Here is a 917,535-nt window from a genome sequence, read left to right as displayed (position 1 = left end):
ACTGTCTGGGCTGTAACGGGTGTGTCTGTCTCCAGCAGCGTATCCAGCATTTTGCGGCCCCTAGTGCTGGCCTGCATCAGGGGATCCGCCTTGAAGGTCGACTTCAGGAAGCTCGATACCGCGCGGATGCGCGGCACGAATTGCAGATCGTTATGGACGTTGATCCACAGCTCGCGCGTGGTCGACAGCTTGTCGTGCAGCACCGGGATCAGGTCGGGGCGACGCGCAGTCGCAAAACTCGGTAGCAGTACGAGCCCGACACCGCCCGCCGCAGCATTCATCTGTGCGCACATGCTGTTGGAATGGAACGAGACCGGCGGGCTCTTGATGATGTCATCGAGCCAGCGCACGGAGTCGAGCTGGATCTGGTCGTCGATATAGGTGACGAAGGAGTGCTCCGTGAGCTCGGATGCGCTCTTGGGCATGCCATGTGCGTCCAGGTAACTCTGCGACGCATAGAGCCCAAGTTGGAAGCAGCCGATACGCTCCGAGACCATGCCCTGACCGGTCGGGCGGAAGAAGCTCAGAAACAGATCGGCCTCGCGACGATTCACTGAGACGCTCTGCGGTGACGTCAACAGTTCGACGGTCAGGTCGGGATGCAGTTTGCGCAGTTCGACGAAGCGGTAGGCGAGGTAGAGCGAGGCGATGCCCTCCATCGTGGCAAGGCGGACCCGGCCAGCCATACGGCTACCGCCGCATTGCACGTCTTCCCGCATGGCGATCACGGCGCTCTCGATGCGCTCGGCATGGCAGAGCAGGCGGTCGCCGGTCTCGTTGACCTTCAATCCGGACGGCAATCGCTCGAACAACGCCACGCCCAGCGTGCTCTCGAGATGCGCGATGCGGCGACTGATGGTGGATTGATCGACCCGGAGGCGCTTGGCCGCACTGCCAAGGCTGCCGCCGCGCGCCGCGTGAATGAAGACCTTGAGGTCGTCCCAATCGAGCGATTTGAAATTGTCCATCCGGGAGTAACAGCAAGAGCTGTGCCAGCGTGCGTTGCTGGGACGCCATGTCGCGGTGGAAAAGCCAGTCTGCAAGGCCCTTTGCAGGATTGTCTATACCCCGTGCGATCCGAAGCAACCTAGCCTGACGGTAACAAAGAACGATCCGTCTCTCTCGCTTTGCGGACGCAGCGCTGCCGGTATTTCGGGTTCAGCGAGTGACCATGAATGAGGCTCCTGCGATGATCTCGCAGGCACCGAGAGTTGCGACGGCATCCTGTTCCAGAAACTCAACTTCGCCGGGGCTAATCCCCATTGCAGCTCACCAGCCAATGGCGGCGGTGATCGAACCAGAAGGGTGTGTCATGCAGTTTGACCGTCGACAGCTTTTGCTCGGAGGAGTCGGCACTGCCGCCGGCCTCATGCTTCCAGGCAGCGCCTTCGCACAATCGCCGGCCACTATCGGTACTTTCCCGGAAGGCGTCACGGCGGATTCGGTGTTCGTCGGTCTGACCATCCCGCTCACCGGCGTGTTCTCAGGTGACGGCGGCGACCTCAAGCTCGGCTATGAACTGGCCATCGCGCAGATCAATGCTGGGGGCGACATCGCGCAGAAGTGGGGCCTCAAGGGCAAGGGCGTGCTCGGCCGCCAGATCAAGTACAAGGTCTCCGACACCGAAGGTAAACCCAACCTCGACGTGCAGAGCGCCACCCAGTTCATCCAGCGCGACAAGGCGATCATGGTGTCAGGCTCGGTGTCATCAGCCAGCGCCATTGCGCTCGAAGAACTCGGATCGCGTGAGAAGGTGCTGTACATGGTCGGCATCGCCGGCTCCAACGACATCACCGGCAAGAACTGCCAGCGCTACGGTTTCCGCTCGCAGCAGAACGCCTACATGGCCGCCAAAGCGATGGCGCCCGTCGTTGCCAAGGCACTCGGCAAGAATGTGAAGTCGGCCTTCCTCGTGCCCGACTACACCTATGGCCACACCGTTTACGACAGCTTCGCCAAGTTCTCGGCGGAGCAGGGCTGGAAACAGGTCGCCAAGGAAGTCGTGCCGCTCGGCACCACCGACTATTCGTCGGCGCTGCTGAACATCGCCAATAGCGGCGCGGATGTCTTCGTCAACATCGCCTTCGGCGGCGATGCGGTCGCTTCGACCAAGCAGGCCGAACAGTTCGGCGTGCTCAAGCGCATGAAGCTTGTGGTGCCGAACCTGTCCTCGTTTCAGGACAAGGAACTCGGCGCAGAACTGATGCAGGGCGTCTATGGCAGCTGCGATTTCTGGTGGGGCCTGCAGGACACCTATCCGCTCGCCAAGACCTTCGTCGAAAGCTTCGTGGCGCAGAACAAGTACTATCCGCGCTGGGGCGCGCATATCGGCTACATGCAGACCTATCTGTGGGCGATGTCGGTCGAACGCGCCGGTACGTTCAATCCGGTCGATGTGATCAAGACGATGGAGAACTCGAAGGCGCAGCCTTACGAGACCACCATCGGCAAGGTCTATTTCCGCGCTGAAGACCACCAGATGGTGCGGCCGATCCCGATCCTGCGCGGCAAGAAACCGTCCGAGATGAAGAACAAGGAAGACTTCTACGAGATCGTCGATATCGCCGACGGCGAAAGCGTGATGAATGCACCCGACTTCTTCGGCTGCAAGCTCGGCCCCTATACCTAAGGATCATCATGCCAAGCTGGCCCGTCCTCATCTCGCAGGCCTTCAACGGCCTGGCCCTCGGCACGCTGCTGGCGCTCGTCAGTAGCGGTCTGACGATCATCCTGGGCACGCTTGGCGTCCTCAATTTCGCTCACGGCGCGCTGTTCGCCGTGGGCGCCTATGCCGCATTTGTCCTGCTGCAATACACCTCGTCATTCGTGCTCGCGATCGTGGTCGGCTGCGGCTTCATGCTGGTGCTCGGCTTCTTGCTGGAACGCATCATCATCCGTTATTTCTACGACCGGCCGCATGAGGATCAGATCCTCGTCACCTACGGTGTCGGGATCGTTCTCGTCGAATGCGTGCGCGCAGCCTTCGGCGGCAACGCGCAGCGCGTGCCGGTGCCGTCATGGGGGCAGGGCGCGACCCAGATGGGCTTCCTGATCTATCCGACCTATCGCCTGCAGCTGATCGCCATCATCGCGGGTCTGCTGCTCAGTCTCTATCTCGTTCTCTACCGCACCTCGATGGGCCTTGTGGTGCGTGCCGGCATCGAGAATCCCGGCATGGTCGGCATTCTCGGCATCAATGTGCGCCGCGCCTTCCTGCTGGTGTTTGCCATCGGCGTCGTCGCGGTCGGTCTTGCCGGCATGCTCTATGCGCCGGTCGTCGCGGTGACGCCGGATATGGGCGCCAACTTCATGGCGCAGTCCTTCGTGGTCATCGTGCTGGGCGGCCTTGGCTCGTTCCCGGGTGCCGTCATCGGCGGCCTGATCGCGGGCGAGATCATCAGTCTGACCAGTGCTTTCAACTCGTCCTATTCGGAAGTGATGCTCTACGCACTGATGGCGGTGCTGCTGATCATGCGCCCGCAAGGCCTGTTCGGTTCGGAAGGCCGCGCATGATGCGTCCTCGTTCCGGCGGCTTGCGGGGCTGGCTTCCCGAACTCGCAGTGCTGTGCACGCTGATCGTGGCACCCATCGTGTTCCCGCATCTCGGTTTCTCGACCGATCTGCTGACACGTGTGTTGAACTGGGGTCTGATCGGCCTCGGCTTCGATATCCTGTTCGGCCTGACCGGCCTGTTGTCGTTCGGGCAGGCGGCATTCTTCGGCGTCGGCGGTTTTGTCAGCGCCTATCTGCTGGTGTCCCACACCATCGACAGCGTCTGGCTGGCGCTGGCGATAGGTACGGTCGCTGCCGGTCTGTTCGGTCTGTTCGTCGGCTGGTTCGCCGTGCGCCGGATCGGCATCTATTTCACGATGATCACGCTGGCCTTCGGCCAGATGGCCTATTTCATCGAGAATTCGCCGCTGTCGGATTTCACTGGTGGCGAAAACGGCATTCCGGGCGTGCCGGTGCCGGTACTGGGCTTTGGCGCCAATGCGATCCGCATTAGCGCGGGCATGCCGATGTATATCCTGTTCGCGGTGATCTTCTTTCTCGGCTATGTGCTGGCGCGCCGCATCGTCGGCTCGCCGGTCGGAGCGATCCTGCTCGCAATAAAGGAGAACACCGGTCGCGTCGCAATGCTCGGCCATAACGTGCCGGCCTACAAGCTGACGGCCTTCGTCATCGCCGCGCTCTATGCAGGATTGGCCGGCGGCCTGCTCGGCTCGTTCCAGAGCTACATGCCGCCGGACGCGTTCTCGCTAGAAACGTCCGGTCAGTTGGTGGTCCAGACCATCGTCGGCGGCGCCGGCACGCTGATCGGACCGCTGGTCGGCGCGGCCGTCTGGCTGTGGCTGCGCGACAATCTGCAGCTCATTCCGGGCTTTGCGATCCTATGGAAGCTGGTGCTCGGCATCGCCTTCATCATTCTGGTGATCGGGCTGCGCCGCGGCATCTGCGGCGAGATCGCCCATTGGTGGAACGAACGCCGTAATCTGGCTGCCGCACGGGCGGCCGAGGCCAAAACCGAAGCCATCGAAGCCCACAATATAGATCCAATCACCAAACCCGTGGCACCGCCCAAGGATGTCAGGCTGACCCTTGCTGAGCCCACGACGGGCGACAGCGACATTGCACTCGAAGCCAGGTCTCTGGCGCGGCACTATGGTGGCCTCAAAGCCGTCGATGGCGTCTCGTTCAAGGTTCGCCGTGGCTCGATCCATGCGGTGATCGGCCCGAATGGCGCCGGCAAGAGCACGCTGTTCAAGATGCTGCTCGACGAAGTCAGCCCGTCCTCCGGTGAAGTCCTGTTGTTCGGCGAGAAAATCACGGGCGTCGGCGTCAGCCGCGCGGCGCAGCTCGGCATCGCCAAGAGCAACCAGCTCAATCAGCTGTTTCCCAACCTGTCGGTGCGCAAGAACCTGCGGATCGCGGCACTGGCACGCCGTCGCGGCCCCATGCGCTTCGACCTGTTGCGCGGAGCCGGCAGCATTCCCGACGTCGAGGAGCAGATCGCCTCGATCCTGAACCTGCTCAATCTCGTCGAACGCGCCGATACGCCGGCACATATTCTGGCCTACGGCGAAAAACGCCGGCTCGAAATCGGGATGGCGCTGGCCACCAGCCCGAACGTATTGCTGCTGGACGAGCCGCTGGCCGGCATGAGCCCGGCAGAACGCATCGCGACCTGCGCCTTCATTCGCGACATCGGGCGCTCGCGCACTGTCGTGATCGTCGAGCACGATCTCGACGCCATCTTCGAACTCGCCGAGCGCATCACCGTGCTCTATGAGGGCCGGCTGCTGGCGGACGGCACCGCCGACGAGATCCGGCGCAATCCGGCCGTGCAAGACGCCTATCTGGGAGGGCTGCACGCACATGAGCCTGCTTGAAGTCGACAAGATCAATACGCTGTATGGCGATTCCCACGTGCTGTTCGATCTCTCGATCCGGGTCGAGCAGGGCGAGGTGGTCGCGCTGCTCGGCCGCAACGGCGCCGGCAAGACCACGACGCTGCGCTCGATCATGGGCGTACTGTCGCCGCGCAGCGGCCATATCCGTCTCGACGGCAAATCCATCGAGGGCCTGCCGCCCTCGGCGATCGCCAGCATGGGCGTTCAACTGGTGCCCGAAGAGCGCGCCATTTTTGGCGGTCTGACGGTCGAGGAAAACCTGCGCATCGCAGCGCTGACGGCGCCGAATGCCTGGTCCTACGATCGCATCTACGACGTGTTTCCGCGCCTCAAGGAGCGCCGCAAATCGGCCGGACGCACGCTGTCGGGCGGCGAGCAGCAGATGCTGGCGATTGCCCGCGCGTTGATCCGTGATGCACGCATCATCCTGCTGGACGAGCCGTTCGAAGGCCTGGCGCCGCTGATCGTGCGTGATCTCGTCGAGGTCTCACGCAATCTCGCCGCCGAGGGCCGCACCATGATTGTGGTCGAGCAGAACGTTGCGGCGGCATTGAGTTTCGCCAACCGCGTCTATGGGCTCAATAACGGCCACGTGGTGTTCGAAGGCACGCCGGCCGACCTCAACGCCAGTCCCGACCTGATGCGAGACTTCCTCGGCGTCGGAATGTGATTCCCGGGACGTAATCCCGGAGACAAAGGCCCCGGGCGACGTGATTCGCTAGATTTCGATCGGCACCGCGAGGCGCCCGATCAGGAGCGCCACCTCATCGAGGTGATCGCTGTCATGCGCCTCGACGGCTTCGGCGAGCCGGGTGACGCATTCGTCATCGCTGATAAAGGGCAGGGAGTTGAGGTCGGTCGGAAGCGCGCGGTCGGTGTGCGTGGCTGGCATCGGTCACCTCGTTCGATTCGGAATTTGTTCAACGTCGCAACGGCCAGTCTTGCGGTGCAATAAGACTAAATAGCGACACGGTTGGAAAGATTATTCTTCGCCCGCACGCGGCGTGGTCCCGACAGGAACGAGCCACACCTCAAGAAGATCCCGTAACATCAGGCATTTTCTGAGTTTTCCCGGATTGGCGATTGCTGTGCGACGAGCTGCATTTCCTGCTTTCCAAGCGCGGATCGCTTTGTTATACGCTGCGGCCTGCGAACAAGCTTCGCACGTTCCCTGGTAGCTCAGCGGTAGAGCATTCGACTGTTAATCGAATGGTCGCTGGTTCGAATCCAGCCCGGGGAGCCACAATTATTTTGTGGCGAAAAAATCTTGCAACCTCAATGGCTTGCGTTCGCAACTCCCTAAATGTTGGACGTTTTGTTGGACGTAAAAGCTTGGCTTTTGCGAGCACGCCCCCCGAAGACAAGTCCAACTAACTGCTCGGCCCCACGTCGCTGCTTGTTTCGGTGCGCGTTGCCAGTCTAAGCTTTTTGCAAAGTGTTAATTTGAGCGGTTCACCGTAGCAGAACCGCATGGAAATCGATTCGAATGACCGCTCCTAGACCACGGAAGCACTACGACAACGCTCCGGTGGTGGAGGCGTTGATCGATATTCAGGTCGAGGATAGCGCGATCATGCGGGAGGAAGTTGAGGCCTTGGCTGACAGCCTGAGTGCTGTATTCCCAACTAGACTGCCCTTACACCAAGTTCAAATGGGCTTCGAAGTTGCTGCGGATCGAGAGCCGGAATTCTTAAACGAACAAATGATTGTGGGCTATCGGTTGGATCGGCCGGGCAGGGTTCTGCAACTCAAAACTAATGGCTTCAGCTACAGCCATCTCCCACCATACTCAGACTGGTTGACGTTCAGTTCAGAAGCCATGGGGTATTGGAAGGCCTACCAGAGTGCGCTGGCCCCACGCTGGGCGAATCGTGTTGCTGTGCGCATGATCAATCGCCTTCCGCTGCCATCTGGTGACATTCGACTGGCGAAGTGCTTAAACTTCTACCCCACGTTGCCAGATTCGTTGCCTTCCGATGCTCGATCCCTATTTATGCAGCTCCAACTTCCGATGCCCCAAGTAGATCCTGATGCTCTCACGATCTTGGGATTGTACAGTGCGCCTCCAGCACCTGGGCCGAACGCCATTATGCTAGACATTGATTTTATTGTTCAGCGCAAGATTTCGATCGACGAAGTTTTTGGTATTTTAGAGCGACTTGGCGACTGCAAGGACGAGATTTTCGAGGCTTGCATTACTGACGAAATCAGAAAGTTGATTCAATGATACCGGCCGTTTCAACTCCTAATTCGCCGCGCCTGGTGTTTGATAACGTCGGGCCTTTGTTCGCTGATGCTAGCCCACTTGCTTCTTCGAAAATCGGTTCGCGCCCGGCCCACGGCCTCTCAACATTCGACTTGGATCAGGGGCGAAACACTATCGCTAGTCTTATGGTTGGCGATGTCAGGGTTCCGACGCAGGCGGCGGTCGAGTTAGCATCTGAATGGCTCGGTCACGCATTCGAACGAGCTACAAAGTTGGGCGGATGGAAGCGGCCGCACATCTCTTCGACCGAGGCCGGGGAAGTCGTGTTCGAGTGGTGGCACAAAGAAAGAAACTTGACGCTCTATTTTAGCGACGAGGGCGCAGAATATATTGAGGTCTGGGGTCCCAATATGGACAACGAAATGCAGTCGGGGCAGCTAACTAACTGGTCCTTCGCTACAACGTGGCTCCGGCTGCGTTCTTAACCACACAATGGATCCCACGCCTGTCGAAGACGCTGAGGAGTTATATCGCTCAATTAGAGCGAACTCGAATGACTATTCCGAGCAAGATGGGCGAGTATACTTTTCCCAAGCTGCATTTGACGATCGATGCATGCAGCCGTCGGTTGATCGCTCGTCAATTAGGATAGATCCCGCAGACGCTCGTCAAACTCAGACTGCGGGAGTCGCTAAAGTCCTGACAGCAGACGTCCGTCAATCTTGCAACATTCCGATCATCATCAATGGTTCGCCGTCGGGGGAACATTCGGTTGATGCCATTCATCGCCCGGTTGAGAATTCACCACCCGATCCGGACAATTTGGCTCACTGCCAAATTGAGGCCAATCCCGTCATTGCCAGTGGGTCACGATTCAAGAAGCTTAAAGCTGCCCTAGCTGCGTTGGCGAACAAACACGGTTTTATCGTCCGACCAACCTAATGCTCTGGCACCGTCGGATGGCCGAAGCTCAAACGCTGCGCTTCGGGACGCAGTTTCTGTGGTCGTCGACGAATTGTTGGACGTTTTGTTGGACCCTAACTACACCAATCTTAGACTACATTCTCAAGCAATTATAGTAAGTTACTGATTTTGCGCAGAGCACCGGTACCGAGAAGGACTGCAGCCCGGGGAGCCAAACATCCTTCCGCAAAAATGGCTGCCAGAAACCGCACTCGGGACCGCCTCGATAGCGCGTTGGCTGCTGTGTTTTTACGAACCTTGCATCCCGCTGTGCGCTGCCGTAATTCCTGCAAAAGGAACTTCCAGCCGTTTGCAAGGGATTGCTCATGTCCGACTTTTCGACCGCACGCCAGAAGATGGTTGATGGTCAGGTGCGTCCCAGCGACGTCACCGATTTGCGCATCATCGACGCCATGCTTGCGGTGCCGCGCGAGGAGTTCGTTCCTGCCAGCCAGCGCGCCATCGCCTATCTCGACCTCGACCTCGAAGTCGCCCCGAATCGCTTTCTGATCAAGCCGGTGGTGCTGGCGCGGATGCTGCAGGCCTCCGACGTAAAGGCGACCGACAAGGTTCTGGTGGTTGGTTGCCCCACGGGCTATGCGGCCGCCGTGATCGCCCAGTTTGCCGGGCAGGTCACCAGCGCGGCCGGCATGGCGGCTGATGGCGATGCCGCGAACGGCCCGTATGATCTGATCGTTCTGGCCGGCGCGACGGAAGTCGTCCCGACCGGGCTTTACAAGCAGCTGGCCCCCGGCGGGCAACTTGTGGGCGTGTTCGCCCTGACCAAGCCCGCCCGCGCCGTTATCGTGACCCATTCCCACGAGGATTTTGGCTCCCGCCCCCTGTTCGATGCTACCGCACCGGTTCTGCCGGGCATGGAAAAGCTCCCGGCATTCGTTTTCTAGGGCTGATGTCCGCCTTATCGGGCATCGGGGCACCGCTAATATCGCCAGCGTTAATTACAAGTGTGGCTTGGATGTCCCATTCGCCAAGTTTTCACTGTCAAGTTTCCACGAGAGGTTCCGTCTCGCCAATGCGCGGAATATGGTGAGTGGAGACTCGCTAACGGACATCATCTGTTCGGTCGCCATAAGTGTGCGCCCGGATCAGTGAACGGCATGAATGGATTACCAAGAATGGGCGGCGTAAAAGCTCTCACCGGTGCTGCAGCTGCGGCCCTTTTGCTGGCATTTGCCGGAGCGTCACCCGTTCTGGCTGACACGATCGAAGCGGCGTTGGTTCGCGCTTATCAGAACAATCCTCAATTGAATGCCCAGCGCGCTTCGGTGCGCGTCACTGACGAGAACGTGCCGCAGGCTTTGTCGGGTTATCGGCCAAGGGTCGCTATCACCGCAAGCGGCGGCTATCAGTACACGGACGCAGTCAACAGCATTGCAGGTACTGCGACCGCAATTCACGGCGTGCAGGTTCCCCGCGCCGTTGGCGCGACCATCACCCAGAATGTGTACAACGGCCAGCAGACTGCAAACCGTACCCGAGCTGCCGAAAGCCAGGTATCGTCCGCACGCGAAGGCCTGCGCGTGCTGGAACAGTCAGTGTTGCTTTCCGCCGCAACTATCTACATGGACTACCTGCGCGACGCAGCCACCGTCGAGGTTCAGCGCAGCAACGTGCGTGTGCTCGAGCAGACGCTGAAGCAGACCCGCGACCGGTTCAATGTCGGCGAAGTCACCCGCACCGACGTGGCGCAGTCCGAGGCGCAGCTCGCCGCCGGCCGTACGCAGTTGCTGAGCGCCGAATCGACGCTGACCACCACGCGCTCGAATTTCCGCCGCATTATCGGCAACGAGCCGGTGGCTTTGCAGGCAGGTTCGCCAGTCGACCGCTTTCTGCCCGCCACGCTACCTGCCGCTATCGAGCTCGGCCTCACTGAAAATCCGAGCGTGACCGCAGCGATGTTCGGGGTCGATATCAGTTTCCTGAACACCAAGGTCAACGAAGGCGCACTGTTTCCAACAGTGACGCTGACGGCCAACATCCAGCAGGGTTGGGAACAGTCGATCTCGCAGCCGCGCGGTCTGACGGCATCAGGCATCGCCCAGGTGTCGGTCCCGGTTTACCAGGGCGGCGGCGAATATTCGCTGATCCGTCAGTCCAAGGAAACGCTCGCGCAGCAGCGCCTCGCTCTCGACCAGACGCGCGATCAGGCGCGCGCGAGCGTCGTGCAGGCTTGGGGGCAGTTGCTGGCAGGTAGGGCGCAGGTCTCGTCCGCACAGGCACAGGTGCAGGCTTCCGAAATTGCGCTGAACGGCGTTCGCGAAGAAGCCAAGGCCGGCCAGCGCACCACGCTCGACGTGTTGAATGCCCAGCAGGCGCTGGTGAACGCGCGCGTCGCACTTGTCACGGCGCAGCATGATCGTGTGGTGGCATCATACTCGGTGCTCAACGCAGTTGGCCGTCTGTCACCGATGGTGATGAAGCTGAACACCAATGTGTATGACCCCAGCGTGCACTATCATCAGGTGCGCGATAGCTGGGTCGGCGTGCGTACGCCCGACGGACGCTAACGCGCTCGGATATCACCTGATATCGTGTCGAAAGGGCCGCTTGTGCGGCCCTTTGCTTGCAATCAATTTGTCCGATGACGTACCGTTTGCATTGCTGGCTTAGCGATTCGGAATGCCTCTCCTAATTCCTTGGGCATTTCCCACGCGACAGTTGGTGGTCAGGCGTCGCTTGATCTTGGGGACAAGTCAGGCTTGCGCGCTGAATCGAACGGTCGTCAAAACGACAACCCGCAAATTCAGCCTCGTCTGGTGTAAAATATTGACGAGAGCGTTGATGATGCGGAGTCGGACATGACGCAACCTGCAAAGGTCCAGGAGCCCTCGATGGAGGAGATTCTGGCGTCGATCCGACGTATCATCGCCGACGACGAAGCGAAGCCGGCCGTCGCCGAAGTTGCTCCTCCGCCGCCGCCCAAGCCGGCTCCTGCAGCCAAGCCTGCTGTGATGACAGACATCCCGCCGTCGGCGATTCCTGCCGCGCAGGCTGCTGCCGCCAAAGCACCGCCGCCAGCCCCGAAGCCCGCGCCACCGCCGCCGGAGCCTGCTGCCTCCAACAGCCAGGACGACATCGACGCGATGTTGGCCAGCTTGGAAGCCGCCACCACCGAGGAAGAGGTGCGCCCGGCGCAGCCCGACGGTGATGTGTTCGAACTGACCGACGAGATGGTGGTCGCCGCCCCCGAGCCGGAACCCGCATTCCAGCATGTCGAGCCGGATGACGACCTCGAATTCGCCGAAGCTGTTGCTGCCAGCAGCCAACGGCCCGCACCGCGCTTCGACCCGCCGTCCTATGATCCGCCGCCCGTCGCACCACAGCAGCAGATCTTGTCGCACAGCACCGTGTCGTCCGTGGAGTCGGCCTTCAATGCGCTGGCCAATACGGTCCTGAGCAACAACGCGCGGACCCTTGAGGATCTCGTCAAGGAGATGCTGCGTCCGATGCTGAAGTCCTGGCTGGACGACAACCTGCCGGGCCTCGTCGAGCGCATCGTCAAGGCTGAGATCGAGCGCGTCTCACGCGGCGGCGGCCGCTAGGCCCGCGAGACAAGCAACGACGGCCTTTCGGGGCCTTCGTTTGGCCCTCCGGGGTGGCTAAACAGCCCTATATGTTGACTTGAGCCGCGCTGGCGGGTTTCTAGCGCCATCGGCTTCCTGCGTTCGCCCCAGGCCTCAAAATCGTGGCCAAAACCCCCTGATTTGATTGAATTGTCATGATCGAAAAGACTTATCAGCCCGCCGATATCGAGACCCGCATCGCCGCTGCCTGGGAAGCCGAAGGCGCGTTCAAGGCGGGCCGCGCGGACCGGGTGGATGCTGAGCCCTATACGATCGTGATCCCGCCGCCGAACGTCACCGGTTCGCTGCATATGGGCCACGCCCTCAACAACACTTTGCAGGACGTGCTCTGTCGTTTCGAGCGCATGCGCGGCCGCGACGTGCTGTGGCAGCCCGGCACCGACCATGCGGGCATCGCGACCCAGATGGTGGTCGAGCGCCAGTTGATGGAGCGCCAGGAGCCCGGTCGCCGCGACATGGGACGCGAGGCATTTCTCGAACGCGTCTGGAAGTGGAAGGCCGAGAGCGGCGGCGTCATCGTCAATCAGTTGAAGCGCCTTGGCGCCTCCTGCGACTGGTCGCGCGAGCGCTTCACCATGGACGAGGGCCTGTCCGAGGCCGTCATCAAGGTGTTCGTGCAGCTGCACCGCGAGGGCCTGATCTACAAGGACAAGCGCCTTGTGAACTGGGATCCGAAGCTGCTGACGGCGATTTCCGATCTCGAAGTCCAGCAGGTCGAGGTCAAGGGTAACCTCTGGCATCTGCGCTATCCGCTCGAAGGCAAGAACTTCGATCCGGAAGATCCGACCTCGTTCATCACCGTTGCGACCACGCGTCCCGAGACGATGCTCGGCGACAGCGGCGTCGCCGTGAATCCGGATGACGAACGCTACACGCATCTGATCGGCAAGAACGTGGTTCTGCCGCTGGTCGGCCGCCTGATCCCGATCGTCGCAGATGAATATTCGGACCCGGAGAAGGGCTCCGGCGCGGTGAAGATCACGCCGGCGCACGACTTCAACGACTTCGAAGTCGGCAACCGCCACGGCCTTGCACGCATCAGCATCCTCGATATCGAAGGCAAGCTCGCACTCGCCGACAACGAGGACTATCTGCGCGGCCTGCCGGTCGCAGCGTCAGAGCTGGTCGAAGAATTGCATGGCATGGAGCGCTTCAAGGCGCGCAAGACCATCGTGCAGCGGCTGGAAGATTTCGGCTTCCTGGAGAAGATCGAGCCCAACACGCATATGGTGCCGCATGGCGATCGCTCCGGCGTCGTCATCGAGCCCTATCTGACCGACCAGTGGTACGTGGACGCCAAGACCATGGCGCAGCCGGCGATCGCCGCTGTGCGCACCGGCGCGACCGAGTTCGTGCCGAAGAACTGGGAAAAGACCTATTACGAGTGGATGGAGAACATCCAGCCATGGTGCATCTCGCGCCAGCTCTGGTGGGGCCATCAGATCCCGGCCTGGTATGGCCCGGATGGCAAAGTGTTCGTCGCCGAGACCGAGGAAGAAGCGGTCGGCAACGCGCTCGGCTATTATGTCGAGCAGGAGGTAATCACGGAAGAGCAGGGCCACGATATGGCGCTCGATCCGGCGAAGCGCGAGGGCTTCATCACGCGCGATGAAGACGTGCTCGACACCTGGTTCTCGTCGGCGCTGTGGCCGTTCTCGACGCTGGGCTGGCCGCAGAGCTCGGTCGATGTGGATCGCTACTATCCCACCAATGTGCTGGTCACCGGCTTCGACATCATCTTCTTCTGGGTCGCCCGGATGATGATGATGGGCATGCACTTCAAGAAGGACGTGCCGTTCCCGACCGTCTACATCCACGCCCTCGTCCGCGACGAGAAGGGCGCCAAGATGTCGAAGTCGAAGGGCAACGTTATCGATCCCCTGAACCTGATCGACCAGTACGGCGCCGACGCGCTACGCTTTACGCTGGCTGCGATGGCCGCACAGGGCCGCGACATCAAGCTCGCGACCCAGCGCGTCGAAGGCTATCGCAACTTCGCGACCAAGCTCTGGAATGCCTGCCGTTTCGCCGAGATGAACGAGTGCGTGTTGCCGGCGGGCTTCGATCCGACCAAGGCCAAGGAAGTGCTCAACCGCTGGATCGCGCATGAGACCGTGAAGGCAACGCGCGAAGTCACCGAAGCCATCGAAGCCTATCGCTTCAACGATGCGGCGGGCGCGGCCTATCGCTTCGTCTGGAACGTGTATTGCGACTGGTATCTCGAACTCGCCAAGCCATTCATGATGGGCGAGGACGGTCCGGCCAAGACCGAAACCCGCGCGATGGTCGCTTGGGCCCGCGACGAGATCCTGAAGCTGCTGCATCCATTCATGCCGTTCATCACGGAAGAACTCTGGGCCGTGACGGCGCCGCGCGACGGTCTGCTGGCGCTGGCGCCGTGGTCGCGCAAGGTGAGCGGCCTGACGCGCGAGCAGGAAGCGCTGATCATCGCGACCGCCGCGAGCGATCCGATCGTCGCGCCGATCCTGATGGGAGATCCCGAACCGGTCGCCGATTTCAAGGATGACGCCGCCGAAGCCGAAATCGGCTGGGTCATCGACCTGGTGACGGAGGTTCGTTCGGTGCGTGCCGAGATGAACATCGTGCCGGCAACATTGACGCCACTGGTGCTGGCCGGCGCTTCTGCGGAAACTCAAGCCCGTGCCCAGCGCTGGAGCGATGTCGTCAAGCGCCTCGCTCGTCTCGGCGACATATCCTTCGCCGAAGTCGCGCCGCAGGGCGCCGTGCAGCTCCTGATCCGCGGCGAGGTCGCAGCGCTGCCGCTGAAGGGTGTGATCGATCTCGGCGCCGAGAAGACGCGTCTCGACAAGGAACTGGTGAAAGCCGAAGCCGACATCAAGCGCGCCGACGCCAAACTCTCCAACGAGAAATTCGTCGCCAACGCCGCGGAAGAGATCGTCGAGGAAGAGCGCGAGAAGCGCGAGGCAGCCGAGGCCCGCAAGGCCAAGACGCTGGAAGCGCTGGAGCGGCTCAAGAACGCGGTGTGAGCGGCGCAATTCCGCGACTGCCACAAGTCTCAATGTTCGTCATGGCCGGGCTGTCCCGGCCATCCAGGTCTTCCGTGCTAGTAGTGGCCAAGGCGTGGATACCCGGGACAAGCCCGGGCATGACGGCGCTATAATTACCTCGCAAACGGCTTGCTGAGATAACGCGAGCCTTTCACCCCATAACGCCACGGCAATTCCACGGCCTTGGTGATGCCGATGCGGATGCCGGCGACGATGTCAGGCGTCCCCGTCCGCGCATGGATCGCCATCGGCGGCTTGTCCAAAGCCAGCCCGTTATGCGCGATGCTGATCCCCAGCGCCTGGCAGACCTTGCCAGGTCCGGAGCACAGCAGGCGCTCATCCTGCAGCCCGCGTCGCAGCTGCATCTCGCCAATCCCGAAGGTCGGTTGCAGGGCCCGGATCAGCACCGCGCTGGCCGACCCCTCGGCCTCGCAGACGAAGTTCACACACCAGTGGATACCGTAGGAGCGGTAGACATAGGCAAAGCCGGGCGGCCCGAACATGATCTGGTTGCGCGGCGTCTGCCCGTTGAAGGAATGGGCCGCGGGCTCGGTGTGATGATAAGCCTCGACCTCGACGATCTCGCCACCGATGCCGTCCACCAGGAGCGTCGCCCCGATCAGTTCGGGCGCCGCATCGTGCACGCTCCGCGCGAAAAAGCTGCGTTTGAGTGCCTTGCCGAGCTTTTGGGGGATTTGGTGAGGTTTTGGAGCCATTCTGCCTGCTATGTTACGATGCAGGGCCGGGCAAGGCGAGGGCGGGTTGCAGGACAGGGCCCGGCGGATTACCTAAGGCTTCACTCAGAACGGACAGTTCATGGTCGTCGTCCTCGATACCGTTTCCACCACACCGCTCCGCCCGCGTCACCCTGAAAAAGTGAATCGGCCGGATTCGTTCTCGCCGCCGAAGCCGGACTGGATCCGGGTCCGCGCGCCGACCAGCCGTGGCTATGGCGACACCCGCAAGATCGTCAAGGAAAACGGCCTCGTTACCGTGTGCGAGGAAGCCGGCTGCCCGAATATTGGCGAGTGCTGGCAGAAGAAACACGCCACCTTCATGATCATGGGTGACACCTGCACCCGCGCCTGTGCGTTCTGCAACGTCAAGACGGGGATGCCAAACGCGCTCGACGGCATGGAGCCCGAGCATGTCGCCGAAGCCGTGCGCAAGCTCGGCCTGCATCATGTGGTGATCACCTCGGTGGACCGCGACGATCTCGCCGATGGCGGTGCCGAACATTTTGCGCAGACGATTCGTGCGATCCGCGCGGCATGTCCCACGACCACCATCGAAATCCTGACGCCTGACTTCCTGCGCAAGCCGGGCGCCCTCGAAGTCGTCGTCGCGGCGAAGCCCGATGTGTTCAACCACAATCTGGAAACCGTGCCGTCGCGCTATCTGACAGTGCGACCGGGCGCGCGCTATTTCCATTCGCTGCGCCTGCTGCAGAAGGTCAAGGAACTCGACCCGACCATCTTCACCAAGTCTGGCATCATGGTCGGCCTCGGCGAGGAGCGCCCTGAAGTGTTGCAGGTGATGGACGACATGCGCTCGGCCGATATCGACTTCCTGACCATCGGCCAGTATCTGCAGCCGACGCGCAAGCATCACGTGGTGTCGCGCTATGTCACCCCCGATGAATTCAGCGGCTATGAGAAAGTCGCCTACACCAAGGGCTTCCTGATGGTGTCGGCGAGCCCGCTGACGCGCTCGTCGCATCATGCCGGCGAGGATTTTGCCAAGCTGCAGGCTGCGCGCGCCGCTCTCGCGCGCTGAGAACGCGACGATGCCGAGATTTGCCAACAAGCGCCGCGTGCGTCACAGCGCCTCCCAGATGTTCGATCTGGTCGCCGATGTCGAGCGCTATCCGGAATTCGTGCCGTTGTGCAAGTCGCTGAAGATTCGCCAGTGCACGCCGCATGAGAATGGCACCGAGGTCATCGTTGCCGACATGACCGTGTCGTTCAAGCTGGTCCAGGAATCCTTCACCAGCCGCGTGACGCTGGATCGGCCGAACCTGAAGATCATGGTCGAATATCTGCGCGGTCCGTTCAGCAATCTCGAAAACCGCTGGACCTTCGAGCCGAAGGCAGATGACGGGGAATGCGATGTGGGCTTCTTCATTGCCTATGAATTCAAGAGCCGCATGCTGGCGATGCTGATGGGCACGATGTTCGACGCGGCATTCCAGCGCTTTGCTGTAGCCTTCGAGAAGCGCGCGGACGAAGTTTATCGCAGCCCGCGCGTCTCGGGCGTTCCGTCTACTTCTTAGTCGTCGGCTTTTTTAGTGGCGCGGTCGGCCTGCGTCGTTTGACGGCGGTCCGTCGCGGCGAACGCGCCACGCGCGGGCGCGCGAGACTCGCAGCTTCGCGCTTCTTGGCCGGCGGCTGTGGCCCACGTGCCAATTCCATCAGCATCCGCAGAGCTTCAAGCACGGAGCGCTGACGCACCGCGCTGCGGCCGATGGCGCCGAAGCGGCATTCCTTGTTGACGATGCGGCCGTCACGCGACGCCACAGCAAAATGCACGAGGCCGACCGGCTTGCCCGGCGTGGCACCGCCGGGACCTGCGATGCCTGTGATCGACACTGCGAGGTCAACGTCGGCTTCTTCCAAAGCGCCGACGGCCATCTGGATCGCCGTCTCTTTGCTGACCGCACCAAAGCTGTCGAGCGTCGCCGTCTTGACGCCGAGCATCGCGTGTTTGGCGGCATTGGAATAGGTGACGAAGCCGCGATCGATCACGTCGGACGAGCCGGGAATTTCGGTCAGTGCGCCAGCGACAAGGCCGCCGGTGCAGGACTCAGCGGTCGCGATCGTCAGCTTGCGGCTGCGGCAGAGATCGAGCAGCGCGCGGGAGAGGGCTCGTGCGTCGCTCGCTGCCATGTCAGTCCATCCAGGGAAGGCGAATGGTAGCAGCCGCAGTCGCGGCGATACCTTCTTCACGGCCGGTGAAGCCGAGACGTTCGCTGGTGGTCGCCTTCACCGCGACGCGTGACAATGCCACACCGGAGATCTCGCTGATCTTCGCGCGCATCGCATCGCGCAGCGGACCGATTTTGGGCCGCTCGCAGATCAGCGTCACTTCGAGATTGGCGATGCGGCCGCCGCGTGCGGTGACGCGATCGACTGCGTATTTCAGGAACTTGTCGGACGCAGCGCCCTTCCATTGCGGATCGGTCGGCGGGAAGTGGGAACCGATATCGCCATCGGCAAGCGCGCCCAGAATCGCATCGACCAGTGCATGCAGACCGACGTCGCCATCCGAGTGAGCAAGGAAGCCGCGCGTATGCGGTACGCGCACGCCGCAGATCATCAGGTGATCGCCATCGCCGAAGGCGTGGACATCATAGCCCGTGCCCATGCGGATATCGCCGAGCGAGGCTGCGAGACGCGCTTCTTCGCGAATGAAATCTTCGGGAGTCGTGAGCTTCATATTTGCAAGATCGCCTTCAAAGGTTGCCACGGTCAATCCCGCCCATTCGGCGAGCGCGGCATCGTCTGTGAAATCATCGCGGCCTTCTTTTGCAGCACGACGATGCGCCTCTAGGATGACATCGAAACGAAATGCCTGCGGCGTCTGCGCGCTGCGTAAGCGCGCACGGTCCGGCGTCGCTTCCACGTGACCGGCCTCGTTGACCTGTTTGATCGTATCCGTGACGGCAACGCCCGGCACGGCAGCGCCTGTAATCTGCGCCGCGGCAATCGCGCGCTCGATCAAGGCAGGGGTCACGAACGGGCGGGCTGCATCGTGAATCAGCACGATGTCCGGCGCATGATCCGCCAGTGCTTCCAGTCCGGCATGCACCGATGCCTGACGCGTTGCACCGCCATTGGCAGGAGCATGATACCTCAAATCGCTGACCGCCTCGTTGAAAACAGCGATGTCGTCGGGATTTGTGATCGGCTGGACCGCAAAGACCTGGGGATGGTTGCAGAACGGCTCCATAGCCCGCGAAATAACGCTGCGGCCTCCGATCATGCGATATTGCTTCGGTCCACCGGCGCCGGCGCGGAGGCCGCGGCCAGCGGCAACGATAATGGCGGCTGTCTTCAAGCCGGCAGGATTAGGTGATTTTGTCATCAGGGTCAGGTGATTAAGGGGTAAGCGGTGATCGCACAGCCCTTAGCACGGCCGCACGCAAAAACAGTATGATTACATTCTCGTGGCTGCATAAGAGTGCATTGCTGCACTGCACTTGCAAAATGAGCGCATCTGTCTAATGTGTAGGCATGAAGGTTGACTGCACAACAAATGTGCGCATTATGCGCCCTATGCCCGCAATGCAGCGGACGAGACAACGACGAGCAGGTCTGTGACCACCCCGGACTCAGTATACAGCAAGCCGTTACAAATCGGTGGCATCGAGATCGCCAACCGGGTCGTTCTGGCGCCGATGTCGGGCATCACCGATGCGCCGTTTCGCAGGCTGACCGCCGAACTCGGGGCCGGCCTCGTCGTGTCAGAAATGACCGCCAGCGACGATCTCGTCAATGGTCGTCCCATGTCGGTATTGCGCTGCGAAGCGACCGGGATCGGGCCCCATGTGGTCCAGCTGGCCGGCTGTGAGACCCACTGGATGGCCGAGGGGGCCCGTGTGGCCGAAGCCGCCGGCGCCGACATCATCGATATCAATATGGGCTGCCCGGCGCGGCATGTGACCGGCGGCCAGTCGGGCTCCGCGCTGATGCGCGACCTCGACCACGCATTGAAGCTGATCGAGGCGACCATCGCTGCCGTGAAAGTACCCGTGACTCTCAAGATGCGTCTGGGCTGGGACGATCGCATGCTGAACGCGCCTGAGCTTGCGCAGCGCGCAGAACAGGCGGGCGTGCAGCTCATCACCGTCCACGGCCGCACGCGATGCCAGTTCTACAAGGGCGAAGCTGACTGGAGCGCCGTGCGCCCGGTGAAGGACGCGGTGAGCATCCCAGTGATCGTCAATGGTGACATCACCTCCTACGACAAGGCGGTGAGCGCGCTGAAGATGTCCGGAGCCGATGCCGTGATGATGGGGCGGGGCGCGCAGGGTATGCCGTGGCTGCCCGGCCAGATCGGCCGACGTCTTGAAACCGGCATCGCGGAAGCCGTGCCGTCGCTGCAGCAGCAGCTCGCTTATATCTGCGCCCTCTACGACGATGTGGTCCGTCACTACGGCCTGCGCATCGGCTTGCGCCACGCGCGCAAACATCTCGGCTGGGCGCTCGATGCGGCCGCGGCTACGAGCTGCGCGCCGACCGAGACCCTGAAGACCTGGCGACAGAAGATCCTTACATCCGAAGATCCCTCCGGTGTGCAGCGGTCTCTGAATGACGCTTTCGATGATTTCGCATGGAGTGCTGCCGCATGAACGCCGCAGAGCACCGTCGCCCTGTCCCGACCGACAGTGAGGCCATTCTCAACGCACTACCTAATCCGGTGATTCTGATCGCGCCCGATGGTAAGATTGTCGACGCCAATATGGCTGCGGAATCCTTTTTCGAGATTTCTACGCAGTTCCTGCGCAGGCAGTCTCTGAAAGAACTGGTGCCATTCGGCAGTCCGCTGCTGGCGCTGATCGATCAGGTTCGCGCCGCCGGTTCGCCGGTGAACGAATACAAGGTGGATCTGGGCACACCGCGCATCGGCGGCGATCGTCAGGTCGATCTGCACGTCGCGCCGCTCACCGAGCGTCCGGGCCATATTGTGGTGATGCTGCAGGAGCGCACCATCGCCGACAAGATGGATCGACAGCTCACCCATCGCAGCGCGGCCCGATCCGTGATCGCGCTGGCGGCCATGCTGGCGCATGAAATCAAGAACCCGCTGTCGGGCATTCGCGGAGCCGCTCAGCTACTTGAGCAGTCGGCATCGTCGGAAGACCGCATGCTGACACGCCTGATCATGGACGAAGCCGATCGCATCGTGACGCTGGTCGATCGCATGGAAGTGTTCGGCGACGACCGCCCGGTGGCGCGTGGCCCGGTCAACATTCACTCCGTCCTCGATCACGTGAAGCGCCTCGCGCAGTCCGGCTTCGCCCGCAACATCCGCTTCATCGAGGATTACGACCCCTCGCTGCCGCCGGTGCTCGCCAATCAGGACCAGCTCATCCAGGTGTTCCTGAATCTGGTGAAGAACGCTGCCGAAGCCATCGTCGATCTCGGCTCCGATGGTGAAATCCAGCTCACCACCGCGTTCCGGCCGGGCGTCCGCCTGTCAGTGCCGGGCAAGAAATCGCGCGTCTCGCTGCCGCTGGAGTTTTGCGTCAAGGACAACGGCCCTGGCGTTCCCGAAGATCTTCTGCCCAACCTGTTCGATCCCTTCGTCACCACCAAGCCCACCGGAAGCGGCCTGGGTCTTGCATTGGTTGCGAAGATTGTCGGCGATCACGGTGGGATCATCGAATGTGAATCTCAGCCACGAAAGACGACTTTTCGCGTGCTGTTGCCGATGTTCAACCCCGCCAAGAAATTGGACGACAAGACCCTTGATCCGAGCAGCGCCGATGCCCCCGCGGCACCGACGCACACCTCACAGACGTAAGACGAGGACTAACGATGGCTGCAGGTAGCATTCTGGTTGCGGACGATGATACGGCGATCCGCACCGTCCTCAATCAGGCGCTATCGCGCGCCGGATATGAGGTTCGCCTGACCGGGAACGCAGCCACGTTGTGGCGCTGGGTCAGTCAGGGCGAGGGCGACCTTGTGATCACCGACGTGGTGATGCCTGATGAGAACGCGTTCGATCTGCTGCCGCGTATCAAGAAGATGCGGCCCAATCTGCCGGTTATCGTGATGAGCGCGCAGAACACCTTCATGACGGCGATCCGCGCGTCGGAACGCGGCGCCTATGAGTATCTCCCGAAGCCGTTCGATCTGAAGGAGTTGATCGCCATCGTCGGTCGCGCGCTGTCCGAGCCGAAGGAGCGTGTCGCAAGCCACGCCGATGACGGCGAGTTCGACTCGATCCCGCTGGTCGGGCGTTCGCCGGCGATGCAGGAAATCTACCGCGTCCTCGCCCGCCTGATGCAGACCGATCTGACGGTGATGATCTCCGGCGAGTCCGGCACCGGCAAGGAACTGGTGGCCCGCGCGCTGCACGACTATGGCAAGCGCCGCAACGGCCCGTTCGTTGCGGTCAACATGGCGGCGATCCCGCGCGATCTTATCGAATCCGAATTGTTCGGCCACGAGCGCGGCGCCTTCACCGGCGCCAATGCCCGCGCCACCGGCCGCTTCGAGCAGGCTGAAGGGGGCACGCTGTTCCTGGACGAAATCGGCGACATGCCGATGGAAGCCCAGACCCGTTTGCTGCGCGTGTTGCAGCAGGGCGAATACACGACCGTTGGCGGCCGCACGCCGATCAAGACCGACGTGCGTATCGTCGCCGCCTCCAACAAGGATCTGCGCATCCTGATCCAGCAGGGTTTGTTCCGCGAGGATCTGTTCTTCCGCCTCAACGTCGTGCCACTGCGCCTGCCGCCGCTGCGCGAACGCATCGAGGATCTGCCCGATCTGATCCGCCACTTCTTTGCACTCGCGGAGAAGGACGGCCTGCCGCCGAAGAAGCTCGACGCCTTGGCGCTCGAGCGCATGAAGCAGCATCGCTGGCCGGGCAACGTTCGCGAACTGGAAAACCTCGCGCGCCGCCTCGCGGCGCTGTATCCGCAAGACGTCATCACCGGTTCGGTGATCGACGGCGAACTGGCGCCGCCCGCTGTGGCCTCGGGTGGTAGCGCGCCGACCGGCGTGGATAATCTCGGTGGTGCCGTCGAGGTCTATCTGTCCTCGCACTTCTCCGGCTTCCCGAACGGCGTGCCGCCGCCGGGCCTCTATCATCGCATTCTCCGCGAGATCGAGGTGCCGCTGCTAACTGCAGCACTGGCCGCGACCCGAGGCAACCAGATCCGCGCTGCGGATCTGCTCGGCCTCAACCGCAACACGCTGCGGAAGAAGATTCGCGATCTCGATATCCAAGTCTATCGAACCGGCGGCTGATCCCGGCAGCGGGGTCGAGCAATTCCAGGGTTTGAGACGCAAAAACAAACGAAAACGCAGGGTATGCGTTTTCGTTGGCTGGTCTGTGCCGTGGATTTGTCGTAATTGGGCAACATTGTTGTATGATTGCATCAGTGCGGTCCGGGCTGTCTCCGGCAGCCGCACGGCGTCCACGCTCACCACATTGTCGGAATGACCAGCGCAGACACGTCGGCTACAGCCTATGAACCGTCGATGGCGGAGCCGCGCAGGTGGACCCTGCGGCGGCTGTTCGTGCCATTGGCCGTCGGCTTGGCACTCCTGTCGTCATGCCTGACCTTCCTCGTTCTGAATGGCCTCACGCCGATCGCGCCGACCCATCAGGTCGTCGTCACCTTCCTGCTGATCAATGCCGCCAGCGTCCTCCTGCTGGTCCTGATCATCGCGCGGGAGATCTGGAAGGTCGTCCAGGCGCGTCGCAGGGGCAGGGCGGCGGCCCGGCTGCATGTCCAGATCGTCAGCCTGTTCTCGGTGATCGCTGTGCTGCCGGCGGTGCTCGTCTCGATCGTCGCTAATGTGACCCTCGACCGCGGCCTCGACCGGCTGTTCTCCGGCCCAACCAAGGCGGTCATCAACAATTCGCTCGTCATCGCCAGCGCCTATCTGCACGAGCACGGCCAGTTGATTGGCGGTGATATCCTCGGCATGGCCGACGATCTCGCGCGCATCCAGCCGCTTTTCTATCAGGACCGCGGCACGTTTCGATCGTTGATGCTGGCAAATGCAACCGCGCGCAATCTGCCGGGCGCCATGTTGATCGACAAGGATCGCAACGTCATCGAACCCGACCAACCCGGCATCAAACAGGAATTCTCACCGCCGCCGGCAGACTTCCTCGTCAATGTCAGCGCGTCCGAGCCGGCCATCGCCGTGATCCCCGAGGGAAATTACGTCGCCGCCGTGATCCGATTGCGGGCGTTCGACAATATGTTCCTCTATGTCGCCCGCAAGCTCGATCCGCGCGTGGTCGCGCAGATGAATCAGAGCCAGGCCGGCGCGGCCGAATATGCAGAACTGGAATCGCGCAGGCTCGGTATTCAGGTCGCCTTCGCGCTGATGTTCACCGTGATCGCACTGACGGTGCTGATGTCCGCCGTGCTGATCGGCCTGAATTTCGCCAACTGGCTGGTGGCGCCGATCCGCCGCCTGATGGGCGCAGCGAACATGGTCTCGACCGGTGATCTTCATGTTCAGGTGCCGGTGATCCAGTCGGAGGGCGATCTCGCCCACCTAGGCGAGACCTTCAACAAGATGACGCAGGAGCTGCGCACCCAGCGTGACGAACTGGTCAGCGCGAGCGACGTCATCGACAGCCGCCGCCGTTTCATCGAGGCGGTGTTATCATCGGCCAGCGCCGGCATCATCGGCGTCGATGGCTCGAACATGATCGGCATTCTCAACCGCTCGGCCGAGAAGCTGGTCGGACATTCGGAGTCCGAGACGCTGGGCCACCCGCTGCACGAGATCATTCCCGAGCTCGACGAATTGATGCAGACCGCGCGCGAGGGATCGCAGCGGCTGGTGCAGGGGCAGGTGACGATCACCCGCGACGGGCAGGAGCGCAATCTGTCGGTGCGCGTCAGCGCAGAACAGACCAGCCAGTCGCGCGACAGCTACATCATCACCCTCGACGACATCACCGAACTCGTCTCGGCACAGCGCACCTCGGCCTGGGCCGACGTGGCGCGCCGCATCGCGCATGAGATCAAGAATCCTCTCACGCCGATCCAGCTCTCCGCCGAACGCATCAAGCGCAAGTTCGGCAAGGTTATCGTCGATGACAAGGCGATCTTCGAACAATGCACCGACACCATCGTCCGGCAGGTCGATGACATCAGGCGCATGGTCGACGAATTTTCGCGCTTTGCGCGCATGCCCAAACCCGTGATCGAAGGTGAGGACGTCGCCGACACTGTGCGTCAGGCCGTATTCCTGATGCGGGTCGGTCACCCCGACCTCGACATCTCCGCCGAGATCAAGGAAGAGCCGATGCGCGCGCGGTTCGACCGCCGACTGATCTCGCAGGCGCTCACCAATATCATCAAGAATGCGACAGAGGCGATCGAGGCCGTGCCGCCAGAAGAACTCGGCAAAGGTCGTATTGATGTCACAGCGTCGCGCGAGAACGACATGATCTTGATCGACGTGATCGACAACGGCATCGGTCTGCCGACCGTCAACAGGTCGCGTTTGCTCGAACCCTATGTCACGACTCGCGAGAAGGGCACTGGCCTCGGCCTCGCGATCGTCGGCAAGGTGCTCGAGGATCATGGTGGAGGCATCGAACTTGGCGACGCATCGAGTGTACGTCCAGGACAGCGCGGTGCCTGGATGCGACTGCGGTTTTCTATCTCCGGTCAGAAGGCTGACGCAGACAAGAGTGAACCGGAATCCCCGCCTGATGACGAACCGAAGATCAAAGCCGCTACCGGCAACTGACAAGAATAAACGTGACCAGGATATTTTGACCCATGGCAAATGACATTCTGATCGTCGACGACGAAGCCGATATTCGCGATCTTGTTGCGGGCATTCTGGATGATGAGGGCTTCACCACCCGCACCGCACGAGACAGCGATTCCGCGCTCGCGGAAATCGCCAATCGCCGCCCCAACATGGTGTTTCTCGACATCTGGCTGCAGGGCAGCAAGCTCGACGGCCTGCAACTGCTCGAGCAGGTCAAACGCGACAATCCCGAATTGCCTGTGGTGATGATCTCAGGCCACGGCAATATCGAAACCGCTGTCGCGGCAATCAAGCGCGGCGCCTATGACTTCATCGAGAAGCCGTTCAAGGCTGACCGGCTGATCCTTGTCGCGACGCGCGCGCTGGAAACCTCGCGCCTGAAACGCGAAGTCAAGGAACTGAAGCAACTCGCACCGGTCGCCAATTCGCTGACGGGGCGCTCGGCCGCCATGAACCAGCTGCGCCAGACCATCGATCGCGCCGCGAAGGCCAATAGCCGCATTCTGATCGTCGGCCCGTCGGGCGCCGGCAAGGAGCTCGCCGCGCGCACGCTGCACACGGCCTCTGCCCGCTCCACGGGGCCGTTCGTCGTCATCAACGCTGCGGCAATTACACCGGAGCGCATGGAAGTCGAACTGTTCGGCATCGAACAGTCCAATGGCGAACAGGCGCGCAAGGCTGGCGCTCTGGAAGAAGCCCATGGCGGCACGCTGTTCATCGACGAGATCGGCGATCTGCCGCGCGAGACCCAGAACAAGATCCTGCGCGTGCTGGTCGATCAGACTTTCATGCGGGCAGGGGGCACCACCAAGGTCAATGTCGACGTCCGCATCATTTCGTCGACCGCACGCAATCTCGAAGAGGAAATCGCCGAAGGTCGTTTCCGTGAGGATCTCTATCATCGCCTCTCGGTGGTGCCGATCCGCGTGCCGCCTCTGTCCGAGCACCGCGAGGATATTCCGGAGCTTATCGAATATTTCATGGAGCAGATCTCCATAGCGACGGGCCTGCCGAAGCGGCAGATTGGCGAGGACGCCATGGCCGTCCTGCAGTCGCACGTCTGGCCCGGCAATATCCGCCAGCTTCGCAACAACGTCGAACGCGTCATGATCCTGGCGGGCGGCGGGCCGGAAGTGATCATCACCGCCGACATGCTACCGCAGGACGTCGGCTCGATGGTGCCGTCGATGCCGACCAGCAACAATGGCGAGCACATCATGGGCCTGCCGTTGCGTGAAGCTCGTGAAGTGTTCGAACGCGATTATCTGATTGCGCAGATCAGCCGTTTTTCGGGTAACATCTCGCGCACCGCTGAATTCGTCGGCATGGAGCGCTCCGCTTTGCACCGCAAGCTCAAGGCGCTCGGCGTCGGCTAAATCACTCACCTCACCCCAAGATACAACTCAAGCCTCGGAACGAACATGTCGCGCATCGCCTATGTGAATGGTCAATACGTCAACCTGCGCGATGCCGCCGTGAACGTCGAGGACCGCGGTTATCAGTTCGCCGATGGCATTTACGAGGTCTGCGAGATCATCGGCGGCAAGATGGTCGACTTTCCCCGCCATATTGCGCGCATGCAGCGCTCCTTGCGGGAGCTGCGCATCGCCGAGGCCATGCCGCTGACATCGCTCAGGGTGGTGATGCAGGAAGTCATTCGCCGCAACCGCATCAATTACGGCATCGTCTATCTGCAGATCAGCCGCGGCGTCGCCCATCGCGATCACGGATTTCCGTCGCCGTACGTGAAACCCAGCGTGGTCGTGACGGCGAAATCGCTCAACTTCGCCAAGAACCAGGCGACTGCTGCCAAGGGCGTGAAGGTCATCACCACGGCGGAGAATCGCTGGCCGCGCGTCGACATCAAGACCGTTGGCCTGCTGCCCAATGTGCTGGCGCGACAGGAAGCCCGCGACAAGGGCGCCTATGAAGCCTGGTATGTCGACGCCGACGGTTTCGTCACGGAGGGCGCGTCGTGCAACGCCTGGATCGTCACCAAGGACGGCAAGGTGGTGACGCGCACGGCCGCGTCAGGCATTCTCGCAGGCATCACCCGCGCCGTGCTGATCGAGGTCCTGGCCTCGATGCAGCTCAAGCTGGAAGAGCGGAACTTCACACCGGCAGAGGCTTATGACGCCGCGGAAGCCTTCGTCTCGTCGGCGAGTCAGATCGTGATGCCGGTCATCAATATCGACGGCAAACCGATCGGTGACGGCAAGCCTGGTGGTATCGCGACGCGCCTGAGGCAGGAATTCCATAAATTCGCAGCGATTTCATAAAATTTGCTGGGCTTTTAGGCACCAATTCCGCGTTCCGGCTTGCCTAAAAAGCGCGCCTGCCGTCTAATCACGTCGTCGCGCTCCCGGAGGGGGATCTCAGGGGAAAGTGCGGCAGCTTGGTAAGGCCCCGGAGAGGGCTGCGCCGGGTTCAAAAAAAGCAACAAAACAGACTGCGGGATTAAAAAAAATGGCGGCAGACCGCGCACAAAATCTACAGGACACCTTCCTCAACCACGTACGCAAGACCAAGACTCCGCTCACGATCTTTCTGGTGAACGGCGTCAAATTGCAGGGCATTGTCACCTGGTTCGATAATTTCTGTCTTCTGCTCCGGCGCGACGGACACTCGCAGCTGGTGTATAAGCATGCGATCTCGACCATCATGCCGGGCGCACCGATTCAGCTTTTTGAGGGTGGCGAGGATCCGGCTTGAGCGAACTCCTGAGAGACGCTTGATTGGAATTTCGTAGCTTCGAAGGCAATGCTGCCGACCGACCCTCGGCCAGCAGCGAATCGACCGGCCGCGTCCTCGTGGTCGGTCCTTACCTGCGCGAACGGCGGGGCGACGCCGACGCGCAAGCCTATTCTCATGTCCGTGATACGGAAGCCCGGCTCGAAGAGGCGGTCGGTCTCGCACGCGCCATCGACCTCACCGTGGTCGAGGCCGTCGCCGCGCCGCTGAGCCAGATCCGCCCGGCCACCTATCTCGGCAAGGGCAAGGTCGAGGAGATCGCCGGACTGATCGCGGCGAACGAGATCGGCATCGTGGTGATGGATTGCGCGCTGTCGCCGATCCAGCAGCGCAATCTCGAAAAGGAACTGAAGGCCAAGGTGCTCGACCGTACCGGTCTCATCCTTGAAATCTTCGGCCGCCGTGCCAAAACCAAGGAAGGCACGCTGCAGGTCGAGCTCGCGCATCTCAATTATCAGCGCAGCCGTCTCGTCCGCTCATGGACCCATCTGGAACGCCAGCGCGGCGGCTTCGGCTTCATGGGTGGCCCCGGCGAAACCCAGATCGAGGCGGACCGCCGCATGATCGGCGACCGCATCGCGCGACTCGAAGCCGATCTGAAGAAGGTCCAGGCGACGCGGCGCCTGCATCGCGCCGGCCGCCAGCGCGTGCCGTATCGCGTTGTTGCGCTGGTCGGTTACACCAATGCCGGCAAGTCGACGCTGTTCAATCGCCTGACCCGCGCCGACGTGCAGGCCGAGGACATGCTGTTCGCGACCCTCGATCCGACGCTGCGTGCGCTGACGCTGCCGCATGGCGGCAAGGCCATGCTGTCGGACACGGTGGGCTTCATCTCCAACCTGCCGACCCAGCTCGTCGCGGCCTTCCGCGCGACGCTGGAAGAGGTACTGGAAGCCGACATCATTCTCCATGTCCGCGACATCTCGCATGAGGATGCGGAAGCGCAGCAAAGCGACGTCGACAACGTGCTGCGCAAGCTCGGCATCGATACGGATGCAACAGCGCGCATTCTCGAAGTCTGGAACAAGATCGATCGTTTCCCTCCGGAGGAGCGCGAGAACCTTGCCAATATCGCGGCGCGGCGGCCGCTGGACAAGCCGTGCTTCATGGTCTCAGCCGAAACCGGCGAGGGCATCGACGATCTGCTCGCTGCCATCGAAACACGGCTCGCCGCCAGCCGCATCACGCTGGATCTGTCGATCGACGCTGCGGACGGTGCTGGCGTGAGCTGGCTGCATCGCAATGCGGAAGTACTGGTGAAAGAATTGCACGACGGCCATTTCGACATGGTGGTGCGTGTCGATGAAACCAAACGCGATATCGTCATGAGTCGGTTCAGTGCGGTGCTGCATCCGGTCGTGGATCTGAGTGCCTGACGAAACTTCGTTGTTGTTCAGGTTGCAGCTTTAAACGCCATGAACACTGCCATGCCAGCGATGACAGCGATGAGTGTCATCCGCAAAGCTCTCTGACTCATGCGATTCGCCAGCCGTGATCCAAGACCGGTACCGATCCACAGCCCAATGATCAGACTTGCAATCGTGAGCCACGGCAGCTCTGTGCCCTGCTGCACATAGAGCAGGGCGGCCGGTAAAGTGACGGGCAGTGCTGTGACGGCAAGGCTAAGGGCCTGGGATTGATGCTGGGACACCTTCAGCAGGCCCGTCATCAAGGCGGTGATCGCAAGGCCGCCGATCCCCAGAAATCCCGACGACCAACCCGCGACCGCGCCGATGGCAATGAGCGCTGACCCGCGTAACGGCACCTCTTTGGCTTCGTCTGCAGTGCCTTCGAGCTTGCGATGTGACGGCCGACAGATGACGACCACTTCGAGAACCAGCAGATAGCCGACAAAAGTCCATTGCAGCGCGCGAGCAGAAACGGTTGTTGCGAGCAAGGCGCCAACGCACCCGCCCACTGCAAATCCGATGGCCAGCCAGGCAAGCCAGCGCGGCGGCACGTGATGGCCGCTGCGTTGATAGTTGCGGACGCCGGAAAGACTGGTGGGCACGACCTGCACGACGAGAGAGACGCCCTGGGCGACGTGCTGATCTTTGCCAAGCAGGAGCACCAGCAGCGGGACGAGGATTCCGCCACTGGTAATACCGAGCAAGCCGGACGCCATGCCGCCGACACCGCCCGCCAGAAGACCGCCGAGGACGTCAGTCAGTGTCATCGTCGGTTGTTCCTTGGCGGTTGCGAGTCATTCAATCCGCGATTTCGTTACCCTTCGCCTCATTCCACAGCGCATCCATCTCCTCGAGCGACGCCTCCTGCAGGGTCCGTCCCTTCGCCGCCAGCGCCTGTTCGATATAGCCAAAACGTCGCTCGAACTTCACGTTGGTGCCGCGTAATGCGAGTTCGGGATCGGCGTCCACATGCCGCGCCAGATTGACCAGCGCGAACATCAGGTCGCCGGTCTCGGCCGCTACTTCGCTCTGGTCGCCGCGATCGAGTGCGGCTTCGATCTCGTCGGCTTCCTCGCGGATTTTCGCCAACACGGCACGCGGATCATTCCAGTCGAAGCCGACGCTGGAGGCTTTTGTTTGCAGCTCCATGGCCTGGCTCAGCGCGGGTTGCCCGGCCTTGACGCTGGCCAGGAACGAGGAGGGCGGCGGAACGTCCACGCCGCGCCGCGCAGCACGCTCCGCCTTTTCCTCGCCCTTGATACGGTCCCATACGCCCTTCACATGGCCCGGCGTCAGGTTGCCGTCCTTGTCGGCGAATACATGCGGATGCCGGCGGATCATCTTGCGGGTGATCGCCTCCACGACGTCGCCGAACGCGAATGCGTTCTGCTCTTCGGCCATCCGGGCGTGGAACACCACCTGCAGCAGGAGATCGCCGAGTTCGTCGCAGAGGTCGTGGAGATCGTGCCTGACGATGGCATCGGCGACCTCGTAGGCCTCCTCGATCGTATAGGGCGCGATACTCGCGAAGTCCTGCTCCAGATCCCACGGGCAGCCGGTCACGGGCGTGCGCAACTGGGCCATGATCTCGATCAGGCCGGCGATATCGCGGGAAGGGGTCATGAGGCACCACGGTTCACAGCAGGAGCCTTTGCTATGCCGCAGGACGGCGGCGTGGCCCAGCGAAAATGCCCGGTTTTGCCTGTCTTTCACACAGGGCTACAGAGTGCTATCTGCAGCCGATGAGCGACACTTTCCCAGATCAAACCGCGCTGGTGCTGTTCTCCGGCGGCCAGGATTCCGCAACCTGTCTGGCCTGGGCGCTGGCGCGCTTCAAGCGCGTCGAGATGCTCGGCTTCGCTTACGGCCAGCGCCACGCCATCGAACTCGACAGCCGCGACAAGCTGCTGGCGGGCGTGAACGCCTTGAATGCTGATTGGGCCACGAAACTCGGTGACAGCCACACGCTGGATATCCCGACGCTATCAGCGATCTCCGATACCGCGCTGACGCGTGACGTCGCCATCGAGATGGGGGCCGACGGCCTGCCCAATACGTTTGTGCCCGGCCGCAATCTGGTGTTCCTGACATTCGCGGCAGCGCTGGCCTATCGACGCGGCATCACCCACATCATCGGCGGCATGTGCGAGACGGATTACTCCGGCTATCCCGATTGTCGCGACGACACCATCAAGGCGCTGCAGCAGGCGCTCAATCTCGGCATGGCCAGGAATTTCACGCTGCACACGCCGCTGATGTGGCGCGACAAGGCGGCGACCTGGGCGCTGGCGCATGAGCTCGGCGGGCAGGGCCTCGTCGACCTGATCCGCGAACACTCGCACACCTGCTATCTCGGTGAGCGCGGCGCGTTACACGACTGGGGCTATGGCTGCGGCAAGTGCCCGGCCTGCGAACTACGCGCCAAAGGCTGGCGCGCGTTCGCAGCCACGGCTGTCTAGACGGACAGCGACTCGCGGACCTTGGCCGCTTCGGCAGCGCTGAGGCCCGTCAGCGGCGGACGCACCCGCAGCCAGTTGTCATTGTTGTCGCGCTTCGCCAGCAGCACCTTCAGCGAGGGAAGCTGCGCATAGCTGGACACCGCATTGCGCGCCGCGACGATACGCTCCTGCGCAGTCGCAACCTCGGCCGCCTTGGCCGGATCCTTGTAACCATTGAACACCGTGGCGAGCTCGCGGCTCACGAGGTTGGAGCTCGCCGTGATGCAGCCGGCGCCGCCCATCGGCAGCAGCTTCAACATCAGGGGATCGGCGCCGACCAGTACCGAGAAACCCGGGAAGCGATCGACGATGGCGCTCATATTGGCGAACTCGCCCGCGGAATCCTTGATACCGACTACGATCTCCGGGAAGCGCTTGCGCAACCGATCGATGACGTCGAGGGAGATCGGCACCGCCGACATCTGCGGGATGTGATAGAGCACCACGCGCAGGCGCGGATCGGCAACGCGCTCGATCACTGCCGTATAGGCATCGACGATGCCATCATCGGACACGCCCTTGTAGTAGAACGGCGGCAGCATCACCACGGCACCGACGCCATTGGCGACCGCGTGCTTCGTGAGTTCGACCGTTTCCATGATCGACGCAACGCCGGTGCCCGGCAGCAGCTTCGACGGCGCGATCCCGGATTTCACCACGGCTTCCAGCAGCGCCATGCGCTCGCGTGATGACAGCGAATTGGCTTCGCCGGTCGTACCGAGCATGGCGATGCCGGTGCAGCCGTCATCGAGCAGACGCTGGCAGTGGGAGGTGAACAGGCCCTGATCCACCGACAGGTCGGCGTTGAAGGGGGTGGTCGCGGCGCAGTAGACGCCGGTCGGGAAGGGAGCTGTCATCGTTGTGCTCTTTCGGGTGCGTGTTGCAGGAGTTCTTCTAACGAAGCGCTTTTTTTACCTCTCCCCGCAAGCAGGGAGAGGTAAATACGTTACGGCATGATCTGGCCGCCATTCACCTCAATGACCTGACCGGTGATGTAGCTGCTCATGGTCTCGTCGGCGAGGAACTGATAGGCGCCGACGCAATCCTCGGGCGTGCCGATCCGGCCCAGCGGAATGCCCTGGCGGGCGCCTTCGAGCTGCTCCGCGGTCGAATAGCGCTGGTGGAACGGCGTCATGATCACGCCCGGCGCCACTGCATTGGCGCGCACGTTGAACGGAGCCAGTTCCTTCGCCAGCACACGCGTGATGGTCGAGACAAAACCCTTGGCCGAACCATAGAGGCCGGCGCCGCCGCTGCCGCCATTGCGGGCCGCAACCGACGTCGTGTTGATGATTGAGCCTGAACGCTGCGCCTCCATGATCTTCGCGGCCTTGCGGCAGGCGAAGAACACCGAGCCGATGTTGAGATCGACCACGTCGTCATACTGCTCGTCGGTGGCGTTCGCGATGGAGGTGCGGCCGAACATAGCGCCGGCATTGTTGATCAGCACGTCGATGCGGCCGAGCTTGGCATGGGCTTCGTCGATCACGCGCGCGGCCTCAGCGCGCTCCGACACGTCGCCGCGCACAAGGTCGGCGGTGCCACCACTCGCGCGGATATTCGCGACCACTTCCTCGGCGCCTTCCGGATTGCCGTTGTAGTGCACGATCAGCTTGGCACCGAGGGCGCCGAATTTCTTCGCCACGGCAGCGCCGATGCCGGAGCTTGCGCCGATGATCACGATAGCCTTGCCGTTCAGTCCGTTGGTCACGCCTGGTCCTTTCCGATTGAGCGAGCGTTCGACCACGATTTCAGCAACCTGACAAGTTGTCAGAGATTGTGCGTTGCAGCACGGTATTTGATCAGATCATGCGATTTAACCTTTAAGTATCAATCATATAAAACCATGGCAGCCGATCTGCGCGACATTGACATGTTGACAAGTTTGCCGCCGCCTCGCATGGTCTCCGAAATTTTTTGGGCGAGGAAGTGTTTCCATGCGACGGCGCTCCCGGGCGATCGGACTGTCACACGAAACCTCCGCCATCCCTGTGAGCTGCGGTTTGACCGATCATGAAGCCGATTGATCCCTCTGAATTGCCTGAAGCGCCGCGTCCGCGCGGTGCCGCCGGTTCGCTCGTCGACAAGGTCTATGGCGAACTCGCGCAGCGCATCGCCAATGGCGACTACGCACCGGACCAGAAGCTGCCCGGCGAGCACGAACTCGCTGATATGTTCGACGTCTCCCGCCCGGTGCTGCGCGAAGCGCTCGGCCGGTTGCGCGAAGACGGCCTGATCACGTCGCGACAGGGCGCAGGCAGTTTCGTCCAGATGCGTGCGCAGCCACAGCCACTCGGCTTCGCGCGGGTGGAGACCATCGCCGACATCCAGCGCTGCTTCGAATTCCGCATCACCATGGAAGCCGATGCCGCGCATTTTGCAGCGCTCCGACGCAGCGACGACAATCTCGGCAAGATGGAAGCCGCCCTCGGCCTGCTGCGCGAGGCGACGAAGAAGCGCAAGCATCGCGAAGACGCTGACTATGCTTTTCATCTCGCCGTGTCCGAGGCGACCAACAACCACTATTTCGCGACCTCGCTGAACGCCCTCAAGGACCACGTCGCTGTCGGCATGAAGCTGCACGGCCTGTCGCTGATGGGCCCGCGGCCCGGCCTCGAACAGGTGTTCGAGGAACACAGCAGTATTTTTGAAGCTATCCGTGATCGCGACGCCGAGGCAGCGCGCACGGCCATGCGTCTCCATCTCGAAACGTCGCGCGACCGCCTGTTCGAAGGCCGTCTGCTCGATCTCTCGTTCCGGTGACGGGGAGAGTGAATTGACTGACCATACCGCATTTCTTGCAACGCTGGCCGGCATCGTCGGCGACCGACACCTGATCGGTCCCGGCGGCGATTTCGAACCCTATGTGGTGGACTGGCGCGGCCGCTATCACGGCAAGGCGCTGGCCGTCGTGAAGCCTGGCTCGACGCAGGAAGTCTCTTCCATCGTCAAGGCTTGCGCGGCCGCCGGCATCGCCATCGTACCCCAGGGCGGCAATACCGGCATGTGCGGCGCGGCGACCCCGCTCGGCGAGCGCACCATGATTGTGCTGCGTCTCGATCGCCTCAACAAGATCCGCAGTGTCAGCCGTCTCGGCGATTCCATCGCCGTCGACGCCGGCTGCATCCTCGCCGACATCCAGAAGGCAGCGGACGATATCGACCGCCTGTTTCCGCTCAGCCTTGGCGCTGAAGGTTCGTGCCAGATCGGCGGCAATCTTTCCACCAATGCCGGCGGCACCGCGGTGCTGCGCTATGGCACCACACGCGAACTCGCGCTCGGCCTCGAAGTCGTCCTGCCCGATGGCGAGATCCTCGACGGCATGACGGCCCTGCGCAAGGACTCCACGGGCTTTGACACCAAGCAGCTCTTCATCGGCGCCGAAGGTACGCTCGGCATTATCACCGGCGCAGTGCTGAAGCTGTTTCCGAAGCCGCGGGCGAGGGCAGTGTCCTTCGCCAAGCTGAACAGTATCGACGCGGTACTCGACCTGCTCGCGCAGGCACGTACCGAACTCGGTGACCGCATCGGCGCCTTCGAGGTGATGTCGCGCGGCCAGATCGAGGTGATCGCCGAAAACCTGCCGCTGGTGAACATCCCGTTCGAGCTGGATACGCCGTGGTATGTGCTGATCGAACTCGTCGATACGCTGGTGTCGGTCGATCTGAATGCAGCGCTCGAAGCGTTGCTCAGCAATGCCTATGAGCGCGAGCTGGTCACCGATGCGCTGGTCGCCTCCACCGAGACGCAGGCCGCAGCGTTCTGGAAGATCCGTCACAGCGTATCGGAAGGCAGCAAAAAGGCTGGTTACGTCATCTCGCATGACAGCGCCGTGCCCTTGTCGCAGCAGGCGACCTTCGTCACGCAGGTGGAGAAGCGCATCGCTGCCTATCGGCCTGATGCACGTATCGTGATGCACGGCCATATCGGCGACGGCAACATCCACATCCTCGCGATCATTCCCGGCCTCGAGCAGAACCAGAAGGATCAGATCCAGGACACGATCCGCGGCATCAACAGCATCGTCGATGAAGAGACCGTCGCGCTCGGCGGCAGCATCAGTGCCGAGCACGGCATCGGCATCGCCAATCGCGAACGGCTTGCACGCGTCACCAAGCCGACCGAGCTGCGGCTCTTGCGCAGCGTCAAGCAGATGCTCGATCCGAACGACATCATGAATCCCGGAAAAGTGCTGCCTGCCTAGGCGCGTGTGCGCTGGCATCCGCTTGTTTCGAACGACTTCAGATCATCAATTCAGAAGGGAAACACCAATGAGAATGACATCGATCCTGATGGCGGCCTGTGTCGCCTTGGGCGCCGTCGGGCAGGCGGGCGCGCAGGACGCAAAATATCCGACCAAGCCGATCACCATCGTCGTGCCCTTCGCGGCCGGCGGCACCGTGGACATTATCGCGCGCATGGTCTCGGAGAATTTGCAGAAGAAACTCGGCGCTACCGTGCTGGTCGAAAATATGGGCGGCGCCGGCGGCAATATCGGCGTCAACCGTGTCGCCAAGGCGCAGCCTGATGGCTACACGATCGGCCTCGCCAGCACATCGCCGCTGGCGATCGCGCCCTCGCTCTATGGCAGCAAGCTTCAGTTCCAGCCGGAGAAGGATCTGGTGGCTTTCGCGCAAGTGAGCATCGTGCCTAACGTGCTGGTGGTGAATCCCGATCGCATCAAGGCCCGCACGGTGCCGGAGTTGATCGAATACATGAAGGCCAATCCAGACAAGGTGACGTTCGGCTCGGCCGGACCAGGCACGTCGCAGCATCTTGCCGGCGAGCTGTTCCAGCAGATGACCGGCACCAAGATGGTTCACGTGCCCTACAAGGGCTCAAGCCAGATGGTCACCGACCTGATCTCGGGTCAGATCGACATCGCTTTCGACAATGTCCCGCTGCTGCTGCCGCATGTGGCCGGCGGCAAGCTGGCGATGCTCGCTACGGCAACGCCGAAGCGCGCCGAGTTCGATGCGAATGTCCCGGCCGTCGCCGAATTCCTACCGGGCTTCGAGGCTGTCGCATGGCACGGCTTCATCGCGCCGGCGGCAACGCCGAAGCCGATCGTCGACAAGCTGTCGGCGGAAATCCGCGACTTCATGAGCCTGCCGGAGACGAAGAAGAAGATGGCCGAACTCGGCGCGGTGGCTGTCGCCATTCCGCAGGATGAGTTCACCAAATACATCGCCAGCGAGACCTTGCGCTGGAAGGGTGTGATGGAGAAGGCCAACGTCACGATGAACTAGGCGACCGCGCAGGTGGTGACGACGTCACATTCGTCACCACCTGCGCTATCGAGCGTCCACCAAAGGACGCCGACGATCAAAATAGAAAACACATGGAGGAATGTTCAATGAGACTTCGTTCAATCCTGATGGCTGCCTGCCTGACGCTCGGCACGCTCACGCAAGCGACGGCCCAGGACGCGAATTACCCGAGCCGCCCGATCACCAGCATTGTTCCGTTTGCCGCCGGCGGCACCGCCGATATCTTTGCGCGCATGGTGTCGGAGCATCTGCAGAAGAAGATGGGCGCCACGGTCATCATCGAGAATGTCGGCGGCGCCGGCAGTATCATCGGCGTCACCCGCGTCGCGCGCGCGGCGCCCGACGGCTACACGGTCGGCCTTGCCAGCACCTCGGCGCTGTCGATCAATCCGACGCTGTATGGCGCAAAACTGTCCTACAATCCCGAAAAGGATCTCGTGCCGATCGCGCAGATCAGCATGGTGCCGAATGTCCTGGTGGTGAACCCGACCAGGATCGCGGCGCGCACGGTGCCGGACCTGATCGCCTATATCAAAGCCAATCCCGACAAGGTGACATTCGGTTCGGCCGGCGTCGGCACCACGCAGCATCTTGCCGGCGAACTGTTCCAGCAGATGACCGGCACCAAGATGGTGCACGTGCCCTACAAGGGCTCGAGCCAGATGGTTACGGACTTGCTGAGCGGCCAGATCGATATCGCCTTCGACAACGTGCCGCTGCTGCTGCCGCATGCGGCGGCCGGCAAGCTCGCGATGCTGGCGACGGCCTCGCCGAAACGCGCCGAGTTCGATCCGAACCTGCCGGCGGTGTCCGAATTCCTTCCGGGTTTCGAGGCCGTCGCCTGGCACGGCTTCATGGCACCGGCCGGAACGCCGAAAGCCATCACCGACAGACTGTCGGTCTCGATCCGCGAATTCATGCAGCAGCCGGAGACAAAGAAGAAGATGTCCGAGCTCGGCGCCGTCGCCGTGGCGGTCCCGCCGGATGAATTCGCCAAATACATCACCAGCGAAACGCAGCGCTGGAAGGGCGTGATCGAGAAGGCCAACATCACGATGAACTGAGCTGTGCCGTAGGGTGGGTCAGCTTCGCTCATTCACCCTACGGCTGCGTCTCCTTCACCGATGCCAGATAGCGCGACAACCGATCCGCATCGGGCGTGTGGTGGCTATGGCGGTCGCGAAGTTCGGCCGGGGCGCTCCAGCCGGGCTCGATCCCGGACATGTCAGGCAATTCATGCGCGATGCCCTTGTGGCAATCGATACAGGTGCGCTCGCCGGTGACGAGGAACTTGGCATGGATCGCCGCCGCGCGGGGCGCCTGTTTGGCGAAATCCATTGCGATCGCCGAGTGGCAGTTGCGGCACTCCAGCGAGTCATTGGCCTTCAGGCGCGCCCATTCATGTTTGGCAAGCTCCAGACGCATGTCGAGGAACTTCTCGCGCGTCGAGATCGTGCCGAAAATCTTACCCCACACTTCCTTCGACGCCTGCATCTTGCGCGCGATCTTGTCGGTCCAGTTATGCGGCACGTGACAGTCCGGGCAGGTGGCACGCACGCCGGACCGATTGGCAAAATGCGGCGTTCGCTGCAGCTCCTGATACACGTTGTCACGCATCTCATGGCAGCCGGTGCAGAATTTCTCGGTATTGGTGACTTCCAGCGCCGTATTGAAGCCGCCCCAGAAAATCACGCCACCGAGGAAGCCGCCCAGCGCCAGAACGCCAAGACTGATATGCGTGGCCGGTCGGCTGGCGATACGCCAGAACCACAGAAACTTGGATATCAACCACTTCATGGCGCTCACCTGCCGGATGCCTTCATGTCGGTGAAGGTGTTCGGGACGAGCGGACGCGCATCGGTTTGCGGCACGTGGCAGGCCGTGCAGAAATAGCGTCGCGGTGTCACATCGGCGAGCATCTGGCCGTCGCGATCCATGAAATGCGTAATGCTGATCATCGGCGCACCGGAGCCTTCGGTATATTCGCGGCGATGGCATTCAAGACAGCGATTAGCTCGCAGCGTGAGCTGATAGTTCTCGATCGAATGCGGAATGACCGGAGGCTGCTCCGGATAGTTCCGCATCACGCGCTTGTCGTCGGTGACGGGCCGCGGGAAGGGCGGCGCAGGAACGTCGCCCATCGGCTGCGCTGCGCCGGTGACGCGCGGCACGATCCGTGGCGTTGTCTGGACAGACTGCGCGTAGATCGCACCGGACACCAGCACCATGGCGCCGGCGATGATTGCCGCGATGACCGTCTTCATCGCACTTAAACGGAAACGATCTTGACCGCGCATTTCTTGAAGTCCGCCTGTTTGGAGATCGGGTCGGTTGCATCCAGCGTGACCTTGTTGATCAGCTGGCTGGCATCGAACCACGGCACGAACACCACGCCGCGGGGCATGCGGTTGCGTCCGGTCGTGTCAACGCGCGTGCGGATCTCACCGCGCCGCGACATCAGCCGGATTTCGGCGCCCTGGTTCAAGCCGCGTGCGCGCGCGTCTTCGGCATGCATGAAGCAGCGCGCGCCGGGAAACGCCTTGTAGAGTTCGGGGACGCGCATGGTCATCGAACCGGAGTGCCAGTGCTCCAGCACACGGCCGGTCACCAGCCAGAGATCGAACTCAGCATCGGGCGACTCGGCCGGCGGCTCATAGGGCACCGCGATGATGCGCGCGCGTCCGTCCGGGTTGCCGTAGAATTCGATCTTCTTGCCCGGTTTGACGTAGGGATCGAGACCTTCGCGGTAGCGCCACTTGGTCTCCTTGCCATTGACCACCGGCCAACGCAATCCGCGCACCTCATGATAGGTGTCCCAAGGGGCGAGGTCGTGGCCATGGCCGCGGCCGAACGTGGCATATTCCTCGAACAGCCCCTTCTGCACATAGAAACCGAAGTCCTTGGACTCGTGGTTTTCATAGTCAGCGGGGATTTCGCCGACGGGAAATTTGTCGACCTCGCCGTTGCGATACAGCACGTCGAACAACGTCTTGCCCTTGTAGTTCGGATTGGCGTCGAGGAGGGCGGCGGGCCACACTTCGTCCGTCGTGAACCGCTTCGAGAATTCCATCAGCTGCCAGAGATCCGAGCGCGCCTGGCCGGGCGCATTGACCAGCTGGCGCCAGACATGGGTGCGTCGTTCGGCATTGCCGTAGGCGCCTTCCTTCTCGACCCACATCGCCGCCGGCAACACGCAATCGGCGGACATCGCCGTCACCGTCGGATAGGCATCCGATACGACGATGAAGTTGGCGGGGTTGCGATAGCCCGGATATGTCTCACCCGAACTGTTGGGCGCCGCCTGCACGTTGTTGTTCACCTGAACCCAGTAGAAGTTCAGCTTGCCGTCATGCAACATGCGGTCCTGCTCGACGGCGTGATAACCGATCTTGTCGGGCATGAGGCCATGCGGCACGCGCCAGATTTCTTCAGCGTGCTTGCGGTGCTCCGGGTTGGTTACCACCATGTCGGCGGGGAGGCGGTGCGCGAAGGTGCCGACCTCGCGCGCCGTGCCGCAGGCCGATGGCTGTCCCGTCAGCGAGAACGGCGAGTTGCCGGGCTCAGAGATTTTGCCGGTCAGCAGATGGATGTTGTAGACGAGCTGATTGGCCCAGACGCCGCGGACATGCTGGTTGAATCCCATGGTCCAGAGCGACATCACCTTGCGCTTCGGATCGGCATAGAGCTCGGCGAGTTCCAGCAGAAAGCCGGGCTCGACACCGGTCAGCTTCGACACCTTCTCGAGCGAATAGTCCTTCACGAATTCGGCGTAGGCCGCGAAATCGATTGGCGTCGTCGCTGCGGCCGTGGCTGCGCCCTTGGCTTTCTTCTCCAGTGGATGTTCGGGACGCAACCCGTAGCCGATGTCCGTCGTGCCCTTCACGAACGTCGTATGGTTGTTGACGAATTCGGTGTTCACGCGACCAGTCGAGATAATGTGGTTGGCGATGAAGTTGAGAATGGCAAGATCAGTGCCCGGCTTGAACACGATCGGGATGTCGGCAAGGTCAGAGCTGCGATGCGTGAAGGTCGAGAGCACCGCGACTTTCACATGCGGATGACCAAGGCGGCGATCGGTGAGGCGCGTCCACAGGATCGGATGCATCTCGGCCATGTTCGAGCCCCACAGCACGAAGGCATCGGCGGCCTCGAAGTCATCATAGCATCCCATCGGCTCGTCCATGCCGAAGGTGCGCATGAAAGCCACGGCCGCGGACGCCATGCAATGCCGTGCATTGGGATCGAGATTGTTGGAGCGGAAACCCGCGCGCATCAGCTTGGTCGCGGCATAACCTTCGAGGATCGTCCACTGACCCGATCCGAACATGCCGATTGCAGTCGGTCCTTTTTCTTTCAGCGTCGCTTTGGCGCGCTGCGCCATGGTGTCGAATGCTTCGTCCCAGCTCACCGGCGTGAGTTCGCCGTTCTTGTCGAACACGCCGTTCTTCTTGCGGAGGAGGGGCGTGGTCAGGCGGTCGGCGCCGTACATAATCTTGGAGAGGAAGTAGCCCTTGATGCAGTTCAGGCCGCGGTTTACTTCTGCCAGCGTGTCGCCATGGGTGGCGACGACCTTGTTGTCCTTGACGCCGACCATGACGCCACAACCTGTGCCGCAGAACCGGCACGGCGCCTTCGACCATTTAATGGACAGCGACCCGACGCCGCCGGCAATCGACTGAGCGGCCGCCGGAACGTTGATGCCAGCCGCCGCTGCAGCGATGGCTGCTGCCTGAGCCTTGAGTAGATCACGCCGCGAAAGGGGCATTTCGTCGTTCTCCTAGTCGAGACGCTGTTCGAAGACCATGTTGGCCGAGAGCACGCCCGGCCACGATGAGATGTCTGCGAGCATCGCACCTAGTGCGCCGCTGCCTGGCCCTTCGAGGACCGCCACGAGTTTGGAGGCCGTGCGGTGATGTATCTCGACACCGGGAAGGCTCGACAACCGCGCAGATACCGCGTCGATATGGGCCGGAAGCACCGACACGACGGCGCTGGAGATGTGCTCATTGTCGTGCGCGGACGCGCCGGCGGTCGCGCCGGTCAACAGAGCGCGTCTGGTGAGTTTGTCTGTCATGTGAAAGTCCTAGTGAAGCAGAGGCGGGCCGGGCGGCCCGAAAATCATCTGGGTCATCCAGACCAAAAAGCCGTAACCGCCGACCACGCCCACCGCGACGACGGGCCAGATGAGAACGACGATCATGAGAAAGACGAGCAACTCCGACATGCGGCTGTTGCGTCTTTGAGCCTCTGCAGGCTGAGCGATATTCTGGTCCGTCACCATACGCTCACCCTTCGGTTTGCGGCCATATGCCTGGAGAAGAAGCGAGATTCGCCTAGAGCGAGGGCAATATGCCTGCTGCAGCGCCCACCTTCTTTGCGCTGGATCAAACAACAAACTCTGCGGAGGATTTATTTGATATCGTTGTTCTGATCGCGATGTCGTCGTGCAGAGCCGCTCGCATCAGAATCTTTGATGACAGTTTTATTTGATTGCGACAGCTGCTCGGCGAAATCGCTCGTTCCGGAAGGCGAGCAATGGATCGTGAGATGTGCAATTCGTTTGGTCAAACGCCGCTTTTTGCGGGCCTGGACGAGGGCGCACGCGGCATCGTCATCGAAGCTGGCAGAAAGCACGTTCTGGATTGCGGTTGTTCGCTCTGGCAACAGGGCGACGTACCGGCGATAATCGCTGTGGTCATCGATGGTCAGCTCAAGAAGACAATGATCGATGCGCATGGCGCGCAGAAAACGCTGCAATTCATGCGACGCGGCGATCTCGCCGGAGCCGCATCGATGTTCGGCAATTTTTCTCGCCCGACAACCCTGCGCGCGACAGTCGCGACCGAACTGCTGTGCTGGTCCGCCGATCGCTTCAGCGGACTGATGCATGTTGTCCCGCAGCTCGCGATCAATGTCCTCGGTATCGTCGGACGGCAAACCGATCATCTGCTGCGCCGTCTTCACGAGGCAACGAGTGAGAATGCCGATCGACGTATCGCACGGATCGTTCTGCGCCTGGTGCGGGAAGGAGATCCGGATGGTGAGTGCGTTCCGATCGAACTGAGGATCTCGCGCCAGGAACTGGCCGAACTCAGCGACACCACGCTGTTCACGGTCAGCCGCACCGTTTCGGCCTGGAACCGGATGTTGATCCTGAAAGCCGGTCGCGGCCGCTTGACGGTCATCGATCCCGCCAGACTCGCGGGCCTGGCGGGCGACGTACGGGCGCACTGAGGCAATTACGCCGGGGCGAGATATGGCTCGAACGCCTCGACCGACACTTTCAGCGTCGGATCGCCATCGGGTCCCCACAGTTCGGCGCCGTCGAACACGACGGTATAAAGCCACTGCGGATTTTCGCCTTGGTCATGCGCCGCAGTGTCGGGATAGACATGGGCGCCGTGTATGCGCTCGATCACGCCGACATGACCGCGGACATAGCGCGGCAGGCGCGTATGGGTGGTCGGATGGATGTTCTTCATCCGCACGCGATCGCCGATCGCGAATGCGGCAGGCGCCGAAGCAGGGCGCGTGAACGAGCCGCGGGTCAACACGCGCTCGACACTATCAACGGTGAAGTTGCCGCGCTTCAGCGGTTTCGGCGGCACGGATGCGTGGCCGGCCTTGATCTCATCGGCAGCGAGGAAGCCACGCTCAACCAGCATATCCTCAAGGCCGAGAAACCATTTCTTGTAGTAGCTGCTGGAGAGATAGACGTCCGGCGGCAGCGTTTCGCGGTAGAAGCGCGAGGCGTCGATGTTGAAGGCGCCTGCCGCACCCATAGCCCGCACCATGGCCAGCACGCGGGATTCCCACTCCGCATGAAACATCGGCTCGTTCGGTTCCGGCTCGACCTTGCCGAAACCGTCCATGCCGCCCATGTCGTGGACGCCGTTCATGATGGCGCTCCCGGCGTCAGGACGAGACCGGTGCCGATCATGGAGTCGCGCGTGACCAGTTCGGCCAGTTGTTCTTCGCTCCAGCCCTCGGTGCCTGCAGGACGCATCGGCAACACCAGGAAACGCGTTTCAGCCGTCGAGTCCCAGACGCGGATTTCCGTGTCATTCGGGATTGTGAAGCCGAAGTCTGCCAGCACGCCGCGCGGATCCTTGACGGCGCGGGAGCGGTAGGGCGCGGCCTTGTACCAGACCGGGGGCAAGCCGAGCATTTCCCAAGGGTAACAGGAGCACAGCGTGCACACGACCATGTTATGGCGCTCGGGCGTGTTCTCGACCACCACGAGATGATCGCCGGTGCGGCTGACATGGCCAAGCGTGCCGACTGCCGCTGAGCCATCGGCCAGTAGCGCCGCCTTGAAGGCCGGATCGGTCCAGGCTTTCGCGACCACCAAGGCGCCGTTATGCGGGCCGATCTTGGTCTCATAGGCCTGGATCATCGCGTCCAGCGCCGCTGGATCGATATAGCCTTTCTCGGTCAGAATGGTCTCGAGTGCACGGACGCGCAGCTCGGTCTCCGACAATTCGGAATGATCGTGGTCGTGGTCATGATGGTGTTCGCTCATGCCAAACAGGATAAGCGAGGCGCGATTGTTCTGTCGAGGATTTCGGGACTCAGCTAGTCCTGCGACATGGCTGCTCCTCATTATCGCGCGCTGACGCTGTTCGGTTTTGTTCTGGTCGCGCTGCTGGTGGCGGGCGGCCACGCGGAGGCGGCCAATGGCGCCTATGCGGTCGATGCGGCCGATATTTCGGACCTCGGCTCCTGCAAGGTCGAGAGCTGGTATTCGATGGCCACCAACAGCGACTTTGCGGCGGTGGCCAATCCGTCCTGTGTCGTTGAGATTACGCGTCCGGTCGAACTCAGCGTGCTCACCAATCACAGCCGCTCCGATGGCGAGTTCAGCACCACTCTGGCGCCCAAGGCGAAGATCAACATCGAACCGACGGGCATCGGAAAATTCGGCGTATCGGCGCTGGCCAGCGGCACATTCGACGCCGTGACCGGCCAGAACACAGCGGTGTTTGCGGAGATTCCGGCGACCTATCGCTTTTCCGAAACCACACGCATCAATCTCAATGCCGGCTGGCTGTGGGATCGCGTGATCGATCGCCACTACTTCACCTACGGCGTCGGCTTCGACTGGAAGTTCACCGACGTGCTGGAATACACCGTCGAATTATACGGGCAGGCGGGTCGCGCCGAATTCGCCAGCGTGATCCAGCCACGCATCCAGACCGGCGTGCGCTATCGGCCCAACGACATCTTCTCGGTCGACGTGATCTATGGCCGCAACATCACCGGGGAGAATTCCAACTGGATCACTTTGGGCACCACGATCCGGTTTCCGCCGCCCGGAAGCGTGAGCAAACCCGACGCGCATTTGTGATTCACCTGGGGCCGGCAATCGCTGTAAAATCGCGATATCGGCAAATTGCGTGATTTTCCGACAAGCATCTGAAATATCTCGATGTTAACGTCCGGCCGTGTTCAAGCCGGCTTGCGGAAATCCAGTGTCAATCTTGCGACGATCTTGCGACTTCCTGTCCGTCCTCACCATCGCCGCAGCGCTGGTCACGCCCGCATTGGCAGGCACCAGCCTGCTGACCGACAAGCCTGACCTCAGCAGCTTTTCGCAGGACGGCCTGAACCGCGTCTCCGACATGCTCGACCGGGAAGTCGGCCAAGGGCATCTCGCCGGCGCGATCATGTTGATCCAGCACCGTGGCAAGCCGGTCTACTATGAAGGTTTCGGCGTCCGCGATCCGCAGACCATGGCGCCGATGACGACGGATACGATCTTCCGGCTCTATTCGATGTCCAAGCCGGTGACATCGGTCGCGGCAATGATTTTGGTCGAGCAGGGCAAGCTCAGGCTCGATGATCCCATCGCCAAATACATTCCGGCCTACGCGCATCCGCAGGTCGCGACCGAGCGCACGGATGCCAGCGGCAAACCCTATCTCGACTTCACACCGGCGCTGAAGCCCATCACCGTGCTCGACCTGATGCGGCAGTCGTCCGGCATCAGTTCGGCCTTCACCAATCTCGGGCTGATCACGCAGCTTTATCTCGATGCAGGCCTGTTCGACGGCGATTTCGACAATGCCGATTTCGCGGCGCGGCTTGCGAAACTGCCGCTGGCCTATCAGCCAGCCACAGTCTGGGACTACGGCCATTCGACCGATTTGCTCGGCCGCGTCATCGAGATCGCATCAGGCCAGTCGCTGTACGATTTTCAGAAGCAGTATCTGTTCGATCCGCTGGGCATGACCGACACCGGCTACTACGTGCTCGATCCCGCCAAAGCGCCGCGCATTGCGCAGCCGATGCCAACTGACCGCATCATCGGCAACGAGACCATCAGCGATCCCACGCTGAAGCGGAAATGGGAATCCGGAGGAGGCGGCCTCGTCTCGACCACGGGCGATTACGCGCGCTTCCTGCAGATGCTGATCAATGGCGGCGCGCTCGACGGCGTCCGAATCCTCAAGCCCGAGTCGGTCCAGCTGATGCGCCAGAACCAGGTCGCACCGGCCAGCGATGTGAAGCCCTGGGCCTATTACTATCCCGGCGCCGGTTTCGGTTACGGCCTCGGCTTCGGCGTCCGCACCGGACCCGGCGAAGACGGCGTGCCGGGTTTCGTCGGCGAGATGGCCTGGGGCGGCGCCGCCGGGACTTACTTCTGGACCTATCCGGATCAGGACATGGTGATGATCCTGATGGTGCAAACACCGACCCAGCGCGGCCGCATCCAGCCGATCCTGAAGACGCTGGTCTACGACGCGATCAGGAAATAGCGGGAGCGTGGCCGGGGTGCGGCTTTAAGAGAACTGAAACTGGGACCACACGCTAATATCTCGGATTCGCATAAGGTATATTATGGAATATATTATCCAGTAGAGATCCCAGGGACTTAGCTCAAATTGTTACGATATCCGGTTGACCAACTGTCATTCGAACCAATTTGTGGCCCCACGTCATTGCGGCTCATATGAACTCAACCGCCGAAATATCTGACGTGATCAAGGTCCGAGATCAATCCTGACTGCGTTGGTCGCCACCCCAACTGCCGTTGTGTCCAGTCGCTGGATGCCGGCGCATCCATCGAGGCGAAGCCTGCGAACCAGCCGAAGTGATCGGCGGCTTCGGCCGGCGATTTCGAGACGACTGGCAGGTTCAGGTGCCGACCGATGACCTCGGCAATCTCGCGGAATGCGACGCCTTGTTCGGCGCTGGCGTGATACCGAATGTCGGCGGAACCGCGCTCGAGGACGAGCCTGTAGAGGCGGGCGACGTCCAGCCGATGTGCGGCGGGCCAGCGGTTGAGACCGTCGCCGAAGTAGGCCGAGGCGCCCTTCTCCCGCGCGATATTGATCAGCATCGGCACGAAGCCATGGTCGCCATCGCCATGGACCGATGGCGGCAGCCGGACCGACGAAGTACGCACGCCGCGTGCCGCCAGACGTTCTGCGACCTGCTCCGATACGCGCGGGCTTGGCGACGCGCTCGACGGGCCCATGTCTTCGGTCGCCAGACGTCCGGGCGCGATGAAGGCCATGCCGGAAGTTACGATCAAGGGCCGCTCGGAGCCCGCCAACACATCGCCGAGCGTCTCGATCGCACGCGCGTCGATTGCGCTGTTTTCCTTGAATTTCGAGAAGTCGTGGATGAAGGCCGTATGGATCACGCCGTCTGAATTGGCAGCCCCGGAGCGCAGGCTGTCCAGATCCTCCAGATCGCCGCGATGGATCTGGGCACCAGCGTCGGCCAGCGCCTTGGCAGATGCATCCGAGCGCGCGAGACCGAGCACCTGATGACCGGCGCCGATCAATTCCTGAACCACCGCCGATCCGACAAAACCCGAAGCACCGGTAACGAAGACACGCATGTGATATTCCTCTCGTGAATGCGCGGATGTATCGGTCCTGCGGTACAGTGCGTGAAGCCGTGACGTTATACGGGTATGGCGACTAACAGGCTGAGCATGACGGTCACCGAAACAACTTCCGGCTCTGGCTCCAATCCGCTGGGCGCTTATCTCAGGGATCGCCGCGCCAGGCTGGATCCCGTGGCATTCGGCTTCTCGTCCGAGCGCCGCCGCACGCCGGGCCTGCGGCGCGAGGAAGTCGCGCAGCGCGCGAATGTCAGCGCCACCTGGTACACTTGGCTGGAACAAGGACGCGGCGGCGCGCCTTCGGCCGATGTGCTGAACCGCATCTCACGCGCGCTGGAACTGTCGGCAGTCGAGCGCGAGCATCTGTTTCTGCTGGCGCAGCACCGGCTGCCGGAAGTCCACTACGAGCCGTCCGATATCGTCACGCCGACCCTGCAGCGCGTGCTGGATTCGATGGAGTTCAGCGCCGCCGTCGTCCGCAACGCAACCTGGGACATCGTGGCCTGGAATCGTGCGGCACTGGCCGTGCTTGGCGACTATCCGAACATCGCGCCCGAAGACCGCAACGTCCTGCGAATCCTGTTCTGCCGGCCAAATGTCCGCGCCAAGATGCCGGACTGGGAGAATGATGCACGTTTCGCCGTGGCGGCATTTCGCGCCGACATCACGCGCAGCGGCGCATCAGAACGCGCCCAGACATTGATCGATGAACTGTGCCGGATCAGCCCCGACTTCGCAGCCATGTGGCATGACAACGACGTCAGCAGCTATGGCGAAGGCAAGAAGCATGTGAACCATCCCGAGGTCGGGCCATTCACGATGAGCTATTCGACATTTTCGGTCGACGGCCAGCCGAATTTGGGCATGGTGGTCTATACGCCGGAGACGGCTGCAGATGCCGAGCGGATGAAGGCGCTGATCGCGGCGAAGGGCCCATAACTCGTCGTTCCGGGGCGCATGCGGCGACAGCCGCGGGCGAACCCGGAACCTCGAAGTGTGATTCACAATGAGATTCCGGGTTCGCGTGCGCGAAAGTGCGCCCGCGCCCCGGAATGACGAGTTTCTTGCTACGGATATTTCGGCAGCAGTCCATGCGCGGCGAAGCCGCCATCCACGTTCAACACATGCCCGGTCACGAAGCTCGACTTGCTGTCATCCAGCAGGAACATCGCGGCACCAGCGACCTCCTCCGGCTCGGCATAACGCCGCTGCGGCACCACCTGCATCCAGCCTTCCCGCGTTGCCACCGTGTGCATCTCCTGCACCATGGGCGTCTCGAACGGGCCCGGCGCAATGGCGTTGACGCGAATCTTCAATGGCGCCAGTTCGCAGGCCATCACCTGGGTCAGCGTGACGACGCCGCCCTTGGATGCGCCATAGGCCGAGCGCTCGATATTGCCGCGCAGCCCCGACACCGACGCCACATTCACGATGGCGCCGCCGCCATGAGCCTTCATCAGTCGCGCAGCTTCCTTGGCAACGGCAAAGGTGCCAACCAGATTGATGTCGAGGATCTCGCGAAACAGCTTCACGGAGGTCTCGAAGAACGGCACCTGGCGGCCGATGCCCGCAGAATTCACCAGGCCGCGCACCGGACCGAAACCGGCTTCGCAATCCTTCAATCCGGCGATCACGGCGTCTTCGTTGGCGACGTCCATCACTACGGTCCGGGTGACGCCGGACTTGACGGCATCGACCTGGGCCTTGGCGGCATCCAGAGCAGGCTGGGTGAGATCGGCGAGGAGCACCTTCCATCCCTCGCCCACGGCCGCCTTGGCGATCGCCAGACCAATTCCCGATGCGCCGCCGGTGATGATCGCTACGCCGTGATCCCTGTTCATATGCTGTCCTTGTGTTTCCTGCAGACGGTGCGTGGCCGGTCCTGACTGCCGGCGACTTCGTTCGCGCGATGCTTCCCACAAATTCGCGCGGTGCAAAAGCCGTGCGCCGGCGTCAACAATCGGCCTTCTGTCGGACCTTGGCCTTTGGTCGCACAGCGAAAAGGCTTGACCGGGCAGCCCGGGCATGATGACCAGACGGCAAGGGCCCTTGCGCCTCACAAAGGCAAACAAAGAAGTGGTTGGGAGAAACAAAATGACGATTTCACGCCGGACTCTGTTGAAGGCATCGGCTGCCGCGACCGCCATGGGCGGCATCGGCATGCCTTTCGTGGCGCGCGCCCAGCAGGCCGAATTCGTCTACAAATACGCCAATAACCTGCCCGACACACATCCGCTCAACGTTCGCGCCCGCGAGATGTCGGCGGCGATCAAGACCGAGACCGGTGGCAAGGTCGATCTGCAGGTTTTCCCGAACAACCAGCTCGGCTCCGACACTGACATGCTGAGCCAGATCCGCTCCGGCGGCGTCGAGTTCTTCACACTGTCAGGCCTGATCCTCGCGACCCTGGTGCCGGCCGCATCGATCAATGGCATCGGCTTCGCCTTCCCGGATTACGAGACCGTCTGGAAGGCCATGGATGGTGAGCTCGGCGCTTACGTGCGCGGCGAGATCACCAAGGCCAATCTCGTCGTCATGGACAATATCTGGGACAACGGCTTCCGCCAGACCACCTCGTCCACGCGCCCGATCAACGGCCCTGACGACCTCAAGGGCTTCAAGATCCGCGTGCCGGTATCGCCGCTGTGGACCTCCATGTACAAGGCCTTCGACAGCGCGCCGGCATCGATCAATTTCAGCGAAGTCTATTCGGCGCTGCAGACCAAGGTCGTTGAAGGCCAGGAGAATCCGCTGGCGCTGATCTCCACGGCGAAGCTCTACGAAGTGCAGAAATACTGCTCGATGACCAATCACATGTGGGACGGCTTCTGGTTTCTCGCCAATCGCCGCGCCTGGGAGCGGCTGCCGGCCAATCTGCGCGAGATCGTGGCGAAGAACATCAACGCCGCCGCTATCAAGGAACGCGAAGATACCGCGAAGCTGAACGGCACGGTGCGCGACGAACTGCTCGCCAAGGGCCTGATCTTCAACCAGCCGCAGGTGGCGCCGTTCCGTGACAAGCTGCGCTCTTCCGGCTTCTACGCGGAATGGAAGGGCAAATATGGCGACCAGGCCTGGTCGCTGCTCGAGAAGTCCGTCGGCAAGCTGGCGTAAACATCCCGATGGCCCATGCCGAACTCACGCAGGCGCCGGGCGAGGCGACGTCACCCGTCACTCGCCCGCAGGCATTGCTGACCTCACTGGACAAGATCCTGGGCGCGCTGGTGGAAATCCCGGCCGCGCTGCTGGTCGTCGCCGAGATCGTCATCCTGTTTGCCGGCGTGGTCGCGCGCTATGGCCTGCACCGGCCGCTGGTGTGGTCGGACGAACTGGCATCGATCCTGTTCTTGTGGCTGGCGATGCTGGGTTCGGCCGTCGCGTTCCGACGCGGCGAGCATATGCGGATGACCGCTCTGGTGGCGTCGGTCGGTCCCCGAATGTGGGCCTTTCTCGACGTCGTCGGGACCTGTGCGGCGCTCGCGTTTCTCCTGATGATCGTCGCTCCGTCCTTCGAATACGCCTATGAAGAGAGCTACATCACGACGCCGGCGCTGCAGATCGCCAACAGCTTTCGCGCGGCCGCGCTGCCGGTCGGCATCTCGCTGATGATCGTCTTCGCGCTGCTGCGGCTGGTGCGCTACGGCCAGGTCCGCACCGTGCTGACGGCACTTGGCACCGTGGTGGCGATCATCGGCCTGTTCTGGCTTGCCGAGCCGCTGCTGCGGACCCTCGGCAATCTCAACCTGATCATCTTCTTCGTCGGCGTCGTGGCGCTGTGCGTATTCGCCGGCGTGCCCATTGCCTTCGGTTTTGGCCTCGCGATCTTCGGCTATATGGCACTGACCACGCGCACGCCGATGATGGTGCTGGTCGGCCGCATGGACGAGGGCATGAGCCATCTCATCCTGCTGTCTGTCCCGCTATTCGTGTTCCTCGGCCTGCTGATCGAGATGACCGGCATGGCCCGCGCCATGGTGGCGTTTCTCGCCAGCGTGCTCGGCCACGTCCGCGGCGGCCTGCATTACGTGCTGATCGGCGCGATGTATCTCGTTTCCGGCATTTCCGGCTCCAAGGCCGCCGACATGGCGGCGGTAGCGCCGGTGCTGTTCCCTGAAATGAAGGCGCGCGGCGCCAAGCCGGGCGATCTCGTCGCCCTGCTCTCGGCGACCGGCGCGCAGACCGAGACGATTCCGCCAAGTCTCGTGCTGATCACCATCGGCTCGGTCACCGGCGTCTCGATCTCGGCGCTGTTCACCGGCGGCTTGCTGCCGGGCGTCGTGCTGGCGATCACACTCGGCGCATTGGTGTGGTGGCGCTATCGCGGCGAGGACCTCAGTCACGTCAAACGGGCTTCCGGGCGCGACATCTTCAAGGCTTTCATAATCTCGGTGCCGGCCATCGCGCTGCCCTTCGTGATCCGCGCTGCCGTGGTCGAAGGCGTGGCGACCGCCACGGAGGTCTCCACCATCGGCATCGTCTATGCCGTGCTGGCGGGCCTGTTGATCTATCGCCAGTTCGACTGGAACCGACTGAAGCCGATGCTGGTCGATACGGCCTGCCTCTCCGGTGCGATCCTGCTGATCATCGGAACCGCGACCGGCATGGCCTGGGGCCTCACCCAGTCCGGCTTCTCGCGCTCGCTGGCCGCCGCGATGACAGGCCTGCCCGGCGGCGGCGCGACCTTCATCGCGGTCTCCATCGTGGCCTTTGTGATCCTTGGCAGTGTGCTGGAAGGCATCCCCGCCATCGTGCTGTTCGGGCCGCTGTTGTTCCCGATCGCGCGGTTGGTCGGCGTCCATGAGGTCCACTATGCGATGGTCGTCATCCTCGCCATGGGCATAGGATTGTTCGCGCCGCCCTTCGGCGTCGGCTATTATGCCGCCTGCGCCATCGGCCGTGTTGATCCAGCAGAAGGCATCCGGCCGATCCTTGGTTATCTGCTGGCGCTGCTGATCGGCCTGATCATCGTCGCGATCTTCCCGTGGATATCGATCGGATTCCTTTAAGATACGTTCTTTCAGTATGTTACGATAATTTCCTCGTGTAATTTTGGAAGATCATTTCTATGATAATCTGATAGATTAGATATCCGATATAACTCACTGAACTAAATATAGGAGTCTCAAAAAAATGATCCCAGATCAGGGCGCCTATAGCGTCGGCCTCGACCAGACTCCGGCCAACTTCGTGCCGCTGTCGCCGCTGAGCTTTCTCAAGCGCAGCGCGGCGGTTTATCCGAACCTCACCAGCACGGTGTATGAGGGACGTCGTTTCACCTGGGCGCAAACCTATGAACGCTGCCGGCGCTTTGCCTCGTTCCTGACCGGGCGGGGCATTGGGCGCGGCGACACCGTCGCGGCGATGCTCCCGAATCTGCCGGCAATGAACGAGGCGCATTTCGCAGTGCCGATGACGGGCGCCGTCCTCAACGCCCTGAACATCCGGCTCGACGCCGCGGCCATCGCGTTCCAGCTTGACCATGGCGGCGCTAGGCTGCTGCTGGTCGATCCGGAATTCTCCGGCGTGATCACCGAGGCCCTCGGCCTCATGACCGGACCGAAGCCGACCGTGATCGATGTCGACGACGTCTCCTTCGCCGGCGGCCAGCGGATCGGCGAACTCGAATACGAAGCCGCCCTCGCCGAAGGCAGTCCCGATTTCTCCAGCGCCTTCCCGCTCGACGAATGGGACGCCATCGCGCTCGGCTACACCTCGGGGACCACAGGCAATCCGAAGGGCGTGGTGACGCATCACCGCGGTGCCTATCTCAACGCAGTCTCCAATATTCTTGCCGCCGGTCTCGGCCAGCATCCGGTCTATCTCTGGACCCTGCCGATGTTCCACTGCAATGGCTGGTGCTTCCCCTGGACGGTCGCGGCGAGTGCCGGCGTCAATGTCTGCCTGCGCAAGGTCGACCCGACCAAGATCTTCGCGCTGATGCGCGAGCACGGCGTCACCCACATGTCCGGCGCACCGATCGTCTACAACACGCTGATCAATGCGCCGGATGCGCCGATCTATTCGGGCGGGCCTCTCGTGCAGGGCTCGATCGCCGGCGCACCGCCGCCGATGGCGGTGCTGTCGGGTGCCGAGAAGATCGGCATCAAGCTGACGCATGTCTACGGCCTGACCGAGGTCTATGGCCCCGCCTCGGTCTGCGCCGAGCAGCCCGGCTGGGACGCCCTGCCCGCTGATGAACGTGCCAACCTGAAGCGCCGCCAGGGCGTGCCCTATCACCTGCAGGAAGCCGTCACGGTGATCGATCCCGAAACGATGCAGGAAGTGCCCCGCGACGGCGAGACCATCGGCGAGGTCATGTTCCGCGGAAATATCGTGATGAAGGGCTACCTGAAGAACGAGAAGGCCACCAAGGAGGCGTTTGAAGGCGGCTGGTTCCACACCGGCGATCTCGGCGTGCTCGATGCTGCCGGCTACGTGACCATCAAGGACCGCTCCAAGGACATCATCATCTCCGGCGGTGAGAACATCTCGTCGGTGGAAGTCGAGGACGTACTCTACAAACACCCGGCCGTGTTGTTCGCGGCCGTGGTCGCCAAGCCCGATGCCAAATGGGGCGAAGTGCCGTGCGCGTTCGTGGAGCTGAAGGCGAATGCCGCGGCGACAGAAGCCGACATCATCGCGTTCTGCCGCGCGCAGATGCCGGGCTTCAAGACGCCGAAGGCCGTGGTGTTCGGCGTGATCCCGAAAACGTCGACAGGCAAAATCCAGAAGTTTCTGCTGCGGGATCGGGTGAAATCGACGGCGTCGTTTAGTTCGTAACAAAACGCCGTCATGCCCGGCGAATGCCGGGTATCCACGCCTTGGCCGTAAACGAAGAAAGACGTGGATGGCCCGGACAAGCCCGGCCATGACGGAGCATTGGGTGCGATATGTAGCCCCACTCCACCAGCCGTATCCCGTCATCCGGCAGGATCACGGATATCCGGCATCCAGAAAGCCAAGAACGCAAATAGACTAGATTGCTGCGCTCGTAATGACGACTGATAGGGTGGAGCGAAGCACACCAAGCCAAGTCCTTCATTCCGGAGCGCCATCCATGACGCAGAACTTCGCCGCAATCATTCTCGGCGGGACCGGCCAAGTCGGTGGTGCAGCCGTCGCGGAACTACTGGCAATTCCCCAATGCCGGGAAGTGGTGATGATCACCAGGAAGCCCATTGCCGCGCGACCGCGCGTGCGCAACGTCGTTCTTGATACCGGCGCTGCTGACTTTGCCGAACGCACTGCCGCCCTAGCCCGTGAAGTTTTAAGCCAAGGGCCCGCCAGCGCTGTGAGCTGTGTGGGTGTCGGTTCCGGCTCGATGCGGTGGAACGAAGAGGAGCTGAAGCGCCTTGAACTCGGCGTTGTCGGCGCCTTCGCGCGTGGCTGCCGTGACGCCGGCATCGCCCAGTTCTGCCTGCTGTCTGCAGTAGGAAGCACAGCCCAAAGCCGGTTTCGCTATGTCCGCGTCATGGGTATGAAGGAAGACAATGTGCGCAACGTCGGTTTTACCCGCCTCGCGATCTTCCAGCCCGGCATTATTGTCGGCAACGCGCATACCCCGGCCTGGGTCGGTTGGCTGGGACGTTTCGTGCCCGGCTCGTATGGCAATATCGATCAGCGCGAGATCGGTCGCTCAATTGCTGTTGAGATAGCTTTGCATAGTCGAGAGGCCGGCGAAGTGACCTTTGAAAATGCAGCAATGAGAAAACTCGCTGCTCAAATTACTCCACCGTCAGTCTGATCCCGTCATAGGCGGGGACCACACTCTCCGGCAGTATCGCCTTTACCGCCTCGTAATCCACATCCGCGGTCATATTGGTGATCACGGTCCGCTTCGGCTTGAAGCGGTCGCGCCAGCGCAGCGCATCGCTGATGCTGAAATGGCTGGGATGCTGCGTATAGCGCAGCCCATCGACGATCCAGAGATCGAGCCCGTCGAGCGCCGGCCAGCTCTCTTCCGGGATGTCGTTGAGATCAGGCGTATAGGCGGCGTTGTCGATCCGGTAGCCGAGCGCCGGGATGTTGCCATGCTGGACCAGGAACGGCGTCAGCGTCAGATCACCGCCCTTCCCCGTGATGGTTCGGCTCTCACCAGCTTCGATGCTGAGGCGATCGAGGATCGGCGGATAGTCGCTGCCGGGAGGCGACTGAAAGCAGTAACCGAAGCGCAGCATGATATCAGTCGCCGTCGAGGCGTTCATATAGACCGGGATACGCTTGCGGCGCTTGAGCACCACTGAGCGGAGGTCGTCCATGCCGTGGGTCTGGTCCGCATGCTCATGCGTCAGGAAGACCGCATCGATGTCATCGACATCGGCGTCGATCAATTGCTCGCGCAGGTCCGGCGAGGTGTCGATGACAACGCGCGTGACGCCCTCGGGCCCGATCTGCTCCGCCATCATCGAACAACGACGGCGACGGTTTTTTGGATTGGCGGGATCGCAGGCGCCCCAGCCCAGCGCCGGGCGCGGCACACCCGCCGAGGATCCCGAGCCGAGAATGGTAAGCACCAGCGTCATGCCGGCACGCCAGTGCCAGACGCGTTCACGGCAGATGCCTTGCTGAACAGGCGGAAGAAGTTTTCGGTGGTCTGCCGCGACAGTTCTTCGAGCGACACGCCGCGGGTTTCCGCGAGCACCTTCGCCGTCTCGACCACATAGGATGGCTCGTTGCGCTTGCCGCGCCATTTGCCGGGCGCCAGATACGGCGCGTCGGTTTCGACCATGATGCGGTCGGCGGGAAGCTCAGCGGCGAGATCGCGCAGCTCCTGTGACTTCTTGAAGGTGATGATGCCGGTGAAGGAGATCGACAGGCCCATCCTTCATCGCCAGCTCCCGCCCGCCGGTGTAGCAATGCAACACAGCCTTGAATGCGCCCTTCGCCATCTCGTCTGCGAGAATGGCGCCGCACTGCTCATCCGCCTCGCGGGTATGGATCACCAGCGGCAATCCGGTCGCGCGGGCTGCGGCGATATGGGCGCGAAAGCCGCGCTCCTGAGCGCCGGACGATTCATGCTCGTAGAAATTATCGAGCCCGGCTTCGCCGAGAGCAATGACCTTCGGATGTTTCGTCAGTTCGATCAGTTCTTCCGCCGGGATGCCGTCTTCCTCGTCCGCATTGTGCGGATGGGTGCCGACCGAGCAATAGACGTTCGGAAAGCGCTCCGCGATCGCGAGCAGCGCCGGCAGGCGGCGCACCCGCGTCGAGATGGTCACGAGCTTGCCGACGCCTGCGGCTTCGGCACGCGCGACGATGCCGTCGAGGTCTTCGGCGAAGTCGGGGAAATCGAGATGGCAGTGGCTATCAACCAGCATCACGTCAACTCAGCTCGCAGCCGGCGGCTCGACATAGCGCGGGAATACGCCGGTCGGTGTCGGCAGTTGCGTGCCAGCCTTGATGCGGGTCGCAATTGCCGTGAAGTCGCGCTCGCTTTCGGGGATGCCGAGCACGTCGAGCAGCTTGGCGCAGGACGCGGGCATCACCGGTTGCGCCAGGATGGCGACCTGCCGCACGACTTCGGCGGTGACATAGAGCACCGTGGCCTGCTTTTTCGGATCGGTCTTGGCGAGCGCCCACGGCGCCTCGCCCGCGAAATAGCGGTTGGCCTCGGCCACCACGGCCCAGATCGCGTTCAGCGCCTGATGGATCTGCTGCGTCGCCATGGCGGTGCGTGCGAGTTCCAGCATGCCGTCGGCCTGCGCCAGGATGGCCTTGTCGCTATCGCTGAAATCGCCGGGTTCAGGCAGCACGCCGTCATACTGCTTGGCGATCATCGACAGCGAGCGCTGCGCGAGATTGCCGAGATCGTTGGCGAGATCGGCATTGGTGCGATTGACGATGGCTTCGTGATTGTAGCTGCCGTCCTGCCCGAACGAGACTTCGCGCATGAAGAAATATCGCATCTGATCGACGCCATATTGCGCCGCCATGCCGATCGGATCGACCACGTTGCCGACCGACTTCGACATCTTCTCACCACGGTTGAGAAGAAATCCGTGACTGAAGACGCGATGCGGGACGTCGACGCCAGCGGCCATCAGGAATGCAGGCCAGTACACCGCGTGAAAGCGAACGATATCCTTGCCGATCACATGCAGATTGGCAGGCCAATAGCGTTTGAAGTCGTCGCCATCGACATCCGGATAGCCGGCTGCCGTGATGTAGTTGGTCAGCGCATCGATCCAGACATACATCACATGGCCGGGCGCACCCGGCACCTTGATGCCCCAGTCGAACGTGGTCCGCGAAATCGACAGATCCTGCAGGCCGCCCTTGACGAAACTCGTCACTTCGTTGAGGCGCTCGCGCGGCAACACGAAGTCCGGAACGCGCGCGTATAGATCGAGCAGCTTGTCCTGGTAGGCGGACAGACGGAAGAAATAGGTTTCCTCCTCGGTCCACTCGACCGGCGAGCCGAGCGGCTCACGCCGGACACCATCGTCGCCGAGCGTTGTTTCCGCTTCGTCGAAATAGGCTTCCTGGCGAACGGAATACCAGCCGGCATATTTGTCGAGATAGATAGCGCCGGCTTTCTCCAGAGCGACCCACAGCGCCTGGGAGGCGCGCTCGTGACGCGGCTCCGTCGTGCGAATGTAGTCGTCATAGGAAATGTTGAGCGCGGTATCCATCTCACGAAAACGCGCAGAATTCCGGTCGGCCAGTTCGAGCGGTGTCAGGCCCTCCTTGACGGCGGTCTGCTGCATCTTCAGACCATGCTCATCCGTTCCGGTCAGGAAACGAACGTCGTAACCGTCGAGCCTCTGGAAGCGGGCAATCGTATCGGTCGCCATGACCGTATAGGCATGACCGATATGCGGCACGCCATTGGGATAGAAGATCGGCGTTGTCAGAAAATACGCCGGTCGGGTTGCATCGGTTGCAGATGTCATGGCTGACTTTACGGACCTTGAATAAGACGATCTTGGTGGAGCGCGGATCGGCTGAAACCAGTCTCGCAGCGATCAGCGCGTTGCCTCCGCGAGCAGTCCAAACACCGAGAAAACCAGCGGTTTTCGCTCGAGATTGTAGGATTCGGTCTCGCGCGCGGCTCGGTTGATCTTTTCCCATACCTCCGCCAGCCGCGCAAGGCGGGGCAGATTGGCGTTGGCATTGGCGTCATCGGCCCTCATGCGCTCGCCGATCCAGCGGTCGACACTGTCGACAAAGGCGCCGAGCGCGACACGGTCGCTGGTCCCCAGCGCATCCCCCAGCGCATGCAACTCGCGCGGATCAACATGGGGCAGCGTGTTCAGGAGCGAGGCGGTGCGCTGGTGCAGTTTCAGCGCGCCGCCGCCCAGCAGATTCAGAGCGCGCGACACACTGCCTTCGGAGGCTTCAGCAACCTCTTTGAGCAAGGGATCGCTGGTTTCGATCTCGGCGGCCTGCGACGTGGCGCGGGTCACGTCGGCAACCGAAAGCGGACGCAGCGCCAGCTTGCGACAGCGCGACTGGATGGTCGGCAGCACGCGTGCCTGCGCATGTGTCACCAGCAGGAACAGCGAACGCAACGGCGGCTCTTCAAGCACCTTCAGCAGCGCGTTGGCGGCGTTGGCATTCAACTCGTCGACGGTGTCGACGATGCAGACGCGCCAGCCGTCGACAGCGGCGGTCGAGCCGAAGAAGGACACGGTCTGCCGGGTCTCATCGACGGTGATGACCGTGCGCATCACGCCCTTGTCGTTGAGCGAACGTTCCAGCGTCAGCAGCCCGCCATGGGATTCGGCGGCGACCTGGCGCACGATCGGATGCATCGGATCGAGGCCGAGCGATATTGCGGATTGCACTTGCGGTGATGCGGGATCGCGATGCGCCAGTACGAAACGCGCCATGCGATAGGCTAAAGTCGCCTTGCCTATGCCCTGCGGGCCGCCGATCAGCCAGGCATGCGGAATGCGGCCGCCGCGATAGGCATTGAGCAGCGTGGCCTCGGCATCCTGATGACCGAACAGCGCGGTCGTCTCGCGCGGATGCGGAACCGAGATCGTTTGCTCGGATGACTTTGCGCTCATGCCGAAGTGACCTCGTGGTTCGACGGCGTCAGAAGGCGTCGGCGCAACACGCCCCAGATATTGTTCGATACGATCTTTGAATCTGCATTGGCGTCGATCAGTACGCAGCGTTGCGGTTCATCGGCTGCGATCTGCCGGAACGCGTCACGCAGCCCTTGATGAAAGGCGATGCCCTCGGCCTCGAACCTGTCGGGCACATCATTGCCACGCCGCGCTGCTGCGCGTCGCATGCCGATCGAGACCGGGATATCGAGAATGACGGTGAGATCCGGTTTGAGCCGTCCGATGGTGACGCGCTCCATCGCATTGAGCAGTTCCGGCGAGACATGCCCGAGTCGGCCCTGATAGGCCCGCGTCGAATCCGAGAAGCGATCACACAGCACCCAGATGCCCTGCTCCAGCGCCGGCGCAATCACCGCATGGACATGGTCGTCGCGCGCCGCGGCAAACAGCAGCGTCTCGGCTTCGGGGCCGAGCAGCTTGCCCATGCCCGACAGCACCACATGGCGGATGATCTCGGCACCGGGCGAACCGCCGGGCTCGCGGGTGACGATGACGCGCTTGCCTTCGGCCTCCAGCCGATCGGCCAGAATCTTGATCTGGGTCGATTTGCCGGCGCCCTCGCCGCCCTCGAAACTGACGAAGCGACCGCGCGGCGGCGGTGTCGTGGGCGTGTCCGTCATGTCAGAGCTTCTCGGCGCCGGCGCGGAACAGCCCGATCACCAGCTCGCCGGCGCCGTCCACGGCGCGCCGCATGGTCGACCCGGTGCCAACGGCAGCCGCCGTATAGAGCGGCGTCTCGACGGCGATATTGGCGCCGCGCCAGACCTTGATCACGCCGACCGGCTGACCGGGCTCGATGGGCGCACGCACGGGGCCCTTGTAGACGACGCGGGCGATCAGCTTGTCGGTGCCGTTCTTCTGCACCATCACCTTGACCGGCTCCTTGGCCGAGAGCGCGACCGAGCGGCTCTCGCCGCCAAACACCTTGGCGAAGCCGACGGTCTGGTCGGCTGCGAACAGCGTGCGGGCCTCGAAATTCTTGAAACCCCACTCCAGCAGCTTCTTCGCCTCGGTCGCGCGATCGTCCGGATCGTCCAGACCGTTGATCACCACGATCAGCCGCATGCCGTCGCGGATGGCCGAGCCGACCATGCCGTAGCCACCATCCTTGGTGTAGCCGGTCTTGAAACCGTCAGCCCCGTCCAGCGTCGCCAGCAGCGGATTGCGGTTCTGCTGACGGATCTTGTTCCAGGTGAATTCGCGCTCGCCGAACAGTTTGTAGAATTCGGGATAGGTGCGAACGATATGTCGGGCGAGAACGCCGAGCTCGCGCACCGTCATCTTGTTGCCGGGGTCCGGCAGGCCGTTGGAATTGGCAAAGGTGGATTTCGGCATGCCGAGCACACGTGCCCGCGCTGTCATCTTCTCGGCAAAGGCCGCCTCGCCGCCTGCAATACCCTCCGCCAGGATCATGCAAGAGTCGTTGCCACTCTGGATGATGGCGCCGCGCAAGAGATCGGCGACCGGCACGCGGCTGTTGATGGCAGCGAACATGGTCGACGCGCCTGCCGGCGCGCCGCCCTTGCGCCAGGAATTCTCGCTGACGCGATATTCATCCGTGAGCTTGATGTCGCCGCGGGTCAGCGCGTCAAACACCAGTTCGACGGTCATCAGCTTCATCATGCTGGAGGGCGCGCGGAGCTCGTCGGCATTCTTCTCGAACAGCACGCTGCCGGAGCCAGCCTCGATCAGGATCGCGGTCGGCGCATCGGTGTCGTAGCCACCGTCCTCGAGGACCTTCTTGGCGCCCTGCACGCTCTGGTTCGCAGCCTGCGCTGTTGGGCCGAGGACGACGCCAAACGCCACCAGCGCAGCCAGCAGCGTTCGCCAGCTCCGCGCGGCGAATTGCGGTCGTTTCAAGGGGATGGAGCCAAATGCCATGTGCTGTCCTGAGTGCTCAGGTCTTAACAGGATCGCCGATGGCAAACAACGCGGCAAGGTGCAACGCGGATCAGGGCGCTATGCTGCGCCCGTCTGGTGTCGGTCGTGAACGACGAACCGGCTTAGTAGAGACCGCGACCGGACAGGATCGCCTGGGCGCCGCGCGCATCGACCGTGCCGTCATCCGGCTCGGCAGGCGCAGCATAAGCGGCGTTGCTCTCATAGGACACCGCGCGGTGGTTCTCGGTCATGCGCGGCGCCGATGCCGTGCGCATGCGGCTGGACGCCGACATTTCCGACGTCGAACGGATCGACGCCACATCGGCCGAGGTATTGCCGAGCGAATACGGGCGGCCCTCCGGCAGAGGAACATCGCGCGAGACAACACGACCGCCCTGCATGTCGGGCACGAAGGAGCGCGCCGAGGCAACGCGCACCAGCGATGGCGACGGTGCCGGCTCACCGGTGCGCAACGTGGCAACCAGCTGGCGATCGTCCGACCCTTCCAGCGGCGCGCGGCCGACATATTCGACGCGAACCTTGGCGGTGCCGTTACCCTTGAATTCGAGCAGTTCGGCGGCCTTGTTCGAGACGTCGATCAGGCGGTTGCCGTGATACGGGCCGCGATCATTGACGCGCACGATCAGCGACTTGCCGTTATAGACGTTGGTCACACGGGCATAGCTCGGGATCGGCAGCGTCGGATGGGCCGCGGTGAGCGAGGCCATGTCGAACACTTCGCCATTGGCTGTCAGACGGCCATGAAACGCGTCGCCATACCAGGAGGCGATGCCTTCAGCGCGGTAATTGATGTTTTCTTCCGGCACATAGAGCTTGCCGGCGACCGTGTAGGGCTTGCCGATACGGTAGGTGCCGCCGCCCTTGGGAACCGGCTCGCCCATCCCGACGACCCGAGGACTGCTCGAGACGCCATATTTCGGATCGAGGCGGCTGAAGCTGGTGGTGGAGGAGGAACAATTGGCCAGCGCCAGACAGGCGCTGATGGCCGCTGCTGCCTGAACAGCCTGGCCGAGTCGGTTTGACCCACGAATCCCCATACGCCCCAATACCATTCCAGCGGCCGCCTGCCCATCTCCGGGCATCCCCACGGCCAAAACGCGATGCGGCCCACTTCCGCATCAAGTGGTGAATATATCGCAGCCGGATCACGGCGGAAATGGGGAGAGCCCCGGTATGGTAAACAGAGAATGTCGTCTTCTGGCACGTCCAACGGGTGATCATCTCGCGCTGCACACGCCGCGCGGAGTTCTCCCCCAAGTTGCGCCGTCCACGATCAATCCCGCCACTCGCGGCGGATATACGGGCCGTACAATACGTCCTGACGCCAGCGATAAACCTGCACCAGCAGGCCGCCGACACTGGCAACGACACTCAGCAACAACAACGTCTCGATCACCACAAAGCCCCCCGGCATTCTCGTTGGGCACAGCAATACCCGGTGATTTTTAAAATCCCCGCCGCCGTTTGCTTTGAATTTGTGGCCCGCTGCTAATGGAGATTAACTTCCGCGACCCACCCTGGCCGGTTTCAACTTTTTGTTAGTTGAACGATCGCGCACGATCTTGATCTGATAGCAGAACGCGGTGACGAGATTCCTGGGCGGGATTCTTGCGGCAGGATTTTGGGGATGGAGATGGACGTTTCAAGGACGGACTGCGGCGGGATCACCGGTGCGGGAGAGTACAGGTTTCGCGATGGCCACCTGATCGTGACGCTTTACCAGATCGCCATCTGGGCCGAATATCCCCAAGCGATCTTTACCGCCGTCACATCGCGCTTCCAGAACAGCATGAAGCTCTATGTGCTCGGGTCGTGGCGCCTGCCGAATGCTGCAGCGTCGAGTGAGCAGCCACCTGCTCCCGCTAGTGCGGAAGGAATGTCGCTGCATTGATCACGGTGACGACCGCGAAAGCCATCACCCATAGCGGCCAGACGGGCGCCTGCGCCCGCGGGCGGAACTGTCGGGGAACGCCGAAATTGCGCGCCATTGCCTGCTCCATTGCATCGACCAAACGACACTGAATGTGAGCATGCATTCTGTTAAAATTGCGTCGTGGCTTCGGCTATAATTTGTGCGTCCACGGCAAGCATAGCCTCGGCGCGCGGCGCTTCGTAATGACGCGGAGTGAGCTGGCAGCAAAGCGGGGCACCATCGCATCGTGACGATGGATGCCTACCGACGATCAGACGCACATGCTGCCGGTAAGGTTGATTGGTTAGGTTAAACCGGTAATTGCATTGACCGCACCTGCAGCCTTGCTCAATTGCCGGCATGATCGACGATGACGACAGCTATGAGCTGAATGACCAGGGCATCCGGGTGCTGATCGGGCTGACCGTGGAAGAGACTGCGGAATTCACCCGCCTTGACGGCACCATCGGTCACGGCCGCCCGCCTGGGATCTCGCTCGAACAATGGGCCCATGCCGAAGACCGGCGCTGGCTCGAACTCTATCAGAAACACGAAAATGCGCGGCAGCCGTTCTTGCAGACCGGCAAGACCAGGCACTGAACGCACGGAAGCGCCATTCTCCGACACCGCAAACTAGGAGCCTAGGCAAATTAAAAGCCGCGCCAACCCGAAGGTTGACGCGGCCATGGCCGTTCTGTTGCAAGGTGGACCTACCCCGAACGGTTACGCCGCGAGGCGCACTTCGTTCATGCGAACGTTATCGTTTGCATTTAGGTTTTGACCCGATAACGGCGGTATCATGCCGAGCACAATTCACAACTTCTTCGCGGCCATCGATCCTGTTTCGCCCCCGCCTGAGCAGCCCGTGCATTTCACCGTCCGGCGAAATCGACCTCACCTGGATGAGATCGCGAGCTGCTGAGGTGGAGGCGCCGGGTACTGCCCCCGGGTCTGCCCGCAGTCCATTGAGAGGTTCAGCGCCATCGTCTTGCGACGAACCAGATATAGGCGCGATCTCAGGCGAAATCTAGGCTCGGTCCGCCCTGCATTCCGGGCGGAATGCCGCTAGCCCTTCTTGGCGGAACTCTTTTTGGTGGCGGTCTTTTTGGCGGCGCCCTTGGCCGCCTCTGCCTTGGTCGGCTTTTCTTTAGGTGCCTTGATCTTTGCAGGTTTGGCTTCGGCAACCGGAGCTTCGACCGGCAGCACGTCAGCGGCCTGAGACCCTGAACCCTGCGTCTCGACCGCCAGAACCTCGACAGCCGGCTCCCCGGCAGGCTTCGCGGCAGCCGCCTTCTTCGCCGCAGGCGCAGGCTTGCTCTCCGCGAGCGCGGCAACCTTGCCGGCCTCCTTGATCAGCCGCTGCGCGGCTTCGAATTTGGCCTCGCGCATCGCACGCAAGGCGTCGGCGCGCGGTGTCGGGTTTGCCATGTTGGTCTCCGTCCTCAGAATCGTCAGGCTTTGCTTAGCACGCCCGGCGCCCCGTACCGACCGGCCCGAGGGAATCCCCGTGCCGATGATTTCAGCCCCGGACAGCTGCCGCGGCGCAATCCTCTCTTTCCCTCGGCAGGCCGCTTTGCTAAGCGCTGTCCCACGACGGAAAGGTGGCCGAGTGGTTTAAGGCAGCGGTCTTGAAAACCGCCGTGCCTGCAAGGGTACCGTGGGTTCGAATCCCACCCTTTCCGCCATTTGCCGCATCATCCTTGATCGGACGACATGATCAATCAATCCGAGCCAACGACGCCCGCTGAAACACTCGGCGCTCTCAAACCGCCGCGCTGCGCGATGTGCCGGGCGCGGATGACGCTGCTGCGGAGCGAGCCGGATCCCGGCGGCGGCGACAAGTGCACCTTCACCTGCCCGAAATGCGAATTCGTGAAGACCAAGATCGTCGGCGGGCCACCCGATCTCAGCCGCCACAGGCCGCCCAAAAAAATACGACAGCCCCAGAAGCGTTAGGCCGCCTGAGGGATTACCGCGGCGGCTGTGTTGCTGCCGGGAGCGGAGCGCCGCCGACCGAGATGGCACCGGCGGGACGATCGGCGGGTCGCTTGCGCGGCGCCGTGGGTACCGAGCGCGCGGCCACTGGCGCAGCCGGAGCTGCGGCCATGGGCGCTGGCGCCGCAGCGGCTGGAGCCGGAGCTGCGAGAACGCCCCTGCCCTGCAGCGTATCGATCTTGGCGGTCAGTCCAACGACCTGGGTCGTGAGGCCCTGGATCTGATCGGACAGGCGCTTCAACTCTGTCTGCTGCGCCGTCAGCAGTTCGGTAGCAGCCTGGATCGAGCTTCCGGTCTGCTGCTGGAACGCCGCGAAATCAGTCGCGCTGACGCTGCCCTCCGCCGCGCTCGCCAACACCGGGGCGCTCTCTCTGGGGCCAGTGCTTCCTGTCACCGCCTGTGCCATGTCGGTCAGTGCGTCGTGGTAGTTCAGCCAGAGATATCCACCGCCGCCGGCGAGGATCAACAGTACGGCGACAACTCCGAACGGGCCGAACGACCTGCGCTTGCGCAGCGGCACAGGGGGCGGTCCGACATTGATCTCGTTATTGAACGTATCGGCCACTGGAGATCCTCACTTGCGACGTCCGATCCTGCGGCTCGGGGAGCGAGACAACCGGCGCGATTCCTTGAAGCGTATGTAAGCAAAAAATCCACTGAGGTGAACTGCTGCGACTCGGTCATCCCCCATGTCGCCTCATCATGCCCGCGCAGATGCGCCTTCAGCGCCCGTTAACCCTGCGCCGGGCTGGCGTCGCCTCGCCGGCGCCGCATTGTCATCGCCGTTGCGCCGCGATCGCTCCGCGCAACCGCGTAAAATGTTGCAACGACGCATCACTACAGCTCCGAATGAAAAGCCGACCGCGAATCTCTTTGACTGTGCGGCCCCCCGTGCCGTCTGTAGTTCGCGGGGGAATAAGGACCACCACGATGATCGAGACCGTCACTGCACTCTTCGGATTTCTCAGCGCCGGCATTCTGGCCGCTCACGCCTATGACGGTTACCGCGCCCGCTTCTAAGCGCGCGACGATTTCGCGACACGGCCGCTCAGCCATCTCGCAACTCGGCTAGTTGGTGCGCCTGCAGCCGCTGCGCTGCTCTGATCGAGACGTTCGGCTTCGATGAAAGCTGTCTCCGACGAAACAAGACTGAAACACGATTCTCCAGAACCGCTTTGAACGCGCCCGACGAGGGCAGCGACTGATGGGCAGGGACACAGCAAAGCGCTCGCGCGCCCACCCAATGGAGAAGATCTATGTTTCGCAAAGTAACCCTCGGACTGATCGCTGCAGCCTCGCTCGGTGCAGCCGCCCTCGCCCCCAGCGCTGCATCGGCCCACGGCTGGCATGTCGGTGGCTGGCACGGTGGATGGGGTGGCTACGGTCACCACGCCTTCTATGGCGGGCCCACCTTCTATGTCGGCGGCCTGACCGACGGCTGCCTGCAGCGCCGCGTGGTGGAAACCCGCCGTGGGCCGCGCGTTCGAACCGTCAACGTCTGCGCCTACTGATCACATCAAGTTACGGAAAGCCCGGCCGCCCAACGGCCGGGCTTTTTGCTGCCGTACTCAGGTATTGTTCTGCTTCTGTTGCCCCCCGGTGACAGCCAAGGTCAGCGTTTCCAGCTAAAGCTTGTGTCGAATTCGCTCAATATCTTCAGAGCGATGGAAGGTCCTGGATGCGAACCCTTTGGCTGGCCGCGATCATCGCAGCGTCGGGCGCGGTGAATGCCGCTGCTGCCGACCTGCAGTCGCGCGTCTGGACCAAGACGCCGGCGACGACCGAAGCAGGCTATAGCTGGGGCGGCTGGTATGTCGGCGGCAACGCCGGCGGTTCCTGGGGCCAGAGCAACGTCTCCAACGCTTTCGTCAATGGCACCGCGCCGATCGCAAACCAGCAGGCAATTGCGGCTGCCTCGCCGCGGCTCAATCCCGATGGCTTCACCGGCGGCGGTCAGGTCGGCTACAATCATCAGGTGGACCGCTGGTTGTTTGGCGTCGAGGCCGACGCGAACTATTTCGGCCTGAAGCAGTCGCGCGGTTTCACCGCGCCCTTCCCGGCCGGCGGTTCGTTCACCACCACAAATTCCGTAACGAGTGATTGGCTGGTCACGCTGCGCCCGCGCGTCGGCTACACGGTCGATCGCACGCTGTTTTATGCGACCGGCGGTCTCGCACTGACCGAGTTGAATTTTGCGTCGTCGCTCACCGACACGACCGGCCAGAACGAAACCGCGTCACTGTCAAAGACCGTGGCAGGCTGGACCATCGGCGCCGGTATCGAACACGCGTTCACCAAAAACTGGTCGGCGAAGGTCGAATATCTCCATGCCGATTTCGGCAAGCAATCGGTCTCGGCTCCGACCTTCACCGGACCAGGCGCTGCAACCGGTATCATTGCCCACGATATCGACCTGAAGACCAATACGGTACGCGGCGGACTGAACTATCATTTCGGCGGCCCGTCGGTCGCGCGCTACTGATCGCAAAGACCTCCAAACAAAAAGCCCTCGCTAGCGAGGGCTTTTTGTTTGGAGGTGCGTGCGCCGATCAGCCGGTCATCGCCAGAACGCGACTTTCGACCGGATACGGCTCCACGGTGATTGTCCAGCGCAGTGGCCAGCAGGTCAGATCCGGACGAACGGCGTGAACATAGCCGTTGACGAAAACGCTATCGGCATCGTCGCTGAATCGCTCGTCGATCAACTCGCCATGAAGATGCGCCATCCGGCAGCGGCGCATCTGCGCGTATTTCGTCGTTTCGTATTTGGCCAAATCGGGCCTCTCCAACGTCGCAATGTCCCCATCGGGAACTCTGGGCGACTCGCGGTTAACAAAGCCTCAAGCGGATCCGCGACGGTATCGGGCTGGAGTGCGCTTATCAAAAATGCGCAAAGCCCCCGACTTTCGTCGATTCGATTCACGGCTGCTTCAAGAATGCAGAACAGTGTGGCGCCAATATTATTGGAGCGTCCCATGTTCATGATCGCGAGCATTCTGACGGTCGCTGCCGGTGTGTTTTACGCAGCGAGTATCAACAACAGCGGATGGGCGATGCAGGTGTGCCGCTACGGCGACATATTCTGCATGAACCCGTCATGGCTTGTCATCGCCGCCGTCCTATCCATCATCTGGGCGTTCTTTTTGCGCGTCGACCGACTGTAGTCGTTCGATCAGCAGACGACCTGGTCCGCAACGAGTTCAGCGGGATTGAGGTGTTGCCGGCGCGGCGCCAAACGCAGCGATTTCGACGTGGCACAATGTGGACAGCCAAAGGTGCGAATTTCACCGCCCTCGTCGTCCGACTCGATCTTGATCAGATAAACTTGGGTCCTGCAGCACGAACATTTCAGATGTTCGGTGCGAATGTTGTCGTTCAGATGAACTCTGCGGGTGCCGGACATCTGCAGTCTCCGAAAACCGATAACAGCCTGCCCAGACTATCGCGTTTTCACGCATGCCGAGCGCCGAAACAGACAACCTGTAATTGCTTAAAAGAAGCTCTGCGCCCTTAAGGAATCGCCGCCGTATTGAGCTACCTTGTTCCGGCAGGATTATCCAGATTGCGGGTTCCACGCGATACGTCTTTTCACGCAGTTTAGAGTATATCTAAATTCTTCGATTGCGGTTCATCATCACACAACTATAGATATTGATGGATCGATCTGCTCGACGACCCTGGAATGTCGCAATGCACAAGCGATATCAGCCGCTCAATATCCCCATCGAGATCGTTCGCACTGTGGTGGCGATCGCGGAAACCGGAAGCCTGACCAAGGCCGCCGAACGACTGGGCCTGAGCCAACCCGCTGTCAGTTCCCAGATCAAGCGCATTCAGACCATGGTGGGAGGCAACCTCTTCACCAAAACGGTCAACGGCACGACGGCTACCCAGCTCGGCAAGCTGGTGCTGCATCAGGCCAGACGGATTCTGGAGGCCAACGACCAGATGTTGCGAATTGGCGGCGTGGCGCATCTTCCGCAACCGATCCGGTTTGGACTGAGCACCCTGTTCGTGCAGGATTTCTTCAGCCATCAGACCTCCCAAAGCCTGGCCGATCTGGTCATTCACACTGACAACTCGGTGGGCATCACCAAAGGCCTGATCGACGGCTATATCGATATCGCGTACATTCTCGAAAATCCGGAAATGAGCAGCGAGATATCGCACCTGATCGTCAACGAGGCCGATGAGGAGTTCGTGTGGGTGCGCGCAAAGGACTTCGTCCTCAGTTCGGGGGCGCCGATCCCCATTCTGACATGGCCGGGCGACGATCTGATGATCCGGACCCTGACGCGCCACGGTCTGTCCTACAAGATCGTATTCAACAGTCCCGACTATCACGCCAAGTTGGCGGCTGTGGAAAGCGGCATCGGCATCACCGCGATCCCGAAGCGGATGATTCCGCCTGCACTTGTCTGGGCGCAGGAATATTATCTGCCACACCTGCCGCCCGTCAAAGCGTTGCTGTGTGCGCGCTCGAACCTGGAAACAATGCAGAGCACGGAATTGCTCAACGAGATCTCGTCACGCTTTTTCAAATCGCCGGCCATGGTGAACCCTGTAGCTCAGCCATGATCGTGAGCCCGGCCGTAATCCCCATCGGCAGTCAGCGTGGCACGAGATAGTGTTCGTCCCATTCGCTACGCGGCACCTCGGTGCCAAGCTGATAGGCAAAGGATTTGACGTCGAGCCCGTCAGGAGTGGTCTCGCAGACATAGGACAGCCTGTACCACTTGCCCCCGCTGCGGATGGCACCGCCCGGCGCTTTGATCTGGTTGCCTCGAATGACCGGATCGGCAAACGCGTAGGCAACGAACTCGTCCGGCTTGTATCCCTTGTGCTCGCGGCCCACGGAGCCCATCGCACGCGCATCGCAGCGCTGCTCCAGACGGGTTTCCGGCGACAGTTTGAGCATCTGATCGGTCCGGGACGACGCTGCATGTACGGAAGATTGGGCAGCGATGCCGATAAAGGCAACAACTGCGAACACTAGTTTTCTCATTGCCTTAGGCCAATTACCTTATTTGACTTGCGAGGATTGTGTGGCGCGAACCTACCATGTTCGCACATGCAAAAAACCCCGCTCGTGTTACCGGCGGGGTTTCAAATCGGGATCGTCAGCCGATCCGTTTGAATGTCAGCAACTGATGAAATTCCGAGGGCGAGAACCGGCGGCCACCGAGACCGGAGATACTGACCCGCCACCCCGCATCATTGAGCGTCCGGGCCTGCGCGACGGCGACGTCCGGAATGATCCGGTGCGTCACCATGCTCTGATCATTGCGCGTCGCGTGGATGGTGAAGATATCGCCCCGCCGTGAAGCCGCAGGGATATCGGCTGCTTCAAGATCACTGTCAGAGAACACGGTCGCCAACGCCAGCCTCCATCATCAGTCAAAGCCCGATGTGATTGTGCAGCGCACGTGGTTAACTAATTATTACAGCAACGCGCGCGCCGTCAGGATTTGAAGACGCCCGTGATCTTGTTCCAGAGCGATGAGCCGTCGTCGTTATCGTGTTTCGACCGGTCCGGCTGCGTCACACTCACAGGATCCGAAGCCGGGAAACTGTCCTTCAGGCCGGTCTTGAGTTCCTCAGACGTTTTACGATCAGCACGCGCTGCCTCCTTCACGCCAACAGCATATTTGTCGTGGGGTGCGGGATCGAATTTCTCGGCCATGATCGTCTCCTTCATCTGATGAAGGAAAAACGTCCCCGTGGCCAAGAGGTTCCTCTCTGCGGCGATTAGTCGAGACCGCGCTCGCGGCTGAGGCCGACCATCTCCTGGATGAACAGCGCCTTCTGCTTGTCATCCAGCGTGGCGAATAGCGGCTCCGCGGCATCGGCAACGGCGCGCTGATCGACGGCCCGGTCGTTGAGGAACTGAGCCTCGTTGCGCATCTGCTCGATGATGTCATCCGGCGGATCGCGCTTGGCGCGGGCGATACGCAATTTCAGACGCTCCGCGCCGTTATTGCCGAGCGTATGCATGGCGTTGCTAAAACCGGCCCAGTTCTTTTCCTGCTCCGGCGTCAGGTTGAGCGACGTCTTGATACGGCTAGTGTTGGCGTCGCTACTCGCGACGATCTGCTCGGCGGTCAGTTCCGGCTCCGCCGCGGGTTGAGCGCCCTTCTTGCCCTTCTTGGCGGCCTTGGTTTGTTTGGCGCTCGACTGCCCGCCCACGGGACCGCGAACATTGTTCGAGGGCACGCCCAGTACGCCACCAACAACGCCCACGACGCCGCCGATCGCACCACCCAAAACACCGCCAATCGGCCCGGCCGCACGATTGCCGTCTCTTGCACCCTGCTGCACGCCCTGCACCAGCCCCTGCGCATGGACCGCTGCGGAATTTCCGAGCAGCAGAACGGCGGCGACGCACAGCACATGGCGCAGTGGTCGATGCGTGCGCTTGGGCAAATTCATTCTGGTCATCATCGTCTCCTCACCGCAATTTCGCGGCGCAGCAAATCACTTGTGATCATCAGCAACCATAGTGGCTTCAACACGGCCAAGTCCACACGCCACGTCTCCGCCAATGGTAGACCTCATCGAGCCAAGCCTGTTAGATAACGCCCGCGCGGCCATTGGCAGGTGCGCAACAACGTAGAATGCTTGAAGGGGTGGAAATGGCGACCAACAAGAAGAAACTTCTGATCACCGAGTCGATGTCGACCCAGGGAATGGACCTGTTCAATGCACGCGATGACATCGAAGTGGTCAAGTTCAGCAATCTGATTTCCGCTGCCGACTACATCAAGCTGATTGAGCAACACGCACCGGTGCACGGCACCGCGCTCGGCGCCACGCGGTTCGGCGAGTCCGAACTCGAAGCCTGCAAGGACATGAAGGTGGTGGCGCGCATCGGCGTCGGCTACGACGCGGTCGATGTGCCGGCGCTGTCCAAGCGCAAGGTGCCGCTGATGATCGCTGGCACCGCCAACTCGCCCTCGGTTGCGGAACAAGCGCTGTTCATGATGTTGACGCTCGCCAAGCGCGCAGTCGAACTGCACGCCATGGTCAAGGAAGGCAAATGGGCGTCGCGTTTCGGAGCGCTGCCATTCGACCTGTTCGGCAAGACCGTGCTGGTGGTCGGCTTCGGCCGCATCGGCACCCGCACCGCCAAGCGCTGCCAGGCGATGGAAATGAACGTGCTGGTCTATGACCCCTATGTCTCAGCCGATACAATCAAGGCTGCCGGCTGCGAGCCTGTGAGCGATCTCGACGCGGCTCTGCCGCGTGCCGACTTTGTCAGCCTGCATTGCCCGAAGACTCCCGAGACGACCGGCCTGTTCAACGCTGCGCGGATCGCCCGCATGAAGCCGTCGGCCTATCTCATCAACACCGCGCGTGGCGGCATCATAGTCGAAGCCGCGCTGCATGATGCGCTGGTCTCGGGCAAGCTCGCCGGCGCCGGCCTCGACGTGTTCGAGGCGGAACCGCCGCCGCTCGGTCACGCGCTGTTCGAACTGCCGAATGTGATCATCGCGCCGCATGTCGCCGGCGTGACCCGCGAGGCACTCGACCGCATGGGCGCGCAGACCGCGCGCAACATGCTGAGCGTGCTCGACGGCGAGCCGATCAAGCAAAATGCCGTCAACGCGGACGTGTTCGGCTGAACCGGCGATAGCTGGCGCGGATGATTGATCCGCGCTAGCACTGCCGCAGTCCTCACCAGAGTACCCTGCGATGGCATTCAAGGAATACGGCGATCACGACGCGCTCGGTCTTGCCGGGCTGGTGCGCAGCAAGCAGGTCAGCCCGCGCGAACTGCTCGATGAGGCGGTGGCGCGCACCGAACGCGTCAATCCCCGGATCAACGCTGTCGTGGTGCGCCATGAGGACTATGCGCAGCGCCAGATCGACGAGGGGTTGCCCGACGGGCCGTTCACCGGCGTGCCATTCCTGCTGAAGGATCTCGAACTCCTCGACGGCACGCGCACGACCTTCGGGGCCAGCCTCTACAAGGACTTCGTCGCCGATCACACCGGCACCCTCGCCCAGCGTTTCCTCAAGGCCGGCCTGACGATATTCGGCAAGAGCGCGAGCCCCGAATTCGGGCTGATGCCGACGACCGAATGCCGGCTGCACGGGCCGACGCGCAATCCGTGGAATACCGATCATGCATCGGGCGGCTCATCCGGGGGCGCAGCCGCTGCCCTGGCTGCACGGATCCTGCCGGTCGCCCATGCCAGCGATGGCGGCGGTTCGATCCGTATTCCAGCCTCGGCCTGCGGCGTGTTCGGTCTGAAGCCGACCCGCGCTCGCAATCCGACGGGTCCTGACAAGGCCGAAGGCTGGGGCGGCTTTTCCTGCGGCCACGTCGTCAGCATCAGCGTACGCGACAGCGCCGCGATGCTCGATGCTGTTCACGGACCCGAACTGACCAGCCCCTATATGGCGCCCGCGCCGGAACGTCCCTTCCTCGATGAAGTCAGCCGTGGTCCCGGCAGGCTGCGCATCTTCTTCACCGACAAGTCGCCCTATGGCGATGCGATCGATCCCGAAGTCGCCGCTGCCGTCCGCGATGTCGCCAGGTTGCTCGAAGCACAGGGGCATCATGTCGAAGAACGCGCGCCGGTGTTGCCGCTGGACCCTGCGCAAGTGATTGCGGCGATCGTGTCGGCCAATACGGCGGTTACCGTGCAGTTCGCGGAGAAGAAGTTCGGCCGCCCGATGACCTCGGATGATTTCGAGAAACTCACACTCGGCAGCGCGCACAATGCCCGCAAGGCAAGCGCAGTCGACTACGTGACAGCACTGCAGAACGCATTCCAGATCTCCCGCAGCGTCACCGAATTCTTTGTGGGCTGCGATATCTTCCTGTCGCCGACGCTCTGCACGCCGCCGATCAGGATCGGTGAGATCGACACGATGTCGGACGATCTCAGCCATGTCGCGCCTTTGCTGCGCCGCTACATGCCAGGCACCAGTATGGCCAACATGACCGGCCAGCCGTCCATGTCGGTGCCCCTGGCCTGGAGCAGCAAAGGCCTGCCGATCGGTATGATGTTCACGGCGCATTTCGGCGACGAGGCCATGCTGTTCCGTCTGGCCGGGCAACTCGAGCAGATCCGGCCCTGGAAAGACAGGCGTCCGCCGATCTCTGCCTAAAAACAGCCACAGCGATTACCAAAATGAAACCACAGCCGATTAGATTATCGGCGGTATGTGGACGTTGCGTAATTGCGGGGAGGCGCATTTCAATGACTCAGAACGATCCGACCGATCACGCCCTCGCGGCCATTGCGAGCATTCTCGACCGCAAGGAAGCGGAATCGCAAGTGGCCGAACACGGCGACGCCGAGCCCGCTTCGATCACCGTCGTCACCGAAACCGTGGTCACCGAGACTGTGTCTGTCATGGTCGCCGCCGAACCCGAAGCGCCGCTCGTCGAACACGAGTCGCCCTCCACGGTTCCAGAGGCCCTCGAGGTCGATGGTTACTCCCGTCTCGGTCCGGGTCCGCTCGATGCCATCCGCTTTCGCTGGACCGCACGCCGCGACGACGACGGCCAGTATTTCGTCGATGAAACCATCGGCAGTTCGCGGCCGATTTCGTCAGGCCCGATGCCGCGTGACGAAATCATCGATTTCATCGATGGGCGCGAGCGCGCCGCCCGCGATCGTTTCGAGACGCTGAAGAGCCAGATGACCGTGGGCAGCAGCGCCTCGCGTTACAGCGACTACTGACGAAAGCCAGGCTTCAGGCGACGCCGCCGTCCAGCGGCGGCGTTGGGGCCTATCACGCTGCCTCAAACAGAAGATGTCCGGCGCAGGATTGAACCACTTCTTCAGTCGGCGCCACACACCAACGCAATTGCAATTCCCCCTGAGTGACGCGGATCAAGCGTTCGGGCGCATCCGCGGCTCGGTTCAGGGTCAGGATTTCAACCGCTTTGGAGGACACATGAAGCCGCTCTTCGCCCTCGCCGCCATCCTGCTGGCCAGCACCGCCGCTCAGGCCGGCGACAGCTACTCGTTCGACATCGGTGGCCGCACCATTACCATCGAAGCGCCAAGCGACTGCAATTCGACGGACTGCATCTCGGTGTCCATTCCCGGCGTCTACGAATATGGCACGAAGCGCAGCAAGCGCGAGCGTGACCGCGAGACGCGCGAGCAGGCCCCCAACACTCCGCGATCCGAACAGACGGCCAAGCCTGTGGAGACGCAGAAGCCCGTTGTCGCCCCAAAGGAGGCGGCAGCTCCAGCGACACCTGTCACGCCATCCGTCGCGGTGGCCCCGCAGCCTGCCCCGGCTCCCGCGCCTGCCGAGAAATCTGCGCCCCCTACGGTCATCGCCAACGCACCGCCCACAGATCCAGTCAACAAGCAGGATGCGCCTGCACCGGTTACGCCTGGCGCCGCGGCAACACCGCTCGGCATCTGGATGACCGAGAAGAAGGAAGGCAAGGTTCGCATCGAACAATGCGGCGCCAATCTGTGCGGCTATTCGATGAATGCCAAGACCGAGGCCAATGGGGAGAAGGTGCTGATCAACATGAAGCCCGGCAACAACAAATGGGCGGGAAAGATCTTCGATCCGAACAGCGGCAGCACCTACGAATCGACCATCGCCCTGAAGGGCAGTGACAGGCTGCGTGTTCAGGGCTGTGCCTTCGGTGGCATGTTCTGCGGCGGACAGACCTGGACGCGGGTGAATTGATCGCAGCAGACGCGCTCGTCGATTGAACGGTCCGACATCCCCTGTAAGCTGATCGTAACGCGGCGCGCTCCTGAACGGTGCGTTCCGCGATACAAACGGGGGAGACGTCATGATCCGGATCACCGCTGCCTGGCTGGCAGCCTGCCTGCTGCTTGCGGCGCCCTTGCAGGCAGAGACGCCAGTTGCTGCGCCCTCACCGTCCCGCCTCGACGATATCATTGCGCGGGGGACGCTGCGTGTTGGATTGACCGGCGACTACATGCCGTTCAGCGCGTTCGATCCGACCACGACATCGTTCAAGGGCTTCGACGTCGAGATGGCGGAAGCGCTTGGAAAAGCACTTGGCGTCAAGGTCGACTATGTGAAGACCAGCTGGCCGAAACTGTCAGCGGACTTTGCGGCAGACCAGTTCGACATGGTGATGGGCGGCGTGTCGATCACCCTCGACCGGCAGAAGAAGGGTGTGTTCTCGATCCCGATCATGCGCGAGGGCAAGACGCCGATCGCGCGCTGCGCCGATGCAGAGAAATTCGGCACGCTCGCGGAGATCGATCAACCAGGTATCAAGGTAATCGTGAATCCGGGCGGCACCAATGAGCGCTTTGCACGGACGCATATCAAATCGGCCGAGATCACCGTCTTCAACGACAATACCCGCATCTTCGACGAGATCGCACAGGGCCGTGCCGACCTGATGATGACCGATGCGTCAGAGACCCGCTATCAGCAGAAGCTGCATCACGGTGTGCTCTGCGCAGTGCATCCCGACACGCCGTTCGACTTTGCCGAGAAGGCCTATTGGCTCCAGCGCGATGTGGCGCTGAAGGCCTTCGTCGATCAGTGGCTGCACATCATGCAGGAAGACGGCAGTTTCCGCGCGACCGTCAACCGCTGGTTCGAGTGACCGGAGGCAATCGGCGCGCCGGCTGCAAAGCCGGCGCACGCGATGTGACGGCACTATCCATTGCGGAACGCGTAGCCGTATCCATTCAGCGCCGGCGCGCCGCCGAGATGTGCATAGAGCACCTTGGATCCCTCAGGGAAGTAACCCTTCTGCACGAGGTCGATCATCCCCTGCATCGATTTCCCTTCATAGACTGGGTCTGTGATCATGCCCTCGAGGCGCGCGCAGAGACGGATGGCGTCCTTGGTTTCTTCCGAGGGCACGCCATAGACGGGATAGGCGTAGTCCTCGATCAGCACCACATCATCCTCGACGAGGTCTTTGCCTAATTTGACCAGCTTGGCGGTGTCCTGCGCGATCTGCAAAACCTGCGCCTTGGTCTGGGCCGGTGTGAAAGATGCGTCGATACCAATGACCCTGCGCTGGCGGTCGTCCTTGGCGAAGCCTACCAGCATGCCGGCATGGGTTGAACCGGTCACGGTGCAAACGACAATGTAGTCGAATGCAAAGCCGAGTTCCTTCTCCTGCGCCCGGACTTCTTCGGCAAAGCCGACATAACCGAGACCGCCGAATTTGTGCACGGACGCACCGGCCGGAATGGCGTAGGGTTTGCCGCCCTTGGCCTTCACATCCTCGATCGCCTCTTCCCAGCTATGGCGGATGCCAATGTCGAAGCCTTCGTCGACGAGCTGCACATCCGCGCCCATGATCCGGCTGAGCATGATGTTGCCGACACGGTCGTAGACGGCATCCTCATGCGGCACCCAGCTCTCCTGCACCAGCCGGCACTTCATACCGATCTTGGCCGCAACGGCCGCGACCATGCGTGTATGATTGGACTGGACACCGCCGATCGATACCAGCGTATCGGCGTTCGAGGCGATGGCATCGGGGATGATGTATTCGAGCTTGCGCAGCTTGTTGCCGCCATAGGCCAGACCGGAATTGCAGTCCTCGCGCTTGGCGTAGAGTTCGACCTTGCCGCCGAGATGGGCCGAGAGCTTCTCCAGCTTCTCGATATAGGTGGGTCCAAAGGTGAGCGGATAGCGTTCGAAGCCTTCGAGCATGTGACACCTGTTGTCGTGAAAACTGGCGCTACAGCTAGCATTTTCGGTGCGGAAGGTGCTTTCAAATATATGGCTATGATCTGCTATACATCGTACTATATCCATCCAAACTGGAAGTAAGACGCATTAAATTCCAAAAATTCGGAAGATTCTTTCATGGCAGAAGATCTGGATAAAATCGGACTTCGCATGCTCCATTTGCTGCAGAAAGACGGGCGTCTGAGCAATGCCGATCTGGCGGCGAAGGTGAATGTCAGTCCCGCCACCTGTCATCGCCGCACGCAGCAGCTGTTTGACGAGGGCTATATCAGGAATACGCGCGCCATCATTGCGCCCGAGAAGGTCAACCGCGGCGCGCTGGTCATGGTCGGTGTCGTGCTCGATCGCTCGACGCCGGAAAGCTTTGCAGTGTTTGAAAAGGCGGTGGCCAAACTGAAATTTGTTCTCGATTGCCACCTGGTCGCCGGCGACTTCGACTATTTCCTAAAAATCCGCGTCGGCGACATGGCCGATTTCAATCGTATCCACGGCACGCAACTCATCGCACTGCCCGGCGTCCGTCAGACCCGAACCTTTTTCGTTATGAAAGAGGTGGTGGACAATGCGCCGCTAGACTTTTGAACCCGGCGTCGTCCTCGTACCCGGCAATGCCTGGCCGTCCTAGCCGACCGGCTTCGCATATTGTTCGTCGCTGACCTTTTCCATCCAGTCCGCGGTCTTGCCGTCGAGCGCTTCCTGCATGGCGATATGGGTCATGCCGGTGGTCGACGCCGCGCCGTGCCAATGCTTCTCGCCCGGCGGAATCCAGATGGTGTCGCCCGGCTTGATCTCGACGACTGGCTGACCTTCGGTCTGGAAGCGCCCGACGCCCGCGATGACATAGAGCGTCTGCCCGAACGGATGGGTATGCCAGGCGGTGCGTGCGCCGGGCTCAAAGCTGACGCGGAATGTCACAAGCCGCGCCGGCGCTTCCGCGACAATGACCGGATCCTGCCAGACCGTGCCCGTGAAGTATTCCTCTGGCGCCCTTTTGGTCGGGCGCGAACCTGCTGGAAAAAGCTTCATGGCACGGTCTCCAATCTCTGGCCCTCATGGCGAGGAGGCGCGCAGCGCCGTCTCGAACCATGAGGGATGAACACTCCCTCGCCCTTCGAGACGCGGCCAAGCGGCCGCTCCTCAGGATGAGGGTATTGAGTTGGTTGATTACTTCTTCGACGCGGCGTAGCGCGCCTTGGTCTCGGCATTCATCGGATACAGGCCGGGCAGCGTGGCGCCGTTATTCACCTCGTTGACGATCCAGGCTTCCATGCGCTCCTGCTCGGCGCCTTCGGCGAGGATGAGATCGAGGAAGGCCTTCGGGATCACGACAGCGCCGTCCTGGTCGGCGACGATGACGTCGTCCGGGAAAATGGCAACGCCGCCGCAGCCGATCGGTTCACCCCAGCCGACGAAAGTCAGGCCGGCAACCGACGGCGGAGCCGCATAGCCGTCGCACCAGACCGGTAGATTGGTGCCGAGCACGCCTTCGATGTCACGCACCACGCCGTCGGTGATGAGCGCAGCCACGCCGCGCTTCTGCATGCGGGCGCAGAGGATGTCGCCGAAGATGCCGGCGTCGGTGATGCCCATGGCGTCGACCACGGCGATGCAGCCTTCCGGCATGGCTTCGATGGCGGTGCGGGTCGAGATCGGCGACGACCACGATTCCGGGGTAGCGAGATCCTCGCGCGCCGGCACAAAACGGAGAGTGAAGGCCGGACCGACGAGACGGGGCTGACCGGGGCGCAGCGGCTTGGCGCCGCGCAGCCAGACATTGCGCAGGCCCTTCTTCAGGAGAACGGTGGTGATGGTCGCGGTGGTGACCTTCGACAGGGTGGCAATGGCTTCGGGTGTCAGGGACATACGCAGGGCTCTTCAGGTCAGAGGGTGCAGGACGTTGGACTTACGGCGGCGCATCTTGCGGTGGAATGCCAGCGCGTCAAGGGCTGCTGCTTCAAAGCGCCATGCAATGTGATGAAACCTCTGCGATCAGTACGGCTTATCGCCAACATGCGTATTAATTTATTGAAGATGCACGGCTATTTTCAGATTGCGAATTCCACTCGCTGGTAAAACGCGCTATGCATGATTGTCCAATACTGACGTTGTGAGGCCATGGTCGCAGCTCTCTCCCCGCCCCGCATCCTCCCCAGTGGCGATGCTGCCATCACCGTCGAATTCAGCCGCACCATCGACGAGGAAGCCAACCGCCGGGTGCTGGCGCTCGACAAACTCGTCGCGTCGGCCGGCCTTGCTGCCGTCACCGAAACGGTCCCGACCTATCGTTCGCTGCTGGTGCATTACGATCCGCTACAGATTCGCTTCGATGCTTTGGGTGAAAAGCTGACCGAACTGGCACTCCAGCCGCTACCCGAGGCCAAGGCGGCCCGGCGCTGGCGCATCCCGGTCGCCTATGGCGGCGAAAACGGCATCGATCTCGAAGACGTCGCGAAGGCGCTGAACATCACGCCGGACGAAGTGGTCGCGCGCCATGTGGGCGGCGACTACAAAGTGGCGATGATCGGCTTCACGCCCGGCTGGTCCTATCTCAGCGGGCTGCCCAGTTCGATGCAGATGTCACGCCGGCAGAATCCGCGGCTGCTGACGCCGCCCGGAACGATCTCCATCGGTGGCATCCAGACCGGCGTGCAATGCCTTGCCGGCCCGAGCGGCTGGCATCTGCTCGGACGGACCGCCGTGCGCACCTATCAGCTCGGCCGCGATCCGACATTTCTTCTGGAGCCTGGCGACGCCATCACTTTCGCAGCCGTCGACGAGAAGACCTTTGCCGAGCAGGACCGCGCGGCCGAAGCCGGTGCATTCGTGGCGGAGCTGATCGCGTCATGAGCAAGCTCATCGTCACATCAGTCAGTCCCGGCACCTCGGTGCAGGATGTCGGTCGCTTCGGCGCGCAGCGCTATGGTCTGGTGCCATCGGGGGCCGTCGATCGACTGGCGATGGCCGCCGCCAACGCTTTGCTCGGCAACACGCTGTTCGCAGCGACTATCGAACTCGGCCCGCTCAATTCGGTCTTCACGGCCAAAGGCGGCGCGGTGCGTGTGTCGCTGACCGGCGCGACGCGGCCGGCCGATATCGCGGGCACGCCCTTCAACGTCAATACCTCCGTCACGCTGGCCGATGGCGAGAGCCTCAATCTCGGCGTCGCCCGCGCCGGCACCTTCGGCTATCTCGCCATCGAAGGCGGCGTGCGCGGCGAACCGATGTTCGGCAGTCTCGCCGTGAATGCCCGCGCCGGTCTCGGCAGTCCCTATCCGCGCCCGCTGCAGGCCGGTGATGAATTGCTGGTGGCGGCTGCCAGCAGCGCTAACGAGAAGCGCATCGATTTGCCTGCGCCGGCCGAAGGTCCGATCCGCGTGGTGCTTGGACCACAAGATGACGAATTCGGTGACGCCAAAGAATTGTTCCTCAGCAGCGACTGGAAGATTTCGGCGACCAGCGACCGCATGGGCTATCGCCTTGAAGGCCCCGTCATCAAACATCTGCACGGGCACAACATCGTTTCCGACGGCACCGTGAACGGCTCGATCCAGGTACCCGGCAACGGCCAGCCCATCGTGCTGATGCCTGACCGTGGCACATCAGGCGGCTATCCGAAAATCGCGACCGTGATCTCGACGGATCTCGGCCGGTTCGGCCAGACCCAGCCGGGCCGCGCTTTCCGCTTTAAAGCCATCACCATGGCCGAGGCGCAGGCGGAATATCGCGCCTTCGCCGAACTGCTGCAGAGCCTGCCCGGCCGTGTCCATGATTCCAACATCCTGATGTTGGACATCAAGGCGCTGCTGTCGTCCAATGTCGCTGGTGTCGCCGTGAGTGCAACCGATGACAATACGTGGCAGGCACCGCAAACGGCAGACGCGCAAGACTGATTTCGAATCCTACTCACGAAAGAGCACGACCATGGCGACCATCGATCTGAACTGCGACCTCGGCGAAAGCTTTGGCATGTGGGAGATGGGCAACGACGCCGCGATGATCGACCTCGCGTCCTCGGTGAACATCGCCTGCGGTTATCACGCGGGCGACGCCGACGTGATGCGCAAGACCGTGCAGCTTGCGAAAGCGCGCAATGTCAGGATTGGTGCCCATCCCGGCTATCGCGATCTGCACGGTTTCGGCCGCCGCCCTATTGTCGGCCTCACCGCACTCGAGATCGAGAACCTGATCGCCTATCAGATCGGTGCATTGCAGGCGATTGCCGCCATGGAAGGCTACAAGGTCACTCATGTAAAAGCGCACGGCGCGATCTCCAACGTCGCCTGCGAGGACGACATGACCGCCCGCGCCATCGCCGCCGGCATCAAGGCCGTCGACCGAAATCTGACCTTCGTGGTGCTGGCGAATTCCAAGCTCGTGACCGCAGGCGAAGCCGCCGGACTCCCGTTGGCACATGAAGTGTTCGCCGACCGCGCCTATGAGGACAACGGCAATCTCGTCTCGCGCAAGAAGCCCGGTGCGGTGTTACATGATCCGGTGATGGTTGCTGATCGTGTGGTGAAGATGGCACAGACCGGGGAAGTCATCTCGATCACTGGCAAGGTGATCAAGATGAAGATGGACACCGTGTGCATTCACGGCGACACGCCGGGAGCCGTCGAACTTGGCCGCCATGTACGAGATGGGCTGAACGCGGCGGGGATCGATGTGGCGCCGTTCAAGACGGCGCTTTAGTTCGTAAACAAAACGCCGTCATGCCCGGCGAATGCCGGGTATCCACGCCTTGGCCACAAGCAAAGACGTGGATAGCCGGGACAAGCCCGGCCATGACGACCGAGAGGACAGGGATCATCCCCCCTATCGATCGTTCAACATCCCCTCATGTGGCAATCCCTCGATCGGGCATTCCTCGACACCGACCGTCGGCCGCGTGAAGGCCTCGACATTCTCGCGCGCCTTGTCGGGATTGTTGACCCAGTTCGCGTAGAAATCGAACGGACACGCCGCGACGCCCTTGTTGCTTTCGCCGGAGTTGATCGTGCCGGTGTAGCCGCGATGCAGCAGCTTGAAGAGATGGTTCTCCGACTGCCCGGTGCGGCGCGCGTCACGGATCAATGATTTCGACAGCGCCGCATATTGAATGCCGTAATCTTCCTCGCCGCATTCGCCGAGCGTGCGGCCATCGAAACCGATGATCGCCGAATGGCCGAAATACGAATAGACGCCATCGAAACCTGAGGCGTTGGCGACGGCAACATAGGTGTTGTTGGCCCAGGCCATCGCCTTGGCCATCAGCACCTGCTGATCCTTGGCGGGATACATGTAGCCCTGACAGCGCACGATCAATTCGGCGCCCTTCATGGCGCAATCGCGCCAGATCTCGGGATAGTTGCCATCGTCGCAGATGATCAGCGAGATCTTCAGTCCCTTCGGCCCCTCCGACACATAAGTGCAATTGCCGGGATACCAGCCTTCAATGGGCACCCATGGCATGATTTTGCGATATTTCTGAACGATCTCGCCCTTGTCGTTCATCAGGATCAGCGTGTTGTACGGCGCCTTGTGCGGATGCTGCTCGTGCCGCTCGCCGGTCAGCGAGAACACGCCCCAGACCTTGGCCTTGCGGCAGGCCTCCGCGAAAATCTCGGTTTCCTCGCCGGGTACGATCGAGGCGGTCTCGTACATTTCCTTGGAGTCGTACATGATGCCCTGGGTCGAATATTCCGGGAACACCACCAGATCCATGCCGGGCAGACCGATCTTCATGCCGACGATCATATCGGCGATCTTCTGCGCATTGGCGAGCACCTCGGCCTTCGTGTGAAGCCGCGGCATCTTGTAATTCACGACGGCGACGCCGACCGCGTCCTTGCTGGATGAAATATCGCCGTGATGCATCTGCGCTGGTCTCCGTTGCCGGGCGATGGTGGGCCGACGGAGGGAGACCGGGAATACGTGGATTTACGGATGTCTGTTCTGCGACGCCAATCAAGAACGTTGTCATGGCCGGGCTTGACCCGGCCATCCATCTTCCGTCGCTAAGATGGATACGCGGGTCAAGCCCGCGTATGACGTGGGAGTCTGAGGAGGCTCGACTACAGGCCCGCCCCCTTCCCGATGGCATCGTTAAACGACCGGTCCACGATCGCATTGGCATCGAGCTTCCGCTTGATCAGTCCGCTGCGCAGATAGAGATCGATGGTCTTCTGCTCATCCGCGGCGACGCCATCGTCGATCGGTGCGATGCGGATTTTTGCGCGTCTCAGCCAGTTCAGCGGCACCGACGGTGCCACGTTCATCAGCTTGCCCCAGGTCTGCGCATAGGCGTCCGCGTTCTTCAGCGCCCAGGCGCGGGCCGCGGTGAGGCGGCGGAGATAGTCCTCGAGCTCGGCATGCTTGTCGCGGATCGCATTCGGCGTCGCCACGACAAAGCTCAGCCCCGATGTCAGGCCCTCGGCATTCAGCAGGACACGCGACTGGAACAGCACCTCTTCCTGGCTCACATAAGGCTCCCAGGTCGACCACGCATCGACTGAGCCGCGGGTATAGGCGACCTTGGCGTCCGACGGCGCGAGGAACACGATCTGCACATCGTTCGCCGTCCAGCCCTTCTTCTCCAGCGCGGCGAGAATGAGCTGATGCCCTATCGAGCCGCGGCCGGTGGCGATCTTCTTGCCCTTCAGATCGTCGAAGCTCTTGATCGTCGAGTCCTTCGGCACCAGCACGGCGAGACCGTCGCCGGTTTGCCGGATCGCACCGATTGCCTTGACCGGCACATTGGCCGCTGCGGCAAAGGTGAAGGGCGCATCGCCGACCAGCCCGCTATCGAGCGCGCCGGCACCGAGCGCTTCCAGCAGCGGCGCTGCCGCGGCGAATTCCTTCCACTCGATTTTGTAGGGCACGTCTTTCAGCACGCCGGATGCTTCCATCACGGCGCGCGCATTGCCCTTCTGGTCGCCGACGATCAGCGTCGTCTCGGCATGCGCCGAAGATGCGAAAGCCGCGAGGATCAGACCGGCGGCGAGAACAAGCCGTTTCATGCTGCGACAACTCCCTTGGCGGCGTCACGCGCCGCAATCAGTTCGCGGGTGCGCGGGATCAGTTCGCGGCCGTAATCGATGGCGTCGATCAGGGGATCGAATCCGCGGATCAGGAAATGGCTGACGCCAAGATCGTAATAGTCGGCGAAGACTTCGGCGACCTGCTCGGGCGTGCCGACCAGCGCGGTGGTGTTGCTATTGGCGCCGGTGAGCGCCGCCATCTCGGTCCACAGCCGCTTGTCGATGCGGGTGCCCTGTTCGGCCAGCGCCAGCAGACGCTTCGCACCGGCGGTGGCGTGGCCATCGGCAGGCTTGCGATAGCCGGTCTTGTCCTGCAGCGCGGTGGCGCGGGCGAGAATGTCATCGGCCTTGGCCCAGGCTTTCTCCTCGGTGTCGGCAATGATCGGGCGCACCGACAGGCTGAAGCGCGGCACCGGGCGGCCATACTTGGCCGCAGCGGCACGCACACGGCCGGTGACGTCGCGCACCTGCGCATAGGATTCACCCCACAGCGCGAAGGTGTCGGCGTGCTTACCCGACACGTCGATAGCCGCATCCGACGCGCCGCCGACGAAGACATGGATCGGCACGGTCGGCTTCACTTGCGAGAAGCCGCCCTCAACCTGATAATACTTACCGGCATAGTCGAATGGTTTCTCGCTCGTCCATTCCTGCTTGATGATATCGAGCCATTCGCCGGTGCGGGCGTAACGCTCGTCCTTGTCGTCGAGCGTATTGCCGTCCTGCCGCAGCTCCTTGGCATTGCCACCGGTGATGACATGCAGCGAGACGCGGCCGTTGTGGAAATTCTCGATGGTGGCGAGCTGGCGCGCCAGCACCGTCGGTGCGGTGAAACCCGGACGCTGCGCGATCATCACCTTCAGCTTTTCGGTGACGCCGAGCGCATGCTGGGCAACCTGCAGGCCGTCCGGCGAGGTCGAATGGAAGGCGAGCAGCGCGCGGTCGAAGCCCGCGAGCTCATGCGCCTTCGCGACGGTTTCGATATAGCTCGGATCGAGCACCGGGCCGGAGCGGACGCGGGTTTCGGATGCGTCATTGTTGGTGATGAAGCCGATAAATTCGACGGACATGGGTCTCTCCACTTCCTGCTGTTGTTCAGATGCCGAGCGCGATGCGTCCGGCGGAAATCCTGGTGCTGTCGTCCTGCGGCGTGTGCACGCGGCCACACAGCACGTCGCGATAATGCCGCTCCAGCGGATTGGCGCGGGTGAGACCGTGATTGCTGGTCAGCGACAGCGCATCCTCGACGACGGCGACGGCATTGTTGGTGACGGTGAGCTTGAGGATGTTCGCCTCAACCGGCGTCAGCGTAACACCGTCATCGATATCCCGCGCGAAGGTGTCGAGCAGCCGCGCATTGACCGCGAGCTTCACCTCGATGCCGCCCACGATCTCCTGCGCCCGCGGCAGCGTCGCCAGCGGCGCGCCGAGGCTCGATGGCGTGCGGGTCTTGAGAAAGTCGATCAGCCAGTCGCGAGCAGCGCGTGCAACGCCGTCATAGACGGCGCCCACCAGCACAGCCTGGGTGGTCGCCTGCGACACATCCGGCGCGCCCCACTCGCCGGGACGGCGCAGATCCACCTCGTTGTCGAGCGGAATGAGCACGTCGTCGAACACGACGTCATGGCTGCCGCTGGCGCGCAGACCGAGGTGATCCCAGGTCTCGACGAGACCGGAGCCCGGCAGACCCGCCGGCACCAGAAAGACGCCGACCCGTACGTCGGGCTCGTCCGTCTTCGCCCATACAGTGTACCATTTGAGGATCGGCGCACCGGTCGAATAGATCTTGCGGCCGGTCATGCGCCAGCCTTCGGCGGTGCGCTTCACTGTGGTTTGAGGCAGACCACCCCGCGATGGCGATCCCTGATCGGGCTCGACGCGCAACGCGTTGATCAGCGCCAGACCATTCACGGCGTCGCGCGACACGCGCTGCGCCAGATGCGCAGGCCAGTTGCCATTCCGCGTGATGACCAGATGGTGAATATAGTGCATCGCCAATACAAGCGCGGTCGCGGCATCGGCCTTGCCGACCGCGTTCACAACGCGCGCAGCCTCGCGCACCCCGGCGCCCGCGCCGCCCAGGGCCTTTGGCACCGGCAACGCCAGCAGTCCCGCCTCGGACAGTTCCTGAAAATTCTCGAATGGAAAACTTGCCGCACGATCATGCGTTGGCGCACGCTCGGCGAAGCCCGGAACGAGCAAATTAACTCTGTCGATAATGCTGGGAACCGCGTCCATATCGTATTGCTTTCGGCTTCTCTAACCCTAGAGAATGCCGTTCGGCAGGCGTTACAAGCGGTATCCGGAAATAACGACAGCGGGACTGATGGGCCTCAGACCCACAGGTGAAAATTCTCCCCCACGACCTCAGGCGAGAATTTTATTCGCGCGATTTTGAAGCCCGATTCAGGAATCTGCCGCCTTGCCCCGACTGCCGGCGATATGGCTCGTGAGCTTCTGAGTGACCTCGCGCCGCAACGCGTTGAATTCGGGCGATGCGACGTCGCGCGGGCGCGGAAGGTCGACCTCGATTTCGCAATCGATACGGCCCGGCCCCGCCGACATCACGATGACGCGGTCGGCCAGCATCACCGCTTCCTCGACGGAATGCGTCACGAAGATCACGGTGAGGCCGGTGGTGCGCCAAATCTCGACGAGCTCCTCTTGCAGCTTGCTGCGGGTCAACGCATCCAGCGCACCGAACGGCTCATCCATCAGCAGCACGTCGGTGTCATTGCTCAGCACCCGCGCAATGGCGACGCGTTGTTTCATGCCGCCGGAGAGCTGGTGCGGGTAGCGATCGGCAAAGGCCGTCAGCCCGACCATGGCCATGAACTTGTCGGTGAGCTCGCTCACGAGTTTGGTGGCGAGACGGCGATGCTTCGGCCCGAAGCCGATATTGTCGCGCACGGTCAGCCACGGAAACAAAGCGTAATCCTGAAACACCATGCCGCGATCCGGGCCCGGCTTGTCGACCGGAAAGCCGTACATGGTCACGGAACCCTGCGTCGCCGTCTCGAAGCCGGCGACGATACGCAGCAATGTGGATTTGCCGCAGCCAGACGCGCCGAGCAGGCAGACGAATTCACCCTTGCGGATGGTGAGGTTGACACCGCGCAGCGCTTGGACCGGGCCGTTGGAAGCCTGATAGATTTTCCCGACGTTACTGACCTCGAGGATATCAGGCGCAATTGTAGTTGGTCGATCAAGCATGATGCTGTGGGCTCCAGCGAAGGAAGTAGTTGCTGAGCATCAGCAGGATGCGATCCGACACAAAGCCGGTGATGCCGATGATGATCATGCCGGTGATCACAAGATCGGTGCGCGACAGTGTGCGGCCATCCATGATGACGGCGCCGAGGCCTTCGGGCACGCCGGTCATCTCGCCGACTACGATCAGGATCCATGCGAAGCCTGCGCCGAGACGAAGGCCGTTGAAGATGCTCGGCAACGCTGCCGGTAAGACGACAGAGCGGAACTGCTGCGCGCCGCTGCAGCCGAGCATCTCCGCGGCTTCGAACAATCTGATATCGACGGAGCGTACGCCGAACACGGTGTTGAGCAGGATCGGAAAGAACGCACCGAGGAACACCAGGAAGATCGCTGCACGCGGGCCAAGGCCGAAGAAGATCATCGACAGCGGCAGCCATGCCGTCACCGGGATCGGTCGCAGCAGCGACAGCGTAGGATCGAGCAGCTTGCGCAGCAGCGGCATCCGCCCGATCATCAGGCCGAGCGGAATGCCGATCGCCGCCGCACAGAGAAAGCCGCCATAGACGCGCTGCACGCTCTTCCAGAAATGGATCGGCAGGCTGGCGCTGTAGGCATCGTCATAAATTCCGCCGAAAGCGAAATCCCACATCATCACGGCGACGCCATAGGGCGACGGCACCAGCCGCGTGCCGGTCCAGCGCACCATGACATCCCAGACCACCATCAGGCAGACCGGCACGATCAGCGCGAGCGCGACTGTGCGCGCACGCTGCACGCCCTGCCCGCGCTTCCCGGCCGCAGCCACCGGCGGGATTTCCGCTGCCGGCACAAGCTGTACCCTGTTGGACGTATCGTCCATCATGCTTTCCAGGCTCACGACGCGCTCACGTAGCCGCCAGCGCCTTCACGAAGCTGGCGTCGATGAAGGTCTTGTAGTCCGGCAACTGCCGGATCTGCTTCTTGGACAGCATCTGGCCGCCGTAATATTCCGCCTGCTTCATGAACTGGTCGTCGATATTCCAGGTCAGCTCCACATTCGGTGCGGCCTTCTCGATCGACGGCTTCTGCTGGCCGAGCTTCTGCATGGCGATGGCGATAAAGGCCTCGCGGTCCTTCATGGCATATTCGCTGGCCAGGCGGTGAGTCTTGAGCAGCGCCTTGATCAGTTCCGGATCTTTCTCGATCAGTTCGCGGCGCGTGGCCAGTACCATGTTCAGCGAACCGGTCGGCGTCGTATAGGGATACTCGACGATCTGGCCGACGCCATTGGCGAGGCTGATGCCCGGACCGGGCTCGGCGCCCACATAGGCGTCGATGTCGCCGCGGGCTAGCGCCGGCGCCATGTCGCTGAACGACAGACGCACGGACTCGACGTCCTTCACCGTCATGCCTTCGGCGGAGAGGCGATCGAGGATCACGACTTCCTGGGTCGAGCCCGGCAGGATCGCGACCTTCTTTCCCTTCAGGTCCTTGATCGTGTTGATCCCGGAATCTTTCTTGGCGACGACCGCCATGCCCCGATTGCAGGCAGATGCGATGACGACAACCGGCTCACCATTGGCGCCGCCGAGCGTCGCCGCGGCAAAACCGAAGATGCCGAAATCGACAGTGCCGGTCACGACGGCGTTCTTGCCGTCGGTCGGGGTCTCAAACGGGATGACCTCGAACTTGACGCCATCAGGCGCGAATTTCTCGTAGAAATACGGGGTGACGCCGTGAATGAGCTTCAGCGTTCCGACCTTGACCACGCGGTCGGCGGCGAAGGCCTTGATGCTGGTCGTGGACAGCGCCGCGGCAATAGCCGTCAGGCGGATGAAATCGCGTCGGTTGGTGCTGTACATGTCATTCCCTTGGGCTGAACCGTGTGTCAGCCCAAAAGGAATGCAATAACCGTGCCTCGTATACAGCTATCGGTGGAGACTGCTCCGTCCCGCAACGGATCATAGTCGGAAGGAGCTCACCACGTCGCATCCAGCCCGAGCAGCCCCAGGATCTGCCGCCGTAGCTCGGCCAGATGCGGATCGCCGCGATGACGCGGATAGGGCCGATCCACCGTGATATCCGCCGTCACCCGTGCCGGCCGATCGCTGAATACGATGACGCGGTTGGCGAGAAACAGCGCCTCCTCCACGTCGTGAGTCACCAGCAGCGCTGTGAAGCCGTTGCGTTGCCAGAGCGAAACCAGTTCGGCCTGCATGGTGATGCGTGTCAGCGAATCGAGTTTGCCAAGCGGCTCGTCGAGCACAAGAATGCGCGGATCATTGACCAGCGCGCGCGCCAGCGCGACACGCTGCGCCATGCCGCCCGAAAGCTGATGCGGATAGGCCTTCTTGAATGCGCCGAGGCCGACGAGATCGATTGCGGCATCGACGCGGTGACGCTGCGTCTTGAGCACGCCCTGCGCTTCCAGCCCGAGCGCGATATTGTCCCACACCGTCCGCCACGGAAACAGCGTGGGATCCTGAAACACCACGACGCGGGATGGATAAGGCCCGGTGATGGCGACGCCGTCCTCTTCCAGCGTGCCGCCACGCGGCGGCTCGAGACCGGCGACCAGACGCAGCAGCGTGGACTTGCCGCAACCGGAGGGGCCGAGCAGCGCCACGAACTCTCCGGGCGCAACACTGATGCTGACATCGTCGAGCACCGGCAGCACGCTGCCATCGATATCGAAGGCATGGCTGACGCCTTTGATCTCCAGCGACGCGCCGGTCGCCGCTGGCTTGAATGCTGTCGCGAGCGCTACCATTTGACGACGCCCTTCTGCCAGACCAGCAGCCGGTCACGCACCTTGAACAGCAGCGTGATCGCGCCGGAGCACAGCAGCGACATCACGATCAGCGCCGCATACATGTTGTTGTAGGACGCCCAGCCCTGCGCCCATTGCAGATAGAAGCCAAGCCCGGCCTTCACGCCGATCATCTCGGCGACGACCAGCACCGCGAAGGATGCGCCGAGCCCCATGAACAGACCGACAAACACATGCGGTAATGCTGCCGGGATCGCGACCTTGGTCACCAGGAACGACGGTTTTGCGCCGAGCGTTCGTGCGACATCGTAATAGGCGGTGCTGACGCTGGCCACACCCGACCAGGTCAGCACTGTCACCGGAAAGCCGGTGGCCAGCGCGATCAGGAACGTGCTGGCGCTCCAGACGGACGGGAACGTGAAGAACGCAATCGGCAGCCAGGCGGTCGCCGGCAACGGGCCGATGAAGCGCAGGATCGGATGCACCCAGTAGCCCGCGAGCCGCGACCAGCCGATGGAGACGCCGGTGAGGAAGCCTACGACCGCGCCGATGAAGTAGCCGCCGAGCTGCAGCTTCACCGAGGCGAAAGCGCTGTCGAGCAGTTTCGGCAGGTCGTCGGTATAGACCTCGACGATCGACTGCGGCGGCGGAAAGAACGGTAGCGGCAGCCAGCCGAATTTCGCCGTCGCAAGCTCCCACAGCGTCAGGAACGCTCCCAAGGCAAACAGCCAGGGCGCGCGTCGCTGCACGCCGTCGCCGAATTTGCCGAGCGGTGCCTGCGCCGTGGTCGCAATCGCGATGCCGCCAGCAATCGCGAATGCCGTATAGGCTACAGCCTCGGTGCGTGGCCAGTCGCCGATATCTGGCCATCGCAGGCACGACAGGCCGAAAGTCAGCCAAGCAAGCCCTGCCCCGATCCCCGTAATGCTGAAACGAAGCTTGCTGACGACTTGAAGTCCGCCATCGCCAGCAATGAGCGCGGTCTCGCGGTCACCGCCAAGCGGTGCGATCTCAGACGCGGAATACGTCGGCATAGATGCGCTCCGCGAATTTGGTGGTATCGGTGCTCGGTTTGAACACCGAGACCGTCTTGAGATCGTCGGCGTAGGACTTCAGTTCACGCTTCAGCGCATCGCCCACGGGATGATGGTGATGGGTGTGATACTTCACCATGCCCAGCAGATCCTCGACGGTGGCATTCTTCGGCGCATAGGGCTGGAACGACTTCGCAGCCTTCTCCGGATTCTGCGATGCGAACATCGCAGCATCGAGCAATGCCTGCGTCAGGCCGCGCGCGACCAGCGGATCGTCACGCAGCAGACTGCCGCGCACGCCGACGATGCAGCAACTGATATCCTTATATGGGCCATCGAGATTGGAGCCGACTTCCTTCAGCTCGCCGTCCTTGAGCCAGAGATAGGCCAGCGGATCGGAGGCCAGTCCGATCTGTGCCTCGCCCTTTTCCACGGCGAGCCGCACGAGGTTGCCGGGATATTGCCGCCACTCGACGTCCTTGTCCGGATTAAGTCCGGCTTTCGCGAGCTGGATCGAGAAGAAGTTCTTGTCGGGGCCGGCCATATCGCCAACCGCGATGGTCTTGCCCTTGAAATCCGCAACGCTCTTCACCTCAGATTTCGCCGGTGCCAGCGCGCGCAGGCAGCCGCCATGGGTGCCGGCGACGATCTTGACGTCGAAGCCCTGCTCCAGCGGCTTCAGCCAGCGCAGCGCCATGCCCAGGCCCGCATCGGATTTTCCGGTGGCTATGGCTTCGAGAAGCTGGTCCGTCGAGCCGCTGTAATTGACCAGCTCGACGTCGAGGTTCTGCTTCTGGAAGAAGCCGTGATCGATGGCGACCGGCAGCGGCGCAAGACAGACCGCGCCGGCATTCCAGGAGAGCTTCAATTTACGCGGAACACCGGTGAGCGCGGGCGCCTCCGATGCGGTCCTGCAGATCGGAAATTCGGAAAAATCGATGGGTGACGCCTGCCGGAACGGAAAGGCCTGCGCGCCCCATACGCCGAGTGGCGCCGCCAATGCGGCTGCTGCGCCGCCGCGCAACAGCGACCGACGATCCATCAGCGGCTTGCAGTTGTGATCATCGTTCGACATCTGGTCTCCTTGCGATCGGCACAGCGCTGCCCATGGCCGCAACGCATGGTGTTGCGGCTCGCGCTGATGCGATGGTCAATGTGTTAGTGGAAGCTCAGCCGTGAGAGTCCGCCGACTCCCGCCCCTGTGATTTCAATGGTACGAGGATGCGCAGCGCGGCGGCATCGGTCAATAAAATGGAATTTTGAATGTCGCGCAGGATGGAGAGATTATCTCCAATGAGAGCAGCGCCGAGAGAGAACGCAATTTATCGCTGAGGAAGCGTTCTACTGATGACGCAGTTGAAGCAAAACAGTTCTCTCGCAAACGCGCGCTCCCCTCATGGTGAGGAGGCGCGAAGCGCCGTCTCGAACCATGAGATGCCGGCGCTCCGAGTCTGCGGCCATCCTTCGAGACGCCCACGAACGGCGGTCTCCTCAGGATGCGGGGTAAAGATATCAATATACGTCGAGCTGAAACCGCCCCTTCTTCTTCAGCTCGCTGACGAACATCACCGCCTCGTCGGTCGAACGCGCGCCGTGCTGGGCGGCGATGTCGACCAGAGCCCGCTCCACATCCTTGGCCATGCGCTTGGCGTCGCCGCAGACATAGACATGGGCGCCTTCGGCGAGCCAGGTCCAGACGTCGCGGCCGACCTCGCGCATGCGATCCTGCACGTAGAACTTCTCGCCGGCGTCGCGCGACCAGGCCAGCGACAACCGTGTGAGGAAGCCTTCGGTCTTCATGCCATTGAGTTCGTCGGCATAGAAGAAATCCGAGGCGCTGCGCTGATGGCCGAAGAACAGCCAGTTCTTGCCCGGCGCCTTGGTGGCCTTGCGATCGTGCAGGAACGCCCTGAACGGCGCGATGCCGGTACCCGGTCCCACCATGATGATCGGCGTCTCCGGATTTTCCGGCAGCGCAAAGCCATGCGCCTTCTGGACATAGACCTTGAGCTCGTCGCCGGGCTGGATGCGATCGGCGAGGAAGCTCGAGGCCAGACCATGGCGCTTACGCTTGCCGACCATGTAACGAACGATATCGACTGTCAGCGACAGTTTGCCCGGTGTGGCGGTGTGCGATGACGAAATTGAGTAGAGCCGCGGCTGCAGCGGCTCCAGCGCTTCGATGAAAGCTTCGGGATGCGGGCGTACGCCGGAAAACTTCTGCAACGCAGCCATCACGTCGAGCGTCGCGGCATCACCATCGGGGTCCTCGCCCTGGGCCAGTGCGCGTGCCTTGGCGCGCTGCGCTCCGCCGGTGAGATAGGACATCAGCTCGAACAGGCTGTCCGGTGCCGGGGCCAGCGAGACGTCGTATTGCAGCACTTCACGCAGCGTCTTGCCACGCACTTCCGTCATATGCGACGCGCCGAGCAGCGCGATGATCTGGTCGACATGACCGAGATCGTTCGACGCAAAGATGCCGAAACTGTCGCCGACGACGTAATCGAGCCCGCAGCCCGACAGATCGAAATCGATATGCCAGGTCTCCTTTTCGGAGCCTTTGCCATTGAGCAGGCGGCGGCCAAGAAACACCGCAGGTGCGGGATTGTCGCGCGAGCGCCCGAGCGTCGACGGATCCGGCGCAGCAACTTCGACCGGTTCTGCAGTAGCAGGCGTCGCTGCTGCCGCGGGCGCAGCACCCGCCGGCGCCTTGTCGAGCTCTTCATAGAGCGACTTCAGCATCCGCGCGGTTTCCTTGCCGCCGGGGACGCAGAGATTCAGGCGCGCTTCGGCCTTGGAGGCAATCGCGTCGGAATAGTCGTTGCAATTATAGCCGCACTGGCCGCAATCCTGCTGCGCCATCGCCGCCATCATCTTGCGACGAACCGGCTTGCCTTCGGCGAGCTTCATGCGATCGGCGATCGGCATGGTCTGGTCATGCCACGGCGCGCCGTCATCTTCTTCCATGATGGCTGCGCCCTGCTCTGCAGAGAGCGGCGTCGCCGGTGCGTCGGACAGCAGGCCGGCGAAGAAGCCGTTCAGCCAGGAGCGTTGCGCTTCCGAGAACGGCGCGGAGGCCGGAATGATCTCGAGTTTGGGCGGCGGCGTCATCTGGTTCATGCGGACACCTGTTCATCAGCAAGCTTACGCAACGATGCCGCGTCGTGACGGCGCGAGAAAGTGAGGAAGGTCTCGTCCGGCGACGCGCGGTGGGCGAGATAAGCTTTCAGCAGCCGCTCGACGACGACAGGCGCGTCCTCGGACTTCACGTTCTGATAGACCTCCTGCCCGACATCGGCCTGTGGACCGAAGCCGCCGCCGGTGAAGATGTGAAAGCCATCCACGGTGTCGTCGCTATCGTCCAGCGCCACGCGCGCACCGATCATGCCGATGTCGCTGATGTAATGCTGCGCGCAGGAATGATGGCAGCCGGTGAGATGGATGTTGATCGGCGTATCGACCTCGACGCGCGTATCGCACCATTCGGCGATGTTCGTTGCCGTGCGTTTGGTATCCGCATTGCCGAATTTGCAACCGGCGCGGCCGGTGCAGGCGATCAGGCCGGCGCGGATCTCGGTGGTCTTGATGGCAAGGCCAAGGGCTTCGATGGCCGCAGTCGCCAGCGCGACATTCGCGTCTTTCACACCAGGAATGAGCAGGTTCTGCCACACCGTGAGGCGGATATCGCCGTCGCCGAGATCGGCCGCAATCTTCGAAAGCCCCCGCATCTGATCGGTCGTCACCTTGCCCAGCGGCAACACGACGCCGATCCAGTTCAGGCCATCCTGCTTCTGCTTGTGCACGCCGATATGCGCCGTGCGGTCGAAGCTTGGGCGCGGCAGCAACGCGTCCGCCGGAACGCGGGTAAACGGCGCGCCGAGCTTCTCCTCGACGATGGTCAGAAACTTCTCCATGCCCATGCCGTCGATCACGTATTTCAGCCGCGCCTTGAGGCGGTTGGTGCGGTCGCCGAGATCGATGAAGACGCGCACGATGGCGTCGGAGACCTTGGTGGCGTCCTCCGGTCTCACGATGATGCCGGTATCGGTGGCGAAATCCTTGTGGCCGGTGATGCCGCCGATGCCGAGCTTGAACCAGACGCCGGGCGCGACGCCGAAGCCATCCTTCACTTCGACTGCCTGGAAGGCGATGTCGTTGGTGTCTTCCAGCACGGCGATCTTGCCGGCGCCGTCGAAGGCGACATTGAATTTGCGCGGCAGGCCGGTGAGCGTGCGGTCATTGAGGATGTGATAGTGCCACTCGCGGGCATAGGGCCGCGTGTCCAGCAGTTCCTGAGGGTCGATGCCGGCGGTCGGCGTGCCGGTGACGTTGCGGATGTTGTCAGCCCCGGAGCCGCGAGAGCACAGACCGAGATCCTGGATGCCCTCGATCAGCTTCACGGCGTTTTTCGGCGGAATCTCGCGCACCTGCAGATTGGCGCGCGTGGTCACATGGGAAAACGGACCGCAGAGCTCGTCACTGAGATCGGCAAGACCCGCAAGCTGCCAGTGCTTCATGATGCCGTTCGGGATCCGAAGCCGGCACATATAGGAGTCCTGCGTTGGACCCACATAGAAGATGCCGTAATAGCGCCAGCGGAAATTGTCGGCCGGCGATGGCCGTGCATCGATCGCGGCCTGATCGCGCAGCCGCGGATAGGCGTCGAACGGGTGTTCCTCGCGCTTCCATTTCTCCTGCTCGACCAGCTTCTTGCCCGACGCAATCGTGCGGTCCTGCGCCTTGATATGCGGCGCATCCGGTCCGGTCGGCTCCGCATTGGCCTTGGCTGACGCAGCGCCGCCGAGACCCTTGCCGACGCGGCTGATCTGCAGCCCGGTCGAAAAGCCTTCCAGGTAGCGCTTCTGTTCGTCAGTAAAGTCGATGGAGAGCGTTTCAATTTTCATGCGGGACGAAGCTCCTGCGGGCCACAGCGTGGCTTCAACGGGGATAAGGATTGCGGACCGCGCAGGCTCAGGTCGGCGCGTCGCGCCGGCTTGAATTCTGAAAGCGATCCGATCAGCCTCGTTGCTGCGGAAATCCATCTGAACTGGCCGGCGGGCGTCAGCGAACGCCGGTTGACTAGAGACATTCAAGTCTCGTGCCAGATCGTCCTCGGAGGAAAAACGTCAAGAAATCAGGGGATTGAGGTCAAGGTCAGGCGAAAACCGCCTGTTCGGTGCCAGCGTTTGTGCACCGCACGCTCAATAATTAGACGGTGGGAACGTCAATGGCAGCTATCGTTGCGAAGGGCCCGCGCGACGAAGCCATCCAGCCTGGGCTCGTGGCCTTTCGGATTGCCGCCTCGGTAAGAGGAAAGCTGGCGAACCAGCTTTCCTTGACCTCATCATGAGGTGCAAAAGTGAGCGCGGGCCTAAGCCGTTAGACCGCCTCGAACGCCGCCAGATTAGCGGCTCCGTCGTCCAGCACTTGCGTCTGCCGCAGCATGTCCTCGATGCCATCTATCGCGCGACCCACATCGATCGTCGACGTGTCGATCCGCAGCTCGACCGTCTCCGGCGCCTGATAGTCGTTGGCGATACCGGTGAAGCCCGGCAGGTCGCCCGCGCGGGCCTTGGCGTAATGCCCCTTGGGATCGCGCTGCTCGCAGATCTCCGCCGGCGTCGCGACATAGATCTCACGAAATGCGGTATCGACCGCGCTGCGGGCCTCGGCGCGGTCGCCGCGCGAGGGTGAGACAGCCGCAACGATGGCAATATGACCGTTGCGGGCGAGATGGCCGGCCATCTCCGCCAGTCGCCGGACATTCTCGCTGCGATCGGCGGCGGAGAAGCCGAGGTCGCGATTGAGTCCGGCGCGCAGCGTGTCGCCGTCGAGCAGGATCGGCGAACCGCCTTTGGCGAACAGACGGTGCTCCAGCGCCCGCGCCAGCGTCGACTTGCCCGATCCCGGCAATCCCGTGAACCACACAACTGCGCCTTGATGGCGATAGCGCGCCGAACGTTCCTCAGGCTGCAGTGCCGACTGCACCGGCACGATGTCCGATGACACGACGCGTTGGGCAGCATCGATGGACAGGACGAGACCGCCACCGGCGATCCGGCCGCCGACCTCGATCACGAGACGTCCGGTGCGCGGATTGTCGACATAGCGATCGGCGGCGACCGGTTGCGACAGTGCGATCTCGATTTCGCCGACGTGATTGCGGGCGATCTGTTTGGTCTCGACACTGGCCAGTTCGCCGGGATCGATCGCCTTCTCGATCGCGACCACACGGCCGCGCACTTCGCGCACGCCGAGCCGCACCAGGATCGACGATCCCGCTGTCAGCGGCTGGTCGTGCAGCCAGAAAATCCGCGCCCGCAGTCGTCGTGTATCCGATGGCACCGCGCCCACATGCGCGATCACGTCGCCGCGCTCGACGAACAGTTCGCGGTCGAGCGTGATACCGACGGATCGCCCTGCGCCGTGCTCGCCTTCCAACGGCATCGCCGACCAGCGTTCCACGCTCTTGATCTTTGCCCGCTTGCCGGCGGGCATGATCACCACGTCGTCGCCGACAGCCAGATGACCGGCCTCGATACGCCCGGCCACGATGCGCCGGTCGTCGAACTTGTAGATCGCCTGTACCGGTAGCCGCAGCGGCAATTCATCAAGCGCGAGTGCCGGCTTCAGCGCATCGAGCGCCCCCACGACGGTCGGCCCGCGATACCAGCCGACACGGTCGGTATGGGTGGCGACGCCATCGCCATCCCGCGCCGAAATCGGAATCACCGCAGCAGGCGTGACGCCGAGTTCGATGAGATGCGCCGAAATTTCGTCGCTGATCGCCTGAAAGCGCTCGGCGCTGAAATCGACGCGGTCCATCTTGTTGACGACGACGGCGACCTGCTTCACGCCCAGCAGATGCAGCAGATAGGCATGGCGCCGGGTCTGATCGCGAACGCCTTCCAGCGCATCGACGATCAGCACGGCGCCATCGGCCTGCGATGCGCCGGTGATCATGTTACGCAGAAACTCGGCGTGGCCGGGAGCGTCGATCAGAATGACGTCGCGCAATTTGGTGCGGAAGCGGATCTGCGTTGTATCGATGGTGATGCCCTGGTCGCGCTCGGTCTGCAGCGCATCGAGCAGGAACGACCATTCGAACGGCATGCCGCGCCGGGCGCTAACCGCTTTCAGCATCTCCAGCTTGCCATCCGGCAGGCCGCCGGTCTCGTGCAGCAGGCGACCGACCAGCGTCGACTTGCCATGATCCACGTGGCCGACAATCACGATACGCAGTTGCGGGCGCGTGGTGCCGTTGGGCATTCCGAGCGAGGTCGGATTGACGGGTTTGGTCATGGCATCACCTCTACAGATAGCCGGCGACGCGCAGTCGCTCGAAGGCGTCTTCGGTCTCATGATCGAGTGCGCGGCCGGCGCGCTCGGGAATCGTGGTGCCGTCGAGCTCGACCAGGATTTCGGCAATCGTGCTGGCGGTGGATGCGACGGGATTGGTGATGTCGGCATCGCCCAGCGAGCGGTAGCGCTTGCCGTCTTTGGCCAGATACAGCGGAATGATCGGAATGTTTTCCCGCGCCGTGTAGGCCCAGATGTCGGCTTCGGTCCAATGCAGGATCGGATGAATGCGCAGATGCGCACCGGGCGGCGGCGAGGCGTTGAACTGGTCCCAGAATTCCGGTGGCTGGTCGCGCACGTCCCATCCGCCCTCGACACCGCGCGGCGAGAACACACGCTCCTTGGCGCGGGTCGCCTCTTCGTCGCGGCGAATGCCGGCGATCAATCCGTCGAAGCCGTGCTTCGCCAGCGCAAGTTTGAGACCTTCGGTCTTGCGCGCTGCGGAACGCGCCGCTGGCGGCAGTGTCGGATCAACACTATCGATCGACGGGCAATATTCGACGGTGAGGTCGAGTCCCCATTCCTTCGAATAGTGATCGCGGAATGCGTACATCTCCGGAAACTTCTTGCCGGTATCGACATGCAGCGCGGGGAACGGTACGTGGCCGAAGAACGCCTTGCGCGCCAGCCAGATCATGACATTGGAGTCCTTGCCGAGCGACCACAGCAAGGCCAGCTTCTTCAATCGGGCGAAGCCCTCGCGCAGGATGTAGATGCTCTGCGCTTCCAGTTGATCGAGGTGGTCCATCGATACCACGTCCGATCGGACGCGTTCGAGATTGGTCGACGTCATACGCCTTCTCCAGGTCCTCAAAACCGCCGTGAGATTCGCCGTTGCTCACGAAGCGGATACGCTCGGAGAAAGTGCATCTCTGGAACTCGATTTATGGGGTCAAAAAATCTAAACTGCGCTTCTCAAATAGAAAGAATATTTTTCTATTAAGTGGCGACAAACAACTGATATATAGAATCTTATTCCAGTCAAGCCGGATGTGTTGAGGAGTTCGAGATGCTGTCGCCCGGAGCCGTCGCAAGTGCTGTCCAATACGATCAAGCGCTGCAATCCGCCTCGCCTGCCGAGGTGATTGCTGCGGCGCTTGATGTCGCGGGCCGCGATGGACTCGCGCTGGTATCGTCGTTTGGCACGGAGTCCGCAGCGTTGCTGAAGGTGATGGCCGATGTCGATCCCGCCATCCCCGTGCTGTTTCTCGACACCGGCTGGATGTTCAAGGAGACACTCGCCTATCGCGACCAACTGATCCTGACGCTGGGCCTGCGCGACGTCCGAACGATCCGCCCCGCAGCGGATGCGCTTGCCGCTCACGACAGCGATGGGGATTTGTGGTCGTCCGATCCCGACACCTGCTGTCGGATCAGGAAGGTCGAACCGCTGGCGCAGGCACTGGCGCCGTTCAGCGCATGGATCAACGGCCGCAAGCGATTTCAAGGTGCGTCGCGCGCGGCCATTCCTGTCGTTGAAACCGATGGCGGGAAGCTGAAATTCAATCCATTCGCCAATGTCACGCCGGACGAGATCGGGCTGATCTATGCGTCGGCGAAGCTGCCGCCACATCCGCTCGTGGCCTCAGGCTTTGCGTCGGTCGGCTGCATGCCCTGCACGTCCCGCACCGCGCCTGGCGAGGACCCCCGCGCCGGCCGCTGGCGCGGCCGCGCCAAAACGGAATGCGGCATCCACACATCGGCGAACTGAGCCGCCGTCACGACTTCATATGCGCGATCTCGAACGCGGCGAGATGGGCAGCGATGTTGCTCGGATCGAATGGCGGCCCCGCGAAGGCGCCGACCGCATCGGGCACATCGGTCGGAGCGCTGCCGGTGATACCGAGCGCGGCATCGTAGAGATCTGGGCGGAACACGCCCTGTGCGATTTTCAGCGCCTCCGGGCTGATCGCGGCCTGTCCCCAGCGCACCATCTGGGCATAGAGCCAGGCGGCCTGAACGGGATCTGGACGCCCGGCTCCTTCGCGGCCAACCAGCAGATAGCGCCCGCTCTCGCGCATGGTGCCGTCCGGCGAAATCTTCAGCCGGCCATCCAGCGTCCGCAGCAGGACCTCCGGCGAGACGCCGATATGTTGGGGCTTGGCGAGTATCGCGGCAATCTCGTCGCGATTCTCCGGCGCCTCGATGAAGACCGCGGCCTTCACATGCGCCCGCGTGAGCGCCGCCACGGTGTCCGGGTTCTTCTCCGCCCAGTCCTGCCTGACCGCCAGCACCTTCTCGGCGGCGCGCAGCAGGATGTCGGAGACGAAATGCAGAATATGGCCGACGCCGAGATCGACCGCGACAGAATTCCAGGGCGCGCCGACACAGAACGCATCGACGTGACCGTTGGCGAGGCTGTCGACCATGTACGGCGGCGGCAGCACCACGAGGCGCACGTCCTCATCGGGATCGACGCCGCCGGCCGCCATCCAGAAACGGAGCTGGTAATTATGCGTCGAGAACGGGAAGGTCATGCCGAAGGTCAGGGGGTCGGCACCGGCACGGGCACGCGCGACGACGACGCGGCGCAGCGCCTGTGCGGTGGCCATCGGATCGGTCGGGTCACCGTCGAGCTCCGACATCAGCGCCGCATGCAGCGCCGGCGAGACGGTAATGGCATTGCCGTTGATGCCGAGATTGAACGACGCCACGATCGGCACTTTCACATGCCCGAGCCCGAGGCTGGACGCGATGGCAACGGGCGCCAGCAGATGCGCCGCTTCGAACAGGCCAATATTCAGCTTGTCGCGGACATTCGACCACGACACTTCCCGAACCAATTCGACGTTCAGCCCCTCGGCCTTCGTGAACCCCTTGTCGACCGCAACAATCAGCGCGGCGGCGTCGACCAGCGGGATGAACCCGACACGGAGCGGTTGATCGATCATTTCAGCAACTCCGCTGCGGTGATGATCGACTGGGCGATCTCGCCGATTTTCTTCTTTTCACGCATCGCCGTGGATCGCAGCAATACGTAAGCCTCTTCTTCATTGAGGCCCTTGAGCTTCATCACGATGCCCTTGGCGCGGTCGATGATCTTGCGCTCCTCCAGCGCCGACTTGGTGCGCTCGAGCTCGTCCTGCAGTTTGGAGAAGGCGTTGAAACGGGAGATGCAGAGATCGAGGATCGGCTTGATCCGCTCCTTCTTCAGCCCGTCCACGATGTAAGAGGATACCCCCGCCTCGACCGAAGCCCGCGCCGACTCGGCGTCGCTCTGGTCGACGAACATGGCGACTGGCCGGCGCACCGCGCGGGACACCTGGAACATTTGTTCCAGCACGTCGCGGCTGGGGTTTTCGAGGTCGATAACGATAACGTCCGGATCCAGCGCATAAATCCGGGCCAGCAGGTTATGCATCTCCCGGATATGCTGGACGTCCACATAGCCAGCCTCCCGCAGCCCTTCCTCAAGGATCGCGGCCCGGATCGGGCTTTCGTCGACAATGACAATTTTGGGCGACTGGTCGGCAGGCATCGGGCACTCACATGGATGCAGCATACCCATAGCACGCCCGCGCACGGCTTAAAGCCTTGTAATTATGGGCAAATGGGACTACCTGCTGCCTCTCAATCAGGCAGATCGAACATGCAACAGGCCGCCGCGCCGAAAATCTCCTTTGTGTCACTGGGATGCCCCAAGGCTTTGGTGGATTCCGAGCGGATCATTACGCGCCTGCGGGCCGAAGGTTACGAACTCGCCCGCAAGCACGACGGCGCCGACATCGTCATCGTCAACACCTGCGGCTTCCTCGACAGCGCCAAGGCGGAGTCGCTGGGCGCCATCGGCGAAGCCATGGCGCAGAATGGCAAGGTCATCGTCACCGGCTGCATGGGCGCCGAGCCCGAGCAGATCGAGGCCGCCTATCCCAACCTGCTGTCGATCACCGGGCCACAGCAATATGAAAGCGTGCTCGACGCCGTGCATCGTGCGCTGCCGCCGGTGCACAATCCGCACATCGATCTGGTACCCCCGCAGGGCATCAAGCTGACGCCGCGGCACTACGCCTATCTGAAAATTTCCGAAGGCTGCAACAACCGCTGCACCTTCTGCATCATTCCGAAGCTGCGCGGTAATCTGGTCTCGCGTCCGGCCAACGAAGTCCTGCTCGAAGCCGAGAAGCTGGTGAAGGCCGGCGTCAAGGAATTGCTGGTCGTGTCGCAGGACACCTCGGCTTACGGCGTCGATATCAAATATGCGACGAGCCCGTGGAAGGACCGCGAGGTCCGCGCCAAGTTCTATGATCTCGCCAAGGAGCTCGGAGAACTCGGCGCCTGGGTGCGGCTGCAATATGTTTACCCGTATCCGCATGTCGACGAAGTCATCGGGTTGATGAATTCCGGCAGCAATGTGCTGCCCTACCTCGACATCCCGTTCCAGCATGCCGCTCCGGACGTGCTCAAGGCGATGAAGCGCCCGGCGGCGCAGGACAAGACGCTGGCGCGGATCAAGAAGTGGCGCGAGGAATGCCCCGATCTGACATTGCGCTCGACCTTCATCGTCGGCTTCCCCGGCGAGACCGAAAGCGATTTCCAGTATCTGCTCGACTGGCTGGAAGAGGCGCAGATCGACCGCGTCGGCGCGTTCAAATACGAGTCCGTAGCGGGCGCGACCTCCAATGCCATTGCCAATGCGGTGCCTGAAGAAATCAAGCAGCAGCGCTGGAACGCACTGATGGAGCGCCAGCAGAAAATCTCGGCGCGCCGCTTGAAGCGCAAGGTAGGCACCCGCCAGCAGATCATCATCGACGAGGTCGGCCCGACTGTATCAAAGGGCCGCTCGAAGGCGGACGCGCCTGACATCGACGGATCGGTCTATATCACCGCACGCCGGCCGCTGAAGGTCGGCGAGATCGTCACGGCGAAGATCGAACGCGCGGATGCGTATGATCTGCACGGGACGGTGGCTGGATTCTGAGAGAAGCGTAACTAAAACGCCGTCATGCCCGGGCTTGTCCCGGGCATCCACGTCTCTACTTCCTGGTGGCCAAGACGTAGATGGCCGGGACATCTAGCGAAGCCACGCTTCGCGCTTTGCCCGGCCATGACGAACGTTAGCAATGAGACTGTGGCAAAGCCACCCGCCTCACACCTTCAAGATCACCGCGCCCGTGGTCTTGCGCGCTTCCAGGTCCACATGCGCCTTGGCCGCATCCTTCAGCGCATAAGCATGATTGATCGGCACATGCAGCTTGCCGTCGATCACAGCCGAGAACAGCGTGTCGGCGCCCTCCAGCAATTCCGAGCGCTTGGCGACATAGTCGTTCAGCTTCGGACGCGTCGCGAACAGCGAGCCGTGATTGTTGAGTTCGGCAATCGCGAATGGCGGCACAGGGCCAGAGGCATTGCCGAACGACACCCACATGCCGCGCGGCTTCAGGCATGACAGCGAGCCCGGATAGGTGGTCTTGCCCACACCGTCATAGACCACATCGCAAAGTTCGTTACGGCTGATCTGCTTCACGCGATCGACGAAGTTCTCTTCGTTGTAATAGATGACGTGATCGCAGCCATTGGCCAGCGCCAACTCGCCCTTCTCTTTCGAGCCGACCGTGCCGATCACATGCGCGCCCATGGCCTTGGCCCACTGGCAGGCGAGCAGACCGATGCCGCCTGCTGCGGCATGGATCAACACGCGATGATGCGGCTCGACCTTGAAAGTCTTGTGCAGCAGATACCAGACCGTGAGGCCCTTGAGCATCAGCACGGCGCCCTGCTCGTGGGTGATGCGATCGGGCAGCTTCACCAGCCGGTCGGCGGCAAACACACGTTCGGTGGCATAGCTGCCGAGGGCCGAATAATAGGCGACACGGTCACCAGGATGAAAACCCGTGACGCCCGGACCGACCTCGATCACTTCGCCCGAGGCCTCATTGCCGGCAATGAAAGGCAGCTGCGGCGCCTTGTAGAGGCCGCTGCGGAAATACGTATCGATGAAATTGACGCCGATGGCATGCTGGCGGATGCGCACCTCGCCCGCGGCCGGTGCCGGGACCTGCACGTCTTCATAAGTGAGCACTTCGGGTCCACCGATCTCATGGACGCGGACGGCTTTAGTCATCGTTCAATCTCCCTGAGTGACTTTGGTCTCAAGCGATAACCAACACCCGTGTGATGTCAACCTGTGCCCGGCTGGACCCGCTTTCGGCGGTTGCGCTTCGCCAGCACGTTGAACAACTCGACCGCCGCCGAGAACAGGATGGCGAAATAGATGTAACCGCGCGGAATATGGAATTTGAATCCATCCGCCATCAGCGAGACGCCGATCAACACCAGGAAGGCGAGCGCCAGCATCTTGGTGGTCGGATATTGCGCCACAAAGCGCGCCACGGGTCCGGACGATACATACATCACCGCACAGGCGATGATGACGGCGGCAGCCATGATCTCGATGTCCTGCGCCATGCCGATCGCCGTGATGATGGAGTCGAGCGAGAACACGAGATCGACGACCACGACCTGCAGGATCACCCAGGCAAAGGCGTTCGGTGTCGGCTTCTCGTTGTCGTGTCCCTCGCGCGCCTCGACCTCGGCATGAATTTCATGCGTCGCCTTGGCGATCAGGAACAGACCGCCTCCGATCAGGATCAGATCACGCCAGGAGAATGCGAGGCCTCTCACCGTGATGACGGGTTCGGTCAGGCCGATCAGCCAGACGAGGACGCTCAACAGGATGATGCGGAACACAAGCGCCAGCGCGAGACCGATCTGGCGTGCGCGGGTTGCCTGCGGCTCCGGTAGCCGCGACACCAGCACCGACAGGAAAATCACATTGTCGATACCAAGTACGATTTCGAGCGCGGTCAGCGTCAAGAGCGCTGCCCAGGCTTCGGGGCTGGAAAACAGTTCGATCATGATTTGGAGGGCCTCATGAGGCGGATGACGGCGTCACCGCAGACAATGTAAAAAGCGATCGCGCAGAGCGCGACCGTAATAGGCAAAGCAACAGCGAAGTTCTGTATCAGCGTGATGACGGCCAGCACAGCCCAGATCGCCATAAGTGACAGGTTCAACCGGCGCAGGCGCGTCACGCGAACGGGATGCAGCACATGCACCGGCACAAAGGTCAGGACGATCAACGCCAGAATCGCAAGGCTCGCGATGAGGGGTGATGGTTGCAGCAGGAACAGATAGAACGCCGCCCCGTTCCACAGTGCCGGAAAACCGCGAAAGTGGTTGTCGTCGGTCTTCATGCGCTTGTCGGCAAAGTATAATGCGCTGGTGACGACGATACCGGCACCGAGCAGCACCGCCGTCCACGGCACCAACAGGCCGGAGGCAGCGATCGCATAGGCTGGCACGAACACGTAAGTGAGGAAGTCGACCACGAAATCGAGCGCATCGCCCGACCAATCCGGCAACACGCGGCCGACGTCGAAGTGTCGGGCGATCGGGCCATCGAGCCCGTCGATGATCAGCGCCAAACCGAGCCAGCCAAACATCACAGCCCATTCGCCGCGCACGGCGCTCATCATGGCAATGAGTGCCACACCGGCACCGAGCGCAGTAAAGATGTGAACCGAGAACGCAGCCGCGCGCGCGGATCGTGACGACGACGGGAGTTGGTCCGGACTCGAAGCGGTCATGTGCCAGGAATTGCTAGCAGGAATCCGCCCGATTTGCACAGGCGCCGATGCGGCACTCGGCCGCCCGACACTGCGGGAACGATTCCGCGGCGCGTAACGGCTTGAAAATACCCGGCCAAAGGCCGATGGTCCGGCCATGACCGAGACCTCTGCTTCCACCTCCACCTATGATGTCGCCGTTGTCGGCGGCGGGCCTGCCGGCCTTGCTGCCGCCCTCGCGCTGGCCGAGACCGGCGCCCGTACCGCCCTCGTCGCCCGCCGCGTCCCCTATGGCGACAACCGCACCACCGCGCTGCTGGGCGGCTCCGTCGCGTTTCTGGAAAGCCTCGATGTCTGGCGCCGCTGCGCCGACAAGGCGGCCGCGCTGACGACCATGCGGCTGGTGGACGACACGGGCCGGCTGATCCGTGCGCCCGAAGTCAAGTTCGTCTGCAGCGAGATCGGCCTCGAGACCTTCGGCTACAATATCGAGAACCGCGAATTGATGATCGCGCTCGAAGCGCGCGCTGCGGAATTGACCAATCTCATTCGCATCGATGACGAAGCCGATACGGTCTCGCCGGACGAGATGCAGGTTCAGGTCCGCACACGGCAAGGCAAGGTCCTGGTGGCGCGGCTGGTCGTCGGCGCCGATGGCCGCCAGTCCCTGTGCCGCGAGGCCGCAGGCATTTCAGTCAAGCGACGCGCGCTTGAGCAGACCGCGCTGACCTTCAACATCACGCATAGCCGGCCGCATAAAAACATGTCGACGGAGTTTCACACACCCGCCGGTCCCTGCGTGTTCGTGCCCCTGCCCGGCAATCGCTCCAGCGTCGTCTGGGTCAACAAGCCCCGGGATGCCGAGCGCTTGATGGCTTTGAGCGATGAGGCGCTATCGGACGCCGCGGAGAAGCAATCGCATTCGATCCTCGGCCGCGTTCAGGTCGAGCCCGGCAGGCATGTGTTTCCATTGGCCATCGAGCAGCCCACACAGCTCGCGAAGAACCGCATCGTGCTGGTCGGCGAAGCCGCGCATGTGGTGCCGCCGATCGGTGCGCAGGGTCTCAATCTTGGCCTGCGCGACGCCGGCGATATCGCTGACGTCGTTCGCGATGCCGGCATGAATGGCGCGGATATCGGGGCAGCGCCGGTGCTGGCGCGTTTCGAGCAGATACGCCGCAGCGATATCTCCTCGCGTACCTTCGCCATCGACATGGCCAACCGCTCGCTGCTGAGCGATCTCCTACCGATGCAGGTGATCCGCGCGGCCGGCATGCAAGCGATGGGGTCTATAGGCCCGCTGCGCCGCCTTGCGATGCGCGAAGGCCTGTCGCCATCGTGGCGCAGGAATACTTCCTAGAGATCTCGCGCGGCCTAAGGGAATGCGATCTGGCCGGTCTTCAGGAAGTACATCACCGACGTCAGCGTCAGCACGGACACGAAGGTGCCGAGCAGCACCGCGACCGAGGCTGGTTCGATCCAGCTATCGTACTGCCGCGCGATCACGAACACATTCAGCGCCGGCGGCAATGACGCCAGCAGCACAGCAGTTGCGGCCCAGAGCGGCGGGAACGGTCCGAGCAACAGCATCAGGCCGAACACGATCAAGGGATGCAGCAACAGCTTGATGAAAATCAGGCCCGGGATTTCCCATGGCACGCGTCCCAGCGGCCGCAGCGCGACCGTAACGCCGAGCGCGAACAATGCGACGGGTGCCGCCGAGTTCTGCAGGAACAGCAGCATGCCGTCGACCGCGACCGGCATCTGGATGTGAAACGCCGCGACGAAGGCGCCAAGATAGGCCGCCACGATCAAGGGATGCAGCACGATATGCTTGATGACGATACCGATGGTCGGCAGCAGCGGGCGCTTGTCGCCTGAGGTCAGCGCCATCATCAGCGGCGCGATCGAGAACAGGAAGATGCTGTCGAAACAGAATACCAGTGCAGTCGGAACTGCTGCCTTGGGGCCGAGCACCGCCAGCGCCAGCCCCGGTCCCATATAGCCGATATTGCCGTAGCCGCCGGCGAGCCCGGCCATCCCGGCCTCCCGCATGGTCAGCCGGCCCAGAAATTTACCGGTACCGACCGACAGGAAGAACGCCGTCGCGGTCGCCAACGTGGTCCCGATCACGAAGGGCAGATTGTTGAGTTCCTCGAACGGCGTCTTGGCCATGATGCGGAAGAACAGCGCCGGCAACGACACGTACAGAAGGAAAAAATTCATCCAGGCGAGGCCCGTTTCGGGCAGGTTCTTCACCTTGCCGCAGGCGAAGCCGATGAAGATCAGCCCGAAATACGGCAGTGCAAGATTGAGGACGTCCATCATGTCAGGCGTGTTTTTCTTGGTTCTTGGCCCTATGGGCGGGATAGCGGGGAGCGGCCTGCGGCTGTCTTAATTCCGTCGTTTGCCTCTAGCATCGGCCACAATCCTGGTCTATTCGACCAGAATGATTAAAGCGCGGACCGCCAAATTCCAGATTGGACAGATCGTCCGCCACCGGATCTTTTCGTTCCGGGGGGTGGTGTTCGACATCGATCCGGAATTCAACAACACCGAAGAGTGGTGGCTGTCGATCCCCGAAGACGTCCGTCCGAACAAGGACCAGCCATTTTATCATCTGCTGGCCGAGAATTCTGAGTCGGAATACGTCGCTTATGTCTCCGAGCAGAACCTGCTCCCCGATGAATCCGGCGAGCCGATCCGGCATTCCCAGGTCGCCGAGATCTTCATCAAGGATAAGTCCGGCGGCTACCGGCCGCGCAATCCGTCGTTGAACTGACGTCGCGGAGCCTATCCCCGCGCGCCGTAGCGCTGCTCCAGCTCCGCCACGTCAGTGACATCTCCGAAGAACATGTAGAAGCTTGTCAGCGCCGCCGCGTGTTCATCGTCACGCAGGCTGGCGCAGGCGTTGTGCACCATCGTCGTGCGGTAATTCAGCATCATGGCGTCGCGCGCGCTGGATTCGCAGCAGGCATTGGTCATTGTCCCTGCAATCAGCACCGCCGTGATACCGCGTGCGCGCAAGATGCCGTCGAGATCAGAGGCGCCCTGGATGAAGGCGCTGTAGCGCGTCTTGCCGACCACGAGATCGCCATCGCGCACATCGAGCTTGGGCCATAGCGCCGAGCCCGGCGCATCTTCGGCCAGCGATTTCGAGCGCGCGGCAAAGCGGTCCGGCGTCAGCAGCGTGTGATGGAAATGCGGGATCGTGTTCAGCGCACCGTCGTTGAACAGCGTCCGGATCCATACCACCAGACCACCGGCCGCGCGCAGCGCCGCCGCTACGCGATTGATGTTCGGCACGATGTCGCGCGCCGGCGGCGTCTCGCCGCCTCCACCGGGCGCGAGGAAATGGTTCTGCATGTCGATGACCACCAGCGCCGTGGTGTCGGCCGCGACATCGCGATGAGCCAGTGCCTGCCCCTGTCGCGCCAGAACCCGTTCGGTCGCCCAGCCGGGCATCTCGAAGTTATGCATGTCTGCTCTCCTTCTGTGCATCTGCACAGCTCAGTTGATGACGATCGCACCAGACCGCCCCTGCGAAGCGACCGCGGCGGTTACAGTTTTTTGTATACAGAGGACAATATACGAAAAGCAAGGCTGGCCCATCTCTTGCATTGCCCTATCTGACACCGCCATGCGCGGACTTGGAAGACAGGGAAGGGTTTAACAGCAATGAGTTTCCGCAAGAGCTTCATCATGGGCGTGCTGTGCGCCGCCGCCGTGATCGGCACCCCAGCCATTGGCAGGTCGCAGCCGATGGAGAAGATCAACTTCATGGAGGTGATCCACTCGCTGTTCTATGCCCCACTTTATGCCGCCAAGGGACTCGGCTATTTCCAGGCGGAGGGCATCGACTTCGATCTTGTCGCCGCCCAGGGCAGCGACAAGGCGACAGCCGCCCTCCTCTCCGGCACCGCCGATATCGTCCTCGCGGGTCCCGAGACCCCGGTCTATATCGAGACCGGCCTGTCACCCGACAAGATCCGCATCTTCGCCGGCCTCACCGCCACCGACGGCTCTTTCCTGGTCGGCCGCAGCAAGCAGGACGGCTTCAGCTGGAAGGACCTCAAGGGCAAGACCATCCTCGGCTGGCGCAAGGGCTCGGCCCCGGCGATCTTCCTCGACAAGGTACTGAAAGATAACGGCCTCGATCCCGACAAGGACGTCAGCATCATCACCAATGTCGCCATCCCCGCGCGGATGGGCGCCTTCATGTCCGGCACCGGCGACTACGCCACCTTCTTCGAGCCCGACGTCACCAAGATCGAGCTCGCCGGCAAGGGCGTCTCCCTCGCCAATATCGGCAAGGCCGCCGGCCAGATCGACTACACCGTGTTCACCGCCAAGGAGGGTACCATCAAGGCGAAGCCCAAGATCATCCAGGGCTTCACCAATGCCATCGCCAAGGCCGAGACCTGGATGCAGACAGTGAGCGCGGACGAAGCAGCCACGGTACTCGCGCCATTCTTCCCCGGCGTGTCTGCCATCGAGCTCGCCAGATCCATTACCCGCCAGCGCGAAGCCGGCGTGTGGAAGACCTCGCCGCTGGTCACGGCAGAAGCCATGAGCGCGTTGCAGGATCTGCTAATCGCCTCGAGCGTGCTCGATGCCGGCAAGAAGGTCGCGTATGAGAAGCTGGTCGATCCGTCCTTCGCCAAAGCCGTGAAGGCGTCGGTATCGCAGGGCGCAGCCAAATGAGCGTCCCCAAGATCGAATTCCGCAACGTCAATCTGCGCTACTGCACGCCCAAGAACGAGACGCTGGCGCTGAAGGACATCAGTTTCAAGGTCGAGCAAGGCGAGTTCGTCAGCATCGTCGGTCAGTCCGGCTGCGGCAAGAGCACGCTTCTCTCGCTGCTCTGCGGCCTCATCAAGCCCACCGAGGGCGAAGTGCTGCTCGATGGCGTACCGGTGACCGGCCCGTCGCCGCAGGTCGGCTTCATGCTGCAACAGGACAGCTTGTTCGAATGGCGCAGCATCGTCGACAACGCGCTGCTCGGCCCCGAAATCCGCGGCGACGACATGGACGACGCCCGGCGCAAGGCCGAAGCGCTGCTCAAGCGCTACGGCCTTGGCGACTTCCTGCACAGCAAGCCGTCGGAACTCTCTGGCGGCATGCGCCAGCGCGCGGCGCTGGCGCGCACCATGTGCATGACGCCGGATATCCTGCTGCTGGATGAGCCGTTCTCCGCTCTCGATTTCCAGACCCGGCTGTCGATCGCCGACGAGATCGGCGGCATCATCCGCAAGGAGAACAAGACGGCGGTGCTTGTGACCCACGACATTCCCGAAGCCATCGCCATGGCCGACCGGGTGATCGTGCTGAGCCGCCGCCCCGGCCGCATCAGATCGATCCACGCCATTACTTTCCCGAGCCACGGGAACGATCGTCCCGGCAGTTTTGCCGCGCGGGAGACGGATGAATTTCCGTCCTATTTCAACACTGTCTGGGAAGAGCTTGAGATCCATGCCGAGTAAAGCCGCCATCACCGATACGCCCGTCGCCGCCGTATCATCGGACGTGACACCCCGGCAAAGCCTACAATACAAGGCCTGGCTCGCCGACCAGCAGCGCGAGAAGCGCCGCATCGCCGTCGCGCAATTTGGCCTTGTCGTGCTGTTTCTCCTGCTGTGGGAGATCGCGCCGCGCATGCATTGGGTCAATCCTATGCTGACCAGCTACCCCAGCGCCGTGTTGCAGGCCTTCCTGCAGATGATCGCCGACGGCCGTTTCGGCGAACACGTCATGGTCACGCTCACCGAAGTGGTGCTCAGCTTCGCCATCGCCATGGTGCTCGGCACCATCATCGCGATCCTGCTCTGGATGTCGCCGCAACTGGAGCGGATACTCGATCCGTTTCTGGTGGTACTCAATGCGCTGCCCAAGATCGCGCTGGTGCCGATCTTCTATATCTGGCTCGGCGCCACCGGCTCGATCTATGCCGTCGCTGTCGCCGTCGCGCTCTTCATCACCATCCTGATGCTCTATACGGGCTTCAGCCAGTCGGACCCGAACAAGATCAAGCTGGTGCGTACCCTCGGTGCCACGCGCTGGCAGATGCTCACCAAGGTCGTGCTGCCCGGCAATGTCCACACCTTCATCGCCACGCTGAAGGCCAATGCCGGCCTGTCGCTGGTCGGCGTCATCGTCGGCGAGTTTCAGGCATCAAAGGCCGGGCTCGGCTATCTCATTGTCTATGGCAGCCAGATTTTTCGCATGGACATGGTGATGGCGGCGATCGTGTTGCTCGGCTTCATCTCGCTGGCGATCTACGCGCTGATTCAATTGGTCGAGATCCGCATCAACAAACCCGCCGCCCGCGCAGACTGACGCAAGAGACAGTCCTGCAAACACCACAACGGCCCGCCGCAGATACGCGACGGGCTGACGGGCCCTGCTGACCTCAACGGTCGCTTCTTCAAGACGACAGACTTTGGAAAATTGGATTATGACGGATCTCGTCCTTCACGCAATCGCCGGCCCGTGGGCGGTTGCCGGCATTCTCGTTCTCATCGGCGCCTGCCTGCAGGGCGTCAGCGGCGTCGGCTTCGGCATGTTCGCCGCCCCCATTCTCGCCATCGTCGATCCCAAGCTGGTGCCTGGCCCCATGCTTTTCCTCGGGCTCATCATTGCTCTGCTGTCGCTGCTGCGCGAGCGCGCCAGTCTGGACTCGAAGGGACTGGGCTTTGCCCTGCTCGGCCGCGCACCCACCTCGATCATCGCCGCCGCGCTCATCGGCATTCTGCCGGTCCGCGAATTGTCCATCGTATTCGCACTGGTGATCTTCGCCGGTGTTGCGATGAGCCTGGCGCGGATCGAACTGCCCTCCTCGCCAGCCGTCATGTTCAGTGCCGGCTGCGTCTCCGGCTTCATGGGGACGGTGACCTCGGTCGGCTTGCCGCCGATCGCATTGATGTATCAGAATGCGCCAAAAGCGACGCTGCGCGCTTCGCTGGGCGGTTTCCTGCTGTTCGGATCGCTGATCTCGATCGTGGCACTGGCCTTTGCCGGCCGCTTCGCCTGGCACGATGTGGTGCTCGGCACCTGGCTGATCGCGCCGCTCTATCTCGGCTTCTGGATCTCGACACCGCTGGCAAAGCTGGTCTCGCCGGGCATCGTCCGTTTCGCGGTGCTCGGCCTGTCGGCCCTCGCCGCGCTGTTGCTGCTGCTACGGCAGCTGGTCGGCTGACTCGGCATCGGCGACGGAGCGCAACGCCTTCAGATGCGCTTCGCCAGCACCGAGCACATGCGCCATCGCGCGCTTCGCTGCCGTGTCCTCATCACCATCGAGAATCGCCTGCAGGATGCCGGCATGCTCTTTCCAGTTCAGCGCCTGCCGCTCCGGATTGTCCGGCGAGAACAACAGCGCGCTGCGGGCGCGTAGTGCGCCGAGCATTTCCGAGAGGAGTTCACTGTTGCCGGCTTGCGCTAGCGCCTTGTGAAACTGCTCGTTGAGGTCGCGCAGGCTTTTCAGCCGCCCGACGCTGAGCGCTGTCTGCCCCTTCAGCAGGATCGCCTCGACACTCTTGAGTACCACCGGATTCTTATGCCGCGCCGCCAGCCGCGCATTATGCGACTCGAGCAGCGCGCGGATCTCGATGATCTCCTGTAGCTTCTCAGGCGCGATATGGGCGACATGGGCACCGCGGCGGCTCGACACGTCCACCAGCCCCTCCGTGCTCAAAGCGCGCAGCGCCTCGCGCACCGGATTGCGCGACACACCGTATTCCTCGGCGAGCCGCTCCTCGACGAGCCGTTCCCCCGGCTTCAGTCGCCCGTTGACGATCGCTGAACGGATCTCATCATAAACGAGGTCGTGAAGCGAATTGTGCTGTTCGCCCAATCGCTTTGCAGGTGGTTTGCCGTCTTTCGCCATGCGCTGCCGTCCCACACGTCTGCGTGTCCTGCCTAGCCTTTACGTGCCGGCAGGGGAATTCGTTCGTTGTCTACAGTATGCGAAAGTATGCGAAACTACGAGACCGGGCGCCCGGCCAACGAAAAAGGCGCCCATCGCTGGGCGCCTTTTGTTGGTCTCTGCGAACCGCTTACTTCGCGGCCGGATTGGCCGGGGCCGCCGGTGCTGCACCAGCTGCCGGCTGCTGGGCTTCGAGCTTGGCGCGGGCTTCCGCAGCGCGCTTCTGCAGCTCTTCCTGCAGCTTCTTCTGGGTTTCTTCGAACACCTTCGGATCGGTCGGCGGGCCGTCATAGGCCTTGGCGAATTCGGCCAGCGGCAGCGGCAGCGTCAGCGGTGCGCCGTTGGAGTTGATCGCCTGCACGATCAGGTTCTGGCCCTTCTTCAGATTGGCCAGGAGCTCCGGGGTGACTTCGTAATCGGACATGCAGCCGTTGGCGAAGCAGATCACGTAAGGGCTCTGCGCCGGGGCGTTGGCATCGACGATCACGCGCGTGCCGTGCACGAGCTGCATGCCGAGCGGCAGCGTCACGCGCAGGATCTTCTTCGGTTCGCCTTCCGGCTCGATGATGACGGCGGCGATGACGGGCTGGCCCGACTCGATGCGGCCGTCCTTGCCGGTGAAGCAGACCTGCTTGGCGTTGGCGTCCTGGCCCTTGAGGCAGAACTTGGTCCACGGCGCGTAGATCAGCTGAACCTGCTGATCGGCCGGTGGCGCGCCTGCGGCTGGCGCCTGGGCGGCGGGAGCGGCCGGGGTAGCAGCCTTCGGAGCCGCTTTCGGCGCGGCCTTGGGCGCAGGCGCAGCAGCCTTCGGCGCCGCGGCCGGCGGCGCAGCAGGCGCAGGAGCCTGCGCATGCGCAACCGGAGCGATCAACGTGGCGGTCAAGGCCGTCGCCGCCAGAAGCGCGAAGCCCCGCCCGCGCGGCAGAACCGACGCAGCCAAGAGACGGAAATTCATTTCGGAAAACCCTTTCTGAACGGAGGCGCTCATATCCCGGAGGCGGCGCTGACAGTCACCCGTTGGCGGGTGTCTCGGTGCCAATTAAGGCCGTTACGTGACAGGCCGCGCCGTCCTCGTCAATTGTCCGCTTTCAATACAGCGGCCGACGAAAAGATCAATGGCGCCAGCCCTATTTGATGCATGGCACAGGTTCGTGGGGGACAGCCATGGTAAAGTTCCTCTGTGAAATCAACCGAATCAAATCGCACACATGCACAGGGTCTTTCGACCCTGTCTAAGATGATCGCGGCGCTGGCCTGCTGGATAGCTCTGGCCGGCCCAGTGGCCGATTCCGCACAAGCCGAACCGGCCCACGCCATCGCCATGCACGGCGCCCCGGCCCTGTCAGCCGATTTCAGGCAGATGCCCTATGCCAATCCCGACGCGCCGAAAGGCGGCCGCATGGTGCAGGGCGTGCTCGGCACCTTCGACAGCCTCAATCCCTTCATCGTCCGGGGCATCGCGGTGCCGCAGATGCGCGGCTATGTCATCGAAAGCCTGATGGCCCGCGGTCAGGACGAGGCCTTCACGCTCTATGGCCTGCTCGCCGAGAGCGTCGAGACCGATGACGCGAGAAGCTTCGTCACTTTCCGGATCAATCCCCAGGCCAAATTCTCCGACGGCAAGCCCGTTCTGGCTGCGGACGCGCTGTTCTCCTGGCAGTTGCTGCGCGACAAGGGCCGGCCCAATCACCGGCAGTATTATTCGAAAGTCGCCAAGGCCGAGGCGCTGGATGAGCGCACGGTGCGCTTCGACTTCGGCGGCCAGGCGGATCGCGAATTGCCGCTGATCCTCGGCCTGATGCCGGTGCTGCCGAAACACGCCGTCAATCCCGACACGTTCGAGGAAACCTCGATGGCGCCGCCGCTGGGCTCCGGGCCCTATACGGTGACGGCTGTGAAACCCGGCGCGGCGGTGACCCTCACCCGCAATCCCGCCTATTGGGGCCGCGATCTGCCGATCAATCGCGGGCTATGGAATTTCGACGAGATCCGTCTCGACTACTATCGCGAGGCCAACACCCATTTCGAAGCCTTCAAGCGCGGCCTCTACGACTTCCGCGTCGAGAATGAGCCGCTGCGCTGGCACGACGGCTACACATTCCCCGCCGCCACGTCCGGCGAAGTGATCCGCGACAGCATCAAGACCGGCCTGCCGAAGCCGTCGGAATTTCTGGTGTTCAACACGCGGCGGCCGATGTTCGCCGATATCCGCGTGCGTCAGGCGCTGACGCTGCTGTTCGATTTCGAATGGATCAACCGCACCTATTTCTTCGGCCTCTATGCCCGCTCGGCCGGCTTCTTCGCGGGCTCGGATCTCTCCGCCTATACGCGCGCCGCGGATGATCGCGAACGGACACTGCTGCAGCCCTACGCCTCAAATATAGCCGCCAACATTCTCGATGGCAGCTACCGCCTGCCGGTCAGCGATGGCTCGGGCCGTGACCGCCCCGCTTTGCGTGCCGCTTTGGCGCTGCTCAAGGACGCGGGTTATGAACTTGTAAACAACGTGCTGCGACGGCAGTCCGACAAAGCGCCCCTCGCCTTCGAGATCCTCGTCACCACCCGCGATCAGGAACGCATCGCGCTGGCCTATGCACGCGATCTCAAGCGCGCCGGCATCATTGCCAATATCCGCTCCATCGATGCCGTGCAGTTCGACCAGCGCCGCATCAATTTCGAATTCGACATGATCCAGAACCGCTGGGACCAGTCGCTGTCGCCGGGCAACGAACAGTCGTTCTACTGGGGCTCGGAAGCCGCCGACAATCCCGGCACCCGCAACTATATGGGCGCGAAAAATCCGGCCGTCGACGCCATGATCTCGGCCATGCTGGAGGCCCGCGACCACGGTCCGTTCGTCGATGCCGTCCGCTCCATGGACCGCGCGCTGATCGCAGGTTTCTACGCTATCCCGCTCTACTATGTCGGCGAGCAATGGATTGCGCGATGGAATCGGATAGAACGACCTTCGACCATCGCTCTCTCCGGCTATTTGCCGGAGACCTGGTGGGCCAGAACGCTGCCAGCTTCGCCGCCGAACCGGAAGTGACACCGTGACCTCACCCACGCCGAATGCCTCACCCACCCTCGACGGTCTGTTTCGCCGCATCCTCAGCCGGCAGCCGCAGGCGCTGGCGCTGGTCGATCCCGCCGACAAGATGCGTGTCACCGCAACGGAACCGCAGCGGCTGACCTTTGCGGATGCCGACCGGGCGATCTCGGCACTGACGGCGCATTTCATGGAGGCCGGCCTCCCCGCCAATTCGGTCATCGCCGTCCAGCTGCCGAACACTGTCGAATTCGTACTGACCGTGCTGGCTGCGCATCGCGCCGGCCTCGTCGTCGCGCTGCTGCCGCAACTCTGGCGCCAGGCCGACCTGACCATGGCACTGAATCGCTGCAGTGCACGTGCACTGGTGACGTCGAGCAAGATCGACGGCGTCAGCCATGCCGATCTGATCATGAACGCTGCGGCTGAAGCCTTCTCGATCCGCTATGTCGGAGGTTTCGGCAGCGACCTGCCGGAAGGCATGACCCCGCTCGACGCTGTGCTGTCGAGCGAATTCGTGGAGTCCACGCCCGTAACGCAGGACGCCCGCCGCGCGGCCATCGTCTCCTTCGATGTCACCTCCGACGGCTTCCGCACGGTGCCGCGCACGCATCTCAACCTGATCTCCGGTGGCCTCGCCGTGTTCCTGGAAAGCGGCATGCCACAGGGCGCCACGATCATGTCGGCGACGGTGCCGTCGTCTTTTGCCAGCATCGCCTCGTCGCTGGTGACCTGGCTGCTCTCCGGCGGCGTGCTCGCTTTGCATCATCCGTTCGACAGTGCGGTGCTGGAACGTAGCATCGCTGCCAACGCCTGCGACGTGCTGGTGGCGCCGGCGCCGCTGGCGCAACGTCTCGCCGATGGTGGGTTGCTGGATCGCTCGCCGGTGCTGCGTTATGTGCTCGGCCTCTGGCGCGCGCCTGAACAGGTCGCCGCCTCGCCTGCATGGCCGGGCTCGCAGGCATCGTTCACCGACGTCTATCTGTTCGGCGAAGCCGGTCTGTTCGGCGCCGTCCGCGGCGACGACGGCTTGCCCCTCGCCATCATGCCGGGCCCGCACGGCGCGCCGCGCGCCCAGCAAGGCTCCTCCATTGCCGGCGATATCATGCTGACGCCCAGGGGCACGCTGGGCCTGCGCGGCCCGATGGTACCGGTGCTGGCCTATACGGCCCAGGCCGACGCCAGCAACGCGCTGATCCCCGCCCAGCCGCTCGATTATGTCGATACCGGCTATATGGCCCGGCTCGACCGCGCGACCGGCGCGATCAACATCACCGCGCCGCCCTCGGGCATCATGGCCGTCGGCGGCTATCGCTTCCTGGCACAGGACCTCAATGAATGGGCCAAGCGGCTCGGCGAGAACGCGATGCTGACGGCGCTGCCGGATCGGCTGAGCGGCTACCGCCTCGCCGGCCGCGCCAGCAATAACGGCCGCGCCCGCGACGCCCTGACAGAACTCGGCCTCAATCCGCTGATGGTCGAAGCCTTCCGCGACCGTGCCACAGCCGACTGAGCGAGCAAAAGCGATCCTGAAAATGCGAGCGATCTCATTGACTCTGCATTAAGGACGTCGGGCTAGCCTGGCGCGATAGTTTCGCGTCAGAGGTAGCAGCTAAGCATGTCCGACCAGGCCACGATCGTCGCCGTCTCCAACCAGCAGCCGGCCGCGTTTGCGACAGCCTTGGCGGAGAGCAACATCTTCCCGGTGGTCGATGCGACATGGGCCGAGGCGCTGGATGCGGTGGCCCGGGTGCAGCCGGCCGCCGTGATAGTGTCAGCCTCCGCTGACGACATGCCGACCTTCCAGGCGCTGGCCAAGCGGCTTGGCGCCAAGCAACCTTACGTGCCGCTGATTGCGATCGATCCCGCCACGGACCTGCCCGGCCATGCGATCCCGCTCACGCAGACCTCCGGCAATTTCGATCGACTCAGCGCGCGGCTGCGCAACGCGCTGCGCGTGCGCACGCTGCATGCCACGGTCATGCGGCGCCTGACCGCGGAGAATCTGCATCGCATGTCCCTGCAGTCGGACCCGCTGGACGATGCGACGGTGATGCTGATCGGCCGCGGTGGTGGTTATGCCGCGCTGTCGGTTGCGCTCGGCGAACGCGTCGGCGTGGTCGGCGCGCTCAGCATCGAGGCTGCCGCCAAGCATCTCAATGCGCGCGATCTCGACGGCATCGTCATCGGCGAAGGCTTCAGCACACGCGTTGTTGACGCGTTTCTCACTGTCCTCACCGAGGACGCACGCTTCCGCAATCTGCCCGCTGTCGTCACCGTGCCCGGCCTGACGCCGAGCTACGATCTTGCCAATCTCGAAATGGTCGTCGGAGACGCCGACGCCGTCGCAGCCACGGCGCTGCCGCTGCTACGCCAGCATGCTTTTGAAGCACGTCTCGGCCGCACCTTGAAGTCGATCGAATCCGACGGGCTGCTCGATCCCGCTACCGGCCTGCTCACGACGGCAGCCTTCGAACGCGACATCGCGACCGCTGTCTATCACACCCAGACCCGCGGCGGCGGATTGTCGATGGCCAGGTTCTCGTTCGACAACATCCCGCTGCGCGCGCAGCGCGACGCTGCGCGGATCATCAGCCGGCTGATGCGGCGGATGGACTTCGGCACGCTGCAGAACGACGGCTCCATCGTGGTCGCCTTCGCCGAAACCGACCAGCGCAACGCCCATATGATCGCCAGGCGCCTCTCCAGCGTGATGAAGCACACCATGCACGGACCCAAGCGCGATGCGCGCAACGATCCCCACGTCACGGTGATCACGATGGAGCCAACGGATACCGCGAAGTCGCTGCTGGCGCGCCTGCATGGCGAGGACGCGCAGCGCGCAGCGTCTTAGTTCCAGAAATAAAATCAGGAACGAAGTACAGAACATCGCATTGTAGGTGCATCTGCAATGGAGACAACGATAATGAAAAAGCTCGCACTGATCACCGCTTCCCTCGCCCTCCTCGCCACGCCGGTTCTCGCGCAGTCGACAGTTACGACGGGTGCTGCGCCCGCCGAGGCAAAGTTTTCGACCGTCTCCAAGGAGGAGATGTTCTCGTCCAAGCTCAAGGGCCTGAACATCACCAACCAGAAAGATGAAACGATCGGCGAGATCAGCGATCTCGCAATCAAGAATAATCAGGTCGACGCGCTGATCCTGTCGGTCGGCGGCTTCCTGGGCATGGGCGAACACTACGTCGCAGTCTCGCCGGCTTCGGTGAAGGTGAGCCTGAACAAGGACAACAAGTGGGTGGCGTCGATGAACACCACCAAGGAGGCCCTGAAGGCCGCTCCGGAATTCAAGTATCCGAAGTAAGCACATCAGTCGTTGAACGAACGGTCGTCGGCAGCAATGCCGGCGGCCGGTTGTGTTTGAATGCTAGTGAAATATTCCATCATGGCTGGGCTTGTCCCGGCCATCCACGACTTATCTGCGCATATGGCCAAGACGTGGATGCCCGGGTCAAGCCCGGGCATGACGAGTTCTAACCGCGAACTAAGCCGCCTTCTTGCTTTCCGCGAGCCCTGCCAGCGCGCGCAGGATTTCCGTTGCGCCTTCGAGACGTTCTTCCGGTGTTCCCCAATCCTGCAGGAACACCACCTTCATGTCCGGACGAACCTTGGCGGCCTGGCCATACTGCTTGATGAAGAACACCAGTCTGTCCGGCTGCGCGAACGAGTTGTCGCGGAACGAGATGACAACGCCCTTCGGACCGGCATCGACCTTCTCGACATTGGCGCGGCGGCAATAGGCCTTGATGGCAGCGATCTTGAACAGATAGCGGACCTCGTCCGGCAGCACGCCGAAACGGTCGCGCAATTCGGCGGCGAAGGCAGCGATCTCGTCATCGGTCTCGAGATCGGCGAGCCGACGATACAGCGACAGACGGACCGCAAGATCGGCGACGAAATCGTCGGGGATCATCACCGGCATGCCGAGCGTGATGGTCGGCGACCACCTGTCGGCGATCGGCTCGGAGATACCCGACTTGAGCGCCAGGATCGCCTCTTCCAGCATCGACTGATAGAGCTCGAAGCCGACTTCCTTGATGTGGCCGGACTGTTCTTCGCCGAGCAGATTGCCGGCGCCGCGGATATCCAGATCGTGCGAGGCGAGCTGGAAGCCCGCGCCTAGGTTCTCCAGCGACTGCAGCACTTTCAAACGGCGCTCCGCCTGCCCGGTGATCTTGTGGGTCGACGGCAGCGTGAACAGCGCATAGGCGCGCAGCTTCGAGCGGCCGACACGGCCACGCAGCTGATAGAGTTGCGCCAGGCCGAACATGTCGGCGCGGTGAATGATCAGCGTGTTGGCGTTGGGAATATCGAGACCCGACTCCACGATCGTGGTGGACAGCAGGATGTCGTATTTGCCGTCATAGAAGGCCGACATGATGTCCTCGATAACCGTCGGCGCCATCTGGCCATGAGCCACGGCGACCTTCATCTCCGGCACGTGCTTGTCGAGGAAGTCCTTCACCTCGGCGAGGTCGTCGATCCGCGGCACCACATAGAATGCCTGCCCGCCGCGATAGCGCTCACGCAGCAGCGCCTCGCGGATCATCAAGGGATCATGCGGCGCCACGAAAGTGCGCACGGCGAGACGATCGACCGGTGCCGAAGCGATGATCGACAGATCGCGCACGCCGGTGAGTGCGAGTTGCAGCGTGCGCGGGATCGGCGTCGCGGACAGCGTCAGCACATGGACATTGGCGCGGAGCTGCTTCAGCCGCTCCTTATGCGTCACGCCAAAGTGCTGCTCCTCGTCGACCACGACGAGACCGAGGTCCTTGAACTTGATCGACTTGCCGAGCAGCGCATGGGTGCCGACGACGATGTCGATGGAGCCGTCCGCAAGGCCCTTCTTGGTCGCCGTCAGTTCTTTCGGCGCGACCAGCCTTGAGGCCTGCGCGACATTCACCGGAAAGCCCTTGAAGCGCTCGGTGAAGTTCTTGGCGTGCTGACGCGCCAGCAGCGTGGTTGGCACCACGACGGCGACCTGCTTGCCTTCCATGGCGACGGCGAATGTGGCGCGCATGGCCACTTCCGTTTTGCCGAAGCCGACATCGCCGCAGATCAAGCGATCCATCGGCTTGCCATGTTCGAGATCGTGCAGCGCGGCGTTGATCGCGGTCTGCTGGTCCTCGGTTTCCTCATAGGGGAAGCGCGCGCAGAATTCGTCATACTGCTCGCGCGGTACGACGATCCGCTCGGTCTCGCGCAGATGCCGTTCGGCAGCGATCTTGATGAGTTCGCCGGCAATTTCCTGAATGCGGTTCTTGAGCTTGGCCTTGCGGGCCTGCCAGCCGGAACCGCCGAGCTTGTCGAGCTCGACATTGGCCGCGTCGGAGCCATAGCGCGACAGCAGTTCGATATTCTCGACGGGGAGAAACAGCTTGGTCTCGTTGGCATAGCGCAGTTCAAGACAGTCATGCGGTGCGCCGCCGACCTGCAACGTCTGCAGCCCGACGAAACGGCCGATGCCGTGCTCCACATGGACCACGATGTCACCGGCAGCGAGACTCGTCACTTCCGAGATGAAATTGTCGAGCTTGCGGCTCGCTTTGCGCGGCCGCACCAGACGGTCGCCGAGGATGTCCTGTTCGCTGATGACCGCGATCTGGTCGGTCTCGAAACCGGATTCCATGCCGACCACGGCCAGCATGGTCTCGTTGCGCGGCGTCGCCTGCACCGCGCGCCAGGAATTCACCATCTGCTGGTTGAGCAGCTTGTGGTCCTTCAGCATGCTGGCCATGCGGTCGCGCGAGCCTTCGCTCCACAGCGCGACAACGACCTTCTTGCGCTCCACCTGCAGCGCCTGGATATGAGCTACCACGCGCTCGAACACATTCACATTGGCGTCGGCGCGCTCCGGCGCGAAATTGCGGCCTGCCCGTGCGCCCGCGTCGACCACGCCCGGCGTGCCGTCCGGCACGGCGAACGGCGACAACCGCGCCATTGCGAGATCTTCCAGCCGTTTGTGCCACTCGCTGTCGGTCAGATAGAGCCGGTCCGGCGGCAGCGGCTTGTAGATCGCGCCGCCGCCCGGCGTGCCCATGACCTCGCGGCGCGCCTCGTAATAATCGCCGATCTGCTTGAAGCGTTCGGTCGCTGCATCTTCGCCCTGCGGCTCGATGGCAACCGGCGTGCCCGGCAGATAATCGAACAGCGTGTCCATGCGGTCCTGGAACAGCGGCAGCCAGTGCTCCATGCCGGGATGACGGCGGCCTTCGCTGACCGCTTCATAGAGTTGGTCGTCGCGCTCCGGCGCGCCGAATTGCGCGACATAGCCCATGCGGAAGCGGCGGATGGTTTCGGTGATGAGCTGGAATTCCGACACCGGCACCAGATCCAGCGCGCGCATATCCATCAGCGTGCGTTGCGTCTCGGCATCGAAGGCCCGGATCGATTCCAGGCTGTCGCCGAAGAAGTCGAACCGCACGGGCTGGTCGAGGCCCGCCGGAAACAGATCGAGGATGCCGCCGCGCACGGCATATTCGCCGGGCTCGCGCACCGTACCAGAGCGGGTGTAGCCGTTGTGTTCGAGCCAGGCGACAATGGAGTCCATCGGCACCACATGGCCGGGCGCAACCGACAGCGCCTGCGCCGCCACGATCTCGCGGGCCGGCACGCGCTGGACGACGGCATTGACCGTGGTCAGCACGATCATCGGCTTGTCGCTGCCGGTGAGGCGCGACAGCCGCGCCAGCGTGGTCATGCGATGCGCGAGAATGCCGCCATGGGGCGAGACGCGGTCGTAGGGCTGGCAGTCCCAGGCCGGGAATTGCAGCACCGGCAGATCCGGCGCGAAGAATTCCAGCGCGCGCGCGAGCTGCTGCATCCGCGGACCGTCACGGCAGATCACGGTCAGGCTCACCGCCGGCGGCTTCGGCTTGGCCGCAACCGCGCGTGCCAGATCGGCAACGATCAGGCCTTCGGCGCCCTCGGCGACATTGGCAAAGGTCAGCGCACGGCCGGGCGCAAGCTGTGCGGCCGGCGAGGCAACGGGGGATTTCATAGAGGCTTGTCCAGATTCCGGAACAGCTTGATGCGCTCGAACAGCGGCGTGCGGTACTGCTCGTCCAGTTGGGTATCGCCGACAAAGGCCGGATAAAGCTCGGGGTCTTCGAGGCCGATCAGGTCTTCGAGCTGCTTGAGTTCGAGGTCCGCCAGAATGCCGATCTCGGCATCCGCGAAGCGCCCCAGAATGAGATCCATCTCGCGCGTGCCGCGGTGCCAGCAGCGGAACAGCAGCCGCTTGCGGCGGTCATCCAGGCCATTGCTCGATCGTGTCGTTCCCGTCATCTGTCCATCCCGCCCAAAGCCCGCAAACGCAGAAAGCCCGGACGTGCCGGGCAAGCTCATATAGCCTCCGCTTCCGCCCCTGTCAGCACCTCATAACGCATTGCTTTCGCCTTGAAATGCATCCAACTCTCGCAAATACCGTGGGTGTCCTGCTGAAACCCGAGTCCTTTTGCTGAAACCCAAGTCCTGAGTCGTTTGATGCGCCCTGAAGTGCTCAATCCCCTGTTCGTCCCGGTCACCAGCATGTCCGGCATCGGGCCGAAGCAGGACAAGCTGCTGCGCTTCCTGCTGGACCGCAGCGAGACTCCGCGCATCGTCGACCTGCTGCTGCATCTGCCGGTCAGCGTGATCGACCGCCGCGACAGGCCGAAGATCAACGAGGCCGGGATCGGCGCCATGGTGACCCTCGAAGTCACCGTCGACCGCCATCGCGAGCCGCCGCCCGGGCGCTCCCGCGCGCCGCATCTGGTCTATGCCCACGACGACACCGGCACAGTGATCCTGACCTATTTCCGGACGTATCCGGGCCAGATCGAGAAGCTGCTGCCGGTCGGCGAGAAGCGCTACGTCTCCGGCACGACGCAGCTGTTCGATGGCATGCTGCAGATCACCCATCCCGACCGCGTGGTCGACGAGGAAGGCTTCGCCAAACTCACGGGCATCGACGCGGTCTATCCGCTGACCCAGGGCCTCGCGATCACCTCGCTGCGCAAGGCCATCGCGCAGGCGCTGACCAAGCTGCCGGCGCTGCCGGAATGGATCAGCCCCGAAGTGATCCGGCGCTGCAAGTTCCCGTCGCTGGCGGAGGCGTTGCAGCGCGTCCATATCCCGGTCGAGATCACTGACGTCCTGCCGGAAGGGCCGTTCTGGTCGCGTCTCGCTTTCGATGAATTGCTCGCCGGCCAACTGGCACTGGCGCTGGTGCGCGCGCAGCTCCGTCGTCCCGCCGGCGATCGCAATGCTGGCGATGGCCACATCCGCCGCAAGATCATCGACGCCCTGCCCTATGCGCTGACGCAATCGCAGCAGCAGGCGACCGCAGCCATTGCCGATGATCTCACCAAGCCGCTGCGCATGCTGCGGCTGCTGCAAGGTGATGTCGGCTCGGGCAAGACCGTCGTGGCGCTGCTTGCCGCTGCGGCCGCCGCCGAGGTCGGCAAGCAGACAGCCTTGATGGCGCCGACGGAAATTCTCGCGCGCCAGCACATCAAGACCATCACGCCGCTGGCCGAGCGTGCAGGTCTGCGCGTTGCCATCCTGACGGGCCGCGAGAAAGGCCGCGAGCGCAAGGATATCCTGGCGCGGCTCGCCAGCGGCGAGATCGACTTCATCGTCGGCACCCACGCGCTCATTCAGGACGACGTGGAATTCAAGGCGCTGGCGCTTGCCGTCGTCGACGAGCAGCACCGGTTCGGCGTCCGTGAACGTCTCACGCTCACCAACAAGGGCAGCGCGGTCGATGTCCTCGTGCTGTCGGCAACGCCGATACCGCGCACGCTGGTGCTGACTTACTTTGGCGACATGGACATCTCAGAACTGCGCGAAAAGCCTGCCGGCCGCCAGCCGATCGAGACCCGCACCATGTCGGCGAGCCGGCTGCAGGAAGTCATCGACGGCATCGGCCGCGCGGTGGACAACGGCAAGTTGATCTACTGGATCGTGCCGCTGGTCGAAGAGTCCGAGATGGACGGCCCGAAACTCACCAATGCGGAAGAGCGCTTTGAAAGCCTGCAGCAGCGGTTCGGCGACAAAGTTGGTATCGTGCATGGCCGGATGAAGGGGGCGGAGAAGGACGCGGCGATGGCACGCTTCGCTGCCGGCGAGACGCAGATCCTGGTCGCGACGACCGTCGTCGAAGTCGGCGTCGACGTCCCCGCCGCCACCATCATGGTGATCGAGAATGCCGAGCGCTTCGGCCTCGCGCAGTTGCATCAGCTCCGCGGCCGTATCGGGCGCGGCTCGGAGGCATCGACCTGTCTCCTGCTCTATCGCGAACCGCTTGGCGAAATCGCCACCAAACGCCTCAAGGTGATCAAGGATTCGACTGACGGATTCCGGATCGCCGAGGAAGACCTCAAGCTGCGCGGCGAAGGCGACGTGCTCGGCACGCGTCAATCAGGCATGCCCGGCTTCCGCATCGCCCGCTCGGAAGTTCACGCGCAGCTCATCACGCAGGCCCGCGACGAGGCGCTGCGGATCCTGCAGGACAATCCGAAACTGACAGGCGAGCGCGGCGAGGCGCTGCGCTGCCTGCTGTATCTCTATGAACGCGACGAGGCGATCCCGCTGATCGGTGCCGGATAGCCTCCGGAAATCCCAAAGTGTCCATCGTCATTCCGGGGCGCACGAAGCGGCGCAGCAGCGTAGTGCGAACCCGGAATCTCGAAGTGTTTGGCACGATAGGAGACTCCCGTGCTGAGATTCCGGGTTCGCCTGCGCGAAGGCGCGCGCCCGCGCCCCGGAATGACAGTGTGGGGCGGGAAGACAGCGCCTAAACATTTTTTCCTATCTGCCGTTGACAACATCTTCATCAGGTTTATATTCCCCTTCATCCTGCCCCACCGAGAGGGGCGATCGCGATCGTCACGTTCGCGGGGTGGGATGCGGTGGACGCCGGAGATGCGGCGTCACGCGGTTTGGGGGTGACGTCCGTCTTCGGGCAGGACGGATCTGCGCCAGCACTGCCACTGGCAAGGAGACAGCCGGCCTTCGGATGGAAAGCCCCCCCTGGACAGTGTGACGGACGACCAAATCAAAACGCGTTCGGCTTACTCGCTTGAGGCACCCTGTCCCTCCGCCCTGGGACTGTAATTTTGGTGATGGGATCGTCGCCATGGCGAAGCGCAAGCAACCGAAAAAACACCGTATGCGGAACGCTGGGCACTTGCTCGGCGCCTCCGAAAGTCCTGATGCACTCTCAATTGCGGAAGACCGCATTCGCATCAGGCCCAAGGGTGCAACGGGCACCCGGCGTTCCGCACGCCCTCTCAAGGGAGGGTAGGAATGCAAGCAACGACGGCGCCCCCGCGCCGCAAACAACAGGGGGCGATGACGCATGTCTGAAGAGCAGCAGCTGTTTGACAGTTGAATCTGAAATAACGTGACGCGCGCACGCTCAAACCAGACGCCGTCATGCCCGGCGCATGCCGGGTATCCACGCCTTGGCCGCGGAGAAAGGCGTGGATGGCCGGAACATCTAGCGAAGCTCGCTTCGCGCCATCCGGCCATGACGAGTGAGAGCGTTACGAGGCATCGATTGATAGGTTTCGCGAACACGCTCATCCCATCAACAAAGCCGTGGTGCCTCAATCCACCTGTGCTGGCTGCTTCGCTGGCGGAGCATTCGCGATACCCGCTGCCGTTGCCATCTGCGCCAATGCTGCGATCTTCTTCTGCGAATCTGAACCCGGCTGTACGACGCCCGCCGACATGATCAGCGTCGCGGCATCCTCGGCGGACATGTCGATGTCGATGATCTTGCTCTTCGGGACATAGAAGAAGAATCCCGTCGTCGGATTCGGCGCGCAGGGCAGGAACACCGAGATGTGTTCCTCCTGCCCCGGCAGGCTCTTCGCCACTTCGGTGCTTGGTGGTTGCGAGATCAGCACGATCGACCACATGCCGGGCGACGGGAATTCGACGAGACCGACTTTACGGAAACTCGATCCCGAACCCGAGAACAGCGTCTCGAACACCTGCTTCAGCCCGCGATAGATCGCGCGCACCACCGGCATGCGGCCGAGCAGGTTCTCGCCGAGATCGACCAGGGAGCGGCCGATCAGGTTGGCGGTGAGGAAACCCAGCAGGGTCAGCGCCACAAAAGCGACGATCAGGCCGGAACCCGGAATGCCGTAAGGCAGGTATTGTTCGGGCCGATAGGCCTCCGGTACCAGCGGCCGCACGATCGCATCGACCCAGGTGACGAACCACCAGGTCAGGTAAAAGGTAATCGCGACCGGACCGGCGACGATCAGGCCGGTGAGGAAATAGTTGCGGATCCGGGCCATGAAACCGCGCGGCGCCTCGGGCGGCGGGTCGCCAACGGGCGGGGTCAACGGCAAATCGGGGCGTTCCATCAGCGTTTCAAATCCATCTGGCGCGGCGCGCGAAACCGCGCCGTCAGTCCTTATGGGTATCCTAGCAGGATTTCGCCAGTGCGGGGGAAGCCACTTGGCGGCGCCAGGCGGCCAAACCGGCCGCCTGCGACAATCTTGCCGCTTCGCCGGCCTATTCCACCGTGACCGACTTCGCCAGATTGCGGGGCTGGTCGACGTCAGTGCCCATCACCACGGCGGTGTGATAGGCGAGCAACTGCACCGGCACGGCATAGACCAGCGGCGTGAATGCAGCGTCCATGTCCGGCATCACAATGGTCACCATGGAGTCCACGGTGGCCTCCTCGGCGCCCTTGGCATCGGTCATCAGAATGATGTTGCCGCCGCGCGCTGCGACCTCCTGCATGTTCGACACGGTCTTGTCGAACACCCGGTCATAGGGCGCGATCACGACCACCGGCATGGTCTCGTCGATCAGCGCGATCGGGCCGTGTTTGAGTTCGCCGGCAGCGTAACCCTCAGCATGGATGTAGGAGATTTCCTTCAGCTTCAGCGCGCCCTCCAGCGCCAGCGGATAGCTGGTGCCGCGGCCGAGATAAAGCACGTCCTTCGACCTGGCGATGTCGCGCGCCAGCTTCTCGATCGCAGCTTCGTGCGTCAGCGCGTCGGTCATCAGACGGGGGACCTTGACGAGACCGTGAACCAGTTTGGCTTCGTCGGCGTCGGACAGCTCGCCGCGGGCCTTGCCGGCTGCGATCGCAAGCGTCGCCAGCGCCATCAGCTGGCAGGTGAAAGCCTTGGTAGAAGCCACGCCGATTTCCGGACCAGCCAGCGTCGGCATCACAGTCTCGCTCTCGCGTGCAATGGTCGAGGTCGTGACGTTGACGACAGCGAGCGTGTGCATGCCCTGCTCTTTGGCGTAACGCAGCGCTGCCAGCGTATCGGCCGTCTCGCCGGACTGTGAGATGAAGATCGCCAGATCGCCCTCGCGTACCGGGGCTTCGCGATAGCGGAATTCGGAGGCCACATCGACTTCGACCGGCACGCGCGCAAAGCGTTCGAACCAGTATTTAGCGATAAAACCCGCGTAGCTCGCAGTGCCGCAGGCGGTGATCGAAATGCGCTGGATGTCCTTGAAGTCGAACGGCAGCGTCATCGGCAGCGCAACGCGCTCGTTCGCCAGATCGACATAACGCGCCAGCGTGTGACCGACGACTTCGGGTTGCTCGTGAATTTCCTTGGCCATGAAGTGGCGATAGTTGGCCTTATCGACCATGAAGGCCGACGCGCCGGATTTCAGCACGTCGCGCTTCACGACCTTGCCGGATTCATCGTGGATCTCGCAGCCCTTGCGGGTCAGCACCACCCAGTCACCGTCTTCGAGATAGCTGATGTCGTCGGTGAACGGCGCCAGCGCAATCGCGTCGGAGCCAAGATACATCTCGCCGTCACCATAGCCGACTGCAAGCGGCGAGCCCTTACGGGCGCCGATCATCAGGTTGTCGTGATCCTTGAACACGAAAGCCAATGCGAACGCGCCCTTGAGCCGTGGCAGCGCCTGCTTCACAGCTTCGACCGGCGATGCACCCTTCTGCAGATAGGAACTGACGAGATGCGCGACGACTTCGGTGTCGGTCTCGCTCGCGAATTTGGCGCCGCCCTTTTCGAGCTCGAGGCGCAATTCGCGGAAATTCTCGATGATGCCGTTATGCACGACCGCGACGCCTTCGGCGGCGTGCGGATGCGCGTTGGCTTCGGTCGGCTTGCCATGCGTCGCCCAGCGCGTGTGACCGATGCCGATATGACCTGCCAGCGGCGACTTGCCGAGCTTGGCTTCGAGATTCTTCAGCTTGCCTTCGGCGCGGCGGCGATCGATATGCGCGCCTTCCAGCGTGGCAACGCCTGCTGAATCGTAGCCGCGATATTCGAGGCGCTTCAGCGAGTCCACGATCTGGTCAGCAACCGGACCACGTCCCAAAATTCCGACGATGCCGCACATGCGGGGTTATCTCTCCAAGTGGTATCAAATTGCCCAGAAATACTGGAACTCTCTTAGCGAGAATCGCAAATCGACTGTTACTCAATAATTATTGCCGATTGAGACAAGTTACCGCGGTTGTAGGGGCATTTTGCGCGACGCGTTTAACAAACCATCAACGTGTTTGCGGAAGCATCTACGCCTGACCGGAGTAGACGTCCATGTGGGAGGAGCGAGACCCCAGAGCCCCCCGATCGATCGCCGGATCACGGCTGCGTCATGTCGAGATGTCGCAGAGCAAACTGGCGCATTGGCCGCCGCCGCAGCGTGATATTGCGGTGAAACCGCATGTCGCCGAGCCCCATACGCCGCAGGAAGAAATTGTCGCCAAGCGTCCGATCCGCCGTGGCTGGCACCTGAAGACCCCGGTGACCTGACGTCATCGCGAACACCGCGCGCTCACTTCGGCTTCTTGTTCGCCGCGTTCTTGTCGCGGAAGCGCTTGCCCCAGCCTTCCTTCATCGACACTTCGTTGCGCTCTACCGCAAGCGCATCGTCCGGCACATCGCGGGTGATCACTGAGCCCGAACCGATGTAAGCGCCGGCCCCGATCTTCACCGGTGCGACCAGCGACGAATTCGAACCGACAAAGGCGCCGGCGCCGATGACCGTCTTGTGCTTGTTGAAACCATCGTAATTGCAGGTGATGGTGCCCGCGCCAATATTGGCGCCGGCGCCGATATGCGTATCGCCGACATAGGTCAGGTGGTTGACCTTCACGCCCGCTTCCAGAATGGCCGCCTTGGCTTCAACGAAGTTGCCAATGCGCGCGCCCTCGCCGACCGACGTTCCCGGCCGGATGCGTGCGTAAGGACCGATAGAGGCCTTCTTGCCGATGGCCGCCTGCACGATGTGCGAGAAGGCGTGGATGACGGCACCGTCGGCGATACTGACGCCGGGCCCGATCACGACATACTGCTCGATGGTGACGTCGTTACCAAACGTCGTATCGGCCGCGAGATGCACGGTTTCCGGCGCGACGATGGTCACGCCCGCGTCGAGCGCGGCCTTGCGCAGCCTTGCCTGCATGATCGCTTCGGCTTCCGCGAGCTGCGCCTTGGTGTTGATGCCGCGGACTTCATCCTCACTGGTCTCGATCACGCTCGCCCGCAAGCCCATGCTGCGCACGATCTCGACGGCATCGGTGAGATAGTATTCGCCCTTGCTGTTGGACGTGCCGATCTGCTCGATGATTGTGAGCGCGGTCTTGCCGGCGAATGCCATCACTCCGGCATTGCAGAGATCCACCTCGCGTTCGGCCGGTGTGGCATCCGCATGTTCACGGATCGCGACGAGCTGATCGCCTTCGACCAGAAGTCGGCCATAACCGGTCGGATCGGCCGCGCGAAAGCCGAGCACGGTGAGCGCAGCGCCTGCCGCCAAGGGCGCACGCAAACGCTCGAACGTCTCGGCCGAAATCAGCGGCGTGTCGCCAAAGGCGATCAGCAGATCGTCCGCGCCCTTTGCAATGGCGTCCTTTGCCGCCAGCACGGCATGGGCGGTGCCAAGACGCTCGTGCTGAACGAATGTTGCGGCATCGGGCCGCACCCGCCTGGCTTCATCCGCCACGTCTTGACGATCGGGACCGACAACGACGGCGAGTGCAGAGCCTGCGCCATGAGGCGCTGCCGCGAGCACATGGCCCAGCAGCGACTGGCTGGCGACCTGATGCAGTACTTTCGGCGTCGAGGACCGCATCCGCGTTCCCTCGCCGGCCGCGAGCACGATGGTGAGGCTGGTTCTGCCCGTCATCCGAATCCCCGTTGTGGCGGCGCTCATGCGCCGCGGCCGTCTTAAATGGTTTTGGGCCAATCTGGAAACCGGTTTGGTTCGCCGTGTGGCCCGACAACCTCAGGTTCCCGCCGGTTTCCTGATAATGTTGAACTGTGATTCGCAGGGGCGATGGGGCGACGCAGACGTCGAATGGCGGATAAGCACGACAAGTGGGCCGATACTCTCTCAGCCGAGCATAGCGGCTGGCTGACCGGATTTCTGGCTGAGGAAGACAAGGTCGACCGCCGCATGATGTGGCGGCTGGGTTCCTGGAGCGTTGCCGCCGTGAGCGCGGTGGTGGTTGCCATTCTGGCCAGCCAGTCGCAGGTCCAGTTGCGCCGCGATCAGGTCGCCACATCCGATACCTTCGCGCGGCAGGCCCAGCAGATCCAGCTCGTCGCCAAAGAGACCCAGGCCGAGGCCCGGCGCCTGACGCTGGCCATCGACACGCTGAACAGCGATCGCGACCGGCTCTATGCCCGCGTCACCTCGGTCGAACAGGGGCTGGATTCAGTCACCGGTTCGATCAAGCGCCAGACCATTCCAACGCCGACAGCCGCCACAACCACGCCAGCACCGCAGCCATCTGCCACCGCATCCGTCGTTGCCCCGCCGGCGGCCACCGAGCCAAAGCCGGCGGCAGAGCTTCCGAGCATTCCGTCGACGCCGGTCATCGGTCCCGTGGCTGCCATCGCGCCGCCTGCCGAAACGACACCCGCCAAACCGGCGCGAGCAGCGGCTTCATCGACAATCAATCCACCAGCCTCTGCGCCGCTCGTTGCATGGAAATCGATGACGGCACCGCCCGATGCTGCGGCCGCCAAATTGAGCGAACCGCCGCCTGCCGTTGAACCTTCTCCGGCGGCCCCGGAGATCACTGCATCGGTCCAACCTGCCGCGCCCGAGCCCGCCCCTGCAGTCGTCGAGGCCGTGGCGACGCCAGTCGCCCGGACTGAGTTCGGCGTCGATATCGGCGGCGCTAACTCGGTGGACGGCCTGCGCGCGATCTGGCGCGGCATGTCCAAGTCTCGCGCGCTGAACGGACTGCGCCCGATCATGATGGTGAAGGAGCGCCCGACCGGACTCGGCATGCAACTGCGCCTGGTCGCCGGCCCACTCACCGATGCTGCAGCTGCCGCGAAGATCTGCGCCGCGCTGACCGAGAGCAGCCGGCCCTGCGAGACGTCGATCTTCGACGGTCAGCGCCTTGCTATGAAGGCCGAGACGGCGCCCGCGGAAGTTGCGCCTGCACCAGCCAGACCGGCGCCACGCAGGCGCGCCGCGCCGAAGCCACAGGAACGCACCGAACAAGCGCTGCCGCCCAAGCCCGTTGAAGAAGTTGCGCCGCCGAAGCCGCAATCGTCGCTGACCTCGTTCCTGGGTCTGCGTTAAGGATCAAAAGATCAGATTTTCAATCTCTTGGCGTGCGCGGCTAAAGTGTTATCTAGGTCCGATCTCTCACCGCGACCGCATGCCGGGTTGTTCCGCACCGCGTTTTGAACCATGGTTTCCGCATGAAAAAAGATCCGTTCAAGCTCACCGCCCGTCAGGTGCAATGGCTTCTCATCGTCGGCTTCCTGTCCGTCGGCTACGCCATCTATCTGCGTTATCTGGCCATCGAATTGTCGACGACGGCGCTCGCCTGCGACGCCGGCCTGCAGAGCACCCTGTGCAAGAGCCGGCTGGTGATGACCTATCTGTTCAAGAATTCGGTGTTCGGCATCGCCGCGGTCGTCATTGCGACGCTGAATCTGCTGCGGCCATCGATCGTGCTCATCACTGTCGCACTGATCGCAGCCGGTTTCGGGATCGTGCTCTATAACGTTGCCCTGTCGGGCATCGCGATCGGCCTGCTCATCCTGGGCTTTGCACGCCCCGCGCCCGCCACAGCGTGATGCCGAACAGCAGATAGATCGCGCAGGTCCACAGCGACTGCCAGTTATCCGGCCCTTCGTTGAAGCCGATATATAGGGCCGACAGCACGAGCACTCCGGCAAACACCGACTCGGCGATCGGCCGCACGCCTTCCTGCGGACGGTTGACGGCCATCAGTCCGGCGAACGGCACCACCGCCATGGTCAGCGCCGCGAACGGAAAGTCGCGGTAACGCGGATCGAACACGAAACCGAGTGCGGTCTCGGCGCCGATCAGCGCCGCCACAGCCAGGGTCAGTCCGAGCAGCACCGTCGACACCGAGCGGCTCAGGAACCGGCTCGGTCCGACCAGTTGGAGAAAAGTCGGCAGCGAGCGGCCGGACATCGTCGCATAGGCGCACAGCAGCGGCGACGCGACACCGGCGGCCAGCAGCGCGCTCCACTGGATCCAGCGGCCGACGCCATAGCTTTCATAGATCAACTTGTCTGCAGCAACGCCCAGCAGGATGCCGGCCACCGTGGCCGATACGGCAACGGTCAGCCAGGCCGACAGACGCGGCGACCATGGCCGTCGACGAAGCGTCAACATGCCGGTCACGAAAACCAGGAAGCTCAGGCCCATGCCGAGCCCCATCTGCAGCTTCCACGACGGATAATTGGTAATCGGAACGCCCGGTGGATACTTCAATTCGCGCGGCTCATCGTAGATCAGGCCCCAATAGCCGCCGACGGTACCTTCAAGGTCGCGCTTCCACGGCTGGTCATAGGCTTCGATCAGATTGACACGGAATCCCTCGCGCTTGGCCAGATCGAGGATTTCGGACACGACCCGTGCCTGGTTGGTGCGCGACGGCAACGCGCCATCACGCATCCGACCGGCGCTCGGCCAACCTGTTTCGCCGATCAGGATTTCCTTGGATGGGAACGCCACGGCGAGACGCTTGCGGATCGAGTCCACATGGGCGGCCGCGCTTTTCGCGCGAATCGGGAAGTCCTCCCAATAGGGCAGGATGTGGATCGTGACGAAATCGACCGCGTCATATATCTCGCGATTCTTCAGCCAGAACTCCCAGACATCGGCATAGGTCACGGGGATCTTGCCGACCTGCGCCTTCACCGAGCGGATATTGCCGACGAGATCCGCAGCCGTCATCTCGCCGCGCAACAGCACCTCGTTGCCGACGACCACGCTGGTGATCACATTCGGAAAGCGCTTGGTGAGGTCCACGACGCCGGCGATCTGCGCCAGGTTCTTGAGCCGGTTGCTCCCGAGCCAGACGCCCTGAATGACCTTCAGTCCGACCTTGCCGGCCAGTTCCGGCACCTGGTCGAGGCCGTTATCGATGGAATAGGTCCGCACGCATTTGGTGATCCCGGCCAGTTGCGCCATGTCCTCGGCAATCTGGCTCGCCGGAATAACGGCGGTCGAGTTCAACGGCGTCTGCTCACCACGGAACGGCGCATAGGAGACGCATTCCAGTTTGGCGGCGGGATCGATCGGCGCGCGCACCAGCGTGACCGGCGTGGCCAGCCACCACCAAACCGCTGCGATCGTACCAAGGGAAAGGATGAGAAGCGCCAGCGGCGTGCGGGTGGAAATTGGTTCCGTCCTCCAAAGTCGTCCGTCGATTAGCCGGTCACCGGCAATCTGCCAAGTGCATCATGCCGGCAATCACGGACTTGTCGGCCCGACCCGCCACGAAAATCAGACAAACTTCCGGCGTTGCTGGACAAAATCAAAAATGTCCGTCATGGGATTCAGCCGTGGTCGCCGCCGTATTGGGGGCCCATTTGAACGGCATCTGGCGAGGGCGTCAGAACTGCCTGGCAGCCAACTTATCGGGGACTTTATGCGTCGACTGGTGTTCGGGTTCCAATCTGCGGTTCTGCGTTGTCTCGCCGTTCCAGGCCTTGCTCTGCTGCTGGGTGTTGGCTGCGCGTTGGCCCAGAGCGGCCCAGTTCGCGCACAGGATCAGAAGCCTGCGGCAAATGCGCCCGTGACGCCTGCCGACGTTGCCCGTGAGAGCCAGAAGAAGTCTGACGAATTTGTCGAGGCGACCCAGGCGATCAATGGTCCTGCCGGCAATCCCGAATGCGTCTGGCTTGGCCGCCGCGTCGTGGTGCTGATGTGGCGCGACGATCTCGACACCGCGTTCCGTCACCTCGATCTCTACGACCGATTCGGCTGCCCCGGCGGTCATGTGCAGGCGACATTCCGCTGTCTGGTCAAATTCGGACCGCTAATCGATCCGAAAATTGCTGACAGTCTCAACAGCCGCGTCCATGGCTGCTGGATCAATCCGAATGCGCAGCCGCAGCCTGCCGCGCTGAGCCAGCCCGCAGCGCCTGCGCCTGCCGGTGGCGGCGCAGCAGCGCCGGCGGCCACTCCGCAGCCGGACGCCAAACCGCCTGCTGAAGCGCCGAAGTAATGTGGCGCGCTCTGTTCAGGCGGCATTCAGCTGGCGGCGCCTAATCGCATTTGAATAATGGTGCCGCCCTCAAAAGGCCACGGCAGCGTATGAGTTGTTAATTCGTGTGGCGGATATAATCTCCGTTACCGCTGTACTGGTCGGACCTCGGGGACGGGTCCGCTTCCCGGCCACGCTCGCCCCGTTATGGTTCAGTTGCGATGCGCGCTGTCGTCGCCGTCTTGTTTTTTGTAACTGCTGTTCACGCCGGACTCTGGGGCATTCTGCGCGAGAAGCAGGAAGCTCCCGATTTCAAGGGCATGATTCCTAGCCTTTCCTACGCCCCGTTCGAGGGCACGGCGCATCCCGACGTCGACAATATTCCGACCGTCGAGAAGATTCGCGCCGACCTCAAGAAACTGTCGACGATCACGCGCGCGATCCGTCTCTACTCGTCGACCGGCGGCGTCGAAATGGTACCCGCCATCGCCAACGAGTTCGGCCTCAAGGTCACCGTCGGCGCCTGGATCGACAAGAACGCGGATCGCAACGAGCGTGAAATTGCCTCCGCCGTTGAGCTTGCGAAGAAGAACCCGAATGTCATTGGCATCGTCGTCGGCAACGAAACGCTGTATCGCGATGAACTCAAGCTCGAGGACCTCGTCGAATATATCCGCCGGGTAAAGCGCCAGGTCACGGTTCCCGTCACGACCGGTGAAATCTGGAACATCTGGCGCGACAATCCGCAGCTCGCCTCGTCGGTGGACTTCATCGCGGCACACATCCTGCCCTATTGGGAAAACTTCACCGATACGCAGGCGGTCGACCAGGCTGTCCACCTCTACGGCGTGCTGCGCGAGACCTTTCCCGGCAAGCGCATCGTGATCGCCGAATTCGGCTGGCCGAGCGAAGGCTACAATCTGCGCAATGCCGTTCCCGGCCCGTTCAGGCAGGCCGTGGTGCTCCGCAACTTCGTGACCCGCGCTGAAGCGATCGGCATGGACTACAACATCGTCGAAGCCATCGATCAGCCATGGAAGTTCTTCGAGGGCGGCGTCGGTCCCTATTGGGGCGTTCTCAACGCGTCGCGGGAACCGAAATTCCCCTGGACCGGCCCGATCGTGAATCCGGACCACTGGAAGAACGCAAGCATCGCACTTCTGGTTGGCATTCTGCTGTCGCTGCCGATCCTGCAGATCGTTGGCGCAACGGCGCTGCAGGCGCTCATGCTTTCGACGGCGGCCAATGCCGTTGGCGCCTGGGCGGCAACTATCTTCGCCTATCAGCAGACCCACTATTTTGTCTGGGGATCGGCCTTCGCCCTCACACTCGGCTGCATCCTGCTGATCCCGCTGCTCCTCATCGCGTTGGCGCGCATCGACGAGATTGCAGCGATCGCTTTCGGCCGGAAGCCATTGCGGCTGCTGACAGCCGAACGCAGCGAAAAGCTGCGTGCCGCTGCAGACGCCGAGCAGAAATACCCGAAGGTGTCGATCCACATTCCGGCCTATCGCGAACAGCCGGACATGCTGAAGCTGACGTTGGACGCGGTCGCCCGGCTCGACTATCCGAATTTCGAATGCGTGGTGATCATCAACAACACGCCTGATCCGGCCTATTGGCAGCCGATCCAGGATCATTGCCGCATGCTCGGCGAGCGGTTCATCTTCATCAACGCGGAGAAGGTCGAAGGCTTCAAGGCCGGCGCCCTGCGCATCGCCATGGACCGCACCGCGGCGGATGCCGAGGTGATCGGCATCATCGACGCCGACTATGTGGTGGAGCCGAACTGGCTGAAGGATCTCGTCCCGGCCTTCAACGATCCGCGCGTCGGCCTCGTGCAGGCGCCGCAGGACCACCGCGATGGCGACCGTTCGCTGATGCACTACATCATGAACGGCGAATATGCCGGGTTCTTCGATATCGGCATGGTCCAGCGCAACGAGGCCAATGCGATTATCGTCCATGGCACCATGTGTCTCATTCGTCGCTCCGCGATGGACATGGCCGGCGGCTGGGCTGGCGACACCATCTGCGAGGACTCGGATCTCGGCCTCGCCATCATGCAGCATGGCTGGCTGACGCATTACACGAAGGAGCGTTACGGATACGGCGTGCTGCCGGACACCTATGAGGCGTTCAAGAAACAGCGTCATCGCTGGGCCTATGGCGGCTTCCAGATCATCAAGAAGCACTGGCGCCGCTTCATGCCCGGCGCGAGCCGCATGACCCAGGACCAGAAGCGCGAGTTCGGCATGGGCTGGCTGAACTGGCTCGGCGCCGAGAGCCTTGGCGTCGTGGTGGCGATCCTCAACATCATCTGGGTGCCGATCATCGCCTTCGCCGATATCGCCATCCCCGACAAGATCCTGACGCTGCCGATCATCGCCTCCTTCGTGATCTCGCTGGCGCACTTCATCGTCCTGTACAGGCTGCGCGTGAAGATTGGCCTGTGGCAGATGCTGGGCGCGATGATCGCCGCCATGTCGGTGCAGTGGACGGTGTCGCGCGCCGTCGCCGATGGCCTGATCAAGGATCACCTGCCCTTCACCGTGACCTCCAAGGGTGGCAAGTCGACCATGTCGATCGAATTCCAGGCCTTCTGGGAAGCCGTGATCGGTGTGCTTCTGCTGATCAGCTGCGGCGTGCTGGTGTTCTCGAACAGCTCCAAGCAGGTCACCGAGATCTACATCTTCGCTGGCGTGCTGGTGCTGCAGAGCCTGCCGTTCTTGTCAGCAGTGATGATTGCCATTCTGGAGAATTCGCGCGCCAATGACTTCCAGTGGTGGCGCAACACGACGGTTCGCACGGCCGAGCTGATCGGCCTTCGCCCGGTGGCGATGCCGCCGATCGACGTGTCCCGTCCCGAGGCCCAGCGCGAAGCAAGCTGAACCGCGCCAATGGGGCGCGGTTCATGTCCATAACATCAAGCCCTGCCCTTGACCCCGGCGGACCCGCCTTTTACACAGCCGGTCACGCGATACGCTGCATTGCGGGCGCCATCGCGGCCGTGGCTGATCGGCCTCACCGCGCCCCGCAAGGGTCGGTTTCCTCCGTTTAGCTTCGTCAATACGGCACTTTAGGGCGGGTAGCTCAGTGGTAGAGCATTCGACTTTTAATCGACTGGTCGAGGGTTCGATCCCCTCCCCGCCCACCATCACCGCGATGAGCCACGCCGGAACTTCCGGTTTTCACACCATCCTCAGCCTCTGAACACCGGACAATCGAACATGCGGATTACCCTCGTCGGCTCCAAACACTTCGGCGTCACGACCCTCGATATGCTGAAGACCCACAACGTCGAGATCGCGTCCGTGGTGGTTGCAGATGCCGAGGACCGTCTCGCCGCAGCCGCCAAGGCTGCAGGCATCCCGGTGACAGTCCAGGCCAATCCGAAGCTCGTCGTGGCCTCCGAGATCGCCGAGGGCACCGAGCTGATCATCACGGCGCACAGCCACGCCCGCATCGGCAAGGATGCGCTCGCCGCAGCCAGCCTTGGCGGCATTGGCTACCATCCGTCACTGTTACCCCGTCACCGTGGCATCGCTGCCGTGGAATGGACCATCAAGGAAGGCGATCCGATCGCCGGCGGCACCATCTATCACCTTGCCGATGTCATGGACGGTGGCGCCATCGCCGCGCAGGAATGGTGCTTCGTGAAAAAAGGCGAAACCGCTCGCGAACTTTGGGAGCGCGCGTTGGCGCCGCTGGGCCTCAAGCTGCTCGGCGAGGTCGTGGACTTCGCGACTGTCCACAAGCGTTTGCCTGCAACCTACCAGGACGAGCAATTCGCGACCAATGCGCCAAAACTGGCCTAGAAGCCTCCAAAACTGGTTAAAAAGGCGCCGGAACCCGCCCGAATCAACCAAATCTGTCAATAAAGGGAACCAATTTGCCCGTCGCGGCTTGCATCCCGTGAGTTGTTTTGGGTCTATGCGGCAACGCAGCAAATTTTGGACACATTACCCCCCAATAAGGTGGCCATCACAACATCGAGGATTTGATTCAATGCGTTTTGACCGCATCCGTTCCGTCTTGTCCGTTTCGCTGATTGCCAGCGCAGCGTTGATTTCGGCTCCTTCGTTCGCAGCCGACAATGCCTATGACGGGCTCTGGAATGTGACCATCGTTACCAAGACCGGCAGCTGCGAGCCGACGGCTCGCTATCCGTTGACCGTCACCGAAGGCCGCATCACTGCGCCCGGCGCCGACGTTAACGGCAAGGTTGGCCGCGAAGGCACCGTACGCGTATCGATCGGACCTGCTTTCGCCAACGGCCAGTTGTCCGGCAACACCGGATCGGGCAAGTGGAACGGCGCCTCGGGCGGCGTCCCCTGCAGCGGTCGGTGGGAAGCTTCGCGTCAGTAATCCCCAACCAGGAATGCTCCTCATGATGCCTACCTCGACCTCTCCGCGTTCGCTCGTTCGGACGGCGGTGCTCTGCGCCACGCTCGGTCTGACGTCTGCGTCGGCATATGCCCAGTCAGCGCCGTTCGCCGGTATGGCCGGAGTATGGTCGGGTAACGGGACGATCTCGCTCGAGGACGGCTCCAAGGAGCGCATTCGCTGCAAGGCGACCTATGCCGTGAGCGGCGACGGCGCGGGACTGAACCAGTCCCTGCTCTGCGCCAGCGACAGCTACAAGTTCGAGCTGAAGAGCGACGTGAAGGCCAGAGGCGGCGAGCTGTCTGGCAGCTGGGCTGAGACGACCCGCGGCGTGACAGGGTCGCTTGAGGGCCGGGCAACCGCCGGCAAGTTCAATGTTGACGTTTCCTCGCCAGCCTTCAGCGCGAAGCTGATCCTGACGACGACCAGCAACAAGCAGCAGGTCTCGATCACCTCCGAGGGCCAGTTCAGGGGCGCCAGCATTTCGCTCAGCCGCAGCTGATCGTTCCGCATGTTTGGAATTCGAACCCCGGTTGTTTCAAACAGCCGGGGTTTTGTTTTGCCTGTATATCCTCTGCCTGAGAGCGTCCGGGACCACCCGCCCGCAACGCAGCCCCACCGGATTCGTCCGTTGCAAAGCCCGGCGATGTCGCCGATAGAGCCTGTCCGTAAAGCTACACCGCTGCGTGAATCATTGCAGCGCAAGAAACTGGTTCTCAGGGATTATGGATCGCCCCCCGTCGAAGGCCCGCGCCGCGCTGTGGATGTCCGGCTGGCTGCTTCTGATGCTGTTCGTCGCCATCGGCGGTCGCGAGACGCTGCGCGAACTCAATGTCTTCCAGGTGATGGAGATCCGATCCGTCTTCGGCTTCGTCATGCTGCTGCCGATCCTGTATTTCAACGGCGGCTTTCGCGCCATGAAGACCACGCGGCCGCTGGCGCATGTGTCGCGCAACCTCGTGCATTACGGCTCGCAGCTCGGCTGGTTCTACGCACTCACGCTCATTCCCCTGAGCCAGCTCGTCTCCATCGAGTTCACCATGCCGATCTGGATTGCCATCATGGCGGCGTTCTTTCTCGGCGAGCGCATGACACTCTGGAAGATCGTCGCCATCGTGCTCGGCCTGATCGGCGTGATCGTCATCGTTCGCCCGACCACAGGCGTCGTCAATCCCGGTCAGCTGATTGCGCTAGCCGCCGCATTCGGCTTCGGCATCTCGATCACATTGATCAAGTCACTGACGCGGACGGACAGCGCGCTGAAGATCATTTTCTGGATGATTGCGGTGCAGTCGGTGGCCGGCGTTTTTCCCGCGCTATACTCCTGGCAGTGGCCATCGGCCTATGTCTGGGGCTGGCTTGTCGTGGTCGCCTTCTGCGGGACGTTTTCCCATTTCTGCCTGGCGCGCGCGATGCTCTACGCCGATGCGACGGTGGTCGTGCCGATGGACTTCCTGCGTGTACCACTCAGTGCCACTATCGGATGGTTACTATATTCTGAACGGCTCGACATGTTCACGCTACTGGGCGCGGCGCTGATCCTCGCCGGCAACACGCTGAACCTGCTCAGTACCGATCGACCGCCTATCCGTGCGACTGCCTGACGCACCGGGTTCCCCTTTTTCGATTTTATTCTCCGAGTGCGTGTCTCGACATTTTGGCGCACGCCCGCAATTGGTACTTTTCCCAATGTGTCTAGGGTCGAATGACCGGATTCGTGGGGGAGATCGTATCGTGCGCCATTTCGCTTTTGCCCTGTCTGCGCTGTCCATCCTGTTCAGCGCGGATGTAGCGCTTGCCGACAAGCGCGTCGCTTTCGTCGTTGGCAATGGCAGCTACAAGAATGTCGATCCGTTGCCGAACCCGCCGATCGACGCGAAGGCCATGGCCAGCGCGCTACGCAATGTCGGCTTCGACGTCATCGAAGGATCGAACCTGACGCGCGACGGCATGACCGAAAAGCTGCTCGACTTCGGCCGCAAGGCGCAGGGCGCCGATGTCGCGGTGTTCTTCTATGCCGGCCACGGTATCTCGGTGAACAACATCAACTACCTTTTGCCGATCGATGCCAATCTGAAGTCGGAGATGGACGTCAAGCTCGGCGCAGCCATCAATGTCGAGACCACCCTCGACCAGACCATGGGCGATGCCAAGGTGAAGCTGGTATTCCTCGATGCCTGCCGCGACAATCCGTTTGCCGCCAAGATCCGCTCCAGCGGATCTGCCACGCGCAGCGTCGCGGTGTCGTCCGGCCTTGCGGAGATGAAATCCGGCGAAGGCACGCTGATCGCATTTGCCACCAGCCCCGGCCAGACCGCCCTCGACGGCAAGAGCGGAAGCAACAGCCCGTTTACCCGCGCGCTGCTCAACAACATCACCACGCCCGGCGCCGAGATCCAGCAGGCGATGACGAAAGTGCGCGCACAGGTGCAGGACGAAACCAACAAAGGCCAGCTGCCCTGGGGCCACACCAATCTGATCGGCGCAGTCTATCTCAATCCGGACGTGCAGGCGCAGGTCGCCGTTGCCGCGGCCAGCCCCACCGCCACCATGCCCGCGGCCGCCACCGCCGGCTCCGATGTCGAGCTTGAGTTCTGGCGCTCGATCAAGGACTCCAACCGGCCGGAGGAACTGAACGCCTACATCTCCATGTATCCGAACGGCCAGTTCAAGCCGCTCGCCCTCGCCCGTATCGCCGCGCTACAGGAAGCCGCCACCGCGCCGCGTACCGCTTCGCCGGGCGTCGACAAGGCCGTGTTTACCGAGGAAGCCAACCAGCTCACCGAGGACAAGATCGGCCTCGACAAGGTCAAGCGCCGCGACGTGCAGCGCCGCCTCAATGGCCTTGGCTTCGACACCCAGGCGACCGGCAGCTTCGATGCCGGGACCCGTGGCGTGATCACGCGCTGGCAGGCGGCACGCGGTTACCCGACGTCGGGCTATCTCAACAAGGTGCAGCATGCCGCACTGCTCACCGAGGTCGTCGCGCTGAAGGAGGAACCGGCACCCGCACCGAAGCCGGTGCGCCGCCAGGTACAACAGCAGACCTATGAGGAAGCGCCCGTGGTCCGGCGCCAGGCTGCGCCCGCCCCCGCCCCGGCCATCGATCCCGCCGGTCCCGGCCGGTTCATCGGCGGTGTGGTTGGCGGCTTCCTCAACCGCTAGAGCCGATCGACATTCAGGATTCCCAAGAGGTTCAATCGCTGATTCATAGGGCTCCATGATTTGCACGGAGCAAGTGATGGGGGCGAAGCGCTACGAATTGAATGAGGCGCAGTGGGTGAAGATTTCTCCGCTGCTGCCGGGCAAGGCTGGCGACGCAGGACGCACAGCGACTGATAACCGCCTATTCGTGAACGGCTGTTTGTGGGTTCTGCGCTCGGGTGCGCATTGGTGCGACCTGCCGGAACGGTACGGCAAGTGGAAGACGGTACATCGGCGGTTCAGCCGCTGGTGCCATGCCGGGGTCTGGGAACGCGTGTTCACAGCCCTGACGGCAGACCGGGATAATCAGTATCTGATGATCGACAGCACCATCGTTCGCGCTCACCAGCAGGCTGCGGGCGGAAAAGGGGGGCTAAAGATCAGGCGCTGGGGCGTTCCCGAGGTGGACTGACCACGAAGATCCATATGCTGGCCGATACACTTGGTCGCCCGCTCCGCTTCATCATCACAGCCGGACAGGCTGGCGACGTCACCCAGGCGCCTGCCTTGCTCCAGGGCCAGACCGGCGAAGCCGTGCTTGCCGACAAGGCCTATGACAGCAACGCGCTGCGCGCGATCATCGCCGATATGGGGGCAACAGCGGTCATCCCGTCCAACCGAACCCGCAAGGTCATCATTCCGCACGACATCAACGTCTACAAGCAGCGCAATCGGATCGAGCGCTGCTTCTGCCGACTCAAACACTTCCGGCGCTTCGCCACACGCTATGACAGACGAACCTCGCACTTTGCTGGCTTCATCCACCTCGCCGCAGCAATAATCTGGAACCAATGAATGTCGATCGGCCCTAGGCCCGCTACCTAAAGCGGCAGCCTACTTGCCTGCCGCCTTGCGCAGCGCGTCGTTCATGCGGTCCTGCCAGCCCGGCCCGTCCTGCTGAAAATATTCCAGCACGTCCTGATCGATCCGCAGCGACACCAGTTCGCGCACACCGGGAACGGCTGCCTTGGCGACCGGTGCCTCGACCGGTTTGGTGGTGGTCTTCTTGAACGCCGCCTCCGCCTCGGTGCGGGCATCCTGGAGCGTGCGCGGGCGTCGCGGGGGCTGTGCCATCTCGGTCAGATTCCTTCCAACATTGCCATCGAGAGATAGCGCCCGCTGAGCGGCTGCACAATCGCTTCCACGGTGTCGAAGAAGATGCGTCCGCACAAGGGCACGATGTGACAGCTACTCGCCTCTGCTGCACGACCGGCAATGTCGGCAAATTTTACAAATGTCATTCATCGTAACAGGCGCATTCCTCGTGACGCACGTGGCATCGCACAAAGGTGACCGCGCTGCGGCGCAAACATGCGCTGACTTAAAAAACTTCAAAGCAACGCATTTGTGTTGCGACACGGTCAAACAAATCGGATTAGGATCGTGTCATGTCCGATGAGACGACGAAGGAGGTCACGATGTCAGCATCAGCTGAAGTCCGTACGACCAAAACGTCCCATCCCGCGCCGCGTGGCAGCGATCTTCCGACCTGCCCGGTTTGTGCGGACTCGATGATTGCTGCCGAGGCGTCGGCCTTTCTTACCGACGACGTCGTCAGCTATCTCTGGACCTGCGATACCTGCGGCTATGGTTTCGTAACCCAGCACGCCTTTCGCCGGACGGTCTGCAACTAGCTAGCACTGTTCGCGCGGACCGGCGTGAACTGATCTTGGATTGCTCCGCGATCCGAGGGAGACGCCGATTGTGACTATCACATTCACCGTGCCTCTGCTTGCCCTTCGAGGACTGCCTTCCACGCAAATGGCACAACCAATACGCCCAGTAAGGCGAACGCTGCCAGTATCGCCCATGCGTCATTGACGCTCCAAACAAAAGCAGCCGCTCGCGCGGAGGCTCAGCATATCGTCTCGACCGGCGTCCGCGTCGGCGCGGCATCGGCACGCGTCAAGGTCAGCAATCTGCGCAAACGATTTGCACCGTCACGCGTGCACCAAGTAACGACCACGCCGCAGTCACACCTTCGCCATTTCTGATGTTCCCAAGCCGTGCTAACCAGCTGTCGGGTCTACAGCGGAGAAGCCGTCTCTCGGGTCGAGGGGATACCCGCACTGGAGTCGGTCATGACCGGTCAAATTCCCTTCTTCGTGCCTAAGCGCACGATCACTGCAAGTGAGGTCGCGGGCATCGCGGGCTTACTTTTTGTTACAAAAGATTTCCTCATTTCGGCTGGAGCAGCGCTAGAGACAGCGCGTCGCGGCGAGCTTAGCTATATGGACAATCACAAGTATCTCGAGGCTTTGAGGCAGACGAATGCAGGCGCTTGTCTCGTCTCCCCGCGCTTCAGCGCATCCGTTCCAAAGGAGACCTACTCTTTTGTGACACCTCAGCCGTATTTGATTTACTCGCGAATCCTCGCCTTGCTCTATCCAGGGGCAGCTATCCCGGGGTCACTTTTCGAGACCGACGGCATTTCTCCAAACGCCACGATTCATGCTTCGGCCATCATCGATGCCGGGGCTACCATCGATCCCGGCGCAGTAATCGGTCCCCGGGCCAGGATCGGTGAACGCACTTATATCGGGTCAAACGTCGTGATCGGCCCGGACGTCACCATCGGGAGCCATAGCTCGGTTGGCGCCGGCGCTATCATTGCGCACGCAACTGTCGGCAATCACGTCATTGTCCATCCAGGCGTATCGATCGGGCAGGACGGCTTCGGATTCGTGCCCGACAAAGGCGGACATATCAAAATTCTCCAGGTCGGAGGCGTCATTATTGAGGACTGCGTCGAAATAGGCGCAAACACGACCATCGATCGCGGGTCGACCCGTAACACGTTTATCGGCGAAGGCACGAAGCTCGATAACCTCGTACAAGTCGCCCACAACGTGACGATTGGCAGGCACTGCCTCATCGCCGCGCAAGTCGGAATTGCCGGGTCCGCAACTCTCGGGAGTTTTGTTGCAATAGGCGGCCAGACTGGAATTGCTCCTCATCTGACGATCGGCGACGGCGCACAGATAGCCGGTGCAAGCGGCGTCACGCGCGACGTGCCTGCGGGAGAGCGGTGGGCAGGATTTCCAGCCCGGCCCAGCCGCAGGTTTTTCCGGCAATACAAGGCCATGGAAATGCTTGCGGCCGGTTACCGCGAGACAAACGATCGATGAACCTGACAGGGTGATGGACAGGTTAGTGTTTTCTCCACACGCGACGAGCGGTTACCGCGGCGGAATGTCGCCGCGTGCCCAGCCCTCGCGCGTGCGCGCCCGAAACTCTTCGAACGTTCCGGCCTCGATGGCTGCGCGGATGCCCTGCATCAGGCTCTGGTAATAGGCGATGTTGATTTCCGACAGCAGCATCGCGCCCAGCGTTTCGCCGGAGCGCACGAGGTGATGCAGATAGGCGCGCGAATAGTCTCGCGCGGCCGGCCAGGTGCTCTCTTCATCCAGCGGACGTGGATCGTCCTGATGCCGCGCATTGCGCATATTGATCTGGCCGTAGCGTGTGAAGGCCATGCCGTGGCGGCCGTTACGGGTCGGCATCACGCAGTCGAACATGTCGACGCCGCGCGCCACCGCTTCCAGCATATCGTCGGGCGTGCCAACGCCCATCAGATAGCGCGGCCGATCCAAGGGGAGGATCGGAACCACCTCCTCGATCATCGCCAGCATCACGGCCTGCGGCTCGCCGACGGCGAGGCCGCCGATCGCGTACCCATGAAAGCCGATATCGATCAGCCCCTGTGCGCTGGCGCGGCGCAGTTCCGGCACATCGCCCCCCTGCGCGATGCCGAACAGCATGTAACCGTCAGGCGCCGTCTCGAAGGCGCGCTTGCAGCGTTCGGCCCAGCGCAGCGACAGCTGCATGGCGCGGTCGATGTCGGCGTGTTCGGCGGGCAGCCGCACGCATTCGTCGAGCTGCATCGCGATGTCCGAATTCAGCAGCCGCTGGATCTCAATGGCCCGTTCCGGCGTCAACTCGAACTTCGCGCCATCGATATGCGAACGGAACGTGACGCCCTGCTCAGTCACCTTGCGGAGCTGCGCCAGGGACATCACCTGGAAGCCGCCGGAATCGGTCAGCATCGGCCCGTTCCAGGTGGTGAATTTCTGCAGACCGCCGAACGACGCGACGCGTTCGGCGCCGGGACGCAGCATCAGGTGGTAGGTATTGCCCAGCACGATATCGGCGCCGGCATCGCGCACGTCGCGCCAGTGCAAGCTCTTCATCGCACCGAGGGTACCGACCGGCATGAAGGCAGGTGTGCGCACCACGCCATGCGGCGTTGTCAGCAGGCCCCTGCGTGCCGTGCCGTCCGTGCGCAGCAGTTCGAAATGATTGGCGACGGTCATTGATTGCTTGTGTCCCGAAACAGCAGACTGGCGTCGCCGTATGAATAGAAACGATAGCCGGTTGCGATAGCATGGGCATAGGCTTGCTTCATCGTATCCATGCCGGCAAAGGCAGAGACCAGCATGAACAGCGTCGAACGCGGCAGGTGGAAATTGGTGAGCATGATATCGACCGCGCGGAAGCGATAGCCGGGCGTGATGAAGATCGCAGTCTCGTCGGCGAACGGATGAATAACGCCGTCCTCGGACGTCGCGCTTTCCAGCAGGCGCATCGAGGTCGTACCGACAGCGACGACGCGTCCGCCAGCCGCATGCGCTGTGTTCAATGCATCCGCCGTGGCGCGCGAGATCGTACCCCACTCGGAATGCATCTTGTGCTCTGCGGTGTCGTCGACCTTCACCGGCAGGAACGTCCCTGCTCCGACATGCAGCGTGATGCGATGCAGGCCGACGCCGCGCGCCTTCAGAGCGGCTTCCAGTGCCGGCGTGAAATGCAGTCCCGCCGTCGGTGCGGCGACGGCGCCGTCATTGGCGGCGAACATGGTTTGATAATCGGCCGTGTCACGCTCGTCCGGAGCGCGTTTTCCGGCGATGTAAGGCGGCAGCGGCGGCGCGCCGAGTTCGGCAATCGCCTGATCCAGCGCCGGGCCGTGAAACGAGAAAGAGAAGATGATCTCGCCGGCGTCGCCCTTGTGCTCGACCTGGGCGTCGAGATGTCCAAGCAGGCAGACGCGGCCTTCATGGCCGAAGCGCACCGTGTCGCCTTCGGTCAGCTTCTTTGCGGGGCGCACCAGCGCCTGCCAGCGCGAACCGTCGAGGCGCTTGATCAGCGTCGCATCGATCTTCGGTTCGGTCTCGCGGCCAATGCGGCGGCCCGTGAGTTGCGCCGAGATAACCCTGGTGTCGTTGACGACCAGCTGATCGCCGGGCTTCAGCCAGGTCGGCAGATCCGATACGACATGATCCTGCACGCCGATACCCGGCTGAACGACAAGTAGCCGCGCGGCGTCGCGCGGGCTGGCAGGCCGCAGCGCGATGTTCTCGGCCGGAAGTTCAAAATCGAAGATATCGGTACGCATGGGTTTGTAGTTATTCCCACTCCGTCATGGCCGGGCTTATCCCGGCCATCCACGCCTTGGTGTTGATGCCTATAAAACGTGGATGCCCGGGACAACTAGCGAAGTTCGCTTCGCGCTGCCCGGGCATGACGAACGTGAGGGAGGAGCTTAACTTAGGCAGCCGCGTCGGCAGCCATATGCGCCTTGACGATCTTGTCCGGGTTCTGCACCGGCTCGCCGCGCTTGATCTTGTCGACGTTCTCCATGCCTTCGGTGACCTTGCCCCAGACAGTGTACTGCTTGTTGAGGAACGACGCGTCGTCGAAGCAGATGAAGAACTGGCTGTCGCCGGAATCCGGGCTGGCCGCGCGGGCCATCGACAGCGTGCCGCGCACATGCGGCTCGTTATTGAATTCGGCCTTGAGCTTCTTGCCCGAACCGCCGGTGCCGGTGCCCTGCGGGCAGCCGGTCTGCGCCATGAAGCCGTCGATGACACGGTGGAAGACGATACCGTCGTAGAAGCCTTCGCGCACGAGCTCCTTGATACGGGCGACATGGCCCGGTGCCAGATCCGGGCGCATCTCGATGGTGACGGGACCCTGGGTGGTTTCAAGGATCAAAGTATTCTCGGTAACAGCCATGCTCGTCTCTCTACTGGTTTGGGTTGGTTTCGGCGGTCGTCAAACCGCACTCGGAAGGGGCGTCCAGCGACCGCGTCGCCCAGGCCCCCGGTAAATGGCATCGGCGTGCAATGTTGCAATGTCTCCATCACAGCCGTTCGGTAAGCAACGCTGTCGGCCTCGGAGGCATCCGGCGTCTCGAAGGTAATTCGCGGCCTTCCGAGAAGTTCACCGGATCGCTTGAAGCTGAACAGTACCGTGATCTCCATGCCCGGATGACCTCGCGGCAAGGCGGGCGGATGCCAGCAAGCTTTCAGCCTTCCGAACATGCCCTCCAGCGTGCTCACGGCTTCAGACTGAGCCGATGCCGGATGCGCCTGAAGGACGCCAGACAGTAATAATGCCGCGAGCAGAGCAATGACCCTGCATCGCGGCATCATGATGCTCACTTGATGTCGGAAGCGACCTGAACCTTGACCATCTTGTCAGGGTCGGTCACGGCACCACTGGCCGAGCCGGGAGGCGCCTTCTTGAGCTTGTCCACCACGTCCATGCCGGCGACGACGTCGCCAACCACGGTGTATTTGCCGTTCAGGGATGAGCCTTCAGCGAACATGATGAAGAACTGCGAATTGGCTGAATCCGGATCGCCGGCTCGCGCCATGCCGACGACGCCGCGCTTGTACGGCACCTGCGAGAATTCGGCCTTCAGGTTCGGATACTTCGATCCGCCGGTACCGTTGAAGTTCTTGCCGTCGCCGGTCTGCGCCATGAAGCCGTCCATCACGCGGTGGAACGGTACGTTGTTGTAGTAGCCTTCGCGGGCGAGCAGCTTGATGCGCTCGGCGTGCTGCGGGGCGATATCGGTGCGCAGCTTGATGATGATCCGGCCCTTGGTCGTGTCGATCACGACCGAATTGGCCTTGTCGAGGCCAGCCGGAAGGGCTGCCGGAGCCTGCGCGAAAGCGGGAGCCGCGAATATCAGCGCGGCAGCAAGTGCGACTATGCGGATCATGGAAACTCCGGATCAGAGAAAGCCGGTCAGCCGGCGTTTGATTAAGCGGCGAATTTGGACTTGAGGCTCTTGGCAACCGCGTCCGGGACGAAAGCCGAAACATCGCCGCCCATGGCGGCGATTTGCCGGACCAGTGTGGCGGTGATCGGGCGGACACTCACCGAGGCCGGAAGAAATACCGTCTGCACATCCGGCGCCATGGTCTCGTTCATGCCAACGATCTGCATCTCATAATCGAGATCGGTGCCGTCGCGCAGCCCGCGGATCATGATGCTCGCACCAACCTGTTGCGCCAGCGTGGTGGTGAGATTGTCATAGGTCGTGCAGTCGAATTCGCAGCCGGCGGCTGAGGCCAGCGGTCCGAACACCTGCTTCACCATCTCCAGCCGCTCGTCCGTCGAGAACAGCGGCTTCTTGCCAGGGTGGACGCCGATAGCGACGATGAGCTTGTCGCACAGGCCAACGGCATGGCGGACCACATCGAGATGGCCATTGGTGACGGGATCGAATGAACCGGGATAAAGCGCGATACGGGGCATTCCCCCTCCTACCCCGCCCCCGTTCGAGCCGCAAGCCAACTTGGTTCCGCCCACCGGGGTCGAATGGCCGGTGTTTATTTTTGCTCCGGGTTCGAACCGGGAGGCCGGTCAGGGCGTCTACTGGGTACGCAGCAACGATATTGAAAACATTGGACTTTCGAGCCTCATGTGTCGTCATGCGCGTACGGACGAAACACAAACCGGGCCGGATGAAACCACTTTGCCCGGACACGACAACTTCCTGAAACCGGGTCTGATTAATCAGGCAAGCACAGGAAGCGACAAACAAACCGGGCCAAAACGGCCCGAATGACAGGGGACCGTCATGATCAAGACTCTCTCAGCAGTTGCCGTCGCAGCTTTCATCGCGGCCGCCCTCACCGTTCTGCCGGGCTTCGCTCCGAAGGTCGAGGCGTCGGTGCCGGTGGCCCTCGCCAAGGCCGACCGCCTGGACATCCACACGGTAGGTCGCAACTGCTCCGAGCAGGCCTGGCCGAACTTCGAGGCCTCCTGTCTGCGTAACGCAGCCAGCAAGACGATCACTGTCCGCGAAGTCCGCCTCGTGACCACCGAGCGTCGCTAAGCGGCAAAGGATACCGCACCCCGGTCAGAGCCGGGGTGTATTGATACTTAATTCGGGCAATCGAACTACACTCCCCCACCGCGCGCGATGCATAGTTCAATGAAATTCTCGCGACAGCTACTTCAACTAATTTCATAGCAATTCGCGACGCAACGTCGCAGACTGCTGGTCAAGCGCGATCGTGAAAGCGCGAGTCCCGTGAGGGCTGCCAGTGACCGCCATCCCAGCCGCATCGCCAGGCCACTCTGGCGGACTTCCTCTCACGGCAACGATCGGCGCGCTCGGCGTCGTCTATGGTGATATCGGCACCAGCCCCCTTTATGCACTCAAGGAAGCCGTGAAGGCAGCCGCCCATGGCGGGCCTCTCACGTCCGAAGCAACGCTCGGCGTGGTGTCGCTGATCCTCTGGGCGTTGATCCTCATTATCTCCCTGAAATACGCGCTTCTGATTCTGCGCGCCGACAATCGCGGCGAAGGCGGCATCGTCGCGCTGTTGGCACTGCTCCACGCGCGCAACGCAGAGCCGGGCACTTGGCGCATACATTTGCTGATCGTCGGCCTCGTCGGCGCCGCCCTGCTCTATGGCGATGGCGCCATCACGCCGGCGATCTCGGTCCTATCAGCCATTGAAGGCCTCAAGGTCGATGCACCGTCGCTGGCGCCAGCCGTGGTGCCGCTCACCGTCATCATTCTGATCGGGCTGTTTCTGATGCAGAGCAAGGGCACCGGTTTCATCGGCGGCATCTTCGGGCCAGTGATGCTGGGCTGGTTTGCCGTGCTCGCGCTGCTCGGCATCCATGGCATCGTGCAATCGCCCGGCGTGCTCGCTGCCGTCAGTCCGCTCTATGCCTTCGAATTCCTGATCCACCAGGACTTCCACATCAGCTTTGCCATTCTCGGCGCCGCCTTCCTAGCCGTGACCGGCGGCGAAGCGATGTATGCCGATATGGGCCATTTCGGCCGGATGCCGATCCGGCTCGCCTGGTTTGCCATCGCCCTGCCGGCGCTGGTGCTGAACTATTTCGGCCAGGCGGGACTGCTGATCGCCGACCCTACCGCCATCAACAACCCGTTCTATCAACTGGCGCCGGACTGGCTGCACTACCCGCTGGTGGCCTTTGCGACCGTCGCGACGGTGATCGCCTCGCAGGCTATCATTTCCGGTGTGTTCTCGCTGACGCAGCAATCGATCCAGCTCGGCTTCCTGCCGCGGATGCAGATCCGGCACACTACCAGCCACGCCATGGGCCAGATCTATGTGCCGCTGGTGAACTGGCTGCTGGCGGCGGCGACGCTGGCCGCCGTGCTCAGCTTCGGCACGTCGGACGCGCTGGCAGGCGCCTATGGCATCGCCGTATCGCTGCTGATGGCGATCACCACGCTGCTCGCGGCATTGGTCGCTCTGCAATGGGGCTATCCGCCGCTTCTCGTCGTGACGGTGAACGGCTTCTTCTTCATCATCGATTGCATCTTCTTCGCCGCCAATTCCACGAAGCTGTTCGAAGGCGGCTGGTTTCCGCTATTCTTGGCGGCCGCTGTGGCGTTCCTGATGCTGACATGGCGCAGCGGCGTCAAACTCGTCGAAAGCGCCCGGGCCAAACTGCGTCAGCCTGAAGAAGACCTGATCGAGACAGCCGTCAGTCGCTGCCATGCGCGGCTCAATGGCACCGCGGCGTTCCTGGCATCCACGCCGAACGGCGTGCCGCTGGCGCTGACGCAATTCGTTAAGCACAACCACGTTCTGCATCAGCGCGTCATTCTGGTGACCGTGCAGATCTCCGAAGTGCCGCGCGTCCCGGATGCCGATCGCGCCGAGATCATCGAAGTGATCGAAGGGATCACGCGCGTCATTTTGCATTACGGCTTCATGCAATATCCGACGATTTCCGACGGACTGAGTCTGGCTTGCGAACAGGGCAAATTACCCGGCATCGACCTCGCCGATATCACCTATTATATCGGCCGCGAGACCATCATCCCCAGCGACAAGGTCGCCGGCATGGCGGTGTGGCGCGAAACCGTATTCGCGTTCCTGCAGCGTAACGCCGAACGCTCCGCGGCTTTCTTCGACGTGCCGACCAGACAGGTCGTCGAGTTCGGCACCGAAATCGAGATTTAAGCCGCGCGCGACTTAAGCCTCGGCCGGTCCCTGCGCACCATTGCCGTTCTCGGCCTTCAGCACTATCGAGGATGCCACCCGCTAACATCAAGCAACAGCGGATCAGTGACTGAGGCAACTACTCGATTGGCTCGATCCTTCACGGATACCAAGGTGGGGCAGATATCGACCTCACCTACTGATCCAGTTGAACCTTCGCGGTTTTGACGATGTCCTGCCAGCGCGCAATCTCTTCGATCATCCGGCGCTTGAGCGGCTCCGGGCCACGCTGTTCCGGCGGCGGCAGAATCAACCCTGCCAGTTCGAGCCTTTTCCGCACGCTATCGTCGTCGAGCGCGACGCGAAGCGCATCGGTGAACCGGTCGCGAACGGCGTCGGGCACGCCTTTCGGCAGGTAGAATGCGAACCAGCTCGACGCGACGAACTGCGGAAGCGCGACCTCTTTCGCCGTTGGCGTATCCGGCAATTGCGGAACGCGTGCGGGCGCCGAGACGGTCAGAAAACGCAGATTGTTGTCCCCGAGGAAGGGAAGCACGTCGCCGAGCAAAGCGCAGCTGAAGTCACTGCGTCCCGCGATCAGGTCAGTCATCGCCAGTGCCGAGCCGCGATAGGGCACCTCCACCGGCTTGAACCCGATCACGGCGGTGAGCAGCAGGCAACTGATATGGCTGATCGAACCGACACCCGCATGGGCCAGCGTGAGATCAGGGCCGCGCGCCTTGGCGGCCGCGACGAACGACGCCATGTTGTCGGCAACGAGATCGCGGCGGGCGACGACGAGGATCGGCGTTTCCGCGACCAGGCCAATCGGCGCGAAATCAGTCAGCGGATCGTAACGAAGATTCGGATACAGCGCGACCGACGCCGCATGCGTGCCGACGTGGCCGCTGACCAGCGTGTAACCATCGGGAGCGCTTTTCGCGACGCGCGTCGAGCCGGTCGTGCCGCCAGCGCCGGGGACATTCTCGACAATGATCGGCTGGCCGAGCTTGCGCGACATGTGTTCGGACACGATCCGGCTCATCACGTCATTCGGACCGCCAGCAGCGAACGGGACGACTAACGTGATCGGCCGGGACGGAAACGACGTCTCGGCCTGCGCCGCATTCAGCATGGTCAGCATTGCGGCTGCGACGATGGCCGGGCGCATCAATTTCAAAGTCATCTGGTCCGCTCCATGTGAAAGTGGCGTGGCCTATTGCGTCCCGCCAATCGGTCGATCGGGACATGCGGCAAGAACGCGATCGACCTCACGGCCGGCCAGGCCAGTGTAGCGCGCAGGATCTGCAGCCGCCTCGACCTCGTGCAGCCCAATAAGGGCGGTCACGGCCGGATCGCGCGAAAGGCTCTGGGCCAATGTGAGGCCCGAAGCGATGGCATGCGTACACGCCGCCCCGACCATTTCGTGCGCATGATGGCGCCCGGCCGATGGCGCGAGCGCCATCATGACGGCCTCGGCCGCGATGAGTCCCTGTGTGCGTGCGAGATTTGCCTGCATCGCATCAGGTCTGACGACGAGCCCGGTGCAGAGCCGCACGGCGTTGTCCATGGCCCGGGAGATCAGCAGGAATGCTTCGGGCAGCAGCAGCCATTCGGCCTGCCACGGCCCGGTCGCCCGTTCGTGGTCATGGACCGAAGCGTCCAGCATGGCGCTTGCGAGCCGGCGCAGCGACAATCCGGTGCTGAGGAGCTGCTCGCAGATGATCGGATTTCGCTTGTGCGGCATCGTGCTGGAGGCGCCATGTCCCTGCCCGCCCGGCTCCAGCACCTCGCCAACTTCCGTCTGCGCCATCAGCGCAACGTCCGTTGCGATCTTGCTCAGGGTCGCTGAGATCAGCCCAAGAAAGCAAACCGTCTCGGCAAGCGAGTCGCGCGCGACATGCCATGCCATCAACGGCTCGCCGAGCCCGAGTTCATGGGCCAGCGCGGCACGCACGCGATCGCCATCGTCGCCAAGTGACGCAAAAGTGCCCACCGCGCCGCCGAACTGAACCTGTAGCACCCTTGGCTTGAGTTCTGCGAGCCGCTGCTGGTGGCGCAACAGACCTGACAGCCAGATCGACACCTTGAAGCCGAAGGTGATCGGAATCGCGTGCTGAAGTTTGGTCCGACCGACCATCGGCGTATCGCGATGGGTGCGGGCGAGAGTCGCAAGCACCGAGATCAAGCTGTCCAGATCGTGTTCGACGAGTTCGAGCGCGTCGCGTATCTGGATCACCAGCGCGGTGTCCATGATGTCTTGACTGGTGGCACCCCAATGAACGAATTCGCCGTGAGGTTTTCCGGTGAGCCGGATCAGTTGCTCGACGAGATTCACAATCGGCAGACCGGCGCGCAACGTGCCTGCGGCCAGCTCGTCGAGATTGAGCAATTCGACGCGTGCCGCGGCGGCGATCGCCGTCGCCGCCTCGGCGGGAATCACACCGAGCTGGCCCTGAACTTTCGCCAATGCCACCTCAACGAGGAGCATCGACGCCAGCGAATTGCGTTCATTGAAAATCGCGCGCATCGCCGCGGTACTGAAAAGATCGGCGAGATGGCGGCTGCCAAACACTGTTGCGGGCTCGAAATTCAGCATGGCCGTGTCGCGATCATGGATGGCCGAAGCTCCGCGCGTTCGAACCATTCGGCAAGCCGCGGCCGTCCGGAGCGCCAGGACAGGTGCGCGTTGCGAAAATCGAGATAGCCAAGTCCGCTGGCGAGCCCGATATCACCGATGTCGAAGCGCCGGTCATCAAGCGCGAAACGGGCTTCAATTGACGACAGCGTCCGCGCAATCACTCGCTCCTGACGCGTGATCCAATCGGCCCAGCGCAGTTCCGGCGGCCTGCGTGCCTCGACCACACAGATGAAGCTTGCATCGATCAGGCCCTGACAGAGCGCGACGCGGGCAAGGCTCAGACGTCGTTCAGGTTCATGATCCGGAATGGGCTGCAAGCCCGCTGTCAGGCTGTGCAAGGCCTGGATGATCGTGTCGCTCTCGGTCACCACCGAACCATCTGCGAGCACGAGCGCCGGCACCTTGGACAGCGGATTGACCTCGGTGAGGTCATGCGGCTCGCGCCAGGGATCAACTTCGATGAATTCAACCGCGTCCCTGAGTCCGAGCTCATGAATGGCGATCCGGACCTTGCGGGCGTAGGGCGACGTCTGATTAAAAAATAGCCGCATCGATCGATATCGGTCCCTCTGTCGTCGCGCCCCATTGCGCAGCGCTACGGCTCGACATCGAGAAAGACCCTAGAGCAGCCCTCCGTTTTGTAAAAATGCATTGTTGCGATATATGCGTTCTGAATTGGAGAACGCTAGCAGTGGATATTTCCGACCTGCGCACATTCCTGGCGGTTGCACGGACCAAGGGCATCACTGCCGCGGTTCGCGAACTGAACACGGTTCAGTCGAATGTCACGACACGCATCAAGAACCTTGAAGAGGAGATCGGGGTCCCGCTGTTTGCCCGTCACAGCCGCGGGATGATCCTGACGGAAGCCGGACAGCGCCTGTTGCCTCATGCGGAGCGCATTCTGGCCTTGTCACGCGAGGCCAAAACTGCCGCGCGGGACGACGGGGTGCCGAGAGGCCAGTTGATGATCGGCTCAATGGAGACCACAGCCGCGGTACGGCTGCCAACCGTGTTGGCCGCCTATCATCGCGCCTGTCCGAATGTGAAGCTGCACCTGAAAACGGCGCCCACCGCGCAGCTTATCGACAGTGTGCTGACATGTGAACTCGATGTCGCGTTCGTCGCGGCCCCAGTCGATCATCCCGCGCTTCAAACCTTCCTCGCGTTCGACGAGGAATTGGTCCTGGTCACGCCGCGCGAGCTCGGCTCCATCACGGACATGATCCAGTCGTCCGCGGAAGGATTGTCGGCGCTGATGTTCCGGCAAGGCTGTGCATACCGCCAGCGGCTGGAGCAGGTTTTGGCCGATCTCGGCCTGCGATCTTATGAGCGGCTGGAATTGGGAACGCTCGATGGCATTCTCGGCTGCGTTGCTGCTGGTGTCGGCATCACGCTTCTACCGAGGGCTGTGGTCGAGCAGTCGATTCATGCGAACGAGCTGAGCTGCCATTTCCTTCCGCCATCGGTCGGACGGGTCAGCACCCTGCTTGTCGCCCGCAAGGATGTTCGTCTCGGCACCGCCTTCGACCGCTTCACGGATACGCTGCGCGACCTGCGTTCGATCGTCGAAGCGAGTCCGGCCGCCCCGCCACTCCCCGACCGCGCACCCCTCTTTCAGCAAGCTGGCCATTGAGGATTTCCTCGACAACTACGAAAGCATCGCATGTTTTCGATCTTGTGCGTTGTCGATAAAGCACGCGATCATGCTCAATGGGCTTTTTGCGGTTGGATCTTGACGGATGCACGCTGCAATGCCGCGCGTGGCGAGAGCCGCGAAACCAGTCGGCGTCGTAGCCTTTGTCGCCGAGCAACTCCTTTGCAGGCGGCAGCGCACCGATCATCAGAGCCGCGCCTTTGTAATCGCTCATCTGGCCTTCGCTGAGCAGCATGATGATGGGCCGTCCTTGCCATCGCATACGGCGTGTAGCCTAACTTCCAGAAGCGAGTGATCGAAAGCTTCCGTTCGCGCACTTGGTATCACCCTGCAGGATCGTCAGACTATCTCTCTAAATGGCCTTACGGCCTCGCGTCTCATTACGCCGCCATCGATATCTTCCGGCTGACACCGGCTGGCAAGCTCGTCGAACATTGGGACGTGCTCCAGACGATCCCTGCGAAAGCGGAAAACCCAACGGAATGTTTTGAGAGCCGATGTCGGATGAGGCCACGCCGGCCGTTACAACGATCGTCCGATCGGTTCGTGCTCTAGCGATCGACGCCCGCAAGGCGCGGAGCCTCTGCGAAACACGCGATGAGCATTTCGGTGAGGACTCGTACCTTTCGAGGGGGATGCTGACTTGGCGGGCGGATGACATAGACACCTGCCGGTGGTGGCGGATGGCGTGTCATGACCGGAACAAGCGCGCCGGAGGCGACATCGTCATGGGTGATGCCATCGGGGAGCCAGGCGATGCCGAGTCCTGCCAATGCTGCGGCGCGGAGAGCCGTGCCGTTGTCGGCTTTGAAGCGCCCTTGCGGGCGCACCGTGATTGTCTTGTCGCCATCCATGAATTGCCAGGCTTCTGTGCCCTGCATGAGAGCCTGATGCGCAATGAGTTCGTCCGGCGTCTCGGGGGAACCATGCGCTGCGATATAGTCCGGGCTCGCGACCAATTTTCCATAGATGGGCCCGACGTGTCGCGCGATCAGGTTGGAGTCCGGAAGATAGCCAATCCGGATCGCGCAATCGAAACCTTCGGCGATGAGATCAACGAAGCGATCACTGTAGACGGTATGGATGTGGAGCTGCGGGTGCCGTCGCGCCATGTCCGCAAGCACGGGAGCCAAGTGCGTTGGGCCGAAAGTAAGCGGCACGGCAATGCGCAAGCGGCCGCAAAGCTCACCATCAGGCAGGAGCAATTCCCTGGCCGCGTCGATCTCGGCGCAAGCGCGCGCTGCATGGTCGCGAAACGCGACTCCCGCTTCGGTGAGCGCCGCGCCGCGCGTGGTTCGTGCGAGAAGCTGCACGCCAAGTTCCGCTTCAATGCGAGCAAGCTGCCGACTGACGATCGACTTGGAGACGCCGAGCCGGCGCGCGGCGGGTGAAACGCCACCCGCATCGGCCATTTCCACGAATGTCCGCAGCTCTTCGATGTCCATTCAGCGTTCCCCGTTTCGCGACACAGCTTGGCACGGGAGGGCACTACCCCATCGCGCATGAGAACGGCAATACCGCATCCAGGGAGTGCCGCTGTCGTCGCATATCTCCCGGCAAACCAACCTCACACATAACGGCAGCAGAGGATGTATTCATGACCTTTCGTAATGGCCTTGCGTCGCTCCTTCGTCCCGAGGAATCGGTCCTCGTTCTGATCGACCACCAGCCCTACCAGCTCGCGAACGTGAACAGCCACGAACCGCAGATGGTGATCAACAATACGGCGGGCCTGGCGAAGGCCGCCAAGGCGTTCGGCGTTCCCACCATCCTGACCTCGGTGCTCGCCGAGCGTGGCGGTCTCTTATTCCCTCAGATCACCGACGTGTTCCCCGGCCAGGAGGTGATCGACCGGACCTTCATCAACACCTGGGAAGACCCGAAGGCGGTGGATGCCGTCAAGGCAACGGGCCGTAAGCAATTGATCATCGCGGGCCTGTGGACCGAGATCTGCGTCGCGATGCCGACGATCCAGGCCCTCGGCGAGGGCTGGGACGTAACGGTGGTCACCGATGCCTCGGGCGCCGTTTCGGTCGAGGCCCATCAGGTCGCCATCCAGCGCATGATCGCGGCCGGCGCAAACATGATGACCTGGCTGGCAGTGGCCGCCGAATGGCAGCGCGACTGGGCGCGGACTGAGAGTGCCGCCAAGCTAACGGAAGTGATGACGCAGCATGCCGGCGGCAGCGGCATTGCGTATCTGTGGGAGCAGCAGCTGCTCAACACGCCGGTGCCGAAGAGCGCAGGCGCATAGCGCCGAAAAACCTCTTTCGACCGAGCAAACGCGAGGTGTTGGGCTCTCGCTTCGCTCAACCCACCCGCACATCACATACATAAAAGAAAAACCCGCGGCATGACCGCGGGTTTTTTATCAACGTGTCAGCCGCTGCGGAGAGCCTCAGCCCTCCGCCACCGGCGCACCATTGCCGTTCTCGGCCTCTTCGCCCTCGCCCGTCTCGCCGATATGCTCGACCGACACGACGTGCTCGTCGTCAGCCGTGTTGAACACGATGACGCCCTGGGTCGAACGGCCGGCAATGCGGATACCTTCCACCGGGCAGCGGATGAGCTGGCCCTTGTCGGTGACCAGCATGATCTGGTCGCTGTCCTCGACCGGGAATGAGGCGATCAGCTTGCCATTGCGGCCATTGACCGACATCGCAACGATACCCTTGCCGCCGCGGCCGGTGGTGCGATACTCGAACGACGAGGTCCGCTTGCCATAGCCGTTCTCGCTGATGGTCAGCACGAACTGCTCACTGGCCGACATCTCGACATAGCGCTGCTCGCCGAGTTCGATGGCTCCCGTCGCCTCTTCGGTCTCCACGGCAGCCGCCGCTTCGTCCGCGACATCGGCGCGCTCCTCGGCGCCGCCGCGACGTACCGCATTGGCACGACGCAGATAGGCCGCACGTTCGTCGGAATTGGCCTCGAGGTGGCGCAGGATGGTGAGCGAGATGAGCTTGTCGCCGTCCGCCAGAGAGATACCGCGAACGCCCATCGAGCTGCGGCCCTGGAACACACGGACGTCCGTCACCGGGAAACGGATGCACTGGCCGCCGGCAGCGGTCAGCAGCACGTCGTCATGTTCGGTGGCGATCTGCACATCGACGATCGCTTCGCCCTCATCGAGCTTCATCGCGATGATGCCCGAACGCCTGACATCGACGAAGTCCGACAACTTGTTGCGGCGAACATTGCCGCCGGTGGTCGCGAACATCACGTCGAGGGTTTGCCACGTCGCCTCGTCCTCAGGCAGCGGCATGATCGTGGTGATGCGTTCGCCCTGCTCCAGCGGCAGGATGTTGATCATCGCCTTGCCGCGCCCGTTTGGCGGCGCGATCGGCAGACGCCAGACCTTTTCCTTATAGACCTGGCCGCGCGACGAGAAGAACAGCACCGGCGTATGGGTCGAGGCCACGAACAGACGCGAGACGAAATCCTCATCGCGCGTCGCCATGCCGGAGCGGCCCTTGCCGCCGCGGCGCTGCGCCCGATAGGTCGAAAGCGGCACGCGCTTGACGTAGCCATGATGCGACACCGTCACCACCATGTCTTCGCGCTGGATCAGGTCTTCGTCTTCGACCTCGCCCTCTTGCTCCATGATGACGGTCTTGCGCGGCGTTGCGAATTCCGACTTCACCGCACCGAGCTCATCCTTGATGATGCCCTGGACGCGCGCACGCGAACGCAGGATCTCCAGATAGTCCGCAATCTCGACGGCGAGCTTGTCCAGCTCGTCGGAGATTTCTTCGCGGCCCAGAGCTGTCAAGCGAGCCAGTCGCAGATCGAGAATGGCCTTGGCCTGTTCGAAGGACAGCCGCGCGGTGCCGTCTTCCTCAAGGCGATGACGCGGATCGTCGATTAGCATCATCATCGTTGCCACGTCCTGCGCGGGCCAATGACGCTCCATCAGGATGTCACGTGCGGTGGCGGGATCCGGCGAGGTACGAATGACACGGATGACCTCGTCGATATTCGCCACTGCAATCGCGAGGCCGACGAGGATATGCGCGCGATCGCGCGCCTTGTTGAGCAGGAACTTGGTACGGCGCGTGACGACCTGTTCGCGGAACGCGACGAAGATCGTCAGCAGATCCTTCAGGTTCATCAGCAACGGACGGCCGGTGTCGAGCGCCACCATATTGGCGCCGAAATTGGTCTGCAGCGGCGTGAACTTGTAAAGCTGGTTGAGCACCACCTCCGGCACCGCGTCCCGCTTCAATTCGACGACGACGCGAAAACCGTCGCGGTCGGATTCGTCGCGCAGATCGGAAATGCCTTCGATCTTCTTGTCGCGCACCAGTTCGGCGATGCGCTCGACCATGGTGGCCTTGTTCACCTGATACGGGATTTCAGAGACGATGATCGCTTCGCGATCCTTGCGCGTCGGCTCGATCGAGACCTTGCCGCGCATCACGATGGAACCGCGGCCGGTGTGATAGGCCGTACGAATACCGGCGCGGCCGAGAATGATGCCACCGGTCGGGAAATCCGGACCCGGGATGATCTTGTTCAGATCGTCAATGGTGAGTGACGGATCATCGATCAGCGCGACGCAGGCGTCGATGACTTCGCCGAGATTGTGCGGCGGGATGTTGGTGGCCATGCCGACGGCGATACCGCCGCCGCCATTCACCAGCAGATTCGGAAACTTCGCCGGCAGCACGCGTGGCTCACGGAACGAGCCGTCGTAGTTGTCCTGATAGTCGACCGTGTCCTTGTCGAGATCGTCGAGCAGCGACTGCGCGATCTTGGTCAGGCGCGATTCAGTGTATCGCATCGCGGCGGCCTGATCGCCATCCACCGAACCGAAATTGCCCTGACCGTCGATCAGCGGCACGCGCATCGAAAAGTCCTGCGCCATGCGGACCATGGCGTCATAGACCGACTGGTCGCCGTGCGGATGATATTTACCGATGACGTCGCCGACGGTTCGCGCCGACTTGCGATACGGCTTGTTCCACTCGAAGCCGTTCTCATACATCGCATAGAGAATGCGGCGATGCACCGGCTTCAAGCCGTCACGCGCATCCGGCAGCGCACGCGCCACGATCACGCTCATGGCGTAATCGAGATACGAACGCTTCATCTCATCGAGGATGGATACGGGACGAATATCCGAGGGGGCTGGTGGCTCCCCAGGCTTCTGGTCTTCAGTGTCGGACAAGGATGATTTCCGGTCAGGTTTTGCTGGGAATCATATAGCGCATCGCGCGCCTTCAAGCCACCCCGCCGGCAACGTGCGAAGCCCTATTTTCCTGCTGATTTTTCAAATGCTTACGGGAGCCACACAGGGCTTGTGAAGTGGCCTCGAATAAGCCAGCCCAAACGCGGCGAATCTTGCGAAAATCCTGCGGCGGTCTTGCGGCAATCTAGCGACCGAACACAACGGTGTGCATGACCCGGCCGGGCACGAGGGTGAACACACCGGCGATCACCAGGGCGCCGGCGAAGATCGAAATCATGGTGATGGCATGCGCCCTGACGCGGTGCCGGCGTGCGGCGACCACTCCGACCACCAGCATCACCGGCGCGATGATCGACAGCAGGTGGATCGGGCTCCAGTCTCGCCACAGCCGGTAGCTATGGCCATGGATCCCAAACGAGCTGATCGCAACGGCGGCGAGCAGGATCACCCAGATCCAGCCGAGCGTCCTGTGTGGCAGCGTGCCCTTGGGCGCGATCAATTGAACGACACCGAGCACGAATGCGACCATGGCCGCAAAAGCATGCAGCGGGATTGGAGCGGCGGCATCAAGCAGCGGCTGAAGCGACATGGTGGCCCTCGCGTTCAGGAGGCAGCGTCAGCTCACCATCGCAGAAATCTTTCCATTGTAAAGATCATATGTCCGCCACGTTGCCGCAGCTGACCGCCCCCTCAAAAAGCAAAACGCGCTGCGAGCAATCAGCTCACAGCGCGCAATGCAGAAGTTCAGGACGTTCTGACAGCAGATCAGAACGGGATGTCGTCATCCATGTCGCTGCCGCGGCCACCACCGCCACCTGCCGGTGCGGCCACGCGGCGCTGCGGCGGAGCGCTTGACTGGCCGCCGCCGAAGCTGTCGCCCATGTCATCGCCGCCGTAACCGCCGCCACCACCCGCGCCGCCGCCCTTGCCGTCGAGCATGGTCAGTGTCGAATTGAAGCCCTGCAGCACGATCTCGGTGGAGTATTTCTCGACACCCTGCGGATCGGTCCATTTGCGGGTCTGCAGCGCGCCTTCGATATAAACCTTGGCGCCCTTCTTCAGATACTGCTCGGCGACCTTGGCGAGACCTTCGCTGAAGATCACGACGCGATGCCACTCAGTCTTTTCCTTGCGCTCGCCGGTGCCCTTGTCGCGCCAGGTATCCGAGGTCGCGACGGTCAAGTTGACGACCGGGTTGCCGTTCTGCATCCGGCGAACCTCGGGATCCTTGCCGAGATTGCCGACCAAAATCACCTTGTTGACGCTACCCGCCATGCCACTCTCCTACTCTCGAATCTGAATTTGCTGATCGGGCGCCGGCGCAGGCCCCGGCCTGCGCGCAAACGCCGCTGATGATGGGACCCTATACGGTCCGCGCTCCGCGCAGGCCCCCGCGACCGGGTTATCCACGGTCTCTTATTTGATGGTCGTCCTTATAGCACGTTCCATTTTTGTTCTCAAGAACGACCGCTGATGAACTATTGAGCGGTACTGAGTTGCCAGGGTTGTGTTGCTATCTTTCCGAAACCCGGCACTGGAACCCAACGGGGCCCCGTCATCATGCAAAATCTGTATACGGTTCATTAACTTAGAAACGACCAAACATCGAGGTCGAGTGTGCTATTTGGGTGACGGACTTTTTTGCAATCTTGCGTATATTTCAATCACTGAATTGCATTTGGCCTTTGCGCCAGAATATGGGGCTTCGCCGACGCGAAGCGACAAGGGGAGAATTCACATGAAGAACTTTCTGTTGGGCACCGTTGCCCTGATCGCTCTGGGCGCTTCGGTTCCGGCAATGGCCGCTGACCTGGCCGCTCGTCCCTACACCAAGGCTCCGGCCTATGTTCCCGCCCCGATCTACAACTGGACCGGTTTCTACATCGGTGGCCACATCGGCGGCGCGTTCAACGGCAGCAACGGCTTCGGCGGCACCACCGACAATTCGGATGGCCGTTTCCTCGGCGGTGTGCAGATCGGCTATGACTACCAGTTCGCTCCGAACTGGGTGTTCGGCATCGAAGGTCAGTACAGCTGGGTTGGTTCGAACAACACCAACGTCGCTTTCGTTCCGGCTGGCTTCACCTACAACCTGAACCAGAAGGGCCTCGGCTCGGTCACCGGTCGGATCGGTTACACCTGGGGTCCGGCACTGCTCTACGTGAAGGGCGGCTACGCTTACTCCGACTACAGCGAATCGCTGGTCGTGACCGGCACCGGCGTTCCGGTTGCCTTCGCAGCTGGCACCAAGCATGACGGTTACACCGTCGGCGCCGGCCTCGAATACCTGTTCACCCAGAACTGGTCGGGCAAGGTTGAGTACCAGTACTACGACTTCGGCAAGACGACCTTCACGACCCCGGTCGCGCTGGCTGGCGTGTCGTCCCGCAACGACGAGCACACCGTCAAGGCTGGCCTGAACTACCGCTTCAACTGGGGTGGCCCGGTTGTTGCGAAGTACTGAGCTTCGCGCCTGATTTCAGGCTCGTGACTACGGAAAGGCCGGCGGAAACGCCGGCCTTTTTCGTTTGGCTGGAAGCCCGGATTCCGGAGAGATAGGAGCTAACCCATCACCTGCGGTTGAATGCTACCCACGACTGTATCTCGCGAATTTTCACGCAACTATTGCGTTTGTTTTTCTCCGTTGCAAGGAAGATACAGCCTGATCGTCTGAATCGCGCTAGAGTTGAAACACTCACAAGGGGAGCATGCCATGAAGAAAATTCTGCTCGCATTCGCCGCCTTCGTTGTTCTCGGCTCGGCAACGTCCGCTTCTGCGGCCGATCTCGCTGCACGGCCCTACACCAAGGCGCCTCCGATGATCGCCGTCGTCTATGACTGGACCGGTTTCTATATCGGCGGCAACGGCGGTTGGGGAACGAGCCGCAAATGCTGGGACACGACCCAGGTTCTCGGTGTCGCGCTGGCCTTCAGCGAGGGATGCCATGACGCAAGCGGCGGCACGGCTGGCGGTCAGATCGGCTATCGCTGGCAGAGCGCCGCTTGGGTGTTCGGTCTGGAAGCACAGGGCAACTGGGCAGACTTCAAGGGCTCGAATGTCAGCCAGCTCGTACTCGGTACGACCGGCAACCGGTCCAAGATCGAGGCCTTCGGCCTGTTCACCGGCCAGATCGGTTACGCCTGGAACAACACCCTTCTTTACGTGAAGGGCGGCGCTGCCGTTACGAGCGACAAGTATCAGGGCTACACTGTGGGAACCAATGTCGTATTCGATAACGCCAAGGAAACCCGCTGGGGCGGTACGGTTGGCGTTGGCCTGGAATATGGCTTCACGCCAAACTGGTCCTTTGCGGTCGAATACGACCATCTGTTCATGGAGACCAGCAGCAACAGCTTCACCGCTGTGACACTTCCTGTGACTTCGCGCATCGATCGCATCAGCCAGGACGTCGACGTCGTCACCGCCCGCATCAACTACAAGTGGGGCGGGCCTGTCATCGCCAAGTACTAAGACAAGTACTGAGAACTGCGACCGCCTTGCCTCATTCCGACAAACTTGGCCCGGCCTCGCGCCGGGCTTTTTGCTGGCACCTCGCTCAGACCTGATGCGCTCTCGATTGGCAGTCCACTCGCATGAGCCCGATACCGGAAGGCGTGTCCTCCGCAGGCCGTTCGATTTGCAGCCTTGCCTCGCAACCCCTCCGCCAACAAACCGTTGATCGTTGCTGCGGAGCACTGGAAATCCGCTCTCGTTCTTCCTATGTTCCGATCATATTCAATCGGCGTTCGATCCCGGCCCGGCCGGCGATGCGCGCCCGGATGTGCGCGCCTGACGCGTCGGGGAATTGCCTGTTATGGACGAGATCATCAAGGCGAAGCGGCAGCAGGCCGCCGCGAACATGCGCAGCATCACCATCCGCGGCGCCCGCGAGCACAATCTCAAGAATGTCGACCTGACGATCCCGCGCGACAAGCTGGTGGTGTTCACCGGCCTGTCCGGCTCCGGCAAATCGTCCCTCGCCTTCGATACGATCTATGCCGAAGGCCAGCGCCGCTATGTGGAGTCGCTGTCGGCTTACGCCCGGCAGTTCCTTGAAATGATGCAGAAGCCGGACGTCGACCAGATCGACGGCCTGTCGCCGGCCATCTCCATCGAGCAGAAGACCACCTCGAAGAACCCACGCTCGACGGTCGGCACCGTCACCGAGATTTACGATTACATGCGCCTGCTCTGGGCACGCGTCGGCATTCCCTATTCGCCGGCGACGGGCCTGCCGATCGAGAGCCAGACGGTGTCGATGATGGTCGACCGCGTGCTGGCGCTGCCGGAAGGCACGCGGCTGTATCTGCTGGCGCCGGTGGTGCGCGGCCGCAAGGGCGAGTATCGCAAGGAGCTGGCCGAATATCTCAAGAAGGGTTTTCAGCGCGTCAAGATCGACGGTACCTTCCATGAACTCGCCGAAGCGCCCGTACTCGACAAGAAGTTTCCGCATGACATCGACGTCGTCGTCGATCGCATCGTTGTCAGGCCGGATATCGGCCAGCGCCTCGCGGAAAGTTTCGAAACGGCACTGAAGCTCGCCGAAGGTCTTGCGGTCATCGAATATGCGGACGCGCCTGCCGCTCCCGCGGAAGACAAGAAGTCCGACAAGAAGGTCGCGAAGATCCACGACAAGACCGGCGCTGAGCGGATTTTGTTCTCCGAAAAATTCGCCTGCCCGGTGTCCGGCTTCACCATTCCGGAGATCGAACCCAGACTGTTTTCGTTCAACAACCCCTATGGTGCCTGTCCGAAATGCGGCGGCCTCGGTGTCGAGCAGACCATCGATGCCGATCTGGTCATTCCCGACAAGGAGCTGACGCTGCGCAAGGGCGCCATCGCGCCATGGGCGAAGTCGTCGTCGCCCTATTACGTGCAGACGCTGACGGCGCTCGGCAAGTTCTACAAGTTCACCCTCGACACCAAGTGGAAGGACCTGCCGAAGAAGACGCAGAACGCCATCCTGCACGGCTCAGGCGATGACGAGATCAAGTTCTCCTATGAAGACGGCGTGCGCTCCTATGACACCAAGAAGCCGTTCGAGGGCGTCGTCACCAATATCGACCGCCGCTTCCGCGAGACCGAGAGCGAATGGGCGCGCGAGGAGCTCGGCAAGTATTTCTCCGACGTGCCCTGCGATGCCTGCGAGGGCTATCGGCTGAAGCCCGAAGCGCTCAGTGTGAAGATCGGTGGCAAGCATATCGGCAACATTTCGGAAATGTCGGTGCGCAAGGCCGGCGACTGGTTCGAGACCGTGCCGGACCTGCTCAACAAGCAGCAGAACGAGATCGCCGTCCGCATCCTCAAGGAGATCCGCGAGCGTCTCTCCTTCCTGCTCGATGTCGGCCTCAACTATCTCACGCTGGCGCGCTCCTCCGGCACGCTGTCCGGCGGCGAAAGCCAACGTATTCGCCTCGCGTCACAGATCGGCTCGGGCCTGACCGGCGTGCTCTATGTGCTCGACGAGCCGTCAATCGGCCTGCATCAGCGCGACAATGCGCGGCTGCTGGATACGCTGCGGCGGCTGCGCGATCTCGGCAATACCGTGATCGTGGTCGAGCATGACGAGGACGCCGTGATCGCCGCCGATTATGTCGTCGACGTCGGCCCCGGCGCCGGCACCCATGGCGGCAACATCGTCGCCCAGGGCACGCCCCAGGAGGTGATGAAAAATCCGAAGTCGTTGACCGGAAAATATCTCACCGGCGAAATGTCGGTGCCGGTGCCGGAGCGTCGTCCGCCGAACCACCGCCGCACCATCAAGGTCATCAATGCGCGTGGCAACAATCTCAAGAACGTCTCGGCGGAAGTCCCGCTCGGCCTGTTCACCGCGGTCACCGGCGTCTCCGGCGGCGGCAAGTCGACACTCCTGATCGACACGCTCTACAAGGCCATCGCGCGCAAGCTCAACGGCGCCAGCGAAGGCGCCGCGCCGCATGATCGCATCGAAGGCCTGGAGCATATCGACAAGATCATCGAGATCGACCAGTCGCCGATCGGCCGCACCCCGCGTTCCAATCCCGCGACCTATACTGGCGCCTTCACGCCGATCCGCGAATGGTTTGCCGGCCTGCCGGAATCCAAGGCGCGCGGCTATGAGGCCGGCCGGTTCTCGTTCAACGTCAAGGGCGGCCGCTGCGAGGCCTGCCAGGGCGACGGCGTCATCAAGATCGAGATGCACTTCCTGCCCGACGTCTATGTCACCTGCGATACCTGCAAAGGAAAACGCTACAACCGCGAGACGCTCGAAGTTCTGTTCAAGGGCAAGTCGATCGCCGACGTACTCGACATGACCGTGGAAGAGGCCGCCGACTTCTTCAAGGCGGTGCCGCGCGTGCGCGAGACCTTCAAGACGCTGCATCGCGTCGGGCTGGACTATATCCATGTCGGCCAGCAGGCGACGACGCTGTCAGGCGGCGAAGCGCAGCGCGTGAAGCTCGCCAAGGAGCTGAGCAAGCGCGCCACCGGTCGCACGCTCTACATTCTCGACGAGCCGACCACGGGACTCCACTTCCACGACGTCGCCAAATTGCTGGAAGTGCTTCATGAGCTGGTGGCGCAGGGCAACACGGTGGTGGTCATCGAGCACAATCTTGAAGTGATCAAGACCGCCGACTGGGTGATCGACCTCGGCCCCGAAGGCGGCGACGGCGGCGGTGAAATCGTCGCCTGGGGTCCGCCGGAAGACATCGTGAAGGCGCCGCGCAGCTATACGGGCAAGTTTTTGAAGCCGGTGCTGGAAAAGGCGGGGAAGCCGAAGAAGCGGAAGGCGACGAGCGAAGCGGCGGAGTGACGGAGTGACGGGTAAGGTCTCAAAAACTGGATAACACGCTCTCCGCTCGCCCGCATCCTTCGTCGAAGATTTTCATCACTTTCGGATGACGTTACCTGCGGTTCGATTCCACTAACAGCAGCTTCGACAATTCCGCGTAGACAGATCCGGGACTGCGCGCCTCGGTCAATGCATGGTCACGGCTCACGAACATCCGTACTGCCTCGCCACGTGTTCTCGTCGCCCCGGCGCGGCAGTTTCAAATATTTGATATCAACCCCGCCAATCGCGCCTCGAAAAAACAACTTGAGGTAGATTGCAACTTCCGATACGCTTAAAGAAGGAGACACCAAGCGGGGGACGACACATTGCCGAACAAGAGATTGGGAAACGCGACGTACAAGGCTTACCGCCTGCTCGGGCTGGTGCACCTGTCGGCCACAGGAGAACTAACGAACTTCAACGACAAGCCCGACTTCGAGCAGCTGCCATTTTTGATCGATCCGCCGATGTATGCGTTCTATGTCATCTCGCCGGATATCGGACTACCCGCGACGCGGCCCTTCACGTATGAGGAAACGATCTCGTTTCCGAAATCGGCAAAGTCCATTCGCATGCAGGATGCGACCGGTTTTCATGACGTCCCGATCGCCGAGGTTGTCGTTCCCGATTTTGACGCGGCAACGCCGATCAAGGACGGCGCCAATTTTTGCGTCTACGGCGGGCATGGGATCATTCCGTTAATGGTCGGGCCATGCGGGCCGGACGTGTCGGGGCTCTATGAGCGGGTCTTTGGCCCAGCTTCGTTTGCAGACTGCGAGAACTACGCAAAAAAGAATAAAGGTTTGTGATTAACCGATTTGGAGACGGCAATGACGATTTTGAAGGATACTTTCAAAGCATGGATCGACAAGCAGCCGCCCGGACCCAATAAGCTTATTGTTGTCGGCAAGATAGAAGTGAACACGGGCGGCTGGAAGGCAACGCTGAAGCCCGCAGAACCCCAGGGCATCAATCCTGATATCCTCATTCTGCAATTGGCGACGATAGAGCCAACTGGAAATGTCATTCAGGTTATTTCTACGATCGATGCTCGCTACGAGCAAAGCCCTTCCGCGCGGGATTACACCGACGTCACCATTATGCATGGCGCAACATCGTTCACCATTCCGGTCACGACGGCGTCCTAGCTAGCGAAGTAAGCGAAGTCGCGGGACATTGTGGCGCCGGCGATTGCGGCGCGATAGTCCGCTCGTTCCCTACCTCAGCCCCGTCCCGTGGCACCGCTGACACTTCACCACCTTCTCGCCCTTCTTCAACAAGCCCTTGCCTTCGCAATTCTTACACTTCTGCTTCTTCTTGGTGTTGGGGCCTTTCTGGTTCGGTCGATCGTCTGCCATGATGGCTCCTGCGGATGATGTGAAACTGTTGTAAGCGGTCTAGCACGCGGGCCCGGCCCGGCGTGCATCGTTTCGCCGCGCGGATGCGGGTTGAAAAGCGGGTCCGATGGGATCATCCTTCGGGCGGGTCGCATATCGGCCACGACTCAGACGAGAAGCAGCCTGTGACCAATACTGCCAAACACCCGGCCAAAACCCCGACCACCTCCCCCGCCCGCTAGCCATGCCCTACAAGCTCGCCATCTTCGACATGGATGGCACGCTGTCCGACAGCTTTTCGTGGTTTCTCAGCGTCATCAATTCGGTCGCCGACAAGCACAAGTTTCAGCGCGTCGAACGCGACCGCATCGACGAGTTGCGGAGCGTCGGCGCCGGTGAGCTGATCCGGCTGCTCGGTGTCGCCAAATGGCGGATCCCGTTGATTGCGCGCGACATGCGCAAGCGCAAGGCGCAGCAGATCGACCGCATTTCGCTGTTCCCAGGCGTCGACCGCATGTTCTGTGAATTGAAGGCGCGTGGCATGACGATTGCGATCGTCAGCTCCGACAGCGAGGACAATGTCCGACACGTGCTCGGCGATCTCGATCAGCACGTCGCCTATTTCGCCTGCGGCGCCGGCCTGTTCGGCAAGACGGCGAAATTTCAGCGCATCCTTGAGCTCACCGGCATCTCTGTCGATGACACGATCAGCATCGGTGACGAGATCCGCGATATCGACGCTGCGCGCGAGGCCGGGATCGATTTCGGCGCGGTGACGTGGGGCTATACCAGCGGAGCCGCCCTGGAAGCGCGCGCACCGAATTATCTGTTTTCCCGGATCGACGAGGTGATCGCGGCGCTGGCTGTGCCAGGACGCTAACGGCTGACGACAGACAGGCGAGACCCGCCGGCCTCACGACAAGACCGGCAGGCCTGATCGCTTGTTGTCACTGCCCGTGCTGGGCCATTTCCCCATCGCTCAAATCCCAGTCCTGCCACAACTGCAGTGCTGCCACCAGCACCACGAGGCCGCCGAGGCCGGTATGGATGAATCTGAGTATGCCATCGCCGGAGTAGCCAAGGAAAAGTGGCGACGCAATCAGCCACAGGCCGAGAATGATCTCGGCCACCTCCTCCCAGCGTTGCAGCGCGACGTACTGAAGCTGGGCAAGGCCAAACACCAGGACGCCAACCGCCACCGCGTTAATGATCACGGCGCTGGGGGTCCCCCCGGTATATTGATGACCGTTCTGCGTAGGAAACCAGGGCGACAGCGCAATCAGGACGCCAAGCGCCATGCCAAACCAGTCTTCCCACGTGCGATGCGTACCGAGAAACCAAGAGTCTGACATCGTGACCTCCTCCAAAAAGAGGCATACGTCAGCGGCCGTTGGCATGACACTCCAACTGTCAAACGACCGATCCGGCCGCTTTGGGGCGTATGTCTGTCATTGACGTAGGAACCCGCTTTGCGTTTGCAAGGCCACGCCAAAGCCATTTTTCATAGCGCGCGGATCAACAGAAAGCCCTGCGCTGCGACACGGGTTTCCCCGGTCAGATGAAGCATGCGGCGGCTGCATTGCACCCGTTTGGAAATGACTGCTACCTTCTCCCGGACACCTGTGAATGGAATGAGAATGAGCAACGCGGTTTATAACAATACTTCGCTTCACCGTTTCGAACTCGCGGTCGACGGCCATATCGCTTTCGCCGAATATACCCGGACGTCCGATACCATCACCTTCGTCCATACCGTTGTGCCGGACGAATTGGGCGGCAGAGGTGTGGGTTCGCAGCTTGCCCGCGGCGCGCTCGATGCCGTCCGTGCACAGGGATTGAAGGTCGTGGCGCAATGCCCCTTCATCGCGGCATATATCGCGAAGCATGCGGACTATCAGGATTTGCTGAAAGACGCGGCATGACTGGCGTTCGCGACAACAAGGCGCTCAATCGCTTCGAGCTGGATGTCGGCGAATCCGTCGCCTTTGCGAATTATCGCCGCGCCGGCGATCGCGTCATCATCACGCATACCGAGACGCCGCCTGCCCTGCGCGGCCGCGGCATCGCGTCAGAACTGGTCAAGGGCGCGCTCGGATTGATCCGTGCGGATGGGCTGAAGGTCGTGGCGGGTTGTTCGTTCGTGGTGGATTATCTGCGCCAACATCCGGACTATGCGGACCTGGTGAATTAGGGCGTGGACTCATAAGCGCGCAGCCAAATCCGAATGGCTGCGAGCTTTATGAAGGCGAGGTAATTTGCGGCGAGTTTGTCATATCGGGTAGCGACGCGCCGGCATTGCTTTATCCTATTGAAGAAACGCTCCACCAAATTGCGTGCCCGATACAGATATGGGCTAAAACAGATTGGGTCTCTGCGATTTCGCTTCGGAGGAATGTTGGCCCACGCACCTCGGTCACCGGCGAATGCCCTAATCCAGTCTGCATCGTACCCTCGATCAGCCAACAACATCGCGCCTGATTTTAGATCAGACAGCAGCTCGGTGACGAGCCGGTTGTCGTGGGCCTCACCGGTCGTTAGTTCAAGGCGAACCGGCATTCTGTTGCTATCGACGCCGACATGCTTGCCACCCCCGATACTCGCCCGCATGAACCAAACCGCAGGACCGGGCCACTAAGGCACAGCAGTTTGGCCGGTTTTCATTGCCATCGCTTTCGGCTGTGGCACGGTTCGGACGTCATCTTGGCGGATTGGAATCGTCAATGCCCCTTCTCGACTTGCTCTACCTCGTTGTCGTCGTGCCGCTATTGCCGCTGCTGGCCGGCGCCGGCCTGTTCATGCTGACCCGTTCCCACTTGATCGCGGCAGGCCTTTCCGCCCTCGGCTTCGGCGCTTGGGGAGGCTTGTACTTCTCTCGCTTGTCACTAAACGGCCCTTTGTCGGGCGCGCTCTACGGATTAGGAGTCGACGGCGTCACCAACGGGTTAGTGGCGTTGGCCGGCAGCGGCTACGTGCACCTGATCGGAGCGGAGGCGCGACGCCTCGGCACGGAGCGGACGGCAATCGTGCACGCCGTCGGCATCGCCTTCGCAGCAACAGCATTTGTTCTGCTCTTTGTGACGCATGGCTCAGACAAGGTCGGGATCGGGCTCTATCTCTTAATGCTCGCGTGGTCGCTCGGAGCCGTGGCTGCAACCGGCAGCTTCGGCGGTGTCGTCGCCACGATGGCGTTGGTGATGGTCGCCATGGTGCATGGCATCTGGGGCGCCGCAATCGCCAGTGGTGTCCGCGATGCCGGCCAAGCCTATATCGCGATCTTCACCGTGCCGCTGTTGCTGGTGCCTGTTCTCGCGATCGCCGCCTTTGGCAGGTGGCTCGGCGGCGCCCTCCGAGTGCGCGGAAGCCATAGGCGACCAGGACAGGTGGGCCGCGCGGATTAATGTCGCCTGTTGGCATAAAAGGGACCTGAGGCGATGTAGAGCTTGAGTCTGCAATGTGCCGAATAGCGGAAACGGGTTGAGCTTGCTTGCGAACCTCAATTTATGAGTACACGCTCTAGGCGGTTATCCCGCCACCGTCACTCCGGGCGTCCGGCTCGTCATTCCCCGGCAAACCAATTGGTTTGCCGGGGAATGACGAGTGTTGGGCGGGCGCAAAAGCGTCAAACATTTTTTCCTATCTCCCGTTGACAACATCTTCGCCAGGTTTATATTCCCCTCCGTCCTGCCCCACCGAGAGGGGCGAGCGCGATCGTCACGTTCGCGGGGTGGGATGCGGGGGACGCCGGAGATGCGGCGTCACGCGGTTCATGGGGGACGTCTGTCTTCGGGCAGGACGGATCTGCGCCAGCACTGCCACTGGCAAGGAGACGGCCGACCTTGGGATGGACAGACCCCTGGACAGTGTGACGGACGACCAAGTCAAAACGTGTCCGGCCTATTCGCTTGAGGCTCCCTTCCCATCGCCTTGGGACTTTAATTCGCGATCGGAGCGTTCGTCGAGGCAAAGTGCAAGCAACCGAAAAAACACCGCAGGCGGAACGTCGGGCAATCGCTCGGCGCCTCCGAAAGTCCTGATGCATTATCCTTGCGGAAGACCGCATCGCATCAGGCCCAAGGGTGCAACGGGCACCCGGCGTTCCGCACGCCCTCTCGCAAGGGGGCGGGAATGCAAGAGACGACGGCGCCCCCGCGCCGCAAACAATGGGGGCGAAGACGCATGTCTGCAGCGCAGTGGCTGTTTGACATTCAAATCGGACGACAGCGCCTGCGGGGAAACAATCGCTCTCAAACGACCTTGATCGACATGTCCGGCAAGCCCTGAATCTTGCAAAGCAGCACGTCGCCTTTCACGACCGGGCCGACATTCTCCGGTGTGCCGGAATAGATGATGTCGCCGGCCTTCAGCTCGAAGGCGTCCGAGAGTTTCGATATCTGCTCGGCGACGCTCCAGATCATCTTGTCGAGATCGGAGGTCTGTTTCACGGCGCCATTCACCGCGAGCGAGATCGGCCCCTTGGTCATGTGGCCGGTCTTGGCGACCGGATGGATCGGGCCGATGACTGCGGCGTGGTCAAAACTCTTGCCGATCTCCCATGGCTTCTTCTCGTCGCCCATGGCGCGCTGCAGGTCGCGGCGTGTCATGTCGAGTCCAACAGCATAGCCATAGACATGGTCGAGCGCCTTATCGACGGGGATATTGGTACCGCCGGATTTCAGCGCGGCGACGAGTTCGACCTCGTAATGATAGTTCTTGGTGAGCGACGGATACGGGTGATCGGCGACCTCGCCGATCTTGACGTTCTGGATCGCGTCGGTCGGCTTCTGGAAGAAGAACGGCGGCTCGCGCGTCGGGTCCGATCCCATCTCGCGGGAATGCGCCGCGTAGTTGCGACCGATGCAATAGATGCGCCGCACCGGAAACACGTCGGTCTCGCCGACGATGGGGATCGTCACCGTCGCGACCGAGAATATGCCCTTGGGACCGGCCTGCGCCTGAGCGGCCTCGCCCGCCAATGCGCTGCCAGCCAAGGCAACGGCACCGGTGGTCAGAATCGTTCTGCGGTTGATGGGGTCCATGGCGTTTCTCCTCGTATGTTTTGTCTTGTTTTCTGATCTTGTATTTATGCGTGCTGGTATACCACAGCAAAAAGGCCCGCGCGAGCGCGGGCCTTCAACTCCGTCCCAAATGGGAAGTTTAGTGCTTGATGTCGGCCGGCAGCTTGCCGCCATTGGCAGCGAGCTTGGTCATCATCTGCTTGTGCAGCCAGATGTTCATGCTGGCGGAATCGCTGGTGTCGCCGGTGTAACCGAGCTCTTTGGCGAGATCCTTGCGGGCCGACAGGCTGGAGTCGATGTCGAGCGCCTTCATCAGGTCGACGATCGAGGTCTTCCATTCCAGCTTCTCGCCCTTGGCCGCCACCGCCTTGTCGAGGATCGCAGCAACGTCAACACTGTCCATCGGCGCGGCGCCTGCGGGAGTCGAACCGCCGGCGGCCGGCGCGGCATCAGGGGATGCTGCACTGGCGCTGGTGCCGAAAATCGCGCCCATGATCTTTCCGAAAATGCTCATATGTCGCTCCCAATAGCTTTCGTGACAGATTGAAGAATTCGTGCCGTGTTTGGTTCCGGCAGCACCAGCCGGTTCGTACTTGTATCCGCCCACCACTCGCTTGCCAATGCGACGCGATAGACTGCGGGGAAGAGTCGTTCCAAGCAACTGCCCAAGCCAGTTGGCAAAGTTATCGGCGGATCGTTTGACATCGGTAGCAAGGTCCGCCTGAATTGAGGCAAAAGCCCGGCCGCTGCATTGCAGCGCTGTGAATGTCCGACGACATTTTCACCGAAGCGTGAGCCACGGCGTCAGGTGCTGACCACGCCGCAAGGCTGGCAGCTCATCATCTTCAATGGCGCAGCGACGAGTAATGTGGACCCGATAGTCTGATCTCGCCCAATGACGGCCTCTCGCAGAATTGCGCGAGAGGCCGTCATGCCGTTCTGATATCACTGCGCAAGCCTTGTTTTGGCCGTGGTTCACCGGAAGGCTCATCGCGCACTATCGTTCGCGACACACGATTTCATCATCGAATGAGAGCCTTGAGACCATGCGCGCCCTGCTTTGTACGTTCCTGCTTGGTACAGTCCTGATCTCACCACTAGCGCCGGCCGTTGCTGCGCCCTCCTGCGGCACCGGCAGTTTCGATGGCTGGCTCGCCGCCTTCAAGACGGAAGCCGTCGGTAAGGGCATTTCGCAGAAGACCGTCGATGCAGCACTGACCGGCGTCACCCTCGACAACAGCGTATTGTCGCGCGACCGCGGCCAGCAGGTCTTCAAACAAAGCTTCGAGGAATTTTCCGGGCGCATGGTGCCACCAAGGCTGCGTCGCGGCAGCGACATGCTGAAGCGTTACGGCTCGGTACTCGGGCGCATTGAACAGCAATATGGGGTGCCCGGTCCGGTGCTGGTGGCGATCTGGGGATTGGAGACCGACTATGGCGTGAACGTCGGCAAATTCCCTACCATCCGCGCCATCGCGTCGCTCGCATATGATTGTCGACGCGCCGAGATGTTTCGCGGTGAATTGCTCGATGCCCTGCGCATCGTCGACCGCGGCGACCTCGCGCCGGCCGAGATGCATGGCGCCTGGGCCGGCGAAATCGGCCAGACGCAATTCATGCCATCGTCCTACCTGAAATTCGCTGTCGACTTCGACGGCAATGGCCATCGCGACCTGCTGCGCAGCGCGCCCGACGTGCTGGCCTCAACGGCAAACTACCTCGCCAGCTATGGCTGGAAACGCGATCAGGATTTTGCGCCGGGGACTGCGAACTTCGCGGTCATCCAGCAGTGGAACAAGAGCGAGGTCTATTCGAAGACCATTGCCACTTTCGCCAGCCAGCTTGCCAAAGAACCATAGACTCGCATGGGATGATGGAAGGGCCGTCCGCTCCTCAGCAAGCGGCCCCTCCCGTGATGTCCTACTTCGTCATGCCGACATGCATGGCCCTGGTCAGATGGACAGCACACACGCCCATCTTGTTGTCGAGCAACGCGGTCTGCGCATCCGTCATTTCCTTGAACGCAACCCACTTCGCATCGCCGTCCGGCATCGCTTCGACGGCGGTTTCGGTTTTCAGCAGGTTGCTGCCGCTGCAGCCTTCCATACGTGCAGCCGAAGCCGGCACCGTAGCGAACACAACAGCAGCCATGGCGGCCGCTCCCAGTAATCTTGTGATCATCTTATTTGTCCTTCGCAACAGACCGACGCCATTGCCGGATTCTGTAGAAGGAATTGATACGTCCCGCTGCGATCCAGGAAATAACAGCCGCAGTGAATTGAATGTGAGCCGGTTGTGATCGCCACCAAGAACACTCAGCTTTTTGGCGCTTCAGAAATCGAGAGCAACAAACTTACACAAATGTAATTCGCACGCATTCACTGACGTCGCGGCATCGGCCTTTTGATGTGCTTCCGCCAACAGCAACCGCGTTTCGCGCAGGACCTCAGTTGCATATGTATTTGCCTTCACGCATGCAGTTTAGAGACAAGTCGTCGCGCAAGCCTCGCGTAAGGATGACTTCATGTTCATTTTTAACGCTCGTATGCGAATCGCGCATAGCGAAGCCGGACGGGAACTTACGAGGAACCGCCGAGCACGCTGGCTGATTGAGGCCAGAAAGGTCTTATGGGGGCGGTTCCGCTTCCGGCATCCATTTGAGCCATGGCAGATCTTCAAACGCATGATTTAACTGACTAATTAATGCCTATAGCCTCGACTGAAGGTGCCCTAATACGCACCATGCCTGCAAAATCACCTCTCAGCGCCGAGAGGTTAATCATTCCTTGCGCGAGCTATGCGGTCTCTGAGTAGCTGCACCGCAACATTTCGACTGCTGCACCGCGATATTGTCACCTATATTCACTTCAACAGCGAAGCACCTCGCAAGAGATGAATCGCTTAACGAAGGAGAACTCAAATGCTGCTTTCATTCATCCGCATGATCCAGGCGTTCCGCGACTATCAGCGCAACGTTGCCGAACTCTCCCAGCTCAGCGATCGCGAGCTTTCCGACATCGGTCTCGACCGTTCGGACATTCCGCGTGTTGCTTCTGGCGCCTATAACGGCTGATCCGTCAGGACGTTCTATCTGTCCTGCCTGACGTTTCACGGATTGCGCCCGCCTCGCGCGGGCGCAATCGTGGTTCCCTGAAGACACCGTCTTCGGAGCCAGACGCGTTCGAACCAAAGCGTCTTCAAAGCTTTGGCTAACCGGCCGAATTTCCGCGAAGCGAATTCCACTTCGCGCCGAAACGCGCTACATGCGGGGCCATGACAACAGCCCCAAACCCAGACGACTGCGTCCATGTGATCGGCGCGGGCCTTGCCGGCTCGGAAGCCGCCTGGCAGGTCGCCAATGCCGGCATTCCCGTGATCTTGCACGAGATGCGGCCGCACCAGATGACCGATGCCCATCGGACCGATGGCCTTGCCGAACTGGTCTGCTCCAATTCCTTCCGTTCTGACGACGCGCTCAACAACGCTGTCGGCCTGCTGCACGCCGAGATGCGCAAGCTGGGCTCGCTGATCATGCGCTGCGCCGATGCCAACCAGGTGCCCGCCGGTGGCGCACTGGCAGTGGATCGCGACGGCTTCTCCGATGCCGTGACCAACGCGCTGAACGACCACCCGCTCATCACCATCGACCGCGCCGAAGTCGCCGGCCTGCCGCCTTCCGACTGGCGCAATGTCATCGTCGCGACAGGGCCATTGACCTCAGCAGCGCTCGCGGACGGCATCCGTGGGCTAACCGACGAGAACGCGCTGGCCTTCTTCGATGCCATCGCGCCGATCGTGCACAAAGACTCCATCGACATGGAGATCGCCTGGTTCCAGTCGCGCTACGACAAGGTCGGACCCGGCGGCACCGGCGCCGACTACATCAACTGCCCGATGACCCATGAGCAATATGACGCCTTCATCGATGCGCTGCTGGCGGGCGAAAAGACCGACTTCAAGGAATGGGAAACCAACACGCCCTATTTCGACGGCTGCCTGCCCATCGAAGTGATGGCCGAGCGCGGCCGCGAGACGCTGCGTCACGGCCCGATGAAGCCGGTCGGTCTCACCAACCCACGCGATCCCCTCGTGAAGCCCTATGCCATCGTGCAGCTGCGCCAGGACAATAAGCTCGGCACGCTCTACAACATCGTCGGCTTCCAGACGAAGCTGAAATACGGCCCGCAGCAGCAGGCGCTGCGCATGATCCCCGGCCTGCAGAATGCCGAATTCGCACGGCTTGGCGGCCTGCATCGCAACACCTTCCTGAACTCGCCGAAGCTGCTCGACGAACAACTTCGCCTTAAGGCACAGCCGCGGCTGCGTTTCGCCGGCCAGATGACCGGCTGCGAAGGCTATGTGGAGTCCGCCAGCGTCGGCCTAATCGCCGGCCTCTATGCCGCGGCCGATGCCAAGCGTCAGTCGCTGGCGTCCCCGCCCGTGACGACGGCCCTGGGCTCGTTGCTCGGCCATATCACCGGCGGCCATATCGAAACCGTCGATGCAGGACCGCGCTCTTTCCAGCCGATGAACATCAATTTCGGCCTGTTCCCGCCGCTGGCTCAGGCGCCTACCAAGAAGCCCGACGGCTCGCGGCTGCGCGGCAATGAGAAGACCGTTGCCAAGAAGCAGGCGATGAGCGTGCGGGCGCTGGCCGACATGGATGACTGGATTGCCGCCAGCCTGCCCGTTGCAGCCGCGGCATGACGCCGGCGATTTGAATTTCAGGATTGTTCGATGAGTTTGCCGCCACAGGACGCCGCAGCGCTGTCCAAGACCTGGACCGAAGGCGTGTTGCTGAAACGCGACGTGTTCTCGACCGTCGAGCGCGGCCGCTATCGCACGTCATCGGGCGAAGTCGATGCGGTGCTGCGCCGGCTCGATCAGGTGCCGTGGTGGTCATACCTGCTGGCGCTGCATCTGTTCACGCGGGAACGCCGCGCACTGACGCTGGCGCGCGATCTGCGCGTCGGGCCTGAATTGCTCTGGGCCGGCGACCGCGCGCTGGTGCGTGGCTTCATCGACGGCGTCGCGCTGCATCTCGCCAAGCCGCATGGCGATGGTCGCTACTTCAAATCCGCGAAGCTGGCGCTGCGCAAGCTGCATCGCATGGGCGTGTGCCATAACGATCTCGCCAAGGAGCAGAACTGGCTGCGCGGCAGCGATGGCCTCGCCTACGTCACCGACTTCCAGCTCGCGGTCTGCTTCAAGTCCCGCAGCCAGCTGTTTCGCATCGCTGCCTATGAAGACCTGCGTCATCTCCTGAAGCACAAGCGCACTTACGCGCCAGAACTGCTGACGCCGAAGGAAAAGGCGATCCTGGCGAAGAAGTCGCTGCCAGCACGGATCTGGCTGATGACCGGCAAGAAGGTCTATCGCGCCATCACACGCGGCATCTTCAACTTCACCGACCGCGAGGGCGGCGGCAAGCGTCTGGTCAACGACGCGCCCCCTCTGCTCGAGATCATCAAACAGAACCCGGCGGTGCGCGACGCATCGATCGTCGCCTTTGCCGACCGGCGCACTGGCGTCGGACTCTATGCTTTCGTGGAAGCCGATGATGTCGCGCTGGAAGCGAAGCTGCAGGGTGAACTGGCTGCCGCAAAGGCTGCGAAGCCGCCTGAGCATCTGCAGGTCGTCGCAGCCCTGCCCCGCGACGCGTCAGGCCGCATTCGCACCGAAGTGCTGCAGCTCGTCGCCATGAACCAGGTCGATCTGCTGGAGCCATTGATGACCAGCGACGCCGACCGCGCATTCCTGAAGGGCATCCTGGAGTCGCGGAAGAACCTGCGCGACCGTTTCAACTTCGAGACGACAGACCAGAAGCTGACGTCACACTGAGCGCGAGGCGCGCCACAGCGTCCACAGGGTCCGCAGCCGCGATCTCACATGGAGCTCGAACGGATCGTGATCCGCTCGGGCCATCTGCTCCAGATCGTGTTTCACCAGCGCCATGGACAAAAACGCCTTACGCGCAGCCGGCGACACATCGGCAAGCATTCCCTGCGCTGTCGCGAGTTGCTCCTGCGCACCTGATATCAGCCGATCCAGCGTTGCGCGGATACCGGGCGTCATCTTGCCGGCAAACATCTGATCGGCGCTGCTGCCGTTTTGCAGGAGCATGTCCTGCGGAATGAACAATTGCCGCCGCATCGTGTCATAGGGCAGACGCGTCACGATCCGCGCGACGCCTTGGGCCAGCCCGGCATGCTCGGCGACATGCACGCTGGCCTCCGACCCGTCGCCGAGGATCTTTGCCGATGAGAACAGCAAAGTCCCGAGCGTATCGCGAAAGTGGCTCTCAAGCAGCGCGAGATCCGGCATCGGGTCGTTGTAGAGATCGAAGATGTGCACATCGATCAGCTTGGACAGCCTGTCGATGGAAAGATCGTGCGCGCGGATCGCCAGAAGTAATTCGGCAGCAACGGGGTTCTGTTCGACATCGCCATGACCTGCGCCGGCCAGCATGTCGGTCCACCATTGCAACCGGATCTCGCCAGGCAATGGCTGTTTCACCAGCTCGCGGACGCGGGTAATTTCCGTATTGAACGCATAGAGCGCCAGCAGCGAACGGCGCTTGTCGGCAGGCACGAACAAGGTCGATGCGTAGCGGTCGAAGTCGTGGCTGCGCACCAACTCCGCGCAGAAAGCCGCGGAGCTCTGATCAGCACCACTCATGGCACCGCGATCAGCGCAGCGGCAACGCGGCGGCGTTCGCCCAACATGACATTATAGGTGCGGATCGCAGGCCCGGTTTGCATCGCGTCGATCACCACGTGAAGATTGCGCAAGGCGTTGCGAAGATCGTTCGGGACGATCCAGACCTCATTGCCGGTGCCGATGATCAGCGTGTCGATGCCTGCCGCGCCTTCGAACACGCGCCGCAACGAATGGCGGTCGATGTCACTGGCCCTGGTGACCGACCACGCCCACACCGCATCGGGCAGGCACAGCAGCGAGCCCTGATGCGACATGGTGTCGAAGTGGAAGCCGCCCTTGCCGTAGGCTTCGATGGCGGCCGAGCGCGGAAGGTGCGGCGCTTCGGGATCGACCGGCATCTCAGGGCTTCGGCTTCGCGGCCGGCTTGTCGGCGTCTTCGCGGTGTTCGCCGACGCCAAGATAGATCAGCAGCGGCGCAGCGATGAAGATCGAGGTGTAGGTGCCGACCAGCACGACGCCGAAGATCATGACGGCGGTGAAGGAGTGGATCGCCTGGCCGCCAAACGCGTAGAGCGCCAGCAGCGCCAGCGTCACGGTGACGTGGGTGATGATCGAACGCGACAGCGTCGAATTGATCGACTCGTTCAGCAGCTCCGGCATCGGCATCTTCTTGTAGCGACGCAGAATCTCGCGAATACGATCGTAGATGACCACGGTGTCATTCAGCGAATAACCGAGAATGGTCAGCAGCGCCGCAATACTGGTGAGATCGAAGTCGACCTGCGTGATCGACATGAAGCCGATCGTCAGCACGATATCGTGGACGTTGGCGATCATGGCGCCCAGGGCGAACTGCCATTCGAAGCGGAACCAGAGATAGATCAGGATGCCCATGATCGCAACGATCAGGCCGAGCATGCCGTAAGCCAGCAATTCGCCGGAGACGCGCGGACCCACCACTTCGACGCGGCGATATTCGACGCTGTCACCGAGGGCTGCACGAACCTTCTGAACGGCGGCCTGCTGCGCGGCATCGCCACCCGGCTGTTCGGCCAGACGGATCAGCACGTCGGCCGCGCCGCCGAACTGCTGCAGCTGCACGTCGCCGAGTTGCAGGGCAGCGAGCGTCGAGCGCATCGCGCTGATATCGGCCGTACCGGATTTGGCCTGGACTTCGAGCAGCGTGCCACCCTTGAAGTCGATGCCGAAATTCAGCCCGTGCGTGAAGAACAGCACGATGGCGAGGATCGACAGCAGCGCCGAGATCGGGAACGAGATGCGGCGGAAGCGCGTGAAATCGAACTTCGTATCGTCGGGCACGATGCGGAGCGACGGCAGCAGATCGAAGATCGCCACGATCGACAGAATGACGATCAGCGCGCCCAGACCTGCCAGAACCATTTGTGTCGTTGTCAAAATCTGCTCCGTAAACTCAAATCGGCACGCTGGTCGGCCGCTTCCACCTGACCCAGCCGGCGACGATCAGACGGGTCACGGTGAAGGCCGTGAAAACCGTTGTGATGATGCCAATGCCAAAGGTCACGGCGAAGCCGCGGACCGGTCCGGTGCCGATGTAAAACAGCACCGCAGCGGCGATGAAGGTCGTGATGTTGGAATCCAGAATGGTCGCCAGCGCGCGCTTGAAGCCGGCATCGATCGCCGAAATGGCGGTGCGGCCGGCGCGCAACTCCTCGCGGATGCGCTCATAGATCAGCACGTTGGAGTCCACGGCGATGCCGACCGTCAGCACGATGCCAGCGATGCCGGGCAGCGTCAGCGTGGCGTTAAGCAGCGACAGGATACCGAAAATCATCAGCACGTTGATGGTCACCGCGATATTGGCGAACAGGCCGAACAGGCGGTAGGTCAGCAGCATGAAGACGATGACGAGGATCGACCCGACATAGGCCGCAAGCTCGCCCTTGGCGATCGAGTCGGCGCCGAGGCCGGGGCCAACGGTACGCTCCTCGATGATGCTGAGCGGCGCAGGCAGCGCGCCGGCACGCAGCAGGATCGCGAGATCATTGGCGCCCTGCACCGTGAAGCTGCCGGAGATCTGGCCGGAGCCGCCGGTGATCGGCTCGCGAATGACCGGGGCGGAGACCACTTCGTTATCGAGCACAATGGCGAAGGGCAGATTGACGTTCTTCACCGTGGCATCGGCAAACTTGCGCGCGCCGGACGTGTTGAAGCGGAACGAGACGATCGGCTCGTTGGTGCGCTGGTCGAAGCCCGGCTGCGCGTCAGTCAGGTCAGCGCCGGAAACCAGCACTTCCTTCTTCACGAGATACGGCGTCTTCGGCGACTGCGAGCTCATCAGGAGTTCGGAATCGGGCGGCACCCTGCCCTGCGCCTGCTCGGCCGGAATCGAGGTGTCGACCATGCGGAAGTCGAGCTTCGCGGTCTTGCCCAGCAATTCCTTGAGGCGGGTCGGGTCCTGCAGGCCCGGCACCTGCACCAGGATGCGGTCGAGACCCTGACGCTGGATCAGCGGTTCGACGGTGCCGAGTTCGTTGACGCGGCGCTCGACGATCTGGATCGATTGCTCGACCGACTGGCGGATGCGGTCATTGATCGCTGCCGGCGGCACCGAAAGACGGATCAGGCCGTTGCCTGCGTCCGAGACTTCCAGGCTGCGCTGGCCGCTTTGCCCCATCAAGCCGCCGAGCGGCTGTGACAGTTCACGCAGCTTGGTGAGCGCGGTCTGATACTCGGTGTCCTTGGTGATACGGACTTCGACATTGTCGCCGCGAACGCCAAGGCCGGTGTAGACGATCTTGGCATCACGCAGTGTGCGGCGGACGTCGTCGCGCACCTGATCGAGCTTGTCCTTCTTGACCGAATTGGCATCGACTTCGAGCAGGATGTGCGAGCCACCCTGCAAGTCGAGGCCCAGCACCAGATGGCGCTGCGCCCATTTTGGCCAGGTTTTCACGGTGGCTTCGGGGAAGAAATTCGGAACCGCGCACAGGCAGACCACGAGCGCCGTCAGAATGACCGCCAGCGCCTTCCACCGCGTGAAATACAACATCGAGATGATCCGTCAGATTCTTGAAATGGCGACGCGCAAACGCATCAGCTCGCGGCCGCGTCGTCCTTGGCATCAGCCTTGTCCGCCTTCTCCTTGGCGGGCTCACCCTTGGTGCGCACGCCCGAGATCATCGTGCGGAGCTGACGTACGCGAACGCCTTCGGCGAGTTCGAACTCAACCTGCTCGTCATCGACCACCTTGGTGACCTTGCCGACCAAACCGCCCGAGGTGACGATGGTGTCGCCGCGGCGGATGTTCTTCACCATCTCGGCGTGGTCCTTCACCTTCTTCTGCTGCGGACGCAGGATTAGGAAATACATGATCACGAAGATCAGCGCGAACGGCAGCAGCGACATCAGCATGCTGTTGGTGTCGCCGCCGGCTGCAGCCTGGGCAAACGCAGGGGTAATGAACATCGGGAAGTCCTCGTAAACGCTGGGGAATAAACCGGCGACGCGTCGGCGTTCGGCCGGTTTGGGTAAATTCGCGCGGACTATAGCGGCCGGCGTCCCAATTGCAACGCCGGTAAACCCTCTGATTTGTCTGCGATTTGTACCGCTTGCAGATGTGTTCCGGGCTCGATATGGGTGCGCGCCGAGGAAAGTCAAAAATGTCAAAAAAGCCCAATAAAACAAGCCGCCGCCCTGCCAAAAAGGCTCTCGCGACCCGCACGACGAAGACCGCGGCAAAACGTCCGCGACCAGCCGCCGCTCCCCCGATGGAGGAGCGGATCGCGCTCGCCCTCGAAGCAATTGCCGCGGGTATGGCTGCCACGGCGCCGAAGCGCTCCAATGCCGATTCTCTGGCCAGAGCCGAGGCCTTCATCTGGCATCCCGACGGCCGCCTGGCTCCCGTACCAAAGGTCAGCCGGGTCGATATTGGCCTGCTGCAGGGCATCAATCAGCAGGTCGACACCCTGATCGAGAACACAAGGCGTTTCGCCAACGGCCTGCCGGCCAACAACGCGCTGCTTTGGGGTGCGCGCGGCATGGGCAAGTCGTCGCTGGTCAAGGCCGCACATGCCTCGGTCAATACCAGCAAATCCGTCGCCGGCCGCCTCAAGCTGGTCGAGATCCATCGCGAGGACATCGAGAGCCTGCCGGCGCTGATGGAGCAGATCCGCGCCTCGGATTTCTATTTCATCGTGTTCTGCGATGATCTGTCTTTCGACGGCAACGATGCGTCCTACAAGTCGCTTAAGGCTGTACTGGAAGGCGGCATCGAAGGCCGGCCGGACAACGTGATCCTCTATGCGACCTCGAACCGCCGCCATCTTCTAGCGCGCGAGATGATCGAGAACGAACGCTCGACCGCGATCAATCCCGGCGAAGCCGTCGAGGAGAAGGTGTCGCTGTCGGATCGTTTCGGCCTCTGGCTCGGCTTCCACAAATGCAGCCAGGACGAATATCTCGACATGGTGCGCGGCTATTGCAGCCATTACGGCATCAAGACCGACGCCGCCGAGCTGGAGCGAGACGCATTGGAATGGTCGACCACCCGTGGCTCGCGCTCAGGTCGCGTGGCCTGGCAGTTCGTGCAGGAGCTCGCTGGCCGTCTCGGCGTGAAGCTGGCCACAAAGTAAAGGCAAATGCCGCCCCGTCATGACAACGGGGCGGCATTCGACTCGCCCTAGGCGAGGCTTCGCAACTCACGTGCCGCCGCGACCATATTCACGAGCGCAGGCCGCACCTCCTCCCATTTGCGGGTCTTCAGCCCGCAATCGGGATTAATCCAGAGCTGGGAGTCCGCCAGCCGCTGCCGTGCAAGCTTGAGCAGATCGACCATATCGCGCGTTTCAGGCACCCGCGGCGAGTGGATGTCGTAAACGCCCGGACCTATCTCGTTCGGGTACTTGTAGGTCCTGAATGCATCGAGCAGTTCCATCTTCGACCGTGACGTTTCGATGGAGATCACGTCGGCGTCCATGGCACCGATAGCGTCGATGATGTCGTTGAACTCCGAGTAGCACATATGCGTATGGATCTGCGTGTCATCCCGCACGCCTGACGAACAGATGCGGAAGCTCTCCACGGCCCAATCGAGATAGGACTTCCATTCCGATTTGCGCAGCGGAAGCCCTTCGCGGAGTGCCGCTTCGTCGATCTGGATCATACCGGCGCCAGCCTTTTCCAGATCGAGCACCTCATCGCGTATCGCGAGCGCGATCTGGCGACACGCGACTTCGCGGGGAATGTCGTCACGCACGAATGACCAGTTCAGGATCGTGACAGGCCCTGTCAGCATCGCCTTCATCGGCCGGTCGGTGAGCGACTGCGAATAGTGCCACCATTCGACGGTCATGGGATGCGGCCGGGACACGTCTCCAAACAAGACAGGAGGCCGTACATAGCGGGAGCCATAGGATTGCACCCAGCCATGCTTGGTGAAGGCGAAGCCGGAAAGTTGCTCGCCGAAATACTGCACCATGTCGTTACGCTCGAACTCGCCATGCACCAGCACGTCGAGACCGATATTCTCCTGCCAGCGCACCGCCCTCGCCGTCTGGTTCTGCAGGAACGTCTTGTAGGCCGCATCGCTGAGTGTGCCCCTGACATGGGCCCCGCGTGCGTTTCTCACTTCCGCGGTCTGCGGAAACGAGCCGATGGTCGTTGTCGGGAATGCCGGCAGCTTGAAGCGTCGATGCTGTTCGGCAGCGCGCGTGACAAAGTCACTGCCACGACGACGCATTGTCGCGTCCACAGAGGCGACGCGTTTGGCGACCGCAAGATCGTGGATCTTCGACGATGCCAGTCGCGCAGCCGCCGCGGCGTCCGACGCGGCAAGCGTTGCAGCGACATCAGCGCGGCTGCCAGCCAGCGCTGCTCGAAGTGCGGCCAGCTCTTCCATCTTCTGGATCGAAAAAGCCAGCCAGCTTTTGACGTCCGGATCGAGATCAGTCTCAAGGCCTAGATCGATCGGCACATGTAGCAACGAACAGGACGGCGCGAGCTCAACGCGATCCCTCCCCAGGAGATCGACCATGGGTTCCAGACTATCGAGCAAGCTGGACAAATCGGACCGCCAGATATTGCGGCCATCGATCACGCCGAGCGAGAGGATCATGTCCTTCCGCGCCTTCGCAGCGACTTCATCGAACTGGTCCTGCGCGCGGACCAGATCGAGATGAAGCCCGGCGACGGGAAGCGACAGGGCCAGATCGAGGTTGTCGCCCAGCTCACCAAAATACGTGTTCAGCATGATCCTGAGTTGCGGAACCGCTTCGGCAAAAGCCGCATAAGTCTTTTGCAGCGCCTGCCGGGCCGGCACGTCGAGATCGAGCACCAGACATGGCTCATCCAGTTGCACCCACTCGGCGCCGCTATCGGCCAATTCCCCGAGCACCTCAACATAGACGGGCAGCAATCCATCGAGCAGCGTCACCGGATCGAATGACGCATCCGCGCTCTTGGCCAACTTCAGATAGGTCACAGGCCCGACTAGCACAGGTCGTGTCTGATAACCCAGCGATCTCGCCTCCTCGTACTCCTTGATCGGCTTGCGCGATGCGAGACTGAAGGTCTGATCCTGCGCCAGTTCAGGCACCATGAAGTGGTAGTTGGTATCAAACCACTTGGTCATCTCCTGTGCTGGTACGCCTTGCGACGTATCATGCGCATGAGAGCCGTGCGTACAGGCCTCGTCATGCGCGGCGCCTTGTGATCCACGTGCCATGGCAAAATAGGTCGCGAAGGAAACGTCTCCGCCCTTCCAGCCATAGACTTTGGGAATGGCGCCGACCATGACGCTGGTATCGAGCACCTGATCGTAGAATGAGAAGTCGTTCGACGGCATGACCGTGATCCCGAGCGACTTCTGACGTGCCCAGTTTGCGGCACGCAGCCCGACGCCGACGTCGATCAGCGCATTCTCATCGATTGCACCGGACCAATAGCTTTCCAGCGCCATCTTGAGTTCGCGCCGCGGACCGATCCGTGGCGTGCCCAATGTAGCAACAGGAAGTGAAGTAGCTGATTTTGAAGAAGTAGACTTTGACACAGTAGACATGGCTTAACCCCAATGATTGGGGGCAAAAGGCCAAAGTGACACGTCTGGATTCCACGACGGCAGTCGCGGAATCGCAACCGCACCACCGGGACACCCCGCCCGAGGACGTTTATGTTGTCGAGGCAGGTCTCCTGGCTCGCGGGTCAATGCTGCTGTCCGGCCTTCCCAAAACCTTTGCAGGTCTCAGTGACTTTAATGGACAGCGGCTCACCGCTTACAGTTGCGGGGGCAGCTCCGGCCTTGGCTTAACGCCTCACCGGCTTCCCTCTTAGCTTCGGGCAAACCTTCCCGAAGAACCACGACATCCTCACATATGGGCAACATCGCGCGGCAGTCAACCGAGCTTGCGTGCGCAAGCTGCCCACTCGCAGCAGCGCGTTGAAGATTCCGGAGCTGGAGTGGGCCGCAGCCCCGAGATCAAACGCAGCAAGCCCGGCACGAGGCCGGGCTTGCTTAAATGCGAACTACACTTCGTGGATTGCGCTTACGCCCCGTTGAGGAACTGCAGCGGATCGACCGGCGACGAGCCCTTGCGGATCTCGAAGTGAAGCTGCGGCGAAGTAACCTCACCGGACTGGCCGGACTTGCCGATCACCTGACCGCGCTTGATGGTCTCGCCACGCTTCACCATCAGCTCACTCGCATGGGCATATGCGGTGACGTAGCCGTTGGAGTGACGAACGAGGACCAGATTGCCGTAACCCTTCAGTTCGTTGCCGGAATAGGCAACGACGCCATCTTCGGCAGCCTTGATCGGCGTGCCTTCCGGCACGGCGACGTTGATGCCGTCGTTGGACTTGCCATTGGTCTTGGCGCCGTAGCCTGTGACCACGCGGCCGCGCACCGGCCAACGGAACGTCGGCAAAGCGCCGGTTGCGTCAGCGGCTTTAGTCGGCGATTCCGGCGCGATTTCTTCAGGCGTCGTCGTGGCACTTGCCAGGCGGGCCTTCTGTGCGGGTTCGGCAGACGCAACACGGGCCACGGCAGCGGACGTGACCGCGCCAGCCGGAGCGGCCGTCACGGCTGCGACGGGCGCAGCGAGCGGCGCGGCTACAGGAGCTGCGTTGGCCGTACGCGCACCGGGTACCGTGATCTTGGAGCCGAGCTTCAATTGGGCAGTCGGCGCCAGACCATTGGCGCGCGCGAGTTCGGCTACCGACACGTTGTTCCGGCGCGAGATGCTCATCAGCGTATCGCCGCGATTGACGAAATGCGTGGTCGATGTGCCGACGGCAGGTTTGCTCGGAGCAGCAGCAACGGCCGGAGTTGCCGCGGCGCCCTGACGCGGAATGATCAGCGACTGGCCGGGCGACAGCGCGCGCGGCCCCTTGTAGCCATTGGCCTGCAGGATCGCAGCCGACGAGACGTTGTAGCGTTTCGCCAGACCATCGAGCGTATCGCTGGTGCCGACGATGATCGAGGTGCCGCCATCACGGGCAAGGCCGTTGGTCGCTGCAACCGAGCGCGGTGCCGTGGAGCCGGTGGTTTCGATCGGCGCACGTGCGGGCGGCGGCGTATACATACCGTTGCCGCCCCCGCTGACGGGTGCAGCCGACGCAACCGGACGAGCTGTCGGATAGGACTGCGGCGCCGAGATCGGCGGTGGCAAAGCCTGGGATTGATACTGCGGCTGCGGATTATAGGCCGGGCGCTGATACTGCGGCAGCTCCTGGCGCTCGACCGGCGCGCGCGGTGCTCGCTGCGGCACCGAGCCGGTGGTTTCGCCCTGCCAGCCAAAGCCACGGGACTGACCTGAGTCAAAATTTGGATTCTGAGATAGCCGTGTCTGCATGTCGGCGCTGCAGCCGGCAAAACCGATAGACATCAGCGCCAGCACCGCGACCTGCGGAGCGCGGCGCGAGTAAAGCAACTCGACAACGCTGGACATTGGTTACTCACTCATACGCAACAAACAACTGAATTGAGTAAACACCGTCTCCGTTACCAAGCCTTTAACCTTGCGACCAACACGTGACAGCCGTTCACGAACTTTTTTCAGAGTTCGCGCGCAATGCCCGGAAGTGCAGGCACGAAACGTACATCCACGAGCTCCTTTCGCTCCAATCCATCCCCGGTTTTGCGGATCCGGACCAGGGTCTGGACGCCATTATGAGGACCAACCGGCGCAAGCAGAATACCCCCCTCCTCAAGCCGATCGGTCAGCGCCACCGGCACCTCCTCCACTGCGGCGGTCACGACGATCCGGTCAAACGATCCCAAATTGGCAGCCGGATTGAGGCCATCGCCGAGCATGACCTCGATATTGTGGAGGCCGAGTGCCTCCAACCGGGTCCGGGCGGCGTCGGCCAGCGTGCGATAGCGCTCGATGCTGAGCACGTCGCGGACGAGCTTTGACAGGATCGCGGCCTGGTAGCCCGATCCCGTGCCGACCTCGAGCACACGGTGACCAGCATTCAATTGCAGCTGTTCGGTCATATAGGCTACCACGAAGGGCTGGCTGATGGTCTGACCGCAGGCAATGGCCAAGGCCGTATCCCGCCAGGCATGGGCGCGATCGTTCGGCTCGACGAAGCGATCACGCGGAATATCCTCCATTGCGCGCAGCACCAGCCGATCGCTGATCCCACGGCGCCGCAGACCAAGCTGAAACGTCATCTGTTCGGGCGGCTGTCCGACGGTAATCATGGAAATGCCTCACGCAGCACAGGTTAGAAGCACTCTCGATCTAGCAAAGATAGATTGATGTATTTCTGCGATCGGAACCGGGATAGCCTTACGACAACTTTTATTGTTCCGCGCGCGGAACCAGCAACATACCAGCCTGTTATGGGCGGGGCGCTGAAATCCTGATCTTGCTCTATCTGGTACCGAACACGCGACTGCGTCTTTGGGTCACGAAAATGGCAATGCGTCGAGATTGCGTTCAACCCGGGAATTTGCGATTTTGTTCAGAGGATTGGGGCAAGGAAACCGGCCATGACTGCAACGAACCCGCCGGGCGGCTCCGTCTTCCTGGTCGAAGACGAGGTCATGATCCGCATGATGGTCGCCGATATGCTCGAGGAACTCGGCTACAGCGTGGCCGCCGAAGCCGGTGACATCAACGAAGCGATCAAACTGGCTGGTACTGCCAAGTTCGACATCGCGATCCTCGACGTCAACGTCAACGGCAAGGTGATTTCGCCGGTCGCCGAGGTGATTGCATCGCGCAACCGCCCGTTCATCTTCGCGACTGGCTACGGCGCGCAAGGCCTGCCGGAAGAATTTCGTGACCGCCCCACGCTGCAGAAGCCGTTCCAGATGGAAACGCTGGCGCAGGTGCTGTCCACGACGCTCAAGGGGGTCGCGGTCTAAGCGAGCCCCTCGCTTCTCGAAACCTCAGCCCAGCGCTTTGGTCAGCGCTTCGGAGAATACATCGTCCGTGCGATCGAGACGCAGCGGCGTGACGGAGACATAGCGCGCAGCAAGGGCTGCGAGATCGGTGCCCTCGAGCGGGGCTTCCGCGGCAACGATGCGCTCGAAACCGATCCAGAAATACGGATTGTTGCGGCCATCCCGCCGCTCATCGACGCGCAGAAAGCCCTGATTGCGCTTGCCCTGCCGGGTGACGACGACACCTTTCACCTCGTCGGCCGCGCAGGCCGGGAAATTGACGTTGATGACCGTGTTCTTCGGCACGCTCGCCTTGATGACCTTGCGCAGCACGTCAGGTCCGAATTTCAGCGCGGTCTCCCATTGCGGATTGTGACGCGTTTCCATCGAGAATTCCTGGCTCAACGCCACCGACGGAATGCCGAGAATGGTGCCCTCGAGCGCACCGGCGATGGTACCGGAATAGACCACGTCCTCGGCGACGTTGCGGCCCTTGTTGACGCCGGAGAGTACGAGATCCGGCTGCTTGTCTTTCAGGATATGACGCGCGCCCATGATGACGCAGTCGGTCGGCGTGCCGCGCACGGCATAGTGCCGCGGGCCGACTTCGCGCAGTCGCAACGGATCGTTCAGCGACAATGAATGCGACACACCGGACTGATCGAGTTCGGGCGCCACCACCCAGACGTCGTCGGACAATTCCTTGGCGATCTGCTCGATGATCTTCAGGCCAGGGGCGTGAATGCCGTCGTCATTGGTGCAGAGAATGCGCATTCGTGAGGTGCCTTTTCGATCGGGAGGGCCGCTGGCCGGCACCGGTTTTTGCCAGCATGTGCCCGCTTTTGCCACCCCCATTTTGGGCGCTGCACGTGCGCTACCGGGGCTGTCTCGAAGGCGATTTTTCCCGCGAGCCGGAACATTTCGGCGGCGCCGGGATTTTTAACTTAGGTAGGTGAGTGCCAGTTGCGTCTGAAGCATGCGCGCTCGACCCGGATGGCCTTGGTCGCAGCGCCCCATAGGGCGACGGAGATGGCGAGACAGCTCGAACGGGTGTTGATCATCGGATTGCCGGCGATCGCGGTTGTCGCCCTGACGGGGTGGCTGCTGCTTCCCAGATTGGCCGAGACCAAGCCCGATCTCACCCTCAATACGGCGGTGATGGCAACAATGCCTGACGAGCTGACCGAGGAGGACTTTGCCAAACCGACGTCTTCACAACTCGTCAGCGTCCCCGACGCCGCCGAGCTCAACCGTCTCAGCCTCTCCCGCCAATCGTTTCGCCGCGGCGGTCTCGGTTCCAGGGCACTGATGACGTTCACCGTGCGCAACGCCAACGACTATCCGGTCAAGGACCTCGAAATCGCTTGCGCCTTCCGCAGCCGGGATGGGCGTTATGTGACGGAGCGTCGCCGCGTCATCGCGGAGACCGTCAGCACGAAAAGCCGCAAGGCGTTTCCGATGACGCATATGGGCTTTGTCAACATAAAAGCCGAGAAAGCCAAATGCGCGCTGGTGACGGCCAGCCGCGCCTGAGCGGCTGGCCGCGCGACGACGCCTAGCTGGCCTGAACCACCTTGAGGCCGCCCATATAAGGCTGCAGCACATCCGGAACGGCGATCGAGCCGTCTTCCTGCTGATAGTTTTCCATCACGGCGATCAGCGCGCGGCCGACAGCTGTGCCCGAGCCGTTCAACGTATGGACGAAGCGCGGCTTGCCATCTGGCCCGCGCGAGCGCGCGTCCATGCGCCGCGCCTGGAAATCGCCGCAGACCGAGCAGGATGAAATCTCGCGATAGGCGCCGCCCTCGCCCTGGCCCGGCATCCAGACCTCGATGTCGTAGGTCTTCTGCGCAGCAAAGCCCATATCGCCGGTGCAAAGCGTCATCACGCGGTAATGCAGGCCAAGCCGGCGCAGCACTTCCTCGGCGCAGGACAGCATGCGCTCATGCTCGTTCTTGCTTTCCTCAGGCGTGGTGATCGAAACCAGTTCGACCTTGGTGAACTGATGCTGGCGGATCATGCCCCGCGTATCACGGCCGGCAGCACCAGCCTCGGCACGGAAGCACGGTGTCAGCGCCGTCATGCGTAGCGGCAGTTCTTTTTCGTCGAGGATGGATTCACGGACGAGGTTGGTGAGCGGGACTTCAGCGGTCGGGATCAGCCAGTAACCTTGCCCTTCGCTACCGATCGCTCCGGCAGCGAACTGATCGTCGCGAAACTTCGGCAGCTGCGCGGTGCCAAACATCGCATCATCGCGCACCAAGAGCGGTGGATTCACTTCTGTATAGCCGTGCTCATTCGTGTGCAGGTCGAGCATGAACTGCCCAATGGCGCGCTCAAGACGCGCCAGTCCCTTCTTCAGCACCACAAAGCGCGCACCCGACAATTTCGCCGCGGCCTCGAAATCCATGAAGCCCAAGGCTTCGCCGATATCGTAATGAGCTTTCGGCGTGAACGCGTAGTTACGCCTGGCGCCGAAGTGATGGCGCTCCACATTGCCATGCTCGTCAACACCTTCCGGCACTTCGTCGAGTGGCAGATTCGGGATTTCGGCAAGCGCGACCTTGAGTTTATCCTCGGCGTCCTTCACCGCGGCTTCCATCGCTGGCATCGTCGTCTTGAGTTCGGTGACCTCAGCCATCAGCGCATTGGCGCGCACCTCGTCCTTGCTCTTCTTGGCTTCACCGATTTCCTTCGAGGCTGCATTGCGCCGGGCTTGCGCCTGCTCGGACGCAAGGATCGCGGTCCGGCGCGCTTCATCGATCGCCAGCAGCGATACCGACAGTGGCGCCAGTCCCCGCCGCTTCAGCGCGGCGTCAAAGGCTTCGGGATTGTCGCGGATCGATTTGATGTCGTGCATGACGGGATTCCTGAGCGAAAGCGGCTCTGAGTACCCCGAATAGCTGACATTTGGAACATGAAATGGGCCAGCGGCCCGTTAATGCATGCGCTGGAGAGCCGCCAATATACCGATGCCAACTGCGACTATGCCACCAAAGCGCACCGTTACTTGCAGTGCCGACTTATCGATGGATGCTTGCAACTCATTCTTTGTGGCCAGCAAGTCCGCCTTGAGCGCAAGCAGATCAGATTTCAAATCCGACTTTACTGCGAGCAAATCAGATTTCGTCACCAGTTCGGTCATGATGAAATCCCGCGCCGCTTCCGCATGGGCCTCGGCCAGATTGGTCGCCACTCCGGCATCGCGGAGCCGCTTCGAATAGCCAAGCGTATCAAATGCAAAGGCCACAATCACCCCCCAATACACCACCCAAAACACAACCTAAAGTAGATCACGTATCGGAGGATTGCAAGGAGTCGACGCCCTACTCCGCCGGCGTCACGTCCGTGCCAGTCCCCGCCGCAGCCTTGGCAGCAGCGGCCTTGGCGGCGTTCTTCTCGACCATGCTGACCGCGATGATCGAACCTTCGTAGAGGATCAGCAGCGGGATCGCGAGGGAGGCCTGGCTGATCACATCGGGCGGCGTCAGCACGGCCGCGATAACGAAAGCGATGACGATGAAGTAGCGGCGCTTTTCGCGCAGCTGCTTCGACGTGAGGATGCCGATGCGGCCAAGCAGTGTCAGGATGACGGGGAGCTGGAAGGCGATTCCGAAGGCGAAGATCAGCGACATCATCAGTGAGAGATATTCGCCTACCTTGGGCAGCAGCGCGATCTGCGCGGTATCGGAGCTTCCGGTCTGCTGCATGCCCAGCGAGAACCGGATCAGCATCGGCAGCACGAGGAAATAGACCAGCAGCGAGCCCAGCGCGAAGAAGAAAGGCGTCGCGATCAGGTAAGGCAGAAACGCGCCCTTCTCGTGCTTGTAGAGGCCGGGCGCCACGAACATGTAGATCTGCGCGGCAATTACCGGAAACGAGATGAAGCCGGCGCCAAACATCGCCAGCTTGAGTTGGGTCAGAAAGTACTCCAGCAGCGCGGTGTAGATGAACTTCGAATTCTCTGGGCCGGCGACCCAAACGAACGGCCAGACCAGCACGTTGTAGATCTGCTTGGCGAAGAAAAAGCAGAAGATAAAGGCCACGGCAAATGCGAGCAGCGCCTTGATCAGCCGCGACCGCAACTCGATCAGGTGATCCATCAAGGGGGCCTTGGAGGCTTCGATATCTTCGGCACTCATGACGCTTTGGCGTCCTTCAGAACGTCGGGATTGGCCGCGTCGGGGGCTGCTGCGCCATCATGGGCGGCAGCGGGAGTTTCGACCGGCGACGGCTGCACTTCCCGGGTAATGGCCAGTGGTTCGTTCACTGCAGCAGTTTCCTGCGCATGCGTCTCGGCCTCAACGAAGGTCTCGGGTGTAGGCGGCTCGGGCGTGGTGGGCACGGCCGGAGGCGTGTCGAGATTGTCAGCATTGTCGATGGCCATGGCGTCACTGACGTCCTTGGTCAGCGAGGTCATGATGTTGTTGGTGGTGAAGCCGGAAGCGACATCCTTCACGTCGTCGAAGGCCTTTTTGACGTCGGCCATTTCGGCTTCGCGCATCGCCTCGTTGAACTGGCCCTGGAATTCCGAGGCCATCTTGCGGGCCTTGCCCATCCACTGCCCGACCATGCGCAGCACGCCGGGCAGTTCTTTCGGGCCGATGGCAATCAGCGCGACGACCGCGATGACGACCAGTTCACTCCACCCGATATCGAACATGAAAAAATCCGCTCACGCGGGGCTGGATGTGCCCGCGTCTCCTTCAATGGCCGCCGCGATCCCCAAGGACAATCCCTTCGGAACCTCAGACAACCTTGCTGCCGACGTCCGTACGGTTGGCGGTCGGCGCCGGCGGGGTCTGGTCGATGGTGCGGACCGGCTCGGTCGGCTTGTCTGCCGGCTTGTCGTCGTCCGCCATGCCCTTCTTGAAGGCCTTAATACCCTGCGCAACGTCGCCCATCAGGTCGGAAATCTTGCCGCGTCCGAACAACAGCAGGACCACTCCGATCACGACGATCCAGTGCCAAATGCTCAGTGAACCCATCCTGCTAACCCTCCAAACACGCGGCCAGTCGCCCGGCCTGATCTGATCGGAACGTAGGCTGCGGGGGTGTCAAAAACAAGGACTTAACCCTCGTGGAATCGCGGATGTCGCGGCGCAATGCCGCGAGCGTTAATGCCGCGATCAGTGCTTGCGGTCGTTGTCCCGGTCGGTTGCGTCCGGCTCAGCGTCATCCGGCTCATCTTCGTCCTGATCGTCCTCGTCGAGCTCGTCGTCGGAATCGTCTTCATCGTCGTCGAGTTCGGCCGTTTCGGGCTCAGCGGTCTCGTCTCCATCCGACTCGGGCTCTGCGACTTCAACCGCTTCGGCCTCGCCTTGGTCGGGCTCGATCACGTCGAGATCACGCGCTTCAAGTTCCGCGACCTCGGCCGCTTCGCTCTCTGGCTCCACGACATCTGCCGTTTCAGTGAATTCGGCCTTGGCCTCGGCAAATGCCTGGGCCTCACCAGCGTATCCGACAGTCCCGGCTTCGGGTTCCTTGAGCTGCAGTTCGGGGAATTCCGGATCGGGTGCCGACAGCGCCAGTTCCAGTTCGCCGCCCTCCAGCGGATCCTCGTCCTCGCGGAGCGTCGGATCGTCGGACGGATTGGGCACGCTGAAGCCGGACGGCAGGCGCGAATCCAAGAGACCAGTGCCCTTGAGTTCCTCAAGACCCGGCAGATCGCCGAGTGCCTCAAGGCTGAACTGCGACAGGAAGCTCTCGGTGGTGCCGAAGGTCAGCGGCCGGCCCGGCGTCTTGCGACGGCCGCGCGGCTTGATCCAGCCGGTTTCCAGCAACACGTCGAGCGTACCCTTGGAGGTGATGACGCCGCGAATGTCTTCGATTTCGGCGCGGGTCACCGGCTGGTGATAGGCAACGATGGCGAGCACTTCGATCGCCGCACGCGACAGCTTGCGGGTTTCGGTGGTCTCGCGGGTCATCAGCCAGGACAGGTCGCCGGCGGTGCGGAACGTCCACTTGTTGGCGACGCGAACCAGATTGACGCCGCGCATGGCGTAATCGGCCTGCAACTGCGCCAACGCCGCCTTGATATCGACGCCATCCGGCATGCGCTTGGCCAGCGCAGACTGGTCGAGCGGCTCGGTGGACGCGAACAGCAGCGCTTCAAGCAGGCGCAATTCTTCGGGGCGCGCCTCCGACTGGACCTCGGTCTGTCCCTCGGACTGCACGATCTGATCCTCGACATCGTCGATGCGTTTCTCGGCGAGGCTTGCCATGTCTGGATCTCCTTCTTCCACTTACTCGGCCGGAACTTCCGGCTCCACCTGCACAGGCTGGGCGATGTGCTTGCGGAAATACAAAGGCGCGAATGCTTCTTTCTGGCTGAGGTCGAGCGTGCCCTCACGGACCAATTCAAGCGCAGCTGCAAAACTCGAGGCCATCACCGTCGCGCGCTGCGCGGGGTCGGCGACATAGGCCAGCAGATATTCGTCGAGGCGGCTCCAGTCCTCGGCCATGCCGACCAACCGTTCCAGCGAGGCGCGCGCTTCGCTCAGCGACCAGACAGTGCGCTTAGCGAGATGGACGCGCGTTAGCACCCGGGCCTGACGTTGGGTCGCATAGGCCGACAGCAGATCGTAAAGCGTGGCCGTGAAGCGCGGATGCTTCACCTCAGCGATCGACTCGGGAACGCCGCGCGGAAAGATGTCGCGGTTAAGCTGCGGCCGGGTCATCAGCCTGTTCGAGGCTTCGCGGATGGCTTCGAGGCGGCGCAGCCGGTTGGCCAGCGCGGTCGCCATATCCTCGGCGCTCGGGCCTTCGCCCGGCACCGTCGTATCCGGCAGCAGCAGGCGCGACTTCAGGAATGCCAGCCACGCCGCCATCACCAGATAGTCGGCAGCGAGTTCCAGACGGATCTTCCGCGCGGCTTCGATGAACAGCAGGTACTGGTCGGCCAGCGCGAGGATCGAAATCTTGTGCAGGTCGACCTTCTGCTGACGCGCGAGCGCGAGCAGCAGGTCGAGCGGGCCTTCGTAACCTTCGACATCGACGACCAGCGACGGCTCGTCGTCGGGAACGACCTCGGCCGGCAGTCCGGTCTCAAACGACAAAATCTCAGCGCTCATGCACTTGCTCCTGCTCGAGCGATCAACGCGTCCAGTTCCGCGCGGCCAGCGGCGCGGTCGAACGGCTGCGGCTGACCGCGGGCGGCGACCGCCGCCCTGGCACGCTCGAGCGCCTTCCCGGCCAGAACCGGGGTCTCGCTCACGACGTCGCGCATCTCGTCCAGTTTGCCGTTGCAATGCAGGACCATGTCGCACCCGGCGCTGACGATCGCGCGCGTGCGTTCCGCGATCGATCCCGCCAGAGCATTCATGGACACGTCATCACTCATCAACAAACCCTGGAACCCGATACTGCCGCGAATCACCTGTTCGATGATTGTCGCAGAAGTCGTGGCCGGTTGGGTGGCGTCCAGAGCGCTAAACACAACATGTGCAGTCATCGCCATCGGCAGGTCTGCTAGCGGACGAAATGCTTCGAAATCAGAGGCTTCGAGCTCACTCTTCGCGTTATCCACGATCGGCAATTTGAAATGGGTGTCGACCGTGGCCCGACCATGGCCGGGAATGTGTTTGAGGACCGGTAGAATACCACCCTGCGACAGCCCTTCGGTCACTGCCCGGGCGATGGTCGCGACCTTGCCGGGCGTGGTGCCGTAGGCGCGATTGCCGATCACGGCATCAGCGCCCTCCACGGGAACGTCTGCCAGCGGCAGGCAATCAACCGTGATGCCGAGATCCACAAGGTCACTCGCAATGAGCCGTGAGCTGAGCCAAGCCGCCCTGAGACCTGCTTCCGGCTCGGCATCGTAGAGAGCGCTGAACACGGCGCCGGGCGGATAGACCGGCCAATGCGGCGGCCCCAGGCGCTGGACCCGACCGCCTTCCTGATCGATCAGGACCGGCGCATCGAGATCACCGGTCGTGTTGCGCAATTCTTCTACAAGTCGAGCAACTTGGGCGGGATTATCGACATTACGCTTGAAGAGAATGAAGCCCCACGGCCGTTCTGCGCGCAGAAATGCGCGCTCTTCAGCGGTCAGCTCCAGCCCAGATACACCGGTGATGAATGCGCGTGTGCTCATGGGGCCGATTAGCCCCCATCAACGCCCAGGGTCAAGGAAACGGCCGTTAATTCCTTTGGACGACGCACTGTCCGCCGGCAGATTTCAGGTTCCCGCAGACCTGTGAGGCTTCTTCCTGCGAGCCGAACGGTCCGACCATGGCCCGATAATAGGTCCCCTTGTCGCCAAGGTCGGCCTTCTTGATCAACGGCACACGCGATCCCAGCACCGAGGGGAACTTGGTCTGCAGGGCACGGAACGACGCCTGCGCATCGCCCTCCGACCGCTGGGACGATACCTGGACCACATAGCCGCCGGCGGAGGCGACCGGGGCCGCCTGCTGGGTCGGGTTGGTCGAGGCCATGCGGGAGGGCGCCGGAGTGGCTGCAGCCGGAGGCGCCGCCTGCGGCGACAGTGACATCGGGGCATTGACCGATGCGTTGGCGTTGGCCGCGCGCGGTGCCGCAGCGGGCGCGGCTGCAGGAACCGCTGCCGGAGCGGCGATGCGGGCCGGCGCCTGACGGGCGGCAGGTGTGGCCGCAGCGTCGGACTGGTCACCCTTGACGGCGAAAGTACGGATCTTGCGGGGCTCATCGCCCTGCATCGCGCCATTGCCGACCATCGGCTTGTTGGATGGCGACACGCTGGCCGTCGATGGCGGGTTGGCGTTCTGATTCAGCGGCGGGAACACCACGCGCGGACCAGCCTTGGTGGCGTCCTGCACATTGACGGGCTGTTCTTCGCGCGACACCAGCCGCTCGGGGGCTGCGCCGCCGAGACGATCCTGGATCGGCTTGCCGTCGGACGCGGCTGTCGCGGACGGCGGGACGATCTTGTTCGGACCGGGCTCGGCCTTGATCACCGGCGGTTCGCCGGTGCGCGCCGACCCCATAAATGTACGATAGGCGAAGGCAGCACCGGTACCCACTACGGCCAGCGCCAGCACGATGGCGACGGTCGCCATGCCACCGCGGCGCTTCGGCGCCTCTTCCTGCTCGGCATAGCCGTCCTGATAGGCGTAAGGATCGTCCTGGTACTGATCGTCGTGCGGATGCTGGGCCTGTGCGCCATCGGCGTGGCCATACAGCGCATCGTCATAACGATTGGGATCATGCGGCGCGTGAGCCTGGTCGTACTGGCCCTGATAGTCCTGCGCCTGATGATCCGTATGCGCGGCAAATGCCGGCGCCTGATGATAATCGGCCTCCGACTCCAAGTGCTGCGGCTCCTGATGCTGAGCGCCGTAACGCTGCACCGGATGAAGATTCTCGAATTCCTGCTGCTGCGGCTCATGGGCTGCCGCACGCTGCATCCACGGCGGCGGGCCGGGCTGCGCGGGTTCTTCCTGATATTCCGGTTCGTCCTGATAGGCCGGTTCAGCTTGGCGCGGCGCGGGCGCCGGGCGGCCGTTGCTCGCGAACGGGTCGGTCTGCCCGATCAGCCGCGCGAGCTCAGCGAGCGGATCGCCCTCGCCCTTCGTCCGCGATTGAGCGTCGCGGCCGTAATCGTCATCCGCTGGGAAAGGTCGGTTCTGGTATCGATTAGCCATTGTGATGTCGCATCCCCTTCGGGAAAGCCGCCAACCCGCTTTTCAAACGAAACAGCTGCTATCAAGAACCACCCACAGATCCCCATGTGAGCGGCCGTCCCCAATCTACCGCATCTCGTCCGGCGCGGTGACGCCGAGAACGGCGAGGCCCGAAGCCAAGACTGAGACGACGCTCTGGACGAGTGCCAATCGCGCTTTGGTAAGTTCTGCATCATTAGTGATAATGAAGCGTAAATGAGGCATATCGCGTCCGCGCGTCCAGAGCGCATGAAATTCGCTGGCGAGATCATACAGATAGAAAGCGATGCGGTGCGGCTCGTGCGCCGTGGCCGCAGATTCTATCATCCGTGGGTACAATGCTAACTGCCGCATCAGGCCCAGCTCGGCGATATCGTCGAGCCGCTCCATCACCGCGTCTTTCAGATAGGCAATGCGCGCCTCGGTTTCCAGAGGCAGGTCGGTCAGCATTTCCCGCGCATTACGGAAGATCGAATGGCCGCGGGCATGCCCGTACTGGACATAGAAAACCGGATTGTCCTTGGACTGCTCGATCACCTTGGCGAGGTCGAAATCCAGCACCGCGTCGTTCTTGCGGAACAGCATCATGAAGCGCACGGCGTCGGAGCCGACCTCGTCGACCACTTCGCGCAGGGTAACAAAATCGCCGGAGCGCTTCGACATCTTCACCGGCTCGCCGTTGCGCAGCAGCTTCACAAGCTGCACGATCTTGACGTCGAGCTCGGCCTTCCCTGCCGTCACCGCCTTGATCGCCGCCTGCACACGCTTGATGTAGCCGCCGTGATCGGCGCCCCAGACGTCGACCATGTTGAGGAAGCCGCGGTCGAACTTGGTCTTGTGATAGGCGATATCGGACGCAAAATACGTGTAGCCGCCATCCGACTTCAGTAGCGGACGGTCGACATCATCGCCATAGGCGGTGGCGCGGAACAGGGTCTGCTCGCGGTCTTCGTAATCGTCGATCGGCTTGCCCTTTGGCGGCGGCAACCGGCCCTCATAGACGTCGCCCTTGGCGCGCAGGAAATCGATGGTCGCGCTGACCATATCGGTGCTGCCTGCTATCAGTGAGCGCTCGGAGAAGAACACTTCGTGGGAGATGTTCAGCGCGGCGAGATCGCCCTTGATCATCTCCATCATCATGGAAATGGCCTTGGCGCGCGTGATCGGCAGCCACTTGTCCTCGGGCATCTGATTCAGCGCAGCGCCGTGCTCGGCCGCGAGCGCCTGCCCCACCGGCACCAGATAGTCGCCGGGATAGAGGCCTTCCGGAATGTCACCGATGGCTTCGCCGAGCGCCTCGCGGTAACGCAGATGTGCCGAGCGCGCGAGCACGTCGACCTGCGCACCGGCGTCGTTGATGTAGTATTCGCGGGTGACGTCATAACCGGCGCAATCGAGTAGGCTCGCCAGTGCATCCCCAAACACGGCGCCGCGGCAATGGCCAACATGCATCGGTCCCGTCGGATTGGCCGACACGTATTCGACATTGACCTTCTCACCGGCTCCGACCGCGCTCCGGCCATACGAGGCACCGTCGCGCAACACCGCGCGCAGCGCATCGGCCCAGGCGGACGACTTCAGCGTGAGATTGATGAAGCCGGGTCCGGCGACATCGACCGACGTCACCAGATCGTCTTCGCGCAGCTTCGCGGCAATGGCGTTCGCGAGATCGCGCGGCTTGGCCTTGGCTTCCTTCGCCAGCACCATCGCAGCATTGCTCGCCATGTCGCCATGCGACGCGTCCTTGGTCGGCTCCACCACCACGCGCGACAGATCGATGCCAGCCGGCAGGACGCCCTCGGTCATGAGGGTATTGCAGATCGCGTGAACACGCGTGAGCACGTTGGCGAACAGATGCGGGGTCGGAGCGGATGTGGCCATGATCGTACAGGAACCGGAACTTGCGCCGGGACTGTTCCCGGCTGGATTGCATCAAGGATGGATAGCGGTTTCGTATGCGTTCCGCTGCACTTGTTTGATTTCAAACAGAGACAGACTTCTGAAAATCGCAGATTTCGCAGCCCCGAAAGGCACTTACAGGGATCGCCTAACGCAATTCGGGGGCCGAGTCAAAGAGCCGGATATGCTCGGTAATGGCAAAACGGTCGGTCATCCCGGCAATGAAATTGCCGATCCGGCGCGCTTGTTCGCCCTCTGATTCCGGCTCGGCGCCTTGAGGGGGCAGCCATTCAGGCGGCAGATCCTCGGGCGCGCGCTGATAGCGTGCGAACAGGTCGGTAACCAGGCATTCCGCCTCGACCATCACCCGCATGACACGCTCATGGCGATACATGTGCTGCCAGAGGAAGGCCTTGATCCCGGCCTCGGCTTCTGCCGCGTCGGCACGAAACGCGACAAGCTTGCGCCCGCAGCGGCGAATGTCCTCCGCGGATTTAGGCAACACCGCGCCTAGCCGTTGCTCCGTCTCGCCGACGACCGCACCGATCAGATAGGAAATCAGCTCGCGCACCAGTTCGGCGCCACGGCGGCTCTCGTCAAGACCGGGATAGCGTCCATCGATCTCTGCGATCATGCCCTGCGTCAGCGGCATCGCCTTGAGGTCATCGACGGTGAACAGCCCTGCGCGCAGTCCGTCATCGATGTCATGAGCGTTGTAAGCGATATCATCGGCAATCGCCGCGACCTGAGCTTCCAGCGAAGCGAAGCTCGACAACTCCAGATCAAAGGTGCGGTCATATTCTGTGATCCCGAACGGCACGCCATGGGTGGCATAACGTCCCACAGGGGCGCCTGACGCGTCGGTCAGCGGCCCGTTGTGCTTGACGATGCCTTCGAGGGTTTCCCAGGTCAGGTTGAGGCCATCGAACTCGGGATACCGATGCTCCAGCGACGTGACGAGGCGCAGGGTCTGGGCGTTATGATCGAAGCCGCCATGGGCCTCGAGACAGGCGTCCAGCGCCCGCTCGCCGGCATGGCCGAACGGCGGATGGCCGATGTCATGGGCCAGCGCCAGGGTCTCGGTCAGGTCCTCGTCGAGGCCCAGTTGCCGGGCCACGGCGCGGGCGATCTGCGCCACTTCCAACGTGTGGGTGAGACGGGTGCGGTAATGATCGCCCTCATGGAACACGAAGACCTGGGTCTTGTGCTTGAGCCGGCGAAACGCAGTCGAGTGGATGACCCGGTCGCAATCCCGGCGAAACGCGCTGCGGGTCCGGCTCGGAGCCTCGGAAAACAGCCGTCCACGGCTGCGATCGGGGTCGCAGGCATAGGGTGCGCGGGGAGCAGCCATTCCGACCGACACGGCGTGTTTATCCTTGATCCAATTGATTCCTGAGCCTGCCGCACTTAACTATGGGGAGCGGCAGATTCAAATGGTTCGAATCCTGCCCGGAGATCCAGATATGACCGACACTGCAGTCACCGAGGCCCCCCTCACCGTCAGCGCGCGTGCTGCGCGCCGGATCGGCGAGATCCTCAAGACCGAAGGCAACGGCGCCATGCTCCGCGTGTCGGTCGAAGGCGGCGGCTGCTCCGGCTTCCAGTACAAGTTCGACGTCGAGCGCGCCAAGGCGGACGACGACATCCTGATCGAACGTGACAGCGCCGTGGTGCTGGTCGACCCCTCCTCAGCACCGTTCCTGGCCGGCTCCGAACTCGACTTCGTCGATGACCTGATCGGCGCCTCGTTCCGCGTCGTCAATCCGAACGCGACGGCGTCCTGCGGCTGCGGGACCAGCTTCTCGATCTGACCTCTATTCGGCTCTTTTAGATTGGTCTATTTCTCGGCGAACAGCGCCCGCGCATTGCCGTGCGCGATCTGTTTAGCGACCGCCGGCGGCAGTTGCGCCAGCCATGCGCGATAGCCATCCATGATATCGCCATAGCTCGCCCAGCGTTCCGGCACCCAGGTGTCGGAGCCCAGCAGGAAGCGATCGGGGTAGCGCTCGAATAGCACGCGCCACTGCGGCGTCAGTTTGCCTGATCCGTCCACGATGCCGCTGCGGTAAGACAATTCACCCCACAGTTTCGGGTATTTTATCAGCATCGCTGCGACACGGTCCGGCGCGAGGCTGAAGCCGGTATGTGCCCAGATAATCTGCGCACGCGGATTGTGCCGCATCAGAATCTCAACCGCTTCGTCGTCCGCATGGGCGTGCAAATAGAGATTGTTGGCGACGGCAAAGTCGACGGTCTTCTTGACCATCTCGGTATCGGCCGCCTTGCCGGTCAGATGGAATTCGCCGACACCGCGATAGTAGCCGCGCTTGAACTCCTCCTGCACGAGATCGAAGATTACGGGATCGTTGAACCAGCTGCCTATATCGGCGCGCACGCGATACGGCCGGATGAACGGCACGACCTGCAGATCGCCCATCTTACCATTGGCCTTGCCGTCCATCAGCACATGGGTGCCGGTGTTCGGGCGGCTGGTGGCGAGAATCCCGGTGACGCGGTTCTTCCTGAAAACCTCCAGCACTTCGTCGGGCTGGTAATACGGCTTCGGCTCCCAGTTGTAATGCATATGGGCGTCGAAGATTTCGATCCGATCGTCGGCACGTACCGGCACGACAACAAGTGCGGCCAGCAAAGCGGTCGCAGTAAGCGTTCTCACCGGCATTGAAAACATCCCTATTCCGCAGCCACGACGCGCGGACGATCGTCGTGGTCTTCTTCCTCGAGTTGCGGCTGCAGCTTGCGCTTCAACTTGCGGTCGATGCGGTCGAGATAGATGTAGATGACCGGTGTGATGAACAGCGTCAGCAATTGCGAGACACACAGACCGCCGACCACCGCAACGCCAAGCGGCTGGCGCAATTCGGCACCAGCGCCTGCACCAAGCGCGATCGGCAGCGTGCCGAAGATGGCCGCGAAGGTGGTCATCATGATGGGGCGGAAACGCAGCAGCGCGGCTTCGCGGATCGCGTGTTCGGCCGAGAGGCCGACGCGACGACGCTCAAGTGCGAAGTCGACCATCATGATGGCGTTCTTCTTGACGATGCCGACCAGCATGACGATGCCGATCATGGCGATGACGGACATTTCCATCTTGAACAGCATCAGCGTCAGGATCGCGCCGATACCCGCGGATGGCAGACCGGAGATGATTGTGATCGGGTGGATGAAGCTCTCATAGAGGATGCCGAGGATCACGAAGGCCGCGAACACGGCAGCCAGGATCAGCACGCCCTGCCCGCGCAACGAATCCTGGAACACCTGCGCGGTCCCCGAGAAGCCCGTCGCAATGGTCACCGGCAGTTTGGAATCCGCCTCGATTTGCGAGATCTGGTCTACCGCATAGCCCAGCGAATAGCCGGGCACCAGATTGAACGAGATCGTCACCGCCGGCTGCTGACCCTGATGGTTGATCTGCAGCGGCCCGACCGTCGGCACCAGACGTGCGACCGCGCTCAGCGGAATGGTCTGGTTGTTCGACGTCTTCATATAAAGCTTGGAGAGATCGCTCGGATCGATCCGGAACTGCGGCTGTGCTTCCAGGATGATCTGATAGTCGTTGGTCGGCATATAGATGGTGCCGACCTGACGCGAGCCGAATGCATTATAGAGCTGGTTACGAACCTGATCGACGGTCACGCCGTAAACCGCCGCCTTTTCGCGGTCGATATCGACCGTCATCTGCGGGTTCTTGATGTAGAGGTCGGTGGTCACATCGAGCAGGCCCGGCACCTTGGCGATACGGTCGCGCATCTCCGGCGACACGCGATACAGCGTGTCGGTGTCGCTGCCCTGAAGCACGTATTGATACTGGCTCTTCGACGGTCGGCCGCCGATGTTCAGATTCTGGATGCTCTGGAAGAAGGCCTGCAAGCCAGGAACGGCCAACGACTTCTGGCGCAGCCGCGTCATCACCACCTGTGCGGGATCACGATCCTGGCGCGGTTTCAGCGCAACGAACAGACGACCGTAATTCGCCGTCGCATTCGGGCCGCCGGAGCCCACGGTGCTGTTGATGTATTCGACGGCAGGATCGGATTTCAGCAGATCAGCAAGCGCCTGCTGCCGCGCACTCATCGCTTCGAAGGACGTATCGGTTGCGGCTTCGGTCGTACCGGTCAGGAACCCGGTATCCTCCTGCGGGAAGAAGCCCTTTGGTACGATGTTGTAGAGATAAACGGTGCCGCCGAGGGTCGCGAGCGTCACCACCAGCATGATGCCCTTGTGTGCGAGCACGCGATCGAGCGCCCATTCGTAGCCGCGTAGCCAGGCCGCAAATATGCGCTCGAAACCGCGCAGGATGAAATTCTCCTTGTGCTCGGGATTGTGCGCCTTGAGCACGCGTGCGCATAGCATGGGCGTCAACGTCAGCGACACGAAGCCGGAGACGATGATCGCCACCGCGATCGTCACCGCGAATTCACGGAACACACGGCCGACAATTCCGCCCATCAGCAGCACGGGAATGAACACCGCGATCAGCGAGAAGGTGATCGAAACGATGGTGAACCCGATTTCGCGTGCGCCCTTGAGCGCCGCGTCGAACGGCTTCATGCCGAGCTCGATGTGTCGGACGATATTCTCCAGCATGACGATGGCGTCGTCGACAACGAAGCCGACGGACAGTGTCAGCGCCAGCAGCGTCATGTTGTTGATGGAGTAGTCCAGCATATACATCGCGGCGCATGTGCCGAAGATCGAGATCGGCACCGCCAGCGCGGGAATCAAAGTCGCGGAGGCTGAGCGCAGGAACAGGAAGATCACGAAGATCACCAGCACGACGGCGATCAGCAATGTCTCCTCGACGTCCGCGACGGCTTCGCGGACCGAGATCGAGCGGTCCATCATCATATTGACTTCGACCGATGGCGGCAATTGCGCACGCAGCGACGGCAACTTGGCGCGGACGCCGTCGACCACAGCGACCGTGTTGGCGTCGGGTTGCTTCTGGATCGCCAGCACGATGGCGCGCTCGCCATTCAACCATGTCGCGACCTTGTCGTTTTCGACGGCGTCATAGATCTTGGCGACTTCGTTCAGCTTGACCGGCGAGCCATTGCGCCAGGCGACAACGACCTGGCCATAGTCGGCGGCCTTGGACATCTGTCCGGATGCCTGCAACGAGATGTCCTGCTTCGGTCCGTTCAGAGTTCCGACCGGCGTCGAAGAGTTCGCGCGTGACACCGCCGTGCGGATATCTTCAAGCGACAATCCACGAGCCGCCGCAGCTTCGGGATCGGCCTGGACGCGAATGGCGAATTTCTGCGTGCCATAGATCAGCACCTGCGCCACGCCGGGAATCTGCGACAGCGCCTGCCCGATGGTGATATCGCCAAATTCATTGACGGCCGAGAGCGGCAGCGTCGATGAACTCAGCGCAATGAACAGCACCGGGAAATCGCCGGGGTTCACCTTGCGGAAACTCGGCGGGATCGTCATTTCGATCGGCAACCGGCGCTGTGCGATCGTCAGCGCAGTCTGCACGTCCAGCGCCGCCGCATCGATATTGCGGTTAAGATCGAACTGAATGATGATCTGGGTCGTTCCCTGCGATGAGCTCGACGACATCGAAGAGATACCAGCGATGGTCGAGAGCTGACGCTCGATGATGCCGGCGACCGAGGCCGCCATCGTGTCCGCGCTGGCGCCTGGCAGGGTCGCCGTCACCGCGATGGTCGGAAAGTCCACTTTCGGAAGCGCCGACACCGGCAGCAGCCGGAAACCGAAAATGCCAAACGCGATGATCGTCGCCGTGATGAGCGTGGTCATCACAGGGCGACGGATGCAGAGCTCCGAGAGGGTCATGTTTTATGCCCCGGCCTTGCGAGCCCGGGCTTCGACCCGTGTGCCTTGTGTCAGCAAGAGCTGGCCGTCGACGACGACGTCCTCATCCCCTTTTAAACCCGACGAGATCACCGAAATCCCCTGGAAGGTCCGATCGACTTCGACAGGCTGAACACGGGCGACGCCGTCCTTCACCATGAAGACGAAGTTCCCGGTCTGGCTGCGCTGCACGGCCACGGTGGGCACAACAACGCCGTCCTCGGTGCGCACGATCAACTTGGTCTGTACCAAAATGCCCGGCCACAGGGTTTCGTTCGGATTGCTCATGATGCCGCGCACAGTGACCATGCCGGTGGTGGAATCCACGGTGTTTTCCACCATCGCCACCTTGCCGGTTTCAGAACGGCCGCTGTTCGGGATGGTCGCAATGACCGAGGTCGATCCCGCCGCCATCGCTTCGCGCAGATCGCCAAGCACACGCTGCGGAATGGCGAAGGACACATAGACCGGAGCCATCTGATTGATGGTGGCGAGCGGCGCCGTATCGGCCGGGCGCACGAAATTGCCGACCTTCACATTGGCTGCACTGATCCGGCCGGAGAACGGCGCGCGGATGATGGTGTAGCTCTTCTGGACCTTGAGATTGTCGAGCGCCGACTGATCGGCCCGGATGGTTCCGGCCAGGATGTCGGATTGGGTCTTGGCATTGTCGACGCTGACCTGCGTAGTTGCGCCCTTGCCGATCAGATCCGTAAAGCGCCGCACGTCGCGTTCCGCACCGGCCAGTTGGGCCTGATCGCGCGCCAGCGTGCCTTCGGCCTGCTCGATCTGGGCATCAATCTGCCGCGAATCGAGGGTGAACAGCAGATCGCCTTCCTTGACCTTGGCGCCGTCTTCAAAATGCACCGAGGTGATGGTGGTTTCCACCCGCGACTTGAGTGCGACACTCGAAATCGGCGTTACTGTACCGATTGAATCGACATCGACCGGAACCGGTTTGCGTTCCGCCTTGGCAATCTCGACCGCAACGATCCGCGCGCGCTGCGGGGCCTGTGCATTGGTGTTGCCACCGGTCCACGAAGAGCGCGTCGTGTAGGCCGCAACCGCGGCAGCGCCAACGAGAACGAGTAGAGCGATCGATGTGCGTTTCTTCATATGGTCCATGTCACCTGGTACAGAAGATCGGGTCGCCCCCGTTTCCCGCCCATGGCAGCTTTAAAGACAGCGTCTGTGCGCTTTAGGCTTAAAGCTTATCATGTTGGCGAGGATGATGGTATGCCACGTTGACGTATTTTTGCCATTGTTGTTACCGGAATCCCATCAGATGAGAATTGCCACCTGGAATGTGAATTCTGTCCGCCAGCGGCTGGACCATCTGGTGACGTGGCTGCGCGACTGCTCCCCGGACATCGTCTGCCTGCAGGAGATCAAATGCCTTGATGAGGCGTTTCCGCGCGAGCCCATCGAGGCGCTCGGCTACAATGTCGTCACCCACGGCCAGAAGACGTTCAACGGCGTCGCCCTGCTCTCGAAATATCCGCTGGAGGAAGCCACGCCCCGGCTGGCGGGCGATGACGAGGATCTTCATGCGCGCTTCATCGAAGGTGTGGTGTCGCTGAAATCCGGGGTGGTCCGGGTTGCCTGCCTGTATCTGCCGAACGGCAATCCGGTCGAGACCGAGAAGTATCCCTACAAGCTGAAATGGATGTCGCGGCTACAGGAATTCACGAAGCTGCGGCTGAAGACGGAAGAGCCGTTGATTCTCGCCGGCGACTTCAACGTCATCCCGGCGGCGGCCGACGCCTATAATCCGGCGGCCTGGACCAACGACGCGCTGTTCAAGCCGGAGACCCGCGCGAGCTTCCAGACCTTGCTCGGATTGGGGATGACCGACGCCCTGCGCGCCGTCACCGATGAGCCCGGCCAGTACACGTTCTGGGACTATCAGGCTGGCGCCTGGCAAAAGAACTGGGGCATCCGCATCGATCATCTGCTGCTGTCACCACAGGCCAGCGACAAGCTCATCGACGTCGGCATCGACAAGTATGTGCGCGCTTGGGAGAAGCCGAGCGATCACGTGCCGGTGTGGATCGATCTGGATCTGGAAACGGCGTAAAGGCCCATCGCCAAGCGCTCCCCAAATACAAACTGTCATCGCCCGGCTTGACCGGGCGATCCAGCAAATGCCCGGGGCAATGTTCCAAGACGGCGCCTGACGCGAGCACTCGTTGATAATAATGAAGGCTGACGATTACTGGGTCACCCGGTCAAGCCGGGTGACGACAGTCGAGTGTGAGGCAATCGTCCTCGAAAACGGCCGCTTAGCCCGAGACAACCCTCAGTCCCGTTTGCCCGACACCCAGTGCTCAAGCATCTGCAGCGCCATGGCGCGGTCGTCTTCGGAGGCCTTGGCGATCGCCTTGTTGTAGCTGTCACGGATCCAGGTGTCGTCCGGGCCGGCATTGTCGCGGGCCAGCGTCAGCCACATCAGGCCGCGCGCCATCTGCCGTGGCAGCGATTCACCGTTGAACAGCATCTGGCCAAGCAACGCCTGCGCCTGGTGCTGGCCCTTCTGCGCAGCAAGGCCAAGCCAGCGGGCGCCATATTTGGTGTCGCGCGGGGTGCCGATACCCTTCAGATAAAGCCGGGCCAGATCGTACTGGGCGTCGGCATTGCCGAAATAGGATGCGGCGTAGGAGAACATCTCGCGCGCACGCTCGGTGTCGGCCTTGATCTTCGAATTCGGAATACCATCGAGGTAATAGCGACCGAGCGCCACGAAGGCGTTGGCGACGATGGTGGCCTGCGGCGCGGACGGCGAGTCCTCGGCGTGGGCATTGGCGATACGGCTGAAATATTCGAAGGCGCGCAGGTCGTCCTGTGCCACACCGTTACCGTCGGCATACATCCGGCCGAGCTTCCACTGGGCGATCGGATGACCGCCTTCGGCGGCATATTGGAGCGCGGTCAGCGAGGTGTCGGGCTTGGCGGACTTCTTCAAGACCGGGGCGGCACCGGGAATGGTCGTTACAACTGGCAGGGCCGCGTCGCTGCTGCCAACGGGCGCACCATCAAAGGCAAACGCCGGCGCGGCCACTGACGCGGCACCCAAAGCAAACGCTACAAAAATGGCACGCTCAACTATCCGCATAACAGTATTTCTCGTGGGCCCGGCCGGCTTGGGTCACGGCGCAACCAATGGCCGATCCAACCTGCTGGGCATATGTCCACAGCGTCCCTGACATATGGTTAGTCGCGCGACGCTTCCGTTTGGTCGGGTGCGCGGCCAATTCTTTGTCGGTCAATTTTACGTTAAGGCAGCCCTCACCGGTTTCGCGCCCGATGGTGCTACCGCCCATCGATTCGAAGGTGTCAGGAGCCAGAGTCCCCTTCGATCCAACAAGGTCACCGATAACGGCGATCAGCTTGTCGGCAGATCTAATGACGTCCTGATGGGAATTCCGCGTCACGGGCTTCATTTTCTCCGCGATCATCTGCCCCGTCGCAGTGAGGCACGCTCCCTGCGACCGGCTGTGATCGAGCAATGTCGTCTTCAGCAACAGTATGTCGGCAACTTCCAATATGTCTTTGGCGACATAACGGCTCACCCGCTTCAAATCGGTGCCATATGGTGTCTTTTTGAAGATTTCGACAGCACGAGATTCTTCCGCGCGCAGCACTTGGCCGGCAACGGGCTGTTCGCCTTGTGACATAGCCAGACTCATCGCGGACGGGAGCACGCCACGCAACGCCAGCTCCCGGCCCTCCGTCATAAGACGGCTAGGCAAACGCGACTTGATGTTCGTCTTGGCGTCCATCGCGAACCTGGTTTCTCAGGCCGCTTCGGCGATCCGGGACAATCCCACTGACATCCCGCCGATCAACAAAGCGCTCCAGCCTTCTGGCTGGTGAGAAATGATTTCACGAAGGCGTGTGGCCAAATAGCGGCGGTTACAATACCCACAGCACGACAGGGTTAAATCTTGGGGGACTGTGGCAACCAAGCAACATTTGTGGCGCACCGGCAACCCTTTTGAGCGAGGCTCTGCCGCGTTACCGGAAAGTCAGCGCAGGCCGACTTTTCCATCCGTTGCCGATCTCAACGTCCGGCGGGCGCGGAGGTGGCACCACCGTAGACCAGCCCGGGATAAACACCGCGGACGAGCACGGGATCACGGCCCCAGCCCGGGTAATAGGCGAAGGCATCGCGTGAGTCGCCATAGGTTGTGACGGCCTGCGGTTGAGCATGCCGGTGTGCAGAGCGCTGCTCTGACGCAGTGGCGACACCGGACACTGTCAGAGCAATGAGGGCCGCAGCCGCGGCAGTGGTGATCGTTGTTTTCATGAAAAGCTCCCTGAATTTAGCGTCACTCGGAAACGACAGCACTTTGCGCCTTGGACGCATTCGCGTCTGACCTTGACGGCAGATAACGTCGGGAGACCGGAACGTAAGCCCGCCGCAACTTCACGATGCAGCGGTCAAAATTATCGATCGGAAATGCTTTCGACTACGTATTCAGCACCCGACCATAGGCGTCCAGCACCGCTTCCTTCATCGTCTCCGAGATGGTCGGATGCGGGAAGATCGTGTGGAACAGCTCTTCCTCGGTCGTCTCCAGATTCATGGCGACGACGAAGCCCTGGATCATCTCGACGACTTCAGCGCCGACCATATGGGCGCCAAGCAGCTGGCCGGTCTTCTTGTCGAAGATCACCTTCACCATGCCCTGGTCCTCACCCTGGGCGATGGCCTTGCCATTGGCGACGAAGGGGAAGCGGCCGACACGGATGTCCTTGCCGGCTTCCTTGGCCTTGGCTTCGGTGAGACCGACCGAGGCTACCTGCGGATGGCAATAGGTGCAGCCCGGGATCAGCGACTTGTCCATTGCATGCGGGTTCATCCCCTTGATCGCCTCGACGCAGATCACGCCCTCATGCTCGGCCTTGTGGGCCAGCATCGGCGGACCGGCGACGTCGCCGATGGCATAGATGCCGGGCACGTTGGTCTTGCCGTATTTGTCGATCACGATACAGCCGCGCTCGGTCTTCACGCCGAGCTTGTCGAGGCCAAAGCCTTCGATATTGCCGACCACGCCGACCGCCGAGATGACGCGGTCGACGGTGAGTTGCTGGGTAGCCCCCTTGCCATCTTCGATGGTCACGGTGACCGAATCCGACTTCTTGTCGAGCCTGGTCACCTTCGCGCCGGACATGATCTTGATGCCCTGCTTCTCGAACTGTTTGCGGGCGAAACCGGCGATCTCGGCGTCTTCGACCGGCAGGATCTGCGGCAGCACCTCGACCACAGTCACGTCGGCGCCCATGGTCTTGTAGAACGACGCGAATTCGATGCCGATGGCGCCGGAGCCGACCACCAGCAGCGACTTCGGCATCTTGTCGGGGTTCATGGCCTCGAAATAAGTCCAGACAAGCTTCTTGTCGGGCTCGAGACCCGGCAGCACGCGCGGCCGGGCGCCGGTGGCGACGATGATATGCTTGGCAGTATAGCTGCTTGCCCCGAGTGCGCCCTTGGGTGCTGCGGCTTCCGTCTTCTTGACAGTGAATTTGCCCGGCGCATCCAGGGTCGCGTCGCCCCAGATGATCGAGATCTTGTTCTTGTTCATCAGATATTCGACGCCGCCGCTGAGGCGCTTCACCACGCCGCGCGAGCGCGCAATCACGGCCTTGATGTCGAACGTCACGTTGTCCGCCGACAGGCCATAATCCTTGGCATGCTGCATGTAGTGATAGATTTCCGCCGAGCGCAGCAGCGCCTTGGTCGGGATACAGCCCCAGTTATTGCAGATGCCGCCGAGATAGGCCTTCTCGACGATCGCCGTCTTGAAGCCGAGCTGCGCGGCCCGAATGGCCGTCACATAGCCGCCGGGACCGGAGCCGATGACGACGACGTCGAAGGATGTATCAGCCATGAGTTACTCGCTTGCTTTCTTTCCCCTCTCCCCTTGCGGGAGAGGGTGCCTGAGCGAAGCGAAGGCGGGAGAGGGGTCGGCATATCATTGCAAGCGCCCCCTCTCCCGTCTCAATCTCGCTTCGCGCGATTGAGCCACCCTCTCCCGCCTGCGCAGCAAGTGCTGCCTGAGGGAGAGGGAAAAACCTTACACCACCATCATCACGGGATTTTCGATCAACTTCTTGAATGCCGTGATCAGTTCCGCGCCGAGCGCGCCGTCGATGGCGCGGTGGTCGCAGGACAGGGTCACGCTCATGATGGTTGCAGCGACGATCTGGCCATTGCGCACCACGGCCCGTTCCTCGCCCGTGCCAACCGCAAGGATCGACGACTGCGGCGGATTGATCACCGCCGTGAAGTCCTTGATGCCGAACATGCCGAGATTAGACACGGATGACGCGCCGCCCTGGTATTCGTTAGGCTTGAGCTTCTTGGCCTTGGCGCGCGCGGCCAATTCCTTCATCTCGTTGGAGATCGTCGAAATCGACTTGATCTCGGCCTGGCGGATGATCGGCGTGATCAGGCCGAACGGCAGCGCCACTGCGACGCCGATGTCGGAATGCTTATGACGGAGCATCGCTGCTTCCGTCCAGGACACGTTCGCTTCCGGAATCTTCTGCAGCGCGATGGCCATCGCCTTGATGACGAAATCGTTGACCGAGAGCTTGTAGAGCGGCCTGCCGTCCTTGTCCTTGCCGGCCGCAGCGTTGATCTCCTCGCGCGCGGAGGAGAGCTTGCCGAGATCGCAATCGACCGTGAGATAGAAGGTCGGCATCGAGTTGGTCGCGGCGGTGAGACGCTGCGCAATCGTGCGGCGCATCGAGTCATGCGGCACGCTCTCGTAAGCGCCCTGCTCGTACAGCCCGAGAATCTGCTGATCGGACATTGCAGGCGCACCGATCGCTCCAGTTGCACCTGCGGGAGCGCCGGCAGCCGCGGCTGATGCCTTCAGGCCACCACCGGACTTCGCCTTCTCGACATCCGCAGCGACCACACGCCCATGCGGACCCGAGCCGTTGATACGACCGAGTTCGATGCCGGCGTCCTTGGCGAGACGACGCGCCAGCGGTGACGAAAATACGCGCGCGCCATTGCTCTGTGCGGCGGCCGGCTGCGGAGCTGGCGCAGCGGCCGGTGCCGGTGCTTTCGCTGCGGAAGCAGCAGCCGGCGCAGGTGCAGCAGCTGCAGGCTTCGGCGCGGGAGCCTCGGCAGCAGGCGCGGGCTTCGGCTTGTCAGCCCCTGCCCCCGAACTCGCGGCCTTCACGTCCTCGCCGTCGGCGGCGAGCACCGCGATCACGGCGTTCACAGCAACATCCTGCGTACCTTCCGCCACCAGGATCTTGGCGATTGTGCCTTCGTCGACGGCTTCGACTTCCATCGTCGCCTTGTCGGTCTCGATCTCCGCGATCACGTCGCCGGACTTGACCTTGTCGCCCTCCTTCTTGAGCCACTTGGCAAGGTTGCCCTTTTCCATGGTGGGCGACAGCGCAGGCATCAGAATGTTGATTGGCATTGTCAGTGACCTTGTTGCGACCGCGGCGTGGTGTTGCCCATGTCAGTCGGACGCGCGATTTCAGCTTCGAACATTTCGACGATGCGGTTCAGCGCCTCGTCCTCGGAATAGTTGGCCTCACGCGCATAGGCGCGTGCGGCATGGCGCGCGATGTCGACGAGCAGGAGCCCCCACATGTCGGGCTCCTCGAAGGCGCGCATGAAGGCGATGGACAGCCCGCCATCCAGCACGAATGCGCGCAACACCTCGGTGGCGTCCTCGCGATCCATGACATCCGGCGGCAGTGGCTGTTCCTTCGGACCTGCCATGGTTCACCGATAGCAAACGGCTTTGGCCGCAGCCACGACGTCGGCCACCGACGGCAGCGCCAGCTTTTCAAGATTAGCGGCGTAAGGCATCGGCACGTCCTTGCCCGACACGCGCGCCACCGGCGCATCGAGATAGTCGAACGCATGCTCCATAATGCGTGCGGCGATTTCGGCGCCCACACCCGACTGCTGCCAGCCTTCTTCCACCGTCACGGCACGCGATGTCTTCTTCACAGACTCGATGATGGTGTCGGTGTCGAGTGGACGCAGCGTGCGCAGGTCGATGACCTCCGCCTCGATACCTTCCTTGGCGAGTTCTTCGGCAGCCTTCAGGGCATAGGTCATACCGTTCGACCACGAGATCAGCGTCACATCCTTGCCGACACGTGCGACCTTGGCCTTGCCGATCGGCACGATGTAGTCGTCGAGCTTGGGTACCTCGCCGGAATGCCCGTAGAGCATTTCGTTTTCGAGGAAGATCACGGGGTTCGGATCTCGGATCGCGGATTTGAGCAGCCCCTTGTAGTCGGCGGCGCTATAGGGTGCGACAACCTTGAGGCCCGGGATCTGCGAATACCAGGCCGAGTAGTCCTGGCTGTGCTGGGCACCGACGCGCGCCGCGGCGCCGTTCGGGCCGCGGAAGACGATCTGACAGGTCATCTGGCCGCCGGACATGTAGAGCGTCTTGGCAGCGGAGTTGATGATCTGGTCGATCGCCTGCATGGCGAAGTTGAAGGTCATGAATTCGACGATCGGCTTCAGGCCAGACATCGCCGCGCCGACGCCGACACCAGCAAAGCCGTGCTCGGTGATTGGCGTATCGATCACGCGGCGGGCGCCGAATTCCTGCAGCAGGTTCTGGGTCACCTTGTAGGCGCCCTGATATTCGGCAACTTCCTCGCCCATGATGAAGACGTCTTCATCCCTGCGCATTTCCTCGGCCATCGCGTCGCGCAGCGCTTCGCGGATGGTCATGGTCACCATCTCGGTGCCTTCAGGAATTTCAGGATCGGGCTGGATCGAAGCCGTCGGAGCTGCTGGCGCTGTAGCCTCTTCCTTCGGAGCCGGAGCGGATTTCGCTTCCGCGGCAGGCGGCGCGGATTCTGCGGCCTTCTCCTGCTTCGCGGGGGCCGGTGTGCTCGCCGCGGCAGATGCGTCTTCGCCGTCGGCGAGGATGGTCGCGATCGGCGTGTTGACCGCGACGTCATTGGTCCCTTCCGGGATCAGAATCTTGCCGAGCGTCCCTTCGTCGGTCGCTTCGACTTCCATCGTCGCTTTGTCTGTCTCGATTTCGGCGATCACATCGCCGGACTTGATCGTGTCGCCTTCCTTCTTGAGCCATTTGGAAAGGTTGCCTTTCTCCATGGTCGGGGACAGCGCGGGCATCAGAACTTGAATGGCCATTATAACTCCAGATCGGTCTTTAAGCCGCGCGCTTAGCGGTACACATCGGTGTAAAGTTCGGATGCATCGGGCTCAGGGTCCTGCTGCGCGAAATCCGCGGATGCGTTGACGATGTCACGCACCTCGGCATCGATCGCCTTGAGGTCCTGCTCGGTCACGCCAGCGGCCAGCAGACGGTTGCGCACCTGCTCGATCGGGTCCTGGTCGTGGCGAACCTTGTCCACTTCCTCGCGGGTCCGGTATTTGGCCGGATCGGACATCGAGTGACCGCGATAGCGATAGGTCTGCATTTCCAGAATGAACGGACCCTTGCCGGCGCGGCACCAAGCGACCGCACGGTCACCGGCGGCCTTCACGGCGCGGACGTCCATACCGTCGACCTGCTCGCCCGGAATGTTGAAGGAGATGCCGCGCTTAGAGAAGTCGGTCTGCGCCGAAGAGCGCGTCACCGAGGTACCCATGGCATAGCGGTTGTTCTCAATGATGTAGATCACCGGGAGCTTCCACAGCTCCGCCATGTTAAAGCTCTCATAGACTTGGCCCTGGTTCGACGCGCCGTCGCCGAAGTAAGCGAGGCTGACGAGATCATTGCCGCGATAACGGTTGGCGAAAGCGAGACCCGTTCCGAGCGACACCTGCGCACCGACGATGCCATGGCCGCCATAGAAATTCTTCTCGCGGCTGAACATGTGCATGGAGCCACCCTTGCCCTTGGAGTAGCCGCCCTTGCGCCCCGTGAGCTCAGCCATGACGCCCTTGGCGTCCATGCCACAGGCCAGCATGTGACCGTGGTCGCGATAGCCGGTGATGACCTGATCGCCATCCTTCAATGCCATCTGCATGCCGACGACGATGGCTTCCTGACCGATATAGAGATGGCAGAAACCGCCGATCGCGCCCATGCCATAGAGCTGGCCAGCCTTCTCCTCGAAACGCCGGATCAGCAGCATGTCGCGAAGCGCGTGCATCTCCTGATCGCGGGTGAAATCTGGCGGCGATGACGGGGTTGCGCCATTGCTCGTTGCCTGCCCTGCGGGAGCGACGCTTTTCTTCGGTGCGGCCATGAAAATTCCGGATGCGAGAGTGAATGGCCCTTCCTACTCCAAGTACTTGCGGCTTGAAAGGGATTGCGTCGCGCGGAATGCCACACGGTTGTTTCGCACTGCAGCGAAGGCGCGAAACTTTCGAAATCGAATTGGATGGGTTTTGTAATTTGAGGAATGAAAGCGCCTGTCGTGGTCACGTTGCCGTCACGATGAGCAGGCGCGAGCGATCCATAGCTTTGATGCAAAGCTGTGTTGCTTCATGCGAGGACGACTCGCCGCCGAAGAGAGAATCTTAGTTTGGCTTGATGACCTTCACGAGGTCGCGCGGATGCGCGTAGTCGAGCTGGTAGCGCGCGCGCTCGTCGAGCATGTCGGGATCGAGTCCACCAGATCGCAGCAACGCCACGCGCTGCTCGGCCTTGGTGCGTTCCTTCTTCAACTGTACCAGTTCGGAGGTCAGCGCGACGATCTCCTGGTCGAGCTCCTGGCGGGCGTTGAGGCCATATTTGCCGGTATAGGCATTGACCCCGAAATAGCTGATCATCATCGCCGCCAGTGCATAGAGCACAAGCCCGGTGAGGATCGATTTGAGGCGGGTATGCTTGACCATTCCCGAAAATGCGACGGCCCGGTTAAGGCGAACCTAACAACCGGGCCGCAACCTGAATTTGCGCGGGTTATTTCTTCAGCTTGTCGACCCAGACGGCGAAAGCGTCGATATAGGCCTGCAGCACCGGACGGATGGATTCCTTGACGATCTCGCCCTGTTCGCTGAAGGCGTCGCCGACGGCATTCAGATAGATTTCAGGCTGCTGCATGATGGGACCGACAATCCCCGGCAGGGTTTGGCGCAAGCTAAGGGCAGCACCCAGGCCACCGATCGGACCGGGCGAGCTAACCACGATGCCGGTGGGCTTGCCGAGGAACGAGCTCTTGCCATAGGGCCGCGAACCGACGTCGATGGCGTTTTTCAGAACACCCGAAACTGAGCGGTTATATTCCGGAGAGACGAACAGTACCGCATCCGAGGCCTGGATCGCTTCGCGGAACTTGACCCAGTCGGCCGGCGGCGCGGCTTCCAGGTCCTGATTGAAGAATGACAGCTCGTTCAGCGTGATGACGTTCAGCTTCAGCGACGGCGGCGCCAGCTGGGCGAGTGCATTCGCAACCTTGAGCGAGAATGACTGTTTGCGGAGGCTGCCGACAATGACGGCAACGCTGTAGGTGGCCATGAGATATCCCCTGAATAACTGCTTCCAAAAAGCGCGGAGCGCATCTGGAACCTGTCACCTATCCCGGCAAAAGATGCAAGTGCATGGATTGTATTTGACTGCCGTAATCGGGCCAAACCGGCACGTCCGCCTCGCCCGCCCAAACACATCTTCGTTATGCTGATATCGCTCAAATGGATGACGCGCGGAGCGCTGCTGTGATCGAACCTGCGGAGTGCACTGCGCGACAAACCACGTGAGACAGACCACGCAAGCCAGTCCCGACTGATCTGCGACGTCTGGCTAGGCTGTTCAAACTCGACCGTCGCAATTTGCGGGGCTTCCGATGCGTAACCTTGGTCTTGTGGCTTCCGTAGTCTTCGCCTTGAGCTTGCTCAGTCAGTCGGCCTTCGCCGACAAACGCGTCGCACTGGTGATCGGCAACTCGGCCTACCAGAACGTGGCCAAGCTCGCCAACCCGGCCAACGACGCCGCTGCGATGACCGAGACCCTGAAGACCGCGAATTTCGACATTGTCGAAGCCCGACGGGATCTGAAGGCGACCGAGATGCGCCGGGCCTTGCGCGATTTCGCGGACAAGGCCCGCGATGCGGACGTCGCGCTGGTCTATTTCGCCGGCCACGGCATCGAGGTCGATGGCACCAATTACCTGATTCCGACCGACGCGCTGCTGGAACGCGACACCGACGTCTATGACGAGGCGTTCTCGCTGGAGCGCATCCTGGTGACCATTGAGCCCGCGAAGAAGCTGCGGCTGGTGATCCTCGATGCCTGCCGCGACAATCCCTTCGTCAAGAACATGAAGCGCACCACCGCGTCGCGTGCGATCCCTCGCGGCCTCGCCAAGGTGGAGCCGGCCAGCCCCAACACGCTGATCGCCTACTCGGCCAAAGCCGGCTCGACGGCGCTGGATGGCGACAGCAAGAACAGCCCGTTCACGGCCGCGCTGGTCCGCCATATCGCGACGCCCGGCCTCGACCTGCGCAAGGCCTTCGGCTTCGTCCGCGATGACGTCATGAAGAACACCAGCAACCGCCAGGAACCCTATGTCTACGGTTCGCTCGGCGGCGACGACGTGCCGCTGGTCCCGGTGGCTGCCGTCGCCACGTCGCCCGCCGTCAGTGTCCAGGCCGAAACCCGCCGCGACTACGAGCTGGCTTTGCAGCTTGCGACCAGAGACGGCTGGAACGCGTTCCTGACCCAGCACCCCGACGGCTTCTACGCGTCGCTGGCCAAATCCCAACTGGCGAAGCTCGCCGCCGAAGACGCCCATTCCGCCGCTGAAGAGAAAGCCCGCCTCGCCGCTGAAGAGAAAGCCCGTCTGGCTGCCGAAGGCGCCAGGAAGGCCGAACAGACCAAGGCAGCGGCCGATGCCAAGACCGCCGAGGATGCCCGGATCGCTGCCGAGAAACTCAAGACCGCCGAGCAGGAACGCGCCGCCGCCGGCGAGCGCGCCCGCGCGGCAGCGGAAGCCAGGGTCGATGCCGGCAAGCTGGACACGCCTGCCGCCGGACCGCAGTTGGCGACACTCCCTGCCCCCACGGCCGATGTGTCCCGAACACCCGCGCCAGCCGATCTGCCACGTCAGGTCCAGGTCGAGCTTCAGCGCGTGGGCTGCCTGCAGGGATCAGTCGACAACACTTGGACTTCGGCTTCCCGCAAGTCGCTCGAGCGCTTCAATCGTTACGCGTCGACCAAATTCGATGCCGAGGCGGCCAGCACCGATGCGCTCGACGCGATCAAGACCAAGTCATCCCGCGTCTGCCCGCTGGTCTGTGCGCATGGTTCAGAGGCGGACGGCGACCGCTGTGTGAAAATCGTATGCCGCGCCGGCACCTTCCTGAACGAGGACAATGAATGCGGGAAGAAGCGCAGCCGCACCGAGGCCAAACGAAACCTGCCGCGCCGCGAGCGTCTTGAGCGCGATGAGCTTGATCGTCCGCAAATTCAGGCCCGCGCGCCGCGCGTACAGCCGTCCGGCCAGATCGTCTGCGACAATGCCGGCTGCCGTCCGGTGCGTCCCGGCTGCCGCCTGGTGTCGCGCGACATGCGCATCGGCCTCACCAATGTCGAGGTGTGCAACTGACGACGTGCTTGCCTGACAGGATCGCAAGCGACATTCTGACGATCCAAGTTTGCAAGCCGGAGCCATCATCGTGACCATCGAATTTCTCATCACCTCGCTGATCGTGGTGGCGTCGCCGGGCACTGGCGCCCTTTACACACTAGCAACCGGATTTTCGCGCGGAGGCCGCAGCAGCGTCGTCGCCGCGTTCGGTTGCACGCTCGGCATCGTTCCGCATATGGCCGCCGCGATCCTTGGTCTCGCAGCACTGCTGCACACCAGCGCCGTGGCGTTTCAGGTGTTCAAATATGTTGGCGTCGCCTACCTGCTCTATATGGCCTGGAAGACGCTGCAGGAGCATGGCACGCTGAAGGTCGAGACCGACGATAGCGCGCAGTCCGCGCTGCAGGTAACGACCACAGCGATCCTGATCAACATCCTCAATCCGAAACTGTCGATCTTCTTCCTCGCCTTCCTGCCCCAGTTCATCAGCGCCGACGAGGCGCATCCGCTATCGCAGATGCTGCTGCTCAGCGCGGTATTCATGCTGATGACCTTCGTTGTCTTTGCGCTCTACGGCCTGTTTGCTGCGTCGATCCGCAACCACGTCATCACACGGCCACGGGTGCTGACCTGGATGCGCCGCAGCTTTGCCGGCGCGTTTGCTGCGCTAGGGGCCAAGCTGGCCTTCGCCGAGCGCTGACGCGCCTATTCCAGCCGCTCCACATTGCGCAGCGTCGGAAACAGCCGCATCCACAGCAACGCGATGGCAACGGTGCCGAGGCCGCCGATCAGTGCGGCCGGGACAGTGCCGAACAGCGCCGCGGTGACGCCGCTCTCGAACTGGCCGAGCTGGTTTGAGGTGTTGATGAACAGGTAGTTCACTGCGCCGACGCGACCGCGCATGTCGTCGGGGGTCGCTAGCTGTACCAGCGAAAAGCGGATCACGACGCTAACCGTATCGGCCGCGCCAAGTACCGCGAGCGCAGCGACCGACAACCACAGCCATTGCGACACCGCGAACACCGCTGTCGCAAGGCCGAAAATGATGACGGCCTGGAACATCCGCATGCCCACCCGGCGATTGATCGACCAGCGCGTCAACACGATGGTCGTCAGCAGCGCGCCGACTGCCGGCGCCGCGCGCATGAGGCCGAGGCCCCACGGGCCGGTCTGCAGGATGTCGCGCGCGTAGATCGGCAGCAGCGCGGTGGCGCCGCCGAGCAGCACCGCGAACAGATCGAGCGAAATGGTGCCGAGGATGGCGGGATTGCTGCGTACGAAGCCCACGCCGGCGAACAATGTCCGCAGCGACGGCGGATCCTTCACCGCGACCTCGCGCGCCAGTTTGATGGCGCTGTTGAGCGCGCCGCCGATTAGCCAGAATGCCGCCATCAGCACATAGGGCGTCGACGGCGACAGCGCGTACGCGATGCCGCCGAGCGCGGGGCCGCAAATCATCGCCACCTGAAACACGCCGGTGGAAAGTGCCGTCGCTTTTTGCAGGCGACCTTCCGGTACAACGCCGGGCAGCAGCGCCGAGCCGGCCGGCGCCTCGAAGGCCGTCGCCGCGCCGATCACCACCAGCGCCACGAAAATCTGCGGCACCGTAATCCAACCGGCATAGGTGCCCCAGGCGAGCAGGATCGCTGTCAGCCCCTGCAGCGTCTGGCAGATCTGCACCACGCGGCGGCGGTCGTAGCGGTCGGCGATATGGCCGGCGACGAAGACCAGCGCCAGCATCGGCACGAATTGCGCGAGGCCGACCATGCCGAGCTGGAACGCGCTGCCGGTCAGATCATAGATCTGCCAACCGACCGCGACAGCGGCAATCTGCGACGCGAAGCGCGAGAAGCTGCGCGACACCATGTAGTACAGATACGGCGGATGGCGCAGCAAAAGCCGCGCGCCATCCGTGACCACGCCGGCAGACTGATCGGCGAGTGTCATCCCGGCATGTTCGGATTGATCAGATACTTCTCGCCGGTGGCGCGCTTCGCATAGGCCCGGAGATTGTCGAGCTGCAAGACGCCTTCGAGCGAAATCACCTTGGTGTAGTGGCTGGCGAAGGTGGTCTTGAGTTCGGCGACCACGCGGGCCCGGAGCCTGGCGGCATCGGCGGCGCCGATCTTCTGCAGGAACGGAAACAGCAGCCAGCCGCCCATGCCCCAGGCCATGCCGGCGGGGACGAATTCGATCGGGCGCAGATCCAGCCGGCCATAGACGTAGACCTGCTTGTGCGTCGTCGAGCCATAGCGGCTATAGACCTTCATCGCCTTGACGGCGGCAACTTCTATCGCCTGCAGGATCTGGCCCTGCAGCTTGCCGCCGCCGGTGGCGTCGAAGGCCAGTGTGGCATTGGTGGCAATCAATGCGGCGGTCAGGTCTTCCATGAAACTCGGCGACGTCGAGTTGCAGACATATTTCGCGCCGATGCCGCGCAGAAGTTTCTCCTGCTCCTCGCTACGGACGATGTTGACGAGATCGATGCCGTCCTTCTGGCAGATCTTGTTGAGCATCTGACCGAGATTGGACGCGGCGGCCGTATGCACCAGCGCCGTATGCCCTTCCCGCTTCATGGTCTCGACCATGCCGAGCGAGGTCAGCGGGTTGACGAAGCAGGATGCGCCCTCGGTGGCCGTCGTGCCCTCGGGCAGCGGCAGGCATTCCTTGGCCTTGATGACGCGATACTGCGCATACATCGCGCCGCCGATCAGCGCGACGGTCTTGCCGAGCAGCGCCTGCGCGGCCTCGGACGATCCGGCCTTCACCACCGTGCCGGCGCCCTCATTGCCGACCGCCATCGACTCGTCGAGACGGCCGCCCATCGCTTTCATATTGGCCTGCGGGACGGTTGCTGTGACAACCGAGGACGCACCAGAGCCGGAGGCTTTCGCGCTGGCCGGATCGGCCGCGCCGAGCAGGAGACCGAGATCCGACGGGTTGATCGGCGCAGCCTCGATGCGCACGACGACCTCGTCGGGGCCCGGCGCCGGGATCGCCACCTGCTGCAGCGAGATTTCCAGTTCGCCGCTGCTTTTGATGAGCGAGCGCAGTTCAAGTCCGGATGTGATGTCAGTCATGGTCGGTCCCCCTCAATCTGTCCGGCGGTCTGGTGCCGCGTCAGTAGATGCCCGGAATGATACGCTTGGTCTCGCGCATATAGGCCCGGTAGTCGTCGCCGAATGCCTCGATCAGCATCCGCTCTTCATAGTCGATGCGGGTGAAGAACAGGATCGCGATCGCGACCAGCCCGCCCAGCGCGGCCATGGCATTCGGCAGCAGGAATGCCTGCGCCAATGCCCACAGCCAGAACGAGGCATACATCGGATGGCGGATGCTGCGATAGACGCCGGCACGCACGATCTGGTGAGCCTCGCGGATTTCCAAACTGGCCGACCACTGCCGGCCGAGATCCTTGTGTGACCGGCGAAACAGCCAGAGCGACAGCACATAGAGCGCGCCGCCGACCACGACTGCCGCATAATTCAGCTGATAGTTCAGCGCGGCCGGCCAGCCGGTCACCAGCCAGATCAGCGGTACCACGAACAGGCCGATGGTGGCGATCGCCAGCAGGATGCGTTCACGGCTCCAGCCGACCGCCCGCAGCGTCGCCGTGCGGCGGGCCTTGCGCGCATAGGGATAGCGAATGATGAACCAGGCGATCAGACCGATCGCCCAGACATATGTTCCAAGAAGTGACGCGGTCATTGTCGTCCGATCAGGCCATCATGCGGCATTCACGGATGCCCCGGCTTGCAATTGAGAGGATGTGATCTTGGACGGCGGCATGTCCAGCAGCGCGCCATCCGCACCGAAGCGTTTGAGGCCGCCTTCGCCCGCGGTGATCTCGTCAAACGGCAGAGGACCGCAGATCACCATGCAATAGTCGTAGGGCGCGCGGCACTGGTTGCCCATCACCATCTGATAGTGAATGCGCATGAAGTTGAAGCGATAGCGCTTGAACTGTTCCATGCCCATCATGGCATGCATCTGGACGCGCCGGATGTTCGGCCTGCCCTCGTCGCGATCGCGACTGCGGCGTTTCAAGGTCACGGGATCGAAGCGGTAGAAACTGATGACGTCGTCGCGGGCGTGATATTCGGTCCAGCGGATCGCCGGCGTGTCGGCGACGAGACGCGTTGCTGCGCGTACGCTCTTGCCGGCGGGATGCAGCGAGAATTTCGGGATGGTCGCGCTCACCGTCATCACGCAGATGGTCGGGCCATGTTTCGTCAGATCCGGGTCGAGCGCGAGTGCGCGGGCCACCACCTCCATCACCAATGCCGCACCAAGGCAATGCCCGACGATGACGATCTCGTCGACATCGGCCTTCTGCGCGCGCGCCGCGATTACCCTGGCGAATTCATCGACGCGCGCCGTCATCTTTGGCCGCTGGCCATGGACATATTGCCGCGAGAAGATCCAGTCGTCGAACACATGATTGATCGGCTTGCGCCAGCCGTAATGGTGCAGCAGCGCCGTGAAGACGGCAGCAGCGACAATTGCGCCAGCGATCCATGCGGCGGCACCATTCATGTCAAGCAGCCAGGTCAGCCCATAGCCCACCGCTGCGCCAGATGCAGCAAAGCCCGCGATCCACAGATAGGAGAACAGGAAGAAGCCGGCATATTTCCAGCTCGCATAGAAGAAGCGGAACAGGGTTCCCGTCACCAGCCAGTCGCCCAGCGTAACAAAGGCGGCGCCCAATCGCGACAGCATGCTTCGGGTGTGATCCTGCAGGATCAGGTCATCCCAGCGCAGCATCTCGTAGGTGGTTTCTGTCTTCCAGTTCGGCCCGGAGGTCTCGGCCCGCCAGGAGGCGCTCACTTCCGTAGCGTCAAGCACGCCAGAGGCTTTCGCAGACACGCTCCACGTCTTCTCGAAACTCGACAGCGAACGGCGGAACCGCTCGAGCTGCGTGTCCGGCAGAATCGGGTCGTAGCCGCCAATGTGAAAGACATGTCGCCGCGCGATCATCGTCCGTTCGCTCCCGAGTGCATCACGCACCGTTCTGATCCGGTGCATAGCAAATTCGCCTGCGCCGACAAACCTGCCCGTGCTCAAAACGGAAGCGTCAGGCAGGATTTTGTCGCCCTCAGGTCACACAGCCGCTCTTTCGCAACCCCCTTCATCACAATTCCGGGAATCGAGGCAGGACTGTGATTGACGGCAGGGTCTTATGTCTGAACATGTCGCGGGTTTTTTCGAAGAAAGAAAGCACTATGTCGATTGCTCTCAAGGGCTTCAAACGGCCGTCGTGGACCTCTCCGGCGGCCGTTTTACTGATTCTGTCATCGCTCTTTGTGGCCTCGCTCGCGAGTTCCGGGGATGCCGATGCGGCACCCGGCCGTCGCCCCGGCCATGTCTATCTTTATCGTGGCCTCATGAACGTGTTCTCGCTCGGCATGGATCAGATCGCCTACAAGCTCGAAGCCGCCGGCGTCGCCTCCTCGGTCAGCAATCACACACTGTGGAGCGGCCAGGCAGACGACATGATCGCCCGGTACAAGGCCGGTAACCGCGAACCGATCATCCTGATGGGCCACTCGGCCGGTGCCGATGTGACCATCTCGATTGCCCGCAAGCTCGCGCAGTACAACATCCCGGTGGCGCTGATCGTAAACTTCGATCCGGTGGCGCCCGATGCCGTCCCCAACAACGTAAAGCAGATCGTGAACTATTACGTACCCGCCGGCTGGGGACGCGCGGTCGCAGCCGATCCCCGCTTCAAGGGCAAGCTCGCCAACGTCAACGAGAACGCCACCACCAACCACTTCTCGATCGACAAGGACGACAGCCTGCAGCGTCAGGCCATTGCCCGTGTCATGGCCGTGACCGGCGGCAGTATTCGCCGCAAGCCGGCGACGCCGAAGCCTGCACAGGTCTCGGCTGCTCCGCAATAATAGGCAGCAAATATCGGAACGCTTTCAGCCGAGGTGATCGTCACCTCGGCTGAATTGTTTTAGCTCCCGCGAACGCTCAGACGATCAGCACGTCATGATGGGATGGAGGCGTCGCCGGCACGAGCGCGGCGTCATGAGCGCCGAGCGCGTCGTCCGGCGCCGGCACGGCCGCGGCGGGATGGCTGAGTGCCGTCAGGATCTGAGCATGAGCGACCTCCGCAGCGCCCTCGCCCTGCGCGCTATTCTGCGCCTCCGCGTGCCCGGATGTCGTGTGCCCAGACGTCTGACTGAAAGCAAAGTTCTCACTGCCAGTGCTGCTCGCAAGTGCTTGTCCGAGTGTATCGACGGCAATACTGGCATTTGCGAATTTCAGAAACTCCGTATTGGTCAGATAGTCGGTGCCGTCGCGACCGGCGATCCTGTCAGTGACGATCGTCTGAGCGCCACTGCGGTTGATGCTGTAGTCGGCCACATTGCCGGAGAATACCGCGGTGTCGGTGCCGTTGCCGCCATTGATGATGTCGTTGCCGGTCCCTCCCGCAATGTAGTCATCGCCGTCACCGCCGCGGACGACATCGTTGTCGCTTGAGGCACCAAAGAACCAGTCCTGATGCTTGGTCGTGTCGAATTGGATGCTGCGGACATAGAGATCGAACGAGCCGGGTGAACTGGCATTGGTGCCGTGGGCCGGCACCAGATCGACGCCATTGATGGCAATGTCCTTGAAATGCAGCGCGCGCCCGGGCTCGGAATTTGCGAGATTGATCGCGACACTGGAGATGCTGGCGGGATTGTCGAAAGTGACGGTGTAGGTCTGGTAGCCCGACGGATCGCTCGCGGGCGTGAATTCAAGCACGGCCGAAACCGGCTGGCCATTGACCAGAACCTGCGCCTGCGCGCCGATTCCGTTCACGACGGAGCCATAACCCGTCAGCGTGATGGTGGTCGTGGCGAGCTTGCCCGCTACGCTTGGACCGGCGACAATCGTATCGTTTCCGGCACCGCCATAGATCTCGTCATGACCGAGCCCGCCGAAGATGACGTCGTTGCCGCCTCCGAGATCGATCGTGTCGCCGATCGACGAGCCCGTGATGGTGACGCCCGGCGTTAGCCCTGTCCCATGGAAATATTGCGCCACCACATCCTGCGCCGGCTTGTCCATGACCGAATAGCCGGTCTCGGAATAGAAGTTGTTGAGGTCCCACTGCCAGAACTCGACGCCTTTCAGCCAGCTGCCGCCATGCGCGCTCCAGACCTGGAAGAACGCATTATAGGCGTCGGCCTGCTCGGCAAGATCCGCAGGCGCCTTGGATGACCCTCCACCTGGATTGATCGCGGTGCCATCGATGCTGCGATAGCCGACCTCAGTCATCAGCACCGGCTTGCCGTAATCCAATGCCAGCGAGTGAAAGAAATCGACGGGTGACTGGTAGCCGAAAGCTTTCGCGTAATACGGATTGTACGGCACCTCGCTCCAGGCGTGCACGAGATCGTCCACCGTCGGCGTCGTGCTAGCCGTCAAGGGTGGATAGGCGTTGATGCCGATCGTATCGACCTGGTCCCAGAAGCTGACCTTGGATGCTTCGTCGGTTGCCGCCGCGTAAGTGACTTCGCCATGATAGACGCCGCGCACGGCCGAGATGATATCGACCCAGTAGCTGCGATAGGCGTCGCCCGACAGGCTGCTCATCTCGTTGCCGATGGCGAAACTGGCGACATCGCCTTGCTCTGCAATTTCAGCCAGGTGAACGATCTCGGCCTTGTAGGACGCGAAGAAGGCATCGACGTCCGACGGCGCCAGACTGTGCGAGATCGTGCCGTCGAGACCTGTAATGCCCGGCTTGAAAACAACATCCAGCCCAGCGGCATGCGCCTTCTGAAAACCAGCGAGCAGGCTTGTATCGCTTTCGGTCTTGGCCGGCACGGCGAGCACGTCATTGCCCGTACGGCTGTCGGTCCATATCCGCGTCGTCAGCGCGATCGAATTCGATCCCAGTGACGCCATGGCCTGAAACGCCTGATCGGCTGACGCACTGGAGAACTGTCCGTTCCACTCCGACAGTGCACCGAAACCTTGGACCTTAAAGATGTTGGGCATTCGCGCTCTCCGTCGGCATTGCCTGGAGAAGGCTGAACCCACAACGTGATACCTTCGCGACCGCAATGGGGTATCATGGTGACGTCTACAAATTGAACCTCGTTGTCGGCTTGCGCGGTCAGTGTCATTCAATGAAAAACGCCGCTCGCTATTTCAGCGAACGGCGTTGATCGCGTAGTTCTTGCTCGGCCCGGAAGGCCGCGCCTGCGCTTTACGCGAGAGCTTTCAATGCAGCCTTGCCGGCATACTTCGCCTGGGTGCCGAGCTGCTGCTCGATGCGCAGCAGCTGATTGTACTTGGCGGTACGATCCGCGCGTGCCAGCGAGCCGGTCTTGATCTGTCCGCAATTGGTGGCGACGGCGAGATCCGCGATCGTGGAATCTTCGGTCTCACCCGAACGGTGCGACATCACCGCGGTATAACCCGCCTTGTAGGCCATCTCGACGGCGCTCAGCGTTTCGGTCAGCGAACCGATCTGGTTGACCTTGATCAGGATCGAATTGGCGCGGCCGTTCTTGATGCCGTCGGCAAGACGCGTAACGTTGGTGACGAACAGATCGTCGCCAACCAGCTGGCACTTCGAACCGATCAGATCGGTCAGTTGCTTCCAGCCGTCCATGTCGTCTTCCGACATGCCATCCTCGATGGAGACGATCGGGTAATTGGCAACGAGCTGAGCGAGATACTTGGCCTGTTCGGAGATGTTGCGTGTCTTGTTCTCGCCGCCATAGACGTAAGCGCCGTCCTTGAAGAACTCGGTGGCGGCGCAATCCATCGCCAGCATCACGTCCTTGCCGGCGGAGTAGCCGGCCTTGCCGATGGCGGCCATCACGAAATCCAGTGCCGCTTCGGCCGAGCCGATGTTTGGCGCGAAACCGCCCTCGTCACCGACATTGGTGTTGTGGCCGGCCTTCTTCAGCTCGCTCTTCAGCGTGTGGAATATCTCGGCGCCGCAACGCAGGCCTTCGGCGAAGGAGGACGCACCGACCGGCATGATCATGAATTCCTGGAAGTCGATCGGGTTGTCGGCATGCATGCCGCCATTGATGATGTTCATCATCGGCACCGGCAGCGTACGGGCCGAGGTACCGCCCACATAACGATACAGCGGCATATCGAAGGATTCCGCAGCCGCTTTGGCGGCGGCCAGCGAGACGCCGAGGATCGCATTGGCGCCGAGGCGCGACTTGTTCGGGGTGCCGTCGAGCTCGATCATGATCTCGTCGAGCTGGACCTGGTTCTCCACGTCCATGCCGCCGATGGCGTCGAAGATCTCGCCATTGATGGCATCGACCGCCTTCTGCACGCCTTTGCCGAGATAGCGGGACTTGTCGCCGTCGCGCAACTCGACCGCCTCATGGGCGCCGGTGGAGGCACCCGACGGAACCGCGGCGCGGCCCATCGATCCGTCTTCGAGGACGACGTCGACTTCAACCGTGGGATTGCCGCGGCTATCGAGAATTTCGCGGCCGATGATGTCGACGATGGCGGTCATGAATGCCCTCTTTGTGCTGGGGGTGGGTCGTTGGCGCCGCTTCTACAGCAAGCCTCCCGGCGGGAAAACCCCGCCTGACGTGACGACGGGCCCGGGATTGGCTATGAACCGCCATAACGGAGATATTTATGTCAAAAACACCCCGCAAATCGTCGAAATCAGCGCCCGAGCTCCAGCTCGGCCGTGCCGTGGAATGGCCGACCTCTCCTGAGCTGGCCCAGCTCGACCGGGTGCCGAACCCGCAAAAGGACACCAATTACGTGGTGCGCTTCACCGCGCCGGAATTCACCTCGCTGTGCCCGATCACCGGCCAGCCGGATTTCGCCCATCTGATGATCGACTATGTGCCCGGCCAGTGGCTGGTCGAGTCGAAGTCGCTGAAGCTCTATCTCGCCTCGTTCCGCAATCACGGCGCCTTCCATGAGGATTGCACTGTCGAGATCGGCAAGCGCGTTGCCTCCGCCATCAAGCCGAAATGGCTGCGTATCGGCGGCTACTGGTATCCGCGCGGCGGCATCCCCATCGACGTGTTCTGGCAGACCGGAACGCTGCCCAAGGGCGTCTGGGTCCCCGAGCAAGGCGTCGCGCCGTATCGCGGGCGGGGATAGGTTTGCCCCTGATTTGCACGGAAGTGCAATGATGCGTGTACGCTCCTCCTCGCGGCTGCTGATCGTGGACAGCGAGACGCGCGTTCTGCTGTTTCGATTTGTTCACAAAACTGGCGCGCTCGCGGGTCAGAACTACTGGTCCACACCGGGCGGCGGCGTCAAGGACGGCGAGACCTACCAGCAAGCCGCCATTCGTGAACTCCGGGAAGAGACGGGCATCCTTCGCGAATCCGTCGGTGAGCCGGTGGCCGATCGCGAATTCGCGCTTCAGTTGCCCGATGGCGACTACGTTCAGTCCCGCGAAAAATACTTTGTGGTGAGAGTCGAGGACGTCGCACTATCGCGGCAAGGATGGACCAGCCAGGAAGTCGATGTCATCGCGGATCAACGCTGGTGGTCGAGGGGCGACCTGATGCAAACGACGGAGGAGGTCGTTTGGCCGGAAAATCTGCTGGATATACTGGCGACGGTAACGATCAACTGACGCAGCAAATACGCAAAAAGCCGGCCGTGCTGAACGGAAGGACGATGCGACCGTGGCTGTCATGGCACGGAACATGCTTGCCATCGGCCTGCCTCTGCAGCGTTGCCTGGTTATGCAGATCCCTCAAACGATGGACAGAACCCATGACACTCACGAGTATCCCGGTCATCGATATTTCGCCATATCGCATGGGTTCTTCCGACGGCAAGCAAGCTGTCGCCAAGGCGGTGGCCCAAGCCTGCCGCGACATTGGATTTCTGGTCATCACGGGGCACGGCGTCTCGCCCGCGCTGGTCAATCGGGTCGATGCAAGCGCTAGGACTTTTTTTGATTTACCAGCTGCGGACAAGATGGCGATCAAGCGGCCAAAGGAAGATCAGGTTCGCGGCTACAGTGCAGTCGGCGATGAGGGCCTTTCCTACAGCCTCGGTGAAAAATCTCCCGGCGATCTGAAGGAATCATTTTCAATCGGTCCCATTGTCGTGCCGGACGATCCGTATTTCACCGGCCCGGCTGCCGGACCGCATTTCGCGCCCAATCTCTGGGCAGAGCAAATCCCGGATTTCAAGGAATCCTGGCAAGACTATTTCCAGGCGATGTCCGATCTCTCCAAAACGATGATGCGGATATTCGCGCTCGGTCTCGATTTGCCGGAAACTTATTTTGACGACAAGATCGATCGACACATCAGTATGTTCCGCGCGCTCAAATATCCCAACCAGCATGAGGAGCCTTTGCCCGGTCAGCTGCGCGCTGGCGCGCATTCCGACTACGGCAGCCTGACCATCGTGCGCACGGAAGACCGTCCGGGCGGCCTGCAGGTCTATAACAAGGCTGGAGAGTGGGTCGATGTGCCGGCGGTGGGCGGGGGATTCGTCGTGAATATAGGTGACCTCATGATGCAATGGACCAATGACCTGTGGTCATCGACGCTGCATCGCGTTGCCAATCCTCCGCGAGAAAAGGCTAGCGACAGCGCGCGGCTTTCCCTGGTGTTCTTTCACCAGCCTAATTACGACGCGATGGTCGAATGCCTCGAGAGTTGTCAAGGGCCGGGTAACCCCGCCAAATACGAGCCGGTTTCATCAGGCGATCACCTGACCAGCAAGTTCGTCAAGCAAACGACCTTCGGTGAAGGTTCCAGAAAATCAGCATGACAGATTCAACGATCAAGACACCAGGCAAGCCTACGCTGTCCTACGTCAACGTCTTTGCGCGGGACATCGTCGCCCTGAGTCAGTTCTACATCGATGCGTTCGGCTTCACGGAAATCGAGAAAATGCGGTCGCCGATTTTCCGGGGGCTGAATACCGGATGCAGCAGCCTCGGCTTCAATGCGCAGGACGCTTATGGCCTGTTGAAGCTGGACGCGTTCTCGGAGGTCAGTGGAGTCAAGTTTCTGATAACCATCGATGTCGCCAGCGTTGCCGAGGTCGAACGGCTGACGCCGAAGGCCGTTTCATTGGGCGCGCAGTTGGTGAAGCCACCCTACAAGACCTATTATAACTGGTATCAGGCCGTTTTGCTCGATCCCGAACAGAACGTTTTCCGCATCAACCACATTATCGAATAGCGACTGCGACGCAGCTCGACGTTGCTGCAAGGGTCTCGGCGCCGGCCTTGGACTAGGTAGCGCCGCCATCCGCCGGCTTGGTCGATTTCAGCAGCTTTGCTGCCGCAAATCCAAGCGCAAAGACGATGGCGGCTGAGATCAGCAGCGTCGGCATCTTGCCGGCGTGCGCCAGACCGAAGCCATAGGCGATCGGGCCGACCGACTGGCCCATGAAAAAGCAGAAGGCGTGCAGCGACATGGCGCTGGCGCGGGCTTCTTGTGACAGCTCCGTCGAGAATATCTGCAGCGAGCCGTGCAGCATGTAGAAGCCCCAGCCCATCAGCAGCAGGCTCAGTGCCTGGATCTGCCAGTTGGGGCTGAAGGCAGTCGCGGCAAGCTGGATCGCGATCACGATGCCGCCATAGATCATCATGCCGTTGATGCCGAGCCGCGCCAGCATCCGCGACACGGTTGCGGTGTAGAACAGGCCGCCGACGGCGAAACAGGCGATCACAAGGCCCGCAATGGAAAGGCTGGTCACGCCACGGTCGAACAGGAATGACGAAATATAGGGAAACAGGCCGAGGATGCAGCAGCCCTCGACGAACACGGCGCTGTAGACGATCAGCGTGTTCGGGTTGCGGAAGATGACTTTGTAGCCCTGGGCAAGCTTGCCGAAGTCGGCCTTCACGGTCGGCTTGATAATCGCGGCGCCCTTGAAGCCATACGCTACCGCGACCGATGCGACGATCGCGAGGCCGCCGAGAATAACCAGCACGCCGCGCCAGCCGAAGAAATCGCCGATTACGCCAGACGCCGTCGAGCCCAGCAGGTTGCCGGTCATAGCGCCGGCCATCACGCGGCTGAGCGCCACCTGGCGCAGCTTCGGCCCGACCAGATCGCTGGTCAGGCTGAGCGTCACCGGAAACACCCCGCCTGCCCCGATGCCCGCCAGCACGCGCGTCGCCAGCAGCAGCGGATAGTCGGTAGTGATAGCGCCGAGAATGTTGGCGATGCCGAGCAGAACCAGACAGACGATCATCAGGCGCGGCTTGCCGAACAGGTCGGCGGCAGCACCGAGCGCCGGCTGCACAATGGCGAAGGTAAAGGCCAGTGCGGATGCCAGACCGGCGGCAATTGCCACCGTGATGGACAAATCGTCGGCGACATGCGGCAGCACCGGGTCCAGCGCGCGCATCGACAACGCGGCGGCGAAGGATGCCAGTGCAATGATATTGAGGACCGGAGGCATCAGCGCGCCACCAGCGCCGCGGCAGAGGGCTGCATGATCAGGCCTTGGCCGCCGTCTCTTTGGCCAGCGCGTCGAACGCCATCAGGTTCTTCACCAGCGCCTCGAAGTCGCGCAGCGGCACCATGTTCGGGCCGTCGGACGGCGCATTGTCCGGATCGGGATGGGTCTCGATGAACACACCGGCGACGCCGACGGCAACGGCCGCGCGCGCCAGCACCGGCACGAATTCGCGCTCGCCGCCCGACGACGTGCCCTTGCCGCCCGGCTGCTGCACCGAATGGGTGGCGTCGAAGATCACCGGCGCACCGGTGGTGCGCGCCAGGATCGGCAGCGCGCGCATGTCGGACACCAGCGTATTGTAGCCGAAGGACGCACCCCGCTCGGTGACCAGCACCTTGTCATTGCCTGACGATGTCAGCTTGCTGACGACATTGGCCATGTCCCAGGGCGCGAGAAACTGGCCCTTCTTCACATTGACCACCTTCCCGGTCGCGGCCGCGGCCAGCAGCAGATCCGTCTGCCGGCACAGAAAGGCCGGGATCTGGAGCACGTCCACCGCCTCGGCTGCACGGGCGCATTGATCGTTCTCGTGCACGTCCGTGAGAACAGGCAGGCCGAGCGTCTCGCGTATCTCGGCAAAGATGGGCAGAGCATCGTCGAGGCCGATGCCGCGCGCGGCGGAGGCGCTGGTCCGGTTGGCCTTGTCGAAAGAGGTCTTGAAGACGAGACCGATCTTGAGCCGGGTCGCGATCTCCTTCAGTGCCTGCGCCACTTCGAGCGCATGGGCGCGGCTTTCCAGCTGGCATGGCCCGGCGATCACCGAGATCGGCAGAGCATTGCCGAAGCGGACGGTGCCGAGTGCGACGACGGGTGCGGCTGTGGAGGATGCGGTCAAAATGGTCTCCTTATTCTGGCGACCATGACCGCAGGACCGGGCGGGATGCAAGCCAGATCAGGCCCGTCCCGCCGCCCGGAATATCAGGGTTGCAGCGGGAGACACCTCCAATCTGACCGGGGCGGCTTGTGCCGCACCGGACCGATGGACCTGCGCCCGGATTGGGCTTACTTCAGCGCGGAAAACGCGGTCGGCGCCAGCAGCTGGCTGACTATATTGCCGACGATCTGGCCATCCTCTTCGGACTTGGCACGCGCCGACATCCACTCGGGGTCGCTCATGAAAGCGGTCCACACCTTCTCGCGCTCAGCGAGCGATTCCCATTTGAGGATGTAAGTGAGTTCCTGATTGGATTCGCCGATCACCGTGGTGAAGAAACCGGACTGCCGGATGCCGTGCTTCTCCCAGAGCTTCAATGTGACAGATTCAAATCGCTTGATCAGCGCCGGCAGACGTCCCGGCAAACAGCGATAGACGCGTAATTCATAGATCATCGGCTTTGGTTCCTTCCCTTTTTGTCAGCCTTGAAAGACTCTAACGCATGGCTTGTTGCGGCATCGTCCCTTGCCTGCGCAACGTCAGGCTTACATCATGCCGCCTGTGACGCAACCGACTTGGATCCACGATGCAAAAGCGCCTTCTGTCGCTAGTCGCCCTGATGACACTGACCGTGTCTGCCACCGCTCAACAGCCCGGCAAGATCACGTCGGGTGCCACCGGCGTGATGGTCGATGGCAAGCCGGCGGCACGCGTCGGTGACACCACCACCGACGGCAAGATCATCGAGGGTGCGAAGGGCGTCTACATTAACGGCAAGCCTGCAGCCGTCGTCGGCGGCAGCACCGAATGCGGCGGTAAGACCATCTCGGGCAGCACTGGCGTGTTCATCAACGGCAAGCCGATGGCCCGTGCCGGCGACAGCACGTCGGGCTGCAAGTAAGACCGGCCGGACATGTCCTTGTCATCCCGGGCGCAATGGCCCGCCGGCGTTGTCGGCCGGCTTGCTATCACCATCGCCGGCGGCCTCATCCTATTGCCGGCTTTCATCCCCGTCGCCCAAGCGCAGAATAGCCGCGCACCCAGCGAACGCGAGCTCACGGCGAAGATTCAGGATGCGTTCAATGCGCTGCGCGCCGGCAATGACGGCAGCGGCCGCGAGCGGCTGAAGAACGCACTGCGCGAGGTCACGCAGAGCAACTATCACCGGCTCACGATATCGGCCTATCTGAATGCCGCGGGTTCGTTCGAGCGCCGCCGCGACAACGCCACAGCATCCGAGTTTTTTGCTGATGCAGCCAAGACTCGCGCCGCACGCGACGGTGGCAACGATGCGGTCACGTTCTGGTTCGAATATGCGCGCTTCCTCGAACGCAGCAATCAATACGATCTCGGCATCCCCGTCGCGACCGAAGCGCGCAAACGTATGCGTGCGGCCTATGGGCCGAATTCGGCGCAGGACATCGCTGGCGGCGATATCCTCGCGACGCTGTTGACCAATAACGGCGCCGTCGCATCCGGTCTCAATTTGTCGGAGGAAATCTATCTCAATGCGCGAAAGGCGCTCGGCGACCGTGAACCGCTATTCTGGCGCACCGAGAACAACTATGCCGAAGCGTTGCGCATGGTCGGACATCCCGATGTCGCCGCGGGGATCGACGAGCCGCTGCTGCGCAAGCGCATCGCGCATTACGGCTATGGCAGCATCCAGGCGCTGGTGAGCGCCAGCAATCTCGCGCTCAGCCATCTGGCCATGGGCAACGAAGCCGAAACACTACGCGCGCTCGAATTGCAAAAGCGCTGCGCGACCGACCTCGCCGATCCCCGCTCTGAACATGTCCAGCAGGCCAATGTCTGGATCTCCTATACCAAAGCCTATTTCCATCCCGACCAGCAGATGAGCCGCCCTGATCTGGAAGCCATGGCCAAGGTCAAGGACTGGAACGGCGCACCGGATCTCCTGCGCATCAAAGCGGCACAACTCGCCGCCGATCAGTATGAGGCACGTGGCGAGACCGACCGCGCGCTGGCGCTGCGGATCGACGCCTATCAGCGTTCGCAGACGACCATTGCGCGCCAGCACCCGATCACCTTCGATGCCTTGCTCGGTGTCGCGATGACTCGGATGAAGCGCGGCGACAAGGACACGTTGGCGACCTTCAAGGATGTCGAGCAGCAGGCGTTCCGCTGGATGCTGCGCGAGGTCGGCACTGCCGGCAACCGTTACGTCGCCGAGACCATGCGCAAACTCGCCGATGATATCCTGTATGAGTTCGGCCGCTACGCGCTGGTCGAACCAGCCGCGGCCATTGCCTATGCGGATGCGGTATCGCGCTGGAAGACGATGGAAGACGGCGAACGCACCATGCTGCGCCTGACGGCCGACCGGCTGCCTGACGACGCCACCAAGACACTGGCACAGACCGTGCTGCGACTGTCCGGCCAGCAGCAGGAGTTGCTGTCGTCAGGCAAGATCGATGACGACGCACGCGACGTGCTCAGGCAGTTGCAGGACGCGCGGCAGGCGCTTGCGGCAAAGATGGGTAGCAAGGCGCCGATCGATCTCAAGCTCCCTTCAATAGAAAGCAAGCTCGAACGCAGCGACGCGCTGGTCGACTTCTTCGTCAGCGGCCGCCGCAACCGCGTTAATCCGATCGCGCCAAAACCGGAGATGCGGCTGCAGGCCGTGATCCGCCGCCACGACACTGCACCAGCACTGGTCGATCTCGGCCCGCTCGACAGCTTCCTCGCAGTCGATGCCACGGCGCCAGATCACGCAAAGCTCTTCCGTCGCCTCCATGACACGCTGCTCGGACCGCTGAAGCCGCAGCTCGCCGACGTGAAACGACTGTTTCTTGTCCCCGATGCCGAACTCTACAGCCTGCCCTTCGCGATGCTGCAGGATGCCGGCGGCCGCTATCTCGACGAGATTTACGACACCCGGATCATGACGCGCGCCGACGCGCTGTTCTTTGCGAACAACGACAACAGGCTTGCATCGGGCGACAAGGCGCTGTTGGTCGGCGGGCTCGACTATGCCGGCGCCGCCAATGAGCTACCCTCGACGAAGACCGAAGTCGATACGGTCAGCGCCGATCTGAAGAAGCGCAACCTTGTCGTTACCATCCTCTCGGGCAGCGACAGCGGCGAAGCGACGATCCGCGCCGACGCCAAAGGCGCGTCCCTGATCCATCTCGCCACCCACGGCTTCTACAAGACCGCCTCCAACCGCACCGACGCGCTCTGGCGCAGCGGCCTCGTTGCCTCGCGCCCCAATCTCAGCCGCCCGCCGCAGCGCGACGACAATGACGGCGTACTTTATGCGCACGAACTGATGAACTGGGATTTGTCGTCGGCCAACCTTGTCGTGCTGTCCGCCTGCCAAACCGCGCTCGGCGATCCCAGCCGGATTGGCAGCGTGCGCGGCTTGCCCACCGCCCTTGCCATCGCCGGCGCCCGGCGTTCGCTGCTGACATTGTGGGAGGTCGCAGACGAAGGCACCGCCAACTTCATGGCGCGGTTCTATCAGGTGCTGGCCGACGAGAAACTCGATTACGCCAGCGCCCTCCGGAAGGTCCGCATCGAAGCGATCCAGGGCAAGATCACGGCCGCCAAAGACCCGTCGGTCTGGGCGGCGTTTGTATTCTTCGAGAGCTGAAACCTGTGGCTGAGCCGTAGGGCGAAGCGTAATCCGCCCTACGCGATCCTATCCGAACTACGCTTGCCTGAAGCCAGTCAGGAAGGAATCGAGGCAGTCCTGGATCGCATCGATGCCGTATCCGCCCTCCTGAACGATGAGCGTCGGCAGACCCAGCGATTGCATCTTGGTGCCGACGCTCCCGAAGTCCTTTGCGTCAAGCTTCAGGATGCCGATCGGATCATCGCGATGGGCATCAAAGCCGAGCGCCACGACAAGGGCATCGGCGCCAAATGCGCGAACGCGTTCGATCGCCGTGTCGAGCGCTGCATTCATCTCAGCACCACCGGCACCGGGCGGTAAGGGTAGATTGAGATCGAAGCCCTCGCCGGCTCCATGGCCGGTCTCGCTTGCATAGCCCGTATAGAACGGCACGAAATTCGTGGGGTCGCCGTGGATCGAGATCGTCAGCACATCTGGACGATTATAGAAAATCTGCTGCGTGCCATCGCCGTGATGAACATCGACATCGATGATCGCCACCTTTCCAAAGCGACTGCGCAATCGCTGCGCGGCAATCGCGCTGTTATTCAGGTAGCAGAAGCCTGTGCCGCGATCGGCGCGCGCGTGATGGCCCGACGGCCGGCACAGCGCATAGGCAGCGCGGTCCCCGCCGACGATAGCGTCTGCGCCAGTGACCGCTGTTTCCGACGAGCGCAGGATGGAACGCCAGCTATCGGGGCCCATCGGCACCGACAGATCGCCGAGATACCAGCCCACCTGAGCGATAAATCCGGTTGCCGGGCAATCCCGCCGTGCAGCCTCTTCCGGGCGTCCGCTCCAATACGGGAAATATTGCGGCCACACTTCCGGTCCGTGGTCAGGCAGTTGCGCCCAATTATCCCACGCGGTTTCCAAGAAGCGTACGTAAGCCGGCGTATGCACCGTCAGCGCGGGCGCAGTGCCGTACTCCGCCGGCTTTTCAGGCGTGATCTCGTGCCGCGCCAAAGCGCCGATCAGTCGTTCGGTGCGAACCGGCGAATCCTTGATGGGCACGAAGCGGCCGTAACGCATGAATTGCTGCGGCGAATGAATTGCCTGATCCGGGTGATAGAAAGCGCGCATGGATCATCCCTTTGTCCGTTCGGCCGGTCAGAAGACCGACGCCTCAGGGATCATTCGCATGATTGGTTTCTGCCGATCAATCGGCAGTCTGCGCAGCCCTTATGAGCGCAGCGACATGGGCAACTCGGTCGTAGGGCGGATTGATGAAGCGTGATCCGCCATCCTTCCGTCCCACACACGCCGACGGCGGATTACAGCTTCGCCAAATCCGCTCCTCCAGTCTCACACCAGCCGGCTCTGCGCGGCCGCGGCCTTGATGAAGGACGCAAACAGCGGGTGCGGTTCGAACGGGCGCGACTTCAGCTCGGGATGATACTGCACACCGATGAACCACGGATGGTTCTCGTATTCGACGATTTCGGGCAGCACGCCGTCCGGCGACAGGCCGGAGAACTTCAACCCATGTTTTTCAAGACGGTCTTTATAGGCCGTGTTGACCTCGTAGCGATGGCGATGGCGCTCGGAGATTTCGGTGGCGCCCCCATAGACGTCCGAGACCTTGCTGCCCTTGGTCAGCGTCGCCGGATAGGCGCCGAGACGCATGGTGCCGCCGAGATCGCCGGCATTATGGCGCTTCTCGAGTTCGTTGCCGCGCAGCCATTCGGTCATCAGACCGACCACCGGCTCCTTGGTCTCGCCGAATTCCGTGGAATTCGCGTCCTTGATGCCACCGAGGTTGCGCGCCGCTTCGATGACGGCCATCTGCATGCCGAAGCAGATGCCGAAATACGGCACGTTGCGCTCGCGCGCAAACTGCGCTGCGCGGATCTTGCCTTCGGCGCCGCGCTGGCCGAAGCCGCCCGGGACGAGGATGCCGTTGACGTGTTCGAGGAACGGCGCCGGATCCTCGTTTTCGAACACCTCGCTCTCGATCCAGTCGAGATTGACCTTCACCTTGTTGGCAATGCCGCCATGGGACAGCGCTTCGGTCAGCGACTTATAGGCGTCCTTCATGCCGGTATATTTGCCGACAATCGCGATGGTCACCGCGCCTTCCGGATGGCGGATACGCTCGTTGATGGTGTTCCAGGTCTTCAGCTCGGGCAGCGCCTTTGGCGTCATGCCGAAGGCCGCCAGCACTTCGTCGTCGAGGCCGGCGACGTGATAGGCTTCCGGCACCGCATAAATGTTGTCGACGTCACGGGCTTCGATCACGGCGCTTTCGCGGACGTTACAGAACAGCCCCAATTTACGGCGCTCTTCCTTGGGAATATCTCGATCGCAGCGGCACAGCAGGATGTCGGGCTGGATACCGATCGAGCGCAGCTCCTTGACGGAATGCTGGGTCGGCTTGGTCTTCAACTCGCCGGCGCTCGGGATGTAAGGGAGCAACGTCAGATGCACGAACACGGTGTCGCCGCGCGGCAGGTCATTGCGCAACTGGCGGATAGCTTCGAAGAACGGCAGGCCTTCGATGTCGCCGACGGTGCCGCCGATTTCGACCAGCACGAAGTCGTAGCCGTCATTGTCCGACAGAACGAAGTCCTTGATGGCGTTGGTGACGTGCGGGATCACCTGGATAGTGGCGCCGAGATAATCGCCGCGACGTTCCTTGGTGAGGATGTCCTGATAGATTCGCCCGGTGGTGATGTTGTCCTGCTTGGTGGCAGGCCGTCCGGTGAAACGCTCATAATGGCCGAGATCGAGATCGGTCTCGGCGCCATCATCGGTCACGAACACTTCGCCGTGCTGATACGGCGACATCGTTCCGGGATCGAGATTGAGATAGGGGTCAAGCTTGCGAAGCCGGACCTTGTAGCCACGGGCCTGCAACAGCGCGCCTAACGCCGCTGAAGCCAGACCTTTACCGAGCGAGGAAACCACGCCGCCGGTGATGAAAATGTACCGCGCCATGGGACTTAACCTTTAAGGCTCCGAAACCGATTCGCCAAAACGAATCGCAGCCGTCAGCCGAGAATCGGTGAGGCTGTGGGTGACTTGAAAAACGAAATGATTGCAGCCCCTTGATGGGATCTGCTGATGCAGGACGGTAGTCCCCGTCCTGCATGGCGCCTCTGCTTTATTGCGAGCGTGGCGGTGCCGGGGCTGCAGGAGCCTGCTGTTCGTCGGATTTCTTCAGCGTATCCAGCAGGCCGCCCGAGGTTGGCGGAGCCAGCGGCGAGCCCGGCTGCGACACCGGCGCGGTCGAGCCCGGCAGGATCGAAGTCGGCTTGCGCTCATAGGTCGCGAGCCAAGACAGGAACAGGCTGGTCAGGAAGAAGCCCACCGCAAGAACGCCGGTGGTGCGTGTCAGAAGGTTCGCCGTGCCGCGGCTGGACATGAAGCCGCCACCGCCGCCGCCACCGACGCCCAGGCCGCCGCCTTCGGATTTCTGCAGCAGCACCGTCCCGATCAGGGCCGCGACGATCATGAGGTGGATAACGATAATGACGCTTTGCATCGTGTCCTTCCATCGCAAGCACGCAGCGCCGATCGCCGGCTGCAGTCATGGCTTGCGGGGTTTGAATCCAGCGGTGTCTACACGATCGACCGGGGGATTGTCACCCCCGCGCCGACCGGTCTGGACCGCAAATTGCAGCATTCCGCGGGAGTTAGGGACAGCCCGCCGCGATCGCAAGGAAATCGGCCGCCTTCAGGCTGGCGCCGCCGACCAGCGCACCGTTCACATGAGGAACCGCCATCAATTCCTTGGCGTTGGATGGCTTGACCGAACCGCCATAGAGAATCCGGATCGAGGCCCCCTCGTTCTTAAAGCGTTCGGTCAAACGATCCCGGATAAACTTATGAACTTGCTCGACATCTTGAGCTGTCGGCGTCAGTCCGGTGCCGATCGCCCAGACCGGTTCATAGGCCACGATCAGGTTGCCTGAGGTGGCATCGTCCGGCAGCGAGCCCTGGAGCTGGGTGCCGCAGACATCGAGCGTCTTGCCGGCATCACGTTCACTCTGGGTCTCGCCGATACAGACGATCGCCGTGAGCCCGGCGCGCCAGACGGCCAGTGCCTTTTCACGAACCACGGCATCGGTCTCGCCGTGATCGGCGCGGCGCTCGGAATGTCCAACGATAACAGCGGTCGCGCCCGCATCAGCCAACATTTCGGGCGCAATATCGCCGGTATGCGCTCCTGAGACGTTCTTGTGACAATCCTGCGCCCCGACTGAGACGACATGGCTACCTTCCTGACCGAAGCTCGCTGCCTTCGACGCGAAACTCGCCAGCAGCGTGACCGGCGGACAGACCAGCAGGTCAGCCTTGTCCAGCACATCCGGCGCGCCGCGCAGCATCGCCTCGAACTCGGTCATCGACGCCTTGAGGCCGTTCATTTTCCAATTGCCGGCGATCAGCGGCCGAACGGCATCAGTCATGAGGATATCCTGTCATTTGAAAGAGGTTATCTGAGCTAACAGAGGCGATCCGCCAGCTCAAGCCGACTTGGAGTTCAGGCAGGTTTGGAGTTCAGGCCGGTTTGGTGACCCGCAACCCGCGCTCTTGCTTGATCTGGTCAGCCGTGAGGTCCGGGGCCGAGGGATCGAACTTGCTCCAGCCCGTTGCGGCCAGATCGGTGCGGCGCTGGGCGATATCGACCGATGATGGATGCAGCAACGCCTCAAGCCGGTCCTTGTCGGCTACCTCGACCTTGGCGCTGACGAGGCTACCGCCGCGGCGGATACTCTCGGCATAGACCTCGGCATCGTTCACGGCGACTCCGGCTTCGGCCAGCATCCCGATCACGCCACCAGCGGCGCCCGCGGCTACGGCGCCGGCTGCGGCCGCTGCCAGCCATCCGGCAGCCACGACCGGTCCGAGCCCGGGAATCGCCAGCAGGCCGAGGCCAGCCAATAATCCGCCGACCCCGCCAAAACCGGCACCGATCGCGGCGCCCTTGCCGGCGCCCGCGGCATAGTCGGGCGCGTACCATTTGTCGGCATTGTTGGCGATGATGCTGATGTCGTCCTCGGGCACACCGGCTTCACGAAGGTTGATAACGGCCTTCTGCGCGTCGGCGTAGTCGTCGAACAGCCGGGAGATCGTCACCTTGCTCATCGCGCTATCCCCACGGTCATTCCGGCTTCGCCGAGACGTTGCCCTTGTAGTCGACGCTGACATGGACCTTCTTGGATCCGCTCATCGCAGTGCCGCGCCAGATCCCCTGGCTGTCGTTCACCAGCGGCGACACGTCGACATAGCCTTGTGACTCCAACGACTTGCGAGCCTGACCTTCAGTGAAACTATTGGCGCCGGGAAGTGGCGGCGTTTCTGTTTTCGGCGGCGAATTCGTCGACTTCGTCACCGTGGGATTCTGCATCGCCGGATTTGGCTGCGCGCCTGCCGGCGCGAGCGCCATCCAGATGCCGCAGGCGGCAACTCCCGATCGCCAACCGATCCGCATGATGTCTCCCGGCAGGCCTGAACGCCCGCTCAACAAAGCGGCAGCGGGCCAGAAAGTTCCATGTGCCGCTAATGCCTCGCGGTAGCGCCGGAAACCGCTTCAATCCGCCCCGCCCCAACCGGTTGCGACCGGGCTTTTGCCACTTTATGATACGCCTCCTATTTGGCGACGCCCTCCGGCCCCATGGGCTGCTGGTGCGAGCCGATTCCCCTCCTGACAGATAAGAAGACCCTATGCTTCGAGGAATGCGCAAAGCCTCATCCAACTGGATTGGCAAGACGATTATGGCCGTCGTGATGGGCGTGCTGATTGTCAGCTTCGGCATCTGGGGCATCGCCGACGCGTTCAAGGGCTATGGGCAGTCCAAGCTCGCCACCATCGGCTCGACCGAGATCACGACCGAGCAGTTCCGCCAGCTCTATAACGACAAGCTGCAGCAGATCGGCCGCCAATTCGGCCGCCCGCTGACCTCGGATCAGGCCCGTGCTTTCGGCCTCGACCGCCAGGTCCTGCAGCAGGTCGTCGCCGAAGCGGCCCTGGATGAAGACGCGCGTCGCAAGGGTCTGGGCGTGGCGGATGCCGAAGTCATGCGGCAGATCATTGCGGACCCGAACTTCCAGAGCCCGACCGGCGGCTTCGATGCGCCGCGCTTCCAGCAGCTGATCCGCTCGCTTGGCTTCACCGAACAGCGCTACATCGCCGAACAGCGCAAGGTCTCTCTGCGCCGCCAGATCGCCGGCACCGTCACGTCAGGCGTCGAACCGCCGAAGACGATGATCGAGGCGCTGAGCCGCTACCAGAACGAGACCCGCACCGTCGATTACGTGAAGCTCGATGCTGCGCAGGCCGGGACCATTGAGGCGCCCTCACCCGAAGCCCTCGCCGCCTATTTCGACGAGCGCAAGACCCAGTTCCGCGCCCCCGAATATCGCAAGATTGCCTTCCTCGCTTTGACGCCCGACGAGATGGCGAAGTGGTCGACGGTGTCGGACGACGACGCCAGGAAAGTGTTCGAGGAGCGCAAGGACAAGCTCTCCACGCCGGAACAGCGCCAGATCTCGCAGATCGTCTTCCCGAACGTGGCGGACGCTGAAGCCGGCCGCGCCAGGCTGAACGATACGTTCAAGTTCGAGGACCTCGCCAAGGAACGCGGCCTGTCCGCGTCCGACATCGATCTCGGCATGGTTGCCAAAGCGGGGATCATCGACCCCGCCGTTGCAGACGCCGCCTTCTCGCTGGCGCCCGACGGCATCAGCCAGCCGATCACCGGACGGTTCGGCGTCACGCTGGTCAAGGTCGGCAAGGTTCAGGCCGGCACGACGCCGAGCTATGACAGCGTTGCCGCCAACCTGAAGCGCGATATCGCCATCGAGCGCGCCCGCGCCATCGTGTCCGACATGCACAACAAGATCGAGGACGAACGCGGTGGCGGCGCCAATGTCGTCGATACCGCCAAGAAGCTCGGCCTCACCGCCGTCACCATCGAGGCCGTCGATCGCTCCGGCCGTACGCCGGACGGCCAGCCCGTTGCCGGCCTGCCCACGGGTGTGGACGTCGTGACCCAGGCCTTCAACAGCGATGTCGGCGTCGACAACGACGCATTGCAGGCCGGCGGCGGTTACATCTGGTACGACGTGCTCGGCGTCACGCCGGCGCGCGACCGTACGCTCGACGAAGTGAAGCCGCAGGTCGAGGCACGCTGGCGCGAAGAGCAGATCACCACCCGCCTGCGCGACAAGGCTGTCGACATGGCGAAGAAGCTCGAAAGCGGCGCCAAGCTCGCCGACGAAGCCGCAACAGCCGGACTCAAGGTCGTGACCTCCGCGCCATTCAAGCGCGACGCGAGCGACCCTGCCCTGTCGGCCGGCGTGATCCAGTCCGTATTCCGCGGCGTCAAGGATTCGGCCGGACAGGCGCAGGGTGCCACGCCGTCGGAATGGATCGTCTACCGGATCACCGATGTCACCGCGCCTGCGGTTGATATGGCCTCCGAAGATGCCAAGAAGCTCAAGGAGACGCTGCAGCGCGGGCTGACCGACGAACAGGTCGCGCAGTATGTCACCAGGCTCGAGACGCAGATCGGCACCAAGATCAACGCGGAAGCCGTTGCGATCGCCACTGGTGCCGCGAACAGCAACACCAATTAGGAAACCCACGTCGTCATTGCGGGCGCAGCGAAGCCATCCAGAAGCAACAAGCAAAGGCTGGATGGCTTCGTCGCAGATGTCGCCTGCAATGACATGTGCATCACTCTGAAAGCATCCGATGGACAATCTCAGGGCAATCATTGCCAAGGTCGCGACCGGCGCCTCCCTCTCGCGTGAGGAAGCCTCGGCGGCCTTCGACAGCATGATGTCGGGCGAAGCCACGCCTTCGCAGATGGGTGGCCTGCTGATGGCGCTGCGCGTGCGCGGCGAGACCGTGGACGAGATCACCGGCGCGGTTGAGGTGATGCGCGCCAAGATGCTGCGGGTCGACGCACCGGCCGGCGCTGTCGACGTGGTCGGTACCGGCGGCGATGGCTCCGGCTCCGTGAATGTCTCGACCTGCGCCTCGTTCATCGTCGCCGGCTGCGGTGTGCCGGTGGCCAAGCACGGCAATCGTGCGCTGTCGTCGCGCTCCGGCGCGGCCGACGTGCTGGCGGCCCTCGGCGTCAGGATCGATCTCACGCCCGACGACGTCAGCCGCTGCCTCAAGGAAACCGGCATCGGCTTCATGTTCGCGCCGGCGCATCATCCCGCGATGAAGAATGTCGGCCCGACCCGTGTCGAGCTCGCCACCCGCACGATTTTCAATCTGCTTGGACCGCTGTCCAATCCCGCCGGCGTCACCCGGCAGATGGTTGGCGTGTTCTCGCGGCAGTGGGTGCTGCCGCTGGCGCAGGTGCTGAAGAATCTCGGCTCCGAATCCGCCTGGGTGGTGCACGGCTCCGACGGCCTTGATGAGATCACCCTCACCGGCCCGACCTTCGTTGCGGCGCTGGAGAACGGCAATATCCGCAGCTTCGAGATTTCGCCCGAGGACGCGGGCTTGCCGCGCACCGGTCCGGATTCCCTGAAGGGCGGCGACGCGCAGGAAAATGCGGCCTCGCTGCAGGCCGTCCTCGACGGCAAACCGAGCGCCTTCCGCGACGTCGCGCTGCTCAATGCTGCCGCGGCGCTGATCGTGGCCGGCAAGGTCAAGGACGTGAAGGAAGGCGTGGCGCTCGGTCAGAAGTCTCTCGACAGCGGCGCGGCACTGGAGAAGCTGAAGCGACTGGTCGCCGTCTCCAACGCCAACCTGTGAGACGACCATGTCCGACATCCTGACCAAGATCGAAGCCTACAAGCGCGAAGAAATCGCGGCGGCGAAACGCGCCCATCCGCTCGCATCCATCGAAGTGCTGGCCAAGACTGCGCCGGCGCCGCGCGGCTTCATGACCGCTATCCACAAGAAGCTCGACAAGAACGAGTTCGCGCTGATCGCCGAAATCAAGAAGGCCTCGCCGTCCAAGGGGCTCATTCGCGAAGACTTCGATCCGCCGACGCTGGCCAAGGCCTATGAGGCCGGCGGCGCTGCATGCCTCTCGGTCCTGACCGATACGCCGTCATTCCAGGGCCATCTCGACTTCATGGTCGCCGCCCGCGCCGCCGTCAAACTGCCAGTGTTGCGCAAGGACTTCATGTTCGACACCTATCAGGTGGTCGAGGCGCGCGCCCATGGCGCCGATTGCATCCTGATCATCATGGCCGCGCTCGACGATGCCCAGGCGCGTGATATCGAGGATGCCGCCATCGACCACGGCATGGACGTGCTGATCGAAATCCACGACCAGCAGGAGCTGGAGCGGGCGCTGAACCTCCGCTCGCCGATGATCGGCATCAACAACCGCAACCTGCGCACCTTCGAGACGACGCTGACCGCCAGCGAAACGCTGGCACCGATGATCCCCCGGGATCGTTTGAAGGTCGGCGAAAGCGGCATCTTCACGCCGGACGACCTCGCACGTCTCGAGCGCGTCGGCATTTCCACCTTCCTGGTCGGCGAAAGCCTGATGCGGCAGGCGGACGTGACGGCTGCGACGCAAACGCTGCTCAAGCGCGCGAATGGAACGCATTGATCATGGCCGGCAAGACGAAAAAATCGAAGCAGTCTCCCGCCCTCACCCACATCGATTCCTCGGGCGAAGCCCGCATGGTCGATGTGTCGGAGAAACCGGCGACCGAACGCATCGCGGTGGCCGAAGGTCTGGTGATCATGAGCAAGGCGACGCTCGACATGATCATCTCCGGCAATGCCAAGAAGGGCGATGTGCTCGGCACGGCGCGTATCGCCGGCATCATGGCGGCAAAGCGCACATCGGATCTGATCCCGCTGTGCCACCCGCTGGCGCTGTCGAAAGTCACCCTGGACATCACACCCGACAAGAAACTGCCGGGCTGCCGCGTACGTGCGTCGGTGAAAGTCACGGGCCCCACTGGCGTCGAGATGGAAGCGCTGACGGCCGTCTCCGTCGCATGCCTGACGATCTATGACATGATCAAGGCCGTCGAGCGCGGTGTCCGCATCGAGGGCATCCATCTGATTGAGAAAAGGGGCGGCAAGTCCGGCCATTATCTGGTGACCGACAACGCCGCCGACTGATGGCATCAGGCGCCCTTGTGCGCCTGCGGTACATCCGAGGGCATGCTGAAGATGCTGTCAGGCTCGACCCGAAACTCATCCAGCGAGCGCCCCACGGTAAGCTGAAACACCAGCCAGCGCGGACACAGACCCCTGCCCGACCAGATCTGCAACGGCTGCTCCGGATTGCGATAGACCGGACCGGCCTTCGGCTGCAATGCTGCGACAGCACGCTTCGATGAGGTTGAGAACTGCTCGAGATCGCGCAGACGCTCGTCGAGTTCCTGTCGCTGCTCAGCCATCTTCGCGGCGAGCACGACGCGCAACTTCTCATGAAGGTCCCAGAGCGCGTCCACCGACATCACTGTGAAATCGTGATCCTGCGCCATCATCGATCCCTCATGTTCTTGTTTACGAACAATAACCGGGACCGCGCGCGACATGGGGGGTGTTTGGCGGCGGTCCCGGGCCACATCAAGCGACCAACCGGACGGATGAGACATCCAGGCTGGTGCTCGTGGCGGGATTAGCACTACCAAGCAGGACGAGGCCAAGTGTGAATGCGCACTACTTAGTTACGCGCGCGCGTTGTAAGTCTTGCGGTAACCTGAATAGGGGTGGATTTCAGCGATCGCTGTCATCACGGTGCTCGCGCAGGAGACGCTGCCGGCTGCGCTGCGGCTTCATCTCGCTGACGATCCACGGCCCGATCTGCGCATCGAGATGACGCTCATATCGTTTGACCAGCAACCACGCAGCAGGCGGCAGCAGCAAGACCATCAATCCAACCATAATCGACATTCCAAATCCTTTAAATCAAAGGTTTCGATGTCATTAGGTACGTGGAATAGCCTTTTAGGTTTGAAATAGCCCGCAGGTATTTTCTGCGGAGCAGCAAGTTACCTACCGATCCGCCAATTCCCGCAACTGGCCCCACATCGATACCGGGAACGACTGATGTTGCCGGTATCGATGCGCGACAGGCTATTTGATCATCGGACAACCACCCTCGGCCATCGGCCGGAACGCCTTTTCGGCAGGGATGGTCGAGAGCAGCTTGTAATAGTCATACGGCCCCTTCGACTCTGCCGGCTTCTTGATCTCGAACAGATAGATCGGATGAATGACACGGCCATCGGCGCGGATCGTGACCTCACCGAACAGCTTGTCCTTGCCCTTGAAGGTCTTCATCTGCGGTACGACGACACTGGCATCGTCGCTGCCCTTGGCGGCCACGGCATTGAGATAGGCCAGCGTGGAAGCATAGACGCCCGCCTGATTGGCGCTCGGCATCTTGCCATTCATGCCTGGCCGCGCCGCAAAGCGTTTGCCAAAGGCGCGGGTGTCGTCATCCATGTCCCAGTAGAAGGATTCCGTCAGCAGCAGACCCTGCGCGGTCTTCAGGCCCATGCCGTGAACGTCATTGATGAAGATCAGGAACGCGACCAGCTTCTGCGGGCCGTCCTGCATGCCGAACTCGCCGGCCTGTTTCACCGCGTTGATGGCATCGGCGCCGGCATTGGCAAGACCGATCACCTTGGCCTTGGAGCTCTGTGCCTGCAGCAAGAGCGAGGCGAAATCGGAAGTGCCGAGCGGGTGCTTCGATGACCCCAGCACCTTGCCGCCGTTCTTCGTGATGTAATTGGTGGCTTCGGCCTCGATACCCTGCCCCAGCGCATAGTTCACCGTGAGAAAGTACCAGTCGTCACCGCCCCGCTGCATCATCGCCGCCGCGGTGGTGTTGCCGGTGGCCCAGGCGTCGTTGACCCACTGGATGGTGTTCGGCGAGCAGTCCTTGCCGGTGAGGTCCGAGGTCGCCGTCGACGAGGCCAGGAAGGTCATCTTGGTGTTGCGGGCGATATTATTGATGGCGAGACCGACCGACGAATTCGGCACGTCGACGATGGCATCGACCTTTTCGACATCGAGCCATTTGCGCGCGATGGCCGAGCCGACATCCGCCTTGTTCTGATGGTCGGCATAGACGATCTCGACCTTGATGTTCTTGCCGCCGCCGTTGAAATCCTCGGCCGCCATCCGCGCGGCTTCCACCGAGCCCATGCCGTTGGTGTCCTGGAACACGCCGGAAATATCGTTGAGCACGCCGACCCGCACCACATCGTCGGACACCTGCGCCTGGACTGCCGTCGCCATCACGCAGGATGCCGCAGCAGCCAAAACTGTCTTCAAGCCCTTCATTGTCGTCTCTCCCCTCAACCTTGATTGCGCGGGTCCGGACGTTGCCGGTCGCGGTCTTTCTTGCGAGTTACACCTGTCGCTCCGGCAGCCGGAGCACTAGGCCATCGAGCGCCTCGGTGATCTTGATCTGGCACGACAGCCGGCTGTTCGGCAGCCGCTCGCTGGCGACGCCTTCCAGCAACTCATCCTCGTCGGCACCGACTGCGCCAACTTTGCCTAGCCAGTTGTCGTCGACATAGACGTGGCAGGTGGCGCAGACCGCGCCGCCGCCGCATTCGCCCGTAATGCCGTCGATGCCATGCAGCAGCGCCGTATACATGGCGCTATCGCCATCATTGGCGCGGACTGTCTCGGCACGGGTGTCGTGATGAATGAACGTAATGCTCGGCATAGGATCCTCAGGCAGGCGTGAAGGTGACCGGCAGGCTTTCGAGCCCGCGCAGTGTGTTGTTGTAACGGCGCTTGACGTCGCCGGTGATCTCGATCGACGCGACCTTGCGCGCCAGTGCGGAGAGCATGACCTCGCCCTCAAGCCGCGCCACGAGCTGGCCGACGCACATGTGGATGCCGGAGCCGAAGCCGACATGACCCGATGTCTTGCGGGTGATGTCGTAGCGTTCGGGATCGGTCCAGCGGCGCGGATCGCGGTTGGCGGCGGCCAGGAACATCAGCACCTTCTCGCCTTCACCGACATGGCAACCGCTGATCTCGACATCGCGGGTCGTGGTGCGGAAGAAGGTCTGCACGGGGCTTTCGTAACGCACGGCCTCCTCGAAAGCATTGCGCGCCAGCGAGAGGTCGCTGCGCAGCCGCGCGAATTCTTGCGGGTAGCGCGCCAGGCAATAAACGGCAGCGCCGATACCGTTCACCGTCGTGTCCAGCCCTGCCGACAGCAATGAGCGCACCAGCAGCGGCGCCTCGTCGGCGGTGATGTCGCCGGTGTCGACCCGCGCATGGATGCAGGCGCCGAAACCGCCCGGTGCGAGATTGTCGCGCTGGCATTGCGCGGCGACATAGGCCTGATGCGGCGCCGAGCGTTCGATGGCGTCCTGGCGCAGCTGGTTCGGCGGACCGAAGGCGTTGAAGACAAGACCGGCATAAGGCAGCAGGTTTTCGCGGCCTTCCTTCTGCAGTCCCATCGCATCGGGGAACACCGAGAGTGGATAGGCTTCGGCAAGATCCGCGACCGCGTCGAAACTGCGCCGCTCCAGCAATTCGTCGACCTTGGCATCAGCCGCCGCGGCAAAGCCATCACGCAGTTGCTTCATCACCGCGGGCGACAGCACTTTATTGAGCACGGCGCGCGTGCGCGTATGCGCCGGCGGGTCGGCTTCGAGGATGAGGCTCTGCGGGCGCCACGGCTTCTCCCTGGCAAAGTCGCTGAGGCCCACGCCGCGGCTCGAGCAGAACGTCGCGGGATCGTTCAGGACTGCATGAACTTCGGCAAAACGCGCGACCGCGTAGACGTTCCATTTGTCGAGATAAACCACGGGCCCGGCTTCACGCAGCACCTCGTGGGTGGGGTGAGGATCGGCGAAGAAGTCCATGGCGAAGGGATCGACGTCGAGGTGGACGACGGGCTGAGACGATGCGTCGTTCGGCAAGGCTCCGCCAAAGGACAGCACCGGCGGGGTGTGGGGCGATGCCGTCGTGACCGTGGCAACCATGTGAATCTCCCATATTTTCTTGTTGGCAATTGTGGCTGCGTGTCTCTATTCCTCAGGACCATGTGATCTCGCCGATTTCGACGACGTCACGCTGGCAGGCAGGATCGTGGTGCATGAGCAAGAATGGATCGGGAAAAACGGTTCGAAAGCCCGCCAAGGCGAAAGTGACAAAGGTCAATGTCAGGACTGTCGCCGCGAAAGCGCCCGCTTCGAAAGGCGGGCAGTTGCTCGATCTCGAGCGCTATGTGCCGGCCTTCATCACCTTCATTGCGAACAAGCTCTCGCGCAACGCAACCGCGCTCTATCAGAAGCGCTTTGGCGTGAATGTCACCGAGTGGCGCATCATGTCGCTGCTGGCCATCGAGCCCGGCATTCCCGCCTCGCGCATCTGCCACGTCATCGGCTTCGACAAGGGACCGGTCAGCCGCACGCTTGCCATGCTGGAAGAGCGCGGCCTGGTCGCCATCAACGCCGACCCGGACGACGCGCGCACCCATTCGATTACGCTGACCACGAAGGGTCGCACGACCCATGACGCCGTCATCGTGACCGCACTGGAACGCGAGCGAAAGCTGCTGTCCTGCCTGGATGAAAGCGAACGCGAAGTGCTGATCGACTTGCTGCGACGCATTCACGGCAATCTCGGCGCGGTAACCGGCTAGGCCACCACGCGTTACTCGCACGTCATCAATCGCTGTCCCGCGCAGGCGGTCCACCATCGTTTCTCTCCCTGCAGGGCCCGGCAGTTGACTGCTCTCGTACGCGCCCTCTTTGGAAAGGCTCTCACATATTGGTTGCCGTGGCAACTACTAACCTGTGTCCGATCCGGCGATCTTCGGAGGAGCAGCAAGCCGCGCGGCCCGTTTTGCAGTAAACGCCTGCAAGCGCTCGGTAGCCTCCGCGCTCGTTTGCGTAAAAGAGGCAACCAGACTTTCAACGAACAGACCGTCATCCTGCGCCATATCCTGAATCCGGGGCAGTGCGTTGGTAATGGCGAAATTGGACAGCGGCGCATTGCTTGCAATCTGCAATGCGAGCTCTCGCGCCTTCGCCATCGCTGTTCCCGGTGGAACGACATAATTCAGCAGATTGAAACGTTCCGCCTCTGTCACATTGAGCACCCGCCCCGTCAGCATTAGATCGGTCATCCGCGCAGCACTCATTAAGCGGGCGATCCGCACGGAGCCGCTGCCGCCGACGAAAATGCCCCGTTGCCCTTCCGGCAATGCGAAAAATGCGCTTTCATCCGCCACCCGGATATGGGTCGACGCAGCGAGTTCGAGACCGCCGCCTACGACAGCGCCATGCAGCGCACAGACGAACGGAATGGCGCCACGTTGAATCTGGTCGAAGACGGCATGCCAACGTCGCGATCCCTGTATGCCTTGAATAGGCGTGCGCGTCGCATGTTCTGCCAAATCAAGCCCTGCGCAAAAATGGTCCCCGTGTCCGAAAATAATTCCGACAAGGGCCTCCGATTGCGCGCGCCGCACCACGGCTTCCAGTTCGTCGATCACCGCGTCACTGATGGCATTGCGTTTGGCTGGACGGTTAAGTCCGATGAACGCGAGATTATTACTCAGGTCGTAGGTCAAGAGTTTGCTTGTCATGAATATCTCAGGGAATCTTGATCGTCTCAGGGTGGCAATCGTCGTAGAGCGCCTCGACAACATCTTGACGGCGCTCGCGGATTAAACGCGCATTCAGCGAACCTTTCTCGGTTATCTCACCGAGATCGAATGACGGAGGTTGCCGCAGGATGATCGCGCGCATGACGCGTTGCGATGCGCCGGTTGCCCCCTCATTGAGCTTGCTCAGTGCAGCCGAGATCCGTGCACGATAATGGGGATCGCCGGGATCATGGCCCTTTGCTCCCACCAACAAGACGCCGACCTCGTCACGGTCCGCCCCGGTTACCACCAGGTCGGTGGCCAGATCAGCCAGGACCTTGAGGGTGCGCAATCTCACCGATGCCGCGTCGACCCATGTTCCCGTCAGCAACTTGAAGTCCTCTGCAATGCGGCCATTAAAGATCAAGCCACGCGCAGCATCGTCTTTGTCAGCGAACTCCAAGGCATCACCAGTGCGAAAAAAACCTTCCTCATCGAATGCGGCAGAGCTGGCGTCATCTGCTTTCCAGTAGCCATCCATGACATTGGGGCCGCGCACGCGCGCTTCGAGTTTGCCTTGATGCGGAATCAGCTTGAGTTCGAGTCCGGGCATCGGAATGCCGATGTTTCCCGGGGCGAGCGCGTGACTATTGATCATGGTGATCGACGGAGCGGTTTCTGTGAGCCCCCAACTCGTCGTCATGGGAATGTTTCGGCCCGAGACTTCCCGGCCGAGTTCGACCAGCTGCTGCCAAAGCGGCGCCGGCAGGCTCGCTCCGGCGTAAAACATGAGCATGAGATCGCCGAAAAAATTGCTGCGTGCCGAAGCATCCGACCGGAGCAGCGGCAACATGGCTTCGTACCCCTTTGGTACATTCCAGTACAATGTCGGTCGAACCTCACGCAGATTGCGCAATGTACGCGCGATCTCGCCCGGCATAGGCCTGCCATCGTCGATATACAGCGCGCCGCCGTATTTCAGCACTGTGTTCATACTGTAGGAACCGCCGAAGACATGGCTCCATGGCAGCCAATCCAGAAGTACCGGTTTGTTACGAGCCATGAACGGCCACATCGTTTCGATCTGCTCCATTGAAGTGCACATCATGCGGTGTGTGGTTGGAACGCCCTTCGGCACGCCGGTCGATCCGGACGTAAACAGTATCTTGGCAATCGTCCGTGAAGGCAGCGACCGAGCACGCGTTATCACGGAACTATCAGGTGATGTCGCAAGCAAATCCGCCAGAGAGACAGCGCCGACCAATGCTTCATGCCCATGGCCGATGACGATCTCACGCCCCCTCATTTCGTCGATCGCCAGTGCGCGCAAAAATGGCTTGGCTTCCGCAGCGAACACCAAACCAGGATCGAGCACCTGCAGGATTTTACGGAGTTTACCGAGGTCGCCACTCATCGTGGAATAGGCCACGGACAATGGCGTGTAAGGAACACCCGCAATCATGGCTGCCAGTCCCATGATCTGATGTTCGATGCTGTTACCAGACAAGATCAAGATCGGCCGGTCTGCACTTAATCTCCTCATAGCCAATGCAGATGCTAGCCGCACGGCTAGGTCATACGCCTGGCCATAACTAAGACGTCGCCACCCCTCCACGCCGGCATACCGTTCCGCCAGGAACAACTGGTTTGGCTGCATCTCTGCCCAGTACCGAAGATAGTTGTGAACCAGATCATCGGACGCGACAAAAGCGGTCTTGGTACGCAGGATCACGGCGAAATCGGAACGTCGCTCAACACACACAGCGACATCGAGAAATTCGATTTCAGATGGCGATTTGCTCGCTACGGCGGACGGCATCGATGAGTCCTTTCTGAACATGAACCAGAAACTGATCGGCCTTTGCGGTCGATCCAGTGCATACGCGGTTCGATCGATGCCTCACTTGACTAACGGGCAGCCACCGTCCTTTTCGGATCGGAACGCATCCTCTCCCCGTATAGTCGCGACAACCTTGAGCAAATCCCATTTCGAGGTGGAGTCCTCAGGCTTCTTCGCCTCCAGCAGATACAGAGGGTGAATCTTGCGGCCGTCGGCGCGGATATACCCCTTCTTGAAGAGCTTATCGTCCGTCGGCATCGCTTTCATCGCGGCGACCACGGCCCTTCCGTCCGTTGCGCTGCCGACCTTGTCTACGCCTTTCAGATAGTGGATCACCGACGCGTAGACGCCCGCTTGCATATCGTTGGGATAGTTCTTCTGCGGATGACGTTCGGCATAGCGGGCCGCAAAGGCGCGGGTGTCATCATCCAGATCCCAGTAGAACGGATTCATGATCTGGGCGCCCTGCGCGGCCTGCAACGTTAGGGCCGGTAACCCGTTCATACCAAGGATAAGACCAACCAGTTTTTGCTTCTTTGTGAGCCCGAATTCCGCCGCCTGTTTCATCAGTGTGATCGTGTCGTCCCCCGCATTTGCGATGCCGACGATATCCGCGCCCGACGATTGGGCCTGCAACAGGAATGAAGCGTAATCTGCCGTGCCAAGTGGATGGCGCACGGTACCTACAACTTCTCCGCCGGACGCCTTGACGGCTTCAGCGGCCTGTTTCTCAAGATCATGGCCGAACGCATAATCCGCGGTGATGAAGAACCACTTCTTGCCACCCTGGGCGACCACCGATCGGCCCAATCCGCGGCCATATGCATATGTGTCGTAGGTCCAATGAACGGTGTTGGGCGTACACTTTTCGCCAGTCAGCAACGCGGTGCCGGCCCCCGATCCGACGAAGACCTTGTTCTTCTGCTCACTCATATTCGCGACAGCAAGCGCGATTGCAGAATTCGGGAGATCGAAGATCGCATCGACGTTTTCGTTCTCGTGCCAGCGACGGGCAATAGAGACGCCGATGTCCGGTTTGTTCTGATGGTCTGCGGCAACCACCTCAACGATCTTCCCGCCCGCTTTGCCTCCGTAGTCCTCCACGGCCATCTGAGCCGCAATGACCGAGCCAATCCCTTGATAAGTCGCAAAGACACCGGTCTGGTCGTTGAGAACTCCCAGTCGGACGCGGTCCTGCCCGTGTGCGGTTGTGATGAACAATGATGCAGCAATAGCGGCGAGCGCCGATATTGGCCGGTAAAAACCGTAGCCCATGTGACCTCCCTATGTTTTACACCCTGATTGGCAATCTTTTTGCTGCCCGAATTGCTTATAATTTATAAGCATATTTCAAAGAGTCAATCGACGGGACGTTTGGATGAAAAAAACAACTCAAGAAGCAAAGAGGATCATCTCCCGACCGGTAGACAGCGCCATTGGCGCCAAACTGAACCTGACTGCGCTGCAGCAAACGCCTGGGTTCATGATCAGAATTCTGCAGATCCAGATATTCGAGGAATTCTTTGCGTATTTCGCGCCGGTGGGATTCTCTCCGGCCGAACACTCGGTGCTCATCACCGTTCGTGACAATCCGCTGGTCAACCAGAGCGTCATCGCCGACGCCCTGCGAATCCAGTTGCCAAACCTCGTGAAAATCCTGTCGAAGCTTGAGGCCGACGGTTTTCTCGAACGCAGTCGATCGACAAAAGACAAGCGTGCCGTGGAGCTGTCACTTACCGCGAAAGGACAAGTCGCAGCGCGTCAAACATCGAAGATGGCGGATGCTTTCAATACCCTCACCCTCTCTGCGCTCAGCACGCAAGAACAGAAACAGTTTGTGGAAATGTTAAGCCGGCTCGTCAATGCGCGTACGGCGTTAAAAGGGTAACCGATGCCTTCCCTCTCTCGCTTCTCCGCAGACGCCCTGCTGTTTGATCTTGGCCGCGTCGTGCTGGATATCGATTTCACGCGCGTGCTGAAGGTCTGGTCGGACTACGCGCAGTGCACACCGGACGACATCGTGAGCCGGTTTGCGCGCGGCGACGTCTATATGCGACACGAGCGCGGCGAGATTTCCGACGACGCATTCTTTGCGCATCTGCACGACACGCTCGGTATCGATCTGACGCCGGCACAATTTCTCGAAGGCTGGAATGCGATCTTCGTCGGGGAGATGCCGGGCATCGCCGAACTCCTCGCGCATGCCTCGAAACGCTGGCCGCTCTACGCGTTCTCAAACACCAATGTCGCGCATGTCACGCATTTCTCGGAACACCATGCCGATCTGCTCAGTCACTTCCGAACGGTGTTTCTGTCGTCCTCGATCGGACTTCGCAAGCCCGATGCAAAATCCTATGAGCACGTCATCGCGGAAATCGGCATCCCAGCCGACCGCATCGTGTTCTTCGACGATCTTGCCGATAATATCGAGGCCGCCCGTGCTTGCGGGTTGCAGGCGGTGCATGTGACCTCGCCGACTTCCGTCGCCGAGGCGCTCAAGGCACTCGGGCTTTAGGTCCGCGAGATGCGCTGGAAGGCGATGCTTGTGAGGACGCCGAGCAGTGCCCAGAACAGCAGGCTGGTCAGGACCGCCGCAACGACGAAACTGTGCGACAGCGCTTCGGGGACATCCGTATGGCCAGCCGGCGCTAGCGGTGCGCCGATCAGGTGCGGCAGGACGATCAGGCCAAGGCCGAGAATGGCGGCCCATGACGCCTTGCGGAAGACCAGCAGGCCGAGCCCCGCCGCAGTGGCGCAGGCAGTGCCGATCCACCAGGTCTGGCGCAGTGTGAGGTCGGCGACAGGCATTCCCGGTAATTCCGGCGGCAGGCCGAGGCCGGGCGCCGCCGTGAAGACAACGAAACCGCCGAGGCCCCAGAACAGCCCTTCCCGCCAACCCACGGCCCGGCCGCGCAGCGCGAAGATGCCGGCCAGCAGCAACGCGAAGCCGATGGCCGTCAGGATATTGGCGCCCGTAGTAAAGGCATTGCGTTGCAAGCCCTCGGCGGGCTCCCATTCGGCCTCATGGCTATGGGCGGCGGCGCCATGGTCGTGCGCATGGGCGGGCTGCGCGGCAGCCGCCGGCGCAACAGCAGCCGGAGCTTCCGCCTTGCGCTCATAAACTTCGCTTTTCTGGATCAGGGGAATGGTCCCGACCATCTGGGCGCCGGTGATGGCAGCGCCAGTGATCACGCCAGCCAGCGCTGCCGAGAAGACGATCGACCTGAAGACGGACATGTCTCAGTGGCAGGGGAATGCGTTGGCGTGGCGCGTGTCATGGGCCGCATTGTGGACGGCGCTGATATGCGAGAAGCCGACCACACCGACGATAAACAGACCGAGCGTCATGGCCAGAACGGCCTGCACGACGACATTGACGTCAGTGGTGACGGCGGAGATCTGGGCGGTCTGGGTCTGTTGCATCGGAATCCTCGCGAAATAGACGGCCAATTTAGCCGAGTTGCACCGGCGGCGCGACCGTTAATTTTACATCGCGCGGGCGAGATCGCGGCTGGTCAGATGAAAATTCGCATCTGCCGCCACCGGCGCACGCACCAGCTTGGCGCCGGCCGCCGCCTGGAACACTTCTCTGTGGTCGCGGAAATAGGCCGCGCATTCCTCCGGCGACGGGTAACGCCGGAGCAGCGTCCGGAACGCATGACGGTGCACCATGCACAGCCCGCAATGGCCGGACGGCCGGAATGCCAGCGTATCGACATCCTCCCGCCAGACAGGCGCTTCATCGTCGGTTGCGGCGTGGTTGTCGGTCATGATCGCCGATGTCTACCGTGTTTCCCTGCCCTGCCAAAGCGCCGGTGGTTTTGCGTCCGCTCCCGCTCTCCGCTATGACGGGCGCCCACACTGCCGGAGATCCCCGCGATGGCCCTGATGCCGGTTACCGATGCCATGGCCGCGATTCTCGCGGGCGCCGATGCGCTGCCTGAGGAGATGGTGCCGCTAGAAGACGCGTTCCACCGCGTGCTCGCCCGCGACATCGCTTCGCTGCGCACACAGCCACCGGAGCCCATGTCAGCGATGGACGGCTATGCGGTGCGCGCTGCCGATGCGACGTTGGGCGCCAAGCTCCGCGTCATCGGCGAGATCGCCGCAGGCAAGCCGTTCGACCGCCCGCTGCAGACCGGCGAAGCCCTGCGAATCTTCACCGGCGGCGTGCTGCCCGCTGGCGCCGACGCCGTGGTAATCCAGGAAGATACTACGCGCGATAGCGATATCGTTGGGATCAACGAGGCCGCGATTTCCGGCAAGCATATCCGCCCGGCCGGCGTCGATTTCAATGAAGGCGATGTGCTGCTGCGCGCCGGCACCCGCCTCACCGACCGCGATCTGGCGCTTGCCGCCGGCATGAACCATCCGTCACTACCCGTGCGGCGACGGCCGGTCGTTGCCGTGCTCGCCACCGGCGACGAACTGGTAATGCCCGGTGCGGTCCCCGGCCCCGGCCAGATCGTGCTCTCCAATGGCTTCGCGCTGCGTGCGCTGGCGCGTGCCGAAGGCGCCGAGGTGATCGATCTCGGTATCGCCGTCGATACGCTGGAGGCGACCACATCAGCCATTCAGCGCGCGATCGACCTGAAGGCCGACGTGCTGATCACCACCGGCGGTGCGTCGGTCGGCGACCACGACCTCGTGCAGCAATCCCTGATCAATGCCGGCGTCGAGATGGCGTTCTGGCGCATCGCCATGCGGCCGGGCAAGCCAATGATGCACGGACGCCGGCAGAGCATGCGGGTCATCGGCCTGCCCGGCAATCCCGTCTCGTCCTATGTCTGCGGCTTCCTGTTCATGGTGCCGCTGCTGCGCGCGCTGTCCGGTCGAAACGAGGTCGCTCACGCGCTCGAACCCGCGGTGCTCGGCCGCGACCTCGCCGCCAACGACCAGCGCGAGGATTACCTGCGCACTCGTCTGGAAACCCGTGGCGACGGCACCGTGGTGGCGACACCAGTGATGAAACAGGACTCGTCGCTGCTGGGAAATCTGGCTGTTGCCGAAGGACTTCTGATCCGCAAGCCATTCGCGCCGGCCGCGGCTGCCGGTGATCCATGCGCCATCATACGACTGCCAACCTAGCGGCCCCCCTCACAGAACGCCCCCGCGTTCAGAACTCCCACCTTGCGGCATGTTCCCAAACCTTTTTTCTGACTGAGATACCTTAACGCGGCTTCAGTCACTGAATTGTCACGTAACGCAGCGAGACATCGCAGCGAAACAAGATCGGTGCACAAATGGACTATTTCAAACGCTTCAATTTCCTGTTTGCGATGCCAACATTCGACGCCGACGATCTCGAGGGCATTCGCCTCAATCAGATCGTCGATGAGATCGAGCGGTCCGGCTTCGAGGTCGTCAAGGCGCGCAAGCTCGAAGACGCAACGATCGCGGTCCAGACCGACGCGGCGATCGGCTGCATGGTGGTCGACTGGGGCAAGAAGGGCCTCGAAGGCAAGACCGCGGCACTGATCAACCTGATGCGCAAACGGGGCCTCGATTTCCCCATCATCCTGCTGATCCGTCGCAAGCGGTTCGAAGACGTCCCGGTCGAGGTGCTCGATTTCATCGACGGCTATGTCTTCCTGTCGGAGGAAACACCGCCGTTCATCGCCAAGAATCTCATCAGCCGGTTGAAGCAATATGCCGAGACGCTGAAGACGCCGTTCTTCGGCGCTTTGGTCGACTATGCCGAGGAAGGCAACCAGCTCTGGACCTGCCCGGGCCACAATGGCGGCGTGTTCTACAGCCGCAGCCCGATCGGCCGCGTGTTCATGGAACATCTCGGCGAAGCCGTGTTTCGCGACGACCTCGACAATTCGGTGCTCGATCTCGGCGATCTGCTGACTCATGAGGGCCCTGCTTTGCAGGCGCAGAAGGAAGCCGCGCAGATTTTTGGCGCGGAGAAGACCTACTTCGTGCTCAACGGCACCTCGACCTCCAACAAGGTCGCGCTATCGGCTCTGGTCACCGATGGTGACCTCGTGCTGTTCGACCGCAACAACCACAAGGCGGCCTTGCACGGCGCATTGATGATCTCAGGCGGTGTGCCGATCTATGTGCCAACGACGCGCAATCCCTGGGGCCTGATCGGCCCGATGAACTGGGATGCGCTCGACGAGGACGCGCTGCGCGAGCGCATCCGTATCAATCCGCTGGTCACGGATCCCGAGGCCTGGAAGCGTCCACGCCCGTTCCGCGTCGCCGTGGTCGAACAGTGCACCTATGACGGCACCATCTACAGCGCCGAGATGATCATCGCGCGTATCGGCCATCTCTGCGATTACATCCTGTTCGACGAAGCCTGGGCGGGCTTCATGAAATTCCACCCGCTCTATGCCGGCCGGTTCGCCATGGGACTCAAGGACCTCGGCCCGGATTCGCCGGGTATCATCGCGACGCAGTCGACCCACAAGCAGCTCGCGAGCTTCTCGCAGGCGTCGCAGATCCACATGAAGGATCGTCATATCCGCGGCCAGAAACGCCGCGTCGAGCATCGGCGCTTCAACGAAAGCTTCATGCAGCACGCCTCGACCTCGCCGTTCTATCCGCTGTTCGCATCATTGGATGTCGGCGCGCAGATGATGAAGGGCCGCTCCGGCGAAGTGTTGTGGGACGATACGATCCGCCTCGGCATCGAACTGCGCAAGAAGATGCGCGCCGTCCGCCGCGAATTCGAGGAGAAGGAAACCCGCGCCGAGCGTCGCTGGTTCTTCGAACCCTTCGTGCCCGAGCGCGTCGCGATTCCCGACGCAGCCAGCGAAGGCGCCGTTCACAATGTGCCCTGGGAAAGCATCGGCACTGACCAGCTGGCCACCAATCCGGCTTATTGGCAGCTCGCACCTGACGCCGCCTGGCATGGCTTCCCCGGCATGGAAGCCGGTTTCACCATGACCGATCCCAACAAGCTGACGGTGCTGACACCCGGCTTCGATCGCACCACCGGCGGCTATGCGGAACACGGCATCCCTGCTCCGGTGGTGGCGCAGTTCCTGCGCGAAAACCGCATCGTGCCGGAGAAGAACGATCTCAACTCGCTGCTCTTCCTGCTGACACCCGGCGTGGAAGCCAGCAAGGCCGGCACGCTGATATCGGGCCTCGTCGCCTTCAAGAAGCTTCATGACGACAACGCCCTGCTCGAAGACGTCATCCCGGAATTCGCACGGCGCAGGCCCGCGCGTTACGCGGGCATACGCCTGCGGGATCTATGCGGCGACATGCACCGGTTCTTCCGCGAGGCCAATGTGAGCGAACTTCAGACCAGGCAATTCTCCGCTGACCATCTGCCGGAGATTGCCATGTCACCCCATGATGCCGCGCGCTGTCTGGTGCGCAACGACGTCGATTACCTCCCGATCGATGAGATCTTCGGGCGCGTCGCGACGACGCCGTTCGTGGTCTACCCGCCCGGCATCGCCACGATCGTCCCCGGAGAACGGCTCACCGAACGGTCAAAGCCGATGATCGATTATCTCAGGATGTTCGAGACCTGCTTCAACACCTTCCCGGGCTTCGACGTCGAAATCCAGGGCATCTACCGCAAGGTCGACGCCAATGGCCGGATCCGACTTTACACTTACGTGGTCTCCGAATAGGGAGCACGTAAGGAGCCTGATTTGCCAACGGAACTCGAACAGCCGGTCGTCATCCGACCATCACGCGACACCGACGTCGATGCCATGCTGGCGATCTATCGCCGGCACATCCGGCAAGGCGTCGAGGAAGGCGTCAGCGACGCCGACACGCCGCAGCCCGACGATCTCAGAGACCGGCGCAAGAACCTGCGCAGCAAACGGTTCCCGCATCTCGTCGCCACGCAAGGCGGCGAGGTCGTCGGCTATGCCTATGTGGTGCTGTTCCGCAAGCGACCGGCCTATCGCTACACGGTCAAGCATTCGATCTATATCCACCACGGACATGTCGGCCGGGGCATCGGCCGGCTGTTGATGCGCGAGTTGATCGATGTCTGCGCGGCGGCCGGCTTCCGGCAGATCATCGGCTATATCGATGCCGACAACACGGCCTCGCTCGGCTTGCATGAGAGCTTCGGCTTTGCCCGCGTCGGCTTGCTGCCCGGCGTCGCCTATCGCTCCGGCCGCTGGGCCGACACGATCATGGTTCAGCGCTCGCTGGCGACCGGCTCCACGACTCCGCCGCCGCCCATTGGGCGCGTGACGTCCGCGTAGCCCAAGCGACCGCGGAAGCATTTTCCATGTCCGTCGAGGATCGACGACTGGTGAGGAACAGCCTCCTCAAACCTCGCTCAACGTGCGTTCTGTTGACGGCAAATTAAGCATTGCAGAACACATATGGAACATATAGTGTTCGTTCATGATTTGTTTCGAGATTCTGTGGCTTTGAGTAGTTTGAGAGTGCCCGAACTCGCGCAACCGATCTTCGAACGATCGTCTCTGGATTGAGGCTCACCGTTCGAAGGCCCTTTGAAACGCACGCGGCGGCCGACACCGTCAACTGAGGATGGCTTCAGATGCTCACGCGCAAACAATACGAACTCCTGCGATTCATCGATCAACGGCTGAAGGAAGCCGGCGTCCCACCGTCCTTCGACGAGATGAAGGATGCGCTCGACCTGCGCTCGAAGTCCGGCATCCATCGTCTGATCACGGCGCTGGAAGAACGCGGCTTCATACGCCGTCTGCCCAACCGCGCCCGTGCCATCGAAGTCATCAAGCTGCCAGAGCTCGGCGCGCCGGTCACCGGCGGCACCGGGCGCCGCGGCTTCACGCCCAGCGTCATCGAAGGCACGCTTGGCAAGGTGCGTTCGGCCGCCAGCATCGCCAGCAACAGCGGTGATGATGACAATGGCCGCACGGTTGCTATCCCGGTCATGGGCCGGATCGCGGCCGGTACGCCGATCGAGGCGCTGCAGACCCGTAGCCACACCATCAGCATGCCCGCCGACATGCTCGGTTCCGGCGAACATTACGCGCTCGAAGTGCGCGGCGATTCCATGCAGGACGCCGGCATTCTCGACGGCGACACCGTGCTGATCCAGCGCAACGAGAGCGCCGACACCGGCGACATCGTGGTGGCCCTGATCGACGACGAGGAAGCCACGTTGAAGCGCTTCCGCCGCCGCGGCGCGTCGATCGCGCTGGAGCCTGCGAATGACGCCTACGAGGTCCGTATCCTGCCACCCAACCGGGTGCGCATTCAGGGCAAGCTGATCGGCCTGTATCGCCGCTACTGAGATTTGCGCCTCGGCGGATTACTGATCTTCGGGTTGAAGATCGGTTTCCGCCGGCGTCGCATCCACCGGCCGGTTTTGCGGTGGACGACTGTTCTGGATCAGATCTTGCTGGGGCTCATCGGGAATTGCGCGCGACCACGGACGGTCCAGGCCCCGTGGCCGCACGGCATCGATGGTAAAGCCGTTTGCGGTTCGCTGCAGGCTCACCGCACCATTTCGTTGCAAGCGATCCTGATCGATCACCAGCGCCCTGCAATCCCTCGGCGATTGTCTCGTCGTGACGATCAGCGCCGCTTTCTCGCAATCATCTGTGAAGGCGTCCGGCTGTAAAACCAGCGCCACCAAAGCGCCATCGGCCAGCGGCGTGATGCATCCGTCGCGGTCGCAGGACACACCGTGGCTGACGGAGGCATCGGTCGGCAGACGCGCATCGGCATCGCCGGCGAGCCACTCTTTCAGCAGAAATGTATCCTTGGCGCTGCGCATCACGTGGAGATGCCCGTCCCTGCTCCGCACCGCGACACTGTGACCATCACCCGAGATCAGGACATCCGGCTGCTTCACCAGCAACGCCCAGACAATCGAGAGCACCAGCACGCCAGCCCCCGCGAAGCGCAACGGCGTGCGCAGCAATCCGAGCACGATGATGCCGATACTGGCTGATATCAGCGGTCCGATGCCAAAGGCCGGCATCCGGCCGATGGCGCCGGGCAAGGCTGCCACCCATTGCGTGACCACAATCATCCACTGGATGCCGACATCCATCAGCCGCCAGAACACACCGTCAAAGCCGAACGGCATGGCCACCAAACCGAGAATGCCCGCCGGCATCACCAGCGCCGAGACCACCGGCATCGCCAGGAGATTGGCGACAACGCCATAAGGCGTGACGCGATGGAAATGAAACGCGGCATAGGGCGTGGTGGCGAGGCCCGCGACCAGCGAAGCCAGTACGAGCATCGCGATCTCGCGTCCGCCCCATAGCGCCACGCGCGCGGTCGCGGAATGATCGGGCGAGGCAAACAGCGCGGGCATGCCTATCTGCACCAATGCGACCAGCCCCAGCGTCGCCGCGAATGACATCTGAAAACTCGGATGCACCAACGCTTCCGGCGCCACGATCAGCACAACCATTGCTGCCACCGCCAGGGTGCGGAACGTCACCGCCCGGCGATCGACCATGACTGCAATCAGCACGACGGCCGTCATGAAAAACGATCTCTGCGTCGCGACTTCAGCACCTGACAACAGCAGGTAGAACAGTGCTGCGAATAACGCCGCAGCCGCTGCGACTTTCTTGATCGGGAATGTCACCGTCAGGACAGGGATCAGTGCCAGCAGTGCGCGTATCGCAAAGAACACCACGCCGGCGACAACGGCCATGTGATAGCCGGAGATCGACAACACATGACCGAGGCCGGAGATGAACATCGCATCATTGACGTCAGCCGAAATCGCATCGCGGCGACCTGTGAGCAGTGCCGTGGCAATGGCGCGACTATCGCCCGAGAGCACGGTGCGGATCCGCGCGTCGATGGCGTCGCGTAGCCCCTGCATGGTCGCCGAATAGCGTAACGCCACACTCGGCTGTATCGGCGGGTCGACCGCCTTGATGCCGCCCATCACAAAACCGGACGCGCCGATCCCTTGAAAGTACAGATCGCGGCCGAAGTCGTAGCTACCCGGCCGGAGCGGCGACAGCGGCGGCTGCAGCCTTGCCTTCAATTCGACGAAGCTGCCGACGGCAGGCGCCGTGCCCTTCTTCACCGACAGCCGCACACGGGTCAGCTTCGGTGCGGCGCGCGGGCTGTCCATCGTGGCAACGCGGAGCACGAAGCGATCCGTGCGCTCCCGTTCCTCGTGAGTTTCGACGAAGCCGGTAATCGCGACGGAATAGAGCGGCTTCGCCAGAACCTCATGAGCCACACGCGCGGTTTTCATGGCAGCCATCGCGAAGCCCGCCGCGATGGCCGCAATGAGCAAGATCAAGGGAAACCATCGCTGCCGCCGCAGCAAAAACGCAGCCACGCAAAGAAGGCCTGCCGTCGCAGCGGCAACCCAGGCCACCGGCTCATGCTCAGCGGCAAAATACAGCGCGATGCCGGTCCCGAAAGCGATCGGCACCCAAGGCAGCAAGCGACCGGGACCAGCTTCGGCCCACACCCACGTCCAGAGCGTCTCGAAGCCCGACGTTGATGACGTCGGTGACGGGAGAGCGACGCCTGCCGTGGCCGGCGGCGGCCATGTGGTCGCCGTGCCGGATCGGCCCCGCCGCTGTTGCTGATCCCCGCTCCGCGCCATCGAACGCCCGCACGCCACGCTCGCCCGTCCGAATGCTATCGGAAGGGCAAGCGGCGACTAGCGGAACGGATGCAGAATACGAAAACTAATCCCTGGGGTTGCTCAAGCGAGCTTGGCGTAGCTATCGCGCAGACCGACGGTACGGTTGAAGACCAGCTTGCCCGGCGCTGAATCCTTGTCGCGACAGAAATAACCCTGGCGCTCGAACTGCACGACATCGCTTGTGTTGTCGCTCGCCAGCGCCGGCTCAAGCATGGCGCCGGTCAGCGTCTCCAGCGAGTCCGGATTGAGCTGCGATGCGAACTCGGTCGCATTGGGCTGCGGATCGGCGAACAGCTGATTGTAGACGCGCACTTCCGCCTGCACGGCATCTGCAGCGCTCACCCAATGGATCGTCGCCTTGACCTTGCGGCCGTCCGGCGCATTGCCGCCCCGGGTTTCCGGATCATAGGTGCAGCGCAGTTCGACCACCTCGCCGGCAGCGTTCTTGATCACGTCCTTGCAGGTGATGAAATAGCCGTAACGCAAACGGACCTCGCGGCCTGGCGCCATGCGGAAGAATTTCTTCGGCGGCTCTTCCATGAAGTCGTCATGCTCGATGTAGAGCTCGCGGCCGAACGGGATCTGCCGCGTGCCCAGCACTTCATCATCGGGATGATTGACCGCTTCGAGCTGTTCGGTCTGACCTTCGGGATAGTTCTCGATCACCACCTTGAGCGGCTTCAGCACAGCCATGCGGCGCTGTGCCGTGCGGTTCAGTGTCTCGCGCACGGCGAAGTCGAACATCGAGATATCAACGGTCGAATTGGCCTTGGCAACGCCGATGCGCTTGACGAACTCGCGCAGCGCTTCAGCGGGAATGCCGCGGCGCTGCAGGCCGGCGAGCGTCGGCATCCGTGGATCGTCCCAGCCGGTGACATGGCCACCGCGGACGAGTTCGGTCAGCACGCGCTTCGACAGCAGCGTGTAGGTCATGTTGAGGCGCGCGAATTCATACTGATGCGGCCGCGACGGCACCGGCAGGTTTTCCAGGCACCAGTCGTAAAGCGGCCGGTGATCCTCGAATTCGAGCGTGCAGATCGAATGCGTCACGTGTTCGATGGCATCCGACTGACCGTGCGCGAAGTCGTAGCTCGGATAGATGCTCCAGGCGGTGCCCGTGCGCGGATGATGCGCATGCAGGATGCGATAGATCACGGGATCGCGCAGGTTGATGTTGCCCGACGACATGTCGATCTTGGCGCGCAGCACGCGGGCGCCGTTCGGGAATTCGCCGGCACGCATCCGCGCGAACAGATCGAGGTTCTCATCAACCGAACGGTCGCGGAACGGGCTGTTCTGGCCGGGCTCCGTCAGGGTGCCACGCTTAAAGCGGATTTCTTCCTGCGACTGGTCATCGACATAGGCCTTGCCGGCGCGGATCAGGTGTACCGCCCAGTCATAGAGCTGCTCGAAATAGTCCGAGGCGTAATGCAGGTTGCCCTCGCCCCAGTCGAAGCCGAGCCAGCGGACGTCGCGCTGGATGGCGTCGATATATTCCTGCTCTTCCTTGGTCGGATTGGTGTCGTCGAAACGCAGGTTGCAGTGGCCGCCGAATTCCTCGGCAACGCCGAAATTCAGGCAGATCGACTTGGCATGGCCGAGATGCAGGTAGCCGTTGGGCTCCGGCGGAAAGCGCGTCACCACGCTCTTGTGCTTACCGGATTGCAGGTCCGCCGCAACGATGTCGCGGATGAAGTCACGGCCTGCGTCGGATACCGATTCGTCTGTCATTTGCTGCCTTTCAAGCTGCGCCCTATGTGCCAAATCCGGAAGGCCGCGCCAAGGCCGGATCAGGGGCCGGGTCCCGCGAAAGGGCCTTTTCCGATGCGGTTCCGACCCCAAATCCGCGTTTATTCGCCGTGAGACAGCGCCCTGTCGTTGTGATAAACGCCCGCCAACACTCACACCGAACTCGATCGAACCCGCTGATATGACCGCTCCCGTCGTTACCCGTTTCGCCCCCTCGCCGACCGGCTTCCTCCACATCGGCGGTGGACGCACCGCGCTGTTTAACTGGCTCTATGCCAAGAAGACCGGCGGCAAGATGCTGCTGCGGATCGAGGATACGGATCGCGAGCGTTCAACGGATGCCGCGATCGACGCCATTATCGACGGGTTGAAGTGGCTGGGCATCGAATGGGACGGCGACACCGTCTTCCAGTTTGCCCGTGCCGGCCGGCACCGCGAAGTCGCCGAACAGCTGCTGGCCGAGGGCAAGGCCTATTACTGCTATGCCAGCGCCGAGGAACTGCAGCAGATGCGCGAGACCGCCCGCGCCGAGGGCAAGTCCAAGCTCTATAACGGGCTGTGGCGCGACCGTGATCCGTCGGATCCGCGCCCCGACGTCAAACCGACGATCCGCCTGAAGGCGCCGCTCACCGGCGAGACCGTGATCGAGGATCAAGTACAGGGCCGTGTAGTCTGGCAGAACGAAAATCTCGACGACCTCGTGCTGCTGCGTGGCGACGGCAATCCGACCTACATGCTGGCGGTGGTGGTGGACGACCATGACATGGGCGTGACGCACGTGATCCGCGGCGACGACCATCTGATCAACGCCGCGCGCCAGAAGCAGATCTACGACGCGCTCGGCTGGACCGTGCCCAGCATGTCGCATATTCCGCTGATCCATGGGCCTGATGGTTCGAAACTGTCGAAGCGCCACGGTGCGCTCGGCGTCGAAGCCTATCGCGCGCTGGGATATGTGCCGGCCGCTCTACGGAATTACCTGGTGCGGCTCGGCTGGAGCCATGGCGATCAGGAAATCTTCTCGACCCAGGAGATGATCGACGCCTTCGACCTGTCGGGGATCGGCCGCTCCGCCGCGCGCTTCGATTTCGCCAAGCTCGAAAATCTCAACGGTCACTACATCCGCCACACCGACGATCAATCCCTCGTGACCATGTTCGAGGACGTGCTGAATTACGTGCCCGGCGGCGCCGAACTGAAGGCGAAGCTCAACGACACCACGCGCGCCCAGCTGTTGCGCGCCATGCCCGGCCTGAAGGAACGCGCCAAGACGCTGATCGAACTGATCGACGGCGCCAACTTCATCTTTGCCGATCGCCCACTGGTGATGGAGCCGAAGGCGCAGGCCGCGCTGACGCCGGAAACCCGTCTGCTGATCGGCAAGTTGCGCACGGCACTGGAAGCCGTCACCGACTGGACCGCAGCAAATGCCGAAGCCGCTACCCGCGCCTTTGCCGAGGAAGCTGGCATCAAGCTTGGCGGGGTTGCGCAACCGCTTCGCGTGGCGCTGACCGGCAAGACCACATCGCCCGGCATTTTCGATGTTCTGGCGGTATTGGGACGGCAGGAATGCCTGGACCGGCTCGCCGATCAGGCATCTATTTAGCATAGCTGTAGGCTGCTTTTGCCCGCCTTGCAGCGCACACAGCAATACGCTACGCATTCTGGCGAATGCTCTGGAATTCCCGGCTAGCCTCCCCATTTCTCCTGAAATGTCGGTGGCTTGCCGGCCCCTCAACGATCTCATCGGGGACCACGCGATGGACGCAAAAACCAATACCAAATCCGCAACGCTGACAGTCGACGGCAAGAGCTTCGAACTGCCGATCCACAGCGGGACCGTCGGCCCTGATGTCATCGACATCGGCAAGCTCTACGCCCAGTCCGGGATGTTCACCTACGATCCCGGCTTCACGTCGACGGGCAGCTGCCAGTCCAAGATCACCTATATCGATGGCGATGCCGGTATCCTCGAATACCGCGGCTACCCCATCGAGCAGCTCGCCGAGAAGGGGGACTTCCTCGAGACCTGCTATCTGCTGCTGTACGGGGAACTCCCGACCAAGGCGCAGAAGGCAAAATTCGACGCATTGGTCACGAACCACACCATGGTTCACGACCAGATGAGCCGCTTTTTCCAGGGCTTCCGCCGCGACGCGCATCCGATGGCCGTGATGGTCGCGTCGGTTGGCGCCCTCGCCGCTTTCTACCACGACTCAACTGATATCAACGATCCGAAGCAGCGCGACATCGCGTCGATCCGCATGATCGCCAAGATCCCGACGCTCGCGGCGATGGCCTACAAGTACACGATCGGTCAGCCCTTCGTGTATCCGACCAACTCGCTCGATTTCGCGGCGAACTTCATGAAGATGTGCTTCGCCGTGCCGTGCGAGGAGTACAAGGTCAATCCGGTGCTCGCCAAAGCGCTGGACAAGATCTTCACGCTGCACGCTGACCATGAGCAGAACGCATCGACCTCAACGGTCCGCATCGCCGGTTCGTCGGGCGCCAATCCGTTCGCCTGCATCGCCGCCGGCATCGCCTGCCTGTGGGGACCGGCGCATGGCGGTGCCAACGAAGCCGCATTGCAGATGCTCGCCGAGATCGGCACCGTCGACAAGATTCCGGAATTCATCGCCAAGGTGAAGGACAAGAATTCCAGCGTCCGCCTGATGGGCTTCGGTCACCGCGTCTATAAGAACTACGATCCGCGCGCCAAGCTGATGCAGCAGGCCTGCCACGAGGTTCTCAAGGAAACCGGTCACGGTGGCGACGAGATGCTCGCCGTTGCGATGGAGCTCGAGAAGATCGCGCTGTCGGATCAGTACTTCATCGACCGCAAGCTGTACCCGAATGTCGATTTCTATTCGGGTATCACGCTGAAGGCGATGGGCTTCCCGACCTCGATGTTCACCGTGCTGTTCGCGGTTGCCCGCACCGTCGGCTGGATCAGCCAGTGGAGCGAGATGATCGGCGATCCGCAGCAGAAGATCGGCCGTCCGCGCCAGCTCTACACGGGTGCTGCCCGCCGCGACTACGTGGATATCGCCAAGCGCGCCTAAGACGTCGTTTCGCAGAGTGCGAAAATCAATACGGCGGATCGCAAGATCCGCCGTTTTTGTTTCGCTGCAATCTCTTGAATTGAGGCCTTCAACTCTTCCGCATCGTGGCCAGCACGACATTGGCCGCACCGACGCTGGGCGACGCCTCGCCGGTCGCCATGATCCCGTCGAGCCGCGCCAGCGCTTCGACCTGACGCCGCCGCATCGGCGTGTCTGCCAGCACCTCTTGCAACGACGCCGCGAGCTTCTCCGGCGTGCAGTCTTCCTGGATGAACTCCGGAATGACGTTCTCGCCGATCACCAGATTGGCGAGGATCACCGACGATGATGTGATGCGGCGGCGGATGATCCAGGCCTCGACACTGCCGGCCTTGTAGGCTGTGACCATCGGCACGCCTGACAATGCAAGCTCCAATGTCACCGTCCCCGACTTGGCAAAGGCCGCATGCGCGATGCGGAACGCGGCGCGCTTCTCTGTTTCGCCCACAACGATCCGCGGCTGCACTGGCCACGCCTTGAGCGCTTCGGCGATGACCTCGACGAGATGCGGCATGGTCGGCAGGATCAGTTCGAATCGTGTGCCCCGCTTTTGCAGCAGATCGAGCGTGGCACCAAAGGTCGCCATGTGATGGCGGATCTCGCTGCGACGGCTACCGGGCAGCACCAGCAGCACCGGCGGCTTCGTTTCGCGACGCGCCTGCTCGTCCGCATTGGGACGCAGCGCATCGATCTGCTCGATCAGGGGATGACCGACATAGGTGCATGGCGGTCCGCCGAGCCGCTGATGGGCCTCCGGCTCGAACGGCAGCAGCGCCAGCACATGGTCGACATAAGCGCGCATCGCCTTCGCGCGCCCCGGCCGCCACGCCCACACCGTTGGCGACACATAGTTGACGACGGGAATGGAGGGATCGCGCTGGCGCACACGCTTGGCGACGCGATGGGTGAAGTCCGGGCTGTCGATGATGACCAGCACGTCGGGTCTGGCCCGCAAGATGTCCTCGGTCGCGCGCGTGATGAGCTTCAGGATCGACGGCAACTTCCGTAGGACGGCGGCAAGGCCGATGATGGAAAGCTCTTCGATAGGAAATAGTGACTGCAGACCTTCACGTGCCATCGACGAACCACCAACGCCTTCAAAGCGCACATCGTCGCCGAGCCGCTGGCGCAGCACCTTCATCAGCGCTGAGCCGAGACGGTCGCCGGATTCTTCTGTGGCGATGAGATAGATCGTCTTCGTCACGTCGGCAGTCCCGTCACGAAAAGACCTGCGGCATCGGCAGCGACAATCATCTGCTGCGGTTCGGCGACGATCGTATTGCCTGCGACGATGGCGATGCCGGCGAGCTTCGCAGCCGCAGCGCGCTCTATGGTCCGCGGCCCCAATGTCGGCAGATCGAAACGCAGATCCTGACCGCTCTTCGGTGCCTTCACCAGTACACCCCGCCCTGCCTTGGCGCGAATACGTCCCTGCTCACGCAGAAGCGCCACGCGGGCCAGCAATCCATCGGTACCTTCGATATCCTCGATCCCGACCACATGGCCGTCGATCACCACGGTCGCCTGGCCGATATCGAACGGGCTCAAGGCGCGCAGGACGTCGCGCCCACGCGCGATATCGGCTTCAGCATCTTGATCCGGTACGGCACGTGTTACGCTACCCGCCGGCATCAGCACATCGGACGCGACGTCCTTGATCCCCAGCAGACGAAAACCTTCATGCTCGAACAGGCGGCTGATACTCGTCAGCAAGTGATCGTCACCGCCGCGAAACGCGCGAAACACTTTCGGCATCACGCGAAGCGTTGCCCAGTCCAGCCTGATCTCGGAGATTGCCGGCCGCACAAGCGTGCCGATGAACGTGAGATCCCGGCAATTTTCGCTGCGCATCAGCTTCAGCAAACGGCCAAACTGGCCGATGGGAATCCAGTGGTGCTGAAATCGCGCCACCAGCGCCGGATCGCAGAAGCCCTTCAGCGCGAACACGACAGGCTTGATGCCACGTGCCTGCAGCGAGTCCGCGACGGCGAAGGGCAGCGAGCCGCCGCCGGCAATAATGCCAAACGGCGAGCCAATCGACGGATGTACTTGCGGGTGCTGTATTTGAGCCTGGTCAGTCATGCTTCGTCCCGCGATACCCGAATTCAGGAACTGCTCTTGCTATCCTCGGGCAGGCACAGCGCGCGATGTTTGGCGCCGGCAATGAATGTCAGGATTTCTGCAATCGCCGGATCGTCATTCGCCAAGGGCTGCACGCGCTCGAGCCGCTCGGCGAAGACGCCCGCGCCATGGAACAGCTTTTGATAGAACGAGCGCACGGCGGCGACGCGCTCCTTGGTGAACTTGCGGCGCTTCATGCCGATGATGTTGAGGCCTTCCAGCGCCGCATACTGGCCATTCACGAGCCCGAATGGGATGATATCGCCGCGCACACCGCAAATGCCGCCGACCATAACCTGCGAGCCGATGCGGGTGAACTGGTGTACGGCCGACAGCCCGCCCATGAAAACGAAATCGCCGATCTCGCAATGACCGCCAAGCGTCGCCGAGGTCGCGAAGATCACGTCATTGCCGACGTGGCAATCATGGCCGACATGGGCGCAGTTCATGAAGTAACCGCGATCGCCCACCGACGTGATGCCACCGCCGGCGACAGTACCGGCATTCATGGTCACGGACTCGCGGATGGTACAGCCATTGCCGATGGTCAGCCGGGTCAGTTCGCCTTTGTAGCTGAGCGACTGCGGAGGCGTGCCTAATGAGGCGAACGGATAGATCGTGCAATTCTCGCCGATGGTCGTCTGCGCCGTCACGTTGATATGTGACAGCAGCTTCGTGCCTGCACCGATCGTGACATGCGGTCCGATGATGCAGAAGGGTCCGATCTCGGCGCCCTCGCCAATGACAGCACCATCCTCGATCCGCGCCGTCGGGTCGATCTTGCTCATCGAAACAGTCCAATCCCAGCCATCAAGTTGCCTACAAATATCTAGGTTTTTCCGTTGGTTAACGCGGGTTCCCCAGCCTGTCCAGTGACGTCTGATTGCGATCTGTTACGACACGTCTCGTACCATGACTTACAAACGCATGATGCCACCGAGGTCTTCGATGGCATCATCGCGTACAGGTAGGTGCCAATCAGTCTGTCAGCATCGCGCCGACATCGGCCTCGGCAACGGTGACGCCATTCACCTTGGCGTCGCCGTGGAACCACCACATGGCTTTCTTCTTGCCGATCAGATGCAGGTGATACTCGATGGTATCGCCTGGCATCACCGGCTTGCGGAATTTGCACTTGTCGATGGTGAGGAAATACACGGCGCGCGGCTTTGCCGTCCCTTCAACCGACGCGATGCCGATCACGCCGGCGGTCTGCGCCATGCCTTCGATCATCAGCACGCCAGGATAGACCGGACGATCCGGGAAATGTCCCAGGAAAGCCGGCTCGTTGATGGTAACGTTCTTGATACCAATGCCGCTGAAATCCTTGCGGATATTCACGACGCGATCGATCAGCAGGAATGGGTAGCGATGCGGCAGGGTCTTGAGGATGGTGTTGATATCAACCGCTTCAATGACAATCGGTGACTCGGCACCGCTTACTGTATCCTGGGTCATTCCCGCCCCTCGTCTTTCGTATCCTGCGTCGTCGCATCCGTTCCCGGCATGCTCTCGCGGGCGAGTTTCTCAACCGCGAGGATCTCGCGGAACCATTGCTTGGTCGGCCGGGCAAAGATGCCACCCCACCGCGCGCGCGGCGGAATGCTGTCTTTCACTCCGGCCATTGCCGCGACCTGCGCGCCATCGCCAATCGTAATGTGATTGTTGAGGCCCACCATGGCGCCCAGCGCGACGTTGTCGCCGATGGTCAGGCTGCCTGCAAGGCCACATTTCGCAGCGATCACACAGTGCCGTCCAATTGTCACATTGTGGCCGATCTGGACCTGATTGTCGATTTTGGTCCCCTCGCCAATCACGGTATCGCGCAGGCTGCCGCGGTCGATAGTGGTGCCGGCGCCGATCTCGACGTCGTTCTGGATCAGGACACGGCCGGTCTGCGGCACCTTGATGTGCTTGTCCCGGCCGAACACGAAGCCGAAGCCGTCTTGGCCGAACTTGCAGCCGGGATGAACGAGTACGTTGTTGCCGATCAGTGTGAACTGCAGCGCGCTGCCGGCGCCGATATTGCAGTCGCGTCCGATCTTGACCCCGGCGGCGATCACCGCGCCAGAACCGATGATGGTGCCGGAACCGATCTCCACATCCGGGCCGATCACGGCCAGCGGATCCACCGTAACGTCATCCTCGAGCTGAGCAGAGGGATGGATGACGGCGGATGCGGCGATGCCAGTAATGTCAAAGCCGGAGACCGGACGCAGCGTGTCCGCGTGCAGTTCGCGCGCCAATTCCACGAAGGCAGCAAATGGCCGTTTGGCGCGCAGCACCGTTACGTGAGCCGGAATATCGCCCTTGAAGCTCTCGCTCACCAGGCAGGCACCGGCCTTGGTGTGGGTGAGCTGGTCGATGTAGCGAAGATTTTCGAAGAAGGTCAGGTGATGGGGGCCCGCCTCGTCGAGCGAGGCTACGCCAGTCACGACCTGGTCGGCCCGCGTCGGGTCGACCAGTCGTGCCTTCGTTGACGCGGCTATTTCAGCCAGCGTCAACGACGGCGATTGCTTGAAGAACGTCGGCAGAACCATTCCACCCGTCGCGGTCCGGCCGGAGATCAAACTCAGAACGAAGTTCCGCCGCCGAACTTGAACTGCTGCACGCGATCATAGGCGCCCTTGGTGATCGGCACTGCGTAATCGAAGCGCAGCGGACCAAACGGCGACTGCCAGATCAGGCCAACACCGACCGACGACCGGACGACATTGCCATCGTCATAGGTCATGCCGGCGCAGTTACCGACCGAAGTCCGGCTCGCAGGCACACAGCCGGCGGCATTGATTTCGCCAGTCTGAGCCCAACTGGTCGGTCCCTTATAATCCCAGAGACCGCCGGCATCGGCATAAACCGCGCCCTTGATGCCAACTTCCTTCGGCAGGAACCAGAATGGCATCTGCAATTCGGCCGAAGCGCCCCAATACTTGGTGCCGCCGAGTGCGTCACCGTAGGATCCCAGCGCAACGTAGCTGATGTCACGCGGACCGATACCGTTCTGCGCGAAACCACGCACCAGGTTCGGACCCATCTGGAAGTGATCCAGCATGCGGATATCTTCGCCGACCTTGTTCAGCATACCGCCCTGGACACGCAGCAAACCAACGATGTCGGCCACCAGCGGAGTGTAGTACTTCGCATCGATCGTGGTCTTCAGGTAGGTCACGTCGCCACCGACGCCAGCGTAGTCCTGCTTGAACTCCAGGAACAGACCGTCGGTCGGGTTCTTGTTGTTGTCGAGGGTGTTGTAATTCAGCGTGTAGCCGAGCGCCGAGGTCAGCGTCTTGCCGCTGGCCAGTTCGCGGCGAACTGGCAGAGACGACTCGCCATCGGCGTAACAACCCCAAGTGTTGGCATTGGCTGGATCAACAGAACCCGGGAACAGTGAATTCAAATAACCGGGAGTGTTGGTCGCAGTTGGGCTGCCTGGCAGGTTGTTACAGTTGCTCAACGTCGCCGGGAGCGAAATCTGCTGCTGATAGACGGAGTAGCGCAGCTGCAGCGCGAGATCTTCACGCAGCTGGAAACCGAGGCGCGGGCTGAAGCCGAGCGTCTTGGTGTTGTATGAGATGTAGCTGTTGGACAGCTGCTCGCGCTGATAAAAATCGAGGCCGAGCGCCACGCGGTAGTCGAGCAGGTAAGGCTCAACGAAGGACAGCGAGTAGCCACGGGCATACTGGCCGTACTGAACCGATGCCTTCGCAAACAGACCGCGACCGAGGAAGTTACGTTCCGAGACACTGACTTCGCCGAGCGCACCGTCGGTGGTCGAGTAGCCGCCCGAGACCGAGAAGTCACCGGTCGACTTCTCTTCCAGATCGACGACCAGGATCACGCGATCGCTGGATGAGCCGGGCTCGGTCGTCACCTTCACGCTCTTGAAGAAGTCGAGGTTCTTCAGGCGGCGTTCGGCACGATCAACCAGCGCGCGATTATAGGCGTCGCCTTCGGCGAGATCGAATTCGCGGCGGATGACATAGTCGCGGGTACGCGTGTTGCCGCGCACATTGATGCGCTCGATGTAGACGCGCGGGCCCTCTTCCACCGTGAAACCGATGGTGACGGTATGAGATTCGAAATTGCGATCGCCACGCGGACGCACGACGGCAAAGGCGTAGCCGCGGCGGGACATTTCGATCTGCATTTCCTCGACCGACTTCTCCAGCGCTTCCGCGTTGTAGAGCGAGCCGACGCCAACGCGCGAGAAGCTGCGCAGCGAGTTCGGATCGAACTGCGGAATGGTGGACGAGAAGTCGACCGACGACACGCGGTACTGCTGGCCTTCTTCGATCTTGAAGGTGACCAGGAAGCCCTTCTGGTTCGGATCGTATTCGGTGAGCGCGGCGACGACCTGAACGTCGGCGAAGCCGTTCTTCAGGTAATAGCGGCGGATCAGGTCGCGATCGGCTTCGATGCGGTCCGGATCATAGATGTCGCCCGAAGCCAGGAAGCTCAGGAGGTTCGATTCACGGGTCTTGATGACGTCCTTGAGGCGGTAGGACGAGTAATAGTTGTTGCCGATGAACTGGATCGACTTCACGCCGGTCTTCGCGCCTTCGTTGATCGTGAAAATCAGGTCGACGCGGTTGTTCGGCTGCTCGATGAATTCCGGAACGACGCTGACGTCATAACGACCAGAGCGACGATAGATTTCGGAAATGCGCTGGGCATCGGCCTGCACCATCGGGCGCGACAGCGTCCCGCGCGGCTTCGACTGCACTTCAGCGTTCAGCTGGTCGTCCTTGACCTTCTTGTTACCTTCGAAGGCGATACGGCCAATGACCGGATTTTCGACGACGCTGACGACCAGACGGCCACCGGCCTGATTGATCTTCACATCCTGAAACAGGCCGGTCTCGATGAGCGACTTGAGGCCGTCATCAATGGTACCCTGATCCAGCCGGCCGCTCGGGCCGGGACGGAAATAGGAGCGGATGGTCTCCACATCCACGCGACGATTGCCTTCAACAACAATCGAAGCGGCAGTCTGAGCCACGGCAGTCGAAGAAACGAGCGCAGCGGTCGCTGTAACGGCGACCGGCATGGCGACCAAGATCGAAGCAGCAAGAAGGCCGCCCCGGAAACCCCGCAAACCAAAAATCATGCGCAAAGCGCCCTTATCATTCCATCGCCAGCCCGCACCCCTACGGTCTGACAGAATCCCTTTAGTGGCCCAGCTTGTAGCCAATTTTACCTGACTGGCAAACGACCTTTCGCGCTGCAATTCTAATTTCATTCCAAGACGTTGCCCATCGGCCACGTTACCCCCAGCCTCGATCATGACGAAGCCAGGTGAAGAATGTCGTTATAGGTCGCAAATACCATCAACATCAGCACTAAACCGAGGCCAATGCGGAAGCCCATCTCCTGCGCGCGCTCCGACAGCGGGCGCCCACGAACGGCTTCGACGGCATAGAACAAAAGATGACCGCCATCGAGAAGCGGCACCGGAAACAGGTTGAGAAGGCCGATCGAGATCGACAGTACCGCCGCCAGGTGAATCAGGGCGGTCAGGCCTATTGTCGCCACCTGCCCCGAGATCTGGGCGATTCGCATCGGACCGCCGATCTGGTCGGCCGCCTCGCGTCCGGTGAATACACCGCCGATATAGGCGATGGTACGGTCCACGACGAACCAGGTTTCCTTGACGCCCAGCACGAAAGCGGTCGCCGGATTGACCCGCTCGGTGATCGCTTCGCCAACCGCTGTCGCGCGGGTAATGCCGAGGACGCCGAGACGATGGACGTTACCGAAGCTGTCTTTGACTTCGCGAAGTTCTGGCGTGCCCTTCAGCTCAACTGTGGCTTCGCCGCGCTTGACGCTGAAGGCCAGCTGCTCGCCGGCCTTGGTGCCGACGATGCGCTGCATGTCGGAGAAACTGCCAATGACCTTACCGTCGATGGCCTTGATGATGTCGCCCGACTGGAACCCGGCCTTCTCGGCCGCGCTGCCAGCCTGAATGCTGTCGACTTTGGCGGTCGTGCTCGGCTTGCCAAAGAACGTGAACAGGCAGGTGAAAATGACGATCGCGAGGATGAAATTGGCGATCGGACCAGCAGCCACGATGGCCGCACGCTGGCCAACCCGCTTGTGATGGAAGCTGCCCTTGCGCTCATCCGCCGTCATGCCTTCCAGCGCGGCGCTTGAGGGGGTCGAGGCTTCGCTCTCGTCGCCGAAGAACTTCACGTAGCCGCCAAGCGGAATCGCGGAAATCTTCCAGCGCGTGCCATGGCGATCGTTGAAGCCGGCGAGTTCAGGACCGAAGCCGAGCGAGAACGTCAGGACCTTAACGCCGTTCCAGCGGGCAACCAGGAAGTGGCCGAGTTCGTGGAAGAACACCACGATCGTCAGGACAAACAGAAAGGGGATGATATAGCCGATAAAGCCGTGGCTTAACGTATTGAAACTATGTTGGAAAAACTCAAGCATCCCGATCCCCTAACGCGAGGCCAAAGGCCTCGTCCCCAATGCTCTAGGATGCCTTTGCGGCAATTTGAGGCAAGAGGGTGGCAGCCATTTTTCTCGCTTTATGGTCAACAGCGATGGCGTCATCCGCCGACGACAACGGCGCCAAATTCCCTGCCCGCACCCATTCATTCATGGTGGCTTCGACCAGCCGTGCAATGGCGCCAAAGCGGATCTTCTGGGCGGTGAAAGCAGCCACGGCGATCTCGTTGGCCGCGTTGTAGACGGTGGTCGCGCCGCTGCCGGTGCGCAGCGCGTCATAGGCCAGCTTCAGGCCAGGAAACCGCGCGTAATCCGGTGCCTCGAAGGTCAGCGACCCGATCTTGGCAAGGTCGAGCGGCGCCGCCCGGCCCGGGATGCGGTCCGGCCAACCCAGGCAATGCGCGATCGGCGTGCGCATGTCGGGCGAACCGAGCTGCGCCATGACGGAATAATCGCGGAACTCGACCATGCCGTGAATGATCGACTGCGGATGTACCAATACGTCGATTTCGTCCGGCGCCAGTGCGAACAGATAGGACGCCTCGATCACTTCGAGACCCTTGTTCATCATCGATGCGGAGTCGATGGTAATTTTCTGCCCCATCGACCAGTTCGGATGTTTCAGCGCCTGCGCCAGCGTTGCCTGCTCGATATCGGCGGCAGCCCAGGTGCGGAACGGTCCGCCCGAGGCTGTGATGATCACGCGGGTCAGTTCCTCCCGGCTGCCGGAAGCCAGCGCCTGGAACAGAGCATTGTGCTCACTGTCCGCCGGCAGGATGCAGGCGCCAGCTTTGGCGGCGCGATCCATGAAGAAATCGCCGGCGCAAACGAGGCATTCCTTGTTGGCCAGTGCAACCGTTGCACCGCGGTCGACGGCGGCGAGCGCAGGCTTCAAGCCGGCGGCACCTGATACGGCAGCCATCAGCCAGTCGGCAGGACGCTCGGCGGCCTCGACGATCGCGCTATCCCCTGCCCCGCTGGCGATGCCGGTGCCGGCGAGTGCCGCGCGAAGTTCGTCCAGCTTGGATTCATCGGCGACGGCCACGAAGCGCGCGTTGAATTCCTTGGCCAGCTTGACCACGCCTTCGACGTTGCCGTTAGCCGTCAAAGCCTCCACCTGGTACCGCTCGGGCGACGCTCGTAGCAAATCCATGGTGCTGTCACCGATCGAACCGGTCGCACCGAGGACAGTGATGCTGCGCAGACTGGACGCGGCGGGCTTGTTATTACGCAGAGGAACAGCGCTCATCAAATCACCAAACCATAAGACCGCGGCCGACGCCATCTGCGCCGCCGCGTAAAAGACCGATCACCGCGGCAGCAACCACCGCGAATACATAGCCGTCGAGGCGATCCAGCAGACCGCCATGGCCAGGAATGATCTGGCCGGAATCCTTGACGCCGAATTTGCGCTTTACTGCGGACTCGAAGAGATCACCAAGTTGCGACAGCACCGTCAGCACGGTTGCGATCATGAGCAGCGGCAGCAGGCTGCCCAAACCATTCATGGCAAAACCGGCAGCCACAGCGAGGCTGAGAACAAAGCCGCCAATGGCGCCGGCCCATGTCTTCTTCGGACTAACGCGCGGCCACAGTTTCGGGCCGCCGATGCCGCGCCCGGCGAAATAGCCGCCGATATCGGTCATCCAGACCACCAACAGAATGAACATCAGCGCCGAGAAGCCCCAGACGGGATCGAGGCGCACGACAATGGACGCCGCAAACGCAGCCAAGGCATAGACGACGCCGAGCCCGATCCAGCCGACATGATTGCCGACAATGGCCCGCCATTCCAGGAAGAGACCAACCGACACCAGCGTCACGAGGCCGAACCACAGCCAGCCACCGGTATAGGCGGCGAGAATCGCGACGGGGATCAGTACCAGCGCGGCCAGAACACGCATCAGCAGATTGCGCAGCCCCCGGTCATCCGCCTGCTTCGGCGTACTGTCGTTCTGGGTCACGCCGGTCACGAACCGGTTTTCGCGGCGAGACCACCGAAGCGCCGCTCGCGGCGGGCATATTCGGCAATGGCGCTTTCCAGCGCGGCCTTGTCGAAATCCGGCCAGTGGATCGGCACGAATACGAACTCGCTATAGGCAGCCTGCCACATCAGGAAGTTCGATAGCCGTTGTTCACCCGACGTGCGGATGATCAGGTCCGGGTCCGGAATATCAGGCGCGTCGAGATACTGGCCGAGCGTATCGACATTGATGCTTTCGGGCGTCCGCTTGCCCTCGGCAACCTCGCGCGCAAGGCGCTGCGCTGCCGTGGCGATCTCGTGCCGCGAGCCGTAGTTGAAGGCGACCACGAGATTGAGCTGGGTGTTGCCCCGCGTCAGGTCCTCGGCCTCTTTCAGCAATGACGCGATATCGGAATCGAGGCCCTGGCGCTCTCCAATCACACGGACCCGCACGCCGTCGCGATGCAGCGTGGCAAGATCGTTGCGGATGAAGCGACGCAGCAGGCCGAACAGATCGCTGATCTCGGATGCGGGCCGCGACCAGTTCTCGGAGCTGAACGAGAAGATCGTCAGATATTGGATGCCGAGTTCGTTGGATGCCCGCACCACACGGCGAAGTGCCTCGACGCCGCGGCGATGGCCTTCGGCGCGCGGAAGCCCCCGCGCTGCAGCCCAGCGCCCATTGCCGTCCATGATGATCGCGACATGCAAAGGCGTGGATCGGTCCGATCCATCATTTGCGGGCGCGGCGGCATTCGACATCGATTAAAATCCCCAGCCTATGGTCCGGCACATATGTGACCAATTTGCGGACCATACGCTTTTCAACAGCTTAAAAGCGGCTTCTGACGCTTAAACCGTCATGATTTCCTTTTCCTTAGCCGCCAGCAACTGATCGATTTCAGCGATTATGCTGTCCGTGACCTTCTGCACTTCGGTATCGTGGCGCTTCTGGTCGTCCTCGGAAATCTCGTGAGCCTTCTCGAGCTTCTTGATGATGTCGAGACCGTCGCGGCGGACGTGGCGCACGGCGACCTTGGCTGCCTCGGCATATTTATGCGCGACCTTCACGAGTTCCTTGCGGCGCTCGGTGTTCAATTCGGGAATACGCAGCCGCAGAATCTGGCCTTCCGTTGCCGGGCTAAGGCCGAGGTTGGAATCGACGATCGCCTTTTCCACCGCCTTGACCATCGACTTGTCCCAAACCTGCACCGACAGCAGGCGCGGCTCGGGAACGCTGACGGTCGCAACCTGGTTCAGCGGCATGTGGCTGCCATAGGCTTCTACCTGGACCGGCTCCAGCATCGAGGCTGCCGCACGTCCGGTGCGCAAGCCGCCAAGCTCATGCTTCAGCGACTGGGTCGAGCCCTGCATACGGCGCTTGAGGTCGTTGATGTCGAATGGGGCCATGGTGGCCATGCAGCTCTCCCTTGTATCCTGCTGGTGCGAAGCGGGTATGGCGCTCCGAACCCGTCTAAAATCAGCCCGCGACGATGGTGCCGCGGCCAGTACCAGTCAAAATGGCGCCGATCGAACCCGGTTCGGCGATCGAGAACACGATGATAGGCAGCGAGGTCTCGCGGGCAAGCGCGAAAGCCGTCGCATCCATGACTTTGTAGTTCCCCTCCACCGCCTGCGAATGGCTGAGACGCTCGAAGCGCGTCGCGTTCGGATCCTTCTTTGGATCGGCGCTGTAGACGCCGTCCACATTGGTCGCCTTCAGCACGGCCGATGCGCCGATCTCGGCAGCGCGCAACACTGCGGTCGTGTCGGTGGTGAAGAACGGATTGCCGGTACCGCCGGCCAACAGCACGATGCGGCCCTCGGACAGGTATTTGTGTGCGGCAGCACGTGTGAAGAGTTCGCAGACCTGCGGCATCACCATCGCCGACAGCGTGCGGGCCGGCACGGCGTGGCGCTCGATCGCAGCTTCCAGTGCCAGGCAGTTCATAACGGTAGCGAGCATGCCCATGCTATCGCCGGTCGGGCGCGACACACCACGCGAGGAGACTTCGACGCCGCGGAAAATATTGCCGCCACCGACGACGACCGCGACTTCGACACCAAGTTTCTGGGCTGCAATGAGATCGACGGCGATGCGGTCGATGGTCGGCTGATCGATACCGAATGACTGGCCTCCGGCGAAAGACTCACCCGAGACCTTGATCACGACGCGACGATAGAGCGGCTCACCCATGATGCGATCGCTTCCTTTCGAGGCGGCAGCTCCCGGCGTAGATCGCCGGGAGGTCTTCCAATTCGTCTTACTTCTGGCCGCTGGCGGCGGCAACTTCGGCAGCGAAGTCCGAAGTCTGCTTCTCGATGCCTTCGCCGAGCGCGTAGCGCACAAAGCCGGCGAGCTTGATCGGCGCGCCAACCTTGCCTTCGGCTTCCTTGACGGCCTGCGCCACCGACTTGCCGGTGTCGTGGATGAAAGCCTGATCCAGCAGGCAGACTTCCTTGTAATAGGTCTTCAGGCCGTTCTCGACGATCTTCTCGATCATCGCGTCCGGCTTGCCCTGCTGGCGATACTTGTCCGCCATCACTTCCTTCTCGCGAGCAACGACGGCCGGATCGAGGCCGGCGGAGTCCAGCGCCTGCGGGTTGGCAGCAGCAACATGCATCGCGATCTGTTTGCCAAGGGTCGCGAGCTCGTCAGCCTTGCCGGCGGATTCCAGCGCGACGATGATGCCCATCTTGCCGAGACCTTCGATCACGGCGTTATGCACGTAGCTCGATACGACGCCGGCCGAGACTTCCAGCGTCGCGGCGCGGCGCAGGGTCATGTTTTCGCCGATGGTGGCGATGGCTTCCGTGATCGCGGTCTCGACAGTGACGTCGCCAACCTTGTGCGCCTTGATGGCCTCAACGTCGGAGCCGACCTTGAGCGCGACCTGGGCGATCATCTTGACCAAGCCCTGGAACTGATCGTTGCGCGCGACGAAGTCGGTCTCGGAATTGACTTCGACCACGACGCCCTTGTTGCCGGCAGTGAGAACGCCGATCAGGCCTTCAGCCGCAACGCGGTCAGCCTTCTTGGCGGCCTTGGACAGGCCCTTCGCGCGCAGCCAGTCGATTGACGCCTGCATGTCGCCGTCATTGGCAGCCAGTGCGTTCTTGCAATCCATCATGCCGACGCCGGTGGTTTCGCGGAGGTCCTTGACCATCGCTGCAGTAATCGTTGCCATCGTTGAACCCTTTGCCTGTCAGGGCGCCTGCGAGCCAGCCGGTGCTGGTCAATCGCGTTACGCCGCAGGAACTATCATCGAGAGAAGTGTAGAGATGGAAAGTGCGGCCGGGATGACGGCCGCACAATAGTTTCTTGGCTGTCGCATCGGCATGATTTTGTCCGGAACCGGGACACCGGTTCCGGGATCACGCCTGCGCGTTACTCGGCTTCCGCCGTCAGACCCTTGGCCTGGGCGACCCAGCCGTCGGCACGGGCCGGAAGACCAACTTCTTCGCCAATCTTGTGGGCGGTGTCGTGATCGAGTTCGGCCAGCTGCCAGTAGTGGAAGATGCCGAGGTCGTTGAACTTCTTCTCGATCGCACCGGACACGCCGGTGAGCTTCTTGAGATCGTCGGCGGTGCCGCGCGGACCAGCCAGGCCCTGGAAGCCAGCTTCCGGAGCCGGAATGGCTTCAGCAACCGGCGCAGCCGATGCGCCGATATCGAAGCCCGAGTCGCCCTGGGCGCGCGAGATGCCGTCGATGACAGCGCGCGCGATCAGGTCGCAATACAGCGACAGCGCACGGCCGGCGTCGTCATTGCCCGGGACCACATAGGTGATGCCCTTCGGATCCGAGTTGGTGTCGACGATCGCGGCGACAGGGATACCCAGACGCTGGGCTTCCTGGATCGCGATGTCTTCCTTGTTGGTGTCGATCACGAAGATCAGGTCGGGCAGACCGCCCATGTCCTTGATGCCGCCCAGCGAGCGATCGAGCTTGTCGCGCTCGCGCTGCAGCGTCAGACGCTCCTTCTTGGTGTAGGCCGACGCATCGCCGGAGTTCAGCACTTCGTCGAGGTGACGCAGACGCTTGATCGAACCGGAGATGGTCTTCCAGTTGGTCAGGGTGCCACCGAGCCAGCGCGAATTGACGAAGTACATCGCCGAGCGCTTCGCAGCTTCGGCAACGACGTCCTGCGCCTGGCGCTTGGTGCCGACGAACAGGATGCGGCCGCCCTTGGCGACGGTATCGCTCACAGCCTTCAGCGCGGTGTGCAGCAACGGCACGGTCTGCGCGAGGTCGATGATGTGGATGTTGTTACGTGCGCCGAAGATGTAATTCGCCATCTTCGGATTCCAGCGGTGCGACTGGTGGCCAAAGTGGACGCCAGCTTCGAGCAGTTGACGCATAGAAAATTCGGGTAGTGCCATAGTATCAATTCTCCGGTTGTTTCCTCCGGAAGCGTGTGAGCAAACGAGCGTTCGGGCAGAGGATTCTGCCGTGCAGCCCGGATGCCACCGGACGGCGATTAAGCCATGCTTCCGTGTGAGATGGGCCGGCTTATAGCCGGATTCCCGGGATAAGCAAGGAAATCCGGTGGCTTCGGCCGGTTTACCGCGCGGGTCGCCAGCTCAAAGCGTTTCGACCATTTCCACCCCGGAAACCGCCTTGATGGCGCCGGCGATCTGCGGGGACACCTGGAACCGGCCTTCGAGCTTGAATTCGACCTCAGTTTGCAGGTCGAGGCGAAGGATCAGCGAGACGTCGCCTCCGCCGGCGGCATTGCTCGGCTGCGGTTGGAGGCGTTTTACCAGCGAATCCAGTGCCTTGGTGTCCTTCATGGTCACCCTGAGCCCCTTCTGGGTCTTGGCAGCGGCGGCATCCAGAGGTTCCGCATGGAGAACCCGGGCCCGAACGTCCTCTCCCTGGAGTTCGGCGCCGAGTTGCAGCAGCACCGCGGTACCCGGTTCCAGCACGTCGCGGTATTGGGCAAGCCCTTCGGAGAACAGCACCGCCTCGAAATGGCCGGTCGGATCGGACAGACCCATGATGCCCATCTTGTTGCCGGTCTTGGTGCGCCGCTCCATGCGCGACACGACCGTTGCCGCCACCCTGCCCGCCGTAGCGCCGGTTTTGACGGCGCGGCAGAACTCGGCCCAGCTCTGCACCCGCAGCCGCTTCAGGGCGGTCGCATAGTCATCGAGCGGATGGCCGGACAGGAAGAAGCCAATAGCGTCGTATTCCTTGCGCAGCTTCTCCGCCGCCAGCCAATTGTCGATCTGCGGCAGCATGATGGTCGGCGCATCGGCCGCGCCGCCAAACATGTTTCCCTGACCGATTGTCGTATCCACGTGGGCGCTCTGGCAGGCGGCCAAAATAGCATCCGCGCCGCCATGCACGCGGGCACGATGTGGATCGAGCGTATCGAAGGCGCCGGCCGCAGCGAGCGTTTCGATGATGCGCTTGTTGACGGCGCGTGGGCTCACGCGCGACGCAAAGTCGGCAAGCGACGTGAACAAACCATTCTTGTTGCGCTCGGCGACGATCAGCTCGACGGCGCCAGCGCCGACGCCTTTCAACGCGGCCAGCGCATAATAGATCGTGTTGTCGCTGACCTCGAAGGTGACGCCCGAACGATTGATGTTCGGCGCCTCGACCTTGATACCGAGCCGCTGCGCCTCGGCGCGAAATTCCGACAGCTTGTCGGTATTGCCCATGTCGAGCGTCATCGACGCCGCAATGAACTCCACCGGATAATGCGCCTTCATATAGGCGGTGTGATACGACACCAGCGCATAGGCCGCGGCGTGACTCTTGTTGAAACCGTAGTCGGCGAATTTCGCGAGCAAATCGAAGATCGTATCGGCCTGCCCTTTCGGCACACCATTCTTGACGGAGCCGGCGACGAAGATCTCGCGCTGCTTTTCCATTTCGGCGCGGATCTTCTTGCCCATCGCACGGCGCAGCAGGTCGGCGTCGCCGAGCGAATAGCCGGCCATGACCTGTGCGATCTGCATCACCTGTTCCTGATAGATGATGACGCCGAAGGTTTCCTTCAGGATCGGCTCGATGATCGGATGCAGATATTCCGGCTCTTCATCGCCATGCTTGCGCGCGCAATAGGTCGGGATGTTCGCCATCGGGCCCGGACGATACAACGCGACCAGCGCGATGATGTCCTCGAAACGGTCGGGCCGCATGTCCACAAGCGCGCGCCGCATACCCTGGCTTTCCACCTGGAATACGCCGACCACTTCACCGCGCGCCAGCATTTCGTAGCTCTTGGGATCGGTAATCGGCGTGGTCGCAAGATTGACGTCAATATTGCGCTGCTTGAGCAGCTTCACGGCGACATCGAGCACCGTCAGTGTCTTCAGGCCGAGGAAGTCGAACTTCACGAGACCTGCTGGCTCAACCCATTTCATGTTGAACTGGGTGACCGGCATGTCCGATTTCGGATCGCGATACATCGGCACGAGCTGCGACAGCGGCCGGTCGCCAATCACGATGCCTGCGGCGTGGGTCGAAGCGTGGCGCGTCAGACCCTCGAGGCGCTGCGCGATATCGAAGGCTTTGGCGACGATCGGATCCTCGTCGCGGAGCGCCTGGAGTTTCGGCTCGCCCTCGATCGCGGCTGCAAGTGTCACCGGTGCGGCCGGATTTTGCGGCACCAGCTTGGTCAGCTTGTCGACCTGGCCATAGGGCATCTGCAGCACACGGCCGACGTCGCGCAGCACGCCGCGCGCCTGCAGCGTACCGAAGGTGATGATCTGCGCGACCTGATCGCGGCCATAGCGCTGCTGCACATAGGAGATCACCTCGCCGCGACGATCCTGGCAGAAGTCGATGTCGAAGTCCGGCATCGAGACGCGTTCCGGATTGAGGAAGCGTTCGAACAGCAGATTGAACTGCAAGGGATCGAGATCGGTGATGGTCAACACCCAGGCGACCAGCGAGCCGGCGCCCGAACCGCGACCCGGCCCCACCGGAATGCCCTGCGCCTTCGCCCATTTGATGAAGTCGGACACGATCAGGAAGTAACCCGCATAGTTCATGCGGGAGATCACGTTGAGTTCGAAGTCGAGCCGCGCGTGGTATTCCTCCTCGCTCTTGCCCTGCGACACGCCGTGGATCTCGAGACGTTTGCGCAGGCCCTCCTCGGCCTGACGGCGCAACTCGTCGGATTCCTCCTGGGCCGCACCTTCGGCGTTACTGCCAGCGCCCACCGTGAAGCGCGGCAGGATCGGCTTGCGCGTCTTTGGCCGGAACGAGCAGCGCTCGGCAATTTCGACTGTTGACGCCAATGCCTCAGGAATATCGGCAAACAGAACCGCCATTTCGGCGCGGGTCTTGAAGCGATGATCCGTGGTGAGCTGCTCGCGGTCCGTTTCGGCAATGATCCTGCCACCGGCGATGCATAGCAGCGCATCATGGGCCTCATAGTCATCCGCGGCGGCAAAATACGGCTCATTCGTTGCCACCAACGGCAGCCCCTTGGCGTAAGCCAAGTCTATCAAACCGGCTTCGGCGCGGCGCTCCTTCTCGGCGCCATGACGCTGCAGTTCGATATAGAGTCGATCGCCGAATAGCGACGCGAGCCGGTCGCAACGCGCAGCGGCAAGCGCGGATTGATCGGCGAGCAGCGCCTGATTGATCGGACCGTCCGGACCGCCGCTCAACGCAATCAGGTCTTCCGTCTCCTCCAGCAGCCAGTCCAGCTTAATATGGGGCGCGCAATTGACCGGGGTTTCCAGAAACGCGCGCGAGTTCAGTTTCATCAGACTCTGATAGCCGCGCTCCTTGGCGGCCAGCAGCACAATGCGCGGCATCACGGCGTTCAGCGCATTACGGGCATTAGGATCCTGGTCGCCGAAATCGATGGCTACCTCGCAGCCCGTGATCGGCTGGATGCCGTAGCCCACCAGCTTCTCGGAAAATTCCAGCGCGCCAAACATGTTGTCGCTGTCGGTCAGCGCCAGCGCCGGCTGATGGTCGGCCTTCGCCAGTTCCGCCAGTTTCTGGATCTTGATCGAGCCCTTCAGCAGCGAATAGGCCGAATGCACGTGCAGATGGACAAATCCGGCATTCGACGCGGCGGCGGGCTTCTGACTCATGGCGTGGGCCGTTCCGGACTTTGCAGCGCCCGATCTGGGCAGTCATCGACACTGGGGATCGCGGCAGCCTGTTCAGACCGACTCGCTGTCCTATGGTGATGCCTGCCCCCGGCCAAGTCCATGTGAAACCCGCTCGGCCCCGGAAGCGTCCCCGCATTCCCTAGGGAATGCTTGTCATTCCCCCGGGAGCGTTCCCGTATCCACCGGAGAGTGCTTCCCCGGTGTTCCGGCGCCAGCTTCGCAGCCAGCGTCCGGGAGCAGGATCACAGCTGGGGGATCAGTTGCGCCCAAACCGCAATCATGCCGACGAACAGAACGATCGATGCCAGTGCAGCGGCTTCTTCAACAAAGGTCTTCAACATGGTGGCCTCCGTGATCTCTGGAACATATGAAGAACATTGTTCTCATTCTGTTCCTGGAGTCAAGCAGCGGCAGTGGGTCAGTTTGGGAAGTGACCCCTGTGGTTAATTCTTGACCGATCCGACTACCTCCAACGGAGATTGGCTCGACGACCAATTCGCAATAGTCAAGAACCCCAGCAAAAACGCCCAGGCATGACACCGGACGGCTCTTCGACGCGGCTGCCCCCATATTCGGCCGGTGCCACCGCACAGGTTAGAGGCCGACCTACATGGTTAGCGAGAGATTCCCCGCCTCCGCCCGTTATTCGGCCTTCGCTGTGAATTGTCTGAGAGTCATTAGCGGTAGGCATGTCTCCTACAAGGAGGCAACCACGGTCTACGCGGCGCTCCGCTAGACGCGGCCGTTCAGCGGACGAACATCCAGGTGCGGCAAAACGCTTGGACGACAACAAACCGAAAACGATCCATCTTCGGGGCTCGCAGAACCGCCCCGATTCCCCGAGGCTAGGGTTCGAGCGCGTGGTGGGCTGTCTTCGTGGTTGTCGGCAGCCCCGCTGTACGCGGCGCCGACCGCAGGACACTCTGAGTTGCCCGAGACCCTCAAATTTTTTACCCCGAGGCTCTTGACCGGCACGGCGGGAAATCTACATCGGCAATTGCCTTTAAACGGAAGGAGTTAGGAGGCCCAACATGACAACGACTGCCATGTCGATGAATGAAATCCACGCGAATTCTCTGCTCGCCAGTACTTTCACGCACCCGCGGGAGGTGCTCGCGAGTCCCTTCTTGGACATGATCCAGAAGCGATGCATCTTGGCCACTTGGGCATCAGATGCCTTTGCCGTCGAAGGTAAGCCTTGGCTGCGACAAATTCCCGGATCGAGCCAGCAAATCAGAATTGGCGATATTCTGGCGGCACTCAGGACGTTAGACGGCGATGACGGGCCGCCGGCGCAATCTCAGCGCATGCCACTTCCAAAGCGCATGGGGCGCACGCACGCGGTCGGCCAGACAGCTTGTGAAATGAAGCGTCTTCGCGCCGACATCCACCTGTAAGTTGCGTTTGGCAGAAGGTCCTCGGGCGCAGGCCGGCCGGCATCTTCGGTGCAGTTGCCGGCCCCAAGGTCGAGTGACCTACTTCGGTCAAACTCAAGAGCCCGGCACTTGCCGGGCTCCATGTCGCTAGCGAGTTCGTCAGCGGTCATAACCGGCACCGGGGGCCGCCCCACCAAGCGAGCTAATCCATAATTCGCCGCCAGCGCTCGCGATCACGAGCGGGCTGACACAAAAAGCCGGCCGGCATTGTTGCTCTCGCAGCAGCTCGCTCAAGGCCGTCGTGCTCACCAAAGCGGACCGAGGCTGCGTCGATCAAAGACAACTTCGATCGATACTTCACCCAGTCCACAAATTTTTTCCCGCCCCCTTGAAACCGGTCTTCGCCCTTTTCTATTTTATCGATTGTCGGATGCCAGTCGGGTCCGACATGGAAGTGGGCGCCGCTCGCGTCCGGCGTCTGCTCATACCCATCTTGCTCAATGGAGGATTTGGCTATGACAACTTTCGATTTCGCCCCGCTTTGGCGCTCAAGCATCGGCTTCGACCGCCTTTTCAATCTCGTGGACGCCGCCCAACGCGCCAACGAGGAAACTTTTCCGATGTATAACATCGAACGCGTTGGTGACGATCGTTACCAGATCTCGCTCGCGTTAGCTGGTTTCTCACCCGAGAATATTACGGTAACGGCCGAGCAGAACGTTCTGACCGTCGAAGGGCGCAAGGACGAGCATCATCGAGATTTCCTTTATCAAGGAATTTCTGGCCGCGCTTTTAAACGGCAATTCAGCCTGGAGGAGCACGTCCAGGTCACGGGCGCGCATTTCGAGAACGGCTTGCTGCAGATCGGCTTGATCCGCGAAGTGCCGGAAGTCATGAAGCCGCGAAAGATCGAGATCGGCAGGTCTGATGGGCAGAAGGTCGAGAAGCTGCCTCCGCAAGCCGCCTGATAGATCGTTCTTTGTATCAGCCGCGGCAGCGCAAGTTGCCGCGGTACTTTCCTGATTACATGGGGTTCAAGATGTCCAGCATATCTCTACCGATGTTGGCGGACGGCAGTGGGCTCACCCGATACCTTACCGCTATTAAACAATTTCCGCTGCTCTCGCCTGAGCAGGAAGTTTCACTTGCCCGAAAGCTACGTGAGCGCGATGACCGGGAAGCGGCATTCCAACTTGTTACGAGCCACCTGCGCCTGGTTGCCAAAATTGCCATGCGATACCGCGGATATGGCCTTCCGATTGCCGACGTCATTTCGGAAGGAAATATCGGCTTGATGCAAGCGGTCAAGCGGTTCGATCCGGACCGTGGCTTCCGGTTGGCGACTTACGCTACGTGGTGGATAAAGGCGACGATCCAGGACTACATCCTGCGCTCTTGGTCGATCGTAAAGATCGCTGCGTCGTCAACTCAGAAGCGACTGTTTTTCAACCTGAGGCGGCTAAAGAGCAAGATTGCAGCGCTGGACGATGGAGACATGCGGCCCGAACAGGTCGCCACGATAGCCGCTCGCTTGTATGCGCCGGAACACGAAGTCATCGAAATGAACCGGCGTTTCATGGGCGATATGTCCCTCAACGCGAAAGCGAAGGACGACGATGAAGCACCAACAGAGTGGCAGGACCGACTTGCCGACGATGTTGACCTCGAGCAAAGCCTTGTCGAGAGAAGCGAGTCCGAGTGGCGAACATGGGTGCTTAGGAAGGCTCTCGATGGTCTTTCTGCGCGGGAGCAGCGGATCATTGAAGCTCGGTGGCTGTCGGATGCCCCGGCAACCCTTGATGAGCTCGGTATTGAGCTCGGCGTGTCACGCGAACGAGTACGGCAGATTGAAACGAGAGCTTTAGAAAAAGCACGGCGTTCGGCGCTATCACTAACGGTTGCCCCGCAGACAGTCTTATAGGCTTTGACACAGGGGGGCGCGGCGGCGCTGGAATCGCAGATAAGTTTTCCGAGGCGCCGCTACCGAATAATAACGGTTACACCTGACGCGCCCCCGCTCCCATGACGCCCTCCCGCCCTCGGCTAAAATGGCGCAATGCCAGACCTTCTCCTTCGCCGAAACGCTGTCGGAGTCCCCCCCCCCTTTTCCGCCCCGAAACACTGCCACAATCAAAACTGCCCCACTACCCAAGCAGCCGATCCGGGCGCGTCGCGCCTCATATTCCGAATGGTTAAGACGGCGAGCCGGCACGCTTTGCGCCCAGCCAGCCAATTCCTCCTCGCCGGGAATCACCTGCGCCGTATTGCGCCGCCTGTGCCGAACAAGCCCTGTTACGGCATGTTTTCCGGCGCCAGATGCGGAGCGGAATCCGGCTTTGTGAGTTGACGAATACCTCTCGGACCGGCTTTGTGCCGGTCAGAGATCACATGCAGCCGGCCATCTGAGTCGGCAGGAGAATTCGATGCGCGCAGCCCTGCTTGCTCTGGTCGCCCTCGGCGCCCTTTCGGCCCTCACCGTCACGCCCGCCGCGGCCCAGCCCGTCGATCCCGGCCCGTTCTCCTTCTACACGCCGAGCGGCTACCCGTTCTGCATGCGCTCGCTCTATGACGACGATGACTGCAGCTACCGCACCTATGCGCAATGCACCGCGACGGCATCGGGCATCGGCCTGACCTGCTTTGCCAATCCGGCTTACGCCTATGCGCAGGGCGCCGCGCCGCAGCAGCCGCGCGTGAAGCGCAAGCGTAAGAGCAGCTACTGAACGACGGCACCGTTCGCGGCGCCGCGCCTTCACTCTCGAATGAAATGCGTGGCGGGGTCAGTCTAGTTCGACGACTTTGCCGTTTTCCAGTGACACCCGCCGATCCATGCGGCCGGCCAGTTCCATGTTGTGGGTCGCGATCAGCATCGCCACCTTGGTCGCCTTCACCAGCTGCATCAGCGCCTTGAAGACATGATCCGCGGTGTGCGGATCGAGATTTCCCGTCGGCTCGTCGGCAAATAGCACGCGCGGTGCATTGGCCACTGCGCGGGCAATCGCAACGCGCTGCTGCTCGCCGCCCGACAGCTCCGCGGGCCGATGTGTGATGCGTTCGCCCAGGCCCAGATAGGCCAGGATTTCCTTGGCGCGGGCGACCGTCTCAGAGCGCTTCAAGCCGCGGATCATCTGCGGCAGCATGACGTTTTCCAGCGCAGTGAATTCCGGCAGCAGCCGATGCGACTGGTAGACGAAACCGATATCAGTGCGGCGGATCTGGGTGCGCTCGGTATCCGACAGGCCCGAAGTCGCGGTGCCGCCGACATAGACCTCACCATCATCGGGGCTCTCCAGGAGACCGGCAATATGGAGCAGCGTCGACTTGCCCGAGCCCGACGGCGCCACCAGCGCCACCGACTGTCCCGCCCACAAGGCCAGCTTGGCATTGTCGAGAATGGTCAGAACGGTTTCGCCTTGGGTATATTGCCGCTTGATGTCGTGGAGATAGACCACCGGTACATCATCTGCCCCTTGCGCCATGTCAGTCACTCACTCGTATCTTAGCGCATCGACGGGATCGAGGCGCGCGGCGCGCCACGACGGGTACAGGGTGGCAAGGAACGACAGCGTCAGCGCCATGATGACCACCGCGCTGGTTTCACCGACATCGACCTCGGCCGGCAGCTTGGACAGGAAATACAGCTCCGGCGAGAACAGCTCGGTGGAGGTCATCCATGAGATGAATTGCCGGATCGTCTCGATGTTGAAGCAGACCAGCAATCCGACGAAAAACCCGACCAGCGTGCCGACCACGCCGATCGCAGCACCCGTGATCAGGAACACCCGCATGATCGAGCCTTGAGAGGCGCCCATGGTGCGCAGGATGGCGATGTCGCTGCCCTTGTCCTTCACCAGCATGATCAGGCCGGAGACGATGTTCAGCGCCGCCACCAGCACGATCAGCGTCAGGATCAGGAACATGACGTTGCGCTCGACCTGCAGCGCATTGAAGAAGGTCGAGTTGCGCTGCCGCCAATCGACGATGAAGATCGGCCGTCCGGCCGCCTCAGTCACGAGCTTGCGATACTCGTCGATCCTGTCGGGATTGTTGGTGTAGACCTCAATGGAGGTCACGTCAGAAGGGCGATTGAAGTAAGTCTGCGCCTCGGCCAACGGCATGAAGACGAAGGTGGAGTCATATTCCGACATGCCGATCTCGAAGACGGCAGCAACCTTGTAGGGCTTGATGCGCGGCGTTGTGCCCATCGGGGTCACCGCCCCCTTCGGCGAGATCAACGTGATCATGTCGCCGGCATGGATCGAAAGCTGATCTGCCAGCCGCCGACCGATCGCCACACCCTGCCCGTCATCGAAGCCTTCGAGCGTGCCCTGCTTGATGTTCTTGGCGATCGACGTCAGGTTATTGAGGTCGCCGGCGCGGATACCGCGGATAAAAATGCCGGCAGCACCGAACGCGGATGATCCCAATCCCTGGCCATCCACGACCGGCGCCGCGAGACGAATGCCATTCACGCCGCTGATGCGGTCGGCGACATCCTTCCAGTCGGTCAGAGGACTTTCCAGCGGCTGCACCAGCAGATGTCCGTTGAGACCCAAGATCTTGTCGAGCAGCTCCTTGCGGAAGCCGTTCATCACGGCCATCACGATGATCAGCGTGGCGACGCCGAGCATGATGCCAAGGAACGAGAAGCCGGCAATGACAGAGATGAATCCCTCTTTACGGCGCGCACGGAGATAGCGTCCGGACAGCAGCCATTCGAAGGCGGCGAAGGGTGGGGTTCGAACTGGCTCGCTCATGGCATCATCCATCGCCCGACTCCCATACGAATCGGGCTTATTCTAGCCGCATCGTGAGTGATGCGGCGACCACGCAGTGGATAAGTCGTCAGGACGTCAGCTTTGCGACGACCTCAGCGGCACTGATATTCTCACGCGAACCGGCATCGCGCCGCTTCAGCTCGACCTTGCCTTCGGCCAGCCCCTTCGGGCCAACGAGGATCTGCCAGGGCACACCGATCAGGTCAGCGGTGGCAAACTTGCCGCCGGCGCGCTGGTCGGTGTCGTCATAGAGCACATCGACGCCCTTCGCCGAGAGCTCCTTGTAGAGCGCCTCGCAAGCCGCATCCGTATCGGGCGAGCCCTGCTTCAGGTTGAGAATCGCAGCACGGAACGGCGCCACTTCCTCGGGCCACTTGATGCCGTTCTCGTCGTGGCAGGCCTCGATGATTGCGCCCAGGAGACGCGACACGCCGACGCCGTAGGAGCCGCCATGGATCGCCGTCTCCGCGCCATCGGCGCCCGCAACGGTCGCCTTCATCGCGTCGGAATATTTGGTGCCGAAATAGAAGATCTGGCCGACTTCGATACCGCGGGTGTTGAGCCGCCGCTCGGCCGGCACTTCGCTCTCGAACCGTGCGGCGTCGTGGACGTCTTCGGTTGCCGCATAGATCGACGTCCACTGATTGATGATGCCCGTGAGATCACCGCTATAATCGACATCGGCCGGCGGGATCGGCAGATCGAGCACGTTCTTGTCGCAGAACACGCCGGACTCGCCGGTCTCGGCGAGCACGATGAATTCGTGGGAGTGATCGCCGCCGATCGGTCCGGTCTCGGCGCGCATCGGGATCGCCTTCAGGCCCATGCGGGCAAAGGTGCGCAGATAGGCGACGAACATCTGATTGTAGGAATGTTTCGCCGCGGCTTCGTCGATGTCGAACGAATAGCCATCCTTCATCAGGAATTCGCGGCCCCGCATCACGCCGAAACGCGGACGCTGCTCGTCGCGGAATTTCCACTGGATGTGGTACAGGTTCAGCGGCAGGCTCTTGTAGGACTTCACATAGCCGCGGAAGATCTCGGTGATCATTTCCTCGTTGGTCGGCCCGTAGAGAAGCTCCCGCTTGTGGCGGTCCACGATCCGCAGCATCTCCGGCCCATAGGCGTCGTAGCGCCCACTTTCGCGCCAGAGATCGGCGAGCTGCAATGTCGGCATCAGGAGCTCAATGGCGCCCGCCCGGTTCTGCTCCTCGCGGACGATCTGCTCGATCTTCTTGAGCACCCGCAGGCCCAGCGGCAGCCAGGCATAGATGCCGGCGGCCTCCTGACGGATCATGCCCGCGCGCAGCATCAGCCGGTGCGAGACGATCTCGGCTTCTTTCGGCGTTTCCTTGAGAATGGGCAGAAAATAGCGCGACAATCGCATGGTTAGGCCTGGGAATCGGAGGGACGGGAGAACGCGAGTGAAACCGGATCGGCCGCCAAAACACAAGGGCGACGGGTCGGACGCCGGACAGTCTAGGACATGGAGCCGGCAATCGGGGCTTAATTCCGTTCGCCTGGCGAATTGCCTCCCGGACTGTCAAATATCGCCATTTCCGATGTCGGCCAGAGCGACCCAGCGTGACCGGAAATCGCGTAAAAGGCCGCGATTCTACCCTTGGCCTAAATTTTGAACACACATTGCCGAAATTGGTGACAAACAAAAAAAGTTAAGCTACGACTCACAGCTCAGGCGGTTCGTAAGGACAGAGTCTGGTGGTCCAAGTCTCGGGAGGAGCCCTGACGCGCTCAAGCAGCGTCAACCCGCTAAGCAAGGATAAAATCCAAAGTTTGGGGTAATAGGGTCGACACAATTTTCCGAGCAGGGCTGCGGCCCTGCTCTTTTTTTCGACAGATTCCCGACAACGATAGCGACGCTTCATATCGTCCGAGACGAAAAAGGCCGGCATCAATGCCGGCCTTTTTCGGAGATGCAACGCGCTGCGTATTACAGCGCACCACCCTTCGGCTTGATGCCCGACAGCCACGAACAGACCAGGCCCTGTACCGCGCCGACGATCCCGAATGTAAGGATCTGGCGCAGCGGGATCGACACCGACGTCCAGATCAACATCATCCCGATACTCACGACATAGCCAGTCAACGCCGAGGTCAGCACCTTTGGCCACAGCTGCATCTTGTCTTCGAGGAACCAGTCCTCGAGCCACATCACCAGCGACGGGATCAGCCCGAACCAGTAGGCAAAGGGCAATCCCATAATGAAGCCGGGAAAGCCGCCGATGATCCTGCCGCTGGCAATTTCGCGCAGCTCGAAAACCGCAAAGCCGACAGCCGGCCCAAGCAACAGAAAAAGCAGAAAGCGCTTCATGCGTCAGCTCCGTATCGACACCTGAAAGGACAGACTCCGCAGGTTAAAGATTGCTCTCAGATCGGCACGCCCATCAGCTTCGAGAGCCTCTCGATGTTGAAGTAGTCCATGCGATACGCATACATGCCGGCCGCGAACAGCACCGCGGAAATCACCGTGGTCCAGATCAGCTTGCGCCCCATCCGGGCCAGCACAGGCGCACCGGGATCGGTGCCGTCGGTGCCCTCGCCGTCCTCATGCTGGCTGCGCACGCCGAACGGCAGCGTCAGGAACAGCGTGATCCACCAGATGACGAAATAGACCGCGAGCGACGTCGAGATCGTATAGGCCATCGCGTCCTCAGGACTGTTCGATTTCGGAAGCTTGTTCGATCTCTACCAGCGCGCCCGAGAAATCCTTGGGATGCAGGAACAGCACAGGCTTGCCATGGGCGCCGATCTTCGGCTGGCCGTCGCCAAGTACGCGCGCGCCTTCCTTGATCAGGTTGTCGCGTGCCGCGATGATGTCAGGCACTTCGTAACAGATGTGATGAATGCCGCCGTCAGGATTGCGCTCGACGAATTTGGCAATCGGGGAATCCGCGCCGAGCGGCTGGATGAATTCGATCTTGGTATTCGGCAGCGTCGCGAACACCGTGATTACGCCATGCTCCGGCAGCGGCACGGTCGCGGAAATCTCGGCACCGAAGGCGATGCCGTAGATCTTCGCAGCTTTCTCCGCATCGGCGACGGCAATCGCCACATGATTGAGCCGGCCCAGCATGGTGTCCTCCGTAGTCTTTGTTTCTTTGCTTTTAGTCTTCGACCTGCAGGATGTGAACGTAGCACATCGTCTTCTTGCCCCATTGATCGGCGAGTGACGAGCGAACGGCGCGTCGCACCGACTCCGCCATCGCATCGGGATCGCGCTTGCGCGCCTTGGGCAGGTTCTCGACGATGTTGACGACGATGTCGAACACGACATCCTCCATCACCTCGCCCTTGAGGTTCTTTTCGGGAATGCCGATCAGGTCGACCGCAGGGTCGTCGACCAGTTCGCCCTTCATGGTCACGGCCAGTGCCACGAAAGCGCAGCCGGCAAAGGACAGCCGGCGCCGCTCGCTTACGGCGCGGGACTTGGAATCCTCGAGAATGAGGCCGTCCTTGAACATGCGGCCCGACGGCAATTCGTCGATGACGGCAGCATCGCCGGGCGCCAGGCGCACCAGGTCGCCGTTCTTGACGATCATGGTCCGCGGCACGCCGCAGGCGCGCGCCAGCTTGGCATGCTCGTGCAGATGCAGCGCCTCGCCATGAACCGGGATGAGCAGCTGCGGCCGCACCCAGGAGATCATGTCGCGCAATTCGTCGCGGCGCGGATGGCCCGACACATGCACCAGCGCGTCACGATCGGTGATCACCTCGATGCCCTGCGTGACAAGACCGTTGATGATGGTACCGACCGCCTTCTCGTTGCCCGGAATGGTCCGCGACGAGAAGATCACCGTATCGCCCTTGTTGAGGGTCACCATCGGATGATCGTCGCTGGCGATACGCGCCAGTGCCGCGCGCGCTTCACCCTGACTGCCCGTGCACAGCGCCACCACCTTGTCCGGCGGGAAATGGCCGTAATAGTCGGCGTTACGGAACGCCGGCAATCCATCGAGATAGCCGCATTCGCGGGCCACCTGCACGACGCGCTCCATTGCGCGGCCGACCAGCACCACTTCGCGGCCAGCGGCCTGCGCCGCTTCGGCAACGGCCCGCAACCGCGCTACGTTCGATGCGAAGGTCGTAACGGCGACGCGGCCCTTGGCAGCCTTCACCAGTTTGGTGAGCGTCGCGGCAACCTCCGTTTCGGACGGTGAGCGGCCATCGCGCACCGCATTCGTGGAGTCGCCGATGATGGCCAGCACGCCGGCATCGCCGAGTTCGCGCAGCCGCTTTTCGTCGGTCGGCAGGCCGATGATCGGCGTCGGATCGATCTTCCAGTCACCGGTATGCAGCACGGTGCCGAACGGCGTGTGGAGCGCGATCGCATGGGATTCCGGAATCGAATGCGCAACCGGAATGAACTCGATATCGAACGGGCCGAGATTGATGCGGCCGCCCGATGGCACCACGGTGACGGGAATCTTCGGCGGATTGCGCTCGCTGGCGCATTTGGCTTCAAACAATGCGGCGCTGAACTGCGTCGCATAGATCGGGCATTTCAGCTTGGGCCACAGGTCGATGATGGCGCCGAAATGGTCCTCATGGGCGTGGGTGAGCACGAGACCAACGAGATTCTTCTTTTCCTTTTCCAGGAAGCGCACGTCGGGCATCACCAGATCGATGCCGGGCAGATGCTCCTCGTCACCGAAATAGACGCCGAGGTCGATCGCCAGCCACTTCCCGGCCAGGCCATAGATCGACAGATTCATGCCAATCTGGCCGACGCCTCCCAGCGGTGCGAAGGTCAATTCGTTGGGTCGCGTCATTTGCGTACTGTCCTTGTCGACGCGGCCGATCCGAAATGAACGTCGCCGGCGGTAATAGGGATTCGCCGGCGATCCGCTGTCGCGACAATCATACAACCGGCCTCATCAATGGTGTCGAAAATTCCCGAAATCGTCTGTACCCCGTTGTCCACGGACACCGGCTGACCGATCCCTGCTGCGCGTTCCAGCCACTGTCGCCGGATCTCGGCAAACCCGCGGCCGGAATCCCAGATGCCGCGCATCTCCTGCCAGGTGTCCGAAAGCGCCGCAAACAGGTCTTCGGCGCTGGCGCTGACGCCCATCGCATGCAGGCAAGCAACCGGATAAGGCATATTGTCGGGGGCCGCCACCACGTTGGTGCCGATGCCGACGACAACGGCAAGCTGGCCGTTCGGCGCTGCCTCCGCCTCCAGATTCATTCCGACAAGCTTATGTCCGCCTGCCAGAACGTCGTTCGGCCATTTCAGCCGATAATCATTCGCGGCCGACTGCGGCGCCCGCATCGCGGCTTCGACGCTGATCTGTCGGAGCGCCTTCTCAACGGCGACACCGGCCGCAAAGCCCAGCGTCGCCGCAACTGAGGGCGTCACGTCAAGAACTTCGAGAACCGAACTGGCGAGGTTCCCGCGGGGAGCGACCCACGGCCGATGTCGTCGCCCACGTCCCGCGGTCTGTTCCGTTGTGACAAACCACATCGGACCGCGCTCGCCTGTGCGTGCGCGGTCCATGGCTTCAGTATTGGTCGAACCTGTTGAGTCGAATGCGGCGAGCTTCGTGCCCGCCGCGAGGGCTCGGGGACCGAGCGAAAATACCATCTAGAACAGCGACTTCGCTGCGAATGCCGCCGCGCTGACCAGAGGCGCCGGATAGACGAAGAACAGCACGTTGAAGAGACCCGCGACAGCCAGCACCGTGCGCAGTTCAACACGCATCGGATCGAGCTTCCCGACCGGCTCGTCGAAATACATAAGCTTCACGATCGACAGGTAGTAGAACGCGCCCACCACGCTGGCCAACACACCGACTACGGCCAGTACGAACAGGCCCGACTTGATGGCCGCCATGAAGACGTAGAACTTGCCGAAGAAGCCGGCCAGCGGCGGCACGCCTGCCAGCGAGAACAGGAACATCGCGAAGAAGAAGGCGATGATTGGATTGGTGCGCGACAGGCCGGCGAAATCCTTGATCGTCTCAACGGGCTGGCCATTGCGCTTCATGGTCAGGATGATGGCGAAGGTGCCGAGGGTCATCGCGACATAGATCGCGATATAGACCAGCACGCCCTGCGCACCCTCCTGCGTGCCGGCGGCAAGGCCGACCAGCGCGAAGCCCATATGGCCGATCGACGAATAGGCCATCAGGCGCTTGATGTTGGTCTGGCCGATGGCGGCGAACGAGCCCAGCACCATCGAGGCCAGCGACACGAACACCACGACCTGCTGCCATTGCACCACGATGCCCGGGAACGCCGTCAGCGTGACGCGGGTGAACACGGCGAGTGCTGCAACCTTCGGGGCCGAGGCGAAGAAGGCGGTGACGGGCGTCGGTGCGCCCTCATAGACATCGGGCGTCCACATATGGAACGGCACGGCCGAGACCTTGAAACAGAGGCCGGCGAGCAGGAACACGAGGCCGAACACCAGGCCGATATTGCCGGTCTTGGCTTCGGCGGCGATGCCGGCGAAGGACACCGTGCCGGTAAAGCCGTAGATCATAGAAGCGCCGTAGAGCAGCATGCCCGACGACAGCGCGCCCAGCACGAAATACTTCAGGCCGGCTTCGGTCGACTTCGCATTGTCGCGGTTGGAGGCTGCGACGACATAGAGCGCAAGGCTCATCAGTTCGAGGCCGAGATACAGCATGATCAGGTCGCCGGCCGAGATCAGCACCATCATGCCGAGCGTCGAGAGCAGCACCAGGATGGCGTATTCGAAAATGCGACGGGACTGGTCCGCGAGGAATTCACGGGACAGGATCAGCGTCACGGCCGATGCGATGATCGCCAGCACCTTCAGGAAGCGCGCATAGTCGTCGACGATGAAGCTGCCGCCGAAGGTGACATGCTTGCCCGCGGGCAGCATGATTTCAGCCGCGCCGACCACCACCAGCAGGCAGACAGCCAGCGTGGTGACCAGACCCGTGACCTTCGGTCCGTTGAAGGCACCGATCATCAGCAGCACCATGGCGCCAACCGCGAGCATCAGCTCCGGCAGTACGGGCAGCAGGGAATATCCGGCGGTCGTAATCGTCATTGCGCGTTATCCTGATCTGCTGCGGTCATTGCAGCAGCGCGGCTGCCTTCACGGCAGACGTTGCAGCAGCGTAGTTGTTAACGAGGAGCTGGATCGAAGCCGCCGACATATCGAGCACCGGCTTCGGATAGACTCCGAACAGAATGGTGAGAATGACCAGCGGCACCAGCACCAGGCCTTCCCGGAATGTGATGTCCTTGATGCCCTGCAGCGCCGGCTTGGTCAGTTCACCGAACACGACCTTACGGTACAGCCAGAGTGCATAGGCCGCCGACAGGATTACGCCGATGCTGGCGAATGTCGCCGTCGGGATCGAGACCTTGAAGGTGCCGATCAGCGTCAGGAATTCACCGACGAAGCCGGAGGTGCCGGGCAGACCGACATTGGCCATCGTGAAGACCATGAACAGCGCTGCATAGATCGGCATCCGGTTGACGAGGCCGCCATAGGCCGCGATCTCGCGGGTATGCAGCCGATCGTAGACGACGCCGACGCAGAGGAACAGCGCGCCCGACACGATGCCGTGCGACACCATCTGGAACACCGCGCCGGAGACGCCCTGTGTCGTGCCGGCGAAGATGCCCATGGTCACATAGCCCATATGCGCGACCGACGAGTAGGCGATCAGCTTCTTGATGTCTTCCTGCATCAGCGCGACCAGCGATGTGTAGACGATCGCGATCACGGAGAGAGTCCAGACCATCGGCGCGAAATAGAGAGAGGCATCCGGGAACATCGGCAGCGAGAAGCGCAGGAAGCCGTAACCGCCCATCTTCAGCATGATCGCGGCCAGTACGACCGAACCTGCCGTCGGCGCTTCCACGTGTGCGTCAGGCAGCCAGGTGTGCACGGGCCACATCGGCATCTTCACCGCGAAGGATGCGAAGAATGCCAGCCACGCCCAAGTCTGCAGGCTGCGCGGCACGGCGGTGTGCATCAGCGTCGGGATGTCGGTCGTACCCGCATTCCAGTACAGCGCCATGATGGCCAGCAGCATCAGCACCGAGCCGAGGAACGTGTAGAGGAAGAACTTGAACGAGGCGTAGACGCGGCGCGGGCCGCCCCAGATGCCGATGATCAGGAACATCGGGATCAGGCCGCCTTCGAAGAACAGATAGAACAGCACCAGATCCAGCGCCGAGAAGGTGCCGATCATCAGCGTTTCCAGGAACAGGAACGCGATCATGTATTCGCGGACACGCTTGGTGACCGACTTCCAGCTGCACAGGATGCAGAACGGCATCAGGGCCGTGGTCAGGATCACGAAGGGCAGCGAAATGCCGTCCACACCCATATGGTAGTTGATGGTCGCGGCCAGCCAGGGCGCCTTTTCGACAAACTGGAAGTCGCCGTTCGACGGGTCGAAGCGCATCACTAGGATCAGCGAGACCGCAAAAGTGATCAGCGTGGTCCAGAGCGCGATCCAGCGCGCATTGCCCTGCGCAGCCTCATCATCGCCGCGGCTGAGATAGATCAGGATCGCGCCGACGATCGGCAGGAAGGTGACGACCGAAAGAATCGGCCATGTCATGACGGACGCCATTGTTACTGGCCCCCCAGGCCGAAGATAAACCAGGTGATCAACCCGGCGACGCCGATCAGCATCGCGAAGGCATAGTGATAGAGGTAACCGGTCTGCAGCTTCACCGCGCCGCGCGTGATATCGAGCACGCGGGCCGCGACACCATCAGGCCCGAGGCCGTCGATGATCATGCCGTCGCCCTTCTTCCACAGGAAGTGGCCGATCCACTTGGCCGGGCGAACGAAGATGATCTCGTAGAGCTCGTCGAAGTACCACTTGTTGAGCAGGAACTTGTAGAGCAGCGGGTGCTGGTTCGCGAGTTCGACCGGCAAATACGGCTTGCGAACATAGAACAGATACGAAATCAGGAAACCGAGCACCATCATCACGGTCGGCACATAGGGAACCCATCCGGGAATATGGTGCATCTCCTCGATGATGTGCGGGTTCATCTTCAGCGATTCCCGGAAGAACTCGCCGACGTGATGACCAGCAAACAGCTCCTTGAACGGGAAGCCGGCGGCGAACGATCCGATGCCCAGCACGGCCAGCGGGACCAGCATCCACAGCGGCGCTTCATGCGCTGCATCGTAATGCTTCTTGTCGTGCGGCTCGCCATGGAACGTCTTGAACACCAGACGCCAGGAATAGAACGAGGTCAGAAGCGCCGCGATCACGGTCATCAGGAAGCCGTAGAAGGCGAACTGGGTGTGCGAGGCGTAAGCCGCTTCGATGATCGCGTCCTTCGAGAAGTAGCCGGCCGTGAACGGGAAGCCGGTCAGCGCCAGCGTGCCGATGGTCATCATCGCATAAGTGAACGGGATCTTGTTCCACAGGCCACCCATCTTCCGGATGTCCTGTTCGTGATGCATCGCATAGATTACCGAGCCTGAGCCCAGGAACAGCAGCGCCTTGAAGAAGGCGTGCGTGAACAGGTGGAACATGGCGACCGAGTAAGCCCCCGTCCCCAGCGCCACGAACATGTAACCGAGCTGCGAGCAGGTCGAGTAAGCGACGATGCGCTTGATGTCGTTCTGCACCAGACCGATGGTCGCGGCAAAGAATGCAGTGGTCGCGCCGACCAGCATCACGACGGCCTGCGCATTCGGCGCAAGTTCGAACAGCGGCGACATGCGCGCCACCATGAAGACGCCTGCGGTGACCATGGTCGCCGCGTGGATCAGCGCCGACACAGGCGTCGGGCCTTCCATCGCGTCCGGCAACCAGGTGTGCAGCAGGAACTGGGCCGACTTGCCCATCGCGCCGACGAACAGCAGCAGGCAGGTCAGTGTCAGCGCATCGGCGTGCCAGCCGAAGAAGTTGATCGTCTTGCCGGTCAGGCCGGGCGCGCTGGCGAAGATGGTGTCCAAATCGGTCGAGCCGATCAGCATGAACAGCGCGAAGATGCCGAGCAGGAAGCCGAAGTCGCCGACGCGGTTGACCACGAAGGCCTTGATCGCTGCCGCATTGGCCGAGGGCTTCTTGAACCAGAAACCGATCAGCAGGTAGCTGGCCAGACCCACGCCTTCCCAGCCGAAGAACAGCTGCAGCAGGTTATCCGCCGTCACCAGCATCAGCATCATGAAAGTGAACAGCGACAGATACGCCATGAAGCGCGGCCGGTTCGGATCGTCTTCCATATAGCCGAGCGAATAGATGTGCACGAGCGACGACACCGTGGTGACGACGACCAGCATCACGGCCGTCAGCGTATCGACGCGCAGCGTCCAGGACAGCTGCAGGTCACCCGAATTGATCCAGTTCAGCAGCACGACGCGGGCATCATGATGCATGAAGGCGACATCGACGAAGGTCATCCAGGACAGCACCGCCGACACCACCAGAAGACCGGCGGTGATCAGCTCTGCTGCACGCGAGCCGAGCGCAGCCGGCTCGGCAACGTGGTGATGGTCGTCGTGATCATCGTGACCATGATCGTCATGCCCATGCGCAGCATGTGCATGCGCCGCATGGGCGCCGGCATCGCCGTGACCGTGGTCGTTATGCGCATGGTCCATCTCGTCGCCGCTCGGGTTACGCCCATGCGCACCCAGAATGGCGATGAAGCCTGCGATCAGCGCGCCGATCAGCGGCAGGAATACAAGAGCCTGGATCATAACTGGCTCAGCCCTTCATCAGATTGACGTCTTCAACCGCGATCGAGCCGCGGTTGCGGAAATAGACCACCAGCACGGCGAGACCGATCGCTGCTTCCGCAGCGGCCACGGTCAGCACAAGCAGCGCGAACACCTGCCCGACGATGTCGCCGAGGAAGGTCGAGAACGCCACCATGTTGATGTTGACGGCGAGCAGGATCAGCTCGATCGACATCAGGATGACGATGATGTTCTTGCGGTTCAGGAAGATGCCGAGAATGCCCAGCGTGAACAGGATCGCTGCGACCGCCAGATAGTGTCCGAGACCGATCGTCATTTGACCCAGCTCCCCGCGTCGGCGTCCTGCAGGCCCTGCCCGGTCGCGACCTTGCGCACTTCCATCGCCAGTTCCGGATTGCGCGCGTTCTGAACATTGATGTCCTGGCGCCGGACTTTGACCTTGTGACGCAGCGTCAGCACGATCGCGCCGATCATCGCCACCAGCAGCACCATGCCGGCCAGCTGGAAGTAATGGATGTACTTCGTATAGAGCACGAGGCCGAGCGCCTCGGTATTGCTCACATTCGTCGGGATGGCCGCCGTGATCGACTTGGTGACGTTCGGGTTCATTACCCAACCACCTGCGACCAGCAGCAATTCGGCGAGGAAGATCGCACCGATCAACAGACCGAACGGCAGATACTGAATGAAGCCTTCGCGCAGCTGCGTGAAGTCGACGTCGAGCATCATGATGACGAACAGGAACAGCACCGCGACGGCGCCGACATAGACGACGATCAGCAGCATCGCCAGGAATTCGGCGCCCATCAGCACGAACAAGCCCGAGGCGTTGACGAAGGCCAGGATCAGGAACAGCACGGAATGCACGGGATTGCGCGAGGCAATCACCATGACCGCGGAAGCCACGCAGATGCTGGCGAACAGATAGAAGAACAATGCGGGAAGGATCATCTGGTCACCTTACCGGTACGGCGCGTCGAGTTCGATTGACTTCGCAATCTCGCGCTCCCAGCGGTCGCCGTTGGCGAGCAATTTCGCCTTGTCATAATAGAGTTCCTCACGCGTCTCGGTGGCGAACTCGAAGTTCGGTCCCTCGACGATCGCATCCACCGGACAGGCCTCCTGGCACAGTCCGCAATAGATGCATTTCACCATGTCGATGTCGTAGCGGACGGTACGGCGCGTCCCATCGTTGCGGCGCGGGCCGGCTTCGATGGTGATGGCCTGCGCCGGACAGACCGCTTCGCAGAGCTTGCAGGCGATGCAGCGCTCTTCACCGTTCGGATAGCGGCGCAATGCATGCTCGCCACGGAAACGCGGCGAGATCGGCCCCTTCTCGAACGGATAGTTCAGCGTCGGCTTCGGCTTGAAGAAATACCGCATGGCGAGGACGAACGCCGAAACGAACTCCGCCAGCAGAAGCGAGTGAGCTGTTGCCCTGATATTCATAGTGACCTCATTTCGGAGCAAGGCCCCCGAATTGCAGCACGGCAGCGACGATGATGACGTACGCCAACGACAGCGGCAGAAACACCTTCCAGCCCAGACGCATCAGCTGGTCGTAGCGGTAGCGCGGCACGATCGCCTTCGCCATCGCAATCAGGAAGAACATGAACATCACCTTGATGGCGAACCAGATGATGCCTGGCACCCAGGTGAATGGCGCGAACGGGATCGGCGACAGCCAACCGCCGAGAAACAGGATCGTTGCCAGTGCGCACATGGTGACGATGGCGACGTATTCGCCGAGCATGAACAGCAGATACGGAGTCGAGCCGTATTCGGTCATGAAGCCCGCGACCAGTTCCGATTCCGCTTCGACGAGGTCGAAGGGCGGACGGTTGGTTTCAGCCAGCGCCGAGACGTAGAAGATCACGAACATCGGGAACAGCGGGATCCAGTACCAGCCGAGGATGCCCCACTTCGAGTCTTGCGCGGCGACGATCGCCGTCAGGTTCAACGAACCGACGCAGAGCAAGACGGTGATGATGACGAAGCCGATCGAAACTTCGTAGGACACCATCTGCGCGGCGGCGCGCAGCGCCGACAGGAACGGATATTTCGAGTTAGACGACCAGCCGGCCATGATGATGCCGTAGACCGACAGCGACGAGATCGCGAAGATATAGAGCACACCGACATTGATGTCGGAGATCACCCAGCCGAGATCCATCGGGATCACCGCCCAGGCCGCCAGCGCGAGCACGCAGGACACCAGCGGCGCCAGCAGGAACACGCCCTTGTTGGAGCTGGAAGGAACCACCGGCTCCTTCAGCACGAATTTCAGCAAGTCCGCGAAGGATTGCAGCAGGCCGAACGGCCCGACCACGTTGGGGCCACGGCGGATCTGTACCGCCGCCCAGATCTTGCGGTCAGCCAGCAGGATGTAGGCAATCGCAATCAAGAGCACCACGAGCACAAGGAGGCTCTGCGCGACCATGATGATCAGCGGCCACAGGGTGCTTGTCCAGAATTCAGCCATCAGTTTACTCCGCCGCCGTCAGCATCTGGCCGGAGGCCAGGCGGGAGCATTCCGCCATGATGGCTGACGCACGCGCGATCGGGTTGGTCAGGTAGAAGTCCTCAACGGAGGCCTTGAACGGTGTCTTGTCGACGGTGCCGCCCTTGCCCGCAAGGGTCTTGATCGCACCGGCATCGCCGGCCTCGATCTGATCGATGCGCATCAGGTGCGGTGCAGCCTTGAAGATCGCCTGCCGCAAGGCAGCCAGCGAGTCGTAAGGCAGCTTGTGGCCGAGCACGTCGGACAATGCGCGGATCACCGCCCAGTCCTCGCGGGCATCGCCCGGCGGGAAACCGGCGCGTTCCGCCATCTGCACGCGGCCTTCGGTGTTGACGAAGATGCCGGACTTCTCGGTATAGGCCGCACCCGGCAGGATCACGTCGGCGCGATGCGCACCGCGGTCACCATGGGTGCCGATGTAGACGACGAAAGTGCCGTCAGCGACTTTCACGTCGTCGGCGCCGAGCGAGAACAGCACGTCGAGCGAACCGGCCGAGGTCATCTGCGCGAGGCTCAGGCTGCCCGATGTCGGCGCGAAGCCGATATCAAGCGCGCCGACGGTCGAGGCCGCCGTCTGCAGCACCGCAAAACCGTTCCAGCCGTCCTTGATAACACCGAAGTCCGAAGCGAGCTTGGCAGCCGCCGCCAGTACCGCAGCGCCATCGGCACGTGCGGCTACACCGGCGCCAACCAGCACGATCGGATGCTTGGCGTTCTTCAGCACATCGGCGAAGGCGTTCTTGCCGGCGGCGAGTTCGGCCAGCGAGTCCGTGCCAGCACCGAGATAGTCGTAGCGATAGGTCAGATCGGCCTTCTCGCCGATCACGCCGACCTTCAATGCACCGGTGCGCCATGCCTTGCGGATGCGCGCGTTGAGAACGGCGGCTTCCTTGCGCGGGTTGGCGCCCACGATCAGCAGTGCATCGGCCTGCTCGATGCCGGCGATGGTCGGGTTGAAGATATAGGACGCGCGGCCAGCAGCCGTGTCGAAAGCGCCCGCGCTCTGGGTCGCCAAATTGGCCGAGCCCATGCTCGCCAGCAGCGCCTTCAGTGCGAACATTTCCTCGACGGCGGCGAGATCGCCAGCGATGGCGCCGATCTTCTTGGTGCCGGCAACCTTCGCAGCGATGGCACTGAACGCTTCAGCCCAGGTCGCCGCACGCAGCTTGCCGTTGTCGCGGATATAGGGACGATCGAGACGCTGCGTGCGCAGGCCGTCGACGATGTGGCGGGTCTTGTCGGAGATCCATTCCTCGTTCACCGCCTCATTGACACGCGGCAGGATGCGCATCACTTCGCGGCCACGGGTATCGACGCGGATCGCCGAGCCGACGGCGTCCATGACGTCGATGGACTGGGTCTTGCCGAGCTCCCACGGACGCGCGGCGAAAGCATAAGGCTTCGAGGTCAGCGCACCGACCGGGCAGATATCGACCAGGTTGCCCTGCAGCTCCGAGGTCAGCGCCGTTTCGAGGAACGAGGTGATTTCCATGTCCTCGCCGCGACCGGTCGCGCCCATTTCCGGCACGCCGCAGATCTCAGCGGCGAAGCGGACGCAGCGCGTGCACTGGATGCAGCGGTTCATCGAGGTCTTCACCAGCGCACCGAGATACTTGTCCTCGACCGCACGCTTGTTCTCGGCAAAGCGTGACGTGTCGACGCCATAGCCCATCGCCTGGTCCTGCAGATCGCACTCGCCGCCCTGATCGCAGATCGGGCAATCCAGCGGGTGGTTGATCAGCAGGAATTCCATCACGCCTTCGCGTGCCTTCTTGACCATCGGCGAACGCGTCGAGATTTCCGGCGGTTCTCCCTTGGGACCAGGCCGGCAATCGCGCACGCCCCAGGCGCAGCTCGCGACCGGCTTCGGTCCGCCCTTCACTTCCACCAGACACATGCGACAGTTGCCGGCGATCGACAGGCGCTCGTGGTAGCAGAAGCGCGGGATTTCGGCGCCGGCGGCTTCACACGCCTGCAGCAGCGTGAACTCCGCGGGAACCTCGATCTCTTTGCCGTCGATGATCAGTTTCGTCATAGCCATGCGCCCTACTCCGCCGCGACCAGATGCGCGGGATCGAGGATGCCTTGATCGTCGAGCGTCGCCTTGCGGCTGAACTCTTCGATGCGGCGTTCGATCTCCGGGCGGAAGGCGCGGATCAGGCCCTGCACCGGCCACGCGGCGGCATCGCCGAGTGCGCAGATGGTGTGGCCTTCAACCTGCTTGGTGACTTCGAGCAGCATGTCGATCTCGCGCTTGTGGGCGCGGCCCTCGACCATGCGGCTCAGCACGCGCCACATCCAGCCGGTGCCTTCACGGCACGGCGTACACTGGCCGCAGCTCTCATGCTTGAAGAAGTAGCTGATGCGGGCAATCGCCGCGACGACGTCGGTGGACTTGTCCATGACGATGACGCCGGCGGTGCCGAACGACGACTTCACCGCGCGGGTGCCGTCGAAATCCATGATGAGTTCTTCGCAATCCGCAGCCGGGATCAGCGGGCACGATGCGCCGCCCGGGATGATCGCCAGCAGATTATCCCAGCCGCCACGAATGCCGCCGCCGTGCTTCTCAATCAGCTCACGGAACGGAATGCTCATCGCATCCTCGACGACGCAGGGCGTGTTGACGTGGCCGGAGATGCCGTAAAGCTTGGTGCCGACATTGTTCGGACGGCCGATCGAGGCGAACCACGCCGCGCCGCGACGCAGGATGTCCGGCGCAACAGCGATCGACTCCACATTGTTCACCGTGGTCGGACAGCCGTAGAGACCGACATTGGCCGGGAATGGCGGCTTCAGGCGCGGCTGGCCCTTCTTGCCTTCAAGGCTTTCGAGCAGTGCCGTCTCTTCGCCGCAGATATAGGCGCCGGCACCGTGCGCGACATAGAGGTCGAACGGGAAGCCGTGAATGTTGTTCTTGCCGATCAGATTGGCCTCATAGGCCTGATCGATCGCCGCCTGCAGGTGCTCGCGCTCGCGGATGAATTCGCCGCGCACATAGATGTAACCGACATGGGCGCCCATGGCGCAGCCGGCGATCAGACAGCCTTCGACCAGCGTATGCGGATCGTGGCGCATGATCTCGCGGTCCTTGCAGGTGCCGGGCTCGGACTCGTCAGCATTGACGACGAGATAGCTCGGGCGGCCGTCGGCATTGTCCTTCGGCATGAAGGACCACTTCATGCCGGTCGGGAAACCTGCGCCGCCGCGGCCACGCAGGCCGGACGCCTTCATCTCGTTGACGATCCAGTCGCGGCCCTTGTCGATGATGGCCTTGGTGCCATCCCAGCCGCCGCGGCGGCGTGCGCCAGCGAGGCCCCAGTCGTCGAAGCCGTAGAGATTGCGGAAGATGCGGTCGTTGTCGTCGAGCATGGCTTCCTCGATCAGCGATTGGATTGCTTGTAGGCGAGCATCGCGGCGCAACCGCCGAACACAACGGCCCACAACAGACTTGATTCAAGCGTGGCGTTCAAAAAGAAACGCTGCAGCGAGAAAATGAACGCAGCTGCGACCATCGTATGCAGTGCGATGTAGAGCCACTTGTTCATTGCCGCGTCCCCCGACAGCGTTGCAAATTTCATCGACAGCGCGCGCGTCATTTCTTCGGCTCCTTGGGAGTCTTCGGCTCCTTGGGAGCGCCAGCTTTCGGCGGATTAGCCTTGGTCGCATCAGCCGCCGGCGGCTTCGGCGCCGGGCGCTCCTGCACATTGGCCGACTCGGTCTGCTTCTTCGGCTCGGCATCGGCGAGCGCGGGTTCCTTCGGCATATCCAGAACCTTCGTGTATGTGGCGGCGCCACCGCTCGTCATCACGCGCGCGCCGCCTTCGGGCGCAGCAAACTGACGGCCGATCTGCGAACCCGGCTTCGGCGGCGTGCCGGCGGCGAAACCGTCGATCAGCTTGTTCATGCTCTCTTTGGTGAGATCTTCGTAGGTGTCGCTCCAGATCATCGCCATCGGGGCGTTGACGCAGGCGCCGAGGCACTCGACCTCTTCCCAGCTGAAGTCGCCATCTGCGGACAGATGGAACGGGTCGTGATGGATGCGATGCTGACAGACGTCGATCAGATCGCCGGCGCCGCGCAGCATGCAAGGCGTGGTGCCGCAGACCTGAATGTGCGCCTTCTTGCCGACCGGCTGCAACTGAAACTGGGTGTAGAAGGTCGCGACTTCGAGCACGCGGATATAGGGCATTTCCAGCATGTCGGCGACGACGCGGATCGCGGCTTCCGACACCCAGCCGGCCTGTTGTTCCTGCGCACGCCACAGGATCGCAATCACGGCCGATGCCTGACGGCCGGGCGGATAATGCGTGATCTGCTCTTTCGCCCACGCCAGATTCTCGGGCGTGAATTCAAACGAAGCGGGCTGAACTTCTTTCGGAGCCAAACGGCGGACGGACATGTCTAGTCTCTCAATGAGTGCGGCGCGCCGCGCTCGCATTCAGGCTGTTGATGCGGTCGATCCAGAACGCACTCGATGTGCCAAACACGTTGTAGCCAACATGTGTGGACACCTTGATGCGATCGAGGATCGACAACTCGGTCACGGTTTCGAAACGGTTGGTGGCGGGATCATGCACGATCAGCTTGAGCGGCGTTTGATCCAGGATAAAGCGTGAGACGGTGTGATGCGGGTCATTGCCGTGCTCTTCGCACATGATGACCGAGTCGCCCTGCAGCAATCGTGCGCCGCCCTTGATAGCCTCGATCTCGACGCCTTCGACGTCGAGCTTGATCAGATATTTGCCAGACATCGACACCTTGCCGTCGTCGAGCAGATTGTCGAGCGAGATCACCGGCACTTCCTCGCCGCCGGCATTCGGATCGCCAGCGATGCTGAAAGCTTCGTGCTTGGTACCCGACAGATGCGCCGTACCACGCTGCGAGCCGATCGCGCATTTGATGACGTCGAACCGGTCACCATTGATCCTGGCGTTAGTGGCGAGCTTGGCGAAATTGTCGAACGACGGCTCGATCGCAATCGCCTTATGCGAGCCGAACGGCGCGCTCGACACCAGCACCGACCAGTATCCGTAATTCGCGCCGCAATCGAGCAGCGTGTAATCGACATCGATCGAGTTCCGGAACAACACCTCAAGCTCGTCTTCATAGGAGAAGGTGCGGTTGAGCAGCTTGCTCCAGTAGCCGTCGCCGAACGGGAACGCAAACAGCGCATCCGCATTCAGCTTCACGACGAGATCGCGCGCCGGCAGCACAGTCCTGCGCATCAGATTGGCGCACATGTTGTAGCCGCGATGCGAGAACGACGACGAGATCTTCGAGCCAACCACCAGCGCACAGGCCATCGCACGTTCCCAGAGATTCACGCTCTGGAGAACGCCGGACGCCCGGTCAAACTGGATGGGAGGCGTCAGCGTCACTGTTTGACCTCAACCTCATCGCCGATTGCGTGACGACACGACCAGTTCTCACCCACGGGAGCCGATCGGCCAAAGCGGCGCGCAATCACAGGACCGTTGTTGCAGGTGCAATCACCGTTCGACAAAACGAAGCTCTCAATGCCGCCCAGATCGCCGCTGGCGATTTCCTGGAAGCCGGCTGGCAGCTTCTTGAAGGCAGCATAGTGCGCGCAGCCGAGCTCGGCCGCGAAAGCGGGCAATCCGATCAGACCTGTCATAGCCAGACTGAGACCCGCAGCTACGTTCATCGATCGACCTCTCCGAACACGATGTCGAGCGAACCGAGAATGGCCGAGACGTCGGCGAGCAGATGGCCGCGGCACATGAAGTCCATGGCCTGCAGATGCGCAAAGCCCGGCGCGCGGATCTTGCACTTGTACGGCTTGTTGCTGCCGTCGGAGACCAGATAGACGCCAAACTCGCCCTTCGGCGCTTCGACGGCGGCGTAGACTTCGCCTTCCGGCACGCGGAAGCCCTCAGTGTAGAGCTTGAAGTGATGGATCAGCGCTTCCATCGAGCGCTTCATCTCGCCGCGACGCGGCGGGAAAATCTTGTTGTCTTCGACCGCAACGGCGCCCTGCCCGTCCGGCGCGCGCATCTTGGCGATGCACTGCTTCATGATCTTGGTCGACTGCCGCATCTCTTCGACACGAATACAGTAACGATCGTAGCAGTCACCGTTCTTGCCGATCGGAACGTCGAAATCCATTTCGGCGTAGCATTCATAAGGCTGCGACTTGCGCAAATCCCATGCAGCGCCCGAGCCGCGCACCATCACGCCGGAGAAGCCCCACTTCCAGGCGTCCTCCAGCGACACCACGCCGATATCGACGTTACGCTGTTTGAAAATACGATTGCCGGTGAGCAGCGTTTCGAGATCGTCGAGCACCTGCGGGAAGGCATCGCACCAGGCATCGATATCGTTGATCAGCTTGGGCGGCAGGTCCTGATGCACGCCGCCGATACGGAAGAACGCGGCATGCATGCGCGAGCCCGAGGCACGCTCATAGAACACCATCAGTTTTTCGCGCTCTTCGAAACCCCATAGCGGCGGGGTCAGCGCGCCGACGTCCATCGCCTGCGTGGTGATGTTGAGAAGATGCGACAGGATACGGCCGATTTCGGAATACAGTACGCGGATCAACTGGCCGCGGCGCGGCACGGTGATGCCAAGCAGCTTTTCGGCGGCCAGACAGAACGCGTGTTCCTGGTTCATCGGCGCGACGTAATCGAGCCGGTCGAAATACGGGATCGCCTGCAGATAGGTCTTCTGCTCGATCAGCTTCTCGGTGCCGCGGTGAAGCAGGCCGATATGCGGATCGACGCGCTCTACGACTTCACCGTCGAGCTCCAGCACCAGGCGGAGCACGCCGTGCGCGGCCGGATGCTGCGGTCCGAAGTTGATCGTGAAATTGCGAACGTTGGGTTGTTCGGTCATGGCTTGACCTCTGCCTTCTCGTCACCCGGCAGCACGGGATAATCCGCGCCTTCCCAGGGCGAGAGGAAATCGAATTTGCGGAATTCCTGATTGAGCCGGACCGGCTCGTACACCACCCGCTTCTCCTGGTCGTCGTAGCGAACCTCGACGAAGCCTGTGAGCGGGAAGTCCTTGCGCAGCGGATGGCCGTCGAAACCGTAATCGGTCAGCAGACGGCGCATGTCGGGATGGCCGACAAAGATCACGCCATAGAGGTCATAGGCTTCGCGCTCGAACCAGTCTGCGCCGGGAAACACCGAGATGATCGACGGCACCTGCGTTGTCTCGGAGGCCAGAGCCTTGAGGCGAATGCGGGCGTTCAATGTCGGCGACATCAGGTGATAGACAACGTCGAAGCGCTTTTCGCGGCCGGGGTAGTCGACCGCCGTCGCATCGGTGAAGTTGACGAAGCGGCAGCGCGGATCGTCACGCAGGAACTGCGCGACCTCGACGATCTTCGATGTTTCCACCGCAATCGTCAGCTGGCCGAACGCCACCTCATGCGCGAGTGCGGCACCCGGCAGGGCGCCGACAATCGTCTGACCCAGTGTGTCGAGCCTCACATCGTCCATGACAAAGCCTTAAGCGTTCGCGAGTCTTAGCGTTCAATCGTGCCGGTGCGGCGGATCTTCTTCTGCAGCAGCAGCACGCCGTAGAGAAGCGCTTCTGCGGTGGGCGGGCAGCCCGGGACATAAATGTCGATCGGCACGATACGGTCGCAGCCCCGAACCACCGAATACGAGTAGTGATAGTAGCCGCCGCCATTGGCGCAGGAGCCCATCGAGATGACGTAACGCGGCTCCGGCATCTGGTCATAGACCTTGCGCAGCGCCGGGGCCATCTTGTTGGTCAGCGTGCCGGCGACGATCATCACGTCGGACTGACGCGGCGACGCGCGCGGCGCGAAGCCGAAGCGCTCGACGTCGTAACGCGGCATCGACACCTGCATCATCTCGACCGCGCAGCAGGCGAGACCGAAAGTCATCCACATCAGCGAGCCGGTGCGCGCCCAGGTGATCAGGTCGTCAGTCGCGGCGACGAAGAAGCCCTTGTCGGACAGCTCGGCATTGACCTCGAGAAAATACGGATCGTTCGCGCCGACCGGCTTGCCGGTGGACGGATCGATAATGCCTTTCGGCGCCTGCGCGATGGCGGGAGCCGAGGCTATGACTGGGCTCAATCCCATTCGAGCGCGCCTTTCTTCCATTCGTAGGCGAAACCGATGGTGAGCACGCCGAGAAACACGATCATCGACCAGAAGCCGGTTGCGCCAAGCTTGCCGAAGGCCACTGCCCACGGAAACAGAAAGGCGACTTCCAGATCGAAGATGATGAAGAGAATCGCCACCAGATAGAACCGCACATCGAACTTCATGCGCGCATCGTCAAAAGCGTTGAATCCGCATTCATAGGCGGACAGCTTTTCCGGATCTGGCTGCTGGTAGGCGACGAGAAATGGCGCGATCAGCAAGGCCAGACCGATGACGGATGCGATGCCGATAAAGACCACAAGTGGGAGATAATTATGCAAGATGCCGTTCATCGGCGAGCCTTACTCCTGCGGCCCTGACTTTGCCACAGATTCGAACATTGGAATGGTTCTGAGGCTTAGCGCAGCGCAACAAGCCATGCAAGACAAGGGATGCTGACAGTTTCATGCTCTGCCATGCGCGGCGCGACGATTGAAACGCAACCTTGCCGATGCATCGCCGGCTGCGACAAACCTCCCGCAGATTCTCAAAAATCCGGCATGACTTCTCAACGGCCGGGACCCTCAAACCTCGCCTGTCGGCGGGTCGGACTTGGCGGTCCTTCCCGGCAGCATCAAGCCCTCCAGTTCGGCGCGTTTCCGCACCAGCAGCAACTCCGCGGCGGCGTTGTCCATGCCCGCCTGTCGCAACAGACGGATCGCCGCGCCGAGCTCGGCGATCTGCGCCCGCAATGTGATGATCCTGAGCTGCGGCGGCTCACTCACGCCGGACATGCCAGCGCCTCACGTTCCGCAATGAGCGCCAGCAGGTCGGCCTGCATCCGCCGCAGGCGCATGGAGGCATTGGCACAGTCCAGCCCGGCATTGGTCAGCAGCCGGATATCCGACTGCACCCCTTTCATCTGGTAGCGCAGCCGGGCGATTCTGAAATTCAGGTTGGCGAGCTTGGTCATTTGCGCTATAGAACAAAAAGAGAACAAATTGACAAGCCATTGTTTCGACCCAGATCGGATTTTTGGAGGTTCCCATGACCCTTGCTTTGAAGGCCCTGGCTTTGAAGACCCCGGCTTTGAACACCCGCGGTGAGATCGTCGTCCCCGCGATTGCCGCATCGGTATCGTCGTATGAGAGCCTGCCGGATCGCCTCTCCGGCCCGATGACCCGCGGTCAGGCGCTGACGCTGAAATCGCTGGCGATCGAGGCCTATCAGCCCAAACAATTCGAAAAGGACCTGACGCGCGCTGAAGCCGCGCGGCGAATCGAGGCGCTGAAGCAGGAAATCGCGCTCGCAGATTCGTTCTGAGCGCTGGCACGTCAAATGCCGCGCGTGACGTCTGCAACTCTATAGTTCTCTTGAGGAAACTTGTGGGGACGACCCGCGGATGGACCTGAATCCCGCCATTCCCGATGGAATGGCGCGAGAGACGGGACTCGAACCCGCGACCTCTGCCGTGACAGGGCAGCGCTCTAACCAACTGAGCTACTCCCGCGTGGATCGTCTGCAATCCCGCAGTGGGGCTGGACATAAAGGGACGTCCTTTTGAAGTCAAGGACGTTGCAGAACCATTCCCGGGGACATCACAGGAAGGCGTCGTTGCAGGCTGTGCGAGAAGGCCGTTTTAAGGCCGAAAATGCAAATAAGCCCCTGTTTGCAGGCAAAACAGCGGGGCGGCATCGCTCCGAATCGTTTAAGCCCTGCTGCGTCACAGGTTTAAGACAGACCACCAACGAGAAGGGCCAGATTCATGGCAAAAGCTGCAACCACCACCGCCGCGAAAGCGGCCACTCCTCCCACCATCACGCTGAAGCATCTCGCCGCGGCCCTGGCTGAAGATCACGAGCTGTCGAAGAAGAAGGCCGAAGAAATCCTCGGTGACATGGTGGAGCGCATCACCAACCACCTCAAGAATGGCGAGCGTATCCGTATCGTCGGCCTTGGCATCCTTCAGGTCCGCAAGCGCGCCGCCCGCATGGGTCGCAACCCGGCGACCGGCGAGCAGATCGAGATCGCGGCCAGCAAGAAGGTCGCGTTCCGGCCGGCCAAGGAACTCAAGGAAGCCGTCTGATCGACCGCTTGAACTTCTCATTCCGGGCCGCGTCCTCGTGACGGCCCGGAATGAAACTTCTAAGCTGTGAGGACTTCTGCAATCAGATGGTGCCCTTTGACAGCAACTCCCCCCTTCGATTTCGCCCATGATGTGACTGCGTGCTTCCTGCGCTATGTGGTGATCGACACCCAGTCCGACCCCGCCTCCCCCACCTGCCCATCGACCGAAAAGCAGAAGGATCTCGGCCGCGTACTCGCGCAGGAGCTGCGGGACCTGGGGCTCAGGGACGCGCATCTCGACGAGCATGGCTATGTCTATGCGACGATCCCCTCGACATCGGACAAGAAAGTGCCGGTGATATGCTTCTGCTCGCATATGGACACTTCGCCCGACTGCAGTGGCAAGGACGTCAAACCGCAGATCGTCAAGAACTATCGGGGCGGCGATATCGTGCTGCCGGCGGACACAACGCAGGTCATCCGCGTCGCCGACAATCCGGCGCTGAAGGACCAGATCGGCCATGACATCATCACCACCGACGGCACCACTTTGCTGGGCGCCGACAACAAGGCTGGCCTTGCCGAGATCATGGACGCGGCACGTTTCCTGGTTGCCAATCCGCAGATCAGGCACGGCACCATCAAGATCCTGTTCACGCCCGATGAAGAGATCGGCCGCGGCGTCGACAAGGTCGACCTGACAAAGCTGGGCGCCGACTTTGCCTACACCATGGACGGCGAGACCGCCGGCTATGTCGAAGACGAGACCTTCTCGGCCGACGGTGCCGTCATCACCATCGAAGGCGTCAGCGCGCATCCCGGCTTTGCCAAAGGCAAGATGGAGCACGCCATCAAGATCGCCGCCGCAATCGTCGAGCGACTGCCGAAAGACACCTGTTCGCCTGAGACCACCGACGGCAAGCAAGGCTTCCTGCATCCGATCGGCATTTCTGGCGCGCTTGAAAAAGCGACGCTCAGTCTGATCGTGCGCGACTTCACAGATGACGGCCTTGCCGAGAAGGAAGCGCTGCTGCAATCCATCGTCGACGACGTGATGACGGCCTATCCGCATTCGACGGCAACGCTCGAGATCAAGCAGCAATACCGCAACATGAAGCAGGTGATCGACCGCTATCCGCAGATGGTCGAATACGCCGTGGAAGCGATCCAGCGCGCCGGGCTCAAACCCGTCCGCAGCAGCATCCGCGGCGGCACCGACGGATCGCGGCTGTCCTTCATGGGCCTGCCCTGCCCCAACATCTTCGCCGGCGAACACGCCTTCCACGGCCGTACTGAATGGGTCAGCGTCCAGGACATGGAAAAGGCCGTGCAGACCATCGTGCATCTGGCGATGATCTGGGAAGAAAGGGCGTAGTGGTAATAAAGAACCATTCGCTGCACAAAAGCAGCGAGGGACGGGCGTTCCGGCAATGACGGAACGGTGTATAGTTGTGGTGTCAATCGAATGGCGAATTGCGCGCCGTGACGGCGACGATATCCTCCCCACTACATATTATAAATTGTAATAAGAATAATATCCCAAAAACATAGCTCCATTTCAGCTGATATGCAGGCGCGCCATGGGGTCATTCAAAGGCAAGCATTTTCAGACCGCGTTGTCGGCCATCGAAAGCATTGCCAATGCCGCCTCCATGTCTGCGGTTGGCGATGTCGTGGCCGCTACGGCCAAATCGTTCGGCTACAACCACATCTGCTTTCTGGCCTCGACCGGCGTCAACCAACCGTTCGAAGATCGCGTGTTGCTGAAAGTATGGCCCAAGCCATGGGCCGAACAATATAGCGCGTCCAATTTCTATGCCTCGGATCCCGTTGCGCCGCGGATCCGCCGGCAACCCGAGCTGTTCACCTGGTCCGACATCCGGCTCGATGAGGTCAGCCCGATATCACGGACCATCATGGAGATCGCGTCTGTCGATTACGGATTGAAGTTCGGCCTCTGCGCACCGGTGCACGGCATGAACGGCTATCAGGCCGGCCTCTCGCTGGCAGGCTACGAAGTCGAAAATACCGAGGACGCGCACGGCGCCATCGAGCTCGTCACGATGTATGCGTTCAACCGCTTTGCAACGCTTCGCTCTCACCAGCGTGCGAAGTTGATCGCCCTCACCTTGCGGGAGCGCGAGGTCGTCAGCTGGGTCGCTGCCGGAAAGACCGCCTGGGATACGAGCGTCATTCTCGGTATCTCCGAGGATACGGTGAACAAGACTGTCACCGCTGCCATGCACAAGTTGAATGCGCATACGCGCGCGCAGGCCGTGGCCGAAGCGATCACACAAGGACTGATCGCTTTCTGAATTGTCAATCCCCTGCCCACGGAATATCGCGACCAAACTCATCATGAGAACCCTCCACGCAGACGAGCGTGGAGAGCTTTTTATGATCGAGGTCATTCACAGCGGTAATGCTGGGCAGTTCGGCGATCTCCTGGACAAGCAATTTCGGTTACGGCACGAGGTCTTTGTCGGAGAGCGCGGCTGGACCGCCTTCGATGTCGATGGCGAGCACGAGAAAGACCAGTATGACGATGATGCCGCCGTCTATCTGGTCGCGGCCGACGACGCAGGCACTGTCGCAGGCGGCTTCCGGCTCTATCCAACCGTCTTGCCTCACATGCTCAGCGAGAATTTTGCGCAGCTTGTCGATGGCGCGCTGATCCAGCGCCGCGATGTGTTCGAGCTGACACGCTTTGCCATGCGCAAATCCGAACGCCGCAGCCATCACTATTTCGAACTGCTGCTCGCGATTCAGGAATATGGCCTGATGGAAGGCCTGTCCGGTTTCACCTCGGTCATCAATCCCTTGCGCATCCCGATTCTTCAGGGCTTCGGACTGGAGATCGAGCCACTGGGATTGCCAGCCATGATCGATGGCGAGGCCACCATCGCCGTGCTGTTTCATGTCAGCGAAAAGTGTCTCGTCCGCGTCAGCAAGAGTGTCGCCATCAAAGACAGCGTCTTTGCACTGCCTCAGACATCCCGGCGGATCGCCTGATGCCGATGTCCCCCAATCAGTTCCAGGTCATTCAGGGCGGCAAAGACGCCGACGAGCTAATTGTCACGATGCTGCAAGCCCTGCGGTTGGCAAACGCATGCGGGTCCGAGACGACCTATGATCTGCTGCGCATGGCGCTGTTGAACGAAGGCGTTCAGCTCGCCAAGGTGCTGGCGGCGCGCTAGGCGAAACACTCGGAGGACATGGGTTTAGGGAGGTGGTAGGCGGCGAGAGATTCGAACTCCCGACCCTCTCGGTGTAAACGAGATGCTCTAACCAGCTGAGCTAGCCGCCCTCACGGCCTCTCTTTAACGCCGGGACTTCCCCGCGGCAAGGCGTTCTGCGTCCTATGGATCGTTCGATCCCTTTGGCCGCGTTGGCAGTTCCGCAAGATCATGAATCCAGGGCGCGGCTGACCGGCACCAGATCTGACGTCGTGGCGGCAGCTCGGCGCGCTGGCGAATACTGCCCCAGCGAATACCCCACTCGTTATCCTCAGCCGCTTCGCCACTGGCGAATATCGGCGTGCCGCAGTCCCCGCAAAAATGCTGCAGCCGGTTGAGACCGTTGTCGCCGCGCTTGACATAGACCTTCGGCGCACCGCCCGTCATCTCGATCGTGTCGGCCGGCGTCAGCACCGTGACGCGATAGGCCGAGCCGGTCATGGTCTGGCAATCCGTGCAATGGCAGATCGACACCCGCTGCGGATTGATTGTCGCGCGATAGCTGATGAAGCCGCAGTGGCATTGGCCGTCGATCTGCATCACGCCGTCTCCCGAACGATCTCCGAACAACTGCGATCTTGCCATAAAAAAACGGCGCCCCGAAGGGCGCCGCTGATTGTTGTCGAGGATGTCGACCTTAGTGGGCTGTCAGGCCGCTGCCGGCCTCTTCCGCGCCGTCGGCTTTCACCGGCAGCTTGGTGTCCTCTTCCCAGACGATCGCCTTGGGCGCCCGCACCAGGGCGTTGGCGATCACCTCGTCCATCCGGGCGACCGGGATGATATTCAGCCCGCCCTTGATGGCGTCGGAGATCTCGGTGAGGTCCTTGGCATTGTCCTCGGGGATCAGCACCGTCTTGATGCCGCCGCGGGCCGCTGCCAACAACTTCTCCTTCAGACCACCGATCGGCAGGATCCTGCCGCGCAGCGTGATCTCGCCGGTCATGGCGACATCGTGCCGGATCGGAATGCCCGTGAGCACGGACACGATCGTCGTCGCCATCGCCACGCCTGCGGACGGACCGTCCTTCGGCGTTGCACCCTCGGGCACGTGGACGTGGATGTCGCGCCGCTCGAACAGCGGCGGCTCGATCCCGAAGTTGATCGCGCGCGAGCGGACATAGGACGCCGCTGCCGAGATCGATTCCTTCATCACGTCACGCAGGTTGCCGGTGACGGTCATGCGGCCCTTGCCGGGCATCATGACGCCTTCAATGGTGAGCAATTCACCACCGACATCCGTCCATGCCAGACCGGTGACGACACCGACCTGATCGTCGCTCTCGATCTCGCCGTAGCGATACTTGGGCACGCCCAGGAACTCTTCGAGATTCTTCTCGGTGACCTTCACCACCTTCTTCTTCGAGAGCATCAGCTCCTTCACGGCCTTGCGGGCCAGTGTGGAAAGCTCGCGCTCCAGATTACGCACGCCCGCTTCGCGGGTGTAGCGGCGGATCATCAAGAGCAAGGCGTCGTCGTCGATCGACCATTCCTTGGCATCCAGACCGTGCTTGGAGAGCGCGATCGGAATGAGATGCTTGCGGGCGATCTCGACCTTCTCGTTCTCCGTGTAGCCGGCGATCCGGATGATCTCCATACGATCCATCAGCGGGCCCGGAATATTCAGGGTGTTCGCCGTGGTGATGAACATCACGTTCGACAGATCGTAGTCGACCTCCAGATAGTGATCGGCAAAGGTGCCGTTCTGCTCGGGGTCGAGGACCTCAAGCAGAGCCGACGACGGATCGCCGCGGAAATCGGCGCCCATTTTGTCGATCTCATCCAGCAGGAAGAGCGGATTCGTCGTCTTGGCCTTGCGCATCGACTGGATGATCTTGCCGGGCATCGAACCGATATAGGTCCGGCGATGTCCGCGGATCTCCGCCTCGTCACGCACGCCGCCGAGCGACACGCGCACGAACTCACGTCCGGTCGCCTTGGCGATCGACTTGCCGAGCGAGGTCTTGCCGACGCCGGGAGGTCCGACGAGGCACAGGATCGGCCCGCTCAGCTTGTTGGCGCGGGTCTGCACCGCGAGATACTCGACGATGCGGTCCTTGACCTTCTCGAGCCCGTAGTGATCGTCGTCCAGCACGGCCTGCGCCGCGGCGAGGTCCTTCTTGACCTTGGACTTCTTGCCCCACGGAATCGACAGCAGCCAGTCGAGATAGTTGCGCACGACGGTCGCTTCCGCGGACATCGGCGACATCTGGCGCAGCTTCTTCAGCTCATGCTGCGCCTTCTCGCGGGCTTCCTTCGACAGCTTGGTCTTGGCGATCTTCTCTTCGATGTCGGCCAGCTCGTCACGACCTTCGTCGTCGCCGAGTTCCTTCTGGATCGCCTTCATCTGCTCGTTGAGATAGTACTCGCGCTGGGTCTTCTCCATCTGGCGCTTGACACGCGAGCGGATGCGCTTCTCGACCTGCAGCACCGAGATCTCGCTCTCCATCAGGCCGAGCACCTTCTCCAGGCGCGCGGTGACGGACAGCGTTTCCAGGATGCCCTGGCGATCCGCGATCTTGACGGCGAGATGCGACGCAACGGTGTCGCCGAGCTTGGCGAAGTCAGTGATCGCCTGCACGACGCCGACGACTTCGGCGGAGATCTTCTTGTTGAGCTTCACATAGCTCTCGAAGTCCGAGACAACCGAACGCGACAGTGCTTCCGCCTCGACGCTCTTCGCATCGGTGTCGGCCAGCGCGACTGCCGTCGCTTCGTAATATTCGGTGCGATCGGAATACTTCTCGACCTTGGCGCGCTCGAGCCCTTCCACCAGCACCTTCACGGTGCCGTCGGGAAGCTTCAAAAGCTGCAGCACGCTGGCGAGCGTACCGATCTCGTAAATCGAGTCCGGCGATGGATCATCGTCCGACGCATTCTTCTGCGTGGCGAGCATGATGAGCGCATCGTTCTTCATCACCTCTTCGAGCGCGCGGATCGATTTCTCGCGGCCGACGAAGAGAGGCACGATCATGTGCGGGAAGACGACGATGTCGCGCAACGGCAACACCGGATAGGAGTGGCTTTCGCCGTGAACAATGGTTGGCCGGGGTTTGGAGGCAGTCATGGCCCATTCCTTTTGCTGTGCCCCCTTGCAAGCAGTCCGCCCGATGGCGCAACCGCACAAGGTGCCGATTTTCCGTCTTTGCTCGGCCGTCTCAGGCTCTACGTGTCCGGATCGTTATGGCGAATCTTGAGGGAGATTTTGTGTTCGCCGAGAGCATTAGGTGGCTATGGGCCGGGGGGGTGTCAAGTCGCGGAAATACCCATGAACAAGGGCGGTTTACAGAGCGTAGCAGCAATAAAATAGGCGGCTGCCGATCACCGGCAGCCGCCTATTGAACTTAAGTCGATGGGCCCGAAAGCCGCGTGGATCAGGCGCTTGCGCTGCTCTCGGCGGTCCGGTCCGAACGGTCGGCGTAGATGTAGAGCGGGCGAGCCGTCCCATCCACAACCTCCTTGGAGATGACGACTTCCTCGACACCTTCCAGACCGGGCAGATCGAACATGGTTTCGAGCAGAATGCTCTCCAGGATCGACCGCAGACCACGTGCACCGGTCTTGCGTTCGATAGCCCGGCGGGCCACCGCACCCAGCGCCTCGTCGGCGAAGGTCAGCTCGATGTTCTCCATCTCGAACAGGCGCTGGTACTGCTTGACCAGCGCGTTCTTCGGCTCGATCAGAATCTTCTTCAGCGAGGTCTCGTCGAGATCCTCGAGTGTCGCGACCACTGGCAGACGGCCGACGAATTCGGGGATCAGGCCGTACTTCAGCAGATCTTCCGGCTCGACATGGCGGAAGATTTCACCGGTGCGGCGATCTTCCGGCGCGAGAACCTGAGCGGCGAAGCCGATCGAGGTGGTCCGTCCACGCGACGAGATGATCTTCTCGAGCCCCGAGAACGCACCGCCGCAGATGAACAGGATGTTCGTCGTATCCACCTGCAGGAATTCCTGCTGCGGATGCTTGCGGCCGCCCTGCGGAGGCACGGAGGCCACGGTGCCTTCCATGATCTTCAGCAGAGCCTGCTGCACGCCCTCACCCGACACGTCACGGGTGATCGACGGATTGTCCGACTTGCGCGAGATCTTGTCGATTTCGTCGATATAGACGATGCCGCGCTGCGCACGCTCGACATTGTAGTCGGCCGCCTGCAGCAGCTTCAGGATGATGTTCTCGACGTCCTCACCGACATAACCGGCTTCGGTCAGCGTCGTCGCATCGGCCATCGTGAACGGCACATCCAGAATGCGCGCAAGCGTCTGCGCGAGCAGCGTCTTGCCCGAACCGGTCGGACCGATCAGCAGGATGTTCGACTTCGCGAGTTCGACGTCGTTGTGCTTGGTCTGGTGGTTGAGGCGCTTGTAGTGGTTATGCACCGCGACCGAGAGAACCTTCTTCGCATGGAACTGACCGATGACATAGTCATCGAGCACCTTGCAGATTTCCTTCGGCGTCGGAATGCCGTCGCGCGACTTGACCAGCGAAGACTTGTTCTCCTCGCGGATGATGTCCATGCAGAGTTCAACGCATTCGTCGCAGATGAAGACGGTAGGACCCGCGATCAGTTTGCGAACTTCGTGCTGGCTCTTGCCGCAGAACGAACAATACAGCGTGTTCTTGGAGTCGCTGGTACCGACCTTACTCATTCCTATCTCCGTCCGCCGTTCGATCTTTGTCTGCCGGTCGCCCAGTTACGGGACATATCCCGTAGATAGAGCAAAATCCGTACCAAAAAAGACCTCGTTCCAGAATGCCGCTCGAATCACGGCTCACTCGAATCCCCGCGATACTAACCGATCCGCATCAGCGAACCATGCTGACAGCCGATGATCAAGAATTCGCTAATCGGCTCCATCGCCTGGAGCGTGACAATAGCGTGATTTGCGGCATTTGCGCGGGAGAACCCCGAAAATTGGGGAACGTTGCGTGAATGACACCACCCGACCAGCACGAAAGCGGAACTCTCGCATCTGCTGGCGTCGGCACATAGTACCAATTCGGGAATAACTTGATCGATATGGCTGGCTTGGGACAGGCGGCGCGCGGGCGCCGTCTGTCTCGGTCTCGATATGTTCGCCGAAACGGCGTCGTTTAGGCCGGCTTCGCCGGGGTCGATTCTTCAGCGCGCTTGTCGATGACCTTGTCGATCAGCCCGAAATCCTTCGCCTGATCCGCCGTCATGAAGTTATCGCGCTCGAGCGCGTTGTGAATGTCCTCGTAAGCACGTCCCGTGTGCTTCACATAGATCTCGTTGAGCCGGCGCTTCAGGCTCTCGACTTCCTTGGCATGAATCAGGATGTCGGTGGCCTGCCCCTGGAAGCCGCCTGACGGCTGATGAACCATGATGCGGGCGTTCGGCAGCGCGAAGCGCATGTCCTTTGCGCCAGCCGTCAGCAACAGCGAGCCCATCGACGCGGCCTGACCGACGCACAGCGTCGACACCGGCGGACGAATGAACTGCATCGTGTCGTAGATTGCGAGGCCCGACGTCACCACGCCACCGGGCGAGTTGATGTACATCGAGATTTCCTTCTTCGGATTCTCGGCTTCGAGAAACAGAAGCTGGGCAACGGTCAGCGTCGACATGCCATCCTCGACCGGACCGGTCACGAAGATGATGCGCTCCTTCAGAAGGCGCGAAAAGATATCGTAAGCCCGTTCACCGCGGTTGGTCTGTTCGACCACCATCGGGACGAGGTTCATGTAGGTTTCTACCGGATCGCGCATTGATCACCCGAAAGGTTGGAGGAGACACACGTCCATCGGCAAGACTGGAACCGGTTACGGTTTGCCGGGAGAGGACGAACGTCCCGTGATGCAGGAACAACAAACAGAGCCCACAGATATGGACCAATCGAGCAGCAACAAGACCACCGGTCCACATGCCGCCCTCAACCTCAGTTCAAGCCGATTCGGACGGCCACCGCAAAGCGCTGGAGCCCTTTTGGAACCTGTTTCGGGCGGTATCCTTAACGTCAAAACGCCGGCTGGAGGACCCGGCCGGCGTTTCTTTTAACGTCTTCTAAGAAGCTGCGGCTCAGGCCGCAGTCTTCTCATCCTCGTCCTTGTAGAGGTCGTCCTTGGACACCTTCTTCTCGGTCACATTGGCCAGTTCGAGAATGAAGTCGACGACCTTGTCCTCGTAGATCGGTGCACGAAGCTGGGCCAGCGCGTTGGGATTGCTGCGGTAAAAGTCCCACACTTCCTTCTCGCGGCCTGGCATCGAACGGGCGCGCTCGATCACGGCGCGGCTGACCTCGTCATCGCTGACGGTGATCTTGTTCTTCTCGCCGATCTCCGAGAGCACGAGACCGAGGCGCACGCGGCGATCGGCGATCTTGCGGTACTCTTCCTGAGCGGCTTCTTCGGTGGTGTCCTCATCGGCGAAGGTCTTGCCCGACGATGCCATCTCCTGCTGGATCGAATTCCACATCAGCTTGAACTCTTCGTCGACCAGCGACGGAGGCGCATCGAACTTGTGGGTCTCGTCGAGACGGTCGAGCAGCAGGCGCTTGACGCGCTGGCGGGTCGCACCGGCGAATTCGGCAACCAGACGCTCGCGTGCGGCTTCCTTCAGCTTGTCGAGGGACTCGAGGCCGAGGGTCTTGGCGAACTCGTCGTCGATCACGGTGTCGACCGGCGATTCCACCTTGGCCGCGGTGGTCTCGAACTCGGCAGCCTTACCGGCCAGCGTCTCGCTCGCATAGTTGACCGGGAACGACACCTTGAGGGTACGGGTCTCGCCGGCGGCGATGCCGATCAGCTGGTCCTCGAAGCCCGGGATGAAGGTGTTGGAGCCGATCGCAACCGGGATCTCCTCGCCGGTGCCGCCCTCGAAGGCGACGCCATCGATGGTGCCCTTGAAGTTGACCGTCACGCGGTCGCCCGACTCGGCCTTGCCGGTCTTCTCGGTGAAGGAACGGTTCTGGTCGGCGACGCGCTTGATGGCTTCATCGACGTCCGCATCGGTCACTTCGGCCACCGGCTTCTCGACGGTGAAGCTCTTGAAGTCGGCGAGCGCGATCGGCGGCACGACTTCGATGGCGACGGTGTAATTGAGGTCCGACTTGCCCGACAGGATGTCTTCGACTTCCTTCTGCTCGGTCGGCATCGTGATCTTCGGCTCGGAGGCGAGCTTGAAGCCACGCTCGGTGAAGATCTGCGTGTTGGTGTCGCGGATCAATTCATCGACGGTCTCGGCGGCAACCGAGCGACCATAGAGACGCTTCAGGTGACCGACGGGAACCTTGCCCGGGCGGAAGCCGTTGAGCTTGACCTTGCCCTTCATGTCATCGAGGCGCGCATCGACCTTGGCTTCGATGTCGGCAGCCGGCACGTTGACCGAGAACTCGCGCTTCAATCCCTCGGAGAGGGTTTCATTCACCTGCATGGCGTCAATCTTCTTCCCGCTTGGTCCGGCCCAATGGCCCGGACATTGTAAATCTGTGCGGCATCAGGCCAGAGCCTGCGCCGGTGGTGCGAACTGTCTCTGCAAGGCCAACCTTGCGGAAACACGTCCGAAAATCGTCATGGTCAAACGCTATGTGCGCTTGGTGCGGGCGGAGGGACTCGAACCCCCACAACTTTCGTCACTGGAACCTAAATCCAGCGCGTCTACCAATTCCGCCACGCCCGCGAAAAACATCATGTCCGGCCGCGATGTCGCGAGCGGCGGGCTTATAACATGGGGACCGTGGTTCGCAGCAAAAAAATGGTCACATAGCAGCTTACTTGCCGCAGCCCCGGCAACTGGACTTTGGCGCGGCAAAATGGTCGGGATTTGGGCATGACGAACCGTTGTCTCTCCCTCACGCGCCGGACCCTGCTTGCAGGCGCCGGGAGCGCGATGATCGCCCCGATTCTGCCCCGGATCAGCCTCGCGCAAGCCGTCGCCGCGCTGGGACTGCAGGCAAAGGCCGGTCCCTTCCCGGTGAAGCCCGGCGCCTCCACTGAGGCGTGGACGCTCCACTCGGCCCAGAAGGGTCCGCTGCGCTTCAACCGCGACGACGAGATCACAGTTCAACTCGCCAATCAGCTGCCTGTCCCTATCGCCCTGAACTGCCGGGGCATTAACGGCGTGACGGGGATTGCGCCGCTGCTCGACCGCAAGCCGGTCGCAGCCGGGGCCAGGGACGCGTTCAAACTGCATCTGCGCAGTGCCGGGACGTCGTATCTGGATATGCGCCTGCTTAGCGACGGCCAGGCGCTGCCGTCGCAGGTCCGCAGCGTCGTCGTCCAGGAGAGCGATCCGATCGAGGTTGACCGCGACGAGGTGCTGCTGATCGAGGACTTCCGCCTCAAGCCAGACGGCGGTCTGCTCGCCCCCGGCACCGATCCGAAAGACGCGGCCGCACTGTTCCTGATCAACCGGAAATCCACGCTGGAGCTGTCGGCCCGGGTCAATGAACGGCTCAGGCTCCGTCTCATCAATGGCTGCCAACGCAATGTGGTTGCTATGAAATTCGACGATCACGAGGTCCGCGTGATGGCCATCGACGGCCAGCCCTCGGAGCCATTCCCTGCCCGTAATAATCAGGTGGTGCTGGCGCCCGGAACCCGGGTCGACGTCTTCCTCGACGCCGTCAGGCCGGCGGGATCGACCTCGGCGATCCTGCTCCATGACGGCAAGTCAGCCCGGCCGATCGGCCAGATCAAAGTGTCCAACGATCCGCCGCTACGGGCCACACCCCTGCCGGCCGCCGCGCCGCTGCCCTCCAACGGTTTGCCCGCTCAGCTCGATCTCAAGGGCGCGCTGCGCGTCGATATGGCCCTGAGCGCCGTCAGTCCCGAATGGCTGAAGCCGGTCGATCTGTCCGCCAGCACGCCGCCGGCATTCCGGACCAAGCCCGGCCGCACCGTGGTGCTTGCGCTGACCAACCGGGCCACCAGCCCGATGGTATTCCAGATCCACGGCCATCACGTCCGCCTGCTCGACAGGCTCGATGACGGCTGGAAGCCATTCTGGCTCGACACCCTGGCGCTGGACGTCGGCCAGACCCAGCGCATCGCCTTTGCCGCCAACAATGTCGGGCGCTGGCTGATGGAGGCCTTCGTCGCTGACTGGGCCGCCCCGCGGCAGGTCCGCTGGTACGGCGTCGACTAGGCCTTCTCAGTACTGGATACCGAGCTGGTCATAGAGCCGACGGAACACCGCCGGCAGCACCTCGGTCAGATCCTCGGCGATCAATCCGGGGCCGGCTTCGCTGCCCGCCTCGCCATGCATCCAGACGCCGATACAGGCGGCCTCATAGGCCGGAACGCCTTGCGCCAGCAGCGCGCCGATAATGCCGGCCAGCACATCGCCGGAACCGGCAGTCGCCAGCCATGGCGGCGCATTGGCTGATACGGCAGCCCGGCCATCCGGCGACGCCACGACCGTATCCGGCCCCTTCAATAGCACGATAGCACCTGACTTCTGCGCCGCCAGACGAACCCGCTCCAGTTTAGATAACGCTGGATATTCCACCTCCACCTTACTGAAGATGCGTGAAAATTCACCTTCATGAGGCGTCAACACGACGCCGGATTCCGGGCTGGCCTTGATCAGATCGAACAGCCGTTCGGGCGCCTCCGCGAAGCTGGTCAGCGCATCCGCGTCGAGCACCGTATGCCGCTTCGTGGCCAGGATGGCCTCGACGAACATGCGCGTCCGTTCGCCAACACCGGCCCCCGGCCCGATCACGCAGGCTGACACCTTGCCGCCGATCAGCGCGGCGAACTCTGCCGACGTATCCACCGGCCGCACCATCACCGCAGTCAGCGCGGCGGCATTGATCGCCAGCGCATCGCGCGGCGACGCCACCGTCACCAGCCCGGCCCCGCCGCGCAGCGCCGCGCGGGCCGACAGCCGGGCGGCGCCGGTGGCGGCGATGTCGCCGGAGACAACCACGACATGGCCGCGCGAGAATTTGTGGCTGTTGATTTTCGGCACCGGAAACGCGTCGGCCCACAGGTCCGGATTGTTCTCGAAGGTCTGCGGGCGGATTTCCGCCAGCACATCCTCGTCGATGCCGATGTCGATCACCCGCAGCCGGCCACAATGCACCCGGCCCGGCACCAGCAGATGGCCCGGCTTGGGCCTGAAGAATGTCACGGTCTCGGTCGCCCTGATAGCGCCGCCCATCACGGCCCCTGAATCGCCGTTGATACCGCTCGGCAGGTCGACAGCCAGCACGGGCACGCCGGCCGCATTGATGGCGTCGATCATGATCAGTGGATCGCCCTTGACCGGACGATTGAGCCCGGCGCCGAACAACGCATCGATGATCAAAGCCGGCTGCCCGATCAAGGAGGGATCACAGGGCAGCACCTCACCCTTCCATCCCTTGGCAGCCAGCGCCGCATCGCCCTTCAGCGTTGCCCGGTCGCAGAGCACGATCACTGAAACGTCACGCCCCTGCGCCGCGAGCTCGGCCGCCGCGACGAAGCCATCGCCGCCATTGTTGCCACGACCGGCAACGACCAGGATCGCTCCCTCCTCGGCCAGCTCGCCCGCCACATCCGCGACCGCCCGTCCGGCGGCGCGCATGAGTTTGAAGCCTGGCGTGCCCGCCGCAATCGTGAGTTGATCAGCGCGCGCCATCTCGTCGGTCGTTAGAATATCCATCTCGCTTCTCACTACGCCTTTTTAGAAGGCACTCGCGTCACACGCGAACGCAGCAGAGTAAAACTGCACATCACGCGATCATCTTGATCACTATGTAGGCAAAAGTAGTCGAATACTCTTGATGCGAACCTCGTCAGGTGCGATGTAATAACCTGATAATGCTTCAAAAATAGCCGAGGAGCGAACTTGGCACGGACCCTGCTTTTAGGGAAGCCAGCTTCGGGTCCGTCGCGCTCACCGGCAAATGTTGAAAGACACCTGTTCAAGAGACAGGGGTGGCCGACCGTCTACCGCATCGGGCGAGATTTCGTCTGTGCGGCGTGGCGGCAGCGTAATAACGCCCGAAATTGGGTATCGAACAGTGTGCGCACAACGCGCAATGGTCAAAGCTACTTGAGGCAAATAACTTGCGGCCTGATTGGAAGTGCCGGGGAGACGTTCAGTGAAAAAGATCGAAGCCATCATCAAGCCCTTCAAGCTGGACGAGGTGAAAGAGGCTCTTCAGGAAGTCGGGTTGCAAGGCATTACCGTCACGGAAGCCAAGGGCTTCGGCCGTCAGAAGGGCCACGCCGAACTTTATCGTGGCGCTGAATACATCGTCGACTTTCTACCCAAGGTGAAGATCGAGATCGTGATTGGCGACGACCTCGTCGAAAAGGCGATCGATGCCATCCGTCGCGCCGCACAAACCGGCCGCATTGGTGACGGCAAGATCTTTGTGTCGAACATCGAGGAAGCCGTGCGCATCCGTACCGGCGAGTCCGGACTCGACGCGATCTGACGGACTGGACGCTCTCCAAGCCGGGTGCTATCCGACATTCAACGCTTCAAGGCGTCACCAAAAGGGCTGCTTCGGCAGCCTTCTGTGTTGACGGTTTGTCTTGTTGAAAACATGCCGTTGTGACCTGATCGTCACGACAGATTGTTACGTCCCGGAAATCGGCCCGCAAATTAAAGGTAGGGAGCCCCATGACGACCGCCAAAGAAGTCCTGCAGTCCATCAAGGACAATGACGTCAAATACGTCGACCTGCGTTTCACCGATCCCCGCGGCAAGTGGCAGCACGTGACCTTCGACGTCTCGATGGTCGATGAAGAAATGTTTGCCGAAGGCACCATGTTCGACGGTTCCTCGATCGCCGGCTGGAAGGCGATCAACGAGTCCGACATGATGCTGATGCTGGATCCGGCAACGGCGACGATCGATCCGTTCTTCGCAGAGACCACCATGGTCATCACCTGCGACATTCTCGAGCCCTCCACCGGCGAGCCCTATAACCGCGACCCGCGCGGCATCGCCAAGAAGGCCGAAGCCATGGTCAAGTCCATGGGCATCGGCGACACCGTGTTCGTCGGTCCGGAAGCCGAATTCTTCGTGTTCGACGACGTCCGCTTCTCGAGCGACCCCTACAACACCGGCTTCAAGCTCGACTCGTCCGAATTGCCGACCAACTCCGGCACCGAATATGAAGGCGGCAATCTCGGCCACCGCATCCGCACCAAGGGCGGTTACTTCCCCGTCCCACCGCAGGACTCGGTGCAGGACATGCGCTCGGAAATGCTCGGCGCGATGGCGCGCATGGGCGTCAAGGTCGAGAAGCATCACCACGAAGTGGCGTCCGCCCAGCACGAACTCGGTATGAAGTTCGACACGCTGACCTACATGGCCGACCAGATGCAGATCTATAAGTATTGCATCCATCAGGTCGCGCACATCTACGGCAAGACCGCCACTTTCATGCCGAAGCCGGTCTTCGGCGACAACGGCTCGGGCATGCATGTGCACCAGTCGATCTGGAAGGACGGCAAGCCGACCTTCGCCGGCAACAAGTATGCCGATCTCTCCGAGACCTGCCTCCACTACATCGGCGGCATCATCAAGCACGCCAAGGCGATTAACGCCTTCACCAATCCGTCGACCAACTCCTACAAGCGTCTGGTCCCCGGCTACGAAGCCCCGGTGCTGCTCGCCTACTCCGCGCGCAACCGTTCGGCCTCCTGCCGTATCCCCTACACCACCAACCCGAAGGCCAAGCGCGTCGAAGTCCGCTTCCCGGATCCGATGGCCAATCCGTATCTCGCTTTCGCCGCGATGCTGATGGCCGGTCTCGACGGCATCAAGAACAAGATCGATCCGGGTCCGGCCATGGACAAGGACCTCTACGATCTGCCGAAGGAAGAGCTGAAGTCGATCCCGACGGTGTGCGGTTCGCTCCGCGAAGCCCTTGAGAACCTCGACAAGGACCGCGGCTTCCTCAAGAACGGCGGCGTATTCGATGACGACTTCATCGACAGCTATATCGAGCTGAAGATGACCGAAGTGATGCGTTACGAAATGACGCCGCACCCGGTCGAATTCGACATGTACTACTCGCTGTAATTCCCTCCGGAATTACATCGAAACGATTGAGGCGCTCCGGCAACGGGGCGCCTTTTTCGTTGCGCCTCTCCTGGCGGCTATTTCCGGGCGAGAGCCATCGCCGGTTCAGGCGCGTTCGGGAAGCCGATCGCCGCAAGCGCCCTGGCTGCCTCCCCTTCGCTGGCGGCCCACGGCAATTTCGCGGTGACACCGCGCGTGACGGGTTCGCCGAGACCCCCGCCGAAATCGATCGGCCACAGACCATTCGGCACCGCCTCCACCGTGACGCCGCGCAGCCGCGTGCCAGGGCCGAGGGGCGACAGATCATCCGGTTGCAGCCGCCGCGCCGTCGATGCATCCCGGGGGTCTGTGAAACTGGCCAGCACCGGCATCAATTCGCCGGTGACCGGCACGGCGCCGGTCTGGCTGCTGACGTCGCGAAAGGCGATCTTGCGCCCCGCCGCCTGATAGGCGCGCATCGCCACGAAATTGGCGCCGTCGAAATCGGCGCTCCCCTTGTCGTCATGCAACATCAGCGCGGCAAGATTCCTGCCGCCGCCGAGATCGACGACCACGGCATCGCCCCGTGACGTCACCTTGCCGGCAGGTTGGTAGCCCCGATAGGGATGCACGGAGACGACATTCGAGGCCGACTTCAGGCCATCCGGCGTTTCGATCTCCATGGTCAGCCGATATTTGTGCGCGGGCCGGTTGATCCGGATCTGATCGCCGATCACCAAGGCAGCGAGCAGTCCGAGCGGACCGACCCATTTCAGCATGTTCATTACTATTGGCCTCCCCCATCGGCCATGCACGATCGCGACGGAGACGTCAAAGCGGCGATATGTCTTGATCCCCGATGCAATTGACGGAACAGTGAAAGTCCAATCGATGCAGAGGATCCACCGTGCCCGCAGAAGCCAATGTCCAGACGCGCAGCGACCTGACCTGGGCGATCACGGCGGGCGGCATCGCCACGGTGTCCTTCGCGATCCTCATAGGCTTCGCCTGGTACTTCTCGGGAACGCTATTCCTGATCTTCGCAGGCATCCTGCTCGGCGTGGCGCTCAATGCGCTGACGGAATTATCCGGGCGCTTCATGGGCGGCCCGCATCCAATGCGGCTCGTCATGATCTGCATTGTGCTCGCCGCGATGCTGGTGGGCGTGATGTATCTGGGCGGGTCGACCATCGCCAATCAGGCCAAGACGCTGTCCGGCACCCTCAAGTCACAGGTCGTCAACGTAAAGACCTATCTTGAGCAGCACGGCGTCGACACCAGCTATTTCGATTTCAACAGCATCACGTCGGATACGCCCGCCGAGCCCGGCACGTCGCCCGCCACCTCAACGCCGAAGTCGGGTAGTGGCCTGCCGAGCGCCGGCACCATCGCATCATCAGGCGGCGCCATTGTCAGCCAGACACTGAAGATCCTGCTCGGCACCGTCGGCGCGGTCGGCAACTTCTTCATCGTGCTGTTTCTGGGCCTGTCCTTTGCCGCACAGCCCAGCGTCTATCGCAAAGGGCTGTTGCATCTCACGCCGGCGAAGCATCGCGCGCCGATGACGGTCATCGTCGATCGCATCAGCGACACGCTGCAGCGCTGGCTGATCGCGCAGATGCTCACCATGGTGGTGGTCGGCGCCATTACCTGGATCGGGCTGAAGCTGATCGGGATTCCCAGCGCCTTCATTCTCGGCGTTCAGGCCGGCCTGCTCGCCTTCATTCCCACCGTTGGCGCCCTGCTCGGCGGGTTGATCGTCGTGCTCGCCAGCCTCGCCTCGGGCTGGGTCGCCGCCGCGTCAGCCTTCGCGCTGTTCATGGGCGTGCATGCGTTGGAGAGCTACATCCTGACCCCGATCCTGCAGCGGCAGGCGCTGGACATTCCGCCCGCCACGCTGTTCGCGTTCCAGATCCTGCTCGGCGTGGTGTTCGGCGTCTGGGGCCTCGCACTGGCGCTGCCGGTGCTGGCGATCGTCAAGGTCGTCATCGACTTCATGCGCGAAGAGGACGAAGCCTCTGCGCAGGATAAGGCGATGGCGGCGTAAGGCGGACTACGCGGAGTTTATCATCGGGCGCGTTTCGCGCGACCCGTTGGCTAATCCGCCTTACCTACTGATCGAACTCAGGTGGTCAGCACAGTCTCGGTGTGCTCGACATAAGGCGGCGTTTCGAAATACGGGCCGACCAGCGCGCGCCATTCGGCGAAATCGGGCGAACCACGGAAATCGACGGTGTGGTTTTCGAGGGTTTCCCACTTGGCGACGAGACGGTAGCGCGAGGGCATCTCGACCGACTTGTGCAGCTCAAAACCCTTGCCACCCTTGGCGCGGAGGAACAGCGGCTTCGCCTTGGCGACGGCCGCCTCGAAATCCTTCTCGGTGCCCGGCTTGACGTCGATCTGTGCGATTTCAGTGATCATGGTTTCCCGACCCTTTGTTTTGCGGTCGGTGTCTTTACCGCAAAGTCGGGGTTCGGTGAAGGAGCCGCCGAAAAGTGATCAGGCGAACAGCAGAACCGTGCCGGCGACCATGACGCAGCAGCCGATGAAAGCGACGACCGGCAGTTTGCTGTGCTGCGCGCCGTAGCGCCCCTGCGCACGACGCTCGGTGATCAGCGCGGTCTCGTATTCGTCCGAGCTCGAAAACATGCAGGCAAAGCCGGCACGGGCCGAGGCAGCGGCCGCTTCGAGCGACATCAAAGCAGTATTGGAGGTCGAGTCAGACGAGGTCATCATGCGATGACCATAGGGATCGAATGGTAAACGGATCCTTTATCGCGCGCCGCTTGCCGTCATCGTGACCGCGGCCCGCACGACGCTCGGCTTCGCCGCTTGCCCGATCGCCGCAGCGCGGCGCCCCTGCTCCAGCGACAGCGGTTCTTCTTCCGCCGCCTGCACGCGGTTACGGCCGCTGCGCTTGGCCTGGTAGAGCGCAGTGTCCGCGGCAGCCAGCAGGACGTCGAGTTCAGTGCCGGCCGGTCCGCCGGCCACACCGATACTCACGGTGGTCGCGACCGGCGCCTCGTCGACCTGGATGCCGCAGGTCGCAAACGCCTCGCGCACGCGCTCGGCCGCCTGCATCGCCTCGTCCAGGCTGCAGGGCAACATCGCCGCAAACTCCTCGCCGCCGATGCGGCCCGACAGATCGGTAATCCGCAGCGTATGCGTGATGACCGTGGCGAACAGTTTCAGCACCTCGTCGCCGGCGGGATGGCCGAAGCGATCATTGATCGACTTGAAGTGATCGATGTCGAAGATCATCACTGTGACCGGGCGGCCGGCTTTCGCCTCGCGCTCGATCATCCGCGCCGTCGCCTCGGAGAAGCCGCGGCGGTTGAACAGGCCGGTGAGCGGATCGCAGGATGCCGCGACCTTGTGCGCCGTGACCGCGCGCTCGGACACCAGCATGAAGATCAGGAACACCGTGCCGACCGCATAGAGCACGAGCTCGATGGCAAAGGCCGTGACCCAGATGCTGCTGCCGAAATTGCTATGATCGCCATGCAGCAGGTCGCCGAGCAGGATCGGCAGCATCAGCACGAAACCATGCAGCATCGGCACCAAAATGGTCGGCCAGCGCCGTTGCACCGCCTTGCGGCGCTCGTTCCACAATTCATGGGCCGTCAACATCGCATAAAGCGCGACGATGCCGGCGCCGATGGTCATGCGCAGCGACGCGGCCTCAGCCGGCAGGGCGAAGATGACCGCGATCCAGGCGATGGCGCCGAGAAACAGGCCAGCCCAGCTCGGGCTACGGCCATGGAACACGCGCGCAGCGTTCCACACCATGCCGCAGGCCACGAAGCCCACGGCATTGAATGCCAAAGACAGCACGTCACCCAGGAGCGACGCGGCAAGTGTCCACAATGCGACCGATACGGCGCCGAGCAGGTAAGCCAGCCCCCACCAGTTGAGGGCCGCGATCTTTTCCTGTCGTCCGAAGAACAGCAGCATCCCGCCCAACATCGCCGCAACCAGGGTTGCCACCAAATAGAGCGTGGAAGAATCGAGCGACATATTTGAGCACCGGCAATTGTTGCGAGATTTCCAAACCATCATGATTCGGACTGGCCTCTTCGCCATCATCGAACATACGAGTGTACCGATTGGAAATCCGTTTGCGCGCCCGCACAAGTTTTCACGAAAAACTGCATCAATCTGTCGGTATCCGGAATGTACCGGAACGCAAAAAGGGCGCCCGAAGGCGCCCTTTTCAAAATTGTATTCACCGCATTTGCAGCAAATTTTATCGAAGCAGAAATTAGCGCTTCGAGAACTGGAAGGACTTGCGGGCTTTCGCCTTGCCGTACTTCTTGCGCTCGACGACACGCGAGTCACGGGTCAGGAAGCCGCCCTTCTTGAGGACGCCGCGCAGATCAGGCTCGAAGCAGGTCAGAGCCTTGGAGATGCCGTGACGCACGGCACCGGCCTGGCCCGACAGACCACCACCGGCAACGGTACAGATCACGTCGTACTGGCCAGCGCGGGCCGCAGCGACCAGCGGCTGCTGGATGAGCATGCGCAGCACCGGACGCGCGAAGTACACTTCGACTTCACGGGTGTTGACCACGACCTTGCCGGCGCCCGGCTTGATCCAGACGCGGGCGACAGCGTCCTTACGCTTGCCGGTCGCATAGGCGCGGCCCTGCTTGTCGATCTTCTTCACATACTTCGGCGCATCAGGAGCCGACACCTTCAGTGACGCCAGCTGGTCGAGAGACTGCATGGTATCCGACATTATGCGACCCTCTTGTTCTTGCGGTTCAACGCGCCAACGTCGAATGCTTCTGGTTGCTGGGCCTCGTGCGGGTGCTCTGCACCGGCATAAACACGCAGATTGCCGAACTGGACGCGACCGAGCGGGCCACGCGGGATCATGCGCTCAACGGCCTTCTCGACAACGCGCTCCGGGAAACGACCTTCGAGGATCGACTTTGCAGTGCGCTCCTTGATGCCGCCGATGAAGCCGGTGTGGTGATAGTAGACCTTGTCTTCACGCTTGCGGCCGGTGAAAACCACCTTGTCCGCGTTGACGATGATGACATGGTCGCCGCAATCGACATGCGGGGTGTAGGTCGGGAGGTGCTTGCCGCGCAGCCGCATTGCGACCAGCGTGGCCAGCCGGCCCACCACGAGACCAGTGGCGTCGATGACGATCCACTTCTTCGTGATCTCGGCGGGCTTTGCCGAAAACGTCTTCATTGTGAATATCCATGAAAAGGGGATATCGGCGGTGATCCGCCGAACTGAGCGCGTTTCTAGATAGAGAACCGGATTCCGTCAATGCCAAATATGACTGAATTCACCAGTTAAATCATTACGTTATAATTATGGTTCTATAATACCCTTGGAATTACCCAACGTTCGGAATGGAATAGGTCGACGTTACATGGGCGATCGGATCGGCCGAAGTGCCTGACAACAGGGTCACTTCACCCACCGCGAGGCGTTTTCCGAGCTTCAGCAGCTTGGCGGCTGCCAGCACATCCTGCCCCGGCAGGCCCTTGCGCAGGAAATTGATGTTCAGGCTGGTGGTCACCGCGAGACCGACCGGACCGATGGCCGACAGCAGCACGACGTACATGGCAAAATCGGCCAGGGCCATCAGTGTCGGCCCCGATACCGTACCGCCCGGCCGCAGCATGCGTTCGCCATAGGTCTGGCGCAGCAGGCAAGTGGTACCATCAGCGCTTTCAATCGCGATATCGCCGGCACCAAAGGCCTGCGGGAACTCGCGCTTCAGAAACGCCTCGAGTTCAGCCACGCTCATTTTCGCAGTCGCCATGTCTCTACCCTGCTCTCGCTTGTGCCGTCCTGTTACAATATGGTGACGGTCCTGCCCAGCGATGGAATCTCAAGTCATGGTTCAACCAGCACGCGCGGAAACAGCGCGGCCATCCATTCTTCTGCGTGAAACGGTCGGCAGCATCGGCGTGTTGACGCTGAATCGTCCGGCCGCCCGCAACAGTCTCTCCGAAGGACTGATCGGCGAATTGCACGCCGCCCTCGATGACCTGGCCGGCGACAAGACCGTGCGCGCCGTGGTGATCGCCGCCAACGGCTCGGTCTTCTCCGCCGGACACGACCTGAAAGAACTTACCGCGCGACGTACAGACACCGATCGCGGCCGCGCCTATTTCGCGCATATGATGACGATCTGCAGCGCCATGATGCAGGCCATCGTGCGTCTGCCGAAGCCGGTGATCGCAGCGGTGCACGGCGTCGCCACTGCCGCGGGCTGTCAGTTGGTCGCGAGCTGCGATCTCGCTATCGCCTCCGAACACGCAAAATTTGCGACGCCCGGCATCGATATCGGCCTGTTCTGTTCGACGCCGATGGTGGCGCTGTCGCGCAACGTGCCGCGCAAGCAGGCGATGGAAATGCTGCTCACCGGCGAGCCCATCTCCGCCACCCGCGCCCGCGAGATCGGCCTGGTTAACCGCGTGGTGCCTGCCGGCACCGAACGCGATGCAGCGATCACGCTGGCAGAGCAAGTTGCGCGCAAGTCGGCGCATACGGTCAAGATCGGCAAGGAAGCCTTCTATCGCCAGGCCGAGATGAACCTCGCAGACGCCTATCGCTTCGCCGCTGAAGTGATGACCGAGAATATGATGGCCCGCGATGCCGAGGAAGGCATCGGCGCGTTCATCGCGAAGCGCGAGCCGAAGTGGGAAGACCGGTAATTGAAATGAACCACGACAGCTACAACGACGCCTATATCCGCGAGATCCTCAACACCGTCAAAACCGTCGCGATGGTTGGCGCCTCCCCGCAAAACGTGCGGCCGAGCTATTTCGTATTCAAGTATCTCGCCGAACGCGGCTACGACATGATCCCGATCAATCCCGGCCAGGTCGGCAAGAGCCTACTGGGCAAGCCGTTCGTCGCCTCGCTGCAGGAGATCGGTCGCCCGGTCGACATGATCGACATCTTCCGCAGCGCCGAGCATGTCATGCCGATCGTCGACATCATACTGACGCTCGATCCGCTGCCCAAGGTGGTCTGGATGCAGCTTGGCGTGCGCCATGATGAGGCCGCCGCCAAACTTGAATCCGCAGGCATCAAGGTGGTGATGAACCGCTGCCCCAAGATCGAATATGGCCGACTGTCGTCGGAGATCCAGTGGATGGGTGTCAATTCGCGCACGCTCAGCTCCAAGCGCGCGCCGATCCCCACCCAGGGCATGCGGCTGTCGCTGAATCGCAGCAGCCTTGGCGGTGGTAGCACCGCTGCGGCCGATCGCGTTGCGCAGCAAAATAACAAGGACAAGAACGACACCGCCTGACGGTGCGTTTCGCGATTTTATTTCCTTTGAAATGACACAGCGCAGCACGACTGTTGCGAAGTCAGGGCAAAATGCCGCCTCGCCTTGACGGCAGCGCCGCGCCCGATCAGGTTGGCGCCAACAAACCGCTATTCGACAGGGAGTGATGATGAACGATCGTATTCCAGGCTTCGGCACCCTCGCCGTCCATGCCGGCGCGCAGCCCGACCCGACCACCGGCGCGCGTGCGACGCCGATCTATCAGACCACTTCGTTCGTCTTCAACGATGCGGATCACGCCGCCTCGTTGTTCGGCCTGCAATCCTTCGGCAACATCTATACGCGCATCACCAATCCGACCACGGCTGTCCTCGAGGAACGCGTCGCAGCGCTGGAAGGCGGCACGGCAGCCCTCGCCGTCGCGTCCGGCCATGCCGCGCAGCTCGTGGTGTTTCAGCAGCTGCTGCAGCCCGGCGACGAATTCATCGCCTCGCGCAAACTCTATGGCGGTTCGATCAACCAGTTCAGCCATGCCTTCAAGAGCTTCGGCTGGAACGTAGTGTGGGCCGATCCCGATGACGTCCCCTCGTTCGAGCGCGCGGTGACTGACAAGACCAAGGCGATCTTCATCGAGTCCATCGCCAATCCTGCCGGCTCGATCACCGATATCGAGGCGGTCGCGGCCGTGGCCCGCAAGGCCGGCGTGCCGTTGATCGTCGACAACACGCTGGCGACGCCCTATTTGATCAAGCCGATCGACCACGGCGCCGACATTGTCGTGCATTCGCTGACCAAGTTTCTCGGCGGCCACGGCAATTCGCTCGGCGGCATCATCGTGGACGCGGGCACCTTCGACTGGTCGAAAGGCAACAAATATCCGGTGCTGTCAGAGCCGCGTCCGGAATATCATGGCATCAAGCTGCAGGAGACGTTCGGCAACTTCGCTTTCGCCATTGCTTGCCGCGTACTCGGCCTGCGCGATCTCGGTCCGGCGCTGTCGCCGTTCAACGCATTCCTGATCCAGACCGGCATCGAAACGCTGCCGCTGCGCATGCAGCGCCACAGCGACAATGCCAAGGCGGTCGCCGAATGGCTATCGGCACATCCGAAAGTGGCGGCGGTGAATTATTCGGGATTGTCGGATAACCGCTATCACACCCTCGCCCGCAAATATGCGCCGAAGGGCGCGGGCGCGGTGTTCACCTTCAGCCTGAAGGGCGGCTACGACGCCGGCGTCAGCCTGGTGTCGAACCTGAAACTGTTCTCGCATCTCGCCAATGTCGGCGACACCCGTTCGCTGGTGATCCACCCGGCCTCGACCACGCACAGCCAGCTCGACGACGAAGCCAAGACGCGCTCCGGCGCCGGACCCGACGTTGTCAGGCTGTCTGTCGGCATCGAGGACAAGGAAGATCTGATCGCGGATCTCGAACAGGCGCTGAACGCGTAAGGACCACACACTGTCATTCCGGGGCGGGAGCGGCGAAAGCCGCGGACGAACCCGGAATCTCAATATGGCCTGGCTGAACATGACGGGATTCCGGGTTCACACGCGCAAAGGTGCGCGTGTGAACCCGGAATGACAATCAACCCTCGGCGCGCATCGCTTTCGCTTCGCGGATCAAGCGTGCATTGCGCTGGAACACCGAATAGGTCGCCAGCGCGAACAGCACCACCAGCAACTGGATCGACAGCGCTTCCAGCGTCGGATTGAAACCGATCGCCGTCAGGAATGCGCTGCCTGGCGCGTCGGTGACCCCGATCATCGCCTGTTCCTGGAATTCCTGGATCGCTTCGCCGATGAACTTGATGCCCATCACGAACAGGAAGGCCGAGGTGATGATGAACAGCGGTCGCAGCGGGATGCGCTGGGCGATCATGTTGATGAAATAAAACAGCACGACGAGACCGGCGGTCGCCGCCGCCAGACCCCCGAACAGTCCGACGCTCCAGCCGCCTTCGGTGGTCGCGAGCGTGTTGATGAACAGCACCGTCTCGGCGCCCTCACGAAACACAGCCAGAAATGCCAGCATCGCGACGGCGAGACCGGTATCCTGCGCGAGCGCCTGATCCGCCTTCGCCGCCAGATAATCCTGCCAGCCGCGCGGATCCTGCTTCACCATCAGCCAGCCGCTGACATAGAGCATCAGGCCTGCAGCAAACAGGATGACGATGGCTTCAAAGACATCGCTGTGATCGCCGGAATTGAACACCGCAAAGACCCAGGCTGCGATCAGGCTGGCGAGGATCGCCGCCAGCGCGCCCAGATAGAGCGCGGTCACGCGATGGCCGCCGCCGGATTTGCGGAGATAGCCGGCCAGCGCCGCGATCACGAGCATGGCCTCAAGGCCCTCGCGCAGCAGAATGACGGCAGCCTGAATGAATGCGGAGGACATGACCCAATCCCGTGTGGCGGTGCATCGTATCTATTGCGCGGCACGCATGAGCGAAAGCCGCGCAGCCACACGACTGCGTCAACTCCGTTACAATCGTTCTAGTCGGTGACGCGTCGGAGCTAGGCGGCCTTGCCGACCGCGAGGTCGAGCTGACGCTCCGTCAGTGCCGCCCCGCGCGGCTTCATCCGCTCCACCTGCAGGATCGCCAGCGTCAAAACCACGATCGCGACCGCCTGATGCGTCAGCGCCAGATCGATCGGCACCTGATGCAGCAGCGTGAGAATGCCAAGCGCAGCCTGCACCGCGATCGATGCCGCCAGCCACAGCGCGCCGTTGACAACCGGTGCCCCTGCCCGCGCGCGGATCGCATCGATCACATGCCAGATCGCCAGCGCGAACAGCACATAGGCGGTCATGCGATGCTGGAACTGAACCGTCAGCGTGTTGTCGAACATGTTGCGCCACCACGGGTCCTCGAAGAACAGCCGCGACGCAGACGGGATCAGCGCGCCGTCGATCTCCGGCCAGGTGTTGAAGACGCGACCGGCGCGCAGACCCGCGACCAGCGCACCGAAATAGATCTGCAGGAAGGTCAGCCCCAACAATACCCAGCTCGTCACGCGCAAGCGACTTGCCGTCAGCACCGGCGCGCGGTCGCCGAGGCGGCGCAGCGTCCAGACGATGGCGGCGAAGATGATCAGTGCCAGCATCAGATGCGCCGCGAGACGATATTGCGAGACTTCCACGCGCTTGGTCAGGCCCGAGGCCACCATCCACCATCCCACCGCGCCCTGCAGGCCGCCAAGGCCGAAGATCACCCACAGCCGCTTCTTCAGTTCCGAGGTCAGGATACCGCGCCACAGGAACCAGAGGAACGGCAACAGGAACACCATGCCGATGACGCGGCCGAGCAGACGATGGCTCCATTCCCACCAGAAGATGGTCTTGAACTCATGGAGCGTCATGCCGCTATTCAGTTCGCGATATTGCGGGATCTGCTTGTAGGCCTCGAAGGCCGCGATCCAGTGCGATTCATCGAGCGGCGGAATGGCGCCGGTCACCGGCTTCCATTCGACAATCGACAGGCCGGATTCGGTGAGCCGCGTCGCGCCGCCGACCAGCACCATCGCCACGATCATCGCGGCGACGGCAATCAGCCACCAGCGCACCGGGCGTAATTCCTTGTGGCGGGTTTGGGACGAAGCGGTCATCGCAGGGGTCTCGGAACAGCCGCAAAATCAGCGACAAAATCAGCGCCAAAAACCCAGCGCCTTGAATGAAATTTCGAGCCCCTTATAGTCCGCCCGCGAAGGCCTGCAAAGTTGGGCACTTTGCCTACCCCGATCTCAGACCGACTTTGGACCGCACATTTCCGTCATGACCATCCGCACGCGCAAATTCTTCGGAACCATCTTTCTGCTGATCCTCGTGGTGGTGTGGTCGCTGCTCGGCATGACCATCGCGCAAACCCCCTGGCTGGCCAATAACGGCTGGCTGCAGGCAGCCTTCTACGTCATCGCCGGCCTCGGCTGGGTGCTCCCGGCGATGCCGATCATCAGCTGGATGGGCAAAGCCGATCCTGTGGATCCCGAGGTCGGCTAGCGCTGCGCGCCCGCACCAAGCATCACGCCGGATACCATCACCCGCAAGGCCCGCAGCGATTGCCGCCGGCCGTCCCAGGCCAGCCGCGGCAGTGCATGCAGATCCGATCCACCATTGGCCTCGATGACACCGGGGAGCGATGTCACGGCGCTGGCAAAGCCGGCCTGCGCCACCATCGCGACGTGACGCTTGTCGAATGAGGCTTTATCGCCGAACGGATAGGCGAAATGTCGCGGCTCATAGGGAAGCGCGGCCTGTGCCACGGCCCGCCCCATGGCGATCTCGCGCGATGCCGCGCTGTCGCCGAGATTGGCGAGCGCCGGATAGTTGACCGTGCTGCTGCCGATCATCGCCTGCGGATTGCCCGCAAACGTGGCCACATGGTCCCAATGCATCGCAGCATGATGTGACAGGGTCGCATTATCGACCGAATAGCGTTTGCAGAGATCGTCCGCCGCGACGGCCAGTTCGTGCGGAGGCAACGTCCGCATCCAGCTATCGAGGTAATAGTAGGTGCGATATTTGTCGGCAGTCGTGGCCGTTTCGAAATGCCGCTGCCGGTGATCGATGATCAGGCTGATGCGATCATGTGTTGCGATCGCCTGCTCCAGCGCCAGCCACCACATGGCGCCGAGCCCATCGGCAAAGGCGCTCGGCAGATAGAGCGTGAATGGCACCTCATGCGCCTGAAGCAGCGGATAGGCGAAATCGATGAAGTCGCGCGTGCCGCCATCGAAGGTCAGCGCAACGAAGCTCCGTCCCGCGCGCGGCGCACTGGCGCGGCGACACACCTCGTCCATGCCGACGATATCGACGGGCCAGCGCTTCAGCGCGCGAATGGCACGGTCGAGAAACCGCGGCGTGATCTCGTGGGATCGCAGCGGCTGGAAGGCGTCCTGCCGCGGCGATCGCACGCGTTCGAATTTGAGAATGATACCGGCGCCGCCATATGCGCGTTCCAGCAGACGATGCGCACCACTGAGATAAGTCAGTTCGAAGGCAAGTGCCGCGCCCCAACCGGTCTTGTATGACACCGCAGATTCTCCCAAGCGGCGTCATGCCTCTCGCCAGTCGGCTATTGTCATTACTGTTTGTTGACATTTCTTTGCAAAGGTCGCCCCAAACCTAAAAATCTAAACAAAATCTGAAACAGGCTCGCGATGACCATGGCTGCTGTGATGGAAACACCTGTGGCGATGGCAACTGCGAGCCACATCGCGCGCGTCGATGTGACCAGCGATTTCAGCGCCGCCGAAGCCGTCTGGCGCAGCCTTGAGACGTCCGAACAGCTTTCCACGCCCTATCAGCGCTTCGACTTCCAGTCGGCCTGGCAGACCCATATCGGCGTCCAGGAAGGCCTGAAGCCCTTCATCGTCGTCGCCTATGACGCCGCGCATCAGCCGCTGATGTTGTTGCCGCTCGCCGTCAGCCGCGAAAACGGCATGCGCGTCGCCGGCTATCTCGGCGGCAAGCACGTCACCTTCAACATGCCGCTGTTCCGGCGCGACTTCGCGGCGCAGGCGACAAAGGCAGATATCGACGCACTGCTGCGGGGAATTCAAAAGCACACCGAGACGGTCGACGTCCTCGCGCTGGTCCGTCAGCCCAAAAGCTGGATCGGCATCGACAATCCGCTCGCGCTGCTGCCAAGCCAGGCCTCGACCAATGATTGTCCGGTGCTGAAGATGGTGCCCGGCGAAGCCGCGACAGATCGGATCAGCAATTCATTCCGGAAGCGCCTCAAGACCAAGGAAGGCAAGTACCGAAATCTTGCCGGCTATCGCTACATGCACGCGAAGACGGAGGCCGAGGTCACACGCGTGCTCGACGCCTTCTTCGCCATCAAGCCGCTGCGCATGGCCGAACAGAACCTGCCCAATGTATTCGCCGAGCCCGGTGTCGAAGCCTTCATCCGCCAGGCCTGCGCGACGCCGCGGGCGGATGGCTACACCATCGATATCCACGCGCTCGCATGCGACGAGGAAGTGATCGCGATGTTCGCCGGTGTCGCCGACGACAGCCGCTTCTCGATGATGTTCAACACCTACACCATGTCGGAGAATGCGAAATACAGCCCCGGCCTGATCCTGATGCGCACCATCATCGATGCCTATGCCGAGCGCGGCGTGACCTCGCTGGATCTCGGTATCGGCGGCGATGACTATAAGCGAATGTTCTGCAAGGACGACGAGCCGATCTTCGACAGTTTCGTGCCGCTCACCACGCGCGGCAAGCTCGGCGCCATGGGCCTGTCATCCTTCGCCCATGCCAAGCGGATCGTGAAGCAGACACCAGCCCTGCTGCAGATGGCGCAGATGCTGCGCCACGCATTTCAGCGCTGAACACCCGGAATACAATTCGTAGCGGAAACTCGTCATGCCCGGGCAAAGCGCGAAGCGCGGCTTCGCTGGACGTCCCGGGCATCCACGTCTTAGTCACATGAAGAAAGTCATGGATGGCCGGGACAAGCCCGGCCATGACGGCGACTAACCTAAGCCGCAAACACGCGGCCGCCCGGCCCGACCGGATCGTTGGCCGGCGGCGGTGAGCGCAACATCTTCACATCGGCGAAGCCGACGGCCTTGAGTTGTTCGGCCATCAAGTCGCGCGCATCCATGCTCATGGTGACTTCCGGCACCACCACGGCGCGGGCCTGATCGGTCAGAAGTCCCGCCGGCAGATCGGCGGCGGTGCCGGCATCCAGCAACACGTGATCATAGACACGCAGCAGCGCATCGAGCGCCATGGTCAGGCGCGGCGACTGCAACAGCGAGCGATCTGCGCCGGCGCGGCCAGCCGCCACCATATGCAGGCCCGACATCCGGTCCTTGGTGATGACCTGGCCGAACGTCGCCTCGCCCAGCATCAGCTCCGCCAATCCGGGCGCACGCGGATCGTTCGACACAGCTTCCAGCGTCGGCGACGACGAGGCCAGATCGACCAGCACCACTTTCGCGTCACGCGACAGGATGCGCGAGAGCGTCAACGCGGTGAGCGCGATATTATCGTTGTGGCCAGTGCCCAGGATCGTGATCTTGCGCGCCGATTTGCCAGCCGCGCGAAACTCCTGCGCAAGCTGTTCGATTTCGCTGACGCCAGCGGCCAGTTCGGGATGGGTATCGCGCACCACGGGCTGCGGCGTGGCAACGGGAGCCGGCTCAGGCACGATGCCCGGCGCAACGACAGTTTCCGGCTCACGCACGGCAGCGGGCACCTGATCGACGAACGGCTTGAACGCCGGCTCGGTGACGCGGGCCTGTGCAACAGGGGCCATCGGTGCAGCACCGCGCGGCGCGGTCATGCGCAGCAGCTCGCTTGTGACGATGCCGCCCGCCGTGAGCATTAGTGTTGCCAGCGTCGCGATCAACACGATCGGGAGTTTTTTCGGATAGGCTGGCGTATTGGACACGATGGCCCGGGAGATGATTCGACCATCGGTCGGTGCCGCCTCGATATTCTCACGCGTAGACGCCTCGCGGTATTTCGCCAGATAGGATTCGAGCAGATCGCGCTGCGCCCTCGCCTCACGCTCCAGCGCCCGCAACTGCACGTCCTGGCCGTTGCTGGATGTTGCCTGGCGCTTCAGCTGTTCGAGATTGTTGGTGAGGCCATCGACGCGCCCGCTGGCGATGCGCGCATCGTTCTCGAAGATGCGCGACAGTTTTGCGGCTTCGTCACGCAATTGCTTGTCGAGATCGCCGAGCTGAGCCCGCAGCTCCTTGATGCGCGGATGCGCGTCCAGCAGCGTCGAGGACTGTTCGGCGAGCTGCGCACGCAGCGTCACGCGCTGCTCGGACAGCCGGCGGATCAGGTCGGAATTCAGCACTTCCGAGAATTCGATCGGCTTGCCGGTCTGCAGCATGTCCTTGATGAGCCGCGCCTTGGACTCGGCATCGGACTTCAGCGAGCGCGCATTGTTAAGCTGGCTGTTGATTTCGCCGAGCTGCTGGTTCGAGAGCGACGTATTGTTGGTGCCGATGAACAGGCTCGACTTGGAGCGGAATTCCTCGGCGCGCGCTTCCGCCTCGACGACCTTCTTGCGCAGGTCATCGATCTCACCGGACAGCCATTGCCCGGCCGACCGCGCCTGATTCTGCCGCGCGTTCTGCTGCATCACCAGATAACCGTCGGCGATGGAATTGGCGACGCGCGCGGCGAGTTCGGGATCGCGCGACTGGAATTCGACGACCATGACGCGCGACTTGTCGACGGCATAGGCCGTCAACCGCTCGTAATAGGCATCGAGTACGCGCTCTTCCGGCGTCATCGAGAACGGATCGCGGCCGATGCCCATCAGGCCGAGCAGCGACCGCCATGGCTGCGCACCCTGCAACACCGGATCGAATTCCGGGCGCTCCGCGAGCTTGTTCTTCTTGATGATCTCCCGGGCAAGGTCGCGCGACAGCAGCAGCTGCACCTGGCTGGTCACGGCTTCCGCATCGAGAGAGGTTCGTTCTTCGTTGCGCTCGCCGCTCGGCCGCAGGAAAACGTTTTCACGCCCGTCGATCAGAATGCGCGCTTCCGACTTGAACCGCGGCGTTATCATGTTGACGATGACGAGCGAGCCGACAAGTGCCAGCACCGTCGGAACGAGGATCCACATCTTGCGGCGGATGAGCGCCTGCCACAGCGCGCGCAGATCGAGGTCGCCGAGATCGGGCGCCGGCGCAGCGATCACGCGCTCTGCTTTCTTCTCCGGATTTTTGCGAGAAACCGGGTTTGGCATGGTTGGCGCCTTGATGGCCCGTTCGACCGACGCATCGCCCTTGCCTGCACGCCAGAATGCCAAACGCATCGCCTACCCCACCCAAACGCCACTGCGTCTACTCAACGAAATCGATTAAAGACGATTAAGGTTGCCGCGCGGTTAATTGGCAGGCTGATACCGGGACGTTGCAGCGGAAGCCTGAATCCACACGGTTTTTTAACGACGAAGGCTCTTATTGGATTCAATTGCTTCAGGGATTTTCCGATGTGCGTCCCAGCTCCCGGCGACACCCCCCTCGTCAGCGAATGCCGATTCTGATCATGAGCGCACCTTCGGACACGCCGCTTCGCATCCTGCACGCTGTCCGCGCGCCGGTCGGCGGCATCTTTCGCCACATCATCGATGTCGCCAACGGCCAGGCCGATCGCGGCCATGAAGTCGGCATCGTCGCCGACAGTCTGACCGGCGGCGACCGCGCTCGCGATGCACTGGCCGAGATCGCACCGCGCCTGAAACTGGGCACCTATCGCCTGCCGATCCACCGCGAGCCACATCCGGGCGACGTGCTGGTCTGGATGCAGTTCATGCGCCTCGTCAGCTGGCTGAAGCCCGACGTGCTGCATGGCCATGGCGCCAAGGCCGGCGCCTTCGTGCGCCTGAAGGCAAAGTCGAACAACCTCATTCGCATCTACACGCCGCATGGCGGTTCGCTGCATTATCCGCAAAATACGGCGAAAGGCGCCTTCTACAGCCGCCTCGAACGCGCGCTGATGAACCGCACCGAACTGTTCCTGTTCGAGAGCGCCTTCGCCCGCGACACCTATCAGCGCATGATCGGCACGCCGTCAGGCCTCGTGAAATGCGTCTTCAACGGCGTGACATCGGGCGAGTTCGACCCCATCGAGCCCGCCGATGACGCGACCGACGTCTGCTATGTCGGCGAGTTCCGCCGTATCAAGGGCGCGGATCTGTTGGTCGATGCCGTGGCGCGCCTGCGTGCCGACGGCCAGCCCGTCACCCTGACGCTGGGCGGCGACGGCGAAGAGACCAACGCATTGAAGGCGCAGATCCAGCGCCTCGGCCTCGGCCTCGGCAGCGCCGTACGCTTCATCGGTCACGTCAAACCGCGTTACGGGTTCTCGAAAGGGCGCCTGCTGGTGGTTCCATCGCGCGGCGACTCGATGCCCTATGTCGTGATCGAGGCCGCCGCTGCGGGCATTCCGATGATCGCCGCCAATGTGGGCGGCATTCCGGAAATCTTCGGATCGCACACCTCCGCCTTGTTCCAATCGAACAATGTCGACGCCATGGCCACCGCGATCAAAACTGCTCTCGATGACATCGCCGCTGCGCGCGCACGTGCACAATTGCTCCGTGAGCGCATCGCGGAACATTTCTCGCAGGATGCGATGGTCGAGGGCGTCATCGAAGGCTATCGCAGCGCATTTGCGAAACATTAACTCTCCTTAACCTGTAACCAAATCTTCCGATTTGTCCGGTAATTCTCACGAAAAGCGGTAGGCTTGACGTGCGACATCGCATGCCAGCGCAACAACGGACATTTCACCTTGGACCCGATCAACGCACGTTCAATGATCGACGCGGCCGCGACGGACGCGCCCGGCGAACGCCGGTTCGAACGTCGTCGCAGACTGACGCCCGCGGCCCTCGCCGTCGCCGATGAGAAGGTGCGCGCCGCCTACTCACCCGTCGTCATCACCGGCGTCGTCCGCGTCGTCGATTTCCTGATGCTCAGCATCATCGGCATCGCGCTCAACCTGCTCTATGTCGCGCCAGAAGCTGGCTTCAAATGGGAATACTTCGCCGCGATCGTCGCGATGGCTGCTGCTGCCGTGGTGTGTTTCCAATCTGCCGACATCTATCAGGTGCAGGTCTTCCGCGGCCACATCAAGCAGCTCACGCGCATGATGTCGGCATGGGCCTTCGTGTTCCTGCTGTTCATCGGCGTCTCGTTCTTCGCCAAGGTCGGCGGCGCGGTGTCGCGTGTCTGGCTGTCCTCGTTCTTCTTCGTTGGTCTCGTCGCCCTGATCGCGGAACGCGCGGTCGTGCGTGCACTAATCAAGCGCTGGGCGCATCAGGGGCGGCTCGACCGCCGCACCATCATTGTCGGCGCCGATTCCAACGGCGAGACGCTGATCAGGGATCTCAATGCGCAAGAAGATTCCGACATTCAGATCCTCGGCGTGTTCGACGACCGCAATGACAAGCGCTCGATGGACACGATCTCCGGCGCTCCGAAGCTCGGCAAGGTCGATGACATCATCGAATTCGCGCGGCGCACCCGCGTCGATCTCGTGCTGTTCGCGCTGCCGATTTCGGCCGAGACGCGCATTCTGGAGATGCTGAAGAAGCTGTGGGTCCTACCGGTGGATATCCGCCTGTCGGCGCATACCAACAAGCTACGCTTCCGCCCGCGCTCCTATTCCTATCTCGGCAAGGTGCCGACCCTCGACGTGTTCGAAGCGCCGATCACCGACTGGGATCTGGTGATGAAATGGCTGTTCGACCATATCGTCGGCGGCCTGATCCTGATCGCCGCACTGCCCTTCATGGCGCTGGTGGCCATCGCCATCAAGCTCGACAGTCCCGGCCCGGTGCTGTTCCGGCAGAAGCGCTTCGGCTTCAACAACGAGCGCATCGACGTGTTCAAGTTCCGCTCGCTCTATCACGACCAGGCCGACCCGCTGGCCAAGACCGTCGTCACCAAGGGCGACAAGCGCGTCACCCGCGTTGGCCGGTTCATTCGCAAATCCTCGATCGACGAATTGCCGCAGCTCTTCAACGTGGTGTTCAAGAACAACTTGTCGCTGGTCGGCCCGCGTCCCCACGCCGTTCAGCAGAGGGTGCAGAGCCAGCTGCTGGACGAGGCCGTCGACGGCTATTTCGCTCGCCACCGCGTCAAGCCCGGTATCACCGGCTGGGCGCAGGTCAATGGCTGGCGCGGCGAAGTCGACAGCGAGGAGAAACTGCAGAAGCGCGTCGAGTTCGATCTCTACTACATCGAGAACTGGTCAGTGCTGTTCGACGTCTACATCATGCTGAAAACGCCGGTTTCAATGCTGACGAAGAACGAGAACGCGTATTGAGGCAGGCCTCAGCCTCTGCCCTACACCTCTCGTCAACCCTGCCTGCGTAGAGTGATGCCGCCATGAGCACTCACGCGACTGCCGATCACTACATCGCCTCGCCTGCGGCACCTCCCGCCGTGGTGACGCTGCAGCGCGCGCTGCTGTGGGCGATGGGTTTTGGCGGCGCCATCGTCTTCATCGAGCCGAGCCCCTTCGAGATCGCCACCCTCACGGCGATGGTCGTATTCTTTGCATCGGGCTTGCGCATGCGGCTGGTGTTCATGCCGCTGCTGCTCCTGCTGTTCCTGGTCAATCTCGGTTACACGATCTGCGCGGCCTATCTGCTCGACAAGGCGCCGATCGTGAACTGGATCCTGACCTCCTGGTACATGGCCATCATGGCGATCTTCGTCGCACTGGTGATGTCCGAGGACACGCTGGCGCGTATCGATCTGCTGCGCCGTGGCCTGATCGTCGGCGCACTGGTAGCATCGCTGGCCGGCATCGCCGGCTATCTGCATCTGATCCCCGGCGCGGAGATGTTCACGCTCTACGGCCGCGCCTCAGGCACGTTCAAGGATCCCAACGTGCTGGGCGCGTTTCTGGTCCTGCCGGCGCTGTTCTGTCTGCAGAGCGTCGTCAGCGACGGTTTCGGTCGCTCGCTCCGCAGCGCCATTGCGCTCGGCATCATTGCGCTCGCCGTCCTGCTCGCCTTCTCCCGCGCCGCCTGGGGCCTGTTGGCGATCACCTCGGCCTTTATGCTGCTGCTGATGGTGCTGACCAGCCAGTCCAACAAACAGCGCTCGCGCATCATGATCATGGCGCTGGCCGCCGTCGCCGTCGTGGCGCTGGTGATCGTGATCCTGCTGCAGTTTGACTTCATCGCCGACATGTTCAAGCAGCGCGCCTCGTTCGATCAGAAATATGACGAAGGCCGCTTCGGTCGTTTCGGCCGACATATTCTCGGCGCGCAGATGGCGCTCGATCTGCCCTTCGGAATCGGCCCGCTGCAATTCACGCGCTTCTTTCCGGAAGACACCCACAACTCCTATCTCAACGCCTTCATGTCCGGCGGCTGGATCTCCGGCGTATGCTATCCCGCGCTGGTGTTCATCACCGCTTTGCTCGGCTTCCGCTACATCTTCGTCCGCGTGCCATGGCAGCGTGCTTATCTCGCGGTGTTCGCAGCCTATCTCGGGACAGTCGGTGAAGCCTTCATCATCGACACCGACCATTGGCGCCACTTCTGGATGATGCTCGGCATCATGTGGGGCATGTTCGTCGCCACGCAGCAATATATGGCCACGGCGCAATTGCGTGCGGCCTCCGGACAGCCAGGCAGAGTCTGATAAACTCACAAACGAAAACAGCCCCGCTTGCGCGAGGCTGCTTTGTTCAAACCATAGACGTCCGTTAGCGAACGATCACAGTCTTGGTGCGCGAACCCCGGCGATCCCAGCCATGATGGCGGTGACCGTAGTCGCGGCGCACATAGGCGCGGCTCTGGCGATAGCCATGACCGCGATGATAGCCACGATCCTGATGGTGATAACCACCGCCGCCGATCTGCACATTGATGCCCTGCGCAGACGCGGGGCCTGCAGGTGCTGCGACATAGAGAACGGCCGCAGCCGCCAGCAAAGCCAGTTTCTTGATCATGACAATTTATTCCTTCCTTTAAAAGTATCGCGGGACAAGCCATTACCGCCCGGAAGGTTCCGCACGAAATGAAGCACATCGACAAAGGACCCGCGCATGTTCGAGCCGTGCCCGATTCTCTTGTGATTTGCGATGGACATCCATCATCAAAGGGAACATGCGAGGAACTGAGCCGTTCTCCTCGCATGACACAGCAAGCAAAGAACCGCGCCTTCGACAAACAGCCGAAGCCCGATCAGAAAATTCCGCCGGCCGGCCCGCACGACAAGCCGGAACTGACCGACGAGAACAAGACGCCCGGCAGCGGCGTCTTGCCTGACAAGGATCACAAGGAAGTCGAAGGCCCGACGGGATGACCGCGATCGGTCATCATGTCGTCACGCATCGACGTTAGACATTTATTAACCTTCTCGACTCACTGTGGAGTCAAGGAAGCGCAGACCGGATGTACGTCTGCGTTTGATGGCTCGGAGTTCGCTCCGGGCCATTATCTTTTCTGGCCCCACCATGAGCTGCGAGATGATCGACGCTGCACGCGCATCTCGCTTTCGGTTGCAACGCGTAAAGCGGAACGCCGCTCGCTGATCACGCGAGATTATTCGTTCCCCCATCGCGGCAAAATTTGTGGTCGATATGCCATGAATTGGAACTGAACCTTCAAAACACCGACACGTTGACTTCTCGATACGAAGGAGAAGCAGCATGAAGAAGACAGCACTTATTCTTGCCACCGTCGCTGCCGTCAGCGCGGCGTCGATCGCCTCGAAACCCGCAGAGGCCCGTGGCGGTCGCGGCGCCGCGATCGGACTCGGCATTGCAGCCGGCGCATTGGCGGCCGGTGCCTATGGCGCTTACGGCCCCGGCTACGGATATGGTTATGGCCCGCGCCATTACGGCCCACGTTACGCCTATGGTCCGCGCTACGATTACGGCGGCGGCTACTATGGCGGTCCGCGCTACTATCGCAGCTACGGCTACTACTAACCGCGGCTGACTGAATTGACGAAGGCCCGGAGCATATGCTCCGGGCCTTTTTCGTCACCATCATCCAGCGTTCGCTCGCATCGCTGCTGCGTTGCCGCAAGGGCTTCAGTTACGCAGTGGGCTAGATACCAAACAGCCAAACAGCCGTGATGGTCGCAACCACCGCTAACCCGCTGATGGTCCAACCACCGTAGTAGCCGATATCATCGTCATGCCGGATTTCCGACGGGCCATCTGCGGTATGCCAGTGACTTGCCATGCGAGCCTCCTGTTTTCAGGATAATCGGTTCGATGGCGAAGGGTTCCATTGGCGCAAAAACGACACATCCGGCGCCACTCCCTGCGCTATTCCAAACGCGACATCGGCATCTGTGGCCAAAGGGTCACGACGGCAAGGATTCATTAAGGAGTGCGGCTGGGGCAATTGACGGAACCCGGAGCCGGGAGAAGTCTAATGTTTTCAGCGTAGAGTAAATATTATGTTAGAGATTATTGTCCTCGGCTTCCTTATTTGTGCAGCGGCTTATGTCGGGCTTCTCTGGTTCGCCGGACGGAAAGACGATGTGATTCACGGTGATTTTGTCGAACCGAAATCGTAAGGCCGGCGTCGCGCGCGCTTGATCGAGGCCACCCACTTCGGGCGGCACCGCTCGCGTGCGAGACTACTAATATCTTGAAATGATTTGGAAAAATGGTCGGAGCGAGAGGATTCGAACCTCCGACCCCTAGTCTCCCAGACTAGTGCGCTAACCGGGCTGCGCTACGCTCCGATGGGGCATCGTGTAGCTTCGATCCGTCCGAGGCGCAAGAAGGCTGAGCGGATTGAAACGGATTGGTTGTGGGACGACGGCTAGCCGTCCTTCATCGCCGTATCGAGCGCCCGGCGCGCCGCCAGCAGCTCCTCGAGCACGGCTTCGAGCCGTTCGCGCTCCAGCCGGCGCTGCGGGTTCGGCCTTGCGGCCGGGACCGCAGCCGCTCTTGCGCTCTGCGTCGGAGCCGTCATTGCCGGTTCGGGCCGCGCCGCAACGGGATTTGCCAATACGGGATTTGCCCGCGACGGCGGCCGCTGCTGTGGCTCCACGCGCGGCGACGTCGACGTCATCGGAGGTTCGCGGCGGGCGGCGACGGGAGCGGCAGCAGCTTCCTCCTCGTCTTCTTCCTCAGCCTCTTCGTCCTCACCCTCTTCGCCGTCGTCCTCGTCGCCCCCTTCTTCTTCCTCGTCCTCGGCGCCTTCGGCGTCAGCCTCGTCTTCGGCTTCTTCCTCGATCTCCTCGTCGCGTTCAGCCTCGTCCTCGGCCTCTTCTTCCTCGTGATCCTCTTCGATCACGGGACGCTTCGCCTGGACGCGCGGCGCGATGGCGGCAGAGGTCGGCGCGAAGCTCGGCGCAGCGTGGCCGTCGACCAGCCCCTGCACCGACTTGATGCCGTTCTCTTTCAGGATTCGTTGCACACCGCGGATGGTATAACCTTCGCCGTAGAGCAACCGGCGGATGCCGCGCAGCAGATCGACATCGTCCGGACGATAGTATCGCCGGCCGCCGGATCGCTTCATCGGTTTGATTTGAGTGAACCGCGTTTCCCAGAACCGCAGAACATGCTGCGGTATATCGAGATCGTCAGCGACCTCGCTTATGGTTCGAAACGCATCCGGCGCTTTGTCCAAGTGCAGGATCCCTGTGGTTCGCCCTGTGTTTCTCTAGTCAGTCGTCGTGATCTTTACCGTTGCCCACTGCGGTACTGTCGCCATTGATCCGCTGTTTCAGGATCGCCGACGGCTTGAATACCATCACCCGCCGCGGCGAGATCGGTACTTCTGTGCCCGTCTTCGGATTGCGGCCGATGCGCTCGCCTTTTTTGCGCACCATGAAGGAGCCGAACGACGACAGCTTCACTGTCTCGCCCTTCTCCAGACAATCCGTAATTTCTTTCAAAACCAGTTCAACAAACGCGGACGACTCCGTGCGCGAGAGACCTACCTTTTGGTAGACTGCTTCGCACAGATCAACGCGTGTGACTGTTTTTCCCGTGCCCGTCATCGCCTGCCCCAACTACTCTCGGCGAACCAAATTCGCGTCAGAAATTAGGAGGTTAACGCGCTCCGGTCAACAGTCACCATCGATGCAAAGGCATGGAAAATCATGACAATTTGAGATGTTGTCGATCTGCATCATCACCAGCGCATCACCAGCGAATGAGTGCAGAGCCCCAGGTGAAGCCGCCGCCCATCGCTTCGAGCAGCACAAGGTCGCCCTTCTTGATGCGGCCGTCATTGACCGCCACCGACAATGCGAGCGGAATCGACGCCGCCGACGTGTTGCCGTGAAGGTCCACGGTCAGCACCACCTTTTGCGGTGCAATATGCAGTTTGTGCGCCGACGCATCGATAATGCGCTTGTTGGCCTGATGCGGCACGAACCAGTCGATGGTTTCGGCGCTGGCGCCGGTGGCTTTGAACGCGTCGACGATCACATCGGTGATCATGCCCACCGCATGTTTGAAGACCTCGCGGCCTTCCATGCGCAGGTAACCCACTGTCTGCGTCGAGGACGGGCCGCCATCGACAAACAGCTTTTCCTTGTGCCGGCCGTCCGAGCGCAGATGCGTGGTCAGCACGCCGCGATCGCTGGCTTCACCGGGCTGGGTCTGTGCTTCCAGCACCACCGCACCGGCGCCGTCACCGAACAGCACGCAGGTTCCGCGATCGGTCCAGTCGAGAATGCGCGAGAAAGTCTCCGCGCCAATCACCAGCGCGCGCTTGCCGGCGCCGGTGCGCAGCAGGCTGTCGGCAGTGGTCAGCCCAAAGATGAAGCCGGAACACACCGCCTGCAGATCGAACGCTGCGCCATGGGTGATGCCTAGCGCGTTCTGCACCGCAACGGCCGTCGCCGGGAACGTATTGTCCGGGGTCGAGGTTGCGAGCACGATGAGATCGATGGACTGCGCATCGACGCCGGCATTGGCCAGCGCCGCCTGCGCGGCCTTGATCGCCAGATGCGAGGTGAACTCGCCGTCCGCAGCGATGTGGCGCTGCTTGATACCGGTGCGCTGGACGATCCACTCGTCCGATGTGTCAACCTTGGATGCCAGTTCGGCATTGGTCAGGATCCGCTCCGGCAGGTAAGAGCCGCAGCCGAGCACGACCGAACGTATCGCAGTCACGAGACAGCCTCCTGCGCAGCCGGGCTCGCAGGGAGCGCTTGGCCGTCGCGGTTGAGCATTTGATTGATCTTGGTGAGAAGGTCGTAGCGGACCATGTCGTAACCGACATCCACCGCATAGGCGAAACCGTCGGCATTGGTGCCACCGTGGCTCTTCACCACGATGCCGCGCAGGCCGAGAAACACCGCGCCGTTGGACTTGTTGGGATCGACCTTGTCGCGCACCGCCTTGAAGGCGTTCTTGGCGAACAGATAGCCGATACGCGAGCGCCAGGTGCGGGCCATGGCATTGCGCAGATATTCGGCGAACTGCCGCGCGGTGCCCTCTGCCGCCTTGAGCGCGATATTGCCGCTGAAGCCTTCGGTGACGATCACGTCGGCATCGCCGCGGCCGATGCCGTCGCCCTCGACGAAACCGATGAATTCGAGCTGCGGCAGATTGGCGGTGCGCAGCAGTTCGGCGGCATCGCGGATTTCGTCGCCGCCCTTGATTTCCTCGACGCCGATATTGAGCAGACCGACCGTCGGCCGGGCCAGATCGAACAGCGCACTGGCCATGGCGCTGCCCATGACAGCGAGAGTCTTCAGGTGGTTGGCGTCGCCGCCGATGGTGGCGCCGAGATCGAGCACGACGGAATCGCCGCGCGTGGTCGGCCAGATCGCGGCCAGGCCGGGACGCTCGATACCGTCGAGCATGCGCAGGCAAAAGCGCGCCATCGCCATCAGCGCGCCGGTATTGCCGGCGGAGATCGCGACATCGGCCTCGCCCTTCTTCACCGCCTCGATCGCCAGCCACATCGACGAGACCTTGCGGCCACGGCGCAGCGCCTGGCTCGGCTTGTCATGCATGCTGACGGCAACGTCGGTATGGATCACCTTCGATACAGCCTTCAGTGCCGGATGATTGGCGAGTTCTTTCTCGATCAGCGCGCTGTCACCGAACAGCAGGAACTCGCTGTCGGGATGCCGGGTCAACGAAATCGCGGCGCCGGGAATGACCACCGATGCGCCGATGTCGCCACCCATGGCGTCTAGCGCGATGCGAACCTTTTTCGGCATGGACGTTCCGGAAACCTGTCTCTTGCGGCCTGTGACGCTCGTGGCCGCGGACGAAGTCTGCCGCATTTGGCAGCAGACGGCGAAGTTATGGCATTAACCCGATTTCGGCCGGGGACAATAGCGTTTCCGTGACCCGATACAACATCTTGACCGGTCGCTTTTGTCCCGCCAGCCGCACGGGGCGTGGAATCGGACCCCGGTCTCAGCCCTTCCCGGGCTTTTTGGATTTGGGCGTCTCAGGGGCGGTTTTCAGCGCTTTCAGGGCCGCAAACGGGTGCTCTTCCGGGTCCGGAACCTCGACCACCGGCTCGAACACGGCATCGGGCTTACGGGGATACGGGTCCAGCCCCAGAAACAGCGCGTCGGTCGCCAGTTTGCCGAGGTCGATGAAGCCGTTTTCGATCGGCTCCGGCGGATCCGGGGTCTCCTCGTCGCTCTCAACGTCCTCGTCCACCGATTCGGCGAGTTCGCGAATCTGCGATGGCGGCGCGAAAATCACGTCGATCTCTTCCTCGAAATCGGCAGCCAGCGGGTCCAGCGTCACCACGCAGGTCTGCTCGACCTTGCCCCAGATGCGACCGGTCACATGCACCGTACCGCCCTTCACGGGGCTCAGCAGGAGTTCGCCTTTCACGGCGCCCACGCTGACGAGGCCGCCGAGTTCGGCGATCCGCTTGCGCTCCTCGGGCGTGGCCTCGATGTCGCGCACCAGCCCCGTTTCCGGGATCTGGATCACGGCGATGGGCACGCTCCAGGGCGGCGTGAGATCCACGGTGCGGTCGGGTTTGTTCATGTCGTTACCAAGGTCTCCGCAGGCGACGGGAAATGCCACGCGCCTGATGTCAGTGTCGTTGTATCCAGCGTGCCCAGACGGGCATTCGCCGCTTCGACATAAACAGCGAGACGCCGGGCGTTCTCGATGTCCATGCCATAATAGATATTCTTCGACAGCGCCGCCGCCAGAGGCTCCCTGCCTGCGCCAAGCGCTGCGTCATAGGCGCCTGTCCGGCCGTAAAACGCATCGCCGAACTCCCGCATTTTCTTCGGCACCTTCATATCGCTGGTGCCGAGTTCGCGCAGGTTATCGTCCATATCGCCGCAGAACCTGTCGAAAAGTCCCTGCGACAACTCATCCTTGGGACTCATGCGGCGCAGCACCAGCCACATGTGAAGCAGCAACATATCGAAACGCCCGTTTACCGTATCCGGTGCTCCCAAGTCCCGATAAAACAAGGGTTCTCGCGCCTGCGCCACGATCATGCCATAGATGGCTTCAATGGTGCCGCGCAACGGCGCCGGGGGCTTTCTGAAGTGACTGAACGGCCAGACCATCTTGGGTTCCTCAGGCGGGCCCCTCGGGCACGCGCATGTTGCATTCAGAGGTTCTGCCCGGTACGTCAACGCCTTCCGGGATGCAAGTCTTTCGGAAGCAAGGCCTTCCCGAGAATCAAGAGGATGGGACCCCCTCCGCTATGACAATTTCGACCTCCATCAGCGCGAAGGCGCGGCTGACACGTGGCTGGCGCGGCATGCGCGCCGTACTCGCGGTCGCGGCCCTCTGCGTCACGCTGGGCGCCTGCGCCGAGCAATTCCAGAAGGGCTACATCCTGCCCCCCGGCGCGCTGGAGCAGATCCCGATCGGCGCCAGCCAGGATCAGGTCCTGATCGTGATGGGCACGCCCTCCACCGTCGCCACGCTATCAGGCGAAGTGTTCTATTACATCTCGCAGCGCGCCGAACGCGCCGTCGCGTTCATGCCGCAGAAGGTCACCGACCAGCGCGTCATCGCGATCTATTTCGACAAGAACCGCAAGGTGATCCGACTCGCCAATTACGGCCTGCAGGACGGCAAGATCTTCGACTTCATCAGCCGCACCACGCCGACCTCCGGCCAGGAAATGAGCTACCTCACGCCGCTGTTCAAGCTGATCAGCTTCCGCTAGGCGGAACTATCAAATCGCTGAATTGCAAAAGCCCCGCAGCACACGCTGCGGGGCTTTTCTTTACGCTGTGGCCAAGGTCGGCTTGCCCGCCACCATCTGCCTCACTACGATTTCAGCAAGATCAAAAACCAAAACGACACCATCGAGGGAAGAAGCTATGACCAATCTGGTTACCCGTCGCCATGTACTCACCGGCGCCGCCGCGATCACCAGCGCCGCGATCCTGCCGCGCGCGAGTCTCGGCGCCGGCGAATGGAAGCCCACCGAAACCGTCCGCGTCATCGTGCCCGCCGCAGCCGGCGGCTCGACCGACGTGATGGGCCGTATGCTGGCTGCGCATCTGCAGCCGGTCTGGGGCCAGTCGGTTGTGGTGGAAAACCGCTCGGGCGGCGGCGGCACCATCGGCACCGCCGAAGTCGCGCGCCTCAAGGGCGATGGCCACACCATCCTGGTTGGTAATCCCGGCCCCAACGCCATCGCCTACAGCATCTTCAAGAACCTGACCTACAAGAGCGATCAGTTGCAGGCGGTCTCCAACATGATCAAGATTCCGAACATCGTCTGCGCGCATCCGAGCGTGCCGATCAAGACGATCCCGGAACTGATCGCCTATATCAAGGCCAATCCGGACAAGCTGAACTATGGCTCGTCGGGCGTCGGCCAGAGCCCGCATCTCACCGGCGCATGGTGGCTGCAGCTCACCGGATTGAAGATGCAGCACGTGCCGTTCCGCGGTGCAGGCCCTGCGCTGCAGGCGGCCCTCGCTGGCGATATCCAGATCCTGTTCGACAATCTCTATCCGTCGCTGCCCCAGGTGCTCGACGGCAAGCTCACTGGCCTTGCCGTCACCACGCAGCAGCGCAACGCGCAGGCACCGAACGTGCCGGCGATGCGCGAGACGGCGCCCGAGCTGGAGAAGTTCGACGTCGCGTCCTGGTTCGGCGTGTTCTATCCGAAGAGCACACCGACCGAAGCCGTGACCTCGCTCAATGAGCAAATCAAGGTTCTTCTCGGCACGGATGCGACCAAGAAGACCATCGCGGCCATGGGCGCCGTGTCGGACTACGGCACGCCCCAACAATTCCAGACCTTCGTCGAAGCCGAGACGGCCAAGTTCAAGACCATCATCGACAAGGAAGGCCTGCAGATGGAGGTGAAGTGAGGCGCGCCTCACCTCGCTCCATCTAAGTGATCTGAACGAAAACCCCGCGGCTCACACCGCGGGGTTTTTCCGTCTTACTTCTCTTCTTCCATGGCAAAGGCGACGTCGCCATTGGCCGAGAGCCGCACCTTGTCGCCCTCAACCTCTGCGACCAGACCGCCATCGATAAAGTGATGATGACCTTTGTGGCTGCCCTCGCCGCTATCCTTCTTGGTCAGCTTGATGCGATTGCCCTCGACCTTGTCAACCGTGCCGACGTGCACGCCGTCGGCGCCGATGACTTCCATATGTTCTTTGATCTTGCTGAGCGCGCTCATGTCGTATCCTCTGATGTGGGGAATACTGAACGTGCGGCAGCGCAATAGGTTCAATCGCGATCCGGTGAGATCGGCGTCCCGATCATGCGCCCTTGTTCATCTTCTTGATCTTGGCGTCCTGCGCCTCGATCGCCAGTGTCAATTCCATGATCGCCTTGGACAAAAGCTCCGTGGCTTCCTTCTGGTCCTGCGACTTGGCGGCGCGCAGCGCGTAGTTCTTGGCGGATGACAGCGACATTTGACGTTCCTCGTGATGATCCCGAGGGCGAATTAGCCGAAGGCGTCATTCGCTGCAATCGGGTCGAAATGGAGAGATTACGCAGCAGTCAACGGCGCTCCGCATTTGCGCTGATGACCGCGAAAATCTCGTCGGCGGATGCCGGCGGCGTGACGCCAAAGGTCTCGTCGAGAACCTGCTGCAATTCCGCAGCGCTGCCGAGCACGCGTTCAGACACCGGTTCGCCGTCGCGTCCCTCCGTGATCAGGTGGCGATTGACCAGCTTATAACGCCGGCCGCTGCTGACGCGCTCCATCACCAGCGTCGAGGTGAAGGGCACGAAGGGACTGGTCGATGTGTACCAGTTGCCGAGCTCGTAATCCGACGGCAGTTGCGGCGCGAGGTCAAACACATACATGGTCCGCCAGCCGTCCGCCCGCTTCGCGCTCAGCGACAACAGGCCATCGGCTTCGATCAGCCGATAGGTCCCCATCGCCGTTTGCTGCTCGGTCCCCGCGAGGAGCCGCAGAGGTGCATCGAGTACGCAGGCGCCAAAGCCGGTATCGGCGAGATAGGGTCCGTCCGGAAGATCGACCTTCAGGAGCATATGCGTTCTGGGGCCAAGTGGGCTGTCCGGCGGCACATTCCAGCGCACCCGGGCGCCGAGGCCCGTGACCTTGAAGCCGATCGTCTCGAGCGCGGCCCGCAGCATCGCGTTCAGCTCATAGCAATAGCCACCACGTCGGCCATCGATGAGTTTCTGCTGCAATGACGCCATGTCCAACCTGACCGGCAGATGGAGAAACGGATTGAGACCCTCGAAAGGCAGCGCATTGATGTGAGCGACATGAATGGCCGTCAGTGTCGCCAGATCCGGCGCAACCGATCCGTCAAAGCCGATCCGCGTGAGATAGCGATCCAGCCGAAAAACATCCGTCATCATTTCTGCCTCTTCATCATCTCGCCACTGACATAGCCCATCCGACGGCAGCGGGCGACAACGTACCGCCCAAGCTCGTCATTCCCCGGCAAACCAATTGGTTTGCCTGAGGGCGTGCGTCGCCGGCGAAGCCGGCATAGCGCGAGCCTCGATCCACACTCGTCATTCCGGGGCGCACGAAAGCGGCGGAGCCGCTGTAGTGCGAACCCGGAATCTCGATGTGTTTGGCACGATCGAAGACTCCCATGTCGGGATTCCGGGCTCGGTCCCGTCGCCTGCGGCGCCGGTCCCGCCCCGGAATGACAGTTTGGGGCGGGAAGACAGCGCCTAAACATTTTTTCCTATCTCCCGTTGACAACATCCCCGTCAGGTTTATATTCCTCTCGTCCTGCCCCACCGAGAGGGGCGATCGCGATCGTCACGTTCGCGGGGTGGGATGCGGTGGACGCCGGAGATGCGGCGTCACGCGGTTCATGGGGGAACGTCTGTCTTCGGGCAGGACGGATCTGCGCCAGCACTGCCACTGGCAAGGAGACGGCCGACCTTCGGATGGAAAGACGCCCTGGACAGTGTGACGGACGACCAAGTCAAAACGCGTTCGGCTTACTCGCTTGAGGCTCCCTTCCCATCGCCTTGGGACTTTAATTCGCGATCGGAGCGTTCGTCGAGGCAAAGTGCAAGCAACCGAAAAAACACCGCAGGCGGAACGTCGGGCACTCGCTCGGCGCCTCCGAAAGTCCTGGTGCACTCTAGATTGCGGAAGACCGCATTCGCATCAGGCCCAAGGGTGCAACGGGCACCTGGCGTTCCGCACGCCCTCTCACAGGGGGCGGGAATGCAAGAGACGACGGCGCCCCCGCGCCGCAAACAATGGGGGCGATGACGCATGTCTGAAGGGCCGCGCCTGTTTGACATTCGAAGAAGCTGAGACGCGCAGGCGGTCGCGATATCCCTCCCTCAAGCGGCGAAGCCGCGCAGTGGGGAGGGTCGGCCGATAGGCCGGGGTGGGGTCTCTCCCCACGTGAGAGCGGCGCCTGTTGCGCGACCCCACCCGTCACGTTTGTTCGCTCCGCTCTCAAACGCGCCACCCTCCCCGCTCGCTACGCTCGGGGGAGGGAAAAGGAAGAGCGCCGCTGCTCTACAACATCAAGCCGCCACGACCTCACGTGGCTGAGTGATCGCAATATGCTGGCAGTGCGCCACGGGTGTCGTGCCATTGGCCACGATGATCGCATCGAGCTCGACGAACCGATGCCCCTTCTTCTCGTAATTGGCGGTCACCTTCGCCCGCGCGATCAACTCGTCATCGGTATTCGCGGTCGCCAACAACTGCATCCTGCTGCCGACGTGAATCCACGGCCCGAGCAGCGCATTGTCCACCAGCACCTTGTTCATGATCCGCTGCAGCACGCCGGGATGCACGATGCCCTCGCGTAAATACATGGCATCGGCCTCGCGAACCTCACCCAGATATTCGGCAAGTCCATCTTCCGGCCAGACCCGCGGCGCGGTCCCGAGCCACTTGTCCAGCGCGTAGGAATTGGCATCCACCGGCAGCCGCTTCGACACAGCCGCCGTATCCGGGAATTCATCCAGCGATGGCACCACCGGGAAGGCCGTCAGCGACGCCGTGCCAGTCGCACGAATCTCACCGCCGCCCTCAACACTCAGCGCGAGCTCCTTGCCGGCTTCCTCGGCGATCACCTCGACCGTCTCACCGTCATAGACCGGCTTGGTGAATCGGGCCTCGATCAGGCCACGCTCCAGAAAGTCCCGTCCCCAGTGCTGCACCGGCGGATGGATCATATAGGCCAGCACGTCGACGCCAGGCACCAATCCACCGCTGAAACCGAATTTCCGGGCGACAGAATCGTCATGCATCTTGTTTTCGGACTGTTTGGCGGTGTTAAACGCCTCAACACGGTACGGTTCGAGCCGTTTGGTCATGATTCCTCCCGAAAACTGCGCGAAATTGAGTGTTCGCCTTGGCAGGAGATGATACCCGTCACCATGTTCGAGGCAAGGCGACGGGCGGGGAACTGTCCCGCGTCAGCGCTACATCGCCCACCCGCAAATGACTGCCTTTTCGTGGAACTTGTGCTCCCTTGACCACACGCATCTATATCGACGCCGACGCCTGCCCGGTCAAAGACGAGATTTACCGCGTCGCCGCCCGCTTCAGCCTGCCCGTCAGCGTGGTCGCCGGAAACTTCATCCGGGTGCCTGACGATCCCCTGATCGAGCGGATTGCCGCAGGTTCGGGCATGGATGCGGCCGATGACTGGATTGCGGAACGCGCCCAGAAGGGCGATATCGTGATCACGGCAGACGTTCCGCTGGCCAGCCGCTGCGTCAAGGCGGGTGCCGCGGTAATTGCTCCTAACGGCAAGCCGTTCACAGAACAATCCATCGGGATGACGCTCGCGGTACGCAACCTGATGACCGATTTGCGGTCATCGGGCGAAATCACCGGTGGTCCCAAATCATTCGCGCCGCGCGATCGCTCGGCGTTCCTGTCGGCCTTGGATCAAACCATCCGCCGCATCCAGCGCGACCCGGCCTTTGCGCCCGCGCCGAAACAAAGTTGAACTGATCTTATGGCTCCTCCGCTTATCCAGCTGAAAGACATCTTCCTGACCTTCGGCGGCACGCCGCTGCTCAACGGCGTCGAACTCTCGGTGTCGCAGGGCGAGCGCGTCTGCCTGATCGGCCGCAACGGCTCCGGCAAATCGACGCTCCTCAAGATCGTGGCGGGGATCGTTGAAAACGACAAAGGCAGCCGCTTCGTGCAGCCCGGTGCCACCGTCCAGTATCTGCCGCAGGAGCCGGACTTTTCCGGCTATGCGACGACGCTCGCTTATGTCGAGGCCGGCATGGGCGACGGCCACAACATCTATCAGGCGCAGTATCTGCTCGAACAGCTCGGCCTCACCGGCCACGAGGATCCGAACAACCTCTCCGGCGGCGAAGCGCGCCGCACGGCGCTCGCCCGCGTGCTGGCGCCCGAGCCGGATATCCTGTTGCTCGACGAGCCCACCAACCATCTCGATCTCACGACGATCGAGTGGCTGGAAGGCGAACTGGCCAGCCGGCGCTGTGCACTGGTGCTGATCAGCCATGACCGTCGCTTCCTCAGCAACCTCTCACGAGCGACGGCCTGGCTCGATCGCGGCCAGATCCGCCAGATCGATCGCGGCTTCTCGGCCTTCGAACAGTGGCGCGATGACGTGCTCGCGGAAGAAGAGCGCGACCAGCACAAGCTCGACCGCAAGATCGTCAATGAAGAACACTGGCTGCGCCACGGCGTCTCCGGCCGCCGCAAGCGCAACGTCAAGCGCCTCGCCGGCCTGCATGAACTGCGCGCACAGCGCCAGGACTATCGCGGCGCCGCGGGCAACGCGACGCTCGCTGCCGCCGAAGCGGAAAAGTCCGGCAAGCTGATCTTCGAGGCCAAGAACATCTGCCGCACCTATGGCGACCGCAAGATCGTCGACGACTTCTCGATCCGCGTGCAGCGTGGCGATCGCATTGGTGTGGTCGGTCCGAACGGTGCGGGCAAGACCACGATGATCAATATGCTGACCGGCACCGAGCCGCCGGATTCAGGCACTATCCGCTTCGGCGCCAATATCGAAATGGCGACGCTCGACCAGCATCGCGAAAGCCTCAACCCGAAGACCACACTGGCGGAGGCCCTCACCGGCGGCCGCGGCGATCATGTGATGGTCAACGGCCAGCCCAAGCATGTGGTCAGCTACATGAAGGACTTCCTGTTCTCGCAGGAGCAGATGCGCACCCCGCTCGAAGTGCTCTCCGGCGGTGAACGCGGCCGGCTGATGCTGGCCCGCGCATTGGCCAAACCGTCCAACGTGCTGGTGCTGGACGAACCGACCAACGACCTCGATCTCGAAACCCTCGACGTGCTCGAGGAAATGCTCGGTGATTACGAAGGCACCGTCATCCTGATCAGCCATGACCGCGACTTCCTCGATCGCGTCGTCACCTCGGTGATCGTGCCGGAAGGCAACGGCAAGTGGATGGAATATGCCGGCGGCTATACCGACATGCTGGCGCAGCGCGGCGCCGACCTGAAGCGCGAGGCCAAGATCGAGGCTGTGGCTGCCAAAAGCAACGGCAGCAAATCGGACTCGTCCAAGCCCGCCGGCAAGCGCAAGCTGAACTTCAAGGACAAGCACGCGCTGGAAACCCTACCGAAGACGATGGACAATCTGCGCTCCGAAATCGCCAAGCAGCAGCGCCATCTCGACGATCCCAATCTCTACAAGAAGGATCGCAAGAAGTTCGACACCGCGACCGCTGCGCTCTCAAAGGCGCAGAAGGAATTGCAGGACTCGGAAGAACAATGGCTGGAGCTGGAAATGCTCCGCGAAGAAATCGAGAACGCGTAACTGTCAGTCGTCATTGCGAGCGAAGCGAAGCAATCCAGAGGCAACAAGCGAAGACTGGATTGCGTCGTCGCTTCGCTCCTCGCAATGACGGTGGAAATGCCGGAGACGACACAATGACCACCACACTCGCCGCCAAAATCTCCCGCGACTACGGCACACCTGCCCTCGTCATCGACATGGATCGCGTCGAGCGCAATATCGCGCGCATCCAGAAGGTCTGCGATGATGCCGGCATCGCCAACCGGCCGCATATCAAGACGCACAAGAGTCCGGTCATCGCGAAGATGCAGATCGAAGCCGGTGCCAAGGGCATCACCTGCCAGAAGCTCGGCGAAGCCGAGATCATGGCCGATGCCGGGATCGACGACATCCTGATCAGCTACAACCTGCTCGGCGACGAGAAGATGGCGCGGCTCGGCGCGCTGCAGGCCAAGGCGAATGTCACCGTGGCCGCTGACAATTCGGTCGTCATCGGCGACCTGCCGAAAGCCGCTGCGCTCTCCGGCCGCAACCTCAACGTCGTGGTCGAATGCGACACTGGCCGCAAACGCGCTGGCGTCGAGACGCCGGCGGAGGCGATTGCGCTGGCCAAAGAGATCGCAGCCTCGAAGGGCCTGACCTTCGCGGGCTTCATGCTGTATCCGACCGAAACCGGCTGGCCCGACGCACAGAAGTTCTACGATGAAGCGCTGGCGGGCGTCCGCGCGCTCGGCCTCGAGCCCAGCATCGTCTCCACCGGCGGTACGCCGAACCTGAAGAATGTCGGCTCGCTCAAGGGCGCCACCGAACATCGCTTCGGCACCTATATCTATAACGACCGCATGCAGGTCGCGGCTGGTTCGGCCACCTGGGACGATTGCGCGCTGAATGTCTATTCCACCGTGGTCAGCCGCGCCGGCCCGGAACGTGGCATTCTCGATGCCGGGTCCAAGACGCTGACGCCGGACACCGGCGGCCTCGACGGCTACGGCCTGATCCTCGAACATCCCGAAGCCAAGATCGCGCGCTTCGCCGAGGAACACGGCTTCCTCGATCTCGGCCGCAGCAACACCCGTCCCAATGTCGGCGATGTCGTCCGCATCGTGCCGAACCACGTCTGCGTCGTCGTCAACATGTTCGATGAAGTGGTGATGGTGCGCGGTGACGAGATCATCGGCACGCTACCGGTGGCCGCACGTGGGAAGCTGCGGTAACGCGACAGCGCTTACACTCGGGACCTCATCCTGAGGAGGCGCCGCTTGGCGCCGTCTCGAAGGATGGACACACATTCATGGTTCGAGACGCGCGCAAGAGCGCGCTCCTCACCATGAGGTCGGCGTTCTATCGGGGCGAAAAAGCCAGCCACCTCAAAACGCCCTCGCCCGCTGCAGCTCCTGTCGCAAACGACGCCTGCAGCAGATAGCCGCCGGTCGGCGCGTCCCAGTCGAGCATCTCGCCGGCGACGAAAGTGCCCTGCATACGCTTCAGCATGAAGGCGTCGTCGATCTCATCGAACGAGACGCCACCCGCCGTCGAAATAGCACGCGCGATCGGCGCGACGCCATTGAGCGTCACCGGCACGGCGTTGATCAAGGCAGCCAACTTCTCCGGCGGCAATGACGCCAGTTGAATGCCCTCTGGGACAGCGACTTCCTGCAGTAGCCCAATGGCTACCGGCGACAGATGGATCGCCTTGCGCAGGAAATTGGAGAACGACTGTTTGCCACGCGATGCTGCGAGCTTCGTGGTCAGCTCCTTCGCATCGAGGTCCGGTCTCAGAGCAACGCGCAGCGTCGCCTTGCCGTCCGCGATGACCGCTTCGCGCAACAGAGACGACAGCGCATAGATGCCGCCGCCTTCGATACCCGCACGTGTCACCATCGCCTCGCCGCGCACGGCGTGCACACCGAACGACAGCGCGACGCCCTTCAGCGGCTGACCTTCGAAACGGTCCTTGAAGATCTCCGACCACGCGACCGTAAAGCCGGAATTCGCCGGACGCAGCGGCGCGATGCTCAAGCCCTTCGCAGCCAACACATCGATCCAGGCACCGTCCGAGCCAAGCCGCGGCCAGCTTGCACCGCCGAGTGCGAGCACCGCGCCCTTGCAGGCGATCGCCTGCGCGCCGTCCAGCGTTTGGAATATCAAACGCCCTTCGCCATCCCATCCGGTCCAGCGATGCCGAAACGCGAAGCGAACGCCACTCTCGTCCAGCCGCCGCAGCCACGCGCGCAGCAATGGCGATGCCTTGAAGGCCTGCGGAAACACCCGGCCGCTGGAACCAACAAAAGTCGGCTGCCCCAGCGCCTCGCTCCACTCCCGTAAATCAGTCGGCGTGAAAGCCGAGACGGACGGAGCAAGCTGCGCCTCCGCCGCGCCGTAGCGCTTGAGGAGTTCCGGCAACGGCTCACTATGAGTGAGATTGAGTCCGCCGCGTCCGGCCATCAGAAACTTGCGACCGGCCGACGGCATCGCGTCATAGACCGTGACGGCAGCGCCGCCACGGCTCAGAACCTCGGCCGCCATCAGCCCGGCAGGGCCGGCACCGATCACCGCAACTTGGTTCTTCACAGGCTCAGTCAAGGTCACACGATCCGGCGAAGCCGCCGATCAGGCCTTTACGCCCAAGCGAATGGCGGCCTGCTCGACATACTTCTGGGTCTGATGGAAAGCGCCTTCCAGCGCCTTGGCCTTCGACATATCACTAATGTCAGCGAAATGCGCGGCAATCGTGTCCGGGCTCCAGTCAGCTTCGGCGAAATTGACACCTTCGCTTTCGAGAATCTTGATGACCGCGAAAGAGCCTGCACCAGCACCCATGATGGTCTTGGTCGGCGCATTCTCGCTCAGCAGATATTCAACTGCCGGCGTGATCGCTTCCGGCTTCATCAGTTGCAGCGCCTGCGCGGGCAGCAGTTCCTCGGTCATCCGCGTGGCGGCCGTCGGTGACACGATGTTGACGCGGATGTCCGTCTTGCGGCCTTCCTCGGCGAGCACATTCATTAGGCCGACCATACCAGTCTTAGCAGCACCGTAATTGGCCTGACCGAAATTGCCGTACAGACCAGACGACGAGGTGGTGAGCACAATGCGCCCGTAGTTGCGCGCGCGCATACCTTCCCACACCGCCTTGCAGCAATAGAAGGTGCCTGTGAGATGCACGTCCAGCACCTTGGCGAAGTCGGCGAGCTCCATCTTGGCGAACGACTTGTCGCGCAGGATACCCGCATTGGCGCACATCAGGTCGACGCTGCCCCAGTCCTTGGTGGCCTTGTCGACCATCGCCTTGACCTGCTCGAAGTTGGAGACATCAGCGCCATCGGGCATCGCCGTGCCACCGGCTGCGCGGATTTCCTCAACCACGGTTTCCGCCGCCGTCAGCGAACCGCCGCTGCCGTCGCGCGCGCCGCCGAAATCGTTGACCACAACCTTGGCGCCGAGCTTCGCGAGGCCGAGCGCATGGGCGCGGCCCAGTCCATTGCCGGCACCGGTAACGATGGCAACGCGGCCGTCAAATCGAATGGTCATGTAGCTTGCTCCTTAATTGAAATAGACAAGGCCGAGCCAGTCGGCGACCAGCGCCGGCTTGTCCTCGCCTTCGATTTCGACACTCACGCTGGTGCGCGTGAACAATTCCTTCGGCTTGCGCAACGTCGCCTCGGTCAGCGTGAAGCGGCCGCGGATGCGCGATCCCGCCTTGACCGGCGACACGAAGCGCACTTTGTCGGTGCCGTAATTGACGCCCATGGCGACATCGGCGAGTTGCGGCAGCGCCTCATAGGAAAACACCGAGAGCATCGACATGGTCAGGAAGCCATGAGCGATCGTCGTGCCGAACGGCGTTTCGCGCGCACGCGCGGGATCGACATGGATGAACTGAAAATCCTCCGTCGCCGCAGCAAACGCATCGATGCGCTTCTGGTCCATGATGTGCCAGGGCGACACGCCAACTTCCTTGCCCACCATGGCGATATAGGCATCACGTTCGATCATCGCGCTCATTCAGTCTCAGTCCTCAAAATCCAGTTGCGTTGCGGGGCGCAGATTCCACAGCGCATACCCTGACGCCAAGCGAAATTGCGCGCTGCAGCCATGCAAAGCGCGATAAATTACCGCTCGCCCTCTTGCGATCCCGCCGTACGGAGTGCCTGCAATTCGGGGAAATCCTCTTCGCGAAACTCGACGCCGCGCAAAGGATCGCTGCGATCGTCGGCGTGTTCGAGCCGACGCAGGTGGACCCTGCGAATCTTGCCCGAAATCGTCTTCGGCAGCTCGGTCACGAACTCGATCCGCCGTATACGTTTGAACGGCGCCAGACGCACATGCAGATGCTGATAGATCGACAGCGCCGTCGCCTTGGACGGCGCGGTATCGCCGATCAGCAACACATAGGCCTTGGGGATGGCGAGCCGGATCGGATCGGGGCTCGGCACAATGGCGGCCTCAGCCACGGCATCGTGTTCCAGCAGGATACTCTCCAGCTCGAACGGGCTGATGCGATAGTCCGAGGATTTGAACACATCGTCGGAGCGACCGACGAAAGTGAGATAGCCATCGTCATCGGAAAATACGACGTCGCCGCTGCGATAGATCTCACCGCTTGCACCGCTGACGCTACCGTCTTCGGCCTGATAGCCCTGCATCAATCCTGCCGGGCGATCGACGCCAAGCACGAGACTGACCTCGCCCTCCTTCGCCGGATTGCCATCGGCATCGACAACGCGAACCTTCCAGCCCGGCAGCGGACGGCCCATGGAGCCGACCTTGACGGTCTGGCCCGGCGAATTGCCGGCCAGCGCGGTGGTCTCGGTCTGGCCGTAGCCGTCGCGAATGGTGAGGCCCCAGGCCGCCTTCACCTGATCGATCACTTCCGGATTGAGCGGCTCACCGGCGCCACAGACTTCGCGCAGCGCGACCTTGAAGGTGGCAAGCTTCTCCTGAATGAAGAGCCGCCACACTGTCGGCGGTGCGCACAGTGTCGTCACGCCGCAGCGGCCGATGGTGGCAAGCAGGCCCTTAGCGTCGAAACGCGGCTGATTGACGACAAACACGGTGGCGCCGGCATTCCATGGCGCAAAGAAGCAGCTCCAGGCATGCTTGGCCCAGCCCGGTGAAGAGATATTGAGATGCACGTCACCCGGCTGCAGTCCGATCCAAAACATCGTCGAGAGTCCGCCGACGGGATAGCTGCGCTGGCTGTGCCGCACGAGCTTCGGCTTCGCCGTGGTGCCCGAGGTGAAATAGAGCAGCATCGGATCGTCGGCTTTGGTCGAACCATCCGGCGTGAATGTATCGGGGAAATCCGCGGAGCTTTCGAAGGCGAGCCAGCCGTCATGTGGCGACGTGGCGTTGACGACAATCTGACCAATCCCCGCGGTCTTCAGGCTGCCGAACTTGGCGACCTGGTCCTCTGCCGCCACCACAAGCTTGGCACGTCCGCGATCGAGCCGGTCCTGCAATTCATCCGAGGTCAGCAGCGTGGTGGCAGGAATGATGACGACGCCGAGCTTGATCGCCGCCAGCATGGTCTCCCACAGCGGCACCACATTGCCGAGCAGCAGCAACAGATGATCGCCGCGCTTCAGCCCCTGCGCGCGCAGGAAATTGGCAACCTGATTGGAGCGACGTGACAGTACCTCGAACGACAGCTTCGTCTCGCGGCTGGCGGCCGCATCGACGATCCAGAGCGCGGTCCGGTCCTTGCTGACGGGATCATGGGCGAGTTCGGCATCGAACCAGTCGAGCGCCCAGTTGAAGTCGACCGGATCGGGCCAGCGAAAGCCGGCAACGGCGGTGTCGTAATCGGTGCGGTGTTCGAGGAGGAAGGCGCGGGCCTGCTTGAACGTGGTCATGCCGACGCTCCCGCTATTTCGGCATCAGATGCCGCAGATGATGAATGATCCCGGAAAAGTCATCGCCGCCGTGACCTTCCTTCTCATAGGTCTCATAGATGCTCTCGGCATGGGCGCCGAGCGGCGTCCTGGCGCCGGCAGCTTTCGCCGCCTCCTGCGACAGCCTGAGATCCTTGAGCATCAGCGCCGCGGCGAAGCCCGGTTTGTATTCGTTATTGGCCGGCGACGTCGGCACTGGACCCGGCACCGGGCAATAGGTCGTCAGCGACCAGCACTGACCCGACGAGGTCGACGCCACATCGAACAGCGCCTGATGCGACAGACCCAGCTTCTCGGCGAGCACAAAGGCCTCGCTGACGCCGATCATCGAAATGCCGAGGATCATGTTGTTGCAGATCTTGGCCGCCTGCCCCGCGCCGGCATCCCCGCAATGGACGATCTTCTTGCCCATGGCTTCGAGGACCGGCTTGGCTGACGCGAACGCCTTGGCATCGCCGCCAGCCATGAAGGTCAGCGTCGCGCCCTTGGCGCCGCCAGTGCCACCGGAGACCGGCGCATCGACCGACGGCAGCTTCTGCGCAGCCGCCAGTTCATGCGCCTTGCGTGCACTTTCCACGTCGATGGTCGAGCAATCGATCATCAGCGCCCCCTTGGCGGCAACGGGAATGACCTCGCTCCAGACCGACACCACATGTTTGCCGGCCGGCAACATGGTGATGATGACCTCGGCGCCCTTCACGGCATCGACCGCCTTGTCGGCGATGGTCACACCATCCGCCCTAGCCTGCGCGCGGGACGCCTCGACGAGATCAAAGCCCGTGACCTTGTGGCCCGCCTTGACCAGGTTGGCGGCCATCGGGCCACCCATATTGCCGAGACCGATGAATGCAATGCTGGTCATGTCCTGCCCTCGTGATCGTTTGTTTGTTTTTAAAGCCTGATGAAAACGGCGAAATCCAACTTTCGTTCAGAACGCAACGCTTCAGAACGTGAGCGCGACATCGCGTGGCGCCAGATAACGCGCGACAATCTCCGGCGTCACACCCTTGAGATCTGGTGGCTGCCATGTCGGATTGCGATCCTTGTCGATGATGGCCGCACGCACGCCCTCGACGAAATCGGCGCTGTCGAACACCTCCAGCGCCGCGAGATATTCGCGCGACAGACATTCCTCGAGCGACTTCGACGCGCGCGCCAGCCGCAGCAGCTTCAGGGTAACCTTGAGCCCCCGCGGTGATTTGTCGGACATGGCCTTGAGCGTCGCCAGCACGAAATCTGAACCGTCCCGCTCAAGCGCAGCCACGATCTCCTCGACGCTATCATGGGCGAAAGCGCGATCGATCAGCGCACGCTGTGCCGTAACCGGACCGGTTTGTTCCGGAGCTGCAAACTTCTTGAGTGTCGTCATCACCAACGCGGCATCGGCGCCTGCCGACAGCTTTGTCAGCGCTTCGCGCAATGCCGGCCAATTGACGGTGTCGATCAGGACGTCCGCCATATGTGCAGCAAGCGCATCGGCACCATTTGCCGTCAGTCCGGTCAGACCGAAATACGTCCCGAGTTCGCCCGGCGCGCGCGACAACAGCCAGGTGCCTCCAACATCGGGGAAGAAGCCAAGGCCGACTTCCGGCATCGCCATCCTAGTCTTCTCGGTGACGATGCGATGGCTGGCATGGCCGGCCAGACCGACGCCGCCGCCCATCACGAAGCCATCCATATAGGCCACATAAGGCTTCGGAAATTTCGCGATCCGCGCGTTGACGATATATTCCTCGCGCCAGAAGATCTTGCCGAGATCGCCTTTGGCCTTGGCGCTCTCGTAGAGGCCGCGAATGTCGCCACCGGCGCACAGCCCGCGCTCGCCTGCTCCTTCGAGAATGATGAGCGCAACCTTCGGATCGGCCTCAAACATATCGAGCGCCGTCGCGATCTCACGCGTCATCTCCAGCGTCAGCGCGTTCAATGCCTTCGGGCGGTTCAGCCGGATCACACCGGCCGCACCTTCTCGCGCGACGATGAGGTCGCCCGTCCCCGTTGCTACGTCCGAACTCATCGCGCGCCCTCGATCAGTTTGCGCGACACGATCAGCCGCATGATTTCATTGGTGCCTTCGAGGATCTGGTGCACCCGCAAATCGCGCACGATCTTCTCTATGCCGTATTCGGCGAGATAGCCGTAGCCGCCATGCAGCTGCAGCGCGTCGTTGGCGACCTCGAAACCGATATCGGTGCCGAAGCGCTTGGCCATCGCGCAGAGCATGCTGGCATCGGCATCCTTGCGGTCGAGCGCCGCCGCCGCCCGCCACAGGAAGGTGCGTGCGGCTTCCAGTTCGGTCGCCATGTCGGCGATACGAAACTGCAGCGCCTGGAATTCGTCGAGTCGCTTGCCGAACGCCTTCCGCTCTTTCATGTAGCTCAACGACTTGTCGAGCGCAGACTGCGCGCCACCGAGCGAACACGCCGCGATGTTGAGACGACCACCGTCGAGGCCGGCCATGGCGATCTTGAATCCGATGCCCTCGTCACCTAGCCGGTTGGCGATCGGCACGCGACAATTTTCGAAGATCACCGCGCGTGTCGACTGCGCGTTCCAGCCCATCTTGCGTTCGTTATTTCCAAAAGAGAGACCGGGCGTGCCGGCGTCGACCACAATGGTGGAGACGCCGCCAGCGCCCTCTCCGCCGGTGCGCACCATCACGACATAGACGTCGGTGTCGCCGGCGCCGGAGATGAACTGTTTCTGGCCATTGAGGACGTAGTGATCGCCATCGACGACAGCGCGGGTGCGTAGTGCCGCCGCGTCCGATCCGGCGCCGGGTTCAGTCAGGCAATAGCTCGCCAGCAGCTCCATGGTGCAAAGTCGCGGCAGCCACTTCTGGCGCTGCGCTTCGTTGCCATAGGAATCGATCATCCACGACGCCATGTTGTGGATCGATATGAAGGCTGAGGTTGTCGGGCAGCCGGTTGCCAGCGCTTCAAAGATCAGCGCGGCGTCGAAACGCGTCAGCGCCGAGCCGCCGACATCGTCACGGATATAGATGCCGCCCATGCCGAGCAGCGCCGCCTCACGCATCACCTCTTTGGGAAAATGCTTGTCCTCGTCCCATTTGAGCGCAAAGGGAGCGATCTTTTCCGCGGCGAATTCGCGCGCCATGTCGCGAACGGCGGTCTGTTCCTCATCGAGAGCGAATTGCATCACGCCCTTCTTGTTGATTGTTGATCAGCCGGGAAAATGCAACGGCCCGGTGCACCACCTTTGGGAGCGCCGGGCCGCTTGCGTGTTCTTACTTCATCAACGGGATCGAGAACTCGGCGCCTTCCTTGACACCCGATGGCCAGCGCGCGGTCACCGTCTTGGTCTTGGTGTAGAAGCGGATCGAATCCGGGCCGTGCTGGTTGAGATCGCCGAAGCCGGACTTTTTCCAGCCACCGAAGGTGTAATAGGCGATCGGCACCGGGATCGGCACGTTGATGCCGACCATGCCGACATTGACCTTGGCGGCGAAGTCGCGCGCAGCGTCACCGTCACGGGTGAAGATCGCAACGCCGTTGCCGTAGTCATGATCCGACGGCAGCGCGAGAGCTTCTTCGTAATCGTGAGCCCGCACCACCGACAGCACGGGCCCGAAGATCTCTTCCTTGTAGATGCGCATGTCCTTGGTGACGTTGTCGAACAGACAGCCACCCATATAGAAGCCGTTCTCGTAGCCCTGCATCTTGAAGCCTCGGCCATCGACGGCGAGCGTGGCGCCTTCCTTGATGCCGATCTCGACATAGTTCTTGACGCGGTCGACGGCTTCCTTGGTCACCAGCGGACCGAAGTCAGCCGACGGATCCACGGAGGTGCCGATCTTCAGGCTCTCGACGCGCGGGATCAGCTTTTCCATCAGGCGGTCGGCGGTGGTCTTGCCAACGGGCACGGCCACCGAGATCGCCATGCAGCGCTCGCCGGCGGACCCGTAGCCGGCGCCGATCAGCGCATCGACGGTCTGGTCCATATCCGCATCGGGCATGATGATGGCGTGGTTCTTGGCGCCGCCGAAGCACTGCGCGCGCTTGCCGGTCGCAGCGGCGCGCTCATAGATGTACTGGGCAATCGGCGACGAGCCGACGAAGCCGACGGCCTTGATGTCTTCGTCGTCGAGGATGGCGTCGACGGCTTCCTTGTCGCCGTTGACAACATTGAGGATGCCCGGCGGCAGACCGGCTTCTATCATCAATGCGGCGAGCATCATCGGCACGCCCGGATCGCGCTCCGAGGGCTTCAGGATGAAGGCGTTGCCGCAGGCGATGGCCGGACCGAATTTCCACATGGGGATCATCGCCGGGAAGTTGAACGGCGTGATGCCCGCGACGACACCGAGCGACTGGCGCATCGAATAGATGTCGATGCCGGGACCTGCGCCTTCGGTGTATTCGCCCTTCATCAGATGCGGAATGCCGCAGGCGAATTCGATCACCTCCAAGCCGCGCTGGATATCGCCCTTGGCGTCCGGCACAGTCTTGCCATGCTCACGCGCCAGGCAATCAGCCAGCTTGTCGTAGTCGCGATTGGCGAGTTCGAGGAATTTCATCAGCACGCGGGCGCGGCGCTGTGGATTGGTGTTGCCCCAGGCGACCTGCGCCTGGGCGGCATTGAGCACCGCGGCGCGCATCTCGGCCTTGCTGGCCAGCGCAACCTTGGCCTGAACTTCGCCAGTCATCGGCTCGAAGACGTCCGCAAAACGTCCGGATTTGCCCTCGACCTCACGGCCGCCGATGAAATGTCCAATCGTGCGCATGCGTTTCCTCCTGGAAGCCAAATTTGGCCCGATGTTGATCAGGCTTTTTCGCGTTTGGAAAGGCCCTGCGCGCGCGGCGGATTTGCGAAATTGCAGGCTCGCTGCAGTTTCGCCCTGTCATAATGTCACCGCCGCGACAATGTCGCAGGCAGTGTGCCAATTATCAGTTCTTGGCTGGAGATACGGCCTTGGTTGCCGCCTTCTTTGCAGTCGGCTTTCTAGCCCCTCTCTTGGGAGCCTCAGCCTTGGACGCTGTCGGCTTCGGCGCTGCAGCACGGACCAGCACGGCCTCGCGGCCAGCGCTCAAAAGCTCTTCGGACAACTCGCCATTGCCGGCGGCGCGGGCCAGCACGATGGTGCCCATCATGGTGGCAAGCGCCGCCATCGCCTGTTTGCGCGCCGATTTGCTCGGTCCGCCATGAAACTGCTCGGACATCATCTCAATCATCTGATCGAGCTTGGCGGCAAACACCTTGCGCGTCTTGGGGCTCTCGCGCGCGATCTCCGCGCCCAGCGCCGGGACGGCGCAACCATGGCCCGGATTGTCGCGGTGCTGCGGCGACAGGTAGGAGTCCACGATCGTGGCCAGGCGCTGATCCGGCGCCGCCTGCCCAGCCAACTGACGCCAGCGATCGGTCGATCGGTCCATCGCATAGGCGAAGGCTTCAATCACCAGCGCCTCACGCGAATCGAAATGCGCGTAGAAGCCGCCATGGGTCAGACCCGCGTCCTTCATGAGGTCAGCCACGCCGATGCCATGCGCGCCTTTTTCGCGCAGACGCACGGAAGCCTTCTTCACGATCCGCGCATGCGTCTCGAGCTTGTGTTCCTTCGAATAGCGCATCGGCGGTCCATTCAAAACAAATAGATGATGTCGATCATATTACTCACGCTGCTCCGCATGCGCAACGCACACCTGGCCGCAGGCCTTGACAACACCGCAGTTTGACGCGGAATTGATAGGAGCAAGACCGGCGATCCGCGCCGGCCCAAGGAAATGCCAAGGGACGAGACGATTTCATGCATATGCTCAATCCCCATTGCGGTGTCGAACGTGAACCGCGAGGTATAGTTCGGCTGACGATCTGCAACGCCGGCTCACTCAATATTCTCAATTCAGCCGCAATCAAGGGTGTTCGCGAAGGCATTGAGGTATTGGCCACGGAGCGCGCCATTCGCGCGCTTGTCATCGCCGGCCAGAGCGAAAAGAGCATGATTGGCGGCGCCGACATCAAGGAAATGGCGACGCTGGATCAGGCCTCCGCCGAGAAGTTCATTTCTGGCTTGCGCGATCTCTGCGAAGCCGCCCGCGCTTTTCCCGCGCCTGTGATCGCCCGCATCCCCGGCTGGTGCCTTGGCGGCGGCCTCGAATTTGCTGCCGCCTGCGATTTCCGGATCGCGTCGCATGATTCCAAATACGCCATGCCCGAGGTCAGGGTCGGTATCCCCTCAGTGATTCACGCTGCCCTCTTGCCGCGCCTGATCGGTTGGGGCCGTGCGCGCTGGCTGATCATGACTGCCGCCACCATCGATGCACCGACCGCGCTCAATTGGGGTCTGGTCGATGTGGTTGCGGCCGAAGGCGCACTCGATGCCGAAGTCGAAAAGACGATCGAAGCCATACTCGAGTGTGGACCCGAAGCCATGCGGTCGCAAAAAGCCCTGCTGAAACAGTGGGAAGAGCTGCCGCTGAAAGAATCCGTCAATCTCAGCGTCGGCGTGTTCGGCGAGGCCTATCTGACCGGCGAGCCGCAGCGACTGATGCAGGGTTTCATCAACCGCAAACGCTAGCAGCTCGACCTCACGAGAATTTTGCACAGGCCGGCATTGCGTATCTTGCAGCGCATCATATGATGAGTGTCATCCAAATGACCCGCGCTTGCGCGAAGGAGCCTCCATCATGTCCGCAGCTTCAGATCCGGTCGTCATCGTCTCGGCCACCCGCACTCCGCTCGGCCGCTTCCAGGGCGAACTATCGCCCTTCTCCGGCCACAAGCTCGGCAGCCACGTCATCGGTGCCGCCGTGGCACGCGCGAAACTGACACCCGAGCGCATCGATGAAGTCTTCATGGGCTGCGTGCTTCCCGCAGGCCAGGGTCAGGCGCCCGCCCGCCAGGCCGCCCGAGGCGCCAAGCTGCCGGATGCCACCGGGGCCACCACGATCAACAAGGTCTGCGGCTCCGGCATGAAGGCGACTATGCTTGCCCACGACATCATCCATGCCGGTTCGGCCGAGATCGTCGTCTCCGGCGGCATGGAGAGCATGACCAATGCGCCCTATTTGCTGCAGAAGGCACGCGGCGGTTATCGCGTCGGCCATGATCGCATCATCGATCACATGCTGATGGATGGGCTTGAGGATGCCTATGAGGTCGGTCGCTCGATGGGTGACTTCGGCGAAGCCACCGCTGAGGCCTATCAGTTCACGCGTGGAGATCAGGACGCCTATGCGATCGAAACGCTGACCCGCGCGCGAAAGGCCGTGGAGAGCGGCGCCTTCAAGGCAGAGATCACGCCACTGACCATCGTCGAGAAGTCCGGACCACGCGAGATCGCCAATGACGAACATCCGCTGAAGGTCGATCCCGCCAAGATCCCGAACCTCAAACCAGCCTTCCGCAGCAACGGCACCATCACGCCCGCTGCTTCGTCCGCCAATGCCGATGGCGCCGCCGCCCTGGTGCTGGCGAAGCGTTCCCTCGTGGATCGTGAGGGCCTGCCCGCGCTGGCCGTGATCCATGGTCACGCCACGCACAGCCAGGAACCGCAATGGTTCACGACTGCGCCCATTCCGGCAATCCGCAAACTGCTCGACAAGGTCGGCTGGAGCGTCGGCGATGTCGATCTGTTCGAGATCAATGAGGCCTTCGCCGTGGTACCGATGGCCGCGCAACGCGACCTTGGAATTCCCCGCGAAAAACTGAACGTCAATGGCGGCGCCTGCGCGTTGGGCCACCCCATCGGCGCCACCGGCGCGCGGCTGATCGTGACGCTGCTGCATGCACTGGAAGCCAGAGGCCTGAAACGCGGCGTCGCGGCACTGTGCATCGGCGGCGGCGAAGCAACGGCGATCGCCATCGAACGCATCGTTCGCTGAACCGCCTTTCCCAGATATGATCGTCGCGGCGACGGTCGTCGCGACGCCTATTCTCGTTGATTGCAGGATTACCGATGCTTTCCGGATGGCTCTCGACTGCCCTCGCCCGCCGCAATCTCCATTACGGATGGGCGATGATCGCCGTAACCTTCGTGACGGCGCTGGTCAGCGCTGCCGCGGTTGGCGCGCCCGGCGTGTTCATCGTGCCGCTGCAGAAGGAATTCGGCTGGAGCACCGCCGAGATTTCCTCGGCCATGTCGATCCGGTTTGTATTGTTCGGCCTGATGGCGCCGTTTGCTGCGGCGCTGATGAACCGTTATGGCTTGCGCAACGTCACCCTGATTGCCCTGCTCGTCGTTGCTGCAAGCCTCATATTATCGCTCGGGATGACGCAGGTCTGGCAGCTCATGGCGCTCTGGGGCGTCGCCGTTGGTATTGGCACTGGGATGACGGCGCTGGTACTCGGTGCCACCGTCGCAGCGCGCTGGTTCAGCGCACGCCGTGGCCTCGTCGTGGGCATCCTTACCGCGAGCGCGGCCACCGGCCAACTGATCTTCCTGCCGATCCTCGCCAGCATCACCGAGCACAGCAACTGGCGCTGGGCACTGGCGCTGATGTGCGTGATGCTGGCCATAGCCGCGCTGGGCGTGCTGCTGGTGATGCGGGACCGTCCCAGCGACATCGGCATTCGCCCCTATGGCGACACCAGCACCGAACCGCTGGCCGTTCCGGCGCCGAACACCTCGCCGATCATGGCGGCAGCGCTCGGTGCCCTGCGCGATGCTGCCCAGACCAAGGTGTTCTGGATCCTGTTCGCCACGTTCTTCATCTGCGGGGCCAGCACCAACGGACTGGTGCAGGTGCACCTGATCCCCATGTGCCTCGACTTCGGCATCCCGCAGATTCAGGCGGCCGGACTGCTTGCGGCGATGGGCGTGTTCGACTTCGTCGGCACCATCGCGTCAGGCTGGCTGTCTGACCGGTATGACAATCGTTACCTGCTGTTCTGGTACTATGGCCTGCGCGGCCTCTCGCTGCTAGCGCTGCCGTTTACCGACTTCTCGTTCTATGGCCTGTCGCTGTTCGCGCTGTTCTACGGCCTGGACTGGATCGCCACCGTGCCGCCGACCGTGCGCCTCACCGCATCCAAGTTCGGTCCCGAACGCGCGGGTCTGGTATTCGGCTGGATCTTCGCCGGCCATCAGTTGGGCGCAGCAACGGCGGCATTCGGCGCTGGCCTGTCGCGCACGGTACTGCTCAGCTATCTGCCTGCCTTTTTCGCGGCAGGTGCGCTATGTATTATTGCAGCGCTGATCGTGCTGGCGATTTCAAAAGACAAGAAGATCGCGACCGCCTGATCCCCGTAGGATTCAGGCTGCTCGCCACTCATATCAGAACGGGAATACATCATGCGCCGCGTTGTCATTACGGGGATGGGAGCGGTGTCACCGCTCGGTTGCGGCGTCGAGATCAACTGGTCTCGGCTGCTCGCCGGCCAATCCGGCCTTCGCTTGTTGCCGGAGGCCATGACCGCTGATCTCGCGGCCAAGGTCGGCGGCCAGGTACCCGACATCGCGAACGATCCGGAAGGCGGTTTCGATCCTGACAAGGCTGCGCCGCGCAAGGATCAGAAGAAGATGGATCGCTTCATCCTGTTTGCGCTGATGGCTGCCGATGAAGCCATTGCGCAGGCCGGCTGGCAGCCCAAGGATGCACGGGAACGCCAGCGCACGGCCACGATCATCGCCTCGGGCATCGGCGGCTTTCCAGCCATTGCCGACGCCGTCCGCACGACAGACACCAAGGGTATCCGCCGGCTGTCGCCATTCACCGTACCCTCGTTCCTGGTCAATCTCGCCGCCGGTCATATCTCGATCCGTTACGGCTTCAAAGGCGCACTCGGCGCGCCCGTGACGGCCTGCGCCGCCGGCGTGCAGGCGATCGGCGATGCAGCGCGTCTCATTCGCTCCGGCGAAGCGGATGTCGCCATCGCCGGAGGTGCCGAAGCCTGTATCGACCGTGTCAGCCTCGGCGGCTTCGCCGCCGCTCGCGCGCTCTCCACCGACTTCGTCGCCAATCCGGAGCGCGCCTCGCGCCCGTTCGATCGCGACCGCGACGGCTTTGTCATGGGCGAAGGTGCCGGCATCGTGGTGCTCGAGGAACGCGACCATGCCCTGGCACGCGGGGCGAAACCGATTGCCGAACTGATCGGCTACGGTACGACCTCCGATGCGTTCCATATGACAGCCGGTCGCGAGGACGGCGACGGCGCCAGGCGCGCGATGGATATCGCTCTGGCACAGGCCAACATCACGCCTGCCGATGTCCAGCATCTGAACGCCCATGCCACATCGACGCCGGTCGGCGATCACGGCGAGCTCGAAGCGATCAAGTCGATCTTCGGGACAAACGGCAGCGTCGCTGTAAGCTCGACCAAATCCGCCACGGGCCACCTGCTCGGTGCAGCCGGAGGGCTCGAGGCGGTCTACGCAATCCTCGCGCTGCGTGACCAGATCGCTCCGGCCACGCTCAATCTCGAAAATCCCGATCCGTCTGCCGATGGCATCGATCTGATCCGTGGCAAGGCGCGGCCGATGGCCATTGAGCACGTGCTCTCGAATGGCTTCGGCTTCGGCGGCGTCAATGCCAGCGTGCTGCTGCGGCGAGTATAGCTTACGGCCGCATCGCCAGCCGTGACGGGCCTGCCGTGCGGAGCGGTTCGGCAAGACGTGCAAACTCACACAGCAGCGAGCGCGTCTTTGTGGGGTTGATGACTTCCTCGACCCAGAATTTCTCGGCCGAACGGAAAGGCGAACGCAACTTGTTGAGGCGCTCCTCGATTTCCTGCTGCTTGAGCTTGGGATCGTCCGCAGCGTCGATCTCGGCGCGATAGGCCGCCTCGATGCCGCCTTCCAGCGGGAGCGAACCCCAATAGGCCGAAGGCCACGCGTAACGCATCGAGAACCGGTTGGCCGGCTGATGCACCACGCCAGCGACGCCGAACGCATTGCGGATGATGATCGTGCACCACGGCACCGTGGTCTGATTGACCGCTGCCATGACGCGAACACCGTGTCGGATGGTCGCCGCCTTCTCCGCATCGAGCCCGATCATGAAGCCCGGGCAATCCATGAGATAGACGACAGGCAGATGGAAGGTCTCGGCCAGATCGACGAAGCGCACGACCTTCTGGCAGGCTTCCGCGGTCCACGAGCCGCCGTAATGAAACGGATCGCTTGCAAGCAGCAGCACCGCGCGGCCTTCGAGACGCGCAAAACCGGTGATGATCGGCCGGCCGAAATTCGCCGCCATCTCGAAGAACGAGCCCTTGTCGACGACTGCATCGATGATCGGGCGCATCTTGTAGACCTGCCGGCGATTGCGCGGCACGGCGTTCAGCAGAGATTCTTCCGCACGTTCGGGATCGTCATTGCAGGCGATCGTCGGCGGCAAGTCATAGACAGACGATGGCAGATAGGACAGGAAGCGCCGCGCGCAGGCGAAGGCCTCCTCTTCTGTCTCCACGGCGTGATCGACGCCGCCAGCGCGCGTCTGGATATCGGCACCGCCGAGCTCCTTCTTCTCAAGCGACTGGCCAAGGCGCGCGACCACAGGAGGCCCGGCAACGAACATCGCGGAATTCTTCGTCATCACCGAATAATGGCTGGCTGCGAGCCGCGCAGCGCCAAGGCCGGCGACTGAACCAAGGCCGAGGCCGACGACCGGCACCTGCGCCAGATTGGACGTCGTGTACCAGTACCAGCGCGTGCCCCCGACGCCGCCCGGCAGATTGGCTGCGCCCCTGGTCTCGATGGTCTTGACCGAACCGCCGCCACCGGAGCCTTCGATCACGCGAATGATCGGCAGCCGGAAGTCATGCGCCATTTCCTCAGCCATCAGCGGCTTGGCCGAAATCGAGGCGTCGGCCGAACCGCCGCGCACGGTGAAGTCGTCGCCAACAACGACGACGGGACGGCCGTCGATCTTGCCGCGACCGAACACGCAATTCGCCGGTGTCAGATGCTTCAGCTCGCCAGACGCATCGTATTCACCGATGCCGGAGACTGCCCCGACTTCGTGAAAGCTTTTTGCATCTATCAGTCTGTCGATACGTTCACGAACTGTGAGCCGGCCTTGGTCATGCTGCCGCTTGACCTTGTCAGCGCCCCCCATCTCCCGCGCGAAGGCTTCGCGCCGGGCGAGGTCGTCGAGTTCCGGCTTCCAGTTCATTCATTCCCTCCGGGAGCATTTTTTTCTGAGCTGTTGGCGCGGGAGGCGCATCTGGAACGGGCGCACTGGTCAGGCCGCTATCTGCATTCTGAACCATCATGCTGATCGTGCCGCTGAGCTGGCGCAGGATCGGAGCGATCTCGTCCTGCAGGCGCTGCTCGTCATACATGGCGGCAAGCAGACCGATGGTGACGACCACATAGGTCTGATACTGCGGCGACCAGATCGGCGTCGCAATGCCGGTAATATGCGGCGACCAAAGGCCACCTGCGAGGACGTAGCCGTTGTCACGCAGACATTCACGGTTCCCAACGATCTTGCCGCGCAGTATCTTGGCGTCCTCGGGCATTTCGCGCGCAATATCGTTGATCAGAGCATTGCCGACGTCTTCGTCGAGCGCTGCGGTGTAGGCATGACCGGCTGCAGTCCGGCCCATGGCAATGCGGCTGCCGGTGGTCGAATGCAATCCGAGCGCGTGATCGGCGCGGGCATATTCGAGATAGACCATGTGGAAACGATCGGGAATCGTGAAGCCGATCGTGCCAGGTACCTGCTCCGCCACTTCCTGCAAACGCAGGCGGATCAGGTTGCGCACCTGAAGTCCCCGCATCATCGAAGCACTCATCGCGACCGCACTCGATCCGATGCGGTACTTCTGATCTGCAGGCAGATAGGCGAGCTGGCCCATGCGCGTCAGCGTATGCGTCAGGCGCGATACGGTGGAGCGCGGCAGGCCACAGCGATTGGAAATTTCGAGATTACCCAGCCGGGCATCATGGCCCTCGAAGCAGCGAAGAATATCAAAGGCGCGCGAGACCACCTGGATCACATCGCCGTCGCCTGCCAGATCGCTGGCGAGCATGCCTTGTTTGCTGAGCCGTTCCGAACGTCGTCCCATGATGCGTTTCCCTTAAAACGACGCATCTCGCGGGGAGCCAATCCGTTGGATTGCCCCGATGTGCGCCGCCGTCCCGTTCCACTGTGCGGAATTATATTCCACTTGCGGGCTACGCTACCTCAGGCAATCTGCGGCGACAACACCAAGCTGCTCGTTTCTTCTCATTCTTAGGAATTGTCCGGTCGCGTCGGCGCTACACCTATAGCGAGCAGCCGCCCGCGTGATCGCGGAGAACACCATGCCAGAGATCAAGATCCTCAGCGAAGTCGCCGGCCGCATCTGCTCACTGCCACTCGTAACCGGCGATTCCGTGAACGAAGGCGACGAAGTGGCATTTGTCGAAGCTATGAAGATGGAAATTCCGGTCGCCTCTCCTGCCGCAGGTAAAATCAAATCGATGATTGTCGCGGTCGACGACGTGGTCGCGGAAGGACAGTTGCTCGGCACAGTCGAGACATGAGCAGACATGCAGTGACGGGCTCGACCGCCGTACCAATGTGCTGCGGCATTCTGTCTGAGATGGTGACCGCAACCATCATCCAGCGAACTGCCTCAAGACATTGCCAGCGCCTGACGGCGATGACATGATCGCCGGACAATAAAAAGCAATTCGCAAAGCGAATGCATCTGGAGGGGAAAATGCTTCACCGGCTCATCGCGCTGGCGTCCGTTGGCGTGCTCAGTTCGACCGGCGCTGTATGCGCACAGGATATCAAGCTTCCACCGACCATGGCGGTCACCGCCTATGACACCGGCACTGCCGGCTTCAACATCGCCGTCGCCGTCGGCAAGATGATGAAGGACAAATATTCCACCGACGTGCGTGTGCTGCCTGCCGGCAATGATGTCGCGCGGCTGGCGCCATTGCGCGCCGGTCGCGCAACGATCGCCTGGATGGGCTCGGGCATCTACTTCGCACAGGAAGGCGTGTTCGAATTCGGCGTCAAGGAATGGGGTCCACAGCCAGCGCAGGTCACGCTGTCGACCATCGACTGTAATGGCGCCTCGCTCGGCGTCGCTCGCGATATCGGCGTCAAGGAGATCAAGGATCTACGCGGCAAACGCGTCGGCTTCGTCGTCGGCTCACCTGCCCTGAACCAGAACTCGCTTGCGATCATGGCGTTCGGCGGTCTCACCAAGGCAGACATCAAGCCGATCGAGTTCGCAAGCTACGGCGCAATGTGGAAAGGCATGGTGAACAACGACGTCGATGCAGCCTTTGCTACCACCATCACTGGCCCGGCCAAGGAAGTCGAGACATCGCCGCGCGGCATCATCTGGCCGCCCCTCCCCGCGGAAGACAAGGCCGGTTGGGAGCGCGTCAAGCGGGTGGCACCGTTCTTCAATCCGCATGTCGCGACCTGCGGCGCGGGCATCACGGCATCAGCGCCCGTCAACATGAGCACCTACCCCTACCCCGTCGCGACCGTCTACGGCTCGCAGGCGGAAGATCAGATCTACGCGATCACCAAGGCAATGATCGTCAACTTTGACGCCTACAAGGACAACGCACCAGGCGCGTTAGGCCTCGCCGTAAAAGCGCAGTCCATGAAATGGGTCGTTCCGTTTCATCCCGGTGCCGTGAAAGCCCTCAAGGAAGCCGGCAACTGGACGCCAGAAGACCAGACACACAATGACGGACTGCTGAAGCGGCAGGACGTCTTGAAGGCGGCATGGAGCGAATACGCCAAAGCCAGTGCATCGGCCGGTGAAAAGGAGTTTCTCGACGGCTGGATGACGGCCCGCGCGACTGCGCTCAAGAAGGCCGGTATGCCGAACGGCTTCGAATAACGTCGTCATTTCTAGCTGCAACCGCGAACAATAATCGGGGCCATTATGTCAATTTCGTCACCCGATCATGCGCGGCCCGCATCCGACATTCCCGTAAAAATGGAACTCGACGATCCGCACGGGGTCGCCGACCTCCAGGAATCCGAGGTCTCGCGCGTCCGCGCCTTGCACGGCGTGTGGCGCTGGGCGCTCATACTGGCCACCCTCGCGACTATCCTGCTCTGCATCAATCAGCAATTTTCGCTGCGCTTCTTTGTCGACGTCACGCAACTCAACACCGAATATTTCTATCTGCTGATCGCGTTGATGCTGCCATTCACGTTCCTGATCTTTCCGGGAACGTCAAAGGCCGATCTCGACCGAGTGCCGTGGTACGACGTCGTGCTGTTCATCGCGACCTTCGCGGCTGCGATCTTCCTGATGATGAACATCCGCAAGGCCGCGCAATTTGGCTGGGAATTCGACGGCGCACCTAAACCCGTGATCGCCGCAGGTCTCGTGATGTGGTTCGTGCTGATGGAGGCGCTGCGCCGCACCGGCGGCTGGAGCCTGTTGCTCAGCGTCTTCCCCTTCACGCTGTATCCACTGTTTGCCGACGCCAAATGGCTCGGACCGTTCCGCGGCACCCAGTCGACACTGGAGCAAACTACGGCCTATCACGTGCTGTCGGGCGAGAGCCTGCTCGGCATTCCGATCCAGGCATTTGCCGACACCGTGATCGGCTTCCTGGTGTTCGGCACGGCGCTGATGATGACAGGTGCCGGCAAGTTCTTCATCAACATTGCCTTCGCGATGTGCGGTACCTTCCGTGGTGGCGCGGCAAAGGTGTGCATCTTTGCATCCGGCCTGCTCGGCACCGTAGGCGGCAGCATCGTGTCCAATGTGCTCACCGCTGGAACGATGACGATCCCTGCGATGAAGAAAACCGGCTTCACGCCGTCCTATTCAGGAGCGATCGAGGCCTGCGCGTCCACCGGCGCCGTGCTGGCACCGCCGGTGCTGGGCGCGACAGCCTTCGTCATGGCGCAGTTCATGAACACGAGCTATGCCGACGTCGCACTCGCCGCCACCATTCCATCGATCCTGTATTACTTCGGTCTGTTCGCGCAGGTCGATAGCTACGCCGCGCGTCACAAGCTCGAAGGCATCCCGCGCGAGGAACTGCCCCGCTTCATGGATGCGCTCAAGGAGGGCTGGTACTATCTCTTTGTCATCGCCATCCTTGTCGTGATGTTGCTGTACTTCAAACGCGAGAGCCACGCGCCGTTCTATGCCACCGCTTTGCTGGTTATCCTGCATCAATGGTCAGGCCCGGCACCTTGGAAGAAGGGCAACACTGCCGTCCTGGCGCTCTCGATTGTGCTGACCGGATTGATGGTCTGGCTCGATCTGCAGAACGCCTATCTATGGGGGATGTGCATCCTCGCAGCGCTCAATGAATTCTTCCCCGGCAAGAACTGGGGCGGCGCACGCTGGATCCACTTCCTCGAACTCAACGGTAAGACCTTCGTCGAACTGATCGCCATTCTCGCCGGCTGTGGCCTGCTGATCGGCGCGTTCTCGCTCACCGGCGTAATCTCGAGCCTGGCCAACGACCTTCTGGCGATCGCCGGCGGCAATGTCTTCCTGCTGCTGATCATGTGCGCCTTCACAAGCCTGATCCTCGGCCTCGGCCTCACGACGACGTCCTGCTACATCTTCCTCGCTATCCTTGTCGCACCGGCGCTGGAAAAACTCGGCCTCAACAAGATGGCCGTACACATGTTCATCTTCTATTGGGGCATGCTGTCGTCGATCACGCCACCGGTCGCCATCGCATCCTTTGCCGCCGCCGGCATCGCTGGCGCACCGGCGATGAAGACCGGCTGGGAGTCGATGTGGGTGGGCAGCATCATCTATTTCATCCCGTTCTTCTTCGTGCTGAATCCGGCGCTGCTATTGCAGGGCGACAGCCCTTATCTCGAAGCCTTTGGTCTCACCGGCCTTGCCTGTCTCGGCATCGTTTTCATCTGCGGCGGCATCCAGGGCTATCAGGCCTATGTGGGCGATCTGCGCCGTGCGGGCGCAATGGAATGGCCACTACGTGTGCTGCTGGTGATCGGTGGCTTCGTGATGGCGACACCCGGAGGCGGCATCAATCCGCTGTCGCAGTGGCAGATCATTGCCCTCGCCGCCTGCATTCTCGCGCCGACGGTGCTGATCGCGCTGGCGCTGATCAGGCGCGGCGATGCGCGGCTCGCGGTGTCATGACCGCGAAGGCATTCAGGTCGATTGAAGATTGAAAGCTAGAAAAACTCTTCCGGGCAGGGATCGACGATCTTCCAGAGATCCATGCCGTTCTTGATCTTTTTCATTTCCGGCGTGAGACCGCCGTTACGCGCAAGCCAGTCTTTCACCGGCGGCGGATAATAGGCCATCAGGTCCGAGGTACCCTCGTAGCTGATCACCTTCATGCCGAAGGTGAAGGCTTTATCGTAATAGGCTTGGTGGAAGCCAAGACTGGCGCGCGGAGTCACGCAGACCTTGTTCATCGGCACGATGCCGAACACCAGCGTGCAGGCCGAATTGCAGATGCCATCAATGATCACCCGCTCCTTGCGGTCGCGGATGCGCTCATACTTGGCCTTGTATTCCTCGACATAGCCGCCGTGGTCGCGGGTGATGCGCAAATCTGCCTTGGCCGGAGCCACGGACAGCACCAGCAGGGACATCAGGACAGGCAGCAGCGAAAGGCGCATCGCGTGATGAAACCGGTAAGGGACCCCAAGCCAACGCCCTTTTCCGGCATCAGCACACCGCCCGACTCTGGCCGGACAGTGCTAGTATTCCGTTAAGCATCGCCTTTGAGCGAAAAAAAGGCAGAAATCGGCCCTGCCTCACTCTCTGCCCCACCGGGCCTAGCCGTTCAGGAACATTCGGTAGACCGGATTTTGCGTTTCGTCCTCATAGGGATAGCCGAGCGAGGTCAGCCGCTGCGTCAGGGTCGGCCGGTCGGCCTCCGGGACTTCGATCCCAACCAGTACCCGGCCGTAATCCGCACCGTGGTTACGGTAGTGGAACAGCGTGATGTTCCAGTCCGCGCCCATCTGGTCGAGGAATTTCAGCAAGGCGCCCGGACGCTCCGGAAACTCGAAGCGCAGGATAACCTCGTCCCGCAAAGCCGGCGGTGCTCGCCCGCCAACCATATAGCGGATGTGCAGCTTGGCGGTCTCGTCCGCGCTGATGTCCAGCACCTTGTAGCCGAGCGCCTGCAACTGCCCGATCAGCTCGCCCTTGTCGTTCTTCGCGCCGCTCAGCTTCAGGCCGACAAAGACATTGGCTTCCTTGGCATCGGCATAGCGATAGTTGAACTCGGTGATGTTGTGATTGCCAATGGTCTGGATGAAGCGGCGATAACTGCCGGGCTGCTCCGGAATGGTCACGCCCAGCAGGATCTCGCGGGCCTCACCGACCTCGGCACGCTCTGCGACGTGCCGCAGGCGATCGAAATTCATGTTGGCGCCGCTGTTGATGGCAATTAGCGCGCCGGTGCGCGTGGGATTGTTCGCGGCATAGCTCTTCAGTCCTGCCAGCGCCAAGGCGCCGGCCGGCTCCGCGATCACGCGCATATCCTCGAAAATATCCTTGATGGCAGCGCACATCTCGTCGGTGTCGGCCGTGATCACATCATCAAGCAATTCACGGCAGAGACGGAATGTTTCGACCCCAGCCTGGCGCACGGCCACACCGTCAGCGAACAAACCGACGCGATTGAGAACGACGCGCTCGCCAGCATCTATCGCGGCTTTCATCGATGCGGCATCGACCGGCTCGACACCGATGACCTTGGTCTCCGGGCGCAGAAATTTGATGAAGGAGGCAACGCCGGCCGCAAGCCCGCCGCCGCCGATCGGCACGAACACCGCCTCGATGGGATCGGGATGCTGCTGCAGGATTTCCATGCCGATGGTGCCCTGCCCCGCGATCACGTCGGGATCGTCATAGGGATGCACGAAGGTCAGCTTCTGCTCGGCCTCGAGCTTGCGCGCATGCGCCGCTGCTTCGTCGAACGTGTCGCCGAACAGCACGGCATTGCCGCCCCAATATCTGACAGCATCGATCTTGATCGGCGGCGTGGTCACCGGCATCACGATGGTTGCCTTGATCCCGAGCCGCTGCGCCGACAGCGCCACGCCTTGCGCGTGATTGCCAGCCGACGCGCAAATCACGCCGGCCGCGCGCTGCTCCGCGGACAACCCTGCAATGCGGTTGTACGCGCCGCGAATCTTGAACGAGAAGACCGGCTGCAAATCCTCGCGCTTGAGCAGCACGGGGCTCCCCATGCGCGCGGTCAGCCGAACCATCGGGTCCAGCGGTGTCTGGATTGCGACGTCGTAGACGCGGCTGTCCAGGATTTTGCGAACGTAGTCAGTCACGAGAGGTCCTTGAACGTGTCGGCGTACCAATGGAGCACAGAACTGCTTGCCGGCAGCTTGTCGGGGCAGATGGGCACCGAAATGACCGAGAAATCAAGCCCCGTTTGCGCCTAAACACCTGTGCGGTTGGGCACGATTTCCCATATCGACGTTAACGATGGCGTACGGCTCCCAGCGTATATTGGCTTGCTGATCCAGATCATCAGAACCAGCGGCGCCCACGATGCAACTATCACCAATCGAACCGGCAGCAATATCAGGCCCCCGAGGCGATCACGCGCGTCAGGTCTGGATTGATTTTGCACGCGGTATAGGCGTCATTCTCGTGGTCTATGGCCACGTACTCGGCGGCCTGATACCGCCACATCTGTTTCCTGACGGACCGCTCGCGCAGTGGATGAGCTATACGCTCTACACGTTCCACATGCCGCTGTTTTTCTTTCTCGCGGGCCTGAACGTACAGCACAGCTTCACACGCGGCGCTCGGCCATTCCTCGCCAGCAAGGCATGGACAATCGCCTATCCCTATGTGCTTTGGTCACTAATCCAGGGCAGCGTGATCATGCTGATATCGCACAACGCGAATATTCCGATCACCACCAGCGATCTCGCGGCGATCTGGTATCGGCCGATGGCGCAATTCTGGTTTCTATACGCCCTGATGATTTGCCACGTACTTGCAGTGCTCATTCCCAATCGCACCATCATGATTGTCGTCGCGCTCGCTGGCCTGATCGTGTTCTTGCTGTTGCCGATCCGCCCCGATCTTGCGCTCAGCATGCATCACCTGCCGTTCTACGTCGCAGGTCTCTATGCAACCCGCATCGTGATGGCGTGGCAGCCTCATGGGCGAACGGGCTGGATCATGTTGACCGTGATCGCCACCGCTTTCACTGCTGCGGTTGCCGTTGGAGGACAGCTCTCCGGCTTCGATGCAAATGGCGCGACTTCGCTTCCGGCATGCATTCTCGGCATCACCAGCGTGGTGCTGCTTTGCAAGTTACTCAACGAAACCCGGCATCGCTGGCTTGCACTCGTCGGCGTTATGTCCATGACGATCTATGTCCTGCACATCATGGCGGGATCCGGAACACGGATCATCATGCAGATGCTGCACGTGCCGCCAATGCCGTGGATCTATCTCCTCGCAGGCACCGCGGCCGGCGTGATCTTGCCCATGGTAGCCCATGCCGTGTTACAGCGGCTGAACCTGCTCGCACCACTCGGGCTTGCGCCACTGCCGAAGCGCAAACCTGCATCCGCTCCGCTTGTCGGTCAGACGGCCCGATCGGACTAAACTCTGCCGGTCCGCGCCTGCTCCAGGGGCATCGCGGCATCCTCGGCAGGCCTGACAGTCTGGTCGTGCGGACAGGCCATCGCGAAGATCATCCAGAACAGGGCCGATATCTCACCTGACGAAATACTGGTCAGGGGCAAGTGAATCAGGATACCGCCGAGCGACAGAGCACCGAGCACCACGCCTTCTTTGGTCGGCATCCGCCATGCCGCAGACGTGCTCCAGACCCCGACCCAGATATAGGCTGCCAGACAGAGCAGTCCGACGGGAATGCCAAGCGTGAGCCAGCTCGCAATGATCTGGCCATCGACCGGCATGGTGCCCGCGACGCCGATATCGGTGAAGCTGAAGCCAGATCCCACCACCATGCTGTCAGGTGTATTCCACAGCGTCACGAATTCTTCGAGACGCTCGTTGCCGCTGCCATCCTCGGAACCGCTGCCGAGCGACTGCAGCCGCTCAGTGATCACATCGCCGAAGGGCGTGAACAGGACCGCCGCCATGGCTGCGCCGACGATGCCAAGTCCGGTCGCAAGCGCCCGCCGCCGTGTGGATTGAAACACCATGCAGAACACCACGGCCAGCGCGAGCGCGATCCAGCCGGTCCGATACAGCGACAGCAACAGGCCCAGTGCCGCGGGCGCCAGGGCAATCAGAGACTGCCAACCGGGTCTCAGAAAGCCCAACAACAGCAGTCCCGTTGCGGTGAAGGTCGCGTAAGTGGCGGGCCCGTTCATCGTGCTGAAGACGCGCACCATATAGGGCAGCGGATACCCTGCCGACAGGATCGAGGCGTAGTTCATCCAGAACCGATCCCAACTCGGCGGATCGACATATTGCCATATGCCGTAGAGACCCGTCAGCGGCAGCACCACCAGAAAGATGCGCGCCATGGCGTTGACGAGTTCGCCATCAGACTTTGCGCGCTGCTGCAAAGCGATGCCGTAAAGCACGGGCGCCGCCCACTTCAACGCACCTGTCGCAGCGCTCATCCAGTCATTCTGAAAAACCGACAGCATGGCACCGTAAGCGATGCAGGCCAGCACGATAGCCGGCGCGATCAGCCAGGGATCGCGCAACTGCTCGCGGGACGACAGCAATGTCCACAGGCTCGGTAACGGCGTCAGGATGAACAACAGCGGCCCGATCAGCATGATGCTGGCCGCGTCGTAGCCGACCGACACATCGACCACGCGCCGCACGAATGGTGCGAAGGCAAACAGCAGGATGGCCGACTGGATATGGGCCGCGGTGCTGCGTTGCCAGGCCAGCCAGCCAGCAGCGGCGCAGCCGACCACGAAGAGCGGACGCGACAATCCGCCCAGCGCGGGACCGACCACTAAGGTCACGATCAGAAGCAGCGCAGTCGGTAGCCACCCGGACAGGACGAAATCCACCGGACCGGATTTGAGTCGGCCTTGATTCATGAAGGCAGACTATAGCGAGCAGCCTGCCCGACGTTAGGCAAAACCGCTGCGCTCCCCCATCGCGGGGCTAGCTTTTGCGACTTTCGCCGCTATGGTGCCGCCGTCGCACTCGTAGCTCAGCTGGATAGAGCATCGGATTTCGATTCCGAGGGTCGGGCGTTCGAATCGCTCCGAGTGCACCATGACAGGTGCCCTTAAACGCCTGTGTCCATTCGGCTTTTCCAGAGACTAGGCGCTCGCTTCGCGCCCAATGGCGTGCTGAACCGCAAAGCCTGCCGTCTGCGGCATTTACCAGCCGTTACCACCATCCAATTTAAAATCCCCGGCGCCAAGGAAGCGTCGATGACTCCTGAAAAACCAAATGCTGGCCGCGTCGCGTTCGAGCGCGGTTTCCCTGTCTGGCTCATGGCCATTGATGGCACATGGCGCCGCAGCTGCCGCATCATGGACGTGTCCGAGACGGGCGCACGCCTTATCGTCGAGAGTTCGATCGAGGGTATCAATCTCAAGGAATTCTTCCTGCTGCTGTCGTCCACAGGACTGGCGTTCCGTCGCTGCGAGCTGGCCTGGGTCAATGGCGAGGAGATCGGCGCGACATTTCTGCGACAGGGCGCCAAGAAGAAAGCCGCCCGGCCGGCTGACACCGAATCCTGACCCCCTGCGACCATTTCTGGAACCTGGCGCCCGACACGCGGCAGCCGACGCCGCTGCGCGGATCTGCCCAACTTTGCGGCAGGAACGTTCGCGCACGCCAACTCTTGTCCCCTAGACAGTCGGGTGCGTTTGTCCGTTTGAACCCCGGAGCCGCCGTGAAGAACTTTTCCCATGCCGCGTTTCCGCCAGATACGATCTCAGTGATGAAACAGGCGCTGGATGGAGCCGTGTCAACGCTGCCGCATCCCGTCAACTCCGCTCACGTGCAATCCATCGCCGAAAGCATCCTGCGCACCACAAGCGAGGGTGAACGCGATCCCACGATGCTCCAGACCATGGCGCTGCTGGAATTGCGGATTACCCAGCGGGACTGACGGCCGACCGATCATCACGACCTCGTGGATAACGAACGTGGGGCTTGCTGCAGCGCAACCAGATGCCATATTCCGCGTTATCGCCTCATCACGGAGGTTGCCGCATGCCCTACGCGCTGTTTTCAAATTCGGTCAAAGTCAGTAAGGCCTTCCCCAACAAATCCGATGTCTGGCGGCATGCCGTCGAGAGTGGCTTGGTGATGGAAGTCGGCCTGGGCGAGGAAGATCCGCCGCGTCGTCTTCTCGATATCGGCTATGCGATCCACGCATGTGCTGCCGATCCAGTCGAGAAATCGGCCGTTACAGGCATGAGCGAGCACGACATCAGCCAGATGATTGCCGCCTGTCAGCTCAATCAGCGGTCCGCAGCCGCCGCATCGTAAATTCAATGTCGCCGTCTGGCAGCTCGCGCCAGCGCTCAACTTCGCTCATGTAGGCTTGCTTCGGGAACCGATCCAGAAACGCCCGCGCCGTCTTGCGGGCGTTTTCGCGTGGCTGTGTGAAGCTCTCGCGCACATAGCCGTCATCGATGGCACGCCGCTGCTGGCGCGCGGCCATTCTCTCCGCCAGATCGCGCGGTGTTCCCGGCATTGCTGCTACTCCGGACACAAGCAACGTCTGATAGAGTGTCACGGATGACCGGCAGATCAAGCGTCATGTTTCACGGCGCGACAGGTTTGCGCTCAGAAGAAAGGGCGCACCGATCACTCGGCGCGCCCCTTCCCTGTTCTCGCTGAACCAGGCGCCGAGACGCCCTTCCGAAGCTCAAAGAGCGAGCCTAGCGGGCGGCCTCAGCGAGGTGACAGCGCTTGGAATTAGACACTGGACCACCTCCTTTCATTGTTCGTGACAGCCTGAGTATAGGAAAGATTCGCGCCGTGTTAAGGGGCGCGATCCAGACGAGCCATGCAATCTCGCACAGGGCGCGCGAGCCAGCCGCCGTTGTGAAGGCTTGGCCATGCATGCATCATCTTTCTCTGCTGTTGCTCCGCGCATCACCTGAGCAAGCATTGGACAGCGGTAAAATCAATCAAGGACGGAAGCGACCATTGGGCTTGCCCCACCTTGTCCATTAGGTCTCTTCCCCGATGTCCAGCAATCTCGACGCCCGGCCGAAAGGCGTGATGACGCGTCGCGCTGCCATTATTTTTCAGATCGCAACGCTCGGCACTGTCGCCATGTTCGCCAGCGCACCGACACCACTCTACCGGATCTATCAGGACCACTGGCACCTCTCGCCGGTCATGGTCACGACGGTGTTCTCCGCCTATGCGCTCAGTCTGCTGGTTGCGCTGCTGACGGTCGGGGGATTGTCGGATTATATCGGTCGCCGACCGGTGATGTTCTCGGCGCTGATCCTGAATGTCGTGGCACTCGTGGTTTTCATTACCGCAGATTCCGTCGTGGCGCTGATCACTGCCCGCACCATTCAGGGATTTGCAACCGGCATTGCCTTCGGCACCATCGGTGCTGCCATGCTCGATCTGAACCGCGCGCACGGATCGCTGATGAACAGCCTGACGCCCGTAACGGGCACAGGGATCGGCGCGTTGCTATCAGGCGTGCTCGTCAGCTACGCGCCAATGCCGACCCAACTGGTCTATCTGCTACTCCTCGCAGTAACGCTCATACAAGCCATTCTGCTGTGGTGGATGCCGGAAACGGTTGCGCGTCGTCCCGGCGCATGGGCGTCGCTCCGACCGATCGTGACCGTACCGCCTCACGTGCGACAACCCTTGACCCTGGTCTCGCCGGGCAACGTTGCCGTCTGGGCGTTGGGCGGATTCTACTTGTCGCTGATGCCCTCGCTGCTCCGGCTCATCACCGGATCGAATTCACCTCTCCTTGGTGGACTCGCCGTGACGGCGCTGACCTTGAGCGGTGCCGCCTCGATGCTGGTGGCGCGCAAATGGCCTGGCACCACCATTCTGATCCGCAGCATGGTGTGTCTTATTCTCGGCGTGGTGATCACGCTGGGCGGGGTCTACACACAAAGCGTCCCGCAACTATTGGTCGGCACCGTCATTGCCGGTTTCGGCTTCGGCGCCGGATTCTTCGGTAGCATCCGGACCGTTGTGCCGCTTGTCCCCGCGCATGAACGCGCTGGATTGCTCTCCGTAATTTTCATCATCTGCTATCTCGCCTTCAGCCTGCCGACTATCGTCGCAGGCTTGGCGATCCCGACGCTCGGCCTGCCGCTGACGCTCGATATCTATGGCGCCGCGGTCATTGTCCTCGCGGCGATCTCGCTGATCGCCGCGCTCGCATCGGTCCGCCGGGCGTTGTGACCAGCTACGTCATGCTACCTGGCATGAAACAACGGATCACTGTGCCGGACGCCCCCTGTATCGGCCACACCATGGTGCGACCGACGCGGTTCGGCACCGTGATGACAGCTTCGTCAGGTACGTCGAGCCACATCCCGTCGATCCGCACCTTGTAGTGTCCACTGTTGGATTCCCAATCCACATCGCTGACGGCGCTGCCGTCTGCATCGGAACAACACGGACCCTTGCCGCTGCGCAGACTATCGAACCAGGCTTTCAGATCGGGGCTGGTGTTGGCGAATTGTCCGCGATCGCGCGCAGCGACCGATTGCATCAGCGGCACTGATAACAGAGCCGCAATACACAAGGTCGGCGCTCCCAGCTTCAGCCAGCCTGCACGACGCCGGACGCGTCGATCGTGAGAGATAGTAGTTGGCGAACACGGCGCGTCGGCGCCGGAAGTTATCCAGTCGCTCATTTGCTTGCTCCAGCCCCCGGCCGGCACAATGATGTTCAGGTTTGTCGCGGGCAAACGACCCGCTTCTTCCGTATTCACTCACGCAAAGCGCATCATACGACTATCGAAGAACGGCTGCGCTTCAACTTCGCGACAGACGCCCAATCAAACGATAGGCGATTCTCCGTTAGCGCTCGCAGGCTCTCTTCGCACTGCAGCGAATTTGTGGTGATAACTTCAATGGCAGAGGTATTTAAGAACGCCCTCGTCGCGAAGTGCCAAGGCGGCAGGCGAGCGCACCTGCGTCACTCGGTCTTTCGCTCGTGCACCAACAGCGCCCGCGAATGCGTTGACGTTGGTATACGGTCTTTGCAATACTTCTGATTGCGCAACCAAGGGACGGGTTCGCGCCATCGGGCTATTATGAAGAATGGACTCTACTCGATCCATGTCGAGCTTCTCGACGGGCGTTCAGGCAAGGGCAGCGGTGTTGTAACCTTTCGCGAAGGCGAACTGCTCGGCGGCGACGCGTACCTGTTCTACGTCGGTACCTATGTACTCAACAAGGAAGCCGGCACCTTCAAGGGCGAGGTTTCCGTCATGCAGCACACGCCCAGCCCTGACATGAGTCCACTGTTCGGTGGCCAGAGCCAACCGGTCGGTATCGGTCTGTCGGGTACTTTCACGGATACGTCGGCGACGATGAACGGCACAGCGCTCGTCGGCAAGCACAGCCAGATATTCCGCGCGACACTGCGCAAGCTTGCGGAATTTCAGCAGTAGCAGCGGCCGCTATTCCGCAGCCATCTCCAGCGGCGCGACGCGCGGCAGGATGATCTGGATGCGCGTTCCCTGCCCCGGATCGGACTGCAGATGCAGACGACCACCGAGGCGGCTGGTGACGATGCTGTAGACGATGTGCAGGCCCAGGCCCGTGCCACCCTGATCCCGGCGCGTCGTGAAGAACGGGTCGAAAGCACGCCGCCGGACCTCCGGGCTCATGCCGACGCCGTTATCCGCAAAAAGAATTTCCACATGATCGTTGCCGGCTTCCTGCACCTTGATCTCGACCGAGCCACCATTGCCATCGGGGAATGCATGAGCGACGGAATTGAGGAACAGATTGGTCAGCACCTGACCATACGGACCCGGATAGCTGTTCATTGTCAGTCCCGGCTTGCAGTCGACCGAAAGCGCCAGCTTCTGTTTTCGTAATCCCGGCTTCAAACTCATCACCACCTGCTCGGTGAGATCGGCGAGATCAAAGACGCGCTGGTCGGAATAATTGCGGTCGGCGGAAACCTGCTTGAACGACTGGATCAACTCCGCCGCGCGATTGAGATTGGCGACCAATTGTGCCGCCGCATCGCGGTTGGACTCGATGAATTCGGTCAGGGTCGAGCGACGCAGCTCGCCGCGCGCAACCTCCTCGCCGAACAGCGCGATCTTGCGTTCCAGCGATGACGCCACGGTCAGGCTGATGCCCACGGGATTGTTGACCTCATGGGCCACGCCGGCAACCAGCCGCCCAAGCGCCGCGAGCTTCTCCGCCTCGATCAGCGAATTCTGCGTCTCACGCAGATTGCGTAGCGCCGTTTCGGCGGCGTCCTTGGCCTTGAGCATCTCCTGCTCGCTGCGCTTGCGCTGGCCGATATCGAGCGCCACGGTCACGATGTTCTGGATATCACCATCGGTCGTCAGCAAAGGCAGCTTGTTGACCAGCCACTGCCGCATCACACCGGCAGCGTCCTTGTACTCTTCCTCGTAGAAACCGAGGCCCTTCCTGGTCGCCAGCACCATCTTGTCAGGCGAGTCGGTCTTCGACGCGCCAAAGCGCATCATCAACTCGCCAGTGGTTTTCCCAATCGCCTCACCGGGCTCGATGCCGAAAATCCCCGCCATATACCGGTTCATCAAGACGTATCGCAGATCGGTGTCTTTTACGTTGATGACGGCAGGAACGGTATCGATGACCTGCTGCAGCAACCTGCGACCTTCCCTGATCGCGGCTTCGGCATGTTTCTGGTTGGTGATGTCGCGGACTGTTCCCTCATAGCGCACAACCTCGCCATTCTCGTCGCGGACCGCCGTGGCGCTGTCGGACAGCCAGAGGACCGTGTCGTGCCGTTGACGGACCTGATACTCGAATTCGCGCACCATGCCGTCGCTTGCCATGCGCTGTTGATACTCGGCGCGCGCCGCGGGATCGACATAGATGTTGCGCGAGATATCCAGCGTGGCGCGGATCAGATCTTCCGGTGAATCATACCCCATCATCCGCGCCAGTGCCGGATTGGCATTGAGCAGCGCACCTGCCGGCGTCGTCACATAGATGCCGTCGACGGATCCTTCAAACAGCTTGCGATAACTCTCTTCCGCCAGCCTCTGCTCGGCCAACGCATGCAAGGCCGCCTCGCGCGCGGCATCGGCATCGACCAGCGTCTTGCGGAACACCTCCGCGGCGCGCGCGATGTCACCGATTTCATTCTCCAGATCCATAGCCGGGATCGGCGTGTGCTTGGCGCCACCAGCTAGCGCACGGATCGACTTGGCAATCGCCTTCAGCGGCTTCACGATCCGCCGCACCACGAACAGTGCCGCCAGCAAGCCCACGAGAACACCGGCAGTGCCAAGAATGATGCTTTGCCATCTCGCCTCGGTCAGCGTGTGCGCGAATTCACGCGACAGGACCCGGCCGCGACGGGCGCTAAGTTCCCGCAATAATTCGGTCACCCGGCCGATCAGGCGGCCTTCCGCCCCGAGCACGTCCCTGTCGAGATCGGCGATCTCGCTTTCGGTCTCCGAAATTGCAATGATCGCATCGGTATAGGCATCGGCGGCCGCACGAAGCGCGGGTGTACTGACTGGCAGCGCGCGCATGCGCTGCGCGGCCTGCTCGGCCCCAACAGGATCGCGCGCCAGCAAGGCGGCAGCGATCTCGTTCTGCGCCCGGAACATCGCCTTGGCGCCGTTCGAATTCGTCACATCCGGAATCGCATTCTCGAATTGCTCGCGCAGCGGCGGCAGCGTCGCCAGCAAGGCAGAGCGGCGCGCAATCAACGACGAGACGCGTTCGATCCCTTCTCGATATTTGGTCAGTCGCGCGTCGACGCCATCGATCATGTCGCGCTGCTCAGGCGCAAGTTCGATCCGGGTCTTCTTCAGGAGATCGCCGAGCGCCGTGGCGGCCTGCGAGACCCTCTCTGGTTGCGTATCGGGATCGGTGACGAAGTCGCGTGCCGCCAGCCGCAGCTTGGTCAGGCGGCGGTCGATATCCTCGGCCAGATCGCCAACGGTCTGCAGCCGCTCAAGCTCGGCGAAGGTACTGTCGATATGGCGGATCGCGACCACGCTGGCGATGCTGGTGATGAGGATCACCGTCAGCACCAGCAGGAACCCGCTGAAGGTCAGTTGGCCGATCGAGAGCGAGGACGATCGGACCCGCTGAATGAATGCCGTAATGGCAGAGGACATGGTTGTGGGACCGGACTTCAGAGCGTCCCAATATATCCTGACTTCAGCCGCGGGGGGAACATGGTGGACGGCCCGATCGGGCCGAACCGTCCAGCATGGTGTTTATTTCGGCCTAATCGCGTCGGCCGTGCCCTGGATGAAGGCCTGGATCTTGACCACGTCCGCTTCCGTGAGCTTGCCGGTAAAATCAGGCATGCCCTTGTCCTTGAATGGCCCGTTAAAGACGATGTCCTTCAGGTTGGTGATGGTCTCGGCCGACACGTAACCAAGATTGGGAACATTGCCGCCCTTGTCCACACCGGGCACGCCGTGGCAGGTCGCACAGGCATTAACGTAGATCGAAGTCCCCTCCGGCACGTGAGCAGGATCGTATTTGACCCCGGTCAGCAGATTGCCGATCTGGTACTTGGTGAAGGCAGGCAACGGCGCCTTGCCGCCAATCGCAAAGGTGTAGACCGTGCCGGGCGCCTCACGATCCGTCGCGCGCTGGGTGATACCGAACACGCCGCCCCACCCGACCGCCACCGAGACGTATTGCACGCCATCGACCATATAGGTCGCAGGTGCGGCCACCACGCCGGTGCCGACCGGCGTCTCCCAAAGCTTCTCACCTGTCTTGGCGTTGTAGGCGATGAACCGGCCGTCCGCGGTCCCTTGGAACACGAGATTGCCGGCCGTCGTGAGCGTACCGCCATTCCAGGGCGCGATGTGTTCAGCGCGCCATGCTTCTTTCTGCTTCACCGGATCCCACGCGATCAGGCGACCGAATGGCGGGTTCTTCGGCGACTCGGCATTGAGCGAGAAACCGACATTCCAGCCCGTGGTACCGCCAAACTTGTTCGAACCCTGCGCATTCTGCACCAGCGCCTTCTCGCCCGTGAGGTTCAAAGGCACGCCCTGCGCCGGCAGATAGACCAGACCGGTTTGTGGATTGAACGACATCGGATGCCAGTTATGGGCACCGAACGGTCCGGGAATGCTGTCGAAGGATTTGTCCGGCGAGCGGGCTTCCGGCACCTCGATCGGTCTTCCGCTGGCGTCGTAGCCGGTAGCCCAGTTTACATCGACAAAGTTCTTGGCAGAGATGAACTTGCCGTTGGTGCGATCGATGACGAAGAAGAAGCCATTCTTCGGCGCGTGCAGCACCACCTTGCGCGGCGTGCCGTCGATGGTGAGATCGGCCAGGATCATCGGCTGCGTCGAGGTATAGTCCCAGTTGTCGCCGGGCGTTTCCTGATAGTGCCAGAGATATTTCCCGGTATCGGCATTCAGCGCGACGATCGAGCCGAGATAGAGATTATCGCCGCCTCCCGGACTGCGCAGATTGCGATTCCACGGCGAGCCGTTGCCGGTGCCGATATAGACCATGTTCAGGTCGGGATCGAAGGTGATCGTATCCCAGGCCGAGCCGCCGCCGCCATTGACCCAGTATTTGCCGGCCGGATCCCAGGTCTTCGCCGCGGCAGCCATCGAGTCGTCCTCGAACGGCTTGGCCGGATCGCCGGGCACCGTGAACCAGCGCCATGCCTGATTGCCGGTCTCAGCGTCATAGGCCGTAACGTAACCGCGCACGCCATATTCCGCGCCGCCATTGCCGATCACCACCTTGCCGTTGAACACACGCGGCGCGCCGGTGATCGTATAGGACATCTTGCGGTCGATGACGGTGTCCTTCTCCCAGACCTTCGTGCCGGTCGCGGCATCCAGTGCGACCAGCCGGCCGTCATAAGCCCCCACGAACACCTTGCCCTTGTAGAGCGCGACGCCGCGATTCACGACATCGCAGCAGCCACGATAGCCCTTCTCGCGATCTACGCCGGGATCGAATGTCCATAGCCGCTTGCCGGTCCGGGTATCGACGGCATGCACCACGCTCCATGGCGCCGACACATACATGATGCCATCCACCACAAGCGGCGTCGCTTCGACGCCGCGGATGGATTCCAGATTGTACGTCCACATCAGGCCGATATCTTTGACATTCTCGGCCGTGATCTGATTGAGCTTGCTGAAGCGCGTCTCGGCGTAATCAAGGCCGTAAGTCGGCCAGTCCTTGGACGTCGCCGTATTGGCTGTGATCGCGGCACTATCGATTGCCGATGTAACCGCCTTTATGTGATCCGGTGTGCCCTTGGTCTGTGCGTTGGCGGCACCGCCCAGCAACGTCGCGCCGAGCGCTACTGCGATGGATGTTCGGAGCCAACGGTGCAGTATTCTATGTGAGTTGAGTGTCCCGTTGAAAAATGGACGCGAAGACGCGCCCCGACGAGCAAGCTGTCTCATGCATTTCACTCCCAATGGCCTCTGGCGGGCCTGTCGCGATGTTACGCGCAGGAGTTGAATCGTCAACAGATGAGAACAGTTCCAGATTTTTCTCTGACGCGTTTTGCATCGCAAAGATCGCGGAGATCTTTTGAACCATCTGGTGAGATATAAGCGATCAACCGCGCTTGCCCGCCCCTCACCCATCGTTATGATCGCTCGACAGAGATGCGCACAGCATCCGCAGTATCGAGGGGAAACGCCATGAACATCACGCAGGGCCTGCGCCGTGCGCTGCAAACCAGCCCGCAGACAATAGCTACTATCGACGGCGATCGCCGCCGGACATGGCGCGAGGTTGGAGACCGCGTCGCGCGGCTCGCCGGTGCGCTGCAAAAGCTTGGCGTCAAGCATGGCGACCGCGTGGCGGTGCTGATGCTGAACTCTGACCGCTATCTCGAACTCTATCTGGGTATCGCCTGGGCCGGCGCCGTAATCGTGCCGACCAATGTGCGCTGGAGCCAGGCCGAAATTCTCGACTCCCTGCTCGACTGCCGTGCCACGGCGCTCGTCGTCGACAGCGCCTTCGCCGCCATGGGCGTCGAACTCGCCAAGGCCATGCCGCTCACGCTGGTCTATGCGGACGACGAAAAAGGTCCCGCGGAAGCGCACAACTACGATGAGCTGGTCCAATCGACAGAGCCCGTGCTGGATGCGATGCGGACACGCGAGGATCTGGCGGGTATCTTTTACACTGGCGGCACCACAGGCCGTTCCAAAGGCGTGATGCTGAGCCACGGCAATATCATGAGCAACTCGCTGCACATGATGAGCGAAGGCCTGCTGCCTTACGGCTCGGTCTATCTCAACGCCGCACCGATGTTTCACGTCGCCAATGGCGGCGTGATGTTCACCTCACTGGCCTCTGGCGGCACCAATGTCATCGTCCGGATGTTCAATCCGGAGCTGGTGATGCAGACCATCGCCCGCGAGAAAGTATCGGCGACGTTGATCGTTCCGACCATGATCCAGATGCTGGTCGATCACCCCGCTTTCGCGACCGCCGATCTGTCATCGCTAAAAATCATGATGTATGGCGCCTCGCCGATCAACGACGCGCTGCTGAAGCGCGCGATGGCCGGAATGCCCGACACCGAATTCCATCAGCTCTACGGCATGACCGAACTGTCACCGCTAGCGACGCATTTGCCGTGGGATCAGCATATCGGTGAGGAAGCCACTGCCAAGAACCGTCAACGCGCCTGCGGCCGCGCGGCGATCGGCTGCGAGGCGCGTATCGTCGACGCCAATCGCAAGCCTGTGCCGAATGGTGAAGTTGGCGAAGTCGCCGTGCGCGGCCAGAACGTGATGATGGGCTATTGGGAACGACCGGAAGAAACAGCCAAGGCCGTCATCGATGGCTGGATGCACACAGGCGACGGCGGCTACATGGACGACGAAGGCTATATCTATCTCGTCGATCGGATGAAGGACATGATCATCTCAGGCGGCGAGAACGTCTACTCCACCGAGGTCGAGAATGTCGTCGCACAACACCCGGCCGTGGCGCAATGCGCTGTGATCGGCATTCCCGATTCGCAATGGGGCGAGACCGTGCACGCCTTCGTCATTCCGAAACCCGGTGCGAGTGTCAATGCCGCCGAGATCATCGCCTTTTGCAAGGATAAGATCGCCGGCTACAAGTGCCCGCGCAGCGTGGACGTGCGCAGCGAACCGTTCCCGCTGTCGGGTGCAGGCAAGGTACTGAAACGCGAGCTGCGGCGGCCATTCTGGGAGAATGCCGCAGCGGCGCCGCAAGCCAGGGCGGGATAGGCGCGAACTCTATGGCGCGCCAGTGAGTTCGAACACCTCGCCGTCGTAGCCCGCCTCAAGCGGAATTCGCAACTGGCGCTTGTCACCATCCTTGGTGACGATCGGCGTCACGCTGACAATGGTGCTGCGGTTGGCGTCGTCGAGTGCCCCCGCGACGCTGGGCTGTTTGCCGAGCTTGATGAGATTGCGCGTGGTCGGGAACGGCAGCGTGAAGCGGCCCGATGCGCCGCCTTCCAGCGCTTCGCGTGGCGACAGCCAGATTGAATCCGTGGACTCCTTGCCGTCATGCATGCCGACCTGCTCGGGCGGCGCCTCGGCGAGGAAGAACCATGTGTCGAACCGCTTCTTCATGCCCTCCGGCGTGATCCAGTGCGCATAGGGCACGAGCAGATCGAGCGCGAGTTCGAGATCGTTCTCGGCGATGATATCGGCGAATTTGACCTTGCCCTCGTTCAGCGCGTCGCGATGCTGATCGGCGATGGCGCTCGCCTTCGTCACGGCGATCAGGTCGTTAGAGCCGCGCGGTCGCGCCAGCAAGATACGGCTTTCCTCGAAAGTCTCGCGGATCGCGGCGATACGGAATGCCAGCGTATCGAGATCGAGGCCCCTGCCGCCGCTATAGAGGTTAGGTTGCGTACCGATCTCGCGATCACCGGCATCGACGCTACCGCCGGGAAACACTAGCGCGCCTGATGCGAATTCGATCTGATAATGCCTCACCATCATGAAGACGTCGATGGCATCGGTCGCGCCCTTGCGCAGCAGGAGGATAGTGGAGGCTTGGCGGACGGCGCCGGGCTCGCTTGGCATTCAGTTTCTCCCTGATCGGCATTCTTTGATGCCTGTTGTGCCGGCGATCGCCGACCTCTCGTTTGTCATGCCCGGACTTGATCCGGGCATCCATCTTTTACTTGGCAACCCTGAAGATGGATGGCCGGGTCAAGCCCGGCCATGACACTTCTGGGGAGTTATTAACCCGCAGCACTCGACTGCGGTGCGATGTTCGCGCGCTTGTCATAGCGCGCGACGCGCGAGAGGAGATAATCGACCTCCGCCTTCGCCTGCGCCGTGATCGCCACACCCGGCTTGCGCTGCGCGGCCGAGGCAATGACGCCGCGCTTCTGCAGCACGTATTTCCGAACCGCGAGGCCGATCCCAAGTTGCTGCTCGTAGCGGATCAGCGGCAGATGAGCATCGAACAGATCATGCGCCTTGTCGCGTTCGCCCTTCTTCTGGAGATTGACGACGTCGATCAGCAGCTCAGGGAAGGCATAACCCGTCATCGCGCCATCAGCGCCGCGTTCCATTTCGAAATCCAGGAACACGCCGCCATTGCCGGTGAGGATCGAGGTTTCGCGCAAGCTACCGTCCTTCTGGAAGTTGCGCAGCGCGGTGATCTTCTCCAGGCCCGGCCAGTCTTCGTGCTTCAGCATCACGCAGGACTTCGAGTCCATGATGATCTTGCGGATCACGGCGGGTGTCATCACCACGGTGAGGGTCAGCGGATAATCCTGCAACACCCACGGCACGTCATCGCCAATGGCATCCACCGCCTGCTTGAAATAGTTGGTGATCTGGTCATCGGTGCGCAGATGCGGCGGCGGGGCGATCATGACGCCGGCAGCGCCGGCATCCATCGACTTCAGCGCCAGCGAACGCATGGCGGCGAAACCGGGGGCGGAAACGCCGACGATGATCTGCATCTTGTCGCCGGCGCGCTTGATGAAGCGGGTTGCCACGGCCTCGGACTCGGCCCCTTCCAGCTTCGGCGCCTCGCCCATGATACCGAGCACGGTCACACCGTTGCAGCCGACCTGGGCATAGAAATCCGTCAGGCCGTCGATCGATTTGTCGTCGATGCGGCCGTCGTCAAGGAACGGGGTCGGTGCGATAGCGAAGGTGCCTGCGGCTTTGGCGGTCAGTTTCATCATGGGCCTCTGTGAATGGATGCCGGCATTCTACCGGGAAATATCCCGCCTGTCCGCCCGAACCGGGCCTAGATGCCCCTCAAAAACGCCGTGCCCCGTGCTGGCTCGCCTCGTCCGAGAAGAAGATCTCGCCGGCATGAGTCACCACGTCCTGCGCACTCCAGCCGTCATGGGGCGGCTTCCAGCCTTCCATTTCCATCATCTTCATCTCGCGAACGCCGCGCGGGCCGGACACGCCGAGCACCTTGCCGGTCTGGCTGCCGGAGAGATCGCTGACCATGTAGAGCACCGCCGGCGCGATACCGTCCGGACCCAGGGCCGCGCCGGGATTTTCGATATAGCGCGGCAGGTCCGCGGTCATCCGCGTCAGCGCGCCCGGCGCCAGCGTCCAGACGCGGATATTGTATTTGCGACCCTCGATGGCCAGCACATTGGACAGGCCCCAGATGCCGCCTTTGGCCGCGCCGTAATTGCTTTGGCCGAAGTTGCCGATCAGGCCGGAAGTCGAGGACGTGTTGACGATGACGCCGCCGCCGTTTTCCTTCATCCATTTGAAGGCCGGCTGGGTAACGCAGAATGTGCCTTTGAGATGCACCTTCATGACCTTGTCCCACGCCGCCTCGGACGCCTTGGCGAAGGTCTGGTCGAGCAGGATGCCGGCATTGTTGACGAGGATGTCGACCTTGCCGAAGGCCTTGATGGCATCGTCGAACACCGATTGGCCGCCTGATATGGTCGAGATGTCGGCGCCGTTGGCGACCGCCTTACCGCCCGCTTTGGTGATGGCGTCGACCACCTGCTGCGCCATCGAGAGGTCGGAGCCTGAGCCGTCACGCGGGCCGCCGAGATCGTTGACCACGACGGATGCGCCTTCGCGTGCGAACAGCTTTGCGTAGGCTTCACCGAGGCCGCCGCCGGCGCCGGTGATGATGGCAACCTTGCCGTCGAGAAGACCCATGACGTTCTCCCTGTATTTTTATGATTTTGTTTTTTGTATTGCTCCGTCATGGCCGGGCTTGACCCGGCCATCCACGTCTCACGTTTTGACCAAGACGTGGATGCCCGGCACAAGGCCGGGCATGACGTCGAGAGGATTGAGTTCTAAGCCAGCACCGTCTTGCCGCTCTTGATCACGGTGACGCCGCGTTCCTTCACCTTGGCCTCGAACGACACCACGTTGCCGTCCTTCCACAAATCCATGCTGACAGTCTCGCCCGGAAACACCGGCGACGAGAAGCGCACTGCGTGCTGCTTGAAGGCGGACGGATCGTAATCGGCATAGGTCTGCAGAACGCCGCGGCAGGTGATGCCATAGGTGCACATGCCGTGCAGGATCGGCCGCGGGAAGCCGGCGCGCTTGGCGAATTCGGGATCCGAATGCAGCGGGTTGCGGTCGCCGCAGAGGCGATAGATCAGCGCCTGGTCGGGCCGCGTGGTGATATCGACCGTCTTGTCCGGTGCGCGCTTCGGCATCGCATGCGGCTCGGGCTGGCCCTCGGACTTGCCGCCGAAGCCGCCATCGCCGCGCGCAAAACGCGACGCCACCAAGGTCGCCAGCGCCTCACCGGCTTCATCGCGCAGGATGGTCTGGTGCAGGATCACCGCGCCCTTGTCGGCGCCCTTGTCGAACACGCCGAGTACGCTTGAGTCCGCGGTGATCTTCGCAGCCACCGGCAGCGGCTTGTGGAATGTGATGTCGCGCTCGCCATCGACGACGAGCAGCTTGTTGAGACCCATCTCGCCCGGGCCAGAGCCCCACGCGGCAACCGATGCATAGGTCGGCACGACCTTCAGCGGACGCGGCGTGTAGGTGCCCTCGTTGACGAAAGCGAGTTCCTTCTCGTCCATCGGATCGGCGCCCATGCCGATGCCATAGGCGTAGAGCATCACTTCGCGATCGGTCCAGGCATACTTCTGGCCGATGTTCTTCATCGCCATCAGGGCTTCGTAGTTGATGGGCATGTTGGCTTTCCCTTTTTTCTTGTTTTACGGCGCTAGTCGCAGCGCCCTCTCCCCTTGTGGGAGAGGGCATCGCAGAAGCCCGCTCCAAACTCGTTTGGGAGAGGGGGGTAGCGGCAAGCACTGCCCTCTCCCGTCTCGACCGCCCGTGCGAAGCGAAGCGAAGCTTCGCTAGAGCGGTCGATCCACCCTCTCCCGCGGCGCGCAGCTTCGCTACGCTGGGGGAGAGGGAAAGCTACGCCGGCGTGAAGAACGGCAGCGGCGCGCCGTCGGTGGGCTTCCACACCAGTTTCACCTTCTGGCCGATCTTCAGACTGCCCGGATCGCAGTCGACGATGTTGGTCTGCACCGAGGGGCCTTCCTTCAGCGTCACATAGGCGATGACGTAGGGACCGGTCGCCGATTTGCGCATGTGGCTGTAGGTGTAGATTTCGCCCTCGCCCGAGCTCTGCTCCCATTCGGTCTTGTCGGAGAAGCAGAACGGGCAGATCGCACGCGGGAAGAAATGCGCTTCGCCGCAGGTCGTGCAGCGCTTGATCATGAACTTGTCATCCTTGGCCGCATCCCAGAACCGCTGCGATTCAGGATTGCCGGCGGGCGTCGGATACTTCTTGGCTTCAGTCATTACACGCGCTCCAGAATAGCGGTCGATGCGGCGTGGCGCACGCCGAGCAGGCCTCCGGTGCCGTGCGCGATCGCCAGATCGCAATTCGGCACCTGCACCTTGGGATGGGCTTCGCCGCGCAGCTGGCGCACGGCCTCGAGGATCTTGGTCATGCCGCCGCGATTGACGGGATGATTGCTGCAGAGGCCGCCGCCATCGGTGTTGAACGGCAGCTTGCCGACGCCCGAGATCAGGTTGCCGTCGGAGACGAACTTGCCGCCGTCGCCCTTCTTGCAGAAGCCGAGGTCTTCGAGCTGCATCAGCACGGTGATGGTGAAGCTGTCGTAGATGGACGCATACTTCATGTCCTGCGGCGTCACGCCCGCTTCCTCGAAAGCACGCGGACCGGACCACACACCGGCGGAGTAGGTGAGGTCGAGATCCTTGCCACCGCGCGGACCCTTCATGGCTTCGCCATGGCCGATCAGGCGCACCAGCGGCTTCTTCAGGCTCTTGGCGATCTCCGGCGTGGTCACGATCATCGCACCGCCACCGTCACTGACGACGCAGCAATCCATGCGGTGCAGCGGATCGGAAATCATCGGCGAGTTCAGCACGTCCTCGACGGTAACAACGTCCTTGAGCATCGCATGCGGGTTGTATTGCGCGTGATGCGAGGCTGCGACCTTGATCCAGGCGAGTTGTTCGCTGGTCGTCCCGTAGTCGTGCATGTGACGCATGGCACACATGCCATAGGCATTGTGCGTGGTGGCACCATAAGCGGTCTCGAAATCGGCTTCGGCGCCCTGCAGACGCGGCGGCATCACGCCGGTGCGCGGCTTGCCGGCCAGTGTGACGAGTGCGATCGAGCACTTGCCCGCAGCGATCGCCTGCGCGGCATGGCCGAGATGGATAATGTAGGAGCAGCCGCCGGTCTCGGTTGAATCGACGTGACGCGGCTTGAGGCCGAGATAGTCGACCATCGGCCACAGGCCCCCTTGCGCATCGCCCGCACAGAAATAGCCGTCGACATCCTTATGCGTCAGGCCTGCATCCTCGAGCGCGCCCTTGGCGACTTCGGCATGCAACTGCGCAATGGATTTGTCCGGCGCATGCCGGGTCGGGTGTTCGTAGATGCCGGCGATATATGCCTTGCCCTTGATGCTCAAACGTCTCTCCGATTGGTGTTTCGTCCCAGTTCAGTTTTTTGTGACCTTTCACGGCAGCCTTGGCAAGCGACAACATTTCACGCTGCGGACGTGAATTTCACAGAGCGGAATGGATGCAACACAGCCGGGGAGCTTTTTCGCCAGTGATTTAGCTGTTTACCAATCTGGTCAGCGGAGCTCTCACAAAAGCGGAGGTCAGGATTTCCGGAAGTGGTGGGCTGGACGGTGCCGACGACAGTGCGCGTTACGCGCAGGCCGCGACGTTCGATGCGGATTCAACTGTCAAACAGCCACGGCCCTTCAGACATGCGTCATCGCCCCCATTGTTTGCGGCGCGGGGGCGCCGTCGTCTTTTGCATTCCCTGCCCCTGTGAGAGGGCGTGCGGAACGCCGGGTGCCCGTTGCACCCTTGGGCCTGATGCGAATGCGGTCTTCCGCATGGATAATGCACCAGGACTTTCGGATTCGCCGAGCAAGTGCCCGACGTTCCGCCTGCGGTGTTTTTTCGGTTGCTTGCACTTTGCCTCAGCGAACAATCCGATCACCGAATTAAAGTCCCAAGGCGATGGGAAGGGAGCCTCAAGCGAGTAAGCCGAACGCGTTTTGACTTGGTCGTCCGTCACACTGTCCAGGGGTCTTTCCATCCCAAGGTTGGCCGTCTCCTTGCCAGTGGCAGTGCTGGCGCAGATCCGTCCTGCCCGAAGACAGACGTCACCCGTGAACCGCGTGACGCCGCATCTCCGGCGTCCACCGCATCCCACCCCGCGAACGTGACGATCGCGATCGCCCCTCTCGGTGGGGCAGGACGGAGGGGAATATAAACCTGATGGGGATGTTGTCAATGATAGATAGGAAAAAATGTTTGGGTGGCCAAAACTGTCATTCCGGGGCGTGGCCGGCCCTTGCCGGACGCGAACCCGGAATCCCGACATGTTCAGCGCAAAACATCCCGAGATTCCGGGTTCGCGCTCTGCCGGCTCCGCCGGTGACGCACGCCCCGGAATGACGAGTATGGGGTGGAATGACGAGCGAGCCCTGCCCTACAGCAGCCCCAATTCCCGGAGTTCGCGCCGCATCGGCTCCGGCATTGCCTCGATACTCGCGGCAGCCTTGCCGAGATCCGGCGGGGCGTCCTTGTCGGTGAGGTAGCGCCAGCCCTGGAACGGGCGCAGCGGACGCGGCGCGACGGTGACGGGTTTCGGCTGCATCACCAGGCGACAGCGGTTGATGCCGTCGCTATCGCGGAACGGTTCGATAGCGAGAATTTTCTCACGCAGCGCGATCTCGCCCTTGATCACCCAATAGAGCGAACCGCCATCGAGCAGTTCGGCATCGCGCTTCGGCACCATGCGGGTGACGTGAATGTGATGCTGGGGTGCGCCGCGCGCTTTTGCTGCGCGCATCCGTTCAGAGAGATAGCTCTTGAAATCCGCGATGGATTCGCAGCCAACGGCGAGCTTGATGAGATGCAGGGGCATGGGTCAGAAATCGGCAGTGCGACGCGGTTTTACAAGGCGTATCCACCGCTCAGTTATCGGCCGGCGGAGCCTCCGGTGCAAGCTGCACGGGCGCTGGGGCGGCAGGCGCCTGTGGACGAGCGGCGGTCTTCGGTGCGGGTTGCTTCTTCGCGGCAGCAGGTGGCGGCGTTGCCGTCGCGGCGCGCGGTGCAGGCGCCTGCGCATTGGCGGCCGCCGGTGGCTTCACGGGCGTTTCGGTCATGATCGAGATCGGCGGAATCGAGGACGAGGACGGGAAATCGGCCGTGGTCGGCTTGCCGGTCGGAACCGACGCCGGCAATCCGGCCAGCGCGCCCGTCGCAGCGGCTGCAGCCGCAGGCGGCGCGTTCCAGCCGGGCGCATAGCGCGTCACGAGACCCTCATAAGTGCGCTCTTCCATATTCGCGGCAATCCGCTTGTGATCGGTCAACGCGGCATAGGCAGCGCAGCTCTCCGGCATGCAGCGATCGCGCGATTGCAGCACATAGGCAATCAGACCGTAGCGATCGCGCTCGATGGCGCGGCGCAGCCCGGCCAGTTCAGGCGTCATGGATTTATTCGCTGCGGCGACATCGCCATACGACGTCAAACGATTGATCTGCGCAGCCGAGGCCGATACGGCAGCCGCCACTGAATCCGCCGAGCCAAACAGCACCTTCTCGCAGCCCGCGAGCACCATGTCGCCGGCAAGATCGTCGAGACAGGACAGCGCCGGCAGCGAGGCATTCACCTGAGGCGCCGCAACGGCGGCGTGCGAGGCGTCCTGCCCTGCGCTTTCGGATTTGCGCAGCGTCGCCGCAGCAGCAACGCCGATCGCCAGCAGCGTGATCACGGTCAGCGCGCCGTTGGCGACGGACTTCTCGGCGCGCAGCAGCGTCGCCAGCACGATCAGGGCGAAGAAGACGGAGGCAGCCAGCGCGAGCCACATCGGAAGCGTCGGCGCGCGCCAGATTTGATCGAGCGAATTCGCCCATACCCCGTTCATCGAGTCGTCCCCGCATGTGTGGAAGCCATATTTTTTCCGAAGAAAATGCTTCCGAAGAAAGTCCGGCTGCCATGAACCCGCAATATGCGGTTGTTATGGCACGGCCCCGGTCATGACGAAATCGTGGCGGCGCGGGCCTGGATTCTGACGAAATCAGAACCTTGGCCCTATCCTTTTATTTTGACGCGTTTCTTGACGCGATCCGGTGGCCATTTCGCTCGAAAACGCTTTAGTCATCCTCGAAGCGCGGGATGACGATGGTTTCGGCGAGGCCCTCGTCGGTCCATTGCCGGAACGCCGGCAGCGCCTGCATCACATCCATATACGCACGGGCTTCCGGCGTGACATCGATCTCGTAGGTCAGGAACCGGTGCACCACCGGTGCATACATGGCGTCCGCGCCGCTGAAGGCGCCGAACAGATACGGTCCATATTTGCCGTAACGCGCACGGCAATCGGCCCAGATCTGCTGGATGCGCCGGATATTGGCCTTGGCATCGTCGGACAGCGCCTTCGCGCGGACCGGCCGGTGCAGGTTCATGCCGCATTCGTTGCGCAGCGGCATGAAGCCGGAATGCATCTCGGCGGACACCGAACGCGCATGGGCGCGCGCGGCCCGGTCTTCCGGCCACAGCTTTGCATCCGGAAAGCGCTCGGCGGCATATTCGATGATCGCCAGCGAATCCCACACCGTGATCTCGCCATCGACCAGCGCGGGCACCTTGCCGGACGGGGTCACATCGAGAATGCGCTGCTTGTCGGCGGCATCCGTATAGAGCGGGACAAACACCTCCTCGAAGGGGATGCCGGCAGCCTTCAGCGCAACCCATGGCCGCATCGACCAGGACGAATAATTCTTGTTACCGATCACCAGCGACAGCGACATCAACCACTCCTTGCGACACCGGTAAATTGCCACGCATACGCCTCTGCAAGCAAGCCGCGTACACAGGCTTGTTGCTGCATCACGGCATGCGTGTCAGAAGTGCCAACTGATACAATAGGTGCTTCATGATCAACTATTCCTGGGTCGACGTCTTCGCGCTGGGCTTCTTCATCCTGGAGTGGACGACCTATGCGATCACGCTGGAGCACACCAAATACGGCCGCGACAGCCTGTCGGCACGCATGCACGCCTATCGTGAGGTCTGGATGCGCCGCCTGCTGGAGCGCGAGGCGCGCATCGTCGATACCCACATCATGACCTCGCTGCAGAACGGTACCGCGTGGTTTGCATCGACCACGCTGATCGCCATCGGCGGCTCGCTGGCGCTGCTGCGCGCCACCAATGAAGTGATGCCGATGATGCAGAACCTGCCGCTCGGCTTCAACACCACGCCCGGCATGTGGGAGATCAAGTGCTTCGGGCTGATTCTGATTTTCGTCTATGCGTTCTTCAAATTCGCCTGGTCATACCGGCTGTTCAACTACGTGGCGATCCTGATCGGCGCGATGCCGCTGGCCTCGAAGCGCGACACGCCGGAGGCCGAAGCGCATGTGGTGCGCACGACGCGGATGTTTGGCGCGGCGGCCCGGCACTTCAACCGCGGGCAGCGCGCCTTCTTCTTCGCGCTCGGCTATCTTGGCTGGTTCGTCAGCCCTTGGGTGTTTCTGGTTTCGACGGCAGCCGTGGTGATCGTGACCTGGCGCCGGCAATTCGCCTCCAATGCCTGGCAGGCCATGGCGCCAGATGTGGATATCAGGGTTACCCCGCGAAATCCTGCGGCGTAAAATCGAGATCGAGAACTTTCCACTCGTCGTATTTGTCGGCTGGCAGCATCGCATAAGGCTGGCAGGCTTCCAGCGCCTGCTTGGCCGCCTGCATCAAGAGCGCGGCCTTGGCCGGCCGCCGCACCTCGATCACCGTGGGCTCCGCGACCAGCCGGCCATCCGGCGAGAACACGGCGCGCAGCTTGACCTTGGCGTCATCGCCGCGCGCGACGGTGGTGGGCAATTTCGAACAGGTTTTGAGATGCCGCCGAAAAGCGGCGATGTCGAGCTTGGACAGGTCCGCCTGCTCCGATGCGCCGCCGCCGAAGCCTTCAGGCAAGCCCAGCATGACGCCGTATTTCACGGTGATATCGGCCTCGGGCTGCGGCGGCACCTGCTGTGGGCCCGGTTGCGGCGCCGGCGGCTGAGCCTGCAGCGCAGCCTGCTGCTGCAACGGCGGCTGCGCAGCCGGCGGAGGTGGCGTTGCGGGTGTGGCCTGCGGCTGTTGCTGGGCTGGCTGCTGAGGCGGCGGCGGTTGCTGGGCGGCCTGTTGCTGCGGTGACGGTGCGGGTTGCTGCGGCGACGTCTTTTGCGGCTGCGGCGGGGTGTTTTGCGCCGACGACTGCGGTTTGGCGGCGACCGCCTGGGTCTTCTGCTCTTCCAGGGTCGGCTTGTTGGTCAAATCAGGCAGCCGAAATTCCGGCTCAGGCTTCTTCTCTGGCTTTTTCTCAGGCTCCGGCGGCGTCTCCTCGGCCTTCTTTTCGGCTTCTGCGAGCTGCTGCGGCGTCACCAGATCGACGGCAACGCTCTCCTCATGCTGCTCCATCGGACGCGCATCGGCGAAATAGACGCCGGCCGCCAAAGCGAGGTGGCCGACCACCGAGACGGCAATCGCTGCGCGGATGAGGTGCCTTGGTTCCATGGGGCTAATGAGACTTCTATACGCCGACTGGCCCGATCATAGCGTCGTGCCCTCCCCCGCGCCATGTCCGCCAAGCCACAGCTTGCGTCATGCGGTACGATGGGTCATGGCAGTGCATGGCCAAATCCCCTCCGAAGACCCCGAAGCCGTCAGCCGCCAAGCTGGCCCCGAAGCCCAAGCCCCTGCCGCTCGACGAGGCGATCCTCGACGCGCTCACCCGTAACGGCGCGGGCACGCTGAGCCCGCCTGAGATCGCGCATGTGATCGAACCCGAGGGCGACTGGCATGCGCTCCTGATGCCGATCCGCCGCGCCGCCGTGGCACTCGCTTTGGACGGCCGCCTCGTGATCTATCGCAAGGGCAAGCCGGTCGAAGATCCCAACGACTTCCGCGGCGTGTATCGGCTGGGGTTGCCGAAGGCGGAGTGACGCATCACCGCTTCTTCGGCCCCGGCAGCAACTCGCTGCTGCGGCCCGCGAGCCAATAGGTGATCAGCCCGACCCATTCGTGAACCGCGATGTCGCTCCGGCCAAGGCCGGCGCTGACGGAATCGAAGGTCTCGGTGGCATCGATCCAGCCGCGCGTGCGCCAGTCCACCGGATAGGCTTCGACATCGAAGCCGACCCTGCGGAACGCGCCGATCGCGCGCGGCATATGCCAGGCCGACGTCACCAGCAACCAGCGCTCGCCGGGCTTCGGCGACACCAGGCCTGCGGTGAAGGCGGCATTTTCGTCGGTGGTGCGGGAAGCGGTTTCGAGCGTGACGCGTTCCGGGGCCACGCCGAAACGCTGCAGCAGCTCGCCGGCAACGGGCGCTTCGGACAGCGACTTTTCAATCAGGCTGCCGGCGCCGCCGGTGAAGAGGATGCGCGCCTGCGGATAGCGGCGCGCCAGCTCCAGCATCGCCGTTATCCGCTCGCCGGCCGAATTGATCTCCAGCGAGCCGCGTGCCGCGGACGAATCCGAATCGATAGCGCCACCGAGCACGATGATGCCATCGGGTGCACGGCCATCGTCCTGCCATTTCGGAAAACGCTCGGTCAACGACAGCATCAGCACATTGCCAACAGGCGAATAGCCGAACAGCAGCAGCAACAGGATGCCAAAGGTCACCAGCAATGTTCCGACACGCTGGCGCTGCAAGAGCACCAGCACAATGCCGATCACGCAGATGATGGCGATCGCATTGGACGGCTCCGTGAAGAAGCCAAGCATCTTGGAGAACGTGAAAAACATGAGGCCCTTGGCTTGCCAGACGGTGTCACTGCATGAGCCATCCTGCCTACAAGATCAATGCGGCAAATGCCGGCTGGCTTGATGGATCAATCCCATTTCGGCGCGAAGCCGTAGTCGGTCAGCCGCCCCTTCGGATGCGCCAGATGCGAAATCCGGGACATCTCGTTTTCGGACAGCATGAAATCGAACACGTCGATATTCTCCGACAGACGCTCGACCTTGGAGGTGCGCGGGATCGCCACCGCGCCCTGTTGGACCAGCCAGCGCAGGCAGACCTGTGCTGCGCTCTTGCCATGTGCCTTGCCGATCTCGGCAAGCGTTTCATCGCCGCGGACATTGCCCTGGGCGATGGGGCTGTAGGCGACCATGGCCAGACCATTCTGCCGGCAGGCGCCCTGCACCTTCGCCTGGTCGAGATAGGGATGGTATTCGACCTGATCGCAGACCAGCGGCGCGGGACATGCGGCCACCGCCTGTTCGATTAGCGCCACGGTGAAATTCGACAGGCCGATATGTCTGGTCAGGCCCATCTGCCTGGCATGCGCCAGTGCGCCGAGCGTTTCCTCCAGCGGCACCTGCGGATTCGGCCAGTGCAGCAAGAGCAGATCGACCTCGGTCATCCGCAGCCTGGTCAGGCTCTCCTTCACGGAGCGTTCGAGATTGTGAGGCGCGAAATGCGTGGTCCAGACCTTGGTCGTCACGAACATCTCGTCACGGCGAATGTGCGACGCGTGGATGCCCTCGCCGACATCGCGCTCGTTCTCATAGACCTGTGCGGTGTCGATGTGGCGATAACCGAGCCTGATCGCCTGCTCGACGGTGCGTGCACAAGCGCGGCCGCGCAGTTCCCATGTCCCGAGGCCAATGGCCGGGATACGGGCGCCGTTTGCTTCCACGAACTGCATCATCTTCTCCTCTGACGGAGGAACGATACGAACGCCGACAAGCTTTTCCCGGACATCGCCGGCGCGTCAGCACAGGCGATAATCCACAGTGATCGTTCAGGCGTCCGCGGCAACCGGCGCGAGCGCCGCGAACACCGTCTCCGGTGCGTGTGCGATCACCGCCAGCAAGGCACGGGCCGGACCGCGCGGCATGCGCTTGCCCTGCTCCCAATTGCGGATCGTCTCGACGGGAACGCCAAGACGCGCGGCAAATTCCATCTGGGTCAGCTGCGCACGGCGGCGCAGATCGCGAACTTCTGCTTCGCCGGGTCGCACCGCGACCGGCTCCGGCACGATAGGCATATCGGGAACCAGCGGCACCTCGTGCCCGTCCCGCAATTCGACGATCCGTCCGTCAGCCTTCAACCGCAAGCGCATGTTCGACCTCATCGCGCGCAATGGTCGACTATTACCGTTAAAGAGCGGTGAATGTTCCGTGCCGTCATGGCGAGAAGGCGCGGGGACGAGGAATTCGTTGCGCTGTCGAAGCAGCCCCTCATGCATCCGACAACAGCGTTCCCATCTCGGGTTCAGCCCCCATCAGCGACGAGTCATCAGGAATTGCGCGACACCTTGATCATTTGGTCCTAGCGATCTTGTCAGTCAGATACTCATTCAGATCGCGAAAGTCCTTCACCGTCCATGCGAACGGAGGCAATTTGACGCCGTTTTCCCGCAAGGTCCTTGGAATAAGATCGCCGTTGGGACGGAGTATCACGGATGATACAATGACGCCGGGATAATCAAGCAGACGCTTCTTGAACTCGGGTGTCGTGAGATTGGGTGCGGGCGGATTGCTTTTATCAGCCAAAGGCCCTGTGCCCTTAACGTCGTTTCCGTGGCACATTGCGCAACGGCTTAAAAAAATCCGCTCCCCATTCCTGCTGTCTGCAAGAGACATCGACGGCATACAAAGCACTATCGCCAATGCAGTAGCAACGAACCCCTTCGTAACCATAAACAACACTCTGCCTCCGATACTGCCGAGCCATGTCGCATGAAATAGTGACTGAGTGGTTAGAGTGAACACGAGCCCGGCTAAACCAGCGCGTGAGCAGGTTCAACGCTTTTGGAGTGACAGCAGATGACTGCGACGGCGGTGTCCTGATCAGGAACGGCAGGATTGGGGTCATGCTCGGCGGTCGTTTCGTCGCCGACACGATCCTTGGAGCCACCTATGTGGGCGGCATCCGCGTCTGGGGTGGAGAAGACACTCGTTACCGGCTGGTCTTCGCAGAGGACCTCAGCAAGGTAACGATGACGGCAACAAACGGCGGCGGGTCTATCGACGCAAAATGCCGGAATATCCAGAATTGAGCGCGCCACCCGCCCCGGCGATCATGGAATGAAAATGCGACACATTGCTAGTCGATCAATCGTTTTCGGCAAAGTCCGTCATTTTCCAGCCGGCATCATCCTTGGCGAAACTGTAGATGAGCGATCCGCAGAAAGCCGAATAACTGACCTTACCCTCGTGGGTGTCCATCACGGGCTTCTGCTTGGCAAGACACTTCCGCTGCGCCGGTTTGAAAGCACCCTTCCAGATCACAGGGAAATCAGCCGCTTGTCGTAGATCGTGGTAAAGGATCGGATATTTGACCATCTGCGATACAGCCTTCTGGTCGCTCTTGCCGACGGCAGCATTGAATTGCGTCCAGAACGCTGCGAAGCCGTCATCGCTCCCCGCCGCCAGCGCCGGTCCCGCCGATATCAGCAAACCAGCCACAAGCAGTCCCCTGCCGATCACCGATCCGATCGAATTCATGTTCGCCCTTCCATGCAGTAATCAAGCATTGTTCAATATGTCGCTGATTGCCTAACAAGGTTCAGAGCCGAAATAGCATAGCTCAATGGCAGGAACGCCTAAGAGTGCGGAAAACCCCGCAGACGTTCTTGGAATGGGATAGAACGATGGACGAGATGAAACAGGCAGACTACGCGCTTGCACTGAGCACCCTCACCCATGCGATCGTTGATGAAAGACAGAAGCGCAAGAACGATCCGGTGCGGTGGAAGGCTATCACGGCGGCCCAAATTTTCGAAGAGAGAGTCGAAAGCCACGAAGAGCATCTAACCGACGTCATTTTGGATCACCCCGTCGAAGGTGCCTGCCTACTCGCAATTCGCCATCTCGGAAATATCCTGAACAATGCAGGTGGCACAGATCTCATGCAGGATGTACTTGCTGCCGCTACACTGGCTGACAACAATGGCCAGCGCATCTCGATCATAAATGAGCATTGGAACGACATCGGCTCTTGGGCGCCATAAAACTCTTCCGCACTTCCGAACAAACAATCACAACTCCGTGACGCAGGATTTCTCATGAGGGATCATCAGGGAGTCGGCTGAATCTTTCCCTGGACTTCGAATGAAGCCAGTCATTGGATGAGGCGCAACAGGGAGAGACCCATGGCACGCCTGATTCAACGAGTTACCGCGAACGGCCTCACTACTTATGTTACGCGTCAAATTGAAAGCGTCGAGGACGCCGAAGCGGAAGCTGCACGATCAGCCTTTGACTTTATCATCGAGAACCAAAGGCGGGACGTGGTTTGCTATCGAATAGGAGGCTTCACTCCTGATCATCACCGCTGATTCACGAACGATCTCGCTGAAGCCCAGGATATCGACGAAAGCGACATAGCGATCGGTATAGACGATTTTCGACACCTGCCTGCCTCCTTTGTCGTTCCCGGATTTACTTTAATCCGAACCACAGCGTGGCAATGCCGAGGAAGGCGAAGAAGCCGACCACGTCGGTCACCGTGGTCACGAAGGTACCGGAGGCGACGGCCGGGTCGGCCTTGACGCGTTCGAGCACCATCGGGATCAGGATGCCACCGAGTGCGCCGGCGATCAGATTGCAGATCATTGCAAGGCCGATGACGATGCCGAGACCGGGCGTCCTGAACCAGGCATAGGCGGCGATGCCGGTGATCACGGCAAAGGCCAGTCCGTTGATCAGGCCGACAAGGCCTTCGCGGATCACGATGCGCATGGCGTTGTTGGGGTTGAGCTGCCGCGTCGCCAATGCGCGCACCGCAACCGTCATGGTCTGGGTTGCGGCATTGCCGCCCTGACTGGCGACAATGGGCGCCAGCACAGCTAGCGCCACCATCTGCTGCAGCTGGTCCTCGAACAGGCCCAGCACCGACGACGCGATGAAGGCCGTGGCGAGATTGATCAGCAGCCAAGTAAAGCGGCCCTTGGCGATGGTCCAGAAATTGTCCGACAGTTCTTCGTCCGACGTGACGCCGCCGAGCGCCTTGAGGTCTTCGTCTGCCTCCTCCTCGATGACGTCGACGACGTCGTCGATGGTGATGACGCCGACGAGGCGATCGTCGGTGTCGACCACAGGCGCCGCGACAAGATTGTACTTGCCGAACATCCGCGCCACTTCCTCCTGATCGTCCAACACCGAGACGCGGCGGCGGTCCTCATCGATCAGATCAGCCAGCAGCACCGGACGGCGCGCGCGCAGCAGTGCGTCCAGCGACACTGCGCCCTGCCAGCGCTGATCGGCGCCGACGGAATAGATCTCGTAGAACCGGTCCGGCAGGTCCGGCGTTTCGCGCATATAGTCGATGACCTGACCGACATTCCAGTCCGGCGGGACCGCAATGAACTCGGTCTGCATCCGCCGGCCGGCGGAGTTTTCCGGGTAAGTGAGGCTGCGCTCCAGCGCCACGCGCTCGGACAGCGGCAGCTTCTCGAGAATCTCGTCCTGGACCTCCTCGTCGACGCCTTCCAGCAGTTCGACGGCATCGTCGGAATCGAGCTCGCGGACACCCTCGGCGACGGTTTCCGGTTCCAGCTCCTCGAGCAGTTCCTCGCGGACGGCATCGTCGACTTCGTTGAGCGCCGAGAAGTCGAAATCGGCGCCGGTCAGCTCGATCAGCGGCGCGCGCTCGTCGGCATCGAGCGCCTCGATCAGGTCGCCGAGATCGGCCTCGTGGAGCTCGCCGACGATCTCCTTGAGGAATGCGGTATCGGCAACCTGAACCGCGTGCGAGATCGCCTCGACAAATTCCGGGCGAATGTCGCCGTCATCGTTGCGCATCGGCATCTTGTCGAGCGCCGACAATTCCTCGGGAGCGACCGATTGGGCGAGATCGACGTCATCGGCCATGCCGCACCTCGCCTGCTTGTTTGGGGGGTGACGGAGCTAGCGCTATCCTGTCGGAAATGCGCTAATCCATCTGTGAACGGAAGCTCGCATCAGGCATTACCCAATGCGCAATGCCTGATGCAATCGGAAAAATGCGGTGCGCGAAATCAGCGGCCGGGAAAGTGTCGTGATCGTGTTGAAGGCCGCCATTCTTGCCTTGATTGCATCGACCGTCGTCGCACATGCCGAAGACTGCCCGCGCAAGGATACGCTCGGCACCGCGCGCATTCTCACCGTGGATCCGAAGACCTATCCACGCGTCGGCACCCAGAGCTTTCCGGATACGCTGCCGCTGGAAGATCGCGAGGTTGTGCTGACCTTCGACGATGGCCCGAATGCGCCGACCACGACGAAGATTCTCACGGCGCTGTCGCGCGAATGTGTTCGCGCGACCTTCTTCCTGATCGGCAACAGCGCGACGGCCAATGCGGCGCTGGTGAAGCGCATGGCAGCCGAGGGCCACACCATCGGCCATCACACCCTCGCCCATGCCGACCTCAAGAAGATCAGCAATGCGGCTGCCGTCGAGCAGATCGACCGCGGCATCAGCGCCGACGAAATGGCGCTGAATGGCAAGGCGACGACCGTGCCGACCACGCCCTTCTTCCGGTTTCCCTATTTCGAGTCGACCCCGGCCCTGCTGGACATGCTGCAATCCCGCCGGATCGCAGTGTTTGGCGCGGATTTCTGGGCCAGCGACTGGAATCCCATGACCCCGCAGCAGCAACTGGAGCTGATTACCGGCCGGCTGAAGGCCGCCGGGCGGGGAATCATCCTGTTTCACGACACCAAGGCGCAGACTGCCGCGATGCTGCCCGATTTCCTGCGCTATCTCCGGGAGAACCGCTACCGCGTCGTGCATATCGTGCCGCCGGCCGCAGGGTCCGCCCGCTCCAGTTCCCAGTAGAACGCGCGATCATCAGGATGCGGAAAATACCGTCGGCGGGCCGACATGATTAACATTGCGTTCACAGCCGCCCCGGTACCTTTGCAGCCGACATCAAAGCGAGTGACGGATCGACCAATGAACAAGGCGACGACTGACCGGGCACGACGCCTTCTGTGCCTGAGCCTGCTCACCGGCCTGACCCTGTTCACCGCCGCCGCAGCCTCCACCACCAGCGCTTTGTCGGCCGAGGCGTGCCCGGGCAATCCCGGCGCGCTCGGCACCTCGCGCACCATCGTGGTCGATCCCCGCGAGCACCCCAAGATCGGCACCATGCAATATGCCGAGACGCTGCCGCTCCAGGACAAGGAGGTCGTGCTGACCTTCGACGACGGTCCGATCCCGAAACACTCGAACGCGATCCTCGATATCCTGGCCTCCGAATGCGTGAAGGCGACGTTCTTCATCATCGGCCGGATGGCGAAGGAACATCCCGAAGGCGTGCGCAAGCTGATCGCGCTCGGCCACACCGTCGGCACCCACAGCCAGAACCATCCGCTCAGCATGAACCGCATGCCGATCGAGAAGGCGCAGCAGGAAATCGAGGACGGCATCGCCAACACCACGGCGGCGCTCGGCGATCCTGCGCTGCTGTCGCCATTCTTCCGGATTCCCGGCCTGCTGCGCGCCAGCGTCGTCGAGGACTATCTGGCCTCGCGCGGCATCCAGACCTGGAGCGCCGATTTCCCCGCCGACGACTGGCGCCATGTGTCGTCGCAGAAGGTCCATGACCTCGCGATCTCGCGCATCGCCGCCAAGGGCAAGGGCATCCTGTTGCTGCACGACATCCAGCCGCGCACCGTCGCCGCCCTGCCCGGCATCCTGCGCGACCTCCAGGCCGGCGGCTATCGCATCGTCCATGTCGAGGCGGCAACGCCGGACAAGCCGAAGACGCCCACCGAGCCGCAGCAGTGGCAGTTGCATCCGGTGTCGGAGACCGTGGCCGTCACGCGCTGGCACAAGGTGCCGACATTCGCCTTCGCCCATGATGACATGCTGCCCGCACCGGCGATCTCGGCCTCCGACCAGATGCTGTCGCTGACCGAGAATTTCGATCGCATGCGCCGGCCGCGCAATGCCGTGCCATTGCCCGAACAGGCTCCGTGGCCGCGCGCCGCGGCGCTGCATGCGATGACCAGCAGTGCCTCGCTGCCGGTACCGGCACAGGACCTGTTCGAGCTCGCCGAACGTCACGGCAAGCCGATCAAGGCACTCGTGCAGCTACCACATCATGCACAACAGACGGCGCCTGCCCGCGGCAGCGATTCAGATGCGATTGCGAAACTGATCTCGCTCGATGCCAGCGCTGCCAAACGCACCATCCCCGGCGCCATTCCGCCGGGCCTGCATCCGACGGCAGTTGCCGCCCCGCACTGAGCGCGACGGGATCAGGTGACGATCTTGGCGATGCACAGCACCACGATGATGCCGAGGAACAGCAGGTCGATATAGGACTTCATCTCGCCGGCCTGGCGCTGCTCGACCACGTCCTTCACGACAGCCTTGCGCGACGACACGGCAGAAGGGCCTTCACCGGCCAATCCACCAAGCCGGCGTGCTTCGAGTTCGAGCTTCTCGATCGCCTTGAAGAAGACGAAGGAGCGCAGCGCCGAGATCGCCCGCATGCCGGCATAGGCCAGCACCAGCGCCGCCACGATGGCGCGCTGCTGATAGGCGCCGACGAAATTCAGGCTGAAATAGACCAGCGCCAGGAAGGCAAAGTTGGAGATGAAACGATAGGCATAGCTCAGATATTTCATGTCCGCTCCGGAAGATCGACGCTACCGGCCATGTCTAGCTGCCGGACGGCGGCGTTGCTACTGGCAAGTCGTTACCCGAGCGCTAAAGGATGATGACAACTGCAATGCATCTGGAGATTTATCCGCAACGCGCCAACGGACTTTTGTCAACGACGGCGCGTGGCACCGACCGACCGGTCGAACGAAGAGCGACCAGCATGTTCGGGCGCCATACCATAAGCGCGATCATACGGCAGCGCTTCCCATAGTGTACAACCTTGACAGAGGAACCTGCTTCGCCGTAACCAGCCGCTTGCAGGGCATCTCCCCGCCGTAAGCGTTAACGTCACTCAACGTGCTCAGCTCCGGACAGCCCCAACGTGGCTGGCCGCCTCGAAAGCACGTCGACATGAATCAGAACGCTCCTCCAAAATTCAAAGCTGCGTCCAAGCCTGCACCGCTCAGCCGTGACGACCGCAAGAGCCTGATCAAGCAGGTGCTGATCGTCTTTTTCGGCTTCCTCTCGGTCGGCCTGCCGCTGCCGCCGATCTCACTCTACATGCATGATCAGCTCGGCTTCTCGGCCGGTGTGATCGGCCTCGCCATCGGCCTCCAGTCGGTGGTGACGGTGCTTACCCGGCACCGCGCCGGCACGCTGAGCGACCATCACGGCGCGCGCTACGCGATCCGGCTCGGCCTGCCGCTGTCGGCGCTGGCCGGCCTGTTCTATCTGCTCGCGGCCGTGGCGCCGCTGCCGGCCGAAGGCAAGCTCACGCTGCTGCTGATCGGACGCGTCGCGCTCGGCTTCGGCGAAAGCCTGTTCATCACCGGCGCCATGAGCTGGTGCATCGGACGGCTCGGCCCGCACCGCACCGGTCTCGTGATGTCCTGGCAGGGCATCGCCATGTATTCGGCGATTGGATTGGGCGCACCGATCGGCCTCGCGGTCTATGCCTCGATCGGCTTTGCCGGCGTCGGCGTGCTGGCGGCCATCTCGCCACTGATCGCGCTGGGGATCGCCTACGCCATCCCCGACGTGCCTGTGTCAGGCAGCACCGAACGCACACCATTCTACAAGGTGATCGGTCTGATCTGGCGTTCCGGCACGGTGCTGTTCCTCGCCACCATTCCCTTCGCGGGGATCACCGGGTTTCTGGCACTGACCTATGCGGAGCGTGGCTGGTCCGGCGCCGGCATCGCGCTGGCGGCGTTCTCGACGGGCTTCATTGTCGTGCGCCTGGTCGGCAGCCACCTGCCCGACCAGTTCGGCGGCGCGCGCGTCGCGATGACATCGCTGGCGATCGAGGCGCTCGGCCAGGCGCTGATCTGGCTGTCCACGAGTCCGATGCTCGCACTGCTCGGCGCACTCGTCACCGGCATCGGCTTCTCGCTGATCTTTCCCTCGATGGGCGTCGAGGCCACGCGCCGCGTGCCCATCGAACAGCGCGGCCGCGCCGTGGCGAATTTCATCGCCTTCTTCGATCTGGCGATCGGCCTCACCGCCCCCGCGGTCGGCTATGCGGCGGGCGTGTTCGGTTATGGCGCGACATTCGTGATCGGCGCTGTCGCAGCGATCTGCGCGCTGGTGCTGGCGGCAACGGGGTGAAACGAGGCGTATCTCCGCCTCGCTTCAATTGTGCCTGCACCGCTGCACGGTTCAGTTGGGAATGATACAGCGGCCGGCCCGCAGATCGGTTTCAGGCGCCATCAACTCGATCAAATTGAAGCTAATTTTCTCGCTCATTTGAAACCCTGAAGGGCAAAAGGCGAACCCGCGCCGCGCAAAATAATACCACCTATAAGCGAGCGGCTGTTACTTCGAATGTTCAGTTGTTGCTGATTGTTTCGGAGACAGATGCGGTGAACGCACGCGGTGCCTACAGCCTTAACTCGTCGATTCGCTTCCTGGTCACCATCATCGCTCACGTCGCGCTTCTGACGCGAGGCGGAGCAACAGCCAGCCGCCTCATGAAGCTGGCATGGTCCGTCATCATCGGTCTGGCGATCGTCGATCTGGTATGGATAGCCATGACGGACCTTCGGTTGGCTCCGTCCAGCTGGATAGCAATCGTGCGAGTGATCTCGTTCAGCCTGTTTGCTGCACTCCTGTGCGAACTGATCTCCCAAAGACTCCAAGGCAAAAACGATCCGATCGGGCGACTGCTCAAGCTTGTCGCAGATTGCCTGGGGACGGTCACCGTCGCGATGGTCGCCTTCGCACTATTGGCCGCCGTCGTCATCATCTTTTGCTGCCTCGCAGCTGGCGCTGCGTTACCGTTGCAGGATCTGCGGCTTGCCGCACTGGATGCAAGTCTCGGCCTTGATTGGAAGTCATTCGTCGCTTTGGCCAACAGCAACGACTTGATCAGTCGCATCCTTCTCGTCGCCTATCAAAATACAGGCGGTGTCGTGTTCGCCACTATGCTTTGGCTGTGCCTTTCAAAGCGCCTGGAAAGACTCGCGGAATTCCTGACCATGCTGTGCCTGACGGCTATCGGCACCGCTGCGGGAATGTTGATCTTGCCGGCCGCGGGTGCCTACTCCCTGCACCAACCGGCACTGGACGCATTTGGCAATTTCGGCACCGATGCCGGCATGTGGCATCATAAGCTGCTCATGCAATTCCGATCCGCGCATCCGCCTCTGATCGATTTCGACACCCCCAACATCAACTGCCTGGTGACCTTTCCTTCCGGTCACACGATTCTCGGCCTGGTCACGACTTACGCCTTGCGAGATCGACTCTATACTTTCTTGCCTGCCCTGCTGATCAACAGCGTCATGATCATTTCGACATTACCGGTGGGAGGACACTATTTAGTAGACCTGATCGCAAGCGGTGCCGTGACCGCCTCGTCGATCACGTTCATCCGTTCGATGAAGAGAGTTCGTTCCAGGACGTCTCGATCTGACGACAATGTGCTGGCTGGTGCGACCTAGCGTCTGTCGGGCGGGTTTCGCCGTCATCAGCCGAGACCGGCTTCGCCCTTGTGCGGTTAGTCGACAGTCACCTGCCCGACCATTTGGCGGCGCCCGCGTGGCGATGGCATCCGCGAGATGCGCGACGACGATGCGCGCGATCAGGACGGTCCGAAAATGACCCACAACACGAGCGTGATGAAGCCAGAGAGCGCTACCGCAACAATGGCCGCCAGCAACTCATTGTCGAACGCTTTCTGATTCCACTTTGGCATGCGCATGCGCCAACCCGAGGCCGGAATGATCGTTCCAAATGCCGTCATTTACGAGGACCAATATTCTCTAGCCTCTGTTCTTCGTGCGCACCGCAATGACAGAGAGGACATCCCAGTGAAGAAGATTTTGATCGCAGCCGCAGTCGTCGGTCTCACCGCAACCTCCGCCTTTGCGCAGTCGGGCGCAAACCCGAGCGCGCCGCAGCCCGGTTCGACAGGGGTAGACGTAAACCAGCCGGGAACAACCAGCACCGGCACCGCCGTCGATCGTCCGGACTCCATGAAGAAGGACGGCATGCTGGGCACCAGCGGCATGAGCACCACCAAGATGAACAAGGACAACATGGCCAAGGATGGAATGGCCAAGGACGGTATGAAGAAATAGGCTGCCAGGAACCGAAGCGCCGCGCTGCTGTTAGCCGCGCGACGCTTTTCTGCTCTCAATCGTTCCGGGTCAACGTCAGGCGGACACGCACTCGTTCGAGAATACGGGCCCTGCGACCTGCCCGGTATTTTGTCATTGTCGACAGCTCACGAGTCGGCTGCCGCTAACCGCCCCGCCGGTCCCTCCATGCACGGACGAGTGCCGTATCGTTGCGTGCCCATGGCTCGTCGCACTAGAGATACGACAGCGTATCGCAGTGAATAATCCAACAATTTCAATGATGAGGTGTGGTGCGCTCGGAGGGACTCGAACCCCCACCCTGTTACGGACTGCCACCTCAAGGCAGCGCGTCTACCAATTCCGCCACGAGCGCTAAAGAAATCCGGCGAGGGCAAATCGCCCGGCCGGATCAACCGGCGCCGATGTAACAAACCAATGATGGGGAGACAAGGCCTCTTGGCCTCTCCGGGCCACCTATCTGTGGTCAGGGGACCGGGGCAGCATCTGCTTGACCTCGACCGCAATCCGGTTGCGATCGACCATCACCACACCGCTGGCGACAGGCAGGTTATTGGCAAGGATTTTGACCTCGTCCTGCTCTGTGGCATCCAGTTCGATGATGGCGCCGCGGCTCAGCCGCATCACCTGATGGACGGGCATGGACGTGGTGCCGAGAACCACCATGATATCGACGGTAATTTTATCGAGGGTTGGCACGTCGGCCTCAAATTCCCAGATGCAGGATCGCACAGATGCAAGATTGCGGTGCCTGCGAGATCAACATGTTATGGTTAGCCAATGGTTAATGACCGCCAAACCCTAGATTTAACAGTGTTTTCTCGCGGCCTCCCCGGCCGGCCAGTGGAATGGCGGGTGTCGGACGCGCCGATTCCCTATCCCGAGGCCGTCGCCGAGATGGAAGCCCGGGCTGCGGCCATTGCCGACGGCACCGCGCCGGAACTGGTCTGGCTGCTGGAACACCCCCCGCTCTATACGTCCGGCACGTCAGGCAAGGCGGACGACCTGCTGGATGCCCGATACCCGGTGTTCGAGACCGGCCGCGGCGGCCAGGTCACCTATCACGGCCCCGGCCAGCGGGTGGCCTATGTGATGCTCGACCTGAAGGCGCGCCGCCCGGACGTGCGGGCCTATGTGGCGGCGCTGGAAGACCTGATCATCCGGACGCTGGCCGCCTTCAACGTGAAGGGCGAGCGGCGCGAGGACCGCGTCGGGGTCTGGGTCGCCCGGCCCGACAAGGGCGCAGGATATGAAGACAAGATCGCCGCCATCGGCGTGCGGCTGCGGCGCTGGGTCTCGTTCCATGGCATCGCCATCAATGTGGAACCGGATCTGGCGCATTTCGACGCCATCGTGCCCTGCGGCGTGGTCGATCCCCGCTACGGCGTCGCCAGCCTGGTCGATCTCGGCTTGCCGGTGACCATGACGGATGTGGACGTGGCACTGCGGCAGGCGTTCGGGGAAGTGTTCGGCGAGGCCGAGCAGTTCGCGGCAGAAGCGGCGGTCTGAGCGACGCGATCGAAATTACAGCGTCGGCAATTGCGAGAACACCTCACCGTTGACGCGCAGGGCAAGCATGTCTGGCGTGGCATCGCTCGTCACGACGCTATCGACGCGCGCGGCCGTTGGACCACGGCGGCACGCCTCGATCATGTCAGTGACAATATCGGCGGGTCCCGCAAACACAGCTTCCACGCTGTTATCGCGGCGGTTGCGCACCCAGCCTTCGAGGCTGAGCAACGAGGCTTGTTGGCCGGTCCAGTAGCGATAGCCAACGCCTTGCACGCGGCCGAGGATCATCACGTGACGGATCACGCCACTCATCTATTTCTTGAGTCCCAGGAAATCGATGCCGCGCTGTTTCACGACGGCACCGCGGGTGACGCTGTCCATCAACTCGCTTGAGGCAAGATTCTTCAGATCCTTCGGCCCCGCACCTTCGCGTACCGCTTTAAGAGTCGCATGGACGGCAGCGGTCGCCGCGGAGATCGGCGCATGGCCCTGAATGGCGATGCGGACGCGCTGGGCGCTGAGGAAATCCCAATCCATGTCGTCGGTGGGACTGCCGAGCACGATCGGCAGCGTGGTCGCAGCGCTTGCCGCCTGCAGCTCGGCGCGGCTCTTGAGGCCGGTGAACATCACTGCATCGACGCCGGCGGCTTCATAGGATTTGGCACGCGCAATCGCGTCATCCACGGAGGTGATGGACGCAGCGCCAGTACGCCCCACAATCACCAGCGCCGGATCCTGTCGCGCATTCAGTGCAGCCTTGACCTTGCCGAGCCCCTCTTCCGGAGAGATCAGCTGCGCCTTCGCTTCGCCAAAGGCGGCGGGCAGCAGCGTGTCCTCGATGGTCAGGCCGGCGGCGCCGGCGGCTTCCAGCTCTTCCACCGTACGGCGGACATTGAGCGCATTGCCATAGCCGTGATCGGCATCGACCAGCACCGGCAGCGAGCCGGCGCGCGACATCCGCCGCATCTGCTCGGTGAGTTCGGACAGCGTGATCAGCGCGATGTCGGGATCGCCGAGAATGGCGAGCGACGCCGCCGAGCCGCCGAACATGCCGACCTCGAAGCCGAGGTCTTCGGCGATACGCACCGAGATCGCGTCATAGACCGATCCCGGACGCATGCAGCGATCGCCGGACAGAAGCGCCCGGAGTCCGTAACGGCGTTGCCGGAAGGTCGTCACGCGAATTCAAGAATGAGCGCATCCACCGCCAGCGTTGCGCCAGCAGCGGCATGGATTTTCTTGACGGTGCCGTCGCGTTCGGCGCGGAGCACGTTCTGCATTTTCATCGCCTCCACAACGGCGAGGGTCTCGCCGGCCTTGACGTCCTGACCTTCGGTCACGGCAATCGAGACGACGAGGCCCGGCATCGGGCACAGCAGCTTCTTGCCGGTGTCGGCCTTGACGCCCACCGGCATCAGGCGCGCAGCGGTAGCCTCCGCCTCGGTGAAGACATTGACCGCGACTTCATAACCCTGATGCGCGATGCGGATGCCCGACGTCTGAGGGCGCACCTGCATGGCGACGTTATGGCCATCGATGGTGCCTTCCCAGACCGGCACGCCCGGCTTCCAGGACGACGAGAGCTTATGCGGCGCACCCGTCTTGCCGTCAGCACCGACGAAGGCCACCGTCACGACATCGCCGTCACGGGCCACGTCGAGCGCGATCTCCTCGCGCTCCAGCCACACGGCGCGGCGACCCGCACGGGTCACCGGACGGCCGATCAACTGGCCGGAAATCTGCCGCTTGCGTTCGCCGTAGATGGAGTCGACGGCCGCGGCCACCGCGGCGATACGGCGGGCGACTTCGCCCTCCGGCGCCCTGGCGGCGAAGCCCTTGGGGAATTCCTCGGCGATGAAGCCGGTGGAGAGATTGCCCTCGCGCCAGCGCGGATGGCTCATCAGCGCCGACAGGAACGGAATGTTGTGGCGGATACCGTCGATATAGAAGGCGTCGAGCGCATGAGACTGCGCCTCGATGGCGGCGGCGCGCGACGGGGCGTGGGTCACAAGCTTGGCGATCATCGGATCGTAATAGATCGAGATCTCGCCGCCCTCCTGCACGCCGGTGTCGTTGCGCACGGTGATGTTGTCGGACTTGCTCTCGGCCGGCGGACGATACTTCACGAGACGACCGATGGACGGCAGAAAGTTGCGGAACGGATCTTCCGCATAGACGCGGGACTCCACGGCCCAGCCGGTCAGCGTGACGTCCTTCTGCGCAAGCTGCAGCTTCTCGCCGGCGGCGACGCGGATCATCTGCTCGACGAGGTCGACACCGGTGACGAGTTCGGTCACGGGATGCTCGACCTGAAGGCGGGTGTTCATTTCGAGGAAGTAGAAGCTCTTGTCCTGGCCGGCGACGAATTCCACGGTGCCGGCCGAATCGTAATTCACCGCCTTGGCAAGGGCCACGGCCTGCTCGCCCATCTTGCGGCGGGTGGTCTCGTCGAGCAGCGGCGACGGCGCCTCCTCGATGACCTTCTGGTTGCGGCGCTGGATCGAGCATTCGCGCTCGCCGAGATAGATGACGTTGCCGTGCTTGTCGCCGAGCACCTGGATTTCGATGTGACGGGGATCGACGATGAACTTCTCGATGAAGACACGGTCGTCGCCGAACGACGACTTCGCCTCGGCCTTGGCGAGGTTGAAACCCTCGACCACTTCCGAAGTCGAATGCGCGATGCGCATACCCTTGCCGCCGCCGCCAGCGGACGCCTTGATCATCACGGGATAGCCGATCTCGTCGGCGATCTTCACGGCGTGCTTGTCGTCCTCGATGACACCGAGATAGCCCGGCACGGTTGAGACGTTGGCCTTGGCTGCCGCCTTCTTGGATTCGATCTTGTCGCCCATGGCGGCGATGGCGCCGGGATTGGGGCCGATGAAGACGATGCCGGCGGCCTCCAGCGCGCGTGGGAAGGCTTCTCGCTCGGACAGGAAGCCGTAGCCGGGATGCACAGCTTCAGCGCCCGTCGTCTTGCAGGCCTCGACGATTTTCTCGATCAACAGATAGCTCTCGGCCGCGGCCGGAGGTCCGATGAACACGGCCTCGTCGGCCATCTCGACATGCAGCGCATCGCGATCGGCTTCGGAATAGACGGCTACGGTCTTGATACCCATCTTGCGGGCGGACTTGATGACCCGGCAGGCGATCTCGCCGCGATTGGCGATCAGAATTTTTTTGAACATGAGCTGTCTTACTTGCAACCTTGAGGCGGGATCGGAAAGATGGGGTCGACGGTACAATGTGGCATGGCGCCGCAGTCGTAACAATTCTGTCGCGGACAAAAACTAGAGAAGACGTCTGGACCGGATCGGCCGAGTTCTTTCGAAGCGAGGTTTTTCATGCGCTGCGCCACCATCCTCTCCCTCAGTCTTACTTTTATATCCGCAACAACGGCTTTCGCCCAAAACAGCCCTCCCCGCAACCTCATTTTGTTCGTACCTGATGGGCTCCGGGCGCTGAAAGTGACGCCGGAAACGGCGCCTGCGATGTCCGCAGTGCGGGATAAAGGCGTCAATTTCCGGAACTCGCATTCGCTGTTTCCGACCTTCACCATGGCCAATGCGTCGGGCATGGCGTCCGGCCATTATCTCGGCGATACCGGCGTGTTTTCGAACTCGATCTATACTGGCCACCCCACCCTGGTGCAGAACAACAGCCCGATCCCCTTCATCGAACACGACCAGGTGCTGGGCGACCTCGACGAGCAATTCAACGGCGACTACCTCAATGAGGAAACGCTGCTGAAGGCCGCGCGCAAGGCCGGCTATTCCACCGCCGCGATCGGCAAGGTCGGCCCGACGCTGATGTTCGATCACACCGAACGCACGGGCAAGGAGACGATCACCATCGACGACCAGACCGGCGGCATCGACAAAGCAGGCAAGCTGCTCGGCATTCCGCTGTCGGACGAGATGAAGGACGCCCTGACGAAGGCCGGACTGGCGGTGGAAACACCGGGCCGCGGCGACAATGGCAAGGCGGGCGACGCCAAGACGCCCGGCACCACGGAAGCCAACATCAAGCAGCAGGCCTATATGGCCGATGTCGCGAGCAAAGTGGTGCTGCCGATGTTCAAGGCACGCAACAAGCCGTTCGTGCTCATCTTCTGGTCGCGCGATCCCGATGGCACCCAGCACAACCAGGGCGACAGTCTCAACAAGGTGACGCCCGGCATCAACGGCCCCTCGTCGCTCGCCTCGATCAAGAATGCCGACGACAATCTCGCGCAGCTGCGCAAGACGCTCGACGATCTCGGGCTCAGTGCCAATACCAACATCATGATCTCGGCGGATCACGGCTTCTCGACGATCTCCAAGGAGAGCAAGACCTCGGCGACCATCAAGGGCACCTATGCGGATACGCCGGAAGGCTTCCTGCCGCTGGGCTTCCTGGCCATCGATCTCGCCAAGTCGCTCGACCTGCCGCTGTTCGATCCCAACGACAAATTCGCTGCCGTCGCCGACAATGCGTATCCGAAAGCCGGCAATGCCTATATCGGCAAGGACAAGGACAAGCCCGAGCTGATCATCGCCACCAATGGCGGCTCCGACCTGATCTATCTGCCGACCGGCGACAAGGACCTCGCCGACCGCACCGTAAAGGCGCTGCTGAAACAGGATTACATCAGCGGCATCTTCGTTGAGGACTCGCTGGGCTCCTTCCCCGGCGCGCTGGCACTGTCGTCGATCAACCTGTCCGGCAAGGCTGTCACGCCGCATCCCGCGATCGTCGTCTCATTCCGCTCCTATTCGGAGGGCTGCGAAGAGCCGGCGGCCTGCCAGGTCGAGGTCGCCGACACCGTGCTGCGTCAGGGCCAGGGCATGCATGGTTCGTTCGGGCGCGGCGATACCCACAACTTCATGGCGGCGATCGGTCCGGACTTCAAAGCCGGCTTCGTCGATCCCCTGCCGGTCAGCAATGCCGATACCGGCATGACCGCCGCGCATCTGCTCGGTCTCAAGCGCGATGCCAAAGGCAGCCTGATCGGCCGTGTGATGAGCGAAGCGACGGTGACGGGCGAGACGCCGACGGCAACGACCGACGTGATGCGTTCGGCGCCCGACGATCAGGGTCTGGTCACGGTGCTGCAACTGCAGAAGGTCGGCGAGCACAAGTATTTCGATGTCGCCGGCTTCCCGGGCCGGACTGTCGGCCTCGACGCGAAGTAAGAGACAGCCCCAACAAAAAACGGCAGAGCCACGCTCCGCCGTTTTCTGTCAAGCGGCAGATCGGATTGGCCGCACCAGAAGATCGGCGGGAATTTTCCATGCTTCGCTGATCTTGTGAATCATCTCGACGGTCAGCAGCCGACGGCGATTGAGCAGCTCGGATGCACGTGATCGCGAGCCGAGCAGTTCGGCCAACTCTGCCTGAGTATGACCGAGTTCATCGATCGCATAATTCAACAGATCGACGGGATCGGATGCGTCGACAGAAGGCCAGCGCGTCTCTTCATATTTCTCGACGAGTGTTGCGAGGACATCGAGCTTATCGCCGTCATCCGTACCTGTGGCAGCGCCCCACAGTCTCTCGATCTCGCGCAAGGCGGCCATATGATCGTCGTCATTCCGAATAGGGCGGATATCCATGGCCTGCTTCCTAGAACTGCGAAACTGTCAAAGCATCGATGCGATCATATTCGGCGTGCGAACCAATGAATTTGATGAACGCGATGCATCTGCGAAAATCGAAAGCGACGATCATCCGAAAATTGCCGCCAGCAACTTCAAACCTGACGCGTTCTCCATTTAGAATCTTCGCGCCCGGAGCTGCCAACCGGATATCCTCCATCGAGCCCCATGCGGCAGCACGCACCAGTGATCTCCACCGGTGCAGCGATGCCTTGGTCTCGGGATGCGTTTGCGCATATGAGGCAAGAACGCTCCACGCAATGATCCTCATGATTATAAATTATGTTCCCAAAACGGGAACATCGCAACAAAAAACGGCGGAGCCATGCTCCGCCGTTTTCGTATTCTGACGATCTGCGACCGGCTTACATGCCGATGTCGAACACGTTCGGCAGTTGCAGCGTCGCGGCACCGACCACGGTCGTGACCAGCGTCATGACGGCGGCATTGCTGACGCGCTTGGCGCGCATCTGCGACGCGATCCATTCGAGCACTTCGATATTCACGCCAACGGCCTTGGTCGGTGCCCAGGTCTCGATGGCAACATCGGGCGACAGCGCCACCGCACGCGGCGGCACCGGCAGGCCCGACGCGGACGCCGCGTGATGCACGACAGCCTTGGCGAACAGGTCGTCGAAACGTCCGTCATCGCTGCGCTCGGCCGCCGCTTCGTTGATCGCGAACAGTGCCTCGGCCTCGTCGCGGCTGACCGGCTGGCTGGCCAGTGCCGACGCACCCAGGATGCGCTCGCACCAGGCGGCGTCATCGGCATCGAGCGCACGGGAGAAATGGATACGGCCACGGGTGGTCGGGCCTTCGCCGGTGATGACGCCGTCGCGCACGACGGCGAGGGCCTGCGCCGCAGCGCGATGATCGTTGATGGAGGACGTTTCGATGGCGCCGAATACGTCGGCAGCGGCAGCGGATGACATTTCAAGCTCTTCTGTTTGCAGCATATTTCTCAACATAGCCCAGCAATTCCATGGGCGACTTAACGCTTGGTTAAGAGATCGACAGGAGTTCTTCTTATCCCTAACCGTTGCAGTTCAGTCGCGCCGAGACGCTGCTGGGTTCGATCAGATGTGGCGATGCGGTCAGGCGGGATTGCGCCGCGCGGGAGGCAACATCACGGCATCCGATAACATCATGTTGCGTGGGTATTTTGCCGCAGCCGCCTTGCGTGAAACTGAATGCCAGTGCGCGCCGAATTTGAAGAAAGTTCTTGTCCTTTTTGCCGGACAGTTCCATTTACCAGCGTGCGCCTTTATAATGGCCCACGAAATTCATCTGTAATCAGAATGACATGAGGTCCATCATGACGCTCCAGATCAACGCCGTCGCCCCCGATTTCGACGCTGAAACCACGGCTGGCCGCATCAAGTTCCACGACTGGATCGGCGATAGCTGGGCTCTTTTGTTCTCGCATCCGAAGGACTTCACCCCGGTCTGCACCACCGAGCTCGGCGCGCTCGCCAAGCTGCAGCCGGAGTTCGACAAGCGCGGCGTCAAGCTGATCGGCCTCAGCGTCGACCCCGTGCACAAGCACGCGCTGTGGGTCGACGACATTAACGAAACCCAGGGCGCCCGCCCGACCTTCCCGATGATCGGCGACACCGACCTCAAGGTCTCCAAGCTTTACAACATGCTTCCGGCCGACGTGGCGGGCGATGCCGACAGCCGCACCGCCGCGGACAACGCCACCGTGCGCAACGTCTTCATCATCGGACCGGACAAGAAGATCAAACTGGTGCTGGTCTATCCGATGACCACCGGTCGCAACTTCCAGGAAATCCTGCGCGTGATCGATTCACTGCAGATGACCGCCAAGCATCGCGTCGCTACGCCGGCCGACTGGAAGCATGGCGAGGACGTCATCATCGCCGGCTCCGTCACCAACGACGAAGCCAAGACGATCTATCCGAATGGCTGGAAAGAACCGAAGCCTTATATCCGCATTGTGCCGCAGCCGAAGTAACGCTGCGACTGATTTGCAAGAACGAAAGAGGCGCCGCGAGAGATCGCGGCGCCTCTTTTCTTTGCCCCGTCGAATCGATGCTGCAGTCATGGGGTCGCCTTCTCCACGTCCTTGCGGGGAGCTCTCGCGACGAAGCCGAGGAAGAGCAGATCCAGCGGCGGCATGACGGATCGACCTCGTCACCCAGAGATCGGCGTATCGGTTCGAAATAACTTCCAGTACCAATTCGGTAATAAATATCCTGATACTAGGCGCCCATGAGCGCAGGGTTGCAAAGACTCTCGCGGTATTCGCGGCCGGATCAATCACCCGACATCCGCGTTGGATGAGTGATGACCGATCAATCTTCGACCTCAACACCGACGCAGGCACCTATCGTCGTCTGGTTTCACGACGACCTTCGTCTGTCCGATCACCCTGCCCTTCATGCCGCAGCCAGGCGCAGTGTGCCGGTGATCTGTCTCTACATCCTCGATGAACAGAGCAAGGCACTGAAGCCACCGCAGGCGCGGCCGATGGGCGGCGCGACGAGGTGGTGGCTGGCGCAGTCGCTGCGCGCGCTCAGCGCAAGCCTCGACGCCATCGGCGGCACACTGGTGCTGCGCAAGGGCGCTGCGGCCGACGTCATTGTCGATGTGGCGCGCGCAGTCGATGCCAGCCACGTCTTCTGGAACGAGATCGCGCAGGCGCCGCATCTCGCGGTCGCCGATGGCGTCACCGAAGCGCTCGCCGATCTCGATATCGGCACGCAGAGCTTTCCGGGTGACCTGCTGGCGCATCCTGCGACCATCCGCGCCAAGGAGACCGCCAGCAAGGAGAGCCGCGGCCTGCGCGTGTTCACGCCGTTCTGGCAGCGCGTTCAGGCGCTGGGCGAACCGGCGAAGCCGCTTCCGGCGCCGAAGAAACTAATACCCGCACCGAAAGTGAAGAGCGACAAGCTCGCCGACTGGGCGCTAGAGCCATCGAAGCCCGACTGGGCCGGCGGTCTGCGCGAGACGTGGACGCCAGGCGAAGCCGCCGCGCAGAAACATCTCAAGCGCTTCCTCAAGGAGATCGCGGGCTATAGCAGCGACCGCGATCGGCCTGACCGCGAGATCACGTCGCGCCTGTCGCCGCATCTACGCTTCGGCGAGATCAGTCCGCGGCAGATCTGGACTGCCGCGTATTTCGCAGCTGCAGAACATCCGCAGCACAGTAGCGACATCGCAAAGTTCATGAGCGAAGTCGGCTGGCGCGAGTTTTGTCGCCATCTGCTGTTCGATGTTCCCGATTTGGCCACGCGCAATCTGCAATCATCCTTCGATGAGTTCCCATGGAAGACTGATCGCAAGGCGCTGCGCGCGTGGCAACGCGGTCTGACCGGCTATCCGATCGTCGATGCGGGCATGCGCGAGCTCTGGCACACCGGCGTGATGCACAATCGCGTACGCATGGTGGTCGCATCCTTCCTCGTCAAACATCTGCTCATCGACTGGCGCGAGGGCGAGAAGTGGTTCTGGGATACGCTTGTCGACGCGGATGCGGGCAGCAATCCCGCCAACTGGCAGTGGGTCGCAGGCTCCGGCGCGGATGCAGCACCCTACTTCCGCGTCTTCAATCCGATCCTGCAGGGTGAGAAGTTCGATCCCGGTGGTGTCTATGTCAGGCGCTGGATACCCGAACTGACAGAACTATCCACAAAACATATTCATCAGCCTTGGACAGCTTCACCGCTCGAACTCAAAAACGCGGGAATCACTTTAGGCAAAGACTATCCGTCGCCGATCGTCGATCACAAAGTCGGTCGCGAGCGCGCATTAAAGGCGTACACAACGATACGAAATAGTTGACTGTCGATGACACACTCTTCAACACGCGCCCGAATCGGACTAACGTGAAAAAGTCGACAATGTTGGGGGATGCTATGAACGACGACACTCCAGTCCTGGAGCAAGTGACGGACGCGCTTAGCAGCGCAGCCGACGCGACTAAGGAAGTCGCCACCTCGGTGGCGAAGAAGGTCAAGAAGGCCGCAAAGAAAGTCGCAAAGAAAGTGACCCCGGCTAAGAAGACGAAGAAGTCCACCAAGAAAACTTCTGCGAAGAAATCTTCAAAGAAGAAAACCCAGAAAGCGAGACCAATGGCTAAGAAAGCAGTGAAGAAGACCGTCAAGAAGGCCGCCAAGAAGACCGTGAAGAAGGCTGCCAAGAAGACCGTGAAGAAGGCCGCCAAGAAGGCCGCTCCGAAGAAGGCCAAGAAGGCCAAGAAGGCTGCCAAGAAGAAGTAAGCTTCTTCGCAGATGTGAAAGCCTCCGGGTCCAAGCCCGGAGGCTTTTTCATGTCCGGGGTCTGGATTGACGCAGGATGGCGTCAGGCCTTCGCGCGGTTGACCAGCAATACCGCAGCGCCGCAGGCAATCATGCCGATGATGGCGACGGCATCCAACTTTTCACCAAACAGAACGAACGCCATCAGTGCTGTCACGGCCGGCACCAGATAGAACAGACTCGCCACCTGGCTCGAGGCCTGGCGCCGGAGCAGCCAGTAGAGCAGCCCGACGGTGCCGATCGACAGCACCACCGCGAGCCACACCACCGACAGCACGAACTCCGCCGACCAGTGGATCACATTGGTCTCAAGGGCCCACGCGCCGATGCCTAGCATAACCATCGCCGAGATCTGCTGGATGAAGCTGCCGGTGCGCCAGTCGATGCCGCCGCAATAGCGCTTCTGATAGAGCGTGCCGACGGTGATCGTGATCAGCGAAACGCCGGACGCAAACCATCCCCAGCCCGCCTCGCCCGTCATCGGGCGACCATGCAGGATCAGCAACACACCGGCGAGACCGAGCGCCACCCCGCCCCATTGCAGCAGCGTGACGCGCTCGCCGAGAACGCGGCTGGCGAGGATCGAGGTGAGGATCGGCTGCAGACCCGGGATCAGCGCCGACAGACCGACCGGGACCTTGTGCGCGACAGCAAACACGGTGCCGGCAAGATAAAGCCCCTGCACCAGCAGCCCGGCGATGATGCTGTGGCCGATGCCCGCGCGATCCGGCCACGCCGGTCGGACCCATGCGACGATCACCGCCATGATCGCGACCACCAGCATCATGCGCATGGTCAGATAGGTCAGAGGTTCGGTACCGTTCAGCACATACTTGGTGCCGATGAAGCCGGTGCTCCACAGCAGTACGAAGACGATGGGCGCGGCGCGGCCGATCAGGATTTCAAGATCGCTTTTCTGAACCTGTTTCATGGGCTGCTCAGTGCCCCATCATGTGCTAAGCGGCAATGGCTGTTTGCGCGGACCTGCCGCCTGACATCACGACACCGAGACCATTATCGAAGGAATTTGCCATGGACGTTCACGCCGCCGTTGCCATCAGTGCCGGGAAGCCGCTGGAGATCACCACCGTTCAGCTCGAAGGCCCGCGCGACGGCGAAGTGCTGATCGAGATCAAGGCCACCGGCATCTGCCACACCGACGAGTTCACGCTGTCGGGCGCCGATCCCGAAGGTCTGTTTCCGGCGATCCTCGGCCATGAAGGCGCCGGCGTCGTCGTCGATGTCGGCCGCGGCGTCACGTCGGTGAAGAAGGGTGATCATGTCATCCCGCTCTACACGCCAGAATGTCGCCAGTGCCCGTCATGTCTGTCGCGCAAGACCAATCTCTGCACGTCCATTCGCGCGACGCAGGGTCAGGGCCTGATGCCCGATGGCACCTCGCGCTTCTCGCTCGAGGGCAAGCCTGTTCACCACTATATGGGGACCTCGACCTTCGCCAATTACACCGTGCTGCCGGAGATCGCGGTGGCGAAAATCCGCGAGGATGCGCCGTTCGACAAGGTCTGCTATATCGGCTGCGGCGTCACCACCGGCATCGGCGCGGTGTTCAACACCGCCAAGGTCGAGCAAGGCGCCAAGGCGATCGTGTTCGGTCTCGGCGGCATCGGCCTCAACGTGCTGCAGGGTCTTCGTCTCGCCGGCGCTGACATGATCATCGGCGTCGACATCAACAATGACCGCAAGGCGTGGGGCGAGCGCTTCGGCATGACCCACTTCGTCAACCCGAAAGAGCTGGGCAAGGATCTGGTCCCGCATCTCATCGACATGACCAAACGCGGTGCAGACCAGATCGGCGGCGCCGATTACACCTTCGACTGCACCGGTAATGTCACTGTCATGCGTCAGGCGCTGGAAGCCTGCCACCGCGGCTGGGGCGAATCCATCGTGATCGGCGTGGCGCCCGCCGGCGCGGAAATCTCGACACGCCCGTTCCAGCTCGTCACCGGCCGTGTCTGGCGCGGCTCAGCCTTCGGCGGCGCCCGCGGCCGCACCGACGTGCCGAAGATCGTCGACTGGTACATGCAGGGCAAGATCCAGATCGACCCGATGATCACCCACGTGATGCCGCTGAGCGACATCAACAAGGGATTCGATCTGATGAAGCGCGGGGAGAGTATCCGCGGTGTGGTGACGTTTTAAGCGCATCCGCCGCTCTGAATAAAGACGGCGCGCGAAGCCAACGAGCTTCGCGCGCCATCCTTAACCCAGCGAGCGACGCCTCACGTCGACAGCATCGCGGCTTCGCCTTCGATACCCTGCTCAGCCCGGCGCCTCGCATAGCGCCGCGCAAGGATCGCGCAGACGAACAATTGAGCCTGATGAAACAGCATGATCGGCAGCACGATCAGGCCGAGGGCGTGACCCGGGAAAAGGATCGCGGCCATCGGAATGCCGCTCGCCATGCTCTTCTTTGATCCGCAGAAGACAATGGCGATCTCATCCTCGGTCGAGAAGCCCATCCAGCGGCTAGCCAGCATGGTCGAGACGATCACAACTGCAAGCACCGCCAGATCGATGGCGAGAACCCCTGCGAGAGTACCGACCGAGAGCTGGCCCCAGATTCCCTCGACCATGCCGGCGCTGAAGGCGGCATAGACGATGAGCAGCACGGAGCCGCGATCGACCGCCGAGGTGAGACGCGAATGGGAGAGCAACCACGCACCGACCCAGGGGCGGATCAACTGCCCGACCACGAAGGGCGCGACGATCTGCGCGGCAATCTCCTCAAACGCCACGATGGAGAATCCGCTGCCTGCCGAAGACAGCAACAGCGCAACCAGGATCGGCGTGAGCACGACGCCGAGAAGATTGGAGACCGATGCGCTGCACAACGCCGCCGGGACATTCCCGCGCGCGATCGCGGTGAAGGCGATAGATGATTGTACGGTGGACGGCAGCAGACACATGAAGAGAAGACCGGTGGCGAGGTCGGCTGGCAAATACGGACGCAGCGCGAGACTCGCCGCAACGCCGACGAGCGGAAACAGAAGATAGGTGCTGGAGAACACCATCGACTGCAGCCGCCAATGCAGCAGGCCCTCCTTCACGGCGGTCGGCGACAGGCGCGCGCCATAGAGCAGGAAGAGGAGCGCCACAGCAGCGGTGACGGTGTGATCGACATAGACAGCGGCATCGCCGCGCGCGGGCAGCACGGCAGCCAGCGCGACTGTTGCTGTCAGCCACAACAGGAATTGATCGATCGGTAATTTGATATGGCGGCGTGTGATCATAGCGATGAGCCTCTGTTTGATGGCCCAGATCTAATTTCTTCCGCCTTAATGCAAAATCCCCATAACAACGATATCAATCATCATGTATCGTGATGATCATGGATCATGTGCCAGTCGACCTGTTGCAAAGCTTCGTCGCGGTTGCCGATGCCGGGAGCTTCACCGGCGCGGCCCGTCTCCTCGGGCTGCAACAATCGACCGTCAGCCAGCACATCCGGCGCCTCGAAGAGCAGACCGGCCGTCGCTTGTTCGACCGCAGCACCCACCGGGTGGGCCTCACTCCGGATGGCGATGTTCTGCTCGATCATGCGCGCTCGATCCTGGAACGCTATGCCCATCTGCAGCAGTACCTGTCGGCTGCGCCGCTGCGCGGCCGGTTGCGGTTCGGCGCATCGGAAGATTTCGTGTTGTCGGCATTGCCGAACGTGCTCGCCGCTTTCGCGCGCCGGCATCCGGAGCTTGATATCGAACTGCATTCGGGACTGAGCGAGGATCTGCGCACGTCATTCGATGCGGGTCGACTGGATCTCGCACTGGTGAAGCGGCGAGATGGCGACAGCCGGGGCAGGATTGCATGGAAAGAGCCGATCGAATGGATGGCACATCCCGAATTCCGGCTCGATCCCGACAGTCCCTTGCCGCTCATCCTCTACCCGCCGCCCAGCATCACACGCGTCGGCGTGCTGGAGACTCTCGAAGCGGCGGGGCGACGATGGCGCATCGCATTCACGAGCGCCAACGTCTCCGGCCTGAGCGCTGCGGCGCGTGCCGGCATCGGCCTGTTGCCACATTCAGTCCGTTTAATGCCGCCCGGTTTGACGATCCTGCCGTCTCGTGAAGGCCTTCCGAAACTGCCTGACATTCAGTTCGCGGTGATCTTACCGGACCACCCACCACCTGCCGTCGAAGCGCTCGCTACGACCATCATGAACTGGGCCGGTCCGCGCGATCGGCAGAGCTAACGGATCGTCCTTCTCTCCGGCTGGCCGATCTGTCCAGGCGCCCTACTCGCCCTTGAACACCACGGCGTCCACCACGACGCAGCCGTTCGTATTCAGCATCACCGGATTGAGGTCGATGCTCATCACCTTGGCGGACGTATCCGCCATCAACTCTCCGATCTTCACCATCGCATCGACCAGCGCATCCACATCCATCGGCGGCTCACCGCGGACGCCTTCGAACAGTGGCGCGATGCGCAGCTTCGCCAGCGCGCGCTTGGCATCGTCCCTGATGAAAGGCGGCAGCAACAGTGTGGTGTCCTTGAACACCTCGACATATTTGCCGCCGTCGCCAACCATGACCACCGGGCCGAAGACGGGATCACGATGCGCGCCGATCACGATCTCGCGGCGACCGCCGGTCATGGCGGCGACGATGACGCCGTCGAAGCGCGAACCCTGCTTACGGATGATCTCTTCCATCTCGGCATAGACCTCACCGACCGCCTCGCGCGAGGCGACGCCGAGCTTGACCAGTCCAAGTTCCGACTTGTGGGCGATGTCGGCCGAGCAGCCCTTCACCACCACTTTGCCGCCTATGGTATCGAATGCCGCCTCGGCTTCAGCGCGGGAATGCACGAGTCGATACGGCACCACCGGGATGCCGCGCGATGCCAGCAGAGCGAGGCTGTCGGCTTCATTCATCATCACGGTCTTGTCGGCCGAGATCAATGTGGACGACGGAACTCGCTTGCGCGCCTTCACGCGCGCCATCAGCTCATGATGCGACACATATTGATTCAGCGCGGTGACCGCCTCGACCTCGGTCGGGAACACCGAGACACCCTGGGCCTGGAACTCCTTGGCGACGCTGGGCTGCGTCGCGGCGACCACCAGCGGCTTGCCGGTCTGCTCAGCGAAAGCGGCACTGTCGCGCGCGAAGGCCGGGACGTCGTAGCCCGGGCCCGCCACGGGCACGCCAATGACAAAAGCATCGGCCGCAGGATCTTCGGCGATCACCGGCAGGATGTCGCCGAACAGCCGGCTGTTCGACAGCAGCGCCGCGGTGAGATCGATCGGGTTGGTCGTGGTGGCGAAGCTTGGCAGGATGCCCTTCAGCTTCTTGTCGGTCTCGGGTGCCAGCTTGGCCATCGGCATGCCGACGGTCGAAGCAGCATCCGCGGTCATCACGCAGACCGCGCCGGAATTGCTGATCGCGACCAGGCGACGGCCCTGCGGCTTCCAGCCCTTGAGATAAAGCTCCGTGGCCTCGACGAGGCCGCGCATATCCGGCGCGCGCCAGATGCCGTGATGTTCGAGGAAGGCGTCCACGACGCGATCCTCATTGGCGAGCGCACCGGTATGCGACTGCGCCGCCGCCTTGCCGGCATCGGTGCGGCCGGATTTCAGCGCGATAATCGGCAGGTTGCGATGGAGTGCGACTTCGGAGAGTTCCTCCAGATACTTCTTCTCCGGAATGCTCTCGAGATAGAGCAGCATCAGCTTCACTTCCGGATCTTCGGCCACCGCGATGGCAAGTTCGCCGACGGTGATGTCCGAGTCATTGCCGGTGGCGTGGCTGTGACGGACGCCGATGCCCCGCGGATTGAGGAAGCCGACCGGCACCGTGGACAGCGCGCCGCTCTGGCTGAGCATGGCGACATGGCCTTCGACGCACTCGAACTCCATGAACATGGTGGAGAACGACGCAATGGCGCCGGTGCCGAAATTGGCGAGGCCCTGTGTATTCGGGCCAACGATGCGCATGCCGTGTTTATGCGCGATCTCGACCATGCGGCGCTCTTTCGCCTTGCCGGCGACCGCGTCGACCTCGCCAAAGCCCGAGGCCATCACCAGTGCGATCTTGACGCCGGCCTTGGCGCAATCCTCGACAGCGCCGATGACATTGTCGCCGGCGACGGCGACGATCACCATTTCCGGCGCTTCCGGCAGATCGGCGAGGCTCTTGTAGCACTTCTCGCCCTGGATCTCCGTGCGCGACGGATTGATCGGGTAGATCTTGCCCTTGAAGCCGAACTTCTGGAGATAGTGGACCGGACGGCCGCCGACCTTGTTGGGACTTTCCGAGGCGCCGATGATGGCCACGGATTTCGGATCGAGGGCAAAGCGCAGGCGGCTCATTGAGGAGTCTTTTCGAAGAACGGTACGAGGCGGCCGGTGAATTGCCGGTAGACGGCTTTCACTCTGTCGCCGATGACGAGATCGTTGGCGCCGTGGGCCATCATACGAAAGCCTTCGGCGGTGTCGATGAGCAGAATATTATAGGGCACATGCTCGCGCGCTTCCGGCGTCCCGGCGCGCAGTACGAGCGATGTCGCATAGACGGTGCCCTCGCCGCTCGCTTGCTTGTCGTCGAGATCGGGCGACCCGCAGGCCGCGCAAAAACTGCGACGGAAATACTGGATCGACTGGCAGGCGCGGCAGGACTGATAGCTGATGGCTTCAGTCCCGGTGGTCCAGTCGACGGCAGGCTTGAGCTCGCTCATGATACGCGCTCCAGGAACATGCTGACATGGGACGACAGCACACCGCCGTCACCGTGCAGCAGCGCGACGGAAGCATCCCTGACCTGACGGTTCTCGGCCCTGCCCGTCATCTGCAGATGTGTTTCGACGAGATGCGCCATGGCACCACCAACGCCGCAATGGCCGTAGCTCAGTAGACCGCCATGGGTGTTGAGCGGCATCGCGCCGTGCTGGCTGAAGTGACCGGCGCGCACTTGCGCCGCTGCCTCGCCGCGGCCGGCGAGACCGAGATCTTCCAGCAGCATCGCCAGTGTGATGGTGAAGCTGTCATAGACCGCGGCATAGCGCACGTCGGAGATTTCGATGCCCGTCATCTTCTTCGCGCGCGCGATGGCGATCTCGGCGCCGAGTTCGGACAATGCCGGCGCAGCGGTAATGTGTTGATGCGTATGTGCCTGCGCAGCGCCGCGGACGCGGATTTTGGTTGAACTGGTCGGCTCATAGCTGACCACGAAGGCCGCGCCGCCATCGGACACCGGGCAGCAGTCGAGCAGTTTGAGCGGCGTGGCAATGGTCTTCGAGGCCATCACGTCGGCGACGGTGATCGGTTCGTGAAACTGCGCACCGGGATGAGTCAGCGCATGCTTGCGCATCAGCACGGCGAATTCGGCGAGGTCTTCCTGCGTCACGCCGTATTCGTGCAGGTAGCGGTTAGCAACGAGGCCGTAATAGGCCGGGATAGTCGGGCCGAGCGGCACTTCATAGGTGGGATGGCCGACTTGGGCCAGCGCCTGGATCGAGGCATCGCGGCTCTGGCCGGTGAGCCGGTTCTCGCCGCCAACCACGAGGACGTGTCTGGCGACGCCGCCCTCGACAAGCTGATGCGCCAGCATGGCCATCGCCATCCCGGTGGCGCCACCGACCTGGATGGCATGGGCATAGGATGGCGTGATGCCGAAATGCTCGGCAAACACGGTGGCCAGCATGATATGCGGCATGGTGGTGGAATAGCCGCACAGGAAGCCATCGATATCGCCACGCTTGAGGCCGGCATCGGCCAGCGCCAGCTCGGCGGCGCGGCTCATCAGGTCGATGGTCGATGAGCCCTCGTGCTTGCCGTAAGGGAGAAGACCGACGCCGGTGATGTAGCTCATGCGTCGCTCCAAACTCGATTGTCGTCCCCGCGGAGGCGGGGACCCATAGCCTCGGGAAGCGAAGTTAGAACGCGGCCGCAACCACAGCGCCTCACTACAAACTCGGAGGTTATGGGTCCCCGCCTTCGCGGGGACGACATGCTGAGCGTGTTGGCGCGATCACGCATCAATACGACTTCGGCAAACCGAGCGCCTTCTCGGCGATGAAGCTCAGGATCAGCTCGCGGCTGATCGGGGCGATACGCGGGATCAGTGACTCCCGCAAATAGCGCTCGACGTGATATTCCTTGGCATAACCGAAACCGCCATGGGTCATCACCGCCTGCTCGCAGGCGTGATAGCCGGCTTCGCCCGCGAGATACTTCGCCGAATTCGCGGCAGGGCCACAGGGCAGTCCCTGGTCATATTGCCAGCCGGCCGACAGCACCATCAACCAGGCGGCTTCGAGCTCCATCCAGTTCTTCGCCAGGGGATGCTGGATCGCCTGGTTCTGGCCGATCGGGCGGTTGAACACGTTGCGCACCTTGGCGTAATCGGCCGCCTTCCTCAGTGCAGCCTTGCCGAGACCGACGGCTTCCGCGGCGATCAGGATGCGCTCGGGGTTCATGCCGTGCAGGATATATTCGAAGCCGTGCCCCTCTTCGCCGATGCGATCCTCGACCGGAATTTCGAAATCGGCAATGAACAGCTCGTTGGAGTCCACCGCCTTGCGGCCGAGCTTCTCGATCTCGTGCACGGCGATCTTGGAACGGTCGAGATCCGTATAGAACAGGCTGAGCCCATGCGTGGGACTCTTCACGTCTTCCAGCGGCGTGGTGCGCGCCAGCAGCAGGATCTTCTCGGCGACCTGTGCGGTGGAGATCCAGACCTTCTGGCCGTTGACGATGTAGCGATCGCCCTTGCGCACGGCGCGGGTCTTGAGCTGCGTGGTGTTGAGGCCCGTGTTCGGCTCGGTCACCGCGAAGCAGGATTTCTCGGTGCCGTCCACGATGGGCGGCAGCATGCGCGCGCACTGTTCGGGCGTGCCAAACACCACCACCGGATTGAGGCCGAACACATTCATATGCACGGCTGACGCACCCGACATGCCGGCGCCGGATTCCGAAATCGCCCGCATCATGATCGCGGCCTCGGTGATCCCCAAACCCGAACCGCCATATTCCTCGGGAATACAGATGCCGAGCCAGCCGGCATCGGCCATCGCCTTGTGGAAGTCGATGGGGAAACCGCCCTCCTTGTCCTTCTTCAGCCAATAGGCATCGTCGAAACGCACGCAGATCTTCTCGATGGCGTCGCGGATGGATTCCTGGTTGGTGTCGAGGGCGAAATCCATGTGTTACAGCTCCGACGTATCTGGGATAGCGGCCTGTCGGAGCACGCCATCCTTGTGCATTTTCTCGATCTGATCGGCCGTATAGCCGATCTCGGCCAGCACCTCGGCATTCTGTTCGCCGAGATGCGAGGCAAGGCGCGTCGGATTGACCGGGGTCTTCGACCAGGTCGCCGACACCTTCATGCTGCGGATCGCACCTTCGGTCGGATGCTCGACCTGCTGGAAGAAGTCGGTCGCCAGCATATGCGGATCCTGCATCATGCTTTCCAGCGTGTGCATCGGGGTTGACGGCACGTCGGCGTCATCGAGCAGCTTCGCCCATTCCGCCGTCGTCCTGGTCTTGAAGATGCGCGACAGTTCGGCATTCACCGTGTCGATATGCTGGATGCGCTGCGGGAAGGTCGCGAAGCGCGGATCGTCAAACAGCTCCTCGCGGCCGACATGCTTGAGGAAGCTCTTCCACTGCTTGTCGTTATAGACCATCGCGCAGATATAGCCGTCCGAAGTCTGGTACGGCCGGCGGTCCGGCGACAGGTGACGGCCGTAGCCGCCCTTGTCGAGCGGCGGATCGTAAGTGAGGCCGCCCATGTGGTCGCCCATCATGAAGCTCGCCATGGTCTCGAACATCGGGATGTCGACGCGCTGGCCCTCGCCGGTCTTGTCGCGATGCACGACGCTGGCGAGGATGGCGCCAAGCGCGGTGAGCCCGACGATGCGATCGACCAGCGCATTCGGCACATAGCGCGGCACACCGTCACTGCTGATGCGCGCATTCAATGCGGGCAGCGCGGTGGCACCCTGGATCAGGTCGTCATAAGCGGGCTTGGCGGCATAGGGGCCGGCCTGGCTGAAGCCGAACACGCCGGCATAGATCAGCCGCGGATTGATCTTGGCCATGACGTCATAGCCGAGATTGAGCCGCGCCATTGCCGCCGGGCGGACATTGTAGACCAGCACGTCGGCGGTCTCGACCAGCTTCAGGAGTGCCGCGCGGCCCTCTTCCTTCTTGAGGTCGATGCAGACGCAGCGCTTGCTGCGATTGGTATTCAGGAAAATCGGGCCCATCCCGGGATTGCGCATCGGCCCGATTGACCGAACCACGTCTCCATCGGGAGACTCCACCTTGATCACATCGGCGCCGTAGTCACCCAGCGTCTGGGTGCAGTAAGGCCCCATCATCACCGAGGTCATGTCGATGATCCTGATCCCGTGGAGTGGTCCCGTCAAAGTCGTTTGCTCCCGAAAGCGTGTGATCAGGCGCCAGTGCGCCCTGTTGCCTTCGTCTTAGCGGGAGGCGTTCGGCGGGCGCAAGGGCGCCAGACGCGGGGCCGTATGCGTGGGATGCCGGTACGCGTCAAAGTGGTAACGACTAGCCGGCCCCCGCTGACGCCGAAGCGCGCATCATCTCCCGCAGCTCGGTCTTGAGCACCTTGCCATAATTGTTCTTCGGCAGCGCATCCAGATAGACGTAGCGCTTGGGGCGCTTGAAACGGGCGATATTGGCGAGGCAATGCGCGTCGAGCGCAGCGTCGTCAGCCGACGCGCCAGGCTCCAGCACCACACAGGCGACCACAACCTCGCCCCAGTCCGGCTCGGGCACGCCAATCGCCGACACTTCCCGCACGGCGGGATGCGTCAGCAGCGCCTCCTCGACCTCGCGCGGATAGATATTGGTACCGCCGGAAATGATGACGTCCTTGGAGCGGTCGGACAGCGTGAGAAAGCCGTCTTCGTCAAGCCGGCCGACATCGCCGGTGCGCAGCCATCCGTCCTTCAGCGTCTCGGCATTGGCCTTGTCGTTGTTCCAGTAGCCGAGCATCACGGCCGGCCCCTTGGCTTCGACCTCGCCGGTTTTGCCCACCGGCAAAGGCTTGCCGTCGGCATCGGTAATCCGCACCGACATCACGCTCTGCGCCGGGCCGACCGAAGCAAGGCGTTCGAGATAGCGCGGGTGTTCGGTATCGGCGTGGAAGGCGCGCGGCAGCGAGGTGATCGTCATCGGCGATTCACCCTGGCCATAGATCTGCACGAAGCGCTGCCCCATGGCCGCGATGGCGTCGCGAATGTCAGCCAGATACATCGGCCCGCCCCCATAGACGATGGTACGGATGCCCTCGCCGGTCTCGCCACGCTTCTTCGCCGCATCGACCAGCCGGCGCACCATGGTGGGTGCTGCAAACATCGCGACATCGCCGAGCGCCTTGCCGAGATCGAGCACTTCATCGGGCTCGAAGCCCTGGCTCTCCGGCACGACGTGGCGCGCGGCCATGCGGACATGGATAAAATTGTACAGACCGGCGCCATGCGAGATCGGCGCGGCATAGAGGATAGCGTCCTTCCGGTGGACCTGATCGACATCGGCGAGATAGCACATGGACATGGCCACCAGATTGCCATGGCTGAGCATCACGCCCTTCGGCCGCCCAGTGGTGCCGGAGGTGTAGAACAGCCAGGCGAGATCGTTGTCGTCACGGGACAGTGGCACTGCGGACACCGGCTCGCCATGCTGCAATTCGTGAAACGTCTCGCTGTCGATGGACAGCATCTGCATGCCGGTCGGCAGGTCTTCCTCGACCTGAACCAGTGCCGACCGGCTGTCGTCGTCGACAAAGGCCAGCCTCGCGCCGGCATTGTCGCAGATCCACGCGGCCTCGCGGCCATGCAGCTTGGCATTGATCGGGATGACGACAGCGCCGATCCACCACACCGCATACATGCATTCGAGATATTCGGTGCAGTTTGACGCGAACAGTGCGACGCGGTCGCCAGGCTGAATGCCGTAATCGCGCACGAGGCCAGCACCGATGGCCGCGGCGCGGCGCGCAAAGGTTTTGTAGTCAGCCTGGACCGTGGTGCCGGTCAGCAGCGCCGGCGCCTGCGGATGCAGACGCGCCGACAATGCCAGCCATTGTGCGACATTCATGGTGTCGCCCTCGCTTGCGCGTTACTTCGCGGGCTCGAGGATCGAAACGTAGTTCGCCACTGCGGCGCCACCCATATTGAAGATGCCGGCGAGTTTTGCATTTTTGATCTGCATGCCCTCTGGCGCCTGACCCAGCAATTGCATCGCGCTGAGCACATGCATCGACACACCGGTGGCGCCGATCGGATGGCCCTTGGCTTTCAGGCCGCCCGACGGATTGACCGGCAGCTTGCCGTCCTTCTGGGTCCAGCCTTCCTTGATGGCGCGTGCACCCTGCCCGCGCGGCGTCAGGCCCATCGCTTCATATTCGATCAGCTCGGCGACGGTGAAGCAGTCATGGGTCTCAACGAAAGAGAGGTCGCCGATCTCGACGCCTGCAGATGTCAGCGCCTTCTGCCAGGCCACGGTGCAGCCCTCGAATTGAAGGATGTCGCGCTTCGACATCGGCAGGAAATCCTGCGCATGGCCGGTGGCCTTGATGTTGACCGCCTTGCCCATGGTCTTGGCGGTCTCGGAATCCGTCAGCACCAATGCCGCGGCGCCGTCGGACACCAGCGAGCAGTCGGTGCGCTTCAAGGGGCCCGCGACGAACGGATTCTTGTCGCTTTCGGAGCGACAGAATTCGAAGCCGACATCCTTGCGCATCTGCGCATAGGGATTGTGGACACCGTTGGCGTGGTTCTTGGCGGCAATCATGGCCAGCGCATCGGACTGGTCGCCATATTTCTGGAAGTATTTTTGCGCGATCCCGCCGAACACACCGGCGAAGCCTGCGGGCGTCTCGCCGTCTTCCGGCAAGTAAGAAGCGCGCAGCAGGTTCTTGCCGATTTCAGGTCCGGGCGTGCGGGTCATCTGTTCGACACCGACCACGAGAACGATCTTGGCAGCCCCGGCGGCGATCGACTTGATGCCCTGATGTACGGCGGCCGAACCGGTGGCACAGGCATTCTCGACGCGGGTGGCGGGCTTGAAGCGCAATGCGGGATCGGCCTGCAGCACCAGCGACGCGGTAAAGTCCTGCGGCGAGAAGCCCGCATTGAAATGGCCGAGCACGATTTCATCGACATCACTGGCGGAGATGCCCGCATCGGCCATGGCTTCGGTCGCGACGCGAACCACCATGCTCTCGACGGTCTCGGCGTCGAATTTTCCGAAAGGCATATGCGCCCAACCAACGATGCTGGCAGTCATGGTCGTCTCCCCTTCGATTTCAAGTATTGAGCCCGTTATAGCCCGGCTTCATGGCGCTTGCAGGGTTTTCATAGTCCGCGCGCACATGGCCGTTATGCCTGCCCAGTCGCCGGAATGTACCATCGACGACGGACAGATCCAGGACCCGCCGACCGCCAGAACCATCGGCTCGCTGAGCCAGCTCGCCGCATTGGCCTCGCCGATCCCGCCCGTAGGGCAGAATTTCACGTCAGGAAATGGCCCGCTCCATGCCCGTAGCATCGCGATGCCACCGGCCTGTTCCGCGGGGAAGAACTTGAGCACATCAAAACCGCGTTCGCGCGCCTGCATCAGTTCCGAGGCCGAGGCGACGCCCGGCAGGAATGGCAGATCGCTGGACGCTGCGATGTCCAGCAATTCGCGCGTCGCGCCGGGACTGACCGTGAACCGCGCCCCGATGGCATAGGCCTTCTGGAAATCCGCCGGCGTGAGCACCGTGCCGATGCCAACAATGGCCTCCGGCACTTCGGCGATGACGGCCTTCGCCGCCTCCACCGCAGCCTCGGTGCGCAAGGTGATTTCCAGCGTGCGGATACCGCCGGCGACCAGTGCCCGCGCAAGCGGTACGGCGTCGGCGACACGTTCGATCGTGAGCACGGGAACGACGAATGCTGCCTTCAGCAGCTTTCGCAGATGATCCTGACGCCGACCGATATCGAGAGGCTTGTTCATGCGGATGGTCCTCTCATGAGGGTGTGTCGAACACGATCATATCGGGCATCGCCGCGCGCGGGATGATCGCGCCGGGGTGGCAGACGACCGTGCCGGCGAGATAGTGACCTGCCTTTGCGGCGGCGACAGGCTGAGCGCCGCTCAGACGTGCATGCAGATGGGCCGCAGCGAAACTGTCGCCGGCCGCGGTGGTATCGACCACCGCGCCCCTGACCGGCTCGGCCTCGACGCGCTGCGGCTCGCCGTTGTGGCGTATGATGCTCGCGGGGCTATCGCGCTTGAGCACCACTTCATCGGCTTCAACGCGCGACAGCAGCTTGTCCTCGGCCTCGCCGGGATAGAGCGGTAACAAGTCCTCGACCGAGGCGAGCACGATATCGGAGACCGCAAAAGCATCCTGAAACGCGGCGCGCGCCAGATCGAGATCGGGCCAGCCCCTCGCGCGGAAATTGGTATCGAAGGCGACGCGGACGCCTGCACCGCGCGCTTGTTGAAGCGCTGCAATCAGGCGATCACGGCCCTCCACGTCGAACAGCGACAGTGTGATGGCCGAGAGATAGATCAGATCGTAGTCCGCGAGCGCGGACAGCAGCGCGTCGGTCTCGGGTAGACTTAGCAAGCTGCGGACAGCTGACGCATCGCGCCAGTGATAGAAGCGGCGCTCGCCCGCATCATTGGTCTCGATCATATACAAACCGGGTAGCTTGCCCTTGAGGCGTAGCACACGCTCAGTGCCGATGCCCTCAGCCTGCCAGCCGGTAATCATCTCGTCGCTGAGCGGATCGTCACCGAGCGCGGTGACATAATCGACCTCCGCGCCAAGCCGAGCAAGGTAGACGGCAGTGTTCAGCGTGTCGCCGCCAAAGGACCGCGTCAGGTGCCCACCCGGCATCTGACGCAGCTCGATCATGCATTCGCCGATGCTGGCGATCCGCATCGAAACCTCTGACCAGTCTAGACGATGCCCTTTTTCCTGAGCGCGCCGATCTTTTCGCCGTCGTAACCGATGGTGGCCAGGATTTCGTCCGTATTCGAGCCAAGAAGCGGCGGCGCGCGATATTCGGTGACCGGCGTGCCCGAGAACATCAGCGGATTTCGGACGAGCGACAGCGCCGGTTCGAAAGGATGGTCCACTTTCACGCGCATGCCGCGGGACTGGACGTGAGGGTCCGCAAAAACTTGATCAAAATCATTGATCGGGCCGGAAGGTACGCCGACGGCCTCCAGGCGTTCGAGCCAGTAGGCGACGGGCTGCTTCAGGAAGAGACCGGCGAAGATGGCCATGATCTCCTTGCCGTGTTGGACGCGATCGTTGTTCTTCAGGAAGCGTGGATCCTTGGCCAGGTCGGGCTCTCCGAGCACTTCGCAGGTCCGCTGAAACTGGCCGTCATTGCCATTGACGATCATCACCTCGCCGTCGGTGCAACGGAATACGCCGGCAGGCATGCCGCCATTACCCCAGGTGCCGCGGCGCGGCGGGACTTTGCCGTTGATGAGATAGGGTTGGAGCCAATGCGACAAAGAGGCGATCACCGTATCGAAGAGACAAGCATCGACATGCTGTCCCTCGCCGCCGCCAGCGTCGCGGTGATAGAGCGCCGACATCACGCCGATGGAGGCGTTCAGGCCGGTCATATAGTCCACGATCGAGGGGCCGACCTTCATGGGGCCTTCGCCAGGCTCGCCGTCGAGATGGCCGGTGACGCTCATGAGACCGCCCATCGCCTGCAGGATCGCATCGTAGCCGGCACGCGTGGCATAGGGACCTGTTTGTCCGAAGCCCGTCACGGAGCAGTAGATGATGCGCGGGTTGATGGCTTTGATCGCCTCGTAGTCGAGGCCATACCGCTTAAGGTCGCCTACTTTGTAATTTTCCAACAACACGTCGGCCGTCTTGACGAGTTCGCGAATGATCTCCTGGCCTTCAGGCTTGGCCACATTGACCGTGACCGACTTCTTGTTCCGATTGGCGCAGAGATAGAACGAATTGTCGTGCCTGCCACCGTCCGGGTCGTTCAGATAAGGAGGGCCGAACGCGCGGGAATCGTCGCCGGTTCCAGGGCGTTCGATCTTGATGACCTCAGCGCCGAAATCGCCGAGCATCTGACCGGCGATCGGGCCGGCAAGCACCCGCGTCATGTCGATAACCTTGATGCCCGAAAGCGGCAGAGCCGGCATGCATTCCTCCTGCTATATTGTTCGTCGCGTCGGCCACGGTGAACGTGTGAGGCGAGCGCTTACAGGAAAATCAGCCCGCGTGCACTGCTTTGTGAGCATGAGGGCTATCCCGTTCCAGCGGGCGGAACGGTGGGCTTCGCAGCGGGCTTGGCGTGCGTGGCGAGCGCTCCCCGCCCGTCGAAGCGAAGCGTCGCTAGGCGGGAGAGCGTTCAAGACTTCAATCGACGAACTTGCCGCCGAGTTCGTCCTCGATATGGATGCGGATGATGTCGTCGAAGGTTTTCTCGGCGGTGGTGAAGCCGAGCTTCAGCGCACGTGCGGTGTCGAAGTCGCGTGGCCAGCCGGACACGATGCCAGTGATGACCGGATCGGTCTCGCGCTTGATGCGGGCGACGACGTTCTTGCCGGCCACGCGATCCAGTGCGGCGATCTGCTCGCCGACGGTCACCGACATGCCGGGCATGCTGAGATTACGCCGCGGGCCCATCGCTTGAAGATCCATCGTGCCGGCGTGGACGAGGAAGCCCACGGCAGAGCGCGGCGATGCGTGCCAGTGGCGGACATCCTCGGACACCGGCAGGATGGCTTCCTTGCCGGCCAGCGGTTCGCGGATGATGTTGGAGAAGAAACCGGAAGCGGCCTTGTTCGGCGCGCCCGGGCGAACACAGATCGTCGGCAGGCGGATGCCAATGCCGTCCAGGACGCCCTTGCGGGTGTAGTCGGCGATCAGCATTTCGCAGATCGACTTTTGCGTGCCGTAAGAGGTCAGCGGCGTGTGAATGAACTCGTCACCGATCTTGTCGGGGAACGGCGCGCCGAACACCGCGATGGACGAGGTGAAGACCAGCCGCGGCTTGTAACCGCCGCCGATGGCGCGGATAGCGTCAATCAGGTAGCGGGTGCCGTCGAGATTGATGCGATAGCCCTTGTCAAAATCGGCCTCCGCCTCCCCCGATACGATGGCGGCGAGATGGAAGATCACCTCCGGTTTGTGGGCGACCAGCGGCGCAGCCGTCTTTGGATCGGCGAAGTCCGATGTCACCAGTTCGATCGGGATCGACGCGCCCGCGGGCTTTGCCGGCGCCACCACATCCTGCAGCGTCATGCGGGTGATGTCGCGATTGCCGAGACGGCCGTCGCGAACCAGTTTCTCTGTGAGCTTGCGGCCAACCATGCCGGCGGCGCCGAGGATGAGGATGTGCAAGGGAAAACTCCTTCTTGTTGTTCTTGGGTTCAACTCTGGCCCTCATGGTGAGGAGGCGCCTCTTTGGCGCCGTCTCGAACCATGAATGAGACTACGGCCATCCTTCGAGACGCGGTCGAAGACGACCGCTCCTCAGGATGAGGGCGGTACATTGGGTAAGCCGCCTACTCCTTCACCGCGCCCGTCATCGCCGACACATAGTGCTCGACGAAGAAAGCATACAGGATCACCAGCGGCAGCGAGCCGACCAGCGCGCCGGCCATCAGCGAGCCCCATTTATAGATGTCACCGTCGACGAATTCGTTGACGATGGCCACCGGCACAGTCTTGTTCTGGGTCGATTGCAGGAAGGTCAGCGCATAGATGAACTCGTTCCAGCACAGCGTGAATGAGAAGATGAAGGCCGAGATCAGGCCGGGCACCGCCAGCGGGATGATGATCTTCACCAGGATCTGCCAGCGCGAGGCGCCGTCGATCAACGCGCACTCTTCGAGCTCGAACGGGATGGTCTTGAAATAACCCATCAGGAGCCAGGTCGAGAACGGGATGAGCAGTGTCGGATAAACCAGGATCAGTGAGATCGGCGAGTCGAACAAGCCATAGGCCTGGATGACGGTCGCCAGCGGAATGAACAGGATCGACGGTGGCACGAGATAGGCCATGAAGATCAGCGCGCCGACCGTCTGCGCGCCGCGGAAGCGCAGCCGCACGATCGCATAGGCCGCGAGAACACTAGCGACGATCGACAGAAATGTCGAAGCCGCTGCCACATACATCGTGTTCCAGAGCCACTGCGGATAGTTGGTCTCGAACAGCAGCTTTTGAATGTGCTTGAAGGTCGGCTTGATCACCCAGAACGGATTGAACCGCTCCATGTCGATCAATTGCTCGTCGGGTTTGATCGAGGTGAGCGCCATCCAGTAGAACGGGAATAGCAGGATCACCACGATGATGAACAGCGGGATATAGAGCGTGACGATGCGCCTCGGCAGCGACTCCAGATAGGCCATGCCCTCGCTGTGATCGTCCTTCTCGACGGTCGGCGCGACGGCTGTGCGGTGATCTACGGCGTGATCAGTCATTGTCAGTGCCTTGCTGCCACTTGCGGCGTTGCATGCCGAACCAGGAAATGGCGATGGCTGCCAGGAGGAACGGGATCATGGCGGTAGCGATGGCGGCGCCCTCACCGAGCCGACCCGAAAGAATGCCGCGCTGATAGCTCAGCGTCGCCATCAGATGCGTTGCATTCACCGGACCGCCGCGGGTCAGTGCCCAGATCAGCTGGAAGTCGGTAAACGTAAACAGCACCGAGAAGGTCATGACGACCGCAATGATCGGCGTCAGCAACGGATAGGTGATGAAGCGGAAGCGCTGCCACGAGGTTGCACCGTCCAGCGTCGCCGCTTCATAGAGCGACGGCGACACGGTCTGCAGGCCCGCCAGCAACGTAATCGCCACAAACGGCACGCCGCGCCAGATATTGGCGAAGATCACGCTCCCTCGTGCCCAGTTGCTGTCGCCCAGGAAATTAATGTTGTGGTCGATCAGACCCATTTTGATCAGCGACCACGAGATGATCGAAAACTGCGAGTCGTAGATCCACCAGAACGCGATGGCCGACAACACTGTCGGCACGATGAACGGGATCAGCACCGCGGCGCGGATCAGCGCCTTGAACGGCATATGCCGGTTCAAGAGCAGCGCCAGATAGAGGCCGACGGCGAATTTGATGGCCGAGGCGACGAGCGTATAGAGCAGCGTGTTGAACACCGAGAGCCAGAAGATGGAATCGTCACGCAGCCATTCATAGTTCTCGAGGCCGACAAACACGCCGCCGCGGCCGATGCGATCATCGGTGAAGCTCATCCAGACGCCGAGGAACAGCGGGTAAGCGAGGAACAGCAGCAGGAATGCCGCGGCCGGCAGCATGAACCACAGTGCGAGCCAGTTGCGGTTGATCCGCAGCCGGTCCCAGGTCGAGGATCTGGGGATCACTTTCCCTGCCCCCGGCATCGATGTCTGGATCGTGGTCATTGCAAGATAGCTCCAGTCGGATGTCGGCTTCGGTCTGATGTCGTGCAGTCAGTCATGCATCACTATCCGGTTAGGGCAGGATCGCTTCGCCCTCGATCTCGACACGTGCGTGCGGATCGATCAGGGCGGAAACCTGAACCAATGTCATTGCTGGAAAATGCTTGCCGAGTGTAGCGCTCCAGGCTTCGCCAATGGCGGCGCCGGACGTCTTGAATGCGTTGATGTCGGTCACATAGGCGCGCAGCATCACGATTTGCTTGGGTTCGCCGCCCGCCGCCTTCAGCACGGTGACGAGATTCTCCATTGCGTAGCGCCACTGCGTCCCGAAGTCGGATCCCTCGGCGACCTCGCCCTGCCCGTTCTGCTTGCCGAGCTGACCGGAGATGCGGACGCTCTGCGTGCCGCCAGCCACCACCGCATGCGCAAAACCACGCGGCCGTGCCCAGCCCTCGGGGAGAACAGTCTTGTAGTCGGTCTCAGGCATTCCTATTCCCATCGTTCAGGCAGCCTTTTGTGAAACGAGACTCACGGCTGCTGCGGAGAGTTGCCGGCGCGGGTCGCTCCGCGCCGGCAAGGTCGTCCTCAGGCGCGGAAGATGCGCTTCGCCGCGCGCTCGGCAGACGACATCGCGGTCTTCACATCCTCGCGGCCCGTGCAGTAATTGGCGTACATGTCGACGACCACGAAATCGGCGATCGCCGCCGCCGCGTTCTCGCTCATCTGCGCTTCGCCCGCCGGGGTCGTTGCCGTCGAAGCCACGTCGCGATATGGCGTGTTCTTCGGATCGGCGGTCCAGATCGGGTTCTTCTCGAAAGCAAGCTGGAACGGCGACAGATAGCCCTGGGCCGACTCGACCCACGGGTTGAACTGCTCGGGCTCCATCATGAAGGCGGTGAACGCCTTGCAGGCCTGCGGGAACTTGGTGAAGGAGAAGATCAGGATCGGGAAACCGAGATGGAGCTCACGCCGCTTGCCATCCAGACCGACGGGCAAATGCGCATGGTTCATGTCTTCGGCAATCGCCGGGGCTTCCTTCTTCGCGGTCACATAGACCGAGATACCGTTGGTGGTCAGATGCAGCTGGCCGGCGAGGAACGCCTTGTTGTTCGACGAGTCGTTCCACGACGCAGTGCCCGGAATGAAGTTGTCATAGAGCGACTTGACGTATTCCAGTGACTTCGCGGTCTCCGGAGAATTGATCGTGACCTTGTTGTCCTTGTCGATCAGCTTGCCGCCATGGGCCCACAGCGCCCAGTGCACCCAGCCATTGGCATCGCCCGAAGCGTGGCCCAGCGCCATGCCGCCCGGGGTGCCGTTTTTGTTCATGCCCTTGAACAGATCCTGGAACCCGCCGAGATCGTTCGGGAACGTCTTGTGGCCGGCCTTTTCCGCAGCAGCGACGCGGTAGTTCACGAGGCCACCGGTCGCGGCGACCGGAACGCCGATCCACTTGCCATTATACATGCCGTACTGTTTGCCGGACTCGGCCCAGCCGCCGTTCTTCTTACCGAGATAGTCTGCGACGTCGGAGACGTCCATGCACTTGGTCGGGAACAGGAACGGCAGGGAGTACAGACCCCAGACCATGTCGAGGCCCTGCCCGGTATTCGCCGCGACCGAGGCCTTCGGCTGAAGGTCGTCATAGGATTCGTTGGAGACGTTGATCGTGACGCCGGTCGCCTTCTGGAAGGCGTCGACGATCTTCATGAAGGCCACGTCTTCGGCTTCGACGAAGCGTTTCCAGCGCAGCAGGTTGATCTTGGCGCCGGCTTCCGGCTTCCACTGTGAGGCCTGCGCCCACGCTTTCGCGTAGCCCAGCAATTGATCCGCGGACATGGTCGCCGCAGCAGCAAGCGTGATCGCGCCGCCCTTGAGCAGAGATCGGCGATCCGGTGTAAATCCAGTCATCTTTCGTCTTCTCCCTGTAATATTGGTTCGTTGATCGACCAATGTTTTGAAATTGATTTGGCGGAAAAGCGCGTCAGTTGACGCGCTTGCCGGTCTCCTTGTCGAACAGATGCGCCGAATTCGCGCGCGGCCTGAGATGAATCTTGTCGCCCGGCGCGACCGGACGGCGATCACGGAAGATCGCGATGATGTCCTGGGTGCCGATGCGTGCGACGACCTGAGTCTCCGACCCCATCGGCTCGACCACCACGACCTCGGCCTCGATACCGTCATCGGCGAATTCGAGATGCTCGGGACGAATGCCGTAAGTGACAGCCTTGTCGTTCCCTGCCGCAGGCGCTGCCGTAATCGGCAGCTTCGCGCCATTGGCGGTCTCGACCCAGGGCTGGCCACCATTCACCTTCAGCGTGCCTTCGAGGAAATTCATCGCGGGCGATCCGATGAAGCCGGCGACGAACTTGTTCTCGGGACGATCGTAGAGCTCCAATGGTGCGCCCATCTGCTCGACGATGCCGTCCTGCATCACCACGATCTTGTCGGCCATGGTCATGGCCTCGATCTGGTCATGCGTCACATAGACCGTCGTGGTCTTGAGGCGCTGATGCAGTTCCTTGATCTCGGCGCGCATGGCGACGCGCAGCTTGGCATCGAGATTCGACAGTGGCTCGTCGAACAAAAACACCTGCGGGTCACGCACAATGGCGCGGCCCATGGCGACGCGCTGACGCTGACCACCCGACAACTGCCGGGGGAAACGCTCAAGCAATCGCCTCAAATCCAGAATATCGGCGGCGCGATTGACCTTCTGATCGATCTCGCTTTTGTCGGCGCCGCGCAGCTTGAGCGAAAAGCCCATATTCTGGGCAACCGTCATATGCGGATACAGCGCGTAATTCTGGAACACCATGGCGATGTCGCGCTCTTTCGGCTGGACATCATTGACCACGCGATCGCCGATCGAAATCGTGCCGGAGGTGATCTTCTCCAAGCCCGCCAACATGCGCAGCAATGTGGATTTTCCGCAGCCGGATGGCCCAACCAAAACCACGAATTGGCCATCCTCGATGGGGACCGATACGCCGTGGAGAACCTCAAAACCGCCAAAAGACTTACGAACGTCGTGAATCTGCACGGACGCCATACATTTCCCTCCCAAATGTCCCATTTTAGAGACTGCGTCCTCCGATTGCCGGAGGCGCCTGTTCTTACTTGTCTGACATCCTACCAGATTTTCTGGCGGCGTGTCGTTGGATCATAGTCGTAGAAAAACTTCGCAGATGCAAACATTGCGAAGCAGCCAGTGGCGTGCAAACATTCGTGACCAATCAAAAGAGACGACGCACCAAGATATAAAGTGTGCGCTGCGGGAGAAATGATGACCAAGTCGACTTCGTCCACGCCGACTGCGGGGACCTCGCCTGCAAAGGCAACCAAGCGCAAACTTCGTTCGAGCGAATGGTTCAACGATCCCCACAATCCCGGAATGACTGCACTCTATCTTGAGCGCTATCTGAATTACGGCCTGACGCGTCACGAATTGCAGTCCGGCAAGCCGATCATCGGCATTGCGCAGACCGGCAACGACCTGTCGCCCTGCAATCGCCATCATCTCGAACTCGCCAAGCGCGTACGCGAAGGCATTACCGCCGCTGGCGGTCTGGTGATGGAATTCCCGGTACATCCGATCCAGGAGACCGGGAAGCGGCCGACTGCGGCGCTTGATCGCAACCTCGCTTATCTCGGCCTTGTGGAAATCCTGTTCGGCTATCCGCTCGATGGCGTGGTGCTGACAACCGGCTGCGACAAAACCACGCCTGCCTGCCTGATGGCAGCGGCTACCGTAAATCTGCCCGCGATCGTGTTGTCCGGCGGGCCGATGTTGAATGGTTGGTACGAAGGCCAACGCACCGGCTCCGGCACCGTGGTGTGGAAATCGCGTGAACGGCTGGCTGCCGGCGAGATCGGCTACGAAGAATTCATGACGCTGGTCGCGTCCTCAGCGCCGTCGGTCGGCCATTGCAACACCATGGGCACCGCGTCGACGATGAACTCGCTGGCCGAAGCATTGGGCATGTCACTGCCCGGCTGCGCGGCGATTCCGGCGCCCTATCGTGAGCGCGGCCAGATTGCCTATGAGACGGGCAGCCGTATCGTCGACATGGTGTGGGAGGACCTCAAGCCGTCGGACATTCTGACGCGCAAGGCCTTCGAGAACTGCATCGTGGTCAACTCCGCCATTGGCGGTTCGACCAACGCGCCGATCCATATCAACGCGCTCGCGCGTCATATCGGCGTCGAACTCGATATCGACGACTGGCAGAAATTCGGCCATGACGTACCGCTGCTGGTCAACATGCAGCCGGCCGGCTTCTATCTCGGCGAGGAATATCATCGCGCCGGTGGTGTGCCCTCGGTGGTCCGCGAGCTGATGAGGCACAAGCGCATCCACGAGGATGTGATCACGGTGAACGGCAAGACCATGGGGGAAAATTGCGCCGCCTCGCCCAAGCCCGACAACGACGTGATCTGGTCCTATGACAAACCGCTGGTGGCTGATGCCGGCTTCCTCGTGTTGCGCGGCAATCTGTTTGATTCCGCGATCATGAAGACCTCGGTGATCTCCAAGGAATTCCGCGATCGCTATCTGATCAATCCGAAGGATCCGAACGCATTTGAAGGCCGCGCCATCGTGTTCGAGGGGCCGGAGGATTATCACGACCGCATCGACGATGCCTCGCTGGATATCGACGAGCATTGCATCCTGTTCGTGCGCGGCACCGGTCCGATCGGCTATCCCGGCGGCGCGGAAGTCGTGAACATGCAGCCACCGGCAGCGCTGATCAAACGCGGCATTCTATCGCTGCCCTGTATCGGCGATGGCCGGCAGTCGGGCACATCCGGCTCGCCGTCGATCCTCAATGCGACGCCTGAAGCGGCAGCCAATGGCGGCCTCGCAATCCTGAAAACAGGCGACAAGGTGCGCATCGATCTCAACAAGGGCTCGGCGAATATCCTGATCTCCGACGAAGAGCTGAAGCGACGTCGCGCCGAACTGATGGCGAATGGCGGCTTCAAATATCCGGCCAACCAGACGCCGTGGCAGGAGCTCTATCGCAACACCGTCGGCCAGCAGGCCACCGGCGCATGTCTCGAACTGGCGACACGTTATCGCGATATCGCCGGCACGGTCGGGACGGCGCGGCATAATCACTAGCAGCCAACGGTGTCATTGCCGGGCTTGACCCGGCAATCCAACTTCCTTCGCAGCAAGATGGATACGCGGGTCAAGCCCGCGTATGACGCCCAAAACAAAAATGTCTCAGGGAGATTTCACATGTCTGACCGCTTGAAAGGCAAACGCGCCTTCGTCACCGCGGGCGCCGTCGGCATCGGCCGGGCCTGCGCGCTGGCTTTTGCGCGCGAAGGGGCGACGGTGTTCGCCACCGATATCGACGACAAGGGCGTGGCGCTGCTGACCAAGGACGGTATCGCCGAGACCGCACGGCTCGACGTGCGCGACACGGCTGCCGTCGAAGCGATGGCGAAGAAGGTCGGCGATATCGACATCCTGCTCAACGCCGCCGGCTTCGTGCATCACGGCGCAGCACTGGAATGCTCCGATTCCGACTGGGACTTCTCGTTCGACCTCAACGTCAAATCGATGCACCGGACCATCCGTGCATTCCTGCCCGGCATGCTCGCGCGCGGCAATGGTGCGATTGTCAACATTTCCTCCGCCGCCGGTGTCTTCAAGGCAGCGCCGAACCGCTACGTCTATGGCGCAACCAAAGCTGCCGTCGCCGCCCTCACCCGTGCTGTGGCTGTCGACTACATCACCAAAGGCATTCGCTGCAACGCCATCTGCCCCGGCACGATCGAAACGCCGTCGATGCTCGACCGCGCCGCAGCCGCAGGCCCGAATGGCCGCGAGCTGTTCGTGAGCCGGCAGCCGATGGGACGTCTCGGCACCGCCGAGGAGATCGCATCCCTCGCCGTCTATCTCGCCAGCGACGAGAGCGCCTTCACCACCGGCGTCGCGCACATCATCGACGGCGGCTGGACGCTGTAACCGAGGACATCGCATCATGAACAAGATCGATTTGAACGGCCGCTGCGCCGTGGTCACGGGCGGCGCCCAGGGCTTTGGCCGCGCGATCACCGAACGTTTCGTCGCTTCCGGCGCCAAAGTGGCGATCTGGGATCAGGATATTGACCTGGCCGTAAAAACGGCGAGCGAAATCGGCGACGAAGTGATCGCCCTCAAAGTCGACGTCACCGACGTGGCTTCAATTGATGAAGCTCGCGCTGCGACGCTTCAAGAGTTCGGCAAGATCGATATCCTGGTCAACAATGCCGGCATCACTGGATTCAACAAGCCGGTGTGGGAGATCGATTACGACGATTGGCGCAAGGTGATGCGCATCAATCTTGACGGCCCGTTCCTGTGCTGCAAGGCCGTCGTGCCAGTGATGCTGAAGCAGAATTACGGCCGCATCGTCAACATCGCCTCGATCGCCGGCAAGGAAGGCAATCCAAACGCCTCGCACTATTCGGCATCGAAGGCCGGCCTGATCGCGCTGACCAAGTCGCTCGGCAAGGAACTGGCCGGTCACGAGATCAACGTCAACGCCATCACGCCTGCGGCGGCGAAGACGGCGATCTTCGACCAGATGACCGAACAGCACATCAACTTCATGCTGTCGAAGATTCCGAAAGGACGTTTCGTATTGGTGCAGGAACTGGCCGCAATGGCTGCCTGGCTGGCCTCGGAAGACTGCGCCTTCTCGACCGGTGCGGTGTTCGATATTTCGGGCGGACGGGCGACCTACTAAGTCGCCCTTCTCATCAGCCCTTGCCCTTGACGCGGAAGATCACGGGCACGGTGAAGCTCAGGCCGTCGTCGGCGATCAACGGCGGCGGCGCCGGCAGCGGGTCTGAGCGGCGGACCATGGCGACCGCGGCCTCGTCGAATGCGGCGTCGCCGGAGCCCTTCACGACTCGCACAGCCAGGACCTTGCCGACTCGGTCGATCTCGAAATTCACCGTCACTTCGGCCGTCTTCTGCTGGCGCTCCTGCGGATAGCGCTTGTTCTTTTCGAGATAGGCGCTGAGCTGCTTGGACCAGATTGTCGACAGGCGCTTCTTGTCGGTGCCGATGCCGCCCTGCTGCGCCTGGGCTTTCTCGCCGGTCTTGGAATCATCGAGCTTCTGCTGTGCGGCAGCTTCCGACGCCACGGATTCCTGCGACGCCTGCTGCTGTTTTTGCGCCTTTTCGGGTGTCTCTTCTTCCGGCTTGGTCGCCTTGCTCTCGGTCACGACCTGATCGGGTTCTTCGCTCTCATGCGGCGTCTCCTTGGGGAGATCGCTCTGCTTCTCGACAGCCTTCTGCTCCTGAACGGCCGGAGATGCGGTCGAGGCCTCCGAATCCGGGCCCTGCGGAAGATCGGTCGGCTCCACGTCGGGCGACACCATTTCCATCCCGACTTCAATGGCATTGGCGCCGAGGCCGTCGTCGTCCTCTTCCTGCTGCATCTCGAACACAGCCGCAGCGATGCCGCCGACATGCAGCAGCACGGCGACAAGCGCCGCGATCAGCCACAGTCGCCAGGACGACTTTCTATCGAGCTCGGACATAGCGCTTCCGTAACGTCAGGGCTTCGGCGCGTCAGGTGCAGCGATCGGTACCGGCGATGCCGCAGCAGCATCCGGAACCCCTTCCAGTGCAACAAGCTTGGTCTTTTGATAGCCGCCGGCACGCAGCCGTTCCATCACATCGAAGAATTCACCATAGGGCACCGCGCGATCGACGCGCAGGAAGATCGGACGATCCTTGTTGCCGTCGCCCATCGCATCGAGCTGACGCACCAGATCGACACGCTTGACCATGTTCTCGCCAATCGCGACCGCGAGGTCGGGCTTGATGCTCACATAGGTCGGCTTGTCCGGCTTCTTCTGCGGCGTCACCGTGGAGGACGGCAGATTGATCGGCAGGTCCACCGTCGAGAGCGGCGCGGCCACCATGAAGATGATCAGCAGAACCAGAATGACGTCGATGAAGGGTGTGACGTTGATTTCGTGGTTTTCACCGAAATCATCATCGTCGTCTGCACCCTCGGAAAGCGACATACCCATGATTATTCAGCCGCTGCGCGTGCGTGTGAACTCGAATGCGTGCGATCAAGATCGCGTGACAGCAGACGACCGGCGGCGCCCTGCGCACGGCCGACGATTTCCATGTAGGCCTTCGTCACGCGCGAGAAGTGATTGTAGATGATGACCGCCGGGATCGCCGCGACGAGGCCGATGGCGGTGGCCAGCAGCGCTTCGGCGATACCGGGCGCGACGACGGCGAGATTCGTGGTCTGCGACTTCGAGATGCCGATGAAGCTGTTCATGATGCCCCACACGGTGCCGAACAGTCCGACGAACGGCGACGTTGCGCCAATGGTCGCAAGGATACCCATACCGGTGCGCACCTTGCGACCTTCAGCGCGAACGATTTCGCCGAAGCTCGACGCGGCGCGTTCCTTGATGCCTTCATCGCTCGAAATGCCGGCGGACATCCGCCCTTCCCGCATCGCGGCGGCCAACAGGCGCGACAGGATCGTGCCGCGCTCGCCGAGCGCCATCTGCGCTTCCGACAGCGAACGCGATTCACCGATCTTGCGGAGCGCGGCCTTCAAGCGACGCATGGCCCAGGTCAGTTCCATCATCTTGAAAATGCCGACCGTCCAGGTGACGACCGATGCGAAAGCCAGACCCACCATCACCGCCTTGACGATGATGTCGGCACCCATGAACATTTTCCAGGGCGACAGATCGTGCTCACCGGTCGCGACCATCGGCCTGGGCGCGGCCTCCATCACCGGGCTAGCAAGAGCTGTCGAAGCGGCCGGGCTCGCCACTGGGCTGCTCGGCTGAGCAGTTACCGGGGCCGGCGCCGCAGCGGGAGCTGCCTGAGTAACCACCGGCGCCACGGGCTTTGCAGCCTGCTGCGCAATGATTGGCGAAGCAAACGCGACCACTGCCAGCACAGCCAGCGACTTAAGAACAGTTCTAAACAAGCTTATACCTCGGCCCAGTAGCGGATGAGATTATGATAGATGCCCGTCAATTTGACCGTTTCTGGGTCGTCTCTTCCGAGACGTTCAACCAGGCTCTGAATCGCGCTGTCGAGATCGAAGATCATGCTGCGCGCATGAGCATCACGTATCATGCTCTGTAGCCAGAAAAAAGACGCTACGCGCATACCTGCCCTTAGAGGCGTTACAAGGTGCAAACTGGAAGCAGGATAAAGCACGAGGTGGCCGGCCGGCAGCTTCACCTCGTGTGAGCCGTAATTGTCTTCAATAACAAGCTCACCGCCCTCATATTCTTCGGGCTCGGAGAGGAACAGCGTCACTGACAGGTCGGTGCGGATACGCATGCCGGTGAGATGATCGCCGCGCACTGCATTGTCGACGTGCACGCCGAAGTGATGTCCGTCCGACGAGACGTAACGATTGAACAACGGCGGGAATATCTGCAGCGGGATCGCCGCAGATAAGAACCGCGGATTCGACGTCAGCGCCGAGATGATGCGATTGCCGAGCGCGCGGGCCACATCGCTGTCCGGCGGCAGTTGCTCGTTCCTTTTGACCAATGCCGATTGCGCGCCGGCCGTCGAGCGACCGTCCTCCCAGCCGGCCGCATCCATGATGCGGCGGAACTCCGCCACATCATTTTTGCTCAAGACATCAGGGATGCAGATCAGCATGACGACCGGCGATCATAGTGACCCCATGAGAGTAAACCAGACCGATCGTCCAGGCGCGATGAACGTGAATGGCGTATTGCTGCGATAGAACGCGTCATAATAGACCGTATCGAAGATGTTGTTGACCGATACCTTCGCCTTCAGGTGCTTGTCGAACCTGTACTCCGTGAAAGCATCGAACCGCCAGTGTGACGGCAACACATTGCCGTTAACGGCACCGAACGTACCTCCGTAGATCTGCGAAGCGTAAGTTGCTTGTCCGCCAATCTCCCATGGCTCGGTGATCTGGTACTTAGTCAGCAAGTTGAAGGATTCGTGCGCGATGTTGGCGAGTTGCGCGCCGACCTGTGTCGGATCGATTGACTTCAGCACCTTGGATTCCATGAACACAGCACCGGCAAACATACTCCAGCGCGGGGTGATCTTACCGCCCATACCGAGATCGACGCCGCGCACGCGATATTGCGCACCGGCGATGATGTCACTTCCGCTTGTTTCGCGAGCATTGCTCTTGACGGTCTCGAACAGCGCCGCCGTGACCAGCAGATGGCGATCGAACAGCTCCCACTTGGTGCCCACTTCCGACGACCGGTTTTCTTCGGGAGCCAAGGCCTGAAAGGTCGTGTTGTTGACCACAAGTCCGCCATACGCCGTGCCGGTCGCATCGAGTTCAGCTCCGACCGGATTGGACGATGTAGCGAATGCGCCATAGAGGCTGCCATACGGCACCGGCTTCAGGACAGCGCCGAGGTTGTAGTTAACCATGCCGGTCTTCACGCCCGTACTTGAAGTCCGGTTAGAGCCGTTGATCTCATAGTCGTCGTAGCGGATTCCGCCATTCAGGATCACGACGTCCTGAAAATTCGCCGTATGGATGGCGTAAGCCGCCTTGGTATCCACATTGATATTGGTCGGGTTGTTCGCGCGCTGGGGCGCATTGTTGAATGGGAACAGGTTGGGCGGATTGGCGATCGGCACGATAAGTTGCGTACCGGTCAAAATGCCGTTCAGCTCCGACGTCAAACCCGTATAATTATCGCGCATCACGCTTTCCTGCGAAATCTCCACGCCGGTCACCAGCGTGTTCTTGATTCCGTAGGCGTCAAACTTGAACGTCGCATCGGTGACGTTGGCCACCACATCCGTAACCTGGTAGCGGCTCTGCGCGGAGAGCGTCGCAGTCGTTGCCGTAGCATTACTGGGCAGTGTTCCAACGTAATCGAGGACCGAGCGCTCCAATCGGGTCTTGTTGGTGAGCGTGATATCGGGCGTGATCTTCAATTCGCCGATCACTGTACCGAAATCCTGCCGGGCCTTCTGAAAGTCGCGGTTGACGAAGCCGTAATAGGTTTCCCGCGGAACGTTAATGTCGGTAACAGGCGCACGCGCCGTGCGGTTATAGGGTACGCCGAAATCCGGCAGGCCGCTGAGATCTGTATGGACGTAGTTGGCGGTGACCTTGAAGGCGTCCGTCGGGGTCCATTTCAGAGCACCGAACGCTCCCCAGCGATCGTCGGTCACGTAGTTTCGACCGGCCACTTCGGCATCCTGATAGAGTCCGCCGGTGCGCAAACTGAGGGTGGGGCTGACGACCTGGTTGACGTCGAAGGTAATGCGCTTGGTCTGGTCGGTGCCATAGGTCGTTTCGACCTTCTGGAAATTGCGATCACCGGCCTGTTTGGTCACAATATTGATGGCGCCACCTGCCGTGCCGCGGCCGGCAAAGGACGACGCCGGGCCGCGCAGAATCTCGACCTGCTCGGTGAAGAAGTTTTCACGAATGCTGATGGCCGGATCGCGTACACCGTCGATGAAGATGTCGTTTCGCGCGTCGAAGCCGCGGATAAAAAATCGATCACCGAAAGCGTTACCGCCCTCGCCCGTACCGAGCGTAACACCGGCCGTGGTGCGCGCCACTTCCTTCAGGCTTGTCGCATTCTTGTCTTCGAGGATTTCCTTGGTCAGCACGGTGACCGTACGCGGCGTGTCGATCAGCTTTTCAGAGAATTTGGTTCCCGCGAGCCGGTCGCCTTTATAAGGCGCTGCAGCGTCGGCATAGGGATTGGCATCTGCCGCGAGGCCACCCGCATTCGGGTAAGGCACCGGCGCCACTTGCACTGGCTGGGTCCGACGCGCCGCACGCCGCAGTGCGGTTCGCGCGCGTATCTGATCGGGTGTCGGCCGCACCGCCGGACGCGGCCGCGCGACCGGTGCATCGACCGTTACCGGCGGGAGTACCGATTGCTGGGCTTCCGCGCCGCCGAAGGAGGCGACGGCGATCATCCCGGCAACGGCAGAGGTCTTGCGGGCAGAATGGTTGCTATCGAATCGTTCGTTGGCGGCCGTCGTGACACTCGAACGCAACGATACAGGAATCTTCGCTAACCCCATAAAATTTGCCCCTGCCGTCCCATACGCAGCTCATTCTGCGCCAATTAGAGGCAGCGGTAGCTTGGCACGAGCTGGAGCGTCAACACATTCGGGCGGAATCAAGACAGTCACACGCTTGAATACATCCAGATAAAAACGTTTCTAAACTGATGTTGAAATCGTTCTAATCTTTGAACGCACTACGAAGTGCCAGTGCCATAAACCCCGCGGGAAAAGCGGCCTGTAGTGAACTCATTCAATCCGAGCTCGGCGGCTTCATCAGCGAGAACATCTCGTCGACGGTCTGCAGCGCAGACTGCCTTACCCGATCCGTATTCTCCATGCCGGCGATGTTGATGCCACGCACGACGGCTTTGATCTCGTCCCGATAGTCGGTCAGGAAGCGCAGCGGATCTGGCGAGTCATTGGCGACGCGCGCGATCAATCCGGTAATCAAAATCTGACAGGCGATCATCCGCCCATTCAACTCGTCCATGTGCCGCTCCGGCTCGATTACATTTACAAGCCGCGATATCGGCTTCGACGAGCCTATGACGGATACGACGCGCAGTTACAACCGCAGACGCAGTCGTAGTCACCGCCGGATTATCCAATACGGCGCACAAACCTGCCTGCAATATGCGTTACCACGTCCGCCGTTACGGTCGGACTGAACGCAGCAACGGTATTCGCAGTCGTCGGTGCCTACATGAAGATTTGGCAATGAAGCACGCGTTCAAGCGGTCGTGTGTTTACAGCATTTGAGTCGCCACCTAGCTGATCAGGAGCCGCCCAAGCGGGCGCGCATTGGACGCGCATGTCTGCGTTAGTGGCTGCCAAGAGATTGATGAGATCACCATGACAACGCTTACCCGTTTTCGATGGACTGGGCTGATTGTTCTGGCGCTGCTTGCGGCCGGCGGAACTATCGCATGGCAGCATTACGGAGCTACCGGAGCACAGCAGGCGAATGCCGACAAACCGCGCGGCCCTGCCCCCGTCCCGGTGAAAATTGCATCTGTCGAAAAAGCTGATTTCCCCGTTTATCTCGGCGGTCTGGGCACCGTGCAGGGTTTTAATACCGTGGTCGTGCGGACCCGTGTCGATGGTCAGATCGACACGATCGCTTTCACCGAAGGACAGATCGTCAAGGAGGGTGACCTGCTCGCACAGATCGATCCGCGCCCGTTCCAGGCAGCGCTCGATCAGGCCAAGGCCAAGAAAGTGCAGGACGAAGCCAATCTCGCCAATGCCAATCTGGATTTGCAGCGCTTCACCAAACTCGGCGAATTCGCGACACGGCAACAGACAGACACACAACGCTCCACCGTGCAGCAGCTGAGCGCGCAGATCGCTGCCGACGATGCCGCGATCTCGAATGCGCAGACCCAGCTCGCTTACACCACGATCAAGGCGCCGATCTCCGGCCGCGTCGGCTTTCGTCAGGTCGACCAAGGCAACATCGTCAATGCTGCGACCCAGACCGGCATCGTCACCATTGCGCAGATCGAGCCGATCGCCGTAATCTTCACCGCGCCTGAACAGAACCTCATCGACATCAGCCAGTCGCTCGCGGAACATCCGCTCAAGGTGATCGCGCTGACCACCGACGGAAAGCGGACGCTCTCGGAAGGCACGCTCGCGGTCATCAATAATCAGGTGGATACGACCAGCGGCACGATCCGGCTCAAGGCGGTATTCGACAACAAGGACCACGTGCTGTGGCCCGGCCTTTCCGTCTCGACACGGTTGCTGGTGACCACGTTGAAGGATGCGACTGTCATTCCCGACGATGCCGTTCAGCATGGGGCCGACGGGCTCTATGCCTTTGCGGTCGGGGCCGACAACAAAGCCGAGCTGAAGAAAATCAAGGTCGGCCGTTCCATCGATGGCCGCACGGTGGTCGAGGACGGGCTGAGCGCCGGCGAGCGCGTTATCGTCGCCGGGCAATATAAAGTGCAGCCGGGCGCGCTGGTGGCGACGTCAGTCGTAACATCCGCAGCCACTCCGGCGAAAGGCGAATAGCCATGAACGGAGGAATTTCAGCACCGTTCATTCGCTATCCGATCGCAACATCATTGCTGATGGCCGGCATCCTATTCGTCGGCCTGGTCTCCTATCCCCAGCTTCCCGTCGCGCCTTTGCCGCAGGTCGACTTCCCGACCATCCAGGTTGCCGCCACCCTGCCCGGCGCCAGTCCCGAGACCATGGCATCCTCGGTGGCGCAGCCGCTGGAGCGACAGCTCGCGCAGATCCCCGGCGTGGCGCAGATGACCTCGACGAGTTCGCTCGGCACATCGGCAGTCACGATCCAGTTCGACCTCAACCGCTCGATCGACGGCGCGGCCAATGACGTGCAAGCCGCGATCAATGCCGCTGGCGGACAACTGCCGAAGACGCTTCCGAGCCCGCCCACCTATCGCAAGGTCAACCCGGCGGACTCGCCGATCATGCTGCTGTCGGCGACATCGGACACGCTGCCCATTACGACCGTCAGCGACAGTGTCGATGCGCAACTGGCGCAGCAGATCAGCCAGATCTCCGGTGTCGCCCAGGTTACGATCGGCGGCCAGCAAAAGCCGGCGATCCGCATCCAGATCGATCCCGCCAAGCTGGTCGCCAAGGGGCTGCAACTCGAGGACATCCGCAGCCAGATCGCGATCACCACTGTCGACAGTCCGAAAGGCAATATTGACGGCGCGACCCGCAGCTACACGATCTACGCCAACGACCAGTTGCCGGAATCGAAGGACTGGAACGACGTCATCATCGCCTATCGCAATGGTGGTCCGCTGCGAGTCAGGGATATCGGCACGGCGGTGACAGGCCCGGAAGACGCCAAGCAGGCGGCCTGGGCCAATGGCAAGCGCGGCGTGTTTCTGGTGATCTTCAAGCAGCCCGGCGCCAACGTCATCGACACCGTCGACAAGATCAAGGCCGAGCTGCCGCGTCTGGTGGCCGCGATCCCGCCGACCGTGAAGATCGAGGTCCTCAGCGATCGCACGCAGACCATCCGCGCCGCCGTGCAGGATGTCCAGTTCACACTGCTGCTGACCATCGCCCTCGTCGTGATGGTGATCTTCGTCTTCCTGCGCAGCGTCTGGGCCACCGTCATTCCCAGCGTGACCGTACCGCTCGCATTGCTCGGCGCCTGCGCGCTGATGTGGGTGTTCGGCTATACGCTCGACAATCTGTCGCTGATGGCGCTGACCATCTCGGTCGGCTTCGTGGTCGACGACGCCATCGTGATGCTGGAAAACATCACTAGATATATCGAGGAAGGCGAAACACCGATGGCTGCCGCGCTGAAAGGCGCCGGTGAAATCGGCTTCACCATTGTCTCGATCAGCGTTTCGCTGGTCGCCGTGCTGATCCCGCTCCTGCTGATGGGCGGCATTATCGGCCGCCTGTTCCGCGAATTCGCCGTGACACTGACCATGACGATTTTCGTCTCGCTGGTGGTGTCGCTGACGCTGACCCCAATGATGGCCTCGCGCTTCCTGCGCGAGGAGAAACACGCCAAGCATGGCCGGCTCTATCAGCTCAGCGAGAACGCCTTCGACGCTCTGCTGCGCGCCTATGAGCGCGGCCTCGACCTCGTGCTGCGCTGGCGCCTGACGACGCTGATGGTGTTCTTCGCCACACTCGTCCTGTCGGTCTATCTGTTCATGATTATCCCGAAGGGCTTCTTCCCGCAGCAGGACACCGGCCTGATCACCGCTTCCTCCGAAGCGTCGCAGGATATTTCCTTTGCGGATATGAAGGTCCACCAGGAAGAACTCGGCAAGATCGTGCAGGCTGATCCCGACGTCGCCAGCGTCGCCATGTCGATCGGCGGCAGCGGCGGCGCGCTCAATACCGGACGCATGTTCATCACACTGAAGCCGCGCGACGAACGTTCCGCCAATGCGCAACAGATCATCACACGGCTGCGACCGAAGCTGGAGAAGGTTCAGGGCGCACGCTTGTTCATGCAGGCGGCGCAGGATATCCGGCTCGGCGGCCGCGCCACCCGCACCCAGTTCGAATACACGCTACAGGATGCAAACCTGTCCGAACTGAACGAATGGGCCCCGAAGATTCTGGCCAAGATGCAAACGCTGCCGGGTCTACGCGACGTCGCCACCGACCAGCAGACCAAGGGCACGACGCTGACGCTGACCATCGATCGCGACAACGCCTCGCGCTACGGTATCCAACCGCAACTGATCGACGACACGCTGTATGATGCGTTCGGCCAGCGTCAGGTCGCGCAGTATTTCACGCAGTTGAACAGCTATCACGTCATTCTCGAGATATTGCCCGAGATGCAGGGCAAGCTCGATTCACTTGACAAGATCTATATCAAGTCGCCGACGACAAGCGACATGGTGCCACTGTCGGCCTTTGCCAAATGGACGACGGTACCCGTGCGACCACTCTCCATCAGCCATCAGGGCCAATTCCCGGCAATCACGATCAGCTTCAATCTGGCGCAGGGCGTTGCGCTCGGACAGGCGACCGATGCTGTGCAAAATGCCATGCAGGATATCGGCGCGCCTTCGACCTTGCGCGGCACCTTCCAGGGCACGGCGCAAGCGTTCCAGCAATCGCTGGCAACGGTGCCGCTCCTGATCCTCGCCGCACTGGTGGTGGTCTATCTGATCCTCGGTATTCTCTATGAGAGCTACATCCACCCTCTGACGATCCTGTCCACCCTGCCCTCTGCGGGCGTCGGCGCGCTGGCGATCTTGATGGCGTTCGGTTTCGATTTCAGTCTGATCGCGCTGATCGGCATCGTGCTGCTGATCGGCATCGTCAAGAAGAACGGCATCATGCTGGTGGACTTCGCAATTGCTGCCGAGCGCGACGAGCATCTCGAGCCAGAGGAAGCCATCCGCAAGGCAGCTCTCCTACGTTTCCGCCCGATCATGATGACGACTATGGCCGCGCTGCTGGGTGGCGTGCCGTTGATGCTCGGCACCGGCACCGGCTCGGAAATCCGCCAGCCGCTCGGCTACGCGATGGTCGGCGGCCTCATCGTCAGCCAGGCACTGACACTCTTCACCACGCCGGTGGTCTATGTCTATCTCGACAGGCTTTCCAACATCATGTCGGGCTGGGGACGATCGAAGCGCGACGACGCAAACCGGTCGGACAACCAGATGCTGGCGAAACAGGCCGCCGAATAGCGCAACGGCGCGCTATGCGGCCTCTTCGATCCTGGTGCCGATATAGACGGTGTTGGACACTTCCTCGTCGGCGTTCAGATTGTCGAAGGTCACGACATGTGCGGTCACCGCGCCGAACACACTTTCCATCACCGCTGTAAAGGCAGTATCCGGTGGATCGTTCGACCACAGCGCAAACACCCCGCCGGGCTTGAGGTGCTCCGACAGACGCTGCAGCCCGGCCGCCGTATAGAGCACGGCATGGCTCGGATGCAGCAGGTTGTCCGGCGCATGGTCGATATCGACCAGTATCGCATCGAAGCGACGACCGGATGCATCGGGATCGAGATGGCCACCCGTCGAGGTCGCCATCTTGAAGAAATCGCCATGGACGAGACGGCAGCGCCCGTCCGCTGACAGTTCGCTGCCGATCGGGATCAGGCCGGCCTGGTGCCACTCGATCACTTCAGGCAACGCGTCGATGACAACGAGCGCCCCCACCTTCTGGTGTGCGAGAGCCGCCTGCGCCGTGTAGCCCAGACCGAGGCCGCCAACGACAACATCCAGCCCGCCGCCGGTTAGTGACGCCAGGCCGATATCCGCCAGCGCGATCTCGGCAGCCGTGAATGCGCTCGACATCAGAAATTCGTCGCCGAGCTTGATCTCAAAGATATCGATGTCCGTGCCCGGCTTCCGCCGACGTCGCAGGGTCAGGACACCCATAGGCGTCGGGCGATAATCCAGTTCTTCGAACATCATGCTCATATCCAACCATGCACACGGTGCGTGCAATGCGGCAACAACGAAATGCCCCAAGTGTGCAAATCTGGACAGACACCTCCGGCGAAACGGATAAACACTTGGCGTCGTCGACGATTCGTCGCGTTACGGTTGCGTGTTGCGTGGAGGGTGACTGCAGGCTCACTCCAGCGCGCGGGGGCGCCGCCATGAAACGCATTCTGGTCGTCGACGACGACCCGCTCGCGTCCATGTCCATTAGGCTGACACTGGAACACGAGGGCTTCGAAACCGTCTTGGCCGATGGTGGCGAGATCGGTTTATTGGCGCTGGAAGATACAAGCTTCGATGTGATGATCGTCGATATCTTCATGCCGCAAATGCGCGGGTTCGAATCCGTGCGCGCGTTTCATCAGCGTAGGCCTGGCGTGCCGCTGATCGCGATCTCCAGCTATACCTTCGCGCAATTCACGGCACCGGCCCCCGATTTCCTGCGCATGGTGATTGAGCTTGGCGCCACAAGCTGCCTGCGCAAACCCTTCTCCGCCGCGGCCCTGATCGCAGCTGTCCGCGAGTGCCTCGCCGACGCACAAGCGCCGCAGACGCTGATGATTGATGACTGATGATCAGGCGTCAGCCATATCGCCGTGATCGCTCTTCGCCGGCGATTTCTTCTTGCTACCTTTGGTGTTCAGGAAGCGAATATCGATCTGCGCACCGTTCACCTTGACCAGCTCGCAGCGGCGATAGGCAAGTCCGGTCGATGACAGCAACAGGAAGAATTCCTTGAGGTTAAGGCCCTCGATGGAGGTCTCGAGAATCAACTCGGCGTCGTGACTCGACACAGCCTTCAACACGCAACTGCGTCGCCACGTGCCGTCGATGGCCATGATCCAGACATTGTAGCCGCGCCCGAAAATGACGCGCCCGTTCGTTACAGCTTCTTCTGCCATGACCGCTCCTACGCCCGCATACTGGCGGGAGACGTCTTCAGTCCGGCACCCATGTCGGGCACGATCGATGGCGACGCTTGCGCACTCACCGGCAGATAGACACCGCGACGATTGGGGCAAACCCGATAGCGGTCGGTGAGACCGATCACGGTCTCGGCTGCGCCCAGAAACAGATAGCCGTCAGGTTCGCTGGCTTTTGCAAGTCTGCCGAAGATCTCGGTCTTGGTCGCCTGATCGAAATAAATCAGCACATTGCGGCAGAAGATGACGTCGAACTTGCCGAGATGTGCGTAGTCCTGCAGCAGGTTGAACTGCTTGAACTGAACCATCGCGCGGATGTCAGCATTGAGCTGCCACGTCGTGCCGGTCTGCTTGAAGTGTTTCACCAGCAACTGGATCGGCAGGCCGCGCTGCACCTCGAACTGGGTGTAGACGCCAGTGCGTGATTTTTCGAGCACTTCGGGCGAGAGATCCGTGGCCACAATCTCGACGCGCCACCCCGTCAGCGCGGCGCCGAGTTCCTTCATGATCATTGCGAGCGAATATGGCTCCTGCCCGGTCGAGCCGGCGGCGCACCAGATCCGCAGGCTACGCTTGCCTGCGCGAGCCTTGATCAGGTCGGGAATGACCGAGTTCTGAAAATGCTCGAACGGTGTCTTGTCGCGAAAGAAGAAGGTCTCGTTGGTGGTCATGGCTTCCACCACATCCGAGATCATCGGCTCGGAGCCAGCTTTCATCTTCTGAACGAGTTCGCTGATCCCGGCGACACCGGCCTTGCGCGCCAACGGCATCAATCTGCTTTCGAGCAGGTACTTCTTGTCGGCCGACAGCACCAGTCCGGAACGATCTTTCAGGATCTTCTGCAAATACTCATAATCGATAGGGGTCATGGTCTCTTTCTAAGACGCAACGCCGGTCCAAATGACTTGCAGCGACGACTGTATGCCGCTCCGTGCAAAAAGCACGTAGTACACGATTGCAGCAAATGACTAAGAGATCGCCAAGACACCGCAAGACGTTGCACGAGATTTCCTGCGCCGGGCACAAAGTTGAGAAGCGCGGCAACATAACCGCTGCACGCGGTAGCCAGTAACCTGCGAAACAAAACACTCACCAAGCGCGTGGGCGGGAGGCGGCGTCAATTGACAATAAAAAAAGCCGGCGCTTTCGCGCCGGCTTCAATGTCTCGCTATCTTGTAGCGTCAGGCTGCACGTACGGCATTGAGGAACTTGCTGACCTCGACCTTCAAACGCGTGCTGTCGGACGACAGCGACTGCGCTGCGGACAGCACCTGCGAGGATGCCGAGCCGGTCTCGCTGGCGCCGCGCTGTACGTCGGTGATGTTCGCAGACACCTGCATGGTGCCCTGCGCCGCCTGCTGGACGTTGCGGGAGATTTCCTGCGTCGCGGCGCCCTGCTCTTCCACTGCCGACGCAATCGTCGACGCGATCTCGGACATCCGGCCGATGGTGTCTCCGATCTCCTTGATGGCTCCGACAGACTCCTGCGTTGCTGCCTGGATGCCAGAAATCTGCGTCGAGATCTCGCCGGTGGCTTTCGCCGTCTGCTCGGCCAGCGCCTTCACTTCCGATGCGACCACCGCGAAGCCACGACCGGCTTCGCCGGCGCGTGCCGCTTCAATCGTTGCATTGAGTGCCAGAAGATTGGTCTGGCCGGCGATGTTGTTGATCAGCTCGACGACGTCACCGATGCGCGCTGCCGCATTGGCCAACGCGCTGACGCGATCGTTGGTGAGACGTGCCTGATCCACAGCCTGGTTGGCGATGCTTGCCGATTCCTGCACCTGACGGCTGATTTCGTTCACCGATGAGGCCATCTCTTCAGTCGCGGACGCAACCGACTGCACATTGGTCGAGGCTTCCTCCGAAGCGGCTGCCACGGTCGTGGTCAGCTCCCGCGAACGTTCGGCGGTCGCGGTCAGCGTGCTGGCAGAGGCTTCCAGTTCGGTCGAAGCCGACGACACCGTCTCGACGATCTCGCCGATCATCGTTTCGAATTCGCGGGTGATGTTGTCGACGCGGCGACCGCGCTCGATCTTGGCTTCTGCATCGGCTGCTGCTGCTTCGTCCGCCGCGCGCTTGTCGATCAGCGCCTGCTTGAACACCTGCAGCGCGTCTCCCATCGTGCCGATCTCGGTCTTCATGCCCTGGTGCGGCACGATGGCGGTCAGATCGCCCTGGCCCAACGCCTGCATCGGCTTGACGATCGATGCGATGCCGCTGGAAACGTCCCGCACAAGATAGATGCCAATGCCAATACCAAGCATGGCCGAGACGACGAGGATCGCGACAACCATCGTGAAGGCTGCATCGTAACTAGCGACGGCTTCGGCGCCCGCCGTGTCCGAGCCTCGCAGATTAAGCTCGATATCCTTGTTGAGAAGTTCGTCGGCCTTCAGGCCGATCTGATTGACCGTCTTGCTGTTCAGCAGATTGGCTTCCTGCGGCATCTTGCCTACGCTCTTGCGCGAGAGATCCATCACCTCGAGCGTGCCTTTCTTGTAGGCGTCCCAGACCTTGCCCCATTCTTCGTAGAGCGCGCGCTCCTCCGGCGAGGTGATCAGCTTCTCATACTTCGCGCGGATAGCGGTGTTGCTCGCCACCACCATCTCGAGCGTTTTCTCATTGGCCAGCTTCTCCTCCAACGTCTCGGACAGCATGTGCTGACGGATCACGTTGCGATAGGTGATGACGCCGGAGCGCAGATCGCCGAGGAGACGCACGCTTGGCAGCCAGCTGGTCTGAATATCCACCGCATTGGCGTTGATCGCCTGCATCTTCCGGACCGCGAGCAAGCCCAGACCCGTCATCGCAAGCAGCAAAAATGAAAGAACAATGGTGATCTTGGCGCGAATAGACAGGCTGGCGAGCATGACGAAGGGTCCCTCGGTTTTCGACCGTTGGTCCGCAATGTGCGGGGTGTCGTGGAAATGAAGCAGTCAGCAGAGGTGCAATGGCAAAGCGGCGAACACGGGGGTCGATGACTTTCTTGTTATCAAGTCCCGCTCCTGCAATTTGTAGGTATTATGTAAACCGTTGGTAAAGGTGTGACATTCTGACTGAACAAAATGAACCGAAGCTCTCTTTTTCGATGTCCTGCAATATCAGCCAGTTAACGACAGTCATCTGAGGTTGACAACCACAACTTCACTACTTGTGGACGCGCGCCGGCGTAGGGCAGCGGCGACATCGTGCCTCTGGGTAAAGCAGCGAATCAAAAATGCAACTTTTGGTTCCGGCGACTAACGTTGCTGACCTGGAGTTTATCCAACGCTCAGCGCGAGAAACGAAGCGACGTGCGAGCACGACTGAACGTGCCGGCTGCGGAACCAGGAGCAATCCGGTCCGGGTATTTATCTCACAATCAGATTATAGCCGCCCAACTGCATCCTCATCTGAAGATAGTAGCTGCGCCCCGTGCCGGTTGATTTGATAGGTCTGGGACGACATGCAGCTGGGACACCGGAACGTCCTCCGATCGCCGGGCAGGCTGGCTCTAGGCTGCGCCACAATCTTGATAAGAGTGCGTGCCGCCCCGCAACGACGGCACAGCAATAGATCGACTGCTGGTAGTTTCGTTGCTCTCACATCGATACCTCCGCGGGTGAAGTCATCGACTCAAGTCCGGTTGTCTTGTTCCGTTCCACAACTTTTACTACGCGGTACTACGCTGCAGCGCTCCTGATGATCGCCCGACAGCTTTCAGAGAGTTCCTTCGCCTCAGCTTGGAGCGCGCCGGTAATGGTGAAGGTGCGGCCCCCAAGCACCTTTCTGAACATGTTCCGGACGACATACTGCACCCAGTCGTCATCACAGCGCTGGGCATTCATATCGAGCTGGTGTTCAGCGCAGCGCCTGGCTTGCCACTTTCCAGCAACACGGAACCAAGCCGCCTCGATCATCGCGTGCTCGTGAGAATGAGCAGCAATCCCGCCGTGCCAACCCGAGATGATCGCGGAAATCAATGAAGCTCAGCGGCAGCGCCACCGCGACATAATGGCACACCGTTGTCCCATCTGTCGGCGACGTCCTTCAAACGCAGGATGTCGAAATTTCCATGCCCGGCGATAACAAGCTTTAGGCTCGGCAGGTGACCTATGGCTCGGACTTATCTCCAACCAGAAGTGGTGGAACGACCGGCCGATCCGTTCGTCAACCAGAGGCTGCGGCCCTCATGGGCGCAGGGACGCGAGCCGACGATCTATCAAATCGTGCGGGATGCCCAGTCCACGAGTTTCAACACCCCCGACATGCCTGGAACCTCGGAGGAAGCCGACGATTTATCAAGGCTGCAGCGGTGCATTCAGGAAATAGAGAGCGCCACCGGCCTTGAGTTATCGGTCGGACACTTCGCACTCGATATGACAGCCGCGGATATGGTCAAGGCGATCGTATCCGGGAAGGCAACCGCCAAAGCCTTGGGCGTGCAAGCTGATCTACGTCCAATCCTGTTCCTGTTGCCAGGATCCCTCGGTTACGGTCCGAGCATGGCCGCTTTTGCAGCGGGGCTCGGCAAGATCGCCCGGGTCGTCCCGATCAAATACCCCGACCTGGGGAGCATCCTCGCCGGAAACAATACGGTCGCCTCTATGGCAGATGCCGCGGTGGAGCAAATCCGCCGGAGCCAACCCGTCGGACATGTTCGCCTTCTCGGCCATTCCCTTGGTGGTGTGGTGGCATTCGAAGTTGCGGCGCGGCTGCTGGAAGCACGGCGGTCCATCAAGTTCCTGGGGATTCTCGATACAGCGATTATCAACGAGGGCCGCGATTACCGGGAGACGCTCGCCCGAACGTTGCGGCGGCTCCGCGCCAATCGCGTGAACATTTCGCGGATAGCCTGCCGAGCACTCGCGAAGGTTACGGCTGCAATCGGTGGCGAGGCATCCCTTACCTGGATGCTTGGTCGCTATACGCGGGGGAAGTTCAACGCCACCAGCTTCCGAATTAGGCTTGAACTGCAAGAGGTGTTGCGGTCACGAGCTTTCTACCGATGGCTGGCGTCGCCCAAACCGTCTTTGCCGATCGGGGCTACACTGTTTCGCTGCAACCGAGATGGAGCACCGCACGCGCTTGGCTGGGATTGCGCCCTCGCGAGCCTGGATGTGATCCCCATCGCAGGCACGCATATCGAGCTCGTCGTCGAGCCCTACCTCGCCACCAACCTTCCCTTGGTCGAGAGTGCGGTCGTGCAAACCTACATGCCGGCCGAATTTTGCAAGCCGAAAGCGCTGTCATGACACTTGCTGCGCACATTCCGACTGCGCGGGAGTTCGACAATAACGTATTGGCGCTCGATCCCGCGGCCGAAGTCGAGAGGATTGTCCAGACGTTACGCGAGCAGGTCCTGGGCGTGTTGGGGCGCCGCGGCGCCGTCGTTGGTCTTTCCGGTGGCATCGACAGTTCCGTCGTCGCGGCGCTGTGCGTGCGTGCATTCGGCAACGACAAGGTCCTGGGCATCTTCATGCCCGAGCACCATTCCTCGGACGATTCACTGAGGCTCGGCCGCAGCTGGGCAGCACAGCTTGGCATCGACACGGTGTTGGAAGACATATCGCCCGCCCTCGAAGGGCTCGGCGCCTATCGCCGGCAGATCGAGGCAATCCGGACCGTCGTTCCCGAATATGACGAGGGCTGGAAATGCAAGCTGGTGCTACCGTCGGTTCTCGCGAGCAACGGATTGAATATCACCCGTCTCACGGTTCAGAGCCGCGACGGCAGCACCCGCACCGTTCGTCTTTCGTCAAACGCCTATCGCCAGATCGTCGCCGCGACCAATTTCAAGCAGCGCGTTCGCAAGATGACGGAGTACTACCACGCCGATCGCCTCCGATACGCGGTCGCCGGCACACCGAACCGTCTCGAGCACGACCTGGGCTTTTTCGTCAAGCAGGGCGACGGAATTGCGGACGTGATGCCGATCGCCCATCTCTACAAGACACAGGTCTATCAGCTCGCGGAATATCTTGAGGTCGAGGAGGAGATCCAGCGCAGGCCACCGACCACGGATACGTTCTCGATGCCGCAGAGCCAGGAGGAGTTCTATTTTGCGCTGCCTTATCACCAGATGGATCTGTGCCTTTACGCGGTGAATCACGGGATTCCGTCAGACGAAGTCGCAGAGGCTATCGGACTGACAGCAGCCCAGGTCGATTTGGTATTCAGGGATATTGACGCCAAGCGTCGTGTCACGCGCTACCTCCACGCACGACCCCTGCTCGTCACTCAAGTATTCGAGGACTAACCTGCATGTGCGGTGTCGCGGGCATAGTGTCAGTAAGCGCCGCCGCAGGGCCCCCCTCTCGCGAAGCCTTGATGCGCATGCTCGGCGCGCTCGCCCATCGCGGCCCGGACGAGCGCGGCCTATACCGGGACGAACGCGCGGGATTGGCACATGCCCGTTTGTCCATCATCGACATTTCGAGCGGTCAGCAGCCTCTCGCGGACGCGAGCGGCACGACGTGGATCGTGTTCAACGGCGAAATCTTCAACTACGTTGAGTTGCGTGAGAAGCTGATCAGGCTTGGTTACAGGTTCCGGACCCGCAGCGACACGGAGGTCATCGTCAACGCCTATCGGGCCTGGGGCGAGAACGCCTTCGAGCGGATGACCGGACAGTGGGCGCTCGCGATCTGGGACTCGGTAGCCCGTCGTCTGGTGTTGGCGCGCGATCGCACCGGCATTTGCCCTTTGCATTTCTGCGAGCGCGAAGGTCGACTGTATTTCGCCAGCGAAGTGAAGGCCATCTTCGCGGCGGATGCAGTGATTCCCCGCACCTTCGATCCAGTCGGCATCGATCAGACATTCACTCTCTGGACCGTTGTGCCGCCGCAGAGCGTGTTCCAAGGGATCAAGGAACTCATCCCGGGACATTTCCGCATTTATGAAAACGGCGACATTCGCGAGAAAGCGTTCTGGAAGCCGCGATATCCCCAATTGTCCAGTTCGCGCGACGGCCAGTTTGCTGGTTCACTCGACGATGCCGTGAAGCAGGTGCGTAGCGCTTTGGAATCCGCGACGTCGCTTCGAATGGTACGCTCCGACGTAAGCGTCGGCAGCTATTTGTCCGGCGGGCTCGACAGTTCGCTTATTGCGGCAATGGGATGCCACTTTGCCGGCGAACGCTTCCAAACTTTCTCACTGCGTTTTGCTGACGCTGAATATGATGAGACCGACTTCCAGCGACTGGTTGCCCGTGTCACCGGGAGTGAGCACCATGAAGTGGTGGTTTCGCGCAGTGACATCGCCGAGATTTTTCCGCAGGTCATCTACCATACCGAGCGCCCGATCTTGAGAACCGCGCCAGCGCCGTTGTTCCTGCTGTCGCGCCTGGTGCGCGCCTGCGGCGTCAAGGTTGTGCTGTCCGGCGAAGGCGCCGACGAAATGTTTGCCGGTTACGATCTCTTTCGCGAAGGCAAGGTCCGCCGGTTCTGGGGCCGGCAACCCACTTCGACACGCCGCGCGCGACTGCTTGAGCGTCTCTACCCTTATCTCACACGCTCGCCGGTACGGCAGCAGGCAATGGCCCGGCAGTTTTTTGGGCGCAATCTGTCGGAGCACGCCGCGCCGGGCTTCGCGCATGACACCCGCTGGCGAACGACCAGCGGCATCAAACGACTGTTCTCCAGCGACATGTGCGCGGAGTCGGCGAGGCACGATGCGGTTTCCGACTTGATCGCCAGTCTGCCTCCGGAATTCACGCAATGGAGCTCCCTCGCGCAGGATGAATATCTGGAAATCAAAACACTGCTGTCGGGATATCTCCTGTCTTCTCAGGGCGACCGAATGCTCATGGCTCATTCAGTTGAAGGACGCTTTCCTTTCCTTGACGAGGATGTGGTCGCGCTGGCGAATTCGCTGCCGCCCGCCTACAAGCTCCGCGTCCTTGACGAGAAGCACGTTCTGAAGCGCGTCGCAGAGCCGATCGTGCCGTCGGACATCATCGCCCGCAAGAAGCAGCCGTTCCGCGCGCCCGACGCTCTATGTTTCGTTGGCCGCGATACGCCCACCTATATCGACGACGCGCTTTCGGAAACGGCTATTCGCGAAGCAAACGTCTTCGATCCCGACGCGGTCGCGCGCCTGCGGAGCAAGTGCCGGACACAGGCCGCAACCGGCAACGGCGATCTCTCGAACTCCGACAACATGGCGCTGGTCGGCGTGCTATCGACCCAGCTCCTGCATCAACAGTTCATCGCAAGCCGTCCTGGTGGGCGCCACGCTCTGGAGCTGACCGTCGATATCGATCGCGAGCACCGGGTTGAGGGGGCCCTTTCCTGATGCATGGTCCCGTACCCCTCCTGCATGATTACCTCATCCACTCCGCCCGTCATCTCGGTGAAAAGGTGGCGCTGGTGTGCGGCAAGCATCGCATCAGCTATGGTGAGCTCGACGCGCGCTCCAACGCAATCGCGAATTATCTGGTCACGAGCGGAGTCGGACGTGGCGATCGGGTGATTATCTTTGCCGACAACACTGTGGAGACCGTCGTCAGTTTCTGGGCCGTGCTGAAGGCGAATGCCGTGGTGTGCATCGTCAATCCGCTCACCAAGCGCGACAAGCTTGGCTACCTGCTCAATGATTGCCAACCGTCGGCACTTATCACCGACAAGCATCTCTTGCCTATATTCAAGGAGCCCGCGCAGGCATGCCCGTCATTGCGGCGGGTGATCGTTTCCGGGCCCATCGACGACGCCGAGCTGACGGGGCTGCCCCATGCGGTACGCTGGAGCGAGGCAGGCGCCGCCGGCCACGACGTAGCTCCCGCGCGCAGCTCCATCGATATCGATCTTGCGGCCATCGTGTACACCTCTGGATCGACGGGCGATCCCAAAGGCGTGATGCTGACGCACCGGAACATGCTGGCCGCGTGCACGTCGATCGCCTCATATCTCGCGCTACGCGAAGACGAGGTCATTTTGAATGTCCTGCCGCTCGCCTTCGATTACGGCCTGTATCAAATGATCATGGCGTTTCGCACGGGAGCGCGGCTGGTCCTCGAACGGTCATTCGCTTTTCCAGCACAGATTCTCGGGCTCATCGCCGAGGAGCGGGTGACCGGCCTGCCCGGCGTGCCGACGATCTTCTCGACACTGTCGGGGCTCAAGTCGATCAAGGAGCACGATCTCTCGAGTATCCGCTATGTCACGAACACCGGAGCTGCACTGCCGATGAAGCACATCCGTCTGCTGCAGGATCTGTTCCCGGAAGCGCGCATTTATTCCATGTACGGCCTCACTGAATGCAAGCGCTGCACCTTTCTGCCCCCGGAGGATATCGATCGAAAGCCGCTGAGCGTAGGGATCGCCATCCCGAATACCGAGATGTGGATTCTCGACGAGCGCGACAGACGCGTGGGCCCCGACGTGGTCGGCCAGCTTGTCATTCGCGGCGCGACGGTGATGCGAGGCTATTGGGGCAAGCCAGAGGCCACGGCCAGAAAACTCAAGGCTGGTCCGCTGCCAGGCGAGCAGGTTCTGTACACCGGTGACTACTGCCGGATGGACGCGGAAGGTTACCTCTACTTCGTTGGCCGCAGCGACGAGATCATAAAGTCCCGAGGCGAGAAGATCGCTCCCAAGGAAGTGGAGAACGTACTGATGGATATTGCGGGCGTGAGGGAAGCCGCGGTCATCGGCATTCCCGATGAGCTCCTCGGACAGGCGGTCAAGGCGTTTGTCGTTATCGAGCAGGACATAACACTGAGCGAGAAGCAGATTCAAAAAGAGTGCCAGCGACGCCTCGAAAGCTTCATGGTGCCGAAGTGTATTGTGATCGTGCCTAGCCTGCCGCGAACGAATACAGCAAAACTCAACAAGAGAGCACTGCAGGAGTCGATTTCCGAATGATCCGATCGTGACTTTTCTTTACGCATTGGAGTTGAAACATGTTGCTAGTCAGGGAACCACTCGAGACCTATCGAAGGCAAGTTCGCGATTTCTTGCTGTCGAACTTCTACATTGCTGAAGCCAACTCGCTTGAGGTCGGCACATCGCTGCTCGATCAAGGCATCATCGACTCGACGGGAGTGCTCGAGGTCATCGGGTTCATCGAGGAGACCTTCGGCATCACGGTCGAAGACAGCGAGCTCTTGCCTGAGAACCTCGATTCCATCGAGGGAATTGCACGCTTCGTCATGAGCAAGAAGAGCTGATGTTTGTCTGCAGCGTCCAGACCGTGCCTCGAACGCCACCGCAGCGGTTCAGGAGCTTGCACCTTTGCGGTATCCCATAACGACGCGGCCTTCGCCCGTTTCGTTCGTTACCACGCTGATGCTCTCGTAGCTCTTGTTGCGCTCAAGAAGGGTTGTCACCTGCCGCTCCTGACCGGAGCCGACCTCGAACAAGAGGATGCCGCCCGGCCGCAAATGTCGGACTGCGTCCTTCGTAACCCGCATATGGATGCTAAGTCCGTAAGGACCGGCTGCGAATGCCTCACGTGGTTCGAGTTCGAGCAAGGGGGCACGATCGCCTTTGAGTCGCGTTTCCGAGATATAGGGTGGGTTGCAGACGATCAGGTCGATGGTCCCATCCAGCGACAGATCTGAAAAAGCGTCGAACAGATCGCCCTGAAGCACCGACATGCGTTGCGTGAGTCCGTGATAGGCGACATTGCGACGTGCGACAGTAACACATCCATCGGTTAGGTCGCTCGCCCAGACGCGTGCGTCGGGGATCTTGAGAGCGATGGCGCATGCCAGATTGCCTGCGCCGCAGCACATGTCGATCACCCGCGGTTCCGGCACGTTCAACTGACGCAGAGCATCGACAGCGCTCGCGCAAAGCAATTCGGTTTCCGGCCGGGGCACGAGCGCACCGGGTGCAACCAGCAGCTCTATTCCCATAAATAGCGTGCGTCCCTTATCGTAAGCTTTGGCGACGTTGATCACTTCGCTCATTGCGGTCACCCTGCCTGGACGTTGCGCGATAACTGTTGCATGCGGCGTGACCATGCACCGGACAGAACCATGCCCTGTCCATGTGGCAATGGCGGTAGTCACAATGAGGTAGATGGGCCGATAGCGGCAATGCAGTTGTTTTCGGCAGCGCACCTTACGCATTTTGGCGATGCGGCGCCCCACCGGCTGCGTGGTCATCCGACGACGCAGACCTCGCTCTGACTTCGGCCACTTCGAGGCTGCGTGGTATTTGCCTGTCCCGCTTTTCAAGTTCTCATGAACGGGGCCGCGGCGATCCGGCACCCTGTCCGGCGAGCTAACGATTCGTGACGATGGCTTCGTTGGCCGTTTGCTGCTATGGCGCTCTTGGTATCAACGAGGCTGAGGCCTTACGTTGTTTTTTATATTGTCCAAGACTCTTGGCAACGCACTTGCGCCGGTCAATTTCCTGATCGGCCTCGGTGTGCTCGGCGCGATCCTTTCGGCAACACGACTTTCTTCGCTTGGCCGCGGGCTTATGATCACAGCCGCCGTGCTGCTTGTGGTGGCCGCGTTTTCGCCGGCTGGAAGATTGCTGCTCTATCCGCTTGAATCGCGCTTCCCGCCCTGGGATCCGGGACAGCGTGCGCCTGACGGCATCATCGTGCTCGGCGGCTCGATCGATGCCGATGTTTCACTTGCGCGTGACACGCCGGTCGTCCGTCGCTCGCCCGACCGCATCATCGCAGCCGCAGCGCTGGCGCGACAATATCCGAATGCACGTGTGGTGTTTACCGGCGGCAGTCCGAGGCTGGTGTCGGATGCCAGAGAGGCCGATTACGCCGCCGCGATCTTCGAGAGCCTTGGAGTCGACAGATCGCGGTTGCTCATGGAGCGGCAATCGCGCAACACGCATGAGAACGCCGAATTCACCAAAGCGCTCGTGGCGCCGAAGGCGGGCGAGCGCTGGGTTCTGGTGACATCAGCGTTCCATATGCCGCGATCGATTGGCTTGTTTCGCAAAGCCGGATTTCCGGTCGAGGCTTATCCGGTCGACTGGTGGGTCGGCGGTCGGCGCGACGCACTTTCCTTCACCACCCTCGCCCTCGACGGGCTGTCGCGGACCGACATTGCGGTGCGCGAATGGTTCGGGCTCATTGCCTATCGAATCACGGGGCGGATCGACGACTTGCTGCCGGGCGCCGATGAACGTTGATTCTCTGGGCCAGAGACATGGCAAGCGGCAAGCGCCGCAGGCCATCGGAAGCCAAAAGCCATCTATAGCCACGCCGTCGCAGGTAATGCCCGGACGCTATTCGGGCCTCGTATGGGCCATTGTTGTGGACCACCGGATTTTCTCGAAACGGCTGCGGGTTAGAAGTCTTTGATCTACGAAGGGAAATTCGAGTGTGGCTGGGGAACTAGGATTCGAACCTAGACAAACAGAGTCAGAGTCTGTTGTGCTACCGTTACACCATTCCCCAAACGATTCAGAGACTTACAGGAAAATCCAGTCTGGAATCGGTCGGAACAGAGATGCTCATCTCGTTCGGGCGCGTTCTAGCCCGTCCGCCGGACAAAGCGCAAGGCCTCTGGACGGAAATGACAGCTCATTGACACCACTGGCAATGGGCAGGCCACACAAGGCGCGGCCTGCCCGGTCGCCTCGCCCTATTCGCCCGGTCCACCGACCGGGATGGCCATCGGCTCCGGCGCCAGGCGCCTGCTGAGCGCCAGATAGACACCGCCGCCCACGACGATGCCCGCCAGCCAGCTCAGATCCGCGCCGCCGAGAAGGTTGATCGAGATCGGCCCCTGCAACGCAGGCACCAGGCCATCCTGGAACAGCCAGGTGGCGATCAGTCCGGCGAAGAACGCGATCATGCCGCTCCAGTTGATATCGCCATAGATGCTGGTCTCCGGCGACTTGTAGAGTTCGGCGATATCGATCTGGCTCTTCCGCCTGACGAAGAAATCGGCCAACACCACGCCGGCATAGGGGCTCATCCACATCAGCAGGCTGATCAGCCAGTTGTCGAAGGCCTTGGCAAAGGACGGCGCGAAGATGAAATACACCGTCACCGCATAGCCGGCGACGCCAACGATCAGCGCCAGCATCGTCCGCGAGAAGCGGACGCCCATGCTCAGCGCCGCGAGCGCCGACGAGTAGACGTTGAGGATATTGGTGGCGATCGGCCCGTGCAGCACCAGCAGCAGCACCAGAATGCTGGCGACGCCGCCGAACACGGCCGAGACCATCTTGGCGGGATCGGTGTCGAGCGTCACCGACGCGATGGTGGCACCGAGAATAGCTAGCCACACCGACGGCACGAACATGCCGACATAGCTGTACCAGAACACGGCTTTCGATGATGTCGAGCGCGGCACGAAGCGCGAATAGTCCGACGCCCAAGTCACCCACGAAATGCCCCAGCCCACGCCGACGGCGGTCATCAGCAGCGACAGCATCGCCAGATGCGGCCCCGGCGGCAGCGACGTGGTGTGATTCCAGTTGACGACACCGGGCTGGCTCCAGGCCAGCACGCTCATCAGCACCATGATCACCACCGTGACCGGCACGGTGTATTTCTCGAAGGTGCGGATCGCATAGAAACCATAGGTGCCGATCACCACCTGCGTGACCATCACGATGGTGATCACGACTAGATTGGCGAACCAGCTATCGGCGATGCCGAACTGGCCGAGAATGGCCATCGAGATCTTGACCGGGAAATAGGTGTTCACGCCGATCCAGCCGAGCGTCATCAGGAACATCAACAGGCTCGGCAAATAGGCGCCGCGGCGCCCGAAGGCCGAGCGCGCGAGGACCATCTGGTTGACGCCGGTCTTGTGGCCCATGACCGTGAAGGCCGCGAAGATCGCGGAGCCCGCCGCATTGCCGATGACGATGACCGCGATGGTTTCCCACAGACCGAGCTTGAGAATGATACCAAGCGCGCCGAGCGCCCAGTTCACCGGCGCGATATTGGCGCCGGCCCAGATCCACATCTGCTGCGGCCCGGTGGAATCCCGGTCGGCATCGGGGATCGGTTCGATACTGTGGATGTCTGCCCGCAACTCAGAGTTAGTCATGCTCGCCCCCACGTCAGAAACAACCTGACGTCAACAAAGCAAGACGCGTACCAATCCCGGCAGAGGGGCTTGCTACTTGTGGGGCACCGGCGGCGTTCCATGGGTGTGGAACGACTCGATGGTCTTGAGGCCCCAGGCCTGACCCTTCTTGCGCTCCTCCTCGGTCCAGACGATGGGCTTCCAGTCCGGCGCCAGGATCAGCCGTGCGCCGGCATTGGCGACTTCGACGCGGTTGCCGCCGGGCTCATAGACATAGAGGAAGAAGGTCTGCTGGATCGCATGCTTGTGCGGGCCGGTCTCGATGAAGACGCCGTTTTCCAGAAAGATATCAGCCGCGCGCAGAATGTCTTCGCGGCTGTCGAGCGCGTATGTGACGTGGTGAAAGCGCCCCTTGGTGCCGGAGTGATCGCGCGAATAGGCGAAGTCGTAGCTCTTGTTCGACATGGTCATCCACATCGCCGCTTCCGTGCCGTCATTGAGCACGATCTGCTCGGTCAGCCGGAGCCCCATATAGTGCTCGAAAAACTCGCGATTGGCCTTGATGTCCACCGCGAGGCAATTGAGGTGATCGAGCCGCCGCACATTGATGCCGCGCGCCGGATAGCGCTGCGCCTGATTTTTAAGCGCCGGCTTGAGTTCTGGCGGCGCCTCGTACCATTCGGTCTCGTAATAGAGTTCGACGATATGTCCGTCGGGATCGCGGCAGCGAAATGCCGGCCCATGGCCGAGATCGCCGTCGGTCCAGCCGATATCGTAGCCAGAGCCTTTCAGTGCCGCGACACGACGCTCCAGCGCCTGTGGGCTGCGGGCCCGCAGCGCCATATGCTCCATACCCGATGTGTTCGACGCCGTCAGCTTCAGCGAATAGCGCTCATAGTCGTCCCAGCCGCGCAGATAGACCGACTCGCCTTGCCGGCCCGACACGGTCATGCCCATGACGTCGACGAAGAATTTCAGGCTCTCGTCCGGCTTCGGCGTCAGCAATTCGAGATGACCGAGATGGGCGAGATCGAAAATGGGTTCGGGAGTCATTGGTCGTTTCCTCCAGTATTCTAGTCGAGCTTACTCGATCCCCTCATGGTGAGGAGCGCGTCTTCGCGCGTCTCGAACCATGAGGAATTGGGCGCTCATCCTTCGAGACGCGGTCGAAGACGACCGCTCCTCAGGATGAGGGCGACGGCGCGCTATCGCAACGCGCGCGTCACGTCGTCGAACAGCTCATCAACGCTGAACCTGCGCGGGATCAGCCCCTGCTGCGCAGAATAGTCTGTAATGAGAGCCAGCGAACGATTCATGGCATCCGCATCGAAAGACAGGCTCTTGCCCGTAGCAGCCGCCCTGCTCGTTTCCAGCATCCGCTGCATCTCGCGCACCACATCGGGGCGCGTATCGGACAATTGCTTGCTGACGACCACCATGTGGTTGATCGGCACCACACCATGCCTGGCAAGCCAGGCTTTCTCTGCAGCGGCCACGTCTGGGAACAACTGCGCCACCCGTGGATCGTCGCTCTTCTCGCCGAGCACGGCGTCCAGGTCGCCATCGAACAGCATCTGCATGATCGCCTTGCCGGCAGGTGCCTTGGTGGTGCTGTCGACATATTCAGCGACATGCGGCTCCTCGAAGGTGATCCATTCGATCGCATCGAGATTGACGCCGTAGTCATTGGCGAGCATGCCGCGCAGCCACGCGCCCGTTGTCGTCGTAAACGATCGAATACCGACGCGCTTGCCTTCAAGATCCTTAGGTCCGGCAATACCAGCCCCGGGGTTCGTGACCGCGAAGCCAAACTGATGCCGCGCCATCATCACATCAGGCAGCAGCACCATCGGCTTGTCGTAACTCCTAGCCATCAGATAGGTGACGATGGCCATTTCGGCGACGTCAAAGGCCCCGTCGCGCACCATGGGCTTGAAGCCCTTGTTGGTCGGCGTGTACACGGCAAAGTCCAGTTCGACGAGATCAGATGTGATCGCGCCGGATTTCAGCGCAGCCGTATGCGGATGATCGCCGAGCAGAATACGGAGCCGCATGCCAGCCTCCTCGCCGCTCAGGCCTAATCGGGATCGTCGACGTAAACCAGACCCGCTTTGGCGAGCGGCTCCCGCATATTGTACATGTCGAGGCCGAGAATACCGGAAGCCAGCTTCTGGCGCTTGGCGTCTTCTTCGGCAAAACGCTTCTCGCCCTTCACCGCAACCTCCGCAGCATGTTTGCGCGGGATCACCACGACGCCGTCTTCATCCGCGACGATGACATCACCCGGCGTCACCTGCGCGCCGGCGCAGACCACCGGCACGTTCACCGCGCCGAGCGTCGCCTTGACCGTCCCCTTCGCGGAGATCGCGCGCGACCACACCGGAAAGCCCATCTCGCGGAGCGTCTTGATATCGCGGCAGCCGGCATCGATGATCAGACCGACGCCACCGCGCGCCTTCAGCGACGTCGCGAGCAGATCGCCGAACATGCCGTCGGTGTTATCAGCCGTGCAGGCCACCACCAGCATGTCGCCGGGTTTGCACTGCTCGATGGCCACATGCAGCATCCAATTGTCGCCGGGCTGTGCCAGCACCGTGACCGCGGTGCCGGCAGCCTCCGCGCCGGACCACACCGGGCGCATATAGGTCTTCATCAGGCCAAAGCGGCCATAGGCCTCGTGCACCGTGGAGACGCCGAGCGCACCGAGCCGCTGTACGACGTCGGCATCCGCGCGTTGAATATTCCTGACGACGACGGGTTTCATGCCAGTGTCTCCACGGTCATCGGGAACAGGCGCTGATAGGCTTCCCCATAGGTCATGGCCGCGCCGGTGTTGCGGCCGCCCTGCATGCCGCGCTGCAAGGCCACGCGCTCGTAATAGGCCCAGAGGTGCTTTTGCGCAGCGAGAATTTCGAACGTCTTGCGCTTGATGTCCCAGACCTCGTCGATGTTGAGGATCACCTGGGGCTTGAAATTGCACATCTCGGGCTGATGCGGCTCGAACAGGAACACCGGCGGCGCCGAGTAGCTATATTCCGCTTCAGGCTTGTGCCCCATCGCCTGCGCGATGATGCGGGCCTCCTGCGCGGCGGCGGTCGCTGCGGGATGATCGACATTGTAAGGATCTTCGAGCGAATGCGTCAGCACGAAACTCGGATTGAGCTCCCGATAGATATCGATCAGCCGTTCTTTATGCGCTTCGGTCAGATGCAACGGATAATCGCCGGCATCGAAAAATTCGATCTCGGCGCCGAGCGACGCCGCCGCACGCTCGGCTTCGTCTTTCCGTCCCGCCTTGACCTTGTCGAGCGTCATACCCGCCTGCTTCCAGGCAAATTGCGACTCGCCGCGTTCGCCATATGCGAGACAGACGATCTTCACGCGATAGCCCTTCTTGGCATGCAGCGCGATGGCGCCGCCGGCGCGCCAGACGAAATCGCCGGGATGGGCTGAGACGACGAGGCCGGTCTTGGCTTTGGACATCGGATGTTCCTTCGGATTTTCGCGTCGCTTAAGTGTCGAATTCAAACAATCGCGCGGGATTGTCGACGAGGATCTTCTGCTGAATCTCTGCATCCGGCGCAAATAGCGGGATCAGATCGACGAGATCGCCGTCATTGGGCATCGCCTTGACGTTGGGGTGCGGCCAGTCGGTCCCCCAGATCACGCGATCCGGCGCAGTCTCGCAGATTTTCTTCGCGAATGGCACCGCGTCGGTGAATGGCGGCCCCATCGAGGTGACGCGCTCGCAGCCGGAGACTTTCACCCAGCATTTCTCGTCGCGCTGCATCAAGTCGATCAGCGTCTGGAACGGCTTCTGTTCGAGGCCATCCGCAGCCTTCACGCGCCCCATGTGATCGATAGTGTAGATCACCGGCAGCTTTGCCAGCAGGTCGGCATAATCAGGCAGATCGACCGCATCGAAATGCAGGTCGACATGCCAGTTCATCGGCGCGATCATATCGATGATGCGGTGAAACACCTTCATGTCCGGCGTGCCACCGAGATGTCGCACGAAGTTGAAGCGGCAACCGCGGAAGCCGCCTTCATGCAGTTCGCGCAGGCCCTTCTCCGTGATCGTGCCATCGATATTGGCCACCGCGCGGTAACGCCCGCCGCTCACCGCAATCGCATCGAGCGCCACGCGGTTGTCCGTCCCGTGCACGCTGGCATTGACGATAACGGCACGGCCGATGCCGAGCTTCTTGTGCAGCGCCTGAAAATCTTCCAGCGGCGCGTCCGGCGGAATGTAGGAACCGACATAGGGATATTTGGCGCCGGGCCCGAAAATATGCGTATGCGCATCACAGGCCAGCGGCGGCAGCTTGAACTTCGGCGTCTTGGTGTGCGGATCGGGACCGGGAACGGTGGGTTTCGTCATTGTTTTGGAATTCCTGCCTTGTCGATCACGGCGGTCCACTTCGCGATATCGTCAACCAGGCGGGCCTTCAGTTCCTCGGGCGAACTGGCTTTTGCCTCGATGCCGAGATCGAGCAGCTTCTGCTTCACATCGGGCATCGCCAATACTTCGCGCAGGCCCGCATTCAACCGCGCAATCGCTTCGGGCGGCGTACCTGACGGTGCGAATAGCGCATTCCATGACACCACGTCATAGCCCTTCACGCCCCCCTCGATCATCGTCGGCACGTCTTTCAGGATCACCGAACGGGATTCGCCCGTGGTCCCGACTGGACGCATCTTGCCATCCTGCAGCGCGGATTTCATCCCGACATAGTTGTCGATCATCACATCGATGTCTTCGCGCAGCAGCCCGACAATGACTTCCGGCGTTCCGCGATAGGGCACGATCTGGAAGTTGATCCCGGCCGTGGATTTGAGCAATTCGGCCGACAGGTTCTGGGTGCTGCCGACACTGATGGTGCCGACATTCAATTTTCCCGGATTGTCGCGCGCGAACTTGATGACGTCAGCTAGCGTCTTGTGCTGCGAATTCGTATTGGTGCCGACGATGAAATCGAAGAAGCCGATGCTGGAGATCGGCGCAAAGTTCTTCACGGGATCGAATGGCAAGCTCTTGAACAGCGGTACGCTGACGGCGGTGCCGTTGCTGAGCAGCGCCAGCGTATAGCCATCCGGCTGCGACGACAGTACTGCGCGCGCCGCAACGACTCCGCCCGCGCCCGGCATGTTCTCGATCACGAGACGCTGGCCGAGATTGTCGCCGAGCTTCTCGGCCACGATGCGGATCGTGATGTCGGCGACGCCACCGGCCGCGAACGGCACAATCACGCGAATGGGCTTGGTCGGATAGCCGGACTGGGCCTGCGCCACAGGTACCGCGTTCGTGAGGAATATCGCACCGAGCGCCAAATGCGCGGCGCTCAGCAGATGCTTGAGCCTGGTCGGGAAGCGGAGCGTCATGATGGATTGAAGACGCCTGATGCGTCCACCCTTGCCGTTTTTATGTCGGTACCCGTGGCCGTCACGTCATCGCGACAGGGCTATGGACCGTTCTGCTCCCGCAGTAACCAATTCCGATATATGAAACAAATGAGAAATCTGGGATAATCGTGCAGTTTCCTGCATATATCCTGCCGAGTCGATTATCCCGCAGCCTGGAAGTATTTGCGGGTCAGGTCGATCAGCGCCTGCGCCGGCTTGCTGACTGGCTGTCCACGCTTGACAATGATGCCCACCGTGCGGCTGACGCTGGGATTACGCAGCGGAACGGCGATCAAGCCTGCCGTTCCCTGCGTCGCCACTGCGATACTGGGCACCACGGCGATGCCGAGCTTCTCGAACACCATACCTACCGCCGTCTGCAGATGCTGCACCTCATAGCGCCAGTTCAGCTTATCGCGGCGATGGCCAAGCGCGTCGTCGATCAGGGCCCTATTGCCGGCCTGCGGGCTGATACGGATCAGCGGCATATCCTCGAGATGCGACCAGGCCACGAACTTGCGTTGCGCAAAGGCATGATCCTTCGTGCACAACAGGACGAAGCGCTCCTTGATCAGCGGGGTCACAGCCAGATCCCATATATTGGTCGCGGTGATCGTGATGCCGAACTCCGCCTGGCCGGACTGCACCAAAGTGGCGATCTCGCTGGCTGAATTGTCGTGGATCTTGATCGAAATCCCCGGATGCACCGCATTGAACTGCTTCAGCACCCGCGGCAGATGATAGGCGGCGATGGTCGGCAGGCAGCCGAGCGCGATGTGCTCCTGCCGCTTGCGCCCCCGTGCCCGCAGCAAATCGATGGTGTCGGAGAGTTCCCCGATCATCCGCCGCGCGGTTGGCAGCAGTTCCAGCCCGGCCGGGGTCAGTGCCACCTGCCGCGTGGTCCGGGCGAGCAGCTGAAAGCCGAGATCCTCTTCCAGTTTCTTGATCCGGTGGCTCAGCGCCGTCTGCGACAGATTGAGGTGCGCGGCCGCACGAGAGAAGCTGCCCCGCTCCGCGATACTCAGAAACGCCTGCAGGCCGGGAAAATCGATGCGCATGAGAGGTCCGTGCACGGCCGAAGGCGACCGCGCTGAGATAACGCGGCGACGACGAGCCACGCAAGGTCAGGACGCCAGCCTATGCCGACCTCGCGGGCTGGTTAAAACCGCGTAAAGCCAGATCGCCAGCTACGCGCGACAAGGTATCCAGTGCCGGAGTTTCCGCGCTCCAGTGCGGAGCTAATTCCGCAATGCAAGTTTGACGAGCAGAGCCCACCGATAGCCCGCGGACGCGCCTTAACAATTTGTCCAGTCCCTGACCTGCATAGTCGGCCCAACCGGGGCGTGAGACGCGAATTCATCAATGACCAGTTTAAACGCAGCGGCGTCGTTCGGGCGCATTATCTCAGTTCGCGGCTCGCTGGCCCGGGTCGGCTTGCTCGCCGTGAACCCGATGACGCCTTCGGAGATGCGCGGCACCGTCGGCCGCTTCGTCAGCATCCGTTGCGCCTCCTCGACCATCATTGCCATGATCACGGAAGTGTCCGCCGAGAACATGCATGCATCGGACATGTATATCGCGAGCGCCTCGGTCGATCTGCTCGGCGAGATCATGGGGCACGGAGACAAGGCCAAATTCCAGCGCGGCGTCACCAACTATCCCACGATCGACGACATCGTCGATCTGATCAGCAATCACGATCTGCGCACGGTCTATGCGCCGTCCGGCTCCGAGCAGATCAACGTGGGCACGCTGCAGCAGGACAAGTCGGTCGCCGCTTATGTCGACGTCGAGGAAATGCTGAGCAAGCACTTCGCGGTGCTCGGCTCCACCGGTGTCGGTAAATCCACCGGCGTATCACTGCTGCTCAACGAAATCCTGAAGTCGCGCCCGCATCTGCGCATTTTCCTGCTCGATGTGCATAACGAATATGGCCGCTGCTTCGGCGATAAGTCGCTGGTGCTGAACCCGCGCAATCTGAAACTGCCGTTCTGGCTGTTCAATTTCGAGGAAATCGTCGACGTGCTGTTCGCCGGTCGCCCCGGCGTGCCCGAAGAGCTCGAAATCCTCTCGGAAGTTATCCCGATCGCCAAGGGCATCTACACGCAATACCAGAACGCCGACCGCATTGGCCTCAAGCGCATCGATCCCAAGACCATCGGCTACACCGTCGATACGCCGGTGCCTTATCGCCTGGTCGATTTGATCTCGCTGATCGACGAGCGCATGGGCAAGCTCGAGAACCGCTCGTCGCGCATCCAGTATCACAAGCTGATCTCGCGCATCGAAGCGGTGAAGAACGATCCGCGCTACGCCTTCATGTTCGACAACGCCAATGTCGGCGGCGACACCATGGCGGAAGTGATCAGCCATCTGTTCCGCCTGCCCGCCAACGGCAAGCCGATGACCATCATGCAGCTCGCCGGCTTCCCCGCGGAAGTCGTCGATAGCGTGGTGTCGGTGCTCTGTCGTATGGCATTCGATTTCGGCCTGTGGAGCGACGGCGCCTCGCCACTGCTGTTCGTCTGCGAGGAAGCGCATCGCTACGCCTCCGCCGACCGCAATATCGGCTTTGGCCCGACCCGCAAGGCAGTGTCGCGCATCGCCAAGGAAGGTCGCAAATACGGCGTCTATCTCGGCCTTGTGACACAGCGTCCGGCAGAACTCGACGCCACGATCATTTCCCAGTGCAACACACTGTTCGCCATGCGCCTCGCCAACGAGCGCGACCAGGCCCTGCTGCGCTCCGCGGTGTCGGATGCCGCTGCCAACCTGCTCTCCTTCGTGCCGTCACTCGGCACCCGCGAAGTCCTGGCCTTCGGTGAAGGCGTCGCGTTGCCGACCCGCCTGCGTTTCAAGGAAGTGCCGCCGCATCAGCTGCCGCGCTCCGAAGCTACCATCGCGACGGTGCCGTCGGTAGCTGCGGGTCACGACATGCAGTTCGTCAGCGCGGTGCTGGAGCGCTGGCGCGGCGCCACCTCGCATCGCGAGGTACCGAACGATCCCGGCTTCATCGAACGCCCGCTGGCGACGCCGAGCCGCAGCGTCGAAGCCCCGATGCTGCAACCCTCGCTCGGCCTCGATCCGGATCGCTTCTCGCTGCTCAAAAAGCCGCTGCGTTAATCGCATCGGCATGCATTGCCGCAAGCGCTTTGCGGTGACGGCGTGATCGCCTATGGTCTCGTGAAACAGAAACGTTCACGGGAACGCCAGATGACCCAGCCGATTGCGAAACGCTTTCCGACACCCGCCCTCGACAAGCTGCCCGAGGACATCCGTACGCGCATTATGGGCGTGCAGGAAAAGTCCGGCTTCGTGCCAAACGTGTTCCTGTCGCTGGCCTATCGCCCCGACGAATTCCGCGCGTTCTTCGCCTATCACGACGCCCTGATGGAAAAGGACAGCGGGCTGACCAAGGCCGAGCGTGAGATGATCGTGGTCGCGACGTCAGCCGCCAACCAGTGCCATTATTGCGTCATCGCGCATGGTGCGATCCTGCGCATTCGCGCCAAGAACCCGACCATCGCCGACCAGATCGCCGTCAACTACCGCAAGGCCGACATCACGCCGAAGCAGCGTGCGATGCTGGATTTCGCCATGAAAGTGAGCCGGTCCGCCGAGACCATCGGCGAGCAGGATTTCGCCGAGGTCTCCGGCCACGGCTTCAGCGACGACGATATCTGGGACATCACCGCGATCTCGGCTTTCTTCGCGCTGTCGAACCGGATGGCCAATGTCACCAACATGAAGCCGAATGACGAATTCTATACGATGGGCCGGCTGCCGAAATAGTGGCACGGGTTTAGAAGGATCTCGCATTGCTCGACTGGACGGACATCATCCTACGTCTCGGCATCGCCGCCCTCGTCGGCGGCGCCATCGGCCTCAACCGCGATCTGCACGGCAAGCCCGTGGGCGTGCGCACGCTGGGGCTCGTCAGCCTGGCCACTGCCATGATCGTGGTGCTGGCCGATCCGCTCGGCAAAGGCGGCTTCACGGATGCCGGGAGCCGGGTCATTCAGGGCATACTCACAGGCGTTGGCTTTCTCGGTGCCGGCGTGATCTTTCATGCCGAGCGGCATTTCCGTGTCCGCGGCCTGACCAGCGCCGCCTGCGTCTGGCTGACCGCCTGTGTCGGCATCATGTGCGGCGCCGGCCATTGGCGCATCGTCACCGTTTCGGTCGTGATCGCCTTCCTCGTGCTGCTGCTCGGCGGAAGGATCGAACGTGCCCTGCATCGCGTGCTCGGCGGCAAAGGCGATCCCGCGTCGGTTCCGATGGATGCGCCTCAGTCGTCGGACGCCGGTCCGCACCAGCCGGGCAAATAGATCGCATCCTTGCTTTTGGCGATCGCCAGCGCCTTCTCCAGTGCCTTGGCGAAATCGGCCTCGACCTCCTTGGTGGAAAGCCGGCTGCGAAACAGGTCCGCCCACAGGAATTCGCTGAACGGCGTGGTGTCCTTGGCATAGCCGCCGGCGCGGCGAATTTCGCCGGCCAGGCTGCGGAACGGATCGTCCTTCAGGCCCGTGACCGATTTCGGAATGTCCTTGAAGTGCCGTCGCTCGCCCTTGGCGTCATAGGGATAGGCCCAGCGGCGGTGATCGAGTACGCCCCAGAAGGCTTTCATATCGACCATCGTGAGATCCGCGATCACGGTGACGAGCACATCCTTCACGCCTTCGTCATGCAACGCACGTGCGAGATGATGGTGGTCGACCACGTAATGGCGCTGATCCGGCCCGAGCACCACGGGGATCATGTGCTGGCCGAGCAGCTCGGCCTGTTTGCGCTTCGATTTATGCGCACGCCAGCGTTTGCGCTTCTCCTTCACCTCGCGCATGCCCACCGTCATCTGCGTTGGCCGCAGCGACAGGATCGGGACCGGATGCAACAACGGTTCGCGTGTGTTCGGCATGTGGCCTCCCATATCTGACGTCTTTCTGGAACGAACTATGGCATGGCCGCTGCGCCGATGCGGATCAGTTCCACGTCATCTCTGCCGATTGCCGCATCCGTGCCATGCGGACTTTATCTGCGCGAAGCGGCCGCCTCGTGTTACACTGCGACATTGCATGCGCAGACCCACGACCATGAAGACCCAGCAGCCGATTATCAGAGAAGATGACGAGCACCGCGTGCTTCGCTTCGTGCCCCGCACCTCGGCTACGCTGCCACACCATCCCACCGCTCCTGCCGACCACCCCCGCCGCCGCCAAACCACCGGCGCCAGCGACCTGTCCCGCTATCAACAGACACAGGACGACCCCGACGACTTCCGCCACCGGATGCTGGCCAATAGCGCAGCCTTCGGCTTTACGGTAATCCTTGTGGGTGTCGGGATCTGGCTCGCGGTCAGCATCGCCGATCTCCGCAAAACCCAGGATTGCGTGTTGATGGGCCGCCGGGACTGCGCCCATATTGTTGCGCCGCACGGCTGAGGCGCGCCAAACCCTCTTTCCACAGCCCACAGGGGCTGGTGAGCGGGCGCTCAACTGCATTGAACTGCCGCCCCCGCTCCGATATACGGGCAATCGACTCTATACGGCGGACCGGGACTGCCCCGGGGCGAAGCCCTGTCTTTGCGCGCGCCGATCGAACATTATCTTCAATATATCAAAGGCTTAGTAATGTCCTCCACATTCGATCAGGTCGCTACAATCATCGCCGAGACTTGCGACATTCCCCGCGACACGATCACGCCGGAAAGCCACGCCATCGACGATCTGGGGATCGACAGCCTCGACTTCCTGGATATCGCTTTCGCGATCGACAAGGCGTTCGGGATCAAGCTGCCGCTCGAAAAATGGACCCAGGAGGTCAATGACGGCAAGGCGACCACTGAGCAGTATTTCGTCCTGAAGAACCTCAGCGCGCGCATCGACGAATTGGTCGCGGCCAAGGGCGCGTAACGCCCCGCCATGAACCTCGAATATTTTCACCTGATCGACCGCATCACCGACCTCAATGTCGGCGAACGGACGATCACGGTCGAAGCCAACGTCCCCGAGACCAGCACCATCTTCGAGGGCCACTTCCCGGGCTACCCGCTGATGCCCGGCGTGCTGCTGATCGAGTCGATGGCGCAGACTTCGGGCTGGCTGCTAATCGCGCTGATGAAATTCAAGCGCATGCCGTTCCTGGCCGCGGTGAAGGAAGCCAAGATGCGCACCTTCATCACGCCGGGTACGAAGCTGGACATCAACGCCAGCGTGCTGCACGAAGGCGACGGCTTCTACATGACCACTGTCAAGATCAAGGTCGACGGCAAGCTGACCTGCAACGCGCAGCTCACCTTCAAGACCGTCCCGTTCCCCCATCCGGATCTGCGCGGGCACATGGACATCGTGGCCGAGCGCATCGGATTTCCCCTACAGGCAATCACCAATGGCTGAAACCCGACCGATGACATCCGAGCCGGTGGAAGCGTGGATCACCGGCATTGGCCTCGCCACGTCATTGGGCGAAGGCCCTGGCGCACATTGGGATGCGTTGAACAACAAGCGCATCAATGTCGATGAAACCGGCTTCGCTCCGAACATCGTCCACCCCCTCGCGCCGGTCTCCTACGACGCGCAGATCCCCAAGAAGGGCGATCAGCGGCAGATGGAAGCCTGGCAGCGGATCGGCACCTATGCCGCCGGCCTTGCGCTGGATTCGGCTGGCGTCAAAGGCAACAAGGACATCCTGTCGAGGATGGACATGATCGTCGCCGCCGGTGGCGGTGAGCGCGATCTCGCCGTCGATTCCGGTATCCTGAATTCGGAAGGCTATGGCGCAGCATCGCCGGGCCTGCTGAACGAAAAGCTTCTGAACGATCTTCGTCCGACCCTGTTTCTGGCGCAGCTCTCGAACCTGCTGGCCGGCAACATCGCCATCGTGCATGGCGTCACCGGCTCGTCGCGTACCTTCATGGGCGAGGAAGCCGCCGGCGTCGATGCTGCGCGCATTGCGCTGGCACGCATCGCCTCGGGCCAGAGCGACATCGCACTGATCGGCGCCGCGCATAACGGCGAGCGCAAGGATCTGCTGCTGCTATACGAGTTCGACGACTTCAACCTGAAGAACAAATTCGAGACCGTGTGGGCACGCGAGGCGAATTCGGGCTTCGCGCTCGGCTCGGCTGGCGCATTCCTCGTCATCGAATCCAGGGCGCATGCTGAAGCGCGCGGCGCCAAGCCGCTGGCACGCTTGAAGAGCGTCGTTGCCGATCAAGCCCGCCGCAAGACGCCCGGCGAAGTCACGACGTCGCTGCAAAAACTGTGGTCGCAGCTCGGCGCCAGGAGTGACGCAGCGATCATCACCGGCGCGACCGGCGCTGAGCCAGTCACCTCCGAAGAGCGCACCTTCCTGAAGGATCATGCCGATGTCGCCATCCGCGGCACCGGCACTCTCTTCGGTCATACGCTCGAAACCCAATTCCCGCTCGGCCTCGGCCTTGCGGCCCTTGCGATCTCGCGCGGCGCGATGTTTCCGCCGAACGATTCGACCGGCCTTGAGATTGAAAAGTCCGACAAGCCCACCCAGATTGTGGTGATCGGCGCCGGTCATTGGCGCGGCGAAGGCATGGCGCTGGTTGAAGCCATCTAGAGCCTCGTTGGGCTCTAGATTTTTCTTATGTTTGAGCATGATCTTATCCGAAAACCGGCATCGACTTTTCGGGATCGTGCTCAAGTTAAGCGGTCGACGCGGCCGATGGAGAGAGCATGACTGCAACGCGCGATAATTTCGGCCGACCGATCGTCGTTGTCACAGGCATGGGTGTCGTGACATCGCTCGGCGCCGGCAAAGAGGACAACTGGGCCAAGCTCACTGCTGGCGAGTCCGGCATTCGCACCATCACCCGCTTTCCCATCGACGGCATGAAGACGACGATGGCGGGCACGATCGATTTCGTGCCGGTCGAGCCGTTTTCCTCCACCGACCTCTCCGAGAAGCTCGGCGAGCTCGTCACCGAGGAAGCCATCGCGCAGGCCAATATCGGCAGCAAGGGCGACTTCCCCGGCCCGCTATTCCTGGCGGTTGCGCCCGTCGAAGTCGAGTGGCCGCAGCGCCAGGTGCTGGCAAAGGCCGCTGGCGCCAATAGCGACATCAATTACGACACGCTGCTGCGCGTCGCCGGTGGCGGCAAGTTCGTTCAGTATCACCGCCGCTTCCTGTTCGGCTCGGTCGCCGACCATCTCGCGGACACGTTCGGCACAAAAGGCTCGCCGATCTCGCTGTCGACCGCTTGTGCCTCCGGCGCCACTGCGATCCAGCTCGGCGTCGAAGCGATCCGCCGCGGCGAAGCCGATGCCGCGCTGTGCGTGGCCACCGACGGCTCGGTGAACCCGGAAGCGCTGATCCGCTTCTCACTGTTGTCAGCACTCTCGACCCATAACGACCCGCCGCAGAAAGCTGTCCGTCCCTTCGCCAAGAACCGCGATGGTTTCGTGATGGCCGAAGGCGCCGGTGCGCTGGTGCTGGAAAGTCTGGAAGCCGCCACCGCGCGCGGCGCCAAGATCCTCGGCATTGTCGCCGGTTGCGGCGAACTCGCGGACTCGTTCCACCGCACCCGTTCCAGCCCGGACGGCAAGCCGATCATCGGCTGCGTGAATAACGCACTGGTGGATGCCGGCCTGACGTCGGACCAGATCGACTACATCAACGCCCATGGCACCGGCACGCCAGAAAACGACAAGATGGAGTATCTCGGCATTTCCAGCGTGTTCGGTGAGCGCGCCAAGGAAATTCCGGTCTCATCGAACAAGTCCATGGTCGGCCACACCCTCTCCGCCGCAGGCGCTGTCGAGGCGGTGTTCTCGCTGCTCACCTTGGAACACCAGCGGATCCCGCCGACCATCAATTACGATGTTCCCGATCCGGCCATTCCGTTCGACGTGGTTCCCAATACCGCCCGTGATGCCCGTGTGACGGCCGTGATGTCGAATTCCTTCGGCTTTGGTGGCCAGAACGCCTCGCTGATCCTCACCGGCGAGCCCGTTTAAGGCTCCCCGGCCCCGTTGGCCGCCCCTCGCCGGTTGACGTCATGACGTGAACCGGCGATACGCAGGCCATCCGAAATCAACCTTTCTTGCCGGAGACGCGGTTCATGCGTGCGCTCAATCTTGTTGCCGATCGTGAGCTCGTCGTCGTCGACGTGCCGCCGCCCCCGCCGCCTGGTGCCGGCGAAGTGCAGATTCGCGTCAAGGCTGTCGCCCTGAACCATATCGACGTCTGGGGCTTCCGCGGCATGGCCTTCGCCAAGCGCAAGCTGCCGCTGTCGATCGGCGCCGAAGCCTCGGGCGAAATCGCTGCCGTCGGCGAAGGCGTCACCCATGTGAAGCCCGGCCAGAAGGTCGTGATGTATGGCGCGCTGACCTGTGGCCACTGCAAGGCCTGTCAGGAAGGCCGCGACAATTTCTGCGAGAACGTCGGCGGTCTCTATGGCTTCCACATCGACGGCTTCTCGCGCGAACTAATGAACATGCCGGCGCGTCTGGTGATCCCCGTCCCCGACGGCATCAGCTTCCGCGACGCCGCCTGCGCCCCGATCGCCTTCTCCACCGTGCAGCACATGCTGTTCGACAATGCCAAGCTGCAGCCCGGTGAGACCATTCTGGTCCATGCCGGCGGCTCCGGTATCGGCACCGTCGCCATCATGATGGCGAAGAAGATCGGCTGCACCGTCATCACCACCGTGGGCGACGATTCCAAGATCGAGGGTGTGAAGGCGCTCGGTGCGGATCACGTCATCAACTATCGCAAGGATCGCTTCGAGGGCGAGACGCGCAAGATCACCAAGAAGAAGGGCGTCGATGTCGTGTTCGAACACGTCGGTGCCGACACCTTCAACGGCTCGCTGCTGGTGATGAAGCGCGGCGGACGTCTCGTCACCTGCGGCTCGACCTCGGGCCCGACCACGACCATCAACCTGATGCAGCTGTTCCAGCAGCAATACCGCATCTTCGGATCGTTCGGCGCCACCATGAAGAACATTGCCGAGAGCCTCGACAAAATGGCTGACGGCATGCTGCCAGTGATCGATACCGAAGTGCCAATCAGCGACGTCGAGACCGCGCTGAAGCGGATGGAAACCCGCCAGGTGTTCGGCAAGATCATCGTTCACTTCTGATGCTCCGCCTGCTGCTTCGCACCAAGGCCCGCATTCGCGATGCCCTGAAGCCTGCAGGCGACGCTGCTGTCGGCGCACTGACGATCGGCATCCTGCGCACCACGCGCTATTTCGATCCGGTCAAGACCGCCAATCGGTTCGGCAAGATCACCCAGCGCATCGGCCCGCTGTTTCGCGAAGACAAGATCGGCCGCGCCAATCTCACTGCCGCCTTCCCAGAGAAATCACCGGAAGAGATCGAGAGGATTCTCGCAGGTGTCTGGGACAACATGGGACGCATCGGTGCGGAATTCGCGCATCTCGACAAGATCTGGGACTACGACCCGGCCAATCCGACCAAGCCGAGCAATGTCGAATTCTCCGCGCGCACCGGCGAGATTTTCGATCAACTGCGCGACGACGGCAAGCCGGCGTTGATTTTCGCCAGCCATCTCGGCAATTGGGAAATTCCTGCGCTCGCCGCCGTGGCCCACGGCCTCGACGCCGCCGTGCTCTATCGTCGGCCGAACAGCGCCGCCGCTGACCGCGCCATTCATCAGACGCGCGCGATCAACATGGGCAACCTCATTCCGGCCAGCCATGATGCGCCGCTCAAACTCGCGCACGCGCTAAACGAGGGCAAGCACGTCGCCATGCTGGTGGATCAATGGTTCACCAACGGCGTCCCCGTGGATTTCTTCGGACGCAAGACCAACGCCAATCCGATGCTGGCGCGGCTGTTGCGCCAGGTCGATTGCCCGATCCACGGTGTTCGTATCATACGCCTCCCCGATCATCGCTTCCGCATCGAAGTCTCCGAAGAGGTAAAACCGGTGCGCGATGCCAATGGCAAGGTCGACGTTCAGGGCACGATGCAGGCGGTAACGTCAGTGCTGGAAGGCTGGATCCGGGAATATCCCGAGCAGTGGCTGTGGCTGCATCGGCGCTGGCGATAATGCTCAGCGTCCCGTCTTCACCTTCGTCCATAACCGGTTGATCACGCGTTGCGTCGCCGGATCGCGCGCCGTAATGACGAACAGCTTCTGCAGCATCGCCTCATCCGGATAGATCGTCTTGTCGTTGAGGATCTTCGGATCGATCAGCTTCTGGCTGGCGAGATTGCCATTGGCATAGCCGAGGAAATCCGAATTCTTCGCCGCAACATCCGGCCGGTAGAGATAGTTGATCAGCTCATAGGCCTCATTGACGTTCTTCGCATCGGCGGGGATCGCCAGATTATCGAAGAACATCTGCGCGCCCTCCTTCGGCACGGCATAACCGATCTCGACGCCATTCTTCGCTTCATCCGCCCGCGCACGCGCCTGGATGATGTCGCCGGACCAGCCGACCACCAGACAGATCTCGCCGGTCGCCAATGCGCTCAGATATTCGGAGGAATGAAACTTGCGGACATTGCCTCTGATCTTGCCAACGAGATCGGCCGCTCTCTCGAGGTCTGCTTGTTTGGTGGAATTGGGGTCGAGACCCAACGCGTTCAGCGCGGCCGGCAGGATGTCATCGGCGGAGTCCAGCATATGGACGCCGCAATCTTTGAACTTCGCAAGATTCTCCGGCTTGAAGACGATATCCCAGCTATCGATCTTCGCGTCAGGCCCGAGGATTTTCGCGACCTGCTTGACGTTGTAGCCGATGCCAGTGGTGCCCCACATGTAGTTCGCGGCAAACTGATTGCCGGGATCGTAGATCGCAAGACGCTTGGTCACCTCCGGCCAGGCATTGGCGAAGTTCGGCAGCTTCGCCTTGTCGAGCTTCTGGAACACCTTTGCGGTGATCTGCCGCTGCAGGAAATAGGCTGTCGGCACCACGACGTCGTAACCGGACTTGCCGGCCAAGAGCCGCGTCTCCAGCGTCTCATTGGCATCGAAGGTGTCATAGACGACCTTGATGCCGGTCTCCCTGGTGAAGGCCTCCAGCACGCCGGGCGCCATGTAGTTCGACCAGTTGTAGAAGTTGACGACGCGCTCTTGCTTCTGGTCTTGCGCCTGCACGGGCAAGGACCACAGCAGCGCCGCTCCGACGACCCACGCGATCCCGTGCTTGCCCATGCGCATCAACTTCCCCTAGCGGCGATGAACGGCGTTGGACAGGCGTTCCAGCGCGGTATCGAGCGTTGCGTCGTTCTTGGCGAAGCAGAAACGCACCACCGAGGTCACCTTGTCCTGCTCATAAAAGGCCGACACCGGAATGGCCGCGACCTTGTAGTCGTAGACGAGACGCCGGCAGAATTCCTCGTCGGTCTCGTTCAGTCCCAGCGGCGACAGATCGACGGTGAGGAAGTACGTGCCCTGCGACTTGATGACGGGAAAACCGATACTTTCCAGACCTGCGGCCAGACGATCGCGGCTACGCGCGAGATCGGCGCGCATGGTCTTGAAGTAATCGTCGGACTTGCCGAGACCGTAGGCCACCGCAACCTGCAGATTTGGCGCCGTCGTGAAGGTGAGAAATTGATGCACCTTGGCGCAGACGCGCAGGAGATGCGGCGCGGCACAGACGAAGCCGATCTTCCAGCCGGTCAGCGAGAAGATCTTGCCGGCGGAGCCGACCTTGATGGTGCGATCGCGCATGCCGGGAATGGTGATCAGCGGGATATGCTCGTGACCATCGAAGGTCACATGTTCCCAGACTTCGTCGCAGATCGCGATCGTATCGAATTCCTGGCAGAACTTCGCCAGCAGTTCGAGATCCTCGCGCGGCGACACCACTGCAGCCGGATTGAGCGGGCTGTTGAACAGCACAGCCTTGGTCTTGTGATTGAAGACCGCGCGCAAATCTTCTTCCGTGAGACGCCAATGGGGTGGCTTGAGGCTGACGAGACGCGGAATGCCGCCAGCCTGGCGGATGATCGGCAGATAGGAATCATAGACCGGCTGAAAGCACACGACTTCGTCGCCGGGCTCGACCACCGCAAGGATCGACGAGGTCAATGCCTCCGTACCGCCGGAGGTCACCATCACCTCCGTCATCGGATCGAGCGAGAGCTTGTGCCAGTGCTGGTAATGCGTGGCGATCGCCTGACGCAGCTCCGGGATGCCCATCATCGACGGATACTGGTTATAGCCGTTCAGCACCGCATCGGCGGCCGCCTGACGGATATCGTCGGGACCGGGATGATCGGGAAAGCCCTGCCCGAGATTGATGGCGTTGTGATCGCGCGCAAGCTGCGACATCGCCTCGAACACCGTGACGGGCAGCTCAGAGAAGATCTTGTTCATCGAGCGATCAGCCAACCTTTGTCGGCAGGCCTGCGGCCTTCCATCCAAGGATTCCACCGGCGAGGTGCTTGTCATAGGCAAGGCCATCGGCCTGCGCGGCCAGCGAGGCCGTCACCGAGCGCTTGCCGGAGCGACATGCGAAGACGATCTGCTTGCCCGCAGGATCGGGCAGATCGGCGCTATCGAAGCCCGACAGCGGCACCACGACGGCATCCGGATAGGCCTCGACCGCGACCTCGTTGGGTTCGCGCACGTCAACCAGCAAATACTTGCCTTCAGTGATCCCCTTGGACACTTCCTCGGGCGTCAAATCGTGAACGGTATGAGCTTCGCCTGCCACCACAACCTCCTGCCGCCCCGGTGTCCGGAGCGAATGCGAAGGGGCGGAAACACCCCTGTTTTCGGGCGCCAACGTCGCCTCTCGCGCGGCGAAAATCAAGCGTTGGAAGAGCTTATTGTCGGGCCTGATCCTGCCCGAAAGCCGCAAGCCCGCTTTTCGGGCTCAGGCCTAGATAGTCACCTGCGTGCCCACCTCGACCACCCTCCCCGTGGGGATCTGGAAATAGTCGGTCGCGTCATTGGCAGTGCGGCTGAGCGCGATGAACAGATGGTCCTGCCAGCGCGGCATGCCGGAATGCGCCGCAGGCTTCAGCGCCCTGCGCGACAGGAAGAACGAGGTCGACATGATGTCGAACTGCCAGCCGGTCTTGCGCGCAATCGCCAGGGATTTCGGCACATTCGGCGATTCCATGAAGCCGAAGCGCAGCGTCACTTTCGAGAAGGTCGCGCTGATCTCTTCCATACGCACTCGCTCACTGGGATCGATGCGCGGCGTCGGCGCCGTCTCGATAGTGAGAATAACGTTCTTCTCGTGAAGCACTTTGTAGTGTTTCAGACTATGCATGAGCGCCGTCGGCGCACTCTGCGGATCGCTGGTGAGAAATACCGCCGTGCCGGCCACGCGCTGCGGCGGACGTTTCTCCAGCATGGCCACGAGATCGGCCAGCGGAAACTCCAGCTTGCGCGACTTCTCGAACAGCAGGCGGCTGCCGCGCCGCCACGTATACATCATGAGAATGATCACGCCGCCCATCACCAGCGGCACCCAGCCGCCGTCGAACACCTTCAAGAGGTTCGCGGTGAGGAACGTGACGTCGATCACCAGAAACGGCACGATCAGCGCCGCAGCCGCGATCGGCGACCACTTCCAGCCGCGCCAGATCACCACAAAGCCCATCATCGCGGTAACAACCATGGTGCCGGTGACCGAGATGCCATAGGCCGAGGCCAGCGAGCTCGATGACTTGAACAGCACGACAAGCACAATCACTGCGATGAACAGCAGCATATTGACGCGCGGAATGTAGATCTGGCCGGAATGCGACTCCGATGTGTGCCGGATTTCGAAACGCGGCAGCAGGCCAAGCTGGATCGCCTGCTGCGTCAGCGAATAGGCGCCGGTGATCACGGCCTGGCTGGCAATCACAGTGGCAGTCGCCGCGAGGATCACCATGGGGATCAGCGCCCAGTCGGGAAACATCAGATAGAACGGATTTTCCAGCGCGGTGGGATCATGCATCACCAGCGCAGCCTGGCCGAAATAGTTGATGGCCAGCGATGGCAGCACCAGGAACAGCCAGGCCAGCTGAATCGGCTTTTTGCCGAAATGGCCGAGATCGGCATAGAGCGCTTCGGCGCCGGTCACGGCGAGAAACACTGCGCCCAACGTCACGAAGGCGATGATGCCGTGATGGAACATGAAGTAGATCGCATGCACGGGATTGAGTGCCGAGAGCACTTCAGGATGCTTCACGATCTGCGGAATGGCCGCTACCGCGATCACGATGAACCATAGGCACATGATCGGTCCGAAGAATGTCGCGACCTTCGCAGTGCCGCGCGATTGCACGGCGAAAAGCGCCACCAGGATCACGATGGTGATCGGCACTACGTAGGGATCGAACGTGGTGGTGACGAGCTTGACGCCCTCGATGGCCGAGAGCACGGACAGCGCCGGCGTGATCACCGCGTCCCCATAGAACAACGCCGCAGCGATAATGCCGAGCATCACCACCACCGGCCCGCTCGATCCGATCGCGCGCTGGGCCAGCGCCATCAGGGCCAGCGGGCCACCCTCGCCGTTGTTGTCGGCGCGCAGCAGCAGCACGACATATTTGAGTGTGACCACGATGATCAGCGCCCACAGGATCAGCGAGAGGACGCCCAGGATCGCTTCGTTGTCCACGCCCGGTGCCTTGTGGCCACCGGCCGCGACGAGTGCCTCACGGAACGCGTAAAGCGGGCTGGTGCCGATGTCGCCATAGACGACGCCGATACTGCCCATGATGAGTGAGCCGAAGCCCGCCGTCGAGTGCCCATGGGAAGGCTCCGCCGAGGATGCCGCGGCGGGAGATGCACTATCGCTGGTCATGGAAACGGCCTCGAAAACTTCTGAATGGCAAGTCTTTGAACGGCAAATCTCTGAACAGCGGGGCAGCGAAGCCGTTCCCGGCCCCGATGATCACACTCGTTATAGCGCAAATCGGGGAACCAGACATGACAAAAGATGCTTAGATCGTCACCTGAGTACCGACCTCCACCACGCGTCCGGTGGGGATCTGGAAATAGTCGGTGGCGTCGTTCGCCGAACGGCTGAGCGCGATGAACAGATGGTCCTGCCACAACGGCATGCCGGATTGCGCCGACGGCTTCAGCGAGCGCCGCGACACGAAGAACGACGTCGCCATGATGTCGAATTGCCAGCCGAGCTTGCGCGCGACAACCAGCGCCTTGGGCACGTTTGGCGATTCCATGAAGCCGAAACGCAGCTTCACCATCGAGAACTTGTCGCTGATATTCTCCATGCGAACGCGTTCGGCCAGATCGACCTTCGGCGTCTGCGCGGTCTCGATGGTCAGGATCACATTGTGTTCGTGCAGAACCTTGTTGTGCTTCAGATTATGCAGCAGCGCCGTCGGCACGAATTCGGGATCGCTGGTGAGAAACACCGCGGTGCCCTTTACGATATGCGGGGGGCGCTTTTCCAGGCTCTTGATGAGATCGCGCAGCGGCACTTCGATACGGCGCGTCTTGGTGATCAGGATCGCCGCACCGCGGCGCCAGGTCCAGATCATGCCGGCCATCAGCACGCCGAACAGCAATGGCACCCAGGCGCCTTCCAGCAATTTCAGGAGATTGGCACTGAGGAAGGCCAGATCGACGAACACCAGCGGCGCGATGATCGCGGCGGCAGTCGCCGCCTTCCAGTTCCACAGCTTCCAGATCACCACAAAGCCCATGATGCCATCGGCGACCATGGTGGTGGAGACGGCGATGCCATAGGCAGACGCAAGACCGCTCGACGATTTGAACAGCAGCACCAGCAGCAGCACGCCGATCAGCAGCAAACGATTGACCCGAGGCAAATAGATCTGGCCGGCATGGGTCTCGGAGGTGAAGCGCACTTCAAAGCGCGGCAGCAGCCCAAGCTGCACCGCCTGACGCACCAGTGAATAGGCACCGGTAATCACCGCCTGGCTCGCGATCACGGTGGCAGCCGTCGCCAGCGCGATCAGCGGCAACAGCATCGATTCCGGTGCCATCCGATAGAACGGATTTTCGATCGCGGCCGGGTTCGACAGCACGAGCGCGCCCTGCCCGAAATAATTGATCATCAACGCCGGCAACACGAAGAAGAACCAGCCGTACTGAATTGGCCTGCGACCGAAATGGCCAAGATCAGCATAGAGCGCCTCGCCGCCGGTCACGGCGAGGAAGACTGCGCCCAGGGTCACCAGACCGATGGTCCCGTGGGTCAGCATGAACTGCACGGCATAGTACGGATTGATCGCCTTCAGCACCGTCGGATCATCGAAGATATGCGAGGCGCCCATCAGCGCCAGCGCCGTGAACCAGATGATCATCACCGGACCGAAGGCGGAGGCCACCTTGGCGGTGCCAATACGCTGTACCGAGAACAGCACGACGAGAATCGCGACCGTGACCGGCACGACATAAGGTTCGAGCGCAGGTGCCTTGAGCTTGAGACCTTCTACCGCCGAGAGCACCGAGATCGCCGGGGTGATCATGGAATCGCCGATGAACATCGAGGCGCCGATCACGCCCAGTACCATCAGCGGCAAGCTCCGCCGACCCAATGCACGCTGGCCGAGCGCCATCAGCGACAGTGTTCCACCCTCGCCATTGTTGTCGGCGCGCAGCAGGAACAGCACGTATTTGGCTGTAACGACGATGAACAGCGCCCACAGGATCAGCGAGAGCACACCGAGCACGATGACGGGCGTCACCGGCGCGCCATGAGTCGCGCCGTGTACCGCCTCGCGGAATGCGTAAAGCGGCGACGTTCCGATGTCGCCGAATACGACGCCGATACTGCCGACCGTGAGCGACCAGAAGCCGGTATGAACCGGAACTTCGATCGGTCCCTCGCCTGTTGTTTCCGTAACGGCCATTCTGCTCGTAACGCCTCTGGACAATCCGGACCCGGCTATGGCGCGCCGGGCAATGCCAGTCAACCGGGACACTAGCCTATCCTGCCGCAGATCGCTTATCGGGAGCGCAGCAAAAATCGGCATTGCCCAGCAAAAAAAGAGGCTGGAGCAGTAAAAAAGGAATTGACTGTTTTACGGCTTGAGGTTTGGCGGCAGCGGGGGGTCTTCCCGCATCAGCGTAATGGTCACCCGCCGGTTGGCGGCCATGGTCGGATCATCGGGGAACAGCGGCTGGCTGTCTGCCTTGCCCGATACCGAGAAGATATGGGACGACGGCAAGCCTTCCCGTTCCAGAATCTGCCGAACCACATTGGCACGGTCGGCCGACAGATCGAATGCATCATATTCGCTGCGCGCCGGCACGAAGCCCGCGGCGGTGTGACCGACGATAGCCACGCGCAGCGGTGTTGCCTTCAGCGGCCCGGCGAGCTTCTGCAGCAACAGACGTGTGCGCTCATAGGGAACCTTGGATCCGTCAGCAAACATCGAGCGGCCGTTCTGGTCGATGATTTCCAGATTGAGGCCCTGCTTGGTCTCCTCGAACATGATGTTCTTGGAGATCTCGTTGATCTCCGGCATGTCCTGCAGCGCCTGCCGTAATGAAGCTGAAGCGAGCGCGAATTCGCGATCCATCTTCAGCTTGGCGCCGGCCGGACGACCGCCTTTCTCGCTCGGACTGGTGATGTTTGACGCATCGTCCGGCGACACATGATCCTTGTTCTTCATCTGGCCGCGCGTCGGCAGACCATCGGACTCGATCACGCCCGAATAACGCGCATCGGACTGCACGCCGAATGCTTCGCGAACCGAGCCGGCAACGATCTTGAGCTTGGCGCCATCAGGGCTCGAGAACGCCACGAGCATGACGAAGTAGCTGAGCAGCAGCGCCATCAAATCTGCGAAGGTCACGAACCAGCCATGGCCGCCGTGTGCTTCTCCGCGTTTTTTCTTCGCCATCGGACGTGCTCCGAGCCTGCCTCCAGTGTGTTACGCTGGGACCGGCTCACTTTCGTCATGGCGGTGCTTCTCAGGCAGATAGGCCAGCAGCATTTCGCGGACCAGCGCCGGGCTCTTGGAGTCGCGGATCATCAGGATGCCGTCGATGATGAGCGTGCGGTTGGTCTCCTCATCGAGCACCTTGACGTGCAGTTTGTCGGCGATCGGCAAACAGATCAGGTTGCCGACGATAGCGCCGTACAATGTAGCGAGCAGCGCGACGGCCATGAACGGGCCGAGCTTGGACGGATCGGACATGTTCGAGAACATCTGCACCATGCCCAGCAGCGTACCGATCATGCCGAAGGCCGGCGCGCAATCGCCGATGGCGCGGTAGATCTTCGAGCCTTCATCGAGATGCATGAGGAAATTGTCGCGGTCGCGCTCGAGATTGTCGCGGATGAATTCGAGATCGTAACCGTCGGCAACGAAGCGGATTCCCTTGGCGAGGAATGCGTCATCAGTTTCGACTTTTTCGAGTCCGACCGGTCCCTGCTTCCTCGCGATTTCCGCGATGCGGGCGAGTTCGTCAACGAGATCGCGAGCGTTCAGGCGGCTCAGCGTGAATGCAAATTTGGCGCCGAGCGGAATGCCATGAAGGATGGACGAGAGCGGAAAGCGGATCAGCGTCGCGGCGAACGAACCACCGAAAATGATGATGACGGCGTGGATGTCGTAGAACATCCCGAAGCTGCCGCCCATGAGGACCAGGGTACACAGCACAATGATGCCAGCGACAAAACCGACGAGTGTTGTGATATCCATGTCAACTCCGACGCTATACACGTATCGAACGACGCCCGTCCTGGACGGCGGCACGCCTCGAGATCAGGCCGCGCGAAGGTACCTTAGCGATACTGCGATTAAGGACGCGTTACCGCTTCACGGTTCATTAACGACAGATTAATGACGTGCGTGCACGCGTGGAACGATACGGAAAGTTCGTTCAGCAGACCGATTGAGGGCGATTGCGCGGCGTCAAACAGCGCGCTGGACGACCACGAAAGTACGCGATCCCGGCGCGTGGGTCGGGTCATCGAGAAACTCGATCGGCTTGAGGCCGGCGGCCACGCAGAAGTCCGCGATCGTATTCTTCGGCAACGGCTTTGCACCGCGCCACGACGTGTCCGCGGTTAGCGGATCCTTGCCGAGCATCATTTTCAGGCGCTGGATGACAGGCGTCGGGACGAACTTGGCGATATGCCAGAGGATCGTCGGATATTCGTGCGCCGTTCGGAAGTGAATGAGTCCAAGCGCGGATGGACGCAGGATGCGGGCAACCTCGACCAGATTGGCCTTCACGACGTCATGCGACGGCATGTGCTGAAAGACCTCATATGACCACACGAAATCCGCAGTTTCGGACGCTAAGGGAAACACGACGCCATTGCCGGCGACGAAGTCGAGATTGCTGAACGCCGCTGCCGCCGCCTTGGCCTTTTCCACCATGACGTCGGACACATCGATGCCAACAGCCCTGGTGAAACGCCGGCCAAGTGCCTGCGTGAAACGTCCGACACCGCAGCCGATATCGACCGCCGTCTTGCCGACGGGATCAACTGCATATTTTGCGAGAACAGGGTCGATCAGCAGCGTCGCGCGTTCGCGACCGAGTGCGAAGAATTTTTCGGGATCGTGATCCCACAGCTCGGTCTCGACGTAAAAGAACGGGTCACGATTTGCACGCTCATTCCAGGCTTTCTTCATATCCTTGGTCTGAGGCAATACCGTCTCCAATGTCCGTTTTAACGGCGGAACCGGCAGTTAGCCCGAAGCCCTCCGGCCGCGCAAGCAACCGGAGCTGGTTCGGGTTGATCGGCATCTAACCTTTATCGTTAGTCTTAATAGCCCCGAATTTCAGTGTATTTCCGACGAGCGCGCCATCGCCTCTTTCAGCTTCTCAAGCGTGAATGACGGGCTGCGCGCGATATCGAGAATGGGTGTCTCGCGCCGCCCGCATAGCTCTGCCGCTTCCGGCAGTTTCGCGGCGACATCGAGCGGGATCACAACCGCGCCGTGCTGATCGGCATGGATCAGATCGTCCGAACGGACACTCATGCCAGCCACGCGGACCTCATGACCGAACTCGCTCACATGCACATGCGCGTGCGACGGGCCGATCGTGCCAGCGAGCGCCTGGAAGTCCGGCGCCCATTGGGGGATGTCGCGGATCGAGCCGTCGGTGACCACACCGAGGCAACCGAGCGCCCTGTGCACGGCACTGTTCACCTCGCCCCAGAACGCGCCATAGCCCGCGTCGGGCCCGTCGATATCCTGGATCACGCTGATGCGCGGACCGATGCCCGTGCCGACATAGTCGTAGTAAGCGAGCCGCCGTGCCTTCTGCTCCGCGGCAGGCAGACCGGACGCCATGGTCGCGCGAATGGTCGCGGTGCGCGCATAGCCGACGATGGGCGGCAGATTGGGAAACGGACAAACCAGCGGACGCGTGGTGTAGCCGATCAGCCGGCGCTCGGGGGCGACGATCTCCATCGCATTGCAGATGGTCGGCGTATCGTAGCGGCCCAGTGCTTCCAGAACAGATGCGGGCAGCGGACCGGTCGCGGAATTCGTCACGGCGTTTCTCCTGTGGGTGATTATCGCATCCCGTCTTCGCGGGACGTCGTCGTCGCTGAGTGACTCCGGATATAGCCGACTTCACTGCATGCCCAAAACGAAATGCAGCCACTTTCGTCGTGGAAAGCAGCTACATGAATTGTTCTCGAGATGAACAATCAGTTCAGGCGTGCGGGCCGATCATCCGGCGCGATCTCAGGTGCACCCGGCGTATAGGGCGGCGATGCATTGGGCGCTGCCGGATCAACAGGGACCACCGACTGCGCGGCCAGCGCGCGTTCCTGATCGCGATACGATTTCCACCCCAGCGGAAGGCTCAGCAGATACATGATCGAGAGCGCCGACAGGATGTGCCAGGGGTAGCCGATCAGCAGCGCGATGAAGAGCACCACGCCGACGAACACCGGCAGCACCAGCTCGCGCGGCACCCGCATGTTCACGGCCTTGCCGGAGAACACCGGCAGCCGCGACACCATCAGGAAGCCGACCAACAGCGTGTAGAGGGTCGTCAGGATGGCCGGCGGCATCGGCATGCCCAGGAAGCCCAGATAGATCGGCAGCATCACGGTGAGCGCGCCCAGCGGCGCCGGCATGCCCGTGAAAAAGTTCGCGGCAAAGGCCGGCTTGTCCGGATCGTCCATGGTGGCGTTGAAACGCGCCAGCCGCAGACTGCCGGCGATGGCGAACACCATCGCGGCGATCCAGCCGGCATTGCTCAGATCGTGGAGCTGCCAGAAATACAGGATCAGGCCAGGCGCCACGCCGAAATTGACAAAGTCGGCCAGGCTGTCGAGTTCGGCGCCGAATTTGGACTGGCCCTTGATCATGCGGGCGACACGGCCGTCGACACCATCGAGCACGGCGGCGAACACGATGGCCGCCACGGCAAGTTCCATCCGCCCCTCGGTGGACAGGCGGATCGCCGTCAGGCCGGCGCAGATCGCCAGCAGCGTGATCATGTTCGGCACCAGCATCCGGATCGGAATGGTCCGGAACCGGCGGCGGCGCGTCTCGGGAGACTGGTCAGAAGGCATTTGCATGGTGTGATCCTAGCAAATCCCACCCTGCTCCGCCATTGTGGCGTCCTGCCGCCCAAAGCGGCAGGAAATCGGGGTTAATCGATGCGGTAGGTGCGGCCGCCGTCACCGATCCGGAAATCGGCCAGCACGGTCTCACCGGCAATCGCGGTCTGCCCCACGGCCACCAGCGCCTTGCTGCCTTCCGGCAGGTAGATATCCAGCCGGGAGCCGAAACGGATCAAGCCAAAGCGCTCGCCGGCGCTCAGGGTCTGGCCCTCGCGCACGAAGGACACGATCCGGCGCGCCACAAGCCCGGCGATCTGCACCACGCCGATCCGGCCGCCCGGGGTCGAAATCACCAGCGAATTTCGCTCATTGTCCTCGCTCGCCTTGTCCAGCTCGGCATTGATGAACTTCCCCGGCCGATAAGCGATGCGCTCGATCCGGCCAGCCACCGGGCTGCGGTTCACATGGACGTTGAAGACGCTCATGAACACCGAGATGCGCAGCAGCGGCTGGTCGCCGAGGCCGAGTTCGGCCGGCGGCAGCACTGGCTGCACCATCGATACTTTCCCGTCGGCGGGCGACACCACGACACCCTCGCGGGTCGGGGTCACGCGCACCGGATCGCGGAAGAACAGCGCACACCAGACGGTCAGGACCGTGCCGATCCATCCGAGCGGCGTCCAGATCCAGAACAGCACCAGGCTCGCCAGCGCAAAGGCGCCAATGAACGGATAACCTTCCTTGTGGATCGGCGGGATCTGGCCACGGATGGAATTTGCGATGGACATTTAAGCTCTATCTTTCTTCCCCTCTCCCCCAAGCAGCGAAGCTGCGCAGGCGGGAGAGGGTGGCGCGACGCGTAGCGGCGTGCCGGGAGAGGGGGCTGGCGCGGAATGGCCAAGATGTTCAACGATCACCTCAAGCACTCCATCCGTGTTGTTGAACACCTCATTATTCCAGAACCGCAGAACGCGAAACCCTTGTTGTTGAAGCCATTGGTCTCGGGTTTGATCCGGTTTGCTGTCAGCATGCTGCCCGCCATCGACCTCAATGACGAGGCGCCGTTCAAGGCAGACGAAATCAACGATGTATCGCCCAATCGGCATCTGACGCTTGAATTTGAAGCTCTGAAATCGGTGGGCGCGCAGCCGATACCAAAGCTGCCGCTCGGCATCCGTCATATTGGCGCGCAAAGCTTTGGCCTGATCCCTCGCCATGCCCCCTCTCCCGTGTCGCCCGCTAACGCGGGCGATCCACCCTCTCCCGCCAAGCGCAGCTTCGCCGCGCTCGGGGGCGAGGGAAAGAGAAAGAATCACTCCGCCGCGTCAGGCGTCATCAGCCGGTCGTCATCGACCGGCGGCGGGGTGCGATTGGGGGCGATGGCATCGTCGCCGATCTGGGCCAGCCGCTCACGGGCCTCCTGGGCCTCGCGCTGCCGGTTCCACATGCTAGCATAGAGACCGCCCGCCGCCAGCAACTGGCCATGGGTGCCGCGCTCGGCGATACGGCCCTGATCGAGCACAATGATCTCGTCGGCGCCGACGATGGTGGACAGCCGATGTGCGATCACCAGCGAGGTGCGGCCCTGCGAGACCTTCTCCAGCGCGTCCTGGATTTCCTGCTCGGTATGGCTATCGAGCGCCGACGTCGCCTCATCCAGCAGCAGGATCGGCGGCGCCTTCAGCACGGTCCGTGCAATGGCCACGCGCTGCTTCTCGCCGCCGGAGAGTTTCAGGCCGCGTTCGCCGACCTCGGTCTCGTAGCCCTTTGGCGACATCCGGATGAACGGGTCGATCTGCGCCATACGGGCGGCTTCCTCTACCTCCGCGTCGGTTGCGCCCCAGCGGCCATAGCGAATGTTGTAGCGGATGGTGTCGTTGAACAGCACGGTGTCTTGCGGGACCATGCCGATCGACTGGCGCAACGAGGCCTGCGTGACATTGCGGATGTTCTGGCCATCGATGGAGATCGTGCCGCCCGACACATCATACAGTCGGAACAGCAACCGCGAGATCGTCGACTTGCCGGCGCCCGACGGGCCGACGATGGCGACGGTCTTGCCGGCCGGCACCTCGAAGGAGAGCCCCTTCAGGATCGGCCGCTCCGGGTCATAGGCGAAACGCACGTCATCGAAACGCACAGCACCTGATGTCACCAGCAGCGGCTTGGCTCCTGGAATATCCTTCACTTCCGGATTGCGGTTCAGGACACCGAACATCTTCTCGATGTCGATGATCGCCTGCTTGATCTCGCGATACACCATGCCCATGAAATTCAGCGGCTGGTAGAGCTGGATCATCATGGCGTTGATCATGACGAAATCGCCCACCGTGTGGGTGCCGTTGCGCACGCCGACCGCGCACATCAGCATCGTCGATGTCAGACCGAGCGTGAAGATGATCGCCTGCCCGGTATTGAGCACAGCCAGAGACGTATAGGTCTTGACGCTGGCGCGCTCGAAACGCTCAACGGTCTTGTCGTAGCGTTCGGCCTCGCGCGTTTCGGCGCTGAAATATTTGACCGTCTCGTAGTTCAGCAGCGAGTCGATCGCCTTGGTATTCGCCTCGGTATCGGACTCGTTCATGTTGCGGCGGATGGCGATGCGCCACTCGGTCGCCAGATACGTATAGTACATGTAGACGACCACGGTGATCGCCACGACCAGCACATAGCGCCAGTCGAACTGCCACAGCAGTACACCCATCACCAGCAACAGCTCGACGATGGTCGGTACCAGTTGTAGAATCACCATCCGCACGATGACTTCGATGCCTGCGCGGCCGCGTTCGAGCACACGCGTCAGGCCACCGGTCTTGCGCTCCAGATGAAAGCGCAGCGAAAGTTCGTGCATGTGGACGAAAGTGAGATAGGCGAGCTTGCGCACCGCGTGCATCGCCACCTTGGCAAAGATGCCGTCGCGCCATTGCGTGAAGATCGCCATCAGCACGCGGATCGCGCCGTAGCTGACGGTCATGGCGACCGGCGATGCGATCAGCCACAGCGTCCAGTTCGAGGACTGGACGGGAGCCGTATCGGCGCCGGTCAGCGCATCGATCGCCCATTTGAAGGTGAACGGCACCGTCAGGGTGGCCGCCTTGGCGACCAGCAGCAGCAGCATCGACCAGACGACGCGCATCTTCAGGTCGTCGCGGTCGCCCGGCCAGATATAGGGCCACAAATGCGCGAGCGTTCCGAACAGCGTGCCGCGTTCGATATGAGCCGGGTTAAGAACTGTCTCGTCGTTCAGCGCGGGATCGGAATCAGACATGCACGGCGCCTGGAACGAACGGAGCTGCGGCCCGGGGCCGGCTCAAAATGGAGGTCGATTTCATTAGAATGCATATAGGCGCTTTGCCGGAACGTCGCACCCTGGCGGAGCATTCTTTTCCCTGCGGAGAGGTGTCCCGGGCAGGAATTTCCCGTATCGCGTTCATTCCGTGTCTTGACGCTGTTATCCCGCAGTGCCACATGGATTCCATGAGCACAATTAAAACGATCTGCGTCTATTGCGGCTCCGGCCCCGGTACCAATCCCAGTTTCGTCGAATCAGCGGTCGCGCTCGGCAAGATCATGGCCGAGCAAGGCATTGGCCTGGTCTATGGCGGCGGCTCCATCGGCCTGATGGGCGCGGTAGCCAAGTCCGTGCTGGACAATGGCGGCCGGGTCACCGGCATCATCCCGGAATTCCTGACCAAGCGCGAAAACGCGCTGACCGCCGCCCAGGAACTGATCGTTACCCACGACATGCATGAGCGCAAACGGCTGATGTTCGAGCGATCGGACGCCTTCGTCGCCCTGCCCGGTGGCATCGGCACGTTGGAAGAGCTGGTCGAACAGCTCACCTGGCAGCAGCTCGGCCGCCACAGCAAGCCGATCCTGATGGCCAATATCGATAACTTCTGGGAGCCGCTGCTCGAGCTGCTCAAACACATGCGCTCGACCGCCTTCATCCGGCCGACACTGCCGCTGGACGTGCTGACGGCCGACCGTGCCGAAGACATCCTGCCCCGGCTCCGCACCGCTGCGGCGCTGGCTTCCGACGAAGCCAAGAAGCTGGCTCCGGACGTCGCGACGCGGCTCTGACTAACCTCTCTCCGCTTGCGGGGAAGAGGTCGAAGCCGAGTGCCAATAACGCCTCAGATGAGGAGGAGCCAGCGTTTCACTCACCGGCTCCCCCGGCCGCTCCGCTTCACCCGGCTCGAATGACCTTCGGAGCCTCGGATTCAATACGAACTAATCAGACAGACGCATTTCTAATGTGAACTCAACGATTTGCTGCCAAGCTCGTTTTGGCAGCGCCGATGAGAAATTCATTTTGTTGGACGCAGTGTTGCGACGAATTTGTTGGGCGCTCTGTCGCGCCACACGAAATGCAAACCTTACCTCGGCTTGCGCGGGCCTGCTCTCCTTTACGTCTCTGGAAACAACCTCGGAAACAGCACGTCGAGCGCCTCGACCGGGAAGCGCAACGAGACCGCACCCTTTGGCGTCTCCGATGCGAGCAGGCCTTCGGCGATGACATCGGCCAATACCCGGCGCGCCGTGCGATCTGGAAGTCCCGTGATACGAGAAATATCGCCACGTTCAAACTGTCCACGAATGAGCGCTTCCTCCAGAAGACGTTTGGCCTCTGGCTTCAGCGTGCTGCTGCGCTCGACATAGGTACTCAAGCGCTGGCCCAGACTATCGAGCTCGAACAGGCTGTCCATGAACTTCACCTGATCGAGACAGACTTGCAGGAACCACAGGATAAATTCGCTGAGCGCTTTGAGCGAGAGATTGCCGCGTCCGTCGAGATCGCCCTGGCGCGGCGTATCCGCCAAATCCATCATCCGCTTGTACTCGCTTGGCGTCTTCAGACCGCGGGCAAGACCGCGTGAGATTGACCAAAGGCCATGCGACCCTATTCCGGAAAGCTGCGCCATAGCATGGCTCATCAAGCGACTGACACGACCGTTACCATCCGGAAAAGGATGGATGTAATTGAAGCGATGATGGGCGGCGGCAATCGCCATGATACGGCCCGCAGTCTTCAAAGATTTGAACGCATAACGCTGCTCGAAATATTTCATGAAGTCATCGACGCGCGCGCTTGATGGCGGCACATGCCGTCCAACTGCCACGTCTTGCTCCGGCTGAGAGCGCCACGCACCCGGCACCATGATGAATTCGGAATCCTTGCCGCTGATGCGCAACATATCTTCCGGCGCATCGCGATAGAATTCGAGGTGGAGCCATTTGATGAATTCGATTGAGGCCGGCTCGCCGAGTTTGCCGTCGGAGGCAAGACGGTCGATCTCGGTTTGCACGCGCACATGCGCGGCAGCCTCAAGCTGAAGGTTCCTGCGGCCCTCGTCCTGGTCGAGCTTGCCTTCCAGCGCACGGGCAATATCTTTCGGGCGCGTGTTATGGCCTTCAATCAGGTTGCTGTAATAGGTGTTCATCAGCCGCACGAGGTCGGCAAGGTTCGCAGCCGTGCGCGGATGCAACCCGACGCCGAGTTTCGTGGAGGCAACAGACAGATCGGCGATGACGTCCGCGATGGCCTCGGATGTCTCTTCCAGCCTCGCAGGCTCAATGCGCTGTGGAGTTTCTTCTGTCATTTTGGCCGATCATACGATATTACAAGATATTGATAATTCGTACAAAATGCGAAATTATCATTAATATTGGCCGATTTCTTGGCCGATCATGTGCAACGCGGGAAACACGATGAGGTCCTTTCCCTAACTCACTTTTCTCGAAAGCGGGTTTGCGGAGCAAAACTACGGCGCAATATCGTCCTTCGGGAACGTCACCACCTCGATGCGATTGCCATCGGCATCGGCGATGAAAGTCGCGTAGTAGCGCACGCGATCATGCGGCCGCAGCGAGGGCGCGCTTTCCGAGACCCCGCCAACGGCGATGGCTGCCGCATAAAACGCATCAACCTCATCCATCGTCCTCGCGCGCAGGCAAAGATGCACGCCGCTATCAGGTGATAACGGCGCCATGCCTGCACGCAGATTGAGCCAGATTTCCGGATAGGTCTTGCCGAACCCGACCATGGCCGGACGCGTGACGACGCGGCTCATGCCAAGCGGCGCGAAACTACGCTCGTAGAACGGCACGGCCCGTTCGAGATTACTGACCGCGATGGAGATATGATCGATCATCTGCGTAGCCCTCAGGACCGTAGGATGGGTAGAGCGAAGCGAAACCCATCGTCCCACGCTCAATCGACGATGGGTTTCGCTCCGGCACGATCGTGCCTGCGCTCTACCCATCCTACGCATCTTCGCTTACTCGCCCAGCGTCTTCTGCATCGTGGTGTTGGCAAGCCACTCGTCATTGACAGGCACGCTGTTGCGCTGTGTCGGGATGTAGCCGCGCTTCTTGAAGAAGGGCTCAGCGGTGTCGCTGGCATCCACGGTCAGCAGCTTGGCGCCGCGTGCACCGGCCAGCCTCTCGATCGCATCGATCAGCAGCGATGCCACACCCTGGAGGGCCGTATTCGGATGCACGTAAAGCAGATCGATATGATTGGCGCCTTTCAACGATGCAAAGCCGACCGGGACGCCGTCCAGCGTCGCAATCAGCGTGAGTTGCGACGCCAGCCGCTTGCCGAACGCCACCTCGTCGTCGACCGTTGCAGCCCAGGCTTCCTGCTGCGCCTCGCTGTAGTCGTCGCCCGTCAATTCCTCGATGCTGGCCACATAGATCGCAGCCGCAATCGCGGTGTCATCCGGCAGGAACGGCCGCAGTGCCGGTTTCGCCTCGCCCATCGCGCTCACCAGAAATCCACCAGCTTCAGCGCCAGCGCGATCGCGCCGATGATCAGCGCCCACTTCAGCGCAATGTAATATTTCCAGTGCTTTGGAAACGGTGTGTCGGGTCGGCTCATCGCGCGATCTCCCAGGTGGTGCCTTCCTTCGAGTCCTTGATGACGACGCCCATGGCGGCAAGTTCGTCGCGGATACGATCGGACTCCTTGAAGTCCTTGCGAGCCCGCGCGGCTGTACGATCCGCAATCAAACCATCGACCTTTGCTGCATCGATTCCGCTGGCCTGTTGTTTGCGCCCATTCCACTCTGCTGCCGTTTCCGACAGGAAACCGAGCGCACGCAGTGACGCTGCAAACTGGCTGCGATCGCCGTCATTGCCTGCTGCCGCACTGTTGCGAAGACCGTGCAACGCCGCAACAGCCAGCGATGTATTCAGGTCGTCTAACATCGGCTCCATCACCTTGTCGGAGACGTCGCCACCTGTTGCATCCGCCGCGACCCAATACCAGTCATCGAGTGTCTTGGCGCTTTCTTCCAAACCTTTCACGGTCCAGTCGATCGGCGAACGATAGTGTGTCTTCAACATGTTCAGGCGCAGCACTTCGCCCGGCCAATCTTGCAGCAATTCGCGGATCGTGAAGAAATTGCCGAGGCTCTTCGACATCTTCTCGCCTTCGACCTGCAGGAAGCCGTTATGCATCCAGTAATTCGCCATCGCATGCGTACCGTGCGCGCAGCGCGATTGGGCGATTTCGTTTTCATGATGTGGGAAGATCAGGTCGAGGCCGCCGCCATGAATGTCGAAGATCGTGCCGAGATAGGCCTCCGCCATCGCCGAGCACTCGATGTGCCAGCCCGGACGGCCCCTGCCCCACGGGCTTTCCCAGCCGGGCTCTTCGGCGGATGACTGCTTCCACAACACGAAGTCGGTCGGATGCTTCTTGTGCGCATCGACGGCGACGCGCGCACCGGCCTGCTGGTCTTCCAGTTTGCGGCCGGAGAGTGCGCCATAGTCTGCCATCGACTGGGTGTCGAACAACACTTCGCCCGCAGCCTCATACGCATGGCCGCGCTCGATCAATTCCTTGATCAGCGTCACCATGTCGGTTTTGCCGTCGGGGCGCGGCAGCACGAAGTCCGTCGCCCGCGGCTGCACCGTCGGCGACAGGCAACCCAGCGCTTCGACGTCGGCCTGAAACTGATTGGCCGTGGTCTCGGTGACCCGGCGGATCGCCTCGTTCAGCGGCAGGCCCGGAAAGTCGCGCAACGCGCGATCGTTTATCTTGTCATCGACGTCGGTGATGTTGCGGACATAGGTGACTTTATCAGTGCCGTAGATGTGCCGCAGCAGCCGGTACAGCACGTCGAACACGATCACCGGACGCGCATTGCCGATATGGGCGAAGTCATAGACTGTCGGCCCGCAGACATACATCCGGACGTTGTCGGCATCGATCGGCGTGAAGACGCGCTTCTCGCGGGTCAGGGTGTCGTAAAGGCGCAGTTCCATGGATGTCCGTCCCTAGCGGCCGGGCGTCCTCTCATCCCTCTTGAGATTGATCTCGTGTGAGAAAAGACGGCCTCAGCCAGCGAATCGCTAGCTCTTAATCTCGCGGCAAATGCCACAAATGGCGAGAGAACCGTTCATCGGGGCACCATGGGGCAACCCCATGTGGCCCGTCAAGGGTGTGGAACTATGCCGTAAAGGGCTGATTTCGGCCTCAATCCATCGCTACGCCGCCCATGGTTAATGATTATTAATCTTTGGGGCGTATCGAATGAGGGCGAATTTCCTCATTCATTCGGTGAGTTATGAAATCCATTTCAGTCGTTCTGACGGCGGCATTTGTTCTGGCCGCTTCCTCGGCCTTTGCCGATTCCCGCGTCTTCATCATCGCCAACCAGTCTGACGGTTACGGCATCGACCAGTGCCTCGCTCGCGGCGAGAAGTGCGGCGCGCATGCCGCCCTGTCCTATTGCAAATCGCGCGCCTTCGACCAGGCCGTCGCCTATCGCCGCGTCGATCCCGATGAAGTGACCGGCTCGGTCCCGACGTCAGGCAGCGCCTGCCATCACGGCAAATGCGACGAATTCGTCGCGATTACCTGCCAGCGCTGACATCCCGCGGCTTGCGACTTTCTTGCGTCACGCTTGCGGTCACAGTGAGGCCCCGGAAACGACGTGACCCTGCCGCGAGAAGCAGCTATGGAAAGCCGCGTTCGCCGCCGCATTTTCATCGCGCGCGTCTGGCAACGTCGGCGAGAGGTTGGCGGCGGTATCGACGCGCGATGCCGCACTACCCCGCTTGTTTCTGTCTCGCTCGTTTCTGACTCGCGCATTGGCCGGATATGTCTGACACTGTGACTGCTTCCCTTTCTCGCTGGGCTTTCGTTGGTGCCGCACTGGTTGGTGCGCTGTCGCTGGGCACTCCTGCATCGGCGCAGAACGGACCGCCCCCGGCCTATCCCGCGCAGCAGGTCTATCCGCCAAGCCAGGCGCAGCAGCAGGGCTCCGCCAATCCGATGTGCGGGCGCCTCGAGGCGCAGCTTGCGACCATCGATCGCGGCAACGGCCTCGATCCCGCGCGCGCCGAACAGCTTCGCCGCTATGAGGACGCCGCGTCCAAGCAGCAGAGCGAGCTCGATCGCGTCTCGGCACAGGCCAAGCGGATGGGCTGCGACAGTTCCGGCTTCTTCTCGCTGTTCAACGGCCAGTCGGCACAATGCGGTCCGGTCAACACCCAGATCCAGCAGATGCGCGGCAATCTCGATCAGATCACCAGCAATCTGGAACGCCTGCGTGTCGGCACGCCCGGCAGTTCGGATCGCGATACCCAGCGCCGCTCGGTCCTGCTGGCCCTCGCCCAGAACAATTGCGGCCCGCAATATGCCGCGGCCGCACAGCGCGCCGCACCACAGAATTCCGGACCCGGCGGTTTCCTCAACAACCTGTTTGGCAATAACGAGCCGAGCCCGGGCGCGCCGCCGCTGGACGGCAATATGAGTCCCGTTCCGTCCGGCACCTATCGCACCGTCTGCGTGCGCACCTGCGATGGCTTCTATTTCCCGATCTCGTTCGCGACGATCCCGGCGCGTTTCGGCGATGACGAGCGGACCTGCAAGAATCTCTGCCCGGCCTCCGACGCCAACCTGTTCACCTATCGCAATCCCGGCGAGGACATGAACTCGGCTGTCTCGGTGTCGGGTCAGCCCTATTCGTCGTCGCCGAACGCTTTCAAGTATCGCACCGAATTCAATCCGTCGTGCTCCTGCAAGGCGCAGGGCCAGACATGGTCCGAGGCGTTGAAGAATGTCGACGACAAATCGGCAGCGGAGAATGGCGACATCATCGTCACCGAGGAACGTGCCAAGCGGATGTCGCAGCCGCAAAAGGGCACGCCTGCCGCCTTGAAGAAGGGCGCAGCACCGGAGGCGCCTGCAGCAGCAGTTCCCGCGCAACCGGCGACACCGTCCACTCCTGGTCAGATCCGCACGGTCGGCCCGCAATTCCTGCCGAACAACGCGCCGCGGTAGGCGCCGACGTCGCCTAGCCAGACAGGGCGACGAGCGCACGGCCCCCTGCGTCCAGCTTCGGACAACCTCCGAACGGTAGGCTCACGCCAAACCGTGAGGGTGTTCGGATGGTCTCGACTTATCTCAACTATAATATCGTCTCCCGCAATCTCACCCAATCGCTGACGCGGATCTCGCAACAGGCCACCGTCTCGCGGGATACGGCCTATTACAAGGAGAACATCGGCAAGGTGAGAACCGTCGATGATCTCCTGAACGACTATCGGCTCTATACCTATGCAACGACGGCCTACGGTCTGGAGGACATGGCCTATGCCAAGGCCTTCCTGCGCAAGGTGCTGGAAAGCGATCTCTCCGACGCCAACAGTTTTGCCAACAAGCTGAGCGACAAGCGCTACCGGGATTTCGCGGCGGCCTTCCCCTTCGGGACCACCAGCAGCGGCACCAACGCTGCCCAGTCCGAGAACCAGACCGACGACATGATCGGTCTGTACACAGCCGTAGCGAAGCGCGGGGTCGATGCTATCGACGCGAACAAGAACTACTACAATCTCGCGATCGGAAAAATCACCAACGTCAATGACCTGCTCGCCGACGACAAGCTGCGCGATTATGTTTTCTCGGCCTTCGGCATCGACAAGAATCGCTGGTCCCATGACACGATCAGCAAGGTGCTGAGCAGCGATCCGTCCGATCCGAACAGCTATGTCAATTCCGTTTGGGTGTCGCAGAAGGACGACATCAATGCGAATATCACCAAGGCCCAGGCAGCGATGCTCGATGCCGCCGGCAAGATCGACACATACATGGCGGCATTGAAACAGCCGGGCGCCGATATGGCCGATCTGCGCCGGAAGATCGATCTGGAGCGCACGCGCGGATCGATGAATGAGGTCAGTATCCTCAGCTATAAGGATGCGCTCAAGACGATCGACAGCTATGTGGCGCTTGCCGGCGCTTTCGAGTTCTCGCCCGACGGCACATTGCCCACCGGAACGTCTGCCCAGACAGCCGCGCAGCTGAGCGACACCCATACCAAATATGTCAACAGCCAGGGCGCGGCCTATCTCGCAGCGGATGAAAATTACGCGGCATCGCTGATCAAGCAGTATCGCGCGGGCATCGCCAATGTGACTACGGTCGATGCCTTTCTCAAGACGCCAAACGTCTATAATTTTGCTCTGAAATCATTTGGTCTCGATCCCGAAGAGGTTTCGCCAACGATCATCAAAAACGTGCTCAAAAGCGATCCGGACGATCCGAAGAGCTACGTGAACAAGCTGCACGACGAGCGATACGTTCAGCTCGCTCGGGCATTCAATTTCGACAGCAGCGGAAATATCACGACGCCTGTGGTGGCGCAGGAAGCGGCGGAAGTCACCCAGGTGATGAAGGACTACATCATCGCCAAGACACGCTTCACGAAGGACAAGGAACAGGCCGAGCTGCGCAAGGCGGCCGACAAGGACGCGGTCTATTATCAGAAGAACATCGCCAATATCGAAAGCGTGAAGGATCTGCTTGCCGACAGGAAGCTCATCGACATCGCGCTCGTCGCCAAGGACCTCGACCCCGCCAAGGTGACCACCGCCGATCTGCGCAAGATGTTCGATTCCGACCTGAACGACCCCAAGAGCTTCGTCAACACGCAGAAGGATCCGCATTTCGCGGAGCTGGTGGCTTCGTTCAATTTCGACGACGACGGCGAGATCACGCGACTACCGAAATTCGGGCCGCAGACCCGCGACCAGTTCATGGAAATCCAGCACAAATATCTGCAGCAGACGCTGGAGACGCAGCAGGGCGAAAGCAATCCCGGCGTGCGGCTCGCGCTCTACTTCGAGCGCAAGGCGCCGAGCATCACCTCGGCCTATGACCTGCTTGCGGACAAGGCGCTGGCGGAAGTGTTCCGCACCATCTTCAGCCTGCCGGACGAGGTGGGTGCGATGGATATCGATCAGCAGGCCAAGGTGGTGGAGAAACACCTCAATCTGAAGGACCTCGCCGATCCCGCCAAGCTGGCCAAACTGCTGAACCGTTTCTCGGCGCTGTATGACATCAAGAACGACACCAGCACCGCATCCTCATCCGTCGTTACCCTGTTTCAGCGCGGTGGCCTTTGAGCCAATCGACCTTTTGCGGCGGTGGCCAAAACGGCGCGGTGGCAGGACCACGCGCTGATATGCGACGAATTTGTAGGGCGTCATTCGCCCCACAGCTTCATTCAAACGCTTCGCTGGTGCCCTTGCCTGGCCGAGTCACCAGGTCCTCATCGGGCTTCGGCAATGGATTGGCTAGATCGCGAAACTTGTTGGTGATCGGATAGCGGCGATCCCTGCCAAAGTTCTTCCGCGTCACTTTCACGCCCGGTGCCGCCTGCCGGCGCTTGTATTCGGCGATGTTGAGCAGCCGATCGATGCGCGTCACGACGTCCTTCTCAAAGCCGGCCGCGACGATTTCTGACAGCGGCTCTTCGCGTTCGACGAGGCGTTCGAGAATGCCATCGAGAATATCGTAGGGGGGTAGCGAGTCTTGGTCGGTCTGGTTTTCGCGCAGTTCGGCCGTGGGCGGACGGATAATGATGTTGTTGGGGATCACTTCGCCATCGGGACCGAGCGCGCCTTCGGGCTTCCATAAATTGCGCAAGGTCGAGATACGGAACACCTGGGTCTTGTAGAGATCCTTGATCGGATTGAATCCGCCATTCATGTCGCCATAGAGCGTGGCATAGCCGACCGACATTTCCGACTTGTTACCTGTCGTGACGACCATCGCGCCGGTCTTGTTGGAGACGGCCATCAACAGCGTACCACGGGTGCGCGCCTGCAGGTTCTCTTCAGTGATGTCGCGCGCGAGACCCTTGAAGGTATCGGCAAGGATCTTCTCGAAGCCGTTGACCGCATCGGCGATGGGCAGGATCTCGTAACGGAAACCCAGGGCCTTCGCGAGCTTGTCGGCATCGTCGAGCGACACCTGCGCGGTGTAGCGGAATGGCAGCATGATGCCACGCACGCGGTCGGCGCCGAGCGCATCCACGGCGATCGCGGCGCAAAGCGCGGAGTCGATACCGCCGGAGATGCCCATCAGCACGCCGGGGAAGCCGTTCTTGTTGACGTAATCGCGCAGGCCGAGCACGCAGGCGGCATAGTCCCCCTCGTCGCCTTCCGGTACCGGTGCGATCGGTCCGTCGCAGCGCCAGTGACCGTCGATCTTCTCGAATGTCAGCGTCGTGATGCTCTCGGTGAAGGACGGCAATTGCGCACCCAGCGAGCGGTCAGCATTGAGCACAAAGCTCGCGCCGTCGAACACCAGTTCGTCCTGACCGCCGACCTGATTGAGGTAGACCATCGGCAGATGGCTCTCGGTAACGCGGGCGACCTGCACCGACAAGCGCAGATCCGTCTTGCCGCGGGCATATGGCGAACCGTTCGGCACGATCAGGATTTCGGCGCCGGTCTCGGTCAGCGTCTCGACCACGTCTTCGTAGTCGGCGGACTCTTCCATCCAGGTGTCTTCGCAGATCGGCACGCCGACGCGCAGGCCGCGGATGGTGACGGGTCCCGAGACCGAGCCGCGCGCGAAGACGCGCTTCTCGTCGAACACGCCGTAATTCGGCAGATTGACCTTGAAACGGATCGCGCTGATGCGGCCGTCGTCGAGCAGCGCGCAGGCATTGTAGAGCTTGCCGCCATCGACCCAGGGCGAGCCGATCAACACAGCCGGACCCCCGTCCGCGGTCTCGCGCGCCAGCTCCTCGATGGCCGCACGGCAGGCCGCCTGAAATGCCGGTTTCAGCACCAGATCTTCTGGTGGGTAGCCGGCGATGAACAATTCAGGAAACACGATCAGCGTCGCGCCGTCGGCTTTGGCCTGCGCCCGCGCCGCGCGCGCCCTGGCAGCATTGCCGGTGATGTCACCGACGATGGGATTGAGCTGGGCGAGTGTGACCGTGAAACGCGTCAATTCTGTCATGGAAACATCCAAGCCTACCGGCTCACCCTTCGCAACTGCGGGATTAGAAGATGCCTATGCGCTCACCGAGCGCATACAGCCAAGTCATGCCGGCGATCACCAGTGCGACGCCGACGGCCGCCGATCCCATGTCCTTCACACGCCCGATCTGCGGATCGTGGTCGGTGGTGAGCCGGTCGGCCAGTTTCTCGATGGCGGTGTTGAGGAGTTCGACGGTGAGCAGCAGCAGAACCACCGCCACCAGCTCGAGCCGGCGCGCTGCGGTGGTGCCGATGAGGAATGACAGCGGCACCGCGAGAACAAGCGCAAACAGCTCCTCGCGAATGGCCTGCTCCGATCGCGTCGCGAAGGTCAGGCCATTCCAGGTGTTGATGGTGGCCCGCCAGAGGCGCGACAAGTCAGAGACCCGATGCCACCGGCAGCGGCTCCGCCCTGTCGACGCGGGACGTCTTCAGCAGTTCGGCGATCAGGAACGCCATGTCGATGGACTGCTCGGCATTCAGGCGCGGATCGCAGACCGTGTGGTAGCGGTCGTTGAGGTCCTCGTCCGAAATGGCGCGCGCGCCACCGGTGCATTCCGTCACGTTCTGGCCGGTCATTTCCAGATGCACGCCGCCGGCATGGGTGCCTTCGGCCGCATGGATCTGGAAGAACGACTTCACTTCCGACAGGATACGATCGAACGGACGGGTCTTGTAACCCGAGTTCGACGTGATGGTGTTGCCGTGCATCGGATCGCACGACCATACCACCGAACGCCCTTCCTTCTGCACCGCGCGGATGAAGCCCGGCAGATGCTCCCCAACCTTCTCGTGGCCAAAGCGGTTGATCAGCGTCAGGCGGCCGGGCTCATTGTCCGGATTGAGGACGTCGATCAGCTTCAGCAGTTCATCCGGCTTCAGCGACGGGCCGCATTTCAGGCCGATCGGATTCTTGATGCCGCGGAAGTATTCGACATGGGCATGATCGAGCTGCCGCGTACGGTCGCCGATCCAGATCATGTGGCCGGAGGTCGCGTACCAGTCACCCGTCGTGGAATCGACGCGCGTGAAAGCCTGCTCGTAACCGAGCAGCAGCGCTTCGTGGCTGGTGTAGAAATCCGTCGAACGCAGTTCCGGATGGCTCTCCAGATTGAGGCCGCAGGCGCGCATGAAGTTCAGCGCATCCGAGATGCGGTCGGCCAGCTCCTTATAACGGCGCGACTGCTGCGAATCCTTCAGGAAGCCGAGCATCCACTGATGCACGCTGCCGAGATTGGCGAAGCCGCCGGTTGCGAAAGCGCGCAGCAGATTCAGCGTCGCCGCCGACTGCCGATAGGCCATCAGCTGGCGCTGTGGATCGGGCACGCGTGATTCTGGCGTGAAGGCGATGTCATTGATGATGTCGCCGCGATAGCTCGGCAGTTCGACGCCGTTGAGCTTCTCCATCGGCGAGGACCGCGGCTTGGCGAACTGACCGGCGATACGGCCGATCTTCACCACGGGCAGCGCGCCGGCATAGGTCAGCACGACCGACATCTGCAGGAAGGCGCGGAAGAAATCGCGGATATTGTTGGCGCCGTGTTCGGCAAAGCTCTCGGCGCAATCGCCGCCCTGCAACAGGAAGGCCTCACCGGCGGCCACGCGGGCGAGCGACTTCTTCAGATTGCGGGCTTCGCCTGCAAAAACCAGCGGCGGAAACGTGGCAAGCTGCGCCTCGACATCGCCAAGGGCCTTGAGATCCGGGTATTCCGGCATTTGCAGCACGGGCTTGCCGCGCCAGCTATCGGGCGTCCACCGCTCGGACATCACTTCTCTCCTGAAAACCGCGCTTTATGGCTGCGGAGGCCGCGTTATACACAGCACAGATGGGGATCGCCAGTTCGAAATCCACATTGCGCCCCAAGCCCTTGCAGCCAAAGCCGAATTCGCATTTGCTAGGCTCGGGTAAGGAACATATAGGACACCATGGGAGAAACTGCGGTGTCGGAGGCTGCACTGGACGACGCTTTTGCCGATGACATCACCTTCCAGGCGGCCGACGGCTATTCGTTGGGCGCGACGCTGTACCTGCCCCGCGGCGCCCGCACCCACGCGGTTCTGATCAATTCCGCAACCGCCGTTCCCCGCAAGATCTACAGAGGCTTCGCCAGCTACCTCGCGAGCCGCGGCTGCGCCGTGCTGACCTATGACTACCGCGGCACCGGGGATTCGCGGCCCAAGGCCGATCCCCTGTCCGGCCGGTCGAACGCGCTGGTGGGCTTCAAGGCGTCCATGACCGACTGGGCTGCGCTCGATGTTACCGCCGCGGTGAGCTGGATGCGCGAGCGCTACAAGGCAATGCCACTTGCCTTTGTCGGGCATTCCTTCGGCGGTCAGGCGCTCGGCCTGATCCCCAACAATTCCGAAGTATCGCGCGCCCTGCTCATCGCGGCACAGGCCGGCACCTGGCGACTGATGACGCCGCCGGAGGGCTATCGCATCTACGCGCTAATGAAATTCGTCGGTGCGCCGCTGGCGCGCGTCATCGGCTATGCGCCAGGCAGGATAGGCCTCGGCTACGACCTGCCACGCGACGTGTTTCTGGAATGGGCGGGCTGGGTCACCAGCGATCGCTACTTCTTCGACGACAGCAAGCTCAGGGCGCTAGTGAATTTCCCGCGCTATCGCGGCGAGATGCGGGCACTGAGCTTCTCGGACGATCCGTGGGCGACACGCGCCGCCGTCGAAATGCTCTGCGCCGGCTTCACGTCGATCAAGCCGGAGATCGACAGTATCCGCCCCATCGAGGCCGGTTCGAAAAAGGTCGGCCATTTCGGATTCTTCCGGCCGGAACACCGCGACACGCTGTGGCGCGGCGCTGCCGAATGGATCCAGATGCAAGACTGACTACCCGCGGCTACGCCGGACTGATTATTCCGCGGCTTCGCGCACGTAGCGCGCGGTCGGCGTGCGCATCGTCACGAGTTCCTCGGCCGCACTCGGATGCACGGCCACGGTGGCATCGAAATCAGCCTTGGTGGCCTTCAGCTTCACGCAGATGCCCAGCACCTGGATGAGTTCGGCCGCTTCCGGTCCGACGATATGGGCGCCGACCACGATATCCGTCACGCCGTCGACCACCAGCTTCATCAGCACCCGGCTTTCGCTGCCGGAGATGGTCGACTTGATCGACCGGAAATTGGTCTTGTAGATATCGACGTGGCTGAAGGTGGCGCGCGCCTCTTCTTCGCTCATGCCGACGGTGCCGACCTCCGGCTGGGTGAACACGGCGGTCGGGATATTGCTGTGATCGACCTTCACGGTCTTCTTGCCGAATACCGTATCGGCAAAGGCGTGGCCTTCGCGAATCGCCACCGGCGTCAGGTTGATGCGGTTGGTGACGTCACCGACCGCGTAGATATGCGGCACATTGGTCTGCGAGAACTCGTTGACGATGATGCCGCCATGGGCGGGCTTGAGTGCAACGCCAGCCTTCTCGAGACCGAGATTGGCGGTGTTCGGATTGCGGCCGATCGCGAACAACACCTGATCGGATGCGATGCTTGCGCCACTGGACAGATGCGTCGTGAATTCGTGCCGGTGTTTCTCGACCTTGGTCACCGTGCAGCCGGTCAGGATGGTGATGCCATCCTTTTCCATCTCGCTGCGGACATGGGCGCGCACGTCTTCATCGAAGCCGCGCAGGATGTTGTCGCCGCGATAGATCACCGTCACGTCGGAGCCCAATCCTGCAAAGATGCAGGCAAATTCGAGCGCGATATAGCCGCCGCCCTGGATCACGATGCGCCTCGGCAGTTCAGGCAGATGAAACACCTCGTTGGAGGAGATCACATGCTCGATGCCGGGAATCGCCGGCCCATGATTGGGCGCGCCGCCGGTCGCAATCAGGATATGCTTGGCGTTTACCGTCTCGCCGGTGCCGAGGCGCAGCGTGTGCGGATCCTCGAACACTGCGCGGGTCTTGACGGTCGTCGCGCCGGTCTTCTCCACATTGGACTGATAGATGCCCTCGAGCCGGGCGATCTCCTTGTCCTTGTTGGCGATAAAGGTCGACCAGTCGAATGTTGCCGTCGGAATGGTCCATCCGAAACCGGCGGCATCGTCGATCTCGCGCTGGACATGCGAGGCATAGACCATCAGCTTCTTCGGCACGCAGCCGCGGATCACGCAGGTGCCGCCGAAGCGATATTCCTCGGCCACCATGACCTTCGCGCCATAGCCGGCGGCGATACGGGCGGCGCGCACGCCGCCTGAACCGCCACCAATGACAAACAGATCGACGTCGACGTCAGCCATGATCGCTCCGAACTGCAGACTGAGGCCCCGGAATGACCGGCCTCAGCTTACGCCCTTAGATTTCCTTGCCGCGCTTGCGCATTTCAGCGCGGAACAGGCCGTTGACCTGCTCCGAAAACTGCTGCGCCCACTGCTGCATATAGGTCATGCTGGCGGAAATCGACTGGGGCTCCTGCACCAGAAGTTTCTGGCCTAGCGGCGACTTGTAGAAGGTCGCAAGATCCTTCAACTCTGCCTCAGTGAAGTCGCTTGCATAGATCTTCGCCATCTGCTCGGTGATCTCCTTGTCGCGCCCGGCCATCGTCTGCGCGATGGTGATGGCGACCTCGTTGAGATCCTTCTGATAGTTCAGATTGCTCTGCAGCAGCGAGTCCTTGACGCGCTGAACCATGTTCGGCACGGCATTGGCATACATCGCGCTGGCGTTCTTCATCGCCAGGATTTCCTTGGCGTAAGCGATCGCAGCTGGCGATGCCGGCTTGATCGGCCGGGCCTGTCCCTCCGGAGATGCCTGCTGCGCGGAGACCGGCAGCGCGGTGACTGCAACGCCGAGCGCGAGACCGGCCGACAGCAGCATGTGCGAGAGCTTCTTCATTCCAATTCTCCTTGATTGCGCCATTACGGGCGCTCGAAAACGCGAATTCCCTGCGATCCTGCTAGTATGGCGGTGCTCGCCAGACCGATAAACAAACCGTGCTCGACCACGCCCGGAATGGCGCCGAGCAGCCCGGCCAGTCGGGGCGCATCGGTGATGGTCCCGAGCCGGGCGTCGATGATCCAGTGGCCACCATCGGTGACGAAAGCATGGCCGTCCTTGCCGCTGCGAATGGCCATTTCGCCGTGCAACCCGCACTTGGCGAACACATCGGCAATCGCACGGCGCGTGGCCGACAGGCCGAACGGGATCACTTCCACGGGCAGCGGGAAGCGGCCAAGGGTCGGCACCCATTTGGAATCGTCGGCAATGACAATCATGCGGTCGGACGCCGCCGCCACGATCTTCTCGCGCAGCAATGCGCCGCCGCCGCCCTTGATGAGATTCAGCGCCGGATCGACTTCGTCGGCACCGTCCACCGTCAGATCGAGCCGATCGACCTCGTCGAGTGTGGTCAGCGGCACGCCGCAACGTTCAGCATCGGCCCGCGTGGCCTCGGACGTCGGAACGCCAATAACCTTGAGACCGCCCGCCACGCGTTCACCGAGCAGTTCGACGAAGTGCTTCGCTGTCGATCCCGTGCCGAGTCCGAGCTTCATGCCGTCGCGTACATGTTCGAGTGCCTTTGCGGCAGCCTGTCGTTTCAGCTCGTCCATATTCATCGGTGCAGCGGTCCTTGCGGTTCACAATCGGTCCCGCGGACGGGATGCGCCGCATATCTAGCGACGTTTGGGGGGAAGGAACAGGGCGAAGGACGTGCTTTCCCGGGGAATGCAGGCCTGCATTCCCAGGGGGATGCTGGGCTACGTCCGCCCCCCCTTGCGGGATCGGCCGCGGACCGGTAGCGATCCGCTCATGACCCAAGCTCCCCTCGTCGTTTTCGACCTCGACGGTACCCTCGTCGATACCGCCCCCGATCTCATCAGCGCGCTGAATCATGTGCTTCATCAGGAAGGGTTGGCCCCCGTCCCGCTGGAATCCGCGCGGAAAATGATCGGCCAGGGCGCCCGGCGCCTGATCGAACGCGGGCTCGAGCTGGAAGGGCGCGAAATGAGCCCGGACGAGGTCACACGCCTGACCGAGGATTTCATCTCTTATTACGCGGAGCATATCGCCGACGAGTCACGCCCCTTCGAGGGCCTGATTGCGGCGCTCGACGAAATGGCGGGGCGTGGCTACCGCTTCGCGGTTTGCACCAACAAGCTGGAATGGCTGTCGAAGCTGCTGCTCGACAAGCTGGAGCTGACCAACCGATTTGCGGCGATCTGCGGCGCCGACACCTTCGGCGTCGCGAAGCCCGATCCCGTCATCCTGCAGCAGACGGTAGCGCGTGCCGGTGGCATGATGTCGTCCGTTGTTATGGTCGGCGATGCCGGCCCCGATGTCGGTGTGGCGCGGCGGGCCAATGTCCCGGTGATCGGCGTTACATTCGGCTATACCGATGTCCCGATTATCGAGCTCAAGCCCGACATCGTGATCGACCATTTCCGCGATCTACCGGCGACTGTCGACCGCCTGTTGCCCCGCCGCCTCGCCTAGCCTGTTCAGATAATTGAGTTTCTCAGGTTGTTCGGCGACTTCGTTAACCATCAATTAACTACAAGCGGCCTGCGTGTTGCGTCATATGTGCGACGCTCCTATGGTTGCCAGGGGATGGCGGCTAGCCGCAAAACGTGACGGATATACCCATGCGTAGAGTAATAGTTTTGGCAGCGGCAGGCCTGAGCCTGGCCGGTTGCACGTCGTTCTCCATGGACGCATTCAAGTCGACACCGGAACCGGTTACCGTACAATTCGACTCGGTTCCGCCCGGCGCAGAGGTGGTCACGTCCATTGGCCCGAGCTGCAAGACCCCGTGCTCGCTGCCTCTGGCGACGGAAACCGGGTTCAGCGCAACCTTTACCCTCGCAAAATTCCAGCCGATGACGGTTCCGGTGACCATCACCCGCGTTCCCGGGGATTTCACCTCGCCGGCACGGACCACGGTCGATCCCAGCCCGGTCGTCGCCGAGTTGCAGCCTGCGACACCGCCACGCCGCGCCCGCAAGGCTGCCAAGCGCGCGGCAGCGCCTGCCGCGGCCCCGGCGGCCGCCGCATCTGCGGCGGGCTCGCCGTTCCCCGCGCCTCGCTGATCCACCAAACATATACGTTGGCGTGATTGTGCCAGCTGCAACACGTGACTAGATTGAACGTGCGGCGTTTTTCGCCGCGCGAGCAATTCATGTTTTGCAGTCAGGCATCTGAATGACCGTCTCCGAGTTGAGCCCCGCCCTGGCCTCCTCTGCCATGACCGATCCGTTCGGCCGGCGGATCAGCTATCTGCGCGTCTCAGTGACGGATCGCTGCGATCTGCGCTGCTTCTACTGCATGTCGGAAGACATGACGTTCCTGCCCAAGGCCGACCTGCTGACACTGGAAGAACTCGACCGGCTCTGCTCGGCGTTCATCGCCAAGGGCGTTACCAAACTGCGGCTCACTGGCGGCGAACCGCTTGTCCGGCGCAACGTCATGGGCCTCGTACGTTCGCTGTCGCGCCACCTCAAGACCGGCGCGCTGAAAGAGCTCACGCTGACCACCAACGGCTCTTTGCTCTCCAAATATGCCGCTGAACTGGCCGATTGCGGCGTGAAGCGCATCAACGTCTCCCTGGACACGCTCGATCCCGTAAAATTCCGCACCATCACGCGCTGGGGCGACCTCAACAAGGTGCTGGCCGGGATCGACGCGGCGCAGGCTGCGGGCCTGGCCGTGAAGATCAATGCCGTCGCCTTGAAGAACATGAATGAGAACGAGATCCCCTCATTGATCGAATGGGCGCACGGCCGCGACATGGCACTGACCCTGATCGAAGTGATGCCGATGGGCGATATCGGCGAAGGCCGCATCGACCAGTATGTGCCGCTCTCTATGCTGCGCGCACGCCTGGCCAGTCAGTTCACGATGACCGATCTGCCCGACGATACCGGCGGTCCTGCCCGCTATGTTCGCGTCGCCGAGACCGGTGGCAAGATCGGCTTCATCACGCCGATGACCCACAATTTCTGCGAATCCTGCAATCGCGTGCGCATCACCTGCACCGGAACGATCCATACCTGCCTGGGCCACGAGGATGCATCCGACCTGCGCAAGCCGCTGCGGGCTTCCGCCGACAACGACCTCCTGAACGCCACGATCGACCGCGCCATCGGCCTGAAGCCGAAGGGGCACGATTTCATCATCGATCGACGCCACAACCGGCCGAGCGTCAGCCGGCATATGAGCGTGACCGGGGGGTAACCCGCCGGCGGTGCTCCCTCCTCCCCCTCGACCAATGGCCTGCGACAAACCGTCAATTTCCGATTGACGATTGCATGACGCGCTGAAATGGTGCCGCCGAATTCTTTCGCCCAGCGGAAAAAGCTACGCTTTCTCAGTGAGAAAGACGTGATGAGCGGACAGCGGGGCGACTTTCGGGGGAAATTGTGGACGTACTCAAATTCACACGTGCGATCGATGCACTGAGCGATGTGTTTGGCTTCATCGCCAAGTGGCTCGTGCTGCTCGCCTGCCTCGTCAGCGCCGGCAACGCCACGATCCGTTATCTCTTCAACTATTCGTCGAACGGCTGGCTCGAAATCCAGTGGTACATGTTCGCGGGCATCGTGTTTTTCGGCGCGGCGCAGACACTGCGCCTCAATGAGCATGTGCGCGTCGATCTGCTCTATTCGGCGGTCTCCGATCGTGCGCGGCTGTGGATCGATATCATCGGCCTCTGCATCTTCCTGCTGCCGGCGATGACATACCTCACTTACATGACGTTCCCGTTTTTCCTGAATTCCTGGAATTCGCAGGAGGTCTCCAGCAATGCGGGCGGCCTGATCCTGTGGCCGGTGAAGCTGGTGCTGCCGCTCGGCTTCGGTCTGCTGCTACTGCAGGGTGTGGCCGAGCTCGCCAAGCGCATCGCCGCGCTCGCCGGCGTCGTCAAGATCGACACCCATTACGAAGCGCCGCTGCAATAGCGGCGTTCGCTTTTTCAGCCTCTCGCATTTCGACCAATCCGTTCGATAGAACCAGTTCGATAGTCAGGACCACCGATGTTTTCTTACGGCGTGTTCCCCCCGCTGATGTTCGGCACCATGATCTGCTTCATGGTGTTCGGCTTCCCGGTCGCCTTTTCGCTGGCCGCCGTCGGCCTGTTCTTCGGCATTCTCGGCATCTTCACCGGTCATTTCGATCCGTCCTTCCTGCAGGCGCTGCCGTTCCGCTTCTACGGCACGATCTCGAACGACCTGCTGCTGTCGATCCCGTTCTTCACTTTCATGGGCGCGATCCTTGAGCGCTGCGGCCTTGCTGAAGATCTGCTCGAAGGCACCGGCCAGCTGTTCGGCAAGATTCCCGGCGGCCTCGCTTATGCGGTGATCCTCGTCGGCGCCGTGCTCGGCGCCATCACCGGCACCGTTGCTGCTTCGGTCATCGCCATGGGCGTGATCTCGCTGCCGATCATGATGCGCTACGGCTACGACATGAAACTCGCCACCGGCGTCATCGCCGCGTCCGGCACCATCACGCAGCTCATCCCCCCGTCGCTGGTGCTGATCGTCCTCGCCGACCAGCTCGGCCGTTCAGTCGGCGACATGTATCTCGGCGCGATCGGTCCGTCGATCATCCAGGTCGTGATCTTCATTCTCTACATCGTCGTGCTGTCGATCATCCGGCCGAACGCGATGCCGCCGATTCCGGAACATGCGCGCGAGCCGATGAACTGGAAGCTCATCAGCCGTGTGCTTTGGGGCATGATCCCCTCGATCGTGCTGATCTTCCTGGTGCTCGGCACCATCGGCCTCGGCCTCGCGACGCCGACCGAAGCCGGCGCCATGGGTGCGGTCGGCGCCATGGTGCTCGCCGCGCTGCATCGCCGCCTGACCTGGCCGCTGATCGACCAGGCGATGACATCGACCATGCGCCTGACCTCGATGGTGGTGTTCATCCTGATCGGCTCGACCTGCTTCAGCCTCGTCTTCCAGGGCATGGACGGCGCGCGCTGGATCGAGCATCTGCTCACCGGCCTGCCCGGCGGCGCGATCGGCTTCCTGATCTTCGTGAACATCTTCGTGTTCTTCCTGGCGTTCTTTCTCGACTTCTTCGAGATCGCCTTCATCATCATCCCGTTGCTGGCGCCGGTCGCGGCCAAGCTCGGCATCGATCTCGTCTGGTTCGGCGTGCTGCTCTGCGTGAACATGCAGACGTCATTCATGCATCCGCCGTTCGGCTTCGCACTGTTCTATCTGCGCGGCATTGCACCGCCCGAAGTGAAGAGCCGCGATATCTATCTCGGCGCACTGCCATGGGTCGGGATGCAGATCATCCTGGTGATCATCGTGATCTACTGGCCCGGTCTCGTGACCTACTGGATCGACAACACGGCTGTGGATACGTCCAACGTGAAGATCGAGATTCCGCAGATCGAGATGCCGGCGATGCCGGACTTTGGGCCGGCGAAATAGCGGATAACGTTACTGTTGCGCTTTACGATCAGGGGATAACCGATGTTGCATGAAGGAAGTTGCCATTGCGGCAATATCGCCTTTGAAGTCGAGGGCGACTTCAATTCGGCCATCGACTGCAACTGTTCGATGTGCCGGCGGCGCGGCGGCCTGCTCGCTTTCGTTCCACGAGACAAACTGGTGCTGAAGACCGCGAAAGAAAGCCTGTCGACCTATACGTTCAATCACCACGCTATTCAGCATCACTTCTGCAGCACCTGCGGCATTGCCCCGTTCGGCGAAGGAAAAGCCCCCAACGGAATGATGATGGCATCGGTCAATGTGCGCTGTCTGCCTGCGGTCGATCTGAGCGCTCTGAATATCCAGCAGTTTGACGGCAAGGATCGCTAACGCGATCAGCCGACGAACACTATCTCGGCCTCGCCAAGCTTTTCAAAGCGCACCACACAGCGATCACCGGGCTTCAGGAACGGCATGCCGGTCCAGCTGCCTGTCGTGACGATATGCCCTGCTTTCAAGCCTCCGGCATCCCGCCACATATTGGCCAGCGCGATTGCAGCGGCAAGCGGATCGTCGGTCGGATGGCCGCCTTTGCGCTCCAGCACCGTCTCGCCGTTCACAACAAACGTGATGTGCAGGTTCGGCAAATCGAGATGTGACCAGTCGGCCATCTCAGGCCCGAGCACCAGCCCGCCATTGATCCCGCAATCGGCGAGCTGCTCCAACCGCGGCCGGCTCGTCGGCTCCCGAAACCGGCTGGAGACCACCTCGATGGCCGGCAGCACGGCCACGGATTGCGCAATCTCTTCGCGCGTATAAGGCGCGGCGCGCGCCGGCATATCGCGGGTAAAGCGGAAGGCGACCTCGCCTTCGACGCCGAGATGCGGGACTTCGGCCACCGACATATGCGCCGGACTGGTGCGAACCATGCGCGCCTCGATTAGTCCGCGGGTCGGCTCCCCGTCGGGCGGCGCACCGGCCTTGAAGGCACCGATGGGCTCTCCGACCAGCGCAGCAACCCGATCCTGAATCTCATGCGCCTCCGCAACCGAAGATGGCGTGACGGGCAGCGCTTCGATCTGCGTTCCGCTGCGGCGCGCCTCGGCAAGAATGTCGGCGGCTGTTTCGATTTCAGATTCGGTCATGGCAAATTCGGCTCCCTCCAGGAACAGAACACTTAGCGGATTCGCGATCCGCGTACCGGCGAAGGGAGACCGCTTCAACAAGAAGCCTGGCCTTCTCACGAAGGCCGGGCTCCTTTTTCCGAAACAGTCTTCGATCAGCTACGGGTGCGCGAGCGGATCATGAAACTGTCGAAGCTGTACTCGGCGACCTGCCACCAAGTGTACTGGTCGCCGCGGAAGGCCACCATGCTGTCATAGACTTTCTTGAACGCCGCATTGCTGGCCGAGGTCTCGGCATAAACCTCGTTGGCAGCCTTTAGCGACGCATCCATAATGGATGCGGGGAACGGCCGCAGCTGCGTGCCACCGGCCACCAGGCGCTTCAACGCCGGCGGATTGTAGGCATCGTAGCGTGCCTGCATGGTTTCGTTGGCGAGCGACGAGGCGGTCCTGATGATCGACTTGTAGCTGGCAGGAAGCTGCTCCCACTTAGCGAGGTTGACCATGTTGTGCAGTGTCGGACCGCCTTCCCAGAAGCCGGGATAGTAGTAATATTTGGCGACCTTCTGGAAACCGAGCTTTTCATCATCGTAAGGTCCGACCCATTCGGCAGCGTCGATGGTGCCCTTTTCCAGCGACGGGTAAATATCGCCGGCGGCCACCTGTTGCGGAACGAGCCCAAGCTTGGTGAGTACACGGCCGGCGAAGCCGCCGATGCGCATTTTGAGACCACTGAGGTCGGATGGCTCCTTCAGCTCCTTGCGAAACCAGCCGCCCATCTGGCAGCCGGTGTTGCCGGCCGCGAATCCGATGACGTTGTAGCCTTTGAGAAATTCATTGAAGAGTTCGGCGCCACCGCCCACCTGCAACCATGAGGTCTGCATCCGGCTGTTGAGTCCGAACGGAACCGCAGTACCGAACGCAAAGGTTGGATCCTTGCCTACATAATAGTAGGCCGCCGTGTGGCACATCTCCACGGTGCCGTTGGAGGCCGCATCCAGGGCCTGCAGACCGGGGACGATCTCACCGGCGGCAAACACCTGGATCTGGAATTTGTTGTCGGTGGCCTCGGCAACGGCCTTGGCGAATACCTCGCTGGCGCCATAGATCGTATCGAGCGATTTCGGAAAGCTCGACGTTAACCGCCATTTGATCTCCGGCGAAGATTGCGCGATGGCCGGCGCGGCAATGGCCGCACCGGCAGCCCCCAGACCGGCAGCCTTGATGAACTCACGACGCTTCATGATGTGCTCCCTGGATGTGAATGTGTCAGCGCCCTTCTTGGCGAGGGCGTTGGAGAGCAGCATGGGCCAGGTTCCAGCGAGAAGCCACGGCGATTTGAGTGACGCAATGCAAAAAGCCCGACCTTCTCGCGAAGGCCGGGCTTCATGTTTGATCGAAGCTTAAGATCAGCCGCGGGTACGCGAGCGGATCATGAAGCTGTCGAAGGTGTATTCGGCGACCTGCCACCACAGATATTCGTCCGAACGATAGGCCTGCATCGCGTCGATCGACTTCTTGAAGTCGGCGTTCTTCGCGGAGATTTCAGCCCAGAGTTCGTTGGTAGCCTTGAGGCATGCATCCAGAACTTCATTGGTGAACGGACGCAGCTGCGTGCCACCGGCGACGAGCTGCTTCAACGCCGCCGGGTTCTGCATGTCGTAACGAGCGGCCATCCAGCTGTTGGCATTGGCGCAGGCATTGGTGAGGATCGCCTGATAGCTCTTCGGCAGCGCGTTGTACTTCTCGAGGTTGGTGAAGGCGTGGACCGTCGGGCCACCTTCCCAGAAACCTGGATAGTAATAGTACTTCGCGACCTTCTGGAAGCCGAGCTTCTGGTCGTCATAGGGACCGACCCACTCGGCAGCATCGATGGTGCCTTTTTCAAGCGACGGATAGATGTCGCCACCCGCAAGCTGCTGCGGCACGACGCCGACCTTCTGCAGCACCTGACCGGCAATGCCGCCGATGCGCATCTTGAGGCCGGAGAGATCGGCAACGGTCTTGATCTCCTTGCGGAACCAACCGCCCATCTGCGTGCCCGTATTGCCGCAAGGGTGACCGATGACGCCAAATTTCTTGAAGAACTCGTTGCCGAGCTGTTCGCCGCCGCCCTGATACCACCAGGAATTCTGCTGGCGCGCGTTCAGGCCGAACGGCACCGACGCATAGATCGCGAAGGTCGGATCCTTGCCGACATAGTAGTAAGACACAGTGTGGCACATTTCGACGGTGCCGTTCGAGGTCGCATCGAGCGCCTGCAGACCGGGGACCAGTTCTCCGGCCGCGAAGACCTGGATCTGGAATTTGTTGTCAGTCATTTCGGCGACCTGCTTCGCCATCATCTCGGCGCCGCCATAGATAGTGTCGAGCGACTTCGGGAAGCTCGATGCGAGGCGCCATTTGACCTCGGGCGCGGACTGCGCGATCGCCGGCGAGGCAACGGCGGCCACCGCGGCGCCGGCCGTCGAAACCTTCAAAAACTCACGACGCTTCATTCAAGCTCTCCTTTTGCGGGCGTTTTCCCTAGAATTCCTTTGAGCATATTCAGCGGCAAATCGTTGCGCGATTCAACCGAAGACGCTCTGGTGCAGAGGCTGTCTAACACGGTTATTCAGCCGCGGAAAACACGACGAACGTCGTTGCCAGCCCAATTGAACGAAAGTTCTATGCGACATCTCGGCCCCGGCCACCGGCCGGCTTACGCTGCCGCAATAACGCCCTGCAACCGGTCGCGGATCTGCGTGCCGATGGCCCGATAGATCGCGGCGTGCGGGCCGTTGGGCTCGCTGACGACCACCGGCGTGCCGGCATCCGACATGGCGCGGATGGACATATGCAGCGGCACCTCGCCGAGGAACGGCACCTTGAGCCGCTCTGCCTCATGACGGGCGCCGCCATGGCCGAAAATGTCGGAGCGCGTGCCGCATTCCGGGCACTGGAAATAACTCATATTCTCGATGATGCCGAGCACGGGCACATTGACCTTGGTAAACATCGCAAGGCCGCGCCTCGCATCGATCAGCGCCAGATCCTGCGGCGTCGAGACAATCACAGCGCCCTTCAGGGGCACGTTCTGCGCCAGCGTGAGCTGTGCATCTCCGGTGCCGGGGGGCATGTCGACGATGAGGACGTCGAGCGTACCCCAGGCGACATCGCGCAGCATCTGGGTGATCGCCGACATCACCATCGGCCCGCGCCAGATCATCGCGGTCTCTTCCTCGACCAGGAAGCCGATCGACATGATCGACAGGCCAAAGCGCTCGATCGGGATCATCTTCCTGTTGTCGTCCAGGGTCGGCTTTTCATTGATGCCGGTCAGCCGCGGCACCGAAGGACCATAGATATCGGCGTCGAGCAGACCGACCTTCAGGCCGAGATCGCGCAGGCCCAGCGCCAGATTGAGTGCCGTCGTGGACTTGCCGACACCACCCTTCCCCGAGGCCACGGCGATGATCGCGGCAACGCCAGGAATCTCAGCCTGTTTTGACATTGGCGAGTTGGCCGGGTTCGCATGCGGGCGATGCGCCGAGACCGGCTGTACGCCGCCGGACTGCGGACCATGCGAATGCCCACCGGGACCATGGGAATGTCCTGCGTGGTCGTGGCGCTGCGGCGCAGCCGGTGCGCTGCCCGGCTTGCGCTCGGCGGTCAGCGCGACCATTGCGCCGGTGACGCCAGGGATCGCCCGCACCGCGGCTTCCGCCTGCGCGCGCACGCTTTCCCAGGCCCGCGCTTCAGCGGCGTCCACATTGATCGAAAACAGCACCTTGCCGTCGGTCACGACGATCTCGGACAAAACATCCGCATGGATCAGCGGCACGCCGCGCGGCGATGTCACCTTGGCCAGACCATCCAGAACCTGCTGCTGCGAAACGCTCAATGCGTGTCTCCCGATCGACGGACAAACTAGACCGCACAGATAGAGAACTTCCGCCCTAAGTCCATGCCGTTTCTAGGCTATGTTGAGAATTCCGAGATTGCTCTGACACAAGACCGGCACCAGATTTTCTTTTGCAGCGCACCATAGGCGGCTGCAGCCATGAGTGGTAACGGGGGCTTTGCCGCGTCCTGTGCAGCGACTATGCTGGCGCTCCTCATCACCAGCGATCTCGCCGCCACGAACCAAGGCGGCGCCTCACTTCCCAACAGTCGACGTTCGGCAGCAAAGCCGACAGCATCCAAAGGGTACGGACATGGCCAAAGTTGCATTTATCGGTCTCGGCGTCATGGGTTTCCCCATGGCCGGCCACCTTGCCACCAAGGGCGGCCACGAGGTCACCGTCTACAACCGAAACGCAGCCAAGGCCAAAGCATGGGTGGAGAAGTTCGGCGGCAAGTCCGCACCGACCCCAAAAGCGGCTGCCGAAGGCCAGGACTTCGTGATGTGCTGCGTCGGCAATGACGACGACCTGCGCTCGGTCACCACGAGCGCCGACGGCGCCTTCGCCGGCATGGTCAAGGGCGCGATCTTCGTCGACCACACCACCGCCTCCGCCGAAGTGGCGCGCGAACTCGATGCGGCTGCGACGAAGGCCGGCTTCCACTTCATCGACGCGCCCGTGTCCGGCGGCCAGGCCGGCGCCGAAAACGGCGCCCTCACTGTGATGTGCGGCGGCGACGCCAAGGTCTATGCCAAGGTCGAGCCGATCATTACGGCCTACGCCAAGATGCAGAAGTTGCTCGGTCCCGCGGGCTCCGGCCAGCTCACCAAGATGGTCAACCAGATCTGCATCGCCGGCCTCGTCGAGGCACTGTCCGAAGGCATTCACTTCGCCAAGAAGGCCGGTCTCGACGTCAATACGGTGGTCGAGGTGATCTCCAAGGGCGCCGCGCAGTCGTGGCAGATGGAGAACCGTCACAAGACCATGAATGACGGAAAATTCGACTTCGGCTTCGCCGTCGAATGGATGCGCAAGGACCTCTCGATCTGTCTCGCCGAGGCCCGCCGCAACGGCGCCAGCCTGCCGGTCACGGCCACTGTCGATCAGTTCTACGGCGAGGTCGAAGCACTCGGCGGCAAGCGGTGGGACACTTCAAGTCTCTTGGCAAGATTGCCCCGGTAACCATATAGGTTTCCTGAACAAATTACGGCGGAGCGGCGCCCTACAGGCGCCCTCCGTCGATACCATTTTTATTGAATATTAACCGGATTACTTCGTTCTTTAAGGCACCTCTTAATGATTGTGCGGCACAGATAGGGTCTGTGAAAAACCGCGCGCGTTTGCGTGCAGGATTTGTGTACGAGTGATGAGTGAGCCCGCCGCCAGGCCCGAGGTCGTCCAGCTTCCGGCTGAAACGCCCGTCGCTGTTCCGCCGCGCAATCGCCGGGCGGCACAACAGCGGGTGCGCGAAGCGCGCGACCGGCTGACCTCGACATCGGGAACGCGCCCCGCTTTCGATCGCGAACTGCTCCGCCAATACGCCCAGACCCGCCTCTCCGCCTCGCTCGTCATCACGCTGCTGGTGGTCGGCACAGGCATCCTGTTCGGGTTCTGGATGCAGCCGCTGCCGGCCGCCGCATGGTCATGCGGGATGCTGTGCATTCACGCGGTGATCCTGCGCGCCTGCAATCGCTATCTGGCGGAAACACCGACACCCAGCAGCACGCATAAGTGGCGGCTGCGTTTTATCTTTCTGGACCTGCTCTACGGCCTGTCGTGGACGGTAATCCTCGTGCATCCGACCGGCGTCGACGTCGTCTCCAATTCGCTGATGATGTTCCTGATGCTGCTGGTGGTCGCGGTCTCCAGCATGCTCGCCGCGAGCCTGCCGATTGCCGCCTTTGCAGCCACCGCGCCGGTGACGCTCGGCGTGGCGCTGAGCTTCATCCTGCGCGGCACCTTCGACAACTACGTGCTGGCCGTTCTGGCTGTCGCCGCCGAAGGCTATTTCGCGCTTCTGGCGCAGCGGCTGCATTCGACTACGTTGGCGACGCTGGAAGCCCGCGCCGAGAAGGACGCCCTGATCGGCGAACTCGAACAGGCCAAGGCCATCTCCGACGAAGCGCGCCACCGCGCCGAAGCCGCCAATGTCGCCAAGTCGCGCTTCCTCGCGCAGATGAGCCATGAACTGCGTACACCGCTGAACGCCATTCTCGGCTTTTCCGAAGTGATGAAGAGCGAGATCTTCGGTGGTCATGCCGTGCCGGTCTACAAGGACTACTCGGCCGACATCCATAATTCCGGCGTGCACCTTCTGAATCTCATCAACGAGATCCTTGATCTGTCGCGTATCGAAGCCGGCCGCTACGAGCTGAATGAAGAAGCCGTCTCGCTCGTGCATGTCGTCGCGGACTGCCATCACCTGTTGAAGCTGCGCGCATCGAGCCGTGGCATCACCATCCACGAAGTATTCGAACACGGCATGCCGCGGGTTTGGGGCGACGAGCGCGCTTGTCGGCAGATCGTGCTGAACCTGCTGTCGAATTCGATCAAGTTCACACCACAGGGTGGCGAGATCTGGCTCAAGGTCGGCTGGACCGCCTCCGGCGGCCAGTATCTGAGCTGCAGGGACACCGGCTCGGGCATCGCCGAAGACGAGATCCCGATCGTGCTGGCCTCCTTCGGCCAGGGATCGAACTCGATCAAATCGGCCGAACAGGGTGCCGGTCTCGGTCTGCCGATCGCCAAGAGCCTGATCGACATGCATGGCGGCACATTCACGCTGAAATCGAAATTGCGGATCGGCACCGAGGTGATCATCACTTTCCCGCCGGAGCGTGTGATGTCCGCGCTTGCGCCGATGGCGCCCGATGGGCCACCGCTGCAGCCCGATTACGAGATGAACGTCGCCGACGAAAAGCGTCGGGCCCGTAACAAACCCATCATGAATGCAGGAACCGGGCTGTGATTTCGACGCTTGCGCAAGCGAGCCGATCCGCTTCAATATTACTGGATGAGCAAAGAAACGCCGTGCATCGCAGTCTGCTTCATCGACCCCAAGACCAAGCTCTGCCTCGGCTGCGGACGCACGCTGCCGGAGATCGCGCGCTGGGGAAAAATGGACAGCGCGGAGCGTCTGGATACGATGGCACTGCTGCCGGCCCGCATGGCCGAGGCGGGGCTGGAGCCTTCGTCGACATACGCAGCGAAGAGGACATCCGCGGCCACCTGAGAGGCTCGCCATGAGCCGGGTCTTTCTTCTGGTCATCGTCATTGTCGCGACGGCAGGCGCCGCCCTCGCCTATGGCGATCCCAAGCAGATCTCCAAGGCCGGCAATCTCGTCACAGAAATTTTGCGCAAGCAGAGCCCGCCGCCGCTGCGGCTGGTCGACATCCCGCGCGGCAACACTGGTGAGTTCGGACTTCAGGTCAAGATCAACGGCGTCAAGACGGCGATGGTGATCGATACCGGCGCCACGTCGGTGGTGCTGACTTATGAAACCGCAAAGGCCGCGGGTCTGCCGCTCGAAATGCTCGACTACAATGTCGACGTGGAAACTGCGGGTGGCCGCACCAAGGCAGCACGATTGACGCTGGATCGCCTCGCCGTCGGCAAGCTGGTCGAGCGATCCGTCCCGGCACTGGTGGTGCCGCGTGGGCAGATGAAGACCAACCTGCTCGGGATGAGCTTTCTCGATCGCCTGGAAAGCTGGGAAGTCCGCGCCGATAGACTGATGCTGCGCGGCTATCCGTAACTAGGCCGCTTCGTACAACGCGGGCTCATCCTCGACCTGCGCAATCGCCTCACGCAACACATTGATGCCGGCCCCGTGCTTGACGCCATTCTCGGCCAGATAGCGTCGGAAGGCGCGTGCGCCGCGCACGCCGTGGAATGCGCCGACAAAATGCCGGGTGATCGAATGCAGCCGCATGCCCTGCGCGAGTTGATCCTCGATATAGGGCATCATCGCCGCGAAGGCGTCTTTCATCGTCGCATGCGGCGCGGGCTCGCCGAACAATTCGGGATCCACCGACAGCAGCCGCCACGGCTCCTGATAGGCCGCGCGGCCAAGCATCACGCCATCCACATGCGCCAGATGTTCGGCGGCTTCAGTGATGCCGACGATGCCGCCATTAATGACGATCGGCACGTCGGGCATTGCCGCCTTCAGCCGATAGACGCGGTCGTAGTTCAACGGCGGAATGTTGCGGTTCTCTTTCGGCGACAGGCCGTTGAGCCACGCCTTGCGCGCATGCACGATCAGGCCGTCGGCGCCGGCGGCGACCACCGCGCGTGCCAGCGTATCGAGTGCGACTTCGGGATCCTGATCGTCGATGCCGATACGGCACTTGACGGTGACCGGCACGTCCACCGCCTGCTTCATCGCGGCCACACCACGCGCCACCAGATCCGGCTCGGCCATCAGGCACGCCCCGAAGCGCCCGTCCTTCACACGATCCGAGGGACAACCGACATTGATGTTGATTTCGTCGTAACCGAAATCCGCGCCGATCTTCGCAGCCTCCGCGAGGTGCGCCGGCTCCGAACCGCCCAGCTGCAACGCCACCGGATGTTCGCTCGCGTCGAATCCAAGCAGCCGCGCGCGGTCGCCATGGATCACGGCGCCCGTCGTCAGCATCTCCGTATAGAGCCGCGCCCGTCGCGACAGCAGACGATGGAAGACGCGGCAATGCCGGTCGGTCCAGTCCATCATCGGGGCGATGGAGAAACGGATGTCCTCGTGCTTCAAGCGTCTATTCCATGTCGTTCGTTGAGCAGAACCAGGGCTCAGTCCTTGTATTCATACAACAAGCGCGCGCGGATCGTACCTTCCAGTGCCCGAATATCCGCCAGCACCCGCTCGCTATCCGCCGCCGATGCATCGGCATCGAGAACGACATAGCCGATGTCGTTGTTGGTCTCGTAATATTGCGCGGCAATGTTGACCGCATGGCGCGCCAGCACCTCGTTCAGCCGTCCCAGCATGCCCGGAACGTTGCGCTGGACCTGGATGAACCGGGTACCTGACGGGCGCGCCGGCAGTTGTACCTGCGGGAAGTTCACCGTGCCCATAGTCGACCCGCTGTCGCTGTAGTCGATCAGTTTGCGTGCGACTTCCGCGCCGATGCGCTCCTGAGCCTCTTCGGTGGAGCCGCCGACATGCGGCGTCAGGATGACGTTCTCCAGACCCTGCAGCGGGGTAACGAAGCGCTCCTGATTGGAGCTGGGCTCGACGGGGAATACGTCGACGGCCGCACCGCGTAGTTTGCCCTGGCGCAGTGCATCGGCGAGCGCATCGAGATCAACCACCGTGCCGCGGCTGTTGTTGATGAAATAGGCGCCGTCCTTCATGGCGGCGAACTCGTCGCGACCGATCATCCCCTGCGTGGCCGGTGTCTCCGGCACATGCATGCTGACCACATCGCTCTGCGCCAGCAGTTCCTGCAGGCTTCCGACAGGTTCGGTGTTGCCGTGACGCAATCGATCGGTGTGATCGTAGAAGATCACGCGCATGCCCAGCGCTTCCGCCAGGTTCGAGAGCTGCGAGCCAATGCTGCCGTAGCCAACGATACCAAGCGTCTTGCCGCGCACTTCATAGCTGTTATTGGCCGATTTCTCCCAACCGCCTTCATGCGCCATATTGGAGCGCGAGATGATCCGGCGGAACAGCATGACGATCTCGCCGATCACCAGTTCGGCAACCGAGCGCGTATTCGAGAACGGCGCGTTGAACACGGGAATGCCACTACGGCGCGCCGCGTCGATATCCACCTGGTTGGTGCCGACGCTGAAGCAGCCGATCGCGATCAGCCGGTCCGCGGCATCGAGCACGTCCTGGGTGATCTGCGTGCGCGACCGGATACCGAGAATGTGTACGCCCTTGAGCGCTTCCTTCAGCTCATTGCCACCGAGCGCCTTGGGGAGCCGCGTCACGCTCGAATAGCCCGCCGCCTCGATCAGCTCGACCGCGCTGTCGTTCACGCCTTCGAGCAGAAGGATTTTGATCTTGTCTTTCGGGAGGGAAAGCTGCGGCAAAGGCAGGCTGTTCATGGTCACGGTCGCGGAGTCCTTTGAGCAATGAATGAGATAGAAACCACGCTGGAGCGGTAAAGCCCCGGTTGGTCCGGCTCACATCGTCTGGTTTGGTTTGGCGCCTGTTTAACGTCACCGCACCGATCTTGCTACGGGTATCTAACCCATTGAAATCACTTATCTCTGATCCAAGGTCATAGAGAAGCCGGCTCGGGACCGCGCTGTGGCCTGCGAGAATCTGGAGCAGCCTGCGCGCCCGCGCGCTCCCTCGGGGAACGGAACAGGACCCGGGAAATTGTCACGTGACTTCAGTACGAGGCGCGGACAGCGCCTTCCTTCCCCAGCCTCAAGGTGCCCCATTTCCGATCTCGATCCCGATACCACCGAGCATGCTGATTTGCGCGGCGGACATTCGCCGTGGTTTGCCGGCCTGCAGCATGCCCCCCGTCAGCCCCTCACCGAAGACATCACATGCGATGCCCTGATCGTCGGCGGCGGCATCACCGGCGCCCTGATGGCCGAGCAACTGACGCGGCAGGGACTGGATGTGGTGATCGTCGATCGCGAATTGCCTGGGCGCGGCAGTACAGTAGCGAGCACGTCGATGCTGCTGTGGGAGATCGATCGATCGCTGCAGGAGCTGACACATCTCTATGGCTATGAGCGCGCCGCGCGTGCCTATCGCGCCAGCTATGACGCCGTCCATGGATTGAAGGCGCTGGTCCGGACGCTCGACCTGCGATGCGACATGCGCGCGAAGGACTCGCTCTATCTTGCCGCAGGCGAGAGTGCCAAAGGGCTGATCGAGGAACACGCGCTTCGCGCGCGCGCCGGTCTGCCCGGCACACTCCTCGATCACAAGACCCTCCTGTCCGAATACGACATTGCCCGGGCCGGTGCCATCATCTCGCCGGACTCGGCAGATTCCGATCCGTTGCAACTGGCACTGGGGCTGCTGAATGTCGCGACGGCGCGCGGCGCGCGATTATTCGAGGCGGAGACGACCGCGTTCGACTCCGCAGGCCACGCCGTCGGCGTTCAATTGACTGACGGCCACACCATCGAGGCCCGCCACGTCGTGCTGGCCACCGGCTATGTGATGCCCGATATCGTGCACACAACGGTACAGAAACCCTCTTCGAGCTGGGCGATCGCGACGAAGCCGCAGCCGGACAGACTCTGGCGCGACGGCGTGCTGATCTGGGAAGACAGCAAGGATTATCTCTACGCCCGAACCACCGCATCCGGCCGCATCATCATCGGCGGCGAAGACAGCGACGAGATCATCGATCCTGATGCACGCGATGCCCTGATCCCTGCCAAGGCACGAGCGCTGAAGGAGAAGCTCGCATCACTCTGGCCACGCGCCGAACTTGCCATCGACTATCGCTGGGCCGGTACTTTCGACACCACGCGCGATGGCCTGCCCCTGATCGGCCCTGTCCCCGGCCATCCGCATCTCTATGCCGCCTATGGTTATGGCGGGAACGGCATCACCTTCAGTTATCTCGCAGCGCAACTGATCGGCGGGATGATCGCGGGCAAACGCTCGCCATTGCTGGATGACTTCGCGCTGCAGCGCGATATCGCCTGAAACTTAGCGCGCTCGACTCGGCGAATTCAGCTATCCCCGTGTGATCAAAACGCAGGCGGCGAACGCCCCGTTTTGCGTCAGCGACACTGATTGACTTCCAAAAGACGATTGTTAGCATACAAGTGAATTTTGGCCCTCCTGCCCGGGGTTTTTCCATATGAAGCCGGCGCCGTTCACGCGACACGTCCCACGCACCGTGGATGAAGTTGTGAGTGCATTGGCCGAGTTTGCGCCGCTCGATGGCCGCATTCTGGCGGGCGGCCAGAGCCTGGTGCCGATCATGGCGTTCCGCATGGCGCGGCCAGCACACTTGATCGATATCAATGAGGTCGAAGGGCTCGACCGCCTCGCTGTCGACGGCGACTATCTCTCGATTGGCGCGCGGGTGCGCCACGGCGCATTCCACAAGCCAGTCATCGACGGTCCGCTTGGTAAGCTCCTCGCTTTCGTCGTCAGCCACATCGCGCATTATCCGATCCGGATGCGCGGCACGTTTTGCGGCAGCCTCGCCCATGCCGACCCTGCATCGGAATGGTGCCTCGTCGCGGCAACGCTGGACGCCCAACTGGTCGTGAAGAGCGTGCGTGGCGAACGCATCGTTGATGTCACGGATTTCCTCGAAGGCATCATGTCGACATCGCTGGCTGAGGACGAGTTCCTCGCCGAAGCGCGCTTGCCGCTGCTACCCGACGATACCAAGTTCGGCTTCTACGAGTTCAGCCGCCGTGCGGGCGATTTTGCGATGTCTGCCGCGCTCGTTACCTATCGTCTTGTCGATGGCGTAATCGCCGAGGCCCATGTCGGCATTGGTGGCGCCGAGGATCGCGCGCGGCGTATTCTCGAGGCCGAAGATGTTTTGAACGGTAACGCGCCCACGCCGGACCTGTTCGTCGCCGCCGGTGAAGCCGCGGCCAATGCGATCGAGCCGCTGGAGGATGTCCAGACCACGGCCGAATATCGCTGCGACCTGGTCCGTGCCGTGACGCGCCGTGCGCTGGAGCGGTCATTGCTATGACGGTCCATACCAAGGGCTCCGGTACGACCTGGGTCGGGCGTTCGATCCGCCGGCTCGAGGACCCCGCCCTCGTCACCGGCCGCGGCCGCTTCACGGCGGATATGCCGGCCACACACTGGGTGCGCTTCGTCCGCAGCAGCGTGGCTGCCGGAACGATCGAGAATATTACGGCACCAGAGGGCACAGGCATCGTCACGGCCAAGGACCTCGCAAAGCTGAAGCCGATCCGGCCGATGCTGAGCAAGTTCAATTATGTCGCGGTCGGTCAGCCGATCCTTGCCGATGGAGTCGTGCGGTTCACAGGTGAGTCCATCGCGGCCGTCTACGCGTCGAGCAAGGATCAGGCGGAGGACATCGCCGATCAGGTCGAGGTCGAGATATCCCAAGGCGCACCGCTGATCGACGCGATGGATGCGCTCGCCGAGGACGCTCCGCTGGTTCACGCCGACACCAAGCACAACGTGATCGTCGAGGGTCGCATCGCGACACCCGGCTTCGATGATGTGTGGAAGACCGCACATAAGGTGCTGCATGTTGAAGCGCGCTCGCACCGTCAGAATGCGACGCCTATGGAGGCCCGCGCAGGTCATGCCTCCTATGACGGATCGACCGGTCGCGTGACACTGACCTGCACCACGCAGATGCCGCATCTGACACGTACGGCGGTGTGCGACATTCTCGGCATTCCCGAATCGGATCTGCGTGTCATCGCGCCCGACGTCGGCGGCGGCTTCGGCCAAAAGATGTCGCTGGCGCCGGAATATGTGCTGCTGGTCTGGCTGGCGCGCAAATTGCGCAGCTCCGTGGCCTGGACCGAGGATCGCCGCGAAAACCTGATTGCGAGCTTTCACAGCCGCGATCAGCATGTGCAGCTCGAAGGCGCATTCGACAAGAGCGGAAAACTGCTCGCTTTGCGCGGCGACATTGTCGCCAATATCGGCGCCTATTCCTGTTTCCCGACGACCTGCGGCGTCGAGCCCTTGATGGCGCTGGCCGAACTCCCCGGCCCCTATGACGTCCGCGCCTATGATTGTCGCTCGCGCGGCGTGATGACCAATACCTGTCCGATGGCGCCCTATCGCGGCGTCTCGCGGCCGGTCATCACCTTCGTGCTCGAACGCTTGATGGACAAGGCTGCCGCCGCTTTCGACATCGAGCCGACCGAATTGCGTCGCCGAAACCTCATCGACAAATTTCCCTATACATCAGCGAGCGGTCTCGTCTTCGACGACGGCAGCTACAAGGAAACCATGGAGATGGCCATCAAGGCCATCGACCTCGACGCATTCCGCAAGCGCCAGAAAATCGCGCGCGATGCCGGCCGCTATCTCGGGATCGGCTTTGCCACCTTCTCCGAGCGCACCGGCTATGGCAGTCCCGCTTTTGCGGCGCGCGGCATGGAGATCACGCCGGGCTTCGAGACGGTGTATCTCACCATCGATCCCTCGGGCTTCGTCGAAGCACGGATCGGCTCGTCGCCGCATGGTCAGGGCCTGCGCACATCGCTGGCGCAGATCATTGCCGACGAGATCGGCATCGATCCGGAATCCATCAAGGTGGTTCACGGCGACACCGATCGCTCGCCCTATGGTTGGGGCACGTTTGCCAGCCGTTCGTTGGTACTGTCGGGCGGCGCCAGCCTGCTGGCCGCGCAAAAGATCCGCGCCAAACTGCTGAAGATGGCGAGCCATTTCCTTGAAGCCGCGCCCGAAGACATCACACTGCAGTCCGGCTCGGCGCATGTCATCGGCACCGATCGCTCCGTCACCATCGCGTCGATGGCGCGTGCGGCCTATCACCAGACCCACATCTTCAAGGGCGAGATCGAACCGGGCCTCACCGAGACCGGCACCTACGATCCCTCGGGAACGTTCTCCAATGCCTGCCATGTCGCCATCGTCGAGGTCGATATCGAGACCGGCCGCGTCGAGATGGAGAAGTTTCTGGTCGCGGAGGATGCCGGGCTGATCATCAATCCGATGATCGCCGACGGCCAGGTGCATGGCGGCGTCGCGCAGGGCATCGGCAATGCGCTGCTGGAAGAGATCATCTATGACGAGACCGGCAACATCCTGACCAGCACGCTGGCGGATTTCCTGCCGCCGACGACGCACGAAATTCCCGAGATCGAGTTGCATCACATCGAGACACTGACCGGCAATTCGATCACCAAAGCCAAGGGCCTCGGCGAAGGCGGCGCCATCGGCGCGCCGGCAGCGGTGATCTCCGCAATCAACGATGCGCTGTCGCCATTCGGAATCTCCATCGACGAAATGCCGGCAACGCCGCAGCGCATTCGGGCGGCCCTGCGCAGCAGCGGAAAATTGCCAAGCAACGGAAAACTTGCATGAGCGACAAGACCGACATCACCCTCACCATCAACGGCCAGCCTCACGCCATTCGCGTCGAGTCGCGCCGCACGCTTGTGGATGCGATCCGCGAGGATTGCGGTCAAACGGGTACGCATATCGGCTGCGAGCACGGCGTGTGCGGCGCCTGCACCGTGCTGGTGAATGGCGAACCGGTGCGCTCGTGCCTGATGTTCGCGCAGCAGGCGGACGGCAAGCAGATCCGCACCGTCGAAGGCCTCGCCGATGGCGACGAGATGCACCCGATGCAGCGCGCCTTCATGGAGAACCACGGCCTGCAATGCGGTTTCTGCACACCCGGCTTCCTGATGCTCGCCGTCGGCGTGCTGGAACGTGAACCGGATATTTCCGACCACGATTTGGTCGACGTGCTGTCGTCGAACCTGTGCCGCTGCACCGGTTATCAGAACATCATCAAGGCGGTCCGCGCCGCCGCGGTGGAGATGCGCCAGTCGTGACTGCTGCCGCCAAACCGGGACTGGTTGGCCAATCCGTCACTCGCAAGGAAGACGGCCCGCTGCTGCGCGGCCAGGGCAAGTTTGCCGCCGATATCAATTTCCCGAACCAACTCCATATGCGTGTGGTGCGCTCGACCTACGCCCACGGCAATATCGTCTCGGTCGATCTCGCGCCGGCTCTGGCGATTCCGGGCGTGGTCGCCGCCTGGAGCTTTGCCGATGTCTCCGAGATTCCGCCGATTGATTTCCGTCTGACGCGGCTGGAGCAACTCGCCGTCTATCGCCAGACCATTCTGGCCAAGGACAAGGTGCGCTATGTCGGCGATCCCGTCGCCGTCGTGTTCGCCGAAGACCCCTATCTTGCCGAAGATGCCGCCGAGCATGTCGAGGTCGAGATAGAAGAACTGCCGGTGATCCTGCAGGCCGATGGCGAGGTCGGCGAGTTCCGCGACGGACTACCGACCGAGACCGCACTGATCGAGAAAGGTTATGGCGACGTCGATGGAGCGTTCGCCAAAGCGCATGCCGTAGTCAGCCTTTCGCTCTCCATCGGCCGTCATTCCGGCGTTCCCCTGGAGACGCGCGGGGCCATTGGCCGTTACATCGCCGAGACAGACATGCTGGAAATGTACGGCGCTGCGAAAGTGCCGCACTGGAATCGCGACCAGCTTGCGAAAATGTTTGGCCGCACCGCTGCCAACACCAATCTGTTCGAAGGCCATGTCGGCGGCGGCTTCGGCATTCGCGGCGAGATGTATCCCGAAGACGTACTGGTGTGTCTGGCCGCGCTGCGCCTCGGCCGCCCCGTGAAATGGATCGAGGATCGCCGCGAGCATCTGATCGCGGCCAATCACTCGCGGCAGCAGACCCATCACATCCGCGCGGCGATCAATCGCGACGGCAATATTCTGGCCATCGACAACGAGTTCTTCCACGATCAGGGCGGCTATATGCGCACGCATGCCGCCACCGTGCCCGACCTCGCGGCTGCGATGCTGCCCGGCCCCTATCGCATTCCCGCCTATCGCGTGCTCGGCCATATCCGCCTGACCAACAAGACGCCTGGCGGCACCTATCGCGCGCCCGGCCGCTATGAGAGCACTTTCGTGCGCGAACGCTTGCTGGATGCGGTCGCGGCCAGAGTGGGGATCAGCGGCGTCGAGGTCCGTCGCCGCAACCTCATCGCGACCAGCGAGATGCCGGTCACGCGTGCATTGGAAACGCTCGGCACCGACATCGTGCTGGATTCAGGCGACTACCCGAAGCTGCTGGACAAGGCGCTGAATGGCATCGGCTGGGACGACCTGCAGACGCAGATTACGTCGCGTCGCAAGGCGGGCGAACTGGTCGGCTCCGGTGTCGCCATGTTCGTCGAGAAAAGCGGTCTTGGCCCGTTCGACGATGTGCGGATCAATGTCGGGACCGACGGGCTCGTGGAAGTCGTCACCGGCGCCGCTTCGGTCGGCCAGGGCGTCGAAACTGTCATCGCTCAGATTTGCGCAGAGAAACTCGGCGCCAGCTATGACAATGTCAGCGTGATCCACGGCCAGACCAACCGTATCGCCAGAGGCCTCGGCGCCTTCGCCTCACGCGTCTCCGTGATGACGGGCGAAGCGACGCGGCAAGCCGCGCTGAAGCTGCGCGACAAGGCTCTCGCGGCCGCAGCTGAATTGATGCAGTTGACGACCGATCAACTCGATATCGTCGATGGCGAGATTGTCCGCCTCGATGGCAGTACCGGCCCATCGATGACGCTCGCCGAGATCGCGAAAGCGCTCGAACCGGGAGGCAATCTGGTCGGTGATAGCGAACCTGGCCTGTTCGCCGAAGCGTCGTTCGAATCCAAGCACATGACCTACCCTTACGGCGTCCATGTCGCGGTTGTGTCGCTCGCCCGCGACACTGGCGGCATCAGCGTCGAGCGGTATCTTGTCGCCTATGACATTGGCAAAGCGATCAACCCGATGCTGGTCGATGGCCAAATCGTTGGCGGCGTGGCCCAAGGCATCGGTGGTGCGCTTTATGAAGAGTTCACCTATGACGACCGCGGCGAACCGCTGGCGGTAACCTTCGCCGACTATTTGATGCCGACGGCCCGCGAAGTACCTGATGTCGAAGTGATTATTTCCGAGGATGCGCCGAGCCCGCTCAACCCGATGGGGCTCAAGGGCGCCGGCGAAGGCGGCACCAATGCCGTCGGCGCGGCGATTGCAGCGGCCATCGACGACGCGCTCGGCCAGCCCGGGGCTATCACGCAGCTGCCGGTCTCGCCGCAGCGCGTGAAGGCGCTGCTCAACGCCAAAGTCTGATCAGGTAATCTTCTTCAGCAACCGCGTCAACGTGCGCTGCTCTTCGGCCGTCAACGGTCGCAGCGTCTTGGCGCTGACCTCCGCTGCAACGCGGATTGCCGCATCGACCACACGGGCGCCCTTCTCGGTCAGCGACACCGCACGGCGACGGCGATCCGTAGGGTCACTACCGGTGGTGATGAAGCCGCGCAGACCCAGCCGATCCACAACCCCCTTGATGGTCGCGGCATCGAGATAGACCAGCCGCCCCAGATGGTTCTGTGAACTCGGGCCGACCTCATGCAGCTTCGCCAGCACGGCGAATTGCGTCTGGGTCAGATCCTCGATCATGTTGGACATGAAGATGGAGGTGTGGCGCTGCATCGCCACGCGCATCAGGAAGCCGACCTGGGAGTCGAGGACATAGTCCGGCGATGGCTCCGCGGTCGGAAGGGCCTTCAGCTTGGTCGGTTTCTGCGCCATGTCGTCCCCGATGATCTCTTGCTAGTTATGAACGATCTTCGGTTGCCGCGACAGTTGAAGTTTTGGTCGTTACACCGTCAAATAAGCGCGTTGAATGTCAATATTCTCCGCAAGCTCGGCCATCGTGCCATTCCATTGGATCTGGCCCTTTTCGAGGACATAGGCCCTGTCCGAGACCAGCTCGGCGAAATGCACGTTCTGCTCCGAGAGCAGAATCGACACCCCTGCCTTTTTCAGTTCGAGAATGGTATTGGCCATCAACTCGACGATCAGCGGGGCGACCCCTTCGGACGGTTCATCGAGCAGGATCAGCAGCGGATTGCCCATCAGCGTCCGCGCCACGGTGAGCATCTGCTGTTCGCCGCCGCTCATCCGGCCGCCCGGACGGTTCGGCATTTCGCCCAAGTTCGGGAACAGCGCCAACAACTTCTCCTCGGTCCAGACCGGCGCCGGCACGCCGTCGCTGAACTTGCGCGGCGGCTGGCGACCGATGTCGAGATTTTCCAGCACCGTCAGATCGGAGAAGATACGACGGTCTTCCGGCGTGAAACCGAGGCCGAGCCGCGCGATCTCGTAAGGCTGCCGGCCGGAGATATCGTGGCCATCGAACCGGATCTTGCCGGTGGACTGCGCCATCAGACCCATGATGGCCTTCATGGTCGTGGTCTTGCCAGCGCCGTTGCGGCCCATCAATGCAACGACTTCGCCGCGCCCGACATTCAGGCTGAGATCATAGAGGATCTGCGCGGCTCCGTAAGACGCACCGAGATTTTCGACCGAGAGCATCGGGGCGCTCATCATTGGGCCTCCGATTTCTGGAATGTCTTGCCGGTGCCGAAATACACTTCCCTCACCTGCGGATTGTCCCGGATCGACTTCGCATCGCCGTCGGCGATCAGCCGGCCCCGCGCCAACACGATGATGCGATCGGCGAAGGCAAACACCACATCCATCGAATGTTCGGTGAACAGCACGGAAATGCCCTTCTCGATCACCAGACGTTTCACCAGCGCGATCAGGTCGTTGCGCTCCTTGGGCGCCATGCCGGCAGTCGGCTCGTCCATCAGCAGCAGCCGTGGATCGTTGGCGAGCGCAATCGCCAGTTCGACGCGCTTGACGTCGCCATAAGCCAGCTCGCGGCTGGGCCGATCGGCGGCGTCCTGCATGCCGACCTGGGCCAGCAGCTCCAGCGCGCGCTCGCGATGCAGCGAGGATGCCGGCTTCCACAGCCGGTAGACCTGATTGGCGTGGGAGATCAGCGCCATCTGCACATTCTCGATAACGGTCATCGAGTTGAAGGTGGCGGCGACCTGAAAGGTACGACCGATACCAAGGCGCCAGATATCGCGTGGCTTCTTGCCGTTGAGCTTCGCCCCCTCGAACCAGATCTCGCCGGAATCCGGCGGCAGCTGGCCGTTGATCATGTTGAAGCAGGTCGACTTGCCGGCGCCATTCGGGCCGATCAGCGCAAGAAACTCGCCGCGCTTGATGTCGAACGACACTTCGTTGACGGCACGCACACCGCCGAAGGATTTCGAGAGCGAACGAATGGCGAGGTCGCTCATGATGCGGCCTTCGATGTTGTCTTTCGTCGCGAGATCAGCTTGACGAAGCCGCCGACGATGCCACTCGGGAACGCAAGCACCAGCAGCAGAATGATGCCGCCGAGCAAGGCCCGCCAGTATTCTGTGGAACGCATCATGAAATCCTGCAGCACCGCATAGACCGACGCACCGACAATCGGGCCGGTCAGCGTCTGGATGCCGCCGAGAAGCACCATGACGAGACCATCAATGGAGCGGCTGACGCCGATGGTCTCCGGCGAGATCGAGCCCTTGGCGAAGGCGAACAATCCACCGGCGATGCCGCAGATGCCGCCAGCAATGGCGAAGGCCAGCCAGTGCACACGCTTGACATCAAGACCGATCGCTTCGGCGCGCAAGGGAGAGTCACGCCCTGCCCGCATCGCGTAACCGAATGGCGCGAACAGGAATTTGCGGAGCAACAATACGCCGAGCGCGGCCAGTGCGAGTGTCAGGAAATAGAATGCCCCACGGCTGTCGAATGGCGCAGTGGGCCAGACGCCGAGAACGCCGTTGGAGCCACCGGTGAGTGTCTCCCACTGGAACACAGCGGCCCAGACGATCTGGGCGAAGGCGAGCGTGAGCATCGCTAGATAGACACCAGACAGACGCACGGCGAACCAGCCGAACAGCAGCGCGCCGACCAACGCCAGCACTGGCGCGGCTGCCAGTGCGAGCCCCATCGGCGCAGCAAACCATTTCACCAGCAGCGCTGCGCCGTAAGCACCGAGGCCGAAATAGGCCGCATGGCCGAAGGAATGCATGCCACCCGGCCCCATGATGAAATGCAGGCTGGTTGCAAACAGCACGGCAATCAACACGTCGATGCCGAGCACGAGCGTATAGGGCGAGTTCTTGGCGATCAGTGGCAGGCACACGAGAACGACAAGAAGGATGAGGCCCGCGATCTTCGTGGCCGGTGTCGCAGGACGCAGCGGCTCTTCGGGCTCAGCCACGCTGCGCACAGCCACCTGCTCCCGACCGAGCAAGCCGTAGGGCCGTGCGATCAGCACCGCGGCCATCACGAGAAATTCGGCCACCAGCGTCAGTTTGGAGAAATTCACCGTGAAGCCGCCAAAATTCACGACGCCAAGGCCGATGCACAACGCCTTCACCTCGGCGATGATGACCGCCGCAAGATAGGCGCCGGAGATCGAGCCCATGCCGCCGACCACAACGACGACGAAGGCGTCGCCGATCACGATCAGGTCGGTCGCCAATGTTGCGGGCTCACGCGCGATCTGCAGCGCGCCGCCAAGGCCTGCGAGCAAAGCGCCGAGCGCGAACACGCCCGTGAACAGCATGGCCTGGTTGACGCCGAGCGCGCCCACCATCTCACGGTCCTGCGTGGCCGCGCGCATCAAGCGACCGAAGCGGGTCTTGGCCAGCGCCAGATGCAGCATCCACAGCACGAAGGGGCCGACGAAAATCAGGAAGATATCGTAAGTGGGCAGCCGGCGGCCGAGCACCTCGATGGAGCCGGTCAGGCCTGGCGCGCGCGGGCCAAGCAAATCCTCAGGACCCCAGATCCACAGCGTCGCGTCGTTGATAACGAGCACCAACGCGAAAGTGGCGAGCAATTGAAACAACTCAGGTGCGCGATAGATCCGCCGCAGCAGAAGGATCTCGATCGCAGCGCCGATCAGGGCCACCAGCAATGCGGTCAGAACAATGCCGCCCCAGAAACCTACGGCACCGCCGACCTTGGTGGCGATGCTGTAGGCGATATAGGTCCCGATCATATAGAGGGACCCGTGAGCGATATTGACGATCCGGGTGACGCCGAAAATCAGCGACAACCCGGCAGCCACGAAGAACAGGCCGGAGGCGGCCGACAGGCCGTTCAGTGCCTGAAACAGAAACGCGTTGAAACTCATCGGAGGAATCCCCCTCCCCGCAACGGGCACGCGGAGAGAGTATCAACGGCGATCATCGTTGTACTTCCTGTTACTCGGTCGCGGGACGGAGCTTCTTCACTTCGGCATCGCTGGGCAGCACCGATGCACCATCGACATATTTGAAGTCGGCCATGGTGCCCTTGCCGCCTTCAAGCGCGATCTTGCCCACGTAAGCGCCCATGGTCGCCTGGTGATCGCTGGCGCGATACATGAATGGACCGAACGGGCTGTCGAGTTTCAAGCCTTCAAATGCCGCGATCAGCTTGTCGGTGTCCGTTGATCCCGCTTTGGCGATACCGGCAGCCAGAGATGTCATCGTGACATAGCCGACGATCGAACCAAGACGCGGATAGTCGTTGTACTTCTTCTGATAGGCCGTCAGGAACGCCAGGTATTCCGGGGTCTTGATCTTGTCCCAGGGATAGCCAGTGACGATCCAGCCGACCGGCGCTTCTTCCTTCACCGGATCGAGATATTCAGGCTCGCCCGACAACAGGCTCACGACGGTGCGGTCCTTGAACACGCCGCGTGTGGTGCCTTCACGGACCAGCTTGGAGAAGTCCGCGCCGAACAGCACGTTGAAGATCGCGTCCGGCTTGGCATCGTCGATGGCCTGCACGACGGCGCCGGCATCAACCTTGCCGAGCGGCGGCGCCTGCTCGGTGACGAATTCGATGTCAGGCTGCTTGGCCTTCATCATTTCCTTGAAGGTCGCGACCGCGGCCTGGCCGTATTCGAAGTTCGGATAGACCAGCGCCCAGCGCTTCTTCTTGGCAGCCAGCGCATCCGGCAGCAGCATTGCGACCTGCATATAGGTCGTGGCACGCAGGCGGAACGTATACTTGTTGCCGTTCTGCCAGGTGATCTTGTCGGTCAGCGGTTCTGCAGCGAGGAAGAACACTTTCTTCTTGCCGGCGAATTCGGTTACCGCGAGACCGATATGAGAGAGGAACGTGCCGGCGATGATGTTGACACCTTCGCGCGTCACCAGCTCATCAGCCACGCGCACGGCATCGCCCGGCGTCGAGCCATCATCGCGCGAGATCACTTCAAGCTTCTTGCCGAGCACGCCGCCCTTGGCATTGATCTGTTCGATCGCCAGCTCCCAGCCCTTTTTGTAGGGATCGAGGAACGCGGTCTGTGTCTTGTAGCTGTTGAGCTCACCGATCTTGATCGTGTCCTGCGCGAGAGCCGCGTGGCCGAACGACAATGTCAGTGCGCCGGCCATTGTGCCGGCAATCGCGAGTGAGTGAAGGGAACGAGCCGTCATCATGATCGAACTCCGTTGTGATCGACGTTTGCGATAGAAGTGATTCTCGCCGAAGCCTTCGCAAGAAACGGATCAACCGTTCGCCCTTGCGTCGCTTGCAGCCCCATGTTTGCAACGCGAATTAGTTTGTACGCAAATAGTCCGGCGCACCCTCTTCGTTGTCAAGACCGGTCTTGGTGCAACATGCCTAGCACATCGCCGAAGTTTTGATCATCTGATGTCGGCCGATGCGCACGCATCTGCGACCGAATTTCGCAGAGCTGCGCGGCAGCGATATTCCGCCGCCGCGCGTTCTGTTTTGACGACTACCGGTCGCGGAAACGATCCATCAGCGCCTTGTCCTGACCGCCATCGATTTCGATCATGGTGCCGTTCGCCATCTGCACGAGTGGTGACGCGAGCATGACGACGAGATTTGCAACTTCCTCGACTTCGGCGATGCGGCCGAGCGGGATCGAGGCCGGCGCAAGCTTGTCGGCTTCCTCGTAGGAGATCTTCATGTCGCGCGACATCGCGTTGACGAGGCCAGCCCAGCGCTCCGTGCGAACCGGGCCCGGATTGACAGCGCAGAACGAGATGTTGTGACGGCCGTACTGACCTGCGAGCGACAGGGTCATGTTCTGGCCGGCAGCGTTCGCCGCACCCGGCGCGATTTCCCAATAGGACGGCTTGACGCCGTCATTGCCGATCAGATTGACCACGCGGCCGCCACCCTGCTTGACCATGATCGGCAGCGCGTAGCGCAGGCAGCGCACATAGCCCATGAATTTGAGCTGCAGCGCCTGTTCCCAGTCGGCTTCGGTGAGCGTCTCGATCACGCCGCCCGGCGCCGAACCGGCATTGTTGATCATCAGATCGATGCTGCCGAGTTCCTTGGCGGCCTTCTCGACGAAAGCCTTGGCATCCGCATCCTTGGTGAGGTCGGCGGTGATGGCGACAACAGTCACCCCGTAGGCGTTGCGGATTTCTTCAGCAGTCTTTTCCAGTGGCTCCATACGGCGGGCGCAGATGGCGACATTGACGCCCTCCTTTGCCAGCGTCATGGCGATCGCCTTGCCGATACCTTCGCTGCCGCCGGTGACGAGAGCGCATTTGCCTTTGAGTTGGAGATCCATGTGCGTGTCCTTCTGAGGTTGGGCGGAAATGAAAACGAAAATTCTTAGGTCAATCAGCTTCCTGTAAAGCGCGGAGGTCGTTTCTCGGCAAAGGCCTTGCGGCCTTCAGCGTAGTCGGCGCTGGCATCCGCCGCGGCATAGAACTGCTCGGCTTCAGCCAGGAGTTCGGCGTTGTTGGTGCTCAGTGCACGGATCGCAGCCTTGGCCGCCTTGATCGTCAGCGGCGCATTGCCCGCGATCTTCCTTGCAAGCTCACCGGCCAGCGATTCAATGTCAGCCTTCGGTGCGATGACATGCATCGCGCCCAGCGCATGAGCGCGCATGGCAGGCAGACGATCGGCCGTAAACAGGACTTGCCGCGTCGCGCCGGCGCCGAACACGCGGATAAAGCGCGCGATACCGCGCGGATCGTAGCCCAGACCAAGCTTGGCGGCGGGTACTGCGAAGAAAGCATCATCCGCGGCAACGCGCATGTCGCAACTCGCAGCAACGGATGACCCGGCGCCCATGCAGCCGCCATAGATCAGGCCGATAGTCGGCTGCGGGATCGCCTCGATCGCCAGGCAGGTATTCTCGACCAGATCGTCATAGGCCCGGGCATTGCCCTCGCCTGATCGAGCCGTGGCAAAGTCGGAAATGTCTGCGCCCGCGGAAAACATCAGGTCGCCCTCGCCGCGGATGACCACGACACGGATGTCCTTGCGTGTCGCGACGTCGCTGGCAAAGGCGGCGATCTTGTTCCACATCGCCGTGGAGATCGCGTTACGTCGTGCCGGATTGGCCAGACGCAGCGTCGCGATGCCGTCCGCAATATCAATGACGATATCGCCGGGCGTGCTCATCGCTCAGGCCGCCGGCTTGTGCGACATCCAGCGACCGGACTCGGCCGCCGGGAAGAGCTCGGCCAGCGCCGCATTGAATGCCGCCGGCTCTTCGCTGGTGATGGTATGGCCGGCACGCGGCAGTACCAGAAGACCTGCTGTCGGCACCGTGCGCTTGAGGAAGATGCTGGGATCGAGGCACCAATCGTCCTCGTCGCCGACGATGATCAGCAGTGGCGGTGTGAATGTCTCGAGTTGCGGCTTCATCTCCCACAGCATCGGCCGCTTGGCCTGCAGCTCGCGCATGGTCAGCGCATGCCCGACCGGCGAATGATCCGCCAGCATGCGCGCGAACTCGGCGAAACCACGCGGGTCCTTGTTCTTGTGCGTCTGACGCGTTGCACCATCGGCATAGCGCGCTGCAGCGGTCGGAAAATCGACCGTCTCGAACATTTTTGCGGTTTCGCGCGAGGCTGCACGGCCCTGCTCCACAAAGGCAGGATCGGGACTGGAGCCGTAACCGCAGCTTGCAGCGGTTACCGACAAACAGCGATCCGGATAGTGAATGCCGACATGCAGCGCCGTCGATGCGCCCATGGAATGACCGACGATATGCGCCTTGTTGATCTTCAGTGCATCCATCAATGCGATGACGTCATCGCGTGCAATATCCTGGCCGTAACGCGCGGGATCGGTCGGTACATCCGATGGCGGATAACCGCGCTGGCTGTAGGTGACGCAACGATAGGAGCGCGAGAAGTAACGAAGCTGCGGCTCCCAGGTGCGGTAATCCCCCGCATACTCATGGACGAAAACCACAGGACTCCCGGCGCCGACTTCCTCATAATAGAGTTGCGTCCCGTCGGGCGTCGTCACGTGCGGCATCGTCGCCTCCTGCAGTCAGAGCAGATTTCATTTGTACACAAACGAAATGCTAGTAGCGTTATTTCATAACTGCAAGAGGATTTAGTGGATTCAATTTTGGCATATCATTTGCAAACAAACAAATATCGCTCCGCCGCATAAACCGATCGAAAAGCCACGCGCCACAACGTTTCTTGAGGAGATGTCATGACCGGACTTTCGCGACGCGCCTTCACAATGGGCACTGCTGCTACGCTGATGAGCAGCGCGCTCGCAACAAATTCGCAGGCGCAGGCGCCGACAAAAATCCGCGTGGGTAGCCTGACACTTCCCGTCTTCGCGCCGATCATCGTCAACATCATGAAGGCGCAGAAGTTCGATACCAAGAACGGTTTCGAGGCCGAGGTTCAGGTCTACCCGTCTTTCTCCTCTTATTATGCGGGCCTCGCCACCGGCGAAATCGACACGCTGATCGGCGGCCCGACCTACTTCCAGAAGCTGCGCCTCGAAGGTGTGCCGCTGCAAATCGTCGCAACAGGTGCCACGCTCGCCGATCTCGTCATCATCACCAAGGACCCGGCCATCAAGTCGCTGGCCGACCTCAAAGGCAAGCAACTCGCCGCCGACATGGGCAGCGGGCAATTCCAGATCCTGTCGATCTACGCGAAATCCAAAAAGATGGACCTCGCCAAGGACATGACATTGGTCAACGCGAACTTTGCTGTAGCGCGTGCGCAGCTTGCCGCCGGCCGCGTCGATGCCGCGATGATTATCGAGCCGATCGCCACCATGATGATGAAGGACGATCCGTTGCTGAAGATCATCTTCAACGCCAATGACGGATGGAAAGAGATTGCGGGCACCACCGGCTGGGAGCTGGTCTATGCCATGCGCGAGGATACCATCAAGAAAGCCCCGGATGCGCCGAAGAAGTTCGTCGCGGCGCTTGCGGACGTCACCAAATATCTGCGCAGCGATCCGGATGGTGCCGACAAGATCGCAGTCGAGACCGTGAAGCTGCCGCCCGGCATCTTGAAGGAAGCCGTGCTCGCCAAGCGCTGGGACTTCGACGCCAAGCCAGCCTGGGACGCAACCGAACGCAAGAGCATCTGGGATACGTTCGAGCGCGCCGTCGCCGCCGGCTTCCATCCAAAGCTGCCTGACGAAGCGATCATCTATGCCCCCTGACGAGCCGAGACCTGCCACGCCATTCGAGGAACCGATCTTCGAAAGGTCACCGCGAAGCCTGATGATCTCCAGCCTGCCGCGCGAGACGATCATATCGATCGTGCTCTTCGCGATGGTCTGGCAGGTCATGTCCTATCTGGCACCGTCGCTGGGCATTCCCGCTTTCGCGATCCCGGGCCTCGGCCGTATTGCGCAGAGCCTTGCCAAGATCGCGCCTCTCGACGTCGCGGTGACGCTCGGCCGCGTGCTGCTGTCGCTGGTCGTCTCCTTCGTCATCGGACTGCTGGTGGCAGTGCTGATGTATCTGTCTGACAGCGTCGAGAAATATCTGCGCCCGATGGTGCGTATCCTGATGGCCGTACCTGTCGTCTCATGGATCCTGTTCGCGGTATTGTGGTTCAAGGGCGTCGAATTCCGCATCGTCTTCGTGCTGGTCGTGGTCTGCGCGCCGGTCTTCACCGTCGATGCTCTTGATAACATGCGCGAGGTCTCGCGCGACTTGAAGCAGATGATCCGCTCCTTCCGGCCGACGCCGCTGCAGTTCTTTCACAAGCTGATGCTCCCGGCGATTACGCCGGGGATCATCACGAGCTGGAAGATCACGCTCAGCCTGGCCATACGCGTCGTGACCATCGCTGAACTCGTCGGCGCAGTGACCGGCATCGGGCATCAGCTCTCGGTCGCGCAGGAATTGTTCTCGGTGGCCGACGTGTTTGCCTGGACGCTGGTGCTGGTCGTGCTGCTGTTCTTCCTCGAAGCATTGCTCGTCAGGCTTGAAACGCACGTATTGCGGTGGCGGGCATGACGGCAGCTTCAGCACCCATCGAGATCGCGCAGTTGCGCAAGATATTTCGCCAGACCACCTCCGGCCAGTCGATCACGGCCATCGATCAGTTGTCGCTGCGGATCGATCCCGGCGAACTCATCGCCATAGTCGGCAAGACCGGTTGCGGAAAATCGACCCTGTTCGACCTCTTGATCGGGCTCGAACATCCCACCGCCGGCAGCATCACTATCGGCGGCAAGACGCCCTATGACGACTTCAACGCCTTCCGCGGCAAGATCGCGACGATCTTCCAGCAGGACCGGCTGTTTCCGTGGCGCTCCGCACTCGACAACGTCAAGCTTCCGCTCGAACTGATCGGCATCGCCGAAGATGTTCAGCAGGAGCGCGCTCTGACGTGGCTGAAACGGCTGGGATTGGAAAAATTCGCCAATGCCTATCCGCGCGAACTTTCCGGCGGCATGCGCCAGCGTGTTGCGATTGCGCGCGCCTTTGCCGTACAGCCGGAGATCCTGCTGGCGGATGAGTCCTTCAGCGCGTTGGATGAAGTCACCGCCAACGAGCTCCGCAAGACCTTCGTCGATCTGGCACAGGAGTTTAAATCGACGGCGATCCTGATTACGCATCAGCTCGAAGAGGCCATGGCGGTGGGCGACCGCATCGTCGTGTTCGGTAAGTCAGCGGCGCTTTTGGCGGACGTGCGAATGTCGGACTGGGATCGTGCGGACTATCCCCTGCTCCGCGAGGCGATCCAGAATACGCTGCAGGCAAACGTGCCAGATGCGAGACTGAGGCGCTAGACAACGATCCACCGACCTCTCCACGTCGTGCCCGGGCTTGTCCCGGGCATCCACGACTTGGCCGCTAGTCCAGACGGACGTGGGTGGCCGGGACAAGCCCGGCCATGACGGTGTGGACCTAAACTACATCACCCCATGATCGCCTTTGCGGCATTGCCCATGGCTTCCACCGAGGCATCGCCCGTATCTGTGAAGCACAGGATACGACACGGGCATGACTCAAGCCCATCATAGCGCCACGGGAATGCACCGATCAGGCAGCGCTGGTTCAGCATCAGTTCGATGTCGCCGCCGATATTCTCGGCATGCAACAAGCCTTCCTGGAACGCGTAATTGTGGAACGGAAACATGTCGGCAGTCACGTGGCGGCCCGAGAGCTTGTGATTATACTCAAACGTGCCGAAGAATTCCGCCGGCGTCTTGCCGTGCTTCTTGGTGAACTGCGCAGCGATGTCCGGCCGCATATTACGGATCGAGGTGTTCATCGAGTGGTCGCAGGAGCCCGTGTCCATGCCGAACCATTTGATCTTCTTCTCCAGCATCCAGTGCAGCGTGTCGAGATTCGGACCGGGGTGATAGCAGAAGTACTTCACCAGATCCTGCTGCGCCTGGCCTTCGTAATATTTATGCCAGCCGGTGTGCAGGATCAGAATGTCACCTTCGCGAATATCCGCGCCGGACTTCTCAAGCATCTCAGGCGTGATCACCGCCCAGTCGTGCATCTGGCTTGAGATGTCGACGACGACGCCGCGATTGAACAGGTAGTCCAGCGGCAGCGAGGCCATGTCGCCCTTGCGCCCGTCGGTGGCGTGCATCGCGCCGTCGAAATGCGTGCCGGCATGCAGCGCCGTCTCGATCCGCTGCGCCACGATCATCTGCGTCTGCAGGTTCTGCGCATAATACATCTTGTTGCCGGCATAGCCGACCCAGCCGGGCGTGTGGATGTTCATGACGTGGGAGAGATCGACGACTTTCATGGTGCTGTCCTTCATCGTTTCGGGGCGCCCACCGGCAGGTGGGAATCGTAAGCATGCAAACAATTCTGCGCAATGCCCGCAGATGCAGGATCAGGGCCAAAAACAGATGGACAAACGCTGGGCTGCCACGACAATTCTCGATTGTGAAAGCGCCGTTCAGCGCTTGCGTTGACATCGATAAACCCGGCGGATACGCCAATTTAATGAACTGCTGCAAAGACAGCGTCAGCGATGCGGCCACTGCCGTTTCGGTGCAGGTGCCACGATCAGGCACGTTACCAGGAGTGGCGTTGCCATGATGGATTTCGCCACCCGGGTCCACAATCACAACTACCGGCTTGATCCGATCATCCGGTCGCTGCTGGACACCGACTTCTACAAATTCCTGATGCACCAGTTCATCTGGATGCTTTATCCGAAGGTGCCTGTGACCTTCGGCCTGATCAATCGGACCAAGACCGTCCGCCTTGCCGAGATCATTCCGGAAGCGGTGCTGCGCGCGCAGCTCGATCATGCCCGCACGCTTTCATTCCGCGAGAACGAACTGATCTGGCTGGCCGGTAACCGCTTCTATGGCCGCCGCGACATTTTCCGTCCGGAATATATCGAATATTTGCGCAGCTTCAGGTTGCCTGACTACAAGCTTGAGACCATCGATGGTCAATATGTCCTCACCTTCGAAGGTGACTGGGCTGAAGTCACGATGTGGGAGATCTACGCCCTCGCCATCGTCAGCGAATTGCGATCGCGGATCGCCATGGCCACGCTGGACAAGTTCGAGCTGGATATTCTCTACGCCCAGACCAAGACCAAGATCTGGAACAAGATCAAGAAGCTGAAATCCTATCCGGACATGCGGCTCGCGGAATTCGGCACCCGTCGCCGCCACGGCTTCCTGTGGCAGGAATGGGTGACGGACGCGATGGCCAACGAGCTTGGCCGCAGCTTCGTCGGAACGTCGAACGCCCTGCTCGCCTTCAAGCATTCATTCGAAGCCATCGGCACCAATTCGCACGAACTGCCGATGGTGTTCGCCTGCCTCGCCGAAAACGACGACCAGCTGAAGACCGCGCAATATGACGTGCTGGCGAAATGGCAGGAGGTCTATGACGGCGAATTGCTGATCATTCTGCCCGATACGTTCGGCATGACGCAGTTCCTGCGCGACGCACCGCCCTGGGCCTCACAATGGACCGGCATGCGCATGGACAGCAAGGAGCCGGTCGCGGCGGGCGAAGAGATGATCGCCTGGTATGCGATGCGCGGCGAGGATCCGCGCAAGAAGCGCGCGATGTTCAGCGACGGTCTCGAAGTCGACCTGATGATCGATCTGCATCAGCGTTTCCGTGGGCGCATCCGCGAGAGCTTCGGCTGGGGTACCATGGCCACCAACGACTTCCGCGGCGCCCATCCGCGCGGGCTCGATTCACTCGACCCGATCAGCCTGGTCTGCAAGGTCACCTATGCCAACGGCCGCTCGGCCGTGAAGCTGTCGGACAATCCCGCCAAGACCACCGGCAGCAGCCCTGCAGAGATCGAACGCTATCTGCGCATCTTCGGCCGGGAGGGCGTCGCCGAACAGCCGGTGATCGTCTAGCCAGAACCGCAAACGCAAAAAAGCGCCGCCCGGTTTCCCGGACGGCGCTTTGCTTTGTGTATAGATCGAAGCTGCTTACAGCAGGCCCGCTCCGCGTGCCCACTTGTACTTGGCACCGAGCACCTCGACCGGGAGTTCGGTCGAATAGGCGTAAGCCGGAATGCCGTTCTGGTAGAGATATTCGGCGGCTTCCTCGACTTCCACGTCGCCCGCGAGCGAAGCCACCATCGGCTTCTCAATGCCCTTGGCCTTCATCTCGTTCTTGATCTCGACCATGTTGCGCGCGAACACCATCGGCGGCGTCACGATCGTGTGCCAGTAGCCGAGGATCAGCGAGTGGATGCGATCATCGGTGAGGCCCAGCTTCACGGTGTTGACGTAAGTGATCGGCGGTTCGCCACCGGTGATGTCGACCGGGTTGCCGGCGGCGCCGAACGGCGGGATGAACTTGCGGAAGGCAGCATCGAGATCCGGCGGCATCGCCATCAGCGACATGCCGTTATCGACCACCGCATCCGACAGCAGCACGCCCGAACCACCGGCACCGGTGATGATCAGCACGTTCTCACCCTTCGGCGTCGGCAGCACGGGAATGCCACGCGCGAATTCGAGCAGCTGGCGCAGCGAGCGGGCGCGAATGACGCCCGACTGCTTCAACACGTCCTCATAGATCTTGTCGTTGCCGGCAAGTGCGCCGGTATGCGACGAGGCCGCCTTGGCGCCGGCCGAGGTGCGGCCGGCCTTCAGTACGACAACCGGCTTGATCTTGGAGACGCGCTTGGCGGCTTCCGCGAAGGCACGGCCATCCTTCAGATCCTCGCAGTGCTGCGCGATGATCGTGGTGTTCGGGTCCTGCTCGAAGAATGCCAGCAGATCATCCTCATCGATATCCGACTTGTTGCCGAGGCCGACGATCGCCGACACGCCCATCTTGGCAGAGCGCGAGAAGCCGATGATCGCCATGCCGATGCCGCCGGACTGCGACGACAATGCCGCCGAACCCTTCACGTCATAGGCTGTACAGAAAGTCGCGCAGAGATTGGCCGGCGTATAATAGAAGCCATAGATATTCGGCCCCATCAGACGGACGTCATACTTCTTGCCGATTTCGACGATCTCTTCCTGCAATGCAGGCTCGTTGGCTTCGGCAAAGCCCGACGGAATCAGCACCGCGCCCGGAATTTTCTTCTCGCCGCATTCGATCAGCGCGCCGGCCACGAACTTGGCAGGAATCGCGAATACCGCGGTGTCGATCACGCCCGGAACATCCTTGACGCTCTTATAGGCCTTGCGACCCATGATCTCTTCGGCCTTCGGATGGATCGGGTAGATGTCGCCCTTGTAGCCGCCGTTGATGAGGTTCTTCATCACCGAATTGCCGATCTTGCCATCTTCGGCGGAGGCGCCGATCACAGCTACGGCCTTCGGCATCATGATGCGGTTCATCGCCGTGACGATTTCGGCGTTGGAGCGCGGCGCGGGGCGCGGCTTGTAGTCGAAGTCGACGACGATGCGCACGTCGGCGGCAATCGCGTCTTTCTTGGTGGCGAAGACCGGGTTGAGATCGAGTTCGACCATTTCCGGGAAATCGCTGACGAGCTGCGATACCTTGACGATGATGTCGGCCAGCGCCTCGCGGTTGGCGGGATCGCCGCCGCGCACACCGTGCAGCATCTCTGCGGCCTGAATGCCATCGAGCATCGACAGCGCGTCATCATTGGTCGCGGGCGCGAGACGGAAAGTGACGTCCTTCAGCACTTCGACGAGCACGCCGCCGAGGCCGAAGGCCACCAGCTTGCCGAACGAACCATCGGTGATCGAACCGATGATCACTTCGGTGCCGCCCATCAGCATCTGCTGAACCTGGATACCTTCTATCTTGGCATCGGCCTTGTACTTCTTGGCATTGGCCAGAATGGTGTCGTAAGCTTTCTGCGCGTCTTCGGCGGTCTTGACGCCGACAATGACACCGCCCGCTTCGGTCTTGTGGAGAATGTCCGGCGAGACGATCTTCATCACGACCGGGAAGCCCATGCCGCTTGCCATCTTGGCAGCGTCAGCAGCTGAGGTGGCCACGCCTTCTTTCGGCACGGGAATGCCGTATGCGTCACACACAAGCTTGCCCTCGGGGGCGGTCAGGCTGGTGCGCTTGTCGGCTTTGACCGCATCGAGAACTTTGCGGACGGCCTGTTTCGCCGCCGGTCCAGCAGAACTGGGTGTTGCTTCTTTGACAGCAAGATTCGATTGGGACATGGCTTCCTCCTTCACGTCTTTTCCAATAGACGGATTGATGGCATTTGGTATGCCAGAAACTTGATTGTCAAGGCGCGTTGCAGCGCAAAATTGCTGAAATAGCTGTCATCTTGACATGCTGGCATCTGGTATGCCAAAAATTCTTGACGTTATTTCTGTGGTAGGACATCTCGACTGGAGATGATTCATGCCCACGCGAAAACAAACCAAGGCGCCGTCCGTCATGTCTGAAGCCGATATCGCGATCGTTCGGATTGCACCGGAGACCAGCTTCAAGACCAAGGCCTATGAAGCCTTGAAAGAAGCCATTTTGAAGATGGACATCTACACCTCGCCAGATCCGGTGATGCTCGACGAGCGCGCTCTGTCGGAACGGCTCGGTGTCAGCCGCACGCCTATCCGCGAAGCCATTGCGATGCTGGAGCAGGATGGCTTCGTAAAGACTGTGCCACGCCGCGGCATCGTCGTTGTCAGAAAGACCAAGGTCGAGATCGTCGACATGATCCGCGCCTGGGCGGCACTGGAAAGCATGGCCGCGCGTCTGATCACGACCACCGCGCGCAAGAAAGATATCTCGGCGCTGCGCGACTTCTTCAAGGACTTCAACAAGGATCGCTTGCCGCAGGATCACGTCGAAGAATATTCGAAAGCCAACATTGCTTTCCACCAAGCGTTGATCTCGCTCAGCGAGTCGCCGGTGCTGGTCGATATGACCAACGATATCCTGCTGCATGTGCGCGGCTATCGCCAGCTCACCATTGGACGCACCGACCGCACCGCGACGTCCTTGCCCGAGCATCTGGCCATCATCGAAGCACTCGAGGAGCGCAACACCGAGCTCGCGGAAAAGCGCGCGCGCGATCACACGCTGGGTCTGGCTTCTTATGTTGAAGCCCACGGCCAGGAATTGTTTACGTAAGCGCCGTCTCGCGACGGTTCACCACTCCGCACCACGTCCAATTGAGCAACGACCAACAGTCACAAGAAAAGTCAGGGAGAGCGGGATGTCCGCAGTAGTCCAGAGCATCGATACCAACGCAGCCGCCGAGCAGGAATTGACCGATGGCTTCCATCTGATCATCGATGCCCTCAAGCTCAATGGCCTCAACACGATCTACGGCGTGCCGGGCATTCCGATCACCGACTTCGGCCGCATGGCGCAGGCCGAGGGCATCCGGGTGCTGTCGTTCCGTCACGAACAGGCCGCTGGCTATGCAGCATCGATCGCCGGCTATCTCACCAAGAAGCCCGGCGTCTGCTTGACCGTGTCGGCTCCCGGCTTCCTCAACGGCCTCACTGCGCTTGCCCACGCCACCACCAACTGCTTCCCGATGATCCTGATCTCGGGCTCGTCCGAGCGCGAGATCGTCGACCTGCAGCAGGGCGACTATGAGGAAATGGATCAGCTCGCGATCGCCAAGCCGCTATGTAAAGCCGCGTTCCGCGTGCTGCATGCGGCCGACATCGGTATTGGCCTCGCGCGAGCGATCCGCGCTGCAGTGTCAGGTCGCCCGGGCGGCGTCTATCTCGATTTGCCGGCCAAGCTGTTTGGTCAGGTGATGAATGCCGATGCGGGCAAGAAGTCGCTCGTGAAGGTGATCGACGCCGCGCCGGCGCAGATCCCTGCCCCGGCTTCGATCAAGCGCGCGCTCGACGTGCTGAAATCGGCGAAGAAGCCGCTGATCATTCTCGGCAAAGGCGCCGCCTATGCACAGGCTGATGATGCCGTGAAGGCGCTGGTCGAAACTTCAGGCATTCCGTTCCTGCCCATGAGCATGGCCAAGGGTCTTCTGCCTGACACCCATCCGCAGTGTGCGGGTGCTGCACGTTCGACAGTCCTGAAAGACAGCGACGTCGTCATGCTGATCGGCGCACGCCTGAACTGGCTGCTGTCGCACGGCAAGGGCAAGGCCTGGGGCAGCGCGCCCAAGAAGTTCATCCAGATCGACATCGAGCCGAAGGAAATGGATTCCAACGTCGAGATCGTCGCGCCCGTCGTTGGCGATATCGGCTCCTGCGTCACTGCTTTGCTCGATGGCATGGGCAAGAGCTGGCAGAAGGCATCGTCCGACTGGACATCAGCAGTCACCACGAAGCGCGACGAGAACGTCGCGAAGATGGCGCCGAAGCTGATGAACAACAATTCGCCGATGGATTACCACGGCGCGCTTGGTGTTCTGCGCACCATCATCGCCGAGCGTCCGGATGCGATGCTCGTCAACGAAGGCGCCAACACGCTCGATCTCGCTCGCGGCATCGTAGACATGTATCAGCCGCGCAAGCGCATCGATGTTGGCACCTGGGGCATCATGGGCATCGGCATGGGCTATTGCATCGCCGCGGCCGTCGAAACCGGCAAGCCTGTCCTCGCGATCGAAGGCGACAGCGCATTCGGCTTCTCCGGCATGGAGGTGGAAACGATCTGCCGCTACAATTTGCCGGTCTGCATTGTCGTCTTCAACAATGATGGCATCTATCGCGGCACCGACGTCAATCCGACCGGCGGCTCCGACGTGGCGCCGACGGTCTTCGTCAAGGGCTCGCGCTACGACAAGATGATGGAAGCCTTCGGCGGCATTGGCGTGAACGCGACCTCGCCCGACGAACTCAAGCGCGCCGTCAATGCGGCGATGGATTCCGGCAAGCCGACGCTCATCAATGCGGTGATCGATCCGGCGGCCGGCAGCGAGAGCGGCCGTATCGGCAACCTCAATCCGCAGAGCGTGCTCAGCAAGAAGAAATAACACATCAGGCGGGGTCGCGAGACCCCGTCTCCTTTTCTCATATGCCGAGGCGGCAAAACTAGTTTACGGGAGCAAAACAATGACACAGGCGCTCAAAGGCGTTCGCATTCTGGACTTCACCCACGTTCAATCTGGCCCGACCTGCACGCAGTTGCTGGCATGGTTCGGCGCCGATGTGATCAAGGTCGAACGGCCCGGCGTTGGCGACATCACCCGCGGCCAGCTGCAGGACGTGCCGAATGTGGACAGCCTGTATTTTACCATGCTGAACCACAACAAGCGTTCGATCACGCTCGACACCAAGAACCCGAAGGGTAAGGAAGTCCTCACCGCGCTGATGAAAGAGTGCGATGTACTCGTCGAGAACTTCGGACCCGGCGTGCTCGACCGCATGGGCTTCCCGTTCGAAAAGATACAGCAGATCAACCCGAAGATGATTGTTGCCTCGATCAAGGGGTTTGGTCCCGGTCCCTATGAGGACTGCAAGGTCTATGAGAACGTCGCGCAGTGCACCGGCGGTGCAGCTTCCACCACCGGCTTCCGCGACGGCCTGCCACTCGTCACCGGCGCGCAGATCGGCGACTCGGGCACCGGCCTGCATCTCGCACTCGGCATCGTCACCGCGCTGTATCAGCGCACGCAAACCGGCAAGGGCCAGAAGGTCACCGCCGCGATGCAGGACGGCGTGCTGAATCTCGCGCGCGTCAAGCTGCGCGACCAGCAGCGCCTCGCCCATGGCCCGCTCAAGGAATACAGCCAGTTCGGCGAAGGCATTCCGTTCGGCGATGCCGTGCCGCGTGCCGGCAACGACAGCGGCGGTGGCCAGCCCGGTCGCATCCTGAAGTGCAAGGGCTGGGAAACCGATCCGAACGCCTACATCTACTTCATCACTCAGGCGCCGGTGTGGGAGAAGATCTGCGACGTGATCGGCGAACCGACCTGGAAGACCGACCCGGCCTATGCCAAGCCGGCGGTGCGCCTGCCCAAGCTCAACGCGATCTTCGCGCGCATCGAACAGTGGACGATGACCAAGACCAAGTTCGAGGCGATGGAAATCCTCAACAAGGATGACATCCCCTGCGGCCCGATCCTGTCCATGAAGGAGCTGGCCGAAGACCAGTCACTGCGTGCGACCGGCACCGTGGTGGAGGTCGATCATCCCGAGCGCGGCAAGTATCTGTCGGTTGGCAATCCGATCAAGCTATCGGAAAGCCCTACCGAAGTGACCCGCTCGCCCCTGCTCGGCGAACATACCGACGAAATCCTCAGGCAAGTGCTGGGCTTCAGCGATCATCAGGTGGCCGAAATCCACGACTCTGGCGCACTCGATCCGCCGCGGAAGGTCGCAGCTGAGTAATTTCGTCAGCGATTTCATATAATTAGATGCGAAAGGCCGCCGATTGGCGGCCTTTTTTCATTTACGGTGGCCGATGCGGAACTTTAATAAGAAAATCAAATCGATCCATATCGCACTGCAAAATCCTCATGCTGCTATGCAAACAAGACAATTGTCCTTGGCATCTGGTATACGTAAATTGATCCCGGATGATGAGGCGCCAAGACGAGGCGGCCTCCAGCAAAGGATCAAATCATGTCGAAGACTGCTTCTCTCGACCTCACCACGTCCACCAGCTTCTTCGCTCGCTTCATGGCCTCGCTCGATCGCGCGCTGATGGCCAGTGCACGCATCTCGGCCCGCAACGGCGACCTGCCCCGCTTCGGCCTGTAAGGCTGCGACGTCACTACTTTTGCGCGGCTAGCCCGCGCAAAATTCTCTGCGTTCCTCCCGACGACTGGCCCCGGATTTCCGGGGCCTTTTTTTTGTTTGTGTAGTTGCATCGCAGCGACGTCTCGCGTTCCCTGCGACATTTCAGCCTCCCCGGCTTTTAACGGCTCTAATCGCTTGCCGCTTGGCATATCGCATACCAAAATGCGCGAACGGTAATGCTTCACGTCTGAATAGAAGGCATACCTGGGGAGGACAAAGGCTGCGCTGCCTTCGCGGGCACGCAATGCCGTATGCGCAATGACAGAGCGATCCAGACCCACTCATCCTTTTTGCAGGCGAGCCGCTTCGATGCTCGACAGTCTGACGTGCGCATATGGCGCATGCAAGGGCGCGTTTGCACACCCGCAGTCAGGACATTCGAAGGAAGACCCGACCACGCACTGACGATTTCAAAGTCGACGAACGATCGACGCTATCAAAACGAATGGGAGAGAAACAATGAAACGCCTAGGTTCATGTCTCACGCTCGCGGCCGCTGCATCCATTCTCTGCCTGGGAGCGTCTCTCCCGGCATCTGCTGCATGGGAGCCGACGCGCCCCGTCGAATTGATCGTTCCCGCGGGCACCGGCGGCGGCGCCGATCAGATGGCGCGCACCATTCAGGGCATCATCACCAAGCACAGTCTGATGAAACAGCCGCTTGTCGTCATCAACAAGTCGGGAGGCGCGGGCGGTGAAGGTTTCCTCGACGTGAAGTCGGCGAACAACAATCCGCACAAGATCATCATCACGTTGTCGAACCTGTTCACGACACCGCTCGCCACCGGCATTCCCTTCAACTGGAAGGATCTCACCCCGGTCGCGATGCTGGCGCTCGACGAGTTCGTGTTGTGGGTAAATGCCGACAAGCCCTACAAGACGGTGAAGGACTATATCGACGCCGTGAAGGCCGCACCGGCCGGCACGATCAAGATGGGCGGTACGGGCTCGAAGCAGGAAGACCAGATCATCACGGTCGCGGTCGAGAAGGCGATCGGCAGCAAGTTCACTTACATCCCTTACAAGGGCGGCGGTGAAGTCGCAGTGCAGCTCGTTGGCCAGCATGTCGATTCAACCGTGAACAATCCGATCGAGGCTGTCGCGCAATGGCGCGGCGGCAAGGTGCGGCCGCTCTGCGTCTTCGACAGCAAGCCGATGGCCTATGACGAGCAGGTCGCCGACGGCAAGGGCTGGAAGGACATTCCGACCTGCAAGTCACAGGGACTCGACATCGAATATGTGATGCTGCGCGGCATCTTCATGGGGCCGAAAGCGACGAAGGATCAGATCGATTATTACGTCGAACTGTTCAAGAAGGTCCGCGCGACGCCCGAGTGGCAGGACCTGATGAAGAGCGGCGCCTTCAACACGACCTTCATGACCGGCGGTGACTATGCCAGCTGGGTTGGCACCGAAGAGAAGCGCCACGAGACCCTGATGAAGGAAGCCGGCTTCCTCGCGCAAGGCAACTGACGCGGGCGCTATGAGGCCGGGCCTGATCGCACATCAGGTCCGGCGCTTGCAACACGCTGATCGACGCTGATCTCTCACACAGAGTTGTCCATGACCACGCAGCAATCTCACAACGCAGGCCCATCTCACAAATCGGTCGAAGCCGGCGTCACCACCGTCATCGGCCTGTTCGGCGCCATCGTCGTCTATGGCAGCGTCAAGGCCGGCATTAACTGGGGCGCAGAGGGACCGAAAGCCGGATTCTTCCCGTTCTATATCGGGCTGTTCATCATCATCTCCAGCCTCGTCAATATTTGGAACACGCTGCGCGAGGACGACGGCAACCTGTTCGCCGAATGGGGCCAGTTGCGCCAGGTCTTCAGCGTCGTCATTCCCACCGGCATCTATGTCGGCGTCCTGCCGTTCATAGGACTCTACGTGTCGTCGATGATCTTCATCGCATGGTTCATGCGCTGGCTCGGCAAATATGAGTGGCCGATCATCGCCGCTATCTCTCTTGGCATGCCTGTCGTCACCTACCTGATCTTCGAACGCTGGTTTCTCGTGCCGCTCCCCAAGGGGCCCCTCGAGGATCTGCTCGGTCTTTGATTTCCGCGATCTTTAATTCCGTTGCGTCTGCCGGTCTCTTTCTGAGGACTACTCGAAATGGAAGAAATTGCTAATCTATTCCAGGGCTTTGCGGTCGCGCTGCAGCCATTCAACATCGCGGTGATGGTGCTCGGCATCGTGCTTGGTGTCATCATCGGCGTGCTGCCCGGCCTTGGCGGCGCCAACGGCGTTGCGATCCTGCTGCCCCTCACCTTCAGCATGCCGCCGACATCGGCCATCATCATGCTGTCCTGCATCTATTGGGGCGCATTGTTCGGAGGTGCGATCACCTCGATCCTGTTCAACATTCCCGGCGAACCATGGTCGGTGGCCACGACATTCGACGGCTATCCGATGGCCCAGCAGGGCAAGGCTGCCGAAGCACTGACCGCCGCCTTCACCTCCTCTTTCGTTGGCGCACTGTTCGCCGTCGTCATGATCACCCTAGTCGCGCCGCTGGTCGCAGGCTTCGCCTTACGGTTCGGGCCCGCGGAGAAATTCGCGGTCTATTTCCTGGCGTTCTGCAGTTTCGTCGGGCTGAGTAAGGAGCCACCCTTCAAGACCATTGCGGCGATGATGATCGGTTTTGCCCTCGCCGCGGTCGGCCTCGATTCCATCACGGGACAACTGCGACTCACGTTTGGCTCGACCGAACTTCTCAACGGCTTCGACTTCCTGATCGCCGTTATCGGCCTGTTCGGCCTCGGCGAAATCTTCCTCACCATGGAGGAAGGACTGCGCTTCCAGGGCGGCAAGGCGAAGATCGATCTTCGCGTCGTGCTCCGTACCTGGATGAGCCTGCCGCAATACTGGATGACGTCACTGCGCTCCTGCGTGATTGGTTGCTGGATGGGTGTCACGCCGGCAGGTGCGACACCGGCGTCGTTCATGAGTTACGGGATCGCCAAGCGCGTCTCCAAGAACGGCAACAATTTCGGCAAAGGCGAGATCGAAGGTGTCATCGCTCCGGAAACGGCTGCACATGCTGCCGGTACCGCAGCCCTGCTTCCGATGCTCTCGCTCGGCGTCCCCGGTTCGCCAACTGCAGCTGTGCTTCTTGGTGGTCTGCTGATCTGGGGCCTGCAGCCTGGCCCGATGCTATTCGTCGAGCAGAAGGAGTTCGTCTGGGGCCTGATCGCCTCGATGTATCTCGGCAACCTCGTCGGCCTGATCATCGTGCTGACCTGTGTACCGATCTTCGCAGCAATCCTGCGGGTTCCATTCAGCATCATCGCACCTCTTATCCTGGTGCTCTGTGCGATCGGCGCCTACTCCGTCCACAACTCGACCTTCGACGTAGTGATGATGCTGGTATTCGGAATCATCGGTTACGCACTGAAGAAGTGTAACTATCCCCTCGCCCCGCTGGTGCTGGCCATCGTACTTGGCGACAAGGCCGAGGAAGCCTTCCGTCAGTCGCTGCTGGGGTCGCAGGGATCGCTCGGGATCTTCTTCTCGAACACGCTGGTGAGCAGCATCATGATCCTCGGCCTGATCGCGCTGTTCTGGTCGGTGATCCAGAACGGCTTCACCCGGCTGCGTACTCGCACTGCAGCAGCGTAAATAACGATACAAATAACTGTTCAAACCCAAAAGCCGGCGGTCTGGACCGCCGGCTTTGTGCTGTCTTGTAGTATCGCAGTACAGCATTCAGTCATGCGAAACTTGCAGCGGCAAATTGGCAAGATTTCGCTTGTTAGTTGGCATATCATATACCAAACTATCCTTCGCAGCTGTCGAGCTCTCAATAGAACAGCGCTTTAGGAGGAACTATGACTGATGCAGTTCACGGGGTGGCGCCAGCTGCCGCACGTGTCAGCGATGCCTACCGCTGGACACAACTCGCCATCGGCGTTGGCGCGATGGTGATGATCGCCAACTATCAATACGGCTGGACCTTCTTCGTCCCCGACATCCAGAAGAAGTTCGGCTGGGATCGCGCGTCGATCCAGTGGGCCTTCACCCTCTTCGTTCTGTTCGAGACCTGGCTGGTGCCGGTCGAAGGATGGTTCGTCGATAAATACGGCCCGAAGCTCGTCGTCCTTATCGGCGGCATCCTCTGCGGCATCGGCTGGGCGATCAATGCACAGGCGGAAACGCTCAACGGCTTCTATCTCGGCATGATCGTTGCGGGCATCGGCGCTGGCGGCGTCTACGGTACCTGCGTCGGCAATGCCCTGAAGTGGTTTCCTGACAAGCGCGGCCTCGCGGCTGGCATCACCGCAGCAGGCTTTGGTGCCGGCTCCGCCCTCACGGTCGCGCCGATCCAGGCCATGATCCAGGATTCCGGCTTCCAGACCGCATTTCTGTATTTCGGTCTCGGACAAGGCATCATCATCGTGATCCTCTCCTTCTTCCTGTTCGCGCCAAAGGCTGGACAGGTACCGGCGGTCACGCAGAACGCCAACGTGATCCAGACCCGCCGCAACTACGCGCCGACAGAAGTCATCCGCCATCCGATCTTCTGGCTGATGTATTTCATGTTCGTGATCGTGGGGGCCGGCGGCCTGATGGTGACGGCCAACCTGAAGCCCATTGCGGCCGACTGGAAGATCGACAACGTCCCCGTGACGCTGATGGCCGTGACGATGACTGCGGTCACCTTCGCCGCCACCATCGATCGTGTACTCAACGGTCTCACGCGTCCGTTCTTCGGCTGGATCTCCGACATGATCGGTCGCGAGAATACCATGTTCATTGCCTTCGGCATGGAAGGCGTGGGCATCTGGGCGCTGTATATGTGGGGCCACGATCCCCTGTGGTTCGTGCTGCTGTCGGGCTTCGTGTTCTTCGCATGGGGTGAGATCTACTCGCTCTTCCCATCGACGTGTACGGACACCTTCGGCTCCAAATTCGCGACAACCAATGCCGGCCTGCTCTATACGGCGAAGGGAACGGCAGCACTTCTGGTGCCGGTCGCGAACTATATGCAGCAGTCATCGGGCACGTGGGACAGCGTGTTCCTGATCGCCGCCGGTGCCAATATTCTGGCATCACTGCTCGCGATCGCAGTGCTGAAGCCTTGGCGTAAGGTCGTCGTCAGCAAGGCGCTTGCGACCTAAAAACGCAAAAAGCCTCAAGAAAACAACGCGCTCAGCCCCGGCTGGGCGCGTTTTACGTGGGCCCCGTGCTGCTCGCCAAGGCGTGATCGTCTTCACGCAACAATCGACAAAGACCTTGCATCGTGGAATATAATATACCAGCCTCCGACCAAGCGACGCCTGCGGCAATACGCCACAACCCTTAGCGACACCACGCCGCAAGGGAAAAAGCGCGCATCGGAGGAAACACGATGGCTCAACCAGACTTCACCACCGCGTCCAACCCACCCGGCAGCTTCCGCTGGATCCAACTCGTGATGGGCATCGTCTGCATGGCGATGATCGCCAATCTGCAATACGGATGGACGCTGTTCGTCGATCCCATCGACGCCAAGTATCACTGGGGTCGCGCCGCGATCCAGCTCGCCTTCACGCTGTTCGTCGTCGTAGAAACCTGGCTGGTGCCGGTCGAAGCGTGGTTCGTCGACAAATACGGTCCCCGCGTCGTCATCATGTTCGGCGGAGCCATGATCAGCCTCGCCTGGGTGCTGAACTCCTATGCGGACTCACTGGTGATGCTTTACGCTGGCGCCGTCGTCGGCGGCATCGGCGCCGGTTCGGTCTACGGCACCTGCGTCGGCAATGCTCTGAAGTGGTTTCCCGATCGCCGCGGCCTCGCTGCGGGCGCCACGGCGGCAGGCTTCGGCGCCGGCGCTGCGATCACCGTCGTGCCGATCGCGCATATGATTGCCGAGAGCGGCTATCAGCACGCCTTCTTCACCTTCGGCATCGGCCAGGGCCTGATCGTGTTCATGCTCGCCTTCTTCATGCGTCCGCCTGGGCAGGCCGTGCCGGTGACGAGGAAACAACTCAATCTGCCGCAGACCAAGACGGATTTCACACCGCCGCAAGTGCTGCGCAGCCCGATCTTCTGGGTCATGTATCTGGTCTTCGTGATGGTCGCCGCCGGTGGCTTGATGACCGCAGCGCAGATCGCGCCGATCGCCCACGACTACAACATTGCGAATTCTCCGGTGACATTGGCCGGCTTCCAGATGGCAGCACTGACCTTCGCCATCTCGCTCGATCGCATCTTTGACGGGTTCGGCCGCCCGCTCTTCGGTTGGTTGTCGGATCAGATCGGTCGTGAACACACCATGTTCATCGCCTTCGGCACCGCCGCGCTGATGCTGCTGACGCTGTCGGCCTATGGCCACAATCCGCTCGTCTTCGTACTGGCGACGGCGGTCTATTTCGGTGTGTTCGGTGAGATTTACAGTCTGTTCCCGGCGACGTCAGGCGATACGTTCGGTGCCAAATATGCCGCGACGAATAACGGCATGCTCTACACCGCAAAGGGCACGGCGGCATTGTTGGTACCACTCGCGAGCCTGATTGCAGCGAGCTATGGATGGCAGGCCGTGTTTGTGATCGCCGTTGCACTCAATGCCATGGCTGCGTTGCTCGCTTTGTTCGTTATCAAGCCGATGCGGCGCGCATTCATTCTGGGAAGCGAACCTGTGGTGACAGAAGCGGCACCGCAGAGCGCCAAAACCGCCTGATCGATCGGGCTATGCCGAGAAGGGGCGCACGCGAGTGCGCCCCTTCTTTCATGCCCAACTGGCATGCCAGACCTCCAACTGGATTCGCGGGTGCGATAGAAGCACGTCGAAAAACACGCGCCACGCAGCAATAAACGTCAGAAATACTGACTTTCTTTCTTGACCTCCGGGCTTCGATATCCTCGTTTCCGCGTTGACAACTGGCATACCGTATACCAATCTTGCGCCTACAAGATCGATCCTCAGCCGATCAGCCAAGGGAGGTTATTGCCATGCAAGTCGGAGATATCCTGCGTAGGAAGAGCACCCGTATCGCCACTGTCCGCATGAACGAGACCGTCGCCATCGCGGCGCAGTTGCTCCGGACGGGCAATATCAGCGCACTGGTCGTGAAGGACGTGTGCCGCACCGAGGGCAACACCGCTGTCGGCATGTTCTCGGAACGCGACGTGGTGCGCGCGATCGCCGAACACGGCGCCGCCGGCGTCAATCGCAAGGTCTCGGATATGATCTCGGTCCAGGAATTGATTTCCTGCCACTCGACCGACACGCTCGAACATGTGCGACACCTGATGAACAAGCATCACATTCGGCACGTCCCGGTCATCGACGATCACACGCTGATCGGTGTGATCAGCATCCGCGACATCAGCAGGGCGCTCGACCATGAGGATGCACCGCAAGCGCATGCAGCGGTCGCCTGAGGCCTAGCCTCAAGCTCACTTCGCGTTTCATACCGGTATCGACACGGACCGCCAGCGGTCCGTGATGCCAGTTCTTTTGCCTTGTCCGCGCTGCGCGCGATCGAGATCCTTCAATCGCCGAGCAGCTTGTCCGGCGTCAGCGGCAGATCGCGGACGCGTTTTCCAGTCGCGTTGAACACCGCATTGGCGATAGCGGCGGCAACACCGGCGATGCCGATCTCGCCGATCCCGCGCGCGCCCATCGGCGTGCGAGGGTCCGGAATGTCGGTCCACAACACATCGATCTCCGGCACGTCGAGATGCACGGGCACGTGATAGTCCGTCATCGACGCACTCATGATCCGCCCGTTACGTTTGTCGAGTAGCGTCTCTTCGGTGAGCGCCATACCAAGCCCCATGATCATGCCGCCGCGAAACTGGCTGGTCGCCGTCTTGGGATTAAGGATGCGGCCGCAATCGAACGCTCCAACAAGACGGGTGACCCGGACCTCGCCGGTCACCTCGCTAACGCGGAGTTCACAAAAGATGGCCGATCGGCTGTGCATGGAGAATTTCAGGATTTCGAGCGGTGCCCCGCTCTCTCCCATCGCGCTGATCTCGCTGCGCGACGCGCGCTCGAGGATCGACGCGAAGCTCTCGTAGCGCGATGGCTCGCCCATCTTGCGGAGGCCGTGATCGGCGAATTCGATCTCGTTCGCCCGCAATCCCGCCAGCGGCGTGTCGTTACCAGCCAGCCGCAGCAGATCTCCGGCCAGTTTCACGCTGGCCGCGTTGATCGCAGCGCCGAGCGAAGCTGTCTGCGATGAGCCGCCCGCAAAGCTGCCGAAAGGCAGATCGGTGTCGCCGATCCGCACGGTGACGTGATCGAGCGGCAAACCGAGACGATCCGCAGCATGCTGTCGCTGCACCGTCGCAGTGCCCATGCCCATCTCATGCGCGGCACTCGACACCGTGGCGTGGCCATTGCTGTCGATCGTGATCCGCGCCGACGTTCCGGGCATGCGCACATAGGGGAAAGAGCCGGTGGCACAGCCCATGCCGATCAGCCATTCGCCGTCCTGATGCGACTTTGGTGTCGCCGCGCGGCGATCCCAACCGAACTTTTTCGCGCCGAGCTCATAGGCCAGCGTCAGGTCACTTTGGGAATGCGGCGCACCGCTGACCGGATCGGTATCGCCGATATTGCGCAGCCTCAATGCAATCGGATCGATGCCGAGATCATGCGCGAGCTCGTCCATCGCGCTCTCGATGGCAAAGGTGCCGACTGCCTCGCCGGGCGCGCGCATGAATGTGTTGGCCAGCAGATCGAGATCGAGCGTGTGCTGCACGATATCGTAGCTCTCCGATTCATAAAGCGAGCGGCCTGACAGGGTGAAGGCCTCGTCGCAGACGCTATGCGGGGGTTTGACGGAGAAACCTTGATGCAACAGTGCCTTCAGCTTTCCGGTCGGATCGGCGGCCAGCGCCACACGCTGCTCGGTCTGGCTCCGGCCGCCGATCAATCGATGCATGCTGGCACGCGACAATGCGATCCGCACCGGCCGGCCGGCGAGTTTCGATGCGGCAGCGCCCAGGATCTGGTGATCCCACAGCGCCTTTCCACCGAAAGCGCCGCCGACGAAGGGTGAGCTGACAAAGACCTGCGTATCCTTGATGCCGAACACTTTTGCGAGCGACCCCGCGGTGCCGTTAAGCATCTGCGTCGCGTCATGCACGATCAGGCGGTCGCCTTGCCAGGCGATCGTCGCGGCATTGGGCTCGATCGGATTGTGATTGTGCCAAGGCGTTCGATAGACCGCGTCGACACTGCCCGCGGCGTTTCGAAATGCCGCGTCCGTATCGCCGCGCTTTAGTCGGTTGCGCTCGATCATCAGCGAGTCGGGCGTGGTCGCGTCAGCTTTTGCATCCTCGAACCGGGTGCGTGCCGCGGCTTGCTCGTAACGAACTACGATCAGCCACGCCGCGTGGTTCGCCTGCTCCTGGGTCTCGGCCAGCACCAGAGCGACCGTCTGCCCGTTCCAGCGGATGTCTGCATCCTGCATGATCGGGAGAATGTTGTTTCCTGCGGCCTTGAGATTGGTCATGCCGATGGGCGGCGGCAACGCCAGTTTCGGCGCATTGCGATGGGTCATGACCAACACGACGCCCGGTGCGGCTTCCGCGGCAGCAAGATCGAGTTCGGTGATCTTGCCGCGCGCGATAGTCGAATGCACGCAGGCCGCATAGACCAGCCCGTCCATTCGCACTTCCGCAGCAAAGCGTGCAACGCCCTGCACTTTGTCGGGACCATCGACCCGCGACTGCTGCGTGCCGAGGGTGACGCGCTTATCGATCAGCGGATCGCGCGTGCCGCCCGGCAGCCAGCTCGATGGCACATAGCCCATCGCCGTGCGAACACCACCGACGATCGCATTTTGCAGCTTGCTCATGCGCCTGCTCCTGTCAGATCGCCGAGAACGGCGGCCATGGTTCGCTTTGCGAGTTCGATCTTGAAGGCGTTGGCTTCGGTGGGTTTAGCCGCAGCGAGTTCGACATCGGCGGCCCGCAGGAAGTTCTCCCGGGTCGGCGCCTCGCCGCGCAGGACGTCTTCGGCCTGCACCGCGCGCCATGGCTTTGCGGCGACACCGCCCAGAGCAATCCGTACGTCCCTGATCCGGCCGTCGGCGACATCCAGCCCCGCGGCGACGGACACCAGCGCGAAAGCGTAGCTCGAGCGATCGCGGACCTTACGATAGCGCGAATTGGCTGCGACAGCGCTGGGGGATATCGCGATTGCGGTGATGAGCTCGCCGGGCCGCAAAACGGTCTCGATGTGCGGCGTCGTCCCCGGCAGTTGATGGAAATCCAGCAGCGGCACGCTGCGTGGGCCCATTGGGCCATCAAGATGCACGATTGCATCCAGCGCCGCGAGCGCCACGCACATGTCCGACGGAAGCGTCGCGATACAATGCTCGGAAGTGCCGAGGATCGCATGATTGCGGCTGAGGCCGTCGATGGCATCGCAGCCGGCTCCGGGATCACGTTTATTGCATCGTGATCCCGCAGCGTCGTAAAAATACGAGCAGCGCGTTCGTTGCATCAGGTTGCCGCCGACGGTGGCCATGTTGCGGATCTGCGCCGACGCACCGGCCAGCAGTGCGCGGGACAGCATCGGATAATGCGCGCGCACGACCGGATGCGCGGCCAGCGCGCTGTTGCGAACGGCGGCGCCGATGATCAGGCCGCCTTCGGATATCACATCGATAGTAGCAGGCAATCGGCTGACATCGACCAGCGCCGCGGGCGCTTCGATATTCTGCCGCATCAGATCGACGAGATTGGTACCGCCGCCGAGAAAGCGGCAGCGTCCGCCCTCAGCGAGCGACAGGGCTTCAGTCTGGTCGGCGGCGCGCCTATAATCGAACGGCGTCATGCGGCGTCTCCAACCAGCTGTTCTTCGATCGCTTCGACAATGCCGTGATGGGCGCCACAGCGGCACAGATTGCCGCTCATGCGCTCGCGGATTTCCTCGCGGGTGGTGCTGCCCTGCCCCGCAACGAGATCGGCGGTGACATAACTGGGATCGCCGCGGCGCATCTCGCCGAGCATCGCGACCGCTGAGCAGATCTGCCCGGGCGTGCAATAGCCGCACTGCAAGCCATCGTGCTCGATGAATGCGCGCTGCAGGGGATGCATGTCACCCTGCTTGCTCAGGCCTTCGATGGTAGTCACTGCGCACCCGTCCGCCTGCACGGCAAGTGTCAGACAGGACAGCACTCGCTCGCCATCGAGAATGACGGTACAGGCGCCGCAGGCGCCCTGATTGCAGCCCAGCTTGGTGCCGGTCAGGCCGATCCGTTCACGCAGAAGGTCGAGCAGCGAAACCCGGGGATCGTCGGGCAACGAGTAGTCCGTACCGTTGATGGCGATGGCCATGAGCGCCTCCGTCAGGAACCGGCTTACGGCCGGCGGCACGCTCAAGATAGTACGAACTTCGTAATGTTCAAGTTTCGTTGTCGGCGATTTTTTCCGTCAACCGGATCAATTCGTTACGCTCGATCGGGTCGAGTGACCGCAGCATCATCTGACAGGCCGCGCGATAGCCGGCGACCTGTTCTTCCACCACCTGCTTGCCCTTCTCGGTCGCGGTCAACGCCACGGACCGGCGATTGTCTTCGGGCCGGCGACGCTCGACCAGGGCCTTTTTGACGAGCCGGTCGATGGCAGAGGACATGGTGGTCATGGCGACATTGAGATAGCGGGCGACGTCGCCTATCAGGCAGCCGGGATTGTCACCGACAAACACCAACGTCTGCGCGTCGAGCGCATTGAGCGCGTTGTCGGCGGCCGCAGCGGCTTCGGCTACTTTGAATTTGCGCGTGAAACGTTCAAAAGCGCGCGTGAGTTGTTCGATCTGTTGCGGGGTCGGCTCGGTCATGCGCGGGAGAAAAGCATGTTCGCGCCGCGAGTTCCAGCGATCACGACGGCACGCCCCACGCATCAGACCTGCATCGGCGGCGCATGGGGCCGTATCCCGTGGCGGTAGACATTGCTGCGCCCCACCGGCATCCTTCGCCCCGAACAAGCAAGAACCATTCGGCGCCAAGCGCGTCTCCGGGGAAACAAGAGGACCATCATGATCAAGACGCGCTTTACCGAGCTTGTGGGTGTCGAACACCCGATCGTCCAGGGCGGCATGCAGTGGGTCGGCCGCGCCGAGCTCGTCGCCGCAGTGGCCAATGCCGGTGCGCTCGGCCTGATCACCGCACTGACCCAGCCGACGCCGGAAGACCTCACCAAGGAAATCGCGCGCTGCCGCGACATGACCGACAAGCCGTTCGGCGTGAACCTGACCATTCTGCCGACCATCAAGCCGCCGCCTTACGCCGAATATCGCCAGGCCATCATCGAGGCCGGGATCAAGGTGGTCGAGACTGCCGGCAACAAGCCGCAGGAACACGTCACCGAATTTAAGAAGCACGGCATCAAGGTCATTCATAAATGCACCAGCGTGCGCCACGGCCTCTCCGCCGAGCGGATGGGCGTCGATGCGGTCTCCATCGACGGCTTCGAATGCGCCGGCCATCCCGGTGAGGATGACACCCCCGGCCTGATCCTGATCCCGGCCGCGGCCGACAAGATCAAGATCCCGATGATCGCCTCGGGCGGCTTCGGCGACGGCCGCGGCCTTGTCGCCGCGCTGGCGCTTGGTGCCGAGGGCATCAATATGGGCACGCGCTTCATGTGCACCAAGGAAAGCCCGATCCATCAGCTGGTGAAGGAACGCATCGTCGCCAATGACGAGCGCGAGACCGACCTGATCTTCCGCACCATGCGCAACACCTCGCGCGTCGCCAGGAACGCGGTGAGCAAACAGGTCGTCGCCATGGAGAAGGAAGGCGCCACTTTTGAGCAGATCAAGGAACTTGTCGCCGGTGCCCGCGGCAAGCTGGTCTATTCGCACGGCGATGCCGAAGATGGCATCTGGTCGGCCGGCCAGGTCCAGGGCCTGATCCACGACATCCCGAGCTGCCAGGAACTCGTGTCGCGCATCATGCATGACGCCGAGACGATTATCCGCGCACGCTTCGAAGCCATGCTTGATGGCAGCCAGCGCCAAGCCGCTGAATAGACGGAACGGAAAGCAGAGCCATGAAAGCTTATGTCTACGGCGCCAATGGCGCTGCGATCGGTGATGCCCCGAAGCCCTCGCCCACCGGCACGCAGGTGCTGGTTAAGGTGAAAGCCTGCGGCCTTAACCGCGCCGACCTCGGCATGACCAAAGGCCATGTCCACGGCGCTGCCGGCGGCGTCGGTACGGTGCTGGGAATGGAATGGGCCGGTGAGATCGCCGAACTCGGCCCGGAGGCCAAGGGCGTCAAGGTCGGGGATCGCGTGATGGGTTCCGGCGGTGCGGCCTTCGCCGAATTCGCCGTCACCGATCACGGCCGGCTGTTCCACATGCCAGCCAGCATGACTTTCGAGGATGCCTGCACCCTGCCCGTCGCCATCACCACGATGCACAATGCGCTGGTGACCAATGGCGGACTGCAGCCCGGCCAATCCGTCCTGATCCAGGGCGCCAGCTCCGGCGTCGGCCTGATGGCGCTGCAGATCGCCAGGCTCAAGGGCGCAAAGACGGTGATCGGCTCATCCACCGACCCCGCACGTCGCGCCCGGCTGAAGGATTTTGGCGCCGACCTCGCCATCGATTCGAAGGATGCTGGCTGGGTCGATCAGGTGCTCAAGGCCACGGACGGCGACGGCGTCGATCTGATCGTCGACCAGATCTCGGGCCCCGTCGCCAACCAGAACCTGAAAGCCACGAAGGTGATGGGACGCATCGTCAATGTCGGCCGGCTCGGCGGCACGCATGGCGATTTCAATTTCGATCTCCATGCCGCCCGCCGCATCACCTATATCGGCGTGACCTTCCGCACGAGGTCACTGCAGGAGATTCGCGACATCTTCAGTGCGGTGCGTGCGGACATCTGGCCCGCTATCGAAGCCGGCCAACTGAAACTGCCGATCGACAAGGTCTACACATTCGACGACATCGGAACGGCGTTCGACCACATGGAAGCAAACAAGCATCTCGGCAAGATCGTGGTCACGTTGTAACGCGCGTTCTGCGAGTCATTGATTTCAGCGCCGCGCATGATTCTCATGCGCGGCGTTCCTGTTTCGGACTCATGCAAGTACCGAACAGTGATGAAATTCTCCGGTGGATACGATTTATTTCACGTTAACGTTTCGTTGACTCTCGACAGCCCTGGCAAAGTGGATTCTTATTGGTCTTGCGATTCGAGGTGGCGGGGCAGTTGTTTCGAGCGACGCGAGCGAGATTCTTCCGAGGGGGCTAAGTATGTCGCGTGCGCATGCGGACAACGCATGCGTCCAATCCGATTCGATCAAAGGATTGGCGCAGTCTATCGCGAAACCGGCCTATCACAGGCTGCTGATCGCAGAGCCGGCACTTCGCCGGGCCGTCCCTACACTCATCATCGCTTTTCTCATCACGATCTTCTTCGGCGCCTTCGTGCAGGTGGTCGATCAGAGCCGGCAGAAGCAGGCATCGATGAAGCGCGATCTCGCAGCGCTCGCCGATCTGCTCGCCGAGCGTCTCGAACGCAACGGCACCATCCGTCAGGATCGCTCTGCCGCCGTCGAGCGCCTGCAGAGCCTGCTGCCCAGTTTGATTCCATCCTGGGGGATCGCGGGGGGACGCCACGTCATCGTGCTGGGTGCCGATCAAAGCATTCTCGCGCGCGTGCCGATCGACCTGCCGCCGGGCGACGCCAATCGCATCCTCGACGTCCTCAGCGCAACGCAGACCATGGCTGCGCAGGGTCAACGCACCGACGTTGTCGATGTGAAGCTGCCCGACAACAGCCATGCATTGGCCACCCGTCGCATCGTCAAGGCCCTGCCGGGTCAGGTAGTTGTCATTCAGGAGAACAACGAGCCGATCTGGCGCTCGGACTCCGCGCTGTCGATCACACTCTCGGCCACCACCGGCTTCGTGGTACTGATCCTCGGCTTCGCCTTCCACTGGCAATCGACCCGTGCCCGCGAAGGCGACGCGATCAACGACGCCGTGCGTGGCCGCATCGACACCGCCCTCAACCGCGGCCGCTGCGGATTGTGGGACTGGGATCTGTCGCGCGGCCGCATCTTCTGGTCGCAGTCGATGTTCACCATGCTGGGCCTCGACAGCCGCAGCGACCTGCTGACCTTCGGCGAAGTCAACGCACTGGTACAATCCGACGACATCAACCTGTTCGAGATCGCCGATCAGTTGATTTCGTTCAAGATCGATCACATCGACCAGACCTTCCGCATGCAGCACAGCAACGGCCACTGGATCTGGCTGCAATTGCGCTGCGAACTCGCGCAGGGCCAGAACGATGGCAGCCAGCACCTGATCGGCATCGCCATCGACGTCACCGAACAGAAGAGCCTCGCCGAGAAGACCGTCGAGGCCGACGTCCGGCTGCGCGACGCCATCGAGACCATTCCCGAAGCCTTCGTGCTGTGGGACGCGGAAGATCGCCTGGTGCTCTGCAACTCGCATTTCCAGCGCCTGCACAAGCTGCCGGACTCGGCGGTGTCGCCCGGGACGTCCTACGAGACCGTGCTCGAAGTCGGCAGCATGCCCGAGGTCCGCTCGCGTCTCGCGGAATCCGGCGCTGCGGCCCCTGGCGCCCGTACCTTCGAAGCGCAGATTGAGGACGGCAGCTGGCTGCATATCAGCGAGCGCCGTACCAAGGACGGCGGCTACGTCTCCGTCGGCACCGACATCACCCGCATCAAGGAGCACGAGCACAAGCTCGTCGACAACGATCTGCGCCTTCGCGCCAGCGTCATCGATCTCAAGCACTCCCAGGCCGCGCTGGAGAAACAGGCGCTCGAACTTGCGGACCTGGCCCAGAAATATTCCGACGAGAAGAACCGCGCTGAGGAAGCCAACCAGACCAAGTCGAAATTCCTGGCCAATATGAGCCACGAACTGCGCACGCCGTTGAATGCCATCATCGGCTTCTCGGAAATCATGGGCAGCGGCATGTTCGGCAATCTCGGCTCCGACAAATATGCCGAATACTGCCACGACATTCTCACCAGCGGTCACTATCTGCTCGAAGTCATCAATGACATTCTCGATATGTCGAAGATCGAGGCAGGTCGTATGCAGCTGGACCTTGAGCCGCTCGATCTCGGACAGACACTCTCCGAAGCGCTGCGTGTCGTCTCCGGCCGCGCCGACGACAAGAATCTGACACTCAGCGCCGACATCGCGGCCGATGCACCGGTGGTGGCCGACCGCCGCGCCATCAAGCAGATCCTGGTCAATCTGCTCTCGAATGCCGTGAAGTTCACACCCGATGGCGGCCGTGTCACCGTGCGCAGCCGCGTGCTGCGCGACTCCGTCGCACTGATGATCGCCGATAGTGGCATCGGCATCGCCCCGCAGTCGCTGAAGCGTCTGGGACGCCCGTTCGAACAGGTCGAGAGCCAGCTCGCCAAGACCTATCACGGCTCGGGCCTCGGTCTGGCTATCGCCAAATCGCTGACCAACCTGCATGGCGGATCGATGAAGCTGCGCTCCAAGCTCGGCACCGGCACTGTAGTCTGCGTCACCATCCCGCTCCGCGGCAGACACAGGCCAGCGGAAATCTCCGAGGCCGCCTAGGCGTCGATTGCTTCCCGCTGACCGCGCCGAGCCAACGCCCATGGCATGACACTCAAGCGTCAAATGGCCGCTTGGGAGGCCCCCGCCCACACCTATACTAAAGGTTGCAGGTCGCTATATTGACGCGTCGACACGGGCGGTCTGGACTGGGACCGCGATTCTTTCTCGTGTGACCTATCAATTTTCAAAGCCACCATCTGCGAAGTATTTGCCAACAAGACTGCAGCGGTTGCCGATTGAAGGGAGTTCCTGAACTCACGAACCACACTGCTCTTCAGCACATGGAGGAGCAGTCCAGACAAGAGCGACACGAAGATTGTCGCCTGTTCAATAAACAAAAGCATTCCAGTGGAGGAAACGACGATGAAACTGAGCCATCTCGCCGTGGCGGCATTCTGTCTGACAGTGCCAGGCATGGCGGTCGCGCAAGACTATCCATCGAAATCCGTCACGGTGATCGTGCCTTTCACCGCCGGCGGCGCAAGCGATACGACGGCGCGCATGACCACGCAAAAGATGCAGGAAAGCTTCGGGCAGTCCTTCATCATCGAGAACAAACCCGGCGCCAACGGCTCCATCGGCGCGACACAACTCGCTCGCTCAAAGCCGGATGGCTACACACTGATGGTGGGCTCGATCGGCGTCATCGCGATCAATCCGGTGCTTTACAAGGACCCGGGCTATCACCCGCTCCAGAATTTCGATCTGCTCAGTGTCGCTGTGCGCAATCCCAACGTGCTGATCACGCGCCCCGATTTCCCGGCCAATACCGTCCAGGAACTCATCGACTATCTCAAGAAGAATCCGGACAAGGTCACGTTCGCCTCATCGGGCGTGGGCTCGTCCGACCATCTGACGGCGGTGCTGTTCTGGCAGAAGACGGGGACCACCGGTATCCATACGCCCTACAAGGGCGGCTCGCAGGCCCATACGGACCTGATGGGCGGACATGTCGACGTCTCCTTCCAGAATCTCGGCGCAGTCGCCAACTACATCCGAGGCGGCAAGATGAAAATTCTGGCCGTTACCAGTGACACGCGCTCCGATTCATTCCCGCAGACCCCAACGATGAAGGAAGTCGGCGTCGACGATCTCAATATCTATTCGTGGCAGGCCTTCGTCGCGCCCAAGGGCCTTCCGGCCGATGTGAAGACCAAGCTCGAAACATCGATCACCACCGCCCTCACCTCGCCCGATCTCAAGAAGCGGCTGACCGATAGCGGCTTCGAGGTCGTCGCTAATACGAGCGCGGAATTTCAGAGCTTCCTGGAAAAAGAACTCGCCCGCTGGAAGACGGTTGTCGAGATCGGCAAGGTCAAGCCGGAGCAGTGATAGCGCGCTCTCGTCCCGACCGGACGATCGACGAAACCCACGTCATGGAAATCGCGGCTCGCCGAGCTTCGATTTCCACGAGAACACTAACTAGCGCCTTCTACAACAAGGCGGAACACCTGCCGCACGTCGGCTTGCATATCGCGCACCCGTGCTTGCAACGAAGAGAAGTCCGGCTCGTTGCTCACCCGTGCGAGCATGCGCAACAGATCCGTGCCTGCGGTTTCCGGCTTGAACTTGTCGCTCACGCATAGCCGCAGCACCTGCGTGAGGTCGTGATAGAGCCGCACTGCCGGACGCAGCACATCGGCGGCGGCTGGCGACAGAATGCCCAGTCGCGCCGCATTCTCCAGCACCTGTTGCGTACTGATGCTGAGGATCTCGGGCTTCTCTGCCGCATGTACCAGCTGCAGATATTGCACGATGAATTCGATATCGACCATGCCACCCGCGGCATGTTTCAGGTCCCAGATATCGTCTTCGCCCTTCTCCTCGGCGATGGCCTGACGCATCTCGGCAACATCGTTGGCGATGATCGTGGTCTCACGCGGACGCGTCAGCACGTCGCGGATGACCAGTTCGATCTTCTCGCGGAACGCAGGCGTCGCCGAAATCACCCGCGCGCGCGTCAGCGCCATGTGCTCCCAGGTCCAGGCCTCGGTCTCCTGATATTCTGCGAAGGAGTCGATGCGCGACGCCAAAGGTCCTGCCCGGCCCGACGGGCGAAGCCGCATATCGACCTCGTAGAGCACGCCGTAATTGGTGCGCGTGGTGAAGGCGCTGATCAGGCGCTGCGTCAGCCGCGCAAAATACTGCGCGCCGTGCAGCGGACGCGGTCCATCGGAGTCCGGCGCGTCGTGATCGAAGTCGTAAATCAGAATCAGATCGAGATCAGATGCCGCCGTCATCTCGCGGCTGCCGAGCTTGCCCATGGCTACGATTGCGGTCTGCTGATCCTTGATGCGGCCGTGCTGGGCAACGAACTGATCGAGCACCAGCCCATGCAGCGTATGCGCGATGCCTTCGGCGACGTCGGCGAACGCAATTCCGGCCTGCTGCGCCGACACCGTGCCCGACAGAATACGCGTCCCGATCAGGAACAGGCTTTCCTGCCCGAACAGCCTTAGACGATCGAGAAACTCTTCATAGGAATTGGCGTCTTCGAGGGTCGCCGCAAGACGCGTCGACAGCTCACGCTGATCCGGCATGGCGCCGAAGAAGCGCGGATCGATGAGCCCGTCCATGATCTGCGGCTGCCGCGCCAGCATGTCACCCAGACGCGGCGCCGCGCCAAGTACAAGCGCCACCAGCGCGACGAGATCGCGGTTCTGGCTGAGCAGCGAGATCAGCCGGCCGCCGCGCTGTAACGCCTGCAGAAAGCGGTCGAACGCAACGACCGCAAGGTCGGGCTCTTCGGCATCGGCCAGTCCGACGATCAGCGAAGGCACGAATTCCATGAACGCCTGCCGCGTGCCCTCATATTTGAGCGCGCGATAGTCATCCGTCATCCAGTGCTGCACCGTCTCCGCCACCATGGCAGGCTTGCGGAAACCGAGTTTGGTGAAATGTTCGAGCAGCCGCTGATCCGTTGCCCCCGCTTTGTAGTCGATAGCCGGCAGATGGACGTTATCGGTGGGGTCGCCTTCGAACAGGCGGCCATAATGCCCCTGCACGCAATTGAGATGCCCGAGCAGATCGCTGGCAAATGACTCGCGGCTGTCATAGCCGAAGAAGCGCGCAAAGCGTTCCATGGCGCCGACGTCATCGGGCAGCGAATGAGTCTGTTCGTCGGCCACCATCTGCAGTCGATGCTCGACACGGCGCAGGAATTCATAGGCGAGCGTCAGTTCATCGCGCGCCTCAAAGGTGATCCAGTTGCTGGCAGCGAGAATATTCAGCGCCTCCAGCGTCGGCCGCACGCGCAATTCCGGATGGCGCCCGCCGGCAATCAGCTGCTGGGTCTGCGCGAAGAACTCGATCTCACGGATGCCGCCGCGCCCGACCTTGACATTATGCCCCTCGACGGAGATTTCATTCTGCCCGCGAAACGTCTGCATCTGCCGTTTCATGTCATGGACATCGGCCAGTGCGGCGAAATCAAGATGCTTGCGCCAGACGAACGGCGCGATCTCGGCCAGCAGCGCCTCGCCGGCCTTGAAATCGCCGGCGCAAGGGAACGCCTTGATCATTGCCGCGCGTTCCCATGTGCGCCCCTCGCGCTCATAGTAATGCAGCGCCGACGCGGTCGAGACCGCCACCGGCGTCGAGGCGGGATCGGGTCGCAGCCGCAGATCGACGCGGAACACATAGCCGTCGCCGGTGCGCTGCTGCAGCAGCCGCGACACGCCCTGCGCGATGCGCACGAAGAATGAATTCGGCTCGATATCCTCGGCCAGCGTATGCGCCTCGAGATCGAAGAAAACGATTAGGTCTATGTCGCTGGAATAGTTCAGTTCGCCGGCGCCCATCTTGCCCATCGCCAGCACAATCAGGCCGCTGCCCTGCTCCGGATTCTCGGGATCCGGCGGCAGGATACGCTTGCGTGCCATGTCCTGGCGCAGGAGATAGCGCACCGTCGTCTGGACGGAGGACACAGCGAGATCGGTCAGCGCCCGCGTGACGCGCATCACCGGCCAGACGCCACCGATATCGCACAACGCAATCAACAAGGCCGCTTCGGATTTCATGCGTCGCAGCAGATGCATGACATCGGGATCGCCGCCGGCGGCAGCGACATTCGCGGAGGTCTCGGCGATCAGAGTGGCGAGATACTGCTCGGGATCGCAACGCAGCAGCCGCAATGCACGTGCGGCATCGGCACGGATCAGATCGAACAGATAGGGCGACGCCTCGGCAATGCCGAGCAGGATCACTCTGGCATGCGGAAATTGGTCGGTGATCGCGCGAAATGCGGCGGCATCGTCCGGCGCGAGATCGGCGAGCCATTCGCCGAAGCGCTGCTCGGCATCGGCGGGGGCGAACAGCTGCGGTCCGCTGACGAATTGCGCGGCCAACGGAAGCTGGCCCTCGCCTGTTGCGGCTGAAGTCATGCCGACTTCTGTGGCACATTCCCCGTTTGACCCGCAAGGCCTTCGGCTGCCACTGCCGGCAGCGCCAGCGTGACCCGCAACCCTGGATGATTGTCGCCCAGCTGCAATTCACCGCCATGCAGCGTGGCCACGGCAGATGCAAGACTGAGACCGAGGCCGGAACCGGGCAATGTGCGGCTCGCTTCCAGCCGCACGAAGCGCTCTATCGCATGTTTCCGGTCGGCTTCGGGAATGCCGGGACCATGATCGGACACGCTGAGCAGCACCTGATCGCCCTCGCGCCGCGCCTCGATCACGATGTCCTTGGCGGCCGCAGCGCCCGCGCTATCGGCATTCTCGTCCGTGATCGCAGGTTTGCCATATTTGATCGCGTTTTCGACGAGATTGGCGAGCGCCTGGCTGATCAGTTCACGATTGCCACGCAGCGGCGCAGCCGCGGTCTTGACGGTCAGCGTAAGATCGCTGTCTTCAGCAAGCGGTTCATAGAGCTCGTGGATGCCCTCGGCCACTTCAGCAGCGTCGAAATTGTCCATATTGCCGCGCGCCTGTCCTGATTCAGCACGTGCGATCATCAGCAGCGCATTGAAGGTCCGGATCAGGCCATCGGATTCCTCAATGGTGCGTTCCAGCGCCGCGCGATATTCGGCCTCGTTGCTGGATCGTGCCAGCGCCTCCTCGGCCCGATTGCGCAGCCGCGTGAGCGGCGTCTTGAGGTCATGGGCGATATTGTCCGAGACTTCCTTCAGTCCTGTCATCAGCGCTTCAATGCGCTCCAACATGGCATTGAGATTTTCCGCGAGACGGTCGAGTTCGTCGCCGCTGCGTCCGACCGGCAGACGGCCGGAGAGATCGCCCGCCATGATACGCTGGGTGGTGCCGGTCATGGCGTCGATCCGCCGCAGCACGCGGCTGGCGACGAAGATGCCGCCGCCGAGTCCAAGGACAACGACGATCAACACCGACCACTTCGCGGCATCGCCGACGATGTCGAACAGGCGCCGGCGTTCCTCGAGATCATGGCCGATCAGCAGCCGGAAGCCGCTGCTCAATTGCGTCACCTTCACCAGAGCGCGATGGTTGGACGAGTCGGGATCGTCGAGCCGGCGATAGGCGGTCTCGGACCAGCCCGTGGTCGCCATCACGCCGGGCGCCAGTGAGGACACGTTGCCGGCGATGGATTGACCCGCCGGTGTCGTGATCAGATAGAGGTTGGCGCCAGGACGCAGCGCCCGGTTCTCGATGGCGCCAACGATTCCCCGCAAGCCGCGCCGCCCGAACAGATCGCTCAGCTCGGTCATTTCGTCATCGACCGTGGTCGTGATCTGATCGTTGATCAGCCGGTGTGTATTCCAGGCGAAATAGCCGAGCAGCGATGCTGCAAACAGCGCGAACAGCAGCAGATAGGCCAACGTCAACCGGAAGGCCGTCGTGCGAAACAGTTTACCGATAGCCGTCACGGGTCACGCTCGGGACGTGCGGAAATGGAAGGTTCTGGACGTCATCCCCTGTTCTAGCAGGCGCAAGCTGCAACAAACAGGGCGGGAATATGAGATGTTGGTAATGTCGCCCGACTGCAGGAATTTTATCTTTCAGCCAGGTTCACTCCGGAAGGCCGGCTTTTCGCAGGCCCTCCGATGCCAGTGCGAAGTCCTGCGGTCGCCGCACCAGCAGCCAGTCGTCAATATTGCTGAGCCGCAATGTGGGATCGAGCCGGCGCACATGGCCCATCGCCTCGCGCGCCTCTTCCATTCGCCCACCCAGAGCATGCGCGGCCGCCTGAAATGCAGCAACACGGAGAATGTTCGGCACCTCGCGCGACGCCTCCCGCAAGCAATCGAGCGCGGTATCAAAGCGTCGCGAATAGAGATGCGACATCGCGATTCCCGTATGCATCTGGAATGTCTCGGGATCGAGCGGACTGAGCCGCATGGCGCGTGAAAAATAGGCGATGGCCTCGTCGTGCTCGCCAAGCGAAACGCGTTGATAGCCCCCGAGATACCAGATCGTCGAGAGATTGGGATTGAGCACCAGCGCACGATCGACATAGGCGACGCAGGCATGCAGGTCGCCGCCGAAATGCGGCCAGGCATGGCCGCCGCGTGTCAGCGCTACCGCGTCGTTCTTGCCGAGGGTGACGGCGCGTTCGGCAAGCCGCGCCGCTTCACGCCCGTCAACCACACGATCGGAAAGCCAGCGGTTCATCTTGCGCCAGTAGAAGCATCCCGCGGCCATCCCATAGGCGGCAGCGAAGTCGGGATCGAGCTCGATGGCTTTGTAGAAATTCGCCAATGCCGCATCGATTCCATCGCGCGTCGACACATGAAAATTCGCCAGTCCGCGCAGGTAGTAATCATAGGCGTCGAGGCTTTCGGTCGGCTTCCGTTTGGCGCGTTCGATCTCCGCAAATTCAAGCTGCGGCGCGATGGCGCCCACGACGCTTTCCGTGACCTGATCCTGCAGATCGAAGATGTCATCGACGACACTCTCGAAGCGCTCGCCCCACAGATGCATGCCCGTGGTGGTATCGACGAGCTGTCCGGTGATGCGCACGCGGTTCGCCACACGGCGCACGCTGCCTTCCAGTACATAGCGCACGCCAAGTTCGCGCCCGACCTCGCGGACGTCCACGGCACGGCCTTTAAACGTGAAACTGGAATTGCGGGCGATGACGAACAGCCAGCGAAGCCGCGACAGCGCGAGGATGATGTCCTCGACCATGCCATCGACGAAATAGTCCTGCTGCGGATCGCCGCTCAGATTGAGGAACGGCAATACTGCGATTGACGGCCGATCGGGCAACGTCAGCGCGGCGTCCGGGTTCACCGTCGATGTGGCGTGATCGGCAACCGCCGCATCAGACTGCGCCGGCATTGCCGTCTCGGTCACATCGCCAACGAAGCGAAAGCCCTTGCGCGCCACCGTCTTCAGCAGCCGCTGTTCATCCCCGCTATCGCCCAGCGCCTTGCGTACCGCATTGATGTGACTGGCCAGCGTCGATTCGGACACGATCCGTCCCGCCCACACGGCATCGAGAAGGGCATCCTTGCTGACGACGTGGTCGCGGTTCTTCACCAGATGCAGCAGCAGGTCGAAAGCCTGCGGCGTGATCGCCACCTTGTCGCTGCCATGCGACAACTCTCTGCGGTCGGGATCGAGGACATAGCCTGCGAACAGATACGGCACTCGGCGCTCCATGACTGCCTGCGTTTTCGGCCGGCGGCAATGAACCGTCAAGACCTTCAGGAGGCAACAGAACCGACCCCACAACTGGCCTGTCGCGCGCCATCGGCGGTGACGTGCCAGCCGGCCCTTTCTGAACGAACATCCAAGCGAAACTCAAGAGAAAACGAAGATTGCGGCAAAGTCTTCCTGTGCGCCGCGGCGCATGGTCCGCCCACACGATCGTCACCGTGTGAAAGGGAGAAAATAACATGAAAATCGTCGTCATCGGAGGTAGCGGCCTCATCGGTACGCAGGTCGTGAGCGGCTTGAGGAAGCTGGGCCACAAGGTCTTCGCCGCCTCGCCGTCGACGGGCGTCAACACCCTGACGCGGGAAGGACTGGCCGAGGCCATGTCCGGGACAAACGTCGTCATCGACGTGGCGAATTCGCCATCATTCGAGGACGGGCCGGTGATGGAATTCTTCCAGACATCCAGCCGCAACCTGCTCGCGGCGGAAAAAGCCGCAGACGTCCAGCATCATCTGGCCCTGTCTGTGGTCGGGACCGAGCGCCTTCAGGCCAGCGGCTACTTCCGCGCCAAGCTGGCCCAGGAAGATCTCATCAAGGCGTCCGGAATGCCCTACACGATCCTGCGGGCGACGCAGTTCTTCGAATTCATCCCCGCCATCGTGCAAGGCGGCGTGGACGGCGACGTGATTCGCCTGGCGCCGGCCCTGATCCAGCCCATCGCATCTGCGGACGTGGCAGCCGCCATGGTGGACCTTGCCCTGGGCACCCCAGTGAACGGCGTCGTCGAGGTGGCCGGGCCCGAACCGCTCCCGCTCGACGCACTCGGGCGCAAATATCTGACGGCAAAGCAGGACCCACGCCAGGTCATCGCCGACATCCACGTGGGTTATTTCGGCACGCCGATCAACGATCGCTCCCTGACGCCCGATGCCGGCGCGCGCATCGGAGCGATCCATCTCGACGACTGGCTCAAGGGCTGATCGACGCAAGCTGCCTCTCCGCCAACCAAGGACCGACCATGACCGACGACGTTCCGCGCTCGATACCCTCCCGCCGCGATCTGCTCGCAGCTGCCGCCATCACTGCGATCACTGCCGGCTTGCCCTCGATCGCCGAGGGCAAGGCCGGCGACAAGCCAACCAAACCTCACGCTCACAAAGGACATCGCACCATGAGCACCATCACCACAAAGGACGGCACCGAAATCTATTACAAGGACTGGGGCAAGGGCCCGGTCGTTACCTTCTCCCATGGCTGGCCGCTCAACGCGGACGCGTGGGACGGCCAGATGCTGTTTCTCGCCCAGCATGGCTACCGTGTCGTAGCCCATGACCGCCGCGGTCATGGCCGCTCCAGCCAGGCCTCGAACAACAATGACATGAACGGCTATGCCGACGATCTCGCCGCAGTCATCGAGACGCTCGATCTGAAGGACGCGACGCTGGTCGGCCATTCCACGGGCGGCGGCGAAGTCGCACGCTACATCGGCCGCCACGGCACCAAGCGCGTGAAGAAGGCGGTGCTGATCGCGGCGGTGCCGCCGATCATGCTGAAGACACCAGCCAATCCGGAAGGACTGCCGATCGAGGTGTTCGACGGCATCCGCGCCGGTGTCGCGGGCGACCGCTCACAATACTACAAGGATTTGGCGATCGCCTTCTACGGCGCCAACCGGCCCGGCGCGAAAGTCTCGCAGGGGACGCTGGATCAGTTCTGGCTGTGGAGCATGCAGGCTGGCGCGAAGAACGCCTATGAGAGCGTGAAGGCGTTCTCGGAGACGGATTTCACGGAAGACCTGAAGAAGTTCGACATCCCTACCCTCGTCCTGCATGGCGAGGACGATCAGATCGTGCCCGTGAAGGACTCCGCGGTGAAATCAGCCAAGCTGATCAAGGGTGCCAAGGATGTCTATTATCCCGGCGCACCGCACGGCATCACGGCGACTCATGCAGATCAGGTCAATGCCGAACTGCTGAAATTCCTGAAGAGCTAGCACAAGCAACCTTCACGGTCCGGCAGAGCGAGGCGACGAACATGCAACAGATCAATGACAGGCAACTGGCGGGAGTAACCGTCCCCGATACGGCCATCATCGCCAGCGCGATCGACCACGCCCGGAACAGTTGCGAACCGTACCTGTTCAACCATGTCGTCAGGTCATGGTTGTTTGCGGTGCGGCTCGCTCAACTGCAGAACATCGAGCACGACGGCGAGGTTCTCGCCGTCGCAGCACTGCTGCATGACATCACGCTCAATGAACGCTTCGCCGGGCCGCGTCGCTTCGAAGTAGAAGGCGCCGACCTCGCGCGTCTCTTTGCACGGGAGCATGGCTTCGACCGAAGCCGTGCACAGTTGATCTGGGATAGCGTTGCGCTCAATTCCACGCCGTCGATTGGGCTGTTCAAGGAAGCCGAAGTCGCACTCTGCACCGCCGGCATCTGCTTCGATGTCGTCGGCTTGCAGTATGAGCTTATTCCGCCGAGCGAAGTTGCGGCAATTGTCGCGGAATTTCCACGTTTGGGAATGAAACAGAAAATGACTCGCTGCTTCTGCCATATCGCCCGGACCCAACCCGGCACCACTTACGACAACTTCATTCGCGATTTCGGCGAACGTTTCGTTGCGGGCTACAAGGCAAGCTCCGTCGTCGAACTGGTGATCAACGCGCCGTTCGACGAAGAACAGCCATAGATGCGCGACGGGGCCGCCGCTTACTTCATGCCGTCGCGGACCATATAGCCGGCGCCGCGGATGGTATGCAGCAGCGGACGCTCAAAGCCCTTGTCGATCTTCGAGCGCAGGCGCGAGATGTGGACGTCGATCACGTTGGTTTGCGGATCGAAATGATAATCCCAGACGTTTTCCAGCAGCATGGTGCGGGTGACCACCTGCCCGGCATGTTTCATGAGATATTCGAGCAGCCGGAATTCGCGAGGCTGCAGGATCAGTTCCTGGCCACCGCGCGTCACGCCATGGGACAGCCGGTCGAGTTCGAGATCACCGACGCGATAGGTCGTTTCTTCAGCGGGACCACCCTGGCGGCGCGACAGCACTTCGACGCGCGCGAGCAGCTCCGCGAATGAATAAGGCTTCGGCAGATAGTCGTCACCGCCGGCGCGCAGGCCCTTGATGCGGTCGTCGACCTGGCCCAGCGCCGAGAGGATCAGTGCCGGCGTCCGGTTACCCTTGTCGCGCAGGCCGCCGATGACGGAGAGTCCATCGCGCTTCGGCAACATGCGATCGACCACCAGCACGTCGTAATCGCCGGAATCGGCGAGCGCGAAACCTTCCTCGCCATCGCTGGCGTGATCGGCCACATGGCCGACCTCACGGAAAGCCTTGACCAGATAGTCGGCGGATTCGCGGTCGTCTTCGATGATGAGCAGACGCATCTGGGGATCGGATTCGCTGTGGATCTTGTGAGTCTCGGTCACCATGGCGCGCACCGGGCTTTCATGCAAGGCGGCGGAATGCCCGCCGGTTATCCTTCGGAGCAGAAAGAAGAATAGGCGGTGAAGCTGGGGGAAACTTCACCGCCCATTGGCCTTTCAACGGAGGGGGGCGTTTTCCATCGAAAGGAAGCAGCGGGAGCGAGTTTGTGGCTCGCCCCCTGGAAAGAGCCGTCAGCGGGGGCGACTATGCCGGCGACACTCTCCGTTCATGTGCGGTGATCAGCTCTTCGCGAGGGGAACGGCCACGAACTTCGATGAGCCGTTCGAGCGAACCCTGATCAGCACGCTGTTCTTGTTGTCGTTGTGCGCGGCAACAATCGCCTCGCGCACATCGCCGGGATTGGTTACGCTCTTGCCGGCGACTTCGAGAATGACGTCGCCTTCCTTGAAGCCACGCTCGGCAGCGGCGCTCTTCGGATCGACGCCGGTCACGACCACGCCGTCCTTGCCGGCACCGGCGACACTGCTCGCGGGCGAGACCGTGAGGCCGAGCCGCGGCACGTCGCTGCCGCGCGATGACGATCCCTTGTCACCGCTATCGACATCGGCCTTCGCCTCTATCGTGTTCGGCAACTGGCCGAGGGTCATGGACAGAACCTTGTCCTCCCCCTTGTGCAGCACGTTGATCTTCACCGTGTTGCCCGGCGCGAAGCCGCCAATGGTGCGGGCGAGTTCGCGTGCATCCTTCACCGGCGTGCCATTCACCGCGGTGATGACGTCACCCGACTTGATGCCGGCCTTGGCTGCCGGACCATCGGCCTGCGGCTCGGCGACCAGCGCACCTTCCGCCTTCTTCAGGCCGAGACTGTCGGCGATATCCTGGGTCACCGGCTGAATCTGCACGCCGATCCAGCCACGCGAGACCGAACCCTTGTCCTTGAGCTGCGCCACCACCGTCTTCACGGTCGAGGCCGGGATCGAGAACGCGATGCCGACGCTGCCGCCCGAAGGCGAATAGATGGCGGTGTTGACGCCCATCACTTCGCCCGACGTATCGAAAGCCGGACCACCCGAATTGCCCTTGTTCACGGGCGCATCGATCTGGATGAAATCGTCATACGGACCGCTGCCGATGTCGCGACCCGAGGCCGAGACGATGCCTGCGGTCACGGTGCCGCCGAGTCCGAACGGGTTGCCGACTGCCAGCACCCAGTCGCCGATCCGCGGCTTGCCGTCAGCAAGCTTGGCGAACGGGAAATCGGTGCGGCCCTCGACCTTGATCAGCGCCAGATCGGTGCGCGGATCGGTGCCGATCACCTTGGCCGAATAGGTCTTGCCGTCGTCGGTCGAGACCTCGACCTTGTCGGCGCCATCGACCACGTGATTGTTGGTTACGGCGAAACCGTCAGCCGAGATGAAGAAGCCCGAGCCCTGACCGCTCACGACGCCACGGCCGCCGCCGCGCGGACCACCGCGCATGCCTGGGGGCACGCCGTCCTGGCCGAAGCGCTTGAAGAAGCGCTCCATCGGGGAGCCCGGCTGGAACGGCGAGTCGCCGTTGTTGTCGTCATCCTTCGATGCGACCTTTTCCTTCATGTTGACCTTGACCGAGATCACCGATGGCTTCACGCGCTCGACGATATCGGCGAAGCCGACCGGCTGCGCGGCCTGCGACTTGACCTGCTTGTCGACCTGCGCGTGCGCAGTGGTGGTGAAGATGTCGACCGGACCGTTGGAGGGCGACAGGCCATAAGCGGCAACACCAAGGCCCGCAACGACCGACGCCATCAACGCGAATTTACGCGCAGAGAACAGCGAGCGGCGGGGTGCCTTGTAGGACGGCAATTCGGAAAAATCGGTGGGGCGGTCGGACATCGAGAAAATCTCCAGAGCAACGGCGCGGGGGCAAGGCGCCTTGTGTGATCTGAAGATGGAGGTTTCCACCTTACCGCGGGCTGGCAGGGGAATTAAGGTTTGGTAATCTGGCAGATACAGGTGTGGCGGGATGACGCGGGGGACAACGCGCCTGAATCATCCCGGTATCCGCAGATGCAACGGCGGTATCAGCCGCCGGTCTTTTGACCCGTCTCCGGGAACAGACCGGCCAGGATTTCGCCGGCCATGTTGAAGGCTGCAACGCCGCGGAACAGCGCAGCGATTCCGGCACTTGCGTGCAGTTCCTCAAGCGTGGCCCCTGCCTTGATCGCAGCCTTTGCGTGATTGGCAGCAGCTTCAGACGTCTGGACCAGCAGGATCGCGAACGACATCAATTGCACGGTCTTCTGGTCCAGCGCATCCGGCGTCAATGCCGCAATCCGCCAGTCCTCCAGCGCCGTGACCAGCGCGGGATCGACGCGCATGCCCAGTTCCAGTCGCTTGGCGATCTTCGGCGGCGTGAAGCCAATCATGGTCTCGTAGCGGGACTTCAGCTCGTCGAGTTCAGCAATTTTCTTCGTCATATGATTCCCGTTTTCAAATCGATTGCGGCCCGAGGTCCTACTCGACCTTGGCACCCGCTGTCTTCACCACCTGGCCCCATTTTTCCGACTCGGTGCGCAGAAACGCAGCGAACGCGTCGCCTGACAACGTGCCGGGCTCGGCGCCGACATCGGCGAGACGCTTCGCCATGTCGGGGTCCTTCAGCACCTTGGTCACCCCGTCGATCAGCACCTTGGTCACATCCGGCGGCATCTTGGCCGGCGCGACGAGGCCAAACCATGACGACGCCTCGAAATTCGCGACACCCGCCTCCGCCATGGTCGGCAGTTCCGGGAACAGAGGCGAACGTGCTGCGCCGGCCACGGCAATCGCGCGGATCGTGCCGCCCTGAACCTGCGGACGAATGGCCGGCATGTTGTCGAACATCATCGGGATCTGACCGGCGATCAGGTCATTCATCGCCGGCGCCGCGCCGCGATACGGCACATGCACGATATCGATGCCGGCGCGTGCCTTCAGCAGCTCGCCCGCCAGATGATTGGTTGATCCCAGGCCGGACGAGCCGAAATTGAGTTTGCCCGGCGACGCCTTGGCGAGCGCGATCAGCTCAGCCACCGTCGTCGCCTTCACGCCGGGATTGACCGCCAACACGATCGGAACCGATGCGATCAACGCCACCGGCGTGAAATCCTGCGCGGGATTGAAGGGGAGTTGCGCGTAGAGCGACTGATTGACCGCGAGCGGTCCGGGCGCCGTCAGCAGCAACGTATAGCCATCGGCGGGCGAGCGCACGACGGCATCCGCGCCAATGTTTCCGCCGCCGCCGGCACGGTTGTCGATCACCACCGGCTGTCCCCAGAGCTCCTGCAGCTTGGTGCCAAGCAAGCGGGCAACGACGTCGTTCGATCCGCCGGCGGGAAACGGCACCACGATCTTGATGCCGCGTTCGGGAAACCCTGCATGGGCAACCTGGCCGACCAGCGAAACCATGACCAGAGCCACCAGTGCAGAAACCACGTGCCGCATGCGAACCTCCAAATAATCGATTTTTCTTGTTTCGTCGATTTTATGTTGGCACTACTTAAGGCTGTCGTCAAATCGACTGATTGCCACCGTTTATTTTCAGCGAACAAAGATCGCTTATTTGAAGGGAGTTGCCACGATGAGTGCGCATACGCCTGGCGCCGCACCTAAGCCCTGCCCCGGCCCCGATCGCCATCCGAAGTGGCCGGCATTCGTGATGCCGCGTGGTGCCTGCGATACCCATGTCCACGTCTTCGGCCCGCAGGCCGAATTTCCGTTCAGCGAACAGCGCAGCTACACGCCGGAAGACTGCACCTATGACGACCTGATGCAGCTCCACGAAACGCTCGGGATCGACCGCGCCGTCATCGTGCATGGCGGCGCTCATGGCACCGACAATAGTGCGACCCTCGCGGCCCTCGACCTCAATCCGCGGCGACTGCGCGGGGTGGCCGTGATCCCGTCGGGCCTGCCGCAGCAGGAGCTCGAAGACATGCACCTTCGCGGCATGCGCGGCTGCCGGATGTCCACCGTCGTCAGCGGCGGCGCATCCTTTGCGCATCTAGCGGGTCTCGCGAACGAGACCTTCGATTTCGGCTGGCATCTCGTGCTGCATTTCAACAGAGCGAGCGAACTGGTCGACGTCGCGCCGCAACTGATGCAGGTCCGCAGTCCGTTCGTGCTGGATCACCTCGCCCGGATCAGCGCCGCGGAAGGCGTCGATTCCGAACCGTTCCGAACCTTGCTGCGATTGCTCGATACCGACCGCTGCTGGATCAAGCTCGCCAGCCTGTATCGCCTCTCTGCGGAGCCCTATCCGCATCGCGACATGCTGCCGATGATCGCGCGCGTGGTCGAGGCGCGTCCCGACCGCATCCTCTGGGGCAGCAACTGGCCGCATCCGATCTGCCCGGTCGCGATGCCGAACGATGGCGACCTCGTCGATCTCATCCCGCTCTGGCTGCCGGATCCCAAAGCGCAGCAATTGGCACTGGTGGATAATCCGGCTTCGCTTTACGGTTTCGAGAGCATCGGACAGGCATCATGAGCACCGCACACACCACTACGGCCGGCGCGATCCCGACCACATTGTCCACCACGCTCGTCGCCCGCTTGCGGGATTCGATCATGCGCGGCGACCTGCTGCCGGGCAGCAAACTCAATCTTGATCGCCTGCGCACCGCCTTCGGCGTCAGCCTCAGCCCGCTGCGCGAAGCGCTGTGTCGTCTGGAGAACGACGGACTCGTCGCGCTGATCGACCAGCGCGGCTATCGCGTCACGCCGGTCTCGGCGAGCAATCTCGCCGAGATCATCCGGCTACGCGTCGAACTCGAAGGCCTCGCCGTCAAGGAAGCCATCGAACACGGCGATGTCGCCTGGGAAGGACGCGTGCTCGGCTCGCTGCATCAGCTCAGCCGCTGCAAGCGCGGCTCACGCTCGGCCGCCGAACAGGAAGCCTGGGAGATTGCGCATCGCGCCTTCCACGCCGAACTGATCTCGGCGTGCCAGATGCCGTTGCTGCGGCAGTTCTGTGCGACGCTGCACGACCAGAGCGATCGCTATCGTCGCATCTTCCTGAAGAAGCATCAGCCGGATCGCGATGTGCCTGCAGAACACACGGCCATGGCCCACGCGATGATCGAGCGGCGCACGCGCGATGCAACGCGGATCCTGCGGGAGCACATCGAACGCACCGGCCGCAATATCCAGGCGGTGCTGGCGGTCGAATAGACGCCGACCGCGGCAACGACCGGCCTAGAGCCGATCGACATTCAGGATTCCCAAGAGGTTCAATCGCTGATTCATAGGGCTCCATGATTTGCACGGAGCAAGTGATGGGGGCGAAGCGCTACGAATTGAATGAGGCGCAGTGGGTGAAGATTTCTCCGCTGCTGCCGGGCAAGGCTGGCGACGCAGGACGCACAGCGACTGATAACCGCCTATTCGTGAACGGCTGTTTGTGGGTTCTGCGCTCGGGTGCGCATTGGTGCGACCTGCCGGAACGGTACGGCAAGTGGAAGACGGTACATCGGCGGTTCAGCCGCTGGTGCCATGCCGGGGTCTGGGAACGCGTGTTCACAGCCCTGACGGCAGACCGGGATAATCAGTATCTGATGATCGACAGCACCATCGTTCGCGCTCACCAGCAGGCTGCGGGCGGAAAAGGGGGGCTAAAGATCAGGCGCTGGGGCGTTCCCGAGGTGGACTGACCACGAAGATCCATATGCTGGCCGATACACTTGGTCGCCCGCTCCGCTTCATCATCACAGCCGGACAGGCTGGCGACGTCACCCAGGCGCCTGCCTTGCTCCAGGGCCAGACCGGCGAAGCCGTGCTTGCCGACAAGGCCTATGACAGCAACGCGCTACGCGCGATCATCGCCGATATGGGGGCAACAGCGGTCATCCCGTCCAACCGAACCCGCAAGGTCATCATTCCGCACGACATCAACGTCTACAAGCAGCGCAATCGGATCGAGCGCTGCTTCTGCCGACTCAAACACTTCCGGCGCTTCGCCACACGCTATGACAGACGAACCTCGCACTTTGCTGGCTTCATCCACCTCGCCGCAGCAATGATCTGGAACCAATGAATGTCGATCGGCCCTAGGTCGACGTCGTCTCGTTCTGCGCCGCAATCAGCTTTTCGATCCGCGCTTCTTCCTCGGCGGTGAGCTGCATCACGGCATCATCATCGCCTGCAGCCCTGCCCCGTCGCCGGTTGTGCCACCACAAGGCGACACCGCCTGATATCAGCACCAGCGGCGTCAGCAGCCACAGCAGCAGCGTATGCAGGTTGAGGCGCGGCTTCAGCAACACGAATTCGCCATAGCGCGCCACAAGGAAATCCAGCACCTGCTTGTCGCTTTCGCCAGTGGCGATACGCTCGCGCACTAGGAGACGCAGATCACGCGCCAGCGGTGCATCGGAATCGTCGATGGACTGATTCTGACAGACCATGCAGCGCAGCTCCTTCGACAGGTTGCGCGCGCGGCCTTCCTGGGCCGGGTCCTTCATGATCTCGTCGGGCTGCACCGCATGCGCGAGCGGCGCAGCGAGCAGGAACATAAAGGCGAGGCTTGCGACAATGCGTGTCACGCCGTCACTCCGCCGGCTGCAGTGCGCGCGATGCCTTTGCCGGCTTCGGCGCGCCGACGCGCAGCCGCCGATCGGATAGCGACAGCAGCCCACCAAAGGCCATCAGCACCGGTCCCCACCAGATCATCAGCACCAGCGGCTTGTGATACATTCGCACGGCAACCGCGCCGCCGGCGGCCTCCTCACCGAGCGAGATATAGAGCTGGCTGGCGCCGCGCGACAGCAGCGCGGCTTCCGTGGTCGAGGACTGCCGCGCGGTGAAGTTGCGCTTCGATGGCGTCATTTCGCCGATCTCGTCGCCGCCGCGCGTCACCCTGAAACGCGCGAGGCTCTCGCGGAAATTCGGCCCCTGCCGCTGCGTCACATCCTTGAGCGTGAGCTCATAGCCGGCAAGCTTCGCCACATCGTTCGGCTGCATGGTGCCGATATATTCGGTATTCCACGTGCTCTCGCAAACGATGCCGATCAGCGCGACGCCGATGCCGGCATGAGCAAAAGCCGTGCCCCAGGCCGCGCGCGGCAATCCGCGCGCACGCCGGAACGCGGCGTCGAACGGCAAACGAAACAGCATGGTCCGCTCGGCGACATCGACGATCGATCCGGCGATCACGAACACGCCGAGCCCGATCGCCAGCGGCGCCAGCGCCGCCCCGCCGGTCGTCCATGCCCAGACCAATGCCACCGCCAGAAGCGCTGCAATGCCGGCCGCCATCAGCCGCTGCGTGACGCCTCTGAGATCGCCGCGCTTCCACGCCAGCAGCGGCCCGAACGGCATCGCCAGCAGCAGCGGCACGAACAGTGGCCCGAAAGTGAGGTTGAAGAACGGCGCGCCCACCGAGATCTTCTCGCCGGTCAGCATTTCCAGCGCCAGCGGATACAACGTGCCGATGAACACCGTGGCGCAGGCCGTGGTGAGGAACAGGTTGTTCAGCACCAGCGCGCCCTCGCGCGAGATCGGCGCGAACAGTCCGCCCTGCTTCAGCGACGACGCGCGCCACATATACAGCGTCAGGCTGCCGCCAATGAACACGCACAGGATCAGCAGGATGAACACGCCGCGCGTCGGGTCGGTCGCGAAGGCATGAACCGAGGTGAGGACGCCGGAGCGCACCAGGAAGGTGCCGAGCAGCGACAGCGAGAAAGTCAGGATCGCGAGAAGTATGGTCCAGACCTTCAGCGCGTTGCGTTTCTCCATCACGACAGCGGAGTGCAACAGCGCGGTGCCGGACAGCCATGGCATCAGCGAGGCATTCTCGACGGGATCCCAGAACCACCAGCCGCCCCAGCCGAGTTCGTAATAGGCCCAATACGAGCCCATCGCGATGCCGAGCGTCAGGAAGATCCACGCCACTAGTGTCCATGGCCGCACCCAGCGTGCCCAGGCGGCATCGATGCGGCCTTCGATCAGCGCGGCGACGGCGAAGGAGAATGCGATGGAGAAGCCGACATAGCCGAGATAGAGCATCGGCGGATGCACCGCGAGGCCGATATCCTGCAGCACCGGATTGAGATCGCGCCCCTCGAGCGGCGGCTGTGCTAGGCGCAGGAACGGATTCGAGGTCATCAGGATGAACAGATAGAACGCCGCAGCGATCCAGCCCTGCACTGCCAGCACATGCGCGCGCAGCGACAGTGGCAGATTGTTGCCGAAGGCGGCAACCAGCCCGCCAAACAGCGCAAGGATCGATACCCACAGCAGCATCGAGCCTTCGTGGTTTCCCCACACGCCGGTGATCTTGTAGAGCAGCGGTTTGGCGGAGTGCGAATTCTCGAACACGTTGGCGACAGAGAAATCCGACGTGACGTAGAGCGTCGTCAGCGCGAGAAACGACAGCCCCGCAAACAGCAACTGCGCCAGTGCCGTGGAGCGCGCGACATTCATCAATGCGGGATCGCGCAGGCGCGCACCGATGATCGGCACCGTCGACTGGATCAACGCCAGCGCCAGCGCCAGCACCAATGCGTAATGTCCGGCTTCGGCAATCACTGCGTCACCACGGGCTTGGCGGCGCCCTGCGACATCACCGGCTTGCCGCCCTCGCCTTCCTGCCAGCGCCCCTGTTTCTTGAGCGCGTCAGCGACTTCCTTCGGCATGTAGTTCTCGTCATGCTTCGCCAGGACAGTATCGGCCTTGAACACGCCCGACGCATCCATCGCGCCTTCGGCGACGACGCCCTGCCCCTCGCGGAACAGATCCGGCAGGATGCCCTTGTAGTTCACCGGCAAGGTTGCGCCACCATCGGAGACCTTGAAGCTCACGGCGAGATTATCGCCGCGCACCAGCGAGCCCTGCTCGACCATGCCGCCGAGACGAAAGCGCTTGCCGACCGGGATCTGCTTTTCGGCAACCATCTGCGGCGTCGAGAAGAACACGATGGAGTCGCGCATTGCGTTGAGCACGAGTCCGGCCGCGATGGCGAGCACCACCAGCGCTCCACCTATCATCGTCAATCGTCGCTGCTTGCGCGTCATTGGAAGTCACCCATCCAGCCCGGTGTCTTTCAGGCCATCGTTCAGCTTGCGCAGCCGCTCGGCATCGGTGCCGACCGCCTCCCGTGCATCTGCCAGCGCGCTCTTTGCCTTGTCGCGCTCACCGAGCACCATATAGGCACGCACCAGCCGCAACCATCCCTCGACATCGCTGCCATCCTGCTTGAGCCGCGTGGCGAGCCGGTCGACCATGCTATGGATCATCGCATTGCGGTCGCCTGCATTCATGCCCTGTACCGACGCGATCGTGTCTTCCGACAGCGCCGGCAGGTTCGGGCCTGATTTCGGAGCGCTCCCGCCGACACGCGCCAGGGCCGCCGTGACCACCGGACGCCACGGCGCATCCGCTGGTCCCTTTACCAGCATGTCGCGCCAGATCACCGCCGCGTCGCTGCCACGCCCGTCCTGCTCGGCTGCGAGGCCCAGGAAATAGCGGGCCTTGACCTCACCGGCATCGAGCGCGACAGCGCGTTCGAATTCGGTCTTGGCATCCGCGGTGATGACACCATTGGCGGCCATCGCCATGGCCTCGCCGAGATCGGCGCGCCGCGCAGCCGTATCGCCGGCATAGGTGATCGCATTGCGGAACGCGCGCACCGCATCGTCGGTACGGCCGATCTTCGCCAGCACCGGCGCAAGCACGGTCCAGCCACGGCCGTCGGTCGGGTTTTTCTCGAGATGCTGCTCGACCTGTGCGACGAGATTGTCCAGCGGCTGGGTGGGACTGGGCGACTGGTTGCGCGCGGCGAGCGGAAAGTCCGGCATGGCAGGCGAGCCGAGCGGCAGATAGAAGCCGATGGCCAGCAGCGGCAGGCCGATCAGCGCCACCAGCGCCACCGCGCGGCGAAAGCCGGGACTGCTGCCTACGGACGCCGCGCCCTCGGCATCGACGGCTGCCAGCAGACGGCGGCTGATCTCGACACGCGCCGCTTCCGCCTCGGTCGGTCCGATCAGGCCGGCGGCGGTATCGCGGGAGATTTCAGCCATCTGATCCCGGTAGACAGTGGCCTCGGTGCCCCCGGCATCGGAGCGGGTCCGGCCAAGCGGCCACAACACGGCGAAAGTCGCTGCGGCGGTCATCAAGGCGAACACAAACCATAAGGCCATCAATGGGTTCCGGCGTAGTCTTGAGTCGATCTAAACGACGTCTTTGCCGGGTTACACCATGGCCGCCGACGCCGCGCAATTGACTTTTATGCCATCGCGACGTCCAGCCGCTTGTTCTGGATCAAGGATTGCGGCGGCTGCGAGCCCGCTTTCCGAGTAATGCCCCCTCCGCGACGTGGATGCCCTCCGGGAAGACCCATCGACGCGATTGACGAAACCGCTATCGGGCCTGCCGCGCGCCGACAAAGGCCGCGGTTATTTCATCCGGCGCAATGATGAAGTGCGCAGAGCGTGCATTCTCGCGCGCCAGATCATGAAGCAACTTGCATTCGCTGAACGGGAATGGACCCGACCACGAATTCAGGATCACAATCATGAAGCTCTATCACCATCCACTGTCCGGCCACTCTCATCGCGCGCATCTGTTCGCTTCGCTCCTTGGCCTGCCCCACGAACTCATAGAGGTTGACCTGAAGTCGGGCGCGCACAAGACGCCGGATTTCCTTGCGCTCAATCCGTTCGGTCAGGTGCCGGTCCTCGATGACAGTGGCACCATTGTCTCCGACTCGAACGCCATCCTCGTTTATCTCGCCAAGACGTCCGGCCGAGCCGAGTGGCTGCCCGATGACGCGAAGGGAAGCGCGGCCATCCAGCGCTGGCTGTCTGTCGCTGCCGGCCAACTGGCCTATGGTCCTGCCGCTGCACGGCTGATCACCGTTTTCGGCAGGAACTTCAATCCAGAGGAAGTCATCGAGCGCGCGCACGCCTTGTTGGCACTGGTCGAAGCGCATCTCGCCGATCGCGACTGGCTTGTCGGCAATGGTCCGACCATCGCGGATGTGGCGCTCTACAGCTACATCGCAAGCGCGCCGGAAGGAAATGTCGATCTGTCCGGCTATCCCAAGGTGACCGCCTTCTTGCGCCGCATCGAAACGCTGCCCGGCTTCGTGCCTTTCGCCAAGACCCCCGTCGGCCTCGCCGCTGCGGCTTAACTGCGTGTGTCGGGCGTATCCAGGCATACGCCCGACACCGCCAACGAGAGCGGACCGATGACCGATATTATGTCGCTATCAAAACTGGACATCTGGCACGCCGGCGAGAAGGCGATTCAGGAAAAGGTCGGCGTTTCGACTCACATGGATGAGCTCGGCAAGCGCATCGTGCGCGACTACATGCCGGCGCAACACCGGGATTTCTACGCCCAGATCCCCTTTATCGCGCTCGGCAGCGTCGACGGCGCAGGTGACGCATGGGCCACATTTGTCACCGGCAAGCCTGGCTTCATCTCATCGCCAACAGCGCAATCGCTCGATATCGATGTCGTCAGGGAGCCAAGCGATCCCGCCAGCGAAGGGATACACGAGGGCGATGCAATCGGCCTGCTCGGCATCGAACTTCACACGCGCCGCCGGAATCGCGTCAACGGCATCATCGGGCCGTCGGACAACAACGCGATCCATTTCGACGTCGACCAAAGTTTCGGCAATTGCCCGCGCTACATCCAGCTCCGCGATTACGAGTTCGTGCGCGATCCACGCGAACCGTTTACGGGAAATATCGAAGAGAAAGCCGAAATCGACGCAACGGCACGCCGCATGATCGAAGCCGCCGACATGTTCTTTGTCGCGTCCTATGTCGAGCGAGAATCCCGTCGACAGGTCGACGTCTCGAGCCGCGGCGGCAATCCCGGTTTCGTTCGCGTTGCCGACGACGGCACGCTCACAATCCCGGATTTCGCAGGCAATCTCTTTTTCGCCACGCTGGGCAACATCCTCATCAACAGCAAAGCCGGACTCTTGTTCGTCGATTTCGAGACAGGCGACGTGCTGCAGATGACCGGTGACGCCCGGGTCATACTGGACTCCCCGGAGATCGCCGCCTTCCAGGGCGCCGAGCGCCTTTGGCAATTCAACGCGCGGCGCGTCGTTCTTCGGCGCGGTGCCCTGTCCCTGCGCTGGTCGTCCCGGCCGGACGGATGGGCTCCGAGCACACTCATGACAGGCAGTTGGGAGCAGGCAGCCGGCCGTCTGCGGGCTGCAGAACTTGCGACCAAATGGCGGCCGTTCAAGGTCATCAACATCGTCGATGAGAGCGCAACGGTCAGGTCGTTCCATCTGGAGCCGACCGACGGCGCCGGTCTCCTGCCTCATCGCGCCGGGCAGTATCTCCCGATCAGACTGCCCATTGACGGCGCGGAGAAGACCACCATCCGAACCTATACGCTGTCGGTCGCGCCTTCGGATCACGTCTACCGCATCAGCGTCAAACGCGACGGACTGGTGTCGCAGCGGCTACACGACGGCATCAATATTGGCGACGTGATCGAAGCAAGCGCGCCCGCCGGTGAATTCACGATCGATGCCGCTGAGGCGCGACCAGCGGTGCTGCTGGCGGGCGGCATCGGCATCACGCCGATGCTCGCGATGCTGCGGCATGTGATTTACGAAGGGCTGCGGACGCTCAAGATTCGACCGACCGTGCTTTTTCAGGCAGCCCGTTCGAAGAACGAGCGTGCCTTCGGCAACGAATTGGATGAGCTTGCGGCCTCCGCTGGAGACGCAGTCCGGGTCATCCGAGTTCTCGGCGACATCACGGATGCCGAAGAAGGTCCCGACTACGACGCTGCGGGGCGTATCGACATGGCCCTGCTGTCACGGTTCATGCCGGTTGGCGACTACGATTACTATCTCTGCGGACCTTCCGGATTCATGCAGTCGATCTATGACGGTCTTCGTGCACTGAACATCGCCGACAACCGTATCCACGCCGAAGCATTCGGCCCCGCGTCACTGGTACGAACCGTTGACAGCCCGGCGACAGCACCGGCGCGCCGACCACTGTCGTCGACATCGGTGCATGTCGTGTTCACAGAGTCGTTGAAGGAAGCGCGCTGGACACCAGCGTCGGGATCGTTGCTCGACCTCGCCGAATCCCGAGGTCTGAGCCCCGATTTCAGTTGTCGGGAAGGACATTGCGGCACCTGCCGAACGAAGCTTCTGGCGGGAGCGGTGACCTACGTCAAAGAGCCAGCCGCTGCGGTGACCGACGATGACGTGCTGATCTGCTGCGCCGTCCCGGCCGCACATGACGGCAGCGAAACCAATCGCATTCAATTGGCGCGCTGATCTCGGGATGAGACGATGCGGATGTCACATCGCCGACGAGCCATTTGCATCGCCTGGCCTAGCCGGCCCGCTTCGGCTTGCGCTCGACCACGACCATGGCCTGTTCGGCGGCGCGGCTCATCAGCGAGGCATATTCCTGGCCGAACAACACCTGGCAGAAGCGGATCGCGGCCTTGGCCTGCATCTGCCGGTAGCTACGGACGCGGGCATCGCCGGCGCGCAGCGACTGCACCAGCGACTCCGTGGACTTCTCGACATATTGCTGCAGGTCGGAATAGGTCCGCAGCGTCACCTCGTTGATGGCGAGTTCGCTGGCATAGGTCCGGCACACCGCGACGAAATTGATCAGCGCCACGGTCTCCTCGACCTCGGCGAAATCGATCGTCGCCGTCGCGGCAATATCCTTGTCAGGGCGCTGGCGCAGCAGACGCCGCACCCTGCCCGGCACGCTCTCGATCTCCGACTGCAGCGTCGAGGAAATCTCCACCCGGATCGACGCCATCTGGCGGCCCCAGGTACTATCGTTGCGCATGTCGAGTTCGGTGCGCAGGCCACGCACGCCGTCATGGGCGACCTTGAGATGTTCGGGGGCGCTGTCGAACTTGCCGCGCCTGATATCGGAGCGCAGTTCGGCCGCGACGCGATTGAGATCGGACAGCGCCATGGTCACGGCAACGCCATAGGGCGTGGCGGCCACGCGGATTTCATCGTCCGAGGCCGCGATCTTCACGGCCAGACGAATGATCTGCCATGGCGCCGCCAGCCGCTGCATCACCAGCGAGAGTGCGAAAGGCAGCACCTGCGGCGTGGTCAGCGTCGGCACGTTCAGCGCGCTATTCACCGAGGCGATCTGGCTATCGCCGAAGCTGCGCAGCACGCTCGGCAGCTTGCCCGCAAAGCCGTCGAGTTGCTCGCGCGCCTTCAGCACCGCGCCGATGGACGGCAGGTCCTCGACCGCATGGGTCGGCCCGATGCGGGCCGCGCCGCGATTGCCCGATGTGGCAGTGGTAATGGCGGCTGCTGCCGCCTGCTGGAATTTCTTGACCGCACGTTCGATGTCCGATGCGCCCGGCTCCGGCGACGCAGAGACGGCCGCCTCGAACTCGCGCACGGCGTCTGCGGCGTCGCGCTCCAGCCACTGCCAGATCGGCAGCAGCGAGGCGCGCCGGATCTGTCCGGGCCGGACATTGCCCACACCTTCGACAAGGAACGGCTCGAGCGATTTGAAGACGAGCCGGGTGGGATCCTCGACGCGCGGGCGCACTGCATTCTCGTGGCCGCGAACCACGCCGCGCAGCAGGTCGAGCACGAAATTGGCGACCACGACGTCTTCGCCGCGCTCAATCGCGCGCTCATATTCGCGCATCAGCAGCATCTGCGACTGCTCGGGCAGTTGCGCCAAATACTCCCGCAAGCGATCGATCGAGGTTTTGTTCATGCAGCCTAGGAATCCGTGCTTTCCGGTCGATCTACAACCGAAAATCGCCACCGATTTTTGTAGCAGGCGCCCCGTTAAGAAGGCGTTGAGGAACCGGGATCAGGCCGCCGCCCAGGTGCCTTCGGGGCTGCGGCAGGCGGTACCGCGGGCGGTCTTGAGGTCACCATTGACGGTGACCGTGTGGGAAAAGCCGCGGCATTCCCGGCCCTTCTGGTTATAGGCCGGTCCGGCGACGATATTGCCATAGCGTCCCGACGCGGCGTTGCGCCAGGGCACCGGAGCGCCGGGTGCACCGCGGTCAAGGGCGGCGATCTGGGCCTCGTAAGCCAGCCGGCGGTCCTCGTCGTTGAGCTGGGCACCGAGTTTGGCGCCGATCAGCCCGCCAAAGGCGGCATTGGTCACCGCCGCCGCTGCATTTTCCTCTGACAGGCCAACGGCCGACTTGGTGCTGCTGTAGGCCCGGGCGATCGTATCGGTGCCGAGGCCCAGCCCGCCGTCCGACGTCGTCACGTCGCAACCACCCAGCGTCAGCGCGACGGCGGCAACACAGAAGGCGTTGAACTTGACCATGGACCGCAGACCCCGAACGCAAACCGGAACACAGGAAACGTCAAAGACGTTACGAACGGGATAATTCGGGCGACAACGGGGCGCAAGGCGGGCGGGTTTCGGACCCCACTCGATCTCTTCAGAAACGGGGTGGGCTTGCATAGGCTGAGGAGGCCTGTCGCAAATCCATCGATAAAACTGGGCTGCCGGCCCACAGAGCCGAAGACCATATACGGCGCTCCAGCGAACGGGCGATTCTCAATAAGCGCATTCAAAGCGACACTCAGCGACGCTTATCCGTAGCTGAATTCCGGCCAATCCGGCTGCTGCCAGCTCCATCCCATGAGCTATAGCGGCCTTTCCTATAGCTCATACGATGGGTCAAAAATGGGTTATAGAAAGCGCGACTCCGCCTCATCCGATAAGCAGGACAGAAAAGAAGAAGCGAGCCAGGTTAAGGGAAGAACAGACTATCGATGTGTTGTGCGAGCACGAGGCGGGGGCGAAAGCCGCTGATCTCGCGCGCAGGCACGGCGTCTCCAAGGCGACACTGTACAATTGGAAAGGCAAATTCGGCGGAATGGATATCTCGGAGGCCAAACGGCTGCTGGAACCACTGCGCTGATCAAACAGGTCCAGTCACATAACAGGGGTAGCTCTTCTGCTTCTCTTTGACGGAAGCGATATCAAGCTCGATTACCACGAACGGGTTTTCCGGAGACGTCATGTCGATTAATTCTCCAGTAGGCGCGCACGCGAAACCTTTGCCTCCAAATATCGGCCCACTTGATCCTTGCCCAACGCGGTTCGAGCTTACGACATAACAGCCTGAAACAATCGAGGCCATCGCACCCGCTGTGCGAAAAACATCCACGGTTCTACCCGTGGCTCTCGGTACAACGATCAACTCGGCGCCTTGTTTACGGTAATGGCGAGCATGTTCGTTGAACATCACTTCCGTGCATAGCAGCACTCCTACGCATACACCGCAAACTACGACCGGCTCGAATTCGCGCGATTGGGTCGTGTACCAATTCGACTCATACCAGCCCAATTCCGCTGGAAAATATTGCTTTGTGTGGAGATGTCTTACTTCTCCACCTTCAAGACAGAAAGCTTCATTTGCAAGCCGCGCCCCCTCCCAAACAGGTCGAGAAGAAATGACCGCTGGGATATTTAGCCTTTCGAGTGCCGCTACGCCTGCCCGATGACACTCAATGCTATATTCGGCCAGTTTCGGATCGAAATCCGGGATTGACGCAATCCAGGGACCGAAAGGCAACTCATTCGTTACCAATATATCGACTGTCGTCTTGGAAAGTCGTCTGCCAAACTAAGCCATTGCTCGCTATCGGCAATTAAGTTTTCTGGCCACTCAACAAATCCTACCCGCATTGCCATCCTCGTGATTTCGCCTCGGCGTTATATGAGATGCGTGTCGATAGCGAGAGCAAAAGACGCGGATCTAGCCTATGCGACGCCGTCGAGCCTCTTTGCGTAGGCCGCCAAGCCATCGCGCAGTGCCTCCTGCAATTTCGGCGTGCGCGCGCGGATCGCCTCATTTGCGACCCCGACAGCCTCCGCCTCCATCGCCTTCTCGCGCGACAGGTGATCGTGCTGGAACAGCCATGTCGCCACCGCTGACCAGTCATACAGCGAGGTCTTCGACGTCACGCGTGCAACCGGTGGCGGAAAATTGCCGACACGATTGCCGCTGGCATAGTTGGTGATCGCCGCGCGCGACAGCCCGGTTCGCATGGCAATATCCGAAAGGCTCACCAGCGGGTCTGGCTCGACGCGATCGACCTGCGCGCCCGCCTTCATGACATTCTCGACCGCCGAGCAGATGGCCGCATCTATCGATGTCGCTTCGCGGGCAAAATCAGCAATGATGTGGCCTTTCTGGAACGAAATTGTCGCATCGTCGCAACCCGCGTCGAAAAAGCGATCAGCGAAATCCTCCGCGTCCGGATCGAGACCGGATGCAATGATGCTGAACTCAAATTCTGTCATCACTGTCCTCCTGTTCTCGGTGCGGGCAACGATCGATCTCGCGTCTCAGCTGGCGCGCATGGTTCTGCGGATTTCGGGATGTCGACCAGACGAATACCGCACACCCTTCGCGATCATGATGCGCACACAAGAGTTTCGCCCAGGCATGCCCTTTGACCTTCACCCGTGACCAGCCATTTTGCTCGGCATAAGCAACCGCAGCTTCGATCTCTTTGTTCGGATGCAAAGGCCGCCTAGCCATCCTCACATCCAACACCTATTCTTCTGTTAACAAATGTCAACGCCCTTTGGTTTCTCCCGAAACCCCAAGCTGCCTGAAACCGCATCCACCGACAGTAACAACACAACATTAAACTACAGGTTGCATATAGAGATATGCATTTCCAGGCGGTGACGGGCAAGCCCTCACACGCCTGGCAACACCAGCTCCGCCCGCAGCCCGCCGATCGGCGCCTTGCCGAGCGTCAGGCTACCGCCATAGAGCGCGGCCAGATCGACCACGATGGACAGACCCAGACCTGACCCCGGCTTGGTCTCGTCGAGCCGCTGGCCGCGGCGCGCGACTTGGGCGCGCTCGGTATCGGACAGCCCGCGTCCGTCGTCATCGACGATGATCCGCAGCTTCGACGCCGGATCGGCACCGCCGGTGCGCTCGACCTGCACGCCGATGGTGACATGGGAGTCCGCCCATTTGCAGGCGTTGTCGACGAGATTGCCGACCATCTCCTCGATGTCCTGCTTTTCGCCACGGAATTTCGCTGCGGCATCGGCCTCAAGGTCGATGGTGATGCCGCGATCCCGGTGAATCTTCTGCATCGTCCGGCACAGCGCCTCCAACGCCGGCGCGACATCGGTGACAGTGCCGACGATGGTGACGCGCGCCGCGATCCGTGCGCGCTCCAGATGATGCGTCACCTGATCGCGCATCACATCGGCCTGCTCCAAGACCTTGCTCGCAAAGGGATCGACGCCCCTGCTGTTCGCCTCGTTGACGATCACCGACAGCGGCGTCTTGATGGCATGAGCAAGATTGCCGACATGGGTGCGCGCGCGCTCGACAATGGCGCGGTTGGCATCGAGCAGCGCATTCATTTCGCTCGCCAAAGGTGAGATCTCGACAGGGAATGTGCCTTCCAGCCGCTCGGCACGGCCGGAGCGGATATCGGCAATGGCACTCGACATACGCTTCAGCGGCGCGAGGCCAAAGCGGACCTGGAAGATCGTGGTGAGCACGAGCACGATCGAGAGGGCAGCGAAGGTGCCACCGAGATAATAGTCGAAGGTCCGCGTTTCCTCGAAGATTTCGGTGGCGTCGCCGGCAACGCTGATGCGGAATTTGCCGTCAGCGCCGAGATCGACGGGACGCTCCACCATGCGCAGGCGCTGGTCTTCCGGTCCGTCCACATAGCCCTGGCGAATCCCCGACGCCGTGAGCTCGATACCCTGGTCTTCGAGCTTGGGCAGCTTCTTGTCCCACAGCGAGCGCGAGGCCCGCATCTCGGTCTTCGCCGCGTCGATCGGCGCGATTTCCCAGTACCACCCGGACAGCGGCAGTTCGAACAACGGCTCACCGAGCGATGGCGTCTCGTGATCGGGCGCGTCCGGCGGATTGGCGACTTCGGCCACCAGGGTGCGAAGATAGAGATTGAGGCGGCGATCGAAGGCGCGCTCGGTAGCGCTGCGATAGACCGAGGACAGGACGATGCCGGTGATCAGGAGGATCACCACCACCCAGGCCGTCGCCGACAGGAACAGCCGCGTTGCGAGCGAGCTGTTGCGCATCAGCGCATGGTTCCAGGGATGATCACGGCTGCGGCGGCGTGAGCAGATAGCCGAGGCCGCGCACGGTCTGGATGATATCGACGTCGAGCTTCTTGCGGATGCGGCCGACGAACACCTCGATGGTATTGCTGTCGCGATCGAAATCCTGATCGTAGAGATGCTCGACCAGTTCGGTGCGCGAGATCACGCGGCCGGTGTGGTGCATCAGATAGGACAGCAGCCGGTATTCGTGTGATGTCATCTTGATCGGATTGCCGGAGACGCTGACGCGTCCGGTACGGGTATCCAGCGACACCGGCCCGCAAGTGAGTTCGGACTGGGCATGTCCGGTGGAGCGGCGCAGCAGCGCGCGGATGCGGGCCAGCACCTCTTCGAGATGAAACGGCTTGGCGACATAGTCATCGGCGCCGGCATCGAAGCCCTGCACCTTGTCGCTCCAGCGGTCGCGCGCCGTCAGGATCAGCACCGGCATGATGCGGTTGTTGCGGCGCCAGGCTTCCAGCACCGAAATGCCGTCCATCTTCGGCAAGCCGATATCGAGCACGACGGCGTCATAGGGCTCGCTGTCGCCGAGGAAATGCCCCTCCTCGCCGTCGAAGGCGCGATCGACGACATAGCCGGCATCGGTCAGCGCCGTGGTGAGCTGACGGTTGAGATCGGGATCATCTTCGACAACGAGCAGGCGCAAATGACTTCTCCGCGTTCACAATCCGAATTGATGCCCGGATGCGTGAACACTCCATGAATGACGGCAGCCGCCAACCTTACTTTTTCTTCACGACCGCTTTCACCAGCTTCTCGACCATGCCGGGCGCATCCTGTCCGGTGAGCGCGCTGACCTTTTCGCGGGTGCGACCGCTGATATAGACGCCTAGCACGCCGAAACGGAACCCCCAATAGGTCACCAGCAGCGCCGTGGCGTTGACCAGCGCGTTGATGGTCTGGATGTCCCCGGTCCAGAATTCGTGCATCAGCACACACCACAGCGCGGCGCATTCTACCGTCAATTCCAGCGCGTAGGCCGGCCGCCACCAGCGCTGCAGCGGATCGTCGCTGGCGATCTCGGCGCGGATGGTCGCCTGGGTCTCTGATATCGCCGCGCGCTGGGTCTCCGCCTCGGCGCGGATCATGTCAGCCCAATGCGCCTCGGCTTCTGCCAGCCTGGTCGGATCGGCCGTGGGGAGCGCTGCCTGCACCGCCGCCGGTGTCAGCGTCGCCGAGCCCACCGCCTTGGCGAGGATCTCGCCGGCCACACCGCCGAGCGGACCGCCCAGGGCCGTCCCCAGCATCGGCGCGCCGAGCGCAATCACCTGCTTGGCAAGGTCACTCCAGTCCATGGTCATGTCCTCCGGAAGGCCGCGACAAGCGCGGCGATGAATGTGGAAAGATTGGTGGGCTTATTGGTGGGTTTGGCTGTCGGCAGTTCCGGCGCCAGCGGCGGCGATGCGGCCACGGGCGGTAGCCCCACGGATGGCGCGGGCGCCAGCGACGCATCGCGCAGCGCAGCCTTCCATTTCGCCAGCCACGCCTTCCGCTCGGCGAGACCCACGGTGCCGCCATTCAGCCGCCTTGTGACGCCGACGACATCGTCGGATTTCGCAAATGGCAGGCAGCCGCAATTGATGAAATCCGACACGGCGCAAATGAGGAAGTAACGCGGATCGATCAGGTATTCGGGATGGCTGACCACATCGATCCCCGTGGCCTTCTTGACCCGCTCATAGCCTTCGCGGCCCGTGGTCTGCGACCCGCCCCTGCCGCGGAAATTCCAGCCGTCATCGGAGCCGACGGCGTTGCCCATGCGGCCGTTATAGACCTTGTTGGCCAGCGCCCGCGGATTGCCGGCATAAGGTCCCGCACTCGCCATGGTCGGAAACCGCGACGGCCAAACCTGCATCATCCGCCCGGCGCTGTAGTTCATGTTCTCGACGACGTCGCGCCCTGCTCCGCATTCGTGTGATATCTGCGCCATCACATGCGCGGCAAGCAAAGGCGTGGTGATGCCGTATCTCTGGAAAACGGATTCCGACGACTGCGCCATGCCTGACAGTAAGCCGGGCACACGGCTATCGCCCTGCGGCCAGAGGCGCCGCAAGGCTCTTTCATTGAGCTTCATGATGATGATCCTGAGGAAAAGAGATCGTTGCCCGACGCAGCCTTACGCGACGCGGTAGCCGTGGAAACTGTTCTGGGCTGCGGCGATGTAGCCGTCATTGGTCTCCATCGCGGCCCATACCGAAATGGCATCGCCGGCGGCGAGCTTGAGCAGCGTGTGGCCGCTCAGCATCGTCCTGTTGCTGATGATGGCCGACGACGTCTGCATGCGCGTATCGTCGAGCAGTTCGACGCCATTCTTGTACATGGCCGCCGTCAGCATGGTCGGCACCGCGGCATTGGCCTTGAACATCACCCGAAAACCGAGCGCATAGATGCCCGCCACTGGAGCGACGAACTGGTTATTCCCGGCATCGAAAGCGCTCTGGTCGTTATGCCTGGCATTGTTGAACTGCACCTTGGTGAAGGTGTTCGCCGCGCAGTATTTATCGAAGTTCAGATAAGCGAGAAATTTCGGGGACTGCTCGAAACTGGCCTGCCCGCTCGCTCTGTCGACCGTCATCGCAGTCCGATAACTCACGCCGTCTGCGGAGACCTTGACCGTAAGATTGTCGTCGCCGAGCAGGCCCATCAGCGCCCGCGGCGAATAGTTCGACTGGAACGTGAGACCGACATCCCGCGCCGAGTTTGATTTGTTGAACGTCACCCGCAGGTCGCCGCTGCCGGGCGTGACGTCGTCATGCGACAATAAAACGGCATCCGACTTGACGCTGAAGCGGTTGCTGCTGTCGGCATCGGTGTGGACGCCGAGGTGATCGACATTGTCGAGCGCCAGATTGCGCAGGTCGCGCCAGCCGTCGCCGTCGAACACCATCATCACGTCATCGGCGATCGACCAGACGCACCAGCCGGCTTTCGGCACGAGGAACGTCCATGCCCCGTCCTGCCATGTGGCGATAGCCAGCGTATGGCCGCTCCAGGCCCCTGACGCCCCGGCCGCCACGATATGCCGTGCGCCCTCGGCCGGCGATGCCGGCGGTACGGTTCGCGTCACATCGAGTACCGAGATCTGGATCGCCGCGTCGAGAATGCGCAGCGCCTCGTTGTGGGTGACGTGTTTCTGCGCCTGCCCGCTCTCGATGAAGGGCAGCTTGAGATTCGGCGTGTCGGTCATGTCTACGGTCTCGCGCTCTCAGCCGTCATTGCGAGCGCAGCGAAGCAATCCAGAAAACCAAGAGCTGGATTGCTTCGTCGCTATGCTCCTCGCAATGACGATCACAATGAAATTATACCCTCGGTCACATGCCCGGCGCCGACGGTGCCAGACAGCTGCGCCACGCGCAGATGCAGGCTCGGCTGCGGCGCGCCGAAATCGGCGACCTCATCGGCCACCGCATAGAGCGCCTGCGATGTGGTGCAGGCGATGCTGCGGACGACAGTGCTACCCGAGAGAATCTCGAGCCGGTATGCCTCGCCGTCTTCGCCAAGGGGCACTTCGGCATTCCAGCCATCGCCATCGAGACGCGTGCGCCTGATCCACGAGATCTGGATGCCGTCGGGCTTGCGAACGGCTTTCACATGCACCGGCGCCAGCGGCAGCAACGCACTGCGATCCGGCGTCAGCACCAGCGCGACGGCCGAGGCATCGTCATGGCTGCGGCCGTTGCCGACGACGCGCAGCGACAATGGCCGTTCAAGTGCGTCGAGGCCCCGTGCGATCGGCACCAGGCTTCTATCGAGCATCACGAACGGCGCGCCAACCGGCAATAGCGATGCCATCGCGGATTCCGAACCCGCCTGCCCGCGCAGCAGCCGCGACAGCTTGTAGGTGTTGGCCTCGACCAGTTCGGCATTGGCAAACTGGATGATCTCCCAGTCGCCCTCCGCATTCCGCACCGCTGCGGAATTGCTGCCGCCGAGCACCCGCGCATCGGACAGCGAAGCCAGCGCGCCGCCATGGAGCCGCACGCGGCAGGTATTGGCATTGTCCCATCGTGCTGTCGGTCCCGCCAGCAGCGGATCCAGCGTCTCGCCGATGACCGCAGGTGTTGCCGCCACCATGGCCACCTGAAAACTCGCGCCGTCCTTCGATTGCCAGATCACCACCGAGCCCGGCCACGGATTGGCGAAGACAGCGAGCCGCGTCAGCACATCGGCATTGGCGCCGTCGATCACCGGCAGGTTCAGCGCGATCGCCTGCACCGGCCCGAGCGCCGCCGGCACCGGCGGCAGCTTGATCTCCGGCGCCAGCAGCGGCACGGCGAACACGTCGGGATCGATGCTGCGCGCCGTCACCTGCCGCGCCTGCGTATCGACGATCCCGCTGATCTCGAACAGCCGACGCCTTTCGTTGAGCGTCAGCGCGATCACATCACCGGGCGCCAGCGCCAGCGCATTCATCCCGACGGCGAACTCAGCCCGCTCGCGTCCGGCCCACAGATCCTGCAGCCAGACTTCGGCGCGCTGGGTCGCTGCCGTATCGCTGGTGATGACGGCGAGATCCGCATGCAGCAGCCGGCTGGCGCCGCCGGTGAGCTTTCGCGATGACACCGCCGAGCGGCGATAATCCGTCAGCGCGTCGCTGAAGCCGATGCTGACCTGAACAGGCAGTTCGGTCTCCTGCGCGCGCACCAGCCGCGCCAGCGCGCCGTCATCCGGCGCGACCAGATCGTCTTCGGTGAATTCCGCCACAGGCATCCCGCCGCGCGGGATGAAGCGCAAGGTGCCATCCGCGGCCGTCGCATCGAAGGCATAGGCCACGGACAGCGGCTCGATCGTCGCCCGCGGCGCCATCGGCCTGTCCACCACATAGCCGTCGCAGCCGCCTGACAGCGCCGAGGCATCGATCCCCGTGACGCCGGCATCCGTTGCCAGCCTGTCGACCAATGCATCCAGCGGCGCGCCACCGAGCCGGCCGTTCAGCCAGTGGCCGGTATGCCAGTTGGCGCCATCGCCCCAGATGTCGTCAGCCGCCGGAAAGATCGGATAAGGCCGCGAGTCCCAGGTCCAAACATGAATCGCCGATACATCGATCATCCGTCCGCCATAAACAGGCGACACCGGATTCTCCGCGTCGCTTGCGCCGAAGGCGGGATCGAACACAGAGATGAACGCTTCCAGATGACGCCGCTGCATCAGGTCGTCGCGGGCGCCGCTGGAGAAATACGGCGCAAAGTTCTCCGACGATTTCGGATCGGGAAACACGCTGGGCTGATTGGCGCCCTTGTCGACGGCGGGACAGCCGACTTCCGTCAGCCAGATCGGCTTGCTGCGCGGAACCCATGCCGTCGGACTGCCGAGCTCCGCATAACCGACACGTTCGTGATGCGCATTGCCCCACCAGTTCCAGAGATCCTTGACGCGATGGACCCACGGCTTACCGAGCCCGTCGGTGATCGCAACACGGTCCTGCGCATCGCGCGCATCAGCATTCGGATAGTACCAGTCATAGGCCTCGCCGCCCGCCACATTGCCGCGCAGATAAGCGCGATCATAGATCGTGTCGGAGAGATCACGATCGAGATGATCGGCTTCATCGCGCCAGTCGGATAGTGGCGCATAGTAATCGATCCCGACTGCGTCGATCGCAGCCGAGGCCCAGAGCGGATCGAGCGGAAACCTGATCTCAGACGCATCCGCGCCAACAACATGCGCGCCATATTCGGTCCAGTCCGCGCCATAGGTCACGGCCGTGCCGCCACCGACGATCGCCTTCACGTCGGTTGCGAGCGCGATCAGTTGAGCGACAGCGGGATAGTTGCCCGACGCCGAGCGCACGCGCGTCAACCCCAGCAATTCCGAGCCGATCAGGAAGCCATCGACGCCGCCGGCAAGCGATACGAGCTGCGCATAGTGCAGCACCATCCGGCGATAGTTCCAGACACCTCCGGCAAAGAAATGATCGACCTGCGCGCCGGCCGTTGCAGTGCCGTCGGGCGAGCCAGGTTGTCCCGGTGCGGGATCGCAGGTGATGCGGCCGCGCCAGGGATAGGCCGGTTGCGCGCCCGCCCCGCTCCACGGATCTGGCAGGCCGTTGCCATCAGGCACATCCATCATCACAAACGGATAGAACGTGATCTTCAGCCCGCGCGCCTTCAGCTCGCCGATCAGATGCACGACGCTCTCATCGGACGGCGTACCGCCGAACGCCGCACGTCCGTCGATTTGCGACACCACATAGGCGGAGGGGCGCGTGACGCCTGCCACCGACCACGTCAGCGGACTGGTCGTCTTGGCGGGGTTGTCGATGCGCGGCCGTACCAGGCAGTAATCGGCGCGCAAATCAGAACCGAACCACGCCACGACAATGGCGACACGCTGGAGGTTCGGGCACAGGCCCTGCAGATCGTCCAGCGCCGCCACCACATCGGACCGCGCCGAGCCGTGATGGCGGTTCTCCGGCGCGGATTGTCCGGGGCCGAGCAGTTGCACCACCGTGGACGGCTCATAGCCGAATTCGGTGGTGCCGGGGATCAGCGTCACTGCGCGCACCATCGCTTCGAGCAGACCGATCGGCCTGATGATCTCGAACGACAGTTGCGGAATCCGGTTGCCGAAATTCGCCAGCGGCAAGCGTTCGAACACGACATAAGCGAGCCCGCGATAGGCCGGCGCGTTGCCCGCGCCTTCCTTCGCGACGATCAGCCCGTCCGGCATCTGGTCTTCGGTGCCGCGATAGACGCGAAAATTGATGCCCTCGAGATCGAGCGGCTTGCCGTCGGCCCAGATCCGCCCGACGCGGCCGATCACGCCGTCGCACAATCCAACCGCAAAATTCGCGAAGTAACTATAGGTGGTCGTCGTTGTGGTCGGGCCGCCGCCGAGGCCCTTGCCGCCATCGGTCGGCACCGTATCCGACGTCCCGACTTCCTCCAGTGGTGTTGCCCAGATCACCTGCCCGCTCAGCCGCGCACGGCCATAAACGCGCGGGATCGGCGCGCCCTCGGTGGACGCCATCACATCGAGATCGGCCAGTTGCGGCCCGCTTGTGGCCTGATCGTTTGAGCCGAACAGCGCGCTATCGATCGCACCACCCAGCGCCGCACCGGCGAGCTGGCCCGCAATCGCACCAAGCGGGCCGAACATCCCGCCGATGGCGCCGCCGGCTGTCGAGAGAACCAGTTGCGACATCAGTCCACTCCGGGAAAGCGAAACGCGTAAGCCAGACGCCGCCGCCACCAGGGTGTCAGCGCGACCTCGCAGACGGCCGCGCCGTCATGGGCGTGGATCATCGTGCCCTCGCCGCTGGCAATCGCCGCATGCTTGGCCACATAACCGTCGCGCCAGCGAAACAGCAACACGTCGCCGGCGCCGATCTCATCCACCGCGATAGGCACGAGATGACGCAGCGCCGCCTGCGCCAGCGCTTCCTCGCCCCGCGCCTCCGCCCAGTCCGGCGCGTAAGGCGGCGGCGTTTCCGGCTCATCGCCAATGCAATGACGCCAGACGCCGCGCACGAGGCCGAGGCAGTCGCATCCGACATGCTTCACCGACGCCTGATGCTGATAGCGCGTGCCGATCCAGCTCCGCGCCTCGGAAACGAGGACCGTAGGCGTGAGCGTTTCGATCATCACGTGAACTCCATCGCGTCAGCGATTGCGCGACGCGCCACATCGCCATCCGGCACGCGTATTGCATCGACACATCTTGTGATGCTGGCTCATCCGATCGCATGACGCTCCGCTTTGCACGTCCTTGCTAGCAGAACGCTCGATGCCCCCGGCTTCGCCGCGGGACACAATGCACGAGCAAGAGGAAACGAGATCGATGACACATGTCGGGAAGTGCTTCTGCGGCGCAGTTGAACTGGAAGCGGATGGTGCCCCGGAAGCGATGGGATATTGCCACTGCAGTTCATGCCGTTCGTGGTCCGGCGGGCCGGTCAATGCCTTCAGCCTGTGGAAACCGAACGCCGTGCGGATCACTGCAGGCGCCAAACATGTTGCAAGCTTCCAGAAGACACCGCTCAGCCAGCGCCAGTATTGCAGCAAATGTGGCGGACACCTGCTGACCAATCATCCGACGTTCGGCCTGGTCGATGTCTTTGCGGCGACCATCCCGACACTTCGTTTCGAACCCGGTGTCCACGTCAATTATGCCGAGACCGTACTGCCGATGAAGGACGGCCTGCCGAAGTTGAAGGACTTTCCGGCGGAGCTCGGCGGCTCCGGCGAGGCCGTCGCTGAATAGACATCACGCGCGAGGTCCCATGAACGATCACATGAATTGCAAAGTGAAATGCAGACTGTTCGGGGCGGCGCTCATCGCCGCCCTCGCCGCGCTGATGCATGCGGCCGCGGCTCAGGTGCCGTCCGAGATTGCCGAGCCGGATGCCACGATCGTCGCGATCTATCACGCGGAGGGAGCGCAGGTGTATGAGTGCATGGCCGCCTCGAACGGCAAGCTTGCCTGGACCTTCCGCGAGCCGACCGCCACGCTGTTGTCCAATGGACTGACCGTAGGGCGCCACTATGCGGGCCCGCATTGGCAACTCACCGATGGCAGCACGCTACGCGGTAAAGCGGTTGGCCGCGCACCAGGTAAAACCGCGAGCGATATCCCATGGCTCAAATTGACGGTGACTGACCGGCACGGCGACGGCAAGCTCGCAACGGTCGACGTGATCCAGCGCATCAACACCAAAGGCGGCGTTGCCGCCGGTTCATGCGATGATGCCGGCCAGTTTCTCAGCGTGCCCTATTCGGCAGACTACGCATTCCTGCACAAGGATTGAGTGTTCCGCATCAGTTGAATTTGGTTCAAAAGACGGCGCCGCAAGCGCCGTCATTTTGCTATCAAAGACCGATCGACGCACATCCGCGATTTTCGATTTATTCCGCGCATCATCCGGAAATATTTCGCGCGCTGAAACACAGCTTCTGCGCGTTCGGCAACGACATCGCCGCCGGAACCACATAGCTTTCCAATCACGCATCGTCGATGTGCCGGCACAGGCACGCATGTAAAGGTGCATGCTCACCTTCCCGAGAGATAGTTGCAAATGACGTCAGTGACTCCGCTCTGGCCGATGGCCGCCCGGCTCGCATCGCCTGATCTCGCAGAAGGCGCAGAACAGCTCAGCGACCTGATCGGCTGCATCTACGACACCGTCCTCGACTCGTCGTCCTGGACGAATGCGATCGAGCGCGCGATGCAATTCGTCGGCGGCGTCGGCGCCAGCCTCTATACCAAGAATGCAGCCATGCCGTCGGGGCATATTCTCCACGTGGTCGGCATTTCCGCGGACTATCAAAGCTCCTATTTCGACAAATATGTTGCGCTCGATCCCACCACGACCGTGCAGTTTTTCGCGAAGCTCGATGAACCGATCGGCATCGAGGACATCCTGCCTTATGCGGAGTTCAGGGAAACCCGCTTCTACAAGGAATGGGTGCAGCCGCAGGGACTGGCGGATTGCATCAATTCGGTGCTCGACAAGTCCATCGCCAATGTCGCCATGTTCGGCGTGTTCCGGCATGAACGTGACGGCGTCGCGGATGAGCGCGCACGTCACCGGATGCGACTGATCGCGCCGCATATCCGCCGCGCCGTGATGATCGGACGCATGTTCGATCTGAAAGCCGCCGAGGCCGCGACGCTGGCGGATACGCTGGACGGGCTGAGCGTCGGCCTGTTCCTCGTCGATTCCGCTGCGCGCATCGTTCATGCCAACTTTGCTGGCCATGCCATGCTCGATACAGCGGACGTCCTGCGCGCCTCCTCCGGCCGCCTCAGTGCTCGCGACAGCCAGGCCGATCGCGCCTTGCGGGAGGCCCTCGCCGTCGCCGGTGAAGGCGACAGCGCGCTCGGCACGCGCGGAATCGCCATGCCGCTCGTCTGCAGCACTGGCGAACGATACGTCGCACATCTCCTGCCGCTGACATCGGGAGCACGGCGACAGGCCGGACTGGTCTATTCGGCCACCGCGGCTTTGTTCGTGCGCAAGGCGGATATCGACGCCACCTCGCCGCCCGAACTCATCGGCAAGACATTCCAGCTCACACCGTCAGAGCTTCGCGTCCTGCTGGCGATCGTCCAGGTCGGCGGCGTGCCGGAGGTCGCTGCAGCGCTCGGCGTCGCCGAAACGACGATCAAGACGCATCTCAGCCGCCTGTTCTACAAAACCGGAACCCGGCGGCAGGCGGATCTGGTCAAGCTGTTCGCCGGCTATGCGACGCGCGTGATCGGATGAGCGCCAGATAATTTGCCGCGAGTATGTCGTATCGGGTCGCGAGACGCCGATAGCACAAAACGGCGTAAGGCCTTGCCTGAAGGGCTGGCGACGTTGCGCTCACCAGACGATGCGGAAGCCGCCAGTGCCCTTGTAGCTGCGGTTCGCCGCCGCGTCCTCGAGGCTCGCGCTATAGGAGACCTCGCCGAACACTGCGTAGCGGCCGTTGGCCCAGCTATAGGTGCCGCCGCCGCCGATGCTGCCCCACAGCCGGTCTTGTGCGCTGGCGAAGCCGGTGCCGGCGACATCGACACGGGTGCCGTCGAGGAACTCGTAGCGCAGGTTACCGATGCCGTAGATATCCGAGCGCACGATGCCGGCGCCGTCGTTCCAGGTCTTCTGGTGGTTGAGCGCAAGGCCGGCGCGGCCGAGCAGACTGTCGCCGTCGCGCAGCGACACCGGCGCGCCGAACCGATCGGTGAAGCGATCGAACTCGGCCTTCGCATAGGACAGCTGCGCCTGCGGCGTCAGCGACCAGCCGTTGCCGACAAAGAACCGCTTGCCGGTTTCAGCGCTGAAGGCATAGCCCACGCCTTCATTGCCGTGGGTCATGCTGCCGGCCAGCACCGAGGACAGATCGCTGCGGTAGAACATCGATTGCGCCTGGCCGTCGACATAGAAGCCGTTGTCGCCGAACCAGGTCAGCGTGCCGCCGACGCCCGAACCTTCGACGCGGATCCGGCCGTTGCCGAAGGACGAGGTGATAGTGGCGGTTGTCAGGCCATATTGCCCGGTGAGACCGACGATCAGCCTTCCGCGCTCGTTCTCCATCAGAAGACCGTCGAGGCCCGCCTGCACTTTCAGCTGGTCGGCCTTATAGGTGGAGCCCGTGGTGGTGGAGGGCTGCAAATCGGATTGGCCGCCTTCGATGCGGCCCCAGAACGCCGTGGGCGTCGGCGCCTCACCCGACGCCGCCGCCACACCGGTGCGCGCCATGGCATCGCTGCCGCCCCAGTAGCGATTGCCGACGCGCTGCTGCATGGTCGGAAGTTCGTTCATGCCGAGTAATACTTGCGCATAGTTCTCGTACAGCGGCACGCCGGGCTGATAGAGGGGACCTGCCGGAGCAGCTGGCGGAGGATTGATCAGGCTCGAGCGCAGATACCAGTCGCCATCGGTCGGCGTGCTGACGCCGTTCTTCTGCAGTGTATAGGCATAGGCGCCGCCGATCACCGCCTGCTGGCCCTGGATCACATAATCGCCGAGCAGCGAGAACGCACCGTTCGACGCGCCGCCGACATCGATGATCTTGATGCCTTCGACGGTCTGCGCGCCGCCGCCGCCGACATTGATCACCCGCACATTGGTGCTGCCCGCGGTGTTGCCGGTGACGACAAGCCGATCGGTCGGAGAAGCGTCGCCGCCAAGCACGGATTCGATTTGCAGCGTTCCGCCATTGCCGGTGTAGTTGCCCGCGACGGTGAGCGTTCCGATCGAATTGCCGGGCGCCACGATACCTGCGTTCGACGTGTCGCAGACCGTGCCAATGCCTTGCAGCGTGCCGGCCAGCACGTTCATGGCGCCGCAGACGCTGCCGTTGACGCTGAGCGTGCCGCCGCTCACCGTGGTGCCGCCGGTATAGGTGTTGACACCGGACAGGGTCAGCATGCCGCCGCTGAGCGTCAGCCCGCCGGTGCCGGAGATGATGCCGGAGAACAGATCGTTGGCATTGGTGATGATCAGGTTCTTTGCGCCGATATTGACACTGCCAGTTCCTGCGAGACTCTGAATATGCGAGCCGGCGCCGCTGATCGCTGAAACGTCGAACGTTCCGTTCGCGACCACCCGGCTCGAATTGGCGAGGGCATCATCAGCAGAGGTTGCCGGGCCCGCCAGCGCGAGCGTGCCCTGCTGGATCACCGTTTCGCCGGTATATGTACTGGCGGCGCCCAGCGTGAAGGTCCCGGCGCCGATCTTGGTCAATCCACCGACGCCGCTGAATCCAAGCGTTTTGACGTTGAACCCATTGGTATCGAACGTCAGTCCGCCGGCGGCAATATTGGTTTGGTTGATCACTCCACCAAAATAAGCGGCGTTATTCGCCAATGCCCGGACAATGGCGTTATCAAAGTTCATCTGCCGCGTTCCAGGGCCCACGGTTATGCCTGTCGTCTCCAGGATGCCGCCGCTGCTGACGTTGAGCGTGCCGGAACTCCCGACGCTATTCCCGAGTCTGAGGCCGTTTTGCGCGATGACCGTGCCGCCGTTCTCGATGTTAAGCGTGCCGTTGCCGGCGAAACCGACGACGAGCTGGGCGCCGCCGGACAGGATCCACTGCGATCCGGCTCCGGTTACTGTGACGATCCCGGTGCCTCCCTGGGCAACTCGAAGGAACACGCCATGGCTGCTTGTGAGCGTGCTCCCGTCCTGAATTGTCAGATTGCCGAATGATCCAACACCGGAGCCAACAGAAATGCCGCCGGTCGCGGCCGTCGCCCCACCGCTGAGGACAGTCGGGTTGGGGGATGTAACATTGATGTTGACCGAACTACCCGCGCCAGGCAGCGTTCCGGTTGACCAGTTGGTGGCAGTCATCCAGTCGGAGCTTGTGGCCCCGGTCCACGCTTGTTGCGCCGCCGCTGATCGCGGCAACAATGCCGACAACGCGGCCACCGACGCGCTCGCCAGCAGCAGGCGAAGCAATCGCGTTCGGGCGCTGCTGGATCGAGATCGCCGGGTGCGATCTGGACTCTCGTGGCGCATGTCATCCGACTGTCGTCTAATCGTCGCAACCCCGATGCATTCGCGCATGAGCTATTCCGGTTTCGCCTGAGTCCACACCGTTCGAGGATGCAGACGTTTCGTGCAGTCCGCGAAGGACACTTGCGAAGCTAGATGAGCCGCAACAATCGGACAATAATCGAAGCGTGTTCACGCTGAACAAACGCGCGGCCTGTGCCGTTTGCGCAACGAAAGACGCTTAACAAAGTCTTTCGAGATCGAATCCGGTTGGCACATCGCAAGCTCGATCTATCAGTGCGTGCGCTGGTTCGATGTCTCTCGCGTCGGAACGTGGCAACGCACGCAACAGACGAATGTGAACGCATATCGGTCGTTCGTAGGACGCTTGATATCACTGCTCCATCGATGATGAGCCACGACAAGCGCGCCTCTCATTCGGATGGACCATCGATGGCATTACTCGAACGTCTGCTCTACGCCGCCGCGATCGCGTGCTTCGTGATCGTTCACTACGTCGCCCTGCAACGAATCGATGCCGCCGCATCACATGCGACCCACACGCCATCCGTCACGCTGCAGGGGACCGATTGATCGCGATCATCCCCCACCCGTCCCCGGCGTCGGATAGCTCATGACGAAGTCGTTGCCGGGGATATCGGGAAAGCCGCGGACATTATCGACATTGCCGATACACCAGGAAGCTGTTCGGGGCCGGAGAGCGACCGACGAGTACCCTAATCGGCGTCGCCGCTCGCGCCTTGCCCCAGCCGTTCATGAAAGCGACGGTGCTATCGACGCTAGCTCCGGACGAGATCGCGGCCTTGTTGCTCGAGCCAGTCGCAGAACACGGCGATATGTGGATCGGTCCGTCGTGCTTCCGGCAGATAGGCGAAGTAGCTTCGCGCCGAGAGACTGATGTCCGGAAACGGCGTCATCAATCGCCCCGCCGCGAGATCATCGGCAACCAATGCGGTCGGGCCCATCGCCACGCCGAGTCCGTCGATCGCCGCCTGGATGGTCAGATAGAAATGATCGAAGGTCAGGGATGCCTCGGGGCGAAGGGCGGGCTCTCCGGCCTCAGCCAGCCAGTCGCGCCACAGCCGCGCCATCGAGGAGACGTGAAGCAGCGTATGGTGCGACAGATCGCGGATATCGGTCAGCGGCGCCCGATCCAGGATGGTCGGACTACACACGGGCAGCCGCCGCTCCCCGAACAGGAAACGCGAGGTGTAACCGGGAAAAGTGTCCGGGCCACCTCTGATCACGACATCGAACGGCTCTGCCAGAGCGTCGATCGTCTCGTTCGACGTGCTCAAGCGTACCTCGATGTCGGGATGCTCCGCACGAAAAGCGCCCATGCGTCGCAACAGCCATCGCAGACTGAAAGTTGCGAGAGCGTTCACATGCAGCACGATGGATGGCGCGTCATGCCGTCTGGTTCGATGCTGCTGCACGGCAGCCGAAATACGATCGAGCGCCGGTCCGAATTCGGTGAGCAGCGCTGCGCCGGCAGGCGTCAGCACGACCCGGCGGACCGAACGCCGAAACAGCGCCGGAGCACCCAGCCAGTCTTCCAGTAGCCGGATCTGCTGACTGACGGCGCCGTGGGTCACGCTGAGTTCAACGGCCGCCTCCTTCAGACTGCCGAGGCGGGCGGCAGCTTCGAAGGCGCGGACCGCATTCAGCGGCGGCAGACTACGGCGCGGGACAAAGGTGGACATGCTTGAGAATTTCTAACCCATGACCTGAGTATTACTGATTTGTGACAGGCTGAAGTCTAGTTCAGAGTGACTTTAGCAGCGCTTTGCACGCCAGACACCAGCTCTAGCGCACCAACCTTCAGATTTTCTGCGACTGCAGCACGTGCGCCGGAAGACCCAAGAAACAGCACATGACCCACCACGAGACCACGGCATCCACCACTACGGCTCCTGCGAACCGGACACGCGCCGCACGAACGCTTGCGCTGACCGGGCTCAACCACGCGTTGCACGACGGCTTCACGGACGCGATCTATGTATTGCTGCCGATCTGGCAGACCGAGTTTGCGCTGAGCTATAGCGTCCTTGCGATCTTTCGCGGTCTTTATTCCGGCACCATGGCATGTCTGCAGATTCCGGCAGGGCATCTGGCGGAGCGGATCGATGCCAAACTCATTCTCTGCTGCGGCACGGCGCTATCGGCGTTGGGCTACGCTCTCGCGGGCATCTCCGGTGGCATCGTCGGACTGAGCTTTGCGCTCGCATTGGCAGGCGCAGGTTCGAGCACCCAACACCCTCTGGCGTCCGCCGCCGTTTCACGGGCTTATGGGCGCGCTGCGCGCAGGCCACTCGGCATCTACAATTTCACAGGCGATCTCGGAAAGGCGGCCATCCCGGCGCTGATGTCTCTGCTGCTTGTCACCATCGCCTGGCGCCATGCCGTATTTGCGCTCGCTATCGCCGGCATCGCCGTGTCTGTCGCCATGGCGGTGTGGATGCCGGCCGTGGGCATCGGGCATGCAGCAGATCCGAAGGAACGATCCAGCAAGAGCGGTCGAAGTCGGGGCGGATTCTATTGGCTCCTGGCGATCGGAATGCTCGATAGCGCCGTCAGAATGGGCTTTCTCACCTTTCTGCCATTTCTCCTGATTGAAAAAGGAGCCTCGCTTCCCACCAGCGGTTTTGCTCTGGCACTTCTCTTCATCGGCGGAGCCGCCGGCAAGTTCGCTTGCGGCTGGCTTGGCGACAGGATCGGCACCCGGCGCACCGTTCTCTTCACCGAAGCTGCCACTGCGCTTCTGATCCTCAGCGTTTTAGTGCTGCCACTCATCCCGGTTATTGTCGTTCTGCCGGCGCTGGGGGTGATGCTCAATGGCACGTCATCGGTGCTGTATGGAACGGTTCCCGAACTGACCCCGCCCCATCGCACTGCGCGTGCCTTCGCCCTGTTTTATACCGGCACCATCGGCGCGGGCGCCGGTGCCCCGGTTCTCTATGGTTTTCTGGGCGACGCGTTCGGACCTGCAATGGCAACAGCCGCGACCGCAATGACGGCGCTGGCGATCTGCCCGTTCATGATCCCACTCTCAAGGCATCTGAGCGATGACGTCGAAATCGGTCTGGCATCGCACTCATCCGGACAGCCCTAGATTATTATTTCACCATCACATGAAGGTTCGTCAGATGGATACAGTCTCGCAGACGCCGCTCATTCTGATAACGGGTGGAAGTCGTGGCGTAGGCGCCGCGACGGCGCGGCTTGCTGCCGCGCAAGGTTACGATGTGGCGATCAGCTTCGTCTCCAACGAGTCTGCCGCCCTTGCGGTGGCGGCTGATGTCGAAGCTGCGGGGCGTCGGGCTTTACCCGTGCGCGCAGATAGCTCGGATCCAGAGCAGGTCGCCCAGCTATTCGCCGAGATCGACCGTGTGTTCGGCCGGATCGACGTGCTGGTGAACAACGCCGCGATGCTCGCGCGACAGTCCCGGCTGGAGGATCTCGGATTCGAGCGGATGCAGCGCATCTTCGCCGTCAACGCGATTGGCCCTATCCTCTGTGCCCAGCAGGCAGTGAAGCGCATGTCGTATCGTCACAACGGACGGGGCGGCTCTGTGATCAACATCTCGTCGGCATCGGCCCGGCTCGGCAGCCCAGGCGAATATATCGACTACGCTGCATCGAAGGGCGCCGTTGAGACATTCACCACCGGCTTCGCCAAGGAAGTCGCGCGGGATGGCATACGCGTCAACTGCATTCGCCCCGGGCACATCTACACTGACATGCATGCCAGCGGCGGAGAACCCGGACGGGTGGATCGCGTCAAAGACTCGATCCCGATGGGCAGAGGCGGTCAGCCTGAAGAGGTTGCGCGGGCGATCCTGTGGCTGGCAAGCGCCGAGGCGTCCTTCGTCACCGGCACGTTCCTCGATGTCACTGGCGGCAAGTGAGCAACAATGTATGGCGCCAGGCCCTGCCCGAAACGCCCTCCTGATCGAAACCGAAACTTCCTCCGCGATGACTGCAGGCGACATGTGCGGTGAGCTCCCGCATATCGGCCACTCGCTCACCCGCTCATCCCACCCCTACCCGGCGTTGGACAAACGGATCGCCGCCATAGCCTCCGACGCAATTATGAAACAACCGGAGCCCTGCTGTACGCCGACTGAGGCCCATCGGGTCGGGTTGCAATCGTCCGCCCATTATCAGGAACTATGTCGCGAACTCAATTCAGGGTAGTCGGTGGACGTCCGCTTTGGTGCGCATTCCGGAATCAAGTCGGACATTACGGCACTTCCGAAAAGTGCCAAGACCGGAAGTCGTCACCTCACCACGCATACCGCACCACGCCCTTGCCGGCGTAGCTCTTGGTGACCTGAGAGAACTCGCCCTCGAAGGTGCTGGCGGCGGACCAGCCGCTCAGCCATTTCTTTTCGACGGAGGCGGTGACGAGTGCAGAGTCGCTGGCCTGCGCGGCGCCGCCAACGACAAAGGATGCACCCGGCAGCGTCTGGAACGTCGCACCGATATTGCGGCCGGGGTTGAAACCATGCGCCCATGCCAGGCGCCCCCGCAGCGTGACGATTCCGTCCGGCATCGCATATGATTTGTCGCTGCGCAGGCCGAGTTCGCTGCGCGTATCGGTGACGCTCTTTGATGCGTAGGCCAGCGCAAAGGTGTTGACGCCGGTGACCGCCTGCTCGGCATAGGCCGGCAGATCGAAGGTGGTGAACTGTCCTGCTGCGTAGGGCGTGATGCCGATGCCGATGCCGCCCATCCACGGGCTGACAAAGCGATAGCCGCCTTCGACGCGACCCGAGAAGGCATTGGCGTTGAACTGCGCGCGCAACTGATCGATACCGGCCACCGTCACGGTGCGGTTGGTGGTGATGTCCTGCCAGCCATAGGCCAGCGCGCCGGAGAGATACGCCGCACCCGCATTGTGCCGGATGAAGGCGCCGGCCTGGAACATATCGGATCGGCCAGAACCGCCATTGACGGTGCTGAAGGTCGTACCACCGCCCGCCAGCGCAAAGCCTGCCAGCGTATTCGGCGAGATACGGTAGTCGGCTCCGACCGCGATGCCTGCAATGCGGCTGGTCGTGTTGTTGGAGCCGAGTGTCGTGTTGCCGTTCGTGGTCTGCGAGCCGCCATAGCCTGCCGCCCACACGCTCCAGCGCTGCGCGAACGGATCGGCCATAACGGGCGCCTTGGTGAACATCGCATAGGCGTCGCGCGCTGTGGCGGAGCGCGGCTTGTCCTGCTCGGCATAGGCCGATGCGCCCACGGACGATCCCGCTGAAACCGGATCGCCGCGACCGTCGATAAAGGGATCGGTCATCACGCCCATGAACTGGTTCATCGCACTGAAGGTCGTCTGCTGCGAGCCGGTGGCGGTCTCGCCCGATACCTGTGACAGCGCGGATGAGAGATTGCTGCCGTTGAGACCAAACAGCGCGACAAAGGCTGGCGGCAGCGCGCCGCCATTGTTGAAGAAATTGTTGAGCGTGGATGCGACGGTCTGCGAATTGCCCAGCAGCGAGGTGCCCGCGCCGAGCGACGCCAAGAGGTTTAACACCACGTCGGTCGACGTGTAGCTCAGGCCGAGGTTGAAAGCGGGCATGCTGCCGCTTACGCCGCTGAAGGTGGTGCCGCCGAGGCCGCCGGCCGCCGACAGGATGGTGTAGCTCTTGCTGACATAGGTTCCGGGCAGGAAGCTCGCCTGCACGGTGCCGCCGGTCAGGCTCGCGATGCCCGCGACATTGGTGCGGTCAGCGGCCGATGGCGAGACCTCGACGCGGTAGATGCCGCCTGCGCCGAACGCGAGATTGCCGCCGACCGTCAGCGTGCCGATCGAATTGCCGGGCGCGAGCACGCCGCCGCCGTTGATGGTAGCACCGCCGACGGTGCCGTTGCCGCCGAGCGTGCCACCGGCATTGACCGTCACCGCCGAATTGGCGATGGAGCCATTGACCGCCAGCGTGCCGCCATTGACCGTGGTGGCCCCGCTATAGGTGTTGGTCGCGGTCAGGATGGTGGTGCCGTTCTCCACCGCCACAGACCCCGCGCCGGAGATAATCGGGGCGAAGTTGTAGTTCGAGGCGGTGTGGTTGAAGACGATGCGGCCGGTGCCTGCCCCGAACGCGACCGAGGGTGTGGTCAGCGTGCCCGGCGCGACCGCGGCCAGACCGGAGGCGGCGCCGATATTGAGCGTGCCGGTCGAGCCGGCCAAAGCGGCGATCCGCGTGCCCGAAGCCGTCGAGACGGTGCCGCCATTGGCGATCGTCAGCGTGCCGGTGCCGGAATTGCCGACATAGAGCGTGCCGGAACTGGTCCAGGACGACCCGGCGCCATCAACCGTCACGGTGCCGGTCGAGAGGTTATTGCTGCCGACATAGCCGGCGGCGCTGCTCACCGTGCCGCCGTTCTGGATCGTCAGCGTGCCGGTGCCGAAAGAGCCGATAATGAGGCCGGAATTGGTGAAGGACGACCCGGCGCCATCAACCGTTACGGTGCCGGTCGAGCCGGCAAGTTCGCCGATAAAGGCGACGCCGGGGCTGCTCACCGCGCCGCCGTTCCGGATCGTCAGCGTACCGGTGCCAGATTCGCCGACGTAGATATTGCCGGAATTGGTCCAGGCCGAGCCGGCGCCATCAACCGTCGCGGTGCCGGTCGAGCCGGCAGTGGCGCCGAGATAGCCGACATCGCTGCTCACCGCGCCGCCGTTCTGGATCGTCAGCGTGCCGGTGCCGGAACGGCCGACATAGAGGTCGCCGGAATTGGTCCAGGCCGAGCCGGCGCCATCCACCGTCGCGGTGCCGGTCGAGCCCGCATTGAAGCCGAGAACGCCGACGACGTTGCTCACCGCGCCGCCGTTCTGGATCGTCAGCGTGCCGGCGCCGGAATAGCCGACATTGAGAGTGCTGGAGCTGGTCCAGGCCGAGCCGGCACCATCAACCGTCGCGGTGCCGGTCGAGCCGGCAGTGAAGCCGAGATAGCCGATGCCGGCGTTGCTCACCGCGCCGCCGTTCTGGATCGTCAGCGTGCCGGTGCCGGAACGGCCGACATAGAGGTCGCCGGAATTGGTCCAGGCCGAGCCGGTGCCATCAACCGTCGCGGTGCCGGTCGAGCCGACATTGTTGCCGAGAACGCCGTCGATGTTGCTCACCGCGCCGCCGTTCTGGATCGTCAGCGTGCCGGTGCCGTAATAGCCGACAAAGAGGTTAGTGGAATTGGCCCAGGACGAGCCGGCGCCATCAACCGTCGCGGTGCCGGTCGAGCCGACACGGTAGCCGACATAGCTGATGCCGTTGCTCACCGCGCCGCCGTTCCGGATCGTCAGCGTGCCGGTTCCGAAATTGCCGAGATAGAGGTCGCCGGAATTGGTCCAGGCCGAGCCGACGCCATCAACCGTCGCGGTGCCGGTCGAGCCCGCAATGTGGCCGAGAACGCCCAAGATGGAGTTACTCATCGTGCCGCCGTTCTGGATCGTCAGCGTGCCGGTGCCGGAAATGCCGACCCAGAGAACACGCGCCTGCGCGCCGGCCGCTCCGACCACTGTGGCATTGGGCGCGACGGTGTCGATATTCGCGTCGACCGCGCTGGTTGGAACGCCGGCCGACCAGTTGGTGCCGATGAACCAGTCGGTTGAGGTGCCGCCGGTCCAATCGGTGGCGCGCGATGGCGTCGATGTTGCCAGGACCAGTCCGAGCGCCACCATGGAGCTGGTGCCCAGCAGGCGGTTGGACAAGACGGCCAAGGTCAGCGCCGCAAAGCGGCTATGCGATCGCTTGCGCGCAACAACGGCCGCACCGGTTTCCAGCGCGCCTTCAGACGCTACAAAATAAGACAAACAAATCTCCCCGCAGCCCAAATAGCGACGTCTGAAATTCCGTTGCGCCTTTGCGGCGCCCGTCGTGCTTGGACCCGTTAAGCGGGGTTCTGTGCAAACAGGTTAGTGGGGGGAAACATCGCGGAGTCCAACCAATATCGGTCATCCGACAAGGCTCGCCGCCATATTCGGCCGACTGCGTCATTAATATCACAGGAGGAACACGCACTGGATATGGACGTCCAATGAGTCCACGCCCTGGTTCAAATGACGGCGCCGCAAGCGCCGTTATTTTGCTGTCAGGGATGGATTAATGCGCGTCCGTAGTTGCGATTTATTCCGCGCATCATCCGGAAAATATTTCGCACGCTGAAACACGGCTTCTGCGCGTTCGGCAACGACATCGCCGCCGGAGCCACATAATTTTCCAATCACGCATCCTCGATGTGCCGGCACATGCACGCCTGCAAAGGTGCATGCTCACCTTCCCGAGAGATAGTTGCAAATAATGTCAATGACTCCGTTCTGGCCGATGGCCGCCCGGCTCGCTTCGACAAGCGTGTCTCTCATCCGGATGGACCACCGATGGCATTACTCGAACGTCTGCTCTACGCCGCCGCAATCGCCTGTTTCGTGATCGTCTACTCCATCGCCCTGCAACGAATCGATCCCACCGCATCACATGGGATCCACACGCCATCCCTCAGGGGACGGATTGATCGCACTTATCCCCCACCCATCCCGGGCGTCGGATAGCTCATGACGAAGTCGTTGCCGGGGATATCAGGGAAGCCGCGGAAATTATCGACATTGCCGAAGCGATCGCGGCAGGTCGCCCGAGTCTTGTCGCAGCCGGCCGTGACGGTGAATGCATCGCCGGCTGCTATCGGCTCCGCCATGGCTTGCCACAGCGACAGTCGCACATGGCCCGGCGTGACGCGATGCTGCTTTACTTCCATGGCGAGTCCGGCATTGCCGCCGCTCGTCCATGTCAGACGCCCCGCGGTGAACAGATCATCTGCGAAGGCACCGAGGCCACTCGCGGAAAACATCGACACGCCTTCGAGCGCCTCGACCGCACCAGTGCCTTGCCAGCCTGCGAGATTGATGCGGCATTTGCCATCGCCGAGGTCGGCGCCGCACCGTGCCGTATAAAGCCGCCCGCTCTCCTGCGACAGCAGCGCAGCAAGCCCGCGCAATTCGGCGATGAATGCAGTGCCTTCGCGCTTCACTTCGCCTAGCGTGCCGCGAGCCGTGAGCACGCGCAGCGTCACATCGCTCCAGTCCACCAGCCAGGTCTCCACCTGCGCGGCATCGTAACGCCCCGCCGCGAGATCCGCGTCGGTGAGGATGTCGTCGTCCAGCGCACCGGCGATATCGCCGCCGTCCACCGACAGGTCAAAACGGCTCGTGGCTTCGGAAGCCGCGAGCCCGGTGCCGGCGCGATAGGTGACGCCGCCGATGACGAGATCGCAGTCATGATCGGTGAAGCCCGCAATGACGCCATCGCGCCGCGTCAGCTTCCAGACCTGCGCCAGTGTGGTGACGCCGGAATCCAGTTTGGCCTGCAGGGCTGCGGGGATCGTTCTCATATCCGGATTTCCACCAGCGGAATTTTCGGGATTGCACCGGCGGCGAAGGCCGACAGATCGACTTCGAGATAGTCGGTATCGAAACGCACGGGCACATCGAACTGGAAGCCGGCGGTGATCGCGGCCCCCGCCGCCGGAATGTGCCCGCTGGCGAATGTCACGAGCCCCGTCGTCACGTCGCAGCTGAAGGCACTGCCCACGATCTCGTCGCCGCCAACGGCGATCCGCACGCTGCCATCGACGGGCTTGGCGATCGGCCGCTGATACGGCGCAAAAGCGCTGCCATAGGTCTTCATCAACTGAAACGAGGCGGTCACACCGTCACCGATGCCGATGCCCTGATCGCGGGGCGAGATCGCGCCGCCCGAGATGTTCGAGGCCTGATCGAGCCGGTCGCGCCAGCGAAAGCCGTGCAGCCGCCCGCGCCGTTCCTCGAAGAACGCCACCACGCTCTGCAATGCCGCCAGCGTCCTGATGCCATAGCCTGCATCGTAGCGGCGCCGCGAATGCGCCCAGCGTGCGTTACGCTCCTCGCGCCCGGAGCCGAACGACACGATCTCCGTGCGCCGCTCCGGTCCGCCTGCGCTTTTCAGCGCGATATCGAGCGGAAACAGGATGTCGTGAAAGACCGTCATGAGACTCTTCCTTCACCCTCCCCTGGAGGGGGAAGGTCGACGATCAGCGCGCGAAGCGCGATGAGAGACGGGGTGGGGTAAAGCCACAAGTACCGTCGATGAACAGTCACCCCACCCCGTCACGCGCTGCGCACGTGACGACCCTCCCCCTCCAGGGGAGGGTAAGCAGATCGCACGCTATCCATCACAGACTGCGCTGCCCGCGGGCCACCGCCCGCGCGATCTGGCCGGTGACATAGCTCTCCGAACGACGGAAGCCGTCGAGATCCGGCGTCGCGATCTGCACATGGATGGTGTTGCCACCGCCCTGCGTGGCGACACCGAGGCTGCCATCCGCGGCACGTTGCAGCGGCATGATCGCTTCCGGTCCGGACTCGCCGGCCAGACCCGTGCCGCCGCCGGGCATCGGGAAATAGCTGGGCATGCCGATTACGCCGCCCGACGCGAACGCCTTCACCGGACTGCTGACACCAGCCTTGCCCGCGCCGCCGAACAGGCTCGAGACCAGCGAGGAAATGCTCGATGACATGGCGCCCGCGCCGGCCTGCAGCGCCGATTTCGTCGCCAGGTCGGACATTTTCAGCGCCAGCGACTTCAGCACGTCGTCGAACTTCTGGCCCGACGCGACCGAACTCGAAAAGGCCTGGGTCATGACTTTCGAGAACGTCGTCGCGGCGGATGTCAGGCCGGCGGTCTTCGTGGTCATGCTGTCGAGCGTGCTCGACGCCGCGGAGAGGTCACTGGTGTCACTCATGGAGAAGCTCCCCGGAATCCGGAAACTGTTTCATCAGTGCGTCGAGCGCGCCGCGATCCATCGGCGTGGATACAGGGCCGCGCACCGCCGCGATGGCATGCGCCAGTTCACGCGGCGTCATGCGCCAGAACGCATCGGGCGACAGCCGCAGCACGCCGAAGCCGAATTGCATCGCCTCGGCCCAAGGAAACGGGGGCGGAAATGGCGCGGGCGCTGTCATCGCGCGGCCTGCGATGTGTCGGCGAAGGTCGCCGATATCAGTTCGGCGGCGATGCCGACAAATCCCGCCGCGCCGCCCGGCACGGTCATGGCCGCGACCTCGTCGTCGCTGATGGCCTCCCCCGCCCCGCGCAATCCGGCGCCGATGATGCGGATGAGATCGCGCGCCGACATCCGCCCAGAGCCGAAACGTTCGGCGAGTGCCGCGAGATCGTCGGCGCCGAATGCGCTCTCCAGCTCCGCCAGCGCCCCGAGCGTCAGCACCAGGTTGCGGCTGCGCCCGCCGAGTTCGGCGGCGATCTCGCCGCGCAATCTGTTGGGCATGATGATCTTTCCTGACAATTTGGCGACGCGGGCGCCGCAGGCTGTGCAGGCCCTCTCCCCCCTTGCGGGGGAGAGTTGGAGAGGGGGGTAACGCCGGGCGACAGCGCTTGTTGTCACCCCCCTCCCTGCCCCTCCCCCGCAAGGGGGGAGGGAAAAGCAGAGAGCGCTCTTGCTCCTCACACTGCGGCAAAGGTCAGCGCGCCCGCGGACTCCAACGCGAGATCGAAGCTCACTTCGCCATTGTGTTCCCCTGCAAATTCCAGACTGGCGATCTGGAACAGGCCCGTGATGGTGCCGAAATCCGGTACCAGCACCTGACAGTTATTGATCGTGCCGTCGAAGAACGATTGCCGCACCAAGGCGTCGGAGGCGCCGTCCTTGAACAGCCCGCGGCCGGAGATCGAGGCGCGCCGCACGCCGGCGCCGGCCAGCAGCTCGCGCCAGCGATCCACGGACTCCGCATGGGTGATGTCGACGATCTCCGCATTGAAGGCGATGCGCCGGCTGCGCAGGCCCGCCACCGTGACGAATGCCGTGCCGTTATGGATCTTGATCAGCAGATCCTTGCCCTTCTGTGCGCCCATCGCGTGCTCCCTTTAATCCTCTGGTTCCGTGATCGCGCGAAACCGCACCACGGCGTGATAGGTCCGGCCATCGGCCTCGCGCCGGATATCGGCGATGGCAAAGCGCAGATTGACCAGCCGATGGCCATCCGGCGTCAGCGGCGCGTCGTCCAGCGCCTGCAGCAGCGCGCCGGTGATGACATGCGCCTCCCTGTGGCCGCCCTGCCGCGACCAGGCATGCAGCGTGAGCTGATGCTCCTGCACATTGCCGTCATCGGCGGAGACATCGACGATGCGCGCATCGCCGAGCGTGACATAGGGAAACGCCACATTGGCAGGCGGCTCGTCATAAACGCGGTGACCACCGAGCGCGAAATCCAGCGCCGTGTCCGCCTTGAGCGCATCAAAGATCGCCGCGCGCAAGGCGACGTGTGCTGCGGGCATGGGATGATCCTCGAGAGCAAAGCGTTTTCGAGCGAAGTGGATGCCGGTTCGCGTGAAGAAAACGCGTAAGGAAAAACGTCAGTCGATGCGCCATTCGGCGTCGATCTCGACGAACCGGCGCTCATCGATCTCGCGCAGCGCAGTGATGCGATAGATTTTCGCGGCGTCGATGAAGCGATGCCGCAGGGTCAGCGCAAAGCCGCTGCGCAAAATGATGCGCAGATGCACCAGCGCGCCGTCGGCATCGGCCTCGACCGCGTGCGTCATGCGCGCCGGCAGTACGGCGGCCCAGACCGTGGCGACGGCGCTGTAATTGCGCGTAACGCCGCCCTGCCCGTCATCGGCCTCGATGGGCGCCTCGATCACCAGGCGTGTCTTCAACCGTCCGGGATCAATCATAGCGACAGCCCCCGATACGGCGCGGTCAGCGCGTGCAGACCAGCCGGCTGCATCGCGGCGCCGCCGCCGCTCGCCGCGAGGCCACGATTGTCATACCAATGCGCCAGCAGGATCTTCAGCGCATGAAGGAGATCCACCGGCACCTCGCTCGCCAGTGCGCCGAAGCCGCAGATCACATCGAGCTCGATGCCGGCGACAGCGCGCCCCGGTGCGGGCAGTGCCCAGCACGGCGCCGCGATGACATGCGCAGCGCTATCGGCGACAAAACTCTCGACATCCAGCGCCTGCGCGACGCCACTCGCATCGAACACCCGCGCGACGAGCAGCGTCTTGAGCGGACCGATGCGCGGCGTGAACCGCCCGTTCGCCGGCCATGCATCCAGCATGAACCGCCAGGTCTGCGTCAGCAGCGCACGGCGTGTCAGCGCTTCCACATGCGCGCGGGCGGCGGCGATCAGCGCGGTGATAACAGCGTCATCGTCGGCGTGCTCGACACGCAGAAATTGTCTGGCCTCGGCAAGCGACAGCGGTTCGCTTGCCGGGGGCACCAGCAGAAGGGCGGACATGGGGATCTCCGGGAGGCTCGTGTGACCATTCAAGGAATTGACATCGCGGGTCCGCGGGGCTGACATCCCCGCCATGATTCAGACAGGTTCCCGCACGCCGCGGCGCTCACGCGCCGTCATTCGTTCTCTCGCCATTGCCAGCATTGCGCTTGCATCGCTCATCTCAATTCCCGCTTCCGCGCTGGTCGGCGGCGCCAGCGTGCGCGATGACGAGATCGGCCGCGCGGTGATCACCATTGTCGGCTCGCGCGGCAATTTCTGTTCCGGCGCGCTGATCGCGCCGACTTTGGTGCTGTCGGCGGCGCATTGCGTGACGCCCGGCGCCAGTTACAAGATCGTGCTCTATGACGCCCAGCGGCAGCCGCAATTGCTGGCGGTGAAGCGCGTCGCCGATCATCCCCAGTTCAATGCGGAAGGCATCAAGGCGCATCGCGCCAGCGCCGATGTGGCGCTGCTGCAGCTCGCAGATCCGCTGCCCGGCAAGACCGCGCTGCCGCTCGGCGTGCCCACCGAGCCCTTCGCCGCCGGGCAGAATTATCTCGTGGCCGGCATCGGCGTCGCCGCGCGCGGCGACGGCAAGAGCGGCGGCACCGTGCGCGCGGCGCAGCTCACCTCCACCAGCCATCCCGGCAAGCTGCAGATAAGACTGGTCGATCCCGCGACCGACAACACGCGCGACGGCCTCGGCGCCTGCACCGGCGACAGCGGCGGGCCCGTGCTGCAGCAGCAAAATGGCCGCAACATCGTGATCGGCGTGGTGTCGTGGTCCACCGGCGCCAAGAGCAGTGCCGGCTGCGGCGGCCTCACCGGCGTGACGCCGCTGACGCTGTATCGCGACTGGATCCTGCAGACGGCACGCGCCTGGGGCACGCCGCTCTGATCGCAGGCGCCATTCAGGCAACGCTGCGCAAGCAAGCGCCGCGCAAGGCAGGTGTCGTTAAGTTCCGTGAAAGGTTCTCCGCTATGATCCGCGAATCATGGAGACATCCCGCATGCTGCGCCTGCTCATCCCCGCCGTTTCCGTGGCCATTTCAACCGCTGCCCTGATCGCGGGCGCGCAGGCCGCCGACATGGCCGGCCAGGGCCGCATCGGCCGCCTGTTCGACGAGCCGGTGGTGAAGAGCCGCCGCGTGGTGGTGGTCAAGGACGAACGGCCGATGGAAGAGCCGATCGTGCAATATGCGCCGGAGGTATACATCCCCTCCATCGTGCACGGCTATTACGGCAAGCCGAATTCCTATTATTACCGCAACTATTACGGCACCCCGTCGGAGACGATCTTCAGCCGCGCGCCCTATGGCTGCGGCTATTACGGCTATTGCTGAGCGCCGCGCGGAACAGGCGCGGCGGCCGCGGAGGTTTCAGACTGCGACAGCGTTTTCCTGCGGCAGCATTGTCATGCAACAGCATTGTCATGCGACAGCATTGCCTGCGACATTGTGATAGTGGCGTCTCTCATTCTTGTGAACTGCATTTCCGAAATGCCTCCCTAGCTAGAGGGGTGCTTCAGAGCATCACGGGAAGCCGGTTATGGGAAAAGAAGAAAAGACCGAAGCCGAACTTGAGGAAATGATCGCCCAGCGCATTGTTGTCGGCGGCGTCTATGTGTCGGTACGCAGGGATGCCCTGCTCGGCTGGCGGCCGATGGTCATCACCGCGCCGAAACACGCCACCTATGCGCAGCAGCTCGCCGACGAAGTGGCCGTGGAACTGCGCAAGAAGTTCGTGCTGAAGGATTGAACCTGTCCGCACCAGCAATTCCGGGCGCATGTCACCCACGCAGCAGCATCCCCTGCGGCAGCAGCCCATGCGCCCGTATCGGCTAGTCCTTCTTCTCCGTCACATTGCTGATCGTCTTGACACCATTGCTCTCGGTATAGGTCACCGTGACGCGCTCGCCGGCATGCAGCGACTCCGGAACCGTGCGCAGCCTGAATTTCTCCACCGCGCCCGGCGTATTCGCGCCGACGGTCTCGCCAGCCGGCGCCTGCTTGATCACCACTTCGCTGGTGGTGCGATCGAGGATGGTGACGACCCCCGTGAAAGTCTGGTCAGCCTGGGCCGCCGATCCTGCAAAGGTCCCCAGCACGGCAATCACGGCCGCACACGCGACGCGTTCGGTCAGTCTCATTGTCGTTCTCCCGGAACTTGCATGAATGGAGGTAACGACGGCAGCGGGAGAATGGTTCCGTGCGGACGTAGGCCAGCAACGGCAATTATACCGGCTTAAAAACACCAAGATCTAAGTTTCGGAGCGACATGCCTGCATCCCCTGACTGCGGAAACCATTGCAATTGTACGATCTCCTCAAGTTGAGCTCGCGCTTGGCCAGGTGCAACCGCAAGCGTGAGTTTGGCGGCCTGCAAGCGCACCTGGACGTTTGGATGCTTGAAAAGATCGAGCAGCAGAATGCGCTGATCGCCCTTTCTGCGCTTCAGTTCATTTGAGACATCCATCATGTTGTCGAAGAGACGGTTGAACTTTTCTATTTGACCGCCAAGACTGGCTTCGTCCTGCGCCACCACAATTTCAGCGAACGATTTCACCAGATCAGCCGTGGACATCTCAGTAAGTGCTATCCGCTTCATCGCTGCAAAACCTTGAACAGCTCCAGTGTGTCTAGACCTACTCGCCGACGTTCCTCTAAGCTTTTGTCGCTTAGATATTCGCGAGGCGTAAGGCCGCCAAAGTCGGCATTCTTGGTCATGTACCATCCCGTGATCTGATAGTGCTTCAATCTCGGAATACTGACAACATTCGATCGATCATCAATCTGGCTTCGTGACAGGCGCCATCGCTCTGCGGCTGTCTGCTCAATGATGTGGTGATCATCGTAACCCCGCCTTCCCTTGCCAACGGCATTCTGCAGCTCGCGCATAGTTTTCGGCGGATCGCGAGCGGCTTGGATCAAGTCCTGATAGCTTTCAAGCCACTCGATTTCATTCATCAGACCGATGAAAACATCTGCAATCAGGCCGCTATTTCGGCCGAGAAAACTCGCGATCGAGCGAAGAACCGCGTTGCGCTGCGAACTTTTTGGGGGCTTGTCGTCGGGAATTTGCGGCGGTTCTTCGGTCGGCCCGCCAAGGTCTCCTGCCAGTTGCACATTTTCCCAGGCATCTCCACTGTCATTGTCTCCACCAGCCCCGAGATCTTCGAGCTGATTGACAATGACATACGGCCTCCCGGATCCGGTTCCAGTGCGGTCAGGATCCCGCCCGAACATGAACTGCCCCCCGCCCTCCCCCTCCGGAATTCGCGGCTGACCTTCATACTTTCGCGCCAGCGCCGGATAGACATCGGCCTTCTCACTTCCCGGTTTGAGAAACCGCGCAGCGTGCGGATTCAAGTAGCGCGCCGCATCAGGCCGCATGAAGCGCTGCAGCTGATGCCGCAGATAAACGTTCTCGCGCAGGTCCATGCGAGTTGTTCCGACCGTTGGTGAGGCCAAACAAAAAGCCGGCCCAAGGGCCGGCTCCGATTAATCAAGATCGAACTGAACGCGCCCCTCAGCTCGCCGCCATCTCAGCAGCTTGATCGCCTCGAAATCCTGCACGCCGCCCCCAACCCGTTTGGTCGTGTAGAACAGCAGATAGGGCTTGGCGCTGGTGGGATCGCGCAGCAACCGCACGCCCTGGCGGTCCACGATCAGGTAGCCACGGCGGAAATCGCCGACGGCGATGGACAGCGAGCCTGCGGCGACACCCAGCATATCTGCGGTCCACGCCGCGCAGGTCAGATCAGCCTCACACAAGCTCTTTCTGGCAAACATGCATCGCACAACCGTCGCCATCGCTCTCGCGCAGTGATGCGCCGATCAAAAGGAATGCCCGTCGTGCTGCGCCCGCTTGTCTTCGCCTGCATCGCTGCTGCCATAACGCTGCCGGCGGCAGCCGCCGATCTCTCGGGCACTCCGCGCTATGGCCAAGGTCAGGTGGTCGAGCCGGCACCGCTTGTTGGCGGCGGGCGTTTCCTTGCCGTCGAATCCCCGCCATTCGACAAGGTCACCACTTATTCGTCCCCGGGCGGAGCTCCAATTCAGGTTCACCGCTATTTCGGCCCGCCGCAGGTTTCCTATTACTACAGCCACTATGGTGTGCCGCCGGAGCTGCTTGTTGGCCGCCAGCAATTTGGCTGCAACTACCGCTATTGCTAAACCAGGCAGTGGCGGGCGACGGCACATCGCCCGCGCCGATCGCCCGCCCTCAGCTCACCGCAAACTTCAGCAGCTTGATCGCATCGAAGTCCTGCACGCCGCCGCCGACGCGCTTGGTCGTGTAGAACAGCACATAAGGTTTGGCGCTATAGGGATCGCGCAGCACCCGCACGCCCTGGCGGTCCACGATCAGGTATCCCCTGCGGAAATCGCCGAAGGCGATGGAGAGCGAGCCTGCGGCGACGTCCGGCATATCCTCGGTATCGGCCAGCGGAAAGCCGATCAGGCTGGCGCGGCCCGAGGCAGTGGCCGGCGGCTGCCACAGATAGACGCCGGTGGAGTCCTTGAACTTGCGGATGGCCGCCTGGGTGCGGCGGTTCATCACGAATGTCGCGTTCTGGCGGTAGCCGGGCTTCAGCGCATAGATCAGATCGACCAGACTGTCGGACGGATTCGACGCGGCGAAAGCGCCGGCCGCGCCGGTGGCGATGGTGCCGATATTGCCCCAGCTCCACGACGCATTGGCCACGGTCGTATAGCTGAGAAATCCCTTCGGCTTGTTGACGCCGTCGCCGGAGACGAAGGCCATGCCTTCCTGCTCGGCGAAGACCTGATCGATCTCCCCGGCCAGCCAGTCGTCGAGATTGACGGCCGCATCGTCGAGCAGCGTCGATGTCGCGGCGGGCATTGCGTAGAGCTCCATCGCCGGAAACGACAGCACATCGAAAGTCGGCGCATTGGTCTGCGGGCGCGCCGCCGTTTCGCCGATCCAGCCGGTGGTCGGCCCCGCCGTCATGAACGGCTTCTTGTAGAGTCCGCTGGAGATCCGGCGGACGCCGGAAATGCTGCGGATCGGCGAAATCATCGCGAGCCGTTCGGCGATCACGGTGTCCAGTTCGACCGGCACCAGATAGCCGCCATCGGTATTGGAGCCGACCGACATCGCCTTGGTCTCGATCTGGCGCAGGCCTTCGCTCTCGCCGGATCGCACATAGGCATCGAAAGCCGACTTGTGTTCGGACGGTTGGGGGCGCGCGGCGCTGTCCGCAGCAAGTGCGGGCCGCGCGCCCTTCAGGGACAACTGATCGAGGCGGCGCTGATGCGCATCCAGTGCCTGGTTGATGCGATCGACCTTCTCCTCCAGCAGCACATCGCCGCGCTTGTGCTCGATAACAGCCAGCCGTTCGTCATTGGCGGCCTTGAATTCCTCGAAGGTCTGACGCAACTCGTCATAGTCGTCGCGCGGAACGGTCGGGAAGCCGGCTTTGTGTTCGGGGGCAGCATCGGTGATGTCGAAATTCATGGGCAGATCTCCATTGGGGGTCATTGGGGTGATGGAACAGGGTCACGCGAAGAGAGCCGCGCCAGCGCGTTGACGCGCGCCGTTGGGGCTGCGAAACTTGCCGCGAGCGACGTCGAATTTGATCTGGAACAGTGAACCCGCGGGCGGGGTCTGGTGTTATCGCCCGGCATGATAACAGGGCACGGAGCCGACGCGATGCAACACGCTCAACCACCGATGACGAAATACGAGCAGTTCCTGCAGCAGGCGCAGGAACAGATGCTCGCCTTCGAGCGGCGCGAAAGTGAATTCCGCAGGAAAGAGCGTGCGGAGCGCGCGGCGCAATTGCACCTGCCGATTTCGCGCGACGAGCTGCACTAGGTCCTCAGACGGTTTTCAGATTTGCGGCGAAACGCGCCACCGGCGCTCACGGCGCCGAGCGCCTGGTTGATGCGATCGACCTTCTCCTCCAGCAGCACGTCGCCGCGCCCGCGCTCGATCCGCGCGATGCGGCAGCGCAAAGGCCGCCTTGTGCTCGGGCGCAGCGTCGGTGATGTCGTAGGTCATGGTGTGGTCTCCGTGGGGGTTCGTGAACGTTGGAGGAAATCGGGCACGCGAACGCGCCGCGCGCGGCGTTGATTGGCGATGATCGAGGTCACTTGTCTCGGACGCGGCGGAACTGTGCGGAATCGCACAGACCCGCCTCCCCGCTCTGCCTAGGCTGCTGCAAGCGGGGATTCGCCCCCGCCGCAAAGGGGGGAACGACATGCGCAACATCACCATGACTGGAATGCTCGCCGGCCTGGTCGCGGCCGGAGCCGCGCAAGCGGCCGATGTGACCGTCAAGGCGCCGCGGCTGCCGCCGGCCGAGACCTCGTGGGTGCCGCACTCCGGCTTCTTCGTCGGCATCGGCGGCAGCGCCAATACGGTCGATTTCGGCACCCAGAATGTCTATGCGGTGGGGACGTCGAACGTCTTCACCAACGGCGTGCTGACCTCCTCGGGATCGGCCGCCGGCCCGGCGACGCTGTATCCGGACGACCGTGCGCAGATCGCCTTCTCGGCGCAGGGCGGCTACTTCTCCCGTTTCTCCGGAAGCGACTGGCTGTGGGGCGCCAAGTTCGGCTACAGCTATCTCGGCACCAGTTCCAACATCCGCGCGGCGCTGCTGCCGCAGGTGGGATCGTTCACGCCGACCGGCACGAGCACGGTGGTGCCGTTCACCGGCAACGCGCTGGTGCAGTCCTACCAGATCCATATCGATCACCAGATGACGTTCGTGCCCTTCATCGGCCATGCGTTCGACCGCGGCTTCGTCTATCTCGGCGCCGGCCCGACGCTGACCCGGGTCCGCACCGACCTCAACGGCCTGATCGGCTTCGCCGACCTCAACGGTAACCGCACCGACGTCTCCGGCGCGCCGATCAACCTGACCAGCAAGAGCTGGGTGCTAGGTGGCGCCGCCATGGTCGGCGCCACCTACTTCCTCGATCCGACCTGGTTCGTGGATGTGAACTACATGTTCGCCATGACCGAAAACAACACCGCGAACTATGCGAGCCCGTTCACCAATCCGAACGGCACCGGCGGCACCACCAACCAGGGCACCATGGTCGGCACCGCCGCCGCGCGGACCCAGACCCAGGCGATCACGGCGACGATCAACAAACTGTTCTGAGCGCGCATCGCGGCGCGGCGCGTTGTCCTCAGCGCCCGGCGAACCGGGCGTGGGCGGCGACGCCGTGCAGCGCGCGTTTGCGATCGGCGCGGGCGCGCAGCGAACAGGCCTGGACAGGTCCGCCCGCTTTGCGCCCACGCCGGATGACCAGCGCCGGTGCATCCGCGGCGCCGCTCAAATCGGTGCGACATGAGTCGATGACGTGTTGGCCGGTGAGCTGGGTCCAGTCGCGCTCGGCCTGATCGCGCAGGCGCGACATCGGCTGCTCCTTCACGGCACTCACCCGCGCGCCGTTCAGCAGCGGGAATGTGACGATGGACACTTCCCAGAGATCGACCTGATAGAGTTTGCGCACCCGCGTCTCCGGCTCGATCTGGCCACGCTGGGTGCGATAACCGATCGACAATCCGTCCACCGCGCCGGCCTGCAGCAGCGCCAGCAATTCGCGGGCGCGTGCCACATCCGGGATCAGCCGGCCCCGCGCCCAGAGGCCGCGCAGGTCTTCCTTCATCTCGAGCCAGACACCCACGGGCTCGGACGGATCGTGCTGGAACAGCATCGGGATCTTTCGCAAGCCCCGCAGCTTCAACGTCTGCGTGAAGGCGCCGGGCATCACCATGTCGCGCGCCTGGTCGATCTCGCCAAACAGCGAGGCATAGCCCTCGATCACGCCGTCCGGCGTGAGTGCGAGGCGCGCCGGGGAAGGCTGGGGGGATGGCGTTGGGGCATGCATTGGCGGCCTCGCAGGATGCGGGGGAAGAAGAGCGACAATCGATGTCAGGAGTGTCCCCTCTCCCCCGGGCGCAGCGCAGCTGCGTCTGGCGGGAGAGGGTCAGGGAGAGGGGGCGCGACATACGACGTCGCTTGTTGCGCCCTCTCCCGTCTCGAATGCACGATGTGCATTCGATCCACCCTCTCCCACTGCGCACGGCTTCGCCGTGCTGGGGGAGAGGGAAAGAAAGAATGCGAACTACACTTTCGTGCGCCGCGTCGGCTTCCGTCGCGCCGCCGGCTTTACCCGCGGCCTCGAAGCTAGCGCCTTGCGTTGCAACTGGTCGAGATGCGCCAGAAATTCTTTGAAAACGCTGAGATGATCCTTGCCCGCTTTGGTCTCCGGGCGGATCGAACGCATCACGTCGTGCAGACTGTCCATGGATGATCCCTTTCAGATGTCGTCGGTGTCGTCGCGCATGCGGTGGCGGCGATGTGCGCGGCGGTTGAAGCGCGCGAGCTGGCGCACGAATTCGTCGAAGCGGCGCGAGGCGCCGGCGAGTTCGCGCAGCGCGAACAGAGCCGCGGCGCTGGCCACGCTCGCCCACAGAAACAAAGCGAGATGCGCGAGGTCGCCGCGCTCGGTGAAGATTCGGATCAGGTCATCCATGGCGATTGTCACTTCCATCTAGCTTGCGCATCCGCTGCCGCGTTCACGCGTGCCGTCGAACCTTTCAGCCGATGCCGCCGACCAAGGGGAAACGCCGTCCCGCCCCTTTTGCCGAGCGCCCATGATGTCTGCGACACCGCCGCGGCGCCTGCCCCGCTTCCGCATGCTGGCTGTGGCCGCGCTGATCGCCGGCCTCGGCGCGACGCAGGTCACGGCCGCCACGCCGACACCGACAGGCCCGACAGGCGACTATGGCATCTGCATCGGCGACACCGACGACCGCGCCATTGCCGCCTGCACCCACGCCATCGCGCGCGATCACTATCGCGGCGCCGAACTGGCCATGCTGTATGTCAGCCGATCGGTCGGCTATCTGCTGGCGGGCGATGCGGATGCCGCCATTGCCGATGCCGATGCCGCGCTCCGGCACGATCCCGCGGAGGCCGTCGCATTCTGGAGCCGCGGCAGCGCCTGGCAGAACAAGAACGAGCCTGCGCGCGCCATTGCCGATTTCAGCGAAGCCCTTCGCCTCGATCCCGAAGATGCGTCGTCGCTGATCCAGCGCGGCATTGCCCGGGAAGCGATCGGCGATACCGCCGGCTGCGCCCGCGACATCGCCGAAGCCAGGCGCATCGATCCGGTGCTGACGGCACGCAAATATGTCAGGAAGTGACAGCGCTCAGGCGCTCCGGCGGGGCGCCCTGCAGCGCCGCGCATCGACATCCCTAGCGATCGCGGTGGACGTCCCAGTAATTGGTCACGCCTTCGTCGTGGTTCCTGCCGCTGGGCGGAGCCCGCGGCGTGTGCAGGAAAGCGCGATACAGAAACGCCAGAATCGCGACGATCAACAGCAGCGGCAAGATCCAGTCCGGCATCGGTGCATCCCCTCAGTCTGTCGTGGCGCCGAGCATCGCCGGTGTCACAGTCATGGCGATCACTCCGTCCGCGTCGCCGCCGCGCGGCGCAGGCGCCAGAACCACACCAGCAGCAACCCACCAGCACCGATGCCGACAAGACCACCGATCACCAGTGCCTGCACGCGCTCAGTGCCGGATGACGACAGTGCCACGACCGCGCCGGCCACGAGGCAGGTCGCTCCTACGGCGTCCCCGACCCATGGCCATCGCGCTGTCACCCAGCCCCAGACGAGTTCGGCAAAAAATTCGACGACGGTTTCGATGATCGAGGACATGCCAGCGTGCCGGTTCAGTTGCGTTGCCGGTTAGGCGTCGCGGCGCGGTCTTTGGTTCAAGAGGTCATATCCGCCTCAAGGCGCCGGCGGCGCGGTGATCTCGATCAGCTCTACCGGCCCGCCCGGCAGCGCGTCATCGAACACGCCGATCACCAGCCGGCCTGTCTTCCAGGCATAGGTGTCGAGATTGCTGCGGCCCTGTTTCAGCAGCGGCCCATCGGCATGGCGGTCATGGCCATGCACCACATGGCGCGCGCCCTCACCTGCGTCATGGCCGGACGCGTCATCATCCGCATAGCGCTTGGTCATCAGCAATACCGGATCCTGCTGCGCCAGCGGCAGCGCGGGATCGACGCCGGCATGGACATAGATGCGATGCGCATCGATGTGCCACAGCGGCCGGCCATCGAGCCAGTCGATGTCATGCACCGGCACATCGGCCACGTCGCCGCCATAGGAGGCCAGCGCGGTATCGCCGCCTTTCGTCATCCAGTTCGCCATCGCCACATCGCCGCGCAGCGCGGCGACCATCAGCGCATCGTGATTGCCCTTGAGCATCGCCAGCCGCAGGCTAGGCGCCACCCCTGCCCGCAGCCGCGCAATGACGCGGCGCGAGTCCGGCCCCTTGTCGACATAGTCGCCGAGCACAATGAGCGTGGCGTTTTCACCAGCCCGATGCGTCTCTATCTCAGCCAGCGCGCGATCCAGCAGATCGCGCCGGCCGTGCAGATCGGGGATGACGTAAGTGAGAGGCATCGCAATGATCCATCGTGTTGATTCGATTTTTCCACAGCGGCGTGCCGGGCATCATACACGCGCTCATGCGTGCAAAACATGGAGGCGATACCGAGACTACACCCTCACGATTGATCCAGCACAACTTGCAATCTTTATCATGTGTCAATCCGCCACGACACGCCCAAGCAGGACTTCAAGCGGATCGTCGCGCGCGAACTGGCTGCCTTCGAACAGAAGGAAAACGAAATGAATGCCAGCGAACGCCGCGACCGTGCCAGGGCGCTCGGCCTGCCGCTGGCGCTTGCACAGGCTTCGGACAGCGGCGCATCCGCGCCGCAGTAATCAACCCAGCCGATCCCCGCCCTCCACCGGCGCATAGCCTACCGCTTCGCGTTTCTCGTTCAGCGTCAGGAAGTCCGCGCTGCTGACGCGCTCCCACAGCGCGGTGCGATCGGCGGCGAGCGCATCCACGCGGTCGGTGTCGATCTCGATGCGAATGCCGTCGCCGAACGCGGGCGCCAGCCATTGCGCCAGCGCGTTGCCGGTGCGTGCCGCCAGCGGCAGCACGGTCTGGCGGAAGAACACCCGGTTGGCCTCCTGGAAATTCGCGAATGTGTTGTCGCCGGGAATCCCCAGCAGCATCGGCGGCACGCCGAAAGCCAGCGCAATCTCGCGCGCGGCATTGTGCTTGGCGTCGAGGAAATCCATGTCCTTCGGCGTCAGCGACATCGCCTTCCAGTCAAGCCCGCCTTCCAGCAGCAGCGGACGCCCGGCATTGGCGGCGCCCTGATAATTGCCCTCGAGTTCGCGCTTGAGGCGATCGAATTGCGGCTCGGACAGCACCGATCCCTCCGGTCCCGCATAGACCAGCGCCCCCGACGGCCGCGCCGCATTGTCGAGCAGCGCCTTGTTCCATTTCGACGAGGCGTTGTGGGTGTCGAGCGCGGTCGCGGCCGCGTCGATCGGCGCCAGACCATAGTGATCGTCGAGCGGATGAAAGAAGGTCAGATGCAGGATCGGCGGCACGCCCGACGCCTGCTGATCGAAGCGTACGCTGCGGCCGCCGACGCTGTAGTCATAGGCCTCGGCCCAGCCATCGCTGCCGGGCACGACTTTCATGCGATCCGGCCGCAGCGCGTAGAGTTCACGGACCTCATGCTGCCGCACCTCGTGCTGTCGCACCTGCGTGTCGAGCGTCACGGCTTCGACATAGGCATTGCCGGCGAGCAGCAGGTGCGCATAGAGCGTTTCGAAGAACACCCCGCCATCCTGCCGCGGGTTCGGCCGCGTCAGCAGCTGCGCCAGCGGATGCCCCTCGCGCTCCTGCGCGCGGTCGAAAACGAGGAAGCTGCACGCCGCCGCATTTTCGGCGATCAGCCGGACTGCACGGTGAACGATAGCATTGGAGAGATAGCCCTCGCGGGCGAGCGCCGCAAAATCCTTCGGCGTCCATCGCGCCCGCCCGCCCGCTTCAAATGCGAGCACGCGCGCGGTGCGCGACGCCTTTGCTTCGGGCGCCGCCAGATAGGCTTTCAAGCGATCTAACATGATATGATCCAATTCAACTGTGCACGGGACACGAAGTCACAACACCCTGATCCTTGGCCCATCCCCGCGCGGCACCAGCGCCAGCGAGGCGACCGCCCAGACCATGGCGTCGAGACGATCCGGCGAATGGCCAGACGACAGGCCCGAACTTGCGAAGTCGCACATCTCGTCTTCCAGCGCGGCAAAACTGCCGACATGTTTGACGCGGCCCTGCTCGTACAGGGTCGCCACCGGCTCGGCGCGCAGCCATTTGCCGCGCAAGGCGCGCACCGGCGTCACCGGCACGGTGTGGTCCACCTCGTTGATCACACTGCGCACCATCTCGCCGCCTTGGTTGACTTCCACCACCAGCGCGTCGGCCTCCAGCTTGCGCCACAGCGCGATGGCCTTGTTGGCCCAGGCTGTCGGCGTCACTGACGATACGGTGTCATCGGCCAGCACATAGACGATGCCGCCCTCGGCGATCCCCGCGGCAACGATGCCGCAGCAGTCTGCGCGCTTGCCGGACGACACCGGCGGATCAACCGCCACGACGATGCGCTGCAACGGCGGTGCCTCGCGCACGCGGCACCGTTCGAGCAGCCCCCGCGACCACAGCGCGTCAGGCCGATCCTCGATGATTTCGCCGTCGAGCTCCTGTCGGCCGAGCCGAGTGCCAGCATAGCGGCCCATCACACTCTGCAAGAATGTCGGCGCGAGATTGAATGCATTGACCACGGTTGCCGCGCGCGTCGTCACCGTCGTCGGATCGCCCATCAGGCGTTTGAGCAACGCCGTCGGCCGTGGCGTCGTGGTGATCATCTGCCGCGGCTGGCTGCCGAGCCGCAGCCCGAATTGCAGCATATCGAAAGCAGCTTCCGCATAGCGCCACTTCGCCATCTCGTCGGACCATGCGCAGGAGAATTGCGGGCCGCGCAGACTCTCGGGATCTTCCGCCGAGAACACCTGTGCGACGGCGCCGTTGCTCCATTCCAGCCGCTTGCGTGACGGCATCCAGACCGGGCGCTCGTGATCCGGATGGACACTGAGCAGCCCGGACACTCCCTCGATCATCACTTCACGCACGTCGTGTTCGGTTTCGCCAACAAGCGCAATGCGACGGGCTTTTTCGTGCGCTAGTGGCGCCTGACCGAGCGCCTGCGCACGCACCCATTCGGCACCGGCGCGTGTCTTGCCTGCGCCTCGTCCGCCAATCATGAGCCATGTCAGCCACGGCGCACCATTCGGCGCGATGTCAGGCGGCACCTGATGCGCATGCGCGAAGACATTCCAGCACTCACTCAGGAAGCCTCTCTCGCCCTGCGTCATTCCCGTCGACAGGAATTGGCGGTCGCCCGCCAGGCCGTCTTGCAAGACGTTCAGCAATGCGTCGACGGAGTTCGTCGAGGTCTCGGGGGCGGTCGTCATCTTCGGCGGGCCTCTGTTCGTTGCCGCCCTGCACTTTCTTCAGTTCGGTCAATGTGCGCGCCAGGGAAGCCAGCGTGCGGGCGCGGCGCTCGGCCTCTGTGCGCAACGCTTCATTCAAGCGCCGGCGACCAACGATCTTCTGGATCGAATCGAGTTCGCGTTCGATGGCATGGGTAACGCGATCGGTCAGCGGCGCATCAGGCGGCAAATCATTGAACCGATCGACGGCCGTTCGCCGTCTTGCACGCGGAGCGCTGGACCGCTTCTTGGTAACAGCTTTCATTGCGGCCGGTCGCTTCTTGATTTGAGTTGGAGGTATATCAACTTCAGCAGCGGATGCTGGTTTCGGCCTCCCCGGTCCGGCGAAGATTGTCGTTGCCGCAATCGTCCTCTTCCGGGCCGCCACGCTGGCCCGGATTTTTTCAGCGGCTGCTTCCATGGTGGCCGGGTCAACGGCGCTCCATGTTTTCTGTGAATTCTTTACTTTCGAGTTCTTGGAGCTCTTCTTCGCCGCCCTTGGTTTCCGCGCGGCCTTCACAACGACAGCAGCCCGCGCCGGCTTTCTCGCCGGGCGGGTTATTGGCTTTCTGACCATGTTGGGAACTCGTTGCTGTTGTCAGTCGATCGTGCCGGACGGACGGAAACTGACCGGCGAATCGCCGAAACCGATCACGTCCTGAAGAACACAAACCAGACCACGCCGAGGATCAACACAGCGAGGCCGAGGCTGATCGCCAAAAGCGCGAGGATCGACGGGCCCGGTTCGGCCTGGCGTGCCTCCGTCGCGGATTCGACGATCTGCTCTTTTTGCTTGGTTGCCGAATTCCTGATTATCATGGCACCCTCGTTTCGCTTGCTGTTGGATGCCGATGAGATTCCTTGCGGCACCGTATGGAAAGCAACGCGGGATTTGGATCGATGTTCCGGGTATTCACTGCCACATCGGGTTGAACAGCGACGGCGCAGCTTCGCCGCCAATCAACAGCGGCGTTTCCTGCGAACCCAATTGTGGAGCATGCCGCAAACCTACTTCGACAGCGCAACGCTGTCAAGGCTAAAAATCCTATAATTTGAATTTAGTCCTTAAATCGGAATTTTGTCCACGCGATCAACGCACTGGCTATCGTAGCGACTGCGACCACGCCGCTCCCGGCGCTCCGGTGATCTTGCCGGGATAGTCGATATTGACCACGCAATTGCCGCGCAGCTCGGCCGCGGCCTGCAGGCATTGTTGATAGTCGAAGAACCGGCAGATCTGCGGCACACTCCCTGGCCCACGAGGGCCGCCGGTCAACACGCAGAACGGCGGAATACCGGAACGGGCCGCGACCGAGGGCCGCGCCTGCGCAGAATCCACAGCCGGCAACGACGCCGACGCGATGGTAATCGCAGCCACAGCCCATACGAGCCCGCGAATCCTTGTTGTCATCGATGCGTCCTTCACGAGCGGGCGATCACTCACCGCGCGCGCCGACGACGTTGTGGCGCCGGTTCCGTGGCAGCTCCAGCGCGATACTCGACATTGCCCACGCAGTTGCCTCGCGTACCGACGGCAGCATTGATGCATTGCTGGTAGTCAGAAAAGATGCAGTTGCTCACATAGGAGGATTCGCCGTTGGCGCCACTCTGGGCGATGCAGAATTGCGCACCAGCCGCCGAGGCCGGCGTCGCTCCCGCGAGGACGAATGCCGCAAATCCCAAACCGGCGAATGCCGAAAGCTTCAAACGCGGATTCAATGTCATGATGGTCATCCATATGAAAATGCGCAGGCTCAAGGCCGCGCACGATCATATAGGTAACAGCACTGCAATCGATAGGACATTCACGGCATTGCGTTCCGACAAGACAGCCACGCCTCTTGTCGATTGCAGCGGCGGCGCGCCCGGCACCGGCCGGTCTTCACTGCCCTATTTCAGCGACGCATTCACGGCGGCGTAGCGCCCGTTCAGCGTGGTGCCGAGGCCCTGCACCGCGACGATGATCGCGAGACTGATGCCAGCAGCGATCAGCGCATATTCGATGGCGGTGGCGCCGGCTTCGTCGCGCAAAAACTTCGAAATCAAACGTCGCATCAGTGTCCCCAATCGCAGCCGTGGAATTCTTCCGGGCTATTCCCATCAATATGAAGGACAACCTAGACGGCAGAGGTTGCGGGAAGGTTCATCAACAGGCTCAATTATGAATTGATGAAATGGTAGTCATCTACGACAAGGAGCCAGCTTGGAGACCGAAAACCTATGCCGTACTCAACCTCCGTGGATGCCCCACACAGATATTTAACCATGGCCACACAATTTCGTCGGCTCCACACCAATTGGTTGCATGCTGCCTGTACGTTCGCGCGAAGCGAATGCCCATGAGGACCATTCATGCAACAGCTTCCACGAATGCAATCCGACCCTGGTCGGAGGAGCGCGCTGTCAGAGCAGCGTGAGGAGGAGCTTCTCACCCGTAGCCGGCTTGAGTTGGCTCTGAACAACATGAGCCAGGGCCTGCTCATGTTCGATGCGTCAGCACGGCTTGTGATCTGCAACGAGCGTTACATTCAAATGTACGGTCTCTCGCCCAAGGTGGTGAAGCCCGGCTGCACGTTGAGCGAGCTTATCCATCATCGCAAGAAGACGGGATCGTTTTCGGGAGATCCGGAGCAATACTGTGCCAGCATTCTGGACAGAATTGCGCAGGGACAGACAACCAGCGTACTCGTCGACACGGCCGATGGCCACACGATGCATGTTGTGGATCGGCCGATGGCCGGCGGCGGATGGGTCGCGACGCACGAGGACGTCAGCAAGCGACAGCAGGCGGAAGCCCGGGTCGCGTACATGGCGCATCACGACGCGCTGACCAACCTGCCGAACCGTGTGCTGTTCCGCGAGCGGCTTGAGCAGGCGACCAACTGGATTGCGCGCGGAGAACACCTGGCGGTACTTTACCTCGACCTCGACAATTTCAAGAACATCAACGATACGCTCGGGCACCCGATCGGCGACGAGCTCCTCAAAGCCGTGGCAGGCCGGCTGCTTGGCAACGTCAGGGCCATAGATGCGGTGGCCCGTCTAGGTGGTGATGAATTTGCGATCGTTCAAACCAAGATTGGAACACCGTCGGATGCTGCAGAGCTCGCGACCCGCATTCGCGAAGTCATCGTGGCGCCCTATGAGCTTTCGGATCACCACATTGTCGTCGATACCAGCATTGGCATTGCGATCTCACCCCATGACGGTGTCGATCCGGACCAGTTATTGAAGAACGCGGACATGGCTCTTTACGGGGCGAAAGCCGGCGGACGCGGCACCTACCGGTTTTTCGAACCGGAAATGAATGCGCGCATGACGGCGCGGCGTAACCTTGAGCTTGATCTGCGCAAGGCACTCGTTCGCGGCGAGTTCGAGTTGTATTATCAGCCGCTCGTCGATATTGCCCGCGATGAAATCTGCGGGTGCGAGGCGCTGCTGCGCTGGCATCATCCCGAACGTGGCATGGTCCCGCCTTCCGAATTCATTCCGGTCGCGGAAGAGACCGGTCTCATCACCCGGCTCGGCGAATGGGTCATCCGAACAGCCTGTGCTGAAGCGGCGACATGGCCGAATGACGTCAGAGTTGCCGTCAACGTCTCGCCGGTTCAGTTCAAGAGCCTGAATCTGCTGCAGGTGATCATTAGTGCACTGGCCGCAACCGGGCTTCCGGCCCACCGACTGGAAATCGAGATCACGGAAACGCTGCTGATGCAGCAAACCGAGGCGATACTCGCCTGCCTGCATCAGCTGCACGAACTTGGAGTGCGGATCGCGATGGACGATTTTGGCACGGGATACTCCTCGCTGAGTTATCTGCGGAGCTTTCCCTTCGACAAGATCAAGATCGATCAATCCTTCATCAAAAGTCTTTCGGATAAAGAGGACTCGGTTGCCATCGTGCGAGCCGTCACCGGGCTTGCCAGCAGTTTCCGCATGACCACCACCGCTGAAGGCGTCGAAACGCAGCAGCAGCGAGACCTCGTCGCGGCATTGGGTTGCACCGAGATGCAGGGGTTCCTGTTCAGCCACCCGAAAACTGCAAAAGACCTAGCCCGACTGTTCAGTTCACGAGCAAAACGAACAGTCCGCGTAGCTTAGCAGGCCGCTTTCGCGGGGAACGGTGAGGTGTCGTGTTTGCCAAATCTTGCAGAGTTGGCCGGAAACGATCGCGGATGCAATGCTCTGCGAGGTCAGCGAGAAGATCGTGGTTGCGCCAGTGGCAGAGAATTTCTGAACCAACGCAGGGAGGCACCCTATTCCGAAGCCAGTGATGGCTTGGCCTTTGCCGGCCCTGCCAGCAGGCGTTCTTCCATCAGCAGCAGGAATAGCGTCGACAGCGCCAGCAGAGCTGCCGCGGCTTCGAACACGTAGCGGAAGGCGCTGACCATATCGCTGGCCGCGATCGGATGCGTGCTGGCGGCATGTTCGCCTGAGATCGAGATGTCCGTGCCCAACGCCATCAACAAAATGGTGGTGAATGCAGCAACGGTGAACGACGCCATCAGCGCGCGGAAGAAGTTCATCGCGCCGGTGGCGGTGCCGATCTGCGGCCGCGGCACGGCGTTCTGGATCGAGACGAGACTGACGGGAAACACCGTGCCAAGCCCGATGGAGAACAGGCCGAGCATCGTCAGCAGCGCCCACAGTGGCAACGGCGTCATCAGCGCCAGCAGCAGACCCATCAGCGCCGACATGGCGGTGCCGGCGATCGCCACGCGCTTGTAGTGTTTCGCCTTTGTCATCATGTGGCCGGCAAAGGCCGCGCCGCCGACCGACACCGCCGCGATGGGAATCAGCGCGACGCCGGCCTCGCCTGCAGTGAGGCCGTAGACGACTTCGTAATAGAGGGGCATGTGCACGGTCAGCCCGAGCATCGCGCCCATCGCGCAGCCGCCTGCGGCCATCGCGAAAGGCACCACCGAGCCCGACATCAGCGGCAACGGCAGGAACGGCTCGTCGTGATGGATCGCATGCCAGATGAAGGCGAAAGCCATCACCGCTGCGGCGCCGATCATCGCGACGATGGTCGGCGACGCCCACGAGAACTTGGTGCCGCCCCATGTCAGCACCAGCATGAAGACAACCGCCGAGGCCATCAGCAGCATGCCGCCCAGCCAGTCGACCTTGCGGCGGCGATGAAACACGGGAAGCTTCTTCATCTTCGGCAGCAACAGCGCCAGCGATCCCACACCGAGCGGAATATTGATCCAGAAAATCATCGACCAGTGCAGGTGCTCGGCGAACAGCCCGCCGATGATCGGGCCGCCGATGCCGGCCGCCACCCACACGCCGCTGAAATAAGCCTGATACTGGCCGCGCTCACGCGGCGACACCACGTCGGAAATCACCACCTGCACGATGGGCAGGATGCCGCCGCCGCCAAGGCCCTGCAAAGCGCGCGCGATAATGAGCACGATCATGTTCGGCGCCAATGCGCAGAGGATCGAGCCGACCATGAACAGCGACATCGCGGTGATGATCATCGCGCGACGGCCATAGATATCGCTGAGCGTGCCGAACACCGGCGCCACCGCGGTCGATGCCAGCAGATAGGCGGTGATCACCCAGGACAGATTGTTCACGTCGGCGAATTGCCGACCGATGGTCGGCAGCGCGGTGGCGACGATGGTCTGGTCGAGCGCTGCCAGGAACATGGTCAGCAGCAGGCTCATCAGGATGGTACGAACTTCCGCGGGCGTGAGCGGCGCCTTCACGATAACAGGCGCGTCGCTGGGTTCGATCACTTCTGTGGGGATCCGCGACAGTTCCTGCGCGATCTCATCCGACAGGACCGCATCCGACGGCATTTCCTCGGGCAATACCTGATCATCGGCCGCTGACCGGCTCTGTCGTTCGATCTTGTTCATGAAACTTCGAATTCAAAGGACTTGGGGTAACGCTAAGAGGTCATTCGGCGCGGTATCGCACACAGACTCTCTTTGGAAGAAATCTATTCCCCTACCCCATGCAGCAACAGGTATTTCCTTGCATGGGAGCGTCCCGCGCCGATCATCAGGCCATTTGCGCGCGTGATCGGACACCGCGCGCCGCGGATTCTACGCCGGCCGCTTCTTCAGCTTCGCCTTGCGCGGCAGCAGCGCCGGCCAGGTCACGATGTGATCCTGCAGCTCGTCGTCGGAGATCGTGTCCTCGCTGCCCTCGACCCGCCCGCGGACCGATACGCCGGCCTCGTGGACCGTCTCCCGACTGCCCGAGATCAGCGGATGCCACCAGTAGAGATCTCGCCCCTCGGCCGCGAGCTTGTAGCCACAGCTCGGCGGCAGCCAGCTCAGGGTGCGGACATTGTCCGGGGTCAGCCGCACGCAATCGGGAACATGGTCGGAGCGGTTCGGATAATCCTTGCAGGTGCAGAGGCCAGCATCGAGCAATCGGCACGACACATGGGTGTAATAGATCTTGCCGGTATCCTCGTCTTCCAGCTTTTCCAGGCAGCAGCGCCCGCAGCCGTCGCACAGGCTTTCCCACTCGGCGCCGGACATCTCTTCCAACGTCTTGGTTTTCCAGAACATTCCCGCTTGTAGCGAGGGACGTGGCGGTCGGGCTGTCATGCGACTTTCTTGCGTCAGGCCTGTATCAGGCTTGCGGCGAAGCGCCCTTCTAGGAGCTGCCATGCCGGCTCTGCAAGCAACATCGTGATGATGGCTTCGCAAACAAGGGCAAAACCCCGGATGTCGTTAGCCCTGCCACGCAAATTCCGAGCGATGCCATTGGTTTATCAGCCATGCTCGGCTAGAACTTGGCGAGTCTTCCGGTGCCTCGCCGTGCCGCTGGATAGCCGTAATATGTCCGCAAGACATCCACACGCGTCGCAAGCGCGACGCAAGAATACCGCAACAAACCAAGGGCCCCCGTGCCTCAGATCGTGCCATCCCGTTGGAAGACCAAATTCCGGCATTTCCTGCTGGATCTGGATGCGCGCATCGATTCCGGCCTGTTCTCGTCCGGCCGCGGCACCCGCGAACTCTGGGAACGCTACTCGACCTTCATGGACCGCTTCTATGTCGGTCGCTGGAAGCGCTGGGTGTTCATCGAGCCGCTGTCGGAAATGGCTACCATCGGCCTCGGCGGTCTCATCCTCATGCTCGCTTTGGCGCAGCCGGCGTTTCGCGAAACCGCCGACGAGGACTGGCTGAAGAAATCCGACCTCGCGGTCACGTTCCTCGATCGTTACGGCAATCCGATCGGCAGCCGTGGCATCAAGCACAACGACTCGATCCCGCTGGAAGACTTCCCGGACAACCTGATCAAGGCCACCCTGGCCACCGAGGACCGCCGCTTCTACGATCATTTCGGCATCGACATCGCCGGCACCGCCCGCGCATTGGTGACCAATGCGCAGGCCGGCGGCGTGCGCCAGGGCGGTTCATCGCTGACGCAGCAGCTCGCGAAAAATCTGTTCCTGTCCAACGAGCGCACCATCGAGCGCAAGGTCAACGAAGCGTTCCTGGCGATCTGGCTGGAAACCCGCCTGACCAAGAACGAAATTCTGAAGCTCTATCTCGACCGCGCTTACATGGGCGGCGGCACTTTCGGCGTCGACGGCGCAGCGCATTTCTATTTCAACAAATCCGCGCGCGACGTGAATCTTGCAGAAGCCGCGATGCTCGCCGGCCTGTTCAAGGCGCCGACCAAATACGCGCCGCATATCAACCTGCCCGCTGCCCGCGCCCGCGCCAACGTGGTGCTCGACAACCTCGTCGATGCCGGCTTCATGACCGAAGGTCAGGTGTTCGGTGCGCGGCGCAATCCCGCGGTCGCCGTCGATCGCCGCCAGGAAATCTCGCCGAACTACTATCTCGACTGGGCCTTCGATGAGATGCGCAAGCTCGTCGATACATTCCCGAAATCCTATGTCGAACGCGTTTTCGTGGTCCGCACCGCCATCGACATGAATGTGCAGCGCGCCGCCGAAGCCGCCGTGGAAAACCAGCTTCGCCAGTTCGGCCGCGACTATCATGCGACGCAGGCCGCCACGGTGGTGTCGGACCTCGAAGGCGGCGTCCGCGCCATGGTGGGCGGACGCGACTATGGTGCAAGCCAGTTCAACCGCGCGGTGGACGCGATGCGCCAGCCCGGTTCATCGTTCAAGCCCTATGTCTACACGACGGCGCTGCTCAACGGTTACAAGCCGACCTCAATCATCCTCGACGGTCCGGTCTGTATCGGCAACTGGTGCCCGCAGAACTACGGCCACTCCTATTCCGGCAATGTGACCCTGACGCAGGCCATCACCCGTTCGATCAACGTCGTGCCGGTGAAGATCTCCATTGCACTCGGCAAGGGCGCGCAGAACCCAGCCAAGGCCGGCCGCGTCAAGATCGTGGAGACCGCGCGCCGCTTCGGCATCACGGCGCCGCTGCTCGATACGCCGTCGCTGCCGATCGGCTCCACCGAAGTCACCGTGCTCGAACACGCCGTCGCCTATGCGACTTTCCCGAACAAGGGGCGCTCGTCGAAGCCACATGCAGTGCTGGAAGTCCGTACCGGCGCGGGCGACCTCGTCTGGCGGTTCGACCGCGATGGTCCGAAACAGTTGCAGGCCATCCCCGCCTCCGTCGCCTCCGATATGGCCGGCATGATGAGCCACGTGGTCAGCGAAGGCACCGCGCGCCGCGCGGCGCTGGACGGCATTCCGACAGCAGGCAAGACGGGCACCACGAATGCGTATCGCGACGCCTGGTTCGTCGGCTACACCGGCAACTTCAGCTGCGCAGTCTGGTACGGCAATGACGACTACTCACCGACCAACCGCATGACCGGCGGCTCGCTGCCGGCGCAGACATGGCACGACATCATGGTCGCAGCCCATCAGGGCATCGAGATCAAGGAAATCTCGGGTGTCGGCGCCGGGACCAAGAATCCTGCCGCAGCCGCCTCATCCGTGATGGCCGCCAACGCGCAGGACGCCAAGCCCGGCCCGCCGCCGGTGCTGACGCGCCGCGGCACCGACGTCCTGCTGCGTGTCGAGAAGCTGCTCGACGACGCCGGCAAGACCGCCGGCCGCACATCGTCCAACGAACCGTTGAAGCCTCGCGCCTCCTCCGCGCTGGCCTTCCCCGAGAGCTACGCGTTGGCGAATGATGCACCGGATGCCAAAACGACCACATCCGCAACCGCCCCCGCGTCGCGCAAGAACTGAAGCTGCTATCATGACGGTGCGCACGTGCGGCTGATCTTCCTCACGCTTCTGGCGCTCGCGATCGCCACTGCTGTCGGTCTCGGCCTGACCTGGACCACCGCGACCCGCGGCACCGACCTTGGCACACTCACCATCGGTGCATGGACTGCGCGCCCGCGCACCGGCACCAGCGAGATCGATCCCTATGCGCGTGCGTCCATTGCACGATCGGGCGAATTGCCGATCGGCACGGGCGACGGCGTCACCTTCACTGCCACCACCGACGACAAGAAAAAGCCGCTGGACGGTCGCTGCGATATCGTCGTGTCAGGCGTGACACCGGCGGCACGCTTCTGGACGCTCTCGCTCTATGACACCAAGGGCCGTCTGGTGCCCAACACATTGCAGCGCTACGGCTTCACCAGCCAGGAAGTGGTGCGCAATGCCGACGGCGCGTTCGAGATCCGCATCGCTGCACGCTCGCGCGCGGGCAACTGGCTGCCGACATCAGCGCTGGAACGCTATGTGTTGATGCTGCGGCTGTACGATACGCCGGTTGGCGTTGCCACCCGGACGCAGAAAGACGCACCGATGCCCGCCATCGCCACGGTGAGCTGCCCATGATCCGGCTGATGTTCGCCCTCATCGGTGGTGTCGTGCTTGGCGGCATCGTGCATCTTGTCAGCGTGCTGGCGCTGCCGCGTATCGCGACGCAGGACGCCTATTCGCGCCTCGCTTCGGTGACGAAAGAAAATGCGGTGACAGCATTGCCGCAGACCGAGCCGGCCAATGCGCTGCTGCCATTCATGGACCCGGCCTTCGCCATGGCGGTCTGCCGCTACGATCTGGCCAAAGGACCGATCAAGCTCACCGTGCCGGTCAGCCAGTCCTACACGTCGGTGTCGTTCTATACCCGCAGCGACGTCGCTTATTACGCGATCAACGACCGCTCCGCCGGCCGCCGCGTCATCGAGCTGGATCTGATGACCGAGGCGCAGCACGAAGCCCTGCCCGAGGAAGAGGATGTCACGTCCGCCGACCGCCTCATCATCGACTCGCCGACCGCGACCGGCCTGATCGTGCTGAAGGCGCTCGCCGCCGAACCCGGCCTGATGACCCAGGCCCAGGCATCCCTCGCCGCATCGAATTGTCGGGTGCAGACCGATCCGCCGGCTGCGCCGGTGAAGGGCAAGCGCTGAGCGCTCGCTATCCCGTTGCCAGCGGCGTGCCGATATCCGCCACGAGCTTCACGAGATCGGCCTGCCGTGACCTGCCGGTCTTGGCGTAGATCCGGTTAAGATGTGTCTTCAGCGTATTCTCTGAGATCCCAAGCAAAGTAGCAGTCTGGGATGGGTTGAGCCCCTTTCCGGCGCTCACCAGCACGCGCGCTTCGGCGGGCGTGAGCTCGAACAGCGTCGTCAACACGGCTTCCGGCATTGGAGAGGCCGAGGTCGTTGTCGAGACGAAGACGGCCGCACATGCGGGGCGGAAAGCGGCGCGCGCCGTACCTGCGGTCAAAGGCAAGACATAGGCGACCGCGGGCGGTTGTCCTGCTGCCGACACTGGCAAGCCAATGCCTTTGGCGCCGAGCGAAAGGTCCGAGGCAGCACTGGCGATCGCCTGCAGCAAGGCATCGCCCATCACTGCATTCTGTGCCTGAATGGTTCGCCCCTGACGCAGGATCGGACCGTCCGTTGCGAACATGCGTTCGGCACTTGCATTGGCATGGAGCACCGATCCGGCCGCGTCGGTCAACACGACGGGCACCGCGAGGTTCTCAAGCGATTCACGAAACAGCTGCGCCGTCACGCGCACGTCATCGAGCAGGTCGCTGATCATCGCGGTCCTGCGCAAATGCGGAGACAGCAAGGTCAGAAACCGTTGATCCTCGGCAGATACGGCTGCCCTCTCCGCCCATGTCGTGCAGCCAAGCAGACCGATGCGATCCGGCGTGTGAACGAATTTGACGATACTTCCTTCGCGCAGTCCTTGCGGGCCGGCCCAATTGCGAAAGAACGCGGTCTGCCGTAATTCACTTTCGGGCATCAGCGAGAGCGTCGATACAGGCGTATCGATATCGCCGACCACGGCAGCTTTCAGGCCCGGAATATCGTCGAAACTATAGTCCTGCAGCGCGCGCATGCGCTCGGCATCCCAGGGCGATTGGGCAGCAAACCGGCCGTGATTGTCCGATGTGCCTGCCAGGGCGATCGTCGTGTAAGCCGCATCCATCACCTGCGTGATGCGGGTGAGAACACTCGACCATCCCTCACGGTTCAGAACGCAATCGTAGATATCTCCGATGATTGAGGAGAGTACGTCATTGTCGACAACGTCCATGAACATTCCAAATCCGTGATGGCGCGCGCTCTGGTGTGGCAGGGCGAGATCGAAGTCAATTTCCGGACGCGCACACGCAGCATATTTTACCACATCATACTTCGGGGTGACGACACGGAATCCTGCAACGCTTAGCAGTGGCGATGGCGACCCTCGACTTTTCGGGGGCGCGAATGAGCGGCTTGCTTGTCCGGCGGGCCCGCACGTCTGGAAGTCACGTCTCGAAGTACTGGAGATCTCGATGTCGAAATCCGTTAAGTTGGCCTGCGTGATCGGCTGCGTTCTGCTTGTGTCAACGCCCGCGCTAACCGCGGACAATCTCGCTCAACCGCACTACAAGGCGGCAGTGTCCCCACAAATCGTGACATGGACAGGCGCCTATATCGGCGCCACCTTGGGCTATGGCTGGACCGAAAGTGCGTCCACCATTACGGCCATCGACACGATCATCACGCCATTTTTCCTGTCGCAGGGCACGATGCCCCGGTCGCTTAATTCCCGCTTCGATGGATTCATCGGTGGCGCTGAAATCGGTTACAACTGGCAGATCGACCGTTGGGTAACAGGTCTGGAAACAGACTTGTCCTATTCGAAAATGGGCGCGAGCATCACCTATTACGCCCCGGAGATTGGTGCCAATCCGGAAACCCTGACCAGCCATAACACCGAGCTGAGCTGGTTTGGTACCGCGCGTGCACGATTGGGCTATCTGGTGACACCGGAGACATTGTTCTTCGCTACCGGCGGTCTGGCCTACGGCCACGTGAAAGTCTCGTCCACTCTTGTGCCGGAGCCGACATTCCCATGTGCGCGGAACGCTCTCTGCTCCGCAGGGTCTGCATCGGAGACACGGATCGGCTGGGCGATCGGCGGCGGCATGGAATCGAAGATCGCATCGAACTGGACCGCGAAGGTCGAATATCTGCATTTCGATCTCGGAACGATCAGCGATACGACCTTGAGCAAGGCCACCTTCGCGGCCTGGCCAGGAAAACCGATCATGGGCGTTAATTCGAACATCACCGGCAATATCGTCCGCATCGGCGTGAATTATCAGCTGTAAGACGACCTCGGCCGTGACGTTTTCCGCATGGAAAACGTCCAGGGAGCCCTCTGGCGTAATCTGCGTGCAATCTCCCGCAGCGAAGCTCCGCATCCATCGTCGACCCACGAATCGGCGCGAATGCGGGGCCTCCATGCAACACGACCAAGAGCCGTCCAATACGGCCGTCAGCTATTTCCTGTCCCTGATCTGGTGGCCGCTGCTGTATTTCGGGGCGTTGCTCGGTGCCGGCATGGCCTTTGCCAGCGATGCGCCGCTGTTCTGGTTCAATATCGTCTATGCCGCGCTGTTTCTCGCCATCGTCGCCCTCGAACGCATGACGCCGCATCGTGAGGAGTGGCTGGAGCACGACGGCGAAGCGCTCAACGATATCGGGCATACGCTGCTGACCAAGGGCACGGCGCAACTGGCTGTCGCGGCCACCGCAATCGCTCCAATGGCGATGGCCACCCTGACGCGCGCTGACGATCACGCCTCGCATCTGTGGCCGACACAGTGGCCGCTGATCGCGCAGGTCGTGCTGGCGCTGGTGATTGCCGAATTCGGGCTCTACTGGTCACACCGGATCGCGCATGAAAACCTGTTCTTCTGGCGCTTCCATGCGCTTCATCACAGCGTGGTCCGGCTCTGGGTCGTGAACACCGGACGCTTCCACGTGATCGACTCGCTGATCAAGATGGCGCTCAGCCAGGCGCCGCTCTACCTGCTCGATGCGCCGCTGCCGGTCTTCCTCTGGGTCGGCGCCGTGACCGCCATCACGGGCCTCCTGACCCATTGCAATGTGGAGACGCGCACGGCGCTGTTCGATCCGATCTTTGCGACGCCAAAACTGCATCGCTGGCATCATTCGAAGACGCTGAAGGAAGGCAACAGCAACTATTGCGAGAACATCATGGTGTGGGACCATGTGTTCGGCACCTATCTCAATCCCGCCAAGGCGTCGCCGGATCGGCTCGGCATCAGCGGCAAGGTTGCACCGGATTTTCTGGGCCAGATCGTGCAGCCGTTTTCGCGCAAGGGTGCGCGGCAGATTCTTGGCCGCCAGACCGTGCCGGACGATCAGGTGAAGCCAGAGGAAAAGTCCGACGCCGTAGCGCGGATTAGCGAAGCGTAATCCGCCCTACACTTCCAGCCCTACACGTCCAGCTATCCGCCGACCTGGAGCACCTTGCCGGGGCGAACCGGCGAGATGCTGCCCGCCATGGCCGTGGTCTGCGCTGCCAATTCGCCGATCAGCATGTCGGCCCCCGATGCCATGCCATCGGGGGCGTGGATCACCATGCGTTCCAGCGCCCACTTGTATGACGAGACCCGGCGCTGCAGACATTGCTCGACCCACTGCACAATCAGCGCGTTCTCATCCATGCGTGCGACGGCGTCGGCGCGCTCCTTCGGCTCCAGCGCCGACACCAGTTTCAGGCTGGCATTGCGTTTGCGGTCCAGCTCGACGACCTTTGCCGCCGTCGCATAAAACGCTTCGAAACGCAGGATGTCGTCGCGCGCGTCGTCCATCAGCACGCTATAGCGGGACGTATGCGAGCGATGCGGCTCGTCGATCAGCAGCCGGCCATAGGCCGTGCGATCATAGGTCACGTTCTGCCGCCATGGCGATGCGATCGGCTTGTAGTCGCCGAACACGCTCTTCCAGAGGGGGCGCGAATGTGGCGACTCGATCAGCGGATAAGCGAGATCGCGCATCTGGCGTTCGAGGTCGGTGAGCTGGAATTCTGACGACTTCAGGCCGACGCTACCGGTCGCCTCGACGCCGATCCAGCGATGCATGTCATCGGTCACCGCATTGTTGCGGGTACGGCCGAAATCGCCGCCGGCACAGCCGCCGAGCGTGCTGCCGATCAACGTCGCAAGTATGAAACACGGCGCAAGAAACGACGTCTTGCGCCAAAGCCGTATCCGGTTCGGATGGGATATCGCCGACATCAGAACAGATCCGGGGTCAGGAACGGGCGCGGCGCTTGCGGCGGCGTCCCGGCGCAGTGCCCTCTTCCGGGCCGCTGCGACCATTGCTGTCGTCGATCTGACGCTCGATTCGGATCACCGGCAGGATCAGGATTTCTGCGGAGGTTTCGCGGGGAGACGGCGCCACATTCACGCCCAGCCGTCGCGCTGCCGCATCCGCCGGGAACTTGATGATGGTGCTCATTATCCAGTCTCTCCGCGCCGCTTCGCCCGTTTTGCCGACGCACGGTCATTAAGGACATTCATGGTTAACAGCATGTTAACGCCGCCATGCCGCCATATGCTGGCCGCCTTGAGGAACATGATTGGGCGTCGCAGCATTGACCAAAAGTGGAATGACATAGGGACGCATTTATCATGAGCGACATCGTTGGAACCCTGATGGAACGCTCCCATTCTACGGACTGGAAATTCCGCATGCGCTGCCCGCGCTGCGGCTCGTCGATCTCCGACATTCAGACCAAGCCGTCCTGCGTGAACTATAACTGCGACTACAGCGATGCCGGATTCCCGGTTGTCGATGGGCAGCCGGTGCTCATTGACTTCGAGTCCAGCGTGTTCGACCGCCGCCTGTATCATCGCGACAATGGCTCGGTGATGCCGCGGGACGTCGCCGGCCAATCGATCGGTACGCGCCTGCATCGCTTCACGTTTGGTGAAAATCCTGTCGCGGCTAAGAACTGCGAGAAATTCCTCGACCTTCTCAAGCAGGAGACTGCGAGACCCGTCGTGCTCGTTGTCGGCGGTGGCACCGTCGGCTCCGGGGCGGACTGCCTCTATGATGATCCGGATGTCGAAGTCGTCGGAACCGACGTGTTCTCCACCGACAACACCGTGCTGGTCGCCGACGCGCACAGACTGCCATTCGAGGATGCGACCTTCGATGGGGTCTGGATTCAGGCTGTGCTTGAGCACGTTCTGGAGCCGGCCACCGTCGCGGCCGAAATCCATCGGGTGCTGCGCCAGAACGGCATTGTCTATGCCGAGACGCCCTTCATGCAGCAGGTGCACGAACGCGCCTATGACTTCTCGCGCTTTACCCAGAGCGGTCATCGCTGGCTGTTCAAGAAATTCACCGAGATCGATGCCGGAGCCGTCAGCGGCGCCGGTATCGGCCTGCTCTGGTCGATCCGGTATTTTTCACGCACGCTGGGCGCCGGCGACAAATTCTCGCGCCTCTTCACCCTGCCCTTCTTCTGGCTGCGCTACTTCGATCGCCTCGGCCGCTCGCGTGCCCGCGCCGACGCGGCGTCAGGCGTGTATTTCATGGGCCGCCGGGCCGAACGGGCCATCAGGCCGCGCGAGATGCCGCGCTACTACAACGCCCAGGCCTGAAGCGACTCGTCGGAATCAGATCTGCCTCGGCCAGAGGCCCATGGTTAAACACATATTAATGCGTTCGCGATAATTTGAGGCAAGGTTCCCTTAGTAAGCGTATGCCATGCCTGCCTCACCTCCGATGTTTCCGGGCTTTGACGGATTGCTGACGCTCTCGCGTCGCGAAGGTGTGGACGTGCGACCGACCTTACTGCGTGTGCTGACGGATCTTTATGTCCAGGCGCCGAACCATACGATCGACGAAGAGAAGCAGTTCGTCGAACTCACCGCGCGTCTGATCGATCAGGTCGACGATGCCACCCGCGCCGCGGTGCGCGCGCGGCTGTCGATCTATCCGAACACCCCGCGCGCGATCCTCAACCGGCTCAATCTGCGCCCGACCGAACCCGGCCAATCGGTGCCGCTCGCGCAGCCCATTTCCGCCGCAGAATCTCCCGCGCCGACCGTGAAGCAGCCGAGCGAAGCGCAGATGCGTGTCGCCGCCAATATGGCCATGGCACCCAGGGACGCCTCCGAGATCAGTACGCTGTTCTTTGCCGCGTCGAGCAGCGAGCGTGCGCAGATCCTGCATAACCTCGCCGAAACGCCGCTGCGATCCTCCGCCCGGATCCCGCAAGCGCGCGCCGCACGCGCCATGCACATTCTTGAAATGGCCGCCTTCGCCGAAGACCGCGACAACTTTGCGCGCGAGCTGAGCGAATCCCTGATGCTGCCTGCCGCCATTGCCGAACAGGTCGTCAGCGATCCCGGCGGCGAGCCGCTTGCCTGCTGCGCCAAGGCGCTCGGCATGCGGAGCGACATCTTCCAGCGCGTGTTGCTGTTCCTCAATCCGGAATTCGGCACCTCGGTCACCAATGTCTACCGGATCGCGCGCATGTATGACGTGCTGAGCGAGCGCTCGGCACTGATCATGGTGGCCGCCTGGCGCGGCGCGCATATGGCCGCGACGCGCGCCAAGTTCCGCCCCGCGCTCTATGACGACGAACGCCAGCGCGCGCGGCCAAGCACGCCGCAGGCACGGCCGGGCGTGCAGCCGGGCGAGGATATCACGCGCGTGACGCGGAACTCGTCGGGGCGCTAGAGCCGATCGACATTCAGGATTCCCAAGAGGTTCAATCGCTGATTCATAGGGCTCCATGATTTGCACGGAGCAAGTGATGGGGGCGAAGCGCTACGAATTGAATGAGGCGCAGTGGGTGAAGATTTCTCCGCTGCTGCCGGGCAAGGCTGGCGACGCAGGACGCACAGCGACTGATAACCGCCTATTCGTGAACGGCTGTTTGTGGGTTCTGCGCTCGGGTGCGCATTGGTGCGACCTGCCGGAACGGTACGGCAAGTGGAAGACGGTACATCGGCGGTTCAGCCGCTGGTGCCATGCCGGGGTCTGGGAACGCGTGTTCACAGCCCTGACGGCAGACCGGGATAATCAGTATCTGATGATCGACAGCACCATCGTTCGCGCTCACCAGCAGGCTGCGGGCGGAAAAGGGGGGCTAAAGATCAGGCGCTGGGGCGTTCCCGAGGTGGACTGACCACGAAGATCCATATGCTGGCCGATACACTTGGTCGCCCGCTCCGCTTCATCATCACAGCCGGACAGGCTGGCGACGTCACCCAGGCGCCTGCCTTGCTCCACGACCAGGCCGGCGAAGCCGTGCTTGCCGACAAGGCCTATGACAGCAACGCGCTACGCGCGATCATCGCCGATATGGGGGCAACAGCGGTCATCCCGTCCAACCGAACCCGCAAGGTCATCATTCCGCACGACATCAACGTCTACAAGCAGCGCAATCGGATCGAGCGCTGCTTCTGCCGACTCAAACACTTCCGGCGCTTCGCCACACGCTATGACAGACGAACCTCGCACTTTGCTGGCTTCATCCACCTCGCCGCAGCAATGATCTGGAACCAATGAATGTCGATCGGCCCTAGCCCTTCGCCAATTCGAGAAAATGCCGTCCGGCCTTGTCCTCGGTCTCGACGATCCAGACGTCGGGATCGAACGAGATCTCCTTCTGCAGACGCTCTTCGATCTTGCGTTCCTCGACGGGCTGCGGCGGTGAGGCTGCGAAGACGCGATCGACAGGGCGGCTCTCGTCATAGGCGGTTTGCGGCGCCGGCGTGTAGAGCATCGCCGTGCCATCCAGCAGCGCGACCTTCACGAACACGGCGCCCGCTTCCTCCGCACCACGACGGCGCACGGCGCCGAACACGCCTTCGGTCTGGCAGCGGCGCAGATAGGCGGCCACCCATATTGCTGATTTCAATCGTGACATCGCTTGATTATTCCAGAGAGAGCGAAAACGCGAGGCGACCCATTTACCGGGGGCGAAGCCTGAAATGCTTCATTGACGCGACGCTGCTTTATAGTATTATGACTATAGAGCGCAACGTCGCCTGGCATCAATATCAGAATGTCACCCACCGACATACCCTTGGAATTCGTAGGGTCGTCGAAAGACGATCTTTCAGAATTTCCGGTGCCCGTGAAGGTATGCATTGGTTTTGCTCTGCGTGCGGCCCAGAAAGGCAAGAAGCACCCGGATGCGAAGCCTTTGAAAGGCTTCCACGGCGCAGGCGTTGTGGAGATCGTCTCTGATTTTGATGGCGATACGTTTCGCGCGGTCTACACCATCAAACTGAAGGGCATGGTCTACGTTCTCCACGCGTTTCAGAAGAAGTCGAAATCCGGGATCCAGACCCCTAAGACCGAGATTGACCTGATCAAATCCCGTCTAAAAGACGCAATGGCGCTTTACGAAGAAGCCATGGAGAGCAGCAATGAAAAAGCCAGCAAGCACAAAGAGCAGCGGCAACGTATTCGCCGACCTCGGCCTGCCAAACGCTGATGAGCATCTCATCAAGGCAGAGATCGTTCTCGGCATTGCCGCACGCATCAAAAGCAAAGGGCTAACTCAGGCACAGGCGTCCAAGCTGATTGGCCTTGCCCAGCCCGACGTCTCCAAGCTGCTGCGCGGGCAGTTCAGCGGCTACTCTTATGAGCGCCTGTTTGGATTTCTCGTTGCCCTCGGCGAGCGCGTCAAAATCGAGGTGTCGGACGCGAAGACGAAGAAGCAGGCACGCGTCGAACTCGAAATGTCGTGAACCGCATCGCCGGGCCAGCAGCCCGGCAGCGCTAGTCGATCGCGCGTCCGGTGACGGTGGCGAGTTCGCGCACCATGCGGTCGGACACCTGCCCGGTGACCGGCAGCTTGCGTTCGCGCTCGAAGCGCTGGATCGCAGCCGCTGTGTCGGAGCCGACATTGCCGGTCGGCTTCAGCTGGCCGTAACCGTATTCCGTCAGCGCACGCTGAACAGCGGCGACACGGCGCGTATTGGTGATGAGGTCGCCGAGCGGATCAGTGCGGGTTGCATTCGGGATCGCCACCGGCGGGCGTGCCACGGCGCCCGTGGTCGCCGGTGACGCCGGTGGTGCCGGCGCCTTCAGGAGATTGCCGACCGGATCAGCCGCGCGCTGCTCGACGGGCTTGGCGGCGAGCGACGGCTTCGGTTCATTGGCGCTGTTGACCGGCTTGGAATCCAGCATGCGGGAATCGAGCTTGGTGTCCGGCGAAGCAGCATCCAGCGGACGCGGCTTGGGCAGCGGATTGGCGACCTGTGCCGGTGCCGGAAATGCAACGACGGTGCTGGATCCGAACATCGGCGACGGATGATGCCCCTTCTGCAGGAAGATCGCATTGGCGATGATGGCGCTGACCGCCGCGAATGCGATCAACCCGGCGACCATGTCCTTCGGACTATGCAGCAGCACGCGCAGGACGATACCGCGCTCCGCGGGCTCATCGACGATGGCGACGGCGCGGCCGCGTTTGGACTTGGTCGCTTTGGAACTGGCTTTAGGCACTCTTCTTCACCTGATGGGCTTGGTCGGACGGCGCGGTGCGCGCCGCGGGATTCAAGATCGCGATATTGCTGACGTGTTCAGTCTGCGGCGTAAACTCCAGCGGCAGCGCGATTGTGATGGTGGTGCCTTCGTCGATCCGGCTCTGCAACTGCATCTCGCCACCATGCATGCCGACGAGGCTCTTCACAATGGACAGGCCGAGGCCGGTGCCCTCATGGCGCCGCTGATAGGTCTTGCCGGCCTGGAAGAACGGATCGCCGATGCGTGCGAGATCGTCCGATGCAATGCCGACGCCGGTATCACTGACGCGCAGCATCAAGCGTGATCCTTCGACGCCCGCTGCCACGGTAACGCTGCCGCCGCGCTCGGTGAACTTGATGGCATTGGATACGAGGTTGAGCAGGATTTGCCGGAATGCACGAGGATCGCCGTTGACCTCAGGCAGATCCTTCGGCGCATCGGTGATCAGATCGATGCCGTTCTCGCGCGCCTTCAGCGCCAGCAGATTGCAGCAATTGATCAGCGCGGGACGTGGGGCGAACGGCTCCGGCGAAATCTCGAAGTTGCCGGATTCCAGCTTCGACATATCGAGGATGCCATTGACGACTGACAGCAGGTGCTGGCCGGAATCGTTGATCAGCTGGGCATATTCCTTGCGCTTGGTCGCATCGAGCATCATCAGCTCTTCCTGCACCAGCATGTCGGAGAAGCCGATAATGGCATTCAGCGGCGTACGCAGCTCGTGGCTCATGGTGGCGAGGAAGCGCGTCTTCGACGCATCGGCGCGCTCGGCTTCGATGCGGGCCTGCGCCAATGCCTCTTCCTGCAGCTTGCGGTCGGTGACATCGCGCAGCACCGCGACGACTTCCGCATCGGCATTGGGCGACGAGATATCAGCGCCCTGCTCCAGCGGCCGGCAGCGCATCTCGACCCAGATGAATTCGGCGCCAGACGGACGCATGCGATCATTGCCGCGCACAACATCGCGGCGCAGGCGGAATTCGACGGAGCGGGCTTCGCCGCCGCGTGCGGCGTCGGACAGAGCCGTGAGATAGGCCGGGCGATCCGCAACATGGACGCGATCGAACAGGCCATGGCCGAGCAGTCGCTGTGCCGGGGCGCCGACCAGTGCTTCAGCCGCGGGCGAAATGAACTGCACGGCGCCATTGTGACGATGACGCGAGATCACGTCGCTCATATTGCGCGCCAGCAGGCGATAGCGGTCTTCCTCGACATAGAGCAGCGAGACGCTGGTGCGCGCCAGCGACTCCGCGCCGAAGGCCAGACCGGCTGCATAAATGGTGGCGGACGCAATACCGAAGGCCATGAACACGCTATTGCCGGCGACACTGGCTTCGGATGCGGGCAACCAATCAAGGCTGGTCAGCACAATGAGAATGCCGACGCAGGACAGCGCCAGCGCCGATGCAAAGGCAACGATACGGCGCGAAGCCGAGAGCGCCGCCTCGATCGGTACCACCACAAGCCAGATCGCCGCGAACGAATTAATGCCACCGGTGGAGATCGCCATCATCATCACGAGGCCAGCGAGTGCGATGGACGACAACACCTGTGCGCTTTCATAGCGACCGGTGCGCGACAGAAAATATGAAACGAGGATCGGCGCCATCAACCAGGCAAAGGCCGCAACCTCGATCGCGTTCGGCGCGCCGCGCAGCGCGAGATAGACAGGAAAAGCCGCAAAGGCCGCAAGGCTGCCGAGCAGACGCGGCGCCATGAATGCGCGATGACGCGCACTCGTCAGCGCATCGTAGCGCACTGAAGGGTGCAGCATGGCATCAAGGCAGTCGCGAATGATGGTCGATACTGTCACTGGTCTCGCTTCGGCTTGATCGTCAGTTCAGACGCGCCGAAACGCCTCCTTTTATCGTTGCGCCAACGTGTCAGAGCGACATTAAGCGAACGCTAAAGCGCATCCCGTGTTCGCCATGCCTAACGCGTAAGTGCTGATTTAAGAGGAGTTTTCGCATTTCCATTCGCCAACGATGGTGAACGAGTAGTTTCCATCGCCGCGTCCATATGGTTTCGAAAGTGTGCATCCCCAACATCGTGTCGGAAAACGCACGAACAGCTCATCAATGGAAAATTTACGCCAAACCGAATGAAGCGAATTTTCGTCGATTTAACCGCATCGCAAATACTTGCAATTTATCGACTGCTGCTAACTTCGATCCCAATTGCGACAAATCGCAACGGTTCGAAGAGACTAACGGGGTTCGCGATGTTCTTCCTGCTTCGCATGGCATTCTGGCTCGGGCTCGTGCTCGTGCTGCTGCCGAGGGACAAGACGCCGGAATCGGATAAGCTGCCGCAGATCGGCGCTTCCGATGCGGTATCGGCTGCGAGTGCGGCGATGTCCGACATGGCTCAATTCTGCAAGCGCCAGCCGGCCACCTGCGAAGTCGGCGGCCATGCGGCCACCGTGATCGGCGAACGTGCCAAGGACGGCGCGAAGAAAATCTACCAGATCATCACCGAGAAGAAGCCGGATACCACCGGATCGATCGGTGGCGAAGGTGAAAACCAGGGGACGATCGCCATGGTCAAACCCGACACGCTCACCCAGGACGACCTCGCCGCCGAATGGCAGCCACCCACCGCTGTTCCCTAAACGGCTGATTGCGGCGGATAATTACCGCAAACGGCGGTCGCTTTCGGCGCTGTTCGTCCCTATATAGGGCCTGACATTGCTTGCAGGCCCCGATGACCACGATTGACGATATCCGCGATAATTTCGAGCTACTCGAGGACTGGGACGACCGCTACCGGTACGTCATCGAACTCGGGCGCAGCCTCACGCCGATGCCGGATGAGGAACATTCCTCAGCCAACAAGGTCAACGGCTGCGCGAGCCAGGTCTGGCTGTCGCGCCAGGTCGCCCGCGACCACGGCACGCCGGTGCTCAGCTATCTCGGCGACAGCGACGCACATATCGTCCGCGGGCTGATCGCGATCCTGCTGACGCTGTATTCGGGCCGCAAGGCCGAGGATATTCTCGCCACCGACGCCATCAAGGTGTTCGACGAACTCGGCTTCAAGGAACACCTCACACCGCAGCGCTCCAACGGCCTGCGTGCCATGGTCGAGCGCATCCGCCGGGACGCCACCGAGACCCTGGCAGATGCGAACCAGGGCGTGACCCCATAGGCTCGAGCGGCTGCGGGTGCTGCGCCAACGCTCCGCCAGGGATCCACTGATCGGAGTGCAGCTGAGGCCCGTTTACGGGGCTTCAGCCCCAAGCCCGTCCGACCGCGCCCTCGCCTGCAGCCGGGACACCGCCTCGGCCAAAGGAACGTCAGCCTGTGAGCCGTCGCGCTCGCGCAGGCTCACCCGGCCGTCCCTCATCTCGCGCCTACCGACGATAGCCATCACCGGCACCGCCATGTCATGCGCCGCCACGATGCGCCGTGAAAGGGTATCGGCGCCGTCATAGGCAATGGCCCTAATCCCCGCATCCTCGAACGCCGCCACGACGTCAGCGCCGTATCCGGCCTGGTCTTTCGAGATCGGCGCAACCGCGACCTGATCCGGCGACAACCAGAAAGGAAGCACGCCGCCGTGGTGCTCGAGCAGGATCGCGATCATGCGGCCGAGCGATCCGAAGATGGCATGGTGGATCATCAGGGGCCTTGCGCGGCTGCCGTCGGCGGCGATGTAGGACGCGTCGAGCCGCTGCGGGAGAACGCTGTCGAGCTGCACCGTGCCGCACTGCCAGGATCGTCCCAGCCGGTCGCGCAACGCGAATTCCAGCTTCGGTCCGTAGAACGCGCCTTCGCCTGGATTGATTTGAGGCGCGAGGCCGCATTGCCGCGCGGCATCGCCGAGCTTCGCCTCCGACCAGTCCCACGTCGCGTCGTCGCCGGCGCGCACCAGTGGCCGCGTCGCCAGCGCCACTTCGTAGTCGGGGAAGCCGAGGTCGCAATAGACCTCGCCCAGCAAAGCGATGAAGCGCGCGACTTCGTCCTCCACGTCCTGCTCGCGGCAAAACACATGCGCATCGTCCTGCTCGAAGCCGCGCGTCCGCATGATGCCGTGGAGCGAACCGGATGGCTCATTGCGGTGGCAAGCGCCAAACTCGGCATAGCGGATCGGAAGCTCGCGCCACGAGCGCAGCCCCTTGTTGAAGATCTGCACGTGGCAAGGGCACGACATCGGCTTCAGTGCCATCGTCTGCTCGCCGTCGTCGACGCGGAACATATGCTCGCGGAATTTGTCCCAGTGGCCGCTGCGGCCCCAGAACTCCTTCGGCAGCAACTGTGGCGTCCGGACCTCGGCATAGCCGGCTCTGCGCATCTTGCGCCGGAGATAGTCCTCCAGCACCCGGTAGATCGCGTAGCCGCGCGGATGCCAGAACACCATGCCCGGCGCATCGTCCTGCAGGTGCCAGAGTTTGAGTTGTACGCCGAGATTTCTGTGGTCGAGATCGTCCATGGCTGCGTTCCTTACGAGGGAAAAAAGCGCGGACGGGGATCATCAGAAACAGAAAAGGCCCCATCCGTCGCCGGCGGGGCCTTTTCTGGGTGAAGTACGCTTGTCTCTAGCGCGCGCGACCAGAAGGCGATCCGCCGTGAGCGGTCGCCGTGGTGGTCAATGCAGCTGATCGAAGCTTGTTCATGCGCTGTATATGGCGGCAAAACGCGCAGGCGTCAACGCAAGCCGCGTTACGTCGCGGCATCGATGATGCGCGGACCTATGAGCGCGACCAACGACCTGGCCGTCGTCAAGCTCGCATCATTCGCATCTGGCTGCGTGCGATCGACGCCGCGTCCTAGCTCTCGAACGCCGCATCGTCTGCGAGCCAGGTTCGCACTTTCGATGGCTGCCCCCTGACCTCACTGGCGAAGCCGTAGTGCCGCGCGAGGCGATCCAGCGCGAGTTGCAACACGATCTTGGCGGAACGCGCCGGCCAGTTGCGTTCGCGCTCGATGTCTTCGAGGCCACGCAGAAAACAGCACACATCCATCAGAACCCCTGAAAATTCGGGCCCGCAGGCCTCCAGCGCCCGACTGACGCGCTGGCGCGCTGTCATCATGATATCCGTCATCTCGCCGGGACTGCTACCGGCCCCGCGTGGTCGGCCGCCGGTCGGCGCGGCCCAGTTCGCCGTCATGCGCGGCGCCATGTTGCCGCGCGTGAAATCGGCGCGCAGTTTCTCGCCGGCGATGAACTGATGCGGGCTGATCATGCTGCGGCCATCGCGGCCCTTGCGGCGGGCCAGCCAGCCGAGAGGGCTTTCACTGTCATTGACGAGGACGCTGGCGACGCCGTCCTCGGTGAGGATCTGTCGCGTTTCCAGCGACAGATGCTGCGCGCGATGGTGATCGACGCGGTCGGGATGCCTGGTGGTGCTGCGGGATGTCTTCATCGGGGCGACTCCATTTAGGATAATAAGCTCACATCCCGAATGGCGCCGCAAGCAGAAATTTAGACTTTATTCCTTCATGGGCTTTTATTCAAAAGAACCAGTGCCTTCGCACGACCGCTCAAAGCCGCGGCGTTGAGCAAACGGGTTTCCGGCGGCGACCGCGATTGATCCGCGGCCGGCGCGCGCGAAGAGTTCATCGCAGTCCTCGGCCACGACCTGCGGGCAAAGCCCACCCCCGTCGTGCGACAGATCACTTCCAGAATTCGCGGCACGTCATCGATGCGCGGGATGGCCTCAACGTCCGCTTGAAAGTCTCCCGTCATACGCGCCAAGTTCACGTATCGCCTGCCTGTGGTGTCACACACCAATTGCACGTGGCGGGAGATGTATCCCGCATCCTGACGTAGAACTTTCTTCGTCTCCGATTTGTTCTATATTGGTTCCTGCGGATGGAACCTGACTTTATTGCTTAGCTTTACTTGTGCGGATTACTTGCGGGATCACTCGCCCAGATCGCTTGCTCAGGTCACCTGTTCAGGTCACTTGCGCCGGCGGCGCTGCTGACCCAGCCCCATTTTCTTGGCGAGCTGCGAACGCGCCACCGCATAGTTCGGCGCGACCATCGGATAGTCGGCCGGCAGGCCCCATTTCTCGCGATACTGTTCCGGCGTCATCGCGTACTGCGTGCGCAGATGGCGCTTCAACGACTTGAAGCGTTTGCCATCCTCAAGACAGATCAGATATTCGGCGGTCATCGATTTCTTGACGGACACCGCCGGTTTGGCCGGCTCCGCCGCGACCTCCGGCCGGCCGTTCGACACCCGCACCAGGGCGGCGTGAACCTGACCGATCAGCGCCGGCAGTTCGGACGCCGGTGTTGGATTGTGACCGACATAGGCCGACACGATCGTCGCCGTGAGATCGATGAAGCTCTTGCCGGCGATGTCGTTCATGGTCCGTCGTCTTTCAAGGATTGGAGCCGCACTTTACTTGACAATCATGCGGGCATTACAGCCACAAGGGCAATAACAAAGTATAGCGCGCCGGTTTCATTCTGCGTGCAAGATTAGTCGAGATCAGCTGAAAGTGACCGCCAACGGAAATGGCTGAGCGGCGTCAGCCCCTGTTGTCGAGATGCTCGCGCAACTCGTCGATCGAGGCGAAGCGCATCATGCCTTCGGGCATCTGCGCCTCGATGGAGCCGTCGGAATACAGCGAATAGGCCATGCCATCGACGACCCCCGATTTCAACACGGTGACGTCCGGTGCTTGCGGCGGCTCTTCAGCCGGCGTCGGCGGAACGTAGCGATCCGGGATCAGCGCGGCATCGGGCAGCTTGTCGCTTGGCGAGGACGAGGTACGGGCGGCGCGGCGGATCGCGTCGGAGCGCGACCGATCCGGCTGCGGCCAAGCGTCCTCGAAACTCTTCGGCTGCTCGGCGGGCGCCTCCGGCGTCGGCATTGCCGCCTCGAAAGCGGCTGCGGCTTCGGCCCTCTCCCGCTCCCGGCGCGATGACTGGAATAGCAGATTGCGACGCTTCGGCTCCTCAGGCACCGGTGCCTCGGCGGCAGCGGACGCAAGCCGCTCGCGGTCGCGCAGCACTTCGTCCTGCCATGGGGGAACACCTGGCTCCGGAACGGCAGGTCGCGCGGCCGGCTGGTCACGGCTGAACAGCGGGGCCGACGCGGGCGCGTCATCCGCTTCCTCCGCTTCCTCTGCATCCTCCCCCGGTACCGGCGGCAGTTTCAGTTCCCGGCGCGGCAGCCGGGGCGACGGAACCGGTTCATCGATCTCGCCCTGCGGCCCAAACTTCTTCAGCTCGCCGACGGCGAGCGCCATGCTCACCATGATCAGGCCGGTGCAGGCGCCGACCGTTCCAGTCAGGATCAGGGTATTGCCGAAGCCGAATTCCTTGACCGGAATGCCGAAGCCGATCGCGGCAAGGCCCGCCAGAATGACCCCGATCCCGGCAATCAGCAGCAATTTCATAGTCTTCGAACTCCTCGACGGACCACTCGCGAGTCTCGTCATGGGTGCCACGATAGCGTCATATTGCGTGTACCGCCAAACGGCATTTTGCGTTCATCCCTTGTACATCGGCCTGGTGGTAGGTTTTGGGAGAGTTTTCTTCCACCGGAGACAACAGGTTTGGGACAGCCGACGCCGATCTATCCCTAAACGGTAAAGCTTTTACCTTGTCCTGTTTGTTGCAACGCATTAAGAAACTTCAGCCACAATTCTCAATTACTTCAAAAGAGAAGTGCGCTATATGGATGCCGGGGAAACGAGGCTCAAAGAGCGCTAAAGCCGAGCCATTGGGGACACCGGGTTATCCATCGCCATGTCATCGATTACGACTGCGGCCATCGACACGCCAGTAAGGCGCTCGGTGGAACGGACGTGTGACGACCTCGCCATCCTGGCGCTTGTCGTTGTCAGTATCGTCGCAAGCTTCACGTTCCGGGACTATGGTCTCGGATGGGACGACTATACTCACGCTGAATATGCCGATCTTCTATTGAAGATGTACGGGTCGGGCTTCACCGACACCGGCGCTTTGTCGTTTGCAAACCTCTACATGTATGGCGGCGGCTTCGATATGGCGGCCGCGCTGCTGCACAAGATTATCCCGCTGGAGCTGTTCGAGACGCGACGCCTACTCGGCGCGATCGTCGGCGTCATCGGCCTCGGCGTCACCTGGCGTCTCGGGCGCCGCGTCGCCGGCCCCGTGGGCGGCCTCGCCACGCTGCTGCTGCTGGCGCTGTGTCCGACCTTCTACGGCCATATGTTCATGAACCCGAAGGATGCGCCTTTCGCCGTGGCGATGGTCATCCTGATGCTCGGGCTCGTCCGCCTCGCGCAGGAGTATCCGAATCCGTCGCCGCGCACGGTCCTGATCCTCGGCCTCGGCGCCGGCTGCGCGATCGGCTGCCGCATTCTCGCCGGCCTCACGCTGATCTACGCAGTGATCGGTTTCATGCCTCTGTGGATCGAGGATGTCCGCACCAATGGCGTGCGCGAGAGCGCGCACCGCTTGCTGCATGTGCTCTACGTGCTGCTGCCGGGCCTCGCTTTCGGCTATCTGATCATGGGCCTGATCTGGCCGTGGTCAATTCTCGAGCCCGCCAATCCGCTGCGCGCACTGGGCTACTTCTCTCACTTCTTCGAGAAGCCGTGGAAGGAGATGTTCGACGGCGCGATGATCTCGGTACCGGACATGCCGTGGTCCTATCTGCCGACGCTGTTCGCGCTGCAGCTTCCGGAAGTGCTGCTCAGCCTCACCTTCGGCGGCATCGCGCTGACCATCATGTCGCTGTCGCGCGACACCGTGCCGGCGCGTCGCAAGACCATCCTGTTGATGCTGACCTTTGCCGCCACTCTGCCGCTGGTGATCGCCATGGTGAAACGCCCGGCGCTGTATAACGGGATCCGGCATTTCATCTTCGTGCTCCCGCCGATGGCCGTGCTCGGCGGCGCGGCTTTCGCGGCGCTGATGGATTGGCTGCGCGTCAATCATCGCGGCGCGCAGGCGGCTGCCGTCGCCGTGTTCTCCTTCGGCCTGATGCTGCCGACGGCCGAGATGATCCGGCTGCATCCGTATCAGTACACCCACTTCAACTACATCGCCGGCACCGTTCGCCAGGCCGATGCGCTGTACATGCTGGACTATTGGGGCCTTGCGCTGAAGCAGGCCTCCGATGCGCTTCGCGAGCAGATCGTCGAGCGCCAGGAAAGCCCGCCGGTCGGCCGCAAGTGGAAGGTTGCCGTCTGTGGCCCGCAGCGTCCGGCACAGGTCGCCCTCGGTCCCGACTTCACCATCGGCTGGGACAGCCAGTCGGCCGACTTTGCGATGACGCTCGGCGAGTTCTACTGCAAGGGCCTCACCGCCCCCGTGATTGCCGAGATCAAGCGCGACGACGTCGTCTTCGCCAAGGTCTACGACATCCGCGGCAGCAGCATTTCGAGCCTGCTCGCGATCCCCGCGCCGTAAAATTCTGCGTTAGTACTAAGTTCCAAGTTTTCGTCATGCCCGGCCTTGTGCCAGGCATCCACGTCTTGGCGACCATGAAAGGCGTGGATGGCCGGGACGTCTAGCGAAGGTCGCTTCGCGCCGCCCGGCCATGACGACTCTTGTTGTTCATGGCCTGTGTCGGCCCGCGTCGTTGACTAACGCGCCGCCTGAAACCTGATGTCGCCGCTGTTCAGGAAACACGTCTTGCTGAACAGGCCCAGATCGACAGGATTCGGCAACCGCACATCCTCCAGATCGGGATACGGCTTCACGGCGGGGTCATAGGACCGATGAATCTGCGAGATGAAGACGAAGATCAGCCCGCGTTCCCTCGCGAATGACTGCAGCGCGCGCACCTGCACCATCAAGGCCGGGTTCTCGCGCTTCTGATCGAGCAGTTGCAGATAGTCGATCACCACAAGCGTGCCGCGCGGCGCATCCGCCAGTTTCCGGGTGATGTAATCGGCGCTGATGTCGTCGGAATTGTCGAATTCGAACAGAGTATCGAAACGCCCCCGCTCCACGCCGATGGCACTGAAACGGTCCAGCACGTCCTTTTCGCTGTATTCCAGCGAAAAGAACACGCTGCGATGGCCGGATTGCATCGCCTCCACGGCGAGCTTCAGGCTCATCAGCGTCTTGCCATGGCCCGGGCGCGCGCCGACCAGCACGAGATCGCCAGGAGACAGTTGTTCGAACAGTTTCGCGGCAGGTGTCACCGAAGACGTCCGCGCCACGAGCAAGCTCCAGGCAGCAAAGCCTTCTCGCACGGCGATCCGATCAAGTGCCTCGTGCAGCGGAATGTTATCGGCGCGGGAGAGAAGCCTGGCCTTGCGCTTCAATTGATAAACAGGCGCAGAAAGACGCATTGTGAGAACCTCCTGGTGCGAGCGTTGTCACAACCCCTCCTTATGCTTGATGCTCGAACAGTTGGTTCGGTGATCAGAGAGCCCGGTATGATCGATACTTTCCCGCTGGAGGGGGGAGGCGTGGGCCGCGCCAGAATCAGAGTGTAGCGCAATCCCCTCCCCGGCGAAATTGCCTATCCCCAATCGCCCGCCATCAATTCTCCCTCTTCGCCCGCGAATGACACGCCATGATGATCAATCGACGAACATTGCTGGCGGCTGCGCCGGCGCTCATGGCCTGGCCGGCCTTTGCCAAGGAAGCGGCAAAGGACGCGCCGGCAGCGTTGCAAGCTTATGAACGCGACACCGGCGGCCGGATCGGTGTCTATGCCGAAAACCTGAAGACGGGCGCAAAGATCGCGTGGCGCGCCCATGAGCGCTTCGTGATGTGCAGCACGTTCAAGGCCTCGCTCGCCGCCTGCGTGCTCGCCCGCATCGACCGCGGCGAAGACAAGCCCGATCAGATGATCCCCTATGCCGCTGCCGACCTTCTGCAATATGCACCGGTCGCGCGCGACAATCTCGCCAAGGGCGCGCTCTCGGTCGCCGACATGTGCAAGGCCATCGTCGAGCTCAGCGACAACACCTGCGCCAACATGCTGCTGGCGCGCGTCGGCGGTCCGGCCGCCCTCACCGCCTTCTGGAACAGGACCGGCGACAGCGTCTCGCGCCTCGATCACAACGAGCCGTTATTGAACCGCTCACGACCCGGCAATCCGCAGGACACAACCACACCCGCCGCGATGGCCGGCAACGTCAAACGCTTCGTCACCGGCAATGTGCTGACGCCCGCGTCGCGAGATCAGCTCACCGACTGGATGGTGAACTGCAAGACCGGCGACAAACGCCTGCGCGCCGGACTCCCCAAGACATGGAAGATCGGCGACAAGACCGGCAATAACGGCAAGGACGCCGCCGGCGACATCGCCGCGACCTGGCCGAAGCCGGACCAGCCCGTCGTCATCGCCGCCTATACGCAGGGCGGCACGCCGACGGCTCCGCAATTGGAGACGGTGTTCAAGGCGATTGGCGAGATGGTCGGGCGGCAACTGGGATAGGCTGCGTCGTCGGCACAACATCTGGCTTCCGGCGCGACATCGTTCCGACGACAATCCCGCCAAGAATCATGGCCATCGAGGCGATCAGCGACAGCTCGATCGCCTCGCCCAGCACCAGTGCGGAGATCGCGACGCCCATTACCGGCGTTGCCAGCAGGCCGAGCGACGTGATGGTCGCCGGCAGGCTGCGGTTGATAATCACCATCGCCCAATGCGCCAGCGCCGTGCCGAAGATCCCGCCGAACAGCAATGCGCCAACCAGTTCGCGCGTCCATGCGATATCAGGGACACCTTCGCGGATCAGCGCCAGCACTGTCAGCAGCACGCTTGCGAGCAGCGCCTGCCAGAACACCAGTTGAAACGGCTCGGAGATCCAGCGGTGGCCGCGGACATAGACGATGTTCGCCGCCCAGCACAAAGCCGCGAGCAACAGCAGCCCGCTGCCGATCAGCGCGTTGCCGTTGCTCCAGTCGAATGCCGACGGGTTGAACATGACAGCGATGCCGGCAAGCCCGAGCACGATGCCCGCGAGACGTTCTCGCGGAACGGGTTCGCGCAGCAGCAGCCACGCGGCGGGCGCGACCCAGAGCGGCGTGGTGTAGCCGAGCACGATGGAGCGCCCGACCGGCACAAATTGCAGGCCGAAGGCAACCAGCACCGAGAATAGGCCCATATGCAGCACAGCGACACTGACAATCACAGGCATGTCACCGCGCCGCGGCACGATGAATTGCCGGCGCGCCAGCGTAATGGCTGCCAGAGCAAGCGTGGCAATCACGGCGCGGATGGCCACCGACCACAGCGGCGAAATGTGCTGCACCAGAAATTTCGTCAACGTCCAGTTCAGCCCCCACATGGTCACGACGACGGCAAACAAAAGCAGCGCTGTGCGGCGCGACAGGGGATGTTCGGACATGGCTTCATCTCACGGCTTCGGTGCATGGCGCACTCGACAGATCGAGGACACTAGGTTTTACTGGCCCCAATCAAAGATCCATTCCACTAAAAATGACTGAGCCAGTTTGATGGGCGACATTCTCGCGGGGCTGATCGATATCGCGCGCGGGTCCGAGAGCGGCGAGACGTTGACGCGGCAGCTCTATGATCAGCTCCGCGCGGCGATCCTGAGCGGCGCGCTGCCGCCGGGCCATCGCCTACCGTCGAGTCGCGACTGCGCGCTGCAGCTCGGCCTCGCGCGCAACACCGTCTCCGTGGTCATCGATCAGCTGGCCATGGAAGGCTATCTCGATGTCGCGCAGGGACGACGCCCGACGGTGGCTGCCGCCGAGCGCAAGGCGTTGCTGACCGGGGGCAACATTGCAGCCAAGAAAGCGAAGCCGCTCGGTCTGTCGCGCTGGGCCGAGCGCGTGCGGAAGTCAGACTGGCCATTCATCCACAAGGGCCGGCCGCAGCCACTGGCCACGGTGCTCGCAGATAGCCGGCTGTTTCCCCATGACATCTGGGCACGCTGCCTGCGCCGCGCGGCACGGCGCGCGCCGACCGGCGATCCCGCCATCAATCGCGCATCGCTGCGCACCGCCCTGCTCCGCCATCTCACCGAACATCGCGGCGTCAGGGCCGAAGCGCGGCAGATCATCATCATGCCGTCGGCGCAGGCTGCGCTCGAACTCATTGCCCGCGTGCTGCTCGATACCGGCGATCTCGCCTGGGTCGAAAGCCCCGGCTATGGCGGCGCCCGCGCGGCGCTGGATGCCGCTGGAGCCACTGTGCGCGGCATTGAGCTGGACCGCAGCGGCCTCGCCTTCAGGGGCCGCCGCGATCGCCCGCGTCTGATCTTCGTCACGCCGTCGCATCAGCATCCCACCGGACGGCTGATGCCTGTCAGCCGTCGGCAACAACTGCTCGGTTTTGCAAACGAGATCGGCGCGGCGATCGTCGAGGACGATTACGATAGCGAATTCCACTATGACGGCCGCCCTGTCGCCGCCCTGCAGGGCCTCGATGACAATGGCCGCGTGTTCTATGTCGGCACCTTCTCGAAATCGATGTTCTCGGATGTGCGCAGCGGCTACGCCATCGTGCCGCCGGACCTCGCCGATCTGTTCGAAAAGGCGCAGCGCCACGGCAGCCATATCGTGCCAGCGCCGGTGCAGGACGCGCTGGCCGAATTCATCGACGACGGTCACTTCGCGGCGCATATCCGCAAGATGACACGTGTCTATCGCGGCCGGCGCGATCACCTGCTGCAGGCGCTGCGCGCTCATGCCGGCGATCACCTGACGATCGAGCCACCGGCCGGTGGCATGCAGCTGCTCGCTTTCCTGGATCCGCATCGCGACGACCGCGCCATTTCGGCGCGGCTTGCCGAGCTCGGCGTCACGGCTCGGGCGCTTTCCATGCATTTCATCCCACCGGCCAGCGCCCCGGGATTGTTCCTAGGTTTTGCCGCCTGGAACGAACAGGAGATCGACAAGGCTGCCGCCATCATCGGGCAGGTCCTGCGCGACACCGCCACGCCGCGCGGCCGTTCCGACAAGGCACCGAAGCGGCCGAAGGGCTGACGCTGTCCTATACAGCCGCGAGCTTCTTCTCGACGGCCAGCGCCGCCGGCAGCGGTCGCCATAGCACCGTCATTTCCTGTATGAGGCCGGCGTCGTTCAGACGCCAGTAGTCGACGCCATCCAGCTGTTCCGTTCCGACGGTGATACCGAAGAAGGCGGACACGTGTTCGGGCCCCTGCGGCACTTCGCGGAAATCGAAACTGTCGACGACACCCAGCAGCGCTGTCACCACCGGACGGATTGCCGCCTTGCCCTTGAATGGCTCGGCCGCGAGCGGCGTCTTCAGCACGATGTCGTCGGCCATATGCGAGAGCATGGCATCGAGGTCTTTGCGCTGCATCGCTTGGGTAAATGCATGGATGTGCGTGAGGTTCATGGTTATGATCCTTTCGATCATATTAGAAGCGGCTTGCGCAACTCACTCCGCCGCTGTCGGCACGATGATGCCAAGCTTCGTCGCGACGCGTTGTGCGGTGACCTCGCGTTGCGCGGTGATCTTCGCCACCGACTGACGGGTCTGCGCCAGCACCGTCGCCGGTGCGGTTTCGGGCGTGCCGCTGTTAAACGGCGGCTGTGGCGCATATTCCATGAACAGCTGAATTCCCTGCGCCACCTCGTCGCCGCGCAGTTCTGCAGCCAGACGCAGCGCGCCATCGATGCCCGACGTCACGCCGGCGGCGAAGATCCAGTCGCCGTCGATCACCACGCGCTCGTTGACCGGCGTTGCGCCAAAATAGCGCAGCAGATGAAACGACGCCCAATGCGTGGTCGCGCGGCGACCCATCAGCAATCCCGCAGCGCCGCAGATCAGCGCGCCGGTGCAGACCGAGAAGACGCGCGCATGTCCGGCCTGTGCGCGGATCCAGTCGAGCACGACCGTATCGTCCATCAGCGCCTCCTGACCGAAGCCGCCGGGCACATGCAGCACGTCGAGCTGGGGCGCGTCGCCAATGGCGGCATCCGGCGTAATACGGAGCCCCCTGTAGTCGCGCACGGGATCGGTGGTCTTGCCATAGATTCGATAGGTCGAATTCGGGATCCGCGACAGCACTTCGAACGGGCCGGTGAGATCGATCTGGTCAAGCCCCTCAAACAACAGCGAGCCGATCTGGAGATGTTGGTCTGGCGGGATCATGGAATGCTCCAAGCATTTGTGAATGGACAAGGTGATCCTAGCCCGGCACACTCTGGCGGAAATGCCAAAGACCCCTCGTTCTCCGCCAAACATCGGCTCGACGATCCCGCGCGCCATCGACGTCCTGGCGTTCCCGATGGTGCAATTGCTCGACGTGTCCGGCCCGCTGCAGGTGTTCGCCTCGGTCAACGAGATCATGCAGCGCCAGGGCAAGCCCGCGCCCTATGTGCTGCGCGTGATCGCGCGCGGCGGCCATAGCGTCACCGCCTCTGCCGGCCTCGGACTGGCGGCAAGCGATCTGCCGCGCCACGCCGAGCCGATCGACACGCTGCTGATCGCCGGCGGTCCCGGCGTCCACGCCGCAGCGTCTGATCCCGCTATGGTCGCCTGGGTGCGCAAGCGCGCGGCCAAGGCGCGGCGCACCGCCTCGGTCTGCACCGGCGCCTTCCTGCTCGCCTCGACCGGCCTACTGGACGGCCGCCGCGCCGCCACCCATTGGTCCTGGTGCGCCGAACTCGCGCAGCGCTTTCCTGACGTGCATGTCGAGGCCGATCCGATCTTCGTGCGCGACGGCGCGTTCTGGACGTCAGCCGGCGTAACCGCAGGAATCGATCTCGCACTGGCATTGGTGGAGGAAGACCTCGGACGCAGCGTCGCGCTCATGGTGGCGCGTCACCTCGTGGTGTTTCTCAAGCGCCCCGGCGGCCAGTCACAATTCAGCGCGGCATTGTCGCTGCAGACCGCGGACGACAAGTTCGGCGCGCTGCATGACTGGATCGGCAAGCATCTCGCCGACGAGATCTCGCTGCCCATGCTGGCCGAACAGGCCGGCATGAGCGAACGCAGCTTCAGCCGGCACTATGCGGACGCCACCGGCATCACGCCCGCCCGCGTCGTCGAGCAGTTGCGCGTCGAAGCCGCGCGGCGGCTGCTCTCGGAAACCAAACTGCCGGTGAAACGCATTTCGCAACGCTGCGGCTTCGGTTCCGAAGAAACCATGCGGCGCAGCTTCCTCCGACTGCTTTCTGCTACGCCACAGGATTATCGCGCACGTTTCAGTTCCTGACGGCAATCGATTGCATATTCCTCTGCGATCACGGTTGCGTGACGCCCCCGAAAGAATACGCCGGCGACGGAATATACAAGACACGACTGCGTCTATTTCCCCGAATGCATCATTCACAGCGAATGCCTCATTCGCAGCATGCAGCAGAAAGGGATCGTCGCTTGCCACAGTTCCATAAATTACGACTATCCGCCCTCCTGATATCCATTGCCTGTCTCGGCAGCGCATTTGGGCTGCATGCGCAGTCCGCCGCGCCTCCGGACGAATCCGCGTTCCTGGCCGAAAACAATGCTGCCATGGACAAGATGATGGCAGACATGAACGTCAAGCCGACCGGCGATGTGGATGTCGACTTCGCCGCGATGATGATTCCGCATCACCAAGGCGCCATCGATATGGCGCTCGCCCAGCTGCGCTACGGCAAGAACGAACAACTTCGCCGCATCGCGCAGGAGATCATTGTCGAGCAGCAGCAGGAGATCATCGCCATGCGGATGGCGCTCGGCCAACCGCTGCCGCCTTCGGCACCGGCACCAACGCAGGTGTCATCGCCGACGCCGTCCGCGACCACGGCGAAAGCCCCCACCCACAATCACTCCGCGATGTCGCATGACGCGATGTCATCCATGAAGAAGTAGGACTTCACCATGCAACGTCATTTTGTTTTCGCGACCCTGCTCGCCACCACCATGCTCGCTTCCTCGGCTATTGCAGGCCAGGCGCCGGGCGCGGCCTCTGATGCCGATATTCCGGTCAGCCACCGCGACCGCATCTATGCGGCCGAGCAATTCTCCAACACGGTATCGGTCACCGATCCCGCCGATAACAAACTGCTCGGCGTGATCCGTCTCGGCGATCCCCAGCCCGGCAATTTCAGCCCGCTCTACAAGGGTCAGGTCTTGGTCCACGGCATGGGCTATGCGCCCGACCACAAGACCATCGCCGTGGTCTCGATCGGATCGAACTCCGTCACCTTTATCGACACTGCGACCAATGCCGTGAAGCACACAATTTACGTCGGCCGCTCGCCGCATGAGGCATTCTATACGCCTGATGGCAACGAGATCTGGGTCACCGTGCGCGGCGAGGACTACGTGTCGGTGATCGATGCCAAGACCTATCAAGAGAAGACCCGCATCAAGACGCCGAACGGCCCGGGCATGCAGATCTTCTCGCCCGACGGCAAATACGGCTATGTCTGTTCGTCCTTCAATCCGGAGGTCGACGTCATCACGGTCGCCGATCGCGCCATCGTCGCGCGCGTGAAGCAGGAAAGCCCGTTCTGCCCGAACATCGCGGCAACACCGGACGGCAAGCAGGTCTGGTTCACGCTGAAGGACACCGGCAAGACGCAAGTGTTCAATGCACAGCCGCCATTCGATCTGATCAAGACCATCGATACCGGGCCGATCACCAATCACGTCAACTTTGCGCACAACGCCAAAGGCACTTTCGCCTATGTCTCGATTGGCGGTCTCAACGAGGTCAAGGTGTTCCGCACCGACAATTTCGAACAGGTCGCCACTGTCCCGGTCGGCAATCTGCCCCACGGCGTCTGGCCTTCGGGCGACGGCAGCCGGATCTATGTCGGCCTTGAAAACGCCGATGCGCTGGCGACGATCGATACGATGACCAACAAGGTCATTGCCAATGTGCCGATCGGCCAGGCGCCGCAGGCGATCAACTATGTGCCCAATGCTGTCCCTGAAGGCGTGGCCGGCACCGAGAAGCTGCAGCCGCTCGGCGTCGCCGGACAGACCGCGCATCTCACTCTCGCTCCGAAAGGCGCGAAGGCCGGTGACAGCGCGCCGACCAGCGTGTCGCTGTTCGATCAGGGGCTGATCCAGGTGTTCCAGGCCGCAGCCACGGGCCTGCAGCCGAAGAAGCCTTATGTGCTGGGGCTGGCCGAACATGCCGATGGTCGCGGCCCGATCCAGCCGCTCTCGGCCTTCATGACCAATCCGGCAGGTTCGGCCATCGTTAATGCCGCCGGACCGATCCGGCAGCTTGTCCTCGGCGACAGCAAGGCCCAACGCCGCTATCTGGTCATTGCGGAGGGCACGCCGGCGCAGCCGGGCGGTGTCGTCCAGCTTCAGGCGCACTGATCGGTTCACATGCGATGTCGCCTCCCCGAGGCGGCATCGCTGACACGGAGCACATCGCAAGGTAGCGACCATGAACGACATGCTGCGCCAGATCGAACCATTGATCCCCGCATTGCGGCGCTATGCGCGCACGCTGCTGCGCGATCGCGCCGGCGCCGACGATCTCGTACAGGATTGCCTCGAACGCGCCGTCAGCAACTGGAGCCAGCGCCGGGATGACAATCCGCGCGCCTGGATCTTCACGATCCTGCATAACCTCGCGATGACGCGGCTGCGCAGCAGTGCCAGCCGGCCGCGCCATATCGCCATCGACGACGCACAGGAGGAGACGTTCGCCCGCGCGCCATCGCAGGAGGACGGCTTACGCTATCGTGAATTGCTGGAGGCGGTGGCGCGCTTGCCCGAAGATCAGAGGTCGGCGCTACTGCTCGCCACCGTCGAGGGGCTGAGCTACGCGGAGACGGCCGGCGTGCTCGGCGTGCCCATCGGCACCGTGATGTCGCGGCTGTCGCGCGCCCGTGAGCGGCTATTGAAAGAGAGGGACGGCCACCGGGGAGCGCAGCCCGTTGCGCAGTTGCGGAGAGTGAAATGAGCGCCCGTCCCATCACCGAAGAAGACCTGCATGGTTTCGTCGATGGCGTGCTGGCGCCTGATCGCATTGCGGAGGTGCAAGCCTATCTCGACACGCATCCCGATGCGGCCCAGCGCATCGCCGGCTATGCCGGCCAACGCAGCATGTTGCGCGCGGCATTGGCGCCGATTGCCGAAGAACCATTACCGCCCGATCTCGATCTCGCGCGCATGATCGCACAACGAAGCCGGCCGCGCCCCAACTCGCGCTGGGCCTTCGCTGCTGCGGCCGTCGTGCTGCTGGCGCTCGGTATTGCCGGTGGCTGGACGCTGCGCGGCCCCATCCTTGCGCCGCAGGAAGGCATCGCCGCCGTCGCGCAGGAGGCTGCGGACAATTACGCCGTTTATGCACCTGACAAACTGCGCCCGGTCGAGCTGCGCGCAACGGATCGCGCCGAACTGGTTGCCTGGACCGCGCAACGCCTTGGTCGTCCGGTCGCGGTGCCGGACCTCGCCGCCTCCGGCTATCGCTTCATGGGCGGACGCATCGTCAGCACGGCGCACGGACCGGCCGCCCTGTTCATGTATGATGACGATCGCGGAACGCGTCTGGTGATGTTGACGCGGGTGATGCGGGGCGCCGATCACAATGCACCCATGACGCCGCATGGCAGCGGCTCGATCAATGGCTTCGCCTGGGCCGACAATGGGCTCGGCTACAGCCTCGTCGGCCCGGCCGCACTTGACGCGCTGCACCCCATCGCCAACGACGTGCGCCGACAATTGTCGCGGAACATCTGAACCGTCACCGCAAAGAATAAATGGCTCGATTGCGGCGACGTTGCAGCATGATCACGCGCGTTTCAGTTCGCGAGTGTCGCGTTCGGGCCTTTGCGTGCTCTTTGCGGCACGCGGAAAGCATGTCTGCCGCGCAAACCGTCTGGCTTGCTGCCGCAACAGGGCGGGATTAGGCTGGCATCAGCCAAACGCCAAAACACTGCCAGTCAATCCGGGAGCACTCAACATGTCACCAGCCGAAGCCCGCCTCAAGGAAGTGCCATCGCATATGAGCGAGGGCGAATGGGGCCAGCGCGTCAATCTCGCCGCTGCCTATCGCCTCGTTGCGCTCTACGGCTGGGACGATCTCATCGACACCCACATCTCCGCCCGCGTGCCCGGCCCCGACCATCACTTCCTGATCAATCCCTATGGCCTGATCTTCGAAGAGATCACGGCATCGTCGCTGGTCAAGGTCGATCTCGACGGCAACCAGCTCTCCGAAAGCGAATACAGCATCAACCCGGCCGGCTTCACCATCCATTCGGCAATCCACGAAGTGCGCGAGGACGCCGGCTGCGTGATGCATCTGCACACGCCGGACGGCACCGCAGTGGCCTCCTGCATGGAGGGCCTGCAGCCCCTGAACCAGACTGCTCAGCTCGTGATTCCGGAACTCGCCTATCACGACTATGAAGGCGTCGCACTCGATCACGACGAGCGCCCGCGCCTGCAGAAGGATCTTGGCACCAAGAACGCCATGCTGCTGCGCAATCACGGCACGCTGACCGTCGGCCGCTCAGTCGCCTCGGCATTCGAGCGCATGTATTATCTGGAACGCGCCTGCACCATGCAGGTCCGCACCCGGATGCTCGGCCCGACCGCCTATCCGGTCGACCAGATCGTGATCGACAAGAACGCCGCGCTGGTGGGCAACCCCGACAAGGCCGAATTGCGCTCGACCAAGCTGGTCTGGCCGCCGATGCTGCGCAAGCTCGACCGCCGCGATCCGTCTTACAAGACCTGAGATTTGGTGCTATAGAGAGGTTACATACCTCTACACAGTGATTCAAAACGCCGTCCAATTCCGGACGGCGTTTTTTTACGCGTCAGCCACACTCGTCATTCCGGGACGTGTGCGGCGGCAGCCGCACGCGAACCCGGAATCTCGGCATGAGAGTCTCCGATAGAGAGCTAGGCCACATCGGGATTCCGGGTTCAGCCCCGTCGCCTGCGGCGTCGGTTCTGCCCCGGAATGACGAGCCTGGGATCACGGCCGCATAAACGCAAAGTCCGTGTCGGGATCGCAATTATCGGCAACGAAATGCAGCTCCGACTGCACGTCAGTCGCGCTCCTGGTTTCGAGATATTTCGAGACCACGAGATTCACCAGGGAGCGGCAGACGCTATCCTGATCGACCCCGGCGGCCTGCGCTGCCGCCATCGCGGCAGAGAAATGAGTATTGGCGATTTCGGATGCAGACACGGCGTTCTCTCCCTTTGTTATTGTTGAACCAAGAAACCGTGACGCTGCATTTGATGTGCATCAAAGCGCCACCGCACACTCATCATTCCGGGGCGCGAGCGCCACTTGGCGATCGCGAACCCGGAATCTCGACATCGGAATCTCCGACAGTGCCAGGCTACATCGGGATTCCGGGTTCACCCGCAAGAGCGGGCGCCCCGGAATGACGAACGCGCAGCTTACTTCTTCACATCCGCCAGCGCCGCAATGATCCGCGCCCACGACCTGATGCCCTTGTGGAAGCTCTTCAGGTCATACTTCTCGTTCGGCGAATGGATATTGTCGTCGTCAAGGCCGAAGCCGATCAGCAGCGAGTCCAGACCGAGCGTGCGCTTGAAATCGGCGACGATCGGGATCGACGCGCCGGAACCGATCAGTAGCGCCTGCTTGCCCCATTCGTCGGTCAGCGCATCGCGGGCAGCCGCCAGCGGCTTCATGTTCCAGTCGAGCGCAATCGCCGGCGCGTTAGAGTGATCAAGAAACTCCGCGGTGCAATCGCCCGGCAGTTGCGACGTGACGAACGCGCGAAACGCATCGCGGATCTTGCCGGGGTCCTGGCCTTCGACGATACGGAACGAAACTTTGGCCGACGCATGAGAGGCGATTACGGTCTTGGAGCCCTCCCCCGTATAACCGCCCACAATGCCGTTGATGTCACACGTGGGGCGGGACGTGATCTGTTCGATCAGTTCTCGGCCTTTTTCGCCTGCGGGGATCGACAGGCCGATTGGTTTCAGGAACGTTTCCGCGGTAAGACCAAGGCCTTTCCACTGCGCCAGAATATCGGCCGGCAGATCCTTCACACCATCATAGAAGCCGGGAATGGTGATGCGGCCATTGTCGTCATGCAGCTTGCCGAGAATATTGGTCAGCACGCGGATCGGATTGCGCGCGCCGCCGCCATAGATGCCGGAATGCAGATCGCGGTTGGCCGCAGTGATCTTCACCTCTTCATAGACGAGCCCGCGCAGCGACGTGGTGATCGCCGGGGTGCTCGGGTCCCACATGCCGGTGTCGCACACCACCGCGAAATCGGCGGCGAGATCCTTCTTGTTGGCTTCGAGGAACGGCACGAAATTCTTCGAGCCGACCTCCTCCTCGCCTTCGATGCAGATGGTGAGATCGATCGGCAGCGAGCCTGTGACATTCACCCAGGCCCGGCAGGCTTCCACGAAGGTCGAAAGCTGGCCCTTGTCGTCCTGCGCACCGCGCGCAACGATGATGTCGCGGCCATCGGCATGTTTGGTGACGACCGGTTCAAACGGCGGACGATGCCACAGGTTCAGCGGATCGACCGGCTGAACGTCGTAATGACCATAGAACAGAACATGCGGCCGCTTGCCGGTGTTGCCCTTGGCGGTGGCGACGATGGCGGGATGGCCCGCCGTCGGCCGTACCTCGGCGTTGAAGCCCAGGCTCTCGATCTCACCGGCCAGATGCTTTGCCGCCGCCTTGCAGTCCTCGGCGTAAGCCGGATCGGCGGAAATCGACTGGATCCGCAACAGCGCGAACAACCGCTCCAGAGCCTTGTCGAAATCGGCATCGACGCGATCGAGAACGGATGCAAGCTGCGTATTGGACATGAGCGAATTTCCTTAAGCGTGATGGTCCGGAACTTCGGTGGAATCTAGCAGCACCGGCGGGTGGTGCATATGCCAGATCAATCCGCCTGCGAGGATGGCCGTTGCCAGCAGATTATTGCCCCAGGCCTGCAGCATCGCCGGGAATACCGGGATCGACAGCGCCATCAGCACGCCAATGATGCCAAGCAGCCACCATGTCCCGGTCCGTACATTCGGCCTGGGATCATCGGCGGCGCGATGCATCAGCACCGTGAGCGGCAGGAACAGCCACATGAAGTAATATTGCCGCGCCAGCGGCGATGCCACCGTCATCAGGCAGAACAGGATGCCGAGTTCTTCGGCACGTGAGCGCGGCGTGAGTTTCGATCGCGGCAAAAGCGACCAGATGAAGCCGAGGCCGATCAGACCTGACACCGCGAGCACGATCAGGTTCGCGGTTTTGTAGCTGACATCGATCACGTTCATCGTGGCCGATCCACGCTTGCGATCATCCTGGAAATAATCGATCGGCCGCACCAGACGATGCGTCATCGCGATGATCGACTGATTGACCCAGGACCAGTTCTGTTCGTCGCGCTGGCCGAAGCCTTTCTCGGAGCTGGAGCCAACCATTTCGGTGTACCAGGTCTTCACCTCGGCCGCATTGCGTTCGAAGCCGCGAAACGGCGCCGGCACGACATAGAGCAACAGCAGCGTGCAGATGATCATGCTGGCCGAGGCCGCCCAGTGCCGCCGCCAGATCAGATAGGGTAGCACCGCCACCGGAAACACCTTGATAGCGGTTGCCAGCGCGAACATGCTGCCGCCGAGCCACGGCCGATCCTTCTGCATCCACCAGAAGCCGAGCAGCATCATCGCCAGCAGCACGAGATTGGGCTGGCCGAGATCGTACATGTCGAACACGAAGGTGATGGTCGCAAAGCCCGGCAGCGCCGCAAGCCACGCCGCCGGAATTTTCTTCGAGCCGGTCATGGCATTGGACAGCTGGCTGGTGATCGCCCAGGCCGCCGAATTCAGGATCGAGAGCAAGAGATAAAGCGGGACCTTGCCGAACCAGCTCGGGAGCGCCAGCAAGACCGCGGACAGCGGTGGATAGATGAAGTCCAGCGCCCCATTGGTCTTCGCCTCATAGAGCGGCGCACCATACAGCACCTGCCGCCCAGCCCAGAACCACAGCGCGTAGTCCTTGGTCTTGCCGTTGCCGAAGATTTCCGGAACGAGCACATCCGCCGTCAGCAGGACGCAGGTGATCAGGAACAGCACGTCGAGCGGCTGCCGCAAGGACGGCCACCGCAAAACCGGCATTTCGCCGTCACTTTTCGTCACTTCGCAGTCCCGCTTCAAAGACGCGCCAAGGCAGCGCGTTCAGACCGCGGTGGGTAGCAGATGGCGCCGGACCTGCAAAGGCGCAGGCCGGCGTATACCGACGTGGTGAATGGCACTTACCGCTTCAAAATCCCGCCCAGCGTCCCGCGTACGATCTCGCGGCCGATCGAACTGCCCAGCGAGCCGCCCACCTGCTTGCCGATATTGGCGACGATGCCGCCGACCACCTTGTTGGTCACGCTGCGGGTGACGCTGCGCGCAATCACCTGGCCGGTGGAGAGCCTGTTGCGGCCGGTATTGGTGCCGAAGATGGTGCCGACGATCGCACCGAGCTGGCCCAAAAATCCACCACCGCCGCCACCGCCCGCCGCGTCGCCAGCCTCGGCGGGCGTCGCCGCCGTGCCGGCGATGCGCTTCTGCAACGTCTCGTAAGCGGATTCGGAATCGATTGCCGTATCGTATTTGCCCTTCACCGGGCTCGCCGCGAGGATCGCCTTGCGCTCCTCAGGCGTGATCGGCCCGATCCGTGCGGTCGGCGGACGCACCATGATGCGTTCAACCATCGCAGGCGTGCCGTTGCCTTCCAGGAACGAGACCAGTGCCTCGCCCTTGCCGAGTTCGGTGATGACCGTGGCCGTGTCGAGTTTCGGATTGGCACGGAAGGTCTGTGCTGCCGCCTGCACCGCCTTCTGGTCCCGCGGCGTGAAGGCGCGCAAGGCGTGCTGAACGCGGTTGCCGAGCTGGGCGAGTACGCGATCGGGCACATCGATCGGGTTCTGAGTGACGAAATAGACGCCGACGCCCTTGGAGCGGATCAGGCGCACCACCTGTTCGATCTTGTCGAGCAGCGCCTTCGGCGCATCGTTGAACAAGAGATGCGCTTCGTCGAAGAAGAACACCAGTTTGGGCTTCGGCAGGTCGCCGACTTCGGGCAATTCCTCAAACAGTTCCGAGAGCAGCCACAGCAGGAAGGTTGCGTAGAGCCGCGGGCTCGACATCAGCTTGTCGGCGACGAGGATATTGACCATGCCGCGGCCGTCGCGGTCGGTTTTCAGAAAATCTTTCAGCTCCAGCGCCGGCTCGCCGAAGAATTTATCGGCGCCCTGGTTCTCCAGCACGAGCAATTGGCGCTGGATGGTGCCGATTGTCGCCTTGGTGACGTTTCCGAAGCTCAAGGCCGATTTGCGGACATCGGCGAGTGGATCGACCTCGTCCTTCTTGGCAGTCATCGGCACGATGGCGTCGAGCAACGCGCGCAGATCCTTCATGTCGAGCAGCGTCAGGCCGTTCTCGTCGGCGACGCGAAAGGCGACGTTGAGCACGCCTTCCTGCACATCGTTGAGATCGAGCAGCCGCGCCAGCAATAGTGGCCCCATCTCCGAAATGGTCGCGCGCACCGGATGGCCCTGCTCGCCGAACACGTCCCAGAACACGGTCGAGAACTGATCGGGCTGGAACGTCAGCGCCATCTCCTTGGCGCGCTGCAAAATGAAGTCCTTGCCCTCGCCGACTTCGGCTATCCCTGAGAGGTCGCCCTTGATGTCCGCAGCGAAGACCGGCACACCGGCACGTGCAAAGCCCTCCGCCATCACCTGCAGCGATACGGTTTTACCCGTTCCCGTCGCGCCCGTGACGAGACCGTGGCGATTGCCGAGGGCCAGCGTCAGCCATGCCGGTTGGTCGCCCTTGCCGATGAAGATCTTGCCGTCGGTATCGCCTGACTTCAGTTCGGTGGTCGCCATCGGATCGCCTCTGTCGCGCGCATCAAGAAAAAGATTTCAAAAAAATTTGCGGCTCACCATGATCTTACCGCATCTTGGCGAGCGATTGAAACGCAAAGCGTTCCCGCCACACCTGAAACCCGTCCGTCGTTCCCACGGACGAAACACAAGCCGTATCTTTTTGCTCTTTCCAAAGTACGGCGCTGTCGCATCTGCGAACAATTGACCAAAATTTCACGTTTGCTCTTGCATTGGTGCAACACTCGATACGCGATCACACTGAATCGCACGTCGGGCGAGTTGGCGCGCTTGTAATTCGAATCACAGCGGCTCAAGATCACTTTTCAACATAAGGGCATCGGCACTCAACCGATGTGAGGCGGGGCATCATGGACGAATTGATCAAAGCGCTGACCGCAAAGGTCGGCATCGACGAAGCTGTGGCTGAAAAGGCTGTCGGCATTATCTTGGGGTTCCTGCGCAAGGAAGCACCGGCCGCGCCGGTCAATGCGCTCATCGAAAAAATTCCGGGTGCGGATGCAGCCATCGCATCGTCAGAGGGCGGTGGTGGATTGAGCAGCCTGATGGGCGGCGGCATCATGGCCCTGGGCAGCAAGCTGATGGGTCTCGGCCTCGGCATGGGCGAGATCCAGAGCGTCGCGCGCGAACTGTTCAAGTTCGGCCGCGAGAAGATCGGCGCGGATGCCATGGACGAGATCGTTGCCGGCACACCTGGCCTGAGCCAGTTCTCCTGACCGTCTGTTACGTCAGCAGCCGCGCGTAAGCGTCCAGCATCTTCATACGTCCGATCTTCATACGTCTGAGTACCATGACATATCCCATCTCCAAGATTGACGGTTTGACGGCCTTCGCCGCAACCAAACTGAAAAAGGCAGGCATCCGCACCATGGAAGGGCTGCTGGACGCCGCTCACTCCGCGAAGTGCCGCAAGGAACTCGCTGCCAAGACCGGGTTCAGCGAACAGCAACTGCTCGAATGGGCGAACCTCGCCGACTACCTGCGCATCCCCGGCATGGGCAAGGCCAAGGCTGAACTGCTCCGCGCCTCCGGCGTCAACACGGTACGCGAATTGACCCACCGCAACCCGTCCCGCCTGGCTCAGGCGATGCGCGAGGCCAATGACAAGCGCAAGCTGGTCCGGGTGATGCCCTCGGAGAAATCCGTCGGCGACCTGATCGAAAAGGCGCGCCAGCTGCCGCTGAAGATTTCGTATTGAGCGCGTAGCGCGGGCGCCTCTTCTCCCTCCCCCAAGCGTGGCGTAGCCCACGCGCCGTGGGGGAGGGATAAGAAAGCGCCATCGCGGCGACCGCCCCCCATCTTGACTCCCTCCCCCCGACCGCGCAAAGCGACCTCATGATCGCGCGTCCGACCACGTCTGCTCCGACGGTCCACCCGGTGCTGGCCGCGCTGCTGGCATCGCCGGTGCCTGCCGTGATGGGCATCCTGAATGTCACCCCGGATTCCTTCTCCGATGGCGGCCAGTTCGATGCCCCCGAGCGCGCACTGGCGCAGGCGCGGCGGATGATCGCCGAGGGCGCCGAGATCATCGATATCGGCGCCGAGTCCACGCGGCCCTATGGGTCCCGTCCGGTCACTGCCGATGAAGAATGGGCGCGGCTCGTGCCGATGCTGGCCGATGTGGTCGCACTGGGTACGCCGGTATCGATCGACAGCATGAAGGCGTCCGTCGTCGCGAAAGCGCTCGCCGCCGGCGTCGCCATCGCCAATGACATCTGGGGCCTGCAGCGCGATCCCGACATGGCACGCGTCATCGCCGAGCACAGCGCGCCTGTCGTCGTCATGCATAACCGTGACACCGTCGATGGCAGCATCGATATCGTCGCCGACATGAAAAGCTTCTTCGCGCGCTCGCTGGAGATCGCCGCCCGGGCCGGCATCCCTGCGGGCCACATCGTACTCGACCCCGGCATCGGCTTCGGCAAGACACCTCAGCAGAGCATGATTGCGCTGGCGCGGTTCGACGCGCTGACCAGCTTCGGCCTGCCGGTGCTGATCGCCGCCTCGCGCAAGAAATTCATATCGACCGTCGTACCGTCGGAGCCACAGCAGCGCATTGGCGGATCGCTCGCCGCGCATCTGCTCGCGGTGCGGCACGGCGCCAAAATCGTCCGCGCCCATGACGTCGCGGAAACCGTTCAGGCCCTGCGCGTCACCGCAGCCATCGAGGAACTAAGATGACCGACATGATCTTCATCAAGGGCGTATCCGTGCATGCCCATCACGGCGTGCTCGATTACGAAGGCGTCGTCGGGCAGCGCTTCGTCATCGATCTCGAACTCGATGCCGATATCGACCTTGCCTCGCGCACCGACCGCCTTGCCGATACCGTGTCCTATGCCAATGTCGTCGCCACCGCGATCGCTGCTTTCAAAGACACCAATTACAAGCTGCTGGAACGCGCCGCCGGTGCGGTGGCCGATGCGGTGCTCGCGGATTTTCCGCGCATCAGCTCGGTCAAGGTCACCGTGCACAAGCCGCACGCGCCGATCGCCGCGATCTTCGACGATGTCGGCGTGGTGCTGCGCAGATCGCGGGCGTAACCGATGGCCAGCGTCCTCATCGCGCTCGGCGGCAATGTCGGCGATGTCCGCACGACGTTCCGCAAGGCGATCGGCAATATCTGCGGCATGACGCAGGCCGCGTTGATCGAACGCTCGGCAGACTACAGCACGCCGCCAGTGGGCGATGTGCCGCAGGACCACTTCGTCAATGCGGCAATCGAGATCGAGACCGAACTCGATCCGCACGCGCTGTTGTTCACGCTGCACAGGATCGAACACAAGTTCGGCCGCAACCGCGTTGCCGAGGGCCACTGGGGTCCGCGGCCGCTCGATCTCGACATGATCGCCTATGACGACGTCGTCATCGCCAAGCCGGAACTGCACCTGCCACATCCCCGCGCCACGGAACGCGCCTTCGTCCTGGTGCCGCTAGCCGAGATCGCCCCGGATCGGATGATATCAGGCAAGACCGTTGCCGAGCATCTGAAGGCGCTCTCAACCGACGGCATCGAGCGGCTGCCGGATCTGGATTGAGCGCCGGCCTCTAACCTTGTAACTTGCCTCCCGCCGTTTCTGCTCTCCCCGCCCCCGTGCGAAGCGAAGCTTCGCTAGGCGGGGAGAGGTCGCCGCGCCTTCGCGGCGGGTGAGGGACAGCGCGCCGCCCTATCGTCACGACGTCATTCGCGGATCCCACCCTGCGATCCGCTCCGACCAGATTGGTTTGGCTCTGTGCCCCGCCCCTCACCCGTCGTCGCTGCGCGACGCCACCCTCTCCCCGCATTGCGGGGAGAGGGAAGAAAGCGCCAATTCCGCGCATCCCCATGTCCGAACAGGCATTGGCAACCCCTTCTCGGCATGGCATTTTCCGGCTCAACCACGAAGCAATACCGGGAGTGAAGTTCCTCAATGTCGACTGCGACTGACGACCTGCGGCTGGCCGCCGATTTTGCGCCTGCGACCTATGATGATTGGCGCAAGCTCGTCGACGGCGTGCTGAAAGGCGCGCCGTTCGAGAAGCTGATCAGCAAGACCTATGACGGCGTCAAGATCCAGCCGATCTATCCGCGCGCCCAGGATGCTGCGCCGATTGCCGGCCGTCCGGCCGCGGCGCCCTGGCAGATCATGCAGCGGATCGACCACCCGGATGCCGGCAAGTCGAACAAGCAGGCGCTGCACGATCTCGAAAACGGCGCCACCGGTCTGACGCTGGTGTTCGAAGGTGCCAATGGCGCGCGTGGCTTCGGCCTCGTTGCCTCGCCCGACACCATCGAGACGCTGTTCGACGGCATCTATCTCGACGCCGGCATCGGCATCGAACTCCATGCCGGCCCGCAGTCGCGCATGGCCGTGACGCATCTGGCCGATTACATCAAGACGAAGGGCATCGATCCCGCCACATGCGATATCCGCTTTGGCCTCGATCCCATCGGCGCCACCGCAGTGTGGGGCACCAGCGCCTATAACTGGTGGGAGATGGCGCCGGCCGTCACCGACACCATCAAGAAGCTCGCCGCACAAGGCTTCAAGGGCCCGTTCGCCGTCGCCGACGGCCGCATCATCCACGATGCCGGCGGCTCCGAAGTGCAGGAACTGTCCTACGTCCTGGCGGTGATGGTGTCCTATCTGCGCGCGATGGAAGACCATAACATTCCGCTCGAGACGGCCCGCAGCATGGTCTATGCGCGACTTGCCGCCGATGCCGATCAGTTTCTCACCATGGCGAAATTCCGCGCGCTGCGCCTCTTGTGGGCGCGGATCGAGGAAAGCTGCGGCCTGACACCGAAGCCGCTGTTCATCGCTGCCGATACCGCATGGCGCATGCTCACGCAGCGCGATCCCTATGTGAACATGTTGCGCGCGACCATGGCGACCTTTGCTGCCGGTCTCGGCGGTGCCAACTCCATCTGCGTGCTGCCGCATACGCTGGCGCTCGGCCTGCCCGATGGCTTTGCGCGCCGTGCTGCGCGCAATACCCAACTGGTGCTGCTGGAAGAGTCCAATCTCGCCAAGGTCACCGATCCCGCCGCCGGTGCCGGCGGCATCGAGACGCTGACGCGCGAACTGTGCGACGCCGCATGGGCGCAGTTCCAGGACATCGAAAAAGCCGGCGGCGCTTTCCCGGCGCTTGGCAACAACCTGATCCAGCCGAAGGTCGCCGCCACCCGCGCTGCACGTCAGGCCAGCGTCGCCAAGCGCCGCGAAGTGCTAACCGGCGCCAGCGAATTCCCGAACCTGCATGAGGCCCGCGCCACCGTGCTGAAGGTCAAGCCGATCCCCGGCAAGCCCTATGGCAAGGACAAGATCAAATTCAACCCGCTCGAACCGATCCGGCTGGCCTCGCCCTTCGAGGCGCTGCGCGATAAATCGGATCACCTGCTGGCGCGCAAGGGTGCCCGTCCGAAAGTGTTTCTGGCCAATCTCGGCACGCCCGCCGATTTCACGGCCCGCGCGACCTTCGCCAAGAGCTTTTTTGAAACCGGCGGCATCGAAGCCCTCGACAGCGACGGTTTCTCCGATCCAGCCGTACTCGCCAAGGCCTGGAAGGCCTCCGGTGCCGCGCTGGTATGTATCTGCTCGTCCGACAAGCTCTATGCCGGCCAGGCCGCGCCCGCAGCAAAAGCGCTTCAGGCCGCCGGCGCGAAGCATATCTATCTGGCAGGCCGCCCCGGCGACCTCGAGGCGCCCTTGCGCGACGCAGGCGTTAGGGATTTTATCATTGCCGGCGGCGATGCGCTGGCGATGCTGGTGCAGGCCCATGATCTACTAAATTCGGCCTGATGGAGTAAGCCATGACGGCAACGGCGAGCAAACCCGCGCTGACCGGCGGCTGCCAATGCGGCGCGATCCGCTTTGCGCTGTCGGCTGCGCCGACCCGGGTCAGCATCTGCCATTGCCGGATGTGCCAGAAGGCCACCGGCGCGCCATTCGCCTCGCTCGCCGATATCCCGAACGAGAACTTTGCGTGGACCCGCGGCAAGCCGGCGGCGTTCAAGTCATCGTCGATTGCGGAACGCGACTTCTGCGCCAAATGCGGCACGCCGCTGAGCTATCGCGCGATCGGCGGCCCCAAAATCGAGATCATGACCGGCGCCTTCGACCGGCCGGACCGCGTGGTGCCGACGCAGCAATTCGGCACGGAGTCACGCCTGGGCTGGGTCGGCAACGTGTCGAACCTGCCGAGCAAGACGACGATGCAGAATTTCGGACCGGAGAAATGCGCGGAAGTGTTCAGCTATCAGCATCCGGATCATGATTGAGATAGCGTGTTTCAACAAGGATCGCGCGCATGGGCAGTTTGCTATTCGACTTGCTGATGTGGCCGATCGCCAAGGTGCTTGAAAAAGTGTTTGACGTGGTACTCTGGCGGAAAACTGAAACGCCCCCGTCAGACGACCCGACCTACAAGAAGAACGTTCAGAGACTCATCGAACGCAATCGAGAATTCGAGAAACGACCATGACCAAGATTCCTGACTTCACCAACATCGCTTTCTCGCCCATCGCCGCCGGTGCGCCATCGCAGGGCGAACCATGGTTGACGCCCGAAGGCATCCTGGTGAAGCCGGGTTACGGCGAGGATGACGTCAAGGGCATCGATTTCCTCGATACCTATCCCGGCATCGCGCCATTCCTGCGCGGCCCCTACCCGACCATGTATGTCAACCAGCCCTGGACGATCCGGCAATATGCCGGGTTCTCCACCGCGGAAGATTCCAACGCCTTTTATCGCCGCAACCTCGCCGCCGGCCAGAAGGGCCTCTCGGTCGCGTTCGATCTCGCCACCCATCGCGGCTATGACTCGGATCATCCGCGCGTGTCGGGCGACGTCGGCATGGCCGGCGTGGCGATCGACTCGATCTATGACATGCGCACGTTGTTCGCCGGTATTCCGCTCGACCAGATGAGCGTGTCGATGACCATGAACGGCGCGGTGCTGCCAATCCTCGCGCTCTATGTCGCCGCCGCCGAAGAACAGGGCGTGCCGCCGGAGAAGCTGACCGGAACGATTCAGAATGACATTCTGAAGGAGTTCATGGTGCGCAACACCTATATCTACCCGCCGACGCCCTCGATGCGGATCATCTCCGACATCTTCGCCTACACCTCACAGAAGATGCCCAAGTACAATTCGATTTCGATCTCCGGCTATCACATGCAGGAAGCCGGCGCGACGCAGGATCTCGAACTCGCCTATACGCTGGCCGACGGCGTCGAATATCTCCGTGCCGGTCTCGCCGCAGGTATCGACGTCGACCGCTTTGCGCCGCGGCTGTCGTTCTTCTGGGCGATCGGCATGAACTTCTTCATGGAAGTCGCCAAGATGCGCGCCGCGCGGCTGCTCTGGGCCAAGCTCCTGACGCAGTTCAATCCGAAGGACCCGAAATCGCTTTCGCTGCGCACCCATTGCCAGACCTCGGGCTGGTCGCTGACCGCGCAGGACGTCTACAACAACGTGATGCGCACCACCATCGAGGCGATGGCGGCGACACAGGGCCACACCCAGTCGCTGCACACCAACGCGCTCGACGAAGCATTGGCGCTGCCGACCGACTTCTCCGCGCGCATCGCCCGCAACACGCAGCTGTTCCTGCAGCAGGAAACCGGCACCAACCGCATCATCGATCCATGGGGCGGCTCCTATTACGTCGAACGTCTCACCCACGATCTCGCCACCAAGGCCTGGGCGCACATCCAGGAAGTGGAAGAACTCGGCGGCATGGCCAAGGCCATCGAGGCCGGCGTGCCGAAGCTGCGCATCGAGGAAGCCTCGGCCAAGACGCAGGCACGCATCGATGCCGGCCGTCAGGCGGTGATCGGCGTCAACAAATACAAGCCGGAAAATGAAGAAGCGCTCGACGTGCTCAAGGTGGAAAACTCCACCGTGCGCCGGCTGCAGATCGACAAATTGAAGAGGCTTCGTGGCGAGCGCAGCCAGGCCGACGTCGATGCCGCGCTGGCGGCGCTGACGCGCTCGGCCAAGGACGGCAACGGCAACCTGCTAGCGCTGGCGATCGATGCCGCGCGGGCCAAGGCCACCGTCGGCGAAATTTCCGATGCGATGGAAAAGGTGTTCGGCCGCCACCGCGCCGAGATCAAATCCATCACCGGTGTCTACAAGCGCGAGGCGTCCACCATGAACGACAAGGTCCAGAAGGTTCAGGCGCTGATCGACGCCTTCGAGGACGCCGAGGGCCGCCGCCCGCGTATTCTCGTCGCCAAAATTGGCCAGGACGGCCACGACCGCGGCCAGAAGGTGATCGCCTCGGCCTTCGCCGATGTCGGCTTCGACGTCGATATCGGGCCGCTATTCGCCACCGCCGATGAAGCCGCGCGGCAGGCCGTCGAAAACGACGTGCACATCCTCGGCCTCTCCTCGCTGGCCGCCGCCCATCTCACCGCGGTGCCGGAGCTGAAGGCCGCGCTCAAGAAGCAGGGCCGCGAGGACATCATGATCATCATCGGCGGCGTCGTCCCCCCGCAGGATTACGACGAACTTTACAAGGCCGGCGCCGAAGCGATCTTCCCGCCGGGCACGGTGATCTCGGAGGCGGCCGAGGAGCTGATCCACAAGCTCAATGCGCGGCTGGGCCACAGCGAGGCGGCGGAGTAATCAAGACCACAATCAACCAATCGGGTGCCTGATGAGCTGGTCCATGGAAACTGGCACAATTCCGCCACCGTCCGTTGCAGAGCGTTTCTCGCATATCTACGAGAAAATTGCGCTGGTCAAAGAAGCTATCGCTGGTCGCACGTCGGCAGACCTCGCCAAGGACATGAGGACTTGCGTGGCCATGGAGCGATTTTTCGAGATTATCGGAATTGCTTCGGATCACATCCCGAATGAGATAAAGAAGCGCGAAGCTGAAGTAGACTGGACAGCGGTTGCCGAGATGAGTGATCGTCTCGGCAACGTCGCAATCAGAGTTGAGCCAGACACTCTTCTACATTGGGCTCACGATTTGATGCCTCCTCTCGAACGGTGCGCCGCGCGGCTCAGGTCTCCAGAATGAAACTTGCTTATATCCGTAATACTTCTCGTCTCGCAGGCTTGGCCTGTGCCTTCCTAATCACTTCCATAGCGATCTCCCTCGCCGCCGAGCCGACACCCGACATCCAGCTCAAGGCCAAATACACCGAGGTCGCCGTCTTCTTCGATGCCGCGATCAAGTCCGATGCGCCGCTGCTGAAATATCTCACCTCCGCCAGCAATGGCTGGGCTGCGAAGACGCTCAAGGAACTGGCCGAGCAGCGCAAGGAGATGAACGACCTCCCTGCCGACATCCGCAACCGGCCATGGGAATCCGAACGAACCTATGCGCAAAGCTCATTGGTCGCGGGTCGCTATATCAGCATCATTCGCGCGGACTACAACTACACCGGCGGCGCGCATCCCAATCGTGGCAACGACACGCTGCTGTGGGACAGGCAGGCCGGCAAGATGATCAGCATCCGCCCTTTTTTCACCGAGCTCGCCGATAGGGGCCCGGCGATGACGGCGATCCGCGATGCGGTCGTCGCCGATCTCAAAGTCGAGAAGAAAAAACGCGACAACGACAATCCCGACATGAGCCTCGTCGATGCGCTGGAGCCGAAGCTGCTCAAGATCGGGCCGGTGTCGCTGACGCCATCGACATCGGCCGGCAAGAGCTCCGGCCTCAGCTTCCATTACGGCCCCTATGCGGTCGGCTCTTATGCCGAAGGCGATTACGATGCCTTCGTGCCGTGGGAGAAACTCAAGCCCTATCTGTCTGCCGAGGGCAGCGCGATCTTCGCCGGCGAGCGGCCGAAGGACGACGACAAGGGGCCGCAGTGACGACAGCGCCCATCGACATCAACGCGCTCGCCAAAGACCTCCGCGCCGGCAGCCGCGCAGCGCTGGCGCGCGGGATCACGCTGGTGGAAAGCCGCCGTGCCGATCATCAGGCCGCCGCGCGCGAACTCGTGCAGGCACTGCTGCCGGATACCGGCCGTGCGTTTCGTGTCGGTATCACCGGCTCGCCCGGCGTCGGCAAATCGACCACCATCGATGTGCTCGGCATGTATCTCATCGAGCGCGGCCACAAGGTCGCGGTGCTGGCCGTCGATCCCTCCTCGGCGCGCACCGGTGGATCGATCCTCGGCGACAAGACGCGGATGAACGATCTGTCCGCCCATCCGAACGCCTTCATCCGCCCCTCGCCCTCCTCCGGCACGCTCGGCGGCGTCGCGGCGAAAACGCGCGAGGCCATGTTGCTGTGTGAGGCGGCAGGTTTCGACGTGGTGCTGGTGGAGACCGTCGGCATCGGCCAGTCGGAAACGGCGGTCTGCGACATGACCGATTTCTTCCTCGCGCTGATGCTACCCGGCGGCGGCGATGAGTTGCAGGGCATCAAGAAAGGCCTGATCGAACTGGCCGACATGATTGCCATCAACAAGGCCGACGGCGACAATCTGAAGCGCGCCAATATCACCGCTGGAGATTATCGCGGCGCGCTGCATATCCTGGCGCCGCGCTCGGAGCACTGGCATCCGCCGGTCGTGACCTATTCGGCATTGACCAAGACGGGTATCACCGAGCTCTGGGACAAGGTCGTCGCGCATCGCACCGCCATGAATGCCTCCGGCGATTTCGCCGCCCGCCGCCGCGAGCAGCAGGTGAAATGGATGTGGACCATGCTGGAGGATCGTTTGAAAGCGCGGCTGCGCAGCGATCCCGGCATTCGCAGCAAGGTCAAACAAGTCGAACGCGACGTCGCCGACGGCACGATGACGCCTGCCGTCGCGGCGGAAGCGATCGTGGAGTTGTTGAGGTAGTATCCACAAACGCCGTCATGCCCGGGCTTGTCCCGGGCATCCACGTCTGTTTGCTTCGCGGCCAAAGGCGTAGATGGCCGGGACAAGCCCGGCCATGACGGCGTTCTTGTTGCACTAATGAGAATTGTTCGCGATGTCCGCAACGGCCCGATCACCCCGCATCCTCATCACCGGCTTCGGCCCCTTCCCGGGCGCGCCGGTGAACCCGACACAGGCGCTGGTGCGGAAACTCGCAACGCTGCGCCGCCCCGCTTTCGCGGATATCACCCGCATCGCGCATATTTTCGACGTCACCTATGCCACCGTCGATCGCGAACTGCCCGAGCTGATCGCACGCCATCGTCCGGATGCGCTGCTGATGTTCGGCCTCGCCGCACGCACGCCCTATATCCGGATCGAGACGCGCGCCCGCAACGCGGTGTCGATGCTGTGGCCCGATGCCGGCCACACAACGGTGCGCCGCGCCAGCATTGTTCCGGGCGCTGACGCGCAGATGTTCGGCCCGCACACGGCGCGTCTGTTCCGGGCTGCCGTCGCCAGTGGCGCCGACGTGCGCCCCTCACGCGATGCCGGCCGCTATCTCTGCAATTACCTGTCCTGGCGCAGCATCGAGGCCACCCGCACGCCGAACGGGCCACGCCTCACGGCCTTCGTCCATGTGCCGCTGCTGGCACAAGACACCACCTCGCACCGCATGACCTCCGACGAACTCACCGATACCGGTGAAGCGATCCTGCTGGAAATGATCCGCATGACCCGGGTCAAGCTGCGTGACGCAGCCCGGAATTCCGGGGTTTAAGACCGTCGAAACGACGCTCCCGGCCATTCTCTGAACATTAATTCATAAAATGGGGAAATTCCGCGGTTTCCGCGACACAGCCATGCCGAAAGTCAACTTGTGCATCGCAACATGAAGACCCTAATGGCGGGAATGCTTTCAGGGACAGCTTTGTGACCGACATCAACGCCGACGCCCCCCTCGCGGTGTCATCGACCCATAGCCCAATGAAATTTGGCGAATTCGTCGTCGTGATCGCTTCGATCATGGCGCTGAATCCGCTTGCCATGGACATCATGCTGCCGGCGCTGCCGCATATCGGTGCGGCCTTCAAGGTCCCTGATGCCAACCACCTTCAGACCGTCCTCTCGGTCTTCCTGCTCGGCTTCGGCGTGGCCCAATTCGCCATGGGCCCGCTGTCGGACCGCTACGGTCGACGCCCCATCCTGCTCGGCGGCATGGCCGTCTATTGCGCCGCGAGCGTGCTTGCGCTATTCGCACCGTCATTCGAAATCCTGCTGCTTGCCCGCCTGCTGCAGGGCATCGGCACCGCGGCGACGCGCGTAATCGCGGTGTCGATCGTCCGGGACTGCTATGCCGGCCGCCGCATGGCCAGCGTCATGTCACTGGCCATCATGGTTTTCATTTCCGTGCCGGTCATCGCCCCGTCTTTCGGCCAAGCCCTGATGGTTCTCACGGAATGGCGCGGCATCTTTGTCGTGCTGATGCTATACGGCCTGCTGACGCTGGCCTGGAGTGCCTGGCGAATGCCGGAGACGCTGCCGGTCGCCAAACGCCGCTCGCTCGCCATTCGTGATGTGCTGTATGCCTATCGGCAAACCGTCAGCCATCGGCAGACGCTCGGTTACGGTCTCGCTGCCGGCATCCTGCAGGGCGCACTGTTCGCCTTCGTGTTTACGTCGCAGCAGGTGTTCACCGAGATTTTCCATCTCGGGCCATATTTCCCGCTTGCCTTTGCTTCCATCGCTTTCGGCGTCGCTGCGGCCAGCTTCTTCAACTCGCGCGTAGTCCATCGCCTTGGCATGCGTGCACTCTCCCACGGCGCCCTGCTCGGTTTCGTCACTGCTGGCGCGGCGATGTTATTGGCCGTGGCGATGGGCTTCATGCCGCTATGGTTGTTCATCGCGCTGTCGATGCTGATGATGTTTGCCTTCGGCCTGATGTTCTCGAATTTCACCGCACTGGCGATGGAGCCGCAGGGCCACATCGCCGGCACAGCCTCCTCGCTCTACGGGACGCTGACCACGCTGCTGGGTATCGCCATCGGCACGGTTATCGGCCAGCACTATGACGGCACTCTGCTGCCGTTCGCGACCGGCCTTTTTCTTTGCACCCTCACTGCATTCGCGGTGATCCTCGTGGTGGAAAGGGGCCGCCTGTTCAAGTCTCACAAGATGGTGAGCTGAACGCTCTCGCGACGCAGCCGAATGGCCGTCGCGCAATTTTGAAATGTCTGGGAATACGTCGGGGCGACCCCGGCGCCGCCATGAACGTTATCAATTTTTACCGGAGCAATCCGATGCCCTACGCACTGTTCTGTGACGACGCGAAACTGAGTAAATCCTATCCGACCGAAGCCGACGTGTGGAAACTTGCCGCCGAGAGCGGCCTTGTCACCGATGTCGAAGCCAAGAATGCGAAGCCGACACCGCGCCGCGTGCTCGACAATGATTACGAGATCCGCCCGTGCCAGGCAGAGCCCGGCGAATGCCCGGAAAAGAACGAGCGCGACGCCCAGGCCGAGAAGGATTTTCAGCTCGCGCTGAAGGGGCGATAGCGCGCGGGGCGCTCTGGGGCGGCCCAGCCACGCGACGTCCGAAATTATGCGCCTGCACGCTCCCCCGTTGGCCCAAACTCCGGGGGCGCGGTCTTAGCAAAGCCGACAGAACGCAAACCTCAGCCACTCCAATTGTGCCGGGGAATCTCGATCCACACTCGTCATTCCGGGGCGCACGTAAGCGGCAGAGCCGCTGAAGTGCGAACCCGGAATCTCAGAGTGTTTGGCGCTGACTAGAGACTCCTATGCTGGGATTCCGGGTTCGCCTGCGCGAAGGCGCGCAGTCGCCCCGGAATGACAGTGTGGGGCGGCAAGACAGCCATCGAACATTTTTTCCTATCCCCATTGACAGCATCCCCATCAGGTTTATATTCCCCTCCGTCCTGCCCCACCGAGAGGGGCGATCGCGATCGTCACGTTCGCGGGGTGGGATGCGGTGGACGCCGGAGATGCGGCGTCACGCGGTTCATGGGGTAACGTCTGTCTTCGGGCAGGACGGATCTGCGCCAGCACTGCCACTGGCAAGGAGACGGCCGACCTTGAGATGGAAAGATCCCTGGACAGTGTGACGGACGACCAAGTCAAAACGCGTTCGGCCAAGTGCTTTGCGGCTACCCTGTCCCTCCGCCCTGGGACATTAATTTTGGTGATGGGACCGTTCGCCATGGCAGATGTGCAAGCAACCGAAAAAACACCGCATGCGGAACGCCGGGCAATCGCTCGGCGCCTCCGAAAGTCCTGATGCACACTAACCTGCGGAAGACCGCATCGCATCAGGCCCAAGGGTGCAACGGGCACCTGGCGTTCCGCACGCCCTCTCACAAGGGGGCGGGAATGCAAGCGACGACGGCGCCCCCGCGCCGCAAACAACAGGGGGCGATGACGCATGTCTGAAGAGCAGTGGCTGTTTGACAGTTGAATCCGACGAAGCCGATGGGCAGCGCGCGGGCGCGAAACCGACCTGCATTCCAGTGGCACACGCGCTGCTGTATCGCCATCCAGCGCGCGCAGGTGAGCGCCTCATTAACCCTACCCTGCACATTCATCGCGGCCGCTCTCGCCTGGCAACGTCACACGCATCATCTTGCGTTACGTCATCAGCGGACATCCACCGGGACCTTGAACCATGGACCTGCATCGCCGCCATCTGCTGACTGCGTCCGGCGCGGGTCTCGCCGCCGGCGCATTCGCAGCATCGAGTGACGCGGCACGCGCCGCCCCGCTCACCTCGACGCTCGGGCGCGACGCCACGCAATATGGCGTGCGTGCCAACAGCCAGGACGACCAGACCCGCGCATTGCAGCGCGCCATCGACGAGGCGGCACGTGCGCAGGCACCGCTCGCATTGCCGCCCGGCAACTATCGCACCGGCATGCTCAGGCTGGCACGCGGCTCGCACATCATCGGCATGCGCGGTGCAACGACCCTCACCTTCAGCGGCGGCGCGTCACTGCTGTCAGGCGAAGGCGCGGACTATGCCAGCCTCAGCGGCCTCACGCTGGACGGCAACTTCGCCAAACTGCCGCCGCGGCGCGGGCTGCTGCACATGGTGCAGGCGCGCGAACTCCGCATCAGCGACTGCACCGTTAGCAATAGCGGCGGCGCGGGCATCTGGCTGGACAACACGGCGGGCGCGATCACCGGCAATACACTCACCAACATCGCCACCACGGCCATCGTCTCGTTCGATGCGCAGGGACTGATCGTCGCGCAGAACACCATTTCCGGCACCAGCAGCAACGGCATCGAGATTTTGCGCACAGCGATCGGCGATGACGGCACGCAGGTGATCGACAATCGCATCGAGGACATCAAGGCCGGCCCCGGCGGCTCCGGTCAATACGGCAACGCCATCAACGCCTATCGTGCCGGCAATGTCATTGTGTCCGGCAATCGCATCCGCAATTGCGATTACTCGGCGGTGCGCGGCAACTCGGCATCGAACATCCACATCACCGGCAACAGCGTGTCGAGCGTGCGCGAAGTAGCTCTCTATTCGGAATTCGCGTTCGAGGCCGCGGTGATCGCCAACAACACCGTCGATGGTGCGGCACTCGGTGTCTCCGTTTGCAACTTCAACGAAGGCGGCCGTATCGCCGTCGTACACGGCAACATCATCCGCAACCTGCTCCCGAAGCGGCCGATCGGTACGGCGCCCGACGACGATGCCGGCATCGGCATCTATATCGAGGCGGACGCCAGCGTCAGCGGCAATGTCGTCGAGAACGCGCCGTCCTTTGGCATGATCGCGGGCTGGGGCAAGTATCTGCGCGATGTCGCCATCACCGGCAACGTGGTGCGCAACAGCTTCATCGGCATCGGTGTATCGATCGCACCGGGCGCCGGCACCGCGCTGGTCAGCAACAACATGATTTCGGGCGCGCCACGCGGCGCTGTCGTCGGCCTCGATCATGCAAAGCCGGTGACGCCGGACCTCACGGCCGATGGCGCACAGCGCTATCGGCAGATTGCCCTCTCCGGGAACACGGTGCGCTAAAGCGCTGTCCGCAGCATCGGATAGCGCGCGCTCATCACCAGAGGATCGAGCGCCTTCTGCCAATCCAGATCTGCCGGCGTCACCGCCGCCTGCCGAGGCGGAGCCTGCCGCAACAGGGTTTCGATCGGGATCAGGACGGGCGACGCCGCTTCAGCCACCGGCTCGATGCCGGGCTGCAACGGCGCAACCGCGGGCGCAGCGATGGCAGGAGCCGCGACGGCAGCCGGCCGCGGTTCAGGGGCGCGCGGCGTCCGGTAGATCACGCCTTCCGAAGACAGAACGCGCCTCACGGCGGCTGTCTCGCCCTCGACCATCAGCCGCCAGCGTTCAACCGCGTCCTTGGCTTCCTGAATATTGTCGAGGAACTCGGCTTCACTGTGAAAACGGCGCCACCGCCCGCTCTCGAACAGTTCTGTCAGGTAATCCAGTCGGCTCTCGGCAAGAGCGCACCAACGCTGGGCCAGTGGCCGACCGATGCCGGCATGCGGGTAAGGAAAATTCAGGTGAGATGACATGGAAATGTCCGCAAGAGAAAAAACGGACGCAAAGCAACAAACGAATCACTCACCAATACTTGGAGAGTTTCTGTGGAAAAGTTTTCGGGGTCCAGCGCAATGTGGTCAAACTTGGACAATTGCGTTGGAAACACGTGAGAAAGCCCCGTCAAACCTGAGGTATTGCAGTCAAGCCTTGCTTGAGCCTTGCTCGACGCCCGGCCATGCACCGGCAATCTATGACCTGAAGGTTAAAATTTTTGGTTAACAAAAACGAAAGACCCGTCCGGGGGGACAACCGGACGGGTCAAGCTATACCGGCGCGAATGTTTGGACGCATGCGCCGGATATGGCCTCGTTGGGGAGGGAATGCCGCTCCCACATCCATATGTCCGGTCCACCCGGCCAAACGTTCAACGATCAGGAGATTATTTTTGGACGTCTGACGCCATCGACGGCGACGATGCTTCGACCGCACGCGTCGTCGGCGCCGGCGCGGTGACGACAACAGGCGTGACAGGCGCAGGCCCTGTCGCCACGGGTTGCTGAGCGCCCTGCACTGCCGATACCGCACTATAGGCATCCGCCGCGCCGGCACCGAACAGGTCGTCACGGCCGGGCGCACCAAGATCACGCGCGGTTGTCATCAGGATGCTGCGGATCTCGTTCGGCCGTAGTTGCGGATTGCGCTCGATCATCAATGCGGCGAGCCCGCTGATGTAAGCCGCCGAGAACGAGGTGCCCGACGTCATCTGGTACTTGTTGTCCGGTGCGGGCAGGAAGATATCGACGCCCGGCGCAGCCACCGCGATGTGGCTGCCGCGGTTCGACGCGGTGAACAGCCTGTCATACGCATCGGTGGCGCTGACAGCGATCACGTTGGGGTTTGCAGCGGGATAAAGCGGCGGCGATTTCGGCCCGGCATTGCCTGATGCTGCGACCATCACGATGCCCTTGCTGGCTGACGCCGCAATACCGCGCTCGATCAGTGGATCCTGCGGGCCGGCAAAGCTCATATTGATGACCTGGGCGCCATTCATTGCCGCGTGGTTGATACCCTTGAGGATCACGAAAGACGAACTCTCGGCACCGCCCTGCGACACACCAAAAGCGCGAATGGCCAAGATGCGCGCGCGCGGCGCGCTGCCCATCAGCCGCGCATGCGATACGATCGCGCCCGCAATGCCAGTTCCGTGCACATGCGCACCTTCCTTGCTGCCAAGCGCATCGAACGAACCCACGATGGCATCAGCGAGTTCCGGATGCGCGACGTCGATGCCGGAGTCGATGACAGCGACCGTGACATTGGCACCAGCGGACAGCTTGTGCGCCTCGGGCAGACGAAGCTTCGCCAGCGCATATTGCGCGGGATCGCCCTCGCCCGGTGCCGGCGCTGTCACCTGGTCCTGCAGCACATAGCGGAAGTTGGGTTGCACAGCGCGCACGTCAGCCTCGGCGCGCATCTGGGACTCGACAGTTTCGACCGAACGATTGTCGGTGATCCGGAACAGGTTGATCGTCGCGCCGATCAGCGGAAAATCCTGCGACGACAGACGCTCCAGGCGCAGACGGCGCGCCAGCGCATCCGTCTGGTCGGGCGTCAGCGCGCTGTCGAGTTCGGCGACGATCTGCCGGGGGACATAGCGCGTATTGAGGGCCGCCTGCGGGGCATTGCTGCGCGGTCCACTACCCGCATTCTGACTGCGCGGCGTCGGGCCACCGCCGCCGAGATCAGCAACGAATGGCTTCTCGTTGCATTCGCCGGATGCCGCGCGATTGGCATAGGCGCAGCTCGGATAGGTGTTGGGGGAATAGCGCACATAGGGAATGGTCGGCAGCACGCCCACAATCTTCGGCGGTGGCGTACGCGCTGGCCGCGAGGATATGGGCGGTGTCCGGCTGGCTGTCGTCCCGATCGCCGTACCGCGCGGGCCGACGCTGGTGATACCGACGCGACCAGCAATGGGTCCACGGCTCACGATATTCGGGCCACGGCCGGCGATGCGACCCGCGCCGGCAGCGATGTTCGGATTGATGCGCGGCGTTGTACTGGGAGAGATCGTGGGAACGCGCGAACCGATATGGAGGCTCGGCGAGCGCATCATGCTCTGCGCCCCAGCGACCGAAAGGCCGAACGGCCATGCGACGGCGAGCGAAAGCACAGCGGCCGTGCATTTCATCATTGGTCTGGAGGCACCACGATCATGTCTCATGGAACAGGCCTCGCACGCATAATGCGGATCGGATCAACCGACGGCGCCTATTGCGCCTGAACCGCCATGCTGACGATCTTCTCGTTCTCCAGCCGGCGGATCAGCCCGGCGATCTGGTCCTTGGTCATCACCCGATTGCCGAACTGCAGCCGGAACAGCCCGTCCTTGCCGCTGTCGACAATCGTGCTCTGATAGCCGTCGAGCAACGCTGTGATGTCCGACACCCGCGCAGTCGGCGCAAAACGGACGAACAGGCGCGTCGGAGCTTCTACCGAGGCTGGTGCCGGCGCGAGCGACCGGGTGACAGTGGTCGGTGCACTCGCTGGCGACGGCGCGGCTTCATAGGACGCGGTCTGGAATGTGCGTGTGTCGCGCTGCATCAGCACGGTACCAATCACACCGGCCTGCAGCATGATGGCGAGCGCGCCAACAGCGGCCGAAGCCGCCAGCGTCCGCGGCGAAAGCGATGCGAAAAATCCGGAAATCCGCGCCGACAGACCGACCGATGTCGATCCGCTGCGTACCGGCTCGGCGTCAATCGCAGCAAACAGCTTCTGCATTGCCCGTGAGGACGGCGCACCGAGGCTCTCATTGAGGCCAATAGTCTCCGCGTATTCTTCCTGGATCACGGCATATTGCTTCGCCAGTTCCGGATCCTTGGCCAGTGCATCATCGACGCGGCGAGCATCACGCGCGTTGAGCGTGCCCGCGGCGTGCCAAGGCAGCAATGCCTCGATCTCGCCTGGCTCCTGGGTCGGCACTTTGTTGCTCATCGCCATCATGGCCAGCCTCGTTCAATGCCGGCTGCCTTGAGCAGATCGGCTAATTTCTTGCGCGCATAAAACAGGCGCGTCTTGACGGTGTTCTCGGGAATTCCGACGATCTCGGCCACCTCTTCCACGGACTTTTCGTGGTAGTAGACGAGATCGACGATTTCCCGATGCTCGGGCGAAAGCGACGTCAGGCACTTCCGCAACGCATCACTGGTATCCTTTTTCTGAACCGACACTTCGGGATTATCGGACGTATCCTCGATCGCGTTGGCCGTCTCGTCGTCCAGTTCGGCGTCCTTGCGCTTGCGCAGCGCAGACAGCGCCTTGAACCTCGTAATCGCCAGGAGCCAGGTCGAGACCGCGGAGCGGCCCTCGAATTTCCCGGCCTGCCGCCAAACATCCAGGAACACTTCGCTGATAAGATCCTCAGCAATCTGTTCGTTCCGCACCAGCCGAAGGCCGAAGCGAAACACCCGGACATGGTGCCTGCCATAAAGCACCTGCATGGCAAGACGGTCGCCTTGCGCAATCCGGGCGATCAGAATCTCATCCGATGCCGCCTGTGTTGCACTCACTGCCCGTCTCGCAAGGTTGGTCTGAATGAGGATGTAAGAGGTTCGATTGACAAGATAAAATCTTCTCGAATGGGCAGGAATATACCGGTCGCAGCTGCTTTAGCCGCGCCGAACGGGCTTTTACCGCCCTTTTCTTGGGCGGAACGGGTAACAGGTAGCATAATGCTGGGGCATTTCCGACCCGAACGCCAGCGATTCACACGGCAACCTTACCAAGTCGTGGCTTCCGGAACAGCCTTGAGACGGCGGAACCTGCATTTTGCAGCCATATCCCGAAACCCTCGTCAATGAATACCGTAACTTGTCCTGGCGGCTTGTCCGCCACATCAAGTCAACTCGCCCGGGGCCCGTCATCGGTCCGGGCATTTTTACTTAAACAACAAAGCTATTCTTGAAACCTTCTGGCAGTCCCGCTGGACGCGATCTGTCAACATTTGTCGCCGAGAGCAGCTAATGAGTAGCCGGTTACCAGATTTGACTCACGGCAATAGATACCAAACCTAAAGGCTTTGAGCACTAGAGTTCCATCAGCAAAACCCATCGATGGGCTCAATGACCGCCGCCGCTTCATCAGTCTTGAATCCAGTCAACGGCGACTTCGAAGCCGTCGATGGAGAGTTGCGGTCTGATATGCTGGCACGTCGCCTGAAGCGGCGACGGCAAATGCTCGCACTCGCGGCTGCCAGTCATGCCGTCAATGTCGTGCTGCTTTTCGTCTTCCTTGCAGCAGGCACGATCGACAGCACGATCGTCGCGGCCTATGCCGCCTGCGCGGCCGCCTCCGTTCTGATCTTCCTCGCGATCTCCGAAAGCGGCCTGACGGATGACTGGCGCGATCACTTTTTCGCAGCGCCCTACACGGCTGTCACTTACGCACTTCTGCTCGCCTTCGTTTACACAGCGCCCAATGTCGCCGTCGTGTTTCTCTGCGCGTTGTTTCTTGTGGCCAATGTCATCGCCTTGCGTACCTCGCCCCGTGAAGGTGTCGGCGCCTGGACCGTCATGACCGGCGGCCTCGCGCTGCTGTATTTATTCGTCGATCTGCCCTTGACGTTGCCCTCCGGCAATTCCCTCGAGCGCTTCGGCACCTTGCTGACATTCTCGATGACCATCGCCCGCAGTATGTTCATTGGCATTTTCTCTAGCTCGCTACGCGATGCGCTGTTTCGGCGCCGCGTTGAGCTCGAAGCCGCCTACAAGCGCATCGAAGAGCTCGCAGAACTCGATGAACTGACGGGGTCATTCAATCGCCGCTGCATCATGCGACTGCTTGACGATGAAATCATTCGCGCACAGCGTAGTAATACGCCCTGCACCGCCGCGCTGATCGACCTCGACTGGTTCAAGCGGATTAACGACAATTTCGGACACCCAACCGGCGACGAAGTACTGCGGACCTTCGCCATCACCATTTTCGCCAATATCCGCAGCATCGACAAATTCGGCCGCTATGGCGGCGAGGAATTCCTGCTGGTGCTGCCGGACACGCCGCATGACAAGGCCGTGCAAATGCTCGACCGTTTGCGAGGGATTGTCGAAGCACTGGATTGGAGCGCATTTTCCGACGGCTTGACCGTGACGATTTCGGGCGGCGTTGCGACATTGGGTCCGAACGACACGCCAGACACCTTACTCGCACGCGCCGACAGCGCACTCTATGCCGCCAAGGAGCGCGGACGAAATCGAATTGCAAGCGCCTGAACGAATTTAACGAACCCTGGCCACAACATATTAGCGGCAGGACACGATTAGAATTACGGGATTTGATTTATGTCTTCGAAGTCACCGTTATCGGCAAATTTACTCGACGAACTTGACGCCGCACTGGCCCACGGAACGGTCGCACGGCGCGTGGAAACGCTGCGCCGTGTCACGGATCTGTTCGTTAACAATGCCGTGGACTACTCCGACGCGCAGATCGCAGTGTTCGACGACGTCTTCGATTGCCTGCTGACGCATATGGAAGCGTCTGCAAAGGCCCTTCTGGCCGAGCGGCTGGCGCCCGTCTCCGTCGCACCACCCCGGGTGGTCCGGACCCTCGCATTCGACGATTTGATCGAGGTCGCCGCACCCGTGCTCTCTCAATCGGAGCAGCTCGACGACCATGCCCTGATCGAGAATGCACGCACCAAAAGCCAGGACCATCTGCTCGCGATTTCGACGCGCAAGGTCCTGAGCGGCGCCCTGACGGATGTTCTCGTCGAACGCGGCAACGACGCCGTCGTCACCAGCACCGTCAACAATCGCGGCGCCGACATTTCAGAGCGCGGTTACAATACCCTGCTCTCCCGCGCTGACGGCAACGATACGATTGCGGCGTGTGTTGGCCTGCGTCCCTCCATTCCGCGCCACCACTATCTGAAGCTCGTCGCCAAGGCGTCGGCCTCGGTCCGGGCGAAGCTGGAAGCCGCCCACGTACACCACACCGCTGACATATCGCTTGTGGTTCAGCAGGTCGCGCGGCGGGCACGCTCCGCACCAGGCAGCATCAATCAGCAGACCATCATTGCCCATGGACTCGTGCGCTCGCTGTTTGAAGACGGTCGGCTGGATGAAAACGAAGTGGCGAAATTCGCCGAAGCCGGCAAGTTCGACGAGGCTAACGCCGCGCTCGCGTGCCTGGCCAATGTGCCAATCTCCGTCGCGGAAACCATGATGGTCGAAGCCCGCAGCGAGGGTATTTTCATTCTGTGCAAGGTCGCGAATTTTTCATGGAAGACCGTCAAGACCATCATCAACATGCGCGAGCAACTCGCTGGAGCGCAGCTGTCTGACAACGCGACCGACCGCGAGACCTATGAGCGCCTCCGCATCTCCGCGGCACAACAAGTCCTGCGCTTCCACCGTATGCAGCAGGCGACGTCCGACCTACCTGCCGCCTGACGTTTGTCAGCCAACATGTTTCCACGTGAATGGCCGCAGTCTGGCCATTGCGACCGAGCGCCGCAACGCCAATTGCGCTGAGCAGCCATTCCGTCAGCAGGCATCGACTTGCCGGTGAAGGCGCTGATAGTGATGCCTCGATCACGGCGAGCAACGCCGGAACGGGTTGGCATCAAGCAGGGCGGGATTCATGCGCGTCTTGATTACAGGCGCCGGTGGCTTCATCGGCAGAACGCTCACTTCTGTGCTACTTCAAGCAGGCGCGCTCACCAATGCTGCAGGCATAAGCGAAACAATCGAGGAGCTCCTCCTTCTCGACACACATTTGCCGCCTGCATCCGACCCACGTGTGAGGCACTTGCAAGCCGACATCGACGCACCCGATACGCTGAAGAAAATCGCTGCCTGGAAGCCCCATAGCGTGTTTCATCTCGCCGCTGTGCTGACCAGCGCCGCAGAACAGGACCCGGCGCGCGCTGGCGGTGAATGTTTCGGCGCTGGCGGAATTGATCGACGCCATCCGCGCGAAAGATGCTCCGCCGCGCCTGATCTTTCCAAGTTCGATCGCGGTCTTCGGCGGGTTATTGCCTGATCATGTCGATGACGATCATTTGCAGCGTCCACAAACCTCCTATGGCACGCACAAGGCCATCGCCGAATTGATGCTGGCGGACGCCACGCGCCACGGAATGGTCGATGCACGTACCCTGCGCCTGCCGATCGTATTGGTGCACCCCGACCCGCCAACACAGTCGGTATCCGACCGGATCGCGGGCATCATTCGTGATGGCGTTGCCGGAAAGCCGTCGATTTGCCCATTGCGCGCAGATACGAAAGTGCCGGTCGTCTCGGTCGAGACCGTTGCGCAGAATTTGATCACGCTTCACAGTGCAGACCCGGTCAAAATGCGCGGGAAACGCGTGCTCAACCAGCCTGCTTTGACGATCAGCATGGACGACATCATTGAATCGATTGCACGTGTCACCAACACTACGCCGAACGTGACCTATGCCCTCGATCCCGATCTCAAGAAGATCGTCGATAGCTGGCCGAAAGGTTTCATCTCCACCCGCGCGCCATCCCTCGGCGTCGTCGCTGACAAGAGTTTCGAGGACATCGTGAGCCAGTATCGCCAGCGTCTTGCCGAAAAATCTGCTGCATGACCGAACCTGCAGTCGACATCTGCATCATTGGCGCCGGCTCATCCGGCATTGCCGTCGCCAAGGCCTTGCACGACAAGGGGCTCAGTTTCGACATCTACGAGAAGGGCTCAAATATCGGCGGGATGTGGCGCTACGGCAATGACAATGGCCTGTCTTGCGCCTATCGCAGCCTGCACATCGACACTAGCCGCAACAATCTCGCCTATTCCGATTTTCCGATTCCAGCCGACAAGCCCGACTTCCTGTCGCACCAGCAGTTGCTGGACTATCTGGAAGCCTATGCGGATCGGTTTGGCGCACGAACCCGCACCCGCTTCAACTGCGAAGTGACCTCGGTCGAAAAGACCGAGGACGGCTGGCGCGTGACGACGAAGGAAGGCACCCGCGAATACAAGACGGTGATTGTCGCCAACGGCCATCTCTGGGATTCGCGTTGGCCGACCTTCTCTGGCACATTCAACGGCACGGCGATTCATTCCAGCCAGTATCGCACCGCGCAGCCTTTCGAGGACAAGAAGGTTCTGGTCGTCGGCATCGGAAATTCGGCCGTCGATATCGCCGTCGATCTCTGCAAGCGCGCCAGCAGCGTCGTACTGTCCACGCGAACCGGCGCCCACATCATGCCGAAATACATGATGGGCATCCCGATCGATCGCTGGTCGGCCTTCTTCGCGCGCAGGCTGAAATTCCCGACACTGCTGACACGCATGATCATGGCGCGCCTGATCTATCTCGCTGTCGGCGACCAGACCCGCTTCGGCGTGCCGAAGCCGAAACATCCCATGTGGCGCGAACATGCGACGTTGAGCCAGGAGTTGCTGCCTTATATCGGCCATGGCTGGATCAGCATCAAGCCGAACGTCACCTCGCTGGAGGGGGATGCCATCGCTTTCGCCGATGGCACGCAGGAGAGCTTCGACGCGGTGATCTACGCAACCGGTTACAAGACCAGCTTCCCGTTCCTCGCGTCCGAGATCTTCTCGGTGCCGGAAGACGGTGGCATGGTCGATCTCTATCGACGCATCACGCCGCCGAACCGGCCCGGCCTGTTCTTTGCCGGATTGGTGCAGCCCATCGGACCGACCATTCCGCTGGTCGAAATCCAGGCCCGGTGGATCGCAGCCGTGCTGACAGGCCAAGTCGCCCTGCCCAGCCCCGGCGATATGGCGCTGGAGGTCCGCGACTTTCACCAGAAGAAGATCAGCACCTGGCTGAACTCCGCGCGCTACACGCTGGAAGTCGACTTCAAGGACTATGCCAGCGAGTTGAACGGCGACATCGCGAAGGCGGCGAGCGGCCGTTCTGCGGCCGTGGCATCGGCCTGACCGGATTCATTTTTCTTTCTCGGAACGCGTGGCTCACGCACTGCTCAATAGCGCAGTACTTTCGAACCGATGGCTGCCCCCAGCGCCGCCACGACGAGGGCTGCGAGCGTGTACCAGGTCGCCACAAACAGCGGCGAGTCGTCTGCGCAATGCGCGGCGTAAAACGTCGCCCCTAGCCCGGCTGACATCAATCCCGCGAGCGCGCCGGCAACGGCGGGACGTGACGGCGCGCCGTGGCGCAGCGCAATCATCGCGCCGCCGAGGATCGGCAGCGACAGCAACGTGATCGCCGCCGAACACAGCGACGAGTTTCTGCCGATAATGCGCACCATCATCGGCGCGCGCTGCGGCATCGTCATTTCGACGATCAACGCCACGATGAGAATGAACGGCGACAACAATAACAGCCAGATCCAGCGCCCCAACGACGCCTCGGGCCGGGACAGATGGACACTGATCACGATGGCTGGAATGGCAAGCGCCAACGTCACCAGAAATTTCGTATCGAAGAACGGATTGCGCATGGCCGACATGAAGTCCGGACGAATGCCAAGCGTCACCAGCAACATCGCCGCCACAACCGGCAGCGTGACCAACAAGGCCATCGCGAGCTGCGTGCTCACAGGACGTGCCCTTTGATCGTTATCGGCGGCCAGCGTCTGAATCAGGCGATCGGTATCCATGGTCAATCCTTTCGCAGCTTGGCTGCGAGGCTCGCGAGCCCACGATGCAACGCCACGCGCACGGCGCCTTCGGTCATCGACAATTTCGACGCCGTGGTCTTGATGGATGCGCTCTCCACCGCGATCGATCGCAACACGTCGCGCTGCCGCGGCGGAAGATCTGCGAGATGATTGGATATCTCGACGGTGGGCAATGTTTCAGCCGGCGGCTCGCTCGGAATCGTCTCGACAAAATCGTCGATATTGACGAAGACGCGACGTCCGCGGCGGCGCAGCGCATCGATCAGCTTGTTGCGGGCGATCGCAAACAGCCACGGCGCGAACGGCGCGTTAGCGTCCCAGGTCTGCCGCTTCAAATGCACCGCCAGCAAAATATCCTGCACAATGTCCTCGGCCTGATCCGGCGGCTGGCCAGCTCGTGACAGGCCCCACCGCGCTCCGGCACGCAGCACGGGCGTAACCGACTTCAGCAGGCGATGATAAGCAGCGCTATCCCCTGCATTGGCCGACCGCATCAGATCGGTCCATTCGTCGTCACGTCCGCGCACGCGCGCTCCTAAAGCCAATTCGGCGGATAGTTCAATTTGTTACGTCAGCCGAGAGAAAAATCACGGAACCGTGAAGCCCTCACCTGCGCCCCAACCCCGAGCCGAAGATTTCAAAGACATCCGGCTCATAACATCGAACCGTCAGAGTGACATCCGTCGCCTTGATTTCAAAGGCAGATTTTTGCCGACGTCTGTGGAGACGATGGCTGCGGCGGTGTTCATGCCCCGTTTTTGCCGGACTCGTCCGAAGATTCCCTTTTTTTGCCCCGGTGTGAACACCTGCGCAGTTTCCCTTGCGGCCATTGGGGGCCGGTATTTTGGGGAGATTTCCATGAACATCAGAGCCAGCGGGCGTGCGGCATTGGTCATCGCAGCCGGATTGTGGATCTGCACATCGGCACCGCTTCACGCGACCGAAAACGACGCCCCGGCATCCGAGCCGGCCGCAGCGGTCGGCAGCGCCGCAGACACGTCCGCCGAACCAGCCGCAAAGGCCACCAAGCACCGCAGTGCCAGGAAGAGCGAAACGAAATCGCGCAAGTCCGACCGGCAGGCCACCAAGGCGTCGAAAAAGCCCGCTGAGGAGGACGCCGCCAAGACGGAAGACGCGAAGCCGGGAAGCAGTGATACTGCCATCCCATCATTGGTCGCCAATGCCAATGCGCAATGGCCCTCCGAGACCGCAGCGACCAACACCTACAACATGTCATCGCAAGCCGGCGGCGCGCTTGGCCAAATCGGCGGCCAGCAGGAACAGCCCGCAACGACGTCGCCGGATTCCGGCGCCAGCAACGCGCAGCTCGTTGCCGCTGACCAGCTCAACGACCTCGATCGTGCCATCAGCAACGACAAGCCGCCGCTGACGCTCGCAAAGGCCACCATCGATACGCCGGCACCGGAAGTCGGCAGCGAGAACAGCACGACCTGGGACAAGACCTCCCTGGTTGGCAAGATCTTCATCGCATTTGGCGGTTTGCTGACCATGGCCTCTGCGGCCCGTATGTTTATGGCTTGAACCCCATCCCCCGAGCGGGCAAATTGCGCGGGGCCGCCGATCCTGGCGGCTTCGGCAAAAAATCCGCGGGATGGAACATGAGCAGCTACGAACACCTCATCGTTGAGCGCAAAGGCGCGGTCGGCATCATCACGCTGAATCGCCCGAAGATGCTCAATGCGCTTTCTTTCGGTGTGTTCAGCGAAATCAAGATCGCCGTCGACGAGCTGGAAGCGGACACTGCCGTGGGCTGCATCATCGTGACCGGCAGCGAGAAGGCATTTGCCGCCGGGGCAGATATCAAGGAGATGCAGCCAAAGAGCTTCATCGACATGTTCTCCAGCGACTTCACCGCGATCGGCGGCGACCGCGTCGCCACCTGCACCAAACCGACCATTGCAGCCGTCTCAGGCTATGCGCTCGGTGGCGGCTGCGAACTCGCCATGATGTGCGACATCATGATCGCCGCAGACACCGCAAAGTTCGGCCAGCCGGAAATCACGCTTGGCACCATTCCCGGCATCGGTGGCACCCAACGCCTCACCCGCGCCATCGGCAAATCAAAGGCGATGGACCTCTGCCTGACGGGCCGCATGATGGATGCGGCGGAAGCCGAGCGCTCTGGCCTCGTCAGCCGCATTGTCCCAGCCGACAAGCTGATGGAAGAAGCCATCGCTATGGCGGAAAAGATCGCCGCCATGTCGCGCCCGGTGGCAACGATGGCAAAGAACGCCGTCAATCGCGCCTTCGAGACGCCGCTCACCGAAGGCCTCAAGGTTGAACGCGATCTGTTTCACGCGACATTCGCGCTGGAAGACCGTTCAGAAGGCATGGCCGCCTTCATCGAGAAGCGGAAGCCGGTCAACAAGAATCGCTAGGCTGAGCCGCTGCGCGCGAGCGCGGCGGAAACCAGCAGACGATAGGCGCGTTCGGCCCATGTGGCCGGACGATCGAGCCCGAGCCGCGCCAGCGCCGATTCATCTGACGCACTCGGTGCGTGTGTCATGCTCTGCCAGAACAGGCCTGCGAGTTGTTGTGGCGACACCGATGCGGCGCTCAGGACCTGCAGCGCAGGGATCAGACGCTGCTCCACGTCCGTGAAGTCGCTACCAAACGGGAACATGGGCAGCAGACCAGCGTCCCGCGCCGGCTTGAGGGCAGCGGAGATCCGCTGGGGCACGTTGTCGCGATATGCTGCAGGAATGTCATAGCTCCTGGGAAGCTTTCCAGCCTCCTTGGCCTGCTTCATCAGCTCCGGCTGAAAGCGCGAGTCAGACACCTGCAGCATTTCCGCAATCACATCCGCATCGGATTTCCCGCGCAGATCGGCGACACCATACTCAGTCACGATGATATCGCGCAGGTGTCGCGGGATCGTGGTGTGACCGTAGCTCCAGCGAATATTGGAAATCGGCCTCTTGCCCATGCGTGTGGATTCGAGAGTCAGGATCGAGCGCGCGCCGTCCAAAGCGAAAGCCTGTGAGACGAAATTAAACTGTCCGCCGACACCGCTTACGACCTGGCCGTTCTCGAGACCGTCGGAGATCGCAGCGCCCATCAGCGTCGCCATCATCGTATTGTTGACGAAGCGCGCATCGACGCGCGCCTGTCGTTTCGCCTCTTCGTTGCCATAGAGCTCATTGGTGAACGATACCGGCATCATCTGGATTTTCGCCAGACGCTCCGGCGTCATGTCGCGCAGCGCCTGATAGAATGCCTTCGGCCCCAGAAAGAACGCGCCATGCACGATGGTGCCATCCACCTCGCGCTTGAGAATGCCGGCGTCGATCAGGCCGAGAAATGCTTCGAACAGCATTTCACTGACACCGTAGAGGCCGTGTTCGAACGTCGCGACTTCCTTCCGAGGCGCGTCGGGGGCAAGACGCTGCATCATATTGCGAAACGCCGCATTGTCGCGGTGGCGAACGATCAGGCCCTGCGCCAGCGCATCGCCCACTTGCCCAATGCCGATCTGCAGCGTGCCGCCGTCACGCACCAGACCGGCAGCGTGCAATCCAATCGCGTATTTGGTGTCGTTGACCGGTTCGGACGGTGGCGCAAACAGCGGAAATTCAGTCTCCGGGCTTTCGAGCACTGCGTGAAACTCATCGCCGGTGAGATCACCCTGCCCCGGCATGAAAGGCAATTCCGAATTGACCTGACCGATCAACTTGAACGAGACGCGCCCTTCGTTGCGCGCCCGCATCAGATCAAGCGTGGTGTCCGTATTGCAGCTCAGACTATAGCGCGCCGCGCCATCGACCAAACGCTTCGACACCAGTTGCGCGATGACGTTGAGCCCACGCGTCAACAGATAAGACGCCGCATGGGTGTAGTTCGCTGAAATATAGTGTTGCTGTGCATCGGCGACCCGCAGCCATTTTCCCGCAAGGAAGAAGAATTCGTTGACCTGAATGTTGGGCGGGAGCTCGCCTTTATGCAACGCGTTTGCATAAGCGAGATCGGGATAGCCCCCGAACAGCCGCTCGATCACCGGATTGATGAAGCGCTTCTCCAGCTCGCTGGATGGTCTCGGCTTCTCCAGTGTCAGGGCAGAGAAGAACGTCAGCCTGATGCTGCGATCGGCCAGTGCGCGCTGATAGAGCGCATTGATGATATGGTTGGCCTTGCCAAGCCCGAGCGGCAGCCCGACCACGAGCGACGTCCCGACGTCGCGAATGATGTCCTCGGCGATGGCGTCGGGATCAGTGAATATCTTCGGCATTAGCATTCCGGCTGGGCAGGATCGACAGCTCCTCAGCGCAATCGCGCAGCAAAGCCGGACAGAGTTACCACCGCGTGCGGTTATTCAGAAATGTGCCCGACATGCAACACACGCGGCCATGTGAAGCGGGTTTATTCGTCGCATTCACGGAGCCCCTCATCCACCCTAGGGTCCTGATCAATCAAGCAAATCGGGGCAGCCAAATGCCCTGTGGGGAAAGCGCAAAAGCCCGGAGGTTCTTCGCCGGATGGTTTGCCTGCAAAGGCAACGCCCTCTAAACATACCTAGACGTCAGCGGGAGCGGACGTCCGAAGATTGCTTTGGGATAATATGGTTCGTCACGGCATATTTGGCCTCGCCGCAAGGCGCGCGCTTCGGACAGGCATGGCCCTGAGCCTGATTGGCTATGGCATTTTTGCTGCGATTGATGCGCGTGCCGAAACGGTGTCGGAAGCCCTTGCCAAAGCCTATCAGTCCAATCCGCAGCTGAACGGCGAACGGGCCCGCCAGCGTGCCACCGATGAGAACGTTCCGCAGGCGATGGCTGGCTACCGGCCTCAGGTGGCAGCCACACTGAGCTATGGCCTTCAGGCCGTACGCAACCTGCTCGTAGACAACACCATCCAGGGCGCAACGCTGAAGCCATGGACCATCGGCGTCACAGTCACCCAGACGCTTTATAACGGAAACAAGACAGCCAACAGTGTCCGCGTCGCGGAATTGCAGGTCCAGTCCGGCCGGGAAGCGCTGCGCAATGTCGGCCAGGGCGTGCTGCTCGATGCTGTCGTTGCCTATACCAATGTTCTCGCCAACCAATCGCTGGTCGAAGCCCAGCGCACCAACGTCACCTCCCTGCGCGAAACCCTCGGCATCGCCCAAAAGCGGCTCAACGCCGGCGACGTCACACCCACCGACACGTCACAGGCCGAAGCGCGACTGGCGCGTGGCCAGGCCGATCTCAACGCCGCTGAGGTCAATCTCGCCATCAGCCAGGCAACTTATACGCAGGTGATTGGTGCTGCACCCTCGCGGCTCAGTCCGGCGGAACCGATGGATCGGCTGCTGCCGCGCAACCGCGACGATGCCGTCAATCAGGCTTTCAAGGCGCACCCCGCCGTGCTGGCAGCCGGCTACGATGTCGATGTGGCGACCACGACGATCAAGGTGGCCGAGAGCAGCCTGTTGCCTACTCTGACGCTGCAGGGCAGCGCCAGCAAATCCAGCCAATCGGATCCGACGCTTGGCACTTTTGGCACCGACCAGGCTTCGATTGTCGGCCAATTGACGGCGCCGATCTATGACGGCGGCCTCGGTGCCGCGCAGACGCGTCAAGCCAAGGAACTGTCGTCGGTAAGCCGCTTGGTGCTCGAGCAGGTCCGCAATCAGGCCCGCACAGCAGTCGTCGGTGCATGGGTGTCAAATGAAGGCGCAAAGACGGCGGTGAGTGCCGCTGAAGCCGAAGTACGCGCTGCTGGCGTTGCACTGCAGGGCGTACAACGCGAGGCCCAAGGCGGTCAGCGCACCACTGTCGACGTCCTGAACTCACAGCAGGATCTCGTACAGGCAAAGGCACGCCTGATTGGCGCGCAGCGTGACCGGGTCATCGCATCCTATTCGCTGCTCAGCGCAATCGGCAGGCTGGATGTGAAGACGCTCGGACTGAACACGCCAGACTATCTACCAGAAGTTCATTACCATCAGGTGCGCGATGCCTGGCACGGGCTGCGCACGCCCTCGGGGCAGTAAACTATCCGGCCGAGCTCTTCTTCGTCATCGCCGTGGTCATCGCGGCGACCAGCGATGCGAGGTCGTAGGGCTTGCGTACGATCGGCACGTCATCCATCGACGCCGGGATCAGGTTGGTTTCGCCATAACCTGTGGCGAAGACGAAGGGGATGCCCCGCTCGCGCAATGCCTGGGCCACCGGCACCGAACTGCCATTGCCGAGATTGACGTCGAGGATGGCCACATCAGGCCTCATGATCGTCAGCGCGATCAATGCCTCCTTGACCGAAGATGCCGTCTCGACCGATGCCGCGCCCTCGTGGGTCAGCATGGTCTCGACGTCCATGGCAATCAGAAGCTGGTCCTCGACCATCAACACCTTCAAGCCGCGCATCGACGCCATCGGCCTGTCGTCCTCGCGTCGGGCGCGCACGTTGCGCGCCGCCGCCGGCGTGGGCCAGACAACGAAGCGCGCCGGGATGAGCAACCGCACGCGCGCGCCGGCCGGCTCATAATCGACATCACTTTCGCCGCCGAGGTCGTAGGGAATGCTGCGGCTGATCAGCATCGATCCAAAGCCCGGCCGCAATGGCGGCGCAACAAGGGGGCCGTCGCGCTCAAGCCAGTGGATTTCGCAATCGCCGATATCGGTGCGTTTCCACTCGAGCGACAAGCGCCCCGTGCTTACGGAAAGCGCACCGTATTTGGCGGCATTGGTGGCCAGTTCGTGCAGCACCAATGCGAGTACCGAATAGGCCCGAGCGTCGAGCGAAACATCGGGCCCGGTCACCTCGATCGCTTTCACCGACTCGCGATACGGCGAAAATTCCGCATCGAGCAATCCCTCTAACGCACCGCCACCGGCGCCGCGGATGACCTGATCATGCGCAAGCGACAAGGCCTGAATACGTCCCTTCAGGGAGGCGACATAATCCTCGATGCTGCGGCCATCCTCGACCGGGTGGGAGACCAGCGATTTGATCAGTGCCAGGATATTCTTGACGCGATGATTGAGCTCTTCATTCAACATTTTCTGGCGCAGGTCAGCCTTGTGCCGCTCATCCGCCAGTAATTCGTTGTGGCGAAGCACCACTTCCACCAAAGCCGAGCGCACGGCCTCGGCGGTGTCGCGCTCGTTTTGCAACCATGGCTGGGACTGGCGCTGTACGGTCTCCTTCCAGATCGCGAAGCTCTTGCGCGGTGTCAGCCGATCGCCCAATGGACCGATTTCGTATGTCTTGTTGGGATCACCCGCCCAGTTCAGGGTTTGCGCAACTTCGCTACGAAAGAACAGAAGATAATCGCGCGGCAGTTGCGACAAGGGCACCGCCAGCACGCCGGAGACGGCGGCGGCATAGTCTTCAGCGGCCGGCAATCGATCTGACAGGGCGCTCGTCGCCCACACCCGTCCTTCGGCCACCGAATTGATGAAGCCCATCAGCGCCGGCACTGCCGCAGCCGGCGGCGCGCTGCCATAAGACGTCCAGGTCTTGTTGAGGTATAGGCCAATACCGTCACACGGCATCAGCACGCTAAAATCGCGAATGCTTTCCTTGAGCAGGTCTTCGATATCGCCGTGATGCGAAACATTGTGCAACAGCTGGTCGAGATAGCGCCGCGCGCTTTCGCTAGCGGCCAGTTTGCGTTTTTGAAGAAGCCCGGCCAGTTGCATGGAAAAGAACTCGCCAAACATCTCTGCAGCAACGCGTTTCTCCATGGAAAGCGCGCGCGGTGCATAATGATGGCAAGCGATCAGCCCCCACAGCACGCCGTCGTGGATAATGGAAATCGACATCGACGCACCGACGCCCATATTGCGCAGATACTCGCAGTGGATAGGCGAAACGCTGCGCAGATGTGCAAAGGACAGGTCGAGCGGTTCACCGGATGTATCGAACTCCGGATCGATGGCCACGCGCTCACCGCTCGCATTCGAGACGATCCGCACGGTGTTCTGCACGTAGAGCACCCTCGCCTGCTGCGGGATGTCGCTGGCCGGAAAGTGCTGTCCCAGAAAGCTCTCGAGATCGCCGCGGCGCGCCTCGCTGATCACCCGGCCGGAGCCATCATGAGCGAATTGATAGACCATCACCCGGTCGTAGCCGAGTCCGCCACGCAGTAGCCGCGCCGCATTGTCAAACAGCACGTCGAGATCGTTGCATTGACCGATGCGGCCGATCAGCAAGCGCGACAACTCCAGAGGCGGTGTCGCCTCGCTGGCGTCCACAGGCTCGAATTCGATGATGTTGACGCCCTTGTGCCGATGCACAGCGACGTTGAACGCGGTCTGCGAATGCGCGACCTTGAAATCAATCAGCAGTCCCGGGCGCTGCTGGTTGCCCCATTTGGCGATGGCATTGCGAATGTCGTGCGCCGGCCCTTCGCCGATCAGATCGTCCAGCCTGCGGCCATTGATGTCGCCTGATCCCACACCAAGCATCGCGCCGGCATTGACCGAATGGCGCCGGACCATCCCGACAGAGCCATCGCAGGCGAGCAGACAACCATAGGGTTGAACACTGCCGGGGATGTGGATTGGCTCGCGGTCGCAATTGGTCAGGTCGACAGAGGCGGTCTTGGTGAGCATCAAAAAGTCTCTGAAAAGATGCGGCGCTCGAAACGACGGCCGCCAGCATGGCACGGCTGCATCTTTGAAAAAAGATCAGTAAATACAGCGTTCAAGAGCACCTACCGAAACGCCACGGGGGCTGGAATAGCCGGGTGGGGAACCGGTCAACGGGCAAGCGCCGGTTTCGATCCATGCCGAGGCCGGTTTTTTGGATATGGCCATTGGGCTGCCTCAGGGACAGCCCGAGCCGCTCCCGTCGCAAGCTGGTTTAACGCGCCCGGCTTGAGAAGAACGAGATCAGCACCGGCAGGGTGATCAGGATCACCAGCGGCGCCAGCATCATGCCAGTGACGACGACAACCGCGAGCGGCTTCTGGACCTGAGACCCGATTCCCTCCGACAGCGCCGCCGGCAGCAGGCCGACGCCCGCAACGATGCAGGTCATGAGCACCGGCCGCAGTTGCAACTCGCCGGTCCGGATCACAGCCTTGATGCGCTCATAGCCCTCGTCGATCAGCTGATTGTATTGTGACAGGATCAGGATGCCGTCCATGACAGCAATGCCGAACAGCGCGATGAAGCCGATCGCCGCCGATACGCTGAACGGAATACCCGTGATCAGCAGACCGAGCACGCCGCCAAAGATCGCCATTGGGATCACGCTCATGGCCAGCAGTGTGTCGGCCATCGAGCCAAAGTTGAACCAGAGCAGCACGCCGATCAGAGCGAGACTGATCGGCACCACGATGGAAAGCCGTGCGATAGCGTCCTGAAGATTGCCGAACTCCCCGACCCATTCGGTCCGCGAGCCCGGCGGCAGCTGAACTAGCGCTGCGACCTTGTCCTGCGCTTCCTGAATGGCGCTGCCGAGATCGCGTTCGCGTACCGAGAACTTGATCGGCAGATAACGCTCCTGGTTCTCGCGATATATATAGGCCGCCCCCGAGACGAGATTGATCGATGCCACTTCACTTAGCGGGATCTGCGCGATCGTGCCGTTTGGACCGGGTGCGCCGATGCGCAAATTCTGGATCGCCTCAGCGCTACGGCGATATTCCGGCGCCAGCCGCACCATGATCGGGAAATGCCGATCGCTGCCGGGCTCGTAGAGATCGCCTGCAGAATCGCCGCCGATGGCGACCTTGATGGTGGCGTTGATATCGCCGGGCGACAATCCGTAGCGCGCAGCCTTGGCGCGGTCGACGTCAATCTGGATGGTTGGCTGCCCCAGTGATGTGAACACGGCGAGATCCGTCACGCCCTGCACCGTCGACAGTACGGCCTTGATCTCGTTAGCGGTCTTGGTAAGTGCATCCAGATCGTTGCCGTAGAGCTTGATCGAGTTCTCGCCCTTCACGCCAGAGACGGCTTCAGAGACGTTGTCCTGCAGATATTGCGAGAAGTTGAACTCGACGCCGGGAAATTTCGTTTGCAGTTCCTTGAGTAGACGCGCCGTCAGTGCATCCTTGTCCTGCGGCGCCGGCCATTCGGAGGCAGGCTTCAGCGGGGCGAAGAATTCCGCGTTGAACAAGCCAGCCGCGTCGGTGCCGTCATCGGGACGGCCGTGCTGCGAGACGACGGATTCTACCTCGGGCTGCTGGCGGATCAGCCTGCGCATCTCGTTGACGTAAGTGTTGCCTTCTTGCAGCGAGATCGTCGGCGGCAGCGTGGCGCGGATCCAGAGATTGCCCTCTTCCAGCTTCGGCAGAAATTCCAGGCCGAGGAAACGCGCCATGAAGAAAGTCACCACGACGAGACCAATCGCAATGCCCAGTACGATCTTTCGGCTGGCGACCGCCCAGTGCAGCACCGGCATATAGAGGCGATGCAGCTGGCGCATGATCCATGTTTCGGTCTCGTGGACATGCGCCGGCAGAATGATCGCGCTCAGCGCAGGCGTGACGGTGAATGTCGCGATAAGGCCGCCGGCGAGCGCATAAGCGTAGGTCCGCGCCATCGGCCCAAAGATATTACCTTCAACGCCGGACAGCGTGAACAGCGGCAGGAACGCGGCGATGATGATCGCGGCGGCAAAGAAGATCGAGCGCGACACGTCAGCGGATGCGCTGAGGATGCCATGCTTCTTCATGCCCATGATGGTCTCGGGCGAGATGTGGCTGCGCTCCGCTTCGGAAAGCTCTGTGGTCTGGGTCAGCCGTCTGAAGATGGCCTCTACCATGATGACCGTACCATCGACGATCAGGCCGAAATCGATGGCGCCCACCGATAGCAGGTTGGCGGATTCACCGCGTAGCACCAGAATGATGACAGCGAAAAACAGGGCGAATGGAATAGTGGCGCCGACGATCAACGCGCTACGCAGGTTGCCGAGGAACATCCACTGCAGCAGCACGATCAGCAGGATGCCGACGACCATGTTGTGCAGCACCGTATGCGTGGTGGTATCGATCAGGTCCTTGCGGTCATAGATGCGTTCGATCCGCACGCCGGGCGGCAAGATGCCTCCGCGATTGATCTGCTGCACCAGCTGTTCGACACGCGCGATGGTCGGCGAACTCTTTTCGCCGCGGCGCATCAGCACGATGCCCTGGACGATATCGTCCTCCTGATTGAGACCGGCAATGCCGAGGCGCGGCTTCTCGCCGACCGACACCGTAGCGACGTCCTTGACCAGAACCGGATTGCCGTTGGTCTGGGAGATCATCGTATTGGAAAGGTCGTCGATCGAGCGAATGAGGCCGACGCCGCGCACCACGGCCGATTGCGCGCCGATATTCACGGTGTTGCCGCCGACATTGATATTGGCGTTGCCGACGGCGGTCAGCAGTTGCGGCAGCGTCAAGCCGTAGGCAACGAGCTTGCTGAAATCGACCTGGATCTCATAGGTTTTGGTCTTGCCACCCCAACCAATGACGTCGATGACCCCTGGTACCGCACGGAAGCGGCGCTGCATGATCCAATCTTGCAGGGTCTTGAGATCGAGTACGCTGTAGTTCGGCGGTCCCACCAGACGGTAACGGAAGATTTCGCCCACCGCAGAGATCGGCGAGATCGTCGGCTGCGCATTGCCCGGCAAAGTCCCGAGTTGCGATAGCCGGTTCAGCACCTGCTGCAATGCTTCGTCATAGGTATAGTCGAACGAAAACTGCAGTTTGACGTCCGAGAGGCCGTAGAGCGAGATGGTGCGGATCGTTTTGAGGTTCTTGATGCCCGCGACCTGCGCTTCGATCGGAATCGTGATGTAGCGTTCGATTTCCTCGGCAGAGAGGCCGTTGCTCTGCGTGACGATATCGACCATCGGCGGGGTCGGATCGGGATAGGCTTCGATGTTCAGCTGATTGAAGGCAAACAGACCACCAATGAAAACGACGGCGAACATCGCCACCATCAGGAAGCGACGGTCGACGGCCAGAGCAACAAGACGATCCATCCAGATCGGACCTTTCAGAAGAGCCGAAGCTGGGGGTTAGCTGGCGGAGGCCGCGCGATCGATAAACAAGCTGCCTTTGGTGACGATGCGTTCGCCGGCTTTCAGGTTGCCATGGACCTCGACGAGATTGCCATTGGTCATACCTGTCTTGATCGTGCGCAGCTCGATGGTCTTGTCGTCATGCGCGACCCAGACGCGGACCTGATCGCCTTCATAGATCAGCGCCGTTTTCGGCACGCCGATCGTCGGCTGGTCGCCAGGCGCGTAGATCGTCACGGTGGTGAACATTTCGGGCTTCAGCAGACCGTTGCTGTTGTCCAGCGTTGCGCGGACCAGCAGACGACGCGTCGCGGGATCGAGCGCAGTCGCGACATAGCTGATGCGGCCAGTGAGCACGCGGCCCGGCAGCGCCAGTGCGGTGAAACTCATTTCCTGACCGATCTGCACAGCAGCAGCTTCGGTCTCACGCACGAAGGCCGTGAGCCACACCGATGAGAGATCGCCGATCACGAAGACCGGATCGGCAGCGCCGGCGCTGATGTACTGGCCGGGGCCGATCTTGCGCTGAACCACGGTGCCTGCAAGCGGCGCGTAGATCGTCGTTTCTGGATTGATGCGGCCCTTCTCCTGAAATGCCGTGATGGCGTCTTCCGAGAGGCCAAGAATACGCAGGCGATTGCGTGCGGCTTCGAGTGCCGTGTCGGCGGTGCGCAGATCGTTCTGTGCCTGCAGCAGCGTGGCCTGACTCTGCTGATAGTCTTTCAGCGGCACAGCCTTGCCTTCGAACAGGTCGCGGGCGCGCTTGTCCTGGATCTGTGCGAGGTCGAATTGCGACTTCGCCTTGTTGAGCGCCGTGGTCGCGGCAACGAAATCGTTCTGCGCGCCGACGGTGTCGGCCGCTTCGATCACAAAGAGCGGTTGGCCCTTTTCGACATGGTCGCCTGGTTTGGCGAGCAGCTTGGTGACGCGGCCGGCATAGGGTGAAAAGATCGGGGTCGAGCGGTCTTCATCGACGGCAATCTTGCCCTCGGTGACGTGCTCGGCGCGGAAGGCACGCACGGTGACCGGCTCGATGGTCAGGCTCGCCCATTCCGACGGCGAGGTCGTGTAGCGCTGCGGATTCTTCCGCGACTGGCTCGAAACGTCGGAATGCCCCTTCGACGGGGTGGACAACCGCACGTAGCCGATGCCTGCGGCGACCAGCATAGCAGCAATGCAACCGCCCGCGATCAGGCGTTTTCCGCTAAACAGCTGAGATCGTTGATCTAAATTCGTCACTGTCCAGTCCTCGGTAGGAAACGCACTTATTCCGCGGCGATTTGTCCCATTCACGCGCTAATAGTGCGCATCTGGGCGTTCAGACAATCTAAAAACGCGTGTGCACTTACGAATCTTCGTTAAAATTTTGAAATCCCGCGAATGGGTTTCAATTGCCGGACGGCCATACCGCCGGATGGCTGCCGAGGGGCATTGTCGGACGCGCCCACGATGCCGGGGTTCGCGATAACACGGCTGCATGACGGACCGCCGACAACTGGCCGAAGCCGGACGGCATATCCTCAGTAAAGGCTTTGACCATCTCCCCCTTGAGGTCATCGACCGCGAGACCCTCCGCGATCCTTCCCATATCCCACAGCCATTGACCGGTGCGGGCAAGAGAGACCAGCACGTGCCAGCTACCGCCTTCACGCGCCTGACGTGCACGTGCGATCATGGCGCCGAACGCCATTAAGTAGCCGGTGGCATGATCGAGCATCTGGGCCGGTAATTCCCTGGGCCCATCGACGCCGGCCGCCTGCCCTTCGGCGTGGTTGAAGCCGGTCGCGCATTGCACGAGAGAATCGAAGCCGCGGCGCCCGGCCCACGGCCCGGAACGGCCGTAGGCGGAGAGCGAAACATAAACAATACCGGGACTGACACGGGCCGCCGCCTCCGGCGAGAAGCCGCGCGCCGCGAGCGATTGCGGGCGGTAGCCCTGCGAGAAGATATCCGCCTGCGCGAGCAATCCTCGCAAGGTGTCGCACCCCTGCTCACTCTGGAGATCCACGAAGCTCGAGAGCTTGCCGCGGCCGGTATCGATGGTGAGCCACGGGATCGCCGGCAGATCGGGGCTGGAGACCAGCATCACATCCGCGCCATGGGCCGCAAGCGTACGACCAGCGACGGGACCGGCGATAACGCGTGAGAGATCGAGTACGCGCAAACCGGCAAGCGGCCGGGCGCCGATCGGCCACAGCTTCGGTTCGGCGTCGCCAATCCGGGTGATCTCGACGAGCGGCAGTTCAGCAACGGCTTTGGCCTGCGGCAACCCCATCCATTCGTCATGGGATCGCATCAGCGCTACGACACCCCCGGCTGCATAGGCCGCGGTCTCGAAGGCTTCGCCGTTCCATTGCATCAAGGCCGCCTGCACGGCTTCGCGCTCCGGCGCGCATGACAGCACCTGGCAGACAGCGTCGCGATGATGCGGAAAATTGGTATGCAGCCGGACGAATTTGTCATCGCCGGTTTTGTAGACACCAGCGATCGCATCCCAGGCGGGCGGCGGCGGATTGCCGTCGCAGCGCAGATAGCGCTCGCTGCGGCATTCGACGATGGCATGGCGCATATCGACGGAGACAGTCTGCGTCTGCCCGCTGCGTAGCCGCCAGATTTCGGCAGCCGCCATTCCGGCCGCAGCGATGCTGACCTGAGCGGCTGCACCGACATGGAATGACGATGGCAATTGCGGCTCATTGCCGGTCAGCGCAACACGCTGGAGCGCCGCAATATCACCGCCAGCCTGCCTCCAGAGGTCGGCGAGCAGTTCACGAATGCCGTGCATCAACATCCTCCCCCTTTCCCACGCCACCGATTCAGCTCACGCTTCCAGCGTGACCACATCCGTGATCGCATCATCTTGTCCAAGCATGGAGGAGAGACCATGGCCACCATCGATCCATTGACGGCCGGCGCCGTGGTGCTGGCCACGGCTGCCACCGACGCGGTCTATGTGATGTTCACCTCTGCGGTGGTGGCCCGCCGGCGCGTACCTGCGGCCACCTGGAGCAGCGTCTGGTATGTACTCTCGTCCTATGCCGTCATCAGCTATACCGAAAACTGGATGTATGTGGGTTTCGCCGCCGTCGGTTCATGGATCGGCGCCTATGCCACTATTACTTTCCTGCACCGGCCACCCGGCGGACCGCCAGTCGGTGCATCCCCTGAATAGGTAAGAACGACTGAATGGTTTCTGAACGACGCTTAATGGAAATCCCGCGAGCGCGGCAGGATCCGCACATTGCGCGGATGGCGAATGCGCTGGGCGGGATTGTCGGGATGCTCGCGGCGATCGTCATTGATCGGTTCCGGACCTGACAGCGCCTGCTGCGGTGTGCCGAGTGCATCATTGCCAAGGTGCTTCAGATCGTCCGAGCGATCGATCAGCCGTTCGGCGACGAGATGCACGACCTTGTCCGGGCTGCTCTGAATCGTACCCTCGACCAGAATGAGCCTGGAGCCCATCACCTCCCTGCGAAACTGCTCCATCACCTTCGGCCAGACCACGATATTGGCGATGCCGGTCTCGTCCTCCAGCGTCATGAAGACCACGCCATTGGCGCTGCCCGGCCGCTGCCGCACCAATACGACACCGGCACAGCGCACCTGCTGTTTATCATTGGCATGTGTGACGTTTGCACAGGTCACCACTTTCTCGCGAGTGAAGCCCGCCCGCAAAAACTCCATCGGATGACCCTTCAGTGACAGGCGTATGGTCTGATAATCCGCGACCACCTGTTCGGGCAACGGCATCTCAGGCAGAGGCCTCGCATTCTCGTCCGGCTGTTCACGTGCGGTCGCGACTTCGAACAACGGCAACGGCACATCATCGGGTAATCGCCTCACGGCCCATAATGCGGCACGGCGATCGAGTCCGATCGAACGAAATGCATCGGCATCGGCCAGCATGATCAGCGCCCGCTTCGGCAATGCCGTATCGCGAGCGAAATCTTCCAGCGACGTGAAGGGTTTCTGTTCACGCGCCGCAACGATGCGCGCGCCCCAGTCTTCTTCCGGCAGCTTGCCAGCTTTCGCTCGCTCGCGTTTCTCATCCGGATCGGCCCATTTGAACCCATCAATCTGGCGGAAGCCCAGGCGAACGGCGCAATATCTTCCGCTTCGTTCCTCCAGCGTATTCTGCGACTGGCTGTAAGACACGTCGATCTCGCGAACCTCAACGCCATTTTCGCGCGCATCACGCACGATCTGGGACGGTGCGTAAAAGCCCATCGGCTGCGAATTCAGCAAGCCACAGCAGAACGCATCTGGATGATAATGTTTCAGCCATGACGAGACATAGACAAGTTGCGCAAATGCAGCAGCGTGGCTCTCCGGAAAACCATAACTGCCGAAGCCCTTAATCTGATCGAAGCAGTTGACCGAAAATTCCTTCGGATAACCTCGCGCAACCATGCTGTTCACCATCTTCTCCTCGAAGGTGTGCATGGTGCCGACATTCCGGAACGTTGCCATCGCCCGGCGCAATCCATTGGCTTCTTCGGGGGTGAATTTCGCCGCCTCAATGGCGATACGCATCGCCTGCTCCTGAAACAGCGGAACGCCAAGGGTCTTGTGCAGGACGTTTCGCAACTCGTCCTCATCGCCATGCTCAGGTGACGGCGACGGATAGTTGACCTTCTCGATTCCGTTTCGCCGTTTCAGATATGGATGCACCATGTTGCCCTGGATAGGCCCCGGCCGAACGATCGCAACTTCGATGACGAGATCGTAGAAATTCTCCGGCTTCAGGCGCGGCAGCATGTTCATCTGGGCGCGGCTTTCGACCTGGAAGACGCCGAGGGATTCGCCGCGTTGAAGCATTCTGAAAACGGGCGGAGCGTCGTCGGCCTCAGCCTTAATGTCCTTGAGTTCGTAGCGCCTGCTCTTATGACGAAAGATCAGGTCGAAACATTTCCGGATGCAGGTCAGCATGCCCAGCGCAAGCACATCGACCTTCATCATCTTCATCGTGTCGACGTCGTCCTTGTCCCACTCGATAAAGGTGCGATCGTCCATCGCCGCATTGCCGATCGGCACATAGGTGTCGAGCCGGTCCTGCGTCAGCACATAGCCGCCCACATGCTGCGACAGGTGGCGCGGAAATTCGATCAGCTCGGTGGCAAGCTCGACCGCGAGCATAATCATCGGATTGGACGGATCGAGACCGGCCTGCTTGACCTGCATCTCGTTGAGACCCTTGCCCCAGCTGCCCCAGACAGTATCGGCCAGCGCCGAGGTGACGTCCTCGGTCAGCCCCAGCGCCTTGCCGACATCGCGGATTGCCGAGCGCGGCCGGTAATGGATAACAGTGGCGATGATCGCGGCGCGATGACGGCCATATCTTTTGTAGACATACTGCATCACCTCCTCGCGCCGGACGTGTTCAAAATCGACGTCGATATCCGGCGGCTCAAGCCGCTCCTTGGAGATGAAGCGCTCGAACAAAAGGTCGACCTCGGCGGGATTGACCGAGGTGATATCGAGCATGTAGCAGACCGCCGAGTTTGCCGCCGATCCTCGCCCCTGACACAGGATGTTCTGGCTGCGCGCATAGCGCACAATGTCGTGGACGGTCAGAAAGTAATGCGCGTAACCGAGCTCGGCGATGAGCGCGAGCTCCTTGCGTAAGGTGGCTTCGAGTGTCTCATCAACACTGTTCGGGAAATGCCGGGCATATCCCTCCCAGGTCAGATCCGCGAGATGCTGCTGCGCGGTTTTTCCCGGCGGGACCGGTTCGTCGGGATATTGGTATTGGAGTTGGTTCAGTGAAAAGGTGATGCGATCGGCAAAACGGATGGTCTCGCGGATCGCATCCGGATAATCGCGAAACAGCCGCGCCATTTCAGCAGCCGGCTTCAGATGCCGCTCGGCATTCATTTCCAGCACGCGGCCGGCCTGCTCGATGGTGGCCTTCTCGCGAATACAACTGACCACGTCCTGCAGGATGCGACGCTCCGGCGTGTGATAGAGCACGTCATTGGTGGCAATCAGGGGCACGCACGCAGTGGATGCGATGCGCTGCAGCTTTGCCAGACGACGCTTGTCATCCCCGCGATGAAACGGACTGGCACCAAGCCAAATTCCTTCCGCTGGCAGGCCCGATAGTGCATCGAGCGTGCGCAGGACAAGATCGCTGTCGATCCGATAGGTCGGCATTAAAACAAGCAATACCCCTTCGCTAAAGTCAGCGAGATCGCCGAGCTGCAACAGGCATTCACCCTTGTTGCCGCGCAGCTTGCCCATGCTCAGTAGCCGGCACAGTCGGCCATAGGCAGCGCGGTCGCACGGATAGGCAAGGACGTCAGGCGTGCCGTCAGTGAAGACCAGCCGTGTGCCGATCAGAAGCTTCGGTTTGTAGACAAGATCCTTGTGGTCTAGCTCGGCAAAGGCACGCACCACTCCGGCCATGGTATTGTGATCGGCAATGCCGATGGCATAAAGCCGCTCGGCACTGGCCTGATGCACATAGTTCTGCGGATGCGACGCACCGCGCAGGAACGAGAAATTGCTGGTAACGCCAATCTCGGCATAGTCAGGCACGCCGGCGCCGCCCGTGCTCATGCGAACAGCCCATGCACGAACCATTGCGGCGAAACGACTTGATCGTCCGCGTCTCTGATCTCACCATAAAGCCCGTCACGGAAGAGCCAGAAACGTTGACCTGCCTCATCCTCGACACGAAAGTAATCGCGCGTGGGCTTCGCCTCCTGCGAACGCCACCACTCCATCGACACACGCTCCGGGCCTTCCACATGAACGACATTGTGGGACACCCGTCGCCAGATGAACTTCTTCGGCGGTTTGTCTGGAAATTCCGCGAGCGGGACGTCGATCACCTCCGGTTGCTCGAACAACCGTAACGGCCGCAAAGGCGGCTCGTCTTCCCGCGGCGGCCATGCTGCCTGCATGGCGGCGGCCAGATGATGCTGTGCCGGCACCGCCAGCATCGCGCGTTCGGGAACGTGGCTCTCGACAGGCAGATAAACCAACACACGTCGCGGCCCGATCCGTGCTGCGATACGGTCGATCAGGTCGGCCAGTTCGTCATTGGCGTGAACATTGGCATCGAGGTCGCGCTGCTGCTGCACGACGATTTCCGTGCGGCTGGCTGACAGGCGGATCATATCGAAACCGAAGCCGGGATCGAGCGGATCGGCAATCGCGTCCAGTCGCTCGCGAAACAACCGGTCGATCACCTCGCCCTTGGTCACCGGCTGACCGGTTTCCGCGGTGATCACCCGCACCGCGCCGTCGGTGCGGAAGAACGCCGCTTCCAGCCGCCGCGCGCCCTTGCCCTGCCTGTCCATCGCATCGATCAGCGTGCGTGCCAGCTTGGCCAGTGTCAGCGTAATCACGCCATCGGTGGCAATCGGTTCGGCGAAACGTTGCTCGACGATATAATCCGGCAGCGGCTTGCGCGGCGAGATCGGTGCATCGCTTTGCCCCAGCGCCTGTTCCAGCAGCGTCGTGAATTCCGCGCCGAAACGTGCGGTGATTTCGGGGCGCGAGCGCGAGGCGACATCGCCGATGGTCTTCAAGCCGGCGCGGCGCAATCCACGGATGATCGCCTCATCGGCGCCGAGCGTGAACAGCGGTAGCGGCGTCACTGCCTTGGCCTCCTCGCCCGCGGCGATGATCCGGCCATGTGCATATCGACTGAGCGTGCGCGCGCATGTCGATGTCCCCGCAATCGCTGTACTGACAATAAAACCCTGCCGCGACAGCGCCGCGCAGAGCTGCTCCATCAGTGCGGCCTCGCCACCGAACAGATGGGCACAGCCGGTGATGTCGAGAAACAGGCCATGCGGCAGATCCAGCGCCACCAACGGTGTGAAGCGGTCGCACCAATCGGCGATGTCGGTCAGTACCTGCTTATCGGCGACAGGATCAGCATCGAACACCTGGATGTCCGGACAGACCGCACGGGCATTGGCGAGCGGCAGACCTGGTTCGAGGCCGAGCTTCGCCGCGGCATCGTCCAGCGCGGAAATCTGCAGCGCATTGCTTTGCTTGGCGACGACAATACTTGCTTGCAGATTAGCTGGCGCGCCGTTGCGCGCGAGCTGACGTTTGATGCGATCGATTGGCAGGCGCGGCAGCCACAGGCCGAGGATGCGCCGATGTGTCACGGAAAACGCACTCATCACACTTCCATTCCATGATCCATTGCCCGTTCGGGCCGTGACGATTTCGAACCAGTTGCACGTCGAGCATGGGCACGCCCCATGATTGCCAGGGCCTGAATGGCGGCGAATGCGCGGAGCGGATGATCCAGCGCGTCTCTGCCGTACTCGAGACCGGAACGCCTGCAGTCCGCAGCAACAGGCACGTGACGCCCGACCCGCGCGCCGCCAGCGTGAGCTTGCGGCTGGCGACGAGATCGAACTGTTTGCTGTCGCCCCAAGTCTCGAGCACGACGCTGCCCAGCGCGTCGCAGGCCAGCGCATCAGCCGTGGTCCGCAATGCCGTCTCGACATCGGGCGCGCGCACGGTGACCAGCAGGCGCGGATCGAGACCGAGTTCCCGCCAGCCGCTCATGGCCAGCGCACCGCATTCGCGTTCGGAGAAATCCTGCCGGATCCACAGCAGCGGCCGCTTTGCCGAGACACGGTGCGCGAGGCCGGCGACAAAGCCCGTGGCCGCCGCGCTGTGCCGGCCTTCGGCGAACACCTCATGCATGGTGCCACGCGCGAGGCCGCCTTGCAGCGCCGCGTCCGCCTCGGCATGACCGAGCGACACGCGATCCGGCGCATAGGTATCGCTGTGGGTCTCGATGCGTTCGATGCTGCCGCGCAATTGCGCGAGCGTGGTCATGCGCGCGCCGGTCATGCGCCGCTCCTCGAAATTGTTTTGCCATCACGGGTTTTTAGTGAACCCATTGCCGGCCCGTTTGTTCATGATATGTTCTAATATAAAGCTAAGATGGCAAGCCGAGTCAATCGGGATCATCAGCCACTTTTTTAGCATTTGAAATCAAAGGGATTTTTGAACATGGACGTGAAGCGCAAGCTGGAGATCCTGGCGGATGCCGCGAAATACGACGCGTCCTGTGCGTCCAGCGGTACCGAGAAACGGGACTCCCGCGACGGCAAAGGCATCGGCTCGACCGACGCAGGCATGGGGATCTGTCATTCCTATGCGCCGGACGGCCGTTGCATCTCGCTGCTGAAGATCCTGCTCACCAATGCCTGCAATTACGATTGTCTTTATTGCGTCAACCGGGCCTCCAGCAATGTGACGCGCGCCCGCTTCACCGTCGACGAAGTGGTGCAACTGACGCTGGATTTCTACCGGCGCAATTACATCGAGGGACTGTTTCTTTCCTCGGGCATCATCCGCAGCGCCGATTACACGATGGAACAGGTTGTCGCCGTCGCGCGGAAACTGCGCGAGGAGCATCATTTCCGCGGCTATATCCATCTCAAGACCATTCCGGAAGCCGACGACGCGCTGATCACCGAGGCCGGCAAATATGCCGACCGCCTCTCCATCAATATCGAGGTGCCCGAGGAAGACAGCCTGGCAAAGCTGGCGCCGGAGAAAGACGTCCGTGCCATTCGTCGCACCATGGGTCGATTGCGGTTGAAACTCGATGAAGCCCGCGAAGGACGCAAGCCGACGCCGCGCGGCAAAGTCGGGCCGCGTTTTGCGCCGGCCGGCCAGAGCACGCAGATGATCGTCGGCGCCGACAGCGCCAATGATTCAACCATCATCCGGACCTCGGCTAATCTGTACGGGTCCTACAATCTGAAGCGCGTCTATTACTCCGCCTTCAGCCCGATCCCCGATGCCAGCCGCGCACTGCCGCTGCGCGCCCCGCCGCTGATCCGCGAGCATCGGCTGTATCAGGCTGACTGGTTGATGCGCTTCTACGGCTTCGACGCCGACGAGATCGTCGATGACAATGACGGCATGCTGTCGCTGGACATGGATCCAAAGCTCGCCTGGGCGCTGCGCCACCGCGACCGTTTCCCGCTCGACGTCAACCGCGCCAGCCGCGAAGACCTTTTGCGCGTACCCGGCTTTGGAGCCAAGGCCGTGCAGCGGATCATCGAAACCCGCCGCATCTCGTCGATCCGCGTCGGCGACCTCGCCCGGCTGCATATTCCGCGGAACAAGGCACTGCCTTTCATCGTTCTTCCGGATCACCGCCCCACCGTGAATTTGCTGGACAGCGCGAGGCTGGTGGAGCGGTTCAAACCGAAGGCAACCCAATTGGGATTTGGATTTTAGACTTTCATTTCAGGAGACCCGATGCACAGTATCGTGCTGGAGAGCGACACCGACTTTGAAGGCTGGCGCAAGGCGGCACGCAAACTGGCGCTCAACGACATTGCTCCCACTGACGTGACATGGACGGTTGCAGGCGCCGAGCCTGAATTGTTCTCCGCCTCGCCAGCAACGTCGCTATCCGACGCCGCAAAAGGCACGTTCAACGTTCCGGCCAAATTCGTCGAACTCGCCGAAACGGCGATCCTGCATCGCGATCCCGAACGCTTCGCCCTGCTCTATCGCCTCCTGTGGCGGCTGCGCGACAATCCCGATCTGATCCACGTCGCGATCGATTCCGACATCGCTAAATTGCAGGCGATGGCCAAGGCCGTCCGGCGCGACGAACACAAGATGCATGCTTTCGTGCGGTTTCGCGAAATCGGCCGCGAGCCGAAGTCGCATTTCGTCGCTTGGTTCGAGCCCGAACATCACATCGTCGAACTCGCCGCGCCGTTCTTCGCGCGGCGCTTCGCCGACATGGCGTGGTCGATCCTGACGCCGGATCTCTGCGCACATTGGGACGGCCACGCGATTTCCATCACGCCCGGTGTCAGCAAAGCCGATGCGCCGACCAAGGATCGGCTCGAAGAGGTATGGCTGACCTATTACGCCAACATCTTCAATCCGGCGCGGTTGAAGACCAAGGCGATGCAGAACGAGATGCCGAAGAAATACTGGCGCAACCTGCCCGAAGCCGCGCTGATCAAGCCGCTGATCGCGCAAGCTGAACGCATCACAGGTGACATGATCGCGGCTGAAGCCAGCGCGCCCAAGAAACCACAACGTCGGGAGGAGACCATGGTCAAGTCGCATGCGACCAAAACGGCCGAACATAGCGAGAAGGAAAGTCTTGCCGCATTGCGCGACGAAGCCGCCGATTGCCGTGCCTGCCATTTGTGGAAAGACGCGACGCAGACTGTATTTGGCGAGGGACCACAACATGCGTCGGTGATGATGGTCGGCGAACAGCCCGGCGACAAGGAAGACCTTGCCGGCAAGCCATTCGTCGGACCAGCCGGACAGATGCTCGTCAAGGCGCTGAAGGAAGCCGGCATTGTCAGAGACAAAGTCTATGTCACCAATGCCGTAAAGCATTTCAAATTCGTGCCGCGCGGAAAATTCCGTCTGCACCAGAAGCCGGCAACGCCGGAAATCAAGGCGTGCCGTCCCTGGTATGAGCGCGAAAAAGCGTCCGTGAAACCCGAGCTCGTCGTCGCGATGGGCGCGACAGCCGCGCAAAGCGTGCTCGGCAAGATCACGCCGATCGGCAAGACCCGTGGCCAGATTATCCAGGCTGACGACGGCACACAGGTTCTCGTGACCGTGCATCCATCCTATCTGCTACGACTGCCCGACGAGGATGCCAAGGCACGCGAATATGCGCATTTCGTCGACGACCTGCGCATCGTCGCCGCGCATCTCAGCAAATCAGCGCGCGCTGCCTGACGGTCAAATCACAAATTCCCGCATCACACGCCGCGTATCCATCTCGAATTCGAGATCGACCACCGGCGGCCGCGCAAAATGCCAGGTCATGCCCTGCCGCGACGCACCGCGCTTGACCAGCTCATCGGCCACCACGGGATGGAAATCCTGTACCGTGTAGATCTGCGTCGCGGTGGTGTCCTGCCAGGAGAAGCCGAAGGCGCCAAGACGTTCTTCCATATTGCTCATGGTCATCCGCGTTTTCTCCCGGAATGCATCCGGCGAGGTCTCGCGATAGCGCGTGATGCGCTCGGGATATGTTCCAGGACCGCCGCGCGCTTCAGCACCACCCGCAATCACGAAAGTCGGCTTGGCACCGAGCGACAGCCGCGTGAACGAGAACGCGTAAAACGACGGTTCACTCGGCGGATCGATCTCGAGGCACACATTGCTGCGCGCGACGGGATTATTCGTGCCGTCGAAGATGCCCCATTCAGCAAGCATCTTGACATAGTGCTCGTTGAATGTCCGGAAGCCAGCTTCGTCGACCACTGCAGGCGAGCGCAACTCGCAGGCGCAGAACGACGTCAGCGGGCGATCGGCCGCGAGAATGTAATCGGCAATACGCGCAAACCCATCGGCCAATGGCAGCCACGTGTCGAAACGCACGCGCTCAATCTCGAAATCCGCATTGGCGGCAACGCCGCTGGAATACTGAAACACTGCTGGAATATAGCGATAATTGCCGGCCGGAAAATCGCGCGTCATGGGGTGGGTCCTGTGGGGCCATGCGGGCCGCCAAAAGATAATGGCGGATCGCATGAAGCGATCCGCCATCCAACCTCAAACCATGTGGCCCCGCAAGCTCAGCTTCGCAAGGCCGCGTCAGTGCCGATCAGGCCGTCCGCGTCTGCTCCAGATCGAATTCCTCGATCTGCTTGGCACGCTCCGTCTCTTTGCCGGCGCGGTGATCGGTGGCGATGGCCACGTAAACCGCGGGCAGCACGAACAGCGTGAACAGCGTGCCGATCATCATGCCGGAGACGACGACGAGGCCGATCGAGAAGCGGCTCGCTGCACCAGCACCCGCCGCGGTGAGCAACGGCAACAGGCCGGTGACCATCGCGGCCGTCGTCATCAGGATCGGACGCAGACGCACGCGGGCGGCCATCTCGATAGCCGAACGACGATCGAGACCTTCCTTGAGCTGCAGTTCGTTGGCGAACTCCACCATCAGGATGCCGTGCTTCGAGATCAGACCGACCAGCGTCAGCAAGCCGACCTGGGTGTAGATGTTGATCGTCGCCATGCCGAAGAACAGCGGGATCAACGCGCCCAGGATCGCCATCGGCACAGTAATCATGATCACGAGCGGATCGCGCAGACTTTCGAACTGCGCTGCCAGCACCAGGAAGATGATGATCAGCGCGAAGCCGAACGCCACTGCCAGCTGATTGCCCTCCTGCACATACTGCCGGGAATCCGCGAGATAATCGTGGTTGAAACCCGACGGCAGTTGCTTGGCGGCGCCCTCAAGGAAGTCGACCGCCTGCCCCACCGTCACGCCGGGCATCGGCACCGCCTGGAAGGTCGCCGAATTCAGCTGGTTGTAATGCGACAGCGCGTTCGGGTTGGTGCCCGTTTCGACCTTCACCAGCGTCGATAACGGCACCTGCTGACCCGTGATCGTCGGCACATAGTAGTTCGCCAGAGAATCCTGCGAGAGCCGCATGCCGCGCGGCACCTGCGGGATCACCTGATAGGAGCGTCCCTCGAGGTTGAAGCGGTTGGTGTAGTTGCCGCCGAGCAGCGTCGCCAGCGTATTGCCGATGCTCGACATCGTAATGCCGAGGTCGTTGGCCTTGGAGCGATCGATGGAGACGCGCACCACTGGCTGATTGAAATCGAGATCGCTGTCGCTGACGATGAACAGGCCGCTCTTGCGCGCGGTGTCCTTCAACTTGACCATCTCCTCATAGACCGACTGGAAACCGTTGGTCGAGCTGATCACCATCTGGATCGGCAGACCGCCGGGACCGCCCGGCAGCGCCGGAAGGTTGAATGCGAAGGCGTTGACACCCTCGATCTTGCTGAGTTCAGCCTGCACCAGCGGCTTCAGCTGCGTGGACGACCGCTTGCGCTCGTCCCACGGCTTCAGCAGCATGCCGGCGATGCCGTTGCTCGGACCGTTGGTGCCGTTGATGATGAAGCGCAGATCGGTTTCCGGGAACTTCTTGAACGCCTCGTCCATGCGATCGCCGTAGAAATCCGCGTAGTCGATATTGGCGTATTTCGGTGCCTTGGTCACCGCAAACAGAATGCCCTGATCTTCCTCGGGCGCCAGCTCCTTCGATGTGTTCATGTACATGAAGCCGACGAGACCGAGGATCACAACGGCGAACATGGCCGTGATGGGGCGATAGTCCAGCGAGCGATCGAGCTGCCGGCCATACCAGCGCGTGGTGGCGCCGAACACCTTGTCCACCTTCTTGGCGAACCAGCCCGGCTCTTCCTGCTTCAACAGCACCGAGCACATCATCGGCGACAACGTCAGCGCGATAACGCCGGACACGATCACCGAGCCCGCCAGCGTGAAGGCGAATTCGCGGAACAGCGCACCGGTCAAACCGCCGATGAAGCCGATCGGCGCATACACCGCCGCCAGCGTGATGGTCATGGAGATGACCGGACCAACGATCTCGCGCGCGCCTTCGAGCGACGCCTGCACCGGCGATTTGCCCTCCTCGAGATGGCGGTGGATGTTCTCCACTACCACGATGGCGTCGTCGACCACGAGGCCGATGGCGAGCACCATCGCCAGCAGGGTCAGCAGATTGATGCTGAAGCCCATGACGAGCATGAGGCTGCAGACGCCGACCAGCGACAGCGGAATCGTCACCACCGGAATGATGACCGAGCGGAACGAAGCCAGGAACAGGAAGATCACCACGATCACGATGCCGACGGCTTCGATCAGCGTGTTCTGAACTTCCTCGATCGACGACGTGATGAACTTGGTGGAGTCGTAGGCGACCTTCATCTTCAGCGATGGCGGCAGGTTACGCTCGAGTTCGGGGAACAGCGCGCGCACGCCCTTGACGATGTTGAGCGGATTGCCGAGCGGTGTCGCCTGCACGCCGATAAAGATCGCGCGCTCGCCACTAAACGCCACGCTCGCGTCCGTACTCTGCGCGGCAAGCTCGATGGTGGCGATATCCTCCATACGGACAAAGCCACCGTCCTTGGCTTTCACCGTCATGCGCTTGAATTGCTCGACGTTCTGCAGGTCGGTATTCGCCGTCACATTGGAGACGATGTAATAGCCCTTGGTCTGACCGGCTGCCGCCTGGAAGTTGTTGGCGCGGATCGCCGCAGCTACATCGTCCGGAGATACACCGCGGCCCTGCATGCGCAGCGGATCGAGCCACAGGCGCATGGCGAAGGTCTGACCGCCGAGGATTTCGGCCGACGCCACGCCGTCCACCGTCGACAGGATCGGCTGCACCGCGCGCGTCAGGTAGTCGGAGATCGCCGAGCCGGACAGTTCCTCACTGGAGAAGCCGAGATACATCACCGCCGTCGTCGACCCCGTGGACTTCAGAATGACGGGGTCATTCGCTTCGCGCGGGATCAGATATTTGACCGAATTGACCTTCGACAGCACTTCGGTGAGCGCGGCATTGGGATCGACGTTGAGCTTGATATAGACCGAGATCAGGCTCTGGCCCTGCGTCGATGCCGACGTCATGTAGTCGATGCCTTCAGCAGCCGCGACGGCCTGCTCGATCGGCGTGGTGATAAAGCCCTGCATCAGGTCCGGCGACGCGCCGGGATACACCGTGGTGACGGTGATCACGGTATTCGACAGTTTCGGATACTGACGGATCGGCAGGCTGGTTGCAGCCTTGAAACCGATCAGCAGGATCAGAAGGCTGACGACCAGCGCCAGCACCGGGCGCTTGATGAAGATATCCGTGAAGACCATTGCGGTCGCTCCGTCATCGGCACCATCTGCCGGCCATTACAGGCCGCGCGACGATGCGAGAAAATTCATTCAGATGAACCGGGACGGACCGCATTTCGCGGCCCGTCCATCGGGTTTCAGTTCAGCGGCGGCTTCGCCGGAATCTGCGGCAATGGATCGGTCGAGATCGACACCAGCGCGCCGGACTGCAACTTGAGCTGTCCGACCGCCACGACGCGATCGCCGGCTTTCAGGCCTTGCGTGATCACCGCACGGCCATCGATGCGGTCGCCAGTACGCACGAAGGTGCGCACCGCCGAGAGCTCGGCCTTGCCATCGTCGGTCTTCTTCTCGGTGATCAGGTAAACCGAGTCACCATAGAGCGTGTAGTCGACCGCTGTTTCCGGCACGGTGATCACAGCCGGTTTGTCCGGCAGCACGACGGTGGTAGTCGCGAACATGCCCGGCTTCAGGATGCCTTCCGGATTCTGCAGCGTCGCCTGAACACGAATATTGCGCGTATCCGCGCTGATCTGCGGCTCGATCGTGGTGATCTTGCCCTCGAACTTGCGGCCCGGATAAGCGTCCACCGAAATGCGCACAGCCTGACCGACCTGCAGCTTGCCGGAGTCTTTTTCCGTGACCGTGAAGTTGTTATAGACGGCGGACAGGTCGGTGAGCGACACGATCTGCGTGCCGGCCGTCAGGTACTGGCCGACTTCGACCCGACGCGTGCCGAGCACGCCGTCGAACGGCGCACGCACCTGCTTCTGCGAAATCACCGCTTCGGTCTTGGCGATATTGGCCTGCGCCTGATCATACGCCGCCTGCGTGGTGTCGACGGTGGCCTGCGGACCAACCTGACGCTCGGCGAGCTGCTTGGCGCGGTCGAGATTGATGCGCGCCACGGTGGCAGCCGCCTTGAAGTTGGCGAGGTCGCCCTGGTCCGGTCCGTCGAACAGTTGCACCAGCGGCTGGCCGGCCTTGACGGTCGCGCCCGCGGTGAACTGGATGTCGGTAATGCGGCCGTTGACGTCGGAGGTGACGTTGACCTGATGCACGGCGGCGAGATCGCCGACGGCGCTGATCAGGTTGGGCACCACTTCGGACTTGGCATCCGCAACGCTCACCACAGTCGGCGGCGGCTTCATGGTGGCGAAAAACTGCTTGATCATGTGGGCGCGGAACGCGTTGAAGCCCACCAAGCCGCCCACCAGGATCGCCAGCAGGATGCCGACGATGATAAACCAACGCACCATCCGCGGACGCGGACGGGGCTTCTCGACAGTCGCACGCGGCGCCGTAGTGCTGTTGGGTTCGGTCGTGAGTGTCATGTCATGCGCTTTCTGTCGTAGTCGCTGGCATCAGGTCCGGCGGAAGCTCGCGATCGATATATGTCGCGATCGCCGTGTCTTTCAGTCCGATTCCGCGGAGAATAAATTCGCAAAGTTGCCGCTCATTATCGGCGGTGCTGGCATAAGGCAAACAGGGAACCGAGGGAAGGCGCGATAACGCCGCCATCATCGCGGTGTGGTGCGCGAACCAGAAAAGACCCATCGGCTCTTTTCCGATCCGGACCGCATCGCTCGTCTGGACAGCATGCTCCAGTGACGCCGTAAAGGTCGGGCCGATCAGTTCGCCGATCTTGTCAAACAGCAGCCGGGCGAATTCGCCGTCCTGCAATTGGCTGATGACCATTAGCCGCAGGCGCTGTGCCTCTTCATGATCGGGATCGGGATCGCGCGGAATGTCGAGGAAGTGCCCGACCATGCCGCGAATCAGAATCACCAGCGTCTCGGTCGACGGCGGCAGACCGAGTAGCTTGTTTAGTCCGGGATCGGCTTCGCATTCCTCCGCCAGGATCTCGGCATAGAGGGCCGACTTGGTCGGGAAATGCTTGAACAGCAGGCCTTCCGAAATCGACGCCGCGGCCGCCACGCTCTTGGTCGTGGTGCCGGCAAATCCATTGCGCGCAAAGCATCGCTTCGCCGCGCTGAGGATCAGCTCGCGCCTGAGGTCATGGGTCATTCGAAGTGTGCTCATAGCGTCGTGAGTAAGCACTCACCCAGGTTTCTGTCAACAAAATGGTGCGCCGCGTCAGGAGAATGACTGCAGGTGGTATCGGCCCGCCACAGTGTTGCATTCTCGCGACGCCAATGCGCTCGAGCTATGCGGTTCCCTCAAGATGAGGGGTGGCAGCGCGTGTGAGGCGCAAAGGGTGGTTTTATCGCGATCCGCTCCACCGGAACGCCGGTAAGCTGCAACCGCGCAACGCCTTACGGCGCGCCACACCGCAGACAAGTTTACGCAGTCTGCGACTGCTATGGGCGATTTCTGTTCCCGGGGCCGTGCTTCCTGGGACGTGGCGCCGGCAGGTTTCCCCGCTTTTGCCCGTCCCAGTCCAGCCGTTTCCGGCAGAGCCCCGTAGTGGGCCCGGACGGCTACCCAGGGCCTCCCGAGTGCGCGAGGGAACGTCTCGCTCATGCCCGCAGGCGCCGCAATCCCAGCTCCACCTCAAGACGCCTCTAGAAGCGCGCCTCGCGAACCGGACAATCGGAGGATAATCCTTGTAGGTATATTATCAAGAGAGGCAGGAAAAAATATTTAAGCTCTACCCTCTCAATTGTCATTCCAGGGCGCGCTCTTGCGCGAGCCCGGAATCATAACCACGATCGCGCGTATGGATTCCGGGCCTGCCCCAGCCGCCTACGCCGACCGGGCGCATCCCGGAATGACAGCCAGTGAGCTCAAAAACGCATTACACTAAGCCCTCAGCGAACTACATTTTCTTCAGCGAGTCCAACACTGGCACACCCCGGCGATCACGATGACGTATTACGTCTATCTGCTGGTCAGCCGAAATACGGCACGTTGTATATCGGCGTGACGAACAATCTTATACGGCGCGGACACGAGCATCGCAGCAAGGTTGTTGACGGCTTCACGCGACGTCATGACGTCGACAAGCCTCGTCTGGTTTGAGGTCTACGATGACGTCCTGTCAGCCATTGCCCGAAAAAGAACTCAAGAAATGGCGCCGCGACTGGAAGATCCGATTGATCGAAGAGCAAAATCCAAACTGGATGGATTTGTATCCGGTGCTTTCCGGCTGACATGGAGTTTATGGATTCCGGGCCCGCGCAAGAGCGCGTCCCGGAATGACAATTAAGAGGTTCGCGCGTTTCGACACTGCACCGTGCTTCACACCACCGTCTTGTGCCGCTCGATACAGGTCGTCAGCACCTCGTCCATCGACTTGCTCCACCAGTTCTCCGAGAAGATTTCGATCTCGGAGTACCCGGCGAAGCCCTGCGCCTCGACAGCCGCGCGGGCGGATTTGATATCGATGACGCCGTCGCCCATCATGCCGCGGTCGTTGAGGATGTCCTTGGTCGGGACCAGCCAGTCGCAGACGTGAAATGCGAGCAGACGATCCTGCCCTGCCCGCGCGATCTGGGCATGCAGTTCGGGGTCCCACCAGATGTGATAGACGTCGAGGGCGACGCCGAGCATGCCGGTGCGGTTGGGATCGAGACGGTCGCAGATATCGAGCGCCTGTTCCGTGGTGTTCACGCAGGCACGGTCGGCCGCATAGGCCGGATGCAGCGGCTCGATGGCCAGCGGCATCTTCGCCTGCCTCGCATATTCCATCATCTCGGCGATGCCATCATCGACCTGCGCACGCGCATTGATGATGTTCTTCGACAGCGCAGAGCCCGGCCGCGAATATTGCGGCAGGCCGCCGACGACCAGCACGATGCACGGTGAGCCCAATGCCACCGCTTCATCGACGCAGCGCTTGTTGTCGTCGCGCTGCTGCTGGCGATGGGCTTCGTCCGAGACGAACATGCCGCCGCGGCAATAGCCGGACAGTTCGAGGTCGTGGTCACGCAGCGCCTTCACGGCCTTGTCGAGGCCGACATGAGCGACCTGGTCACGCCACGGGCTGACGCCGCGGATCTTGTGCCGGGCACAGGCTTCTGCAATGGCGACAAAGTCGCCCTGCTTGCGGACCGTCGCCGTGTTCAGCGACAGCCAGCGATGGTCATTCGAGAAGTCCCGCATCTCAGGCTTCGATCCCGCGCGTTGCCATGATCGCCTTCATACGCTGCGTCGCCAGTTCGGGATTGGCCAGCAGGCCAGCCTTGTCGGCGAGACGGAACAGTTCAGCAAGATGCTGCGTCGAGCGCGTGCTCTCCTGCCCGCCGATCATGGTGAAGTGATCCTGATGGCCATTGAGATAGGCCATGAACACGATGCCCGTCTTGTAGAACCGGGTCGGCGCCTTGAAGATATGACGCGACAGCGGCACTGTCGGGCCGAGCACGTCGTGGAAGCCGGCCTCGTCGCCCGCGGCGAGACGCGACAGCGCATAGGACGCCGCCGGCGCGATGGCATCGAAGATACCGAGCAGCGCATGGGAGAAGCCCTTATCGTCTCCGGCGATCAATTCTGCATAGTTGAAATCATCGCCGGTATACATCTTCACTTCGGGCCTGAGACGGCGACGCATATCGATCTCGCGCTGTGCATCGAGCAGCGACACCTTGACGCCATCGACCTTGGCGGCGTTACGGTTGATGACGTCGACGGCAATGTCCATCGCGGTGTCGAGGCTCGGCGTACCCCAGTAATTGGCCAGCGCCGGATCGAACATGTCGCCGAGCCAGTGGATGATCACCGGCTGCGCCGACTGCGACAGGATACGGTCATAGACGCGACCGTAATCCTCGGCGCTCTTGCCGAGCTTTGCCAGCGCACGCGACGCCATCAGGATGATGCGGCCGCCGACCTTCTCGATCGCTTCGAACTGCTGTTCATAAGCCTTGATCACGTCGTCGATCGACTTGGCATCTTCCACCGCAAGGTGATCAGTACCGGCGCCGGAGAACACCAGCGCACCACGCGGCTTCGCCGCCGCGACGGAGCGCGTGATGAGTTCGAGCGAGGTCGGCCAGTCCATACCCATGCCGCGCTGCGCGGTGTCCATCGCTTCTGCGACGCCGAGACCGAGATCCCAGACGTGTTCACGAAATGCGATGGTGCGGTCCCAATCGATGGTCTGATTGAGCCACGGATCGCATTCCGCCAGCGGGTCGGCAACGATATGTGCCGCCGAGAAAGCGATGCGGTTCAGCGTGCCTTCCAGCTTGGCCGGAAACGTGCGCGACGCTGCGAGACGATAGGTCTCGATCGAACGATCGGCCTTCGGCAGTTTCAGCGACAGCGTTGAGCCGGTGGACGTGGGCATGACTGGCTTGTTCATGGCGGACCTCAGACCTTGAGCGTGGGAACGTCGATCCAGCGACGCTCCTTCCAGCTTTCCAGCGCGCATTCGACGAGCTGCACGCCCTTGGCGCCTTCGAGCAGCGTGTACTTGTAGGGCGCATCCTCGCAGACGTGACGGATGAACATTTCCCACTGTTCCTTGAAGCCGTTGTCATAGACGGCGTTGTCTGGAACCTTCTGCCAGTCGGCATAGAAGTCGTGGGTACGCTTCTCGTCGGGATTCCAGATCGGGCGCGGCGTCGCCTGACGGGCCTGGATCATGCACTCGGTGAGACCGGCCACGGCCGAACCGTGGGTCCCGTCGACCTGGAAGGTCACGAGATCATCGCGATAGACGCGCGTCGCCCAGGACATGTTCATGTGGGCGATGACGCCGCCCTTCAGCTTGAAGGTGGCATAGGCCGAGTCGTCGGCAGTGGCCGTGTACCTCTTGCCCTGCTCATCCCAGCGCGCCGGGATGTCGGTAGTGCCGAGGCAGGTCAGGCTTTCGACTTCGCCGAACAGATTGTCGAGCACGTAGCGCCAGTGGCAGACCATGTCGAGGATCATGCCGCCGCCGTCCTCGGCGCGGTAGTTCCAGGACGGGCGCTGGGCTTCCTGCCAGTCGCCTTCGAACACCCAGTAGCCGAACTCGCCGCGCACCGAGAGCATCTTGCCGAAGAAACCGCTGTCGCGCAGCATCGCCAGCTTCTTCAAACCGGGCAGGAAAAGCTTGTCCTGCACGGTGCCGTGCTTGAGACCCTTTGCGTTGGCCTTCTTGATGACGTCGAGCGCGGCTTCGAGATTGGTCGCGATGGGCTTCTCGCAATAGATATGCTTGCCGGCCTCGATGGCGCGGTTGAGCAGACCCGGGCGTGCCTGCGTGGTCGCCGCGTCGAAGAAGATGCTGTCGTTCTTGTCGGCGAAAGCCTTGTCGAGATCAGTGGTCCAGCGCTCGATGCCATATTTCTTGGCGAGGCCTTCGATCTTCTCGGCATTGCGGCCGACCAGGATCGGATCCGGCATCATGCGGTCGCCGTTGTTCAGGGTCACGCCGCCCTGCGCACGGATCGCGACGATCGAGCGCACGAGATGCTGGTTGAGACCCATACGGCCGGTGATGCCGTTCATGATGATGCCGAGGCGGTGGACAGCCATAGTCAGGACTCCTGGAGAACTTTAGTTTGAGAATGATCGGATGAAGCGAGCTGGAGTGGCGCCAACGCCGACCAGTCCGGATGTGCGCCGGATGCAAATCCGGCAGAGGTCAGCGATCCCGTGAGGAGATCGCCGTCGTGAATCGACAGACGGATGGTATCGCCGTCGCGGCGGTAGAGATCGGGATGCGCCGTCAGGAAGGCCTCGGCCTCCTCCACTGGTGCAGTGCCGAAACCATCGACGTAGTGATGGCCGTTGCGTTCGGCATGGGTGACGCCGATCAGCGCGCCAAGCGCCAGATCCTGCTGCACACCAAGGCCGGCCTGGCAGGTGAGATCCTCGCCGGTGATGAAGTGATCGACGCCCTGCGCGCTCCACGCCGCAGCGCGAGTCGCATTCGCAATCGACTTGTAGAAGCCCTTGCAGGATTTCGAGGAGATGCCGCGATAGCCCAGCGCCTTGGCGGCCGGGAAGGCGTCCCAGCTGTCGTCGGCTTCGTCGATGATGAAATTGCGCGACGACAAATTGCCGAGCGCCGACTCGCGCGTGATGTCGCGCGGCATCGGCTGTTCGATGTAAAGTAGCCTGGAGGCAATCGGCGCCAGTGCGCTGTCATTGTCGAGACGATCGACCAGCGCGCCGAGCGCGTTGAGATCGGCATATTGCTCATTGGCGTCGAGCGTCACCTGATAATCGTAAGGCAGCATCGTCAGCGCGTTTCCGATCCGGGTCAAACGAGCGGCGTCTGCCGCGGGATCGCCGTTCATCTTGAGCTTGAAGTATCGTGCGCCGCTATTCTCACGGGGGTCGGCGACACCGCCCTCGCCTTCGATCACATCATCGAGGCCGACGGTGTGGCGCAGCGCGACGCGCTCAAGCCGGTGACGGCTGGCGAGGAACGTCGCGATGTCGTCGGCGCCGAGATCGGGCGCCAGACGCGCGGTAAGACCGGCGACGTTGGCCTTCATGCCCGTGAAGAAATCCGTGCCCAAGCCACGCAGCAGTGCGTCGAGCACAGCCTTGTCGATTTCCGCCGGACCGAAGCTTGCAGCCAGCGGTGGAATGTCGAGTTCGGCGCAGGCCTTCATCTGGTCGCCGATGCAGGCCGCATGCAGACCAAAGGCCGAAATGAAACCCGATTGCGCGCGGTAGAGTTCTTTGGCGATGACCAGCGACAGCCGCAGCTCGTTCACGGTGTCGTCAATGGCCAGATGCGGCCGCTTGTCGAACCACTTCGGCACCATCAGTTCGGCTGAGGCGCCGACGAACACGCCCTTGCCTTCGACCTCAAGCTCGACCCGCACGAAAGCCTGCGGCGCGGCATTGACCGTCACGGCACCAAAGCGAAACGGCCGCACGAATGCCACGTGACGCTCGAACAGCGTAATGTCTCGCAAGGCGATCCGTGTCGACATGGACATGGGCCTTAGTCCAGCGTGCTGTTGGTCATGAAGTGCTTGCGGATGCGCGCGACCAGGTCGGTGAAGATCGGGTTCGACATCGCATCGAGCGTGCGCTCGCGGCCGAGCGGCACGTCATAGATTGCGGCGATACCGCCGGGGCGCTCGGTCATGACCAGCACCTTGTCGGCAAGGAACACCGCTTCCGGGATCGAATGGGTGATGAGGAGAATCGTCTTGCCGGTGGTGCGCTGGATGCGCGACAGCTCGACATTCATCTTCTCGCGCGTCATGGCGTCGAGCGCGCCGAACGGCTCGTCCATCATCATGATCTTGGGATCATGCACCAGCGCGCGGCAGATCGAGGCGCGTTGCTGCATGCCGCCGGACAGCTGCCACGGCAGCTTCTTCTCGAAACCTTCGAGGCCGACCATTTTCAGCAGCTGCTTGGCGCGGTCCATATACTGCGCGCGCGGCAGGTTCTTCATGTCGATGGGCATCAACACGTTGTTGATGATGTTCCGCCACGGCAGCAGCAGCGCATTCTGGAATACGATGCCGACATCACCATGGGGTTCGGTGACCTTGTTGCCGTCGACGTGGATTTCTCCGGATGTCGGCGCAAGAAGGCCCGAGATCAATTTGAGCAGCGTGGACTTGCCGCAGCCGGATGGGCCAACCACGACGAAGAACTCGCCGTCATTGATGTGGAAGTCCAGGGGACGCAGCGACTGCACCTGACCGTCGCCGGTCCCATAGGTTTTGGAGACGCCGGAGAGATTGATCCCCGACGCCTTCGATGGTGCGGACTGCTCGGATACGACGCGAAGATGCGCACTCGGTTGATCGACGCTCATGGTCCTCATCGCTGCAGTCATTACGGCTAGTCCTGTTGGTTTCGTCAGTTCAGTCGAGATAACCGGGCCGGTTACTTCGGCAGATATTCGTTGGTGTAGAAGGCCTTCGGATTGTCCTTGGCCTTGGCTTCCAGACCGCCGTATTCGACCATCAGCTCTACCGATTCCTTCATGTTCTGATCGGTGACCTGGAATGGGCGCTTACCCTTGGTTTCCGGCGTGGTGTAGAGCGGGATGGTGAGTTCGAAGCCCTGGGTCAGGGTCTCGATCTTGCCGCCCTTCGGGTTGGCATCGAGGATTGACTGTGCGGCAGCCTTCGGCTCCTTCGACGCAGCTTCGACGGCCTTGGTGGTGGCCGACATGAAGCGCTTCACGAGATCCGGATTGGCCTTGGCATAGTCGGTGTTGGTGACGATGCCCGACGACACGAGGTGAATGCCGTAATCGGCAAACTTGATCGGATACACATCCTTGCCGGTGGCATCCTTGATCTTCATGGACTGGTCCATGACGTAGCCGAGCAGCAGATCAGCCTGGCCGTTGATGACGGCATTGAGCTTGGTCTGTCCGTCGCCGGCGACGGTCTTGAAATCCGATTCCTTGAGGCCGGCCTTCTTGAGGAACAGCGGCCAGATCTGTGTCATCGAATCCGCCGGCGTGATCGCCACGGTCTTGCCCTTGATGTCGTCCGGCTTCCTGATGTTCTTGTCGACGAAGCCCATCACTGACATGGCCGAGGTCTGCAGCAGCACACCGGTAGCGATCACCGGGGCGCCCTTCACGGCTGCGCGCATCATGGTGGGAACGTCGACATAGCCGAAGTTCACGCTCTTCGCGGCGACAGCCTGCACGGTGGCAGCCGAACCGCGGCCTTCCTGGATGTCGAGATCGATGCCTTCGGCTTCATAGATGCCCTTGGCCTTGCCGTAATAGAACGGCGAATGCTCACCATAGACATACCAGTTGAGCATCAACGTCACCTTGTCGGCGGCAGCCGCCGGCGTGGCGAGTGCAAGCGTGACGGTGATCGCGGCAGTCGAAACAGCAGTAACCCATTTCAGCATTTTTAGCCTCCCATTGAAGCAGGTGATCGCGGCCCGTTTCGCCGGACCGCTTGTTTGGAATTGCACGTCCCGATCAGGACCCGATGAAAACATCCGCGCGCTGGCTGACGTGCCAGGGAATCGCAAAGCGTTCGATACGATCGACCAGCCAGAACAGAATGACGCCGAGCAGCGCGAGGATCACGAGAGCCGCAAACATCGTCGGCAGATCGAAGGTGCCGATCGAGCGCTGCAGCACATAACCGATACCGGAATTGGAGCCGACGAACTCACCGACCACCGCGCCGACGACGGCGAGCGTGACGGACACCTTGAGACCGGAGAAGATCGCCGGCAGTGCGTGTGGCAGGTTCACCGCGCAAAACACGCGCAAGCGGCTGCCCTTCATGGCGCGGGCAAGATCGACCATGTCGGGATCGACCGACTTGAAGCCCTGCACCGCCGACACGACGACCGGAAAGAAGCCAAGCAGGAAGGCTGCAATGATCTTCGGCACAATACCGAAGCCGAACCACACCACGAACAAGGGCGCGATGGCGACTTTGGGAATCGACTGCGAGAACACCAGCAGCGGATAGACATAGCTCTCGACGGTCCGCGAACCGGCGATCAGCATGGCAATCGGGATGCCGAACACGGCCGAGGCGAGAAAGCCGAGCAGCGTGGCGTAAGTCGTGGGCCCTGACTGCGCGAGCAGCTCGGGCCAATCGGTGTAGAGCACCTTCACGACGTCGCCGGGCGCAGGGATCTGATAGGCAGGAATGTTGAAGATGCGGATCGCCAGATCCCAGCCGACAACGATCATCACCAGCAACAGGAATGGGCGCAGCCATGAGGCGTTCAGCAGCTTCGATACACTGCCGGGTGCTTTCTTCTCACTCACGCGTCTCGTCTCCCAGATGCCGGCTTCGCGGTCGCATTTAACTCGTTGGATAAATACAGCGCATGGCTTCGCCGTTGTCAATTGGGCGCTTAACTAGCGAGAATTACACAATGATTTCAGGCGCTTTGGCGGGCCGAGGTGTGGACAATCGTCGCCGGCGGGAGCTGGAATTCGGCCACGGATCGGCCGGTGAGCGCCGCCAGGACGAGTGCCACCATATGGGCCAGCCGCTCGTCCCTCGCCTCCTTCGCCAGCAGATCCCTGCCGAAAATCACGCTGAGCGTGGCGTTGTTGCCGATATAGAAAAAGCTCAGCGCGGCGATGGAAATGTAGAGCTGCACCGGATCCATCGCGACCTTGAAATCGCCTGACGCGACGCCACGCAACACCACTGTGCGGATCATCTCCACGAAGGGCGAATGCATCGACTTCACCTTCGTGGAGCGCTTGATGTGCTTCGCGCGCTCCAGATTCTCGGTGTTGAGCAGCGCGAGGAATTCCGGATTGCGGATAAAGTAGTTCCAGGTGAAGGCGATCAGGCTCTCGATGGCCTCAGGCGGATCAAGATGTTCGAGATCGAGCGTGCGTTCTTCGGCGCGGATCTGCTCATAGGCACCTTCGAGTACCGCAAGATAGAGCGCATCCTTGTTGCCGACGTGATAGTAGAGCATGCGTTTGTTGGCGCCGGCCTGCGCAGCGATGCGATCGACGCGCGCACCAGCGAGGCCCTTGCTCGCGAATTCCTTCTTGGCAGCCTCGAGAATGCGCAGACGCATCCCTTCCGGGTCACGCTGCCACTTCAATGCTTTCTTCGGCGCTTTTTTAGTTGTTTTTGCCAAACCCGGATCCCGTCGCTCAGCGGAATGACGCAACAGCCGCACGTCTATCGCGTGTAGCATGCGTTTGCCCGCTTGAGAACAAAGCATGTTCCGGGCCATATGCGCAAACGGGCATCGCCTTTTGCGGGTGTCGTCGCTATCACTGCCCTGCCTCAACCGGACCTGCTTGTGCCTGCCATCATCACAGACCCGTTCTTCTATGCCGTCGCCATTCCGGCGGTGATTTTCCTTGGCCTCTCCAAAGGCGGCTTCTCCGGCGTCGGCATTGCCGCCACGCCGCTGCTGGCGCTGTATCTGCCACCACTCGAAGCAGCCGCCTTGCTACTGCCGGTGCTGATCACGCAGGACCTGATCTCGATCTATGTCTATCGCCGCGAATGGGACGCCTCGAATCTGAAGATCATGTTGCCGGGCGCGGTCGCCGGCATGACGCTGGCGTGGCTGCTCGCTTCCTATATTTCCGACAATGCCGTGCGTATCACCGTCGGTCTGATCGGCCTCATCTTCGTGATCGACGTCTGGCGCAAGCGCGCCAGAATCGAACCGACCCGCATGGGCCCGGCCGGTGGCGTATTCTGGGGCGCGGTATCGGGTTTCACATCCTTCATGACTCAGGCCGGCGGCCCACCATTTCAGGTCTATGTGCTGCCGCAGCGGCTGCCGAAGCTGGTGCTGGTCGGGACCACGACGATCTTCTTCGCCGTCGTCAATGCGCTGAAGATCGTGCCCTATTTCGCACTCGGCCAATTCCACGCCGGCAATTTCGCGACATCGCTGGCGCTGCTGCCGATGGCCATCATCGCGAACTTCATGGGCATCTGGCTGGTGAAACACACGCCCACCAATCTGTTCTACAACATCGCCTATGCCCTGCTGCTGGTGATCTCGCTGGTGCTGCTGTGGCAGGGCTGTTCAGTGTTGTGGCGGTAGGTGGCAATACGTAGGATGGGTGGAGCGCAGCGAAACCCATCGCTTTCATGCGTTTAAATGATGGGTTTCGCGAAGACGCTCTACCCATCCTACACCTCTACACATCCTTCCCCGTCCGCTCGATCAGCAGCGTCGGAATTCCGCAGGTGCCATCGCGGAGGCTGACAACACGGGTGCCCGGCTTGCGGCCACTACGCACCTCCGACACGTTGACATGCGCGGCGAGCAAACGCTCGCGGGTGGCATCGACGTCAGCGACGCGCCAGGTCATGCCCCAGAGCTTGTCGCGATTCTTGTCGGCCTTGTCGTCGGGGCGATGCACGACCTCGACGATCAGATCGCCGCAGCGGAAGAACATCAGATGGCCCCACTCTGGATTGGAGCGATCCAGCGCCATGTCGAGGCCCAGTCGCGCGCCATAGAGCGCAGCGGCGCGCTCCGGATCCTGCGTGGCGACAACGATATGGTCGAGGCCAAGGAACGGCGTATCGCCCACCGGAGGCGACACCGGACGCTCGTCTGAGAGTTCGAGAAAGAATTGCCGGACGCCGCGCGTCGCGTCCGTCGCCGCACGGGTACGCTTCCAGGTGAGTGTGGCGCCGGTCTCGGTATCCCTGCTCTCGACCTCGGCGATGGGATCAGGCTTCAGCGCCAGGCGATCGAGCCGGCGATGCATCCCAGCGATATCGCCAGTCCGGAAACAGATGCTGGCCAGCGTCGCACCCTGCTCCGGCAGCACGGCCCTGATGCGATCGGCGGCCGGGCCGTGACCGACAGGCGCCATCAGCTCGACCGACATGTTGGCCACCGTGAAGATCGCCATGGCCGCACCGTCGCTGGTGCTGCGCCAGGCGGGCGCGCGGGCGAACAGGGTCTGATAGGTGGCGATCCCCACGTCCAGGTCCTCCAGCAAAATGACGACGTGATCCAGCCCGGTGATCATCGCATCCCTCCCGTCTTCGTGGCGTTGTTGTGATCGAACTATGCCAGTTTTCGAGCCGCAATGCTGAAAACCGACTCCGCCCGGCTGCGGCATCCTGCGGCATCGCACAATTTCGGTGGTGACCTCGTCGCAACCGCTGTTAAGCTGACTGATGCGCCGTCTCCGGACGGGTGCAGCCATCCCTCAGGCGAGACGGACGGATTCATGAAGGCACTCTTTATCGGACAGACCTATATCGACGTCACGTTCATCACCGACCATATGCCGACCGGCGACGAGAAGCATGTCGCCTCCGACTATGCCGTGTCGTTCGGCGGCAATGCGGTGACGGCGGCCTTCTGCTGCGCCAAGCTGGGCATTGTGCCCGATCTCATCGCCACCGTCGCCAATGACTGGCTCGGCCGCATGTTCATGGACATGTCGGCGAAATACGCCATCGAGGTCCATCCGCGCAAAGTGGCGAGTTCGTCGCTATCCTTCATCATGCCGAAAGACGGCAAGCGTGCCATCGTCCGCTGCCGTGACGACGAACACATCCATCCCTTCCCGCTGCTCAATCTCGGCGCCTGTCGCGCGCTGCATATCGACGGCCATCAGCCCGATGCCGCGATTCACTACGCGAAGCTCTGCCGCGAGGCCGGCATCCTCACCTCACTCGACGGCGGCGGATTGCGCACCAACACCCATGAGTTGCTTGAGTTCATCGACGTCGCCATCGTCGCCGAACGTCTCTGCGAGCAGATGGACCTGACGCCGGAGAAGATGCTCGACTATCTCAAGAGCCGCGGCTGCCGCGTCGGCGGCGTCACGCTCGGCGAGAAGGGCCTGCTCTGGTATGACGAGGCCGGCACAGTGCACACGCTGCCCGCGCTGCCGATCCCGCGCGAGAAGGTGATCGATACCAATGGCGCCGGCGATGTCTTCCACGGCGCTTACGTCTATTCGTATCTGGCCAATCCCGGCCATAGCTGGGCCGAACATTTCAAATTCGCGCGGGCCGCATCGACCTTCAAGATCCAGCGGCTGGGCAATGAAGCGGGACTGCCGACATTGTCGGATATCGCGGCGGTGCGTGAGGAATATCGGGCGCAGGTGTGACAACCATGGGCCAGGTTGTCGTCGCCGGCAGCATCAATATGGACGTGGTCGCGACAGCCGACCGCCATCCGGCAATCGGTGAGACTGTAGCAGGCCGCGAAGTGTTGTATTTTCCCGGTGGCAAGGGCGCCAATCAGGCCGTGGCTGCGGCGAAACTTGGTGCAGCGACCATGCTGATCGGCTGTACCGGCGCGGATGCCTTTAGCCGCGACACCAGGGCATTTCTGGCCATGCAAGGCGTCGATCTCGCTTACGTGCGTGAGGTCGCTGGCGCCGGCACAGGAACAGCGATCATCACCGTTGCGAAAGCTGAGAACACCATCGTTGTCATTCCCGGCGCCAATGCGTTGGTCAATGCGGCCGATGTCGCTGCGTCCGCATTCCGAAAAGGCGATATCGCCGTCAGCCAATTCGAGATTCCGCTGCCGGCCATCACGGCTTTCTTCACGCGGGCGCGCGCATCCGATGCAACGACGATTCTCAATCCGGCACCGGCGATGCCGATTGACCGTGAGCTGATGGCTCTGGTGGATATTCTGATCCTCAATGAAAGCGAACTCGGCCTGCTTGCAAGTCTCGAACTGCACGACACCGATCCCGATGCGCGCTTCATCGCCGCCGCATCGACATTGCAAACCGATCATCGGCCGAACATCTGCATCACGCTGGGCAAGCGCGGCGCGATCGCGCTGATCGATGGCAGGGTCCACCTCGAAGCCGCCCGCATCGTGAAGGCGATTGACACTACCGGCGCTGGCGACGGTTTCGTGGGCGCTGTTGCCGCCCAGCTTGCCGATGGACATTCACTGCAGAGCGCCATTGGCTATGCTAATGTCGCCGCCTCGCTTTGCGTACAGCGGATGGGCGCCGGGCCGTCGATGCCGACAGCGAAAGAGGTGTCGGCGGCTGCCGGCTAGCGTCAGCCCTTCCCCTTCGCCGTCATGAAGTCGAAATCGCAGCCGTCATCGGCCTGCAGGATCGTGGTGTGAAACAGATGCGCATAGCCGCGCTTCGCCCAGTCCGGCGTCTTCGCTGGCGGGAGCGCAGCCTGACGCTTCGCAAGCTCGGCATCGTCGACCAACAAATCGATCGACCGTTTCGCCACATCCAGACGGATCATGTCGCCGTTCTTCACAAGCGCCAGCGGGCCACCCACGGCGCTCTCCGGCGTGATGTGCAGCACAATGGTGCCGAAGGCTGTACCACTCATGCGCGCGTCTGAAATACGCACCATGTCCTTCACGCCGGCACGCGCCAGCTTCATGGGGATTGGCAGATAGCCGGCCTCAGGCATGCCCGGTGCGCCCTTGGGACCGGCATTGCGCAGCACCAGCACGTCATCCGCAGTGACATCGAGATCAGGGTCATCGACGCGGTTGGTCATGTCCTCAACGGACTCGAACACCACGGCACGGCCGGTGTGCTGCATCAGCTTCGGCGACGCGGCGGAATGTTTGATGACGGCACTGCGCGGCGCCAGATTGCCGTGTAGGATTGCCAGCCCGCCTTCCCGCTTGATCGGATTGTCCTTCGAGCGGATCACGTCTTGGCCCGGCACCTCTTCGGCATTCGCCACGATCTCGCGTAGCGTCTCGCCGGTAACAGATTTGGCATCGAGGTCGATGAGATCGCCGAGCTGCTCCATCAGCTTGGGCACGCCGCCCGCATGATGGAAGTGCTCCATATAGTGATCGCCCGACGGCTTCAGATCGACCAGCACCGGCACGTCGCGGCCGAGCTCGTCGAAAGCAGCGAGATTGATCCGGTTCGGCGTACGGTTGGCCATCGCCGTGAGATGGATCAGTCCGTTGGTCGAGCCGCCGATCGCCTGCAGTACGACCTGCGCATTGCGGAACGAGCCCGGCGTCAGGAATTCGCTCGGCTTCGGTCCCTTGTTCTTGGCGAGCGTCGCGGCAACCTTGCCGCTGGCTTCGGCGGAGCGAAAGCGCTCGGCATGCGGTGCCGGGATCGTCGCGCTCATCGGCAGCGACAGGCCCATGGCTTCGGTGATGCAGGCCATGGTCGACGCCGTGCCCATCACCATGCATGTGCCAACCGACGGCGCGAGGCGCGCATTGACGTCGTCGATTTCCTGCTGGTCGATCTCGCCGGCGCGGAACTTGCCCCACATGCGCCGGCAGTCGGTGCAGGCGCCGAGCACTTCTCCCTTGTGATGGCCGACCACCATTGGGCCGACCGGGATCACCACCGTCGGCAGATCGACCGACAGCGCCGCCATGATCTGCGCCGGCAGCGTCTTGTCGCAGCCGCCGATCACCACCACTGCATCCATCGGCTGCGCCTTGATCATCTCCTCGGTATCCATCGCCATCAGATTGCGCAGATACATCGAGGTCGGATGGGCGAAGCTTTCGCCGATCGAGATGGTCGGAAACACCATCGGTAGCGCGCCGGCCAGCATCACGCCGCGCTTCACGGCCTCGATGATCTGGGGCGAATTGCCGTGGCACGGATTGTAGTCGCTATGGGTGTTGGTGATGCCGACGATGGGCCGATCCAGCGCATCGTCGGAATAGCCCATGGCCTTGATGAAGGCCTTGCGCAGGAACAGTGAAAACCCGGCATCGCCGTAACTGGTCAGCCCCTTGCGCAATCCGTCGGCCATGTGCGTTCCCATTCCAAGCTTGTTTTGAATGCTTCTTATGAAGCCGCCAAAATTCTTGTCAATGCGCGGGACGGACTGGCTGGGCCCCTATTTCGGCTCCCACACCTTACTGAAATCACCAGCGAATTCGGCGCTGCAAAATGCCCCGCCCTGATAGAAATCACCGACCGGATCGGATTTCATCTTCGCCTGTTCCGCCATTGCGTGTTCGCGATGATCCTCGGCTTTGCCGACCGGGCGATAGCCGAGTTCATAGGCGCGGGAGTTATCCCACCAGGCACGCTCGTTATAGGAGGCGCCATACAGCACCTCGAAATGGATGGCGGGATGTTCGAGCCCGATCTGGCAGAGCTGCACCAGATCCTCGGGCTTGAGCCAAATCGACAGCCGACGTTGATCAAGCGGCCTGTCGCCGAAATTGCCGATCCGCAGGCATGTCACCGACAGCCCGTATTTGTCGGCATAGAGCGAGCCCACCGCCTCGCCGAACACCTTGCTGACGCCGTAGCGGCTGTCCGGCCGTGCCGTAACGTCCGGCGGGATTTTGCTGTGGCGTGGATAGAAGCCGACCGCGTGATTGGACGACGCGAAGATAATGCGCTTGACGCCCTTCTTGCGCGCTGCCTCGAACAGATTGTAACCGCCGATGATATTGGCCTGCAGGATGGTGTCCCATGGCCCCTCCACCGAGAAACCGCCGAAATGCAGGATGCCATCGACGCCTTCGCAGATCGCCTCGACGGCGGCGAGATCGGCCAGATCAGCCTGCTTGAAGTTTTCATTTGGCTTGAGATTCGGCGGCGTGGTGAGATCGCTCAGCACGAGGTCCGGATAGATCGGCGGCAGCAATTCGCGCAAGCGCGTGCCAATTCCGCCAGATGCGCCCGTCATCAAGATCTTCATTCCGTCCCTCGTAATGTTGTCAGTTGTCAGACAAGTATGGCGCGGCGCGGGCGCGACGGCAAGGCAGTGGAACCGGCATTGCTTGCCGCCTACCCTCGCCAATGTTAGCAAACGCATCCGAGGAAACGACAGAGAACGAGACGCCAATGTCCGACACATCATCGCGCGGCTGGCAGCCGGCGACCTATTATCCCGACCCCGCCATTCACGCCCTCGATCCCCGCTTCGAAAAATACTGGATCAAGCTCGGCGCCATTGAACGCATCGCCACCGGCATGCGCTGGGCCGAAGGGCCGGTCTATTTCGGTGACGGCCGCTATCTGTTGTGTTCGGACATTCCCAACAACCGCATTATCAAATGGGAAGAGGAAACCGGCGCGATCAGCGATTTCCGCAAACCATCGAATTACGGCAATGGCAATACGCGGGATCGCCAGGGGCGCCTGATCACCTGCGAACACGGGCGCCGCATCACCCGCACTGAATATGACGGTTCCATCACGGTGCTGATGGATAATTTCGAAGGCAAGAAACTGAACTCGCCGAATGACGTCGTGGTGAAGTCCGACGGCTCGATCTGGTTCACGGATCCACCCTTCGGTCTGATGAGCGACTATGAGGGCAACAAGGCGCCATCCGAAATCGGACAGAACATCTATCGTATCGATGGCGACACGCTGAAATCCACCATTGTTGCCGATGATGTGCTGGGTCCTAACGGGTTGTGTTTTTCGCCGGATGAAAAGCTGCTCTATGTCGTGGAATCCCGCGGCGTGCCGAACCGCAAGATTCTCGCTTACGACGTCGCCGCCGACAGCAAGACGTTGAAGAACAAGCGCGTGCTGATCGATGCGGGCCCGGGCACGCCCGACGGCATGCGTTGCGATATCGATGGCAATCTGTGGTGCGGCTGGGGCATGGGCAAGCCGGAGCTCGACGGCGTCTTCATCTTCGCCCCCGATGGCGAACAAATCGGCCGTATCGCGTTGCCCGAGCGCTGCGCCAATGTCTGTTTCGGCGGCGTGAAACGCAACCGGCTGTTCATGGCATCGAGCCAGTCGATCTATGCGGTGTATGTAAACACGCAGGGGGCGTTGGGGGGCTGACGGGTACACCGCCCTCTCAACATCATTGCGAGCGTAGCGAAGCAATCCAGTCTTTCCACGCTTGTGGCCTTCTGGATTGCCGCGTCGCTTCGCTCCTCGCAATGACGGCGGAGAGACCATCGTAGAAACAAAAACGCCGGCATGGATGGCTCCATGCCGGCGTTTTCAGTCACGAAGCTTGCGCTTCAACGACGCGGTCTTACGCCGCGGTGTAGCCGGCGATTGCCTTGACCTCGAGGAAGTCCTCAAGACCGTGCTTACCCCATTCGCGGCCGTTGCCCGACTGCTTGTAGCCGCCGAACGGCGCGGTGCGGTCGTTCGGAGCACCCTGCAGGTTGACGTTGCCGGCGCGGATGCGACGGCCGAACTTGCGGGCGTTCTCAACCGTATCAGCCGAGACGTAGCCAGCGAGGCCATAGGGCGTGTCATTGGCGATGCGGAGCGCATCCGCCTCATCCTTGGCCCCCATGATCACGAGCACCGGCCCGAAGATTTCCTCGCGCGCGATGGTCATGTTCTCGGTGACGTCTGCGAAGATCGTCGGCCGCACGTAGAAGCCCTTGTTGACGCCTTCCGGCAGGCCGGGACCACCGGCGACCAGCGTGGCGCCTTCCTCGATGCCCTTCTGGATCAGGCCCTGGATCTTGTCCCACTGGCCGCGATTGACAACCGGACCGATGACAGTCCCATCAGCGCGCGGATCGCCGGCCTTGGTCTTGTCGGCCTGCGCCTTCGCGATGGCGGCGATTTCCTTCATCTTCGCCTGCGGCACGATCATGCGGGACGGTGCGTTGCACGACTGTCCGGAGTTGTTGAACATGTGCGCGACGCCGCCGGTGACGGCCTTCACGAAATCGGCGCCGTCCAGGATCACGTTCGGCGACTTGCCGCCGAGTTCCTGGCTGACGCGCTTCACGGTGTTCGCAGCGCGCTTGGCAACGTCGATGCCGGCGCGGGTCGAGCCGGTGAAGGAGATCATGTCGATGTCGGGATGTTCGCTCATGGCGACGCCGACGTCGGGGCCTAGACCATTCACGAGGTTGAACACGCCCTTCGGCACGCCGGCTTCATGAAGGATTTCCGCGAAGATCAGCGCCGAGGTCGGGGTGTATTCCGACGGCTTCAACAGCATGGTGCAGCCGGCGGCGAGCGCGGGAGCGACCTTGCAAGCGATCTGGTTCAGCGGCCAATTCCACGGGGTGATCATGCCGACGACGCCAATCGGCTCCTTCGTGATCATGGCGGCGTTGTGCGGCTCGTCGAACTTGTAGGTCTTCAGCACGTCCAGCGTAGCGACGAGGTGACCGAGGCCGGCACCGGCCTGCAGCTTCTCCGCCATCGGCAGCGGAGCGCCCATTTCGTCGGAGACCGACGCACCGATATCCGACATGCGGGTCTTGTAGACCGCGATGATCTTTTCGAACAGCGCGATGCGCTCTTCACGGGTGGTCTGGGAGAAGGTCTCGAAAGCGCGCTTGGCAGCGGCGACAGCCTTGTCGACGTCGGCCTTGGAGCCCAGCGCAATGTCATACATCGCTTCTTCGGTCGCCGGATTGACGACGGGGGTGGTCTTCTTGACGACGGGATCGACCCAGGCGCCATCGATGTAGAATTGCAGGCGGTTGACCATTGGTAGCCTCTTTGATTTCGGGAACGTCTGTCGTCAGAAAATTCTGTGCAGCCGGGTCTATCTGGGAAAGAACAATGCGTCCGGCAAGCACCCTTGCGCGGTCATTTCGCCTCATGAGCCCGTCATGCACGGGATGCCGCGTGAAAGCAGCAAATGCATATAAATCCAGCCGCGTGGCAGGAGCAAGGCCCCGTGATTTGCGCGCGTTCTAAAATCGACATGGCACAGCTTGCCAGCAAAGCGCAGTGTGCATTGCAACAAAATTGAGTGAAAAATCAGCGCGACTTTGCGCGGACGGCGATGGGCGCGTCCGGATCGGCTTCGTCATCGGCCATGGTAGAAATCGGCGACATCGGTGTGTCACGCAGCCGCTTCAGGCCAAGATGGCGTTCGCGCAGGATGACGAAGATGCCTGCGCCCGCGACGATTACCGCGCCGCCGACCACGTAAGGCGTCGGCACCTCGCCGAACATCCAGAAGCCGAGCAAGAAGGCCCACAGCATCGCCGTGTAGTCGAACGGCGCCAGGAAGGACGCCGGCGCATAGCGATAGCTCTCGGTGAACAGCATCTGGCCGAGACCACCGGAAATGCCGATGCCGACCAGCAGCGCCAATTCGAAGTCCGTAGGCCAGCGCCAGCCGAATGGCGCGGTGAGCAGCGACGCCGCCATCACGATCAGCGTCATGAAGATGACGATCGCGGATGAGGACTCCGTTGCGGTCAGCCGGCGGATCTGGATGGTCGCACCGCCCGACGAGAAGGCATTGAGCAGCGCCAGCGACAGACCTATGATCATCGACGTGGTCAGCGCCGCGTGGTCGTGAAAATACGGCGACAGCATCAGGATCACGCCGGAAAAGCCGATCGCCACCGCCGACCAGCGATAGGCATGGACCTGCTCCTTCAGGAAAATCGCGGCGAAAACCACCGTGATCAGCGGCGCGATGAAGGCAATGGCAGTGACATCCGCGATCGGCAAACGCGCCAGCGCCCCGAAGGTGCAGAAGGTGCCGATCACGCTGAACGAACCGCGCACCAGATGCGCGGAGACGCGGTTAGTGCGCAGCGCGCCGCGCAATTGACCGCGCCAGCCGAAGAACAGCACGATCGGGATCAGCGCAAACAACCCGCGCGCAAACACGATCTCACCGAGCGGCACCTCGCTGCCGAGATAGCGGCCCTGGGCGCCCATGATGGCAAACGCCATGGTGCTGGCAATCTTCAGCGACACGGCTTTGAAGATGTTCATGAGTTCGGGGAAGCGGAGATCGGGGGAATCGGCGGGGCCTGCATGGTGCAGCACACAATCACGTGAGGCCCCTCACGAAAACCGCCGATGCGACATGGCTTGTCGGGTTTCCATGCAGGGCTGCACCTCGCCACAACCCCAACCTTGCGCGGGCGGTTTTAGCCCTTTTTGGCGGGCCTAATGGGCCCCTCCACCGCAGGGAGCGACTTCAGATAGAGCGCCATCGCCGAGCGGTCGTCTGCGCTCAACTGGGAGGTATTGCGGATCACGCGGGCCATTGAGCCACCGGCGGTGTCACCGTCCGGGGTCTGCCCGGTTTCGAGAAAATACGCGATGTCCTTTTCGCTCCAGTCACCGAGACGCTTTTGGGTGATGTTGGGTACCCAACCCTCTCCGTCAGGATTAGGACCTCCGGCAAAGCGCTGTGCCGTCACGATGCCGCCCAGCGCATCGCGCGGGCTGTGGCACTCGGCACAGTGGCCCAGCGCATTCACCAGATAGCTGCCGCGATTCCATTGCGGTGACTTCGATGCATCCGCCACGAACGGCTTGCCATCAAGGAACAGCAATTTCCAGACGCCGAGGTTGCGGCGGATGTTGAACGGGAATGGCACGGCGTGATCCGGCGCCTTGCTGGTCACTTGTGGCAGTGTCTTCAGATAGGCAAACAGGTCGCTGATATCCTCCAGCTTCATGTGCTGATAGGACGTGTAGGGAAAGGCCGGAAAGTAATGCGAACCGTTCGGCGACGTCCCCTTCAACAGCGCCGTGACGAAATCAGCCTCGCTCCAGCGGCCTATCCCGGCGACCGGATCCGGCGAGATGTTTGGCACATAGAACGTACCGAACGGCGATGTGAGCGGCAGCCCGCCGCCAAGCTTGAGCCGATCCTGCTGCGCCGGCGTCGCATGGCATGACGAGCAGCCACCGGCATTGAAGACCACTGCGCCATTGCCGGGATTGGGCGTGTGCGGCGGGAGCGTGCTCGCAGCCACCGTTACGGGAATCGTCAGCCACCAGAACACGCCGAGGCCGATGACAGCCGCGACAAATGCGAGAATGAAAAGCCGTTTCAGCACATGCATGTCCAATTGGTATCCGGGTCAAACTTCAGCACATAAAGCGCGTCGAACAGCCGCTGCCGGAACGAAACCGTGATCCATCCCTTAGGCTCCCGGGGGAATGAATTGGCGTCTCGGATGTTTCCAGCCATGACGACCTCACCATCATCAGGGAGAAACCCATGTCACCTCGTTCGATCATGCTCGCGTCCCTCGCGCTCGGCACCAGCATCGCCCTCGCCGGCCCCGCTTGCGCCGACAAGATGAAGGCGACCCTCAACAGCGCTTCCGAAGTGCCCGCCAATACCAGCGCCGGCAAGGGCACCGCCGATATCGACTTCGATCCCGCTACCAAGAAGCTGACCTGGAAGCTGACCTATTCCGGCCTCACGGGTCCTGCGACCATGGCGCATTTCCACGGCCCCGCCGAACCTGGCAAGAATGCCGGAGTGGCCGTACCGATCACACCAGCCACATCCGGCTCCGAAGGCAGCGCCACGCTGACCGACGCACAGGCCGCCGACCTGTTGGCCGGCAAGTACTATGTCAACATCCACACTGAGGCCAACAAAGGCGGCGAGATCCGCGGACAGGTCACGAAGTAACATTCGAATCGACGATGGTTGAACAAAAGGGCGAGCGCTGCGGCGTTCGCCCTTTCATTCAGAGTTCACAATCGAGCTCAGATCTTCAGCCTGAACGTCTCGTGGCAGCCGCCGCATACCTTGCCGATGCCGCCGACATTCGCCTTGAGGCTGTCGAGATCCTTGATCTTGGCCTTGGCGTCGGTGACGGCCTTGGCGAAGGTGACGATGTGGGCATCGAAACCGGCCTTGTCTTCCCAGACCTTCGGCGACGTCGAATAGTCACCCTCGGCCTTCAGACCCTTGGTGCTGTCCGGAAACAGTGTCGGCAGCTTCTTGGCGGTTTCGTCCAGCACGGTCAGCGCGGCCTCGACCGCGGCCTGATCATAGGGCTTGTCGCCCTTGGCCATCGCGCTGAGCGTGCCGCCAAGCGCGCGACCATTGGACTTCATCAGCGTCTGGCGTTCCTTGACGATCTCTTGCTGGGCCGAGACCGCCCCCACACTCAACAGCAAAGCTCCGACAACGAGAAGCGCACGTTTCATCAACCAATACCCCTGTTTGGAATTCAATTAGGACTAGTTCGCAACATGTAGATGAACCCCGCCGCCATCCGGCTATTCCCGGCGGCGGCGCTTTACAGCGTGTGGAGCCGTTCGTGCTCGCGGATCGCCATCCACACCCGCTCAGGAGTTGCGGGCATGTCGATGTGCTCGATTTTGTATTCGCGATAGAGACCATCGATGATGGCGTTCATCACGGCCGGACAGGAGCCGATGGCGCCGGCTTCGCCCGCCCCCTTCACCCCCAGCGGATTGGTCACGCAGGGGATGTTGTGGGTCTCGAACGAAATCGGCGCGCCGTCGGCCGCGCGCGGCAGCGCATAGTCCATGAAAGTGCCGGTGACGAGTTGGCCGTCCGCGGGATCATAGACCGCCTGCTCCATCAGCGCCTGGCCGATGCCCTGCATGGTGCCGCCATGAACCTGGCCAGCCAGCAGCAACGGATTCAGCGTGACGCCGAAATCGTCGACGATGACGTAATTGACAATGGCGATCTTGCCGGTCGCAGGATCGATCTCGACTTCGACCAGATGGGTGCCGTTGGGGAAGGTGCCGTCGGCGCTGCTGAAGGTTTCAGACGCATTGAGCTTCGACGGATTGGCCTTCTTTGCGAGATCGGCGAATGACACCGAGCGATCAGTGCCGGCGATCTTCACCACGCCGCCATCGATCTCGAGGTCGGCGGCGCTGGTTTCCAGCACATCCGCCGCGAGCTCCTTGAGGTTAATACCGAGCTGCCTGGTGGCGCGCTGCACGCTGACGCCACCGGTCGGGATCGATGCAGAGCCGCCGGTACCGAGGCCGGTGGCGACCTTCGCCGTATCGCCCTGAATGATGTGCACGCGATCCGGTGTCACGCCGAACTGTTCGGCGACGATCTGGGCATAGGCCGTGTGATGCCCCTGCCCGGTCGACTGTGTGCCGATCAGGATCGTGATGTCACCATCGGCGCCAACAGCAACGTTGGCGGTCTCGTCGCCCATGGTGCCGCAGACTTCCACATAGGTGGCCATGCCGATACCGCGAACCAGGCCCTCCTTCTTCGCGGCCTTGGCCCGCTTTGGGAATTCCTTCCAGCCCGCAACATCCATCGCGCGTTTCATATGCGCGGTGAAATCGCCGGAGTCGTAAACCTTGCCCGTCGCGGTCTTGTACGGCATCGCCTTCGGCGGAATGAAGTTCTTGCGGCGGATCGCATCCGGCGACATGCCGAGCTTGCGCGCGCATTGATCGACGAGACGCTCGACCACATAGGCCGCTTCGGGACGGCCGGCGCCGCGATAGGCATCCACTGGCACCGAATTCGTGAACACCGTGCGGACACGGCAATGGAAGGTCTGGATGTCGTAGAGACCCGGCAACATCCCAGCGCCGCCATGCGGAATGTACGGCCCGAAGGTCGACAGATACGCGCCCATGTCGGCCATCAGGTCGACATCCATGGCGAGAAACTTGCCGTCCTCGCTCAGCGCCATGCGTGCATGGGTAACGTTGTCACGGCCCTGCGCGTCGCCGAGGAAGTGATCGGTACGGTCCGCCGCCCATTTCACATTCTTGCCCAGCTTCTTGGCGGCAAAGGCCACCAGCGCATATTCGCGATAGGGAAACAGCCGCGTGCCGAAACCGCCACCGACATCGGGACAGATGACCCGCATCTTGTCCTTGGGCATCTTCAGCACGTTGTCGCAGAGGATGTCGCGCAGACGATGGCTACCCTGGCTGCCGATGGTCAGCGTCATGTAATCGCGCTTGGCATCGTATTCACAGATCGCCGCCCGGGTCTCCATGTAGTTGATGATGACGCGTGGATTGACGATCTTCACTTCGGCGATCACGGGTGCCTTGGCGAACACCGCATCGACCGCCTTCTTGTCGCCGATCGGCACATCGAACAGCACATTGCCGGCATGCTTGGCCCACACCTGCGGCGCGCCCTTGGCGACGGCATTGACCAGACCGTTCACAGACGGCAGCGACTTCCATTCGACCTCGATCGCCTCAATCGCATCGCGCGCCTGCGCGATAGTCTCCGCAACCACGAAGGCCACGGCGTCGCCGACATGGCGGACTTCCCCGGCGGCGAGGATCGGATAATCCGGCCCGGTGAAAGGATGATCTTCGAGATTGAACAGGCAGGGCAGACCGCCGAGGTCCTTGGTGTCTTCCGCCGTCAGAATCGCAGCGACACCCGGAAGTGTGCGCGCCTTGCTGACATCGATGCTGAAATTGGCATGGGCATGCGGCGAGCGCAGCACGAGGGCATGCAGCGTGACGGGCGCATGATCGTCGGTATAGCGGCCACGGCCACGAATGAGGGCGTCGTCTTCTTTGCGCAGGACACTCTGTCCGACGCCGAATTTGATGGGGGCCATCGTTCCTCCGCATGCAGTTTAGACTCAATCTACACTGCGGGAGGATGGCGGCAAGTGGCACAGAGCGTCGCCCTGCCCGACTTTGGGACACGATGAAGCGAGCTATCTGGCGCGGACCAGGCTGTGCAGCCAGCTTTTGCCGAAAAGCATCAGGACCAATGCCGAATAGACCAGGACGGTCACGATGATGAGAACTCCCAGCGTCGCTTCGTCGCGGAGGCTGGTGAGGCCCGCAAACTGCTCCGCCGCAAGACGCGCGGTCCCCCACAGCACCGCAGCGAGGACCACGCCGGTCAACGCGAATTTGCCCAGCGCCAGCAGGAACGCTCGATCGAATTCGAGATAGCCGGCCCGCATAGCGAAGAAGATGACCAGCAACAGATTGATCCAGGCTCCCGCCGCGCTAGCAAGCGCGAGGCCGATCTGCGCCAGAGGTCCCATCAGCAGAATCTTCAGCGCGACGTTGACTGCGATACCGGTGAGCGCGGCAATCATCGGCGTCGTGGTGTCCTTGCGCGCGTTGAAAGTTGCGACCGCACTGCGAATCATCACGAAAGGGATGAGCGCTATGGCATAGGCGGCGAGCGTCGCCGCAGCGACGGCAGCATCGGCCTTGGTGAAGGCCCCGCGGGCAAACATCGCGCGCATGATGACATCGGGCACCACGAGGAATGCAGCGACGAAGGGCAGCGAGAACAACAGCGTGAACAGGAAGGCGCGGCGCTGCGCGCCCATGGCGCCGACGTGATCGTCTGCCGCCATCCGCCGCGACATTTCCGGCAAGAGCACCGTGCCGATGGCGATGCCGATCACCCCGATCGGCAACTGGTTGAGACGGTCGGCATAATACAGCGCCGACAGCGCGCCGACCGGCAGGAAGGTCGCGATGATGGTGTCGGCAAACAATGCGACTTGCGTGCCCATTGAGCCGAGCGTGGCCGGGCCGAGCGCGCGGAAGAAGCCGCGCACGTCCTCGTCGAGGCGCAGCGGCGCGAAACGCGGTAGCCCGCCATGGCGCTGCAAGTCTCCGGCGAGCAGGAAATATTGCAGAAAGCCCGAAATCAACACGCCCCAGGCCGCGGCGTGACCTGCACTCGGAAAGAACGCAGCCAGCGCCAGCGTCGCCATCATGGAGATATTGAGGAAGATCGAGGCCGCCGCGGCACTGGCAAAGCGCTGCATGACGTTCAGCATGCCACCATAGAGCGTCACCAGCGTGATCAGCAGCAGATAGGGAAAAGTGATGCGTGTCAGCTCGATGGCGAGATGACGCTGCGCGGGATCATCGGTGAAGCCCGGCGCCAGGATGCTCATGGCCTGCGGCATGAACAGAATGGCCAGGATGAGCAGCACGACCTGTGATGCAAACAGCAGCGTGAAGATGCGATCGGCGAACAAATGTGCCGATGCCGGCCCGCCCTTTCCCGTCACATGGGCATAGGCCGGGACGAAAGCGGCATTGAACGCGCCTTCGGCGAAAATGGCGCGGAAGTGATTGGGCAGTCGCAGCGCCACGAAGAAGGCGTCGGCCACCGGCCCGGCGCCAAGGATCGCCGCGAGCATGATGTCGCGCGCGAAGCCAGTGATCCGCGAGAGCAGCGTATATCCGCCGACGGTGAAAATGCGTCCCAGCATCAGCCGCTTCTACAGCATGAAACGGCGGTGCAAAATGCTCAACTTAGGTCGCCAACGCGTCGCGCACAGCCTGGATGACGCGGTCCTGGGTAGCCTCGTCGAGATAGGCATGCACCGGCAAGCTGATGACGTCGGCTGACAGCGCCTCGCAGACCGGCAAGCCGCCATCGACAACCGGATAGTCCCTATAGGCGGTCTGCATATGCATCGACTTCGCGTAATAGATCGCGGTCGGCACGCCCTGCGCCTTCAGCGCATTGGCAAAGGCGTCGCGGTCGGTGCCCTTCGGCAGGCGGATTACGTAGCAGGCCCAGATCGACGTATTGCCTTCGGCGACACGCGGCACGGTGACGAGGTTACCGAGGCTGCGGGCGTAGCGGTCGGCTACTTTGTTGCGGGCGGCGATTTCGTCGTCGAAGATCTTCAGCTTTTCCAGCAGCACCGCGGCCTGGATGGTGTCGAGGCGGCCAGTGATGCCCAGACGGACATTGTCGTATTTGTCGGAGCCCTGGCCATGGATGCGGATGCTGCGCAGGTCCTCGGCGAGCTGGTCGTCATCGGTGAAAATGGCACCGCCGTCGCCAAAGCAGCCGAGCGGCTTGGCCGGAAAGAAGCTGGTGGTGGTGGCCAGCGCCGACGTGCCGATACGCTTGCCCTTATAGGTCGCACCGAAGGCCTGCGCGGCGTCTTCCAGCACGAACATCCCCTCGGCCTCGGCAATCGCGGAGATCGCATCGAGATCGGCCGGCTGGCCGAACAGATCGACCGGGATGATCGCCCTTGGCTTAAGGCCGGCCTTTTTGGCGGTGGCGATGCCGCGCTTCACGGACTCAGGGTTGATGTTGAAAGTGACTTCATCGACTTCGACAAACACAGGCGACGCGCCGACCAGTGCCACGGCCTCGCCGGTGGCGCAGAAGGTGAAGGACGGGCACAGCACGGCATCGCCCGGGCCGACCTTCTTAGCCATCAGCACCATCATCAGCGCATCGGTGCCGCTGGCGCAGCTGATCACATGCTTGGCGCCGCAATATTTGGCGAGTTCTGCTTCGAGCCTGGCGACTTCCGGACCATTGATAAACTGGCAGTGATTGAGCACGCGGGTGACCGCCTCGTCGATCGATGTGCCGAGCCGCTGACGCTGCGCATTGAGGTCGATGAAGGGAACGGGGTCGATGCGGGTGTGCTGGTTCATGATGCCTGGCCTGCAGAATGTCGTGTTGAAGTCTGGATATTGGACGCCGGCGCATGCTTGCGCCGGGCCGCGCTTGCGTCAGCCAACCACCTTGCGGGGCGCCGGACGTGATGCTGTGGCTGCGCGCTTCTTTGGCGCTTCAAGGCACTGGATCGCGATTTCGAGGGAAGCGACGCCCTCCTCGCCGGTCACCGCCGGCACACCGCCGGTGCGCACGGCATCGAGAAACGCCATCAATTCGGCGCGCAACGGCTCGTCCTGCCCGACCGGTAGATGACGCATCGAATAACTGCCATCGGTCTTGAAGCCGAAACATTCGGTGACCTGCCGCGTCAGCAGATCGCCCATCACATATTTGCCGCGCGTTGCGACCGTGACGGTGCGCGCCTTGAACGGCGTCAGCCAGTTGGTGTTGATATGAGCGAGTACGCCGGATGCCGTGCGGAACTGCAGCAGCGCGATGTCTTCGCGCTCGGCGACGGCGGAAGCCAGCTGCGGCTGAACCTCGACGATGTCGCTCTCGGTGAACCAGCGGATCAGGTCGATGTCATGCACGGCGAGATCGATGACAACGCCGACATTGGACATGCGCGGCGGGAACGGGCCGACGCGCGTGATGCCGATCGACAGAATGTCCTCGCCCTCGATCGCCTTCTTGATGGCGGCGACGGCGGGGTTGAAACGCTCCACATGGCCGATCATCAGAGTCACGCCAGCCTTTTGCGCGGCCTCGACGATCTCGCGTCCCTCTTCCACGGTGGACGCAATCGGCTTCTCGACGAGCACGTGAATGCCCTTGGCGATGCAGGCCAGCGCGACTTCGTGATGCAAGTGAGTGGGCGCTGCGATGGTCACGGCATCGACGCCAGCGGCCAGCAGTGCGTCCAGATCGGCAAAGGTCTTGCAGCCGATCAGTTTCTCGGCGCGGGTGCGATGTTCGAGCATGGGATCGACGATGCCGACCATCTCGATGCCGGGCAGCCCGGCCAGCACGCGGCCATGATTGGTGCCCATGACACCTGCGCCCACGACGCCAACCCGCAGCGTGCGCACCGCATCCTTCGCTGCGGAAGTTTCTTTCGACACCATTCAACAAACCTCAGAATTCTTAAGAGCCGGCGCGGCGATTCACCATACTGGCGCCGTGGGTTCTCCTAGCATGCCCGCCACAGATGTGGCGATTGCCCCGCGGAGCTACCCAAACACGTTTTGATTCAAAGAATTACACCAAACCGTGAGACCGGCCAACCGCCCCTCATCGATCCGGCCCACGGGCGCCCGATCCATTGATATGACAGCACTTTTGCTGCATCCTTTGGATGTCGCGACGCGCCGTTATCACCACCCATCGAGAGAAATTCCATGTTTCGCAAGCCGGTCGCCGCGCTGAGTCTCGTCATAAGCACTCTGGCGGGGACCGGTGCCGGAACCGCCGTCTGGGCGCAGACGCCCTCGCCAGCGCCGCCTGCCGCCACACCATCTGTCGTCGAGCGGACCGCCAAGGGCCCGACCGCGCGCAACTTCCAGGTCGGCGTTTATCTCAACGTCCAGCCCGACTGCACCTCGGGCACCCTGCCCGCTTTGCGCATGGTCACCCCACCTGCGAACGGCACCGTCAGCATCAAGCGCGGCAAGGTGAGCGCCACCAACTACAAGCAGTGCCTCGCCCTCGAAGTACCGGGGTTCATCGCCTTCTATCAATCGAAGGCGGACTTCGTCGGCAGTGATGAAGTGACCATCGAGGTGAAGTATCCGGCCGGGCGCACGGAGGTTCAGCGGATCAGGATCGATGTGGGCGGGAGTGGCGGAGGTGTGCCCACGGGGCCGAAGACACCGCAAGGGCAGAAGATTTAGGCGCGCCAAAGAGTTCAACCATACGTAACCAAATGAAAAGCCCCCGATGATCGGGGGCTTTTGCAATTCGTTGAAGCGACACGGCCGGGATCGCCGGCCGCGTCGGCGATCAGACAGTCATCGTGTGATCTGTGCTCTTGAACACCATGTTCACGATATCAGCATTGCTGGTGCCATAGCCGACCAGCGTTGCGACATCATGCGTGTTGCCGGAGAAATTGCCAGCACCGGTCGTGTCGACCTGCACGAGGACATTGCCTCCGTTCTGCGTCAGATGAACGTAATTATTGATGTTCGATCCATCCGCCTGCACGCCAGCAATGCTATCGAGCAAGCCCGATATGTCGATCTTGTCACCTTCGCCATTGCTGAAGTCGAGGATGCTATCGACATTCGACGCGCCGGTTTCAGCGAACTTGAAGGTATCGGCACCGGAGCCGCCGGACAGCGTGTCGTTACCGATGCCGCCAATGATCGTGTCGTTGCCGCCACCGCCATAGATGGTGTCATTCGAGGTCGAACCGGTCAGCGTATCGGCGAAAGCAGAGCCGATGACACCTTCCATGTTCTTGTAGGTGTCGGTCCCCAGCCCCACAGCCGACAGGTTGACGGAGGTGTTGCTGCTGCTCTGTGTCAACGTGAGCGTAATGCCTGCGGTCGCATCGGAGAAGTCGAGCAAATCGACGCCTGCTCCACCGTCGATGCTGTCGTTCCCGCCGCCACCGCGGATCATATCGTCACCGGCGCCGCCGATGATACTATCAGCAGACGTGCCGCCAAGGATGTTCAGATGAGCCGATGCCCCAACTCCCGATGCGTTCAGCGTGAGCTGAAGTGATGTGTGCGCATCGACCGTCAGTGTACCGTTACCGATCGCTGTGGTCGCGTTGCTACCGAGCGTCACGTTGTCGAGGAGTCCGGCGCCGAGCAACAAGGTTTCAACACCACTAACATGCGTGAAGGCTGCATCGACGACAACAGGTGTGTCGGTAATCTGGATCGTATCGTTCCCCGCGCCGAGATTGAACGTCTCGTTCGCGTTGAAGTGTGCGCTAAGCAGCTTGACGGTATCGTCACCGGCGCCGCCGATCACGTTCAGATGCGACGTGAGCGCGAAGAAGCTTGACGTTGCATCAACCGTCAGGCCGTGTCCCGATCCAGCCGCACTGGCATCAATGGTCAAGGTCTTTGCTGTCAGGCCGTTGATTTCGGTATTTGCATTGTTCCCGAGCGTGATGCTGTTGGTGAAATCGCCCAGCACTATCTGTTCTATGTTTGACTTGTTGACGAACATGTTGTCCGTAACCGTCGCAGCGTCAGTAATCTGGATGGTGTCGGCTCCGAGCCCGCCGTTGATTGTATCGTTGTTGTCGAGATTTGCGCTGGTGTAACGGAACGTATCGTTGCCGGAGCCGCCAAGCAGATTGTCAGCACCGGAGCCAGCGATCACGATGATGTTCTGCGTATACAGGGCAGCGCCCGCTCCCTCCGTGAGGGTCAGATTTCCCGTCAAGCCGCCATGATCGATGGTGATACCGGTCATGAATGCATCGTTCTTCGCATTCGCACCGAGGGCGACCGAGTAGTTGCCCGCTGCACTGAGTTTGAGGACGTCAAATCCGATGGTGCTGCTGAAGAGGCCATCGGTAATCGAGCCCGCGCTGGTAATTTCGATCGTATCGATCCCACTGCCGCCAGTGAGAGCGTCATTGCTCTTCAGGGTCGTACCGGCGACGCCCTTCACCGTGTTCGCTCCCGCGGTGAAAAGAACAGTGTCATTGCCGTTCGTCAGCGTCACCGGCGATGAATATTTGGTCATGTCGATTTCGGCGTACGCAACACCCGTATCCGTGCCACCGTTGGCCGTGCCGTCGCCATCAATCAAGGTGAAGCTGATGCCGTCCCGGACCCCGGAGAAATTGGCACCGAGCGTCGACGAGTAGTAGATGTCCTGGATCAGAGCCTGAACCGCCGCGAGGCTGATGTTGCCGTTCGGATCGAAGGTGACGGTCAAAATCAGATTTTGAGCGCCGTTTGGAAAATTAATCGGGTCGGCGACAGCCTGCGCGAAGGAGAAAGTGCCGATCACGACACCACCGTAAGTAACGTTGCTGCCGCTCACGCCGATCTGGCCGGCACCGGTGCCGATGTTTTTGATCAGCAGGCTTTCCTTGCTGTAGTCCCAACCCGACAACGCGACCTTCAGCTGGCCGCCATTGAAGTTGGTGGTATCGACATCCGAGACCGTTGCGTTGGGCGCAATCGCAACCGCCGCGCCGCCAAGCAGAAACTCCGTCGCATTGCCGGCCTTGATGACCGGCGCATCGTTGACGCCGTTGAGCGTGACGTTGACCTGCTGGGTTGTGACTCCGCCGTGCTGGTCGTCGATCTGAACGAGATACGACTGCACCATCTGGCCGGCAGGAAGCGCCTGGAGAGCCGCCTCGGTGGCCGTGAGGGTCCAGTTGATGTTGCCCGTCACGCCGCCGTTCGAGTCTGCCGTCGGGTTGACGGCGAAGGTGCCGATGTAGTTGCCGCCGACAGGGGTGAAGCCGACCGTGTGGGTGTCGGTTGAATTGGAGTCCGTGTACTTGATTGACCCCGACGTCGTGACGTCGCTCGCCACTGCTTTGAGCGACACATCGTCAACGGCCCAGCTGTCCCACTGATTTGTTGCCGCAATACTCAGCGACATCGACGTGCTGGTCGCAACTACGTCGAACGTGTACTGCACCATACCGTACGAACCGACCGTCGAACCCTGCGGGCTAATCGACGTGAACGGCGCATTCGTGAGGCTCGACCCGGCTACGGCACTGCCGCCCCAGTTCACGACGAAGCTGTTTGCGCTCGGCGCAAAGTTGAGTTGGCTGCCGGCGCCGTAGCCGTTTTCTGACGTGATCCAGTAGCTCAGCGTATAATGCTGCCCCACGACCAGATTGTTGATCGTCTGGCTCAATGAGCCATTGAAAATCGATCCGCCGAAGCTACCGCTGTGCGCATAGTCGGTTCCGCCATACGACACCCCTGCCCCGCCCTTAGTCCAGCCGCTCGTGCTGCCGCCGTTGTTCTCGAAGCCAGGATTGATAACCAGATTGCTGCCCGGAGAAGTCGAATCCTCCGTAGCGGTGCCGATGACCGTGCTGGACGCCAGTGTAACGGTCGGCAGCGCGTTGCCGGAGGTAACATGCACGGTGGTCGTTGCGACGGCGGAACTCAGGCTGCCATCGCTCACCGTCGTAGTGATGTGGCGATCCGCGGTGCTCGAGCCGGTGCTCAAGAACGTGATGGACTCGATCGCCGACTCATAGTTGGCAAGCGACGCAGAACCACCCAGCGTGACGATGATCTTGCCGCCCACCGAGGTATCGATGGTATGCGTGGTGATGCCCAGGCTGTCGAGCAGCGCCGTGTTCAGGTTGAGCGCATCACCGGTCTGCTGGTCAGTCAGCGTGATCGTCGCCGCCGACATAGTGGTGTTGTCAACGTCGGTCAGCTTGGAGTCGCCGTCGGCGATCGCCTTGGCCGTTGCGCCCACAGTGTAGCTGGTCTGGTAATCGACGCCGGTCTTCAGAGAGCTGTTGTCGGCATCAAGATCGAAGACCGGTGTATCGTTCACCGGCGAGACCGTCAGGGTGAAGGTGCTGGTCGCACTCGCTTCGCCGTCGGAGGCGGCGACCCTGACGTCAACCGAGCCGTTGAAATCCTGCGGCGGCGTGCCGCTGAACGTGCCGGTCAACGCATTGAATGTCAGCCACGTCGGCAGCGGATTGAAGTCAGAGAGTGTCGCCGACAGCGTCAGCGGGTTGGCGGTCCCATCGAAGCGACCGTCCACGTCGGCGAAGGTGTTCGCCGGGATGGTGAAGTTGATCGCCTGATCCTCCGGCGAAGACTGGTTCGCCAGCGCATTCGCCACCGTCGGCGCATCGTTGTTGCCGAGGATCTGAACCGCGATGGTCTGCGGCGTGCCATCCTGCGCATAGACGGTGAAGCTGTCCGTCAGGGTCGCCTGATTTTCCTTCAGCGCCTGGATGGTCGGATTGTTGTCATACAGCCCGTAGGTCCATTTGCCGGCACTATCGATAGAATACCAGCCGTAACCGCTGGCGGTGTTGGAAGACGCCGTCTGCCAGACATCGTTCCCACCATCGCGGTCGGTATAATTGAGGTCACCGCGCGCGATGCCGTTGACCGGGTCGCTCTGGGCGTTGTCGATCCCGCCGAGCTCGCGAATGGTGCCCGTGGTGTCGCCGGTGACCGTGAACGTATCGTTGCCGCCGGTGATGTGGAACGTCAGGAAACCGCCGTGGGCACTGTTGCCGTCCGACGCGCCGTACTTGAACACGTCGGTGGCGGTGACGCCAGCGGCGAGCGCATCGTAGGCCGCGTTCGGCGTATAGGTGTAGGTGCCGTCCGTATTGATTGTGAGATCGCCATAGACGCCGTGCGCGACCGTCGTGGCGCCGTTGAGATAGGTCGGGCCTGACTGCGCGTCGGGCCGGATCGTGATCACCGTGAGCGGGTCGTTCTCCGCGTCGTGATCGTTGGCCAGAACACTGCCGGCAAACGTTTTTACCGTACCCGCGTCGATAACCGCGGTATCGGTCAGGTTCTGATCGTCGTTGACCGGGACCGGCGTATCGTTGACGCCGGTGAGGTGGATCGTCAGATATTGCGCGGCCTCGCCGCCGTTCCCGTCCATCGCAACATACTTGAAGACGTCGGTCTTCTGGACGCCGTCCGCCAGCGCATCGAAGGCGGCATTCGCCGTATAGGTATAGCTGCCGTCCGAATGCATCACGAGATCGCCGTAGATACCATGCGAAGTCACATTGCCGCCCGGAGCGATGGCGATGGGACTTTCATCGGTCGGGACGCCGTTCGCCGCCCGGATGGTCTTGACGCTGAGCGTGTCGCCATCCACGTCGTGATCGTTGCTCAGGATATTTCCGGTCTTGCTCAGCAATCCAGCGTCCGCACTCGCTGTTTCGATGAGCGTCGCATCGTCCGCCGTCAGCACCGGCAGATCGTTCACCGCATTGACCGTCACGGCGATCGTGCCCGTCGAAGTCGCGGTATCGGTTACAAGACCGGTGGTGAGCGTGGCGTGATCGACGACCGTCACGCTGACACCGAGGTTGAACGCGCCATTGTAGTTGTTGGGCGGGGTCATGGTCAGATGTGCCAGGTCGATCCCGGCGGGATTATCGATCACCCAGACGCTGCCCTGCAGCGAGCCCTGATTGAAGGTCGCGCCGGCGGGATAGCCGCTGAGTTCGATATGGGTGGCCTTCTCCGAACCGTCGGTATCGCCCAAGGCAATGTGGATGGCAAAGGTGTTGTCTTCGTTGCCGCCCGACGCCGACAGCACCGCGGCATCGGCGATGGGACGAACGTTGATCGTCACGGTGGCCGGCGCCGTCCTGGACCCGTCGGAGACCTGATAGGTCAAGACTGAGTAGCCGCTCTCGTTCGCGACGGGGGTGTATGTCAGGTCGCCAGCGGGCGTGACCGACGTGGAACCGGCGGGGCCCCACGGATTACCGGTCACGAGGCCGACGCGCGTCAGGGCGTCGCCGTCCGGATCGCTGTCGTTGGCCAGCAGATGGGCGTTCGTCAGGACCTGGTCTTCGTCGATGAAGTAGACCTCGTTCTGCGTCACCGGTGCGTCGTTGCCACCATGGATGGTGATCGTCACCGTCTGGCTGGCGCTGCCGCCGTGAGCATCAGCCACGGTCGCGACGAAGTTCAACGTCACGACTTCGCCAACATGCAGCGCCTTCGTTGCAGCGAGGCCGTTGTCGAGATCGTAGCTCCACACACCGGTCGCCGGGTCGATCGACATCGTGCCGTATGGCGACGCTGTCGTGTTCAGCGACCAGGTCAGATGACCCGCGTCATTGGTGTCGACATCCGTGGCCGTGAGCTGGCCGCTGATGATCTGGTGCGTACCGCCCGGCAGCAGGCCATGCGCCGCGTCCCATTGCTGCGACGGAGATGCAAATGAATCCTCGTATCCGGCATAGTACGGCCGACCACTTAGACCCGCCGCCGCGATCTCCGCGATCAGCTGATCATGCAGCGCCACATCGGCAACACCGTTCGGCGGTCCGTTCGAGCCGCCGGCGCCACCGGGCAGGAACTTGTCGTCGATCGAGGCCTTATCGAGATTACCGAGCAGATTGTCGTGCATCGACTGCGCACGGTCCGGCAGGTTTGCATAGTCCGGGCCATCAGCTTCGTATTTCACGACCACGCCACTCAGCGGTGCGCCACCGTCCTGGATGTATTTGGCATATTCGATCGCAAGGCGAACACCGGCCGCATTGATGGCCGTATCGTAATAGCTGTAGTGATCGTCGACATAATCCCACACCGCAGCGATCGCATCGGCGAAGCCGGCGGCATGGCCAAGCGCAGCCTGCACGCCCATCAGAACCGCATGCATGTCGGCCGGCGTTGCCGCCAGCAGCGCACCGATTTGCGTGTCGATATTCTGATCAATCTCGAACTTGTGGTCCGCGGCGGTGGTCGCCGTCACCGCGTGGTCGAGGAAACCAGCGGCATAGATGTCGGCATGCGTCTGCAGCGGTGCCGAAGTGATGACCGGCGCGTCGTTCACGCCCTCCACCGTGAAGGTGAAGGTGCCCGGGACCGGCGTCGAGCCGTCCTGGTTGCCATCCTCAACAGTGACCTGGAAGGTCGTCGTCGAATCTTCCGAGCCGTCATGGGTGAACTTGATCAGGCCGGCGGCAAGCTCGGCGGCCGTGAATGACGTCGCCGGAGCGCCGCCATTCGTGATGGTGCCGTGCTGGACGTTCGATACGTGGAAGACGACCTCGGAGGCGGTGTTGTCCGGATCGGTGTAGCCGAGTTCGGCGGCCGTGAGGGTATGGATGCCGCCTTCGGTGACGGTTGCCGCAAGCGGACCCGCCAGCGACGGCGCATCGTTCATCGGCAGCACATGCACCGTTGCCGTGTGCGTGATGCTGTTATCCAGACCGTCATTGACAACCACGGTCACAGTGCGGTCGCCCGTGCTCGGGGCATCGCCGGTGTACTGATAGACAACACCGCGCATGATGGTCTGGTAGACGGCGTTGGACGCATCGCCGGTCACTGTGAGAACGCCGGTGGTCGCGTCATAGCCATAGGTAAGACCGGCCGCCGTCAGAGCGTTCGTCGCACTCGTATTGAACGAAAGGCCCTCGACACCGAGCCCATCCGGCTGCGTTGTCAACGTGACCTTCATCGAATGCATCGTCGTGGAATCGACGTCGGTAATAGTTGCGCTGCTCAAGATCCACTGCGGCAACTGCTCGACGGCGGTGACAGCGATGTCATTGCCTGCCGACGCAGCACCGTTCAGATCGACGACCGGCGCGTCATTGGTGCCATGGATCTTGATCTCGACCACATGGGTGTCCATGCCGCCGTGACCGTCCGAGACCTGGATCGTATAGCTGAGGACGGATTCCCAGCCATTGGGCAGGAAATCGAAGGCCTGGCCCTGCGAATTGAAGGTCCATGCAAGATCGCCGGCGGCACTGCCAGCCGGGGTCACGTCACCGGTTGCAACCGTCATGAAGGCCAGCAATTGCGCATTGGTGAAGTGCGATTCAATTCCAGAGCCCGATGCTGTCACCGACAACACGTTCGCGGTGACCGTGTCGGAGAGATCGACGTCTGTCACGCTCAGTGTGCCGTTGGCAGTCAGCCCGGCATTGGTTTCGGTCAGGAACACATGGTCGCTGTCGCCGCCATCAATCGAGATCACCGGCTTGTCGTTGCTGCCGACCAACGTGACCGTGATGTCGCGATAGGCCGACGAACCGTGCCCGTCGCTGACGAGGATGCGGAAGACCTCTTGCTTGGTCTCTCCAGCGCCAAGGAAATTCAGCTGTGCATCGGTGACGTGATACTGCCAATCGACGAAGCCATTGCCGTCATTCAACGTCTCTTCCGCGACCACTGCAGTCACGTATCCGATATAGCCCGTGCCCTGAGGCGTCACGGTCAGCGTATGGGTGTCGCCCTGATCGTCATAGATCCAGAAGCCGCCGCCGTTGTAGCCGCCGCCCGAGGAGCTGTCGTTAAAGCGCGTGCGATCTGCCGTCGATCCTGTTTGCGGATCGGTTTCCGCATATTCGGTCATCGTTCCGGTGTCGGGAAAACCTATCGAGGTCCCAACAGCATCATTGCTGCCGTGGATCGTGAACTGATAGATTCCGGTCTTGGTATCGCCATCCGAGTCCGTGACCGTGAACGGCACCGACAGGGTTGCGATCTCACCTTCGCTCAGGCCGTTGAAGCCCCAGCCCGGATTGACCGTCACCTTGCCCGTGACCGGATCGTAGGACATCGACGGCACGCCGAGCATGGTACCGGTCGGGGTGGAAATGGTGGCGTGTGCAGTGTCGAATGCCACAGAGCCCGGGCCATCGGCACCGAAGCGGTAGTTGGTCCCGCTGACCAGCGACACGACGGACGAGCCATCCTCGCCGATATCCGCGTGGAAGAGCGGCAGTGACGTCGACGACGCCTGAACCAGGCTGACATTCGCCAGATACGTGCCGGTATTGTCCGCGGCGTTGCCGACTTCCTTGAAGGTGACGGTGTTCGCACCGCCGGTCGCAATGAGGTCGAGCGTCTGGATGGCCATGGTCGAGCCCGGCGCATAGGTGCCAACGAGCTGCCCGTTCCAATAAACCTGGAGTCCCGAGGACGACGGATCGTACGTGCCGATCTCGAAGCTCAGCGTATAGTGCTGGCCGGCCGTCAGACCGTTGAGGGTCTGGGAGACTGCGATGTTGCCCGGCGATGCACCGAGGTCAACCATCGGTTCGCCATTCGACGTCACAACCCCGAAATAGCCGCTTGGGACGCGCTCGAGCTGAACACCGGTCTGGCCGGCTTCCGTACCGGTGATCTTCCAACCGGTAGCGCCCGTCGCCCAATCACCGTACGAGGCGTCATGCCAGGAGCTGCCGCCCGAGAAATCGCCGTTGGTGAGCAGGTTGGCCTGCGTCGCGTTGCCGATGATCACCGGCACGTCATCGCCGACAACGACGCGCAGATAGCTCTCCACATAGTCGCCGTCACCATCGGTGACGCGATAGCTAAGATTGAATCCTTCACCGAGTTCGCCGGCGCCATTCGGATGATGGATGGCCGCGAACTGCTCCACCTGATATTCGCCGGTGGTCGGATTGAGAGTGACCGTGAAGACCTTCACGTTCACGTTGTTCTGCAGTTGATAGACCTCAAAAACGTTGCCGTTGATAACGCTGGTATATCCACCGGTCGGCAGCGTCGCGCTGACCCACGACAGATGACCGTTGCTGTCCGCACCGAAGTTGTGGCTCAACGTACCCGACGCCGTTGCCGTATCGCCGGGCTCAGGATTGCCGTTGATCAGCGCATCGTCCTGTACGCCTGCGCGCTGAACTGTCGTCGCCGGAATGGTCGGGACCGAATCCGTCACGTTGATGTGGATCGCCTGATCCACATAGTCGCCGTCCCCGTCGGTCGCGCGCACCGTGAAGCCGAGATCGAGCGTGTTCGAATTCGCCGCGTGATCGAGGTTCTGGAACAGCGTGAAGATATAGGTCGGGTTCGAGGGCGAGCTGAGCGCCACGATGAAGACCGGATTGTCGACCGTGTCGCCATGCTTGAAGGCGACGAGCTGCTTCTCGCCATACTGGGTGGTCCGCAGCACGTAGTCGAGCGCCACGCCGTCCGATGTCAGACCGGCCGGATGCACAGGCTGGCCATTGCTGTCGGTCGCAAAGTCGAGATGCGCGCCGACCTTGTCACCGCCGATCGTGATCTTCAGGCTGCCATAGGCCACCTGCGCCAGGGGCGTGCTGGTCTCGTCGACTGTCACAGTCGCCGCAGCACCAGCCAGGACGGGAGCATCGTCGGTCACGGTCACGATGAGCTGATCGTGCAATGCAACGGTATCGCCGTCGCCATCGCGAACGGTAACCGCCGAAGAAAGATCGAGCGCAAGCGTATCTGTTCCGCCGGTAACGGCGATGTCCTGATGACCCGAATTTACCGTCGTCTGCCCGCTCGGGGCACCCGGTCCGGTCAACTCGAAGTGCACGTTGGGAGGCGTCGAGATTTGTCCAACGTTGATAAAGATCGTCGTGTTCGCAGCGATCGACAGCGGATAATCGGTGCCGCCGGACGTGTTATCCAGGACCCAGTTAACCGCCGTGTTTCCGCTGTTCGTGATGCTGATGATGACATCGCCGTCTGGCAGGCGGCCTTCAAAAGCACGAGGATTGCCGTTGATCGCCGCAACCGCATAGATTTCGCCCGGCTGATCGATCGCTGCGACCGGAATCGAGGCGTTGTCGATCACGTAATTCGCAACGTGATCAATTTGCCCCTTGAGCGTGAACGTATAAGCGCCGGTCGAGGCATTGACCGCGAAGGTGAATATCTGGTTCGAACCAGCCCAAGCGATGAGCGTGTTTCCGACGACCGTATAGGTCAGCGCAACACCGCCGGAAGTCAGTGAAGTCAGTGACGCCGACAGGCCCGTGGTCTCCACCACAAAGGTACCGGGCGAATCCGCTCCCATTGAAACCAGTGACGACAGATTCCCGACGAGGATCGAATCGTCGGTACCTGCATCACCATTCTTGTTATCGGCGTTTCCGGCCTGCGTGCCGGTCGACAGATCGCCGGTAGCGGTGCTCAGTTCGCTTTCATAGACCGCTCCCGTAAGCACGGCAGCAGTCGCGGTCGGAGCGTCGTCATCGACGGTGACCGTGAAGTGTCCGTTCGCCTTGTCGCCGTCACCATCCTTGGCGGTGAAATTGAACGTGAAGACGAGATCGTCGTCCTGACCCGCGATCGGATGATCGAGGTTTGCATTCTGAGTGAACGTGTAGGAGCCGTTTGCCGCGGCGCTCGAAAGAACAGCCGAGAATACCACCCTGGCATCGCTGAGCGACGTCGGCGCGGTTGCGCCCGTGTAGCCGATCAACGTCACGGCATCGATCATCGCATAGTGAACAGCCGCACCATTCGACGTCAGCGAAGCGGTAACATCGTTGCCATTGGCATCCTTGACAACGAGGTTGGCGAGTCCGTTCGAATGGTCGGTGAAGGTGACGGCGGCATCGACCACGATCGGGCCGCTGCTCGTATTCTGCGTGACGACCAAGTTGTCGGCCATCACGTAACCGTTGAAGCCGTTACCAGTATAGATCTCGAGCCTGTCGATCAGAACATTCGCGAACGGTGTACCCGCGGCATTGAAATGCGTGGGCGTGCCCGACGTGAGCGCTGCAACATTGGCCACGCTCAACGTATAGGTTGCGACGAGATTGTTGTTGGAATCGTAGCCCTTCAGAATGACGGTCGGTGTCGTTGCGGCACCCGACAGTCCCAGGTCGATCGCGTCCAGCTTGAACGGCAAGCTGTCATTGGCATTGATGATAATCGGATTGTTGATGCCGCCGAACACGATCCCCGAGGCAGATGGATGATTGACCGTGCCCTGGGTGACGATCAGATCGGCAGTCAGGTTGCTGTTGCCGCTGAACGTAAATGTCTGCGTCGACGTGCCGCCCGTAACGGTCGCCGCCTTACCGTCGGCGCCGAACGCAATCGCCAGCGAACCGGACGTGGTGCGCGTACCGTTGTCACCATGGGCAATCGTCAGGTCGCCCGGATAACCGTCGTCCTTGTTGCCGCCGGCCAGATTGCCTTCATCGACGAAGCCCGCCACGGCTGTCCCGAGGACGACGGTATCGTCGTTGACATTCACGGTGAGCGAGCCGGTCGCCGTATCGCCATCGCCGTCGGTGACGGTGATGTTGAAGGTCAGCGCCTTGTTGTCTTCCGTCGTGCTGTTGGTGGGATGGACGACCGGTGCGTTGACGGTGACGCTGTAGGAACCGTCGGCATTGATGACAAGCACGGCGGCCGAGCCGTAATGCGCGCTGGTTGCCGTCCAGGTGGTGACACCATTGGCGCCCACCACCGGCGAGCCCCAGGTCGCGGTCTCGGTCTGCGCGAAGCCATTGGCGTCCTTGTATATGACGCCGAAGGTTGCCGACGTCATCGCAACGGATTTCACGCCGTCTGCACCGGCAGTGAACAGGCTGCCGGCAGCGCCGGAGACCGTCTTCACGTCGGGGCTCACATCGCCCGACACATTTGCGGTGCTGGCCGGGAACAGCGACTGCGCTTCATCGTCAAGCGTCGTCGCGGCCGTCACGATGCCCTTCGACACCGGTGTGTCGTCATTGACGTTGACCGTCAGCGAGCCGGTGGCGGTGTCACCATCGCCGTCGGTGACCGTGAAGTTGAAGGTCAGCGCCTTGTTGTCTTCCGCAGTTCCGGGCGTTGCATGTGCGATCGGCGCGTTCACGGTCAGCGTGTACGAACCGTTCGCACCAATGACCAGAACAGCGGCAGAGCCGTAGTGGGTGCTGGTCGCCGTCCAGGTGGTGGCGCCATTGGCGCCCACGACGGGCGAGCCCCAGGTAGCGGTCTCGGTCAGGGCGAAGCCGTTGGCATCCTTGTAGACAACGCTGAAGGTCCCGGATGTCATTGCGACCGATTTGAAGCCATCAGCACCCGCGGTGAACAGGCTGCCGGCAGCTCCCGACGTAGTGTTCGTATCCGGGCTCACATCGCCAGACGCACCTCCGGCATTGGTCGGCGTAAAGACCGTCTGCGCCTCGTCGTCGAGCGTCGTCGCGGCCGTCACGACACCCTGCGATACCGGCGTATCGTCATTGACGTTAACCGTCAGCGATCCGGTGGCTGGATCGTTATCGCCGTCGGTCACGGTGTAGTTGAAAGTCAGCGACAGGTTTTCTTCATTGGCTCCGGCCGTCGGATGCACCAATGGTCTGGAGGTTGTGAAGGTGTAAGAGCCGTTTGCGCCGATCGCCAGCGTTGCCACGGTGGCGCCACTGACGGCACCGATCGCGGTCCAGGTGGTCACGCCACCCGATACACTTGCCGATCCCCACGTGACGGATTCCTGGTGAGCAACGCCGTTGGCATCCTTGTAAATCGCACTGAATGCCGTCGTCGTCCCAAGCGTCACGCTCTTGAACCCGTCCGCGCCGGCCGAGAACACCGCACCGGCTGCGCCCGTTGCCGAGGTGGCATTGGTGACATCGCCGGCGCCGCCCGCGTTGCCGCCAGCAAATGCATCGTCGTCCAGCACCGTCGCCGCGGCTACCGCTCCCGTCGTAACTGGCGAATCGTCATTGACCGTAACGGTGAATGTCGATGCCGCTGTAACATCGCCATCGGCGTCCGTGGCCTGGTAGCCGAAACTGAGGGTGATATCGTTCTCGTTGTTACCTGCCGGGTGATCGAGATGCTTCAGCAGGTTGAAGGTATAGTTGCCCGAGGATAGATCGCTGAGCGAGACCGTGAACACCTGGCTGCCAGCCGATGGCGGCGTCGAGCCATTCACCGGGTTGCTGCCGGTGTAGCCATAAACCGTATTACCGACGACCCACAGTTTGACCTGCGCCCCATCGACGGTCAGAGGGCCGACATTGGACATCGCATTCTGGCCATCGCTGATGCCAGAGAACGCAACCGAGCGATCGGCCGCCCCGGAATTGTTGTTGTCAGCTCCCCAAGAGATAGCAAGCGATCCCATCGCTGACGTTGCGGCACCGGCGAGATCTCCGGTAGCAGGCTGCGTGTTGCCGCCCGTCAGACCGTCCTCATCGACCGAAACCGCCTGCGCCGTTCCGATAGACGGCCGGCCGTTATCATCGCTGATCGTAACCGTGAAGCTGCTGCTGTCGGTGTCACCGTCCGCATCCGTGGCGACGAAGCCAAGCTGCAGCGACAGTGCACTGCCCTGGCCAGATCCGACGTGATCCAGATTATCCAGCAGCTCGAAGGTGTAGGTACCGTTGCCCGTATCGGACAGCGTGATGTGGAACACCTTGCGATCGTTGATCGTCAGCGAGCCGCCGTTGTCGTTGGCCATGCCCCAGATCTCCGTATCGGAGATCCGCAGGAACTGCACGGTCACACCGTCTGACTTGAGCACGGGACTTCCGGAGCCCGTGGTGTGCACGCTGTCGCCGGAGTCGATGGATGACGAGAACGCGACCGAACGGTTTGCAGTGCCGCTGTTGTTGTCGTCCGCGCCCCAATTGATGTTCAGCGACTTGTTCAACGCAGTCTGGGGCACGAATTCCTCGCCCCCGCCCACAATGGTCGTATCTTCGGTCAACGTCGAAGCAACCGGTGCGCCTATTTCCGGCACGTCGTCGCGGATCGTCACGGTAAAGTTGCTGCTGCTGGTATCGCCGTCACCGTCAGTCGCGGTGTAGCTGAAGGTCAGGTTAACCGGATTGGTGCCGCTGCCGGTAGGATGATCGAGGTTACCGAGCAGCTTGAAGGTGTAGGAGCCATCATTGGCATCGCTGAGCGTCACTTCGAAAATGCGCGTGCCGCTTGCCAGGTTGGCGCCGATATAGCCGACCAGCTTCTGACCGTCGAATGCGTATTGAACCGTCTGGCCATCCGAGCGGAGCGTCAGGTTCTGGCCATTGCTGTTCTCTGCATCGACGTTGTCCGCCGCCGAGTTGAAGCGGAAGCCCACAGTGCGATCGCCGAGCCCGCCTCCGGCGGACGGATTCGCGTCATCCGCGCCCCAGGAGATGTTGAGATCACCGGTAGCGGTCAGACCGGGCGCATTCGGCGATGTGCCATTCGAGAGATCATTTTCATTGATGGTCCGGCCATCGCCGGTATGTGCCTCAGGCGCGTCATCCACGATGGAGACCACGAAATCGGCCGTCGCGGAGTCGCCGTCGGAATCGGTGGCCTTGATACCAAAAGATAGAGTCCGGCTGTCATCATTCTGCCCCGACGCAGCGTGATCGATATTGTCAAACAGCGTGAACTTGTAGCTGCCATCACCACTATCGGACAGTTCAACGGTGAACACCGTGCGAACGCCAGCCTTGGCAGTCAGTACCGTTCCGTCCGCCGAGATCGAATAGACGATCGCGGTGCCGTCCGACGTCAGACCCGTGGCCCCGGCTGCGGTCGTGAAGACGACCGAACGGTTGTTTGTTGCGCCCGAATTATTGTTATCTGCGCCCCAGTTGATGTTGAGATCACCGAGCTGAACGGTCGAGTTCGGCGCATCCGGGAATGTCGTGTCATAGAACGTGGTCGGCAGACTGTCTTCACGAACGGATTCGGACTCCGTGTTACCGATCGTCGGCACATCATCCTTGACCGTAACGCTGAACACGCTGCTGCTCTTGTCGCCGTCCGAGTCGGTGGCCGTATAGTCGAACGTGAATGTCAGCGTGTTCTGGCCATCGGCGGTCGGATGGTCGACATGTCCGAGCAGCGTGAACGTGTACGAGCCGGTGTTGTCATCGTCGAGAGAGACGACGAACACACGGTTGAAGAACGGGTTATTGCCGGTATAGGCGACGAGATCCTCGCCAATAATAGTATAGTGGACGGTTGCTCCGTCGGATGTCAGATTCACGAGATTATTATTGACATCGCGCACCGCGACGTTGTCCGCAGCCGCCGTGTGCTCGAACGACACGGAACGGTTGGCAACATTCCCGCCATCGTGATCGTCGGAGTTCCAGTCGATGTTCAGCCGGCCGCCGACCTGCAGGTCGAAGAAGTTCGGTGACGTCCCGCTCAGGAGATCGTCCTCGTCCACGCCGCGCGTGTCGCCCACGCCAGCCACCGGCACGTCGTCGGTCACATGAACGGTGAAGCTGGCCGGCGCCGTCGTGTCGCCGTCACTGTCGGTCGCCGTGAAGCCGAAGGTGAGCGCCAGGTCGTTCTTGGCGTTGCCTGAGGCATGATCGAGATTGTCGAGAAGCTTGAATGTATAGGTACCATTAGCCGTATCGGACAGCTGAACAGTGAAGACCGTCGTTCCACCTGCCTTGGCCGTCAGCAACTGGCCATTATCCGAGAAGCTATAGGTCAGCGTCGTCCCGTTCGATGTCAGATGCAGCGCGTTCAGGCTCGTCAGCGTCGCGGCGGTGAAGGCCACCGAACGATCGCTCGCCCCTGGTCCTGACACCTGGTTGTTGTCATCCGAATTCCAATCCACCGCGAGTGAGCCGGTTGCGGTCGCGGAAATGAATGCGTTCGACGACGACGGACTGGTGCTCTCGACGAGAGTCAGGACATCCGGGGTACCGATGCCCGGCGAGTCGTCGGTGACATTGACCGTAAAGGATGCAGGCGACGTGGTATCGCCGTCGCTATCAGTCGCCGTGAACGAGAATGTCAGCGGCACGCTGGCGCCATTTGCGCCGGCGTGGTCGAGATTGTCGAGCAGATTGAACGTGTAAGTACCGTTGCCGGTATCCGAGAGCTGCACAGTGAACACCGTGCGCGCGCCCGCTGTCGCTGTCAGCAACGTGCCATTGTCAGACAGCGTGTAGATGATCGTCTGGCCGTTGGAGGTCAGACCCGACGGCGCCGCGCTGGTGGTGAAGGCGACGCTACGATCATTCGTGCCACCTGCGTTGGCATCATCGGAATTCCAGTCAACATTCAGCGAGATGCCGTTCAAGGCCTTCGCGATGAATGCGTTGGAGCTCTCGGCTGATGTACTCTCGATGAGGGTTTCGCCAGCAATGGCGCCGGTCGTCGGCACGTCGTCGTTGATGTTGACGGTGAAGGACGAACCGACCGGGTCGCCATCGGCATCCGTCGCCGTGAAGTTGAAGCCGAGTGCGATCGACGCACCATTGGCTCCGACGTGGTCCAGGTTATCCTTCAGGGTGAAGGTGTAGGTGCCGCTATCGACGTCCGACAGCTTCACGGTGAAAACGACGCGTTCACCCGCCGAGGCAGTCAACAGCGTTCCGTTTTCCGACAGCACATAGGTGATGGCCTCACCATTCGAGGTGAGCCCGGAAGGCGCTGCGGCGGTCGTGAAAGCGACCTTGCGGTCGATCGACGCGCCGTTGTTGTTTACATCGTCGGCGCCCCAATTGATATTTAGCGAAACATTATCGAGCGAAGTCGACACAAAACCGTTCGTCGCACCGCTCTGCGTCTGCTCGGACAGTGTCCGGCTCTCGATTCCACCTGCCATCGGCACATCGTCGGTAATGTTGACCGTGAAATTCGCTGGAACCGTCGAGTCGCCATCGCTGTCGGTCGCAATGAAGCCAAATGTCAGCGCCTGGCTGCCTTCGGAGCTGCCCTGATGGTCCAGATTGTCCAGCAACGTGAAGTCGTAGCTGCCATTTCCGCTGTCGGACAACTGCACGGTAAAGATCGTACGCGCGCTATGGCCTTCGGTGGCAGCAGTCGTTGCCGTCAGCAAAGTGCCACCCGCGGAGATCGTGTAGATGATCGTCGCGCCGTCGGAGGTCAGACCGAGGTTTTCGAGAGCGGTTTGCGTCGCAGCGGTGAATGTGACCGAGCGATCATGCGCGCCGCCCGCAGCAGTCGGATTCTGATTATCCGAACGCCAATCGATGTGCAGCGATACGGCGCCCGTGTCCTTCGGCGTAAACGAACCGCCGACCACCAGCAAGGAGGACATGTCCCCGCCACCTTCGCTCGGCGGCGTTTCGCCGTTGCCTTCGCTCAGTGTGCTTGCGTCGGCCGGACCGGTCGCAACCGGCACCGTATCCGCGATCACCGCATGCAGCGTGCCGTTGACCGTATCGCCATCGCTGTCCGTCGCGGTGAAGTTGAAGGCCAGATCGATGTTCTGGAACGTGGCTGAACCATTGTCGTGATCCAGCGAACGATACTGGGTGACGACATAGCTGCCGCTATTACTGGCGTCGGACAGGGTCACAACAAAGACGACGTTGTTGGCAATCCCACCTTCGCCACCCTCGCCTTCACCGCTCGGCGTGCCGCTCTGCTGCAGGTCGGCGAGGCTGGTCGGCGCGGTCGCGCCTGTATAGGCAACCAGCACAGTGCCGTTTTCGAGCAGCACGTAGTGGACGATCTCGCCATGCGACGTCAGCGTACCGATGGCCGTTGCGCCGTCGCCGGTGGCCGTCACCTGCGTGTTGGCAAACACGACCGAGCGGTCGCCCGTTGCGCCAGTGGTCGCGGATACGCCGCCATCGACATGATCGTTGTAGCGATCGGCACCCCAGGAGATTCCCAGCGAGCCCGTCTGCGTCGCCGGATTGCCGGACAGCGGATCCGTCAGCGCGGCATCGGCAGGCGTGCCTATAACCGGCGTATCGTCGTTGATGCCGATCGGAATCGTGACGGCCACAGTGTCGCCACTACCATCCGTCGCGATCACGTTGATCGAGAGATTGATCGTGTCTTCGGTACCGCCGATCGGATGATCGAGCGGACGCAACAGGGTGAAGGTATAGTTGCCCTGCAGCGATGAAGCATCCAGGGACACCGTGAAGACCTGATTGGCGGCGACATTGAAATCGCCACCGACATAGCCGATCAGCACGGGCTGGCCGTTCACGGTGGTGAAAGCGAGCTGAACGGTCTGACCATCCGAGGTCAGGCCGGCGAGCGTCGGCTGATTGAGCGAGAACGCGAAGCTGCGATTCGAACCATCGGTACCGAAATCGACATTGAGCGAACCGGTCACGGACGTCGCGGTGCCGCCCGTGTCACCGGTGCCGCCGAGATTACCTTCCGCAAAACCGTCTTCGTTCAGCGTCACCGCCGTCACGCCGCCGGGAATCGGCGACGGGTTAGGCGTTCCATCGTCCAGATTGTCGAAGCCGCCGCCAGTGTCTTCGCCCGTCAGCAGCGCGAGACGCGCGCCCGAAGCACCGAGCGCGCCAACGGTCGCATCACCGAAATTCGCGCCGCCCGTCGGGCCACCGGCATTACCCGCTGCCGGCAGAACCGATTGATCTGTCGTGATCGGAAATGTCTGAGCGAACTGCTCGCCATTGAGCGTACGATCATTGCCCATGTCGAAAGCAAGATCGGTAAGCGGCCGACCAAGCGAGTCGAACACCGGATCGACAGTCACCGTCGACTGATTGTCGAACAGGATGATCAGCTTTTCACCGACCTTGACGAAGGTCAGCTTCTCGCTCGCGATATCAGCAAAATCGAGCTTGGTGTTCCCGTCGAGATGGACCGAAATCGCCTGCCCATTTTGCGGCTTCTCGAGCTTCAGGTTCTTCGGAGACGGCGGGGTCTGCGTGGTGGAACCGGCGAGCTGCGCGAGCAATACGGGAGCGTTCATGACTACAACCTCAAGCTGATCGGACCGAAAAACGTCCAAGTCCTGCGAGGGTTAAAATATTCTTAAGAACGTAGAGACGTCAATGAATACCTGTAAAATTTGAAGCGTTTTCGTTGCATTGGTTAAGTTCAAAAATGAAACAGCGTATTAATAAAGATGAACAATTCGAAAGTAATACTTCATTTAGACAGTCTATTTTTGGGACTGCCCGGAAAAATCCACAAATCGCGGCGTATCTATTGTAAAAATAAGAAAGTATTCGAAAAAACGACTTATTTTATACTTTGTAAGATGACTTCTCATATCGCACTGAACAACGAAATCAGCTCACAACCACAGGCACGTCCGCCAATATTGGACGGGCGCCTGAATTTGCTTTCGCGGGCCGATATCGACAGCGGCGCGAACAGCCGCGTGGTGATCGCCCTTCGCGAGTAAATTTCGAAATGGGACAGTTGCTTAAAGCGCATTCGTGTCACGGTCAGATGGCAGGGTCGCCATTTGCCGTGCGCATTCCGCGAATCTCTGGGATCGCGGACTTGTTCTCCGGACACAGACGTGAGTCAGCAAGTTGCGCAGATGCGCAACTCGCTATCGCAGTACTGCTATCGCAGGAGATAATTGATAGGATAAAAGTCTAGATGCGGGTAACGACGCACGCGACCGGGCTATACTTGGCCCGATACAACAGCGCGTGCTCGCGAATGCCATCCAGCCATACGCCACGGCCTGCATAGCGATATCCCTCACCCATCGGGATCAGGCGAACAGGCATTGCACGGTGCGGGGTCAGGTACAGATGGCCGGTGACGATATCACCCGGAAAGGTCACACGGCCGGAGGTCAGCTTGTAGACCGCCCCATTCTGACAATCGACGGAGAAGGCAGCGCCTGGAAGCAGGCCTTCGGCATGCGAGACAGTTGCACCGGAAGCCATTCCGGCAGCCACCAACAAACCCAACAGCGTGTGCTTGAAGCGCATCTCAATCCCCTCGTCGACCTCACCCTGGCGCATTAAGAGCCCAAGATGCACGGAAGTACAAGATCGCGAAGCGCATAAAACGTCGATATCAGGCCGATTGTCGACGTTGTGTTGTCGAACTATCTCAGAGCGCCAGCGGCAAGGAAGAGCCCCCGCCGAAGCCGTCCACCTCGGCCGCGGGCAACATGTCGGTCTCGCTCTCATGATGCGGACGCGTAGCATAGGGCGCGGCGAACAGGCTGACGCCTTTGTGGTCGATAGCGAAAAGCGGCATGAAATGCGGCAGATCGCGCGTTTCCGACAGTCGGGAGTAGCGATTGTCGAGCACCAGCCAGCGGCCATCGACACGGACGGTCAGCACCGCATGGTCCTGGCGCACCGCCATGTCGCGCACCAGCATCATCTTGATATCGGCCTCCGGCACACCCGTTGCGACGAGCATGGCGAATTTGGCGATCGCATAATCTTCGCAATCGCCGATGCCCGCAGATAGCGTCTCGAGCGGCGAACTCCACAGATCGGCGACGCCATATTGCTGATAGTCTCCGACATAGCGGATCGCATAGTTGACGTCGCGATTGATCGCCTCGACGCGTGTGCGCAGACCCAACTCGGCGGCGGAACGCGTGACGGCGACAAACTTGCGCGCGCCGGCGGCGCAGTTCTCGCTATCAGCCTTGCAATCCTCGATCGATTTCAAGTCGGCGCGCATACGCGCTTCCACACCGCGCCATTTCGTCCATAGCAGCCCTTCAGGCGCGCGGAACGTGAACAGGCCGAACGGCTCCTCGCTGGTGGCAGGCAGGATCGCGGCCGGAGACGGCGCATCGCTGATCACCTTGGCATCTGATCCCTGCGACGCGTCCAAGGATGCGAGTTCGATATTGCCGGGCTTTGCACGGTTCTCGCTGTCACGCTTGGCCAGCACCTGGTTGATCGTGAAGAACCGAACCGGCGGCGCGGTCATGCCCGCGTTCGGCGTATCCATGACAAGGCGTTCAAGCACCGTCTTCTTCGCGCGTGACTTTGCAAATGCTCCATCGCAAGCGCTGACGCTTACGACACCGGCGAGCACGAACCCCAGCGCACGCGGGAATGCCCGCGTCTGATCGATACGCAACATGACTGACGCCCCGTTGTCCGGAGCATCGGCCGACGTCATTGCGTCGATCCCCGTCCGGATCTTGTGGCATCAGGGATAAATCGAGGGCTGCTTCAGGCCGGTTAAAACACGTCAACCTGGGCTTGTATGTCGTTGAACGCGCTCAATCGCCTACCAACGCATTCGCTCGAATTTTAGCGAAGCCTGCGTTTTAAGAGTTCGTTGACTCTAATGGACTGGGAGCAAGGTAACATACGGAGCAGCGGAGATGCTCCGTAGCGCTATCAGCGTTCGCGAAACGCCTCGTCACGCAGCATGCGCGCAGGCTTCACGAGATAATCCAGCACCGACTTCTTGCCGGTCAGGACTTCTACTGTCGCCACCATACCGGGAATGATCGGCAGCGGCTGCTCGGCAGTGCCGAGATGGTTCTTTTCGGTGCGCACCATGACGCGGTAGAACGTCTCGCCGCGCTCATTCTTGTCACCCTTCTCGTCGGTGATGGTATCGGCGCTGATACGTTCGACCCGGCCGTGAAGCGATCCATAGACCGAAGAGTCGTAGGCGCTGAGCTTCACCACCGCCTCATGGTCCGGACGGATGAAGGCGATGTCCTGCGGACGAATGCGCCCCTCGACCAGCAGCGTATCCTCAAGCGGCACGATCTCCATCACGCTGGCGCCTGGTGCAACGACCGCACCAATGGTGGTGACGTTGAGTCTGTTAACGATGCCGTAGACCGGCGACCGCAGTTCGGTGCGCCGAACGCGATCCTGCGCGGACTTGATGTTTTCGTCGAGCACCGCGAGATCGCCGCGCGATTTCGCGAGATCATCTTCCGCCGTGGAACGAAATGCCGTGGTGATATTGAGAAGTCGCGACTGCGCTTCCTTCACGGCGGCCTCGGTCTTGACCATGGTTGCCTGCACCACCGCGAGCTGGCCGCGCATGTCGGTGGCCTGCCGGTCGGACCGCAGCATCTCGATCTCGGGAACGACCTTCTGCTCATAGAGCCGGCGCGTCAGCAAGGTTTCGCGGGTCAGCAGCGTCAGCGTCTCGGAGAAGCGGGTTTCCGACGCACGGAGCTCGTCGATTTCCTTTTTCTTCTGCCATTCCTGCTGGGCAATCACGTCGATGTCCTGCGCAAGCTTGCGCATATGGGCGTCGAACACGCTGCGTTCGGTTTGAACCGCACGCGGTGCAAGCTTCGTGAGATCTTCCGGAAACTCAACGCTGGACTTGCCGAAGGTCTCTGCTTCCAATCGGATCACGCGGGCAGCCATGGCACCGCGCCGCTCGCGGATTTCGCCAAACTGCGCCGCGAAGTTGGTATCTTCGATGCGCGCCAGCGGCTGATCTTTCCTGACGATGGCGCCTTCCTGGATCAGTAATTCGCTGATGATGCCGCCTTCGAGCGATTGCACCACCTGGGTCTGGCGCGACGGCACCACCTTGCCGTTGCCGCGCTTCACTTCATCCAGCACGGCGAAATGCGCCCAGAGCAGGAACACGACGAGCAGACCGGTGACGGTCATCAACAACATCCGCGCCGTGCGCGGCGTGCGCATTTCCATGGCTGCACGAACGTCGTTCGAAAATGCGAAATCAGACTGCGACATTGACCGGCCTCCCCGCTGCTTGAGGAGCCTGCGGCTGCGGGCGCAAGCGCGTCAGTATCTGATCGGCGGGACCGTCGGCGACGATCTTGCCGTTGTCGAACACGAGAATGCGATCGACCAGCGACAGTAGCGACGGGCGATGCGTCGAGACGATAATGGACATCTCACCCTTGGCGAGCGTCTTGAGGCGATCGAGGAATTCACCTTCACTGCGCACATCGAAATGCGCCGTGGGTTCGTCGAGAAACAACACGCGCGGCTTGCGGATCAGTACACGCGCGAGGCCGATCGCCTGCTTCTGGCCGCCCGACAGGCTACGGCCGCCTTCGGCAACCATCATATCGTAGCCCTGCGGGTGACCGGCGATGAAGGTCTCGACGCCGGACAGCCGTGCAGCCGCGAGCACTTCCTCATCGGTCGCATCGGGACGGCCCAGCGTGATGTTGTCGCGCAGCTTGCCGTAGAACAGATCGGTATCCTGCAGCACGAAACCGATACCAGCGCGTAGGTCCGCCGGATCGTATTGCCGGATATCGATGCCGTCGATCAGGATGCTGCCTTCGCTCGGCGGATAGAACGCCGTCGCCAGACGACCGACCGTGGTCTTGCCTGAGCCGACCCGGCCGATGATGCCGATCTTCTCGCCAGGCTTCACGTGGAAAGAGATGCCGTCGAGGGCTTTGGCCGGGCTGTTCGGATAGGAAAAGCTGACATTGCGGAATTCGATGCTGCCCTTGGTGATCTCGCGGGCCACGAAGATTTTTTCCGGCGGCCGCTCGCGCTCTGTCGCCATCAGGCGATCGATTGACCGCAGGGCCGACATGGTTTGTGTCGCGCGCGTCATCACGGCCGCGATGCCCGCGATGGGACCAAGAATGCGGCCCGACAACATATTGGCCGCAACCAACGCACCGACCGACAGCTTGCCGTCGAGAATGAGGAACACGCCGACCACGACCAGCAACAGGCTGCACAGCTGCGTCGCCACGCTCGCACTGGTCATCGCCAGCGACGACCAGAACTGGACGCCTTCACTGGAGCGCGCCGTCGCTGCGACCGAGCGTTCCCACACTGTCTGCACGCGGCTTTCACCGGCGACAGCGCGAACGGTCTCGATGCCGTTCAGCGACTCGATGAGGATGCCGTGGCGTGCGGCCGATTCCGCCTGCAGGCGCTTCATTGCACGATCAAGCGGCCGTTGGATCAAGAGACCGACGAGGATCATGACGGGCAGCATCGCCAGCGGGATCCAGGCCAGCGGCCCGGCGATCACGAAGAGCACCGCAATGAAGATGATCGCGAATATCATATCGGTCGCTGACACAACCGTGCCTGACGTGAAGAATTCTCGCACCGAGTCGAAGTCGCGCATCTGATTGGCGAGAATGCCGACCGAGGGCGGACGCTTGTCCATCTTCAGCGCCATCACATGTTCGAAGATGTTCGACGCCAGCACCACGTCGATCTTCTTGCCGGTCATGTCGATGATGCGGCTGCGGACCACCTTGAGCAAGAAGTCGAAAGCGATCGCCAGCGACAGGCCGATACCAAGTGCGACCAACGACGGGATTGCGCCATTCGGGATGACGCGGTCATACACGCTCATGGTGAACAGCGGCGCGGCGAGCGCCAGCATGTTCACGATGAAAGCTGCAATGGCGACGTGGCTGTAGTTGGAGCCGAACCGGCTGACGACGGACCAGAACCAGTGCGCCTTCGGCAAATCGCCGGCGGCGACAGCGCGCGGATCGCTGACGGACGCCGGACGGACGAAATAGACGAAGCCGGCATATCTCTCTTCGACGGCTTCGATGCGCTCCATGGCGATCGCACCGTCACCGACGGGGGTTGCCAGTGTCAGACGGCCACTCGCCAGATCGATGCCGCGCAGAATCCGCGTCGAACCATCGTGAAACAGAAGCACAGCAGGCAGGACCAGCGCAGGAATATCCTTGAGCGGCCGCTCATTCAGTTCGGCCTCGAGGCCTGCCCGCTGCGCGGCACGCTCATACAGTGCCGTTGTCAGCACGCCGCGCTCAACCGGGAGACCGGCAAGCAGTGCACTGCGGCTGACAGCTCTGCCGTGGTGAGCGGCGAGATAAAGCAAGCTGTCCGTTAACGGATCAGTATGCTGATGCTCGACCTCCGCTACGGGCGCAGCCGGCAGGTCCATTGCAATATCGAACTGGGGTGAGCGAATGTTCAATGCGGCCTCGGAAATTCCAGGCGCCTTGTATGACCCGTGCGCGGATCTACTGGCCTTACAAAATATGACTTGCCAGCTTTACAGGCGATCCTTGCGGAGCGCCTGTACTATTTCGCGGTTCAGACGAATTGCTGAACTTACGGTAAACCCGACCGCGGATTATGAATCTGCGTACTTAACTGGTTAACGGCGCCCCGCAGAAGCATCGGCCGACACGCCGCCCTGCCCGACCTGGCCCGATGTCACGAACAATGCGTTGGCGTTCGACAGATCTTGCGAGGCCCAGCGATCACCGAACAGCACGACTTTCGGTTCCAGCGCCGGCGCGAAAGGCGAATTCCAGGTTCGGAAGGGCAGAACCGTATTGAGCGGCTCGGATCCCGGCTCCGGCGCCGTCAGCAGGATCGGTGGCAGGCGATACGGGATCAGGCCGGATGCACGGCTCTCGATCGGCTCAGATTCCGGCGGCTTGCCGGTCTTCAGATAGGACAGCAACTGCCCCATCGCCGCGAGCAACTGATAGTCGGCGAACACGGTGACGCCACGTGCCGACACCAGCGAGACGTTGGCGTTAAAGTACTGATTCTGCGAATTCAGCAGATCGATCAGCGTGCGCTGACCGAGCTCATATTCCTTGTTGTAGGCCACGAAAGTACGGCGAGCGGCTTCAACTTCACGCACCAGCGCTGCTGCACGTTCCGTCGTGATCGTCCGCGCAGCCCACGCCTTGTCGAGCGACTCCAGCGCATCGCGCTGCAGGCGTGCATGGCGCTGCTGCTGCTCGATCATGCGTTCGCCTGCTTCGGCGCGCTTCCATGCATCCTGACCGCCGCGGAAGATATCCCAGCTGACAACGACCTTGCCGCTGACTTCGTCACGGTTACCCGGATAGGTGATCGAATCCTTGCCGCGCAGCGCGCGGCCTTCCAGGGCGACATTCGGAACGAATGCGCCTGCGGTCGAGTCGAAAGCACGCTTGGCCGCATCGACATCTGCACCGGCGGCGCGGATCGTCGGATTGTACTTGAAGGCGACGTCGAGCGACTCGTTCTTGGTTGCTGGCATATCGGGCAGGCGACCGGGGAAACGCACATTGAACGGCTCAAGACCGACGGTCTTGCGATACTTGGCGCGCGCAAAATCGAGGCTGAGGCGGAAATCCGACAACACGGCTTCTGCTGCAGCCACCCGCTCTTCCGCCTGCTGGGTATCGCCCTCACCGGCACGACCGCCAGCGAAACGCGCACGAACATTGGCGCGCAGCTCAAGATGAACCTTGAGGTTTTGTTCGGCAAGCGCGACCAGACGCAAATAGCGGGTCACATCGACATAGGCTTCAGCCGCATCGAGCGCGATCAGTTCGGTCCGTTCAAGCACCCGGAACGCCGCAGCATCGACGCGCGCAGCCTGACGCCAGATGTCGTTGATTGACGCAAAGCCGTCGAACACCAGCTGACGCACCGTTACCGACGCCTCGCTGCCGTTGACATAGGAGCCATTGCCGGCCGGCGCAGGAACGATTGCCCGGTTCAACATCTCGGGACCGGTATTCGCCTGCAGCCTGATCTGAGGCAGCAAAGTACCTTGGCTCTGGCGAAGTTCCGCTTCAGTGGCGCGGCGATTGGCAGACGCCTCGCCGACACCTGGGTTCGTCTTTACCGCCTGATTGATGGCGTCAAGAATGAAAAATGGTTCGGCTGCATGAGCGAACTTGCCGCTCGATCCCAGCAATACAACTACAAGGAAAATCTTTGCGATCTGCTTCATGGATTGAGCGCTAACAAGAAACGGAACTTGCCGCAATCCGAAAGCCACATTTTGGATCGAAAACTGACTCATTGTTGCAAGAATGCATTACCTCGTCCGGAGGCGGCACGGCCCGCTTATCCGTCACGGCACTGTCATTTTCGGTCCTGATTTCAGCTATTTATCAATGCCTAACAACAGGTTAACACGATTTCGTGAGTGGCAGAACTGCCCCTAGGACGATGAATGCGCGCTGGGCCGGCCAGAGCGCGCCCAATTGTGGCAATCATCGCTATTTCGTAAAATGGAAAAAGATACGACATGAAGGGATCGTGGTAGCCCCTCACCGGCACCAATTCAGGCGAATGCACGCTGTGGGTGCATTGATTCGGGCGAGTATCGCCCGGCGGCCGCTAGCTCCGCTTGTAGTCATCCTCGATGCGAACGATGTCGTCCTCGCCAAGGTAGCTGCCCGTCTGCACCTCGATCAGCTCGAGCGGAATTTTACCAGGGTTTTCCAGACGGTGCGTGGCACCGAGCGGGATGTAGATCGACTCGTTCTCGTGGACGGTCTTGATCTGATCGTTGATCGTCACCTTTGCGGTACCACGCACAACGATCCAGTGCTCGGAGCGATGGTGGTGCATCTGGAGTGACAGCCGCTCGCCGGCTTTCACCACGAGACGTTTCACCTGATAGCGCTCGCCATCCTCAAGAGCCTGCACAGATCCCCATGGGCGATGCACCTTGAGATGATCCTCGGTGACCTGCGGCGCCGTGACCTTCAGCTTCGCCACAAGCCGCTTCAAGCCGTTGGCATCCTTCTGGCGGGAGACCAACACAGCGTCGTGCGTTGCCACCACCACGAGATCGTCGACGCCCTCCAGCGCCACCACCGGACCATCGCTGGCCACGTTGCAGTTACGCGAGTCCTCGAACACCGCCACGCCTTGCGCGGCATTGCCCTGCGCATCCTTGTCGGAGAGCTCCCACACTGCGAGCCACGAGCCGACATCCGACCAGCCGCAGGACACCGGCACCACGGCCGCCTTCGTCGTCTTCTCCATCACGGCATAGTCGACAGAGATCGATTTTGCCTTCCCGAAAGCGTCCGCATCGAGCGTAAAGAAGCCGAGATCGCGGCCGGCCTTCGCCACAGCGCTGGTGATGGTCTCGACACTATCGCTGTCGACGCGGCGATATTCATCGAGCAGCATCCCCGCCCGAAACATGAAGTTGCCGCTGTTCCAGAGATAACCGGCCTCAATATAACCGGTTGCCGTCTGCAGATCCGGCTTCTCGACGAATTTGGCGACACTCTTCACCTCGCCGGAAAGCACCTGGCCGGGTGAAATATAGCCGTACTCGGTGGCCGGACGCTCCGGCTGAACGCCGAACGTCACAATGTGGCCGGCATCGGCAACCACCAGCCCAGCCCGGCACGCCGCCACGAAAGCCGGCACGTCGCGCACCACGTGATCGGCGGCAAGCGCAAGCACGACGGCTTCCTCGTCCCGAGCCTGTGCAAAAGCAGCACCGGCGGCAATGGCCGGGCCTGAATCGCGCCGCGCCGGCTCGAGCAGAATGTCTGCATCGAGCCCGATCTCGGCGAGTTGTTCGCGCACCATGAACCGATAGGCGGCACTGGTGATGACAATGGGACGATCGAACAAGCCAGCATCGGATACACGAATCACGGTGTCCTGAAAGGTCGAGCGCGGCCCGAACAATGGCAGAAATTGCTTCGGGCGCCCCTCACGCGACGACGGCCACAGGCGCGTACCGGCACCGCCACACATGATCAGGGGAATAATGCGCTTGCTCATCAGTCGCTCTCAACCCTTCGCGTTCAGATTACCGTAGTGGCTGCGATACCACGTGACGAATTGCCGAATCCCTTCCTCGATCGAGGTATCCGGCTTGAAGCCGACGTCACGCATCAGATCGTCCACATCGGCAAAAGTCTCAGGCACGTCGCCCGGCTGCATCGGCAACATCGTCTTGATGGCTTCCAGCCCGAGTTCTTTCTCAAGAACCGAGACCACATGCAAAAGGTCCTCTGGCTTGTGGTTACCGACGTTGTAGATCCGCGCCGGTGCCTCCTCCTCACTACCGGTCGGCACATGATCAATCAGCCGCCCGATAGCACCGACAACGTCGTCGACATAGGTAAAGTCGCGTCGCATGTTACCGTGATTGAAGAGCTTGATCGGCTGCTTGTCGAGGATCGCCTTGGTAAACAGGAAGATCGCCATATCCGGCCGGCCCCAAGGACCATAGACGGTGAAGAAACGCAGCCCGGTGGTCGGCAGGCGATAGAGATGGCTGTAGGAATGCGCCATCAACTCGTTGGCCTTCTTCGTCGCAGCATAGAGACTGACCGGATTGTCGACCCTGTCGCTGACGGAGAACGGTTTCTTCTTGTTGGCGCCATAGACCGAGGATGACGACGCATAAAGCAGATGCGCACAGCCGTTGTGCCGGCATCCTTCGAGGATATTGAGAAAGCCCTCGAGGTTGGCATCGGCATAGGCGTGCGGCTGCTCGATGGAATAGCGCACACCCGCCTGCGCAGCGAGATGAATGACAACAGGGAATTTGTATTCGCCAAACAGCGCCGAGATCGCGGGACGATCTGCCAGATTCGCTCTCACAAAGGTAAAGCGAGGCTGGCCCTCCAGCAGCTTCAGCCGCGCCTCCTTCAGCGCCGGATCGTAATAGCTGTTGACGCTATCGAGACCAACGACCGTTCGGCCGTCGGCCAGCAGCTGCCGCGTCACGTGGAAACCGATGAAGCCGGCAGCACCGGTGACAAGGATGGGTTGTTCAGACATCGTGTCCCCAGACATTCGCCAGAAATCGCCATGTTGCATGACGATCCGTGTCGCATTCCATTAGCCATCCAGGCGATGATGTTGCAACACTTCGGCATCGCAGCATCCGATTGCGTCAGAAGCGCGGCCTTCGCCGCTAGCTATGCCATGAAAACAGGGTAAGAAGAGCCGCCGTGCATAACTCCGAACTATTTGTCTCATTGCGACCCAAATCTTCCCCGCAACGCATGTCTTTCCTGCGATCAATGTCATCCCGATGTCGTCATTCGAATTGATTACAACCTTCGTCGCTCTGGTTGTAGCCGCCGTTCTGTCCGCGGTTTGCATCAACGCTATTCATCCGCTGCTCATCCGCTATGCAATGGCGCGACCGAACGCCCGATCGTCCCACAAGGTGCCGACACCGCAAGGCGCCGGCATCGCGGTGATATCAGTCGCGCTGCTGGTTGCCGGGTGCTCGATTGCAAGTCTTTCTGTTTCAGCGACACCGGCGCTGTGGGTACTGTTCGGGGCAACGATCCTGATCGCGACCATCGGCGCGATTGATGATCTGCGTCCGATTTCCGTGACGCCGCGACTGCTGCTGCAAGCCGTCAGTATTGCCGCGATCCTGTTTGCTCTGCCCCCGACACTGCAGATTACACCGGACCTGCCTCTCTGGATCGAACGCGGCTTGCTGCTGCTGGCTGCACTCTGGTTCGTCAATCTCGTGAATTTCATGGATGGGCTCGACTGGATCACAGTGGCCGAAGTGATTCCGATCACCGCGGCGCTGGTGCTGATCGGCTTCTCCGGGCAACTGCCGTTATCAACGGCGCTCATTGCCGCTGCGCTCTGCGGCGCCACACTCGGCTTCGCGCCGTTCAATCGGCCCGTTGCGAAGATGTTTCTGGGCGACGTCGGCAGCCTCCCCATCGGGCTGTTGCTGGCTTGGTGCTTCCTGCAACTCGCCTATGCGCACCATCTGGCTGCCGCCATCCTGCTGCCGCTGTATTACCTTGCCGATGCGACCATCACCCTGCTGCGGCGGTTGGCAAAACGCGAACCGGTATGGCTGGCGCATCGCTCGCACTTCTATCAGCGCGCGACGGACAATGGCTTCACCGTGATCGAGGTGGTGCGAACGGTGTTCGTACTCAATATCGGCCTGGCGGCCCTGGCCGGGTTGTCGATCTATTTCCGCTCAGGCGTCGCCGACACAGCTCTGCTTGTCCTTGGCAGCGTCGCCGTCGCCACGTCATTGCGGGCATTCTCGACGCCGCGCCGCTGACGCAGACTCACTGTGCCGCCGCCCGATATTCCGGCACCGCATCCTTCAGCGTCGCCACAGCGACCTCGTGTTGATCCGCCTCAATGGCTTTCCGCAAGATCGCAAGCCAGCTGTTCAGCGTCTCCAACGGCAGTTCGTTCGGGCGGGCAGCGACGATGCCGGCAATACCGATCTCGCTGGTTGGCTCCTGCTCGGCGAACAATATCTCGTTGAGCCGCTCGCCCGGTCGGACACCGGTGAACACGATATCGATATCGTAGCCGGGCTGAAGACCGGACAGCCGGATCATGCGGTCGGCGAGATCGACGATCTTCACCGGTTGCCCCATGCTGAGCACATAAACCGATGCATCGGCATGCTGCGCGTTCATCGCATGGGTTGCCGCGGTGACGACCAGATCGCAGGCCTCGCGGATGGTCATGAAGTAGCGCACCATATCGGGGTGCGTCACCGTCACCGGCCCACCGGCTTCGATCTGCGCCTTGAACTTCGGCACGACGGACCCATTCGACGCCAGAACATTACCGAACCGCACCGAGATCAGCCGCATAGGTGATTTGGCGGCACTGCCGCTGATGGCGTCGCCATCGAGCGCCTGGCAATACATCTCGGCAAAACGCTTGGTGAGACCGAGCATCGAAACCGGTTCGATCGCCTTGTCGGTGGAAATCATCACCATCGCATCAGCGCCCGATGCAAGCGCCGCATCGGCGACATTCACGGAACCGAAGATGTTGGTCTTGACGCCCTCGCCCCAGTCCCGTTCCAGGATCGGCACATGTTTCAGCGCGGCAGCATGAAACACCGCATCCGGCTTGAATGTGATCATCAGTTGATGAATGCGCTCGCGGTCCCTGACATCGGCGATGCGGCCCTCGATCACCGCGCTGGTGACCTTGGCCGCCAGCTTTTCCATAGCCGCATGAAGCGCCGGCTCCGAATTCTCGATGATGAGCAGCCGTGCCGCGCCGAAAGTGATGACACGGTCGCAGATCTCGTAGCCGATCGAGCCGCCACCGCCGGTCACGACGATCGCCTTGCCGCGCACGAAATTCTCCAGCCGGGCATAGTCGATCTTGACGCTCGGTCGCAGCAACAGATCCTCAACTGCCACCGGCGCCAATTGCGGCGTATCGCGGCTTTCCTCGAGCGACGGAATGCGGCTGACCGTCAGCCCGAGCTTGCGCGCGCGCATCAATACCGACTCGGGCAACGCCTCTGCTTCAAACGCCGACGGCGTCATCACGATCCGTTCGATCGGGCGTTGCCGCGTGCTGAAGTCATCAACGACATTGCCGAGATCGTCGATGCCACCGAGTACCGGTACACCTCGGATCGCCTGTCCACGATCGGACATCGCCGGCGACAAGATACCAACCGGCCACATGCGCTTGACGGCACCACTCTCAATGCCGCGCAAGAACACTTCGGCATCGGCCGCACGACCAATCAGCAGTGCCGGTGACGCATCCATCGCGCGCGCCTGATTGCGCGTACGCGTATAACGGAAATAGCGATAGGCCAGTCGCGATCCGCTCAGAAAGAAGATCTGGATGAACCAGTAGATGATGATCGTTGTCTTGCCGAGGAAGAACGTGCCGTACACGTTCGGCGCCAGGAAGATATAGTCAAGCACCAGAAGCGCGCCCGTCAGGACCGTGGATGCCTTGATGATATTTAGCAAATCGGGCAGCGAGATGAAGCGCCACTTCGTCGTCGTCAGATTGAACAGGTAACAGACGAAAAAGCTGAAGACGACGAAATACGGCAGGATCTTCAGGAGCAGCGGCAGCCGATCCCACAGATTTTCGCCATCGAAACGCAGCACGAAGCTGAGAACGACCGCGGCCGCCGTGACGATGGCGTCATGCGTCGCAATCAGCCAGTTGCGGGCAGAAAACTGTGTGATGCGTGTCATGACTGTCCGCTGCGCGCGCGCTCGACCAGCGACGTCGTGCTGTGGCCTTGGAGGATATCGATCAGGATCACCTCTCCGCCGTTGGCGGCGACAACCTCATGGCCAACCACCTGCTCTCGCGTGTAATCGCCGCCTTTGACCAGCGTCGCCGGCGCGATCTGCGTAATCAGGTTCAGTGGGGTATCCTCTTCGAAAATCACGACCAGATCGACCGCTTCCAGCGCCGCAAGCACTTCTGCGCGGGCGCGTTCGTCCTGCACCGGGCGCCCCTCGCCTTTCAGCCGCTTCACCGACGCGTCGCTGTTGAGGCCGACGATCAGGCGATCGCAAGTCGCGCGCGCTGCCGTCAGAACCTTTACATGACCGGGATGCAGGATATCGAAACAGCCATTGGTGAAACCGATCCGCAACTGCTGCTTGCGCCAGTCGGCCAGTTGCGCATTGAGCTCAGTCGATGCCACGATTTTCTCTTCAGCGGCCAAAAATGCATGCGGCAAAATCCGGCGACGCAGTTCGGACGGTGTGACCACCGCCGTTCCCTTCTTGCTGACAGCGACCGCTGCCGCGGCAGTTGCCGCGCGCAATGCCGCTTCCCAGTCAGCCCCGGCCGCCAGCGCTACAGCCAGCATCGCCGCCACCGTGTCGCCGGCACCCGAGACGTCGCGCACCTTGACCGGCAGCGCCGGCACATGGATGGGCTCGCCATCGCGCGGCACCAGCGTCATGCCATGCTCGCTCTGGGTCACCAGCATCGCGGCGCAGTCCGCCAGAATCATCGCTTCCTGCGCAGCGGTCGCGATGTTGATGTCGCTGTCTGCACGGCTGCGCGTTGCCTCGGCGAATTCCTTGCGGTTCGGCGTCAGCAAGGTCGCGCCGCGATAGATCGCAAAGTTTGCGCTCTTGGGATCGACGATGACGCGCTTGCCGAGCTTCTTCGCCGCATCGATGACGTTGCGGATGACCCGCGCGGTCAGCACGCCCTTGGCGTAGTCGGACAGCAATACGATGTCGGCGCGCGCGAGCTGCGGCAAAATTGTATCGATCAATTGCTTTTCGATGACCGCAGACGCCGGCGCGGCCAGTTCCCAGTCGGCGCGCAGCATATGTGTCGAGAAATGCTCGGACACGAAGCGCACCTTGCGCGTCGTCGGACGCGATGAATCCGTGACCAGCAATGCTTCGATCAGAGGCTCCTGCGCGAGCGCATTCTTGAGTGTTGCGCCGGCATCGTCCTCACCGACCAGGCCGACAAAGATGCATTTCGCGCCGAGGGCTGCAATATTGCGTGCGACATTGCCGGCGCCGCCAATATTGATCTCGCTGCGCTGGACCGCGATGACCGGCGCAGGCGCTTCCGGCGAAATCCGCGACACCTCGCCATAGACGAATTCGTCGAGCATCAGATCGCCGACGCAGAGCACTGTCTGGTCGGCAATCGCGTGCGACAGGGCGTCGAAATCAAACATCACACCGGTACCTGTTGTGCCGTCAACGGAAGCGATCGGGCTGGTCGAGGAAGCCCTTCACATAATGCGAGACCGCATCTTCCAATGTTGTAAAACCGCCATTGTAGCCGGCGCCGCGCAACCGATCGACTTCGCTCTGCGTGAAGTACTGATAGCTGCCGCGAATCTGCTCGGGCATGTCGATATAGTCGATGTTCGGCCTGGTGCCGAGTGCAGCATAGGCAGCCAGCATCAGATCCTTGAAGCTGCGCGCGGTTCCGGTGCCGACATTGAAGATGCCGCTGACACTGGGTGACGCCAGCAGCCACATCATCACGCGAACGACGTCTTCGACATAGATGAAGTCGCGTCGCTGATCGCCATCGGCAATACCTTCGCGATGCGACTTGAACAGCTGGATGCCCCGACCGGCCTTGATGTCGTCGAAGCGCCGCGCCAGCACGCTCATCATTGAGCCCTTGTGGTACTCGTTCGGCCCGAACACGTTGAAGAACTTCAGGCCGGCCCATTGCGGCGGCATCTTTTCGCCCTTGGCGACGCGCTCGGCCACCGCGAGGTCGAACAGGTGCTTGCTCCAGCCGTAGAGGTTCATCGGCCGCAGTTTTTTGAGTTCGGGAATGGTCTGCTCATCGCGAAAGCCCTGCGCACCATCGCCATAGGTCGAAGCGGACGATGCATAAATCAGCGGCGTCGCATTGGCCGTGCACCAGTCCAGCAGGCGCATCGAGAGGCGGAAATTCGTCTCGATCACAAGATCACCGTCGGTCGCGGTGGTTTCCGAAATCGCGCCGAGATGAATGACCGCATCGAGCTTGCGGCCCTTCAGCCAGTCCATCAGCTCGGCTGGCGGCACTACATCTGCAAGTTGCCGCTTGGCAAGATTACGCCATTTTCCGTCATGGCCGAGCACATCGCAGACGGCCACGTCCGCGCGGCCGGCGTCATTCAACGCGGCCACGACATTCGATCCGATAAAACCGGCTCCCCCGGTCACAAGCAGCATGAAGTCCCCGATCTCATGATTGACCCACCTTTGCCTCAACCCTGCCCCACAGGCAACTTGGGCAACGGGATGTTCGTCGCCGCCATGGGGACATGGTTGGAAACATCCCAAATGGCTTTACCTGTCCGAATGGAGCGGGTACCGACGTGAGCCGGATATAGCCCGCGGCAGAACAGCGAAGCCCTTGAAAGAATGAACGTAAATTCCCCATACCAGGGCGTGATGGTCGATCCGGACGATACCCGGCCGATCCTGATCGTGCCCTATATGTGGATCGGTGATTTCGTCCGGGGTCATACGGTCGTCCGGGTCCTGAAGGAGCGCTGGCCGAACCGGCCGGTCGATTTGCTGGTGACCAGACTGGTCGCCTCGCTGGTCGACTACATGCCGGGCGTGCGCTCAGGCATCGTCTGGGACCTGCCTCGCAGCCAACTCGCGCTCGCCAAGCAATGGGAACTGGCGGCCACCCTGCGCGCACGGAACTATGGCACCGCGCTGGTGATGCCGCGGACCTGGAAATCGGCTCTGGCACCCGCTCTGGCGGGCATCCCGGAGCGCATCGGCTTTGTCGGCGAGGCGCGCTTCGGCCTGATCAACCAGTGGCGCTGGGGCGAAAAGAAGCTGCCGCGCATGATCGACAAGAAATGCGCGCTGGCGCTGCCGGACGGCACGCCGCTGCCACCGGAATGGCCGGTGCCCCAGTTCCGCGTGCCGGCCGACGAAATCGCGCGCTGGCGGCAAGCCAATGGGCTGGGAACCGGCCCCGTCGTGGCGCTTGGTCCCGGCTCGGTCGGATCCTCCAAGCGCTGGACCTATTATGCCGAGGCGGCAAAACTGCTGGTCGAGCGCGGGCTGGATGTCTGGATCATCGGCGGCCCCGGCGAGAAGGACCTCGCCAACGAAATCATTGCCGCCGCCGGTCCCCGCGCCCGCGACCTTACCACCAACGATCTGCGCAATGGCGTGATCGGCATGGCCGCCGCCAATGTCGCCGTGGCCAATGATTCCGGCCTGATGCACATCGCAGCCGCTGTGGGCACACCGACCATTGGCATTTTCGGACCGACCAGCCCGCAGCTATGGGGACCCCTCAATCCGCTCGCGGCCACCGTGCAAACCAAGACCATCGTTCCGTGCCAGCCGTGTCACAAACCGGTCTGCACCATGAACAACCACGCCTGCATGCGCGACATTCCGGCCGACGATGTTACCGAGATTATTCAGAGCGTGATGGCCGAGGCGTCCAACAAAAGCGCGCAGATATGATGACCACGCAAACCAAACCCGCAGCATTTCTCGATCGCGACGGCGTCGTCAATTACGACGACGGCTATATGGGCACATCCGATCGCATCCGCTGGATGCCGAACGCGGCCAAGGCCATTCGCCGACTCAATGATGCCGGCTATTTCGTCTTCCTGTTTTCGAACCAGTCCGGCGTCGCACGGGGCTACTTCACCGAGGACGAACTCAACACGCTGTTTAAGTGGATGCGTTCCGAACTCGCCGCGCAGGGTGCTCGCATCGATGACGTCCGCTATTGCCCACACCATCCGGCTGGATCGGTTGCGGGCTATCTAGAAGATCATCACTGGCGCAAGCCGAGCCCGGGCATGATCCTCGACCTGATGCAGCACTGGCCTGTGCAACGCAAAGGCAGTTTTGCCATCGGCGATCGCGATACGGATATCGAAGCGGCCAAGGCTGCGCACCTGCCCGGCTTCCTGTTTGCAGGCGGAGACTTGGACGCGTTCGTTGCGGATATCCTGCAGGGTCAGAGCAGCCTGCGATAAACCTCAGCGATTCCTCGCGCTTCCGCATCGAGGCTGAATTTGTCGAGCACACGCTGGCGCGCACGTTCACCCATGGCTGCAGCGGCATCGGGATCGCGCATCAGCGGCTCCAATGCCAGCGTGAGTGCCATTGCATCGCCGGTTGGCACGAGCTTGCCGGTCACGCCTTCCTCGACCACGATCTCCGCGGCGCCCGCACGCGTTGCGACCAGCGCGGCCCCCGCCGACATCGCCTCGATCAGCGTCAGACCGAAGCCTTCATTGCGCGAAGTGAAAGCGTAGATCGTCAGGCGTTGATACCATCGCTCGACCTCTTCGATCGGCAACTCGCCGGTGATAACGATGCGCGACTGCAGACCAGCATCGGCGATCTTCTTCTTGAGCTCATTGGCAAAGCCGATCTGGTCCGGCGTGATTGCGCCGACGATGACGGCGATGAAATCGGGATAGCGCGGCAACAACTCGCACACCGCCTCGACAAACAGATCGGTGCCCTTCTGCGCGCGCACGCGGCCGAAGCAGCCGATTGCATAGCGCCCCGGTAGCTTCGCCTGGGCAAACGACGCTCGGCGATCGATGGGGGGCGCGTAGCGGTCGGTATCCACACCATGCGTCACCACCGTCGCAGACCGTTTCAGATATGACGCGGAAATGTCGCTGGTCGCGATGATGGCATCCATCCGGCTGATCAGCCAGCGTGTGATCCAGGTATGATGGCGCTGCGCTGCCGAGGTGAAGAGCAGTTTCATCGGCCACCCGAGCGCCTTGAGCAGAACGCCGGCAATCATCTCGTTGTTGCGCCGCGCGTGCCAAATCACAGGCTTGCGGCGCAGCCACAATTTCACGAGATCGCCGATATCCATGCGGGCAATGCCGGCGGGCGCGTCGGATCCAAGCCAAGCCGCTTCGAACATGTCTGCGAGTCTCGGCGCCACCATGCGATTGGTCGCCGTCACACCGGAGTAGCGCCAGTGCAGATTCGTGACGATCAGCTGCAGTTTATCGGCCGTTTTGCCCGCAATCGGCACAGGTGACTCCATTTCGCCCGATTTCCTATACGCAACATTAAGCATAGTGGCCAGTTGCCGGCCGTCGAAACCCACTCTTCATCCCGGGCGCGATAGCGTTCCCAAAACGGGAGAGTGAGTAAATCCAATGACCGTCCTTGTCACCGGCGGCGCCGGTTATATCGGAAGTCACATGGTCCATGCGCTGGTGGAAGCCGGCGAGAGCGTGGTCGTGATCGACAATTTGTCGACGGGCTTCTCAACATATCTCCCCGAAGGCGTTCCGCTGTTCATCGGCGATGTCGCTGACGAGAATCTTGTCGAGGGCGTCATCGCTGCCCATGGAATCGACGCCATCATCCATTTTGCAGGCTCTGTCGTCGTGCCGGAATCGATGCGCGACCCGCTTGCCTACTATCGCAACAACACGATGACGACACGTAACCTGCTCAGCGCGGCAGTGAAGTGCGGCGTCAAGAAATTCATCTTCTCATCAACCGCTGCCGTCTACGGCAATCCCGATTTCACGCCGGTGGCAGAAGATGCCCCAACGCGTCCGCTGTCGCCTTACGGATCATCGAAGCTGATGACCGAGATCATGCTGCACGACATCGCGCCGGCCTATGGCATGGAGTTTGTCGCGCTGCGTTACTTCAACGTCGCCGGCGCCGATCCGCAGGGCCGCACCGGCCTCGCCACCATGGGCGCAACGCATCTGCTCAAGATCGCCGTCGAGGCCGCCACCGGCCAGCGCAGCAAGATCGACGTGTTCGGAACCGATTACCCGACGCCCGACGGTAGCTGCATCCGCGACTTCATCCATGTGAGCGACCTCGTTCAGGCCCACCGCGCCGCATTGAGCTACCTGCGCGAAGGCGGCGCATCCACGACCCTCAATTGCGGTTACGGCCGCGGTTACTCGGTGCTGGAAACCATCGAGGCCGTGCGACGTGCATCGGGTCGCAATTTCGCGGTTCAATACGCCCCGCGCCGTGACGGCGACATCATGACCATGATCGCCGATACCTCTAGGATCCGTGCGACATTGGACTGGATGCCACAATACGACGATCTCGAAACCATCGCCCGGCACGCGCTGGCCTGGGAAGAGAAGCTCGCCCGCGAGCGCCATGGCATCGAATTGATGGCGAAATCGGCCTGAACGATCAGACCAGCACCCGCTCGGATCAACGCCGGCATTGCGTCGGCGTCTCGCCGAAACGCCGTCGAAACCGCTGATTGAAGTACGAGATCTCGTTGAAGCCACTGGCCAGCGCGATCTCACTGATCTTCAGCCGATCGCCCTGCTCGCTCGTCAGCAAACGCATTGCATGTTGCAGACGGCACTCCAGAAGGCGTTCGGTGAAACTCGATCCGGTATCCTGCAGAAGGTCCTGGAGATAGCGCGGCGACAAATCCAGCCGGCGCGCGACCTGCCCCACCGAAAAATCCGGATCGGCGAAATGGCGGTCGATCTCAGCGATGATTTCCTGCGTTCGCGACGCGCGCAGACCGCGCATCGACGCAAGTTGCGCAGCGTCGCCGCGAGCACCTAGCGCGAGCGCTGTCAGATCCAGCAATGTCGTACTGATGTGGCTGTCGAGCTCTGCATCATGCGGATCGCGCAGCAGATCGACCGAGATTTCTATGTAGCGCCGCAAATGGGCCACGGCTGCGCGCCGTTCGTCGAGCGGCTGGATCAGGAGATCGTCGACATTGCCAATGAGGGGCAACAGGCGCTCCCTACTGACGGTCAGTGTCGTCGACGAGAAATCCGCATCCGATCGCAAATCGGCCGGCCGTCCGTTTGTGCCAAGAAATGCTCGGTCTGATGACAAGGCCGTCTCGCGCCCGACCTGGTCGACAACCAGCGTCCCTTCGCCTCGATGAAACATCAGACAGAAATCATCGTCTGGCCCGCGCGAGATTGCCGTTCTGGATCGCCGGATTCGACTGAACGTGCCACCGAACCGGGTGACCCGCACATTCGAATAATCTGCCCAATGCACGAAGGCCGAGAATGGCCGATCTTCGGCACGTGTGATGTCCACACAGCAGGTGAGCGCTTCCATGTTCTCGCACCACAGCGCGAATTTCTGATGATCCAGCAATTCCGGATCAAATCCATCTGAGACAAAACTGGCCTGATGCATACGTCCAACTCATTTCCGACGAATAGTGTAGCAACACAGAACAAACTCATCACGAAAAATCTCGGCAGAGCGATGTTCTGCGACCATTTTTGTATAGTGCGCATATGTGCTGTTGCGACAGCGCCACATCGACGCGAAGTTTAGTGGCAGTGCGCGAGAACTAAAATCTGCTACGCGCGTGAACAAGACCTCTCCGCCAGCCCTGTCATTGTGCATGTGGAAGCCGCGAGTCCCGACATCATTCGCAGATGTCTTCGCTCGACGACACTTCACATGCGATCGCTGACGACGGCGATGCATCGGAAATCACTTGCCGAGAACAAGAAACTGAGGGGCCTGATCATGAAGAGAGTATTCGCTGGCGCAGCACTGCTTATCGGTGCAGCCGTTCCTGCCATTGCGGCCGACATGCCCTATCCGGTGAAGGCGCCAGTCGCGCCGGTCCAGGTGTTCTCCTGGACCGGCTTCTATGTCGGCGCCAATGTCGGTTTCGGCGGCGACAAGTTCGACTATCCGTTTCAGGCTGCACAGCGGCAGTTGCAGGCCGAGGCAGCCGCGCTCGTTGCCAGCACCAACGGCAATTTCAGCCTGACCTCGAGCGGTTTCTTCGGCGGTGGACAGGCTGGCTACAACTATCAATACAACGGCGGCTTCGTCGTCGGCATCGAGACTGACTTCCAGTGGTCCGGCATCAAGGGCCGCTTCGAGGGCAATCAGACGCTGAACAATAATGGCGTGACCACGTCCGCGGCATTCGGCATCGGCTCCGAAGTCGAATGGTTCGGCACGATTCGCGGACGGCTCGGCTATGCATGGGACCGCGTGTTCCTGTACGGCACCGGCGGCGGCGCCTATGGCCGGGTAAACACCAACGGGAACTTTACTCTGACCGGCCCGAATGGTGTGCTCGGCCAGGTTGCGGCGGTGTCGGCCGGCCAGACACAGTGGGGCTGGACCGCGGGCGCGGGCCTCGAATACGCATTCACCCCGCAGTGGTCGTTCAAGACCGAATATCTCTATGTGGATCTTGGCCGGAGCACGCTGTTCTCCACTGCCGTCAACGACATCGCCAATGGCTTCTCCTCCAACTCCAGCATCGCGGTCGATACCAGGTTCCACACCATGAAAGCAGGGGTAAATTACCGGTTCTGATCGGGTTACATCCCGCCAACCGAAAGCACGGCGCGTACCCGTCGCGTGCCGTGCTTTTCGAGAGATTCCGGGACAAAATCGACCCGAATCCGGCGGCAGATGCCGCCGGGCCAACGGGTTAACAAAGTCTTGGCAAGCCCGATTTTGGCTTGAAAAACCGCGATTTAACGGGCAATCAGGCGGCTGTTTCGCAAGCTGACCCTGACGCCTCGGCAAATCCCTGCCCGGCGCCGTCGCTGGACCGCGGATGGCCAAGATTACTCGCAAAGTCACTGACGATCCTTACGGCGCCTGGGCGCTGATCCGCCGCTTGGTCGCCGAACAGGCGGTCACCTATTGGCGGCGCTACCTCCTGGCCTTCCTGCTGATGGCCGTTTCCGCCGCGACCACCGCGGGCGCCGCCTATATGCTGGGTGAGGTCATCAACCAGGCCTATGTGGACAAGAGCATCGAGCGGATCGCGCTGTTCTCGGGCTTCGTGGTGGTGATCTTCCTGATCAAGGGCGCCTCAACCTACGGCCATACTGTCATTCTTTCGAAGATCTCCAACGCAATCGTGGCCAACAATCAGCGCCGGCTGTTTGCCAAGCTGATGAACGAGAGCATCGGCTTCTTCTCGGAGCGGCATTCGTCGGAGTTCCTGCAGCGGCTCACCGCCGGCGCCAATTCGGTGACGCAGGTGCTCAGCCTGCTGATCAACGCCGTCGGCCGCGATCTCTTGTCACTGATCGCGCTGGTCGGCGTGATGGTGATGCAGGATCCATATATGGCGCTGTTCGGCTTCCTCGTCGCGCCGCCCGCGATGCTGGTGCTGCGCAAGCTGGTCCGCCGCATCAAGGGCCTCGCCCGCAACCAGTTCACCGGTACCACCGAAATTCTGGAAGTGATGCAGGAATCGCTGCAGGGCATCCGCACGGTGAAGGCCTTCACGCTCGAAAAGACCATGCAGCAACGCATGGAAGCGAGCATCACGGCCGTCGAGCAGAACGCCAACAAGATGGCGCGCGTCTCCAGCCGCTCTAGCCCGCTGATGGAAACGCTGGGCGGCTTCGCCATCGCGGCGTCGCTGATGTATGGCGGCTATCGCGTGGTGGCGATGGGCGCGACACCCGGGCAATTCTTTTCCTTCGTCACCGCCTTCCTGCTGGCCTATGAGCCGGCGAAGCGCCTGGCGCGGCTGAACATCGATCTCAACAGTCAGATCATCGGCGCGCATACGCTGCTCGAGATCGTCGACAGTCCGGCGTCCGAACCCAACGACGATCACAAACCGGCGCTGAAGCTGACCGATGCGCGCGTCGAATTGCATGACGTGACGTTCCGCTATCGCCCCAACGAGGTCGTGCTCAACCGCATGAGCTTCGTCGCCGAGCCCGGCAAGGTGACCGCACTGGTCGGCCCGTCAGGGGGCGGTAAGTCCACCGTGCTCGCGCTGCTGCTGCGACTCTACGAAGTCAGCGAAGGCGATATCACCATCGACGGCCAGTCGATCGGCCAGGTCTCGCGGCGCTCACTGCGCGGCCAAACCGCCTATGTCGGCCAGGATGTCTATCTGTTCCGCGGCACGATCCGCGAAAACATCGCCTTCGGCAAACCGGGCGCGACGGAAGACGAGATCGTGGCGGCAGCCAAGGCCGCCTGCGCCCATGATTTCATCATGGGCTTCCCGCTCGGATACGAGACGCCGGTCGGCGAGCATGGCGCACAACTCTCCGGCGGCCAGCGCCAACGCATCGCCATCGCGCGCGCGCTGGTGAAGAACGCGCCGGTCATCCTGCTGGACGAGGCGACCGCGGCGCTGGATTCTGAATCCGAGAAATCGGTGCAGGAAGCCATCGAGCATCTCTGCCAGAATCGCACCACGATCGTCATCGCCCACCGCCTGCACACGATCATGCATGCCGACGCCATCTTGGTGGTCGAGGGCGGCGAGATCGTCGAGCGCGGCCGCCACGACGATCTGCTGCGCCGTGGTGGACGCTACGCGTCGTTCTTCCGGCTGCAACATCGTGATGCCTCGCCGCTGGCACCGCTCGACGTGTCAGCGTAAGACTTGCTCCTGTTTTCTGCCGCGCAAGCGCGGCATCCGTTTTGATCCCAGCCTTCACAACCAGCCCGAGAGCCGTCCATGACCGCATCGTTCGTTATCGCCCCTCCGCCACAGGCCGCCATCGCCGTTCAGGGCGAGACTTCGAAATTCCCGGTGCGCCGTGTCTGGTGCGTGGGCCGCAACTATCTCGAGCACATCCGCGAACTCGGCAATGACGAGCGTAACCCTCCCTTCTTCTTCGCCAAGCACGCCGACATGATCGTGCCGGATGGCAGCGAGATCCCCTACCCGACCCTGACCAAGGACATGCAGCACGAGGTCGAACTCGTTGTCGCGCTGAAGAGCGGCGGCCTCAACATCTCGCCGGAAAAGGCACTCGATCACGTCTGGGGCTATGGCGTCAGCGTCGATCTCACCCGCCGCGACCTCCAGACCATCTCGCGCAAGAAAGAGCAGCCCTGGGAAATCGGCAAGTCGTTCGACATGTCGGCGCCCACCGGCGCGCTCGTCCCCGCTTCGAAGGTCGGCCATCCCTCCAAGGGCAAGATCTGGCTCTCGGTGAACGGTACCGAACGCCAGAAGGGCGACCTGTCCGAGATGATCTGGAACATCGCCGAGATCATTTCCAAGCTGTCGCTGCAGGTCGAACTCGGTGCCGGCGACGTCATCCTGACCGGTACCCCAGCCGGCGTTGCGGCGCTGCAGCCTGGCGACAAGGTCGAATGCGGCGTCGATGGCATCGGCACCTTGAAGTTCGAAATCACCGCGCCCAAGTAAGGGCCGCACGCCTTCATTACGAAAGGCCGCGCATGATGCGCGGCCTTTTTCGTTTCGGCTCCATCAGGGAAGCGATCCATGCCGCTTGAACTAGGTCTCGACACGTTCGGTGACGTCACACGTGGCGCCGGCGGCGAAATGCTGTCACATGCACAAGTCATCCGCAATGTCATCGACGAGGCCGTCCTCGCCGATCAGCTCGGCGTCGACTTCTTTGGCGTCGGTGAGCATCACCGCGCGGACTTTGCCGTATCGGCGCCCGAAGTCGTGCTCGCGGCGATCGCCACGCGCACCAAGCGGATTCGCCTCGGTTCAGCCGTGACCGTGCTGAGCTCCGACGATCCGATCCGCGTTTTCCAGCGCTTTGCCACCGTGGACGCTGCATCGAACGGCCGCGCCGAGGTCATCCTCGGCCGCGGCTCGTTCACCGAATCCTTCCCGCTGTTCGGCTTCAAGCTCGACCAGTACGAGACGCTGTTCGAGGACAAGCTCGATCTGTTCGCCGCGCTCGCGTCCGAGCCGGAAGTAACCTGGAGCGGCACGACCCGCCCGCCACTTACCAATCAGCGCGTCTATCCGCCCGTCGAGACCGGCACGCTCAAGACCTGGATTGGCGTCGGCGGCAGTCCTGAGTCAGTCGTTCGCGCGGTGCGCTATGACATGCCCCTGATGCTGGCGATCATCGGCGGCGAGCCCGAGCGGTTCAAACCCTATGTCGATCTCTATCACCGCGCCTATGCCGAGATTCAGCGACCGGTGAAGCCGATCGGCGCGCATTCGCCAGGCTATGTCGCCGCCAGCGACGAGCAGGCGCGTGAGGAACTGTGGCCCGACTACAAGCAGATGCGCGACCGCATCGGCAAGGAGCGCGGCTGGCCGCCGATGCAGCGCCGCGAATTTGATCAGGAAGCCGAACACGGATCGCTCTATGTGGGATCGCCAGAGACCGTGGCGAAGAAGATCGCGAAAACCGCGAAGGCGCTCGGCATTTCGCGCTTCGATCTGAAATACAGCGCGGGACCATTGCCACACGAGAAGCTGATGACGTGTATCGAGCTATACGGAACAAAGGTCATTCCGATGGTCCGAGAGATGCTCAAATAACAAAAAGCCCCGGATCGCTCCGGGGCTTTTCTTATTCAGTTCGTCACGCCGAACTCAGTAGCGGTAGTGATCCGATTTGAACGGGCCTTCCTGCTTCACGCCGATATAGTCGGCCTGATCCTTGCGCAGCTTGGTCAGGTTCACGCCGATCTTGGCGAGATGCAGCATCGCCACCTTCTCGTCGAGCGACTTCGGCAGCACATAGACTTCCTTCTTGTACTTGCCGTCCTTGTTGTTGGCATAGAGTTCGATCTGCGCCAGCGTCTGGTTGGTGAAGGATGCCGACATCACGAAGGACGGGTGACCCATGGCATTGCCGAGGTTCACGAGGCGGCCTTCCGACAGCATGATGATCCGGTGACCGTCGGGGAACGTGATCTCGTCGACCTGCGGCTTGATATTGTCCCACTTCAGGTTCTTCAACGACGCGATCTGGATCTCGTTGTCGAAGTGACCGATGTTGCAGACGATGGCACGATCCTTCATCGCGCGCATGTGCTCGATGGTGATGATGTCCTTGTTGCCGGTCGCGGTGACGAAGATGTCGGCCTGAGGCGCGGCGTCTTCCATCGTGACGACCTGGTAGCCTTCCATCGCCGCCTGCAGCGCGCAGATCGGATCGACTTCGGAGACCATCACGCGGCAGCCGGCCTGGCGCAGCGAAGCGGCCGAGCCCTTGCCGACATCGCCGAAGCCGGCGACCATCGCGACCTTACCCGACATCATCACGTCGGTGCCGCGGCGGATGCCGTCGACCAGCGATTCACGGCAGCCATAGAGGTTGTCGAACTTCGACTTGGTGACGGAGTCATTGACGTTGATCGCGGGCCACAGCAGCGTGCCAGCCTTCTGCATGTCGTACAGGCGATGCACGCCCGTGGTCGTCTCTTCCGAGACGCCCTTGATGCTCTCGGCAATCGCCTTGAAATAGCCCTTCGGCTTTTCCTTGAGCTGCTTCTTGAGCAGCGCGAAGAACACTTCCTCTTCTTCCGAAGCGGGCTTGTCCAGGAACGCCGTGTCGCCGTTCTCTGCCTTGAGGCCGAGATGGACATACATGGTGGCGTCGCCGCCGTCATCGAGGATCATGTTGGGGTGACCGCCGCCATGCCAGTCGAACAGTTTTGCGGTGTAGTCCCAGTATTCGGTCAGAGTTTCACCCTTGATGGCGAACACCGGAATGCCGGCAGCGGCGATCGCGGCTGCGGCGTGATCCTGGGTCGAATAGATATTACACGAGACCCAGCGGATGTCGGCGCCGAGTGCCTTCAGCGTCTCGATCAGCACGCCGGTCTGAATGGTCATGTGCAGCGAGCCGGCGATGCGGGCGCCCTTCAGCACCTGCTTCGGGCCGTATTCCTCGCGGGTGGCCATCAAGCCGGGCATCTCGGTCTCGGCGATCGAGAGCTCCTTGCGGCCGAAGGCGGCGAGGTTGATGTCTTTGACGATGTAGTCGGTGAAACCGTTGGGGGCGGTCATATTTGAATCCTTGTTCCTATAGTGCGAGAGGTTCTCGCGGACGCTCATAATTGCGCCCTCTCCCCTCGCGGGAGAGGGCTGCACAGACGGTCACGACATACTCGGTTCGGAGGGGGCTGGTCGTAAGGCCCTCTCCCGCCTTCGCTTCGCGAAGGCACCCTCTCCCGCTGCACAAAGCTTCGCCGGGGAGAGGGAAAGTAAGATCAGACGTTGCGCTTCAGCGCATCGACGAGGTCGGTCTTCTCCCAGGAGAAGCCGCCGTCGGCATCCGGCGTGCGACCGAAATGACCGTAGGCGGACGTACGGGCGTAGATCGGCTTGTTGAGGTCGAGATGCTTGCGGATGCCGCGCGGCGTCAGGTCCATCGCGGCAGCGACGGCCTTCTCGATGGCATCGTCAGCGACCTTGCCGGTGCCGTGGGTGTCGACATAGATCGACAGCGGGCGCGCTACGCCGATGGCGTAAGCGAGCTGCAACGTCGCTTTGTCGGCCAGACCAGCGGCAACGATGTTCTTGGCGACGTAACGCGCAGCGTAAGCGGCCGAACGGTCCACCTTGGTGGAGTCCTTGCCCGAGAATGCACCGCCACCATGCGGGGCTGCGCCGCCGTAGGTGTCGACGATGATCTTGCGGCCGGTGAGACCTGCGTCGCCATCGGGACCGCCGATGAAGAACTTGCCGGTTGGGTTGATGTGCCAGATCGTCTTGTCGCTTATCCAGCCATCCGGCAGCGCCTTGCGGACGTAGGGCTCGACGCGTTCGCGCACCTGGTTCGAGGTCATGTCCTCGACAAGATGCTGATGCGAGACGACGATTTCGCGCACGCCAACCGGCTTGCCGTTTTCGTACTGCACGGTGACCTGGCTCTTGGAGTCCGGACCGAGCACCTTTTCGGTACCGGCATGACGGGCTTCCGAGATCAGGCGCAGGATCTTGTGCGCGTAGAAGATCGGCGCCGGCATCAGCTCGGGCGTTTCGTTGGTAGCGTAACCGAACATGATGCCCTGGTCGCCAGCGCCTTCTTCGGCATTGGTCGGCTGCTTCGCATCGACGCCCTGTGCGATATCGGCCGACTGCGGATGCAGCAGAATCTCGACGTCGGCGGTCTTCCAGTGGAAACCGTCCTGCTCGTAGCCGATGTCCTTGATGGCGGCGCGAACGACGGCTTCGATGTGGTCGTTGGTAACGGTGGATGGACCGCGGGTCTCGCCGGCGATCACAACCTTGTTGGTGGTGGCGAGGGTTTCGCAGGCAGCGCGAATATCCCAAGGATCAATGCCCGCCTTCGGGCCTTCGCGGAAGAACAGATCGACGATCTCGTCGGAGATACGGTCGCAGACCTTGTCGGGATGGCCTTCGGAAACCGATTCACTGGTGAAGAGATAAGACGCGCGCATCAACTGGTCCTCTAGGTTGCGCCGGAGCCCGGCAGCCTTTGTCACATTGTTCCAGAAATGTCAGTCGCGACGCCGCGAGATGACGTAGGATTCGTCGTAGAACCAGAGACCGTTGTGCTTGCGCAAAACTTCTCGGGTGGCATCCAGGTAACGGCCGCTCTCCGTCACTTCCGTCAAACGGTCATCCTCGATTTGAGCCACGTAAACCGCCGCGTTCCACGCTGCAAAAGCCGTCGAAGTTCCGATCGATCCGGTCACCTCGTTCGGCAGCGCCTCCATGGCGTAGCGAAAGATCGACCGCTGGTCGGAATAGGCATTGAAGTTCAGATCGCGGCCGGCTGAGCCCAGCTCGTATTTCACTGCGCGCAATAGCTCATGACGGCTCACGGCGAAAGGGTTTTCTTTGGGCCAGACGGCTTGGACGATCTCCATACCGGGGTCCTGCCCATGCGAGTGGATACCGATCAGTCGCCCACCTGCCCGCAGCGCCCGGGCCAGCGGCGCCATGATCCGTTTGGCCCGAAATTGTACCGAAGACTTCGCCCGATAGGGCTGGGAGGCGATAATTAGGTCAAAATTGGCCTCCGTGCGCCCTGCGCGGGGGATAATAGAATCCAGCAGGAACCGGTGATCCTCGCGATAAACCACCAGCGCCACGGGCCGTTCATAGGTCGGCATGCCTGATCGGGGGTTGATGCTGGCCCGCCAGTTGTCCTCAAGAAAAGCTCCAAGTCCGGCGATCTGGTCGGCGAATTCGCCGGACGAAGCCCCCCGCAGCGGAACTTCGTGCCAGATCATGGCGGCTGCGGCGGCCGGCGATGCTGGGGTCAGTGTGGGTGCCTCGGCATAATGCATATTGGTCAGCACGAAGACCGTGGCGGGATGTTCGAACAGCCGATCCGGCACCTTGTCCAGCGTCAGCCGGACGTCCTCGAGGCTGAGCTCCTTGCCCGCGATGTAGAATGGCATATGCGGAAAACGGCCGTGCATGGAGCGCATCACCCGCGCCAGCACCGTGCCGTCGCCAACGCCCGCATCGAACACCCGCAGCGCTGGCGGGCGCGGATGGATGCTCGCCAATTCGAGGCCGACGCGATCGGCAATGACCCGCTTTTCCGAGCAGGTATGGACAAACAGCAGGTATTTCTGCCGGTTCTCGAAGAAGCGGAAATTGCTGCGCGGATCGCGCCGTTCGATTGGCGGCTCCAGCCCGCGTGGCGGCGGCACGCCCTCCGGCATCGATTGGGCAATGAAGGCCTGAATCCGCTCCAGCGTGTCGATGGTGATGCGCTTTCCCTCACGCAGGCGGTTGACCAGCTTGCCGTCGTTGACGGCCCGGCGACCGAAGGTCGACTCCGCCATCTCCGCCTGTCGGCAGAAATCCGAGATGATTCCGAGGATCTGATCGTTCTTCATGTGCGGGGATATGACCGGAAGTGGGCAGAATTATGCTTGGCCCACTCTTTAGCACAGTCTGCCCACAGATGAAATGCCCTTCGATCCGCCTGCCGTCGTGTGAAAGTCGCGCGCTTCTGCTAGGATGTGCCAAGTTCAAATTCTCGCCTCTCGATCACTCAAAACGGGCTTTCTCCATGCGCATTGCGATGATCGGCACCGGTTACGTCGGCCTTGTGTCCGGCGCCTGCTTCGCCGATTTCGGCCATAACGTGATCTGCGTGGACAAGGACAGCAGCAAGATCGACGCCCTGCTCCGTGGCGAGATTCCAATTTTCGAACCCGGCCTCGACGCGCTGGTGGCCAGCAATGTGAAAAGCGGCCGGCTCGGCTTCAGTCTCGACCTCAGTGAAGCCGTGAAGACGGCGGATGCCGTGTTCATCGCGGTCGGAACCCCGTCCCGCCGCGGCGATGGCCACGCCGATCTCAGCTACGTGCATGCCGCCGCGCGCGAGATCGCCGCCAACCTGCGCGATTTTACCGTGGTGATCACCAAGTCGACCGTGCCGGTCGGCACCGGCGACGATGTGGAACGCATCATCAAGGAAGCCAATCCCGACGCCGACGTCGCCGTGGCGTCAAACCCGGAATTCCTGCGCGAGGGCGCCGCGATCCGCGACTTCAAGCATCCGGACCGGATCGTTGTCGGCACCGACGACGAGCGCGCACGCACGGTGATCTCGGAGATCTATCGCCCGCTTTATCTCAATCAGGCGCCCATCATGTATACGGGTCGGCGCACCGCCGAGCTGATCAAATACGCCGCCAACGCATTTCTCGCGACCAAGATCACCTTCATCAATGAAATCGCCGATCTGGCCGAGCGGACCGGCGCAGATGTCCAGGACGTCGCGCGTGGCATCGGCCTCGACAACCGCATCGGCGCGAAGTTCCTGCATGCTGGTCCCGGCTTCGGTGGCTCGTGTTTTCCGAAGGATACCCGCGCACTGGTCAAGACCGGTCAGGACTACGACGCGCCACTGCGGATCGTCGAGGCCGTCCTCACCGTCAACGATAACCGCAAGCGCGCCATGGCCCGCAAGGTGTCTGCTGCGCTTGGCGGCAATCTGCGCGGCAAGACTGTCGGCGTGCTCGGACTGACGTTCAAGCCCAACACCGACGACATGCGCGAGGCGCCGTCGATCCCCTTGATCACCGCGCTTCAGGATCTCGGCGCGACCGTGCAGGCCTACGATCCCGTCGGCATGGAACAGGCCAAGCACGAACTGCCGGATATCACCTATTGCGACGATGCCTATGCATGCGCGACTGGCGCCGACGCGCTCGTGATTGTGACCGAATGGGAACAGTTCCGCGCACTCGACCTCGCGCAAGTGAAGCAGAAGATGAAGCAGCCGGTCATCGTGGATCTGCGCAACATCTACCGCCCCGAGGAGATGGAGAAGGCCGGCTTCACCTATGAAAGCGTGGGTCGCGGTAAGTCCTAAGAGCTCATCGTCAGGAGACTGAAAATGCAAATGCCCGGCAAAAGCCGGGCATTTTTGTTAGTGAACCGCCCATCAGGCGACGTGCTTATTTGCCCCAAAGCTCGTTCGCGACATCGACTGCGAGCTTGAGCTTGGCCCACTGCTCCTCCTCGCTGAGGATGTTGCCTTCCTCGGTCGAGGCGAAACCGCATTGCGGTGACACGGCCAGTTGCTCAAGCGGCGCGAACTTCGAAGCCTCTTGCAGGCGCGCTTTGATGTCTTCCTTCTTCTCGAGCTCACCGAACTTCGAGGTGATGACACCGACCACGACGACCTTGTTGCCCTTTGGCAGGAAGCGCAGGGGTTCGAAACCGCCGGCACGATCCGAATCGTATTCGAGGAAGTAGCCGTCATAGTTGGTACCGGCGAGCAGCGTTTCAGCCACCGGCTCGTAGCCACCCGACGATATCCAGGTGGAGCGGAAGTTGCCGCGGCAGACATGCGTGGTGATCACCATATCCGCAGGACGCTCGGCGATCGCGTAATTGATGATGCGCGAATAGATCTGCTGCAGATTGTCGGCATCCTCGCCGCGCGCACGGACCTTGTTCAACTCATCTTCCGAGCAGAGATAGGCCCAGACCGTGTCGTCGAACTGCAGGTAGCGGCAGCCGGCGTCGTAGAACGCCTTCACCGCCTTGCGATAGGCCTTGGCGAGATCCTCGAAGAACACTTCGATATCCGGATAGACCTCCTTCGAGATCGCCTTGCGACCGCCGCGGAAATGCAGAACTGCCGGCGACGGGATGGTCATTTTCGCGGTGACGCCCGCGGTGTCGCAATGCTTCTTCAGAAACTTGAAGTGCGCCAGCATCGGATGATCGTCGGGGAAATCGACCTTGCCGATCACGCGCACCGAGTCGTGACGGGTCTCGACGCCGGTGAACTGGATGCCGGTGTCGGGATGATAGAGTTCGCAGCCGGTCAGCTTGGCGAGGAAGTCGAAGTGCCACCACGAACGACGGAACTCGCCGTCGGTGGCGAGCTTGAGGCCGGTCGAGGCCTGGCGATGCACAACCTTCTCGATCTCGATGTCTTCGACCTTGCGCAGGTCGTCGGCCGAAATCTCGCCCTTCTCCAGCTTGGCGCGCGCTTCCTTGATCGATGCGGGCCGCAACAGGCTGCCGACTTCGTCGGCTCGGAACGGGGCTTTGGTTCTCTGCATAGTCGTTACTCCAGAATGCTCGGTTTGCAGATCAGCCGGGTGTGCCGGCCGCGTGTTTGTTCTTGCTGCCGGCCGCGCCGGCGACGCCGAGGAAATGCTCCAGCACGGCAGGATCGGACTTCAACGCTGCACTCGTTGCATCATGCACGATGGTGCCGCGTTCCAATATCACGACACGATCGGCAAGCCCGAGTATTTTTTGGGCATTCTGTTCCACGATGATGGAACAGATGCCGCCGGCGCGTGTGATCTTGCCCAGCGCTGCCAGCAATTCATCGACGATGATCGGCGCAAGGCCTTCGGTCGGCTCATCCAGCAGCAGAACCTGCGGATTGAGCGTCAGCGCACGGCCAATCGCCAGCATCTGCTGTTCACCGCCGGAGAGCTGATTGCCGAAATTGTTCTTGCGCTCTTCGAGCCGCGGAAACATCTTGTAGATCTTCTTGACGTCCCATGGTCCGGGCTGCGCCACGGCGGTCATATTTTCTTCCACGGTGAGCGAGCGGAAGATATTGCGCTCCTGCGGCACCCAGCCGATGCCGGCGCGGGCGCGCTGGTCCGGCCGCAGCGACGTGATGTCCTTCCCGCCAAGCTTCAGCGTGCCGCTGAAGCGGCGGGTGACGCCGACGATGGAATTGATCAGCGTGGTCTTGCCAGTGCCATTGCGTCCGAGCAGCGCCAGCACCTGGCTTTCGCCGAGTTGCAGCGTCATCTTCGGAATGACCACGGCTTCGCCATAGCCCGCGCGCAGGTCATTGATGTCGAGAAGGTTAGACATCGGCGCCCTCGCCCAGATACACGGCCTTGACGCGCGGATCGCGCGCGACTTCATCCGGCGGGCCTTCCACCAGCATGGCGCCCGCAACCAGCACCGAGATGCGATCGGCAAAGGAGAATACCAGATCCATGTCGTGCTCGATCAGCAACACAGTGACGTCGCGCGGCAGGCTGGCGACGGCCGAGAGAATATCGTGGCGCTCGCTTTCCGGCACACCCGCAGCCGGCTCGTCGAGCAGCAGCACACGCGGCTTGGTGGCGATGGCGACGGCGATTTCGAGAAGGCGCTGCTTGCCATAGGGCAATGTCGCCGTCGGTTCATTCATGACGTCGAGCAGGTGAAAGCGCGCGAGGTTTTCCGCGATCGCGTCATTGACGTCACTGCGGGTGCCCATGCGACGCCACCAGTCGCTGCCATGGCCGAGATGTTCGGACGCAGCGAGACCGACCGTCTCCAGCGGTGTCATGTCGGGATAGAGCTGATTGATCTGGAATGTCCGGGACAGCCCGCGCAACACGCGCTTGTGCACCGGCAGCCCGGTGATGTCGTTGCCCTCGAGCAAGATGCGGCCGGAATTGGGCTTGAGCACGCCGGTCAGAAGATTGATCACGGTTGTCTTGCCGGCACCGTTCGGGCCGATCAGCGCGTGGCGTGCACCGGCCTCGATCTTGAGCGACAGATCGCGCGTGACCCGGAGCCCACCGAAGGATTTTTCGAGATTGACGGTTTCCAGCGCGATGGTCATGGCGCCTCACCTTCCGGCGCAACGACCGGCGTCTTGGCGCGGCTGAACTTGCTTGCGATCAGGCGCGGCAGGAACATCGCCCAGCGATGCATGCGGTCGCGGCCGATCAGCACGATGACCACCAGCACGGCGCCGATCCAGAACTGCCAGTATTGCGGCGTCAGTGTCGAGAACAGCTCCTGCAGCAGTTTGAAGATCACCGCACCGATCAAGCCGCCATAGAGATAGCCGGTGCCGCCAATGATTAGCACCAGCATCAGGTCGGCGGAGCGATCGAAGGCGAAACCATCGAGCGAGGCCAGCGCCGTCGTCTGCGTCGAGAGTGCGCCGGCAACACCCGCATAGAAGGCGGCGATGGTGTAGATTGCGATCAGCCGACGATTGACGGGAATGCCGATCGCCGAGGCGCGCAGCGGATTGTTGCGGATCGCTCGCAGCGACAGGCCGAACGGCGAATGCACGATGCGTCGCGCCAGCAGGAACAAGACGAAAAGCACACAGAGACAATAGATGAAGCCGACCTTGCCGAAGATATCGAACGAGAACTGGCCGAGGATCGGCGCCATCTCGATGCCCTGAAGGCCATCGGAGCCACCAGTGATATTGGAGAAGCGGTTGGCGAGTTCACGCAGGAGCAGCGCGATGCCGAGCGTCACCATCAGCCGCGTCAGATCTGACCCGCGCATGACGAGGAAGCTGGTGACGAAGCCGAGCGCCATTGCGGCGAGACCAGCAACTACCAATGCAATCACGGGTTCGGTGACGATACCGTGCAATGCGAGGAGTCCCGCCGCATAGCCACCGAAGCCGAAGAATGCGGCGTGGCCGAGCGAGACGATGCCGGCATAGCCGAGGATCAAGTCCAGCGACAACGCAAACAGCGCGAGCCAGGCGATCTCGGTGAGGATCAGGTAGCGGTTCGGAAACAGCAGGATGCAGCCGGCAGCAAGCAGCCAGAATACGACTTCCGGCCAACGCCATTTGGCACGCGCCATGGCGAAGGTGCCGACTTCGGGATGGGTGGTGCTGTTTGCGCTCATGATGCTCTCACCGCGCTGCCGTACGGCCAAACAGGCCGTTCGGGCGCCAGATCAGGATCACGATCATCATGGTGTAGATCACGAAGGCGCCGAGCTTCGGCACGTAATATTTGCCGGCGACGTCGCCGATGCCGAGCAGCAGCGAGGCCAGGAACGGCCCGGTGATGCTGGACGAGCCGCCGACCGTCACCACGATCAGGAAGTAGATCATGAACTTCAGCGGGAAGTACGGATCGAGGCCGAGGATTTCCGCGCCAAGTGCGCCGCCCATGCCAGCCAGTCCGCAGCCGAACGCGAAGGTCAGCGCGAAGACCTGCGGGACGTTGATACCCAAACCCGACGCGGCGCGCGGATCGTCCACCGCGGCGCGCAGCCGGCTGCCGAAGCGCGTCTTCGACAGGATCATCTGCAATGCGATGGTGAGCAATCCGCAGATCACGATGATCATCAGGCGATAGCGACCGACACCAAGGCCGAACAGATTGATCTGTCCCTGCAAATAATCCGGAAGATGGATAAAGGTCTGCGCTGAGCCCATGAAGTAGTCCATCGCCGTCACGGACATGAAGACGAGGCCGATGGTGAACAGTACCTGGTCGAGATGGCTGCGCGTATAGAGGTGGCGATATAGCGATCGCTCCAGCACGGCGCCGATCGCAGCGCTCACTACGAAAGCAATCGGCAAGGCCGCAAAGAATGGCAGGCCGGCGCGATTGACCAGGATCGCGCAGGCATAACCGCCCGCCATGGCGAAGGCGCCGTGGGCGAGGTTGACGAAGTTCATCAGGCCCAGCGTCACCGCCAGCCCGCACGCCAGCACGAACAGCAACATGCCGTAGGCGACGCCGTCGAACAGAATGGTGAGAAGGGTCATGAAAGCGAGTTAGCCGTGATTAGAGAAACGTGAGATCGATATTTTAAAGCGACGTCATGGCCGGACTTGTTCCGGCCATCCATGCCTTGGCCAAAACGAAGACGTAGATGCCCGGGATAAGCCCGGGCATGACGTGGAGAGCGCGGTGCCAAACACGCGCTCCCTCCACGCAGCATTACTTCTTCGTCTTGCCGGGATCCTTCACCGCCTCGAAGGTCGCGAATTCGATGTTGTAGAGTTCGCCGTCCACCTTCTCGACCTTGCGGATATAGATGTTCTGCACGATGTCGCGGGTCTCCGGATCGATCGAGATCGGGCCGCGCGGGCTCTCCCACTTCATGCCCTTCATCGCCGCGATCAGGCTGTCCCCGTCGGCCTTGCCGCCGGTCTTCTTCAGTGCCTCATAGACGAGATGGATGCCGTCCCAGCCGCCGACGGCCATGAAGCCCGGACGGGTGTTGTAGGCCTTCTTGTAGGCCGCAACGAACTCCTTGTTCATCGCCGAGGGATGCGCTGCCGAATAGAGATGCGCGGTCACGGCGCCCAAGGCTGCATCGCCCATGTTGTTGAGCAGGTCGTCGTCCATCACGTCGCCGGGTCCGATCACCTTGATGCCGGACTTGTCGAGGCCACGCTCGGCATACTGCTTCATGAAGTTACCGCCCTGCCCGGCGGGCACGAACACGAACACCGCGTCGGGCTTGCTGTCCTTCATGCGCTGCAGGAACGGCGCGAAGTCGGGATTGGCGAGCGGCACCTTGACCTCTTCGACGATCTCGCCGCCGCCGGCCGTGAAGTGCTCCTTGAAGAACTGCAGTGCGTCGTTGCCCGGTGCGTAGTCGGAGGTCAGCGTCGCGACCTTCTTGATGCCGTTCTTGGCGGCCCAGTCACCGATGATGGTGGAGGACTGCGCCAGCGTGAACGAGGTGCGCACGATATAGGGCGAACGCTCGGTGATGATCGAGGTGCCCGCGGCCATCACGATTTCCGGCACCTTGGCCTGGGTCGCGAGCGGCGCAGCAGCGAGCGCAGCCGGCGTCACGCCGAAGCCGGCGATGATGTTGACCTTCTCGTTGACGATCAGTTCCTGCGCGAGGCGCTTGGTGTTGTCAGGCAGCGCCGCGTCATCCTTGAGGATGATTTCGACTTTCTTGCCAGCAACGGTGTCGCCGTTCTTCTGCTGATAGAGCTTGATGGCGTTATTGATCTGCTGGCCGGTCGAAGCCTGGCCGCCGGTCATCGGCACGATCAGGCCGATCTTGACGGTCTCCTGCGCCTGCGCGAGCCCGCCGATGGACAGCACGCTGACAGCGGTCACGGTCGCGGAAATCAAATTCCTCAGCATTAATTCCTCCTCTGTAGGTGATGCCGGCTCTTCAAGGCCGTGAAGTCATAGTCGCCATCCGCTGTCGCCCGCGATGATGATCGCCCGCGATAACGGAGCCATGTTGACCTGTCAACGGCTGGGTTGACAACACAACGCGGTCTGTTGAACTGCGTAATTCCGACGCATCGTGGCATGCTGCTAAAGTCTAGCCAAGCATTCACGGGCCGCTCGATTTCCGTTCATTTCAGATTGCAGATCGTATCCAGATGACAAAGCCGGTGATCAATCATGGACGATATGTACCGGCGCTCATCAATTTCCTAGGCAACAAGCTCGCCGCGGGCGCCTCAAGCGCCTATCGGCGCGAATTCGGCGTCGGCGTCACGGAATGGCGAATCCTCTCGAAGCTCGCCAGCGAAGACGCGTGCACCGCACAACAGATTTGCCAGTATTTCGACCTCGACAAGGGTCTCGTCAGTCGCACCCTTAAATCTCTGGTCGATAACGGCAGCGTGACAGTAACCGATCTAGCCGGCGACAACAGGCGCGTCGTCATCCTGACCAAATCCGGGCGCGCGCTGCATGACCGGATCATCGAACTGGCACTGGACCGCGAAAAGGTGCTGCTGGAGTGCCTCGATGAGAAGGAAGTCGAAAAGCTGATCGACATGCTGGGCCGCCTGCTGGCACAAGCACCGGCGGTCAACGCGGTGCAGGTTCGCAAACCCGCCGCATCGAAACGCAAGACCACGGCGTGAGACGACAGGGCTGAGTGCGGCCACGCGCCGTCCTTGCCCGCGCCTGTGCGCGGGAGTGGCGGTCCCAAGGTTCTCCCTCGACAATGAGGGAGATGAAGCGCCGAAAGGCGCGACTTGGTAACAGTGCCGCAGCGTAGTGTCCGGATCGCCGGACAGCAGAGGCCGCGGAAACGCCTTTCGACGCTCCATCGTGGCGATTTCTGTCCCTGGGACCGTTCTTCCGGGCAAAGGCGCAGACTTCCGCAGTCCGCTTATCCCGACGGTTTCCCGCCGTTCACCAATGCCACGTCCAGCCAGCATAAGTGGCAGACCCCCGTAGTGGGGCCGGACGGTGACCCAAGGCCTCCCGAGTGCGTGAGGGAACGTCTCCCTCCCGCCCGCAGGCGCCACATCCCACCCCGCGCCAGTCGGCGTCCCGGTAACGCTCCCTCAAGTGGAGCGGAGTAGATGGGAATATATACTGAAATCAAAATATGTCAAGGATTATTTTCAGATTTCTGCCGACCGAATTCGCGCAGCGCACCGCGCCCTCGGCACCTGCTACCACTGATAACGCACCACGCCCTTGCCGGCATAGGAGCGCGTCACATCCGAGAACTCGCCCTCGAACGCCGCGCCGACGCTGATCCCGCTGACGAAGCGCAACTCGGCCTCCGCCATGGTGAGCGCGGCATCAGCAGCCGGCGATGCGCCGCCCACCACGAAGCTGGCGCCGGGCAACGCCTGAAAGGTCGCTGTGGCCGAGCGGTCGGTGTTGGTGTCGTGCGCCCAGGCTGCGCGACCGCGCAAGGTGAGGATCGCATCGCTGATCGCAAACGACTTGTCGCTGCGCAGACCAAGTTCGCTGCGCGGTGCGGTGATGCCCTTGGCAGAATAGGCCAGCGCAAACGTCGTCGGCCCCGACAAGGTGGTCTCGGCATAGGCCGGCAGGTCGAGATAGGTCACCTGCGCCGCGGCATAGGGCGTGAGCCCGATGCCGCCGAGCCACGGCATCACGGTGCGATGGCCAGCCTCGAGCCGTGCCGAAAAGCTGTTGGTGGTGAAGTTGGCGCGCAACTGGTCGATGCCGGCCACGGCCACCAAGCGATCGGTGGTGACGTCCTGCCAGCCATAGGCCGCCGCCGCCGTGACATAGGCCGAGCCGGTCGTGTGGCGCACGAAGCCGCCGAGCTGGAACAGGTCGGAACGGCCCGAGCCGCCGCCTTCGACGCTGAAGCTTGTGGCGCCGCCGGACAGCGCAAAGCCGGCGACGGTCCGTGGCGACAGATGATAGTCGGCACCGACCGCCACGCCGCCGATCCGGCTGGTGGACGTGTTCGAGCCGGCCGATGCATTGCCGTCGGTGGTCTGGGTGCCGCCGAAGCCCGCGGCCCACACGTTCCAGAACGGCCGGAATGCGGGAACGATTGGCACCGCCTTGGTGATCATCGCGAAGGCATCGCGGGCGGAGCCTTTGCCGCTGGCCGCGTAAGAGCCCGTTGCGTCGCCCTCCGCGTAAGGCATCGCCGACGACGCGTTGCCACCGCGGCCGGCAATGGTCGGATCGGACATCGCGCCGATGAACTGCGTCGCCGCGTTGAGCCCCGCCTGATACGTCGCGGTCGGCGTCTCGCCGGAAATCTGGGTCAGCGCGGCGGTGAGATTGCTGCCGCTCAGGGTCAGCACCGCGTCGAAGCGCGCTGGCCGCGCCCCACCCTGGTACAAGTAGCTGTCATGTGCGGCGACCAGCGCCGCGTGATTCCGCGACAGGATCACATCGCTGGCGAAGCCACCGGTGATCGTCAGCGTCACGTCGGTGGCACTGTAGCTGAGACTGCTGGTGAAGGCGGCCGGCGCGCTGACGCCGGTAAACGTGCCATTCAGCGCGGCCGCATGCAGAATGGGCTCGATAATCGTCCAGTGTTGCCATCCCGACGCCGCGGCAATCTTCACCGTGCCGCCGAGAAACGCCGTGCCCGACACATTGACGGAGGTCACGCCATTCGGGTTGACCTGCACGAGATAGGTAGAGCCCGGCTGAAAGCCGATCGTGCCCGCCACCGTCATCGACGGCAGCGTGGCTGGAAAGCCCGGCAGGTAGAGCAGGCCCGGCTTGAAAGTACCGCCATCTTCGACCTGCAACTTGCCCACCGTGCCGGTGCCCTGCAGCACACCGCCGCTGAGCACCGAGACCTGGCTCGAAGCAGCGATCGAACCGTCGACCTGCAGGATGCCGCTCTGGACCTGCGTCAGATTGCTGTAGCTGCTGGTGCCCGACAGGATCAGCATCCCCGGGCCGGTCTTGATGATGCCGCCGGGCGAAATGCCGTCGACGATCGCGCCGGTGATGCGGGCATCCTGCTGGGTGGCGATGGACGCCATGCCGGCGACGCGGATCGCATTGTCGATGCTTAGTCCGGGCGCCGTCATATTCAGCGTACCGCCGGCCTGGAGCGTCAGGGCGCCGGTGCCGATGGACTGCGAATTGTTGATCGCCAGCGTGCTGCCCACCGTAACGGTCGTGCCGCCGCTATAGGAGTTGATACCCTGGAGCGCGACCGTCGTGCCGGCGGCCGTGCTGATCGCGACAGCACCGCCGCCGGTGATCGCATTGTTATAGGTCCAACTCGCGCCGGTCTGCGCCAGTGTCATCAGCCCGGAGGCGATGACGAGATTGCCGGTGAGTGTCGCCGCACCCGACATGGTCAGCGCATTGCTGCCGCCGGTGAAGACGATGGCGTTGCCGAGGCCGCCATTGTTGCCGCCACGGCCCGACGCGATGACGCCGCTGTTGACGATGGTGAGATCGGCGCCGGTGACGCCGGCGCCGCCGAGCCCGGCGCTGCCCAGATATCCCTGCGAATTGACTTGATTCTGCCCGGCCACGCCGCCGGTGCCGCCCTGGATCGTGCCACCGTTGAGCAAGGTTGCGCCGCCCGTGGTGAAGGCGATGCCGGCGCCGCCGTCACCGCCACGCCCGCCCAGGCCGATGGCGGGGAGATTAGCGTCCGCAGGAAGCTGTCCGCCCGCACCGCCGGCGCCGCCCGTACCACCGGTCAGGAATGCCGCGCCGGTGAGGGTGATCACACTGGCGCCGGTGACCGACACGGCGTTCCCGCCCGCGCCGCCACCGCCTCCGCCGCCGCCACTGCCATTGCCGCTGCCATTGCCACCGGCACCGCCGTTGCCGCCACTGCCAGCGGCGATGATCGAATTGAGCGACGACGGCCCGGCGACGGTCTGTCCATTGGCGCCGCCATTGCCGCCACCACCGCCGCCACCGCCGCAGGAAGGACCCACCGCGCTTGCACCGGCCGCGCCGGTGCCGCCGCCACTCGCAGCGGGCGTGCTGCCGCCGGTCCCGCCGGCCCCGCCACCGGCGCCGCCGCCACCGCCGCCGCCACCGCCGGCGCTGCACAGGCCATTAGACCCCCCGGCACCGCCAGCCGCGCCATCGCTGCCGCCGGCGCCGCCGACGGTCAACGGCGAGGGAAGAGTCGACCCGGCCGCCGCGCTGTTGCCGCCGGCTCCGCCGTCGGCCAGCGCCGATGCCGTGCCGAGCAACATCGCGGCGAGCGCGGCGAACGAAAGCTTCGGCTTGAGGTGATGGCGACTGCCGTACAGCGATGCCCGCAAGGCAACGCCCGTGCGCGTCGTGTCGCCGCGCATCGTCACCTGCAAATTTTTCAAGTCGCTGTCCCCGGCCCGGATGTCCACGCCTGCTGGCATCAGCCGAGCGACGAATCACAGATAGCCTATCGCAACCGAAGGTGGTTCGGGCAGTTAGTTACCGATATCCCGGCTATCAGGAAATAGCAGGTCGTAGGGCGGATTAGGCGAAGCCGTAATCCGCCCTACTCGTCACCACTGATAACGCGCAACGCCCTTGCCGGCATAGGAGCGCGTGACATCCGAGAACTCGCCTTCGAAGGTTGCCGCGAGCGACAGGCCGCTGATGAATGACATCTCGGCCGAGGCCGTGGTGAGCGCGGCATCATGCGCCGCCGCTGCGCCGGACACGGTGAACGATGCGCCAGGCAACGACTGGAACGTCGCCGCCACGCTGCGATCGCTGTTGAAGTCGTGCGCCCATGCCGCGCGGCCACGCAGCGTCAGGATCGCATCGTTGACGGCGAAAGACTTGTCAGTGCGCAGGCCGAGCTCGCTGCGGGTCGATGTCACTGTCTTGCCCGCGTAGTTCAGCGCAAAGGTGCTGGCGCCGCCATTGACGGTTTCCGCATAGGACGGCAGGTCGAATGCGATCACCTGCACGGCGATATAGGGCGTCACGCCGACGCCACCGAGCCATGAACTCACTGTGCGATTACCGCCTTCGACCCGCGCCGAATAGGCATTCGCATTGAACTGGGCATGCAGGCGATCGAGGCCCGTAACCGTCACGATGCGGTCGGTGGTGACGTCCTGCCAGCCATAGGCGGCAGCGGCGGTGATATAGGCAGACGACACGCTGTGGCGCACGAAGGCGCCGGCCTGAAACATGTCCGAATGACCGCTGCCGCCATTGGCCACGGAGAAATTGGTGCCGGCGCCCGCAAGCGCGAAACCGGCGATGGTGGTCGGCGACAACAGCACATCGGCGCCGACGGCGGTGCCGCCGATGCTGCTGCGCGCGGTGTTCGATCCCGTCGCCGCATTGCCGTCGGTGGTCTGCGATCCGCCGAAGCCCGACGCCCAGACGCTCCAGCGTGTCTCGAATGATGGCGCCAGCGGCGGCGCCTTGGTCAACATCGCAAAGGCATCGTGCGGCTTGCGCGTCGCCGCATATCCCATCGCGCCCGGCGTATCAAAGCTCCTGCCCGCGCTGAACGGATCGGTCATCATGCCCATGAACTGCGTCATGGCATTGAACGTCGTCTGCTGCGATCCGGTCGCAGTCTCGCCCGAGGCCTGCGTCAGCGCGTTGCGCAGCGCGTCGCCGGTGAGCGCAAACAGCGCGTTGAACTGGCCCGGCATCGTGCCGCCGCTCATCAGCGCATTGTCGATGGCGGTTGCGACGCCCTTCTGATTGCGGCCGGCACTGTCCGGCAGGTTCGGGCTGAGCAGGCCGGGATCGAGGGTCAGCAGCACCGCGTTGCCCACATAGCTCAGCCGCGCATTGCGCGCGAAGCTGTTGAGCACGGTTGTGGTGTCGAAGCTGCCGCTGATCGTGCCGGCAGTCAGGATCGTATAGGTCGTCGTCGCGGTGAGGCGCGCCAGCGGATCGACCGCGACCCTGCCGGCCAGCGTCGCGGTGCCGGTGACGATGGTCTTGTCGGATGATGCTCCGGAAATCTGCACCAGATAGGTCGATGCCGCCGTCATCGTCAGGCTGCCGCTGACATTGAGCGTGCCGATCGAATTGCCCGGCGCCAGCACGCCGCCATTGATCAGCGTGTCGCCGACAAAGCCGCTGCCGCCGAGCGTGCCGCCTGAATTCACCGTGGTCAGCGACGACGACGCGATCGAACCGTTGACGCTGAGCGTGCCGGCATTGACGATGGTCTCGCCGGTATAGGTGCTCTGCCCGGTGAGGATGGTGTTGCCTTGACCGGCCTGGATCAGTTTACCGGTGCCGAGGCTGTCGCTGATGACGCCGGCGAATGTGTATGTGTTGGAGCGGTTGAAGATCAGCGTGCCCCCATTATCGACATCGCCGATGATGGAGCCGGTGGTGCCGCCATTGCCGAGCTGCAGCGTGACGCAGTCGCAGACGATGGTGCCGCCGGTATAGGTGTTGGCGCCCGTGAAGATCGCAGTGCCCGTGCTGCCAAAGCCGCCGACCCAGACCTCGACCTTCCCGGCCGCGCCATCCTTGATCATGCCGGCGAAGGTGGATGTCGTGCTGTCCATCGCGGTGACCAGCCGGGCATCGCCGGCCGTTGTGGTCACCGTGCCGGCGCCGGAGAGCGAGCCGATGGCGGCGAACAGGCTGCCATTGAGATCGAGCACCGCACCGGCAGCGATGTCGTGGCGGCTGTTCATGCTCGGCATGCCCGCGGACGGCGACAGTTGCAGCGTGCCGGCCTCGATCGAGGTGACGCCGCTGTAGTCGTTCGTGCCGGACAACAGCAGCGTGCCGGCGCCGCGCTTGATCAGACCGCCGGTGCCGGTGAGGTCCTGGGTGAGTTCGAATGTGTTGACGGCATTGGCGATGTCGAAGCCGCCGCCACTCGCACCCCAGTTGATGGTGCGTGCGGTCGAATTGAATGTCGTGCCGGTGATCTGGAGGACACCGCCATTGAAGGTCAGCGCCCCCGCTGCACCGCCGAGGTTGGCATCCTGCGCAACGCTGATAGTGCCGCCCGCAAAGGTCGTGCCGCCGGTATAGGTGTTGGTGCCCGACAGCGTCATCGTGCCGGTGCCGGTCTTGACCAGCGAAGCACCGGTGCCACCGACACCGCCGCCGTCGGCGATGACGCCGGTGACGTTGGTCGAGAGGTTGTTGCCACCGACCGTCAATTCGTTCTGGCCAAGATAGAAAATGCCGCCGCCGCTGATCGAGCCGGCGCTGAGCTTGTTGTCGCCAAGGGGGCCGGCCGAACTGCTGAAATCCGTGGTGCCTGCCGCGCCATTGGCGATGGCCGCGTTACCGGCCGTGCTGAAGTTGTCGAATGTAAGGAAGTAGTTGTTGGTGATGGTGGCGTTGCCGGCCGTGCTGGAGTTGAAGAAGTTCAGGGCGTTGTTGGTGGTGATGGCGGCGCTGCCGGCCGTGCTGGTGTTGGAGAATTGCAGGAACCAATTGTTGGCAATGGTAGCGCTGCCGGCCGTGCTGGTGTCGCTGAAGTACATAAAGCCGGCGTTGGTGTTGGTGATGGTGGCGCTGCCGGCCGTGCTGGAGTTGAAGAAGTAGATCGAGCTGCCGTTGACGATGGTGGCACTGCCGCCATTGATGGCGATACCGGCGCCGGTGAACAGGACACCCGGGCCGCCGGTGAAGCTGTAGGCCGACGCCCCGGCATTGAAGGTCCAGCCATCGAGGGTCGTACCGGCCGAAAATGACAGCGCGGTCACGGTGGAGGTGCCGAAGAACGCCGTTCCTGTTGGTACCCCGGCCGGGCCCCAGTTGGCGGCGTCGTTGAAGTTGCCGCTGCCGGGACTGGCGAGCCAGGTGGCGTCCTGCGCCGCCGCCGGCAGCGCCGCCAAAAAGGGCGCCAGGCCCAGCGCCGACGACGCCAGTAAAATGGCCCGCAACCAGCGCGCCGTCCCGAGGCTCTGGTTGAGAATCCGCATCGCCATCCGCCATCCCGTTACAGTTCGACGCACAACGGCGCGGCGAGGCCGTGTATCGGAGCGGACCCTGCCACAATGGAACCGCGCCGTCGTCGCATTTTGCGCAACGCGACGCGCGACACCCAAAAATGATCGGTTCGGCAGGTGATTCACCGGCAATGTTGCCGGAAAGTCACAACCCGTTGGCGTCCTTGCACGACGATCAGGCCGACGCCACCCGTGAGGCAGGTTCGATCACCACCTGTAGCGTGCGGTGCCCTTGCCGGCATAGGAGCGCGTGACATCCGAGAACTCGCCTTCGAAGGTTGCCGCGAGCGAGATGCCGCTGATGAATGACATCTCGGCCGAGGCCGTGGTGAGCGCAGCATCACGCGCCGCCGCTGCGCCATTCACGACGAAGCTGGCGCCGGGCAACGACATGAACGTCGCCGATGCGGCGCGGTCGGTGTTGAAATCATGCGCCCAGGCCGCGCGGCCGCGCAGCGTCAGCAGCGCATCGCCGACCGCATAGGATTTGTCGGTGCGCAGGCCGAGTTCGCTGCGGGTGTCGTTGACGGTCTTGGATGTGTAGCTGAGCGCGAAGGCGCTGCTGCCGGCGACAGCGGTTTCCGCATAGGCCGGCAACATGACGGCGGTGAACTGGACGGCGGCGTAAGGCGTGAGACCGAGCCCGCCCTGCCATGACGTAACGGTGCGATTGCCGACTTCAAAACGTCCGGAAAACGTATTGGGGCTGAAACGCGCCTGCAACTGATCCGTCATCACGCTGCGGTTGGTGGTGACGTCCTGCCAGCCATAGGCCAGTGCGCCGGACAGATAGGTCGAGCCGATGGCGTGGCGCACGAAGCCGCCGATCTGAAACAGGTCGGAGCGGCCGGAGCCGCCGCCCGTCACGCTGAAGTTCGTGCCGCCGCCGGCCATCGCAAAACCGGCGACGGTGTTGGGCGATATCAGATAGTCGGCGCCGATGGCGGCACCATAGATGCGGCTGGTCGATGTGTTCGAACCGGCGACCGCATTGCCATCGGTGGTCTGCGTACCGCCGAAGCCCGACGCCCACACGCTCCAGCGCGGATCATAGGCTTGCGCCAGCGGCGCCTTGGTGAACATCGCATAGGCATCGCGCGCCGCACGGCTCTTCGCTGTCGATGCATAGGCGCTGGCATTGCCTTCGTCGGCGAATCCCATCGCGCCCGGCGCCGTGCCGCCGCGACCTGCTGCAAAGACGTCGGTCATCGATCCCAAGAACTGCGTCGCCGCACCCATGGCGATCTGCTGCGATCCCGTCGCGGTCTCGCCGGAAGCCTGCGTCAGCCCGGTGGCGGTCAGTCCGCCATAGACCAGCGGAATGCCGCCATTGCGGTTGAAGTAACTGACCAGCGCGTTGCCGACGCCGGACTGATTGCCACTGAGGCCGGTGTTGGGTGGCGGGATGAAGTTCAGCGCGAGGTCGAGATAGGCATTGTTGGCGTCGTAGCTCAGGCTGGTCTTGAAGCCCGACGGCAGATTGGTGTTGATCTGGGAGCCGAAGGTGCTGCCGCCGAACCCGCCCGTGGCATTGAGGATGGTGTATTGCCTGGCGACGTAAGTCCCCGCCGCGAAGCTGGCATTCACCGTCGCGCCTGACAGCGTCGCTGTTCCCGTGACGTTGACGCGGTCGGCATTGGCGGGCGAGACCTCGATCATGTAGCTCGACGCCGCCGTGAGAACGAGATTGCCCTGCACGGTAAGAAGACCGATCGAATTGCCCGGCGCCAATGTGCCGCCGTTGATGGTCGCGTTGCCGACAATGCCGTTGCCGCCAAGCGTACCGCCGCTGTTCACCGTGACGCCGCTCGACGCCAGGATCGAGCCGTTCACGCTCAACGTGCCACCGTTGACGGTCGTCGCGCCGGTGTAGGTGTTGGTCGCCGACAGCGTCAGCGTGCCGGTGCCGGTCTTGATCAGCGCGCCGCCGGTGCCGCCGCTGTTGCCGCCATCGGCGATGACACCACTGACGGTGGTGGACAGATTGTTGCCGCCGACGGTGAGCGTCTTCCCGCCGAGGCGATGGCTGCCAGCCCCCTCGATCGAGCCAGCGGCCATTCCCGACGCCGTCAGACCGGAGATATCGAACGTGCTGCCGGCATTGTTGATAAACCGCGCGCTGCCGCCATCGCTGCTGTCCTCAAAAAAGGTATTGCCGCCGGTATTGTTGACGACGGTGGCGCTGCCGGCCGTGCTGGTGCCGTAGAAGCCAAGGAAGTTGTTGTTGGTGATGGTGGCACTGCCGGCCGAGCTGGCGAAGTTGAAGCCCAGGGTGCCGCCGCTGTTGTTGGTGATGGCGGCATTGCCAGCCGTGCTGGTGTCGTTGAAATTCAGGGTGCCGCTGTTAGCGATGACGGCGCCGCCGGCTGAGCTACTGTTCTGAAAGTAGAGTTCGAAATTGTTTGTGATGGCGGCGGTCCCAGCCGTGCTGGTGTCGGTGAACAACACGGTGTCGTTGTTGGTAATCGCAGCGCTGCCGGCGGTGCCGCTGTCACGAAAATGCAGTTCGGCATTATTGGCAATCGTGCTCGAGGCGAGGCTCCCCGAAATTGCAAGTGTGCCGCCGCTGATGGTCGTCGTGCCGGTATAGGTATTCGCCGCCGTCAAGGTCAGTGTGCCGATGCCCGTCTTCGTCAGCCCGCCGCTGCCGGTTAGCGCGGTCGCGAAGGTGACGTTGTGGCCAAAGGTGTCGAACGTCGCGCCGTTGGCGCCGATGGCATTGAGACGGCTGGAGATGTCCGTCGAGTTGCCGCCCCATCGCAGGCCGCCACCGTTAATCGTGATATTGCCGCTGCCGAAATTGCTGACGCCCGCAAAGTTGATAAGGCCGCCGGTAATCGTGGTGCCGCCGGTATAGGTGTTGGTACCGGTCAAATCGAGGATGCCGGCGCCGGTCTTGGTCAGACCACCGGTTCCGGTCAACGCGGTCGCGAAGACGACGTCATTGCCATTGGTATCGAACGTCGCGCCGTTGGCGCCGATGGCGTTGAGGCGGCTGGAGATGTCGGTGGTGCTGCCGATCGCCCATTGCAGGCCGCCGCCATTGAGCGTGACATTGCCGGTGCCGAAATTGCCGCCATTGGCGAAATTGATGAGGCCACCGGTGATCGTGGTGCCGCCGGTATAGGTGTTGGTGCCGGACAAAGTCAGCGTGCCGGTGCCGATCTTGACCAGCGAGGCGCCGGTGCCGCCCGCGTTGCCGCCATCGGCGATCACGCCGGTGACTTCGGTCGACAGGTTGTTGCTGCCGACCGTCAGCTCGTTGGCGCCGAGAGAGAAAGTGCCGTTGCCGGCGATGGAGCCGGCGCTGATCTTGTTGTCGCTGTTCGGTCCGGCGGTGTCGGAGAAATCGAATATGGCGTTGGTCGCATTGTTGATCAATTGCGCGTTGCCGGCCGTCGAGGTGTTGCTGAAAGAGCCTGCGACAAAGGACACTGTGCCGGCGTTGGTGATGGTCGCGCTATCCGCGGTGGTGGAGTCGCGGAATTGGATCGTCGCACCGGCGTTGTTGGTGATCGTCGCATTGCCGGCCGTCGATTGCTGGACGAAAGTCATCAGTCCGTTGTTGATAACCGTGGCGTCGGCCAGCGTGGAGTTATTATAGATCCCTAACGTGCCGGTGCTGGCGTTCGTGATGTGCGCGTTGCCGGCGGACGCGTCAGCTATTAGTTGCATGGAGCCGTTGTTGGTGATCGTCGCGTTTGCCGCCGTGCTGCTGTAGTAGAGATCGAAATTAGAGTTGTTGACGATGGTCGCGCTGCCGGCCGTGCTGCTGTTCTGGAGGTAAAGGTAGGCGTTATTGATGATCGTCGCGCTGCCCAGCGACGCCGTGTCGATGGTCTGGAGGACGCCGCTGCTGTTGGTGATGACGGCATTGCCAGCCGTGCTCGTGTCGCGAAAGATCAGGCCGCTGCCGTTGAGGTTGATCGTGGCATTGCCGGCCGTGCTGCTGCCTTGGAAGGAATTGTTGGTGCCGGCGTTAAAATTGATTGTCGCGCTACCGCCGTTGATCGCGATGCCGGCGCCGGTGAAGGTCTGATTGGCGGTGACGTCGAATGTGTAGGCCGAGGCCCCGGCATTGAACGTCCAGCCGCCGATACTGCCGGCGGTGCCCAGCGTCAGCGCCGTCGTCGCCGAGGTACCGAACGTGGCGGTGCCGGTCGGCACGCTGCCGGAGCTCCAGTTGCTGCCGGTGTAGAAATCGCCTGAGCCCGGATTGGCGAGCCAGGTCGCATCCTGGGCCGCCGCCGGGGTGCCCACGGCCGCCAGCGCTGTCGTGGCCAACAGTGCAGCTCGCAGCCGTTTGCCGTTGGCGCTCCGCAGTCCGACATAATTATAATGTGCACCGAACATCTTTTACCCCGGTCGATAGAGGTTCGCGGCGCCCGTCCGGCATCGCAGTCCGCTTCGGCACGACTCCTCGTATTGTCCCTGACCATTTCTGTCATTTCCGGTCGGGAAATCCTGATATTGCGGCCGAGAGATTCTGAAATTTTTCTGATATTCGGTGCGCCGGTGGGGTTGGGCGCACTTTCCGGGGTGCCCGGGGCACGAAACGGGATCAGCTGCCGGTTGGAGGGGGCGGTGCCACGCTTTTCCGGTTTTGAACGCGACCCGGAGCGCGCGGAGCTGTGCGCGCCTGATGGCAGCACGATCAATCCGTCCCCTGCAGGGTGAGGGACGGAGCGTGGGCCATATGTGATGCGGCGGCAGCGCGTAGGCCTACCAGGAATAACGCGCCACGCCCTTGCCGGCATAGCTGCGCGTCACCTGCGAGAACTCACCCTCGAAGGTGGCGGCGAGAGAGATGCCGCTGGTGAATGCGATCTCTGCCGACGCCGTTGTCAGCGCGGAATCGTGCGCCGCTGCTGCACCGTTGACGACAAACGACGCGCCGGGCAGCGCGATGAACGTCGCCGATGCGGCGCGGTCGGTATTGAAATCATGCGCCCAGGCGGCGCGGCCGCGCAGCGTGAGGATCGCATCGTTGACGGCGAAGGACTTGTCGGTGCGCAGGCCGAGTTCGCTGCGGGTGTCGGTGACGGTCTTGCCGGCGTAGCTGAGCGCAAATGCGTTGCTGCCGCTGAGAGCGGTTTCGGCATAGGCGGGCAGCGCGATGGCGGTGACCTGAGCGGCGGCATAGGGCGTCAGACCGAGGCCGCCGAACCACGAGGTGACGGTGCGGTTGCCGGCCTCGAAACGTCCGGAGAACGTGCTGGCGTTGAAGCGCGCCTGCAATTGATCCGTCATCACGGTGCGATTCGTCGTGACGTCCTGCCAGCCATAGGCCAATGCGCCGGACAGATAGGTCGAGCCGATGGTGTGGCGCACGAAGCCGCCGATCTGGAACAGGTCGGAGCGGCCGGAGCCGCCCCCCGTCACGCTGAAGCTGGTGCCGCCGCCGGCCATCGCGAAACCGGCGACGGTGTTGGGCGATATCAGATAGTCGGCGCCGACGGCGGCACCATAGATGCGGCTGGTCGATGTGTTCGAACCGGCAGCACTGTTGCCGTCGGTGGTTTGCGAACCGCCAAAGCCCGAGGCCCACACGCTCCAGCGCGGGTCATAGCCCTGCGCCAGCGGGGCTTTCGTGAACATCGCATAGGCGTCGCGCGCGGCGCGGCTCTTCGCCGTCGAGCCATCAGCGTTGGTGTCAGCGAATCCGATCGCGCCCGGCGCAGCGCCGCCGCGACCGGCCGCAAAGGTGTCGGTCATCGATCCCATGAACTGGGTCATGGCGTTGAACGCCGTCTGCTGCCCGCCGGTCGCGGTCTCGCCGGATGCCTGCGTCAGCCCGGTGGCGGTCAGCCCGCCATAGACAAGCGGAATGCCGCCATTGCGGTTGAAATAACTGACCAGCGCGTTGCCGACGCCGGACTGGTTGCCGCCGAGGCCAGTGTCTGGCGGCGGGACGAAGTCGAGCTTGAGATCGAGATAGGCATTGTTGGCGTCGTAGCTCAGGCTGGTCTTGAAGCCCGACGGCAGATTGGTGTTGACGACGGAGCCGAAGGTGCTGCCGCCGAGGCCGCCCGTGGCATTGAGAACGGTATATTGCCTGGCGACGTAAGTCCCTGCCGCGAAGCTGGCATTCACGGTGGCGCCGCCAAGGTTGGCGGTGCCCGTCACGTTGACGCGGTCGGCATTGGCAGGCGAGACCTCGATCATGTAGCTCGACGCCGCCGTGAGAACGAGATTGCCCTGCACGGTCAGAAGACCGATCGAATTGCCCGGCGCCAGCGTGCCGCCATTGATCGTCGTGTTACCGACGATGCCGTTGCCGCCGAGGGTGCCGCCGCTGTTCACGGTCACGCCGCTCGATGTCAGGATCGAGCCGTTCACGCTCAAGGTGCCACCGTTGACGGTCGTCGCGCCGGTATAGGTGTTGATGCCGGACAATATCGTGGTGCCGGCGCCGCTTTGCGTCACCGCGCCGCTGCCGGCCAGCACCGCCGAGATCGTGCCGCTCTGCGTGTTGAAGGCCGAACCGGTCAGCGTACCATTCGCGATCATGCCACCCGCCAGCGTCAGCGCGCCGGTGGTCTGCGTCATGGCGCCGAGGTTGAGCGTGCCGCTGTTCATAGTGAGGCCGCCGGTAAAAGTATTGGCGGCCGCAAGTGTCAGTGTGCCTGCGCCGGACTTGGTCAACTGCCCACCATTGAGCGTCTGGCCCACGGTGAAATTGTTGGCCGCGTTGGCAATATCGAACGTGCCGCCGTCCGCCCCCCAGGTGATGGTCCGCGCGGTCGAACTGAATGTCGTCCCCATCACCTGCAAGACGCCGCCGTTGAAGGTCAGGCCGCCGGCCGCATCGCCCAGATTGGCGTCGAACGAAACGCTGACCGCACCGCCGGCAAAGGTCGTGCCGCCGGTGTAGGCATTGATCCCGGATAGCGTCAGCGTGCCGGTGCCGGTCTTGATGAGTGAACCGCCGGTGCCGCCGAAGAGGCCGCCATCCTGCAGTACGCCGGAGAACGTCGTCGACAGATTATTGCCGCCCACCTGCAGGCCCTTCGATCCCAGCGCAATCGTGCCAGCGCCTTCGATCGAGCCCGCCGCCATGCCGGCGGCCGACAGAGTCGACGCGTCGATCGTACCGCCTGCGCCATTGATGAGGCGCGCTGCGCCGCCCGTGCTGCTGTCGAAGAACTGTAAGGTCCCGTTATTGGTGATGGTGGCGCTGCCGCCCGTGCTGGCGTTGTTGAAGCCAAGGGTGCCGCTGTTGGTGATGGTGGCGCTGCCGGCCGTGCTGGTGCCGCCGAAGACAAGGTTGTTGTTGTTAGTGATGTTGGCGTTGCCCGCCGTGCCGGTTCCGGCGAACCCCAGGGCGCCGCTGTTGCTGATGGTGGCGCTGCCGGCCGAGCTGGCGTCGTAGAAGCCAATGCCTCTGTTGTTGGTGATGATGGCGCTGCCCGCCGTGCTGGTGCTGTAGAAGTCAAGACCGTAGTTGTTAGTGATGTTGGCACTGCCCGCCGTGCTGGTGTCGTAGAATTTCAAGAAGCCGCCGTTGTTGTTTGTGATTGTGGCGTCGCCGGCCGTGGTGGCGTTGTTGAAAGTCACTTCGCCACCGACGTTGTTGGTGATGATGGCGCTGCCGGCGGTGCTGGTGTCGTACAAGCTCAGCGCGCCGCTGTTGGTGATGACAGCGCTGCCCGCCGCGCTGGTGCTGAAGAAACTCAAGGAGAGATTGTTGGTGATGTTGGCACTGCCCGCCGTGCTACCGGAGAAATACAGAAGGCCGCTGTTGTTAATGGTGGCGCTGCCCGCCGTGCTGGTGTCTTGAAAAAGCAGAAGACTGCCGTTGTTGGTGATGGTGGCGCTGCCGGCACTGGTGCTGTTGCGGAAATATGTGTTCCCGCTGTTCGAGATGCTGGTGATGCCGCTGGTGTCGGCGTTAACGACATCGAATATGGTCGCGCCGTCAACGGTAACCGTCCCCAGAATGGTGCCGACACGGCTGGTGCTGCCGAGCTGCAGCGTGCCGCCGTTGATGATGGTGCCACCGGTATAGGTATTCGTGCCCGACAATGTCAGCGTTCCGTCGCCCGTCTTGACCAGCGAGCCGCCGGTACCGGCGATGACGCCCCTCACCTCGGTCGAGAGGTCGTTCACGCCGACCGTCAGTTCATTGGCGCCGAGCGCAAAGGTGCCATTGCCGGCGATCGAGCCGGCACTGAGCTTGTTGTCGCTGTTCGGGCCAGTGCTGCCTGAGAAATCGAAGACGGCGCCGGTGCCGTTGTTGATCAATTGCGCATTGCCGGCCGTCGAGCTGTCGATGAAAGTAACGGTGCCGGCGTTGGTGATGGTCGCGTAGCCTGCGGTGCTGCTGTTGCGGAATTCGATTGTGCTACCCGCATTGTTGGTGATCGTTGCGTTGCCGGCTGTGCTGCTGCCTTGGAAGGAGTTCGTGCCGGAGTTAAAATTAATTGTCGCGCTACCGCCATTGATCACGATGCCGGCGCCGGTGAAGGTCTGATCGGCGGTGACGTCGAATGTGTAGGCCGAGGCCCCGGCATTGAACGTCCAGCCGCCGATGCTGCCGGCCGTGCCAAGCGTCAGCGCCGTCGTCGCCGAGGTGTCAAACGTTGCGGTGCCGGTCGGCACACTGTTCGGGCTCCAGTTGCTGCCGGTATAGAAGTCGGCCGAGCCCGGATTGGCGAGCCAGGTCGCATCCTGGGCCCGGGCGGGGCCGGTAGCCAGTGGCCCCAAAACCATGACCAGAGCCGATGACGTCAGCAACGCGGCCCGCAAGCGGCGGATCGCTCCGAAACAATCTTTACTCATCACGTCCCCATCGCGAGTCAGCGAGTTCGTCTTCGACACGACTCTTCTCATCGGCTGGGGGGCGGCGTCCTGATAAGGGGTCGGCAACTTTCTGAAAATTTCTGATATTTGCATTTCAGACCCGATTTTCGGGCATTTTCGACAGACTTCCGCTATATGAGCCGGGTTGGAAAGACGCTTTGGGGGATGCAGTGCTTCGTTTCGCCGGCTTCGAGCTGGATCAGCAGCGCGCGGAGTTGCGAGGGCCCGATGGCGTTGCGATCAAGCTCCGGCCGAAGACCTTCGAGATGTTGCGGCTGTTCGCCACCAGCGGCGGCCGCATCCTCAGCAAGCAGGCGCTGATGGAGGCGATCTGGCCGAATGTCCATGTCGGCGAGGACAACCTCTTCCAGTGCATCCGCGAGCTCCGCACGGCGCTCGGCGACGACCGGCGGGAGCTGATCAAGCTCGCCTCCGGCGGCGGCTATCTGCTGACGGCGGAGGTTGAGGCCGGGCCGGAGGTCACGGCGCATACCGAGGCGCCCCCGCTCACCCGGGCTGTGGAGGCAGGGCCTGCGGCGCCGGCCGAAGATGTCCCGATACAGGCGAGGTCGCAGCGCGCCATCTTCGGTTTCAGCCGGCGGGCCATGATCGCCGCAGTGGTCGGGCTCGGTGTGATCGCGGGGCTTGCGGTGGCCGCGCCGGTGTTGAAGCCGGACCTCCTGTTCCGGCGAACGCCGCCTGTGATCGCGGTGATGCCGATCGTTGACGCCAGCAACGATTCGCGCGGTGCGATGATGGCGGCAGAGGTCACCGGCCGCCTCACAGACGGTTTTGCGAAGATCCAGAACATCAGCGTGGTTGCGCCGCGATCGGCGGCGCTGGTTGGCGTCGAACACACCGCCGCGCCGGCCGCATCATCCGATTACGAAATTCGCGGCGAACTGCAGCATAGCGATCAGTCCTGGACGCTGCGGGCACGCATCATCAAGGCGGGCACCGGCGAGGTTCAGTCGGTCGTTGTGGCTTCAGTCAATGCTGACGAGGCGGACGTGCAGCTTCAACAGTCCCGGCTCGTCGCGGGCGTCGGACATGTGCTTGCCCGCCGCCTCAACGACATGCTGGAGCGGAGCGCGGCGCCCTCCCCGGCCCGCGGATCGTCGGCGGGCGGCGACAAGGTGGCCGTCGAGCAGGCGCTCGCCTCGATCAACCAAACGACGCGCGAGCGCTTTGGCGCGGCGCAATCGATGCTGGAAAAGGCGCTCACCGAGGATCCCGACAATGTCGATCTCGCCGTCGCGCTTGCCTCGCTGCAGATGCGCGGCATCCAGATGGTCTGGTTCAGCCCGGACGAAGCAGTCGCGGTCGAGGCCAAGGCCAGCGCGACGCTCAAGCAGGCGTTGCGGTCGAAGCCCAATTCGATTCCCGTGCTCGAGGCCTATTGCCGCTTCCTCAGCGTGACCAATCATTTCGTGGAAAGTCTCGTCACCTGCGCAAAGGCGTTGAGCTTCGATCCGTGGAACGGGGCTGCGCTCTACCTGATCGGCCTCGGGCAGATCTATGTCGGCCGCTTCGACGATGCGCTCGCGACATTCCGCCAGGCCGACCGCTACGACACGCCGCCAGCCTCGCGCTGGACGTGGCTGCTTGGTGCGGGATGGGCAAACCTGCTGATGGGGCGCGGGGAGGAGGCGGTACCCTGGCTGCAGCGCTCGATCGCCATCACGCCGGCGAGCGGCCGCTCGCATATGCTGCTCGCTGCCGGTTACCAGAGATCGGGCCGGTTCGAGGAGGCGAGGACGGCCATGCAAGAGGGACTAAGGCTGCGGCCCGGGACGACGGCGCTCAATGTCTCGCCGCCGAGCAGGAACGCCAGCTCGGTATTTCTCGAGGCGAGTCCGCGGGTCGTCCAGTCCATGGTCGATGCCGGATTGCCGGCGCACTGAGGCCGCCCGGCCACGCTCGGTAATATTCGACCATTGATTTGCCTTCAATTGTCGGCAAAACCCGTCGCAGATCTGCTATATTCCGCAGACCCCCTCAAATGATGTTGCCGCCATGCCAGTAGCCCGCCGCGTCCCCGCTTTTGTTTGTCTCGTGCTGCTGTCCTGCAGCCTTGGCGGTTGCGGCTCAATCAGTTCATTCATGGCCGGCGGCATGGCCGACCTGATCCCGGCATGGGCTGGCGGCCTGCCCGCCGATGCGCCGCCGCGTCCGGGCAGCCCGGAATACGAAGCCTATGCGAAGCGGCACGAGCAGCAGCAATCCGGCGCCATGACCGGGCCGGACCCCGCCACATCGCCCTCTGCAGAAGCCGTTCGCTGATCGCGAATTTCGCGCGGCGCCTCGTTCAGTTCATAAAGACGACGGTCTTCATGCCGTTGAGGATCACGCGATCCTCAAGGTGATAGCGCATGGCGCGCGCCAGCACGCGGCGCTCGATGTCGCGGCCCTTGGCCACGAGTTCTTCCGGCGTGTCACGGTGGCTGATGCGCTCGACGTCCTGATCGATGATCGGACCTTCGTCGAGATCGCTGGTCACGTAATGCGCGGTGGCGCCGATCAGCTTGACGCCGCGGGCATGGGCCTGGTGATAGGGCCGTGCGCCCTTGAAGCCCGGCAGGAACGAATGATGGATGTTGATGCACTTGCCGGAGAGTTTCGCCGACATCTCGTCGGACAGGATCTGCATGTAACGCGCCAGCACCACGAGTTCGGTCTCGGTCGTGCCGACCAGATCCCAGATCGCCTGCTCCTGCTCGCGCTTGGTCTCCTTGGTGATCGGCATATGGTGGAACGGGATGTCGCCGAAATCGAGATCCTTGAAGGCTTCGCGCGGATGGTTCGAGACGATCGCGGTCGGGATCATGTCGAGATCGCCGGTACGCCAGCGATACAGGATATCGACGAGGCAGTGATCGGACTTCGACACCAGCAGCATGACGCGGCGACGCGTCGCCCGGTCGCGCATCTGCCAGTCCATCTTGAAGCGCTCGGCAATGGCCCCGAAGCCGGTCTGCAGCGCCGCCAGACCGACATTCACGTCGGCGGCGTTGAACACCACGCGCATGAAGAAGTGCCCGGTTTCGACATCGTTGAACTGCTGGGCATCGAGAATATTCTGGCCATTATGGGCCAGGAAGGTCGATACAGCGGACACGATGCCGGGGCGATCTGGACAGGACAGGGTCAGGACGAATTGATGGGACATGGGACGGGCTGATCTGCTTCAAGTGAACCGGAATTGAGGCCCTGCTCTATCATCCGCGGCGGCCTTGCGCCAATCCAATTGCGCGCTGCAATATGGACGTCATTGCCAGCGAATTAACGTGCGAAAACAGGCAGAAAACAGAGATGGCTGACAAGCTCAACGGTTACCGCATCCTGATCCTGGAGACGCGCGAGGAAGCGCAATTCTCCCGGCTGCTGACCGAACAGGGCGCCAATGTGCTGCAATGTCCGATGTTCACCATCGAGGACGCGCCGGATTCCGTCCCGGTTGAGGCCTGGATTAGCCGGTTCATCGCTAACCCCTTCGACGACCTCGTTTTAATGACCGGCGAAGGGCTTCGCCGGATGATGAAAATCGTGCGTCAACGCGGCATCGAAAAAGAGTTCATCGCCGCAGTCGGCAAATCCCGCAAATTCGCCCGCGGCCCGAAGCCCGGGCGCGCCTTGCGCGAGATCGGCCTCGAGGCTGACATCACCACCGAGAAGCCGACCTCCGAAGGCGTCGCCGAAATGCTGTCGCGGCTCGATCTCAAAGGCCATCGCCTCGGCCTGCAGCTCTATCCCGAGAAGGACCACAGCGTTCTGATATCAGCGATCACCTCCTGCGGCGCCGAGGTCGATACCGTGCTGCCTTACATCTACGACTCCAAGGCCGCTGAAACGAACATCCTCTCGGCCATCGACGAAATGGAAGCGGGCCGCGTCGATGCCATCGCGCTGACGAGTTCGGGTCAGGTGCGTCGTCTCGTCGATGCTGCGAAGACGCATGGCCGCGAGGATCAATTGCGCAGTGCACTTGCAAAGACACCGATCGCATCGGTCGGTCCCGTCGTGTCGGACGAGTTGAAATCGTACGGCCTCGAAGCCGACATCACTCCGGCCAATGATGCGTTCTTCATGAAGCCGCTGATCTCGGCGATGTCGATTGCGCTCGACAAGGCTGCAGCGCGCGCCGAATGACTTGACGCCCGCACACATCTCGACATGATGCCCCGACACATAAAAAAAATGATCGGGCGGAAATGCCAAACTTGCCATTATCGGATTTGCGTGTCGCGGAAATCGGATCCGGCGATACGCTGGATTACTGCGGCAAACTGTTTTCCGATTTCGGCGCCGAGGTCATCAAGATCGAACCGCCGGGCGGCGATTCTGCGCGGCAATACCCGCCGCTCGTCGATGCCGGCGATGGCCGCCGCGAGAGCGGATATTTCGCCTGGCTGAATACCAACAAGCGCAGTGTCATTGCCGATCTCGATAAGGCCGATGATGTCGCGCGTGTCCGCGCATTACTTGCGACATGCGACCTGCTGATCGACGCGCGCGCGCCTTCGGAGATTCCGAACTCACTCCTGACGCATGATGATCTGCGCAAGGAGCAACCGGGCCTCGCGATCACCGCGATCTCGTGGTTCGGCGAACACGGGCTCTACAGCAATTATCAGACGACGGACTCCGTCTGCCGCAGTCTCTCGGGCAGTGTGAAACTGGTCGGTGCGCAGGAAGGCCCGCCTGTGCTGCCGCGCGACGGCCAGATCGCCGTCATGGCCGGCCTCACCGCTTTCATTCCGACGCTGGCCGGCATGTATGGTCGCAACACCGGCGCACGACGTTTCGCGGTCAGCGCGCATGAGGCGATGCTGCAGATCAGCGAGTTCGACACAGGACTCGCGCTGGAAGTCGGCTTCACGCGGCCCCGCATGGCCATCAACCGGTTCGGCCGCGGCTATCCCGTCGGCAATTTTCCAACCAAAGACGGCTGGCTCGGCATCACCGTCGTGACACCGGCGCAATGGGCTGCATTCTGCGTGATGCTCGGCCTTCCCGAACTGGAGACAGAGCCGCAGTTCAACGACGGTCTCGCGCGCACCAATAATTCGAAGGCGCTGTTCGATATCTTCCAGCCCATCCTGATGCACAAGAGCGCAAACGAATGGTTCGAGATGGGCATCAAGCTGCGTCTTCCGCTCGCTGTCGTGCCGGACATGGAGACGCTGCTGAAGCAGCAATACTACCGCGATCGCGGCGCCTTCGCGAAAGTCGAGATTGGAACGGCATCATTCGATGCGCCGGTGCTGCCGCAAACGCTCACCGGCTCGCGGCCGAAACCGAATGGCCGCGCGCCATTTGCCGGCGATGACACAATCGACGCCCTGCTTGCGCATCAGCGCGTGGCCACGCGGCAGGCAACACCTGACGATCCGCAGCCGTTGAAAGGCCTGCGCATCATCGATCTCACCATGGGCTGGGCCGGTCCATCGGCAACACGGCAGATGGGCGATCTCGGCGCCGACGTCATCAAGGTGGAGTCCTGCCAGTATCCGGACTGGTTTCGCGGCACCGATCCACGCGGCCCGTATTTTCCAGAACGCACCTACGAGAAGATCTACTGGTTTCAGCAGATGAACCGCAACAAGCGCGGCATCACGCTGGATCTCACCAATCCGCGCGGCAAGGAGCTGCTGAAACAACTGCTCGCGGGCGCCGACGCGGTGATCGACAATTATGCCGCCGACGTGCTGCCGCGCATGGGCCTTGATGCTGCAGCCATGCACAAGATCAATCCGCGTCTCGTCGTGGTAACCATGCCCGCCTTCGGCATGACCGGTCCATGGAGCGGCGTGCGCGCCTATGGCTCGACGCTTGAACAGGCCTCAGGCCTGCCATCTGTCACCGGCCGCGAAGGCGATCCGCCGACCATGCTGCATGCCGCGCTCGGTGATCCCTTCGGCGGCGTCAGTGCCGCGGCGGCATTGATGCTCGGCTTCATGCATCAGAAGAATACCGGCCTCGGCCAACACATCGATCTCAGTGCGACGGAAGCCCTGCTGCCTCTTGTCGCACCCTCGGTCATCGAGCAATCCGCCACCGGCAAATCCGGCCCGCGCATCGGCAACCGGCATCCGCGCTTCGTGCCGAACGGTTGCTTTCCCTGTCTCGGCGAAGATCAGTGGATCACCATTGCCGTGCGCAGCGACGACGAATGGCGAGCGCTGTGCAAGGTCATGCATCGCAACGACCTGGCTGAAGATGCTGCACTTGCCACAGCCGAGGGCCGCCGCGCCGAGGAAGACCGTATCGAGGTCGCGGTCCGGCATTGGACGACGACCGTGCGACCGGATCTGGCCATGGTGACGCTGCAGGACGCCGGCGTGCCCGCGGGTACCGCGCGACTGCCATTGGACCTCGCCGGCGATCCGCACCTGCTCGCAGTCGGACATTGGCAGCCCGTGACCAAGGTATTTATGGGCCCGCATCTACTGCCCTCCGTTGCCTATCGCGAAGGCAGTGCAAAACTGCCCTACCCGATCACCCGGCTGGCGCCGACGCTCGGCCAGCACAATGAGGAAGTCCTGCGCGATATCCTGGGCCTCAGTGCCACCGAAATCGACGAATTGCGCGCCGCGGAAATCATTGGCGACGCTGCGATATCCAAGAAAGCGAAGGCCGCGCCTACGACCAAGTGAGGCTGCAAGTGAGGCTTGCAGCTTCTACCGCCATGGCTCACACTCCCGGCATAAGGCCAGCGACGGATGGATCAAAAGATTCGGCGTCGCGACAACGGCCAGCACAAATGCTTCCAGGGAGAAACACCATGCGCAAACTAGCCCTCATTGCGTCCATTGCGCTGCCGATGCTCGGCGGCACGGCGATGGCGCAGGAGACCGTGAAGATCGGTTATATCGATCCACTCTCCGGCGGCGGCGCCAGCGTCGGCGAAGTCGGCCTCAAGACCTTCCAGTTTCTCGCCGATGAGCTGAACGCCAAGGGCGGCATTCTCGGCAAGAAGGTCGAGATCGTCCCCCTCGACAACAAGACCAATCCGCAGGAAAGCCTGATCCAGGCGCAGAAGGCGATCGATGGCGGCATTCGCTACATCACCCAGGGCAACGGCTCGTCGGTCGCCGGTGCGCTGTCGGATTTCGTCACCAAGTTCAATGACCGCAATCCCGGCAAGGAAGTCCTGTACTTCAACTATGCCGCTGTCGATCCGGTTCTGACCAACGAGAAATGCAGCTTCTGGCATTTCCGCTGGGATGCCAATTCAGACATCAAGATGGAAGCGCTCACCAACTACATCAAGACCGTGCCTGCGGTGAAGAACGTCTACCTGATCAATCAGGACTACTCGTTCGGTCAGTCGGTGCGCAGTCAGGCGCGCGCCATGCTCGGCGCCAAGCGGCCCGACGTGAAGATCGTCGGCGACGAGCTGCATCCGCTGCTGAAGATCACCGACTTTGCGCCCTACATCGCGAAGATCAAGGCCTCCGGCGCCGACAGCGTCATCACCGGCAACTGGGGTCAGGATTTTGCCCTCTTGCTGAAGGCTGCCGCTGACGCAGGCCTCAAGGTGAGCTGGTTCACCTATTATGCCGGCGGTACCGGTGGCCCGACCGCCATCAAGCAGGCCGGCCTGAACCACCAGGTGTTCCAGATCGCCGAAGGCATTCCGAATCTCGGCCACGCCTCGGCCGACGTGTTCGAAAAGGCACTGCGCGCGAAGTATGACTTCAGCCTGTTCTATCCGCGCGCTGTGAACGAAATGCGCATGTTCGCCGCGGCCGCCGAGAAAGCCAAGTCGCTCGATCCGGTGAAGGTGGCTGCTGCCCTCGAAGGCATGGAGTTCGAGGTGTTCGACGGCGGCAAGGGCAATATGCGCAAGGACGACCATCAGTTCTTCCAGCCGATGTATATCGCCTCGTTCGGCGAGCGCACCGACAAGGAGCCGTTCGACGAGGAAAAGACCGGCTGGGGCTGGAAGCTGGCCGCGAAGATCGACACGCCGCAGACAGTGCTGCCGACCACCTGCAAGATGGAACGGCCGTAAGCCCTGCCTTCTCCCCGCCTGCGGGGAGAAGGTGGACCGAACTTGCAGAGCAAGTTCGGGACGGATGAGGGGGACTCTCAGTTTCACTCACTGCCTCCCCCTCACCCGGATTGCTGCGCAATCCGACCTCTCCCCGCAAGCGGGGAGAGGTTAAGACGCCGCCGCACTCCGGCACACTCCTCACCCGAGAGGCAGATACTTCGTGCTTGAACTGATCGTCATTTCCACGCTCAACGGCGTTCTGTACGGCATGCTGCTGTTCCTGATGGCCTCGGGCCTGACGGTGATCTTCAGCATGCTTGGCGTGCTGAACTTCGCCCATGCCAGTTTCTATATGCTCGGCGCATTCTTCGGCTTCCAGATCAGCCGCTGGTTCGGCTTCTGGCCGGCGCTGATCCTCGCGCCACTGCTGGCCGGCGCGCTCGGCGCCGCCGTCGAACGCTACGGCCTACGTCACGTTCACAAGAACGGCCACGTCGCCGAGCTGCTGTTCACCTTCGGGCTTGCTTTCGCCATCGAGGAGATCGTGCAGATCATCTGGGGCAAGAGCCCGGTCGATTTCCGCGTTCCGCCGCTGCTCGACTTCCCGGCCTTCACGCTGTTCTCCACCAACTACCCGGCCTTCAAGATCTTCATGCTGGTCGTCTCCATCGTGATCTTTATCGGATTGCTGGTGGTGCTGAAGCGCACGCGCATCGGCCTGATCGTGCAGGCGGCGCTGACCCATCCGCATATGGTCGGCCATCTCGGACACAATGTCGGGCGCATCTTCATGCTGGTGTTCGGCGTCGGCACCGCGCTCGCCGCCGTCGCCGGCGTGATCGCAGGCCCGGCACTGGTCACGCAATCCAACATGGCCGGTCTGCTGGGTCCGATCCTGTTCGTCGTCGTGGTGGTCGGCGGCCTCGGCTCGCTGCCCGGTGCCTTCATTGCCTCATTGCTGATCGGCCTCGTGCAGACCTTTGCCGTATCGATGAACGGCTCGCTGGCCGGCGCCTTCGGCCCGCTCAGCCCCGACTATGCCGCCACCTGGCTCTCCGATATCTGGAACGTCACCGTCGCCCAGATCGCACCGATCATGCCCTATCTGCTGCTGGTGCTGATCCTGATCTTCCGCCCGATGGGCCTGCTGGGAACACGCGACACATGAGCGACGCCACCGCCAAAATTCCGGCAACCATCGCGCCGCCCCGCCCTGCCGCCTCCGACCGGCTGAAGTTCTACGGCATCTGGATCGGCGCCGCGCTGGCGCTGCTGGTGCTGCCAAAACTGTTTTCGTCGGGCGGATCGCTGACCACCTTCAGCCTGATCGGCATCTCGATCATCTTCTCGCTGTCCTACAATATACTGCTCGGCCAGACCGGCATGCTGTCGTTCGGCCATGCGGTCTATTACGGCCTCGGCGGCTTTTTGGCGATCCACGCCATCAACATCATCGCCAGGAACAAGTTCGCGATCCCGCTGCCGCTGGTGCCGCTGGTCGGCGGCGCAGCTGGCCTCGTCTTCGCCATGCTGCTCGGCTGGGTGTCGACGCGGCGCTCCGGTACGGCCTTTGCGATGATCTCGCTCGGTGTCGCAGAACTGGTCGCATCCTCGGCACTGATCCTGCGCACCTTCTTCGGCGGCGAAGCCGGCGTCTCCGCCAACCGCACGAAGGTGCTTCGTCTGTTCGACTGGAGCTTCGGCCCGCAGATCCAGATCTATTATCTCGTCGCGGCCTGGACGCTGATTGCCGTCATCGCGATGTATGCCCTCACCCGCACGCCGCTCGGGCGCATGTGCAACGCCGTGCGCGACAATCCCGAGCGTGTGCAATTCGTCGGCTACGATCCGCACATCATCCGCTACATCGCCTTCTGCTTCTCCGGCCTGTTCGCCGGCATAGCGGGCGCGCTGGCCGCAATCAATTTCGAGATCGCCAATTCGGCCTATCTCGGCGCTGTGCAATCCGGCACCGTGCTGTTCGCCACCTATATCGGCGGCGTCGGCTTCTTCATCGGCCCGATCGTCGGCGCGATCTTCGTCACGCTGCTGTCGCTCGGCCTCTCCGATCTCACGCAGGTCTGGCAGCTCTATTTCGGCCTGATCTTCATCGCCGTGGTGATGTTCGCGCCCGGCGGCATCACCGGACTGCTGATGATGCATCGACCGCTGCTGAAAGGCGGCACGCTCAGCCGTGTGCTGCCGAGCTATCTCGTCGCCTTCGTACCGACGCTGGCGATGATCACCGGCCTGATGCTGGCGATCGAGACCACCGTCCACTTCACCGTCAATCCCGGCGAGGATTCACACATCAAGGCGTTCGGGATTCCATTCGATGCAGCGAACCCTGCGATCTGGGCCGTTGCCGCCGTGCTGCTGATCGGCGGCTTCATCATCGCGCGCAAGACCTGGGCGCGCGTCGCCGGCAGTTGGGACGATGCCCTGACCGCCGCGCGCGAGAAGGGAGTGGCCGCATGAGCACCGCCATCGAGCTGCGCGGCGTCGAGAAAACCTTCGGCATCACCTCCGTGATCCGCAACGTCAACCTGACGGTCGCGCAAGGCGAACGCCACGCGCTGATCGGTCCCAACGGCGCCGGCAAGTCGACGCTGTTCAATCTGATATCAGGCTATATGAAGCCATCAGTCGGCAGCATCCTGCTGCGCGACCAGGTGATCTCCGGCCTGCCACCGTTCCAGATCAACCGGCGCGGATTGTCGCGCAGCTTCCAGGTTACCAACGTCTTCGCCAAGATGAGCGTGTGGGAGAACCTGCGCTGCGCTGTACTGTGGGCCACCGGCCATCGTTACGCGTTCTGGAAGAATGTCGACAACCTGCCCGAGGTGCGCGACCGCACCGCGCAGATCCTGCAGGATATCAACCTGGTATCGCGCCGCGACGTGCCCGCGGGTCTCTTGACCTATGCCGAACAGCGCGCGCTCGAAATCGGCATCACCATTGCCGGCGGCGCCGACGTCATCCTGCTGGATGAGCCCACCGCCGGCATGAGCCATGCCGAAACCGAACGCGCCGTGGCGCTGATCCGACGTCTCACTGAAGGACGCACGCTTTTGATCGTCGAACACGATATGAGCGTGGTATTCGGCCTCGCTGACCGCATCTCGGTTCTCGTCTACGGCCAGATCATCGCCTCGGGCACGCCGGAGGAAATCCGCGGCAATCCGAAGGTCAAGGAAGCCTATCTCGGCGAGGAAGTGGCGTGATGCTCCAAGTTCAGGACTTGCACGCCTATTACGGCAAGAGCCACATCCTGCAGGGCGTCGATCTGCATATCGATGCCGGCGAAGTGGTCTCGCTGCTCGGCCGCAACGGCGTCGGGCGTTCCACCACCGTGAAGGCCATCATGGGCGAAGTGCCGCCGCACGGTACGATCACCTTCAAAGGCACGAATATCGCCGGCCTGCCGAGCTTCAGGATCGCGCATCTCGGCCTCGGCTATGTGCCGGAGCATCGCGACATCTTTCCGGGCCTCACGGTGCGGCAGAACCTGATGCTGGGGATCAAGGATCCGCGTCATCCCGGCAAGTGGAAGCTCGATGACATGCTCGGCATGTTTCCGAACCTCGCCGCGCGCGCCGATACCGCAGCGGGCGTGCTGTCCGGCGGCGAGAAGCAGATGCTGACGATCTGCCGGACGCTGATGGGCGATCCTGAACTCGTGATGATCGACGAGCCCACCGAGGGCCTTGCACCGATCATCGTCCAGCAGGTCGGCGACCTCATCGCGGAGATCGCGCGCCGCGGCGTGGCGATCCTGCTGGTCGAGCAGAAGCTCTCGATCGCGCTGCGCATCTCGCACCGGGTCTATGTGATGGGCCACGGCCGTATCGTGTTCGAAGGCACGCCCGCCGAACTCAAGGCCAATGACGCCGTGCGCAGGGAATGGCTGGAAGTGTAAGCGCCGACTTCCTTACCTCGCCCCGCTTGCGGGGAGAGGTCGGGGCCGAGCGTCAGCGAGGCTTCGGGTGAGGGGGAGCCAGTGTTTCACTCGCCGGCTCCCCCTCACCCGTCGCGGACTTCGTCCACGCCACCCTCTCCCCGCAAGCGGGGCGAGGGAATCCCTAATCACCGTAGCTGCCCAGCTTCTCTAGATCGACCACTGTCACGCCGCCATATTCGAGCCGCAGCAGACCCTCCTTCTCCAGCGTCTGCAGGCATTGGTTGGCCTTCTGCCGTGAGATGCCGGTAATGGCTCCGAGTTCTTCCTGGGTGATGTCCAGATGGCGGGCCGCGTCGCGATAGAGGATCGGGTTGAACAGCGAGGCAATGCAGCGCGCGAGCCGCCCGGTAGAATCGAGCCTGCGGCCATATTCAGTCAGTGCGATGAACTGACCGAGCCGTTCGTTCAACAGCGAAACCAGGAAGCGGTTGAAGCCGACACTGTTCTCGAACAGCCACATGAATGCCGGGCGCTCCATGAATGCCAGCTTGGAGTCGCGTAGCGGGACAATGTCGTAACGTCGCGGTTCGTTCTTCAGCACGCTGCCCTCGCCGAACCACGCACCGGCCGTCAGGCCGGTGATGCTGACTTCCTTGCCGCTGCGCGAGATGGTGCCGATCTTCGCCAGACCGCTCACCACGCCGGTCCAGTATTCGAACTGGTCACCGCGCATGCAGACGAATTCATTCGCCTTGAACGACTTCTCGACGATGCCGGCGCGCGCGACCTCGATCTCCTTCTCGTTCAGGTCCCGCGCCCAGGCCGCGATGCGCTTGAGATGATCTGCAGCAATCATAGGGTCCGGCTTCACTTCGAATGTTGCAGCGCAAAAGAACGCTCGCGCGACAAATTGGCAGGCAGATTGTCCGCCGCGAGACATTTCAGGATACCGATTTGACGTAGGGAAGACCACCGCGAAAGGTCATTAGTAGAATGGCTTAGCGTGACCGGGCGATATAGGCTCGGGACCATCCGAGGAACGTGGATAAAGAGCGCGACAAGCGCCGTATCTGGGAGGATTTGAGTGGCGGTTGCTCTGGACGTGCGCGGGGTGTCACTGCGCTTTGGTGGCGTTCGCGCGCTCACCGATGTGAGCTTCGCTGTCAATGACGGCGAGCTGTTCTCGATCATCGGGCCGAACGGCGCCGGCAAGACCTCCATCGTCAACTGTATCTCTGGCCGCTATCGCCCCACCGAAGGCCAGCTGTTCTATCACGGCAAGGATATCACCGGCCTCAACCCGAATGCCCGCCCCGGCCTCGGCATCGGCCGCACGTTTCAGAACCTCGCGCTGTTTCATCATATGAGTGTGCTCGACAACATCATGGTCGGGCGCCATCACCTCCTGAAGAACAACTTCCTCACCGGCTCGCTGTACTGGCTGACCGGCGCGCGCAAGGAAGAGCTCGAGCATCGCCGCAAGGTCGAGGAGATCATCGACTTCCTCGATCTGCAGAGCGTGCGCAAGGCGACCGCTGGCACCCTTCCCTATGGTCTCCGCAAACGCGTCGAACTCGCCCGCGCGATGGCGCTGGAGCCCAACCTCATCCTCCTCGACGAGCCTATGGCCGGCATGAACTTCGAGGAGAAGGAGGACATGGCGCGTTATATCGTCGATCTCAATGAAGAATACGGGATGACGGTGATGATGATCGAACACGACATGGGCGTCGTGATGGATATCTCCCATCGCGTGATGGTGCTGGATTTCGGCCGCAAGATCGCCGAGGGCGATCCGGCTGCCGTGCTCGCCGATCCGCACGTCAAGCGCGCCTATCTCGGTGAAGAAGACGAAGCCCTCGTCGATCCCGACCATGCGCCTATCGCTGCGGAGAGTGCCGCATGATGGACTATGCCGGACGCGTCAAACAGGCAGATACCTATCCGAAGCTGCTGCGCCTCAACGCCAAAGAACATCGCCAAGAGATCGCGCTGCGCGAGAAGGATTTCGGCCTGTGGCGGGAGTTCACCTGGAACGATTACCATGCCCGGGTGAAGGATTTCACGCTCGGCATGGTCGAGCTCGGCATCGCGCGTGGTGATGTCATCGGCATTATCGGCGATAACCGGCCGGACTGGGTCGCTGCCGAGATCGCCGCGCATGCCATCGGTGGTATGAGCCTCGGTCTCTATCGCGACGTACTGGATGAGGAGGCCGCCTATCTCCTCAACTACGGCGAAGCCAAGATCGTGTTCGCCGAGGATGAAGAACAGGTCGACAAGTTGCTGACCCTCGCCGACCGCGTCCCGGCTTTGAAGCACATCGTCTACAGTGACCCGCGCGGGATGCGGAAATACGACGACCCACGGCTGTTGGAGGCCGACAGGCTCGCCCAGATGGGCCGCGACCGTGCGGCGCACGAACCCGGGCTCTATGATCAACTGGTCGATGCGACCAAGGGCGAGGATGTCGCGATCCTCTGCACCACGTCAGGCACCACGTCGAATCCCAAGCTGGCGATGCTCGCGGCGGGCCGCGTGCTCGGCCACTGCGCGGTGTATCTGTCGTTCGATCCGAAGGGACCAGATGATGAATATGTTTCGGTGCTGCCGCTGCCCTGGATCATGGAACAGGTCTATGCGCTCGGCAAAGGCCTCTTGAGCCGGATGAAGGTCAACTTCGTCGAGCAAGCCGACACCATGATGAACGATTTTCGCGAGATCGCGCCGACCTTCGTGCTGTTCGCCCCGCGCGTCTGGGAAGGCATCGCGGCTGACGTGCGCGCGCGGGTGATGGATTCATCGCCGCTGAAGCAGAGCCTGTATGAACTCGGCATGAAATCCGGCCTATCCGCACTCGCGCAAGGCAAGCGCTCGGCCGTCGCCGATACGCTGCTGTTCCGTGCCCTGCGTGATCGTCTCGGCTTCACACGCTTGCGCTCGGCCGCTACCGGCGGCGCCGCACTGGGCCCCGATACGTTCAAATTCTTCCGCGCCATGGGCGTGCCGCTGCGCACGCTGTATGGCCAGACTGAAACGCTCGGCGCCTTCACGCTGCATCCGCCAGACGCCGTCGATCCCGACACCACCGGCATCGCCATGGGCAGCGGCATCGAGATCGAAGTCCGCGATCCCGATGTGCAGGGCGTCGGCGAGATCGTGGTCAGGCACCCCAATATGTTCCTCGGCTATTACAAATCGCCCGAGGCCTCCGCTGCCGATCTACGCGATGGCTGGATGCATTCCGGCGATGCCGGCTACTTCAACGGCAACAAGCAACTCGTCGTCATCGACCGCATCAAGGATCTGGCGCAGACCGCGCGCGGTGAACGCTTCTCCCCGCAATATATCGAGAACAAGCTGAAATTCTCGCCTTATATCGCCGAGACCGTGGTGCTTGGCGACAACCGCGATGCGCTCGCGGCGATGATCTGCATCCGCTTCTCGATCATCTCGAAATGGGCCGAGAAGAACCGCATCTCCTTCACGACCTATACGGACCTGTCGTCGCGCCCGGAGGTCTATGAGATGATCCGCAAGGAAGTCGAGACGGTCAATGCCACACTGCCGCCCGCGCAGCGCATCGCCAAATTCCTGCTGCTGTACAAGGAGCTCGACGCCGACGACGGCGAGTTGACCCGCACCCGCAAGGTCCGCCGCAGCGTCATCAACGAGAAATACGCCGATATCATCGACGGCATCTATGGTGGCGCGCGGGATATCCCCGTCGACACAACGATCCGTTTCCAGGACGGCACGTCGCAGCGCATCCGCACGCGATTGGTTGTGGTGGACATGGCGCGGGATAGCGCGCGGCGCATGGAGGCGGCGGAATGATGGGTCTTCGCGCTTCGATAGGTCAGCACTCCGCTGAGCGCCCCCCTCACTCGGCACGCGCGCTAACGCGCGCCTGCCGACCTCTCCCCGCAAGCGGGGGGAGGTTAAGAAACTGCGGCGTCTCGGTTCTAGCTAACCTCTCCCCGCTTGCGGGGAGAGGTCGGATCGCTCTTGCGATCCGGGTGAGGGGGAGCTTCCGCAAGCGCCGTCGCAATGACTTCGACAACACCCTCGATATTGTCCAAGACATCATGGTTCCAGAATCTGAGCACCCGGTAATGATGCTCGACCAGCCACTGGTCACGGGCAACATCGCGCACATTGTCAGCGTGTTGCCCACCATCCACCTCCACGATCAGGCACCGCTCCCGGCAGATCAGATCGACGATGTAGTTGCCGATCGGCTCTTGTCGCACAAACTTGTGCCCGTCCAAGGAACGTGCGCGAAGGCGATACCAAAGCGCATTCTCGGCATCGGTCGAATCTCGCCGCAGCCTTCTGGCACGTGTGGTTCTGACCGCATTGGCCTTGCGCATGTGGAAGCTCCCCCTCACCCGGCGCTCCGCGCCGACCTCTCCCCGCAAGCGGGGAGAGGTTAGCACTCCGGCCATCGCATGAACACGCAGTTCCTCCTCCAGCTTCTGGTCAATGGCCTCGTGGTGGGCACGCTGTATGGCGTGGTCGCGATGTCGTTCGTGCTGATCTACAAGGCGACGCAGGTCGTGAACTTCGCGCAGGGCGAATTGCTGCTGATCGGCGCCTGGGTGTGCTGGACGCTGCTGACCAAATACCAGGTGCCGTTCTGGCTGGGCATGCCGATGACGCTGGTGTTCATGTTCGCCTTCGGCATCCTGATCCAGGTCGTGATCCTGCGGCCGCTGGTCGGCGAGCCGGTCATCTCGGTGATCATGGTGACCATCGCGCTGTCCGCCGTATTTCAGGCGGCACTGAAATGGATCTATGGCGTCAACCCGCAACCGTTCCCGCGTGTCTTCACCAGCCAGTCGGTGACGATCGGTAGCCTACAGATCCAAACCGTGTATGTGATGAGCCTGGTTGTCTCCGTCGCGATGATGATCGGCATGGCGTGGTTCTTCAAGGTCTCGAAATGGGGCCTCGCGATGCGGGCCACTGCGTTCAACCAGCAGGTGGCGCAATCGCTGGGCATTTCCGTCAAAACCGTATTCGCGATGGCCTGGGCAATCTCGGCCATGGTCTCCGCCGTCGCTGGCGTGGTGGTTGCCGTGGTCAACGGCGTATCATCGGGCCTGTCGATCTACGGCATCAAGGTGTTTCCCGCGGTTATTCTCGGCGGCCTCGACTCCATCGGCGGCGCGGTGGTCGGCGGCATCATCATCGGGCTCCTCGAGAATTTCGCGCAGTTCATCGACAGCGAATATCTGCATTGGGGCAATCTGTATGAAGTGGCGCCCTTCTATGTGCTCATCATCATCCTGATGATCAAGCCTTACGGCCTGTTCGGCACCAAAGACATCGAGCGGGTGTAAGCATCATGGCCAGTCCCTCCCTCATCCCGGCCGGCGACTTCCGCACCAGCTATGCGGTCGACACCACCATCTTCCCAACCACCACCAGCCGCAACGCGGCGATCCTCGGCGTGGTGCTGATCTGCTTCGCGCCGCAACTGCTCAGCGAATACTGGCTCAGCCAGCTGATCATGATCGGCATCTACGGCATCGCGGCGCTGGGGCTCAACATCCTGGTCGGCTTTACCGGCCAGATTTCCATCGGCCACGCCGCGTTCTTCCTGTTCGGCGCTTTCACCTCGGCCTATATCTCCAACAACTATCCGATCCCGGTGTTTTTCTCGATTCCCATCGCCGGCGTGGTAACGGCCATCGTGGGACTCATTTTCGGCCTGCCGGCGGCGCGGTTGAAGGGGCTGTACCTCGTTATCGCCACGCTGGCCGCGCAATACATTCTGCTCGACTTCTTCTCCCGCGCCGACTGGTTCAGCGGCGGCTCGGTGCCGGCGACGGCCAAAGCGTTCTCGATCTTCGACTATATGCTGCGCGGCGACCGGCAGTATTTCTATGTGGTGCTGGCCTATGTGGTGGCGAGCTATCTGCTGGTTACCAACCTGATGCGCTCGCGCGACGGCCGCGCGCTGGTGGCTGTGCGTGATCACTATCTCTCGGCCGAGATCATGGGCATCAATCTCACCAAATATCGCACGTTGTCCTTCGGCCTCGCGGCGTTCTTCGCCGGCATCGCCGGCGCGCTGTACGCGCATAACCAGCTCGTGGTCTCCAACGAGGGTTTCGGCATCGAGCGCTCGATCCTGTTCCTTGCAATGGTCATCATCGGCGGTACCGGCTCGATCATGGGCACGCTGATGGGCACGGCCTTCGTCGTGCTGGTGCCGGAAGCGATGGAATGGATCAGCATGGAGCTGAAGGGCGGCGTCATCGACAAGGCGCTGTCGCTCAACAACAACCTGACCTTTCTGCGCGAGATCGCCATCGGCCTCATCATCATCGCGTTCCTGGTGTTCGAACCCGACGGGCTCGCGCATCGCTGGCGGCAGATCAAGACCTACTGGAAACTCTACCCGTTCTCGCATTGAGAACGGGACGGACTAGACGAAACGACAAAATATAAAATCCAACGGGAGAATGCTCATGACGATGAAAACATTTCTAACGTCCGCATCCATTGCCCTTCTCATCGCGGGCGCATCCGCCAGTGCGCAGGCGCAGATCGCCGTCGGCCACCTCGCCGATTATTCCGGCGGCACGTCCGACGTCGGCACGCCCTATGGCCAGGGTGTGGTCGATACCTACGCCTGGATCAACAAGAACGGCGGCATTGGCGGCAAGCAGGTCAATCTCGATAGCAACGACTATGGCTATCAGGTGCCGCGCGCCATCGCGCTGTACAAGAAGTGGTCGGGCGCCGACAAGGTCGCGGCGATCATGGGCTGGGGCACGGCGGATACCGAGGCGCTCACCGGCTTCCTGGCGCAGGACAAGATCCCGGACATCTCAGGCTCCTACTCGGCGGCACTGACCGACCCGACCGGCGCCGGCGGCAAGGCGAAGCCTGCGCCGTATAACTTCTTCTACGGCCCGTCCTATTCGGACGCGCTGCGCGCCGAACTGACCTGGGCCGCAGAGGACTGGAAGTCCAAGGGCAAGTCGGGCAAGCCGAAATATGTCCATATGGGCGCCAATCATCCCTACCCCAACGCGCCCAAAGCGGCTGGTGAAGCGCTCGCCGCCGAACTCGGCTTTGACGTCCTGCCGCCATTGGTCTTCGCACTGGCGCCCGGTGACTACAGCGCACAGTGCCTCAGCCTGAAGAGCGCCGGCGCGAACTACGCCTATCTCGGCAACACCGCAGCTTCGAATATCTCGGTGATGAAGGCCTGCAAGGCGGCGGGTGTCGACGTGCAGTTCATGAGCAATGTATGGGGCATGGACGAGAACGCCGCAAAGGCCGCAGGCGATGCTGCCGACGGCGTGATCTTCCCGCTGCGCACGGCGGTGAGCTGGGGCGGCAACGCGCCCGGCATGAAGACGGTGCAGGAGATTTCCAAGATCTCCGACCCGTCCGGCAAGATCTATCGCCCGGTGCACTACATCGCGGCGGTCTGCACTTCGCTCTACATGAAGGAAGCGCTCGACTGGGCCGCGAAGAACGGCGGTGCTACCGGCGAGAACGTCGCCAAGGGCTTCTACCAGAAGAAGGATTGGGTACCGGCCGGCATGGAAGGCGTCTGCAATCCCTCGACCTGGACCGACAAGGATCACCGCCCGACCACAAAGGTCGACCTGTATCGCTCGAAGGTCTCCGGCGCGACCGATGGCGATCTCAACGACCTGATGGCCAAGGGCACGATCAAGCTCGAGAAGGTGAAGACCGTGGAGCTGCCGCGCAAGCCGGAATGGCATGGGTGGTAGTCCTCCCTTCTCCCCGCTCGGCGAAGCGGAGCTTCGCTAGGCGGGGAGAAGGTGGCGCGGACGTAGTCCGCGTCGGATGAGGGGGAGCCGCCGCGGGCTCGGAGCAAGTGGAGAGTCCCCCTCACCCGCCCCGGCTTCGCTGCGCTACGTCGGGTCGACCTCTCCCCGCAAGCGGGGAGAGGTCGGCACCAGCCGATCTCAGGAGCGTCATTGATGCAGACAGCTATCGACACCAGCGCGCAAGTTTCAACAGCGCCCGCCACCGTCCCCCTCCTCGACATCCGCAATATCGAGGTCGTCTATGACGACGTGATCCTGGTGCTGCGCGGGTTGAGCATGGAGGTGCCGAAGGGCGCGATCGTCGCGCTGCTCGGCGCCAATGGTGCCGGCAAGTCGACCACATTGAAGGCGATCTCCGGCCTTCTGAAAACCGAAGACGGCGAAGTCACGCGCGGCGAAATCCTGTTCGATGGCGCGCGCATCGACGGCATCGATCCCGACAAGATCGTCCGCCGCGGCATCTTCCAGGTGATGGAGGGCCGCCGCATCGTCTCCGACATGACCTCGCTGGAAAACCTGCGGCTCGGCGCCTTCACGCGCAGGGACAACGAGGTCTCCACCGACATCGAGATGGTCTACGATTACTTCCCGCGCCTGAAGGAGCGCACCGGCCTCGCCGGCTATCTCTCCGGCGGCGAGCAGCAGATGCTGGCGATCGGGCGAGCACTGATGGCGCGGCCGAAGATGATCCTGATGGACGAACCCTCCATGGGACTGTCGCCGCTGCTGGTGAAAGAGGTGTTCGCCATCATCAAGAAGATCAACCGCGATCTCGGCGTCACCATTCTGCTGGTCGAGCAGAACGCGCGCGCCGCGCTGTCGGTGGCAAGCCACGGCTACATCATGGAACAGGGCAAGGTGGTGCTCGACGGAACCGCTGACGAACTCCGCGACAACGAGGACGTGAAGGAGTTCTATCTCGGTGGCGCCGGCGACCAGCGCAAGAGCTTCAAGAATCTGAAGAGCTTCAAGCGACGCAAGCGATGGCTTTAGCTGCTGGCAGCCTCTGCCGTCATGACGCCGGTCTTGCACGCAAGGATCGCGCGAATGCGGCGCGACACCAGCAACAGGATGACGAGCACAATGACCAGGGCCATGGCAATCAGCACACGGTTGAGCGGCACTGGTCCATCATCGAACAACAACGCCCGTCCGGACGCACCGAGATACACGTAAAGCACGATCTGCGGCAGCGTGAACACGAAAGTGACCAGGGCGAACGGGAGCAGTCCGATATTTGTCAAACCGAACAGATAATTTTGCACAGAATTGGGCAATGGTCCGCCGAACCGCATCAGTGCGACGATGCGCCAGCCCTCGTCATCGACGGCCTGGGCAATGAGACGCCAGGCCGCGCGTTTTTCGGTCTGCCGCTCCACCCAGCCGCGCAGAACGGAGCGCGCCAACATAAAGGCCAGAGCGGATGCAGCCGCGGCGACTGGAACAATGACGACGAGAGAGCGCAAGCCGAACGCAGCACCGGCACCGAACACGATGAATGTTCGCGGGACCGGCAAAAACGAAGAGGCAACCACCAATGCGGCCAACACGACGGCAGCAGGAAAATCAAGCTGGCCGAAGCTGTCGAGCCATTGGACGATACGTTCTGACAACATGATTTCCCACTAGCACGGCGCCACAGGCTACCGGAATAACCGCGACGACGCCAAACCACCAGGACACACCCAGATGCGCCACTTCGACACACTCGAAAATTGCGATCCGTCGCAGCGCCAAGCCAATCTGTTTTCGCGCCTGCCCGATGTGCTGCGCCACGCGATGCAGGCGCCCGCTTATGCGGAGCATCTCAAGGGCATCGATCCCGCTGCGATCGTCAGCCGCGCCGCGCTGGCGCAATTGCCGGTGCTGCGCAAATCCGACCTGCCGGCCCTGCACAAGGCCAGCCCACCGTTCGGCGGCTTCGTGTCAGGCGCGACCGGCTCGTTCGGCCGGTTGTTCACCTCGCCGGGGCCCATTTTCGAGCCGGAGTCAAAACAGGCCGATCCCTGGCGCGGCGCGCGGGCGCTCTATGCCGCAGGTTTCCGCGCGGGCGACGTGGTGCTGAATACTTTCAGCTATCACCTGACCCCCGGCGGCTTCATCTTCGACGGCGCCGCGCGGGCACTCGGTTGCGCTGTGATCCCCGCCGGCCCGGGTAATACCGAACAACAACTCGAACTGATCGAAGCCTATCGTCCATCAGCCTATAGCGGGACGCCGGATTTTCTGAAGATCCTGCTCGATGCCGGGAGAGCCGCCCAGCGCGACATTTCCTCGATCAAGCGCGCCATGGTGTCCGGCGCGGCCTTCCCACCCTCGCTGCAGGGTGAGATCGCCTCCCGCGGTGTCGAGGCCTATCAGGCCTTCGCCACAGCCGATCTGGGCTTCATCGCCTATGAGAGCACCGCCCGCGATGGCCTGATCGTCAACGAGGACCTGATCTTGGAAATCGTGACCCCCGGGACCGGCGCCCCCGTGGCCGAGGGCGATGTCGGCGAGATCGTGGTGACGTCGCTGGACCCACACCACCCCTGGATCCGGCTGGCTCTGGGCGACCTGACGGCCGCCCTGCCCGGCCCCAGCGCCTGCGGCCGGAGCAATATGCGCATCCGGGGCTGGATGGGCCGCGCCGACCAGGCCACCAAGGTCAAGGGCATGTTCGTCCGCCCGGAACAGGTCGCCGAAATCGGCAAGCGGCACCCGGAACTCGGCCGGCTACGGCTGGTGGTGTCCAGGGACGGCGAGAATGACGCCATGGTGCTGAAAGCCGAAGCGGCGGCGCCTGATAGCCCCGGGCTGCAGGATGCCGTCACAGCCACGCTCAGGGCCGTCAGCAAGCTCGGTGGGGCCGTGGAGCTGGTGGCGCCGGCCTCGCTACCAAATGACGGCAAGATCATCGCGGACGAGCGCGGGAACTGACGCCACGGGCGGTTTCCGACTGTAGCCGGCGGTACTATGGTTCCGCACTGAAATTCAGGTATAGGGAGCAACGATTGCCCCGAATACCGAAAGCCGCCGATGTCAGATTTCAAGCTCCCGCCCGTTCTGCTCGACAACGCCACGCGCGCAGACATGACGGTCAGCTGCCGCGACTGCGACGTCATCCCGAAAGTGCCGGATGCGGGCAAGGTCGTGTCGCTGGACGGCAATCAGGTGCAGATCATGCACAACGGCGTGCGGGTGGTCGCAGGCGGCTATTACGGCGACTGGATGACCGGCATCATCGAACGACTGCAGGGTCATCACGAACCGCAGGAGGAAGTGACCTTCCACGAAATTCTCAAACATGTACCACCGCACGCAACGATGCTCGAGCTCGGCGGTTTCTGGTCATACTACTCGTTGTGGTTCAAGTCGCAGCACGGCGACCTCCGGCAGGCGTATGTGGTCGAACCCGATCCCAACCACATCGCCATTGGCCGAGCCAATGCCACGCTTAATCAACGCGACATTACCTTCGTGCAGGCCTGCGTCGGCGGCGAGCCGATCAAGGCCCTGACGTTCAAGACCGAGTCCGCGGGCGACATCCGCATCCCGCAGATTTCGGTTCCCGGTTTCTTGCGCGATCATCGGATCTCGCAGCTTCAGGTCCTGCATTGCGATACCCAGGGAATGGAAACCGAGATTATCCGTTCGTGCGAACCGCTGTTCCGCAACAGGACCATCCGGTTTGGAATCTTCTCGACCCATCATCATGAGATCAGCGGCGATCCGCTCACCCACCAGCGCTGTCTCGCGATGCTGCAGGATTTCGGGGGTCGCATTCTGGTCGAGCACGATGTTCACGAAAGCTTCAGCGGCGATGGCTTGATCGCGGCCTATTTTGGCGCCGAACCGCTCGACTGGACCGAACCGCTGATCAGCCGCAACCGCTATTCAAGCAGCCTGTTCCGAAATCCGCTCTACGATCTCGCCGTTCGTCCGTGACGTTGACGGCCACGGCCGGCTGCGGAAAAAACGGACACCAGCGGACGTTACTGCTATGGACATGCCGATGTCATATCGTAAGCACCGCCACCTCTGATGAAATCGTTTCTGCAACGGCACCTCGGCGCATGGGCCACGGGCCCCACCGCTGTCAAGATCATGGCTTTTGGCGTGATCGGCCTCGGCAATACCGTCATCGACCTGACGGTCTTCACCTTCGGCTATCAGGTGCTCGGACTGCCGCTCGTCCCGGCCAACGTGCTGGCGTGGCTCATCGCGGTGTCCGGTTCCTACGTGATGAACACCATGATCACGTTCCGCGCCGAATCCGGCCGCGTGCTCAGGCGCAAGGACTACCTCAGCTTCGTCGCGTCGGGCATTCTCGGCGTGATCGCCACCACGACGACGCTGGTGGTGCTGTCGAACTTTATCCCCGTCTATGCCGCCAAGCTGACATCGATCCTCGCCAGCTTCATCGTCAATTTCACGATGTCGCATTTCGTGGTGTTCCGGCCGAAGCCACCCACGGGCATCGTGGATTGACGTCACGCGCCGAGCACACGATCAGCCTCCGCGATAGCGCACAGCACGTGATAAAACGTCGACGCCGGGATCGCATCGACAAGAGAGCGCCCCTCGCCGTCGAAGCGATCGTACCATCCACCGGCCACGGGATGCTGCAGATAGTGGCGATCCAGCCGCACCAGTGCGGCGCGCGCCTCCTCTGCAGCGCCGGCCTGGCCTGCTTCCGCCTGCGCAATCCAGGCCTTGGCGATCTCGGTCTGCGGCCAGCAGCGTCGCGTTAACTTGACAATGTTTCCTTCCGCATCGCCTTCATCCACGAGGCAGCCGGTCGCATCGCGATAGCGCAGCGCGGATTCGAGCAACGCAGCACGCTGCTTGCCGGTCGGGCAACCGGTGATGCGCTCGAAACCCTTGAGTAGCCAGACCCATTCGGCCTGATGGCCGGGCTCGACGCTGACCGGTTCGATCCGTGACCAGTCCTGCTCGAAATACTCCCCGAGCACCTGCTTTTGCCCATCATAGAGATTGCTGATGAACAGACCGAACAGATCGCCGGCACGGGCCTGAAACGCCTGATCATGCGTCGCATCGAACGTCGCGATCAGCGCCTCGAAGACATGCATCTGCGGGTTCTGCCGGCGTGGCAGGGAGGCGGGCACACCTTCCGCGTAGCCGCCATCCGGCGAGCGCAGCTGCGTGTCGAAGAATGTCATCAGTGAATCGATCTCGGCGCGCACCTGCGCATCACGATCAAGTTGGTAGAGCGCCGCGAGCGCTAGCAAAATAAAAGCGTGATCATAGGTGTCGCGCAACGGGTTGAACACGGAACCGTCCGGCGCGAGGACATGGACAAAGCCCGGCTTGCCATCCGGCGCCTTCGCCCTGGTCAGCATGTAATCGAGTCCTCTCCGCGCGATCTCGCCGCCTTGCGGGTACCAGCCGAGCTGGGCGGCCTTGGCGAAGCAATAGATCTGTCGTGCCTGGACACGAACACGACGGGGGGCCGCCATATCGGCTTTCCCCCGCGCATCGAGCCTCTCAACGAAGCCGCCAGCCTGCGAGTCCCAACCTTCACCGGACCACAGCGGCAATGCATCCGCGATCATCCTGGATTTCAATAAGCCGATGATGTCGTCTGTGCCCGTCTTCGGCTCCGCTACATTGTCACGCTCGACCATTGCAAACCTTGAATCTGTCCATCGCCCCTAGCACCACGATCATACCAATATAAACGAAGGCTTGCTCCCCATACGATGCATCGATGACTGAAGCGATGGCCGACCTGCAATTCGCTTGTCGGAAAAACCTGATCAAATGGCGCCCGCGCAAAAAAACCAACAATTTCAGCGCTGTTCCCGATGTCTGCCGGGAAGAAACTTGAAAACCACCATGATGTCCCTTAAAGCTAGCCACGAATGACGGTTGAGGATCACGTGAGAAAATGCGCGTTAGTCACAGGGGGCGCGGGCCAGGACGGGTGGTATCTCATCAACCTGCTGCTCGCACACGGCTATGACGTTTTTGCCCAATCCAGGCACGCCGTCGATTCGGAAATACACGGTAACCGCGTTCACTGGCACATCGGCAACCTAACCGACGAGGCCTTTTTCGGGAACCTGCTCGTCACGGCGGCGCCGGATGAAATCTACAATCTGGCGGCCGTGTCGCGGCCCTCGATCTCCTGGGACATTCCAATCGAAACGGCCTTGCTGAACTCCCTGGTGCCGCACCGTATCTGCGAATTCATTCGCCGCGAGGCGCCAGCCTGCCGCCTGTTTCAGGCATCGTCGTCGGAAATTTATGGCGACACGCGGGCCGAAGTTCAGGACGAGGATACGCGCGCCAATCCGGGATCGCCATACGGCATCTCGAAGGCCTATGCTCATCAGATCGTCGGCGCCTATCGCCGGCAATATGGTTTGCACCTGTCGTGCGGCATCCTCTTCAACCATGAGAGCCCGCGACGACCACTCAATTTCGTATCCCAGAAGATCGCACATGCCGCAGCGGCGGTATCGCTTGGCCTGACCGAAACGCGCGAGCTCGACGAGCGCGGCAAGCCGATCCTGTTCGATGGCAAGCTTTATCTGGGCGACATCACGGTGCGCCGGGATTTCGGCTTCGCGGGCGACTTCGTCGAAGCGATGCGCCTGATCGTGCAGAACGATACCCCGGCGGATTACGCGGTCGGCAGCGGACAAGCGCGTTCCATCGCAGAATTCTGCGAGGTCGCTTTCAAGGTCTGCGGCCTCGACTGGAAGAAATACGTTTCGGTCGATGAAACGCTGCTGCGCAAGGTCGACAGCCATTTCACACAGGCCGATCCGTCCAAATTGAAGGCGAAACTCGGCTGGCAGCCCAAGGTCGATTTCCTCGGGCTGGTGGAAATGATGGTTCATGAGCGGATTCGCATCTTGAAGCTGTCGGTGGCTTCCACAGATCCGACGGCCAGCTGAGCACGATTGCGTTCAGCCGGAATAACCGCGACGTCAACCAGCGAAAAGATCTCATTTCAGATGCATATCGGTTTCGATATTTCCCAGACAGGATCCGGCAAGGCGGGCTGTGGATATTTCACGCATGCCATGATCACGGCCCTGCTCGCGCAGGCGCCCCGGCATCGCTACGCATTGTATCCAAGCTTTGGAGATTTCTTCCTCGACGCGAACATGCCGGCGACAAGCCCGTATCAGGGAACGAACGTGCATTATGGGCAGCGCCACGTCACGATGGAAGGCGCCCGCGGCTACTGGAGCCAGGGCAACCTCGAAGCCGTGCTGGGAAACCCAGACATCATCCACTCCAATAATTTCTGGATCCCGCTCCAGATCTCATCCAGCCGGCTGATATATACCCTCTACGATGCAGGCTTTGTGGTTGATCCCACGTGGACGACCGAAGGCAACCGGATCGGCTGCTTCGATGGTATCTTCCGGTCGGCGGTGGCCGCGGACTGGGTTGTCGCGATCTCCGAATATACGCGGTCCCACTATCTCAAGACGTTCCCGCACTTCCCGGGCGAACGGGTGCGGGTCGTATATCCCTGCTCGCGCTTCACCGATTGTGAACAGCAGGGTACGGCACCAAAGCTCCTGAAAGATCTTGGTGCGAAGGCATTCTGGTTGAGCGTCGGCACCATCGAGCCGCGCAAGAATCAACGCATGCTGTTGCTCGCCTACAAGCGATACCTCGACGCCGGCGGCCGGCCGATGCCGCTCGTGCTTGCCGGCGGCAAGGGCTGGCTGATGGACGACTTCAAGGATTACGTGGCCGAGCTGGGCCTCTCGGATCAGGTCATCCTCACCGGCTACGTCTCCGACGAAGAACTGATCTGGCTGTATCGCAATTGCTACGCCAGCCTCTATCCCTCGGTATTTGAAGGATTCGGTCTGCCTGTGCTGGAAGGCATGCAGTTCGGCGCGGCCACGATATGCTCGAATACGACATCGATGCCGGAAGTGGCCGGCGATGCCGCGATTCTGCTATCACCCGACGCTCCCGACGCATGGACCCGGAACATGCTTGAACTGGCGTTGGACGAGGTCAGACGACAGCAGCTCAGCATTGCCGGCCAGCAACGCGCCAGGCAATTCGACTGGAAGCGCAGCGCCGAAGCCATGCTGGAAATTTATGACCTTGCGCTGCAATCGCCCAAACGCAGCAATATGGCAAACACGACCTCTCCCAAGAGCGGTCACGCTCAACTTGAGAACCACGACTGATGTCCAAAAACGACAGGATTTTTGTTGCCGGCCACCGCGGAATGGTCGGCTCGGCAATCGTCCGTAAACTCCAAGAGCACGGCTACACCAACATCGTGACGCGCGACCGGCATGAACTGGATCTCGTCCAGCAGGCCGATGTCAGGGCGTTCTTTGCGGACGAACAGATTGATCAGGTTTATATGGCGGCGGCGAAGGTCGGCGGCATCATGGCCAACAACACCTATCCGGCCGAGTTCATCTATCAAAACCTCATGGTCGAAGCCAACATAATCCACGAGGCCTGGAATGCAGGCGTGAAGCGCCTGCTGTTTCTCGGCTCGAGCTGCATCTATCCGCGCCTGGCGCCGCAACCGATGGCTGAGGATAGCCTGCTCACCGGCGTGCTGGAGCCGACCAACGAGCCTTATGCGATCGCCAAGATCGCCGGCATCAAGCTCAGCGAATCCTACAACCGCCAATACGGCACCGACTATCGTAGCGTGATGCCCACTAATCTGTATGGGCAAGGCGACAACTACGATGCCGAGAAGAGCCACGTCATTCCCGGCCTGCTCCGCCGCTTTCACGAGGCCAAGGAGAGCAACGCCCCGGAGGTCGTGATCTGGGGCACAGGCACGCCGAAGCGTGAGTTCCTCTATGTCGATGACATGGCCGAAGCCTGCGTCCATGTCATGGAGCTGGATTCCGAAATCTATGACCACAACACCGAGCCGATGCTTTCGCATATCAACGTCGGGACTGGCGAAGACCTCTCGATCCGCGACCTGGCCGTGACCATCGGAGAGGTCGTGGGCTACAGCGGACGTATCGTCTTCGACACGACGAAGCCCGACGGCACGCCGCGCAAGCTGATGGACGTGAAACGGCTGCACGGCCTCGGTTGGCGCGCGCGGATCGGACTGCGTGAGGGTCTGGCGCTGGCCTATGCGGACTTCTTGAGAAGCACGCGACGCTGATGGCCGCATTGCCTGTCGTCACCATCGCGGTCCCCTCCTACAATCAAGGCCGTTTCCTCGACGCCGCGCTGACCTCGATCTTCGAACAGGACGTGCCGGTCGAGGTGTATGTCGCCGACGGCGGCTCGACCGACGACTCCGTCGATGTCATCCGCAGATACGAAGGCAGGCTCGCTGGCTGGCGCAGTCACCCCGATCAAGGACAGGCAGCAGCCATCAATGAAGGCATCGCGAAGGGCAGCGCGCCCTATGTCGCCTGGTTGAACAGCGACGACCAGCTGGAGCCGGGTGGCCTGAAACGGCTACTGCATGCATTGGAGCAAGCTCCAAAAGCCCCGGTCGCCTACGGCAAGGTCTGGAACTACATCGAGAGCAACGGCAGTAAGAAGCCGATCTGGGTCGAGCCGTTCAGCGAGCGCCGCCTCGCCCTGCGCTGTATCGTGTCGCAGCCGGGAACCCTGATGCGGCGCGCGGCCTGGGACGCGGTCAGCGGCCTTGATGGCAGCCTGAGGATGGCGATGGACTATGACCTGTGGTGGCGGCTGTACAGGGAGTTCGCACCGTTCGCCTTCGTCGACGAATTCGTCGCCGTCAATCGCGATCACTTGGAAACCAAGACCAATACCCAGCGCGTACTGCACTACCGGGAGGCTATGGCCATCGTGCGCAAGTATCACGGCCGCGTGCCGCTGAAATGGTGGCTCGCCCAGCCTTATGCCGTGTGGCTGAAGGCGCTGACCAACCGCGTCAAGCAGACCTGAACTCGACGATCACACCGGCAGAAAAAGCCCCGGCTCTGCTGAGCAGAGCCGGGGCTTTTTTTATCGTGCGCGATAATTAGAGCTTGAAGCCTGCCGCAATCGCGTCGTCGGCGAACATCTTGACAGTCTCGAGCGAGTAATCATCGAGGTTCTTGCCGACCAGCGACAGCTTCTTGAGGATGTCATTGGTCACCGTGATGACGTGGCAGCCAATCGAATCTGCGTGGAAGATGTTCAGCAATTCGCGCGGGCTCGCCCAGATCAGCTCCGATGCCGGCGCCACCTTCAACAGCTCGACAGCCGCAGCCATCATGGCCAACGGGTCCTGACCGGTGTCCGCGACACGGCCAGCAAAGACCGACACATAGCTCGGCACGTTCGGATCCAGTGCGGCAACGACATCACGCACTTGGGTCAGGGTCATCAGCGCGGTGACGTTTAGCTTCACCTTCTTCGCCGCAAGCTTCTCGATCAGCTTGTAGCTGGTCTGGCGCTTGGTGTTCATCACCGGAATCTTGACGTAGACGTTGTCGCCCCAGCTCGCGATTTCTAGCGCCTGACGCTCCATATCCTCGAACTCGTCCGAGAACACTTCCAGCGAGATCGGACGATCCGGAATCGCCTTCAGGATGTCGAGCGAGAACGCCTTGTAGTCCGTGATCCCCGCCTTGCGCATCAGGGTCGGGTTGGTGGTCAGACCCTTCACAAACGGCTTGGCGTACATTTCCAGCATGCCGGCCTTGTCGGCACCGTCAGCAAAAATCTTGACGGTCAAATCCTCAACTTTTTTCATGTTCGCTCTCGCTCTCTATGATTTTCAACGCTTCGTGGGTCGAAGAAACCTTGTAGTCGTAGTTGGTCGGCGCCACCTCGCGGTAGCCACGATCGACGAAGATGGTGCGGCTTCCCGCAGCGATACCTGCTTCAACGTCGCCACGCCGGTCACCGATCATGTAGCTTCGCGCCAGATCGACGCCGAATTCTGCAGCGCCTGCCAGCAGCATCCCGGGCCGCGGCTTGCGGCAGTCGCAGCCGTCGTCATTGTCGTGATAGCAAACGAAGAACTTGTCGATGGCAGGAATCTCTCGCGCAATTGCCGCGTTGATCCCCTCCACCGTCGATTTCGGCGTCGTACCGCGGGCCACGTCCGGTTGGTTTGTCACCACGATCAGGGCGAACCCGCGATCCTTCAGACGCTGCAGAGGCTCTCGAAGTCCATGATAGATTTCGAGATCCTCGACCCGGGCGGGAGGATAGGATTTCCCCTCGCGGACCACCGGGTGATTTAGCACGCCGTCACGATCGAGAAAGATCGCCCGTGATTTCATTTCGTCGGGCTCGCGGTCCCGACCGCCGATTCCCACTTGGTCTGGTTGGCCTTGAGTTTGGGATGCGACACCAGAAGATGCCAGACCACAGCCTGGAATGCTTCGGAATGCGGCGTGACGTTATCCGGGTTCACGGTGGGTACGATCACGCAGGCGTCGGCGACCTGGGCGGTATAACCGCCGTCGCGTCCGACCACGCCCATGATCTTGGCACCAACGGACTTGGCATGCTGCAGCGCCATCACCAAGTTCGGGCTGATGTTCTTTTCAAGATTGCCCCCGCCGACCGAGAAAATGAAAATCGCATCCTTCGCGAGCAGCTTGCTAACCTTCAGCCATTCCACGAAGATCGTGGCCCAGCCTTCGTCATTGGTGCGCGCGGTCAGTTCGGACACGTTGTCGGTGGGCGCATAGCTCTCGATGCCGACGATCTTGCGGAAGTCGTTGACTGCATGACCGCAATTGCCGGCGCTTCCGCCGACGCCGAGGAAGAAGATGCGACCGCCATCGGCTTTCACCGTGGCGAGCAGATCCGCCATCTTCTCGATCGGCGCCACATCCATCTTCGCGATGATGTCGGCCGATTCTCGCATGTGCTGTACTGCGTAACTCATGACTCTCCCCTACCCCTGAAATAGTCCGCCGCCTCGGCGAGACCCTTATGCGAGCCGATTTCGTAAAATCGCTCCTGGACTTCGAAACCCGCGAGTTGTCCGGCCAGCGACAGTCGATGATAGACGTCTGCCAGGTCGAATGCCTCGTCGCCTTGCTCGGCGGCCAGAATATCCGCCGATATCGCACCCAAGCCGTAATCGATGTGCTTCATCTCGGGCGTCGGCACGCGCTTGTTGTACTCCACAATCACATCGTCCGAGAACAGGACGTTGCTCTTGTCCCACTGATCCGCGTTGCGCTGCACTGTCATCAACGCAGGCTTGCCGCTGTTCAGGAAGCGGTCCTCTACAGCATTGAAATCGATCGGCAGATACGAGTCTCCATACAGGACCAAAAACTGCGAGTCCAGAAGCGGCAAGGCCTGCTTCAGCGCCCCCCCGGTTCCCAGCAATTTAGGCCAGTCCTGCGAGTAGGATACCGACAATCCGCTGGCAGAGCCGTCACCGACAACATCCCGGATCTGCTCCCCCAGAAACCCGATGCACATCACCACCCGGGTGACGCCCTGTCCGCGCAGGTAAGCCAGTTGACGCAGAATAAATGGCTCACCCGCTACATCGACCAGCGCTTTGGGAATCCTTTCCGTGATT

The 917,535-nt window shown here is 62.0% G+C and carries 834 protein-coding genes, 10 tRNA genes, 1 other RNA gene, 5 pseudogenes and 1 riboswitch (2 of these 851 running past the window's edge); of the genes and pseudogenes, 355 read left to right on the top strand and 495 right to left on the bottom strand.

Features of this window, described 5'->3' with window-relative positions; genetic code table 11:
• Positions 1–968: the 5' portion of a LysR family transcriptional regulator gene (locus tag SFY93_RS18830; RefSeq protein WP_320444180.1), read on the bottom strand. It extends 4 nt beyond the left edge of the window; 968 of the gene's 972 nt are visible here — the first part of the coding sequence; it begins with the start codon at positions 966–968; its stop codon lies beyond the left edge, outside the window.
• A gap of 344 nt (positions 969–1,312) precedes the next feature.
• Here SFY93_RS18830 and SFY93_RS18825 point away from each other — a divergent pair, with 344 nt between their 5' ends.
• From SFY93_RS18825 to SFY93_RS18810, 4 genes are read left to right on the top strand one after another with little or no spacing between them, the layout of a single operon-like run.
• Positions 1,313–2,629, top strand: coding sequence for an ABC transporter substrate-binding protein (locus SFY93_RS18825; protein WP_320444179.1), 1,317 nt, complete (start codon positions 1,313–1,315; stop codon positions 2,627–2,629).
• A gap of 8 nt (positions 2,630–2,637) precedes the next feature.
• Positions 2,638–3,513, top strand: coding sequence for a branched-chain amino acid ABC transporter permease (locus tag SFY93_RS18820; protein ID WP_175368999.1), 876 nt, complete (start codon positions 2,638–2,640; stop codon positions 3,511–3,513).
• The gene (locus tag SFY93_RS18815; RefSeq protein WP_414716931.1) at positions 3,510–5,390 is read left to right on the top strand and encodes a branched-chain amino acid ABC transporter ATP-binding protein/permease; all 1,881 of its coding nucleotides are present in this window, start codon (positions 3,510–3,512) and stop codon (positions 5,388–5,390) included. The genes SFY93_RS18820 and SFY93_RS18815 overlap by 4 nt, the downstream gene beginning before the upstream one ends.
• On the top strand, positions 5,377–6,081 hold the full coding sequence (locus SFY93_RS18810; protein WP_320444178.1) for an ABC transporter ATP-binding protein: 705 nt from the start codon (positions 5,377–5,379) through the stop codon (positions 6,079–6,081). Before SFY93_RS18815 ends, SFY93_RS18810 begins: the two co-directional genes overlap by 14 nt.
• Positions 6,082–6,129: 48 nt before the next feature.
• Here SFY93_RS18810 and SFY93_RS18805 read toward each other — a convergent pair whose 3' ends face one another.
• Positions 6,130–6,303 carry a hypothetical protein gene (locus tag SFY93_RS18805; protein WP_170849674.1) on the bottom strand — a complete coding sequence of 58 codons (174 nt, stop codon included), beginning with the start codon at positions 6,301–6,303 and terminating at the stop codon, positions 6,130–6,132.
• A gap of 276 nt (positions 6,304–6,579) precedes the next feature.
• Between SFY93_RS18805 and SFY93_RS18800 the strand changes: the two genes are divergently transcribed.
• From SFY93_RS18800 to SFY93_RS18775, 6 genes are all read left to right on the top strand, one after another.
• Positions 6,580–6,654: transfer RNA gene (locus SFY93_RS18800), tRNA-Asn, on the top strand.
• A gap of 243 nt (positions 6,655–6,897) precedes the next feature.
• Positions 6,898–7,638: a TIGR04255 family protein gene (locus tag SFY93_RS18795; RefSeq protein ID WP_320444177.1), complete on the top strand. Its 741-nt coding sequence runs from the start codon at positions 6,898–6,900 to the stop codon at positions 7,636–7,638.
• A 1,268-nt stretch (positions 7,639–8,906) separates the two neighbouring features.
• Complete coding sequence (locus SFY93_RS18790) at positions 8,907–9,485, top strand: protein-L-isoaspartate O-methyltransferase family protein (RefSeq protein ID WP_309949038.1); 579 nt, start codon at positions 8,907–8,909, stop codon at positions 9,483–9,485.
• A 231-nt stretch (positions 9,486–9,716) separates the two neighbouring features.
• Positions 9,717–11,108 (top strand): TolC family outer membrane protein, encoded by a 1,392-nt coding sequence (locus tag SFY93_RS18785; protein ID WP_175369002.1) that lies wholly within the window; start codon positions 9,717–9,719, stop codon positions 11,106–11,108.
• Positions 11,109–11,399: 291 nt separating this feature from the next.
• The gene (locus SFY93_RS18780) at positions 11,400–12,143 is read left to right on the top strand and encodes a PopZ family protein (protein WP_320444176.1); all 744 of its coding nucleotides are present in this window, start codon (positions 11,400–11,402) and stop codon (positions 12,141–12,143) included.
• Between the two features lie 176 nt (positions 12,144–12,319).
• A complete protein-coding gene (locus SFY93_RS18775) occupies positions 12,320–15,193 on the top strand; it encodes a valine--tRNA ligase (RefSeq protein ID WP_320444175.1) in 2,874 nt (957 codons plus the stop codon).
• Between the two features lie 134 nt (positions 15,194–15,327).
• On the opposite strand, the gene SFY93_RS18770 is transcribed toward SFY93_RS18775, so the two are convergent.
• Positions 15,328–15,930 (bottom strand): DNA-3-methyladenine glycosylase, encoded by a 603-nt coding sequence (locus tag SFY93_RS18770; protein WP_320444174.1) that lies wholly within the window; start codon positions 15,928–15,930, stop codon positions 15,328–15,330.
• Positions 15,931–16,030: 100 nt separating this feature from the next.
• Here SFY93_RS18770 and lipA point away from each other — a divergent pair, with 100 nt between their 5' ends.
• Both lipA and SFY93_RS18760 read left to right on the top strand, forming a co-directional pair.
• Positions 16,031–16,990, top strand: coding sequence for a lipoyl synthase (lipA, locus tag SFY93_RS18765; RefSeq protein WP_320444173.1), 960 nt, complete (start codon positions 16,031–16,033; stop codon positions 16,988–16,990).
• Positions 16,991–17,000: 10 nt separating this feature from the next.
• Entirely contained in the window at positions 17,001–17,486 is a 486-nt protein-coding gene (locus SFY93_RS18760; RefSeq protein ID WP_320444172.1) for a type II toxin-antitoxin system RatA family toxin, read from the top strand.
• Here SFY93_RS18760 and SFY93_RS18755 read toward each other — a convergent pair.
• Positions 17,476–18,099 (bottom strand): CinA family protein, encoded by a 624-nt coding sequence (locus SFY93_RS18755; protein WP_093758557.1) that lies wholly within the window; start codon positions 18,097–18,099, stop codon positions 17,476–17,478. The two genes, SFY93_RS18760 and SFY93_RS18755, sit on opposite strands and share 11 nt — an antisense overlap.
• A 1-nt stretch (position 18,100) precedes the next feature.
• On the bottom strand, positions 18,101–19,297 hold the full coding sequence (locus SFY93_RS18750) for a bifunctional 2-C-methyl-D-erythritol 4-phosphate cytidylyltransferase/2-C-methyl-D-erythritol 2,4-cyclodiphosphate synthase (protein WP_320444171.1): 1,197 nt from the start codon (positions 19,295–19,297) through the stop codon (positions 18,101–18,103).
• 232 nt (positions 19,298–19,529) lie between these two features.
• Between SFY93_RS18750 and dusB the strand changes: the two genes are divergently transcribed.
• From dusB to hflX, 8 genes are all read left to right on the top strand, one after another.
• Positions 19,530–20,564 carry a tRNA dihydrouridine synthase DusB gene (dusB, locus tag SFY93_RS18745; RefSeq protein ID WP_283805448.1) on the top strand — a complete coding sequence of 345 codons (1,035 nt, stop codon included), beginning with the start codon at positions 19,530–19,532 and terminating at the stop codon, positions 20,562–20,564.
• Positions 20,561–21,739: a two-component system sensor histidine kinase NtrB gene (locus SFY93_RS18740; protein WP_231080673.1), complete on the top strand. Its 1,179-nt coding sequence runs from the start codon at positions 20,561–20,563 to the stop codon at positions 21,737–21,739. Before dusB ends, SFY93_RS18740 begins: the two co-directional genes overlap by 4 nt.
• A gap of 14 nt (positions 21,740–21,753) precedes the next feature.
• On the top strand, positions 21,754–23,196 hold the full coding sequence (ntrC, locus tag SFY93_RS18735; RefSeq protein WP_068731842.1) for a nitrogen regulation protein NR(I): 1,443 nt from the start codon (positions 21,754–21,756) through the stop codon (positions 23,194–23,196).
• Between the two features lie 192 nt (positions 23,197–23,388).
• Positions 23,389–25,674 carry a sensor histidine kinase NtrY-like gene (locus tag SFY93_RS18730; RefSeq protein ID WP_120289691.1) on the top strand — a complete coding sequence of 762 codons (2,286 nt, stop codon included), beginning with the start codon at positions 23,389–23,391 and terminating at the stop codon, positions 25,672–25,674.
• 32 nt (positions 25,675–25,706) lie between these two features.
• On the top strand, positions 25,707–27,077 hold the full coding sequence (locus SFY93_RS18725; RefSeq protein ID WP_089264305.1) for a nitrogen assimilation response regulator NtrX: 1,371 nt from the start codon (positions 25,707–25,709) through the stop codon (positions 27,075–27,077).
• Positions 27,078–27,122: 45 nt separating this feature from the next.
• Complete coding sequence (locus tag SFY93_RS18720) at positions 27,123–27,980, top strand: D-amino-acid transaminase (RefSeq protein ID WP_320444170.1); 858 nt, start codon at positions 27,123–27,125, stop codon at positions 27,978–27,980.
• A gap of 187 nt (positions 27,981–28,167) precedes the next feature.
• The gene (gene hfq, locus SFY93_RS18715; RefSeq protein ID WP_068731834.1) at positions 28,168–28,413 is read left to right on the top strand and encodes an RNA chaperone Hfq; all 246 of its coding nucleotides are present in this window, start codon (positions 28,168–28,170) and stop codon (positions 28,411–28,413) included.
• 23 nt (positions 28,414–28,436) lie between these two features.
• Complete coding sequence (hflX, locus tag SFY93_RS18710; protein ID WP_175369010.1) at positions 28,437–29,828, top strand: GTPase HflX; 1,392 nt, start codon at positions 28,437–28,439, stop codon at positions 29,826–29,828.
• A gap of 17 nt (positions 29,829–29,845) precedes the next feature.
• Here hflX and SFY93_RS18705 read toward each other — a convergent pair whose 3' ends face one another.
• Together SFY93_RS18705 and mazG are read right to left on the bottom strand one after the other, a co-directional pair.
• Positions 29,846–30,628, bottom strand: a complete 783-nt coding sequence (locus tag SFY93_RS18705) for a sulfite exporter TauE/SafE family protein (RefSeq protein WP_320444169.1) — start codon at positions 30,626–30,628, stop codon at positions 29,846–29,848.
• Between the two features lie 31 nt (positions 30,629–30,659).
• The gene (gene mazG, locus SFY93_RS18700; protein ID WP_320444168.1) at positions 30,660–31,484 is read right to left on the bottom strand and encodes a nucleoside triphosphate pyrophosphohydrolase; all 825 of its coding nucleotides are present in this window, start codon (positions 31,482–31,484) and stop codon (positions 30,660–30,662) included.
• A gap of 119 nt (positions 31,485–31,603) precedes the next feature.
• Here mazG and queC point away from each other — a divergent pair, with 119 nt between their 5' ends.
• Positions 31,604–32,320, top strand: a complete 717-nt coding sequence (gene queC / locus SFY93_RS18695) for a 7-cyano-7-deazaguanine synthase QueC (RefSeq protein ID WP_320444167.1) — start codon at positions 31,604–31,606, stop codon at positions 32,318–32,320.
• Here queC and SFY93_RS18690 read toward each other — a convergent pair.
• Both SFY93_RS18690 and SFY93_RS18685 read right to left on the bottom strand, forming a co-directional pair.
• Entirely contained in the window at positions 32,317–33,216 is a 900-nt protein-coding gene (locus SFY93_RS18690; RefSeq protein WP_320444166.1) for a dihydrodipicolinate synthase family protein, read from the bottom strand. The two genes, queC and SFY93_RS18690, sit on opposite strands and share 4 nt — an antisense overlap.
• Before the next feature lie 89 nt (positions 33,217–33,305).
• Complete coding sequence (locus SFY93_RS18685) at positions 33,306–34,070, bottom strand: SDR family NAD(P)-dependent oxidoreductase (protein ID WP_320444165.1); 765 nt, start codon at positions 34,068–34,070, stop codon at positions 33,306–33,308.
• 302 nt (positions 34,071–34,372) lie between these two features.
• On the opposite strand from SFY93_RS18685, the gene SFY93_RS18680 reads away from it, so the two are divergent.
• From SFY93_RS18680 to SFY93_RS18665, 4 genes are all read left to right on the top strand, one after another.
• On the top strand, positions 34,373–35,122 hold the full coding sequence (locus SFY93_RS18680; RefSeq protein ID WP_320444164.1) for a FadR/GntR family transcriptional regulator: 750 nt from the start codon (positions 34,373–34,375) through the stop codon (positions 35,120–35,122).
• Between the two features lie 13 nt (positions 35,123–35,135).
• Positions 35,136–36,563: an FAD-binding oxidoreductase gene (locus tag SFY93_RS18675; RefSeq protein ID WP_320444163.1), complete on the top strand. Its 1,428-nt coding sequence runs from the start codon at positions 35,136–35,138 to the stop codon at positions 36,561–36,563.
• Between the two features lie 67 nt (positions 36,564–36,630).
• Positions 36,631–37,608: a Bug family tripartite tricarboxylate transporter substrate binding protein gene (locus SFY93_RS18670; RefSeq protein WP_320444162.1), complete on the top strand. Its 978-nt coding sequence runs from the start codon at positions 36,631–36,633 to the stop codon at positions 37,606–37,608.
• Positions 37,609–37,715: 107 nt separating this feature from the next.
• A complete protein-coding gene (locus tag SFY93_RS18665) occupies positions 37,716–38,693 on the top strand; it encodes a Bug family tripartite tricarboxylate transporter substrate binding protein (protein WP_320444161.1) in 978 nt (325 codons plus the stop codon).
• Between the two features lie 37 nt (positions 38,694–38,730).
• On the opposite strand, the gene SFY93_RS18660 is transcribed toward SFY93_RS18665, so the two are convergent.
• The 5 genes from SFY93_RS18660 to SFY93_RS18640 are packed head-to-tail and all read right to left on the bottom strand — an operon-like array spanning position 38,731 to position 42,910.
• Positions 38,731–39,426 carry a NapC/NirT family cytochrome c gene (locus SFY93_RS18660; protein WP_320444160.1) on the bottom strand — a complete coding sequence of 232 codons (696 nt, stop codon included), beginning with the start codon at positions 39,424–39,426 and terminating at the stop codon, positions 38,731–38,733.
• Positions 39,427–39,431: 5 nt separating this feature from the next.
• Positions 39,432–39,926, bottom strand: coding sequence for a nitrate reductase cytochrome c-type subunit (locus SFY93_RS18655; RefSeq protein ID WP_175369017.1), 495 nt, complete (start codon positions 39,924–39,926; stop codon positions 39,432–39,434).
• Positions 39,899–42,394, bottom strand: a complete 2,496-nt coding sequence (napA, locus tag SFY93_RS18650; RefSeq protein ID WP_320444159.1) for a periplasmic nitrate reductase subunit alpha — start codon at positions 42,392–42,394, stop codon at positions 39,899–39,901. The genes SFY93_RS18655 and napA overlap by 28 nt, the downstream gene beginning before the upstream one ends.
• Before the next feature lie 12 nt (positions 42,395–42,406).
• On the bottom strand, positions 42,407–42,703 hold the full coding sequence (locus SFY93_RS18645; RefSeq protein WP_120289713.1) for a chaperone NapD: 297 nt from the start codon (positions 42,701–42,703) through the stop codon (positions 42,407–42,409).
• A gap of 9 nt (positions 42,704–42,712) precedes the next feature.
• Positions 42,713–42,910 (bottom strand): nitrate reductase, encoded by a 198-nt coding sequence (locus SFY93_RS18640; RefSeq protein ID WP_320444158.1) that lies wholly within the window; start codon positions 42,908–42,910, stop codon positions 42,713–42,715.
• 209 nt (positions 42,911–43,119) lie between these two features.
• Here SFY93_RS18640 and SFY93_RS18635 point away from each other — a divergent pair, with 209 nt between their 5' ends.
• Positions 43,120–43,863, top strand: a complete 744-nt coding sequence (locus SFY93_RS18635; protein ID WP_175369020.1) for a Crp/Fnr family transcriptional regulator — start codon at positions 43,120–43,122, stop codon at positions 43,861–43,863.
• A 5-nt stretch (positions 43,864–43,868) separates the two neighbouring features.
• On the opposite strand, the gene nthB is transcribed toward SFY93_RS18635, so the two are convergent.
• Positions 43,869–44,528, bottom strand: coding sequence for a nitrile hydratase subunit beta (gene nthB, locus SFY93_RS18630; protein WP_320444157.1), 660 nt, complete (start codon positions 44,526–44,528; stop codon positions 43,869–43,871).
• Positions 44,525–45,151, bottom strand: a complete 627-nt coding sequence (gene nthA, locus SFY93_RS18625) for a nitrile hydratase subunit alpha (RefSeq protein WP_320444156.1) — start codon at positions 45,149–45,151, stop codon at positions 44,525–44,527. The genes nthB and nthA overlap by 4 nt, the downstream gene beginning before the upstream one ends.
• Positions 45,152–45,217: 66 nt before the next feature.
• Here nthA and SFY93_RS18620 point away from each other — a divergent pair, with 66 nt between their 5' ends.
• Together SFY93_RS18620 and SFY93_RS18615 are read left to right on the top strand one after the other, a co-directional pair.
• A complete protein-coding gene (locus tag SFY93_RS18620; protein WP_320444155.1) occupies positions 45,218–45,976 on the top strand; it encodes a PA4824 family protein in 759 nt (252 codons plus the stop codon).
• Positions 45,977–46,100: 124 nt separating this feature from the next.
• Entirely contained in the window at positions 46,101–47,387 is a 1,287-nt protein-coding gene (locus tag SFY93_RS18615) for a serine hydrolase domain-containing protein (protein WP_320444154.1), read from the top strand.
• A gap of 200 nt (positions 47,388–47,587) precedes the next feature.
• On the opposite strand, the gene SFY93_RS18610 is transcribed toward SFY93_RS18615, so the two are convergent.
• Positions 47,588–48,478, bottom strand: coding sequence for an SDR family oxidoreductase (locus SFY93_RS18610; protein ID WP_320444153.1), 891 nt, complete (start codon positions 48,476–48,478; stop codon positions 47,588–47,590).
• A 96-nt stretch (positions 48,479–48,574) separates the two neighbouring features.
• Here SFY93_RS18610 and SFY93_RS18605 point away from each other — a divergent pair, with 96 nt between their 5' ends.
• The gene (locus SFY93_RS18605; RefSeq protein ID WP_320444152.1) at positions 48,575–49,423 is read left to right on the top strand and encodes a helix-turn-helix transcriptional regulator; all 849 of its coding nucleotides are present in this window, start codon (positions 48,575–48,577) and stop codon (positions 49,421–49,423) included.
• Positions 49,424–49,551: 128 nt separating this feature from the next.
• Here SFY93_RS18605 and SFY93_RS18600 read toward each other — a convergent pair whose 3' ends face one another.
• Positions 49,552–50,325, bottom strand: a complete 774-nt coding sequence (locus SFY93_RS18600) for an SDR family NAD(P)-dependent oxidoreductase (RefSeq protein WP_320444151.1) — start codon at positions 50,323–50,325, stop codon at positions 49,552–49,554.
• Positions 50,326–50,578: 253 nt separating this feature from the next.
• Here SFY93_RS18600 and SFY93_RS18595 point away from each other — a divergent pair, with 253 nt between their 5' ends.
• The 4 genes from SFY93_RS18595 (at position 50,579) to SFY93_RS18580 (ending at position 56,228) form a co-directional block, all read left to right on the top strand.
• Complete coding sequence (locus tag SFY93_RS18595) at positions 50,579–51,598, top strand: TRAP transporter substrate-binding protein (protein ID WP_320444150.1); 1,020 nt, start codon at positions 50,579–50,581, stop codon at positions 51,596–51,598.
• Positions 51,599–51,606: 8 nt separating this feature from the next.
• Complete coding sequence (locus SFY93_RS18590) at positions 51,607–53,490, top strand: TRAP transporter large permease (RefSeq protein WP_320444149.1); 1,884 nt, start codon at positions 51,607–51,609, stop codon at positions 53,488–53,490.
• Between the two features lie 124 nt (positions 53,491–53,614).
• Positions 53,615–55,264, top strand: coding sequence for an acyl-CoA synthetase (locus tag SFY93_RS18585; protein ID WP_320444148.1), 1,650 nt, complete (start codon positions 53,615–53,617; stop codon positions 55,262–55,264).
• A gap of 277 nt (positions 55,265–55,541) precedes the next feature.
• Positions 55,542–56,228 (top strand): Rossmann-fold NAD(P)-binding domain-containing protein, encoded by a 687-nt coding sequence (locus tag SFY93_RS18580; RefSeq protein ID WP_320444147.1) that lies wholly within the window; start codon positions 55,542–55,544, stop codon positions 56,226–56,228.
• Here SFY93_RS18580 and SFY93_RS18575 read toward each other — a convergent pair.
• The 8 genes and pseudogenes from SFY93_RS18575 to SFY93_RS18540 all read right to left on the bottom strand — a co-directional run bounded on the left by SFY93_RS18575 (position 56,209) and on the right by SFY93_RS18540 (position 63,874).
• The gene (locus tag SFY93_RS18575) at positions 56,209–57,006 is read right to left on the bottom strand and encodes an MBL fold metallo-hydrolase (RefSeq protein ID WP_320444146.1); all 798 of its coding nucleotides are present in this window, start codon (positions 57,004–57,006) and stop codon (positions 56,209–56,211) included. The genes SFY93_RS18580 and SFY93_RS18575 overlap by 20 nt on opposite strands.
• Positions 57,003–57,801 (bottom strand): annotated as a pseudogene (locus SFY93_RS18570) (TatD family hydrolase). Before SFY93_RS18570 ends, SFY93_RS18575 begins: the two are co-directional and overlap by 4 nt.
• A 9-nt stretch (positions 57,802–57,810) precedes the next feature.
• On the bottom strand, positions 57,811–59,376 hold the full coding sequence (metG, locus tag SFY93_RS18565) for a methionine--tRNA ligase (protein ID WP_320444145.1): 1,566 nt from the start codon (positions 59,374–59,376) through the stop codon (positions 57,811–57,813).
• A gap of 72 nt (positions 59,377–59,448) precedes the next feature.
• Positions 59,449–60,495 (bottom strand): DNA polymerase III subunit delta', encoded by a 1,047-nt coding sequence (locus SFY93_RS18560; RefSeq protein ID WP_320444144.1) that lies wholly within the window; start codon positions 60,493–60,495, stop codon positions 59,449–59,451.
• Positions 60,492–61,178 (bottom strand): dTMP kinase, encoded by a 687-nt coding sequence (gene tmk, locus SFY93_RS18555; RefSeq protein ID WP_092143015.1) that lies wholly within the window; start codon positions 61,176–61,178, stop codon positions 60,492–60,494. The genes SFY93_RS18560 and tmk overlap by 4 nt, the downstream gene beginning before the upstream one ends.
• Position 61,179: 1 nt before the next feature.
• Positions 61,180–62,439, bottom strand: coding sequence for a D-alanyl-D-alanine carboxypeptidase family protein (locus SFY93_RS18550; protein WP_320444143.1), 1,260 nt, complete (start codon positions 62,437–62,439; stop codon positions 61,180–61,182).
• 122 nt (positions 62,440–62,561) lie between these two features.
• Positions 62,562–63,497, bottom strand: coding sequence for a septal ring lytic transglycosylase RlpA family protein (locus SFY93_RS18545; RefSeq protein ID WP_231081137.1), 936 nt, complete (start codon positions 63,495–63,497; stop codon positions 62,562–62,564).
• Positions 63,498–63,733: 236 nt separating this feature from the next.
• Complete coding sequence (locus SFY93_RS18540) at positions 63,734–63,874, bottom strand: hypothetical protein (protein WP_320444142.1); 141 nt, start codon at positions 63,872–63,874, stop codon at positions 63,734–63,736.
• A gap of 219 nt (positions 63,875–64,093) precedes the next feature.
• Here SFY93_RS18540 and SFY93_RS18535 point away from each other — a divergent pair, with 219 nt between their 5' ends.
• Both SFY93_RS18535 and SFY93_RS18530 read left to right on the top strand, forming a co-directional pair.
• A complete protein-coding gene (locus SFY93_RS18535) occupies positions 64,094–64,351 on the top strand; it encodes a hypothetical protein (RefSeq protein WP_320444141.1) in 258 nt (85 codons plus the stop codon).
• A gap of 381 nt (positions 64,352–64,732) precedes the next feature.
• The gene (locus SFY93_RS18530; RefSeq protein WP_120289751.1) at positions 64,733–64,972 is read left to right on the top strand and encodes a hypothetical protein; all 240 of its coding nucleotides are present in this window, start codon (positions 64,733–64,735) and stop codon (positions 64,970–64,972) included.
• Between the two features lie 81 nt (positions 64,973–65,053).
• Here the strand turns inward: SFY93_RS18530 and ssrA are convergent.
• Both ssrA and SFY93_RS18520 read right to left on the bottom strand, forming a co-directional pair.
• Positions 65,054–65,406: a transfer-messenger RNA gene (gene ssrA / locus SFY93_RS18525) on the bottom strand.
• Between the two features lie 31 nt (positions 65,407–65,437).
• Positions 65,438–65,800 (bottom strand): hypothetical protein, encoded by a 363-nt coding sequence (locus SFY93_RS18520; protein WP_320444140.1) that lies wholly within the window; start codon positions 65,798–65,800, stop codon positions 65,438–65,440.
• A gap of 167 nt (positions 65,801–65,967) precedes the next feature.
• Between SFY93_RS18520 and SFY93_RS18515 the strand changes: the two genes are divergently transcribed.
• Together SFY93_RS18515 and SFY93_RS18510 are read left to right on the top strand one after the other, a co-directional pair.
• Positions 65,968–66,057, top strand: a tRNA-Ser gene (locus SFY93_RS18515).
• Positions 66,058–66,085: 28 nt separating this feature from the next.
• Complete coding sequence (locus SFY93_RS18510; RefSeq protein WP_320444139.1) at positions 66,086–66,328, top strand: hypothetical protein; 243 nt, start codon at positions 66,086–66,088, stop codon at positions 66,326–66,328.
• 13 nt (positions 66,329–66,341) lie between these two features.
• Here SFY93_RS18510 and SFY93_RS18505 read toward each other — a convergent pair whose 3' ends face one another.
• Positions 66,342–66,932, bottom strand: coding sequence for a hypothetical protein (locus SFY93_RS18505; RefSeq protein WP_320444138.1), 591 nt, complete (start codon positions 66,930–66,932; stop codon positions 66,342–66,344).
• 691 nt (positions 66,933–67,623) lie between these two features.
• On the opposite strand from SFY93_RS18505, the gene SFY93_RS18500 reads away from it, so the two are divergent.
• Positions 67,624–67,878, top strand: a complete 255-nt coding sequence (locus SFY93_RS18500) for a hypothetical protein (RefSeq protein ID WP_175369082.1) — start codon at positions 67,624–67,626, stop codon at positions 67,876–67,878.
• Between the two features lie 167 nt (positions 67,879–68,045).
• Entirely contained in the window at positions 68,046–68,849 is an 804-nt protein-coding gene (locus tag SFY93_RS18495; RefSeq protein ID WP_320444137.1) for an outer membrane protein, read from the top strand.
• Between the two features lie 67 nt (positions 68,850–68,916).
• Here the strand turns inward: SFY93_RS18495 and SFY93_RS18490 are convergent, their stop codons facing one another.
• A complete protein-coding gene (locus tag SFY93_RS18490) occupies positions 68,917–69,141 on the bottom strand; it encodes a hypothetical protein (protein ID WP_068731744.1) in 225 nt (74 codons plus the stop codon).
• A gap of 201 nt (positions 69,142–69,342) precedes the next feature.
• Here SFY93_RS18490 and SFY93_RS18485 point away from each other — a divergent pair, with 201 nt between their 5' ends.
• The gene (locus tag SFY93_RS18485; RefSeq protein ID WP_089264349.1) at positions 69,343–69,531 is read left to right on the top strand and encodes a hypothetical protein; all 189 of its coding nucleotides are present in this window, start codon (positions 69,343–69,345) and stop codon (positions 69,529–69,531) included.
• Positions 69,532–69,539: 8 nt separating this feature from the next.
• Here the strand turns inward: SFY93_RS18485 and SFY93_RS18480 are convergent, their stop codons facing one another.
• Positions 69,540–69,770, bottom strand: coding sequence for a hypothetical protein (locus tag SFY93_RS18480; protein WP_320444136.1), 231 nt, complete (start codon positions 69,768–69,770; stop codon positions 69,540–69,542).
• A 338-nt stretch (positions 69,771–70,108) separates the two neighbouring features.
• Between SFY93_RS18480 and SFY93_RS18475 the strand changes: the two genes are divergently transcribed.
• Positions 70,109–70,945 carry a LysR family transcriptional regulator gene (locus tag SFY93_RS18475; protein ID WP_320444135.1) on the top strand — a complete coding sequence of 279 codons (837 nt, stop codon included), beginning with the start codon at positions 70,109–70,111 and terminating at the stop codon, positions 70,943–70,945.
• Between the two features lie 31 nt (positions 70,946–70,976).
• Here the strand turns inward: SFY93_RS18475 and SFY93_RS18470 are convergent, their stop codons facing one another.
• From SFY93_RS18470 to SFY93_RS18455, 4 genes are all read right to left on the bottom strand, one after another.
• The gene (locus SFY93_RS18470) at positions 70,977–71,360 is read right to left on the bottom strand and encodes a DUF930 domain-containing protein (protein WP_320444134.1); all 384 of its coding nucleotides are present in this window, start codon (positions 71,358–71,360) and stop codon (positions 70,977–70,979) included.
• Between the two features lie 127 nt (positions 71,361–71,487).
• Entirely contained in the window at positions 71,488–71,745 is a 258-nt protein-coding gene (locus tag SFY93_RS18465) for a hypothetical protein (protein ID WP_089264353.1), read from the bottom strand.
• Between the two features lie 83 nt (positions 71,746–71,828).
• Positions 71,829–72,050 (bottom strand): hypothetical protein, encoded by a 222-nt coding sequence (locus tag SFY93_RS18460; protein WP_089264703.1) that lies wholly within the window; start codon positions 72,048–72,050, stop codon positions 71,829–71,831.
• A gap of 65 nt (positions 72,051–72,115) precedes the next feature.
• Positions 72,116–72,796, bottom strand: coding sequence for a Spy/CpxP family protein refolding chaperone (locus SFY93_RS18455; RefSeq protein ID WP_309949065.1), 681 nt, complete (start codon positions 72,794–72,796; stop codon positions 72,116–72,118).
• A 203-nt stretch (positions 72,797–72,999) separates the two neighbouring features.
• Between SFY93_RS18455 and SFY93_RS18450 the strand changes: the two genes are divergently transcribed.
• From SFY93_RS18450 to SFY93_RS18430, 5 genes are all read left to right on the top strand, one after another.
• A complete protein-coding gene (locus SFY93_RS18450; protein WP_089264355.1) occupies positions 73,000–73,989 on the top strand; it encodes a hydroxyacid dehydrogenase in 990 nt (329 codons plus the stop codon).
• 70 nt (positions 73,990–74,059) lie between these two features.
• A complete protein-coding gene (locus tag SFY93_RS18445; protein WP_320444133.1) occupies positions 74,060–75,484 on the top strand; it encodes an amidase in 1,425 nt (474 codons plus the stop codon).
• A 92-nt stretch (positions 75,485–75,576) separates the two neighbouring features.
• Positions 75,577–76,062 carry a hypothetical protein gene (locus tag SFY93_RS18440; RefSeq protein WP_149534110.1) on the top strand — a complete coding sequence of 162 codons (486 nt, stop codon included), beginning with the start codon at positions 75,577–75,579 and terminating at the stop codon, positions 76,060–76,062.
• Between the two features lie 217 nt (positions 76,063–76,279).
• On the top strand, positions 76,280–77,038 hold the full coding sequence (locus tag SFY93_RS18435; protein WP_320444132.1) for a DUF2147 domain-containing protein: 759 nt from the start codon (positions 76,280–76,282) through the stop codon (positions 77,036–77,038).
• Positions 77,039–77,147: 109 nt separating this feature from the next.
• Positions 77,148–77,942 carry a transporter substrate-binding domain-containing protein gene (locus tag SFY93_RS18430; RefSeq protein ID WP_320444131.1) on the top strand — a complete coding sequence of 265 codons (795 nt, stop codon included), beginning with the start codon at positions 77,148–77,150 and terminating at the stop codon, positions 77,940–77,942.
• Positions 77,943–77,995: 53 nt separating this feature from the next.
• Here the strand turns inward: SFY93_RS18430 and SFY93_RS18425 are convergent, their stop codons facing one another.
• On the bottom strand, positions 77,996–79,009 hold the full coding sequence (locus tag SFY93_RS18425; RefSeq protein WP_231080706.1) for a 1-aminocyclopropane-1-carboxylate deaminase: 1,014 nt from the start codon (positions 79,007–79,009) through the stop codon (positions 77,996–77,998).
• A gap of 156 nt (positions 79,010–79,165) precedes the next feature.
• Here SFY93_RS18425 and SFY93_RS18420 point away from each other — a divergent pair, with 156 nt between their 5' ends.
• On the top strand, positions 79,166–79,630 hold the full coding sequence (locus tag SFY93_RS18420) for an Lrp/AsnC family transcriptional regulator (RefSeq protein WP_320444130.1): 465 nt from the start codon (positions 79,166–79,168) through the stop codon (positions 79,628–79,630).
• Between the two features lie 39 nt (positions 79,631–79,669).
• On the opposite strand, the gene SFY93_RS18415 is transcribed toward SFY93_RS18420, so the two are convergent.
• Complete coding sequence (locus SFY93_RS18415; RefSeq protein ID WP_320444129.1) at positions 79,670–80,074, bottom strand: (R)-mandelonitrile lyase; 405 nt, start codon at positions 80,072–80,074, stop codon at positions 79,670–79,672.
• A gap of 138 nt (positions 80,075–80,212) precedes the next feature.
• The gene (locus SFY93_RS18410; RefSeq protein WP_089264363.1) at positions 80,213–80,911 is read right to left on the bottom strand and encodes a ribonuclease activity regulator RraA; all 699 of its coding nucleotides are present in this window, start codon (positions 80,909–80,911) and stop codon (positions 80,213–80,215) included.
• A 252-nt stretch (positions 80,912–81,163) separates the two neighbouring features.
• Here SFY93_RS18410 and pxpB point away from each other — a divergent pair, with 252 nt between their 5' ends.
• Genes pxpB through SFY93_RS18395 form a run of 3 tightly spaced genes read left to right on the top strand, consistent with a single transcriptional unit; the run spans position 81,164 to position 83,740 of the window.
• Positions 81,164–81,895, top strand: a complete 732-nt coding sequence (pxpB, locus tag SFY93_RS18405; RefSeq protein WP_320444128.1) for a 5-oxoprolinase subunit PxpB — start codon at positions 81,164–81,166, stop codon at positions 81,893–81,895.
• Positions 81,892–82,938 carry a 5-oxoprolinase subunit C family protein gene (locus SFY93_RS18400; protein WP_320444127.1) on the top strand — a complete coding sequence of 349 codons (1,047 nt, stop codon included), beginning with the start codon at positions 81,892–81,894 and terminating at the stop codon, positions 82,936–82,938. Before pxpB ends, SFY93_RS18400 begins: the two co-directional genes overlap by 4 nt.
• 31 nt (positions 82,939–82,969) lie before the next feature.
• Positions 82,970–83,740 carry a LamB/YcsF family protein gene (locus tag SFY93_RS18395; RefSeq protein WP_320444126.1) on the top strand — a complete coding sequence of 257 codons (771 nt, stop codon included), beginning with the start codon at positions 82,970–82,972 and terminating at the stop codon, positions 83,738–83,740.
• Between the two features lie 123 nt (positions 83,741–83,863).
• On the opposite strand, the gene SFY93_RS18390 is transcribed toward SFY93_RS18395, so the two are convergent.
• The 14 genes from SFY93_RS18390 to cysD all read right to left on the bottom strand — a co-directional run bounded on the left by SFY93_RS18390 (position 83,864) and on the right by cysD (position 101,215).
• Positions 83,864–84,904: an aliphatic amidase gene (locus SFY93_RS18390; protein ID WP_093758599.1), complete on the bottom strand. Its 1,041-nt coding sequence runs from the start codon at positions 84,902–84,904 to the stop codon at positions 83,864–83,866.
• 197 nt (positions 84,905–85,101) lie between these two features.
• Entirely contained in the window at positions 85,102–86,046 is a 945-nt protein-coding gene (locus tag SFY93_RS18385; RefSeq protein ID WP_320444125.1) for an ABC transporter substrate-binding protein, read from the bottom strand.
• Positions 86,043–87,137: an LLM class flavin-dependent oxidoreductase gene (locus SFY93_RS18380; RefSeq protein ID WP_320444124.1), complete on the bottom strand. Its 1,095-nt coding sequence runs from the start codon at positions 87,135–87,137 to the stop codon at positions 86,043–86,045. Before SFY93_RS18380 ends, SFY93_RS18385 begins: the two co-directional genes overlap by 4 nt.
• Positions 87,138–87,162: 25 nt before the next feature.
• Positions 87,163–88,305, bottom strand: a complete 1,143-nt coding sequence (locus tag SFY93_RS18375) for an acyl-CoA dehydrogenase family protein (protein WP_320444123.1) — start codon at positions 88,303–88,305, stop codon at positions 87,163–87,165.
• 168 nt (positions 88,306–88,473) lie between these two features.
• Positions 88,474–89,280 carry an ABC transporter ATP-binding protein gene (locus SFY93_RS18370; protein WP_320444122.1) on the bottom strand — a complete coding sequence of 269 codons (807 nt, stop codon included), beginning with the start codon at positions 89,278–89,280 and terminating at the stop codon, positions 88,474–88,476.
• Positions 89,273–90,139, bottom strand: a complete 867-nt coding sequence (locus tag SFY93_RS18365) for an ABC transporter permease (RefSeq protein ID WP_320444121.1) — start codon at positions 90,137–90,139, stop codon at positions 89,273–89,275. The genes SFY93_RS18370 and SFY93_RS18365 overlap by 8 nt, the downstream gene beginning before the upstream one ends.
• A 25-nt stretch (positions 90,140–90,164) precedes the next feature.
• Positions 90,165–91,121 carry an ABC transporter substrate-binding protein gene (locus SFY93_RS18360; protein WP_320444120.1) on the bottom strand — a complete coding sequence of 319 codons (957 nt, stop codon included), beginning with the start codon at positions 91,119–91,121 and terminating at the stop codon, positions 90,165–90,167.
• A gap of 116 nt (positions 91,122–91,237) precedes the next feature.
• Positions 91,238–92,029: an ABC transporter ATP-binding protein gene (locus tag SFY93_RS18355; protein WP_320444119.1), complete on the bottom strand. Its 792-nt coding sequence runs from the start codon at positions 92,027–92,029 to the stop codon at positions 91,238–91,240.
• The gene (locus SFY93_RS18350; RefSeq protein ID WP_320444118.1) at positions 92,023–93,063 is read right to left on the bottom strand and encodes an ABC transporter permease; all 1,041 of its coding nucleotides are present in this window, start codon (positions 93,061–93,063) and stop codon (positions 92,023–92,025) included. The genes SFY93_RS18355 and SFY93_RS18350 overlap by 7 nt, the downstream gene beginning before the upstream one ends.
• Positions 93,041–94,138, bottom strand: a complete 1,098-nt coding sequence (locus SFY93_RS18345; protein WP_320444117.1) for an ABC transporter substrate-binding protein — start codon at positions 94,136–94,138, stop codon at positions 93,041–93,043. The genes SFY93_RS18350 and SFY93_RS18345 overlap by 23 nt, the downstream gene beginning before the upstream one ends.
• A 437-nt stretch (positions 94,139–94,575) precedes the next feature.
• Positions 94,576–96,183, bottom strand: a complete 1,608-nt coding sequence (locus tag SFY93_RS18340) for a sulfite reductase subunit alpha (RefSeq protein WP_320444116.1) — start codon at positions 96,181–96,183, stop codon at positions 94,576–94,578.
• Positions 96,180–97,967 (bottom strand): NirA family protein, encoded by a 1,788-nt coding sequence (locus SFY93_RS18335; RefSeq protein WP_320444115.1) that lies wholly within the window; start codon positions 97,965–97,967, stop codon positions 96,180–96,182. Before SFY93_RS18335 ends, SFY93_RS18340 begins: the two co-directional genes overlap by 4 nt.
• Positions 97,968–98,442: 475 nt before the next feature.
• Positions 98,443–100,365, bottom strand: a complete 1,923-nt coding sequence (cysC, locus tag SFY93_RS18330) for a sulfate adenylyltransferase subunit CysN (RefSeq protein WP_320444114.1) — start codon at positions 100,363–100,365, stop codon at positions 98,443–98,445.
• A 10-nt stretch (positions 100,366–100,375) separates the two neighbouring features.
• Entirely contained in the window at positions 100,376–101,215 is an 840-nt protein-coding gene (cysD, locus tag SFY93_RS18325) for a sulfate adenylyltransferase subunit CysD (RefSeq protein WP_068731681.1), read from the bottom strand.
• Between the two features lie 216 nt (positions 101,216–101,431).
• Between cysD and SFY93_RS18320 the strand changes: the two genes are divergently transcribed.
• Positions 101,432–102,133, top strand: coding sequence for a phosphoadenylyl-sulfate reductase (locus SFY93_RS18320; protein WP_320444113.1), 702 nt, complete (start codon positions 101,432–101,434; stop codon positions 102,131–102,133).
• A 7-nt stretch (positions 102,134–102,140) separates the two neighbouring features.
• On the opposite strand, the gene SFY93_RS18315 is transcribed toward SFY93_RS18320, so the two are convergent.
• Positions 102,141–103,310, bottom strand: a complete 1,170-nt coding sequence (locus tag SFY93_RS18315; RefSeq protein ID WP_320447800.1) for a CmpA/NrtA family ABC transporter substrate-binding protein — start codon at positions 103,308–103,310, stop codon at positions 102,141–102,143.
• On the bottom strand, positions 103,310–103,900 hold the full coding sequence (locus SFY93_RS18310) for an ANTAR domain-containing response regulator (protein WP_089264382.1): 591 nt from the start codon (positions 103,898–103,900) through the stop codon (positions 103,310–103,312). The genes SFY93_RS18315 and SFY93_RS18310 overlap by 1 nt, the downstream gene beginning before the upstream one ends.
• A 111-nt stretch (positions 103,901–104,011) precedes the next feature.
• On the opposite strand from SFY93_RS18310, the gene rimO reads away from it, so the two are divergent.
• A complete protein-coding gene (gene rimO / locus SFY93_RS18305; RefSeq protein WP_320444112.1) occupies positions 104,012–105,340 on the top strand; it encodes a 30S ribosomal protein S12 methylthiotransferase RimO in 1,329 nt (442 codons plus the stop codon).
• Between the two features lie 168 nt (positions 105,341–105,508).
• On the opposite strand, the gene SFY93_RS18300 is transcribed toward rimO, so the two are convergent.
• From SFY93_RS18300 to pcsA, 3 genes are read right to left on the bottom strand one after another with little or no spacing between them, the layout of a single operon-like run.
• Positions 105,509–106,483: a quinone oxidoreductase family protein gene (locus SFY93_RS18300; RefSeq protein ID WP_068731670.1), complete on the bottom strand. Its 975-nt coding sequence runs from the start codon at positions 106,481–106,483 to the stop codon at positions 105,509–105,511.
• Positions 106,484–106,539: 56 nt separating this feature from the next.
• Complete coding sequence (locus SFY93_RS18295) at positions 106,540–107,277, bottom strand: TerC family protein (RefSeq protein ID WP_320444111.1); 738 nt, start codon at positions 107,275–107,277, stop codon at positions 106,540–106,542.
• The gene (gene pcsA / locus SFY93_RS18290; protein ID WP_320444110.1) at positions 107,274–108,008 is read right to left on the bottom strand and encodes a phosphatidylcholine synthase; all 735 of its coding nucleotides are present in this window, start codon (positions 108,006–108,008) and stop codon (positions 107,274–107,276) included. The genes SFY93_RS18295 and pcsA overlap by 4 nt, the downstream gene beginning before the upstream one ends.
• 136 nt (positions 108,009–108,144) lie before the next feature.
• On the opposite strand from pcsA, the gene SFY93_RS18285 reads away from it, so the two are divergent.
• A complete protein-coding gene (locus SFY93_RS18285) occupies positions 108,145–109,347 on the top strand; it encodes a UbiH/UbiF family hydroxylase (RefSeq protein ID WP_320444109.1) in 1,203 nt (400 codons plus the stop codon).
• 14 nt (positions 109,348–109,361) lie between these two features.
• Here SFY93_RS18285 and SFY93_RS18280 read toward each other — a convergent pair whose 3' ends face one another.
• Positions 109,362–110,315 (bottom strand): AEC family transporter, encoded by a 954-nt coding sequence (locus tag SFY93_RS18280; protein WP_320444108.1) that lies wholly within the window; start codon positions 110,313–110,315, stop codon positions 109,362–109,364.
• 121 nt (positions 110,316–110,436) lie between these two features.
• Between SFY93_RS18280 and hspQ the strand changes: the two genes are divergently transcribed.
• Entirely contained in the window at positions 110,437–110,769 is a 333-nt protein-coding gene (gene hspQ, locus SFY93_RS18275) for a heat shock protein HspQ (protein WP_320444107.1), read from the top strand.
• A gap of 11 nt (positions 110,770–110,780) precedes the next feature.
• On the opposite strand, the gene SFY93_RS18270 is transcribed toward hspQ, so the two are convergent.
• A complete protein-coding gene (locus tag SFY93_RS18270; RefSeq protein ID WP_320444106.1) occupies positions 110,781–111,467 on the bottom strand; it encodes a cysteine hydrolase family protein in 687 nt (228 codons plus the stop codon).
• A gap of 198 nt (positions 111,468–111,665) precedes the next feature.
• On the opposite strand from SFY93_RS18270, the gene SFY93_RS18265 reads away from it, so the two are divergent.
• The 4 genes from SFY93_RS18265 to SFY93_RS18250 all read left to right on the top strand — a co-directional run bounded on the left by SFY93_RS18265 (position 111,666) and on the right by SFY93_RS18250 (position 115,182).
• Positions 111,666–112,691 carry an ABC transporter substrate-binding protein gene (locus SFY93_RS18265; protein WP_320444105.1) on the top strand — a complete coding sequence of 342 codons (1,026 nt, stop codon included), beginning with the start codon at positions 111,666–111,668 and terminating at the stop codon, positions 112,689–112,691.
• Positions 112,688–113,470 (top strand): ABC transporter ATP-binding protein, encoded by a 783-nt coding sequence (locus SFY93_RS18260; protein WP_320444104.1) that lies wholly within the window; start codon positions 112,688–112,690, stop codon positions 113,468–113,470. The genes SFY93_RS18265 and SFY93_RS18260 overlap by 4 nt, the downstream gene beginning before the upstream one ends.
• Entirely contained in the window at positions 113,460–114,323 is an 864-nt protein-coding gene (locus SFY93_RS18255; RefSeq protein WP_320444103.1) for an ABC transporter permease, read from the top strand. The genes SFY93_RS18260 and SFY93_RS18255 overlap by 11 nt, the downstream gene beginning before the upstream one ends.
• Positions 114,324–114,441: 118 nt before the next feature.
• Entirely contained in the window at positions 114,442–115,182 is a 741-nt protein-coding gene (locus SFY93_RS18250) for a sulfite exporter TauE/SafE family protein (protein ID WP_320444102.1), read from the top strand.
• Here SFY93_RS18250 and SFY93_RS18245 read toward each other — a convergent pair.
• Together SFY93_RS18245 and SFY93_RS18240 are read right to left on the bottom strand one after the other, a co-directional pair.
• Entirely contained in the window at positions 115,162–115,869 is a 708-nt protein-coding gene (locus SFY93_RS18245) for a GntR family transcriptional regulator (protein ID WP_320444101.1), read from the bottom strand. The genes SFY93_RS18250 and SFY93_RS18245 overlap by 21 nt on opposite strands.
• A 169-nt stretch (positions 115,870–116,038) precedes the next feature.
• On the bottom strand, positions 116,039–116,863 hold the full coding sequence (locus tag SFY93_RS18240; RefSeq protein WP_320444100.1) for an invasion associated locus B family protein: 825 nt from the start codon (positions 116,861–116,863) through the stop codon (positions 116,039–116,041).
• 282 nt (positions 116,864–117,145) lie between these two features.
• On the opposite strand from SFY93_RS18240, the gene SFY93_RS18235 reads away from it, so the two are divergent.
• From SFY93_RS18235 to SFY93_RS18220, 4 genes are all read left to right on the top strand, one after another.
• A complete protein-coding gene (locus SFY93_RS18235; RefSeq protein WP_320444099.1) occupies positions 117,146–118,957 on the top strand; it encodes an extracellular solute-binding protein in 1,812 nt (603 codons plus the stop codon).
• A 4-nt stretch (positions 118,958–118,961) separates the two neighbouring features.
• A complete protein-coding gene (locus tag SFY93_RS18230; protein ID WP_320444098.1) occupies positions 118,962–120,470 on the top strand; it encodes an AMP-binding protein in 1,509 nt (502 codons plus the stop codon).
• Positions 120,471–120,575: 105 nt separating this feature from the next.
• On the top strand, positions 120,576–121,811 hold the full coding sequence (locus tag SFY93_RS18225; protein ID WP_320444097.1) for a GGDEF domain-containing protein: 1,236 nt from the start codon (positions 120,576–120,578) through the stop codon (positions 121,809–121,811).
• 72 nt (positions 121,812–121,883) lie between these two features.
• On the top strand, positions 121,884–122,276 hold the full coding sequence (locus tag SFY93_RS18220; protein ID WP_093758623.1) for a PRC-barrel domain-containing protein: 393 nt from the start codon (positions 121,884–121,886) through the stop codon (positions 122,274–122,276).
• 180 nt (positions 122,277–122,456) lie between these two features.
• On the opposite strand, the gene mfd is transcribed toward SFY93_RS18220, so the two are convergent.
• A complete protein-coding gene (gene mfd / locus SFY93_RS18215; protein ID WP_320444096.1) occupies positions 122,457–125,975 on the bottom strand; it encodes a transcription-repair coupling factor in 3,519 nt (1,172 codons plus the stop codon).
• Complete coding sequence (locus tag SFY93_RS18210) at positions 125,972–126,262, bottom strand: FAD assembly factor SdhE (protein WP_089264393.1); 291 nt, start codon at positions 126,260–126,262, stop codon at positions 125,972–125,974. The genes mfd and SFY93_RS18210 overlap by 4 nt, the downstream gene beginning before the upstream one ends.
• Before the next feature lie 198 nt (positions 126,263–126,460).
• Here SFY93_RS18210 and recG point away from each other — a divergent pair, with 198 nt between their 5' ends.
• A complete protein-coding gene (gene recG / locus SFY93_RS18205; protein WP_320444095.1) occupies positions 126,461–128,566 on the top strand; it encodes an ATP-dependent DNA helicase RecG in 2,106 nt (701 codons plus the stop codon).
• Positions 128,567–129,567: 1,001 nt separating this feature from the next.
• On the opposite strand, the gene SFY93_RS18200 is transcribed toward recG, so the two are convergent.
• Together SFY93_RS18200 and glmS are read right to left on the bottom strand one after the other, a co-directional pair.
• The gene (locus SFY93_RS18200; RefSeq protein ID WP_374725664.1) at positions 129,568–130,341 is read right to left on the bottom strand and encodes a DUF502 domain-containing protein; all 774 of its coding nucleotides are present in this window, start codon (positions 130,339–130,341) and stop codon (positions 129,568–129,570) included.
• Between the two features lie 148 nt (positions 130,342–130,489).
• Positions 130,490–132,316 (bottom strand): glutamine--fructose-6-phosphate transaminase (isomerizing), encoded by a 1,827-nt coding sequence (gene glmS / locus SFY93_RS18195; RefSeq protein ID WP_320444094.1) that lies wholly within the window; start codon positions 132,314–132,316, stop codon positions 130,490–130,492.
• 266 nt (positions 132,317–132,582) lie between these two features.
• Here glmS and SFY93_RS18190 point away from each other — a divergent pair, with 266 nt between their 5' ends.
• Positions 132,583–132,732, top strand: a complete 150-nt coding sequence (locus SFY93_RS18190) for a hypothetical protein (RefSeq protein ID WP_158550328.1) — start codon at positions 132,583–132,585, stop codon at positions 132,730–132,732.
• Between the two features lie 22 nt (positions 132,733–132,754).
• On the opposite strand, the gene glmU is transcribed toward SFY93_RS18190, so the two are convergent.
• Entirely contained in the window at positions 132,755–134,107 is a 1,353-nt protein-coding gene (gene glmU, locus SFY93_RS18185) for a bifunctional UDP-N-acetylglucosamine diphosphorylase/glucosamine-1-phosphate N-acetyltransferase GlmU (RefSeq protein ID WP_320444093.1), read from the bottom strand.
• Positions 134,108–134,278: 171 nt separating this feature from the next.
• Between glmU and SFY93_RS18180 the strand changes: the two genes are divergently transcribed.
• Positions 134,279–135,520 carry a hypothetical protein gene (locus SFY93_RS18180; protein WP_320444092.1) on the top strand — a complete coding sequence of 414 codons (1,242 nt, stop codon included), beginning with the start codon at positions 134,279–134,281 and terminating at the stop codon, positions 135,518–135,520.
• Between the two features lie 122 nt (positions 135,521–135,642).
• A complete protein-coding gene (locus tag SFY93_RS18175; protein WP_120289840.1) occupies positions 135,643–136,023 on the top strand; it encodes a hypothetical protein in 381 nt (126 codons plus the stop codon).
• Here the strand turns inward: SFY93_RS18175 and SFY93_RS18170 are convergent.
• The gene (locus SFY93_RS18170) at positions 135,983–137,632 is read right to left on the bottom strand and encodes a glycoside hydrolase family 17 protein (RefSeq protein WP_414717151.1); all 1,650 of its coding nucleotides are present in this window, start codon (positions 137,630–137,632) and stop codon (positions 135,983–135,985) included. The genes SFY93_RS18175 and SFY93_RS18170 overlap by 41 nt on opposite strands.
• A gap of 220 nt (positions 137,633–137,852) precedes the next feature.
• Between SFY93_RS18170 and SFY93_RS18165 the strand changes: the two genes are divergently transcribed.
• The 9 genes from SFY93_RS18165 (at position 137,853) to SFY93_RS18125 (ending at position 146,795) form a co-directional block, all read left to right on the top strand.
• On the top strand, positions 137,853–138,431 hold the full coding sequence (locus tag SFY93_RS18165; protein WP_184516392.1) for a beta-1-3, beta-1-6-glucan biosynthesis protein: 579 nt from the start codon (positions 137,853–137,855) through the stop codon (positions 138,429–138,431).
• Positions 138,432–138,631: 200 nt separating this feature from the next.
• Complete coding sequence (locus tag SFY93_RS18160; RefSeq protein ID WP_320444091.1) at positions 138,632–141,301, top strand: glycosyltransferase; 2,670 nt, start codon at positions 138,632–138,634, stop codon at positions 141,299–141,301.
• Positions 141,302–141,492: 191 nt separating this feature from the next.
• Positions 141,493–141,567: transfer RNA gene (locus tag SFY93_RS18155), tRNA-Lys, on the top strand.
• Between the two features lie 73 nt (positions 141,568–141,640).
• The gene (locus SFY93_RS18150; protein ID WP_089264406.1) at positions 141,641–142,228 is read left to right on the top strand and encodes a formyltransferase family protein; all 588 of its coding nucleotides are present in this window, start codon (positions 141,641–141,643) and stop codon (positions 142,226–142,228) included.
• 190 nt (positions 142,229–142,418) lie between these two features.
• On the top strand, positions 142,419–142,778 hold the full coding sequence (locus tag SFY93_RS18145; RefSeq protein WP_320444090.1) for a hypothetical protein: 360 nt from the start codon (positions 142,419–142,421) through the stop codon (positions 142,776–142,778).
• Between the two features lie 22 nt (positions 142,779–142,800).
• On the top strand, positions 142,801–143,298 hold the full coding sequence (locus SFY93_RS18140; RefSeq protein ID WP_320444089.1) for a hypothetical protein: 498 nt from the start codon (positions 142,801–142,803) through the stop codon (positions 143,296–143,298).
• Between the two features lie 223 nt (positions 143,299–143,521).
• On the top strand, positions 143,522–144,400 hold the full coding sequence (locus SFY93_RS18135) for a DMT family transporter (RefSeq protein ID WP_320444088.1): 879 nt from the start codon (positions 143,522–143,524) through the stop codon (positions 144,398–144,400).
• Between the two features lie 130 nt (positions 144,401–144,530).
• Positions 144,531–145,961: a caspase family protein gene (locus SFY93_RS18130; protein WP_414716930.1), complete on the top strand. Its 1,431-nt coding sequence runs from the start codon at positions 144,531–144,533 to the stop codon at positions 145,959–145,961.
• Positions 145,962–146,037: 76 nt separating this feature from the next.
• A protein-coding gene (locus tag SFY93_RS18125) for an IS5 family transposase (protein WP_320444087.1) occupies positions 146,038–146,795 on the top strand; the annotation gives its coding sequence in 2 pieces (ribosomal slippage) (positions 146,038–146,380 and positions 146,380–146,795; 759 coding nt in all).
• A gap of 39 nt (positions 146,796–146,834) precedes the next feature.
• On the opposite strand, the gene SFY93_RS18120 is transcribed toward SFY93_RS18125, so the two are convergent.
• Complete coding sequence (locus SFY93_RS18120) at positions 146,835–147,074, bottom strand: BrnA antitoxin family protein (protein ID WP_068730761.1); 240 nt, start codon at positions 147,072–147,074, stop codon at positions 146,835–146,837.
• A gap of 344 nt (positions 147,075–147,418) precedes the next feature.
• Between SFY93_RS18120 and SFY93_RS18115 the strand changes: the two genes are divergently transcribed.
• On the top strand, positions 147,419–147,634 hold the full coding sequence (locus tag SFY93_RS18115) for a helix-hairpin-helix domain-containing protein (RefSeq protein WP_320444086.1): 216 nt from the start codon (positions 147,419–147,421) through the stop codon (positions 147,632–147,634).
• 447 nt (positions 147,635–148,081) lie between these two features.
• Complete coding sequence (gene lpxD / locus SFY93_RS18110; RefSeq protein ID WP_315841958.1) at positions 148,082–149,128, top strand: UDP-3-O-(3-hydroxymyristoyl)glucosamine N-acyltransferase; 1,047 nt, start codon at positions 148,082–148,084, stop codon at positions 149,126–149,128.
• Between the two features lie 51 nt (positions 149,129–149,179).
• Here lpxD (SFY93_RS18110) and tgt read toward each other — a convergent pair whose 3' ends face one another.
• The 5 genes from tgt to coaD all read right to left on the bottom strand — a co-directional run bounded on the left by tgt (position 149,180) and on the right by coaD (position 153,545).
• Positions 149,180–150,313, bottom strand: a complete 1,134-nt coding sequence (gene tgt / locus SFY93_RS18105; protein ID WP_320444085.1) for a tRNA guanosine(34) transglycosylase Tgt — start codon at positions 150,311–150,313, stop codon at positions 149,180–149,182.
• Positions 150,310–151,392, bottom strand: coding sequence for a tRNA preQ1(34) S-adenosylmethionine ribosyltransferase-isomerase QueA (gene queA, locus SFY93_RS18100; RefSeq protein ID WP_320444084.1), 1,083 nt, complete (start codon positions 151,390–151,392; stop codon positions 150,310–150,312). The genes tgt and queA overlap by 4 nt, the downstream gene beginning before the upstream one ends.
• A gap of 152 nt (positions 151,393–151,544) precedes the next feature.
• Positions 151,545–152,012, bottom strand: coding sequence for a peptidylprolyl isomerase (locus SFY93_RS18095; protein ID WP_089264447.1), 468 nt, complete (start codon positions 152,010–152,012; stop codon positions 151,545–151,547).
• 424 nt (positions 152,013–152,436) lie between these two features.
• Positions 152,437–153,006: a peptidylprolyl isomerase gene (locus SFY93_RS18090; protein ID WP_320444083.1), complete on the bottom strand. Its 570-nt coding sequence runs from the start codon at positions 153,004–153,006 to the stop codon at positions 152,437–152,439.
• A gap of 41 nt (positions 153,007–153,047) precedes the next feature.
• Positions 153,048–153,545 carry a pantetheine-phosphate adenylyltransferase gene (gene coaD, locus SFY93_RS18085; RefSeq protein ID WP_320444082.1) on the bottom strand — a complete coding sequence of 166 codons (498 nt, stop codon included), beginning with the start codon at positions 153,543–153,545 and terminating at the stop codon, positions 153,048–153,050.
• Positions 153,546–153,585: 40 nt separating this feature from the next.
• On the opposite strand from coaD, the gene SFY93_RS18080 reads away from it, so the two are divergent.
• The 3 genes from SFY93_RS18080 (at position 153,586) to SFY93_RS18070 (ending at position 156,247) form a co-directional block, all read left to right on the top strand.
• Positions 153,586–153,858 (top strand): hypothetical protein, encoded by a 273-nt coding sequence (locus SFY93_RS18080; RefSeq protein ID WP_320444081.1) that lies wholly within the window; start codon positions 153,586–153,588, stop codon positions 153,856–153,858.
• A 12-nt stretch (positions 153,859–153,870) separates the two neighbouring features.
• Positions 153,871–154,128: a hypothetical protein gene (locus SFY93_RS18075; protein ID WP_089264450.1), complete on the top strand. Its 258-nt coding sequence runs from the start codon at positions 153,871–153,873 to the stop codon at positions 154,126–154,128.
• 211 nt (positions 154,129–154,339) lie between these two features.
• Complete coding sequence (locus SFY93_RS18070) at positions 154,340–156,247, top strand: potassium transporter Kup (protein WP_320444080.1); 1,908 nt, start codon at positions 154,340–154,342, stop codon at positions 156,245–156,247.
• Positions 156,248–156,422: 175 nt separating this feature from the next.
• On the opposite strand, the gene SFY93_RS18065 is transcribed toward SFY93_RS18070, so the two are convergent.
• From SFY93_RS18065 to SFY93_RS18055, 3 genes are read right to left on the bottom strand one after another with little or no spacing between them, the layout of a single operon-like run.
• Positions 156,423–157,412 (bottom strand): Bug family tripartite tricarboxylate transporter substrate binding protein, encoded by a 990-nt coding sequence (locus SFY93_RS18065; protein WP_320444079.1) that lies wholly within the window; start codon positions 157,410–157,412, stop codon positions 156,423–156,425.
• Positions 157,413–157,442: 30 nt separating this feature from the next.
• The gene (gene pcaB, locus SFY93_RS18060; RefSeq protein WP_320444078.1) at positions 157,443–158,825 is read right to left on the bottom strand and encodes a 3-carboxy-cis,cis-muconate cycloisomerase; all 1,383 of its coding nucleotides are present in this window, start codon (positions 158,823–158,825) and stop codon (positions 157,443–157,445) included.
• Positions 158,819–159,418 (bottom strand): glutathione S-transferase family protein, encoded by a 600-nt coding sequence (locus SFY93_RS18055; RefSeq protein WP_320444077.1) that lies wholly within the window; start codon positions 159,416–159,418, stop codon positions 158,819–158,821. The genes pcaB and SFY93_RS18055 overlap by 7 nt, the downstream gene beginning before the upstream one ends.
• A gap of 140 nt (positions 159,419–159,558) precedes the next feature.
• On the opposite strand from SFY93_RS18055, the gene SFY93_RS18050 reads away from it, so the two are divergent.
• Positions 159,559–160,503 carry a LysR family transcriptional regulator gene (locus tag SFY93_RS18050; protein WP_320444076.1) on the top strand — a complete coding sequence of 315 codons (945 nt, stop codon included), beginning with the start codon at positions 159,559–159,561 and terminating at the stop codon, positions 160,501–160,503.
• Between the two features lie 572 nt (positions 160,504–161,075).
• Here the strand turns inward: SFY93_RS18050 and SFY93_RS18045 are convergent.
• Positions 161,076–161,969, bottom strand: coding sequence for a LysR family transcriptional regulator (locus SFY93_RS18045; RefSeq protein WP_320444075.1), 894 nt, complete (start codon positions 161,967–161,969; stop codon positions 161,076–161,078).
• Positions 161,970–162,121: 152 nt separating this feature from the next.
• On the opposite strand from SFY93_RS18045, the gene SFY93_RS18040 reads away from it, so the two are divergent.
• On the top strand, positions 162,122–162,778 hold the full coding sequence (locus tag SFY93_RS18040) for a hydrolase (protein ID WP_320444074.1): 657 nt from the start codon (positions 162,122–162,124) through the stop codon (positions 162,776–162,778).
• Between the two features lie 144 nt (positions 162,779–162,922).
• Here SFY93_RS18040 and gyrA read toward each other — a convergent pair whose 3' ends face one another.
• The 3 genes from gyrA to SFY93_RS18025 all read right to left on the bottom strand — a co-directional run bounded on the left by gyrA (position 162,923) and on the right by SFY93_RS18025 (position 166,990).
• Positions 162,923–165,694 carry a DNA gyrase subunit A gene (gene gyrA / locus SFY93_RS18035; RefSeq protein ID WP_320444073.1) on the bottom strand — a complete coding sequence of 924 codons (2,772 nt, stop codon included), beginning with the start codon at positions 165,692–165,694 and terminating at the stop codon, positions 162,923–162,925.
• 205 nt (positions 165,695–165,899) lie between these two features.
• Positions 165,900–166,304 (bottom strand): DUF2306 domain-containing protein, encoded by a 405-nt coding sequence (locus SFY93_RS18030; protein WP_320444072.1) that lies wholly within the window; start codon positions 166,302–166,304, stop codon positions 165,900–165,902.
• Positions 166,305–166,480: 176 nt separating this feature from the next.
• On the bottom strand, positions 166,481–166,990 hold the full coding sequence (locus SFY93_RS18025) for a single-stranded DNA-binding protein (protein WP_092142634.1): 510 nt from the start codon (positions 166,988–166,990) through the stop codon (positions 166,481–166,483).
• 463 nt (positions 166,991–167,453) lie between these two features.
• On the opposite strand from SFY93_RS18025, the gene SFY93_RS18020 reads away from it, so the two are divergent.
• The 5 genes from SFY93_RS18020 (at position 167,454) to SFY93_RS18000 (ending at position 173,678) form a co-directional block, all read left to right on the top strand.
• Positions 167,454–168,179: an outer membrane protein gene (locus SFY93_RS18020; RefSeq protein WP_320444071.1), complete on the top strand. Its 726-nt coding sequence runs from the start codon at positions 167,454–167,456 to the stop codon at positions 168,177–168,179.
• A 249-nt stretch (positions 168,180–168,428) separates the two neighbouring features.
• Positions 168,429–169,187 carry an outer membrane protein gene (locus SFY93_RS18015; RefSeq protein WP_320444070.1) on the top strand — a complete coding sequence of 253 codons (759 nt, stop codon included), beginning with the start codon at positions 168,429–168,431 and terminating at the stop codon, positions 169,185–169,187.
• 343 nt (positions 169,188–169,530) lie between these two features.
• Positions 169,531–172,509 (top strand): excinuclease ABC subunit UvrA, encoded by a 2,979-nt coding sequence (gene uvrA, locus SFY93_RS18010; protein ID WP_320444069.1) that lies wholly within the window; start codon positions 169,531–169,533, stop codon positions 172,507–172,509.
• 347 nt (positions 172,510–172,856) lie between these two features.
• Complete coding sequence (locus SFY93_RS18005) at positions 172,857–173,339, top strand: hypothetical protein (protein ID WP_320444068.1); 483 nt, start codon at positions 172,857–172,859, stop codon at positions 173,337–173,339.
• 21 nt (positions 173,340–173,360) lie between these two features.
• Entirely contained in the window at positions 173,361–173,678 is a 318-nt protein-coding gene (locus SFY93_RS18000; protein ID WP_320444067.1) for a hypothetical protein, read from the top strand.
• Positions 173,679–173,747: 69 nt separating this feature from the next.
• Here SFY93_RS18000 and SFY93_RS17995 read toward each other — a convergent pair whose 3' ends face one another.
• Positions 173,748–173,888 (bottom strand): hypothetical protein, encoded by a 141-nt coding sequence (locus tag SFY93_RS17995; RefSeq protein WP_165826921.1) that lies wholly within the window; start codon positions 173,886–173,888, stop codon positions 173,748–173,750.
• Between the two features lie 223 nt (positions 173,889–174,111).
• Here SFY93_RS17995 and SFY93_RS17990 point away from each other — a divergent pair, with 223 nt between their 5' ends.
• The gene (locus tag SFY93_RS17990) at positions 174,112–174,747 is read left to right on the top strand and encodes an HAD-IA family hydrolase (RefSeq protein ID WP_320444066.1); all 636 of its coding nucleotides are present in this window, start codon (positions 174,112–174,114) and stop codon (positions 174,745–174,747) included.
• Between the two features lie 67 nt (positions 174,748–174,814).
• On the opposite strand, the gene SFY93_RS17985 is transcribed toward SFY93_RS17990, so the two are convergent.
• Positions 174,815–175,219, bottom strand: a complete 405-nt coding sequence (locus SFY93_RS17985) for an SPW repeat domain-containing protein (protein WP_320444065.1) — start codon at positions 175,217–175,219, stop codon at positions 174,815–174,817.
• Positions 175,220–175,504: 285 nt separating this feature from the next.
• Here SFY93_RS17985 and SFY93_RS17980 point away from each other — a divergent pair, with 285 nt between their 5' ends.
• Both SFY93_RS17980 and SFY93_RS17975 read left to right on the top strand, forming a co-directional pair.
• Positions 175,505–175,789: a GNAT family N-acetyltransferase gene (locus tag SFY93_RS17980; RefSeq protein ID WP_320444064.1), complete on the top strand. Its 285-nt coding sequence runs from the start codon at positions 175,505–175,507 to the stop codon at positions 175,787–175,789.
• Entirely contained in the window at positions 175,786–176,058 is a 273-nt protein-coding gene (locus SFY93_RS17975) for a GNAT family N-acetyltransferase (protein WP_320444063.1), read from the top strand. Before SFY93_RS17980 ends, SFY93_RS17975 begins: the two co-directional genes overlap by 4 nt.
• Here the strand turns inward: SFY93_RS17975 and SFY93_RS17970 are convergent.
• A pseudogene (locus SFY93_RS17970) lies at positions 176,055–176,447 on the bottom strand (IS5 family transposase); the annotation flags it as partial. The gene SFY93_RS17975 and the pseudogene SFY93_RS17970 overlap by 4 nt on opposite strands.
• A 140-nt stretch (positions 176,448–176,587) precedes the next feature.
• On the opposite strand from SFY93_RS17970, the gene SFY93_RS17965 reads away from it, so the two are divergent.
• Positions 176,588–177,265: a hypothetical protein gene (locus SFY93_RS17965; protein ID WP_320444062.1), complete on the top strand. Its 678-nt coding sequence runs from the start codon at positions 176,588–176,590 to the stop codon at positions 177,263–177,265.
• 846 nt (positions 177,266–178,111) lie between these two features.
• On the opposite strand, the gene SFY93_RS17960 is transcribed toward SFY93_RS17965, so the two are convergent.
• Both SFY93_RS17960 and SFY93_RS17955 read right to left on the bottom strand, forming a co-directional pair.
• Positions 178,112–178,903 (bottom strand): fumarylacetoacetate hydrolase family protein, encoded by a 792-nt coding sequence (locus SFY93_RS17960; RefSeq protein ID WP_175367030.1) that lies wholly within the window; start codon positions 178,901–178,903, stop codon positions 178,112–178,114.
• A gap of 118 nt (positions 178,904–179,021) precedes the next feature.
• Positions 179,022–179,396, bottom strand: a complete 375-nt coding sequence (locus tag SFY93_RS17955) for a DUF3597 domain-containing protein (RefSeq protein ID WP_175367031.1) — start codon at positions 179,394–179,396, stop codon at positions 179,022–179,024.
• Between the two features lie 532 nt (positions 179,397–179,928).
• Here SFY93_RS17955 and SFY93_RS17950 point away from each other — a divergent pair.
• Complete coding sequence (locus tag SFY93_RS17950) at positions 179,929–180,741, top strand: lytic murein transglycosylase (protein ID WP_175367032.1); 813 nt, start codon at positions 179,929–179,931, stop codon at positions 180,739–180,741.
• A 61-nt stretch (positions 180,742–180,802) separates the two neighbouring features.
• Here the strand turns inward: SFY93_RS17950 and SFY93_RS17945 are convergent, their stop codons facing one another.
• Complete coding sequence (locus SFY93_RS17945) at positions 180,803–181,033, bottom strand: hypothetical protein (RefSeq protein ID WP_320444061.1); 231 nt, start codon at positions 181,031–181,033, stop codon at positions 180,803–180,805.
• 769 nt (positions 181,034–181,802) lie between these two features.
• Here SFY93_RS17945 and SFY93_RS17940 point away from each other — a divergent pair.
• The 3 genes from SFY93_RS17940 (at position 181,803) to SFY93_RS17930 (ending at position 184,723) form a co-directional block, all read left to right on the top strand.
• Positions 181,803–181,955, top strand: coding sequence for a DUF1127 domain-containing protein (locus SFY93_RS17940; RefSeq protein WP_081421766.1), 153 nt, complete (start codon positions 181,803–181,805; stop codon positions 181,953–181,955).
• Positions 181,956–182,155: 200 nt separating this feature from the next.
• A complete protein-coding gene (gene trmFO, locus SFY93_RS17935) occupies positions 182,156–183,589 on the top strand; it encodes a methylenetetrahydrofolate--tRNA-(uracil(54)-C(5))-methyltransferase (FADH(2)-oxidizing) TrmFO (RefSeq protein ID WP_320444060.1) in 1,434 nt (477 codons plus the stop codon).
• Positions 183,590–183,619: 30 nt separating this feature from the next.
• Positions 183,620–184,723, top strand: coding sequence for a serine/threonine protein kinase (locus tag SFY93_RS17930; RefSeq protein ID WP_320444059.1), 1,104 nt, complete (start codon positions 183,620–183,622; stop codon positions 184,721–184,723).
• Here the strand turns inward: SFY93_RS17930 and SFY93_RS17925 are convergent.
• Genes SFY93_RS17925 through yajC form a run of 5 tightly spaced genes read right to left on the bottom strand, consistent with a single transcriptional unit; the run spans position 184,715 to position 188,989 of the window.
• Positions 184,715–185,560 (bottom strand): phytoene/squalene synthase family protein, encoded by an 846-nt coding sequence (locus SFY93_RS17925; protein WP_320444058.1) that lies wholly within the window; start codon positions 185,558–185,560, stop codon positions 184,715–184,717. The genes SFY93_RS17930 and SFY93_RS17925 overlap by 9 nt on opposite strands.
• Positions 185,557–185,940, bottom strand: coding sequence for an Mth938-like domain-containing protein (locus SFY93_RS17920; protein ID WP_309943956.1), 384 nt, complete (start codon positions 185,938–185,940; stop codon positions 185,557–185,559). The genes SFY93_RS17925 and SFY93_RS17920 overlap by 4 nt, the downstream gene beginning before the upstream one ends.
• A gap of 1 nt (position 185,941) precedes the next feature.
• Positions 185,942–186,943, bottom strand: coding sequence for a protein translocase subunit SecF (gene secF, locus SFY93_RS17915; RefSeq protein ID WP_170849718.1), 1,002 nt, complete (start codon positions 186,941–186,943; stop codon positions 185,942–185,944).
• A gap of 31 nt (positions 186,944–186,974) precedes the next feature.
• Complete coding sequence (gene secD, locus SFY93_RS17910) at positions 186,975–188,573, bottom strand: protein translocase subunit SecD (protein ID WP_320444057.1); 1,599 nt, start codon at positions 188,571–188,573, stop codon at positions 186,975–186,977.
• Between the two features lie 44 nt (positions 188,574–188,617).
• Positions 188,618–188,989: a preprotein translocase subunit YajC gene (gene yajC / locus SFY93_RS17905; RefSeq protein WP_093758697.1), complete on the bottom strand. Its 372-nt coding sequence runs from the start codon at positions 188,987–188,989 to the stop codon at positions 188,618–188,620.
• A 194-nt stretch (positions 188,990–189,183) separates the two neighbouring features.
• Here yajC and SFY93_RS17900 point away from each other — a divergent pair, with 194 nt between their 5' ends.
• A complete protein-coding gene (locus SFY93_RS17900; protein WP_320444056.1) occupies positions 189,184–190,155 on the top strand; it encodes an ATP-binding protein in 972 nt (323 codons plus the stop codon).
• Positions 190,156–190,202: 47 nt separating this feature from the next.
• Here SFY93_RS17900 and metE read toward each other — a convergent pair whose 3' ends face one another.
• From metE to SFY93_RS17885, 3 genes are all read right to left on the bottom strand, one after another.
• On the bottom strand, positions 190,203–192,578 hold the full coding sequence (gene metE / locus SFY93_RS17895) for a 5-methyltetrahydropteroyltriglutamate--homocysteine S-methyltransferase (protein WP_320444055.1): 2,376 nt from the start codon (positions 192,576–192,578) through the stop codon (positions 190,203–190,205).
• Between the two features lie 104 nt (positions 192,579–192,682).
• Positions 192,683–192,894, bottom strand: a riboswitch (cobalamin riboswitch).
• A gap of 168 nt (positions 192,895–193,062) precedes the next feature.
• Positions 193,063–194,466 carry a peptidoglycan DD-metalloendopeptidase family protein gene (locus tag SFY93_RS17890; RefSeq protein WP_320444054.1) on the bottom strand — a complete coding sequence of 468 codons (1,404 nt, stop codon included), beginning with the start codon at positions 194,464–194,466 and terminating at the stop codon, positions 193,063–193,065.
• A 107-nt stretch (positions 194,467–194,573) separates the two neighbouring features.
• The gene (locus SFY93_RS17885) at positions 194,574–195,224 is read right to left on the bottom strand and encodes a protein-L-isoaspartate(D-aspartate) O-methyltransferase (RefSeq protein ID WP_244558313.1); all 651 of its coding nucleotides are present in this window, start codon (positions 195,222–195,224) and stop codon (positions 194,574–194,576) included.
• A gap of 291 nt (positions 195,225–195,515) precedes the next feature.
• Here SFY93_RS17885 and SFY93_RS17880 point away from each other — a divergent pair, with 291 nt between their 5' ends.
• Positions 195,516–195,893 (top strand): response regulator, encoded by a 378-nt coding sequence (locus SFY93_RS17880; RefSeq protein ID WP_089264477.1) that lies wholly within the window; start codon positions 195,516–195,518, stop codon positions 195,891–195,893.
• A gap of 24 nt (positions 195,894–195,917) precedes the next feature.
• Here the strand turns inward: SFY93_RS17880 and surE are convergent, their stop codons facing one another.
• On the bottom strand, positions 195,918–196,685 hold the full coding sequence (gene surE, locus SFY93_RS17875) for a 5'/3'-nucleotidase SurE (protein WP_089264478.1): 768 nt from the start codon (positions 196,683–196,685) through the stop codon (positions 195,918–195,920).
• A gap of 255 nt (positions 196,686–196,940) precedes the next feature.
• Here surE and SFY93_RS17870 point away from each other — a divergent pair, with 255 nt between their 5' ends.
• Positions 196,941–197,444, top strand: a complete 504-nt coding sequence (locus SFY93_RS17870; RefSeq protein WP_320444053.1) for a hypothetical protein — start codon at positions 196,941–196,943, stop codon at positions 197,442–197,444.
• A 22-nt stretch (positions 197,445–197,466) separates the two neighbouring features.
• Here SFY93_RS17870 and serS read toward each other — a convergent pair whose 3' ends face one another.
• The 11 genes from serS to SFY93_RS17815 form a co-directional block, all read right to left on the bottom strand.
• A complete protein-coding gene (gene serS, locus SFY93_RS17865; protein WP_320444052.1) occupies positions 197,467–198,771 on the bottom strand; it encodes a serine--tRNA ligase in 1,305 nt (434 codons plus the stop codon).
• A gap of 78 nt (positions 198,772–198,849) precedes the next feature.
• Positions 198,850–199,161, bottom strand: a complete 312-nt coding sequence (locus tag SFY93_RS17860; RefSeq protein WP_320444051.1) for a hypothetical protein — start codon at positions 199,159–199,161, stop codon at positions 198,850–198,852.
• Between the two features lie 76 nt (positions 199,162–199,237).
• Complete coding sequence (tatC, locus tag SFY93_RS17855; RefSeq protein WP_089264481.1) at positions 199,238–200,053, bottom strand: twin-arginine translocase subunit TatC; 816 nt, start codon at positions 200,051–200,053, stop codon at positions 199,238–199,240.
• A complete protein-coding gene (gene tatB / locus SFY93_RS17850) occupies positions 200,050–200,574 on the bottom strand; it encodes a Sec-independent protein translocase protein TatB (protein ID WP_320444050.1) in 525 nt (174 codons plus the stop codon). Before tatB ends, tatC begins: the two co-directional genes overlap by 4 nt.
• Positions 200,575–200,659: 85 nt before the next feature.
• Positions 200,660–200,899 carry a twin-arginine translocase TatA/TatE family subunit gene (locus SFY93_RS17845; protein WP_068730798.1) on the bottom strand — a complete coding sequence of 80 codons (240 nt, stop codon included), beginning with the start codon at positions 200,897–200,899 and terminating at the stop codon, positions 200,660–200,662.
• Positions 200,900–201,040: 141 nt separating this feature from the next.
• Entirely contained in the window at positions 201,041–202,135 is a 1,095-nt protein-coding gene (gene scpB, locus SFY93_RS17840; protein ID WP_320444049.1) for an SMC-Scp complex subunit ScpB, read from the bottom strand.
• A gap of 21 nt (positions 202,136–202,156) precedes the next feature.
• On the bottom strand, positions 202,157–202,984 hold the full coding sequence (locus SFY93_RS17835; protein WP_093758709.1) for a segregation and condensation protein A: 828 nt from the start codon (positions 202,982–202,984) through the stop codon (positions 202,157–202,159).
• Positions 202,981–204,006, bottom strand: a complete 1,026-nt coding sequence (nagZ, locus tag SFY93_RS17830; protein WP_320444048.1) for a beta-N-acetylhexosaminidase — start codon at positions 204,004–204,006, stop codon at positions 202,981–202,983. Before nagZ ends, SFY93_RS17835 begins: the two co-directional genes overlap by 4 nt.
• Before the next feature lie 46 nt (positions 204,007–204,052).
• A complete protein-coding gene (locus SFY93_RS17825) occupies positions 204,053–205,534 on the bottom strand; it encodes an SPOR domain-containing protein (protein WP_320444047.1) in 1,482 nt (493 codons plus the stop codon).
• Positions 205,535–205,639: 105 nt separating this feature from the next.
• The gene (gene argS / locus SFY93_RS17820) at positions 205,640–207,433 is read right to left on the bottom strand and encodes an arginine--tRNA ligase (RefSeq protein WP_320444046.1); all 1,794 of its coding nucleotides are present in this window, start codon (positions 207,431–207,433) and stop codon (positions 205,640–205,642) included.
• A 166-nt stretch (positions 207,434–207,599) separates the two neighbouring features.
• Positions 207,600–208,814 carry a deoxyguanosinetriphosphate triphosphohydrolase gene (locus SFY93_RS17815; RefSeq protein ID WP_320444045.1) on the bottom strand — a complete coding sequence of 405 codons (1,215 nt, stop codon included), beginning with the start codon at positions 208,812–208,814 and terminating at the stop codon, positions 207,600–207,602.
• A gap of 100 nt (positions 208,815–208,914) precedes the next feature.
• On the opposite strand from SFY93_RS17815, the gene erpA reads away from it, so the two are divergent.
• Complete coding sequence (gene erpA / locus SFY93_RS17810) at positions 208,915–209,262, top strand: iron-sulfur cluster insertion protein ErpA (protein WP_093758714.1); 348 nt, start codon at positions 208,915–208,917, stop codon at positions 209,260–209,262.
• Positions 209,263–209,288: 26 nt separating this feature from the next.
• On the opposite strand, the gene SFY93_RS17805 is transcribed toward erpA, so the two are convergent.
• The 3 genes from SFY93_RS17805 to SFY93_RS17795 are packed head-to-tail and all read right to left on the bottom strand — an operon-like array spanning position 209,289 to position 214,405.
• Positions 209,289–210,131, bottom strand: a complete 843-nt coding sequence (locus SFY93_RS17805; protein WP_320444044.1) for an amidohydrolase family protein — start codon at positions 210,129–210,131, stop codon at positions 209,289–209,291.
• A gap of 11 nt (positions 210,132–210,142) precedes the next feature.
• The gene (locus tag SFY93_RS17800; RefSeq protein ID WP_320444043.1) at positions 210,143–213,271 is read right to left on the bottom strand and encodes an efflux RND transporter permease subunit; all 3,129 of its coding nucleotides are present in this window, start codon (positions 213,269–213,271) and stop codon (positions 210,143–210,145) included.
• A 3-nt stretch (positions 213,272–213,274) separates the two neighbouring features.
• Positions 213,275–214,405 carry an efflux RND transporter periplasmic adaptor subunit gene (locus tag SFY93_RS17795; protein ID WP_089264722.1) on the bottom strand — a complete coding sequence of 377 codons (1,131 nt, stop codon included), beginning with the start codon at positions 214,403–214,405 and terminating at the stop codon, positions 213,275–213,277.
• 169 nt (positions 214,406–214,574) lie between these two features.
• On the opposite strand from SFY93_RS17795, the gene xth reads away from it, so the two are divergent.
• Positions 214,575–215,366: an exodeoxyribonuclease III gene (gene xth, locus SFY93_RS17790; protein ID WP_320444042.1), complete on the top strand. Its 792-nt coding sequence runs from the start codon at positions 214,575–214,577 to the stop codon at positions 215,364–215,366.
• 222 nt (positions 215,367–215,588) lie between these two features.
• Here the strand turns inward: xth and SFY93_RS17785 are convergent, their stop codons facing one another.
• From SFY93_RS17785 to SFY93_RS17740, 10 genes are all read right to left on the bottom strand, one after another.
• Positions 215,589–216,401, bottom strand: coding sequence for a tetratricopeptide repeat protein (locus SFY93_RS17785; protein ID WP_320444041.1), 813 nt, complete (start codon positions 216,399–216,401; stop codon positions 215,589–215,591).
• On the bottom strand, positions 216,388–217,068 hold the full coding sequence (locus SFY93_RS17780; RefSeq protein ID WP_320444040.1) for a hypothetical protein: 681 nt from the start codon (positions 217,066–217,068) through the stop codon (positions 216,388–216,390). The genes SFY93_RS17785 and SFY93_RS17780 overlap by 14 nt, the downstream gene beginning before the upstream one ends.
• A 281-nt stretch (positions 217,069–217,349) precedes the next feature.
• Entirely contained in the window at positions 217,350–217,595 is a 246-nt protein-coding gene (locus tag SFY93_RS17775; protein WP_320444039.1) for a hypothetical protein, read from the bottom strand.
• A 163-nt stretch (positions 217,596–217,758) separates the two neighbouring features.
• Positions 217,759–219,180, bottom strand: a complete 1,422-nt coding sequence (gene lpdA, locus SFY93_RS17770; protein WP_320444038.1) for a dihydrolipoyl dehydrogenase — start codon at positions 219,178–219,180, stop codon at positions 217,759–217,761.
• Positions 219,181–219,366: 186 nt separating this feature from the next.
• On the bottom strand, positions 219,367–220,734 hold the full coding sequence (locus SFY93_RS17765) for a pyruvate dehydrogenase complex dihydrolipoamide acetyltransferase (protein ID WP_320444037.1): 1,368 nt from the start codon (positions 220,732–220,734) through the stop codon (positions 219,367–219,369).
• A 2-nt stretch (positions 220,735–220,736) separates the two neighbouring features.
• Positions 220,737–221,042, bottom strand: coding sequence for a DUF5076 domain-containing protein (locus SFY93_RS17760; protein ID WP_068730814.1), 306 nt, complete (start codon positions 221,040–221,042; stop codon positions 220,737–220,739).
• A 3-nt stretch (positions 221,043–221,045) separates the two neighbouring features.
• Positions 221,046–222,446, bottom strand: a complete 1,401-nt coding sequence (locus SFY93_RS17755; protein WP_093758724.1) for a pyruvate dehydrogenase complex E1 component subunit beta — start codon at positions 222,444–222,446, stop codon at positions 221,046–221,048.
• 32 nt (positions 222,447–222,478) lie between these two features.
• Entirely contained in the window at positions 222,479–223,510 is a 1,032-nt protein-coding gene (gene pdhA, locus SFY93_RS17750; protein WP_149530523.1) for a pyruvate dehydrogenase (acetyl-transferring) E1 component subunit alpha, read from the bottom strand.
• Positions 223,511–223,784: 274 nt separating this feature from the next.
• Entirely contained in the window at positions 223,785–224,102 is a 318-nt protein-coding gene (locus SFY93_RS17745) for an FtsB family cell division protein (protein WP_068730817.1), read from the bottom strand.
• A gap of 67 nt (positions 224,103–224,169) precedes the next feature.
• Complete coding sequence (locus SFY93_RS17740; RefSeq protein WP_231080778.1) at positions 224,170–224,724, bottom strand: NADPH-dependent FMN reductase; 555 nt, start codon at positions 224,722–224,724, stop codon at positions 224,170–224,172.
• Between the two features lie 325 nt (positions 224,725–225,049).
• Here SFY93_RS17740 and SFY93_RS17735 point away from each other — a divergent pair, with 325 nt between their 5' ends.
• Both SFY93_RS17735 and SFY93_RS17730 read left to right on the top strand, forming a co-directional pair.
• Positions 225,050–226,810: a caspase family protein gene (locus SFY93_RS17735; RefSeq protein WP_320444036.1), complete on the top strand. Its 1,761-nt coding sequence runs from the start codon at positions 225,050–225,052 to the stop codon at positions 226,808–226,810.
• 70 nt (positions 226,811–226,880) lie between these two features.
• Positions 226,881–227,492: a LysE family translocator gene (locus tag SFY93_RS17730; protein WP_320444035.1), complete on the top strand. Its 612-nt coding sequence runs from the start codon at positions 226,881–226,883 to the stop codon at positions 227,490–227,492.
• Between the two features lie 5 nt (positions 227,493–227,497).
• On the opposite strand, the gene SFY93_RS17725 is transcribed toward SFY93_RS17730, so the two are convergent.
• The 4 genes from SFY93_RS17725 to SFY93_RS17710 are packed head-to-tail and all read right to left on the bottom strand — an operon-like array spanning position 227,498 to position 231,799.
• The gene (locus tag SFY93_RS17725; protein ID WP_120289940.1) at positions 227,498–228,739 is read right to left on the bottom strand and encodes an MFS transporter; all 1,242 of its coding nucleotides are present in this window, start codon (positions 228,737–228,739) and stop codon (positions 227,498–227,500) included.
• Positions 228,736–229,872 (bottom strand): zinc-binding dehydrogenase, encoded by a 1,137-nt coding sequence (locus tag SFY93_RS17720; RefSeq protein ID WP_320444034.1) that lies wholly within the window; start codon positions 229,870–229,872, stop codon positions 228,736–228,738. Before SFY93_RS17720 ends, SFY93_RS17725 begins: the two co-directional genes overlap by 4 nt.
• 40 nt (positions 229,873–229,912) lie before the next feature.
• Complete coding sequence (locus SFY93_RS17715) at positions 229,913–230,500, bottom strand: protein-S-isoprenylcysteine O-methyltransferase (protein WP_320444033.1); 588 nt, start codon at positions 230,498–230,500, stop codon at positions 229,913–229,915.
• Between the two features lie 18 nt (positions 230,501–230,518).
• Positions 230,519–231,799: a hypothetical protein gene (locus SFY93_RS17710; RefSeq protein ID WP_320444032.1), complete on the bottom strand. Its 1,281-nt coding sequence runs from the start codon at positions 231,797–231,799 to the stop codon at positions 230,519–230,521.
• 215 nt (positions 231,800–232,014) lie between these two features.
• Between SFY93_RS17710 and SFY93_RS17705 the strand changes: the two genes are divergently transcribed.
• Entirely contained in the window at positions 232,015–232,695 is a 681-nt protein-coding gene (locus SFY93_RS17705) for a hypothetical protein (RefSeq protein WP_320444031.1), read from the top strand.
• 76 nt (positions 232,696–232,771) lie between these two features.
• Here SFY93_RS17705 and SFY93_RS17700 read toward each other — a convergent pair whose 3' ends face one another.
• Together SFY93_RS17700 and eno are read right to left on the bottom strand one after the other, a co-directional pair.
• The gene (locus tag SFY93_RS17700; protein ID WP_320444030.1) at positions 232,772–234,793 is read right to left on the bottom strand and encodes a glycoside hydrolase family 113; all 2,022 of its coding nucleotides are present in this window, start codon (positions 234,791–234,793) and stop codon (positions 232,772–232,774) included.
• Between the two features lie 211 nt (positions 234,794–235,004).
• On the bottom strand, positions 235,005–236,288 hold the full coding sequence (eno, locus tag SFY93_RS17695) for a phosphopyruvate hydratase (protein ID WP_320444029.1): 1,284 nt from the start codon (positions 236,286–236,288) through the stop codon (positions 235,005–235,007).
• Between the two features lie 128 nt (positions 236,289–236,416).
• Between eno and queF the strand changes: the two genes are divergently transcribed.
• The 4 genes from queF to SFY93_RS17675 all read left to right on the top strand — a co-directional run bounded on the left by queF (position 236,417) and on the right by SFY93_RS17675 (position 238,953).
• A complete protein-coding gene (queF, locus tag SFY93_RS17690; RefSeq protein ID WP_320444028.1) occupies positions 236,417–236,896 on the top strand; it encodes a preQ(1) synthase in 480 nt (159 codons plus the stop codon).
• 28 nt (positions 236,897–236,924) lie between these two features.
• Entirely contained in the window at positions 236,925–237,380 is a 456-nt protein-coding gene (locus SFY93_RS17685; RefSeq protein WP_320444027.1) for an NUDIX hydrolase, read from the top strand.
• Between the two features lie 143 nt (positions 237,381–237,523).
• The gene (locus tag SFY93_RS17680; protein ID WP_320444026.1) at positions 237,524–238,537 is read left to right on the top strand and encodes an isopenicillin N synthase family dioxygenase; all 1,014 of its coding nucleotides are present in this window, start codon (positions 237,524–237,526) and stop codon (positions 238,535–238,537) included.
• On the top strand, positions 238,534–238,953 hold the full coding sequence (locus tag SFY93_RS17675; RefSeq protein ID WP_320444025.1) for a VOC family protein: 420 nt from the start codon (positions 238,534–238,536) through the stop codon (positions 238,951–238,953). Before SFY93_RS17680 ends, SFY93_RS17675 begins: the two co-directional genes overlap by 4 nt.
• 52 nt (positions 238,954–239,005) lie before the next feature.
• On the opposite strand, the gene SFY93_RS17670 is transcribed toward SFY93_RS17675, so the two are convergent.
• The 3 genes from SFY93_RS17670 to SFY93_RS17660 form a co-directional block, all read right to left on the bottom strand.
• The gene (locus tag SFY93_RS17670; RefSeq protein WP_320444024.1) at positions 239,006–240,184 is read right to left on the bottom strand and encodes an MFS transporter; all 1,179 of its coding nucleotides are present in this window, start codon (positions 240,182–240,184) and stop codon (positions 239,006–239,008) included.
• 37 nt (positions 240,185–240,221) lie between these two features.
• Entirely contained in the window at positions 240,222–241,079 is an 858-nt protein-coding gene (gene kdsA, locus SFY93_RS17665; protein ID WP_116663696.1) for a 3-deoxy-8-phosphooctulonate synthase, read from the bottom strand.
• Between the two features lie 167 nt (positions 241,080–241,246).
• On the bottom strand, positions 241,247–241,573 hold the full coding sequence (locus tag SFY93_RS17660) for an NIPSNAP family protein (RefSeq protein ID WP_089264511.1): 327 nt from the start codon (positions 241,571–241,573) through the stop codon (positions 241,247–241,249).
• A gap of 131 nt (positions 241,574–241,704) precedes the next feature.
• On the opposite strand from SFY93_RS17660, the gene SFY93_RS17655 reads away from it, so the two are divergent.
• Both SFY93_RS17655 and SFY93_RS17650 read left to right on the top strand, forming a co-directional pair.
• Positions 241,705–242,019, top strand: a complete 315-nt coding sequence (locus SFY93_RS17655; protein WP_320444023.1) for a PAAR domain-containing protein — start codon at positions 241,705–241,707, stop codon at positions 242,017–242,019.
• A gap of 12 nt (positions 242,020–242,031) precedes the next feature.
• Entirely contained in the window at positions 242,032–244,734 is a 2,703-nt protein-coding gene (locus SFY93_RS17650) for a CHAT domain-containing protein (protein WP_320444022.1), read from the top strand.
• A 57-nt stretch (positions 244,735–244,791) separates the two neighbouring features.
• On the opposite strand, the gene SFY93_RS17645 is transcribed toward SFY93_RS17650, so the two are convergent.
• The gene (locus tag SFY93_RS17645) at positions 244,792–245,838 is read right to left on the bottom strand and encodes a histone deacetylase family protein (RefSeq protein WP_175367068.1); all 1,047 of its coding nucleotides are present in this window, start codon (positions 245,836–245,838) and stop codon (positions 244,792–244,794) included.
• Here SFY93_RS17645 and SFY93_RS17640 point away from each other — a divergent pair.
• Complete coding sequence (locus SFY93_RS17640) at positions 245,837–245,992, top strand: hypothetical protein (protein ID WP_320444021.1); 156 nt, start codon at positions 245,837–245,839, stop codon at positions 245,990–245,992. The two genes, SFY93_RS17645 and SFY93_RS17640, sit on opposite strands and share 2 nt — an antisense overlap.
• Before the next feature lie 68 nt (positions 245,993–246,060).
• On the opposite strand, the gene SFY93_RS17635 is transcribed toward SFY93_RS17640, so the two are convergent.
• From SFY93_RS17635 to SFY93_RS17615, 5 genes are all read right to left on the bottom strand, one after another.
• On the bottom strand, positions 246,061–247,692 hold the full coding sequence (locus SFY93_RS17635) for a CTP synthase (RefSeq protein ID WP_068730833.1): 1,632 nt from the start codon (positions 247,690–247,692) through the stop codon (positions 246,061–246,063).
• A 166-nt stretch (positions 247,693–247,858) separates the two neighbouring features.
• Positions 247,859–248,239, bottom strand: a complete 381-nt coding sequence (gene secG / locus SFY93_RS17630; RefSeq protein ID WP_089264515.1) for a preprotein translocase subunit SecG — start codon at positions 248,237–248,239, stop codon at positions 247,859–247,861.
• Positions 248,240–248,390: 151 nt separating this feature from the next.
• Positions 248,391–249,164, bottom strand: a complete 774-nt coding sequence (gene tpiA, locus SFY93_RS17625) for a triose-phosphate isomerase (protein WP_320444020.1) — start codon at positions 249,162–249,164, stop codon at positions 248,391–248,393.
• A gap of 91 nt (positions 249,165–249,255) precedes the next feature.
• On the bottom strand, positions 249,256–249,843 hold the full coding sequence (locus SFY93_RS17620) for a general stress protein (protein ID WP_320444019.1): 588 nt from the start codon (positions 249,841–249,843) through the stop codon (positions 249,256–249,258).
• A 16-nt stretch (positions 249,844–249,859) separates the two neighbouring features.
• Entirely contained in the window at positions 249,860–250,189 is a 330-nt protein-coding gene (locus SFY93_RS17615; protein ID WP_184516235.1) for a hypothetical protein, read from the bottom strand.
• Between the two features lie 233 nt (positions 250,190–250,422).
• Here SFY93_RS17615 and SFY93_RS17610 point away from each other — a divergent pair, with 233 nt between their 5' ends.
• From SFY93_RS17610 to moaC, 4 genes are all read left to right on the top strand, one after another.
• Positions 250,423–252,336 carry a peptidylprolyl isomerase gene (locus SFY93_RS17610; RefSeq protein WP_320444018.1) on the top strand — a complete coding sequence of 638 codons (1,914 nt, stop codon included), beginning with the start codon at positions 250,423–250,425 and terminating at the stop codon, positions 252,334–252,336.
• A gap of 118 nt (positions 252,337–252,454) precedes the next feature.
• Positions 252,455–253,474, top strand: coding sequence for an anthranilate phosphoribosyltransferase (trpD, locus tag SFY93_RS17605; protein ID WP_184516229.1), 1,020 nt, complete (start codon positions 252,455–252,457; stop codon positions 253,472–253,474).
• A 7-nt stretch (positions 253,475–253,481) separates the two neighbouring features.
• Positions 253,482–254,288, top strand: coding sequence for an indole-3-glycerol phosphate synthase TrpC (gene trpC, locus SFY93_RS17600; RefSeq protein ID WP_320444017.1), 807 nt, complete (start codon positions 253,482–253,484; stop codon positions 254,286–254,288).
• Between the two features lie 2 nt (positions 254,289–254,290).
• Complete coding sequence (gene moaC, locus SFY93_RS17595; RefSeq protein WP_320444016.1) at positions 254,291–254,812, top strand: cyclic pyranopterin monophosphate synthase MoaC; 522 nt, start codon at positions 254,291–254,293, stop codon at positions 254,810–254,812.
• 5 nt (positions 254,813–254,817) lie between these two features.
• Here moaC and SFY93_RS17590 read toward each other — a convergent pair whose 3' ends face one another.
• The 5 genes from SFY93_RS17590 to SFY93_RS17570 all read right to left on the bottom strand — a co-directional run bounded on the left by SFY93_RS17590 (position 254,818) and on the right by SFY93_RS17570 (position 258,537).
• Positions 254,818–255,183 carry an H-NS histone family protein gene (locus SFY93_RS17590; RefSeq protein ID WP_320444015.1) on the bottom strand — a complete coding sequence of 122 codons (366 nt, stop codon included), beginning with the start codon at positions 255,181–255,183 and terminating at the stop codon, positions 254,818–254,820.
• Positions 255,184–255,415: 232 nt separating this feature from the next.
• Entirely contained in the window at positions 255,416–255,592 is a 177-nt protein-coding gene (locus SFY93_RS17585; protein WP_320444014.1) for a hypothetical protein, read from the bottom strand.
• A 183-nt stretch (positions 255,593–255,775) separates the two neighbouring features.
• On the bottom strand, positions 255,776–256,990 hold the full coding sequence (locus SFY93_RS17580) for an ABC transporter substrate-binding protein (protein WP_068730842.1): 1,215 nt from the start codon (positions 256,988–256,990) through the stop codon (positions 255,776–255,778).
• Between the two features lie 67 nt (positions 256,991–257,057).
• Positions 257,058–257,381 carry a 2Fe-2S iron-sulfur cluster-binding protein gene (locus SFY93_RS17575; RefSeq protein WP_231080802.1) on the bottom strand — a complete coding sequence of 108 codons (324 nt, stop codon included), beginning with the start codon at positions 257,379–257,381 and terminating at the stop codon, positions 257,058–257,060.
• Between the two features lie 7 nt (positions 257,382–257,388).
• The gene (locus tag SFY93_RS17570; protein WP_320447797.1) at positions 257,389–258,537 is read right to left on the bottom strand and encodes a cytochrome P450; all 1,149 of its coding nucleotides are present in this window, start codon (positions 258,535–258,537) and stop codon (positions 257,389–257,391) included.
• Between the two features lie 233 nt (positions 258,538–258,770).
• Between SFY93_RS17570 and SFY93_RS17565 the strand changes: the two genes are divergently transcribed.
• The gene (locus SFY93_RS17565) at positions 258,771–259,319 is read left to right on the top strand and encodes a MarR family winged helix-turn-helix transcriptional regulator (RefSeq protein ID WP_175367079.1); all 549 of its coding nucleotides are present in this window, start codon (positions 258,771–258,773) and stop codon (positions 259,317–259,319) included.
• Positions 259,320–259,466: 147 nt separating this feature from the next.
• On the opposite strand, the gene SFY93_RS17560 is transcribed toward SFY93_RS17565, so the two are convergent.
• The 3 genes from SFY93_RS17560 to SFY93_RS17550 form a co-directional block, all read right to left on the bottom strand.
• A complete protein-coding gene (locus SFY93_RS17560) occupies positions 259,467–260,267 on the bottom strand; it encodes a crotonase/enoyl-CoA hydratase family protein (RefSeq protein WP_320444013.1) in 801 nt (266 codons plus the stop codon).
• 7 nt (positions 260,268–260,274) lie between these two features.
• Entirely contained in the window at positions 260,275–262,086 is a 1,812-nt protein-coding gene (locus SFY93_RS17555; RefSeq protein WP_320444012.1) for an AMP-binding protein, read from the bottom strand.
• A gap of 81 nt (positions 262,087–262,167) precedes the next feature.
• A complete protein-coding gene (locus SFY93_RS17550; RefSeq protein ID WP_320444011.1) occupies positions 262,168–263,382 on the bottom strand; it encodes an ABC transporter substrate-binding protein in 1,215 nt (404 codons plus the stop codon).
• Between the two features lie 103 nt (positions 263,383–263,485).
• On the opposite strand from SFY93_RS17550, the gene SFY93_RS17545 reads away from it, so the two are divergent.
• Both SFY93_RS17545 and SFY93_RS17540 read left to right on the top strand, forming a co-directional pair.
• Positions 263,486–263,995 carry a MarR family winged helix-turn-helix transcriptional regulator gene (locus SFY93_RS17545; RefSeq protein ID WP_320444010.1) on the top strand — a complete coding sequence of 170 codons (510 nt, stop codon included), beginning with the start codon at positions 263,486–263,488 and terminating at the stop codon, positions 263,993–263,995.
• Between the two features lie 3 nt (positions 263,996–263,998).
• A complete protein-coding gene (locus SFY93_RS17540) occupies positions 263,999–264,622 on the top strand; it encodes an HAD-IA family hydrolase (protein ID WP_320444009.1) in 624 nt (207 codons plus the stop codon).
• On the opposite strand, the gene SFY93_RS17535 is transcribed toward SFY93_RS17540, so the two are convergent.
• From SFY93_RS17535 to SFY93_RS17525, 3 genes are all read right to left on the bottom strand, one after another.
• The gene (locus SFY93_RS17535) at positions 264,619–265,344 is read right to left on the bottom strand and encodes a CbtA family protein (RefSeq protein WP_320444008.1); all 726 of its coding nucleotides are present in this window, start codon (positions 265,342–265,344) and stop codon (positions 264,619–264,621) included. The genes SFY93_RS17540 and SFY93_RS17535 overlap by 4 nt on opposite strands.
• A gap of 3 nt (positions 265,345–265,347) precedes the next feature.
• On the bottom strand, positions 265,348–265,530 hold the full coding sequence (locus SFY93_RS17530) for a CbtB domain-containing protein (protein ID WP_320444007.1): 183 nt from the start codon (positions 265,528–265,530) through the stop codon (positions 265,348–265,350).
• Positions 265,531–265,593: 63 nt separating this feature from the next.
• Positions 265,594–265,878, bottom strand: a complete 285-nt coding sequence (locus SFY93_RS17525; RefSeq protein WP_320444006.1) for a hypothetical protein — start codon at positions 265,876–265,878, stop codon at positions 265,594–265,596.
• A 108-nt stretch (positions 265,879–265,986) separates the two neighbouring features.
• Here SFY93_RS17525 and glp point away from each other — a divergent pair, with 108 nt between their 5' ends.
• The 4 genes from glp to lexA all read left to right on the top strand — a co-directional run bounded on the left by glp (position 265,987) and on the right by lexA (position 271,324).
• On the top strand, positions 265,987–267,195 hold the full coding sequence (gene glp / locus SFY93_RS17520) for a molybdopterin molybdotransferase MoeA (protein ID WP_320444005.1): 1,209 nt from the start codon (positions 265,987–265,989) through the stop codon (positions 267,193–267,195).
• Between the two features lie 155 nt (positions 267,196–267,350).
• Positions 267,351–269,708: an Orn/Lys/Arg family decarboxylase gene (locus SFY93_RS17515; RefSeq protein WP_320444004.1), complete on the top strand. Its 2,358-nt coding sequence runs from the start codon at positions 267,351–267,353 to the stop codon at positions 269,706–269,708.
• 21 nt (positions 269,709–269,729) lie between these two features.
• Positions 269,730–270,299 carry a GNAT family N-acetyltransferase gene (locus SFY93_RS17510; protein WP_256461303.1) on the top strand — a complete coding sequence of 190 codons (570 nt, stop codon included), beginning with the start codon at positions 269,730–269,732 and terminating at the stop codon, positions 270,297–270,299.
• A gap of 302 nt (positions 270,300–270,601) precedes the next feature.
• A complete protein-coding gene (lexA, locus tag SFY93_RS17505; RefSeq protein WP_068730850.1) occupies positions 270,602–271,324 on the top strand; it encodes a transcriptional repressor LexA in 723 nt (240 codons plus the stop codon).
• An 18-nt stretch (positions 271,325–271,342) separates the two neighbouring features.
• Here the strand turns inward: lexA and SFY93_RS17500 are convergent, their stop codons facing one another.
• Positions 271,343–273,625 (bottom strand): ComEC/Rec2 family competence protein, encoded by a 2,283-nt coding sequence (locus SFY93_RS17500; protein WP_320444003.1) that lies wholly within the window; start codon positions 273,623–273,625, stop codon positions 271,343–271,345.
• A gap of 102 nt (positions 273,626–273,727) precedes the next feature.
• Positions 273,728–275,398, bottom strand: a complete 1,671-nt coding sequence (locus tag SFY93_RS17495; protein ID WP_320444002.1) for a glutamine--tRNA ligase/YqeY domain fusion protein — start codon at positions 275,396–275,398, stop codon at positions 273,728–273,730.
• A 199-nt stretch (positions 275,399–275,597) separates the two neighbouring features.
• Between SFY93_RS17495 and gltX the strand changes: the two genes are divergently transcribed.
• Together gltX and gltA are read left to right on the top strand one after the other, a co-directional pair.
• Entirely contained in the window at positions 275,598–277,022 is a 1,425-nt protein-coding gene (gene gltX, locus SFY93_RS17490; protein ID WP_320444001.1) for a glutamate--tRNA ligase, read from the top strand.
• 154 nt (positions 277,023–277,176) lie between these two features.
• On the top strand, positions 277,177–278,481 hold the full coding sequence (gene gltA, locus SFY93_RS17485; protein WP_089264726.1) for a citrate synthase: 1,305 nt from the start codon (positions 277,177–277,179) through the stop codon (positions 278,479–278,481).
• An 88-nt stretch (positions 278,482–278,569) separates the two neighbouring features.
• Here gltA and lpxB read toward each other — a convergent pair whose 3' ends face one another.
• The 15 genes from lpxB to dnaE form a co-directional block, all read right to left on the bottom strand.
• Positions 278,570–279,724 carry a lipid-A-disaccharide synthase gene (gene lpxB, locus SFY93_RS17480; protein WP_320444000.1) on the bottom strand — a complete coding sequence of 385 codons (1,155 nt, stop codon included), beginning with the start codon at positions 279,722–279,724 and terminating at the stop codon, positions 278,570–278,572.
• On the bottom strand, positions 279,721–280,602 hold the full coding sequence (locus tag SFY93_RS17475; RefSeq protein WP_320443999.1) for an LpxI family protein: 882 nt from the start codon (positions 280,600–280,602) through the stop codon (positions 279,721–279,723). Before SFY93_RS17475 ends, lpxB begins: the two co-directional genes overlap by 4 nt.
• A 23-nt stretch (positions 280,603–280,625) precedes the next feature.
• Entirely contained in the window at positions 280,626–281,429 is an 804-nt protein-coding gene (gene lpxA, locus SFY93_RS17470) for an acyl-ACP--UDP-N-acetylglucosamine O-acyltransferase (protein WP_320443998.1), read from the bottom strand.
• A gap of 190 nt (positions 281,430–281,619) precedes the next feature.
• Positions 281,620–282,099: a 3-hydroxyacyl-ACP dehydratase FabZ gene (gene fabZ, locus SFY93_RS17465; RefSeq protein ID WP_320443997.1), complete on the bottom strand. Its 480-nt coding sequence runs from the start codon at positions 282,097–282,099 to the stop codon at positions 281,620–281,622.
• Complete coding sequence (gene lpxD / locus SFY93_RS17460; RefSeq protein ID WP_320443996.1) at positions 282,096–283,181, bottom strand: UDP-3-O-(3-hydroxymyristoyl)glucosamine N-acyltransferase; 1,086 nt, start codon at positions 283,179–283,181, stop codon at positions 282,096–282,098. The genes fabZ and lpxD (SFY93_RS17460) overlap by 4 nt, the downstream gene beginning before the upstream one ends.
• A gap of 32 nt (positions 283,182–283,213) precedes the next feature.
• Entirely contained in the window at positions 283,214–285,748 is a 2,535-nt protein-coding gene (bamA, locus tag SFY93_RS17455) for an outer membrane protein assembly factor BamA (protein ID WP_093758764.1), read from the bottom strand.
• Positions 285,749–285,921: 173 nt separating this feature from the next.
• The gene (gene rseP, locus SFY93_RS17450) at positions 285,922–287,073 is read right to left on the bottom strand and encodes an RIP metalloprotease RseP (RefSeq protein ID WP_320443995.1); all 1,152 of its coding nucleotides are present in this window, start codon (positions 287,071–287,073) and stop codon (positions 285,922–285,924) included.
• Between the two features lie 43 nt (positions 287,074–287,116).
• Positions 287,117–288,340 (bottom strand): 1-deoxy-D-xylulose-5-phosphate reductoisomerase, encoded by a 1,224-nt coding sequence (gene dxr / locus SFY93_RS17445; RefSeq protein ID WP_093758765.1) that lies wholly within the window; start codon positions 288,338–288,340, stop codon positions 287,117–287,119.
• Between the two features lie 4 nt (positions 288,341–288,344).
• Positions 288,345–289,055 (bottom strand): phosphatidate cytidylyltransferase, encoded by a 711-nt coding sequence (locus SFY93_RS17440; protein ID WP_320447796.1) that lies wholly within the window; start codon positions 289,053–289,055, stop codon positions 288,345–288,347.
• A 5-nt stretch (positions 289,056–289,060) separates the two neighbouring features.
• The gene (locus SFY93_RS17435; protein ID WP_068730865.1) at positions 289,061–289,816 is read right to left on the bottom strand and encodes an isoprenyl transferase; all 756 of its coding nucleotides are present in this window, start codon (positions 289,814–289,816) and stop codon (positions 289,061–289,063) included.
• Between the two features lie 90 nt (positions 289,817–289,906).
• Complete coding sequence (gene frr, locus SFY93_RS17430) at positions 289,907–290,464, bottom strand: ribosome recycling factor (RefSeq protein ID WP_374725665.1); 558 nt, start codon at positions 290,462–290,464, stop codon at positions 289,907–289,909.
• 70 nt (positions 290,465–290,534) lie between these two features.
• The gene (pyrH, locus tag SFY93_RS17425) at positions 290,535–291,251 is read right to left on the bottom strand and encodes a UMP kinase (RefSeq protein WP_068730867.1); all 717 of its coding nucleotides are present in this window, start codon (positions 291,249–291,251) and stop codon (positions 290,535–290,537) included.
• 67 nt (positions 291,252–291,318) lie between these two features.
• Positions 291,319–292,242 (bottom strand): translation elongation factor Ts, encoded by a 924-nt coding sequence (tsf, locus tag SFY93_RS17420; RefSeq protein WP_320443994.1) that lies wholly within the window; start codon positions 292,240–292,242, stop codon positions 291,319–291,321.
• A gap of 200 nt (positions 292,243–292,442) precedes the next feature.
• A complete protein-coding gene (locus SFY93_RS17415; protein WP_068730869.1) occupies positions 292,443–293,435 on the bottom strand; it encodes a 30S ribosomal protein S2 in 993 nt (330 codons plus the stop codon).
• Positions 293,436–293,636: 201 nt separating this feature from the next.
• Positions 293,637–297,119 carry a DNA polymerase III subunit alpha gene (gene dnaE, locus SFY93_RS17410; protein WP_320443993.1) on the bottom strand — a complete coding sequence of 1,161 codons (3,483 nt, stop codon included), beginning with the start codon at positions 297,117–297,119 and terminating at the stop codon, positions 293,637–293,639.
• Between the two features lie 1,052 nt (positions 297,120–298,171).
• Here dnaE and SFY93_RS17405 point away from each other — a divergent pair.
• The 4 genes from SFY93_RS17405 (at position 298,172) to SFY93_RS17390 (ending at position 301,239) form a co-directional block, all read left to right on the top strand.
• Positions 298,172–298,537: a hypothetical protein gene (locus SFY93_RS17405; RefSeq protein WP_320443992.1), complete on the top strand. Its 366-nt coding sequence runs from the start codon at positions 298,172–298,174 to the stop codon at positions 298,535–298,537.
• Between the two features lie 494 nt (positions 298,538–299,031).
• Positions 299,032–299,484 (top strand): Hsp20 family protein, encoded by a 453-nt coding sequence (locus SFY93_RS17400; RefSeq protein WP_320443991.1) that lies wholly within the window; start codon positions 299,032–299,034, stop codon positions 299,482–299,484.
• Positions 299,485–299,555: 71 nt separating this feature from the next.
• Positions 299,556–300,437, top strand: a complete 882-nt coding sequence (gene rpoH, locus SFY93_RS17395) for an RNA polymerase sigma factor RpoH (protein WP_320443990.1) — start codon at positions 299,556–299,558, stop codon at positions 300,435–300,437.
• A 502-nt stretch (positions 300,438–300,939) separates the two neighbouring features.
• Positions 300,940–301,239, top strand: a complete 300-nt coding sequence (locus SFY93_RS17390; RefSeq protein WP_320443989.1) for a DUF3551 domain-containing protein — start codon at positions 300,940–300,942, stop codon at positions 301,237–301,239.
• 57 nt (positions 301,240–301,296) lie between these two features.
• Here the strand turns inward: SFY93_RS17390 and SFY93_RS17385 are convergent, their stop codons facing one another.
• From SFY93_RS17385 to SFY93_RS17255, 27 genes are all read right to left on the bottom strand, one after another.
• Complete coding sequence (locus tag SFY93_RS17385) at positions 301,297–301,995, bottom strand: ABC transporter ATP-binding protein (protein ID WP_320443988.1); 699 nt, start codon at positions 301,993–301,995, stop codon at positions 301,297–301,299.
• Positions 301,996–302,004: 9 nt separating this feature from the next.
• Complete coding sequence (locus tag SFY93_RS17380) at positions 302,005–303,285, bottom strand: lipoprotein-releasing ABC transporter permease subunit (RefSeq protein ID WP_320443987.1); 1,281 nt, start codon at positions 303,283–303,285, stop codon at positions 302,005–302,007.
• Between the two features lie 76 nt (positions 303,286–303,361).
• A complete protein-coding gene (gene proS / locus SFY93_RS17375) occupies positions 303,362–304,681 on the bottom strand; it encodes a proline--tRNA ligase (protein WP_320443986.1) in 1,320 nt (439 codons plus the stop codon).
• A gap of 564 nt (positions 304,682–305,245) precedes the next feature.
• Positions 305,246–305,626 carry a hypothetical protein gene (locus SFY93_RS17370; RefSeq protein ID WP_089264551.1) on the bottom strand — a complete coding sequence of 127 codons (381 nt, stop codon included), beginning with the start codon at positions 305,624–305,626 and terminating at the stop codon, positions 305,246–305,248.
• Positions 305,627–305,682: 56 nt separating this feature from the next.
• Positions 305,683–305,958, bottom strand: coding sequence for a DUF1467 family protein (locus SFY93_RS17365; RefSeq protein WP_315841858.1), 276 nt, complete (start codon positions 305,956–305,958; stop codon positions 305,683–305,685).
• Positions 305,959–305,965: 7 nt separating this feature from the next.
• A complete protein-coding gene (gene mce, locus SFY93_RS17360; protein ID WP_320443985.1) occupies positions 305,966–306,388 on the bottom strand; it encodes a methylmalonyl-CoA epimerase in 423 nt (140 codons plus the stop codon).
• 31 nt (positions 306,389–306,419) lie between these two features.
• A complete protein-coding gene (locus SFY93_RS17355; RefSeq protein ID WP_320443984.1) occupies positions 306,420–308,084 on the bottom strand; it encodes a ribonuclease J in 1,665 nt (554 codons plus the stop codon).
• Positions 308,081–308,899, bottom strand: coding sequence for a biotin--[acetyl-CoA-carboxylase] ligase (locus SFY93_RS17350; protein WP_309944083.1), 819 nt, complete (start codon positions 308,897–308,899; stop codon positions 308,081–308,083). Before SFY93_RS17350 ends, SFY93_RS17355 begins: the two co-directional genes overlap by 4 nt.
• A complete protein-coding gene (nuoN, locus tag SFY93_RS17345) occupies positions 308,900–310,336 on the bottom strand; it encodes an NADH-quinone oxidoreductase subunit NuoN (protein WP_120290021.1) in 1,437 nt (478 codons plus the stop codon).
• A 25-nt stretch (positions 310,337–310,361) separates the two neighbouring features.
• Complete coding sequence (locus SFY93_RS17340) at positions 310,362–311,867, bottom strand: NADH-quinone oxidoreductase subunit M (RefSeq protein WP_410001794.1); 1,506 nt, start codon at positions 311,865–311,867, stop codon at positions 310,362–310,364.
• A gap of 14 nt (positions 311,868–311,881) precedes the next feature.
• Positions 311,882–313,975 carry an NADH-quinone oxidoreductase subunit L gene (gene nuoL / locus SFY93_RS17335; RefSeq protein WP_320443983.1) on the bottom strand — a complete coding sequence of 698 codons (2,094 nt, stop codon included), beginning with the start codon at positions 313,973–313,975 and terminating at the stop codon, positions 311,882–311,884.
• Positions 313,976–313,982: 7 nt separating this feature from the next.
• Positions 313,983–314,291, bottom strand: coding sequence for an NADH-quinone oxidoreductase subunit NuoK (gene nuoK, locus SFY93_RS17330; protein WP_068730883.1), 309 nt, complete (start codon positions 314,289–314,291; stop codon positions 313,983–313,985).
• Positions 314,288–314,926: an NADH-quinone oxidoreductase subunit J gene (locus tag SFY93_RS17325; protein ID WP_320443982.1), complete on the bottom strand. Its 639-nt coding sequence runs from the start codon at positions 314,924–314,926 to the stop codon at positions 314,288–314,290. Before SFY93_RS17325 ends, nuoK begins: the two co-directional genes overlap by 4 nt.
• 9 nt (positions 314,927–314,935) lie before the next feature.
• Positions 314,936–315,424, bottom strand: a complete 489-nt coding sequence (gene nuoI, locus SFY93_RS17320; protein ID WP_089264557.1) for an NADH-quinone oxidoreductase subunit NuoI — start codon at positions 315,422–315,424, stop codon at positions 314,936–314,938.
• Between the two features lie 7 nt (positions 315,425–315,431).
• Positions 315,432–316,457: an NADH-quinone oxidoreductase subunit NuoH gene (gene nuoH / locus SFY93_RS17315; RefSeq protein ID WP_089264558.1), complete on the bottom strand. Its 1,026-nt coding sequence runs from the start codon at positions 316,455–316,457 to the stop codon at positions 315,432–315,434.
• A gap of 4 nt (positions 316,458–316,461) precedes the next feature.
• Entirely contained in the window at positions 316,462–318,531 is a 2,070-nt protein-coding gene (gene nuoG, locus SFY93_RS17310; RefSeq protein ID WP_320447795.1) for an NADH-quinone oxidoreductase subunit NuoG, read from the bottom strand.
• Positions 318,532–318,542: 11 nt separating this feature from the next.
• A complete protein-coding gene (nuoF, locus tag SFY93_RS17305; protein ID WP_320443981.1) occupies positions 318,543–319,868 on the bottom strand; it encodes an NADH-quinone oxidoreductase subunit NuoF in 1,326 nt (441 codons plus the stop codon).
• An 11-nt stretch (positions 319,869–319,879) separates the two neighbouring features.
• The gene (locus SFY93_RS17300) at positions 319,880–320,095 is read right to left on the bottom strand and encodes a hypothetical protein (RefSeq protein ID WP_115028619.1); all 216 of its coding nucleotides are present in this window, start codon (positions 320,093–320,095) and stop codon (positions 319,880–319,882) included.
• A complete protein-coding gene (gene nuoE / locus SFY93_RS17295) occupies positions 320,092–320,898 on the bottom strand; it encodes an NADH-quinone oxidoreductase subunit NuoE (RefSeq protein WP_175367098.1) in 807 nt (268 codons plus the stop codon). Before nuoE ends, SFY93_RS17300 begins: the two co-directional genes overlap by 4 nt.
• A gap of 10 nt (positions 320,899–320,908) precedes the next feature.
• The gene (locus tag SFY93_RS17290; RefSeq protein ID WP_320443980.1) at positions 320,909–321,877 is read right to left on the bottom strand and encodes an FkbM family methyltransferase; all 969 of its coding nucleotides are present in this window, start codon (positions 321,875–321,877) and stop codon (positions 320,909–320,911) included.
• Complete coding sequence (locus SFY93_RS17285) at positions 321,874–322,164, bottom strand: hypothetical protein (RefSeq protein WP_320443979.1); 291 nt, start codon at positions 322,162–322,164, stop codon at positions 321,874–321,876. Before SFY93_RS17285 ends, SFY93_RS17290 begins: the two co-directional genes overlap by 4 nt.
• A complete protein-coding gene (locus SFY93_RS17280) occupies positions 322,161–323,354 on the bottom strand; it encodes an NADH-quinone oxidoreductase subunit D (protein ID WP_320443978.1) in 1,194 nt (397 codons plus the stop codon). The genes SFY93_RS17285 and SFY93_RS17280 overlap by 4 nt, the downstream gene beginning before the upstream one ends.
• Positions 323,351–323,965, bottom strand: coding sequence for an NADH-quinone oxidoreductase subunit C (locus SFY93_RS17275; RefSeq protein ID WP_320443977.1), 615 nt, complete (start codon positions 323,963–323,965; stop codon positions 323,351–323,353). The genes SFY93_RS17280 and SFY93_RS17275 overlap by 4 nt, the downstream gene beginning before the upstream one ends.
• A 26-nt stretch (positions 323,966–323,991) precedes the next feature.
• Positions 323,992–324,579 (bottom strand): NuoB/complex I 20 kDa subunit family protein, encoded by a 588-nt coding sequence (locus SFY93_RS17270; RefSeq protein WP_089264564.1) that lies wholly within the window; start codon positions 324,577–324,579, stop codon positions 323,992–323,994.
• Positions 324,570–324,935: an NADH-quinone oxidoreductase subunit A gene (locus SFY93_RS17265; RefSeq protein WP_068730894.1), complete on the bottom strand. Its 366-nt coding sequence runs from the start codon at positions 324,933–324,935 to the stop codon at positions 324,570–324,572. The genes SFY93_RS17270 and SFY93_RS17265 overlap by 10 nt, the downstream gene beginning before the upstream one ends.
• 231 nt (positions 324,936–325,166) lie before the next feature.
• Entirely contained in the window at positions 325,167–325,376 is a 210-nt protein-coding gene (locus SFY93_RS17260) for a hypothetical protein (protein ID WP_320443976.1), read from the bottom strand.
• The gene (locus SFY93_RS17255) at positions 325,364–325,555 is read right to left on the bottom strand and encodes a hypothetical protein (protein ID WP_320443975.1); all 192 of its coding nucleotides are present in this window, start codon (positions 325,553–325,555) and stop codon (positions 325,364–325,366) included. Before SFY93_RS17255 ends, SFY93_RS17260 begins: the two co-directional genes overlap by 13 nt.
• Positions 325,556–325,629: 74 nt before the next feature.
• Here SFY93_RS17255 and SFY93_RS17250 point away from each other — a divergent pair, with 74 nt between their 5' ends.
• Entirely contained in the window at positions 325,630–325,905 is a 276-nt protein-coding gene (locus SFY93_RS17250) for a DUF3072 domain-containing protein (protein WP_231080817.1), read from the top strand.
• Between the two features lie 110 nt (positions 325,906–326,015).
• Here SFY93_RS17250 and SFY93_RS17245 read toward each other — a convergent pair.
• A tRNA-Asp gene (locus SFY93_RS17245) sits at positions 326,016–326,092 on the bottom strand.
• Between the two features lie 255 nt (positions 326,093–326,347).
• Here SFY93_RS17245 and SFY93_RS17240 point away from each other — a divergent pair.
• The 5 genes from SFY93_RS17240 (at position 326,348) to SFY93_RS17220 (ending at position 329,846) form a co-directional block, all read left to right on the top strand.
• Positions 326,348–326,668: an HU family DNA-binding protein gene (locus SFY93_RS17240; protein WP_068730898.1), complete on the top strand. Its 321-nt coding sequence runs from the start codon at positions 326,348–326,350 to the stop codon at positions 326,666–326,668.
• Between the two features lie 96 nt (positions 326,669–326,764).
• Positions 326,765–328,024 carry a peptidase T gene (pepT, locus tag SFY93_RS17235; RefSeq protein ID WP_320443974.1) on the top strand — a complete coding sequence of 420 codons (1,260 nt, stop codon included), beginning with the start codon at positions 326,765–326,767 and terminating at the stop codon, positions 328,022–328,024.
• Positions 328,025–328,229: 205 nt separating this feature from the next.
• Positions 328,230–328,964: a helix-turn-helix transcriptional regulator gene (locus SFY93_RS17230; RefSeq protein WP_089264570.1), complete on the top strand. Its 735-nt coding sequence runs from the start codon at positions 328,230–328,232 to the stop codon at positions 328,962–328,964.
• Between the two features lie 82 nt (positions 328,965–329,046).
• On the top strand, positions 329,047–329,661 hold the full coding sequence (locus tag SFY93_RS17225; RefSeq protein WP_320443973.1) for an acyl-homoserine-lactone synthase: 615 nt from the start codon (positions 329,047–329,049) through the stop codon (positions 329,659–329,661).
• Positions 329,661–329,846: a hypothetical protein gene (locus SFY93_RS17220; RefSeq protein ID WP_315841841.1), complete on the top strand. Its 186-nt coding sequence runs from the start codon at positions 329,661–329,663 to the stop codon at positions 329,844–329,846. Before SFY93_RS17225 ends, SFY93_RS17220 begins: the two co-directional genes overlap by 1 nt.
• Before the next feature lie 33 nt (positions 329,847–329,879).
• Here the strand turns inward: SFY93_RS17220 and SFY93_RS17215 are convergent.
• The 7 genes from SFY93_RS17215 to SFY93_RS17185 all read right to left on the bottom strand — a co-directional run bounded on the left by SFY93_RS17215 (position 329,880) and on the right by SFY93_RS17185 (position 337,521).
• Positions 329,880–329,956: transfer RNA gene (locus SFY93_RS17215), tRNA-Val, on the bottom strand.
• 52 nt (positions 329,957–330,008) lie between these two features.
• On the bottom strand, positions 330,009–330,425 hold the full coding sequence (locus SFY93_RS17210) for a GFA family protein (protein WP_320447794.1): 417 nt from the start codon (positions 330,423–330,425) through the stop codon (positions 330,009–330,011).
• Positions 330,426–330,522: 97 nt separating this feature from the next.
• Entirely contained in the window at positions 330,523–332,949 is a 2,427-nt protein-coding gene (gene lon, locus SFY93_RS17205) for an endopeptidase La (RefSeq protein ID WP_093758782.1), read from the bottom strand.
• 307 nt (positions 332,950–333,256) lie between these two features.
• A complete protein-coding gene (clpX, locus tag SFY93_RS17200; RefSeq protein ID WP_089264575.1) occupies positions 333,257–334,531 on the bottom strand; it encodes an ATP-dependent Clp protease ATP-binding subunit ClpX in 1,275 nt (424 codons plus the stop codon).
• 445 nt (positions 334,532–334,976) lie between these two features.
• Complete coding sequence (locus tag SFY93_RS17195; protein ID WP_089264576.1) at positions 334,977–335,612, bottom strand: ATP-dependent Clp protease proteolytic subunit; 636 nt, start codon at positions 335,610–335,612, stop codon at positions 334,977–334,979.
• A gap of 310 nt (positions 335,613–335,922) precedes the next feature.
• Entirely contained in the window at positions 335,923–337,275 is a 1,353-nt protein-coding gene (gene tig / locus SFY93_RS17190) for a trigger factor (protein WP_093758783.1), read from the bottom strand.
• Positions 337,276–337,436: 161 nt separating this feature from the next.
• Positions 337,437–337,521: transfer RNA gene (locus tag SFY93_RS17185), tRNA-Leu, on the bottom strand.
• A gap of 210 nt (positions 337,522–337,731) precedes the next feature.
• Here SFY93_RS17185 and SFY93_RS17180 point away from each other — a divergent pair.
• Positions 337,732–338,988 (top strand): multicopper oxidase family protein, encoded by a 1,257-nt coding sequence (locus SFY93_RS17180; protein ID WP_320443972.1) that lies wholly within the window; start codon positions 337,732–337,734, stop codon positions 338,986–338,988.
• Positions 338,989–338,994: 6 nt separating this feature from the next.
• Here SFY93_RS17180 and SFY93_RS17175 read toward each other — a convergent pair whose 3' ends face one another.
• Positions 338,995–340,491 (bottom strand): NAD(P)H-hydrate dehydratase, encoded by a 1,497-nt coding sequence (locus tag SFY93_RS17175; RefSeq protein ID WP_320443971.1) that lies wholly within the window; start codon positions 340,489–340,491, stop codon positions 338,995–338,997.
• A gap of 442 nt (positions 340,492–340,933) precedes the next feature.
• On the opposite strand from SFY93_RS17175, the gene SFY93_RS17170 reads away from it, so the two are divergent.
• A complete protein-coding gene (locus SFY93_RS17170) occupies positions 340,934–341,272 on the top strand; it encodes a P-II family nitrogen regulator (RefSeq protein ID WP_068730910.1) in 339 nt (112 codons plus the stop codon).
• Positions 341,273–341,460: 188 nt separating this feature from the next.
• Positions 341,461–342,870 carry a type I glutamate--ammonia ligase gene (glnA, locus tag SFY93_RS17165; protein ID WP_068730911.1) on the top strand — a complete coding sequence of 470 codons (1,410 nt, stop codon included), beginning with the start codon at positions 341,461–341,463 and terminating at the stop codon, positions 342,868–342,870.
• A gap of 77 nt (positions 342,871–342,947) precedes the next feature.
• Here the strand turns inward: glnA and SFY93_RS17160 are convergent, their stop codons facing one another.
• Positions 342,948–343,634: a hypothetical protein gene (locus SFY93_RS17160; protein WP_320443970.1), complete on the bottom strand. Its 687-nt coding sequence runs from the start codon at positions 343,632–343,634 to the stop codon at positions 342,948–342,950.
• 122 nt (positions 343,635–343,756) lie between these two features.
• Here SFY93_RS17160 and SFY93_RS17155 point away from each other — a divergent pair, with 122 nt between their 5' ends.
• A complete protein-coding gene (locus tag SFY93_RS17155) occupies positions 343,757–344,896 on the top strand; it encodes an AI-2E family transporter (protein WP_320443969.1) in 1,140 nt (379 codons plus the stop codon).
• A 77-nt stretch (positions 344,897–344,973) separates the two neighbouring features.
• On the opposite strand, the gene SFY93_RS17150 is transcribed toward SFY93_RS17155, so the two are convergent.
• The 6 genes from SFY93_RS17150 to SFY93_RS17125 form a co-directional block, all read right to left on the bottom strand.
• On the bottom strand, positions 344,974–345,270 hold the full coding sequence (locus tag SFY93_RS17150) for an antibiotic biosynthesis monooxygenase family protein (protein ID WP_092142187.1): 297 nt from the start codon (positions 345,268–345,270) through the stop codon (positions 344,974–344,976).
• Positions 345,271–345,348: 78 nt separating this feature from the next.
• The gene (locus SFY93_RS17145; protein WP_320443968.1) at positions 345,349–345,582 is read right to left on the bottom strand and encodes a hypothetical protein; all 234 of its coding nucleotides are present in this window, start codon (positions 345,580–345,582) and stop codon (positions 345,349–345,351) included.
• A gap of 39 nt (positions 345,583–345,621) precedes the next feature.
• A complete protein-coding gene (locus SFY93_RS17140; RefSeq protein WP_320443967.1) occupies positions 345,622–346,866 on the bottom strand; it encodes a GGDEF domain-containing protein in 1,245 nt (414 codons plus the stop codon).
• Between the two features lie 244 nt (positions 346,867–347,110).
• On the bottom strand, positions 347,111–347,587 hold the full coding sequence (gene rpsI / locus SFY93_RS17135) for a 30S ribosomal protein S9 (protein ID WP_320443966.1): 477 nt from the start codon (positions 347,585–347,587) through the stop codon (positions 347,111–347,113).
• Positions 347,587–348,051, bottom strand: a complete 465-nt coding sequence (gene rplM / locus SFY93_RS17130) for a 50S ribosomal protein L13 (protein ID WP_320443965.1) — start codon at positions 348,049–348,051, stop codon at positions 347,587–347,589. Before rplM ends, rpsI begins: the two co-directional genes overlap by 1 nt.
• 151 nt (positions 348,052–348,202) lie before the next feature.
• Positions 348,203–348,634, bottom strand: coding sequence for a PaaI family thioesterase (locus SFY93_RS17125; RefSeq protein ID WP_068730919.1), 432 nt, complete (start codon positions 348,632–348,634; stop codon positions 348,203–348,205).
• 76 nt (positions 348,635–348,710) lie between these two features.
• Here SFY93_RS17125 and SFY93_RS17120 point away from each other — a divergent pair, with 76 nt between their 5' ends.
• From SFY93_RS17120 to SFY93_RS17110, 3 genes are all read left to right on the top strand, one after another.
• Positions 348,711–349,532 carry an enoyl-CoA hydratase gene (locus tag SFY93_RS17120; protein WP_320443964.1) on the top strand — a complete coding sequence of 274 codons (822 nt, stop codon included), beginning with the start codon at positions 348,711–348,713 and terminating at the stop codon, positions 349,530–349,532.
• Positions 349,533–349,537: 5 nt separating this feature from the next.
• Positions 349,538–350,134 carry a CoA-binding protein gene (locus SFY93_RS17115; RefSeq protein ID WP_120290062.1) on the top strand — a complete coding sequence of 199 codons (597 nt, stop codon included), beginning with the start codon at positions 349,538–349,540 and terminating at the stop codon, positions 350,132–350,134.
• Between the two features lie 148 nt (positions 350,135–350,282).
• Complete coding sequence (locus SFY93_RS17110) at positions 350,283–351,563, top strand: O-acetylhomoserine aminocarboxypropyltransferase (RefSeq protein WP_068730964.1); 1,281 nt, start codon at positions 350,283–350,285, stop codon at positions 351,561–351,563.
• Between the two features lie 136 nt (positions 351,564–351,699).
• On the opposite strand, the gene SFY93_RS17105 is transcribed toward SFY93_RS17110, so the two are convergent.
• Complete coding sequence (locus tag SFY93_RS17105) at positions 351,700–352,509, bottom strand: FTR1 family iron permease (RefSeq protein WP_320443963.1); 810 nt, start codon at positions 352,507–352,509, stop codon at positions 351,700–351,702.
• Between the two features lie 119 nt (positions 352,510–352,628).
• Positions 352,629–353,720 carry a COX15/CtaA family protein gene (locus tag SFY93_RS17100; RefSeq protein WP_320443962.1) on the bottom strand — a complete coding sequence of 364 codons (1,092 nt, stop codon included), beginning with the start codon at positions 353,718–353,720 and terminating at the stop codon, positions 352,629–352,631.
• Positions 353,721–353,886: 166 nt separating this feature from the next.
• On the opposite strand from SFY93_RS17100, the gene SFY93_RS17095 reads away from it, so the two are divergent.
• Positions 353,887–354,111 carry a DUF2842 domain-containing protein gene (locus SFY93_RS17095; protein ID WP_175367111.1) on the top strand — a complete coding sequence of 75 codons (225 nt, stop codon included), beginning with the start codon at positions 353,887–353,889 and terminating at the stop codon, positions 354,109–354,111.
• Here the strand turns inward: SFY93_RS17095 and SFY93_RS17090 are convergent.
• Positions 354,108–355,145, bottom strand: coding sequence for a polysaccharide deacetylase family protein (locus SFY93_RS17090; RefSeq protein WP_320443961.1), 1,038 nt, complete (start codon positions 355,143–355,145; stop codon positions 354,108–354,110). The two genes, SFY93_RS17095 and SFY93_RS17090, sit on opposite strands and share 4 nt — an antisense overlap.
• A 126-nt stretch (positions 355,146–355,271) precedes the next feature.
• Between SFY93_RS17090 and SFY93_RS17085 the strand changes: the two genes are divergently transcribed.
• The gene (locus SFY93_RS17085) at positions 355,272–356,453 is read left to right on the top strand and encodes a GNAT family N-acetyltransferase (RefSeq protein ID WP_320443960.1); all 1,182 of its coding nucleotides are present in this window, start codon (positions 355,272–355,274) and stop codon (positions 356,451–356,453) included.
• 149 nt (positions 356,454–356,602) lie between these two features.
• On the opposite strand, the gene SFY93_RS17080 is transcribed toward SFY93_RS17085, so the two are convergent.
• Positions 356,603–358,906 (bottom strand): GumC family protein, encoded by a 2,304-nt coding sequence (locus SFY93_RS17080; protein ID WP_320443959.1) that lies wholly within the window; start codon positions 358,904–358,906, stop codon positions 356,603–356,605.
• 233 nt (positions 358,907–359,139) lie between these two features.
• On the opposite strand from SFY93_RS17080, the gene SFY93_RS17075 reads away from it, so the two are divergent.
• From SFY93_RS17075 to SFY93_RS17065, 3 genes are all read left to right on the top strand, one after another.
• A complete protein-coding gene (locus SFY93_RS17075) occupies positions 359,140–360,279 on the top strand; it encodes a glycosyltransferase family 4 protein (protein ID WP_320443958.1) in 1,140 nt (379 codons plus the stop codon).
• Between the two features lie 108 nt (positions 360,280–360,387).
• The gene (locus SFY93_RS17070) at positions 360,388–361,926 is read left to right on the top strand and encodes an undecaprenyl-phosphate glucose phosphotransferase (RefSeq protein ID WP_320443957.1); all 1,539 of its coding nucleotides are present in this window, start codon (positions 360,388–360,390) and stop codon (positions 361,924–361,926) included.
• A gap of 62 nt (positions 361,927–361,988) precedes the next feature.
• Positions 361,989–363,257 carry an O-antigen ligase family protein gene (locus SFY93_RS17065; protein WP_320443956.1) on the top strand — a complete coding sequence of 423 codons (1,269 nt, stop codon included), beginning with the start codon at positions 361,989–361,991 and terminating at the stop codon, positions 363,255–363,257.
• 64 nt (positions 363,258–363,321) lie between these two features.
• On the opposite strand, the gene SFY93_RS17060 is transcribed toward SFY93_RS17065, so the two are convergent.
• Positions 363,322–363,567 (bottom strand): hypothetical protein, encoded by a 246-nt coding sequence (locus SFY93_RS17060; protein ID WP_089264595.1) that lies wholly within the window; start codon positions 363,565–363,567, stop codon positions 363,322–363,324.
• A 185-nt stretch (positions 363,568–363,752) separates the two neighbouring features.
• Between SFY93_RS17060 and SFY93_RS17055 the strand changes: the two genes are divergently transcribed.
• Positions 363,753–363,923, top strand: a complete 171-nt coding sequence (locus tag SFY93_RS17055) for a hypothetical protein (RefSeq protein WP_170849687.1) — start codon at positions 363,753–363,755, stop codon at positions 363,921–363,923.
• A gap of 346 nt (positions 363,924–364,269) precedes the next feature.
• Positions 364,270–364,551 carry a hypothetical protein gene (locus SFY93_RS17050; protein ID WP_320443955.1) on the top strand — a complete coding sequence of 94 codons (282 nt, stop codon included), beginning with the start codon at positions 364,270–364,272 and terminating at the stop codon, positions 364,549–364,551.
• 121 nt (positions 364,552–364,672) lie between these two features.
• On the opposite strand, the gene SFY93_RS17045 is transcribed toward SFY93_RS17050, so the two are convergent.
• The 8 genes from SFY93_RS17045 to SFY93_RS17010 form a co-directional block, all read right to left on the bottom strand.
• Positions 364,673–364,810, bottom strand: a complete 138-nt coding sequence (locus SFY93_RS17045; RefSeq protein WP_165826964.1) for a hypothetical protein — start codon at positions 364,808–364,810, stop codon at positions 364,673–364,675.
• A gap of 433 nt (positions 364,811–365,243) precedes the next feature.
• A tRNA-Pro gene (locus tag SFY93_RS17040) sits at positions 365,244–365,321 on the bottom strand.
• Positions 365,322–365,401: 80 nt separating this feature from the next.
• Positions 365,402–366,214 carry a MerR family transcriptional regulator gene (locus SFY93_RS17035; protein WP_320443954.1) on the bottom strand — a complete coding sequence of 271 codons (813 nt, stop codon included), beginning with the start codon at positions 366,212–366,214 and terminating at the stop codon, positions 365,402–365,404.
• 37 nt (positions 366,215–366,251) lie between these two features.
• Entirely contained in the window at positions 366,252–366,587 is a 336-nt protein-coding gene (locus SFY93_RS17030; RefSeq protein ID WP_068730933.1) for an integration host factor subunit alpha, read from the bottom strand.
• Positions 366,588–366,732: 145 nt separating this feature from the next.
• Positions 366,733–367,710: a beta-ketoacyl-ACP synthase III gene (locus SFY93_RS17025; RefSeq protein ID WP_068730934.1), complete on the bottom strand. Its 978-nt coding sequence runs from the start codon at positions 367,708–367,710 to the stop codon at positions 366,733–366,735.
• Positions 367,707–368,768: a phosphate acyltransferase PlsX gene (gene plsX, locus SFY93_RS17020; protein ID WP_093759130.1), complete on the bottom strand. Its 1,062-nt coding sequence runs from the start codon at positions 368,766–368,768 to the stop codon at positions 367,707–367,709. The genes SFY93_RS17025 and plsX overlap by 4 nt, the downstream gene beginning before the upstream one ends.
• Before the next feature lie 202 nt (positions 368,769–368,970).
• Positions 368,971–369,561 carry a YceD family protein gene (locus tag SFY93_RS17015; protein ID WP_320443953.1) on the bottom strand — a complete coding sequence of 197 codons (591 nt, stop codon included), beginning with the start codon at positions 369,559–369,561 and terminating at the stop codon, positions 368,971–368,973.
• Positions 369,558–370,100 (bottom strand): ubiquinol-cytochrome C chaperone family protein, encoded by a 543-nt coding sequence (locus SFY93_RS17010; RefSeq protein WP_320443952.1) that lies wholly within the window; start codon positions 370,098–370,100, stop codon positions 369,558–369,560. Before SFY93_RS17010 ends, SFY93_RS17015 begins: the two co-directional genes overlap by 4 nt.
• 140 nt (positions 370,101–370,240) lie before the next feature.
• On the opposite strand from SFY93_RS17010, the gene SFY93_RS17005 reads away from it, so the two are divergent.
• Together SFY93_RS17005 and SFY93_RS17000 are read left to right on the top strand one after the other, a co-directional pair.
• A complete protein-coding gene (locus tag SFY93_RS17005; RefSeq protein WP_170849688.1) occupies positions 370,241–370,711 on the top strand; it encodes an outer membrane protein assembly factor BamE in 471 nt (156 codons plus the stop codon).
• A 157-nt stretch (positions 370,712–370,868) separates the two neighbouring features.
• Entirely contained in the window at positions 370,869–371,873 is a 1,005-nt protein-coding gene (locus SFY93_RS17000; RefSeq protein ID WP_089264606.1) for a Bug family tripartite tricarboxylate transporter substrate binding protein, read from the top strand.
• A 74-nt stretch (positions 371,874–371,947) separates the two neighbouring features.
• Here the strand turns inward: SFY93_RS17000 and SFY93_RS16995 are convergent, their stop codons facing one another.
• The 4 genes from SFY93_RS16995 to SFY93_RS16980 form a co-directional block, all read right to left on the bottom strand.
• Positions 371,948–372,190: a DUF2171 domain-containing protein gene (locus SFY93_RS16995; protein WP_089264607.1), complete on the bottom strand. Its 243-nt coding sequence runs from the start codon at positions 372,188–372,190 to the stop codon at positions 371,948–371,950.
• Between the two features lie 82 nt (positions 372,191–372,272).
• Positions 372,273–372,428 (bottom strand): hypothetical protein, encoded by a 156-nt coding sequence (locus SFY93_RS16990; protein WP_165826963.1) that lies wholly within the window; start codon positions 372,426–372,428, stop codon positions 372,273–372,275.
• 88 nt (positions 372,429–372,516) lie between these two features.
• Entirely contained in the window at positions 372,517–373,350 is an 834-nt protein-coding gene (locus tag SFY93_RS16985) for an arylamine N-acetyltransferase family protein (RefSeq protein WP_320443951.1), read from the bottom strand.
• A gap of 1,143 nt (positions 373,351–374,493) precedes the next feature.
• Positions 374,494–375,294: a hypothetical protein gene (locus SFY93_RS16980; RefSeq protein ID WP_320443950.1), complete on the bottom strand. Its 801-nt coding sequence runs from the start codon at positions 375,292–375,294 to the stop codon at positions 374,494–374,496.
• Between the two features lie 158 nt (positions 375,295–375,452).
• Here SFY93_RS16980 and SFY93_RS16975 point away from each other — a divergent pair, with 158 nt between their 5' ends.
• The 3 genes from SFY93_RS16975 to SFY93_RS16965 all read left to right on the top strand — a co-directional run bounded on the left by SFY93_RS16975 (position 375,453) and on the right by SFY93_RS16965 (position 378,949).
• A complete protein-coding gene (locus SFY93_RS16975; protein ID WP_093758808.1) occupies positions 375,453–375,935 on the top strand; it encodes a YaiI/YqxD family protein in 483 nt (160 codons plus the stop codon).
• A gap of 9 nt (positions 375,936–375,944) precedes the next feature.
• Positions 375,945–377,756 carry an ABC-F family ATP-binding cassette domain-containing protein gene (locus tag SFY93_RS16970; protein ID WP_320443949.1) on the top strand — a complete coding sequence of 604 codons (1,812 nt, stop codon included), beginning with the start codon at positions 375,945–375,947 and terminating at the stop codon, positions 377,754–377,756.
• 113 nt (positions 377,757–377,869) lie between these two features.
• Positions 377,870–378,949, top strand: a complete 1,080-nt coding sequence (locus tag SFY93_RS16965) for a D-TA family PLP-dependent enzyme (protein WP_320443948.1) — start codon at positions 377,870–377,872, stop codon at positions 378,947–378,949.
• A 127-nt stretch (positions 378,950–379,076) separates the two neighbouring features.
• Here SFY93_RS16965 and SFY93_RS16960 read toward each other — a convergent pair whose 3' ends face one another.
• The 9 genes from SFY93_RS16960 to SFY93_RS16920 form a co-directional block, all read right to left on the bottom strand.
• Entirely contained in the window at positions 379,077–380,261 is a 1,185-nt protein-coding gene (locus tag SFY93_RS16960) for a BaiN/RdsA family NAD(P)/FAD-dependent oxidoreductase (protein WP_320447793.1), read from the bottom strand.
• 84 nt (positions 380,262–380,345) lie between these two features.
• Positions 380,346–381,263 carry an SDR family NAD(P)-dependent oxidoreductase gene (locus tag SFY93_RS16955; protein WP_320443947.1) on the bottom strand — a complete coding sequence of 306 codons (918 nt, stop codon included), beginning with the start codon at positions 381,261–381,263 and terminating at the stop codon, positions 380,346–380,348.
• Positions 381,264–381,275: 12 nt separating this feature from the next.
• Positions 381,276–381,737, bottom strand: a complete 462-nt coding sequence (locus tag SFY93_RS16950; RefSeq protein WP_320443946.1) for a MaoC family dehydratase — start codon at positions 381,735–381,737, stop codon at positions 381,276–381,278.
• 107 nt (positions 381,738–381,844) lie between these two features.
• Entirely contained in the window at positions 381,845–383,587 is a 1,743-nt protein-coding gene (locus SFY93_RS16945; protein WP_320443945.1) for an AMP-binding protein, read from the bottom strand.
• Positions 383,588–383,600: 13 nt separating this feature from the next.
• Complete coding sequence (mmsB, locus tag SFY93_RS16940) at positions 383,601–384,488, bottom strand: 3-hydroxyisobutyrate dehydrogenase (protein WP_089267276.1); 888 nt, start codon at positions 384,486–384,488, stop codon at positions 383,601–383,603.
• A gap of 81 nt (positions 384,489–384,569) precedes the next feature.
• A complete protein-coding gene (locus SFY93_RS16935) occupies positions 384,570–385,640 on the bottom strand; it encodes an enoyl-CoA hydratase/isomerase family protein (protein ID WP_320443944.1) in 1,071 nt (356 codons plus the stop codon).
• Positions 385,637–386,782: an isobutyryl-CoA dehydrogenase gene (locus tag SFY93_RS16930; RefSeq protein WP_320443943.1), complete on the bottom strand. Its 1,146-nt coding sequence runs from the start codon at positions 386,780–386,782 to the stop codon at positions 385,637–385,639. The genes SFY93_RS16935 and SFY93_RS16930 overlap by 4 nt, the downstream gene beginning before the upstream one ends.
• A gap of 88 nt (positions 386,783–386,870) precedes the next feature.
• Positions 386,871–388,367, bottom strand: coding sequence for a CoA-acylating methylmalonate-semialdehyde dehydrogenase (locus tag SFY93_RS16925; protein WP_320443942.1), 1,497 nt, complete (start codon positions 388,365–388,367; stop codon positions 386,871–386,873).
• Positions 388,368–388,530: 163 nt separating this feature from the next.
• On the bottom strand, positions 388,531–389,211 hold the full coding sequence (locus SFY93_RS16920; protein WP_320443941.1) for a TetR/AcrR family transcriptional regulator: 681 nt from the start codon (positions 389,209–389,211) through the stop codon (positions 388,531–388,533).
• 176 nt (positions 389,212–389,387) lie between these two features.
• On the opposite strand from SFY93_RS16920, the gene SFY93_RS16915 reads away from it, so the two are divergent.
• From SFY93_RS16915 to fabF, 4 genes are all read left to right on the top strand, one after another.
• Complete coding sequence (locus SFY93_RS16915; protein ID WP_320443940.1) at positions 389,388–390,158, top strand: enoyl-CoA hydratase; 771 nt, start codon at positions 389,388–389,390, stop codon at positions 390,156–390,158.
• A gap of 109 nt (positions 390,159–390,267) precedes the next feature.
• Positions 390,268–391,464: an acetyl-CoA C-acyltransferase gene (locus SFY93_RS16910; RefSeq protein WP_320443939.1), complete on the top strand. Its 1,197-nt coding sequence runs from the start codon at positions 390,268–390,270 to the stop codon at positions 391,462–391,464.
• Between the two features lie 74 nt (positions 391,465–391,538).
• Entirely contained in the window at positions 391,539–392,822 is a 1,284-nt protein-coding gene (locus SFY93_RS16905) for an MFS transporter (RefSeq protein ID WP_320443938.1), read from the top strand.
• 51 nt (positions 392,823–392,873) lie between these two features.
• Positions 392,874–394,136 carry a beta-ketoacyl-ACP synthase II gene (fabF, locus tag SFY93_RS16900; protein WP_320443937.1) on the top strand — a complete coding sequence of 421 codons (1,263 nt, stop codon included), beginning with the start codon at positions 392,874–392,876 and terminating at the stop codon, positions 394,134–394,136.
• Position 394,137: 1 nt separating this feature from the next.
• Here fabF and SFY93_RS16895 read toward each other — a convergent pair whose 3' ends face one another.
• Together SFY93_RS16895 and SFY93_RS16890 are read right to left on the bottom strand one after the other, a co-directional pair.
• Positions 394,138–395,694, bottom strand: coding sequence for an acyl-CoA carboxylase subunit beta (locus tag SFY93_RS16895; protein WP_320443936.1), 1,557 nt, complete (start codon positions 395,692–395,694; stop codon positions 394,138–394,140).
• Positions 395,624–396,592, bottom strand: coding sequence for an IclR family transcriptional regulator (locus SFY93_RS16890; RefSeq protein ID WP_320443935.1), 969 nt, complete (start codon positions 396,590–396,592; stop codon positions 395,624–395,626). Before SFY93_RS16890 ends, SFY93_RS16895 begins: the two co-directional genes overlap by 71 nt.
• A gap of 238 nt (positions 396,593–396,830) precedes the next feature.
• Between SFY93_RS16890 and SFY93_RS16885 the strand changes: the two genes are divergently transcribed.
• The 3 genes from SFY93_RS16885 (at position 396,831) to SFY93_RS16875 (ending at position 400,633) form a co-directional block, all read left to right on the top strand.
• Positions 396,831–397,052, top strand: coding sequence for an acyl-CoA carboxylase biotin carboxyl carrier protein subunit (locus SFY93_RS16885; RefSeq protein WP_320443934.1), 222 nt, complete (start codon positions 396,831–396,833; stop codon positions 397,050–397,052).
• Between the two features lie 179 nt (positions 397,053–397,231).
• Entirely contained in the window at positions 397,232–398,383 is a 1,152-nt protein-coding gene (locus SFY93_RS16880) for a TAXI family TRAP transporter solute-binding subunit (protein WP_320443933.1), read from the top strand.
• A 45-nt stretch (positions 398,384–398,428) separates the two neighbouring features.
• Positions 398,429–400,633, top strand: coding sequence for a TRAP transporter permease (locus SFY93_RS16875; protein WP_320443932.1), 2,205 nt, complete (start codon positions 398,429–398,431; stop codon positions 400,631–400,633).
• A 35-nt stretch (positions 400,634–400,668) separates the two neighbouring features.
• Here SFY93_RS16875 and SFY93_RS16870 read toward each other — a convergent pair whose 3' ends face one another.
• Complete coding sequence (locus SFY93_RS16870) at positions 400,669–401,121, bottom strand: hypothetical protein (protein ID WP_089267265.1); 453 nt, start codon at positions 401,119–401,121, stop codon at positions 400,669–400,671.
• Positions 401,122–401,280: 159 nt separating this feature from the next.
• Positions 401,281–402,798 carry a threonine ammonia-lyase, biosynthetic gene (gene ilvA, locus SFY93_RS16865; protein WP_320443931.1) on the bottom strand — a complete coding sequence of 506 codons (1,518 nt, stop codon included), beginning with the start codon at positions 402,796–402,798 and terminating at the stop codon, positions 401,281–401,283.
• Positions 402,799–403,021: 223 nt separating this feature from the next.
• On the opposite strand from ilvA, the gene SFY93_RS16860 reads away from it, so the two are divergent.
• The gene (locus SFY93_RS16860; protein ID WP_320443930.1) at positions 403,022–404,095 is read left to right on the top strand and encodes an acyltransferase family protein; all 1,074 of its coding nucleotides are present in this window, start codon (positions 403,022–403,024) and stop codon (positions 404,093–404,095) included.
• On the opposite strand, the gene SFY93_RS16855 is transcribed toward SFY93_RS16860, so the two are convergent.
• Entirely contained in the window at positions 404,092–405,522 is a 1,431-nt protein-coding gene (locus SFY93_RS16855; RefSeq protein WP_210269069.1) for an O-antigen ligase family protein, read from the bottom strand. The genes SFY93_RS16860 and SFY93_RS16855 overlap by 4 nt on opposite strands.
• A 105-nt stretch (positions 405,523–405,627) precedes the next feature.
• On the opposite strand from SFY93_RS16855, the gene SFY93_RS16850 reads away from it, so the two are divergent.
• From SFY93_RS16850 to SFY93_RS16835, 4 genes are all read left to right on the top strand, one after another.
• A tRNA-Arg gene (locus SFY93_RS16850) sits at positions 405,628–405,704 on the top strand.
• Positions 405,705–405,864: 160 nt separating this feature from the next.
• On the top strand, positions 405,865–406,176 hold the full coding sequence (locus SFY93_RS16845) for a pilus assembly protein PilZ (RefSeq protein ID WP_089267262.1): 312 nt from the start codon (positions 405,865–405,867) through the stop codon (positions 406,174–406,176).
• Between the two features lie 155 nt (positions 406,177–406,331).
• Positions 406,332–406,550: a hypothetical protein gene (locus SFY93_RS16840; RefSeq protein WP_093759133.1), complete on the top strand. Its 219-nt coding sequence runs from the start codon at positions 406,332–406,334 to the stop codon at positions 406,548–406,550.
• A gap of 44 nt (positions 406,551–406,594) precedes the next feature.
• A complete protein-coding gene (locus SFY93_RS16835; protein ID WP_320443929.1) occupies positions 406,595–406,933 on the top strand; it encodes a hypothetical protein in 339 nt (112 codons plus the stop codon).
• Here SFY93_RS16835 and SFY93_RS16830 read toward each other — a convergent pair.
• Positions 406,902–407,141, bottom strand: a complete 240-nt coding sequence (locus SFY93_RS16830; protein ID WP_093758827.1) for a hypothetical protein — start codon at positions 407,139–407,141, stop codon at positions 406,902–406,904. The two genes, SFY93_RS16835 and SFY93_RS16830, sit on opposite strands and share 32 nt — an antisense overlap.
• 497 nt (positions 407,142–407,638) lie before the next feature.
• Here SFY93_RS16830 and SFY93_RS16825 point away from each other — a divergent pair, with 497 nt between their 5' ends.
• Positions 407,639–408,838, top strand: coding sequence for an MFS transporter (locus SFY93_RS16825; protein WP_320443928.1), 1,200 nt, complete (start codon positions 407,639–407,641; stop codon positions 408,836–408,838).
• 4 nt (positions 408,839–408,842) lie between these two features.
• On the opposite strand, the gene SFY93_RS16820 is transcribed toward SFY93_RS16825, so the two are convergent.
• Positions 408,843–409,295 (bottom strand): hypothetical protein, encoded by a 453-nt coding sequence (locus SFY93_RS16820; protein ID WP_320443927.1) that lies wholly within the window; start codon positions 409,293–409,295, stop codon positions 408,843–408,845.
• 402 nt (positions 409,296–409,697) lie between these two features.
• Between SFY93_RS16820 and SFY93_RS16815 the strand changes: the two genes are divergently transcribed.
• Positions 409,698–410,057, top strand: a complete 360-nt coding sequence (locus tag SFY93_RS16815; RefSeq protein WP_089267259.1) for a GrlR family regulatory protein — start codon at positions 409,698–409,700, stop codon at positions 410,055–410,057.
• Between the two features lie 9 nt (positions 410,058–410,066).
• Here the strand turns inward: SFY93_RS16815 and SFY93_RS16810 are convergent, their stop codons facing one another.
• Complete coding sequence (locus tag SFY93_RS16810; protein WP_320443926.1) at positions 410,067–412,748, bottom strand: PAS domain S-box protein; 2,682 nt, start codon at positions 412,746–412,748, stop codon at positions 410,067–410,069.
• Between the two features lie 102 nt (positions 412,749–412,850).
• Positions 412,851–414,911 carry a PQQ-dependent dehydrogenase, methanol/ethanol family gene (locus SFY93_RS16805; RefSeq protein ID WP_414716928.1) on the bottom strand — a complete coding sequence of 687 codons (2,061 nt, stop codon included), beginning with the start codon at positions 414,909–414,911 and terminating at the stop codon, positions 412,851–412,853.
• Positions 414,912–415,274: 363 nt separating this feature from the next.
• Here SFY93_RS16805 and SFY93_RS16800 point away from each other — a divergent pair, with 363 nt between their 5' ends.
• Positions 415,275–416,843 carry a long-chain-fatty-acid--CoA ligase gene (locus SFY93_RS16800; protein WP_320443925.1) on the top strand — a complete coding sequence of 523 codons (1,569 nt, stop codon included), beginning with the start codon at positions 415,275–415,277 and terminating at the stop codon, positions 416,841–416,843.
• 9 nt (positions 416,844–416,852) lie between these two features.
• Here the strand turns inward: SFY93_RS16800 and SFY93_RS16795 are convergent, their stop codons facing one another.
• The 9 genes from SFY93_RS16795 to SFY93_RS16755 all read right to left on the bottom strand — a co-directional run bounded on the left by SFY93_RS16795 (position 416,853) and on the right by SFY93_RS16755 (position 425,870).
• On the bottom strand, positions 416,853–417,653 hold the full coding sequence (locus SFY93_RS16795; protein ID WP_320443924.1) for an NUDIX hydrolase: 801 nt from the start codon (positions 417,651–417,653) through the stop codon (positions 416,853–416,855).
• 161 nt (positions 417,654–417,814) lie between these two features.
• Positions 417,815–418,771, bottom strand: coding sequence for a dihydrodipicolinate synthase family protein (locus SFY93_RS16790; RefSeq protein ID WP_320447791.1), 957 nt, complete (start codon positions 418,769–418,771; stop codon positions 417,815–417,817).
• 79 nt (positions 418,772–418,850) lie between these two features.
• Positions 418,851–419,729 carry an SDR family oxidoreductase gene (locus SFY93_RS16785; protein WP_320443923.1) on the bottom strand — a complete coding sequence of 293 codons (879 nt, stop codon included), beginning with the start codon at positions 419,727–419,729 and terminating at the stop codon, positions 418,851–418,853.
• Positions 419,730–419,872: 143 nt separating this feature from the next.
• Complete coding sequence (locus SFY93_RS16780) at positions 419,873–420,733, bottom strand: MaoC/PaaZ C-terminal domain-containing protein (RefSeq protein ID WP_320443922.1); 861 nt, start codon at positions 420,731–420,733, stop codon at positions 419,873–419,875.
• Positions 420,734–420,965: 232 nt separating this feature from the next.
• On the bottom strand, positions 420,966–421,355 hold the full coding sequence (locus SFY93_RS16775) for a Zn-ribbon domain-containing OB-fold protein (protein WP_320443921.1): 390 nt from the start codon (positions 421,353–421,355) through the stop codon (positions 420,966–420,968).
• Positions 421,355–422,503: a thiolase family protein gene (locus tag SFY93_RS16770; protein WP_068730675.1), complete on the bottom strand. Its 1,149-nt coding sequence runs from the start codon at positions 422,501–422,503 to the stop codon at positions 421,355–421,357. Before SFY93_RS16770 ends, SFY93_RS16775 begins: the two co-directional genes overlap by 1 nt.
• A 1,040-nt stretch (positions 422,504–423,543) precedes the next feature.
• Entirely contained in the window at positions 423,544–423,981 is a 438-nt protein-coding gene (locus SFY93_RS16765; protein ID WP_320443920.1) for a DUF1489 family protein, read from the bottom strand.
• A 49-nt stretch (positions 423,982–424,030) separates the two neighbouring features.
• Entirely contained in the window at positions 424,031–424,984 is a 954-nt protein-coding gene (locus SFY93_RS16760; RefSeq protein WP_320443919.1) for a hypothetical protein, read from the bottom strand.
• 229 nt (positions 424,985–425,213) lie between these two features.
• The gene (locus SFY93_RS16755) at positions 425,214–425,870 is read right to left on the bottom strand and encodes a glutathione S-transferase family protein (protein ID WP_320443918.1); all 657 of its coding nucleotides are present in this window, start codon (positions 425,868–425,870) and stop codon (positions 425,214–425,216) included.
• Between the two features lie 128 nt (positions 425,871–425,998).
• Between SFY93_RS16755 and SFY93_RS16750 the strand changes: the two genes are divergently transcribed.
• A complete protein-coding gene (locus tag SFY93_RS16750; RefSeq protein ID WP_320447790.1) occupies positions 425,999–426,715 on the top strand; it encodes a DUF599 domain-containing protein in 717 nt (238 codons plus the stop codon).
• Here SFY93_RS16750 and SFY93_RS16745 read toward each other — a convergent pair.
• Positions 426,690–427,616 carry a cell envelope integrity protein TolA gene (locus SFY93_RS16745; RefSeq protein WP_320443917.1) on the bottom strand — a complete coding sequence of 309 codons (927 nt, stop codon included), beginning with the start codon at positions 427,614–427,616 and terminating at the stop codon, positions 426,690–426,692. The genes SFY93_RS16750 and SFY93_RS16745 overlap by 26 nt on opposite strands.
• Before the next feature lie 116 nt (positions 427,617–427,732).
• Between SFY93_RS16745 and SFY93_RS16740 the strand changes: the two genes are divergently transcribed.
• Complete coding sequence (locus SFY93_RS16740) at positions 427,733–428,044, top strand: DUF3253 domain-containing protein (protein WP_320443916.1); 312 nt, start codon at positions 427,733–427,735, stop codon at positions 428,042–428,044.
• Positions 428,045–428,048: 4 nt separating this feature from the next.
• Here SFY93_RS16740 and SFY93_RS16735 read toward each other — a convergent pair whose 3' ends face one another.
• The 4 genes from SFY93_RS16735 to SFY93_RS29680 form a co-directional block, all read right to left on the bottom strand.
• Positions 428,049–428,852, bottom strand: a complete 804-nt coding sequence (locus SFY93_RS16735) for a YdcF family protein (RefSeq protein WP_320443915.1) — start codon at positions 428,850–428,852, stop codon at positions 428,049–428,051.
• A gap of 86 nt (positions 428,853–428,938) precedes the next feature.
• Positions 428,939–429,757 (bottom strand): aldo/keto reductase, encoded by an 819-nt coding sequence (locus SFY93_RS16730; RefSeq protein WP_184515928.1) that lies wholly within the window; start codon positions 429,755–429,757, stop codon positions 428,939–428,941.
• Positions 429,758–429,853: 96 nt separating this feature from the next.
• Complete coding sequence (locus tag SFY93_RS16725) at positions 429,854–430,174, bottom strand: type II toxin-antitoxin system RelB family anti-toxin transcriptional regulator (protein WP_320443914.1); 321 nt, start codon at positions 430,172–430,174, stop codon at positions 429,854–429,856.
• A gap of 199 nt (positions 430,175–430,373) precedes the next feature.
• Positions 430,374–430,697 (bottom strand): c-type cytochrome, encoded by a 324-nt coding sequence (locus SFY93_RS29680; RefSeq protein ID WP_414717149.1) that lies wholly within the window; start codon positions 430,695–430,697, stop codon positions 430,374–430,376.
• 230 nt (positions 430,698–430,927) lie between these two features.
• Between SFY93_RS29680 and SFY93_RS16720 the strand changes: the two genes are divergently transcribed.
• A complete protein-coding gene (locus tag SFY93_RS16720; protein ID WP_320443913.1) occupies positions 430,928–431,113 on the top strand; it encodes a hypothetical protein in 186 nt (61 codons plus the stop codon).
• Between the two features lie 55 nt (positions 431,114–431,168).
• On the opposite strand, the gene SFY93_RS16715 is transcribed toward SFY93_RS16720, so the two are convergent.
• Positions 431,169–431,561 carry a hypothetical protein gene (locus SFY93_RS16715; RefSeq protein WP_320443912.1) on the bottom strand — a complete coding sequence of 131 codons (393 nt, stop codon included), beginning with the start codon at positions 431,559–431,561 and terminating at the stop codon, positions 431,169–431,171.
• Positions 431,562–431,707: 146 nt separating this feature from the next.
• Here SFY93_RS16715 and SFY93_RS16710 point away from each other — a divergent pair, with 146 nt between their 5' ends.
• A complete protein-coding gene (locus SFY93_RS16710) occupies positions 431,708–432,067 on the top strand; it encodes a hypothetical protein (protein WP_320443911.1) in 360 nt (119 codons plus the stop codon).
• Between the two features lie 240 nt (positions 432,068–432,307).
• Here the strand turns inward: SFY93_RS16710 and SFY93_RS16705 are convergent, their stop codons facing one another.
• A complete protein-coding gene (locus SFY93_RS16705) occupies positions 432,308–432,469 on the bottom strand; it encodes a hypothetical protein (protein ID WP_320443910.1) in 162 nt (53 codons plus the stop codon).
• A 28-nt stretch (positions 432,470–432,497) separates the two neighbouring features.
• A complete protein-coding gene (mgtE, locus tag SFY93_RS16700; RefSeq protein ID WP_320443909.1) occupies positions 432,498–433,928 on the bottom strand; it encodes a magnesium transporter in 1,431 nt (476 codons plus the stop codon).
• Positions 433,929–434,064: 136 nt separating this feature from the next.
• Between mgtE and SFY93_RS16695 the strand changes: the two genes are divergently transcribed.
• Both SFY93_RS16695 and SFY93_RS16690 read left to right on the top strand, forming a co-directional pair.
• Complete coding sequence (locus tag SFY93_RS16695; protein WP_320443908.1) at positions 434,065–434,874, top strand: polysaccharide deacetylase family protein; 810 nt, start codon at positions 434,065–434,067, stop codon at positions 434,872–434,874.
• Positions 434,875–434,991: 117 nt separating this feature from the next.
• Positions 434,992–436,290 (top strand): polysaccharide deacetylase family protein, encoded by a 1,299-nt coding sequence (locus tag SFY93_RS16690; RefSeq protein WP_320443907.1) that lies wholly within the window; start codon positions 434,992–434,994, stop codon positions 436,288–436,290.
• A gap of 11 nt (positions 436,291–436,301) precedes the next feature.
• Here the strand turns inward: SFY93_RS16690 and SFY93_RS16685 are convergent, their stop codons facing one another.
• Positions 436,302–436,673, bottom strand: coding sequence for a hypothetical protein (locus tag SFY93_RS16685; RefSeq protein WP_320443906.1), 372 nt, complete (start codon positions 436,671–436,673; stop codon positions 436,302–436,304).
• A 388-nt stretch (positions 436,674–437,061) separates the two neighbouring features.
• Between SFY93_RS16685 and SFY93_RS16680 the strand changes: the two genes are divergently transcribed.
• The 3 genes from SFY93_RS16680 (at position 437,062) to SFY93_RS16670 (ending at position 440,231) form a co-directional block, all read left to right on the top strand.
• Positions 437,062–438,258, top strand: coding sequence for an MFS transporter (locus SFY93_RS16680; protein ID WP_320443905.1), 1,197 nt, complete (start codon positions 437,062–437,064; stop codon positions 438,256–438,258).
• A 224-nt stretch (positions 438,259–438,482) separates the two neighbouring features.
• Positions 438,483–439,592 (top strand): phosphatase PAP2 family protein, encoded by a 1,110-nt coding sequence (locus SFY93_RS16675; RefSeq protein ID WP_320443904.1) that lies wholly within the window; start codon positions 438,483–438,485, stop codon positions 439,590–439,592.
• Positions 439,593–439,961: 369 nt separating this feature from the next.
• The gene (locus SFY93_RS16670; protein WP_320443903.1) at positions 439,962–440,231 is read left to right on the top strand and encodes a hypothetical protein; all 270 of its coding nucleotides are present in this window, start codon (positions 439,962–439,964) and stop codon (positions 440,229–440,231) included.
• A 288-nt stretch (positions 440,232–440,519) separates the two neighbouring features.
• Here SFY93_RS16670 and SFY93_RS16665 read toward each other — a convergent pair.
• Positions 440,520–440,604: transfer RNA gene (locus SFY93_RS16665), tRNA-Leu, on the bottom strand.
• A 101-nt stretch (positions 440,605–440,705) separates the two neighbouring features.
• The gene (locus SFY93_RS16660; RefSeq protein ID WP_068730739.1) at positions 440,706–440,948 is read right to left on the bottom strand and encodes a FliM/FliN family flagellar motor switch protein; all 243 of its coding nucleotides are present in this window, start codon (positions 440,946–440,948) and stop codon (positions 440,706–440,708) included.
• Positions 440,949–441,029: 81 nt separating this feature from the next.
• Between SFY93_RS16660 and lipB the strand changes: the two genes are divergently transcribed.
• The gene (gene lipB / locus SFY93_RS16655) at positions 441,030–441,758 is read left to right on the top strand and encodes a lipoyl(octanoyl) transferase LipB (RefSeq protein WP_320443902.1); all 729 of its coding nucleotides are present in this window, start codon (positions 441,030–441,032) and stop codon (positions 441,756–441,758) included.
• 15 nt (positions 441,759–441,773) lie between these two features.
• Here the strand turns inward: lipB and SFY93_RS16650 are convergent, their stop codons facing one another.
• Genes SFY93_RS16650 through SFY93_RS16640 form a run of 3 tightly spaced genes read right to left on the bottom strand, consistent with a single transcriptional unit; the run spans position 441,774 to position 444,952 of the window.
• On the bottom strand, positions 441,774–442,073 hold the full coding sequence (locus tag SFY93_RS16650; protein WP_320443901.1) for an acylphosphatase: 300 nt from the start codon (positions 442,071–442,073) through the stop codon (positions 441,774–441,776).
• Positions 442,074–442,940, bottom strand: a complete 867-nt coding sequence (locus tag SFY93_RS16645; RefSeq protein ID WP_320443900.1) for an isocitrate lyase/PEP mutase family protein — start codon at positions 442,938–442,940, stop codon at positions 442,074–442,076.
• Positions 442,937–444,952, bottom strand: a complete 2,016-nt coding sequence (locus SFY93_RS16640) for an acetyl-CoA carboxylase biotin carboxylase subunit (protein WP_320443899.1) — start codon at positions 444,950–444,952, stop codon at positions 442,937–442,939. The genes SFY93_RS16645 and SFY93_RS16640 overlap by 4 nt, the downstream gene beginning before the upstream one ends.
• A 156-nt stretch (positions 444,953–445,108) precedes the next feature.
• On the opposite strand from SFY93_RS16640, the gene SFY93_RS16635 reads away from it, so the two are divergent.
• The gene (locus SFY93_RS16635) at positions 445,109–446,938 is read left to right on the top strand and encodes an alkaline phosphatase family protein (RefSeq protein ID WP_320443898.1); all 1,830 of its coding nucleotides are present in this window, start codon (positions 445,109–445,111) and stop codon (positions 446,936–446,938) included.
• A gap of 48 nt (positions 446,939–446,986) precedes the next feature.
• Here the strand turns inward: SFY93_RS16635 and SFY93_RS16630 are convergent, their stop codons facing one another.
• The 4 genes from SFY93_RS16630 to SFY93_RS16615 form a co-directional block, all read right to left on the bottom strand.
• Positions 446,987–447,358: a helix-turn-helix domain-containing protein gene (locus SFY93_RS16630; RefSeq protein WP_320443897.1), complete on the bottom strand. Its 372-nt coding sequence runs from the start codon at positions 447,356–447,358 to the stop codon at positions 446,987–446,989.
• Between the two features lie 10 nt (positions 447,359–447,368).
• Positions 447,369–447,671, bottom strand: coding sequence for a type II toxin-antitoxin system HigB family toxin (locus SFY93_RS16625; protein ID WP_320443896.1), 303 nt, complete (start codon positions 447,669–447,671; stop codon positions 447,369–447,371).
• A 94-nt stretch (positions 447,672–447,765) separates the two neighbouring features.
• Positions 447,766–448,332: a hypothetical protein gene (locus SFY93_RS16620; RefSeq protein WP_089267327.1), complete on the bottom strand. Its 567-nt coding sequence runs from the start codon at positions 448,330–448,332 to the stop codon at positions 447,766–447,768.
• Between the two features lie 100 nt (positions 448,333–448,432).
• The gene (locus SFY93_RS16615) at positions 448,433–448,648 is read right to left on the bottom strand and encodes a hypothetical protein (protein ID WP_089267221.1); all 216 of its coding nucleotides are present in this window, start codon (positions 448,646–448,648) and stop codon (positions 448,433–448,435) included.
• A gap of 67 nt (positions 448,649–448,715) precedes the next feature.
• Between SFY93_RS16615 and SFY93_RS16610 the strand changes: the two genes are divergently transcribed.
• From SFY93_RS16610 to SFY93_RS16600, 3 genes are all read left to right on the top strand, one after another.
• The gene (locus SFY93_RS16610) at positions 448,716–449,375 is read left to right on the top strand and encodes a peroxiredoxin (protein ID WP_320443895.1); all 660 of its coding nucleotides are present in this window, start codon (positions 448,716–448,718) and stop codon (positions 449,373–449,375) included.
• Between the two features lie 332 nt (positions 449,376–449,707).
• Entirely contained in the window at positions 449,708–451,204 is a 1,497-nt protein-coding gene (locus SFY93_RS16605; protein ID WP_320443894.1) for a cryptochrome/photolyase family protein, read from the top strand.
• Between the two features lie 74 nt (positions 451,205–451,278).
• Entirely contained in the window at positions 451,279–451,641 is a 363-nt protein-coding gene (locus tag SFY93_RS16600; RefSeq protein WP_068730647.1) for a hypothetical protein, read from the top strand.
• Positions 451,642–451,723: 82 nt separating this feature from the next.
• On the opposite strand, the gene SFY93_RS16595 is transcribed toward SFY93_RS16600, so the two are convergent.
• On the bottom strand, positions 451,724–452,611 hold the full coding sequence (locus SFY93_RS16595; protein WP_320443893.1) for a DMT family transporter: 888 nt from the start codon (positions 452,609–452,611) through the stop codon (positions 451,724–451,726).
• 101 nt (positions 452,612–452,712) lie between these two features.
• Here SFY93_RS16595 and SFY93_RS16590 point away from each other — a divergent pair, with 101 nt between their 5' ends.
• Positions 452,713–453,840: an S-(hydroxymethyl)glutathione dehydrogenase/class III alcohol dehydrogenase gene (locus SFY93_RS16590; RefSeq protein WP_320443892.1), complete on the top strand. Its 1,128-nt coding sequence runs from the start codon at positions 452,713–452,715 to the stop codon at positions 453,838–453,840.
• 80 nt (positions 453,841–453,920) lie between these two features.
• Here SFY93_RS16590 and SFY93_RS16585 read toward each other — a convergent pair whose 3' ends face one another.
• The gene (locus tag SFY93_RS16585) at positions 453,921–454,931 is read right to left on the bottom strand and encodes a bile acid:sodium symporter family protein (protein ID WP_320443891.1); all 1,011 of its coding nucleotides are present in this window, start codon (positions 454,929–454,931) and stop codon (positions 453,921–453,923) included.
• 98 nt (positions 454,932–455,029) lie between these two features.
• Between SFY93_RS16585 and SFY93_RS16580 the strand changes: the two genes are divergently transcribed.
• Complete coding sequence (locus tag SFY93_RS16580; RefSeq protein ID WP_320443890.1) at positions 455,030–455,893, top strand: LysR substrate-binding domain-containing protein; 864 nt, start codon at positions 455,030–455,032, stop codon at positions 455,891–455,893.
• A gap of 42 nt (positions 455,894–455,935) precedes the next feature.
• Here SFY93_RS16580 and SFY93_RS16575 read toward each other — a convergent pair whose 3' ends face one another.
• The 16 genes from SFY93_RS16575 to SFY93_RS16500 form a co-directional block, all read right to left on the bottom strand.
• Positions 455,936–458,014, bottom strand: a complete 2,079-nt coding sequence (locus tag SFY93_RS16575; RefSeq protein ID WP_320443889.1) for an acetate--CoA ligase family protein — start codon at positions 458,012–458,014, stop codon at positions 455,936–455,938.
• Positions 458,011–458,379, bottom strand: coding sequence for a Zn-ribbon domain-containing OB-fold protein (locus SFY93_RS16570; RefSeq protein ID WP_320443888.1), 369 nt, complete (start codon positions 458,377–458,379; stop codon positions 458,011–458,013). The genes SFY93_RS16575 and SFY93_RS16570 overlap by 4 nt, the downstream gene beginning before the upstream one ends.
• A complete protein-coding gene (locus SFY93_RS16565; protein ID WP_320443887.1) occupies positions 458,376–459,512 on the bottom strand; it encodes a thiolase family protein in 1,137 nt (378 codons plus the stop codon). Before SFY93_RS16565 ends, SFY93_RS16570 begins: the two co-directional genes overlap by 4 nt.
• 166 nt (positions 459,513–459,678) lie before the next feature.
• Entirely contained in the window at positions 459,679–460,845 is a 1,167-nt protein-coding gene (locus tag SFY93_RS16560; RefSeq protein ID WP_320443886.1) for an acyl-CoA dehydrogenase family protein, read from the bottom strand.
• Positions 460,846–460,848: 3 nt separating this feature from the next.
• Positions 460,849–462,072 carry a CaiB/BaiF CoA transferase family protein gene (locus SFY93_RS16555; protein ID WP_320443885.1) on the bottom strand — a complete coding sequence of 408 codons (1,224 nt, stop codon included), beginning with the start codon at positions 462,070–462,072 and terminating at the stop codon, positions 460,849–460,851.
• Between the two features lie 142 nt (positions 462,073–462,214).
• Positions 462,215–463,768, bottom strand: coding sequence for a class I adenylate-forming enzyme family protein (locus SFY93_RS16550; RefSeq protein WP_320443884.1), 1,554 nt, complete (start codon positions 463,766–463,768; stop codon positions 462,215–462,217).
• Positions 463,769–463,789: 21 nt separating this feature from the next.
• Positions 463,790–464,959 (bottom strand): acetyl-CoA acetyltransferase, encoded by a 1,170-nt coding sequence (locus tag SFY93_RS16545; RefSeq protein ID WP_320443883.1) that lies wholly within the window; start codon positions 464,957–464,959, stop codon positions 463,790–463,792.
• A 48-nt stretch (positions 464,960–465,007) separates the two neighbouring features.
• Entirely contained in the window at positions 465,008–465,670 is a 663-nt protein-coding gene (gene eda / locus SFY93_RS16540) for a bifunctional 4-hydroxy-2-oxoglutarate aldolase/2-dehydro-3-deoxy-phosphogluconate aldolase (protein ID WP_320443882.1), read from the bottom strand.
• A gap of 13 nt (positions 465,671–465,683) precedes the next feature.
• A complete protein-coding gene (locus SFY93_RS16535; protein ID WP_320443881.1) occupies positions 465,684–466,607 on the bottom strand; it encodes a sugar kinase in 924 nt (307 codons plus the stop codon).
• A 17-nt stretch (positions 466,608–466,624) separates the two neighbouring features.
• The gene (locus tag SFY93_RS16530) at positions 466,625–467,848 is read right to left on the bottom strand and encodes a CaiB/BaiF CoA transferase family protein (RefSeq protein ID WP_320443880.1); all 1,224 of its coding nucleotides are present in this window, start codon (positions 467,846–467,848) and stop codon (positions 466,625–466,627) included.
• Between the two features lie 217 nt (positions 467,849–468,065).
• Positions 468,066–469,052 carry a D-erythronate dehydrogenase gene (denD, locus tag SFY93_RS16525; protein ID WP_320443879.1) on the bottom strand — a complete coding sequence of 329 codons (987 nt, stop codon included), beginning with the start codon at positions 469,050–469,052 and terminating at the stop codon, positions 468,066–468,068.
• A gap of 164 nt (positions 469,053–469,216) precedes the next feature.
• On the bottom strand, positions 469,217–470,134 hold the full coding sequence (locus tag SFY93_RS16520; RefSeq protein ID WP_320443878.1) for a carbohydrate ABC transporter permease: 918 nt from the start codon (positions 470,132–470,134) through the stop codon (positions 469,217–469,219).
• On the bottom strand, positions 470,127–471,086 hold the full coding sequence (locus tag SFY93_RS16515; RefSeq protein ID WP_320443877.1) for a carbohydrate ABC transporter permease: 960 nt from the start codon (positions 471,084–471,086) through the stop codon (positions 470,127–470,129). The genes SFY93_RS16520 and SFY93_RS16515 overlap by 8 nt, the downstream gene beginning before the upstream one ends.
• Positions 471,087–471,156: 70 nt before the next feature.
• Positions 471,157–471,570, bottom strand: a complete 414-nt coding sequence (locus tag SFY93_RS16510; RefSeq protein WP_320443876.1) for a RidA family protein — start codon at positions 471,568–471,570, stop codon at positions 471,157–471,159.
• 98 nt (positions 471,571–471,668) lie between these two features.
• A complete protein-coding gene (locus SFY93_RS16505; protein ID WP_320443875.1) occupies positions 471,669–472,994 on the bottom strand; it encodes an ABC transporter substrate-binding protein in 1,326 nt (441 codons plus the stop codon).
• Positions 472,995–473,067: 73 nt separating this feature from the next.
• Positions 473,068–474,135, bottom strand: coding sequence for an ABC transporter ATP-binding protein (locus SFY93_RS16500; protein ID WP_089267200.1), 1,068 nt, complete (start codon positions 474,133–474,135; stop codon positions 473,068–473,070).
• 234 nt (positions 474,136–474,369) lie between these two features.
• On the opposite strand from SFY93_RS16500, the gene SFY93_RS16495 reads away from it, so the two are divergent.
• The 3 genes from SFY93_RS16495 to SFY93_RS16485 all read left to right on the top strand — a co-directional run bounded on the left by SFY93_RS16495 (position 474,370) and on the right by SFY93_RS16485 (position 477,826).
• On the top strand, positions 474,370–476,208 hold the full coding sequence (locus SFY93_RS16495) for an IlvD/Edd family dehydratase (protein ID WP_320443874.1): 1,839 nt from the start codon (positions 474,370–474,372) through the stop codon (positions 476,206–476,208).
• 120 nt (positions 476,209–476,328) lie between these two features.
• Complete coding sequence (locus SFY93_RS16490) at positions 476,329–477,063, top strand: SDR family oxidoreductase (RefSeq protein ID WP_068730627.1); 735 nt, start codon at positions 476,329–476,331, stop codon at positions 477,061–477,063.
• Between the two features lie 16 nt (positions 477,064–477,079).
• Positions 477,080–477,826: an SDR family NAD(P)-dependent oxidoreductase gene (locus SFY93_RS16485; protein ID WP_093758877.1), complete on the top strand. Its 747-nt coding sequence runs from the start codon at positions 477,080–477,082 to the stop codon at positions 477,824–477,826.
• 13 nt (positions 477,827–477,839) lie between these two features.
• On the opposite strand, the gene SFY93_RS16480 is transcribed toward SFY93_RS16485, so the two are convergent.
• The 6 genes from SFY93_RS16480 to SFY93_RS16455 form a co-directional block, all read right to left on the bottom strand.
• Positions 477,840–478,628: an energy transducer TonB family protein gene (locus SFY93_RS16480; RefSeq protein WP_309944423.1), complete on the bottom strand. Its 789-nt coding sequence runs from the start codon at positions 478,626–478,628 to the stop codon at positions 477,840–477,842.
• 15 nt (positions 478,629–478,643) lie between these two features.
• Positions 478,644–479,126, bottom strand: a complete 483-nt coding sequence (gene exbD, locus SFY93_RS16475) for a TonB system transport protein ExbD (RefSeq protein WP_320443873.1) — start codon at positions 479,124–479,126, stop codon at positions 478,644–478,646.
• 2 nt (positions 479,127–479,128) lie between these two features.
• A complete protein-coding gene (gene exbB / locus SFY93_RS16470) occupies positions 479,129–480,058 on the bottom strand; it encodes a tonB-system energizer ExbB (protein ID WP_320443872.1) in 930 nt (309 codons plus the stop codon).
• A gap of 2 nt (positions 480,059–480,060) precedes the next feature.
• Complete coding sequence (locus tag SFY93_RS16465) at positions 480,061–480,750, bottom strand: Fe2+-dependent dioxygenase (protein ID WP_320443871.1); 690 nt, start codon at positions 480,748–480,750, stop codon at positions 480,061–480,063.
• A 12-nt stretch (positions 480,751–480,762) separates the two neighbouring features.
• Positions 480,763–483,141 (bottom strand): TonB-dependent receptor, encoded by a 2,379-nt coding sequence (locus SFY93_RS16460; RefSeq protein WP_320443870.1) that lies wholly within the window; start codon positions 483,139–483,141, stop codon positions 480,763–480,765.
• A 235-nt stretch (positions 483,142–483,376) separates the two neighbouring features.
• On the bottom strand, positions 483,377–483,616 hold the full coding sequence (locus SFY93_RS16455) for a hypothetical protein (protein ID WP_092151341.1): 240 nt from the start codon (positions 483,614–483,616) through the stop codon (positions 483,377–483,379).
• Positions 483,617–483,978: 362 nt separating this feature from the next.
• Here SFY93_RS16455 and SFY93_RS16450 point away from each other — a divergent pair, with 362 nt between their 5' ends.
• Both SFY93_RS16450 and SFY93_RS16445 read left to right on the top strand, forming a co-directional pair.
• On the top strand, positions 483,979–485,145 hold the full coding sequence (locus tag SFY93_RS16450; protein WP_320443869.1) for an efflux RND transporter periplasmic adaptor subunit: 1,167 nt from the start codon (positions 483,979–483,981) through the stop codon (positions 485,143–485,145).
• A gap of 2 nt (positions 485,146–485,147) precedes the next feature.
• The gene (locus SFY93_RS16445; RefSeq protein WP_320443868.1) at positions 485,148–488,291 is read left to right on the top strand and encodes a multidrug efflux RND transporter permease subunit; all 3,144 of its coding nucleotides are present in this window, start codon (positions 485,148–485,150) and stop codon (positions 488,289–488,291) included.
• Between the two features lie 12 nt (positions 488,292–488,303).
• Here the strand turns inward: SFY93_RS16445 and SFY93_RS16440 are convergent, their stop codons facing one another.
• Positions 488,304–489,029 carry a polyamine aminopropyltransferase gene (locus SFY93_RS16440; RefSeq protein WP_320443867.1) on the bottom strand — a complete coding sequence of 242 codons (726 nt, stop codon included), beginning with the start codon at positions 489,027–489,029 and terminating at the stop codon, positions 488,304–488,306.
• A 188-nt stretch (positions 489,030–489,217) separates the two neighbouring features.
• Between SFY93_RS16440 and SFY93_RS16435 the strand changes: the two genes are divergently transcribed.
• Positions 489,218–489,631 carry a response regulator gene (locus SFY93_RS16435; protein ID WP_320443866.1) on the top strand — a complete coding sequence of 138 codons (414 nt, stop codon included), beginning with the start codon at positions 489,218–489,220 and terminating at the stop codon, positions 489,629–489,631.
• Between the two features lie 3 nt (positions 489,632–489,634).
• Here SFY93_RS16435 and SFY93_RS16430 read toward each other — a convergent pair whose 3' ends face one another.
• The 4 genes from SFY93_RS16430 to SFY93_RS16415 form a co-directional block, all read right to left on the bottom strand.
• Positions 489,635–489,961, bottom strand: a complete 327-nt coding sequence (locus SFY93_RS16430) for a PilZ domain-containing protein (RefSeq protein WP_315841687.1) — start codon at positions 489,959–489,961, stop codon at positions 489,635–489,637.
• An 8-nt stretch (positions 489,962–489,969) separates the two neighbouring features.
• A complete protein-coding gene (locus SFY93_RS16425; protein ID WP_320443865.1) occupies positions 489,970–490,851 on the bottom strand; it encodes a CheR family methyltransferase in 882 nt (293 codons plus the stop codon).
• Positions 490,852–491,163: 312 nt separating this feature from the next.
• Positions 491,164–492,855, bottom strand: coding sequence for a methyl-accepting chemotaxis protein (locus SFY93_RS16420; RefSeq protein ID WP_320443864.1), 1,692 nt, complete (start codon positions 492,853–492,855; stop codon positions 491,164–491,166).
• Positions 492,856–493,647: 792 nt separating this feature from the next.
• Entirely contained in the window at positions 493,648–493,947 is a 300-nt protein-coding gene (locus SFY93_RS16415; protein WP_320443863.1) for a hypothetical protein, read from the bottom strand.
• A gap of 132 nt (positions 493,948–494,079) precedes the next feature.
• Between SFY93_RS16415 and SFY93_RS16410 the strand changes: the two genes are divergently transcribed.
• From SFY93_RS16410 to SFY93_RS16390, 5 genes are read left to right on the top strand one after another with little or no spacing between them, the layout of a single operon-like run.
• Entirely contained in the window at positions 494,080–495,219 is a 1,140-nt protein-coding gene (locus tag SFY93_RS16410) for a thioesterase domain-containing protein (RefSeq protein WP_320443862.1), read from the top strand.
• Positions 495,216–496,223, top strand: coding sequence for an NAD(+) synthase (nadE, locus tag SFY93_RS16405; protein WP_320447789.1), 1,008 nt, complete (start codon positions 495,216–495,218; stop codon positions 496,221–496,223). The genes SFY93_RS16410 and nadE overlap by 4 nt, the downstream gene beginning before the upstream one ends.
• A gap of 5 nt (positions 496,224–496,228) precedes the next feature.
• Complete coding sequence (asnB, locus tag SFY93_RS16400) at positions 496,229–498,259, top strand: asparagine synthase (glutamine-hydrolyzing) (protein WP_320443861.1); 2,031 nt, start codon at positions 496,229–496,231, stop codon at positions 498,257–498,259.
• Positions 498,259–499,827, top strand: coding sequence for a class I adenylate-forming enzyme family protein (locus tag SFY93_RS16395; protein WP_320443860.1), 1,569 nt, complete (start codon positions 498,259–498,261; stop codon positions 499,825–499,827). Before asnB ends, SFY93_RS16395 begins: the two co-directional genes overlap by 1 nt.
• A 38-nt stretch (positions 499,828–499,865) precedes the next feature.
• Positions 499,866–500,132 (top strand): acyl carrier protein, encoded by a 267-nt coding sequence (locus tag SFY93_RS16390; protein ID WP_320443859.1) that lies wholly within the window; start codon positions 499,866–499,868, stop codon positions 500,130–500,132.
• A 48-nt stretch (positions 500,133–500,180) separates the two neighbouring features.
• Here SFY93_RS16390 and SFY93_RS16385 read toward each other — a convergent pair whose 3' ends face one another.
• Positions 500,181–500,876: a N5-glutamine methyltransferase family protein gene (locus SFY93_RS16385; RefSeq protein WP_320443858.1), complete on the bottom strand. Its 696-nt coding sequence runs from the start codon at positions 500,874–500,876 to the stop codon at positions 500,181–500,183.
• Between the two features lie 394 nt (positions 500,877–501,270).
• On the opposite strand from SFY93_RS16385, the gene SFY93_RS16380 reads away from it, so the two are divergent.
• The gene (locus SFY93_RS16380; RefSeq protein WP_320443857.1) at positions 501,271–502,071 is read left to right on the top strand and encodes a YdcF family protein; all 801 of its coding nucleotides are present in this window, start codon (positions 501,271–501,273) and stop codon (positions 502,069–502,071) included.
• A 194-nt stretch (positions 502,072–502,265) separates the two neighbouring features.
• On the opposite strand, the gene SFY93_RS16375 is transcribed toward SFY93_RS16380, so the two are convergent.
• From SFY93_RS16375 to SFY93_RS16335, 9 genes are all read right to left on the bottom strand, one after another.
• A tRNA-Gln gene (locus SFY93_RS16375) sits at positions 502,266–502,339 on the bottom strand.
• Between the two features lie 187 nt (positions 502,340–502,526).
• Positions 502,527–503,948 carry a purine-cytosine permease family protein gene (locus SFY93_RS16370; RefSeq protein ID WP_175367361.1) on the bottom strand — a complete coding sequence of 474 codons (1,422 nt, stop codon included), beginning with the start codon at positions 503,946–503,948 and terminating at the stop codon, positions 502,527–502,529.
• 72 nt (positions 503,949–504,020) lie between these two features.
• Positions 504,021–504,980, bottom strand: a complete 960-nt coding sequence (locus SFY93_RS16365) for a catechol 2,3-dioxygenase (RefSeq protein WP_068730601.1) — start codon at positions 504,978–504,980, stop codon at positions 504,021–504,023.
• A 152-nt stretch (positions 504,981–505,132) separates the two neighbouring features.
• Entirely contained in the window at positions 505,133–505,981 is an 849-nt protein-coding gene (locus tag SFY93_RS16360) for an ABC transporter substrate-binding protein (protein WP_320443856.1), read from the bottom strand.
• A 23-nt stretch (positions 505,982–506,004) separates the two neighbouring features.
• The gene (locus SFY93_RS16355; protein WP_320443855.1) at positions 506,005–506,691 is read right to left on the bottom strand and encodes a 4-carboxy-4-hydroxy-2-oxoadipate aldolase/oxaloacetate decarboxylase; all 687 of its coding nucleotides are present in this window, start codon (positions 506,689–506,691) and stop codon (positions 506,005–506,007) included.
• A complete protein-coding gene (locus SFY93_RS16350; protein ID WP_089267177.1) occupies positions 506,688–507,410 on the bottom strand; it encodes a PIG-L deacetylase family protein in 723 nt (240 codons plus the stop codon). The genes SFY93_RS16355 and SFY93_RS16350 overlap by 4 nt, the downstream gene beginning before the upstream one ends.
• A 28-nt stretch (positions 507,411–507,438) precedes the next feature.
• Positions 507,439–508,308 (bottom strand): amidohydrolase family protein, encoded by an 870-nt coding sequence (locus SFY93_RS16345; protein ID WP_092151377.1) that lies wholly within the window; start codon positions 508,306–508,308, stop codon positions 507,439–507,441.
• A complete protein-coding gene (locus SFY93_RS16340; RefSeq protein WP_116660334.1) occupies positions 508,305–509,309 on the bottom strand; it encodes a Bug family tripartite tricarboxylate transporter substrate binding protein in 1,005 nt (334 codons plus the stop codon). Before SFY93_RS16340 ends, SFY93_RS16345 begins: the two co-directional genes overlap by 4 nt.
• Before the next feature lie 182 nt (positions 509,310–509,491).
• Positions 509,492–510,388 (bottom strand): LysR family transcriptional regulator, encoded by an 897-nt coding sequence (locus SFY93_RS16335; RefSeq protein ID WP_320443854.1) that lies wholly within the window; start codon positions 510,386–510,388, stop codon positions 509,492–509,494.
• Positions 510,389–510,692: 304 nt separating this feature from the next.
• On the opposite strand from SFY93_RS16335, the gene SFY93_RS16330 reads away from it, so the two are divergent.
• The 3 genes from SFY93_RS16330 to SFY93_RS16320 all read left to right on the top strand — a co-directional run bounded on the left by SFY93_RS16330 (position 510,693) and on the right by SFY93_RS16320 (position 513,658).
• Entirely contained in the window at positions 510,693–512,453 is a 1,761-nt protein-coding gene (locus SFY93_RS16330; protein WP_320443853.1) for an ATP-binding protein, read from the top strand.
• 90 nt (positions 512,454–512,543) lie between these two features.
• Entirely contained in the window at positions 512,544–513,122 is a 579-nt protein-coding gene (locus SFY93_RS16325; protein WP_320443852.1) for a peroxidase-related enzyme, read from the top strand.
• Positions 513,123–513,148: 26 nt separating this feature from the next.
• Positions 513,149–513,658 (top strand): MgtC/SapB family protein, encoded by a 510-nt coding sequence (locus tag SFY93_RS16320; RefSeq protein ID WP_175367366.1) that lies wholly within the window; start codon positions 513,149–513,151, stop codon positions 513,656–513,658.
• On the opposite strand, the gene SFY93_RS16315 is transcribed toward SFY93_RS16320, so the two are convergent.
• Entirely contained in the window at positions 513,619–514,245 is a 627-nt protein-coding gene (locus SFY93_RS16315) for a ParB-like protein (RefSeq protein ID WP_068730593.1), read from the bottom strand. The two genes, SFY93_RS16320 and SFY93_RS16315, sit on opposite strands and share 40 nt — an antisense overlap.
• Before the next feature lie 175 nt (positions 514,246–514,420).
• Here SFY93_RS16315 and SFY93_RS16310 point away from each other — a divergent pair, with 175 nt between their 5' ends.
• The 7 genes from SFY93_RS16310 (at position 514,421) to SFY93_RS16280 (ending at position 520,376) form a co-directional block, all read left to right on the top strand.
• Positions 514,421–514,768 carry a hypothetical protein gene (locus SFY93_RS16310; protein WP_320443851.1) on the top strand — a complete coding sequence of 116 codons (348 nt, stop codon included), beginning with the start codon at positions 514,421–514,423 and terminating at the stop codon, positions 514,766–514,768.
• Positions 514,769–514,957: 189 nt separating this feature from the next.
• Positions 514,958–515,239 (top strand): acyl carrier protein, encoded by a 282-nt coding sequence (locus SFY93_RS16305; RefSeq protein ID WP_002711294.1) that lies wholly within the window; start codon positions 514,958–514,960, stop codon positions 515,237–515,239.
• Between the two features lie 9 nt (positions 515,240–515,248).
• Entirely contained in the window at positions 515,249–515,722 is a 474-nt protein-coding gene (locus SFY93_RS16300; protein WP_068730591.1) for a 3-hydroxyacyl-ACP dehydratase FabZ family protein, read from the top strand.
• Entirely contained in the window at positions 515,715–516,917 is a 1,203-nt protein-coding gene (locus SFY93_RS16295; protein WP_320443850.1) for a beta-ketoacyl-ACP synthase, read from the top strand. Before SFY93_RS16300 ends, SFY93_RS16295 begins: the two co-directional genes overlap by 8 nt.
• A gap of 116 nt (positions 516,918–517,033) precedes the next feature.
• Entirely contained in the window at positions 517,034–518,314 is a 1,281-nt protein-coding gene (locus SFY93_RS16290) for a beta-ketoacyl-ACP synthase (RefSeq protein ID WP_068730589.1), read from the top strand.
• A gap of 104 nt (positions 518,315–518,418) precedes the next feature.
• Positions 518,419–519,441, top strand: a complete 1,023-nt coding sequence (locus SFY93_RS16285) for a zinc-binding dehydrogenase (protein WP_120291036.1) — start codon at positions 518,419–518,421, stop codon at positions 519,439–519,441.
• Positions 519,441–520,376 carry a lipid A biosynthesis lauroyl acyltransferase gene (locus tag SFY93_RS16280; RefSeq protein ID WP_320443849.1) on the top strand — a complete coding sequence of 312 codons (936 nt, stop codon included), beginning with the start codon at positions 519,441–519,443 and terminating at the stop codon, positions 520,374–520,376. The genes SFY93_RS16285 and SFY93_RS16280 overlap by 1 nt, the downstream gene beginning before the upstream one ends.
• Positions 520,377–520,379: 3 nt before the next feature.
• Here SFY93_RS16280 and SFY93_RS16275 read toward each other — a convergent pair whose 3' ends face one another.
• The 13 genes from SFY93_RS16275 to SFY93_RS16215 all read right to left on the bottom strand — a co-directional run bounded on the left by SFY93_RS16275 (position 520,380) and on the right by SFY93_RS16215 (position 535,033).
• Positions 520,380–521,492, bottom strand: coding sequence for a polyamine ABC transporter substrate-binding protein (locus tag SFY93_RS16275; protein ID WP_414716927.1), 1,113 nt, complete (start codon positions 521,490–521,492; stop codon positions 520,380–520,382).
• Positions 521,493–521,501: 9 nt separating this feature from the next.
• Positions 521,502–522,656, bottom strand: coding sequence for an aminotransferase (locus SFY93_RS16270; RefSeq protein ID WP_320443847.1), 1,155 nt, complete (start codon positions 522,654–522,656; stop codon positions 521,502–521,504).
• Between the two features lie 7 nt (positions 522,657–522,663).
• Entirely contained in the window at positions 522,664–522,996 is a 333-nt protein-coding gene (locus SFY93_RS16265; RefSeq protein WP_093758906.1) for a rhodanese-like domain-containing protein, read from the bottom strand.
• 168 nt (positions 522,997–523,164) lie between these two features.
• Positions 523,165–525,087, bottom strand: coding sequence for a potassium transporter Kup (locus SFY93_RS16260; protein ID WP_320443846.1), 1,923 nt, complete (start codon positions 525,085–525,087; stop codon positions 523,165–523,167).
• Between the two features lie 139 nt (positions 525,088–525,226).
• Positions 525,227–527,128 (bottom strand): potassium transporter Kup, encoded by a 1,902-nt coding sequence (locus SFY93_RS16255; RefSeq protein ID WP_089267162.1) that lies wholly within the window; start codon positions 527,126–527,128, stop codon positions 525,227–525,229.
• A 171-nt stretch (positions 527,129–527,299) separates the two neighbouring features.
• Complete coding sequence (locus SFY93_RS16250) at positions 527,300–528,124, bottom strand: OmpA/MotB family protein (RefSeq protein ID WP_320443845.1); 825 nt, start codon at positions 528,122–528,124, stop codon at positions 527,300–527,302.
• Positions 528,125–528,154: 30 nt separating this feature from the next.
• The gene (locus tag SFY93_RS16245) at positions 528,155–528,928 is read right to left on the bottom strand and encodes a motility protein A (protein WP_068730581.1); all 774 of its coding nucleotides are present in this window, start codon (positions 528,926–528,928) and stop codon (positions 528,155–528,157) included.
• A gap of 213 nt (positions 528,929–529,141) precedes the next feature.
• Positions 529,142–529,888 (bottom strand): class I SAM-dependent methyltransferase, encoded by a 747-nt coding sequence (locus tag SFY93_RS16240; RefSeq protein ID WP_320443844.1) that lies wholly within the window; start codon positions 529,886–529,888, stop codon positions 529,142–529,144.
• Positions 529,889–530,020: 132 nt separating this feature from the next.
• On the bottom strand, positions 530,021–530,740 hold the full coding sequence (locus SFY93_RS16235; RefSeq protein WP_320443843.1) for an RraA family protein: 720 nt from the start codon (positions 530,738–530,740) through the stop codon (positions 530,021–530,023).
• Between the two features lie 158 nt (positions 530,741–530,898).
• A complete protein-coding gene (pssA, locus tag SFY93_RS16230) occupies positions 530,899–531,774 on the bottom strand; it encodes a CDP-diacylglycerol--serine O-phosphatidyltransferase (protein ID WP_320447788.1) in 876 nt (291 codons plus the stop codon).
• Positions 531,775–531,854: 80 nt separating this feature from the next.
• Positions 531,855–532,553, bottom strand: a complete 699-nt coding sequence (locus tag SFY93_RS16225) for a phosphatidylserine decarboxylase (RefSeq protein WP_320443842.1) — start codon at positions 532,551–532,553, stop codon at positions 531,855–531,857.
• Complete coding sequence (locus SFY93_RS16220; protein ID WP_320443841.1) at positions 532,554–532,982, bottom strand: endonuclease domain-containing protein; 429 nt, start codon at positions 532,980–532,982, stop codon at positions 532,554–532,556.
• Positions 532,983–533,077: 95 nt separating this feature from the next.
• Complete coding sequence (locus SFY93_RS16215) at positions 533,078–535,033, bottom strand: ABCB family ABC transporter ATP-binding protein/permease (protein ID WP_320443840.1); 1,956 nt, start codon at positions 535,031–535,033, stop codon at positions 533,078–533,080.
• Positions 535,034–535,242: 209 nt separating this feature from the next.
• Here SFY93_RS16215 and SFY93_RS16210 point away from each other — a divergent pair, with 209 nt between their 5' ends.
• Positions 535,243–535,848: an LOG family protein gene (locus tag SFY93_RS16210; RefSeq protein WP_089267321.1), complete on the top strand. Its 606-nt coding sequence runs from the start codon at positions 535,243–535,245 to the stop codon at positions 535,846–535,848.
• A gap of 326 nt (positions 535,849–536,174) precedes the next feature.
• On the opposite strand, the gene SFY93_RS16205 is transcribed toward SFY93_RS16210, so the two are convergent.
• From SFY93_RS16205 to cysS, 4 genes are all read right to left on the bottom strand, one after another.
• Positions 536,175–537,368, bottom strand: a complete 1,194-nt coding sequence (locus SFY93_RS16205) for a Fic family protein (protein WP_320443839.1) — start codon at positions 537,366–537,368, stop codon at positions 536,175–536,177.
• Positions 537,369–537,530: 162 nt separating this feature from the next.
• Positions 537,531–537,920, bottom strand: a complete 390-nt coding sequence (locus SFY93_RS16200; protein WP_320443838.1) for a VOC family protein — start codon at positions 537,918–537,920, stop codon at positions 537,531–537,533.
• A gap of 126 nt (positions 537,921–538,046) precedes the next feature.
• Positions 538,047–538,529 carry a GNAT family N-acetyltransferase gene (locus SFY93_RS16195; RefSeq protein ID WP_320447787.1) on the bottom strand — a complete coding sequence of 161 codons (483 nt, stop codon included), beginning with the start codon at positions 538,527–538,529 and terminating at the stop codon, positions 538,047–538,049.
• Positions 538,530–538,644: 115 nt separating this feature from the next.
• Entirely contained in the window at positions 538,645–540,039 is a 1,395-nt protein-coding gene (gene cysS / locus SFY93_RS16190) for a cysteine--tRNA ligase (protein WP_320443837.1), read from the bottom strand.
• Positions 540,040–540,341: 302 nt separating this feature from the next.
• Between cysS and SFY93_RS16185 the strand changes: the two genes are divergently transcribed.
• The 3 genes from SFY93_RS16185 (at position 540,342) to SFY93_RS16175 (ending at position 544,185) form a co-directional block, all read left to right on the top strand.
• Positions 540,342–540,647 (top strand): Rossmann-fold NAD(P)-binding domain-containing protein, encoded by a 306-nt coding sequence (locus SFY93_RS16185; RefSeq protein WP_089267154.1) that lies wholly within the window; start codon positions 540,342–540,344, stop codon positions 540,645–540,647.
• Positions 540,648–540,877: 230 nt separating this feature from the next.
• On the top strand, positions 540,878–542,062 hold the full coding sequence (locus SFY93_RS16180; RefSeq protein WP_320443836.1) for a DUF2865 domain-containing protein: 1,185 nt from the start codon (positions 540,878–540,880) through the stop codon (positions 542,060–542,062).
• Between the two features lie 107 nt (positions 542,063–542,169).
• Positions 542,170–544,185, top strand: a complete 2,016-nt coding sequence (locus tag SFY93_RS16175; RefSeq protein WP_320443835.1) for a DUF1217 domain-containing protein — start codon at positions 542,170–542,172, stop codon at positions 544,183–544,185.
• 97 nt (positions 544,186–544,282) lie between these two features.
• On the opposite strand, the gene SFY93_RS16170 is transcribed toward SFY93_RS16175, so the two are convergent.
• From SFY93_RS16170 to SFY93_RS16160, 3 genes are read right to left on the bottom strand one after another with little or no spacing between them, the layout of a single operon-like run.
• Positions 544,283–546,034 carry an NAD+ synthase gene (locus SFY93_RS16170; RefSeq protein ID WP_320443834.1) on the bottom strand — a complete coding sequence of 584 codons (1,752 nt, stop codon included), beginning with the start codon at positions 546,032–546,034 and terminating at the stop codon, positions 544,283–544,285.
• A 43-nt stretch (positions 546,035–546,077) separates the two neighbouring features.
• Positions 546,078–546,431 (bottom strand): diacylglycerol kinase, encoded by a 354-nt coding sequence (locus SFY93_RS16165; RefSeq protein WP_320443833.1) that lies wholly within the window; start codon positions 546,429–546,431, stop codon positions 546,078–546,080.
• A 1-nt stretch (position 546,432) separates the two neighbouring features.
• Positions 546,433–547,821 carry a class II 3-deoxy-7-phosphoheptulonate synthase gene (locus SFY93_RS16160; RefSeq protein ID WP_315841650.1) on the bottom strand — a complete coding sequence of 463 codons (1,389 nt, stop codon included), beginning with the start codon at positions 547,819–547,821 and terminating at the stop codon, positions 546,433–546,435.
• Between the two features lie 159 nt (positions 547,822–547,980).
• On the opposite strand from SFY93_RS16160, the gene SFY93_RS16155 reads away from it, so the two are divergent.
• Entirely contained in the window at positions 547,981–548,901 is a 921-nt protein-coding gene (locus SFY93_RS16155) for an alpha/beta hydrolase family protein (protein WP_320443832.1), read from the top strand.
• Positions 548,902–548,925: 24 nt separating this feature from the next.
• Here SFY93_RS16155 and gor read toward each other — a convergent pair whose 3' ends face one another.
• The 3 genes from gor to rpiA are packed head-to-tail and all read right to left on the bottom strand — an operon-like array spanning position 548,926 to position 551,628.
• On the bottom strand, positions 548,926–550,311 hold the full coding sequence (gene gor / locus SFY93_RS16150; protein WP_320443831.1) for a glutathione-disulfide reductase: 1,386 nt from the start codon (positions 550,309–550,311) through the stop codon (positions 548,926–548,928).
• Between the two features lie 55 nt (positions 550,312–550,366).
• Positions 550,367–550,906: a DUF2059 domain-containing protein gene (locus tag SFY93_RS16145; RefSeq protein ID WP_068730563.1), complete on the bottom strand. Its 540-nt coding sequence runs from the start codon at positions 550,904–550,906 to the stop codon at positions 550,367–550,369.
• A 23-nt stretch (positions 550,907–550,929) separates the two neighbouring features.
• Positions 550,930–551,628: a ribose-5-phosphate isomerase RpiA gene (gene rpiA, locus SFY93_RS16140; RefSeq protein ID WP_320443830.1), complete on the bottom strand. Its 699-nt coding sequence runs from the start codon at positions 551,626–551,628 to the stop codon at positions 550,930–550,932.
• 193 nt (positions 551,629–551,821) lie between these two features.
• Between rpiA and SFY93_RS16135 the strand changes: the two genes are divergently transcribed.
• From SFY93_RS16135 to SFY93_RS16110, 6 genes are all read left to right on the top strand, one after another.
• Complete coding sequence (locus tag SFY93_RS16135) at positions 551,822–552,505, top strand: HAD family hydrolase (protein WP_320443829.1); 684 nt, start codon at positions 551,822–551,824, stop codon at positions 552,503–552,505.
• Between the two features lie 149 nt (positions 552,506–552,654).
• Positions 552,655–553,098: a hypothetical protein gene (locus tag SFY93_RS16130; RefSeq protein WP_320443828.1), complete on the top strand. Its 444-nt coding sequence runs from the start codon at positions 552,655–552,657 to the stop codon at positions 553,096–553,098.
• Between the two features lie 112 nt (positions 553,099–553,210).
• A complete protein-coding gene (gene moaA / locus SFY93_RS16125) occupies positions 553,211–554,242 on the top strand; it encodes a GTP 3',8-cyclase MoaA (RefSeq protein ID WP_320443827.1) in 1,032 nt (343 codons plus the stop codon).
• Positions 554,243–554,424: 182 nt separating this feature from the next.
• The gene (locus SFY93_RS16120; protein ID WP_320447786.1) at positions 554,425–554,964 is read left to right on the top strand and encodes a TRAP transporter small permease subunit; all 540 of its coding nucleotides are present in this window, start codon (positions 554,425–554,427) and stop codon (positions 554,962–554,964) included.
• Positions 554,965–555,039: 75 nt separating this feature from the next.
• On the top strand, positions 555,040–556,449 hold the full coding sequence (locus tag SFY93_RS16115) for a TRAP transporter large permease (RefSeq protein WP_320443826.1): 1,410 nt from the start codon (positions 555,040–555,042) through the stop codon (positions 556,447–556,449).
• A 42-nt stretch (positions 556,450–556,491) separates the two neighbouring features.
• Positions 556,492–556,839, top strand: coding sequence for a GFA family protein (locus tag SFY93_RS16110; protein ID WP_175367386.1), 348 nt, complete (start codon positions 556,492–556,494; stop codon positions 556,837–556,839).
• Positions 556,840–556,844: 5 nt separating this feature from the next.
• Here the strand turns inward: SFY93_RS16110 and SFY93_RS16105 are convergent, their stop codons facing one another.
• The 4 genes from SFY93_RS16105 to apbC all read right to left on the bottom strand — a co-directional run bounded on the left by SFY93_RS16105 (position 556,845) and on the right by apbC (position 561,456).
• Positions 556,845–557,594 carry a 2-keto-4-pentenoate hydratase gene (locus SFY93_RS16105; protein ID WP_320443825.1) on the bottom strand — a complete coding sequence of 250 codons (750 nt, stop codon included), beginning with the start codon at positions 557,592–557,594 and terminating at the stop codon, positions 556,845–556,847.
• A gap of 134 nt (positions 557,595–557,728) precedes the next feature.
• The gene (locus SFY93_RS16100; RefSeq protein ID WP_320447785.1) at positions 557,729–558,817 is read right to left on the bottom strand and encodes a TRAP transporter substrate-binding protein; all 1,089 of its coding nucleotides are present in this window, start codon (positions 558,815–558,817) and stop codon (positions 557,729–557,731) included.
• A 165-nt stretch (positions 558,818–558,982) separates the two neighbouring features.
• Entirely contained in the window at positions 558,983–560,071 is a 1,089-nt protein-coding gene (locus SFY93_RS16095) for a TRAP transporter substrate-binding protein (RefSeq protein ID WP_089267138.1), read from the bottom strand.
• Between the two features lie 203 nt (positions 560,072–560,274).
• Positions 560,275–561,456: an iron-sulfur cluster carrier protein ApbC gene (gene apbC / locus SFY93_RS16090; RefSeq protein ID WP_320443824.1), complete on the bottom strand. Its 1,182-nt coding sequence runs from the start codon at positions 561,454–561,456 to the stop codon at positions 560,275–560,277.
• 313 nt (positions 561,457–561,769) lie between these two features.
• Here apbC and SFY93_RS16085 point away from each other — a divergent pair, with 313 nt between their 5' ends.
• The 4 genes from SFY93_RS16085 to SFY93_RS16070 all read left to right on the top strand — a co-directional run bounded on the left by SFY93_RS16085 (position 561,770) and on the right by SFY93_RS16070 (position 565,212).
• Positions 561,770–562,639 carry an NAD(P)-dependent oxidoreductase gene (locus tag SFY93_RS16085; protein ID WP_320443823.1) on the top strand — a complete coding sequence of 290 codons (870 nt, stop codon included), beginning with the start codon at positions 561,770–561,772 and terminating at the stop codon, positions 562,637–562,639.
• A 184-nt stretch (positions 562,640–562,823) separates the two neighbouring features.
• Positions 562,824–564,425, top strand: a complete 1,602-nt coding sequence (locus SFY93_RS16080; RefSeq protein ID WP_093758930.1) for a sensor histidine kinase — start codon at positions 562,824–562,826, stop codon at positions 564,423–564,425.
• A gap of 45 nt (positions 564,426–564,470) precedes the next feature.
• A complete protein-coding gene (locus SFY93_RS16075) occupies positions 564,471–564,689 on the top strand; it encodes a DUF1289 domain-containing protein (RefSeq protein WP_068730727.1) in 219 nt (72 codons plus the stop codon).
• 10 nt (positions 564,690–564,699) lie between these two features.
• Positions 564,700–565,212, top strand: coding sequence for a TIGR02281 family clan AA aspartic protease (locus SFY93_RS16070; RefSeq protein ID WP_320443822.1), 513 nt, complete (start codon positions 564,700–564,702; stop codon positions 565,210–565,212).
• Here SFY93_RS16070 and dusA read toward each other — a convergent pair whose 3' ends face one another.
• Positions 565,213–566,208 carry a tRNA dihydrouridine(20/20a) synthase DusA gene (dusA, locus tag SFY93_RS16065; RefSeq protein ID WP_320443821.1) on the bottom strand — a complete coding sequence of 332 codons (996 nt, stop codon included), beginning with the start codon at positions 566,206–566,208 and terminating at the stop codon, positions 565,213–565,215.
• A gap of 38 nt (positions 566,209–566,246) precedes the next feature.
• Positions 566,247–567,509 carry a phosphoglycerate dehydrogenase gene (gene serA, locus SFY93_RS16060; protein ID WP_320447784.1) on the bottom strand — a complete coding sequence of 421 codons (1,263 nt, stop codon included), beginning with the start codon at positions 567,507–567,509 and terminating at the stop codon, positions 566,247–566,249.
• 379 nt (positions 567,510–567,888) lie between these two features.
• Here serA and SFY93_RS16055 point away from each other — a divergent pair, with 379 nt between their 5' ends.
• The 5 genes from SFY93_RS16055 (at position 567,889) to SFY93_RS16035 (ending at position 575,236) form a co-directional block, all read left to right on the top strand.
• The gene (locus SFY93_RS16055; RefSeq protein WP_246297689.1) at positions 567,889–569,085 is read left to right on the top strand and encodes an NAD(P)/FAD-dependent oxidoreductase; all 1,197 of its coding nucleotides are present in this window, start codon (positions 567,889–567,891) and stop codon (positions 569,083–569,085) included.
• 157 nt (positions 569,086–569,242) lie between these two features.
• Positions 569,243–570,100, top strand: coding sequence for an FAD binding domain-containing protein (locus SFY93_RS16050; protein WP_320443820.1), 858 nt, complete (start codon positions 569,243–569,245; stop codon positions 570,098–570,100).
• A complete protein-coding gene (locus tag SFY93_RS16045; protein ID WP_320443819.1) occupies positions 570,097–572,451 on the top strand; it encodes a xanthine dehydrogenase family protein molybdopterin-binding subunit in 2,355 nt (784 codons plus the stop codon). The genes SFY93_RS16050 and SFY93_RS16045 overlap by 4 nt, the downstream gene beginning before the upstream one ends.
• Positions 572,448–572,927: a (2Fe-2S)-binding protein gene (locus tag SFY93_RS16040; protein ID WP_320443818.1), complete on the top strand. Its 480-nt coding sequence runs from the start codon at positions 572,448–572,450 to the stop codon at positions 572,925–572,927. Before SFY93_RS16045 ends, SFY93_RS16040 begins: the two co-directional genes overlap by 4 nt.
• Positions 572,924–575,236 (top strand): xanthine dehydrogenase family protein molybdopterin-binding subunit, encoded by a 2,313-nt coding sequence (locus SFY93_RS16035; protein ID WP_320443817.1) that lies wholly within the window; start codon positions 572,924–572,926, stop codon positions 575,234–575,236. The genes SFY93_RS16040 and SFY93_RS16035 overlap by 4 nt, the downstream gene beginning before the upstream one ends.
• On the opposite strand, the gene SFY93_RS16030 is transcribed toward SFY93_RS16035, so the two are convergent.
• The 8 genes from SFY93_RS16030 to SFY93_RS15995 all read right to left on the bottom strand — a co-directional run bounded on the left by SFY93_RS16030 (position 575,237) and on the right by SFY93_RS15995 (position 583,270).
• Positions 575,237–575,698 carry a MarR family winged helix-turn-helix transcriptional regulator gene (locus SFY93_RS16030; protein ID WP_120290968.1) on the bottom strand — a complete coding sequence of 154 codons (462 nt, stop codon included), beginning with the start codon at positions 575,696–575,698 and terminating at the stop codon, positions 575,237–575,239.
• Positions 575,699–575,767: 69 nt separating this feature from the next.
• Positions 575,768–576,499, bottom strand: coding sequence for an ABC transporter ATP-binding protein (locus SFY93_RS16025; RefSeq protein WP_414716926.1), 732 nt, complete (start codon positions 576,497–576,499; stop codon positions 575,768–575,770).
• Complete coding sequence (locus tag SFY93_RS16020) at positions 576,496–577,263, bottom strand: ABC transporter ATP-binding protein (protein WP_320443816.1); 768 nt, start codon at positions 577,261–577,263, stop codon at positions 576,496–576,498. The genes SFY93_RS16025 and SFY93_RS16020 overlap by 4 nt, the downstream gene beginning before the upstream one ends.
• Positions 577,260–579,158, bottom strand: a complete 1,899-nt coding sequence (locus SFY93_RS16015; RefSeq protein WP_320443815.1) for an ABC transporter permease — start codon at positions 579,156–579,158, stop codon at positions 577,260–577,262. The genes SFY93_RS16020 and SFY93_RS16015 overlap by 4 nt, the downstream gene beginning before the upstream one ends.
• A gap of 70 nt (positions 579,159–579,228) precedes the next feature.
• On the bottom strand, positions 579,229–580,449 hold the full coding sequence (locus SFY93_RS16010) for an ABC transporter substrate-binding protein (protein WP_414717147.1): 1,221 nt from the start codon (positions 580,447–580,449) through the stop codon (positions 579,229–579,231).
• 305 nt (positions 580,450–580,754) lie between these two features.
• The gene (locus tag SFY93_RS16005; protein ID WP_089267123.1) at positions 580,755–581,564 is read right to left on the bottom strand and encodes an SDR family NAD(P)-dependent oxidoreductase; all 810 of its coding nucleotides are present in this window, start codon (positions 581,562–581,564) and stop codon (positions 580,755–580,757) included.
• 53 nt (positions 581,565–581,617) lie between these two features.
• Positions 581,618–582,406: an enoyl-CoA hydratase-related protein gene (locus SFY93_RS16000; protein WP_320443814.1), complete on the bottom strand. Its 789-nt coding sequence runs from the start codon at positions 582,404–582,406 to the stop codon at positions 581,618–581,620.
• A 3-nt stretch (positions 582,407–582,409) separates the two neighbouring features.
• Positions 582,410–583,270, bottom strand: coding sequence for an alpha/beta fold hydrolase (locus SFY93_RS15995; RefSeq protein WP_320443813.1), 861 nt, complete (start codon positions 583,268–583,270; stop codon positions 582,410–582,412).
• A gap of 186 nt (positions 583,271–583,456) precedes the next feature.
• On the opposite strand from SFY93_RS15995, the gene SFY93_RS15990 reads away from it, so the two are divergent.
• The 3 genes from SFY93_RS15990 (at position 583,457) to SFY93_RS15980 (ending at position 586,021) form a co-directional block, all read left to right on the top strand.
• Positions 583,457–584,437 carry an ABC transporter substrate-binding protein gene (locus SFY93_RS15990; protein ID WP_320443812.1) on the top strand — a complete coding sequence of 327 codons (981 nt, stop codon included), beginning with the start codon at positions 583,457–583,459 and terminating at the stop codon, positions 584,435–584,437.
• A gap of 61 nt (positions 584,438–584,498) precedes the next feature.
• On the top strand, positions 584,499–585,242 hold the full coding sequence (locus SFY93_RS15985) for an ABC transporter permease (RefSeq protein WP_320443811.1): 744 nt from the start codon (positions 584,499–584,501) through the stop codon (positions 585,240–585,242).
• Positions 585,239–586,021, top strand: coding sequence for an ABC transporter ATP-binding protein (locus SFY93_RS15980; RefSeq protein WP_320443810.1), 783 nt, complete (start codon positions 585,239–585,241; stop codon positions 586,019–586,021). The genes SFY93_RS15985 and SFY93_RS15980 overlap by 4 nt, the downstream gene beginning before the upstream one ends.
• A 128-nt stretch (positions 586,022–586,149) precedes the next feature.
• Here the strand turns inward: SFY93_RS15980 and SFY93_RS15975 are convergent, their stop codons facing one another.
• Positions 586,150–586,998: a cyclase family protein gene (locus tag SFY93_RS15975; protein ID WP_170849696.1), complete on the bottom strand. Its 849-nt coding sequence runs from the start codon at positions 586,996–586,998 to the stop codon at positions 586,150–586,152.
• Between the two features lie 295 nt (positions 586,999–587,293).
• Between SFY93_RS15975 and pncB the strand changes: the two genes are divergently transcribed.
• Entirely contained in the window at positions 587,294–588,595 is a 1,302-nt protein-coding gene (gene pncB, locus SFY93_RS15970; RefSeq protein ID WP_089267118.1) for a nicotinate phosphoribosyltransferase, read from the top strand.
• Positions 588,596–588,670: 75 nt separating this feature from the next.
• On the opposite strand, the gene SFY93_RS15965 is transcribed toward pncB, so the two are convergent.
• Positions 588,671–590,848, bottom strand: a complete 2,178-nt coding sequence (locus SFY93_RS15965) for an acetate--CoA ligase family protein (protein WP_320443809.1) — start codon at positions 590,846–590,848, stop codon at positions 588,671–588,673.
• 187 nt (positions 590,849–591,035) lie between these two features.
• Here SFY93_RS15965 and SFY93_RS15960 point away from each other — a divergent pair, with 187 nt between their 5' ends.
• The 10 genes from SFY93_RS15960 to SFY93_RS15915 all read left to right on the top strand — a co-directional run bounded on the left by SFY93_RS15960 (position 591,036) and on the right by SFY93_RS15915 (position 602,728).
• Positions 591,036–591,767 (top strand): GntR family transcriptional regulator, encoded by a 732-nt coding sequence (locus SFY93_RS15960; RefSeq protein ID WP_068730533.1) that lies wholly within the window; start codon positions 591,036–591,038, stop codon positions 591,765–591,767.
• Positions 591,768–591,852: 85 nt separating this feature from the next.
• Entirely contained in the window at positions 591,853–593,592 is a 1,740-nt protein-coding gene (oxc, locus tag SFY93_RS15955; RefSeq protein WP_320443808.1) for an oxalyl-CoA decarboxylase, read from the top strand.
• 79 nt (positions 593,593–593,671) lie between these two features.
• Entirely contained in the window at positions 593,672–594,949 is a 1,278-nt protein-coding gene (frc, locus tag SFY93_RS15950) for a formyl-CoA transferase (RefSeq protein ID WP_320443807.1), read from the top strand.
• Between the two features lie 234 nt (positions 594,950–595,183).
• Entirely contained in the window at positions 595,184–595,321 is a 138-nt protein-coding gene (locus tag SFY93_RS15945) for a hypothetical protein (protein ID WP_170849697.1), read from the top strand.
• Positions 595,322–595,819: 498 nt separating this feature from the next.
• Entirely contained in the window at positions 595,820–596,833 is a 1,014-nt protein-coding gene (locus SFY93_RS15940) for a Bug family tripartite tricarboxylate transporter substrate binding protein (RefSeq protein WP_120290949.1), read from the top strand.
• Positions 596,834–596,923: 90 nt separating this feature from the next.
• The gene (locus SFY93_RS15935) at positions 596,924–597,421 is read left to right on the top strand and encodes a tripartite tricarboxylate transporter TctB family protein (protein ID WP_309944585.1); all 498 of its coding nucleotides are present in this window, start codon (positions 596,924–596,926) and stop codon (positions 597,419–597,421) included.
• Positions 597,422–597,478: 57 nt separating this feature from the next.
• The gene (locus tag SFY93_RS15930; protein ID WP_089267113.1) at positions 597,479–598,984 is read left to right on the top strand and encodes a tripartite tricarboxylate transporter permease; all 1,506 of its coding nucleotides are present in this window, start codon (positions 597,479–597,481) and stop codon (positions 598,982–598,984) included.
• A gap of 209 nt (positions 598,985–599,193) precedes the next feature.
• The gene (gene oxlT / locus SFY93_RS15925) at positions 599,194–600,483 is read left to right on the top strand and encodes an oxalate/formate MFS antiporter (RefSeq protein ID WP_320443806.1); all 1,290 of its coding nucleotides are present in this window, start codon (positions 599,194–599,196) and stop codon (positions 600,481–600,483) included.
• A 230-nt stretch (positions 600,484–600,713) separates the two neighbouring features.
• Entirely contained in the window at positions 600,714–602,024 is a 1,311-nt protein-coding gene (gene oxlT / locus SFY93_RS15920; RefSeq protein WP_320443805.1) for an oxalate/formate MFS antiporter, read from the top strand.
• 272 nt (positions 602,025–602,296) lie between these two features.
• Positions 602,297–602,728 (top strand): CBS domain-containing protein, encoded by a 432-nt coding sequence (locus tag SFY93_RS15915; protein WP_089267110.1) that lies wholly within the window; start codon positions 602,297–602,299, stop codon positions 602,726–602,728.
• A gap of 110 nt (positions 602,729–602,838) precedes the next feature.
• Here the strand turns inward: SFY93_RS15915 and SFY93_RS15910 are convergent, their stop codons facing one another.
• The 4 genes from SFY93_RS15910 to SFY93_RS15895 form a co-directional block, all read right to left on the bottom strand.
• Positions 602,839–605,112 carry a xanthine dehydrogenase family protein molybdopterin-binding subunit gene (locus tag SFY93_RS15910; RefSeq protein ID WP_414717145.1) on the bottom strand — a complete coding sequence of 758 codons (2,274 nt, stop codon included), beginning with the start codon at positions 605,110–605,112 and terminating at the stop codon, positions 602,839–602,841.
• A 41-nt stretch (positions 605,113–605,153) separates the two neighbouring features.
• Positions 605,154–606,140 (bottom strand): FAD binding domain-containing protein, encoded by a 987-nt coding sequence (locus SFY93_RS15905; protein WP_320443803.1) that lies wholly within the window; start codon positions 606,138–606,140, stop codon positions 605,154–605,156.
• Positions 606,137–606,643 (bottom strand): (2Fe-2S)-binding protein, encoded by a 507-nt coding sequence (locus SFY93_RS15900; RefSeq protein ID WP_320443802.1) that lies wholly within the window; start codon positions 606,641–606,643, stop codon positions 606,137–606,139. Before SFY93_RS15900 ends, SFY93_RS15905 begins: the two co-directional genes overlap by 4 nt.
• 67 nt (positions 606,644–606,710) lie before the next feature.
• The gene (locus tag SFY93_RS15895; RefSeq protein WP_320443801.1) at positions 606,711–607,385 is read right to left on the bottom strand and encodes a MarR family winged helix-turn-helix transcriptional regulator; all 675 of its coding nucleotides are present in this window, start codon (positions 607,383–607,385) and stop codon (positions 606,711–606,713) included.
• On the opposite strand from SFY93_RS15895, the gene SFY93_RS15890 reads away from it, so the two are divergent.
• The 4 genes from SFY93_RS15890 to SFY93_RS15875 all read left to right on the top strand — a co-directional run bounded on the left by SFY93_RS15890 (position 607,344) and on the right by SFY93_RS15875 (position 613,229).
• Complete coding sequence (locus tag SFY93_RS15890; RefSeq protein ID WP_320443800.1) at positions 607,344–608,339, top strand: NAD(P)H-dependent flavin oxidoreductase; 996 nt, start codon at positions 607,344–607,346, stop codon at positions 608,337–608,339. The genes SFY93_RS15895 and SFY93_RS15890 overlap by 42 nt on opposite strands.
• A gap of 20 nt (positions 608,340–608,359) precedes the next feature.
• Positions 608,360–609,328, top strand: coding sequence for a zinc-binding dehydrogenase (locus SFY93_RS15885; protein WP_320443799.1), 969 nt, complete (start codon positions 608,360–608,362; stop codon positions 609,326–609,328).
• 244 nt (positions 609,329–609,572) lie between these two features.
• On the top strand, positions 609,573–611,897 hold the full coding sequence (locus SFY93_RS15880; RefSeq protein ID WP_320443798.1) for a PAS domain-containing sensor histidine kinase: 2,325 nt from the start codon (positions 609,573–609,575) through the stop codon (positions 611,895–611,897).
• A gap of 363 nt (positions 611,898–612,260) precedes the next feature.
• Positions 612,261–613,229: a Bug family tripartite tricarboxylate transporter substrate binding protein gene (locus SFY93_RS15875; protein WP_320443797.1), complete on the top strand. Its 969-nt coding sequence runs from the start codon at positions 612,261–612,263 to the stop codon at positions 613,227–613,229.
• An 86-nt stretch (positions 613,230–613,315) separates the two neighbouring features.
• Here SFY93_RS15875 and SFY93_RS15870 read toward each other — a convergent pair whose 3' ends face one another.
• The 3 genes from SFY93_RS15870 to SFY93_RS15860 all read right to left on the bottom strand — a co-directional run bounded on the left by SFY93_RS15870 (position 613,316) and on the right by SFY93_RS15860 (position 619,462).
• Entirely contained in the window at positions 613,316–616,279 is a 2,964-nt protein-coding gene (locus SFY93_RS15870) for a bifunctional [glutamine synthetase] adenylyltransferase/[glutamine synthetase]-adenylyl-L-tyrosine phosphorylase (RefSeq protein ID WP_320443796.1), read from the bottom strand.
• Positions 616,276–617,736: a sensor histidine kinase gene (locus SFY93_RS15865; protein WP_320443795.1), complete on the bottom strand. Its 1,461-nt coding sequence runs from the start codon at positions 617,734–617,736 to the stop codon at positions 616,276–616,278. The genes SFY93_RS15870 and SFY93_RS15865 overlap by 4 nt, the downstream gene beginning before the upstream one ends.
• Before the next feature lie 142 nt (positions 617,737–617,878).
• Entirely contained in the window at positions 617,879–619,462 is a 1,584-nt protein-coding gene (locus tag SFY93_RS15860; RefSeq protein WP_320447782.1) for a winged helix-turn-helix domain-containing tetratricopeptide repeat protein, read from the bottom strand.
• Between the two features lie 248 nt (positions 619,463–619,710).
• Between SFY93_RS15860 and SFY93_RS15855 the strand changes: the two genes are divergently transcribed.
• Genes SFY93_RS15855 through SFY93_RS15845 form a run of 3 tightly spaced genes read left to right on the top strand, consistent with a single transcriptional unit; the run spans position 619,711 to position 622,162 of the window.
• A complete protein-coding gene (locus SFY93_RS15855; protein WP_320443794.1) occupies positions 619,711–620,451 on the top strand; it encodes an SDR family oxidoreductase in 741 nt (246 codons plus the stop codon).
• Positions 620,452–620,489: 38 nt separating this feature from the next.
• Positions 620,490–621,464 carry an alpha/beta fold hydrolase gene (locus tag SFY93_RS15850; RefSeq protein ID WP_414716925.1) on the top strand — a complete coding sequence of 325 codons (975 nt, stop codon included), beginning with the start codon at positions 620,490–620,492 and terminating at the stop codon, positions 621,462–621,464.
• Positions 621,465–621,505: 41 nt separating this feature from the next.
• On the top strand, positions 621,506–622,162 hold the full coding sequence (locus SFY93_RS15845) for an HD domain-containing protein (RefSeq protein WP_320443793.1): 657 nt from the start codon (positions 621,506–621,508) through the stop codon (positions 622,160–622,162).
• 20 nt (positions 622,163–622,182) lie between these two features.
• Here the strand turns inward: SFY93_RS15845 and SFY93_RS15840 are convergent, their stop codons facing one another.
• From SFY93_RS15840 to SFY93_RS15825, 4 genes are all read right to left on the bottom strand, one after another.
• A complete protein-coding gene (locus tag SFY93_RS15840) occupies positions 622,183–622,863 on the bottom strand; it encodes a response regulator transcription factor (RefSeq protein ID WP_068730718.1) in 681 nt (226 codons plus the stop codon).
• 279 nt (positions 622,864–623,142) lie between these two features.
• The gene (locus SFY93_RS15835) at positions 623,143–624,738 is read right to left on the bottom strand and encodes a Do family serine endopeptidase (protein ID WP_175367418.1); all 1,596 of its coding nucleotides are present in this window, start codon (positions 624,736–624,738) and stop codon (positions 623,143–623,145) included.
• 188 nt (positions 624,739–624,926) lie between these two features.
• Positions 624,927–625,322, bottom strand: coding sequence for a carboxymuconolactone decarboxylase family protein (locus SFY93_RS15830; RefSeq protein WP_231080980.1), 396 nt, complete (start codon positions 625,320–625,322; stop codon positions 624,927–624,929).
• Between the two features lie 37 nt (positions 625,323–625,359).
• Positions 625,360–626,328, bottom strand: a complete 969-nt coding sequence (locus SFY93_RS15825) for a Bug family tripartite tricarboxylate transporter substrate binding protein (RefSeq protein ID WP_320443792.1) — start codon at positions 626,326–626,328, stop codon at positions 625,360–625,362.
• 136 nt (positions 626,329–626,464) lie between these two features.
• Here SFY93_RS15825 and SFY93_RS15820 point away from each other — a divergent pair, with 136 nt between their 5' ends.
• The 3 genes from SFY93_RS15820 (at position 626,465) to SFY93_RS15810 (ending at position 628,918) form a co-directional block, all read left to right on the top strand.
• A complete protein-coding gene (locus tag SFY93_RS15820; RefSeq protein ID WP_320443791.1) occupies positions 626,465–627,373 on the top strand; it encodes an amidohydrolase family protein in 909 nt (302 codons plus the stop codon).
• Entirely contained in the window at positions 627,370–628,056 is a 687-nt protein-coding gene (locus SFY93_RS15815; protein ID WP_320443790.1) for a GntR family transcriptional regulator, read from the top strand. The genes SFY93_RS15820 and SFY93_RS15815 overlap by 4 nt, the downstream gene beginning before the upstream one ends.
• Before the next feature lie 104 nt (positions 628,057–628,160).
• Positions 628,161–628,918, top strand: a protein-coding gene (locus tag SFY93_RS15810; protein WP_320443789.1) for an IS5 family transposase whose coding sequence is annotated in 2 segments (ribosomal slippage) — positions 628,161–628,503 and positions 628,503–628,918 — 759 coding nt in all. Because the reading frame shifts where the segments join, the coding sequence is not laid out codon by codon here.
• Between the two features lie 13 nt (positions 628,919–628,931).
• Here the strand turns inward: SFY93_RS15810 and SFY93_RS15805 are convergent.
• The 4 genes from SFY93_RS15805 to ccmI are packed head-to-tail and all read right to left on the bottom strand — an operon-like array spanning position 628,932 to position 633,020.
• Entirely contained in the window at positions 628,932–629,423 is a 492-nt protein-coding gene (locus SFY93_RS15805; protein WP_320443788.1) for a cytochrome c-type biogenesis protein, read from the bottom strand.
• A gap of 4 nt (positions 629,424–629,427) precedes the next feature.
• Positions 629,428–631,410 (bottom strand): heme lyase CcmF/NrfE family subunit, encoded by a 1,983-nt coding sequence (locus SFY93_RS15800; protein WP_320443787.1) that lies wholly within the window; start codon positions 631,408–631,410, stop codon positions 629,428–629,430.
• The gene (gene ccmE, locus SFY93_RS15795; RefSeq protein ID WP_320443786.1) at positions 631,407–631,895 is read right to left on the bottom strand and encodes a cytochrome c maturation protein CcmE; all 489 of its coding nucleotides are present in this window, start codon (positions 631,893–631,895) and stop codon (positions 631,407–631,409) included. The genes SFY93_RS15800 and ccmE overlap by 4 nt, the downstream gene beginning before the upstream one ends.
• A gap of 6 nt (positions 631,896–631,901) precedes the next feature.
• A complete protein-coding gene (gene ccmI, locus SFY93_RS15790; protein ID WP_320443785.1) occupies positions 631,902–633,020 on the bottom strand; it encodes a c-type cytochrome biogenesis protein CcmI in 1,119 nt (372 codons plus the stop codon).
• Positions 633,021–633,394: 374 nt separating this feature from the next.
• Between ccmI and SFY93_RS15785 the strand changes: the two genes are divergently transcribed.
• On the top strand, positions 633,395–634,012 hold the full coding sequence (locus tag SFY93_RS15785) for a glutathione S-transferase family protein (protein ID WP_320443784.1): 618 nt from the start codon (positions 633,395–633,397) through the stop codon (positions 634,010–634,012).
• A 57-nt stretch (positions 634,013–634,069) separates the two neighbouring features.
• Positions 634,070–636,145 (top strand): 2Fe-2S iron-sulfur cluster-binding protein, encoded by a 2,076-nt coding sequence (locus tag SFY93_RS15780; protein ID WP_320443783.1) that lies wholly within the window; start codon positions 634,070–634,072, stop codon positions 636,143–636,145.
• A 58-nt stretch (positions 636,146–636,203) separates the two neighbouring features.
• Here SFY93_RS15780 and SFY93_RS15775 read toward each other — a convergent pair whose 3' ends face one another.
• On the bottom strand, positions 636,204–637,583 hold the full coding sequence (locus SFY93_RS15775) for a hypothetical protein (protein WP_175367430.1): 1,380 nt from the start codon (positions 637,581–637,583) through the stop codon (positions 636,204–636,206).
• A gap of 99 nt (positions 637,584–637,682) precedes the next feature.
• Positions 637,683–638,153: an RT0821/Lpp0805 family surface protein gene (locus SFY93_RS15770; protein ID WP_320443782.1), complete on the bottom strand. Its 471-nt coding sequence runs from the start codon at positions 638,151–638,153 to the stop codon at positions 637,683–637,685.
• 400 nt (positions 638,154–638,553) lie between these two features.
• Between SFY93_RS15770 and SFY93_RS15765 the strand changes: the two are divergent.
• A pseudogene (locus SFY93_RS15765) lies at positions 638,554–638,739 on the top strand (transposase); the annotation flags it as partial.
• Between the two features lie 18 nt (positions 638,740–638,757).
• On the opposite strand, the gene SFY93_RS29675 reads toward SFY93_RS15765, so the two are convergent.
• The 9 genes from SFY93_RS29675 to SFY93_RS15725 all read right to left on the bottom strand — a co-directional run bounded on the left by SFY93_RS29675 (position 638,758) and on the right by SFY93_RS15725 (position 649,552).
• Positions 638,758–639,414, bottom strand: coding sequence for a carbon-nitrogen hydrolase family protein (locus SFY93_RS29675; protein ID WP_414716924.1), 657 nt, complete (start codon positions 639,412–639,414; stop codon positions 638,758–638,760).
• A gap of 188 nt (positions 639,415–639,602) precedes the next feature.
• The gene (locus SFY93_RS15760) at positions 639,603–640,145 is read right to left on the bottom strand and encodes a helix-turn-helix transcriptional regulator (RefSeq protein WP_231080994.1); all 543 of its coding nucleotides are present in this window, start codon (positions 640,143–640,145) and stop codon (positions 639,603–639,605) included.
• Positions 640,146–640,550: 405 nt separating this feature from the next.
• The gene (locus tag SFY93_RS15755; RefSeq protein WP_320443781.1) at positions 640,551–641,927 is read right to left on the bottom strand and encodes an ATP-binding protein; all 1,377 of its coding nucleotides are present in this window, start codon (positions 641,925–641,927) and stop codon (positions 640,551–640,553) included.
• Between the two features lie 22 nt (positions 641,928–641,949).
• Positions 641,950–642,615 (bottom strand): response regulator transcription factor, encoded by a 666-nt coding sequence (locus tag SFY93_RS15750; protein WP_089267078.1) that lies wholly within the window; start codon positions 642,613–642,615, stop codon positions 641,950–641,952.
• A gap of 76 nt (positions 642,616–642,691) precedes the next feature.
• Positions 642,692–643,264, bottom strand: a complete 573-nt coding sequence (locus SFY93_RS15745) for a 3TM-type holin (protein ID WP_320443780.1) — start codon at positions 643,262–643,264, stop codon at positions 642,692–642,694.
• A 2-nt stretch (positions 643,265–643,266) separates the two neighbouring features.
• Positions 643,267–644,043 (bottom strand): glycoside hydrolase family 19 protein, encoded by a 777-nt coding sequence (locus SFY93_RS15740; protein ID WP_320443779.1) that lies wholly within the window; start codon positions 644,041–644,043, stop codon positions 643,267–643,269.
• 42 nt (positions 644,044–644,085) lie between these two features.
• Positions 644,086–645,156 carry a DUF2793 domain-containing protein gene (locus SFY93_RS15735; RefSeq protein WP_320443778.1) on the bottom strand — a complete coding sequence of 357 codons (1,071 nt, stop codon included), beginning with the start codon at positions 645,154–645,156 and terminating at the stop codon, positions 644,086–644,088.
• Positions 645,157–645,257: 101 nt separating this feature from the next.
• A complete protein-coding gene (locus SFY93_RS15730) occupies positions 645,258–649,112 on the bottom strand; it encodes a baseplate multidomain protein megatron (RefSeq protein WP_320443777.1) in 3,855 nt (1,284 codons plus the stop codon).
• On the bottom strand, positions 649,112–649,552 hold the full coding sequence (locus SFY93_RS15725) for a C40 family peptidase (RefSeq protein ID WP_320443776.1): 441 nt from the start codon (positions 649,550–649,552) through the stop codon (positions 649,112–649,114). Before SFY93_RS15725 ends, SFY93_RS15730 begins: the two co-directional genes overlap by 1 nt.
• Before the next feature lie 196 nt (positions 649,553–649,748).
• Here SFY93_RS15725 and SFY93_RS15720 point away from each other — a divergent pair, with 196 nt between their 5' ends.
• The 3 genes from SFY93_RS15720 (at position 649,749) to SFY93_RS15710 (ending at position 652,173) form a co-directional block, all read left to right on the top strand.
• Positions 649,749–650,171 (top strand): GFA family protein, encoded by a 423-nt coding sequence (locus tag SFY93_RS15720; protein WP_175367441.1) that lies wholly within the window; start codon positions 649,749–649,751, stop codon positions 650,169–650,171.
• A 94-nt stretch (positions 650,172–650,265) separates the two neighbouring features.
• Positions 650,266–650,715 (top strand): DUF3455 domain-containing protein, encoded by a 450-nt coding sequence (locus SFY93_RS15715; protein WP_320447781.1) that lies wholly within the window; start codon positions 650,266–650,268, stop codon positions 650,713–650,715.
• A 267-nt stretch (positions 650,716–650,982) separates the two neighbouring features.
• Complete coding sequence (locus SFY93_RS15710) at positions 650,983–652,173, top strand: helix-turn-helix transcriptional regulator (RefSeq protein ID WP_320443775.1); 1,191 nt, start codon at positions 650,983–650,985, stop codon at positions 652,171–652,173.
• Between the two features lie 99 nt (positions 652,174–652,272).
• Here SFY93_RS15710 and SFY93_RS15705 read toward each other — a convergent pair whose 3' ends face one another.
• Complete coding sequence (locus SFY93_RS15705) at positions 652,273–654,549, bottom strand: autotransporter family protein (RefSeq protein WP_320443774.1); 2,277 nt, start codon at positions 654,547–654,549, stop codon at positions 652,273–652,275.
• Positions 654,550–654,685: 136 nt separating this feature from the next.
• Here SFY93_RS15705 and SFY93_RS15700 point away from each other — a divergent pair, with 136 nt between their 5' ends.
• Both SFY93_RS15700 and SFY93_RS15695 read left to right on the top strand, forming a co-directional pair.
• Complete coding sequence (locus SFY93_RS15700; RefSeq protein ID WP_320443773.1) at positions 654,686–654,985, top strand: hypothetical protein; 300 nt, start codon at positions 654,686–654,688, stop codon at positions 654,983–654,985.
• Between the two features lie 359 nt (positions 654,986–655,344).
• A complete protein-coding gene (locus SFY93_RS15695; RefSeq protein WP_315841783.1) occupies positions 655,345–655,485 on the top strand; it encodes a hypothetical protein in 141 nt (46 codons plus the stop codon).
• A 206-nt stretch (positions 655,486–655,691) separates the two neighbouring features.
• Here the strand turns inward: SFY93_RS15695 and SFY93_RS15690 are convergent, their stop codons facing one another.
• Entirely contained in the window at positions 655,692–656,615 is a 924-nt protein-coding gene (locus tag SFY93_RS15690) for a LysR substrate-binding domain-containing protein (RefSeq protein WP_089267069.1), read from the bottom strand.
• A 170-nt stretch (positions 656,616–656,785) separates the two neighbouring features.
• On the opposite strand from SFY93_RS15690, the gene SFY93_RS15685 reads away from it, so the two are divergent.
• Positions 656,786–658,024, top strand: a complete 1,239-nt coding sequence (locus tag SFY93_RS15685; RefSeq protein WP_320443772.1) for an MFS transporter — start codon at positions 656,786–656,788, stop codon at positions 658,022–658,024.
• Positions 658,025–658,058: 34 nt separating this feature from the next.
• Positions 658,059–658,820 (top strand): SDR family oxidoreductase, encoded by a 762-nt coding sequence (locus SFY93_RS15680; RefSeq protein ID WP_320443771.1) that lies wholly within the window; start codon positions 658,059–658,061, stop codon positions 658,818–658,820.
• Positions 658,821–659,197: 377 nt separating this feature from the next.
• Here the strand turns inward: SFY93_RS15680 and SFY93_RS15675 are convergent, their stop codons facing one another.
• From SFY93_RS15675 to SFY93_RS15630, 10 genes are all read right to left on the bottom strand, one after another.
• Positions 659,198–662,722 (bottom strand): autotransporter domain-containing protein, encoded by a 3,525-nt coding sequence (locus SFY93_RS15675; protein ID WP_320443770.1) that lies wholly within the window; start codon positions 662,720–662,722, stop codon positions 659,198–659,200.
• A gap of 704 nt (positions 662,723–663,426) precedes the next feature.
• On the bottom strand, positions 663,427–664,293 hold the full coding sequence (locus tag SFY93_RS15670) for a phage/gene transfer agent baseplate hub protein (RefSeq protein WP_320443769.1): 867 nt from the start codon (positions 664,291–664,293) through the stop codon (positions 663,427–663,429).
• Positions 664,290–664,928, bottom strand: coding sequence for a phage distal tail protein, Rcc01695 family (locus SFY93_RS15665; RefSeq protein WP_320443768.1), 639 nt, complete (start codon positions 664,926–664,928; stop codon positions 664,290–664,292). The genes SFY93_RS15670 and SFY93_RS15665 overlap by 4 nt, the downstream gene beginning before the upstream one ends.
• Positions 664,929–665,112: 184 nt before the next feature.
• Positions 665,113–665,682, bottom strand: a complete 570-nt coding sequence (locus tag SFY93_RS15660) for a phage tail tape measure protein (RefSeq protein WP_320443767.1) — start codon at positions 665,680–665,682, stop codon at positions 665,113–665,115.
• A complete protein-coding gene (locus SFY93_RS15655) occupies positions 665,675–665,902 on the bottom strand; it encodes a rcc01693 family protein (RefSeq protein WP_320443766.1) in 228 nt (75 codons plus the stop codon). Before SFY93_RS15655 ends, SFY93_RS15660 begins: the two co-directional genes overlap by 8 nt.
• Entirely contained in the window at positions 665,899–666,225 is a 327-nt protein-coding gene (locus tag SFY93_RS15650) for a gene transfer agent family protein (protein ID WP_320443765.1), read from the bottom strand. Before SFY93_RS15650 ends, SFY93_RS15655 begins: the two co-directional genes overlap by 4 nt.
• A gap of 176 nt (positions 666,226–666,401) precedes the next feature.
• Positions 666,402–666,809: a phage major tail protein, TP901-1 family gene (locus SFY93_RS15645; RefSeq protein WP_320443764.1), complete on the bottom strand. Its 408-nt coding sequence runs from the start codon at positions 666,807–666,809 to the stop codon at positions 666,402–666,404.
• Positions 666,810–666,821: 12 nt separating this feature from the next.
• Positions 666,822–667,232 carry a DUF3168 domain-containing protein gene (locus tag SFY93_RS15640; protein WP_320443763.1) on the bottom strand — a complete coding sequence of 137 codons (411 nt, stop codon included), beginning with the start codon at positions 667,230–667,232 and terminating at the stop codon, positions 666,822–666,824.
• A gap of 78 nt (positions 667,233–667,310) precedes the next feature.
• The gene (locus SFY93_RS15635; RefSeq protein ID WP_320443762.1) at positions 667,311–667,631 is read right to left on the bottom strand and encodes a head-tail adaptor protein; all 321 of its coding nucleotides are present in this window, start codon (positions 667,629–667,631) and stop codon (positions 667,311–667,313) included.
• Positions 667,628–668,197: a head-tail connector protein gene (locus tag SFY93_RS15630; RefSeq protein WP_320443761.1), complete on the bottom strand. Its 570-nt coding sequence runs from the start codon at positions 668,195–668,197 to the stop codon at positions 667,628–667,630. Before SFY93_RS15630 ends, SFY93_RS15635 begins: the two co-directional genes overlap by 4 nt.
• A gap of 73 nt (positions 668,198–668,270) precedes the next feature.
• Here SFY93_RS15630 and SFY93_RS15625 point away from each other — a divergent pair, with 73 nt between their 5' ends.
• The 3 genes from SFY93_RS15625 to SFY93_RS15615 all read left to right on the top strand — a co-directional run bounded on the left by SFY93_RS15625 (position 668,271) and on the right by SFY93_RS15615 (position 669,937).
• The gene (locus SFY93_RS15625) at positions 668,271–669,077 is read left to right on the top strand and encodes a S1 family peptidase (protein WP_320443760.1); all 807 of its coding nucleotides are present in this window, start codon (positions 668,271–668,273) and stop codon (positions 669,075–669,077) included.
• 112 nt (positions 669,078–669,189) lie between these two features.
• Positions 669,190–669,522 (top strand): hypothetical protein, encoded by a 333-nt coding sequence (locus tag SFY93_RS15620; RefSeq protein WP_320443759.1) that lies wholly within the window; start codon positions 669,190–669,192, stop codon positions 669,520–669,522.
• Positions 669,523–669,727: 205 nt separating this feature from the next.
• A complete protein-coding gene (locus SFY93_RS15615) occupies positions 669,728–669,937 on the top strand; it encodes a hypothetical protein (protein ID WP_089267048.1) in 210 nt (69 codons plus the stop codon).
• A gap of 82 nt (positions 669,938–670,019) precedes the next feature.
• On the opposite strand, the gene SFY93_RS15610 is transcribed toward SFY93_RS15615, so the two are convergent.
• The 4 genes and pseudogenes from SFY93_RS15610 to SFY93_RS15595 all read right to left on the bottom strand — a co-directional run.
• Positions 670,020–670,328, bottom strand: a complete 309-nt coding sequence (locus SFY93_RS15610; RefSeq protein ID WP_320443758.1) for a hypothetical protein — start codon at positions 670,326–670,328, stop codon at positions 670,020–670,022.
• An 85-nt stretch (positions 670,329–670,413) separates the two neighbouring features.
• A complete protein-coding gene (locus SFY93_RS15605; RefSeq protein ID WP_320443757.1) occupies positions 670,414–670,761 on the bottom strand; it encodes a DUF2019 domain-containing protein in 348 nt (115 codons plus the stop codon).
• Between the two features lie 20 nt (positions 670,762–670,781).
• Positions 670,782–671,618: a hypothetical protein gene (locus tag SFY93_RS15600; RefSeq protein WP_320443756.1), complete on the bottom strand. Its 837-nt coding sequence runs from the start codon at positions 671,616–671,618 to the stop codon at positions 670,782–670,784.
• A gap of 60 nt (positions 671,619–671,678) precedes the next feature.
• Positions 671,679–671,912 (bottom strand): annotated as a pseudogene (locus SFY93_RS15595) (phage major capsid protein); the annotation flags it as partial.
• 120 nt (positions 671,913–672,032) lie between these two features.
• Here SFY93_RS15595 and SFY93_RS15590 point away from each other — a divergent pair.
• Positions 672,033–672,353 carry a hypothetical protein gene (locus SFY93_RS15590; protein WP_320443755.1) on the top strand — a complete coding sequence of 107 codons (321 nt, stop codon included), beginning with the start codon at positions 672,033–672,035 and terminating at the stop codon, positions 672,351–672,353.
• Positions 672,354–672,402: 49 nt separating this feature from the next.
• On the opposite strand, the gene SFY93_RS15585 is transcribed toward SFY93_RS15590, so the two are convergent.
• On the bottom strand, positions 672,403–673,656 hold the full coding sequence (locus SFY93_RS15585; protein ID WP_320443754.1) for a phage major capsid protein: 1,254 nt from the start codon (positions 673,654–673,656) through the stop codon (positions 672,403–672,405).
• 216 nt (positions 673,657–673,872) lie between these two features.
• Here SFY93_RS15585 and SFY93_RS15580 point away from each other — a divergent pair, with 216 nt between their 5' ends.
• Positions 673,873–674,016: a hypothetical protein gene (locus SFY93_RS15580; protein WP_320443753.1), complete on the top strand. Its 144-nt coding sequence runs from the start codon at positions 673,873–673,875 to the stop codon at positions 674,014–674,016.
• On the opposite strand, the gene SFY93_RS15575 is transcribed toward SFY93_RS15580, so the two are convergent.
• A complete protein-coding gene (locus SFY93_RS15575) occupies positions 674,013–674,156 on the bottom strand; it encodes a hypothetical protein (RefSeq protein ID WP_320443752.1) in 144 nt (47 codons plus the stop codon). The genes SFY93_RS15580 and SFY93_RS15575 overlap by 4 nt on opposite strands.
• Positions 674,157–674,401: 245 nt before the next feature.
• Here SFY93_RS15575 and SFY93_RS15570 point away from each other — a divergent pair, with 245 nt between their 5' ends.
• On the top strand, positions 674,402–675,313 hold the full coding sequence (locus SFY93_RS15570) for an outer membrane protein (RefSeq protein ID WP_320443751.1): 912 nt from the start codon (positions 674,402–674,404) through the stop codon (positions 675,311–675,313).
• Between the two features lie 28 nt (positions 675,314–675,341).
• Here the strand turns inward: SFY93_RS15570 and SFY93_RS15565 are convergent, their stop codons facing one another.
• The 3 genes from SFY93_RS15565 to SFY93_RS15555 all read right to left on the bottom strand — a co-directional run bounded on the left by SFY93_RS15565 (position 675,342) and on the right by SFY93_RS15555 (position 676,694).
• A complete protein-coding gene (locus SFY93_RS15565; RefSeq protein ID WP_320443750.1) occupies positions 675,342–676,046 on the bottom strand; it encodes an HK97 family phage prohead protease in 705 nt (234 codons plus the stop codon).
• Positions 676,047–676,283: 237 nt separating this feature from the next.
• A complete protein-coding gene (locus tag SFY93_RS15560) occupies positions 676,284–676,466 on the bottom strand; it encodes a hypothetical protein (protein ID WP_320443749.1) in 183 nt (60 codons plus the stop codon).
• Positions 676,467–676,478: 12 nt separating this feature from the next.
• A complete protein-coding gene (locus tag SFY93_RS15555) occupies positions 676,479–676,694 on the bottom strand; it encodes a hypothetical protein (RefSeq protein WP_089267037.1) in 216 nt (71 codons plus the stop codon).
• Positions 676,695–676,815: 121 nt separating this feature from the next.
• Here SFY93_RS15555 and SFY93_RS15550 point away from each other — a divergent pair, with 121 nt between their 5' ends.
• Positions 676,816–677,367 carry a tetratricopeptide repeat protein gene (locus SFY93_RS15550; RefSeq protein WP_320443748.1) on the top strand — a complete coding sequence of 184 codons (552 nt, stop codon included), beginning with the start codon at positions 676,816–676,818 and terminating at the stop codon, positions 677,365–677,367.
• A 52-nt stretch (positions 677,368–677,419) separates the two neighbouring features.
• Here the strand turns inward: SFY93_RS15550 and SFY93_RS15545 are convergent, their stop codons facing one another.
• From SFY93_RS15545 to SFY93_RS15535, 3 genes are all read right to left on the bottom strand, one after another.
• Positions 677,420–677,569, bottom strand: coding sequence for a hypothetical protein (locus SFY93_RS15545; RefSeq protein WP_320443747.1), 150 nt, complete (start codon positions 677,567–677,569; stop codon positions 677,420–677,422).
• A 59-nt stretch (positions 677,570–677,628) separates the two neighbouring features.
• Positions 677,629–677,886, bottom strand: a complete 258-nt coding sequence (locus tag SFY93_RS15540; protein ID WP_089267034.1) for a hypothetical protein — start codon at positions 677,884–677,886, stop codon at positions 677,629–677,631.
• A gap of 75 nt (positions 677,887–677,961) precedes the next feature.
• Positions 677,962–678,642, bottom strand: coding sequence for a metallophosphoesterase (locus SFY93_RS15535; protein ID WP_320443746.1), 681 nt, complete (start codon positions 678,640–678,642; stop codon positions 677,962–677,964).
• 141 nt (positions 678,643–678,783) lie between these two features.
• Here SFY93_RS15535 and SFY93_RS15530 point away from each other — a divergent pair, with 141 nt between their 5' ends.
• Positions 678,784–678,966 carry a hypothetical protein gene (locus SFY93_RS15530; protein ID WP_320443745.1) on the top strand — a complete coding sequence of 61 codons (183 nt, stop codon included), beginning with the start codon at positions 678,784–678,786 and terminating at the stop codon, positions 678,964–678,966.
• Here SFY93_RS15530 and SFY93_RS15525 read toward each other — a convergent pair whose 3' ends face one another.
• The 7 genes from SFY93_RS15525 to SFY93_RS15495 all read right to left on the bottom strand — a co-directional run bounded on the left by SFY93_RS15525 (position 678,967) and on the right by SFY93_RS15495 (position 683,652).
• Positions 678,967–680,172, bottom strand: coding sequence for a phage portal protein (locus SFY93_RS15525; RefSeq protein WP_320443744.1), 1,206 nt, complete (start codon positions 680,170–680,172; stop codon positions 678,967–678,969).
• 36 nt (positions 680,173–680,208) lie between these two features.
• Positions 680,209–681,480, bottom strand: a complete 1,272-nt coding sequence (locus tag SFY93_RS15520; RefSeq protein ID WP_320447780.1) for a DNA-packaging protein — start codon at positions 681,478–681,480, stop codon at positions 680,209–680,211.
• Entirely contained in the window at positions 681,449–682,174 is a 726-nt protein-coding gene (locus SFY93_RS15515; RefSeq protein ID WP_320443743.1) for a hypothetical protein, read from the bottom strand. Before SFY93_RS15515 ends, SFY93_RS15520 begins: the two co-directional genes overlap by 32 nt.
• A gap of 74 nt (positions 682,175–682,248) precedes the next feature.
• Entirely contained in the window at positions 682,249–682,416 is a 168-nt protein-coding gene (locus tag SFY93_RS15510) for a hypothetical protein (protein ID WP_176454703.1), read from the bottom strand.
• Positions 682,417–682,699: 283 nt separating this feature from the next.
• Positions 682,700–683,008, bottom strand: a complete 309-nt coding sequence (locus tag SFY93_RS15505; RefSeq protein WP_320443742.1) for a hypothetical protein — start codon at positions 683,006–683,008, stop codon at positions 682,700–682,702.
• 29 nt (positions 683,009–683,037) lie between these two features.
• The gene (locus tag SFY93_RS15500; RefSeq protein ID WP_320443741.1) at positions 683,038–683,322 is read right to left on the bottom strand and encodes a DUF3551 domain-containing protein; all 285 of its coding nucleotides are present in this window, start codon (positions 683,320–683,322) and stop codon (positions 683,038–683,040) included.
• Positions 683,323–683,487: 165 nt separating this feature from the next.
• A complete protein-coding gene (locus tag SFY93_RS15495) occupies positions 683,488–683,652 on the bottom strand; it encodes a Flp family type IVb pilin (RefSeq protein WP_320443740.1) in 165 nt (54 codons plus the stop codon).
• Positions 683,653–683,949: 297 nt separating this feature from the next.
• On the opposite strand from SFY93_RS15495, the gene SFY93_RS15490 reads away from it, so the two are divergent.
• Complete coding sequence (locus SFY93_RS15490; RefSeq protein ID WP_320443739.1) at positions 683,950–685,698, top strand: putative bifunctional diguanylate cyclase/phosphodiesterase; 1,749 nt, start codon at positions 683,950–683,952, stop codon at positions 685,696–685,698.
• A 155-nt stretch (positions 685,699–685,853) separates the two neighbouring features.
• Here SFY93_RS15490 and SFY93_RS15485 read toward each other — a convergent pair whose 3' ends face one another.
• Positions 685,854–687,467 (bottom strand): MDR family MFS transporter, encoded by a 1,614-nt coding sequence (locus SFY93_RS15485; protein WP_320443738.1) that lies wholly within the window; start codon positions 687,465–687,467, stop codon positions 685,854–685,856.
• Between the two features lie 189 nt (positions 687,468–687,656).
• A complete protein-coding gene (locus SFY93_RS15480; RefSeq protein WP_320443737.1) occupies positions 687,657–688,169 on the bottom strand; it encodes a YcgN family cysteine cluster protein in 513 nt (170 codons plus the stop codon).
• A gap of 302 nt (positions 688,170–688,471) precedes the next feature.
• Here SFY93_RS15480 and SFY93_RS15475 point away from each other — a divergent pair, with 302 nt between their 5' ends.
• Genes SFY93_RS15475 through SFY93_RS15465 form a run of 3 tightly spaced genes read left to right on the top strand, consistent with a single transcriptional unit; the run spans position 688,472 to position 691,938 of the window.
• Positions 688,472–690,760 carry a transglycosylase domain-containing protein gene (locus tag SFY93_RS15475; protein WP_320443736.1) on the top strand — a complete coding sequence of 763 codons (2,289 nt, stop codon included), beginning with the start codon at positions 688,472–688,474 and terminating at the stop codon, positions 690,758–690,760.
• Between the two features lie 24 nt (positions 690,761–690,784).
• Complete coding sequence (locus tag SFY93_RS15470) at positions 690,785–691,363, top strand: DUF1214 domain-containing protein (RefSeq protein ID WP_068730494.1); 579 nt, start codon at positions 690,785–690,787, stop codon at positions 691,361–691,363.
• Entirely contained in the window at positions 691,360–691,938 is a 579-nt protein-coding gene (locus SFY93_RS15465; RefSeq protein ID WP_320443735.1) for a DUF1254 domain-containing protein, read from the top strand. The genes SFY93_RS15470 and SFY93_RS15465 overlap by 4 nt, the downstream gene beginning before the upstream one ends.
• Positions 691,939–691,945: 7 nt before the next feature.
• Here the strand turns inward: SFY93_RS15465 and SFY93_RS15460 are convergent, their stop codons facing one another.
• A complete protein-coding gene (locus tag SFY93_RS15460; RefSeq protein ID WP_320443734.1) occupies positions 691,946–693,079 on the bottom strand; it encodes a helix-turn-helix transcriptional regulator in 1,134 nt (377 codons plus the stop codon).
• 241 nt (positions 693,080–693,320) lie between these two features.
• Between SFY93_RS15460 and SFY93_RS15455 the strand changes: the two genes are divergently transcribed.
• Positions 693,321–694,142 (top strand): outer membrane protein, encoded by an 822-nt coding sequence (locus SFY93_RS15455; RefSeq protein WP_320443733.1) that lies wholly within the window; start codon positions 693,321–693,323, stop codon positions 694,140–694,142.
• Between the two features lie 133 nt (positions 694,143–694,275).
• Positions 694,276–695,256: an ornithine lipid hydroxylase OlsE gene (locus SFY93_RS15450; protein WP_320443732.1), complete on the top strand. Its 981-nt coding sequence runs from the start codon at positions 694,276–694,278 to the stop codon at positions 695,254–695,256.
• 32 nt (positions 695,257–695,288) lie between these two features.
• Here the strand turns inward: SFY93_RS15450 and SFY93_RS15445 are convergent, their stop codons facing one another.
• Together SFY93_RS15445 and SFY93_RS15440 are read right to left on the bottom strand one after the other, a co-directional pair.
• Positions 695,289–696,080 (bottom strand): hypothetical protein, encoded by a 792-nt coding sequence (locus SFY93_RS15445; protein ID WP_320443731.1) that lies wholly within the window; start codon positions 696,078–696,080, stop codon positions 695,289–695,291.
• A gap of 16 nt (positions 696,081–696,096) precedes the next feature.
• Positions 696,097–696,303, bottom strand: a complete 207-nt coding sequence (locus SFY93_RS15440) for a hypothetical protein (RefSeq protein ID WP_320443730.1) — start codon at positions 696,301–696,303, stop codon at positions 696,097–696,099.
• Positions 696,304–696,476: 173 nt separating this feature from the next.
• Here SFY93_RS15440 and SFY93_RS15435 point away from each other — a divergent pair, with 173 nt between their 5' ends.
• The 3 genes from SFY93_RS15435 to SFY93_RS15425 all read left to right on the top strand — a co-directional run bounded on the left by SFY93_RS15435 (position 696,477) and on the right by SFY93_RS15425 (position 699,372).
• Positions 696,477–697,454: a class I SAM-dependent methyltransferase gene (locus SFY93_RS15435; protein ID WP_320443729.1), complete on the top strand. Its 978-nt coding sequence runs from the start codon at positions 696,477–696,479 to the stop codon at positions 697,452–697,454.
• A gap of 106 nt (positions 697,455–697,560) precedes the next feature.
• Positions 697,561–698,538, top strand: coding sequence for a DUF2336 domain-containing protein (locus SFY93_RS15430; protein WP_320443728.1), 978 nt, complete (start codon positions 697,561–697,563; stop codon positions 698,536–698,538).
• Between the two features lie 76 nt (positions 698,539–698,614).
• A protein-coding gene (locus tag SFY93_RS15425) for an IS5 family transposase (RefSeq protein WP_320443727.1) occupies positions 698,615–699,372 on the top strand; the annotation gives its coding sequence in 2 pieces (ribosomal slippage) (positions 698,615–698,957 and positions 698,957–699,372; 759 coding nt in all).
• Positions 699,373–699,385: 13 nt separating this feature from the next.
• On the opposite strand, the gene SFY93_RS15420 is transcribed toward SFY93_RS15425, so the two are convergent.
• Positions 699,386–699,733, bottom strand: coding sequence for a DUF1491 family protein (locus tag SFY93_RS15420; protein ID WP_089267018.1), 348 nt, complete (start codon positions 699,731–699,733; stop codon positions 699,386–699,388).
• 138 nt (positions 699,734–699,871) lie between these two features.
• Here SFY93_RS15420 and SFY93_RS15415 point away from each other — a divergent pair, with 138 nt between their 5' ends.
• Together SFY93_RS15415 and SFY93_RS15410 are read left to right on the top strand one after the other, a co-directional pair.
• Positions 699,872–700,306, top strand: coding sequence for a type II toxin-antitoxin system RelE/ParE family toxin (locus tag SFY93_RS15415; RefSeq protein WP_320443726.1), 435 nt, complete (start codon positions 699,872–699,874; stop codon positions 700,304–700,306).
• Complete coding sequence (locus SFY93_RS15410; RefSeq protein WP_089267016.1) at positions 700,239–700,562, top strand: helix-turn-helix domain-containing protein; 324 nt, start codon at positions 700,239–700,241, stop codon at positions 700,560–700,562. The genes SFY93_RS15415 and SFY93_RS15410 overlap by 68 nt, the downstream gene beginning before the upstream one ends.
• A 31-nt stretch (positions 700,563–700,593) precedes the next feature.
• Here SFY93_RS15410 and SFY93_RS15405 read toward each other — a convergent pair whose 3' ends face one another.
• Positions 700,594–701,322, bottom strand: coding sequence for a peptidoglycan-binding domain-containing protein (locus tag SFY93_RS15405; RefSeq protein WP_320443725.1), 729 nt, complete (start codon positions 701,320–701,322; stop codon positions 700,594–700,596).
• Positions 701,315–703,117: a PAS domain-containing sensor histidine kinase gene (locus SFY93_RS15400; protein WP_320447779.1), complete on the bottom strand. Its 1,803-nt coding sequence runs from the start codon at positions 703,115–703,117 to the stop codon at positions 701,315–701,317. The genes SFY93_RS15405 and SFY93_RS15400 overlap by 8 nt, the downstream gene beginning before the upstream one ends.
• Before the next feature lie 447 nt (positions 703,118–703,564).
• Between SFY93_RS15400 and SFY93_RS15395 the strand changes: the two genes are divergently transcribed.
• A complete protein-coding gene (locus SFY93_RS15395; protein WP_320447778.1) occupies positions 703,565–703,954 on the top strand; it encodes a DUF5330 domain-containing protein in 390 nt (129 codons plus the stop codon).
• Between the two features lie 92 nt (positions 703,955–704,046).
• On the top strand, positions 704,047–704,490 hold the full coding sequence (locus SFY93_RS15390; RefSeq protein ID WP_068734257.1) for a SufE family protein: 444 nt from the start codon (positions 704,047–704,049) through the stop codon (positions 704,488–704,490).
• A 72-nt stretch (positions 704,491–704,562) separates the two neighbouring features.
• Here SFY93_RS15390 and thrS read toward each other — a convergent pair whose 3' ends face one another.
• The 4 genes from thrS to SFY93_RS15370 form a co-directional block, all read right to left on the bottom strand.
• Positions 704,563–705,774, bottom strand: coding sequence for a threonine--tRNA ligase (gene thrS, locus SFY93_RS15385; RefSeq protein ID WP_320443724.1), 1,212 nt, complete (start codon positions 705,772–705,774; stop codon positions 704,563–704,565).
• Positions 705,775–706,111: 337 nt separating this feature from the next.
• Positions 706,112–706,708: a DUF6456 domain-containing protein gene (locus tag SFY93_RS15380; protein WP_320443723.1), complete on the bottom strand. Its 597-nt coding sequence runs from the start codon at positions 706,706–706,708 to the stop codon at positions 706,112–706,114.
• Positions 706,709–707,247: 539 nt separating this feature from the next.
• Positions 707,248–707,661, bottom strand: coding sequence for a Ros/MucR family transcriptional regulator (locus SFY93_RS15375; protein ID WP_068734265.1), 414 nt, complete (start codon positions 707,659–707,661; stop codon positions 707,248–707,250).
• Between the two features lie 163 nt (positions 707,662–707,824).
• Positions 707,825–708,697, bottom strand: coding sequence for a hypothetical protein (locus SFY93_RS15370; protein WP_320443722.1), 873 nt, complete (start codon positions 708,695–708,697; stop codon positions 707,825–707,827).
• A 352-nt stretch (positions 708,698–709,049) separates the two neighbouring features.
• On the opposite strand from SFY93_RS15370, the gene SFY93_RS15365 reads away from it, so the two are divergent.
• Positions 709,050–710,699, top strand: a complete 1,650-nt coding sequence (locus SFY93_RS15365) for a glycosyltransferase family 39 protein (RefSeq protein ID WP_320443721.1) — start codon at positions 709,050–709,052, stop codon at positions 710,697–710,699.
• A gap of 176 nt (positions 710,700–710,875) precedes the next feature.
• Here the strand turns inward: SFY93_RS15365 and SFY93_RS15360 are convergent, their stop codons facing one another.
• Positions 710,876–711,589 carry a DNA helicase gene (locus SFY93_RS15360; protein ID WP_320443720.1) on the bottom strand — a complete coding sequence of 238 codons (714 nt, stop codon included), beginning with the start codon at positions 711,587–711,589 and terminating at the stop codon, positions 710,876–710,878.
• Positions 711,590–711,816: 227 nt separating this feature from the next.
• Here SFY93_RS15360 and bla point away from each other — a divergent pair, with 227 nt between their 5' ends.
• Positions 711,817–712,686: a class A beta-lactamase gene (gene bla, locus SFY93_RS15355; protein WP_320443719.1), complete on the top strand. Its 870-nt coding sequence runs from the start codon at positions 711,817–711,819 to the stop codon at positions 712,684–712,686.
• Here bla and SFY93_RS15350 read toward each other — a convergent pair.
• Positions 712,646–713,602, bottom strand: a complete 957-nt coding sequence (locus tag SFY93_RS15350) for a DMT family transporter (RefSeq protein ID WP_320443718.1) — start codon at positions 713,600–713,602, stop codon at positions 712,646–712,648. The genes bla and SFY93_RS15350 overlap by 41 nt on opposite strands.
• A 109-nt stretch (positions 713,603–713,711) precedes the next feature.
• On the opposite strand from SFY93_RS15350, the gene SFY93_RS15345 reads away from it, so the two are divergent.
• Positions 713,712–715,208, top strand: coding sequence for a MocR-like pyridoxine biosynthesis transcription factor PdxR (locus tag SFY93_RS15345; protein ID WP_320443717.1), 1,497 nt, complete (start codon positions 713,712–713,714; stop codon positions 715,206–715,208).
• A gap of 7 nt (positions 715,209–715,215) precedes the next feature.
• On the opposite strand, the gene SFY93_RS15340 is transcribed toward SFY93_RS15345, so the two are convergent.
• Together SFY93_RS15340 and SFY93_RS15335 are read right to left on the bottom strand one after the other, a co-directional pair.
• Complete coding sequence (locus SFY93_RS15340; RefSeq protein WP_320443716.1) at positions 715,216–715,584, bottom strand: nuclear transport factor 2 family protein; 369 nt, start codon at positions 715,582–715,584, stop codon at positions 715,216–715,218.
• Between the two features lie 42 nt (positions 715,585–715,626).
• Positions 715,627–716,343, bottom strand: a complete 717-nt coding sequence (locus SFY93_RS15335; protein WP_320443715.1) for a DJ-1/PfpI family protein — start codon at positions 716,341–716,343, stop codon at positions 715,627–715,629.
• Positions 716,344–716,404: 61 nt separating this feature from the next.
• Here SFY93_RS15335 and SFY93_RS15330 point away from each other — a divergent pair, with 61 nt between their 5' ends.
• The 6 genes from SFY93_RS15330 to SFY93_RS15305 all read left to right on the top strand — a co-directional run bounded on the left by SFY93_RS15330 (position 716,405) and on the right by SFY93_RS15305 (position 721,888).
• Positions 716,405–717,409 (top strand): GlxA family transcriptional regulator, encoded by a 1,005-nt coding sequence (locus SFY93_RS15330; RefSeq protein WP_320447777.1) that lies wholly within the window; start codon positions 716,405–716,407, stop codon positions 717,407–717,409.
• 161 nt (positions 717,410–717,570) lie between these two features.
• Positions 717,571–718,047, top strand: coding sequence for a DUF305 domain-containing protein (locus SFY93_RS15325; RefSeq protein ID WP_414716923.1), 477 nt, complete (start codon positions 717,571–717,573; stop codon positions 718,045–718,047).
• 9 nt (positions 718,048–718,056) lie between these two features.
• On the top strand, positions 718,057–719,514 hold the full coding sequence (locus SFY93_RS15320; protein WP_320443714.1) for a YncE family protein: 1,458 nt from the start codon (positions 718,057–718,059) through the stop codon (positions 719,512–719,514).
• Positions 719,515–719,584: 70 nt separating this feature from the next.
• Positions 719,585–720,106, top strand: a complete 522-nt coding sequence (locus SFY93_RS15315) for a sigma-70 family RNA polymerase sigma factor (RefSeq protein WP_320443713.1) — start codon at positions 719,585–719,587, stop codon at positions 720,104–720,106.
• Entirely contained in the window at positions 720,103–720,885 is a 783-nt protein-coding gene (locus tag SFY93_RS15310; protein ID WP_320443712.1) for an anti-sigma factor family protein, read from the top strand. Before SFY93_RS15315 ends, SFY93_RS15310 begins: the two co-directional genes overlap by 4 nt.
• Positions 720,886–721,108: 223 nt before the next feature.
• Positions 721,109–721,888 carry a class II aldolase/adducin family protein gene (locus SFY93_RS15305; protein WP_320443711.1) on the top strand — a complete coding sequence of 260 codons (780 nt, stop codon included), beginning with the start codon at positions 721,109–721,111 and terminating at the stop codon, positions 721,886–721,888.
• A 243-nt stretch (positions 721,889–722,131) separates the two neighbouring features.
• Here SFY93_RS15305 and SFY93_RS15300 read toward each other — a convergent pair whose 3' ends face one another.
• The 4 genes from SFY93_RS15300 to SFY93_RS15285 form a co-directional block, all read right to left on the bottom strand.
• Positions 722,132–722,347, bottom strand: coding sequence for a hypothetical protein (locus tag SFY93_RS15300; protein ID WP_068734286.1), 216 nt, complete (start codon positions 722,345–722,347; stop codon positions 722,132–722,134).
• 218 nt (positions 722,348–722,565) lie between these two features.
• The gene (locus SFY93_RS15295; protein ID WP_320443710.1) at positions 722,566–723,969 is read right to left on the bottom strand and encodes a M20/M25/M40 family metallo-hydrolase; all 1,404 of its coding nucleotides are present in this window, start codon (positions 723,967–723,969) and stop codon (positions 722,566–722,568) included.
• A gap of 12 nt (positions 723,970–723,981) precedes the next feature.
• Positions 723,982–725,274 carry a glycosyltransferase family 87 protein gene (locus SFY93_RS15290; RefSeq protein WP_320447775.1) on the bottom strand — a complete coding sequence of 431 codons (1,293 nt, stop codon included), beginning with the start codon at positions 725,272–725,274 and terminating at the stop codon, positions 723,982–723,984.
• A 137-nt stretch (positions 725,275–725,411) separates the two neighbouring features.
• A complete protein-coding gene (locus tag SFY93_RS15285) occupies positions 725,412–727,037 on the bottom strand; it encodes a helicase HerA-like domain-containing protein (RefSeq protein WP_089267002.1) in 1,626 nt (541 codons plus the stop codon).
• Positions 727,038–727,405: 368 nt separating this feature from the next.
• Here SFY93_RS15285 and SFY93_RS15280 point away from each other — a divergent pair, with 368 nt between their 5' ends.
• The 16 genes from SFY93_RS15280 to SFY93_RS15205 all read left to right on the top strand — a co-directional run bounded on the left by SFY93_RS15280 (position 727,406) and on the right by SFY93_RS15205 (position 742,425).
• Entirely contained in the window at positions 727,406–727,771 is a 366-nt protein-coding gene (locus SFY93_RS15280) for a hypothetical protein (protein WP_068734292.1), read from the top strand.
• Positions 727,772–727,845: 74 nt separating this feature from the next.
• Positions 727,846–728,253, top strand: a complete 408-nt coding sequence (locus tag SFY93_RS15275) for a DUF4332 domain-containing protein (protein WP_089267001.1) — start codon at positions 727,846–727,848, stop codon at positions 728,251–728,253.
• A 137-nt stretch (positions 728,254–728,390) separates the two neighbouring features.
• A complete protein-coding gene (folP, locus tag SFY93_RS15270) occupies positions 728,391–729,236 on the top strand; it encodes a dihydropteroate synthase (RefSeq protein ID WP_320443709.1) in 846 nt (281 codons plus the stop codon).
• Entirely contained in the window at positions 729,233–729,598 is a 366-nt protein-coding gene (folB, locus tag SFY93_RS15265) for a dihydroneopterin aldolase (RefSeq protein ID WP_089266999.1), read from the top strand. The genes folP and folB overlap by 4 nt, the downstream gene beginning before the upstream one ends.
• Positions 729,599–729,601: 3 nt before the next feature.
• Positions 729,602–730,093, top strand: a complete 492-nt coding sequence (gene folK, locus SFY93_RS15260) for a 2-amino-4-hydroxy-6-hydroxymethyldihydropteridine diphosphokinase (RefSeq protein WP_320443708.1) — start codon at positions 729,602–729,604, stop codon at positions 730,091–730,093.
• A gap of 372 nt (positions 730,094–730,465) precedes the next feature.
• A complete protein-coding gene (locus SFY93_RS15255) occupies positions 730,466–732,337 on the top strand; it encodes a methylmalonyl-CoA mutase family protein (RefSeq protein WP_320443707.1) in 1,872 nt (623 codons plus the stop codon).
• An 11-nt stretch (positions 732,338–732,348) separates the two neighbouring features.
• Complete coding sequence (locus SFY93_RS15250; protein ID WP_093759041.1) at positions 732,349–732,816, top strand: GFA family protein; 468 nt, start codon at positions 732,349–732,351, stop codon at positions 732,814–732,816.
• Between the two features lie 29 nt (positions 732,817–732,845).
• On the top strand, positions 732,846–733,019 hold the full coding sequence (locus SFY93_RS15245) for a hypothetical protein (RefSeq protein ID WP_170849709.1): 174 nt from the start codon (positions 732,846–732,848) through the stop codon (positions 733,017–733,019).
• Positions 733,016–735,169 (top strand): methylmalonyl-CoA mutase, encoded by a 2,154-nt coding sequence (gene scpA / locus SFY93_RS15240; protein WP_320443706.1) that lies wholly within the window; start codon positions 733,016–733,018, stop codon positions 735,167–735,169. The genes SFY93_RS15245 and scpA overlap by 4 nt, the downstream gene beginning before the upstream one ends.
• Positions 735,170–735,212: 43 nt before the next feature.
• Positions 735,213–735,569 carry a HepT-like ribonuclease domain-containing protein gene (locus SFY93_RS15235; protein WP_158596821.1) on the top strand — a complete coding sequence of 119 codons (357 nt, stop codon included), beginning with the start codon at positions 735,213–735,215 and terminating at the stop codon, positions 735,567–735,569.
• Positions 735,566–736,372 carry a PdaC/RsiV family protein gene (locus SFY93_RS15230; RefSeq protein ID WP_320443705.1) on the top strand — a complete coding sequence of 269 codons (807 nt, stop codon included), beginning with the start codon at positions 735,566–735,568 and terminating at the stop codon, positions 736,370–736,372. The genes SFY93_RS15235 and SFY93_RS15230 overlap by 4 nt, the downstream gene beginning before the upstream one ends.
• On the top strand, positions 736,369–737,352 hold the full coding sequence (meaB, locus tag SFY93_RS15225) for a methylmalonyl Co-A mutase-associated GTPase MeaB (protein WP_320443704.1): 984 nt from the start codon (positions 736,369–736,371) through the stop codon (positions 737,350–737,352). The genes SFY93_RS15230 and meaB overlap by 4 nt, the downstream gene beginning before the upstream one ends.
• Positions 737,353–737,485: 133 nt before the next feature.
• Positions 737,486–738,151 (top strand): pyroglutamyl-peptidase I, encoded by a 666-nt coding sequence (locus SFY93_RS15220; RefSeq protein ID WP_320443703.1) that lies wholly within the window; start codon positions 737,486–737,488, stop codon positions 738,149–738,151.
• A gap of 152 nt (positions 738,152–738,303) precedes the next feature.
• Positions 738,304–739,557 carry a multidrug effflux MFS transporter gene (locus tag SFY93_RS15215; protein ID WP_320443702.1) on the top strand — a complete coding sequence of 418 codons (1,254 nt, stop codon included), beginning with the start codon at positions 738,304–738,306 and terminating at the stop codon, positions 739,555–739,557.
• Between the two features lie 113 nt (positions 739,558–739,670).
• A complete protein-coding gene (locus tag SFY93_RS15210) occupies positions 739,671–739,928 on the top strand; it encodes a hypothetical protein (protein ID WP_320443701.1) in 258 nt (85 codons plus the stop codon).
• A 1,126-nt stretch (positions 739,929–741,054) separates the two neighbouring features.
• Positions 741,055–742,425: a TIGR03808 family TAT-translocated repetitive protein gene (locus tag SFY93_RS15205; protein WP_320443700.1), complete on the top strand. Its 1,371-nt coding sequence runs from the start codon at positions 741,055–741,057 to the stop codon at positions 742,423–742,425.
• On the opposite strand, the gene SFY93_RS15200 is transcribed toward SFY93_RS15205, so the two are convergent.
• The 4 genes from SFY93_RS15200 to SFY93_RS15185 form a co-directional block, all read right to left on the bottom strand.
• Positions 742,422–742,940, bottom strand: coding sequence for a TIGR03809 family protein (locus tag SFY93_RS15200; protein ID WP_320443699.1), 519 nt, complete (start codon positions 742,938–742,940; stop codon positions 742,422–742,424). The genes SFY93_RS15205 and SFY93_RS15200 overlap by 4 nt on opposite strands.
• Positions 742,941–743,347: 407 nt before the next feature.
• Positions 743,348–745,024 carry a S8 family serine peptidase gene (locus tag SFY93_RS15195; protein ID WP_320443698.1) on the bottom strand — a complete coding sequence of 559 codons (1,677 nt, stop codon included), beginning with the start codon at positions 745,022–745,024 and terminating at the stop codon, positions 743,348–743,350.
• Between the two features lie 155 nt (positions 745,025–745,179).
• Positions 745,180–745,914, bottom strand: a complete 735-nt coding sequence (locus SFY93_RS15190; protein WP_320443697.1) for a hypothetical protein — start codon at positions 745,912–745,914, stop codon at positions 745,180–745,182.
• Positions 745,911–746,480, bottom strand: coding sequence for a sigma-70 family RNA polymerase sigma factor (locus SFY93_RS15185; protein WP_089266985.1), 570 nt, complete (start codon positions 746,478–746,480; stop codon positions 745,911–745,913). The genes SFY93_RS15190 and SFY93_RS15185 overlap by 4 nt, the downstream gene beginning before the upstream one ends.
• Positions 746,481–747,143: 663 nt before the next feature.
• Here SFY93_RS15185 and SFY93_RS15180 point away from each other — a divergent pair.
• The 5 genes from SFY93_RS15180 (at position 747,144) to SFY93_RS15160 (ending at position 751,851) form a co-directional block, all read left to right on the top strand.
• On the top strand, positions 747,144–748,181 hold the full coding sequence (locus SFY93_RS15180) for a GGDEF domain-containing protein (RefSeq protein ID WP_320443696.1): 1,038 nt from the start codon (positions 747,144–747,146) through the stop codon (positions 748,179–748,181).
• 69 nt (positions 748,182–748,250) lie between these two features.
• Positions 748,251–749,363: a DUF2336 domain-containing protein gene (locus tag SFY93_RS15175; RefSeq protein ID WP_320443695.1), complete on the top strand. Its 1,113-nt coding sequence runs from the start codon at positions 748,251–748,253 to the stop codon at positions 749,361–749,363.
• Between the two features lie 190 nt (positions 749,364–749,553).
• Positions 749,554–749,955: an NAD-dependent epimerase/dehydratase family protein gene (locus tag SFY93_RS15170; RefSeq protein WP_320443694.1), complete on the top strand. Its 402-nt coding sequence runs from the start codon at positions 749,554–749,556 to the stop codon at positions 749,953–749,955.
• The gene (locus SFY93_RS15165; protein WP_320443693.1) at positions 749,870–750,526 is read left to right on the top strand and encodes an NAD-dependent epimerase/dehydratase family protein; all 657 of its coding nucleotides are present in this window, start codon (positions 749,870–749,872) and stop codon (positions 750,524–750,526) included. Before SFY93_RS15170 ends, SFY93_RS15165 begins: the two co-directional genes overlap by 86 nt.
• Complete coding sequence (locus tag SFY93_RS15160) at positions 750,523–751,851, top strand: flavin-containing monooxygenase (RefSeq protein ID WP_320443692.1); 1,329 nt, start codon at positions 750,523–750,525, stop codon at positions 751,849–751,851. The genes SFY93_RS15165 and SFY93_RS15160 overlap by 4 nt, the downstream gene beginning before the upstream one ends.
• Positions 751,852–751,895: 44 nt before the next feature.
• Here the strand turns inward: SFY93_RS15160 and SFY93_RS15155 are convergent, their stop codons facing one another.
• Positions 751,896–752,534: an NrsF family protein gene (locus tag SFY93_RS15155; protein ID WP_309949085.1), complete on the bottom strand. Its 639-nt coding sequence runs from the start codon at positions 752,532–752,534 to the stop codon at positions 751,896–751,898.
• A gap of 2 nt (positions 752,535–752,536) precedes the next feature.
• Positions 752,537–753,082, bottom strand: coding sequence for a sigma-70 family RNA polymerase sigma factor (locus SFY93_RS15150; protein ID WP_320443691.1), 546 nt, complete (start codon positions 753,080–753,082; stop codon positions 752,537–752,539).
• Between the two features lie 331 nt (positions 753,083–753,413).
• Between SFY93_RS15150 and SFY93_RS15145 the strand changes: the two genes are divergently transcribed.
• Both SFY93_RS15145 and SFY93_RS15140 read left to right on the top strand, forming a co-directional pair.
• Complete coding sequence (locus SFY93_RS15145; RefSeq protein ID WP_320443690.1) at positions 753,414–754,097, top strand: hypothetical protein; 684 nt, start codon at positions 753,414–753,416, stop codon at positions 754,095–754,097.
• A gap of 77 nt (positions 754,098–754,174) precedes the next feature.
• On the top strand, positions 754,175–754,954 hold the full coding sequence (locus SFY93_RS15140; protein ID WP_320443689.1) for an enoyl-CoA hydratase: 780 nt from the start codon (positions 754,175–754,177) through the stop codon (positions 754,952–754,954).
• Here the strand turns inward: SFY93_RS15140 and SFY93_RS15135 are convergent.
• The gene (locus tag SFY93_RS15135) at positions 754,951–756,801 is read right to left on the bottom strand and encodes an acetyl-CoA hydrolase/transferase C-terminal domain-containing protein (RefSeq protein ID WP_320443688.1); all 1,851 of its coding nucleotides are present in this window, start codon (positions 756,799–756,801) and stop codon (positions 754,951–754,953) included. The genes SFY93_RS15140 and SFY93_RS15135 overlap by 4 nt on opposite strands.
• A gap of 330 nt (positions 756,802–757,131) precedes the next feature.
• Here SFY93_RS15135 and SFY93_RS15130 point away from each other — a divergent pair, with 330 nt between their 5' ends.
• A complete protein-coding gene (locus SFY93_RS15130) occupies positions 757,132–758,547 on the top strand; it encodes a TolC family outer membrane protein (protein WP_374725742.1) in 1,416 nt (471 codons plus the stop codon).
• Between the two features lies 1 nt (position 758,548).
• Here SFY93_RS15130 and SFY93_RS15125 read toward each other — a convergent pair whose 3' ends face one another.
• The 4 genes from SFY93_RS15125 to SFY93_RS15110 form a co-directional block, all read right to left on the bottom strand.
• Entirely contained in the window at positions 758,549–761,113 is a 2,565-nt protein-coding gene (locus tag SFY93_RS15125) for an HWE histidine kinase domain-containing protein (protein ID WP_320443687.1), read from the bottom strand.
• Between the two features lie 250 nt (positions 761,114–761,363).
• Positions 761,364–764,486 carry an efflux RND transporter permease subunit gene (locus SFY93_RS15120; protein WP_320443686.1) on the bottom strand — a complete coding sequence of 1,041 codons (3,123 nt, stop codon included), beginning with the start codon at positions 764,484–764,486 and terminating at the stop codon, positions 761,364–761,366.
• 36 nt (positions 764,487–764,522) lie between these two features.
• Positions 764,523–765,692 carry an efflux RND transporter periplasmic adaptor subunit gene (locus SFY93_RS15115; protein ID WP_093761887.1) on the bottom strand — a complete coding sequence of 390 codons (1,170 nt, stop codon included), beginning with the start codon at positions 765,690–765,692 and terminating at the stop codon, positions 764,523–764,525.
• A 220-nt stretch (positions 765,693–765,912) separates the two neighbouring features.
• On the bottom strand, positions 765,913–767,310 hold the full coding sequence (locus SFY93_RS15110; protein WP_320443685.1) for a CoA transferase: 1,398 nt from the start codon (positions 767,308–767,310) through the stop codon (positions 765,913–765,915).
• 99 nt (positions 767,311–767,409) lie between these two features.
• Here SFY93_RS15110 and SFY93_RS15105 point away from each other — a divergent pair, with 99 nt between their 5' ends.
• Positions 767,410–767,697, top strand: coding sequence for a hypothetical protein (locus tag SFY93_RS15105; protein WP_068738081.1), 288 nt, complete (start codon positions 767,410–767,412; stop codon positions 767,695–767,697).
• Between the two features lie 32 nt (positions 767,698–767,729).
• On the opposite strand, the gene SFY93_RS15100 is transcribed toward SFY93_RS15105, so the two are convergent.
• From SFY93_RS15100 to SFY93_RS15090, 3 genes are read right to left on the bottom strand one after another with little or no spacing between them, the layout of a single operon-like run.
• Positions 767,730–771,086, bottom strand: coding sequence for an error-prone DNA polymerase (locus tag SFY93_RS15100; RefSeq protein ID WP_320443684.1), 3,357 nt, complete (start codon positions 771,084–771,086; stop codon positions 767,730–767,732).
• A complete protein-coding gene (locus SFY93_RS15095; RefSeq protein ID WP_320443683.1) occupies positions 771,083–772,669 on the bottom strand; it encodes a Y-family DNA polymerase in 1,587 nt (528 codons plus the stop codon). The genes SFY93_RS15100 and SFY93_RS15095 overlap by 4 nt, the downstream gene beginning before the upstream one ends.
• Positions 772,563–773,354: an ImuA family protein gene (locus tag SFY93_RS15090; RefSeq protein WP_320443682.1), complete on the bottom strand. Its 792-nt coding sequence runs from the start codon at positions 773,352–773,354 to the stop codon at positions 772,563–772,565. The genes SFY93_RS15095 and SFY93_RS15090 overlap by 107 nt, the downstream gene beginning before the upstream one ends.
• 162 nt (positions 773,355–773,516) lie before the next feature.
• Here SFY93_RS15090 and SFY93_RS15085 point away from each other — a divergent pair, with 162 nt between their 5' ends.
• Both SFY93_RS15085 and SFY93_RS15080 read left to right on the top strand, forming a co-directional pair.
• Complete coding sequence (locus SFY93_RS15085) at positions 773,517–774,758, top strand: putative DNA modification/repair radical SAM protein (protein ID WP_320443681.1); 1,242 nt, start codon at positions 773,517–773,519, stop codon at positions 774,756–774,758.
• 21 nt (positions 774,759–774,779) lie between these two features.
• Positions 774,780–776,243 (top strand): UdgX family uracil-DNA binding protein, encoded by a 1,464-nt coding sequence (locus SFY93_RS15080; protein WP_320443680.1) that lies wholly within the window; start codon positions 774,780–774,782, stop codon positions 776,241–776,243.
• Between the two features lie 3 nt (positions 776,244–776,246).
• On the opposite strand, the gene cnbZ is transcribed toward SFY93_RS15080, so the two are convergent.
• The 4 genes from cnbZ to SFY93_RS15060 all read right to left on the bottom strand — a co-directional run bounded on the left by cnbZ (position 776,247) and on the right by SFY93_RS15060 (position 782,229).
• Positions 776,247–776,990, bottom strand: coding sequence for a 2-amino-5-chloromuconate deaminase CnbZ (gene cnbZ, locus SFY93_RS15075; RefSeq protein ID WP_320443679.1), 744 nt, complete (start codon positions 776,988–776,990; stop codon positions 776,247–776,249).
• 127 nt (positions 776,991–777,117) lie between these two features.
• On the bottom strand, positions 777,118–780,207 hold the full coding sequence (locus SFY93_RS15070) for a MexW/MexI family multidrug efflux RND transporter permease subunit (protein WP_320443678.1): 3,090 nt from the start codon (positions 780,205–780,207) through the stop codon (positions 777,118–777,120).
• A 116-nt stretch (positions 780,208–780,323) separates the two neighbouring features.
• Positions 780,324–781,520, bottom strand: coding sequence for an efflux RND transporter periplasmic adaptor subunit (locus SFY93_RS15065; protein WP_093761903.1), 1,197 nt, complete (start codon positions 781,518–781,520; stop codon positions 780,324–780,326).
• Position 781,521: 1 nt separating this feature from the next.
• Positions 781,522–782,229, bottom strand: a complete 708-nt coding sequence (locus tag SFY93_RS15060; protein WP_320443677.1) for a TetR/AcrR family transcriptional regulator — start codon at positions 782,227–782,229, stop codon at positions 781,522–781,524.
• A gap of 784 nt (positions 782,230–783,013) precedes the next feature.
• On the opposite strand from SFY93_RS15060, the pseudogene SFY93_RS15055 reads away from it, so the two are divergent.
• Positions 783,014–783,299 (top strand): annotated as a pseudogene (locus tag SFY93_RS15055) (GIY-YIG nuclease family protein).
• A gap of 88 nt (positions 783,300–783,387) precedes the next feature.
• Here SFY93_RS15055 and SFY93_RS15050 read toward each other — a convergent pair.
• The 8 genes from SFY93_RS15050 to SFY93_RS15015 all read right to left on the bottom strand — a co-directional run bounded on the left by SFY93_RS15050 (position 783,388) and on the right by SFY93_RS15015 (position 791,592).
• Complete coding sequence (locus tag SFY93_RS15050) at positions 783,388–784,251, bottom strand: sugar phosphate isomerase/epimerase family protein (RefSeq protein ID WP_320443676.1); 864 nt, start codon at positions 784,249–784,251, stop codon at positions 783,388–783,390.
• A 1-nt stretch (position 784,252) separates the two neighbouring features.
• Positions 784,253–785,452 (bottom strand): dihydrodipicolinate synthase family protein, encoded by a 1,200-nt coding sequence (locus SFY93_RS15045; protein ID WP_320443675.1) that lies wholly within the window; start codon positions 785,450–785,452, stop codon positions 784,253–784,255.
• Between the two features lie 8 nt (positions 785,453–785,460).
• Positions 785,461–786,612, bottom strand: coding sequence for a Gfo/Idh/MocA family protein (locus SFY93_RS15040; protein ID WP_320443674.1), 1,152 nt, complete (start codon positions 786,610–786,612; stop codon positions 785,461–785,463).
• A 2-nt stretch (positions 786,613–786,614) separates the two neighbouring features.
• Positions 786,615–788,027 carry a hypothetical protein gene (locus tag SFY93_RS15035; protein ID WP_320447774.1) on the bottom strand — a complete coding sequence of 471 codons (1,413 nt, stop codon included), beginning with the start codon at positions 788,025–788,027 and terminating at the stop codon, positions 786,615–786,617.
• 11 nt (positions 788,028–788,038) lie between these two features.
• Positions 788,039–788,869, bottom strand: a complete 831-nt coding sequence (locus SFY93_RS15030) for an ABC transporter ATP-binding protein (RefSeq protein ID WP_414716921.1) — start codon at positions 788,867–788,869, stop codon at positions 788,039–788,041.
• A 71-nt stretch (positions 788,870–788,940) separates the two neighbouring features.
• The gene (locus SFY93_RS15025; protein WP_093761915.1) at positions 788,941–789,933 is read right to left on the bottom strand and encodes an ABC transporter substrate-binding protein; all 993 of its coding nucleotides are present in this window, start codon (positions 789,931–789,933) and stop codon (positions 788,941–788,943) included.
• A 73-nt stretch (positions 789,934–790,006) separates the two neighbouring features.
• The gene (locus SFY93_RS15020; RefSeq protein WP_246297556.1) at positions 790,007–790,738 is read right to left on the bottom strand and encodes an ABC transporter permease; all 732 of its coding nucleotides are present in this window, start codon (positions 790,736–790,738) and stop codon (positions 790,007–790,009) included.
• 194 nt (positions 790,739–790,932) lie between these two features.
• Positions 790,933–791,592, bottom strand: coding sequence for a TetR/AcrR family transcriptional regulator (locus SFY93_RS15015; RefSeq protein WP_320447773.1), 660 nt, complete (start codon positions 791,590–791,592; stop codon positions 790,933–790,935).
• 231 nt (positions 791,593–791,823) lie between these two features.
• Here SFY93_RS15015 and SFY93_RS15010 point away from each other — a divergent pair, with 231 nt between their 5' ends.
• Positions 791,824–792,585 carry a sulfite exporter TauE/SafE family protein gene (locus tag SFY93_RS15010; protein WP_089267285.1) on the top strand — a complete coding sequence of 254 codons (762 nt, stop codon included), beginning with the start codon at positions 791,824–791,826 and terminating at the stop codon, positions 792,583–792,585.
• A gap of 97 nt (positions 792,586–792,682) precedes the next feature.
• Here the strand turns inward: SFY93_RS15010 and SFY93_RS15005 are convergent, their stop codons facing one another.
• Positions 792,683–793,528, bottom strand: a complete 846-nt coding sequence (locus tag SFY93_RS15005) for a VOC family protein (protein WP_320443672.1) — start codon at positions 793,526–793,528, stop codon at positions 792,683–792,685.
• Positions 793,529–793,732: 204 nt separating this feature from the next.
• On the opposite strand from SFY93_RS15005, the gene SFY93_RS15000 reads away from it, so the two are divergent.
• A complete protein-coding gene (locus tag SFY93_RS15000; protein ID WP_089266953.1) occupies positions 793,733–794,626 on the top strand; it encodes a sugar kinase in 894 nt (297 codons plus the stop codon).
• Positions 794,627–794,631: 5 nt separating this feature from the next.
• Positions 794,632–795,543, top strand: coding sequence for a ribokinase (locus SFY93_RS14995; RefSeq protein WP_320443671.1), 912 nt, complete (start codon positions 794,632–794,634; stop codon positions 795,541–795,543).
• A 2-nt stretch (positions 795,544–795,545) separates the two neighbouring features.
• Here the strand turns inward: SFY93_RS14995 and SFY93_RS14990 are convergent, their stop codons facing one another.
• Positions 795,546–797,252, bottom strand: a complete 1,707-nt coding sequence (locus SFY93_RS14990; RefSeq protein WP_320443670.1) for an IlvD/Edd family dehydratase — start codon at positions 797,250–797,252, stop codon at positions 795,546–795,548.
• 87 nt (positions 797,253–797,339) lie between these two features.
• Complete coding sequence (locus tag SFY93_RS14985; RefSeq protein ID WP_320443669.1) at positions 797,340–798,155, bottom strand: NAD-dependent epimerase/dehydratase family protein; 816 nt, start codon at positions 798,153–798,155, stop codon at positions 797,340–797,342.
• Between the two features lie 146 nt (positions 798,156–798,301).
• On the opposite strand from SFY93_RS14985, the gene SFY93_RS14980 reads away from it, so the two are divergent.
• Positions 798,302–799,261, top strand: a complete 960-nt coding sequence (locus tag SFY93_RS14980; RefSeq protein ID WP_320443668.1) for an SMP-30/gluconolactonase/LRE family protein — start codon at positions 798,302–798,304, stop codon at positions 799,259–799,261.
• A 199-nt stretch (positions 799,262–799,460) separates the two neighbouring features.
• Here SFY93_RS14980 and SFY93_RS14975 read toward each other — a convergent pair whose 3' ends face one another.
• From SFY93_RS14975 to SFY93_RS14965, 3 genes are all read right to left on the bottom strand, one after another.
• Positions 799,461–800,891 (bottom strand): aldehyde dehydrogenase family protein, encoded by a 1,431-nt coding sequence (locus tag SFY93_RS14975; protein WP_320443667.1) that lies wholly within the window; start codon positions 800,889–800,891, stop codon positions 799,461–799,463.
• Between the two features lie 275 nt (positions 800,892–801,166).
• The gene (locus SFY93_RS14970) at positions 801,167–802,141 is read right to left on the bottom strand and encodes a DMT family transporter (protein ID WP_320443666.1); all 975 of its coding nucleotides are present in this window, start codon (positions 802,139–802,141) and stop codon (positions 801,167–801,169) included.
• Positions 802,142–802,299: 158 nt separating this feature from the next.
• Entirely contained in the window at positions 802,300–803,220 is a 921-nt protein-coding gene (locus SFY93_RS14965; RefSeq protein ID WP_320443665.1) for a c-type cytochrome, read from the bottom strand.
• A gap of 164 nt (positions 803,221–803,384) precedes the next feature.
• Here SFY93_RS14965 and SFY93_RS14960 point away from each other — a divergent pair, with 164 nt between their 5' ends.
• Positions 803,385–803,807 (top strand): CHRD domain-containing protein, encoded by a 423-nt coding sequence (locus SFY93_RS14960; RefSeq protein ID WP_320443664.1) that lies wholly within the window; start codon positions 803,385–803,387, stop codon positions 803,805–803,807.
• A gap of 77 nt (positions 803,808–803,884) precedes the next feature.
• Here SFY93_RS14960 and SFY93_RS14955 read toward each other — a convergent pair whose 3' ends face one another.
• The 5 genes from SFY93_RS14955 to SFY93_RS14935 form a co-directional block, all read right to left on the bottom strand.
• Entirely contained in the window at positions 803,885–804,331 is a 447-nt protein-coding gene (locus SFY93_RS14955) for a c-type cytochrome (RefSeq protein WP_320443663.1), read from the bottom strand.
• A gap of 92 nt (positions 804,332–804,423) precedes the next feature.
• On the bottom strand, positions 804,424–806,721 hold the full coding sequence (locus SFY93_RS14950) for a xanthine dehydrogenase family protein molybdopterin-binding subunit (RefSeq protein WP_320443662.1): 2,298 nt from the start codon (positions 806,719–806,721) through the stop codon (positions 804,424–804,426).
• Positions 806,722–806,823: 102 nt separating this feature from the next.
• Positions 806,824–808,356, bottom strand: coding sequence for a murein biosynthesis integral membrane protein MurJ (gene murJ, locus SFY93_RS14945; RefSeq protein ID WP_320443661.1), 1,533 nt, complete (start codon positions 808,354–808,356; stop codon positions 806,824–806,826).
• A 43-nt stretch (positions 808,357–808,399) separates the two neighbouring features.
• A complete protein-coding gene (locus SFY93_RS14940; RefSeq protein WP_320443660.1) occupies positions 808,400–809,551 on the bottom strand; it encodes a DegT/DnrJ/EryC1/StrS family aminotransferase in 1,152 nt (383 codons plus the stop codon).
• Positions 809,552–809,629: 78 nt separating this feature from the next.
• Entirely contained in the window at positions 809,630–810,640 is a 1,011-nt protein-coding gene (locus tag SFY93_RS14935; RefSeq protein ID WP_320443659.1) for a Gfo/Idh/MocA family protein, read from the bottom strand.
• Positions 810,641–810,913: 273 nt separating this feature from the next.
• On the opposite strand from SFY93_RS14935, the gene SFY93_RS14930 reads away from it, so the two are divergent.
• Positions 810,914–811,405 carry a hypothetical protein gene (locus tag SFY93_RS14930; RefSeq protein ID WP_320443658.1) on the top strand — a complete coding sequence of 164 codons (492 nt, stop codon included), beginning with the start codon at positions 810,914–810,916 and terminating at the stop codon, positions 811,403–811,405.
• A 109-nt stretch (positions 811,406–811,514) separates the two neighbouring features.
• Here the strand turns inward: SFY93_RS14930 and SFY93_RS14925 are convergent, their stop codons facing one another.
• The 8 genes from SFY93_RS14925 to SFY93_RS14890 all read right to left on the bottom strand — a co-directional run bounded on the left by SFY93_RS14925 (position 811,515) and on the right by SFY93_RS14890 (position 841,095).
• Positions 811,515–830,606: a T1SS-143 repeat domain-containing protein gene (locus SFY93_RS14925; protein WP_320443657.1), complete on the bottom strand. Its 19,092-nt coding sequence runs from the start codon at positions 830,604–830,606 to the stop codon at positions 811,515–811,517.
• A 637-nt stretch (positions 830,607–831,243) separates the two neighbouring features.
• Complete coding sequence (locus SFY93_RS14920; protein ID WP_089268234.1) at positions 831,244–831,588, bottom strand: hypothetical protein; 345 nt, start codon at positions 831,586–831,588, stop codon at positions 831,244–831,246.
• Positions 831,589–831,712: 124 nt separating this feature from the next.
• Positions 831,713–832,750 carry a transglutaminase-like cysteine peptidase gene (locus SFY93_RS14915; protein ID WP_320443656.1) on the bottom strand — a complete coding sequence of 346 codons (1,038 nt, stop codon included), beginning with the start codon at positions 832,748–832,750 and terminating at the stop codon, positions 831,713–831,715.
• A gap of 224 nt (positions 832,751–832,974) precedes the next feature.
• Positions 832,975–834,309 (bottom strand): HlyD family type I secretion periplasmic adaptor subunit, encoded by a 1,335-nt coding sequence (locus SFY93_RS14910; RefSeq protein ID WP_320443655.1) that lies wholly within the window; start codon positions 834,307–834,309, stop codon positions 832,975–832,977.
• Entirely contained in the window at positions 834,296–836,482 is a 2,187-nt protein-coding gene (locus tag SFY93_RS14905) for a type I secretion system permease/ATPase (RefSeq protein WP_320443654.1), read from the bottom strand. The genes SFY93_RS14910 and SFY93_RS14905 overlap by 14 nt, the downstream gene beginning before the upstream one ends.
• 216 nt (positions 836,483–836,698) lie before the next feature.
• Positions 836,699–838,282, bottom strand: coding sequence for a TolC family outer membrane protein (locus SFY93_RS14900; protein WP_320443653.1), 1,584 nt, complete (start codon positions 838,280–838,282; stop codon positions 836,699–836,701).
• Between the two features lie 392 nt (positions 838,283–838,674).
• A complete protein-coding gene (locus tag SFY93_RS14895) occupies positions 838,675–840,087 on the bottom strand; it encodes a mannose-1-phosphate guanylyltransferase/mannose-6-phosphate isomerase (RefSeq protein ID WP_120290679.1) in 1,413 nt (470 codons plus the stop codon).
• A 9-nt stretch (positions 840,088–840,096) separates the two neighbouring features.
• A complete protein-coding gene (locus SFY93_RS14890; RefSeq protein WP_320443652.1) occupies positions 840,097–841,095 on the bottom strand; it encodes an NAD-dependent epimerase in 999 nt (332 codons plus the stop codon).
• A 256-nt stretch (positions 841,096–841,351) separates the two neighbouring features.
• Here SFY93_RS14890 and SFY93_RS14885 point away from each other — a divergent pair, with 256 nt between their 5' ends.
• Positions 841,352–842,365 (top strand): MraY family glycosyltransferase, encoded by a 1,014-nt coding sequence (locus SFY93_RS14885; protein ID WP_320443651.1) that lies wholly within the window; start codon positions 841,352–841,354, stop codon positions 842,363–842,365.
• A gap of 7 nt (positions 842,366–842,372) precedes the next feature.
• Here SFY93_RS14885 and SFY93_RS14880 read toward each other — a convergent pair whose 3' ends face one another.
• From SFY93_RS14880 to rfaD, 3 genes are read right to left on the bottom strand one after another with little or no spacing between them, the layout of a single operon-like run.
• On the bottom strand, positions 842,373–844,283 hold the full coding sequence (locus tag SFY93_RS14880) for an SDR family NAD(P)-dependent oxidoreductase (RefSeq protein ID WP_320443650.1): 1,911 nt from the start codon (positions 844,281–844,283) through the stop codon (positions 842,373–842,375).
• A complete protein-coding gene (gene rfaE1 / locus SFY93_RS14875) occupies positions 844,280–845,749 on the bottom strand; it encodes a D-glycero-beta-D-manno-heptose-7-phosphate kinase (RefSeq protein WP_320443649.1) in 1,470 nt (489 codons plus the stop codon). The genes SFY93_RS14880 and rfaE1 overlap by 4 nt, the downstream gene beginning before the upstream one ends.
• 22 nt (positions 845,750–845,771) lie before the next feature.
• The gene (gene rfaD / locus SFY93_RS14870; RefSeq protein WP_320443648.1) at positions 845,772–846,752 is read right to left on the bottom strand and encodes an ADP-glyceromanno-heptose 6-epimerase; all 981 of its coding nucleotides are present in this window, start codon (positions 846,750–846,752) and stop codon (positions 845,772–845,774) included.
• Positions 846,753–846,944: 192 nt separating this feature from the next.
• Between rfaD and waaF the strand changes: the two genes are divergently transcribed.
• Both waaF and SFY93_RS14860 read left to right on the top strand, forming a co-directional pair.
• On the top strand, positions 846,945–848,018 hold the full coding sequence (gene waaF / locus SFY93_RS14865) for a lipopolysaccharide heptosyltransferase II (protein ID WP_320443647.1): 1,074 nt from the start codon (positions 846,945–846,947) through the stop codon (positions 848,016–848,018).
• Positions 848,015–848,545 carry an HAD family hydrolase gene (locus SFY93_RS14860; RefSeq protein ID WP_320443646.1) on the top strand — a complete coding sequence of 177 codons (531 nt, stop codon included), beginning with the start codon at positions 848,015–848,017 and terminating at the stop codon, positions 848,543–848,545. The genes waaF and SFY93_RS14860 overlap by 4 nt, the downstream gene beginning before the upstream one ends.
• Here the strand turns inward: SFY93_RS14860 and SFY93_RS14855 are convergent.
• On the bottom strand, positions 848,527–849,585 hold the full coding sequence (locus tag SFY93_RS14855; protein ID WP_320443645.1) for a glycosyltransferase family 4 protein: 1,059 nt from the start codon (positions 849,583–849,585) through the stop codon (positions 848,527–848,529). The two genes, SFY93_RS14860 and SFY93_RS14855, sit on opposite strands and share 19 nt — an antisense overlap.
• A 115-nt stretch (positions 849,586–849,700) precedes the next feature.
• Here SFY93_RS14855 and galE point away from each other — a divergent pair, with 115 nt between their 5' ends.
• The gene (gene galE / locus SFY93_RS14850; protein ID WP_309946307.1) at positions 849,701–850,714 is read left to right on the top strand and encodes a UDP-glucose 4-epimerase GalE; all 1,014 of its coding nucleotides are present in this window, start codon (positions 849,701–849,703) and stop codon (positions 850,712–850,714) included.
• A gap of 25 nt (positions 850,715–850,739) precedes the next feature.
• Here galE and SFY93_RS14845 read toward each other — a convergent pair whose 3' ends face one another.
• On the bottom strand, positions 850,740–851,624 hold the full coding sequence (locus SFY93_RS14845) for an AraC family transcriptional regulator (RefSeq protein WP_320447772.1): 885 nt from the start codon (positions 851,622–851,624) through the stop codon (positions 850,740–850,742).
• Positions 851,625–852,047: 423 nt separating this feature from the next.
• Between SFY93_RS14845 and SFY93_RS14840 the strand changes: the two genes are divergently transcribed.
• The 4 genes from SFY93_RS14840 (at position 852,048) to SFY93_RS14825 (ending at position 856,788) form a co-directional block, all read left to right on the top strand.
• Positions 852,048–852,857, top strand: a complete 810-nt coding sequence (locus SFY93_RS14840; RefSeq protein ID WP_320443644.1) for an outer membrane protein — start codon at positions 852,048–852,050, stop codon at positions 852,855–852,857.
• Positions 852,858–853,104: 247 nt separating this feature from the next.
• The gene (locus SFY93_RS14835; RefSeq protein WP_320443643.1) at positions 853,105–854,907 is read left to right on the top strand and encodes an ABC transporter ATP-binding protein; all 1,803 of its coding nucleotides are present in this window, start codon (positions 853,105–853,107) and stop codon (positions 854,905–854,907) included.
• Between the two features lie 78 nt (positions 854,908–854,985).
• Positions 854,986–855,684 carry a fumarylacetoacetate hydrolase family protein gene (locus SFY93_RS14830; protein WP_120290657.1) on the top strand — a complete coding sequence of 233 codons (699 nt, stop codon included), beginning with the start codon at positions 854,986–854,988 and terminating at the stop codon, positions 855,682–855,684.
• Between the two features lie 78 nt (positions 855,685–855,762).
• Complete coding sequence (locus tag SFY93_RS14825) at positions 855,763–856,788, top strand: LLM class flavin-dependent oxidoreductase (protein ID WP_320443642.1); 1,026 nt, start codon at positions 855,763–855,765, stop codon at positions 856,786–856,788.
• A 54-nt stretch (positions 856,789–856,842) separates the two neighbouring features.
• Here SFY93_RS14825 and ahcY read toward each other — a convergent pair whose 3' ends face one another.
• The 3 genes from ahcY to SFY93_RS14810 form a co-directional block, all read right to left on the bottom strand.
• Positions 856,843–858,264: an adenosylhomocysteinase gene (ahcY, locus tag SFY93_RS14820; protein WP_320443641.1), complete on the bottom strand. Its 1,422-nt coding sequence runs from the start codon at positions 858,262–858,264 to the stop codon at positions 856,843–856,845.
• Between the two features lie 203 nt (positions 858,265–858,467).
• Complete coding sequence (gene metK, locus SFY93_RS14815) at positions 858,468–859,661, bottom strand: methionine adenosyltransferase (protein ID WP_089268239.1); 1,194 nt, start codon at positions 859,659–859,661, stop codon at positions 858,468–858,470.
• A gap of 60 nt (positions 859,662–859,721) precedes the next feature.
• Positions 859,722–861,077, bottom strand: a complete 1,356-nt coding sequence (locus SFY93_RS14810; RefSeq protein WP_089268228.1) for a hypothetical protein — start codon at positions 861,075–861,077, stop codon at positions 859,722–859,724.
• Positions 861,078–861,253: 176 nt separating this feature from the next.
• On the opposite strand from SFY93_RS14810, the gene SFY93_RS14805 reads away from it, so the two are divergent.
• Complete coding sequence (locus tag SFY93_RS14805; protein WP_320443640.1) at positions 861,254–862,564, top strand: UDP-glucose dehydrogenase family protein; 1,311 nt, start codon at positions 861,254–861,256, stop codon at positions 862,562–862,564.
• Between the two features lie 85 nt (positions 862,565–862,649).
• Here SFY93_RS14805 and SFY93_RS14800 read toward each other — a convergent pair whose 3' ends face one another.
• From SFY93_RS14800 to SFY93_RS14775, 6 genes are all read right to left on the bottom strand, one after another.
• On the bottom strand, positions 862,650–863,768 hold the full coding sequence (locus tag SFY93_RS14800; RefSeq protein ID WP_068738177.1) for a cobalamin-independent methionine synthase II family protein: 1,119 nt from the start codon (positions 863,766–863,768) through the stop codon (positions 862,650–862,652).
• A 31-nt stretch (positions 863,769–863,799) separates the two neighbouring features.
• Positions 863,800–864,546 carry an ABC transporter ATP-binding protein gene (locus SFY93_RS14795; protein ID WP_320443639.1) on the bottom strand — a complete coding sequence of 249 codons (747 nt, stop codon included), beginning with the start codon at positions 864,544–864,546 and terminating at the stop codon, positions 863,800–863,802.
• Complete coding sequence (locus SFY93_RS14790) at positions 864,539–865,291, bottom strand: ABC transporter ATP-binding protein (protein ID WP_089268231.1); 753 nt, start codon at positions 865,289–865,291, stop codon at positions 864,539–864,541. Before SFY93_RS14790 ends, SFY93_RS14795 begins: the two co-directional genes overlap by 8 nt.
• Entirely contained in the window at positions 865,288–866,331 is a 1,044-nt protein-coding gene (locus SFY93_RS14785; protein ID WP_320443638.1) for a branched-chain amino acid ABC transporter permease, read from the bottom strand. The genes SFY93_RS14790 and SFY93_RS14785 overlap by 4 nt, the downstream gene beginning before the upstream one ends.
• A gap of 7 nt (positions 866,332–866,338) precedes the next feature.
• The gene (locus SFY93_RS14780; RefSeq protein WP_068738185.1) at positions 866,339–867,205 is read right to left on the bottom strand and encodes a branched-chain amino acid ABC transporter permease; all 867 of its coding nucleotides are present in this window, start codon (positions 867,203–867,205) and stop codon (positions 866,339–866,341) included.
• A 175-nt stretch (positions 867,206–867,380) separates the two neighbouring features.
• On the bottom strand, positions 867,381–868,550 hold the full coding sequence (locus SFY93_RS14775) for an ABC transporter substrate-binding protein (protein WP_175366718.1): 1,170 nt from the start codon (positions 868,548–868,550) through the stop codon (positions 867,381–867,383).
• Positions 868,551–868,798: 248 nt separating this feature from the next.
• On the opposite strand from SFY93_RS14775, the gene SFY93_RS14770 reads away from it, so the two are divergent.
• A complete protein-coding gene (locus tag SFY93_RS14770; RefSeq protein WP_320443637.1) occupies positions 868,799–869,290 on the top strand; it encodes a MarR family winged helix-turn-helix transcriptional regulator in 492 nt (163 codons plus the stop codon).
• 540 nt (positions 869,291–869,830) lie between these two features.
• On the opposite strand, the gene SFY93_RS14765 is transcribed toward SFY93_RS14770, so the two are convergent.
• From SFY93_RS14765 to SFY93_RS14750, 4 genes are all read right to left on the bottom strand, one after another.
• Positions 869,831–872,959 carry an autotransporter domain-containing protein gene (locus SFY93_RS14765; protein ID WP_320443636.1) on the bottom strand — a complete coding sequence of 1,043 codons (3,129 nt, stop codon included), beginning with the start codon at positions 872,957–872,959 and terminating at the stop codon, positions 869,831–869,833.
• A 171-nt stretch (positions 872,960–873,130) separates the two neighbouring features.
• Positions 873,131–876,505 carry an autotransporter outer membrane beta-barrel domain-containing protein gene (locus SFY93_RS14760; RefSeq protein ID WP_320443635.1) on the bottom strand — a complete coding sequence of 1,125 codons (3,375 nt, stop codon included), beginning with the start codon at positions 876,503–876,505 and terminating at the stop codon, positions 873,131–873,133.
• Between the two features lie 228 nt (positions 876,506–876,733).
• Positions 876,734–880,879 carry an autotransporter outer membrane beta-barrel domain-containing protein gene (locus tag SFY93_RS14755; RefSeq protein ID WP_320443634.1) on the bottom strand — a complete coding sequence of 1,382 codons (4,146 nt, stop codon included), beginning with the start codon at positions 880,877–880,879 and terminating at the stop codon, positions 876,734–876,736.
• A gap of 369 nt (positions 880,880–881,248) precedes the next feature.
• On the bottom strand, positions 881,249–885,307 hold the full coding sequence (locus SFY93_RS14750; protein WP_320447652.1) for an autotransporter domain-containing protein: 4,059 nt from the start codon (positions 885,305–885,307) through the stop codon (positions 881,249–881,251).
• Between the two features lie 191 nt (positions 885,308–885,498).
• Between SFY93_RS14750 and SFY93_RS14745 the strand changes: the two genes are divergently transcribed.
• Positions 885,499–887,232: a winged helix-turn-helix domain-containing protein gene (locus SFY93_RS14745; RefSeq protein ID WP_320447651.1), complete on the top strand. Its 1,734-nt coding sequence runs from the start codon at positions 885,499–885,501 to the stop codon at positions 887,230–887,232.
• 112 nt (positions 887,233–887,344) lie between these two features.
• Positions 887,345–887,611: a hypothetical protein gene (locus tag SFY93_RS14740; RefSeq protein ID WP_139212653.1), complete on the top strand. Its 267-nt coding sequence runs from the start codon at positions 887,345–887,347 to the stop codon at positions 887,609–887,611.
• A 25-nt stretch (positions 887,612–887,636) separates the two neighbouring features.
• Here SFY93_RS14740 and purU read toward each other — a convergent pair whose 3' ends face one another.
• Positions 887,637–888,497 carry a formyltetrahydrofolate deformylase gene (gene purU, locus SFY93_RS14735; RefSeq protein WP_089268114.1) on the bottom strand — a complete coding sequence of 287 codons (861 nt, stop codon included), beginning with the start codon at positions 888,495–888,497 and terminating at the stop codon, positions 887,637–887,639.
• 143 nt (positions 888,498–888,640) lie between these two features.
• On the opposite strand from purU, the gene SFY93_RS14730 reads away from it, so the two are divergent.
• The 7 genes from SFY93_RS14730 to SFY93_RS14700 all read left to right on the top strand — a co-directional run bounded on the left by SFY93_RS14730 (position 888,641) and on the right by SFY93_RS14700 (position 897,246).
• Entirely contained in the window at positions 888,641–889,477 is an 837-nt protein-coding gene (locus SFY93_RS14730) for a uroporphyrinogen-III synthase (protein WP_320447650.1), read from the top strand.
• 62 nt (positions 889,478–889,539) lie between these two features.
• Complete coding sequence (locus tag SFY93_RS14725; RefSeq protein WP_320447649.1) at positions 889,540–891,984, top strand: CaiB/BaiF CoA-transferase family protein; 2,445 nt, start codon at positions 889,540–889,542, stop codon at positions 891,982–891,984.
• Positions 891,985–892,112: 128 nt separating this feature from the next.
• Positions 892,113–893,345, top strand: coding sequence for a branched-chain amino acid ABC transporter substrate-binding protein (locus SFY93_RS14720; RefSeq protein WP_089268117.1), 1,233 nt, complete (start codon positions 892,113–892,115; stop codon positions 893,343–893,345).
• 202 nt (positions 893,346–893,547) lie between these two features.
• The gene (locus SFY93_RS14715; RefSeq protein WP_068738207.1) at positions 893,548–894,495 is read left to right on the top strand and encodes a branched-chain amino acid ABC transporter permease; all 948 of its coding nucleotides are present in this window, start codon (positions 893,548–893,550) and stop codon (positions 894,493–894,495) included.
• A complete protein-coding gene (locus SFY93_RS14710) occupies positions 894,492–895,805 on the top strand; it encodes a branched-chain amino acid ABC transporter permease (protein ID WP_320447648.1) in 1,314 nt (437 codons plus the stop codon). The genes SFY93_RS14715 and SFY93_RS14710 overlap by 4 nt, the downstream gene beginning before the upstream one ends.
• Entirely contained in the window at positions 895,802–896,551 is a 750-nt protein-coding gene (locus tag SFY93_RS14705; RefSeq protein WP_231077459.1) for an ABC transporter ATP-binding protein, read from the top strand. Before SFY93_RS14710 ends, SFY93_RS14705 begins: the two co-directional genes overlap by 4 nt.
• The gene (locus SFY93_RS14700; protein ID WP_093760119.1) at positions 896,551–897,246 is read left to right on the top strand and encodes an ABC transporter ATP-binding protein; all 696 of its coding nucleotides are present in this window, start codon (positions 896,551–896,553) and stop codon (positions 897,244–897,246) included. The genes SFY93_RS14705 and SFY93_RS14700 overlap by 1 nt, the downstream gene beginning before the upstream one ends.
• 163 nt (positions 897,247–897,409) lie before the next feature.
• Here the strand turns inward: SFY93_RS14700 and SFY93_RS14695 are convergent, their stop codons facing one another.
• The gene (locus SFY93_RS14695; protein ID WP_320447647.1) at positions 897,410–898,084 is read right to left on the bottom strand and encodes a Crp/Fnr family transcriptional regulator; all 675 of its coding nucleotides are present in this window, start codon (positions 898,082–898,084) and stop codon (positions 897,410–897,412) included.
• Positions 898,085–898,312: 228 nt separating this feature from the next.
• Here SFY93_RS14695 and SFY93_RS14690 point away from each other — a divergent pair, with 228 nt between their 5' ends.
• Together SFY93_RS14690 and SFY93_RS14685 are read left to right on the top strand one after the other, a co-directional pair.
• Positions 898,313–899,134: an ABC transporter ATP-binding protein gene (locus SFY93_RS14690; RefSeq protein WP_093760123.1), complete on the top strand. Its 822-nt coding sequence runs from the start codon at positions 898,313–898,315 to the stop codon at positions 899,132–899,134.
• Positions 899,131–901,065, top strand: coding sequence for a long-chain fatty acid--CoA ligase (locus SFY93_RS14685; protein ID WP_320447646.1), 1,935 nt, complete (start codon positions 899,131–899,133; stop codon positions 901,063–901,065). Before SFY93_RS14690 ends, SFY93_RS14685 begins: the two co-directional genes overlap by 4 nt.
• A gap of 128 nt (positions 901,066–901,193) precedes the next feature.
• Here SFY93_RS14685 and SFY93_RS14680 read toward each other — a convergent pair whose 3' ends face one another.
• Positions 901,194–901,601: an endonuclease domain-containing protein gene (locus SFY93_RS14680; RefSeq protein WP_320447645.1), complete on the bottom strand. Its 408-nt coding sequence runs from the start codon at positions 901,599–901,601 to the stop codon at positions 901,194–901,196.
• 78 nt (positions 901,602–901,679) lie between these two features.
• Between SFY93_RS14680 and SFY93_RS14675 the strand changes: the two genes are divergently transcribed.
• The 4 genes from SFY93_RS14675 (at position 901,680) to SFY93_RS14660 (ending at position 906,041) form a co-directional block, all read left to right on the top strand.
• On the top strand, positions 901,680–902,573 hold the full coding sequence (locus tag SFY93_RS14675; protein WP_089268124.1) for a branched-chain amino acid ABC transporter permease: 894 nt from the start codon (positions 901,680–901,682) through the stop codon (positions 902,571–902,573).
• Positions 902,574–902,578: 5 nt separating this feature from the next.
• Positions 902,579–903,652 carry a branched-chain amino acid ABC transporter permease gene (locus SFY93_RS14670; RefSeq protein WP_320447644.1) on the top strand — a complete coding sequence of 358 codons (1,074 nt, stop codon included), beginning with the start codon at positions 902,579–902,581 and terminating at the stop codon, positions 903,650–903,652.
• 55 nt (positions 903,653–903,707) lie between these two features.
• Positions 903,708–904,988, top strand: a complete 1,281-nt coding sequence (locus SFY93_RS14665; protein WP_231077464.1) for an ABC transporter substrate-binding protein — start codon at positions 903,708–903,710, stop codon at positions 904,986–904,988.
• Positions 904,989–905,201: 213 nt separating this feature from the next.
• A complete protein-coding gene (locus SFY93_RS14660; protein WP_320447643.1) occupies positions 905,202–906,041 on the top strand; it encodes an ABC transporter ATP-binding protein in 840 nt (279 codons plus the stop codon).
• Here the strand turns inward: SFY93_RS14660 and SFY93_RS14655 are convergent.
• Entirely contained in the window at positions 906,038–906,664 is a 627-nt protein-coding gene (locus SFY93_RS14655; protein ID WP_320447642.1) for a VTT domain-containing protein, read from the bottom strand. The two genes, SFY93_RS14660 and SFY93_RS14655, sit on opposite strands and share 4 nt — an antisense overlap.
• 73 nt (positions 906,665–906,737) lie before the next feature.
• Here SFY93_RS14655 and SFY93_RS14650 point away from each other — a divergent pair, with 73 nt between their 5' ends.
• The 3 genes from SFY93_RS14650 to SFY93_RS14640 all read left to right on the top strand — a co-directional run bounded on the left by SFY93_RS14650 (position 906,738) and on the right by SFY93_RS14640 (position 909,518).
• Complete coding sequence (locus tag SFY93_RS14650; RefSeq protein WP_320447641.1) at positions 906,738–907,967, top strand: phenylacetate--CoA ligase family protein; 1,230 nt, start codon at positions 906,738–906,740, stop codon at positions 907,965–907,967.
• A 99-nt stretch (positions 907,968–908,066) separates the two neighbouring features.
• On the top strand, positions 908,067–908,975 hold the full coding sequence (locus tag SFY93_RS14645) for an FkbM family methyltransferase (RefSeq protein ID WP_320447640.1): 909 nt from the start codon (positions 908,067–908,069) through the stop codon (positions 908,973–908,975).
• A 96-nt stretch (positions 908,976–909,071) separates the two neighbouring features.
• On the top strand, positions 909,072–909,518 hold the full coding sequence (locus SFY93_RS14640) for a GtrA family protein (protein ID WP_320447639.1): 447 nt from the start codon (positions 909,072–909,074) through the stop codon (positions 909,516–909,518).
• 2 nt (positions 909,519–909,520) lie between these two features.
• On the opposite strand, the gene SFY93_RS14635 is transcribed toward SFY93_RS14640, so the two are convergent.
• Positions 909,521–910,678, bottom strand: a complete 1,158-nt coding sequence (locus SFY93_RS14635) for an AGE family epimerase/isomerase (protein ID WP_320447638.1) — start codon at positions 910,676–910,678, stop codon at positions 909,521–909,523.
• Positions 910,679–910,933: 255 nt separating this feature from the next.
• On the opposite strand from SFY93_RS14635, the gene SFY93_RS14630 reads away from it, so the two are divergent.
• The 4 genes from SFY93_RS14630 to SFY93_RS14615 are packed head-to-tail and all read left to right on the top strand — an operon-like array spanning position 910,934 to position 914,942.
• Complete coding sequence (locus SFY93_RS14630; RefSeq protein ID WP_320447637.1) at positions 910,934–911,956, top strand: GDP-mannose 4,6-dehydratase; 1,023 nt, start codon at positions 910,934–910,936, stop codon at positions 911,954–911,956.
• Positions 911,957–912,016: 60 nt separating this feature from the next.
• The gene (locus SFY93_RS14625) at positions 912,017–913,222 is read left to right on the top strand and encodes a glycosyltransferase family 4 protein (protein WP_320447636.1); all 1,206 of its coding nucleotides are present in this window, start codon (positions 912,017–912,019) and stop codon (positions 913,220–913,222) included.
• Complete coding sequence (gene fcl, locus SFY93_RS14620; protein WP_320447635.1) at positions 913,222–914,181, top strand: GDP-L-fucose synthase; 960 nt, start codon at positions 913,222–913,224, stop codon at positions 914,179–914,181. Before SFY93_RS14625 ends, fcl begins: the two co-directional genes overlap by 1 nt.
• Positions 914,181–914,942 (top strand): glycosyltransferase family 2 protein, encoded by a 762-nt coding sequence (locus SFY93_RS14615; protein ID WP_320447634.1) that lies wholly within the window; start codon positions 914,181–914,183, stop codon positions 914,940–914,942. The genes fcl and SFY93_RS14615 overlap by 1 nt, the downstream gene beginning before the upstream one ends.
• Positions 914,943–915,018: 76 nt before the next feature.
• Here SFY93_RS14615 and SFY93_RS14610 read toward each other — a convergent pair whose 3' ends face one another.
• The 4 genes in view from SFY93_RS14610 to SFY93_RS14595 are tightly spaced (each overlapping or abutting the next) and all read right to left on the bottom strand, a layout consistent with a single transcriptional unit that may run on beyond the window.
• On the bottom strand, positions 915,019–915,735 hold the full coding sequence (locus SFY93_RS14610) for a transaldolase (protein WP_320447633.1): 717 nt from the start codon (positions 915,733–915,735) through the stop codon (positions 915,019–915,021).
• Positions 915,722–916,270: a D-glycero-alpha-D-manno-heptose-1,7-bisphosphate 7-phosphatase gene (locus tag SFY93_RS14605; protein ID WP_320447632.1), complete on the bottom strand. Its 549-nt coding sequence runs from the start codon at positions 916,268–916,270 to the stop codon at positions 915,722–915,724. The genes SFY93_RS14610 and SFY93_RS14605 overlap by 14 nt, the downstream gene beginning before the upstream one ends.
• Positions 916,267–916,884 carry an SIS domain-containing protein gene (locus SFY93_RS14600; RefSeq protein ID WP_320447631.1) on the bottom strand — a complete coding sequence of 206 codons (618 nt, stop codon included), beginning with the start codon at positions 916,882–916,884 and terminating at the stop codon, positions 916,267–916,269. The genes SFY93_RS14605 and SFY93_RS14600 overlap by 4 nt, the downstream gene beginning before the upstream one ends.
• Positions 916,881–917,535: the 3' portion of a nucleotidyltransferase family protein gene (locus SFY93_RS14595; RefSeq protein WP_320447630.1), read on the bottom strand. The gene runs 53 nt beyond the window's last position; 655 of the gene's 708 nt are visible here — the last part of the coding sequence; its start codon lies off the right edge, out of view; it ends in the stop codon at positions 916,881–916,883. Before SFY93_RS14595 ends, SFY93_RS14600 begins: the two co-directional genes overlap by 4 nt.

It is taken from the genome of Tardiphaga sp. 42S5 (assembly GCF_034044155.1).
GTDB lineage: Bacteria > Pseudomonadota > Alphaproteobacteria > Rhizobiales > Xanthobacteraceae > Tardiphaga > Tardiphaga robiniae.
The sequence above is the reverse complement of the archived record's forward strand: the minus strand, read 5'-3'. Positions and strand labels throughout refer to the sequence as shown.

What these genes read in the sequence shown, in the direction of transcription:
- SFY93_RS16005 (WP_089267123.1), bottom strand. Translation starts at nt 581,564, where the DNA reads ATGGATCTCCAACTCAAAGGCAAATGCGCTCTCGTCACCGGCGGCAGC.
- SFY93_RS18810 (WP_320444178.1), top strand. Translation starts at nt 5,377, where the DNA reads ATGAGCCTGCTTGAAGTCGACAAGATCAATACGCTGTATGGCGATTCC.
- SFY93_RS14600 (WP_320447631.1), bottom strand. Translation starts at nt 916,884, where the DNA reads ATGAGTTACGCAGTACAGCACATGCGAGAATCGGCCGACATCATCGCG.
- SFY93_RS15285 (WP_089267002.1), bottom strand. Translation starts at nt 727,037, where the DNA reads ATGGCGACCACCGAACTGAAGTCAGGCGATACCGACGGCAAGATCTTC.
- SFY93_RS17055 (WP_170849687.1), top strand. Translation starts at nt 363,753, where the DNA reads ATGACACAGCAAGCAAAGAACCGCGCCTTCGACAAACAGCCGAAGCCC.
- SFY93_RS16730 (WP_184515928.1), bottom strand. Translation starts at nt 429,757, where the DNA reads ATGCAGTTCGTGGAAGCAAACGGCGCCCGTATCCCGGCCATTGGCCTC.
- SFY93_RS17680 (WP_320444026.1), top strand. Translation starts at nt 237,524, where the DNA reads ATGACACTCACGAGTATCCCGGTCATCGATATTTCGCCATATCGCATG.
- SFY93_RS16895 (WP_320443936.1), bottom strand. Translation starts at nt 395,694, where the DNA reads ATGAACTGGAAGCCGGAACTCGACGACCTCGCCCGGCGCGAAGCCTTC.
- SFY93_RS18360 (WP_320444120.1), bottom strand. Translation starts at nt 91,121, where the DNA reads ATGTACAGCACCAACCGACGCGATTTCATCCGCCTGACGGCTATTGCC.
- mgtE (WP_320443909.1), bottom strand. Translation starts at nt 433,928, where the DNA reads ATGGCCGATGACGTCGATCTCGCCCAATCGGTCGCTCCCGAGGAATTG.
- SFY93_RS15905 (WP_320443803.1), bottom strand. Translation starts at nt 606,140, where the DNA reads ATGACGCCGTTCGATTATAGGCGCGCCGCCGACCAGACTGAAGCCCTG.
- SFY93_RS16925 (WP_320443942.1), bottom strand. Translation starts at nt 388,367, where the DNA reads ATGCGCACGATTGGACATTTCATCGGCGGCCGTGAGGTCGAGGGCAAA.
- SFY93_RS15195 (WP_320443698.1), bottom strand. Translation starts at nt 745,024, where the DNA reads ATGATGCGCTCGCCGAGCCTCCATATCGGTTCGCGCGTTCCCACGATC.
- SFY93_RS16160 (WP_315841650.1), bottom strand. Translation starts at nt 547,821, where the DNA reads ATGTCCGAGCGGTGGACGCCCGATAGCTGGCGCGGCAAGCCCGTGCTG.
- trpD (WP_184516229.1), top strand. Translation starts at nt 252,455, where the DNA reads ATGGACAATCTCAGGGCAATCATTGCCAAGGTCGCGACCGGCGCCTCC.
- SFY93_RS17085 (WP_320443960.1), top strand. Translation starts at nt 355,272, where the DNA reads ATGACCATGGCTGCTGTGATGGAAACACCTGTGGCGATGGCAACTGCG.
- SFY93_RS17950 (WP_175367032.1), top strand. Translation starts at nt 179,929, where the DNA reads ATGCGCGCCCTGCTTTGTACGTTCCTGCTTGGTACAGTCCTGATCTCA.
- SFY93_RS16305 (WP_002711294.1), top strand. Translation starts at nt 514,958, where the DNA reads ATGTCCTCCACATTCGATCAGGTCGCTACAATCATCGCCGAGACTTGC.
- secG (WP_089264515.1), bottom strand. Translation starts at nt 248,239, where the DNA reads ATGCAAAGCGTCATTATCGTTATCCACCTCATGATCGTCGCGGCCCTG.
- SFY93_RS18510 (WP_320444139.1), top strand. Translation starts at nt 66,086, where the DNA reads ATGATCAATCAATCCGAGCCAACGACGCCCGCTGAAACACTCGGCGCT.
- SFY93_RS16130 (WP_320443828.1), top strand. Translation starts at nt 552,655, where the DNA reads ATGCGTAGAGTAATAGTTTTGGCAGCGGCAGGCCTGAGCCTGGCCGGT.
- SFY93_RS18485 (WP_089264349.1), top strand. Translation starts at nt 69,343, where the DNA reads ATGTTCATGATCGCGAGCATTCTGACGGTCGCTGCCGGTGTGTTTTAC.
- SFY93_RS17825 (WP_320444047.1), bottom strand. Translation starts at nt 205,534, where the DNA reads ATGGCTAATCGATACCAGAACCGACCTTTCCCAGCGGATGACGATTAC.
- SFY93_RS18480 (WP_320444136.1), bottom strand. Translation starts at nt 69,770, where the DNA reads ATGTCCGGCACCCGCAGAGTTCATCTGAACGACAACATTCGCACCGAA.
- SFY93_RS18500 (WP_175369082.1), top strand. Translation starts at nt 67,624, where the DNA reads ATGTTTCGCAAAGTAACCCTCGGACTGATCGCTGCAGCCTCGCTCGGT.
- SFY93_RS15365 (WP_320443721.1), top strand. Translation starts at nt 709,050, where the DNA reads ATGTCATCGATTACGACTGCGGCCATCGACACGCCAGTAAGGCGCTCG.
- SFY93_RS16195 (WP_320447787.1), bottom strand. Translation starts at nt 538,529, where the DNA reads ATGGGCGAGGCGAAACCGGCACTGCGGCCGTTCCTGCCGGATGACACC.
- SFY93_RS16180 (WP_320443836.1), top strand. Translation starts at nt 540,878, where the DNA reads ATGTCTGACACTGTGACTGCTTCCCTTTCTCGCTGGGCTTTCGTTGGT.
- SFY93_RS18235 (WP_320444099.1), top strand. Translation starts at nt 117,146, where the DNA reads ATGATCGCGGCGCTGGCCTGCTGGATAGCTCTGGCCGGCCCAGTGGCC.
- SFY93_RS16780 (WP_320443922.1), bottom strand. Translation starts at nt 420,733, where the DNA reads ATGCCCATCAACTACGAAGCCCTGATGGCGATGAAGAACATCGGCCAG.
- mfd (WP_320444096.1), bottom strand. Translation starts at nt 125,975, where the DNA reads ATGAAATCCCCCGTTGCCTCGCCGGCCGCACAGCTTGCGCCCGGCCGT.
- SFY93_RS15725 (WP_320443776.1), bottom strand. Translation starts at nt 649,552, where the DNA reads ATGATCGAAACGCTCACGCCTACGGTCCTCGTTTCCGAGGCGCGGAGC.
- SFY93_RS18320 (WP_320444113.1), top strand. Translation starts at nt 101,432, where the DNA reads ATGCTGTCGCCCGGAGCCGTCGCAAGTGCTGTCCAATACGATCAAGCG.
- SFY93_RS15095 (WP_320443683.1), bottom strand. Translation starts at nt 772,669, where the DNA reads ATGAGTGCGTTTTCCGTGACACATCGGCGCATCCTCGGCCTGTGGCTG.
- SFY93_RS17230 (WP_089264570.1), top strand. Translation starts at nt 328,230, where the DNA reads ATGGGGTCATTCAAAGGCAAGCATTTTCAGACCGCGTTGTCGGCCATC.
- glnA (WP_068730911.1), top strand. Translation starts at nt 341,461, where the DNA reads ATGACGACCGCCAAAGAAGTCCTGCAGTCCATCAAGGACAATGACGTC.
- SFY93_RS15250 (WP_093759041.1), top strand. Translation starts at nt 732,349, where the DNA reads ATGACGGCAACGGCGAGCAAACCCGCGCTGACCGGCGGCTGCCAATGC.
- SFY93_RS16325 (WP_320443852.1), top strand. Translation starts at nt 512,544, where the DNA reads ATGACCCAGCCGATTGCGAAACGCTTTCCGACACCCGCCCTCGACAAG.
- SFY93_RS17700 (WP_320444030.1), bottom strand. Translation starts at nt 234,793, where the DNA reads ATGCCCAACATCTTTAAGGTCCAAGGTTTCGGTGCACTGTCGGAGTGG.
- SFY93_RS18560 (WP_320444144.1), bottom strand. Translation starts at nt 60,495, where the DNA reads ATGAGCGCAAAGTCATCCGAGCAAACGATCTCGGTTCCGCATCCGCGC.
- glmU (WP_320444093.1), bottom strand. Translation starts at nt 134,107, where the DNA reads ATGACGGGCAGAACCAGCCTCACCATCGTGCTCGCGGCCGGCGAGGGA.
- SFY93_RS18575 (WP_320444146.1), bottom strand. Translation starts at nt 57,006, where the DNA reads ATGACGCTGGTGCTTACCATTCTCGGCTCGGGATCCTCGGCGGGTGTG.
- SFY93_RS16710 (WP_320443911.1), top strand. Translation starts at nt 431,708, where the DNA reads ATGGACGAGATGAAACAGGCAGACTACGCGCTTGCACTGAGCACCCTC.
- SFY93_RS16890 (WP_320443935.1), bottom strand. Translation starts at nt 396,592, where the DNA reads ATGGGACGACGTTCGGAACGGCTCAGCAAACAAGGCATGCTCGCCAGC.
- SFY93_RS15020 (WP_246297556.1), bottom strand. Translation starts at nt 790,738, where the DNA reads ATGATCGTTGTCGGCTGGGATCTGGCGATCCGCATCTTCAACATTCCT.
- SFY93_RS14935 (WP_320443659.1), bottom strand. Translation starts at nt 810,640, where the DNA reads ATGGTGTCGAAAGAAACTTCCGCAGCGAAGGATGCGGTGCGCACGCTG.
- SFY93_RS18115 (WP_320444086.1), top strand. Translation starts at nt 147,419, where the DNA reads ATGTCAGCATCAGCTGAAGTCCGTACGACCAAAACGTCCCATCCCGCG.
- SFY93_RS16495 (WP_320443874.1), top strand. Translation starts at nt 474,370, where the DNA reads ATGACCAAGTCGACTTCGTCCACGCCGACTGCGGGGACCTCGCCTGCA.
- SFY93_RS15490 (WP_320443739.1), top strand. Translation starts at nt 683,950, where the DNA reads ATGCAACAGCTTCCACGAATGCAATCCGACCCTGGTCGGAGGAGCGCG.
- SFY93_RS18365 (WP_320444121.1), bottom strand. Translation starts at nt 90,139, where the DNA reads ATGGACGATACGTCCAACAGGGTACAGCTTGTGCCGGCAGCGGAAATC.
- SFY93_RS16135 (WP_320443829.1), top strand. Translation starts at nt 551,822, where the DNA reads ATGACCCAAGCTCCCCTCGTCGTTTTCGACCTCGACGGTACCCTCGTC.
- SFY93_RS16355 (WP_320443855.1), bottom strand. Translation starts at nt 506,691, where the DNA reads ATGAAACCCGTCGTCGTCAGGAATATTCAACGCGCGGATGCCGACGTC.
- SFY93_RS17965 (WP_320444062.1), top strand. Translation starts at nt 176,588, where the DNA reads ATGCCCCTTCTCGACTTGCTCTACCTCGTTGTCGTCGTGCCGCTATTG.
- SFY93_RS14905 (WP_320443654.1), bottom strand. Translation starts at nt 836,482, where the DNA reads ATGGACCTGCCGGCTGCGCCCGTAGCGGAGGTCGAGCATCAGCATACT.
- SFY93_RS17365 (WP_315841858.1), bottom strand. Translation starts at nt 305,958, where the DNA reads ATGGCCTATACGATCTCGACGTCGCTCGCGGTCTATTTCGTCATCTGG.
- SFY93_RS16920 (WP_320443941.1), bottom strand. Translation starts at nt 389,211, where the DNA reads ATGCGCTATTCGAAGGAACACAAGCTCGAGACGCATGCGCGGATCGTG.
- SFY93_RS15235 (WP_158596821.1), top strand. Translation starts at nt 735,213, where the DNA reads ATGGAAACTGGCACAATTCCGCCACCGTCCGTTGCAGAGCGTTTCTCG.
- SFY93_RS18420 (WP_320444130.1), top strand. Translation starts at nt 79,166, where the DNA reads ATGGCAGAAGATCTGGATAAAATCGGACTTCGCATGCTCCATTTGCTG.
- SFY93_RS16445 (WP_320443868.1), top strand. Translation starts at nt 485,148, where the DNA reads ATGAACGGAGGAATTTCAGCACCGTTCATTCGCTATCCGATCGCAACA.
- SFY93_RS16390 (WP_320443859.1), top strand. Translation starts at nt 499,866, where the DNA reads ATGTTGCTAGTCAGGGAACCACTCGAGACCTATCGAAGGCAAGTTCGC.
- nagZ (WP_320444048.1), bottom strand. Translation starts at nt 204,006, where the DNA reads ATGAGCACACGCGCATTCATCACCGGTGTATCTGGGCTGGAGCTGACC.
- SFY93_RS15695 (WP_315841783.1), top strand. Translation starts at nt 655,345, where the DNA reads ATGGCATTACTCGAACGTCTGCTCTACGCCGCCGCGATCGCGTGCTTC.
- SFY93_RS16450 (WP_320443869.1), top strand. Translation starts at nt 483,979, where the DNA reads ATGACAACGCTTACCCGTTTTCGATGGACTGGGCTGATTGTTCTGGCG.
- moaA (WP_320443827.1), top strand. Translation starts at nt 553,211, where the DNA reads ATGACCGTCTCCGAGTTGAGCCCCGCCCTGGCCTCCTCTGCCATGACC.
- SFY93_RS18310 (WP_089264382.1), bottom strand. Translation starts at nt 103,900, where the DNA reads ATGCCTGCCGACCAGTCGCCCAAAATTGTCATTGTCGACGAAAGCCCG.
- SFY93_RS16745 (WP_320443917.1), bottom strand. Translation starts at nt 427,616, where the DNA reads ATGGAACCAAGGCACCTCATCCGCGCAGCGATTGCCGTCTCGGTGGTC.
- lexA (WP_068730850.1), top strand. Translation starts at nt 270,602, where the DNA reads ATGCTCACGCGCAAACAATACGAACTCCTGCGATTCATCGATCAACGG.
- yajC (WP_093758697.1), bottom strand. Translation starts at nt 188,989, where the DNA reads ATGTTCATTACCCCTGCGTTTGCCCAGGCTGCAGCCGGCGGCGACACC.
- SFY93_RS18520 (WP_320444140.1), bottom strand. Translation starts at nt 65,800, where the DNA reads ATGGCAAACCCGACACCGCGCGCCGACGCCTTGCGTGCGATGCGCGAG.
- SFY93_RS17960 (WP_175367030.1), bottom strand. Translation starts at nt 178,903, where the DNA reads ATGGACCCCATCAACCGCAGAACGATTCTGACCACCGGTGCCGTTGCC.
- SFY93_RS15065 (WP_093761903.1), bottom strand. Translation starts at nt 781,520, where the DNA reads ATGACACTCACGACCGAACCCAACAGCACTACGGCGCCGCGTGCGACT.
- SFY93_RS16575 (WP_320443889.1), bottom strand. Translation starts at nt 458,014, where the DNA reads ATGAGCCGCCTGCGCTTTGCCCTCGATCCGAAATCCGTGGCCATCATC.
- pyrH (WP_068730867.1), bottom strand. Translation starts at nt 291,251, where the DNA reads ATGGGTGAGCCGCTCTATCGTCGCGTCGTGATCAAGGTCTCGGGTGAG.
- pcaB (WP_320444078.1), bottom strand. Translation starts at nt 158,825, where the DNA reads ATGCTGAATTTCGAGCCCGCAACAGTGTTTGGCAGCCGCCATCTCGCC.
- lpxA (WP_320443998.1), bottom strand. Translation starts at nt 281,429, where the DNA reads ATGAGCAAGATCGACCCGACGGCGCGGATCGAGGATGGTGCTGTCATT.
- SFY93_RS15540 (WP_089267034.1), bottom strand. Translation starts at nt 677,886, where the DNA reads ATGTCCTCGATCATCGAAACCGTCGTCGAATTTTTTGCCGAACTCGTC.
- SFY93_RS16395 (WP_320443860.1), top strand. Translation starts at nt 498,259, where the DNA reads ATGCATGGTCCCGTACCCCTCCTGCATGATTACCTCATCCACTCCGCC.
- tpiA (WP_320444020.1), bottom strand. Translation starts at nt 249,164, where the DNA reads ATGACTGATGCCGTTCGGCCGCTGATCGCCGGCAATTGGAAAATGAAC.
- SFY93_RS15520 (WP_320447780.1), bottom strand. Translation starts at nt 681,480, where the DNA reads ATGACGCAGGGCGAGAGAGGCTTCCTGAGTGAGTGCTGGAATGTCTTC.
- SFY93_RS17475 (WP_320443999.1), bottom strand. Translation starts at nt 280,602, where the DNA reads ATGACTGACCAGGCTCAAATACAGCACCCGCAAGTACATCCGTCGATT.
- SFY93_RS18075 (WP_089264450.1), top strand. Translation starts at nt 153,871, where the DNA reads ATGATCAAGACTCTCTCAGCAGTTGCCGTCGCAGCTTTCATCGCGGCC.
- SFY93_RS16075 (WP_068730727.1), top strand. Translation starts at nt 564,471, where the DNA reads ATGAGCAAAGAAACGCCGTGCATCGCAGTCTGCTTCATCGACCCCAAG.
- SFY93_RS15645 (WP_320443764.1), bottom strand. Translation starts at nt 666,809, where the DNA reads ATGGGCGCACAGAAGGGCAAGGATCTGCTGATCAAGATCCATAACGGC.
- SFY93_RS18435 (WP_320444132.1), top strand. Translation starts at nt 76,280, where the DNA reads ATGAAGCCGCTCTTCGCCCTCGCCGCCATCCTGCTGGCCAGCACCGCC.
- SFY93_RS16565 (WP_320443887.1), bottom strand. Translation starts at nt 459,512, where the DNA reads ATGAGCTACATCACCGGCGTCGGTCTTCTCCCTTACGGCAAGCACGAG.
- SFY93_RS17115 (WP_120290062.1), top strand. Translation starts at nt 349,538, where the DNA reads ATGAACCACGACAGCTACAACGACGCCTATATCCGCGAGATCCTCAAC.
- SFY93_RS18370 (WP_320444122.1), bottom strand. Translation starts at nt 89,280, where the DNA reads ATGCTTGATCGACCAACTACAATTGCGCCTGATATCCTCGAGGTCAGT.
- SFY93_RS15060 (WP_320443677.1), bottom strand. Translation starts at nt 782,229, where the DNA reads ATGAGCACACTTCGAATGACCCATGACCTCAGGCGCGAGCTGATCCTC.
- SFY93_RS14845 (WP_320447772.1), bottom strand. Translation starts at nt 851,624, where the DNA reads ATGGAAGCGCTCACCTGCTGTGTGGACATCACACGTGCCGAAGATCGG.
- galE (WP_309946307.1), top strand. Translation starts at nt 849,701, where the DNA reads ATGACCGTCCTTGTCACCGGCGGCGCCGGTTATATCGGAAGTCACATG.
- SFY93_RS15770 (WP_320443782.1), bottom strand. Translation starts at nt 638,153, where the DNA reads ATGGTCAAGTTCAACGCCTTCTGTGTTGCCGCCGTCGCGCTGACGCTG.
- SFY93_RS16985 (WP_320443951.1), bottom strand. Translation starts at nt 373,350, where the DNA reads ATGATGACGGATGTTTTTCGGCTGGATCGCTATCTCACGCGGATCGGC.
- SFY93_RS16855 (WP_210269069.1), bottom strand. Translation starts at nt 405,522, where the DNA reads ATGAATCAAGGCCGACTCAAATCCGGTCCGGTGGATTTCGTCCTGTCC.
- SFY93_RS18000 (WP_320444067.1), top strand. Translation starts at nt 173,361, where the DNA reads ATGACGATTTTGAAGGATACTTTCAAAGCATGGATCGACAAGCAGCCG.
- SFY93_RS16040 (WP_320443818.1), top strand. Translation starts at nt 572,448, where the DNA reads ATGAGCGACAAGACCGACATCACCCTCACCATCAACGGCCAGCCTCAC.
- SFY93_RS17015 (WP_320443953.1), bottom strand. Translation starts at nt 369,561, where the DNA reads ATGAACAAACCCGACCGCACCGTGGATCTCACGCCGCCCTGGAGCGTG.
- SFY93_RS14930 (WP_320443658.1), top strand. Translation starts at nt 810,914, where the DNA reads ATGTTTCGCAAGCCGGTCGCCGCGCTGAGTCTCGTCATAAGCACTCTG.
- SFY93_RS18345 (WP_320444117.1), bottom strand. Translation starts at nt 94,138, where the DNA reads ATGTCGAACGATGATCACAACTGCAAGCCGCTGATGGATCGTCGGTCG.
- asnB (WP_320443861.1), top strand. Translation starts at nt 496,229, where the DNA reads ATGTGCGGTGTCGCGGGCATAGTGTCAGTAAGCGCCGCCGCAGGGCCC.
- SFY93_RS18805 (WP_170849674.1), bottom strand. Translation starts at nt 6,303, where the DNA reads ATGCCAGCCACGCACACCGACCGCGCGCTTCCGACCGACCTCAACTCC.
- SFY93_RS15485 (WP_320443738.1), bottom strand. Translation starts at nt 687,467, where the DNA reads ATGAACAAGATCGAACGACAGAGCCGGTCAGCGGCCGATGATCAGGTA.
- SFY93_RS15995 (WP_320443813.1), bottom strand. Translation starts at nt 583,270, where the DNA reads ATGCCGCACGTGACGACGCCCGACGGGACGCAACTCTATTATGAGGAA.
- SFY93_RS17275 (WP_320443977.1), bottom strand. Translation starts at nt 323,965, where the DNA reads ATGGACGATGTGAGGCTCGACACACTGGGTCAGACGATTGTCGGCGCC.
- SFY93_RS15740 (WP_320443779.1), bottom strand. Translation starts at nt 644,043, where the DNA reads ATGAAGCTCAATGAAAGAGCCTTGCGGCGCCTCTGGCCGCAGGGCGAT.
- SFY93_RS18725 (WP_089264305.1), top strand. Translation starts at nt 25,707, where the DNA reads ATGGCAAATGACATTCTGATCGTCGACGACGAAGCCGATATTCGCGAT.
- SFY93_RS15935 (WP_309944585.1), top strand. Translation starts at nt 596,924, where the DNA reads ATGACCACGCAGCAATCTCACAACGCAGGCCCATCTCACAAATCGGTC.
- SFY93_RS18385 (WP_320444125.1), bottom strand. Translation starts at nt 86,046, where the DNA reads ATGAAACGGCTTGTTCTCGCCGCCGGTCTGATCCTCGCGGCTTTCGCA.
- SFY93_RS17260 (WP_320443976.1), bottom strand. Translation starts at nt 325,376, where the DNA reads ATGTCCGGCGTGAGTGAGCCGCCGCAGCTCAGGATCATCACATTGCGG.
- SFY93_RS18795 (WP_320444177.1), top strand. Translation starts at nt 6,898, where the DNA reads ATGACCGCTCCTAGACCACGGAAGCACTACGACAACGCTCCGGTGGTG.
- SFY93_RS15560 (WP_320443749.1), bottom strand. Translation starts at nt 676,466, where the DNA reads ATGGACAGTCTGCACGACGTGATGCGTTCGATCCGCCCGGAGACCAAA.
- SFY93_RS18380 (WP_320444124.1), bottom strand. Translation starts at nt 87,137, where the DNA reads ATGTCCGTCGAATTTATCGGCTTCATCACCAACAATGACGCATCCGAA.
- SFY93_RS18445 (WP_320444133.1), top strand. Translation starts at nt 74,060, where the DNA reads ATGGCATTCAAGGAATACGGCGATCACGACGCGCTCGGTCTTGCCGGG.
- SFY93_RS18680 (WP_320444164.1), top strand. Translation starts at nt 34,373, where the DNA reads ATGAAGCCGATTGATCCCTCTGAATTGCCTGAAGCGCCGCGTCCGCGC.
- serA (WP_320447784.1), bottom strand. Translation starts at nt 567,509, where the DNA reads ATGAACAGCCTGCCTTTGCCGCAGCTTTCCCTCCCGAAAGACAAGATC.
- SFY93_RS17005 (WP_170849688.1), top strand. Translation starts at nt 370,241, where the DNA reads ATGACAATTTCGACCTCCATCAGCGCGAAGGCGCGGCTGACACGTGGC.
- nadE (WP_320447789.1), top strand. Translation starts at nt 495,216, where the DNA reads ATGACACTTGCTGCGCACATTCCGACTGCGCGGGAGTTCGACAATAAC.
- SFY93_RS14685 (WP_320447646.1), top strand. Translation starts at nt 899,131, where the DNA reads ATGATGGACTATGCCGGACGCGTCAAACAGGCAGATACCTATCCGAAG.
- SFY93_RS15310 (WP_320443712.1), top strand. Translation starts at nt 720,103, where the DNA reads ATGAGCGCCCGTCCCATCACCGAAGAAGACCTGCATGGTTTCGTCGAT.
- SFY93_RS14810 (WP_089268228.1), bottom strand. Translation starts at nt 861,077, where the DNA reads ATGAAGAACGATCAGATCCTCGGAATCATCTCGGATTTCTGCCGACAG.
- SFY93_RS18755 (WP_093758557.1), bottom strand. Translation starts at nt 18,099, where the DNA reads ATGGCAGCGAGCGACGCACGAGCCCTCTCCCGCGCGCTGCTCGATCTC.
- SFY93_RS16285 (WP_120291036.1), top strand. Translation starts at nt 518,419, where the DNA reads ATGCGTGCGCTCAATCTTGTTGCCGATCGTGAGCTCGTCGTCGTCGAC.
- SFY93_RS15420 (WP_089267018.1), bottom strand. Translation starts at nt 699,733, where the DNA reads ATGTCACGATTGAAATCAGCAATATGGGTGGCCGCCTATCTGCGCCGC.
- SFY93_RS16425 (WP_320443865.1), bottom strand. Translation starts at nt 490,851, where the DNA reads ATGACCCCTATCGATTATGAGTATTTGCAGAAGATCCTGAAAGATCGT.
- SFY93_RS16910 (WP_320443939.1), top strand. Translation starts at nt 390,268, where the DNA reads ATGTCCGCAGCTTCAGATCCGGTCGTCATCGTCTCGGCCACCCGCACT.
- SFY93_RS16570 (WP_320443888.1), bottom strand. Translation starts at nt 458,379, where the DNA reads ATGAGCGAGCTCAAGCCTGCCGTCGACTGGACCACCGGGACTGAAGCC.
- queA (WP_320444084.1), bottom strand. Translation starts at nt 151,392, where the DNA reads ATGCGTACCGATATCTTCGATTTTGAACTTCCGGCCGAGAACATCGCG.
- ccmI (WP_320443785.1), bottom strand. Translation starts at nt 633,020, where the DNA reads ATGGCCTTATGGTTTGTGTTCGCCTTGATGACCGCCGCAGCGACTTTC.
- rplM (WP_320443965.1), bottom strand. Translation starts at nt 348,051, where the DNA reads ATGAAGACGTTTTCGGCAAAGCCCGCCGAGATCACGAAGAAGTGGATC.
- SFY93_RS17065 (WP_320443956.1), top strand. Translation starts at nt 361,989, where the DNA reads ATGAGCACTCACGCGACTGCCGATCACTACATCGCCTCGCCTGCGGCA.
- plsX (WP_093759130.1), bottom strand. Translation starts at nt 368,768, where the DNA reads ATGCCGAAAAAGGTTCGCATCGCGCTAGACGCCATGGGTGGCGACATC.
- SFY93_RS16945 (WP_320443945.1), bottom strand. Translation starts at nt 383,587, where the DNA reads ATGACCACGTTCAAGCAGGCCCGCGCCTTCCTCCTCGAACACCGCACC.
- SFY93_RS14675 (WP_089268124.1), top strand. Translation starts at nt 901,680, where the DNA reads ATGAACACGCAGTTCCTCCTCCAGCTTCTGGTCAATGGCCTCGTGGTG.
- SFY93_RS15965 (WP_320443809.1), bottom strand. Translation starts at nt 590,848, where the DNA reads ATGTCCCAATCGAATCTTGCTGTCAAAGAAGCAACACCCAGTTCTGCT.
- SFY93_RS18040 (WP_320444074.1), top strand. Translation starts at nt 162,122, where the DNA reads ATGACCTTTCGTAATGGCCTTGCGTCGCTCCTTCGTCCCGAGGAATCG.
- SFY93_RS18580 (WP_320444147.1), top strand. Translation starts at nt 55,542, where the DNA reads ATGACGCAGAACTTCGCCGCAATCATTCTCGGCGGGACCGGCCAAGTC.
- rpiA (WP_320443830.1), bottom strand. Translation starts at nt 551,628, where the DNA reads ATGAATATGGACGAGCTGAAACGACAGGCTGCCGCAAAGGCACTCGAA.
- SFY93_RS15050 (WP_320443676.1), bottom strand. Translation starts at nt 784,251, where the DNA reads ATGCGGGACTTCTCGAATGACCATCGCTGGCTGTCGCTGAACACGGCG.
- SFY93_RS17545 (WP_320444010.1), top strand. Translation starts at nt 263,486, where the DNA reads ATGAAAAAAACAACTCAAGAAGCAAAGAGGATCATCTCCCGACCGGTA.
- SFY93_RS16815 (WP_089267259.1), top strand. Translation starts at nt 409,698, where the DNA reads ATGAAGAATGGACTCTACTCGATCCATGTCGAGCTTCTCGACGGGCGT.
- SFY93_RS16845 (WP_089267262.1), top strand. Translation starts at nt 405,865, where the DNA reads ATGACTCCTGAAAAACCAAATGCTGGCCGCGTCGCGTTCGAGCGCGGT.
- oxc (WP_320443808.1), top strand. Translation starts at nt 591,853, where the DNA reads ATGTCCGCAGTAGTCCAGAGCATCGATACCAACGCAGCCGCCGAGCAG.
- SFY93_RS15850 (WP_414716925.1), top strand. Translation starts at nt 620,490, where the DNA reads ATGACCGACGACGTTCCGCGCTCGATACCCTCCCGCCGCGATCTGCTC.
- SFY93_RS16370 (WP_175367361.1), bottom strand. Translation starts at nt 503,948, where the DNA reads ATGACTAACTCTGAGTTGCGGGCAGACATCCACAGTATCGAACCGATC.
- SFY93_RS17060 (WP_089264595.1), bottom strand. Translation starts at nt 363,567, where the DNA reads ATGATCAAGAAACTGGCTTTGCTGGCGGCTGCGGCCGTTCTCTATGTC.
- SFY93_RS16970 (WP_320443949.1), top strand. Translation starts at nt 375,945, where the DNA reads ATGGCTCCTCCGCTTATCCAGCTGAAAGACATCTTCCTGACCTTCGGC.
- SFY93_RS17675 (WP_320444025.1), top strand. Translation starts at nt 238,534, where the DNA reads ATGACAGATTCAACGATCAAGACACCAGGCAAGCCTACGCTGTCCTAC.
- SFY93_RS15220 (WP_320443703.1), top strand. Translation starts at nt 737,486, where the DNA reads ATGTCCGCAACGGCCCGATCACCCCGCATCCTCATCACCGGCTTCGGC.
- SFY93_RS16080 (WP_093758930.1), top strand. Translation starts at nt 562,824, where the DNA reads ATGAGTGAGCCCGCCGCCAGGCCCGAGGTCGTCCAGCTTCCGGCTGAA.
- SFY93_RS14800 (WP_068738177.1), bottom strand. Translation starts at nt 863,768, where the DNA reads ATGCAGAGAACCAAAGCCCCGTTCCGAGCCGACGAAGTCGGCAGCCTG.
- SFY93_RS15545 (WP_320443747.1), bottom strand. Translation starts at nt 677,569, where the DNA reads ATGCCGGACTGGATCTTGCCGCTGCTGTTGATCGTCGCGATTCTGGCG.
- SFY93_RS15615 (WP_089267048.1), top strand. Translation starts at nt 669,728, where the DNA reads ATGGGAAAAGAAGAAAAGACCGAAGCCGAACTTGAGGAAATGATCGCC.
- nuoE (WP_175367098.1), bottom strand. Translation starts at nt 320,898, where the DNA reads ATGTCCGTCCGCCGTTTGGCTCCGAAAGAAGTTCAGCCCGCTTCGTTT.
- SFY93_RS16200 (WP_320443838.1), bottom strand. Translation starts at nt 537,920, where the DNA reads ATGATCGATCATATCTCCATCGCGGTCAGTAATCTCGAACGGGCCGTG.
- SFY93_RS17220 (WP_315841841.1), top strand. Translation starts at nt 329,661, where the DNA reads ATGCCGATGTCCCCCAATCAGTTCCAGGTCATTCAGGGCGGCAAAGAC.
- SFY93_RS17980 (WP_320444064.1), top strand. Translation starts at nt 175,505, where the DNA reads ATGAGCAACGCGGTTTATAACAATACTTCGCTTCACCGTTTCGAACTC.
- thrS (WP_320443724.1), bottom strand. Translation starts at nt 705,774, where the DNA reads ATGGACGATCTCGACCACAGAAATCTCGGCGTACAACTCAAACTCTGG.
- nuoK (WP_068730883.1), bottom strand. Translation starts at nt 314,291, where the DNA reads ATGACGATCGGTCTCGGACACTATCTGGCGGTCGCAGCGATCCTGTTC.
- SFY93_RS15555 (WP_089267037.1), bottom strand. Translation starts at nt 676,694, where the DNA reads ATGGATGACCTGATCCGAATCTTCACCGAGCGCGGCGACCTCGCGCAT.
- SFY93_RS15985 (WP_320443811.1), top strand. Translation starts at nt 584,499, where the DNA reads ATGATCTCCAGCCTGCCGCGCGAGACGATCATATCGATCGTGCTCTTC.
- SFY93_RS17805 (WP_320444044.1), bottom strand. Translation starts at nt 210,131, where the DNA reads ATGCCGGTGAGAACGCTTACTGCGACCGCTTTGCTGGCCGCACTTGTT.
- SFY93_RS15900 (WP_320443802.1), bottom strand. Translation starts at nt 606,643, where the DNA reads ATGGCCATCGCCATCAACGGTACGGACTACTCGTTGCCCGACGATCCC.
- SFY93_RS17125 (WP_068730919.1), bottom strand. Translation starts at nt 348,634, where the DNA reads ATGGCGACTGCGAAAATGAGCGTGGCTGAACTCGAGGCGTTTCTGAAG.
- oxlT (WP_320443806.1), top strand. Translation starts at nt 599,194, where the DNA reads ATGACTGATGCAGTTCACGGGGTGGCGCCAGCTGCCGCACGTGTCAGC.
- SFY93_RS14980 (WP_320443668.1), top strand. Translation starts at nt 798,302, where the DNA reads ATGTCCGACACATCATCGCGCGGCTGGCAGCCGGCGACCTATTATCCC.
- SFY93_RS14985 (WP_320443669.1), bottom strand. Translation starts at nt 798,155, where the DNA reads ATGAAGATCTTGATGACGGGCGCATCTGGCGGAATTGGCACGCGCTTG.
- serS (WP_320444052.1), bottom strand. Translation starts at nt 198,771, where the DNA reads ATGCACGACATCAAATCGATCCGCGACAATCCCGAAGCCTTTGACGCC.
- SFY93_RS16875 (WP_320443932.1), top strand. Translation starts at nt 398,429, where the DNA reads ATGTCAATTTCGTCACCCGATCATGCGCGGCCCGCATCCGACATTCCC.
- SFY93_RS17105 (WP_320443963.1), bottom strand. Translation starts at nt 352,509, where the DNA reads ATGTCCTCCGCATTCATTCAGGCTGCCGTCATTCTGCTGCGCGAGGGC.
- SFY93_RS15980 (WP_320443810.1), top strand. Translation starts at nt 585,239, where the DNA reads ATGACGGCAGCTTCAGCACCCATCGAGATCGCGCAGTTGCGCAAGATA.
- SFY93_RS16615 (WP_089267221.1), bottom strand. Translation starts at nt 448,648, where the DNA reads ATGGAACTGTCCGGCAAAAAGGACAAGAACTTTCTTCAAATTCGGCGC.
- SFY93_RS18645 (WP_120289713.1), bottom strand. Translation starts at nt 42,703, where the DNA reads ATGACAGACAAACTCACCAGACGCGCTCTGTTGACCGGCGCGACCGCC.
- SFY93_RS29680 (WP_414717149.1), bottom strand. Translation starts at nt 430,697, where the DNA reads ATGTCTCTTGCAGACAGCAGGAATGGGGAGCGGATTTTTTTAAGCCGT.
- SFY93_RS16510 (WP_320443876.1), bottom strand. Translation starts at nt 471,570, where the DNA reads ATGCCTGAGACCGACTACAAGACTGTTCTCCCCGAGGGCTGGGCACGG.
- tgt (WP_320444085.1), bottom strand. Translation starts at nt 150,313, where the DNA reads ATGACCGTCGCCAATCATTTCGAACTGCTGCGCACGGACGGCACGGCA.
- SFY93_RS17900 (WP_320444056.1), top strand. Translation starts at nt 189,184, where the DNA reads ATGTCAAAAAAGCCCAATAAAACAAGCCGCCGCCCTGCCAAAAAGGCT.
- SFY93_RS15815 (WP_320443790.1), top strand. Translation starts at nt 627,370, where the DNA reads ATGAGCACCGCACACACCACTACGGCCGGCGCGATCCCGACCACATTG.
- lpxD (WP_315841958.1), top strand. Translation starts at nt 148,082, where the DNA reads ATGACCGGTCAAATTCCCTTCTTCGTGCCTAAGCGCACGATCACTGCA.
- SFY93_RS16790 (WP_320447791.1), bottom strand. Translation starts at nt 418,771, where the DNA reads ATGAAACTGACCGCCAAAGCCGCAGGCACCTTCGCTATCGCACCGACC.
- SFY93_RS16330 (WP_320443853.1), top strand. Translation starts at nt 510,693, where the DNA reads ATGACCAGTTTAAACGCAGCGGCGTCGTTCGGGCGCATTATCTCAGTT.
- fabF (WP_320443937.1), top strand. Translation starts at nt 392,874, where the DNA reads ATGCGCCGCGTTGTCATTACGGGGATGGGAGCGGTGTCACCGCTCGGT.
- SFY93_RS15610 (WP_320443758.1), bottom strand. Translation starts at nt 670,328, where the DNA reads ATGAGACTGACCGAACGCGTCGCGTGTGCGGCCGTGATTGCCGTGCTG.
- SFY93_RS14775 (WP_175366718.1), bottom strand. Translation starts at nt 868,550, where the DNA reads ATGCTGAGGAATTTGATTTCCGCGACCGTGACCGCTGTCAGCGTGCTG.
- SFY93_RS17735 (WP_320444036.1), top strand. Translation starts at nt 225,050, where the DNA reads ATGCGTAACCTTGGTCTTGTGGCTTCCGTAGTCTTCGCCTTGAGCTTG.
- SFY93_RS15340 (WP_320443716.1), bottom strand. Translation starts at nt 715,584, where the DNA reads ATGAACCTCACGCACATCCATGCATTTACCCAAGCGATGCAGCGCAAA.
- SFY93_RS18655 (WP_175369017.1), bottom strand. Translation starts at nt 39,926, where the DNA reads ATGCGCGGTCAAGATCGTTTCCGTTTAAGTGCGATGAAGACGGTCATC.
- frc (WP_320443807.1), top strand. Translation starts at nt 593,672, where the DNA reads ATGACACAGGCGCTCAAAGGCGTTCGCATTCTGGACTTCACCCACGTT.
- SFY93_RS16095 (WP_089267138.1), bottom strand. Translation starts at nt 560,071, where the DNA reads ATGAAGCGTCGTGAGTTTTTGAAGGTTTCGACGGCCGGCGCCGCGGTG.
- tig (WP_093758783.1), bottom strand. Translation starts at nt 337,275, where the DNA reads ATGCAGGTGAATGAAACCCTCTCCGAGGGATTGAAGCGCGAGTTCTCG.
- SFY93_RS17755 (WP_093758724.1), bottom strand. Translation starts at nt 222,446, where the DNA reads ATGGCCATTCAAGTTCTGATGCCCGCGCTGTCCCCGACCATGGAGAAA.
- SFY93_RS16490 (WP_068730627.1), top strand. Translation starts at nt 476,329, where the DNA reads ATGTCTGACCGCTTGAAAGGCAAACGCGCCTTCGTCACCGCGGGCGCC.
- SFY93_RS14680 (WP_320447645.1), bottom strand. Translation starts at nt 901,601, where the DNA reads ATGCGCAAGGCCAATGCGGTCAGAACCACACGTGCCAGAAGGCTGCGG.
- pdhA (WP_149530523.1), bottom strand. Translation starts at nt 223,510, where the DNA reads ATGGCCGCACCGAAGAAAAGCGTCGCTCCCGCAGGGCAGGCAACGAGC.
- SFY93_RS16215 (WP_320443840.1), bottom strand. Translation starts at nt 535,033, where the DNA reads ATGTCTGATTCCGATCCCGCGCTGAACGACGAGACAGTTCTTAACCCG.
- SFY93_RS15090 (WP_320443682.1), bottom strand. Translation starts at nt 773,354, where the DNA reads ATGACCGGCGCGCGCATGACCACGCTCGCGCAATTGCGCGGCAGCATC.
- SFY93_RS15820 (WP_320443791.1), top strand. Translation starts at nt 626,465, where the DNA reads ATGAGTGCGCATACGCCTGGCGCCGCACCTAAGCCCTGCCCCGGCCCC.
- SFY93_RS15290 (WP_320447775.1), bottom strand. Translation starts at nt 725,274, where the DNA reads ATGCCGGTTTTGCGGTGGCCGTCCTTGCGGCAGCCGCTCGACGTGCTG.
- SFY93_RS17495 (WP_320444002.1), bottom strand. Translation starts at nt 275,398, where the DNA reads ATGACAGACGAATCGGTATCCGACGCAGGCCGTGACTTCATCCGCGAC.
- SFY93_RS18210 (WP_089264393.1), bottom strand. Translation starts at nt 126,262, where the DNA reads ATGACGGGAACGACACGATCGAGCAATGGCCTGGATGACCGCCGCAAG.
- SFY93_RS17100 (WP_320443962.1), bottom strand. Translation starts at nt 353,720, where the DNA reads ATGACCGCTTCGTCCCAAACCCGCCACAAGGAATTACGCCCGGTGCGC.
- SFY93_RS15605 (WP_320443757.1), bottom strand. Translation starts at nt 670,761, where the DNA reads ATGTCCACGGCTGATCTGGTGAAATCGTTCGCTGAAATTGTGGTGGCG.
- SFY93_RS17885 (WP_244558313.1), bottom strand. Translation starts at nt 195,224, where the DNA reads ATGATTACCGTCGGACAGCCGCCCGAACAGATGACGTTTCAGCTTGGT.
- SFY93_RS14790 (WP_089268231.1), bottom strand. Translation starts at nt 865,291, where the DNA reads ATGACCATCGCGCTGGAAACCGTCAATCTCGAAAAATCCTTCGGTGGG.
- SFY93_RS16170 (WP_320443834.1), bottom strand. Translation starts at nt 546,034, where the DNA reads ATGACAGAATTGACGCGTTTCACGGTCACACTCGCCCAGCTCAATCCC.
- SFY93_RS15380 (WP_320443723.1), bottom strand. Translation starts at nt 706,708, where the DNA reads ATGAAGACATCCCGCAGCACCACCAGGCATCCCGACCGCGTCGATCAC.
- SFY93_RS15275 (WP_089267001.1), top strand. Translation starts at nt 727,846, where the DNA reads ATGACATATCCCATCTCCAAGATTGACGGTTTGACGGCCTTCGCCGCA.
- SFY93_RS15665 (WP_320443768.1), bottom strand. Translation starts at nt 664,928, where the DNA reads ATGACGGTCTTTCACGACATCCTGTTTCCGCTCGATATCGCGCTGAAA.
- SFY93_RS17045 (WP_165826964.1), bottom strand. Translation starts at nt 364,810, where the DNA reads ATGGCAAGTCACTGGCATACCGCAGATGGCCCGTCGGAAATCCGGCAT.
- SFY93_RS15130 (WP_374725742.1), top strand. Translation starts at nt 757,132, where the DNA reads ATGGTTCGTCACGGCATATTTGGCCTCGCCGCAAGGCGCGCGCTTCGG.
- SFY93_RS18545 (WP_231081137.1), bottom strand. Translation starts at nt 63,497, where the DNA reads ATGGGGATTCGTGGGTCAAACCGACTCGGCCAGGCTGTTCAGGCAGCA.
- glp (WP_320444005.1), top strand. Translation starts at nt 265,987, where the DNA reads ATGGCCCTGATGCCGGTTACCGATGCCATGGCCGCGATTCTCGCGGGC.
- mazG (WP_320444168.1), bottom strand. Translation starts at nt 31,484, where the DNA reads ATGACCCCTTCCCGCGATATCGCCGGCCTGATCGAGATCATGGCCCAG.
- SFY93_RS15170 (WP_320443694.1), top strand. Translation starts at nt 749,554, where the DNA reads ATGCGCGTCTTGATTACAGGCGCCGGTGGCTTCATCGGCAGAACGCTC.
- SFY93_RS18790 (WP_309949038.1), top strand. Translation starts at nt 8,907, where the DNA reads ATGTCCGACTTTTCGACCGCACGCCAGAAGATGGTTGATGGTCAGGTG.
- SFY93_RS14825 (WP_320443642.1), top strand. Translation starts at nt 855,763, where the DNA reads ATGCCGCTTGAACTAGGTCTCGACACGTTCGGTGACGTCACACGTGGC.
- SFY93_RS14695 (WP_320447647.1), bottom strand. Translation starts at nt 898,084, where the DNA reads ATGATTGCTGCAGATCATCTCAAGCGCATCGCGGCCTGGGCGCGGGAC.
- SFY93_RS18015 (WP_320444070.1), top strand. Translation starts at nt 168,429, where the DNA reads ATGAAGAAAATTCTGCTCGCATTCGCCGCCTTCGTTGTTCTCGGCTCG.
- SFY93_RS16310 (WP_320443851.1), top strand. Translation starts at nt 514,421, where the DNA reads ATGAAGACCCAGCAGCCGATTATCAGAGAAGATGACGAGCACCGCGTG.
- nuoH (WP_089264558.1), bottom strand. Translation starts at nt 316,457, where the DNA reads ATGGCTGAATTCTGGACAAGCACCCTGTGGCCGCTGATCATCATGGTC.
- SFY93_RS17765 (WP_320444037.1), bottom strand. Translation starts at nt 220,734, where the DNA reads ATGCCAATCAACATTCTGATGCCTGCGCTGTCGCCCACCATGGAAAAG.
- SFY93_RS18160 (WP_320444091.1), top strand. Translation starts at nt 138,632, where the DNA reads ATGCGCGCTGTCGTCGCCGTCTTGTTTTTTGTAACTGCTGTTCACGCC.
- SFY93_RS18705 (WP_320444169.1), bottom strand. Translation starts at nt 30,628, where the DNA reads ATGACACTGACTGACGTCCTCGGCGGTCTTCTGGCGGGCGGTGTCGGC.
- glmS (WP_320444094.1), bottom strand. Translation starts at nt 132,316, where the DNA reads ATGTGCGGCATCGTCGGAATTTTGGGACGTGGTCCGGTTGCTGACCAG.
- SFY93_RS14830 (WP_120290657.1), top strand. Translation starts at nt 854,986, where the DNA reads ATGACCGCATCGTTCGTTATCGCCCCTCCGCCACAGGCCGCCATCGCC.
- tatC (WP_089264481.1), bottom strand. Translation starts at nt 200,053, where the DNA reads ATGAGTGCCGAAGATATCGAAGCCTCCAAGGCCCCCTTGATGGATCAC.
- SFY93_RS18535 (WP_320444141.1), top strand. Translation starts at nt 64,094, where the DNA reads ATGGACGTTTCAAGGACGGACTGCGGCGGGATCACCGGTGCGGGAGAG.
- SFY93_RS16280 (WP_320443849.1), top strand. Translation starts at nt 519,441, where the DNA reads ATGCTCCGCCTGCTGCTTCGCACCAAGGCCCGCATTCGCGATGCCCTG.
- SFY93_RS17050 (WP_320443955.1), top strand. Translation starts at nt 364,270, where the DNA reads ATGAAGAAGACAGCACTTATTCTTGCCACCGTCGCTGCCGTCAGCGCG.
- SFY93_RS18415 (WP_320444129.1), bottom strand. Translation starts at nt 80,074, where the DNA reads ATGAAGCTTTTTCCAGCAGGTTCGCGCCCGACCAAAAGGGCGCCAGAG.
- SFY93_RS18270 (WP_320444106.1), bottom strand. Translation starts at nt 111,467, where the DNA reads ATGCATAACTTCGAGATGCCCGGCTGGGCGACCGAACGGGTTCTGGCG.
- SFY93_RS15115 (WP_093761887.1), bottom strand. Translation starts at nt 765,692, where the DNA reads ATGCTGGTCGCCGCAGGCATCGGCTACGTGCGGTTGTCCACCCCGTCG.
- SFY93_RS18690 (WP_320444166.1), bottom strand. Translation starts at nt 33,216, where the DNA reads ATGACAGCTCCCTTCCCGACCGGCGTCTACTGCGCCGCGACCACCCCC.
- SFY93_RS17785 (WP_320444041.1), bottom strand. Translation starts at nt 216,401, where the DNA reads ATGCGGATAGTTGAGCGTGCCATTTTTGTAGCGTTTGCTTTGGGTGCC.
- rfaD (WP_320443648.1), bottom strand. Translation starts at nt 846,752, where the DNA reads ATGCTGCTTGTGACCGGGGGAGCCGGTTTTATCGGATCGAATGTCGTG.
- napA (WP_320444159.1), bottom strand. Translation starts at nt 42,394, where the DNA reads ATGCCCCTTTCGCGGCGTGATCTACTCAAGGCTCAGGCAGCAGCCATC.
- SFY93_RS14650 (WP_320447641.1), top strand. Translation starts at nt 906,738, where the DNA reads ATGCGCCACTTCGACACACTCGAAAATTGCGATCCGTCGCAGCGCCAA.
- SFY93_RS18460 (WP_089264703.1), bottom strand. Translation starts at nt 72,050, where the DNA reads ATGGCCGAGAAATTCGATCCCGCACCCCACGACAAATATGCTGTTGGC.
- SFY93_RS17725 (WP_120289940.1), bottom strand. Translation starts at nt 228,739, where the DNA reads ATGACACTCGCCGATCAGTCTGCCGGCGTGGTCACGGATGGCGCGCGG.
- SFY93_RS17620 (WP_320444019.1), bottom strand. Translation starts at nt 249,843, where the DNA reads ATGAGCAAGGTGACGATCTCCCGGCTGTTCGACGACTACGCCGACGCG.
- SFY93_RS16980 (WP_320443950.1), bottom strand. Translation starts at nt 375,294, where the DNA reads ATGACCAAACGGCTCGAACCGTACCGTGTTGAGGCGTTTAACACCGCC.
- trmFO (WP_320444060.1), top strand. Translation starts at nt 182,156, where the DNA reads ATGACAACAGCCCCAAACCCAGACGACTGCGTCCATGTGATCGGCGCG.
- SFY93_RS16760 (WP_320443919.1), bottom strand. Translation starts at nt 424,984, where the DNA reads ATGAACGGGGTATGGGCGAATTCGCTCGATCAAATCTGGCGCGCGCCG.
- SFY93_RS18280 (WP_320444108.1), bottom strand. Translation starts at nt 110,315, where the DNA reads ATGATGGACGTCCTCAATCTTGCACTGCCGTATTTCGGGCTGATCTTC.
- SFY93_RS16520 (WP_320443878.1), bottom strand. Translation starts at nt 470,134, where the DNA reads ATGACTGATCACGCCGTAGATCACCGCACAGCCGTCGCGCCGACCGTC.
- SFY93_RS17225 (WP_320443973.1), top strand. Translation starts at nt 329,047, where the DNA reads ATGATCGAGGTCATTCACAGCGGTAATGCTGGGCAGTTCGGCGATCTC.
- secF (WP_170849718.1), bottom strand. Translation starts at nt 186,943, where the DNA reads ATGGTTCTGGCAGGTCTGGGCGCGCTGATCGTCATTCTGTCGATCGTG.
- SFY93_RS16635 (WP_320443898.1), top strand. Translation starts at nt 445,109, where the DNA reads ATGCGCTGCGCCACCATCCTCTCCCTCAGTCTTACTTTTATATCCGCA.
- SFY93_RS15940 (WP_120290949.1), top strand. Translation starts at nt 595,820, where the DNA reads ATGAAACGCCTAGGTTCATGTCTCACGCTCGCGGCCGCTGCATCCATT.
- SFY93_RS16085 (WP_320443823.1), top strand. Translation starts at nt 561,770, where the DNA reads ATGGCCAAAGTTGCATTTATCGGTCTCGGCGTCATGGGTTTCCCCATG.
- SFY93_RS18410 (WP_089264363.1), bottom strand. Translation starts at nt 80,911, where the DNA reads ATGTCCCTGACACCCGAAGCCATTGCCACCCTGTCGAAGGTCACCACC.
- cysC (WP_320444114.1), bottom strand. Translation starts at nt 100,365, where the DNA reads ATGACCAAACCCGTCAATCCGACCTCGCTCGGAATGCCCAACGGCACC.
- SFY93_RS17530 (WP_320444007.1), bottom strand. Translation starts at nt 265,530, where the DNA reads ATGCAACAGACCCAGACCGCCCAGATCTCCGCCGTCACCACTGACGTC.
- SFY93_RS17405 (WP_320443992.1), top strand. Translation starts at nt 298,172, where the DNA reads ATGACAACGACTGCCATGTCGATGAATGAAATCCACGCGAATTCTCTG.
- SFY93_RS14725 (WP_320447649.1), top strand. Translation starts at nt 889,540, where the DNA reads ATGCCAAACTTGCCATTATCGGATTTGCGTGTCGCGGAAATCGGATCC.
- scpB (WP_320444049.1), bottom strand. Translation starts at nt 202,135, where the DNA reads ATGGCAAGCCTCGCCGAGAAACGCATCGACGATGTCGAGGATCAGATC.
- nthA (WP_320444156.1), bottom strand. Translation starts at nt 45,151, where the DNA reads ATGAGCGAACACCATCATGACCACGACCACGATCATTCCGAATTGTCG.
- SFY93_RS16205 (WP_320443839.1), bottom strand. Translation starts at nt 537,368, where the DNA reads ATGACAGAAGAAACTCCACAGCGCATTGAGCCTGCGAGGCTGGAAGAG.
- SFY93_RS17210 (WP_320447794.1), bottom strand. Translation starts at nt 330,425, where the DNA reads ATGCAGATCGACGGCCAATGCCACTGCGGCTTCATCAGCTATCGCGCG.
- SFY93_RS18095 (WP_089264447.1), bottom strand. Translation starts at nt 152,012, where the DNA reads ATGGCTGTTACCGAGAATACTTTGATCCTTGAAACCACCCAGGGTCCC.
- SFY93_RS15125 (WP_320443687.1), bottom strand. Translation starts at nt 761,113, where the DNA reads ATGCTCACCAAGACCGCCTCTGTCGACCTGACCAATTGCGACCGCGAG.
- SFY93_RS16275 (WP_414716927.1), bottom strand. Translation starts at nt 521,492, where the DNA reads ATGCGCATGGGCAAGCACGGGATCGCGTGGGTCGTCGGAGCGGCGCTG.
- SFY93_RS15840 (WP_068730718.1), bottom strand. Translation starts at nt 622,863, where the DNA reads ATGCGTCTGCTCATCATCGAAGACGACCGCGAATCCGCCGACTATCTG.
- cnbZ (WP_320443679.1), bottom strand. Translation starts at nt 776,990, where the DNA reads ATGACGCGCGATTTTCCGGCCGGCAATTATCGCTATATTCCAGCAGTG.
- SFY93_RS17415 (WP_068730869.1), bottom strand. Translation starts at nt 293,435, where the DNA reads ATGGCACTACCCGAATTTTCTATGCGTCAACTGCTCGAAGCTGGCGTC.
- SFY93_RS14625 (WP_320447636.1), top strand. Translation starts at nt 912,017, where the DNA reads ATGCATATCGGTTTCGATATTTCCCAGACAGGATCCGGCAAGGCGGGC.
- SFY93_RS16960 (WP_320447793.1), bottom strand. Translation starts at nt 380,261, where the DNA reads ATGGCGGCCGAGGTTCTGAGCCGTGGCGGCGCTGCCGTCACGGTCTAT.
- proS (WP_320443986.1), bottom strand. Translation starts at nt 304,681, where the DNA reads ATGCGATTGTCGCGCTATTTTCTGCCCATTCTCAAGGAAACGCCGAAA.
- SFY93_RS18245 (WP_320444101.1), bottom strand. Translation starts at nt 115,869, where the DNA reads ATGGCGAAAGACGGCAAACCACCTGCAAAGCGATTGGGCGAACAGCAC.
- SFY93_RS15855 (WP_320443794.1), top strand. Translation starts at nt 619,711, where the DNA reads ATGAAAATCGTCGTCATCGGAGGTAGCGGCCTCATCGGTACGCAGGTC.
- SFY93_RS16935 (WP_320443944.1), bottom strand. Translation starts at nt 385,640, where the DNA reads ATGAGTTCGGACGTAGCAACGGGGACGGGCGACCTCATCGTCGCGCGA.
- SFY93_RS15120 (WP_320443686.1), bottom strand. Translation starts at nt 764,486, where the DNA reads ATGGATCGTCTTGTTGCTCTGGCCGTCGACCGTCGCTTCCTGATGGTG.
- SFY93_RS15510 (WP_176454703.1), bottom strand. Translation starts at nt 682,416, where the DNA reads ATGATAATCAGGAATTCGGCAACCAAGCAAAAAGAGCAGATCGTCGAA.
- SFY93_RS17380 (WP_320443987.1), bottom strand. Translation starts at nt 303,285, where the DNA reads ATGGATGATGCCATGAGCGAGCCAGTTCGAACCCCACCCTTCGCCGCC.
- eda (WP_320443882.1), bottom strand. Translation starts at nt 465,670, where the DNA reads ATGAACAAGCCTCTCGATATCGGTCGGCGTCAGGATCATCTGCGAAAG.
- SFY93_RS18750 (WP_320444171.1), bottom strand. Translation starts at nt 19,297, where the DNA reads ATGACAAAATCACCTAATCCTGCCGGCTTGAAGACAGCCGCCATTATC.
- SFY93_RS14950 (WP_320443662.1), bottom strand. Translation starts at nt 806,721, where the DNA reads ATGGCCCCCATCAAATTCGGCGTCGGACAGAGTGTCCTGCGCAAAGAA.
- cysS (WP_320443837.1), bottom strand. Translation starts at nt 540,039, where the DNA reads ATGGAACTGCGCCTTTACGACACCCTGACCCGCGAGAAGCGCGTCTTC.
- fcl (WP_320447635.1), top strand. Translation starts at nt 913,222, where the DNA reads ATGTCCAAAAACGACAGGATTTTTGTTGCCGGCCACCGCGGAATGGTC.
- SFY93_RS16990 (WP_165826963.1), bottom strand. Translation starts at nt 372,428, where the DNA reads ATGTCGCTGTCATCCGCCAAGAACTACGCGCTGCGCGCCGCCAAGTCG.
- SFY93_RS17525 (WP_320444006.1), bottom strand. Translation starts at nt 265,878, where the DNA reads ATGACCGACAACCACGCCGCAACCGACGATGAAGCGCCTGTCTGGCGG.
- SFY93_RS17535 (WP_320444008.1), bottom strand. Translation starts at nt 265,344, where the DNA reads ATGTCCGTCTTCAGGTCGATCGTCTTCTCGGCAGCGCTGGCTGGCGTG.
- SFY93_RS15030 (WP_414716921.1), bottom strand. Translation starts at nt 788,869, where the DNA reads ATGAGCGTCGATCAACCGAGTGCGCATCTTCGCGTCGTATCCGAGCAG.
- SFY93_RS16580 (WP_320443890.1), top strand. Translation starts at nt 455,030, where the DNA reads ATGGATCATGTGCCAGTCGACCTGTTGCAAAGCTTCGTCGCGGTTGCC.
- SFY93_RS15625 (WP_320443760.1), top strand. Translation starts at nt 668,271, where the DNA reads ATGATTCAGACAGGTTCCCGCACGCCGCGGCGCTCACGCGCCGTCATT.
- SFY93_RS17930 (WP_320444059.1), top strand. Translation starts at nt 183,620, where the DNA reads ATGAGTTTGCCGCCACAGGACGCCGCAGCGCTGTCCAAGACCTGGACC.
- SFY93_RS16430 (WP_315841687.1), bottom strand. Translation starts at nt 489,961, where the DNA reads ATGGCAGAAGAAGCTGTAACGAACGGGCGCGTCATTTTCGGGCGCGGC.
- rpsI (WP_320443966.1), bottom strand. Translation starts at nt 347,587, where the DNA reads ATGTCGGATACCATGCAGTCTCTCGACCAGCTGGCGTCACTGAAGGTG.
- SFY93_RS15785 (WP_320443784.1), top strand. Translation starts at nt 633,395, where the DNA reads ATGAAGCTCTATCACCATCCACTGTCCGGCCACTCTCATCGCGCGCAT.
- SFY93_RS14975 (WP_320443667.1), bottom strand. Translation starts at nt 800,891, where the DNA reads ATGGTCAACCGCCTGCAATTCTACATCGATGGCGCCTGGGTCGATCCC.
- SFY93_RS16590 (WP_320443892.1), top strand. Translation starts at nt 452,713, where the DNA reads ATGGACGTTCACGCCGCCGTTGCCATCAGTGCCGGGAAGCCGCTGGAG.
- SFY93_RS18285 (WP_320444109.1), top strand. Translation starts at nt 108,145, where the DNA reads ATGACCGAGACCTCTGCTTCCACCTCCACCTATGATGTCGCCGTTGTC.
- SFY93_RS14890 (WP_320443652.1), bottom strand. Translation starts at nt 841,095, where the DNA reads ATGTCTGAACAACCCATCCTTGTCACCGGTGCTGCCGGCTTCATCGGT.
- SFY93_RS15495 (WP_320443740.1), bottom strand. Translation starts at nt 683,652, where the DNA reads ATGCGACGTTTGATTTCGAAGTTTTTGCGCGACGAAGCCGGCGCCACC.
- purU (WP_089268114.1), bottom strand. Translation starts at nt 888,497, where the DNA reads ATGTCCCATCAATTCGTCCTGACCCTGTCCTGTCCAGATCGCCCCGGC.
- SFY93_RS15105 (WP_068738081.1), top strand. Translation starts at nt 767,410, where the DNA reads ATGGCCACCATCGATCCATTGACGGCCGGCGCCGTGGTGCTGGCCACG.
- SFY93_RS16595 (WP_320443893.1), bottom strand. Translation starts at nt 452,611, where the DNA reads ATGAAACAGGTTCAGAAAAGCGATCTTGAAATCCTGATCGGCCGCGCC.
- SFY93_RS14835 (WP_320443643.1), top strand. Translation starts at nt 853,105, where the DNA reads ATGGCCAAGATTACTCGCAAAGTCACTGACGATCCTTACGGCGCCTGG.
- SFY93_RS15775 (WP_175367430.1), bottom strand. Translation starts at nt 637,583, where the DNA reads ATGAACAAAACCTCGATCGATCGCTTGCGGGAGTATTTGGCGCAACTG.
- SFY93_RS18190 (WP_158550328.1), top strand. Translation starts at nt 132,583, where the DNA reads ATGTCGCAGAGCAAACTGGCGCATTGGCCGCCGCCGCAGCGTGATATT.
- SFY93_RS17555 (WP_320444012.1), bottom strand. Translation starts at nt 262,086, where the DNA reads ATGCCGTCCGCCGTAGCGAGCAAATCGCCATCTGAAATCGAATTTCTC.
- surE (WP_089264478.1), bottom strand. Translation starts at nt 196,685, where the DNA reads ATGCGCATTCTCTGCACCAATGACGACGGCATTCACGCCCCTGGCCTG.
- SFY93_RS17195 (WP_089264576.1), bottom strand. Translation starts at nt 335,612, where the DNA reads ATGCGCGATCCGGTAGAAACCTACATGAACCTCGTCCCGATGGTGGTC.
- SFY93_RS16650 (WP_320443901.1), bottom strand. Translation starts at nt 442,073, where the DNA reads ATGAGTGGCGTGATCCGTCACGTGATGATCCTCGGCCGCGTGCAAGGC.
- bla (WP_320443719.1), top strand. Translation starts at nt 711,817, where the DNA reads ATGATGATCAATCGACGAACATTGCTGGCGGCTGCGCCGGCGCTCATG.
- SFY93_RS16830 (WP_093758827.1), bottom strand. Translation starts at nt 407,141, where the DNA reads ATGCCGGGAACACCGCGCGATCTGGCGGAGAGAATGGCCGCGCGCCAG.
- pssA (WP_320447788.1), bottom strand. Translation starts at nt 531,774, where the DNA reads ATGCCTTCTGACCAGTCTCCCGAGACGCGCCGCCGCCGGTTCCGGACC.
- SFY93_RS15440 (WP_320443730.1), bottom strand. Translation starts at nt 696,303, where the DNA reads ATGAGCACCATCATCAAGTTCCCGGCGGATGCGGCAGCGCGACGGCTG.
- hspQ (WP_320444107.1), top strand. Translation starts at nt 110,437, where the DNA reads ATGATTAAAGCGCGGACCGCCAAATTCCAGATTGGACAGATCGTCCGC.
- tmk (WP_092143015.1), bottom strand. Translation starts at nt 61,178, where the DNA reads ATGACGGACACGCCCACGACACCGCCGCCGCGCGGTCGCTTCGTCAGT.
- SFY93_RS16435 (WP_320443866.1), top strand. Translation starts at nt 489,218, where the DNA reads ATGAAACGCATTCTGGTCGTCGACGACGACCCGCTCGCGTCCATGTCC.
- SFY93_RS15145 (WP_320443690.1), top strand. Translation starts at nt 753,414, where the DNA reads ATGAACATCAGAGCCAGCGGGCGTGCGGCATTGGTCATCGCAGCCGGA.
- SFY93_RS14860 (WP_320443646.1), top strand. Translation starts at nt 848,015, where the DNA reads ATGATGACCACGCAAACCAAACCCGCAGCATTTCTCGATCGCGACGGC.
- SFY93_RS17080 (WP_320443959.1), bottom strand. Translation starts at nt 358,906, where the DNA reads ATGCGTTTGGCATTCTGGCGTGCAGGCAAGGGCGATGCGTCGGTCGAA.
- nuoI (WP_089264557.1), bottom strand. Translation starts at nt 315,424, where the DNA reads ATGAATATCAGGGCAACAGCTCACTCGCTTCTGCTGGCGGAGTTCGTT.
- SFY93_RS17760 (WP_068730814.1), bottom strand. Translation starts at nt 221,042, where the DNA reads ATGGCAGGTCCGAAGGAACAGCCACTGCCGCCGGATGTCATGGATCGC.
- SFY93_RS16640 (WP_320443899.1), bottom strand. Translation starts at nt 444,952, where the DNA reads ATGTTCAAAAAAATTCTGATCGCCAATCGCGGCGAGATCGCCTGCCGG.
- SFY93_RS17720 (WP_320444034.1), bottom strand. Translation starts at nt 229,872, where the DNA reads ATGACTGACATCACATCCGGACTTGAACTGCGCTCGCTCATCAAAAGC.
- SFY93_RS15760 (WP_231080994.1), bottom strand. Translation starts at nt 640,145, where the DNA reads ATGACAGAATTTGAGTTCAGCATCATTGCATCCGGTCTCGATCCGGAC.
- lipA (WP_320444173.1), top strand. Translation starts at nt 16,031, where the DNA reads ATGGTCGTCGTCCTCGATACCGTTTCCACCACACCGCTCCGCCCGCGT.
- SFY93_RS18025 (WP_092142634.1), bottom strand. Translation starts at nt 166,990, where the DNA reads ATGGCGGGTAGCGTCAACAAGGTGATTTTGGTCGGCAATCTCGGCAAG.
- SFY93_RS14665 (WP_231077464.1), top strand. Translation starts at nt 903,708, where the DNA reads ATGACGATGAAAACATTTCTAACGTCCGCATCCATTGCCCTTCTCATC.
- SFY93_RS17240 (WP_068730898.1), top strand. Translation starts at nt 326,348, where the DNA reads ATGGCAAAAGCTGCAACCACCACCGCCGCGAAAGCGGCCACTCCTCCC.
- SFY93_RS15135 (WP_320443688.1), bottom strand. Translation starts at nt 756,801, where the DNA reads ATGCCGAAGATATTCACTGATCCCGACGCCATCGCCGAGGACATCATT.
- SFY93_RS16020 (WP_320443816.1), bottom strand. Translation starts at nt 577,263, where the DNA reads ATGAGCGACCTCGCCATTCGTTCGCTCTCGAAATCCTTCGGCGGTGTG.
- SFY93_RS15780 (WP_320443783.1), top strand. Translation starts at nt 634,070, where the DNA reads ATGACCGATATTATGTCGCTATCAAAACTGGACATCTGGCACGCCGGC.
- SFY93_RS15930 (WP_089267113.1), top strand. Translation starts at nt 597,479, where the DNA reads ATGGAAGAAATTGCTAATCTATTCCAGGGCTTTGCGGTCGCGCTGCAG.
- gltA (WP_089264726.1), top strand. Translation starts at nt 277,177, where the DNA reads ATGGACGCAAAAACCAATACCAAATCCGCAACGCTGACAGTCGACGGC.
- SFY93_RS15570 (WP_320443751.1), top strand. Translation starts at nt 674,402, where the DNA reads ATGCGCAACATCACCATGACTGGAATGCTCGCCGGCCTGGTCGCGGCC.
- SFY93_RS15890 (WP_320443800.1), top strand. Translation starts at nt 607,344, where the DNA reads ATGATCAAGACGCGCTTTACCGAGCTTGTGGGTGTCGAACACCCGATC.
- SFY93_RS14900 (WP_320443653.1), bottom strand. Translation starts at nt 838,282, where the DNA reads ATGAAGCAGATCGCAAAGATTTTCCTTGTAGTTGTATTGCTGGGATCG.
- SFY93_RS14920 (WP_089268234.1), bottom strand. Translation starts at nt 831,588, where the DNA reads ATGCGCTTCAAGCACACGCTGTTGGGTTTGTTGGTGGCTGCCGGAATG.
- SFY93_RS15080 (WP_320443680.1), top strand. Translation starts at nt 774,780, where the DNA reads ATGCACAGTATCGTGCTGGAGAGCGACACCGACTTTGAAGGCTGGCGC.
- recG (WP_320444095.1), top strand. Translation starts at nt 126,461, where the DNA reads ATGCGCCCTGAAGTGCTCAATCCCCTGTTCGTCCCGGTCACCAGCATG.
- SFY93_RS15835 (WP_175367418.1), bottom strand. Translation starts at nt 624,738, where the DNA reads ATGTCCGACCGCCCCACCGATTTTTCCGAATTGCCGTCCTACAAGGCA.
- SFY93_RS16270 (WP_320443847.1), bottom strand. Translation starts at nt 522,656, where the DNA reads ATGAACAAGATCTTCTCTGAGCTGCCCGTCACGGTGTTCGAGGCGATG.
- lipB (WP_320443902.1), top strand. Translation starts at nt 441,030, where the DNA reads ATGGTTAATGACCGCCAAACCCTAGATTTAACAGTGTTTTCTCGCGGC.
- SFY93_RS15435 (WP_320443729.1), top strand. Translation starts at nt 696,477, where the DNA reads ATGAGCGACATCGTTGGAACCCTGATGGAACGCTCCCATTCTACGGAC.
- SFY93_RS16950 (WP_320443946.1), bottom strand. Translation starts at nt 381,737, where the DNA reads ATGAGCGCGATGATCGAACGTGATGCCTATATCGCCATGGTGGGCAAG.
- SFY93_RS18140 (WP_320444089.1), top strand. Translation starts at nt 142,801, where the DNA reads ATGATGCCTACCTCGACCTCTCCGCGTTCGCTCGTTCGGACGGCGGTG.
- waaF (WP_320443647.1), top strand. Translation starts at nt 846,945, where the DNA reads ATGAACGTAAATTCCCCATACCAGGGCGTGATGGTCGATCCGGACGAT.
- SFY93_RS15845 (WP_320443793.1), top strand. Translation starts at nt 621,506, where the DNA reads ATGCAACAGATCAATGACAGGCAACTGGCGGGAGTAACCGTCCCCGAT.
- SFY93_RS18815 (WP_414716931.1), top strand. Translation starts at nt 3,510, where the DNA reads ATGATGCGTCCTCGTTCCGGCGGCTTGCGGGGCTGGCTTCCCGAACTC.
- SFY93_RS17715 (WP_320444033.1), bottom strand. Translation starts at nt 230,500, where the DNA reads ATGACCGCGTCACTTCTTGGAACATATGTCTGGGCGATCGGTCTGATC.
- SFY93_RS17615 (WP_184516235.1), bottom strand. Translation starts at nt 250,189, where the DNA reads ATGCGGATCGGTTGGCGATCGGGAGTTGCCGCCTGCGGCATCTGGATG.
- SFY93_RS16740 (WP_320443916.1), top strand. Translation starts at nt 427,733, where the DNA reads ATGGCCAAATCCCCTCCGAAGACCCCGAAGCCGTCAGCCGCCAAGCTG.
- SFY93_RS15045 (WP_320443675.1), bottom strand. Translation starts at nt 785,452, where the DNA reads ATGAACAAGCCAGTCATGCCCACGTCCACCGGCTCAACGCTGTCGCTG.
- SFY93_RS15345 (WP_320443717.1), top strand. Translation starts at nt 713,712, where the DNA reads ATGGGCGACATTCTCGCGGGGCTGATCGATATCGCGCGCGGGTCCGAG.
- SFY93_RS17160 (WP_320443970.1), bottom strand. Translation starts at nt 343,634, where the DNA reads ATGAACATGCTGAAATGGGTCGGTCCGCTCGGACTGCTCGCTGCCTTG.
- SFY93_RS17550 (WP_320444011.1), bottom strand. Translation starts at nt 263,382, where the DNA reads ATGGGCTACGGTTTTTACCGGCCAATATCGGCGCTCGCCGCTATTGCT.
- SFY93_RS17645 (WP_175367068.1), bottom strand. Translation starts at nt 245,838, where the DNA reads ATGCGCGCTTTCTATCACCCGGATCAGGCAATTCATTCGCCGCAGCAA.
- SFY93_RS17110 (WP_068730964.1), top strand. Translation starts at nt 350,283, where the DNA reads ATGAACGATCGTATTCCAGGCTTCGGCACCCTCGCCGTCCATGCCGGC.
- SFY93_RS14885 (WP_320443651.1), top strand. Translation starts at nt 841,352, where the DNA reads ATGTCGTCATTCGAATTGATTACAACCTTCGTCGCTCTGGTTGTAGCC.
- SFY93_RS15710 (WP_320443775.1), top strand. Translation starts at nt 650,983, where the DNA reads ATGACGTCAGTGACTCCGCTCTGGCCGATGGCCGCCCGGCTCGCATCG.
- folK (WP_320443708.1), top strand. Translation starts at nt 729,602, where the DNA reads ATGGCCAGCGTCCTCATCGCGCTCGGCGGCAATGTCGGCGATGTCCGC.
- SFY93_RS16795 (WP_320443924.1), bottom strand. Translation starts at nt 417,653, where the DNA reads ATGCCAAGCGAGCCCGGCGCCGTCCGCCAAGCCTCCACTATCCTCCTG.
- SFY93_RS16345 (WP_092151377.1), bottom strand. Translation starts at nt 508,308, where the DNA reads ATGACGAAACCCACCGTTCCCGGTCCCGATCCGCACACCAAGACGCCG.
- SFY93_RS15210 (WP_320443701.1), top strand. Translation starts at nt 739,671, where the DNA reads ATGCCCTACGCACTGTTCTGTGACGACGCGAAACTGAGTAAATCCTAT.
- SFY93_RS17685 (WP_320444027.1), top strand. Translation starts at nt 236,925, where the DNA reads ATGATGCGTGTACGCTCCTCCTCGCGGCTGCTGATCGTGGACAGCGAG.
- nuoG (WP_320447795.1), bottom strand. Translation starts at nt 318,531, where the DNA reads ATGACGAAACTGATCATCGACGGCAAAGAGATCGAGGTTCCCGCGGAG.
- SFY93_RS15350 (WP_320443718.1), bottom strand. Translation starts at nt 713,602, where the DNA reads ATGTCCGAACATCCCCTGTCGCGCCGCACAGCGCTGCTTTTGTTTGCC.
- SFY93_RS17000 (WP_089264606.1), top strand. Translation starts at nt 370,869, where the DNA reads ATGACCAATCTGGTTACCCGTCGCCATGTACTCACCGGCGCCGCCGCG.
- SFY93_RS14925 (WP_320443657.1), bottom strand. Translation starts at nt 830,606, where the DNA reads ATGAACGCTCCCGTATTGCTCGCGCAGCTCGCCGGTTCCACCACGCAG.
- SFY93_RS16690 (WP_320443907.1), top strand. Translation starts at nt 434,992, where the DNA reads ATGAACAAGGCGACGACTGACCGGGCACGACGCCTTCTGTGCCTGAGC.
- moaC (WP_320444016.1), top strand. Translation starts at nt 254,291, where the DNA reads ATGGCCGGCAAGACGAAAAAATCGAAGCAGTCTCCCGCCCTCACCCAC.
- SFY93_RS17340 (WP_410001794.1), bottom strand. Translation starts at nt 311,867, where the DNA reads ATGACATGGCCGATTCTTTCGGTCGTCACCTTCCTGCCGATCGTCGGC.
- SFY93_RS18150 (WP_089264406.1), top strand. Translation starts at nt 141,641, where the DNA reads ATGCGGATTACCCTCGTCGGCTCCAAACACTTCGGCGTCACGACCCTC.
- SFY93_RS16500 (WP_089267200.1), bottom strand. Translation starts at nt 474,135, where the DNA reads ATGGCGTCCGTGCAGATTCACGACGTTCGTAAGTCTTTTGGCGGTTTT.
- SFY93_RS17985 (WP_320444065.1), bottom strand. Translation starts at nt 175,219, where the DNA reads ATGTCAGACTCTTGGTTTCTCGGTACGCATCGCACGTGGGAAGACTGG.
- SFY93_RS15975 (WP_170849696.1), bottom strand. Translation starts at nt 586,998, where the DNA reads ATGAAAGTCGTCGATCTCTCCCACGTCATGAACATCCACACGCCCGGC.
- SFY93_RS16905 (WP_320443938.1), top strand. Translation starts at nt 391,539, where the DNA reads ATGCTTTCCGGATGGCTCTCGACTGCCCTCGCCCGCCGCAATCTCCAT.
- SFY93_RS15100 (WP_320443684.1), bottom strand. Translation starts at nt 771,086, where the DNA reads ATGAGCACGGGCGGCGCCGGCGTGCCTGACTATGCCGAGATTGGCGTT.
- SFY93_RS15680 (WP_320443771.1), top strand. Translation starts at nt 658,059, where the DNA reads ATGGATACAGTCTCGCAGACGCCGCTCATTCTGATAACGGGTGGAAGT.
- SFY93_RS16030 (WP_120290968.1), bottom strand. Translation starts at nt 575,698, where the DNA reads ATGGCGCAGAAACCGACCAAGCTGAAGGCCCTTCCGACCGCGGAGCCA.
- SFY93_RS16360 (WP_320443856.1), bottom strand. Translation starts at nt 505,981, where the DNA reads ATGCGGCTCCGTATTCTGCTCGGCGATCATCCGCATACGGCTGCGCTG.
- SFY93_RS15085 (WP_320443681.1), top strand. Translation starts at nt 773,517, where the DNA reads ATGGACGTGAAGCGCAAGCTGGAGATCCTGGCGGATGCCGCGAAATAC.
- SFY93_RS17640 (WP_320444021.1), top strand. Translation starts at nt 245,837, where the DNA reads ATGGATCATCCCTTTGTCCGTTCGGCCGGTCAGAAGACCGACGCCTCA.
- SFY93_RS14960 (WP_320443664.1), top strand. Translation starts at nt 803,385, where the DNA reads ATGTCACCTCGTTCGATCATGCTCGCGTCCCTCGCGCTCGGCACCAGC.
- SFY93_RS16955 (WP_320443947.1), bottom strand. Translation starts at nt 381,263, where the DNA reads ATGACCATTCGATTTGACGGCCGCGTTGCCATCGTTACCGGTGCCGGC.
- SFY93_RS16015 (WP_320443815.1), bottom strand. Translation starts at nt 579,158, where the DNA reads ATGAGTTTCAACGCGTTTCTGTTTCAGGCACTGAACGGCCTGTCGGCC.
- SFY93_RS16535 (WP_320443881.1), bottom strand. Translation starts at nt 466,607, where the DNA reads ATGCGGATCGCCAGCATCGGCGAATGCATGATCGAGCTGCGTCAGATG.
- SFY93_RS17120 (WP_320443964.1), top strand. Translation starts at nt 348,711, where the DNA reads ATGGTTCAACCAGCACGCGCGGAAACAGCGCGGCCATCCATTCTTCTG.
- SFY93_RS18390 (WP_093758599.1), bottom strand. Translation starts at nt 84,904, where the DNA reads ATGCATCACGGCGATATTTCATCCAGCAAGGACGCGGTCGGCGTCGCC.
- SFY93_RS16885 (WP_320443934.1), top strand. Translation starts at nt 396,831, where the DNA reads ATGCCAGAGATCAAGATCCTCAGCGAAGTCGCCGGCCGCATCTGCTCA.
- SFY93_RS16335 (WP_320443854.1), bottom strand. Translation starts at nt 510,388, where the DNA reads ATGCGCATCGATTTTCCCGGCCTGCAGGCGTTTCTGAGTATCGCGGAG.
- SFY93_RS15445 (WP_320443731.1), bottom strand. Translation starts at nt 696,080, where the DNA reads ATGTCGGCGATATCCCATCCGAACCGGATACGGCTTTGGCGCAAGACG.
- SFY93_RS15230 (WP_320443705.1), top strand. Translation starts at nt 735,566, where the DNA reads ATGAAACTTGCTTATATCCGTAATACTTCTCGTCTCGCAGGCTTGGCC.
- SFY93_RS14770 (WP_320443637.1), top strand. Translation starts at nt 868,799, where the DNA reads ATGACAAAGCCGGTGATCAATCATGGACGATATGTACCGGCGCTCATC.
- SFY93_RS16100 (WP_320447785.1), bottom strand. Translation starts at nt 558,817, where the DNA reads ATGAAGCGTCGTGAGTTCATCAAGGCTGCCGGTCTGGGGGCTGCCGGT.
- SFY93_RS15585 (WP_320443754.1), bottom strand. Translation starts at nt 673,656, where the DNA reads ATGAATTTCGACATCACCGATGCTGCCCCCGAACACAAAGCCGGCTTC.
- trpC (WP_320444017.1), top strand. Translation starts at nt 253,482, where the DNA reads ATGTCCGACATCCTGACCAAGATCGAAGCCTACAAGCGCGAAGAAATC.
- SFY93_RS15660 (WP_320443767.1), bottom strand. Translation starts at nt 665,682, where the DNA reads ATGAGTGACACCAGTGACCTCTCCGCGGCGTCGAGCACGCTCGACAGC.
- oxlT (WP_320443805.1), top strand. Translation starts at nt 600,714, where the DNA reads ATGGCTCAACCAGACTTCACCACCGCGTCCAACCCACCCGGCAGCTTC.
- SFY93_RS18740 (WP_231080673.1), top strand. Translation starts at nt 20,561, where the DNA reads ATGAACGCCGCAGAGCACCGTCGCCCTGTCCCGACCGACAGTGAGGCC.
- SFY93_RS17880 (WP_089264477.1), top strand. Translation starts at nt 195,516, where the DNA reads ATGACTGCAACGAACCCGCCGGGCGGCTCCGTCTTCCTGGTCGAAGAC.
- SFY93_RS14795 (WP_320443639.1), bottom strand. Translation starts at nt 864,546, where the DNA reads ATGTCTAACCTTCTCGACATCAATGACCTGCGCGCGGGCTATGGCGAA.
- SFY93_RS15370 (WP_320443722.1), bottom strand. Translation starts at nt 708,697, where the DNA reads ATGAAATTGCTGCTGATTGCCGGGATCGGGGTCATTCTGGCGGGCCTT.
- dxr (WP_093758765.1), bottom strand. Translation starts at nt 288,340, where the DNA reads ATGAGCGCTGTTCCTCTGCGTAATAACAAGCCCGCCGCGTCCAGTCTG.
- SFY93_RS15720 (WP_175367441.1), top strand. Translation starts at nt 649,749, where the DNA reads ATGACACATGTCGGGAAGTGCTTCTGCGGCGCAGTTGAACTGGAAGCG.
- SFY93_RS15330 (WP_320447777.1), top strand. Translation starts at nt 716,405, where the DNA reads ATGCCAAAGACCCCTCGTTCTCCGCCAAACATCGGCTCGACGATCCCG.
- SFY93_RS16765 (WP_320443920.1), bottom strand. Translation starts at nt 423,981, where the DNA reads ATGCCCCTGCATCTCATCAAGCTCGCCGTTGGCTGCGAATCCATCGCG.
- SFY93_RS15320 (WP_320443714.1), top strand. Translation starts at nt 718,057, where the DNA reads ATGCAACGTCATTTTGTTTTCGCGACCCTGCTCGCCACCACCATGCTC.
- SFY93_RS15500 (WP_320443741.1), bottom strand. Translation starts at nt 683,322, where the DNA reads ATGACATTGAATCCGCGTTTGAAGCTTTCGGCATTCGCCGGTTTGGGA.
- SFY93_RS17570 (WP_320447797.1), bottom strand. Translation starts at nt 258,537, where the DNA reads ATGGACTTCTTCGCCGATCCTCACCCCACCCACGAGGTGCTGCGTGAA.
- SFY93_RS16105 (WP_320443825.1), bottom strand. Translation starts at nt 557,594, where the DNA reads ATGACCGAATCTGAAATCGAAACAGCCGCCGACATTCTTGCCGAGGCG.
- bamA (WP_093758764.1), bottom strand. Translation starts at nt 285,748, where the DNA reads ATGATTTTTGGTTTGCGGGGTTTCCGGGGCGGCCTTCTTGCTGCTTCG.
- pncB (WP_089267118.1), top strand. Translation starts at nt 587,294, where the DNA reads ATGATGGATTTCGCCACCCGGGTCCACAATCACAACTACCGGCTTGAT.
- SFY93_RS14760 (WP_320443635.1), bottom strand. Translation starts at nt 876,505, where the DNA reads ATGGCGATGCGGATTCTCAACCAGAGCCTCGGGACGGCGCGCTGGTTG.
- SFY93_RS16385 (WP_320443858.1), bottom strand. Translation starts at nt 500,876, where the DNA reads ATGAGCGAAGTGATCAACGTCGCCAAAGCTTACGATAAGGGACGCACG.
- SFY93_RS15360 (WP_320443720.1), bottom strand. Translation starts at nt 711,589, where the DNA reads ATGCGTCTTTCTGCGCCTGTTTATCAATTGAAGCGCAAGGCCAGGCTT.
- SFY93_RS15015 (WP_320447773.1), bottom strand. Translation starts at nt 791,592, where the DNA reads ATGCGTCTGCGCATTCTCGAGGCTGCCAAGAAGGAATTCGCGAGCAAG.
- hfq (WP_068731834.1), top strand. Translation starts at nt 28,168, where the DNA reads ATGGCGGCAGACCGCGCACAAAATCTACAGGACACCTTCCTCAACCAC.
- SFY93_RS17610 (WP_320444018.1), top strand. Translation starts at nt 250,423, where the DNA reads ATGCTTCGAGGAATGCGCAAAGCCTCATCCAACTGGATTGGCAAGACG.
- SFY93_RS18395 (WP_320444126.1), top strand. Translation starts at nt 82,970, where the DNA reads ATGGCGACCATCGATCTGAACTGCGACCTCGGCGAAAGCTTTGGCATG.
- SFY93_RS15505 (WP_320443742.1), bottom strand. Translation starts at nt 683,008, where the DNA reads ATGACAACAAGGATTCGCGGGCTCGTATGGGCTGTGGCTGCGATTACC.
- SFY93_RS16915 (WP_320443940.1), top strand. Translation starts at nt 389,388, where the DNA reads ATGCATATGCTCAATCCCCATTGCGGTGTCGAACGTGAACCGCGAGGT.
- SFY93_RS15460 (WP_320443734.1), bottom strand. Translation starts at nt 693,079, where the DNA reads ATGGACGTTGTCGACAATGACGTACTCTCCTCAATCATCGGAGATATC.
- SFY93_RS17575 (WP_231080802.1), bottom strand. Translation starts at nt 257,381, where the DNA reads ATGCCGAGCATTACGTTCATTCATCACGACACCCGTGCCGAGACAGTC.
- SFY93_RS17745 (WP_068730817.1), bottom strand. Translation starts at nt 224,102, where the DNA reads ATGGTCAAGCATACCCGCCTCAAATCGATCCTCACCGGGCTTGTGCTC.
- SFY93_RS17635 (WP_068730833.1), bottom strand. Translation starts at nt 247,692, where the DNA reads ATGGCGCGGTACATTTTCATCACCGGCGGCGTGGTTTCCTCGCTCGGT.
- SFY93_RS15875 (WP_320443797.1), top strand. Translation starts at nt 612,261, where the DNA reads ATGAAACTGAGCCATCTCGCCGTGGCGGCATTCTGTCTGACAGTGCCA.
- SFY93_RS16485 (WP_093758877.1), top strand. Translation starts at nt 477,080, where the DNA reads ATGAACAAGATCGATTTGAACGGCCGCTGCGCCGTGGTCACGGGCGGC.
- SFY93_RS15745 (WP_320443780.1), bottom strand. Translation starts at nt 643,264, where the DNA reads ATGGACTGGAGTGACCTTGCCAAGCAGGTGATTGCGCTCGGCGCGCCG.
- SFY93_RS15390 (WP_068734257.1), top strand. Translation starts at nt 704,047, where the DNA reads ATGACCACGATTGACGATATCCGCGATAATTTCGAGCTACTCGAGGAC.
- SFY93_RS15315 (WP_320443713.1), top strand. Translation starts at nt 719,585, where the DNA reads ATGAACGACATGCTGCGCCAGATCGAACCATTGATCCCCGCATTGCGG.
- SFY93_RS16860 (WP_320443930.1), top strand. Translation starts at nt 403,022, where the DNA reads ATGCAACTATCACCAATCGAACCGGCAGCAATATCAGGCCCCCGAGGC.
- SFY93_RS18030 (WP_320444072.1), bottom strand. Translation starts at nt 166,304, where the DNA reads ATGTCGCTTCAGCCGCTGCTTGATGCCGCCGCTCCAATCCCGCTGCAT.
- SFY93_RS17250 (WP_231080817.1), top strand. Translation starts at nt 325,630, where the DNA reads ATGACCCTTGCTTTGAAGGCCCTGGCTTTGAAGACCCCGGCTTTGAAC.
- SFY93_RS18785 (WP_175369002.1), top strand. Translation starts at nt 9,717, where the DNA reads ATGGGCGGCGTAAAAGCTCTCACCGGTGCTGCAGCTGCGGCCCTTTTG.
- SFY93_RS18355 (WP_320444119.1), bottom strand. Translation starts at nt 92,029, where the DNA reads ATGGTAGCGCTCGCGACAGCATTCAAGCCAGCGGCGACCGGCGCGTCG.
- SFY93_RS17920 (WP_309943956.1), bottom strand. Translation starts at nt 185,940, where the DNA reads ATGCCGGTCGATCCCGAAGCGCCGCACCTTCCGCGCTCGGCCGCCATC.
- SFY93_RS15205 (WP_320443700.1), top strand. Translation starts at nt 741,055, where the DNA reads ATGGACCTGCATCGCCGCCATCTGCTGACTGCGTCCGGCGCGGGTCTC.
- frr (WP_374725665.1), bottom strand. Translation starts at nt 290,464, where the DNA reads ATGGCCCCATTCGACATCAACGACCTCAAGCGCCGTATGCAGGGCTCG.
- SFY93_RS16290 (WP_068730589.1), top strand. Translation starts at nt 517,034, where the DNA reads ATGACTGCAACGCGCGATAATTTCGGCCGACCGATCGTCGTTGTCACA.
- SFY93_RS17800 (WP_320444043.1), bottom strand. Translation starts at nt 213,271, where the DNA reads ATGACCCTCTCGGAGCTCTGCATCCGTCGCCCTGTGATGACCACGCTC.
- SFY93_RS17010 (WP_320443952.1), bottom strand. Translation starts at nt 370,100, where the DNA reads ATGGTCTGGCCGTTCAGTCACTTCAGAAAGCCCCCGGCGCCGTTGCGC.
- SFY93_RS18020 (WP_320444071.1), top strand. Translation starts at nt 167,454, where the DNA reads ATGAAGAACTTTCTGTTGGGCACCGTTGCCCTGATCGCTCTGGGCGCT.
- SFY93_RS17325 (WP_320443982.1), bottom strand. Translation starts at nt 314,926, where the DNA reads ATGATCCTTCCCGCATTGTTCTTCTATCTGTTCGCCAGCATCTGCGTG.
- SFY93_RS15415 (WP_320443726.1), top strand. Translation starts at nt 699,872, where the DNA reads ATGTCACCCACCGACATACCCTTGGAATTCGTAGGGTCGTCGAAAGAC.
- SFY93_RS16340 (WP_116660334.1), bottom strand. Translation starts at nt 509,309, where the DNA reads ATGACGCTCCGCTTCCCGACCAGGCTCAAGCATCTGCTGAGCGCCGCG.
- SFY93_RS14755 (WP_320443634.1), bottom strand. Translation starts at nt 880,879, where the DNA reads ATGTTCGGTGCACATTATAATTATGTCGGACTGCGGAGCGCCAACGGC.
- SFY93_RS18760 (WP_320444172.1), top strand. Translation starts at nt 17,001, where the DNA reads ATGCCGAGATTTGCCAACAAGCGCCGCGTGCGTCACAGCGCCTCCCAG.
- SFY93_RS17585 (WP_320444014.1), bottom strand. Translation starts at nt 255,592, where the DNA reads ATGTCGATTATGGTTGGATTGATGGTCTTGCTGCTGCCGCCTGCTGCG.
- SFY93_RS18240 (WP_320444100.1), bottom strand. Translation starts at nt 116,863, where the DNA reads ATGAATTTCCGTCTCTTGGCTGCGTCGGTTCTGCCGCGCGGGCGGGGC.
- metK (WP_089268239.1), bottom strand. Translation starts at nt 859,661, where the DNA reads ATGCGCGCGTCTTATCTCTTCACCAGTGAATCGGTTTCCGAAGGCCAT.
- SFY93_RS14840 (WP_320443644.1), top strand. Translation starts at nt 852,048, where the DNA reads ATGAAGAGAGTATTCGCTGGCGCAGCACTGCTTATCGGTGCAGCCGTT.
- SFY93_RS17890 (WP_320444054.1), bottom strand. Translation starts at nt 194,466, where the DNA reads ATGTCCAGCGTTGTCGAGTTGCTTTACTCGCGCCGCGCTCCGCAGGTC.
- SFY93_RS16315 (WP_068730593.1), bottom strand. Translation starts at nt 514,245, where the DNA reads ATGCCGAACACACGCGAACCGTTGTTGCATCCGGTCCCGATCCTGTCG.
- SFY93_RS18300 (WP_068731670.1), bottom strand. Translation starts at nt 106,483, where the DNA reads ATGACTAAAGCCGTCCGCGTCCATGAGATCGGTGGACCCGAAGTGCTC.
- SFY93_RS18540 (WP_320444142.1), bottom strand. Translation starts at nt 63,874, where the DNA reads ATGCCGGGGGGCTTTGTGGTGATCGAGACGTTGTTGTTGCTGAGTGTC.
- SFY93_RS16630 (WP_320443897.1), bottom strand. Translation starts at nt 447,358, where the DNA reads ATGGATATCCGCCCTATTCGGAATGACGACGATCATATGGCCGCCTTG.
- SFY93_RS14710 (WP_320447648.1), top strand. Translation starts at nt 894,492, where the DNA reads ATGAGCGACGCCACCGCCAAAATTCCGGCAACCATCGCGCCGCCCCGC.
- fabZ (WP_320443997.1), bottom strand. Translation starts at nt 282,099, where the DNA reads ATGACCCAGGATACAGTAAGCGGTGCCGAGTCACCGATTGTCATTGAA.
- SFY93_RS17565 (WP_175367079.1), top strand. Translation starts at nt 258,771, where the DNA reads ATGAGCAAGAATGGATCGGGAAAAACGGTTCGAAAGCCCGCCAAGGCG.
- SFY93_RS15410 (WP_089267016.1), top strand. Translation starts at nt 700,239, where the DNA reads ATGAAAAAGCCAGCAAGCACAAAGAGCAGCGGCAACGTATTCGCCGAC.
- SFY93_RS15400 (WP_320447779.1), bottom strand. Translation starts at nt 703,117, where the DNA reads ATGCTGCACCCTTCAGTGCGCTACGATGCGCTGACGAGTGCGCGTCAT.
- SFY93_RS15650 (WP_320443765.1), bottom strand. Translation starts at nt 666,225, where the DNA reads ATGCCCAACAGATTGCGCGGCGAGATCGCCGCCGAACTCGGCGGGCGC.
- eno (WP_320444029.1), bottom strand. Translation starts at nt 236,288, where the DNA reads ATGACCGCCATCGTCGACATCATCGGCCGCGAAATTCTCGATAGCCGC.
- SFY93_RS15515 (WP_320443743.1), bottom strand. Translation starts at nt 682,174, where the DNA reads ATGGTCAGAAAGCCAATAACCCGCCCGGCGAGAAAGCCGGCGCGGGCT.
- SFY93_RS18295 (WP_320444111.1), bottom strand. Translation starts at nt 107,277, where the DNA reads ATGATCGAACTGTTTTCCAGCCCCGAAGCCTGGGCAGCGCTCTTGACG.
- SFY93_RS18400 (WP_320444127.1), top strand. Translation starts at nt 81,892, where the DNA reads ATGAGCAAGCTCATCGTCACATCAGTCAGTCCCGGCACCTCGGTGCAG.
- SFY93_RS17255 (WP_320443975.1), bottom strand. Translation starts at nt 325,555, where the DNA reads ATGACCAAGCTCGCCAACCTGAATTTCAGAATCGCCCGGCTGCGCTAC.
- SFY93_RS18425 (WP_231080706.1), bottom strand. Translation starts at nt 79,009, where the DNA reads ATGCTCGAAGGCTTCGAACGCTATCCGCTCACCTTTGGACCCACCTAT.
- SFY93_RS18055 (WP_320444077.1), bottom strand. Translation starts at nt 159,418, where the DNA reads ATGCGGCTATTTTTTAATCAGACGTCGCCCTACGCCCGCAAGGTCCGG.
- uvrA (WP_320444069.1), top strand. Translation starts at nt 169,531, where the DNA reads ATGGACGAGATCATCAAGGCGAAGCGGCAGCAGGCCGCCGCGAACATG.
- SFY93_RS16625 (WP_320443896.1), bottom strand. Translation starts at nt 447,671, where the DNA reads ATGAGGATCATTGCGTGGAGCGTTCTTGCCTCATATGCGCAAACGCAT.
- SFY93_RS14635 (WP_320447638.1), bottom strand. Translation starts at nt 910,678, where the DNA reads ATGGTCGAGCGTGACAATGTAGCGGAGCCGAAGACGGGCACAGACGAC.
- SFY93_RS16225 (WP_320443842.1), bottom strand. Translation starts at nt 532,553, where the DNA reads ATGTCCATCGCAAATTCCATCCGTGGCCAGATCCCGCCGATCCACAAG.
- SFY93_RS18045 (WP_320444075.1), bottom strand. Translation starts at nt 161,969, where the DNA reads ATGGACATCGAAGAGCTGCGGACATTCGTGGAAATGGCCGATGCGGGT.
- SFY93_RS18430 (WP_320444131.1), top strand. Translation starts at nt 77,148, where the DNA reads ATGATCCGGATCACCGCTGCCTGGCTGGCAGCCTGCCTGCTGCTTGCG.
- lon (WP_093758782.1), bottom strand. Translation starts at nt 332,949, where the DNA reads ATGACTGCCTCCAAACCCCGGCCAACCATTGTTCACGGCGAAAGCCAC.
- SFY93_RS14670 (WP_320447644.1), top strand. Translation starts at nt 902,579, where the DNA reads ATGGCCAGTCCCTCCCTCATCCCGGCCGGCGACTTCCGCACCAGCTAT.
- rfaE1 (WP_320443649.1), bottom strand. Translation starts at nt 845,749, where the DNA reads ATGTTTGATTTCGACGCCCTGTCGCACGCGATTGCCGACCAGACAGTG.
- SFY93_RS14910 (WP_320443655.1), bottom strand. Translation starts at nt 834,309, where the DNA reads ATGTCGCAGTCTGATTTCGCATTTTCGAACGACGTTCGTGCAGCCATG.
- SFY93_RS14995 (WP_320443671.1), top strand. Translation starts at nt 794,632, where the DNA reads ATGGGCCAGGTTGTCGTCGCCGGCAGCATCAATATGGACGTGGTCGCG.
- queC (WP_320444167.1), top strand. Translation starts at nt 31,604, where the DNA reads ATGAGCGACACTTTCCCAGATCAAACCGCGCTGGTGCTGTTCTCCGGC.
- SFY93_RS15175 (WP_320443695.1), top strand. Translation starts at nt 748,251, where the DNA reads ATGTCTTCGAAGTCACCGTTATCGGCAAATTTACTCGACGAACTTGAC.
- SFY93_RS16440 (WP_320443867.1), bottom strand. Translation starts at nt 489,029, where the DNA reads ATGATGTTCGAAGAACTGGATTATCGCCCGACGCCTATGGGTGTCCTG.
- SFY93_RS16210 (WP_089267321.1), top strand. Translation starts at nt 535,243, where the DNA reads ATGAGCACAATTAAAACGATCTGCGTCTATTGCGGCTCCGGCCCCGGT.
- SFY93_RS14970 (WP_320443666.1), bottom strand. Translation starts at nt 802,141, where the DNA reads ATGAACATCTTCAAAGCCGTGTCGCTGAAGATTGCCAGCACCATGGCG.
- SFY93_RS16350 (WP_089267177.1), bottom strand. Translation starts at nt 507,410, where the DNA reads ATGTCCAAAGCCAAGACCGGCCTCGTCGTCTCAGCCCATCCCGGCGAT.
- SFY93_RS16880 (WP_320443933.1), top strand. Translation starts at nt 397,232, where the DNA reads ATGCTTCACCGGCTCATCGCGCTGGCGTCCGTTGGCGTGCTCAGTTCG.
- SFY93_RS17400 (WP_320443991.1), top strand. Translation starts at nt 299,032, where the DNA reads ATGACAACTTTCGATTTCGCCCCGCTTTGGCGCTCAAGCATCGGCTTC.
- SFY93_RS17385 (WP_320443988.1), bottom strand. Translation starts at nt 301,995, where the DNA reads ATGGCGCAAGGGGCAGATGATGTACCGGTGGTCTATCTCCACGACATC.
- SFY93_RS16610 (WP_320443895.1), top strand. Translation starts at nt 448,716, where the DNA reads ATGACGCTCCAGATCAACGCCGTCGCCCCCGATTTCGACGCTGAAACC.
- SFY93_RS18595 (WP_320444150.1), top strand. Translation starts at nt 50,579, where the DNA reads ATGACGATTTCACGCCGGACTCTGTTGAAGGCATCGGCTGCCGCGACC.
- SFY93_RS15685 (WP_320443772.1), top strand. Translation starts at nt 656,786, where the DNA reads ATGACCCACCACGAGACCACGGCATCCACCACTACGGCTCCTGCGAAC.
- argS (WP_320444046.1), bottom strand. Translation starts at nt 207,433, where the DNA reads ATGGCCACATCCGCTCCGACCCCGCATCTGTTCGCCAACGTGCTCACG.
- lpdA (WP_320444038.1), bottom strand. Translation starts at nt 219,180, where the DNA reads ATGGCTGATACATCCTTCGACGTCGTCGTCATCGGCTCCGGTCCCGGC.
- SFY93_RS18090 (WP_320444083.1), bottom strand. Translation starts at nt 153,006, where the DNA reads ATGATCCGCATAGTCGCACTTGCTGCCGCGCTGATATTCGCGGCTCCC.
- pcsA (WP_320444110.1), bottom strand. Translation starts at nt 108,008, where the DNA reads ATGACCGCTTCGAGTCCGGACCAACTCCCGTCGTCGTCACGATCCGCG.
- SFY93_RS16530 (WP_320443880.1), bottom strand. Translation starts at nt 467,848, where the DNA reads ATGCCGGCTCTGCCGCTTTCGGGCATCAAGGTTATCGACATGACGCGG.
- SFY93_RS18350 (WP_320444118.1), bottom strand. Translation starts at nt 93,063, where the DNA reads ATGCCGACGTATTCCGCGTCTGAGATCGCACCGCTTGGCGGTGACCGC.
- SFY93_RS14660 (WP_320447643.1), top strand. Translation starts at nt 905,202, where the DNA reads ATGCAGACAGCTATCGACACCAGCGCGCAAGTTTCAACAGCGCCCGCC.
- SFY93_RS16255 (WP_089267162.1), bottom strand. Translation starts at nt 527,128, where the DNA reads ATGGCCGTTACGGAAACAACAGGCGAGGGACCGATCGAAGTTCCGGTT.
- SFY93_RS16735 (WP_320443915.1), bottom strand. Translation starts at nt 428,852, where the DNA reads ATGTTTTTCACGTTCTCCAAGATGCTTGGCTTCTTCACGGAGCCGTCC.
- SFY93_RS14855 (WP_320443645.1), bottom strand. Translation starts at nt 849,585, where the DNA reads ATGGAGTCACCTGTGCCGATTGCGGGCAAAACGGCCGATAAACTGCAG.
- SFY93_RS18605 (WP_320444152.1), top strand. Translation starts at nt 48,575, where the DNA reads ATGACGGTCACCGAAACAACTTCCGGCTCTGGCTCCAATCCGCTGGGC.
- SFY93_RS18145 (WP_320444090.1), top strand. Translation starts at nt 142,419, where the DNA reads ATGCGTTTTGACCGCATCCGTTCCGTCTTGTCCGTTTCGCTGATTGCC.
- SFY93_RS17590 (WP_320444015.1), bottom strand. Translation starts at nt 255,183, where the DNA reads ATGATGGCGCAGGATCACGATTTCACAGTGATGTCGGTGGACGCGCTC.
- metE (WP_320444055.1), bottom strand. Translation starts at nt 192,578, where the DNA reads ATGTCTACTGTGTCAAAGTCTACTTCTTCAAAATCAGCTACTTCACTT.
- SFY93_RS18620 (WP_320444155.1), top strand. Translation starts at nt 45,218, where the DNA reads ATGGCTGCTCCTCATTATCGCGCGCTGACGCTGTTCGGTTTTGTTCTG.
- SFY93_RS14940 (WP_320443660.1), bottom strand. Translation starts at nt 809,551, where the DNA reads ATGAACCAGCACACCCGCATCGACCCCGTTCCCTTCATCGACCTCAAT.
- SFY93_RS18600 (WP_320444151.1), bottom strand. Translation starts at nt 50,325, where the DNA reads ATGAACAGGGATCACGGCGTAGCGATCATCACCGGCGGCGCATCGGGA.
- SFY93_RS17660 (WP_089264511.1), bottom strand. Translation starts at nt 241,573, where the DNA reads ATGATCTATGAATTACGCGTCTATCGCTGTTTGCCGGGACGTCTGCCG.
- SFY93_RS15035 (WP_320447774.1), bottom strand. Translation starts at nt 788,027, where the DNA reads ATGTCGACACGGATCGCCTTGCGAGACATTACGCTGTTCGAGCGTCAC.
- SFY93_RS16175 (WP_320443835.1), top strand. Translation starts at nt 542,170, where the DNA reads ATGGTCTCGACTTATCTCAACTATAATATCGTCTCCCGCAATCTCACC.
- SFY93_RS17515 (WP_320444004.1), top strand. Translation starts at nt 267,351, where the DNA reads ATGGACTATTTCAAACGCTTCAATTTCCTGTTTGCGATGCCAACATTC.
- ahcY (WP_320443641.1), bottom strand. Translation starts at nt 858,264, where the DNA reads ATGACCGCCCCCAACGGTTTCACCGACTACATCGTCAAAGACATCAAC.
- scpA (WP_320443706.1), top strand. Translation starts at nt 733,016, where the DNA reads ATGACCAAGATTCCTGACTTCACCAACATCGCTTTCTCGCCCATCGCC.
- SFY93_RS17095 (WP_175367111.1), top strand. Translation starts at nt 353,887, where the DNA reads ATGACCATCCGCACGCGCAAATTCTTCGGAACCATCTTTCTGCTGATC.
- SFY93_RS17435 (WP_068730865.1), bottom strand. Translation starts at nt 289,816, where the DNA reads ATGTCGAATGCCGCCGCGCCCGCAAATGATGGATCGGACCGATCCACG.
- rseP (WP_320443995.1), bottom strand. Translation starts at nt 287,073, where the DNA reads ATGCTTGAGTTTTTCCAACATAGTTTCAATACGTTAAGCCACGGCTTT.
- SFY93_RS14610 (WP_320447633.1), bottom strand. Translation starts at nt 915,735, where the DNA reads ATGAAAAAAGTTGAGGATTTGACCGTCAAGATTTTTGCTGACGGTGCC.
- SFY93_RS15190 (WP_320443697.1), bottom strand. Translation starts at nt 745,914, where the DNA reads ATGATGGCGATGAGCAACAAAGTGCCGACCCAGGAGCCAGGCGAGATC.
- SFY93_RS18450 (WP_089264355.1), top strand. Translation starts at nt 73,000, where the DNA reads ATGGCGACCAACAAGAAGAAACTTCTGATCACCGAGTCGATGTCGACC.
- SFY93_RS18590 (WP_320444149.1), top strand. Translation starts at nt 51,607, where the DNA reads ATGGCCCATGCCGAACTCACGCAGGCGCCGGGCGAGGCGACGTCACCC.
- SFY93_RS17655 (WP_320444023.1), top strand. Translation starts at nt 241,705, where the DNA reads ATGCAAAAGCGCCTTCTGTCGCTAGTCGCCCTGATGACACTGACCGTG.
- SFY93_RS18640 (WP_320444158.1), bottom strand. Translation starts at nt 42,910, where the DNA reads ATGGTGACGGACCAGAATATCGCTCAGCCTGCAGAGGCTCAAAGACGC.
- SFY93_RS16775 (WP_320443921.1), bottom strand. Translation starts at nt 421,355, where the DNA reads ATGACTGAAGCCAAGAAGTATCCGACGCCCGCCGGCAATCCTGAATCG.
- SFY93_RS15600 (WP_320443756.1), bottom strand. Translation starts at nt 671,618, where the DNA reads ATGGACCTGCGCGAGAACGTTTATCTGCGGCATCAGCTGCAGCGCTTC.
- SFY93_RS16785 (WP_320443923.1), bottom strand. Translation starts at nt 419,729, where the DNA reads ATGGGTCTTCTCGACGGCAAGGTTGCCATCATCACCGGCGCCGGCGGC.
- SFY93_RS16260 (WP_320443846.1), bottom strand. Translation starts at nt 525,087, where the DNA reads ATGACCAGCGATAGTGCATCTCCCGCCGCGGCATCCTCGGCGGAGCCT.
- dnaE (WP_320443993.1), bottom strand. Translation starts at nt 297,119, where the DNA reads ATGAGTCAGAAGCCCGCCGCCGCGTCGAATGCCGGATTTGTCCATCTG.
- SFY93_RS16930 (WP_320443943.1), bottom strand. Translation starts at nt 386,782, where the DNA reads ATGCAATTCGCTCTCGATGAGGAACAGACCGCCGTTCGCGACATGGCG.
- SFY93_RS18550 (WP_320444143.1), bottom strand. Translation starts at nt 62,439, where the DNA reads ATGGCATTTGGCTCCATCCCCTTGAAACGACCGCAATTCGCCGCGCGG.
- SFY93_RS17285 (WP_320443979.1), bottom strand. Translation starts at nt 322,164, where the DNA reads ATGAACGTAGCTGCGGGTCTCAGTCTGGCTATGACAGGTCTGATCGGA.
- tatB (WP_320444050.1), bottom strand. Translation starts at nt 200,574, where the DNA reads ATGTTCGATATCGGGTGGAGTGAACTGGTCGTCATCGCGGTCGTCGCG.
- SFY93_RS17390 (WP_320443989.1), top strand. Translation starts at nt 300,940, where the DNA reads ATGCGCGCAGCCCTGCTTGCTCTGGTCGCCCTCGGCGCCCTTTCGGCC.
- SFY93_RS15025 (WP_093761915.1), bottom strand. Translation starts at nt 789,933, where the DNA reads ATGCTGAAATGGGTTACTGCTGTTTCGACTGCCGCGATCACCGTCACG.
- SFY93_RS15455 (WP_320443733.1), top strand. Translation starts at nt 693,321, where the DNA reads ATGTCGAAATCCGTTAAGTTGGCCTGCGTGATCGGCTGCGTTCTGCTT.
- SFY93_RS17030 (WP_068730933.1), bottom strand. Translation starts at nt 366,587, where the DNA reads ATGACGGGCACGGGAAAAACAGTCACACGCGTTGATCTGTGCGAAGCA.
- SFY93_RS15005 (WP_320443672.1), bottom strand. Translation starts at nt 793,528, where the DNA reads ATGATCACCGGGCTGGATCACGTCGTCATTTTGCTGGAGGACCTGGAC.
- SFY93_RS17945 (WP_320444061.1), bottom strand. Translation starts at nt 181,033, where the DNA reads ATGGCTGCTGTTGTGTTCGCTACGGTGCCGGCTTCGGCTGCACGTATG.
- SFY93_RS15200 (WP_320443699.1), bottom strand. Translation starts at nt 742,940, where the DNA reads ATGTCATCTCACCTGAATTTTCCTTACCCGCATGCCGGCATCGGTCGG.
- SFY93_RS15550 (WP_320443748.1), top strand. Translation starts at nt 676,816, where the DNA reads ATGATGTCTGCGACACCGCCGCGGCGCCTGCCCCGCTTCCGCATGCTG.
- SFY93_RS16480 (WP_309944423.1), bottom strand. Translation starts at nt 478,628, where the DNA reads ATGTCCGAGCTCGATAGAAAGTCGTCCTGGCGACTGTGGCTGATCGCG.
- SFY93_RS16810 (WP_320443926.1), bottom strand. Translation starts at nt 412,748, where the DNA reads ATGTCCTCTGCCATTACGGCATTCATTCAGCGGGTCCGATCGTCCTCG.
- SFY93_RS17370 (WP_089264551.1), bottom strand. Translation starts at nt 305,626, where the DNA reads ATGAAGCGCTTTCTGCTTTTTCTGTTGCTTGGGCCGGCTGTCGGCTTT.
- SFY93_RS17145 (WP_320443968.1), bottom strand. Translation starts at nt 345,582, where the DNA reads ATGACCTCGTCTGACTCGACCTCCAATACTGCTTTGATGTCGCTCGAA.
- rimO (WP_320444112.1), top strand. Translation starts at nt 104,012, where the DNA reads ATGCAACAGGCCGCCGCGCCGAAAATCTCCTTTGTGTCACTGGGATGC.
- SFY93_RS15880 (WP_320443798.1), top strand. Translation starts at nt 609,573, where the DNA reads ATGTCGCGTGCGCATGCGGACAACGCATGCGTCCAATCCGATTCGATC.
- SFY93_RS16965 (WP_320443948.1), top strand. Translation starts at nt 377,870, where the DNA reads ATGACCACCACACTCGCCGCCAAAATCTCCCGCGACTACGGCACACCT.
- SFY93_RS14655 (WP_320447642.1), bottom strand. Translation starts at nt 906,664, where the DNA reads ATGTTGTCAGAACGTATCGTCCAATGGCTCGACAGCTTCGGCCAGCTT.
- SFY93_RS15830 (WP_231080980.1), bottom strand. Translation starts at nt 625,322, where the DNA reads ATGACGAAGAAAATTGCTGAACTCGACGAGCTGAAGTCCCGCTACGAG.
- SFY93_RS16680 (WP_320443905.1), top strand. Translation starts at nt 437,062, where the DNA reads ATGAATCAGAACGCTCCTCCAAAATTCAAAGCTGCGTCCAAGCCTGCA.
- SFY93_RS17775 (WP_320444039.1), bottom strand. Translation starts at nt 217,595, where the DNA reads ATGAAAACAACGATCACCACTGCCGCGGCTGCGGCCCTCATTGCTCTG.
- SFY93_RS17265 (WP_068730894.1), bottom strand. Translation starts at nt 324,935, where the DNA reads ATGAACGGCATCTTGCATAATTATCTCCCACTTGTGGTCTTTATCGGC.
- SFY93_RS16465 (WP_320443871.1), bottom strand. Translation starts at nt 480,750, where the DNA reads ATGCTGATCTGCATCCCTGATGTCTTGAGCAAAAATGATGTGGCGGAG.
- SFY93_RS16410 (WP_320443862.1), top strand. Translation starts at nt 494,080, where the DNA reads ATGGCTCGGACTTATCTCCAACCAGAAGTGGTGGAACGACCGGCCGAT.
- SFY93_RS17300 (WP_115028619.1), bottom strand. Translation starts at nt 320,095, where the DNA reads ATGACGCGCGCGCTGTCGATGAAATTTGCAACGCTGTCGGGGGACGCG.
- SFY93_RS18440 (WP_149534110.1), top strand. Translation starts at nt 75,577, where the DNA reads ATGACTCAGAACGATCCGACCGATCACGCCCTCGCGGCCATTGCGAGC.
- SFY93_RS17870 (WP_320444053.1), top strand. Translation starts at nt 196,941, where the DNA reads ATGGCGAGACAGCTCGAACGGGTGTTGATCATCGGATTGCCGGCGATC.
- SFY93_RS16515 (WP_320443877.1), bottom strand. Translation starts at nt 471,086, where the DNA reads ATGACCACGATCCAGACATCGATGCCGGGGGCAGGGAAAGTGATCCCC.
- SFY93_RS18120 (WP_068730761.1), bottom strand. Translation starts at nt 147,074, where the DNA reads ATGGCACAGCCCCCGCGACGCCCGCGCACGCTCCAGGATGCCCGCACC.
- SFY93_RS14750 (WP_320447652.1), bottom strand. Translation starts at nt 885,307, where the DNA reads ATGAGTAAAGATTGTTTCGGAGCGATCCGCCGCTTGCGGGCCGCGTTG.
- SFY93_RS15670 (WP_320443769.1), bottom strand. Translation starts at nt 664,293, where the DNA reads ATGAGAACGATCCCCGCAGCCCTGCAGGCCAAACTGGATTCCGGCGTC.
- SFY93_RS14915 (WP_320443656.1), bottom strand. Translation starts at nt 832,750, where the DNA reads ATGACGTCGGCCGATGCTCCGGACAACGGGGCGTCAGTCATGTTGCGT.
- SFY93_RS16685 (WP_320443906.1), bottom strand. Translation starts at nt 436,673, where the DNA reads ATGAAATATCTGAGCTATGCCTATCGTTTCATCTCCAACTTTGCCTTC.
- SFY93_RS16820 (WP_320443927.1), bottom strand. Translation starts at nt 409,295, where the DNA reads ATGAGCGACTGGATAACTTCCGGCGCCGACGCGCCGTGTTCGCCAACT.
- SFY93_RS15160 (WP_320443692.1), top strand. Translation starts at nt 750,523, where the DNA reads ATGACCGAACCTGCAGTCGACATCTGCATCATTGGCGCCGGCTCATCC.
- SFY93_RS16010 (WP_414717147.1), bottom strand. Translation starts at nt 580,449, where the DNA reads ATGACGGCTCGTTCCCTTCACTCACTCGCGATTGCCGGCACAATGGCC.
- SFY93_RS17540 (WP_320444009.1), top strand. Translation starts at nt 263,999, where the DNA reads ATGCCTTCCCTCTCTCGCTTCTCCGCAGACGCCCTGCTGTTTGATCTT.
- erpA (WP_093758714.1), top strand. Translation starts at nt 208,915, where the DNA reads ATGACCGACACTGCAGTCACCGAGGCCCCCCTCACCGTCAGCGCGCGT.
- SFY93_RS18660 (WP_320444160.1), bottom strand. Translation starts at nt 39,426, where the DNA reads ATGAAGTGGTTGATATCCAAGTTTCTGTGGTTCTGGCGTATCGCCAGC.
- SFY93_RS17995 (WP_165826921.1), bottom strand. Translation starts at nt 173,888, where the DNA reads ATGGCAGACGATCGACCGAACCAGAAAGGCCCCAACACCAAGAAGAAG.
- murJ (WP_320443661.1), bottom strand. Translation starts at nt 808,356, where the DNA reads ATGCTGGGACGCATTTTCACCGTCGGCGGATATACGCTGCTCTCGCGG.
- SFY93_RS18775 (WP_320444175.1), top strand. Translation starts at nt 12,320, where the DNA reads ATGATCGAAAAGACTTATCAGCCCGCCGATATCGAGACCCGCATCGCC.
- SFY93_RS18265 (WP_320444105.1), top strand. Translation starts at nt 111,666, where the DNA reads ATGAGTTTCCGCAAGAGCTTCATCATGGGCGTGCTGTGCGCCGCCGCC.
- SFY93_RS18340 (WP_320444116.1), bottom strand. Translation starts at nt 96,183, where the DNA reads ATGAACCAGATGACGCCGCCGCCCAAACTCGAGATCATTCCGGCCTCC.
- SFY93_RS18610 (WP_320444153.1), bottom strand. Translation starts at nt 48,478, where the DNA reads ATGCGTGTCTTCGTTACCGGTGCTTCGGGTTTTGTCGGATCGGCGGTG.
- SFY93_RS14720 (WP_089268117.1), top strand. Translation starts at nt 892,113, where the DNA reads ATGCGCAAACTAGCCCTCATTGCGTCCATTGCGCTGCCGATGCTCGGC.
- SFY93_RS15000 (WP_089266953.1), top strand. Translation starts at nt 793,733, where the DNA reads ATGAAGGCACTCTTTATCGGACAGACCTATATCGACGTCACGTTCATC.
- SFY93_RS15110 (WP_320443685.1), bottom strand. Translation starts at nt 767,310, where the DNA reads ATGCACGGCATTCGTGAACTGCTCGCCGACCTCTGGAGGCAGGCTGGC.
- SFY93_RS17740 (WP_231080778.1), bottom strand. Translation starts at nt 224,724, where the DNA reads ATGGCCACCTACAGCGTTGCCGTCATTGTCGGCAGCCTCCGCAAACAG.
- SFY93_RS15825 (WP_320443792.1), bottom strand. Translation starts at nt 626,328, where the DNA reads ATGCGGCACGTGGTTTCTGCACTGGTGGCTCTGGTCATGGTTTCGCTG.
- SFY93_RS15910 (WP_414717145.1), bottom strand. Translation starts at nt 605,112, where the DNA reads ATGGGCTATGTGCCATCGAGCTGGCTGCCGGGCGGCACGCGCGATCCG.
- SFY93_RS14955 (WP_320443663.1), bottom strand. Translation starts at nt 804,331, where the DNA reads ATGAAACGTGCGCTTCTCGTTGTCGGAGCTTTGCTGTTGAGTGTGGGG.
- SFY93_RS18770 (WP_320444174.1), bottom strand. Translation starts at nt 15,930, where the DNA reads ATGGCTCCAAAACCTCACCAAATCCCCCAAAAGCTCGGCAAGGCACTC.
- SFY93_RS14895 (WP_120290679.1), bottom strand. Translation starts at nt 840,087, where the DNA reads ATGAGCAAGCGCATTATTCCCCTGATCATGTGTGGCGGTGCCGGTACG.
- SFY93_RS15295 (WP_320443710.1), bottom strand. Translation starts at nt 723,969, where the DNA reads ATGTCCAATACGCAGCTTGCATCCGTTCTCGATCGCGTCGATGCCGAT.
- nuoF (WP_320443981.1), bottom strand. Translation starts at nt 319,868, where the DNA reads ATGCTCGACGACAACGACCGCATCTTCCGCAATCTCTACGGCTTCGAC.
- SFY93_RS16870 (WP_089267265.1), bottom strand. Translation starts at nt 401,121, where the DNA reads ATGCGCCTTTCGCTGCTGCCTGTCCTGATGTCCCTGCTGGTGCTGTCC.
- SFY93_RS15915 (WP_089267110.1), top strand. Translation starts at nt 602,297, where the DNA reads ATGCAAGTCGGAGATATCCTGCGTAGGAAGAGCACCCGTATCGCCACT.
- SFY93_RS17650 (WP_320444022.1), top strand. Translation starts at nt 242,032, where the DNA reads ATGTCCTTGTCATCCCGGGCGCAATGGCCCGCCGGCGTTGTCGGCCGG.
- SFY93_RS15715 (WP_320447781.1), top strand. Translation starts at nt 650,266, where the DNA reads ATGCATGCGGCCGCGGCTCAGGTGCCGTCCGAGATTGCCGAGCCGGAT.
- SFY93_RS15465 (WP_320443735.1), top strand. Translation starts at nt 691,360, where the DNA reads ATGATCCGGCTGATGTTCGCCCTCATCGGTGGTGTCGTGCTTGGCGGC.
- SFY93_RS18455 (WP_309949065.1), bottom strand. Translation starts at nt 72,796, where the DNA reads ATGAATTTGCCCAAGCGCACGCATCGACCACTGCGCCATGTGCTGTGC.
- SFY93_RS17940 (WP_081421766.1), top strand. Translation starts at nt 181,803, where the DNA reads ATGCTGCTTTCATTCATCCGCATGATCCAGGCGTTCCGCGACTATCAG.
- SFY93_RS16245 (WP_068730581.1), bottom strand. Translation starts at nt 528,928, where the DNA reads ATGGATATCACAACACTCGTCGGTTTTGTCGCTGGCATCATTGTGCTG.
- SFY93_RS14780 (WP_068738185.1), bottom strand. Translation starts at nt 867,205, where the DNA reads ATGACCCTTCTCACCATTCTGTTCGACGGCGTCGCCTACGGCATGTTG.
- SFY93_RS16145 (WP_068730563.1), bottom strand. Translation starts at nt 550,906, where the DNA reads ATGAAGAAGCTCTCGCACATGCTGCTGTCGGCCGGTCTCGCGCTCGGC.
- SFY93_RS16420 (WP_320443864.1), bottom strand. Translation starts at nt 492,855, where the DNA reads ATGCTCGCCAGCCTGTCTATTCGCGCCAAGATCACCATTGTTCTTTCA.
- SFY93_RS17175 (WP_320443971.1), bottom strand. Translation starts at nt 340,491, where the DNA reads ATGGATATTCTAACGACCGACGAGATGGCGCGCGCTGATCAACTCACG.
- SFY93_RS15375 (WP_068734265.1), bottom strand. Translation starts at nt 707,661, where the DNA reads ATGAACGACATCGCCGGCAAGAGCTTCATCGATCTCACGGCGACGATC.
- SFY93_RS15635 (WP_320443762.1), bottom strand. Translation starts at nt 667,631, where the DNA reads ATGATTGATCCCGGACGGTTGAAGACACGCCTGGTGATCGAGGCGCCC.
- SFY93_RS15155 (WP_309949085.1), bottom strand. Translation starts at nt 752,534, where the DNA reads ATGGATACCGATCGCCTGATTCAGACGCTGGCCGCCGATAACGATCAA.
- SFY93_RS18495 (WP_320444137.1), top strand. Translation starts at nt 68,046, where the DNA reads ATGCGAACCCTTTGGCTGGCCGCGATCATCGCAGCGTCGGGCGCGGTG.
- secD (WP_320444057.1), bottom strand. Translation starts at nt 188,573, where the DNA reads ATGTTGTATTTCACGCGGTGGAAGGCGCTGGCGGTCATTCTGACGGCG.
- SFY93_RS17560 (WP_320444013.1), bottom strand. Translation starts at nt 260,267, where the DNA reads ATGACAAGCAAACTCTTGACCTACGACCTGAGTAATAATCTCGCGTTC.
- SFY93_RS18225 (WP_320444097.1), top strand. Translation starts at nt 120,576, where the DNA reads ATGTCCGACCAGGCCACGATCGTCGCCGTCTCCAACCAGCAGCCGGCC.
- SFY93_RS15885 (WP_320443799.1), top strand. Translation starts at nt 608,360, where the DNA reads ATGAAAGCTTATGTCTACGGCGCCAATGGCGCTGCGATCGGTGATGCC.
- SFY93_RS16070 (WP_320443822.1), top strand. Translation starts at nt 564,700, where the DNA reads ATGAGCCGGGTCTTTCTTCTGGTCATCGTCATTGTCGCGACGGCAGGC.
- SFY93_RS17670 (WP_320444024.1), bottom strand. Translation starts at nt 240,184, where the DNA reads ATGCCTCCGGTCCTCAATATCATTGCACTGGCATCCTTCGCCGCCGCG.
- mmsB (WP_089267276.1), bottom strand. Translation starts at nt 384,488, where the DNA reads ATGACCAGCATTGCATTCATCGGTCTCGGCAATATGGGTGGCCCGATG.
- SFY93_RS15140 (WP_320443689.1), top strand. Translation starts at nt 754,175, where the DNA reads ATGAGCAGCTACGAACACCTCATCGTTGAGCGCAAAGGCGCGGTCGGC.
- SFY93_RS18820 (WP_175368999.1), top strand. Translation starts at nt 2,638, where the DNA reads ATGCCAAGCTGGCCCGTCCTCATCTCGCAGGCCTTCAACGGCCTGGCC.
- SFY93_RS18180 (WP_320444092.1), top strand. Translation starts at nt 134,279, where the DNA reads ATGGCGGATAAGCACGACAAGTGGGCCGATACTCTCTCAGCCGAGCAT.
- SFY93_RS15640 (WP_320443763.1), bottom strand. Translation starts at nt 667,232, where the DNA reads ATGCCCGCAGCACACGTCGCCTTGCGCGCGGCGATCTTTGATGCGCTC.
- SFY93_RS14880 (WP_320443650.1), bottom strand. Translation starts at nt 844,283, where the DNA reads ATGACACGCATCACACAGTTTTCTGCCCGCAACTGGCTGATTGCGACG.
- SFY93_RS18165 (WP_184516392.1), top strand. Translation starts at nt 137,853, where the DNA reads ATGCGTCGACTGGTGTTCGGGTTCCAATCTGCGGTTCTGCGTTGTCTC.
- SFY93_RS15990 (WP_320443812.1), top strand. Translation starts at nt 583,457, where the DNA reads ATGACCGGACTTTCGCGACGCGCCTTCACAATGGGCACTGCTGCTACG.
- SFY93_RS15255 (WP_320443707.1), top strand. Translation starts at nt 730,466, where the DNA reads ATGTCGACTGCGACTGACGACCTGCGGCTGGCCGCCGATTTTGCGCCT.
- nuoL (WP_320443983.1), bottom strand. Translation starts at nt 313,975, where the DNA reads ATGATCCAGGCTCTTGTATTCCTGCCGCTGATCGGCGCGCTGATCGCA.
- SFY93_RS15280 (WP_068734292.1), top strand. Translation starts at nt 727,406, where the DNA reads ATGGACGAATTGATCAAAGCGCTGACCGCAAAGGTCGGCATCGACGAA.
- nthB (WP_320444157.1), bottom strand. Translation starts at nt 44,528, where the DNA reads ATGAACGGCGTCCACGACATGGGCGGCATGGACGGTTTCGGCAAGGTC.
- SFY93_RS16460 (WP_320443870.1), bottom strand. Translation starts at nt 483,141, where the DNA reads ATGGGGTTAGCGAAGATTCCTGTATCGTTGCGTTCGAGTGTCACGACG.
- SFY93_RS17580 (WP_068730842.1), bottom strand. Translation starts at nt 256,990, where the DNA reads ATGAAGGGCTTGAAGACAGTTTTGGCTGCTGCGGCATCCTGCGTGATG.
- folB (WP_089266999.1), top strand. Translation starts at nt 729,233, where the DNA reads ATGACCGACATGATCTTCATCAAGGGCGTATCCGTGCATGCCCATCAC.
- SFY93_RS16600 (WP_068730647.1), top strand. Translation starts at nt 451,279, where the DNA reads ATGAACGACGACACTCCAGTCCTGGAGCAAGTGACGGACGCGCTTAGC.
- SFY93_RS15630 (WP_320443761.1), bottom strand. Translation starts at nt 668,197, where the DNA reads ATGTCCGCCCTTCTGCTGGTGCCCCCGGCAAGCGAACCGCTGTCGCTT.
- SFY93_RS15620 (WP_320443759.1), top strand. Translation starts at nt 669,190, where the DNA reads ATGCTGCGCCTGCTCATCCCCGCCGTTTCCGTGGCCATTTCAACCGCT.
- xth (WP_320444042.1), top strand. Translation starts at nt 214,575, where the DNA reads ATGAGAATTGCCACCTGGAATGTGAATTCTGTCCGCCAGCGGCTGGAC.
- SFY93_RS18065 (WP_320444079.1), bottom strand. Translation starts at nt 157,412, where the DNA reads ATGACTTTGAAATTGATGCGCCCGGCCATCGTCGCAGCCGCAATGCTG.
- SFY93_RS17975 (WP_320444063.1), top strand. Translation starts at nt 175,786, where the DNA reads ATGACTGGCGTTCGCGACAACAAGGCGCTCAATCGCTTCGAGCTGGAT.
- SFY93_RS17780 (WP_320444040.1), bottom strand. Translation starts at nt 217,068, where the DNA reads ATGGACGCCAAGACGAACATCAAGTCGCGTTTGCCTAGCCGTCTTATG.
- SFY93_RS15655 (WP_320443766.1), bottom strand. Translation starts at nt 665,902, where the DNA reads ATGACAGCGCCCGCGCCATTTCCGCCCCCGTTTCCTTGGGCCGAGGCG.
- SFY93_RS14730 (WP_320447650.1), top strand. Translation starts at nt 888,641, where the DNA reads ATGGCTGACAAGCTCAACGGTTACCGCATCCTGATCCTGGAGACGCGC.
- rpoH (WP_320443990.1), top strand. Translation starts at nt 299,556, where the DNA reads ATGTCCAGCATATCTCTACCGATGTTGGCGGACGGCAGTGGGCTCACC.
- ntrC (WP_068731842.1), top strand. Translation starts at nt 21,754, where the DNA reads ATGGCTGCAGGTAGCATTCTGGTTGCGGACGATGATACGGCGATCCGC.
- SFY93_RS16300 (WP_068730591.1), top strand. Translation starts at nt 515,249, where the DNA reads ATGAACCTCGAATATTTTCACCTGATCGACCGCATCACCGACCTCAAT.
- SFY93_RS16800 (WP_320443925.1), top strand. Translation starts at nt 415,275, where the DNA reads ATGAACATCACGCAGGGCCTGCGCCGTGCGCTGCAAACCAGCCCGCAG.
- SFY93_RS14740 (WP_139212653.1), top strand. Translation starts at nt 887,345, where the DNA reads ATGCCAGTAGCCCGCCGCGTCCCCGCTTTTGTTTGTCTCGTGCTGCTG.
- SFY93_RS16295 (WP_320443850.1), top strand. Translation starts at nt 515,715, where the DNA reads ATGGCTGAAACCCGACCGATGACATCCGAGCCGGTGGAAGCGTGGATC.
- SFY93_RS16155 (WP_320443832.1), top strand. Translation starts at nt 547,981, where the DNA reads ATGGGAGAAACTGCGGTGTCGGAGGCTGCACTGGACGACGCTTTTGCC.
- SFY93_RS17280 (WP_320443978.1), bottom strand. Translation starts at nt 323,354, where the DNA reads ATGACCGAACAACCCAACGTTCGCAATTTCACGATCAACTTCGGACCG.
- SFY93_RS16620 (WP_089267327.1), bottom strand. Translation starts at nt 448,332, where the DNA reads ATGTCATCCGCTGCCGCTGCCGACGTATTCGGCGCCATCGAAACGTCC.
- SFY93_RS16550 (WP_320443884.1), bottom strand. Translation starts at nt 463,768, where the DNA reads ATGAATGTCGCACAATGGCTGGCATTGTCGGCGCGTCTGCATCCGCAG.
- SFY93_RS15960 (WP_068730533.1), top strand. Translation starts at nt 591,036, where the DNA reads ATGCCCACGCGAAAACAAACCAAGGCGCCGTCCGTCATGTCTGAAGCC.
- SFY93_RS16605 (WP_320443894.1), top strand. Translation starts at nt 449,708, where the DNA reads ATGACCGATCAATCTTCGACCTCAACACCGACGCAGGCACCTATCGTC.
- coaD (WP_320444082.1), bottom strand. Translation starts at nt 153,545, where the DNA reads ATGCCCCGTATCGCGCTTTATCCCGGTTCATTCGATCCCGTCACCAAT.
- tsf (WP_320443994.1), bottom strand. Translation starts at nt 292,242, where the DNA reads ATGGCAACGATTACTGCAGCGATGGTCAAGGACCTCCGCGAAACCACC.
- SFY93_RS16505 (WP_320443875.1), bottom strand. Translation starts at nt 472,994, where the DNA reads ATGACTGGATTTACACCGGATCGCCGATCTCTGCTCAAGGGCGGCGCG.
- SFY93_RS14700 (WP_093760119.1), top strand. Translation starts at nt 896,551, where the DNA reads ATGCTCCAAGTTCAGGACTTGCACGCCTATTACGGCAAGAGCCACATC.
- SFY93_RS15070 (WP_320443678.1), bottom strand. Translation starts at nt 780,207, where the DNA reads ATGGTCTTCACGGATATCTTCATCAAGCGCCCGGTGCTGGCGCTGGTC.
- SFY93_RS15945 (WP_170849697.1), top strand. Translation starts at nt 595,184, where the DNA reads ATGTCGAAGACTGCTTCTCTCGACCTCACCACGTCCACCAGCTTCTTC.
- SFY93_RS15690 (WP_089267069.1), bottom strand. Translation starts at nt 656,615, where the DNA reads ATGTCCACCTTTGTCCCGCGCCGTAGTCTGCCGCCGCTGAATGCGGTC.
- mce (WP_320443985.1), bottom strand. Translation starts at nt 306,388, where the DNA reads ATGCTGGGCCGGCTCAATCATGTGGCGATTGCCGTCGCCGATGCGGAG.
- pxpB (WP_320444128.1), top strand. Translation starts at nt 81,164, where the DNA reads ATGGTCGCAGCTCTCTCCCCGCCCCGCATCCTCCCCAGTGGCGATGCT.
- SFY93_RS15480 (WP_320443737.1), bottom strand. Translation starts at nt 688,169, where the DNA reads ATGACAGCCCGACCGCCACGTCCCTCGCTACAAGCGGGAATGTTCTGG.
- SFY93_RS16995 (WP_089264607.1), bottom strand. Translation starts at nt 372,190, where the DNA reads ATGAGCGCGCTCAGCAAGATCAAAGAACATATGGAAGTCATCGGCGCC.
- SFY93_RS17845 (WP_068730798.1), bottom strand. Translation starts at nt 200,899, where the DNA reads ATGGGTTCACTGAGCATTTGGCACTGGATCGTCGTGATCGGAGTGGTC.
- SFY93_RS16585 (WP_320443891.1), bottom strand. Translation starts at nt 454,931, where the DNA reads ATGATCACACGCCGCCATATCAAATTACCGATCGATCAATTCCTGTTG.
- SFY93_RS18375 (WP_320444123.1), bottom strand. Translation starts at nt 88,305, where the DNA reads ATGGACGCGGTTCCCAGCATTATCGACAGAGTTAATTTGCTCGTTCCG.
- SFY93_RS17140 (WP_320443967.1), bottom strand. Translation starts at nt 346,866, where the DNA reads ATGTCGCTCGATTCTTCCACGCTCTATTTGGTGGCAACCCTGGTTGCG.
- SFY93_RS18175 (WP_120289840.1), top strand. Translation starts at nt 135,643, where the DNA reads ATGAAAAAAGATCCGTTCAAGCTCACCGCCCGTCAGGTGCAATGGCTT.
- SFY93_RS18260 (WP_320444104.1), top strand. Translation starts at nt 112,688, where the DNA reads ATGAGCGTCCCCAAGATCGAATTCCGCAACGTCAATCTGCGCTACTGC.
- SFY93_RS18825 (WP_320444179.1), top strand. Translation starts at nt 1,313, where the DNA reads ATGCAGTTTGACCGTCGACAGCTTTTGCTCGGAGGAGTCGGCACTGCC.
- SFY93_RS17835 (WP_093758709.1), bottom strand. Translation starts at nt 202,984, where the DNA reads ATGAGCGCTGAGATTTTGTCGTTTGAGACCGGACTGCCGGCCGAGGTC.
- SFY93_RS14640 (WP_320447639.1), top strand. Translation starts at nt 909,072, where the DNA reads ATGAAATCGTTTCTGCAACGGCACCTCGGCGCATGGGCCACGGGCCCC.
- SFY93_RS16365 (WP_068730601.1), bottom strand. Translation starts at nt 504,980, where the DNA reads ATGACTCCCGAACCCATTTTCGATCTCGCCCATCTCGGTCATCTCGAA.
- SFY93_RS14615 (WP_320447634.1), top strand. Translation starts at nt 914,181, where the DNA reads ATGGCCGCATTGCCTGTCGTCACCATCGCGGTCCCCTCCTACAATCAA.
- SFY93_RS15525 (WP_320443744.1), bottom strand. Translation starts at nt 680,172, where the DNA reads ATGTTAGATCGCTTGAAAGCCTATCTGGCGGCGCCCGAAGCAAAGGCG.
- SFY93_RS15430 (WP_320443728.1), top strand. Translation starts at nt 697,561, where the DNA reads ATGCCTGCCTCACCTCCGATGTTTCCGGGCTTTGACGGATTGCTGACG.
- SFY93_RS16025 (WP_414716926.1), bottom strand. Translation starts at nt 576,499, where the DNA reads ATGATGAGCGCCCCGATGCTCTCGGTCGAAAATCTCGGTGCGTCTTAC.
- SFY93_RS16560 (WP_320443886.1), bottom strand. Translation starts at nt 460,845, where the DNA reads ATGGATTTCGCCCTCGACACCAACCAGGAATCCATCCGCGACGCCATC.
- SFY93_RS17350 (WP_309944083.1), bottom strand. Translation starts at nt 308,899, where the DNA reads ATGGTATTTTCGCTCGGTCCCCGAGCCCTCGCGGCGGGCACGAAGCTC.
- SFY93_RS15335 (WP_320443715.1), bottom strand. Translation starts at nt 716,343, where the DNA reads ATGATCCCGCCAGACCAACATCTCCAGATCGGCTCGCTGTTGTTTGAG.
- SFY93_RS18530 (WP_120289751.1), top strand. Translation starts at nt 64,733, where the DNA reads ATGATCGACGATGACGACAGCTATGAGCTGAATGACCAGGGCATCCGG.
- SFY93_RS18335 (WP_320444115.1), bottom strand. Translation starts at nt 97,967, where the DNA reads ATGAAAATTGAAACGCTCTCCATCGACTTTACTGACGAACAGAAGCGC.
- SFY93_RS17990 (WP_320444066.1), top strand. Translation starts at nt 174,112, where the DNA reads ATGCCCTACAAGCTCGCCATCTTCGACATGGATGGCACGCTGTCCGAC.
- SFY93_RS16050 (WP_320443820.1), top strand. Translation starts at nt 569,243, where the DNA reads ATGAAGCCGGCGCCGTTCACGCGACACGTCCCACGCACCGTGGATGAA.
- SFY93_RS17150 (WP_092142187.1), bottom strand. Translation starts at nt 345,270, where the DNA reads ATGATCACTGAAATCGCACAGATCGACGTCAAGCCGGGCACCGAGAAG.
- SFY93_RS18585 (WP_320444148.1), top strand. Translation starts at nt 53,615, where the DNA reads ATGATCCCAGATCAGGGCGCCTATAGCGTCGGCCTCGACCAGACTCCG.
- SFY93_RS14645 (WP_320447640.1), top strand. Translation starts at nt 908,067, where the DNA reads ATGTCAGATTTCAAGCTCCCGCCCGTTCTGCTCGACAACGCCACGCGC.
- SFY93_RS17180 (WP_320443972.1), top strand. Translation starts at nt 337,732, where the DNA reads ATGATCGCCCCGATTCTGCCCCGGATCAGCCTCGCGCAAGCCGTCGCC.
- SFY93_RS18135 (WP_320444088.1), top strand. Translation starts at nt 143,522, where the DNA reads ATGGATCGCCCCCCGTCGAAGGCCCGCGCCGCGCTGTGGATGTCCGGC.
- SFY93_RS16825 (WP_320443928.1), top strand. Translation starts at nt 407,639, where the DNA reads ATGTCCAGCAATCTCGACGCCCGGCCGAAAGGCGTGATGACGCGTCGC.
- metG (WP_320444145.1), bottom strand. Translation starts at nt 59,376, where the DNA reads ATGACATCTGCAACCGATGCAACCCGACCGGCGTATTTTCTGACAACG.
- SFY93_RS17795 (WP_089264722.1), bottom strand. Translation starts at nt 214,405, where the DNA reads ATGAAGAAACGCACATCGATCGCTCTACTCGTTCTCGTTGGCGCTGCC.
- gor (WP_320443831.1), bottom strand. Translation starts at nt 550,311, where the DNA reads ATGGCTGACGTCGACGTCGATCTGTTTGTCATTGGTGGCGGTTCAGGC.
- folP (WP_320443709.1), top strand. Translation starts at nt 728,391, where the DNA reads ATGATCGCGCGTCCGACCACGTCTGCTCCGACGGTCCACCCGGTGCTG.
- SFY93_RS17705 (WP_320444031.1), top strand. Translation starts at nt 232,015, where the DNA reads ATGTCGATTGCTCTCAAGGGCTTCAAACGGCCGTCGTGGACCTCTCCG.
- SFY93_RS15040 (WP_320443674.1), bottom strand. Translation starts at nt 786,612, where the DNA reads ATGGCTGTCCACCGCCTCGGCATCATCATGAACGGCATCACCGGCCGT.
- exbD (WP_320443873.1), bottom strand. Translation starts at nt 479,126, where the DNA reads ATGGGTATGTCGCTTTCCGAGGGTGCAGACGACGATGATGATTTCGGT.
- SFY93_RS14785 (WP_320443638.1), bottom strand. Translation starts at nt 866,331, where the DNA reads ATGAGCGCAAACAGCACCACCCATCCCGAAGTCGGCACCTTCGCCATG.
- SFY93_RS18665 (WP_320444161.1), top strand. Translation starts at nt 37,716, where the DNA reads ATGAGACTTCGTTCAATCCTGATGGCTGCCTGCCTGACGCTCGGCACG.
- SFY93_RS16720 (WP_320443913.1), top strand. Translation starts at nt 430,928, where the DNA reads ATGCTCGGCGGTCGTTTCGTCGCCGACACGATCCTTGGAGCCACCTAT.
- SFY93_RS14605 (WP_320447632.1), bottom strand. Translation starts at nt 916,270, where the DNA reads ATGAAATCACGGGCGATCTTTCTCGATCGTGACGGCGTGCTAAATCAC.
- SFY93_RS15755 (WP_320443781.1), bottom strand. Translation starts at nt 641,927, where the DNA reads ATGCGCAACAGCTCGCTCGCAACGCGGCTGTTCCTGTCGGCGACGGCC.
- SFY93_RS15395 (WP_320447778.1), top strand. Translation starts at nt 703,565, where the DNA reads ATGTTCTTCCTGCTTCGCATGGCATTCTGGCTCGGGCTCGTGCTCGTG.
- SFY93_RS16000 (WP_320443814.1), bottom strand. Translation starts at nt 582,406, where the DNA reads ATGAGCACGCCCGGCGATATCGTCATTGATATTGCGGACGGCATCGCG.
- SFY93_RS17925 (WP_320444058.1), bottom strand. Translation starts at nt 185,560, where the DNA reads ATGAGTGGTGCTGATCAGAGCTCCGCGGCTTTCTGCGCGGAGTTGGTG.
- SFY93_RS15535 (WP_320443746.1), bottom strand. Translation starts at nt 678,642, where the DNA reads ATGCCTCTCACTTACGTCATCCCCGATCTGCACGGCCGGCGCGATCTG.
- lpxD (WP_320443996.1), bottom strand. Translation starts at nt 283,181, where the DNA reads ATGGTTCTGCCGACGTTCTTCAAGCAATCGCCGTCGTTGACGCTGGCT.
- cysD (WP_068731681.1), bottom strand. Translation starts at nt 101,215, where the DNA reads ATGACGTCGACCAATCTCGAACGCGTCCGATCGGACGTGGTATCGATG.
- SFY93_RS17355 (WP_320443984.1), bottom strand. Translation starts at nt 308,084, where the DNA reads ATGACGCGACCCAACGAATTGACCTTCGCACCGCTGGGAGGCGTCGGC.
- SFY93_RS15305 (WP_320443711.1), top strand. Translation starts at nt 721,109, where the DNA reads ATGTCACCAGCCGAAGCCCGCCTCAAGGAAGTGCCATCGCATATGAGC.
- SFY93_RS16755 (WP_320443918.1), bottom strand. Translation starts at nt 425,870, where the DNA reads ATGTCGCTGTCGCTGGTGATCGGTAACAAGAATTATTCGTCCTGGTCG.
- SFY93_RS15180 (WP_320443696.1), top strand. Translation starts at nt 747,144, where the DNA reads ATGCTCGCACTCGCGGCTGCCAGTCATGCCGTCAATGTCGTGCTGCTT.
- SFY93_RS17075 (WP_320443958.1), top strand. Translation starts at nt 359,140, where the DNA reads ATGAGCGCACCTTCGGACACGCCGCTTCGCATCCTGCACGCTGTCCGC.
- SFY93_RS18730 (WP_120289691.1), top strand. Translation starts at nt 23,389, where the DNA reads ATGACCAGCGCAGACACGTCGGCTACAGCCTATGAACCGTCGATGGCG.
- clpX (WP_089264575.1), bottom strand. Translation starts at nt 334,531, where the DNA reads ATGAGTAAGGTCGGTACCAGCGACTCCAAGAACACGCTGTATTGTTCG.
- SFY93_RS16115 (WP_320443826.1), top strand. Translation starts at nt 555,040, where the DNA reads ATGTTTTCTTACGGCGTGTTCCCCCCGCTGATGTTCGGCACCATGATC.
- SFY93_RS16725 (WP_320443914.1), bottom strand. Translation starts at nt 430,174, where the DNA reads ATGCGCTTGCGGTTGAAGGCTGACGGACGGATCGTCGAATTGCGGGAC.
- SFY93_RS16545 (WP_320443883.1), bottom strand. Translation starts at nt 464,959, where the DNA reads ATGACTGCCAGCATCGTTGGTTGGGCGCATATGCCTTTCGGAAAATTC.
- SFY93_RS18250 (WP_320444102.1), top strand. Translation starts at nt 114,442, where the DNA reads ATGACGGATCTCGTCCTTCACGCAATCGCCGGCCCGTGGGCGGTTGCC.
- SFY93_RS15565 (WP_320443750.1), bottom strand. Translation starts at nt 676,046, where the DNA reads ATGCATGCCCCAACGCCATCCCCCCAGCCTTCCCCGGCGCGCCTCGCA.
- SFY93_RS15245 (WP_170849709.1), top strand. Translation starts at nt 732,846, where the DNA reads ATGGGCAGTTTGCTATTCGACTTGCTGATGTGGCCGATCGCCAAGGTG.
- SFY93_RS18670 (WP_320444162.1), top strand. Translation starts at nt 36,631, where the DNA reads ATGAGAATGACATCGATCCTGATGGCGGCCTGTGTCGCCTTGGGCGCC.
- SFY93_RS15450 (WP_320443732.1), top strand. Translation starts at nt 694,276, where the DNA reads ATGCAACACGACCAAGAGCCGTCCAATACGGCCGTCAGCTATTTCCTG.
- SFY93_RS14705 (WP_231077459.1), top strand. Translation starts at nt 895,802, where the DNA reads ATGAGCACCGCCATCGAGCTGCGCGGCGTCGAGAAAACCTTCGGCATC.
- SFY93_RS15580 (WP_320443753.1), top strand. Translation starts at nt 673,873, where the DNA reads ATGACGAAATACGAGCAGTTCCTGCAGCAGGCGCAGGAACAGATGCTC.
- gltX (WP_320444001.1), top strand. Translation starts at nt 275,598, where the DNA reads ATGACCGCTCCCGTCGTTACCCGTTTCGCCCCCTCGCCGACCGGCTTC.
- SFY93_RS18780 (WP_320444176.1), top strand. Translation starts at nt 11,400, where the DNA reads ATGACGCAACCTGCAAAGGTCCAGGAGCCCTCGATGGAGGAGATTCTG.
- SFY93_RS16185 (WP_089267154.1), top strand. Translation starts at nt 540,342, where the DNA reads ATGAAATCCATTTCAGTCGTTCTGACGGCGGCATTTGTTCTGGCCGCT.
- SFY93_RS16110 (WP_175367386.1), top strand. Translation starts at nt 556,492, where the DNA reads ATGTTGCATGAAGGAAGTTGCCATTGCGGCAATATCGCCTTTGAAGTC.
- queF (WP_320444028.1), top strand. Translation starts at nt 236,417, where the DNA reads ATGTCAAAAACACCCCGCAAATCGTCGAAATCAGCGCCCGAGCTCCAG.
- SFY93_RS14990 (WP_320443670.1), bottom strand. Translation starts at nt 797,252, where the DNA reads ATGGCCGACGGATTGCGCAAGGGGCTGACCAGTTACGGCGATGCCGGG.
- SFY93_RS16715 (WP_320443912.1), bottom strand. Translation starts at nt 431,561, where the DNA reads ATGAATTCGATCGGATCGGTGATCGGCAGGGGACTGCTTGTGGCTGGT.
- SFY93_RS17500 (WP_320444003.1), bottom strand. Translation starts at nt 273,625, where the DNA reads ATGGCGCGGAGCGGGGATCAGCAACAGCGGCGGGGCCGATCCGGCACG.
- SFY93_RS15730 (WP_320443777.1), bottom strand. Translation starts at nt 649,112, where the DNA reads ATGTCGCAACTGGTTCTCTCGACAGCCGGCGGCGCCATCGGCGGGATG.
- SFY93_RS15870 (WP_320443796.1), bottom strand. Translation starts at nt 616,279, where the DNA reads ATGACTTCAGCCGCAACAGGCGAGGGCCAGCTTCCGTTGGCCGCGCAA.
- SFY93_RS17270 (WP_089264564.1), bottom strand. Translation starts at nt 324,579, where the DNA reads ATGGGATTGAGCCCAGTCATAGCCTCGGCTCCCGCCATCGCGCAGGCG.
- SFY93_RS16250 (WP_320443845.1), bottom strand. Translation starts at nt 528,124, where the DNA reads ATGGCGAAGAAAAAACGCGGAGAAGCACACGGCGGCCATGGCTGGTTC.
- SFY93_RS18720 (WP_320444170.1), top strand. Translation starts at nt 27,123, where the DNA reads ATGTCGCGCATCGCCTATGTGAATGGTCAATACGTCAACCTGCGCGAT.
- SFY93_RS17955 (WP_175367031.1), bottom strand. Translation starts at nt 179,396, where the DNA reads ATGAGCATTTTCGGAAAGATCATGGGCGCGATTTTCGGCACCAGCGCC.
- SFY93_RS18255 (WP_320444103.1), top strand. Translation starts at nt 113,460, where the DNA reads ATGCCGAGTAAAGCCGCCATCACCGATACGCCCGTCGCCGCCGTATCA.
- SFY93_RS16220 (WP_320443841.1), bottom strand. Translation starts at nt 532,982, where the DNA reads ATGGCGAGGGATCAGGCCAAAGCTTTGCGCGCCAATATGACGGATGCC.
- SFY93_RS15735 (WP_320443778.1), bottom strand. Translation starts at nt 645,156, where the DNA reads ATGACCGACACGCCGAATCTCAAGCTGCCCTTCATCGAGAGCGGGCAG.
- SFY93_RS16455 (WP_092151341.1), bottom strand. Translation starts at nt 483,616, where the DNA reads ATGGACGAGTTGAATGGGCGGATGATCGCCTGTCAGATTTTGATTACC.
- SFY93_RS18220 (WP_093758623.1), top strand. Translation starts at nt 121,884, where the DNA reads ATGAAAAAGCTCGCACTGATCACCGCTTCCCTCGCCCTCCTCGCCACG.
- SFY93_RS14805 (WP_320443640.1), top strand. Translation starts at nt 861,254, where the DNA reads ATGCGCATTGCGATGATCGGCACCGGTTACGTCGGCCTTGTGTCCGGC.
- ccmE (WP_320443786.1), bottom strand. Translation starts at nt 631,895, where the DNA reads ATGACGCGCAAGCAGCGACGATTGACGATGATAGGTGGAGCGCTGGTG.
- nuoN (WP_120290021.1), bottom strand. Translation starts at nt 310,336, where the DNA reads ATGACGATTACGACCGCCGGATATTCCCTGCTGCCCGTACTGCCGGAG.
- SFY93_RS16045 (WP_320443819.1), top strand. Translation starts at nt 570,097, where the DNA reads ATGACGGTCCATACCAAGGGCTCCGGTACGACCTGGGTCGGGCGTTCG.